Annotated in this window: 699 protein-coding genes, 12 tRNA genes, 3 pseudogenes and 1 riboswitch (1 of these 715 only partly in view); of the genes and pseudogenes, 280 read left to right on the top strand and 434 right to left on the bottom strand. The window is 66.8% G+C overall.

Features of this window, described 5'->3' with window-relative positions:
- Positions 1–209: 209 nt before the first annotated feature.
- Both ABZ942_RS05470 and ABZ942_RS05465 read right to left on the bottom strand, forming a co-directional pair.
- A complete protein-coding gene (locus ABZ942_RS05470; RefSeq protein ID WP_357379297.1) occupies positions 210–1871 on the bottom strand; it encodes a hypothetical protein in 1662 nt (553 codons plus the stop codon).
- On the bottom strand, positions 1868–2503 hold the full coding sequence (locus ABZ942_RS05465; protein WP_357379295.1) for a type VII secretion target: 636 nt from the start codon (positions 2501–2503) through the stop codon (positions 1868–1870). The genes ABZ942_RS05470 and ABZ942_RS05465 overlap by 4 nt, the downstream gene beginning before the upstream one ends.
- Between ABZ942_RS05465 and ABZ942_RS05460 the strand changes: the two genes are divergently transcribed.
- The 5 genes from ABZ942_RS05460 to ABZ942_RS05440 all read left to right on the top strand — a co-directional run bounded on the left by ABZ942_RS05460 (position 2429) and on the right by ABZ942_RS05440 (position 8357).
- Entirely contained in the window at positions 2429–3430 is a 1002-nt protein-coding gene (locus ABZ942_RS05460; protein WP_357379293.1) for an NAD-dependent epimerase/dehydratase family protein, read from the top strand. The two genes, ABZ942_RS05465 and ABZ942_RS05460, sit on opposite strands and share 75 nt — an antisense overlap.
- A 102-nt stretch (positions 3431–3532) precedes the next feature.
- Positions 3533–4117, top strand: a complete 585-nt coding sequence (locus tag ABZ942_RS05455) for an XRE family transcriptional regulator (protein ID WP_357379291.1) — start codon at positions 3533–3535, stop codon at positions 4115–4117.
- 63 nt (positions 4118–4180) lie between these two features.
- Positions 4181–5197, top strand: coding sequence for an Rv2578c family radical SAM protein (locus ABZ942_RS05450; protein ID WP_357379289.1), 1017 nt, complete (start codon positions 4181–4183; stop codon positions 5195–5197).
- Between the two features lie 131 nt (positions 5198–5328).
- A complete protein-coding gene (locus ABZ942_RS05445) occupies positions 5329–7281 on the top strand; it encodes a 2-oxoacid:acceptor oxidoreductase subunit alpha (RefSeq protein ID WP_357379287.1) in 1953 nt (650 codons plus the stop codon).
- On the top strand, positions 7278–8357 hold the full coding sequence (locus tag ABZ942_RS05440; RefSeq protein WP_357379285.1) for a 2-oxoacid:ferredoxin oxidoreductase subunit beta: 1080 nt from the start codon (positions 7278–7280) through the stop codon (positions 8355–8357). Before ABZ942_RS05445 ends, ABZ942_RS05440 begins: the two co-directional genes overlap by 4 nt.
- Before the next feature lie 9 nt (positions 8358–8366).
- Here the strand turns inward: ABZ942_RS05440 and ABZ942_RS05435 are convergent, their stop codons facing one another.
- The 3 genes from ABZ942_RS05435 to hisS form a co-directional block, all read right to left on the bottom strand.
- Entirely contained in the window at positions 8367–9377 is a 1011-nt protein-coding gene (locus ABZ942_RS05435) for a malate dehydrogenase (protein ID WP_357379284.1), read from the bottom strand.
- 460 nt (positions 9378–9837) lie between these two features.
- Positions 9838–10485 (bottom strand): hypothetical protein, encoded by a 648-nt coding sequence (locus tag ABZ942_RS05430; protein ID WP_357379282.1) that lies wholly within the window; start codon positions 10483–10485, stop codon positions 9838–9840.
- A 121-nt stretch (positions 10486–10606) separates the two neighbouring features.
- Positions 10607–11884, bottom strand: coding sequence for a histidine--tRNA ligase (gene hisS / locus ABZ942_RS05425; protein ID WP_357379280.1), 1278 nt, complete (start codon positions 11882–11884; stop codon positions 10607–10609).
- A 185-nt stretch (positions 11885–12069) separates the two neighbouring features.
- On the opposite strand from hisS, the gene ABZ942_RS05420 reads away from it, so the two are divergent.
- Both ABZ942_RS05420 and ABZ942_RS05415 read left to right on the top strand, forming a co-directional pair.
- The gene (locus ABZ942_RS05420; RefSeq protein ID WP_357379278.1) at positions 12070–12945 is read left to right on the top strand and encodes a peptidylprolyl isomerase; all 876 of its coding nucleotides are present in this window, start codon (positions 12070–12072) and stop codon (positions 12943–12945) included.
- 400 nt (positions 12946–13345) lie between these two features.
- On the top strand, positions 13346–13900 hold the full coding sequence (locus ABZ942_RS05415) for a hypothetical protein (protein ID WP_357379276.1): 555 nt from the start codon (positions 13346–13348) through the stop codon (positions 13898–13900).
- 56 nt (positions 13901–13956) lie between these two features.
- Here the strand turns inward: ABZ942_RS05415 and ABZ942_RS05410 are convergent, their stop codons facing one another.
- The 18 genes from ABZ942_RS05410 to ABZ942_RS05325 form a co-directional block, all read right to left on the bottom strand.
- A complete protein-coding gene (locus ABZ942_RS05410) occupies positions 13957–14343 on the bottom strand; it encodes a DUF4913 domain-containing protein (protein ID WP_223885542.1) in 387 nt (128 codons plus the stop codon).
- A 73-nt stretch (positions 14344–14416) separates the two neighbouring features.
- Positions 14417–16252, bottom strand: a complete 1836-nt coding sequence (locus ABZ942_RS05405; RefSeq protein WP_357379274.1) for a TraM recognition domain-containing protein — start codon at positions 16250–16252, stop codon at positions 14417–14419.
- A 39-nt stretch (positions 16253–16291) separates the two neighbouring features.
- On the bottom strand, positions 16292–16819 hold the full coding sequence (locus tag ABZ942_RS05400; RefSeq protein ID WP_357379272.1) for a hypothetical protein: 528 nt from the start codon (positions 16817–16819) through the stop codon (positions 16292–16294).
- Positions 16820–16992: 173 nt separating this feature from the next.
- Positions 16993–18714, bottom strand: a complete 1722-nt coding sequence (locus ABZ942_RS05395) for a peptidoglycan DD-metalloendopeptidase family protein (protein WP_357379270.1) — start codon at positions 18712–18714, stop codon at positions 16993–16995.
- A gap of 163 nt (positions 18715–18877) precedes the next feature.
- On the bottom strand, positions 18878–19186 hold the full coding sequence (locus ABZ942_RS05390) for a transposase (RefSeq protein ID WP_357379268.1): 309 nt from the start codon (positions 19184–19186) through the stop codon (positions 18878–18880).
- Positions 19187–19241: 55 nt separating this feature from the next.
- Positions 19242–21566, bottom strand: a complete 2325-nt coding sequence (locus ABZ942_RS05385; RefSeq protein ID WP_357379266.1) for a hypothetical protein — start codon at positions 21564–21566, stop codon at positions 19242–19244.
- Between the two features lie 7 nt (positions 21567–21573).
- On the bottom strand, positions 21574–23064 hold the full coding sequence (locus tag ABZ942_RS05380; protein WP_357379408.1) for an SCO6880 family protein: 1491 nt from the start codon (positions 23062–23064) through the stop codon (positions 21574–21576).
- A gap of 2 nt (positions 23065–23066) precedes the next feature.
- Positions 23067–24539 carry a hypothetical protein gene (locus ABZ942_RS05375; RefSeq protein WP_357379264.1) on the bottom strand — a complete coding sequence of 491 codons (1473 nt, stop codon included), beginning with the start codon at positions 24537–24539 and terminating at the stop codon, positions 23067–23069.
- A gap of 65 nt (positions 24540–24604) precedes the next feature.
- Positions 24605–25420: a hypothetical protein gene (locus ABZ942_RS05370; RefSeq protein ID WP_357379262.1), complete on the bottom strand. Its 816-nt coding sequence runs from the start codon at positions 25418–25420 to the stop codon at positions 24605–24607.
- A 73-nt stretch (positions 25421–25493) separates the two neighbouring features.
- Positions 25494–26105 (bottom strand): hypothetical protein, encoded by a 612-nt coding sequence (locus ABZ942_RS05365; protein ID WP_357379260.1) that lies wholly within the window; start codon positions 26103–26105, stop codon positions 25494–25496.
- Positions 26102–26386 (bottom strand): hypothetical protein, encoded by a 285-nt coding sequence (locus tag ABZ942_RS05360; RefSeq protein ID WP_357379258.1) that lies wholly within the window; start codon positions 26384–26386, stop codon positions 26102–26104. The genes ABZ942_RS05365 and ABZ942_RS05360 overlap by 4 nt, the downstream gene beginning before the upstream one ends.
- On the bottom strand, positions 26386–26682 hold the full coding sequence (locus tag ABZ942_RS05355) for a hypothetical protein (protein ID WP_040692318.1): 297 nt from the start codon (positions 26680–26682) through the stop codon (positions 26386–26388). Before ABZ942_RS05355 ends, ABZ942_RS05360 begins: the two co-directional genes overlap by 1 nt.
- 51 nt (positions 26683–26733) lie before the next feature.
- Positions 26734–27402, bottom strand: a complete 669-nt coding sequence (locus ABZ942_RS05350; RefSeq protein ID WP_357379256.1) for a hypothetical protein — start codon at positions 27400–27402, stop codon at positions 26734–26736.
- Positions 27399–28277 carry a hypothetical protein gene (locus ABZ942_RS05345; protein ID WP_357379254.1) on the bottom strand — a complete coding sequence of 293 codons (879 nt, stop codon included), beginning with the start codon at positions 28275–28277 and terminating at the stop codon, positions 27399–27401. The genes ABZ942_RS05350 and ABZ942_RS05345 overlap by 4 nt, the downstream gene beginning before the upstream one ends.
- Before the next feature lie 16 nt (positions 28278–28293).
- The gene (locus ABZ942_RS05340) at positions 28294–29259 is read right to left on the bottom strand and encodes a hypothetical protein (RefSeq protein ID WP_357379253.1); all 966 of its coding nucleotides are present in this window, start codon (positions 29257–29259) and stop codon (positions 28294–28296) included.
- A 54-nt stretch (positions 29260–29313) separates the two neighbouring features.
- A complete protein-coding gene (locus ABZ942_RS05335; RefSeq protein WP_357379251.1) occupies positions 29314–30912 on the bottom strand; it encodes a cutinase family protein in 1599 nt (532 codons plus the stop codon).
- A 427-nt stretch (positions 30913–31339) separates the two neighbouring features.
- Positions 31340–33751 carry a RelA/SpoT family protein gene (locus tag ABZ942_RS05330; protein ID WP_357379249.1) on the bottom strand — a complete coding sequence of 804 codons (2412 nt, stop codon included), beginning with the start codon at positions 33749–33751 and terminating at the stop codon, positions 31340–31342.
- Between the two features lie 300 nt (positions 33752–34051).
- A complete protein-coding gene (locus ABZ942_RS05325) occupies positions 34052–34945 on the bottom strand; it encodes an alkaline phosphatase family protein (protein ID WP_357379247.1) in 894 nt (297 codons plus the stop codon).
- A 367-nt stretch (positions 34946–35312) separates the two neighbouring features.
- On the opposite strand from ABZ942_RS05325, the gene ABZ942_RS05320 reads away from it, so the two are divergent.
- From ABZ942_RS05320 to ABZ942_RS05305, 4 genes are all read left to right on the top strand, one after another.
- The gene (locus tag ABZ942_RS05320; RefSeq protein ID WP_357379245.1) at positions 35313–36071 is read left to right on the top strand and encodes a metallophosphoesterase; all 759 of its coding nucleotides are present in this window, start codon (positions 35313–35315) and stop codon (positions 36069–36071) included.
- Positions 36072–36986: 915 nt separating this feature from the next.
- On the top strand, positions 36987–37319 hold the full coding sequence (locus tag ABZ942_RS05315) for a YnfA family protein (RefSeq protein WP_357379243.1): 333 nt from the start codon (positions 36987–36989) through the stop codon (positions 37317–37319).
- 215 nt (positions 37320–37534) lie between these two features.
- Positions 37535–38386: an isocitrate lyase/phosphoenolpyruvate mutase family protein gene (locus ABZ942_RS05310; protein ID WP_357379241.1), complete on the top strand. Its 852-nt coding sequence runs from the start codon at positions 37535–37537 to the stop codon at positions 38384–38386.
- A gap of 145 nt (positions 38387–38531) precedes the next feature.
- Entirely contained in the window at positions 38532–38771 is a 240-nt protein-coding gene (locus ABZ942_RS05305) for a hypothetical protein (protein WP_357379239.1), read from the top strand.
- Positions 38772–38790: 19 nt separating this feature from the next.
- Here the strand turns inward: ABZ942_RS05305 and ABZ942_RS05300 are convergent, their stop codons facing one another.
- From ABZ942_RS05300 to ABZ942_RS05290, 3 genes are all read right to left on the bottom strand, one after another.
- The gene (locus tag ABZ942_RS05300; protein WP_357379237.1) at positions 38791–39414 is read right to left on the bottom strand and encodes an NUDIX hydrolase; all 624 of its coding nucleotides are present in this window, start codon (positions 39412–39414) and stop codon (positions 38791–38793) included.
- Between the two features lie 474 nt (positions 39415–39888).
- A complete protein-coding gene (locus ABZ942_RS05295; protein ID WP_357379235.1) occupies positions 39889–41145 on the bottom strand; it encodes an adenylosuccinate synthetase in 1257 nt (418 codons plus the stop codon).
- Positions 41146–41502: 357 nt separating this feature from the next.
- Entirely contained in the window at positions 41503–42450 is a 948-nt protein-coding gene (locus ABZ942_RS05290; RefSeq protein ID WP_357379233.1) for a hypothetical protein, read from the bottom strand.
- A 103-nt stretch (positions 42451–42553) separates the two neighbouring features.
- On the opposite strand from ABZ942_RS05290, the gene ABZ942_RS05285 reads away from it, so the two are divergent.
- Both ABZ942_RS05285 and ABZ942_RS05280 read left to right on the top strand, forming a co-directional pair.
- Positions 42554–42940, top strand: coding sequence for a RidA family protein (locus ABZ942_RS05285; protein WP_357379231.1), 387 nt, complete (start codon positions 42554–42556; stop codon positions 42938–42940).
- A 55-nt stretch (positions 42941–42995) separates the two neighbouring features.
- On the top strand, positions 42996–43475 hold the full coding sequence (locus tag ABZ942_RS05280; protein WP_357379229.1) for a YbaK/EbsC family protein: 480 nt from the start codon (positions 42996–42998) through the stop codon (positions 43473–43475).
- Between the two features lie 33 nt (positions 43476–43508).
- Here ABZ942_RS05280 and ABZ942_RS05275 read toward each other — a convergent pair whose 3' ends face one another.
- Positions 43509–44009 (bottom strand): helix-turn-helix domain-containing protein, encoded by a 501-nt coding sequence (locus ABZ942_RS05275; RefSeq protein ID WP_357379227.1) that lies wholly within the window; start codon positions 44007–44009, stop codon positions 43509–43511.
- Between the two features lie 54 nt (positions 44010–44063).
- Here ABZ942_RS05275 and ABZ942_RS05270 point away from each other — a divergent pair, with 54 nt between their 5' ends.
- Both ABZ942_RS05270 and ABZ942_RS05265 read left to right on the top strand, forming a co-directional pair.
- Positions 44064–44516 carry a nuclear transport factor 2 family protein gene (locus ABZ942_RS05270; RefSeq protein ID WP_357379225.1) on the top strand — a complete coding sequence of 151 codons (453 nt, stop codon included), beginning with the start codon at positions 44064–44066 and terminating at the stop codon, positions 44514–44516.
- Positions 44517–44525: 9 nt separating this feature from the next.
- Entirely contained in the window at positions 44526–44879 is a 354-nt protein-coding gene (locus ABZ942_RS05265; protein WP_357379223.1) for an MmcQ/YjbR family DNA-binding protein, read from the top strand.
- 3 nt (positions 44880–44882) lie between these two features.
- Here the strand turns inward: ABZ942_RS05265 and ABZ942_RS05260 are convergent, their stop codons facing one another.
- The 4 genes from ABZ942_RS05260 to ABZ942_RS05245 all read right to left on the bottom strand — a co-directional run bounded on the left by ABZ942_RS05260 (position 44883) and on the right by ABZ942_RS05245 (position 49098).
- Entirely contained in the window at positions 44883–45518 is a 636-nt protein-coding gene (locus tag ABZ942_RS05260; protein WP_357379221.1) for a LysE family translocator, read from the bottom strand.
- Positions 45519–45643: 125 nt separating this feature from the next.
- Positions 45644–47233, bottom strand: a complete 1590-nt coding sequence (locus ABZ942_RS05255; RefSeq protein ID WP_357379219.1) for an ATP-binding cassette domain-containing protein — start codon at positions 47231–47233, stop codon at positions 45644–45646.
- A gap of 189 nt (positions 47234–47422) precedes the next feature.
- A complete protein-coding gene (locus ABZ942_RS05250; RefSeq protein WP_357379217.1) occupies positions 47423–48025 on the bottom strand; it encodes a DUF4291 domain-containing protein in 603 nt (200 codons plus the stop codon).
- An 86-nt stretch (positions 48026–48111) separates the two neighbouring features.
- A complete protein-coding gene (locus tag ABZ942_RS05245) occupies positions 48112–49098 on the bottom strand; it encodes an aldo/keto reductase (protein WP_357379215.1) in 987 nt (328 codons plus the stop codon).
- A 124-nt stretch (positions 49099–49222) separates the two neighbouring features.
- On the opposite strand from ABZ942_RS05245, the gene ABZ942_RS05240 reads away from it, so the two are divergent.
- The 4 genes from ABZ942_RS05240 to ABZ942_RS05225 all read left to right on the top strand — a co-directional run bounded on the left by ABZ942_RS05240 (position 49223) and on the right by ABZ942_RS05225 (position 52091).
- Positions 49223–50047: an alpha/beta hydrolase gene (locus ABZ942_RS05240; RefSeq protein WP_357379213.1), complete on the top strand. Its 825-nt coding sequence runs from the start codon at positions 49223–49225 to the stop codon at positions 50045–50047.
- Positions 50048–50083: 36 nt separating this feature from the next.
- Positions 50084–50725 (top strand): putative glycolipid-binding domain-containing protein, encoded by a 642-nt coding sequence (locus ABZ942_RS05235; RefSeq protein ID WP_357379211.1) that lies wholly within the window; start codon positions 50084–50086, stop codon positions 50723–50725.
- 216 nt (positions 50726–50941) lie between these two features.
- Positions 50942–51331, top strand: a complete 390-nt coding sequence (locus ABZ942_RS05230; RefSeq protein WP_357379209.1) for a nitroreductase/quinone reductase family protein — start codon at positions 50942–50944, stop codon at positions 51329–51331.
- A gap of 265 nt (positions 51332–51596) precedes the next feature.
- On the top strand, positions 51597–52091 hold the full coding sequence (locus ABZ942_RS05225) for a hypothetical protein (RefSeq protein WP_357379207.1): 495 nt from the start codon (positions 51597–51599) through the stop codon (positions 52089–52091).
- A 316-nt stretch (positions 52092–52407) separates the two neighbouring features.
- On the opposite strand, the gene ABZ942_RS05220 is transcribed toward ABZ942_RS05225, so the two are convergent.
- From ABZ942_RS05220 to yajC, 6 genes are all read right to left on the bottom strand, one after another.
- Complete coding sequence (locus tag ABZ942_RS05220; protein WP_357379205.1) at positions 52408–53442, bottom strand: Fic family protein; 1035 nt, start codon at positions 53440–53442, stop codon at positions 52408–52410.
- A 502-nt stretch (positions 53443–53944) separates the two neighbouring features.
- The gene (locus tag ABZ942_RS05215) at positions 53945–54517 is read right to left on the bottom strand and encodes an adenine phosphoribosyltransferase (protein ID WP_357379203.1); all 573 of its coding nucleotides are present in this window, start codon (positions 54515–54517) and stop codon (positions 53945–53947) included.
- Positions 54518–54554: 37 nt separating this feature from the next.
- Positions 54555–56276, bottom strand: coding sequence for an ABC transporter substrate-binding protein (locus tag ABZ942_RS05210; RefSeq protein ID WP_357379201.1), 1722 nt, complete (start codon positions 56274–56276; stop codon positions 54555–54557).
- 16 nt (positions 56277–56292) lie between these two features.
- On the bottom strand, positions 56293–57516 hold the full coding sequence (secF, locus tag ABZ942_RS05205; RefSeq protein WP_357379199.1) for a protein translocase subunit SecF: 1224 nt from the start codon (positions 57514–57516) through the stop codon (positions 56293–56295).
- A gap of 5 nt (positions 57517–57521) precedes the next feature.
- A complete protein-coding gene (gene secD, locus ABZ942_RS05200) occupies positions 57522–59255 on the bottom strand; it encodes a protein translocase subunit SecD (RefSeq protein WP_357379197.1) in 1734 nt (577 codons plus the stop codon).
- A gap of 176 nt (positions 59256–59431) precedes the next feature.
- The gene (gene yajC / locus ABZ942_RS05195) at positions 59432–59827 is read right to left on the bottom strand and encodes a preprotein translocase subunit YajC (RefSeq protein ID WP_357379195.1); all 396 of its coding nucleotides are present in this window, start codon (positions 59825–59827) and stop codon (positions 59432–59434) included.
- Positions 59828–60187: 360 nt separating this feature from the next.
- On the opposite strand from yajC, the gene ABZ942_RS05190 reads away from it, so the two are divergent.
- The gene (locus ABZ942_RS05190) at positions 60188–61531 is read left to right on the top strand and encodes a hypothetical protein (RefSeq protein WP_357379193.1); all 1344 of its coding nucleotides are present in this window, start codon (positions 60188–60190) and stop codon (positions 61529–61531) included.
- Positions 61532–61588: 57 nt separating this feature from the next.
- Here the strand turns inward: ABZ942_RS05190 and ABZ942_RS05185 are convergent, their stop codons facing one another.
- Positions 61589–63079 (bottom strand): NAD(P)/FAD-dependent oxidoreductase, encoded by a 1491-nt coding sequence (locus ABZ942_RS05185; protein WP_357379191.1) that lies wholly within the window; start codon positions 63077–63079, stop codon positions 61589–61591.
- A gap of 36 nt (positions 63080–63115) precedes the next feature.
- On the opposite strand from ABZ942_RS05185, the gene ABZ942_RS05180 reads away from it, so the two are divergent.
- The gene (locus ABZ942_RS05180; protein ID WP_357379189.1) at positions 63116–63781 is read left to right on the top strand and encodes a TetR/AcrR family transcriptional regulator; all 666 of its coding nucleotides are present in this window, start codon (positions 63116–63118) and stop codon (positions 63779–63781) included.
- A 148-nt stretch (positions 63782–63929) separates the two neighbouring features.
- Positions 63930–64529, top strand: coding sequence for a DivIVA domain-containing protein (locus ABZ942_RS05175; RefSeq protein WP_357379187.1), 600 nt, complete (start codon positions 63930–63932; stop codon positions 64527–64529).
- Positions 64530–65490: 961 nt separating this feature from the next.
- On the opposite strand, the gene ruvB is transcribed toward ABZ942_RS05175, so the two are convergent.
- The 4 genes from ruvB to ABZ942_RS05155 form a co-directional block, all read right to left on the bottom strand.
- Positions 65491–66573 carry a Holliday junction branch migration DNA helicase RuvB gene (gene ruvB / locus ABZ942_RS05170; protein ID WP_357379185.1) on the bottom strand — a complete coding sequence of 361 codons (1083 nt, stop codon included), beginning with the start codon at positions 66571–66573 and terminating at the stop codon, positions 65491–65493.
- Positions 66574–66579: 6 nt separating this feature from the next.
- The gene (ruvA, locus tag ABZ942_RS05165) at positions 66580–67182 is read right to left on the bottom strand and encodes a Holliday junction branch migration protein RuvA (RefSeq protein WP_357379183.1); all 603 of its coding nucleotides are present in this window, start codon (positions 67180–67182) and stop codon (positions 66580–66582) included.
- Positions 67179–67748: a crossover junction endodeoxyribonuclease RuvC gene (ruvC, locus tag ABZ942_RS05160; protein ID WP_357379406.1), complete on the bottom strand. Its 570-nt coding sequence runs from the start codon at positions 67746–67748 to the stop codon at positions 67179–67181. The genes ruvA and ruvC overlap by 4 nt, the downstream gene beginning before the upstream one ends.
- Before the next feature lie 105 nt (positions 67749–67853).
- Entirely contained in the window at positions 67854–68282 is a 429-nt protein-coding gene (locus ABZ942_RS05155; RefSeq protein WP_357379181.1) for an acyl-CoA thioesterase, read from the bottom strand.
- Positions 68283–68429: 147 nt separating this feature from the next.
- Between ABZ942_RS05155 and ABZ942_RS05150 the strand changes: the two genes are divergently transcribed.
- Complete coding sequence (locus ABZ942_RS05150) at positions 68430–69866, top strand: alpha/beta hydrolase-fold protein (RefSeq protein ID WP_357379404.1); 1437 nt, start codon at positions 68430–68432, stop codon at positions 69864–69866.
- Positions 69867–70071: 205 nt separating this feature from the next.
- On the opposite strand, the gene ABZ942_RS05145 is transcribed toward ABZ942_RS05150, so the two are convergent.
- Positions 70072–71034 carry a helix-turn-helix domain-containing protein gene (locus tag ABZ942_RS05145; RefSeq protein WP_357379179.1) on the bottom strand — a complete coding sequence of 321 codons (963 nt, stop codon included), beginning with the start codon at positions 71032–71034 and terminating at the stop codon, positions 70072–70074.
- 70 nt (positions 71035–71104) lie between these two features.
- Between ABZ942_RS05145 and ABZ942_RS05140 the strand changes: the two genes are divergently transcribed.
- The 4 genes from ABZ942_RS05140 to ABZ942_RS05125 all read left to right on the top strand — a co-directional run bounded on the left by ABZ942_RS05140 (position 71105) and on the right by ABZ942_RS05125 (position 73308).
- A complete protein-coding gene (locus ABZ942_RS05140) occupies positions 71105–72052 on the top strand; it encodes an NADP-dependent oxidoreductase (RefSeq protein ID WP_357379177.1) in 948 nt (315 codons plus the stop codon).
- A gap of 73 nt (positions 72053–72125) precedes the next feature.
- Positions 72126–72332: a DUF5988 family protein gene (locus ABZ942_RS05135; RefSeq protein ID WP_150406073.1), complete on the top strand. Its 207-nt coding sequence runs from the start codon at positions 72126–72128 to the stop codon at positions 72330–72332.
- A gap of 122 nt (positions 72333–72454) precedes the next feature.
- A complete protein-coding gene (locus ABZ942_RS05130) occupies positions 72455–72817 on the top strand; it encodes a metalloregulator ArsR/SmtB family transcription factor (RefSeq protein WP_357379174.1) in 363 nt (120 codons plus the stop codon).
- Positions 72814–73308 carry an SRPBCC family protein gene (locus tag ABZ942_RS05125; RefSeq protein ID WP_357379172.1) on the top strand — a complete coding sequence of 165 codons (495 nt, stop codon included), beginning with the start codon at positions 72814–72816 and terminating at the stop codon, positions 73306–73308. The genes ABZ942_RS05130 and ABZ942_RS05125 overlap by 4 nt, the downstream gene beginning before the upstream one ends.
- On the opposite strand, the gene ABZ942_RS05120 is transcribed toward ABZ942_RS05125, so the two are convergent.
- Entirely contained in the window at positions 73305–74057 is a 753-nt protein-coding gene (locus ABZ942_RS05120) for a YebC/PmpR family DNA-binding transcriptional regulator (protein WP_150406070.1), read from the bottom strand. The two genes, ABZ942_RS05125 and ABZ942_RS05120, sit on opposite strands and share 4 nt — an antisense overlap.
- 116 nt (positions 74058–74173) lie before the next feature.
- A complete protein-coding gene (gene pdxT, locus ABZ942_RS05115) occupies positions 74174–74818 on the bottom strand; it encodes a pyridoxal 5'-phosphate synthase glutaminase subunit PdxT (RefSeq protein ID WP_357379170.1) in 645 nt (214 codons plus the stop codon).
- A 218-nt stretch (positions 74819–75036) separates the two neighbouring features.
- Here pdxT and ABZ942_RS05110 point away from each other — a divergent pair, with 218 nt between their 5' ends.
- Positions 75037–76728, top strand: a complete 1692-nt coding sequence (locus tag ABZ942_RS05110; RefSeq protein WP_357379402.1) for an APC family permease — start codon at positions 75037–75039, stop codon at positions 76726–76728.
- A 196-nt stretch (positions 76729–76924) separates the two neighbouring features.
- Here the strand turns inward: ABZ942_RS05110 and ABZ942_RS05105 are convergent, their stop codons facing one another.
- The gene (locus ABZ942_RS05105; RefSeq protein ID WP_357379168.1) at positions 76925–77743 is read right to left on the bottom strand and encodes an acyl-CoA thioesterase II; all 819 of its coding nucleotides are present in this window, start codon (positions 77741–77743) and stop codon (positions 76925–76927) included.
- A gap of 144 nt (positions 77744–77887) precedes the next feature.
- Between ABZ942_RS05105 and ABZ942_RS05100 the strand changes: the two genes are divergently transcribed.
- Positions 77888–78493 carry a hypothetical protein gene (locus ABZ942_RS05100; protein ID WP_357379166.1) on the top strand — a complete coding sequence of 202 codons (606 nt, stop codon included), beginning with the start codon at positions 77888–77890 and terminating at the stop codon, positions 78491–78493.
- A gap of 9 nt (positions 78494–78502) precedes the next feature.
- Here ABZ942_RS05100 and ABZ942_RS05095 read toward each other — a convergent pair whose 3' ends face one another.
- Entirely contained in the window at positions 78503–79654 is a 1152-nt protein-coding gene (locus ABZ942_RS05095; RefSeq protein ID WP_357379164.1) for a serine hydrolase domain-containing protein, read from the bottom strand.
- Between the two features lie 287 nt (positions 79655–79941).
- Between ABZ942_RS05095 and ABZ942_RS05090 the strand changes: the two genes are divergently transcribed.
- On the top strand, positions 79942–80382 hold the full coding sequence (locus ABZ942_RS05090; RefSeq protein WP_357379162.1) for an HIT domain-containing protein: 441 nt from the start codon (positions 79942–79944) through the stop codon (positions 80380–80382).
- A gap of 39 nt (positions 80383–80421) precedes the next feature.
- On the opposite strand, the gene ABZ942_RS05085 is transcribed toward ABZ942_RS05090, so the two are convergent.
- The 18 genes from ABZ942_RS05085 to ABZ942_RS05000 all read right to left on the bottom strand — a co-directional run bounded on the left by ABZ942_RS05085 (position 80422) and on the right by ABZ942_RS05000 (position 102054).
- Entirely contained in the window at positions 80422–81153 is a 732-nt protein-coding gene (locus tag ABZ942_RS05085; RefSeq protein WP_357379160.1) for an SDR family oxidoreductase, read from the bottom strand.
- Between the two features lie 226 nt (positions 81154–81379).
- A complete protein-coding gene (locus ABZ942_RS05080) occupies positions 81380–81874 on the bottom strand; it encodes a hypothetical protein (RefSeq protein WP_357379158.1) in 495 nt (164 codons plus the stop codon).
- Positions 81875–82019: 145 nt separating this feature from the next.
- Positions 82020–82397, bottom strand: coding sequence for a 6-carboxytetrahydropterin synthase (locus ABZ942_RS05075; protein ID WP_357379156.1), 378 nt, complete (start codon positions 82395–82397; stop codon positions 82020–82022).
- A gap of 13 nt (positions 82398–82410) precedes the next feature.
- Positions 82411–83316 carry a LysR family transcriptional regulator gene (locus tag ABZ942_RS05070; RefSeq protein ID WP_357379154.1) on the bottom strand — a complete coding sequence of 302 codons (906 nt, stop codon included), beginning with the start codon at positions 83314–83316 and terminating at the stop codon, positions 82411–82413.
- Positions 83317–83485: 169 nt separating this feature from the next.
- On the bottom strand, positions 83486–84388 hold the full coding sequence (gene pdxS, locus ABZ942_RS05065; RefSeq protein WP_357379152.1) for a pyridoxal 5'-phosphate synthase lyase subunit PdxS: 903 nt from the start codon (positions 84386–84388) through the stop codon (positions 83486–83488).
- Between the two features lie 579 nt (positions 84389–84967).
- The gene (locus ABZ942_RS05060) at positions 84968–86011 is read right to left on the bottom strand and encodes an NUDIX domain-containing protein (RefSeq protein ID WP_357379400.1); all 1044 of its coding nucleotides are present in this window, start codon (positions 86009–86011) and stop codon (positions 84968–84970) included.
- Entirely contained in the window at positions 86011–87135 is a 1125-nt protein-coding gene (locus ABZ942_RS05055) for a glycosyltransferase family 4 protein (protein ID WP_357379150.1), read from the bottom strand. The genes ABZ942_RS05060 and ABZ942_RS05055 overlap by 1 nt, the downstream gene beginning before the upstream one ends.
- Complete coding sequence (locus ABZ942_RS05050) at positions 87132–88145, bottom strand: phosphatidylinositol mannoside acyltransferase (RefSeq protein WP_357379147.1); 1014 nt, start codon at positions 88143–88145, stop codon at positions 87132–87134. Before ABZ942_RS05050 ends, ABZ942_RS05055 begins: the two co-directional genes overlap by 4 nt.
- 46 nt (positions 88146–88191) lie before the next feature.
- Positions 88192–88899: a phosphatidylinositol phosphate synthase gene (gene pgsA / locus ABZ942_RS05045; RefSeq protein WP_357379145.1), complete on the bottom strand. Its 708-nt coding sequence runs from the start codon at positions 88897–88899 to the stop codon at positions 88192–88194.
- A 2-nt stretch (positions 88900–88901) separates the two neighbouring features.
- A complete protein-coding gene (locus ABZ942_RS05040) occupies positions 88902–89495 on the bottom strand; it encodes an HIT domain-containing protein (RefSeq protein WP_357379143.1) in 594 nt (197 codons plus the stop codon).
- Positions 89492–91543 carry a threonine--tRNA ligase gene (thrS, locus tag ABZ942_RS05035; protein WP_357379141.1) on the bottom strand — a complete coding sequence of 684 codons (2052 nt, stop codon included), beginning with the start codon at positions 91541–91543 and terminating at the stop codon, positions 89492–89494. Before thrS ends, ABZ942_RS05040 begins: the two co-directional genes overlap by 4 nt.
- A gap of 156 nt (positions 91544–91699) precedes the next feature.
- Entirely contained in the window at positions 91700–92320 is a 621-nt protein-coding gene (locus ABZ942_RS05030) for a (2Fe-2S)-binding protein (RefSeq protein ID WP_357379398.1), read from the bottom strand.
- A 240-nt stretch (positions 92321–92560) separates the two neighbouring features.
- Positions 92561–94813 (bottom strand): bifunctional SulP family inorganic anion transporter/carbonic anhydrase, encoded by a 2253-nt coding sequence (locus tag ABZ942_RS05025; RefSeq protein WP_357379139.1) that lies wholly within the window; start codon positions 94811–94813, stop codon positions 92561–92563.
- A 246-nt stretch (positions 94814–95059) separates the two neighbouring features.
- Positions 95060–97285, bottom strand: coding sequence for a bifunctional SulP family inorganic anion transporter/carbonic anhydrase (locus ABZ942_RS05020; protein ID WP_357379137.1), 2226 nt, complete (start codon positions 97283–97285; stop codon positions 95060–95062).
- A 256-nt stretch (positions 97286–97541) separates the two neighbouring features.
- Positions 97542–98615 (bottom strand): SDR family oxidoreductase, encoded by a 1074-nt coding sequence (locus tag ABZ942_RS05015; protein WP_357379135.1) that lies wholly within the window; start codon positions 98613–98615, stop codon positions 97542–97544.
- On the bottom strand, positions 98615–100003 hold the full coding sequence (locus ABZ942_RS05010; protein ID WP_357379134.1) for a condensation domain-containing protein: 1389 nt from the start codon (positions 100001–100003) through the stop codon (positions 98615–98617). The genes ABZ942_RS05015 and ABZ942_RS05010 overlap by 1 nt, the downstream gene beginning before the upstream one ends.
- Positions 99997–101202, bottom strand: a complete 1206-nt coding sequence (locus ABZ942_RS05005; protein WP_357379132.1) for a M20 family metallopeptidase — start codon at positions 101200–101202, stop codon at positions 99997–99999. Before ABZ942_RS05005 ends, ABZ942_RS05010 begins: the two co-directional genes overlap by 7 nt.
- Before the next feature lie 57 nt (positions 101203–101259).
- Positions 101260–102054, bottom strand: coding sequence for a class I SAM-dependent methyltransferase (locus tag ABZ942_RS05000; RefSeq protein ID WP_357379130.1), 795 nt, complete (start codon positions 102052–102054; stop codon positions 101260–101262).
- Between the two features lie 267 nt (positions 102055–102321).
- Between ABZ942_RS05000 and ABZ942_RS04995 the strand changes: the two genes are divergently transcribed.
- From ABZ942_RS04995 to ABZ942_RS04965, 7 genes are read left to right on the top strand one after another with little or no spacing between them, the layout of a single operon-like run.
- A complete protein-coding gene (locus ABZ942_RS04995; RefSeq protein WP_357379128.1) occupies positions 102322–103518 on the top strand; it encodes an iron-containing alcohol dehydrogenase in 1197 nt (398 codons plus the stop codon).
- Positions 103508–104824, top strand: a complete 1317-nt coding sequence (locus ABZ942_RS04990; RefSeq protein WP_357379126.1) for a histidine kinase — start codon at positions 103508–103510, stop codon at positions 104822–104824. Before ABZ942_RS04995 ends, ABZ942_RS04990 begins: the two co-directional genes overlap by 11 nt.
- A 31-nt stretch (positions 104825–104855) precedes the next feature.
- Positions 104856–105866 (top strand): C-terminal binding protein, encoded by a 1011-nt coding sequence (locus ABZ942_RS04985; RefSeq protein WP_357379124.1) that lies wholly within the window; start codon positions 104856–104858, stop codon positions 105864–105866.
- 17 nt (positions 105867–105883) lie between these two features.
- Positions 105884–106810: an isocitrate lyase/phosphoenolpyruvate mutase family protein gene (locus tag ABZ942_RS04980; RefSeq protein WP_357379122.1), complete on the top strand. Its 927-nt coding sequence runs from the start codon at positions 105884–105886 to the stop codon at positions 106808–106810.
- Positions 106807–107970, top strand: a complete 1164-nt coding sequence (aepY, locus tag ABZ942_RS04975) for a phosphonopyruvate decarboxylase (protein ID WP_357379120.1) — start codon at positions 106807–106809, stop codon at positions 107968–107970. Before ABZ942_RS04980 ends, aepY begins: the two co-directional genes overlap by 4 nt.
- Positions 107960–109360 carry an aldehyde dehydrogenase family protein gene (locus tag ABZ942_RS04970; RefSeq protein ID WP_357379118.1) on the top strand — a complete coding sequence of 467 codons (1401 nt, stop codon included), beginning with the start codon at positions 107960–107962 and terminating at the stop codon, positions 109358–109360. Before aepY ends, ABZ942_RS04970 begins: the two co-directional genes overlap by 11 nt.
- Positions 109361–109369: 9 nt before the next feature.
- Positions 109370–110161, top strand: a complete 792-nt coding sequence (locus tag ABZ942_RS04965; protein WP_357379116.1) for an SDR family oxidoreductase — start codon at positions 109370–109372, stop codon at positions 110159–110161.
- 2 nt (positions 110162–110163) lie between these two features.
- Here the strand turns inward: ABZ942_RS04965 and ABZ942_RS04960 are convergent, their stop codons facing one another.
- Genes ABZ942_RS04960 through panC form a run of 7 tightly spaced genes read right to left on the bottom strand, consistent with a single transcriptional unit; the run spans position 110164 to position 116875 of the window.
- Positions 110164–110385, bottom strand: coding sequence for a phosphopantetheine-binding protein (locus ABZ942_RS04960; RefSeq protein WP_357379114.1), 222 nt, complete (start codon positions 110383–110385; stop codon positions 110164–110166).
- A gap of 2 nt (positions 110386–110387) precedes the next feature.
- Positions 110388–111812 (bottom strand): AMP-binding protein, encoded by a 1425-nt coding sequence (locus ABZ942_RS04955; RefSeq protein ID WP_357379112.1) that lies wholly within the window; start codon positions 111810–111812, stop codon positions 110388–110390.
- A 6-nt stretch (positions 111813–111818) separates the two neighbouring features.
- Entirely contained in the window at positions 111819–113138 is a 1320-nt protein-coding gene (locus ABZ942_RS04950; RefSeq protein WP_357379110.1) for an aminotransferase class III-fold pyridoxal phosphate-dependent enzyme, read from the bottom strand.
- A gap of 43 nt (positions 113139–113181) precedes the next feature.
- The gene (locus ABZ942_RS04945; RefSeq protein ID WP_357379109.1) at positions 113182–113934 is read right to left on the bottom strand and encodes an ABC transporter permease; all 753 of its coding nucleotides are present in this window, start codon (positions 113932–113934) and stop codon (positions 113182–113184) included.
- Positions 113931–114866, bottom strand: a complete 936-nt coding sequence (locus ABZ942_RS04940) for an ABC transporter ATP-binding protein (RefSeq protein WP_357379107.1) — start codon at positions 114864–114866, stop codon at positions 113931–113933. The genes ABZ942_RS04945 and ABZ942_RS04940 overlap by 4 nt, the downstream gene beginning before the upstream one ends.
- A complete protein-coding gene (locus ABZ942_RS04935; RefSeq protein WP_357379105.1) occupies positions 114857–115996 on the bottom strand; it encodes a serine hydrolase domain-containing protein in 1140 nt (379 codons plus the stop codon). The genes ABZ942_RS04940 and ABZ942_RS04935 overlap by 10 nt, the downstream gene beginning before the upstream one ends.
- A gap of 39 nt (positions 115997–116035) precedes the next feature.
- Complete coding sequence (gene panC, locus ABZ942_RS04930) at positions 116036–116875, bottom strand: pantoate--beta-alanine ligase (RefSeq protein WP_357379103.1); 840 nt, start codon at positions 116873–116875, stop codon at positions 116036–116038.
- 522 nt (positions 116876–117397) lie between these two features.
- On the opposite strand from panC, the gene ABZ942_RS04925 reads away from it, so the two are divergent.
- Positions 117398–117745 (top strand): hypothetical protein, encoded by a 348-nt coding sequence (locus ABZ942_RS04925; protein ID WP_357379101.1) that lies wholly within the window; start codon positions 117398–117400, stop codon positions 117743–117745.
- A 129-nt stretch (positions 117746–117874) separates the two neighbouring features.
- Here ABZ942_RS04925 and ABZ942_RS04920 read toward each other — a convergent pair whose 3' ends face one another.
- The 3 genes from ABZ942_RS04920 to ABZ942_RS04910 form a co-directional block, all read right to left on the bottom strand.
- The gene (locus ABZ942_RS04920; RefSeq protein WP_357379099.1) at positions 117875–119488 is read right to left on the bottom strand and encodes an alkaline phosphatase family protein; all 1614 of its coding nucleotides are present in this window, start codon (positions 119486–119488) and stop codon (positions 117875–117877) included.
- A gap of 188 nt (positions 119489–119676) precedes the next feature.
- Positions 119677–120975, bottom strand: a complete 1299-nt coding sequence (locus ABZ942_RS04915; protein ID WP_357379396.1) for a TerD family protein — start codon at positions 120973–120975, stop codon at positions 119677–119679.
- A 78-nt stretch (positions 120976–121053) separates the two neighbouring features.
- A complete protein-coding gene (locus ABZ942_RS04910; protein ID WP_357379097.1) occupies positions 121054–121587 on the bottom strand; it encodes a DUF3558 family protein in 534 nt (177 codons plus the stop codon).
- Positions 121588–121704: 117 nt separating this feature from the next.
- On the opposite strand from ABZ942_RS04910, the gene ABZ942_RS04905 reads away from it, so the two are divergent.
- The 3 genes from ABZ942_RS04905 (at position 121705) to ABZ942_RS04895 (ending at position 124588) form a co-directional block, all read left to right on the top strand.
- Positions 121705–122880, top strand: coding sequence for an alkaline phosphatase family protein (locus tag ABZ942_RS04905; protein WP_357379095.1), 1176 nt, complete (start codon positions 121705–121707; stop codon positions 122878–122880).
- A gap of 182 nt (positions 122881–123062) precedes the next feature.
- Positions 123063–123302: a hypothetical protein gene (locus tag ABZ942_RS04900; protein ID WP_357379093.1), complete on the top strand. Its 240-nt coding sequence runs from the start codon at positions 123063–123065 to the stop codon at positions 123300–123302.
- A gap of 86 nt (positions 123303–123388) precedes the next feature.
- On the top strand, positions 123389–124588 hold the full coding sequence (locus tag ABZ942_RS04895) for a hypothetical protein (protein ID WP_357379091.1): 1200 nt from the start codon (positions 123389–123391) through the stop codon (positions 124586–124588).
- Positions 124589–125524: 936 nt separating this feature from the next.
- Here the strand turns inward: ABZ942_RS04895 and ABZ942_RS04890 are convergent.
- Positions 125525–128737 carry a type ISP restriction/modification enzyme gene (locus ABZ942_RS04890; RefSeq protein WP_357379089.1) on the bottom strand — a complete coding sequence of 1071 codons (3213 nt, stop codon included), beginning with the start codon at positions 128735–128737 and terminating at the stop codon, positions 125525–125527.
- A 2161-nt stretch (positions 128738–130898) separates the two neighbouring features.
- Between ABZ942_RS04890 and ABZ942_RS04885 the strand changes: the two genes are divergently transcribed.
- Positions 130899–131111, top strand: coding sequence for a helix-turn-helix domain-containing protein (locus ABZ942_RS04885; RefSeq protein WP_357379087.1), 213 nt, complete (start codon positions 130899–130901; stop codon positions 131109–131111).
- A gap of 137 nt (positions 131112–131248) precedes the next feature.
- Here ABZ942_RS04885 and ABZ942_RS04880 read toward each other — a convergent pair.
- Positions 131249–131320: transfer RNA gene (locus ABZ942_RS04880), tRNA-Val, on the bottom strand.
- A gap of 333 nt (positions 131321–131653) precedes the next feature.
- Here ABZ942_RS04880 and ABZ942_RS04875 point away from each other — a divergent pair.
- From ABZ942_RS04875 to ABZ942_RS04860, 4 genes are all read left to right on the top strand, one after another.
- Positions 131654–131725, top strand: a tRNA-Gly gene (locus tag ABZ942_RS04875).
- Positions 131726–131771: 46 nt separating this feature from the next.
- Positions 131772–131842 (top strand) — tRNA-Cys (locus tag ABZ942_RS04870).
- Between the two features lies 1 nt (position 131843).
- Positions 131844–131918, top strand: a tRNA-Val gene (locus ABZ942_RS04865).
- Between the two features lie 761 nt (positions 131919–132679).
- Positions 132680–133003 carry a hypothetical protein gene (locus tag ABZ942_RS04860; protein WP_357379085.1) on the top strand — a complete coding sequence of 108 codons (324 nt, stop codon included), beginning with the start codon at positions 132680–132682 and terminating at the stop codon, positions 133001–133003.
- Between the two features lie 4 nt (positions 133004–133007).
- On the opposite strand, the gene gyrB is transcribed toward ABZ942_RS04860, so the two are convergent.
- Complete coding sequence (gene gyrB / locus ABZ942_RS04855) at positions 133008–135032, bottom strand: DNA topoisomerase (ATP-hydrolyzing) subunit B (protein ID WP_357379083.1); 2025 nt, start codon at positions 135030–135032, stop codon at positions 133008–133010.
- A gap of 450 nt (positions 135033–135482) precedes the next feature.
- Positions 135483–136253 carry a glucose 1-dehydrogenase gene (locus ABZ942_RS04850; RefSeq protein ID WP_357379082.1) on the bottom strand — a complete coding sequence of 257 codons (771 nt, stop codon included), beginning with the start codon at positions 136251–136253 and terminating at the stop codon, positions 135483–135485.
- An 89-nt stretch (positions 136254–136342) separates the two neighbouring features.
- Here ABZ942_RS04850 and ABZ942_RS04845 point away from each other — a divergent pair, with 89 nt between their 5' ends.
- Together ABZ942_RS04845 and ABZ942_RS04840 are read left to right on the top strand one after the other, a co-directional pair.
- The gene (locus ABZ942_RS04845; protein WP_357379394.1) at positions 136343–136684 is read left to right on the top strand and encodes a helix-turn-helix transcriptional regulator; all 342 of its coding nucleotides are present in this window, start codon (positions 136343–136345) and stop codon (positions 136682–136684) included.
- 146 nt (positions 136685–136830) lie between these two features.
- Positions 136831–138051, top strand: coding sequence for a sigma factor-like helix-turn-helix DNA-binding protein (locus tag ABZ942_RS04840; RefSeq protein ID WP_357379080.1), 1221 nt, complete (start codon positions 136831–136833; stop codon positions 138049–138051).
- Here the strand turns inward: ABZ942_RS04840 and ABZ942_RS04835 are convergent.
- Positions 138017–138964 (bottom strand): hypothetical protein, encoded by a 948-nt coding sequence (locus ABZ942_RS04835; protein WP_357379078.1) that lies wholly within the window; start codon positions 138962–138964, stop codon positions 138017–138019. The genes ABZ942_RS04840 and ABZ942_RS04835 overlap by 35 nt on opposite strands.
- Before the next feature lie 494 nt (positions 138965–139458).
- Between ABZ942_RS04835 and ABZ942_RS04830 the strand changes: the two genes are divergently transcribed.
- Complete coding sequence (locus ABZ942_RS04830; protein WP_357379076.1) at positions 139459–140562, top strand: hypothetical protein; 1104 nt, start codon at positions 139459–139461, stop codon at positions 140560–140562.
- On the opposite strand, the gene ABZ942_RS04825 is transcribed toward ABZ942_RS04830, so the two are convergent.
- The gene (locus tag ABZ942_RS04825) at positions 140555–141463 is read right to left on the bottom strand and encodes a LysR family transcriptional regulator (protein ID WP_357379074.1); all 909 of its coding nucleotides are present in this window, start codon (positions 141461–141463) and stop codon (positions 140555–140557) included. The two genes, ABZ942_RS04830 and ABZ942_RS04825, sit on opposite strands and share 8 nt — an antisense overlap.
- A 131-nt stretch (positions 141464–141594) precedes the next feature.
- Between ABZ942_RS04825 and ABZ942_RS04820 the strand changes: the two genes are divergently transcribed.
- Positions 141595–142590 carry a YncE family protein gene (locus ABZ942_RS04820; RefSeq protein WP_357379072.1) on the top strand — a complete coding sequence of 332 codons (996 nt, stop codon included), beginning with the start codon at positions 141595–141597 and terminating at the stop codon, positions 142588–142590.
- Between the two features lie 6 nt (positions 142591–142596).
- On the opposite strand, the gene ABZ942_RS04815 is transcribed toward ABZ942_RS04820, so the two are convergent.
- Positions 142597–144282: an NAD(P)/FAD-dependent oxidoreductase gene (locus ABZ942_RS04815; protein WP_357379070.1), complete on the bottom strand. Its 1686-nt coding sequence runs from the start codon at positions 144280–144282 to the stop codon at positions 142597–142599.
- A gap of 58 nt (positions 144283–144340) precedes the next feature.
- Positions 144341–145573, bottom strand: a complete 1233-nt coding sequence (locus ABZ942_RS04810) for a cytochrome P450 (protein ID WP_357379068.1) — start codon at positions 145571–145573, stop codon at positions 144341–144343.
- A gap of 222 nt (positions 145574–145795) precedes the next feature.
- Here ABZ942_RS04810 and ABZ942_RS04805 point away from each other — a divergent pair, with 222 nt between their 5' ends.
- Both ABZ942_RS04805 and ABZ942_RS04800 read left to right on the top strand, forming a co-directional pair.
- Positions 145796–147010 (top strand): MFS transporter, encoded by a 1215-nt coding sequence (locus tag ABZ942_RS04805; RefSeq protein WP_357379066.1) that lies wholly within the window; start codon positions 145796–145798, stop codon positions 147008–147010.
- The gene (locus ABZ942_RS04800; RefSeq protein ID WP_357379064.1) at positions 147007–147546 is read left to right on the top strand and encodes a GNAT family N-acetyltransferase; all 540 of its coding nucleotides are present in this window, start codon (positions 147007–147009) and stop codon (positions 147544–147546) included. The genes ABZ942_RS04805 and ABZ942_RS04800 overlap by 4 nt, the downstream gene beginning before the upstream one ends.
- Before the next feature lies 1 nt (position 147547).
- Here the strand turns inward: ABZ942_RS04800 and ABZ942_RS04795 are convergent, their stop codons facing one another.
- Both ABZ942_RS04795 and ABZ942_RS04790 read right to left on the bottom strand, forming a co-directional pair.
- The gene (locus tag ABZ942_RS04795; RefSeq protein ID WP_357379062.1) at positions 147548–148300 is read right to left on the bottom strand and encodes an alpha/beta hydrolase; all 753 of its coding nucleotides are present in this window, start codon (positions 148298–148300) and stop codon (positions 147548–147550) included.
- A gap of 89 nt (positions 148301–148389) precedes the next feature.
- Complete coding sequence (locus tag ABZ942_RS04790) at positions 148390–148851, bottom strand: hypothetical protein (protein WP_357379060.1); 462 nt, start codon at positions 148849–148851, stop codon at positions 148390–148392.
- A 125-nt stretch (positions 148852–148976) separates the two neighbouring features.
- Here ABZ942_RS04790 and ABZ942_RS04785 point away from each other — a divergent pair, with 125 nt between their 5' ends.
- A complete protein-coding gene (locus tag ABZ942_RS04785; RefSeq protein ID WP_357379058.1) occupies positions 148977–149318 on the top strand; it encodes a hypothetical protein in 342 nt (113 codons plus the stop codon).
- A 13-nt stretch (positions 149319–149331) separates the two neighbouring features.
- Here the strand turns inward: ABZ942_RS04785 and ABZ942_RS04780 are convergent, their stop codons facing one another.
- Both ABZ942_RS04780 and zapE read right to left on the bottom strand, forming a co-directional pair.
- The gene (locus ABZ942_RS04780; protein WP_357379056.1) at positions 149332–150120 is read right to left on the bottom strand and encodes a tyrosine-protein phosphatase; all 789 of its coding nucleotides are present in this window, start codon (positions 150118–150120) and stop codon (positions 149332–149334) included.
- A 75-nt stretch (positions 150121–150195) separates the two neighbouring features.
- Positions 150196–151212: a cell division protein ZapE gene (gene zapE, locus ABZ942_RS04775; protein WP_357379054.1), complete on the bottom strand. Its 1017-nt coding sequence runs from the start codon at positions 151210–151212 to the stop codon at positions 150196–150198.
- A gap of 35 nt (positions 151213–151247) precedes the next feature.
- On the opposite strand from zapE, the gene ABZ942_RS04770 reads away from it, so the two are divergent.
- The 4 genes from ABZ942_RS04770 (at position 151248) to msrB (ending at position 155430) form a co-directional block, all read left to right on the top strand.
- Positions 151248–152009 carry a pyrimidine reductase family protein gene (locus ABZ942_RS04770; RefSeq protein ID WP_357379392.1) on the top strand — a complete coding sequence of 254 codons (762 nt, stop codon included), beginning with the start codon at positions 151248–151250 and terminating at the stop codon, positions 152007–152009.
- Positions 152010–152041: 32 nt separating this feature from the next.
- Positions 152042–153598, top strand: a complete 1557-nt coding sequence (locus tag ABZ942_RS04765; protein ID WP_357379052.1) for an alpha/beta hydrolase — start codon at positions 152042–152044, stop codon at positions 153596–153598.
- An 84-nt stretch (positions 153599–153682) separates the two neighbouring features.
- A complete protein-coding gene (locus tag ABZ942_RS04760; protein ID WP_357379050.1) occupies positions 153683–154987 on the top strand; it encodes a glycosyltransferase family 87 protein in 1305 nt (434 codons plus the stop codon).
- Entirely contained in the window at positions 154987–155430 is a 444-nt protein-coding gene (gene msrB / locus ABZ942_RS04755; RefSeq protein WP_357379048.1) for a peptide-methionine (R)-S-oxide reductase MsrB, read from the top strand. The genes ABZ942_RS04760 and msrB overlap by 1 nt, the downstream gene beginning before the upstream one ends.
- Positions 155431–155806: 376 nt before the next feature.
- On the opposite strand, the gene ABZ942_RS04750 is transcribed toward msrB, so the two are convergent.
- Positions 155807–156637: an alpha/beta hydrolase gene (locus ABZ942_RS04750; RefSeq protein WP_357379046.1), complete on the bottom strand. Its 831-nt coding sequence runs from the start codon at positions 156635–156637 to the stop codon at positions 155807–155809.
- Between the two features lie 78 nt (positions 156638–156715).
- Between ABZ942_RS04750 and ABZ942_RS04745 the strand changes: the two genes are divergently transcribed.
- The gene (locus ABZ942_RS04745) at positions 156716–157573 is read left to right on the top strand and encodes a helix-turn-helix domain-containing protein (RefSeq protein WP_357379044.1); all 858 of its coding nucleotides are present in this window, start codon (positions 156716–156718) and stop codon (positions 157571–157573) included.
- Between the two features lie 25 nt (positions 157574–157598).
- On the opposite strand, the gene ABZ942_RS04740 is transcribed toward ABZ942_RS04745, so the two are convergent.
- From ABZ942_RS04740 to hemE, 5 genes are all read right to left on the bottom strand, one after another.
- Positions 157599–157904 carry a putative quinol monooxygenase gene (locus ABZ942_RS04740; protein ID WP_357379042.1) on the bottom strand — a complete coding sequence of 102 codons (306 nt, stop codon included), beginning with the start codon at positions 157902–157904 and terminating at the stop codon, positions 157599–157601.
- An 11-nt stretch (positions 157905–157915) separates the two neighbouring features.
- Positions 157916–158611 (bottom strand): hydrogen peroxide-dependent heme synthase, encoded by a 696-nt coding sequence (gene hemQ / locus ABZ942_RS04735; RefSeq protein WP_357379040.1) that lies wholly within the window; start codon positions 158609–158611, stop codon positions 157916–157918.
- A gap of 25 nt (positions 158612–158636) precedes the next feature.
- A complete protein-coding gene (locus tag ABZ942_RS04730) occupies positions 158637–159986 on the bottom strand; it encodes a protoporphyrinogen oxidase (RefSeq protein ID WP_357379038.1) in 1350 nt (449 codons plus the stop codon).
- Between the two features lie 71 nt (positions 159987–160057).
- Positions 160058–160597, bottom strand: a complete 540-nt coding sequence (locus ABZ942_RS04725) for a hypothetical protein (RefSeq protein ID WP_357379036.1) — start codon at positions 160595–160597, stop codon at positions 160058–160060.
- The gene (hemE, locus tag ABZ942_RS04720) at positions 160597–161652 is read right to left on the bottom strand and encodes a uroporphyrinogen decarboxylase (protein ID WP_357379034.1); all 1056 of its coding nucleotides are present in this window, start codon (positions 161650–161652) and stop codon (positions 160597–160599) included. Before hemE ends, ABZ942_RS04725 begins: the two co-directional genes overlap by 1 nt.
- A gap of 176 nt (positions 161653–161828) precedes the next feature.
- Here hemE and ABZ942_RS04715 point away from each other — a divergent pair, with 176 nt between their 5' ends.
- Positions 161829–162467 (top strand): DUF3000 domain-containing protein, encoded by a 639-nt coding sequence (locus ABZ942_RS04715; RefSeq protein WP_357379032.1) that lies wholly within the window; start codon positions 161829–161831, stop codon positions 162465–162467.
- Positions 162468–162612: 145 nt separating this feature from the next.
- The gene (locus ABZ942_RS04710; RefSeq protein WP_357379030.1) at positions 162613–163875 is read left to right on the top strand and encodes a ribonuclease D; all 1263 of its coding nucleotides are present in this window, start codon (positions 162613–162615) and stop codon (positions 163873–163875) included.
- A gap of 1 nt (position 163876) precedes the next feature.
- On the opposite strand, the gene ABZ942_RS04705 is transcribed toward ABZ942_RS04710, so the two are convergent.
- Positions 163877–164287: an SRPBCC family protein gene (locus ABZ942_RS04705; protein WP_357379028.1), complete on the bottom strand. Its 411-nt coding sequence runs from the start codon at positions 164285–164287 to the stop codon at positions 163877–163879.
- Between the two features lie 100 nt (positions 164288–164387).
- Between ABZ942_RS04705 and ABZ942_RS04700 the strand changes: the two genes are divergently transcribed.
- A complete protein-coding gene (locus ABZ942_RS04700; protein WP_357379026.1) occupies positions 164388–164963 on the top strand; it encodes a CGNR zinc finger domain-containing protein in 576 nt (191 codons plus the stop codon).
- Positions 164964–165420: 457 nt separating this feature from the next.
- On the top strand, positions 165421–166077 hold the full coding sequence (locus ABZ942_RS04695) for a PhzF family phenazine biosynthesis protein (RefSeq protein ID WP_357379025.1): 657 nt from the start codon (positions 165421–165423) through the stop codon (positions 166075–166077).
- Positions 166078–166267: 190 nt separating this feature from the next.
- Here the strand turns inward: ABZ942_RS04695 and dxs are convergent, their stop codons facing one another.
- Positions 166268–168190: a 1-deoxy-D-xylulose-5-phosphate synthase gene (dxs, locus tag ABZ942_RS04690; protein WP_357379023.1), complete on the bottom strand. Its 1923-nt coding sequence runs from the start codon at positions 168188–168190 to the stop codon at positions 166268–166270.
- A gap of 215 nt (positions 168191–168405) precedes the next feature.
- Between dxs and glsA the strand changes: the two genes are divergently transcribed.
- From glsA to ABZ942_RS04665, 5 genes are all read left to right on the top strand, one after another.
- The gene (gene glsA / locus ABZ942_RS04685) at positions 168406–170223 is read left to right on the top strand and encodes a glutaminase A (RefSeq protein WP_357379390.1); all 1818 of its coding nucleotides are present in this window, start codon (positions 168406–168408) and stop codon (positions 170221–170223) included.
- A 1131-nt stretch (positions 170224–171354) separates the two neighbouring features.
- Entirely contained in the window at positions 171355–172035 is a 681-nt protein-coding gene (locus ABZ942_RS04680) for an SIMPL domain-containing protein (RefSeq protein ID WP_357379021.1), read from the top strand.
- Positions 172036–172247: 212 nt separating this feature from the next.
- Positions 172248–173495, top strand: a complete 1248-nt coding sequence (locus tag ABZ942_RS04675) for an HNH endonuclease signature motif containing protein (RefSeq protein WP_357379019.1) — start codon at positions 172248–172250, stop codon at positions 173493–173495.
- Between the two features lie 97 nt (positions 173496–173592).
- The gene (locus tag ABZ942_RS04670) at positions 173593–174477 is read left to right on the top strand and encodes a type II CAAX endopeptidase family protein (protein ID WP_357379017.1); all 885 of its coding nucleotides are present in this window, start codon (positions 173593–173595) and stop codon (positions 174475–174477) included.
- An 87-nt stretch (positions 174478–174564) separates the two neighbouring features.
- A complete protein-coding gene (locus tag ABZ942_RS04665; RefSeq protein ID WP_357379015.1) occupies positions 174565–175368 on the top strand; it encodes an enoyl-CoA hydratase in 804 nt (267 codons plus the stop codon).
- A 151-nt stretch (positions 175369–175519) separates the two neighbouring features.
- On the opposite strand, the gene ABZ942_RS04660 is transcribed toward ABZ942_RS04665, so the two are convergent.
- The 4 genes and pseudogenes from ABZ942_RS04660 to ABZ942_RS04645 all read right to left on the bottom strand — a co-directional run bounded on the left by ABZ942_RS04660 (position 175520) and on the right by ABZ942_RS04645 (position 179813).
- Positions 175520–176359, bottom strand: a complete 840-nt coding sequence (locus ABZ942_RS04660; protein ID WP_357379388.1) for a hypothetical protein — start codon at positions 176357–176359, stop codon at positions 175520–175522.
- 726 nt (positions 176360–177085) lie between these two features.
- Positions 177086–177685 (bottom strand): annotated as a pseudogene (locus ABZ942_RS04655) (TRAM domain-containing protein); the annotation flags it as partial.
- A complete protein-coding gene (locus tag ABZ942_RS04650; RefSeq protein ID WP_357379013.1) occupies positions 177682–177828 on the bottom strand; it encodes a hypothetical protein in 147 nt (48 codons plus the stop codon). The gene ABZ942_RS04650 and the pseudogene ABZ942_RS04655, both read right to left, overlap by 4 nt.
- Positions 177825–179813 carry an APC family permease gene (locus ABZ942_RS04645; protein WP_357379011.1) on the bottom strand — a complete coding sequence of 663 codons (1989 nt, stop codon included), beginning with the start codon at positions 179811–179813 and terminating at the stop codon, positions 177825–177827. Before ABZ942_RS04645 ends, ABZ942_RS04650 begins: the two co-directional genes overlap by 4 nt.
- 160 nt (positions 179814–179973) lie before the next feature.
- Here ABZ942_RS04645 and ABZ942_RS04640 point away from each other — a divergent pair, with 160 nt between their 5' ends.
- Both ABZ942_RS04640 and ABZ942_RS04635 read left to right on the top strand, forming a co-directional pair.
- The gene (locus ABZ942_RS04640) at positions 179974–180639 is read left to right on the top strand and encodes a TrkA family potassium uptake protein (RefSeq protein WP_357379009.1); all 666 of its coding nucleotides are present in this window, start codon (positions 179974–179976) and stop codon (positions 180637–180639) included.
- Between the two features lie 2 nt (positions 180640–180641).
- A complete protein-coding gene (locus ABZ942_RS04635; protein ID WP_357379007.1) occupies positions 180642–181313 on the top strand; it encodes a TrkA family potassium uptake protein in 672 nt (223 codons plus the stop codon).
- 52 nt (positions 181314–181365) lie between these two features.
- Here the strand turns inward: ABZ942_RS04635 and ABZ942_RS04630 are convergent, their stop codons facing one another.
- From ABZ942_RS04630 to ABZ942_RS04620, 3 genes are all read right to left on the bottom strand, one after another.
- The gene (locus tag ABZ942_RS04630) at positions 181366–181989 is read right to left on the bottom strand and encodes a sigma-70 family RNA polymerase sigma factor (protein ID WP_357379005.1); all 624 of its coding nucleotides are present in this window, start codon (positions 181987–181989) and stop codon (positions 181366–181368) included.
- Between the two features lie 166 nt (positions 181990–182155).
- A complete protein-coding gene (locus ABZ942_RS04625; RefSeq protein ID WP_357379002.1) occupies positions 182156–182887 on the bottom strand; it encodes a DUF3159 domain-containing protein in 732 nt (243 codons plus the stop codon).
- Between the two features lie 3 nt (positions 182888–182890).
- Positions 182891–183268, bottom strand: a complete 378-nt coding sequence (locus ABZ942_RS04620; RefSeq protein WP_040736821.1) for an OB-fold nucleic acid binding domain-containing protein — start codon at positions 183266–183268, stop codon at positions 182891–182893.
- Positions 183269–183396: 128 nt separating this feature from the next.
- Between ABZ942_RS04620 and ABZ942_RS04615 the strand changes: the two genes are divergently transcribed.
- On the top strand, positions 183397–184110 hold the full coding sequence (locus ABZ942_RS04615; RefSeq protein ID WP_357379000.1) for an alpha/beta hydrolase: 714 nt from the start codon (positions 183397–183399) through the stop codon (positions 184108–184110).
- Positions 184111–184143: 33 nt separating this feature from the next.
- Here ABZ942_RS04615 and ABZ942_RS04610 read toward each other — a convergent pair whose 3' ends face one another.
- Both ABZ942_RS04610 and dut read right to left on the bottom strand, forming a co-directional pair.
- Positions 184144–184968 carry a DUF3710 domain-containing protein gene (locus tag ABZ942_RS04610; protein ID WP_357379386.1) on the bottom strand — a complete coding sequence of 275 codons (825 nt, stop codon included), beginning with the start codon at positions 184966–184968 and terminating at the stop codon, positions 184144–184146.
- 5 nt (positions 184969–184973) lie between these two features.
- Positions 184974–185462 carry a dUTP diphosphatase gene (dut, locus tag ABZ942_RS04605; RefSeq protein ID WP_357378998.1) on the bottom strand — a complete coding sequence of 163 codons (489 nt, stop codon included), beginning with the start codon at positions 185460–185462 and terminating at the stop codon, positions 184974–184976.
- A 156-nt stretch (positions 185463–185618) separates the two neighbouring features.
- On the opposite strand from dut, the gene ABZ942_RS04600 reads away from it, so the two are divergent.
- Positions 185619–186104 carry a DUF3093 domain-containing protein gene (locus ABZ942_RS04600; RefSeq protein WP_357379384.1) on the top strand — a complete coding sequence of 162 codons (486 nt, stop codon included), beginning with the start codon at positions 185619–185621 and terminating at the stop codon, positions 186102–186104.
- Positions 186105–186119: 15 nt separating this feature from the next.
- Here the strand turns inward: ABZ942_RS04600 and ABZ942_RS04595 are convergent, their stop codons facing one another.
- Entirely contained in the window at positions 186120–186422 is a 303-nt protein-coding gene (locus ABZ942_RS04595; protein WP_107658115.1) for a DUF4193 domain-containing protein, read from the bottom strand.
- 407 nt (positions 186423–186829) lie between these two features.
- Between ABZ942_RS04595 and cei the strand changes: the two genes are divergently transcribed.
- The gene (gene cei / locus ABZ942_RS04590; RefSeq protein ID WP_357378996.1) at positions 186830–187507 is read left to right on the top strand and encodes an envelope integrity protein Cei; all 678 of its coding nucleotides are present in this window, start codon (positions 186830–186832) and stop codon (positions 187505–187507) included.
- Here cei and ABZ942_RS04585 read toward each other — a convergent pair.
- Complete coding sequence (locus ABZ942_RS04585) at positions 187504–188397, bottom strand: inositol monophosphatase family protein (protein WP_357379382.1); 894 nt, start codon at positions 188395–188397, stop codon at positions 187504–187506. The genes cei and ABZ942_RS04585 overlap by 4 nt on opposite strands.
- A gap of 200 nt (positions 188398–188597) precedes the next feature.
- Here ABZ942_RS04585 and ppgK point away from each other — a divergent pair, with 200 nt between their 5' ends.
- From ppgK to ABZ942_RS04560, 5 genes are all read left to right on the top strand, one after another.
- Complete coding sequence (gene ppgK, locus ABZ942_RS04580; RefSeq protein WP_357378994.1) at positions 188598–189356, top strand: polyphosphate--glucose phosphotransferase; 759 nt, start codon at positions 188598–188600, stop codon at positions 189354–189356.
- Between the two features lie 344 nt (positions 189357–189700).
- Positions 189701–191065, top strand: coding sequence for an RNA polymerase sigma factor (locus ABZ942_RS04575; RefSeq protein WP_357378992.1), 1365 nt, complete (start codon positions 189701–189703; stop codon positions 191063–191065).
- Between the two features lie 219 nt (positions 191066–191284).
- A complete protein-coding gene (locus ABZ942_RS04570) occupies positions 191285–191509 on the top strand; it encodes a hypothetical protein (RefSeq protein ID WP_357378990.1) in 225 nt (74 codons plus the stop codon).
- A gap of 300 nt (positions 191510–191809) precedes the next feature.
- A complete protein-coding gene (locus ABZ942_RS04565) occupies positions 191810–192607 on the top strand; it encodes a hypothetical protein (protein ID WP_357378988.1) in 798 nt (265 codons plus the stop codon).
- Entirely contained in the window at positions 192604–193041 is a 438-nt protein-coding gene (locus ABZ942_RS04560) for a hypothetical protein (protein ID WP_357378986.1), read from the top strand. The genes ABZ942_RS04565 and ABZ942_RS04560 overlap by 4 nt, the downstream gene beginning before the upstream one ends.
- Before the next feature lie 5 nt (positions 193042–193046).
- On the opposite strand, the gene eutC is transcribed toward ABZ942_RS04560, so the two are convergent.
- Genes eutC through eat form a run of 3 tightly spaced genes read right to left on the bottom strand, consistent with a single transcriptional unit; the run spans position 193047 to position 196746 of the window.
- A complete protein-coding gene (gene eutC / locus ABZ942_RS04555) occupies positions 193047–193919 on the bottom strand; it encodes an ethanolamine ammonia-lyase subunit EutC (protein ID WP_357378984.1) in 873 nt (290 codons plus the stop codon).
- Positions 193919–195328 (bottom strand): ethanolamine ammonia-lyase subunit EutB, encoded by a 1410-nt coding sequence (locus ABZ942_RS04550; protein ID WP_357378982.1) that lies wholly within the window; start codon positions 195326–195328, stop codon positions 193919–193921. The genes eutC and ABZ942_RS04550 overlap by 1 nt, the downstream gene beginning before the upstream one ends.
- A complete protein-coding gene (eat, locus tag ABZ942_RS04545; RefSeq protein WP_357378980.1) occupies positions 195325–196746 on the bottom strand; it encodes an ethanolamine permease in 1422 nt (473 codons plus the stop codon). Before eat ends, ABZ942_RS04550 begins: the two co-directional genes overlap by 4 nt.
- 173 nt (positions 196747–196919) lie before the next feature.
- Between eat and ABZ942_RS04540 the strand changes: the two genes are divergently transcribed.
- Positions 196920–197687, top strand: coding sequence for a rhomboid-like protein (locus ABZ942_RS04540; protein ID WP_357378978.1), 768 nt, complete (start codon positions 196920–196922; stop codon positions 197685–197687).
- Here ABZ942_RS04540 and ABZ942_RS04535 read toward each other — a convergent pair.
- Together ABZ942_RS04535 and ABZ942_RS04530 are read right to left on the bottom strand one after the other, a co-directional pair.
- The gene (locus ABZ942_RS04535; protein WP_357378976.1) at positions 197677–198861 is read right to left on the bottom strand and encodes a cation:proton antiporter; all 1185 of its coding nucleotides are present in this window, start codon (positions 198859–198861) and stop codon (positions 197677–197679) included. The two genes, ABZ942_RS04540 and ABZ942_RS04535, sit on opposite strands and share 11 nt — an antisense overlap.
- A gap of 5 nt (positions 198862–198866) precedes the next feature.
- Positions 198867–199349: a cation:proton antiporter regulatory subunit gene (locus tag ABZ942_RS04530; protein WP_357378974.1), complete on the bottom strand. Its 483-nt coding sequence runs from the start codon at positions 199347–199349 to the stop codon at positions 198867–198869.
- Positions 199350–199442: 93 nt separating this feature from the next.
- Here ABZ942_RS04530 and ABZ942_RS04525 point away from each other — a divergent pair, with 93 nt between their 5' ends.
- Positions 199443–200636, top strand: coding sequence for a histidine kinase (locus ABZ942_RS04525; RefSeq protein WP_357378972.1), 1194 nt, complete (start codon positions 199443–199445; stop codon positions 200634–200636).
- Positions 200633–201280, top strand: a complete 648-nt coding sequence (locus ABZ942_RS04520; protein ID WP_357378970.1) for a response regulator transcription factor — start codon at positions 200633–200635, stop codon at positions 201278–201280. Before ABZ942_RS04525 ends, ABZ942_RS04520 begins: the two co-directional genes overlap by 4 nt.
- Position 201281: 1 nt before the next feature.
- Here ABZ942_RS04520 and ABZ942_RS04515 read toward each other — a convergent pair whose 3' ends face one another.
- On the bottom strand, positions 201282–201641 hold the full coding sequence (locus tag ABZ942_RS04515; RefSeq protein WP_357378968.1) for a DUF952 domain-containing protein: 360 nt from the start codon (positions 201639–201641) through the stop codon (positions 201282–201284).
- Positions 201642–201914: 273 nt separating this feature from the next.
- Here ABZ942_RS04515 and ABZ942_RS04510 point away from each other — a divergent pair, with 273 nt between their 5' ends.
- Entirely contained in the window at positions 201915–202109 is a 195-nt protein-coding gene (locus ABZ942_RS04510; protein WP_150405918.1) for a hypothetical protein, read from the top strand.
- A 47-nt stretch (positions 202110–202156) separates the two neighbouring features.
- On the opposite strand, the gene ABZ942_RS04505 is transcribed toward ABZ942_RS04510, so the two are convergent.
- Positions 202157–202954 carry a TetR/AcrR family transcriptional regulator C-terminal domain-containing protein gene (locus ABZ942_RS04505; RefSeq protein WP_357378966.1) on the bottom strand — a complete coding sequence of 266 codons (798 nt, stop codon included), beginning with the start codon at positions 202952–202954 and terminating at the stop codon, positions 202157–202159.
- A 118-nt stretch (positions 202955–203072) separates the two neighbouring features.
- On the opposite strand from ABZ942_RS04505, the gene ABZ942_RS04500 reads away from it, so the two are divergent.
- Entirely contained in the window at positions 203073–204809 is a 1737-nt protein-coding gene (locus ABZ942_RS04500; protein WP_357379380.1) for a DEAD/DEAH box helicase, read from the top strand.
- Positions 204809–205360: a hypothetical protein gene (locus tag ABZ942_RS04495; protein ID WP_357378964.1), complete on the top strand. Its 552-nt coding sequence runs from the start codon at positions 204809–204811 to the stop codon at positions 205358–205360. Before ABZ942_RS04500 ends, ABZ942_RS04495 begins: the two co-directional genes overlap by 1 nt.
- A gap of 24 nt (positions 205361–205384) precedes the next feature.
- Here ABZ942_RS04495 and ABZ942_RS04490 read toward each other — a convergent pair whose 3' ends face one another.
- Positions 205385–206125 carry an SDR family oxidoreductase gene (locus ABZ942_RS04490; protein ID WP_357378962.1) on the bottom strand — a complete coding sequence of 247 codons (741 nt, stop codon included), beginning with the start codon at positions 206123–206125 and terminating at the stop codon, positions 205385–205387.
- 105 nt (positions 206126–206230) lie between these two features.
- Here ABZ942_RS04490 and ABZ942_RS04485 point away from each other — a divergent pair, with 105 nt between their 5' ends.
- Entirely contained in the window at positions 206231–206839 is a 609-nt protein-coding gene (locus ABZ942_RS04485; RefSeq protein ID WP_357378960.1) for a TetR/AcrR family transcriptional regulator, read from the top strand.
- A 148-nt stretch (positions 206840–206987) separates the two neighbouring features.
- On the opposite strand, the gene ABZ942_RS04480 is transcribed toward ABZ942_RS04485, so the two are convergent.
- A complete protein-coding gene (locus ABZ942_RS04480) occupies positions 206988–208676 on the bottom strand; it encodes a DEAD/DEAH box helicase (protein WP_357379378.1) in 1689 nt (562 codons plus the stop codon).
- Positions 208677–208957: 281 nt separating this feature from the next.
- On the opposite strand from ABZ942_RS04480, the gene ABZ942_RS04475 reads away from it, so the two are divergent.
- Complete coding sequence (locus ABZ942_RS04475) at positions 208958–210085, top strand: YihY/virulence factor BrkB family protein (RefSeq protein ID WP_357378958.1); 1128 nt, start codon at positions 208958–208960, stop codon at positions 210083–210085.
- A 14-nt stretch (positions 210086–210099) separates the two neighbouring features.
- Here the strand turns inward: ABZ942_RS04475 and ABZ942_RS04470 are convergent, their stop codons facing one another.
- Complete coding sequence (locus ABZ942_RS04470) at positions 210100–210336, bottom strand: DUF3039 domain-containing protein (RefSeq protein ID WP_357378956.1); 237 nt, start codon at positions 210334–210336, stop codon at positions 210100–210102.
- A 171-nt stretch (positions 210337–210507) separates the two neighbouring features.
- Between ABZ942_RS04470 and ABZ942_RS04465 the strand changes: the two genes are divergently transcribed.
- On the top strand, positions 210508–210861 hold the full coding sequence (locus tag ABZ942_RS04465) for a DUF3099 domain-containing protein (RefSeq protein WP_357379376.1): 354 nt from the start codon (positions 210508–210510) through the stop codon (positions 210859–210861).
- 6 nt (positions 210862–210867) lie between these two features.
- Here the strand turns inward: ABZ942_RS04465 and ABZ942_RS04460 are convergent, their stop codons facing one another.
- Entirely contained in the window at positions 210868–212154 is a 1287-nt protein-coding gene (locus ABZ942_RS04460; protein ID WP_357378954.1) for an MFS transporter, read from the bottom strand.
- Positions 212155–212304: 150 nt separating this feature from the next.
- On the opposite strand from ABZ942_RS04460, the gene ABZ942_RS04455 reads away from it, so the two are divergent.
- The 3 genes from ABZ942_RS04455 to ABZ942_RS04445 all read left to right on the top strand — a co-directional run bounded on the left by ABZ942_RS04455 (position 212305) and on the right by ABZ942_RS04445 (position 215840).
- Positions 212305–213048, top strand: a complete 744-nt coding sequence (locus ABZ942_RS04455; protein ID WP_357378952.1) for a VOC family protein — start codon at positions 212305–212307, stop codon at positions 213046–213048.
- A gap of 108 nt (positions 213049–213156) precedes the next feature.
- Entirely contained in the window at positions 213157–214677 is a 1521-nt protein-coding gene (locus ABZ942_RS04450) for a methyltransferase (RefSeq protein WP_357378950.1), read from the top strand.
- Between the two features lie 194 nt (positions 214678–214871).
- Positions 214872–215840 (top strand): sigma-70 family RNA polymerase sigma factor, encoded by a 969-nt coding sequence (locus ABZ942_RS04445; protein WP_357378948.1) that lies wholly within the window; start codon positions 214872–214874, stop codon positions 215838–215840.
- Between the two features lie 336 nt (positions 215841–216176).
- Here ABZ942_RS04445 and ABZ942_RS04440 read toward each other — a convergent pair whose 3' ends face one another.
- Positions 216177–218849, bottom strand: coding sequence for a GNAT family N-acetyltransferase (locus ABZ942_RS04440; RefSeq protein WP_357378946.1), 2673 nt, complete (start codon positions 218847–218849; stop codon positions 216177–216179).
- The gene (locus tag ABZ942_RS04435) at positions 218842–220110 is read right to left on the bottom strand and encodes an acetoin utilization protein AcuC (RefSeq protein WP_357378944.1); all 1269 of its coding nucleotides are present in this window, start codon (positions 220108–220110) and stop codon (positions 218842–218844) included. The genes ABZ942_RS04440 and ABZ942_RS04435 overlap by 8 nt, the downstream gene beginning before the upstream one ends.
- Before the next feature lie 198 nt (positions 220111–220308).
- Between ABZ942_RS04435 and ABZ942_RS04430 the strand changes: the two genes are divergently transcribed.
- The gene (locus tag ABZ942_RS04430; protein ID WP_357378942.1) at positions 220309–220995 is read left to right on the top strand and encodes an iron dependent repressor, metal binding and dimerization domain protein; all 687 of its coding nucleotides are present in this window, start codon (positions 220309–220311) and stop codon (positions 220993–220995) included.
- Positions 220996–220998: 3 nt separating this feature from the next.
- Positions 220999–221979, top strand: a complete 981-nt coding sequence (gene galE, locus ABZ942_RS04425; RefSeq protein ID WP_357378940.1) for a UDP-glucose 4-epimerase GalE — start codon at positions 220999–221001, stop codon at positions 221977–221979.
- A gap of 55 nt (positions 221980–222034) precedes the next feature.
- Here the strand turns inward: galE and ABZ942_RS04420 are convergent, their stop codons facing one another.
- Positions 222035–223420, bottom strand: a complete 1386-nt coding sequence (locus ABZ942_RS04420) for a DUF4192 domain-containing protein (protein ID WP_357378938.1) — start codon at positions 223418–223420, stop codon at positions 222035–222037.
- A gap of 503 nt (positions 223421–223923) precedes the next feature.
- Positions 223924–224628: a sensor domain-containing protein gene (locus ABZ942_RS04415; RefSeq protein ID WP_357378936.1), complete on the bottom strand. Its 705-nt coding sequence runs from the start codon at positions 224626–224628 to the stop codon at positions 223924–223926.
- 247 nt (positions 224629–224875) lie between these two features.
- Here ABZ942_RS04415 and ABZ942_RS04410 point away from each other — a divergent pair, with 247 nt between their 5' ends.
- From ABZ942_RS04410 to speD, 4 genes are all read left to right on the top strand, one after another.
- Positions 224876–225829 carry a PAC2 family protein gene (locus ABZ942_RS04410; RefSeq protein ID WP_357378934.1) on the top strand — a complete coding sequence of 318 codons (954 nt, stop codon included), beginning with the start codon at positions 224876–224878 and terminating at the stop codon, positions 225827–225829.
- 35 nt (positions 225830–225864) lie between these two features.
- A complete protein-coding gene (locus ABZ942_RS04405) occupies positions 225865–228363 on the top strand; it encodes a DUF3516 domain-containing protein (RefSeq protein WP_357378932.1) in 2499 nt (832 codons plus the stop codon).
- A gap of 173 nt (positions 228364–228536) precedes the next feature.
- Positions 228537–229637, top strand: a complete 1101-nt coding sequence (locus tag ABZ942_RS04400; protein ID WP_357378930.1) for a type III PLP-dependent enzyme — start codon at positions 228537–228539, stop codon at positions 229635–229637.
- A gap of 8 nt (positions 229638–229645) precedes the next feature.
- The gene (gene speD, locus ABZ942_RS04395) at positions 229646–230848 is read left to right on the top strand and encodes an adenosylmethionine decarboxylase (protein WP_357378928.1); all 1203 of its coding nucleotides are present in this window, start codon (positions 229646–229648) and stop codon (positions 230846–230848) included.
- A gap of 177 nt (positions 230849–231025) precedes the next feature.
- Here the strand turns inward: speD and ABZ942_RS04390 are convergent, their stop codons facing one another.
- The 5 genes from ABZ942_RS04390 to ABZ942_RS04370 all read right to left on the bottom strand — a co-directional run bounded on the left by ABZ942_RS04390 (position 231026) and on the right by ABZ942_RS04370 (position 234223).
- Entirely contained in the window at positions 231026–231226 is a 201-nt protein-coding gene (locus tag ABZ942_RS04390) for a 4-oxalocrotonate tautomerase family protein (RefSeq protein ID WP_357378926.1), read from the bottom strand.
- Positions 231226–231960 (bottom strand): SDR family oxidoreductase, encoded by a 735-nt coding sequence (locus ABZ942_RS04385; protein ID WP_357378924.1) that lies wholly within the window; start codon positions 231958–231960, stop codon positions 231226–231228. Before ABZ942_RS04385 ends, ABZ942_RS04390 begins: the two co-directional genes overlap by 1 nt.
- Positions 231961–232034: 74 nt before the next feature.
- Positions 232035–232625 (bottom strand): TetR family transcriptional regulator C-terminal domain-containing protein, encoded by a 591-nt coding sequence (locus ABZ942_RS04380; RefSeq protein WP_357378922.1) that lies wholly within the window; start codon positions 232623–232625, stop codon positions 232035–232037.
- Positions 232626–232787: 162 nt separating this feature from the next.
- A complete protein-coding gene (locus tag ABZ942_RS04375; RefSeq protein ID WP_357378920.1) occupies positions 232788–233231 on the bottom strand; it encodes a gamma-glutamylcyclotransferase family protein in 444 nt (147 codons plus the stop codon).
- 83 nt (positions 233232–233314) lie between these two features.
- Positions 233315–234223 (bottom strand): hydrogen peroxide-inducible genes activator, encoded by a 909-nt coding sequence (locus ABZ942_RS04370; RefSeq protein ID WP_357378918.1) that lies wholly within the window; start codon positions 234221–234223, stop codon positions 233315–233317.
- A 123-nt stretch (positions 234224–234346) separates the two neighbouring features.
- On the opposite strand from ABZ942_RS04370, the gene ABZ942_RS04365 reads away from it, so the two are divergent.
- The 3 genes from ABZ942_RS04365 to ABZ942_RS04355 all read left to right on the top strand — a co-directional run bounded on the left by ABZ942_RS04365 (position 234347) and on the right by ABZ942_RS04355 (position 236383).
- On the top strand, positions 234347–234934 hold the full coding sequence (locus tag ABZ942_RS04365; RefSeq protein ID WP_107658151.1) for a peroxiredoxin: 588 nt from the start codon (positions 234347–234349) through the stop codon (positions 234932–234934).
- An 84-nt stretch (positions 234935–235018) separates the two neighbouring features.
- On the top strand, positions 235019–235558 hold the full coding sequence (locus tag ABZ942_RS04360) for a carboxymuconolactone decarboxylase family protein (protein WP_357378915.1): 540 nt from the start codon (positions 235019–235021) through the stop codon (positions 235556–235558).
- A gap of 150 nt (positions 235559–235708) precedes the next feature.
- Positions 235709–236383, top strand: a complete 675-nt coding sequence (locus tag ABZ942_RS04355) for a PhzF family phenazine biosynthesis protein (protein ID WP_357378913.1) — start codon at positions 235709–235711, stop codon at positions 236381–236383.
- A gap of 684 nt (positions 236384–237067) precedes the next feature.
- Here ABZ942_RS04355 and ABZ942_RS04350 read toward each other — a convergent pair.
- From ABZ942_RS04350 to ABZ942_RS04335, 4 genes are all read right to left on the bottom strand, one after another.
- Positions 237068–237796 carry an anti-sigma factor gene (locus ABZ942_RS04350; protein WP_357378911.1) on the bottom strand — a complete coding sequence of 243 codons (729 nt, stop codon included), beginning with the start codon at positions 237794–237796 and terminating at the stop codon, positions 237068–237070.
- Positions 237789–238463, bottom strand: a complete 675-nt coding sequence (gene sigK / locus ABZ942_RS04345; RefSeq protein ID WP_357378909.1) for an ECF RNA polymerase sigma factor SigK — start codon at positions 238461–238463, stop codon at positions 237789–237791. The genes ABZ942_RS04350 and sigK overlap by 8 nt, the downstream gene beginning before the upstream one ends.
- Before the next feature lie 69 nt (positions 238464–238532).
- A complete protein-coding gene (locus tag ABZ942_RS04340; RefSeq protein WP_357378907.1) occupies positions 238533–239216 on the bottom strand; it encodes a DUF5134 domain-containing protein in 684 nt (227 codons plus the stop codon).
- Between the two features lie 95 nt (positions 239217–239311).
- Positions 239312–240349: an AraC family transcriptional regulator ligand-binding domain-containing protein gene (locus ABZ942_RS04335; RefSeq protein WP_357378905.1), complete on the bottom strand. Its 1038-nt coding sequence runs from the start codon at positions 240347–240349 to the stop codon at positions 239312–239314.
- Between the two features lie 260 nt (positions 240350–240609).
- Here ABZ942_RS04335 and ABZ942_RS04330 point away from each other — a divergent pair, with 260 nt between their 5' ends.
- Positions 240610–241341, top strand: coding sequence for an SDR family NAD(P)-dependent oxidoreductase (locus tag ABZ942_RS04330; RefSeq protein ID WP_357378903.1), 732 nt, complete (start codon positions 240610–240612; stop codon positions 241339–241341).
- 298 nt (positions 241342–241639) lie between these two features.
- Here ABZ942_RS04330 and ABZ942_RS04325 read toward each other — a convergent pair whose 3' ends face one another.
- Positions 241640–243271 carry an acyl-CoA synthetase gene (locus ABZ942_RS04325; RefSeq protein WP_357378901.1) on the bottom strand — a complete coding sequence of 544 codons (1632 nt, stop codon included), beginning with the start codon at positions 243269–243271 and terminating at the stop codon, positions 241640–241642.
- Positions 243272–243398: 127 nt separating this feature from the next.
- On the opposite strand from ABZ942_RS04325, the gene ABZ942_RS04320 reads away from it, so the two are divergent.
- Positions 243399–243911 (top strand): GNAT family N-acetyltransferase, encoded by a 513-nt coding sequence (locus tag ABZ942_RS04320; RefSeq protein ID WP_357378899.1) that lies wholly within the window; start codon positions 243399–243401, stop codon positions 243909–243911.
- 79 nt (positions 243912–243990) lie between these two features.
- On the opposite strand, the gene ABZ942_RS04315 is transcribed toward ABZ942_RS04320, so the two are convergent.
- The gene (locus ABZ942_RS04315; RefSeq protein WP_357378897.1) at positions 243991–245214 is read right to left on the bottom strand and encodes an aminotransferase class III-fold pyridoxal phosphate-dependent enzyme; all 1224 of its coding nucleotides are present in this window, start codon (positions 245212–245214) and stop codon (positions 243991–243993) included.
- A gap of 211 nt (positions 245215–245425) precedes the next feature.
- A complete protein-coding gene (locus tag ABZ942_RS04310) occupies positions 245426–246052 on the bottom strand; it encodes a Pr6Pr family membrane protein (RefSeq protein WP_357378895.1) in 627 nt (208 codons plus the stop codon).
- A 127-nt stretch (positions 246053–246179) separates the two neighbouring features.
- Here ABZ942_RS04310 and hrpA point away from each other — a divergent pair, with 127 nt between their 5' ends.
- Positions 246180–250628 carry an ATP-dependent RNA helicase HrpA gene (hrpA, locus tag ABZ942_RS04305; protein ID WP_357378893.1) on the top strand — a complete coding sequence of 1483 codons (4449 nt, stop codon included), beginning with the start codon at positions 246180–246182 and terminating at the stop codon, positions 250626–250628.
- A gap of 54 nt (positions 250629–250682) precedes the next feature.
- On the opposite strand, the gene nrdR is transcribed toward hrpA, so the two are convergent.
- From nrdR to ABZ942_RS04290, 3 genes are all read right to left on the bottom strand, one after another.
- Positions 250683–251153, bottom strand: a complete 471-nt coding sequence (nrdR, locus tag ABZ942_RS04300; RefSeq protein WP_357378891.1) for a transcriptional regulator NrdR — start codon at positions 251151–251153, stop codon at positions 250683–250685.
- Positions 251154–251373: 220 nt separating this feature from the next.
- Complete coding sequence (locus tag ABZ942_RS04295; RefSeq protein WP_357378889.1) at positions 251374–252630, bottom strand: hypothetical protein; 1257 nt, start codon at positions 252628–252630, stop codon at positions 251374–251376.
- Between the two features lie 202 nt (positions 252631–252832).
- On the bottom strand, positions 252833–253372 hold the full coding sequence (locus tag ABZ942_RS04290) for a hypothetical protein (protein ID WP_357378887.1): 540 nt from the start codon (positions 253370–253372) through the stop codon (positions 252833–252835).
- 318 nt (positions 253373–253690) lie between these two features.
- Here ABZ942_RS04290 and lexA point away from each other — a divergent pair, with 318 nt between their 5' ends.
- From lexA to ABZ942_RS04275, 3 genes are all read left to right on the top strand, one after another.
- Positions 253691–254422: a transcriptional repressor LexA gene (lexA, locus tag ABZ942_RS04285; protein WP_357378885.1), complete on the top strand. Its 732-nt coding sequence runs from the start codon at positions 253691–253693 to the stop codon at positions 254420–254422.
- Positions 254423–254580: 158 nt separating this feature from the next.
- Positions 254581–256581, top strand: coding sequence for a glycosyltransferase family 39 protein (locus ABZ942_RS04280; RefSeq protein WP_357379374.1), 2001 nt, complete (start codon positions 254581–254583; stop codon positions 256579–256581).
- A gap of 57 nt (positions 256582–256638) precedes the next feature.
- Positions 256639–257088: a pyridoxamine 5'-phosphate oxidase family protein gene (locus tag ABZ942_RS04275; protein ID WP_357378883.1), complete on the top strand. Its 450-nt coding sequence runs from the start codon at positions 256639–256641 to the stop codon at positions 257086–257088.
- A 283-nt stretch (positions 257089–257371) separates the two neighbouring features.
- Here ABZ942_RS04275 and ABZ942_RS04270 read toward each other — a convergent pair whose 3' ends face one another.
- The 16 genes from ABZ942_RS04270 to ABZ942_RS04195 form a co-directional block, all read right to left on the bottom strand.
- Positions 257372–258112: a DUF6390 family protein gene (locus ABZ942_RS04270; RefSeq protein WP_357379372.1), complete on the bottom strand. Its 741-nt coding sequence runs from the start codon at positions 258110–258112 to the stop codon at positions 257372–257374.
- A 28-nt stretch (positions 258113–258140) separates the two neighbouring features.
- Entirely contained in the window at positions 258141–259220 is a 1080-nt protein-coding gene (hypE, locus tag ABZ942_RS04265; protein ID WP_357378881.1) for a hydrogenase expression/formation protein HypE, read from the bottom strand.
- Positions 259213–260325 carry a hydrogenase formation protein HypD gene (hypD, locus tag ABZ942_RS04260; RefSeq protein ID WP_357378879.1) on the bottom strand — a complete coding sequence of 371 codons (1113 nt, stop codon included), beginning with the start codon at positions 260323–260325 and terminating at the stop codon, positions 259213–259215. Before hypD ends, hypE begins: the two co-directional genes overlap by 8 nt.
- A complete protein-coding gene (locus ABZ942_RS04255; protein ID WP_357378877.1) occupies positions 260322–260654 on the bottom strand; it encodes a HypC/HybG/HupF family hydrogenase formation chaperone in 333 nt (110 codons plus the stop codon). Before ABZ942_RS04255 ends, hypD begins: the two co-directional genes overlap by 4 nt.
- Positions 260655–260670: 16 nt before the next feature.
- Complete coding sequence (locus ABZ942_RS04250; protein ID WP_357378875.1) at positions 260671–263115, bottom strand: carbamoyltransferase HypF; 2445 nt, start codon at positions 263113–263115, stop codon at positions 260671–260673.
- Positions 263112–263354: a HypC/HybG/HupF family hydrogenase formation chaperone gene (locus ABZ942_RS04245; protein ID WP_357378873.1), complete on the bottom strand. Its 243-nt coding sequence runs from the start codon at positions 263352–263354 to the stop codon at positions 263112–263114. Before ABZ942_RS04245 ends, ABZ942_RS04250 begins: the two co-directional genes overlap by 4 nt.
- Positions 263355–263357: 3 nt before the next feature.
- Positions 263358–263873: a hydrogenase maturation protease gene (locus tag ABZ942_RS04240; protein ID WP_357378871.1), complete on the bottom strand. Its 516-nt coding sequence runs from the start codon at positions 263871–263873 to the stop codon at positions 263358–263360.
- Positions 263874–264005: 132 nt separating this feature from the next.
- Positions 264006–265331: a hypothetical protein gene (locus ABZ942_RS04235; RefSeq protein ID WP_357378869.1), complete on the bottom strand. Its 1326-nt coding sequence runs from the start codon at positions 265329–265331 to the stop codon at positions 264006–264008.
- Positions 265328–265999, bottom strand: a complete 672-nt coding sequence (locus tag ABZ942_RS04230) for a DUF6084 family protein (protein ID WP_357378867.1) — start codon at positions 265997–265999, stop codon at positions 265328–265330. The genes ABZ942_RS04235 and ABZ942_RS04230 overlap by 4 nt, the downstream gene beginning before the upstream one ends.
- Positions 265999–266640, bottom strand: coding sequence for a DUF5947 family protein (locus ABZ942_RS04225; protein WP_357378865.1), 642 nt, complete (start codon positions 266638–266640; stop codon positions 265999–266001). The genes ABZ942_RS04230 and ABZ942_RS04225 overlap by 1 nt, the downstream gene beginning before the upstream one ends.
- Positions 266637–267578: a NifU family protein gene (locus ABZ942_RS04220; protein WP_357378863.1), complete on the bottom strand. Its 942-nt coding sequence runs from the start codon at positions 267576–267578 to the stop codon at positions 266637–266639. The genes ABZ942_RS04225 and ABZ942_RS04220 overlap by 4 nt, the downstream gene beginning before the upstream one ends.
- A gap of 28 nt (positions 267579–267606) precedes the next feature.
- Entirely contained in the window at positions 267607–269403 is a 1797-nt protein-coding gene (locus ABZ942_RS04215; protein WP_357378861.1) for a nickel-dependent hydrogenase large subunit, read from the bottom strand.
- 11 nt (positions 269404–269414) lie between these two features.
- Positions 269415–270470 (bottom strand): hydrogenase expression protein HypE, encoded by a 1056-nt coding sequence (locus ABZ942_RS04210; RefSeq protein ID WP_357378859.1) that lies wholly within the window; start codon positions 270468–270470, stop codon positions 269415–269417.
- Between the two features lie 84 nt (positions 270471–270554).
- Positions 270555–271409 (bottom strand): hydrogenase nickel incorporation protein HypB, encoded by an 855-nt coding sequence (gene hypB / locus ABZ942_RS04205; protein ID WP_357378857.1) that lies wholly within the window; start codon positions 271407–271409, stop codon positions 270555–270557.
- Entirely contained in the window at positions 271367–271741 is a 375-nt protein-coding gene (locus ABZ942_RS04200; RefSeq protein WP_357378855.1) for a hydrogenase maturation nickel metallochaperone HypA, read from the bottom strand. Before ABZ942_RS04200 ends, hypB begins: the two co-directional genes overlap by 43 nt.
- Positions 271742–271811: 70 nt before the next feature.
- Positions 271812–271961, bottom strand: coding sequence for a TetR/AcrR family transcriptional regulator C-terminal domain-containing protein (locus ABZ942_RS04195; protein ID WP_357379370.1), 150 nt, complete (start codon positions 271959–271961; stop codon positions 271812–271814).
- A 277-nt stretch (positions 271962–272238) separates the two neighbouring features.
- Here ABZ942_RS04195 and ABZ942_RS04190 point away from each other — a divergent pair, with 277 nt between their 5' ends.
- Entirely contained in the window at positions 272239–272418 is a 180-nt protein-coding gene (locus tag ABZ942_RS04190; protein ID WP_357378853.1) for a hypothetical protein, read from the top strand.
- A gap of 39 nt (positions 272419–272457) precedes the next feature.
- Here ABZ942_RS04190 and ABZ942_RS04185 read toward each other — a convergent pair whose 3' ends face one another.
- Together ABZ942_RS04185 and ABZ942_RS04180 are read right to left on the bottom strand one after the other, a co-directional pair.
- Positions 272458–272580, bottom strand: coding sequence for a YegP family protein (locus ABZ942_RS04185; RefSeq protein WP_357378851.1), 123 nt, complete (start codon positions 272578–272580; stop codon positions 272458–272460).
- Between the two features lie 30 nt (positions 272581–272610).
- On the bottom strand, positions 272611–272982 hold the full coding sequence (locus ABZ942_RS04180; RefSeq protein ID WP_357378849.1) for a metalloregulator ArsR/SmtB family transcription factor: 372 nt from the start codon (positions 272980–272982) through the stop codon (positions 272611–272613).
- A 121-nt stretch (positions 272983–273103) separates the two neighbouring features.
- Here ABZ942_RS04180 and ABZ942_RS04175 point away from each other — a divergent pair.
- The 6 genes and pseudogenes from ABZ942_RS04175 to ABZ942_RS04150 all read left to right on the top strand — a co-directional run.
- Positions 273104–273748: pseudogene (locus ABZ942_RS04175) on the top strand (energy-coupling factor ABC transporter permease); the annotation flags it as partial.
- 51 nt (positions 273749–273799) lie between these two features.
- The gene (locus ABZ942_RS04170; RefSeq protein ID WP_357379368.1) at positions 273800–274147 is read left to right on the top strand and encodes a PDGLE domain-containing protein; all 348 of its coding nucleotides are present in this window, start codon (positions 273800–273802) and stop codon (positions 274145–274147) included.
- Positions 274148–274909, top strand: a complete 762-nt coding sequence (gene cbiQ / locus ABZ942_RS04165) for a cobalt ECF transporter T component CbiQ (RefSeq protein WP_357378847.1) — start codon at positions 274148–274150, stop codon at positions 274907–274909. It begins immediately after the preceding gene.
- Entirely contained in the window at positions 274906–275625 is a 720-nt protein-coding gene (locus ABZ942_RS04160; protein WP_357378845.1) for an ABC transporter ATP-binding protein, read from the top strand. The genes cbiQ and ABZ942_RS04160 overlap by 4 nt, the downstream gene beginning before the upstream one ends.
- Before the next feature lie 42 nt (positions 275626–275667).
- Entirely contained in the window at positions 275668–276102 is a 435-nt protein-coding gene (locus tag ABZ942_RS04155) for a GNAT family N-acetyltransferase (RefSeq protein WP_357378843.1), read from the top strand.
- 444 nt (positions 276103–276546) lie between these two features.
- Positions 276547–276921: a MerR family transcriptional regulator gene (locus ABZ942_RS04150; RefSeq protein WP_357378842.1), complete on the top strand. Its 375-nt coding sequence runs from the start codon at positions 276547–276549 to the stop codon at positions 276919–276921.
- Between the two features lie 38 nt (positions 276922–276959).
- On the opposite strand, the gene ABZ942_RS04145 is transcribed toward ABZ942_RS04150, so the two are convergent.
- A complete protein-coding gene (locus ABZ942_RS04145; protein ID WP_357378841.1) occupies positions 276960–277268 on the bottom strand; it encodes a hypothetical protein in 309 nt (102 codons plus the stop codon).
- A gap of 59 nt (positions 277269–277327) precedes the next feature.
- On the opposite strand from ABZ942_RS04145, the gene ABZ942_RS04140 reads away from it, so the two are divergent.
- The 4 genes from ABZ942_RS04140 to ABZ942_RS04125 all read left to right on the top strand — a co-directional run bounded on the left by ABZ942_RS04140 (position 277328) and on the right by ABZ942_RS04125 (position 281417).
- Positions 277328–278752 (top strand): serine hydrolase domain-containing protein, encoded by a 1425-nt coding sequence (locus ABZ942_RS04140; protein WP_357378839.1) that lies wholly within the window; start codon positions 277328–277330, stop codon positions 278750–278752.
- Positions 278753–278796: 44 nt separating this feature from the next.
- Positions 278797–279513 carry a MerR family transcriptional regulator gene (locus ABZ942_RS04135; RefSeq protein ID WP_357378837.1) on the top strand — a complete coding sequence of 239 codons (717 nt, stop codon included), beginning with the start codon at positions 278797–278799 and terminating at the stop codon, positions 279511–279513.
- A gap of 298 nt (positions 279514–279811) precedes the next feature.
- Positions 279812–280369 (top strand): hypothetical protein, encoded by a 558-nt coding sequence (locus ABZ942_RS04130; protein ID WP_357378835.1) that lies wholly within the window; start codon positions 279812–279814, stop codon positions 280367–280369.
- Between the two features lie 355 nt (positions 280370–280724).
- Positions 280725–281417 carry a DUF6304 family protein gene (locus ABZ942_RS04125; RefSeq protein ID WP_357378833.1) on the top strand — a complete coding sequence of 231 codons (693 nt, stop codon included), beginning with the start codon at positions 280725–280727 and terminating at the stop codon, positions 281415–281417.
- Between the two features lie 614 nt (positions 281418–282031).
- Here ABZ942_RS04125 and ABZ942_RS04120 read toward each other — a convergent pair.
- Positions 282032–282343 (bottom strand): EthD family reductase, encoded by a 312-nt coding sequence (locus ABZ942_RS04120; RefSeq protein ID WP_357378831.1) that lies wholly within the window; start codon positions 282341–282343, stop codon positions 282032–282034.
- Between the two features lie 152 nt (positions 282344–282495).
- Between ABZ942_RS04120 and ABZ942_RS04115 the strand changes: the two genes are divergently transcribed.
- From ABZ942_RS04115 to ABZ942_RS04105, 3 genes are all read left to right on the top strand, one after another.
- On the top strand, positions 282496–283398 hold the full coding sequence (locus ABZ942_RS04115; RefSeq protein ID WP_357378829.1) for a LysR family transcriptional regulator: 903 nt from the start codon (positions 282496–282498) through the stop codon (positions 283396–283398).
- A gap of 353 nt (positions 283399–283751) precedes the next feature.
- Positions 283752–284762, top strand: coding sequence for a hypothetical protein (locus ABZ942_RS04110; protein WP_357378827.1), 1011 nt, complete (start codon positions 283752–283754; stop codon positions 284760–284762).
- Positions 284763–285008: 246 nt separating this feature from the next.
- Positions 285009–285953: an NADP-dependent oxidoreductase gene (locus ABZ942_RS04105; RefSeq protein WP_357378825.1), complete on the top strand. Its 945-nt coding sequence runs from the start codon at positions 285009–285011 to the stop codon at positions 285951–285953.
- A gap of 308 nt (positions 285954–286261) precedes the next feature.
- On the opposite strand, the gene ABZ942_RS04100 is transcribed toward ABZ942_RS04105, so the two are convergent.
- The gene (locus ABZ942_RS04100) at positions 286262–286753 is read right to left on the bottom strand and encodes a hypothetical protein (protein ID WP_357378823.1); all 492 of its coding nucleotides are present in this window, start codon (positions 286751–286753) and stop codon (positions 286262–286264) included.
- Between the two features lie 447 nt (positions 286754–287200).
- The gene (locus tag ABZ942_RS04095) at positions 287201–287833 is read right to left on the bottom strand and encodes a hypothetical protein (protein WP_357378821.1); all 633 of its coding nucleotides are present in this window, start codon (positions 287831–287833) and stop codon (positions 287201–287203) included.
- A gap of 462 nt (positions 287834–288295) precedes the next feature.
- Between ABZ942_RS04095 and ABZ942_RS04090 the strand changes: the two genes are divergently transcribed.
- Together ABZ942_RS04090 and ABZ942_RS04085 are read left to right on the top strand one after the other, a co-directional pair.
- Positions 288296–288715, top strand: a complete 420-nt coding sequence (locus ABZ942_RS04090; protein WP_357378819.1) for a hypothetical protein — start codon at positions 288296–288298, stop codon at positions 288713–288715.
- 537 nt (positions 288716–289252) lie between these two features.
- Positions 289253–290371, top strand: coding sequence for an NAD(P)/FAD-dependent oxidoreductase (locus ABZ942_RS04085; protein WP_357378817.1), 1119 nt, complete (start codon positions 289253–289255; stop codon positions 290369–290371).
- A gap of 106 nt (positions 290372–290477) precedes the next feature.
- On the opposite strand, the gene ABZ942_RS04080 is transcribed toward ABZ942_RS04085, so the two are convergent.
- The 3 genes from ABZ942_RS04080 to ABZ942_RS04070 all read right to left on the bottom strand — a co-directional run bounded on the left by ABZ942_RS04080 (position 290478) and on the right by ABZ942_RS04070 (position 294132).
- Positions 290478–290984: a VOC family protein gene (locus ABZ942_RS04080; RefSeq protein ID WP_357378815.1), complete on the bottom strand. Its 507-nt coding sequence runs from the start codon at positions 290982–290984 to the stop codon at positions 290478–290480.
- Positions 290985–292122: 1138 nt separating this feature from the next.
- Positions 292123–292896, bottom strand: coding sequence for a class I SAM-dependent methyltransferase (locus tag ABZ942_RS04075; protein WP_357378813.1), 774 nt, complete (start codon positions 292894–292896; stop codon positions 292123–292125).
- 264 nt (positions 292897–293160) lie between these two features.
- Positions 293161–294132 (bottom strand): alpha/beta hydrolase, encoded by a 972-nt coding sequence (locus ABZ942_RS04070; RefSeq protein WP_357378811.1) that lies wholly within the window; start codon positions 294130–294132, stop codon positions 293161–293163.
- A 69-nt stretch (positions 294133–294201) separates the two neighbouring features.
- On the opposite strand from ABZ942_RS04070, the gene ABZ942_RS04065 reads away from it, so the two are divergent.
- The gene (locus tag ABZ942_RS04065; protein WP_357378809.1) at positions 294202–294786 is read left to right on the top strand and encodes a TetR/AcrR family transcriptional regulator; all 585 of its coding nucleotides are present in this window, start codon (positions 294202–294204) and stop codon (positions 294784–294786) included.
- Positions 294787–295087: 301 nt separating this feature from the next.
- On the opposite strand, the gene ABZ942_RS04060 is transcribed toward ABZ942_RS04065, so the two are convergent.
- Positions 295088–296233 (bottom strand): acyl-CoA dehydrogenase family protein, encoded by a 1146-nt coding sequence (locus ABZ942_RS04060; protein ID WP_357378807.1) that lies wholly within the window; start codon positions 296231–296233, stop codon positions 295088–295090.
- Between the two features lie 256 nt (positions 296234–296489).
- On the opposite strand from ABZ942_RS04060, the gene ABZ942_RS04055 reads away from it, so the two are divergent.
- A complete protein-coding gene (locus tag ABZ942_RS04055; protein ID WP_357378805.1) occupies positions 296490–298490 on the top strand; it encodes a glycosyltransferase family 39 protein in 2001 nt (666 codons plus the stop codon).
- Between the two features lie 288 nt (positions 298491–298778).
- Here the strand turns inward: ABZ942_RS04055 and ABZ942_RS04050 are convergent, their stop codons facing one another.
- The 6 genes from ABZ942_RS04050 to ABZ942_RS04025 form a co-directional block, all read right to left on the bottom strand.
- Entirely contained in the window at positions 298779–299684 is a 906-nt protein-coding gene (locus tag ABZ942_RS04050; RefSeq protein WP_357378803.1) for a lysophospholipid acyltransferase family protein, read from the bottom strand.
- 757 nt (positions 299685–300441) lie between these two features.
- On the bottom strand, positions 300442–301890 hold the full coding sequence (gene hflX / locus ABZ942_RS04045) for a GTPase HflX (protein ID WP_357379367.1): 1449 nt from the start codon (positions 301888–301890) through the stop codon (positions 300442–300444).
- Between the two features lie 222 nt (positions 301891–302112).
- Entirely contained in the window at positions 302113–303030 is a 918-nt protein-coding gene (gene dapF, locus ABZ942_RS04040) for a diaminopimelate epimerase (protein ID WP_357379366.1), read from the bottom strand.
- A gap of 33 nt (positions 303031–303063) precedes the next feature.
- Positions 303064–303900, bottom strand: a complete 837-nt coding sequence (locus ABZ942_RS04035; protein ID WP_357378801.1) for a TrmH family RNA methyltransferase — start codon at positions 303898–303900, stop codon at positions 303064–303066.
- Positions 303897–304829, bottom strand: coding sequence for a tRNA (adenosine(37)-N6)-dimethylallyltransferase MiaA (gene miaA / locus ABZ942_RS04030; RefSeq protein ID WP_357378799.1), 933 nt, complete (start codon positions 304827–304829; stop codon positions 303897–303899). The genes ABZ942_RS04035 and miaA overlap by 4 nt, the downstream gene beginning before the upstream one ends.
- A 73-nt stretch (positions 304830–304902) precedes the next feature.
- Positions 304903–305652, bottom strand: coding sequence for a hypothetical protein (locus tag ABZ942_RS04025; RefSeq protein WP_357378797.1), 750 nt, complete (start codon positions 305650–305652; stop codon positions 304903–304905).
- A gap of 253 nt (positions 305653–305905) precedes the next feature.
- Here ABZ942_RS04025 and ABZ942_RS04020 point away from each other — a divergent pair, with 253 nt between their 5' ends.
- Positions 305906–307267, top strand: coding sequence for a DUF349 domain-containing protein (locus ABZ942_RS04020; RefSeq protein ID WP_357378795.1), 1362 nt, complete (start codon positions 305906–305908; stop codon positions 307265–307267).
- A 70-nt stretch (positions 307268–307337) separates the two neighbouring features.
- Here the strand turns inward: ABZ942_RS04020 and ABZ942_RS04015 are convergent, their stop codons facing one another.
- Both ABZ942_RS04015 and miaB read right to left on the bottom strand, forming a co-directional pair.
- Positions 307338–307916, bottom strand: a complete 579-nt coding sequence (locus tag ABZ942_RS04015) for a hypothetical protein (protein WP_357379364.1) — start codon at positions 307914–307916, stop codon at positions 307338–307340.
- Positions 307917–308193: 277 nt separating this feature from the next.
- The gene (gene miaB / locus ABZ942_RS04010) at positions 308194–309753 is read right to left on the bottom strand and encodes a tRNA (N6-isopentenyl adenosine(37)-C2)-methylthiotransferase MiaB (protein ID WP_357378793.1); all 1560 of its coding nucleotides are present in this window, start codon (positions 309751–309753) and stop codon (positions 308194–308196) included.
- A 370-nt stretch (positions 309754–310123) separates the two neighbouring features.
- Here miaB and ABZ942_RS04005 point away from each other — a divergent pair, with 370 nt between their 5' ends.
- From ABZ942_RS04005 to ABZ942_RS03985, 5 genes are all read left to right on the top strand, one after another.
- Positions 310124–310852 (top strand): amino acid ABC transporter ATP-binding protein, encoded by a 729-nt coding sequence (locus tag ABZ942_RS04005; RefSeq protein ID WP_357379363.1) that lies wholly within the window; start codon positions 310124–310126, stop codon positions 310850–310852.
- A gap of 97 nt (positions 310853–310949) precedes the next feature.
- Positions 310950–311786, top strand: coding sequence for a glutamate ABC transporter substrate-binding protein (locus tag ABZ942_RS04000; protein WP_357378791.1), 837 nt, complete (start codon positions 310950–310952; stop codon positions 311784–311786).
- A gap of 96 nt (positions 311787–311882) precedes the next feature.
- The gene (locus ABZ942_RS03995) at positions 311883–312563 is read left to right on the top strand and encodes an amino acid ABC transporter permease (protein ID WP_357378789.1); all 681 of its coding nucleotides are present in this window, start codon (positions 311883–311885) and stop codon (positions 312561–312563) included.
- A complete protein-coding gene (locus ABZ942_RS03990) occupies positions 312560–313456 on the top strand; it encodes an amino acid ABC transporter permease (RefSeq protein WP_357378787.1) in 897 nt (298 codons plus the stop codon). The genes ABZ942_RS03995 and ABZ942_RS03990 overlap by 4 nt, the downstream gene beginning before the upstream one ends.
- Before the next feature lie 237 nt (positions 313457–313693).
- Positions 313694–315940: a M20/M25/M40 family metallo-hydrolase gene (locus tag ABZ942_RS03985; protein WP_357379362.1), complete on the top strand. Its 2247-nt coding sequence runs from the start codon at positions 313694–313696 to the stop codon at positions 315938–315940.
- 2 nt (positions 315941–315942) lie between these two features.
- On the opposite strand, the gene ABZ942_RS03980 is transcribed toward ABZ942_RS03985, so the two are convergent.
- From ABZ942_RS03980 to ABZ942_RS03970, 3 genes are read right to left on the bottom strand one after another with little or no spacing between them, the layout of a single operon-like run.
- Positions 315943–316797, bottom strand: coding sequence for a helix-turn-helix transcriptional regulator (locus tag ABZ942_RS03980; RefSeq protein ID WP_357378785.1), 855 nt, complete (start codon positions 316795–316797; stop codon positions 315943–315945).
- A complete protein-coding gene (locus ABZ942_RS03975; protein WP_357378783.1) occupies positions 316778–317296 on the bottom strand; it encodes a DUF6879 family protein in 519 nt (172 codons plus the stop codon). The genes ABZ942_RS03980 and ABZ942_RS03975 overlap by 20 nt, the downstream gene beginning before the upstream one ends.
- Positions 317277–317498 (bottom strand): hypothetical protein, encoded by a 222-nt coding sequence (locus ABZ942_RS03970; protein ID WP_135232271.1) that lies wholly within the window; start codon positions 317496–317498, stop codon positions 317277–317279. The genes ABZ942_RS03975 and ABZ942_RS03970 overlap by 20 nt, the downstream gene beginning before the upstream one ends.
- A 270-nt stretch (positions 317499–317768) precedes the next feature.
- Here ABZ942_RS03970 and ABZ942_RS03965 point away from each other — a divergent pair, with 270 nt between their 5' ends.
- Positions 317769–318173 (top strand): hypothetical protein, encoded by a 405-nt coding sequence (locus ABZ942_RS03965; RefSeq protein WP_357378778.1) that lies wholly within the window; start codon positions 317769–317771, stop codon positions 318171–318173.
- Positions 318174–318233: 60 nt separating this feature from the next.
- Positions 318234–319070, top strand: coding sequence for an alpha/beta fold hydrolase (locus ABZ942_RS03960; protein ID WP_357378776.1), 837 nt, complete (start codon positions 318234–318236; stop codon positions 319068–319070).
- On the opposite strand, the gene ABZ942_RS03955 is transcribed toward ABZ942_RS03960, so the two are convergent.
- Entirely contained in the window at positions 319059–320498 is a 1440-nt protein-coding gene (locus ABZ942_RS03955; protein ID WP_357378774.1) for an XRE family transcriptional regulator, read from the bottom strand. The genes ABZ942_RS03960 and ABZ942_RS03955 overlap by 12 nt on opposite strands.
- A gap of 192 nt (positions 320499–320690) precedes the next feature.
- Here ABZ942_RS03955 and ABZ942_RS03950 point away from each other — a divergent pair, with 192 nt between their 5' ends.
- From ABZ942_RS03950 to ABZ942_RS03940, 3 genes are read left to right on the top strand one after another with little or no spacing between them, the layout of a single operon-like run.
- Positions 320691–321374 (top strand): hypothetical protein, encoded by a 684-nt coding sequence (locus ABZ942_RS03950; protein WP_357378772.1) that lies wholly within the window; start codon positions 320691–320693, stop codon positions 321372–321374.
- On the top strand, positions 321371–322516 hold the full coding sequence (locus tag ABZ942_RS03945; RefSeq protein ID WP_357378770.1) for a radical SAM protein: 1146 nt from the start codon (positions 321371–321373) through the stop codon (positions 322514–322516). The genes ABZ942_RS03950 and ABZ942_RS03945 overlap by 4 nt, the downstream gene beginning before the upstream one ends.
- Positions 322517–322525: 9 nt before the next feature.
- Positions 322526–323179 (top strand): hypothetical protein, encoded by a 654-nt coding sequence (locus ABZ942_RS03940; protein ID WP_357378768.1) that lies wholly within the window; start codon positions 322526–322528, stop codon positions 323177–323179.
- A gap of 116 nt (positions 323180–323295) precedes the next feature.
- Here ABZ942_RS03940 and ABZ942_RS03935 read toward each other — a convergent pair whose 3' ends face one another.
- The 4 genes from ABZ942_RS03935 to ABZ942_RS03920 all read right to left on the bottom strand — a co-directional run bounded on the left by ABZ942_RS03935 (position 323296) and on the right by ABZ942_RS03920 (position 327275).
- Positions 323296–323763: an NUDIX domain-containing protein gene (locus ABZ942_RS03935; protein WP_357378766.1), complete on the bottom strand. Its 468-nt coding sequence runs from the start codon at positions 323761–323763 to the stop codon at positions 323296–323298.
- A gap of 281 nt (positions 323764–324044) precedes the next feature.
- Entirely contained in the window at positions 324045–324593 is a 549-nt protein-coding gene (gene recX, locus ABZ942_RS03930) for a recombination regulator RecX (protein WP_357378765.1), read from the bottom strand.
- Between the two features lie 343 nt (positions 324594–324936).
- Complete coding sequence (recA, locus tag ABZ942_RS03925; RefSeq protein ID WP_357378763.1) at positions 324937–325980, bottom strand: recombinase RecA; 1044 nt, start codon at positions 325978–325980, stop codon at positions 324937–324939.
- 272 nt (positions 325981–326252) lie between these two features.
- Positions 326253–327275, bottom strand: a complete 1023-nt coding sequence (locus ABZ942_RS03920) for an Lrp/AsnC family transcriptional regulator (RefSeq protein WP_357378761.1) — start codon at positions 327273–327275, stop codon at positions 326253–326255.
- A gap of 98 nt (positions 327276–327373) precedes the next feature.
- Between ABZ942_RS03920 and ABZ942_RS03915 the strand changes: the two genes are divergently transcribed.
- Positions 327374–328783: an MFS transporter gene (locus ABZ942_RS03915; protein WP_357378759.1), complete on the top strand. Its 1410-nt coding sequence runs from the start codon at positions 327374–327376 to the stop codon at positions 328781–328783.
- A 271-nt stretch (positions 328784–329054) separates the two neighbouring features.
- Here ABZ942_RS03915 and ABZ942_RS03910 read toward each other — a convergent pair whose 3' ends face one another.
- The 3 genes from ABZ942_RS03910 to ABZ942_RS03900 form a co-directional block, all read right to left on the bottom strand.
- Positions 329055–329504 (bottom strand): nuclear transport factor 2 family protein, encoded by a 450-nt coding sequence (locus ABZ942_RS03910; RefSeq protein WP_357378757.1) that lies wholly within the window; start codon positions 329502–329504, stop codon positions 329055–329057.
- A gap of 24 nt (positions 329505–329528) precedes the next feature.
- The gene (locus ABZ942_RS03905; protein ID WP_357378755.1) at positions 329529–330416 is read right to left on the bottom strand and encodes a pyridoxamine 5'-phosphate oxidase family protein; all 888 of its coding nucleotides are present in this window, start codon (positions 330414–330416) and stop codon (positions 329529–329531) included.
- Positions 330417–330488: 72 nt separating this feature from the next.
- The gene (locus ABZ942_RS03900) at positions 330489–330950 is read right to left on the bottom strand and encodes a VOC family protein (protein WP_357378753.1); all 462 of its coding nucleotides are present in this window, start codon (positions 330948–330950) and stop codon (positions 330489–330491) included.
- A 151-nt stretch (positions 330951–331101) separates the two neighbouring features.
- Here ABZ942_RS03900 and ABZ942_RS03895 point away from each other — a divergent pair, with 151 nt between their 5' ends.
- Positions 331102–331620: a CGNR zinc finger domain-containing protein gene (locus tag ABZ942_RS03895; protein WP_357378751.1), complete on the top strand. Its 519-nt coding sequence runs from the start codon at positions 331102–331104 to the stop codon at positions 331618–331620.
- Positions 331621–331623: 3 nt separating this feature from the next.
- Here the strand turns inward: ABZ942_RS03895 and ABZ942_RS03890 are convergent, their stop codons facing one another.
- Genes ABZ942_RS03890 through ABZ942_RS03875 form a run of 4 tightly spaced genes read right to left on the bottom strand, consistent with a single transcriptional unit; the run spans position 331624 to position 334659 of the window.
- Positions 331624–332850, bottom strand: a complete 1227-nt coding sequence (locus ABZ942_RS03890) for a phosphotransferase (protein ID WP_357378749.1) — start codon at positions 332848–332850, stop codon at positions 331624–331626.
- A gap of 2 nt (positions 332851–332852) precedes the next feature.
- A complete protein-coding gene (locus ABZ942_RS03885) occupies positions 332853–333044 on the bottom strand; it encodes a DUF3046 domain-containing protein (RefSeq protein WP_357378747.1) in 192 nt (63 codons plus the stop codon).
- 45 nt (positions 333045–333089) lie between these two features.
- A complete protein-coding gene (locus ABZ942_RS03880; protein ID WP_357378745.1) occupies positions 333090–333494 on the bottom strand; it encodes a hypothetical protein in 405 nt (134 codons plus the stop codon).
- A 1-nt stretch (position 333495) separates the two neighbouring features.
- On the bottom strand, positions 333496–334659 hold the full coding sequence (locus ABZ942_RS03875; protein ID WP_357378743.1) for a glycosyl transferase: 1164 nt from the start codon (positions 334657–334659) through the stop codon (positions 333496–333498).
- Positions 334660–334801: 142 nt separating this feature from the next.
- On the opposite strand from ABZ942_RS03875, the gene ABZ942_RS03870 reads away from it, so the two are divergent.
- Positions 334802–335383 carry an HD domain-containing protein gene (locus ABZ942_RS03870; protein WP_357378741.1) on the top strand — a complete coding sequence of 194 codons (582 nt, stop codon included), beginning with the start codon at positions 334802–334804 and terminating at the stop codon, positions 335381–335383.
- A 92-nt stretch (positions 335384–335475) separates the two neighbouring features.
- On the opposite strand, the gene ABZ942_RS03865 is transcribed toward ABZ942_RS03870, so the two are convergent.
- The 3 genes from ABZ942_RS03865 to ABZ942_RS03855 form a co-directional block, all read right to left on the bottom strand.
- A complete protein-coding gene (locus ABZ942_RS03865; protein ID WP_357378740.1) occupies positions 335476–336183 on the bottom strand; it encodes a PIG-L family deacetylase in 708 nt (235 codons plus the stop codon).
- A gap of 214 nt (positions 336184–336397) precedes the next feature.
- Positions 336398–336568 (bottom strand): hypothetical protein, encoded by a 171-nt coding sequence (locus ABZ942_RS03860; protein ID WP_040737037.1) that lies wholly within the window; start codon positions 336566–336568, stop codon positions 336398–336400.
- Between the two features lie 131 nt (positions 336569–336699).
- Positions 336700–337635 carry a LysR family transcriptional regulator gene (locus tag ABZ942_RS03855; protein ID WP_357378737.1) on the bottom strand — a complete coding sequence of 312 codons (936 nt, stop codon included), beginning with the start codon at positions 337633–337635 and terminating at the stop codon, positions 336700–336702.
- A gap of 99 nt (positions 337636–337734) precedes the next feature.
- Between ABZ942_RS03855 and ABZ942_RS03850 the strand changes: the two genes are divergently transcribed.
- Together ABZ942_RS03850 and ABZ942_RS03845 are read left to right on the top strand one after the other, a co-directional pair.
- Entirely contained in the window at positions 337735–338235 is a 501-nt protein-coding gene (locus tag ABZ942_RS03850; RefSeq protein WP_357378735.1) for a cupin domain-containing protein, read from the top strand.
- Positions 338232–339143 (top strand): BTAD domain-containing putative transcriptional regulator, encoded by a 912-nt coding sequence (locus ABZ942_RS03845; protein WP_357378733.1) that lies wholly within the window; start codon positions 338232–338234, stop codon positions 339141–339143. Before ABZ942_RS03850 ends, ABZ942_RS03845 begins: the two co-directional genes overlap by 4 nt.
- 248 nt (positions 339144–339391) lie before the next feature.
- Here the strand turns inward: ABZ942_RS03845 and ABZ942_RS03840 are convergent, their stop codons facing one another.
- Together ABZ942_RS03840 and ABZ942_RS03835 are read right to left on the bottom strand one after the other, a co-directional pair.
- The gene (locus ABZ942_RS03840; RefSeq protein ID WP_357378731.1) at positions 339392–340141 is read right to left on the bottom strand and encodes a PRC and DUF2382 domain-containing protein; all 750 of its coding nucleotides are present in this window, start codon (positions 340139–340141) and stop codon (positions 339392–339394) included.
- A gap of 37 nt (positions 340142–340178) precedes the next feature.
- Positions 340179–340346: a hypothetical protein gene (locus tag ABZ942_RS03835; RefSeq protein ID WP_357378729.1), complete on the bottom strand. Its 168-nt coding sequence runs from the start codon at positions 340344–340346 to the stop codon at positions 340179–340181.
- Positions 340347–340729: 383 nt separating this feature from the next.
- Between ABZ942_RS03835 and ABZ942_RS03830 the strand changes: the two genes are divergently transcribed.
- Both ABZ942_RS03830 and ABZ942_RS03825 read left to right on the top strand, forming a co-directional pair.
- Positions 340730–340924, top strand: a complete 195-nt coding sequence (locus ABZ942_RS03830) for a hypothetical protein (RefSeq protein ID WP_150405801.1) — start codon at positions 340730–340732, stop codon at positions 340922–340924.
- A gap of 507 nt (positions 340925–341431) precedes the next feature.
- Entirely contained in the window at positions 341432–342226 is a 795-nt protein-coding gene (locus tag ABZ942_RS03825; RefSeq protein WP_357378727.1) for a hypothetical protein, read from the top strand.
- A 13-nt stretch (positions 342227–342239) separates the two neighbouring features.
- Here the strand turns inward: ABZ942_RS03825 and ABZ942_RS03820 are convergent, their stop codons facing one another.
- The 5 genes from ABZ942_RS03820 to pgsA (ABZ942_RS03800) all read right to left on the bottom strand — a co-directional run bounded on the left by ABZ942_RS03820 (position 342240) and on the right by pgsA (ABZ942_RS03800) (position 346082).
- Complete coding sequence (locus ABZ942_RS03820; protein WP_357378725.1) at positions 342240–343115, bottom strand: hypothetical protein; 876 nt, start codon at positions 343113–343115, stop codon at positions 342240–342242.
- 136 nt (positions 343116–343251) lie between these two features.
- Positions 343252–344082: a PspA/IM30 family protein gene (locus ABZ942_RS03815; RefSeq protein ID WP_357378723.1), complete on the bottom strand. Its 831-nt coding sequence runs from the start codon at positions 344080–344082 to the stop codon at positions 343252–343254.
- A gap of 200 nt (positions 344083–344282) precedes the next feature.
- Complete coding sequence (locus ABZ942_RS03810; protein ID WP_357378721.1) at positions 344283–344762, bottom strand: helix-turn-helix transcriptional regulator; 480 nt, start codon at positions 344760–344762, stop codon at positions 344283–344285.
- 115 nt (positions 344763–344877) lie between these two features.
- Positions 344878–345426, bottom strand: a complete 549-nt coding sequence (locus ABZ942_RS03805) for a CinA family protein (protein WP_357378719.1) — start codon at positions 345424–345426, stop codon at positions 344878–344880.
- Positions 345423–346082, bottom strand: a complete 660-nt coding sequence (gene pgsA / locus ABZ942_RS03800) for a CDP-diacylglycerol--glycerol-3-phosphate 3-phosphatidyltransferase (protein WP_357378718.1) — start codon at positions 346080–346082, stop codon at positions 345423–345425. Before pgsA (ABZ942_RS03800) ends, ABZ942_RS03805 begins: the two co-directional genes overlap by 4 nt.
- Before the next feature lie 155 nt (positions 346083–346237).
- Here pgsA (ABZ942_RS03800) and ABZ942_RS03795 point away from each other — a divergent pair, with 155 nt between their 5' ends.
- The 3 genes from ABZ942_RS03795 to ABZ942_RS03785 all read left to right on the top strand — a co-directional run bounded on the left by ABZ942_RS03795 (position 346238) and on the right by ABZ942_RS03785 (position 347851).
- On the top strand, positions 346238–346846 hold the full coding sequence (locus ABZ942_RS03795; protein ID WP_357378716.1) for an amino-acid N-acetyltransferase: 609 nt from the start codon (positions 346238–346240) through the stop codon (positions 346844–346846).
- A 19-nt stretch (positions 346847–346865) separates the two neighbouring features.
- Positions 346866–347150, top strand: coding sequence for a YciI family protein (locus tag ABZ942_RS03790; RefSeq protein ID WP_357378714.1), 285 nt, complete (start codon positions 346866–346868; stop codon positions 347148–347150).
- A 161-nt stretch (positions 347151–347311) separates the two neighbouring features.
- Entirely contained in the window at positions 347312–347851 is a 540-nt protein-coding gene (locus ABZ942_RS03785; protein ID WP_357378713.1) for a hypothetical protein, read from the top strand.
- A gap of 7 nt (positions 347852–347858) precedes the next feature.
- Here ABZ942_RS03785 and ABZ942_RS03780 read toward each other — a convergent pair whose 3' ends face one another.
- Positions 347859–348830, bottom strand: a complete 972-nt coding sequence (locus tag ABZ942_RS03780) for a TerC family protein (protein WP_357378711.1) — start codon at positions 348828–348830, stop codon at positions 347859–347861.
- Positions 348831–348963: 133 nt separating this feature from the next.
- On the opposite strand from ABZ942_RS03780, the gene ABZ942_RS03775 reads away from it, so the two are divergent.
- From ABZ942_RS03775 to ABZ942_RS03745, 7 genes are all read left to right on the top strand, one after another.
- Positions 348964–349788: a class I SAM-dependent methyltransferase gene (locus ABZ942_RS03775; RefSeq protein WP_357378709.1), complete on the top strand. Its 825-nt coding sequence runs from the start codon at positions 348964–348966 to the stop codon at positions 349786–349788.
- Positions 349789–349880: 92 nt separating this feature from the next.
- Positions 349881–350498, top strand: coding sequence for a hypothetical protein (locus ABZ942_RS03770; RefSeq protein ID WP_357378707.1), 618 nt, complete (start codon positions 349881–349883; stop codon positions 350496–350498).
- 268 nt (positions 350499–350766) lie between these two features.
- Positions 350767–350839, top strand: a tRNA-Trp gene (locus tag ABZ942_RS03765).
- Positions 350840–350865: 26 nt separating this feature from the next.
- Positions 350866–350947 (top strand) — tRNA-Tyr (locus ABZ942_RS03760).
- A gap of 12 nt (positions 350948–350959) precedes the next feature.
- Positions 350960–351031 (top strand) — tRNA-Arg (locus tag ABZ942_RS03755).
- A 10-nt stretch (positions 351032–351041) separates the two neighbouring features.
- A tRNA-Leu gene (locus ABZ942_RS03750) sits at positions 351042–351118 on the top strand.
- Positions 351119–351137: 19 nt separating this feature from the next.
- A tRNA-Arg gene (locus ABZ942_RS03745) sits at positions 351138–351213 on the top strand.
- A gap of 189 nt (positions 351214–351402) precedes the next feature.
- On the opposite strand, the gene ABZ942_RS03740 is transcribed toward ABZ942_RS03745, so the two are convergent.
- The 3 genes from ABZ942_RS03740 to ABZ942_RS03730 form a co-directional block, all read right to left on the bottom strand.
- The gene (locus ABZ942_RS03740) at positions 351403–351600 is read right to left on the bottom strand and encodes a hypothetical protein (RefSeq protein ID WP_357378705.1); all 198 of its coding nucleotides are present in this window, start codon (positions 351598–351600) and stop codon (positions 351403–351405) included.
- A gap of 871 nt (positions 351601–352471) precedes the next feature.
- Positions 352472–353134 carry a response regulator transcription factor gene (locus tag ABZ942_RS03735; RefSeq protein ID WP_357378703.1) on the bottom strand — a complete coding sequence of 221 codons (663 nt, stop codon included), beginning with the start codon at positions 353132–353134 and terminating at the stop codon, positions 352472–352474.
- Positions 353116–354372, bottom strand: a complete 1257-nt coding sequence (locus ABZ942_RS03730) for a histidine kinase (protein WP_357378701.1) — start codon at positions 354370–354372, stop codon at positions 353116–353118. Before ABZ942_RS03730 ends, ABZ942_RS03735 begins: the two co-directional genes overlap by 19 nt.
- Before the next feature lie 109 nt (positions 354373–354481).
- Here ABZ942_RS03730 and ABZ942_RS03725 point away from each other — a divergent pair, with 109 nt between their 5' ends.
- Together ABZ942_RS03725 and ABZ942_RS03720 are read left to right on the top strand one after the other, a co-directional pair.
- Positions 354482–354940: a hypothetical protein gene (locus tag ABZ942_RS03725; protein ID WP_357378699.1), complete on the top strand. Its 459-nt coding sequence runs from the start codon at positions 354482–354484 to the stop codon at positions 354938–354940.
- 50 nt (positions 354941–354990) lie between these two features.
- The gene (locus tag ABZ942_RS03720; protein WP_357378697.1) at positions 354991–355452 is read left to right on the top strand and encodes a DUF3995 domain-containing protein; all 462 of its coding nucleotides are present in this window, start codon (positions 354991–354993) and stop codon (positions 355450–355452) included.
- Between the two features lie 556 nt (positions 355453–356008).
- Here ABZ942_RS03720 and ABZ942_RS03715 read toward each other — a convergent pair.
- From ABZ942_RS03715 to ABZ942_RS03705, 3 genes are all read right to left on the bottom strand, one after another.
- Entirely contained in the window at positions 356009–357088 is a 1080-nt protein-coding gene (locus tag ABZ942_RS03715; protein ID WP_357378695.1) for a branched-chain amino acid aminotransferase, read from the bottom strand.
- 33 nt (positions 357089–357121) lie between these two features.
- Positions 357122–372184, bottom strand: a complete 15063-nt coding sequence (locus tag ABZ942_RS03710) for an amino acid adenylation domain-containing protein (protein ID WP_357378693.1) — start codon at positions 372182–372184, stop codon at positions 357122–357124.
- 105 nt (positions 372185–372289) lie between these two features.
- The gene (locus ABZ942_RS03705; RefSeq protein WP_357378691.1) at positions 372290–373276 is read right to left on the bottom strand and encodes a class I SAM-dependent methyltransferase; all 987 of its coding nucleotides are present in this window, start codon (positions 373274–373276) and stop codon (positions 372290–372292) included.
- A gap of 309 nt (positions 373277–373585) precedes the next feature.
- Between ABZ942_RS03705 and ABZ942_RS03700 the strand changes: the two genes are divergently transcribed.
- A complete protein-coding gene (locus ABZ942_RS03700; RefSeq protein ID WP_357378689.1) occupies positions 373586–374533 on the top strand; it encodes a TauD/TfdA family dioxygenase in 948 nt (315 codons plus the stop codon).
- Here ABZ942_RS03700 and ABZ942_RS03695 read toward each other — a convergent pair.
- The gene (locus ABZ942_RS03695; protein WP_357378687.1) at positions 374501–375724 is read right to left on the bottom strand and encodes an MFS transporter; all 1224 of its coding nucleotides are present in this window, start codon (positions 375722–375724) and stop codon (positions 374501–374503) included. The genes ABZ942_RS03700 and ABZ942_RS03695 overlap by 33 nt on opposite strands.
- A 249-nt stretch (positions 375725–375973) precedes the next feature.
- On the opposite strand from ABZ942_RS03695, the gene ABZ942_RS03690 reads away from it, so the two are divergent.
- Positions 375974–376771 carry an FkbM family methyltransferase gene (locus tag ABZ942_RS03690; protein ID WP_357378685.1) on the top strand — a complete coding sequence of 266 codons (798 nt, stop codon included), beginning with the start codon at positions 375974–375976 and terminating at the stop codon, positions 376769–376771.
- Positions 376772–376775: 4 nt separating this feature from the next.
- On the opposite strand, the gene ABZ942_RS03685 is transcribed toward ABZ942_RS03690, so the two are convergent.
- Entirely contained in the window at positions 376776–378197 is a 1422-nt protein-coding gene (locus tag ABZ942_RS03685; RefSeq protein ID WP_357378683.1) for an NB-ARC domain-containing protein, read from the bottom strand.
- A gap of 1235 nt (positions 378198–379432) precedes the next feature.
- Between ABZ942_RS03685 and ABZ942_RS03680 the strand changes: the two genes are divergently transcribed.
- Positions 379433–380353: an alpha/beta fold hydrolase gene (locus tag ABZ942_RS03680; RefSeq protein WP_357378681.1), complete on the top strand. Its 921-nt coding sequence runs from the start codon at positions 379433–379435 to the stop codon at positions 380351–380353.
- A 3-nt stretch (positions 380354–380356) separates the two neighbouring features.
- On the opposite strand, the gene ABZ942_RS03675 is transcribed toward ABZ942_RS03680, so the two are convergent.
- Complete coding sequence (locus tag ABZ942_RS03675; RefSeq protein WP_357378679.1) at positions 380357–382948, bottom strand: DNA translocase FtsK; 2592 nt, start codon at positions 382946–382948, stop codon at positions 380357–380359.
- Positions 382949–383171: 223 nt separating this feature from the next.
- Complete coding sequence (locus ABZ942_RS03670; protein WP_357378677.1) at positions 383172–383795, bottom strand: TIGR03085 family metal-binding protein; 624 nt, start codon at positions 383793–383795, stop codon at positions 383172–383174.
- Positions 383796–384015: 220 nt separating this feature from the next.
- Between ABZ942_RS03670 and ABZ942_RS03665 the strand changes: the two genes are divergently transcribed.
- Together ABZ942_RS03665 and ABZ942_RS03660 are read left to right on the top strand one after the other, a co-directional pair.
- Positions 384016–384396, top strand: a complete 381-nt coding sequence (locus ABZ942_RS03665; protein ID WP_357378675.1) for a DUF4189 domain-containing protein — start codon at positions 384016–384018, stop codon at positions 384394–384396.
- A gap of 29 nt (positions 384397–384425) precedes the next feature.
- Entirely contained in the window at positions 384426–384986 is a 561-nt protein-coding gene (locus ABZ942_RS03660) for a hypothetical protein (RefSeq protein WP_357378673.1), read from the top strand.
- A gap of 62 nt (positions 384987–385048) precedes the next feature.
- Here ABZ942_RS03660 and ABZ942_RS03655 read toward each other — a convergent pair whose 3' ends face one another.
- Complete coding sequence (locus ABZ942_RS03655) at positions 385049–387082, bottom strand: ribonuclease J (RefSeq protein ID WP_357378671.1); 2034 nt, start codon at positions 387080–387082, stop codon at positions 385049–385051.
- A gap of 85 nt (positions 387083–387167) precedes the next feature.
- Entirely contained in the window at positions 387168–388016 is an 849-nt protein-coding gene (gene dapA, locus ABZ942_RS03650; protein ID WP_357379361.1) for a 4-hydroxy-tetrahydrodipicolinate synthase, read from the bottom strand.
- Positions 388017–388298: 282 nt separating this feature from the next.
- Here dapA and ABZ942_RS03645 point away from each other — a divergent pair, with 282 nt between their 5' ends.
- Positions 388299–388742: a hypothetical protein gene (locus ABZ942_RS03645; protein WP_357378669.1), complete on the top strand. Its 444-nt coding sequence runs from the start codon at positions 388299–388301 to the stop codon at positions 388740–388742.
- A gap of 173 nt (positions 388743–388915) precedes the next feature.
- Here ABZ942_RS03645 and ABZ942_RS03640 read toward each other — a convergent pair whose 3' ends face one another.
- The 9 genes from ABZ942_RS03640 to ABZ942_RS03600 all read right to left on the bottom strand — a co-directional run bounded on the left by ABZ942_RS03640 (position 388916) and on the right by ABZ942_RS03600 (position 398822).
- Positions 388916–390115: a crosslink repair DNA glycosylase YcaQ family protein gene (locus ABZ942_RS03640; RefSeq protein WP_357378667.1), complete on the bottom strand. Its 1200-nt coding sequence runs from the start codon at positions 390113–390115 to the stop codon at positions 388916–388918.
- A 58-nt stretch (positions 390116–390173) separates the two neighbouring features.
- Positions 390174–391193: a hypothetical protein gene (locus tag ABZ942_RS03635; protein WP_357378665.1), complete on the bottom strand. Its 1020-nt coding sequence runs from the start codon at positions 391191–391193 to the stop codon at positions 390174–390176.
- The gene (locus ABZ942_RS03630; RefSeq protein ID WP_357378663.1) at positions 391186–392469 is read right to left on the bottom strand and encodes an ATP-binding protein; all 1284 of its coding nucleotides are present in this window, start codon (positions 392467–392469) and stop codon (positions 391186–391188) included. The genes ABZ942_RS03635 and ABZ942_RS03630 overlap by 8 nt, the downstream gene beginning before the upstream one ends.
- 22 nt (positions 392470–392491) lie before the next feature.
- On the bottom strand, positions 392492–393178 hold the full coding sequence (locus ABZ942_RS03625) for a response regulator transcription factor (RefSeq protein ID WP_150405770.1): 687 nt from the start codon (positions 393176–393178) through the stop codon (positions 392492–392494).
- Positions 393179–393343: 165 nt separating this feature from the next.
- Positions 393344–393799, bottom strand: a complete 456-nt coding sequence (locus ABZ942_RS03620) for a flavodoxin family protein (protein ID WP_357378660.1) — start codon at positions 393797–393799, stop codon at positions 393344–393346.
- A gap of 321 nt (positions 393800–394120) precedes the next feature.
- Entirely contained in the window at positions 394121–394630 is a 510-nt protein-coding gene (locus tag ABZ942_RS03615) for a hypothetical protein (RefSeq protein ID WP_357378658.1), read from the bottom strand.
- Between the two features lie 13 nt (positions 394631–394643).
- Complete coding sequence (gene dapB / locus ABZ942_RS03610) at positions 394644–395390, bottom strand: 4-hydroxy-tetrahydrodipicolinate reductase (RefSeq protein WP_357378656.1); 747 nt, start codon at positions 395388–395390, stop codon at positions 394644–394646.
- A 323-nt stretch (positions 395391–395713) separates the two neighbouring features.
- Complete coding sequence (locus ABZ942_RS03605) at positions 395714–396826, bottom strand: alcohol dehydrogenase catalytic domain-containing protein (RefSeq protein ID WP_357378654.1); 1113 nt, start codon at positions 396824–396826, stop codon at positions 395714–395716.
- A 631-nt stretch (positions 396827–397457) separates the two neighbouring features.
- Complete coding sequence (locus ABZ942_RS03600; protein ID WP_357378652.1) at positions 397458–398822, bottom strand: DUF418 domain-containing protein; 1365 nt, start codon at positions 398820–398822, stop codon at positions 397458–397460.
- Between the two features lie 147 nt (positions 398823–398969).
- On the opposite strand from ABZ942_RS03600, the gene ABZ942_RS03595 reads away from it, so the two are divergent.
- The 4 genes from ABZ942_RS03595 to ABZ942_RS03580 all read left to right on the top strand — a co-directional run bounded on the left by ABZ942_RS03595 (position 398970) and on the right by ABZ942_RS03580 (position 402041).
- A complete protein-coding gene (locus ABZ942_RS03595) occupies positions 398970–399734 on the top strand; it encodes a hypothetical protein (protein WP_357378650.1) in 765 nt (254 codons plus the stop codon).
- A gap of 21 nt (positions 399735–399755) precedes the next feature.
- A complete protein-coding gene (locus ABZ942_RS03590) occupies positions 399756–400427 on the top strand; it encodes a response regulator transcription factor (RefSeq protein WP_357378648.1) in 672 nt (223 codons plus the stop codon).
- A complete protein-coding gene (locus tag ABZ942_RS03585; protein WP_357378646.1) occupies positions 400424–401506 on the top strand; it encodes a histidine kinase in 1083 nt (360 codons plus the stop codon). Before ABZ942_RS03590 ends, ABZ942_RS03585 begins: the two co-directional genes overlap by 4 nt.
- 139 nt (positions 401507–401645) lie before the next feature.
- Positions 401646–402041: a VOC family protein gene (locus ABZ942_RS03580; protein ID WP_357379360.1), complete on the top strand. Its 396-nt coding sequence runs from the start codon at positions 401646–401648 to the stop codon at positions 402039–402041.
- 120 nt (positions 402042–402161) lie between these two features.
- Here ABZ942_RS03580 and ABZ942_RS03575 read toward each other — a convergent pair whose 3' ends face one another.
- Complete coding sequence (locus ABZ942_RS03575) at positions 402162–403565, bottom strand: pentapeptide repeat-containing protein (protein ID WP_357378644.1); 1404 nt, start codon at positions 403563–403565, stop codon at positions 402162–402164.
- Between the two features lie 218 nt (positions 403566–403783).
- On the opposite strand from ABZ942_RS03575, the gene ABZ942_RS03570 reads away from it, so the two are divergent.
- From ABZ942_RS03570 to ABZ942_RS03555, 4 genes are all read left to right on the top strand, one after another.
- A complete protein-coding gene (locus ABZ942_RS03570; RefSeq protein WP_357378643.1) occupies positions 403784–404191 on the top strand; it encodes a hypothetical protein in 408 nt (135 codons plus the stop codon).
- 107 nt (positions 404192–404298) lie between these two features.
- The gene (locus tag ABZ942_RS03565) at positions 404299–405771 is read left to right on the top strand and encodes an SDR family oxidoreductase (RefSeq protein WP_357378641.1); all 1473 of its coding nucleotides are present in this window, start codon (positions 404299–404301) and stop codon (positions 405769–405771) included.
- 390 nt (positions 405772–406161) lie between these two features.
- On the top strand, positions 406162–407097 hold the full coding sequence (locus ABZ942_RS03560) for an FAD-dependent oxidoreductase (protein ID WP_357378639.1): 936 nt from the start codon (positions 406162–406164) through the stop codon (positions 407095–407097).
- Positions 407098–407189: 92 nt separating this feature from the next.
- On the top strand, positions 407190–408101 hold the full coding sequence (locus tag ABZ942_RS03555; protein WP_357378637.1) for a transglutaminase-like domain-containing protein: 912 nt from the start codon (positions 407190–407192) through the stop codon (positions 408099–408101).
- On the opposite strand, the gene ABZ942_RS03550 is transcribed toward ABZ942_RS03555, so the two are convergent.
- Positions 408088–408969: a VC0807 family protein gene (locus tag ABZ942_RS03550; protein ID WP_357378635.1), complete on the bottom strand. Its 882-nt coding sequence runs from the start codon at positions 408967–408969 to the stop codon at positions 408088–408090. The two genes, ABZ942_RS03555 and ABZ942_RS03550, sit on opposite strands and share 14 nt — an antisense overlap.
- 83 nt (positions 408970–409052) lie before the next feature.
- On the opposite strand from ABZ942_RS03550, the gene ABZ942_RS03545 reads away from it, so the two are divergent.
- A complete protein-coding gene (locus ABZ942_RS03545; RefSeq protein ID WP_357378633.1) occupies positions 409053–409535 on the top strand; it encodes a MarR family transcriptional regulator in 483 nt (160 codons plus the stop codon).
- Positions 409536–409652: 117 nt separating this feature from the next.
- Here ABZ942_RS03545 and ABZ942_RS03540 read toward each other — a convergent pair.
- Positions 409653–409724: transfer RNA gene (locus tag ABZ942_RS03540), tRNA-Gly, on the bottom strand.
- 73 nt (positions 409725–409797) lie between these two features.
- The gene (locus tag ABZ942_RS03535) at positions 409798–411018 is read right to left on the bottom strand and encodes an MFS transporter (RefSeq protein WP_357378631.1); all 1221 of its coding nucleotides are present in this window, start codon (positions 411016–411018) and stop codon (positions 409798–409800) included.
- A 93-nt stretch (positions 411019–411111) separates the two neighbouring features.
- Between ABZ942_RS03535 and ABZ942_RS03530 the strand changes: the two genes are divergently transcribed.
- A complete protein-coding gene (locus ABZ942_RS03530) occupies positions 411112–411441 on the top strand; it encodes a helix-turn-helix domain-containing protein (protein WP_357378629.1) in 330 nt (109 codons plus the stop codon).
- Between the two features lie 150 nt (positions 411442–411591).
- Here ABZ942_RS03530 and ABZ942_RS03525 read toward each other — a convergent pair whose 3' ends face one another.
- The 4 genes from ABZ942_RS03525 to ABZ942_RS03510 form a co-directional block, all read right to left on the bottom strand.
- On the bottom strand, positions 411592–412887 hold the full coding sequence (locus tag ABZ942_RS03525; RefSeq protein ID WP_357378627.1) for a pitrilysin family protein: 1296 nt from the start codon (positions 412885–412887) through the stop codon (positions 411592–411594).
- Positions 412888–412973: 86 nt separating this feature from the next.
- Positions 412974–415253 carry a polyribonucleotide nucleotidyltransferase gene (locus ABZ942_RS03520; protein WP_357378625.1) on the bottom strand — a complete coding sequence of 760 codons (2280 nt, stop codon included), beginning with the start codon at positions 415251–415253 and terminating at the stop codon, positions 412974–412976.
- A 374-nt stretch (positions 415254–415627) separates the two neighbouring features.
- A complete protein-coding gene (gene rpsO, locus ABZ942_RS03515) occupies positions 415628–415897 on the bottom strand; it encodes a 30S ribosomal protein S15 (RefSeq protein ID WP_357378623.1) in 270 nt (89 codons plus the stop codon).
- Positions 415898–416073: 176 nt separating this feature from the next.
- Complete coding sequence (locus tag ABZ942_RS03510) at positions 416074–417045, bottom strand: bifunctional riboflavin kinase/FAD synthetase (RefSeq protein ID WP_357378621.1); 972 nt, start codon at positions 417043–417045, stop codon at positions 416074–416076.
- A 236-nt stretch (positions 417046–417281) separates the two neighbouring features.
- Here ABZ942_RS03510 and ABZ942_RS03505 point away from each other — a divergent pair, with 236 nt between their 5' ends.
- Positions 417282–417950: a metal-dependent transcriptional regulator gene (locus ABZ942_RS03505; RefSeq protein WP_357379359.1), complete on the top strand. Its 669-nt coding sequence runs from the start codon at positions 417282–417284 to the stop codon at positions 417948–417950.
- Between the two features lie 114 nt (positions 417951–418064).
- Here the strand turns inward: ABZ942_RS03505 and ABZ942_RS03500 are convergent, their stop codons facing one another.
- Both ABZ942_RS03500 and ABZ942_RS03495 read right to left on the bottom strand, forming a co-directional pair.
- Positions 418065–419150 (bottom strand): tartrate dehydrogenase, encoded by a 1086-nt coding sequence (locus ABZ942_RS03500; RefSeq protein ID WP_357378619.1) that lies wholly within the window; start codon positions 419148–419150, stop codon positions 418065–418067.
- Positions 419147–420616: an NAD-dependent succinate-semialdehyde dehydrogenase gene (locus ABZ942_RS03495; protein ID WP_357378617.1), complete on the bottom strand. Its 1470-nt coding sequence runs from the start codon at positions 420614–420616 to the stop codon at positions 419147–419149. The genes ABZ942_RS03500 and ABZ942_RS03495 overlap by 4 nt, the downstream gene beginning before the upstream one ends.
- Before the next feature lie 145 nt (positions 420617–420761).
- Between ABZ942_RS03495 and ABZ942_RS03490 the strand changes: the two genes are divergently transcribed.
- Positions 420762–422003 carry an aminotransferase class III-fold pyridoxal phosphate-dependent enzyme gene (locus ABZ942_RS03490; protein ID WP_357378615.1) on the top strand — a complete coding sequence of 414 codons (1242 nt, stop codon included), beginning with the start codon at positions 420762–420764 and terminating at the stop codon, positions 422001–422003.
- A 75-nt stretch (positions 422004–422078) separates the two neighbouring features.
- Positions 422079–422573: a DUF3830 family protein gene (locus ABZ942_RS03485; protein ID WP_357378613.1), complete on the top strand. Its 495-nt coding sequence runs from the start codon at positions 422079–422081 to the stop codon at positions 422571–422573.
- 324 nt (positions 422574–422897) lie between these two features.
- Here the strand turns inward: ABZ942_RS03485 and ABZ942_RS03480 are convergent, their stop codons facing one another.
- The 3 genes from ABZ942_RS03480 to ABZ942_RS03470 all read right to left on the bottom strand — a co-directional run bounded on the left by ABZ942_RS03480 (position 422898) and on the right by ABZ942_RS03470 (position 426324).
- The gene (locus ABZ942_RS03480) at positions 422898–423692 is read right to left on the bottom strand and encodes an alpha/beta hydrolase (RefSeq protein ID WP_357378611.1); all 795 of its coding nucleotides are present in this window, start codon (positions 423690–423692) and stop codon (positions 422898–422900) included.
- 251 nt (positions 423693–423943) lie between these two features.
- Entirely contained in the window at positions 423944–425329 is a 1386-nt protein-coding gene (locus ABZ942_RS03475; RefSeq protein ID WP_357379357.1) for an amidase, read from the bottom strand.
- A gap of 29 nt (positions 425330–425358) precedes the next feature.
- Positions 425359–426324 (bottom strand): D-2-hydroxyacid dehydrogenase, encoded by a 966-nt coding sequence (locus ABZ942_RS03470; RefSeq protein WP_357378609.1) that lies wholly within the window; start codon positions 426322–426324, stop codon positions 425359–425361.
- Positions 426325–426410: 86 nt separating this feature from the next.
- On the opposite strand from ABZ942_RS03470, the gene ABZ942_RS03465 reads away from it, so the two are divergent.
- Genes ABZ942_RS03465 through ABZ942_RS03455 form a run of 3 tightly spaced genes read left to right on the top strand, consistent with a single transcriptional unit; the run spans position 426411 to position 428574 of the window.
- Positions 426411–427151 (top strand): Asp/Glu/hydantoin racemase, encoded by a 741-nt coding sequence (locus ABZ942_RS03465; protein WP_357378607.1) that lies wholly within the window; start codon positions 426411–426413, stop codon positions 427149–427151.
- A 15-nt stretch (positions 427152–427166) separates the two neighbouring features.
- Positions 427167–427898 carry a maleate cis-trans isomerase gene (locus ABZ942_RS03460; protein WP_357378606.1) on the top strand — a complete coding sequence of 244 codons (732 nt, stop codon included), beginning with the start codon at positions 427167–427169 and terminating at the stop codon, positions 427896–427898.
- Positions 427885–428574 (top strand): GntR family transcriptional regulator, encoded by a 690-nt coding sequence (locus tag ABZ942_RS03455; protein ID WP_357378604.1) that lies wholly within the window; start codon positions 427885–427887, stop codon positions 428572–428574. Before ABZ942_RS03460 ends, ABZ942_RS03455 begins: the two co-directional genes overlap by 14 nt.
- A 9-nt stretch (positions 428575–428583) precedes the next feature.
- Here ABZ942_RS03455 and ABZ942_RS03450 read toward each other — a convergent pair whose 3' ends face one another.
- Positions 428584–429006 carry an EF-hand domain-containing protein gene (locus ABZ942_RS03450; protein ID WP_357378602.1) on the bottom strand — a complete coding sequence of 141 codons (423 nt, stop codon included), beginning with the start codon at positions 429004–429006 and terminating at the stop codon, positions 428584–428586.
- Positions 429007–429208: 202 nt separating this feature from the next.
- Positions 429209–429628: a DUF4345 domain-containing protein gene (locus ABZ942_RS03445; RefSeq protein WP_357378600.1), complete on the bottom strand. Its 420-nt coding sequence runs from the start codon at positions 429626–429628 to the stop codon at positions 429209–429211.
- Between the two features lie 141 nt (positions 429629–429769).
- On the opposite strand from ABZ942_RS03445, the gene ABZ942_RS03440 reads away from it, so the two are divergent.
- Positions 429770–430378, top strand: a complete 609-nt coding sequence (locus ABZ942_RS03440; protein ID WP_357378598.1) for a helix-turn-helix domain-containing protein — start codon at positions 429770–429772, stop codon at positions 430376–430378.
- 307 nt (positions 430379–430685) lie between these two features.
- Here ABZ942_RS03440 and truB read toward each other — a convergent pair whose 3' ends face one another.
- The 3 genes from truB to ABZ942_RS03425 form a co-directional block, all read right to left on the bottom strand.
- Positions 430686–431591, bottom strand: a complete 906-nt coding sequence (gene truB, locus ABZ942_RS03435; protein ID WP_357378596.1) for a tRNA pseudouridine(55) synthase TruB — start codon at positions 431589–431591, stop codon at positions 430686–430688.
- Positions 431591–432259: a 4'-phosphopantetheinyl transferase Npt gene (npt, locus tag ABZ942_RS03430; RefSeq protein ID WP_357379356.1), complete on the bottom strand. Its 669-nt coding sequence runs from the start codon at positions 432257–432259 to the stop codon at positions 431591–431593. The genes truB and npt overlap by 1 nt, the downstream gene beginning before the upstream one ends.
- A gap of 243 nt (positions 432260–432502) precedes the next feature.
- Positions 432503–433459, bottom strand: coding sequence for a metallophosphoesterase (locus ABZ942_RS03425; RefSeq protein ID WP_357378594.1), 957 nt, complete (start codon positions 433457–433459; stop codon positions 432503–432505).
- Between the two features lie 229 nt (positions 433460–433688).
- On the opposite strand from ABZ942_RS03425, the gene ABZ942_RS03420 reads away from it, so the two are divergent.
- Positions 433689–434093, top strand: coding sequence for a hypothetical protein (locus tag ABZ942_RS03420; RefSeq protein ID WP_357378592.1), 405 nt, complete (start codon positions 433689–433691; stop codon positions 434091–434093).
- Positions 434094–434137: 44 nt separating this feature from the next.
- On the opposite strand, the gene ABZ942_RS03415 is transcribed toward ABZ942_RS03420, so the two are convergent.
- From ABZ942_RS03415 to rimP, 8 genes are all read right to left on the bottom strand, one after another.
- Entirely contained in the window at positions 434138–435475 is a 1338-nt protein-coding gene (locus tag ABZ942_RS03415; RefSeq protein WP_357379354.1) for an MATE family efflux transporter, read from the bottom strand.
- Positions 435476–435813: 338 nt separating this feature from the next.
- A complete protein-coding gene (locus tag ABZ942_RS03410) occupies positions 435814–436815 on the bottom strand; it encodes a bifunctional oligoribonuclease/PAP phosphatase NrnA (RefSeq protein ID WP_357378590.1) in 1002 nt (333 codons plus the stop codon).
- 13 nt (positions 436816–436828) lie between these two features.
- Entirely contained in the window at positions 436829–437272 is a 444-nt protein-coding gene (gene rbfA / locus ABZ942_RS03405) for a 30S ribosome-binding factor RbfA (RefSeq protein WP_357378588.1), read from the bottom strand.
- A 24-nt stretch (positions 437273–437296) separates the two neighbouring features.
- A complete protein-coding gene (locus ABZ942_RS03400; protein ID WP_357378586.1) occupies positions 437297–437587 on the bottom strand; it encodes a DUF503 domain-containing protein in 291 nt (96 codons plus the stop codon).
- Positions 437588–437685: 98 nt separating this feature from the next.
- The gene (gene infB, locus ABZ942_RS03395; RefSeq protein ID WP_357378584.1) at positions 437686–440721 is read right to left on the bottom strand and encodes a translation initiation factor IF-2; all 3036 of its coding nucleotides are present in this window, start codon (positions 440719–440721) and stop codon (positions 437686–437688) included.
- A gap of 110 nt (positions 440722–440831) precedes the next feature.
- Positions 440832–441191 carry a YlxR family protein gene (locus ABZ942_RS03390; protein WP_357379353.1) on the bottom strand — a complete coding sequence of 120 codons (360 nt, stop codon included), beginning with the start codon at positions 441189–441191 and terminating at the stop codon, positions 440832–440834.
- 68 nt (positions 441192–441259) lie between these two features.
- Entirely contained in the window at positions 441260–442291 is a 1032-nt protein-coding gene (gene nusA / locus ABZ942_RS03385; protein ID WP_357378582.1) for a transcription termination factor NusA, read from the bottom strand.
- A complete protein-coding gene (gene rimP, locus ABZ942_RS03380; protein ID WP_357378580.1) occupies positions 442288–442962 on the bottom strand; it encodes a ribosome maturation factor RimP in 675 nt (224 codons plus the stop codon). The genes nusA and rimP overlap by 4 nt, the downstream gene beginning before the upstream one ends.
- A gap of 268 nt (positions 442963–443230) precedes the next feature.
- Between rimP and ABZ942_RS03375 the strand changes: the two genes are divergently transcribed.
- Both ABZ942_RS03375 and ABZ942_RS03370 read left to right on the top strand, forming a co-directional pair.
- The gene (locus ABZ942_RS03375) at positions 443231–443833 is read left to right on the top strand and encodes a hypothetical protein (protein ID WP_357378578.1); all 603 of its coding nucleotides are present in this window, start codon (positions 443231–443233) and stop codon (positions 443831–443833) included.
- Positions 443830–444264, top strand: coding sequence for a ferritin-like domain-containing protein (locus tag ABZ942_RS03370; protein WP_357378576.1), 435 nt, complete (start codon positions 443830–443832; stop codon positions 444262–444264). Before ABZ942_RS03375 ends, ABZ942_RS03370 begins: the two co-directional genes overlap by 4 nt.
- Before the next feature lie 57 nt (positions 444265–444321).
- On the opposite strand, the gene ABZ942_RS03365 is transcribed toward ABZ942_RS03370, so the two are convergent.
- A complete protein-coding gene (locus ABZ942_RS03365) occupies positions 444322–446073 on the bottom strand; it encodes an acyl-CoA dehydrogenase family protein (protein ID WP_357378574.1) in 1752 nt (583 codons plus the stop codon).
- A gap of 161 nt (positions 446074–446234) precedes the next feature.
- The gene (locus tag ABZ942_RS03360) at positions 446235–447992 is read right to left on the bottom strand and encodes a proline--tRNA ligase (RefSeq protein WP_357378572.1); all 1758 of its coding nucleotides are present in this window, start codon (positions 447990–447992) and stop codon (positions 446235–446237) included.
- Positions 447993–448050: 58 nt separating this feature from the next.
- Between ABZ942_RS03360 and yaaA the strand changes: the two genes are divergently transcribed.
- Entirely contained in the window at positions 448051–448794 is a 744-nt protein-coding gene (gene yaaA, locus ABZ942_RS03355; protein ID WP_357378570.1) for a peroxide stress protein YaaA, read from the top strand.
- A 160-nt stretch (positions 448795–448954) separates the two neighbouring features.
- Here the strand turns inward: yaaA and ABZ942_RS03350 are convergent, their stop codons facing one another.
- On the bottom strand, positions 448955–449584 hold the full coding sequence (locus tag ABZ942_RS03350; RefSeq protein ID WP_357378568.1) for a metal-dependent phosphohydrolase: 630 nt from the start codon (positions 449582–449584) through the stop codon (positions 448955–448957).
- Positions 449585–449976: 392 nt separating this feature from the next.
- On the opposite strand from ABZ942_RS03350, the gene ABZ942_RS03345 reads away from it, so the two are divergent.
- Positions 449977–450387 (top strand): hypothetical protein, encoded by a 411-nt coding sequence (locus ABZ942_RS03345; RefSeq protein WP_357378566.1) that lies wholly within the window; start codon positions 449977–449979, stop codon positions 450385–450387.
- 159 nt (positions 450388–450546) lie between these two features.
- Here ABZ942_RS03345 and ABZ942_RS03340 read toward each other — a convergent pair whose 3' ends face one another.
- Entirely contained in the window at positions 450547–451224 is a 678-nt protein-coding gene (locus ABZ942_RS03340; protein WP_357378564.1) for an NAD(P)-binding domain-containing protein, read from the bottom strand.
- Positions 451225–451309: 85 nt separating this feature from the next.
- Positions 451310–452908 (bottom strand): PucR family transcriptional regulator, encoded by a 1599-nt coding sequence (locus ABZ942_RS03335; protein ID WP_357378562.1) that lies wholly within the window; start codon positions 452906–452908, stop codon positions 451310–451312.
- Between the two features lie 137 nt (positions 452909–453045).
- Here ABZ942_RS03335 and ABZ942_RS03330 point away from each other — a divergent pair, with 137 nt between their 5' ends.
- The 3 genes from ABZ942_RS03330 (at position 453046) to ABZ942_RS03320 (ending at position 456471) form a co-directional block, all read left to right on the top strand.
- On the top strand, positions 453046–454536 hold the full coding sequence (locus ABZ942_RS03330) for a CoA-acylating methylmalonate-semialdehyde dehydrogenase (RefSeq protein WP_357378560.1): 1491 nt from the start codon (positions 453046–453048) through the stop codon (positions 454534–454536).
- 55 nt (positions 454537–454591) lie between these two features.
- The gene (locus ABZ942_RS03325) at positions 454592–455959 is read left to right on the top strand and encodes an aspartate aminotransferase family protein (protein WP_357378558.1); all 1368 of its coding nucleotides are present in this window, start codon (positions 454592–454594) and stop codon (positions 455957–455959) included.
- Between the two features lie 98 nt (positions 455960–456057).
- Positions 456058–456471: a PPOX class F420-dependent oxidoreductase gene (locus ABZ942_RS03320; protein ID WP_357378557.1), complete on the top strand. Its 414-nt coding sequence runs from the start codon at positions 456058–456060 to the stop codon at positions 456469–456471.
- A 19-nt stretch (positions 456472–456490) separates the two neighbouring features.
- Here the strand turns inward: ABZ942_RS03320 and ABZ942_RS03315 are convergent, their stop codons facing one another.
- Positions 456491–457951: an MFS transporter gene (locus tag ABZ942_RS03315; protein ID WP_357379352.1), complete on the bottom strand. Its 1461-nt coding sequence runs from the start codon at positions 457949–457951 to the stop codon at positions 456491–456493.
- Between the two features lie 165 nt (positions 457952–458116).
- On the bottom strand, positions 458117–459307 hold the full coding sequence (cobA, locus tag ABZ942_RS03310) for a uroporphyrinogen-III C-methyltransferase (RefSeq protein ID WP_357379351.1): 1191 nt from the start codon (positions 459305–459307) through the stop codon (positions 458117–458119).
- A gap of 239 nt (positions 459308–459546) precedes the next feature.
- Between cobA and ABZ942_RS03305 the strand changes: the two genes are divergently transcribed.
- Complete coding sequence (locus tag ABZ942_RS03305) at positions 459547–460518, top strand: hypothetical protein (protein ID WP_357378556.1); 972 nt, start codon at positions 459547–459549, stop codon at positions 460516–460518.
- A 94-nt stretch (positions 460519–460612) separates the two neighbouring features.
- On the top strand, positions 460613–461998 hold the full coding sequence (locus ABZ942_RS03300; RefSeq protein WP_357378554.1) for a cytosine permease: 1386 nt from the start codon (positions 460613–460615) through the stop codon (positions 461996–461998).
- Between the two features lie 136 nt (positions 461999–462134).
- On the opposite strand, the gene ABZ942_RS03295 is transcribed toward ABZ942_RS03300, so the two are convergent.
- Complete coding sequence (locus tag ABZ942_RS03295) at positions 462135–463670, bottom strand: PucR family transcriptional regulator (protein ID WP_357378552.1); 1536 nt, start codon at positions 463668–463670, stop codon at positions 462135–462137.
- Between the two features lie 85 nt (positions 463671–463755).
- On the opposite strand from ABZ942_RS03295, the gene ABZ942_RS03290 reads away from it, so the two are divergent.
- On the top strand, positions 463756–464229 hold the full coding sequence (locus tag ABZ942_RS03290) for a nucleoside deaminase (protein WP_357378550.1): 474 nt from the start codon (positions 463756–463758) through the stop codon (positions 464227–464229).
- Between the two features lie 35 nt (positions 464230–464264).
- The gene (locus ABZ942_RS03285) at positions 464265–465224 is read left to right on the top strand and encodes a 2-oxoglutarate and iron-dependent oxygenase domain-containing protein (protein WP_357378548.1); all 960 of its coding nucleotides are present in this window, start codon (positions 464265–464267) and stop codon (positions 465222–465224) included.
- Between the two features lie 10 nt (positions 465225–465234).
- Here the strand turns inward: ABZ942_RS03285 and ABZ942_RS03280 are convergent, their stop codons facing one another.
- Positions 465235–466536 (bottom strand): DoxX family protein, encoded by a 1302-nt coding sequence (locus ABZ942_RS03280; RefSeq protein WP_357378546.1) that lies wholly within the window; start codon positions 466534–466536, stop codon positions 465235–465237.
- 398 nt (positions 466537–466934) lie between these two features.
- Between ABZ942_RS03280 and ABZ942_RS03275 the strand changes: the two genes are divergently transcribed.
- Together ABZ942_RS03275 and ABZ942_RS03270 are read left to right on the top strand one after the other, a co-directional pair.
- Positions 466935–468065, top strand: coding sequence for a phosphotransferase family protein (locus tag ABZ942_RS03275; protein ID WP_357378544.1), 1131 nt, complete (start codon positions 466935–466937; stop codon positions 468063–468065).
- A gap of 9 nt (positions 468066–468074) precedes the next feature.
- Positions 468075–469172: a hypothetical protein gene (locus ABZ942_RS03270; protein ID WP_357378542.1), complete on the top strand. Its 1098-nt coding sequence runs from the start codon at positions 468075–468077 to the stop codon at positions 469170–469172.
- Between the two features lies 1 nt (position 469173).
- Here ABZ942_RS03270 and ABZ942_RS03265 read toward each other — a convergent pair whose 3' ends face one another.
- From ABZ942_RS03265 to mqo, 7 genes are all read right to left on the bottom strand, one after another.
- Positions 469174–469566: a VOC family protein gene (locus tag ABZ942_RS03265; protein ID WP_357378540.1), complete on the bottom strand. Its 393-nt coding sequence runs from the start codon at positions 469564–469566 to the stop codon at positions 469174–469176.
- A gap of 71 nt (positions 469567–469637) precedes the next feature.
- Positions 469638–470024, bottom strand: a complete 387-nt coding sequence (locus ABZ942_RS03260) for a cobalamin biosynthesis protein (RefSeq protein ID WP_357378538.1) — start codon at positions 470022–470024, stop codon at positions 469638–469640.
- A gap of 186 nt (positions 470025–470210) precedes the next feature.
- Entirely contained in the window at positions 470211–471830 is a 1620-nt protein-coding gene (locus ABZ942_RS03255) for a cobyrinate a,c-diamide synthase (protein WP_357378536.1), read from the bottom strand.
- A 100-nt stretch (positions 471831–471930) separates the two neighbouring features.
- Positions 471931–472545: a cob(I)yrinic acid a,c-diamide adenosyltransferase gene (cobO, locus tag ABZ942_RS03250; RefSeq protein WP_357378534.1), complete on the bottom strand. Its 615-nt coding sequence runs from the start codon at positions 472543–472545 to the stop codon at positions 471931–471933.
- Between the two features lie 57 nt (positions 472546–472602).
- Positions 472603–474630, bottom strand: a complete 2028-nt coding sequence (locus ABZ942_RS03245) for a magnesium chelatase subunit D family protein (protein WP_357379350.1) — start codon at positions 474628–474630, stop codon at positions 472603–472605.
- Between the two features lie 150 nt (positions 474631–474780).
- The gene (locus tag ABZ942_RS03240) at positions 474781–475230 is read right to left on the bottom strand and encodes a GNAT family N-acetyltransferase (RefSeq protein WP_357378532.1); all 450 of its coding nucleotides are present in this window, start codon (positions 475228–475230) and stop codon (positions 474781–474783) included.
- Positions 475231–475248: 18 nt separating this feature from the next.
- On the bottom strand, positions 475249–476778 hold the full coding sequence (gene mqo / locus ABZ942_RS03235; RefSeq protein WP_357378530.1) for a malate dehydrogenase (quinone): 1530 nt from the start codon (positions 476776–476778) through the stop codon (positions 475249–475251).
- A gap of 305 nt (positions 476779–477083) precedes the next feature.
- On the opposite strand from mqo, the gene ABZ942_RS03230 reads away from it, so the two are divergent.
- Positions 477084–478049 (top strand): alpha/beta hydrolase, encoded by a 966-nt coding sequence (locus tag ABZ942_RS03230; RefSeq protein WP_357379348.1) that lies wholly within the window; start codon positions 477084–477086, stop codon positions 478047–478049.
- On the opposite strand, the gene ABZ942_RS03225 is transcribed toward ABZ942_RS03230, so the two are convergent.
- From ABZ942_RS03225 to map, 5 genes are all read right to left on the bottom strand, one after another.
- Complete coding sequence (locus ABZ942_RS03225; protein ID WP_357378528.1) at positions 478029–478592, bottom strand: alpha/beta hydrolase; 564 nt, start codon at positions 478590–478592, stop codon at positions 478029–478031. The two genes, ABZ942_RS03230 and ABZ942_RS03225, sit on opposite strands and share 21 nt — an antisense overlap.
- A gap of 47 nt (positions 478593–478639) precedes the next feature.
- Positions 478640–479032 carry a type II toxin-antitoxin system VapC family toxin gene (locus ABZ942_RS03220; protein ID WP_357378526.1) on the bottom strand — a complete coding sequence of 131 codons (393 nt, stop codon included), beginning with the start codon at positions 479030–479032 and terminating at the stop codon, positions 478640–478642.
- Positions 479029–479325 (bottom strand): AbrB/MazE/SpoVT family DNA-binding domain-containing protein, encoded by a 297-nt coding sequence (locus ABZ942_RS03215; RefSeq protein ID WP_357378524.1) that lies wholly within the window; start codon positions 479323–479325, stop codon positions 479029–479031. Before ABZ942_RS03215 ends, ABZ942_RS03220 begins: the two co-directional genes overlap by 4 nt.
- A gap of 95 nt (positions 479326–479420) precedes the next feature.
- The gene (locus tag ABZ942_RS03210; protein ID WP_357379347.1) at positions 479421–480965 is read right to left on the bottom strand and encodes a cobyric acid synthase; all 1545 of its coding nucleotides are present in this window, start codon (positions 480963–480965) and stop codon (positions 479421–479423) included.
- Between the two features lie 100 nt (positions 480966–481065).
- Positions 481066–481929 carry a type I methionyl aminopeptidase gene (gene map / locus ABZ942_RS03205; RefSeq protein ID WP_357378522.1) on the bottom strand — a complete coding sequence of 288 codons (864 nt, stop codon included), beginning with the start codon at positions 481927–481929 and terminating at the stop codon, positions 481066–481068.
- Between the two features lie 142 nt (positions 481930–482071).
- Here map and ABZ942_RS03200 point away from each other — a divergent pair, with 142 nt between their 5' ends.
- Positions 482072–483082 carry an LLM class flavin-dependent oxidoreductase gene (locus ABZ942_RS03200; RefSeq protein WP_357378520.1) on the top strand — a complete coding sequence of 337 codons (1011 nt, stop codon included), beginning with the start codon at positions 482072–482074 and terminating at the stop codon, positions 483080–483082.
- A 230-nt stretch (positions 483083–483312) separates the two neighbouring features.
- On the opposite strand, the gene ABZ942_RS03195 is transcribed toward ABZ942_RS03200, so the two are convergent.
- The 3 genes from ABZ942_RS03195 to ABZ942_RS03185 form a co-directional block, all read right to left on the bottom strand.
- A complete protein-coding gene (locus ABZ942_RS03195; RefSeq protein ID WP_357378518.1) occupies positions 483313–484086 on the bottom strand; it encodes a hypothetical protein in 774 nt (257 codons plus the stop codon).
- A 174-nt stretch (positions 484087–484260) separates the two neighbouring features.
- Positions 484261–484845, bottom strand: coding sequence for a hypothetical protein (locus ABZ942_RS03190; RefSeq protein WP_357378516.1), 585 nt, complete (start codon positions 484843–484845; stop codon positions 484261–484263).
- Positions 484842–485483: a papain-like cysteine protease family protein gene (locus ABZ942_RS03185; protein ID WP_357378514.1), complete on the bottom strand. Its 642-nt coding sequence runs from the start codon at positions 485481–485483 to the stop codon at positions 484842–484844. Before ABZ942_RS03185 ends, ABZ942_RS03190 begins: the two co-directional genes overlap by 4 nt.
- 271 nt (positions 485484–485754) lie before the next feature.
- Here ABZ942_RS03185 and ABZ942_RS03180 point away from each other — a divergent pair, with 271 nt between their 5' ends.
- Entirely contained in the window at positions 485755–486603 is an 849-nt protein-coding gene (locus tag ABZ942_RS03180) for a C1 family peptidase (RefSeq protein WP_357378512.1), read from the top strand.
- Between the two features lies 1 nt (position 486604).
- Here ABZ942_RS03180 and ABZ942_RS03175 read toward each other — a convergent pair.
- The 3 genes and pseudogenes from ABZ942_RS03175 to ABZ942_RS03165 form a co-directional block, all read right to left on the bottom strand.
- Positions 486605–486781, bottom strand: a pseudogene (locus ABZ942_RS03175) (UTRA domain-containing protein); the annotation flags it as partial.
- A gap of 15 nt (positions 486782–486796) precedes the next feature.
- On the bottom strand, positions 486797–487903 hold the full coding sequence (locus ABZ942_RS03170) for a hypothetical protein (protein WP_357378510.1): 1107 nt from the start codon (positions 487901–487903) through the stop codon (positions 486797–486799).
- A gap of 111 nt (positions 487904–488014) precedes the next feature.
- Positions 488015–488794, bottom strand: a complete 780-nt coding sequence (locus ABZ942_RS03165) for a GntR family transcriptional regulator (RefSeq protein ID WP_357378508.1) — start codon at positions 488792–488794, stop codon at positions 488015–488017.
- Positions 488795–488892: 98 nt separating this feature from the next.
- Here ABZ942_RS03165 and ABZ942_RS03160 point away from each other — a divergent pair, with 98 nt between their 5' ends.
- The 8 genes from ABZ942_RS03160 (at position 488893) to ABZ942_RS03125 (ending at position 498948) form a co-directional block, all read left to right on the top strand.
- Positions 488893–490020, top strand: a complete 1128-nt coding sequence (locus ABZ942_RS03160) for a TIGR03364 family FAD-dependent oxidoreductase (protein ID WP_357378506.1) — start codon at positions 488893–488895, stop codon at positions 490018–490020.
- 8 nt (positions 490021–490028) lie between these two features.
- A complete protein-coding gene (locus ABZ942_RS03155) occupies positions 490029–490718 on the top strand; it encodes a phosphonatase-like hydrolase (protein ID WP_357378504.1) in 690 nt (229 codons plus the stop codon).
- A gap of 137 nt (positions 490719–490855) precedes the next feature.
- Positions 490856–491875 carry a 2-aminoethylphosphonate ABC transporter substrate-binding protein gene (locus ABZ942_RS03150; RefSeq protein WP_357379345.1) on the top strand — a complete coding sequence of 340 codons (1020 nt, stop codon included), beginning with the start codon at positions 490856–490858 and terminating at the stop codon, positions 491873–491875.
- A gap of 27 nt (positions 491876–491902) precedes the next feature.
- Positions 491903–493099, top strand: a complete 1197-nt coding sequence (locus ABZ942_RS03145) for an ABC transporter ATP-binding protein (protein WP_357378502.1) — start codon at positions 491903–491905, stop codon at positions 493097–493099.
- Between the two features lie 82 nt (positions 493100–493181).
- Positions 493182–494075, top strand: a complete 894-nt coding sequence (locus ABZ942_RS03140; RefSeq protein ID WP_357378500.1) for a 2-aminoethylphosphonate ABC transporter permease subunit — start codon at positions 493182–493184, stop codon at positions 494073–494075.
- A 4-nt stretch (positions 494076–494079) separates the two neighbouring features.
- On the top strand, positions 494080–494877 hold the full coding sequence (locus ABZ942_RS03135; RefSeq protein WP_357378498.1) for an ABC transporter permease subunit: 798 nt from the start codon (positions 494080–494082) through the stop codon (positions 494875–494877).
- 65 nt (positions 494878–494942) lie between these two features.
- Complete coding sequence (locus ABZ942_RS03130; protein ID WP_357378496.1) at positions 494943–495539, top strand: DUF4126 domain-containing protein; 597 nt, start codon at positions 494943–494945, stop codon at positions 495537–495539.
- Between the two features lie 115 nt (positions 495540–495654).
- Positions 495655–498948 (top strand): hypothetical protein, encoded by a 3294-nt coding sequence (locus ABZ942_RS03125; RefSeq protein WP_357378494.1) that lies wholly within the window; start codon positions 495655–495657, stop codon positions 498946–498948.
- Positions 498949–499159: 211 nt separating this feature from the next.
- On the opposite strand, the gene ABZ942_RS03120 is transcribed toward ABZ942_RS03125, so the two are convergent.
- Together ABZ942_RS03120 and ABZ942_RS03115 are read right to left on the bottom strand one after the other, a co-directional pair.
- Entirely contained in the window at positions 499160–499519 is a 360-nt protein-coding gene (locus tag ABZ942_RS03120; RefSeq protein ID WP_357379344.1) for a DUF4254 domain-containing protein, read from the bottom strand.
- 595 nt (positions 499520–500114) lie between these two features.
- Entirely contained in the window at positions 500115–500543 is a 429-nt protein-coding gene (locus ABZ942_RS03115) for a ribonuclease domain-containing protein (protein WP_357378492.1), read from the bottom strand.
- Between the two features lie 218 nt (positions 500544–500761).
- Between ABZ942_RS03115 and ABZ942_RS03110 the strand changes: the two genes are divergently transcribed.
- Positions 500762–501625, top strand: coding sequence for a helix-turn-helix transcriptional regulator (locus tag ABZ942_RS03110; protein WP_357378490.1), 864 nt, complete (start codon positions 500762–500764; stop codon positions 501623–501625).
- On the opposite strand, the gene ABZ942_RS03105 is transcribed toward ABZ942_RS03110, so the two are convergent.
- Entirely contained in the window at positions 501622–502452 is an 831-nt protein-coding gene (locus ABZ942_RS03105; RefSeq protein ID WP_357378488.1) for an ABC transporter permease, read from the bottom strand. The two genes, ABZ942_RS03110 and ABZ942_RS03105, sit on opposite strands and share 4 nt — an antisense overlap.
- Complete coding sequence (locus tag ABZ942_RS03100) at positions 502449–503264, bottom strand: ABC transporter permease (RefSeq protein WP_357379343.1); 816 nt, start codon at positions 503262–503264, stop codon at positions 502449–502451. Before ABZ942_RS03100 ends, ABZ942_RS03105 begins: the two co-directional genes overlap by 4 nt.
- A gap of 246 nt (positions 503265–503510) precedes the next feature.
- Between ABZ942_RS03100 and ABZ942_RS03095 the strand changes: the two genes are divergently transcribed.
- Positions 503511–504011 carry a hypothetical protein gene (locus tag ABZ942_RS03095; RefSeq protein WP_357378486.1) on the top strand — a complete coding sequence of 167 codons (501 nt, stop codon included), beginning with the start codon at positions 503511–503513 and terminating at the stop codon, positions 504009–504011.
- 1 nt (position 504012) lies between these two features.
- On the opposite strand, the gene ABZ942_RS03090 is transcribed toward ABZ942_RS03095, so the two are convergent.
- Positions 504013–504456 carry a DUF4254 domain-containing protein gene (locus tag ABZ942_RS03090; protein ID WP_357378484.1) on the bottom strand — a complete coding sequence of 148 codons (444 nt, stop codon included), beginning with the start codon at positions 504454–504456 and terminating at the stop codon, positions 504013–504015.
- Positions 504457–504900: 444 nt separating this feature from the next.
- Positions 504901–505653 carry an SDR family oxidoreductase gene (locus ABZ942_RS03085; RefSeq protein ID WP_357378482.1) on the bottom strand — a complete coding sequence of 251 codons (753 nt, stop codon included), beginning with the start codon at positions 505651–505653 and terminating at the stop codon, positions 504901–504903.
- Positions 505654–505725: 72 nt separating this feature from the next.
- Between ABZ942_RS03085 and ABZ942_RS03080 the strand changes: the two genes are divergently transcribed.
- The 5 genes from ABZ942_RS03080 to ABZ942_RS03060 all read left to right on the top strand — a co-directional run bounded on the left by ABZ942_RS03080 (position 505726) and on the right by ABZ942_RS03060 (position 508772).
- Positions 505726–506055 (top strand): helix-turn-helix domain-containing protein, encoded by a 330-nt coding sequence (locus ABZ942_RS03080; protein ID WP_357378480.1) that lies wholly within the window; start codon positions 505726–505728, stop codon positions 506053–506055.
- A 42-nt stretch (positions 506056–506097) separates the two neighbouring features.
- Positions 506098–507156: a MerR family transcriptional regulator gene (locus ABZ942_RS03075; RefSeq protein ID WP_357378478.1), complete on the top strand. Its 1059-nt coding sequence runs from the start codon at positions 506098–506100 to the stop codon at positions 507154–507156.
- Positions 507157–507164: 8 nt separating this feature from the next.
- The gene (locus tag ABZ942_RS03070) at positions 507165–507656 is read left to right on the top strand and encodes a hypothetical protein (protein WP_357378476.1); all 492 of its coding nucleotides are present in this window, start codon (positions 507165–507167) and stop codon (positions 507654–507656) included.
- A 63-nt stretch (positions 507657–507719) separates the two neighbouring features.
- The gene (locus ABZ942_RS03065; protein ID WP_357378474.1) at positions 507720–508220 is read left to right on the top strand and encodes a peroxynitrite isomerase; all 501 of its coding nucleotides are present in this window, start codon (positions 507720–507722) and stop codon (positions 508218–508220) included.
- Positions 508221–508613: 393 nt separating this feature from the next.
- Positions 508614–508772: a hypothetical protein gene (locus ABZ942_RS03060; protein WP_357378472.1), complete on the top strand. Its 159-nt coding sequence runs from the start codon at positions 508614–508616 to the stop codon at positions 508770–508772.
- Here ABZ942_RS03060 and ABZ942_RS03055 read toward each other — a convergent pair.
- From ABZ942_RS03055 to dxr, 5 genes are all read right to left on the bottom strand, one after another.
- Positions 508766–510517, bottom strand: coding sequence for a penicillin-binding transpeptidase domain-containing protein (locus tag ABZ942_RS03055; protein WP_357379341.1), 1752 nt, complete (start codon positions 510515–510517; stop codon positions 508766–508768). The genes ABZ942_RS03060 and ABZ942_RS03055 overlap by 7 nt on opposite strands.
- A gap of 145 nt (positions 510518–510662) precedes the next feature.
- The gene (locus tag ABZ942_RS03050; RefSeq protein WP_357378471.1) at positions 510663–511529 is read right to left on the bottom strand and encodes a GNAT family N-acetyltransferase; all 867 of its coding nucleotides are present in this window, start codon (positions 511527–511529) and stop codon (positions 510663–510665) included.
- Between the two features lie 111 nt (positions 511530–511640).
- A complete protein-coding gene (gene ispG, locus ABZ942_RS03045; RefSeq protein WP_357378469.1) occupies positions 511641–512798 on the bottom strand; it encodes a flavodoxin-dependent (E)-4-hydroxy-3-methylbut-2-enyl-diphosphate synthase in 1158 nt (385 codons plus the stop codon).
- 143 nt (positions 512799–512941) lie between these two features.
- Positions 512942–514141, bottom strand: a complete 1200-nt coding sequence (locus ABZ942_RS03040) for a M50 family metallopeptidase (protein WP_357378467.1) — start codon at positions 514139–514141, stop codon at positions 512942–512944.
- Between the two features lie 195 nt (positions 514142–514336).
- Positions 514337–515476 carry a 1-deoxy-D-xylulose-5-phosphate reductoisomerase gene (dxr, locus tag ABZ942_RS03035; protein WP_357378465.1) on the bottom strand — a complete coding sequence of 380 codons (1140 nt, stop codon included), beginning with the start codon at positions 515474–515476 and terminating at the stop codon, positions 514337–514339.
- Positions 515477–515630: 154 nt separating this feature from the next.
- Between dxr and ABZ942_RS03030 the strand changes: the two genes are divergently transcribed.
- A complete protein-coding gene (locus ABZ942_RS03030; protein WP_357378463.1) occupies positions 515631–515900 on the top strand; it encodes a DUF2631 domain-containing protein in 270 nt (89 codons plus the stop codon).
- 137 nt (positions 515901–516037) lie between these two features.
- The gene (locus ABZ942_RS03025; protein ID WP_357378461.1) at positions 516038–516370 is read left to right on the top strand and encodes a hypothetical protein; all 333 of its coding nucleotides are present in this window, start codon (positions 516038–516040) and stop codon (positions 516368–516370) included.
- Positions 516371–516628: 258 nt separating this feature from the next.
- On the opposite strand, the gene ABZ942_RS03020 is transcribed toward ABZ942_RS03025, so the two are convergent.
- Positions 516629–517567 carry a LysR substrate-binding domain-containing protein gene (locus ABZ942_RS03020; protein WP_357378459.1) on the bottom strand — a complete coding sequence of 313 codons (939 nt, stop codon included), beginning with the start codon at positions 517565–517567 and terminating at the stop codon, positions 516629–516631.
- A gap of 36 nt (positions 517568–517603) precedes the next feature.
- Here ABZ942_RS03020 and ABZ942_RS03015 point away from each other — a divergent pair, with 36 nt between their 5' ends.
- A complete protein-coding gene (locus tag ABZ942_RS03015; protein ID WP_357378457.1) occupies positions 517604–518017 on the top strand; it encodes a DUF5997 family protein in 414 nt (137 codons plus the stop codon).
- A gap of 33 nt (positions 518018–518050) precedes the next feature.
- Here ABZ942_RS03015 and ABZ942_RS03010 read toward each other — a convergent pair whose 3' ends face one another.
- From ABZ942_RS03010 to ABZ942_RS02995, 4 genes are read right to left on the bottom strand one after another with little or no spacing between them, the layout of a single operon-like run.
- On the bottom strand, positions 518051–519286 hold the full coding sequence (locus tag ABZ942_RS03010) for a hypothetical protein (RefSeq protein WP_357378455.1): 1236 nt from the start codon (positions 519284–519286) through the stop codon (positions 518051–518053).
- A 14-nt stretch (positions 519287–519300) separates the two neighbouring features.
- Positions 519301–520239 carry an inositol monophosphatase family protein gene (locus ABZ942_RS03005; RefSeq protein WP_357378453.1) on the bottom strand — a complete coding sequence of 313 codons (939 nt, stop codon included), beginning with the start codon at positions 520237–520239 and terminating at the stop codon, positions 519301–519303.
- A gap of 37 nt (positions 520240–520276) precedes the next feature.
- Positions 520277–520882, bottom strand: a complete 606-nt coding sequence (locus ABZ942_RS03000) for a hypothetical protein (protein WP_357378451.1) — start codon at positions 520880–520882, stop codon at positions 520277–520279.
- Positions 520879–521625 (bottom strand): papain-like cysteine protease family protein, encoded by a 747-nt coding sequence (locus tag ABZ942_RS02995; RefSeq protein WP_357378449.1) that lies wholly within the window; start codon positions 521623–521625, stop codon positions 520879–520881. The genes ABZ942_RS03000 and ABZ942_RS02995 overlap by 4 nt, the downstream gene beginning before the upstream one ends.
- 182 nt (positions 521626–521807) lie before the next feature.
- Between ABZ942_RS02995 and ABZ942_RS02990 the strand changes: the two genes are divergently transcribed.
- The 3 genes from ABZ942_RS02990 to ABZ942_RS02980 all read left to right on the top strand — a co-directional run bounded on the left by ABZ942_RS02990 (position 521808) and on the right by ABZ942_RS02980 (position 526253).
- Entirely contained in the window at positions 521808–522665 is an 858-nt protein-coding gene (locus ABZ942_RS02990; RefSeq protein ID WP_357378447.1) for a C1 family peptidase, read from the top strand.
- 407 nt (positions 522666–523072) lie between these two features.
- Positions 523073–525043, top strand: coding sequence for a glycosyl hydrolase family 18 protein (locus ABZ942_RS02985; protein ID WP_357378445.1), 1971 nt, complete (start codon positions 523073–523075; stop codon positions 525041–525043).
- A 265-nt stretch (positions 525044–525308) separates the two neighbouring features.
- Positions 525309–526253, top strand: a complete 945-nt coding sequence (locus tag ABZ942_RS02980; RefSeq protein WP_357378443.1) for an alpha/beta hydrolase — start codon at positions 525309–525311, stop codon at positions 526251–526253.
- Positions 526254–526421: 168 nt separating this feature from the next.
- Here ABZ942_RS02980 and ABZ942_RS02975 read toward each other — a convergent pair whose 3' ends face one another.
- From ABZ942_RS02975 to ABZ942_RS02965, 3 genes are all read right to left on the bottom strand, one after another.
- The gene (locus tag ABZ942_RS02975; RefSeq protein ID WP_357378441.1) at positions 526422–526721 is read right to left on the bottom strand and encodes a hypothetical protein; all 300 of its coding nucleotides are present in this window, start codon (positions 526719–526721) and stop codon (positions 526422–526424) included.
- 233 nt (positions 526722–526954) lie between these two features.
- Positions 526955–527227, bottom strand: coding sequence for a hypothetical protein (locus tag ABZ942_RS02970; RefSeq protein WP_357378439.1), 273 nt, complete (start codon positions 527225–527227; stop codon positions 526955–526957).
- A 160-nt stretch (positions 527228–527387) separates the two neighbouring features.
- Positions 527388–528110 carry a MerR family transcriptional regulator gene (locus ABZ942_RS02965; protein WP_357378437.1) on the bottom strand — a complete coding sequence of 241 codons (723 nt, stop codon included), beginning with the start codon at positions 528108–528110 and terminating at the stop codon, positions 527388–527390.
- Positions 528111–528171: 61 nt separating this feature from the next.
- On the opposite strand from ABZ942_RS02965, the gene ABZ942_RS02960 reads away from it, so the two are divergent.
- Both ABZ942_RS02960 and ABZ942_RS02955 read left to right on the top strand, forming a co-directional pair.
- A complete protein-coding gene (locus ABZ942_RS02960) occupies positions 528172–528642 on the top strand; it encodes a DUF6194 family protein (protein ID WP_357378435.1) in 471 nt (156 codons plus the stop codon).
- Between the two features lie 277 nt (positions 528643–528919).
- Positions 528920–529597, top strand: coding sequence for a hypothetical protein (locus ABZ942_RS02955; protein ID WP_357378433.1), 678 nt, complete (start codon positions 528920–528922; stop codon positions 529595–529597).
- A gap of 122 nt (positions 529598–529719) precedes the next feature.
- Here the strand turns inward: ABZ942_RS02955 and ABZ942_RS02950 are convergent, their stop codons facing one another.
- Together ABZ942_RS02950 and ABZ942_RS02945 are read right to left on the bottom strand one after the other, a co-directional pair.
- A complete protein-coding gene (locus ABZ942_RS02950; protein WP_357378431.1) occupies positions 529720–530505 on the bottom strand; it encodes an SAM-dependent methyltransferase in 786 nt (261 codons plus the stop codon).
- A 238-nt stretch (positions 530506–530743) separates the two neighbouring features.
- Positions 530744–530881 carry a hypothetical protein gene (locus ABZ942_RS02945; protein ID WP_357378429.1) on the bottom strand — a complete coding sequence of 46 codons (138 nt, stop codon included), beginning with the start codon at positions 530879–530881 and terminating at the stop codon, positions 530744–530746.
- A gap of 142 nt (positions 530882–531023) precedes the next feature.
- On the opposite strand from ABZ942_RS02945, the gene ABZ942_RS02940 reads away from it, so the two are divergent.
- Positions 531024–531269: a type II toxin-antitoxin system prevent-host-death family antitoxin gene (locus ABZ942_RS02940; protein ID WP_357378427.1), complete on the top strand. Its 246-nt coding sequence runs from the start codon at positions 531024–531026 to the stop codon at positions 531267–531269.
- Entirely contained in the window at positions 531257–531658 is a 402-nt protein-coding gene (locus tag ABZ942_RS02935) for a type II toxin-antitoxin system VapC family toxin (RefSeq protein ID WP_357378425.1), read from the top strand. The genes ABZ942_RS02940 and ABZ942_RS02935 overlap by 13 nt, the downstream gene beginning before the upstream one ends.
- A 6-nt stretch (positions 531659–531664) precedes the next feature.
- On the opposite strand, the gene ABZ942_RS02930 is transcribed toward ABZ942_RS02935, so the two are convergent.
- From ABZ942_RS02930 to ABZ942_RS02920, 3 genes are all read right to left on the bottom strand, one after another.
- Positions 531665–533173, bottom strand: a complete 1509-nt coding sequence (locus ABZ942_RS02930) for a cytochrome P450 (protein ID WP_357378423.1) — start codon at positions 533171–533173, stop codon at positions 531665–531667.
- A gap of 171 nt (positions 533174–533344) precedes the next feature.
- The gene (locus tag ABZ942_RS02925) at positions 533345–533935 is read right to left on the bottom strand and encodes an Rv3235 family protein (RefSeq protein WP_357378421.1); all 591 of its coding nucleotides are present in this window, start codon (positions 533933–533935) and stop codon (positions 533345–533347) included.
- Between the two features lie 123 nt (positions 533936–534058).
- Positions 534059–535543, bottom strand: coding sequence for an ATP-binding protein (locus tag ABZ942_RS02920; RefSeq protein ID WP_357378419.1), 1485 nt, complete (start codon positions 535541–535543; stop codon positions 534059–534061).
- A gap of 506 nt (positions 535544–536049) precedes the next feature.
- Here ABZ942_RS02920 and ABZ942_RS02915 point away from each other — a divergent pair.
- Entirely contained in the window at positions 536050–536850 is an 801-nt protein-coding gene (locus ABZ942_RS02915; protein WP_357378417.1) for an SAM-dependent methyltransferase, read from the top strand.
- Between the two features lie 53 nt (positions 536851–536903).
- Here the strand turns inward: ABZ942_RS02915 and ABZ942_RS02910 are convergent, their stop codons facing one another.
- Both ABZ942_RS02910 and ABZ942_RS02905 read right to left on the bottom strand, forming a co-directional pair.
- Positions 536904–537800: a helix-turn-helix transcriptional regulator gene (locus ABZ942_RS02910; RefSeq protein WP_357378415.1), complete on the bottom strand. Its 897-nt coding sequence runs from the start codon at positions 537798–537800 to the stop codon at positions 536904–536906.
- 75 nt (positions 537801–537875) lie between these two features.
- Positions 537876–538109 carry a DUF397 domain-containing protein gene (locus ABZ942_RS02905; protein ID WP_357378413.1) on the bottom strand — a complete coding sequence of 78 codons (234 nt, stop codon included), beginning with the start codon at positions 538107–538109 and terminating at the stop codon, positions 537876–537878.
- 546 nt (positions 538110–538655) lie between these two features.
- Between ABZ942_RS02905 and ABZ942_RS02900 the strand changes: the two genes are divergently transcribed.
- Entirely contained in the window at positions 538656–538976 is a 321-nt protein-coding gene (locus tag ABZ942_RS02900; protein WP_357378411.1) for a hypothetical protein, read from the top strand.
- A gap of 16 nt (positions 538977–538992) precedes the next feature.
- Here ABZ942_RS02900 and rlmN read toward each other — a convergent pair whose 3' ends face one another.
- Positions 538993–540102, bottom strand: coding sequence for a 23S rRNA (adenine(2503)-C(2))-methyltransferase RlmN (rlmN, locus tag ABZ942_RS02895; RefSeq protein WP_357378409.1), 1110 nt, complete (start codon positions 540100–540102; stop codon positions 538993–538995).
- Between the two features lie 126 nt (positions 540103–540228).
- Between rlmN and ABZ942_RS02890 the strand changes: the two genes are divergently transcribed.
- A complete protein-coding gene (locus tag ABZ942_RS02890; RefSeq protein ID WP_357378407.1) occupies positions 540229–540603 on the top strand; it encodes a lipopolysaccharide assembly protein LapA domain-containing protein in 375 nt (124 codons plus the stop codon).
- A gap of 32 nt (positions 540604–540635) precedes the next feature.
- Here the strand turns inward: ABZ942_RS02890 and ABZ942_RS02885 are convergent, their stop codons facing one another.
- The 7 genes from ABZ942_RS02885 to rpsB form a co-directional block, all read right to left on the bottom strand.
- Positions 540636–541367, bottom strand: coding sequence for a hypothetical protein (locus ABZ942_RS02885; protein WP_357378405.1), 732 nt, complete (start codon positions 541365–541367; stop codon positions 540636–540638).
- The gene (locus tag ABZ942_RS02880) at positions 541364–542044 is read right to left on the bottom strand and encodes a helix-turn-helix domain-containing protein (RefSeq protein ID WP_357378403.1); all 681 of its coding nucleotides are present in this window, start codon (positions 542042–542044) and stop codon (positions 541364–541366) included. The genes ABZ942_RS02885 and ABZ942_RS02880 overlap by 4 nt, the downstream gene beginning before the upstream one ends.
- A 52-nt stretch (positions 542045–542096) precedes the next feature.
- Positions 542097–542939 carry a phosphatidate cytidylyltransferase gene (locus tag ABZ942_RS02875; protein ID WP_357379340.1) on the bottom strand — a complete coding sequence of 281 codons (843 nt, stop codon included), beginning with the start codon at positions 542937–542939 and terminating at the stop codon, positions 542097–542099.
- 387 nt (positions 542940–543326) lie between these two features.
- Positions 543327–543884, bottom strand: coding sequence for a ribosome recycling factor (gene frr, locus ABZ942_RS02870; RefSeq protein WP_357378401.1), 558 nt, complete (start codon positions 543882–543884; stop codon positions 543327–543329).
- A 50-nt stretch (positions 543885–543934) separates the two neighbouring features.
- The gene (gene pyrH, locus ABZ942_RS02865; protein WP_357378399.1) at positions 543935–544663 is read right to left on the bottom strand and encodes a UMP kinase; all 729 of its coding nucleotides are present in this window, start codon (positions 544661–544663) and stop codon (positions 543935–543937) included.
- Between the two features lie 253 nt (positions 544664–544916).
- The gene (tsf, locus tag ABZ942_RS02860) at positions 544917–545741 is read right to left on the bottom strand and encodes a translation elongation factor Ts (protein ID WP_357378397.1); all 825 of its coding nucleotides are present in this window, start codon (positions 545739–545741) and stop codon (positions 544917–544919) included.
- 100 nt (positions 545742–545841) lie between these two features.
- On the bottom strand, positions 545842–546708 hold the full coding sequence (rpsB, locus tag ABZ942_RS02855; RefSeq protein WP_357378395.1) for a 30S ribosomal protein S2: 867 nt from the start codon (positions 546706–546708) through the stop codon (positions 545842–545844).
- 416 nt (positions 546709–547124) lie between these two features.
- On the opposite strand from rpsB, the gene ABZ942_RS02850 reads away from it, so the two are divergent.
- The 3 genes from ABZ942_RS02850 (at position 547125) to ABZ942_RS02840 (ending at position 548696) form a co-directional block, all read left to right on the top strand.
- A complete protein-coding gene (locus ABZ942_RS02850; protein ID WP_357378393.1) occupies positions 547125–547556 on the top strand; it encodes a hypothetical protein in 432 nt (143 codons plus the stop codon).
- A gap of 9 nt (positions 547557–547565) precedes the next feature.
- Positions 547566–548087: a M23 family metallopeptidase gene (locus ABZ942_RS02845; RefSeq protein WP_357378391.1), complete on the top strand. Its 522-nt coding sequence runs from the start codon at positions 547566–547568 to the stop codon at positions 548085–548087.
- A 90-nt stretch (positions 548088–548177) separates the two neighbouring features.
- Positions 548178–548696 (top strand): DUF1990 domain-containing protein, encoded by a 519-nt coding sequence (locus ABZ942_RS02840; RefSeq protein WP_357378389.1) that lies wholly within the window; start codon positions 548178–548180, stop codon positions 548694–548696.
- A gap of 302 nt (positions 548697–548998) precedes the next feature.
- Here the strand turns inward: ABZ942_RS02840 and ABZ942_RS02835 are convergent, their stop codons facing one another.
- The 8 genes from ABZ942_RS02835 to ABZ942_RS02800 form a co-directional block, all read right to left on the bottom strand.
- Positions 548999–549364 (bottom strand): hypothetical protein, encoded by a 366-nt coding sequence (locus ABZ942_RS02835; protein WP_357378388.1) that lies wholly within the window; start codon positions 549362–549364, stop codon positions 548999–549001.
- 54 nt (positions 549365–549418) lie between these two features.
- The gene (locus ABZ942_RS02830) at positions 549419–551335 is read right to left on the bottom strand and encodes an alkyl sulfatase dimerization domain-containing protein (RefSeq protein WP_357378386.1); all 1917 of its coding nucleotides are present in this window, start codon (positions 551333–551335) and stop codon (positions 549419–549421) included.
- Positions 551336–551411: 76 nt separating this feature from the next.
- Positions 551412–551549: a hypothetical protein gene (locus ABZ942_RS02825; protein ID WP_357378384.1), complete on the bottom strand. Its 138-nt coding sequence runs from the start codon at positions 551547–551549 to the stop codon at positions 551412–551414.
- 46 nt (positions 551550–551595) lie between these two features.
- A complete protein-coding gene (locus ABZ942_RS02820) occupies positions 551596–551904 on the bottom strand; it encodes a DUF202 domain-containing protein (protein ID WP_357378382.1) in 309 nt (102 codons plus the stop codon).
- Entirely contained in the window at positions 551901–552266 is a 366-nt protein-coding gene (locus ABZ942_RS02815; protein WP_357378380.1) for a DUF202 domain-containing protein, read from the bottom strand. The genes ABZ942_RS02820 and ABZ942_RS02815 overlap by 4 nt, the downstream gene beginning before the upstream one ends.
- The gene (locus ABZ942_RS02810) at positions 552263–552769 is read right to left on the bottom strand and encodes a hypothetical protein (RefSeq protein WP_357378378.1); all 507 of its coding nucleotides are present in this window, start codon (positions 552767–552769) and stop codon (positions 552263–552265) included. Before ABZ942_RS02810 ends, ABZ942_RS02815 begins: the two co-directional genes overlap by 4 nt.
- A gap of 174 nt (positions 552770–552943) precedes the next feature.
- A complete protein-coding gene (locus ABZ942_RS02805; protein ID WP_357378376.1) occupies positions 552944–553675 on the bottom strand; it encodes an acetoacetate decarboxylase family protein in 732 nt (243 codons plus the stop codon).
- Between the two features lie 204 nt (positions 553676–553879).
- The gene (locus tag ABZ942_RS02800) at positions 553880–554602 is read right to left on the bottom strand and encodes a TetR/AcrR family transcriptional regulator (protein ID WP_357378374.1); all 723 of its coding nucleotides are present in this window, start codon (positions 554600–554602) and stop codon (positions 553880–553882) included.
- Positions 554603–554656: 54 nt separating this feature from the next.
- On the opposite strand from ABZ942_RS02800, the gene ABZ942_RS02795 reads away from it, so the two are divergent.
- Complete coding sequence (locus tag ABZ942_RS02795) at positions 554657–556117, top strand: MFS transporter (RefSeq protein WP_357378372.1); 1461 nt, start codon at positions 554657–554659, stop codon at positions 556115–556117.
- A 167-nt stretch (positions 556118–556284) separates the two neighbouring features.
- On the opposite strand, the gene ABZ942_RS02790 is transcribed toward ABZ942_RS02795, so the two are convergent.
- From ABZ942_RS02790 to ABZ942_RS02735, 12 genes are all read right to left on the bottom strand, one after another.
- Entirely contained in the window at positions 556285–557208 is a 924-nt protein-coding gene (locus ABZ942_RS02790) for a tyrosine recombinase XerC (RefSeq protein WP_357378370.1), read from the bottom strand.
- A 48-nt stretch (positions 557209–557256) separates the two neighbouring features.
- On the bottom strand, positions 557257–557730 hold the full coding sequence (locus ABZ942_RS02785; protein WP_357378368.1) for a PIN domain-containing protein: 474 nt from the start codon (positions 557728–557730) through the stop codon (positions 557257–557259).
- Positions 557688–557927: a ribbon-helix-helix protein, CopG family gene (locus ABZ942_RS02780; protein ID WP_357378366.1), complete on the bottom strand. Its 240-nt coding sequence runs from the start codon at positions 557925–557927 to the stop codon at positions 557688–557690. Before ABZ942_RS02780 ends, ABZ942_RS02785 begins: the two co-directional genes overlap by 43 nt.
- A gap of 65 nt (positions 557928–557992) precedes the next feature.
- The gene (gene dprA / locus ABZ942_RS02775) at positions 557993–559129 is read right to left on the bottom strand and encodes a DNA-processing protein DprA (protein WP_357379339.1); all 1137 of its coding nucleotides are present in this window, start codon (positions 559127–559129) and stop codon (positions 557993–557995) included.
- A 116-nt stretch (positions 559130–559245) separates the two neighbouring features.
- Positions 559246–560754 carry a YifB family Mg chelatase-like AAA ATPase gene (locus tag ABZ942_RS02770; RefSeq protein WP_357378364.1) on the bottom strand — a complete coding sequence of 503 codons (1509 nt, stop codon included), beginning with the start codon at positions 560752–560754 and terminating at the stop codon, positions 559246–559248.
- Positions 560754–561110 (bottom strand): YraN family protein, encoded by a 357-nt coding sequence (locus ABZ942_RS02765; protein WP_357378362.1) that lies wholly within the window; start codon positions 561108–561110, stop codon positions 560754–560756. Before ABZ942_RS02765 ends, ABZ942_RS02770 begins: the two co-directional genes overlap by 1 nt.
- A 146-nt stretch (positions 561111–561256) precedes the next feature.
- Positions 561257–561562 carry a DUF2469 domain-containing protein gene (locus ABZ942_RS02760; protein WP_011210678.1) on the bottom strand — a complete coding sequence of 102 codons (306 nt, stop codon included), beginning with the start codon at positions 561560–561562 and terminating at the stop codon, positions 561257–561259.
- Between the two features lie 46 nt (positions 561563–561608).
- Complete coding sequence (locus ABZ942_RS02755) at positions 561609–562400, bottom strand: ribonuclease HII (RefSeq protein WP_357379338.1); 792 nt, start codon at positions 562398–562400, stop codon at positions 561609–561611.
- Between the two features lie 43 nt (positions 562401–562443).
- On the bottom strand, positions 562444–563205 hold the full coding sequence (lepB, locus tag ABZ942_RS02750; protein ID WP_357379337.1) for a signal peptidase I: 762 nt from the start codon (positions 563203–563205) through the stop codon (positions 562444–562446).
- A gap of 80 nt (positions 563206–563285) precedes the next feature.
- On the bottom strand, positions 563286–564059 hold the full coding sequence (gene lepB / locus ABZ942_RS02745) for a signal peptidase I (protein ID WP_357378360.1): 774 nt from the start codon (positions 564057–564059) through the stop codon (positions 563286–563288).
- Positions 564060–564137: 78 nt separating this feature from the next.
- Positions 564138–564479: a 50S ribosomal protein L19 gene (rplS, locus tag ABZ942_RS02740; RefSeq protein WP_029893064.1), complete on the bottom strand. Its 342-nt coding sequence runs from the start codon at positions 564477–564479 to the stop codon at positions 564138–564140.
- Positions 564480–564639: 160 nt separating this feature from the next.
- Positions 564640–565206 carry a helix-turn-helix domain-containing protein gene (locus tag ABZ942_RS02735; RefSeq protein WP_357378358.1) on the bottom strand — a complete coding sequence of 189 codons (567 nt, stop codon included), beginning with the start codon at positions 565204–565206 and terminating at the stop codon, positions 564640–564642.
- Positions 565207–565281: 75 nt separating this feature from the next.
- Between ABZ942_RS02735 and ABZ942_RS02730 the strand changes: the two genes are divergently transcribed.
- Positions 565282–565713, top strand: coding sequence for a hypothetical protein (locus tag ABZ942_RS02730; protein WP_357378356.1), 432 nt, complete (start codon positions 565282–565284; stop codon positions 565711–565713).
- Here ABZ942_RS02730 and ABZ942_RS02725 read toward each other — a convergent pair.
- The 7 genes from ABZ942_RS02725 to ABZ942_RS02695 all read right to left on the bottom strand — a co-directional run bounded on the left by ABZ942_RS02725 (position 565710) and on the right by ABZ942_RS02695 (position 574736).
- Complete coding sequence (locus ABZ942_RS02725; RefSeq protein WP_357378354.1) at positions 565710–566885, bottom strand: serine hydrolase domain-containing protein; 1176 nt, start codon at positions 566883–566885, stop codon at positions 565710–565712. The genes ABZ942_RS02730 and ABZ942_RS02725 overlap by 4 nt on opposite strands.
- A gap of 1 nt (position 566886) precedes the next feature.
- Positions 566887–567306, bottom strand: coding sequence for a DoxX family protein (locus ABZ942_RS02720; RefSeq protein ID WP_357378352.1), 420 nt, complete (start codon positions 567304–567306; stop codon positions 566887–566889).
- Between the two features lie 74 nt (positions 567307–567380).
- Positions 567381–568277: a hypothetical protein gene (locus ABZ942_RS02715; protein ID WP_357378350.1), complete on the bottom strand. Its 897-nt coding sequence runs from the start codon at positions 568275–568277 to the stop codon at positions 567381–567383.
- Positions 568278–568301: 24 nt separating this feature from the next.
- Complete coding sequence (locus tag ABZ942_RS02710; RefSeq protein ID WP_357379336.1) at positions 568302–570677, bottom strand: Tex family protein; 2376 nt, start codon at positions 570675–570677, stop codon at positions 568302–568304.
- A 238-nt stretch (positions 570678–570915) separates the two neighbouring features.
- Positions 570916–571143: a hypothetical protein gene (locus tag ABZ942_RS02705; protein ID WP_357378348.1), complete on the bottom strand. Its 228-nt coding sequence runs from the start codon at positions 571141–571143 to the stop codon at positions 570916–570918.
- A 348-nt stretch (positions 571144–571491) separates the two neighbouring features.
- Positions 571492–573117 (bottom strand): AMP-binding protein, encoded by a 1626-nt coding sequence (locus ABZ942_RS02700; RefSeq protein ID WP_357378346.1) that lies wholly within the window; start codon positions 573115–573117, stop codon positions 571492–571494.
- Positions 573117–574736 carry an AMP-binding protein gene (locus tag ABZ942_RS02695; protein WP_357378344.1) on the bottom strand — a complete coding sequence of 540 codons (1620 nt, stop codon included), beginning with the start codon at positions 574734–574736 and terminating at the stop codon, positions 573117–573119. Before ABZ942_RS02695 ends, ABZ942_RS02700 begins: the two co-directional genes overlap by 1 nt.
- An 88-nt stretch (positions 574737–574824) precedes the next feature.
- Between ABZ942_RS02695 and ABZ942_RS02690 the strand changes: the two genes are divergently transcribed.
- Positions 574825–575676, top strand: coding sequence for a LuxR C-terminal-related transcriptional regulator (locus ABZ942_RS02690; RefSeq protein WP_357378342.1), 852 nt, complete (start codon positions 574825–574827; stop codon positions 575674–575676).
- A gap of 65 nt (positions 575677–575741) precedes the next feature.
- On the opposite strand, the gene trmD is transcribed toward ABZ942_RS02690, so the two are convergent.
- From trmD to ftsY, 14 genes are all read right to left on the bottom strand, one after another.
- Positions 575742–576428, bottom strand: coding sequence for a tRNA (guanosine(37)-N1)-methyltransferase TrmD (trmD, locus tag ABZ942_RS02685; protein ID WP_357378340.1), 687 nt, complete (start codon positions 576426–576428; stop codon positions 575742–575744).
- A 51-nt stretch (positions 576429–576479) separates the two neighbouring features.
- Positions 576480–577004 (bottom strand): ribosome maturation factor RimM, encoded by a 525-nt coding sequence (gene rimM, locus ABZ942_RS02680; RefSeq protein ID WP_357378338.1) that lies wholly within the window; start codon positions 577002–577004, stop codon positions 576480–576482.
- Entirely contained in the window at positions 577005–577247 is a 243-nt protein-coding gene (locus ABZ942_RS02675) for an RNA-binding protein (protein WP_011210690.1), read from the bottom strand.
- The gene (gene rpsP / locus ABZ942_RS02670) at positions 577247–577684 is read right to left on the bottom strand and encodes a 30S ribosomal protein S16 (RefSeq protein WP_357378336.1); all 438 of its coding nucleotides are present in this window, start codon (positions 577682–577684) and stop codon (positions 577247–577249) included. The genes ABZ942_RS02675 and rpsP overlap by 1 nt, the downstream gene beginning before the upstream one ends.
- Before the next feature lie 145 nt (positions 577685–577829).
- Positions 577830–578003, bottom strand: coding sequence for a hypothetical protein (locus ABZ942_RS02665; RefSeq protein WP_357378334.1), 174 nt, complete (start codon positions 578001–578003; stop codon positions 577830–577832).
- Positions 578004–578024: 21 nt separating this feature from the next.
- Positions 578025–578768 carry a class I SAM-dependent methyltransferase gene (locus ABZ942_RS02660; RefSeq protein ID WP_357378332.1) on the bottom strand — a complete coding sequence of 248 codons (744 nt, stop codon included), beginning with the start codon at positions 578766–578768 and terminating at the stop codon, positions 578025–578027.
- A 61-nt stretch (positions 578769–578829) separates the two neighbouring features.
- Positions 578830–579813 (bottom strand): LLM class F420-dependent oxidoreductase, encoded by a 984-nt coding sequence (locus ABZ942_RS02655; RefSeq protein WP_357378330.1) that lies wholly within the window; start codon positions 579811–579813, stop codon positions 578830–578832.
- Positions 579814–580011: 198 nt separating this feature from the next.
- Positions 580012–581106, bottom strand: a complete 1095-nt coding sequence (locus ABZ942_RS02650) for an amidohydrolase family protein (protein WP_357378328.1) — start codon at positions 581104–581106, stop codon at positions 580012–580014.
- A gap of 571 nt (positions 581107–581677) precedes the next feature.
- A complete protein-coding gene (gene ffh, locus ABZ942_RS02645) occupies positions 581678–583243 on the bottom strand; it encodes a signal recognition particle protein (protein ID WP_357378326.1) in 1566 nt (521 codons plus the stop codon).
- A gap of 182 nt (positions 583244–583425) precedes the next feature.
- Positions 583426–583740 (bottom strand): hypothetical protein, encoded by a 315-nt coding sequence (locus tag ABZ942_RS02640; protein WP_357378324.1) that lies wholly within the window; start codon positions 583738–583740, stop codon positions 583426–583428.
- Between the two features lie 118 nt (positions 583741–583858).
- Entirely contained in the window at positions 583859–586324 is a 2466-nt protein-coding gene (locus ABZ942_RS02635) for a [protein-PII] uridylyltransferase (protein WP_357378322.1), read from the bottom strand.
- 83 nt (positions 586325–586407) lie between these two features.
- Positions 586408–586746, bottom strand: coding sequence for a P-II family nitrogen regulator (locus ABZ942_RS02630; protein WP_040737447.1), 339 nt, complete (start codon positions 586744–586746; stop codon positions 586408–586410).
- A 5-nt stretch (positions 586747–586751) separates the two neighbouring features.
- Positions 586752–588131, bottom strand: coding sequence for an ammonium transporter (locus tag ABZ942_RS02625; RefSeq protein ID WP_357378320.1), 1380 nt, complete (start codon positions 588129–588131; stop codon positions 586752–586754).
- 482 nt (positions 588132–588613) lie between these two features.
- Positions 588614–590290: a signal recognition particle-docking protein FtsY gene (gene ftsY / locus ABZ942_RS02620; RefSeq protein ID WP_357378318.1), complete on the bottom strand. Its 1677-nt coding sequence runs from the start codon at positions 590288–590290 to the stop codon at positions 588614–588616.
- Between the two features lie 119 nt (positions 590291–590409).
- Here ftsY and ABZ942_RS02615 point away from each other — a divergent pair, with 119 nt between their 5' ends.
- Positions 590410–590799, top strand: a complete 390-nt coding sequence (locus ABZ942_RS02615) for a DUF2237 domain-containing protein (RefSeq protein WP_040737431.1) — start codon at positions 590410–590412, stop codon at positions 590797–590799.
- A gap of 245 nt (positions 590800–591044) precedes the next feature.
- Here ABZ942_RS02615 and ABZ942_RS02610 read toward each other — a convergent pair whose 3' ends face one another.
- Positions 591045–591815, bottom strand: a complete 771-nt coding sequence (locus ABZ942_RS02610) for a TetR/AcrR family transcriptional regulator (protein ID WP_357378315.1) — start codon at positions 591813–591815, stop codon at positions 591045–591047.
- A 105-nt stretch (positions 591816–591920) separates the two neighbouring features.
- Here ABZ942_RS02610 and ABZ942_RS02605 point away from each other — a divergent pair, with 105 nt between their 5' ends.
- The gene (locus ABZ942_RS02605) at positions 591921–592838 is read left to right on the top strand and encodes an NmrA family NAD(P)-binding protein (RefSeq protein WP_357378313.1); all 918 of its coding nucleotides are present in this window, start codon (positions 591921–591923) and stop codon (positions 592836–592838) included.
- A 210-nt stretch (positions 592839–593048) separates the two neighbouring features.
- On the opposite strand, the gene smc is transcribed toward ABZ942_RS02605, so the two are convergent.
- Positions 593049–596675, bottom strand: a complete 3627-nt coding sequence (gene smc, locus ABZ942_RS02600) for a chromosome segregation protein SMC (protein ID WP_357378311.1) — start codon at positions 596673–596675, stop codon at positions 593049–593051.
- Positions 596676–597241: 566 nt separating this feature from the next.
- Here smc and ABZ942_RS02595 point away from each other — a divergent pair.
- On the top strand, positions 597242–599185 hold the full coding sequence (locus tag ABZ942_RS02595) for a hypothetical protein (RefSeq protein ID WP_357378309.1): 1944 nt from the start codon (positions 597242–597244) through the stop codon (positions 599183–599185).
- Positions 599186–599197: 12 nt separating this feature from the next.
- Here the strand turns inward: ABZ942_RS02595 and ABZ942_RS02590 are convergent, their stop codons facing one another.
- Positions 599198–599623 (bottom strand): DUF1707 domain-containing protein, encoded by a 426-nt coding sequence (locus ABZ942_RS02590; protein WP_357378307.1) that lies wholly within the window; start codon positions 599621–599623, stop codon positions 599198–599200.
- A gap of 196 nt (positions 599624–599819) precedes the next feature.
- On the opposite strand from ABZ942_RS02590, the gene ABZ942_RS02585 reads away from it, so the two are divergent.
- The 5 genes from ABZ942_RS02585 (at position 599820) to ABZ942_RS02565 (ending at position 603631) form a co-directional block, all read left to right on the top strand.
- Positions 599820–600905, top strand: a complete 1086-nt coding sequence (locus ABZ942_RS02585; protein WP_357378305.1) for an S-(hydroxymethyl)mycothiol dehydrogenase — start codon at positions 599820–599822, stop codon at positions 600903–600905.
- Positions 600902–601522, top strand: coding sequence for an MBL fold metallo-hydrolase (locus ABZ942_RS02580; protein ID WP_357378303.1), 621 nt, complete (start codon positions 600902–600904; stop codon positions 601520–601522). The genes ABZ942_RS02585 and ABZ942_RS02580 overlap by 4 nt, the downstream gene beginning before the upstream one ends.
- A 245-nt stretch (positions 601523–601767) precedes the next feature.
- A complete protein-coding gene (locus ABZ942_RS02575; RefSeq protein WP_357378301.1) occupies positions 601768–602916 on the top strand; it encodes a Cmx/CmrA family chloramphenicol efflux MFS transporter in 1149 nt (382 codons plus the stop codon).
- Positions 602917–603012: 96 nt separating this feature from the next.
- The gene (locus ABZ942_RS02570) at positions 603013–603345 is read left to right on the top strand and encodes a DUF6247 family protein (RefSeq protein WP_357378299.1); all 333 of its coding nucleotides are present in this window, start codon (positions 603013–603015) and stop codon (positions 603343–603345) included.
- Positions 603346–603358: 13 nt separating this feature from the next.
- Positions 603359–603631, top strand: coding sequence for a hypothetical protein (locus ABZ942_RS02565; RefSeq protein WP_357378297.1), 273 nt, complete (start codon positions 603359–603361; stop codon positions 603629–603631).
- 75 nt (positions 603632–603706) lie between these two features.
- On the opposite strand, the gene ABZ942_RS02560 is transcribed toward ABZ942_RS02565, so the two are convergent.
- The 8 genes from ABZ942_RS02560 to ABZ942_RS02525 all read right to left on the bottom strand — a co-directional run bounded on the left by ABZ942_RS02560 (position 603707) and on the right by ABZ942_RS02525 (position 610522).
- Positions 603707–604162, bottom strand: coding sequence for a DUF350 domain-containing protein (locus ABZ942_RS02560; protein WP_357378295.1), 456 nt, complete (start codon positions 604160–604162; stop codon positions 603707–603709).
- Entirely contained in the window at positions 604162–605343 is a 1182-nt protein-coding gene (locus tag ABZ942_RS02555; RefSeq protein ID WP_357378293.1) for a glutathionylspermidine synthase family protein, read from the bottom strand. The genes ABZ942_RS02560 and ABZ942_RS02555 overlap by 1 nt, the downstream gene beginning before the upstream one ends.
- Positions 605343–606098, bottom strand: coding sequence for a hypothetical protein (locus ABZ942_RS02550; RefSeq protein WP_357378291.1), 756 nt, complete (start codon positions 606096–606098; stop codon positions 605343–605345). Before ABZ942_RS02550 ends, ABZ942_RS02555 begins: the two co-directional genes overlap by 1 nt.
- Positions 606099–606129: 31 nt before the next feature.
- On the bottom strand, positions 606130–606417 hold the full coding sequence (locus ABZ942_RS02545) for an acylphosphatase (protein WP_357378289.1): 288 nt from the start codon (positions 606415–606417) through the stop codon (positions 606130–606132).
- Positions 606417–606863: an OsmC family protein gene (locus ABZ942_RS02540; protein ID WP_357378287.1), complete on the bottom strand. Its 447-nt coding sequence runs from the start codon at positions 606861–606863 to the stop codon at positions 606417–606419. Before ABZ942_RS02540 ends, ABZ942_RS02545 begins: the two co-directional genes overlap by 1 nt.
- Positions 606864–607028: 165 nt before the next feature.
- Positions 607029–607736 carry a response regulator gene (locus ABZ942_RS02535; protein ID WP_357378285.1) on the bottom strand — a complete coding sequence of 236 codons (708 nt, stop codon included), beginning with the start codon at positions 607734–607736 and terminating at the stop codon, positions 607029–607031.
- Between the two features lie 56 nt (positions 607737–607792).
- On the bottom strand, positions 607793–610294 hold the full coding sequence (locus ABZ942_RS02530) for a sensor histidine kinase KdpD (RefSeq protein WP_357378283.1): 2502 nt from the start codon (positions 610292–610294) through the stop codon (positions 607793–607795).
- A 66-nt stretch (positions 610295–610360) separates the two neighbouring features.
- Positions 610361–610522 (bottom strand): hypothetical protein, encoded by a 162-nt coding sequence (locus ABZ942_RS02525; RefSeq protein WP_357378281.1) that lies wholly within the window; start codon positions 610520–610522, stop codon positions 610361–610363.
- Positions 610523–610806: 284 nt separating this feature from the next.
- On the opposite strand from ABZ942_RS02525, the gene ABZ942_RS02520 reads away from it, so the two are divergent.
- The 5 genes from ABZ942_RS02520 to ABZ942_RS02500 are packed head-to-tail and all read left to right on the top strand — an operon-like array spanning position 610807 to position 615724.
- Positions 610807–610908, top strand: coding sequence for a potassium-transporting ATPase (locus tag ABZ942_RS02520; protein ID WP_357378279.1), 102 nt, complete (start codon positions 610807–610809; stop codon positions 610906–610908).
- Positions 610905–610991, top strand: coding sequence for a potassium-transporting ATPase subunit F (locus ABZ942_RS02515; protein ID WP_357379335.1), 87 nt, complete (start codon positions 610905–610907; stop codon positions 610989–610991). The genes ABZ942_RS02520 and ABZ942_RS02515 overlap by 4 nt, the downstream gene beginning before the upstream one ends.
- Complete coding sequence (gene kdpA, locus ABZ942_RS02510) at positions 610992–612662, top strand: potassium-transporting ATPase subunit KdpA (protein WP_357378277.1); 1671 nt, start codon at positions 610992–610994, stop codon at positions 612660–612662.
- Position 612663: 1 nt separating this feature from the next.
- The gene (gene kdpB / locus ABZ942_RS02505) at positions 612664–614832 is read left to right on the top strand and encodes a potassium-transporting ATPase subunit KdpB (protein WP_357378275.1); all 2169 of its coding nucleotides are present in this window, start codon (positions 612664–612666) and stop codon (positions 614830–614832) included.
- A gap of 1 nt (position 614833) precedes the next feature.
- Positions 614834–615724, top strand: coding sequence for a potassium-transporting ATPase subunit C (locus ABZ942_RS02500; protein WP_357378273.1), 891 nt, complete (start codon positions 614834–614836; stop codon positions 615722–615724).
- 109 nt (positions 615725–615833) lie between these two features.
- On the opposite strand, the gene ABZ942_RS02495 is transcribed toward ABZ942_RS02500, so the two are convergent.
- From ABZ942_RS02495 to ABZ942_RS02465, 7 genes are all read right to left on the bottom strand, one after another.
- Positions 615834–616232 (bottom strand): VOC family protein, encoded by a 399-nt coding sequence (locus ABZ942_RS02495; RefSeq protein WP_357378271.1) that lies wholly within the window; start codon positions 616230–616232, stop codon positions 615834–615836.
- 200 nt (positions 616233–616432) lie between these two features.
- Positions 616433–617137: a flavodoxin family protein gene (locus tag ABZ942_RS02490; protein ID WP_357378269.1), complete on the bottom strand. Its 705-nt coding sequence runs from the start codon at positions 617135–617137 to the stop codon at positions 616433–616435.
- Positions 617134–617574 carry a hypothetical protein gene (locus ABZ942_RS02485; protein ID WP_357378267.1) on the bottom strand — a complete coding sequence of 147 codons (441 nt, stop codon included), beginning with the start codon at positions 617572–617574 and terminating at the stop codon, positions 617134–617136. Before ABZ942_RS02485 ends, ABZ942_RS02490 begins: the two co-directional genes overlap by 4 nt.
- On the bottom strand, positions 617571–618905 hold the full coding sequence (locus ABZ942_RS02480) for a molybdopterin-dependent oxidoreductase (protein WP_357378265.1): 1335 nt from the start codon (positions 618903–618905) through the stop codon (positions 617571–617573). Before ABZ942_RS02480 ends, ABZ942_RS02485 begins: the two co-directional genes overlap by 4 nt.
- Positions 618906–618951: 46 nt before the next feature.
- Positions 618952–619554 (bottom strand): class I SAM-dependent methyltransferase, encoded by a 603-nt coding sequence (locus ABZ942_RS02475; RefSeq protein WP_357378263.1) that lies wholly within the window; start codon positions 619552–619554, stop codon positions 618952–618954.
- A gap of 235 nt (positions 619555–619789) precedes the next feature.
- Positions 619790–620470 carry a DUF2064 domain-containing protein gene (locus tag ABZ942_RS02470; protein ID WP_357378262.1) on the bottom strand — a complete coding sequence of 227 codons (681 nt, stop codon included), beginning with the start codon at positions 620468–620470 and terminating at the stop codon, positions 619790–619792.
- Positions 620467–621138, bottom strand: coding sequence for a glycosyltransferase family 2 protein (locus ABZ942_RS02465; RefSeq protein ID WP_357378260.1), 672 nt, complete (start codon positions 621136–621138; stop codon positions 620467–620469). The genes ABZ942_RS02470 and ABZ942_RS02465 overlap by 4 nt, the downstream gene beginning before the upstream one ends.
- A gap of 165 nt (positions 621139–621303) precedes the next feature.
- On the opposite strand from ABZ942_RS02465, the gene ABZ942_RS02460 reads away from it, so the two are divergent.
- From ABZ942_RS02460 to ABZ942_RS02450, 3 genes are read left to right on the top strand one after another with little or no spacing between them, the layout of a single operon-like run.
- The gene (locus ABZ942_RS02460) at positions 621304–622605 is read left to right on the top strand and encodes a hypothetical protein (RefSeq protein WP_357379334.1); all 1302 of its coding nucleotides are present in this window, start codon (positions 621304–621306) and stop codon (positions 622603–622605) included.
- A gap of 4 nt (positions 622606–622609) precedes the next feature.
- A complete protein-coding gene (locus ABZ942_RS02455) occupies positions 622610–623314 on the top strand; it encodes a response regulator transcription factor (protein WP_357378258.1) in 705 nt (234 codons plus the stop codon).
- Positions 623307–624332 (top strand): HAMP domain-containing sensor histidine kinase, encoded by a 1026-nt coding sequence (locus tag ABZ942_RS02450; RefSeq protein WP_357378256.1) that lies wholly within the window; start codon positions 623307–623309, stop codon positions 624330–624332. Before ABZ942_RS02455 ends, ABZ942_RS02450 begins: the two co-directional genes overlap by 8 nt.
- A gap of 12 nt (positions 624333–624344) precedes the next feature.
- On the opposite strand, the gene ABZ942_RS02445 is transcribed toward ABZ942_RS02450, so the two are convergent.
- Entirely contained in the window at positions 624345–625403 is a 1059-nt protein-coding gene (locus tag ABZ942_RS02445) for an NAD-dependent epimerase/dehydratase family protein (RefSeq protein WP_357378254.1), read from the bottom strand.
- 257 nt (positions 625404–625660) lie between these two features.
- Between ABZ942_RS02445 and ABZ942_RS02440 the strand changes: the two genes are divergently transcribed.
- Entirely contained in the window at positions 625661–625888 is a 228-nt protein-coding gene (locus ABZ942_RS02440; RefSeq protein ID WP_357378252.1) for a hypothetical protein, read from the top strand.
- 80 nt (positions 625889–625968) lie between these two features.
- Here ABZ942_RS02440 and ABZ942_RS02435 read toward each other — a convergent pair whose 3' ends face one another.
- The 4 genes from ABZ942_RS02435 to ABZ942_RS02420 all read right to left on the bottom strand — a co-directional run bounded on the left by ABZ942_RS02435 (position 625969) and on the right by ABZ942_RS02420 (position 631010).
- Positions 625969–626154 (bottom strand): hypothetical protein, encoded by a 186-nt coding sequence (locus tag ABZ942_RS02435; protein ID WP_357378250.1) that lies wholly within the window; start codon positions 626152–626154, stop codon positions 625969–625971.
- Positions 626155–626251: 97 nt separating this feature from the next.
- Entirely contained in the window at positions 626252–628351 is a 2100-nt protein-coding gene (locus tag ABZ942_RS02430; RefSeq protein WP_357379333.1) for a glycogen debranching N-terminal domain-containing protein, read from the bottom strand.
- Between the two features lie 35 nt (positions 628352–628386).
- Positions 628387–629493 carry a glycosyltransferase family 4 protein gene (locus ABZ942_RS02425; RefSeq protein WP_357379332.1) on the bottom strand — a complete coding sequence of 369 codons (1107 nt, stop codon included), beginning with the start codon at positions 629491–629493 and terminating at the stop codon, positions 628387–628389.
- A 428-nt stretch (positions 629494–629921) separates the two neighbouring features.
- Complete coding sequence (locus ABZ942_RS02420; protein WP_357378248.1) at positions 629922–631010, bottom strand: winged helix DNA-binding domain-containing protein; 1089 nt, start codon at positions 631008–631010, stop codon at positions 629922–629924.
- Between the two features lie 80 nt (positions 631011–631090).
- On the opposite strand from ABZ942_RS02420, the gene ABZ942_RS02415 reads away from it, so the two are divergent.
- Positions 631091–631387 carry a hypothetical protein gene (locus ABZ942_RS02415; RefSeq protein ID WP_357378246.1) on the top strand — a complete coding sequence of 99 codons (297 nt, stop codon included), beginning with the start codon at positions 631091–631093 and terminating at the stop codon, positions 631385–631387.
- Between the two features lie 38 nt (positions 631388–631425).
- Here the strand turns inward: ABZ942_RS02415 and ABZ942_RS02410 are convergent, their stop codons facing one another.
- The 9 genes from ABZ942_RS02410 to ABZ942_RS02370 form a co-directional block, all read right to left on the bottom strand.
- Entirely contained in the window at positions 631426–631857 is a 432-nt protein-coding gene (locus ABZ942_RS02410; RefSeq protein ID WP_357379331.1) for a carboxymuconolactone decarboxylase family protein, read from the bottom strand.
- A gap of 80 nt (positions 631858–631937) precedes the next feature.
- Positions 631938–633440, bottom strand: coding sequence for a substrate-binding domain-containing protein (locus ABZ942_RS02405; protein ID WP_357378244.1), 1503 nt, complete (start codon positions 633438–633440; stop codon positions 631938–631940).
- Positions 633441–633572: 132 nt separating this feature from the next.
- Positions 633573–634634: a PHP domain-containing protein gene (locus tag ABZ942_RS02400; protein WP_357378242.1), complete on the bottom strand. Its 1062-nt coding sequence runs from the start codon at positions 634632–634634 to the stop codon at positions 633573–633575.
- Between the two features lie 5 nt (positions 634635–634639).
- Positions 634640–635221, bottom strand: a complete 582-nt coding sequence (locus tag ABZ942_RS02395; RefSeq protein ID WP_357378240.1) for a dihydrofolate reductase family protein — start codon at positions 635219–635221, stop codon at positions 634640–634642.
- A gap of 64 nt (positions 635222–635285) precedes the next feature.
- Positions 635286–636146, bottom strand: a complete 861-nt coding sequence (mutM, locus tag ABZ942_RS02390) for a bifunctional DNA-formamidopyrimidine glycosylase/DNA-(apurinic or apyrimidinic site) lyase (protein ID WP_357378238.1) — start codon at positions 636144–636146, stop codon at positions 635286–635288.
- Between the two features lie 2 nt (positions 636147–636148).
- Positions 636149–636862, bottom strand: a complete 714-nt coding sequence (rnc, locus tag ABZ942_RS02385) for a ribonuclease III (RefSeq protein WP_357378236.1) — start codon at positions 636860–636862, stop codon at positions 636149–636151.
- Positions 636863–636961: 99 nt separating this feature from the next.
- Positions 636962–637144 carry a 50S ribosomal protein L32 gene (gene rpmF / locus ABZ942_RS02380; protein WP_014987105.1) on the bottom strand — a complete coding sequence of 61 codons (183 nt, stop codon included), beginning with the start codon at positions 637142–637144 and terminating at the stop codon, positions 636962–636964.
- Between the two features lie 2 nt (positions 637145–637146).
- Complete coding sequence (locus ABZ942_RS02375) at positions 637147–637815, bottom strand: DUF177 domain-containing protein (protein WP_357378234.1); 669 nt, start codon at positions 637813–637815, stop codon at positions 637147–637149.
- A 161-nt stretch (positions 637816–637976) separates the two neighbouring features.
- Entirely contained in the window at positions 637977–638723 is a 747-nt protein-coding gene (locus ABZ942_RS02370; protein ID WP_357378232.1) for a DivIVA domain-containing protein, read from the bottom strand.
- 422 nt (positions 638724–639145) lie between these two features.
- Here ABZ942_RS02370 and ABZ942_RS02365 point away from each other — a divergent pair, with 422 nt between their 5' ends.
- Positions 639146–639610 carry a GtrA family protein gene (locus ABZ942_RS02365; protein ID WP_357378230.1) on the top strand — a complete coding sequence of 155 codons (465 nt, stop codon included), beginning with the start codon at positions 639146–639148 and terminating at the stop codon, positions 639608–639610.
- Between the two features lie 70 nt (positions 639611–639680).
- On the opposite strand, the gene coaD is transcribed toward ABZ942_RS02365, so the two are convergent.
- The 4 genes from coaD to ABZ942_RS02345 form a co-directional block, all read right to left on the bottom strand.
- Positions 639681–640166: a pantetheine-phosphate adenylyltransferase gene (gene coaD / locus ABZ942_RS02360; RefSeq protein WP_357378228.1), complete on the bottom strand. Its 486-nt coding sequence runs from the start codon at positions 640164–640166 to the stop codon at positions 639681–639683.
- A 59-nt stretch (positions 640167–640225) separates the two neighbouring features.
- Entirely contained in the window at positions 640226–640777 is a 552-nt protein-coding gene (gene rsmD / locus ABZ942_RS02355; protein ID WP_357378226.1) for a 16S rRNA (guanine(966)-N(2))-methyltransferase RsmD, read from the bottom strand.
- Positions 640774–644172 (bottom strand): pyruvate carboxylase, encoded by a 3399-nt coding sequence (locus ABZ942_RS02350; protein ID WP_357378224.1) that lies wholly within the window; start codon positions 644170–644172, stop codon positions 640774–640776. The genes rsmD and ABZ942_RS02350 overlap by 4 nt, the downstream gene beginning before the upstream one ends.
- A gap of 115 nt (positions 644173–644287) precedes the next feature.
- On the bottom strand, positions 644288–645160 hold the full coding sequence (locus tag ABZ942_RS02345; RefSeq protein ID WP_357378222.1) for a glycosyltransferase family A protein: 873 nt from the start codon (positions 645158–645160) through the stop codon (positions 644288–644290).
- A 301-nt stretch (positions 645161–645461) separates the two neighbouring features.
- Positions 645462–645602: riboswitch (cobalamin riboswitch) on the top strand.
- 173 nt (positions 645603–645775) lie between these two features.
- Here ABZ942_RS02345 and metE point away from each other — a divergent pair.
- From metE to ABZ942_RS02330, 3 genes are all read left to right on the top strand, one after another.
- Positions 645776–648043, top strand: a complete 2268-nt coding sequence (gene metE / locus ABZ942_RS02340; RefSeq protein ID WP_357378220.1) for a 5-methyltetrahydropteroyltriglutamate--homocysteine S-methyltransferase — start codon at positions 645776–645778, stop codon at positions 648041–648043.
- Positions 648044–648153: 110 nt separating this feature from the next.
- A complete protein-coding gene (locus ABZ942_RS02335) occupies positions 648154–648723 on the top strand; it encodes a TetR/AcrR family transcriptional regulator (protein ID WP_357378218.1) in 570 nt (189 codons plus the stop codon).
- Positions 648720–649250 (top strand): hypothetical protein, encoded by a 531-nt coding sequence (locus ABZ942_RS02330; RefSeq protein ID WP_357378216.1) that lies wholly within the window; start codon positions 648720–648722, stop codon positions 649248–649250. Before ABZ942_RS02335 ends, ABZ942_RS02330 begins: the two co-directional genes overlap by 4 nt.
- A 313-nt stretch (positions 649251–649563) precedes the next feature.
- On the opposite strand, the gene ABZ942_RS02325 is transcribed toward ABZ942_RS02330, so the two are convergent.
- Positions 649564–649941, bottom strand: coding sequence for an SgcJ/EcaC family oxidoreductase (locus tag ABZ942_RS02325; protein ID WP_357378214.1), 378 nt, complete (start codon positions 649939–649941; stop codon positions 649564–649566).
- A gap of 136 nt (positions 649942–650077) precedes the next feature.
- On the opposite strand from ABZ942_RS02325, the gene ABZ942_RS02320 reads away from it, so the two are divergent.
- Both ABZ942_RS02320 and ABZ942_RS02315 read left to right on the top strand, forming a co-directional pair.
- Complete coding sequence (locus ABZ942_RS02320) at positions 650078–650251, top strand: DUF1737 domain-containing protein (RefSeq protein WP_357378213.1); 174 nt, start codon at positions 650078–650080, stop codon at positions 650249–650251.
- Positions 650252–650420: 169 nt separating this feature from the next.
- Positions 650421–651842 carry a short-chain fatty acyl-CoA regulator family protein gene (locus ABZ942_RS02315; protein WP_357378211.1) on the top strand — a complete coding sequence of 474 codons (1422 nt, stop codon included), beginning with the start codon at positions 650421–650423 and terminating at the stop codon, positions 651840–651842.
- Here ABZ942_RS02315 and ABZ942_RS02310 read toward each other — a convergent pair.
- On the bottom strand, positions 651821–652786 hold the full coding sequence (locus ABZ942_RS02310) for an LLM class flavin-dependent oxidoreductase (RefSeq protein WP_357378209.1): 966 nt from the start codon (positions 652784–652786) through the stop codon (positions 651821–651823). The genes ABZ942_RS02315 and ABZ942_RS02310 overlap by 22 nt on opposite strands.
- A gap of 141 nt (positions 652787–652927) precedes the next feature.
- Between ABZ942_RS02310 and ABZ942_RS02305 the strand changes: the two genes are divergently transcribed.
- On the top strand, positions 652928–653332 hold the full coding sequence (locus ABZ942_RS02305) for a nuclear transport factor 2 family protein (protein WP_357378207.1): 405 nt from the start codon (positions 652928–652930) through the stop codon (positions 653330–653332).
- Positions 653333–653362: 30 nt separating this feature from the next.
- Here ABZ942_RS02305 and recG read toward each other — a convergent pair whose 3' ends face one another.
- Together recG and ABZ942_RS02295 are read right to left on the bottom strand one after the other, a co-directional pair.
- A complete protein-coding gene (gene recG, locus ABZ942_RS02300; RefSeq protein ID WP_357378205.1) occupies positions 653363–655648 on the bottom strand; it encodes an ATP-dependent DNA helicase RecG in 2286 nt (761 codons plus the stop codon).
- Positions 655649–657298, bottom strand: coding sequence for a DAK2 domain-containing protein (locus ABZ942_RS02295; protein WP_357379330.1), 1650 nt, complete (start codon positions 657296–657298; stop codon positions 655649–655651).
- 297 nt (positions 657299–657595) lie between these two features.
- Here ABZ942_RS02295 and rpmB point away from each other — a divergent pair, with 297 nt between their 5' ends.
- From rpmB to ABZ942_RS02280, 3 genes are all read left to right on the top strand, one after another.
- Positions 657596–657787: a 50S ribosomal protein L28 gene (gene rpmB, locus ABZ942_RS02290; protein WP_011210730.1), complete on the top strand. Its 192-nt coding sequence runs from the start codon at positions 657596–657598 to the stop codon at positions 657785–657787.
- 83 nt (positions 657788–657870) lie between these two features.
- A complete protein-coding gene (locus ABZ942_RS02285; protein WP_357378203.1) occupies positions 657871–658374 on the top strand; it encodes a GNAT family N-acetyltransferase in 504 nt (167 codons plus the stop codon).
- Between the two features lie 49 nt (positions 658375–658423).
- Positions 658424–659203: an enoyl-CoA hydratase-related protein gene (locus tag ABZ942_RS02280; RefSeq protein WP_357378201.1), complete on the top strand. Its 780-nt coding sequence runs from the start codon at positions 658424–658426 to the stop codon at positions 659201–659203.
- Position 659204: 1 nt separating this feature from the next.
- Here the strand turns inward: ABZ942_RS02280 and ABZ942_RS02275 are convergent, their stop codons facing one another.
- The 4 genes from ABZ942_RS02275 to ABZ942_RS02260 are packed head-to-tail and all read right to left on the bottom strand — an operon-like array spanning position 659205 to position 662123.
- Positions 659205–660068 (bottom strand): alpha/beta hydrolase, encoded by an 864-nt coding sequence (locus tag ABZ942_RS02275; protein ID WP_357378199.1) that lies wholly within the window; start codon positions 660066–660068, stop codon positions 659205–659207.
- 55 nt (positions 660069–660123) lie between these two features.
- Entirely contained in the window at positions 660124–660402 is a 279-nt protein-coding gene (locus ABZ942_RS02270; RefSeq protein ID WP_357378197.1) for a hypothetical protein, read from the bottom strand.
- 54 nt (positions 660403–660456) lie between these two features.
- A complete protein-coding gene (locus tag ABZ942_RS02265) occupies positions 660457–661140 on the bottom strand; it encodes a uracil-DNA glycosylase (RefSeq protein ID WP_357378196.1) in 684 nt (227 codons plus the stop codon).
- Positions 661141–661151: 11 nt separating this feature from the next.
- Positions 661152–662123 carry a thiamine-phosphate kinase gene (locus tag ABZ942_RS02260; RefSeq protein ID WP_357378194.1) on the bottom strand — a complete coding sequence of 324 codons (972 nt, stop codon included), beginning with the start codon at positions 662121–662123 and terminating at the stop codon, positions 661152–661154.
- Between the two features lie 175 nt (positions 662124–662298).
- Between ABZ942_RS02260 and ABZ942_RS02255 the strand changes: the two genes are divergently transcribed.
- On the top strand, positions 662299–662979 hold the full coding sequence (locus ABZ942_RS02255) for a DUF3515 domain-containing protein (protein ID WP_357378192.1): 681 nt from the start codon (positions 662299–662301) through the stop codon (positions 662977–662979).
- A gap of 4 nt (positions 662980–662983) precedes the next feature.
- Here the strand turns inward: ABZ942_RS02255 and ABZ942_RS02250 are convergent, their stop codons facing one another.
- Together ABZ942_RS02250 and ABZ942_RS02245 are read right to left on the bottom strand one after the other, a co-directional pair.
- Positions 662984–664087 (bottom strand): D-alanine--D-alanine ligase family protein, encoded by a 1104-nt coding sequence (locus tag ABZ942_RS02250; protein WP_357378190.1) that lies wholly within the window; start codon positions 664085–664087, stop codon positions 662984–662986.
- A 79-nt stretch (positions 664088–664166) separates the two neighbouring features.
- Positions 664167–665162, bottom strand: a complete 996-nt coding sequence (locus tag ABZ942_RS02245; RefSeq protein WP_357378188.1) for an NAD(P)H-dependent glycerol-3-phosphate dehydrogenase — start codon at positions 665160–665162, stop codon at positions 664167–664169.
- Between the two features lie 31 nt (positions 665163–665193).
- Between ABZ942_RS02245 and cofC the strand changes: the two genes are divergently transcribed.
- The 3 genes from cofC (at position 665194) to ABZ942_RS02230 (ending at position 669156) form a co-directional block, all read left to right on the top strand.
- Positions 665194–665877 (top strand): 2-phospho-L-lactate guanylyltransferase, encoded by a 684-nt coding sequence (cofC, locus tag ABZ942_RS02240; RefSeq protein WP_357378186.1) that lies wholly within the window; start codon positions 665194–665196, stop codon positions 665875–665877.
- Between the two features lie 160 nt (positions 665878–666037).
- Positions 666038–668197, top strand: coding sequence for an RNA degradosome polyphosphate kinase (locus tag ABZ942_RS02235; protein WP_357378184.1), 2160 nt, complete (start codon positions 666038–666040; stop codon positions 668195–668197).
- Between the two features lie 20 nt (positions 668198–668217).
- Positions 668218–669156 carry an NUDIX hydrolase gene (locus tag ABZ942_RS02230; protein WP_357378182.1) on the top strand — a complete coding sequence of 313 codons (939 nt, stop codon included), beginning with the start codon at positions 668218–668220 and terminating at the stop codon, positions 669154–669156.
- A 159-nt stretch (positions 669157–669315) separates the two neighbouring features.
- Here the strand turns inward: ABZ942_RS02230 and ABZ942_RS02225 are convergent, their stop codons facing one another.
- The 3 genes from ABZ942_RS02225 to leuC all read right to left on the bottom strand — a co-directional run bounded on the left by ABZ942_RS02225 (position 669316) and on the right by leuC (position 672197).
- A complete protein-coding gene (locus ABZ942_RS02225; RefSeq protein ID WP_357378180.1) occupies positions 669316–669975 on the bottom strand; it encodes an HU family DNA-binding protein in 660 nt (219 codons plus the stop codon).
- A gap of 156 nt (positions 669976–670131) precedes the next feature.
- Positions 670132–670740 (bottom strand): 3-isopropylmalate dehydratase small subunit, encoded by a 609-nt coding sequence (gene leuD / locus ABZ942_RS02220; protein ID WP_357378178.1) that lies wholly within the window; start codon positions 670738–670740, stop codon positions 670132–670134.
- A 35-nt stretch (positions 670741–670775) separates the two neighbouring features.
- Positions 670776–672197 carry a 3-isopropylmalate dehydratase large subunit gene (leuC, locus tag ABZ942_RS02215; RefSeq protein WP_357378176.1) on the bottom strand — a complete coding sequence of 474 codons (1422 nt, stop codon included), beginning with the start codon at positions 672195–672197 and terminating at the stop codon, positions 670776–670778.
- Between the two features lie 166 nt (positions 672198–672363).
- Between leuC and ABZ942_RS02210 the strand changes: the two genes are divergently transcribed.
- The 3 genes from ABZ942_RS02210 (at position 672364) to ABZ942_RS02200 (ending at position 673966) form a co-directional block, all read left to right on the top strand.
- The gene (locus ABZ942_RS02210) at positions 672364–673065 is read left to right on the top strand and encodes an IclR family transcriptional regulator (RefSeq protein WP_357378174.1); all 702 of its coding nucleotides are present in this window, start codon (positions 672364–672366) and stop codon (positions 673063–673065) included.
- A 33-nt stretch (positions 673066–673098) separates the two neighbouring features.
- Entirely contained in the window at positions 673099–673599 is a 501-nt protein-coding gene (locus ABZ942_RS02205) for a PPOX class F420-dependent oxidoreductase (RefSeq protein ID WP_357378172.1), read from the top strand.
- Between the two features lie 160 nt (positions 673600–673759).
- Positions 673760–673966 carry a DUF5302 domain-containing protein gene (locus tag ABZ942_RS02200; RefSeq protein ID WP_357378170.1) on the top strand — a complete coding sequence of 69 codons (207 nt, stop codon included), beginning with the start codon at positions 673760–673762 and terminating at the stop codon, positions 673964–673966.
- A gap of 328 nt (positions 673967–674294) precedes the next feature.
- Here the strand turns inward: ABZ942_RS02200 and ABZ942_RS02195 are convergent.
- The 4 genes from ABZ942_RS02195 to ABZ942_RS02180 form a co-directional block, all read right to left on the bottom strand.
- Positions 674295–674367, bottom strand: a tRNA-Glu gene (locus ABZ942_RS02195).
- 149 nt (positions 674368–674516) lie between these two features.
- A tRNA-Gln gene (locus ABZ942_RS02190) sits at positions 674517–674588 on the bottom strand.
- A gap of 134 nt (positions 674589–674722) precedes the next feature.
- Positions 674723–676195, bottom strand: coding sequence for a glutamate--tRNA ligase (gene gltX, locus ABZ942_RS02185; protein ID WP_357378168.1), 1473 nt, complete (start codon positions 676193–676195; stop codon positions 674723–674725).
- A 48-nt stretch (positions 676196–676243) separates the two neighbouring features.
- On the bottom strand, positions 676244–677020 hold the full coding sequence (locus ABZ942_RS02180) for a fumarylacetoacetate hydrolase family protein (RefSeq protein WP_357378166.1): 777 nt from the start codon (positions 677018–677020) through the stop codon (positions 676244–676246).
- 205 nt (positions 677021–677225) lie between these two features.
- On the opposite strand from ABZ942_RS02180, the gene ABZ942_RS02175 reads away from it, so the two are divergent.
- A complete protein-coding gene (locus tag ABZ942_RS02175) occupies positions 677226–678416 on the top strand; it encodes an MFS transporter (RefSeq protein ID WP_357378164.1) in 1191 nt (396 codons plus the stop codon).
- Between the two features lie 325 nt (positions 678417–678741).
- Complete coding sequence (locus ABZ942_RS02170) at positions 678742–679350, top strand: helix-turn-helix domain-containing protein (RefSeq protein ID WP_357378162.1); 609 nt, start codon at positions 678742–678744, stop codon at positions 679348–679350.
- An 11-nt stretch (positions 679351–679361) separates the two neighbouring features.
- On the opposite strand, the gene ABZ942_RS02165 is transcribed toward ABZ942_RS02170, so the two are convergent.
- The 3 genes from ABZ942_RS02165 to serA all read right to left on the bottom strand — a co-directional run bounded on the left by ABZ942_RS02165 (position 679362) and on the right by serA (position 682786).
- The gene (locus ABZ942_RS02165; RefSeq protein ID WP_357378160.1) at positions 679362–679964 is read right to left on the bottom strand and encodes a Uma2 family endonuclease; all 603 of its coding nucleotides are present in this window, start codon (positions 679962–679964) and stop codon (positions 679362–679364) included.
- A 156-nt stretch (positions 679965–680120) separates the two neighbouring features.
- Positions 680121–681128 (bottom strand): 3-isopropylmalate dehydrogenase, encoded by a 1008-nt coding sequence (locus ABZ942_RS02160; RefSeq protein ID WP_357378158.1) that lies wholly within the window; start codon positions 681126–681128, stop codon positions 680121–680123.
- 59 nt (positions 681129–681187) lie between these two features.
- A complete protein-coding gene (gene serA / locus ABZ942_RS02155) occupies positions 681188–682786 on the bottom strand; it encodes a phosphoglycerate dehydrogenase (protein ID WP_357378156.1) in 1599 nt (532 codons plus the stop codon).
- A gap of 146 nt (positions 682787–682932) precedes the next feature.
- Between serA and ABZ942_RS02150 the strand changes: the two genes are divergently transcribed.
- Both ABZ942_RS02150 and ABZ942_RS02145 read left to right on the top strand, forming a co-directional pair.
- Positions 682933–683487 carry a TetR/AcrR family transcriptional regulator gene (locus ABZ942_RS02150; protein WP_357378154.1) on the top strand — a complete coding sequence of 185 codons (555 nt, stop codon included), beginning with the start codon at positions 682933–682935 and terminating at the stop codon, positions 683485–683487.
- 71 nt (positions 683488–683558) lie between these two features.
- Positions 683559–685271: an alpha/beta fold hydrolase gene (locus ABZ942_RS02145; RefSeq protein ID WP_357378152.1), complete on the top strand. Its 1713-nt coding sequence runs from the start codon at positions 683559–683561 to the stop codon at positions 685269–685271.
- A gap of 689 nt (positions 685272–685960) precedes the next feature.
- On the opposite strand, the gene ABZ942_RS02140 is transcribed toward ABZ942_RS02145, so the two are convergent.
- Complete coding sequence (locus ABZ942_RS02140) at positions 685961–686848, bottom strand: LysR family transcriptional regulator (protein ID WP_357378150.1); 888 nt, start codon at positions 686846–686848, stop codon at positions 685961–685963.
- A 91-nt stretch (positions 686849–686939) separates the two neighbouring features.
- On the opposite strand from ABZ942_RS02140, the gene ABZ942_RS02135 reads away from it, so the two are divergent.
- Both ABZ942_RS02135 and ABZ942_RS02130 read left to right on the top strand, forming a co-directional pair.
- Positions 686940–688151 carry an MFS transporter gene (locus ABZ942_RS02135; protein ID WP_357378148.1) on the top strand — a complete coding sequence of 404 codons (1212 nt, stop codon included), beginning with the start codon at positions 686940–686942 and terminating at the stop codon, positions 688149–688151.
- A gap of 48 nt (positions 688152–688199) precedes the next feature.
- Entirely contained in the window at positions 688200–689009 is an 810-nt protein-coding gene (locus ABZ942_RS02130; RefSeq protein ID WP_357378147.1) for a nucleotidyltransferase domain-containing protein, read from the top strand.
- A 24-nt stretch (positions 689010–689033) separates the two neighbouring features.
- Here ABZ942_RS02130 and ABZ942_RS02125 read toward each other — a convergent pair whose 3' ends face one another.
- Positions 689034–689528: a helix-turn-helix domain-containing protein gene (locus tag ABZ942_RS02125; RefSeq protein ID WP_357378145.1), complete on the bottom strand. Its 495-nt coding sequence runs from the start codon at positions 689526–689528 to the stop codon at positions 689034–689036.
- Between the two features lie 117 nt (positions 689529–689645).
- Here ABZ942_RS02125 and ABZ942_RS02120 point away from each other — a divergent pair, with 117 nt between their 5' ends.
- Positions 689646–690287, top strand: coding sequence for a dihydrofolate reductase family protein (locus tag ABZ942_RS02120; protein WP_357378143.1), 642 nt, complete (start codon positions 689646–689648; stop codon positions 690285–690287).
- Between the two features lie 74 nt (positions 690288–690361).
- Here ABZ942_RS02120 and ABZ942_RS02115 read toward each other — a convergent pair whose 3' ends face one another.
- The 10 genes from ABZ942_RS02115 to ABZ942_RS02070 all read right to left on the bottom strand — a co-directional run bounded on the left by ABZ942_RS02115 (position 690362) and on the right by ABZ942_RS02070 (position 701068).
- Positions 690362–690565: a cold-shock protein gene (locus ABZ942_RS02115; protein ID WP_054814460.1), complete on the bottom strand. Its 204-nt coding sequence runs from the start codon at positions 690563–690565 to the stop codon at positions 690362–690364.
- A 142-nt stretch (positions 690566–690707) separates the two neighbouring features.
- Complete coding sequence (locus ABZ942_RS02110) at positions 690708–691136, bottom strand: putative immunity protein (RefSeq protein ID WP_357378141.1); 429 nt, start codon at positions 691134–691136, stop codon at positions 690708–690710.
- Positions 691137–691320: 184 nt separating this feature from the next.
- Positions 691321–693162 carry a 3D-(3,5/4)-trihydroxycyclohexane-1,2-dione acylhydrolase (decyclizing) gene (gene iolD / locus ABZ942_RS02105; RefSeq protein WP_357378139.1) on the bottom strand — a complete coding sequence of 614 codons (1842 nt, stop codon included), beginning with the start codon at positions 693160–693162 and terminating at the stop codon, positions 691321–691323.
- Positions 693159–694046 carry a 5-deoxy-glucuronate isomerase gene (gene iolB, locus ABZ942_RS02100; protein ID WP_357378137.1) on the bottom strand — a complete coding sequence of 296 codons (888 nt, stop codon included), beginning with the start codon at positions 694044–694046 and terminating at the stop codon, positions 693159–693161. Before iolB ends, iolD begins: the two co-directional genes overlap by 4 nt.
- A gap of 1342 nt (positions 694047–695388) precedes the next feature.
- Positions 695389–696282 carry an aldolase gene (locus ABZ942_RS02095; RefSeq protein WP_357378135.1) on the bottom strand — a complete coding sequence of 298 codons (894 nt, stop codon included), beginning with the start codon at positions 696280–696282 and terminating at the stop codon, positions 695389–695391.
- Between the two features lie 34 nt (positions 696283–696316).
- Positions 696317–697255 (bottom strand): 5-dehydro-2-deoxygluconokinase, encoded by a 939-nt coding sequence (iolC, locus tag ABZ942_RS02090; RefSeq protein ID WP_357378133.1) that lies wholly within the window; start codon positions 697253–697255, stop codon positions 696317–696319.
- A 26-nt stretch (positions 697256–697281) separates the two neighbouring features.
- Entirely contained in the window at positions 697282–698097 is an 816-nt protein-coding gene (locus ABZ942_RS02085) for an ATP-binding cassette domain-containing protein (protein WP_357378132.1), read from the bottom strand.
- Complete coding sequence (locus ABZ942_RS02080; RefSeq protein ID WP_357378130.1) at positions 698094–699146, bottom strand: ABC transporter permease; 1053 nt, start codon at positions 699144–699146, stop codon at positions 698094–698096. The genes ABZ942_RS02085 and ABZ942_RS02080 overlap by 4 nt, the downstream gene beginning before the upstream one ends.
- Positions 699147–699156: 10 nt before the next feature.
- The gene (locus ABZ942_RS02075) at positions 699157–700152 is read right to left on the bottom strand and encodes a sugar ABC transporter substrate-binding protein (RefSeq protein ID WP_357378128.1); all 996 of its coding nucleotides are present in this window, start codon (positions 700150–700152) and stop codon (positions 699157–699159) included.
- A gap of 19 nt (positions 700153–700171) precedes the next feature.
- Positions 700172–701068 (bottom strand): TIM barrel protein, encoded by an 897-nt coding sequence (locus ABZ942_RS02070; protein ID WP_357378126.1) that lies wholly within the window; start codon positions 701066–701068, stop codon positions 700172–700174.
- Positions 701069–701330: 262 nt separating this feature from the next.
- Here ABZ942_RS02070 and ABZ942_RS02065 point away from each other — a divergent pair, with 262 nt between their 5' ends.
- On the top strand, positions 701331–702335 hold the full coding sequence (locus tag ABZ942_RS02065) for a LacI family DNA-binding transcriptional regulator (protein WP_357378124.1): 1005 nt from the start codon (positions 701331–701333) through the stop codon (positions 702333–702335).
- A 62-nt stretch (positions 702336–702397) separates the two neighbouring features.
- Entirely contained in the window at positions 702398–703417 is a 1020-nt protein-coding gene (locus ABZ942_RS02060) for a Gfo/Idh/MocA family oxidoreductase (protein WP_357378122.1), read from the top strand.
- A 91-nt stretch (positions 703418–703508) separates the two neighbouring features.
- Here ABZ942_RS02060 and ABZ942_RS02055 read toward each other — a convergent pair whose 3' ends face one another.
- The 6 genes from ABZ942_RS02055 to ABZ942_RS02030 all read right to left on the bottom strand — a co-directional run bounded on the left by ABZ942_RS02055 (position 703509) and on the right by ABZ942_RS02030 (position 710072).
- A complete protein-coding gene (locus ABZ942_RS02055) occupies positions 703509–704327 on the bottom strand; it encodes a hypothetical protein (RefSeq protein ID WP_357378120.1) in 819 nt (272 codons plus the stop codon).
- A 177-nt stretch (positions 704328–704504) separates the two neighbouring features.
- Positions 704505–705449 carry a NaeI family type II restriction endonuclease gene (locus tag ABZ942_RS02050; protein WP_357378118.1) on the bottom strand — a complete coding sequence of 315 codons (945 nt, stop codon included), beginning with the start codon at positions 705447–705449 and terminating at the stop codon, positions 704505–704507.
- 93 nt (positions 705450–705542) lie between these two features.
- Entirely contained in the window at positions 705543–705800 is a 258-nt protein-coding gene (locus ABZ942_RS02045; protein WP_357378116.1) for a hypothetical protein, read from the bottom strand.
- Positions 705801–705994: 194 nt separating this feature from the next.
- On the bottom strand, positions 705995–707824 hold the full coding sequence (locus tag ABZ942_RS02040) for a DEAD/DEAH box helicase (RefSeq protein WP_357378114.1): 1830 nt from the start codon (positions 707822–707824) through the stop codon (positions 705995–705997).
- Between the two features lie 29 nt (positions 707825–707853).
- Positions 707854–709287 carry a transcriptional regulator gene (locus tag ABZ942_RS02035; RefSeq protein ID WP_357378112.1) on the bottom strand — a complete coding sequence of 478 codons (1434 nt, stop codon included), beginning with the start codon at positions 709285–709287 and terminating at the stop codon, positions 707854–707856.
- A gap of 89 nt (positions 709288–709376) precedes the next feature.
- The gene (locus ABZ942_RS02030) at positions 709377–710072 is read right to left on the bottom strand and encodes a hypothetical protein (RefSeq protein ID WP_357378110.1); all 696 of its coding nucleotides are present in this window, start codon (positions 710070–710072) and stop codon (positions 709377–709379) included.
- Positions 710073–710381: 309 nt separating this feature from the next.
- Here ABZ942_RS02030 and ABZ942_RS02025 point away from each other — a divergent pair, with 309 nt between their 5' ends.
- Entirely contained in the window at positions 710382–711152 is a 771-nt protein-coding gene (locus ABZ942_RS02025) for a hypothetical protein (RefSeq protein ID WP_357378108.1), read from the top strand.
- A gap of 43 nt (positions 711153–711195) precedes the next feature.
- On the opposite strand, the gene ABZ942_RS02020 is transcribed toward ABZ942_RS02025, so the two are convergent.
- Together ABZ942_RS02020 and ABZ942_RS02015 are read right to left on the bottom strand one after the other, a co-directional pair.
- Entirely contained in the window at positions 711196–711972 is a 777-nt protein-coding gene (locus ABZ942_RS02020; protein ID WP_357378106.1) for an NgoMIV family type II restriction endonuclease, read from the bottom strand.
- 36 nt (positions 711973–712008) lie between these two features.
- Positions 712009–712512, bottom strand: a complete 504-nt coding sequence (locus ABZ942_RS02015) for a very short patch repair endonuclease (RefSeq protein WP_357378104.1) — start codon at positions 712510–712512, stop codon at positions 712009–712011.
- A gap of 205 nt (positions 712513–712717) precedes the next feature.
- Here ABZ942_RS02015 and dcm point away from each other — a divergent pair, with 205 nt between their 5' ends.
- Positions 712718–714046: a DNA (cytosine-5-)-methyltransferase gene (dcm, locus tag ABZ942_RS02010; protein ID WP_357378102.1), complete on the top strand. Its 1329-nt coding sequence runs from the start codon at positions 712718–712720 to the stop codon at positions 714044–714046.
- 126 nt (positions 714047–714172) lie between these two features.
- Here dcm and ABZ942_RS02005 read toward each other — a convergent pair whose 3' ends face one another.
- Positions 714173–715594 (bottom strand): VWA domain-containing protein, encoded by a 1422-nt coding sequence (locus ABZ942_RS02005; RefSeq protein WP_357378100.1) that lies wholly within the window; start codon positions 715592–715594, stop codon positions 714173–714175.
- A gap of 293 nt (positions 715595–715887) precedes the next feature.
- On the opposite strand from ABZ942_RS02005, the gene ABZ942_RS02000 reads away from it, so the two are divergent.
- Entirely contained in the window at positions 715888–716292 is a 405-nt protein-coding gene (locus ABZ942_RS02000; protein WP_357378098.1) for a hypothetical protein, read from the top strand.
- 8 nt (positions 716293–716300) lie between these two features.
- Here the strand turns inward: ABZ942_RS02000 and ABZ942_RS01995 are convergent, their stop codons facing one another.
- Positions 716301–717179 (bottom strand): MoxR family ATPase, encoded by an 879-nt coding sequence (locus tag ABZ942_RS01995; protein WP_357378096.1) that lies wholly within the window; start codon positions 717177–717179, stop codon positions 716301–716303.
- A gap of 93 nt (positions 717180–717272) precedes the next feature.
- On the opposite strand from ABZ942_RS01995, the gene ABZ942_RS01990 reads away from it, so the two are divergent.
- The 4 genes from ABZ942_RS01990 (at position 717273) to ABZ942_RS01975 (ending at position 721128) form a co-directional block, all read left to right on the top strand.
- Positions 717273–717692, top strand: coding sequence for a PPOX class F420-dependent oxidoreductase (locus ABZ942_RS01990; RefSeq protein ID WP_357378094.1), 420 nt, complete (start codon positions 717273–717275; stop codon positions 717690–717692).
- 275 nt (positions 717693–717967) lie between these two features.
- Complete coding sequence (locus ABZ942_RS01985) at positions 717968–718978, top strand: zinc-binding dehydrogenase (RefSeq protein WP_357378092.1); 1011 nt, start codon at positions 717968–717970, stop codon at positions 718976–718978.
- Positions 718979–718993: 15 nt separating this feature from the next.
- On the top strand, positions 718994–720214 hold the full coding sequence (locus ABZ942_RS01980; RefSeq protein WP_357378090.1) for a cation:proton antiporter: 1221 nt from the start codon (positions 718994–718996) through the stop codon (positions 720212–720214).
- Positions 720215–720828: 614 nt separating this feature from the next.
- Positions 720829–721128: a hypothetical protein gene (locus ABZ942_RS01975; protein ID WP_357378088.1), complete on the top strand. Its 300-nt coding sequence runs from the start codon at positions 720829–720831 to the stop codon at positions 721126–721128.
- A 63-nt stretch (positions 721129–721191) separates the two neighbouring features.
- On the opposite strand, the gene ABZ942_RS01970 is transcribed toward ABZ942_RS01975, so the two are convergent.
- The 4 genes from ABZ942_RS01970 to ABZ942_RS01955 form a co-directional block, all read right to left on the bottom strand.
- Positions 721192–721575, bottom strand: coding sequence for a VOC family protein (locus tag ABZ942_RS01970; protein WP_357378086.1), 384 nt, complete (start codon positions 721573–721575; stop codon positions 721192–721194).
- A 161-nt stretch (positions 721576–721736) separates the two neighbouring features.
- Entirely contained in the window at positions 721737–722738 is a 1002-nt protein-coding gene (gene ilvC, locus ABZ942_RS01965; RefSeq protein ID WP_357379329.1) for a ketol-acid reductoisomerase, read from the bottom strand.
- Between the two features lie 72 nt (positions 722739–722810).
- Positions 722811–723314, bottom strand: coding sequence for an acetolactate synthase small subunit (gene ilvN / locus ABZ942_RS01960; RefSeq protein ID WP_357378084.1), 504 nt, complete (start codon positions 723312–723314; stop codon positions 722811–722813).
- Positions 723311–725239, bottom strand: a complete 1929-nt coding sequence (locus ABZ942_RS01955) for an acetolactate synthase large subunit (protein WP_357378082.1) — start codon at positions 725237–725239, stop codon at positions 723311–723313. Before ABZ942_RS01955 ends, ilvN begins: the two co-directional genes overlap by 4 nt.
- Positions 725240–725615: 376 nt before the next feature.
- Between ABZ942_RS01955 and ABZ942_RS01950 the strand changes: the two genes are divergently transcribed.
- A complete protein-coding gene (locus ABZ942_RS01950; protein ID WP_357378080.1) occupies positions 725616–726188 on the top strand; it encodes a PH domain-containing protein in 573 nt (190 codons plus the stop codon).
- A gap of 422 nt (positions 726189–726610) precedes the next feature.
- A complete protein-coding gene (ilvD, locus tag ABZ942_RS01945) occupies positions 726611–728452 on the top strand; it encodes a dihydroxy-acid dehydratase (protein WP_357378079.1) in 1842 nt (613 codons plus the stop codon).
- A gap of 524 nt (positions 728453–728976) precedes the next feature.
- Here the strand turns inward: ilvD and ABZ942_RS01940 are convergent.
- The gene (locus ABZ942_RS01940) at positions 728977–729834 is read right to left on the bottom strand and encodes a DoxX family protein (protein ID WP_357378077.1); all 858 of its coding nucleotides are present in this window, start codon (positions 729832–729834) and stop codon (positions 728977–728979) included.
- A gap of 321 nt (positions 729835–730155) precedes the next feature.
- Here ABZ942_RS01940 and ABZ942_RS01935 point away from each other — a divergent pair, with 321 nt between their 5' ends.
- The gene (locus tag ABZ942_RS01935; protein WP_357378075.1) at positions 730156–731259 is read left to right on the top strand and encodes a PQQ-dependent sugar dehydrogenase; all 1104 of its coding nucleotides are present in this window, start codon (positions 730156–730158) and stop codon (positions 731257–731259) included.
- A gap of 104 nt (positions 731260–731363) precedes the next feature.
- Here ABZ942_RS01935 and gatB read toward each other — a convergent pair whose 3' ends face one another.
- From gatB to ABZ942_RS01905, 6 genes are all read right to left on the bottom strand, one after another.
- Complete coding sequence (gatB, locus tag ABZ942_RS01930; RefSeq protein WP_357378073.1) at positions 731364–732869, bottom strand: Asp-tRNA(Asn)/Glu-tRNA(Gln) amidotransferase subunit GatB; 1506 nt, start codon at positions 732867–732869, stop codon at positions 731364–731366.
- Positions 732870–732920: 51 nt separating this feature from the next.
- Complete coding sequence (locus ABZ942_RS01925) at positions 732921–734300, bottom strand: alpha/beta fold hydrolase (protein ID WP_357378071.1); 1380 nt, start codon at positions 734298–734300, stop codon at positions 732921–732923.
- Positions 734301–734309: 9 nt separating this feature from the next.
- Complete coding sequence (locus ABZ942_RS01920; RefSeq protein ID WP_357378069.1) at positions 734310–735431, bottom strand: MAB_1171c family putative transporter; 1122 nt, start codon at positions 735429–735431, stop codon at positions 734310–734312.
- Positions 735432–735522: 91 nt separating this feature from the next.
- Positions 735523–735966 (bottom strand): hypothetical protein, encoded by a 444-nt coding sequence (locus tag ABZ942_RS01915; protein WP_357378067.1) that lies wholly within the window; start codon positions 735964–735966, stop codon positions 735523–735525.
- 79 nt (positions 735967–736045) lie between these two features.
- Entirely contained in the window at positions 736046–737080 is a 1035-nt protein-coding gene (locus ABZ942_RS01910) for an ATP-dependent 6-phosphofructokinase (protein ID WP_357378065.1), read from the bottom strand.
- A gap of 74 nt (positions 737081–737154) precedes the next feature.
- Positions 737155–738433 carry the 3' portion of a protein kinase gene (locus ABZ942_RS01905; RefSeq protein ID WP_357378063.1) on the bottom strand. Its footprint extends 278 nt past the window's final position, so only the last 1279 of its 1557 coding nucleotides appear in the window; the start codon falls outside the window, past its right edge; it ends in the stop codon at positions 737155–737157.

The following is a 738433-nucleotide window of genomic DNA, read 5'->3' as shown; positions in this document are numbered from 1 at the left end:
ACCAACCCCCAAAACCGGCTCAACACAACACCCGACACACGAACCATCACAACACTCCCAGATCAGCAGCGTTGCAATGACTCCTTGAATCCGCCCGAGTGCAGATCCCGAGAGAGAGTGCGGATTTTCGGCGACGCACTATCCGGACGGCGAACAGCCCGGCCCGAGCGAACTTTCGCTGCTCGGGTCGGGCTGTGCTGGATGATCCGTTAGAACTGGTCCTGTTCGTAGTCCGATGTGACGATCTCGTCGGAGTGGGTGGCGCCGATGACGTCCGGGGTGGATTCACCGAGCGGGCCGGTGAGATCGTCGTTGCCGGTGGCGCTTTGGTAGGGCTGCACGGTGCGGGAGTGTTCGTCCTCGCCGCGCTGGCCGCCCGCGGCACCGGCGCCGCCGCCCATGAAGCTGTTGCCCGCTCCGGTGCCCGCAGCGCTGGTGCTCGGCGAACCGGTCGCGCCGGGGCCGAAGCCGGTGCTGCCGGGGACGCCGCTGATCGGGCGGATCGGCGACATGCTGGTGCCGGGGAGGGCGGTGACCTTGGGCATCGACGAAATGCCTGGGGTGCTCGGGCGACTGCTCGGGCTGCCTGCGCCGGTCCGGCTCGGGGAACCCGGCACACCGGTCGGGATGCCGTGGCTGGTGGTGCTCGGGCTGCTCGGGCTGGTCACCGACGCGGCCGTGGTCGAATTCGGCGTGCCGGTAGGCGAATTGAGGCCCGCGGCCTGGGTCGCGGTGTCCGACGCGGTCGACTGCGCCTGCTCCAGGATCGGCTGGCCGACGTTCTGCGCAAGCGCCTGCGCGACCTCCTGCGGGGCCGGCCCGCCGCCGGGCGCGACCAGCTGCTGCACCATGCCGCTCAGCTCGCCCGTCTTGCCGGCCAGATCGCCGCGGGTGGCATTGACGATGCCGACAGCCTGGCCGAGGTGCTCGGTGGCCGAGGCCATCAGCGCGGCCTGGGCGGGCGGGGTCAGGATCACCGGCGCCATCGCGGCCGCCTGGGTGGCGAACGACGAAGCGACGGTGAGCAATTGCCCGTTCCCCTGCTGCACCACCGCGGCGGCCTTCTGGGTGAGGTCGGAGATGTCGATGCCGCGCTTGCTGGTCTCTTGGCCTTGGACATTGTTCTGCTGGCTGGTGGCCTGCGCGTTGCGCGCGGCCTGGCTCTGCCACAGCTGTTCGACGGTGGTCATGCTGCCCTTGCCGACCTGCATGGCCATGTCGATGACCTTGGAGGACTGGCTCAGGATCGCGGTCGGGTCGAGCGCGCCGATGACGCCGGTGCCGAAGCTGCTGAGCAGATCGAGGATCGGCTTGATCAGCATGTCGACGCCGGGCAGCGCGGGCACCGAGATGCCCTGCATGAGCGCGGCGACCGGGTCGGCGGGCAGGGCGGGCAGCGAGGTCGGGATGGCGGCGGTGGCCTGGCTTATCGCGGCGGCGACGGTGCTCGGCGTGGAGCCGACGGCGCCGTTCAGAACGCCGGTGGCCTGGTCGAGTGCCTGGTGCACCGGAGCGGCGACGTGCTGCAGCGCGTTGTGCGTATCTCCGAGCAGGGCCGAAACATCGGACGGGACACCGGAGATGCCCTGCGCGTCCGGTGTCTGATTGCCGTTGAGCCCCGGCATGCCGCCCGGCATACCGAGCGCGTTGTGCTGGTCTTCGCTGAGCCGCTTGGACAGCACGAACTCCGGCGGCTCGAACGGCGGCATATCGTCGGGCACCTGGCCGAGCGGCACATCGAGGATGGCCTGGGCCGCCGAGTTGTGCGTCGCGTCGAGCACCGCCTGCTGGGCGATGGCCACGTGCTGATCGGCGGAGTGCGCCATCGCGAGTTCCTCGGGCGCGATCACCCCGCTGTCGAGCGGCTTCATACGGCGCCGCCGATCTGGTTGCCGATGGCGTTCAGCGCGCCGGCGCCGGACCAGTCGGTCGCGTCGTACGCCGCGGCGGCGCTGAACGCGGACTCCGACAGCTTGTTGTACTTGGCCGAAAGATCGTTGATGTCCTTCGCCTGCAGCACCTGTGCCGCGGCGAACATCGCCAGGTAATCCGCCCCGATCAATCCGAACACCGGCACGAGTGCCGAGACGTTCTTGACCGCGTCGAAATTACCTGCCCCCGCAAGATCACCGGCGATGCCCGCGTTCGTGGCGGCGAACGCCCGGACCGCGTCGGTCTCTACCGAGAGATCACTCATCGAGTTGCCCCCCAAATCGTCGTGCACATCAGTGTCGTGAACTTCTTCGTCGTCACCGGCTGCCCATTGCCGAACGGCATGACCGCTACGGATGGGCTCAATATAGCGGACGGTCCCGGCAACTTTCGAGCCCATCGCGACGTTCACAGAGGGAATGCCGAGGTTGGCAGTGGGAATGGAAAGGAACTGGAACGTGTTGCAAATTAGAACAAGTTCTATATTCTCGATGCCATGAAGGTCGCAGTGACCGGCGCAGCCGGCTACCTTGGCACGAATCTGCTCCGCCTGCTCGTCGCGCGCGGCCACGAAGTCACGGCCATAGATCGAGCGGTGCCACCGACGGCCGAGGAGCCGAACGTCACCTGGGTCAGCGGCAACGTGCTCGACCCGGCGTCGATGCGGGAGACGCTGCAGGGCGCCGAGGTCGTCTACCACCTGGTCGCGGTGATCACCCTCGCCGAGAAGAACGACCTGGCCTGGAAGGTGAACACCGAGGGCGTCCGGGTCGTCGCCGAGGCCGCGCTCGAGGTCGGCGTGCGACGGATGGTGCACGCCAGCTCGATTCACGCGTTCAACCAGTACAGCTGCGGCGGCAGCATCAACGAGAGCGCCCCGCGCTCGACGGATTCCGCGCTCCCCGTCTACGACCGCTCAAAATGGGCGGGCGAGGTCGCGCTCCGCAAGGTGATCGACCAGGGCCTCGACGCGGTGCTGTGCAACCCGACCGGCGTGTTCGGCCCCCTCGACTACAGCAAGCCGCTGTCCCGTATCAACCGCACGCTGAAAGACGCCGCACAGGGCCGCATTCCGGCGATGATCGGCGGCGGCTTCGACCTGGTCGACGTGCGCGATGTCGCCGAGGGCCTGATCCTGGCTTCGGAGCGCGGCCGCACCGGCGAGAACTATCTGCTCGGCGGCGAGATGATCTCGATGCTCGACCTCTGCCGACTTGCTGCCAATCATGGCGGCAAGCGCGGCCCGCGCTTCTCCATCTCCCCCAAGCTCGTGGCAGGCGCGATCCCGGTGCTCGCGCCGATCGGCAAGCTCTTCAAATCCGACATCGTCTCGAAAGCCGCACTGGGCGCACTGATTTCGGCCCCCGTGGTGGATCACGGCAAAGCCGAACGCGAACTCGGCTACCGCCCACGCCCCACCGACGAGACCGTCCGCGACCTCGTCGCCTTCTTCGCCGATCCGACCCCGCTGACCCCGGACACCCGGCAGATCGCCTGAACAGCACCCGGAGCGGCTGGTCAACAGCTGACAACAAACCCGCGTCTTGACGATCGGCAAACTCACTTTGCGGAACCGGCACCCCCTGGGCACAGTGACCGTATGAGTGACGAGTTCGAGGCCGTGCTGGCTGCGGTCGGCCCGCGACTGCGCCGGTTACGACGCCGCAGAGGGACCACATTGACGGCATTGTCGGCGAGCACCGCCATTCCGATCAGCACGCTGTCGCGGCTCGAGTCCGGGCAGCGCAACCCCGGCCTCGGCCTGCTGTTGCGACTGGCGAAGGCCTATCGGATGCCGCTCGACGAACTCGTCGGCGCCCCGGCCAGCGGCGATCCCCGGGTGTACCCGCAGCCGTTCAGCCGCAACGGAATGACCGTCATCCCGCTGGCGCGCAATCCCGGTGGGCTACAGGTGTTCAAGCAGGTCCTGCCGGGCGGCCCGAACGACATCCAACCCGAACCGCGTTCGCACGACGGCTACCACTGGCTCTATGTCCTCAGCGGGCGACTCCGGGCCGTACTCGGCGACCAAGACCTCGTCCTCAACGCAGGCGAGGCCGCCGAATTCGACACCGAACTACCGCACTGGTTCGGCAACGCCGACACCGAGCCGGTCGAATTCCTCAGCATCCTCGGCCCCCAGGGCAAGCGCCTCCGCACCAGAGCCCGCTACCGAATTGCCTGACTCGCGCTGACCGCTAGCGCGCAGCAGATTGCGCATCAGCCGAACATATGTTCGACTGGATCGGTGCGGTGGCAAAGCCAAACCCTCGACGCCGACGACGGCGCGCTGCCCGGGCTCACCCGGGCGGGTTTGACGCGCACCGTGCAGACACCCGAGTTCGAGGGCATCACCTTCCACGAGGTGCTGTGCAAGAGCGCGCTGAACAAGATGCCGGAGAGCTCGAGTCTGCCGTTCGGCTGGACGATCAATCCGATGCGCGGCTGCTCCCACGCCTGCCGCTACTGCTTCGCCCGCCCGAGCCACGAGTACCTGGATCTGGACGCGGGCAAGGATTTCGACTCGCAGATCGTGGTGAAGACGAATATCGCGGCGGTGCTGCGCAAGGAACTCAACCGGCGCTCCTGGCATCGGGAGCCGGTCGCGCTCGGCACCAACACCGATCCCTATCAGCGGGCCGAGGGCCGATACCGGTTGATGCCGGGCATCATTCGTGCCCTCACCGATTCGGGCACGCCGTTCTCCATCCTCACCAAGGGCACCCTGCTGCGCCGTGATCTGCCGCTGCTCACCCTGGCCGCGCGCGAGGTGCGGGTCAGCGTGGCGGTGTCGATCGCGATCTTCGATCTGGACCTGCATCGCAGTTTGGAAACCGGCACCCCGTCGCCGAAGGCCCGACTGGAGATGGTGCGCGCGCTCACCGACGCCGGTTTCGACGTGAATGTCATGGTGGCGCCGGTGATTCCGTATCTCACCGACAGCAAGGATCACCTGGACGGACTGTTCGGCGCGATCGCCGAGGCCGGCGCCCGATCGGCCGTCGCCTTCCCGATGCACCTGCGCGGCAGCACTCGCGGCTGGTTCCTCGGCTGGCTCGCCGAGCAGCATCCGGCGCTGGTCCGCCGCTACCGTCAGCTGTACGGCCGTGGCGCTTATGTGACGCCCGAGTACGCGAGCTGGCTACGCGGCCGACTGGATCCGCTCTTGCAACGACACGCCTTGCAACGGGAAATACCGGCGGAACCGGTGACACCACCGGAAAATCCCCACGCTGCCGACCCGCAGCTGGCATTGTTCGGCTGACGCCTCGAGCACCGGCTGCCGGTGAACTTCACGCATTACCAGTGAACCTCACATATCGGGCGGACGCACCGCCCGGTGCGGAGTACGTTGGCGATGGCACCCTCTCATGGACGAGGAAGTGAAGCAGGCAGATGGTTTCGCATCACAACGAGGTCGGCACAGCCCAAAACACTGCCGACGCAGCGAAATTGGAAAAGGTGGTCATTCGGTTCGCCGGTGACTCCGGCGACGGCATGCAGCTGACCGGTGATCGTTTCACGCACGAAGCGGCCGCGTTCGGCAACGACCTCGCCACCCAGCCCAACTTCCCCGCCGAGATCAGGGCGCCACAGGGCACACTGCCTGGCGTTTCGTCGTTCCAGATCCAGATCGCCGACTACGACATCCTCACCGCGGGCGACCAGCCGGACGTGCTCGTCGCGATGAATCCGGCCGCGCTGAAGGCGAACCTCGAGGATCTGCCGCGCGGCGCCACGGTGATCGTCAACACCGACGAGTTCACCAAGCGCAACCTGACCAAGGTCGGCTACGCAGCCGACCCGCTCGACGACGGCACCGTCGCCGATTTCGTGCTGCACCGCGTCCCGATGACCTCGCTCACCCTCGGCGCCACCGAGTCCACCGGCGTCGGCAAGAAGGACGGCCAGCGCGCGAAGAACATGTTCGCGCTCGGCCTGCTGTCCTGGATGTACGGGCGGCCGATCGGCGGCACCGAGAAGTTCATGCGGGAGAAGTTCGCCGCGAAACCGGATATCGCCGAGGCCAATGTGCTGGCGTTCCGGGCGGGCTGGAACTACGGCGAGACCACCGAAAGTTTCGCCACCACCTATCGAATCGCGCCCGCGAAACTGCCGCCGGGCACCTACCGGCAGATCACCGGCAATACCGCGCTCGCGTACGGACTGGTCGCGGCGGGTCAGTTGGCAGGACTGCCAGTTTTCCTCGGCACGTACCCGATCACCCCGGCCTCGGACATCCTGCACGAGTTGAGCAAGCACAAGAACTTCGGCGTCACCACCTTCCAGGCCGAGGACGAGATCGCGGGAATCGGTGCGGCACTTGGCGCTTCGCTCGGCGGTGCGCTCGGCGTCACCAGCACTTCGGGGCCGGGGCTCGCGCTGAAGAGCGAAACCATCGGCCTCGCGGTGATGACCGAACTGCCACTGCTGGTGATCGATGTGCAGCGCGGCGGGCCGTCCACCGGCCTGCCGACCAAGACCGAGCAGGCCGACCTGCTGCAAGCGCTGTACGGGCGCAACGGCGAATCGCCGGTCGCCGTGCTGGCACCCCGCTCCCCCGCCGACTGCTTCGCCACCGCGGTCGAGGCGGCCAGGATCGCGCTCACCTATCGCACACCGGTGCTGCTGCTGTCGGACGGCTCGATCGCGAATGGGTCGGAGCCGTGGTCGATTCCGCGGGTCACCGACCTCGCGCCGATCGATCCGGCGTTCGAGCCCGACGGCGACGACGCCGATCCGTTCCAGCCCTACGCCCGCGACCCGGAAACCCTGGCCAGGCCGCTCGCCGTGCCGGGCACCAAGGGCCGCGCGCACCGGATCGGCGGGTTGGAGAAGGCCGACGGCAGCGGCAACATCTCCTACGAGCCGGCCAATCATGAACTGATGGTTCGGTTGCGGCAGGCCAAGATCGACGGAATCAGCGTGCCCGATCTCGAGGTCGACGATCCGGACGGGCGGGCCGAACTGCTGATCATCGGCTGGGGCAGCTCGTACGGACCGATCGGTGAGGCCTGTCGCCGGGCGCGTCGTCGTGGCGTGCCGGTCGCGCAGGCGCACCTGCGGCATCTGAATCCGTTGCCCGCCAACCTCGGTGCGGTATTGCGGAGCTATCGCACGGTGGTCGCGCCGGAAATGAACGGCGGCCAGCTCGCGCTGCTGCTGCGCGGGAAGTACCTGGTCGATGTGCGGCCGTGGACGAAGATCGCGGGCACCGCGTTCTCCGCGCAGGAACTCGTCGGGGTCATCGACGCCGCGTTGGACGGCTCGATCGAGGAGATGGAACAGGACAAGGCCTTCGCCGCCCGAGCGCGGGCCAGCTACGTCACGACCGGGGGTACCGAATGACCATCGTGGAAACCTCGCTTGTCGGCACCGATTTAGGCCTGACTGGGCTGTCCGGCGTGCCGACCGCACCGGGCCCGCAGAAGGTGAAGGACTTCACCACCGACCAGGAGGTGCGCTGGTGCCCCGGTTGCGGTGACTACGTGATTCTGGCGACCGTGCGCGGCTTCCTCGCCGAGCTCGGATTGCGCAGGGAGAACCTGATGTTCGTCTCCGGGATCGGCTGCTCCAGCCGCTTCCCGTATTACCTCGAGGCGTACGGCATCCACTCCATCCACGGTCGCGCGCCCGCCATCGCGACCGGGCTCGCGGTGACCCGCCCCGACCTGTCGGTCTGGGTGGTGACCGGCGACGGCGACGCGCTGTCCATCGGCGGCAACCACCTCATCCACGCGCTGCGCCGCAACGTCAACATGACGATCCTGTTGTTCAACAACCGAATCTACGGTCTCACCAAGGGCCAGTACTCGCCGACCTCGGAAGAGGGCAAGATCACCAAGTCGACCCCGATGGGCTCGGTGGACCACCCGTTCAACACGCTGTCCATCGCGCTCGGCGCCGAAGCCACCTTCGCCGCAAGGGCTTTGGACTCCGACCGCGCCGGCCTGACCGAGGTGCTGCGCGCCGCCGCCGAACATCGCGGCACGTCGTTCGTCGAAATCCTGCAGGACTGCCCGATTTTCAACGACGGCTCGTTCGATGCCCTGCGCCGCGACAATGCCGCCGACCACCTCGTCCCGCTGCACCACGGCGAGCCCATCCGCTTCGGTGCCGAGGGCGAATTCGCCGTTGTGCGAAGCGGTTTCGGCCTCAAAGTGGTCGATACCAACACCGTCGCCGAATCCGACATCGTCGTGCACGACGCCTACACCGACAACCCCGAATACGCCTACGCACTCTCCCGGCTGTCCGACCAAGGCCTGGACCACGTCGTCACCGGCATCTTCCGCAGCGTCAGCCGACCGACCTACGACGACGGCGTGCGCGCGCAGACGGCAACCGCCCGGGAACGCAAGCCGGTCGACCAGGACTCACTGCAGACCTTGCTCTCCGGCCAGGAAACCTGGACCGTCGCCTAGCCGAAAGACTCAGGCGCGCTTGGCGAAGCCGAGGTCGATCACCGCGTCGCGCTCCTGGGTGAGTTCGGCGACGCTGGCGTCGATGCGGGTGCGGGCGAAGTCGTCGATCGGCAGGTCGGGGACGATCGTGTAGCTGCCGTCGGCGCAGGTGACGGGGAACGAGCTGATCAGGCCCTCGGGGACACCGTAGGAACCGTCGGACGGGACGGCCATCGAGACCCAGTCGCCGACGGCGGTGCCGCGGACCCAGTCGTGAATGTGGTCGAGGGCGGCGCTGGCCGCGCTGGCGGCCGAGGAGGCGCCGCGGGCCTGGATGATGGCGGTGCCGCGCTGTTGCACGGTGGGGATGAAGTCTTCGGTCAGCCACGCCTGGTCGCCGATGCGGTCGAGGGCTGGACGGCCGTCGATGGTGGCGTGCGCGATGTCCGGGAATTGGGTCGCGGAGTGGTTGCCCCAGATGGCAACTCGGGCGATGTCGGCCGCGGGCGCGCCGGTCCTCTTGGCCAGCTGTGCGATCGCGCGATTGTGGTCGAGGCGGGTCATCGCCGTGAACCGTTCGGCCGGGACGTCGGGTGCGTTGTTCATCGCGATGAACGCGTTCGTGTTGGCGGGATTGCCGACCACGAGCACCTTCACGTCATCGGCGGCACTCGCGTTGATCGCGGCGCCCTGCTCGGTGAAGATCGTGCCGTTGGCGGCCAGCAGATCCGACCGTTCCATCCCCGCCGTGCGCGGCCGGGCACCCACCAGCACCGCGACGTTCGCCCCGGAAAACCCCACCCACGGATCGTCACTGATATCGATGGACTCCAACAGCGGAAACGCCCCGTCCTCCAACTCCATCGCCACCCCCTCCAGCGACGCCACCGCAGCCGGAATCTCCAGCAATCGCAACCGCACCGGAGTATCCGCACCGAGCATCGCCCCGGACGCGATCCGGAACAGCAGCCCGTAGGCGATCTGCCCCGCCCCTCCGGTCACGGCAACGGTCACAGGCGCGGTCCGAGCTGCGGTGTTCACGACAAAACTCCTAGCGATAGGCGGACTCTCGAATCTCACCCTAACGACTCGCACCGCCCCCGAAACCACACGGTGAGCAACACGACAGTCACCGCCGAACACCCCACACCACCCGCCGCGCACACCTTCTCCTCGCGCGCACGAATTCGCCAGCAAAGCCATGCGCGACCCGCGAAACCGCGCGCGGCGAGCGACACCATGCGCAGCAGGGCGGCACCTCCGGCGACAGGACGATCGGCCGCCGGTGTCAGCGCCGCGCACGAACTGGCCTCGCGCGCACAGAATTGCCCGCAATTTCGTACGCGTCGGGAGAAAACAGGCGCGCGGACGCCGCCGTGTGCGTCGACTCTACGACTATCAGTGGCATGTCGCTCGGCTTGCGCTGCGCATGTATTCGCGTTGCGCGCACCGAGTTGCCAGCGATTACGTGCGCGGCGGGCGACGAACTGCGCGGTGAAGGTCAGGTGAGGGCGGCGACCTCGCCGTCGGTGAGGACTACCGGAGAGACTGCGTCTTTGGTGCGGGCCATTTGGACGGCGCGGTATAGGGGGCGTTCGGGGAGGGCGGCGTCGCGGGCTTCGGCGCGTAGTTGGTGGACCAGGAGCGACGAGACCGCCACGGCGGCGGCCAGGTGGCTGGTGGCCAGTGCGTCGGCCAGGCGGCGCAGGCCGAGTAGGTGCATTTCGCGGCCGCTGCCCGCGTCGGAGTACATGGCCAGGGGGATGATCTGGGAGATTTCGCCTGCGGTGACTCGGAGCACGATGCGGCTGAGCCGGGCCGGGAAGATCAGGACCTCGACGCCGGTGGCTGCGGATACCTCGATCTGACGCTCACCGAAGAGACGGCGGGCGTGGATCACGGTGCCCGCCATCCACATTCGACGTCGGCGCAGGGCGACCGCGTAACCGACGGTCGGCGCGCCGACGACCAGTCCGATGGCCACCGCGATCGGCCAGTTGACCACGGTAGCCGCCAGCAGCGCGGCGCCGATACCGATGCCCGCGGCGGCCAGCGCCAGCCTGCGGAGCATCGGCGCGTACATCTCGGGCGCGACGAGGTCGAGCCCGACGGGTGGATCCGTGTGCTGCTCACCAGCATTCGACGACACAGGCCCACCTCTCCGTGACTCCGGCGCCACGCCGTGCGCGCAGTTACGTTACCCCCGCACGTCCGGTGGAGTGCGCCCTTCGGAGACGTTGCCGCCGTTCCGTCGCGCCCGGTCCCAGGACCTAGGACGAAACGTCGAGTGCCTCGCGGATCGCGACGACCGCCTCATCGATCGGGATCTGGCGCTGTTCCCCGGTTGCCATATCCTTCAAACCGATTGTCTCCTCGGTAAGATCGCGATCCCCGAGCACCAGGGTGAACTTCGCACCGGACCGGTCGGCCGCTTTCATCGCGCCCTTGACGCCACGCCCGCCGTAGGCCAAATCGATACTGATCCCGGCCGAACGCAGTTGCGCGGCAAGCACTACCAGTCGCTGCTTGGCCGCATCACCCAGCGGTACCCCGAACACCTCGCACCGCGCGGCCTCGCCCGCGGTCTTCCCTTCGGCCTGCAACGCGAGCACGGTGCGGTCCACGCCGAGCCCGAATCCGATGCCGGACAAGGGTTGTCCGCCGAGCTGAGCCATCAGCCCGTCGTAGCGCCCGCCGCCGCCGATCCCCGACTGCGCCCCGAGCCCGTCGTGCACGAACTCGAACGTGGTCTTGGTGTAGTAGTCGAGCCCACGCACCATCCGCGGATTGACCACGTACGGCACCCCGAGTGCGTCCAGGTATCCGAGCACCTGATCGAAGTGCGTCTTGGCCGATTCGGACAGGTGATCGATCATCAGCGGCGCGTCCGCGGTCATCTCGCGCACCTCGGGCCGCTTGTCGTCGAGCACCCGCAGCGGATTGAGCTCGGCCCGCCGCTTGGTCTCCTCGTCGAGCGGCAGCCCGAACAGGAACTCCTGCAACAGTTCCCGATACTGCGGACGGCAGGTCTCGTCGCCGAGCGAGGTGAGCTCCAGCCGGAAACCGTCCAGCCCGAGCCCGCGGAAGCCCGCATCGGCGATCGCGATCACCTCGGCGTCCAGCGCGGGGTCGTCCACGCCGATCGCCTCGATGCCGACCTGCTGCAGCTGCCGGTATCGACCGGCCTGAGGGCGCTCGTAACGGAAGAACGGCCCGTTGTAGACCAACTTCACCGGAAGCTGCCCGCGATCGAGCCCGTGCTCGATCACGGCCCGCATCACACCTGCGGTCCCCTCGGGGCGCAGCGTCACGCTGCGGTCGCCGCGATCGGGGAAGGTGTACATCTCCTTGCTGACCACGTCGGTCGACTCGCCGACGCCGCGCGCGAACAGCCCGGTGTCTTCGAAAACCGGCAGCTCGATATGTCCGTACCCGGCCAGTCGGGCGGCGCGGATGAGCCCGTCGCGGACCGCGACGAATTCGGCCGAGCCGGGCGGGACGTAGTCCGGGACCCCCTTCGGGGCGGAAAAGCTGCTGGTCTTGGTCACGATGGTCCAGTTTTCACCACCACGCCCTGTCAAGTCCAACCGGTTATGCCCCGGGCCCGTCGTTGTCCGTTATGCGCACTTCCGACCGGGTGTGAGGCGCACCGCTCTCAGGAAGTGTCGGGCAGTCTCAGGAATAAATGGCAGACTCTCATGCCGTAACAACCGGACACGGGAGGAACGTGGTAGTGCCGAGCAACGAACAGCGGCGAGCAGCGGCGAAACGCAAGTTGGAGCGCCAGCTCGCCAACCGGGCCGAGCGCGCACGCAGGCGCAAGCAACTCACGATCGCCGGGTCGGTGCTCGGTGTTGTCGTTTTGGTCGCGGCGATATCCGGCGTGTATTTCCTGACCAAGGGCGACGACAGCTCCGACGCGAAGGACGCGACCCAGTCGAGCAGCGCACCGTCCGCGGCGGCTCCGCCCGCGGCGGCGGCCAAGCCCGCGATGGTCAACTGCGTCTACAAGGACAGCCAGAAGCCCGCCGACAAGCCGGCCACCAAGCCGGCGAAGGCCGACGGCATCCCGACCACCGGCAACGACGCCAAGGTCAGCGTCAGCATGGAGACCAATCAGGGTCCCATCGGCCTGACCTTGAACAACGCCGAATCACCGTGCACGGTGAACAGTTTCGTCAGCCTGGCCTCGCAGAAGTTCTTCGACGGCACCAGCTGCCACCGGATGACCGCGAGCGAGGGCCTGAAGGTGCTGCAGTGCGGTGACCCGACCGCGAGCGGCATGGGCGGACCGGGCTACGAGTTCGACAACGAATACCCGACCGATCAGCTCGACGCCAACGACCCGATGGCCGCTCAGAAGCCGATCGCGTACAAGCGCGGCACGCTCGCCATGGCGAACGCGGGTCCGGGCACCAATGGCAGCCAGTTCTTCATCGTCTACGGCGATTCGCAGCTGCCGCCGAACTACACCATCTTCGGCACGGTCGACGACAACAGCATGGGCACCCTGGACAAGATCGCGAAGGCGGGCCAGGACAACTCCAACGGCCCCGGCGACGGCAAGCCGAGCCAGCCGGTCGACATCCAGTCGGTCCGCCTCGACTGAGACCGCGAAAACCGTTCGGGCCCCGTGCTGATTCGTCGGTGCGGGGCCCGACACGTGTCGCTGAGATGAAGGGCACCCTAATCCTTCGGTAAGGGTTGGCTCAGACCGGATTTCGTCCGGCGAGTTACCAAGACTGTCGGAATTGTGCGATATATGCTGATAAGCGGCACGGCCGTACGGTTGCGACAGTGCTTTCTCGGGTAACCTCGAAACACGGAGTTCGCGTAGCGTGGCAACCCCTCAAACGGGCGACCCCCGAGCAAGGGAATGCGGCGACACGAGTTCTCCCGGTGTCCGCGTTTGCAGCCGGGGCATCGTCGGACGGACTACAGTCCCCTGGCGGCGTCCAGACGAAGCACCACAACATCCATAGTGATCACTGCAGCATCGGGGAGCAGCCATGTCCGAGGAACTGGACGACATCGGCCGCGAGACAGCGGCCATGATGAGGACTATGTTGCAGCTTGCGACCCTGGTCGCACTGCGGACCCGCGAGCGTGGTCAAAAAGAAGCCGAAGCGCGCGTCAAGGTCACCGAGGCTCGCATGAAAGAGGCTCGCGAGATGCAGATCCGCGAGGCCCGCGACTCGAAGGCCAAGGACCCGCGCAACACCGAGCTGGCCCGGATGATCGAGAGGCCGATCCCGGAACGCGGTGTGTCGCTGGAGAAGGACCGTTTCACGGCCCAGGCCGAGGCGACCCGCATGGCGGGCATCGCCGCTGCGGCACAGGCCAAGCCGCCGGTGCTGCAGTACGACTCCCCCGAACGTCGCATGGCGATCGCCGCGCATCTGGCGAAGATGGGTGTCGCGCCGGAACTCGCCGCGGTACGGATGTTGATCGAAGTAGGCCAGGCGCAGCCGCCGATCGAGGCGGTACGCACCCGGCCCGAAGAGGCACCGGCGGTCACCAGGGCACGCGAGCAAGAGTCCCGCGGCTTGGAACGCACCCGTTAGCAGACGCAAAAGAAACGCCCGCTTATCAAGCGGGCGTTTGCTTTTCGTACCGCGAGCTACATCCGGAAGTCGCCGATGGTCGGGTCACCGAACATCCCGTGCTGCGGCGACTTCAACGGCAGCGGGCTGAGCATGTCCTTGTGCCCGTTGCGCACGCTGCAGTACTTGAACGGCCCCTTCGGATCGAACAGCTTGGCCATGTGCGGATCGGCGTGGTCGAGGAACCACACGCTCAATCCCGTTGCGCCATCTAGCCGGAAGTGCTCCCAGGCCCGCCACATCGCGTCCAGGCGGGCGATCGCCTCGGCGTGCTGCCACCACTCCGGGCACCACACCGTGTCGCTGAGATCGGTGACCTGGCGCCGGTACACCAGGCTCAGATAGTTCTCGACGAACTCCACCACACTCGCGTAGATCATCGGCTGCTGCTGCTGTTCGGTCATGGCCGCGCCTCACTGGCGCTCGACCTCGTCATGACCAATTGTGCTGCGTCCGAGGCTCGCTCGCTGCGCCCACTCACAGTGGCCTGACCTCCTCGATCTTCCCGTACTCCGGCGGCGGGGTGCCCTTGCTCAGCGAAGGGGTGCCCGGCATCAGGTCACCGATCTCCGTCTTGCGCTGCGGATCATGGTGCGAGATGGACTTCGTCACCTCGGCAGCGTACTCGCCCTCCCACCACGGAACGGTGCGAACCAACACCGGCGGCGCGCCGGACGGGAAGACGATCACGCGACCGCGCGGCAACTGGGCCAGCGCCTGCACGCTGAACGTCTTCGACGAGCCGAGCGAACGCGAATAGCTCTTGCCGCCAGAGGATTCCGACACCGACGCGGAGACCACCTCGTAGTCGCCGATCGCCTCGGACCGCTCGCGCAAGAAGTTGGTGTCGTCAACCCCGCTGCCGAGCACCTTGATGTTCGCGGCGGCCCACAGCGCGTTCATGCCGGGCTCGCCCCAGCAGCGCACGCCCTGCGCCCACGACTGCAGCACGGTCATCACCACGATGCCGCGCGAGCCGAAGTGGCTGTACTGCTTGGGCAGATCCTTCCAGCGCACCACGTTCGCGGCCTCGTCGAGCACCGCGAGCAGCGGGATGGCGAGCCGTCCACCGGCTGATTGCGACGCCTTGCGCATCGCCACGTCGATCACGGCCTCGGTGAGTGCGCTCACCAGCGGCGCCGCCGACCCGCGGCCCTCCAGCGACAGGCTGTACAGAGTGCCGTTGCGTTCGATGAACTCCAGCTCGTCGAACTCTCGGCGATCGCCGCCGCGGGTGATCCACGGGTGCACGTTGGACAGCTTGAGGCAGCGGATCATCTTCTTCGCGGTGCCGAAAATGCCACTGCGCGTGCGGGCGTCGGTGTTGTACTGGGACGAAAGACCCGACGCCGTGTAGTGGTGGCGGGCCGAGCGCAGCATCTCGATGGGCTCGGTATCCTGCGGGTTGGTCACCCACTCCCACACCTGCACGATCGGCCTGCTGCCGTTGCGGTCGCCGACCGCCGCGGCCAGGAACAGACCGGCCAGCAGATCCTCGGCCTCCGGGTCGAAGAACGCGTCGGTCTTCGCGTCGGAGCCGTCGTCGCCGTCGGCGAAGTGCCCGGCCAGCCGCGCCGCGCGCATCTCGCAACCCTCACGGCGCGCATCCACCCAGGCCAGCGGATCCCAGAACCAGCTCGGCTCCTCGCCGGCGACGCCCTGCGGGTCGAAGACGAACGTGGGACTGCCCTTGGCTTCCCGCACATCTCGGGTCGCGTCCACCACGTCGCGCTTGTTCGAGGTGGCCAGCACCGGCCCGATCGCGGTGAGGATCGCCGGGATCACCCGCGAGGTCGACTTGCCCTGGCGCGGGCCCCAGATGTCCAGGTGCAGGTCCTCGTAGGAGCCGTACAGCATCTCGTTGTCGGCGATCCCGATGCCGATCGGCACGCCGGGCACGTCCTCGCTACCGAGCCGCACCCCGAGCTGCTTCGCCTTCTCCCGCACGCCCTTCCCGGTGAGGTGGGCGATCGCGCTGCCCTGGCCCATCACGTCGGCCTTCTCGTCCACCGGGAGCACGCCGATCGTCTTGCGCTTCGCCAGCCGCTTGCGGATGACCACCCATGCCACCAGCGCCACCACCACGAGCAGCACGATCACCGTCGACGCGCGCGGCCAATGCAGTTTGCCCCTGACCAGATCCGCGACGATGGCGATCGGGTTGATCGGGATGGACTGCGGGGTCACCGCGAGCATGTTGCCGAGGTGCAGCGCGATCCAGAGCGTGGCCACCACGGCGATGCCGGCGTACAGCATGATCATGGTCGTGTCCGGCCCGACCGCGGCCGGATCCTTCACCACCTTCTTCGCCATGGCTGCCTCCTAATGTCGGTACGGGAAATGTCTTGGTGTTCAGCGGAACGCGTCGAGCCGCCAGCCGTCGGGGGTGCGCACCACGGTGGCGATGACCGTCGCGGGCGGTAACGGTTCCTTGCGGCCGTCCGGGTAGACGACGGTCTGCTCGATCCCGATCTTGAACTGCTGCAGGTTCGGGTCGCCACCGCTCGGCGCCTTCTCGCCGGAGGCGAAGGTGAACGCCTCGACGGTCGCCTTCGCGGTGGCCCAATCCGCCCACTGCAGCGTCGTCTTGGGCGTCTCCAGTCCGGTTGGTGTACCGTCCAGCACGCGAATCAAGCTGGGGCCCAACCACTTCCGACCGCGTGCCAGCGAAGCGCCCTGGGTTTCGGTGGCAGGCTGCCAGGTGTAGATCTCCTTCAGCGCGGCCACCGCGACACCGTCGGGCGTGACCGGATCGGGTGCGGGCACACCCTCCAGCAGCCGGGTCGTTGACGTGGCCGGGTGCGCCCCACCGGATCCCGCGTCGTCACGGCCCCCACTGCTACAGGCTGCACCCAGCATCGCGACGCTCACCACCAGCATCACCACCAGTTTCGCGCGTACCTGTGCTGCATTTGATGGGCGGCGCGCTCGGGGCCCTGCGTGGTTACGCAAGCTACCGCCTCCGGGCCCGTCGTTCGCGCCGCCGTCATTCCAGGCTAGCCGCATGGACCGACAGTTCGGCAGTCCCGACGTCGCATGTTCGGATCGGGAGCTCACAACACCCTCCTCGCCCGGCTGTCTCCCGGAACTTGCACCTCGCCGACCCCACCGCCACCACGAATGCCGGGCACGGCCTGAATCATCCGCCCGTTGCCGGAGTAGATGCCGACCTGCGCGGGCCCGCGCGGCCCGAACGCGCTGAACACCAGGTCCCCCTCCTTGATCTTGCCCATCGGCACCTCGACACCGGCCTCCCACTGCTGTTCGGCGGTGCGCGGCAAGGTCACCGAGCCGGACGAGGCCGCGAACACCGCGGCCGAGGTCAGGCCGGGCCCGTCCATGCCACCGCCGCTGGGCCCCGCCGGCCCGCCGCCGCCCCACACGTACGGCTGTCCGAGCCAGTCGTGCGCGGCCTCGACGATCTGGTTGCCGCCGCCGCCCTGCTTCGGATCGAACCGGCCGAGCGCGCCGGGCGCGCGGAACTGCGCCTCCATCGCGAGGATGTTCGCCACGTAGGGCTGGGTCTCGGACAGGTGCGCCGCCACCTGATTCGGCATGCCGCCGGACGCGAGCACCGCGCCCTCACCGGCGTTGTAGGCGGCCAGGGTCAACGCGGTGACGTCGCCGCGCACCTTGCCCTCGGCCTCCCACTGCACGATCTTGTGCGCGATCGCGCACATGTAGCGGCCCTGCCCGATGATCGCGTCACCGTCGTCCCAGAGGCTCGCGGTGCCGTTGCCGTCGGCGTCGATCACGTAGGGCTGACCGTCATCCGGGTCAACGCTGACCGCAGTGCTCGGCAGGAACTGTGCCAGACCCTGCGCGCCCGCGGGCGAGGTGGCGCCACGACGGAAGCCGGATTCCTGCTTGCCCTGCGCGGCGAGCAGCGAGGGGGTGATCTGTGGGCAGAGGGAACCCGCACGGCGATACCAGATTTCGAGCTCCGGCGGCACCTTGCCCGCGGCCAGCGCGCCACCCGCGCTGCCGAAGCCACGGCTGCACCGCGGATCGCTCGAATAGGCCTGTGCACCACCGACATCCGGCGTGGGCGCGCCGTCCAGCCAAGGCAGCGGGTCGATCTGGCGGCCGCCGGTGAACCGGCCGCCGGGGACGATCTCGAAATGCAGGTGCGGGCCGCTGGATTCGCCCGCCGAGCCGACCTGGGCGATGGGCTGGCCCGCGGTCACCGTGTCGCCGACACGCACGTGCACGCCGGTGTCCCACATGTGGCCGTAAACGGCGGAGTAGGCGCGGCCGTTGGTGTCCACCGAGTCGACGACGACCCAGTTGCCGAAGCCCGATGCGGGACCGGCGGCGACCACGCGTCCGTCGGACACCGAGTAGATGGTGGTGCCGTCGGCGGCGGCCAGGTCGACACCGAGGTGGGTGCCGCCGCGCGCGCCGAACACGTCCGACACCGTGAAGGCGCCCTTGGCCAGCGGCATGGTGCGACGGATCGGTCCGGCGCCCGCGGCCAGCGACGGCGCACCGGCACTGGTCGGATTCGCCTGCGGCCCCGACGGCGCCGCAGCGGCCGGATTCGCCGTGGTGCCGAACGGATACGCGGCACTGGTCGGATTCGCCGGTGTCCCTGACGGATTCGCGCGCGGATCCCCCGGCGGATAACCGCCCAGCGGCGGCAAGTTCGATGGGGTACCGAACAACGCCGAGCCCTCACACGGATCATCCACCGACGGCAGCACGATCACCACCACCAGCGTCATCAACGCAAGCACCGCGCCGAGCGCTCCCCACAGCAGCGCCTTCCCAGTCACCGCACCCCCGCCGCCCCCGGCCCCCCGCCCCACACCCGACCGAAGGCCCCCTTCACCCGGTCAGACCACCCCAAGGCGCCCGCCATCCGAACAGCCCGAGGCGACCGAAGGGCACCCTCGGCCCGGTAGACGGGGTGAAGGGCGCCTTGGGTCGGGTTGGGGGTCACTGGGCGCGCCGGGATTCGTTGAGGGTGTCGGCCAGGGTGCGGTTCATTTCGGCGGCGGCCGCCAATTGTTGTTGCAGGAGCGCTACTTTGCGGCGAAGGGCGGAGGCGTCCATCCGCTCCAGGCTGGGGCCCTCGGCCGCGCGGACCCAGTTGCGCACCGAGTTGGTGTGCACGCCGATCTGTTCGGCGACCACCCGGCAGGCCTCTGACTCACTGCTCATCTGAGCGGTGAGCGCGACGACCTGCTGCACGGCGGCCTGGCGCACCTCCGGCGACACCCGGCGGTAGGAGCGGTGCGGCATCATCCGACGCACCTCCCCGCGCGGCGGCAGCTAGCTAACCGGCGTCTCGGCTGATATCTCATGCGGCGCTCCCGCTCGGCGAATCCGTCCCTCGGGCAGTCGATTCGGTGAACTCGCTGAACCGCTGGTTGGTGTCGTGAATGCCGCTCTCCTTCTCCGAGAGCGTGAACTCCATGTGGAACGGGATGCCGGGCCGCCGATCCTCACCGATCTTCAGCAGGAACTTGCCGGTGCCCGGCGGCGACGGCCGCTGCTGGCCCGGCTTGAGCGCCTCACCGGTCAGCGCCTGCGGTGCGGACCAGCCGGTCACCATCTGCTCCTCGGCGGAGGTGAACGGCACGATGCTGTCGAGCCGCTTGACCTCCTCGCCGGGCAACGCGCCGAAGATCTTGGCGCGCGCGCGTTCCAGGAAGCCGAGCGCCTTGGCGATGGCGGCCTCGGAGCCGAGCGCCTGCAGGTCCTTGATGGTGTGGCTGATCATGATCAGCGAGGTGGCGATGCCGCGCTGCAGGCGGGTGAGCTCGTCGACGCGGTCGACCATGAAGTCGCCGAGGCCGAGCACCTGCCACAACTCGTCCATCACCACCTGGAAGTAGCGCTGCGGGCCGAGGTCGGCGTCGGACAGCACGTGCGCGGCCTCGACCGAGGCGAACCCGTCCGCCCAACAGGCCAGCATCACAGCGGCTTTGAGCTTCTTGTCGCCGGTCGGGATGTGCGAGACGTCGATGCAGACCGCGACCGCGCCGGTGTCGATCGGCACCGAGGTCTGCCCGTTGAAGATCGCGCCGAACGGGCCCTGGGTGAGCGCGCGCAGCGAGCGACGCAGGTTCTTGATCGCGTTGTTGTATTCCTCGGCGTCGTCGGCGCCGGCGTCGAGCATCAATTCCTCACCGCCCGCGACGATCACGTCGAGCAGGTTCTCCATGATCGGCGGCTGGTCCGGGGTGTAGCCGCTGCCCGGCTGATAGAGGATGCGCAGGGCGGTGGCGATGAGGGTCTCTTCGTAGTCGCGCACGCGCGCGCCACGAACCAGTTCGACCAGACCCGCGATCAGCGTGACCTGACGCGCCCGCAGATCCTGCAGCACCTGAATCTGCAGGGCGGCATGATCATCCAGGCGCGGCACCACCGCGCCGAGCACACCCGCGGCGAGCGGGTTGAGCTTGCCGTGGCCGTAACCGAGGTCGATCACCTGGCCGCCGACCAGCTCCACCATCTTGCGATAGTCCGGCTTGACGTCGGCCAGGATGAGCGGCGTGATGCCCTGGGCGATGCCGCCCAGCACGATCCGGCGCACCAGCGACGACTTACCGAAACCGTTGAGCCCCAGCACGAAAAGGCTCGGCGCGGTGATGAAGCTGCCGCGCATGAACCAGTTCATCGGGTCGAAGCAGACCGGCGCGCCGGTGTGCAGATGCGAGCCGAGCGGGGTGCCGATCAGCGGCGCGCCGGCACCGACCGACCACGGCCACAAACCCGCGACCTGCGCTGTGGTGGCGCGGTATTCGACGGGACGGCCGACCACGTTCATCCGGCCGCCGCCCTCCCCCGCGTAGCCGCGATCGGTGAGTTGGGCGGTGCTGCGGTCGAATCCGTCCTCGAAGACCTGCTCGGCGCGCGCGGCGTAGTTGCGGCGGCGGATGTCGTCGGTGCGAATCCGGAACTGCGCGAACGCCGCCCGCAGGCCGGTCTGCTCGCGGACGATCATCTCCAGCTTGGCCCGGGTCGGCTCGTCGAGCAGCGGCGGGCCGGAGGTCTTGCGCCGGTCGGCCTTGGCCTTCGCGCGCAGCGCCGCCTTGTCCATCACCGGCGTGCCCATGGCCCGGTCGGCGGTGTAGTCGGTCTTGGTGGGGCGCTGCGGGTTACGCGCGGCCCGCGACCCGTTGCGGTCCTGCACGCCGCGCTCGGCCTTGCCGTTGCGGGCCGCGCGCCCGGCCCGCGGATCCGGCTGCTGCGAACGGGCCGACCGCTCACCGCGCGCCGGGTTCGCGCCGTCGCGCGCCCGCGCCGTCCTGGCCGCGTCCCCGCGCGCCCGATCCGAACTGCGCTCGCCCCGGCCGTTTTCGGCACGTGACCGCTCAGGACGCGCGCCCTCGGCGCGAGCGCTCTCGGACCGCGCCCGTCGCTCGGCCGCCTCCCGTGCGCGCTCCCGCTCGGACATCTCCTCGATTCCCGACCGGTCGTCGCCGCTCACCCGCGCCGCGCCCCTGCCGAATCGCCGTGGGCGGTCCGGCATCTCCTCGATGCCGGATCGTTCCCGCACGCCGCGGCGACCACGCTCGGCTGCCGGGCGCTCGCCCCACTCGTCCTCGTCGCGCCGCCTACCGCGCCGGGCCGCAGGCTCGTCGCGGTCCCGTACGGGTGGCTCGTAGTCACGTGCCATGAATCACTCACCCCGCCAGTGCCTTCGGAATAGTCGCGTGCTCCGGCAGGATCACCCCGCAACCGAGCGAAGCCGCGAAGGCCGCCGCCTGGTAGCGGTAACACCGCCGAATCTTCAACCGCGCCTGCGTGGACAGGTCGCGCGTGATGGCTTCGATCCGCGGCAGGTCGCCGCGCAGGGGCTCGGTGATGGTCACCAACGCCCCGAAGCGGGTCACACCGTGACCCCGGGCTTGCTCCTCACGAGCCTGCTGGGTGGCGCCCACCCGCAGCGTCGCCGCCGCGGACACCACACCGCGTTCGCTCTGCTGGGCCACCAGCGCGTTCTTGAAGTCGTCGTCGACGATCTCGGCGGCGTCGGCGGCCGAATGCGGCCGGTACACGATCGCGATGCGCTTGCGTGGCACTTCGGGATTGGGCGCGAGCAGGCGTTGCAGCACCCGCTCGTCCACCGCGCCCTCGGGGGCGGCGTCCATCTCCCAGGTGACCGAGCGGCCACCGTCGTGCACGAAGTGATCCCACTTCTCGTCGTGCGACACCGGGCCCGCGTCCGCCCAATCCAGGCCGTGCCCATCGGGTTCGCTCGACGCGACTTCCAGATCGGCCTGCGAGGCCGGGTCGTAGCTGCGCCGGATGAACGAGATGACCTCGTCCGCCGACATCGGCTGGGCGCGCACGCCCGCCTCGGCCAGCGCCGCGCAGATGCCGGGCAGGCGGCGGCCGATCTCGACGGCCTCCTCGGCCGGGTTCTTGCGCCGCTCGGCGGTGGTGGCCTTGAAGGTGATCGCCACGCGCGGCAGCAGCTGCACCCGCTCCTGCGGCAGCTCGGTGGCGAGCTCGTACATCACCTGCTGCGCCAGCTCCGGCGCCTCCGGCCGGGTGATCGTGGAAACCTCGGTGAGCAAACGGTTTCCCGTCTCCGGCACGGTGTCGATCACCGGCACGACCGCGACGATGTCACTGGTCTGGCCGACCGAGGCGAGGAAGGTGCCCCACGCCGAGACCCAGCGATCGATCACCGGCTGGTCCACCGCCTCGTGGCCTTGCGGCCACGCCCGCAGCACCACCGTGTACTGGGCGAACTGCGGCAGATGGATCATGCCGAAGCTGTAACCGCCCGCGTCGATGCCCTCGTAGAGCTTCGACGGCGCGAGCAGACCCGGCAGTCGGGTGACACCGCCCGGGATCCGGGAGAACCGGCCACCCCGGTACACGTGCTCGCCGTTCTTGCGCGAGCGCATCCAGTTGAACATCATCAATCCCGTCTCGTAGCCCGAGCGGCCCCCGGTCCGCCACACCAGTGGAACCATGATCACGACGCCGGTGACTCCGACGATCAGACCCCATTTGAAACCGCCGACCATCGCGGTGATCAACGCCGTGATCACCACCACGAAGCCGATCACGGTCTCTTCCCAGCGCAGTCCGAAAAGGCCTGCGCTGCGGGGCTTTTGCCACAGCCCGTACGAGCGACGCTCGTAGGTATCGTTCGTCGTCATCGTCATCGCGGAATGGTGCTCCTCCCGAGGTCGGGCGAGCGATTCGCCCAACGGTCACCGGCCACATCACCCATTGCCTGGTCCGCACGGTTCAGGCTGCTCGTCGCGGCGCGGGCCGCGCCGATCCGCCCCGCCGCCCGTGTCGCACCGGACGGTACTCCCGCCGCGCCGCCGGGCCCGGAGGCGCGCGGTGCCGCGCCACCGGCCGGTCCGCCGCCACCGCGCGGCGGGGTCGGGCGTGGTGCGCCGCCGCCGCGTCCGCCCGCGCCGCCGGGCGGGCGCGGCCCCGCGCCGCTGCCGCCGACGTAGCCGGGCGAGCCCGACGCCGCAGTGCCTTTGACGCCAACGGCCTTGGTGCCCATGGCGCCAAGGCCCGCGACGGCGAGCAGGGTGCCGCCGGTCGCGGTGAGACCGGAACCGCCGCTGCCGACGATGGCGACCGCGGGCGTGACCAACCGCATCAGCGCGGGCAGCACGAACGCGACGCTGCACAGCAGCACGATGGCGACCAGCATGCGTTGCGCCTGTTCACCATCCGGCAGGCCGTTGGTCGCACTCAGCGAATCCACATGGCCCGCAGTGGTGAACGCGATCATGTACACGATCGCGGCCACCGGTTTCCACAGCATGAACGCGATGATCCAGCCGATCAGCTTCTGGTAGGACTGTTTTCCGACGTTCATCCCGGACGCGGCCGCCGCCAGCGGCAGCACACCGGCCGCGATGATCAGCAGCCCCTGCCGGACGATGGCCAGCACGATCTGCGCGAGCGCGCCGAGCAGCCCGACGATCGCGATGATCAACACCAGGCCCGGCGAAAACGCCTGCAGCTTACTGGTTTTCACCATCAGCTCGGCCAGGTCCTTGGCGTTGCCGTTGGTCGAGTCGTTGATGATCCACTCGGAGAAGCGATCCGAGGCCTGGGTGCCCGCGACGATCACCGCGCCGAGCATCCAGGAACTGAACACCACCCTGGCGAACATCCGGAACGATTCGGCGGCCTCGTTCATCGTGGCCCCGCGTCTGGCCTCGGCCAGGCGCGCGCCGGACAGGATCACCGAGGCTATCAAGAGCAATATCTGTGCCTGATAGGTGTATTCGTTGATCTTGGTGAACAGCGAACCCGAGTCGCTGGCCGCCTCGTTGGGCACCTTCATCCAGAAGGTCAGCGCCAGGATGATGGCCTCGCCGAGGCCGTTCATCAGCGAGTCGACCACCTTGCCGAAGGTCGAGTCCCACGCCTTGTCCTTGACCGCGGTGGCCGCCTGCCCCGGATGCGAGGCGGCATTGCCCGCCTTGCACGCGGCCGAGGCCGCATCGCCGAGGGAGATGCCGGGCAGGCCGACATTGTCGAGCGTGTCGTGGATCTCGTTGCACGTCTCGTCGAAGCCGTACTGCTGTCCATAGGCGATGGTCGGCGTCGCCATCATCACCGTGAAGATGACGGCGAAGATCGTCAGTAGTCGCCTCACCATTGTCTGCACCCCTCGCTGCTCCGCAGGTCGGCCCTCAACTTTTGCTCGTGCCCTTCCGATCGTGCTCACCATTTCGTCCACCCGCCCAACGATTCGATGTACTCGGTTTGTGCGGTATTGGACGTCGAGGGCTTGAGTCGCCAGTCGCCCGCATCCCAGACCATGACCAGGCGGATCGCCGCCCACGACTGCTTGCCGTCGACCACCTGGCCGCGCGAGGCAAGCCGGACGATGGCCAGGTCGTCGGCGTAATCGTCGACCTTGAACGCGTCTGAGGCGACGAAGTATTTGGTGACCTTCTCCGGCTGCTGTTCGGGCAGCTTGTCGCTCGACAACGCCTTGTCGTACGCGGCGATCTGCTGGGCCGACACGCGCACCTGCGTCACGTACAGGTCGCGGTCGGCGGGCCGGGCGTTGAGCCGATAGGTGATCTGCGCCGCGGCCAGCACCGCGCCCTGCGGTGTGTGCGAATAGCCAACGGCCAGACCGTCTTCGATGCGTGCGGGCCCGTCCGAGGTGGAGAACGGCACCGAGGCGCCGTAGACCCGCTGCCAGCCGTGCGGTGTGGTGGTGCCCTCCGGCGCCGCGGTCAGCCAGTCGCCGTCGGAGGCCTTGCGCTGCCGCGACGGATCCTGCGGAAGCGGTTGTCCGGCAGCATTGTTCGGCACATCGACACGCCTGCCGAGGATATCGACCTCGGGAGCGGCGAAGCCGGTACCACCGGCCGAGCTGGCGGGCGCGGGCGCGCCGGTCGCGGGGCTACCGTCGTCGCGGGTGATGTAGACGACGATTCCGACGATCACGATGAGCGCCAGCACCGCTGCGGACGCGACGGCACCGAAGGAGACGCGATCACGCGCGTAAGACTCCTTCTCACTCATGACTCCGCCTCGCTAACGCTCGGCTCCGGCACGAGCGAAGCACGCTGCGACATGGTTCGCTCGCTGCGCTCACTCACTTCGGCGCCTCCAATTTCACTGTGTCATCAGGTATTACGTCGATAGATTCGATCGGTCTAGCGGTCGAGCCCGGATCGGGCAGCCGTAACCGCCAGTCCTGGCCGAACCATTCGACGGTGGTGTGGTTCACCGCCTTCGAGCTGTCCGAGTACTCGGTGTGTACGTCGATGGTGCTGCGCTGGTCGGTGTATCCGGTGACCTTGTAGCCGAGCACGCGCGGCGCATAGTCGGGCGTGGCCGGTCCGGTGATGGACAGCTGGATCCGATTCACCGCCCACTCGTCCTTCGCGGCGCCCGGAACCACTTCCTGCGCAGCGACTTTCGCCCACTGACTGTCGGTGGCCACCGCCAAGCGCACCGCATGGGTGATCGCCGCGACCCCGGCCCCGCGCGGCGAATGCTCGAAACCCGTTGCGGCGCCGTCGGCCTCCGACTTGGGCCCCTGGTCGGTATGCGGCAGCGGCACGCCCTGGAACGGCTGCCACCGCAGACCGGTCGGCGCCGCCGACAGGTCGGGTCCGGAGCGGTCGTCGCCACCGCCGCAGCCGACCGCCGCGATCAGCAACACCGCGCCGAACGCCCCCGCTGTCCCCCTTCGCTCGCTCATGTCGGCAAGAAAGCCAGCGCGATTCCCGACGCTGTGCTCGCCACTATCGCCCCGAGCAGGCTCATCAGCACCCCGTGCGAGGCGTCGTTCATCGCGAGGTCGCTGCGGAAGGCGATCCACAGCTTGCCCGCGGAGACGATCATCCACGCCAGACACACCAGCAGGACGAACCACAGCAGCCAGTTGAGCAGCTGCATCAGCGGTTGGAGTACCTCGGGGGGCATCTGTTTGTAGGCCAGCAGCTCGGCTGCCGACGCGCGCACGGTAGATATGTCGGACATCAGGTTCCAATAACGGCGTTCATGATGGTGCCGGCGCTGGTCGCGACGACGCCGCCGATCATGGCGCCGGCCACCATCTTCGGCGACTCGAGTCCGCCACCCGTCCACTTCTCCCACGCGAACTTGCCGCCCGCGTAGGTGATTCCGCAGATGCCGGACAGCAGCACGAACCAGGTGAGGTAGCGCACCAGCTGCAGGATCTTCTCCGAGCCGGGCGGCGCCTCGGGCGTCGGGTTACCGACCTGCGCGAGTACGGTGCCGTACGTGTCCTGCACGGCGAGGAGAATCATGCTCATCGGGTGCCTTTCTCGAAAGTAGTTGAGTCGTCGCCGATTCGATGCATACGTTCACTGATCGGGTGGCTTTCTACTGGCCCGGTCCTGCGCCGGATCGTCGAGTTGGGCCTCCTCCAGTGCCGTTCGAGCCGCCGCGACAATGTCGGCGCCGAGCTCCCTGACATCGAGCGGTACCTCCTCCAAGGGGTCGATCTTGCGTTTCTTCGGTGGCAGTGCGTCACCGGGCGCCCATACCGGCAGTTTCTCCGGTTCTACCAGCGTCCATTCCTCATACCACGGGACCTGCCATAGCTGGCCGGCCAGCGAGCCGACCACGTCGCGGTAGCGGCGGATCTCAGGGGGCAGCCGACCCGGTCGCGCGGCGACGGTGATCAGACCGAGCACCTCGCAGGACCCGGCGAAGCCCGAATGATGTTGGCGCAGTAGGTCATGCGCGCGGGTGAGGCCCGCGATGGTCTCTCTGGCCACCAGCACGACGAAGGGAGACTCGCGGTCGAAGACGCCGGGCCAGCGGCGGCCCGAATCCGCCGCGGGCGCAAGCACATGCGCGAGGCTACTGGCTCCGGCACCGCCGTGCACGCCCATGATCCACACCAGCGGTGCCCGGCCGACCCCGGGCACCGGACGGTCCCAGATCGGCGCGCGGCGCGACTCCGGCGGTGCGACCACGCCTGCGGGTGCGGATTCGGTCTGACGTCGAAACTTCATAGCGGCCGTCATGATGCCACCCCGGCCAGCAGGCGCCCATAAGCCCGGCGCGTATCGAGGGCCAATGACGCGTGCCGAACCAGTTCGCCCCTGGCCAGGTGCGGGTCGTAGGGAATCTCTCTGATATCGCGGACCCAGCCGGACAGGTGCTCGCGCAAATGCTCGGCTACGCCCGATTCGGTGCCCGGATGCTGGTGCGAGACAACGATTGTGGTGTCGCCGACGATGCCGCCGCCCTGCCCCTCGGTCGAGTCGCCGAACTGGTCGTCGAGCCATTCCAGGGTGACCCGCAACCGGTTCGCAGCGTCGGCGCGAGCCGGAATGGCAAGTACCAGAGCAACATCCGCGTCGTCGAGCAGCGGACGCAGCTGCCGTCCGGCAATCGGGCTGCCGCCGTCGTAGACCGCGGTGAAGCCGGAGTCGTACACCGCGCGCGCCACCGTGAGATAGGTCGCACGCCGACGTAGCGGCGCGGAATCGCGCCACAGTAAACCGATTCCGGAGGTCGCGCGCGACAGGCATTCCTTCAGCGGCGCCGGTTCGTCGTCGCCGCGCCCGTACAGCCACGATTGCAGGCTGATCGGGTGCAGGTGTTCGTCCGCGCCGCGCAGCGCGAGGTCGCTGCCCGCCGCGGTCGCGTCCACCGCCACCGTCGGGGTGCCTGCCATGCCGAGCTCGCCCGCGATACCCAGTGCCGTCGTGGTGGTTCCCGCACCACCGCAGCCGCCGACCACCAGGATGGGGCGCTGCAAAGGTTGTTCCGCACCGGAACCGCCGCCCTTGCCGCGCCGCAACCGCACCACCGGAGCCTTGGAGCGCACGGGCCGGCTCGACGGTTCACCCTGATCGGGCGCCTCGTCGAGCCAGCGGCTCCAGTCCTCTCCCATCGCTTCCTGCTCTCCTCTATCCGGCCGCGATACCCGTGATCAGGGTGCGACCGTCGACCACCGCGGTGGTGACCGTCTGCTTGTTGTACGTGGCGGGCACGCCGCCGGGGCGGTACTCGGTGACCTCCACCGAGTACCGGTTGTCCGAGAGGGTCACGATCCGCACGCAGTGCGTGGTGCCCACGGGAATGGTGTCGATGCCGCGCTGGATGGTCGGCGCGGGCGAGACGGTGGCGTCCGGTGCGACGACCTGCCGGACCTGCTCGCCGGAGCGCTCGACGTAGTAGGCGTACTGGAACGCCAGGATCGCGTCGGGACCCGTTGCGGTACTGCCCATTTCGGCACCGCGCACAATCGACGCGGTGCGCTCGGTCGGGCAGGCGCCGGACCCGCGCGGCGTGGTGACCCCGGCCTGCGACTTGCCGCGCAGGCTGTCGGTGCTCACGCCGGCCTGCAGGCTGCCCGCGGTGAACTGCACCGAGGCCGAGGAGGCGGGCAGTCGCGGCGACGCGGCGCGACCGCTGGAGGAGTGCAGCAGGAACAGCACGCCCGCGGCCGCGGCGCCGAGTAACAGCACCGCGATGACCAGCACGACGAACACCCGGCCGCGCCGGGAACGCCGGGCGCGCGCCTCCAGACGCAAGGCGCTGGACGAGCGCGGTCGCGGCTCGTCCAGCGGGTCGTCGTAGTCATCGTCGTCGTCGGGCCAGGGGAAACGCACCAGGTCGGCGTCGCGCGGGGTGTACTCGTCGTCGGGGCCGGGAGCCCGGCCCACCCAGTCCGACCAGCCGCCGGTGAATTCGCTGCGCTGCGCCGAGAGGTCCGCGGGAACCTCGGGCTGCGGCTCGTCGCGAATGTAGTGCGGATACCGGGCCGGGCCGTCTTCGTCCACGTGCACCGAATTCGCGGCGGGCGGCACCGGGGCCGTCTCCGGCTCCAGCGCGGCATACCACCGGGACAGTTCTTTGTACGACTTCAACATTCCCCCATTCCCGCTGCGCGAGGCACATAGCTCATCGTCGGACCCTCTCGGCGATCAGTTCGTGGAGAACGGGTAGGTGTTGGGTGTGCCGGGTCGATCGGTGGGCGGAATCGACGTCGCGCCGCCGGATGAGGCGCCGTCGGCTCCTGTCCCGAACGGAAATTGTCCCGTACCGGACACATTCGGCGTAGCAGGCGCGCCGGATTGCGGACCGAAGAATCCCGTCGGCGGCTTGTCCGCGCCACCCTGCGGCCTGGCGTTCGCACCGAATTTACCGGCGATATCGTGGGCTACCGCAGCGAACCAGTCGGCGACGAAGGCGGTCGGCGCGTCGCCGTTGGCGGCGACCGTCGCGGTGTTGTACGCGCCGTGCCGCTGGACGGTGTCCCAATACCGCACCCAGGTGGCGGTATTGAGCAGCTCGCTGTTGTCGGTGATGTTCTGTACGACCGCGTCGAACGCCTGGGTGACCAAGCGGGCGCCGGTGGTCGGCGGCACGAGCTGGGCGACCGCGCCGACCAATTTGGTGCCGAGCGAGCGCAATGCGGCGGGCGGGTTCGACAATCCGGCGGTGGCCAGGTCGGCGATGGTCGCCGGGTTGATGACCGTCTTGACGACCGTGACGACCGCGTTCAGACCGATCATGCCGACCTTCAGCAGCGCCTGTAGCGCAGCGGGGAGGTCGAGCGGGGTGCGCGGGTCGGCGGCGTCGGCCAGGCGCTGGGAGATCGACTTCTTGGGCGAGATGGCCAGTGTCGCGAGCGAGTTGCCCTGCACGTCCTCGGTGGCGATCTTGGTTGCGGTCTTGATCGAGGTGTATGCGAGTGCCTGGGCGATGGAGGTCAGCGAGGCGATCGGGTCGCCGCCGCTCAGCTTGGACTGGCCGACAACATTGGTGACGGCCTTGAGGATCGGCGCGCCCTGCGGTGCGTCGCAGGCGAGATCGCCCGCCGCGCAGAAACTGGCCACGCGGCCGGTGAGGGCGCCGAAGTTGGCGGCCAGATCACGCTCCGGGCCGATACCGCCACCGGTGGCGGGCGCCTGCGGTAGCGCGGCGATGGCGGCGAGGTCGTCACCCTGGGTGCCGGGGGCCGGATCCGGGGACGCTTTGCCCGGCGAGCCGGGAAACAGTGGGGCGCCAGGGTTGCGGGTCGGGTCGGCGAACAGCGCTACCGCCGCGACCTTCTCGGCCGGGAGCACGCCTCGCCCCTGCCCGACCTCCTGCGCGAACATCGAGGCAACGTGTGCACCCTGCGAGTAACCGACCACCGCGAACCTGGTGTCCGCGCAGCGATCGGCGACGGCCTTGGCCATCGTCCGCAGCCGGGCCAGCCCGCCAGTTACCGATTCGGAGTAGGGCGCCGCACCACCCGGAGTCGCCCCGCCGAAGCCGGATTCGTATGGGACATAGGCCCGATCGACCAGTCCGGGCGCGGCGGCCTTGGCCAGCATCGGCCGGAAGACGGTGGACAGCATGCCGGTGTCGGTGGACGGCGCGGCATCGGGTGACGATTCGCCGGTGCCCTGAATTCCCAAGGCGTACAATGCCGGACACGCGCTGAGCGCGATGTTGGTCGAGGGGCCTGCGGGATTCGGCGGACCGGCCGCGGCGGTGCCCGCCGTAGCCACGGTCACGGCGAGTGCTGTCAGCACCCCCGCGACTCTTGCCGAACAATTAGTCATAGCGATCCGCAATCAATCCGTGTTGCCGCAGTTACCCTCAACGCCATGAAACGCAATAGACCGTAACAGATTCCGGCTATTGCTGGGGCATCGCCGAAAACTTTCCATGAACTGCCGAAACGGGTTTCACACATTCCCGCGTGCCGAGCAACATCGCCCGGCAACTTTCCGATGGTCCGAAAACGAGAGCAACCGCCTGGCGACCCGCCGGTCATCCGAATTCCGTAGCGGGACTCCATCTTCCGTTCGCCCGAGGGCGTCGGCATTCATGCAGATACCTCGACCGTCGCCGCCTGTTCGCCGAGAGGTTGCTATGGGCACAACAATTGACACGTCAAGGGGACTGGCCCGCGCTGGAGAATTTCAGGCGGCCGCGCGCATTCGCGCAATAAGTGCGCTAGGCGGCGGAGGTGACGCGGTAGACGTCGTAGACGCCTTCTACATTCCGGACCACATTCAACAGATGACCCAGGTGCTTCGGGTCGCCCATCTCGAAGGTGAACTTGCTGATCGCCACACGATCGCCGTGGGTGGCGACCGACGCGGACAGGATGTTCACCTTCTCGTCGGCCAGCACCTTCGTCACGTCGGACAACAGACGGGTGCGATCGAGCGCCTCGATCTGGATCGCGACCAGGAACACCGAGGACGGTGACGGCGCCCAGGACACCTCGATGATGCGTTCGGCCTGATCACGCAGCGATCCGGCATTGGTGCAGTCGGTGCGATGCACGCTGACCGCGCCACCGCGGGTCACGAAGCCCATGATCTCGTCACCGGGCACCGGGGTGCAGCACTTGGCCAGCTTGGCGACGGTGCCGGACGCGCCGGGGATCAGCACGCCCGCGTCGCCGGTGGTGCGCTGCCGGTTCGGCGTGGTGGACGGGGTGGACCGCTCGGCGAGCTCGTTCTCCACGTCACCGATGCCGCCGAGCTGCGCCATCAGGCGCTGCACCACGTGATGCGCGGAGACCTGATGTTCGCCGACCGCGGTGTAGAGGGTGGAGATGTCGGTGTAGTGCAGCTCGTGTGCGACGGCGGTCATCGCGTCGACGCTCATCAACCGCTGCAGCGGCAGGCCGACGCGGCGGACCTCCTTGGAGATCTGCTCCTTGCCGTTCTCGAGGGCTTCCTCGCGGCGCTCCTTGGCGAACCACTGACGGATCTTGGCCTTGGCGCGCGGCGAGACCACGAAGTTCTGCCAGTCCCGGCTTGGTCCGGCGTTCTGCGCCTTCGAGGTGAACACCTCGACGACCTCACCGTTCTCCAGCTGACGTTCCAGCGCGACCAGGCGGCCGTTCACCCGGGCGCCGATGCACTTGTGGCCGACCTCGGTGTGCACGGCGTAGGCGAAGTCGACCGGGGTCGACTTCTGCGGCAACGTGATCACGTCACCCTTCGGCGTGAACACGAAGATCTCCGGCGACTTCAGGTCGAAGCGCAGCGATTCCAGGAACTCGGCCGGGTCGGCCGCCTCCCGCTGCCAGTCGAGCAGCTGGCGCATCCACGCCATGTCGTCGACCTCGGTGGAGTCGTTCGAGTGCTTGCCGCGGGTTTCTTTGTAGCGCCAGTGCGCGGCGATGCCGAACTCGGCGGTGCGGTGCATGTCCTGGGTGCGGATCTGCACCTCCAGGGGCTTGCCGTCCGGGCCGACGACAGTCGTGTGCAGCGACTGGTAGACGCCGTAGCGCGGCTGGGCGATGTAGTCCTTGAACCGGCCCGCCATCGGCTGCCACAGCGAGTGCACGACGCCGACGGCCGCGTAGCAGTCGCGCACCTCGTCGCAGAGGATGCGGATGCCGACCAGGTCGTGGATGTCGTCGAAGTCCTTACCCTTGACGATCATCTTCTGGTAGATCGACCAGTAGTGCTTCGGCCGACCCTCGACGATCGCGTTGATCCGCGATGCCGCAAGGGTATTCACGATTTCCGCGCGCACCTTCGCCAGGTACGTGTCGCGCGACGGCGCCCGGTCGGCGACCAGCCGCACGATCTCGTCGTACTTCTTCGGGTGCAGGATCGCGAACGCGAGGTCCTCGAGCTCCCACTTGACCGTCGCCATGCCCAGCCGATGCGCAAGGGGCGCAATGACTTCGAGGGTTTCCTTAGCCTTCTTCGCCTGCTTCTCCGGCGGCAGGAAGCGCATGGTGCGCATGTTGTGCAGCCGGTCGGCGACCTTGATCACCAGCACGCGCGGGTCCCGCGCCATCGCGATGATCATCTTGCGGATGGTCTCGGCCTCGGCGGCCGCGCCGAGGTTGACCTTGTCCAGCTTGGTCACGCCGTCGACCAGGTGCGCGACCTCGGGGCCGAAGTCGAGGGTGAGCTGTTCGAGCGAATAGCCGGTGTCCTCGACGGTGTCGTGCAGCAGCGCCGCCACCAGCGTGGTGGTGTCCATGCCGAGCTCGGCCAGGATGTTGGCCACGGCGAGCGGATGGGTGATGTACGGGTCGCCGGACTTGCGGAACTGGTGCTTGTGCCGCTCGTCGGCGACGTCGAACGCGCGCTGCAGCAGCGTCAGGTTCGCCTTCGGATACAGCTCGCGGTGCACGCTGGCCAGCGGCTCGAGCACCGGCTTGACCGCGGCGATACCGCGCTGACCGGTCATCCGGCGGGCGAGACGGGCGCGCACGCGGCGCGACGCGGAGGTCGGCACGGCGGCGGAGGTGCCCGGCTGCCGGGCGGGCGTAGTCGCAGGTGGGGTGGCCGCAGTGCCGTTGCTCGGCTGCTCTCCCCCGGTGGCGGCACCATTCGACTGCGGGGCGTCGTCCGATTGCTCGACATTCGCCTCGCCCAAGTGCTGAGTCATGCCACCACCTCTCAGTGCCCGATTGCGGCGCTCACGGTTCCTTCGTGGGTACGCAGGCAACCGCCTCCGGGCCTGTCATTCGCGCCGCGTGCGTCGATCGAACCACCCTATCCGACCGCCGCAACCGCCCAGACCACCACTTTAGTCCCGGCCGCGCGCTGACGTCCGGCACGCGGTGGCGGTAGGCGTCATGCGGGTGTTCCTGCCGGGATGGCGCTGGATTCGCTGGGGCTTTTCGTGGCGTAGGAGAAAGCGTACATATCAGACGGCGACGTGGTGGCGTTGCGGCCTGATGTGGGGCTAGCGAATGGTGGACGGGCTCGCAGGCTCCCGGTTGATCATGGACTGGCCGTCGAAGTCGGGGCTGGCCGGGACGCGCAGAAGGTCGACCACGGTGGGCGTGATGTCGACGAGGGTGTAGCGGGAGGTGGTGTCGCCCGCAGTGAAGTCGGGGCCGCGGGCGATGACGAAATTGGTTGTCTCGTCCGGGGATTGGCCGCCGTGGCCGCCCTTGGGCCGGTGGCCGTGATCAGCGGTGACCAGGATGGTCCAGTGCTCGGCGGGGTTGACCTCGGCACGGGCGTCGACGGCGGCGGCGATGCGGCCGACCTGTTCGTCGATGCGGCGGACGGCGTCGAGGTATTCGTCGGAGGCAGCGCCATCGCTGTGACCTGCGTGATCGACCTGGTCGAGGTGAGTGAAGAGGAAGTCGGGGGCGAACTTCGTGATCGCGTTGACCACGTCGGTGGTGGTGGCCGCGTCGGTCTTGGACTCATCCGGGTCGTCGGGGACCGGGGCGGTGGAGACCACCACATCGGCGCGGGGATCGCCGCTGCCCGACATGGTGGCGATCTGATCCCAGGTGGCGATCGAGTGCGTCTTGAGGGCCGGGTCGGCGCGCTCGAGCTGGGTGAAGACGGTCGGGTACTTCGCGAACGGCGCGGCGGTGAAGTTGTTGTCCTTGATGCCGTGCTTGCGATCCCACACGCCGGTCAGCACGGTAGCCCAGGACGGGCCGGAGATGGTGATGTGCGGCGCGATCGAGGAGCGGCTGAGCAGGCCTTCGGCGCTGAGCCGCAACAGGTTCGGCGCGCGCACCTGCAAGACCTTGTCGTACATCAGCCCGTCGAGCCCGATCAGGACCACCTTGTCGACGGGTGCGACGGCCTGCGCCCCACCTGCGGCCACGGTCATGGGAAGGACGGTAACAGCCAGCACGGCAAGCGCTTTCGCCCAAAGCCCGCTCATGCTCGCGGCCCTTCGATCCGGTCCGGCCGTTCGACAACGCCCTCATCGCGCTGCCATCCGCCGGGCCGAGGATTCGCTCGCTTGCCGCGCTCGCTCATAGTCCGAACCATGCGGGGCGAGCCGACCCGCTGGATAGCCTGCCGCGGCACTGTTCATTGACGTTTCATCGGTCTCGCCATCGCGCGTTGCCTCGCTGAACACCGACTGAACTCTCGATAGCCACAAGCTATGCTCCCAGCTCACGGGCGGGTAGCGAGCGGGTGAACGTCAGATTGCGGTTGACACCGCGCCGACGATGTGGCTGGCTGACGCCATGCCTGCCGATTCCGCGCAGCGGGGTATCCGGATCGCTGCCGTCGCCGATACGCACCTGCGACCCGCCGTGGCCGGCCGATTCCGCCCCGACTTCCGGCGCCTGGCCGAGCACGCCGACGTGCTCCTGCTGGCGGGCGACCTCACCGAGAGCGGCACTCACGCCGAAGCCGACCTGCTCTGCGCCGAAATCGCCGACCTCCCAGTGCCGGTCGTCGCCGTGCTCGGCAACCACGACCACGACCACAAACTCGGCTTCCGAATCTCCGCCCAGCTCACCGACATCGGCGTGCACATGCTCGAAGGAACCGCGATCACGCTGGAGCTCAACGGGATTCGAGTCGGCATCGCGGGCGTGATGGGCGGCAGCGGCGGCTTTCCCGACTATCCGGGCACCCCAGACGAAGGCACCGAAGAACACAAGGCCCGCATGCGCCGCGGCCCCCTCGACGGTCTACTACTGCGCCAGGCCCTCGACACCCTGGACACCGACCTCCGCATCGCCCTGATGCACTTCTCCCCCGTCGTCGACACCCTCGTCGGCGAGCCACCCAAGATCTACCCCGGCCTCGGCTGCCACGCCCTCGCCGAAGCCATCGATGCCGGCCACGCAACCCTCGCCCTACACGGACACGCCCACAACGGCACCGAAATCGGTTGCACCGCAGGCGGAGTCCCAGTCCGCAACGTGTCGCACACAGTAATCGGCCGCGCCTACGCCAGCTACGACGTCACGCCAGCGGTCGCGCCGAAACCCTGACCACCACATCCGACGACGCACATTGGCACTGATCACCCCCGTCGGCACCACCGCGCACATTTATCGCTTGCCGCACACGATGCCGTCTGCCGCACACACTCACACGGACCTGAACTCATCACCCACATCAACACCGCCGCGCACGTTATTACTCGCAGCGCACGATTCCGCAGGCTGCGCACGAAATCACTGGCAATTCCGCACGCGGCCCGCAAACTCATGCGCGGCACCCCCGCCGAACGCCCGGCCAGCAATGGTCACGAGTTCGCTGCGACCCGCGACGCAGCGGTCGGCGCGCTCGTTCTTGCTCGCCGCGCACGAAATCGCCGGCAATTCCGTGCGCGCGAAGCCAGCACGTGAGCGACGCTGACACGGCGGGCGATCGCCGACCGCTCCCACTGCTGTTCGCTCTGACCGCAGCACACTGCGACGTCGGCGCGCTTATTTTTGTTCGCCGCGCACGAAATTGTCGGCGATCGGGTGCGCACGAAGCCAGTTCGCGCGCAGCAGGCTGACCACAGCGGGCAATCCCTGGAGCTGCGCGCTGGCGCTCCCTACTGCAGCTCGCCCTGACTGCAGTCGACGACACCCGACGTCGGCGCGCTCGTTCTTGCTCGCCGCGCACGAAATCGCCGGCAATTCCGTGCGCGCGAAGCCAGTTCGCGCGCAGCAGGCTGACCGCAGCGGGCAATCGCTGGAGCTGCGTGCTGGCGCTCCCAGCTGCAGCTCGCCCTGACTGCAGTCGACGACACCCGACATCGGCGCGCTTGTTCTTGCTCGCTGCGTACGAAGTTGTCGGCGATTATGTGCGCGCGAGACTGGTTCGCGCGCGGCGCGTTGATGCAGGCGGGAGATCGCTGCCTCGGCCGGGCTGTCGCGTCCGGTGGGGTGCACGGTGGTCGGTAAGTTCGCTTCATGACCGTCGTCCGTTCGCTGCTGCTGTTCGCGTTGGCTGCTGTCGCTGAGATCGGTGGGGCGTGGTTGGTGTGGCAAGGGTGGCGGGAGCAGCGCGGGGTTCTTTGGATTGCGGCGGGGGTTGTTGCGCTGGGGGCTTATGGGTTTGTCGCGACGTTTCAACCCGATCCGAACTTTGGTCGGATCCTCGCTGCGTACGGCGGTGTCTTCGTCGCGGGGTCGCTTGCTTGGGGCATGCTCGTCGACAAGTTTCACCCCGACCGCTGGGACTTCCTCGGTGCGGCCATCTGCCTCGTCGGCGTCGCCATCATCATGTACGCGCCGCGGCGTTGACTCGCGGAGCACATCCTGGCTCCAACCGTACGAGCGACGACGAATGCTGCTCGCGCACCGCATCTTTCGATCGACTTCGCCGGTGCCCGCCGGGTAGTCTCCGCGATAGCGTTCTGCCACATGACTTTCGGGGCACGCAATCGGGATGGCTGCGGAGGTTTCCGGCGTTACCTTCAGACGACCGGTCAGCAAGACAGATCTCGCGAGGAGCCATCGTGGCACAGGACATCCAGCCCATCACCGACACCCAGCACAATGCGGCGGCCGCCTTCCGGGCGCTGCACGAGCAAGGACTATTCGTGCTGCCGAACGCCTGGGACGCGGCCAGCGCCGCGGTGATCGCGGGAACGGGCGCACCGGCCATCGCGACGACCAGTGCCGCCGTCGCTTGGTCGCTCGGCACCGGCGACGGTCAGCAACTCACCAGGGATGACGCGATCGGCGTCATCCGCAGGATCGCCGCCGTCGTCGACGTCCCGGTGACCGCCGATATCGAGGGCGGCTACGGACCCACTCCCGAGGATGTCGCGACCACTGTCGTCGCCGCCATCGCGGCCGGTGCCGTCGGCGTGAACCTGGAGGATTCGACGGCCCCCGGCGGCCCGCTGTTCGACACCGCCGCCCAGTCCGACCGACTGCGCGCGGCCCGCGACGCCGCCAAGCAGGCCGGCCTGCCGGAACTCGTGATCAACGCTCGAACCGACGTCTACCTGTTCGGCATCGGCGCCCCGGAAACCCGCTTCGACGAGGTCCTCACCAGGGCCGCCGCCTACGCCGCAGCCGGCGCTGACAGCTTCTTCGTCCCCGGCCTGCTCGACCTGCCCACACTGACCGACCTGGTCGCCAAGTCCCCGCTGCCGATCAACGTAATGGCCGGCGCCGGAGCACCTTCCATCGCCGACCTCGCAGCAACAGGCGTACGCCGAGTCAGCGTCGGCTCGGCAATAGCCCAGGCCGCCTACAAACTGGCCGAAACCGCAACCGCCGAACTCCTCGAGCACGGCACCTACACAGCACTGGAGAACGCTGTCGATTTCGGCGCCATCCAATCCCTGCTGAGCCGCTGACGCCCGGCCAGCTAGACCGACGCACGCCTCTATGATTTCCGGCACCGAAACTCGCATGCGATGCCCGGTGCCGGAAATCAAGAAGGGTACGGCGGGATGTCGAAGGTGGACCAGAGTCGATCGGCTCGTGTGCACCATGGAGGACGTGCAGCACAAGATCGCCCACGGCGGAAACACCTTGGTCCCTGCGATACTCGCCTTGGCGGCCGCGGGCTTCCGGATGACCGAACAGGGCGCGTTGCTGGTAGCCACCGGTACCTATGTCGCGGATGATCCGGTGGCGCTGGTCGGCCTAGTAAAGCTGGTCGAATTGCGGGGCTGGTCGTGGCAGGCCAACGACGAAGAGGTCGACACCAGATTGGCGCGGTTCAGGTGGACCGGATGATCCGATCGGGAGACACGGCCTAGTCGTCGCCGAAGGCCCACACTGCGGCGGGGCGGCCGGTGGCTTTCACGCGGCGACGTTCGGTGGTGCGGGCCAGGCCGGGGAGGGCGGCGAGGGTTCGGTTGAGGTTGCCGGGGTCGGGGCGGGTGCCGGATAGGGCGGTGGTGGCTGCTACAGCTCTGGTGGCGGGGAATTCGTTGCCGAGGAGGGCCTGGGTGAAGGGCAGGTCCTTCCATAGGAGGCCGGTCAGCAGGCTGCGGGATGCGTCGATTATGCGGTTGTGGTCGAACGCGAGCTCGGGGACCTCGTCGAAGTCGATCCATTGTGCGGGGCCCTCGTGTGGGCCGACCACTGCCCACATCGCGATCGACAGGGTCGGGCCGCGTGGGTCGCGGTTCGGTTCGTCGAAGGTCACCAGCTGTCCGACCGCACCGATTGCGGCTTCGGGGACTCCGAGTTTCGTGTGCACCGCCCGTCGCGCGGCTCCGACCAGTCGCTCGCCGCGACCGAGCAACACACCGGGTAGCGCCAACTGCCCGGTGAACGGCGCCATCGCGCGCGGCGCGATCCCCACGCTCACCCCGGCGTCGTCGGCCCAGAACCGCAACGCCACCACATCCACTGAAACAACGGACTGCTCCACGCCTGCCAATCCTGCCGCACCGCACCACCGCTCCGGCCTACCGGCACCCGGCCTGCCGCACTGAATCCCGAGCGGCACCGCATCGCCCCATCGTTGGCCGGGCGTCGAACGGGAGATCACGGAGCCGGGCGTCGAACCGGAGATCATGGAGCCGCGCACCGACACTCGACGCCGCCACGTCCTGTTCGCGAGCGGTACTGCGCGGTGCTCGGCGGCAGTTTCGGTATCACCAGGGACCCGCGCCCTCTCGGGATCGCAGCGGCAACAAGGTCCGAGAGGCAGCGCGGATCCCGCGAGAGCGGATTCTCCATCGTCCGGCGAGTGGCCACCTGCCGCGGCGATAGCGGCTCTTGTCGGTATCACCAGAGATCTGCACCTTCTCTCGGGACTTGCACTCGCTATAGGGCCCTAGAGGCAGTGCAAATCCCGAGAGAAGGTGCAGATCCTGCCTGCTGGCGTGGGCGCATACCGGGATCACGCCGCGGCGACGGTTGCTGTGGTCGGTGTGCGGTGGGTTCGGGTGGGGCCGTTCGAGGTCAGGACTACGGGGACGTCGAGTGTTTGTGCCAGCCAGGGCAGCACGTCGTCCGGTATTTCGGTGAGTACCGGGTGGGCGGTGGCCAGGAAGTCGGTGAGGTGTTGTTGGTGGGTGAGGTCTTGCCAGGTGCCTGGTGGGAGGTGAGCGATCGGGCCGTCGGCGGTGGCGTATTCCGTTGCCGCGTAACGGGTTCCCTGGGTGTCCAGGTGGGTCAGGGCGAGCCCGTCTACGCCGCCGGATACCGCGATGGCGTAACGCAGCAGGATCGGGTCGAGGTGGCCTAGGCGGAATTCGCCTTGGTAGCGGCCGGTGGTGTTGTGTGGCTCGGGGAAGTCGAGCGCGCGGTCCTCGGTGGGCAGTGGGCCTGCGCCGTGGCGAGTCATGTAGGTGCGGCTGACGCCGAGAACGTAACCGGCGGAGCCGATTTCGGACAGCATGGCGCGAGCATTGCGTGGTTCTACGGTGGACCAGGTGGTGTGTGGATGGAACCCACGCCATTCGTCCAAGAGCACGCCTTGGGCACCTTCGAACACCAGTCGACCGCGTCGAGCGAAGTGGGCGAGTTGTTCGCCGCCGACGATGCGGACGGCGGCGGCGAACTCCTGATACATATCGACCAGGGTGTCGATCGGCTCGTAACGATGTTCACTCGGGGCGATCAGCGCACCGTAGTGCGCGGCGAGCGCCTGGAGTTTGTCGCGAAGAACCCTGGGGCGCAAGCAATCCGAGACGGTCGGCGCATCGTGGTCCAGTGCGTAGGCCGCGGTTTCGCCGATCCCCCGTCCACACGAACCGTGCCGCGAGGAACCCCTCGCGTCCTCGCGGGCACGGTTGGCGGCGATGTGGATCGGCGTGGTGAGCAGCGCCCGGCCGTCGATGTACAACAGCGCCAACGGATCCGGTACACCAAGGGTTGCCAACTGCCGTGCCTCCCCGGCCAGCGCGATCGGCTCGACCAGCACGTGTTGCGACAGCAACGTCGGCACACCGGAGAAGGTCCCGGACCCGAACTGCGCGAACGTGTGATGCCGCCCCTCGGCGATCACATTGTGCGCAGCCTGCGCTCCCCCGTTGAACCGCACCACGGCCGAAACATCGAGCCCCGCCTCCGCAGAGCACAACCAATCGACCGTCGCCCCTTTCCCGGCATCGCCGAAACCGAGGTCGACCACCACAACGTGCGACCGAAACATGTTGCACTCCTTCCTATCTCGTCAGATGTCACCAATCCCGAGCTGGTAGTCGCCGCACGGCAACAGATCACTCGCACCACGGCGATCCGGCAAGTGCCGCCGCGACCCGGTCGCACACCGCCCATCTCACCCACCACCACCTATCGCATCCCGAACCGGTGGCCCCGCACGACAACCGACCGGCCCGCACCACCACGACCCGGCAAGTGCTGCCGCGACCCGGTCGCACACTTCCCATCTCGCCCACCACCACCTATCGCGAGCCGAACCGGTGGCCCCCGCACGACAACCGACCGCCCGCAGCGACGCGATCCGATAGGTGCTACTCCGGTTGACCTCAGGAACCGACTGGCCACGTCAGCGACGTCCGCTGGGCAGCGCCCGCATTCGAGGCCCCTTGGCCGCCAACGCCTTACCGACGGCCGCAGCCTCGGCCACCGACCCTACGTCGCGCAGATCCGCGAGCCCGGCGTCCACGTCGACTCGCCCTTCCGCCAATCCGATTGTCAGCGCGATGAGTTCGCACACCGCCGCCGGATCGTCGAGCTTCAGAAAGCTCTGGCCGAGCAATCCCCGCCAGTGCTCGGCGATCTCCGGATCGTCGTAGTAGTTCGACTGATTCGGCAGGATGTAGTAGATGTGCCAGCGCTCGGCGAGCTCGCGGTAGATGGATTCCACCGAAACATCGCGCCGCACACTGTCACCGATGACGCTGCGGATGTGCCGCGAGGCCAGTTTCGGCTTGTTCAGCTCGTCGCCGATCAGGAACAGGTAGCCTTTCTTGCCGCGCTTCTCCCAGGCGTCGGTGACGATGTGGGTGGCCATGAAATATCCGGCCAGTTCATAACTTTCGGACTTCTGCCCGCCACCGCCGCCCTCCAGCAGGATCGCGCGCAACTGCTCGTCCATCCGGTTGTCGGACTCGAACTGCCCGACCTGCAACGGAACTCGGTCGGTGTCGGCATCGCCGATGGCGCCGAACAGGATCTGCGGGTCGTCCGCGTATCCCTTGCGCTGCAGCAGTCCGTGCAGCTTGCCGAGCTTGCTCTGCATGATCCGCGGCACCCGCCCCATCGACCCGGTGACGTCGAACAACACCGCGATGGGCAGCGAATTTCCGTGGTCGGCCGAATCCCGGCATTCCCGCACGGTGACGCCGAGCGGGTCCAGGGTCGGGTGCGCCTGCCAGTCCAGGTATGGCACAGAACGCATTTCGGCGGTGTATCCGAAGTCGTCGAGGCCCCGGCTGGCGCGGAAGGTCTTGGCCGCCCGGTAGGCGGTGTCATCCCAATTTCCGTATCCCATGTGATCACTTCCTCTCGTGAAGCTAGTTTTAGTGTAAGCGACTAAAACTACGGGCGTCAAGGAATCCCCTCGGTAAACCCGGTTCCCTGGCAAGATCGGGAGGGTGGATCTCCTACAGCACAATCCGACCGAAGGTATCTACGCCGCCGCCGACGACTACGTGCACGCCATGGAGGTCCGAGGTGCCCAACGACTGCTATTCGTCTCTGGCACAATGGGTCTCGATCCGGACGGCAAGCCGGCCGAGACGCTCACCGAGCAACTCGAACTGATCTGGTCGAACCTGCGCGCCATCCTCGCCTCGGCCGACATGACCGTCGACAACATCGTCCGCCTCACCAGCTACCTGCGTGACGCCTCCGACGCCGAGGCCAACGCCGCCGCCCGGGTCGCGGCGCTGGGCGGACGGGCCGTCCCGACGACGGCGATCGTGGTGCAGACCCTCGACAACGACTGGCTGGTCGAAGTCGAGATCGTCGCCGCGGGGTGAGCTCGCCCAGAAAATCGCAGGCTCCTGACGGTAGTGGCGGTTTAGGATCGCCGCCATGGACGACATCGCCAGGAAGCCGACCGTGCTCGCCGTCGAGGCCGCCCTGCGCGCGGCCGGCGTGACGCCGCGGGTGCGGGTACTGCCGGCGACCGCCCCGACCGCGGCCGCCGCGGCCGAACAGCTCGGCTGCTCCGTCGCCGCGATCGCCAACAGCCTCATCTTCGATGCCGCGGGCGCGCCGCTGCTGGTACTCACCAGCGGCGCGCACCGGGTGGATACCGGCAAGGTCGCCGCGCACCTCGGCATCGCCGAGTTGTCGCGTGCCAGCGCTGAATTCGTCCGGGCACACACCGGCCAGGCGATCGGCGGGGTGGCTCCGCTGGGGCATCCCACGCCGATCAGGACATTGATCGATAAAACGCTGGCCGATCAGCCGGAGATCTGGGCCGCAGCCGGACACCCGCACACGGTCTTCTCGACCACCTTCCAGGAGCTGGTCGCGGCCACCCATGCCGAGGCCGTCTCGGTCAACTGACCGATCGGATGAGCGGAGAATCCCGCTCAACCCTCAGGTCGGCGCCACCATATGGTCGCCGACGAGCATCGTGCCTGGACCGCGGTGCCCGCCAGGACCTTGATGGAACCTCACGTTGTCCGCAGTCATCTCCGATCCACACTCCCGGCAAACCACCACTCCCGCAGTGACTTTCCCGCAGTCGTCGTGCACGACCAACGCAGGCGGCCCCTCGGGCCCGGCGAGCCAGGTGTCCCCCCAGGCCACCAGCATGGTCAGCACCGGATACAGATCGCGCCCCTTAGCGGTGAGCAGATACTCGTGCCGCACCGGATTCGACTGGTACACCCGGGTTTCCACGATGCCGTGCGCCTGTAGCGCGTCGAGCCGCGTGGCGAGCACATTGGACGCGATGCCGAGATCGCGTCGAAGGTCCTCGAACCGCGTCAACCCGACGAACAGGTCGCGCAGGATCAGCGGCGTCCACCGCTCCCCGATCGCGTCCAGCGTGCGCGCGATCGAGCAAACGATGTCGGACAGGGCGGCCTTGGGCATCCACCCAACCTAGTCCATTGCTTTTTGCAAGTGACTACGGCTAGGTTCGGTGCCATGCACACGGCAACCGATGAAGGGGCGACCGCGACCGACGCGGTCGCCAGGTTCTGCGCGGCGACCAAGGCCGCCGATTTCGACGCGATGATGGAAACGCTGACTCCCGACGCCGCGCTGACCTCACCGCTGTCGGGACGGATGGTGTTCCGCGGCAAAGACGACCTGCGGTTGCTACTGACCACCGTCTACGGCGGACTCTCCGACCTGCGATGGACCGAACAGATCGGTAACGGAACCCGGCGAGTGCTGCTGGCGGAGGCTGCGATCGGACCATTCGGGATGACCGAAGCCCTCGTGCTCGAACTCGCCGACGACGGCCGCATCCGCAAGCTGAACCCGCACCTGCGACCGTGGCTGACCCTCACCGCGCTCGCGGTATGGCTTGCTCCCGGCCTGATCAGGCACCCCGGCGTACTGCGAAGGGCCATGCGCCGCACGCCCGCACCGTAGACTGCGTGCATGGACCCGTTGCCGCGGATCCGCGCGATCTGCCTGGACCTACCGGAGTGCAGCGAACGGCTCAGCCACGGCTGCCCCACCTTCTTCGTGCGCTCGAAAACCTCGTTCGTCAAATACATCAACGGCGGTTACGACGAGCCGGGCCCGACCATCTGGTGCCCCGCCCCCGAGGGCGTGCAGGCCGAACTGGTCGACGCCGAACCCGAACGATTCTTCAGACCGCCATACGTCGGCCACAGCGGCTGGCTCGGCGTCCGACTGGACGTCGACCCCGACTGGACCGAGTTCGCCGAGATCATCCACGACGCCTTCCGCAAGGTAGCCCCGAAAAAGCTGGTGGCCGAACTCGACTGACGATCAGTTGCTCCCGCTGAACGCCACGCTCGCGCCGACGCCCATGATCATCAGCCCGCCGGTGCCGCCGATCGCCTCCAGCCGACGCGGTGAGCGCGCGAACCAGCTCCGCGCGGTGCCCGCGGCCATGGCCCATGCGGTGTCCGAAAATAGTTGGATGGTGATGGCGATCGCGCCGAGAGTCAGGAACTGCACAGGCAACGCACCGGCTTCCGGCGCGGCGAACTGCGGCAGCACGGCGGCGAAGAACACGATGGTCTTGGGATTGGTCGCGCCGACGACGAAACCCTGCCGGAGCATGCGCCCCGTCGACGGCTCGACGTCGGCCGATCGAAGTGCGAGCGTCAGCTTCTTGCGGTCCCGAATCGCCATGGCCCCCAGGTAGATCAGGTAACCAGCGCCGATGACCTTGACGATCGTCATCAGGATTGCGGAGGCGGCGAGAATCGCGCCGAGGCCGACCGCCACACCGATCACCGGAACGGCGGTACCCGCCATCGAGCCGAGCACCGACACCACTGCGGCACGACGGCCGTGCGCCAGCGCGCGACCGATCGCGAACAGGACATTCGGGCCGGGAATCACGATGATGACAAGCGCCGCAACGGCAAACGCTGCGGCGTGCGACAAGGGCACCATCTGCGCAGCGTAACGAACCTCACCGCGCGTCCGCTAGGAATAAGTTGCTATCGCACACCCCTTGATCAGGCGCACCGCAATCGCATGTGCGAGAGACCAAGGGGCGTGCGAATTTCCGCAGCCCACTAAAGATCCACAACCTCACTCAGCCCGTCGGACGTGAGCTCGACCCGCCTCGTCAGGCCGATGTCGTCGAGGAAGCGCGGATCATGACTGACCACGATCAGCGCACCCTCGAAACTGGCCAGCGCCTGGGTGAGGTGCTCGAGGCTGGGCAGGTCGAGGTTGTTGGTCGGCTCGTCGAGCAGCAACAACTTCGGGGCCGGGTCGGCGAGCAGCAGCATGGCCAGTGCCGCCCTGAGCCGTTCGCCGCCGGACAGCGCCGCAACCGCGATATCGGCGTCGGTGCCGCGAAACAGGAAGCGAGCCAACTGGGCTCGGATCTGTTCCGGCGACGCGTGTGGCGCCGTCGACGCGACGTTCTCGAACACCGACCGTTGCTCGTCGAAGATGTCGAGGCGTTGCGGCAGCATCCGCCACGGCACCTTCGGGCGCGCGGCCGAGATCCGGCGCAGCAGCGTGGTTTTGCCAACGCCGTTGCGTCCGGTCAACGCGATCCGCTCCGGCCCGCTGACTCGCAGCGAAACCGTTGGCCCACAGGCCAACTCCACCTCGTCCAGGTCGATCACGTCCTGGCCGGGATAGAGCCGCGTATCGGGCAGATCCACGCGGATCTCCCGATCGTCACGCAACAACTCCTCGGCCTGCTGGAGCTGGTCCTTGGCCGTCTCCAGCTTGCCGATGTGCTGGTTGCGCAGCTTGCCCGCCGACACCTGTGCCTGCCGTTTACGTTGGGCCATAATGATTTTCGGCTCTCGCTTGGTGTCCCACATCTTCTGCCCGTAGCGCATCCGGCGATCCAGCTTGATCCGCGTCTCGACGAGTTCGCGCGCCTGCTTCTTCACATCGCTGCGCGCGTCGCGGATCGCCGCCTGTGCCGCTTCCTGCTCGGCCTCGATGATCCGCTCGTACTCGCTGAAATTGCCGCCGAACATGCGCAGTTCGCCGTGTCGCAGCTCCGCGATGGTGCTCATTCGCTCCAGCAGCTCACGGTCGTGACTGACCGTCAGTACGGTGCCGGAGAATTGCGCGACCACCTCGTAAAGCCGTTCGCGGGCAAGCTGATCCAGGTTGTTCGTCGGCTCGTCCAGCAGCAGGATCTCCGGTTCGGCCAGCAGTTCGGCGACCAGTCCGAGCAGCGTCGTCTCGCCGCCGGAGAGGGTCTCCAGTCGGCGATCCAGCTGTTCGGCCGAGTCGGCGACGTAGTGCAGGCCGAGCCGCCCGAGCAGGGCGATCGCTCGTTCCTCGACGTCCCAGCGATTGCCGACGATGTCGAAGTCGGACTCCGCGGCGCTACCGGATTCGATGCGGTGCAAGGCTTTCCGGGTTTCCGCGATGCCGAGCACCGCGTCGACTCGTTGCCCTGCGGCGAGACCGAGGTCCTGCCGCAGGTAGCCGAGATGACCGGTGACCGTGATCGAACCACGGGCGGGAGTGAGCTCGCCGACAATGAGCCGCAGCAGCGTGGATTTGCCCGCGCCGTTGCGGCCGACCAGGCCGATGTGCCCGGGGCCGAGGCCGCCGTCGAGCCCTTCGAACACAGGTGTGCCGTCCGGCCAGGCGAAAGTGAGATCGGAAAATGACAGAATTGCCATGGTGACTCCAGAGGTTTCCTACGGGTACGCGGCGCGCGACTGCGGACCGCCCGAGTGGCTACCTCATGAGTTCAACTGCATGACTCCGATCAACGGGAACAAGACTCATCTAGATTAACCACACTTTCGCGGCGAATGCCAGTGATATTTGAATCACACCCGCTCACAGCCGCTTTTAGAGTCCCGGATCTACCCGGCCCCGATCACACCGGCGATCTCCGGGGTGAGCGGATAGGGCCGCTCGACCGGCAGCGCACGCGCGGCCGCCTCGAGTTTCCCGTCGGCCACCAGCTGCCCGATCCGCTGCGCCTGAGCGGTGATATCACGAATACCTGTGATCCACTGATCGACGTAAAGCCCCACCGCCGGACCGCCGAGTCCGACCTGCAGCGACCGATGCGCCAGCGGCCGGTGATGCAGGTCCCGCTCCGGATCCCATTGAATGCGAACAGGACTCACGCGTAGCCGCGCCATCCACACCTGCCGATCCGAATACATCTCCGGCACATAGTGACTCAGGCACGACTGCCGCAGCGCCCACTCGAATCCGGCGCGGGTGATCGACACCGCCAGCACCCGCTCCTGCCCCGGCTTGGTCGCCCATCCACAGCGATACATCATCCATAGGAAAGACGGCTTGATCCACGTCATCCGGTCCCGCTCGAACGGATCGACGAAAGTCCCTGCGGCGACGGCAGCCTCGGCGATGTCCGCCGGATAGGCTTGATAGACAACCACGGTCGCCGTGTCGTAGTCAGCTCTGACCTGCCGCATCGGCGGCGCAACACTCACGCGCCAGATCCTTGCAGTCCGACCGCCGAACGCCAACGCAATCGGCCCTATCGGGACGACGCTCCGGAATCATTCCGAAACACAGCTCAGCCATTAGTGAAGGTGAGACTGGTCGCGTCGTAGCGGGTGCCCGCGATCTGCTCGGCCGGGGCGGCGGCCTCGATGGCGGCGAGATCCGCGGCGGACAGCTCGATGGCCAGGGCCGCGAGGTTCTCCTCCAGGTACCGCTGACGCCGGGTGCCGGGGATCGGCACCACGTCCTCGCCGCGGTGCTGCACCCAGGCCAGGGCGAGCTGACCGGCGGTGACGCCCTTCGCCTCGGCCAGTTCGTTCAGCTTCGCGACGATCGCCAGGTTCCGTTCCAGGTTGCCGTCGGCGAAACGCGGCTGGGTACGCCGCACGTCGTTCTCGGCCATGCCCTCGACCGAGTTGTATCGGCCGGTCAGGAAACCGCGCCCGAGCGGGGAGAACGGGACGAGACCGATGCCGAGCTCGCGGGCGACCGGGGCGATCTCCGCCTCCAGATCGCGGGTCCACACTGACCACTCGCTCTGCAATGCGGCGATCGGATGCACCGCGTGCGCCCGCCGCAGGGTTTGGGTACCGGCCTCGGATAGTCCGAGCTGCCGGACCTTTCCCGCCTGCACCAATTCGGCCATGGCGCCGACGGTCTCCTCGATCGGCACCTGCGGGTCGACGCGGTGCTGGTAGTAGAGGTCGATGTGGTCGACACCGAGCCTGCGCAGCGACGCGTCGCACGCCTGCCGCACGTATTCCGCGTCGCCGCGAATCCGCGTCGGTTCGCCCAGGCGGTTGGCGAAGCCGAACTTCGTGGCAAGAACCACCTCGTCGCGACGGCCTGCGATGGCGCGGCCGATCAGTTCCTCGTTGTGTCCGACGCCGTAGAAGTCGGAGGTGTCCAGCAGGGTGACGCCGAGGTCGAGGGCGTGGCGCAGCGTCGCGATCGACTGTTCGTCATCGGTGGCGCCGTAGCCGTGGCTCATCCCCATGCAGCCCAGGCCCTGTGCGGAGACGGTGAGTTCGCCGAGCTGCCGGGTGTGAACGTTGATCATGCGGTACCTCCTGGTGTTCTGAACTGGTCCGCGAGCAACGCTATGAGTTGGAGCGCACTCCATGTCAAACGCCGGCTCGCGAAATAGCGAGGGACTTGTCGGTGCGTAGCGCTAACGTGGCCGCATGGTCGCGTCGCGGGATGTGCAACTGCAAGACGGGCGGGTCGTTCGCGCTTACGACAGTGAGCGGGGCGGACACGCGGGAGTTCTTGTGTGGCACCATGGTTCGCCGCAAACCGGAGCGCCGCTCGAGCCGTTACTTGCAGCGGCGGTCGAGCGCGGGATTCGACTACTGTCCTACGGTCGACCCGGTTACGGGGGTTCCACCCGGCTGTCCGGGCGCACTGTCGCGTCGGCGGCGCGCGACGTCGAGCAGATCGCCGATGCGTTCGGCATCGAGCGATTCGCGGTGATGGGCGCGTCGGGCGGCGGACCGCATGCGCTCGTCTGCGCGGCCGAGCTACCGGATCGGGTCACCGGGGTGGTCTCCCTGGCCGGACTCGCGCCCTTCACCGACGAGTTCGATTGGTTCGCGGGCATGGTGTCGCCGGGCGGGCTGCGGTCCGCCTTGGCCGGACGCGCAGCCCGAACGCGTTACGCGGAGACGGCCGAATTCGACACGGCCAGTTTCACTTCCGCCGATTGGGACGCCCTCTCCGGGCAGTGGGCCAGTCTCGGCACGGATGCGCAGCAAGCCGGGAACGCGGGTAGCGACGGACTCGTCGACGATGACGTTGCCTTCGTGACGCCGTGGGGCGTCGACCTGACTGCGATCACCGCCCCGGTCCTGCTCGTCCAGGGCGAGCAGGACCGCGTTGTCCCACCCGCGCACGCTGCCTGGCTGCGGCAACGACTTCCCGAGGCGCAGCTGTGGAGCCGACCGGACGACGGCCACGTCTCCGTCCTGCACGCGTGTGCGGCCGCCATGGACTGGCTACCCGGCTTGTGACACCGAATCGGCGCGCGGGCAATACGATCCAGTCGCATGATCACTGAGTCGGAAGTGCCGAAGGGACGCCAGCTCCTCTGGCAGGTCGAGGAGACCGCGGGCTTCGAATCGTCCTGGATCGACCTCGACGGCCTGCGCCTGCACGCCGAAGGCAGGTCCGTCGGCCAACTCCCCGAACCCTATTGGGTGACCTACACCCTGGACACCAACGAGCATGCCGTGACCGCCCGCCTGCAGGTCACCTCGGTTACCGCAACGGAACACCGCACCCTGGACCTGCGCCGCGACGGCGACACCTGGTCCGTCGACGGTGTCCCCCGCCCCGACCTCGCCGCCGCCCGCGACTGCGACCTCGCCTGCTCACCCCTGACCAACACCATGCCGATCATCCGCACCGGCCTGCACCAGCACCCCGGCACCGCCGATTTCCTGATGGCCTTCGTCGAGGTCCCCAGCCTGCGAGTGATCCCGTCCAAACAGACCTACACCCACCTCGCCACCGCCGAGAACGGAGCCCAAGTCCGCTATGCCGCAGGATCTTTCACCAGCGACCTGCACATCGACGCCGACGGATTCGTCGTCGTATATCCCACCCTCGGTCACCGCGTACCAGTCACAACCACCGTGACGGCTGGTGAACGCCAGCGCGGTCCAGGTTCCGCGCGCCCCGGCGCCTAACCATCGACAGTCCGTCTGAAACGCCCGACCTCCAAAGGAAATGGACTTCTGCCTCACGACAGTGGTACTTCGACTCTGGCTGCCCACAGCATCTGAGCACAGGATGATCTCGGAATCTGTACCGCGAGGCGAGGTTTCGATGATTATCTACGCTGGCTCTACCGCACCGGACGGCCCAATCTCTTTGCGCGGCTGCAGAATCGGGCCTCAGCCTGGTTGTTCGCCGCCGGCATCGCGCCGAACAGAGTCACCGCCCTCGGCATTCGCGGACGACGCAGCGGGAAAATGATCTGGTTCCCGATGGCGCTGGCCGACCTCGACGGCCAGCAGTACGTGGTGTCGATGCTCGGCAAAAACACGAACTGGGTGCGCAATCTGGCCGCTGCCGACGGGCAGGCGGTACTGCGCCACGGCCGCCGTGAAGACGTCCATCTAACCGAGGTCGAGCCGGACAGCCGACCGCCGATCCTGCGGCGCTATCTGCAAGTAGCGCCCGGCGCGCGCCCGCACATCCCGGTCGGGCCCGACGCAACCCCGGCCGACTACCAGCGCATCGCCCCGGACTACCCGGTATTCCGGATCGAACACCCTGCGGCGCAACGCTGATCGACTCGACAGCCGATCGCGATTCAGTCGAGTCGCGCGCAGCCTGTCACGTGCCCCCGCACCGAGCCCCGCAACGGCCGGGCTACACCGCAGTCGATCCACGACCTACCATGCGCAGGCCGTCGATCGCCCCACGGTGGACACCGAATTCCGCACAGAGACAAAGAAATACATCCTACCGGTCCCCGACACGATGACCTTCTACCCTGCCAACTTCACGACCTACGGTGGAACGTTTACCCAAGGGACAGAAAGGAATTCGATCATGGTGACCACCACCCGCATAGATTCCGCCCGCCGCCTACCCATGCTCCGCCCATCGACGTTTCGCCGCGCCCTACCCGGCATCGGGACCACCGCCGTGGCAGTCCTGTCCGCCGCCGTCCTGACCTTGTCGACCGCGCCCGACGCTGCCGCCAGGGTTACCGGCCTGAATGTCGGCCCCGGCTCGCCCGCAATGAGCGTTGGCGCAAGCCAGTACGGCACCAACTGCACATACACGCTCACCGCCGCAGTAGACGACTACCACCCGGTCGTCTTCAACGACAGCACCGGCGCGGGCACCTTCTTCCCGAGCGACACCATCAACCCCAGCTTCGACATCCACACCCTCAAGGGCGAAGCCATCGTCAGCTGGACCCCCACCCAACCCGGCTGGCACCACATCTACGCCAACCAGCCCCCCTACGCAGGCCCCGCAGTCAGCCTCCTGGTCGGCAACGGCATCAACACCGGATCCGCCTGCCTCGTACTGCCCTGATGATGTCGTTGGTGCAACCGATTTCGGGCTTACACCAACAGCATTACAACAGCCCCATCCCCAGGCACCGAGAAATCCAGCACCTCGCGCCTCTTCCCCACGACCGCGGGGAACACATCATCTGCCACTCATGCTGTTCACGGGTGGCTGGATGATCCCCGCGTGCGCGGGGAGCACACTTCTTGACCAGCACATTTGTCAGGATGGACCCCGATTCTCATTCACTTTGCTCCGGCATCACCCCCAGTATCCGCCCCCATTGCAGCTGTTCGATCGTGCGCAGCAAGGAAAGCATCGGCGAGAGCCTAGGCGAATTTCAACGCGGGTTCGCCGGCACCCCTCGGTTCGGCGGACTGGCCCGCGTGTCGAATCGGGTGCTGGCGAGCCGACGTTCGGCCAAGCCGATGAGGTCCAGTACTTCGCGGGCGAGGTATCCGGTGGTTCCCCGGTCAACTGTCTTGCGGGTCAGAATCGCTGAATCGGCCAGCTCCTCCAACGCATCTCGGGCTGAGGGAAAGGAGACGCTCAATAGGCGCTGCACCGTGCGGGCTGTCATCACCGGAACCTCCGGGAGCATGCCCACGATTCGAGCGCTGGCCGAACCAGCGCGCGGTTCAGCGCGTAGGCCGTTGCCCGCACGCCAATTGCCGAGGCGGTCGGCCCAATCGTGGCGCAATGTATCGACCTGTGCCGCAATGTGTTCGGCCTGATCGGCAGCAGTAGCGGCTGCTTCGACGAACGTTGACAGCCATATCGCGGTCCCCTCCCGCGCGGAAACCGACAGCGCTTCTCCAGCGTACCGATAGGCGGTCAGTCCATCGATATAACGGTCGCTGAGGGTAGCGAGAACCAGACTGACGGGCAGTAGTGCGCGTGGAGCGATACCCCGTCGCGCGAGGACGGTGTGGATCAGAGCGCGACCGACACGACCGTTTCCGTCGGTGAAGGGATGGATGGTTTCGAACTGCGCGTGCACCAGCGCAGCCTGCAGCAGTGGTCCGTGGGTAGAGCCGTTCAGATAGGCGACGAGGTCGTCCATGAGCTCCGGCACTCGGTCTGGTGGAGGCGGGACGAATTCCGCGTCGAGCGGATTCCAGTGGGACCCGCCGATCCAGTTCTGCACCGAGCGCAGGCCGTGGTGCTGCTCTTTCGGCAATAGACCCTTGTGCAGCCCGACAATGTCGTCGACAGTGACCGCATCGGCATCAACGAGCTCCGTCGACGCGTGGCGCAGCACGGTGATGTTGTTAGCCACCAGCCGTGCCTGTTCGCCGAATCCACGGATGTCTTCCTCCTGGCCGAGTTCAGCCAATGCCACCTGCTGCGGCGAAGGTGCGATCCCTTCGATCATGGAACTGGCGATTGCCTCAGAACGCAGCAGGAACCGCGAGATCCCCTCGAGATCGCGGGCTCCAGGGCTACAGCTGAGCCGCCGAACAGTCCGTTCGACCGAAGCAGCCCGATGGGCAAGATCCGTCGGAACATGAACCGGGCGCTCGGCGAGCAGGTCAGGTAGGAAGGGTCGATACCGCCCGCCCTGGCGGTCACGCCTCGAAAGCCCCTCGCCGAAGTGAGGGGCCCAGTGTTCGGTGAGGAACTCGGCCATCGGCAGTTATCCTTTGATAGAAGCCAAGTCTATTAAAGGATAAGGTATCAGACTTTAATAGATGGTTTCGTTGTTAAAGGATCGAGAAGACCGTCCACACACGTGCGACGAGCCGATTGACGACGTTCACCGCCGACTGTGCCGTTCAGGTCGTCCCCGCGTGCGCGGGGAGCACACTTCTTGACCAGGGCATCTGCTGTACCCCAACCCAATTCTCATTCAGTTTGCCCGTACCAACCGCGAAATGTCAGATCTTGACGATCGAGGTCAGGGGGTAGGGGCCTTGGCGGTCGCGGCCGTTCAGGAAGGTCAGTTCCAGGACAACTGCTGCCGCGATTACGTGGGCGCCCGCTTGGGCGAAGAGGTCGGCTGCGGCGGCTAAGGTGCCGCCGGTGGCGAGGACGTCGTCGAGGAGCAGGATGCGTCTGCCGGCGAGATCCACACCGTCGGCGGGGATTTCGAGGGCGGCGGTGCCGTATTCGAGGTGGTATTCGCGGGTGAGGACGGGCGGCGGGAGTTTGCCTGCCTTGCGGACGGCGAGGACGCCGGTGCCGAGGCTGGCGGCGACGGCCGCGCCGATCAGGAAGCCGCGGGCGTCGACGCCGGCGACGAGGTCGGCATCAGGTGCGCAGGAGGCGAGGCAGTCGATGACGGTGCGGAAGCCTTCGCCATCGGCGAAGACGGGCGTGAGGTCGGCGAAACGGACTCCGGGAGTGGGGAAGTCGTCGCGCCAGCGGGTCAAACGCTCGACCGCTTCGGCAGCTCGGCCGGTCCGATCGGCAGCTAGTTCATCGGACTCGATCGCCGCATGCTTACTCATCGACACACCTCCATCATCACAACACCCACAGCACCTGTCACCTTTTCAGCACCCAGCGGTCCATGTTCCATCCGGATCCCGCTTGGTTGGGTGCGGCTATCCCGTTCTGCAGACCGCCGCCGAACGCGATGGTGCGCGGGGTGGCGAACAGGGGGATACTCGGCAACTCCGCCCACAGCAGGTTCTCGGCTTCGGTGAGCAGATTCAGCTGTGTGGTCGAGTTGTCGTCGGCCGCAAGCTGATCGGTGATCGCATCGTAACGGCCGTTACCGAATCGACCGAAATTGAGCCCGCTACCGGTGCGCAACGCACTGGTCGCCGCGACCCCGGACAGCGATCCGGCCGGGCCGGGCGCGGACGCGGTGCTGCCCAGGATGGCGTCGACTTTGCCCTCGCTGAGCTGGGACGGCGTGAAATCGGGCGCTCCGGCGTCGACGATGGTGATGCCGGCCGGTTTACAGGCCTCCGTGATCATCGCCACGGTTTGCGCGCGCCGGTCATCGGGCCGCAGGTAGCCGATGCGAATGGTCGGATTGTTCGCCCGCGACGCGGCTACGGCCTGGGTCGCGCCTTGCACGTCGCCGCCGTTGAACTTGCCCGCCGCACCGATCACCGACGGGTAGAACAGCGAATCCTGCTGCACGATATGCGCGTTCAGCGGCCCCGAACCGAGCCCATCCTTGGGCGCGTCCGGCATCTTGCCGAGCTTGTCGAACAGCGCCTGGCGCGGCGTGCACAGCGCCAACGCCCGGCGCATATCGACCGAGCCGAACACTCCCCCGGTCGCCAGCACCAGCTGCTCGACGCCGCGGCCCGGCACGTTCTGCACCCGGAACCCGTCCAGGTTCAGGTCTTTCACCGATCCGCTGCCGATATCGATGACGCCCATGGCGCTGTCACCGACCTTGGACTTCACATCGATGCTCTTGGGCCACACCAGGATCCGACCGGTCGCGGGCTTGTTACCCCACCACCGCTCGTTCGCGACCAGCACCAAACCGTCTTTGTCGCTGAAGGATTCGATCCGATACGGCCCGGACGACGGAAACCGGGTCAGGTCGAGGCTGCCGGAGCCGAAGTTCCAGCCGGTGTTCCAGAATTCGGCGATCCGCCCGAGCCCGCTCGGATCACCGGTTTGCAAGGCGGACACCACATTCGGCACGTTCGCCACCCGCGCCGCGACATGCGCGGGCATCAGCTCGCCCGCGGTGAACAGGTTGCGCCACGCCGAATAGTGCCGGTCCGGCCGGAACACCACGGTGGCGTCGCGCGAACCGGGCTGGCAGTCGACCCGCTCGATGTCGGCGTAGCCCGCGGTGCTCGCCGCGTCGAACAGCGGAACCTGGCCTCGGTCACCGGGTTTGGTGAATCGCCCGCTGCGCGCGGCCCAGGCCAGCACCAGATCGTCACAGGAGGTCGGCACCCCGTCGGAGTACACACCGTCGGGGTTGAGCCGGTACTGGATGGTCTGGACGTCGCCGGGCACCTCCTTGGCGGTGCCGAAGTCGGTGTCGGCGACCTGCTGGCCGTCCGGTCCGGTGTAGAAGAACCCGGTGACCACCCGGCCGAACACCGCGGTCGATCCGGTGCTCGCGCCGAGTGTGCTGCCGCCGTTGTAGCTGGCGATGGCGGCGTCGACGGCATAGCCGATGGACGGCACCTGGTTCTTGCTCGAACACCCGGCCGCCACCCCGGCGGCCAGCGTGCCCGCGGCCAGCACCGCGATCAGGCGTACTGCTCGGCTACCTGGCTTTCGCATGAAACCCCTGCCTGTGTCAGTGCCGCCGCTTCTGCCGTTTCCCGCTCGGGCGCGCGCCCGGTCGGGGCGCCTGCCCCGGTTCCCTTGGCCTGCGCGGCTCGTCGTCGTAGCCGCGGCCGGTCGCCGCGGTCGCCCGCCGCTCCGCCTCGAAACCCGCACGCGCACTGGCGACGCCGGCCCGCTTGGCCTTGATCTTGTCGGTGTGCCGAGCTACCGGGCCCCACCGCTCCTTGATCGACACCAGCAGCGGCGTCGCGAAGAAGATCGAGGAGTAGGTGCCGACCAGCAGGCCGACCAGCTGGACCAGCGCCAGGTCCTTGAGCGTGCCGACGCCGAGCATCCAGACCGCGATCACCATCAGGCCGACGATCGGCAGGATGCCGATGAGGGCGGTGTTGATGGAGCGCATCAGCGTCTGGTTCACCGCGAGGTTGGCCTGCTCGCCGTAGGTGCGGCGGTTCAAATGCAGGATGCCCCTGGTGTTTTCCTCGACCTTGTCGAACACCACCACCGAGTCGTACAGCGAGAAGCCGAGGATGGTCAGGATGCCGATCACGGTCGCCGGGCTCACCTCGAAGCCGACGAGCGAGTACACGCCCGCCGTGACGGTGACGTCGAAGACCAGCGCGGCCAGCGCGGCGATCGCCATGTGCGGTTCGAAGCGGATCGCAATGTAGGCGGCGACCAGCACCAGGAACACCGCCAGCGCGATGAGCGCCTTGCGGGTGATCTGGCTGCCCCAGGTCTCGCTGACGTCCGACGCGCTGATCGCGGCGCGGCTGGGCGTGCCGTCCTTGCCCTTGGGCTGGAACTTGGTGAACAGCGCGTTGTTCAGCGCGTCCACCTGATCCTTGTTGAGCGCCTCGGAGCGGATCAGGATGGTGGCGTTGCCGCCGCTGCCGACGGTCTGCACCGAGACGGGATCGGAGCCGATCGCCGAGCGGTACACCTCCTCGACCTGACTGGTGCTCGCCCCCTGGGCCGGGAACTGGACCCGCGAGCCGCCTTCGAAGTCGATCCCGAAGTTGAAGCCGCGGAAGATGATGCTGCCCAACGAGATCAGGATGATGGCGGCGGTGATCAGGTACCAGTTGCGCCGCTTGCCGATGACGTCGATGGCGCCGGTGCCGGTGTAGAGCCGGTTGAAGAAGCCGTGCTTGGGCTGCTCGGTCACCGCGGCGAAAACGTCCGTGGTCTCGGCCGGGTTCGGGGTGCGCGACGTGCTGGTGTGGTTCGTCATCTCGTTCACGCCTTCCCGAGTGCGGCCTCGGCCGCCTTCCGCTCGCGCGCGACCTGCTGGATCGCACCGAGCCCGTTCACCGACGGTTTGGCCCAGTAGTTCGTGCGCGAGGCCAGCAACACCAGCGGCGAGGTCACCAGGAACACCACGACGACGTCGAGGATGGTGGTGAGGCCGAGGGTGAACGCGAAGCCCTTCACCTGGCCGACCGCGAGAATGTAGAGCACCGCGGCGGCGATGAAGCTGACCGCGTTGCCCGACAGAATCGTGCGGCGGGCGCGCTGCCAGCCGCGTGGCGCGGCCGACCGGAAGCTGCGGCCCTCGCGCATCTCGTCCTTGATGCGTTCGAAGAACACCACGAACGAGTCCGCGGTCATACCGATACCGATGATCAGACCGGCGATGCCGGCGAGGTCGAGGGTGAACCCGATCCATCTGCCGAGCAGCACCATGATGCCGTACACCGCGAAACCCGAAGCCACCAGCGACAATCCGGTGACGAACCCGAGCATCCGGTAGTAGGCGAGGCAGTAGAGCAACACCACGGCCAAGCCGATCGCACCGGCGAGCAGACCCGCCTTCAGCGAGGACAGGCCAAGCGTCGCCGACACCGTCTCGGCCTCGGAGGTCTGGAACGACAGCGGCAGCGAACCGTACTTCAGCGTGTTCGCCAGTTCCTTGGCCGTGGCCGCGGTGAAGTTACCCGAGATCTGGGTGCGGCCACCCTGCTGCGGTCCCTGCTGCACGGTCGGCGCGCTGACCACCTTGGTGTCGAGCACGAAGGCGACCCGCTTGTAGACGTATTCGCCGGTGAGCTGGGCCCACGCGTCGCTACCCGCGGACTTGAACTCGAGGTACACCTCGTGCCGCGCCTGCTGGGTGTTCAGGCCCGAGCTCGCGGTCTTGATCTCCTGGCCGTCGATCCGGCTCTTGTCGAGCAGCAGGATCTCCTGGCCGTCGGTGGAGCAGGCGACCAGCGGCAGGTTCGGATCGTCGTTGCCCTGCAACGGGTCCGGCTTGCTGCAGTCCAGCGTGGCCATCGCGGCCTGCTGGATGGTCGGGTCGGCGCTCTGCCGGACCGCCTTGGCGTCCTGGATGTCCTTGGTCGCCTGTTCCTGTGGCGACAGGTTCGGATCGGCGGGCGGCTGCGTCGGTCCCTGCGCCGGGAACACCCGCTGCTGCGGGGCCGGTTCGACGGGTGCGCCGCCCGAGGCGGGCGCGCCGACGGAAGGTGCGTCGGTCGGTGCGGCCGGCGGGGCCTCCCCACCCGCGGCGGGCGGCACCAGCTCACCGGGTGCGCCCGGTGCGCCGGGTGGCGCCGCACCCGGTGCCGGTTGCTGCGCCTGACCGCGCTGAGCGGCAGGTACTGCATTCAGCACGGGACGGATGTACAGCTTGGCGGTGGTCGCCAGCGCACGCGCCTGCTGCCCGTCGTCGCCGGGCACCGTGATCACCAGGTTGTCGCCGTCGATGACGACCTCGGACCCGGCCACACCGAGACCGTTGACCCGGTTCTCGATGATGTCCTGCGCCTTCTTCAGGCTGTCCTGGTTCGGCCTACCGCCATCCGGCGTTCGGGCGGTCAGCGTGACCCGGGTACCACCCTGGAGGTCGATGCCGAGCCGTGGTGTCGAGGATTTGTCACCGGTGAAGAACACCAGCGCATAGATCACGGCCAGCAGCGCGGCGTAGACGCCGAGCAGCCGGAGCGGATGCGCCGATCCCTGGGAAGGTGGCACAGTACGTCATCTCCTAGGCGGGAAGTCGAGAATGGAACAGGCAGGCACACACCAGCGACGCCGGGTGCGGACAGTAGTGGCGTAGGCGACGGGGCCCGCGGATCGGACACCGCCGCGGCTGCGGCCCGCAGGCCATGGTCGCGGCAGCATCCGGCGCGCGGGCACGCCGAAGGACCTCAGTCCTTGGTGAGCCGGGTCTCGGTCTGCGCGGCGGATTCCTCGACGGCGTCGGCCACGTGCGCACCGTTGGTGTCGGCAGCGGCCGGCTCGACGGCGATCGTGTCTGCGTCGGCGTCGGCGTCGTCGGCAACCGGCTCGGTATCGACACGCACCTCGCGGATGGCCGCGCGCAGCCACGTCGTGACGACCTCCTCGGCGATCTCGAGATCAACCGTGGTGTCGTCGAGATCGACGACGGTGCCGTACAGCCCCGACGTGGTGATGACCTGGTCGCCCGCCTTGAGGGTGTCCTGCATCTCCGTGACCTTGGCGGCTTCCCGCTTCTGGCGGCGGACGCCGAGGAACATCGGCACGAGCAGGGCTACCAGCAGCAGCGGAAACAGAAGTTCCATCGTCGAAGTCAGTCCCTAGTCTTGTGGGTGGGATGGGTATGTACCCAGACAGTCTGCCAGTTCATGTCTCCGTCGCCACACCGGCACACCTGCTGGGGAGCGCGGATGCGCCGATCGGCCATATCGCACAGCGAATCCGCGGCCACCACCGGAGCCCGAATAGCCCGGTCGGTTTGTCCGTAAATTCTTCGGTCGGAAACGCGCTCGTAACGAATTCCGTTGGCCTACAGTAGAAATCGCAGGGAATTCATCAGCGCAGGACGTCCCGACGGCGTGGCCGGGGAGCCTGATCTACGCACGAACTCATCGATCTTCGAGCCGTGTCTCGGGACCTTCTGTGCCTTCACAAAGGGGACGATGATGGCCAAGGAAGCCAGAATCGACGTAAAAACGCTACTACAGAAAGCCGCAGGGGATCTGGCCGCGCCGGAGCTCTACGACCTGGCCCGCAGCGCCGAAGCCGGACCGTGGTTCGGCACCCCGGAGGCCAGAAACGGCGAGCCCGCGCGGCGCCCGGACTACGAGTGGCCGCTCGTTTCCGAACACCCCTACCTGGGGAAGCATGGCAAGGGCACGGCGGCGGTGCATCTGGGGACCGGGCACGAGCGGCTGGTCAATCCGATGATCTTCGCCGACGGCTTCAACTACGGTCCCAGCGACCTCGACGGGCTGTGGCAGTGGTTCAACCATCCCTACTCGGACGCGGGTGAGCGGCTGTTCGACCAGTTGCTGGCCGCCGGCATCGACATCGTGCTGCTCGGCTTCGATACTCGGCACGACTACATCCAGGTCAACTCGGGCGTGGCGCGGGCCTGCATCGGGAAGGTCATCGCCGAACAGCAGGGCAATACGCCGCTGATCACCGGCGGCGTGAGCATGGGCGGCCTGATCACCCGGCACGCGCTCGCCGCGATGGAACGCGCCGACGAGGATCACCGGACCGGGACCTATCTGTCCTGGGATTCGCCGCACAACGGCGCGTGGATTCCGCTGATCCTGCAGCAGATGGCGTACTTCTTCGAGTCCTTCGAGGCGACCGCGCCCGGCAAGGCGAGCAAGGCCAGTTTGATCCGTAGCCCTGCGGCGCAGCAGTTGCTGTGGGCGTGGGTGGCGGACGCGCGGTCTTCCGGCCCGGTGGCCACCGCGTCGCCGTTGCGGGCCCAATTCGTCCAGGAGCTGGCCGATTTGGGCGGTTTCCCGCAGCGGCCGGTGCGACTGGGCGTCGCGAACGGGCGCGGCGACGGACAGGGGCCCGCGCTGCCCGCCGGCGAGATCGCCTTCGACAAGAAGTTCCTCGGCGGTCTGGTCGGCAGTGCCACCGCGCGGTATCAGCCCGCCTTCGGCGACAAGCAGCCGATCGGCGGCATGCACCTCGGGCTGACCGCGCGCACGTCGACGACCACCGAGGTCGCACCGTTCGACGGCGCACCCGGCGGCATGCTGGATTCGTTCGGCCAGGTCGCCACCACGCTCGGCATCGACATGGAGGAGGCGAAGCGCTGGAGTTGCTTCGTCCCGTCGGTCAGCGCGGTCGCGCTGGACTTCGACCCGATGACCTGGGAGGTCGCGCTCGACAAGGATCTGCGCAAGGTGACCGCCGAGCACACGGCGCTCACCGAGTTCTGTTGCAACGCAACCAATACCGAGCACTCGATGGTGACACCGATGCTCGCGGAATGGGTGCTGCGCAAGATCGCCAAGTAGCGCGGCGAGCCCCGCCGGAACCGGTCCGGCGGGGCTTGCGCAACGGGGCGTCCTGGCTCAGGCGGACTTGCCGTAGACGTAGTCGTCGAGCGGGAAGCTGACCGCCTCGCGGTGTGCGTTGAGGGTGCTGGTCGGGCGCAGCAGCGCGGCCTCGCCGTGCGGGTTGAAGTAGTAGCTGCGGGCGGTGGAGCAGTTGCCGCCGTAGAAGACCGAGGTGCCGAGCTTGTCGGTGACCTTGTCGAGGAAGCCCGCGTTGGCCTGCTCGGTCACCTCGAAGGTGTGCTCGCCGCGGCGGAACAGCTCGGCGAAGAGCCGTCCCATGTGCTTCATCTGCGCCTCGATGGTGGTGAAGTAGGACAGGCCGCTGTAGGAGTACGGGCTGTTGAGGCTGAGGAAGTTCGGGAACTTCGGCACGGTGATGCCCTCGTAGGCCTGGAAACGGTTGTCCCGCCAGAACTTTCCGAGGTTGACGCCGTCGCGGCCGATGATCTCGATGGCCGGGAAGTTCACGTCCCACAGGTTGAAGCCGGTGGCCAGGATCAGCGTGTCGATCTCGGTCTTGTGCCCGTCGGCGGTGACGATGCCGTCGGCCTCGATGTGATCGATCGAGTTGGTCTCCAGGCGCACGTTCGGCTTGTTGAAGCTGCGGAAGTAGGTATTGGAGAAGGTGGGGCGCTTGCAGCCGAAGTCGTAGTGCGGGGTGAGCTGCTTGCGAGTTTCCTTGTCCTTCACCGAAGTACGCAGATGCGCCTTGGCGAGGATGCCCGCGGCCTTGTTCAGCGGCTTGGCCTGCGTGTAATGCAGCACGCCGACCACCATGAGCGCCTCGAGCAGGCTGGTGTTGAACAGGCGCGCGGCCTTCTGGGTGGCGGGCACCCGGTCGAACAGCTTCTGCACCGGCGCCGGGATGGCGGTGTCGATCTTCGGCACCACCCAGATCGGGGTGCGCTGGAAGACGGTGAGCGCCTTCGCCTTCTTGGCCACCTCGGGCACCAGCTGCACGGCGGTGGCGCCGGTGCCGATGATCGCCGCCTTGCGATCCGTCAGGTCGAAATCGTCCTCCCACGCGGTGGTGTGGATGATCTTGCCGGCGAACGAGTCGATGCCGGGGAACGGCGGAGTGTAGGGCTGGGACAGGAAGCCCGTCGCGGTGAGCAGGTAACGGCCCGTGAGGGTTTCACCGCCCGCGACCGACACCACCCAGTGCTGGTGCTCCTCGTCCCAGCGGGCGCCGTCGACCACCGTGCCGAAGCGCATGCGGCGGCGCAAGCCGTACTTGTCCGCGATGTGCCCGGCGTACTTCTTGAGCTCCGCGCCGGGCGCGAACAGGCGCGTCCAATACGGGTTGGGCTCGAAGGAGTACGAGTAGGTGACCGAGGCGATGTCGACCGCCAGGCCGGGGTAATGGTTGACGTGCCAGGTGCCGCCGAGGTCGTCCTCGCGTTCGAGGATGACGTAATTGCTCAGGCCGAGTCGATCGAGCTCGATGCCCGCCCCCATGCCACCGAATCCCGCACCGACCACGATCGCGTCGTACTGAGGCGCCACTCCGAACCTCCAGGTATGTGAACCGTTTATCACAGAATGACACATCATTCCGTTTGTGACGACTGTATCATCGGTGGCGTGACGAAGCCATTGACGCGGGCCGAGCGGCGCAAAGCCGAGCTCCGCCAGGAAATCATCGACACCGCGTTCGTCTGCTTCTCGGAGAAGGGCTATCACGGCACCGGGATCGCCGATATCGCCGGTCACCTGGGCATCGGGCACGGCACCTTCTACCGCTACTTCAGCAACAAGCGCGACATCATCGACCACGTCATCGATGACCTGTCCGCCAAGATCATCGACACCCTCGGCACCGAGAACGCCCCCGACGCCGCCACCACGCTGGACGAATACCGCGCGCAGACCGACCGGATCGGCCAGGCGCTCACGCACATCCTGATGGATGACCGCCGGGTGGCCCAGCTGCTGCTCGTGCACGCGCCCGGTATCGACGAGGAGCTGACCGCGCGCCTGTACGGCCTGCTCGACATGGCCGACGCACTCACCGCGGGATATCTCGACCACGGCGTCGAACTCGGCTATCTGCGAGCGGATCTGGACACCGTCAACACCGCACGGGCCGTCACCGGCATGCTGCTGGCCGGCATCGTGCACGGCCTGCGTGACACCGACGCCGGGTCCATTCAGGGCCTCAACGAGGCCATTCGGCGGCTGTTGATCGACGGCGTCCGCAAGGACTGAGCAAATCGATAAGCCCCCTGACGGCGTCGGCGGCGTTAAGGTGGGGGAACAGTTCCGACGTGTCCGCCAGGGGGCGCTCGTGGTCGCAAGAGACCAGGGAGTACGAAAACCGAACATTCCACCGGCCCGGCGGGTCGGGCCTGACAGAATGTCGCCCGTGACCCCCGAGGATGTAAGCCGGATCAGCTTTGCCACACCACCATTCGGGCAGCGTGGTTACCACGCGGACGAGGTGGACGCCTTCCTCGACCTCGTCGCCGCGACCATGGCCGGGCAGGGCGCCCTCGCCGCCGACGATCTGCGTCACGTCGCCTTCGCCGCACCCCGCCCCGGCGGCCGCGGCTATCGCGCGGATCAGGTCGACGAATACCTCGATCAGGTGCGCGTCGAACTCGAGGCCCGCCAGCGCGGCACCCGGCCGACACCGGCAGGCAACGGGCACTCGATCCTCACCCCGGATGACGTGCAGCGCATGCGATTCACCTACGCGCCGGTCGGCCGTCGCGGATACCACGAAGACGAGGTCGACGCCTTCCTCGACCTGGTCGCCGCCACCCTCGCCCACGGCGGCCCCGGCAGCCTGACCGTCGCGGACGTGCGATCGGTGCGATTCAGCGGTGCCCGACTCGGCACCCGCGGCTACCAAGGCGACGAGGTCGACGCCTTCATGGACCTGGTAGTCACAGCCTTACAGCACGCCGAACACCAACACCACCGCTGGACCCTGCACCGCGACGCAGGCGAGTAACCCACCACCGCCCCCGCATCGCCCCTCTTCTCCCCGCCCCTCTTCGCCCCGCCCCTCTTCGCCCCGCCCCGCCCCTCTTCGCCCCATGCACCCTGCTTCGCCCCGCGCACCAACTCGCCCCGCGCGCACGAAAACACCCGCAATCTCGTGCGCGGCAGCACAATCCGTGCGCAGCAAGCGGTCACCTCGACACTGCTGAACTTCTCGCCGAACGCCACCACCCGCAGCGCACCGATTCGCCCGGCGCGCACGAAATCGCCAGCAATCTCGTGCGCGGCAGCACAATCCGTGCGCAACAGGCGGTCAGGTCAACGCTGCTGAACTTCTCGCCGAACGCCACCACCCCCCAGCGCACCAACTCGCCCGGCGCGCACGAAAACGCCCGCAATCTCGTGCGCGGCAGCACAATCCGTGCGCAACAGGCGGTCACCTCGACACTGCCGAACCTCTCGCCGAACCCACCACCCCCCAGCGCACCAATTCACCCCACGCGCACGAAAACGCCCGCAATCTCGTGCGCGGCAACACAACATGCGCGCAGCAAGCGGTCACCTCGACACTGCCGAACCTCTCGCCGAACCCCACCACCCCCCAGCGCACCAATTCACCCGGCGCGCACGAAAACGCCCGCAGTCTCGTGCGCGGCAGCACGGTTCACGCGCGCCTGGCACCTGAGCTACTGCCCGAGCGCACCGGTTCGCGCCGGGCGCATGAAACTGCCAGTAATCTCGTGCGCGGCAGCACAATCCGTGCGCGAGGCGATTAGCTCGGCACTGCCGAGCTTCTCGCCGCGCACCGAATCGTCTCGCCCGCGACCGGTTCGTCCGGCGCATCGATTCGTCTGGCGCGCACCGATTTGTCGGCAATTTCGTGCGCGGCAGAAGAAGATGTGCGCGGCGGGCGATTCTGGGAGCGGCGATCAGCTCGTGGGCCAGCGGTTGTAACCCGCTGCGGTGCTAGGTCACTCGAAGAGGTCGAGGGTGGGTTGGGGTTCGCGGCCTCGGACTTCGATGGCACCGAAGACGAGGTCGGGGGGTGGGACCAAGCCGAGGTGTTCCCAGGCGGCGGCGGTGGCGACGCGGCCGCGGGGGGTGCGGGCGACCATGCCTGCGCGGACGAGGAAGGGCTCGCAGACTTCTTCGACGGTGGCGGCTTCCTCGCCCACGGCGACCGCGAGGGTGGAGACGCCGACGGGGCCGCCGCCGAAACTGCGGACCAGGGCGGTGAGTACGGCGCGGTCGAGGCGGTCCAGGCCGAGCACGTCGACGTCGTACACCTCGAGGGCGGCTCGGGCGATGGGCAGGGTGACCATGCCGTCGGCGCGGACCTCGGCGTAGTCGCGGACGCGGCGCAGCAGGCGGTTCGCGATGCGGGGCGTGCCACGGGAGCGGCCGGCGATTTCGGCGGCGGCCTCGCGGTCGATCTGCACGCCGAGGATCTGGGCCGAGCGCAGGATGATGAGCAGCAGCTCGGCCGGATCGTAGAAATCCATGTGCCCGGTGAAGCCGAAGCGGTCGCGCAGCGGGCCGGTGAGCGCACCCGACCTGGTCGTCGCGCCGACCAGGGTGAACGGGGCGATATCGAGCGGAATCGAGGTGGCGCCCGGCCCCTTACCGACGACCACGTCGACGCGGAAGTCCTCCATCGCCAGGTACAGCATTTCCTCGGCGGGGCGGGCGATGCGGTGGATCTCGTCGATGAAAAGCACGTCGCCGTCGACCAGGTTGCTGAGCATGGCCGCCAGGTCGCCCGCGCGTTCCAGTGCGGGGCCGGACGTGATGCGCAGCGCGGTACCGAGTTCGGTCGCGATGATCATCGCCATGCTGGTCTTGCCGAGCCCGGGCGGCCCGGACAGCAGCACGTGATCCGGTGTGCCGCCGCGCTGTTTGGCGCCACGCAACACCAGCGCGAGCTGTTCGCGCACGCGGGGCTGGCCGATGAAGTCGTCGAGCGACTTCGGCCGCAGGCTGGCCTCGATCTCGCCGTCGGACTTCAAATAGCTTGGCGTGACCTGGGATTCGTCCGCTTCTTCTTCGTATTCCATGCGGAGTTACCGATTCTTGCCGAGCAGGTTGAGCGCGGCGCGCAGCCCGACAGAGGTATTGGCGGCGGGCTGTTCGGCGAGTACGGAGTCGATGGCCTGCTCGGCCTGCTTGAGCGGGAAGCCGAGACCGGTGAGCGCCTCGACCACCTGGTCGCGCACCGGCGTGATGACCGGGGTGGCGGCGCCGGGCGGACCGGACTGCACCGGAACGAGATTCACCTTGTCGCGCAGCTCGACCACCATGCGTTCGGCCCCGCGCTTGCCGATGCCGGGCACCCGGGTGAGCGCGGCGACGTTGCTTTCGGCGAGCGCCTTGCGCAGCGCCTCGGGTTCGAGCACCGCGAGCACCGCCATGGCCAGGCGGGGGCCGACACCGGACACCGTTTGCAGCAGACCGAACAGGTCGCGCGCCTCGGTGTCGGCGAAGCCGAACAGCGTCATCGAGTCCTCGCGGACGATCATCGCGGTGTAGAGCCGGGTTTCCTCGCCGCGGGTCAGCGTGGCCAGCGTCGCGGGGGTGACATTGAGCCGGTAACCGATGCCCGCCGCCTCGATCACCGTGTGGTCGAGGGCGATTTCCAGCACCTCACCGCGTACCGACGCGATCACCTCTGTACCGCCTTCCGTTGTTCGGCAAGCCGTTCCGCGTACTTGCGTTGCACCTCGGCCGCTAGGGCTTCGGCCTTGGCCATCCGCTCCAGCAGCGGCGCCCGCCAACAATGACAGATGGCCAGCGCGAGCGCATCCGCCGCGTCGGCCGGTTTCGGCGCGACCTGCAGGCCGAGTATTCGAGTGACCATGGCCGTGACCTGCGCCTTGTCCGCGGTGCCGTTGCCGGTGACCGCGGCCTTCACCTCGCTGGGCGTGTGGAACGCGACCGGTATGCCGCGGCGCGCGGCCGCGAGCGCGATCACCCCGCCCGCCTGCGCGGTGCCCATCGCGGTACGCACATTGTGCTGGGCGAAGACGCGTTCGATCGCGACGGCCCCCGGTTTGTGCGTGTCCAGCCACAATTCGGCGGCGTCGGAGACCTCGAGTAGGCGGTGCGCGAGGTCCATGTCGGGCGGGGTGCGGACCACATCGACGGCGATCGCGGTGACCTTCCGGCCGATACCGCCCTCGACGATGCTGAGGCCGCACCGGGTGAGCCCGGGGTCGACGCCCATCACCCGCACGAAATCCCCTCTCGCAGACACGAACAACTGTTCGAGAGTCTAGCGGAGGCAGGGTCTTTCACGGTCCAGCGACACGGGGTGCGCCGGGCCATCCGCCCGAGCGACTTACGACGCCGCGGGGAAGCCGAGTAGCTCCGGTTTACTGGCGCGCGCCGCCCACTCGCGCGCCGGATCGACGACGAGACGTCGCGCTGTGAGATCCAGCAATCCGCTGACGTTGAGCACCGTGGCGGCCACCTCACCGTCCGCGCGGGTCAGGACCTGTTCGACTCGATACGTCTTGCCGGTCCCCCACAACCACGCGCACGACACGTCGACCGTGTCGCCGCCACGTAGCTCTCGATGGAATTTGATCGTCGTCTCCAGATTGACCGGCCCGAACCCGTCGGCGATCAACTCGTCCACCGAAATCCCGGCCGCCTGCACACACGCGAATCGCGAGTGGTCGGCGTACTGGTGATACGCAGCGCCGGTGACGTGCAACTGCGGATCCAGGTCGGACACACGGACTTCTAAGCGAGTACTGAACGTCACGAGCGCGACTATGCCAGCACCCACCGACAAGTTGCGCCGACCCGGAACCACCCAGGTTGGCTGGAGCGGATTCACAGCGTCTCTCGAGGAACGGTGTCGACAATGCCGTACGTGTCTGCCCTCGGAGTGCCGTTTGCCGCGCCCGCGATCCCGGTGCCACCACCGGCCCCACAGTTGCCGTCGGCGAACCTGAATCCCAACTATCAGAACACCTTTCATCATGGGGTCTCCCTGTTGCACGGGTGGCTGCCGTTGACCGTGGAGATCGTCGCGGTGGTACTTCTGCTCGTCGCCGTCGCACGAAGGTCGCGGCGGTGGTGGGCGATCCAGGTGCCGGTGTGTGTGCTGATCGGCGGGCTCGGCGCGTTGGTCGCGCGGTGGTATGTGTCGAATCAGGGGTTGGCGTCGGATCCCGCGCCCGCGTTGCTGTGGGCCTGCGTCGGTGGGACGGCGGGAGCGTTGGCCGTCGCGGTGCTCGGCTGGCGGGGTGCCGGTTGGTGGCGGCGCGGGGTTGCCGTGCTCGCCATTCCTGTGGCTCTGCTCAGTACGGGTCTCGTGCTCAACCAGTGGGTCGGCTACTACCCCACCGCGCAGTCCGCGTGGGGCGCGCTCACCGCCGGCCCGCTGCCGAACCAGACCGACCTCGACGCGCTGGCCGGATTGCGCAACACCAACGTGTCCACCGGCAAAATCGTGCCGGTCCGAATTCCCGACTCGGGCAGCAACTTTCCGCATCGCACCGAGTACGTCTACCTGCCACCCGCCTGGTTCGCCGGGCCGACCCCGCCCACGCTGCCCGTGGTGATGATGATCGGCGGCGAATTCAACACCCCCGCCGACTGGATCCGCAGCGGACAGATCATGCCCGCCGTCGACCAATTCACCACCGCCAACGGTGGCCTCGCACCGATCCTCGTGTTCGTCGACTCCAGCGGTAGTTTCAACAACGACACCGAATGCGTGAACGGCCCGCGCGGCGACGCCGCCGACCACCTGACCCGAGATGTGCCGAGCTACCTCGAATCCCGCTTCGGCGCCGCCGCCGATCCCGCGCAGTGGGCGGTGGTCGGCTGGTCCATGGGCGGCACCTGCGCCGTCGACCTGGCCGTCATGCACCCGGAACTGATCCACACCTTCGTCGACATCGCCGGCGACATCGGCCCCGTCTCCGGCACCAAAGACCAAACCATCGCCCGCCTCTACGGCGGCAATGCCGACCAGTGGGCCGCCTTCGACCCGGTCACCGTCATGGCCAAGCATGGCCAATACACCGGCCTGGCAGGCCTTTTCGACGACCTCACCCCACCGCAGCGCCACTACCCCACCGGCAACGGCGCACCACGCGGGCCCCGCCCGCAGATGGACGACGACAACCCCGGAATGGGCGGCCACGACGGCGTCATGGACACCGGCGAGGTCGGCGCGGCCGAAAAGCTGTGCAACCAGGGTCACCAGGTCGGCATCGACTGCACCATCCACACCACCCAGGGCGGCCACACCTGGCAATTCGCCTCAGCGGCGTTCACCTCGTCGCTGCCGTGGATAGCAGCCCGCCTCGGCCTCCCCACTCCGAATGCCACCTGACCGGCTCCGCCGATACCGGCCGACGGTAGACATGACGGCGGCCCCACTCGCACTTCGCCGCCACCATGTCCCGTTGAGCGTGGTCACGAGCGGCGGACGGCCGATGGTGCTGCCCGGCGGTCGGCCAGTGCGTGCAGCGTCCGGGTGGCAGTTTATGTCCGGCAGCCGTAGGGCGACAGCGTGATTCGAGATCGGCCGTTCGGCCTCAGGCCGGCGAGAGAGTTCGGGTGAAGGTGCGGCGGTAGGCCTGGGGTGATACGCCGATTGCCTCGTGCAAGTGCTGGCGCAACGAGGTTCCGGTGGCGAAGCCGACCTCGCCTGCGATGCGGTCAACCGTCATGTCGGTCGATTCGAGCAGGTGGCGGGCGCGGAACAGGCGCTGCTGAATCAGCCAGCGGCCCGGGCTCATGCCGACCTCCTCGCTGAAGCGGCGGGCGAAGGTGCGTTTGCTCATGCGGGCGCGGACGGCCAGTTCGTCGACGGTGAGCGGTAGGTGCAGGTTTTCCAGCGCCCACTGGCGCGCGGCGGCGGCGCCCGCCGAGGTGGACGGCGGGACGGGCTGCTCGATGTATTGGGCTTGGCCTCCTTCGCGCCACGGCGGCATGACGCAGCGCCTGGCCACCGCGTTGGCGACCGCGCTGCCGTGGTCGCGGCGCACGAGGTGCAGGCACACGTCGATACCGGCCGCCGCGCCCGCGGAGGTGAGGATGTCATCGTCGTCGACATACAGCACGTCGGGATCGAGGCGAACGCGCGGGAACGTCTGACGGAAGAGGTCGGCCTCGTACCAATGCGTGGTCGCCGGGCGCCCATCGAGCAGTCCGGCGGCGGCCGCGACGAACGCGCCGGTGCAGATCGCGACGAGCCGGGCGCCGGGCCGGATCCGGGCGAGCGCGTCGCGCACCGGCTGCGGCAGGTCTCCGTCCAGGGTCATCGCGATGTCGCACGCGGGCAGGATCACGGTGTCGGCGGTATCGATGATGCTGCTGTCGTGCGGGACGGATATCGAGTAATCCGCGACGGTTCGCACCGGCTGACCGTCGAGCGAGCAGGTGCGAACCTCGTAACGACCGCCCGCACTGCCGAAGACCCGGTTCGGGATGCCGAGCTCGAACGGGTAGACCCCGTCGAGCGCCAGCACCGCGATCCGATGAACCGAAGACGTCATGGCACGATCATATCGAATAATGGCAATCATGCCATTTTCTGGCAGGCGCCGAACCGGCAAACTCTGTGCAATGAGCGAAAATATGCGTGCGATCAGTCAGGACACCCTCGGCGGCCCAGAGGTCCTCACCGAGGTGCAACTCCCCCGGCCGGTGCCCGGTCCCGGCGAGATTCTGGTGCGGGTGCGTGCGGCCGGGCTCAACCCGACCGACTGGAAGCACCGCGCCAACGCGAGCGGCTTCCTGCCCCCACCGCCCTTCGTTCTCGGCTGGGACGTGTCCGGCGAGGTCGCCGAAATCGGCATCGGCGTGACCCTGTACCAACCCGGCGACGAGGTCTTCGGCATGCTCCCGTACCCGAACGGCCACGGCGCGATGGCCGAGTACGTCGTCGGCCCGGCCCGCGCCTTCGCCCGCAAACCCGCGAGCCTCGATCATGTGCAGGCCGCCGCGATCCCGCTGGCAGCACTCACCGCCTGGCAGGCCCTGGTCGACACCGCCGACTTGCAGGCAGGCCAGCGAGTGTTGATCCACGCGGCGTCGGGCGGCGTCGGGCACTTCGCTGTCCAGATCGCCAAGGCGCGCGGCGCTTACGTCATCGGCACGGCGAGCGCGCCCAATCACGAATTCCTGCGCGATCTCGGCGCGGACGAGGTGATCGACTACCACACAACCGATGTCGCCGAGGCGGTCCGCGACGTGGACGTGGTGCTGGATTCGATCAGTGACGACAACAGCGTCCACTCGCTGCGCACATTGCGGCCGGGTGGCGTGCTTGTCACGCTGCGCCCGTCCGGCGAGGTCGATCTGGCAGGCGAGGCGAGCAAGCTCGGCGTGCGCGCGCTGCGCATGCTGGTGGAGGATGACCACGCGGGCATGGTCGCGCTGGCCGGGCTCGTCGAATCCGGCAAGTTGCGTCCGACGATCGCGGGCATCTTCCCGTTGGCGGACACCGCGAAGGCGCATGCGTTGGGCGACACCGGCCGTACCGTCGGCAAACTGGTTGTCACTGTGCCCTGACGCCGAAACTTTTTCCGCGCGGCGCTTCGGTGAATCCGCGAAATCGGGGCGGTCACGCTTCTACCATCCGATGATGAGCACTGTTGTGAAGGCTGTCCTCGAGGGCGGGCCGAAAGACATGCCCGCGCGCATCGTTCCCATCACCCCGCCGGGAATCGAGTTGAAAGTCCCGTTCAAGGGTGGTTACGAACACTTCAAGGTGACCCGCAAGGAGAAGGACACCCCGGAGGGGCGGTTGCGTGTTTACGAGTGGTCCAGCCGGACCGAACTCCCGAAGTGACGCGCGAATAATCGTCCTGTGCGGCCGGTCGGATCACCGACCGGCCGCCTTCCTCCGGGGCTGCTCGGTGAACAACCGGCAACCCATGGACAAAAGCGTAACCACTTAGTTACGCTTTCCGGGTGGACGAGGTGGCGAGCGCGATCGCCGATCCGGTGCGGCGGGAGATCCTGACGTTGCTGCGCGGCGCGCGGCTCACCGCCGGCGAGATCGCGAGCCGGTTCGAGATCAGCAGGCCGGCGGTGAGCAGACACCTGCGGGTGCTGCGCGAAAGCGGCCTGGTGCGCGACGAACTCATCGGCAGGCAGCGGTACTACGTACTCCATCCGGCGCCGCTCGCCGAACTCGCCGACTGGATCGCCCGCTTCGACACGTCCACCGCGTGGGAGCACCGGCTCGACGCACTCGACACCGAGGTCTACCGGACGCGTCGCGAGCACCGCGCGGCGCAGGCCGACCGGAATCCGAAGGAGAACACCGGATGACCACCCGACCCACCGGCCGCCTCGACCGCAGCGACGGTACGCGCGATCTGATCCTGACCAGAACCTATCGCGCGCCGATCGCGGATGTGTGGGCCAGCATCACCGAATCCGACCGCACCGCACGGTGGTTCGGGCCATGGCAGGGCGAGGCGGGCACCGGACAGAACATCAAGGTGCAGATGGTGCACGAAGAGGGTGCGCCGTGGTGCAACGCCCACATCGATGCCTGCGAACCACCGACGCGGCTCGCGATCACCACCAAGGACAGCTACGGCAGCTGGCGTCTCGAGGCGGTCCTCACCGAAACCGACGGCGTCACCGAGCTCGTCTTCACCCATCATCTGGAGCCCGACGCGCCGATCGCCGAGGTCGGCCCAGGCTGGGAGTTCTACCTGGACGCACTCGGGGCGGCCCGCGATGATGCGGACCGCCCCGAGTGGGAGGACTACTACCCCTCGATGAAGCAGTACTACGAAGCGTTGGCGGACTAGTCGTCGAGCTGGGCCAAGATCTCGTCCGAGATGTCGACGTTCGTGTAAACGTTCTGCACGTCGTCGCTGTCTTCGAGCGCGTCGACCAACTTGATCACCTTGCGGGCACCGTCGGCATCGACCTCGACCGACACCGACGGCTGGAAGCCGGATTCGGCGGAGTCGTAGTCGATTTCGGCGGCCTGCAACGCCTTGCGCACCGGGATCAGGTCGCTCGGGTCGCTGATGATCTCGAAGGAGTCACCGAGGTCGTTGACCTCCTCGGCACCCGCGTCGAGCACGGCCATCAGGACGTCGTCCTCGGACAGGCCGTTCTTGTCCAGCGTGACGACGCCCTTGCGGTGGAACAGGTAGGACACCGAACCCGGGTCGGCCATGTTGCCGCCGTTGCGGGTCATCGCGACCCGCACCTCGCCCGCGGCGCGGTTGCGGTTGTCGGTGAGGCACTCGATCAGCACCGCGACACCGTTGGGGCCGTAGCCCTCGTACATGATGGTCTGCCAGTCGGCACCGCCGGCTTCTTCACCGCCGCCGCGCTTGCGGGCACGTTCGATGTTGTCGTTGGGCACCGACGACTTCTTCGCCTTCTGGATGGCGTCGTAGAGCGTCGGATTGCCGCCGGGGTCACTGCCACCCGTGCGGGCCGCCACCTCGATGTTCTTGATCAACTTGGCGAAGAGCTTGCCGCGCTTCGCGTCGATCCCCGCCTTCTTGTGCTTGGTGGTGGCCCATTTGGAGTGGCCGCTCATTCCCTACTTCCTTCAGGTCGATGGCACGTTTGGTGGTGTGTACCGTACCGGCCCGGCCGGACGAACAACTTCTCCAGCCTACTCGGCCGGTCATCGCGGTCTGAACGGCGCGTGAACTACGCGTCCCGGACCAGGTCCACGAACATCCGGTGCACCCGCAGATCGCCGGTTACCTCCGGATGGAACGACGTCGCGAGGACGTTGCCTTGCCGCACTGCCACAATGCGCCCCGCGAACGGTCCGTCGGGCACCGTCGCGAGTACCTCGACACCGGCGCCGACGCGCTCCACCCAGGGCGCCCGGATGAAGACCGCGCGCATCGGGCCGTCGTCGAGCCCGGTGAAGTCCAGATCGACCTCGAACGAATCGACCTGACGGCCGAAGGCGTTGCGGCGCACCGTCATATCGATGCCGGACAGGTGCTGCGCGTCGGGGCGGGTGTCGAGCACCTCGTTCGCGAGCAGGATCATGCCCGCGCAGGAACCGAAGGCGGGCATGCCATCTCGCAGTCGCGCACGCAACGGCTCGAGCAGTTCGAAGACCTCCAGCAGCTTGCTGATGGCGGTCGATTCGCCGCCCGGCAGTACCAGCGCGTCCACCGCGGCCAGCTCGGACGCGCGGCGCACCAGCACGGGTTCGGCGCCGCAGTGGGCCAGGGCCGCGATGTGCTCGCGCACGTCACCCTGCAGGGCCAGCACGCCGATGGTGGGGCCGGTCGGGGCGAGGTCGGCGGCGGGTGCGGCGACCGGGGAAGCGTTCACGTCGGAAAGTTTACGAGCCGGCGCGGTGTGCGCCTGCTCACGGTCGCCGTCAGGGTTCCGTCAACGCCCGAGTAATCCGGCCGCGGCGGGCCGACACTATCGAGGTGATAGCTGTGTTGCCGCGCAAGGTGCCTGCACCGGGCGGAGATGCGAATACTGCCAGGCGCCGCCGCGGACTCACCGTCCCGACCGGTTTGGCCGGCCTTTCCCTCGATGCGATGGCGTCGGTGTCCTACGGCCCGGAAGCCATCGTGCTGGTGCTGGCCGCCGCGGGTGGCGCGGGACTCGGCCTGACCCTGCCGGTGACGCTGGCGATCGCGGCGCTGCTCGCCGTGCTGGTCGCCTCCTACCGTCAGGTGATCGCGGCGTTCCCGAACGGCGGTGGCGCGTACGCGGTGGCCAAGGCGCATCTGGGGCATCGCACCAGCCTGACCGCGGCGGCCTCGCTGATCATCGACTACGTGTTGAACGTGGCGGTGTCGATCGCCGCCGGTGTCGCCGCACTCACCTCGGCGTTTCCCGGGTTGCTGCCGTACACGTTGTGGATCTGCCTGGCGATCCTGATCGGCATCACGGCACTCAATCTGTTGGGTATCACCGAGAGCGCCCGCGCGTTCATGGTGCCGACCGTCGTGTTCGTGGTCGGCATCTTCACGGTGATCATCGCGGGACTGCTGCGTTCGGAACCGGCGAGCGTCAGCGAAGGCGCCGCGACCGTGCTCGACGTGCACACGGTCGGAGTCCTGTTGCTGCTCAAGGCCTTCTCCAGCGGCTGTGCCGCGCTGACCGGTGTCGAGGCGATCGCGAACGCGGTGCCCAGCTTCGAGGCGCCGAAAGTCGTTCGCGCGCAACGGGCGGAGGTAGCGCTGGGGGCGCTACTCGGCCTCATGCTGGTCGGGCTCGCCCTGCTGATCGAGAAGTTCGAAGTGCACCCGATCGAGGGCACCACGGTGCTGTCCCAGTTGACCGAGGCCGCGCTCGGGCACGGAATGGGTTACTACGTAGTCCAATTCGCGACCGTGATCCTGCTGGCACTGGCCGCCAACACCTCCTACGGCGGGCTGCCGACGCTGACCAAGATCCTCGCCGACGACAACTGCCTGCCGCACCGGTTCGCGGTCAGTTCGCCGCGGCAGGTCTATCGGTACGGTGTGCTGACCCTCGCTGTCGCCGCCGGCGCGCTGCTGATCGGCGCGAACGGCAATATGAACGCGCTGGTCCCGCTGTTCGCGATCGGAGTGTTCGTCGGGTTCACCATCGCGCAGGTGGGCATGGTGCGGCACTGGCTGCTGTCCAGGACCGGCGGCTGGCAGTGGCGGATGGCGCTCAACGGATTCGGCGCGGTGCTCACCTTCATCGCCGCAATCGTCACCACCGCAATGAAATTCACCGAGGGCGCCTGGTTGATCGTGCTGATCCTGCCCGCGCTGGTGGTCGGGATGGAACGAATTCGCGACACCTACGGCCGGATCGGCGCGTTCCGCCGGTCCGACGAGGTACCGCCGCCGCCGCGGCCGCGCGACGCCGTCATCGTGGTGCCGGTGTCCGAGGTTTCCGACTTGAGCTGCGAGGCATTGTCCGCGGCGCTCTCGATCGGCAAAGACGTTGTCGCGGTGCATGTTTGCCTGCCGGGCGAGTCGGTCAAGGCGTTCACCAAGGCGTGGGAGGCCTGGCACCCGGACGTGCGCCTGGTGCTCCTCGAAGACAGCGACGCGACAGTCGGCGGGCCGGTGGCGCGTTACGTCAGCGAGAACTTCGAAGGCCGCCGCAAGGTCGTCGTCATCGCCGAGGTCGACCCGCCGGTCGGCTGGAACCGCGTGCTGCCCAGCCACCGCAGCGATGAACTAGAACGCGTGCTGCGCCGTATGACCGACACAGTAGTCTGCCACCTGCGCGTCCAGGTGGGCTGAAAACCTGATCGAATTCAGGCGGCCGCGGTGGTGTGCGTCGGCCACACGCACACCACCGCAGTCGACAAACGCTCCCACCCCCACGCAAGAACAGTCCTCCCACGCGCCGTGAGCCAGGTCGCCGCGCACCAATTCGCTTGCCGCGCGACGATTCGCCGACGAAGTCGTGCGCGGCGCACCATGATGTGCGCGGCGGTCAGTCGCGGAGGTTGCGGATGAGTCCTTCTTGGACGACCGCGGCGACGAGTTGACCGTCGCGGTTGTAGATCTTGCCGCCGGTGAGGGCGCGGCCGAAGCTTGCTGACGGCGATGCTTGGTCGTAGAGAAGCCAGTCGTCGGCGCGGAACGGCCGCAGGAACCACATGGCGTGATCCAGGGAGGCGTTCTGGGTTTGCTCGTCGGGGTGGGTCACCTTCGAGGAGCCGAGCAGGGTCATATCGCTCATGTAGGCGAGGGTGCAGACGTGGAACAGCGGGTCGTCGGGCAGCGGGTGGCGGTAGCGGAACCACACCTGCTGCTGGGAGACCACGCCCTCGCGGCGGGCCACCTGATCCTGCGGCACTGTGCGGATATCCCAGTGCTCCCACTCGCGCATCGCCCACAGGCGCTCCGGGCTCATCGTGATGCTGGCGTCCGGGAGTTCGTCGGGCGGCTGCACCGGCGGCATCACATCCTGATGCTCCGGGCCCTCGTCGCCGATGTGGAACGACGCCGACATGGTGAATATCGCCTGACCGTCCTGCACGCCGGTGACCCGGCGGGTGCAGAACGAGCGGCCGTCCCGAATCCGCTCGACGAGATACACCGTCCGCTGGTCCGGGTTGCCCGGCCGCAGGAAGTATCCGTGCAGCGAATGCACCTGGTACCGCGGTTCGACCGTGCGCACCGCCGACACCAGCGCCTGGCCGGCAACCTGTCCGCCGAATGTGCGCGGAAGCTGAGTCTTCGTGGACGCGCCACGGAAGATGTCGCGCTCGAGCCGCTCTATCTCCAGCGCCTCTTCGATTGTCGCCATGGGCTGAGATTAACTCGCCACGCTGCCCGCCTGCTCCTCGGCCGTCAGGTGATCGGCCAGCAATGCGCCTCCGGTCGCGGCCACACCCGGCAAGATCACATACCGCCGACGAGGGCCGGTGGCACGGTTTGCTCTGATGGACCGGTGCCACAGTTCGTGCCGATCACCCAGGACGTCCTCATCGAACGTCTCGTCGAGCGCCTGCGCGCCCTGCCCGGCCACCGGGTGATCGCGGTCGACGGCGCCGACGCCGCCCGCCCGGTCGATCTCGCCGATCGGGTCGCCGCCGCATTGCGCGACACCGGCCGACCCGCAGACGTGGTCTCGCTGCACGATTACGTCCGCCCGGCCTCCCTGCGCGTGGAGTTCGGCCGCGACGACATCTCCTATCGCACCGCTTGGTTCGACTACGACGCGCTGCGCCGCGAGGTCATCGACGCGCTGCACACCGACGGCCGTTGGCTGCCCGCCCTGTGGGACGAGGCCACCGATCGCTCGGCCCGCGCCACCATCCGCCCCGCTCCCGCCGACACCGTCCTACTCATCGCGGGCCCCATGCTGCTCGACCACTACCTCCAGTTCGACCTGACCGTCCGCCTCGACATGTCGGAACAAGCCCTGCGCCGAACAACCCCTCCCGAGGAGCACTGGACCATCCCCGCACTCCTCGACAATCACGAAACCTCCACCACCCCAACGTTCTTCGCCCGCTGGGACCACCCTGACCGTCCAGCCCTCCGCGTCGACTAGGCATCGTCATTAGGATTTCGAGGGCCCACTCGCACACAACGCCGTGGCGAGGGCGGCCCGAATATCCGCATCCTGTGCCTCGCTTTGGCCGGGGTCGAGGTTGACCATCACCGTTGCGGTGCGGCCGTCTGTTGTTGTCGCGCCCAACGTCTCGAAGCCCAGGATGCCGCCGTCGTGTCCCCAGTACAAGCCACCGCAGGGCAGTGGTGTGCTCTGAAAACCCAGCCCGTAGGCGTCATTGAACGAATCGCCGGTCGGCCGGGTCGTCATCATCTCCTGGAGTTCGGGCGGGTTCAGGAGGCGACCAGTCATGAGGGCACCGAGGAACTGGTTCATATCCGCGGCACTGGAGACCATCGACCCGGCAGCCCCCGCGATCGACGGATTGAACTCGGAGAGGTCGATAGGACCCGCGTCTCCCGGCTTGGCATAACCCTGCGGGTGCACGCCCGGAATACTCGACTCATCTCCAGGAACGGAAGTGTCGTGCAGGCCGAGCGGACCGATGATGCGCTGGTCGATCTCCGCCCCGTACGGCCGACCGGTGACCTTCTCGATGATCATCCCCGCCAGCAGGTAGTTCGTATTCGAATACGACCAGTCGGTTCCCGGCGGGAACAGCGAAGGATTGGTCAGCGCAAGTTGCACTAATTCCAGCGGATCATGGTGTACGAGAGTATTTTTCAGGACCTGCTCCTGACTCAGCGAAGCCAGGAAGTCGGGCACGCCGCTGGTCTGCTGCAGCAGCTGCCGCACCGTGATGACCTGCCCGTCATTGCCGTTGCCGCGGACCACTCCGGGCAGGTACTGCTCGACCGGCGCGTCGAGTGCCACCCGATGCTCACCGACGAGTTGCAGCATCACGGTGGATACGAACATCTTCGTCATGCTGCCGATGCGAAACCGACTGTCCCCCACCATCGGCGCCTGGGTTCCGATGTTCGCGACACCGCTCGTCAACACGGTGCGGCCGTGTGCGTCACGCACTTCGAGCAACACTCCCGGTGCGCCGTCGGCGGTGGTCAACCGCTGCAGAATGTTCTGTACATCGGTATAGCCGGGCGGGGTTGCGGCAGTAGCGTTGTCCCCCGTCCCGCACGCACACAGCGTCAACGCGGCAGTAGCGCACAAAGCGCCGAAAATAAGGGTGTACCTACGCATTTCGTCCTCCACGGATCGTCAGGACCAACGCTAGGCAGCCCCACCCGGAGACACCTCACCCCCGAGAGCTAAACGGGTACCCCAGCCTTGCGATACCCCAGTACCAGGCAGATCCCCCAGAGGTGGTGCCTGCGTCATTTCGGCACAGGCCCGTCCTTGCTCTTCTTTCCTGAAGCGGTCGTGCCGATGCCTCATATAAAAATGCGCATATCCACGTAACTAGATGCATTCTCCTCACTTCTGTTTTTGCACAGCGAGGTCCCGTTGACCATCGTTAAAGTGACCGAATGGGGAGTGAATGCGCTATCTGCGCGAAGCATCGGGGCGTCGGACCGTTGGTGGGGCCGGTGCTCTTCGAGAACGAACTGGTCATAGTGACGCATCGCCCCCTCGACCAGGGCTCCCCCGTCCCCGGCTACCTGTTCGTAGAAACGCGCCGACACACACCGACCGTCGCCACCCTCACCGATCCTGAAGCCGCTGCCATCGGCGTGGCAGTCACCCGGGCGGCCCTCGCCCTACAACAAGAACTAGCACCGGAATTCGTCTTCTCCGCGATCACCGGCCGCTCCGTCGCCCACTTCCACCAGCATGTCTTCGCCCGCCCCGACGGCACTCCGGCAACCACCCCGTGGACCGACGTCGACTCGTGGCAGGACTCCCCTCGCATCACCCCCACCGAGTTGGCGACTTTATGCAGCCGCCTGTCTACCCACTTCGCCCCGTGAGTGGCACACCTGCCGCCACCGTGTGCCACTCCACGACGACTAGACGAGGCGGTGGCCACCGTCGACGTGCAGGACGGTGCCGGTGATGAAGGGGTTGTGCATGGCGGCGAGCATGGCCTGGGCGACTTCGGCGGGTTGGCCGATGCGGCCGACCGGCAGACGGGCCGCGAGTTGTTGGTGGCGTTCGGTTTTGGCGTCGCCGGCGATGGTGTCCCAGATCGGGGTGTCGATCCAGCCCGGGGAGACGACGTTGACGCGGACGGGGCCGAGTTCGACGGCCAGGGCATAGGCGAGGGATTCGAGGGCGCCGTTGGCGGCGGCGACGATCGCGGAGCCAGGGCCGGGGCGGTAGGCGGCGATGCCGGAGGTGAAGGTGAGCGAGCCGCCGGGGACGATCCGGGCGTGCTTGGCGAGTAGTGCGGGCCCGATCAGCTTGGCGTCCAAGGTCTTTCGTGCCAGTTCGACATCGAACGAGGCGATGGGCTGATACACCCCCTCGACGTCGACCGCGGTGGTCACCACGTGATCGACCGGCCCCACCTCGGCGAACAGCCGCTCGATAGTGGCCTCCTCGGTGATATCGACGACGATCGACCGCACCTTGCCCGGCCCAGCGGGCAAGGTGCGTTCCGCGGCGGCGAGCCGCTCGGCGGAGCGGCTGGCGATGATGACCTCCCCGCCTGCCGTCACCAACGCGTCGGCCAACGCCAATCCCATGCCGGAGCTGCCGCCGACGATGACGACCCGTTCTGTTGTTGCGCTCTCTGTCATGCCTCCACTCGACCACCACACCGATCGAGTGTCCATGTCGCGCTATCGAATTCGCGTTAGTACCGAACTAACGCCGCAGGTCGGGCCGCACCGAACCGCCGCGGGCACGTCGGCTCAGAAAGCTACTTCGACGCCGCGCAACGGTCATTCTGCCGCGCATAAAATCGCCAGCAAATTAGTGCGCGCCCCGCCAATTGCTGCGCGGCGGGGCGGGGCAAGTGAGCGGTCAGCCGGTGCAGGCCGGGGACTGGATGTTGAGATTGGTGAGGGCGCCACAGGCCCAGGACTTCTGCACCTTCCACTTGCCACCGTCGAGCACGAAAGGCACGTCGACCACGTTCTCGGAACCGTTGATCGTGAATTTCCCTTGAGCGCTGACGGAATCGCCGAAAACGGTCACTCCGGTGATGGTGACCTGAGCGCCCGCCTGCTTGTACGCTTCGGCAAGACGGTTGGGCAGGTCCGGATCGGCCTCGATGCCCTGCACCAGGTCCAGCTTCTCCGCGCTGGGCACCGACGGATCCAGCGCCTTCTGCAGCAGCGCGTTCAACTCATCGACGGTCGGCGGGGCAGGCGTGTTCGGGTTGACCGTCGTGCTGGTCGAGGTGTGCGAAGGCTTCGGCGGATCCTTCTTGTCATCGCTCCCACAGGCCGTCAGGCCCAGCGCGGCGACCACGGCCAAGCCTGCGATCGCGATACGTCCGGTCTTACGAAGCTTCAACTGCTCGTCCTTTGCGTTCGGCTGATACATCGACGGTGATGCGGCACGCGCTACCGACGCAGCGGTCGACGGGCATCGAAATATCAAGCTACCCAGCACAATTGTGAGAACAGTAAGACGATCGTGTGGTGCGGAGAAGAGTCGGTCACATAGGGCTGTAGCGGGTCGCGACGCTGAGGGAAAGGTTTGTCAGCTCAACATGAGAAAGCTGCGGTATCGAGGTTGCGAGTTGTTCATAAGTCCACCGACTGACCGACTCGAAAGTCGGACGGAATGAGAACGTCTCGGTCCAGGTATCGGCCGTCAACTCGGCAACCAATCCGTCGATCACTCTGTCGAGTTCATCGGTGTCGATGAACCACCCGCGATCGCCGAGCTGATCGTCCGCGAAAGTGAAACCGACCCGCAGCTCAGCCGCGAATGGCTCGCCGGGTAGCCGGGCCGGAACCCCGTGAACGCGCCGCACCGGCGACGGAAGCCCCTGTCGCACAGAGAATTTCCGCGCTATCTCGATCCTGAACATGCAGGCAGCGTAGTCAGGTTCGGTCGGCGGTCGCGCGCCATTTCGGATCGGCGGCCAACATATCGACAAGGACGCGCACGGCCGGATTCCGAACAGGCACGCGCCAGATAGCAGCGTAGGTGACCGCCAATGGACCACCTCGGAGTGGACGCCAGACGAGGCCGGGTCGGTCGGCGGCGCGCGACGAGCTGAGACCGATCAGGTCCGGCCGTAAGGGCAGCACCGTAAGCATCTGGGCGTGGCCCATCGCGCTGTCGCTGAGCCGCACCTGTGCGCCGCGCTCCCGCAGCGCACGCAACAGTTCGTCGTGGAGTCCCGCGGCCGATTCTCTGGCGAACAGGATGAGCTCCTGGTCGGTGAGATCGCCTGGTTCGACCTCATCGGAATTCGCCAGTGGATGCGCCGAGGACATCAGAACGCCGAGTTCATCACGTGCGACCGGCCGCTGGGCGAAGCGGTCGGGCAGCGTGACCGGCGCACGCACCAGCGCGAGATCAACCTCATCGTCATCGAGCAACCGAACCTGGTCAGCGGTAGTGCCACCGGTGAGCACCATCCGGGTACCGGACGGCAGCAGTTCCTCGATTCGTGAAGGGAGCCAAGGAGGTACGCCGTTGAGCAACCCGAACCGAACCACCGGCGCACCCGCCGCCGACGCACGCCGCGTCTCCCGCACCGCCGAGTCGACCGACCGCAACACCTCCTTGCCGGTCCGGAACAACACCTCCCCCGCCGCGGTCAACTCGACCCGCGGCTCCCGACTCAGCAGCGCCCCACCCATCTCCCGCTCCAACACCTTGATCTGCTGACTGAGCGTCGGCGCCGAAATAAACAACCGCTCCGCCGCCCGCCGAAAATGCAACTCCTCGGCCACCACAACGAAGTACCGCAACTGCCGCAACTCCACGACCACCCACATCCATCCACCATCAACCGGCCGACTCGACCGCGTCAGGATCTGCACTCTGTCTCGGGACCTGCACTCGGAATAGGACCCTAGAGTCAGTGCAGGTCCCGAGACAGAGTGCAGATCTTGCGATAGCGTCGCGAAGCACGCGGGCTCGTGCCGCCCGGGTGGGGCGGGGGGGTTACCAGCCGCGTTCGGCCAGGCGGTGGTCGACCGGGAGTTCCTCGACGTTGATGCCTACCATCGCCTCGCCGAGTCCACGGGATACCTTGGCGAGCACGTCCGGGTCGTCGTAGAAGGTGGTCGCCTTGACGATGGCGGCGGCCCGCTCGGCGGGGTTGCCGGACTTGAAGATGCCGGAGCCGACGAAGACACCTTCGGCGCCGAGCTGCATCATCATCGCGGCGTCGGCGGGGGTGGCGATGCCGCCCGCGGTGAACAGCACGACGGGCAGCTTGCCGGTCTCGGCGACCTCGCGGACCAGTTCGTAGGGCGCCTGCAGCTCCTTGGCGGCGACGAACAGCTCGTCGGCGGGCAGCGAGGACAACCTGCGGATCTCGCCGCGGATCTTGCGCATGTGCGTGGTGGCGTTGGAGACGTCGCCGGTGCCCGCCTCGCCCTTCGAGCGAATCATGGCCGCGCCCTCGGTGATTCGGCGCAGCGCCTCACCCAGGTTGGTGGCGCCGCACACGAACGGAATCGTGAAGTTCCACTTCTCGATGTGGTTGGCGTAGTCGGCGGGGGTGAGCACCTCGGACTCGTCGATGTAGTCGACGCCGAGGCTCTGCAGGATCTGCGCCTCCACGAAGTGGCCGATGCGCGCCTTCGCCATGACCGGAATGGAGACGGCGGCGATGATGCCGTCGATCATGTCGGGGTCGCTCATCCGGGACACGCCGCCCTGCGCGCGGATGTCGGCGGGCACCCGCTCCAGCGCCATCACCGCGACCGCGCCGGCGTCTTCGGCGATCTTGGCCTGGTCGGGGGTGACGACGTCCATGATCACCCCGCCCTTGAGCATCTCGGCCATGCCGCGCTTCACGCGGGCGGTGCCGATGGTCTGGGTGGTGTCGGGCGTAGTCACGGCAAACTCCTGGGTCATCTGCGCCAATCGGGTCGCAAGGGATTGAATCGACCCAATTCTAGGCGTGCCACCCAGGCCACTTGATAGCCAGTCGGAGATGACTGGCCTTGTCACCCACCAGCGGTTCTGTCCGCCACCGCAGCGCACTGGACCGGTCGGCCGGGCCATCGGAACGGATTCGCCGGGGCAGCGGGGCGGTTTCACCCGCCCTCGCTAACTTCCGGCGGCTACTCAGAGCGGACCGACGACCAGCAACTGCGCCCAGTACTCGGCCGCGGCCGGGCCGACGAGCGGCAGCAGGAAATCGAACAACAGGTAGGACATGTACTACGTACCTCCACGCACCGAACATTTCCCCCCACCACCGGCGAGGGCCACGGCACCGGATTCGAATGCCTTGCGAAAAGCACTACCCAGCCCGCGTCGAACCAGTCGCGACCGTAGCACGATAGTGAACCAGATCACATCCGCGTCAGCGGATCGTGCGGGCTCGACCTCCACAGATTCGCCCAGCTCGCCCCGTCAAGCCATCGATAGTCGGGGCAGGTGTTGCCGAAAATAAGCTGGTGGCAGCCTATTTCAGCGGATGGATCTGACCTCGGGGTGGGCGACGCCGGAGGCGGCAGCGGCGGCTTCGGGGAGCAATTGGTCGAGGTTGTAGGGGTAGACGGTTTCGCCGGAGCGGTCCAATTGGACGATGTCTTCGACGGTGCACCACTTGTTGCCGGAGATCGAGCGGCGTTCGATGGTGGTGAGGTTGGCGGCCTGCGGTTCGTAGCCGCGCACGCGCAGGGCGAAGAAGAGTTCTTCGGAGCGGATGAGGTCGCCGTCGAAGGGGAACACGGCGACTCGGCGCCAGATCGGGCCGCGCAGGCTGTCCGGATCGGCCTTGTGCCCGGTTTCTTCGTAGAGCTCGCGGACGGCGGCGTCGCGCAGTGTCTCGCCCGGGTCCACGCCGCCGCCGACGGTGAACCAGAAGGAGACGTCGGGGGTGGTGGGGTCGTTGCCGCGCATCAGCAGGGTGCGGTCCTGTTCGTCGAACAGGACGATGCGCGCGGTGGTGCGGGTGGTGTCGACGGTGAGTCCGGTGGACGCGGCCGGGGTGGCGCGCTCGGTGATCTCGAAGTAGGTGGGCAGCGGCGCGGTACCGCCGAGGTGCAGGATGCGCACCGAGCGCCGGGTGCGCAGCGCGAGGGTGTCGCGGACGGCGTCGTTGTGGAAGCGGCGCGCGATGAGGACGCGCGCCTCGGCGTCGGCCAGCTCGGCCACCATCTGCGGGCGCAACTTCTCGATATCGATCGTCGAAAGTGCTCCGGAGAGTTGGTTTTCCACGGTCTCGCGATCGGCCCGCGCGACGCGTTCGGCCCGATCGGCAAGCAGCGCAAGCACTTTGCCCTGATCGGCCAGCGCCGGGTCGGCGACCGGATCGGCGATCGCCATCGCGACCGACCTGGCCACCACCGCCCGGCGGGCCAGCGCCGCGTCCAGGGCCTGCCAGGACTGATCGGAGCGCACGTGCAGCCGGTCGAGCCGGTTGGCGGTGGAGTAGGCCCAGATGCCGATCGCGACGATGACCGCCGCGATCAGCGCAAGGACGAGAACCGTTGTCGCGGAGAAGGTGATCATCCGGCGGCCCGCACCCTCGTGTCGCCGACGGTCACCGTCTCGTACACCCGCAGAATCTGTTCGGCCACCACCGGCCAGTCGTATTCGCCGACCACCTGGGTCGCCGTATTCACCAGCGCCGCCCGATGAGTGTCGTCGGTGAGCACCCGATCGATGGCCTTCGCGAGCGCCGCCGAATCACCCACCGGCACAAGCGCACCCGCCGTGCCGTCGCGCAGCACCCGACGGAAGGCGTCCAATTCGCTTGCCACCACGGCGGTTCCGGCGGCCATCGCCTCGATCAGGATGATGCCGAAACTCTCGCCACCGAGATTGGGCGCGACATAGACGTCCGCGCTGCGCATCGCCGAGGCCTTCTCCGCATCCGACACCTGACCGAGGAAACGCAGATGCCCGGCAAGCGATCCCGCCTCGCGCCGCAGCCGCTCCTCGTCACCGCGCCCGACGATGAGAATCTCCAGGTCCTTGTGCTTATGCACCAGCTCGGGCAGCGCGCCGAGCAGCACGTCCATTCCCTTGCGCGGTTCGTCGTAGCGACCGAGGAACAGCACGGTCCGCCCGGCACGCGGGTACCCGGGCAGCATCGGCGCGCGCGCGAACGCGGGCACGTCGACACCGTTCGGAATCTCCACCGCGTCCGAACCGAGCGCCTCCACCTGCCAGCGCCTGGCCAGCTCCGAGACGGCGATCCGCCCGCTGATCTTCTCGTGATACGGCCGCAACACGCTCTGAAAAGTACTGAGCACCAACGACTTCGTGGTCGAAGTATGAAAGGTCGCGACGATCGGCCCCTCCGCGATCTTCAACGCCAGCATCGACAGGCTCGGCGCATTCGGCTCATGGATGTGCAGCACATCGAAATCGTTGCCGTCGATCCAGCGGCGAATCCTGGTGTAGGCCATCGGCCCGAAGGACAGCCGCGCCACCGAGCCGTTGTAGGGAATCGCGACCGCGCGACCGGCCGACACCACGAAATCGGGCAGCGGTGTGTCCTCCGAGGCGGGCGCGAGCACGCTCACCCGGTGTCCGCGTTCGATGAACACCCGCGCCAGCTCGACCACGTGGGCCTGCACGCCGCCGGGGACGTCGAACGAGTAGGGACAGACCATGCCGATCTTCATGGGGCGCCATCCGAATGGGCCGTCGTGTCAACGTTTACCGTACCGTTCGAGCCCGCCGTCGCGCTGGGCTCGTCACGGTGTGGCTGCGCGGCGGCGATCCTGGCCAGCCGCGCCTCGGACAAGTCGCTTTCCCACTGCGGTTGCAGCATGTGCCAATCCGCGGGATGCGCAGCGATATTCGCAGCGAACTGATCCGCCAGGGATTGCGTCGCCGCCGCCACACCGCTCGAAACATCCACCGGCGGATAGACCTTCATGCCCCAGCCCTCCGCACCGTCGTCGGTGAACCAGGTATGCACCGGCAGCAGCGGTGCCCCGGTTTCGATGGCCAGTTTGGCGGCGCCGGCGGGCAGCCAGGTGCGCTCGCCGAAGAAGGTGACCGGGACGCCGCGACCGGTCAGGTCGCGCTCCCCCATCAGGCAGATCGCCTTGTTCTCCCGCAACCGCTTCGCGAGCTGGACGAACGGCGGCTGTTCGGCGCCGGTCAGCGGGAACACCTCGAACCCGAGGCTCTCCCGGTAGGCGACGAAACGCTCGAACAGTGACTCCGGTTTCAACCGCTCGGCGACGGTCGCGAAGGTGCCGTGGTTCTGCACCAACCACACCCCGGCCATGTCCCAGTTTCCGGAATGCGGCAGCACAAGGACCGCCCCACGCCCCGCGGCCAGCGCTGCCTCCAGGTGCGACTTCCCTTCCAGCACAAGCTGACCGATCGCCGCGTGATCCATCGACGGCAGCCGGAACGCCTCACGCCAGTATCGCGCGTAGGAGCGCACGCTCGCCTGGATCAGCTCGTCCGGCACCTCGGCAGGCGTCCCGCCGATCACCCGAGCGAGGTTGCGCCGCAACTGATTCGGCTCACCGCCCGCCCGGAACGCGCGATTCGCCTTGCCCGCAACGCGATCGGCGCCGAAGTCGAACAGTCGCCGCGCCGTCGACTCGGGCAGTGCCCGCACGAGCCGCCAGCCCGCCGCGTAACCGACGTCGCTCAACCGCTCCCCGATACTCATGACCATTGCCCCGTTTCCTGCACCACACCGCCACGATATGGCGGTCTCACGTTGGCAGCTCCGTCGCGTTCGCCGGTCCCGCCGTGGGGTTTTCGGGCTGCGCCGTCGACTTGGCCAGTGGCAGCACGTCGCGCGCGCCGGGCGAACTGCGCACCGCGAGCACCCGCTGGAACACCGTGACGATGCTGAGCACCGCGAGGATCCACATCGCGACGTGCACCGCGTAGGTCAGCCAGTGAATGCCCCAGTACCCGCCGATCCCGGTGAACCCGGCGCCGACCAACACGATGATCAGCCGATCCGGCCGCTCGATGATCCCACCGTCGGCGGACAGTCCGCTGGCCTCGGCCCGCGCCTTGGCGTACGAAATCACCTGCGAGGTAACCAATACCACCAGGGTCGCGGCGAACAGCGGCTTGTGGTGCGCGTGGAACACCGCCCACCACGCCAGGCCGCCGAAGATCGCCCCGTCGGCCATCCGGTCGCAGGTGGCGTCGAGCACCGCACCGTATTTCGTGCCGCCGCCGCGCGCCCTGGCCATCGCGCCGTCGAGCATGTCGAACATGACGAACAACCAGATCACCATGGTCCCCCAGAACAGGTGTCCGGTCGGGAACAGGGTGACCGCGGCGGCGATCGACGCGGTGGTGCCGATGACCGTCACCGCGTCCGGGGTGAGCCCGGTGCTCACCAGCGCTTTGCCCAGCGGCGCAGTCGCTTTGGCAAACGTATCGCGGCCGAAGAAGCTCAGCACTTCTAGTCGACTTCCTTCCAGGCTGCCGACAGCAGCGCCCTCGTCTCGCGCAGCAGCTGTGGCATGACCTTCGCGCCGCCGACGACGGTGATGAAGTTCGCGTCGCCGCCCCAGCGCGGGACGATGTGCTGATGCAGGTGATCGGCGAGCGAACCACCCGCCACGCCACCGAGATTCAGGCCGACGTTGAAACCGTGCGGCTGCGACACCCGCTTCATCACCCGGATGGCCTGCTGGGTGAACGCCATCAGCTCCGCGCCCTCGGCGACCGTGAGGTCCTCGAGGTTGGCGACCCTGCGGTAGGGCACCACCATCATGTGACCGGGGTTGTACGGGTACAGGTTCAGCACCGCGTACACCAGTTCGCCGCGGGCGATGACCAGACCGTCCTCGTCGGACATCTTCGGGATGTCGGTGAACGGATGCCCGGTCGCGGTGGGATCGGTCGAGGCGGCCTCGGCGATGTAGGACATCCGGTACGGCGTCCACAGTCGTTGCAGCCGATCGGGTTCGCCCGCGCCCCGGTCGACGATGCTGCCCTGTGCCGCGGCGTCGTTCAGCTCGGTAAGTCCATCCGGCGCCGCGCGCTCAGTCATTCCGCACCCTTGATCTCGAAGCCTTCCGCGGTCGGCGAAGCGTTCTCCCGATTCGCGATCCATTGCACAACGGTGGCCACCGCGTCGGCGACCGGCACGCCGTTGACCTGCGTGCCGTCGCGGAACCGGAAGCTCACCGCGTCGGCGGCCACGTCCCGCTCACCGGCGAGCAGCATGAACGGCACCTTCTGCGCGGTGTTGTTGAAGATCTTCTTCTGCATCCGGTCGTCGCTGCGGTCGACCTGCGCGCGCACGCCCGCGTCCCGCAGCCGCTCGATCACCCGGTCCAGGTGCGGCGCAAAGGCTTCCGCGACCGGGATGCCGACCGCCTGCACCGGCGAAAGCCAGGCCGGGAAGGCGCCTGCGTAGTGCTCGGTGAGAACGCCGAAGAACCGTTCGATGGAACCGAACAGCGCGCGGTGGATCATCACCGGCCGCTGCTTGGTGCCGTCGTTGGCGGTGTATTCCAGGTTGAACCGTTCCGGCAGGTTGAAGTCCAGCTGGATGGTCGACATCTGCCAGGTCCGCCCGAGCGCGTCCTTGACCTGCACGGAGATCTTCGGCCCGTAGAACGCGGCGCCGCCCGGATCCGGCACCAGCTCGAGCCCGGAGGCCTCGGCCACCTTGGCCAGGGTCTCGGTCGCCTCTTCCCACAGCTCGTCCGAGCCGACGAACTTGACCGGGTCCTTGGTCGACAGCTCCAGGTAGAAGTCGTCGAGGCCGTAGTCCTTCAGCAGCGCGAGCACGAACTGCAGGGTGCTGGTGAGCTCGGCGTGCATCTGCTCTTTGGTGCAGTAGATGTGCGCGTCATCCTGGGTCATGCCGCGCACCCGGGTCAGGCCGTGCACCACGCCGGACTTCTCGTAGCGGTAGACCGAGCCGAATTCGAACAGCCGCAACGGCAGTTCCCGGTACGACCGGCCACGGGCCCGGAAGATCAGGTTGTGCATCGGGCAGTTCATCGGCTTGACGTAGTAGTCCTGGCCGGGCTTGCGAACGGTGCCGTCCTCGTTCAGCTCCGCGTCCAGGTGCATCGCCGGGAACATGCCGTCCTGGTACCAGTCCAGGTGGCCGGAGACCTCGAACAGGTGTCCCTTGGTGATGTGCGGGGTGTTGACGAACTCGTAGCCCGCGGACACATGCCTGCGCCGCGAGTACTCCTCCATCTCCTTGCGGATGATGCCGCCCTTGGGATGGAACACCGGCAGGCCGGAGCCGAGCTCGTCCGGGAAGCTGAACAGGTCCAGTTCCAGCCCGAGCTTGCGGTGATCACGGCGCTCGGCCTCGGCGAGCAGATGCAGGTGCTCTTCCAGCGCCTCGGTGGATTCCCAGGCGGTGCCGTAGATGCGCTGCAGGTCCTCGCGGTTCTGATCGCCGCGCCAGTAGGCGGCCGAGCTGCGGGTCAGCTTGAACGCGGGAATGAACTTGGTGGTCGGGATGTGCGGGCCGCGACACAGGTCGCCCCAGAGGCGTTCACCGGTGCGGGGATCGAGGTTGTCGTAGATGGTCAGCTCTTTGCCGCCGACCTCCATCACCTCGGGATCGTCGATGCCGGACTTGTCGCTGATCAGCTCCAGCTTGAACGGCTCCTTGGCCAGCTCGACGCGGGCGTCCTCGACCTCGATCACCCGACGCGAAAAGCGTTGCGCGCCTTTGACGATCTTCTTCATCCTGGATTCCAGCTTGGCCAGATCCTCCGGGGTGAACGGCTTGTCGACCTGGAAGTCGTAGTAGAAGCCGTCCTTGATCGGCGGGCCGATGCCGAGCTTGGCCTCCGGGAACTCCTGCTGCACCGCCTGGGCCAGCACGTGCGCGGCGGAATGCCGGATGACACTGCGGCCGTCCTCGGTGTCGGCGGCGACCGCCTCCACCTCGACGTCGGTGTCCGGGATCCAGGACAGGTCCTTGAGGCCCTCGGCGTCGCGCACGACGACGATGGTGTCCGGTCCCTTGGTCGGCAGTCCGGCCTCGCGCACCGCGGCACCCGCCGTCGTCCCGGCCGGCACCCGGACGAGGGCGGCAGGGGTGGTGCGGGCTGAGGTGGTCACGGCGGTGCTCTCCTTGGAGTTTCTCGGGTGCGAGGACGTCCTCGCGGATCATGGCCAGGACACGCGCGTACCCCGGCGCGACCATGCTATCGGCACGACCACACCAACGTGCACGCGCTCACCCGGCTTGTCGGCCACTCCGCGTATTCAGGGGTTCTACTTTTCGCGCTCCGCCAGGTCGGCCAGCAGGGTCTCGCGTTCGGCAGCAGGACGTTTCGGGCAGCTCGTGCACATCTCGCAGCTGGGCACCTCGTAGACCAGGCAGCAGGAGATCCGTTTGACGAACGTCCGCCCGCCGACCTCGACGAAGCGCGGTATGGGGAGCTTGCCGCCGATCCGAGTCGCCAGTTGCGTACCCGCCGCTGGGGACCCCGCGTCGAGGGCGCGGTTACCCACGGCATCGGCGACGATCGCCCACAGCGACGGCACGCCCGCGCCGGAGACCTCGGCGACCGGACCGATCACGGCCGCAAGGGTTTCCCGCAGTGCCGTGCCCGGCTCGGCGGCTTCATCGGGCTCGGCCAGCACATGGATACGTTCCACGCCGCCGTCAGGACGAACCTCGCAGTCGAAGTGATCGAGCACCGGCTCGACGGCCCGCTCGTCGCGCGCGTACGCCCGCGCGATCTGCTCGACCAGCGCGGAGGCGACCATGCACCACCACAGCGTGCCCGCGATGCGCGGTGAGGTGGTCCCCCACGAATGCCCCATCTCGGCGATCCGCGCCGCCAGCCAGTCCGGCTGCGTCAACGTGCGCCCGGGAACCGTATTCACCATTTCAGGGGACTGCGTAACCATTGCCACTCGACTCCGATCCAGCTGCCGACCATCCCATAGGAGCGGTTCAGCGTAGGTCGCGCGGCAATGCGGGCCTCGAAGGCGCGCCAGCCCGACTGTGTCGATCTTGTTTCCAGCTCGGCCGTCACCTGTTCCAGCGTACGAGACCGACCGGTCCGGCCCAGGTCACAGCCGTAGCGCCTGCCCGAAAACGGTTCGGGCGGGCGCTACGGTCGTCCATCAGACCAGCTCGGGGGTGACCCGATGCCCCGCCTCGTCCTCGATGTGCGCGAATCCGTCCTCGGTGACCTCGATGACGCGCGCGCTGGCGATATCGAAGAACAGACCCGACACCGTCACACCGCGCTCGGCGACGGCCGCGCGCACCGCGGGATGCCGCTGCAGGTTTTCCAGCTGCACGGCCACATTCACCATGCTCAGCTGGTCCACCTCGCCGAATCCGGCCCGGGCGGCGGCGATCGCCACCGGATGTCCGCGCCGGACCCGGTCCAGGCTCGGATGGGCGTGCGCGAGCCACTTGTCGATCTCCGGACCGGCCTGCGCACCCGAATGCAGGGCCTTCATCGCGCCGCACGACGAGTGACCGCAGACCACGATGGACCGGACGTTCAGCTCTTCCAGGGCGAAGACGAGCGCCGCGTCCACCGACGGATCCCCGACGGCGGGCACCAGGTTGCCCACATTGCGCACGGTGAACAGGTCACCCGGCCCGCTGTTGGTGATCATGTTCGGCACGATCCGCGAGTCCGCACAGGTCAGGAAGAACGAATCCGGATCCTGACTGTCCCGCAGCTCGTCCAGGTGCGGCCGCACGACGTGCGCGTGACTGCGGTGGTAGGCGGCCACGCCTGCCGCGATCGGGTCGGCGTGCTCGTCGCGCCGCCACGGCCCGAGGATGTCGGTCCACACCGCGCGCCCGAAGCTGCGCGACGGCGGGCCTGCCGTCGCGAACGCCATTCTGGCGCTGCCGATTTCCACGAAATCGACACTGCCGCCGTTGCTTTCCTGCTGCCGCACCCAGTCCTCGATGGCTTCGAAGGCGGCGTGGTCGAGGAAGTCGACGGTCATCTCGACGGTGACGTCGGCGTCCGCGGGCACCTTCGCGAATTCCGTCGAGAGCTTCGGCAGCGCGAGGAACGTGCAGGAGCCGTCGATGGTGATCATCCACCGCTGCGAACCCGGAATCTGCCTGGCGCTGATGGCAACTCGCACCACCCGCCACAGCAGCAGGCCGAAGGCCAGCGCGAGGCCGATCAGCACGCCCTCCAGCAGATTCAGGAACACCACCGACACCACGGTGACGGCATAGACGAGCAGATCACCGGTGCGTCGGGCCAGCCGGATGTGCGCGAGCTTCACCAGCTGCATGCCGATCACGATCAGCAGTCCGGCCAGCGCGGCCTTCGGAATCTGTTGCACCACAGCGGCCAACGCCACCGAGAACACCAGGATCCAGACACCGTGCAGCACCGCCGACGCGCGACTGCGCGCCCCTGCCTGCACGTTGGTGGCGCTGCGCACGATCACGCCGGTGACCGGCAGCCCACCGATCAGGCCGGACAGCACGTTGGCCGAGCCCTGACCGATCAGCTCGCGATCGAAATTGGTGCGCTGACCCGAGTGCATCTTGTCCACCGCCACCGCGGAGAGCAGGCTCTCCACGCTGGCGATCAACGCGATGGTGATGACCATCAGGACCACCGCCGACCAGTCACCGCTCGGCAGCTCCGGCAGACCGATCGCGTCGAACAGCGAGCCGTTCAACACGATTCGCTCGGCACCGGTCGGCAGCACCATGGCCAGCACGGTGCCCGCGAACACCGCGACCAGCGGGCCGGGGATCACGCGCAGCTTGGCGGGCATGTACTTCCAGCCCAGCATGATGGCGATCACCACCGCGCCGATGAACGCGTCGCCGCCGTGCAGCGACATCAGCTGGTCGGGCAGCTGGGTGAGGTTCTTCCACGCCGAGCTGTGCGACGAACCGCCGAGCAGCACGTGAATCTGTTGCAGCGCAATGGTGATGCCGATACCGGCCAGCATCGCGTGCACGACCACCGGCGCGACGGCCAGCGCGGCTCGGGCAATTCGGCTCAGCCCGAACAGGATCTGCAGCACACCGGCCGCGGCGGCGATGAAACAGGTTGTTTTCCAACCGAATTGGTTGATGGACTCGGCAACGACGACGGTGAGTCCCGCGGCGGGGCCACTCACCTGAAGAATGGAGCCGCCTAACAGACCGGCGACGATGCCACCAACCACGGCGGCGATGAGACCGGCGGCGACGGGCGCGCCGGAGGCGACGGCGATGCCGAGGGACAGCGGCAACGCGACCAGGAAGACCACGATGGAAGCGGGCACATCGTGGCGGAGGATCGATTGCAGACGATCGGACAGGGGTCTGGAACCGTGACCCGAGTCCGCCGAGACAGGGGGTGTTATCGGTGGGGCCACATCGTTTTCGACAGGCATGACTATCTCCTTCGCCGAACTCGGCCGCATCGGCCGAGGTCGGTTGACGATCAACATGTCCAGCAGGGCACACGACCGCGAACCGGCATCTCGCGGTGAAGCAGTACTCGACGCACCAGTGGGTCGAGTGGTAAACCGAAGTCAGGCTATTAGTAAAGACTTAGCAAAGCCTGAGAACGATGCTAATTACGCGTTAACACCCCTGCCAGGGGCCGCGCCCAGCGGGCGCCCGGACCGTCGCGGCGGTTAAACCGGCTCCGCGGCAACACGGCGGCCCTCATCGTCGAATTCCGCGATTCCGTCCACGGTCACCTCGATGACCCTGGCGGTGGCGATATCGAAGAACAGTCCCGACACCGCGACGCCGCGCTCCTCGATCCCCTGCCGCACGGCCGGGTGCGCGTGCAACGTCTCCAATTGCAGCGCCACATTCACCATGCCCAGCTGGTCGACCTCGCCGAATCCCGCCAGCGCGGCCGCCGTGGCGACCGGGTGCCCGAGGCGGAACCGGTCGAGGCTCGGACGAGCGTGGGCCAGCCAGTCACCCAGGCCCGAACCGGTCCGGACCTCGCGATACAGCGCCTCCATCGCACCGCAGCCGGAATGACCGCACACGACGACCGCGCGCACGTCCAGCTTCTCGAGTGCGTAGATCAGCGCGGCCTCGACCGAGACGTCACTGCCCGCGGTGGGAACCAGGTTGCCGACATTGCGGACGGTGAACAGGTCACCGGGGCCGCTGTTGGTGATGACATTCGGGACGATGCGGGCGTCGGCGCAGGTGAGGAAGAACGAATCGGCGTCGGGCCGGTGCCGCAGGCCGTCCAGGTGCGGGCGCATCAGATGCGCGTGCCCGCGGTGGTAGGCCGCGATGCCCGCCACGATCGGATCCTCGCGGATACCGGTGCGCCGCCACGGGCTGATCGCCTGGTCGATGACCTGCCTGGAATTGCCCCGCTCGGGCGGGCCCGCCATCGCGCCCGCCATGCGCGCGCTGCCGATCTCCACGAATTCGACCGTGCCGCCCTCGGATTCGTGATGCGTGGCCCATTCGGTGATCCGCTCGGAGGCGGCGTGATCGAGGAAGTCGACCGTCATCTCCACGGTGACCTCAACGCCCGCAGGCACTTTGGCGAGTTCCGCAGACAGCTTCGGCAGCGCGAGGAAGGTGCAGGTGCCGTCGATAGTGACCACCCAGCGCCGCGCGCTCGCCACCGGTTCGGCGATGATGGTCACCCGGACCACCCGCCACAGCAGCAGCGCGAACGACAGCGCGAGCCCGATCACCATGCCCACCAACAGGTTCAGGAACACCACGCTGAGTACCGTCGCGATGTACACGTAGAGGTCACCGGTGCGCCGAGCCAGGCGGATGTGCGCCAACTTCACCAGTTGCACACCGATCAGAATGAGCAGTCCCGCCAGCGCCGCCTTCGGAATCTGCTGCACCAGCCCCGCCAGCGCCACCGCGAACAGCAGCACCCAGACGCCGTGCAGCACCGTCGCCGCCCTGGACTGCGCACCCGCCTGCGCGTTGGTGATGCTGCGCACGATCACCGCTGCGACCGGCAGCCCGCCGAGCAGGCCGGACACCATGTTGGCCGAGCCCTGCCCGATCAGTTCGCGATCGAGGTCGGTCGAGACGCCCGGGCGCAGCTTGTCCACCGCGACCGCCGAGAGCAGGGTCTCGACGCTGCCGATGAGGGCGATGGTCACCACGGTGATCGCGATCGCGGTCCAACTGCCCGAGGGGACGCTCGGCAGGCCGATCGAGTCGAACAGCGAGCCGTTCAGCACCAGCCGCTCGACATGGGTCGGCAGCACCAGTGACAGCAGTGTCGCGATCACCACCGCGACCAGCGGCCCCGGCACCACCCGGACCTGGCGCGGCACGAACTTCCAGGCGATCAGGATGACGATCACCACCACGCCGATCAGCAGGTCGCCGCGATGCACCGACATCAGCTGATGCGGCAGCTGAACCAGGCTGTCGAACGACGAGCTCAGCGACGTGCCGCCGAGCAGCACATGCACCTGCTGCAGCGCGATGATCACGCCGATGCCGGCCAGCATCGCGTGCACCACCACCGGCGCGATCGCCAACGCGCCCCGCGCGATCCGGCTCAGCCCGAACAGGATCTGCAACGCCCCGGCCCCGACGGTGATGAAACACGTCGCGGCCCAGCCGAATTGGTGCACGCTCGCGGCGACGACCACGGTGAGGCTGGCAGTCGGCCCGGTCACCTGCACTGCCGAACCGCCGACCAGCCCCGCGACCACCCCGCCGACCGCCGCCGCGATCAATCCCGCGGCGACGGGTGCGCCGGAGGCGACCGCGACGCCGAGGGAAAGCGGTAGCGCGACAAGGAAAACCACGATGGAGGCGGGTAGGTCGTGGCGGCCGATACCGGCAAGACTGAAAGCGGGCTTACGCAACGAAGTCCGTGGTGCGGAATCGGTGTCGGTGGACATATTTCTCCTTCGCCGGGCGGACGTGGACCGTCCCGGTTCATCGGTGGAACATGTACTGGCATCGAAAGCGAGCGGCGGGCATGACTCAGCCGCTCGAGAGCGGCGACCCGGTTGACGCGAAGGTCTGGCTAATAGTAAAGACTTCGCAAAGCGTATGGAAAGGTTTCAGGTGGAATCGGCCCCATCGTCACCAAATTGTGATCCAGATCACTGCGCAATCCCCCGGTCTGCGTAGCGTGCGATCAGCGCCCGGCACCTACTTCAGGTACCAGGTGATCAGGCGTTCGACGAGGGCGAGGTCGCAGACGGCGTCTGGGACCTGGATGGCCGATTCCAGGTTGCGGCGGTCGAACTCGATGCGTTCCAGCAGATACTTTCCGGTGTACGCCATGCGGGTGGCGACCGCTCTGTCGAGTACCGAGAGGGTGCCGTCGTCCCAGTTCTGTGGCGCGACGGGGCGCAGTCTCATGCCGAGGCCGGTGCCGATCATTTCGATCGTTTCCGCCGCCGGGACGCCGACGCGGTCGGTCAGGTTGACGATCCGCGGTAGGTCGTCGACCTCGGCCAGGGCCAGCAGCCACGCCACGGTTGTGTCGATCGGGACGAGGTTGAGTGTCGCGTCCTCGCCTATTTGGACCGCGGCGTCTCCACCGGGGAAGCGTCGCGCTACCCGCTGCATATTCGTCATGAAGTTGTAGATGCCGAAATCCGAGGTGGTGTGCGCGGTTTTGGACGAGCCCACGACCTGTCCGAGCCGGAATACCGCGCCGCTGACGCCGTACTCCTGCACGAAATCGCGGAAAACCAGTTCACCGCCGCGTTTGGTCTCCTCGTACACCGTCCGGAACCGGGTGTCTTCGGTAACCGGCAGCCAGTTCTCCTCGGTGGGCTTGTCCGAGACGCCGCCGACGTAGGCGGTGCTGATCAGAAAGAATCGGGAGCCCGGCAGGGAGCGTTCGACGAACAGCCGCAGTGCCCGCTCGGTTCCCTTGGTATTCACGTCCTGGAGAAGGGCGGGCCGATTCGGCGAAAGGTCGACCGCGGCCGCGAAATGCCAGAAATCGCAGGGCTCCGAGAAGATCGTCGCTGCCTCGAAGTCATCGATGCCCAGATACTCCTGGGTCAATTCGCAGTCATAGGTCTCGAGATCGGTGAGGTCGGGTGGCGTCTCCCCCTCGTTGACAGTGGCCGAGTCGAGCGCCTCGGGAACCCGGGTTCGCGCCCCTCTGGCAAGGGCTTTCACCCGGACGCCGCGTTTGAGCAGCTCGCAGATCGTATTGCTGGCGACATATCCGTTCGCGCCGTCGACGACGGCCACTCTCGAGCCCATCAGAGGCTCCACACAGTGCTGTCGAAGCGGCGGTCGATGGCGCCGGCCAGCTGCCGAAGCGGAACACCGGGATCCCGCGCAGCCTCGACGCATAAGTCGATGATCGTCGCGCACATAGCGGCGGCAAGTTCGTCGTTCCATAACCGCTGTGCCGCATTGAAAGTCATCGCCATCGCCTCCTGGGCTGCCTTGATCGTGAGCAGGCCGTCGATCGGGAGCACATTCCCCACCGACGTCCGGTGCAGCGCGTAATCCGCTGCCACGCAATCGGGGCCGAACAACGCCGCACCGACCTCGGTCTTCGGCACATTCAGCATCTGCACCGGAAAAAGCGCGCTGTTCGGATCGATCATCGCGACAGACAGTTCCGGGCAAACCTCGAGCACCTCGATGAAGGGATACCACTGGAATCGGTAGGCCTTCAAGCAGCTCTGCTTGAACGACGCGACGAGATCGGCGAACGACTGCTCCGGCGACCACCGGAACTCGAGCATGAAGGGATTGAAAAGCATGGCCACCGACTGATGGAACCGCGGATCGCGCCGACCGTGGCTGAAGGTGGGCATCAGGTACGCGTCGCAGCGACCGAGGTGGCCCAGGGTGAGGCCGTAGGCCGCGGCGATCACCATGAACGGCGTCACCCGGAGCTTGCCGGACAGTGCGCGTACCGCGGCGATTTCCGGTGCCGTCAAGCCACGATCGCCACGGGACGTGGTCGCCTGATGATCTTGCGCGTCCACCGCTCCGGATATCTGCAATATCTCCAGGGAGCCAACGTAATCCGGCCAAAAGGCACGGGCCGCGTCCGCCTCTGGTGTTTCCAGTGCGGCCAGCTCAGCTACGACGATCTGCCGGTAATTCACCTCGGGCGGCGCGGGTTTCGGTTCCAGCCCGGCGCGATAGAACCGCCCGATATCGCGCTTCAGCACCTCCAGCGACCATGCGTCGGACACGCTGTGGTGCACCGTCACCTGGAGCAGTCGCCGCTGCGCCGCCGCGTTCTCGAGCAGCAGCACGCGCAGCAACGGCGGATGCGCGAGGTCGAACGGCGCGTTGTTGTATTCGACCAGCACCCTTTCGATTTCAGGCTCGTCCCAGGTCCGCGATGAGGTAGGTGTCACCGTCAACGCGGGTTCGACGGTGGAACCGATGACCTGCTCGGCCATTCCCCGACCACGGACTATCGCGGTGCGCAGCGCCTCATGTCGCTCGACGCACTGGGTGATCGCGTCGAACAACCGATCCCGGTCGAGCGGCCCGTCGATCGTCAGCCGGAACGAGATATTGAACGCCTCCGCCGCGCCACCGGGCCGAATCGACTCCAGGAAATCCAGCAGATGCTGCCCCGGCGTCAAGGGCAGCCTGGTCTCCCCCGGCAGGCTCACCATCGCGAACCTTGATGGAGGAAGTCATGTGCCGCAACGGCATACGTCAAGGCATAGCGCTTCAAGTCACGCACCGCCACCCACTCGTCGGCCATGTGCGCGATCCACTTTCCCCCTGGCCCGTACACCACACTCGGGACTTCCCCGAAATGGGTCAGGATGGTGCCGTCGGTGGTGCCTGGCACGCCGCCGAGGCTGGGCCGAACGCCGTTGACGACCTCGTGCGCTCGGACCAGCGCGGTGACAAGTGGTGTGTCCGAGCCTGTTTCGACCCACGGGCGATCGTCGATCACCGTCACCACCGAGCCGATCGCACACTCGCGCACCGCGGTATCGACACACTCGCCGATCCGCTTCAGCAACGTCTCGTGGTCCACCCCGGGCACGGTGCGCACATCCAGGTAGAGCGCGCTCGTCCCGGTGATCGTGTTCATCTGGTCCGCAGTCCCCGCCCGCACCACCGTCGGCGTAATGGAGGGAGCACCGAGCGGCGGCTGGTTGCCCACTTCCTGGATCAACGCGCTTTCGAGGGTTTCCAGGCCGAGCAGCACACGGGCCAAGGCGGGCAACGTATTCCGGCCCTGCCACGGCATCGCGCCGTGACTCATCACGCCCGTGAAATCCACTCGGAGCCGGATCGCGCCCTTCGAGATCGGACACACCTCATCGCCTTCGGGCTCGCAGCAGATCACCCCGTCGACGTCCCGGACGAATCCGTTGGCCACCGCGGTCTTGGCCCCCGTCATCATTCCCTCTTCGTCGGCCAGCAGGAGCAGCCGAACCCGGCCGGGGAACGGACCGGCCAGCTGCAATGCCCTCGTCCCGTACAGCATTGCCGCGACACCCGATTTCATGTCGGCCGAACCTCGTCCGTAGAGCTTCCCGTCGCGGATCTCCCCGCCGTAGGGGTCGACGGTCCACTGGCCGAGATCGCCCTCGGCCACCACGTCCATATGCCCCTCGAAGGCCAGCGTCGGGCCGTCGCCACCGCCGCCGGTCAGGGTCACCACGATATTCGGGCGGCCACCGGCGTCGAAGAGCTCGGCACTCCAGCCCCAGTCACTGATCTTGTCGAGCAGGAAGGCCGCGACGGCGCGCTCGCCTCTGCCCTCCTCGTGCAGCGTGTGGGTCCGCACGAGCTGCTGGGTGAACTCGATGAGTTCCCGCTCGTCTATTCCGGCATCCAGCGAAGAGATGTCCACTGTGTGACCCCCAGGCGTCAAGTCTGTCCATGCTACGACGCCCGCTGGTGTCGCGTGCTATATCGCGCCGCTTCGTTCCGCCCTGATCCACGACATCGCCTGCCGGAGTCCACGCACCTCGCCCGCCTCCGTGACGACGCTCGTCCCGAAGGTGTCGCCGTCGTCAATCTGCCCGAGCGCCAATAACTGTCGCCGGATCTCGCCCGCTTCGGCCGCCCCCGCGCCGCCGTCGTCGAGCCATTCGTCCAGCGGCCGGAAACTGGTGGTTCGGTGGCATTCGGCCACGTCCAAGGCGTTGGCGCGCAACAGTTCGATGAGCTGGCTCTCGGACAGCGTCGTGGCGTGCCCCGGGTCTCGGACCCGCTGGATCTCCTCGAACCGGTCGTGCGCGGCACCGGACAGCCCGGTGACGTTGTCCGCGACGATGACCTGCCCGCCCGGTCGCACCACCCGCGCCATTTCGGCGACGACGATGTCCGGTCGTTCAACGTGGTGCAGCGCGCGTGTGCACATGACGAGATCGAAGGTGCCGTCCGGGAAGGGCAGCTCCTCGATGAGGGCGACGACCAGATTCGCCTGGCGCCCATCGGCATTGGCGCGCGCCTGCCGAAGCATCTCGACCGACGAGTCGACGCCGACGATCGTGGCGCGCACACCGACTTTCGCCGCGACGGCGGCCGCGGCACCGGTTCCGGTGGCCACGTCCAGGACCCGCTCGAAAGCCAACGGGCGCAGCATCTCGGCCAGCAGTTCCCCGTCGAGGCGACGGGCCTGCCCGCTCGCATACGACTGCGCAATTGTCGCGAACCTCAACTGGTTTCGGGACACCTGCGCGCGGTAGCCATCAGTCATCTGTCACACCTTCGGCGCCGTGCGTGTTGCTATGACCCCAGGGGCCCGGGGAAAACGACGAACTCTGATATTCGCCGATATTCACCGGGCCTACGGTACCGTGTATTCACGCAAAACACCGCGTCCGAGCTCCGGGGGGAGATCATCGGGACCGCCTGTTTCGTGGGCCGGTATGCCGGCCGACGAAGGTTGCCCGACGTGCTGCCGGCGTCGGTATCGAGGTGCCATGCGGTAGTCACTGGGATCTCGATGGAGGCAGGTGGTCCGATGGATGCCGCCGATGTTCGGCGCAGCACCGTGCTGCTGGGCTCGCCTCACACGATGGTCGGGGTGCATGCCGCCGAGGTCGCCACCGAGGTGGTGACCGCCGCGGCGGGGACGACGGCCCCGCGCGTGATCGTGATCGCGGGTAGCGGTTTCGCGGTCCGTAGCTGGTCCGAACCGCTGCTGGCGGCACTGCGGGCATTTCCGCTGCGCCTGGTGATCCAGTCAGGTTTGCCGACACCGGAATCCGTGGCGGAGCTGGCTCGCCAGGTGCGGGCGCATCGCGCCGACGTGGTCGTCACGGTGGGCGGTGGCAGTGTCATGGATGCGGGCAAAGCCGCTGCGGCGCTGTCGATCACGCCTGATCCCACCCCCGAGTCGGTGGTGCGTGCCTGCGAAGAAGAGACGCACGCCGAGGGCGTTCCACCGGTCATCGCGCTACCGACAACTCCAGGAACCGGCGCTGAGGCGACACCGTTCGCCACCATCTGGCACCGGGATCAAGGCCGCAAGCTCTCCCTCCACGGGCCCGCCCTGCTGCCGGTAACCGCTGTGCTCGACCCGGATCTGCTCATCGGCCTTCCCGAAGCGCATTTCGTCAGCTGCCTGCTGGACACCCTCGCGCAGGGCCTGGAGGGCGCGTGGTCGATCCGCGCCGACGAACAGTCCGAATGGCTGGGCGCCACCGCCTGGGCCCTGTCGGCCGAGCTGCTCAACCGGCCATCCGACAACCTGGGCTCGACCGAACGCCACGCCGCGCTGCTCGCCGGACACCTCGCCGGACGAGCCATCGCCATCGCGGGAACCACTGTGTGCCATGCGATGTCGTACTCCTTGACCCTGCGCCACGGACTCAGCCACGGCCACGCGTGCGGACTCACGCTGGGTTCGGTGCTGCGATACAACGCGCTCGTCGGCGACGACTGCACCGACCCGCGCGGCGCCCTGCGCGTGCGCGGCGCCATCACCCGGGTGGTGCAGGCAGCGGGCACGGACAGCGTCGAGGCGTTGGCCCGCAAGATCGAGGAGCTGGCCCGCTCACCCGCGCTGCCACCGGCCCCCGACATTCGCCACGACGCAACCCGGATCGCCACCGAAGCACTCGCTTACGATCGCGCGGGCAACAATCCCCGCCGCGTGGATGTGGCGGCCCTGACGCGCCTGTTGGCCGGGACCGCGGAGAGGGATTATGCGCGTTGACAATTACAAGGTCATGCACTGGCTGAACACCAGGAAGGTGACGACCGGACAGGTAGCCGAAACCGTCGGCATCGACCACGCGCAACTGGAAAAGTTGCTCGCCAGTGCCGACGATTGGCCCGACGAGATCGCCGACGCGCTGGCTCGCACGCTGCAGATCACGCCCGAACAGCTGATCGCCAGCGGCCGATCCGAGCTGACCGTGCTGGTCCGCACCGCGCAGGAACTGCGCGACACCCGGCGTGCCATTCAGCGCGACGGCATTCATTTCTACAACTACTACACAATGGCGGCACCCCAGGGCGCGGTCGCGCCGGTCATTCTCGACATTCTGTGTCCCGCCGATCGCATGCCCGCCTTGAACAATGGCCATCTGGAACCCGCGATCACCATCAATCTCGGTCCCGGCGATATTCACGGGCGATGGGGCGAGGAGCTCACCGAGGCGACCTGGCAGGTGATCCATGCCAACGCCGGATCGGACGATTGGATCGTCGGCGACTCCTACGTCGAACCGTCCTACTGCCCACACAGCTACTCGCTGGCCTCCGACGTCCCGGCCCGAATCGTCTCCTACACAGGTCAATCCGCACTGGCCGGGCTCATGGAAGACGTCAACGACTGGTCCGATCCCGCCGCGAAGGCAATGCTCGGCTGGCTCGACGAAACCCTGACCCCGCAGAAGGTGGCCACCCTGCTGCTTGCCCGTCGCGGCCACACCATCGAGTCGGCCGCGGCAAAGCTGGGCGTGCCCGAAACCGATCTGGTCGCGGCGCTCGACGAGGGCACTGTCGAGGTGTTGCGTGCGCTCGGGACGACGCTCGGGTTCGACTACCGGCTGCTGATCCGTCCCGCGAGCAGGCACGACGCGGTGGGCAAGACGTTCAAGGACATCGAGGACTGTCGCGCGGAGACACGAAACTTCCAGGGCTATCAGGTCACGTCGATGGCCTCCGCCCCGCACCTGCCCGACCTCACCGGACTTTTCCTGCGCGTGAACGGTGACAACGGCACGGGCCTGTCCGAACCCGCCGAGTCGCATTACCTCGTGACCGCCGGAACGCCGACGCTGCACTGGACCGGCGCCGACGGCCGAGAAGAACACGCCGAGTTGGAGGTCGACGCGTCGGCCTGGGTGGCCCCCTTCGTGTCCCACCGGTGGTCCGGCGAAGGTGCGCTGATCAAGCTGGGTTCCGGACGACATCTCGGTTACCTAGACCTGTACGAGCTGACCAATACCTATGCCGCGGTGTCCACTTTGCGGCGCGGCCGCCGCGACAACCGCGGCTGGGGTTACGACTCTTGAGATCCACTTCGCGTCACCAGGGGAGCAAAGATTGCGCGTCGTCTACACCGATCCTGCCTGGGCCCTTGATGATTCGGGCCGACCGGATCTCGCACGGGCCGACATCGAACGAGCGGTCTTCGGCAACGAGATCGACCTGCGCTTAGGGCTGTTCGACGGTCGATACCTGGTGTCCGGTCAGGACTTTCACGATCACGTGCGCGGTGCCGACGCATTGGTGATCTACCGCTGCCAGGTCACCCCGGAGCTCTTGGAAGCGGTCGAGCCGACCTGCCGGGTCATCGCCCGTAGCGGAGTCGGCATCGACAACCTCAATGCCCCGCTGCTAGCAGGCACCGGCATCGTTTCGTTCAACGTTCCCGACTACTGCGTCGACGAGGTCAGCACCCACACCCTCGCCCTGCTGCTCGCGTTGGAACGCCGCGTCTGCACGCAGGACCGCCTGGTCAAGTCCGGCCAGTGGAACATCCACGCGGGCGGGGTGCCGCGGCGGGTGGGGACGCGTACCGCAGGCATCATCGGATTCGGCCGGATCGGCCGGGCCACCGCTCGGAAGCTGCAGGCGTTCTACCAGAAGATCATCGCCTACGACCCGTACGTGTCGGCCGATCTCATGGCCGGGTACGGCGTCACCGCCGCCACTGATCTCGCCGAATTGTTCTCTGTCGCAGACGCGGTCGTGATCCACGCGGCCCTTACCGACGAGACCGACCGGCTCATCGATGCCACGGCACTGGCCGACGTCCGGCCCGGCGCCTTCCTCGTCAACACCGCCAGAGGTCGGCTGGTCGCCCCGGCCGCCGTGCTCGACGCGCTCGACTCGGGTCGGCTGGGCGGTTTCGCCTCGGACGTGTTCACGCCCGAGGATCCCAACGACGATCCGACCGCCCGCAAGCTGCTGACCCGGGACGACGTGGTGGTGTCGTCGCACCGCGCGTTCCTCTCGGTGGAATCCGAGCTCAGCTGCCGACGCCGGATCGCCGAGGGTGTTGTCAACGTTCTGGCCGGCGGGCCACCGCCCGCCGAAGGCAGAGTGACCTGATCCGAGAGGCAGTGCGCGTGATAGAGAACTTCCCTGTTCAGACAGGATCACCGGCGGAGTTCGCGGCCGGTCTGCGGTTGCGCAAGCTGCTGGCCGAACCCGAGCCGTGCTACCTCATGGGGGCGCACGACGGCCTCAGCGCCCGCATCGCGGCGCAGGCCGGGTTCACCGGGATATGGGCGTCCGGCTTGTGCATGTCGACCGCGCTCGGCGCCCGGGACAGCGACGAGGTGTCCTGGGGCGAACTGCTCGATCTCACCGCGCGGGTGGTCGAGGGCGGCGGGGTGCCGGTGCTCGTCGATGCCGACACCGGGTACGGCAATTTCAACACCGCGCGGCGGGTCGCCGCGCGGGCCCAGCAGATCGGTGCGGCGGGGATCTGTATGGAGGACAAGGTCTTTCCCAAGATGAACTCCTATTTCGGGGACAGTCATCCGCTGGCGCCGATCGGTGAGATGTGCACCAAGATCGCGGCCTGCCGGGACAAGGTGGACGCCGAGTTCGTGCTCGTGGCCCGGACCGAGGCGCTGATCGCGGGCGCGGGGATGGCCGAGGCGCTGCGGCGGGCCGAGGCGTATCGGCAAGCGGGCGCCGATGCCATCTTCATCCACTCGCGGCAACGAACCATCGATGAGATCGCCGAGTTCACCAGGGAATGGGCGGCTCGGCTGCCGTTGGTGATCGCGCCGACCACCTATCACACCGTCCCCAAGGAGACGTTCGCCGAATTGGGCATCGGCGCGGTGATCTGGGCCAACCAGGCCATGCGGGCGGCGGTGGCGGCGATGCGGGAGGTGTGCCGGGCGCTGCTCGTCGACGGGGCGGCGACGGTGGAGCCGAGTATCGCCTCGCTGGCGGAAGTGTTCGCGCTCATGGGTTATCAGGACCTGGAGGTCGATGAGGCGCACTACACGGCGTTGGCGAAGAAGTGGGTGGAATCGTGATCGACGCCGACGAACTGCTCACCGGGCTGGTCGGGCGGGGTGTAGTCGATGTTGTCGGCGTGCCGTGTTCGTACCTGACCCCGCTGATCAACAGGGCGGCGTCCGGGTCTGCCGCGCGGTACCTGCCGGTGACGCACGAGGGTGAGGCGGTGGCGATCGCCGCGGGCTGTTGGCTGGCCGGTGCCACCGCGTGTGTCATCGCGCAGAATTCCGGGCTCGGCAACATGGTCAATCCGTTGACGTCGCTCAATTACCCTGGGCGCATTCCGGTTCCGTTGATCGTCAGCTGGCGCGGGGAGCCCGGGTTCCCGGACGAGCCCCAGCATGAGCTGATGGGGACGATCATGCCCGGGCTGTTGGATCTCATGCGGGTCGGTCATGCGGTGGTACCGGATGAGACCGCTCGACTCGGTGCGTGCCTGGATGCTGGTTGGGCCGAAATGGACCGGGAGCAACAGCCTTTCGCGTTCATACTGCGTAACGGTGTGCTGAATCCCGAGCAGCTGGCGGAGCCGCCGCTTCCTGCGCCGATGGTTGCGACGGTCAGCCGTTCGCGCAAGGATCGAGATGCGCCGGCCCGGATGGCGGCGTTGGAGTGCCTGGTCGGGTCGCTTGTCGATTCGGCTGCTGTCGTATCCACCACCGGCAAAACCAGCCGTGAACTGTATGTGCTGGCCGACCGGCCGCAGCATTTCTATCTGGTCGGTGCGATGGGCTCGGCGAGCGCGGTTGGACTCGGCGTTGCGCGGCACACTCCCCGACCCGTGGTCGTGATCGATGGCGACGGGGCGGCACTGATGCGGCTCGGCACGCTGGCAACAGTCGGTGCGCACGGCGGGTCCAACCTGATACATGTGTTGCTGGACAACAGAGTTCACGACTCCACCGGAGGGCAGCAGAGCCTGGCCGGACAGGTCGACTTCCCCGCCTTGGCGCGGGCTTGCGGATATGCCCGCGTGTACGACTGTGCCGACCTTGCCGAATTCGCCGACGCCGTCAAAGCCGCGCAGGTCGAGCGCGGGCCGACGTTCATCTATCTGATGATCCGCCCGGGCTCGATCGCGAAGCTGGGCCGCCCCTCGGTCGGCCCGTCGGAGGTGGCGAGGCGGTTCCGGGATTTCGTGAACACGAACCTCGAGGACGTGAATCATGTTTCGTGACGGCGCATTACAGCCCGCGTTCGATCAACTCACCGTGCACAACCCCTGGACCGGGGACAGCGTCGGGGTGGTCGCGCGCGACACCGTTACCCAGATGGACGAGGCGGTAAGGAACCTGCGCGCCGCCTGGCGACCGCTGCGGGCGGACCGGCGGGCCGCGATCCTCAGTGCGACAGCCGATCTGATTCGAGCGCGATCCGGCGAGCTGGCCGAGCTGATCTCTCGCGAATCCGGCGTGTGCATTGCCGAGACGCGGAAGGAGACCGAGCGGGCCGCCGCCAACCTCGTCGTGGCCGCGACCGAGACCGAACGGCTGCGTGGTGAGAGCATCCCCGTGCCGGGCCAGGATCGGCTGGCGCTCACCATCTTCGAGCCGATCGGGATCGTCGCGGCGATCACGCCGTTCAACCGGCCGCTCAATCAGGTCGTCGTGAAGGTGGCGCCGGCTGTGGCCGCTGGTTGCGCGGTCGTGCTGAAACCCTCGGAGAAGACTCCACTTACCGCCCTGGCCTTCGCCGAGATTCTGCTCGAAGCCGGGTTTCCGCCCGAAAACCTGGTTGTCACAACGGGTGAGCCCGGTGTCATCGGCTCGGCGCTCGCCAGTCACCCGGACGTCGACATGGTCACCTTCACCGGCTCGGTAAGCACGGGAATGGCGGTATCGCGGGCGGCGGCGGGCAAGAAGGTCTTGCTGGAACTGGGTGGAAACGATCCGCTGATCGTGCTGCCCGATGCCGATCTCGGGCTCGCGGTGCAATTGGCGGGCCAAGGCGCCTTCGCGACGGCCGGACAGTCCTGTCGCGGGATCAAGCGGGTGATCGTCGTCGGCGACGTGGCCGATGATCTCGTCGCGGGATTGGTCGAGGAAGCTCGGCGCAAGCGGGCAGGCGATCCGCTCGATCCGGCGACCGATGTCGGGCCGCTCATCAGCGAGGACGCGGCGGCCACCGTGGCACGCCGGATCGCCGACGCGGTCGCCGCGGACGCGAAACTGCTCTACGGCGGGGATCGGCACGGTTCGCTCATCACGCCCGCCGTGCTCGATCAGGTGCCCGCCGACGCCGAGTTGGTGGTCGAGGAGACATTCGGTCCGGTGGCACCGGTCATCCGCGTCGCCGACACGGCGGAAGCGATCCGGGTCGCCAACGGGACGCGGTACGGGTTGCAGGCCGGCGTGATCACCGCCGACGTCGGCCAGTTCACCAAGATCGCCGAGGCGCTCCGGGTCGGCGCCGTAAACCTCAATGCGGGACCGCATTTCGATTCGCCGCACATCCCGTTCGGCGGCGTGAAGTCCAGCGGTATCGGCCGCGAGGGCATCCCCTATTCGATCCGGGAGATGAGCACCATCAAGACCGTCACGCTCCCCTACCCACTACAGCAAGGTTAGGACGAATCGATGACTGCGGAACCGGATGCCAATCCCAACTATCAAACGCTGTTTCGGCTCGAAGGAAAACGGGCCCTCGTCATCGGCGCCGGTAGCGGTATCGGGCGCGAGTCGGCGCTCGCGCTCGGGGCGCTCGGCGCCGAGGTGGTGTGTGCCGACATCGACCTCGAGCGGGCCGAGGAGACCGCGAAGCTGGGCGGGCTCGCCACAGCCATACCGTTGGATGTGCGGGATGCGGACGCCGTCGAAGCGGCCGCCGCAGCGCTACCGGAGTTGGATGTGCTCGTCTTCACCACCGGGCGCAACGTCCGCAAGCGGCTGCTCGATTACGCGGTGGAGGAGTTCGACTCCGTCGTCGACCTGAACCTGCGCGGCGCCTTCCACATTCTTCGAGCGTTCGGTAGGGGCATGGTCGCGCGCGGGGGCGGTTCGATCATCGGCATGTCATCGATCCGGGCGATCACCGTGGAACCCGGGCAGGCCGTGTACGCGGCGACAAAAGCGGCACTGCTCCAGCTGATTCGCGGGGCAGCGGCGGAATTCGGACCGGCCGGAGTTCGGGTGAACGCGGTCGCGCCCGGCGTGGTGCGTACTCCGCTGACCGACCCGATCTTCTCGGTGCCGGAGTGGCAGGAGGCGTACGCGTCGAAGAGTGCGCTCGGCCGGTGGGCGCGGCCGAGCGAAATCGCCGGGGCGGTCGCCTTTTTGGCGGCGGATGCGTCCAGTTTCGTCACCGGGACGATGCTGTATGTCGATGGCGGCTGGACCGCCATCGATGGCCGCTACGAGCCGCCGCGCTGAGCCTACGAATCGATGAGAAGCACCGCGTCTTTGACGAAGGCGCCCATGTCGGGCGCCTCGAACAAGAGGTTCATCGGGAGCTCGGTGGCGAATTCCGCACGCAGCGCCGACATCAGCTCACCGGCCAGTAGTGAGTCGCCGCCGAGTTCGTAGAAGTTCGCGGTCGGTTCGGTGTAGCCGGTGCCGCAGACGCGGCCGACGACGCCCCATATTCGGTCCCGCATGCTCAGTCCTTTCGCCGCAGTTTGCCGGACGGGGTCCGGTGCACGTCGTCGACGATCTCGATCGCCCGGGGCGTCTGGGCTCTGGTCAGCTCCGCGCGGCAACTGCGCCACAGTTCGGCCGAGACCTGTTCGACATCACCACTATTCAGGCTGACCTGGGCATAAACGACCTCGCCGAGCGCGGGATCGGGCATCGCGCGGACGCGGACATCGCGTACGGCGGCATTGCGTTCCAGGACTCGCTCGATGTCGCGAGGGAAGACCTTGACGCCGCCGACGTTGATGGCGTCGTCCTTGCGTCCGACGAAGGTCACGTAGCCTTCGGCATCCTGCCACGCGAGGTCGCCGACACTGAAGTGCCCGGCTGACTCCGCGAGTTTCGGTCCGGTGCCGAGATATGTTGGCTGCCCGGCATTCTCGTCGGTCATGAACAGTTCGCCGGTGGTACCTACCGGCACCTCCTGCCGGCACTCGTCCAAGATCCGAATCGAACAGTGCGTCGGGCGTCCGACGGAGCCGGGATGCTCGAGCCACTCGTCGCCACGGATGCTGAGGACGCCGATCCGTTCGACGCTGCCGTATTCCTCGTACACCTTGGTCGGCTCGACCAGTTCCAGCCAGCGGCGTTTCACCTGCTCCGGGCACCTCGCGGCGGTATGCACGACCAGTTGGAGCGAGGCGAACCAACTGCTGTCCATGCCGGATGCTTCGATGAGCGTGCCCAGCTGCGCGGGCACGGTCCGAAACACCTCTACCCGTTCGGATTTGAGCAATTCGAGGAACAGTTTGGGCGAGGCGTTGCCCGGGATGACGATGCGGTGGCCTAGTGCGAGTCCGTGGTAGAGCGCGCCGAAACCGGCGTGGTAGAGCGGGAGTCCGACGATCTGGGTCTGGCCGTAGGCCATTCCCCGCTCGCGCTCCTTGCTGCTGAGCGGTCCCGACTCGGCATACACCCACGGACGGTTTCTGACGATGAGTTTGGGCACGCCGGTGGTGCCGCCGGACAGCGACACCGACCTCGGCAGTCCATCTGCCGGGAGCCGTTCTCCCCGTTCATGATAGGAAATCAGGTCCAGATCGCTTCCTTCGACGACCCAGCCTCGCGAATAGCGCTCGACGATGTCGCGCTTCGCCGCATCCGACCAGCGGTGGTCCACCGGGATCACCGCGACGCCCATCTCCCACAGCGCCAGCGTGACCACGACGTGACCGATGCCCGGCGGAAGTGCCACCGCGACAACGTCTCCCGCGCCCAGGCCACTCTCGCGGTATGCCTCGGCCCGCTCGTGCATTCTCGTCACGAGTGCCCGCCAGGTGATCTCATCGCTGGTGGCAGCGCTGAAGCCGCGGACTCTTACAGCGCATTCCAGCGGCCGCTCCGCCGCCGTCTTCGCGACGAGCTCACCGATCGAAACCTTGCCTGCCATACCTCATCATCCGTTGCTGACGACGTATTCGTCGGCAATGCACAAGGCTTCATCCAACAACGCCATGCCTTCCCGGATCTCCGCTTCATCGATGATCAGCGGCGGGCACACCAGGATGAGGTTCCAGTGGGTGAGCAGGTACAGGCCCTTACGGAAGGCCTCGGCGGTCAGCCGCGTCATCGGCTCGGCGGCCGCGCTGTCGGGGTTGAACGGCACGAGCGGTTCCTTGGTCTCGCGATTGGTGACCAACTCGAGGCCCCAGAAACAGCCGCTGCCACGAATGTCGCCGATCGACGGATGCCGTTCGGCCAGCTTGCGCAGTTCCGCCTCGATCAGCGGACCCAGCCGGTCTGCGCGTTCGATGAGCCGTTCTTTCTGGTAGACGCCCAACGCGGCTACCGCGGCCGCGCAAGCGACAGGGTGGGCGCTGTGGGTCAATCCGTAGGGGAAGACGGAGTTCTGGAGCCAGCCGGACAGTCGGTCGCTCACGGCGACAGCCGCGAGGGGCAGATAGCCGGCGGTCAGACCTTTTGCGCAGGTGATGATATCGGGGACGACATCCCAGCGGTCGCAGGCGAACCAGCTTCCGGTGCGGCCGAATCCGGTCATCACCTCGTCGAAGATCAGCATGATGCCGTGTTCGGTGCACACCTCGCGGATCGCCTGCAGGTAACCCTCGGGCGGGACGATCACGCCGTTGATGCCGGTGATGGGCTCGATGATCACCGCCGCCACATTCTCCGCGCCTTCGTACTGGAGCAGCTCCCTGAGGTGCGGCGCGCCCGAACACACCGGGCACGGTGCAGGATGGCCCGCCGGGCAGCGGTAGGTGTACGGGTCGAGCATCCGTACTACGCCCGGCATTCCGGGTTCGCCGACCCACCGGCGCGGTTCACCGGTCAGCGTGAGGGCACCCGCCGTGCTGCCGTGATACGAGCGGTAGCGCGCGATGACTTTGCTGCGGCCGGTGTAGGCCCGGGCCAGCCGGATCGCGGCCTCGTTCGCCTCGGTTCCGCTGCAGGCGAAGAAGAATGAGTTGAGGTCACCCGGCGTGACCTCGGCGAGGCGATCCGCCAACTCGTCGACCACCTCGATATCCCACGGGCGGCCCAGTGTCGCCGCGGTGGCCACCTGCTTCTGCACGGCTTCCTGGACCTCGGTGCGGCTGTGGCCCAGGTTGGCGTTGACGAGTTGGGAGCCGAAGTCGAGGTAGGACCGTCCGGCGGCGTCGAAGAATCGGCAGCCGTCGCCGCCGACGATGCGCGGCGGTGGTTCCACACCCTGCCGCGACCATGACTGGATAACCCGTCCTCTGGACTCTCCCATGTGAGACACCTCCGATTACAGTGGGACTGCGGCGATTCCGGCCTCAGCGAATGGCGACGCGACGCTGGCTTCCCGGGTCGAAGGCGAACGTCGCGATGATCGATAGGACGCTCGCCCACCCGGTGAGCACGAGCAGGTTCGGTGCGATGCTCGCGAGGCCGCCGTGCTGTGCGAGCACACTTTTCATGCCGTCCACCGCCCAGTACTGCGGGGTCAGTGGGGCGAGCGGGCGATTCCACGCGGGCATCAGCCGAACCGGTACCACGGCGCCACCGACGGCACCCATGCCGAGAACGACCAGCTGGCAAAGGTTTTGCATGGCCGAGACGTTGCGGGTGAGGGAGATCAGGACCAGGCCGAGGGCGATGGCGGTCCAGGCGATGGTCAGGATGAGGACGACCAGGGCGAGTGGCGATCCGTTGATGGTGCCGCCGAACAGGATTCGTCCGGTGACGATCAACAGCGCCATCTGCACCGTCGAGAGGACGAAGTAAGGGATCGCGAGTTGGATCGCCATCATTCCCCTGGACAGGCCGCTGGTCCGTACCAAACTCCATGCGCCTGAGGCATGTTCGCGGTAGTGCGAGGTGCCCATGAACATCATGACGTAGAAGCCGAACATGATCGTGAAGCCGGGGACCGTCTGGTTTGCCCCCGCACTGCCGGTGATTCCGGCGAAGGCGTCGCTGAGCAGGGCCTGCATCAGGAGCGGGGCGGCGAACAGAAAGACGAACAGGGTGGGGTCCTGACGCCAAGTTGCCAGCTCTTTACGGAGGAAGGCCCAGGTGATCGTCATAGCTGACGCTCGATGACCTGCAGGAACGCGTTTTCCAGGGAGACAGGGACCGCTCGTACATCCTTGATGGGGAGGTTGCTCTCGTCGAGCAGCCGGACGATCGTGGGGAGCAGGTCAGCTTGCTGTGTCCCGACCCGAACACGCCTGCCGTGCAACGTAATACCACTCTCGGGTAGTGCGTCGTGCAGGAAAGCGGCCACGGCTGCCGCCTCGTCGCTGACGATCTCGCAGTATGGGCTGGCGTGTTCCGCGACAAAGCTTTTCACGTCGGCCGTGACCAGGATGGCCCCTTCATCGAGTACACCGATTCTGTCGCAAAGGATTTCGGCTTCGTCCAGGTGGTGCGTCGTATAGAGGATGGTCGAGCCTTCGCCGCGTAGTTCTCTGAGCAGGTGGTGGATGGCGTGGCGAGAATCGATGTCGACGCCGGTGCTCGGTTCGTCCAGGACCATCAGCGGCGGCGAATGCACGATCCCCATGCCGATCGCCAGTCGGCGACGCTCGCCGCCGGACAGCTGCGCGCCACCACGATTCGCGATCGGGCTCAGGCCGAGACGCTCCATCACCTCGGCCGCGCTGCGTTGCGCGGTGACGCGTGGCATCCCGCGCACGACCGCCGCGAAATGCAGGTTCTGCCATACCGTCATCGCCAGGTAGACCGTATTGTCTTGCGGGACATAGCCGATGCGGCGACGTAGCCGTCGGCCGTGCTTGCGCACGTCGGTGTCGAATACCTCCACCCGGCCCGCGGTCGGCTTGACGAGGCCGCAGATGATGTCGAGCGCGGTGGATTTTCCCGCGCCGTTGCGGCCGAGCAGGCCGAAGATCTCGCCGCGCCCGATAGTCAGGTCTATCCCGTTCACCGCGATGACCGAGCCGTACGTCTTGCGTAAGCCCGCAACTCGGACAACCGGCTCGTCGGCTACGTCCATGAGGTGGCCTGGTGTCGCGTCACGATCGAACGGACCTGATCTCGATAGTGGACGGCTCGCCCGTAGCACTGGGTCATCAGGACCGCGCCTACGCCGCTGGGGATGTGGTGCACGAAGCTGGTGGCGGCGCGGCCCAGCCAACCTACGGTCTGGGCGTGCGGGTCCAGCGCCGCCCAGGTCGGATCGCTGCTCGGTACATGCAGGCCGTAGGCGAAGCCGTAGCCCGGACCCGGGATGTAGTCGGGGCCACCGCCCGCCAGCTGCCCGATCTGATCGACGAAAAGGTGCCGGGTGATGGGGCCCAGCGCCGGAATGGCCAGTTGGCCGTCGTCGTCAGGAGCGATCGCGCACAACAGCTTTGCGAAGTCGATGGCGGTGGAATAACCGCCCGAACCGGCCGACAACCACGCCGGGCGTTCCTGGTGCGTCACGAGTCCGGGCGGTGTGACGAACGGCTGCGCGACGCGGTCCAGATCCGCCGTCCGGACACTGAATCCGGTGTCGTGCAAGCCAAGTGGGCGACAGACCCGCTGATCAACGATCTCGTCGAGCGGCCGGTTGTCGGCTACTTCGAGGATGCGGCCGAGGACGTCCATGGCCATGCCGTATTCCCATACGGTCCCGGGATCGGCGGCGAGCGGCTGTCGCGCCATCTTCCGCACCACTTCGTCCAAAGTCGGCAGCTCGGACCTGTGGTCGTATTTTTGCAGCTCGGCCTGCTCGTAGTACGGCTTGATGTTCGCCGAGGTGTGGTAACCGCCACCGATGCCCGCCGTCTGTCGCATCAGGTCTTCGACCAGCAGCGGGCGCCGCGGCGGTCGCAGCGCGCCTGCCCCTTCGACGCGGGTGTCGGTGAAGTACGGCAGCCACTCGGCGACCGGATCCGTCAATCGGAGCCGGTCTTGCGCCACCATCAGCAACGTTGCCAGCGCAGTGAAGACCTTCGTCATCGAGTAGATGCGAAAAATGGCGTCGCCCGGCATCGGTCGCGCACTGTCCGGATCAAGGGTGCCGACAGCCTGGAAGTCGATCAGCGACCCGTTCTCCGTCACCGCCAGCACCGCGCCCGGTATCCGACGCGCTGCGACATCGGCCGATACGGCCTCCAGCAGCTCCGTCATCATGTCCATAGTCGCCTCCCACGCCCCCCGACTTTCCTTCCAGGACGCCTATACCGCCACGTTGTCGATGAGACGGGTACTCCCGACCCATATGGCCGCCACCAGCCGATTACCGGAGCCGACCGTGCTGACCGGTTCAAGTGTCTCGCCGTCGACCAGCTCCAGGTAGTCGATCCGCCGCACACCGGCCTCCGTCAAGGCCGCACGCCCCTCGGCGAGCACAGCGGCAACCGCCCCGGTGTCGGCCCGCAGCTTCGGCGCGAGCTCCGACAACACACGGAACAGCGCGGCCGCGACTGGCCGCTCGGCTTCGGCAAGGTAGGCATTTCTGGACGAGAGCGCCAAACCGTCCCGCTCCCGCACGGTGGGCACCGCCCGCACCTCGAGCGGCAAACCCAGGTCACGGACCATCGCCCGCAGCACCACCAACTGCTGGAAATCCTTCTCCCCGAGATACACCGCCGTCGGCGCGAGCAGAATCAAAATCTTCGACATCTCGGTGGTGACGCCGGCGAAATGGGTCGGCCGCCCCTCGCCACACAGCACGCCCGACAACCGCGGCACCGCGACCGTCAGCCCGAAACCGGGCGGGAACAGCTCATCCGCCGTCGGCAGCCACGCGATGTCGGCCGCCACTTTCTCGCAGAGCGCCAGATCCCGCTCTTCATCCCGCGGGTAGGTATCGAAGTCCTCGTTCGGCGCGAACTGCAGCGGATTCACAAAGATCGACGCCACCACCACGTCGTCACGAACCTTGGCCTCGCGAACCAGCGCCAGGTGTCCCTCATGCAACGCACCCATCGTCGGCACATAACCGATGCTCTTACCCTGCGCACGAGGTTCCGCCAGGACACGCCGTAGCTCCGCAGTACTTCTGATAACGATCATCGCGGCGCTTCCCTCAGCAGCACGGCTCGCGGAAGCCGCCACCGTGGACGTACCCGAACCCCCACGCTCGATACATCCGCCGATCCTAACAAGGAGTCCCGCCCCCATTCTCGAATTCGGCTTACTCCGAACGGTTTTCGGCAGAACCCGAGTCGCTCGCTCCCAATTTTCCCACGGAAAAGGACACAAAGAATCCCCCCGATCGGGTGTGAAGTCGAGGGGACCATTGTGGTCCCAGCTGGTTTCGAAGGCCCATGTGCCGTCATCCGCCGGATCGACGACTACGGCGTGGCCTCGGGCCCGGCGGCGTAGCGTCACTCTCACAAATCCAGCCGAGAGACGAAACCAGTATGGGTTTTTGGAAACGACTCCGCCGACCACGTTGCGGCGGAATGTATATCGAGGACGACGCCCGCTACCCGCAACGACCCCGGCGTGCCCCTCGGTAGGCGAACTCTATCTCGGCTGCCGCGTCAACGAACCACGCTCGTGGTTCGCGCATGAAACATCCAGGAGAACAGCATGATTCGCAAGATGGCCGCCGCCACAGTCCTCACTGCCGCGCTAGTTGGTGCAGGTACGGGCATCGCGCAGGCCGAAACCCCGACGCAACAGCCTGCTGTTCAACCGGTTTCCGCAGGACAAACGCAGGCCATCGTCGGAGGCCAGGTCGGGACTGTTGTCGGAACCGTCGTCGGCGTCGGGGTCGGTGCGGTCGCCGGCGGGACGTTCGCCTGCATCGTCACCCTTCCCGTGTGCCCCGTCTCCGCGGTCGTCGGTGTTGTCGCCGGTGGTATCGCAGGTGGGGTGATCGGTGCCACCGCAGGCGCCGCGGCCGGTAGCGCGCTCGGCGCGCAGATCCCCGGCTGAGCTTCAGGGCTGGTTGGCGTCGAAGAAATCCACGGCATACGCTCCGATCACCGCGACCCTGCCGAAGAGCTGAAAACACTGTGGGCGGTTGCGGTCTCATGGACCGCAACCGCCCACCGCGGGGTATTGCTACTTGGTGGCGCCGGTCTTCGGGTCCAGCACGAGCGCGGGTTGGGCCGCGGCCTTGAAGTCGAACATCGGGTCGAGCACGCCGGCACGGTCGTCGAACGAGTCGTCGCCGATGCGGCCGGTCTTCCAGTTGTCCTCGACGAAACGCAGAATCGAGGACTGGTCGGTCACCGAGTGGTCGACGAAGTTGGACTTGGCGTAAGGCGAGACCACCAGCAGCGGCAATCGCGGACCGTAACCGCATCGGCCTTGGTATTTGGCGGGCTTGGCCGCCACGTCACCACACTGACCGGCTGCGGTCAGCGCGTCCTCCGGCGAGCCAGAGGTGTTCACCACGGGCCCGGCTTTGTGGTCATACCAGCCGTCGGAGTCGTCATAGGCGATGACGATCGCGGTGTCCTTCCACTCCGGCAGCTGCTGCAGGTGGTTGACCGTCTCGACCAGGAACGCTTGCTCGTCCAGCGGATCGGAGTAGGCGGCGTGGCCGTCCTGGTAGCCAGGGGCCTTGAGGTAGCTCACCGCGGGTAGGTGGCTCGAATCGGCGGCGGCCCAGAAATCCGATAGATCGTACTGGTGGTTCGCCTGATCGGTTTGCCCGATCTTGTCGACCGCGCTCGGCGGCAGGTGATGTGGGTTCGACGTCGACGCGTAGTACTGGAACGGCTCGTGGTGCGGGATGTAGTCGCCCTTGGTGTCGAACGGCTTGGCACCCGACTTTCCGGTGCCGCCCAACGCGATTCCCACGTTGTGTGTCGCGCCGCAGACGGCTTTTCCGTCCTTGGTTTCGGTCGGCTTGAAGCCGCCCTGGAAGAAACCCCAGGTGATGTTCTTCTTGTTCAGCAGGTCACCGATGTTGGTGCCGGACAGCTGAACCTGGTCCCGGCTCGAGCAGTCGTCACCGAACGGCTGCGGGTCACCGATGATGGTGCCCTGATTGTTGCCCGCGTTGTCGAGCACCTCCCCCTCGGTGAACGGCTTACCGTCGGGCATGAATTCCTTGACCACACCGTGGGTTTGGGCCGCCACCAGGTTCACCGCGCCCGGCGTGGACGGACCGAACGTGGTGTTGTACGAGTTGTCGCTCATCGCGTACTGCTGCGCGTAATTCCACAGTGCGGTAACCGAGTTGCCGTCGTAGTAGTCCATCACCAGACCCGGCACGCCGAAGGTCGGCGGCTGACACGCGGCGACCTCGGTGTGCTCGACGAACTGGTCCATCTTCCCGCTGTTGAAGGCGGCCTGCTCGTCCTTGTACTCGTGGTCCTGGTCGCAGGTGACCTGCTGGTCGGGACCGCCGAGCCGGGACGGCTGGAACTTGTTCGGGTTGTGCGCCAACAGATCCTGGGTCAGCCCGTCGACCTGCGGGGTGCCCGGTTTCGCGGTGAACTTGGTGCCGTCGGTGTTCGCCGCGTTCGGGTAGGTGCCGAAGTAGTGGTCGAAGGACACATTCTCCTGGAAAATCACCACCAGATGCTTGATAGGTGTCGCCGTCTCGGTCCCCGATCCTTGATCGGAACTGCTCGAGCACGACGTCGCGGCGAGCACGAGCATGGCCGCGGCCGCGATGACGCCGCGGGTCCGGTAGGTAGCTCGGCTACCCCGGATGGTTGACATGGGACCTCCTGGTCGAACTTCTCGAAAGCTCGCGCCGCCCTGTCACTCGAGCAGTGCGAACGCCAGGTAATCATGCGCCGATCGAGGTGAACGGCCGATAAAACCTGGGCAAATACCGAACACCGCAAAGTTGCTCGCCACTGTCGTTCATGAACTGACACCGACGCCCCTGTCGGCGTGCTGGATGTTCACCGGGTCGCGATGAATCGACCCAGTTGGGGAATCGCCTGCCCGGGATGTTTGGCGTGGAAACCTTCGCCGATGGCCTGCATCTTCCAGTCATCGCCGACGCGGAAGACCTTCGCCATCGCCATGGCGGTGAACGCCATCCCCTCACCACGCAACGAGTACCTGGCAAGTTCCGCGTTGTTGGCGTTGTCGACCAAGCGGCAGAACGCATTCTGGATCTGCGCGAAGGTATGCCCCTGGTAGGAGGTGACGATGAACAGCAACAGCGTGACATGCGCCGGGACGCGGGTGAGATCGACCAGGATCACCTCGTCGTCCCCCTCGCCTTCACCGGTGAGGTTGTCACCCTGGTGGCGAATCGAGCCGTCCTTGGAGATCAGTTGCCCGTAGTAGACGGCGTCGACCGGATTGGCGCCGGCGAACAGCACGACCGACGCGTCGAGGTCGACATTGATGGTCCGGCCACCGAACAAACCACCCCGCTTCACCGGATCCCACCCCAAACCCATCCGGATGAAACTCAGCGCGACACCGCCGTCCTTGCGCAGGGTGACCCGCTGCCCCTTCGCCAGCGTGACCGGATGGTCCTTGCTCAGGCTGACCTCACCGGACTGCTGCGGTTCGGGCCGGACGGACGGCGGATAGCCCGGTGCAAGTGGCGGTGGATAGCTCGACCCAGAAGCTGGGTAGCTCGACCCCGGCGATGGTGAGTACACCGGGGACGGTGCGGTCGGTTGGCGATAGTCGCGTGTCTGCTGAATGGCATCGACCGCCGCGGGTCGAGGCGCCGGGCCGTCATCGACACTGACGCCATGGTCGGTCACCAGCGCGGCGAATCCTCCGGCATAACCCTGCCCGACGGCACGCACCTTCCAAGCGTTGTTCCGTCGATAGAGTTCGACGGCGATAACGACCGACTCGCAGTCCAGGCCCTCGATCCGGTACTCGTACAACGGGTTACCGCTCAGGTCGGACACGATCGCGGTCGGCGCCGGGTACCGGCCGAACGTGCTCGACGTGTCGTCCAGGCTGATCACCGCACGGATCTGGGCGATATCGCCGGGTACCGCGTTGAGCGAAACCTGCAGCGCCGCAGGCTGACCGGGCGGTGCGGGCCGCAGCCGCACTCCTGGCCCGCTCGGCTGGTTGAAGAAAACGAAATCGGCGTCGGAGCGAACCCTGCCCGCCTCGGTCACCATCAGGGCGGATAGATCCGCAGCCGCGTCGAATCGGATCGAGACCACGACCTCGTTGACGGACAGGGGGGCGTTCTGCCCTTTGACCAGTACTGCGGGCAACTCCATGCCTCCCTGATCGGTGCGCTCGCTACCCACTCTACGACCGTCCTCCCAGAGTTGACGGCGGGAATCACCCGGTTACGGGGAGAGATCGACTGTGCGAGTGGTCAATTCGAGGGCTTCGGCGCACGGGTCGGCGCGCGGGGTGTGGTTACGGTTCTGGATGCGCCAGGTGATCGCGGCGTTGGCCTGAGCGGAGACGGCGCAGTCGCCGGGATCGGCCGGGTTGTGGGTGTAGAAGCCGGTCGCGGTGACCTTGGTCCCGAGCACGTCACGGACAACCGTCACGTGTTCGGTCTGGAGTCCGTCTTGACGTGCGTGGTCCCATAACTGCTGCAGTGACTCGTGCTCGGAATAGGTGAACGTGATATCGAATTCGCCGTCGGCGTTCTTCGCATTCCACAGACACGTCGGCGGCGTATGCTGCGCGGTCAAGGTTTCGGCATGGACCGCCTGGGTGATCTGTGCATCGGTCAGCGGCTCGCAACGCGCCAGCGGATTGCTGACCGCCTCCGGCGCCGCGTTCTGCGCGGAATTCGCCGAACATGCCGGCAACAGCGCCGCCGTCACCGCGATTGTCAGCGCGAGGCCACGAGCTGAGGAAGCCGGCACAAGGCCCTCCGTTTCACCATGGAGATCGAGCTCGGACGATGGAGATCGAGCTCGGACGCTGTCGCCAAGGTTACCCGCGGGGTCGTCCCAGTAGCCATTCACGACTAAGCTCGGTACATGTCGCCCGCCAGTTCGGCAGCACACGTGGTCATCATGGTTCAGGAAAACCACACCACCGACAACTACTTCCGATCAATGCGACCCTTCGGCGCGAATGTCGCGAAGGATTGGCCGATCTCCCCGAATCCACCCGCCGCGGATCATCCGCACGACCGCCACGCCTACGGGAAATGGTTGGCGGCTCAACGCGCCGGCACCACCACCCCGGCTCAACATGTCCAGTTCGACACCACTGCGGTGCTGCCGTTCTATGCCTATCTCGCTGCGACCGGGGCGTTCCTGGAAAACCATTGCTCGGGATTCGGTACGAACTCCACCCCGAATCACCTGCTGATCGTGGGCGGGCAATCACCCACCCTGCGCAATCCACCCCAGGCGGGCACACCACCGGTGTGGGACATGCCGTCACTGCCGGGCCACGCCGCCGACCACGGCCTGACCTGGAAGGCCTACACCGGCAGCTCCGGCTACCCCGTCGAGTTCTACAGCCAACTCAAAGGCTCCCCGAACATCGTGCGCGACAACCGATTCGCCGCCGACGCCGCCGCAGGCACGCTGCCCCGACTGTCCATGATCTGGCACGACACCCCCGCCGACGAACACCCGCCAGCCGATGTGTCCCTCGGCCACAACACCATCTGGCAGGCCGTCGACGCCGTCGCCGCCGCCGGACTCTGGGATGACACCGTTTTCCTGCTCACCTGGGACGACTGGGGCGGCTACGACGACCACGTCGCTACTCCCGACGTCGAGCACACCGCAGACGGGGTGCAACTCGTTTACGGACCACGGGTTCCGCTGCTCATGTTCGGCGGCCACATCACCCCGGGTATCGATAGCCGGTGGTGCTCACACGTCAGCCTCACCAAAACCGCGCTCGACCTGCTCGGACTACCACCATTGGGAGTACCGCGAGTCGACCGCGACCCCGGCCTCGCCGACCTCGTGAACCCGACTCACCACACACCGCCGCCACCGCGCTACGGCACCACCATCACCCAACCGACCCCGCCCACACCGCCGCCCACGCCCAACCCCCTCCCGCCGCCGGGCGGCCCGAGCACTCCCGTCGGCCCCGTGCTGCTACGCGACGGCACCACCCTCCCACCACCTGACGACGTCCACCTCGGGCCAGCACACAACCCTCCCCCACCCCGACATCAAAACCCTTAGCAGTCAGACGATTCCAGCAGCCGACCGACATGACCGCAAAGCGGCGACAGCGAATCCGACGCCATGCCGCCCAGCAACGACCGCACCCCTCCAGGAGCACGCCCCGCGACGACAAAGACGCGGTTCACCTTCCGGCGGCGAGGCGGGCCGGTGACATCTTCTACTCCGACGCAGCGACTGGAGTGGCCAGAGTTCAGTACGAACACGGACACAACGGCATATTCATCAACGCGGAAGACACAATCCAAGCGTTGGATCCGGACCACGGCGTTAAATTGGTCCTCGGCAACTCTTCCAAAGGGGTGTACAACCCGATCATGCAGGAGGTACACACCGATGACGCGATGCGCGCCAAAGCCGCCGCGTACGCCCGAACACGAGTCGGCTCGGGCTACAACAGCGATTTCGCGTTCAAGGGATGATCTCGGACATAGCGGGACTTCTGCAGTGCCGTACACGTGAATGTCCTCGTCCGGCCGATTCCACCACACGCCGAAGGAGAGCTGGCGTGGTGCGGCCGTCCGCACCTGCCCTGGTGGCGTTGACGGCGATGGTGATCGCCACCTCGGCCTGCGGGCGAGATTCCGCTCCGATCACCGCGGCCGAGATGGCCAGCGTGCCGGGCGAGGCGATCGCCGTGCTCACGGTCGGTCCGTCGCAACCTCCGATCATGACCAAGATCGACCACACGTCGGCCTTCGCCATCGACTCCAACGGCAACCTCGTCGGCAAGCTCCAGGGCGGCGCGATCGACTCGGCACGCATTGTCAGCTGGAATCGCGGGTTCACCTTCGCCACAGCTGATTCGGTGATGACCGTCGGTCCCTCCGGCCGCACCATGCTCGCGAACAACCAGGACGCGGTCGAAGGCATCGCCCACGATGTTGCCTCCGGCCGAAGCCTGATCTGGTTCAACACCGGCACCCGCGGCGGAACAGCGGCGCAGTATCGGCACGACTACGTCCTGACCTCCCCGGACGCAGCACCACTGCCGGGGTCAGTCCCCGGGATCATGCTCTCGGCGGCGCACTGCGGCGAGCGCGCGTTCGGGGTCGTCGTCACGTTCGACGACCTCACCTCGGACCAATCGATGATCAAACACCGACTGTTCGAACTCCCCATCAACGGTGGCGAACCCGTCCTGCGCGGTGAATGGCAGTGGCCCAACATGTTCCGCAGCGAGTCACGGACCTCGACATGCTCGGCGGACGGGTCGGCGCTGTTCAACCTCTACGGCTCGGCCGACGCAAGCTACGACCGCACCGGCGGGCTCGGACTGGAGTTGGTGCAACTCGATACCGGCACCGGTGCGCGCATTCAGTCACACGTGGGTATGGCCGGGCATTCCGCACGGTCCCGGCCGAACACGCTGACCCGGTCCGGGGATCGGCTGTACTGGATCAACGGTGACGACGGGGCAGTACTTTCCATACCGCTGAATCAGCCATCCGAAGCCCGCAAAGAATGGGAACTCCCTGCAAAGGGATTCGGACATCAAGCGACGGTGACCGGAACCACGGTCGCACACATCGACTCCCACAACACACCGGCATACACCGAGTACGACCTGATCACCGGCAAAAAGATGCGCGGCCCGATCGACCTGCCGTGGCTGAAGCCGATCGTCGACTCGCAAACCGAAAGCGGCAAAACGACTTACGCGGTGACCGGCGTAGCTTGCCTTCCTGCACCATCACCTCAACCCTGACCATCGCCTGGCTCACGCTCGCGCTGATTCCGCCACTCTCAACTGTGGCCCCTGACAAAGACCTCGATAAGGATCGCTGGGACTCGGGCAACTGGCCACAAGACATCAACTATCTACGGTTCTCGTTCGGTTTCTATCGCGCCGCTGCGGTATCACCGAAAGGCTTTCGAAGCCCTAGAACACACTCAGGGCTTCGAAGCTGTCCTGAATCGCCCCGGAATGTTGGGAGTCTCCGGACTCACCGGGGCGATTCAGATAGCTGCGCTTCCACGCCGTGAACCGAGCCGGGCACACGGCCCGCTCAGACCATGGCCGCCGCAGCGGTTCAGGCGTGGCGCGCCAGCGATAGCGCAATCAATATAGTGACTTGACATGCCTGTCGTTTCTCTCAGCAATCCGCTTTTGTCAGCTGTAACACCGCATAATCTTCCGTCCACCCGTTATCGGTTTCGACGTACCCGATGTTCTGCAGGGTCTGACATATGCCCGAAATGATCGTTACCCTGAAGGTTAGATACGCACCTGCGCCCGGGTTGTAGCTTCCTAAATCTATTCCGCCGGCATTGATTCCATCGTCGAACGTGCACGATTTCCATGCATCCGACTCAAGCAAGCCCATGGCGGGCTGATAATGCTGCGCCGGGCTGCTGAGGGCGGCAGTGTGCCTTCTGCACCTCAGGTTTCACAAACACATCCAGTTGGAAGTAGCCTCGTCAGCGCTCCAAGAGGAGAGCCTTCGGCGGCACTGAGTCGATCGCCAGCTCTGCAACGAGGGAGGAATGGATGATGCCAGTATGCCTATGGTGCCCTGATGCGGATAGTGGAGTCCACGATGCGCGCCAGAAGTGCTCGATGTCGGCGGCGGACAATTTCAGAATCAAGAGCCTGCTCAACCAGGTGCGTCGGTAACTCCACCGGAAGGATTGGTGGTTCTTCCTAAGGTGCCCACAAAGTCCCCGGCAGATCAGCTCGGGGCGCTTTGCGATTCTGAGGTCGAACGGGAAACACGTCGTGGCTTTGCAGGTCGTTCACGGTCAGTATCGGGGCAGCAACAATGCTATCCAATAGGTTGGCCTGGGCTGGCTCCAGCGCGACGCACCCATCTAGGACATTGAGGAGGTCAAGCAGTTCGTCATCGAATTGGGCGGTCCACTGAGACGACGTGATCGCGTCCAGTGCCGAGGTTCGCTTGCGGTGGCGTGACGAGAGCAGGCGGTAGCCGATCCATTGCCTGATAATTTGACGGCCGCCTACGGTGTATCGCCATACCGCCGGGGACACCGGCCGGACCCGGCCGCCGCAAACTTGGTCACCGATCACCAGGGCTTCAGTGTCTGGCTCGTAGTCGATGCGGTCGGGTATCTGCTCGTTCCCGTCCGGGACCGACTGGATGTACCGTGGTATGCGATCAGCCGATGTTCGCGGCGGCCCCGGTGGTCGTCCTGCTGCGGGGTTAGCAAACCGTTCTCCGAAAGTGTGCAGCCAGATCACCTTTCGGCCGATCTCGACACCTGCTCGCCACAGGTCGGGATCAAGAGTTATCGGAACCCGTACGCCTGGGGTGCGAAGCCGCTCAGCGTAGCGACGCGTATAGCCGGGGTGTGCAACCACCGCCGCGACATACGCGAGCAGGTCGTCCGCGGATACTGCGACAGCGAGAAATTGTGCGAGGGTGCTCAACAGGCGCGGTGCGACATTCGGTGTAGTAGCGCCGGAGTCACGATAGAGCGGCAGCACTCGTCCGCCACGGTTGTTGAAGTTATGCACGTTTGGCACCAATGCAGAGAACACTAGGGCGGGGCCGTCCGAGATCGGCACAGTATGTTGCTCGCAGGTGTATATCTGACGTGGGCCGAGGACTTGCCAGAGTTCAGGTCGGGGATAGTCGACGACGCGCCGATCGTAGATCAGGTACTGACGATCGAAACTGCGCCATGCGACCCGGACCGTCGTGGGTTCCGCGGTTGCATCCGCTGCAAGTGATCCATGGCCTGCCGGAAAACCGTGGCCGCCCTTGTAGATGCCGTCGATTCTGCGGTCGCGGGTTTCTTTGAAGAGTATCGGCTTCTCGGCCTGCCCAGCATGAACCAACTGCTGCCATCGCTGGGTCAACGTCCGAGAGTCCGGTGCCCACACCCAGTTTCGATTCGAATTGACCCCGGTGTGATGCCAGGGCAGCAAGTCACTGACTGGCACCCAGGCGTCCCACTCGGTGTCCCCGGGGCGGAACGCGGCCCCCCAATGTGTCGGGCAATCGCGCCACACATCGCTGTCCGGTTTCGCCGTGAGGATCGCGGAGAACTTCTCTTGCTGCGTTCCGGAAATCGACCAATAGCGCACGCGGGCAGGAACATCGGGCGCACGTGGGCCCTTACACACGAACACCCCGATGCACACCGGATGCTGAGTGGCAGGAAAAACTCGAGTCGTCACAGCAGATCGATGCTCCTCTGGTGACAAGTCGATGATCCACCCCTCGTCCGCTACAGCGCGCAGATAACGACGCATTCCCGCGTAGGACTCAGAAGTCAGATAGGCGCTCGGCGTGATCAATGCGACGATTCCAGCAGGTTCATTGGCCTCGAACGCCTTCCACGTAGCCCACCGCCAAAAATACGTCCACATATTGTTCAGATTGAACGCCAGACGGCCCTGTGGGGGACGGAACTCGTCCAACGACGGGTACTCCTTCGTCGACTGCGGCCGCGCTGGATCGCGCCGTTGTTCCAACCAGGGTGCCGCACCCTTGGCTCGCTCTCGCCAGGGTGGATTCCCGATCACAACCATCACCCGCACCGCGCGCTTGATACGGTTCGCCTGCCGCCGCGTCTCGGTCAGCGCCTCGTACAGCTGACCGAGATCTAGCGACATCTTGTCCGGATCGTCTAGCGCATCAGTAAGAAACCGCGGCTCCTCCGCCGGGATATCCACCCGGTAGAGGGTGCGCAGCGCAGTATGCAGACGAAGCTCCGCCACAGCATAGGGGGCGGCCTGCAGCTCGAACCCAATGAGCCGATGCGCGAACAATTCCCGCAGATGCGCCTTCGGTACGGTCGACGATCCGCGCTCGACACGCAACGTCGCCGCGGCTGCGGCCAACACCTCGACCAGGAACGTGCCCGCGCCCATTGCGGGATCGAGCACGATGACATCATCGGCAGCGAAGCCGCGCGACCGACCCAGCCGTGTCTTGAGCACTTCGTCGACGAAACCGACCATCCCGCGCGCCACCGGCACTGGCGTGTAGTAAGTGCCGCTTCGGCGGCGTAATTCCGGATCGTACTCAGCGAGAAACATCTCGTACAACTGCGAGTAAGCATCGTCTTCATCCAGACGCACTCTGGCCCAGTCGATACCGCCGATCACCCGCACGAGCAGTTCCACAACGTTTAGCTGTCGAACCCACTTCGAGTTCGCGAGGATCGCTAAGGCCTCGCCCAGCAGCGAATGCTTCTTGGCGAGCTGCTCGGCGATCCCTGCTGGAGTCTTTCCCTCGAACGACACCCCATCCACCCGAGCCAGCAGCAGCGCGAAGGTCACTGCCTGTGCGTAAGCGTCGGCAAACACCTCGTCCGCGTTGCGCTGTGGGTCCGGGACTGGGAACAGAATGGCGCGCCACTCGGTCGCCAATCCGGTGAACGGTCGCCTGCCCGGCTGGGTTGTCTCGCGTTGGATTGTCTCCCAGACCTGGTCGCGCAACAACCGGCATAGCGGAGCGACATCGGCCACCACCGCCCGAACAGAGCGCGGTGCGGCGGGTCGCCATAACAGAAAGTCGGTGAGCAACCGCTCCAGTGCGGCGTCCGTCGGCGCCAACCGCCGCCCCGCCGAAGCCAGATCACCAGCAAGCAACCCGATTTCCCCGACCAGTACCCCGCGCCGGTACAACGCCCACGAATTCCCGTCCGTGTAAACCAGATTCGGCAAGGTCTTCAACCGCTCGAACTGCTCGCGGTCATGTTTGGACGCACCGGACCAAGCCCCGGGAACACCTTTCCCCGGGGCCTTCAGCTCGATGTAGCCCACCCGTCCACTGGTCACATCCACGGCTATGTCCGGACGTGACTGGATCGCTGCTAGAGACACTTCGTCATGGACAACGAGCGTCAGCCCGAACAACTCACCAACACGCCGCACCAGCCCAGCCACTGGCCCACGCAACCGATCCTCGCCCCGACCGTCACCACGCATCCGTGGCCCCAACTCGGCACCGAAATCCGCGACAGCGGCCGCGAACCCCTCGCCACCGAACATCAGCGGTGCTGCTCCAGCGCTTGCCACAGCCCTCGACCTCCTCCGCGTGCAATGCCGCCGCGTGCGGTCGCTGAGTGAGTCGCTGCGGTGGCCCGCCGCCCCACGGAGTGGAGTACTTCCGTAGATCTCCAGCGTAAGAGATCGGATTGTTTGTGGTACAAGGAAATAGGCAAAGTTCTAGTGACGGATCGATGGCACTGCGCGTACCGGCAGCCGCAACGGCCGCCTCGGATTCCGCCAGGCGAGCAACGACACACCGGGGGCACAGTCGCAGCCCAAGCTGGCGGCACGCTACTCGAAGTCATGGAACGACTGCGCCGCCAAGACACCACAAGCAGCCATGCGCTACCAGAAGGTCGCAGCAGGCCGCGCCCAGACACTGGCCGCAAACATCTCGAAGCTAGCCAAATACAGCAGTGCGAAAGTCCCGAACGAGGACAAAGTGCATGTAGGTCGCAGGTTCGATTCCTGCCGAGGACACGAACCCCGACCGAGAACGAATACTGTTCGAGTTCAACATATTTCGTCTGCCGACCGTCCAACTGGTCGGTGGTGAGCTCGTCTCGAACACACATCGTATTGCGAAGAATTGTTCTCGGTGGTGGAGATGCGGACACCCGGCCCCGAGATACTCAATTCGTCTACACGCTGGCCATACCGGTCGTTCTAATGTAAGTGCTTGCGCACGTTTGCGTTCGGAGTGCGCTCTCGACGACTACGCTACAGACACAATCGGCACGCTAGGAGGATGCGGTCGTGGTGTGGGGCTCCCCCGAAGGGTGGACACCTAGTTAGCGGGATGGTTTGCCCTGCTGAGAGGAAGTCTGTATTGCTGCGCAAGCCTTTCGGGATGGCCGACAGCGTGGATCTTCATTGTTCGCTCCCGCCCTGCTTCACAGCTACCAGCCCAGGCCAAGTTGCGACGGCAGCTCCCGACAGCGTGCCACCCGCAACCCGACTACCCACCGACGCTAATCCCCTGGTCGTAAGTGCTGCATCCGCCATTCAGACGACACGATGCCCGAAGCCGACGTCACCACTGACCTACTTCCGGCACCGAGACCATCCATGCGCCGATCGCCGAGGCGGGAGCGCCCGCACGGAAGCGACAGCACGTGTTTTACAACCATCATCGCTTTGGACGACATCGACCACTTGACCAAGCCACCTCGAGGAGCCAGGTCCTCCGACCGTGATCAGATCATGTTCGTAGTAAACGCATTTCATCCGAGCATCCACCGTCTGGACGGTGGCCTAACGCTGACACCAAGAGCTTCCGCGGTCTAACGAGTTCGATCTGGACGCCCAGCCCGGCGATCCTGATCTCCGGGGCGAGCATCCTCGCGTTCAGCATGCAGCGGATCAGCCTTCTATCCACGGCTGATCATCCGCGCGCGCAGGGAGCACTTGGGGATACTGGGGCCTCTGGAGCGAGCCCGGGGATCATCCCCGTGGTGTGCGGTAAGCAGACTTCTTGACCTGCCTGTTCGCTTCTCAGATCGCGGCTTTCCGATCGGTTACTCAGTAGCACGTACCGATCTGACGTTACTGCCAAACGGCTCATCAATCCCTCTGGGCAAGATTGTCGCGGAGATTGGGTGCCTAGAAATGAGCGGCCGCTCGCTGCCGGTAAGGGTGGGCCTCGTGCGCGGCGTGGCCGATCGAGACGTAGCCCAAGCGATCAGCGAGCAGGAGGTCTCCCGCGTCGGACCCCTCGCAACAACGATTGCCCCTGCAGTCTTTCGCAGTGCCGGAGTACCACCCTCCCTGAGGGGCACCCTCATCATTCGTCAGCACACGAAACACCCTCAGGATATCGTGAATCGAACTAATGTTCGACACCAGATTGACCAGCCCGACTGTCGCCGCCGAGGCCGAGTTCTGCGTCGTTCTGGCGGCCGCAATCTCACGACCACACTCCACCAGCACCACTCGCCGACAACCTGAAAACTGGGCAACCCACGACGCTCGGAGATGCCGAAGTCCGAACCGGATTCGAGAGTCCAACGATGGAAGGTCACGCTGGGCATGTGCCATAGCTGACAGCCGCGAAGATATGAAGCCGGAGGCGATCAACATGCGTAGACACGAACCCACCGCAACCCCAGGCCGATACGTGTCGATCGGCGACGCAGCCGACCGCGCCAGTGTCAGCAAGGACACGATCCGCAGGATGATTGCCGCCGGCGAACTGCACGCCCATCGGTTCCGGGGGCAGATTCGTATCGCTGTCGAAGACATCGACCAAGCCATGCGCCCAGTGCGGTAGTTGGCGACGCTGACGTTGCGCGCCCGACTCCCCCGGCTAGCCGACCACCCCGGGTGTCCCGCATCGCCATATGGCACGTAATAGGCACAAAAATAGCAGGTGATCACCGAAACCGGCGATCACCTGCTATTTTACTGTGGTCCCAGCTGGTTTCGAACCAGCGACCTTCCGCGTGTGAGGCGGACGCTCTCCCGCTGAGCTATGGGACCTGAACTCGTGCCACATGGTGGCGGGCCGGAGGGCGGGGAACGCCTTCCGAACGAGATGGAACATTAGCATGCGGCACCGGCGGTTCACCAAATCGCCACCCGGACAGGGGCGGAACGTGCTGGGCGGCGGTCCGTCTCGACGGCAGGGTGCGCGGCCTGCCGGACCCATCGATCGGGGCGCTGAATCCTCCCCAACCACACCGGCCACCTCCGCCACACTGGCAACCTCGCCGATTTCCCCCGTTCTACCAGCGGATTTGTAGCTTTCACCGGGCGTCCGCTAATGTTCTGTCTCGCACCACGGAGGCCACATCGGCCACCGAGATGCAGAATGCGGATGTAGCGCAGTGGTAGCGCATCACCTTGCCAAGGTGAGGGTCGCGGGTTCGAATCCCGTCATCCGCTCGAAGAGGTAGGGCCAGGCAATAAGTTTAGCCGTCCCCCTTCGCACGGTGGAGTGGCCGAGTGGTGAGGCAACGGCCTGCAAAGCCGTGCACACGGGTTCGATTCCCGTCTCCACCTCGCGCGATTAGCTCAGCGGGAGAGCGCTTCCCTGACACGGAAGAGGTCACTGGTTCAATCCCAGTATCGCGCACCACCGTAATACCAGGTCAGGCCCCCTTTCGAGGGGGCCTTTCTTGTTTTGCGGACTATCTGTGAACTGACCGGCTAGGAGCCCGAGGGCTCGAACAGATCGTCGCAGACCTCACATCGGATACCGCCGACGTCGATCGCGCTCCGTGATGCCCCTCACAAGCCGCTCAGGCGCCCCCTCTGCCCCGTCCGAGGTGGGTCGATGGCGTTGCGAGGACATGGGTTTCAGCTGATCTGGTGGTGATCGGGAACTGATCTCCGAAGTGGGGGTGGTCCGTAGGTTGGCTGGTGGGTCGGGCCACTTGATCGGAGAGTTGTACATGCGTCACAAGTTGGGCTTCGGCCTGGGCGTTGCTGCCTTGTTCGCGGGTGCGGTGGGGGTGTTGGCGCCGCAGGCTGCTGCGCAGGAGTTGGCACCCGGAGTTTCGTGCGAGGGGTTTGTGTGTCGGAATGACACTGATGACACGTATCGGGTTGAGGGGGTTGCCTCGTGCACGGATTGGTCGGAGCGGCGGATCACGGGGCAGGTGCCGGTGAAGCAGCGGGTTCGGCCGCACGCGACGGTGACGATCTCTGTTTTTTGCGGGGAGCCCGGGAATGTTTCGGAAGACGTCCTTTGGATCGATTACCGCGGTGCGGTGGTCGATAACACGCCACGGACGGGTTCGGCCGGATAGCTGATCGGCGTGGCCGCGGGAATTGTGATGCCGTGCCGGCGGTTTCGGTTCCCGCGGCCGGGGGGGGAGAGAGAGAGAGAATGGAGCAATGGCACCGCCCGAGCTGGATGCACGACCCGAGTGGCGATGGACCGGGAATTCGCACTTCCTGGTTGCCGCGCTCGTCGATGGTCGGTGGTGGGTGTTGCGGATGAACAGCTTTCCCGATCATGCGCTGTGGACGTTGTTCGTCGACGGTGCGGTGCGCTTCGATATCGATGATGTTCCGTCGGCTTGGGGACAGCCGCTGGATCGGTCCGCTCCGACGTTGGAGTCCGGCATCGCCGAGGAAATATTGGCGCCCATCGGGGGTTTCGTGGCCTACGGGAGTGAAGTCGGGCAGCCCTGCGACGATCCGTTCTGCTGCGGTTGACGCGCTAGAAGTCCAGGAAGCGAACGTCTTTGGCGTTGTGGGTGATGAAGGTGCGGCGGGCCTCGACGTCTTCGCCCATCAAAATGCTGAAGAGTTCGTCGGCCGCTGCGGCGTCGTCCAGCGTTACTTGGCGCAGCACGCGGACGGAGGGGTCCATGGTGGTCTCCCAGAGTTCTTTGGGGTTCATTTCGCCGAGGCCCTTGTAGCGCTGGACGCCGTCGTCGCGGTTGATCTTCTTGCCTGCGGCCAGCCCCTCGGCGAGCAGGGCGTCGCGTTCGCGGTCGGAGTAGGCGAACTCCGGATCGCTGCGCTGCCATTTGAGCTTGTACAGCGGCGGCTGGGCCAGGTAGACGTGGCCTTGTTCGATGAGGGGGCGCATGAAGCGGAACAGCAGCGTCAACAGCAGCGTCGCGATGTGCTGGCCGTCGACGTCGGCGTCGGCCATCAGCACGATCTTGTGATAGCGCAGCTTGGCGATATCGAACTCGTCGTGGATGCCGGTGCCGAACGCGGTGATGATCGCTTGGACTTCGTTGTTCTTCAATACCCGGTCGATGCGCGCCTTCTCGACGTTGATGATCTTTCCGCGTAACGGCAGGATCGCCTGGTACATCGAGTCGCGCCCGGACTTGGCCGAGCCACCGGCGGAGTCGCCCTCCACGATGTAGATCTCGGATTTCCGCGGATCCTTGGACCGGCAGTCGGCCAGCTTGCCCGGCAAACCACCTAGGTCGTTGGCGCTCTTGCGGCGGACGAGTTCGCGGGCCTTGCGGGCGGCGGTGCGCGCTTGGGCGGACGAGACAGCCTTGGTGACAATGGTTTTGGCGTCGGCGGGGTTGGCTTCGAACCAATGCGTCAGGTGCTCGTTGCAGGTGCGCTGAACGAACGATCTGACCTCGGTGTTGCCGAGTTTGATCTTGGTCTGCGCCTCGAACTGCGGTTCGGCGACGCGCACGCTGACGATCGCGGTGAGGCCCTCGCGGATGTCGTCACCGGTGAGGTTGTTGTCCTTCTCCTTGAGTAGTTTCTTGTCTTTGGCGTACTTGTTGACCACGGTGGTGAGTGCCGCGCGGAAGCCCTCTTCGTGGGTGCCGCCCTCGTGGGTGTTGATGGTGTTGGCGAAGCTGTGCACCGACTCGGAGTAGCCCGAGTTCCACTGCATCGCGACCTCTAGCTGGTGGCCTGGACCCGTGCCGGTGAACGAGACGACCGAGCTGTGGATCGGCTGTTTGGTCCGGTTCAGGTGGCGGACAAAGTCTTCCAGCCCGCCCGGGTAGTAGTACGTGCGCGTCTTCGTCTGCTCGACCAGCGCGACATCCTCGGCCTGTTTGGGCGCCTCGGCGATCTCCCCCGCGTCGATCTCCTCGGCGACCCGCTCATCGATCAGGACGATGGTCAGCCCCTTGTTCAGGAACGCCATCTCCTGCATGCGACGCGCGACGGTGTCGAAGTTGAACGTGACGGTCTCGAAGATTTCCGGATCCGGCCAGAACCGCGTCGTGTTGCCGGTTCGCTTGGTCGGCGCACCGCGCACCAGCTCCTCCGGCTTGGCGCGCAGATAGTTCTGCATCCAGTGGTAGCCGTCGCGATCGATCTCCAGCTCGACGCGGGTCGACAACGCGTTCACCACCGACAGTCCCACGCCGTGCAGGCCACCGGCCACCGCGTAGGTGTTGGAGTCGAACTTGCCGCCGGCGTGCAGTTGGGTCATCACGACTTCTACTGTCGGCACACCTTTCTCGTGCATTTCGACGGGGATTCCGCGACCGTCGTCGGCCACTTCGACGCCGCCGTCGGCCAGCAGCGTGACGTTGATCCGCGTGGCGTATCCGGCCATCGCCTCGTCGACGGAGTTGTCGACGATCTCCCGGACCAGGTGGTGCAGCCCGCGCTCGCTGGTGGAACCGATGTACATGCTGGGACGCTTGCGGACCGCATCGAGGCCCTCCAGCACCGTGACAGACGAGGCGTCGTAGTCGTCCCCCTGCTTCCTGCTCGAGCCGCTGGATCTGGAGTTTGTGGCAGCCACTGGTCGGTAGCCCTCCCTCTTGCTGATCTCCGACGCAGCGTCCAACGCACACGGAAAGGCCCAGGGGTGACGGTGCTGAGAAGTACGGGTCCTCGCGCGTGCTGCGCGCTACGCGCCGAAGGGTTCGCCGCTAGTTACTTTTCCATCATAGCCATAGACGGTCCAGAGATGTCCATTAAACACAGCCAGAGTCATCACAGATCCTTCAGAACCCATCAAGTCGATCCCCCCTATTCTGGAGTCATTACCAGACGCCCCACGGGCGCGCCAGACACCAAACGAGGGAAATCCGCCGAACTGGCGAAAGTCGCGGCACATGACGCATCAACCAAATGGGCGCAAGCCTGGCCCAGGAGGCTCCATCAGCCCCGATAAGCCGAACGCCCCCGCCGACGATCAGGCAGATCGAAGGCAGGGGCGAATGTGCCGATGACAGTTCGGAATTCGGCCCTAGATCATGGCCGCAGGGGTGGCGGAGACCAGACCACCATCGATGAGCAGGTCTTGTCCGTTGATGTAGGCGCCCTCGTCGGAGGCGAGGAAGGCCACCGCCGCAGCAACCTCCTCGGACATGCCGACGCGTCCGGCGGCCACCGTGGCAACGACAGCCTCCCGCACTTCGTCCGAAGCCTCAGCCTCGAACGCCGGGGTCGCCGTGTAACCGGGGCTCACCGAGTTGACCCGAATTCGCCTGGGCGCCAACTCAGCCGCCAACGTGCGTGCCAGATTCTGCACGGCCGCCTTGCTCGCCGAGTAGAGGGCGGCACCGGGGCTGCCTCGATGCAGCGCGAAGGATGCGTTGATCACGATCGCACCATGGTCGACCAGTAGCGGCAGAGTCTTCTGGATGGTGAAGAACGCCGCTTTGAAGTTGATATCGATAACCCGATAGAACTCGTCCTCGCTGACGTCGGTGACCTGCTGGAACGCACCGATGCCCGCGTTCGCGAACACGACGTCCAGCCGCCCGAACCGGTCGGCGATCGCGGCCGCCAGCGCGTCGAGATCGGCGAGATTCGCAGCGTCACCGGCAACCGCGAGCACCCGGTCCTCCGCGTCCAACTCCTTTACCGCGGCGTCGAGCCGACCTTTGTCGCGACCCGTGATGACCACCCGCGCACCCTCGTCGAGCAGGCGACGCGCGGTCGCCAATCCCATGCCGCTGGTGCCGCCGGTGATGAGGGCGATCTTGTCGTCGAATCGGGAACTGCTAGCGCGCATCGGGGCGACCTTTCAAGACAGTTGAACTGTTCAAAGACTTACGTACAGTTCAACTGTTTGTCAACAATGGAGCTATCCTGGATCGCGTGATGACGGCACATCCCGAGCGGGCGCAGATCCAGTTGGCGAACGTGCTCTCCGCTGTCGGAAATCCGCTGCGGTTGTCCATCGTTCGAGTACTGGCCGATGGGTGCGAGCACACCTGCGGTTCGATCGTGGACGGCGTGCCCAAGTCGAACCTGACCCACCACTACCGGGTGCTGCGCGACGCGGGCCTCATCTGGCAGCGGGTATCCGGCCGCGAGACCCTACAGTCGCTGCGCCGCGACGACCTCGATGCCCGCTTCCCCGGCCTGCTCGATTCCCTGCTGGCGGCGGCCCGCAGCGAAGCCGAGGGCTCGGGGCTGTCAGTGACACTGTCCACCGACTAGCAGAAGACAGGGTCGCCGGTCGTCACTGACGGCGAGCAGCTGGGAGTCTGACACGAGGCGATCCCTTGCTCAGGTCGGTACGCCGGAAATGTCGGTGGTCGGCATTAGGCTGAGCGGCACAGCACACCGAGCCAGGGGGTCGCAGCGTGACGGTCAGCGGGGAGGTCGAGGCGGCGGACGGGACGGACCCCGAGCTACTCGATCTGCAGGACGATATTTCGTTCGAGCTCGAGGAAGTCAACGAGCTGCTCGCCGAGTTGATCGCGCTGCAGGCGGACCGCAAGGCCAAGGACGGCGAGCTGCTGTCCTATCGGCTCGGCGTCACCGGTGAGCAACCCGAGACGCTGGCCAAGATCGGCGCGCGCTACGACCTGTCCCGCGACCGGATCCGGCAGCTGCACACCAAGGCCGTCGGCCAGCTGATCCGCAACGCCCAACTGAGCGGCCATCGCGCGGCACGTGTATTCGCTGAGCGCTATCCGATCGGCGCCCGCGACCAGCAGTTGGTCCGCACGTTGCTGGTGGAGACCTACGCCACCGACACCGATATCGCGGCAAACGAGTTGTCCTACTTGAAGTTGCGACTGGCCGGGCACGCCGCCGAGGACGCCAAGCGGGTCGCGGGCTTCGTCACGCAACGGATCGCGGCCTGGCAGAGGAAGACCAACCGCCGGCTGGCCAAACTACGCGACGCGGAACCGCGCGCGACGAGTCAGCTGAATCCGTGGCTGGGGCAAGTGGATTGGCCAGGGCTGGGCACCCCCGATGCGCTGCCGGTGACCTCCGCCCGCACCGTCGACAGCGACGACGACGGACGCGGACACTTCTACCTGGACAAGGTCGGGCGCGACGTGCCGTTCGACTCCGGGTTGGCGGCGCGGCTGCTGTGGATCCTCAACGCAAGCGACCTCGTCGACTCATTCCAGGAACAACCGGCCGCCGTCGGCTTCGAGCTGAACGGCACCGAGCACCTCGCCTACCCGAGCATCGCCGCCCGGCTCACCGACGGCCGGATCGTGCTGATCGATGTGCAACCGCTCGGACACGTTGCCTTCCACGTCAATCGAACGAAGTCCGCCGCGGGCCGCGCCTACGCGCACGGCAAGGGCTGGGGCTGGCTCGTCTGGACCGGCAGTCTGCTCGGCCTCCCCGATCTGCTCGCCCGCAAGGTCGACGCGAACAGCGCGGCGCGGCTGACCGAGCTGGTCGAACACGGACCGGCACCGTGGTCGGCGATCCGGCAGGTCCGCGACGAGACCGGCCTGGAGCTGCTCGATTTCATCGCGCTGGTGCTGCGCAACGAATGGCGTTGGGACCGTGGCCCGTTCCGGCTCAGCGCACCACCATCGCGCCCGCAAGGAACGTGACGATCAGCATCATCGCGCAGCAGGTCACCAGCTGCCAGTGATTGATGGTCTGCTGCAGATGCTTGATGGTGTTGCGCAACGAAGTATCCAGGCGGTGGTGGTCGTCGAGTTTGCGGCGCGCCTGCGCGAGTGAATCGGCCCGCTCCTGCGCCTCCTGCTCGGCCCGCTCCAGCCGGGTGGTCAGCTTCATCAGGTGTTTCTGCTTGTCGCGCACGGTTTTCCGGGACAGGGCGAGCGTGGTGCGCTGGTTGACCAGCTCCTGACGCTGCCGGGCGATGATCATCGCCTGCGTTTTCGTGTGGTGCTCCCAGTCGGCCACGGTGGCCCAACCTCCTGTCGTCACATCACGATATCCCCAGACGATGTCGCCGCTGACCCAGCCGTCGATGAAGTCGCGCAGCTCGAGTGGCTGCCTGCGCGGCGCGGCGACCGCGCTGTGCACGGTGTCCAGCACACCGGTCACCGTCTGGTAATCGCATGCGGGCGGGGCGAAATCGGCGACGCCGAGCGCGTGCAGATGGTCGACCCAGTAGCCGGGCGGGCACAGCCACAGCACGTCTTCGATGCCCGCCGCCCGTAACCGATCCGTATGTTCCTGCGCGAGAGCGCGTTCCAGCGCACCGCTGCGCACCTCGATGACGAACTCGCGCTCGCCCTTGCGCCAGTAGATGTCCACGGGCAGCCCATCCACCCGTCGATCCACCTCGGCCACGTCGGCGCCGTACGCCAGCAGCCTGCCGCACACCCAGTATTTCAATCGCCGCATATCCCATTGCGCGGCGTCACATTCCGGACACTTACAGCCGTATCCGCCGGACAGCTTGCGGGCCCGGCCCGCACCGTCCGCTATACCCAACTCGGCGAGCATCGCCTGGCGACCGCAGGCGATCTCCGCCCGCTGCTTCGTTCTCACGCGACCACTCCCCTGCCCAAACCACCGCAGGTCTGGCGACCTACGCCATAGATCAAGAGTGCGTCAGACTCGCCGACCTCGCCAGTCCCCTTTACCCGCGCCCGGGTGCGCCACACTGACAGATTTCCGGTGAAACGCCTGGTGTCGGCTGTGGCACAAGGAATTTCGCCGCAGCAGGCGGCCACAACGACACGCATATGTCGGTGGATTGACAGTAACCGCCATCCTGCGACTTCGCCACGCCACACGCCCATGTGCGCTGTCGCACGCTCTTCGGTCTGCCACCGGAGCGAGAAAACGCTTAGGCTACGTCGGGGTGCGCCTCGGCTGGTTGCCGAAGGTAAGTAGATCTGTTCCGGACAAACCGGATCGCGCCGACCTCCGCCTGCACCGGTGTGGGACGGCCCGCCTACGCTGCTTCGATCAGATAGCCGGGCGGATAGAATCGTCCAGCCGAGTGCGAGCTGGGCCGATACGGGGAAGTGGGTTACTGGATGGAGCACGGTCAAGAGACCGGCGAGTCGATCGGCGCGATGCTGTCGAGCATCGCGGCGGTTCTCCGTGAGGTCAGCGACAAACTGGACGCCGTGGCGGCCCGGGTCGACGGTGTCGACGGGGTCGACGTCGCCAGCGTGGTGCCCGCTGACCGCAGCGTCGAGGCGCGGCTGGCCAAGCTCGAGGCGTGGGCTTTCCGTGCTGGGCAGGACATTTCGGGCATCGACGGTCGACTGGAGAAGGTCGAGGCCGGCAGTGGCCCGTCGCCTGCCGCGCCCGCGCCGGAGAGTGAACGCGCCGAGCGTCCCCTACCCCGCGCCGCGTCCCGCCGTAACTCCGCGACGGTCGAGCAGAGCGTCCCGCCGCAACGCGAATCCGTCGCCGCGACCAGCAAACCGATTGCCCGGGAAAGCATCGGCACCCCGCACGACCTCGCCCAGACCGCCCGCGACAACACCACGGCGGCCCGCGAGAACGCCACCGCGACCAGGGAAAGCGTCTCGCGCCGCTACGAGGGCTCCCCCCGCGACACGACCTCGGGCCGTGATTCCGCAGCGCACGAGGCGAACTCGGTGCCGCAACGCAGTTTCAGCGCGCCGACGGCGTACGAGCCGACCCCCTCGCAGAACTTCACCGCCCCGACTCCGCGCGAACCGAGCCCGGCCCCGTCGACGAACTTCACCGCACCGACGCCGCGCGAACCGCTGCCCGTCCGTCAGTCGAGCTTCACCGCGCCGCGCGAACCGGCCACCTCGTCGTACCAGAACTTCACCAGCCCGCACGAGAACCCGTACGAGAGCATGGTCCCCTCGTCGCCGGACAGCAGCGACTACAGCCGTGGCACGAACGGCTCCGCGGTGGAGACGAACGGCACCGCGCTGACCGGCGCGCACCGCGCCGACGAAGACCTGATCCCGGTCGACAACTCCCACGTCGACAAGCTGCAGGCGATGCTGGACGAGCTGAAGAAGACGGCCGCCGCCCCGCTCGGTCGCTCCGATGTCTTCGGACCGCCTGCGACAGACCTGAATTCGAACAGCTACCAGCCCGAACGCAGCACCGAAACACCGCGCGACTACCGGTTGTCCAGTCCGCCTAAGTAGCCTCGGCCGACCGGGCCAGGATCGTCTCGATCAGCTCGCGCAGCCAGCGATGCCCGCTGTCGGCGGTATTGCGCGGATGCCAGGCCATGCCGATCGCGACCTCCGGCAGCGGCAGCGGAATCTCGAACGCGCACAACCCGAGCGCGGGCAGCGCCGACCGGCTCAGCAACGCGGGTCCATGGCAGATCAGATCGCTGCCGTGCACCGCGAACAACGCGCTGGTCAGATTCGCCACTGTGGCGACCACCCGGCGGGTGCGACCGTGCAACGCCAACCGGTCGTCGATCGGCCCGCGCGCGTGACCGTTGCGCGAAATGCTCAGGTGCGCAGCGGCCGCGAACCGGGCGACCGTCACACGCTCGGTGACCAGCGGATGATCGGCGGCGGCGATCCCGATCATCCGATCGCCGAGCACCCGTCGCACGATCGTCTCCGGATCGGCATGATCGATCACCCCCACCTCGATATCGACCCGGCCGTCCCGCAGTGCCGCAGTGCCTTCCAGGGCGTCGGGTAGGAACCGCAGCGTCACTCCCGGTGCCTGCGCGCGCACAGCGGCCAGTAGCGGCGCGGCCAGCTCGGTGAGCACCATGTCCCCCACCTGCACCGCGAAGTTCCGCTTCAACACACCGGGATCGATCGCACCCTGCGGCATCAGCAGTGCCCGCCCCTGCTCCACCAAAGTGCCGACCTCGTAGCGCAATTCCAGCGCGCGCGGCGTCGGCACCAGGTGGCGACCGGCCCGCACCAGCAGCGGATCGTCGAGCACCCGGCGCAGCTTGGCCAGCGTCCGGCTCATCGCCGGAGCCGAGGTGTGCAGCCGTTCGGCCGCCCGGGTAACGCTGTTCGTTTCCAGCAGCGCATCCAGTGCCACCAGCAGATTCATGTCCAGCGCCTCCATCCAAGGATTATCACCAGCGCAATGACTGATTACCAACATTGCACTGGTGATAATGCCCGGCGCGTCTTAGCGTGGATCTCGACGGCGCCGTCCTGCCGAACCACAATCCTTGTCGGAAGGACGCACAACTGATGTCCACTGCTCTCGAACCGGGCGCTCAGCTCGCGGTACTCAGCCAGGGCGGCTGCACGCTGAACTTCTTCGACCTCACCACGCAGACCCGCACGGCACAGCTCGATGTCCTTCCCGAGGGCCACGAGTTGTGCTTCGATCCGCGCACCCGGCTGCTGTACGCGAGCCACACCTACCGATCGGGCGTCTGGCTCGCGCACGCGGCCGAGAGCCACGAGATCACCGTCGTCGATGTCGATTCGCACGAAATCGTAGACGTGCTCGACATTTCGCCGGAGCACGCGCCACACGGGATGCACATCGACGGCGCGGTGCTCTACGCCAGCGTCGAGGAGGGCCCGGCCGGTCCCGGCGGGCTGCTGGCGATCGATCTGCGCACTCGACGCCCACTGCACCGCGTCAGCGCGGACGCGGCGGTTCCGCATTGGGTGGTGCTCACTCCCGATGGGAAGAAGGCGTACACCACCAACAAAACGGCACCGTTCGTCTCGGTGCTCGACCCGGCCGGGGAACGGGAGACGCGCCGAATCGCGGTGTCGGGCAGCGAAGGTCTCACGCTGTCGCCGGACGGTGCCCGGTTGTTCGTTGCCACGCCCGCGCTGTCGCTGACACCGGATCCGGCGGCGGAGTACGCGATGCTGGTGATCGATGTCGGCACCGACACGGTGGTGCACAGCTTCCCGACCGCGAATGCGCCGAGCGCGGTGCATGTCACCAGCACCGGCAAGCTGCTGGTCGGTCAGTGGCGCGGCAACGACGGGCTGCTGTCCATCTACGACGCCACTACCTACGAGCCGCTCGGGCACACCGAGGTCGGCAAGGCTCCGCTCAACATCTGCGCGACCCCGGACGGCGCAACGGGTTTCGTGAGCAATCTGATGTCCGGCACCGTCAGCGTGGTCGATATCGACCGATGCGCGGTGCGGGCCACCCTGGCGATCGACACGTCGAGCGACCAGGGTGCGCACGGAATCGCCTACCTCCCCGCAGGCTGAATCCGCTTACTTGCCTTGCGAACCGTGCAACAGGTCGGTGGGCGCGCCCGTGCTCAGGTCGTGCGTCCTCGGCACATCGGCGCTCGGGTCGTTTGCCCCCGGCAGACCGGTGCTCAGGTCGTGCGACCTGGGCACCCCGAGGTCCGGTGGCCGTGGCGCACCGAGACTCGGGCCGGGCGCGGCCACCTCGGTGCGCTCGACCGGGTGGGCCGGTGGCGCGGGCTCGTGCCTGGTGGTCAGCCCGCGGTAGGACTCGGGCCGGACCGTGCGGAACCATTGCGCCGCACGGGTTCGCAGCGGCAACCGGAACTTCAGATCGGCCAGCATCTCGTCGACGTTGCGGATGGAGAAGGGCGTGATCGCGGTGCCGTGCGCGTGGTGGCCACGGGTGCGTTCCTCCATCCAGCGCAGCCGGGCGTCGATCTGTTCGCCGAGCACGTCACGGGGCGGCAGGTCGAGCTGGTTGGTCAGCAGTGCGGCGGTCCAGTGCGCGCCTACCTCGGCGTTGAGGGTGCTGATCACCGACGAGTTGTAGCCGGCGAAGGTCAGATTCGGCACGTCGAGCGGCAGGATCTGCCGGTGCAGGCGGAAGTTGCCGTGCTCGTCGGTGAGCCTGCGCTGCACATACGGGGTCAGGAACGGCACCCGCTGCTGGAATCCGGTGGCGCAGACGACGATGTCGGCCGGGATGAGATGACCGTTGGACAGCTGCACCGCGGGCGCTTCGCCGCCACCGCCACGCATTTCGGTGATGGTGGTGTCGCGCTGCACGACGATCCGGCCGTTCGCGACCTGCTCGTAGAAGTTCTCGGTGGCGAGGCTGACCGTGCTCTCGGCGATCTCCTCGAACCGGCCCTCCGGCAGCAGACCGAGCTCACGCAGGTTCATGTGCTTGGTGGCGAGCTCTTGGATCAGGTCGAGATTCGCGACCCGGAACGAAACGCCGGGGCCGTCCAGGTAGCGATCCATCCGACCGGGTTCCAGGTGATGGAAGTGCGCCTCGCCGAAGCGGGTCAACATCAGCCGCTCGTAGTCGAGCACCCGCGCCATCTTGCGCGGCATCTTCCACAGCAGCCGCCGCGCCACCACGGTGGTCGAACCGGCCACATCGCTCACGGCCTCGGCGATGTCGCAGGCCGACTTGCCGTAGCCGACGACAACGACGGACTTACCGCGCACCGCCTCGACATCCAGGAATTCCGACACGTGACCCATTTGGCCGCCGGCGGCACGGAACAGCTCGATACCGCGGAAGTCCGGGATCGCGGGCTCGCTGAACACCCCGTTGGCGATGACCAGGTGATCGCAGGAGGTCCGATGTATACCGCCCTGATCACGGATCTCCAGCAGCCAGCCACTGTCCACCGGATCCGCGGCGACCACCTCGGTACTGAGCCGCAGGTGCTCGCGCAGGCCGAAGTGGTCGGCGTAGGCGGCCAGATACGCCTGCATCTGCTCGCCGTCGAGCACCTTCGGGTAATCCGAGGGCATCGGGAAGTCGGAGAAGTGATAGGTGTTCTTGGAATTCTGGGTTCGCAGCCCCGGGTACCTGCGGGTCGCACTCCACACGCCACCGACATCGGGCGCACGGTCGAAGATCTCGACCGGAAAACCCTTCTGGATCAGCACTTTCGCGCAGGCAAGACCTGCGATACCCGCACCAACGATCGCGATGCGGTTTCCGCTCGTCATGCGCAGGAGATTACGTCGCTTACGGCGCACAGCAAAGTCGGTTGCCCTGATCGGCGATTCACAGTAGCGCCGGATCCACCGGGGCACCGGCCGGATCGACCGGCAAATCCTGCACGCCGCGGATGAGAATGCTCTCACGCCAGCGCAGTTCCTCGTCGCCGACGGCCAGGCGCAGCTCGGGGAAGCGTGTGACCAGGCGGGTCAGCGCGATACGAGCTTCCATGCGGGCCAGGCCCGCGCCGAGGCGGTAGTGGATGCCGTAGCCGAAGGCCAGGTGACTGCTCGCCCGGTCCGGATCGAAGGCCGCGGGATCGGCGAAATGACGTTCGTCACGATTGGCGGAGGCGAGCGCCACCATGACGAGTTCGCCCGCGGGGATTTCGGTGGCGCCGAGGGCGATCGGGGCGATGGTGTAGCGCAGCGTCGCGACGTTCACCGGGCCGTTGTGCCGCAGTACCTCCTCGATCAGCGGTGCGACGGCGTCGGGCCGATCGCGCAGCGCGCGGTAGCGCGGCGGATCGGCCAGCAGGGTGAGCACGGTGTTGCCGATCAGGTTGACCGTCGTCTCATGCCCGGCGACCAGGATCAGGAACGCCATCGAGATCAGTTCGTCGTGGCTGAGCCGGTCGCCGTCGTCGGTGACGGTGAGCAGGTGCGAGATCAGGTCGTCGCCGAGACCGTGTTCGCGGCGCAGCGCCACCAGACGGTCGAAGTAGTCGACGATGGCATCGGTCGCCTCGCGCATTCCCTCGGGAGTCGACATCGGGGTGTCGACGACAGCGGCGGACCACTCGCGAAACGGCTCGCGATCCTCGACGGGCACGCCGAGCAGTTCACAGATCACCGTGATGGGCAGCGGAAAGGCGTACTCCGCCAGCAGATCCACCAGGCCTGCGGCGAGGTCGATCCGGTCGAGGAGTTCGTCGGCGATCGACTCCACCCGGGACGCGAGCGCGTCCATCCGGGCGGGTGCGAACGCGGGGGTGACCAGTTTGCGCAGCCGCGAGTGACGCGGCGGATCGGCGTTGAGCAGGTGATAGCTCAAACGCTGATTGGCCGCGGTGACCCCGCTGCGGCCCGCGGCGGCCTGCCTGGCCTGCGCGCCGGTCTCCGAGTGCGGGTCCTTGCGAATATCGGGATGCCGCAGCACCTCCTTGGCCGCGTCGTAGTCGACGACCAGCCAGGCGCGCACGCCGTTGCGCAGGCCGATCTGGTGCACGGGGCCTTCCGCGCGCAGCTGCCGATAGAAGGCATACGGCGTACGAAAGAAGTCCGCTGGCAGCTGTCTCATCTACGCTGGCCTCCACGTTTCGCGAGTGTCGTTGCGGCTGTTCGATGGTGACACGCGCCACGAATCGCAACCAGCGTTGTTGCCGTCATCGTCCGGCCGATCGCGGTTGCCGATCGCCGCCGCATACCGGCGGTCGCGGGGTGCGGCTGTTTGCTGGATCCGCGGCGAGCGGGCAGTTCGATTCGGCGCGCGCGACCCCGGTTACCCCGCTACCCTGCGCAGATGAGTTCGATCGCGCCCATCCTGCGGGGCGCCCGGATCGCGAACTCGTTCGCATTCGGGTTGCAGGGGTTCTTCTTCGCCGTGGTGCTGACCCAGTTGCCGCAGCAGAAGGACAAGTTCGGGCTGTCCGACGGGTTGATCGTCGGCTCGGTGGTGTTGGTGTCGCTGCTCGCCGGCGGCGGCAGCGTGGCGGCGGAACAGTTGGCGCTGCGCTGGTCGAGCCGGGTGACGGTGCGGATCGGGCTGCTGCTCATCGCGATCACCGGAACCGCGGTCGCGTTCGCGCCGAACACGGCGGTGCTGCTGATCGGGCTCAGCTGCTACGGGATCGCGGTCGGCATCGTCGACGCGAGCACCAACATGCAGGCGGTGTTCATTCAGCACGGGTACGGGAAGTCCGTGCTGTCGTCGTTCTATGCGGCGTGGAGTGCGGGGTCGATCACCGGCGCGCTGTTCGTGTCGGGGTGCGAGGCCCTGGCGGTGACGCTGCGTGAGTCGCTGCTCGGGGCGGCGGGCATCGTGCTCGTCGTCGGGTTGGTGCTCGGATCGCGGCTGCTGGGCACCCAGGAGGCCGAAGCCGGTCCGGCCGAGGAGGTCGTCGAACCCGCGCCGGTCGCGTTCCGTGCGTACTGGATGTTCGGCATAGCGATGGCGTTGGTGTTTGCCATCGATTTGGCCGTCGGTAACTGGTCGGCGCTATTTCTGACCGATGACCTGCTCGCCAGTTCGGCGACCGCGGCCCTGGGGCTGGCCGCCTACCAGGGCACGTCACTGATCGCGCGGCTCACCGGCGATCTGTTCGTGCGACGGTTCGGACCGCGGCGCGTGGTGCGCACGGCGGCGGCCATCGGTGTGGTCGGATTGGCGACCGTGATCGCCGCGCCCGGGCCGATCGTCGCGATCGTCGGCTTCCTGATCGCGGGCGTCGGCATGCCGGTGATCGCGCCGCTGTGCTTCAGCGAGGCCGGGCAGTTGACCAGCGGCCGTGGTCTGGACGCGCTCATCGCACGGCTGAATCTGTTCAATTACGCAGGCACTTTGGTGGGTGGCGGGGTGGTCGGCGCGGTCGCGGCGGGCTTCGGGCATCGGATCGGATTCGTGATCCCGTTGGCGTTCGCGGCGGCGCTGGTCGGGTTGGCGCGAGTGTTCCACGCGCGGCCTGACACGAACAAACATCCCACCTCTCCCGGCGATCATGCTCTACTGGAGTCATGAGCAACATCCCAGTCACCGTCGACCGGGCCGGCCTGTGGGACGCCGAAGAACTCAGTGACGTTGCGGCAGCGACCTTTCCGCTCGCCTGCCCGCCCGAGGCGACCGCCGACGATATCGACATCTTCATCACCGAGGCGCTGTCCGGGGAACGGTTCGGCGAGTATCTGAGCGATCCGGCCAGGATCGTGCTCAAGGCCGTCGCGGGCGACGAGATCGTCGGCTACGCGATGCTCATCGCGGGCGAGCCCGCGGATCCGGCGGTGGCCGAGGCCGTGGACCTGCGGCCGGTGGTGGAGATCAACAAGATGTATGTGGTGCCGGGCCATCACGGCAGCGGAGTGTCGACGGCACTGATGCACGCGTGTCTGGAGCGGGCCAGGGAGGGCGAGTTCGCCGGGGTGTGGCTCGGTGTCAGCCAGGAGAATGCGCGGGCTCGGCGGTTCTACGAAAAGCACGGATTCCGCTCGGTCGGCACCAAGACCAACACCGTCGGCAATCAACGGCACGATGACTTCGTGATGCGGTTGGTCTTCTAACTCACTTCACGAAATCAACCAGTGCGCTGTGGAACTCCGGCGCGATCACGGCCATCAGATGATCACCGGGCACCACATCGAGCTTGCCGTTGGGCAGCGCGTCGGCGAGGCGTTCGGGTTCGGCGGCGAACGGATCGTTGTCGCCCGCGAGCACCAGCGTCGGCACGGTGACGTCGGCCAGTCCGTTGATCGGCCGCGAATCGAGTCCGGTCGCCAGTGCCTGAATAGCATGCCGATCGGCATGCACCGCGTCCGCGAGAATCCGGAACATCATCGCGGTGGACGGCGCGCCCTCGTTGTCGTCACCCATCGCGGTCTGCAGATCGGTCAACTCGACAACCCGGCGATCGACGCCGCCACAATCGAGCACCCCCGAACCGACCCCGCCGATGGCCAGCCGCTCGACCCGCTCATCGGCGGCGGCGACCAGCAGCGAGATGATCGCGCCCATCGAATACCCCACCTGCACAACACGATCGAACTCGAGCTCGTCGTACAGCGCGCGCACGTCCTTGGCCATGAACTCCCACGAGTACCGCGCCGAATCGTGCGGCTTCGCCGAGCGCCCGTGCCCGCGCGCATCGAGCGACACCACCGTGCGCCCGGCCGCCTGCAGCGCACCGACCACCCCCGTGCTCATCCAGTTCGCATTGGTATCCGCGACCACGCCGTGCTGCAACACGACGGGAACGCCCTCGCCCTCCCACACCCGATAGTTGAGTTCCAGGCCGTCCCACGTCTTGAACTTCGTCATGACCGGATCGTAGCGGCGGAAGATTAGATACCGTACGGTCTGTAACTGTCCGCCCTGATCATCGTGGATACGCAGAGCGATCACCTGAATCACCCAGCGCGCTTGCTCTGAGGTTGATAGATATCCATCTTCGTCTCGAACCATTCGACCCAGCGTTCGTGTTCGCGAAAGGCATCATCGAACTGGCCGGTCTCTTGAGCACGGACCATGGCTTCGAAATGGAAGTCGTATCTGGCGCGGAGGTCATCGGCCCTACGTCGGTCTTCTAGTGTCAAAACGCGTCGAACAAGCACGCACCCTTGACGGGTGCTTTTCTCGATGAGATGCCGCGCAGCCAAGGTCGTCGCCGCTCTCCTGAATGCGACAACAACTTGCCGGGGACTTCTGCTGTGTATCAGCGCAAGATCGCGGCCGATCCCCTCTCTGACATCGTGACCCAGCCGCCCAGGACCGAGTGGATGCCACAGATCGGGCAATTCGTCGCACCGATCTTTCTCTCGCTTCAGCCGCCGCATAATGGCGTTTTGCCGGTCGCCGAGTCCGGTTCCCACACATCCAAGTGTTGCTCCAATCGATGCCTCCGTGGATGCATTTCGCCTGTTTAGCCAGCAAACTGAGGAACTCACGCACGCTGAGCAGTCCCCAGACTCGGCTGAAGGAAGACAGGAGACCACAGATGAACGCATCCGCCGACATACCGCCCGGATGGTCGTTCCCGTCGACGCACACGTTCGTCCACCGGCCGACGGCGAAGTACCGGAAACAGATCCGGTTCTCCCTCGAGAAGCTATCCAGGTTCGCCATCAGCCCGCAGTTTCAGGCAATGGACGGCTTCCTCGCGGACGACGTCAGCGACGACGAAATCGACATAGCCTATGACGAACTGTTTTGCGAGTACGGCCATCCAGCCTCACCGGACTACATCGCGTGGGCGCTGTACGGTCGGATCGCCGCCGGACTGCGGAAACAAGCAGGCAGCAAGTTGGACCAGGGTCTCGATGAGCGACGCGCTGGCTGACTGCTCATCGAATTCAGCCGAGCAGCTTGGCCTTCAGCGCCGCGATGTCACCGTCGGTGAGCTTCAGTCCGTCGCGGACGTAGTTGTCGAAGCTGCCGTAGGTCTGGTTCGCCTGGTCGAAAGCGGCGTCGAGCCAGGGCTGTTGGACGCCGTTGATCGTGTCGTTCGGGGCGGCGTTGCGGTAGTGGTTGGACAGCAGGTAGTCCTGGTTGACGGTGTCGCGGTCGACGCCGAGGACGGTGAGCAGGACGGCGGCGGTCCAGCCGGTGCGGTCCTTGCCCGCGGTGCAGTGGAACAGCACCGAGCCGTCGGTGGTGATGATGTCGCGCAGCACCGAGGCGAAGGCCTGGTTGGCGCCGGGGGCGGTGATGAACGCGCGGTAGAGGCTGTCGCCGCCGGTGAGGGTGCTGGCCAGCACGGCGGGCGGGGCTTGACCGATCACGTCGTCCCAGTTCGCGGTCGCGCCGGCGGGCACCTTGTCCGGGCCGAGCGTGCGTTCGTAGACGGTGCGCAGGTCGTCGACGACGCGAACCTGACGGCCGGACAGCTCGGCGAGGTCGGCCGGGGTGGCGTTGTTCAATTGACCGGTGCGGTAGACGAGGCCGGTGCGGACGGTCTTGCCGGTGGCGGTCCGGTATCCGCCGATATCGCGTGCATTCTGCACACCCTGCAGGTTCAGCGAACGATCGAACGCGACGGCCGACGCGGCGGGCGGCTCGGCGAGCGCGGCACCGGTCACCGGCCCGAAGGCGACGGCCAGTCCGGCGGCCAGCGCGATCGGGGTGCGAAGCGAGCGGGTCATGCGAGTGCTCCAATCATCGTTCCCCCGAGACCCCAGCAAACCAAATGAAACATCGGTTGTTCAAACCAGGGGGGTTTACGCGGTGACCTCGAACCGGGACAGCGCGAGCAACCGCGAAATCGCGCGCAGATACTTCTTGCGGTACCCGCCGTCGAGCATCTCCTGCGAGAAGATCTGATCCAGCTTGGCGCCGGACACCGTGACCGGAATGCTCGCGTCGTAGAGCCGGTCGGCCAGCACGACGATGCGCAACGCCACGGCCTGATCGGTGACCGGGTGCACGTTCGCGATGAACACCGCCGACACCCCGGCGATCAGCGCGCCGAACTTGGACGGGTGCAGCGTGCTCAGGTGCTTCAGCAGCTCGTCGAAGTCGTCGAGCGTGGCACCCGGTGTGGCAGCGGCCCGTTCGGTGAGCAACGCCGACGAGGTCGGCTCCGGCGCGGGCGGCAGATCGCGGTGCCGGTAGTCCGGACCGTCGACCCGAACGGGCTGGAAGATCGAGCCGAGCTTCTTGATCTCCCGCAGGAAATCCTGTGCGGCGAAACGACCTTCGCCCAACTGACCCGGCAGCGTGTTGGACGTCGCCGCGATCGAAACACCCTTCGCGGACAACTCGGTCAGCAGCCGCGAGACCAGCATGGTGTCGCCCGGATCGTCGAGCTCGAACTCGTCGATGCACAGCACGCTGTTCGCCGACAGCCGCTCCACCGCATTGGTGAACCCAAGGGCGCCAACAAGATTGGTGAGCTCGCCGAAGGTGCCGAACGACTTCGGCGCGGGCGCGCTGTGGAAGATGGAGGCGAGCAGGTGGGTCTTGCCGACACCGAATCCGCCGTCCAGGTACAGCCCCGCCCCGGACACCTGCTTCTTCTTGCCGAACAGGCTCTTCTTGTTCACCGCCTGGTGGATCTTGGCGACCTCGCCGGCGAACTCCTCGGCCTTGCGCACCGCCGCCGCCTGGCTCGGCTCCTTGGGGTCCGGAATGTAGGAGGCGAAGCTGACGTCGTCGAACATCGGCGGGGGCACCATCTGGGCGACGAGCTGGTCGGCCGGAACCTCAGGGTGGCGGTCGACGAGGCGTTCTTGCATGACGGAAGCCTAATGACGTGGTGAGATCTACCGTCATGCAGCGTATCCACAATGCGATCCAGCTCACAGACCTGAGACCGGACGATCTCGCGCAGTTGTACGCGTACCCGACCGACCTTCGCGAACCCTGGGTCCGCGCGAATTTCGTGTCCAGCATCGACGGCGCCGCGACCAGCGACGGCCAATCCGAGGGCCTCGGCACGCCCGCGGACAAAGCGGTGTTCCTGATGCTGCGGGAATTGGCCGATGTGGTGCTCGTCGGCGCGGGCACGGTCCGCTCGGAGAATTACGGTGGCGCCAGGACCGATCCGCAGCGCCGTCGCGCGCTGCACGAGCGCGGCATGGGTGGTCATCCGGACGGCGCGGCACCGCCCATCGCGGTGGTCACCGCGAGCGCGGCGATCGACCTCGGCGCCCGGTTGCTCACCGATACGACCGTTCCGCCCTTGATCATCACCACGACCACCGCCCCCGCCGATCGCAAGCGGCAACTGACCGACGCGGGCGCGGAAGTGATCGAGGCGGGCGACCTCGCGGTGACTCCGAAGGCCCTGCTGCGCGTGCTGGCCGAGCGCCGATTACACCGCGTGCTGTGTGAGGGCGGCCCGCACCTGTTCGGTGAGCTGCTGGCCGCCGACGCGGTCGACGAGCTCTGCCTGACCACCGCCCCCGTGCTGGTCGGCGGCACGGCCCGGCGAATTTCGCTGTCCGCGCACGAGTTCCACCACCCCATGTCCCGCGCGCATATCTTGCTCGACAACGACGGCACGATGCTGACCCGATGGGCCCGTGCATGAAACAACTGCCCGAACCTGGCAGGCTGTAGCGCATGCGCTGGACTCGGGCCGTCGTGCTGGCCGCGACACTCTCGATCATGATCGCCGGATGCGGGGCGGGACCCTCCGACCGTCCCGGCGTCGCCGTCGAGCGCCAACGGGTCGGCGGCGTCGCCCCGACCTCGGTCGCTCCGGCCCCGCCGCCCAGCGCCGAGCTGCCGAAGACCGACCTGGCGTGGAAGGACTGCACCGCGCCGACGCTGGATCTGCTCGGCCTCGGTCCGGCCCCCGCCGGGCTGGTGCTCGACTGCGCGGAGTACACGACCCAGATCGACGCGAGCGGCGGCGTGCAGGGCAACTTCCGGACTGCGGCGATCCGGGCCCGGCTGCCCCAGACCCCGGCCGACGCCGCCCCGCTGATCCTCACCTCCGGCGCGGACCGCTCCTCCACCGCCACCCTCGCCGGGCTGGCCGCCGGACCGGCGAGCGCGCTGCTGGCCGCGCGCCCGATCGTCGCGGTGGACCGGCGCGGCATCGGCAGCTCGCAGCCGATCGACTGCCTGCCGCCCGAAGTCCGCAAGGGGCTCGCCGACAACGCCCAATTCGGCCCCGGCGCAAACGATCCCGTCGAGGCGATGACCACGTTCAGCCAGGACGGCACCATCGCCTGCCGCGACTTCCTACAGCCCTACGAGGGCGTCTTCGACGCACAGCACGCCGCCGACGACATCGACCAGCTGCGCAAGCAGTGGCAGGTCGACCACGTCGCGCTGCTCGGCTCGGGCAACGGCGCGAAGGTCGCGCTCAGCTACGCCCGCAAATACGGCGATCATCTGGCCCGGCTCGTCGTCGACTCCCCCGAGGCTGTCGGCGCGGACGCCATCACCCGGGCCGAGCAGCAGCTGGCGGGCGCGGAGGCGGCGTTGACCGCGTTCGCCCAGCGCTGCACCGGGATCAGCTGTTCGCTCGGCGCGGACCCGCGCGCCGCGATCACCGAGCTGGTGAACCGGGCCGGTTCCGGTGGGCTCGGCGACATCTCGGCCAACGCGCTACTCACCGCGGTCACCGGTTTTCTCGGCAGCCCGCGCGCCGATCAGGCCAATCGGGTCCGCGAACTCGCCGACGCGTTGTCTGCGGCGGGGCGCGGCGACCGCGGGACGCTCGCCAGTCTGATCCAGCGCGAGTCCGCGGCGATCGGTGGCGACGGCCAGTTCGTGAACCGCTGCACCGACACTCAGCAACCACCCACGCCGACCAAGGCCAAGGAACTGATGGGCACCTGGGGCACCAAGTACCCGGTGTTCGGCAAGAACATGGCGATAGGGCTGATGGAATGCGCAGCCTGGCCGGTGGCCGCCCCGCCCGCGATGCCGGACAAGCTCGACATTCCGGTGCTGGTGCTCGGCGGTATCGCCGATCCGGTGGTCGGCAATGCGGGACAGGCGTCGGTCGCCGGCGCGCTCGGTGCGGCGGGCGCGCGGCACGCGGGTGTCACCTGGCAGGGCTGGGGTCACCCGGTGTCCACGCACTCGACTTGCGCGCAGCGCACCATGATCGACTATCTGAAGGACGGGAAACTGCCCGCCGACGGGACCGCCTGCCCGGCCTGACCCGGCGGCCCGAATAGCGCTTCTAGCGGCGCGTCGAAGAGGTCCGGAGAACCGTCGGAAGCCGATCCGGTGTACCGTGCCCCAGTGTTACTTCGACAGCTCGAGCCCCGCAGTGCTCGCACCACCGCCGAGGTGATCAAGTTCGCACTCTGGCCCTTCGCGGTCATGACCGTGCTGAACCGGGTTTTCATCAAGGCTGTCAACGGTTTCGTCACCGACGACTTCCGGCCGGTGTACCAGGCGTCGCTAGATTTTCTCAACGGGCGACCGGTGTACACGGCCAACTTGGACTCGGTCGACCCGCATTACCTGTACTACCCGAGCGGCACGCTGCTCATCGCGCCGGTGGCCTGGGTGCACGACTACGAGAAGGCGCGCTGGCTGTTCATCCTGCTGAACGCGGCTGCCATCATTCTCGCCTGGTATCTACTGCTGCGGCTGTTCCGTTTCACGGTGAATTCGGTTGTCGCGCCGGTGTTGCTGTTCGCGATGTTCATGTCGGAGACGGTCACCAACACGCTGGTTTTCACCAACGTCAACGGGTGCATACTGCTGGCCGAGCTGCTCTTCCTGCATCTGCTGCTCAAGCGACGGGACCTGTGGGCCGGCGTCGCGCTCGGATTGAGTATCGCGGTGAAACCGACACTGGTACCGCTACTTTTGATCGCGCTGGTCCGTGGGCAGTGGAAGGTATTCATCACCGCCCTCGGTGTACCGATCGTGCTGACCGCGATCGCGTGGCCGTTGTCGAAGGACCCGGAGAAGTTCCTCAGTCACACCGCGCCGTATTTGTTCGAGACCCGCGACTACTTCAACAGCTCGATTCCGGGTAACGGCGAGTACTACGGGCTGCCGCCGTGGCTGGTCTGGGGTATGCGGCTCGGCATGGGCATCCTGGTCGCCATCACGCTGTGGCTGCTGTGGCGTTACTACCGCCACGACGAACTGTTCTTCGTGTGCACCGCGTCCGGCGTGCTGCTCACCGCATCGTTCCTGCTGCTCTCGCTGGGGCAGATGTACTACTCGATGATGCTGTTCCCGTTCCTGATGACGGTGGTGCTGCGCAATTCGGTGCTGCGCAATTGGCCCGCCTGGCTGGCCGTCTTCGGGTTCATGAGTTACGACAAGTGGCTGTCGGACCGTTGGCAGCACATCGGGCGTGACGTCGAGTACCTGCGGATCACCTTCGGCTGGGGACTGCTGCTGATCGTGGCGTTCTGTGTGCTCGGTGACCGGTATCTGGCCGCGAAGCGGGAGGGTCGGCTGCAGTTCGGCATCGATCCGACCTGGATCACGCCGGCACCCGCCGCGGCGGCTGCCACGCCCGATTCGCCCAGGCCGGCCAATGGTTCCGCGACGACGGTGGCGAAACCTATTAGCGTGGAGTGATGAGTTCCGAAGCCGACACGTCCCTGCCCGCGCCGCGGATCCAGCTGACGCCCCAGGAATGGCGCGCCAAGCTGAACCCCGAGGAGTACGCGGTGCTGCGCGAGGCCGCCACCGAACGTCCCTTCGTCGGCGAATACACCGACACCAAGACCGACGGCGTCTACGAATGCCGGGCCTGCGGCGCCGAATTGTTCCGCAGCACTGAGAAATTCGACTCACACTGCGGTTGGCCGTCGTTCTTCGACCCGACCAAGTCCGACGCGGTGATTCTCAAGTCCGACGACACCCTCGGCATGCACCGGGTCGAAGTGCTGTGCGCGAATTGCCACAGCCACCTCGGCCACGTGTTCGAGGGCGAGGGGTACAACACGCCCACCGACAAGCGCTACTGCATCAACTCCATCTCGCTGCGGTTGCAGCCTGCGGAGGGTTCTACCAGCTAGAACTTCGGAGCTCAGTCGCGCACAGACGCCGGGTGCACGTTTTGCGAACGTTTTCATCGGGCGTCCGCAAAGTCGACCACCCGGCGCCGCTGCCATCTTCCGCTTGCGCGACATGGCGAGACATTCCGCGTCGAACTTGATCGTCCGCGTGTCGCCACGAGTCTTGGTGAACGGCTGGCGAAACGCCACCGTCACCACGGCCATCGTTCTTACCTTGCAGGCCGCGGCTGTCAGTTTCCCCAGCGTCCGGCCCTGTTGACCGTACGTTCCCCCCAGGTCATGTGATCGGGTGACTGTTGACGTTCGCTCGTCATGATTGCGGCAGCGGAGAATGGGGGCGCCTTCCGCGGATAGGCCGCGTGGATCGCCGCGCCCTTCAACCGCTGACCTTCGCGGCGAAGGCCAGCAGCGGCGCGGCGGTGCGCGGTGGATCCTCGAGGTTGGGCGAGTGCCCGACGCCGGGCAGCAGCAGCACTGTCGCGCCGGGCACGGCGCGGTACTCGACCGCGGCCGAGGGCCGCCACCTGCTGTCGTTCTCGCCGAAGATGACCAGCAGTGGTTTGCCAAGGGGCGCAAGCCGTTCCGGGAGCGACCGCTCGTCCAGATATGCGCAGTTCGCCTGCGAGGCGACGGCGAAGACGGTGGGGTCGATCGCACGGAACTGGTCCACGTACTCCTGGGGGATCACATAGTCCGCGCTGAACCCGGAGCGCATCAGCCGGCGGAACTGCTCATCGGTCAGATCCGTCCAGTTCATCGGCGGCCCGCCGGGGCTCTCCGGTGCTATGCAGGCGCCCATATCGGGTCCGAAATCGATGATGACGACCGCGGTCACGAGGTCCGGGCGTTGCTCGGCGAGCGCGGTGGCGACCGCGCCACCACTGGAGTGGCCGACCGCGATGACGTGCTCGATGCCGAGCGGATCCAGCGCGGTACCGACTCGGCGCGCCTGGTCGGAAACCGTGTAGCTCGTCTCCCCCAGTCCGGCCGACCGGCCACACCCGAGCAGGTCGACTCGGATGACGCGATGAGATCCGGTCAGCAGCGGAACCATCGGATCCCATGACCGGCCCGATGCGGCGGTGCCGTGGATTAGCAGCAGTGCCGGCGCGTCGCGCGGGCCGTCCTGGCTGACGTAGATATCGCCATCGTCCGGCGGAAGAATCGACTTCTCGACGCCGCGTAACTTGTTGTTGGAAACAGTCATACAACGCACTATCGCTGCCGATGCGGGCCGGTGGATTGGATAAATGTTCCGGCCCTGCCGCGTGCGTAGCATGGCGGAATGAGGTCCGGTGTTGCCCACCGCGGCGATGGCTTGCTGTGGGACATCGCATGCCCGAGGCAGTCCAGCCGCCTACCCGGTGTCACCATGGCCGGATTCGGCGACCGCGGCATCACCCCGCCGCAGCTCCGCCTGATCCCGCATCCGGCGGTGACGCTGCTGCTCGTGTTCGGCGGCACCATCACCTTGGCGGATCCGGCCGGACGGCAGTGCCGAGGCAGCTTCGTCCTCGGGCCCGGGTTCGGCGAGGTGGTGCGCGGGCTACGAGTGGAGGCCTTCGACTGTCTGCAAGTACGTCTGTCACCGGTGGTCGCGCACGCGGTGCTGGGTCCGGGCGCCGCAGACCTGGACCATTCCATCGTGACCCTTGACGAACTGCTGGGCCGCGAGTCGATCCGACTCTGCGAGCAATTGGACGGCCTCCCGTCCTGGAGCGATCGCTTCGCGTGGACCGACGCGTGGCTCGCCCAGCGCTGCGCGGCGGCGTCGCGGGTGCATCCGGAGGTGGCGTGGGCATGGCATCGCATGGTCACCGGTCGCGGCATGGGCCGCATCGAGCAGCTCGCGGCCGAGCTCGGCTGGAGCCGCAAACGCCTGTGGTCCCGATTCCACTCCCAGCTGGGCCTGTCACCCAAACGTGCCGCGAAGCTGATCCGCTTCGACCATGCCGTCCACGGCCTGGTCGCGGGCCGGCCCCCGGCCGCGGTCGCCGCCGAGGGCGGCTACACCGACCAGTCCCACCTGCACCGTGACGTCATGGCGTACACCGGATCGACTCCGGCGACCGTCATCAACGAACCCTTCCTCGCTGTCGACGACCTCGCCTGGGGCTGGCCCAGCTCATCGCGCCGTCCGTGATCACCAGCCGCGTCGTAAGTCGTTGCTAGCTGGTGATGCGGGCGTCGGTGGGATAGACCTGAATGTCGCGGGTCGCCAGCATCGGAATCACCTGGGCGACACCGATGCTGTGGAAGTGTTCGGTCGCACGGTGGGCGGCGAAAGCGTCTGCGTCGGCATACCTTTCGATGCTGACGAATCGTTCCGGGTTTTCCGACGAGCGGAACACCTCGTATTCGAGGCAGCCCGGTTCGGTTTTGCTGGCGTCGGAGAGCAGACGCAGGCGGCGCTCCAGTTCGTCAGCGTCCGGGGGAGTCGCCGATACACGCGCGACAATGACAAGTTCGGTCATGATGTTCTCGCTCAGGGCAGGGCGTTGATGAGCTTGTCGAGCTCGACGCGGGGGCCGGTGAAGAAGGGGACCTCTTCGCGGACGTGCATGCGGGCCTCGGTGGCGCGCAGGTCGCGCATGAGGTCGACGATGCGGTGCAGTTCGGGGGCCTCGAAGGCGAGGATCCATTCGTAGTCGCCGAGGGCGAAGGAGCTGACCGTGTTGGCGCGCACGTCCGGGTAGCCGCGGGCGGCCTTGCCGTGGTCGGCGAGCATCTTGCGCCGCTCCTCGTCGGGCAGCAGGTACCACTCGTAGGAGCGGACGAACGGGTACACGCAGATGTAGTTGCCCGGCTCTTCACCCGCCAGGAACGCCGGCACGTGACTCTTGTTGAACTCGGCGGGGCGGTGCAGCGCCACATTGCTCCACACCGGAGCGCTCGCGCGACCCAATTCGGTGGTGCGACGGAAATCCGCGTAGGCGGCCTGCAAATCCTCGACTCGTTCGGCGTGCGTCCAGATCATGAAGTCGGCATCGGCGCGCATCCCCGCCACGTCGTACACGCCACGCACCACCACGTCACGATCCGCGAGCCCGTCGAAGAACGCCCGCGCCTCCTTGATCGCTCCAGCCCGGTCCTCCTCGAGCAACCCCGGCTGCACCTGGAACACCGAGAACATCAGGTAGCGAATGGTCGAATTGAGTTCCTGATAATCGAGTCGCGCCATGCCACCTATCGTGCCACTCGCTGGGTTACGCCCGTGCGGCGGTGGCGATGCGGTGGGCGGCGGCATTGCCGGAGGCGACGCAGGCGGGAACGCCGACCCCGTGGAGGTAGGCGCCTGCGAGGGCTAGGCCGTCGAAGGGAGCGACTGCCGATTCGATGGCGGCGACGCGGTCGGTGTGGCCGGGGGCGTATTGGGCCAGGCCGCCGCGCCAGCGTTGGACCACGGCGGAGGTCGGGTTGATGGCGACGCCGGTGACGGTGGCCAAGTCCTCGGCGGCGGCGGCGATCAGGTCGGCGTCGGACCAGGACAGGGTGGAGTCGTCGCCGAACTTGCCGAATGAGGCTCGGACCAAAGCGGTTTCACGTTCGGCGAGGTGGGTCCATTTGCGGCTGGACAAGGTGAAGGCCTTGGCGCGCAACGGTTCACCGGTGGCGACCAGGATGCCGGAATTCTGCGGGAGCGCAGTGTCACGTGGAAGAGCAAGCGCGACAACGACCGACGAGGACAGTTCGATGCCGGACAGCGGCGCGGCGACGTTCGGTGCTACCGTGCCGAGCAGGCGGGCGGTCACCGGCGCGGGCGTGGCGAGTACCACCGCGTCGACCGCTCCGATCGGGTCGACGACCCAACCGCGCATGCCACGGGCAAGTCGCGTGGCCGGTGTCGCGGTGACGAACTTCGCACCGGAGCGCGCCGCCAACGCCTCCAGCAACACCTGATACCCGTCACGAAGCCCGCCGAACACCGGGGCATCCGACGGCGGCGGCAGCGCGACCGACACCGCATGGGTGAGGCTGGGCGCACCATCGTCCAACGCGGCGGCCAACGTCGGCAGCGACGCACGCACCCCGATCGAGCGAGAACTCCCCGCATACACCCCACCGAGCAACGGATCCACACTCCGCTCGGCAACCTGCACCCCGAACCGGTCGGCGACCAAGCGATACACGTCGACATCCGCGCCAGGCTCCCAAGCCAACGGCCGCCGCGACTCCCCCGCGATCCGCTCGACGGTCTCCGCGTCGACCAGCCCGCGCATCGATTCGGCATCCGCCGGTATCCCCATCAACGTCCGCGCAGGCAACGCGTGCGCCACCCCGCCCGACCACACCAGCGGCCGCAGCCCAGCGGGCGTCACCAGCTGCGTCTCCAGCCCCACTTCCCGCAGCAACTCCGGCACCTCGGGCCTGCGCCCGACAAACGCCTCCGCCCCCAAATCCAAAGGCTCCCCGGCAACTTCACCGGTATAGAGAATCCCGCCCACTCGATCAGCCCGATCGAGCACCAAAATATCCGCCTCGCCCCCTAGCAACACCCGCAACCGATACGCAGCAACCAGCCCGCTGACCCCACCACCGACCACCGCGATCCTCATGACCTCGACGGTATCCCCCACGCGCACCCCACCCGCGACCGGTCCATTGCCTACGCGGGCGGGGCTGGATATCAGAGTGACGCGGTGCCGTTCACGATGACGTCTGCGTGGGCGCGGGTGCCGTCCGCTGCGAAGTGGTTGTCTTCGTCGGACATCCACTGTTCCCAGAGCGGTAGTGCGGCGGATCCGTCGCGCTCGAGGCCGCGGGACAATCGCAGGGATCGTGAGGTGTCGATCCAGATGGACAGTGACAGGCGAGGGCGAACGGCGGCGCGGGCGGCGGACACGCCCTCCAGCACCACCACCCCGCCCGGAGTGATCTCGTGCCATTCGGCGAGTGCGCGCCGATCCCAGTCGTAGCGCTGGTATCGGCCGGGCGCGTCCCGACCGAGCGGTTCGAGAACCTGACTTTCCAGGCGCGGCCACCAGTTCAGCGTGTTGTCCCACGAGGCGAAACTGTCGGTCGGCACCACGGGGGCATCGCACTCGCGCGCGAGTTGTGCGGCGAGCGTTGACTTTCCGGCTCCGCCCGGACCGTCGACCGCGACCAGCCTGGTCGAACCGAGCCTGGGCTCGCTGGCGACCACGCGGGCGACGATCTCCGAGAGCACTACAGCTCGTGCACCAATTCGACCAATGCGGTGAGCACCCCGGGATCGGTATCGGGCAGCACACCGTGGCCGAGGTTGAAGATGTGTCCCTTGGCACCCAACGTGATCGCCTCATCCGCCTCCGCAGCTATACGCCGCGCTTCGGTTTCGACCGCGGCCGAACCCGCGAAGAGCACCGCCGGATCGAGGTTGCCCTGCAACGCTTTTCCGGGCCCGACGCGACGCACGGCATCGGTGAGCGGCACCCGCCAGTCGACGCCGACCACGTCGGCCCCTACCTCACCCATGACGCCGAGCAGTTCGCCGGTACCGACACCGAAGTGAATACGCGGCACACCCGCGGCGGCGACCTCGGCGAAGACGCGTTCGGAGTGCGGCAGCACGAACCGCCGGTAGTCGGCGAGGGAGAGCGCGCCGGCCCAGGAGTCGAACAGTTGCACCGCGTCGACACCGGCGTCGAGTTGAGCCTGCAGGAACGCGATGGTGATGTCGGTGAGCGCACCGAGCAGCGCGTGCCAGGTCTGCGGGTCGGCGTACATCATCGCCTTGGTGCGCTCATGGTTCTTGCTGGGCCCGCCCTCGACCAGGTACGACGCGAGGGTGAACGGCGCACCCGCGAACCCGATCAGCGGCGTCTCGCCGAGCGCGTCGACCAGCAGCCGCACCCCGTCCGCGACCGCGCCCACTTCCTCCGGCCGCAGCCGCGGCAGCGCGCGCACATCGTCGACGGTGCGCACCGGCGACGCGACGACCGGCCCGACGCCGGGCACGATATCGAGGTCGATCCCAGCGGCCTTCAGCGGAACGACGATGTCGGAGAACAGAATCGCCGCGTCCACCCCGTGCCTGCGGATCGGCTGCATGGTGATCTCGCACACCAGCTCGGGATCGAAGCAGGATTCCAGCATGCCGACGCCCTTGCGCAGCTCGCGGTATTCAGGCAGCGACCGTCCGGCTTGCCGCATGAACCACACCGGACGCCTGCTCGGCGTCGCCCCGGTGGCGGCGGCCAGGAACGGGGCATCGGTCAGGCGGCGGCGAGTATGAGTGCTCATCGATACCCATCGTAAAGGGCCGCGATCCGGCGCAGCGCACGCCGGTGGATGCCTCCCACGAACGCGACACGCCGAAGCGCGCAACGCGCAGAAGCACGGAATGGCCCGCGGACGCCGCAGCAATACAGCGGCGCGCCTCCGACTGTGCCGGGTGCACAAGGTCTACCGTCCCCTTCGTGACACCGCTCGACTTCCGCGACGGCGCCGCAGCGACCGAGGGACCCCATGGCGAGCCAGCTCAATTTCGCGCCGCGGTCGATGCGATGGGCACCGCTACCGTGCACCCTCGGATCGAGCTGGCGCCGATCCGGCCGCCGCAACGTCTGGCTCCTTACTCTTACGCACTCGGTGCTGAGGTAAAACACCCGGAAACCGGTGTCGTGCCGGTCGATTCGGAAGGCGACGCGTTCGGCAGGCTGATCCTGCTGCACGATCCGGACGGTGACGAGGCCTGGCATGGCACGCTGCGGCTGGTCGCCTACATCCAGGCCGACATCGATGCCGCGCTGGCCAACGATCCGCTGCTACCGGAGGTCGCGTGGAGCTGGCTGGTCGACGCGCTGGAGTCGCGCTCGGAACCGTTCACCGCATTAGGCGGGACTGTGACCTCGACCAGTTCGGTGCGCTACGGCGATATCGCGGGCCCGCCGCGCGCCCATCAGCTCGAGCTGCGCGCCTCGTGGACCGCGATCACCAACGACATGCGCCCGCACGTGGAAGGTTTCTGCGAGGTACTCGCCTACGCGGCCGGTCTCCCGCCGGCCGGTATCACCGAGTTGCAGATGCGCCCCGACCTGTCGAACGATCAGCGGTAGACCCGGCGGCACGGGAAGACCAGCGGCCGACGCGGCGTTGAAACCGAGGAAAGCATCCATCGATTCCGCTGATGTTCGCCTTCCCGACACACGGAAGCCCGATAGGACGACGACCGCTGCGGCACTGCACGTAAAGTTCAACAACATGTCCGTACCAGACGAATCCGAACCCACCGGCGCGCCACCTTTGCTCGCGCCCGTGGATGGCGTGCCTCCGGTACTGGACACCGCCGCTGAAATCACCGCGGCCGCTGCTCGTCTCGCCGCGGGCACCGGCCCGCTCGCCGTCGACGCCGAACGTGCCTCGGGTTTCCGATATTCGGCGCGCGCCTACTTGATTCAGCTCCGCCGTAAGGGCGCCGGCACCTTCCTCATCGATCCGATTCCGGTCGCCGACGCGCTCGCACCGCTGGCCGACGCGATCAATGATCTGGAATGGGTATTGCATTCGGCGGACCAGGATCTGCCGGGTCTCGCCGAGCTCGGCCTGCGTCCGCAGCGTCTGTTCGATACCGAATTGGGCGGCCGGCTGGCCGGTTTCGAGCGCGTCGGCTTGGCCGCGATGGTGGAGAACCTGCTCGGCCACGCGCTACGCAAGGGGCACGGCGCGGCCGATTGGTCGACCAGGCCGCTGCCCGACGAATGGCTCAATTACGCGGCGCTGGATGTGGAACTGCTGCTGGAGTTGCGCGACGCGGTCGCCGAAGACCTGGAGTCGCAAGGCAAAACCGATTGGGCGGCACAGGAATTCGAGCACGTCCGGACCACCGAGCCGCCCGCGCCGAAGGCCGACCGGTGGCGGCGCACCTCTGGCATCCACAATCTACGCCGGACCAGGCAGTTGGCCGTGGTCCGCGAACTCTGGACCACCCGCGACACCCTGGCCCGCGCCCGCGATGTCGCGCCCGCGCGCATCCTGCCGGACGCCGCGATCATCGCGGCCGTGACCGCCGACCCGAAGACCATCGCGCAATTGCGCGCATTGCCGGTATACGGCGGGCCCCGTCAACGTCGATACTCCAGGGAGTGGCTGGCGGCCGTCGATCGCGGCCGGACCATGCCGGACAGCGACCTACCCCCGCTGACCCAGCCGTTCGACGGCCCGCCCCCGGTGAACCGCTGGGAGCGCCGCGACCCGGCCGCCGCGGCCCGGTTGACCCGCGCGCGCACGGCGATGGGCGAGCTGTCCACCGAGCATTCGATCCCCGTCGAGAACCTGCTCTCGCCCGACCTGGTCCGCCGCCTGTGCTGGGACGGACTGCCGGATTACGACCGCGTCCCCGACTCCCCCGACGACCTGGCCGCCGCCATCGATGGCTTCCTGAAGTCGGGCGGCGCCAGGCCCTGGCAGCGTGAGCTGGCCGTGCCGCACCTGACCGTGGCGTTGACGCCGCAGCCCGCCGAGTAGCTCAGGACGCCACGCCTTCCTGCGCCTGTTTGAAGGTGCGCAGTCCCTCGTCCATCCCGGCGTCGAAAGCCTGCGCGAGTTCCGCCGGTAGTACGTCGTGGATCCAGACGAAGCGGCTGCGCCCGTCGCCGAGCGGGAAGACCTGCATGGTCGCGTTGTTGTGCTCCGGTGTGACGCTGCCGCCGATGATCGAGTAGACGAAACGCTGTTCGTCGTCGTCGATCGTGACGAGCCGTTCGCGCAGCGTCGTCCCGTTGGCGAAGTCGACCACGCGAGTGTCCGGGCCGACGAGCTTGCAGTCGATCGCGTAACCGGGTGCCATGCGGACCGGGCCCGCCGCGAAATCGCGGATGATCGCCCAGATGTTCTCGGCGGGGACCTCGATGACGAGCTCTTTCTTGACCGATGCCATCAGGAGACTCCTTGCGTGGGTTTCCGGTCCTGGATAACTATCGTGAGCCGAACGATAGTTAGCTAACTACCCATCGTCAATAGACAGTTAAGCTGGTGTGGTGCCAGGTGAAATCGTCGCGGCTGGGCCCGCGGTATTGCAGCGCATCGTGGACTTCGTCAACACACGCAGTGCGGACAGCGACGGCCTCGGCACGCCCGAACAGTTGACGAGCTGGCTACACACGCACGACCTGCTGCCCGTCTGCGCGCAGGCCGATGGCGAGGACCGCGAGCGCGCCATCTGGCTGCGCGAAGGTCTGCGCGCGCTGCTCGCCGAGAACAATGCCGAACCCGTCACCAGCCCACGCCCGGACGGCCTCGACCCCACGGCGCGAACGGAACTCGCGACGCTGACCGCCGCGCTCCCCCTGCACCTCGACGTGTCCGGCGGCCCGCCGCGCTTGGTCCCGCAGACCCGCCAGCCGGTCGATTACGCACTGACCATCCTGCTCGCCGACGTCGCGACCGCCGTCGCCGCGGGCACCTGGCCGCGCCTCAAAGCCTGCCGGGAACCGAGCTGCCGCTGGGCTTTCTACGATCAGTCCCGCAACCACGGTCGCACCTGGTGCTCGATGAACGTGTGCGGCAATCGGGTCAAAGTCCGTGCCTCGCAACGGCGACGGGCTGCGCGCTAGGCGTCGTTCGGTCGGAGCAGGCGCTCGGAAACCGCGGCTTGGCAGTGTGGGCAGGTGGTGAAGTCTGCGCGTTCGCAGGCCATGGCATGTTCGACTACGGTGCGGACAAGGTCTTCCACGAAATCGCTTCTTCACGGACGAACTCATGCCCCCGATGCTGACGGGCCTGGCCGGAGCCGCGGTCGCCCGCAACAAGCCGAACCATGCAGCCGCCGAAGGCTGGGTGGCGGAACAGACCGCACGCGCCCGATCTGGCCGGCTCTCGTGTCAGTACCGCTATTCATCGCGGCGGCAATGCGGCGCTGAGGTCAGCCGCGGCCGTTTGGATACCCACGGCACCGACATACACTGGCCGCCAACGGGACATGGCGGCCGTTCTCGCGCCATTCCACCCCAACGTCCCGTTGCTCACGAGATGCCCGATCTTGGTGTGCGGTCGAAGTGATTGACTACGTGGGTGACTGAGTACGAAGTGCTGCGCGTCTTCTGCGGGCCTGACGGCGAATATGGCAATGAACTCGGCATCGTGCGTGATGGGGCGACTGTCGCCACGGAAGCCGAGCGCCAGGCGTTCGCCAGGAAGCTGGGTTTCAGCGAGACCGTGTTCATCGATGCCCCGGAGCGTGGCGTCATCGACATCTACACACCGACCCTGCGACTGCCTTTCGCAGGGCACCCGTGTGTAGGAGCAGCCTGGCTGCTCGACGTCCCCGCCCTGATTACACAGGCAGGCGTTGTCCGCACCCGGACCGACGGAGAGTTCACTTGGATTGCGGCACAAGCAGAATGGGCACCTCCGCGCACCCTGCGCCAGTACGACACCGCGGCCGAGGTGGACACACTGGCCGTACCGGAACCGGGCGAGTGGATCTACGCCTGGGCCTGGCGGGACGAGTCGGCCGGCGAGATCCGAGCCCGCGCCTTCCCTGGCCGCGACGACGGCATCGTTGAGGACGAGGCAACCGGCGCAGCAGCACTACTGCTCACCGCCAGTCTCGGCCGCCCGCTGCGTATCTCACAGGGACGCGGTTCACAGATCGTGACCGCCCCACAGCCGAACAGGCTGATCGAAGTAGGCGGACGCGTAAGGCAAGAGACGAAGCTGAAGCCCTAGTCGGCACAACGGGCATCGCGGATCCGCTTGGCAGCCGATCACGAACCCTCGATCCACTGCCATTCGGACGACCGCCCGACCTCGCAGCGCATGAATTGTGCAGCCGCGCACGGGATTGCTAGCAGTTCCGTGCGCGGCGAGCACATCCGTGCGCGGCGGGCACATCTGCGCGCGGCGGCCGCGCACGGACTCACCGTGCCGCGAGCCAACCACCGATCCGTCGCGCGATGTCCGGCGCGGTCAACCCGAGCTCCGCGTGCACGGCGCCGCGCGACGCGTGATCCAGGAACTGCTGTGGCACACCGAGATCGCGGGTCGGGATGTCCAGTCCGGAGTTGCGCAACCGGGCCGACACGGTGGAGCCGATGCCGCCGTGCAGTCCGCCGTCTTCCAATGTCACTACGAGCCGGTAGTTTTCGGCGAGCTTGACCAGGGTGTCGGAGACCGGCAGGACCCAGCGCGGATCGATGACGGTGACCGAAACACCTTCGTTCTCCAGCAGATCCGCAGCCTGCAGAGCAACCTCGGCGAAGGAGCCGACAGCCACCAGCAGCACATCACCGCGCACCGCCTGGACAGATCCGCCACCATCGAGGGCGTCGCCGGCGCGATCGCCTGCGGCAAGCCGGAGCACATCGACGCCGTCGAGTCGCTCGACCGCCGAAATATCGTCGGAGACACTACCTTTGGGGAACCTGATCGCGGTGGGTCCGTCGTTGACGGCGAGCGCCTCTGCCAACTCCTCGCGCAATGTTGCCGCATCACGCGGTGCCGCCACCCGGATCCCCGGAATGATGCCGAGCACGGACAGATCCCACATCCCGTTGTGGCTGGCACCGTCCGGTCCGGTGATGCCGGAGCGATCCAGCACCACGGTCACCGGCTGCTTCAACAGCGCGACGTCCATCAGCAGCTGATCGAACGCACGATTGAGGAACGTCGAATAGATCGCGACCACCGGATGCATGCCGCCGAGCGCGAGCCCGGCCGCCGACGTCATCGCGTGCTGTTCGGCGATGCCGACATCGAACATCCGTTCCGGAAACCGCTCCCCGAACGCCGCGAGCCCGGTCGGCCCCGGCATGGCCGCGGTGATCGCGACGATGTCGTCGCGTCGTTCGGCGTGCGCGACGAGTTCCTCCGAGAACACCGACGTCCACCCCAGCGCCTTCGGCCCGCCCACCGGCACCCCGGTGAGCGGATCGATCGGATCGCAAGCGTGCATCTGATCGGCGATGTGGTTCTCGGCCGGCGCGTAGCCGTGCCCCTTCTGCGTCACCGCGTGCACCACGACCGGCCCGCCGAAGTCCTTGGCCCGGCGCAGCGCGGATTCCAACGCGACGATGTCGTGCCCGTCGACCGGGCCGACGTACTTCATCCCGAGGTCGCTGAACAGCTCCTGCGGGCTCACCGCATCCTTTATCCCGGCCTTCACCGCGTGCATCATCGAGTACGCGGACTCGCCGACCCGCGGGATGCTCTTCAGGATCCGCTTCCCGGCGTCGAGCGCGTGCTCGTAGGCGGGCTGGGTACGCAGCGCGGTCAGCCGGTCGGCCAGGCCACCGATGGTCGGCGCGTAGGAGCGGCCGTTGTCGTTGACGACGATCACCACCGGCCGGTCCGGCGCACCCGCGATGTTGTTGAGCGCCTCCCAGCACATGCCGCCGGTGAGCGCGCCGTCACCGACCACGGCGACCACCCGCCGGTCCTGCCCGGTCAGCGCGAACGCCTTGGCCAGTCCGTCGGCATAGGACAGCGACGCGGAGGCGTGCGAGGACTCCACCCAGTCGTGCGCGCTCTCGGCGCGGCTCGGGTAGCCGGACAGGCCGCCCTGTTTGCGCAGCGAGTCGAACTCGCCCTTGCGGCCGGTCAGGATCTTGTGCACGTAGGCCTGGTGGCCGGTGTCGAAGATCAACGGGTCGGCAGGCGAATCGAAGATCCGGTGTAGCGCGATGGTCAGCTCGACCACGCCTAGGTTCGGGCCGAGGTGCCCGCCGGTCGCGGCAACCTTTTGCACGAGGAAATCGCGGATCTCGTCCGCCAGCTCACGCAATTGCGGTGCGGTGAGCGGACGAAGATCTTCGGGCGTGTCGACCCGGGAAAGCACTCCCACCTGAACTCGCTCCCTCCGGATAGCGCTTCTGATCCGATCAGTCTACGGAGCGGCGGGCAGTGCCTTCGAACGAGAACCCAACTGCCACACCTGGCAACGACCACCACCTGCCGACATCAGGCCGAAATGTGAGCCTCGGCATACCGTACTCGGCCTACAGTGATCATGTGGCCCAGCCCGAAGAGGCGATCGAGCGGACAATCGAACCGGGCGTCGTGTCCCGGATCGTCAACGACGTATTCCAGCTGTGCCGGCCCGACGATTCCGGTACACTTGCCGACTACATTCCGGAACTCGCTGCGGCGCAGCCGGATTCGTTCGCGCTGTGTCTGGCCACCGCCGACGGGCGGGTCTACGGCACCGGCGACCTGGACACCTCGTTCACCATCCAGTCCATCTCCAAACCGTTCACCTACGCGCTCGCGCTCGCCGATCGCGGCACCGAGTTCGTGGACGAACGGATCGATGTGGAACCGTCCGGGGAGGCGTTCAACGAGATCAGTTTGGATCCGGTGACCGAACGGCCACGCAACCCGATGATCAACGCGGGCGCGATCACCGCAGCGTCGCTGATCACCGGCCGCGATCCGGTCGAGCGATTCGAACGCATCCGGCGCTGCTATTCGCGCTTCGCCGGGCGCGAACTGAGCATGAACGAGGCGGTGTACGCGTCCGAAGCGCGCACCGGTTTCCGCAATCGCGCGATCGGTTACATGCTGCGCTCGTTCGGCATCATCGACTCCGACCCGGACGAGGCGGTCGACCGCTACTTCCGGCAGTGCTCGATCGACGTGACCTGCCGCGACCTCGCGCAGATGGCGGCCACACTGGCCAACAACGGGCGCAACCCGGTGACCGGCGAACGCGCACTCTCCACAGCGCTGACCGAGCGGGTGCTCAGCGTGATGACCACCTGCGGCATGTACAACGCGGCGGGCGACTGGGTGACCAGCGTCGGGCTGCCCGCGAAGAGCGGGGTCGGCGGCGGCATCGTCGCCGTGCTGCCCGGGCAGATCGGCATTGCGGTCTACTCGCCGCGGCTGGACAAGCACGGCAACAGCGTGCGCGGCGTCGCGGCCTGCCGGGAGCTGTCGCAGCGGCTGGAACTGCACTTTCTGCACGTCACGCGGGCGGCACGGACGGCGATCCGGGCCGGATACTCGGTGGCCGAGGTGCCGTCGCGGCTGCGCAGGACGACCGAGGAGATCGCCGTGCTCGCCGAACACGGGCATCGGGCGCGGGTCTACGAATTGCACGGCGATCTGTTGTTCGCGGGCGCGGAGAGTGCGGTGCGGACCATCGAGGCGCAGGCGGCTGAGCTGGCGGCACTGGTGGTTGATCTGCGCCGGATCGGTGAGGTGAGCGAGATCGCGGTGCGGATGATCGATGATTTGCAGACCGAGCTCGCGGCGGTCGGCGTGCGGGTGGCGCTGGTCGATCCCGATGCCAAGCTCGGGCACGTGGTGTCGAGCCTGGATCCGAACGATCCGCGCGGGCGAGTATTCATCGACCGCGACACGGCGACCGAATGGTGCGAGGACATCGTGCTCGACCAGCATCGGCCGGGAGACGAGCCGGTGTGCACATCGATCGCGATCGAGGATCATCCGGCGCTCGCGGCGCTCGAGTCCGATGATCGGGCGCAGTTGGCGAAGGAGTTCGAGGTGCACACTTTCGCGCGCGGAGAGGTGATCGCGCAGCGCGGGAGTGCGCGGTCCGGGTTGTATCTGATCCTGGAGGGGCGGGTGCGAATCACCTTCGAGGGCAGTGACGATCGGACGCATCGGCTGGTGAGTTTGTCGTCCGGGATGTCCTTCGGGGAGATTCCGATGCTGGTCGGGACGCCGTTCGTGAACGAAGCGCGAGCGGAGACCGGGGTGCGGGTCGCGGTGTTGAGCCCTGCGCGGTTCGATCAGCTCGCATCACGGGCCCCGCAGTTGAAGTTGGCGTTGCTCGAGCGGTTGGCGGCGGGGGCGTATGCGCAGATGGACGCGGCGGTGCGCGCGATTGCGGTGCGCGGAGGCGATTACTGAGCGATCCGTCGGTTGTTGGGTGCAGTTGTCGTCAGCGTGCGACTTCGGCAGTCACCGCACGCCATCGCCGTCACCACACGCCGTCCCGTCACCACGCGCCATCCCCCTCACCACACGCCATCACCCTCACCACGCGCCATCCCCCTCACCGCACACGCCATCCCCCTCACCACACGCCATCCCCCTCACCGCACACGCCATCCCCCCCACCACGCGCCATCCCCTCACCGCACGCCATCACCGTCATCACGCAGCATCCCGGAGTCACAAACCACCGCAGCATCCCGATCAACGCGCAACACCTCATCGTTGCGGCGGACAGTGGTGGTGTGCGATTTTGGGGGCGCGGGGGTTTTGTGGGTGGAGACTTTCGTGAAGGTGGACGCGTCCTATGTATTACCTGATAGCGCTGAGCGCGTCGTGTGCCGTACCCGACCTTCCCCGTACGGTCAGCGCGCGGGGTGGTCTTCCAGCCTGGCTGGCCGTCTGTGGTGGCGTATCGAGATCCTCGGAGGGCGAGTTCGGCGCGCAATCGCCCGTTCCAGCGTCGTCTCGTGCCCGCCGTTGCGCGACAAGGGCGTTCAGAAAATCGAGTCGAGTCAAATGGTCGCCTCTTCAACAACGACCTTTTGACTCGACTCAACGACTTAACGTACAAAGCATTGTCTTGACGTAGGTTGCAGCCTGCGTCAAGAGGACACAGCGTGCGTCAAGTGCACCGCACTGACTCGAAACGGCAGCGCCAACTACACCGGATCTGACTTGCTCACCTGGCGAAGGCTCTCGAGGACAGCGCCACGGCCGGGTTGCCAGCCAGGCTGGAACCGCATTCCCCCGACCAAACAGCGAGGTAAGGCCGGGAAACTCCACGCGACCAGCACTACTCGATAATTCTCCGAACATCCCTGAACCGTTATCGCATCGGCAGCACCGCACCCGTACCCGGCACGCAACCGACGACCAGGGTCAGCCAGACGCCGGGATCGGGTCACGACGCGTGGGCCGAGGGCGCGGCTGGCCGGGCATTCCGACGAACGGCTGACAAACTTTGACCGGCGGGGACGATTGCGTGCTTTCCGCCGTTGACCACATGAAGCGAGACTCAACCGCCGACCTATTGAGGAGCATGCCGTGAACGAGAAGACCGAGTCCGCTGGTGCGGGCGTCATCACGATTTTCGGCAGCGGCACTGCACGCGCCACACCGGATTTGATGCGCGTCACGATTTCTGTCGAGTGTCGGGCGGGCAAGGTCGCGCTTGCCTACAGCAAGGCTGGTGAGCGGGTTGCGGGTGTCACTCGTTCGCTGCGGTCCGACGGTGTCGAGGGTAAGGACATCGCGACCAGCGGATTGTCGGTGCACACCGAGACGGTGTGGACCGAGGGCCAGGGCAATCGCATTACCGGGTATCTCGCGAGCACGTCGCTGACCGTTGCGTTGCGCAACCTCGGTGACGATGCCGATCCGGGTCCCGCGACGATCATCGCCAACGCTGTCGACGCGGGCGGCGACGATGTTCGGCTCGGCGGGTTGAACCTCACCTTCGCCGATCAGGAGTCGCTGCTCATTCAAGCGCGGGACGCAGCGTGGGAGAACGCGGTCGCCAAGGCTGAGCAGTTCGCGGCGCGAGCGGGGCGGGCACTCGGTGCGGTGCTCGAGATCACCGAGAACACTTCCGCCGCACCGCCTTCCATTCCGCGAGTGAAGGCGATGTCCCTCGCGATGGATGCGTACGGTGCCGCTCCGGTTCCGGTCGAGCTCGGCGAGAGCGAGATATCCGCAGACATTCGGGTTACCTGGCAGATGGATTAATCCAGTGGAGCACTGCTCGCGACGACGTGAACACGGCTAGTACTATCGGCCACGGATCGTCCACGACCGCAACCCATTCATTCGCCACTACCGGCCGCGACACGGATACGACTGCCGCCACCCACACACACGCCACCGATCACCCACAATCGCAACACGTTCATCAGTTGCGGGGCGCGACGTGGATGCGGCCAGCGACGCTACTCGCACGCATGGCCGCCAATCACCCCAAACCACCGCCTATTCAACAGTTGCCGGGCGTGACACGGATACGGCCAGCGACGCTACTCGCACGCATGGCGGCCAAATCGACCACGACCGCAACCCATTCGTCCGTTGTCGGCCGCGACATGGACGCGGCTGCCGCTGCCACCCACATACCCGGCCACCCATCACCCATAACCGCAACACGTTCGTCGGTTGCCGGGCGTGACACGGACACGGCCAACGCCGCTGCCTGCGCGCATGGCGGCCAATCGCCCACTGCCGCAGCCCATTCATCCACTGGCCGCGACAACGTGAACACCGTTAGCGCTATCGGCCGTGGCCACGAATCATCCATGACAGGAACCTATTCATTCAGTACAGGCCGCGACATGGACACCGCCGCCGTTGCGACCCGCACGCATGGCGGCCAATCGACCACGACCGCAACGCATTCCTCAGTCGCCGGACGCGACACGGACACGACGAGTGCTGTTACCCGCACACATGGCCGCCCATCGCTTACGACCACAACACGTTCATCAATTGCCGGACGTGACACGGATCCGACAAGCACCGCCACCCGCGCACAACGTAGCGAATCATCCACGACCGCAACCGATTCAGGTGATGCGGAATTGCGGTACCGGCCCTCGGCCGCGCTCGCTGCCCGGGTCCGCGCGATCGATGGCACCTGCCGGGCGCCGGGCTGTGGGGTTCCCGCTGCGGCAACCGATCTCGACCACCAGCAACGGTTCGACCATCGGAATCCGGCGCGGGGTGGGCGAACCAGCGAAGATAATCTCGGCGGGTTGTGTCGACGGCATCATCGGCTGAAAACCCTTGCCGATAATGGGCGCAACGGGTGGACCGTTGTCCATCATGCTGATCGCCGGGTCGAATGGCGTACCCCCGGTGGGGACATCGTGACCACCGAGCCAGAGGGCGTGGGATACCTGTTCCCGGAACAGACAATACCGCCCAGTTCCCCACACGACGCTGACAACACCACCACCGGTGGCGTGCTCGACACTGCCCGCAAGCCCTACCAACTGCGCTCGGTGATCGATTCACTCACCGATCCCGATCCGATAGCCGTTCACCTCGGCGAACTCATCGCCCTGCAGCGGCCCGGCCCCCTCCGTCACCGGCCGCCACATCCCCGGCTCCGACATCGGACAACCCGCCAACCAACCGTTACTGATCTCAGCTGGCTGCGCGACAGACCGACCGGCGACGAGCCGCCACCATTCTGATCGGGCAACAATAAAAGAACTTTCGACATCGATGGAACCGGACGGACCTCCACCGCGTCCGAATAGGTAAGGCAGCACGCCGTCCTAAGGATGTCGGATGATCGCTCGTCGCAACGATTTCGTTCTGTTCCTGCTCGTCGCGTTCGGTGCGGCCTGGGTGCTCGCGTCCGGCCCATGGCTCGATGGTCAGGGTCTGCGGTCCGGACTGTGGCTGCATACGGCGGCGGCGTTGATGATGCTGTCCCCCGCGCTCGGCGTGCTGGCGGTGTGGCGCTACCGGCGACTATCGTGGTCTGCGCTGTTCTCGCAGAACGGATTACGGCTCGGCACGCGACCACGGCGGACAGGGTGGCTCATCGTGACCGCCTGGCTCGGCGCGCCGCTGTTCCTCTGGATGGCGTTCGGGTTGAGTGTGCTGTTCGGCGTGTACATCTTCGAGTTCCCGAGCCCCGCGATGGTGGCTGCCCTCGTCGTCGATGCGGTCACCGTATCCACCCTCGGCACCCTGCCGTTCGCGCTCGGCGAGGAACTCGGCTGGCGTGGCTGGCTGATGCCGCAGCTCACCGGCCGCCTCGGCCTCACCGGCGGAATCGTTGCCACCGGCGTGATCTGGGCGCTGTGGCACGCTCCGCTCACACTGCTCGGCTACAACTATCCGAACCTCGGCGCTTGGGCCGCCGTCGCGTTCATCGGATTCTGCGTGCCGCTCGGTGCCATCCTCGGCTGGCTGCGGATGTACACCGGCAGCATCTGGCCGTGCGTTGTCGCGCACGCCGCGATCAACGGCAGCGCAGCGCTGTTCGGGTGGTTCAACTCCTCCGTACACGAGGCGAATCCGCTGCTCGCGGGCTGCGGAATCGTCGGCTGGGGCGTACTCACCGTCATCGCGGCGTTGCTGTTCACCTGGTTCCCGATCCGCCCGGCGGCCGCCAAATCGGAAACCTTTGCGGCACCGGCAAACTCCTGGCCGTCATTCGGCTAACGCTCCGCATCACGATCGGACGAGTGCGAACTACCGACCACCTATATTGAGAAGTCGGTGACAGGCCGTCACTGGTTAGGGGTTCGTATGTCGTTCGTGCTCATCGACACACCGCGACCGCACATCGCGCTGGTCACGTTGAATCGCCCCGATCGGATGAACGCCATGGCATTCGACGTGATGATTCCGCTGCGCGAGGCGCTGGAAGAAGTCAGTGCCGACAACGACATTCGGGTCGTGGTGCTCACCGGCGCGGGGCAGGGTTTCTGCTCCGGCGCCGACCTGCAGAGCGCGGGCAAGGTGCCCAATGTCGAGGGACTCACCGTCACCAGCGTCGCGCGCCGCTCGATGGACCTGCTCAACGATGTGATGATCACGCTGCGGCGGATGAACCAGCCGGTGATCGGCGCGATCAACGGTGCCGCCATCGGCGGCGGATTCTGTCTCAGCGTCGCCACCGACATCCGAATCGCGGCCGAGGAAGCCTACTTTCGCGCGGCGGGCATCAACAACGGCCTCACCTCCACCGAACTCGGCATCAGCTACCTGCTGCCGCGCGCCATCGGCGGCTCTCGCGCCTTCGAGATCATGCTGTCCGGCCGCGACGTCGACGCCGCCGAAGCCGAACGCATCGGCCTCGTCTCCCGCACCGTGCCCGCCGCCGAACTCCTCGAAACCTGCTACGACCTCGCCGACCGCATCATCAGCTTCAGCCGCGTCGGCACCGAACTCACCAAACGCATGCTGTGGAGTGGCATGGAAGCGGGCGGCTTCGAATCCCACATGCAACACGAGGGCATGGCCCAACTCTACGTCCGCCTCACCACGGACAACTTCGACGAAGCCATCCGCGCCCGCCGCGACCGCAGACCCCCGGTCTACGAAGACTGACGCGCCAGCATCGACCGCCCTGCGCAATCCAGCTACCGCACTCGGACCGCTCGGCGAAGGAAGCCTGGCTCAGCACCGTTGCGTTGCCGGACGCGACGCGAGCCCACTCACATTCGCCGCCACCATGTCCCGTCCAGCGAACGCTGCTGCGTTACTCCGGGGATGGGCGCTCGAGTAGCGCAATGCATTCGACGTGGTGGGTGCCGGGAAAAGCGTCGAAGGCGCGGAGGTCGGTCAGTTCGTAACCGGCTGATCGGTAGAGGCCTAGGTCGCGGGCGAAAGCGGCTGGGTCGCAGCCGATGTGGATGATGCGGAGGGGGCCGGTTGTGGTGATCGCGGCGACCACGTCTTTGCCTGCGCCCGCGCGGGGTGGGTCGAGGACGATGGTGTCCGGGGCCGCACCGCCTACGCGTTCGGTGACCCAGCGCTCTACTCGCTGGGCGTGCAGGTCGAGCCAGGGCAGGTCGTGCAGGGCCGCGGTGCCGTCGGCGACTGCCGAGCGGGCCGACTCCACCGCGAGTACCGCGCCGGTCTGGCCGACCTGATCGGCCAGGCGGGACGCGAAAACGCCGGCGCCGCTGTACAAATCCCAGGCCAGGCCGCCGAGGTGTAGCCCGGACCACTCGGCCACCAGGTCTGAATAGCATTGTGCGGCACCATGATGGGCTTGCCAGAAACCGGTCGCGGACACCTCCCAGCGGCGGCCCGCAACATACTCGACCGCACGCCCGGTTCCGGCGATCACCCACTCGTCGCGCGCCGCATGCGTGGCCGCGCGCCGAGCAGACGCATTGCGCCGCTCACCGGCCTGCGGTGCCTCCAGCCGACCGTCGGCGTCGTACCGCTCCTCCGCACGCCCGACCCCGCGTTCATCAGTGCCACGCCCGGCGCGACCACGCATGTCGGCACCGTCCTCGTCGCCGCGCTGAGCACGACTCTCGTGCCGGCGTTCCTCAATACCGCGCGAGCCGCCGCCCCGTGTATCGCCCACGCCACCAGACTCATTGGAGCTGCGGTGATCGTCCCGACCGGTACCGCCACGCTCATCAGCGTCCGGCAGCCCGTCACGACCACGCGATTCGGCACCGTCATCCTCGCGCCGCCGACCAGCATCGCGCCGACCCCGATGCTCATCAGTACCACGCAGCCCGTCACGATCATGCGATCCAGCACGGTCATCGTCGCCACGCCCACCAGCATCCTGCCGGCCGCGGCGCTCATCGACATCGCGCAATTCGTCGCGACCATCGAGGGCTCGACCATCGCTGCCAGACCGATCGAGCCCACCGTGTCGGTTGCGGTTGTGCTTGGCAGAACCGCGGCGACCGGCCTCGTGCCCATCGTCTCGGTGCCGGCCGCTATCAGTCTCATCGAGGCGACCATCGTTCTCGGTATCGCGCCGCGCGGTGCCCCCGCGCCAGACGCCGCCGATTTCACCCGGACGGCGACGATGCCCCCGCTCGGTGACACCCGGCGCATCGTCGCCGCGCAGTTCGCTGCCCGGTTTGCCGGTAGGGCGGCGGCGGTTGTCGCGTTCGGCTCCGCTGCTGCGCCCTTGGTCATCGCCGCGGTCGGCACCGGGGCGGCGGCGATCGGTTCGCTCGGCGCGACCACGGCGATCACGACCGCGCTGATCCCCGCGACGCTCACCGGTCGCGCTCGGTTCGGCTCGCTGCCATTCGCCGCGGGACTTCCGTCGATCTCCATCAGCGGCCGGGGCCAGCTCGATGATGTGACGCACCCCGTCACCGTCGACGGCGATCACCAAATCCGCTCCCGGCGTCCACAATCGATCCGCCACCCCGTCGAGCGCACCCGAAACCGGTTGGGGGCAGCGCAGATCCGTGATCACCTCGGTGCTGCGGTAGCCGTGTACACCCGCACGCCCTTCGGCGTCGACGGCCAGTCGGATGCGGGTGCGCCAGCCGCCGATGGTGTCGCCGGAGCCGGTGATCGGTTCGACGACGATCTCGCGGTCGATTCCCGCGAGTCGACGCAGTTGCTCGGCGACCACCGAAGCTTTCAGCGCCCGTTGCGCTTTCGGGGTGGCGTAGGAGAAATCACAGCACCCCGCACCGCCGGGTCCGGAGACCGGGCAGGTGGCGGGGACGCGGTCCGGTGACGGCTCGAGGATCTCCACCGCGTCGGCGCGGCAGAACGAGCCGCCGCGATCCTCGGTGACCCGCACCCGCACCAGTTCGCCTGGCAGCCCGTGCCGGACGAACACCACTCGTCCTTCGTGCCGACCCACGCAGAATCCACCGTGGCCGGGCGGACCGAGACGTACCTCGAAAGTCGTGTCACGCCAATCGGTCATGCCCGCGCCTCGCCGTCGCCGGGCTCGGACAACGCACGCCGCACCACGATTCGCGTCGTCATCCGCACGGCTGCACGCGCTTTACCGGCTGCGACACAATCCGAACCGGTGACGGCATCCACGGAGCTCGTCTGCCCACTCATGAGCGATCGTCGTAACCGCGACGCACCGCCCCGGGCGCGTTCACCATGCCGGGCGTGCGCGCGCGCGTCGACGAACTCAACTGCCACGGCACACTCGTCACCATTACGCCCGGCTCGAACAGCAGTCGTCCCTTGAGCCGCAGCGCACTCTGGTTGTGCAGCACCTGTTCCCACCAATGGCCGACCACGTACTCAGGAATGAACACGGTCACCACGTCACGCGGCGAATCCTTACGCACCCGCTTCACGTAATCGAGAACCGGCTTGGTGATTTCACGGTAAGGCGATTCGATCACCTTGAGCGGCACCGTCACATCGCTCTGCTCCCACTCGCGTACCAGCGCCCTGGTATCGGCCTCGTCGACGTTGACCGTGATCGCCTCCAACGTGTCCGGCCGGGTGGCGCGAGCGTAGGCCAGCGCGCGCCGGGTCGGCAGATGCAGCTTGGACACCAGCACGATGGAGTGCGAGCGGCTGGGCAGCACGCCGTCCCACTCCTGCTCGTCCAGCTCACGCGACACCGAATCGTAGTGTCGACGAATCATTTTCATCACGATGAAGATCGCCACCATGGTGCAGATGGCGATGTACGCGCCAGCGAAGAATTTGGTGATGAGCACGATGATCAGCACCGCGCCGGTCGCGGTCAGGCCGACGGCGTTGATCACCCTGGATCGCTTCATCCGCGACCGCTGCGCCGGATCGGTTTCGGTGCGCAGCAGCCGGGTCCAGTGCCGCAGCATGCCGGTCTGGCTGAGCACGAACGAGACGAACACGCCGACGATATACAGCTGGATCAGCTTGGTGACCTCGGCGCCGAACAGCACGACGAACGCGATCGCCGCACCGGACAGGAACAGGATGCCGTTGCTGAACGCCAGCCGGTCGCCGCGGGTGTGCAGCTGCCTCGGCAGGTAACGGTCCTGCGCCAGAATCGAACCCAGCACCGGGAACCCGTTGAACGCGGTGTTCGCGGCGAGCACCAGGATCAGTGCGGTCACCGTCGTGATGAAGAAGAACCCGACCGGGAACCCGTGGAACACCGTCTCGGCGAGCTGCGCGATCAGCGTCTTCTGGTGGTAGCCGGGCGGCGCACCGATCAGATCGGCATCGTTGTGCGCGTACACGATCCCGATCTTCTGGGCCAGGATGATGATGCCCATCAGCAGCACGATCGCGATGGCGCCGAGCATCAGCAGGGTGGTGGCGGCGTTGCGCGACTTCGGCTTCCGGAACGCGGGCACGCCGTTGCTGATCGCCTCGACGCCGGTCAGCGCGGCACAGCCGGAGGAGAACGAGCGGGCGATCAAAAAGGCGAAGGCGAGTCCGTACAGGTGCTCGTCCTCTGCCTTCAGGCCGAAACCCGCCGATTCCGCCTGGAGGTTGTCGCCGAGGATGAAGATCCGGAACAGCCCCCAGCCGAGCATGATGAACATGCCGACGATGAACGCGTAGGTCGGGATGGCGAAGGTGGTGCCCGACTCGCGGATGCCGCGCAGGTTGATCGCTGTCAGGATGACGATCGCCACCACGGCGAACAGCACCTTGTGCGTGGCGACGAACGGAATCGCCGAGCCGATATTGGACGCGGCCGAGGAAATCGACACGGCCACCGTGAGCACATAGTCGACGAGCAGCGCGCTGCCGACGGTCAGTCCGGCGTTGGGTCCGAGGTTCGTGGTGGCGACCTCGTAGTCACCGCCACCGGACGGGTAGGCGTGCACGTTTTGCCGATAGCTTGCTACCACCACGGCCATCACCAAGGCGACGGCAAGGCCGACCCAGGGGGCATAGACGTAGGCCGAGATCCCGGCCGCGGATAACACCAGGAAAATTTCTTCGGGCGCGTACGCGACAGAGGACATCGCATCGGAGGCGAACACTGGAAGGGCGATGCGCTTCGGCAGCAGGGTATGGCCAAGCGAATCACTACGGAAAGGCCTGCCCAGCAGCATTCGTTTCGCTGCCGTCGTCAACTTGGACACTGGAGCGAGCATAGGCGCACGCGAGGGTGGTCGCGCGCGTGGCTCGCAGGTTTGGCCACGCGGTGGAGGGGGAACGTGGCCGATGGAATGATTCGGCAGGTACCGTTCGACCACAGAATTAGCAGACCGAACGCTTGGTTCCAGGAACGAGGGTGCACGGGTGTACGTAGTGATCATGGGTTGTGGGCGCGTCGGCTCGGCGCTGGCCCGTGCCCTGGTCCGGGTCGGCCACGAGGTCACGGTGATCGATCGGGACCCGGCCGCCTTCTTGCGCCTGGGCCAGGATTTCACCGGTGAGCGGGTGACCGGCGTCGGCTTCGATCGAGATGTGCTGGTACGGGCCGGAATCGAGCGGGCCGACGCGTTCGCCGCCGTCTCCTCCGGTGACAATTCCAATATCATCTCCGCGCGGGTGGCCCGCGAGATGTTCGGCGTGGAGCGGGTGGTCGCGCGCATCTACGATGCGAAGCGCGCCGCGGTCTACGAGCGACTCGGCATCCCGACCATCGCCACCGTGCCGTGGACCACCGACCGGTTCCTGCGCGCCCTCATCGGCGACAACAGCACCACCACCTGGCGCGACCCGACCGGCACGGTAGCTGTGACACAGCTGACGTTGCACGAGGACTGGTATGGCCGGACCGTGCGCGACCTGGAGCGCGAGGTGAGCGTGCGGGTCGCGTTCATCATCCGATTCGGCCAGGGCCTGCTGCCCGACAGCAAGACCATCGTGCAGGCCGACGACGTCGTCTATGTCGCCGCCACCTCCGGTTCCGTGGGTGAGGCCATCGCGTTGGCAGGCAAGCCCCCCGTGAGCGAGGACTGAACATGAAAGTGGCCATCGCCGGGGCAGGCGCCGTCGGCCGATCCATCGCCAGGGAATTGCTGCGCGGTGGACACAACGTCATGCTGCTCGAGCGGCAACTCGACCACATCGAGCCGGACGCGATCCCGGACGCGGTCTGGGTGCACGCCGACGCCTGCGAACTCGCGCTGCTCGAGGACGCGGGGCTGGAAACCTACGAGGTGGTCATCGCGGCCACCGGTGACGACAAAGCCAATCTGGTGCACAGCCTGCTCGCCAAGACCGAGTTCGGTGTGCGCCGGGTGGTGGCGCGGGTGAACGATCCGCGCAACGAATGGCTCTTCGACGCGTCATGGGGTGTGGACGTCGCCGTGTCCACGCCACGCCTGCTCGCCTCGCTCGTCGAGGAGGCGGTCTCCGTCGGCGATCTGGTGCGCCTGATGACGCTGCGGCAGGGTCAGGCCAACCTGGTCGAGATCACGCTGCCCGGGGACACCGGGCTGGCCGGCAAGCCGGTGCGCACACTCACCCTGCCGCGCGACGCCGCCCTGGTGACGATTCTGCGCGGCGGCCGGGTGATCGTGCCGCAGCCGGATGATCCGTTCGAGGGCGACGACGAATTGCTGTTCGTCACCTCGGTGGAGGCCGAAGAGGACCTGCGGGTCGAACTCGCCAACCATGGCATCAAGCCTTGACTCCCCGACAGGGCTGATGCGGTAGCGACTTCGCGGGTGGTAGCGACTTCGGCTAGGCAACTTTCAGTTCCGCGCGCAGCTTGTTCAGCGCGCGGTGCTGCATCACCCGGACCACGCCGGGGCTGGTGCCGATCGCCTCGGCGGTCTGCGCCGCCGACCAGCCGAGCACGATGCGCATCACCAGCACCTCGCGGTGCGCGGGCGCCAGGATCTTCATGAGTTCCTTGGTGGCCGCGCGCCGTTCGAGCGCGAGCGCCCACTCTTCGGGGCCCGCCTCGGTGGACGCGGTGTCCGGCATCTCGGCCATCGGGTAGGTGGGGTGCTGCTGAGAGCGGCGGAACGCGTCGGCGACCTTGTTCGAGGCGATGCCGTAGACGAAGGCGAGGAACGACTTGCCCTGATCGCGGTAGCGCGGGATCGCCTTGACGGTGGCGATCAGGATCTCCTGCACCACGTCGTCGGCGGTCACCTGCAGGTGCGCCGTATTGCCAAGGCGCGCACCGCAATACCGGCGGACCAGCGGATGCACGACGCGGATGATCTCGGTGACGGCGTTGCGGTCGCCCGCGGCCGCAGGACCGATCAACTTGTCCAGTTCGGCCGCCACCCGGCGGCTCTCCGACAGGGCCGGATTGTGGTTCTTCGACAATGCCGCGGTGCTGTGCTCGGTAGCCACGTCCGAGTCCTTTCCTACGATCGTGCGTTGTTTTCTGTACGCAACGATCGTCTGACGAACCGGACCCAGCAGCCAGGCACCCCAGGGTGGGTAACCACCCACCTCGGCGGTGGCAGTTACCCCACCCCTGATGGCTTTCGCGGGAAAGACCCGCGGAGTTAACGTCTTACGCGGGCTCGGCCGCCACCGCGGACTTGGTGGGCAGGTGCCCCGCACGACGCACCGCCCACACGGTGACCGCCAGCGCGACCGCGGTGAGCGGCCAGCCCATGGCGATGCGGGTGAAGGCCAGCCAGCCGGTGCGGTCGGTGTCGTAGAGCTGCGACTGCACCAGGTAGCGGGCGCCGAAGACCAGCACCCAGGTGGTGGTCGCGAAGTAGTAGAGGCGCTGCACCCGCCGATCGCTGCGCCAGTCGGTGCCGTGGCCGTTCAGCACGCCCCAGATCACGCCGACCAGCGGCCAGCGCACCAGCATCGAGACCAGGAAGACACCCGCGTACACCAGGCTCGTGTAGATGCCGAACAGGAAGAAGCCCTTGGCCTCACCCATCCGGTAGGCGATGAACGCGCAGATGCCGACGCCGAGGAAGCCGGAGAGGGCGGGCTGGATGGGGCTGCGCCGGATCAGGCGCCAGACCAGGATGAGTGCGGCCACGCCGAGGGCGGCCCAGATCGCCCAGGTGAGCCCGGCGAAACTGTTCACGGGGACGAACACGACGACGGGAACGGTCGAGTAGATCAGGCCGCTGAAGCCGCCCAACTGCTCGAGCAACGTCTGTTCGGCCGCCTCCTCGTCAGCGTCTAGAGCCTCGCCGGGGTCGAGAGCCACGGCGGGCTCGAGCTTTTCGGTCGAGGGGGTCTGTTCGCCCGAGGGGGCGTTGTCGTTGCTCGATGGCATACGTCAGCTGTTCCCGCGCAGTTCGTAGTAGGGGTTGTAGATCACCTTGCGGCCGTCTCGATCACCGACGCGACCGCGAACCAAGATACGCCGCCCGGGTTCGATACCGGGAATGCGCCGACGGCCGATCCACACCAGGGTGATGGCGTCGGTGCCGTCGAAGAATTCCGCTTGCACAGTTGCGCCAGCGGACTTCGAACACGCTTCGACACTGCGCAGCTTACCGAGCATCGTGGCCTCGTCGCCGCGGCGACACTCCGACGCGCGGCACGCTCCCGACGCCTCCGATTTCTCGGCAAGCTCCTCGGCGTCCAACTGGTCGAGATCCTCGGTCAGTCTGCGGCCCAGACGTCGAAAATACCCTGAGGCAGCGGATGACATTTCGCACGCTCTCCTGCATAGAGCAGACAGTGTGGATCGCACACCATCGTGGATTCTCAGCACGACCGGCGGTGGACGTACACCCGCCACTGTAGATGCACCAGCACACCCCCGCTACGCTCGGACCGGTGTTCGACTCCCCACACTCCGTGTCGGCCGCCCACGTCGTCGTGGCACTGCCGGGAACCGGATCCGACGCGGATTTCGCGCGTCGCGCGTTCGAACCGGCCTGCCGCGCGCGCCGTCTCGACGTGGTCGCGGTGGAACCCGACCCGACGGCGGTGGTCGCGAGTTACCGGGCCGCGCTCGACGCGGCGGCCGCGGCGGGACCGATTGTTGTGGCGGGAATCTCGCTGGGCGCCGCGGTCGCGATCGAGTGGGCCGCCGAGCATCCGGACCGGACGGTCGGAGTGGTCGCGGCGCTGCCCGGGTGGACCGGGCCGGACACCACCGCCTGCCCCGCCGCGTTGAGCGCGTCGGCGACCGCGGCGCAGTTGCGGACCGACGGATTGGACGTGGTGGTCGAGCGGATGCGGGCGAGCAGCCCGCGCTGGCTCGCCGACGCGCTCACCCGGTCGTGGCGATCGCAGTGGCCGAATCTGCCTGCGGCACTGGAGGAAGCGGCCGACTACAAGTGGCCGGGGACCGAGCGGCTCGGCACCATCGAGGTGCCGGTGGCCGTGGTGACGGCCGTCGATGATCCGGTGCATCCGTTCGCGATCGCCGAGGAGTGGGCGGCGCTCATCCCGCGGTCGACTATTCACCGGATCACGCTTGCCGAACTCGGCGCGGATCCAGCGATCCTCGGGCACACGGGATTTGCCGCCCTCATGCGCGGCTGAGTTGGCTCAGAACCGAGTCAGTTCAGAACCGAGTCAGTTCAGACCCAACTGCTGCATCGCCGAACCGTCCGCGCCACGGCGCGGCCCCTCCGGCATCCGCGGCGGGGCGGCCTGCGGAGCCGCGGCTTGTGCCGCCGCCTGCTGTTGCTGGGCATCGGCCTGTGCCTGGTGCGCCGCGGCCAGCTGTTCGGCCAGTTCCTGCGGCAGCACCACGGGTAGTGGCTCACGCACTGGCAGCGGGTCGTCGCCGCGGCGAATCACGGTCTCGCGCAGGATCGCCCGGGCCGCGGCGACCAGCGGGCTGCCGTCGTTCGACGCGCCCGACGGGCCCGCCGCGACCAGCCGAACCATCCAGCGTGGCCCATCGACACCGATGAACCGCAGATCCGCACCTTCGGTGATGGCCAGCAGCTCGCGACCCCACGGGCCGGTCTCCACCGCGACCCGCGCGCCGTCGTTGCGCAGCGAATCGGCGAGATCGGCGGCCACCGTGCGCCATTGGCCCGCCGACTTCGGCGCGGCATACGCGGAGACGGTGAGCCTGCCGTGCTCGGTGGCCAGGTGCACGGCCTGTGGTGTGCCGTCGGGGGTCATCTCGACCTGCAGCTGGCCGCCCTGCGGCACCGGCAGGATCACCGAGCCGAGGTCGAGCCGCTGATCGGTGACCTTCTCGAGCAGATCGGCGACCTCGGCGAAGTCGTACGGGCCCGAACCTTCCGCACCGGCGGCGCGGTAATTGCCGGCGACCACCGGGTGCTGGTCGGTGTCGTACTCGTCTTCGTCGTCGTACTCGTCGATCTCGTCGTAATCGTCGTCCAGGTACTGGTCGTCGTCGGATCGCTTCTTCTTGCCGAACAGGCCCATCACGCCTCCTTGACAGTGGCCTGGCCCGCACCGGTCAGGCTCGCGTGACCGCCGCTCGAGCCGTAACCGCCCGCACCGCGCGTGGTCTCGTCCAGCGTGTCGACCTCCACGAAGTCGACCAACTCCACCCGCTGCACCAGCAGCTGCGCGATCCGGTCACCCCGGCGCAGCTCGATGGGCGTGCGCAGGTCGTGGTTGATCAGGCACACCTTGATCTCGCCCCGGTAGCCCGCGTCGACCGTGCCGGGGGTGTTCACCACCGACAGGCCGGTCTTGGCCGCCAGCCCCGATCGCGGATGGATCAGGCCGACCGTGCCGACGGGTAGCGCGACCGCGACGCCGGTACCGACCAGTACCCGCTCCCCCGGTTCCAGGATGACGTCTTCCGTGGTGCACAGGTCCACGCCGGCGTCGCCCTGATGGGCACGCGCGGGCATGGGGATGCCGGGATCCAGCCGCAGCAGAGGTATGGGTGAAAGTGCGCTCACGACTCCGCCTCGCTGGCGCTCGGCTCCGTCATGAGCGTGGCTGCTGTATCCATGGTTCGCTCGCTTCGCTCCCTCACGTTGGTCGAGCCTACGCGTTGACCAGCCGCAGTCGTGAATTAGTGTTGAGTCGTGTCGGACCAGCCCAACCCCGTGACGATGGACCAGAAACAGCAAACCCCGCAGCCGTACCGCGAGCGTCTCTGGGTGCCGCTGTGGTGGTGGCCGGTCGCGTTCGCTATCACCGGGCTGCTGGCCGCCGAAATCCACATGGGCGCACCAGGATTGCGGGCCTGGCTGCCCTATGTGCTGCTGTTCCCGATTCCGGTGTGGGTGCTGGTGTGGCTGAGCAGGCACCGCGTCGAGGTCGCGCGGGACGCGTCGGGCACGCTGGAGCTCCGTGCCGACCGTGCCCACCTCCCGGTGAATTTCGTCGCCCGTGCGGCCGTCGTAGCCCGCACGGCGAAGAGTGCGGCGCTGGGTCGCCAGCTCGACCCCGCCGCCTATGTGCAGCATCGGCCGTGGATCGGACCGATGGTGCTACTCGTGCTCGACGACCCGGACGATCCGACGCCGTACTGGCTGGTCAGTACGCGTCACCCCGAGCGGGTCCTAGCCGCGCTGGGGCTGCCCAGCGCGGGCTGATCACCGCGAGCTAGCTCACGCCGCGCAGTCCATGCAGATCAGCTGACCACCCTTCTCGCTGGCCAGCCTGCTCCGGTGGTGCACGAGGAAGCAGCTGGAACAGGTGAACTCGTCGGCCTGCTTCGGGATCACCCGAACGCTCAGCACTTCCTCGGACAGGTCCGCGCCGGGAAGCTCGAACGACTCCGCGGTATCGGATTCGTCGATATCCACGACGGCGGACTGTGCCTCGTTACGACGAGCCTTCAGCTCCTCCAGCGAATCTTCCGACACATCGTCGGTTTCGGTGCGCCTCGGTGCGTCATAGTCGGTTGCCATGTCGTCTTCCCCTCGTCCTTACTTCGTATATCCCGGACCGGTTTGCTCACACCGATTCCTGCTGGAACCGCCGCGACTCGCACCGTCCCGCCGGTGGTGCACGTCACACGTACACCGGTCACCCATCAGGTCGGATCGGGCTGATCCACTCCGGATAGCGCTCGGTAAACGCAGGACATGCCCTACTTGTTCCCGCGACCGACCACCAATTTCGCCACCGGCGATTCGATCTGGGCCGCCAGACAATAGCGGACCCCGGCACAAAAGTCGCAATCAAAACACAGACGATTCGAAACCGACGGGTAATCGACACCATCCGTCGAACTCGCCGAGACCTTCCGCAACCTATTTGCCCGCCCGACGGCCTGCCGTCGCCCGGTACCGTGACCTTTTCGTAGAGTGTGCTGGTGGTTTCACTGATCACCGAAGGCCGCCCCGTGGATTCCCAGGGCAGGCCCTTCCTCCGACGGCGCCCGCAGCCCTGGCTCATCATGCTCGGCGTCGTCACGCTGATCTGCACGATTGTGTGGGTCAAGGCGTTGACGACGACCGAGCACGACACCAGCGCGATGGCGTGCAACTCGCCGAGCCCGGCCACCGAGCCGGGCGCTCAACCAGCGGCACCGCTCGGTCAGCGGGTCGGCGCGAGCCGGCTGCAGGACGTGGAACCCGCGCCGCTCGCGGCCAGCAAGGTGCGCGTGCTCAACGCGAACAACCAGCGTGGCCAGGCCGCGCACGTCGCGGCGCAGTTCGGTGACCTCGGGTTCGCCAGCGCGCCCGGAACGCAATATGGCAACGATTCGGTATACGTCAACGGCGACCTCGAGTGCACCGGCCAGATCCGGTTCGGCGTGAACGGCCGACCGGCCGCCGCGTCGGTCCAGCTGGTCGTGCCGTGCGCCGAGCTGATCGAGGATCAGCGGGCCGACGAGACGGTCGACATGGTGCTCGGTTCGCTGTTCCGCGACATCCGGCCGAGCAGCGACGCCGAGGAGGTGCTGCGGTCCCTGAAGAACCCGGCGCCGGGCAACAGCACCTCGATCGACATCAAGCTCTTGGAAGCCGCCAGACAGGCGCGCTGCTAGCGGTCCGGGATCGGCTCGGTCGCGCCTACACGGTCGAGCAGATCGAACAACTCGTCGGCGATGCCCGGGGCCGCGGCGATCACCAGGTCGCCCACCTCGCCCGGATTGGTCGCGGGCGGCAGCGTTAGCCGCGCACCCGCCTCGGCCGCGATCAACGCGCCCGCGCCCCAGTCCCACGCGTTGAGGCCGTGCTCGAAGTAGGCGTCCACCCGGCCCGCCGCGACGTGGCACAGGTCGAGCGCGGCCGCGCCGAAGCGACGAATGTCACGCACCTGCGGCAGGATCTCGCCGATCAACTGGGCCTGCCTGGTCCGCCGGTGCTTGCCGTAGGCGAAACCGGTGGCCACCAACGACATCGAGACCGTCTCGACCGACGTGCAGCGCAGATGTTCCACCGCACCCTCGGCGTCCACCCGGATCGCGCCGAGCCCCAGCCCGGCGCTGTAGGTGGCACACCTGGCGACGTCCACCACCGCACCGGCGACCGGTCGGCCGCCGCGCATCGCGGCCACCGAGACCGCGTAGCCGGGGATGCCATACAGGAAATTCACCGTGCCGTCGATTGGGTCTACTACCCAGTGCACGACGTCGGCGGCGGAGTCGGCGAGGCTGCCGCCGCCCTCCTCGCCGAGGATGGGATCGCCGGGGCGTTGCTCGGCCAGCAGGCCGCGGATCAGTTCCTCGGTTTCGGTGTCCACGATGGTCACCGGGTCGGTCGGATGGGCCTTGGCCTGCACCGCCCCTTCGGCGGGTCCGCTGGCCTGGCCGAAGACCTCGGGGCGGCGGGCACGGACGTGCGCCGCGGCGGTTTCGGCGAGGTCGACGGCGACTCTGCGCAGTTCGGCCTCGTCGCCGCGGGCGACGATGATCTCGGAGGTGTAGTCGGACACGGGCGATGAGGTTTCCGGCACGCCCCCCATCGCATCACAGATCCTCGGGAACGCGCAGCATCGATCGCGCATTACTCTTGTCGTGCACGACACAACGCCGTCGTCGGGCACACCACCGCAGCGCCGCTCGCGGCCGGGGTGAAGCCTTGTGCATCGGTGTTGTGCTCCACACCGGCCAGCACAGGAACGAGGGCTCAGTCATGTCCGCTCGGGGGCACGCATTCGGCATCGATATCGGCGGCAGCGGCGTCAAGGGTGGCGCGGTGGATCTGGCGACCGGTGAGCTGGTCCACGAACGCATCAAGATCGCGACACCGCATCCGTCCACCCCGCAGGCGGTCGCCGACGCGGTGGCAAAGCTGGTGGCGCAAGCCGATTGGGACGGGCCGGTCGGCATCACCCTGCCGTCGGTGGTGCTCGACGGGGTCGCGCGCACCGCGGCCAACATCGACAAGGCCTGGGTCGGCACCGACGCGCGGGCGCTGTTCTCGAACACGCTGGACGGGCGCGAGGTGACCGTGCTCAACGACGCGGACGCGGCGGGCCTGGCCGAGGATCGCTACGGCGCGGCAAAGGATTTCGACGGACTGGTGCTGCTGCTGACCTTCGGCACCGGCATCGGCTCGGCCCTGCTGTACCAGGGGACCCTGGTGGCCAACAGCGAACTCGGCCATCTCGAGGTCGGCGGCATGGAGACCGAACATCGCGCCGCCGCCTCGATCAAGGATCGCGACGGGTTGTCCTTCGAGCAGTGGGCCGCCGAAGTGAGCACCGTACTGATCGGTCTGGAGAACCTCTTCTGGCCGAAGGTGTTCGTCGCGGGCGGCGGCATCAGCCGCGACTCGGATCAGTGGATTCCGTTGCTCACCAACCGAACTCAGGTGATTCCGGCGCATCTGAAGAACACCGCGGGCATCGTCGGTGCGGCCATGGCGATCGACGCGGGCATCGCGCCGTAGACCGGCTGCGGCAACCTTCCGACGGCGCGTCTTCGGACGGTATACCGTGGGGGTAGCGCAGCGAACGAACGCTTTACCGTGGCTGACATTGGGTGAAGCTGACCTTGCGAAGCGCCGCCTCATGCATGGTGGCCATAGGTACCCTGGTTAGATCGTTACAATGGAACGTGCCCGGTCAGTTCGCGAGCGAAGCGAGTGAACCAAAGGTGCAGCGCCCCCGGCGTACGACGAAGTCGTGAGCCGGAGAAACCCCGACCGGCTTTCGCCGGTGAAACCCGACAGACCGCTCCGCCGGAAGACCACTCTGGCGTGACGCCGCACGAGACCGTCACGAAAGGGCGTACGTGGTAGCCACGAATACCCGTCAGACCGCCGACTCGGCCGAGGCCGACTCCGCAGATGTAACCGAAGCCCGGCCGGTCCGTAAGGCGGCTGCCGCGAAGAAGGCCCCGGCCAAGAAGGCCGCTGCCAAGAAGGCGCCTGCGAAGAAGGCCGGCGCCAAGGCGCCCGCCAAGAAGGCTGCCACCAAGAAGGTGGGAGCCGACGGCGAGCCAGGCCCCGACGACGCGGGCGACGACGAGTCGCTCGACGTCGCCGATCTCGGCGACCTCGAGGTCTCCGAGGACGACCTCACCGAGGACGCCGAGGACCTGGTCGTCGAGGAGGTCGCCGAAGTCGCCGAGGAGGAGGCCGAACCGACCGCCGCCGACAAGGCCTCGGGCGACTTCGTCTGGGACGAAGAGGAATCCGAGGCGCTACGGCAGGCCCGCAAGGACGCCGAGCTCACCGCCTCGGCCGACTCGGTGCGCGCCTACCTCAAGCAGATCGGCAAGGTCGCGCTCCTCAACGCCGAAGAGGAGGTCGAGCTCGCCAAGCGGATCGAGGCCGGCCTCTACGCGGCGGAGAAGGTGCGCGAGTTCACCGAGCAGGGCGAGAAGCTGCCGGTCGCGATGCGTCGCGATTACACCTGGATCGTCCGCGACGGCAACCGCGCCAAGAACCATCTGCTGGAAGCCAACCTGCGATTGGTCGTCTCGCTGGCCAAGCGCTACACCGGCCGCGGCATGGCGTTCCTCGATCTGATCCAGGAGGGCAACCTGGGTCTGATCCGCGCCGTCGAGAAGTTCGACTACACCAAGGGCTACAAGTTCTCCACGTACGCCACCTGGTGGATCCGGCAGGCCATCACCCGCGCGATGGCCGACCAGGCCCGCACCATCCGTATTCCGGTGCACATGGTCGAGGTCATCAACAAGCTCGGTCGCATCCAGCGCGAACTGCTCCAGGATCTGGGCCGCGAGCCCACCCCGGAGGAGCTCGCCAAGGAAATGGACATCACGCCGGAGAAGGTGCTGGAAATCCAGCAGTACGCGCGTGAGCCCATCTCGCTGGACCAGACCATCGGCGACGAGGGCGACAGTCAGCTCGGTGACTTCATCGAGGACTCCGAAGCCGTTGTCGCCGTGGACGCGGTGAGCTTCACGCTGCTGCAGGATCAGCTGCAGTCGGTGCTGGAGACGCTGTCCGAGCGGGAGGCGGGCGTGGTCCGGCTGCGCTTCGGCCTCACCGACGGCCAGCCGCGCACCCTCGACGAGATCGGCCAGGTGTACGGGGTCACCCGTGAGCGCATCCGGCAGATCGAGTCCAAGACCATGAGCAAGCTGCGCCACCCCAGCCGCTCGCAGGTCCTGCGCGACTACCTGGATTAGTCACACCGTTTCGACGCCCGCATTCGTTGCGCCGCTTTTCTTTTCAGCGGCCCGGCGGATGCGGGCTTTGTCGTTTCCGCGGCATTGCGCCGCGCTGTTGTCGGCGAGCCCCGGGCAGGTAGCCGGCGCGGCGGCCGCTATGGTGGCTGTACCACATCGTTTCGTCGCTGGTGTCTCTCGCTTGGTCCGGCTCTACCCTGATCATTCCTGGAGGACAAAGTGCGTGTTCTGCGTTCCCTGTTCGTCGCCGTTGCGGTCACCGCCGTCCTGGCCGTGGTCGGTTTCGTCGTCCGCGCCCAGGCCGCGCCTGCGCCGACCCCCGGAGTCCAGGAGGTGGTCACCGATTCGGAAGAGAATCTGGTCAAGCAGGCCGCAGCCCGCGCGAAAAGCGCTGCGGCCCGGGCCGACGCTGCGATGAAAGCCTCGCGCGCCCACGGTCTGTGACATTTCCCTGGCCCCTGCGATGTTCGAGCAAACCGACCGCAATGATTTGCCGGAATACATTGCTCTAAAAAGGTTGGGCTGTCAGGATAGGTCTCATGCGCCGCACCGCAGCCATGATTCGACTACCGCGCCTCCGATCCTCGATCTGACGATCGCGCTCTCGCCGACAAGGCCGAAGGCGCCGTGACCGTCGCCGACGTCGGATAGCGGCCCCACACTCCGCTCTGGCACCAAAACGGCTATGTCGCGGCCCTTTTCGGCTCATTTCCCGCCGAAAGACCTATCGAGACCAGGTGGCTCGTGACTACGACCGACCGCTTTACCGATGCACGACGGCTGCCCCTGCTCGTGCGCACACCCACCCAGAACGTGGTCCGTGAGCTGCTGGGCGCGACCGACGGCCGCACCGGAGTCCTGCGCGTTGTCGGTGATCCCGGCGGCGAGTTCCGGGTGCGATCCGGGCAGATCGTCGCGGTCCACTCCGCCGGAGCCCCCGGCGTCTTCGAACTGCTCGCGCGGCCGGGACGAGCACTGACCGGCGATGCCGAACTGCGCGCGGTGACGATGATGGCCGCGGTCGACGGCGCCTTCGCGATCGCGGCCGGCTCGATCGACACGTGCTTCTGGGCAGAGATCTCGAACGGCGCACCCACCGAGGTCGCCGGTGTCGAGCCGGGTTGGCTGCTCGCCGAAACGGAACGGCGACTGCGAGCATTGAGCCCCGCCAAGATGTCACCGCACCGAAACCGCTTGCTGCTCACCGAACTCGGCGAGACTCGACTGGCCACCGCGGCGGCCGGGCCGCGCCAGGAGATTCTCCGGCAGGTGGACGGCCAGCGCAGCTGCCGTGATATCGCGTTCCTGCTGTGCCGGAGTCTGTACGCGGTCACGGTCGAGGTCTCCCGGCTGCTGGCCGAGAACTTCCTGCTGGTACCACCACCGGACTTCGACCGCGCGGGGGATGACGCGTTACCGCGCGACGGTACGGGGATGCGTGCGCTACCGCGCCGTCGACGCGGCGCCAGCGGCATCAACGACCTACTCCCACTCCGTCCGTCCTCAATCCGCACCAGGCGGAAATCAGAAGGGATGCAATGAATATCACCGGTGGCACAGCCGCAGGAAACCTGACGGACCGGATCGGCCAGTTAGTGAAGGCATTACGCGACGACGTGCCGGAATGCGTGGCCTCCGGCGCGATCGACATGTCCACGGGCATGCTGCTGGCGGTCGAGACACTAGACACCCATCCGGCGGAGGTCCTCGACTTACTTGCCGCGGCGACCCTGGACCTGTTCCAGGGTCGCAACGTCGTGATGATCGAAGACATCTGGAAAGAACGCCGAGGCGTTCGCAGCGAGCGGCACTACTTTCAGGAAATCCTGGTGAACAGCGACAATCTGACGCATCTGTTCATCAGGACCGAGAGTCGCGACGATGTGGTGATCGTCGTCGTCTGCCGCAAAACGGTGAACGTCGGCATGCTCTTCGCCCAGGCTCGGCGGGTCGTGCGGGACATCGGCCAGCTGTGACGAACTCAGCGCGGGTGCGTGCCGTCCTGTCGGCGCGCACCCGCGTTCTCGATCGAGATGATCTCCCCGGAATCCAGTGCGTCGGCGCGTGAAGTGTCCTTGAGGTCGACGCCGGACCGGCCGAGGATGCGGGCGCCGGAGACCAAGCCCGCGACCACCTTTGCCGCCTGCCGATAGCCGAGGCCTTCCGGCGGGTGAATGTTGGAGATGCAGTTGCGGTCGGCGTCCGTGCGACCGGGGTTGGGCAGATGGGTCAGGTAGATGCCGAGGCTGTCGGCCACCGAGAGGCCGGGGCGCTCGCCGATCAGCACCACTACTGTCGCCACGCCCATCGCCTCGGCGATGTGATCGCCGAGGGCGACCCGAGCCTGGGTGGCGATCACCGGAGCGGCTATCGAGTAGTGCGGTGCCAGTTCTTCGATCAGCGCGGCCAGCGTCGCGGGGCCGTGGTCGGTGAGGGCGCGCGGGGACAGTCCGTCGGCCAGGACGAAGCCGATGTCGGCGGTGCCGTGCGGCACGGCGGATAATTCGGACACGGGCAATCGGCCGAGGTCAGGTCTGCGCAGGTATTCCGCGCGGTCGGTCGCTCGGCTGCGCACGTGCACGGGTTCGCCGACGCCGAGCGCGGTGACTCGCTCCGCCAATTCGGTCACATCCAATGGCAGGTGTACCGCGTCGCGGGCTGCCGAGTGGGCCGCGCGGAATTCCAGTACTCGTGCGGTCGGCAGTGCGTCGCCGGTGCGGCCCAGGCCGATCCTCGACTGGGTACTGCGCCGGAGATCCTGCCAGAAAAGGTGCGCCGCAGCGCTTTCCGATCCGACGCCGGTCTCGGAGGTCGATTCATCCGGCGACGCAACAACTTCCAGCCTACGTTTCATCAGGCACCTGCCAATGCTCGTAGCGGCGAGGCCAGGGGCTCCACCGGGAGCACCCGCCCTGCCGCATCGATCATGCCGAGTCCGGACAGCCACGCCTCGAATTCCGGTGCCGGACGCAGGTTCAGGACGCGTCGGGCATACAGGGCGTCGTGGAAGCTGAGGCTCTGATAGCCGAGCATGACGTCGTCCGCGCCGGGCACGGCGATGACGAAGGCGCAGCCCGCCGCACCCAACAGGGTCAGCAGCGTGTCCATGTCGTCCTGGTCGGCTTCGGCGTGGTTGGTGTAGCAGACGTCCACGCCCATCGGCAGGCCGAGCAGCTTGCCGCAGAAGTGGTCCTCCAGTCCAGCGCGGATGATCTGTTTGCCGTCGTAGAGGTATTCCGGGCCGATGAAGCCGACGACGGTGTTGACCAGCAGCGGGTCCAGGTCGCGGGCCACCGCGTAGGCGCGGGTCTCCAGGGTCTGCTGGTCGACCGGCTTGCCGCCGGCGCCCAGGTGCGCACCGGCCGACAGGGCCGAGCCCTGACCGGTTTCCAGGTACATGACGTTGTCGCCGACGGTGCCGCGACGCAGCGACCGGCCCGCCTCGTTGCCCTCGCGCAGCAGCGAAATGTTCACGCCGAAACCGGCATTGGCGCCCTCGGTACCGGCGACCGACTGGAACACCAGGTCGACCGGCGCGCCCGCCTCGATCAAACCGATGGTCGTGGTCACGTGCGAGAGGACGCAGGATTGTGTCGGGATATCGAAGCGAACCCGCACCTCGTCCAGCAGGCTCAGCAGGTCCGCGGTCGCCTGGGGCGAATCGGTCGCCGGGTTGATCCCGATCACCGCGTCACCGCAGCCGAGCAGCAGCCCGTCGAGCGTCGCGGCGGCGATGCCGCGCGGGTCGTCGGTGGGGTGGTTCGGCTGCAACCGGGTGGCCAGCGTGCCGGGCAGTCCGACGGTGGTGCGGAAACCGGCGGTGACCACGGCAGCATGGGCGACCGCGATCAGATCCTGATTGCGCATGATCTTGCTGACCGCGGCCACCATCTCCGGCGTGAGGCCGGGCGATACCGCGCGCAGGGTCGCGGCGGCACCGGCACCGGCCGCGACGGCGAGCAACCAGTCCCGCAGGCCGCCGACGGTGAGATGCGAAATCGGTTGGAACGCAGCGCGATCGTGGGTATCGATGATCAGCCGAGTGACCTCGTCGGTCTCGTACGGCACCACCGGCTCGTCGAGGAACCGGGTCAGCGGCACCTCCGCCAGCGCCCACTGCGCGGCGGCCCGTTCGGCGTCCGAATGCGCCGCGCAGCCTGCCAATTCGTCGCCGCTGCGCAGCGGGGTGGCCTTGGCGAGCAACTCGACCAGACCGTCGAAGGTGTAGCTGGTACCACCGAGTTGCTGGGTGTAGCGGGTCATTCCAGCTCCTCCGCCGCCTCGGCCAACATCGCGAATTCCTCATCCGGCGAGTGGGCGACCAGCCGATGCCTGCTGTACAGCCCGAAGTAGGCCATGAAGGCGCAGAATGCGACGAGCGTCCAGGTCGCCGCCACCGGGTCGACCAGGAACGTGGCAATCACCGCGGCACAGGCGATCACGAGCGCGAACGCGGTGGTGGCGATGCCGCCGGGCGTGCGGTACGGGCGCGGCATGTTCGGTTCGCGGACCCGAAGCACGATGTGGCTCACCATCATCAGCACGTAGCTGAGCGCCGCGCCGAACACCGCCATGTTCAGCAGCATCGCGCCCTTGCCGGTCAGCGACAACGCGAAACCGATTACGCCGGGCACGATCAGCGCCAGCACCGGCGCCTTGCGCGCGTTGGTCACCGACAGGCTCGTCGGCAGGTAACCCGCCCGCGACAGGGCGAAAGTCTGCCGGGAGTAGGCGTAAACGATGGAGAAGAAGCTGGCGACCAGGCCGGCCAGGCCGATGTAGTTCACCAGTTTCGCGGCGCCGCTGTCGCCGAGCGCCTCGACCAGCGGATTGCCCGACGTCGAAATGGCTTGCGCACCAAGCGCTCCGGTGGCCAGGAACAGCACGGCGGCGCCGGTGACGATCAGCACGAGCATCGCGCTGATAATTCCCTTCGGCACGTTCTTCTCCGGCTCCCGCGCCTCCTCGGCGGCCAGCGGCACCCCCTCGACGGCCAGGAAGAACCAGATCGCGAACGGCACCGCCGCCCAGATCCCGAACACGCCGAACGGCAGGAACGACGAGCTACCAACAGCATTCGGGTCCGCCGGGATGTCGGTGAGATTGCCCGCATCGAACAATCCCCACGCCGAGACCGCGAACACCGCGAGACCGACCAGCGCGATCGCCGTGATCACGAACATCGCCTTGAGCGCCTCCCCCGCCCCGGTCAGATGCACCCCGATGAACAACGCGTACACCGCGAGATACACCCACCAGCCGTCGGTGATCCCGAACAGGTGCAACGATTCGACGTACCCGCCGATGAACGTGGCGATGGCCGCGGGCGCGATCGCGTATTCGAGCAATACCGCTGTGCCCGTGGCGAATCCGCCCCACGGGCCGAGCGCCCGCCTGGCGAAGGTGTAACCGCCGCCCGCCGCGGGCAACGCCGCCGACAACTCGGCCATGCCGAGGACCATCGCCAGATACATGCCCGCGATCAACACGGTCGCGATCAGCAAACCACCGAAGCCGCCCTGGGCGATGCCGCTGTTCCAGCCCGCGTAGTCACCGGAGATCACATAGCTGACACCGAGCCCGGCGAGCAGCACCCACCCGGCCGAGCCCGAACGCAACGTCCGCTTGGCCAGATAATCCGCGCCCGCGGTACCGGTCACCTTCACGTCCTCGATCGTCATAGGCGCTACGCACTCCTCGTCCACATACCGCTTGGTCGGTGGACCAATTCTTGGGAGCGTTTGTTGCCCGGGTGTGAAGCGAGGTTACGGACGCGGTGTCGCCGCCGGTGAGACAGCGCACACCGTGGGCGGGTCGCCGGGCCGCTCACAGCAAGGCACGGCACACTTGGCAGGTGATTGCCTCCGCCCCGGTCCGGTTTCGGTCACCCTGGACTAACACCATCGACCTCCGGACCGAAGCACGCATCGTGTGGGACTGGCTACGCCGTCCCGGGCTGGCGCAGCGCATGCTGCCCGCGATCCGCGAGCATCTCGGCGCGGCCCCGGCCAGCACCGCCTACGCCTTCACCGTGTTCGTCACCTGGTGGACGCTGCGCGGTGTCGGCGATTCCGTCGAACGCAGGCTGATCTTCTCCGCGTCGACCAACCTCTACAACATGCGGCACAACCCGGTGCAGGTGCTGGTCGCCTCGGCGTTCTGGACCGACGGCGGGTTCCCGTGGTCCACTATCGCGGGCTTCCTGATCGTGATGGCCTACGCGGAACGCTGGCTCGGCACCACCCGCTGGATCATCCTGTTCGCCACCGGGCATATCGGGGCGACCCTGCTCACCGTCACCGGCATCTCGCACGCCATCGATCGCGGCGTGATCCCGCTGAAGGTGGCCGTCGCCGCGGATGTCGGCACCAGCTACGGCTTTTCGGCGGTGCTGGCCGCGATGGCGTTCCGGTTCCGCGGGCTGGTCCGGCTGCTGTGGGCGGGCACGTTGATCGTGGTGCTCGTCGCGGCGCTGTGGATCGGACCGACGTTCACCGACTACGGGCACCTGTGTGCGTGCGCGATCGGCCTCGTGGTCGGCGCGCTCGCGACCGTGGTCGGGCGCTGGTTGGAGAAGAGGACTGCGGCGAAGCAGGATGTCGTGGCCGCCGTCACGAAGTGACGACGGCGGGCTTCAGGCGGCGTTGCACCATACCGACGACCGGCTCGACGACGCGGGCCGCAATGGGACCGACGATCGCCATCAGCAGCACGTAGGCCGACGCCAGCGCGGCCAGCTGACTGTCGACACCGCCCATCGTCACCGCCAATCCGGCGATCACGATGGAGAATTCGCCGCGCGCGACCAGTGCCGCGCCCGCCCGGGCCCGGCCCATCGGCCGGATGCCCTGCCTGCTCGCCGCCCACCAGCCGGTGGCGATCTTGGTCAGCGTGGTGACCACCGCCAGCGCCACCGCCCAGCCGAGCACCGGCGGAATGGCCCGCGGGTCGGTGGTGAGCCCGAACGCCACGAAGAAGATCGCCGCGAACAGATCCCGCAGCGGCTCCAGGAGTTTCGCGGCCTCGTGCGCGGTCGAGCCGGAGATGGCGATGCCCAGCAGGAACGCCCCGACCGCCGCGGACACGTTCAATGCCGAGGCGACACCGGCCACCAGCAGCGCCGCGCCGAGCAGCTTCAGCAGGAACACCTCGTTGTCCGAGCTGTCCACGATGGCCGAGACGTATCGCCCATAACGCAGCGCGACCACCAGCACGACCGTGATCGCAGTGAGCGCGACCGCCAGGGACTTCGCGCCGCTGGCGAAACTCAACCCGGCCAGGATGGTGGTGAGGATCGGCAGATACACCGCCATCGCCAGGTCCTCGAACACCAGGATCGACAGGATCACCGGTGTCTCGCGGTTACCGAGTCGCCCGAGATCGTTGAGCACCTTCGCGACGATGCCCGAGGACGAGATGTAGGTGACACCGCCCATGGTGACCGCGCCGACCGCGCCCCAGCCCAGGATCAACGCCACGATCACACCGGGCGTCGCGTTCGCCACGATGTCGACCAGACCCGCCGCCCAGGACCGGCGCAGGCCGGTCATCAGTTCCGGCGCGGTGTACTCGAGGCCGAGCAGCAGCAACAGCAGCACGACACCGATTTCGCCTGCCACATGGCCGAATTCGTTGGCGGCGCTGAGTTCGATGAAGCCGCCCTTACCGAAGGCGAGTCCGCCGATCAGGTAGAGCGGAATGGGAGACATCCCGAAGCGACCGGCCAACCGCCCGAACGTGCCGAGGGCAAACAAAATCGCTCCGAGCTCGATCAAGGCGAGCGCGGTTTCCGTCACTGGTTTCAGCCGTGCGTGAGGATCTTCGCGGCGGCGTCCAAGCCGTCCGGGGTGCCGACGACGACGAGCACATCGCCTGAGGTGAAGGTGAAGTCAGGGCCGGGTGAGGGGTGCAACTGGCCGGCCCGCATGACGGCGACGATGGACACCTTGGTGCGGGTGCGCATCGCGGTCTCGCCGAGGGTGCGGCCACCGTAGGGCGATTCGTCGGCGATCGGCAACTGCCGGGTGGTGATGCCGGGCAGGTCGCTGTGTTCGTCGTTCAGCTTCGCGACCAGCTGCGGCGCGCCGAGCAGGTTGGCGAGCACGGCCGCCTCGTCGACGCTCAGCGGGATCTGCGCGGCGCAGGCGTCGGGATCGTCGGTCTTGGAGACGATGAGGTCGATGTCGCCGTCGCGATGCGCGACCACGCCGATCCGGCGGCCGGAGCGCACCTCGAAATCTTTGCGGACTCCAATCCCGGGTAGGGCAGTCACGTCGACATTCACGGTGTCCAGATTAGACCGATGTCCGATTCACTCAACCGCTCGGTCATCACTTCGGCGGACGGCGCCTGGTCAGAGCTGTGCTGAGATAGTGGGGTGAGGCAGTGGTCGGAGGTTCCCGGTACCGCGCGCGACGCGCTGGGCGCACTGCTCTCGTTCGCCGGCGGGACCGGGCTCTACGCCGCAGGCCTGTATTCCCTGATCGAGCGCGGGACGGAGGTGCCGCTGACGATCCGGCTCGCCGTGCTCGCGCCGCTGTGCCTGCTGACGATGTGCCGTCGCCGAATGCCGGTGCTGGCCATGATCATCGGGCTGGTGCCACTGCTGGTGGACATGTGGCTGGGCCCGTCGGTGCCGGTGTGGATTCTGTACGGCGACCTGATCTACGCGTCCGTGTTGTATTCGGCGCAGCGGGCGTCGCGGATCACGATGGTGGTCTGGTCGGTGTTCTCCGGGCTGGTGGTGATCCTGACACTGGTCCGCACCGGCGATCTGCGGGCGGTCTCGATCGCGCTGATCGTCGTGTTCGCGTTCATCGCCACGCCGCTGTGGTGGGCGAATTCGGTACGCACACACAAGGAGATCGCCGGTGCCGAACGCGCCCGCGCCCAGGCGCTCACCCTGGTCGCCGAGCTGGACCGGCGCGCCGCCATCGCCGACGAGCGCACCACCATGGCGCGCGATCTGCACGACGTGATCGCCGGGCACCTATCGGCCATCGCGATCCAGTCCGAGGCCGCGCTGGGGGTGATGGGCCGCAAGGAGATCGACCCCGCGGTCACCGGGATCATGCGGTCGATCCGGACCAACAGCGTCAGCGCGCTGCAGGAGATGCGCACCATGATCGGGCTGCTGCGCAGCGACGGCGGCGCCGACGAGGTGGCCGCGCCGCGCAGGCTGGCGCAGCTGCCCATCCTGATCGACGCCGCCCGCGCGGCCGGGATCAGCGTGCGGGTCCGCGAAACCCTCGACGGGACCGAACTGCCCAGCGCGGTCGATCAGGCCGCGTACCGCATCGTTCAGGAGGCCTTGACCAACGCCATGAAACACGCACCGGGACAAGAGGTCGAGATCGAGATCGGCGCGCGGGACGGCGAGCTACGGCTGCTGGTGCGCAACCCGATGGCGACGCTCGCCGTGCGGCGCACCGAGAACGGCGCCCCACACCGCGGCCTGATCAACATGCGCGAGCGCACCGCCGCGCTCGGCGGAAACTTCACCGCCGGACCGGATTCCGGCCGGTGGGAAGTGCTCGCCCACCTGCCGCTCAGCGCGGCGAGCGCGTCATGACGATCCGGGTACTGATCGCCGACGACCACGCCGCGATCCGCGCCGGACTGCGGATGATCCTGGACGCCGAGGACGATATCGAGGTGGTCGGCGAGGCGGCCGACGGCGATGTCGCGGTCGCGCAGGCCAAGGCGCTGCGGCCGCACGTGGTGCTGATGGACGTGCGGATGCCCGGCGTGGACGGGATCACCGCGACCGAGCGGGTCACCGCCGACGGGCTGGCCAAGGTGTTGATCCTGACGACGTTCGATCTGGACGAATACGTCTTCCGGACCTTGCGGGCGGGCGCGTCGGGTTTCGTACTGAAGTCCGCGTCGGGGCAGTCGCTGATCGAGGCCGTGCGCACGGTGGCGGCGGGCGACGGCGTGCTCGCCCCGGAGGTGACCCGGGCCGTGATCACCGCGTTCGCCGCGACGGATACCGATGCGGCCGAACCGGAACCGAGCGGCTTCGGCGACCTCACCGAGCGCGAACGCGAGGTGCTCGACTGCCTCGGCGACGGGCTGTCCAACGCCCAGATCGCCGGTCGCCTGTTCATCGGCGAGACCACGGTGAAGACGCACGTGTCCCGGGTGTTGACGAAACTCGGTGTGCGGTCGCGGGTTCAGGCGGCCATCGTGGCGCGCGAGGTCCGCGACCGGTAGCTCATTTGGCCAGTGGCGTGAACACGCCATCCGGACCGGGCTGGAACTCCTCGACGGCGATCACCGCGCCCGTCGGCAGCGGCCCGTACAGGTGCGGGAACAGCATCGACTCGGGATCGGTCGGCACGCCGGGCTCCCATTTCACCGGCGCGCCGAGCCGGGCCGGATCGAGCCGGAGCAGCACCAGGTCGCGGCGACCGGCGAAGAGGCGGTTCGCGGGCAGGTGGGCCTGCTGCGGCGCGGACAGGTGGATGAACCCCACCTCGCCGAGTGACGGCGCGCGATACTCGCCCGTTTGCCGAGCGGAAAGCCACTCGCCCAAAGTGCATATGTGAACAAGCGTGTGAGTGTCATGGGTCACGGGTAATCTCCCGGTAGACAACTGGATCGGCCTGTTCGAGGTGGTGACCAAACGTAGTTCGTAGCGTGACCTGGGATGTTCGCCAGTAGCGAAATCCCTGGTCGTGTTATCGAAAACACACAGAATCACTCACGGGAACAAAGCCCCCGTCCCGAACGTCTGACAGAGTAGTCATACCACTGCTGGGAAGTAGCGGTTGCGAGCCCGCGGAGTGACCACGGGCCCCACACCAGGCGAACGGTCTGTGAAACCGGGAGCCAGGACGGAGGAGTCATGCCAGGAACCCTGACTAGCACCCCACTGACCGCGGTCGATCGTTGCGACCGCTGCGGGGCGGCAGCACGAGTGCGTGCCGTTCTGCCCGCAGGTGGAGAGTTGCTCTTCTGCCAGCACCACGCGAACGAACACATGGATCGACTGCGTGAGCTGGAAGCCGTGATAGACACGGAATCCGCTCCCGCGATCTGACCACTCCTCGCGTCCTGAGATAACAGCATCCGACAACAGAAAACCGTTTACCGCAGCGGGCGATCCTCGGATCGCCCGCTGTTGGTGTGTTCAGGGGTTTTCCGGTCCCCCATGATCCCGTCCAGCAGGCGGGCCAGGCCGTAGTCGAAGGCGCCGTCCGGGTCCGCCGGAGCTTGATACAGCTCGCCGACCGCCGTGCCGACGCGGGCCGACAGCGGAAACAGACTGGACGGCATGGCCTGAGCGAGCAAGGGGCCGTACACCTCCCACCACTGCGCGTCGGTCATGTCCTGCGCGTCGCGCTGCGCCCCGACCGCGACACGCGCGTTGCCGGTGGCGAATTCCGACAAAACGGCGATCACCCGATCCAGCTCGACCTCCGACAGGCCGATGCCGTCGATGGCGGCCAGCTGCCGTTCATAGCGGCGCATCCGGCCGGGGCCGATCACCTGGCGCCACGGCGACACTTCCAGCAGCCACGGATGGGCGATCAGCTCAGCGCGCGTCTGGCGGGCAATAGCGGCCATCCGCTCGCGAACAGGCAATTCCGCCGGGATCGGCGGGTCCTCATCGGCGACCGCGTCGACCATCAGCACGGTCAGCGCGTCCTTGCTCGGAACGTAGGTGTACAGGCTCATCGGACGTAGCCCCAGTTCGGCGGCCACCGCCCGAATGGAAACCTTCGCGTAGCCGTCCCGATCGGCGAGCGCCACCGCGGCGCCGACCACCGCGTCCACGCTGACCGTCGGCTTCGGTCCGCGCCCGCCCGACCGCGGCGGGAGTTCGTGCCGCCACAGCAGGCTCACCAGTTGTTTGGCCTGCTCGGCGGCGGATTCGTCGGGCAAGGGACTCCTCGGAACAAACTCGGTACTCTGTACGTTATTCAGATACTTCGTACACCATACGCCGATGGAGGGGTTCGCTCTGCCCAGCACACAGGCCACTTATCTGCCCGACCGTCACATGTTCGCGTTGTGGACATGGACCGGGCAGCACACCGGGTCGGCACCGGCCGCGCTCGGTGATCGGGAGACGCTCACCCTTGCCGTGCCGACCGGGTTCGACGGGGCGATCGAGGTCGGCGAGGTCGATTGCGCGTTGGTCGATCCCGCGACCTTCGGCGCGCTCGAACTCGCCGATGCGGGGGCGTCCGTGCAGGTTTGGCGGACGACGCTGCGTGACGAATCACCCGACGATCCGCTGCCGATCGCGGCGCATGCGGTTCCCAATGCGGCGGGCACCTCGATCGTGTCCGCCGAGCGCGCGATCCGGGTGCTGCACGAGACCCAAGCCGTGACAACGGAATTGCGATCGGCCCTGAAAGCCGATCTGCGGCCGTATCAGGTGCGCGGGGTCAGTTGGCTGCGGGAAACCACCGCGGCGCACGGAGGGGCCGTGCTGGCCGACGAGATGGGCCTCGGAAAGACGGTGCAGACCATCGGTTTTCTGCTCGGGCGGGCGGCCGATGGACCGCAGCTCGTCGTGTGCCCGACCTCGCTGGTGGGCAACTGGGCGCACGAGATCGATCGGTTCGCGCCGGGACTGCGCGTGGTGGTGTGGCGCGGCGGTGACATCGACGCGGGTGCGGGGACAGTCGTCGTCACCGGGTATCCCACGGTGCGGATACACAAGCAGCACCTCGACGAGCGCCGCTGGGCGACGGCGGTTTTCGACGAGGCGCAGGCGTTGAAGAATCCGGGCACGCAGCTGTCCAAGGCCGCGCGAGCGCTCGACGCCGAGGTGCGCGTCGCCTTGACCGGCACGCCGGTGGAGAACCATCTCGAGGAGCTGTGGGCGCTGCTGAACCTGGTGACGCCCAAGCTGTTCGGGCACAAGACGCAGTTCCGGCGGCGGTTCGTCCGGCCGATCCAGGAGGGTTCGACGGCCGCGGCGGCGCGGCTGCAGGACGCCATCGAGCCCGTCGTGCTCGCCAGGAAGAAGGCGCAGGTCGCCGCGTCGCTGCCGGCCAAGATCCACACCGACCTGCTGTGCGACCTCACCGACGAGCAGGAAGAGCTCTACGACAAGCTGCTCGTCCGCGCCATCGACGACGGCTTCGGTACCGGCATCGACCGCCAGAGCCGGGTGCTCGCGGCGCTCACCGCGCTCAAACAGGTCTGCAACCATCCGGGGCTGGTCACCGGCGAGCTCACCGAGCTCGCGGGCCGCTCCGGCAAGCTCGACCTGTGCACCGACATCCTGGCCAACAATCTCGAAATGAACGCGCCCACCCTGATTTTCACCCAGTACCGGCAAACCGGTGAGCTGCTGGTCCGGCATCTGGCCGAGCAGTTCGGGATCACGACGCCGTTCTTCCACGGCGGACTGAACCAGGCCGAGCGGGCCGCCATCGTGACCGGCTTCCAGGCCGAGGACGGACCACCGGTGCTGATCCTCAGCCTGCGTGCCGCGGGTACCGGCCTCACCTTGACCCGCGCTGCGGACGTTATCCACTTCGACCGCTGGTGGAACCCGGCGGTCGAGGCGCAGGCCTCGGATCGCGCACACCGCATCGGCCAAACCCGTACGGTCACCGTCACCACGCTCACCTCGACCACCTCCGTCGAGGAGCACATCGCCCGCATGCACGACCGCAAGTCCGCGCTCTCGGACCTCGGCGACTCCGCGGGCATCGCCGCGCTCGCCCGCCTCGATGACGACCAGCTCGTCGAGATCCTGCGCCGCAAGAGGGAGAACTGATGGCGGACAACGAATTCGGCTACACCACATGGGGCATGGACTGGGTTCGGCTGGCCGAACCGATCCGCCAGACCCGCCCCGAACCGCTGCTCCCCCGCGCTCGCTCCATCGCACGCAACCACGGCGTCCAGGCCACCATCGAGGGGCGCATCGTGCGCGCCACCATTCATCGCGGCAGCGAGGCCTCGGTGATCCACCTCGAAGTCACACCGTTGCCCCGCGCTGCGATCACCGCGATCGGTGAGATCCTCCCGGACACCACCGTGCTCACCGACGACATGCACCGAGCGGTGGTTGCCGCCGAACTCAGCATCGCGCCCGTGCTCGCCGGGACCGACTGCTCGTGCAAGGCGCGCACGGCACGGTGCCTGCATGTGCTGGCCGCGTTCTACGACATGGCGAGCCGGGTAGACGAAAACCCGCGCCTTGCCCTGGAGGTGCAGGGGTATTTCCAAGCCGCACAGGACGATTCGCCCGCGCCCGTGGAAGTGCCGCGTTGGGTGCCGATCAACACCTTCGCGCCCGCCAACTACTTCGAGGTCGTGACCTGATCCGGGTTTATTGCGGCCGGCTGATCAAGCGTTGGTGCCGCCGTCGACGGTGAAGATCGAACCGGTGATGCTGCGGCCCGTCTCGCCCGCGAGGAACGCGACCATCGCGGCCATGTCCTCGGGCGCGGCGAAGCGGCCGAGTGCGGTCAGTCCGACTTGCTGGTCGTAGTGGCCGCCATCGAGCGGGTTCATGTCGGTCACGGTGGAACCGGGCTGTAGCAGGTTCACCGTGATGTCCCGGGGGCCGAGTTCGCGCGCGAGCGCCTTGGTGAATCCGTTCAGCGCCGACTTGCTCAGGTTGTAGAGCGAGAGTCCGGCGAAATGAGTGTGCTCGGACAGGTTGCTGCCGACGCTGATGATTCGACCGCCGTCGGTCATATGCGCCACCGCGGCCTGCGCGCCGACGAACGCGGCCCGCGCGTGGATGTTCAGCGCGCGGTCGACTTCCTCGACAGTGAACTCTTCGAATGGCTTGGCCGGGAAGATGCCCGCGTTGTTCACCAGGATGTCCAGCCGGCCGAGATCGGCCGCGGCCTGGTGCACCGAGCGCACCACGTCGCCGGCGTCGGCGCTGTCCGCCTGGATCGCCACCGCCCGGCGGCCGAGCGATTCGATCTCCGCGACAACGGATTTCGCCGGTACCTCGGCGCTCTGGTAGGTGATCGCCACGTCCGCGCCGTCGGCGGCCAGCTTCCGTGCGATCGCCGCGCCGATCCCTCGACTGCCGCCGGTCACCAGTGCCACCTTGCCCGTGAGATCCGACATCGGTCCTCCTCCAAATTCTGTGTCGATCAATACATAAATAGCTAAGCGCATAGAGCGCGCGCCGTCAAGGGGTATATTTAACGATCGACACAGAAAGGATCGACCATGGCCGAACGCGGACGACCACGCGCCTTCGATCGCACCGATGCGCTGCGCCGCGCCATGGAGGTGTTCTGGGAGCACGGCTACGAGGGCTCGTCGATGAGCGACCTCACCACCGCGATGGGCATCAACTCCCCCAGCCTCTACGCCGCGTTCGGCGGCAAAGAGGCGCTGTTCCGGGAGGCCATCGGCCTGTACGGGCAGACCGACGGCGGATACACCGCGCGGGCGCTACGCGAGGAGCCGACGGCGCGCGCCGCGATCGATGCGATGTTGCGCGACAACGCGATCGCCTACACCGTCGAGGACAAACCACACGGCTGCATGGTCGTGCTGGCGGGCTCGACCTACACCACGCGCAGCGCGAGCATCCGCGATTTCCTGGTCGAAAAGCGCAGGGAGACAACCGAAGACATCCGTCGACGGCTGGATCGCGGTGTCACCGAAGGCGATCTGCCCGCCACGACCAACACCCCGGGGCTGGCCCACTTCTACACCACGGTGCTGTACGGGTTGTCGATCCAGGCTCGCGACGGGGCTACGTTGGCGGACCTGACGCAATCAATCGACTGCGCGATGACTGCCTGGCCGACAACCACCACTCCTGCCTGATCCGCCTGGCAGGTCGATCCTGCGGCCGATCGACAGCACGTTGACGAGGGCATGATTGCGGACGTAGTTTTCCGATCGGCGCAACGGCGAGCGCGAACCATGATTGGGTCGCCCGATCTGGTTGCGGCAGTAGCGAACTAGCCGCGACCTACATCCGGCGCAGTGCCGCGATCCGCTCCACCAATTGGTCCGCAGAAGCCAACGCCGTTGGCGGCCCGCCACATTCGCGACGCAGCTCACCGTGGATCACGCCGTGCGGCTTGTTGGTCCGATGATGGTGCATGGCGACCAAGCTGTTGAGTTCACGCCGCAGCTCACCCAAACGATCGGCGGTGGCGACCCTTTCGGCCGCGCTCGCGACCTGCGGGCCCGGATCGGGCGCGTTGGCCGATTCGCCGCGGTCGGCGATCTGCTTGGTCTGCCGCTCGCGCAGCAGCGCGCGCATCTGGTCGGCGTCGAGCAGACCGGGAATACCGAGATAGTCCGCCTCCTCGTCGCTGCCCGCGAAAGTGGCGGTGCCGAAGGAGGATCCGTCATAGATCACCTGATCGAGCTCGGCATCGGCGGCCAGCGCGACGAAGGACTTCTCCTCCTCACCCGGCTCGTCCTGCTGCTTGTTCGCATCGATCAGCAGCTCGTCGTCGAGCCCGTCCTTCTCCCGATGCGGCTTGCCGATCACGTGGTCGCGCTGCAACTCCAGCTGCGCGGCCAGATCCAGCAGCACCGGCACCGAGGGTAGGAACACGCTCGCGGTCTCGCCGGGCTTGCGCGCACGCACGAACCGGCCGATCGCCTGCGCGAAGTACAGCGGCGTCGACGCGCTGGTCGCGTACACGCCGACCGCGAGGCGCGGCACGTCGACACCCTCGGACACCATGCGCACCGCGACCATCCACGGTTCGGTACTCGCGCCGAACTGCTCGATCCGATCCGACGAGGTCGGTTCGTCCGACAACACCAGCGTGGGCTTGGTGCCCGAAATGTGTTCCAGCAGTTCGGCGTAATCGCGGGCCCGGTCCTGGTCGGTGGCGATCACCAGGCCGCCCGCGTCGGGCATGCCCGTACTGCGCAACTGGCGCAACCGCATGTCCGCGGCGCGCAGCACGGCCGAGATCCAGTCGCCCGCCGGGTCCAGCGCGGTACGCCAGGCACGGGCGGTCTGTTCAGGGTTGAGCGGCTCGCCGAGACGTGCGGTGTGCTCGTCGCCCGCGCTGTCGCGCCAGTGCGCCTCGCCGGAGTAGGCGAGGAACACCACCGGCCGGACCACGCCGTCGGCGAGGGCCTCGGAGTACCCGTAGGCATGGTCGGCGCGCGAGCGCGGGAAACCCGACTCGTCGGGTTCGTAGGTGATGAACGGGATCTGACTGTCGTCACTGCGGAACGGGGTTCCGGTGAGCGCGAGCCGCCGGGTCGCGTCACCGAACGCCTCGGCGGTCGCCTCACCCCAGCTCTTCGCGTCGCCCGCGTGGTGGATCTCGTCGAGAATCACCAGGGTCCTGCGGTTTTCGGTGCGCACCCGATGCCGGGACGGATGGGACGCGACCTGGGCATAGGTGACGACGACACCGTGATAGTCGCCGGACGTGCCGCCGGTCGCGTTGGAGAACCGCGAATCCAGCTGGATCCCGGCCCGGGCCGCGGAGTGCGCCCACTGATGCTTGAGGTGTTCGGTAGGCGCGACAACCGTGATCTGGTCGACGGTCCGATCGGCGAGCAGTTCGGCGGCCACCCGCAGCGCGAACGTGGTCTTACCGGCGCCCGGCGTCGCCACCGCGAGGAAGTCGCGTGGCTTGGACGCCAGATACTTGGTCAAGGCCCGGCGCTGCCAGGCACGCAGCGATCCGCCGCCCGATGTACCGGAGCTGTTCGGCGTCCCCGACGCGTCGGGTCTTGCCGAATCGCCCGGTGTCTCCGCTTTTCCCGCCACAGCGGCGCCACCCGACCCAGTCACGCACTCGACCCTACTGGCCCGGCACGGCGTGTTGCTAAACCGACGCGGCATCGGCGACAGGCATCACATGTTCAACTACCGACACGCCGAAGTTCACCGATTGCCCGACGACACGTCGCCCCCGGAATCCGGTGCGGGAACGCCGGGTGCGCGATGCTGTAGACACGATGACCGACGAAAACGCCCTGCCGAGCGATCCGCTGCGGACCGACATACCGTCGCTCAGCGGCGGCATCGCCGCGCGTCAGCTCACCTTCGGTCAGCGGGTGACCATCCGGCTGCGCCGGGCCCGCCGCAACACCAGCAAGCTCGTGGTGCGGGTGGTGGTGAAGGCCTGGGACGACTCGATCTTCGCCAAGTCCGCGGCCGCCGCGTTCTGGCAGACGCTGTCGCTGGCGCCGCTGCTGCTCGGTGTGCTCGGCAGCCTCGGCTATGTGGGCACGTGGTTCGGGCCGGACACCGTGCAGATCGTGGAATCCAAGATCATTTCGTTCAGCCGGGACCTGTTCAGCGCCAGCGTGGTGTCGGATCTGATCGAGCCGACCGTCAAGGACGTGCTCGGAAAGGGCCGCGGCGCGGTCGTTTCGGTGGGTTTCGTGCTGTCGCTGTGGGCCGGGTCGTCGGCGATGGCGACGTTCGTCGACTCGATCGTCGAAGCCCACGATCAGCAGGACCTGCGACATCCGGTGTGGCAGCGCATCTTCGCGCTGCTGCTGTACGTGGCGTTCCTGGTGGCCTCGGTGTTCATCCTGCCGCTGGTGGCGCTCGGGCCCACGTTGATCGGCCGGGTGCTGCCCGAACCGTGGCGGGTCACCGGACTGCAGCTGCTGGATTTCTTCTACTACCCCGGCGTCGGGTTGCTGCTCATCATCGTGCTGACCACGCTGTACAAGCTGGCGCTGCACACCTCGCTGCCCTGGCATCGACTGTTCGGCGGGGCACTGGTCGCGGCGGTGTTCTTCATCGCGGCCAGCGAGGTGCTGCGGCGGTATCTGGCGTGGGTGACCAAGACCGGCGTCAGTTACGGCGCGCTGGCCACGCCGATCGCGTTTCTGCTGTTCACGTACTTCCTCGGGTTCGCGGTGATCCTCGGCGCGGAGTTCAACGCCGCCGTGCAGGAGTTCTGGCCTGCCCGGGCGACCCGGATGGAACAGGTGAAGGAGTGGATCACCAACCAGCTGACCGGGGATTCGCCGAACGACGACGATCCGAAGACAGACAAAACCGAGACGGCGGAGCAGACTCCGCCGTCACCTGTCGACGCACCCGATCAGCAACGCACGGCGTCCGCGTAGACGCCGCAACAGCCTCAATCGCCCTTTTTCAGCCCGTCGTAGACCTTCTTGCAGTCCGGGCAGACCGGCGAACCGGGCTTGGCCGACCTCGTCACCGGAAAAACCTCACCGCACAGCGCGACGACATGGGTGCCCATGACGGCGCTCTCCGCGATCCGGTCCTTCTTGACGTAGTGGAAGACTTTGGGGGTGTCGTCGCTCGTCGACTCGTCGGTGGTCGAATCGGGGCGAACCATGGTGTCGGTGCTCACGCATTCCATGATGCCGCATTCCAAGATGGGATGACTGATCACGGTCCGGTGTCCGCCTGACCACGCTGTGTGCGCTGGTGCTCCGACAGTGGAAGACTCAGAGATATGCAGCAGCACGGCGACTCTCCCAACGCCGACGACATCGGCCGTGGTGAGCGCCCGGACGTGACGATGCCGCCAGCTTCGACTGGTTCGTCCGGATATTTCCCCGGCACCGACGACAAGCACCCCGTTTTGATCACCGAGGCTCAGCCCTCGCTGGAAGATCAGCATCGCTCCCGGGTCCGCCGGTACACCATCATCATGGCGTTCCGCATCCCCTGCCTGGTGCTGGCCGCCATCGCCTACAGCACCTTCAACAGTGCGCTGCTGGCGATCCTCATCATCGCGGTCTCGATCCCGCTCCCCTGGATCGCCGTCCTCATCGCCAACGACCGGCCACCGCGTCGCAAGGACGAACCGAGCCGTTGGGACGAGCGCCGCACCGCCATCGAGGCGCGGTCGCACAAGTCCATCGACGGCTGAATTCGGTCAGGCCTTGCGGCGAATGACGGCGGACATGATCGCGGCGGTCGCGCAGAGGCCGCCGGCCAAGTACCAGGCCAGGTTGTAGCTGCCCTGCACGTCGCGGATGACGCCTGCGCCGGTGGCGGCGACGGCGGCGCCGATCTGATGCGAAGCGAAGACCCAGCCGAAGGCGACCGGGCCGTCGTTGCCGAAGAGCTCGCGGCAGAGCACAACGGTGGGCGGGACCGTCGCGACCCAGTCGAGGCCGTAGAAGATGATGAACACCCACAGGCTGGGCTGGGTGTGCGGGCCGAGCAGCGACGGCAGAATCAGCAGTGACAAGCCGCGCAGCACGTAGTAGCCGATCAGCAGATAGCGCGGGTCGATGCGGTCGGTCAGCCAGCCGGACGCGATGGTGCCCGCCACATCGAAGATGCCGACCGTCGCCAGCAGACCCGCCGCGGCGGTCGGCGGCATGCCGTGGTCGTGCGCCGCGCTGACGAAATGGGTGCCGACCAGACCGTTGGTCGACGCACCGCAGACCGCGAATCCGCCTGCCAGCAGCCAGAATCCGGGCGTGCGCGCGATCTTGACCAGCACCGTGAGCGCGCGGGAGGCGCCGACCGTCGCGGGTGTCCGCACACCGACCACACTGCCCGGCTCCGCGCCGTACGCGGTGACACCGACATCACTCGGGAAATCCCGGATGAACAGCAGCACCAACGGCACAACGGCCAGCGCGGTCCCGGCGACGATCAGCGACGGCAGCCGCCAGCCGTGCTCGTGCGCCAGCATTGATATCAGCGGCAGGAACACCAGCTGACCCGTCGCACCCGCCGCCGTGAGCACCCCGGTGACCAGTCCGCGCTGCCGCACGAACCAGCGACCGGTGATGGTCGCCACGAACGGCATCGACATCGATCCCACCCCGACCCCGACCAGCAGGCCCCAGGTGAGCATCAGCTGCCACGGCTGGGTCATGAACACCGTCAGCCCGGCACCCGCCGCGACGAGGACCAGCGCACCCGACACCACCTTGCGGATGCCGAACCGGTCCATCAAGGCCGCGGCGAACGGCGAAATCAGTCCGTACAACAGCAGATTCAGCGATACGGCCGAACCGATCGTGCCGTGCGACCAGCCGAACTCCTCGTGCAGCGGATCCATCAGCACGCTCGGCACCGAGCGGAACGCGGCGGCACCGAGCAACGCGATGAAGCCGACGCCCGCGACGATCCACGCGGGATGCAGACCGCGCCGGCTGACGGTGTCGTGCGGCGGAACGGTCGGCGGCGTCTGTAGTTCGGTCACCCGCTGAGCGTGCCGGAAAACCACCCACCCAACGAGTGGCCGGAATGCCACAAAACACCAAGATCGTGCCAGCGCGGGCGACACGCCAATCCGCTCGACACCGCGCGTGGCTTTCCCTAGGGTGTCTCGGGGTACAAGACAGGAGTGAACATGATCAGGTGGATCTGGGCCTTCCTGGACCGCCCCGCACAGCGATTCGACGACTGCGCGAAGTTCTGGTCCACGGTCACCGGTACCGAGCTCTCCGCACGTCGTGGCGAACACGACGAATTCCGCACACTGCTCCCCGATCCCGCGCTCTTCGCCGCGGCGGGGGTGAAGATGCAGGCGGTCACCGGTCTCGGCGGCGTCCATCTCGACCTCGACGTCGACCACATCCCCACCGCCGTGCGCACCGCGCTGGACCTCGGCGCCGACCTGGTCGCGAACCATCCCGACTACGCGGTCCTACGCTCCCCCGGCGGCCAAACCTTCTGTCTCACACCGAGCGGCCGCGCCACCAGCACCCCCGCGCCCGCCGTGACCGCCCCCGACGGCACCCTCAGCCGCCTCGACCAGGTCTGCCTCGACATCGGCCGCACCGATCACGCCGCCGAGACCGACTTCTGGAAGTCGTTGACCGGCTGGAACTTCCAGCAAGGCAGGCGCCCCGAATTCGCCCGCTTGCGCGCCGACGAGCCCCGCCCCATCCAACTGCTGCTCCAGCGCCTCGACGACGACCGCACCACCAGCGCCCACGTCGATTTGTCCTCCTCGGACATCGAAGCCACCGCCGCGTGGCACGAAACCCTCGGCGCCACAGTGGTGGAACGCCACGAGCACTGGATCGTGATGAACGACCCGGGGGACGCGGTCTACTGCATCACCGCGCGCGACCCGAACAACGGCGTCTGACGAACGCGCGATCCGTTCGGCGAGAATGCGGTGCCGAGCAGAACCGTCATCCTGTGACACGGCGAACACCTGGCAAGTGACGTCGCGGCGCAGTGGCAAAGTACCGATGTGCCTACTAACCGATCGACGACCACCGGATCTCTGCTCACCGCGCTGTGCCCGGATCTGCGGACGGCGCTGACCCGGGTCGGCTACGACGCCGACACGCTGCTAGAGGTACTCGGGGAGGACGTGCACTCGGCTTTGGGACGGTCGGAGCCGGTGCCGGTGCGCCGGGCCGCGCGGGACGCGGGCGAACTGGGCACGCTGATCCGGTTGCTGCTGCTCGGTGACCCACTGCCCGAACGCGACGTCGCCGCGGCGCTCGCACCGGTAGATATCGAACGCGCGGTCGCAGCGGGTCTGCTCAACCGCGATGGCGACACCGTGCGCGCGGCACTCGACCTGCGCCCCCTCGACGCCGGAGCGGGCACCCGCTGGATCCTGTCCGACCTCGACGACTCGATGCGGCGGCGCACCCTCACCGAAGAACACGTGCTCGGCGTCGGCCACGCCTCCCTGTCGCTGCTGCGCGCCACCCCGACCCGCAGGGTCGGCACCGTGCTCGATCTCGGCACCGGCTGCGGCGTGCAAGCCGTCCACGCCGCCTCCTACGCCGACCGTGTCACCGCGACCGACGTCAACACCCGCGCGCTGTGGCTCGCCGAGGCGACGGCCGCACTCAACGGACTCGAGATCGAATTCCTCGAAGGCTCCTGGTTCGAGCCGGTCGCGGGACGACGCTTCGATCAGGTGGTGGCCAACCCGCCGTTCGTCGTCGGCCCGGCCCGGATCGAACACACCTACCGCGACTCCGGCCTCGCCCTCGACGGCGCCAGCGAGTTGGTCATCGGACAGGCGGCGGATCTGCTCGCGCCCGGCGGCACCGCCGCGATGCTGGCGGCCTGGGTGCACGTCGACGGCGAGGACTGGCGTCATCGCGTGTCGTCCTGGCTGCCCGCGGACGGCGTCGACGCCTGGGTGGTGCAGCGCGACGTCGCCGACCCCGCCCTCTACGTCGGAACCTGGTTGCGTGACGCAGGTCTCGACCCGCGCGATCCGGCCGCACAGGCGCGCGCCGAACAGTGGCTCGACGCCTTCACCGCCGCCGACGTCGAGGGCATCGGCTTCGGCTTCGTCTATCTGCGCGCCATCGACGGCCCGACCGAGCTGCTCGCCGAGGACCTCACCCACGGTTTCGACGATCCGCTCGGCGACGAGGCCACCCGCTACTTCGAGCGTTCGGCCTGGTTGCGCGCCGTCGCGGGCGACGAAAAACTCGCCTGGACTTCACGTTTCGTCGTCGACCCGGCGACCGCGCTGGAACGCGTCGCGCTGCCCGGCCCGGACGGCTGGGCGCCGCAGGTGGCGCGCGTGCACCGCGGCGACGGACCCCGCTGGCAGCACGAGGTGGACGAGACAACCATCTCCCTGCTCGCGGGAATGCGCGCCGACGGCCTGCCGTTATACGAACTGATCGAACTGCTGGCGGTTGCCCAAGGATCTGACGAGGTGACCACGGAGTTCGCGGCCGACGCGTTGTCCGTGGTGGCCGGATTGGTCCGCCACGGACTGGTACGGCCCGTGTAATTCCGGCAATCGCGGGTAGGTCGGTGCAGGCACCGGACAACAGGCGCGTTCCACGGCTGAGACCTTCTCAGGAACTTCTCAGACGAGAGTGATGAAAACCGCACGTCAGAGCGGTTTATCTGAGCCGAGACGGGGAACTTTCTCTCTGTCGGGTCCGTTGTTCGGAGTGAGACACCACCGACAGGAGGCAAGTCATGACAAGCCCCGCCACCACTCGTGTGCGCATCAGCGATCAGGACCTCGACGCCCAGAGCCCCGCAGCCGACTTGGTACGCGTGTACCTGAACGGAATCGGCCGTACCGCGCTGCTCACGGCCGCCGACGAGGTCGAGCTGGCCAAGCGTATCGAGGCGGGCCTCTACGCGCAGAACCTGTTGGAGACCGGCAAACGTTTGTCGGCCACCCGCAAGCGCGATCTGGCGCAAATCGTTCGCGAGGGTCAAGCCGCGCGATCGCACCTGCTGGAAGCCAACCTTCGCCTCGTCGTCTCGCTCGCCAAGCGCTACACCGGCCGCGGCATGCCGCTGCTGGACCTCATCCAGGAAGGCAACCTGGGTCTGATCCGCGCGATGGAGAAGTTCGACTACGCCAAGGGCTTCAAGTTCTCCACGTACGCCACCTGGTGGATCCGTCAGGCCATCACCCGCGGTATGGCGGACCAGAGTCGCACCATCCGGCTGCCCGTCCACCTGGTCGAACAGGTGAACAAGCTGGCTCGGATCAAGCGTGAACTGCACCAGCAGCTCGGCCGCGAAGCCACCGACGCGGAACTGGCCAACGAGTCCGGCATCCCGGTCGAGAAGATCTCCGATCTGCTCGATCACAGCCGCGACCCGGTAAGCCTGGACATGCCGGTCGGCAACGACGAAGAGGCCCCCCTCGGCGACTTCATCGAAGACTCCGAGGCCACCTCGGCCGAGTCCGCGGTGATCGCCGGCCTGCTGCACCACGATGTCCGCAGCGTCCTCGCCACCCTCGACGAGCGCGAACAGCAGGTCATCCGCCTGCGCTTCGGGCTCGACGACGGCCAGCCGCGCACCCTCGACCAGATCGGCAAGCTCTTCGGCCTGTCCCGCGAGCGGGTCCGGCAGATCGAGCGCGAGGTCATGGCGAAGCTGCGCAAGGGCGAGCGGGCCGATCGCCTGCGCGCCTACGCCAGCTGATATCCCCGCCCCGATAGCCGTGCCGGACTCGCTCCGGCACTACTGACGACGCTGGGCCGCTCCCAAGGCTGGTCCGGCGTACGAACTGGTGACCCTAGGGGTCACCTGCCAACGCCGGCCGGTGCCGCGCTCCTTCCCCCTCCTGGAGCCGCGAACCGGTCGGCGTGAATCTGCCCGCAGCGGCGGGCAGTTCATCGAGACACTAAGCAGGTCAACACTTTCGGTAGATCTGCTCGGGCGCGGTCAGCACTTTTGACAGGTCTCGCAAGTTCGGTGAATACGCCTTTGGGTTCCCAGCAGCGCGGACCGAAGGCGAACTCGCTTACCTCCGGCACATCAGCCGAGCCTGCGGGGACCCGTGTCGAAGCGGCTCGGTTCGGGGCCGATTCGTCCACGGGCGTACAGGATTTCGGCCGAGTTGGTGGAGGCGAGCACGGGGTCGAAGGCAAGTTCGCGCATCTCCGGGAGATCGTCGAACAGAGCCGAGATGCGTTGGGCCAGTTCGGCTAGTGCCGCCTTGTCGACGCGGGGGCTGGCCGGGGTGCCGGAGAGCAATGGGGCCGCGCGGGGGGCGTCGATGAGGGCGGTTGCTTCGTCGGCGGTGAGGGGTAGGGCACGGTAGGCGCGGTCGCCGAGAAGTTCGATGATCAGGCCGGAAAGACCGAATTCGATGACCGAGCCGAATGACGGGTCGTCCTGGACGCGTAGGACGCAGCCGACGCCTTTGGTCGCCATCTTCTGGATGTGCAGGACCGGGTCGCCGCACAGCTCGGCCAGGTCCGCGTATCCCTGGCGCACCGCTTCGGGACGCCACAGGTCCAGGCGGACGCCGGTGAGATCCGGTCGGCGGCGCCACATTTCGCCGGTCGCCTTCGCCGCCACCGGGTAGCCGAGCTCCTCGGCCGCGGCGACCGCCTCGTCGGCGTTGCGTACCTCACGGAACTCCACCACCGAAATGCCGTAGCAGTCGAGCAGTTCGACGGTTTCCAGGTCGGTCAGCCGACGCCCGCCCGACTCGGCCATCCACCGCGCCACCAACTGCCTCGCCCGTTCGGTGTCGATCCCGTTGGGGCGCAACACCTGCGACACGGGTCTCGTCCGCCACTCGGCATAGCGACGGACTCGCGCGAGCGCTCGCGCGGCCCGCTCCGGATCGGGATACGAGGGAATCGACCCACGCACCGCCGTCGCACCGGGACCGCGGACTGCGAGCAGATTCGGAATGCCTTGTTCGGCAACGAAAGTGGTCAGGATCGGTTTGCCCGCATCGGGCACCTCCGCCGCGGCGGCGCGGATGGCGTCGGCGAAACCTGCCATCGGCAGCGGCACCGGCGGCGCGAAAACCACCAGTACCGAGTCGATGTCGTCCGAACGCAACGCCGCGACCGTGGCGTCGAGGTACGCGCCGGGGGTCGCCTGCGGGCCAAGATTCACCGGGTCGCCGACGTCGAGTCCCTCGCTCTGCGCCGCGTCGACGGCCAACCAGTTCAGTGCCGCACTGTTGCCGACCACGGCCAACCGGGAACCACTCGGTAGCGGCTGATACCCGAGCAGCGCGGCGCAGTCGAACAGCTCCGAGATCGAGTCGACCTGGACAATTCCCGCCTGCGCGAACAGGTCTCGCACGATCGAGCGATCCATATCGCCCGCGGGTTGGGCCGCATGGCGACCACTGCTCACCGCGACGATCGGCTTGGTCCTGGCCACTCGGCGCGCGATCCTGGAGAACTTGCGCGGATTACCGAAACTCTCCAGATACAGCAGAACGACATCGGTGTCCGGGTCGGTGTCCCAGTATTGGAGCAGGTCGTTGCCGGACACGTCGGCACGGTCACCGGCCGACACGAACGTCGACAGCCCCAGATTCCTGGCGGCGGCCTCACCGAGGATCGCCGCACCCAACGGCCCGGACTGACAGAAGAATCCGATCCGCCCGCGACCGGGCAGCACCGAAGCCAGCGTCGCGTTGAGCGCGACCGCCGGATCGGTGTTCGCGATGCCGAGCGCGCTCGGCCCGACCACCCGCATCCCGTGTCCCCGTGCGGCCGCGACCAGTTCGCGTTCGGCCGTTCCGCCACCGACGCCGGTCGTATCGAATCCGGCGGTGAGCACCACAAGTCCCTTGACGCCCTTGGCCATACAGTCGTCGAGCACCGAAGCGATCGCCTCCGGCGGCACCGCGACCACCGCGAGGTCGACCTCGTCCGGGATCTCGCGCACCGTCGCGTAGGCCCGCACCCCGCGCACCGAGTGCCGATTCGGATTCACCGGGAAAACCGGCCCCTGGAACACCCCCGACAGCAGGTTGTTCAGCACAGCGCCGCCCACCCGGCCCGCGCTCGGCGTCGCACCGATCACCGCCACCGAGCGCGGGGTGAGCAGATTGCCCACGCTGCGCGCCTCGGAGGCCCGCTCACGCGAATCCCGCACAGAGAGTAGGGCTTCGGACGGATCGATGGCGAATTCCAGGTGCAGCACCGATCCGTCCCGGCTGCGCTCGACCTGATAGCCCGCGTCCCGGAAGACCGTCACCATGGTGGTGTTCTCGGCGAGTACCTCGGCGACGAAGGTCTCGATCTTGTTCTCGGCGGCGGCGCCGGCCAAGTGCTCCAACAGGATCGAGCCGAGTCCGCGCCCCTGATGCCCGTCGGCCACCACGAACGCGACCTCCGCGGACCGCCGGCCCACCCGGTCGAGCCCCTCGTAGCGGCCCACTGCGATGATCGCCGTCCCGAGCACCAGCACCAGGCCGACGCGGTCGTGGTAGTCGACGTGGGTGGTCCGGTACAGGTCCTTCGGCGAAATCCGTGGGTACGGACCGAAATAGCGCAGATACCTGGTGCGGTCCGACAGCGCCGCGTGGAACTCTTGCAGCGCGTCCGCGTCGTCGGGGGTGATCGGCCGCAGCCGGACCACGCCACCGTCGGAGGCGAGGATGTCGGCGAACCAGTGTTGCGGCGGGGGCGGCGGAACTGCCGGCGTGTCCGGAGTGTCTACGAGGTCAGTCACGAGGGTCCTCCGGGTCCAGGCCGAGCAATCCGAAAGTCGCTCGGCGGGTGGCCAGCACGGCTGTGTCGATGGCGCGTTGGGCGCGGTCTATCCGCGGGTCCCCAGTCTCCCCCGTGCCGCCCGGCCCATCCCACGGGAGGTAGGCGATGTCGCCGCCGTCACCCATGGTGCGCGGCGGGTCCACCCTGGGCGCTTGCGCCTGGACCTGGTCGATCCAGTCCTGCGGGATCGCGGTCTCCGGGGCGATGGTGCGGTCCAGCGCGGTGGCGAGCAGGTGCGTCCAGGCGCGCGGCACCACCCGGACCAGCCCGTAGCCGCCGCCTCCGACGGCGAGCCATCGTCCCTCGGCGTGCTCGTCGGCCAGGTCGCGCATCGCGCGAAAGGCAGCGCGCTGGCCGTCCACCGTGAGTTCCAGATCTGCCAGCGGATCCTCGCGATGGGTATCCACGCCGCATTGGCTGACCACGATCTGCGGGCGGAAGGCCGCCAGCGCGCCGGGCACCACCGCGTGAAAACCGCGCAGCCACTGCGCGTCTCGGGTGCCGGGGAGCAACGGCAGATTGATCGCGGTGCCCTCGGCGGCGCCCATGCCCGTCTCCTCCGGCCAGCCCGTGTTCGGCCAGAGCGTCGCCGGATGCTGATGCAGCGAAACGGTGAGCACACGCGGGTCGGCGTAGAACGCACGCTGCACCCCGTCACCGTGGTGCACGTCGACATCGACATAGGCGATCCGGTCGAAGCCGTTGTCCAACAGCCAGGAGATGGCCACGGCCGCATCGTTGTACACACAGAACCCGGCCGCCGAGTCGGCCATCGCGTGATGCATGCCACCGCCGATGCTCACCGCCCGCCGGGTCCGCCCCTCGGCGATCTCCCTGGCCGCGGCCAAGGTGCCACCGACGATCACCGACGCCGCCTGATGCATCCCCGGAAACACCGGATTGTCCGGTGACCCCAGCCCGTACGGCGGCGCCTGCGGCGATCCGGCCGGTGGTTCGGCGTGCTCGACCGCGTCGATGTAGTCGGCGGTGTGGATGCGCAGTAGGTCGGCCCGCTCGGCTGTGGCGGGCGCCAATAGCTCGACACCGTCGAGTAATCCGAGACTTTCGGCCAGCGCCATGGTGAACTTCAGGCGCGCCGGTTTCATCGGGTGCTCCGGAGTCCAGGCGTAGTCGAGAAATCGGTCGGTCCAGACGACGGTTCCCCGGCTGCGCTGTTCGCCGGATGGCGCCGGGTGTTCGCTGCGCGGTGCAGTGGCCATGGTCGCAACGCTACGCGGGAAGGTACGAGCCCCGCCGAACGTTGCTATGCAGTAGAAATACAGAGAAGAACGATCGCGCCCGCTTGCCGTGCGCCGGCCGGAATCCCGCTTTGCCGCGTATTGCGCGGCGCGACACCGTCCGGCGCAGGGCCGTGTCGGTGTGCGCAGGTAGAATTCGTGCCGACGAAGGGGTAACAGGTGAAAGATCTGGTCGACACCACGGAGATGTATCTCCGTACCATCTACGACCTCGAGGAGGAGGGCGTGGTGCCTCTGCGCGCCCGCATCGCCGAACGCCTCGAACAGAGTGGACCGACGGTGAGCCAAACTGTCGCGCGGATGGAGCGCGACGGTCTGCTGCTGGTCGCCGGAGACCGGCATCTCGAGCTCACCGAGAAGGGCCGCGGTATGGCGGTCGCGGTAATGCGCAAGCACCGCCTCGCCGAACGGCTCCTCGTCGACATCATCGGCCTGGACTGGCAGAACGTGCACGCCGAAGCCTGCCGCTGGGAGCACGTGATGAGCGAGGACGTCGAGCGGCGCCTGGTCGAGGTGCTCAACCACCCCACCACCTCCCCCTACGGCAACCCGATCCCCGGCCTGGACGAGCTGGGCATCATGCCCTCGACCTCCGCCGAGGAGACTCTGGTCCGGCTGTCGGATCTGCCGCACGGTCAGGTGCACGCCGTCGTGGTGCGCAGGCTGGCCGAGCACATCCAGACCGACCCGGAGGTCATCGGTCAGCTGCGTGAAGCGGGCGTGGTGCCCGATGCGCGCGTGACCGTCGAGAACAAGCCGGGTTCGGTGATCATCACCGTGCCGGGTCACGACGGCTTCGAACTGCCCGACGAGATGGCGCACGCCGTCCAGGTGAAGCTGGTCTGACGCGTGAAACTTCTCGTCACGGGTGGCGCCGGATACGTAGGCGGCGTCTGCGCGCAAGTGCTGCTCGAAGAGGGGCATGAGGTCGTCGTTGTCGACGACCTGTCCACCGGCAACGCGGACGGCGTCCCGTCCGCCGCCCGCTTCGTCGAAGGCGATATCGCGCAGGCCGCGACCGCCCTGCTGGCCGCCGAAACCTTCGATGGTGTCCTGCATTTCGCCGCGCAGTCGCTGGTCGGCGAGTCGGTGCAGCAGCCGGAGAAGTACTGGCACGGCAACGTGGTGAAGACCTTCGAGCTGCTCGAGGCGATGCGCCACGCGGGCACGCCACGACTGGTGTTCTCCTCCACCGCCGCCGTGTACGGCGAGCCGGAACAGGTGCCGATCACCGAGGACGCGCCCACCCGGCCGACCAACCCGTACGGTGCGTCGAAGCTCGCCATAGATCACGCCATCACCTCCTACTCGATCGCGCACGGACTGGCGGCGACCAGCCTGCGCTATTTCAACGTCGCCGGCGCCTACGGTGGCCTCGGCGAAAACCGGGTGGTGGAAACACATCTCATCCCGCTCGTGCTGCAGGTCGCGCTCGGACACCGCAAGGCCATCTCGGTGTTCGGCACCGACTGGCCGACCCCGGACGGCACCGCGGTCCGCGACTATATCCACATCCGCGACCTCGCCCAGGCCCACCTGCTGGCCCTGTCCACCTCCGAGGCGGGTACGCACCGTGTCTACAACCTCGGCAGCGGCACCGGATTCTCGGTCCGCGAGGTCATTTCGGCCTGCGAACGCGTCACCGGCCTCCCCATCACCGCCCAGGACGCCCCGCGCCGCCCCGGCGACCCGGCCACCCTCATCGCCTCCAGTACCCGCGCCGTGGCCGAGCTGGGCTGGCACCCCGAACACAATGATCTGGACGAAATAGTCTCCGACGCCTGGGATTTCCTCCAGTCCCTCGGGCCCCGCGCGCACAGCGCCCGCTGAGGCTCTCCTTCGTGTTCACCGGGGCGACACGGCTTTCCACGCCGTGCCGCCGGCTTCACGGTGTGGGCGAGCCCAGGTCGATGCCCAGGTCCGCGGCCGTGTCGTAGCCGCTGCGGGCCAGACGGCGCAGTTGGTCGGGGCGCATGCCGATCATCAATGCTGTTTCCAGCAACGCTGCCATCGGGTGGTCCGGGTCGGCGTCCATCGCGGCTTCGAGGGCGATGCCCGCGAGTGGTCCGTCACCCCGGACGTAGGCGCTGTAGCCGAGCAGCGCTGCGGCCTCGGCGCGATCACGTCCGGTCAGGGCGCGAGTGAGAGCGGCCCACAGGCCTTCGGCCGCGACGGCGTGGTCGCCGACGGCGAGGGCGAACATGGCGTCGCGAACGGACCGATCACGCAGCGCCGCAGCGAGTTCCGCGAGCTCGGGGACCATGAGTTGCACCCCGGATTCGGTGTTCGCGATCTGCCACAGCACGTAGTCGAGGGCTTGCCTGCTGTAGTCGGTCGGATCACCGCGCCGGACCGCCCGCGCGTAACGATCGCGAGCTACCGACAGCGCACTGTGCAGTATCGCCGCCACCTGATCCCGCACCTCGACGTCCTCGGCCACCAGCGCCGTCAGCTCCGCGCGCGAGCCACGAATCTGGCGACCGTCGAGCACATGGGACAGCGCCACCGCCGAAGTGGCCGGATCCGGCAGCGTCCCACGCCGATCCGGGCCGACCAAACTCCACCACTGCTGCGCCGGCTCGATCGCGGTCACCGCCCAAGCCCCGGCCAGATCGATGTCGTGCGCGGCGAGCCGCCGATCCAGCGAATCGATCAACACCTCGAATCGCCCACTGCCGCACCACTCCCCGACCTCCATACTGCGCCGTTCCGGCTCCACGGCCCGATCATCGACCACGACCACCAGCACCTCGGCCACATCGTCATGCGCACAGATCTGCAGAATGCATTGCGCCACCATCCCCGCACGCAGCCTGCGCCGCCCGCCCTCCTGCTCCAGATCGAACCGCACCACCGCATCGATGATCGCCCCATGACTGCGCCCCGGCGCGGACCGCAACACCAACACCACCAGCGACCGCTCCGGCGGGAATCCGATCATCGCCGGCACCGCCGCGATGATCTCCCCCGGTTCCTCCACGCACACAGCACAATCCGGCACCTCCGCGTCGAACGGCGGCGCCTGATCGGCAAAGACAAGAGTGCGTCCGCGATCATCGACACTGAACTGGCCGCTGTCGTCTGCGCTCGCCGAATCGCCGAATCGCCCGGCGTCGTCGCGAACCTCGGTTGCGTCGCACCGGTCGATGTCCGCGATCAGCTCCGTGTCACCCAACTGCTCGATATCATCCGACTGCGCGATGTCCTCAGGCCGCGCCACACCACCTGGCAGCGTCGTATCGTCCAGCCGCGCCGCGCCCTTCGAGCGCACTGAATTGTCCTGCTGCGCAGTGTGGTCCGGCGCTATCTCAACCTGACCTGCTGCGCCATCCGGCCGCATGGCAGTGTCTCGCACCGCGTCGTCGGCCGACGCCGTCCGTCCCGGCCGCGCCGAATCTTCCTGCGGCGCTGGACCATCGGGCCTCGATTGATCACCCGGCCGAAGGAACTCGCACGATCGCATGGCGGCGGCCAGGCTCACCGGTGCGCGGGAAGGGCTCTTGCTTCTTAGCAGCGATGGGCGGGAACAGAAGAGCTCGTCCTGAGCTCGGGCGTCGGGTGCGGAATCGGCCTGTGCGTCGGCATTGCCGGAGGGATGAGGGTTCGCGGGAGTGGTCATGGCGTCGAGACTGCCCGGCGATACGACCGCGCCTGCCACGCTGACCAGGCGATTCAGCCGCCCTGGGGAATTCTCGATGCCTGTGGACAAATCAGCTTCACAGCCCAGCCGCTACCGCGCGAGTGTCCGCGCGACCTGCTACCGTGCCGCGCCCACTACCCCTTCTCGACCCGCTGCACCGCCGTCGTGAACAGCTCATCCACCGCCGTCATATCCGGCTCGGCATCGGAAAAAGACATATACGTCACAGTGATTCGCACATCCCCGACCTGTCCGGCCAACGTCCGCATCGACTGCGTCAACCCGGCCCCGCCGACATCCGGCGTCACCGTCCGCCGCATCGCCAACGTATCGTCCGCATCGATCGGCGGCGCCGCCTCGAGCTCCGTCGTCACAGTCGTCATCACGGTCCCCTTGCTCACCCGTACCGAGCCACACTGTTTCAGCTGGTTACGCAGCACAGCGAGCGGCTGCTCGGTTCGCGTCAATTCCACCGTGATCGTCGCTCGACTCGCGTCATCGGTACCGACGGCTATCGCCGTTTTGTCCGCCCCGAACTGCTGCGGCGGCGGCACACAATTCTCCGGCTGCACCCGCGCATTCCGCCCCACCCCGGTCAAATCCCGCGCCGCCTGGGCCGCCGCCTCGGCGGGCAACACCACAGCCGGATACCGCCCCGGAAACTGGGCAGGTGGCACCAGCAACGCCGACAACGCCCCACCCACATGCCGCGTGACCACCGTCTGTTCCCCCGCGACCGGATGACCGTCCACGGTCGACGCGCACCCGGCGAGCAGCACGACACACGCCGCGGACACGGCGAAGCCCGCTGCTTTGCCCGCCGAATCCGCCACAGTCACCCACCCCACTGTGCCAAACTCCCCCTGCCCGCCCGCGATGCCACGCCGCCGCACCGGGAATGCGCGGGGCGCCGACACTGTTGCCTCGTCGTATGGGTCGGTGTCCGGCCGTGCGCGGTGGCTGTCACCCACATGGGGGACAATGGACGTTGGTCCCCGTCTCGGACGCTGCTCGTCTCGAATGACTTCGGTGTCGAAAGACCGAGCATCACCCGGGCCGGCGGAACCGCGCAGGAAGGAGCACGCGATGGACCACGAGTCGCGAATGTACGAACTGGAGTTTCCCGCTCCACAGCTGTCGTCCGACGACGGCGCGGGTCCGGTCCTGGTGCACGGACTGGAGGGCTTCACCGATGCCGGGCATGCGGTGCGGCTGGCCACGACGCACCTGCGCGAGAGCCTGGAAAGCGAGCTGGTCGCCTCCTTCGACGTCGACGAGCTGCTGGACTATCGTTCGCGCCGTCCGCTCATGACGTTCAAGACCGATCACTTCTCCGAGTACGCCGAGCCCGAGCTCAACCTCTGGGCCCTGCGCGACACGGCGGGCACTCCGTTTCTGCTGCTCGCGGGCATCGAACCGGACCTGCGCTGGGAGAAGTTCACCACCGCGGTGCGCCTGCTCGCCGAACAGCTCGGCGTGCGCCGCAGCATCGGCCTCAGCGCCATCCCGATGGCGATTCCGCACACCCGCCCGCTGGGCGTGACCGCGCATTCCTCCGACCGCGACCTCATCGCCGAGCACCAGCGCTGGCCCGGCGAGCTCCAGGTGCCCGGCAGTGCCTCGTCGCTGCTGGAATACCGGATGGCTCAACACGGTCAGGAATCGGTCGGCTTCTCGGTGCACGTGCCGCACTACCTGGCACAAACGGCATATCCCGAGGCCGCGCAGACCCTGCTGGAAAACGTCGCCGACAACGCGGGCCTGGATCTCCCGCTCGCCGCGCTCGGCGAGGCGGCGGCCAGGGTCCGCGAACAGGTCAACGAGCACATCGCCGGAAACTCCGAGGTAGAGACGGTCGTGCACGCGCTGGAACGCCAGTACGACAGCTTCGTCAGCGCCCAGGAACGCCAGTCGAGCCTGCTCGTCGGTGACGGCGAACTGCCCAGCGGCGACGAGCTCGGCGCCGAATTCGAACGCTTCCTCGCCGAGCAGGGCGGCTACGAGGGTGAGACCGGTCCCGGGCCGGAAGAGCAGCGGTAACAACCCTGCGGGCGCCAGCCCGTAGGGTGTTCGGAGTGGATCTGACCGAGCTGCTGGAGATACCGGGAACCGACGCCGACGCCCTCTACGAGTCCTTCGGGGCGTGGGCGGCCGAGCAGGGCACCCCGCTGTATCCGGCGCAGGACGAGGCGCTGCTCGAATTGGCGTCCGGATCCAACGTGATCTTGGCGACGCCAACGGGTTCCGGTAAGTCCCTGGTCGCGGTTGGTGCACACCTCATCGCACTCGCCCAGGGCAAACGCACCTACTACACCGCACCGATCAAGGCGCTGGTCAGCGAGAAGTTCTTCGCCCTGTGCGAGGTCTTCGGCGCGGACAAGGTCGGCATGGTCACCGGTGACGCCGCCGTCAACGCGGACGCGCCGATCATCTGCGCCACCGCGGAGATCCTGGCGAACCTCGCCCTGCGCGAGGGCTCGGCCGCCGATGTCGGCCAGGTCGTGATGGACGAATTCCACTTCTACGCCGACCCCGATCGCGGCTGGGCGTGGCAGGTTCCGCTGCTGGAACTGCCGCGCGCGCAGTTCCTGCTGATGTCGGCCACCCTCGGCGAGGTCGACTTCTTCGCCGAGGACATGCAGCGCCGCACCGGGCGTCCGTCGGCCATCGTCGCGGGCACCGAACGCCCGGTCCCGCTGACCTTCTCCTATGCGCGCACCCCCATCACCGAAACCCTCGAAGAACTCGTCACCACGCACCAGGCGCCGGTCTACGTGGTGCATTTCACGCAGGCCGCCGCCCTCGAACGCGCCCAGGCGCTGACCAGCGTGAATTTCGCCACTCGCGCCGAAAAGGACGCCATCGCCACGGCATTGGGCGAATTCCGCTTCGCCTCCGGCTTCGGTAAAACGCTGTCCCGGCTGATCCGGCACGGCATCGGCGTGCATCACGCGGGCATGCTGCCGAAGTACCGCCGCCTGGTCGAACGCCTCGCCCAAGAGGGCCTGCTGAAGGTGGTCTGCGGCACCGACACCCTCGGCGTCGGCATCAACGTGCCCATCCGCACCGTGCTGCTCACCGGCCTGACCAAGTACGACGGCGTGCGCACCCGCAGGCTGAAAGCCCGTGAATTCCACCAGATTTCGGGCCGAGCGGGTCGCGCGGGTTACGACACCATGGGCACCGTCGTCGTCCAAGCTCCCGAGCACGAAGTCGAGAACACCCGCCTGCTCGCCAAGGCGGGCGACGATCCGAAGAAGCAGCGAAAGGTGGTGCGCCGCAAGCCACCCGAGGGTTTCGTGTCGTGGAGCGAGGAAACCTTCGACCGCCTCGTCGCCGCCCAGCCGGAGCCGATGGTGTCGCGCTTCAGCGTGACGAATTCCATGCTGCTCAACGTGATCGCCCGTCCAGGCAACTGTTTCGACGCCATGCGCCACCTGCTCGAGGACAACCACGAGCCGCGCCCGGCCCAGCGCAAACACATCCTGCGCGCCATCCGCCTCTACCGCGCGCTGCGCGACGCCGGCGTGGTCCAGCAGCTCGACGAACCCGACGCGCAGGGCCGCCGCGCCCGCCTCACCGTCGACCTGCAACGCGACTTCGCCCTCGACCAGCCGCTGTCGCCGTTCGCGCTGGCCGCCTTCGAGCTGCTGGACAAAGACGCGCCCGGCTATACCCTCGATGTGGTGTCCCTCATCGAATCGACGCTCGAGGATCCGCGCCAGCTGCTGATGGCTCAGCAGCACAAGGCGCGCGGCGTGGCGATCAACGAGATGAAGGCCGACGGTATCGAGTACGACGAGCGGATGGAGCTGCTCGAAGAGGTCACCTGGCCCAAACCGCTGGCCGAGCTCATCGAGCCCGCCTTCGAGACCTACCGCGCCGGGCACCCGTGGGTGTCGGAATTCGCGCCGTCACCCAAGTCGGTGGTGCGCGACATGATCGACCGGTCGATGACCTTCGCCGAGCTGATCTCGTTCTACGAGCTGGCCCGCTCCGAGGGCGTGGTGCTGCGCTATCTCGCCGACGCCTACCGCGCGCTGCGCCGCACCGTGCCCGACGCCGCACGCACCGAGGAACTCGACGACATCACCGAGTGGCTCGGCGAACTGGTCCGCCAGGTCGACTCCAGCCTGCTCGACGAATGGGAGCAGCTCACCAACCCCGGCGCGGAGATCGACACCGACCAGCTCGCGTTCGGCGCCGAGACGGTGCGCCCCATTTCCGCCAACGAGCGCGCGTTCCGGGTGATGATCCGCAACACCATGTTCCGCCGGGTCGAGCTGGCCTCGCTGCGGCGCTGGGACCTGTTGGCCGACATGGGCACCGGGCCGGACTGGGAGACCGACCTGGCCCCGTATTTCGAGGAATACGAGCGCATCGGCATCGGCCAGGACGCGCGCGGACCGCAACTGTTCCAGATCGAACGAAGACCCGGTTTCTGGCAGGTGCGTCAGGTCCTCGACGACCCGGCGGGCGACCATGGCTGGTCGATCGTCGGTGTGGTGGACCTGGCCGAGTCCGATGCCGCGGGTGAGGTCGTCTTCGACGAAATCACGGTCTCCGCAGGCTGAGGCACACCGCCCGCCCCCACCCGAATTACTACAGAATCCATACAGGTCAGCGGCTATCTCGCGCCCGTTTACGGGTGGTTCGCTGAGGTGCCACCGGCACGAGGTTTGACGGATTCGTTTATGGGTAGGGGCCGCTGATACTCTCTCCGCTGCTGCCAAGCGAAAGATCAACTATGCCCGAATCACCGTTTCTTGTCATCTATCCCGAGCGAGTGCGTGCGAACTTCCACGCGCTCCATGTCGCCATGCCCGCGGCAAGGATTCGCTTCGCGGTCAAGGCAAGTCCGGTGCCGGAGATCATCCGAGCGCTCGACGAGGAAGGCGCCGAGTTCGATGTCGCCAGCCTCGGCGAGATCGAGCTGTGCCTCGCGCTCGGTGTCGAACCCGACACGCTCTGCTACGGCAACCCGATCAAGAAGGCCGCCGACATCGCCCGCGCCTACGCGCTCGGCGTGCGCCGGTTCGCCTTCGACACCGAGGACGATCTGCTGCGCATCGTGGAGCACGCACCGGGCTCGGAGGTCGAATGCCGCTTCCTCGCTTCGGCTCCCGAGTCCCGCACGCCGTTCGGCACCAAGTTCGGCTGCACGCCGGGTGAGGCGTTCCGGCTGCTGGTGCGGGCGCGGGATCTGGGGTTGATCGTCGGCGGGCCGTACTTCCACGTCGGGTCCCAGCAGCTCGATCCGGACGCCTGGCGGATCGGCATCGAGCAGGCGGGACGCATCGTGGAAGCGCTGGCCGACAAGGATATTCACGTCAGATCGGTGAATATCGGTGGCGGACTGCCGATCGCGTACGCCGATCCCGCGCCCGCCCTCGCCGAGATCGCGGCGGTGGTCAACGCCGCCGCGGCCGAATTCCTGCCCGAGACCGCCGGATTGGTGGTCGAACCCGGCCGCGCGCTGGTCGGTTCCGCGGGCATCATCCACGCCGAAGTTGTCGGCGTGCGCATCGCGCCGGACGCCCGGCGCTGGGTGTATCTCGACATCGGCCGCTACAACGGAATGGCCGAGACCGAGAACGAGTACATCGCCTATCGATTCGTCACGGATCGGGACGGTGACCCTGTCGACGAGGCAGTGGTGGCCGGTCCGACCTGCGACGGAGACGATGTACTGTATCAACGCACGCGTGTCCTCCTACCGACCACGTTGCGAGCCGGTGATCGCGTCCAGATCCTCGACACCGGCGCCTATACCGCGAGCTATTCGTCGGTGTCCTTCAATGGTTTTCCGCCCTTGACCGTTCATGTCTCGGGCGCTGAGCGAGAGTGAGTTTGCCCATGACGGCGGATTTCACCGGCTGGCACGTGCTGGCCGAGTTCGGTGGTGTCGACGCGACCCTTTGCGACGACCTCGAACGACTCGAATCGGCGTTGCGTGAGTCTTTGATCGCGGCGGGCGTCACCATCTGCGATGTCGTACACAAGAAGTTCGATCCGCAGGGGGTGACTGTCCTCGCGCTGTTGTCGGAGTCTCACGCCTCGATTCACACCTATCCGGAGTCCGGCGACATCTTTGTCGACGTTTTCACCTGCGGCAGTATCGGCGCCGGTGCGTCGAAAGCTGTCGAACTCCTACGAGATAGATTGTCTCCCAAGGATGTTCGAATGCAGGTCATCCGCCGCGGGCATGGTTCGCAGCGGATCGAGGAACCGGTGGGCGCGGGCCTGACCCGCATCTGGGACCTGCACGAGGTCATCGTGGACACCAATACGCCGTTCCAGCACATGGTGATCGCGCGCACCGAGCAGGGCATCAGCCTGTTCTCCGACGACGATCGCCAGTCCACGGAGTTCTCCCAGGTGACCTACCACGAGGCGATGATGGTCCCCGCCTTCGCGCTGGCCGAGCAGCTGGACAAGGTGCTCATCATCGGTTCCGGTGAGGGCGTGGCCAGTCAGATGTCGGTCGCCGCCGGTGCCACGCTGGTGGACCACGTCGACATCGATCAGCTCGAGGTCGAGCTGTGCGCCGAGCACCTGCCCTACGGCTACACCAGCGACGAGCTGGCCGCCGCGGTTCGCGGCGAGGGCCCGGTCAAGGTGCACTACGCCGACGGCTGGGACTTCCTCGCCAAGGCCGCCGAGGCGGGCACCCGCTACGACGTCATCGTGATCGACCTGCCCGACGAGCGAGTCGAAGACGCGCAGCACAACCGCCTCTACGAGTCGGAGTTCCTGTCCCGATGTCGGGCCCTGCTCGCTCCCGGTGGCGTGCTGAGCGCCCAGGCCGGCTGCGCGACCATGTGGCGCAACGAGACGTTGAAGCGTTCCTGGAACCGCTTCCACGAACAGTTCGGCACCGTGGTGCAGTACGGCAGCGACGAACACGAATGGACGTTCCTGTTCGGCATGAACGAGCGCATCGACGACCCGGTACCGGCCATGACCAACCGCCTGGCCACCCTCCCCTACCGCCCCGAAACCGTCGACGCCCGAGCCCTCGTGCGCGGCGCAATCGAACCGTACGCCCTGCGCGTATAAAACACCCCGAAACCACCGGCTCCCAAGTGTTTCCACTTGGGAGCCGGTGCCGTTTCGACTTGCCCCACGTTGCATGCACCTGACGAAGGCTGCACAACCTACATCAAGAGAACACTTCCTACGTCAAGTCGCCGGTGTTGCACCGAGTGGGGAGGTTCTGGGCGCGTGAGTGTTTGGCTAGGAGCGGTTTCGGTAGTCCTCGGCGTTCAGGCCGCCTACGCCCCAGTTGGTGAGTTCGACCTCGTCGATTACTACGAAGGTGGTTGCCGGGTCCTTGTCGAGGACGTCTTGGAGTAGGTCGGTGACGCCTTTGATCAGCCGTGACTTCTGGTCACTGGTGACGCCTTCGTTGGTGACCTTGATGTTGACGTAGGGCATCAGGCGGGCCGGCCTGCGATGAATCCGCCGTCGACGGGGAGGATGTGGCCCGTGGTGAATTCGGCGTCGGCGAGATAGAGGACTGCGGCGGTGGTTTCGGAGACCTCACCGATCCGGTTCAGCAAAGCCAGTTGGCCGGAAGCGGTTTCGTCACCGTCCCCGAACAGCGGGGTGCGAATGATGCCGGGCGCTACCGCGTTGACCCGGATTCCGTCGGCCGCGAGTTCCGCAGCGAGGCTCGTGGTCAGCGCGTGCACGCCACCCTTGCTGACCAGCGCGGCGGAGGCGGGTAGCCCGGCCAGTGCGTGGTTGATGAGCACCGTGCCGATATTCACGATGCTGCCGCCGGCTCCCTGCTGCTTCAGCTGTCGCACCACGGCTTGCGTGGTGAAGTACGTGCCCTTCAGGTTGCCGTTCAAGTAGGTGTCGAGGTCCTCCTCGGTGACGTCCACGAACGGCTTGGCACCGAAGATGCCGGCGTTGTTCACCAGCACATCGACCCCGCCGAACCGCTCCACTGCCGCCCGCACCAGCTCGGAACCCGTTGCGGGAGAGCCGATATCGCCCGCGAAGGTGGCGACTCGCTCCGGCGCACCCAACTCCGCGGCCACGTCGGCCAGCTTGCCCGAATCGCGGCCGTTCAGCACCACGTTGTCCCCGCGCGCCACAAACGCCCGGGCAATATCGCGCCCGATCCCACTGGAGGATCCGGTCACGATCACCGTCTTTGTCATCTGCTCTCCTCATCTTGATACGACCGGTCGTCTTGGAATAGGCATCCATGACGCCCCTTAAAGAAAGCCCCAGTTCAGGGCAGGAAGTAGTCCCCCAGCAAACGGTCCAAACACTTGTTCAGCGGCGCCAACGTCCGATCGATCTTCATCCGGATCACCGCCCCCTCCCACGATTCGAGCAACAGATCCGCCAAATCGATCGCATCGATATCCCCGCGAATCATCCCCAGCCCCTGCGCTTCCCGCAGCTGCTCGGCCACCCGATCACGCCACATCCCCCACGCACTCGACAACGACTCCCGAAGCAGCTCACTACCTTCCAGCTCCCCACCCAGATTCGCGATCAAGCACCCACCGGTGAACTCCGCCCCGACGAACTCCTCCATCAGCCGCCCAAAAAACGCCCGCAACCCACTGACCGGATCCGCCGCACCCCCGAACGCCTCACTCAAATTCCGCTGCACACAGAGCGAATGATGCTCGATCACCGCCCGCCCAAAACTCTCTTTGCTATCGAAGTAGTTATAGAACGACCCCTTGGGCACCCCCACCTTGTCCAAGACCTGCTTGATCCCGGTCCCGTGATACCCATTAGCCAAAAACCCAGCAGCCCCCTCCTCCACCAAGAGCTGCTGAGTGTCCCCACTCCGTCGCGGTCGCGCCATACCGCGAATATACGACCGGTCGTCTACAAACGCCAATCGCCCCCTCCGGCCGCCCACCGGACCTGGAGGGACTGTGCGGCAGAGGGGGCAAGCGAGCGAGCTGTTGGCCGAGCAGGTTCGGCGGGAGTTGTGGGAGCCGAGGGCGGCGATGCAACCCCGCTGCTACAGTCCCCGCCGCCATTCGGCGGAGTGGGTGATGAAGTATGGGAGGTGGTTGGTGGCGAAGCGGGTGGGGTGCCAATCGTCTTGTGTCGCAGCGGAAGTCCATACGTAGGTGCAGGCCGGATCTGTTGAGTCGGTCAGGCGGATCGGGCGTAGGTCGTATTCGTCGTCCTCGAAAGCGTCGAGGATCTGCCACTCCGCTGCGGTGAGACCGTTGAGGATGACGCCGTGGGCCAGGGCGTTCGGTTCGGGGACGAGGCCGGGGTAGACGCGGCCGGGCAGGGCCGCTACCCGCCAGCCGGGGGCGGTGGCGGTTGCTCGCTGTGGAACGCGGCCGATCAGGACCTCCAGCACCTCCGGGAACTGGAGCGTCCCGTAGGCGAACAACGAATAGTCCTGTGCAGCAACCGCATTCCATCTCCTGATGCCCGGCAGCTGGTCCATCTGCTTATCCTCTCGCATCCTCGATCAGCGCGCTGCGCAAGTGAATGCTGATGAAATTGCCTGGCATCGAACACTTTCCAGCCTTACTCCGGCCGCTTGGTGCGAATGATCGCGGCGAGGTACTCGTAGTCCTCCGCGCGGGCGGTCGACGTGCGGTAGGCGAGGCCGATGGTGCGCCCCGGTGCGGGCGTGGCGAAGTGTGCGGTATCGAGTGTGCCACGGGCGGTTTCGGCGGCGACGGCCATTTCTGGGATCAGGGTGACGCCGAGACCGCCTGCGACACACTGCACTACGGTCGCCAACGAGGCGGCACGGGTGTCGCCGACCGCGGCCGGATGAACCTCGGCCGAGCGGCACAGGTCCAGGGTTTGGTCGCGCAGGCAGTGGCCTTCGTCGAGCAGCAGCAGCGGCAGCGAGTCGAGGACGGACGGGGCGAGGTCGGTGCGGCCGGCCAGCTCGTGACCGCGCGGTGTCACCAACACGAATTCCTCGGTGTACAGCGGGATCTCGACGAGGCCGGGGAGATCGGCCGGCAACGCGAGCAGCGCGACGTCGAGCACGCCGGTGCGCAGCCCGTCCAGCAGCCGGGCGGTCTGATCCTCGATCACCTGCGGGTGAAGCGCGGGTAACTTCTTCTGCAACTCGGGAAGAAGACCCGGCAGCACATACGGAGCAACCGTCGGGATGATACCCATCCGCAACGTGCCCCCGAGGCCGTCACCGGTCGCCGACGCCACGAAACGATCCGCCGCCTCCAGCGTCGCCATCGCCTTCGGCAGCAACCGCATGCCCGCCGCGGTGACGAGCACCCGCCGCGTGCTTCGCTCGATCAGTTGCAGTCCGAGCCCATGTTCAAGTGCCGCGAGCGCCTGCGATAGCGTGGGTTGGCTCACACTGAGCCGCGCTGCGGCAGTGCCGAAGTGGCGGTATTCCGCGACCGCTACGAACGCACGCAGCTGTGACAGGGTCGGCTGATAAGTCTGATCGGTCACGGCTATCAGTGTAGTGCGACTGATCACCTTTACCTTTCACCAGCCCTTCGGCAAGATCGCAAGGGAGCTTTTCTGCTTTTCTGCACAGTGCTAGCAAACCCACCCAGAACGAGGAGATTAGGCATGGCCTTGCTGACCATCGGCGACCAATTCCCGGCATACAACCTCACCGCTGTCATCGGTGGTGATCTGTCCAAGGTCGACGCTCAGCAGCCTGACGATTACTTCACCCAGATCACCAGCGACGATCACGCGGGCAAGTGGCGGATCGTCTTCTTCTGGCCGAAGGACTTCACCTTCGTGTGCCCGACGGAGATCGCCGCGTTCGGCAAGCTCAACGAGGAATTCGCGGACCGCGACGCGCAGGTGCTCGGCGCCTCGGTCGACAACGAGTTCGTGCACTTCCAGTGGCGGGCCCAGCACGAAGACCTGAAGACCCTGCCGTTCCCGATCCTGTCCGACCTCAAGCGCGAATTGGCCGCCGCCACCGGCGTTCTCAACGCCGACGGCGTCGCCGACCGCGCGACCTTCATCGTCGACCCGAACAACGAGGTGCAGTTCGTCTCGGTCACCGCGGGTTCGGTCGGCCGCAACGTCGACGAGGTGCTGCGCGTGCTCGACGCACTGCAGTCCGACGAGCTGTGCGCCTGCAACTGGAAGAAGGGCGACCCGACCATCAACGCGGGCGAACTGCTCGCCGCGAGCGTCTGACCTCAGAAGTACTGCGCCACTAGATGATCGACCCTGAATTCACTGCTCCCCGCGCCAGCGGGGATGACCCGAGGATAGAGACATATGAGTGTTGAGAACCTGAAGAACTCCCTCCCCGAGTACGCCAAGGACCTCAAGCTCAATCTGTCATCGCTCGCGCGCACCACGGTGCTGAACGAACAGCAGCTGTGGGGCACCCTGCTTGCGTCGGCGGCCGCGACCCGGTCGGCGACCACGCTGCGCGAGATCGCCGAGGAGGCCGCGGATGTGCTGTCCGAGCAGGCGTACAACGCCGCGCTCGGCGCCGCCTCGATCATGGGCATGAACAATGTGTTCTACCGGGGCAAGGCCTTCCTCGACGGACGCTACGACGACCTGCGGGCCGGTCTGCGCATGCAGATCATCGGCACCCCCGGGGTCGACAAGGCCGATTTCGAGCTGTGGTCGTTCGCGGTGTCCTCGATCAACGGCTGCGGGCATTGCCTGGAGGCGCACGAGCACACGCTGCGCGAAGCGGGCGTATCCCGTGAGGTGATCTTCGAGTCGCTGCGCGCGGCCGCGATCGTCGCCGGTGTCGGCCAGGCTGTGGAGTCGACCGAAACGCTTGCCGCCGCCAAGGTCTGAGCAATCGAACCGAGGCCGTCGACGGATCCGCTCAGCGGACCGTCGGCGGCCTTTGTCGTACCCGTCCGACCAGCGACAATGACTCGACCAATGCTCGGTGTGGGCTACGCGACAGTTCGGTGTCGGCACCGGATAGTAGGCTCGGCAACCATGGGCACACAGCTTGACGTGGTGCGAGTTTTCACCGATTCCGCAGGCCGATTCGGCAACGAACTGGGCATCGCCCGGGCCGCAGATGTGGCCGAAGCCGACCGACAGGCGCTCGCGGCGAAAGCCGGATACAGCGAGACCGTCGTGGTCGAGGACCCGGTCAACGAGATCGCACGCGTGCGGATCTACACCCCCGCCGTCGAACTCCCGTTCGCCGGCCATCCGTCGGTAGGCACCGCCTGGTGGTTCGCCGAACAGGGCAAGCTCGTGCGACAACTGACCGTTCCGGCCGGACCGGTCGCCGTCGAGCTGTCCGAGGGCCTCACCTGGATCACCGCCCGCGGCGAATGGGCCCCCGACTTCACCTTCCACCAGCTCGCCGAGCTCGACGAACTGACCGACCTGCGCCCCGACGACTTCACCGGCGGGCCCCACTACTTCTGGGCCTGGACCGACGAAACCCGCGGCGTCCTCCGCTCCCGAATGTTCGCCCCCACCTTGGGAATCGCCGAAGACGAGGCAACGGGCGCCGCAGCCGTCGCCATCACCGCGCTGCTCCGCCGCGGCTTGGTGATCACCCAGGGCAAAGGCTCCCAACTCTTCACCGCCTGGGACTCCGACGGCTGGGTCCGCCTCGGCGGCCGCGTAGTCGCCGACCAATCAGTGGAGATCTGAGCGCACCGCAAGCACCCGATCGGCCGCCGAGGCCAGCTGGATCCGTTGCAGCACAATGAATTACTCGCTGCCATGTCGAGCCGAATGCGATGCCGCATTGCCGTAACGCTGTTATCACTCAGGTCGAGAGGCAGCTCGTGACCGCCCCGAGTCGGTGGCTGGACTGCACCTTGGCGGACACATAGCTGCGCACCGGCCACTGAACCGGACCACCCGGCGACCGCGCTGCCGCACCCGCCCGCGAACGCGACGACACCCAACCACCGGGTGCTGCGCACGTTCTGTCATACCGCGCACGAAATCGCCAACTGATTCGTACGCGGCACGCAACCCTGTGCGCGACAGACTAAACCGTGCGCGGCAGACTGACGGACGCATAGCTGCGCACGGGACAAATCCCGCCACCGCGCCGCCGCGCGCCACGAAGTCCAACCAGTCATGCGCTGCGCACGTTCTGTCATACCGCGCACGAAATCGCCTGCTATTCCATACGCAGGAGGCCAATCCACGCGCTGCGGACAAATCTATGCGCGGCAGGCCAGTCCGTGTGCGGCCGAAGGCGGCGACTCTAGCCAGGAGCGGGTGCACGGTGCACGGTGCACGGTGCACGGTGCATTTCACCGCCTAATCGGTTGTCGCACAAGGTGGTACAGCGAACAAACATCGAACACAGAGCAATTGGGCTCAGGGCAACGGCACCCCAGCGATCGGGGGCGTCGTCGGGGCCTGAGATCCGCCAGGTGGTTCGACAGTAACCGCCAATGTCTCGCCGGAGTCGAAGGCGGTCACGAAAGGTTTTGTCGCCGAGGGCAACTCGTCGAGCACTCCCGCGGACCGCGGCTTCGGCTCCGCACCGGGTGGCAACAACCACACCTGATATACCCGCCCGGACGGCGGCTTGGCCACTCCATCGAACGCGAGTACCGCAAGACGTTGCTGCGGTGAGACTTCCACCACGACGGTGCCGCCGCCGGTGACCGGTTTGGTCAGCGTGCGTGCGTCCGGTTGCCGATGTACCTGCTCGGCGCCGGGCACTCCGGGTGGCGCGTCGCCGATCCGGTCGGCGATCACGCTGCCGCCGATGACCAGGCAGGCCGCCGCGGCCACCGGCACCACCCAGCGCATCCGCCGCTGCCACGCGGACGGAAGTTCGGCGCGCCCGTCGTCGGGCAGTGCCGCCAGAATCCGTGCCTCCAGCTCCGGCGGCGGCGCCTGGGCATCGAGGGCGGCGACCCGCGCCATCACCTCGTGCATCCGCTGCACGGTATCCGAGAAGGCCTGCCGCACAGCGGGATCGGCCTTCGCCAGCCGTTCCTCGATATGGCGGCGCTCGATATCGCCGACGGCGTCCAACGCGCACGGATACGCCAGGTCGAGCAGTTCCGCGTCGGACCGCGGGGGATTGTCAGCCATCGGCGCCTGCTACGGACAAGCATTTCTCCAGTCTCTTCAGACCATCACGGATGCGGGTCTTCACGGTGGGCAACGGCACCGATAGATGGTCTGCGACTTCACGATACGTGCGCCCGGTGTAGTAGGCGAGGTCGATCGCCTCACGCTGGGTCGCACTGAGCGCGTCCAGGCACCCGAAAACCTCCCGCTCCTCCATCCGCTGGGTCACCGATTCGGCGACGACGTCGTGATCGCGGCACCCGTGCGAGTGGGCGTAGGTGAGGTCGCGGACCGCGGCGGCCGCTTCCGCGCGCACCCGGTCGACCGCGCGACGATGCGCGAGCATCATGAGCCAGCCGACCGGGCTCGACAGCGCGGCGTCATAGTGATCGGCGGTCGACCACACCTGGAGGTACACCTCTTGCGTGACTTCCTCCGCGGTGGCGTGGCTGCGCAGGATGCGCACGGCGAGCCCGAAGACCCGCGAGCTGGTGAGCCGGTAGAACTCGGTGAACGCGGCACGGTCCCCCGTTCCGGTCGCCGCGAGCAAGATGGCGAGTCGCCGACGGGCCAGCGCGTATCGATGTCGATCGAGCTCACTGGGCAGCGGGCACAGGCGTAATGGATCGTCGGCACCCGGCACCGGATCGCCGGACCGATGGGCTGAAGCGAAACCGTGCTCCGTCATGGCCGAATCCCTGCCTGCATAGACAGGGGTTCGGTATGAGCTGGCGCGCGGATTGGTCTGCCATGCCGGTCAATTCGAAACTGCCGCAATCAACATGTAGGCGGTGCCGAGATCCATGACCACGTGCGGCACCAGCGCCGACCGCTTGCTCGGTCCGGTCAACGCCGCGACACACCCACCGGAGCGCAAGAGAATGCCGAGGTAGCCCGGCGTGTTGGCGATCGGACGGCCGACGCCGAGGGCAACGAGCAACGCGTCCGCCGCGAACACCGCGGCGAGCCCGAGCGCCGGAATCACGGCGGGTCCGCCGGTGTGACCCGACATCGCGTGCCCGGACAGGGCGTACAGCATGGCGGCGGCGGTTACTGTGTGGTAACCCAACGGCACCAGCCGCTCCACCGGCGTCCGGTCAGGCGCGCTGTGCCACTCCGAGATTCGACTCGCCAGTAACGCGGCGAAGACCACGATCATCGCGGTGAGCACACCGCGCACGGCCGACGGGTTCGCGCCGGACGGAAACACCAGCATCGCGAGCATCACCAGGCACATGATCAGGTGCGCGGCGTCGGACTCGTGATACCCGGCGGTGACCGAGCCGTCCGCAACCGAACCCCCTTGCCGCCACCCATGATCCGATCCCGCGACCAGCCGAGCGGGCGCGGCCAATCGCCCGAGCACGATCGCCCCGGCGATCAGAAACGCCGCAACCACCGACCACCGCAATGCGGCGTACTCCTGCACGAACTGCGCCACATCCCACCACCTCTCGTCGCGGCGACCGTGGACCTGCCCGTTCTATGCTCGCACCCGGTAACGGCAGGGGTGCCCTTTTCGCCGGGCCGGCAATCTCAGTGCGGCACCGTTTGCCGGTACCGGTCGACGGCCGAGCGCGCGAATCGGCCCGGCGACACACCCCGCCACTGCTTGAACGCGTTCGAAAAGCTCGGCGCGCCCGAGTATCCCATCCGATAGGCGACGTCCTCGACGGTCAGGCCGGTCGAGAGCAGTTCCTCCGCGAGCGTGCCGAAGGACTCGGCGCAGAGCTGACGGTAGGACGTGCCTTCCTCGGCCAACCGCCGCCGCATGGTGCGCAGACTCATGTGCAACCCGGCCGCGACGTCTTCCTGGGCGAGCCTGCCGTTCATCTGATGCATCAGCATCGACCGCACCGAACCGGCCACGCCCTGTCGCAGGCCGCGACGCTGCAGCAGATCGTCGCACTGCTCCTCGAACAGCTGGGCGGTGAGCGGGCTGGCCTGCGGCATCGGCTCATCGATGCCGGTGGCATCGAAGACCGCGGTCTGCAACTCCGCGGAGTCGGTGCTCGGGATCTCGAATTGGTCGAAGATCGGCGCCAGCCGCGGCCGCAGTCCACCCGCGACCTCGACGCGCAGCACCGGCGGCGGCACGCCGAACACCAGAAACCAGTTCGTCAGCAGCGCGGACACATCGCGTTCGGCCAGAAAACCGCGCAGGTCATCGGGCAGCTCGCGGTCGTCGCCGTAGAGCCAGATCTCCTCGCCCCGGTAGACGTGCCAGGCCCGGGAGAACGAGGTCATCAGGCTGAAGTACCGCATGGCGACATCGATGGCCTGTCGCATCGTCGGGCTGCTGAGCACCGCGAGGGCGAACACGCCGAGGGTGGTGATGTGGGTGCGGGTGCCCGCTTCCAGGCCGAGGCCCGGCTTGTCGTCGAGCAGCGTGACGATGTTGCGGACGATACCGAGTTCCTGCGCGGCCGTGATCTCCGCGCCGGGCGTCTTCAGCACCCGAGGATCCAGATCCGTGCCACGCAGGCACTGATTCTGGGTGAGACCGTGATCTTCTCCGAGCTCGACGAGGATCACCGCGTGTGTCACCGACCGCCGCCACTCCCATGAGGCCACGCATCCATCGTTGCTTGCTATGGCCGATATGCGCAAGGTTTTTGGCCGGAGATCGTATGTTCCGCTCTCCCAAGGGGGTTCGGACCGGAAACCAAACCGTCCGACCGGTTCGACGTGGCCGCTCTCCGCAACCTTCTCGGCCGAAGTCAGCATGGACACCTGCCCCTGGCCGGATTGCGCAAAGTGCTGACCCGATATCGCATGGAGCGCCCGCCAGCGACTCTCTAGCGTTTGAAGGAGACTAAGGCAGGCGAAAACATATGTCTCGGAAGACACTCGCTGGCAAACGGGTCGCGATCACCGGGGGTGCGCACGGCATCGGCCGCGAGACCGCGTTGGCGTTCCTGGCGGAGGGCGCCGATATCGTCATCGGCGACGTGGATGTGGGGGCGGTGCGCGCGGTCGCCGATCAACTCGCCCGATCGCACGGCGGCACGGTGATCGGGCTGGCGCTCGACGTCACCGACAGTGCCCGTTTCGGGCGCTTCCTCACCTTCGCCGAACGCAAACTCGGTGGCTTGGATGTCGTGGTGAATGCCGCCGACATGATGCCGTCCGGCCCGTTCCTGGCGGAATCGGAGGCCGAGTCGGACCTGCAGATCGATATCAACCTGCGTGCGGTGATCATCGGAACTCGGCTGGCCGCAGAACGATTCGTCAGTCAGGGGCACGGACAGATCGTGAACATCGGGACCGCGGCCGGGGTGCCCGCGGCGCTGGGTGTTGCCGTGTACTGCGCGACCAAGCACGGCGTGGTCGGCCTCGGCGCGGCGCTCGATCTGGAACTCGCGGACAAAGGCGTGACCGTCAGCACCGTATCCTCGGGGTCGCTCGAGGATACGGAGGCCGTGGCCGACTCCGTAGTCGAATGCGTAGTGCACCGGCGAGGCGGCCTGATCAGCGTGCCGCCGACCAGCGCCCTACGTGCCGCGCTGCGCCCACAGGGCGGAATCCTGCGCCGTATGTTCGCGCGCAACGGACAAACCCATTGAGCCCGAGCAGAACTCACACAGCACGCATTCGAACATCTTGATCGCGCATCATGGACGCGGCTTGAACAGAGCTCGCGCAGTGCGACTTTGAGCACTCGATCATGCACAACAGGCACGGCGCGGCACGCGTTCGAGCACCTCATTCACACGCGACAGGCGCAGCGCAACACACGTTCGAGCACCTCGCTCACACGCGACAGGCACAGCGCAACACACGCTCGAACTACCTCGCTCACACGCGACAGGCAGCAGGCAGCAGGCAGCAGGCAGCAGGCAGCAGGCAGCAGCATTGACCCCTTCAGAGCTCGCGCAGTACGCGTTTGAGCACTTTCCCCGTCGGATTGCGCGGCAGCTCATCGATGAACAGGACATCGCGCGGCACCTTGAAACGCGCCAGATGCGCCTTCACGTGCTCACGCACCTCATCCTCGCCGAGCGAATGCCCTTCCCGCACAACGATCACCGCGCGCAACCGCTGCCCGTATCGATCATCGTCCACACCGAATGCGCTCACCTCCGCGACCGCCGGGTGCGCGGAAAGCAGCTCTTCGACCTCGCTGGGGAAGACGTTCTCGCCGCCGGAGACGATCATGTCGTCGTCTCGCCCGTCGATGAAAAGTCTTCCCGCACCGTCGAAGTGGCCGACATCACCGGTCGACATCAGGTTGCCGACACGGACTTTGTCGCCGCCGCCGGTGTAGCCCTCGAACTGGAAATTGTTGCCGACGAAGATGCGACCGGTCTGCCCCGCGGGCAGTTCCGTACCGTGCTCGTCGAGGATCTTCACAATCGCGCTCGATACCGGGCCGCCCACGCATCCCGGCTCGACCGCCAGGTCAGCGGGGGTGGCAATGGTCGCGTAGGCCACCTCGGTGGAGCCGTACAGGTTGTAGACGACCGGACCGAACGCCTCGGTCACCTTGGTACATAGATCGGCGCCCAACTGCGAGCCCGCGACGAAGATGATCCGCAGCGCGGAAAAGTCGTGTCCCGCACGAGCGTCCGGGCCGAGGTCGACCAACCGCTGCAGCATCACCGGCACCACCACCAGTGCGGTGGCGCGATGGCGGTGCAGGCTGTCCAGCACGATCCGCGGATCGAAGCGACGACGGATCACCAGCGTCGAGCCGAAGCCGAGCGCGATGAACATGTGCGCGAAGCCGAGCGTATGGAACATCGGCGCCGGGCATTCGGTGATCTCGCGGGCCCGGAACGGCACCTTGTCGAGAATCGCGCCGAGCGGAGCCAGCGAGGTCGGCTCGCTGCGCGGTGCTCCCTTCGGCGTGCCGGTCGTCCCGCTCGTCAGCAGAATGACCTTCGCGGTGGTGGCGGCGCGCCGCGGGGTCGAACGAGCCGCGCCCGCAATCAGATTCTCCAGCGTGTCGACGCCCGGCTGCTCGGCCCAGGCACGATAGCGGCCGCGCGGCGGAGTGAGATCGCCGAGCACCTCCATGTACTCCTCGTCGAACACCAGCAGGTCGGCGCCCTCCCGGGCGACCACCTCGCGCAGCTGCGGGCCCGCGAAATCGGTATTCAGCAACACGATTCGGGCACCGCATTTGGCCGCGGCGAACACCGCGTAGTGGAAGCCACGATGGTTTCGGGCGAGGATCGCCACGACCTCGCCGTCGCGCAGGCCACGAGCCCGCCAGGCATTGGCCAGCGCGCTGGTGCGGTCGTCGAGTTCACGGAAGGTGATCGAGCCCAGTTCATCGATGACCGCCGTGCGGTCCCGATAACGCTGGGCGGCGACCGACGGGACCGCGCCGAGCAGGCCGAACCGGTACACCGCCGCACCCATCTTGGCCAGCCGGTCCGGCCGTTCCGGCGTCACCAGTCCGGCGCGCACGGCCAGTGTGGCGTAATAGGCTTCATCGGCGGCGCGGCGAGCAGCGCCCGCGGCCAGCGTTGCGACCTTGGCGAGCTTCATGATTCAGACCCCCTGGCCGGACAACGACGTCCGCCGAGCAAGTGCGGGCAAGTGCCCTCTCAGTAAAGCCGGTAGATCGGGGTCCGTCGAGTGATCATGACTCCACGCTTCGGTGCATTATGGACAAATGTCTAGCAACACCGACCAGTCTGCTACCGCAGGCGCCACCGGCTCGAGGCTCGAACTGCGCATCGCCGTCGACGATCTCTCCGGACCGGAGATCGCCGCCCTGCTCACCGAACACCTAACCGAGTTGGGCGCGCAATCCCCCGCCGAGAGCATGCACGCCCTCGACCTCGACGCGCTGCGCCGTCCGGAGATCACCTTGTGGAGCGGTTGGGACAGCGACACTCTGGCCGGCTGCGCCGCGCTCAAACGGCTCGACGCCGAGCACGCCGAGATCAAGTCCATGCGCACCGCCGCGACGCACAAACGCCGCGGCATCGCGTCAACTCTGTTGCGCCACTTGCTGGCTGAGGCGACTGCCCGCGGATACCGGCGGCTGAGCCTGGAGACGGGCACCCAGGACTACTTCGTTCCGGCCCAAAAACTCTACGCCGCACACGGTTTCGAGTTCTGCGAACCCTTCGGCGACTACAAACTCGACCCGTACAGCCACTACATGACCCGCACACTCTGAGCCCGCACAGTCGGCGGCCGCCCAACGCGACCGTGCGGGAGATCGAGAGCATGCCGCAGATCAGCGGGCGTGCGGCAGATCAGCCGAGGGCGCGGGTGAAGCCGTCGACCATCTCGTCGACCTGCTCGTCGGTCATCACGAACGACGGCGAAATCTGCATGGCACCCTGGCCCGCAGCACGGCTCGAAACACCATGGGCACGCAGGGTTTTCACCATCGGCAGGCCCTCGGCGGGATCGACGAGCTGCACCGCGGCGACGGCGCCCAGTCCGCTGCGCACTTCGGCGACGCGCGGGTGTTCGGCCAGCGGGGCGAGCTTCGCGTGCAACGTGGCTTCCAGCCGGGCCGACTCGTCGAGGAGGTTCTCCCGCTCGACGATGTCCAGGTTGGCCAGCGCAGCCGCGGCCGCCCCGGCGTGCCCGCCGTAGGTGTAGCCGTGCCGCCACCAGACACCGCCCGCGAAAAACGGTTCCGCGATGTGCGGCGCGATGAAGACCGCACCCATCGGGACGTACCCGGAGGTGAGGCCCTTGGCGGTGGTCATCAGGTCCGGCTGCAGATCGAATCGCGACGAGGCGAACCAGGATCCGCCGATCCGGCCGAAGCCGGTGACGACCTCGTCGACGACGAAGAGGATGTCGTGCTCGCGGCAGATGCGACGCACCTCGGCGAGGTAGCCGTCCGGCGGCAGGTAGATGCCGCCCGCGCCGATGATCGGCTCACAGAAGAACGCGGCGATGCGATCGGCGCCGACCTCCTCGATCAAGGCGAGCAGCGACTTGGCGTTGTCCCACTCGATGGTCCGCGCGTCGGCCATGAACTCGCCGTAGCCCTCGCGGTTGACCGGGATGCCCGCGAGCGCGGTGCCCGCGACGTGCATGCCGTGGTAGGCCTTCTGCCGCCCGACCACGATGGTCTTGTCCGGCTTGCCGAGCTCGTGCCAGTAGCGGCGGGCGAGCTTGGCGGCGGTGTCCACCGAGTCCGAGCCGCCGGAGGTGAAGAAGATCTTGCTGCCCGGTACCGGCGCCATGGCCGACAGTCGCTCGGCGAGTTCCTGGGTGGCCGGTTCGGTGAAGTCGCCGAAGTTGGAGTAGTGCGCGACCTTGCGCAGCTGCGCGGCGACCGCGTCGGCGATCTCGCCGCGGCCGTGGCCGACGTTGGTGAACCACAGGCCGGCCGTCGCGTCCAGGTAGCGGTTGTCGGCGGCGTCATAGATGTAGGCGCCCTCGCCACGGGCGACGACGAACGCACCGTCCCGCTCGACCGCACCCATGTCGGCAAATCCATGCCATAGCGAGTTCATATGTCCACCTTTACCGGAGGAAGGTGTCGCCCTCCGAATCGCGACGACGGCTCAGCTGCTCATCGATCCCCGCAAAACCTGTCTCATCAGGCCAGATGCCATCGTGCCCGATGACCTGTATGGCCATCAACACGTCTCAGCGAGCAGCGAACGGGGACCTGGCCTCGGCAGCCATCCAGACGCGCCGCGGCGGAGTCCCGTTCCGGCGAGCTCATGGCGTTCGACGTCGAGCTAGTCCGCCAACAGCCGCGATGGCGACGGCCAGGAGGGTGAAGACGCCGGTGAGGATGATCAAACCGATCGTCAGCGAGACGTAGCCCTGCCGCCGCGGATCCAGGAAGGGATACGGATACCAATCGACGACCGGGCCGCGCACGAGGGTGTAGATGCCGTAGATCAGCGGATAGATCAGCCACAGACCGACCAGGCGCGGCGAGAGGGTCAGGCGCTGACGCGCCGGCACCAGTACCCAGTCCGCGACCAGCACGATCGGCATCACCCGATGCAGGATGTCGTTGATCCAGCGATCGGTGAGCATCACATCGATATTGGCCAGCAGCACCGCGTACACCACGCCGGTGATGAGCAGATACAGCGCGGCCGCGCCGCGCAGCACCTCCCAGCGATGGCTGTTCGGATCGCGCAGAGCGCCGATCAGCAACACCAGCACCGCGAGCACGTTCGATTGAATGGTGAAGTAGCTGAAGTAGTTTCCCGTGGAGAACGCCGCCTCGTGCATGTTGCGCCACGGGATCCACACCAGCGCCACGATGCCGAGCACACCGAACGCGATCCGTAAACCGCGATACACCCAAGCCGTGCCCGAATCGGCGTCCATCGCCCGATCCTCGCATATCAAGGCCCATTTACCCGGCAAATCCGGACAGTCCGCACACTGTCGGCAACCCGGTCGGGCCGCCTGACGGAAATACCAGTTGCCGCCCTTCGCTACGCTTGTGAATGCAATGACCAGGACAGCTGACACCGGACCCCGCGAGCTCCGCACCCGCCTGGCGAATCTCTCCCTCCGCGACGAATACCGGCTGCGCCGCCAGCTCGACCGGGCGCGCGGTGCCGACCTGGGCAAGGTCGAGGCCGAGATCGCCGCGGCCGAGCTCCGCATCGACGCGCGCCGAGCCGCCGTACCGGAGATCCGCTACCCCGAGCAGCTGCCGGTCACCCAGCGCCGCGAAGACATCGCCGCCGCCATCGCCGCGCATCAGGTGGTGATCGTGGCCGGCGAGACCGGTTCCGGCAAGACCACCCAGATCCCGAAGATCTGCCTGGAACTCGGGCGCGGCATCCGCGGCACCATCGGCCACACCCAGCCGCGCCGACTGGCCGCCCGCACCGTCGCCGAGCGCATCGCCGAGGAACTCGGCACCGAACTCGGCGATGCCGTCGGCTACACGGTCCGCTTCACCGACCACGCCTCCGACCGCACGCTGATCAAGCTGATGACCGACGGCATCCTGCTCGCCGAGATCCAGCGCGACCGGCTGCTGCGCCGCTACGACACGATCATCATCGACGAGGCCCACGAACGCAGCCTCAACATCGACTTCCTGCTCGGCTACCTCAAGCAACTGCTGCCACGCAGGCCCGACCTCAAGGTGATCATCACCTCGGCGACCATCGACCCGGAACTGTTCGCCAGGCATTTCGCTGACGAAAACGGCGCTCCCGCACCGATTGTCGAGGTGTCCGGCCGGTCCTATCCGGTGGAGCTGCGCTATCGGCCGCTGTCGCTGGAACTGCCCGGCGCCGACGACGAAGACGACGAGGACACCCGGGTCGTCGACCGTGACCCGGTGGACGCCATCGGCGACGCGGTCAGCGAACTGTTCGACGAGGGTGACGGCGACGTGCTGGTGTTCCTCTCCGGCGAACGCGAAATCCGGGACACCGCTGACGCTTTGCGTGACCTGAAGCTGCCGCGTACCGAGATCGTGCCGCTGTACGCACGACTGTCCACCGCCGAACAGCATCGGGTATTCGCGCCGCACACCGGTCGACGCGTGGTGCTGGCCACCAATGTCGCGGAGACCTCGCTCACTGTGCCGGGCATCCGCTACGTGGTCGACCCTGGGACAGCGCGCATTTCGCGCTATTCGATGCGCACCAAGGTGCAGCGGCTGCCGATCGAACCGGTCTCCCAGGCTTCCGCCCGGCAGCGCGCCGGTCGCTGTGGTCGCGTCGCCGACGGCATCTGCATCCGGCTGTACTCCGAGGACGACTTCGAGTCACGGCCCGCGTTCACCGAACCGGAGATCCTGCGCACCAATCTGGCCGCCGTCATTCTGCAGATGACCTCGCTCGGGCTCGGCGATATCGAGAACTTCCCGTTCGTCGAGGCGCCGGACAAGCGGGCGATCCGCGACGGCATCGCGCTGCTGGAAGAACTTGGCGCGCTGCGCCCACCCACCCCGTCGGCTCCGCCGACTGCCGTCCCCCTGGGGCGCCGGACGGGCAGCGACACCGATTCCGACGCCGGGCTCACGCTCACCCCGATCGGGCGCGACATGGCGCAGCTGCCGGTCGATCCACGGATGGCGCGGATGCTGGTGGAGGCGCACAGCAGCGGGAATCTGGCCGAGGTGCTGATCATCGTTGCGGCACTGTCGATTCAGGACGTGCGCGAGCGGCCCGCCGACAATCAGCAAGCCGCCGACACCAAGCATGCGCGATTCATCGTCGAAGGCTCGGACTTCCTTGCCTACCTGCGACTGTGGGACTACCTGACCGAGCAGCGGAAGTCGTTGTCATCCAACCAGTTCCGGCGGATGTGCCGAGAAGAGTTCCTGCATTACCTGCGGATCAGGGAGTGGCAGGACCTGCACGGGCAGTTGCGCACCATCACCAGGGGACTCGGGTGGTCGGCGGATGGCGCACCAGATCGCCCTGAGGAAGTAGGCGAGTCAGCTCCGGCCGCAGGCCAGGCGACGCGTGGTTCGCGCCACGGGCGGGCGCGCGGCCGGGGAGGCAACGGCGCGCCAGACGCACCGGCGGGCACTGCGGATGGTTCACGCCGTGGACGATCTGACGATCAGGGCGGCGACGGCGAATCAAGGGGACGACGCGACTCACGGGAGGGCACCGAGGGCGGTTCGCGGCGTGGACGGTCGGGCGAGCAGGGCGCGGGCGGTTCGGCGAGTGGACAGCCGGGTTCGGGTGCGGGCGGCGAGGGTGGTTCGCGGCGGCGGTCGGGTAAGGCCGCTGTGCAATCCGCCGAGAATCCGCGGTCCGCGGCGCGCGGCGGGGCGTCGAACCGGCAGGATGCCAACGCGTCTCGTGGTCGCTCGAAGCATGGGGGTGCATCGCAGGCTGCTGACAGCTCGTCACTCGAATCCGATGACATGCCTTGGGATTCCATCGGAATCCATCAAGCTCTGCTGGCGGGCATGCTGTCTCATATCGGGCTGCGCGAGGCGGAATCCCGGGAGTTCCTCGGGGCGCGCAACGCGAAGTTCATGATCTTCCCTGGCTCGTCGCTGGCGAAGAAGCCGCCGCGTTGGGTGATGGCCGCTGAGCTGGTCGAGACGTCGCGGCTGTGGGGTCGGATGGCGGCCAAGGTGGAGCCGGAGTGGGCTGAGCGGCTCGCGGGGGATCTGGTGAAACGCACCTACTCCGAGCCGCATTGGTCTGCTAAGCGCGGTGCGGCGAGTGCCTACGAGCGGGTCACCCTGTACGGCATTCCGCTGGTGACCGGCAGGCAGGTGGACTACGGCCGGATCGATCCCGAGCTGTCGCGCGAACTGTTCATCAGACACGCACTGGTGCAAGGTGAATGGCAGACCCGCCATGACTTCTTCCACCGCAACCGTGAATTGATCGACGACGTCGCCGATTTGGAGCACCGGGCCCGCCGCCGCGACATCCTCGTCGACGACGAGGTGTTGTTCGAGTTCTACGACAAGCGCCTACCTGCCGACATCGTGTCGGTGCGGCATTTCGACAGCTGGTGGAAGTCCGCGCGCCGGAAAGACCCGGCGATGCTGGACTTCTCGACCTCGACCGTCGTCAACGCGGGCAGTGCGGCGCTGGATCCGGCCGCGTTCCCCGACGCCTGGCGACAGGGCGAGCTCAGCTTCCCGCTCACCTACCAATTCGAGCCCGGCAACGAGGAGGACGGCGTCACAGTCCGCATCCCGGTCGAACAGCTGGCGCACGTGCGTGCCGTCGGCTTCGACTGGCTGGTGCCGGGCATGCGCGACGAGCTGGCCGCGGCACTGATCAAGACACTGCCGAAGGCGTTGCGGCGCAGCGTCGTTCCGGCTCCGGATTTCGCCGCAGCGGCACTGGCCGCGCTCACGCCGCGCGCGGAGCCACTGCGCATCGGGCTGGCACGGGAACTGTCGCGCCTGGGCTCGATCACGATCGACCCGACAGACCTCGACACCAGTGCGCTGCCGGACCATCTGCGGATGACGTTCGCCGCCGTCGACACCAAGGGCAGCGTGCTGGCTCGCAGCAAGAGCCTGCCGACGCTGAAAACCCAACTGGCCGACCAGGTTGCCGCATCGGTTGCCCGCGCGACAGCGGGCGCGGAACGGGCGCCGGCAGCGGCATGGACGTCGGAATCCCTCGGTACGGTGGAGCCGACGGTCCGCCGCGAGGTCGCCGGGCAGACCGTCACCGGTTATCCCGCCCTGGTCCCCGAGGGCGACGGCGTGGCGGTCCGCGTGCTCAGTTCCCCTGCCGCACAGGCCACCGCGATGCGCGCAGGCACCCGCACCCTCGTCCTGAACGCGCTGCCGACCTCGGTCCGCACCGTCACCTCGAGCCTGCGTCCCACGGATCGCCTTGCGCTGAGCCAGAATCCGTACGGCTCGCTGGACGCACTGATCGAGGACTGCCGCGCCGCGGCCGCCGACGAGCTCATCGCCGCCGCGGGCGGACCGGTGCACAACCCTGACGACTTCGCCGCGCTGGTCGCCAGGATCCGCCCCGACTTCGTCTCCGCCGTGGCCCAACTGATCCGTGTCGTAGTGCCGATTCTGGCTGAGGCACACCGGGTTTCGGTCGCGCTGGCCGGGACCTCCGAACGCGACATCGCCGACGACGTCCGCGACCAGCTCGACAACCTCGTCTTCCCCGGCTTCGTCTCCGAATGGGGCAGCACCCGCCTGCGCGAACTCCCCCGTTATCTGCAGGCCGCCGTCGCCCGCCTGGAGTCCCTGCCCGCCTCCGCGGTCCGCGACCGCCAGGGCATGATCGAACTCGACCGCGCCCTCACCGCCTACGACCGCCTCGTCAACTCCCTGCCGGAGAACCGCCGCCACGCACCGGCCGTCACCGAAATCTGGTGGATGATCGAGGAATTCCGCATCAGTCTGTTCGCCCAAAAGCTCGGCACCCCATACCCGGTGTCCGCCAAGCGAATCGAACGCGCCATCGCCGCCATTCGCCGCTAGCCACCGAACCTCGCACACGGCGCACGAGATCCTCGCCGAGTACAGCCGCGGTTGCTATTCGGCCGCGACGGCCGCCGCCTCGCGGGCGGTGCGCATCTCCTGGATCTCGCGTTCGAAATCCGCTGCGGAGGTGAAGGACCGGTAGACCGAGGCGAAGCGGAGGTAGGCGACCTCGTCCAGGTCGCGCAGCGGGCCGAGGATGGCCAGGCCGACCTCGTGGCTGGGCACCTCGGGGGAACCCTTGGCGCGCACGGCGTCTTCCACCTTCTGCGCGAGCAGGTTCAGGGCGTCGTCGTCGACCTCACGCCCCTGGCAGGCGCGGCGCACGCCGCGGATGACCTTCTCCCGGCTGAACGGCTCGGTGACGCCGCTGCGTTTCACCACGGACAGGATCGCGGTTTCCACCGTGCTGAACCGCCGCCCACAGTGCGGGCACGCGCGGCGGCGGCGGATGGCCGCGCCTTCGTCGGCCTCGCGCGAGTCCACCACCCGGGAGTCGGGGTGTCGGCAGTACGGGCAATGCATCCGAGAGATCCTTCGTCGATGCGCGTGCTCGCGGCCGGCCCGGCAACCGATCGGGGTGACCGTCCCGGCGAGCACGTGTACAGGGGCCTAGACCCCGGCACCAGGTAAACCTCAGGCGATATGCGGAATACCTGCATAGCTCTTCGAGGATACCTGTCCGGGTACGCAGGTTGTCCCACTCACCCTGTACCCACCGGCGCTGCCCCCGCTCGTGGCAGGACTATTCGACGATCTGCCACTGCGAGGTCAGGTCGGCGATGAGCTCGGGCAGGCGCGGGACGAGGCGGCCACGGGCGAGTTTGTTCCAGAACGGCTCGCCGAGCACGGCGGGAGCGAGCGCGGGATTCAGTTCCATATCGATATGGCGCGGGACGAGGTCGCCGGTGATGTAGGTCCAGCGGGTGTCGCGGTCGGCCCAGTTGAAGTCGGGCAGCGGGGTGCGCAGGGCCAGCGTGCGGCCGCCGAGTTCGGCGCGGACGGTGGCCGGGGCGAACACGCCCGGAGCGCGCACGCCGGGCACCGCGGGTTTGCCCGCGATGGTGCTCACGTAGGTGAGCACGCGGCCGATCGGGGCGCGGCCCGCCGAGGTCGCGTCCCACTGGTCGGCGATCACCCGGTTCTGTTCGCGGTCGGTCATCCGGATCAGCGCGTCGATGTAGCCCTCGCGGGTGCCGGACGCGATCGACTGCCATGCGGTGTGGATGTCGGCGTCGAGCACGCCCGCCTCGTACATCTCGTCGATGCCCCGCATGCCGAGCGCGACATAGGCCTCGTGCATCGGGACCAAGTCGGTGAAGATGTGCCGCTGCATGATCATCAGCCGGGTCTGGTACCAGGCGAGGTCCTCGGCCGTGAGCCGCGAGCCCTCCTGGCCGAGCAGACGGATGTCGGCGGGCAACTCACGCACCAATTCCGGCGGCGTGTTGCGCAACAGGTCGGCGACGGCATCGCCGAGTTGATGGATGCCGGGCACGTCGAGCACCACACCGACGTCGCTCATGTCGAAGAACCCGGAGGCGAACGAACCGCCCGCGATGCCCGCCAGCCCGGCCCAGTAGAACTCGGGATGCTGCGTGGTGAGCCGCAGGTAGTTGACGTACACCTGGTTGAACGTGCGCTCGTTGGCGGGTACGCCGCGCGGCGGATCCCAGGCCGCGAGATCGATGCCGGCGTTGCGGGTCGCGACGACCAGCCAGTACTGGTGCAGCAACGTCGCATACCGGCGTGGCGACACACCGTCGGCGCGCGCTTCGTCGACCGCTGCGGCCAACGCCGACTCATCCAGCGGGAGCGCCGGATTCAGCCCGCCGCCGCCCGCACCGTCACCGTTGACGGAGGGCAGATCCAGGTAAGCCGCGTAGGCAGGGGCCGCCTGAGCGGCCGGGACAGCAGCGAACCCGAATACGAGACACAAAGCGAGCCCGACGATTCGGGCGAGCAGCCGGGCAGGTCGTCCGGCGGTGGCGAGGTGCGTCATTGCTAGTCCCGAACTCGTTCGAAGGCCAAGGCCATGTCTGGCAAAGGTCTTTGCCAGATCACGTGTTCAGCACACTAGCAACATGTTCTAGTCGGCGATCAACAAATTCGGTCACTTCGCGACCGGCCGGCAATTGTCGAGCGTCAAGCCCGCTACTCGACAAGATTCGCGAAGCGGATGAGGCCGCGGGCGGACGCGACGATCAGCGCGGCGCGATATCGCCTTGGGGCAGCACACTTCCGGGCACGACATCGACGGGCGCGGACCGGCCGTCGACCACTGCGGGCACCGTGCTCGTCGAGGTGTCGCCACCCCAGTCCCCCGCCCGCAGGTGCGCCAGCGTGATGAGCGCGGCCACCACGAGCGCGCTCAGTAATGCGGCCACCGCCAGGACGGCGAAACCGACCTGCGCCTGTTCGACGAGCTCGCCCGGGTGCGCGCCGCTGGGCCGCCGCACGGTGGAAGTTCGTGTGCCGCGGTCGTATACGGCGACCCCGCCGGGCCTTGCGCCACGCGGGCGGCGGTCGACGATGGAGCGGTGGGTCGAATCCAGGGGCCGCGTACGCAAGGTGCCTCGATGCACCCGCGGGACCGTTTCGAAGGCCAGGTCGATCTCGGCCGAGTCGATGTCGCGCGGGTCGACCTCGCGAGTATCGATGTCACGGGCGGCGTCGACATGCGGCACGAGAGCCGCTCCTGGCGCGCCGAGCTCCGTGTTGATGTCGCTGATCGCAGTGCTCATCGGACAAACCTCCGTGGTGGGTGCTCCGTCTGTGTTCGAGCTGGGTCGTTCGAGCTGGGCGGACCGGTCGGGCTGGTCGGTACCGCTGTTCAGTGCCGCTTTTCGATGCATTGTTCGCTCAGGTGTTCGAAGAACTGATGTTCGATTTCTACCACGCGCCACCGACAATGTCAGCAGGAAACGCCCGACACTCCTCGAACAGATGTTTGAAACATCGGCTCGACCGGACTAGATTCGAAAGACGAAATTCAAGACAGGCCATGCACAGATATGCCGGGCGACGGATCAGCCCGGACACAGCAAGGAAGGGCGGTTGCGGTGAGGCACACAGACGACACGGGCGTAGAGAGCGAAGGCGGCGCCGACACGGCGGTTACCGGGGCGGATCTCACCGTGCGTCAGCGCAAAGTGCTGGACGTGATCCGGTCTTCGGTGAGCGAGCGCGGCTACCCGCCGAGCATCCGGGAGATCGGCGACGCCGTCGGGCTGACGTCGACCTCCTCGGTCGCTCATCAGCTGCGCGCGTTGGAGCGCAAGGGCTTTCTGCGTCGCGACCCGAATCGTCCACGCGCCGTGGACGTTCGCGGCCTCGACGAGGTCGGGCGCGCGGTCACCAGCCTGCACGCCGCCACGGTGGACGAATCCGACAGCGCCGCAGTCGATCCGAGCAGGCCGACGCCGACGTTCGTGCCGGTCCTCGGCCGGATCGCCGCCGGTGGCCCGATCCTGGCCGAGCAGGCGGTCGAGGACGTGTTCCCGCTGCCGCGCGAACTGGTCGGCGAGGGATCGCTGTTCCTGCTGAAGGTCGTCGGGCAGTCGATGATCGACGCGGCGATCTGCGACGGCGACTGGGTGGTGGTGCGGCAGCAGAACGTCGCCGACAACGGCGACATCGTCGCCGCGATGATCGACGGCGAGGCCACGGTGAAGACGTTCAAGCGCACCGGCAAGGATGTCTGGCTGATGCCGCACAACCCGGTGTTCGAACCGATCCCCGGCAATGACGCACAGGTACTCGGCAAGGTCGTCACGGTAATCCGCAAGATCTAGCCGAGCTCGATACCCGAACGGCCGCACGGTGATCCGGGTGGCCGTTCGTTTCGCCGGTCCGACGATCATCCGCCCAGGCCACGGGCGTTCACAGCATATTGCCAGCGAGCGCCCAGCGCCTTCACCGCTGCGCCGGGCATGCTCCTGCGGTGACCACGATCAGCGCCGGACCGGCCCTGCACGATGCGACCGACCCTGCCGACACGCCCGAGCCGGACAGCCTGGCACCGGCCACCCGCTGGGAGCGGGTGGGACTGGCCGCGCTCCTGATCGGCACGGCTGCCGCGTATTTATGGCACATCACCGTCAACGGCATGGGCAACAACTTCTACGCCGCGGCCACCTGGGCGGGCTCGCGGAACTGGAAAGCGCTGCTGTTCGGCTCCCTCGATCCCGGCAACTTCATCACCGTCGACAAACCGCCGGTCTCCCAGTGGGTGATGGGCCTGTCCGGCCAGGTGTTCGGATTCAGCAGTGCGAGCATGCTGATCCCCCAGGCCCTGATGGCGGTCGCCGCGGTCGCCCTGACCTACGCCGCGGTCACCCGCGCGACCGACAGCCGCGGCGCCGGACTGCTCGCCGGGGCGACCCTGGCGGTTACGCCGGTGGTGGCGTTGATGTTCCGGTTCAACAACCCCGACGCAGTGATGGTGCTGCTCATGACCGCGGGCGCGTACTGCACCATCCGGTCGCTGCGCCACGCCAGCCCGCGCTGGCTGATGCTGGCCGGTGTCGCCCTCGGGTTCGCGTTCCTGGCCAAGATGCTCGAGGGGCTGATGGTGCTGCCCGCCCTGGGCATCGCCTACCTCATCGTCGCACCGACCACGCTGCGGAATCGGTTGTGGCACTTGACCGGTGCGGCCGCCGCGCTGATCGTATCGTCCGGCTGGTACGTGCTGCTGACCATCCTGTGGCCCGCCTCGTCCCGTCCGTACCTGGCCGGATCGACGAACAACACCTTCATGGACCTGGTCCTCGGATACAACGGGTTCGCGCGATTCCTCGGCCAGAACCATCGAGGCGGCGGCAACCGCTTCGAGCTGCCGGCCGGCTACGAGATGCCGCGCGATCTCGGCGGCGGTGGGTTCGGTGGGTTCGGCGGATCGGGCCATTGGAAGTTGTTCACCGGTGAGATCGGCTTCGAGATCTCCTGGCTGCTGCCCGCCGCGCTGCTGGCGTTCGTGGTGGTGCTGGTGTCTCGATGGCGCGCGCCGCGCACCGATCAATTGCGTGGGGCCGCTTTGGTTTTCGGGCTCTGGCTGGTGATCGACGGCATCGCCTTCACCACCATGAAGGGTGGCATGCACGCGTACTACACCCTCGCGATCGGGCCTGCGGTGGCGGGCATGTTCGCCCTCGGCGTGCACGAAGCGTGGCGGCGGCGCGACCAGGTGTTCGGCCGAATCGGTTCCGCCGCACTGGTTCTCGCGACCGGCGGGTGGGCTTTCGTGCTGCTGGGGCGCAATGCCGACTGGCTGCCGTGGCTGCGCTGGACCCTGCTCGCGATTTCGGTGCTCGCCGCTCTCGGACTGCTCGGCACCGCCGTCCCCGCCGTGTCGAGCAGGCTCCGCACCCGGGCCACCTCGGTATTGGTGATCGCGGGCGTGCTGGCCGGGCTCGGCGGCACCTCCGCCTACGCGGCGGCCACCCTGCCGCAGGAACACGTCGGCGGCGGGCCCTCCGTCGGCCCCGCCAAACCCGAAACACCGGGCCCCGCAAACCAAATCCGCCGCGCCGTCACCGCGTTCCTGGACGGCACGACCGAACCTCAGGTCTCCGAGATGCTGCGCAACACGACCACCACCTGGTCGGCGGCCGTCGACCGGTCCTCGACCGCCGCGAGCCTGGAACTCGACAGTCGCACACCGGTGATCGCCATCGGCGGCTTCACCTCCGACGACCCGGTGCCGACCCTCCCCGAGTTCCAGCGCCTCGTCAGCACCCACCAGGTGACGTACTACCTGGCCCAAGAGGTGCAGTTGCCCGATTCCTGGAAGGTCGCGGACCAGCCGGGAGTCCTCACGGAACCGGGCCGGCCGAAGAGCAACGGACTGTGGCGGCCGTCCGGAAACAAGGAGATCGCCGATTGGGTTGCCGCCCACTATGACTCGGTCCACATCGGCAACGTCGCGGTCTATGACCTGACGAAGCCGCACTGATCATCAACCCCAGCTACGACCTGAAACGTGTCGGTGGGTCGTGAGAGGGTAGGGATCGTGGCTACCTGGCGCGATTTCGAGAACGAAGCCCCACAGTTGGCAGCGGAGGTGAAGCGACGATTCCAGGTACACGAGAGTCATGTGCTGGCAACGATTCGCCGCGACGGGTCTCCCCGAGTGAGCGGATCCGAAGTCGCCTTCCACGACCCGGACCTCACCTTCGGCTCCATGCCCGGCGCGAGGAAAGCCCGCGACCTCCAGCGCGACGGCCGATGCGCGATCCACGCCCACCCATCCGACGGTGACGCCAAGATATCCGGCACCGCAATCGAACTCACCGATCCGGCCGCGCGCGAGGCGGCCGGCGCCGCCCCGGCGGGGGAAGATCACGCATTCCGCCTCGAGCTCAGCGCCGCCGTCTTGACCAGCGTGGACCAGGAACAGCAACTGCTGGTCGTCGAGGTGTGGAGCCCCGGCCAAGGCGTACAGGTCACCAAGCGCCGCTGAGTCCGTAGTCAAGTTGACTGGGCACCCACCGCACTCGGCGACCGGTCCGCACCGGCGTCGAGCGCCTCGAGGACCGCGGCTGCTCGATGGCGGTCACCTCCAGGGCAAGCTCGTCCTCACCGCCTGATCCCGCGGACAGAGGATGGGGTTTCGCGATCAAACGGAACACGGTGCGTGGCCGCGATCAAGATCACGGGGAACTGGGTGCTGGGATCGGTCCGAGAGGGCACCTGCACCAGTTCCCCATGATCATGAATGTCGTCGACAAAGGCGCGACCTGAGATCAGTGTCGTCCGGCCAGTCGCTGGTTGGTGACGTGTAGTTGGCGGTCGGTGCTGGTTTCGAGGTCTTGGACCTGGTTGGGATCCAAGCGGCCGCAGAGTCGTCCCCAGTGCACGGCGACTTGGTCGCCGGGGGTCACGTCGGGGACGGCCGAGTAGCCGTCGGTCCAGATCTCGGCGTGCTGGGGTGTGGGGTCCGACAGGCGCAGTTCGCGGTCGTCCCACACCAGTTCGCGACGGTTGAGCGTGATATCGGTTCCCACGCAGTCGATTACGGTGCCCCAGGAGATGCGGCAGCCATCTAGGACCTGGACCGGGTGGTTGCTTTTTCCCTTGCCGAGCAGGCGAGTCCACGGGTAAACACCGAGCACGTGGAAGCAGTGGTTGGCGGCGGCCTCGGTGGCGAGGTCGGTGGTCAGGTGCGTCCAGTAGTGGCCGGCCATCGGACCGATGAGGGCGAGCAGCTCGGCTGCGAACGCGTCGGGGTCGAGGTCCGCGCCGATACCGCCGCCCAGCCAGTACGATTCGACGAGGCGGTGATCCAGTGGGTCGGCGATCCCGGTCAGTTTGGACATCACCTGGAGGTAGGGCCACGCGCCGGAGAACTGCCGGGCCACCGCGCGCACGTCGGCCTCGGCGCCGCCGCGCAGCGCGACGGCTTCCGGTGGGCCGCAGTAGCCGAGCCGGTTCGGCGCGTAGGCGTACCTGGCGAAGAACTCGGTCCCGCTGATGACCTGCTCGATCGTGAACTCCTCTCGATAACCTTCATTCTCAACAGATCCGGGGCAGCTGCTCCCCGGCCGGAAGGTCGACCACGCGGGTGCCGCCGAGCGCGGTCCGCGCGACCACCATGCCCGGGTGTTCCTCGACGCAGACACCGATGGCGGCGGCGCGGGAGCCGAGCGGATGCTCGCGCATCGCGGCGAGCACCATGTCCGCCTCCTGCGGCGCGACGAAGGCGACCAACTTGCCCTCGTTGGCGACGTACATCGGGTCGAGCCCGAGCAGACCGCACGCGTCGCGCACGGCGGCGGGCACCGGTAGCTTCCGCTCATCCAGTGACACACCGACTTTCGCGGCCCGCGCGATCTCGTTGAGCGTGGCCGATACGCCACCGCGGGTGGGGTCGCGCAGGACGTGCAGGTCGGCGCCGGTGGCCAGCATCGCGGCGACCAGGCCGTTGAGGGGCGCGGTGTCGCTGCACACGGTGGTGCCGAATTCGAGGCCCTCGCGGCAGCTCATCACCGCGACACCGTGCACCCCGATATCGCCGCTGACGATCACCACATCACCGACTCGCGCCCGCTGCGGCCGGATGTCGACGCCGTCATCGACAATGCCGATGCCCGCGGTGTTGATGAAAATGCCGTCGCCGTGCCCGGAATCGACCACCTTGGTGTCGCCGGTGACCAGGGTGACGCCCGCCGCGAGCGCTGCCGTACCCACCGCCTTGGCGACCTGGGCGATCTCGGCCAGCGCGGTGCCCTCCTCCAGGATGAACGCGGTGGACAGCACCATCGGGCGCGCGCCCGACATCGCGAGATCGTTGACCGTGCCGTTCACCGCGAGATCGCCGATCGAGCCGCCCGGGAACAGCAACGGCTTCACCACGAACGAATCGGTGGAGAACGCCAGGCGGACACCACCGAGGGTGATCACCGCGGAATCGCCGAGCCCCGCGTCCGCGGCCGCCCCGAACGCGGGCAGGAAGAGGTGCTCGATCAGCTCGCCGGACATCGCGCCGCCACCGCCGTGACCCATCACGATGTTGGGCGAGTCCCGCAGCGGCATCGGGCAGACCCAGCTCTCCATGTCGATGGTCGCCCCCGCGACGACCGTTTCGTCAGGCATGAGCCACCTCCGCGGGCAGATCCAGGCGCCGGTACAGGTAGTAGGCCGCGCACGCGCCCTCGGAGGAGACCATGGTGGCGCCCAACGGGTTCCGTGGCGTGCACTCCTTGCCGAACGCGGCGCATTCGTGCGGTTTGATCAGGCCCTGCAGTACCTCGCCGGAGCGGCAGATCGATGACTCGTCGGTGTGCATCTCGCTGACGGAGTACCGGAGCTCGGCGTCGTAGTCCTGATAGCGCTCGGACAGCTTCCAGCCGCTCTGCGGGATCATGCCGATCCCGCGCCAGGCGCGGTCGGTCACGTCGAAGACGTCACGCAGCATCGCCCGGGCGGCCGGGTTGCCCGCCGCCTGCACCGCGCGCGGATAGGCGTTCTCCAGTTCGTATTTGCCCGCCTCCAGCTGAATCACCGTGCGGCGGATGCCTTCCAGGATGTCGAGCGGCTCGAAGCCGGTAACCACCATCGGCACCTTGTATTTCGCGGCCAGCGGCGGATACTCCTCGGTGCCCATCACGCTGCAGACGTGCCCGGCGGCGAGGAAAGCCTGGACCCGGCAGCTCGGCGACTCCATGATCGCCGCGATGGCGGGCGGGACCAGCACATGCGAGACGAGCAGCGAGAAGTTGTCGATACCAAGGCGTTTGGCTTGATACACGGTCATCGCGTTGGCCGGGGCGGTGGTTTCGAAGCCGATGCCGAAGAACACCACCTGACGGTCGGGGTTCTGCCGCGCGATGTTCAGCGCGTCCAGCGGCGAGTAGACGACGCGCACGTCGCCGCCCTCGCTCTTGACGTGGAACAGGTCCTTCTGACTGCCCGGCACGCGCAGCATGTCGCCGAACGAGCAGAAGATCACGCCGGGGCGGGCGGCGATCGCCAACGCCTTGTCGATCACCTCGAGCGGGGTGACGCACACCGGGCAGCCGGGGCCGTGGATCATCTCGATCTGGTTCGGCAGCAGCTGGTCGATACCGTGCCGGATGATCGAATGTGTCTGTCCACCACAGACTTCCATGATGGCCCAGCGGCGCGTGGTCACGCCGCGGATCTGGTCGAGCAGCTTCGCGGCCAGTTCCGGATTGCTGAACTCGTCGAGATACTTCATGGCGTCACCTCTGTATTCGGTTGCGGGGCTGTTTCGGCGGCCGTGGGGTCGGCGAGCCCGGCCTGTTTGGCGGCGAGGGCGAAGCCGTCGCCGAATTCCTCGTTGAGCACGCCGAGCCGCTCGAATTCGGCGAGGGTGCGCAGCGCCGATTCCTCGTCCAGGCGCTGGATCGCGAAGCCGACATGGACGACCACGTAGTCGCCGACCGCCGCGTCCGGGATGTATTCCAGGCACACGTCTTTGTGCACGCCGCCGAAGTCGACGACCGACATCAGGGTGCCGTCCCGCTCCTGCAGGTCGAGCACCTTTCCTGGTACTGCCAGGCACATGGCCGCGCTCCTTTCCTCATCCCGCGCTGACGGCGAGTAGTTGTCCGAACGCGAGTCCGCCGTCGTTGGGCGGCAGCCTGCGATGGGTAATGACGTGAAAGCCGTTGTCCTGCAACAGGGCGCGGGAGCGCGCCAGCAAGAGGGCATTCTGGAAGACGCCGCCGGAGAGGGCGACAGGGGACGACGGTGCCGAATAGGCCACCGCCAGTTGGAGAATCAGGTACGCCACCGCGTCGTGGAAACGCGCGCCGACGACGGCGGCCGGGACACCTTGTGCCGCATCGGCAATTACCGCAGCGAGAACGGGGGCCGGGTCGAGCAGAGCGGGGGTGGTTTCGTCGGCATGCACCGCGAACCGGTATCCCGCGTCGTCCGAAACGCCGCGAGCCAGCCCTTCGAGCTCGATCGCCGCCTGCGCCTCGTAGTCCACCACGTGCCGGACGCCGGCCAGCGACGACACCGCGTCGAACAATCTGCCCATGCTGGAGGTCGGCACACAACCGAGGCCGGTCTCGAATTGATGGTTCAGCACGGCACGTTCGTCGGCGGGACAGGCGCGCACCGAAGGGATCGACTCCGACCAGTCGATACCCGCCGCCCACAGGTGCGCCAGCGCCATCCGATACGGCCGCTGCACGCTCACGTCACCGCCCGCCAATGGCGCGTACTTCAGATGGGCGAGCCGCCGAAACCCCTTGTAACCGGCCGAGAGCACCTCACCACCCCATACTGCGCCGTCCGGTCCGAACCCGGTGCCGTCGAAGGCGATACCGAGAACCGTTGCCGCCGCACCCAATCCGTGCTCCCCCATCACCGAGGCGATGTGGGCGTGATGATGCTGCACCAGGCGCACCGGGCGGTCGCCCGCATTGCGCTGCGCCCACGCGGTGGAGCGATAGCGTGGGTGCGCGTCGGCGACAAGCTGGATCGGCTGAACGCCGGTGAGCTGCTCGAGATGGTGTTCGGCGTCGTCGAAGGCCCGCAGCGTGGCGAGGTCGTCCATGTCACCGATGTGCTGGCTGAGCCACGCGTATCGCCCGTCCGCCACCGCGCACGTGTTCTTCAGGTCCGCGCCCACCGCCAGCGTCGGCGGCATCGGGATGGGCAAGGCCAGGGGCAGCGGTGCGTAGCCGCGAGAGCGGCGCACCGGCAGCTCGATGCCGTCGACCACACGGACTACCGAGTCATCGCAGGGGACGAGGATGCGCCGGTTATGCGACAGCCAGCCGTCCGCGAGGCCGGTGAGGCGAGTGCGGGCATCGTTGTCGTCATAGCAGATCGGCTCACCACCGAGATTGCCTGAAGTCATCACCAACACCTGCGGGCCGGGCGGATCGCCGGGCAACCCGAACAGCAGCAGGTGCAATGGGGCGTACGCGATCATGACGCCCAAATCGGGATTGCCAGGAGCTACCGACGCCGCCGGAAGCACATTTACGGCGAGACTCGCACGATCGGTGGGCAACGCTTCGTCGGCAAGCACCGTGAGCCCAACGTCATTGCTGCCTTCGAAGCCGTCTGGCGTCCCGGATCCACCGGGCACCAGGCCGGCGTCTCCCTCGATGCCGATCGGAACATCGGACCGAACGCGCGACCGCTGGCCGGACGCAGCGCGGCGAGCGAGCAGCACTATCGGCCGCGCGGGGCTTGCCAGTAACGCGGCGGCCGCGGCATCGACTTCGACAATCGCGCGGGCGGTATCCAAGTCGGGCACCATGACCGCGAAAGGCTTGTCGCCGCGGCGCTTTCGCCTGCGGAGTTCGGCGACGGCGGATTCGTTGGTGGCGTCGCAGGCGAGGTGGTAGCCGCCGATGCCTTTGACGGCGAGGATGCCGCCGTCGCGCAACAGGTTTCGGGCGGCGGTGAGAGGGTCGCCCGGGCCTGTGTAGGCGAGGGTTGGGCCGCAGTGGGGGCAGGCTATCGGCTGGGCGTGGAAGCGGCGGTCGGTGGGATCGGCGTATTCGCGGGCGCAGTCGGCGCACATCGGGAAGGCGGCCATCGAGGTGTGCGGGCGGTCGTAGGGCAGGGTGGCGATGATGGTGAAGCGGGGGCCGCAGTTGGTGCAGTTGATGAACGGGTGGCGGTGGCGGCGGTTTTCGGGGTCGGCGAGTTCGCGGGCGCAGTCAGCGCAGAGTGCGACGTCGGGCGAGGCCAGGGTGCGGCCCGCGCCGTCGCGGGTGGTGTCGGCGATGTGGAAGCCGGTGCCGCCGCGCAGCGGGATGGTGTGCTGCTCGACCGATTCGACTACAGCGAGGGGCGGCGGACGCTCGCGTACCCGGCGCACGAATTCGTCCAGATCGGCTGGTGTGCCCTCGATTTCGATGAGCACGCCGGAGCTGTCGTTCGATACGCGGCCGGCCAGCGCCAGTTCGGCGGCGGTGGTGTAGACGAACGGCCGGAAGCCGACCCCCTGCACCACGCCGCGCACCACCACCTTGCGCCGCGACCGGTGCACGGTCATGGTTCTTCACCGCTCCCGAGCATGCGCAACCCGGCCAACGCCGCCGCCGCGCCCGCCTCGTCGGTCTTCTCCATCACGAAACCCATATGGATGATCACCCAGTCACCGGGCCGCGCCGGATCATCCTCCAGCAGACCGATATTCACCTTGCGCTTCTCGCCCTGGACATCGACCAGCGCGATCTGATTGTGGTAGCCGTCGAGGATTTCGACGACGCGGCCGGGAATGCCAAGGCACATCGGTCATTCCTCCTGTCGAGCTGCTGTAGGCGTGGGGCGGGCGGATTCGACGATCGGCACCGGCGACAAATCCGCGAGGACTTCGACGACGGCTGCCACCGCCGTATCCACAGCGGCCGCAACGGGTTCGGACAGCCCCATCCTCTCGTCCACGGACTCGACCTGGCAGCCGATCACGTAGGTCGGGGGCAAGGTGCCGCCGAGGGCACGGACGCTGGCGAACACCGCCTCTGGATTCATGGCGTGCGCATCGAGGTTCGCGGCACCGTCGCTGTCGGATTCGGCTTGGAACACCCGGATACGGCCCGGCGCACCGCGATTCGGTAGTGCGTCGATCAGTACCAGCGCGTCCCACCCGTCAAGCAGATCGTACGCGAGGTGCATGCCGCGGATGCCGTAATCGATCACGCGCACCGCGGGGTCGGGATGGCGTGGCAGCCGCCGCACCACCTCCGGCCCGAATCCGTCGTCGCCGAGGAAGATATTGCCGATCCCCGCGACCAGCACCGTCCTCGTCACTACATATGACGAATCTTCAGGTACCGCCGCAAATCCGGTATCGATCGCACGCCGACATAGGCGGCTCCGACGACGATCACCGCGACAACCGCGGTCGCAACAATTCCGACGATCTCCATATCGGACCTTCCTTTACTTTTCGGGGCTGATGAGTGGTTCGATCTCGTCCGGCGCGAAATACAGGTAGCGGCCGTACCATTCGTGCAGGTCGGCCGCCGGGTCGTCGTCGATGACGACGCCGACGTGGGCGTGGCCGTCGACGTCTTCGTGCACGGAGGTGACGCGGGCGAGCTTGCCGTCGAAGAACAGGTCCTGCGCGTCGGCCCGCCGGGACGGGTGCAGCCGTACCTTGCTGCCCTTGCGCACCCGCACGCCGCCGATCGATACCGCGTCGGACTCGGGTTGAACGGCGTTGTCGGCCAGCGGATCCCACCAGTCGACACCCTCGGGGATTTCCGGAATCAGTTGCGGTTGCCCGAGATGCGGGTCGCGCAGCACGCCGTGTAGCTGCTGCATCGACTCCGGCGTCATGGCGTCGCAGCGGTCGATGATCTGGGCCGCCCGCGGATCGGTGGCGCGGGCCTGCGCTTTTTCGTCGTCGGTCATCGTCATCACGCGCAGCGTGAGGATCTCGTCGATCTCGGTGGAGTCGAACAGTGGACCGTCGCTCTGCTCGGCGATCTCCGGGTGGTCGTAGAGGATGATCGGCGAGATCAGCAGCAGGCTCCGGTCGCCGGGCGGTCCGGCGAGCACCGGGAACCAGCGGTCGCGCGCACACCGGGCGGCGGCGTCGGCCGCATCGTCCAGTGGTTCGAGCAGCGAAATGAACTGTCCGTCGGTGACTTCGGCGATGATGTGGGCGCCGATCAGCGAGCGGGCGATCGCGTCGCGCTGATCCGTCGCGGCCGCGCCGGTATTGCGGACCAGTACCGAGAGCCGGAGGTAGCCCGCGTCCTGATCGACGGCGAGCTCCAGTTGCGCGTCCAGCGCGAGGCGGGTGCGCACCAATCGACCGGCCGCCTCGCCTGTCGCGTTGGCAATGTCTTCGGTATCGGTGCCGCCCGGCACCTGCACCGGCCACGTCCCGGCGGCGAGCGGCACTGGGCCGATGACGATTTCGCGCTCGACGGCCTCGTCCCAGGTGATCCACGAACGCGTCCCGACAGTCAGTTCCGCGATCCGCGCCCCGTCCCGATCCTCGACGGCGCGCCGCTGCAACTGCAGGAACCGGACCGTCAGGGTGATCGCCGTGTCGGCGGTCGCGTCGATCAGACATTGCGCCGACATACTCGGCTCTTCGCCGAGCCCGTTCGCGGCGGCGCCCTCGGGGCCGAGCACACCGAACTGCCAGCGCGACTGGTTCTTTCGGGAGCTCGCGCGATAGGGATACAGCAGGTAGCCCTCGTACAGCACCGCGTCGGCGACGGCGCGCGCTCTGGCCCTGGTCTCGGCGGTCATGACGGCGCCTCGCCGGTCGATGGAGTCTCTTCCGGGCAACGCGCCAACAACGAAGTCACCGCGTCGTCGAACCCGAGCATCCCGTGGTCGGACTTGTACGCGGCAAGCGCGTCCAGGGTCTCCCTGGTCAGCCGCACCCAGCCGGAGTTCGGATAGTGCGCGGCCATCACGTCACGCCAGACCTGTACCGGCATGTCGAACTTGTCCTCACGGTCCCACGGGATCTGCTGAATCCCGAAACCCGTTGTCCCTTTGAGGAATACCGTGCCACTGAACAGAAAGAGCAACGGCACACTGCCTGCACGCAGCGCATGCAGATATTTGGACCCGGTCACCTCGAAGTCGTAGGTGACCGGCATCGGCAGATCCACCTCGGACCCACCGCTGAACCCGCGAATCATGGTGGCACAGTGCATCCAGAGAAAGGTCCGCTGGGTGTCGCGCCAGCGTTCCCGCGGCCCGAACAGGTCCGCCAGGCCTTCGCCCTCCTCCTCGGAGTAGCGGCGCCGGTGCGGTTCGATGCGCACCTGCGCCCGCAACGCGATCGCGTGCACGGGCTCATCGGCGAGCGAGGCGATGCCGATGCGCGCGGTCAGATTCGGTGCGACGGCGTACGGTTCCGGCTTTATGTCCAGTACCGCGAAGGTCATCGAGTTGACCGGGCTCATCACGCACCGCCCGGTCGAGCCGGTTTCGCGCGAGCGGACACGGCGGCAAAGAACTCGTCGAGATAGTCGTGCACATCCTGCCCGCCGTCGAAACCGCGCCACAGCGTGCGCATCCGGCCGACGAACTCGTAACAGGTGTCGATCGGCAGCAGCAGGCACACGGCATCGCCGGTGCCGTGCTCCGGCACCCGGATGAGCAACGCCTCGACATCCGGTGCCAGCACGGTCAATTCGGGATGCCGATCCAGGACCGCCTGCCATTCGGCAAGCGGCAGTTCGGATTCGGTGGCACCGGCCGGCCCCGGGTAGAACGCGACGGTCCGATCAAGGGCCGAGTTGCGGAAGAAGAAGGCAAGGCCCACCGGGATTTCCAGGCCGTCCCACTCCCCCTGACTGATGGTGAACTCGGGGAAGTGCAGATAGCGGTCCGGCACCGCGCGGTAGCGCAGCTGCGCGCCCTGATCGGTGAACAGCAGATAGCACCCGCGACAGGTGCACATCAGCTGTCGGCCTTCGACATTCACCACATGCTGGTGTTCGTCGGAGATCGGCTCGGCGCACATCTCGCACCGCTCGCCGACCGGCGCCACGGGGGGCCGGTCGGCGGTGATCCGCCGCAGGGCGCGAAACGGCGAGGTCACCCACTCACCCCCACCGGTACCGCCACCGACAGTTCACCGGAACGCACCAGCACGGGCAGCGGTTCGAGATGCCCCTCGCCGTCCACTCGCGCGCCGGCCCGCACCGCATCGAAATGCGCGAGACAGTTCGGGCAGCGCAGCACCGCGTCGCCGACCGGATAGCCGACCCGCCGATGCAGCGCGGCCCCGGCCAGCGAGCTGTCGCAGGCCGGGCAGTGATCCCGATAGGCGAACAGGTTGTCGCCCACCCGGCAGGCCAGCACGATCAGCCCGGCGATGTCGAAACCGCCCACCTCGCCCGGCTGCAGTTCCGCGAATTCCGGTACCGCCACCCAGTTTCCGGCGGGCTGGCCGGACTGCTGTCCGTTGGCGTGCACCCGAGAGAACAGCGAGTCGGCGGCGATAACACCCGCCGAAGCTGCCTGCGCTTCCGCCACCTCGATGGACACGATCTCGGGCGCGGCGGCTCGCACCGCGTCCTCGACCGCCAGCTCCAAGGTCACCGACGACGACGGACAGGTCTTGCAACTGCCCGACAGCTCGAGCCGCACCACTCCGTCGGCGACGCCGAGCAGCGCCACGTCCCCACCGTGCGACCCGAGGTAGGGCCGCACGGTGTCGAGGGCCGTCCGCACCCTGGTGTGCACGTCGTGCGGGTGCAGTCCGTGCACCAGCAGCAGGCTGGCCACCAGATCGTCGCGGACGAGGCGATCGATCGTGTCGGTGTCGTTGCCGAGCAACCGCAGCACCCGTTGCAGCCCGGCGCCGTACAGATCCGCGACCTCACGCACCAGATTCTCGGCGCGCTCACGGGCCATGGCCCCGCCCGCCGAACTCGCGTCCAGCAGGGTCTCGATCCGTTCACCCGCTGTGCGCCAGCGGGTTTCGTCGTCGAGTGCGGTGTCTGGCTGGTCTCCCGGGCGATCGTCTACCGTCATCTTCTCCGACCCTCCGCTCGACCGGGCCTCACTCGGCGGTCAGCGTTTGCGTCGGTGAGTGCAGTTTCTCCAGCGTCTTACCGTTGCCGAGATACATGTGCACGCCGCACGGCAGACAGGGATCGAAGCTGCGCACGGTGCGCATGATGTCGATGCCCTTGAAGTGCTCGCGGTCGTTCTCCTCGAAGATCGGCTGCCCCTGCACCGCGTCCTCGTACGGGCCCGGTGTGCCGTAGCTGTCGCGCGGGTTGGCGTTCCACGGCGTCGGCGGGTACGGGTGGTAGTTCGCGATCTTGCCGTCCCGGATCACCATGTGATGCGACAGCACGCCGCGCACTGCCTCGGTGAAGCCGCAGCCGATGCCCTCGTCGGGCACCTCGAACTTCTCCCAGGTCTTGGTGTGGCCGGCCCGGATCTCCGCCAGGGCCTTCTCCGCGAAGTGCAAAGCGCACGCCGCGGCATAGGCCTGGAAGTAGGTGCGGGCCCGGTTGCGTTCGATCGTGTTGCTGCCGTGCACGGGGATGTGCCATTCGAAGCTGACCGGTCCCTTCAGCGCGGTCTTCGGCAGGTTGATCTGCACGCTGTGCCCGGTCGACTTCACGTAGCCGATGTCGACCAGCCCGGCCAGTGCCGTCGGCCACAGGCGGGCGAGCGGCCCACCGCCGGTGTCCAGCGCGAGATGGTCCTTGCCGTCGTACCAGCGCGGCGACATGACCCAGCTGTACTTGTCGTCCATGTCGCGCTTCTGCGGCCGGGGATTGGTGTGCTGGTTCCATGGGTGGCGCCGGTCGACCGGATTGCCTAGCGGGTCAGACTTGACGAACATCTCCTGATCGGTCCAGTCGTCGTAATACGAACTGCCCAAAAGGATTCGGATGCCGAGGTTGATATCGACCAGCGACGTCGTGACCAGCCTGCCGTCGACGACAACACCCGGAGTCACGAACATCTTGCGGCCCCACTCCGCCATGTCCTTGTAGTTGAAGTTGCAGAAATCGGGGTCCTGGAACGAGCCCCAGCACCCGAGCAGGGTGCGGCGCAGGCCGACCTGTTCATAACCGGGCAGCGCCTCGTAGAAGAAGTCGAACAGGTCGTCGTGCATGGGCACGACCTTCTTCATGAACTCGACATAGCGCATCAGCCGGGACATGTAGTCGGTCATCAACTGAATGGTCGCGACCGTGCCGACGCCACCGGGATACAACGTGGACGGATGCACGTGCCTGCCTTCCATCAGGCAGAACATCTCGCGCGTGTACCGGCTGACCTGCAGGGCTTCCCGGTAGAACTCGCCGGTGAACGGGTTGAGCGCCCGCATGATGTCGGCGATGGTCCGGTAGCCGTGGTCGTTGGAGTGCGGCGAGAGCGTCTTCTCCGCCATCGCCAGCACGCCGGGATTGGTCTCGGCGACCATCCGTTCGCAGAAATCGACGCCGACCAGGTTCTCCTGGAAGATGTTGTGGTCGAACATGTACTCGGCGGCCTCGCCGAGATTGACGATCCACTCGGCCAGGTTCGGCGGCTTCACCCCGTACGCCATGTTCTGGCAGTAACAGGAGCACGTCGCGTGGTTGTCACCGCAGATGCCGCAGATGCGGCTGGTGATGAAGTGCGCGTCGCGTGGATCCTTGCCCTTCATGAAGATCGAGTAGCCGCGGAAGATCGATGAAGTGCTATGGCACTCAACGACTTCCCGGTTCTCGAAGTCGATCTTGGTGTAGATGCCCAGGCTGCCGACAATGCGCGTGATCGGATCCCAGGCCATCTCCACGAGACTGTTGGGGTCGATCACCTTGCGCGACGGCTCGGGGATGATGGCAGTCATCGAAGATCCTCCTACCAGGTGCGAGTCGCGCCAGTCGTCAGCTTCTCGCCCTTGTGCCGCCAGCGCGGCTCCTTGTCGACCGTGCGGCCGGTGATGTGTCGGAGGCTGCGGATCATGGATCCGTAGAGCCCTGATGCGGCGGAGGAGAGCTTCCCGCCGGGTGGTTCGTCCATGAATGGCATGAACTTGTCGGGGAAGCCGGGCATCGTGCAGCCGATGCAGATGCCGCCCACGTTCGGGCAGCCACCGACGCCATTGATCCAACCGCGTTTGGGCACATTGCATTTCACAACCGGGCCCCAACAGCCGAGTTTGACAATGCATTTCGGCGAACCGTATTCGGTCGCGAAATCGCCCTGCTCGTAATAGCCTGCGCGGTCGCATCCTTCGTGCACCGTCGCGCCGAACAACCACTTGGGTCGCAATGCCTCGTCGAGCGGGATCATCGGCGCTTGACCGGTGGCCATGTAGAGCAGATAGGTGAGCGTCTCCGACAGATTGTCCGGCTGAATGGGACAGCCGGGCACGCAGACAATCGGAATGCCCGCCTTGCTCTGCCAATCCCAGCCGAGGTAGTCGGGCACCCCCATGGCTCCGGTCGGGTTGCCTGCCATCGCGTGGATGCCGCCATAGGTCGCGCAGGTACCGACCGCGACTATCGCGGTCGCTTTCGGCGCGAGACGGTCCAGCCACTCGCTGGTGGTCATCGGCTGGCCCGTCGCGGGGTTATTGCCGAAACCACACCAATAGCCTTCATCGTGCAGGTTTTCATTAGGTATCGAACCCTCTACGACCAGCACAAAGGGTTCCAATTCGCCTCTATCGGCTTTGAAAAACCACTCCAGGAAGTCGTCGGCCCCACCGTTCGGACCGCACTCGAAATCGATCAGCGGCCAATGCACCGCAATTTTGGGCAGCCCAGGTAGGGCACCCAAGGCGATCTCTTCGATACTTGGCTGGGTGGCGGCGGTTAGTGCTACCGAGTCGCCATCGCAACTGAGACCCGCATTGATCCAGAGCACATGGATCAGAGTCTCTTCGGCTCGCACTGCTTCCTGAGTTGGCATCTAGCTGCCACCTTCCACAGCGGATCTTCGGTTGCGGTCTCACTGGGCTTGAAGACACATCATCCGAATGTGATCCTGATCACGTTATTCTAGGCCCCGCCTGACGGCATCCTCAAGGGCGGCCGATTTCAGAGGACGTCGTTGCTCGAAAAGCCACCTGTACCAACGATTCACGCCTTCACCTGTGGTTACCGACAGCGGCAGGATCTGCACACCGGGGTTCACCGCGCTGGCAAACTCGCCGCACTTGTCCAGATCGAAGTCGACATAGGGCAGCAGATCGATCTTGTTGATCAGCACCAACTCGGCGGCGGCGAACATGTGCGGATACTTCAGCGGCTTGTCGGTGCCCTCGGTCACCGAGATAACCACGACCTTGCTGCGTTCGCCGAGATCGAATAGTGCCGGGCAGACGAGATTTCCGACATTTTCGATGAACAGCAAGGTGCCCGGCGCGGGGTCCAGGGTCTCCAGCGCGCGGTGCATCATCTCGGCATCCAGATGGCAACCGGCGCCGGTGTTGACCTGCACCACCTTGCAGCCGGTGGCCTGGATGCGCTCGGCGTCGAGCAGGGTGGCCTGGTCGCCCTCGATCACCGCGACCGGCAGCTCGCCGAGCTCCCGGATGGTCCGCTCCAGCAGCGTGGTCTTGCCCGCGCCGGGTGAGCTCATCATGTTGAGCGCGAGGATGTCGCGCTCGGCCAGCCATTCCCGATTACGTTGCGCCAGTTCGTCGTTCTTGGCCAGAACCTTCATTTCCAGGCTTACCGTCTCGGTGCGCGGCAGGTGCGCATGATCGGCGCCGGGGCCGTGCTGGTGCTCGTGGTGATGATCATGGCCGTGCTCGTGGTCGTGCTCATGATCGCCGTGCTGGTGGTGTTCGTGCGGGACGCGGATCACGGCTGCCGCGTCGTCGCCACATCCACAGGTTGCGCACATGCTTCGCTCACTTCCATCGACCGGATGCGTAGGTCGCGTCCGGAAAGGATCTCGACATCAGCGCTCCCGCAACGACACAGCACAATCGGATCGGCCAGGCCGAATTCGGCGCCGCAAGAACGACACTCGGCGGTGCCGAGTATTTGCTGAATGACCAGTCGCGCGCCTTCGGCGACCGTCCCCTCGGCGGCGAGTTCGAAACAGAATTGCATCGCGTCGGGCACCACCGCACATAACGCGCCGACCTCTACGGTGACACTGTGCACCGTCCGGCCGGCGGCGTGCTCACACACGGCGTCGATGACGCTCTGGGTAATGGCCATTTCGTGCATCGCGGTTCTCGGATCATCGAGTAGGCCCCCTTTCGAGGCTACCTCCGCGCCCTGCGCCGTCGTGACCGAATCAGCGCGGTTGTCCCGTTCTGGTAGTGCCGATTCCGGCCAGAATGACGCGCAGACCGTAGTCGAACTCGGCGTCGTAATCAGCAGTGAATAGGGTGCCTACCAATTGGGCGGTCAGTGGGTATCGGGCAGTGTCGACGACCTTTTCGATGCGATCGGGCCGGTAGGGATTGCTGTCGTATTCCGCTCCGCATACCGGAGCCGAGCTCGAGCGCCTCCTGGTGATGTTGCAGCAACAACATCAATCTGGCACGACCGTCAGCATCGGACACAGCCGAGATTTCCACTCGGCCGCTGCGGCGAATGCTTTTGCCTCGGCGTGGCGCGGGCGTGGCCACCGCGTGTCGGCCGTTGTCGACTGGCCCGAGGACGCCGCATCGTGGCTGCGGCAGGCCCAACGCCTCACCGCCGGAGCCCCCGACGCGTAGGTGATCGCCGCCTCCGTCGCGGGTTTCGTGCAATTGAGCCGGCGGCTCGTGCACTCCACTCGCTGGACCGCGCGTCGCACCTTCGCGTTCGCGTCGCTGGCGGATCCGAGGTGCGCGGCGCTCGCGGGCCCCGAAGTCCTCGATGGACTACGGGGCGCGACCAGCGAGGGCGGCAGCTAGGCAATCTCCGGCAACGAGGTTGTGCACGTTGCCGATTGACTACCCGATCTGATCGTCGACCGTGGCGACGGCGGCGTTCTTCTGCACCGACTCGATGCCGTTCTGCGCCGCGGTCTCGCTCTCATACGCCTGGGTGGCAGCGATGACCTCGCCGTTCAGCACCTCCAGTCGCTAACGGCTACCGATGGGCAATCAGGTGCTGCGCACGGCTTCCTGCTCGATCGATTCCTCGGCGTGGGTGGCACCGATCCAGTGCAGCAGGTCGTGGATGGTGTCGTCGGCGAGGCGGTAGCGGACGATGCGGCCGTGTTTGGCACTGGATACCCAACCTTGGTGGCGGAGCAGGCGCAATGCGTGCGAGACCGCGGTGCCGGACATGCCGACGGCGGCGGCGAGATCGCTGACGCTGATGTCGGGTGCGTGGTGCAGGCACACCAGGAGGCGGAGCCGGTTGGCGTCGGAGAGCAGGTCGAAACGGCCCGCCCAGTGCTCGATGCCGGCGATATCCAAACCCGATGCGGCGCGGCCTGCGTGATCGGGGTCCAGCGGAATGCTCACTGCCACATGTCTACTCTGCCGGTCCTGGGCGAATACGACCAGTCCTCGGCGATATAGGAACATATGTTCATCTGAACAGATATCGCGCGTATCGTCTGCAGAGGTGAGCTATCGCACCACCCAGGCCATGCACATGAGCGACGGCATCGTGAACGCGCCGACCTCGTTGATCTTCGCGGTAATAGCGGTTGGCGGCCTAGGTTTCGCGGCTTGGCGGGCCCGTGCCGAACTTGATGAGCGGGCCGCGCCGATGGCCGGGCTGGTGGCCGCATTCATTTTCGCGGTGCAGATGGTGAACTTTCCGATCATGCCGGGGGTGAGCGGGCACCTATTGGGCGGTGCGCTCGCCGCGATTCTGGTCGGGCCGTACGTCGGCGCGCTGTGCGTGGCGATTGTCCTTGTCGTGCAAGCACTTCTGTTCGCCGATGGCGGGTTGACCGCGCTCGGCACGAACATCACGAACATGTCGCTGATCGGGGTGACGGTCGGGTACACGGTCGCGCGGCTCGTGCTGCCGGTGCTGTCGCGGCGACGAGCCGATGCGGGGATCGGGATCGTCGGATTCGTGGCGGCGTTCGTCGGAACTGTCGGCGCTTCCTCGGGTTTCGTGATCGAGTACGCGATCGGCGGGGCGGCGGGCTCGACGGTCGGGGCGGTCGCGGGCTACATGCTCATCACGCATGCGCTGATCGGTGTCGGGGAAGGGATCATCACCGCGATCACGCTCATCGCCGTGGTCAACGCGCGACCCGACCTCGTCTATCTGTTGCGGGTCACCGGTCAGCGCCGCACCGCCGCGACACCGCTGCGGCCGCGACTGTCGATGACCGGATTCCTGTTCGCGTTCGCCGCGGTGGCGGTGCTCATCGCGGGACTGCTGTCCTACGTGGCGAGTTCGCAGCCGGACGGGCTCGACGCCACCACTCAGCGTGGTTGCACCGTGGTTCAGGTCGACGGCGCCGAACAACTGCAGGGCGACTGCATCGCCAAGAATGCCAAGGAGCATCATCTCGCGAAGTCGCCGTTGGCGGGGTACACGATCGATGGCGACAACAAACTCACCGGCGTGGCAGGCGTTCTCGGGGTGGCGGCCGCGTTCGCGGTGTTGTTCGGCGTGGTGAACCTGATTCGGACCGGACGGAAGAACCACGCCGGGTCGGAGTCGACGTAAGTGACCGTTGCCAGTCATCGCCTGTATCTGCCGGGAAGTTCACCGGCGCATCGGGTTCCGGCCGAGGTGAAGATCGCGTGCGCGGTGCTGACGGTGTTCGCCGTCGTGGCGACGCCGCGAGAATTGTTCTGGCCCTTCGGTTGTTATGCGCTCGGTTTGGTCGCGTTCTGGAGGTGGGCGGGCATTCCGTTGCGCTGGATCGCGCCTCGGCTGCTGATCGAGCTGCCCTTTGTTGTGCTGGCGGTGTTGCTGCCGTTCGCGGCGGGTGAGCCGAGAACGTCGTTTCTCGGGCTGTCGTTGTCCACCATCGGGCTTTACGCCGCCTGGGGGATCGTCGCGAAAGGGACTATCGGCGTGGGAGTTTCGTTGACGTTGGCCGCTACTACGAACGTGCGCGAATTGCCGGGCGGACTCACCAGGCTGCGCGTTCCCGGGATGATCGTCACCATTGTCGTGCTCATGCTGCGTTACGTCGACGTGCTGCTAGCGGAGGCGGCGCGGATGCGGCTGGCGCGGATCTCCCGCGGCGACGACCCGCGAACGCTGCGCCAAGCAGGTGCGACGGCACGTGGTGCGGGCACCTTGTTCCTGCGTTCCTACGAACGCGGCGAGCGAGTGCACCTGGCGATGCTGTCGCGCGGTTTCGACGGCGCCGTACCGGATTTCGGCACCCAACCCGCGACACGAACGCAATGGCTACTCGGCTGCCTACCCGCCGTCGCCGCGATCTGCGTCTGCCTGACCGCCTGGACGCTGCGATGACCGACTCGATAACGCCCGCAGTACGTTTGGTCGACCTGACCTTCGCCTACCCCGACGGAACCGGCGCACTGCACGGCGTCGATCTCGACATCGCCCCCGGCGAACGGGTCGCCGTCCTCGGCCCCAACGGCGCCGGAAAATCCACCCTGATGCTGCACCTCAACGGCGTCCTCATCGCGGCATCCGGCGAGGTACACATCGGCGGAACCCTGTTGAACCGCAATACCGTTCGCACCATCCGCCAACGCGTCGGCCTCGTCTTCCAGGACCCCGACGATCAACTCTTCATGCCCACCGTCGAACAGGACGTCGCCTTCGGCCCAGCCAATTTCGGCATCCGCGGCAACCAGCTCACCGAAAACGTCCGTGCCGCCCTGGCCGCCGTGGGCATGTCCGACCGAGCCGACCGCTCCCCCACCCAACTCTCCGTAGGCGAACGCCGCCGCGCCGCCCTGGCAACCGTCCTGGCCTGCCAACCAGAAGTCCTCGTCCTGGACGAACCAGCCGCCAACCTCGACCCCGTGGCCCGCCGCGAACTAGCCGACGTCCTGACCGCCCTCCCCACCACCATTCTCATGGTCACCCACGACCTCCCCTACGCCCAACGCATCTGCGACCGAGTAGTAATCCTCGACGCAGGCCGCATAGTCGCCGACGGCCCCACCCACGAAATCCTCGACGACACAGCCCTTCTCGCCAAACACCGCCTGAGCTGACCGACACAATCGACGCCCCGATCCGTCGATTACGTTGAGCCAATGGGTGATATCCAAATCGCAACGGCACTGGAAGCCACGGCAGACCTGGTAGCAGAGGTGAATGCGCTCGTTCGACAGCTTTCGACGACGGCCGCGCCGCTGACCATCGACGGGCTCGCCGAACTGATCGCGTCCGACTCCGCGACGCTGCTCATCGCCTCGTCCGAGATAGGCGTCGTCGGCATGCTCACGCTCATCACCTACCCGATCCCGACCGGCATCCGAGCCCGGATCGAAGACGTGGTCGTCGACGAATCCGCCCGAGGCAAGGGTGTCGCGTTCGACCTCACCCACGCGGCAGTCGAACTCGCACGCAAAGCCGGAGCCCGCACCGTCGACTTGACCTCGCGACCATCCCGCGAGTCCGCCAACCGCCTCTACCAGCGAGCAGGCTTCAGCCCCCGAGACTCCCTCACCTACCGCCTATCCCTCTAGACCACCCGCGGGTCCACCCACTCATGAGATAACCGACCGTATCCGAGGATGAAAATCTACCGTGGTGAGTGTAGACATTCTACGGAAGCGGGTATACAGTCTCTGTTGTTCGAAGAGAAGATCGAGAGGCCGGGCAGGTGAACTGCCCGGAATGAAAGTTCCACCCCGTCCCCTCCGGCGGAGAAGAGAATCCGGTGCACTCGGCCGGACCGCCGGAGGGGGACGAACACGCAAGATGGACAAGTAAGGCGCAGCTCGAACCGGCAATCCAGGAGGTGGTCACTGAGTAGTCATTTATCGGTTCCGCGTCCCGGCATGTGTCGGATGCGGTGTGGAACATCGGCTTTCGTGGCCGGTGAACAGAATTGATACCCCTCTTCCGTAATCCCAGGCCCCGGCGCACACGCGCCGGGGCCTGCCTGACGTTGAATCCCGAGAGGTGCTGTGCAGCAACCGAACACCGACCCCGCCGACGGCCCCAGCGCCGCAGACAAACTCGACGACGACACCTACCCCGCCTACAGCATGGGCAGAGCCGCGGAAATCCTCGGCGTCACCCAAGCATTCCTGCGCGGCCTCGACGCCGCCCAACTCCTGACCCCGCAACGGTCATCGGGCGGGCACCGCCGCTACTCGCGCTACCAACTGCGCATCGCCGGACGCGTACGCGAACTCGTCGACGCCGGAAACACCCTCGAGGCGGCGTGCCGCATCGTCATCCTCGAAGACCAGCTCGCCGAAGCCCAGCGCCTCAACGCCGATTTGCAGCACACCCTCGACCAGCGCGCCGACCCGGCTGACCCTGGAAAGAGAACGTGACCGAACCACGCACCGCCCGAATGGGCGCCCGACCCCTGTCAGGCGAGGCCCGCGAGCGCTGCGAGTCGCGCGACGTCGTCGAAGTTCGCGTGGCTCAACGCCATCTCGATGCGGGCGATACTGATCTCCGTCGGCCCGAACATGACTCCTCTCGACCGATGGTCGGCGCCGAGATACCGAGTCTGCGCCTGCGCGCGGGCGAGGAGACGATCGGTTTCCGGAATGTCCCTGCATGCCTGCCGCGCCTTTCGCGCCGCGAGCAGGTACAGCGCGCCGAGTAATGCGCGGGAGTCGGCCGTATAGCGCGCAGTCGGATCCGCCTTTTCGAGGTAGGCGGCGGCGTCCACAGGTTTCCTTGTCCCTGGGCTTGACCTTGCCCCTGGGGCAAGGTTCGACGATGGTTCGCATGAACAACAACGCACTGCACACCCTCGAAACCCAGATCCGTGAGCAGGTCGCTGCTTACTGCCAGTCCAACAACATTCCCGGGTTCGTCGCGGGCGTCTACCACGCCGGCGAACAGATCGTCATAGCCCACGGCACCGCGAACGTCGCCACCGGCGCGGCGATGCTCGAGGACACCGGATTCCTGTTCGGCTCTGTCACCAAGGTCTTGACCACCACGCTGGTCCTCCAACAGGTCGAGCGCGGACTGCTCGACCTTGACGCGCCGGTAGTGAAGTACCTACCCGAATTCGTCCTGACCGCACCGGGCGCGGCGGACAAGATCCTGGTCCGGCACCTGATCTCGCACACCAATGGCATCGACGCAGACCTGTTCTTCCCCGATGCCAAGGGCCGCGCCGCCCTGAAGACCTACGTCGAGGGCCTCGCGAGCAGCTGCGGCACCCTGTTCGAGCCCGGCGAGCAGCTCAGCTACTCCAACGGCGGCATGATCGTTGCGGGCCGCCTGCTCGAAGTGGTGACCGGTCTGCCCTTCTCCGACCTGCTCGAGCGTGAGATCTACACACCCGTCGCGATGTCGGACTCCGGCACTTCAGCCGAGCAGGCCATCCTGCGCAGCACCGCTGTAGGCCACTTCCTGAACCCGGAAACTATGGCGGCCGAACCCACCAGCATGTTCATGCTGCCCGACACGTGGGGCCCTGCGGGCGGCACACCGATCGGCACCATCACCGATCTGCTCGCCTTCGGACGCACCCACCTCGCGGGCGGCGTGTCCCCCTCCGGCACACGCGTCCTCTCGACCGAGTCCACCACGCTGATGCAGCAGGTCTCCCACGACATGGCGACCCCGAACGTCCCGCCGATGGGCCTGGGCTGGGTGCGGTATCCGTTCGGTGACACGACCGTCCTCGCCATGTCGGGCGCCTCGCCCGGCGGCGTGTCCATCCTGTGCGTCGTGCCCGAACACGACCTGGTCTTCACCGCCTACGGCAACACCTCGGGGGCGATCATGCTGCACGACCAGGTCCTGCAACGACTCCTTCGCGATCGTCTCGGCGTCCAGATCCCCACTCTGGTCACCGAATCCGAGCCCGACGTCGACCTCACTCCCTACGTGGGCACCTACCGCTCCGATCAGCTCCGCATCGACGTCAGCATCGTCGACGGTCAGCTCGAAGAACGGATGACCTACGAACCCGCGGACGAATCGCAGCGGCAGATCTTCACCGCATTCGCCGGCGGCATGACCTCTGCCCCGCCGCAGCGCTACGTCCCGATCCGTCCCGGCCTTTTCGCGCCCGCCGGATACCCACTCGAGACGTTCGACGGATACCTGCGACTGCTGCTCGTCTCCTACCATGACCTCCGCGACGGGCAAGCGCGCTTCCGCAACGGCGGTGGCCGCCTGACCCGACGGGCCTGACCGTTCCGTATAACCTGACCGCCTCGAGTGGAAGGATATCCAGCATGATCACGATCGGCCGGCTCGCGGAATACGCCGGAGTGACCATCAAAGCCATCCGCCACTATCACGAACGCGGTCTGCTCGCCGAACCCGACCGCGACTCGTCCGGCTACCGGCGCTACACCGCCCAAGACGCCGTCGACCTCATCAAGATCAGAACCCTGGCCGAGGCGGGCGTGCCGCTGGCCCGCATCAAGGACCTCCACGACGCGGACCCGGACACGCTCACCGCCGCCATCGCCGAGATCGACCGCGACCTCCGAGACCGCATCGCGCAGCTGCGACGAACCCGCGACCAACTTGCCCAACTGCGCGGCGGCGAACGGCTTTTCGTCTCCCCGGAAGTCGCCGACTATCTCGACGATCTACGCGAACTCGGCGTCAGCGAACACCGGATACACCTGGAACGCGACGGCTGGATCCTCATGCAGACAGCCGCACCCGAGGACGCCGCCCGGTGGATCACCGAAAAACGCGACCTCATCACCGATCCCGAGTTCCGTGCCATCTACCTCGAACACGACGCCGCCTACGATTGGTCGCCGAACGATCCCCGCCTCCCCGCCCTAGCGGACCGTACCCGGAACTGGTTCGCCAACCACAGCCGATCCGAGACCCACCCCGTCCACAATCCGACCATCGCTCGGTTGGCCGCACAGTCCCAACCCGGCGCCTCTTCCCCGGCATGGGACCGCCTCGCCCAACTCATGAAGGGCTAGCCCCGATTCGGTGTCCTGCCCGGTTCGACATGCGTGCTCGCTCGCGTGACCCAACACTCACACCGGGCACAGCGCAATAGCACGTGCAACATCCTGAAATCGGTGCGGGTTCAGGCGGTCAACGACGCGCGCGGTTCAGCGAGGCGCGCGGCGCCTGGGTCCTTCGTACCGGGCGGCGACATCGAGGTTGACGTCGAAACCTCTTGCGGTGCTCTCCGATTCGCCTGTTTGCTTACCATTCACCAAATGTCTCAGTCGATTTGCGGCCGTCGTGGCGTGCGACTGCTTAGGATCAGGCATGAGAACGCGAGTGATTGTGGTCGGAATAGGTTTGACAGCAACGCTTTTCGTATCCACTGGCACGGCGCTGGCCACAATTCCGGTGGGACCGGGCCCCTCCGGGAACTACGTGGTCGAACCGCAGCCGAGCAACTGCCATTACCGAACGGCCGCGGGCGGTGCAGCCCTCCCGGATCCCGCCTGCACACCCGGCGCCACGAATCCCAAAGTCATACCCGATACCCTGAACTCGACCATCTGCCGGTCCGGCTATACCAAGTCCATCCGGCCACCGGCCTCGATCACCAACGCCGAGAAGAAGCTCAACGCCAAGTCCTACGACTACACCGGCCCGCTCTCCTCGGCCGAATACGATCATCTGGTGCCGCTGGAACTGGGCGGCGACCCGAACGATCCGCGCAACCTCTGGGTGGAACCAGACGCCTCACCCAACGCCAAGGACAGCGTGGAAAACCGCCTGCACCAACTGGTCTGCAATGGCACGGTGCCGCTGCAATCAGCGCAGGAGGCCATCGCCACCGACTGGACGACAGCACTCACCACAGTCGGCGGCTGACAGCAGGGCCACATTGCGCAGACGGCAACCGCTCTGTTCTGCTGCAATGAATACCAAACATCCTCTCATCGGCCAGATGTGGATATTCCGTACCGCAGCACATCGCACCCTTCCGGTCGCGCTGTAAGCAGCTATTTGCGCGTGTTGAAAAGTGCTGTCAGCCAACGATTCCGGACGGCCGACCAACGCGCGCTCCGCGGCGGCTTCCAGCACGGCGACCAGTCTCTCCAGTACAGGCAGCGCCCGCTGCTCACGTGCGGTCAGTTGCTGCAACGCCCTGGCCGGAGCAGTCGAACTCAACTGGTTGTAGCGATCCAGGTTGCCGAGGTCGCGGGCCGCTGCGCACAATGGACCCATGGTGTTCGGAATGCCGGTGCAGTCCTTTTCCGGCAGTTATGCGGATGACCGCGGCGTCGAACCCCTTGTGTGGCAATTCGTGCCCACCACGGGCGACGTCGGGCACGCTCGCAGCTTCTTTATTCGAACCGTCATTCGCGGAATGCTGGTGACAGGAGGGGCTTTCGACGGACTCGAACCCGACGACGCCCATGCCGCTGCCGCGGCGCTGCCGCTGCTGAACGAGACCGACGACAAGTACGCCTGCGTGCTGTACCGATGCGTCCTGCACGCGGACCTACCGTGTGCGGCCGAGATCGACGGTGACCGGCGCTCGGCAATCGTGCGGTTCACCGTCGACCTGCGGGCCGACCGCCCACCGCTGAACCAACATTTCGCAGTGCACCTGGACGGCACGACCTACGAAGTGGACGTCGACGGCGGCCTCGACGAGGGCCTGGCCCGCCTCGCGGCCGCCTTTCCACCCAACATCCACCTGATCTGCTGTCACACCTGCCAATTCGCCGGCTACTCACCGTATATCGGCTACGACATGGTCGGTATCAACTGCCACCGCGAAGCCCGAACTCGTTACCTCGCCGTCCGATCCAAACGCGACTACACACCGGACCTGATCACCGAGGAAGTGCCGGAGAACTATCTGTGCCCGGAATACCGATTCCGCATCCCCGGTACCGGGTTCGGTGTGTAAATCACCGACCATTACGAAGACCCGGACCGGGCCCTTGATGTGTGCTAGCCCAATCCGGAAATTCGCCCGTGAGCGGCACGCCGGGACTCTCGGAGCGATCGATTACGGCGACGGGCTCGGTCCGAAATCAGGCGATAAACAACGAAAGCCATTACAGTGCAACGATGTTCGGCTCTACACCCACGCGTTGCTCCAGCGGAAATTGCTGATCATCCTGACTGGCCAACCAGTACAAGGAGGGGCAACCAGCCGATGCTGATCGGGACGCCAGTCGCAGGCCTGGTCGCTCGGCGCGTGTTCGACCGCTCATCGGCAATTCCGGATGTTTTAAGGCGTTAGCGGCCGACCCCGGCCACTGTCCTCTCGAATCGCGCGCTCCGCGGCAAAGTAGCGCGTTCGAGCTAGCGAGTTGGGCGTTGCTTATCCATCCCGGAAATCGACGATGCCCTTGCGCGAGGCTGACCAGTTTGGTTGGGAAAACTTCGTCTTCGCCGGCCGGGACATCGGCCCACCTTTGACGCTCAACGAACCGGCAACCGGGAACGGCGTTGCGCCGATAGCTGGACCTGGCCGCAACGGCCGACCGAACGCGTCCCGCAGCGTACCGTCCTGCCTCAGCCGATGCCGTCCTGCACCGGATAGTCGATGACGACCACACCGCCGGTGGCGTAGTTGACGACATCGGCGGCCGCCCGCAGGCCGTACTCCGACGCCTGTGCCGTGGTCATGGCGGCGGCGTCGGCGAAGTCGGCTTCGAAGACCGCGAAATAGGGCGTTTCTCCCCTCTTCGCCGCCACGTCGAAGCTGTAGCGCCACGCAAGCAGGCCGGGCCACTTCATGACCAGTGGAAGGTGGTTGGTCACGTAATAGTCGCGGAAGTGGTCAGGGTCGACGGGCTTGGGATACAGGACCAGCAACTTATGCATGACTGCCTCCTGCATCGTGTATGAGTGCGGTGTCCGGTACCGCGGTCGGTTGAATCGTCATATGCGCAGGTTAGGGCTTGATATGTGGTCGAGGGAAAGACCGGGACGGGATAGACTCAGAACGGATCGTTATCAATCGGCCGGGAGGGCATGTGGCGCCGGATACGGTGAGTCTGCGGTACTTTCTGGTGCTGGCGCAGGAGTTGAACTTCACCCGCGCGGCAGCTCGGATCGGTATCGCGCAGCCCGCACTCAGTGCCCGGATGCGCCGATTGGAGGCGGAACTCGGTACGAGCCTGCTGGTTCGTAACACGCGGAGCGTCGTATTGACCACGGCCGGTGCGGCTTTGGCGGAGTCCGCGCCGCCCGCGCTGGCGGCGCTGGACCGGGCATGGGACACCGCCCGGAACGCGGGGGCCGGTGAACTGGGCACGCTGCGCATCGGATACAGCCTCAGCGCGGGGGCCGAGACGGCACCGGCCCTGGTGGACAGGCTCATTCGCAGCAGCCCGGGACTCGAGGTCGGCGCGGTCCCGATGACGACACCAGAGATCTCCCCCGCAGTCGCGGACGGCCGCATCGATGCGGGAATCACCCGCGGTGAACAGCCGGGTCGTGGCGTGCGCCGGTTCCCGCTGCGGCGTTTGCGCGTCGGGGTCCAATTGGCGCAGCATCATCCGCTGGCCGAACACCCAGAGATCGAGATCGCCGATGCGGCTGCGTATCCGCTGCGACTCCCCGACCGTACAGCCAACCCCGTGATCCACGATCAGCTGTCCGCACTGTTCCGCGACAGCCGGCTGAACCCCCGATTCCACACTCCCCCAGTCTCTTTCGACATGTCTCAGCGCGACCTACGCGACGGGCTCACCCTCGCCCCGGCCGGTGAAGCCGCGATCACAACCCAACCGGCCGGTATCACGTGGCGACCGCTGCAGGGCGCACCCACCTTGACGATCCACCTGGTCCTCCCGCGCGAGCAGTCACCACTACACCGCCGCATCCGCACCGTCGCCAAAACCCTGGCACACGAGCTGCACTGGCTCCCGGACTGACGCGCAGCAGGTCACGCGAGACGGACGTCGGCGGTGGCGAGGCCGACCCGCAGGGAATCCGCATATTCCACAGCGGATGTACTCGACCATACGTCGGTGAGACTTCCTACGGGTAGCGGATATTGATCGACCGACGACCATCCGCAATTCGGCAAAAGTAGCGGACGTTCTGCGCCGCAGTCGATCTCGCCGCGCAGAACGCGCCACGCAGCATGTGCCGATGTGTCGAAGCAGAGCCTGCCGAACTTGTCGGTGGCTGGTCGTAGCGTTCGCGGCATGAACTGGAGACCGTGGTTGGAATTGTGGAGCGAGGAATGGACCTCTGGCAGAGATCTCGAGGAGCTGGTCGTTGCATGACTCCCACTACCCCGCCCCGCCCGGCCGATCTCGAAGCCGTATTCCCTGAGCTCGCGCCACTGGCCCGCACCGCAACCCGGCTACACCCGCGTCCGGGAAGCCCATCGCCCCAAGACAGTTCGATCGGCGGCCCACTGTTGTGGCCTGCCCGTGAGCCATGGCCACACTGCCGCGAAGACGCCCACCACACAGCACCGATCACGCTGATGTCGTTGGCGGACGCCAGGCTGCGACGACGCATCGACTTGGCCAGAGAAAGCAGGGAGGCATTGGCCAGGCCCAGCCGGGAGGGATGGGGATACACCCCCGAGGAGCGGGCGCTCCTCGAACAGATCCAGCCGCGGGACAAACCCGAGGGCCCCGTCGCGATGCTGCCGGTCGCCCAGCTGTACCTGCGTGATGTACCCGGTCTACGTCCACCCGAGGGCGCGGATCTGCTGCAGGTGTTGTGGTGCCCCTTCGAACACGACGACGGAATGCCCACGACCGCCGTGTTCTGGCGGACCGCGGCAGCGGTTATCGACATACTGCTCGCCCCACCGGAACCCGCGGCAATGGACGGTGTGGTCTACGTCCCCGAGCCGTGCTTGGTCCATCCGGAAGAGGTGATCGAATACCCGAGTGCGATGGAGTTCGGGAAGGAGATGCACGAACGACTGGAACGGTGGGCCATCGCCGAGCTCGGCGTCGAATACCAAAACTTGTGTATCCCGCCCGGCTGTAAGGTCGGCGGCTATGTCAATTGGGGCATGACAGACCCTTATCCGACCCCCTGCCCCACCTGCGGCACCCCGACCGAGCCGCTACTGACCATCTCCGGCACGGAGTGGGCCTTCGACCTCCACCACTGGATCCCGTACGAGGACCAGGCCGCCAACCTCGCGTGGGGTCCTGCCCAAGACGGCCCGAAAAGGCCCACCCGGATCTGTGTCTCCGACGACAACGCCCAGATCATCCGAGTCTGCCCGGCATCACCTGAGCACCCACACACCCAGATAATGCAATAGCCACACCGACCGACATCGAATGGCCATCCGCCGCAAGGAAGACGAAGTTCTCGGCGACAGCAACCGCCCATCGGCGACGCGGCTCGAACATGAGATCAGCGAATGTCGGATCCTGCGGTCCTCGATGCACCCTCGCCTTGCGCTGCCGACGAGGAAGGGGCACAACGGAGTGACCGGGCCTGCGGTTGATTGACCGGCGTCGCTGTGAGGGAATGTCATGCTGGCCAAGGACGGTTGCACTGCGGTGTGAAGGCTGTTGGTTTCTACGATTTCGGCGATCCGGACGTACTGCGCGAGCTGGAACTGCCTGAACCGCAAGCGGGCCCGGGTGAGGTCCGCATCCGCGTGCACGCGGCCGCGGTGAATCCCACCGATGTTCTGCTGCGGACCGGCGGCCACGCCGTCCGGATGCCCGATCAGCGGCCCCCGTTCGTGCCCGGTATGGATGCCGCAGGTGTGATCGACCAACTCGGTCCCGGGGCTGACGGCCGGCTCGCGGTGGGCCAGCGGGTGCTCGCCATGGTGTTGTTCACCGGTCCGCACGGCGGCGCATACGCCGAGCAGGTCGTGGTACCCGCTGCCTCGGTGGTGCCGGCGCCGGACGGGATCGGCTTTCCCGCCGCGTCGACCCTGCTGATGAACGCGATGACCGCACGCCTCGCTCTGGACGCGCTGGCCATACCGCCCGGCGGAACTGTCGCCGTGACCGGTGCGGCAGGCGCGGTCGGCGGATACGCGGTCGAGCTGGCCAAGGCCGACGGACTGACCGTCATCGCGGACGCCGCCCCGCACGACATCGATCGGGTCCGCCGGTTCGGCGCCGACCACATCATCGAGCGCGGCCGCGACGTCGCCGCCCGCATTCGCGCGCTGGCACCCGATGGGGTTACCGGCTTGGTGGACGCCTCGATGCAGACCATCGAAGCAGTGCCCGCCATCGCCGATGGTGGCACACTGGCCGAACTGCGCGGCTGGCCCGGCCCGGCCGAGCGCGGCGTGCGCGTGCGTCCGGTGATGGTGACCGACGGCATCACCGACACCGAAGCACTGAACACGCTGCGCCACCAAGCCGAGGCCGGCACCCTGACGTTGCATGTCGCCGACGTGTTGCCCGCCACCGAGGCGGCCAGAGCCCATCGCATGGTGGAAGCCGGTGGTCTGCGTGGGCGGGTGGTACTGGACTTCTCCTGAACTGGGACGGCTCGCCGAGCGGCTGAAACTCTGGACATGAGCAAGCTGCGGGCCGACGTCGGTGCCGACTGGGACTTTGTCCCTTGCTCCCACAGCGCCGAAAAGATGCTGTCCCCGTTGATCATTGATGTGGTGACCCAGTGCGCGCAGTTCTGACTGCACTCGTCGTGAACGCCGCAAAATCGGCATGATGGTGCGTTCGGCCTGGCCTCGGCCCGGCCAGTCCCGAAGCGACCCGTAAGCGGACGTTCTGGATAAGTTGGCAGGCGGCCGTCAGTCAGCACTGAACCTTCCGACTCCAACTCGCCTTACTGGGTGTTGGTTAGGCGCGGAATTTTGTCCTGGGATGGCAATGGGAACTTCCGGGTCGTCGCTCGAGCAGCCTTGTCCTCGGCTTCGGCGGCCTTGTTGGCAATCGTCACGTCCAAAGGCTTGCCCTCAGCAGCCTTAGCAGCGGTCCGAGCATCGTCGGCCGCGGTGATCAGGGCGGCACCAGCATCGTCTGCCGTAGTGGTGATGGAGGAGGCGGTAGAGGCGACCGTTGCAGCTGCTTCCACGGCCTCCGCGGCAGAGGCGGCGTCCTCGGCACGAGCAGCGGCAGCTTCGGCTGTCTCCGTGCGGACATCGGACGTGATGGCTTCGGCGCGGGCGACGGCGCTATAGGCACGCTGACACGCTTGGATGACAAACCGCTTCTCCGCAGGACGTGCGTTATGGCCGACGCAATGGTTCTCCCATGGCTGCATCGCGTGCGCGGTGCCGGTACCGACCCACAGCGCCGCTGCGACCACGGTCAGCATTGGGCACATCGCCCGTGCACGTGTTCCCATACTCAACCTTCCACTGATGTCGAGATCCGTGAGTGGCCAACCCGCACATGAATGCTGGGCTATCGAGACTCTATTCGGAGCGGCTCCTGCCCCGGATCGGGCAGGCGCGCACGCCAATCAGTACACGAGTTCCGCGCAACTTCGGAGGCGAGCCAACTGGCAGCCAAACACCCCCTTTTCGGTGCGGGCTGCCGTTACCGCTCGCAGTGCCCTCCTGGATGATGGCCGCCTGGCTTGCCGCGACCTGGTCCGGACTTTCCTGCGCCGATTCCAGGCCTCCTGTGATGGCATTGCGCTGGACTACCGTGCCTCGCGCGACGAAGCAGATATCAAACGCGGCTGGCCGATCGGCCATAGACCGAACGGTCAGCCAACCCAATCCGCTCCTGACACGGGTACCTCTCGACCCGGACCGGTCTACGTCTGCGCGGCGGAAAGTCGCGGGATCTCCGCCAATTCGGGAGCTTTGAAAGCCTTCCGCGAGGCTTCGACAGCCTTCTCCTCCGCCTCCGCTGCCTCATTGGCACGCGCCACATTCCTAGGCTCGCTCTTTGCCTTGTTTGCGGCTTTGGCCGCAGCTTTGGCCGCGGCTTTGGCCGCAGCAGCGGCGGCCGCGGCCTCGGCAGTGCCTTCGGCGGCGTCCTCTTTGGCGGCGGTATCGGAGGCGACGACGGAGGCGTCTTCGGCGGCTTCAGCGGCTTCGGCGGACGCGTCGTAGGCGTAGGAGGCGGCGGTCTCGGCGTCTTCGGCGGCGGCGGTATCGGCAGCGGCAGTGGCGGAGGCGGCGGCGTAGGAATCGGCGGACTCGGCAGCGGCAGCATCGGACGTGGTTTCAGCGGCGGCGGCGGAGGCGCGGGCGGCGGCGCTGTAAGCACGCTGACACGCTTGGATGATGAACGGTTTTTCCTTCTCCACCTTGGCTTTCACGTCAGTACAGTGCTCCCCCCACGGTGGCGCCGCGGACGCGGAGACCGGGGTGCCGATCCCGGCGCACAGCATCGCCACAGTAACCGCCAATACCGCGCCGATCCCCTGCACGCGAGCACCCATTCCAGCCTCCTGTGATGACAACGAAACCGATGACGGCCGATCGCACCGAAAAGGAACAGGACCGGTCAAGAACTTATTCGGAACCACACCGACCACGGATGGGGCACGCCACAACGCACGCACATCGGCATAAGTAGCGTGCACTGGGAGGCGCTGTCAGCCAACCGATTTGGACGATCGACCAACGCGCGGTATGCGGTAAAGCGGACGTTCGAGCGCCAGCGCACTGTTGAGGTGCCGAAGACGCCGGCCTGAGCCGATGCGCGAAGGCGGTGAGGTTCCATCCGTTGGTGCGCCCACTCCGAATGACCAGTGTCGAACCGCAGATTCCGTTCGGAACCGCTCTACAAGGAAGATCCACGATGAAGCGACCCTCGCTTCGCATTCGGTACCGGTCAAGCCTTGCATGCCGGGATGTGCCGACCCGGGTGGGATCGAGGCCGTTGTGTAGATGAGTCATCCGTGCCAACCAAGATCCTGACATCACCTGGAGGGAATATGCATACTCTGCGCGCCACACTCACGACCGCAGCCTGCGGCGTCATCGCTGCGGCAGGCTTGGTGTCGTTCACCTCAACTGCTCACGCAGCGGAGATCTGGACCTACACCTGCGACACCGTCGAAATTGCGCATTCTTCGCAGTTGCCTGGACTCGTGATCGGTAAAGGCAGCTGTCAGGCGAGCAACGGAGCCCCCGAAGATGAGGAAGAGATCACCAAGCAATTTGTTCTTGTCGGGCGCAAGGACAACAGGAAGGTGAACTGCACAACGGCCCGCCCCAAACCCGGAATACCAGAATCAGGGGGGCCCAAAAACTTTGGTTACGTGTACGGGTCGGGCAAGAAAGTGAGAGGCGAGCAGTGCGAGGTCCTGAAGAACTAGCCCCATGACGCGGGGGTACTCGACCTACGCAGAACCATGCATGAAAGGAATACCTGTCCGTCAACGGATTCCGGGCACTCACCGACTGCCCTGCCAGACGGGCCATGCGACCACCCCACGCGACCGTCGTGTAATCGGCAGAAGAAAGCGCGCGTCCCAGAGGCGTTGGTGGCCGACCGGCCTGAGGCTGGGCCACTGCCCGCTCGGATCGCGCGCTCCGCGCATGTGCGGATGTCCTTGGCTCGCGGTAACTTCGCCACTGACCACTGGATCCGAAGATCCTTGCCTGCCAATGTGCGGTACAGGTATGGCGCTGACGCCGCCGGTGTTGGGATCGATCGGCCCGGCGGCCGCGAGGCCGAGCTATGATCACATGGTCGCGAAAAGCGATGTTCCGTGGTTGCTCCGCGGGACATCGTTCGTACATCGATCCAGATGGTTCTGATCGTTGAGCGTCTCCTTGCTGAGACCGGGCATCCCGTCCGCTCCCGGCACTGACCATCGCCGACACGTGTCGGCGCTACAGAGGAGCGCAACATGCACAGGACCATTGCCATTGTCGGAGCTGGGTTGGGCGGGCTGACACTCGCTCGGGTACTTCAGGCTCACGGCGTCGCCGCGACGATCTACGAGGGTGAGGCTTCGGCGACGACCCGGGCGCAGGGCGGCCTGCTCGACATCCATGAAGAGACCGGCCAGGTCGCGCTTCGTGCAGCCGGTCTGTACGACGAGTTCCTGACTCTGATCCGCCCGGGCGAGGACGCCAAGCGGGTGGTCGACCGCCACGGCACGATTCTGTTCGATACACCCGGGGACCGCGGTTCGGTCCGCCCCGAGGTCGACCGTGGCGAACTCCGGCGCCTGCTCATCGACTCACTGGCGCCCGGGACGATCCGGTGGGGTCACAAGCTCGATTCGATCGGGCACCGGATGGAGGGCGGCTACGACCTCACCTTCGCGGAAGGTTCCGCCACACAAGCCGACATCGTCATCGGCGCGGACGGTGCCTGGTCGAAGGTGCGTCCGCTGCTCACCCCCGCCGAGCCTGTCTATAGCGGAACCTGCTTTGTCGAGATCGCTTTCGCCGCAGGCGAACAGAACTGTCGGGCGAGTGTGGCCGCGATCGGCAGCGGCACCCTGATGGCGGTCGAGCCAGGCAAAGGCATCATCGCCCATCGCAACGCCGACGAGAGCGTGTCCGGATACGTGGCGCTGAACAAGCCCGAGGAGTGGATGAGGTCGATCGACTTCGGTGACCCGTCCGCGGGCCTGCGTCGACTTGCCGACGAGTTCGATGGCTGGTCGCCGCTGCTCACCGCCTTCGTCACCGAGAGCGATGCGCAACCGTGGCTCCGACCCATCTATGCCCTGCCCGTCGGGCTCGAATGGGGCAGGGTGCCCGGCGTGACGCTCGTCGGCGACGCCGCGCATCTGATGTCGCCCTTCGCCGGCGAGGGCGCGAACCTCGCCATGTACGACAGCGCTGACCTGGCGAGCAAGCTGATCGAACAACCCGACATCGAAGGCGCGCTCACCGCCTACGACGAGAGGCTGTTCCTGGATAGTAGCGACGCCGCCGCCCGCGCGGCGAATAACCTGGAGCTCTTCTTCGGCCCGGAAGCACCGCAGAGCGTAGTCACTATGTTCGATCACTGACACTTCAACGCGGCGTGACGACGTCAGGGCGAGCAACGAGCAGCTCGCCCGCATGCTCGCCGATCAACGGCATCGTGAATGAGCAGGGCCGGGGCCGCAACGACTTTCAGCGAGACCGACCGCGAAGCTCCGCATCGAGCGAGGTCTGCAAGTAGGTCATCGCTTCGATCGCGCCGGGATCGCTCGCCGCAGCCGGAAACTGCTCTGCCGGAATATCTTTGACATGCGCCTGGATCCACCAGATATTGCCGAACGGATCGCGCACCCGCCCGACTCGATCCCCGAAGAACAGTTCCGTCACCGCGGTGACCGATATGGCCCCGGCCGTCAGCGCCCGCTCGTAGACCGCATCGGCATCCGCGACGAACAGCCGGATCATCGAGGGCGTCACCGGCCACCCCGGTCGAGAGTCGAAAGCCATCACCACCGAATCGCCGATCCGCGCCTCCGCATGTCCGATGCTCCCGTCCGCGTTGACAATTCGAGCCAGTTCCTGCGCCTCGAACGCCTCGGTCAGGAAGTCCATGAGCGCACCGGTATCCGGTCCGCCGATCCACGGCGTCACGGTCGCGTAGCCGGCGGGCACGTGCTCGGTAACGTTGCTGGTCAACATACTTCCTCCATCGATTCGCTGATGAGAGCGACGATACGTATGAAATAGGTCTGATCATGTCCTAGTTCAAGATCCGCCGGTTGCCCCAGAACACTGACGGTGAAATCTCGGATTTGAGCTGTCATCCGCTACAGCAGGCCCCTATCGTCATGTGGTGACTGATGTAGTGGCGTGGTCAGCGCTTGCAATGTCGGCTCTGGCCCTCATCTGGCAAGTCCTGACATGGGTCCGTTCGGGTCCACGAATCAAGTTCACAGCGTTGACAGGGGACATGGTCATCGCCGAGGGGAAAATGACCCTGACCATCTACTTCGCAGCGACCAACTCGGGCCGCCTCGCAGCGACTGTCCACAGCGTTGGCATCGACCAGAAGAGGAGACGGCTCAGCACACAGACGATGTTCATCGGACCCGGAACCGTGAGGCCCCTCGGCGGTGCCCCTGATCCGGTCTTGCCGCGTCGACTGGAGCCTCATGATGGTGTGACGGGTACCGCCAGCTGGCAGTTCGTTCCACTGCAACAAGGCCGTAGTGGTCAATTCGGATACCTGGTGCCTTATGCATACGTCGGCGACCGAAGGGTGACCGCCCGCTTGATCCGCACGAACGCCGTATCCCGGAACTCCCGTCCCCAGTAAGCCCTAGATCAACGGCGACAGCGCATCTGAGTCCGTTCTTGACTACCGATGTCGATATTCGGAGGCGTCGGACAACACACGACATTCGACATTTGCGCGCGTTGGGAGACGCTGTCAGCTAACCGATTTGGACGGAGGACCGACGCCCGCCCAGCGGCTAGTTACCGGATGTCGCCGCCAGCCCGGCCGCCGCCCCGCCTTCCGCAGACGATGCCGCCCGGTAGATGGCGGGCGTCAGCAGACTGAACCGACGCCGCCGTCGACCCTCGGTAGTACGAATTCACCTGCCACGCTTACGGATTGAGCAAATCAGCAGGCCCCGACTGAATCGAGGCTCTGCGTCGGGCATGCCAACCGGTGAGCTTGATCGAGCGACTCTGATGCTTTCTGCGGTGTGCCGCTACCGGTCATGATCACTCCCTGTGCGGTTCAGCGCCGAGGCCGAGTAGGTCGTCAGGTCCTGGGGAAGGCTTGCTGGACGACTGCGCTGCCGGGCAGCGGTCAGGTCCGTGGGGCGGGGTAGCGGCCTACCAACAGATCGACCGAGTAACTCTCCTCGATGACGCCGTGTGGAAAGGCCGCGCTGAGCACTGCACGCTCTTCGGATAGGACGGCGTGCCGTCGAGTTTCGTCGAGAACAAGGAACGCCGAGCGGCTACCGATGTTGGCCAGATGCATGTCCAGCGAGACAGTGCGGGACCAGCGCATTTGACGTCGGGTGACGTGCAGACCGATCAGGCCCGCGAGCCGGATGGCCTCGGTGTCGTCGGGGCGCACGGCGGGTTGGGGTTTCAGCCCGCAGTAGTGCGCGATGCGCATGTGCTGTGCATGGATCCACGGGACGTCGAAGGCGGTGGTGTTCCACCATATCGCCAGCGCACCCTCACTACGCAGCACACGCAGCGCTTCCGGCACGGAGATTGTCGGGTCGGTCCACTGCCACGACTGCGCGTAGGTGATGAGGTCATAGGATGCGCCGGCCAATGGCAAGGCATTTCCGTCTCCGCGTACGACCAGCACGCCTGGCACCGCCTTGCGACACTCGGCAGTCATCTCTGCACCCGGCTCGACGGCAATGACCTCGGCTCCCCGCTCACGCAGCAGGGCTGTGGCGATCCCAGTGCCCGCCCCGACATCAGCCACGCGCGCCCCCGCCAGCCGACGACCCATGAGTTCCTCGATCGCGTCGAAGAGATCGGGGGGATAGGACGGTCGACTGGTTGCATACTCAGCAGCAGCGGTGTCGAACGACAGGGCACGCGATCGTGGGGTCATTGGTCTACCAGTCTCCTACAGCAGCTGACCGCGCAGACCCATGGCATAGCCGTGCACTCGAGTCCACTAGAGCCAGCTGCGCGGGGTCTGGCAGGCGCGCTCAGCGGCATAGCTCACTCGCACTGACTGTAGCCGGTGCCTCGAAGTGCCTGTGGGTTCCGGTGTGCCGGACCTGGCAAGTGACCGGAACCGCAGCGCTCGCACCGCTTTTCCAGCCACTCGCGCACCGTCTTCCAGCGTGAGAGTGTGATACTCGCGCCTTTCTCACAGCGGCCGGTCGGGACGAGGTTGATCGGCGATAGGTGTGTCTCGGTAGGGGGCCAGGAAAGTGGTCAGCGCGGTCAACATCGTGGCGGGGGCTTCCTCGGCGGGGTAGTGGCCACAGTCAGGAATGATGAGGCTTTCGACGTTGTCGGCAGCCAGTTTCATCGTGTTTTCGACCAATTCCCCACAGTTTTGCGCCCCGGCGATTGTCAGGACGGGAAGGCGGAGTCGTCTGGTGCTGCGTTGCTTGTTCTGGGTGATGGTGGTGTCGAGTGCGCGGTAGAACTCGAAACTGGCGCGCAGGGCATCGGGGTCGGAGGCTAGGACGTCGACGTAGTGGTCGACGGCATGGTCGGGCAGTTTCTTTGCGGCCTTGGTCGCGAACTGGTGACCGAAGTAGAGGTGTTCGCGGCCTTCGACGAGTTGTTCGTTGACTCCAGTGAGACGGTTGAAGGCGAAGTGCCACAACCGGTTGTTGGCTTCGGTGCTGCTGAACAGGGATGGCTCCGGGGACAGGCCAGGGATCGCGGCTTCCGCCACGGCCAGGCGGTCCAGGCGGTCCGGGTGATCCGCGGCCAGCGCATAGCCGATCCACATCCCGATGTCATGACCAACCATGGCGAACCGCTGATGCCCGAGTGTGTCCATCAGCGCGACCAGATCGTTCGCGAGCGTGCCGGTGTCGTAGCCGTCCAGTGGTTTGTCCGAAAGTCCCACCCCACGCGGATCGACCGCGATTACCCGGAAGTCCTGGGCCAGCGCGGGCATCAATAGCCGCCACGCGTACCAGGTTTGGGGCCAGCCCGCCACCAGCAGGAGAGCGGGTCCCTCGCCTCCGGTCACCACGTGCAGGCGCAACTCGCCCGTGTCGACATATCGACTGGCGAAGACGTCCACGAAGCCGGATGGGAGATGTGGCGCCCCGCAGACGGAGCCGGAGCCTTCGGGTAGGTGGGTCGTAGTTGAACTCATGGCTGGCAAGACTACAATCTTGGACTGATTAGTCAAAGATGTTTTCGTGGCAGCACAGGGAGGTATGCCATGTCGGGCCGCAAGCAGTTCGACATCGGCGCGGTCGTGGACCGGGCCATGCGCGTGTTTTGGCAGTACGGGTACACCGAGGCCACGCTCGATCTGCTGGGAACCGCCACCGGGCTCGGCCGCGGCTCCCTCTACGGCACCTTCGGAAGCAAGGACGCGCTGTTCCGTCGGTGTCTCGACCGCTACGCGTCGATCTACGGCTCCCGATACGAACTGGCGCTGACAGCGCACCTCGGCGATCCCGTGCGTGCGGTGGAAGCATTCTTCGACGTCGTGCTGGCACGCATCGCCGACCCGTCGGTCCCCGCCGGATGCCTCGTCACGCAATCCGCCGCGCAGTCACCGACACTCGACGAGACCAGCAGGAGCCATCTGCGAGCCCTGCTCGACATCCAGCACCGGCGGGTGCGCGCGGCACTGGCAAGCTCCTGCGCAGACCCGCGCATTCTCGATGAACTGACCACATACATCGTTGCCGTCACCCAGTCACTGGCCGTACTCAGCCGTGCAGGCACCCCGGACGCCGAATTACGTTCCGTGGCACGGCTCGCGTGCACGACGGTGGCAAACACCCTGACCCCCTAGGTACGGTGCGCATCGCCGACCGAGCTCGTATTCGGCCGGTTCGGGTCATCCTCGGGATGCAGCAGCGCGGGATCCGCCTCCGCCGGTCATCCGGATACCAGATGGGTGCGACTGTCGCCTACTCGCTCATCGGCTACCGGAGGTCTGGTCACTCATCGACAGCACCAACCGCCAGATCGCCTGACATGATGCTGATCTCAGCACAGACAGGACTACACCAAAGCGGGTAAACCGTGCGCGCGGATGGCATGGTCCAGCGCTTTCATGCGGCCGCCAAGAAAGCGAGGGTTCCCGCCTCCTATCAGGACAGTTTCAGTGAGCGCCCGATGATTTCCTTCATGATTTCGGTGGTGCCGCCGTAGATGGTTTGGACGCGGGCGTCCATGTAGGCCTTGGCGATCGGGTATTCCTTCATGTACCCGTAGCCGCCGTGCAGTTGGAGACAACGGTCGATGAGGTCGACCTGTTCCTCGGTGCTCCACCATTTGGCCATGGCGGCGTCCTCGACGGAGAGCTTGCCGCGGTTCAGGTCTTCGATGAAACGGTCGACCAGGACGCGGACGGCGGTGGTCTTGGTGGCGAGTTCGGCGAGTACGAAGCGGGTGTTCTGGAAGGTGCCGATCGGCTTGCCGAACGCCTTGCGGTCGCGGACGTACTGGATGGTCATGTCCAGGCACGCCTCCATCGCGGCGGCGGCCATCACGGCGATGGACAGGCGCTCCTGCGGCAGGTTCTGCATCAGGTGGATGAAGCCCGCACCCTCCTGGCCGAGCAGGTTGGCGGCGGGCACCCGGACGTCGGTGAAGCTCAGCTCGGCGGTGTCCTGCGCCTTGAGGCCGAGCTTGTCGAGGTTGCGGCCGCGTTCGAAGCCGGCCATGCCGCGCTCGACGACGAGCAGGCTGAAGCCCATCGCACCCTTTTCGGGGTCGGTCTGCGCGACCACGATGACGATGTCGGCGTTGATGCCGTTGGTGATGAAGGTCTTGGCGCCGTTGAGCACCCAGTCGTCACCGTCGCGGACCGCGCGGGTCTTGATGCCCTGCAGGTCGGAACCGGTGCCGGGCTCGGTCATCGCGATCGCGGTGATGATCTCGCCGGAACAGAAGCCGGGCAGCCAGCGCTGCTTCTGCTCCTCGTTGGCCAGCTCGGACAGATACGGTGCGATCACGTCGTTGTGCAGCGCGAAACCGAGGCCGGAGTACTGGCCGCGGACCGATTCCTCGGCCACGATCGCGTTGTAGCGGAAATCCTTGACCCCGCCGCCGCCGTACTCCTCCGGCATGGCCATGCCGAGGAAGCCCTGCTTGCCCGCCTCGAGCCAGACCGCGCGGTCGACAATCCCCTGCTCTTCCCACTTCGCGTGGTTCGGTGCGACGTGCTGATCGAGAAACTTGCGGAACGACTCCCGGAACAGATCATGTTCGGGTTCGAACAGTGTGCGCTCCACACCAACCTCCTAGTGACCACACCGGCCGGTCCACACCGACCCGTCGTTGCCTCATACGGTACCCGGAACGAGAATCTCAGTTCACTTCCGGGGCGGAATCGTTTGCTAACCAGGCGTGGTGTCCGAGCTCGCCGAAGAAGATCGAGATTCTCCACAAACCCCGACCGAGCACGCAGTGTCCTCGACCACAGAATTCCGACGCCGTGTTAACCCGCTGTCCAACTTTTGGTGAACATCAGCATGCGACCGTGGGGCGATGGCGGCGACCCTCATCGCGACGGCTCCGACCGGTTCCGTTGCGCCAACCTCCAGTCCGACAGCCCTGCCACCGGCGCGCCCGGTGGAACGTCTCGGATTGACCGTGCTGCTGCTCGGGACCGGGATCGCATATCTGTGGCATATCACCGTCAACGGCATGGGCAACAACTTCTATGCGGGTGCGGCCTGGGCGGGGTCGCGGGACTGGAAGGCGCTGCTGTTCGGGTCGCTCGATCCGAGCAATTTCATCACCGTCGACAAGCCGCCGGTTTCGCAGTGGGTGATGGGGCTTTCGGGGCAGTTGTTCGGGTTCAGTAGTGCGAGCATGCTGATTCCGCAGGCGTTGATGGCGGTGGGCGCGGTCTGGTTGACATACGGGGCGGTGGCGCGTGCGACGCGGAGCCGGGGCGCCGGGCTGTTGGCCGGGGTGGCGCTGGCGGTTACTCCGGTGGTGGCGTTGATGTTTCGGTTCAACAACCCGGACGCGGTGCTGGTGTTGCTGATGACCGCGGGTGGCTACTGCACGATCAGGGCGTTGGAGCGGGCGAACGGACGGTGGCTGATGATGGCCGGTGTCGCGCTCGGGTTCGCGTTCTTGGCCAAGTTGCTCGAAGGGTTGATGGTGTTGCCCGCGCTGAGCGTCACGTATCTCATCGTCGCGCCCACCACATTGCGGAATCGCTTGTGGCACTTGGTCGGTGCTGCTGCGGCGTTGATCGTCTCGGCTGGTTGGTACGTGTTGCTGACCGTCCTGTGGCCCGAGTCATCGCGACCGTATCTCGCCGGTTCGACGGACAACAGCTTCATGGATTCCGTGCTCGGCTACAACGGATTCGGGCGCTTCCTCGGCCACACTCCGGCGACCGGGAAGATCGACTTGCCGTCCGGTTATCGGACGCCGCCCGGACTTCTGCAGAGCTTCAACGATTTCGGCTCGCCCGGGATCGGCCGACTGTTCACCGGCGAGAGCGGGTTCGAGATCTCTTGGCTGGTTCCGGGCGCGCTGTTGGCGTTCGTGGTGGTACTGGTATCGCGGTGGCGTGCGCCGCGCACCGATCAAATACGTGGTGCGGCATTGGTTTTCGGATTATGGCTGATCACGATGGGTGGCGCCTTCAGCGCGATGAAGGCCATCGAGCACTCCTACTACACATTGACCCTCGCGCCCGCTGCGGCCGCAATGGTCGCGGTCGGCGTGCATGAACTGTGGCTGCGGCGCGACGAGCTACTCGGCAAGCTCGGCGCCGCCGCGCTGATACTGGTCATGGGGCTTTGGGCTTTTGTTGTGCTGCAACGTAATTCGGACTGGCTGCCGTGGGTGCACTGGACCGTCGCCGGGGTGACGATGGTGGCGGCGCTCGGGCTGCTGGTGACGGCGATTCCGGTGAAGGCCGGGTGGCGGGTCGCGCGGACCAGGGCTACGGCGATTCTGGTGGTCGTCGGGGTGCTCGCCGGGCTCGGCGGGTCGACGGCCTACGCGGCGGCCACACTGCCGCAGGCCCATGTCGGCCGCAGTCCCCAAGTCGGACCGGCCAAGCCCGTCGAGACCGGGATCGCGGCGCTGATCCACCGGCAGACGCAGAACTTCGCCGACGGTGGCGCGTTCACCAATCCGCAGCTCGTCACGATGTTGATGAGCAGCACGACCAGGTGGTCTGCCGCGGTAGATCGAGGTTCGATCGCCGCCGCACTCGAATTGGCCAGCCAAACTCCGGTGATCGCCATCGGCGGATTCGCGGCCGAAGACCCGGTACCGACGTTAGAGGAGTTCCAAAAGATCGTGGCCGACCATGAATTGACGTACTACCTGGTGCAGGAGATGCAGCTGCCCGCGTCGTGGAAAGTCGGCGGACAGCCGGGTGCCAGCACGCCGTCCGACTCCGAAAAGCCGTGGCAGGTAACCGGGAAACCGGAAATCGCGGAGTGGGTGAGCCATCACTACACCGCGACGCACATAGGCAACATCGCCGTTTACGACCTGACTCCGCACCCGAACTAACCCACACCACTTCCAATGCCCGCACCCGACAATGCAACCCCCGACCGAAGGCGCCCTTCGGTCACCCAGACAGGCCGAAGGCGACCTTCGGTCGACCGCATGCGATCAGCAAGGGTGCGACAGTGCCACCGCCGCCCAGGTCGGGCGGTGAGCTGGCGCGCGGCACGGGGGCAAACTCGCCATCCGCACCACTTCTGGTTGTCCGCACCCGAGAGGCAACCCGACCGAAGGGGCCGTTCAGTCGCCTAGACAGGCTGAAGGGCGCCTTGGGCCGGTCGCAGGCAAGTGTCAGCGGCGGAGGCGGTCGCGCACGCGGCCGAGGAGGGTGCGGCCGGAGTCGTGGTCGCGTTCGGTGAAGAGGAACTTCAGTTCTTCTTCCAGGGCCTTGCGGACTACGTCGCGCAATTCCTTTGCGGCCGTGGTGATGTCGTCGGCGTCGCGCCAGGGAGCGGGGTCGATCGGGGTGCCTGCGGAGAAGTAGAAGCGTTCGGGGCGCGGGAGGACGGTCGGGCCGAGGCCGCGCAGCAATGGGGGTGTCAGCTCGGGGTTCATGCCGAGGGCCTCGACGGTCCAGCGCAGGGGGCGCAGCAGCGGGTGGTCGCCGTCGATGACGATGTCGTAGGCGTCATCGACGCCGATCATCGCGATCGGCACGATCGGGGCGCCCGCTTCGATCGCCATCCGGGCGAAGCCAGTGCGGCCCTCCCATTTGAGGACGTACTTCTCGTTCTTGCGGCGCACCGCCTCGCGGCCACCGCCGGGGAACACGATGACGGCCTCGCCGCGCTTCAGCAGGGCGAGGCAGTTGCCGCGGGTGCCGCGGACCGCGCCGTAGCGGTGCAGGAAATGCCGCACGCCGGGAACCGCGATCAGCACGTTCTCGGCGAGGCCGCGGATCAGGCGGCCGCGGCGGCGCAGTACCTCGGGCAGCAGCAGCGGGGCGTCGATGCCGCCCATCAGGTTGTGGTTGCCGACGAGCAGGACGGGACCGTCGGTGGGGATGTTGTCGAGTCCGTAGAACCGCGGACTGGTCCACGCGCGCAACGGCGAGAGCAGCGCTTCGATTACCCGAAGATCGCTGTCGGTCAGTGAAACGGCCAGCGGGGCGCCGTCGCTGAGCGCCGGCTTGTCGAGCAGCAGCGCACCGGACGCCTTATCTGCGGAAGCGGCCGAGCCCACACGGTCGTGCGACATACATCCCTCCTGATGTCGCCTCGAACGATACCGTAACGAAATCCACTGTGCCGCATCGAATGTGAGCGCCAACACAGTCCGTTCGGTCTGCTATGAGCTCGCCGCCCGCTCCCCCACCACCGAAACCCCCGCCTGCCTGCCGCGCACCACTCATTACCCCGCGCACAAATTTGCTGACAATTTCATCAGCATCAGCACAATATGTGCGCGCCCCCATGGCCCATGTGCGCCATCACAAACATGTGCGAGCCAGCCGCCAAACGTTCACAGCAGGAGCCCACCCAGAGGCTCGGCAATGCCGGACCACGCCACCGACACACAGGCCCACCCGCCGCGCACCTTTTCGCCCGCTGCGCCTCAATTTGCTGGCAGTTTCATGCGCGCCAACACAACTCATGCGCGCGAGGTAACAGCGTTCACGCCGACGCGAGAACACCGGACCGGCCCGCCGTGGGGTGCGGCCATAGTCGACGCGAACTATTCGTCGCGATGCGCATGAAATTGCCGACTGTTTCGTGCGCGTCGACACAAACCGTGCGCAGCGAGAGCGGGCACAGCCTCAGCGAGCGGGCACAGCCTCAGCACAGCTGCACCTGATGTTGTAGGCGCCGATCGGCTATGGCGTCATGTGACTGTCGTTGGGTGGTGGCCGTCGCGAGTGGTCAGCGCTGGCACTGCACCCCGTCGAGCGGGACATGGTGGCGGCGAAAAGCGCGTGATGCCGCCGTCATGTCCCGTTCGGTGTCACGGAAGGTGGCTAGGCCTCGGTGTGGCCGTTGGTTTCCGGGGCGCCGCCGGCGTGGGCGTATTCCGAGAGGGCCGCGGCGAGGGAGTGGGGCACGCGGGCGTGAACTCGGGTGCCACCTTCCTCGTGCGTCGAATCGATGATGCGGCCGTCGGCGTGGATGCGGGCGAGCAGGTCGCCGCGGCTGTACGGCAGCAGGATGCTGATTTCGGCGTCGAGGCCGCCGAGTACCTCGGCGAGGCGGTCGCGCAGGGCGTCGATGCCGAGGTCGGCGCGGACGGAGACATACGCCGCGTCGGGGAGCTGGCCGCGCAGGCGAGTGAGCGCCATCGGGTCCAGGGCATCGATCTTGTTGACCACCAGCAGTTCCGGCGGGGCCGAGGTGCCCTGCTCCTTGATCACATCGGTGATCACCTCGCGGACCGCCTTGATCTGTTCGGCGGGCAGCGCGTCGGAACCGTCGACCACGTGCAGCAGCAGGTCGGCGCCGGTCACTTCCTCCAGCGTCGAACGGAACGCCTCGACCAGCTGGGTCGGCAGGTGCCGGACGAAACCGACGGTGTCGGTGAACACGACCTCACGGCCGTCGTCGAGATCGGCGCGGCGGGTGGTCGGATCGAGGGTGGCGAACAGCGCGTCCTGCACCAGCAGTCCGGCGCCGGTGAGCGCGTTCATCAGACTCGACTTGCCCGCGTTGGTGTAGCCGACGATCGCCACCGACGGGATGCCGCTGGAACTGCGGCGGGCCCGCATGGTGTCACGCGCGGTCTTCATCTCGCGAATCTCGCGGCGCAGCTTGGCCATTCGCTCGCGGATGCGGCGACGATCGGTTTCGATCTTCGTCTCACCGGGACCGCGCAGGCCGACGCCGCCGTTGCTGCCCGCGCGACCACCGGCCTGCCGGGACATGGACTCACCCCAGCCGCGCAGTCGCGGCAGCATGTATTCCATCTGCGCGAGCGCGACCTGGGCCTTGCCCTCGCGGGAGGTGGCGTGCTGGGCGAAGATGTCAAGGATCAGCGCGGTCCGGTCGATCACCTTGACCTTGACGACCTTTTCCAGCGCGGTCAGCTGCGCCGGGGTGAGCTCACCGTCGCAGATCACGGTGTCGGCGCCGGTTTCCAGCACCACGGCCCGCAGCTCTTCGGCCTTGCCCGAGCCGATGTAGGTGGCCGGGTCCGGCTTGTCACGGCGCTGGATCAGGCCCTCGAGCACCTCGGAACCCGCGGTCTCGGCGAGCGCGGCCAGTTCGGTCATGCTCGCGTCGGCCTGCGTCGCGCTGCCCGTGGTCCACACGCCGACCAGCACGACTCGTTCCAGGCGCAGCTGCCGGTACTCGACCTCGGTGATGTCGGTGAGTTCGGTGGACAGCCCGGCGACGCGACGCAGCGAGCTGCGTTCGTCGAGCTGCATCTCGCCGACCGTGGGGTTTGCCGACGTCCAGCCGCCGGAGCGCTTCATCCGCGCGGCGTGCTCGGCGACGACATCGCCGGTCGCGGCGTCGTCGGACAGCGCGCCGTCGGCGGCAGCGTCGAGCTGGATGTCGTCATCGGCCGTCTCGGTGAAGTCGTCGGCCGGAGTGAATTCATAAACTTTAGATTTCGTCATACAAGATCCATGATCCCACGCTGCACCGACATGGCGCATTCGGATATTGCGCACAGCGTGTTGGGGGTTGTCGGGTCAAGTTCGGTCGGCGAACGATCCCAGGTGCTGCCACCAGCCCTCGGCGATGGTTCCGGAGGCGACGAGGACGGAAGGCCCGCGCAACCAGGCGGTGCCGTTGGACAGGCCGACGGTGACCTCGCCGCCGGGGATGCGGACACGGACCTCGCCGGTGTCGGTCGCGATGTCGAAACCCTCGCGGGCCAGCGCCGCGGCTGCTGCGGCTACGGTTCCTGTTCCGCAGGAACGGGTTTCGCCGACGCCGCGTTCGTAGACACGCATGTCGACGGAGTGGTCGGCGTCGAGGGCGGTCACGATTTCCACGTTGACGCCGTGCGGGAAGAGGTCAGGGTCGTAGCCGGGGGGCACGGTGAGGTCGAGTTTGGCCAGGCCGTCTGCGGAGAGCTCTGGGTCGACGCAGGCCAGGTGCGGGTTGCCGACGTCGATGCCGATGCCGGGGTATGCCCAGCCTGCGATGGTCGCGGTGGATTCGCCGAGTTCGCGCACGGTGCCCATGTCGACCGTGACCATGTCGACGGTGACGTCGCCGTCGACCGCGGTGGCGGAGTGCACGACGACCGGTCGTCCACCCGCGCGACTGCCGACGACGAATTCGTGCTCGGTCTCCAAGCCGGAAGCCACCAGGTAGTGGGAAAACACTCGAACACCGTTGCCGCACATCTCGGCAATCGAGCCGTCGGCGTTGCGGTAGTCCATGAACCAGTCGGTCTCGTCCACCCCCTCGGGCAGCTCGGCAAGCACGCCCGCGTCACGCAACGCACCGGCCCGGGCCACCCGCAGCACACCGTCGGCGCCGAGGCCGCGCTGGCGGTCGCAGAGCGCGCTGATCCGCTCGGCGGTCAGCTCCAGCCGAACCTCGAGGTCCGGCAGCACCACGAAGTCGTTCTGGGTGCCGTGCCCCTTGGTGAACTCGATATCCGACACGTGCGTGTTCTCCCTACCTGCTCGTCACTTGGCAAACGTCCGGCGCTGCCGGGAAATTTCGTAGAGTGCGACGGCCGCGGCCGAGGGCGCGCCGAGCGAGCTGGCGGTGCCGCCCATCGGGATGTGCACCATGGCGTCGCAGGCTTCCTGCCAGGCGGCGCTCATCCCGCTGGTCTCGTTGCCGACGACGAGGATGGTGGCCTCGCTGAAGTCGTGATCGTAGGCCGCGTGCGGGCCGTGCTCGTCGGTGCCGACGATCCGGGTCGGGATGCCGCGCCGCACCTGCCGGTCGCGGAATTCGAGAACCTGTGCGGCACCGGCCGCGCGCACGATCGGCATGGCGAACAGCGAGCCCGTCGACGCGCGAACGGCCTGCGGGTCGTACTGGTCGGCGCCGTGCCCGGTGACGATCACGCCGCTGGCGCCGAACGCGTCGGCCGACCGGATCAACGTGCCCAGATTGCCCGGCGAATTGGGCCGGTCGAACACCACGACCACGGGCGCGTCCTCACCGGGCTCCCCCGGCTCGAAGGTGTCGAGCTCCTGCTGCCGCGACACCGCGACGGCCACCAATTCCGGTATGCCGCCGACCTTTTCGCCGAGCTCGGCCATCAACTCCGGCACCAGGCCGACCTGCGGCACGTCACTGGTGTCCAGTAGCTCCCTGGCCCAGTTGGACAGGTCGGGCGTGCCGAGGCGATAGAGCAGCGTCTCCAGCGGCCAGTCGTTGGCGAGGGCCTGGGTGATCGGGCGGACGCCCTGCACCAGGAAGCGCCCGTCGCGGTGGCGTTTGGTCCGGTTGTTCAGATAGGCCTGCCACACCTGGACCGAGGCATTGCGGGTGCTCACACGTCGGGTCACTGCGGAGTCCGTTCTTTCTCGTCGAGCAGGGCGAGCGCGGTCGCCACCAGATCGGGGGCGGCGCCGTCCACCCAGCGCACCCGTGGGTCACGCCGGAACCACGAGCGCTGCCGCCGAACGTAGCGCCGGGTGCCGATGAGGGTGCGTTCTTGCGCGTGTTTCACGTCGTATTCGTTGTCGAGGTACGACAGGACTTGTGCGTATCCGATGGCGCGCCGGGCGGTGACGCCGTCGCGCAGGCCGTGGTCGATCAGCGTGCGTACTTCGTCGACGAGTCCGGCGGCGAACATCAGCTCGGTGCGGCGTTCGATCCGTTCGTCCAGCGCGGCGGTCTCGCGGTCGACACCGATGATCACCGTGCCCCAACGCGGCGTGCCGATTTCAGGTGCGGAGGCGGCGAACGGCCGGCCGGTGAGTTCGACGACCTCGAGCGCGCGCACCATGCGGCGGCCGTCGGTGGGCAGGATGGTCGCCGCCGCAGCCGGATCCGCGGCCTGCAATGCCGCGTGCACCGCGTCGACGCCGCCCTCGGCGAGCACGGCCTCCCAACGCGCGCGCACGACCGGGTCGGTGGCCGGGAACTCCCACTTGTCCAGCAGCGCTTGCACATACATCATCGAACCGCCGACGATGACCGGCACGCGACCGCGCGCCATGATCTCGACCACGTCCGCGCTCGCCGCGGCCTGATAAGCGGCGACGGTCGCGGTTTCGGTCACCTCGAGAACATCGAGTTGGTGATGCGGGATGTCACGCCGTTCCGCGACGGTGAGTTTCGCGGTGCCGACATCCATGCCGCGGTAGAGCTGCATCGCGTCGATATTGACGATCTCGCCGCCGAGTCGTTCGGCGAGGTCGAGGCCGAGGTTCGATTTGCCGGTGGCGGTGGGGCCGACCACGGCGATCGGGGTGATGTCGGGCTGGGTCATGACTCGGCTCCGTCGTAGGCGACGTGGTGCGCCGCACGACGACCCGATGGCGTTGCGCCCATTGCTCGCTCGCTCATGCGGACTCGGCCCGTCGCCACAGGCTCACGTCGTACCCGACGCCGAACGGCGCGTCCTGATACAGCGTCTCGACCATCGGATCAGTGTCGAACAACCCGGCCAGCACCTGATAAGCGGCCCGACCGGTCATCACCAGTTCCGCACACAGGGCGGGATCCAGCGCGCCCAGTGCAGCCAAGTCCCCCGTGGCCAACGCGCGATCGAGCTCGTCCTGCACGGCGCCGGCCCGCTCATCGAGATAGCCCGGCGCTTTCAACGACAACGTCGCGGCACCGTCCGCGATCACCAGCACGCCGTGCCGTTTGTCCGAATCGTCCATTTCCGCGCGCAGTTTCGCGCCGAGTTCGAGGCAGCAATGCGCCGGGGTGTCTTCGGCGATGAGGTGAACCTCGGCATCCACCGCAGGCGCCACCCGCCCCCGCAACCATCCAGCGATCAACACCGGCAGCGGATGCTGGGGATCCGGCTCGGCCGATGCGTCCGCCGAAAGCGCAACCCGCACGTCCGCGCCGAACCCGCGGAACGTACCAACAGTCGCGGAACCGAACACCTGGTCGGCGGCCCCGGTACCGACCACTGTCCAGCGGTCTGTCACTGCCGCAAGCCTTTCCGCAGCCTGCAGCACGGCCGCGCGCAGCACCGCGCGCGGATCACCCTGCTGACCGGGAAGCGCGCCCGTCACACCGCCGCAGAGCTCGGGCACCAGGATCGGCGGCGACGGGACCAGGGCGGCAATCGAGAACACGGGATAACCGTAACCGTTCCGCGCGACGCCCTTACGCACCGCGGGTACCGCCCGGCTTCGAGTGTCTCTGCCGCAAAGCTGGTCGAGATTGATACTGTTCGATGAGCTACAACCCAGGTCATCAGGGGTTGCAATCCCCGAGATTCCTCCGAGTGAAGGCATGGGTCGATGGTCACAAGAGCTCAAACCGGGTTCAATGGGATGAGCTAGGGCGTAACCAGGCAGCCGTGACGCGCGGCAGGGACGAGGAGCAATGACCGACAGCAACGGAACCGCGAAAGCCAGCCCCGGCGCGATGCCGCGCTCTTCCGGTGCCCCGAAACCCGGTGGCTCGATCCAACCGCCCAAGCCGCACGCGACGCCGGGCCAGGCCCAGCATCCGCATCCCGTCGTGCCGACCGTCTCCGATCCCAGCGCGTGGGGCCGGGTCGACGACGACGGCACCGCCTGGGTGAAGACCGCCGAGGGTGAACGTCAGGTCGGCTCCTGGCAGGCCGGTGACGCCGCCGAGGGGCTGGCCCACTTCGGCCGCCGGTTCGACGACCTGGCCACCGAGGTCGCACTGCTGGAAGCCCGGCTGGCCGCCGGCGCGGACGCCCGCAAGACCAAGGCCGCCGCCGTCGCCCTGGCCGAATCGCTGCCCACCGCCGCCGTCATCGGCGATATCGACGGGCTCGCCAAGCGCCTGGCCGCGATCGCCGAACACTCCGAAGAGGCTGCCGCGCAGGCCAAGGAGGAGAAAGACAAGGCGCGCCACGAGCACACCGAGCGCAAGGAAACGCTGTGCGCCGAGGCCGAGAAGATCGCCGCCGAATCCACCCAGTGGAAGGCGGCGGGCGACCGGCTGCGCGAGATCCTCGACGAGTGGAAGTCGATCCGCGGCGTGGACCGCAAGGTCGACGACGCGCTCTGGAAGCGGTACTCCAAGGCGCGTGAGGCGTTCAACCGCAGGCGCGGTGCGCACTTCGCCGAACTCGACCGGGAACGCGCCTCCGCGAAGACGCGCAAGGAAGAGTTGTGCGTGCGCGCCGAGGAACTGTCCGGCTCGACCGACTGGGTCGGCACCGCGGGCATCTTCCGCGACCTGCTCGCCGAGTGGAAGGCCGCGGGCCGGGCGCCGCGCGAGGCCGACGAGGCGCTGTGGCGGCGCTTCAAGAGCGCGCAGGACGTGTTCTTCGCCGCCCGCAACGCCGCGGTCACCGAGCGCGACGCCGAGTTCGACACGAACGCCGCCGCCAAGGAAGAACTGCTGCAGGCCTACGAGCACATCGACCCGGCCAACGGCTTGGAAGCCGCTCGCGCCGCACTGCGTGAGCTGCAGGACAAGTGGGACGCCATCGGCAAGGTCCCGCGCGAACGCATCCAGGAACTGGAAGGCAAGCTGCGCACCATCGAGAAGCGGGTCCGCGACGCGGTCGACGCGCAGTGGCGCCGCACCGACCCGGAGGCGATGGCCCGCGCGGCCCAATTCCGTGAGCGGGTAGCGCAATTCGAGGAGCAGGCCGCCAAGGCTCAGGCCGCAGGCAAGGCCCGCGACGCGGAGAAGGCACTCGAACAGGCCAAGCAGTGGCGCGAATGGGCCGAAGCCGCCGAGGGCGCGGTCACCAACCGCTAACGACCGAAGGCGCCCCTCACCCCGCCAAGACAGTCTTGGCGACTGAAGGGCGCCTTTGGTCGGTTGGGGGTTAGTTTTCGCCGGTGAGGCGGCGGCGGTCGCGTTCCTCGGCGGCGGCCGATGCGTTGCGGCGCTGTTCTTCGGCGGCCAGCTGGAGGGTGGTGCGGCTCCAGACGACGCGAATCCAGTGGAACGTCAACACGATTGCGGCGATGGTGCCGAGGATGAGGCCGACGGCGGGGCCGGCGCCGTGGTAGTTGTTGATGCCGGGGGTCTGGCGGTGCCAGATGGAGAAGACGCCGAACACGCTCGTGATGGCCGTGCCCGCGACCGCGATCCAGGCCAGGAACCAGCGACGGGTCATCAGCGCCAGGGTCGAGAAGCCGACGCCGAAGACCACCAGGAACCAGACGAAGATCCGGGACGGCAGCCCGATGTGCTCCATCCGGGCGGCCTCGGTGCCGAGCAGCACGTCGAAGCCGCGCGCGCCGCCGGCATGCGGCAGCACCAGCGAGAGCAACAGGACGAACACCGCGCCGGCCACCACCATGGCGCGCACGCCGGGGTCGATCTCGCCCGCGATGCGGCGTTCCACCGCGTCCAGGTCGTCGCGGAACTGCTCGAAGTTGCTGCTCTCGACCGAGTTCACTGAACCCTCGTTTCGTTCGGCTTGTTCGTGGTTCGCTGCTGTGCCCGCGTCCACTGTGCCATCACCGGGTTCGTTCGCCGCGGCCGACCCACTACCGCCGGTAGTAGGTTTGCGGTTCGCGGGCCGGTCGGGTTCGGCGCCGCCGGCCACGAAGCCGTCTTCGCCAGGCTTGTCGTTCACGCTGCCCCCTCGCCGATACCCGGTTGCGATACCCATCGCGTATCGCGGTCGGCTCCAGCATGACCGAGTACCCGGGCGATGTCTGCGATTCGCCGACTCATGCGCCGCAACCGGTCGAGCAGCCCGCGGCCGCGACCGGTTCCGGCGCGGGCGCGCCGATGCGGGGCAGTCCGAGGCCGACGCCGATCGGTTCGGTCTTCGGCGTGACGCCCCGTTCGTGCGCGTCACCGGCGGTGGTGCGGCGATGCGACTTGATCGGCGAGTCGGCGATCAGGTGATGCGGTGCCGCCTCGGTGATATCGACGGTGACGATGTCGCCGGGGCGAATCGACTCCGGCGTGCCACCCGGCCGGAAATGCACCAGCCTGCCGTCGCGGGCCCGGCCGCTCATCCGCGCGGTGGCGGCGTTCTTCTTGCCCGCGCCGTCGGCGACCAGCAGTTCGACCTCGGTGCCGATGAGTTCCCGGTTCGCGTCCAGCGAGACTTCCTCCTGCAACGCGATGAGCCGCATATAGCGTTCCTGCACAACCGCTTTCGGCAGCTGATCGGGCATATCGGCGGCCGGCGTGCCCGGCCGCTTGGAGTACTGGAAGGTGTAGGCGCTGGTGAACCGCGCCTGCCGCACCACATCCAGGGTCTCCTGGAAGTCCTCCTCGGTCTCCCCCGGGAACCCGACGATGATGTCGGTGGTGATCGCCGCGTGCGGCATCACCGCGCGTACCTTCTCGATGATGCCGAGGTAGCGCGCCTTGCGGTAGGACCGGCGCATCGCCTTGAGCACCCTGTCCGAACCGGACTGCAGCGGCATGTGCAACTGCGGGCAGATGTTCGGCGTCTCGGCCATCGCCTCGATCACGTCGTCGGTGAACTCGGCCGGGTGCGGCGAGGTGAAGCGCACCCGCTCCAGCCCGTCGATGTTTCCGCACGCGCGCAACAGCTTGGCGAACGCGCCGCGATCGCGGGCCTCGTCCGGATCGGCGAACGACGCTCCGTAGGCGTTCACGTTCTGTCCGAGCAGCGTCACCTCCAGCACGCCCTGGTCGACCAGGGCCTGCACCTCGGCGAGCACGTCACCGGGGCGGCGGTCGACCTCCTTACCGCGCAGCGCCGGAACGATACAGAAAGTGCAGGTGTTGTTGCAGCCCACCGAGATCGACACCCAGCCCGAGTACGCGGACTCGCGCTTGGCGGGCAGGCTCGACGGGAACGCCTCCAGCGATTCCAGGATCTCCACCTGCGCCTCGGCATTGTGCCGCGCGCGTTCCAGCAGGACGGGCAGCGAGCCGATGTTGTGTGTGCCGAACACCACATCCACCCACGGCGCCTTGCGCACGACCGTGCCGCGGTCCTTCTGCGCCAGGCAGCCGCCGACGGCGATCTGCATGCCGGGCTGGTCGGCCTTGATCGACGCCAGATGGCCGAGGGTGCCGTAGAGCTTGTTGTCGGCGTTCTCGCGCACCGCGCAGGTGTTGAGCACGACCAGATCGGCCGTCGCGCCCGGCGCGGCCTTCACGTACCCCGCGTCCTCCAGGAGTCCGGACAAGCGTTCGGAATCGTGCACGTTCATCTGGCAGCCGAAGGTGCGGACCTCATAGCTGCGGGTGCCTTCAGAGGCGAGGTGGGTGGGAGTCAACACTGCCTGTCCGATCGATTCCACGGGTCCAGGGTACGGGCACGCCCAACCCCAATTTTGGGGGCATGCAATTTGCGAACGCGCCGCCAAACGACGGCGCGTTAGCCGTCGGCCCGCTCTCTCGCGGCAGTGGCCTTGCTCACCCGCGCAGCCCCTGATCAGGCACTGCGCGACGACGGCGGGCCCACTCACGACCGGAAAACCGGCGATCCGGACGAACCGGTCGATCCGGTTAACGTGACGTGTCATCGCGGCGTGCCAAAACGGTGTGTCGCGGAAACTCGGGCAAATCCACATTTTGCCTTTACAGTCTTGGACCATGACCGACGACGCCGCCGCGCCCGATACAACCGGGAACGCTTCAACCGGGGACGCCAGCGCCGCCAGCGCGCCGATGATCTCGATGCGCAACGTGCAAAAGCACTTCGGTGAATTGCACGTGCTGCGAGACATCGACCTGGAAGTCCCCAAGGGACAGGTAGTCATTGTTCTCGGGCCCTCGGGCTCCGGGAAATCGACGCTGTGCCGCACCATCAACCGCCTCGAACCCATCGACTCCGGAGACATCGCCATCGACGGTGTCCCGCTGCCCGCCGAAGGCCGCGGCCTGGCCGCGCTGCGCGCCGACGTCGGCATGGTTTTCCAATCGTTCAACCTGTTCGCGCACAAGACGATCCTGGAGAACGTCATGCTCGCGCCGATGAAGGTCCGCAAGATCAAGAAGGACGCGGCGCGCACGCACGCCATGGAACTGCTCGACCGGGTCGGCATCGGCAACCAGGCCGACAAGTACCCGGCCCAGCTCTCCGGTGGCCAGCAGCAGCGCGTCGCCATCGCCCGCGCACTGGCGATGAACCCCAAGGTGATGCTGTTCGACGAGCCGACCTCGGCCCTGGACCCGGAAATGGTCCAGGAAGTGCTCGACGTGATGGTCTCGCTGGCCAAGGACGGGATGACCATGCTGGTCGTCACCCACGAGATGGGCTTCGCCCGCCGCGCGGGCAACCGGGTCCTGTTCATGGCCGACGGCCAGGTGGTGGAGGACGCCGAACCCGAGGTGTTCTTCACCGCGCCGAAGTCCGAACGTGCCAAGGACTTCCTCGGCAAGATATTGAGCCACTGAACCATAGAGATCGACCAGCTGAGCTCGTGCCGAACCGAGGGACGGCCTCGTCCCGCGAACACGGCCAGCAAACCCATGAGAGGGAGAAGGAAACTCGATGAGGATCAACCGTGCTCTGCGACTCGGAGTCGGCGCGATCGCGCTGACCGTCGTCGCCGCGACCGCCACCGCGTGCGGCGGCGGTGACAGCAAGTCCGCCCTGGATCACGCCAAGAACGGCAAACTGACCATCGGCATCAAGTTCGACCAGCCGGGCATCGGCCTGCGCAACAAGGACGGCTCCTACAGCGGCTTCGACGTCGAGATCGCCAAGCTGGTCGCGGGCAAGCTCGGGGTGAAGCCCGAGGGCATCACCTGGAAGGAATCGCCGTCCAGCCAGCGCGAGACGCTGATCGAGAACGGCCAGGTCGACTACATCGTGGCCAGCTACTCGATCACCGACGCACGCAAGCAGAAGGTCGACTTCGCCGGCCCCTATTACGTTGCGGGCCAGTCGTTCCTGGTGCGCGCCGACAACAACGACATCTCGACCCCGGAAACCCTCAAGGGCAAGAAGGTCTGCTCGGTGAAGGGCTCCACGCCGGCGCAGAACATCGAGAAGAACTTCCCCGACACCCAGCTGCAGACCAACGACACCTACTCGCTGTGCCTCGAGGGCCTGCGCGCCGGTTCGTGGGACGCGGTGACCACCGATGACATCATCCTGGCCGGCTACGCCGCGCAGAGCACGGGTGCGTTCAAGGTCGTCGGCAAGCCGTTCACCACGGAGAACTACGGCATCGGCCTCAAGAAGGGCGACAAGGAGCTCCGCGACAAGGTCAACGACGCGATCGAGGCGACCTTCGCCGACGGTTCCTGGAAGAAGGCGTTCGACGCGAGCGTCGGCGGATCCGGATACCAGGCGCCGGAGCCGCCGAAGGTCGTCCGGTACTGAGTTCTTCACCCCGCACGGGTGGCCCGATCACGCCGATTGGGCCACCCGCCGCAGTTCCCCTGAAAATCGAGACCCGATGGGAGGGACACGGACGCCGTGTTCGACCTGATCTCGAGGTATGACAACCAAATCCTCGACGCCTTCTGGGTGACCATCAAACTGACCGTCCTTTCGGCGGTCGGGGCGCTGATCCTGGGCACTTTAGTCGCTGCACTGCGCGTGTCCCCAGTACCGATCGCCCGCGCGGTCGGCACCGCCTACGTCACCATCTTCCGCAACACTCCACTCACGCTGATCATCATCTTCATGTCGCTCGGCCTGTACACCACGATGGGCTGGAATCTCGCAGGCGAGGGCCCGAACTCCGTCGCCGAGAACAACTTCCGTTACGCCATCCTCGGATTCAGCATCTACACCGGCTCTTTCGTCTGTGAGTCGCTGCGATCCGGCATCAACACCGTGGCGATGGGCCAGTCCGAGGCAGGCCGTTCGCTCGGCCTGACCTTCACCCAGAATCTGCGACTCATCGTGCTGCCGCAGGCCTTTCGCACCGTGATCGCCCCGCTGGGCAGCGTGCTGATCGCGCTGACCAAGAACACCACCATCGCCTCCGCCATCGGCGTGGTCGAGGCCGCCACCCTCATGGCGACCGTCAACGAGAACGAGGCCTCGGTGGTTGCCGTCGGCGCCATCTTCGCGCTCGGCTTCGTCATCCTGACCCTGCCGACCGGACTGTTCTTCGGCTGGCTCGCCAAACGATACGAGGTGGCCCGATGACTGCCGCGCCTTCGGTTCTTTTCGATGCGCCCGGCCCCAAGGGACGCATTCGGCACCATATCTACTCGGTGGTCGTCGTCGTCGCGGTGGCGGTCTTCCTCTGGGTGCTCTACAACGGATTCGCCGACAAGGGACAGTTCACGGCGGAGAAGTGGAAGCCGTTCCTCGACGCCGAGGTCTGGCAGACCTATCTGCTGCCCGGTCTGAAGGGCACGGTCGTCGCCGCGCTGCTGTCGATCGTGTTCGCGCTGATCATCGGCATGGTCTTCGGCATCCTGCGACTGTCCGAGCATCGCGTGGTGCGCTGGGTCGCGGGTGCGGTCGTCGAGGTGGCCCGCGCCATCCCGGTGCTGATCCTGATGATCTTCCTGTTCGCGCTGTTCTCCAAGGAGAACATCTTCCCGTCCGATCAACTGGCGCTTGCCGCGGTCGTGATCGCGTTGACCATCTACAACGGGTCGGTCATCGCCGAAATTGTCCGCGCGGGTATCCGTTCACTGCCCAAGGGGCAGACCGAGGCGGCGGTCGCGCTCGGCATGCGGAAGAACCAGTTGATGCGGTTGATCCTGCTGCCGCAGGCCATCACTGCGATGCTGCCCGCACTGGTCTCGCAAATGGTTGTCGCGCTGAAGGATTCGGCGCTCGGCTACCAGATCACCTACACCGAGATCGTGCGTGCGGGCCAGCAGCTCGGTTCGGCGCAACAGAATACGGTCCCGTCACTGATCGTGATCGCCATCGTCATGATCATCTTGAACAGCACGCTCACGTTCGTGGCGACCAAGCTGGAGAAGCGGCTGCGGGCCCGCAAGAAGGGCAAGGTCGCCGTGCTCACGGCCGACTCGGTCCTCACCGATGCCGCACCGGGAATGGACCTCACCGGCAAGAAGTAGCCGTTCGGGTCAGAAACACCGTCAGACGGTGCGTTGAACGCGGTAACCCGCTCCAGCGCACCGTCTTTCGTCTTCGCGAGGGTGCGTCCAGCGCGCTCGCTTGTCCGCCGCGCACGAAACTGCCGGCGGATTCGTACGCAGGTCGAGAATCTGTGCGCGGGATCTGTGGGGTTCGGGGCGCTGATATTGGGGGCGGGTCAGTGGTCGGTGGGGCGGGCTACGATCGCGGGCGTGCAGATGGGGCGACGGGTTTCGGGGTTCGTGGCGTTTGCTGTGCTGTTGGCGGTGGTGTTGCTGACCGCGTGGGATCAGCAGCCGCATGGACATCGGTCCGCGGACGCGCCGGCGGAGGTATTCAGTGCTGAGCGGGCGCTTGGGGTGGTGCGGGAGATCGCGCAGCGGCCGCATCCGATCGGTACGGCGGACCATGATCGGGTTCGGGATCATCTTGTCGGGGAGTTGCGCAAGCTCGGGGTGGACGCGGAGATTCAAGAGGGGGTCGGGCGGTATCCGACCGGGCTGCAGCGGGACGTGCTCGGGATGGGGCGGGTCGCCAACATCGTTGCTCGGATACCGGGGACGAATTCGACCGGAACGGTTTTCCTGACGGCGCACTATGATTCGGTCGCCTCCGGGCCCGGCGCGAACGATGACGGGGTCGGGGTCGCGGCGGCGCTGGAAAGTCTGCGTGCACTTCGGGCCGGTGGCCCCGCGTTGCGTAATGACGTTGTCGTGCTGCTGACCGACGGGGAGGAGACCGGGCTGCTCGGCGCGGAAGCGTTCGTCGCGGCGGGTAATGGTCGAAATACCGGTGTGGTCATCAACAATGAGGCGCGCGGAGCGGGCGGGCCGGTGCTGTTGTGGCGAACCACCCATCCTGACGGCGCGCTGATCGACGCCGTCGAACACGTCGCGCCGCATCCGAACACCGACTCGTTGACCACGACGCTGGCCGGTGCGCAGACCGGAAGCAACACCGATTTCACCTCGTTCAAGCCGGCCGGGCTGCGCGTGCTGGACTGGGCCTTCGCCGGTCGCAGTGCGTACTACCACAACCGCTATGACGACCCGGCGCACGTTGACCTGGCGACGGTGCAGCAGATGGGCGACAACAGCCTCGCGTTGATCAAGGAGTTCGGCGGCAAGGACCTCACCGCCGCGGACGACACCGATCGCACGTACTTCCAGCTGCCGTTCGGTCTGCTTGTGGTGCTGCCGTTCTGGGTGATCATCGCGCTCGCCGCGGTCACCGTCATCGGCGTGGCGTGGCTGTGCCGGCAGCTCCGGCGGGCGGGCGAGACCAGTCTGCGGCGGATATTCGGTGCTGCCGCTACCGCTTTCGTCGCAGCGCCGCTCGCGACGGGCGCGGTGTACGGGCTGTGGGAAGTGGTGCAGGCCATTCGGCCGGAGTACCGGCCGTTGATCGGCGACCCGTATCGGCCCGAGTTCTACTACGTGGCGATCCTCGTGCTGTCCGCCGCGGTGCTCGTCGCTTGGTACGCGATCGCACGGCGCCTGTTCGGCACCACCGCTGCGGTGACCGGGCTGCTGTGCTGCCTGGCGTTGCTGGGCGGGATGCTCGCGATCCTCGCGCCCGCCACCGCACACGTCCTGGTGGTGCCCACCCTCGGCGCGACGCTGGGTGTGGCGGCCACCTTCGCGGTGCCCGAGCGCTGGCGGCTGCCGGTGCTCACCGTCCTCCTCGTCCCGGCGGCGATATTCCTCGGCAGCGCAACGTGGCCCGCGTTGCAGACCGGCATCACCACGGCCCCGTTCCTGGTCGCGCCCGCAGTGGTGCTGCTCGGCGGGCTCCTGCTGCTGCCCCTCGCCCAGGCGTGGCCGGATCGGCGCGGTTGGGCGATTCCGTCGACCGCGTTCGTGCTCGCGCTCGTGCTCGCGGCCGCCGGGCTGGCGGTGGACCGCTTCGACGATCAGCATCCGCTGCCGTCCCAGCTCATCTACGCGCTCGACGCCGACCGGCACGAGGCACTGTGGCTCTCGCGCGAAACTCCCGATCGCTGGACCCACCACCTCGTCAACGACACCGCCCCCGGTCAGCGATTCGCTCAACTCTGGCCGACCACCGTCGCGAGCGGCCTCGCGCCTGCCGAGAAGCTCTCGCCACCGACCGCCCAGATACTCTCCGACACAACAGAATCCGGGCAACGCACCGTCCGACTCAAGCTCCGCTCTACCCGCGGCGCGACGAGCATCGCCCTGCGCTATGAGACCGCACCCATCTCGATGCGGGTGGCGGGCCGCGACGTGACCCCGCTGCCGAAAACGGGTTTCCAGTTCTACGCACCCGCTGCCGACGGCATCGACGTCCAAGTGGTCGCACCGGCCGGCCCCTTGTCCCTGCAACTGGTGGACTACACCTGGCTGCCCGACTCCGGCATCACGTCCTTCCGAAATCCCCCGGCCGACATCTTCTTCCGCCAGGACAGCCTGGGCGCCGTCTTCGTCACCATTGCGGGGCTGTGACGCTAGCCGTCGAGTTCGCTCAGCACCTGCAGGACGAGTCCTCGTGCGTCGCGGCCATATACGGCCGCGCCCTTGAGCACCTCGAACATGCGCGCATACATCGCGCACTCGGCGGGCTGGGTGACCTGAATGCCCGCGGTCGGCGTCTCCAGGGCGACCATGGCGTCGTCGAAGATCCAGAAGCCGGTGGAACCGACCGCCTCGCGTTCGATCATCAGGGGAATGATGCCGAGCGAGATGTTCGGCATCGACATCAGCTCCAGCAGGCGCCCCAGCTGTCCCACTTGGACTTCCGCCGTGCCGAACCAGGTGCGCAGCGCCTGCTCCTCGAGCACGGCCACGAATCGTTTGCCGCCGCGATGCAGGACGCGTTGCCGCTCCATCCGCACGGCGACGGCTTCCTCGATGTCGTTGGGGGTGTCGAGAAAGCGGATCCAGAACGACAGCATGGCCGCGGTGTACTCCGCCGTCTGGAACAGCCCTGGAATGACGTTGTGTTCGTAGATGCGGAACACCTTCGTCGCCTGATACCGCTCGGGCGTGTGGGCGCCGAGCACCCGCTTCATGCCCGCCCGGCTCTGCCGCCGGTATTCGAGGTAGGCCGAGTCGACCGCGCGCAGGGTCGCGACCAGGTCGAGTTCCTGATCGACGGCGGCACAGACCTGGCACCACGCGTGGATGTCGCGATCGGTCGGGAACTGCACGCCGTTCTCGATTTTGGACACTCGAGTGAAATGTTGGCCGGTCTCTGCGCCGAGCTGACGAATGGTGATACCAGCGGCTTTGCGGATCTCCCGCAGCCGACTGCCGAGGGCCCGTCGGGCCTCCTGCGCGGAACTAGCTGGGCCGGTAGTCACGGTGCGGTATGGACAGCCGCCACACGGCCTCGAAGGCGTTGCGGCACAGCTGAATATCGTGCGGATCGACGGAGGTGACCTGATCGGTGGCCACGCCGCTGCCCGCGTAGTGGAGGAAGATCACGAGTCGGTTGTCCAGGAGGTAGAAGTCGTTGCCCGGGAGGGCCACCGAGGACGTCAGGCGCCGCGGCACCCAGCGAATGTCCTCGCCGGCCTCCACCATCGGTGCGGCGATGCTGTGCGACCAGCGCTGATAGTCGCTCAGCGGTTCCGACACGATCCTGGCTCGACGCACCGATCGGCCCGCCGACACGTGGCCACGGACCGTTGCGCACCAGTCCTGCAGCCAGACCAGGTCGTCGGGCTCGCCGGCGGTCCACTGTGCGAGGTGTGGCAGCTCGACCGCCGTCCGGTAAGTGTCTCGCGTCTCCAGATGCACTGACTCCACAACGAACTCGTCCAGTAATCGCTCGAACTCCTCATAGGCTATCGATGCCACGGTCCCCCTTCCTGAAGAACTGGATCATCCGGTCCGGGATCTCCACGCAGGTTTCGCCCTGCGGAATGTTCATGTGAGCCAGCGCCTCGGGGTCGGTGACTACCCATCCCTGCACGATCCACGAATCGCGGTCGGTGCGATACACCGTGGGGGATCCGTTCGGATTCGAGCCCGGATCCTCGCCGATAAAAGTCAGACGCATCGTTGACCCCTTGTCATGGGATGTTGCGAACTGTTGCCCCGAGCGTGTCGATTGTCGCGCTCTTTCGGCCGATGGGTCAAGAGGAAAATGCACCTTGGAATTGCTGAATATGTATGCTGCGCAGTGGAATCCGCCAATACAGCCCATTCATGTAGCCGCACGGTGCTTCACTCTCGCAACCTTTCGCAACATGCTATCCAACCGGCACTGGCCACTTCTAATCTCGGAGACTGCACCGGAGAAGCGCTACTGACGAGAGGGCAACTGGGGATGTGGGGACGGCCTACCGCGATCGGCTATCTGCGCCGCGATGTGTCGGGGGTATCGCAGGTCTGGGACGAGACACAGATCCGCAGTGTGGCAAAGAGACTCGGCTACGAGCTCGCCAAGATCGTAGTCTTCGGTGCATACACCCATCAGCCGGTGGCACAACTACTGACCACGATCGAACGAGTCCGCGCCGACGCCGTAGTAATGCCCACCCTTGCCCACCTGGCCGACGAACTGGACCTGGTAGTACAAGCCTGCGACGTAATCACGGTAAACCCAGAAAACACCTACGCCCGCTGGGTCTTACCCACAGACCGGTGGCCTGCCCCTGGTACCGACGAAGGGGAATCTATTCACCAGCGACAGACCCCCTCCACGACGGCCGAAACCCTTGAACACGAGTAACCCTCCCACATCCTGGTAACCACCTGGCTGGGGTTGGCCTGGTCTGATTAACTGGCTCTCGTGGTTCCGACGAGCACCATCACCCGCGTCCGTACCCTCGACGGCCTGCATCTCGCAGCCACCCTCGTTACCCCTGACCAACCATCGACGCGCGGTGTCGTGCTGGTCCATGGTGGCGGCGTCACCCGCGAAGAGGGCGGCTTCTTCACCCGCCTCGCCGCAGGCCTGGCCGAGGCCGGGATCGCCTCTTTACGCTTCGACCTCCGTGGCCATGGCGACAGTGAAGGCAGTCAAGCGGAGCTGACGCTCGCCGCTATTCTCAACGACATCCGCGTCAACCTGACCCACCTCCGCGAGGCCACCGGCGCGACCGAGCTGAGTCTGTGCGGTGCTAGCTTCGCCGGCGGCATCTGCGCCTACTACGCCGCTAAGCGACCGGACGATCTGTCACGGCTGGTGCTGCTCAACCCGCAGGTGGACTACAAGAAGCGGACGATCGACGCACGGGACTACTGGACCAACGATGCCATCAGCGACGAGCGGGCCGAAGAGCTGAATTCGACTGGTGCCATTCAGTTTAAGGACAACTTGCAGCACGGCCGCCCGTTCCTGAACGAAGTGTTCTGGTTTCGGCCGCTGGACGTCCTGGGCGAGATCACAGCGCCGACGCTGATCATTCACGGCAACGCCGACACCTTGGTGCCGATCGATGGATCTCGCGAGGCGGCTACGAAGTTCACTTCGCCGGTTGAATTCGTGGAGATCGAGGGATCGCAACACGGCTTCGCCGTCCATGGCGATCCGGAATACCTTGATCCGAAGAGCCAGGAGTACCAGGCCGAGGTCATCAGCATCGTCGCTCAGTGGCTGACAACGGGTTCGACGTCAGGGCAGTAGCACGTCGCGCAGCTCTTGCACCCTCGGCCGGTGACGCCAGGGATCGAGGGTGCGAACCACGTCGACGATCACGTTCATCGTTCGCTCGGACCGTGTTTCGCGGGCCACTGCGACTGACTCAACCGCGACAGCGGCCGCTTCATCCGGCTCACCGCTCAGCGCCAATGCTTTTGCCTGCCGAGCCCCGAAAAAGCCAGCATCGCGCCGTGACAATGAGCCACCGGCAAGGACCTGGCCGAAGAGCTGCGTTGCCGTCTGTGGCCTTCCGGCTTCGGTGTAGCAGCATGCCGACCGCACCCGGAGCGTGCCTTCGTTGAAGTAGCTGACAAGCGTCTGGTCGTCAGTGCCGTTCGCCTGGGTGAGCAGGTGCCCAGCATCGGCCAGGCTTTGCTCAACGACGCTGGTTGGTTCGCCGATCATGGCCAGCCCCAGGGCTTCCTGCTGCACGACTTCGGCCTGGACCCGAACTGGCAGTTGCCACGGACCGTTCTTCGCGGCCTGTGCCAGCGTCAGCAAGGTGCCGGTGTCGCGCGTCTCGTAGGCCATCTGGGATTTCTTGAGCAACACGTACCCCTGCATCGGGAGACTGCCCGCGGCCTGCGCCCACTCCATTGCGCGGTCGTAGAGGAAGGTGGCAGTCAGCGGATCGTGGAGATCGCGGTACAGCCAGCCGCCAAATTCGGCACCATCGGCCCCGACGGCCAGCAGCTGGCGTTGCACATCCGGCCTGACCTGCCGACCATGCCGTCGAATAGCACCGAGAATCCCGAGCACCAGCGGGAGCGCTGCGGCTGGACCCAGCGTGCCGTCATCGGCCTTGCACTTGGCCAGCTGGACCCGAAAGAACTCCACCACCGAGCCGTCGAAGAACCGTCTGGCATCCTCTAGCGCACGGCCGACGCGTTCCAGTTCCTCAGCCTGATTCGGTGGTGGAGGCACAGTGCCGTCCGAAGCCAGCCATCGCACGAGTGCCACGGCGTCATGGCCTGCGGCACTGGCGGTTTCGGCGGGCGACACTGCTCGATCGCCTTCCGCATCGGGCAGCTTGAACCACAACAGGTCAGCCGGAATGTCGAGGATTGTGGCCCAGCGAATCAGCTTGGAAATCTGTTCAGGCGCCGCGCCCTTTTCGATACGGCTCAGCTGGGCTTGAGTCAGTTCCAACCAGTTGGCCACCAGCTCCTGCGGCAGTGGTCGGCCGCGGTACGGGTGAGTTCGGTACGCGAAGATCACGCGGCCCATGTGCCAGGTAGCGAGGGCATCGCGAATCTTGTCGGTCTGCCAGAATTCCGGCGGCACCGCTGGCGGATGCAACACCTGATCGCGGGCATTGAGATTGCAAGGGCCGCATAGCGTTTCGGCGTTATAGCGATTGAGCCGACTCCCACATCGAGCGCAGTAGCGTTGCTGCTCGGGTTCGCGCTTCATGGCTACTCCGGAATCGTTTCGGGTGCCCTAACCCCACCCCGTTCGCCCTGGTCGCGTGACCTTACCAGGGCTTGACCGTCCTAACTATACGTTTCATACATACCCCGCATACCCCCTTGTCGTGGCCGTTTTCGCCCCGTCGATCGACTCTTGGGACCTGGACATATTCGGACCTCACGAAAGGGGTTGACCGTGACCTTGTCCCTGGTAGTTCCCATATTCGGCCCACCGGCCGCTGGCAAAACCACGATGACTTTGCGCCTCCGGTCACCCGGGCGGCGAATCTTCCGACTGCGCGAGCACGTGCCACAGGAGGTATTGGCCGCGACAGCCAGCAGCAGCGAACACCTCGGCTGGATCGACGAGTTCACTGTCGGTGATGCGCTCCGCTCATATTTCGACGCTGCTCATGAAGATTCGGGAGTTCACACAATCCTGCTCGACAACTTCCCCGGATCGGCCAGCCAGGTCGACCAGCTACTGGCCACACTTTGGACGTTGACGCCAACGCCGCACATCGAGCCGATCGAAGTGCTAGCGGATGCACGAACCCTGAAGCAGCGGGCCAAGACTCGCAAAGTTTGCCATCGCTGCGAACGTGATCCGATCCCGGACCCTCGCCTGCCAGCCGTCCCTGCCAACGAAGACCCCTGGCAGTGCGCGCACTGCGGCGGCTTGCTGCATCCGAGGCGGGGTGACTCCCCGCGGTTGTTCAAAGCCAGGTTGCAGCGCTACCACCAAACGGCTGCGGGCATTCGGGCTGGCTTCACCGAGTCCGGGATCATCACCGTCACGCCGCTCGAAACCACTAACACCATCGACGGGGCGACGGAATTGCTTGCCCCGCTCCTTATTTCACGGAGTTCATCACTATGACGACTGTCGACCTACCTGCCCCACTTCTCAGAAGCAAGAACGATGGCTACGGCCACGCCCGGATGCCTCGTGGTGCCAGCGTGCCGGAGCCGGAACGCATCGACCGCGTGGCTTACGGCCGTTTCCGCAATGTGTATCTATACATCACCGAAGCCTGCCAACTGCGCTGCGAACACTGCTACATGGGCGAGCGGTTGGATCGCGCCCTGAAAATGCCGCTGCAGCAGATCGTGGATACGCTCGCCACCTGGCGCCGGCTCGGCGGGAGCAAGTTGACTCTCCTCGGCGGCGAGCCGACGTTGCATCCCTCCTACTGCGACGCCATACGGATGAGCCGCCAGCTTGGCTACGAGCACGTCATCACGACCACGAACGCGCAGAAACCAGCGCTCAAGAAGTTCCGGCTGCTCGAACCAGACGACTTCGCCTACGTCCAAGTGAGTTTGGATGGCGGCACCTCCGCTAGCCATGACGCCATCCGGGGCGCGGGCACGTTCGACACTGCCTTGGAAACGACGGCGGAGCTGACGTCCCGCGGCTTCGACACCCGCATCATCTGCACGGTGAACAAGGCCAACGAGCCTGACGTGCTACATCTGCTCGACTTGGCCGATGAGCTGAACGTCAACCTGGTCAAGTTCCATGTCTTCTCGACCATCGGCACCGGCCACGGCAACGCCGAGATGGCGATGACGCCACCCGAATGGGTGAATTTCTGTGATCGCCTGCATGTGGTTGCGCCCGAGCACAATACGCGCGTCTGGTACCAGCCGACGTATGCCCGACGTGACCAGATGCCGCGTTATGCCACCGAGGGCTACCAGGGGTGCATCGGCCGCACGCTGGATCGAATCTCAATTTTTCCGGATGGCCGCTGCTATGTCTGCTCGTACCTGTTCGACACCGATCTGTACTTCGCTCAGATGGTGGACGGCCAAGTACAGCTGAATCACGGCACCAATGAGTTCGATCTGTTCACCAGCGCCCTCGCTGAAAGTTCCTGCGGCGGTTGCAAAGTCAGCGCCTGCATGGGCGGCTGCCCGGCTGAGGAGTTGGTGATGGGCAAAGCCTCTTGCGACGCCTACGACGACATCGTGCCGGTCTGCCGGTTGTGGAAATCCAGCGCCAAACCCGAAGAGTGAGGAACCCAAATGGACGACATGGATCGTATCGCCGAAAACCTGCGCTGGATCGACTGGAACGACATCGACGATGTTGAGATCAACTGCCGGGAGGCGCTGAATGAGCTCGCCGCCGAACCGCAGATCGTGCGCGAACGGCTGGACGATCTGCCCAACCGACCAGAACTACTCCCCATGTGCGAGCACTACGACATTCTGGACAAGATCGTGCTCCACAGCGACGACGATCCGGGCATCCGCATCCGACTGCACGTCTTTCTGCCAGGCTACTTCGACCGGCCGCACAACCACCGCTGGTCCTACGCCAGCCGCATCCTGCGTGGCCAGTACCGCCACTATCTGTTCGGCAACACCGAGATGGACGAGCAGGTCAACCCGGCCAAACTGCCCGTCCTGCAGGTCCGCGGGGAGCCGGTGGGCACGAGCTACGCCCTGCACCACTCGATGGTGCATGCGGTGGTGGCCGAGCCGTTCACGGTGTCGCTGGTGGTCCGCGGCCCGGCGGTCAAAGACAAGTTCCTGGTGATGGATCGGCAAACGAACGAGGCATGGTGGCAGTTCGGGGCGAAGGATGAGTCCGAGGAGGAGGCCATGGCGAAGCAGATGAGCCGGCCGCGGTTCGCGGACGTGACAGGGTGGTTAGAGAAGTGGCGAATGTTCTAGCTAGCGGCTCGTTGGCTAGGGATCGAGGGCATACTCACCGGATCAGCGTAGATGCGCTCACCGACAGAACCAGGTAGCTGACACACACCACCCGCCTGGACGGAGGCGTCATAGTGCTACCAGCCGTAGACCGAGAAACGGTTGCTGTCAGCGATGGACGTCATGGCCAAGCGGCAGTAGTCGATCATGCGACTGGGCAGCGCGTCCGTTGAAAACCATTCCAGCACAGCACACTTATCCGGCTCACGGTTGTCGGGCTCACCGTGCCAGTTGCGCACAGTGAAGAAGAACGCCACCCGCCCACCGGACGAGGAGTTGTGCATGATGTGGCTGAACTGCACGTCCTCAGGCTTGATCGAGACGCCGATCTCTTCGTCGGCTTCGCGGATCAGGGCGGTGATGACGGATTCGTCGGCCTCCAGATGGCCACTGGGCAGGTGCCATGCACCGTCCTCGAAGCCGGTGTTCTGGCGCTGACCGAAGAGCACTTCGTTACCGCGGCGCAGTACAAGGTGAACATCGCCAGTGACCTTGTGGCGGCGGATATCTGAGCCGTGAGCTTGCTCGGTGACCGTGTCGGTCATGAAGTGAAATTTCCTCTCGCCATAGTAGTTGAACTGGGGTTTTGCAACACGGAACGCTCGAACGATGTCAGCCTAATCCTCAGGGCGACACCGGAATATACGCCGAGCGCATAATCTTCCGCCGCTGCACGAGGATGATCTGTAGCCGCGATGCCCTCCGGTTGCGAGATCCCTAGACGACACCGCAACTGGACGGCGCCGCATACCCGGACTGAACGTCCAGCAGGAAGCAACGGCTTCGACCGTTCGAACTCAGGCCCGGCACAACAGCGAGTTCGGTGTCAGTCCTGGTCGAGGTCCGAGGTGTCGATTTCGGCTTGGGACAGTTCGGATTTCACCACGGTGAAGGCGATGGCTTGGTTGTAGCCGCGGCGGGCGAGCATGCCGACCAGGCGGCGGATGGTTTTGTCGCGGTCGAGGCCGGGTGGGATGCTGCGGAGTTTGCGGCGGACGAGTTCGCGGGCGCGGGATTCCTCGTCGTCGGAGCTGATGGCGTCGAGGGCGGGCGCGGCGTCGGAATCGGCGACACCTTTGCGGCGGAGTTCCTGGGCGAGCGCCTGTTTGCCCTTGCCGGAGAAGGTATGCCTGGCGTGTACCCACTCTTCGGCGAACGCGGCGTCGTCGATCAGGCCGACCTCGGTGAGCCGGTCCAGGGCCGGGTCGGTGATCTCCTCGCTGTAGCCCTTGGCTGCGAGGCGTTGCGCGAGTTCGGCACGGCTGCGGGCGCGGACGGCGAGCAGGCGAAGACATGCCTCCTTCGCCTGCTCGACCGTCCCGCCTGGCGGGGTGAGCTCCGTAGAGCGGGCACCCCGCTCGGATCCGGCCGCCACCGGATCCGCCCATCGGCCTTCGGCATGTTCGGAGTCAGCCGACTGGGAGTCTGTGCGCCGGGACGACTTTCGTCGTCCATGGCCGGACCCAGCCGAACGCGCCCGCTGCGGATCGGGCGCGCTCGACCGAGTTCCCAACGTGTCCGTTCCGGCCGAACCACCTTCGGCCGATCGGACTCGTCCGGGGTCCTGTTCGCCGGGCCAAGATCCAACGGGATCGGTGGCGGCACCAGAGGCGGACAGGAGTTCTTGGAGCCGGCGGCGCATCTCCTGCACCGGCTCGGACCGCGACTCATCGGGCGCGGTCCGGCGCGGTGGGGACTGGCGTCGGCTGTTCATCGGATCAGAAATCGGCGGGGACCTCGGCAGCCGCATCCGCGGTCACATCGGCGCCGATGCCGAGCTTCTCCTTGATCTTCTTCTCGATCTCGTTGCAGATGTCGACGTTCTCCAGCAGGAACTTGCGGGCGTTCTCCTTGCCCTGGCCGAGCTGGTCGCCCTCGTAGGTGTACCAGGAGCCGGACTTACGCACGAAGCCGTGCTCGACACCCATGTCGATGAGCGAGCCCTCCTTGGAGATGCCCTGGCCGTAGAGGATGTCGAACTCGGCCTGCTTGAACGGCGGGCTGACCTTGTTCTTCACGACCTTCACCCGGGTACGGTTGCCGACCGCGTCGGTGCCGTCCTTGAGCGTCTCGATGCGGCGCACGTCGAGGCGGACCGAGGCGTAGAACTTCAACGCCTTACCGCCCGTGGTGGTCTCGGGGGAACCGAACATCACGCCGATCTTCTCGCGCAGCTGGTTGATGAAGATGGCGGTGGTGTTGGAGTTGCTGAGCGCACCGGTCATCTTGCGCAGCGCCTGGCTCATCAGGCGGGCCTGCAGGCCGACGTGGCTGTCACCCATTTCGCCCTCGATCTCGGCGCGCGGCACCAGGGCGGCCACCGAGTCGATGACGATGATGTCGATGGCACCGGAGCGGACCAGCATGTCCGCGATTTCCAGCGCCTGCTCACCGGTATCGGGCTGCGAGACGAGCAGCGCGTCGGTATCGACGCCGAGCTTCTTGGCGTAATCGGGGTCGAGCGCGTGCTCGGCGTCGATGAACGCGGCGACACCGCCCGCGGCCTGCGCGTTGGCCACCGCGTGCAGCGCGACGGTGGTCTTACCCGAGGATTCCGGGCCGTAGACCTCGACGATGCGGCCGCGCGGCAGGCCGCCGATGCCCAGCGCCACGTCCAGCGCGATGGAGCCGGTCGGGATCACCGCGAGGGGCTGACGTACCTCATCACCGAGACGCATGACCGCGCCCTTGCCGAAGTTCTTCTCAACCTGAGCAAGAGCGAGTTCGAGAGCCTTGTCGCGGTCGTACGCCTGTGGTGCCATGTCTTGATCCCCTTTTCGACGGGTAAGTCTCTGCTGTGGTTGGCGCCAACATTAGAGGGCGGCACCGACAAGTTCTGGCGCCAAGATTAGACGAACACGTGTTCGAGTCAAGCGACGCGCCCAGGGACACGCGCTCGAACTTCGGTGGCCTCGGCAAACGCCGCGCTAGTCCGCCTCGCCGGGCATTCAGACCGGACTCCCGTGCCCTTGGCGGCCGGCAGGGCAGGTCGGGCGGCCACCCATGCGCCAGTGAAATCGGTGGTCGACCTGGGTCAACGCACCGGTGACACCCGGTCGCTGTCGAGCATTGTCTGCGCCTGTTTGAACACGCGTAGCGAGGGTGTCACCTCCAGGTCGGTGATGCCGTCCAACGCGCCGAGCCGCTCGGTGATGTAGCGATAGAGGTGGGGCGTGTCGCGGCAGAGTATCGACGCCATCATGTTGGTCGGGCCGGTGGTCGCGGCCACGAACACGATCTCGGGGTGGGTCGCCATCGCCCGGCCGACCGCGTCCAGATCGGCCGGGCGGACCCGTAGCCACAGCGCACCGCGCACGGTGTGCCCCATCCGTTCGGTCGCGAAATCGAGGTCGAAATAGAGCACGCCGGACTGGGCGAGCTCGGTCATCCGCCGCGCGACTCGTGGTGCGGTCCAACCGGTTTCGGCCGCGATCTGCGCGTAGGGCGCACGCCCGTCGCGGCCGAGCAACGCGAGCATCGCCTCGTCCTCGGGCGTCAGATCCGGCGGCGTCTCCGGTCCGGTGCCCGCCAGCCTGGAGCGCTGCGGCCCCAGGTCGCGCAGCTGCTGGTCGGTGAAGAGATGGCTGAAGCGCGGCCATTCCTCGTCGGCCTCGAACCGGTGCATCACCTCGTGCGCGGTGACCTCGCGCACCTGACTCGCGCGCGGCAGCGTGTGCAGCAGTAGCGCGTCGCGGCGTTCGAGGGAGCGCGGCCTGCTCACACAGGTCACCTCGGAGCCGGTGGACAGCAGCGTGACCCAGCTCAAATCCGGGAATCTGGCCAGTGATTCGGCCAGCCGCAGCGCCTTGTCCGGTGTCGACTTGATCCGCAGCACCCACCGCGCGTGACCCAGCGGCACCGCGTTCACCTGCCCGGAGACATGCATGATGCCGCGCTCGCGCAGCGAACGGTACCGGCGCGCGACGGTCTGTTCGGAGACGTCGAGGATCGCGCCGAGCTTGGCGAACGGGATCCGGGCGTCGTGCACCAGCGCGTGCAGGATCTGCCGATCGAGAACGTCCAGTGCGGAGGATTCCGGAGCAATGTCGTGCGACATGGGAGGAATCTAACGCCAAGGATGGTTTAACTAGGGCGATACGTTCGATTGCCGCACGCTTGGCGTCGATATCGTTCGATTCCGCCGTGGAGGCCCCCGTGAAGAAATGGCTCCCCCTGTTCGCCGCGTGCCTCGGCACGCTGATGCTCCTCATCGACGTCACCATCGTGAATGTCGCGCTGCCCGATATCGCGAGCGACCTGCACGCCGGGCTGTCCAGCCTGCAATGGGTGGTCGACGGCTACGCACTGGCCTTGGCGGCGCTGTTGCTCGTGCTCGGTTCGCTCGCCGATCGGGTCGGCGCGAAACGCGTCTATCTGGCCGGGCTCGTCCTGTTCGCCCTCGCCTCGCTCGGCTGTGGAATCGCCGATTCCTCGTCGAATCTCATTGCGGGGCGGGTACTTCAAGGGATCGGCGGTGCGGCCATGTTCGCGACCACGCTGTCGCTACTGCACTCGACCTACACCGGACGCGACCGCGGCATCGCCTTCGGCGTCTGGGGTGCGGTGTCCGGTGCGGCGGCGGGCATCGGGGTGGTACTCGGCGGCGTGCTGACCGAGGCGTTGTCGTGGCGGTGGATCTTCTTCGTCAACCTGCCGATCGCGGTGCTGGCAATCGCGTTGACCGCCAGCGTGTTTCCCGCGTCGGTGCGGCGGGCGGACCGGGCCGTCGACGTGCCGGGCATGCTCGCCTTCGCCACCGCGGCGACGGCGCTCACCTATGGCGTCATTCGCGGCGGTGAGCACGGCTGGTCGGAGGGTCGCGCGGTGAGCGCGCTGGTGCTCGGCGTTGTCGCGGCAGCCGTCTTCGCCGTCGTCGAATCCCGCAGTGCGGCACCGATGTTCCCGCTGGCGCTGCTGCGCAATCGCGACTTCGGGGCGACACTGCTCGGCGCGAGCGGGCAGACGTTCGCGGCTTTCGCCAGCACTCCCCTGGTGTCGATCTGGTTGCAGCAGCAGTTGCGGATGACGCCGCTGCACGCGGGTTTGGCGATGCTGCCGATGGCCGCGACGGCGTTCCTGGTTGCCGGGGTGTTCGGCCGGTCGATGCACGACGCTCCCCCGAAGTGGACCATCGGCGCGGGGCTGGTGCTGGTCGGGATCGGCACCGGGCTGCTCACGGTGATCGACGCCGGATCATCCTGGCCTGCACTGATTCCCGGACTGGTGGTGATCGGCGCGGGGATCGGCATCAACGCGCCCGCGCTCGTATCCGTGGGTATGGCGGCGGTGCCGCCGCAGCAGGGCGGCACCGCGGCGGGTGCGGTGAATACCGCACGACAGCTGGGGCTCGCGCTCGGAGTCGCGGTGCTGGGCACAGTATTCCGTGGCGTGGCGGGGGCGGACCAGCCGATGACCTTGTCGCACTTCACAGCCGGGCTCGACGCGGCGTGCACGGTCGCCGCGGCCGTGGGCATCGTGTTCGGGGTGATCGCCTTCGTCCTGTTCCACCGCCAGCGCCCCATCGTGGAATCGAGCAACCTCGAGCAGAAGGTCGCCGCCGCCTGACGCCACGCTGCGGCGCCGTCCCCCTTCGGACTGCGCCGCGGCCGCGCATGAATTCTCGTGCTGCGCACGCATTTGCTGGCAACTTTGTGCGCGCCGAGGCATTCGGTGCGCGGCCGGAAGGATTGTGCACAGAATGCAGCAGCCGTGCCCCGCCTCGTTCATGATCAGCGGGGCATGGTGCATCGCTAACGGGGACATGATGCGGACTCACTTGTGCTTTGCCGCCACCACATCCGTTGATCGTGAACCCCACCCTCGTGGGCGGGGCCAACTACTGCTGGGGCAGGATCGCGTTGTCGCCTGGTTCTCGAGGGCCGAAGATACGGCGGCTCGATTCCGGGATGGCGACGTCGTTGATGCTCGCTTCACGGCGGGACATCAGGCCGTCGGGAGCGAATTCCCACTGCTCGTTGCCGTAACTGCGCCACCATTGGCCGGACTCGTCGTGCCATTCGTACTGGAAGCGCACCGCTATGCGGTTGCCCTCGAAAGCCCAGAGGTCCTTGCGGAGTGCGTAGCCGTTCTCCGAAGCCCACTTGCGGGTGAGGAATTCGATGATGGCGGCGCGGCCGGTGAAGAACTCGTCTCGGTTACGCCACACCGAATCCGCGGTGTAGGCGGCGGCGACCTTCTCCGGATCGCGGGTGTTCCAGGCGTTTTCGGCGGCGAGCACCTTGACCTTGGCGGATTCGAGATCGAATGGTGGCAGTGGAGGTCGCACGAACGACTCCTTTCTCCAGGTAGCTCAGGGATTGACCGGGGATAGTTCGGGTGGACCCCAGCGCAGCGGGCCGGCGCCGGGACGTTCGATGATCTCGGTGATGGTGAAGTCGATCGAGCATTGCGCACCGACGGCGAAAGTTTCCGGCGCCCAAGTCAACTCGGCTGTTCCGGTGAGTTGGAGGGTGCCGCCGGTGGCCCAGTCGGGGATGAGAATGCCACAGCGCGGGTTCACTTCGATGTTCCCGAGTGTCATGAACATCGAGTTGCCCCGGTAGTCGGGCCAGCGCAGACGGGTCGGTGAAAGCACCTGCAGGAAGCCGGGATTGCCGCCGCGATGCGAGGCGTCGGCGTTGCCATGGGGGTCGGCGGTGGCGACGAAGAACGCGTCGGCCGCCGTGATCGTCGCCTGCTGGCGCGCGTCGAGTTCGGTGCTGTGCCGCGGCAGCGACGGCTCGACATCCGGCCGGTACGACTCGATTTGCCTGCGGGTGATGTACTTCGGGCAGTTCGCGTAGACCTGCTCGGTATCGATGAGCAAGCCGCCGCCCGCGACCGTCGCGGAGCCGTTGATGCGCATCCGCCTGCGCCGCTGCGGCTGCAGGGCGATCATGCCGATTCGAGTGGGGTGAGCCAGCGCCTCCTGCAACGGATCTCCGGCGGTAGGCCGCGTGTCGACGGCGATGGTGTCGGCGTCGACGGCATGGACGAAACCAGGAGGCCCGACGAGTTCGCTCGCCCACAGCCTGCCCGCGTCGTCGGCGGCGGCGATCACCACCATGGGCTGCTCGGCCAGGAAAGACGCGGCGACAGCCGGGATGTCGGCCCGAATCGACCGGCCGACCCGGTCGGCGATTTCCGTCTGGCCCATCCGCTGTTGGACGGCGAGTTCACCGGAATGGAAGGGCGCCATCGCAATACTCCTGTCACGGCAGATGCTCCGACGGCGAGCCCGCGCCGCCGGAACGTTCAACAACGCTGCGGCTCAGAAGAATCCACAGGTCGGCGCCTCGCCGCTGGGCGAGGGCGCGGACTCGGCGCCGGTCGGCGCGTATACCTCTAGGCGGATGCCGTCGGGGTCGGTGAAGAAGATGCCGCCGGAGGCCGTGCCCTCGCCGTGCGCGACGACACCGTCGTGGACGATGGGCACCGACTGCTCGCGCAGCGCCGCTTCGATCGCGCGTACCTGGTCGATGGTGTCGACCTGGAACGAAAGATGATGCAGGCCAGGGGTTTCAGCGGAGAACGTGCCCGCGCTCTGTTGCCACAGCGTCAGCGAGAGCTTGCCGCCCGCACCGAGGAACGCCCATTTCCGGTCGCCGTCGGTGCTCGCGGTGAGCTGCTCGAAACCCAATGCGCGGCGGTAGAAATCGACCGAACGATCCAGGTCGGAGACGTTCAGGCCGATATGTCCGGTGGCGAGCTGGGGTGCGGCGACCGTGGTCATGTGATCCTCCTCCAAGGCAAACCGTCTTTATCGGTTTGACTGGTTAGACGATAACCACAGTCGACCGGTCAAGTCAACCTGTAAACTAGACTTAGCCGGTTAGAGAGCCGATGTTGTCACGACCACCAGAAGGAGCTGGATACCCTCAGTCATGCACGATCCACGCCCCCACCTCGGCGAACCGCTGGCACTCGACCTGCTGGACACGCGGTGGAATCAGCACGGCCGGCCACAGGACCTGCTCACCGACGTGGCCGGTCTCACCGTGTGGCTGCACTCGGCCGGGCTGACCGATCGCGCGACCGCCGACCAGGCGACCCTCGACGCGGTCCTCGCGGCGCGCACCGCCATCTACGACGTGGTGCAGAGCGCCACACATACGGCACTGAACGAGGTCCTCGAGCACGGCCGAATTCGACGCACGCTCACCGACGCCGGACCCGAGAATGTCGTCGACGTCCCCGATACCGCCTGGCTGCCCGCATGGTTGGCGGCCGACAACCTGCTGCACCTACTCGGCGAGGCACCCGACCGCATCCGCCAGTGCGCTCACCCCGACTGCGTGCTGTTCTTCTACGACACCTCGAAAAACGGCACCCGCCGCTGGCATTCGATGGCGACCTGCGGCAACCGCACCAAGGCGGCCCGCCATTATGCGAAGAAGCCTTGAGCCTCAGAACAATTCGTCGAGCAGGCGGTAGTACTCCAGGCGGCGGTGATCCGGTTCGGTGAGGCCGTACGCGGTGAAGAAGGCGGTCACCTCGTCCTCGCCGAAGTCGTCGCGCAGATCGCGCACGGCAAGCGCGAGGTCGCGGTATCGGTCGGCGACACCGAGCGCGCCCACGTCGAGCAGGATCGCGCCTTCCAGCACATTAGGCGGCGTGAAGTCGCCGTGCGCCACGACCAGGTCCTCGTCGTCGGGACGCTCAGCGAGCAGTTGCGCCAGTACGTTTCCCGGGCCGAGGTCTCGGTTTTCTTCCTCGAAGTCGTCGAGGTCGACCAAGCCCTCGATCACCTGACGCCGCGCCTGGGGCAGCACGACGTCGAGCCGGCCGTCGAAGGGACACTCGGCGACCGGAATGCGGTGCAGTTTGCGCAGTAGCTCACCCATGACCGTGCCTACCGACGCCGCACCGGAACCCGCGGCCAGGCTCGAAGCGCCTGCATCGGCGAGCACCAGCACATCACCGTCGAACGCGACCATCTCCGGAAGCCGAATTCCCCTGTCGCGCAGCCAGTTCAACCGCTCATGCTCGGCGACAGCCTTCGGCCCCCGCTTGACCCAATAGGTTTCGTTGACGAACGCGACACCGCCGCTTCGTCCCTCGTGCTCGGCCGACCAGGTCGGCGCGGCACCGAGCAGCGCGGCAACCTTCGGCGGCAACGGAATCGGCAGCGCGGGCAGCCTTTCCAAGGCGACCCGAGTGGATTCGATCAATTCGGAATCACCCTCGGCCGCACGCAAGTCGAGCGCCTCGCGCAGCAACGTATGGGCTTCTGTCAGCTGATCCTGTTCGGCCAGCGCCTTTCCGAGGTGTTGCACGGCGAACGACAGCACGTCCGGCGCGGCCACGCGCGCGTGCTCGACGGCCCGGCGGTACAGCGTCTCGGCGGTGGCGGCGTCGCCCTGATAGCGATAGACGTCACCGAGGTTGATCCACACCGTGATCCGGCGCTCCTCGGTATCCACGAGTTCCAGCGCCCGATCCAGCAGATCGAGTGCCTGGTCGTAGCGCCCGAGCAGCATCGCCTCGATCCCGGTCTGCCGGAATCCGGCGAAGTCGACCGGCTCGGCCTTGGCCAGCCGCGCCGCCAATCGTTGCGGATCGACCGGAATCATCCGCTCGCGATCGTCGAACCGATACAGCGGCCCGTCCCGGTCCACCGCCTGCCCGGGCACACTCACCACCGCCCGCGCGGCACGTCGAACTCCGAGCAGAGCGCCCGCCAGACATCGCGCGGATCAACTCCCGCCTCGATGGCAGCGGAGCCCGTCCGCCCCAACGACGGGATCACGTGATCGGCCAGCAAGGCATCGCCGCGGGCCGACCCGAATTCGGTATGCAACAGCTCCTGGAACTCCGTCAATCGCACCGTGCCCAAGATACCCGCGCCGATCCGCAACCCCCACCTGCCCCGTTACTCGCCGACGGTGGCGGCGCGGAGCAGCTCCTGGATGACTTCCCAGCTGTTCCACTGGATCGGAGTTCCGCGACTGGCGTAGTGGCCGTTGGCGTTCTCGAGCCGACTCAGCAATGCGGCGAGGTAGTCCGGGATCGAATGGTTGTCCCAGTTGGCCGGTGGGCCATCCGACCAGTCGTCGAGCAGGGCGCGGACGGTGGTGGCCAGCCGCTCTTCTTGACGGATGGCCGGAGCCGATGGACATCCGGGGACACCGCAATCCTCGTCCGGATCTCCATCGCTGAACGCGTCGTGCTCGAATTCATAGTGGAAGCAGACGTAGTGCATCTGCTCGAATACGTCGTAGTGACTTCGGTTTACGCGAACGGGTCGCTTGCAACGACGACACTCGAAGTCGGCCATGCTAACTCGCGCGGACGGTGTCGAGGACCTGGTGGCACAGCCGGATCGGGTCGGCGACGTCCGCGGCCGTCGACGCTGCTGCTTTCGCGGCGGCGGCAAAGCGTGGCGTCGACAGGATTTCCAGGACGGCGGCGCGGACAGCGGCCCGGGTCAGCGGGCGGACGAGGAGTGAACTCCCCTGGCGGACTGCCCTATTGGCGAGCTCCCATTGGTCGCCGCCGCCAGGGATGGTGACGATAGGAACGGCGGCCGACAGGGATTTGGCGAGCAAGCCGTGGCCGCCGCCACCGACGACTACCGAAGCGTGCGTGAGGAGTTCGTCCTGGCGACCCAAACCCGCTGTCGCCCAAGGTGGCAGATCGGCCGGTGGGGTGTCGAGGGTCGAGATCGCCACGCGCACATCAGCGCCCGCGAGTGCGTCGAGGACCGTCTCCACCATGCCGGTCACGCCGGTGTGGGCGGTGGAGGGGGCGACCATCACCAAGGGGGCGTCACCCGGCGGGGGTGCCAGGATCGAGTCGGTGGGTTCCCAGAAGAGCGGGCCGATGAGGTGCGCGTTCTCGGGCCAGTCGGGTCGGGGGACCTCCAGGGCAGGGAGGGTGGCGATCAAGCGGGCGGCGGGGCCAGGGTCGGTCGCGGGCAGGCCGACACCCTCGCGGGCATGTTCACGCTGACGCAGACCGTTGCGGATGTCGCGGGCGGTCATGGTGCGCAACACATTGTCCCGCATCCGCCCGCGCAACCCTTCGCCCGGGGCGAGACCACTTCCGATGGGCGGCAAGGCCTTCGACGGTAGATACAGCGGGTGCGGGGACAGCTCGACCCACGGGACACCGAGGCGTTCCGCGGCCAAACCACCACCGGCGGTGAGCACATCGGAGACGACCAGTTCCGGCAGCATGGCGCCGAGGTCGGGCAGGATCTCGGTGGAGATGTGCGCGGCGCGCTCGTGGATGCGCTGGCCCGCGTCGGTGTCGTCGTCGGCCGGGCGCGGGGCCAGGCCCTTCAGGCGACGGACGCCGATGCCGGCATCGCGGGCGGCATCGAACCAGCGCGGGGCCGTGAACAGCACCGGCTCGTCACCGGCGGCCAGGAAACGCAAGCACAACGCGATGGCGGGAAACGCATGCCCGGGATCGGGTCCCGCGACTACGGCTACTCGCATCCGCATAGCGTGCCACACCGGCTTCCGGCCTGGTGGCATCCGTGTCCCCCGTCTTCACCTGCTCGACAGCAGAACTTCACGTGACCTCCGCCGCGGGCGGCAGTATGGTCTAGACCAATTGGTGTCGGAGAGTGGAGCAATCGTGCTGGTGTCCACGGTGGACGAATTGATGGCGTTGCTGGCGAACGGCGAGGACGTGTGGGATATGCCGGACCGCAGCGGCGATCCGGTCGACATCCTCGACCACGATCGGCAGTGCGCGGAATTGCTGCGCCAGCGGTTTCCGCAGGATGCGGAGCTGCAGGTCGCCGGGCTGGTGCATGACATCGGTCATCAGTTGGTCCCCGGTGACGACGCGGGTCACGGCAGGCATGGCGCGAACGCCGTCCGCGAGCTGCTCGGCGCTCGCGTTGCGCGCTTGGTCGAGCTGCACGTGGTCGCGAAACGCTATCTGGCAGCCACGGATTCGGCGCACACCGAGGGCCTGTCCCTCTCCAGCCTGCGCACCTTGATCGCTCAGGGTGGCCCGATGAACGCCGCCGAGATCGCCGAGTTCGAGGCCGACCCGGACTTCGACGCCGCCCTCGCCCTGCGCCGCGCCGATGACGCGGGCAAGGTCGTCGGCCTCACCGTCGCTCCCCTCGACTCCTGGCTCCCCGTCATCAGGCGCGTCGCCACACAACAGCCGCTCGATCAAGATCATGGGGAACCGGCGTCGGAGTAACGCGAAGCCACCGGCACCAGTTCCCACTCACCTTCAGCGGTCGTCAGTGACCCGACAGTTCGGCTGGGCGCCAACGTATCTCGATGAGCAACTCAGCTGAAGTAATACAGCTCGAAGCCGACGGCATGCTCGGCCGGGAAGCCTTCGATCGGGCCGGTTGCCCTCTCGACGATGGCGCGCACCTGCTCTTCCACCGGTTCCGGGCTGATCACCTCCAGATAACGCCGATGCTCGGCCAACGATGCCCTGGCCTGATCGATGTTCGCGGAAACGTCGACGGCGTGAGTTACCGTGGGGCCCATCACCGCTCCCCACCGCGGCGACCACGGCGCCTCGGTGAGCTCAGCGAAGATCCACTCGTTGCCCGCGTCGGAGATAGCGTCCAGGGCCGCGCGGCCGACGGCGCGGTGATCGGCGCTGTTGGCGTAGCCGGGGGCCCAGGTGTCGCCGAAGTTGAAGAGCACCACCAGTTCTGGTTGATGGCGACGGATCGCGGCAGCCAGATCGCGGCGCAGCTGTAAGGATTCCTCGACGCGGCCATCGGGGTAACCGAGGAACTCCACCTGGTGCACGCCAACGGCTTTGGCGGAGGCGATCTCCTCGGCCTCACGCACCGGCCCGGATTCCGCGGGCGGCAGCCCGGCAATTCCCGCCTCGCCGCTGGTGACCAGGACGTAGCGAATGTCCTTGCCCTGTCCCGTCCAACGGGCCACGGCAGCGGCAGCGCCGTACTCGATGTCGTCGGGATGCGCGACGATCACCAATCCGCGCTGCCAATCCTCCGAAAGCCGCTCTACCAACTGCCTGCCTCTCTGTCCTGCTACTTCACGTGTCAGGTCAGACTAAGGGGCCGTGCGCTTTCCCCTCATCGGGGAGCGCACGGCCCCTGGTCGGACGGGTTCGCGACTTCGCTCGCGCCTCCCGGTGGCATCCCGGCCACACCTGGATCCGTCCGACTACCGCCCACCCGGCTCCGCAGCGCTACCCGGCGCGCGGAAGCTCCGCAGGCGGAAACTACAGCTTGCTGACCGAGGAGTCCGAGCCCGACACCGCCTTGTACAGCAGGTACAGCCCGAACACGATGGCGCTGATCACCAGGATCGGGAACAGGCCCTTGATCAGCGCACCGATGATGGCCAGCGCGATCCAGACAACCGCGACGACGCCGATAATCTTCCACAACATGTGCCAGCCTCCGAGAGTCTCTGCGAACCGCTCTCCCACGATCCGACATGTTCCACTCTGACAGCTGAGCGACAATAAATCACCAGGTCAGCAACGATATCCGGGTGAAGATCAGGGTGAACCCTGACTGCCTACCCGTCCTGAGTAGTACCCGGCGACTCAGTCACCGCACCTTCGGCGGCCAGTTCGGCGCCGACCTTCGTCGCGGTCCGAATGAACGCCGCCACCAGCGGCCGCGTGTCGCCCGCGCGGCAGGCGACGGCCAGCACCGCGGGCGCGACATCGAGCAATGGCCGGGTGATGACGCCGGACCAGGGGAAGAAGCGGGCGACGGAGGCGACCGAAACGGCGACCGCCTGGCCGCTGCCCACCGCGGCCAGCAGGTCTTCGAGCGTCGCCACCTCGGCGCCGATAATCGCTGGGCCGTCGCGGTATTCGGCGAGTGTCATGAACTCGCGCGCCGCGAGATCGCGGTTGTCGGTCCACCATGCGAACGGCTGGACGGCCAGGTCCTCGGGGCGGACCGTGGTGTCCGCGGCGAACGGGTGATCGGCGGGGAGCAGGGCGATCCGCTCCTCCGACAGCAGCGGCGTCACGTCCACCCCGTCCGGGGCGGGCAGCCAGATCAGCCCGACATCCGAGGCGCCCGCCAGCACGCCCGCGCTCGAATCGTCGAATTCGACCTTGCCGACGGTCACCGCGACATGCGGATACTCGGCCGAGAAGGCGCGCAACACACGGGGCGTGATGTCCAGGCCGGTGACGCCGCGGATACCGACAATCAACTCGGTCCGCTCACCGGACTCGGTGTCGCGGGTGTCCGCGATCGCCGCGCCGACGGTGTCCAGGATGTCGGGCACCCTGGCCAGCAGGGTCCGGCCGGCGTCGGTGAGCGTGACCTGGCGGCTGTTGCGTTGGAAAAGGGTGGCGCCGATGCGGGTTTCGAGCTGCTTGATCTGATTGCTCAGCGCCTGCTGGGTCAGGTGCAGCCGCGCCGCCGCCCGGGTGAAATTCAGCTCGGTGGCCAGTGCGTGGAAAGCACGCAGGTGCCGCAGTTCCACATCCACAACTCCGGATTGTAGAACCGACAGCCGATCGGTGTTTCCCTTCTCTGCTCGCCGGATCGAGCATGGTGCAGAGCGAGTCATCGAATCGAGGAGCTTCACTTGCCGGAACAGCGTCACGAACTCGGGCCGCATCAACCGATCGCCGAATGGGCGTTCGGGTGCCTGGTGATCTGGCATCAACGCGCCGAAACCACGGGCGGGGTGCTGTCGCTGGCCGAGGTCGTGCTGCCGAAGGGTGACGAGCCGCCGGTCCATCTGCATTCGCGGGAGGACGAACTGTGCTACGTCCTCGATGGTGAGCTCACCGTGCACCGCGGACTGGCCCGTATCCACGCCGGACCCGGCACCTCGGTGTGGCTGCCGCGCGGTATTCCGCACGGGTTCGCGGTGCATACCGCGACGGCTCGGGTGTTGCACCACTACACCCCGGCTGGTGTGGAGCGGGCGCATCGGACGTTCGGCACCGCGGCCACCGAACTCGTGCTGCCGCCTGCCGGTACCCGGCGGCCCTCGGACGCGGAGGTCGAAGCCGAATTCGCGCATTACGGGGTCACGCTCGTCGGCCCCGCACCTTCGAAACAGCGGGAGGAGCGAAAATGACTGTGCCGCAAGGCATTGTCTACTCGACACGCGCGCCCGACCCCGGGTACGCGCAGGTGCGCATCCTCGGGCCGGTGTCGGTCACCGACGGGGCGGGGACGATCGGGGTCGACCGTCCGTTGGAGCGGGCAGTACTTGTTCGGCTCGCGCTCGCGGACGGGGTGCCCGTCCCCGACCGTCGACTTGCCGCCGATCTGTGGGGTGACGGTGAATTGTCCCGTCCCGTCGAACGATTGCGCGTTGTCGTGTCGCGGTTACGAACAGCACTGGGCGCGCACGGCGGGACCGTCCTGCGCACTCCGGCGGGCTACCGGACCACGATGGTGGTCGGCGACCTGCTCGCCGCCGAATCCATCGCGGATCGGCTGCAGGCCGCGCAGCGAGCCGGTCGATACGCCGAGGTCGGCGCGGCCGCCGACCAAGCGCGGCGGCTCTGGCGTGGGCCCGCGTTGGCCGACCTGCTGTGGGCGCCGTACGCGGCGGTGGAAGCCGCGCGGCTGGACGCATGGCGGCTGGAACTGACCGTCACCGGATTGGAGGCGGCGCTGCGACTCGGCTCCGGCCTCGAATGTCTCAGGGAGATGGGCATTTTGGCGGGCGAACACCCATTGCACGAGCCGCTCGCCCGACTGCACGCACTGGCCCTCTACCGGGCGGGCAGACAGGTCGACGCACTCGACCGCCTGCGCGTTGTGCGGCTGACCCTCGCCGAGCAATTCGGCGCCGCCCTCGCCCCGGAGACCGTCGACCTCGAGGTCCGCATCCTCCGCCACGACCCCACCCTGCACCCCGCTCGACCTACCGTAAACTCAAGCAGCCCAGCATATTCGACCGTTCAACGGATCACGCGGTACCGCGATGTAGCAACACTCGCGCATCGCTTCCGTCGCCCGGAGCCAGGATTCTGATCCACGCCGAACACCAACAGCGCCACTGATGTCGTTGCTACCCAATCCAATTGACCGATACGCGCGACCAGCGGAATTCGTCAGGCCTCGCTCGACCGGCGCCTCAGCACACCGACGGCCGACACCAGCAGCACCGGCACCGTTGCTGCCCCGAAGGATTGGCCGATGCCGTGCGGCCGGTGGCAGATTTCTGGGTGAGGATCAGGTTGGCCTGATCCTCACCCAGTGGTATCAGTCGATGGACTGAGTCACTTGCGGCGCGGGGTGCGGCGGTCGTTGTCTACGCCCTCGGTCTCGATCCGCTCCTTGCGGACCGTGTCGGACACGGTCTGCTCGTCTTGGACCTCGTCGACAGTGAGGCGGACGCGCTCGACCGGCACGGTTTCCTTCTGCACGGTGACGCGCTCCTCATGCAGCGTGACTTCGGCTTCCTGCTCACCGATGTCAGCGCGACCTACCCGCGAGCGGTCGGTGATCGGCTCGCGCTCGATCCGGACCTCTTCGTGGGTGGTCGGCACGGTGACGGTCTGCTCCTCGGTCACCACGTACTTGTGCAGGCGCGCGTGGCCGACTTCCGCGTTCTGCTTGTTGACCGCCAGGCGCTCCTCGGAGCGCACCATGCCCTGGTCGTCGGGGCGGCGACCGCCGCGCATCTGCTGCTTGCCGCCCATTTCCATGCCGGCCCGGTTCGGGTCGATGTGGTAGTGGTCGAACAGTTCGCGCTCGGCTTCGGGGCTGATCAGACCGTCGTGCTCGAGCTGCGGCGCGGTCTTGACCTCCTCCTTCTCGACGCGCACCTGCAGTGCCTCCGGGTCGTGGCGCAGCTGCGCGCCGGCCAGCGGGACCAGCGAGTCACCGCTGAACATACCGGTGGTCACCGACACCCAGGTCGGTGCGCCTGAGGTGTTGTCGACGTAGATCCGCTTGACCTTGCCGATCTTGTCGCCTTCCGGGGAGTACACAGCGCTTCCGATGAGTTCTTCCAGCATTCCGGTCATGATTCGATTCCTCCGCGTTGCGTTCGATGAGAGTGCTTCAGGCACTTGCCTTGTGCTCGGACTGGTCGAGATCCTCGGCGATTCGCTGCGATTGCCGCGAGCGTCGGACCGGATCATCGACGTTGCCCCAGGCCAGGTATCTGCTGATATCCAGCCGTTGCGTGTCCTGGTCGATCGCGGATTTTCGGTAGGCAATATCAAGCATCTGACTGCTCCTGCCCTTGTAGTGAATGTTCCCGATCCCTGGGATGGAATCCGGCCGATCAGCTACATGGAGGCAACTACCCGGCGCGCTCTGCACCAAACGCCCGGTCGGCGAAATCGCCCCTGGACCGGGCGACGTGTCGCGGACGAGCAGTACGGCACGGGCAAAGTTGGTGTTCCGGTCGGCCCCGTCGCCTATTACGCTTCGCGAAAGGCTTGGGGTTTTACGCTCTCCCGGCCACGCCGTCGGTCAGTGTACGGTTGTACTCTGATCTTGCGCGCAGCTTTCCGGATAGCCGCAGTCAGGAAGGGATGGTCGGCTTATGTACACACCACGTTCGGCACACACTCATTCACTGAATCCCACGTGACGGTCGGTGCCTGATGGAAAACGAACTCGCACAGGAACTCGCCGCGGCGGCCCGTCGCCATGGTGGAGCGATCGCCGGAATCGTCGGCGGCGCCGCCCGCAAAGCCTCCTGGGAGGTGCTCGACCTGATGGCCGAGGGCCGCGAACTGGTCAATGCCGCCCTGCGCGCCCGAGCCGAAGAACTACGCCGCAAGGACACCCTGCGCTGACCCGGTAGCGCTCGGCTCGCGGGCGTTGCGCCCTTGTCGACTGTTCGACGGATACACCGGTGTCCGTCGAACAACAACGATGAAGCCATGAGCGAGGCCTCGCCGACACCCGAGTACTCGGTACCGTGGTGTCCCCATCCGTGCACCCCGCTGCACAACACCGCCCCCGGCCAGCACCCGGACCCGCCCGACGCAACATCGCAAAAGTCCGTGCCACGGTACCTGGTGCAGCAGTACCCAGGCCCGCCCTACGCAGCACCGCAACGCACGACTGAGCGATACGCCGAAACCGCCACTGCCACAGCAATTCTCGTGCTGCTGGCAGTCTTCCTCGTACTCCCCCTCCGCTATCTGCTGCGAGCATGGGTGAGGTCGAGCCCACGTCGGCGCGGGCATCGAAGGTAACGGCGCGACTGCTCCTGCCTCGTTACCTCGCAGACCGGACTATCCGGCTGAACTGCGGTTCCCACCAATTCGGAGAACTCAATGCACATCCCGATCACGCTCATGCCTGGTGAGACCCTGCGATTGTCTACTCAGTTCAGCCCGTACCTGATCCTCAACCATCTGAAGATCGCCGTGATAGTGACCGATCGCCGGGTGGTCGTGCGCAAGCCCAACACCATCTTCGCGGTGATTCCCCGCGGCTATCTGGAGCAGGCGACGCCGCTTGCACAGGTGAGCGAGATCGCCGTCGGCGAGGCCGTGTCGACACCGCGCCTCACATTCGGGACGGGATCATCGCTGGCCGGGTTCCTTTCGCTGTTCGGCGTACTGGCCGGGCCGGGCGCGGTCGGCAGAGTCTTAGGCCTGGTGCTGCTCAGCGCGTCGGTATATCTGTTCTTGACCGCGATGCGGATGGGCCTGTGGGTCCGTAATCACGGCGGTGGTGTACTGCAGGCGCATGCCGGACACAATGAACGCCGCCTGGTCGAGGAGACGCGAAACTGCCTGGATGCCCTGCTCTTCGGCGAATCCACAGCCGGAAGCGTTTCGGCAACAACGGTTTCCGATGTTCCAGTGCCAGCCGTCACATCCAACCCGCAGCGCACCATCGTGCCGGCCCCTGTGCCCAGCCACACCGGTCATGCGGTGGGAAACTCCGGGTCTGACGCCCGTCCGGACGCGGTGCGCGCCGCGGATCCGCAAACCTCGCCGATGGCGTTGTATGAAATCGCCCAGCGCTGGCCGAAATTGCGCGCTCAGGTTGCCGTGAACCCCGCCGCCTACCCGGACCTGCTGGCCTGGCTCGGTGAACTCGGCGATCCCGAGGTGGACAAGGCGTTGGCCAGTCGGAAGTAACGCGGCGCGACGCTCAGTGCTGGCCCGGCTGCGCCAGCGGGACCTGCTGGTCGGCGACCTCGGTGAGGGCCTGGGCCCAGCCGTCCAGACGGTCGGCGGCGTGGCGGAGATCGGCGACGATCGTGTCGAAATTGTGGCGGAGGACGGCGCTTTCGGGGACGGCGAGGATGCGGCCTGCGGCCGCGACGACCTGTTCGTATTCGACTACGCCGGTATCGAGGCGGTTGAGGGCGAACTGGAGATTGTCGGTGAGGCCCACTGCCGCAGGGGATTTGGTGCGGCCCATGGCGCCGAGGGCCTGTTCCATGGCGGTGACGTCGGCAGCGAGGGCGTGCAGGGCGGCGGAGCCGGAGTCAGCGGTCTCGAGCATGTCGGTGAGTTCGTCGTCGGGCAGGCGGTTGCCGCGAGCGATCTGGGCACCGAGGCCGTGCAGGGCTCGTTCGGCGCGGATCAGCCGGGCGATGGGGCCGCGGGCACGAGACCACAAGGGTGGTTGTTTGCGCGGGATGAAGGTGGCCTGTGGCAGCGGGGTGTTGCGCAGCCGCAGGTAGCGGCGGGCGCTGAGCGCGGTGCCGGTGACGAGTGCGACCGCGCCGCCACCGATCACGACGACGATCCACGCGGGCGCCGTCAGGACAACGAGTCCGACGGCTCCCGCGGTGGTGATGCCGGAGGCGGTGCCGAGCTGGAAGCTGCGGCGGCGAGCTCGGCGCCGACGGCGCAGTTCCCGCTCGCGCGGATCGGCCCAGCGGCGCACGGTGACCAGTGCGTGCTCGCCGACCTCGCGCAGACTGTCGGGCAGGCTTCCCGGTTGCGGAGCCAGCGCGGCCTGCGCTCGCACGATCGCCGCATCGCGCCTGCGGCCCGGAAGCGCCTTATCCCGAGTCATGCCATCTCTCCCACTGGTAGCGCGGATCGGACCAGCACGGTCCCGACGCGGCCGACGGCCGGCCCGCCGGGTACCCGTGCAGTGCTTGCCAGTGAACCACCCACCACCGACAAAGTCCTCGCCGAGCGGCCAACCGTTACTGCTGTGCGGCCTGGCCCTTGTTCATCTGCGGCTGCGCCGGATTGGCCTGAGCCGGTGCGGGATTGACGGCGGGCTGCGCCGCGCCACCCGCGGGCAGCTGATCGCCGCGCATCGACGCGCGGATCTGCTCGAGCTTGCTGTGCCCGGCCATCTGGATGCTGGCCTGCTGCACCTCCAGCATGCGGCCCTGCACGGTGTTCTGTGCGAGCTCGGCGGAACCCAGCGCGTTGGCGTAGCGGCGCTCGATCTTCTCGCGCACCGCGTCCAGGCTCGGCGTGCTGCCCGGCGCCGACAGCGTCGAATCCATCTGCTGCAGCGACGCGGAAACCTGCTCCTGCATCTTGGCCTGCTCCAGCTGGCTGAGCAGCTTGGTGCGCTCGGCGACCTTCTGCTGCAACAGCATCGCGTTCTGCTCGACGGCTTTCTTGGCCTGGGTGGCCGCCTGCAGCGACTGGTCGTGCAGCACCTTGAGGTCCTCGACCGACTGCTCGGCGGTGACCAGCTGTGCGGCGAACGCCTCGGCGGCGTTGGTGTACTGGATTGCCTTCTCGGTATCGCCGGCGTTCGCCGCCTGGTCGGCCAGCGTGACCGCCTGGCGCGCGTTGGCATTGAGCTTCTCGACCTCGTCGAGCTGCCGGTTCAGCTTCATCTCCAGCTGACGCTGGTTGCCGATGACCGATGCGGCCTGCTGTGAAAGGGCCTGATGCTGGCGCTGAGCTTCCTCGATAGCCTGCTGAATCTGGACCTTCGGATCCGCGTGCTCCTCGATCTTCGAATCGAAGAGGGCCATCAGGTATTTCCAGGCCTTGACGAACGGATTAGCCATCGATTGATCCCGCCTCCATCTGACGTGCCGCGCCCTCGACGCGGCTCCAGTGCGCGACCGTCACGCACTCGATATGTGCCTATCCTCCACCATGCGGCCGTTGGGCCGGGTATACCCGGCCCAACCGACGCCTAGTGAGAATCTATCCGCTTCGGGCGCCGGTCCGCAGCGTTGCCGCGGCAGCCACCTTTTGCTGGGTGTCACATGCCCTTCACCAGGACCAGCATGTCGGCCTTGGGTGCGGGAATGACGATTCGGGTGTCCATAGCCAGCGGCAGCGGCCGTCCGCCCGCGCCGGCCACCGACAGACTGGCACTCGCGGGTGCGAGCGCGGGCTCGGCGGCGGGGGCGTCCGCGGCGGGCGCGGCCTCGGCGGCGGTGGACTGCTCCGCGTCGACCGGCAGCGGCGCGGCCGCGGCATCGGCCGGAGTACGCGTGGGCAGGCCGTCGGCACCGGCCATGATCGTGCTCACATCCCAGAGCACCCGGGACAGCGGCACATCGAGGGCCGCGCAAATGGCGGCCAATAACTCACTGGAGGCTTCTTTGCGGCCCCGCTCGACCTCGGAGAGATAGCCCAGGCTCACGCGCGCCGAGGTGGACACCTCGCGCAGGGTCCGGCTCTGGGCGAGACGAGCACGCCGCAGACTGTCCCCGATGGCCTCTCGCAGCAGCGTCATCTCGTTCTCCTTCGCTCCCTGTCAGGGGACCTGCATGACACTCACGAGTGCCACGCACGCCGTTCTTTCTGGCACAACGTCGGACAAGGGCCGGTTGGTTCCCGCCCGGCGGAAATCACTTGCCTTGCCCGCCCTGCCCGACCGGACTCGGGTCCGGTCGTCGTACACATCGCAGTAACTCGCGCACGGCGATGTGCGTCGCACTGATCCTGATCGTCCACCGGTCCCCGAGGAGTTTCAACCGCATCACCTCGGTGTGCCCCGGACCGGCCAGACCGAGGAAGACGGTGCCTACCGCATGCCCATCCTGCGAATCGGGCCCGGCGACACCGGTCAGCGCTACTCCCCAGTCTGCCCCGCAACGGGTGCGCGCGCCGACCGCGAGCTGTTCGGCAGTGCTGGCGGCGACCGGACCTTCCGTCTTCAGTACTTCGTCGCTGACGCCGCCGAGGCTGTGTTTGAGGTCTGTGGCGTACACCACGAGTCCGCCGCGCAGCACCGCGCTGGCGCCGGGCACACCGGCGATGGTCGCGGATAACAGCCCCGCGGTGAGGGATTCGGCGGTGGCGACGGTCTGCCCCGCCGCGGTCAGCGCGTGCACCAGGTCGGCGGCGGGCACGTCCACCAGCAACGGGTCGGTCGACACCGCGGAGGTCGCCGTCATGCGCCGCGCGTTCGGCCCGGCCCGCCCGCGAACCACACCCGCAGTGCCTGGCCGACATAGTCGAGGCCGGTGAGCACGGTGAGCGCGACGGCCACATACATCAGCACCATGCCCGCCGAAGCCGGCCAGCCGCCCAGTGGCAGCAGCAGGACCGCGATGGCGAGGGACTGCACAAGGGTTTTCAGCTTGCCGCCGCGTCCGGCGGGAATCACGCCGCGGCGCACCACGGCCAGGCGCAGCAACGTCACGCCGATCTCGCGGCCGCAGATGACCAGGGTGATCCACCAGGCCAGATCGCCGAGCACGGACAGCCCGATCACCGCGGAACCGATCAGCGCCTTGTCCGCGATGGGATCGGCGAGCTTGCCGAAGTCGGTGACCAGCCCGTATTTGCGCGCGAGTTGCCCGTCGAATCGATCGGTGATCGCGGCGATGCCGAACAGCGCGGCCGCCACGATCCGCCAGACCGGCTCGTGCCCGCCGTCGACGAACAGCGCGACCACGAACAGCGGGACCAATGCGATGCGCAGCATGGTCAGGATGTTCGCGATATTCATCAGCGGCACCACGGGTTCGGCGTGCGGCGCGACGATGCCGGAGCGGATCGGACTGGCCGCGGACCAGCGTCGCTCGATCTCTTCCGGCTGGGCACTCATAAACACTCCAGGCAATGCACGGCATGACGACGACCGGCGCCTGCCCGGCGCGCGTCATGCCGGACCCACTGCCCGGCATTATGCGGCGAGCGGGACGACTGGATGTGTGGCACACGTTAAGCCTATCGGTAACCCACCCGACTACTCTGCACCCCATGAACTCTCGGGGACCACTAGGTGGTTCGACCAGCGACGCGCATCCCAGCGTGCCACTAGGCGCGCAGGGCTTACCCACCCCGTCGACTGCGTCGACTGCCGTCCCCCTGGGCTCCGCACTGGTCGTCCGACGCGCGCGAACCTCCGACGTGCCCGAGATCAAACGCCTCGTCGATGTCTACGCCGGCCGGATACTGCTGGAAAAGAACCTGGTCACGCTGTATGAAGCGGTGCAGGAATTCTGGGTTGCCGAGCTCGACGGCCGGGTGGTCGGCTGCGGGGCGCTGCATGTGCTGTGGGCCGATCTCGGCGAGGTGCGCACGGTCGCGGTGCATCCGGATGTCAAGGGCGGCGGCGTCGGCAGGATCGTGGTGGAGCGGCTGATCGCGGTGGCCCGCGAGCTGGAGCTGCGGCGGGTGTTCGTGCTGACCTTCGAGGTGGATTTCTTCGCGCGGCACGGGTTCGCGGAGATCGAGGGCACGCCGGTGACCGCCGAGGTGTACGCGGAGATGTGCCGGTCCTATGACACCGGTGTCGCGGAGTTCCTGGACCTGAGCTACGTCAAGCCCAACACCCTCGGTAATACTCGGATGCTGCTTACTCTCTGACATAGGAAGCGATTTCCCCGTGCCGATCTTCGCCGTTCATTACACCTACTCCGAGGCCACGGTCGCGGGCCGGGACACCTATCGCCCCGAGCACCGCGGCTGGCTCGCCGATCAGCTCGCGGCGAGCGCGCTGCTGACCAGCGGGCCGTACCCGGACGGGTCCGGCGCATTGCTGCTGTTCCAGGCCGCGGACGTCGAGGCGTTGAACGCGCTGCTCGCGGTGGATCCGTTCGCGCGGGAGCAGCTGATCGATGACGTTCGCGTCGTCGAATGGCTGCCGGTGCTCGGCGCTTTCGCGTCCTGAAACGTGTCACCCGTTCGCCCGTCCTGATTCCCCCTTTACCGGTTCTTCCTGCGGGGAATCAGGCGGCGAGCCCGGGTAGTTAGTCGAAGTCAGCTAACTTACGGCGACACACCGTGCGCGATACGGACATACCCCCTACCCCACACGGCAGACTCGCGGCCATGCGCACATACGTAGCGGTTTTCGCGTCGACGGCTGCCACCGCTGGCCTGTTGTACGCGTACCTGGGCGTACCGGACAAATCGGACCCAGCAACTTCCTCTTCGGCCCGCCCGCTGACCCAGCCCGGCATGGCCGACCCGGTGCTGTACCGGAACGCCGACGGCTATTACTTCCAGACGGCGGACCGGCAGCTCACCTGCGGCATCCTCGACCAGCCGACCGGCCAGCCCCGCCGCACCGCGGGTTGTCAGGGCGCGACCGGCCCCGCGCCGCCGAACCTGCAGAAATGCTGGAGCACCGATCCGACGGCCGCCGCGGTCGCGGTCGGCGAGGACGCCGGATATCTCTGCGTGAATCAGGGTTTCTACACCGGGCCCGCGGGTGAGTTCGGCACCGGCGTCGGACCGGTGCTGCCCGCCGGATCTACCCTGCGCGCGCACGGATTCACCTGTCGGGCCGAGACTTTCAGCGTCATCTGCAGCAACGACGAGGACGGGCACGGGTTCGAGATCGCGCCGGACAGCAACCGGGTGTTCTGAACGCGCATCAGTCCTTGCGGGTGCGCAGCAGGCTGGCGACCGTCGCGATGATCAAGATCCCGAGAATCACCCCGAGCGACACCCCGGTGGAGATTTCCGGCACGCTGACATGCTCGCCGCCGTTGATGAACGGCAATGTGTTCTCGTGCAACGCGTGCAGCACCAGCTTCACCCCGATGAACGCGAGGATCGCCGACAGACCGTAGGACAGGTAGACCAGACGATCGAGGAGTCCACCGATCAAGAAGTACAACTGCCGTAAACCCATGAGCGCGAACGCGTTTGCGGTGAATACCAGGTACGGCTCGTTCGTCAGACCGTAGATCGCCGGGATCGAGTCCAGGGCGAACAGCAGGTCGGCGAAGCCGATCGCCAGCAAGGCGAGCAGCAGCGGGGTCACCACGCGACGTCCGTCGACGCGGGTGACCAGCTTGTCGCCGTCGTAGCTGTCGGTGGTCGGCAGTACCCGTTTGGCCAGCGCGACGACTCGACTGTCGCGCTTCTCCTCGTGCTCGGCCTCGTGGCCGCTCTCGGTGATCAGCTTGATCGCGGTGTAGACGAGGAACAGGCCGAACAGATAGAACACCCAGCTGAACGCGCTGATCGCGGCCGCGCCGACGGCGATGAACACCCCGCGCATCACCAGCGCGATCACGATGCCGATGAGCAGCGCCTTCTGCTGGTACATCCGCGGCACCGCGAAGGTGGACATGATGATCAGGAAGATGAACAGGTTGTCCACCGAGAGCGCCTTCTCGGTGACGAAGCCCGCGTAGTACTCCCCCGCGAACGTCGAACCCCACCGCCAGGCGACGAAACCGCCGAAGGCCAGGGCGATTCCGATATAGACGGCGGACCAGAAGCCGGACTCGCGGAAGGTCGGTTCGTGCGGGGTGCGGACGTGGGCGAAGAAGTCGAAGACGAACAAGCCGAGGATCACCACGATGGTGATCACCCACTCGACAGCGGTTACCTGCATGCGGTGCGTCGATCGATAACGAAGGTCATGGCGTTCATCATGCCCGATTTGTCCGTTCTTGTCGGCTAGCGGGTTGGTTGCTGACCATAATTTCACATGCGTTCACTGGGGCGTTCATGCCAGAGTGGCGACCGTGACCGACGACTACCTCCACCTCAACCGGGCCAACTGGGACGAACGCGCACCGGTGCACGCCGCATCGCGCGACTACGCGGTACCCCGCTTCCTGGCCGAACCCGACTTCCTCAGCGAGGTGGTGCGGTTCGATCGGCCGCTGCTCGGCGACATCAGCGGGCTGCGCGGGGTGCACCTGCAATGCCACATCGGCACCGACACGCTCTCGCTGGCCCGGCTCGGTGCCACCATGACCGGGCTGGACTTCTCGCCCGCGTCGCTGGAGCAGGCCCGATCACTCGCCGAAAAGACCAATGCGCGTATCGATTTCGTCGAGTCGGACGTCTACGACGCGGTATCCGCGCTCGGCGGTGCGCAATTCGACCTCGTGTACACCGGAATCGGTGCGCTGTGCTGGCTTCCGAGCGTCGAGCGCTGGGCGCGGACCGTCGCCGGACTGCTACGGCCCGGCGGACGGCTGTTCATCCGGGAAGGCCATCCGGTGCTATGGGCCACCGACGAAACCCACACGGACCGACTGGTTCTCGGTTACCCGTACTTCGAAATGCCGGAGCCGATGGTGTTTTCCGACGGCGGCACCTACGTCGAGACCGACGCCGAAATCGAGCACACGACGACCCACGAATGGAACCACGGGTTCGGTGATCTGGTGACCGCACTGCTGAACGCCGGCCTGTCGATCACCGGGCTGGCCGAGCATCGGAGCGTGCCGTGGGACGCGTTGCCCGGGCAGATGACGCTCGGGGACGGTGGTGAGTGGCATCTCACCGACCATCCGGAACGGTTGCCGCTCAGCTACACCCTGCAGGCGCGCAAGAACTGATCGCCACCTGCGGCGACAGCGAAACTCACGCGGCGACACGCGGAACGACGCGTCCTGACCGAAAGCTCGCTGTCGCAGGACAGAATGCCGTCATGCAAATCCGAGGAGCTCGTATCGCCGTGGTGCCGTGCGCCGTCGCGCTGGCGTTGCTGGCCGGGTGTGGCAACGACGACAAGGGTTCGGCCACACCGACGTCCAGGTCGGCGCTGCCGAGTTCGCCCGCGGCAAGCTCGCCGGCCGCACCGACTCCGACGACCTCCTCGTCCGCTCCCACCGCGACACGGCCGCCGGTGTCCGGTCCGGTCGATCCGGCGCAGTACCGCCAGCAGGTGGGGTACTACTTCCAGTCGCCGAGCGGCGCGTTCCTCTGCGCGATCCTCGATCAGCCGATCGACGACAACGCTCAGGTCGGCTGTCAGGGGCCCACCGCGCCCGCGCCCGCGGAGTTCAAGGACTGCTGGAGCAAGAATCCACAGGCGAGTGCGCTCACCGTGGGCGTGCACTCGGGGGCACGGTGCTTGAACCAGGGCGTGTTCGTCGGCGCGCCGATCGATGGCGGAAGTCGTGGCGGCGGCCGGGTGCTGCCATACGGCGGGGTGCTTACCGTCGGACCGTTCACCTGTGACTCCGCCGAGGCCGGGGTGACCTGCACAAACGACAGCACGGGCACCGGATTCACGATCGCCCGGGAGAACAACCGAACTTTCTGAACCCCGAAATTGAGTTCCCATCCGGAAATTCGGATGTTAACGTCGGTACCACAGAAGCACACCACCAGGAAGGCGAAGACGATGACCGGGACCCAGCAGCGACAGTGGTCGCGCAGTGGTGCCTGGCGGTCGCGCGCCAATGCCGTGCTATCAACGGTCAGCTATCGACGGCTGAACGTCCGGAGCGGCCCCTGACCCGTGTCTTCACAGACCCGAGCAAGGGGTCACTCCGCGGCGAACGCCAAGGGGTGACCCCTTTTTCGTGTATACGGACGTAGCTCAACTGGGAGAGCAGCGACCTCCAAAGCCGCCGGTTGTGGGTTCGAGTCCCGCCGTCCGTGCTCGACAACTCCATAGCGACAATCAAGGCAGCATGCCCGAGCGGCCGAAGGGGCCTGACTGTAAATCAGGTGTATTCACCACCGGAGGTTCGAATCCTCCTGCTGCCACCCGTGTTTCAAATCCGTGTAGCTCAGAGGAAGAGCGGCACCCTCCGAAGGTGCAGGCCGGTGGTTCGACCCCACCCACGGATACGAAACCCGATCCCTCGTAGCCCAATCGGTAGAGGCACCGGACCTAGATTCCGGGAGGTGCGAGTTCGAATCTCGCCGGGGGAACCAGCTCGTGCAAGCGGGCGACGCGTTCGTAGCTCAACGGATAGAGCACCTGGTTACGAGCCAGGGGGTTGGAGGTTCGAATCCTTCCGAGCGCACCACTACTCGCGGGCAGCTTGATGGTTATCGTGACATCCGTGCTGTCGTCGCTCAGCTGAATGGTGAGCTGTGTGACTTCGAAGAGCAGCTGGAGCAGTTGCTCTGGTGCCGCGGAAAGATTGAGTGTCAAGTAGGGCGGCGCATCGAGTAGGGCGATATTTCGCCTGTGGCGTTGGGGCAAGCCCGATGGATCAGTCGCCCAACCGGGTGCGTCTGATCGCGATGCCGACGGAGGTGTTCTTGCCGCGCAGTATTCGGTTGACGTGGAGGGCGAAATGCCCACGCAGGCCATACTTCTCGGCAATCAAGTGCCGAACGCGGTTGGTGCCGTCGATGTCGAGGAGCTGTGCGGTTGCGGCGATTTCCGGCCCCCGGTGGTTGCCGCGCAAATCGCATCGGGTTACGCCGCATCCTATTGACTTTCCACGTGTCGATGTTGGTCTAGACGCGCCGGTCGTTGAACATCGCGGTACACGAAGCCTCGATCTCGTCCTCACATATCGGGACCTGCCCGGCTGCGTCTGGTCTCCAGCGGCCATTGGACCTGGAAGCACATCGCGTTCCTCGCCGTAATCGTCGGAACCATCACGATGGCCGCCGCGCTCCTGGCGCTCGCCGGACCGGGCTGGACCCCTCGCCCTGAGCGGCCCCCAGCACGGGCCCTACCGGGGAACGGCGCCCGCTACGGCCTGGGCCTGTTCTCGATCGAATTGTCCTGCGGTGGAAGGTATTGGATGCACGACGACGACATCCCCGGCTACAAACCCGAGACGGCATCACGGACGACGGCACTCGCAGTGTCGTGGTGTCCCGTCAACATCCTCAATTCGCTACGCCCACGGCTGAGTCGGTGGGGGCTCTAGGGTCTTCACCGGCTGTGAGCGTTCCACCCGGGCGACAGCACTAGGGCCACGAACCCCAGAAAATCCCGCGCGCCACACCTATTGCTCGCCGCTGCTCGAATTCAGCATCGATCGCCAACTGACCGCCAAGAAGATACTGGTCGGTCCTGTTCCCATGTGTATAGCGCCCCGCCGCGGAAACGGACCTCCGACTCCAGACGAATCCTGCCTGTGCCCAACATCTTTCATAGAAGAACAGCAGACTCGTCTCCGGGCAAAACACAAGCGTGGACCCGAGCGCTGCCGCGCTCACCGCGGGGTCGGCGATGTTCGATCTCGTCGGTGCTGTCCCGGTCACCCTCGAGCTCGATCCGGCCGAACATGTGTCCGTTGGGACCACGTGACTGTAGGTGCCCGGCTAGCGACCCGGCGCGATGAAGCCGGATTCGTAGGCGGCGATGACCGCCTGCGTCCGATCCCGCGCGCCGAGCTTCATCAACACATTGCCCACGTGCGTCTTGACGGTTTCGACACCCAGGAACATCGCTGTCGCTATCTCGGCGTTGCTCAGCCCGCTCGCCATCGCGCGCAGTACCTCGGTTTCGCGCTCGGTCAGTTTCGCTTGTGCCATAACGTCATTCGCAACACCACCGCGCGCGGCGACCAGCGAGCGGATGGCGCTCGGGAACAGTACCGAGTCGCTCGTCGCGACCGTGCGGACAGCCTGCACGATTTCTGTGGGCCGAGCCCGCTTGAGTAGGAAGCCCGCCGCGCCGACTCGCAGCGCGTCGTAGACGTAGGAGTCGTTCTCGAAGGTCGTGATCACCACGACCTTCGGCGCGTCGGGCACCGTGGTCACCAGCTGGCGAGTGGCGGCGATGCCGTCCATTGTCGGCATTCGGACATCCATCAGCACGACATCCGGCCGCCGGGCTCGCACCCGGTCGAGAACCTCACTGCCATCCTGCGCTTCGCCCACCACCTCGATGTCGTGCTCCGCATCCAGGATCGCGCGCAAACCGGTGCGCACCAGCGGGTCGTCGTCGACGACGAGCACCGCGATCACGGCGTCGCCGCCCACGGCAGGGTGGCGCGCACCGACCAGCGATCACGCGCCGGACCCGCGTGTAACTCGCCACCGAGCATGAGCACCCTTTCCCGCATCCCGATCAATCCACGCCCGTGGCCGACCGGCGATCGCGAGGTCACCCCGTTGGACATCTCGAGCTCTACGACGGGCGGCGACGCACACACGGCAAGGTCGATCGCGCCACCGTCGCCGTGCCGCACGGCATTGGTCAGCGCCTCCTGCAGCACCCGGAAGGCCTCGCGAGATACCAAGTCGGGCACGGCATTCAGATCGCCGACGATAGTGGTGTCCACCCGTACACCGCTGTAGGTCGCCATCAACCGGTCGATGCCCGCCAGCGTCGAGCCGGACAGTTCCGCATCGAGGCCGCGGCGCAGCATGCCGAGCGCCTGATCGAGTTCGTCCAGGGCGGCTCGTCCGGTGTCCGCGATCCGGTGCAGCGCCTGCCGGGCGAACTCCGGATCGTGGTCGAGCACCCGCCCGGCCGCCCCGGCCTGCATCGTCATCGCCGTCAGCGCGTGACCGACCGAATCGTGCAGCTCGCGGGCGAGCCGGTTTCCCGCGGCGAGCCTGCGCTCTTGGCGGCGCAACGCGGCCACCTGATCGGCCTGCGTCGGTCCGAGCAGTGCCGGTGCCAGTCGCACCAGCAGCGCCCCGGCTCCCGCCATGACGTACACCGCGCCAACCAGCAGCCCGGCACCCGCGAAACTGGTCAGGATGGCCGCCGACATGCTGGGGGCCATCACCGTGAACCGCTCGGTCAGCTGCAGTGTCGCTTCGTGCGAACGAATGAACGGCACGACGAGCATCGTGGCGGCCGTCGGAATGGCCCACACCACCACGCTCGTCGCGCAACCACCGACGACCAGCGTCAGGAAATACCAGACGGCTCCGCGCGTGCGCGACTCCCAGGTATGACCCGACGAGGGCTCCGGATCCGGCAGCGTCACACCCAAAAGCGCTCGGACGACCGCTATTTCGAGCGCACGCACCGCCGGGAGCAGCGTCACACCCACGGCGACCACCGCCGTACCGAGGGCGAGCGCGGCGATGAGAGCAAGGGCGCCCACGGTGGCCTCCTCGCGTTGCATACCGATCACGAAGACCGCCGCGAGCCCCACATACGGGATGGACGCGACCCCACCGAGCGCCACGTAAACACCGCGCAGATACGTCGACGGTCGCAGCAGCGGACCCATCGCCGACCGTAGCGTTCGCGGGAGTTGCACACGCCGATTCTCCCAGAGCATCGGTACCGTCGATTCCCCCGTGTGAGGGATGGCGACTCACTCGCCTGCGGGAAGCGCCGAACATCGTTGCCACGCAACAGTCGAAACCATGAAAACTCCAACATTCGACAACGCCCGCGCGGTGGTCTGGGCGGGCCGTCTCATCGCTCTGCTCGGCGCTGGTCATACTGTCGGCGCACTCATCCTCACCCGCGACTTCCTCGACGACTGGCTGTCCGGCGAGCTGTGGGACATCCCGCAGAATCTGGGCGCGCCGCAACCGATGGTGGGCGCCTTCTTCGTCTCGGTGGCAAGTTTCGGCGTTCCGCTGCTGCTGCTCGGTGTGGCGATCAGCCGGATGGGTCGGCATGGCGTCGTCCCATCTCCGCTGCTCGCCTGGGGCGTCGCGGCGTGGATCACCGTCTGCGACCTGGTCGGTGGGCCGAGCCCGCTGCTGCTGGCCTGGATATCCATCGTGACTCTGCTGATCGCCGCCCGGCGACATGCGCGCCGCAGTGCCTCCGCACTGGGCCAGCCGTCCCCACAAATACCAGACGCAAGCCGTTGACCTGCGTCGGCGATACGCGAAAGCCCTGAAGGAACTAAGGAGATCACATCATGCTTCGTACGGTGGTCGGCACTACAACAGCGGCTGTCCTGACGGCAATTGGCGGAATGCACGTGCTCTGGACCGCGACTCCGTGGCCGTGGCACTCGGACAGCGAGTTTCGCAGTGCGGTATTCGGCAGCAGCGAGTCCACCGCGCCCTTGGCCAGCTACCTGCTCATGGGTGGTGCGCTGGTCGGCGCAGGTGCCCTGGTCCTGTCGCAGGCCGGGCTAGTGCCCCGAGTCGGCCCGGATCGACTCCGTGGAGGTGCGATGTACGCGCTGTCCGGTGGCCTGCTGCTCCGTGGTGTCGGCGGGGTCGCCTTGAATGTCGATGCGTCCGAGGAGTTCCAGCAGCTCAACACGTTCGTGTATGCACCCTTGTGCATCGGCCTCGCGGCACTGACCTATTACGTCCAGTGCTCGAGTGGTGCAGACTCCGCGGTGGCACCGCGGGTCACGCGCGAAGACTGATCTTCATCGGCACCTACAAGCCCGGAAGCCCACGAGGCGCATTGACCATTCTCGGACAGTCGCCCCTCGTGGTTCGGCTGAGCCCGCAAGTATTTCCGGACGTTCCCGAGACATCCAGCATTAGTCGGTCGACACCACAAAATCGGCTTCAACGACCAGTTGCCCAGCGAGAATCTGCCGGTCAGAACGGTCTCCATCCGGATGGGTCCCCGCCGAGGTACCGAACCTGCGACCATGTTTAACCAGCCGCCCGTCACACCCTTCGACAGCCTGGAGGTTCAGGTCGATTCGCCATTTCGATGACGGCGGCGACGGCCTGGGTCCGCCCGCACCCAGCACACCGTGGTGCCGGGCCATGAGGTCGCTGCCGGGCTGGTAGCTCGGCTGGCACAACAGGTGATCGACCTCAACATCGCACTGAGAGAGAACGATTCGATGGTCGAGGAGCGCTTTCGCTCGCGCTCGTCGAGGTGGCCTCGAGTATGCCGAGTCGGACTGGGAGCTTCGGTGTGGAGTGGCGTTATCAACGGCGGAAACTTTGCGGGGCCTGCCCCAGCTATTGCGCGATGTGGTGGACCCACCCGTCCGGGTCGGGCGATGTGCCGTGCTGGATACCGGTCAATTCGGCGCACAGGTCGACAGTCACCGGTCCGGGCTTTCCATCACCGATGATGAACGCACCCGCCGCGTCGGATACCCGACCAACCGGAGTCACCACAGCCGCTGTGCCACAGGCAAACATCTCGGTGATATCACCGTTCAGGCATCCCGCACGCAGTTCATCGAGAGATATTCGCTGTTCACGTGGCACATAGCCCGACCGAGACGCCAGCGTCAGGATGGAATCTCGAGTTATTCCCGGCAACAGGGTTCCGGTCAGCTCCGGTGTCACCACCTCGGCGCCTGCGCCGGTGCCGCGCACGATGAACACATTCATTCCACCCAACTCTTCCAACCATCGGTGTTCCATCGCGTCCAGCCACATCACCTGTTGACAATCCGCCTTGCGCGCGTTCATCTGCGCAACAAAAGTCGGCGCATAGTTGCCCGCGACCTTGACATCTCCCGTACCTCGGGGAAAGGCTCGACTGTACTCATGGTCGACCCATATCGATATGGACTCCATATCGCTTCCGAAAAAACCTCCAGCCACAAATGCCATCAGCAGAAAACGGTATGTCCGAGCAGGCCGCAACATCAACGAGACATCCGTGCCGAGCATCAAGGGGCGCAGGTACAAGCTATGTGAGAAGTCGTCGGACAGCCACGATTCATCGGCGGCGACGAGCTCCTCGACCGCGCGAATGAACAGGCTCTCTGGAACTTCCGGCATAGCCAGACGGCGAGCGGAGCGCTGAAATCTCTCGGCGTTGCACCATGGTCGGAATACTCCCATCGTTGCGTCGACCTGTCGATGCGCCTTGAGGCCTTCGACGATGACCTGTCCATAGTGCAGACCGATTGTCGCGGGATGCATAGACAGGTGTTCGATATCGCGCAACCCGATGTCGTGCCAGCCATTCTGTGCGGACCACAGCGCACTGAACATATGCGGTGTGAAAGCCTCGCCGTGCCCAGGATTCATCACCGGCCCGACCTCGGGCATGGATGCCTCCCTGTCCGACGCAGATTCCATTTCGTCCTCCTTCGGGTACACCGCAGCACGGTGTCAGATCGCGGTCATCGACCCGAGCAGCGCTGCCACCACCGGACCGAGAACGGCCGACACCGGAGCGGTGAGCATCTCGACGTGCGTGCAGTCGGCGATGTGTATATCCGTGCGGCCGTTCATGTATGGCGTCCACAGCTCTGCCCTTGCCTGGTTGTCGCCCTCTTTCCCGGCCTGGAACAAGAGGACGTCGCCATGAAAACGCTGCGGGTTGAAATCGACCAACAGCCGTCGATTGTTAGTCGCGATGCGCATCAGGTTCAACACGGTCCGCTCGTCCAGACTGCCGAACGGGCTCCCCTGTGTGCGAAGCAATTCGGTGATCCGCAGCGGATCGACGGGCTCGTCATCGGCCCTATCCGCCATGACATCGAGGCCGTCGAAGACGAGCCGGAGCGCGTCACGTTCGTCGAGTTCGTATTCCGCTCCCAGATCCGGGACCGGATACGCGTCGAACAAGGCGACCATGCCCAGCTGTTCGCCGATCGCCTCCATTCGCGTGGCGACGGCCTGGGCGACCACTCCGCCGAATGACCAACCGAGCAGGAAGTAGGGTCCCGCGGGCTGAACGGTCCGAATCCGGTGTACGTACTCGTCGGCCATCTCGTCCAGGCTCGTCGGCAGCGCGGTCGAGTCGACGAGACCGCGGGACTGGACTCCGTACACGGGGACATCCCTTGGTACGTAACGCAACAGCCCCGAGTAACACCAGGCAAGGCCGCCGCCCGGGTGGAAGCAGAACAGTGGCGGGCGTTGCCCCACCGATCGCAACGCGAGCAGCGGCTGCAACGCATCGTGCGGTGTAGCCAACTCCAGCGCACTGGACAGGTCGGCGACGGTCGGCGACCGCAGCAGCGTGCCGATACCGAGATCGGTGCCGAGCACCGCTTTGATGCGCGCGATCAGCCGTGCGGCCAATAGCGAATGCCCGCCCATTTCGAAGAAGTTGTCGTCGATACCGATGCGAGGCAGCCGCAACACCTCGGCGAACAGGCTGCACATCACCTCTTCCTGCGGAGTCCGCGGCGCACTCGGGACAGCGACGCTCGTCCATTCCGGTGCAGGCAAAGCATCCCGGTCCAATTTCCCATTGATCGTCAACGGAAGCTGATCGATGACGACGACGGCCGCAGGAACCATGTACTGCGGCAAGGCATCCGCCAGGGCGGCCCGCAGCTGATCGGGCGGCGGCCGGTGCGTGCCGGGCACAACATAGGCGACGAGCTGCACATCGGTGTCGTCGGCGCGCAGCACGACCGCTGCCTGCTCGACACCGGACTGCCGAAGCAGTGCCGCCTCGATCTCCGCTGGTTCTATCCGGAACCCGCGCAACTTCACCTGATCGTCGGCTCTACCAACGAATTCCAGGTTCCCATCGGACCGCCACCGGGCCAGATCACCTGTGCGATACATGCGAGCACCAGGCGGGCCGTAGGGCTCGGCGACAAAGCGTGCCGAGGTGAGGCCGGGCTGATCGTGATAGCCGCGCGCGAGCGTGTGTCCTGCCACGTACAGCTCACCGATAACACCGAGCGGGACCTGTCGGAACATGTTGTCCAACAAGTGGATACGTACATTGCCCTGCGGCTTGCCGATGGCGACCGGGCCGGGCGGAATCGACTCTCCCCGCGCGATACGGTATTCCGTGCAATTCACCGTCGCCTCGGTCGGGCCGTACACATTCCACACCGTGGCTGTTGGATTTCGCGCACGCCACCTGTGCAGTTCCTCGGCCGTCAGCGCTTCACCGCCGAGCAGCAACTCGGCATCGGCGGCGATCGCAACGGTCGACTCGGTCAGCAGGGGAAGGTGACTCGGGGTGGCCTTGATGAAGGTATACGCGGGCTGGGCGAAGCCGACCGTCTCGTCCTCGAGTGACGCGAGAACGATCGCGCCACCGCTGACCAGCGGTGTGAACAGAGCGGTGACCGTGAGATCGAAGCCGACCGGTGAATGCACCAGCGCGACGCCACCCGCTCCGGGGTAGGTGCGGCTGGTCCAGGTCAGGTAGTCGACAACGGAGCGGTGCTCCACCACAACACCTTTGGGCTGTCCGGTCGAGCCGGACGTATAGATCAGGTACGCCGGATGCGCGCCCGTCAACGACGCGCGGCGGTCGGTGTCGGTTGCCCGATATGCCGGGCTGTCAGCGAGTTCAGCGCGCACGCCGTCGTCATCGAGCAGCAGTAGCGGCACGGTCGTGGCAGGCAGCATCGCCTGTGTCGACCTCGCCGTGATCAGATAGCGCGGCGCGGCATCCTCGATCAGAAACGCGGTCCGCTCCGGCGGAACGTCGGTGTTGATCGGCAGATACGCCGCACCCGACCCGAGCACCGCCAGGATGGCGGTAACCAGGTCGACCGATGACGGAAAGGCAAGCGCCACCACGTCTTCCGGCCCGACGCCGGCCCGGATCAGCAGATGCGCCAACCGATTGGCGCGCACCGCCAGTTCGGCATAGGTGAGCGTGCCGTCCACCGATATGACCGCCCGCGCATCGGGAGTTCGCGCGACCTGGGCATGAAACATATCGGGGATTGTCGCCACCGCGACATCGCACGTGGGGCCGTTCGACAGTTCCGCAAGCTCACCCTTTTCGGCCACGGGCAAGATTGCGATGCTGCCGATACGCTGCCCGGGGTCGGCGGCCACTTCGGTCAGCAACCGCACCAGCCGAGCGGCGATCAATTCGACGGTGCGGTGGTCGAACATGTCGGTGCTATACGCGAGCAGACCATCGATGCCGCCGAAGTTCGGCTGTTCCGACAGTAGGAAGTGCAGGTCGTTGCGTGCCGCGATGGGCCCGAATACCTCGGACATCAACTCGATGGCGAGTCCGGCGAAGTCGATATCGGCCTCGGCGTCGTTCCGGAAGCTGAGCCCGACCTGGAACAATGGGTTTCGTCCCGGCGAGCGCACCGGATTCACCGCCTCCACCACCTGGTCGAACGGCACATCCTGATGCGCGAACGCCCCTAGATCGGTCTCCCGCACCCGATCCAGCAATTCGGCGAAAGTGGGTTCGCCGGATGTATCGGTGCGCAGCACAAGGGTATTCACGAAGAACCCGACCAAGTCGTCGAGCGTGGCGTCCGATCGTCCGGCGACACTGGCACCGATAGGAATGTCGGTATCACCGCTCAACCTCGCCAGCACGGCCACAATACCGGCATGCAGCACCATGAACAGCGTGGCACTCCGTTCGCGGGCAATGGCCATCAGCCGCTCGTGCACGGTGCCGTCCACGTCGATCGACACCGACCCGCCCGACCACGAGGAAGCGGTGCGGCGGGTGCGATCCGTCGGCAGCGCCAATTCCTCGGGAGCGCCCGTCAGAGTTTCCCGCCAGTAATCCACTTGGTCGTCGAATCGCAGATCCTGTTGCCACAGCGCGTAATCGGCGTACTGCACCGGCAACCGAGTCCACCCCGGCCGCGCACCGGCCGTCCTCGCTCGGTACGCAATGCTCAGATCACGCAACAACACCGATATCGACCAGCCATCGACCACGATGTGATGCATCAACAACAGCAACACGTGCTCAGCATCCGACACCTCGAACAATGTCACTCGCAACAGCGACTCGCTCGCCACATCGAACACATGCTGCCCCGCCACGGCCAGTGCCTCGGCCAGCTCGCTCTCGGACACCCGCAGCTGCCGCACGGGAACCGAGCAGCTATCCAAGATTTCCTGGAACGGCACCCCGTCCCGTTCCAGGAATACCGTACGCAATATCTCGTGGCGCTCGACCACATCCGCGAGGGCCGCCGCCAACGCCTCGCCGTTCAACACCCCGGTCAACCGCAACACCAACGGCGCGTTATAAGCCGGCGACGGATCACTGCGCTGCACGAACCACAACCGACGCTGACCGGCCGACGCCGGAACAAAGTCCGGACGTGTTGCCGCGGCGACCACCGGAGTCGCGGCACCGGTCCCGCTTTTGAGTCGAGCACCGAAACCGGCGACCGTCGGCGCCGCGAACAACGCCCGCACATCACAGTGCACCCGCAGTACCGAATGAACTCGACTCACCAACCGTGTCGCAAGCAACGAGTGCCCACCCAAATCGAAGAAGTCATCATCGACGCCGACTCGCTCCACGCCGAGCACATCGGCGAATAGGCCGGCCAGGATCTGTTCCTGCTCGGTGCGTGGCGCCCGATACCCCACTCCCGCAAGGAATTCCGGTGCAGGCAGGGCGCTGCAGTCCAGTTTCCCGTCCACCGTCGAGGGAAATTCATCGATCACCACGACCGCCGCGGGCACCATATGCGCGGGCAACCGCAGCGACAGATACGACCGCAGCACTCCGGCATACAGATCGCCGCTACCGCTGACGTATCCGACCAGCTGTTTACCGCGGCCGGTGGCCGTTTCCTGCGCGACAACCACGGCACGATCGACCAGCGGATGCGACATCAGCGCCGACTCGATTTCCGTCGGATCGATACGAAATCCTCGAATCGTCACCTGATCGTCGTTAGATCCCCGGTACTCCAACCGACCGTCGGGACGCCATTGCGCGATGTCACCCATCCGAGCCTCGGGATCCGCGGCGACCGCGGTCAATACCCGCACCCACCGATCGACCAACGCCTGCACCGACGCCCGATCGAACAATTCCGCAGCGAACTCCACTACTCCCTCGACCCCACCACCCACACACTCGGTCACCGTGAACGACAGATCGAACTTCGCCGTCACCGCACCCAGATGCGTTGAGGATGCCGCCACCGCTACTTCACCGAAATCGACAACAGGCTCGATGTTGTTCTGCAACACCAGCAAAACCTGAAACAGCGGATGCCGCGCAATCGAACGCACCGGATTCACCGCCTCCACCACCTCATCGAACGGCACATCCTGATGCGCAAACGCACCCAAATCCACCTCCCGCACCCGATCCAACAACTCCACAAACGACGGATCACCAGACACATCAACACGCAACACCAACGTATTCACAAAAAACCCCACCAAATCATCCAACGCAACATCAGAACGACCCGCCACCACCGTGCCCACCGGAACATCCACCACACCACTCAACCGAGACAACAACACCACCAAACCCGCATGCAACACCATGAACAACGTCGCACCACGCTCACGAGCAAGCACCATCAACCGCTCATGCACCAAACCATCCAACTCGAACGACAACACACCACCAGCCCACGTCGGCACCGCCGACCGCGACCGATCCACCGGCAAACCCAATTCCTCAGGCACACCCACCAAAGTCTCGCGCCAATAGTTCAATTGATCGTCGAAACGCAATTCCTGTTGCCACAACGCATAATCGGCATACTGCACCGGCAACAGCGGCCACCCCGGCCGCTCACCAGCCACCCTCGCCCGATACGCAATACCCAAATCACGCAACAACACCGGCACCGACCAACCATCAACCACAATATGATGCATCAACAGCAACAACACCCGCTCGGTGTCCGACACCTCGAACAAAGTCACCCGCAGCAACGGCTCGTCTGTCACGTCGAACACGTGCTGCCCTGCCGCTGCCAACGCCGCACCCACCCCGGCCTCGTCGACCGGAATCCGCTGCACCGGAACCGAATAACGCTCCTGGATCTGCTGGAACGGCACCCCGTCGCGTGCCAGGAATACTGTCCGCAATATCTCGTGCCGCGTTGTCACATCGGTGAGGGCCATGCTCAGCGCGCCGCTGTTCACCGGTCCTGTCAACCGCAGTACCAGGGGGACGTTGTAAGCCGATGACGACTCGCTCTGCTGTAGGAACCAGAGTCGGCGTTGACCGGCCGATACCGGAATCCGTTCCGGACGTGTTCTCGCGGTGATTACCGGATCAGCGGCATCGGTCGTGCCGGCGAGGCGGTCATCGAAGCGGGCGACCGTGGGGGCGGTGAACAGTGTCCGCACATCGCAGTCCACACCGAGTACCGAACGAACTCGGCTGACCAGCCGAGCAGCGAGTAGTGAATGCCCACCCAAAACGAAGAAATCATCGTCGATGCTGATCGTAGGCAGACCCAATACCTCGGCGAACAAACCGCACAGGATTTCCTCGCGCGGATTACGCGGCCGCCGCTGACGGCCGGCCTCGATCTGCGGGGCAGGCAGCGCGGCTCGGTCCAACTTGCCGTTCGAGGTCAATGGCAGCCGGTCAAGGGGGACGAAAGCCGACGGGATCATGTAGTCCGGCAGTATTTCGGCCAATCCGGTGCGCAGTGCGTCGGTCGAGGGGGCCGCACTGTCGAGCACCAGATACGCCACCAGCCGGTTGACCGCACCGTCGCCGCGCAGCACCACCCGCACCTGGGCGACACCGGTTCGGGTGAGCAGTGCCGCTTCGATCTCAGCGGGCTCGACCCGGAAGCCTCGCACTTTCACCTGGTCGTCGACGCGGCCGGCAAAGTCCAGATTCCCGTCGACACGCCACCGTCCCAGATCACCGGTCCGATACATGCGCGCACCCGCTGAGCCGAACGGATCGGCCACGAACCGCGACGCGGTCAGATCGGGGCGGCGCACATAACCACGCGCCAGACCCGCACTCGAAACATAGATTTCGCCCACCACACCTACCGGCGCCAATCCCAGCGAACGGTCGAGCAGGTATACCCGCGTGTTATCCATGGGCGCGCCAACCGGTACCACCGACGGCACGGCATCCGCTGCCCGCATCGAAAACCAGGTCGAAATCACCGTGGTCTCGGTCGCCCCGTAGGCGTTGCCGACCACCATATCCGGCCGGAGCGTCAATAGTTTCCGCACTCCGGCTGGGGAAATCACATCACCGCCGGACCACGCAACCCCCAACCGCGCCATCGCAGTCGTCGACTCTTCGGCAAGTACGTTGAACAACGCCGCCGCGAACACCCCCGTCGACAGGTCCTCCTCGATATCCAGCACTCCGTCGCTACGCGATATCATCACCCGCCCGCCGAAGGCCAATCCCAGCCACACCTCATAAATCGAGGGATCGAACGCAAACGACGTGTGCGCCAATACCGCCTCCCGATCCATTGCGCGCCATACCGAATCCGCCACCAAACCGACGACGCCACCATGGCGGACGCCGACTCCCTTCGGCACTCCGGTCGAACCGGATGTATACATGACATACGCCAATTGATCCGGCCGCACCGTGATTCCGACACGTTCCGCGATATCGGATACTTCGCCGAGCACGATCGGCTCGACATCCAAATCATCGATCACTCGATCGACAAGCACCACCTCCGCGCCGGTCTCCGCGATCACCATCCGCATCCGTGCCATCGGAAAACTCGCGGGCAGAGGTACGAAATAGCCTCCGGTCTTCAATACCGCGACAATCGCGACAGCCACTTCTGCCGAACGTTCCGAAATAACAGCGACCACCGGCCGTTCCGGACCGGCGCCGCGCTCGAGCAACACTCGCGCCAACCCATTGGCCCGCGCGTCGAGCTCCGCATACGTCAGCACCGCATCCGGCGCCACCACCGCGACGGCATCCGGGGACCGGTCCACCTGATCCTCGAACAACTCGACCAACGACACTGCGGGCAACTCCCGCGCCGGGCCGATCCCGTACTTCAACAAGGTATTTCGCTCTTCAGCGCGGAGCAGATCGAAGCCACCCACCCGCGTGGCCGGGTCCGCGGCGACCGCGGTCAATACCCGAACCCACCGATCGACCAACGCCTGCACCGACGCCCGATCGAACAACTCCGCAGCAAACTCCACCACCCCCTCGACCCCACCACCCACACACTCGGTCACCGTGAACGACACATCGAACTTCGCCGTCACCGCACCCACCGGATCAAACGAATAACTCGCCACCGCCGAACCGAAATCCACCCCCACATCAACATTGTTCTGCAACACCAGCAAAACCTGAAACAACGGATGCCGCGCAATCGAACGCACCGGATTCACCGCCTCCACCACCTCATCGAACGGCACATCCTGATGCGCAAACGCACCCAAATCCACCTCCCGCACCCGATCCAACAACTCCACAAACGACGGATCACCAGACACATCAACACGCAACACCAACGTATTCACAAAAAACCCCACCAAATCATCCAACGCAACATCAGAACGACCCGCCACCACCGTGCCCACCGGAACATCCACCACACCACTCAACCGAGACAACAACACCACCAAACCCGCATGCAACACCATGAACAACGTCGCACCACGCTCACGAGCAAGCACCATCAACCGCTCATGCACCAAACCATCCAACTCGAACGACACCACACCACCAGCCCACGTCGGCACCGCCAACCGCGACCGATCCACCGGCAAACCCAATTCCTCAGGCACACCCACCAAAGTCTCGCGCCAATAATCCAATTGATCGTCGAAACGCAGATCCTGCTGCCACAACGCATAATCGGCATACTGCACCGGCAACAGCGGCCACCCCGGCCGCTCACCGGCCACCCTCGCCCGATACGCAATACCCAAATCACGCAACAACACCGGCACCGACCAACCATCAACCACAATATGATGCATCAACAGCAACAACACCCGCTCGGTGTCCGACACCTCGAACAAAGTCACCCGCACCGGCGGCTCGACGGTCACATCGAAGACATACTCCCCCGCAGCCGCCAAAGCAGCAGGAAGTTCCGCCGCAGACACCCGCACCCGCTGCACCGGAACCGAATAGCGCTGCAGAACCTGCTGAAACGGCACACCGTCGCGTTCCGCGAACACCGTCCGCAATATCTCGTGCCGGGTCGTCACATCGGTAAGGGCCATGCTCAGCGCGCCGCTGTTCACCGGTCCTGTCAACCGCAGTACCAGTGGGACGTTGTAGGCCGGCGACGGATCACTACGCTGCACAAACCACAGCCGGCGCTGACCCGCCGACACCGGAACCAACTCCGGACGCTGTGCCGCGATGATGGCCGGACGACCGACGCCTCTCCCACCGATGAGCCGACCGGCAAAACCGGCAACCGTCGGCGCCGAAAACAAGCCGCGCACATCGCAATCCACGTCGAGTACCGAATGAATCCGGCTGACCAACCGCGTCGCAAGCAATGAATGCCCGCCCAGAGCAAAGAAATTGTCATCGATGCCGACCCGCTCCACGCCGAGCATCTCGGCGAACAGACCAGCGAGGATCCGCTCGTGCTCGGTGCGCGGCGCTCGATACTCCACTCCGGATTCGAATTCCGGTGCGGGCAAGGCATTTCGGTCCAGTTTGCCATTCGCCGTCAGCGGGAACTCGGCCAGCGCCACGATCGCCGAGGGCACCAGGTATTCGGGCAGGCGCGCGGACAGATACCACCGCAACGACTCGGTATCGAACGCGCCACCACCAGCGCTGTCGGCCGGGACCACATAGCCGACAAGCCGTTTGCCGCCACCGGTGACGCCGCTTTCGCGGGCCACGACGACAGCGCGCCCAACCGCCGCATGCGACACCAGCGCCTCTTCGACCTCACCCGGCTCGATCCGGAAGCCACGGATCTTGACCTGGTCATCGGCGCGACCGACATACTCCAGCTGTCCGTCCGCGCGCCAGCGCACCACATCGCCGGTGCGATACAGCCGATCGCCGGGGACCGATGCGGCTGGATCGGCCACGAACCGCGATGCCGTCAGCCCCGCCCGAGCCCAATACCCCCGAGCCACACCGGAACCCGATACATATAACTCGCCGGGCACCCCTACCGGAACCAACCGCAAACCGGCGTCCAACACGACCACCGACGTCCCCCGAAGCGGACCACCGATCGGCAGTGTGCCGCCACCCAGCTCTTCGGGCCGGGTGAACAGACTCCTCGTCGCGAAGGTGGTGGTCTCGGTCGGACCGTATCCGTTGGCGATACGCACACCCGGATGCCGCTCGAGCAGATGCCGAACCGCGCTGGCCGAGAGGACGTCGCCACCTACCCACAGCTGTGTCAGCCCAGCGAAACATGCAGGGGCCGATTCCATGAATGCCTCGAACAATCCGGCCGCCAGGCACACCCCGGTGACCCGATGACGGGCCACCAACTTGCCGAATGTCGCCGCGTCCAAGCGTTCAGGCGGTGCGATCACCGCCGCGCCGCCGCGCATCAGGGGCACCCATAATTCGTAGGTGGAGGCATCGAATGCCGTCGGTGAATGAACCAGGATTCGCTCGTGAACGTTGTCGAAGCAAGGGTCGGTCACCAGATCCACGACGTTGTGATGGGTCGTGGTAACGCCTTTGGGTCTGCCGGTGGATCCGGAGGTGTAGATGATGTAGGCCGTATTGAGTGGACTCAGTGGTGCGTTGCGGTGGGCGTCGGTGATCGGGACGCTGGTGTGCGCGGTGATCGACCGGACCGTGTCCGGGTCATCGACGGCGACGACCGTTGTCGTGGTGCGTGTTTCGAACGGGCTCAGCAATGACGCGGGCGCGTCGGCGATGGTCAGTAACAGGATGGGTTCGGTGTCGGTGACCATGAACTCGATCCGGTCTGCCGGATAGTCGGGGTCGATCGGCAGATAGGCTCCGCCCGCTTTCCACACGGCGAGCAGCGCCACGACGAGCTCGATCGACCGGGGAACGGCCACCGCCACCACCGATTCAGGCCGCACGCCACGCTCGATCAACAAGTGCGCCAACCGGTTCGATTGCTGATCCAGCTCGGCATAGGTGAACTCGGTATCCCCGAACACCACCGCCGTCGCGCCCGGTATCCGCGCGACCTGTTCGGCGAACAACTCCGGCAAACAGGCTGCAGCAGTGCTGGCAGCGCCGACACGACCCCAGGTCAGCAGCTGCGACCGCTCAGCTTCGTCGAGCGTATCGAGACCACCGACCCGCATCTTGGGATCCGCGGCCACCGCGGTCAACACCCGCACCCACCGATCGACCAACGCCTGCACCGACACCCGATCGAACAACTCCGCAGCAAACTCCACCACCCCCTCGACCCCACCACCCACACACTCGGTCACCGTGAACGACACATCGAACTTCGCCGTCACCGCACCCACCGGATCAAACGAATAACTCGCCACCGCCGAACCGAAATCCACCCCCACATCAACATTGTTCTGCAACACCAGCAAAACCTGAAACAGCGGATGCCGCGCAATCGAACGCACCGGATTCACCGCCTCCACCACCTCATCGAACGGCACATCCTGATGCGCAAACGCACCCAAATCCACCTCCCGCACCCGATCCAACAACTCCACAAACGACGGATCACCAGACACATCAACACGCAACACCAACGTATTCACAAAAAACCCCACCAAATCATCCAACGCAACATCAGAACGACCCGCCACCACCGTGCCCACCGGAACATCCACCACACCACTCAACCGAGACAACAACACCACCAAACCCGCATGCAACACCATGAACAACGTCGCACCACGCTCACGAGCAAGCACCATCAACCGCTCATGCACCAAACCATCCAACTCGAACGACACCACACCACCAGCCCACGTCGGCACCGCCAACCGCGACCGATCCACCGGCAAACCCAATTCCTCAGGCACACCCACCAAAGTCTCGCGCCAATAATCCAATTGATCGTCGAAACGCAATTCCTGCTGCCACAACGCATAATCGGCATACTGCACCGGCAACAGCGGCCACGTCGGCCGCTCAGCGGCCATCCGAGCTCGATACGCAATGCCGAGATCACGCAGTAGTACCGGCACCGACCATCCGTCGACGGCGATGTGGTGCATCAACAGCAACAACACGTGCTCGGTGTTCGACACCTCGAACAAAGTCACCCGCATCGGTGACTCGACGGTCACATCGAAGACATACTCCCCCGCGGCAGCCAACGCACCGGGCAGCTCGGCAGGGGTGAGACCCACCCGAGCCACCCCCACCTCGGAAGCATCAAGAACCCGCTGGACCGGCACGCCAGCACGTTCCGGCAATACCGTCCGCAAAAGCTCGTGCCGCGCAACAACATCCGACACGGCCGCCACCAGTGCCCCGGTCTCCAACGGCCCGTTCAACCGCAGCATCAACGGCACGTTGTAGGCCGACGACGGATCGCTACGCTGGATGAACCACAACCGACGCTGACCCGCCGACAACGGCACCGACTCCGGACGCGGTCTCGGCAGCACCGGTGGTCGAGCACCGGCAACCGGCGGCAGCACCCGTTGCGCCAATGCGGCGACCGTTGGCGCGTCGAGCAGGGTCCTGAGGTCGCACTCAGCACCGAGTTCGGCACGGATTCGGCTGATCAGCCGCGTCGCGAGCAGCGAGTGTCCGCCGAGATCGAAGAAGCTGACGTCGGTGCCGATCACCGACAGGCCGAGTACGTCCGCCATCATTCTGCACAACACCGCTTCGCGCTGGCCGCGCGGAGCACGTCCGGCGCTGCTCGACTCGGGCGCTGGCAGCGCGGCGCGATCCAGCTTTCCGTTGCGGGTCAACGGAAGCGCCGCCATGATGACGACCGCCGACGGGACCATGTATTCGGGCAGACAGGTACGCAGGTAGGTACGCAGTCGTGCGCCGCGCGCACCGGGATCACCAACGGCGGCAGGGAGATTGGTGTAAGAGCTGAGAGCCCGATCCGCCGGCGCGGCCGCAAAGGTCGCCATCGGCCGGTCCGAGTCGTGGAACACCGCGTCGACGCCGCCGATCGAATCCGCCGACAGAGTGATCGCGACCCGGTGCCCGGTCCGTTCGGCGAGTGCGTACAGCAGTTCCGGATCGATCGCCTCGAACGCGTCGTCGGTTGCCGCCAGCAGCGCGCGCGCCTCGGCAACGGCACCGTCTTTTGTCAGGTGGGCGGCCGCCGCGAGCTCACCCGCGATGCGCGCGTTGGGCACACCGAGCACCCGCAGACCACCCACCGGGCGATCGGCCAGCCGCCGCGCCACATCCGCCATGCCGGCCCAGGACACCGTAGACCAGGTATCGGGCCCGGCCGGCCGCTTGCCGAGCACGACGTTGTAGCGATGTCGCGTCAGTTCGTTGCGGTGCACACCGCGCTTGACCCTGATCTCGACCGCGCCCGCGTCCGATAGTCGCCGGGCAAACGCGCCAAAGAATTCGGGTGCGACCAACAGCTCCTTCTCCAGCGCGATACCGCGCTCGATGGCACCACGCAGGGTGGGCGCATCGGCGTGAATCGATCGGCCGAGCTGGATCGCGGTCTGCAAGACGCGATGGGTACGCAGGTCTCGCACATCGCCGACGAAGATCGCACCGCCCGGCACGAGCGCCGCCATGGCCTGATCGAGCACCCGCGCCAGGAAGTCCGCATCGGGGAAATACTGGATGACGGAATTGATGACGATGGTGTCGAAGTAGTCGCCGGGTACACCGTCGAAAACGTCGGCAGGCTGCTGCCGCAGCACAACTCGGTCACTCAGTTCACCGTCGCCGATCTGTCGGCGCAACCGGTCGATGGCCACACCGGATAGATCTGTCGCCCAGTAGGATTCGCAGTCCGGTGCGAGTGGGAACAGCAGCAGTCCGGTCCCGACACCGATCTCCAGTACTCGGCGGGGGCGTAGCTCGCGGATCTCGGCGACGGTGGCGTCCCGCCATTCCCGCATGTGGTCAGCGGGGATGGGCAACCCGACGTAACTGCTTGTCCAGCCGGTGAAGTCGGCGCCAGGCGGAGCCGAGGAGCCCGCGTATATCTCGTCATAGACCGAGCGCCAGTCGCCGATCAGGCCCACCGCGTCAGCAGCGAAGGCGGCTACCTTGCCCGGCACGACATACGCGACGAGCCGGGCGTCATCGGCACGATCCGCACGCAGCAGCACGGCGGCCTGCGCCACGTCGGGCCGCCGGACGAGCGCCGACTCGATCTCCCTTGGCTCGATGCGGAAACCACGCAGCTGCACCTGGTCATCGGCGCGGCCCAGATACTCGAATATGTCGCCGGCGCGCCTGGCCAAGTCACCGGTGCGATACATCCTGGTCCCCGGTGCGCCGAACGCGTCAGCGACGAACCGTTGCGCGGTCAGCCCGCGCCGACCGAGGTAGCCGCGGGCCAAACCAGGTCCGGACACATACATCTCACCGACGACACCCTCGGGCACCGGGCGCAATTCGGCGTCGAGGAGATGCACCCGCAGGTCCGGGATGGGGCGGCCGATGACGCCGACGCCCGAATCGACCAGGCGGCGGTCCACATCCACGCCTGTGACGTGGATCGTCGTCTCGGTGATGCCGTACATGTTGACCAGCCGTGGCAGGCCGACACGATGCCGCTCGCACCACCGCGCAAGCCGCGCCGGGTCCAGCGCCTCACCACCGAAAATCACCAGGCGCAAAGCCAATTCGGTATGTTCGGCCGATTCGCTGTCTGCCGTGTCCAGCTGGTAGAAGGCGGACGGCGTCTGATTGAGCACCGTCACCCGCTCCCTGACCAGCAACCGATGGAACTCCTCAGGCGCACGGCTGACATGAAACGGCACCACCACCAGTCGGCCACCATGCGCGAGCGCACCCCAGAGTTCCCACACCGAGAAGTCGAAGGCGTAGGAGTGGAACAACGTCCAGACATCGCTCGCGGTGAAATCGAACCACGGATTCGTCGACGTGAGCAGGCGAACCACGTTGTGATGCGGGACAAGCACGCCCTTCGGTCGGCCCGTCGATCCGGAGGTGTAGATCACGTACGCGGCGGCCGACGGGTGAACACGGGGACCGTCGAGATCGGTAGCGGGATACGTGGCGAGCAGTCGCGCGGTATCCGGAGCGTCCAGCATGACCGTGCCGCACCCAGAGTCGTTGGCGCCCACCGTGATCACGTCGACCGGAGCGGCGTCCGCCAGCACGAACGCGATACGGTCCGGGGGGTTGTCCGGATCGATCGGCAGATAGGCAGCACCCGTCTCGAGGATGGCGAGCACAGCCACGACCAAGTCGATCGACCGTGGCAGCAGCAGAGCGACCAGGTTCTCGGGACCGATCCCCCTTGCGATCAACAACCGGGCGAGACGGTTCGCCCGGCACCGCAGTTCCCGATAGGACAGCGACGTATCCCCGCAGGTGACGGCCAAACGGTCCGGGCCGAGGCGGACTTGCCGGGCGAACAGCTCGGGCAATGTGGTTGACGTAATTCTGGACACCACTGTCCCTTCCTCATATGTACTTGTGCGCTTTGTTCGCCTTGGTGCGCCGTCAAGTCGGCCGATCGTCGCGGCAAGGTCCGATGCCGCGATCACTGAACGCTCCGGCTACGCCCCCGCTACGAACAGCCGACCGCCCGGGAACCGATGGGGCACACAGGTACAGGCGGCGAAACCGGCGTTCACGAACTTGTCCAGCCACTGCTGCTCGGTCAGCAGTTGCCTGCCCATCAGCTCGTGCGTGAAGGTGAACAGCGCGCTGAAACGGCGTTCGCGTTCCTGGTCGGCGTAGGGCACGCTGTCGGTGATCGCGATCACCCCGTCCTGACTGATCGCCTTGCGGCAGATGCTCAGCAGCGCGTCCAGCGTCTCTTCCTCCTCCGGCATCAGGTCGTGCAGGACGAAGCCGGCGTGGATAACGTCCGCGCCCTCCAACGGCTCCGGGTCGTCGACGAGCGACTGGATAGACCGGTGCACCACCGTCAGCCGATCCGACAACCCGGCTCGCTCGGCGGCCTCGCGTGCCGCGGTGCACGCGCCCTGGCTGATGTCCACCGCGACCGCGGTGCTGTCCGGCAAGTGCCGCAGCAGCTGGATCAGCAGGCCCGCCGTACCGGCGCCGAGGTCGACGATGCGCGAGGGCGAGCGCCGCAGGATCGTCTCGATGATGACGGGATAGAACGCTTGCTCACCGATCCAGCGCGAGGTCACCGCGACGGCACGCCCGTTGCGCTGAAAGCTTTCTCGGGCGCCGACGGGATCGCGAAGGTAGTCCGTGATGTGCTCGATGAACGGCCGGTTCGCGGTCAACGACCATGACAGATAGCCGGCCACATGCCTGCGCTCGGCGAAATCTGTTGCGGCGCAGACCGAGTCGCCGGATTCCACGACCAACGCCGCCGCCGACAACGCGGCAAGATAGGCCACCGCGGCGGCATTCGGGATATCGGCGGCCGAGGCGATGTCGGCGGCGGTGAACGGGGTCGGCTGCTCGAAGAAGTGCGCTACGCCGAGCTGGTCAGCCATCTCGATCAACGCGGTCGTCGCGGCGATATCGGCGATGGGCTCCGGTGTGGCGATCGGGTGCAACGTCATTTCCTACTCCAATGCGTGATTCGGGATGGCCGGTTCACGAGCGGGACCGGCAACCCCGCCGAACGTCGTATTCGACAATGCGGCCAGCGCGAGTTCGGCCCGGTCGCTAATTTCGGGACCCCCCTGAGTTTTCCGCCGAATACGCCGACGGTCGCATTACATGATCATTGAGCGTAGATACTCTCCTGACGGGAAACGAGCGGGATAGCAGGCAGATCCCCGGCAGAAAGACCAACCGTAAGTGCGCGTCGCGCAACACCTTCCGATGCGCAATAGTTGGCTGGTAACCGTCGAAGGTTGGGAGACATCATGGCGGATGTAGCAAGACCGGCTTGGACGCCGCTGGAGATCACCCCGCATGCAGTAGGAACCGATGCCACATTCGAGGGGCTGATCGGGTTTCTCGCCGATAGCCGCCGGGTCGACGCGCTGTTGCTCGCGGAGAAGGCGCTGGTATTCCGAGGATTCGGCCTGACCCCGACGACATTGCCCGCCGCGCTGGCGCGACTTTTGCCGAACCAGCTTCCGTACGTACACGGCAACTCACCGAGAACAAAGGTCGGCGACAACCTCTATACGTCGACCGAGTACCCCGCCGAATTCACGATCTCCATGCACAACGAGCTGTCCTACGCGCACTCCTGGCCCGCACGCCTGCTGTTCTTCTGCGAGCGACCGGCCAGTTCCGGCGGCGCCACCCCGGTGGTGGATGGTCATGCGTGGCTCGAATCGCTGGACCACGAGATTCGCGAGTCCTATCGCGATGGCGTGCGCTACGTCCAAAACCTGCATGGCGGTGCGGGTTTCGGCAAGAGCTGGCAGGACACGTTCGAGACGGACGACCGGGAAGTCGTCGAGGCATTCTTGGCAGGCGCCGACGCGTCATGGGAGTGGCGCTCCGACGACTGCCTGCGGATCAGCCAGCTGCGGCCCGCCATCATCCGACATCCGTTGACCGGCACCGAAGTATGGTTCAACCAGTCCGATCAGTGGCACGTCGCGGCGCTCGATCCGGAGACGGCAGCGGCCCTGCTGGACATGATGTCCGAGGACGAACTGCCGCAGTCGGTCACCTTCGCCAACGGCGCTCCGATTCCCGCCGACTACGTCACGCAAATCAGGGATAAAGGTCTGGCTCTCGCGGTCGATAACGATTGGCAGGCAGGCGATCTCATGGTGATCGATAACGTCATGGTCGCGCACGGACGACGGCCGTTCACCGGGTCACGACGAGTCCTCGTCGCTATGTCCGGCTGAGATGGCCGCCTGCTCGGACGCCGCCTGCCGCCGGGTAACCAACCACAGCGCACAGACGGCGATCAGCACGGCGGCGATCGCCGAGATCGCGCGGTAGGGCAGCACGGCGATCAGCGCGGCCGCGACCGCGGCGGCCAGTACCTGCGGCGCACTGGTCGCCAGCTGCACCACCGAGACGACCCGGCCGAGTTTGTCGACCGGGGTCTTGGTCTGTGCCGCGGTCGTCAGCGACACGATGACCGGCGGTACACTCGCGCCGACCAGCGCCATGGCGAGCACGACCACGCCGAGTAAAGGCACCGCGAGCAACACCATCCCCGCAGCCAGCAGTACGAGTCCCCCGAACACCACGCGTTGAGTGCCCCAGTTGCGCAGCGCCATCGGGGCAATCAGACTGCTGCCGATCGCACCGGCGGCCATGATCGCCTCCAGGACTCCGGCAAAGGAGGGGGGCCGACCGATCGCGTCGAGGGCGGCGAAGATGAGCGTGTTGACACAGCCGATCACGAACAGACCGGCCGCGGCGCCGAGCAGGATCTGCCGGAGTTCGACCGTCTCCTTGATATGCAGGAATCCGGCGGCCAGCGCGGTGCCCCATCGGTTGTTCGCCCGCTCCGGTATGGGTTCATCGATCGCGATGGTCGCCTGGATCGCGGCGGCGAGGAAGAACGTGGCCGAGTCGAGGATGGCGACGGCGGGCCCGCCGAGCCACGCGAACAGACCCGCCCCGGCCAGCGGGCCGAACAGCTCCATATTCTTGCGGATCACCTGGAGAGCGCCGTTGACGCTGATCAGTTCATCCCGGTCGGCGGTGAGGTGGCGGATCAGCGTCGACCGCGCCGAACCGGTGATCGCGCTGGAGCAGCCGTAGCAAAATGCCACCGCGTACAGCAGCCACAGCTGCCCTCGATCGTGCACCAGAAGCAGCAGAAGCACCAGTAGACCGGTCGCGATATTGACAGTGATCAACAGGCGCTTGCCGCGCACCTGGTCGACGAGATACCCGGCGAGCGGAGCGAGGGTCAACGGCAGGAGCAGGACCAGGAAGATGAGGCTGACGGCGGAACTGCTCCCGGTGAGTGTCTTCGCCCAGATCGCGAACGCGACGAACAGCGCGCTGTCACCGAGGATCGAGATCGCTTGTGCGACAAGGTATCGGCGTAGCCGCGGCCTGGCGAGGACTGTTCTCACAACTACCACGTTTGTTCTCACAACTACCACGTTCTCCCAAACTCGGATTCCACGGTTGGCAATCGGCTCAGCAGGATCCTCGAAATATATGTTCCGCGTACATATTTCGCAGAAAATCGTCGTCAACGTGCCGCAGCATCGGTGAAATGCCGCGAAACTGCCGCATTTCCATATGGGACCTGCCGACTACCGGCGAATAGGGTGGCTGACACAGGCCGCAGCTCGGCACGCACCAGTTCGGGGATCGCAATGCCGCTAGACATCGACCGTGTTCACGGCCTGAATTGGCACGAGACAGCACACCTCTATCGCGAGATCTTCCTGGAGCGCATCTACCTGCGTGGCGGTCTGACAATCCCACCCGATGCCCTCGTGGTGGATGTGGGAGCCAATATCGGCATGTACTCGCTGTTCGTCCATTCGGAGGTCCCGTCCGCATCGATCTTGGCATTCGAGCCGCTGCCTCCGCTGTGCCGGGCACTGCGCCATAACCTGACGGCGCACCAGGTGCAGGCCCGGGTCTTCCCCTACGGCCTGTCGGACTCCGACAGGGAGGTCCCGTTCACCTACTATCCCGGATACACCACGATGTCGACGCAGAGCGCGTACGCCGACACCGACGAGGACAAGGAATTCGTGCGCCGGGCTGCCATCGAGAGCCTGCCGGAGTCCGACGACGGGCGAGAGGTCCTCGAGGAGCTGGACAGCATCCTCGACTTCCGATTCCAGTCGGTGACGCATACCTGCCGAGTACGCAGACTGTCCGAGGTCATCGACGAAGAAGGTGTCGACCGCATCGACATGATCAAGATCGACGTACAGCGCGCGGAGATGGACGTATTGCGCGGCATCGATCGGCGCCACTGGCCCATGGTGCGGCAGATCGTGATGGAAGTGCACGACGCACCAGGCACCGACACCGCCGGCCGACTCGATGATGTGGTGCGCACCTTGACCGACCGTGGTTTCCAGGTCACTGCCGAACAGGATGCGTCGCTGGTCGGCACGGACAGGCACGCCGTCTATGCGATCCGCTCGACTAGATGACCTGTCAGGCGCGGCATTCGTCCGGGGCGGCCTCATTCGCGCAGCCGAGTTCGGCGGCATAGGTGCCGAGCAGCTTGTTCATGCCGAAGCGATGGGGGCTGTGCTCGGTCACGAGATGCGCATTGGCGAGCTCCACGAGAGCGAATTCCGCCTCCGACACCGATACTCCGGCCAATTCGGCCGCGGCGTGCGGAGTCAATTCCGGCGCCGCCACATGGCCGAAGAGCCGGACCAGTTCCGCCGCGTTGAAACCGAGCGCCCGGTATGAACCCGCGAATCGCGCTCGCAGTTCCGCCGTGATCTCACCGTGCCCGAGCAAATACCTGCCGCCGGTGCGCTCACGCAATTCAGCGACGAGCGCACCCAACGGGAAAGCCGGGTGCATCACCGCGCGCGCCGCGAACATGGAAATGGCGATGGGCAACCCCGAACCCCAGGAGATGATGTCGTCGACGGCGGATGGTTCGGCGGCGGCCCTGCTCGCACCGACGCGACGAACGAGCAGCGTCCGTGACTCCTGGTCGGTGAGCGGATCCAGCGTCATCGGGTACGCGCATTCGGTCGCGACCAGCTTGGTCAGTCGGTTACGGCTGGTGACAAGCACCACGCAGCCGGGCACACCGGGCAGCAGCGAACGCACCTGATCGGCGTCGCTCGCGTCGTCGAGTATGACGAGCACTCGCCGGTCCGCGAGCAGTCTCCGATACAGCGTCGCTCGTGCGTCGCGGCTATCCGGAATCCGCGCGGCGGGAACACCGAGCGCACCGAGAAAACCGACCAGCGCATCCGTAGCCCGCACCGGCGGTTGCGTGGGATTGAACCCGCAGAGATCGACATACAATTGACCGTCCGGAAATTCGGACACGACACGGTGCGCCCACCGCAACGCCAAGGCCGACTTGCCAACCCCCGGACAACCCCCCACCGCCACGATCGTCGCGGTGACCGGCCAGTCCGCGTGGCCGAAGAGGATCGCGTCGAGGCAGGCGAGCTCCGCCTCGCGGGCCACGAAAACCGGTGTGTCCATGGGCAACTCAGCTATCGCCACTTTCGCCGGTACCGCGTTCTCGCGCTGATCCGCCGGATCGAGGCTTACCCCGGCATAGGTTCCCAACGAGCGTGTCGCGATATCGAAAGCCTCGGGCCTGCGTCGGCCGATAACTTGGCCCGGCGAGGTGAAGCACATATGGCGGCGCGACTGCCGTTCGAACGTCATCCTCGTCTCGCCCTCCAGGCCGAGGGCCTCAGCGAGCAATCGGACGGATTCACCGTGCGGGAACAAGACACGGCCTCGTTCCAGGTCCCGAATGGTCCGGACGCTCAAATGTGACTGTTGCGCCAATTGCTCTTGGCTCAGCAACGCCGAGGTTCGCAACAAACGCAGCAGCTGACCGAAGGGCGAATCTATCTCTTTGGCCTGGGGCATCGAACCCGCACACCACCTTCCGTTGCCACGCGGCGGCGGGGCGAGACCCCGGCGGCTCCGGGTTCAGCTCACGAACGTCGCGAGCTCAACCACGCCCGCCAAGTGGATTGAGACCAACTGACATCGGAGTGACCTCTGTTATGTCAGTGACATTAGCAGAATGAGTGAAACTCGTTGCACCACATAAAGTTGGGGCATAGATCGAATCTTTCGGAACCACGCGTCGCACGACGATCGCGACCGGTCGGTCCGGCCCTTTCCCGCGGAGCAGTAGCCGGTCTCGCGGGGGTCGGTCAGTGGACAGCGTCGCGAATGATGGTGCTGCCCAGGCCTTTGCGCCGGTCGTGTCCGTCATCGTGGCGGGTTCCAGCTGTCCGTCGGGGAGGACGTCGGCGCGCGAGGACCAGTTCACCGTTCATCCGCTGGCAGGCCGCTCGAAATCGATCCCCTACCAAGGCTTCTCGATGGTGCGTTGGTGTCGTTCCGGTGCCGACGGTCATGATGCTTCGGGGACCGCCGCAGGCGGCGCGGGGCGCTCTTCGGGACGTGCGGATACCTTGGGTGCACGACGGATGCCGGCCATGATCGGATCCATTGCTACTCTTTACAATTCAGCCAACCGGAGTGACTATCACCTGCATGACGGAACCGCCCTGGCATTCTCGGTCAGAGGTGCACGGCGGCCAAGTATTGCCATGTTATGCACCACTTTTGGCGTGTTGGCCTCGGTCGCGGCGTCAGTAACATGTCATGACGATTCGCCATTTCGACGACGGCGACGACATCGAATCATCTCGATCTCGGCGGAAGTCTGCAGTTCACGACGGGGCGCACCCACGAAATCGTTGCCACACCGACTCAGCCGATCCACCGAGTCACCCGAGCCGCGCCGCGGCGGAAAGGTAGTGCTGTCGCTACCTGCCATCCGGGTGCCGGTGGGATGGGGGCCGGCTCGCCGGCTCGATAACGTGGCGATAGTGTTCAAAAGTCGAGATACCACCCGAATGGCCTGGTCGGAGACAGTTGCACGGAGGATACGTTCCGGTCGACTGATCGCGGTAGCCGTCTTCGTCAGCGCTGCGTTGACTGTCTGCTCCGCCTGCTCGGAGTCCGAACCCGGTGCACGATCCGGCGTCGCGGGCGACCAGCCCGGCACGACCCAGCGGCCGGGTGAACCCGCTGGGGCCGCACGGCCCCAGGAGCCCATGCCGCCGTTTCCCTACAGGTCTGAGAACGTGACATACCGTAACGGTGACATCACCATCGCGGGCACGCTTACCGAACCCGACGGCAACGGCCCGTTCCCCGCGGTCCTGCTGATCCCCGGCAGCGGCGCGTCGAACCGCGACGAAGAAGCGTTCGGGCACCGCCCCTTTCTGCTCTGGGCAGATACACTCACCCGCGCGGGCTACGCCGTGCTGCGCGTCGACAAGCGCGGCACCGACGGCACGGGCGGCACGCTGCAGGACGCCACCTACCCCGATCTGGCCGATGATGCCGCCGCTGGTGTGCGCTTTCTGCGTGGTCGCCCCGATATCGATCGCAACCGCGTCGGCCTGCTCGGGCACAGTGAGGGCGGCTTCCTGGCTCCGCTGGTGGCCTCCCGCCCCGGCAATGGCGTCGCGTTCGCCATCCTCATCGCGGGTGCGGCCGTCCCCGGCGGTGACGCCGTGGTCGAGCAGACCAAACTCGTGGCCGCCGCCGAAGGCGAGCCCGCAGACGCCGCCGACCGCATGGTGCGACAAAATGCCGAACTGGTCCGCCTGCTACGCGCAGGAGATACCCAGGGCGCCAAGAACTTCCTGAAGGACCAGGAAGTCACCGAAACCGAAATCGAGAGATTGACCAGCCCGTACTTCACCGCTCTGGTCACCTACGACCCGGCGAAGGCCCTATCCGCGCTCCGCATCCCGGTCCTCGCCTGCTACGGCGGCAATGACCTTCAGGTTCCCCCGGCCCAGAACGAACAACCCGCACGCGACCACTTTGCCGCCGACCCGGACGCCACCGTCCATACCTTCCCCGGTCTCAACCACCTCATGCAACCAACCCAGACCGGTAAGCCGAGCGAGTACCCCATCATCGAAACCACCATCGCGCCTGAGGTTCTGGCCTATGTCACGAACTGGCTGAAACCCCGTTTTCCGACCCCATAGCGCTCACTCTTCGCCCGCGCCGGGCGACTCTCCCTCGCCGCCGCGGATGGTCCACAGCAGGCCGTCGAGCTCATCGGGCTTGATGAGGACGTCGCGGGCTTTGGAGCCTTCGCTGGGGCCGACTACACCCCGGGTTTCCATGAGGTCCATGAGACGGCCTGCTTTGGCGAAGCCGACGCGGAGTTTGCGTTGCAGCATCGAGGTGGAACCGAATTGAGAGGTGACGACCAGCTCGACGGCTTGGATGAAGACGTCGAGGTCGTCGCCGATGTCGGGATCGACGTCTTTCTTCTCGCCCTGTTTGGCGGCGGTGACGCCCTCTTGGTACTCGGGTTCGGCCTGGTTCTTGGCGAAGTCGACGACGGCGTGGATTTCCTCGTCGCTGATGAACGCGCCCTGCAGGCGGGTCGGCTTGTTCGCGCCCATCGGGAGGAAAAGGCCGTCGCCCATGCCGATCAGTTTCTCGGCGCCGGGCTGGTCCAGGATGACGCGCGAGTCGGTCAACGACGAAGTGGCGAAGGCCAATCGGGACGGCACGTTGGTCTTGATCAGGCCGGTGACCACGTCGACCGACGGACGCTGGGTGGCCAGCACCAGGTGAATGCCTGCGGCGCGGGCCTTTTGGGTGATCCGCACGATCGCGTCCTCGACGTCGCGGGGCGCGGTCATCATCAGGTCGGCGAGCTCGTCGACGATGGCGAGGATGTACGGGTAGGGGCGGTACACCCGTTCGCTGCCGAGCGGCGCGGTGATCGCGCCGGACTTGACCTTCTTGTTGAAGTCGTCGATGTGGCGAACCTTGTTGGCCTGCATGTCCTGATAGCGCTGCTCCATCTCCTCCACCAGCCAGGTCAGCGCGGCGGCCGCCTTCTTCGGCTGGGTGATGATGGGCGTGATCAGGTGCGGAATGCCCTCGTACGGGGTGAGTTCCACCATTTTCGGGTCGATCAGGATCATCCTGACCTCGTCCGGCGTGGCCCGATGCAGCAGCGAGACCAGCATCGAGTTCACGAAACTCGACTTACCCGAACCGGTGGAACCGGCGACCAGCAGGTGCGGCATCTTGGCCAGGTTCGCGGCGAGATAGTCGCCCTCGATGTTCTTGCCGAGCCCGATCACCAACGGATGGTGGTCGTTTCGGGTCGACGGCGCCTTGAGCACGTCGGCGAGGCGGACCAGTTCGCGGTCGGAGTTGGGCACCTCGATGCCGACGGCGGACTTGCCGGGGATCGGGGCGAGCAGCCGAACATTCTCGGTGGCAACGGCATACGCGATATTGCGGGCCAGCGCGGTGATCTTCTCGACCTTCACGCCGGGCCCGAGCTCCACCTCGTAGCGGGTGACCGTCGGGCCGCGCACGAAACCGGTGACGGCGGCGTCGATCTTGAACTGCACCAGCACCTCGGTGATCGCCTCGATCATCGATTCGTTGGCGGCACTGCGCTTCTTGGGCGGATCGCCGTCGGTCAGCAGCGACATCGGCGGTAGCACGTAGTCGCCCTCGACCTCCCGGTCGGCGACGAACTCGAGCTGCTTCGGCGGCGGCGGGGTCTGGTCCTCGACCTTCACCACCGGGCGCTGCTTCTTCGGTTTCGGCTTGGCGGCAGGCTCTTCCGTCGCGATCGGCTTGGCGTCCTGCAGCGGCGGCTCGCCGATCACCTCGGTCACCGCGTCGGGATCGCCGAATTCGTCGGCCGGATAGTTCTCCACGGGCGTGCGGCCGCGCCGCTTCGTCTTGGCGGAGTGCAGCGGGAAACCGTCGGCGTCGTACTTGGCCGGGTCGTAGCCGAATTCGCCGTCGTACTCACCGTATTCGTCGCCGCCGCTGCCGGTGCCGAAGTACTCGCGCAGCCGGGCGGGCACCTCGCGCACCGTGGTGCCGGTCAGCAGCAGCACGCCGAAGACGATGGCCAGCAACAGAATCGGCACCGACAGCCAGGCGGTGAGTCCGTTGGTGAGCGGCCCGCCCACCACGAAACCGACGAAACCTGCTGCGCGCGAACGCCCGTGCGGATCGGTCGGCGCGCCGGCGATGACGTGCCACAATCCGAGAATCGGCAGACCGACCAGCAGTCCGCCCAGCACCAGCCGCGGCCGGATCTCCGGATGTGCCTCGGTGCGCATGAGAATGACCGCGATCGCGGTGGCCACGAACGGCAGCCCGGCCGACGCCGAGCCGGACACGGCCCGGATGGCTTCGCCCACCCAGTGCCCCACCGGTCCACCCGCCGACAGCCACACGGCGGCGGCGATCACCGCACTCAAGGCGATGAGGGCCAGCGCGATGCCGTCGCGGCGGTGGCCGTGCTCGATCTCGCCGGCCTTGCTCAGGGTTCGGGTGGTAGCGCCGAGGCCGCGCGCGAGCATGTTCCAGCCGCTGCTGATGCCGCGGGTCAGCACCGCGAGCGGCGCGGTGTTCGACTTGCGTCGCACCGGCCTGCGGGCCGGTGGGCGGCGGCCGCGCGGGGTCGCCGTGCTGCGGGGCGTCGCGGTGGTGCGGGGCGTCGCCGCGCGGGACCGAGCCGCCGTGGTCCTCCCCCGCGCCGATCCCGCCCGCGCCCGAGTAGTCGTGGTGCTGCGGGACTTACCTGCCATGGACCCAGGCTAGCCGCAAACGCCCCTTCCAGACCATCCGCAACACTGGTATCGCCTGTCTCAGAAGCGCCGAACTGTGCAGATGCCCAGGTCGCCAGTGATCCGGGTCGCACGCCCCAGCCGCTGATCCTGCGTGTCGGACCCGGCCGGTCGGGTCTGATTTCACACAGCAAACCGCCTTCGCCCAAGGCTCGACCAGCTGCGAGGAACCGAGCAGGTCTGGTTAAACGGAGCGATCGAGGCCCAATACCGTGCTGACGGCGTCGGGTTCGCCGGTGGTCTCGATGCGGACCTCGTCGCGACCGAACGAGTGCAGCAGCAGTTCCGACGGCGCGCCGGTCAGCGTCACCTCGTCGCCCGGCCGCGAACGAACAACCGCCCGTTTGCCGTCCAGCGACTCCAACACGACCGTAACCGGCGATTTCCGATAGGACCGTCGCGCCATCTTGCTGACCAGCGACCAGTACTTGTCCTCGTCGGCCTGTGAGATCTCGCGCGGCATCCAGCCGGGGCTGCCGCGGCGCACGTCCTCGTGGTGCACGAACATCTCGGTGAGATTGGCGAGCGCGTCGACCGGACGCAGCGGCGACCACCACGGCGGCCCGGTCCGGACCTGTTCCAGCAGCTCAGGGAATGGTTGGCCGGCTACTTTCGCCTGCACGCGTTCGAGATACCCGGCGAACGGCTTCAGCATGATGCCCGCAGCGGCGTCGATTCGCCGCTCACGAACCACCAGATGCGCGGCGAGGTCCCGGACCGTCCACGTCCCACAGAGCGTCGGCGCCTCCGGCCCGACGGCCGTCATCGTCTCGACGAGCTGCTGACGTTCCCGCTGCGCGATGCTCACCCTCTGAACATACCGACCACCCTGCGCCCGCACACCTTCTGGTTCCCGCATACCGAATCGCGTGTGGTTGCGTCTGCGACACGGAAAAAAGCTGCGCGGCTGTCTCCAACTACGACACCCGAAGCCCCGAATTCTTGGGTAGCGCAATGAGTGTTCGCTATGTACCTTGTCACTCGGTCCATCGGGTCGTGGGCCTAATTACAAGAAGGGCAAATTCCCTGTGAAGAAGTTTGTTACTGGTGCAGCCGTCGTGGCCGCCGCCGGTTGCGCGCTGGCTATCAGCGCGCCTGTCGCACAAGCCAAGGCGTACAACTACGGTGCGATCGCGCTGTCCACCTCTACCGGACTGATCGGCTACTCCTACGACTACCCCGATTCGGCGGCGGCGCAGGCGCGCGCGGTCCGCAGCTGCGGGGCCGACGACTGCGAGACGGTGGTCTGGTTCGCCAATGGCTGTGGGGCGGTAGCCTATTCCAGCCGTACCGGCGCCTACAGCTGGGGCTACGCGGCCTCACGCGCGGGCGCGCAGAGCAAGGCGCGGGCGAACAACTCCTCCGACGCCTACATCGTGCACTGGAACTGCACATCCAACCACGGCTGATGTCCGCGAATCGATTCAGGGGAAACATCGTGAAACACCGCACCTTCCGGACGGCCGTGGCCCTCGTGCTGACCGCCGCCGCGTGCACGCTCACCGCGTGCGCCTCCGGTGACAAGCAGTCCTCGTCGCCGAGCACCACCGCCAACGCCGACACCAAGCCCGGCGAGCTGCAGGGCGGAAGTGACAAGGGCGACAAGGAAACCGGCTCCGCGCCGACCACGCCGTCCTCGCCGGTGCTGGCCAAGCCGTCGACACAGCAGCTGAACGACCGCCTCACCAAGGCGTTCGATCCCGCGGTGCCGAACAAGGAAAAGATCAGCTGGATCCAAGCCGCGGAACAGGATCCGTACCTGGTCGCCAACCTGGTCGACGCCGCGAAGAAGCAGGGCGTCAAGGTCGAGATCACCAAGGTGAACGACCCCAGCGACGGCAAGCTGAAGGCCGACGCCAAGGTCACCATCAACGGCAGCCCGGTCGACGACGCGTTCGTCTCCTTCGTCTCCGAGGGCGGCGAATGGAAGGTCGACCACACCTTCGCCTGCAACATCGTCAAGAGCGCGAAGATCGAATCCGCAGCCTGCCAGGAATGAGCTAGCAGCTACGAAAAAGCGCCGGAAGCCATTGGCTCCCGGCGCTTTTCAGTATCCGTCGATCAGACGCCGATCACCGTCGGCACGATCATCGGGCGGCGACGGTAGGTGTCGGCGACCCAGCGGCCGACGACGCGCCGCACGCTCTGTGCAATGCGATGGATGTCGGTGACGCCCTCGGTGGCCAGCCGCTGCAGTTCCGCCTCGACCAGTTCGGCCGCGTCGGTGAGCGCCGACGGATCGTCGGAGAAGCCGCGTCCGCTGACCTCCGGCGCGCTCACCGCCTTGCCGGTGGTCTCGTCGATCGCGACGGTGATCGAGATGAAGCCGCCCTCGCCGAGCACCAGACGATCCGACAGCGTCGATTCGCCGACGTCACCGACCGAGAGGCCGTCGACGTACACGTGCCCGACCGGCACCCGTCCGACGATCGAGGCGATGCCGTCGACCAGGTCGACCACGACGCCGTCCTCGGCGAGCATGACCCGGTCCTCCGGCACACCGGTCGCGATGGCGAGCGCGGCATTGGCGCGCAGGTGCCGCCACTCGCCGTGCACCGGCATGGCATTGGTGGGCCGCACCGCGTTGTACAGGTACAGCAGCTCGCCCGCGGACGCGTGCCCGGAGACGTGCACCTTGGCGTTCTGCTGGGTGATCACCGTGGCGCCGAGCCTGGCCAGGCCGTTCACCACCGCGAACACCGAATTCTCGTTGCCGGGGATGAGCGAGGAGGCCAGCACCACGAGATCGTCTTCGCGGATATTGATCTGGCGGTGATCGCCGCGGGCCATCCTGGACAGCGCCGACAGCGGCTCGCCCTGCGAGCCGGTCGAGATCAGCACCAGCCGATCGCCGGGCAGCGTCGCGGCCTGGTCGAGGTCGACGACCACGCTCTCCGGCACCGTCAGGTAGCCGAGATCCTGCGCGATCTGCATGTTGCGGACCATCGAGCGGCCGACGAAACAGATTCGCCTGTTGTACTTCTGGGCGACGTCGACGACCTGCTGGATGCGGTGCACATGGCTGGCGAACGAGGCGACGATCACCCGGTTGCGGGCCTTGCCGATCACCGTGTCGAGCACGCCGCCGATTTCGCGTTCCGGCGTGACGAAGCCGGGCACCTCGGCGTTGGTGGAGTCCACCAGGAACAGGTCGACGCCCTCGTCGCCGAGCCGGGAGAAACCGGCCAGGTCGGTGAGGCGACCATCGAGGGGCAGCTGGTCGAGCTTGATGTCGCCGGTGTGCAGCACGACGCCCGCCGGGGTGCGGATGGCGACGGCCAGCGCGTCCGGGATGGAGTGGTTGACCGCGAAGTACTCACAGTCGAACGGGCCGTGGTTGGTGTGCTGGCCCTCGATGACCTCGAGCAGTTTCGGCTGCTGGCGGTGCTCGCGGCACTTCGCCGCGACCAGCGCGAGAGTGAACTTGGAGCCGACCACCGGGATGTCGGCGCGCAGCCGCAGCAGGAACGGGATCGCGCCGATGTGATCCTCGTGACCGTGCGTGAGCACGACCGCGACGACATCGTTGATCCGGTGCTCGATCGGCCGGAAGTCGGGCAGGATCAGATCGACGCCGGGCTGCTGGTCCTCGGGGAACAGCACGCCGCAGTCGACGATGAGCAGCTTGCCGCCATACTCGAAAACGGTCATGTTGCGGCCGATTTCGCCGATACCGCCGAGCGCGAAGACGCGCAGACCGTTCTTGGCGAGCTTCGGCGGCGCACCCAATCGCTCGTGCGCGAGGGATGCGGCACGCGGATCCTGTTGGGGCGCAGACTGTTCGGCGCGGCCACGGCCGGACTGCTGCCGGCCACGGCCGGATTTCCTTGCCTGCTGGCCGTTTTGCGGCGCCTCGGCGCGCGGGGCCGACTTCTTCGCGGGCGCGGACTTCTTCGCCGCGGTCGCCTTCCTCGGCTGCGCGGTCTTGGCCGGCTGCTCGGCCGGTGTGCTCATGTCGGACTGCACCGGAACCTCGGGCTGCGCAGCGACTTTCGGCTTCTCGATGCGCGCAGGCTGTTCGGCCGGAACAGGCGGCGGTGCTCCCGCGGCGCGGGACGCGGTTCTACGGGGACGACGTGCGACAGGTTCAGTCATGCCCGAACCTCGCTAGCCGTCACGCGCTCGGCGCTCTGGGTATTTAGCTCGCTCTGCTGTGTGGTGATTCGCTCGCTCCGCTCTCTCATCCGAGCACCCCCACCGCCCGTAGATCAGCGGCAAGGAGCTCGAGTTGTTCAGGATTCGGCATCAACTGCGGCAATCGCGGCTCACCCGCATCGATCCCGAGCAGGCGGAGGCCGCCTTTGCTCATCGCGACACCGCCCAAGCGGAACATTGCCGAGTTCAACGGCACCAAGGCCGCGTTGATCTCCCTGGCGCGTGCCACCGCGCCGGAGGTGTAAGCAGTAAGCAACTCGCGCAACCGTTCGGGCACGAGATGTCCGATGACGCTGATGAATCCGGTCGCGCCGATCGACAGCCACGGCAGGTTCAGCGTGTCGTCGCCGGAGTAGAAGGCCAGACCGGTGTTCGCGATCAGGTCGGCGCCCGCGTTCATGTCGCCCTTGGCGTCCTTCACCGCGACGATGCGCGGGTGCTCGGCCAGCCGGCGGATGGTGTCGCTGGCGATCGGCACCACCGAGCGCGGCGGAATGTCGTAGAGGGTGACCGGCAGGTCGGTGGCGTCGGCCACCGCGGTGAAGTGCGCGAGCAGGCCCTCCTGCGAGGGACGCGAGTAGTACGGCGTCACCACCAGCAGGCCGTGCGCGCCCGCACGCTGGGCGTTGCGGGCGAGTTCGATGGAATGTGCGGTGTCGTAGGTGCCCGCGCCCGCGATCACGGTGGCGCGGTCGCCGACCGCGTCGACGACGGCGCGGAGCAGGTCCGCCTTTTCCTGCTCGCTGGTGGTCGGCGACTCGCCGGTGGTGCCGGAGATGGCGAGTAGGTCGACGCCACGATCGACCAGGCGGGCGGCCAGCGCGACGCCGGCATCGATGTCGAGCTTGCCGTCGGCACTGAACGGGGTCACCATCGCGACACCCACCGTGCCGGACGCACGCAGCTCGGCCTGACTCGCGGTGCTCGCTGCCACGCCGTGGTTACGCACGTTGCCGCCCTCGGGCTCCACGCTCGCTCCGCGGGTTGGCGTCGATTCACCGTTCGTCATGGTCAGAAAGGCTACCCGGTCCAAGGAACGCCTTCGACACCGTCGCCACTGAAGGGACCGGCCGGTCGGGTGCGCGGTCACCCCGCGGACGATCGTGATGTCATTTGCTTCCTTGCGTGACATCAAATATGGCGTCACACTGATGTCATGGATCTGAACAAGTACACCGCCCGCCTGCGCGAGGACCTGATCGCGGCCGCCGCCCTCGGCGACGAAAAGACCCAGGCCACCGCGGCGGCGTTGGCCGCGGCGACCGAGAGCTCGGCCCGGCTGGTGCTACTTGCCGCGCTGTCCGAGCTCGCCACCGAGCTCAACGCCGAACTGGGTGACCGCACGGTGCACCTCTCCTTCGACGGCACCGAGGCCAAGGTCGACCTGCGCAAGCAGTCCGCCACCGACGACCATGCGACCTTCGAGGAAATGACCGGCGATATCAGCCGAGTCACCCTGCGACTGGTCGAAACGTTGAAGTCGAAGGCGGAAGAGGCGGCCGCGCAGAGCAACCAGTCGCTGAATTCGTGGTTGTCCGGCGCGGTTTCGGGGGCCCTGCGCGATCAGATGCGCGGGTACGGGCAGAAGCGCGACGTCTGATCGACAGCTGCGGTCGTTCTCGGGATCTGCACTGACTCTGGGCGCTCGGAGTCAGCGCAGATCCCGAGAGACGGTGCGGGTTGTTTCCTCGCATGCCCGCCTGGCGATCGTGGAGTGTCCGAAGTCGCAAGGGGTGTGCGAAGTTCGGGGCCGAGACGGTGGGGTGCGGTTGGTTACAACAGCGGGGCGAGGTTGCCGCGGGGGCCGATGACAACCTTGTCCAGTTCGAGCCAGTCGGCCATGTCGCGCAAGGCCTCGGTGAGGGCGTGGGCGGTTCCGGGAGTGTCGTAGCCCGGTTCGGCGAAGGCGGCGGGGACGGAGAGGCGGCCTGCGGCACGTTCGGCGCGGAGGTCGACGCGGCCGACGAGTTCGCCGTTGAGTAGGAACGGGAAGACGTAATAGCCGTGCACCCGTTTGGGTTCCGGGGTGTAGATCTCGATGCGGTAGTGGAAGTCGAAGAGGCGTTCGGTGCGGGCGCGGAAGAAGATCAGCGGGTCGAACGGGCACAGCAGGGCAGCGCCTTCGACGCGGCGTGGGATGGGGGTGCCCTCGCGCAGGTACGCGGGTTTGTCCCAGCCCTCGACCTCGACCGGGTGGAGTTCGCCCGCGTCGACGAGATCGGCGATGGCGGGTTCGGTTTGGCGGCGGTGTAGTCGGTAGTAGTCGCGCAGGTCGGTTTCGGTGCCGATGCCGTGGGCGGTGGCGGCGCGGAGCACCAGTTCGCGCACCGCGTCCTCCTCGGAAACGGTGCGCGCCAAGATGTCCGGCGGGATCACGCGTTCGACGAGGTCGTAGTGCCGCGCGAAGCTGACGCGCTTGTCCACCGAGAGTGCCCCGGCGGCGAACAGCTGCTCGCAGATCATCTTGGTGTCGCTGAGGTTCCACCAGGAACCCTTGGCGCGCGGCTTGTCCAGTTCCAGATGCCGCTCCACCTCACCGGCGGTGCACGCGCCGACCTCGGCGAACACATCCAGGATGTCCTTGCCCAGGGTGGGATTGCGTTCCACCACCTTGCGCACGCCGGCCCATCGGCCGTTCTCGAACTGTGTCATCCGCCACCGCATCAGCGGCCAGTCCTCGACCGGGATCAGCGCCGCCTCGTGCGCCCAATACTCCACCAGCCGTCGCGGTCGCCGCGCATTGTGACGCCACGCCGCCTCGTCGAGCAGCGACCGATCGTAGGCCCCGATCCGGCTGAACACCGGCGCATAGTGCGCCCGCACCACCGCCGACACCGAATCCAACTGCAACAGTTGCGTTTTCTCGACCACCCCGAGCACCGACCGCCGCGTACTCCGTACCGGCTTCCGCGCCGCAAACCCCTGCGCCGCCAGCGCAACCCGCCGCGCCACCCCCACACTGATCTTCCGCATACCCGCACAATGCCACGCGGGTCCGACAACCTGCACGGCCCAACGGGGATGGCGGGCCTCAGGTGGAGACTTTGATGCTTCCTGCGGCGTCTATCTCGGTGCGGCGGTCTTGATGCGGGGCGTTGGCGAGGACGGTGGCAAGGATGCGGCGGCCCATCGGGAGGACTCGGACGGTGACCGAGCCGGCGTTGGCGGCGTCCAGTTCCTTTGTCGCGGCTTCGATTACCTGTTGGCGGACCCAACGGGGGACCCCGGCGAAGCCGCCGTCGTCGAGCAGGACCACCTCGACGCCGCGGCTGCGGGCGCCGCGGGCGGCGCTGCTGAGTTCGTCGGTAACCAATTGCGGGGCGCGTAGGCCGTCGCGTAGTTCGGCTTCCAGCAAGCGGCATTGTTCGCGTTCGGTGGCGGTGAGTTCGACACCGTCGGCGATGCGTTCCAGGATGGGCCTGGCCACCTTGTCGAGGCGGGCCAGCTGACGGTCACGTTCGCCGTTCTCCGCGGCCATGGTGGCCTCGGCGGCAGCCCGCATCGTCGACTCCTCCCGCAGCAACCGCAACGAACGCTGGGTGGGTCGCATGATCACCGCGAAGAGCGAGACGCCGGCCACCGTGGAGATCGGCACGATCGATCCGGCGATCACGCCGCCGCTCAACCCGTTCACCACGCCGACGACCGCGATCACGACCGCGACACCACCGACCCCGAGCCAGGCCGCGCCCAATCGACCGCGCAGCACGAGCACGGCGAGCACATAGGACGACGCGAACGCGGTCCAGACCTGCCGTGACCAACCGTGCTCGACATCGAACGAGGTGAGCGCGGTCGCCAACGGCCCGGAGGCCGCGACGAATATCGTCGCGGGCAACGGCAGCGGATCGACCGGGATCACCAGCACCAGCACCCCGGCCGCGGCCAGCAGCACCAGCGCGGCCACCGCCGCGATCAGCGGCGAATCGCCGAAGTTGCGGACCATGTACAGCACGATGGTCGCCTGCAGGATGAGCAGGAACAGCCCGGCCGCCGGGTCCCGCAGTCCGAGTAGATCGCGGAGCCCGAACTCGGTATCGGTGTCAGCCATCACTGCCCCACACCAGGGTCACCGTGGTGCCCTCGCCCGGTTGTGACTCCACGAAACCGGCGCCGCCGGCCAGCTGCCGCATCCGCCCGAGAATGCTCACCGAGATGCCGAGGCGATCGGCGGGCACCTGCCCCATCTCGAAACCCGCGCCGTCATCACGGAATACGACCCGGATGCCGCCCGCGCTGATGGTCACCGTGACGGTGCGCTGCACCTCACGGCCCGGCACGGTGGCGTGCCGCAAACTGTTGCGCACCGCCTCGGTGAGCGCCGCGGCGATGGTGCCCGCCGCGTCCACCGGCAGCCGGAGGTCGTCGAATCCGGACCAGCGCCGGGCGGTGAACCGGATGCCGGGATTGACTTCGTGCACGGCCGAACGCAGGAAGCCGGTGGCGGACTGCGCGTCCAGCCGATTCGGTTCCACGTCGCCGACGCGACATTCGTCGAGCTGCTCGAGCGTCCGCTCGGCTTGCCTGCGCAGCACCGGCGAATCGGTGCCCGCCCGGGACGCGTCCAGCAGGGTGGACAGCACCGCGTCATGGATCAGCGCGGCGAATCGCGCGCGTTCGCGGTCGCGAGCCGCGGCGCCGGCCACCGCCGCCGCGCGCCTGCTCTCGATCGCCGACTCCCGATCCACTCGATCCGCCGCAGCCTTGGCGTAGATGGCACACCACAGGAACAGCGCACACAAACCGGCTGCGCGAACGAAGTCACCGGCCCACACCACCGGCGTCGCGTCCGGAAGCACGAAAGCGTTGGCGAACGCCGACAGCGCGGCACCGATCACGAGATAAACGACCGCGTATATCGGACGCCACGCCAGCACCGCCGCGAGCACACCGAGTGCGAGCACGCGATACAGCCACACCGAGGAGGCCTCGGGCACCGGATTCGGATACGCGAACGGGATCACGGCCATCGCGGCGAGAAAGCTCACTGCCGCCGCACCGGAAACCAGCTGGATGAGCTGCCTGCTCGACGCGATCGACACCGCGGCCAGCACCGGGAACAGCCCGAATGCCAGCACCACCGTGAGGATTGTCCAGCCGCCCGCGACGAGTCGGCTCTGGTCCGCGATCTCCGGCAGTTCGACCACCGCGACGATCACCCCGGCGATTCCGATCGCCAACCCGAAGCGACGCAGAATTCGATCGGACGCGCCCTCGTACCCACTCTTCTTCGACACCGGAGCTGCTCCCCTGCGCCAACGGCTCGGTGCGATGTGATCGAGCGACACGGGAGCAGCGGTGGTGTCCAGCATGCTGGACGCGATCATGACCGCGCCTCGCTGCGCTCGTTCATCCGCGTGGATGCCGCTCGGGCACCGGAAGCCACCCGTCCTCCACTGCCCGCTTGTACAGGTCGGTCTTGGTCGGCGCCGGGCGTCCCGCGTCGGCGTACTTCTGCCGGATGCGACCGAGGTAGTCGTTGACCGTCTGTTCGGACAGACCGGTCAAACGTGCCACCCGAGAAGCCTTCTCACCAGATGCGTACAGCGTGAGCACCTCTTCCTGACGCGGGCTGAGCCCGACGTCGGACAGCTGCGGGTCGCCGTCGATGGCGGCGGCCCAGTCGGTGGTCACCACCTGCTCGCCGGAACCCGCGCGGCGCACGGCCGCGACCACGGTCTGCACGTCCTCGGATTTGCGCACCACGCCGAGCACCCCGGCCCGCGCGGCGGACCGCACCAGGAACGCGTTGTCCGCGCCGGTGAAGATCAGCACCTCGATGCCGCGATCACGCAGGGCGCGCACGTTGTCTTCGGGCGTCGACCCATCGGCCAAGCGCAGGTCGAGGACGACCAGATCCAGTTGCGGTAGATCCTGAGCGGCAGCCAATAACTCCGGTACCGTGCCCGCGGTCAACACCAGGTCGAGATCGGGTTCCGGCGCCAGCATGGCGGCCAGTCCGATCGCTACTGATTCGTGGTCTTCGACCACTCCGATCCGGCGCGGTGCGTTATTGCCCCCTTCGGCCAACGTCACCTGAAATCTCCATTCCCGAGCAAACTCGTCACATCCCCACCGCAACAACGTTCTGTCAGTATGCCGGGCCGAAGCACCGAATGGTCAGACACCAGAAATCGGGGCCGACCTCAAATCGCTTCCGGCAGAGATTGTCACTGCCAGCTATTTCGGGGACAAAAACTGTCAGTCGCCCATTAGTTGCGCGGCAATGGTCGCACCGAGCTCCCAGCAGCGCTGGATGTCGTCCTTCGTCGGCGGTCCGGACACGATCACCGGCGCGGCCGCCTGTTGCCAGCCGAGGCCGGTGGTGACGCGTTCCACACCGCGTTCGGCGCCCTCGGTGCCTTCGTTGCCGTGTAGGTAATAGCCGAATGGCCGACCAGTGGTCGAGTCGAGGCAAGGATAGTAGAACGTATCGAAGGCGTGCTTGAGTGCGCCGGACATGTAGCCGAGGTTGGCAGGACTGCCGAGCAGATATCCGTTGGCGGCCAACACATCCGAGGCCGTGACGGCGAGGGCCGCGCGGCGCACCACCTGCACTCCTTCGATCTCCGGGTCGGTCGCGCCGGAGACCACCGCCTCGAACATGGCTTGCATGTGCGGGGACGGGGTGTGGTGGATGATCAGCAACTGCGTCACGGGACGAGCTTAGTGTGCGTGGCGCCGGGCACGGTCGACGCAGGCCGTCCAGTACGCAATGCGCGCGCTGTTCGACGAAATATCCTCCGATGAGAGCGAATTCACTGGCCTTCCGGCGCTTACCCCGGCCGATTCGGCCAGGGCCGGGTCCAGTGCGTGGTAGTAGAAATCGGCTATCGCCGTGTCGAGTTTGTCGTCGGCGAGGGCGTGTCGGTCAATATCCGCGGGGCCGTTCCGAATTGCGCAACGGCCGCGGGGCCCTCGGACGAGTGAGTGCGGCTGGATATTGCTCGTCGACAACTCCGCGCGGGCAGGTTAGGTCTACCCTGCTTGCTCCCGTTCGAGTTTTTCGAGTGCGACCGCGCGACGCATGGTGGCGCGGGCGCGGGCGCGGTCGCCGGCGTAGTCGTAGGCGCGGGCCAGGCGGTAGGAGACGCGCCAGTTGTCGGGGTCTGCTTCCCATTCAGTCTTGACCTGGGCGAAGAGTTCGTCGGCCGCGTCGCGTTCGATGCGGCCGGACGGGCGGTGCGGTAGTTCGGAGGTGTCGAGTTCGCGGCCCTCCTCGTGGATGCGGCGGGCCAGTCGCTGGTGGGCCAGCGCGGCGCGCACGGTGGCGGCGACGACCCAGACGCCGACGAACGGCAAGATCAGCACGCCGATGCCGATGAGGATCGCAGCGACATCGCCGGTGCCGATGAGGCTGAATGCGATTCGGCCGAGCAGCAGGAAGTAGAAGCCGAGCACGAGGACCAGGACCGCGAGGAACGCGACGACCTTGACGACTTCCCGGTTCTGTTTGGCCCCGTCCGCGGCCGATCCCGCGGCGTTCACGCCCGCACCTCGTTCACAGGTCGAGGAACGGGTCGAGCCCGACGGTGAGGCCGGGGCGGTTGGCGATCTCGCGCACGCCGAGCAGCACGCCCGGGGCGAAGGAGGATCGGTCGATGGAGTCGTGCCGGATGGTGAGGGTTTCGCCCTGGGTGCCGAACAGCACCTCCTGGTGGGCGACCAGACCGGCCAGTCGCACCGAGTGCACCCGCACACCGTCGACGTCCGCGCCGCGCGCGCCGTCCAGTTCGGTGGTGGTGGCATCCGGGCTGCGGCCGACGCCCGCCTGGTCGCGGGCGGCGGCGATCAGGCCCGCGGTGCGGTAGGCGGTGCCGGAGGGCGCGTCGGCCTTGTTCGGGTGGTGCAGTTCGATCACCTCGACCGATTCGAAGAACCGGGCGGCCTGTTCGGCGAAGCGCATGGACAGCACCGCGCCGATGGCGAAGTTCGGCGCGATCAGCACGCCGGTGTCAGGGCGGTCGGTGAGCCAGCCGCGCACCTCGTCCAGGCGGGCGGCGTCGAAGCCGGTGGTGCCGACCACCGCGTGGATGCCGTTCTGCACCAGGAACTTCAGGTTCCCCATCACCACGTCCGGGTGGGTGAAGTCGACGACGACCTGCGTGTTCGCTGCGGTGAACGCGTCGAGCGAATCGTCCTTGTCGACGGCGGCGACCAGTTCCAGATCGGCCGCCGTGTCTACCGCCGCGATGATGGCCTGTCCGACTTTGCCGCGCGCTCCGAGCACTCCGACCCGTATGGTCACCGCACCTCCTCTTTCCGCTTTCGTCGGTGTCAGCCTATCGACCGTGTCGGGGCGGCGATCCGCTGACCTCTGTGATTTACATTGCTACATGCGCATGTTTGTGCACGGAAGGCGTCTGCCCTACCGTCGCGGGCGTGACGTCGATTCGGGAACGGGCAGCGGTTTTCCTACCGAACCGGCTCGGCGCCGGACATATTCGTGGCCATCCGCGCGGCGTGCAAATCCGCGCGCAGCGCCTGCTGTGGTGGAGGGTCAGCGACACACCGACAGGCGGTACTCGGTGCCTGCCGTCGCCGGGTGCCGATCGCGGCCGGTGGCTCTCGTCAGTCGAAGACGATTACCTGGCGGAGGGCGTGGCCCGCGGCGAGTTCGTCCATGGCGTGGTTGATTTCGTCGAGGCCGATGTGGGCGGAGACCAGGCGCTCGACCGGTAGGCGGCCCTCGCGCCACATTCGGACGTAGGTGGGGATGTCGCGGGCCGGGACTGCCGAGCCCAGATAGCTGCCCACGATCGAACGGCCTTGGGCGACAAGGGCGAGTGGGGAGATGCTGGCGCGAGCGTCGGGGGCGGGCAGACCGACGGTGACCGTGGTGCCGCCGGGAGCCGTTACGGCGACGGCAGTTTCGAAGGCGCGGATGTTGCCTGCGGCCTCGACAACGATCTCCGCCTGCACACCTGACTCGGCTATCTGTGCCGGGGTGTAGGCCGCGGTCGCGCCCAATTCCTTTGCCAGGGTGAGCTTTTCCGGAACCGTGTCGACGGCGATGATCTCGTGGCCGTCGGCCGCCAACGACACCGCGACCAGCACCGCCGCCATGCCGACGCCGCCGAGCCCGACCACCATGATCCGGTCCCCCGGCCCCGGCTCGGCCGAATTCAGCAGTGCGCCACCACCGGTCAACACGGCGCAGCCGAGCACGGCCGCCACCTCGGGCGGCACATCGTCGTCCACCGGAACCACCGACCGGCGGTCCACCACCGCATGTGTCGCGAAGGCGGACACCCCGAGGTGATGGTGCACCGCCTCGCCGTCCCGGCTCAGCCGCCGCCCGCCGCCCAGCAGTTCGCCCGCATTGTTGGCGACACTGCCCGGCACACACGGCGTCCGTCCATCGGTGGCACAGCCCGCGCATTCGCCGCAGCGCGGCAGGAAGGTCATCACCACGCGCTGACCGATCGTGAGATCACTACCGCCCGGCCCGATCGCCTCGACCCGCCCCGCCGCCTCGTGCCCGAGCAGCATCGGTACCGGCCGCACCCGATTCCCGTCCACCACCGACAGGTCCGAGTGGCACAGCCCCGCCGCCTCGATCCGAACCAGCAGCTCCCCCGCCCTCGGCTCCCCGAGCTCCAACTCACCCACACTGATCGGCGCCGACTCGGCGAACGGCACGGGCGCCGCGATCCGCTCCAGGACCGCCCCACGAATCTTCATTCCGCCGACGCTACCGTCCGCACTGTCCCAGGCACAGGGTGCACCCGCAGCCACCTGCCATCGCACACAACATCACTTGCCGTGCACGAAACAGCCAGCCGCGCACATGCTCGCGACCTGCGCACGAAACAACCAGCCGCGCACATACCGGCCAGCCGCGCACGAAACAGCTGACAATTCCGTACGCAGCCCACCAATTCGCGCGCGGGCTACACTCACCGCGACCAGCAAAGCCCACGATCCGGCACTCGAACTCCCGCGCACACGCTCACGACCTGCGCACGAAACAACCAGCCGCGCACATACCGGCCAGCCGCGCACGAAACAGCTGACAATTCCGTACGCAGCCCACCAATTCGCGCGCGGGCTACACTCACCGCGACCAGCAAAGCCCACGATCCGGCACTCGAACTGCCGCGCACACGCTCACGACCTGCGCACGAAACTGCCAGCGGCGCTCATGCTGGCTTGCCGCGCACGAAACAGCTGGCAGTTCCGTGCGCAGCTCGACAATTCGCGCGCGGAGTGCGCGGCTTGGGTCTCTGCGGGGGATACAGCCGACAGGTTTGTATGTGGGCTGGGAATTCGTGTGCGGCAAGCGAGTGGACTCTTCCGGCGACGCCGAGTGTGGCTAGCGGACGCGGTCGGCTATGGATGTTGCGCGGTAGAGCACCCATTCCAGGGGGCCGCGGGGGAAGAAGCGGGTCCAGCAGTAGGCGAACATCATGATGATTGCGCTCAGGCCGAGTAGGACGGGGAGCGAGCCGGCGGGGAGGACGTCGAAGCCGAGCACTGCGATTGCGATTACGTGGAATACGTAGGCGGTCAATGACATGCTGCCGACTGCGATCAGGGGCGTGGCTATCCGTTGGAAACGCTGAGATTCGGCGCATGCGGCATGGCAGGCGACAAGAACTGTCAGTGCGACGCCCGTGTTCGCGATGATGGACAACGTGGTTTCGCTGTGTGGCATCGCCACCAGCTGGTATCGCCAGCCTGACGGATCGTCGGCCAGGTCGGACCACCAGGGCGCGTACATAATCCCGGGCCGCGCCGACACACCAGGCGCGAAATGGAGGGCCAGCGCGGAGCCGCCGTAACCGAGCACCGCCAGGCCGACGCCGGTCACCGCCAGACGCGCGCGAATCACGGTGGCGGACAAGTCGAGTCGCGCGACTGCCATTCCCGCGATCACGAACGGCAGCCAGCACAGCGCCGGATAACTACCGTTGAGCAGCAGCCCGACCAACCCGTTGGCGCTCGAGCTCGAATCGCCGCGCCCACTCAACCAGGCCAGCGGATCGAACCGATTGACGGCCGCCGTCCAACCGGAGTCCGTTGCGATCACCGCGAACACAATCTGCGGCAACACCACCGCGCTCACCGCAGCGATCACGGCCAACGTGCCGGCGCGCAACCGAGCCAACGGCAACGCCAACAGGAAGTACAACCCGTAGTAGGCCAGGATCACCTCGACTTTCGTCCCGGACGCAGTCAACGCGGTACCCACCACCAGCAAGACGCCCGCCCGAATCAGTATCTTCACCCGCGCCTGCCGACCGGCCCGCCCCGATTTCGGCACCCGCCGCCCCGTGATCAGCAGTATCGAGAACCCCGCAAGGAACGCGAACAACGCCGACGACCGCCCATGCGTCACCTCCATCACGAACCCGATAAACCCACCCTCATCCGGATTCGGCCCCACATGCGCCGCATACATCCCGAGCACCGCAAGCCCCCGCGCAAGATCCACGCCGAGCAAACGTGCGCCGGAACGCACCACAGCACTGGCCGGCACAGCATCACCAGCCCGCAGCGCATCACCGACCCGCGCCACATCATCGATCCGCCTCGCAGCGCCGGACCGCATTGCAGCACCCGCCAGCACGTGATCACCAGCACGCGCCACGTCACCGATCCGCACAGCATCATCGCTCCGCGCCGTGTCGCTGGCCGGTGCCGCATCATCGCCACGCAATGCAGCGCCGGACCGCATTGCAGCACCCGCCAGCACGTGATCACCAGCACGCGCCACGTCACCGGGCCGCACAGCATCATCGCTCCGCGCCGTGTCGCTGGCCGGTGCCGCATCATCGCCACGCAATGCAGCGCCGGACCGCATTGCAGCACCCGCCAACGCGGCATGCCCCGTACGCGCTGCGTCACCAACCCGAGCTACGCCACCAGTTCGCGCTGCATCATCAGCCCGCGCTGCATCACCGACCCGCACTGTGCCACCCACCCGCTCAACGTCACCCGCCCTCGCTGCGTCACCAACCCGCACCGCATCATCGGCCCGCGCCACATCATCGATCCGCATCGCAGCGCCGGACCACGTTGCAGCACCCGCCAGCGCGGCATGCCCCGTACGCGCTGCATCATCAGCCCGCGCTGCATCACCGACCCGCACTGTGCCGCCCACCCGCTCAACGTCACTTGCCCTCGCTGCGTCACCAACCCGCACCGCATCATCGGCCCGCGCCACATCATCGGCCCGCACCGCAGCGCCGGACCACGTTGCAGCACCCGCCAGCGCGGCATGACCAGCACGCGCTGCGTCACCAACCCGCACGTCACCAGTTCGCGGTGGATCATCAGCCCGCGCTGCATCACCAATCCGCTCAACCCGCGCAACCTCACCGGTCCGCACGCTTCCACCAACCCGCACCTCGCCGCCAGCCCGCACAGCACCGTCGACCTCAGTCGGCTGACCGACACCGCCGGATGTCGGAAGTCCGTTGTGTCCCATACGTTCAGCGTTGAGAACGGCCGATCCATCCGGTATCCGGCACGCGTCCGGTCCACCTCCGCTCATCGGCGGCCGGTGGCCCGCCGGTCGGCTGGATCATCCCCGCCGATCGGCGGCCCGACCGCCTCGCTGACAGGTTGTCTTACCGGCCGGATCTAGGCTCACGTGCGGAAACGGCGAATGTGGGTGTTGGAGGTGTGGCGGGTGATCCGGGTGGTGGTCGTCGACGACGAGGCGCTGGTGCGCTCCGGGTTCGAGTTGATCTTGAATGCGGCCGCCGACATCGAGGTGGTGGCGACGGCGACCGGGTCGGCGGCGCTGCGGGCGGTCGAGACGACGCGACCGGACGTCGTGCTACTCGATATCAGAATGCCCGACGTCGACGGTCTGACTGTGCTGCGGCAGCTTCGCGCACTGCCGGACCCGCCGGTGGTCGCGATGCTGACGACGTTCGACACCGACGACTACATTCTGTCCGCATTACGTTCCGGCGCAGCGGGTTTCGTGCTCAAGGACACCGAACCCGAGCAGCTCGCACAGCTGACGCGCACCCTCGCGTCGGGCGGTGTCGTCCTCTCACCGAAGGTCTCGGCCGCGCTGCTGCGCAACGCCGAGCCCGCCACCACCGCGGACATCGACGCCGATGCCGCGCGCGTGGAGCGGCTCACCGAACGGGAACGCGCGGTGCTCGTGCTGATCGCCGCCGGCCTGTCGAATGCCGAGATCGGTCAGCGGATCCACCTGAGCGTCGGCACGGTGAAGGACCATGTCAGCGGGATCTTCACCAAGTTGCGAGTGACCAGCCGCGTGCAGGCGGCACTGCTCGCGCAGCGGGCCGGAATTCTGCCGTGAACCGGCTCCCGCCGTGGCTGATCGACCTCGCGCTGGTCGCCGTGGCCGTGGCCGATGTGCTCGTCGACGGTCAGGACAACTCCCGAGTCGAGTTCATCGCAGGCGGTATCGCGTGCGCCGCCCTGCTGTTGCGCCGCCGCTTCCCGCTACTGGCCTTCGCGCTGACGCTGCCCGCGAGCTGGATGCTCGCCAACCTCGCCGCCCCCGCCATCGCGCTGTACACCCTGGCCCAACGCACCAGCAATCGCCCGCTGCTGTGGGGTTCGGTGCTCGTCACCTCGATCGCCGCGTCCGCCCCGTGGCCGCCCGGGCATGCCCTCGACCAGCGCGGCATGGTCGTCACGTTCGCGTACTCGCTGGCCTGGGCGGGTGCCCCGGTACTGCTAGGCCAGCTGGTACGGACCCGCCGAGACCTGTCCGCCCGGCTGGTCGAGATCGAAGAGGCGCGCGACCACGAACGGCAGCTGCACGCGCAGGCCGTGCTGGCCCGCGAACGCGCGCAGATCGGCCGTGAAATGCACGACGTGGTCGCCCATCAGGTCAGCTTGATCGCCGTGCGTGCGGGCGCGCTCCAGGTCGCGGCCACCGATCCCGACGCGGCCGAGGCGGCGCGCACCATCCGCAGGCTCAGCGTCGACACCTTGGACGAGCTCCGCCACATGGTCACGCTGCTGCGCGCCGCGGGCGGCCAGGGCACCGAGCTCACGCCGCAGCCGACGCTGGCCGACCTGCGAAAGCTGCTCGACTCCAGCGGTATTCAGGTCGAACTGCGCGGCGAGCTGCCCGACGAGCTCGCCGCACCCGGCCAGCGCACCATCTATCGCACGGTGCAGGAGGCGCTCACCAACGTCCGCAAGCACGCGCCCGGGGCGACCGCGACCGTGTCGCTGTGGCACGACAGCGACCACTTCGGCGTCACCGTCACCAATACCGAGCCGACCCGTCCCGCGGTGTCACTGCCCAGCTCGCGACATGGACTGGTCGGCCTTGCCGAACGTGCCGAACTGTTGGGCGGCAGTTTCGAATCCGGGCCGACCGCCGAGCGCGGCTATCGCGCGGTGCTGCGCCTGCCCCGCTGACCCGAAAGATGGTCTGCGTCACTGGATAGTGGCGAAATCCATGGGACGTTTGCTAGCGTCGACGGCTGTGACGGTGCTCCCGTTGGCCGCCTTGTACCGAGCCCGGGGTCGGGACCGTCACGGCACAAGGAGAAATCCCCTGTCAGTACAGTTCAATCACACCATTGTCGGTTGCCGCGATAGTCGAGTAACCGCAGAATTCTGGTCAGACATCCTCGGCGCGAAACTCGGACCCGAATGGGGCCCGTTCATTCCGCTCCCGCTGGATAACTCGGTAACCTTCGATTTCGCGAACGTGCCACCGCACGTCACCGAAATCGCGCCGCAGCACTACGCCTTCCTGATCTCCGAACCCGAATTCGACGCGGCCTACGCCAAGATCCAGCGCTACAAGCTGGAGCACTGGGCCGACCCACGTCAACAGGGCGTCAACGAGATCAATCACAACGACGGCGGCCGTGGCGTCTACTTCCTGGACCCCAACGGGCACTTCATGGAATTGATCACCGTCCCGTACGGCGGTTGGCCGAGCTGATAGACCAGGGCGGCGCCCATCCGGACGCCGCCCCGTGTCCCTCTCCCCCTCCGATCGAGTTCGGTGGGCAATTATTCCGGAAGACCGTGCGATAGTTCGCATTTGCGGACGGGTAACCCATCACTCGGTGAGCAGCTCCGGCGGCCACGGGTTGGGTTTGACATTGCCCGGCTTGCGGGTCGGGATGTCGTCCCAGTCGAAATGGGTACCGACCCAGGCCCTCGGGCGATCGAAGGTGACCTCGCCTGCGGTGAAGCGCGCGTCGACGAAGGAGATGTCGCCGAAGAAGTCGCTCTCGGTGAAGTCGACGGCACGGCCCGCGAAGGTGGTGCCCGCGAAGGTGGTCGTGCCGTGGAATTCGGCTCGGCTGAAGTCGGTTTCGCGGGTGCCTCGGTTACGCATGCGCGCGGGGGCGCCGATGCGGGTGTCGTCGAAGTCGACGGTGCCTGCTTCGAACTGGGCGCCCGCGAAGGTGATCCGCGGGCTCGAGATGTCGGCACCGGTGAAGGCTAGGTGCTGGCCGTCCAGGGTGGCGCGCTCGAACGAGGTGAGTTCGGCGTGGAACTTCGTGTCCTGGAACGAGGTTCGCGCGCCAGCGGTGCGCACTCCGTTGAAGGTCGTTCGCGATCCGACGAAGCGGGCCTTCTCGAACGACACCGAACCGTCGAACCTCGCGCCGTCGAAAGTAGTTCCGTAACTGGCGCGTTCGGCCTTCTCCGGCCGGGTCGAACCGAACTGCGCGTGCTCGAACAGCACGGGACCGTCTTCGAAGATCGCGTCGCGGAAGGTGACGTGCGGACCGGCGAAGATCGCGTGCTCGAAGGTGGTGCGGCCGATGAATACCGCGCGAGCGAACGAGATATTCCGCCCGGTGAACACCGCGTGCCGGAAGTCCGCGCGTTCGATGACCGCGTTGTTGAAGGTGAATTCGCAATCGGACCAGGAGGTGTCGGCCGAGCGCTGCAGATGATCGGCGATCACCTGCACGATGGTGCGGCGCACCTCCCGATCGTTCTGCCGGAACTGGTAGACCCGTTCGACCTTGAGGCCAGACTCGTCCACCGTTTCCGCCTGCGAGACAAGGTGATTCGCACCGGCGACCGGATCGTAGGGCAGCCGCAGGTACGCGCAGAGCACGTCGACGCACTGCTGGCGGCGACTCGGCGAACGGAACTCGTCGGCGATCCCGGTCATCGCGTAGACCCCGGCGATCCGCACCGCTACATCGGAATCGCCCAGTTGCCGCGAGGCCGCCCCGAACAGTTCGGCGAAGCGCCCGCGTTCCAGGTCGCGCTGCCGCCGGTAGGCCACCACCAAGGCGACCGCGCCACCGACGCCCGCGGCGACCGCCAACGCGATCTTGGTGAGATCCAGCTGATTCGGCGTCTCGGCCTTCGCCCCGAGCGCCAACCACAGCAGCCACCAGGTGAGCGCCGCGATACCGAGGCCGCAGACAACCGCCACCAGCACCGCAAGCAGCAACGCCGCGCGGTGCAGTCGGTCGCCCAACCTCCCCCATCGCATTAGCGCATGGTAGCCGCATTGCCGCCCGTCGACTACCGGACAAGATCGGCTATCGCTGCGCCCCAAACGCTTTCAAATGTCCTCTATCCATGAGTGGCGCACCGTGACCAGCGGCGCTCTTACCGAGCGCGACGCGTAGGCGTCGAGTGGCCCGATACGGACAGCGGGCGGCCGCGTCGTTGGCTTACTCAGTCGTCCCGCTCGAGTAGTCTGCGGACATGTCTGCTTCCGATTCGCTCGACCCGGTCGCCGAGGTCGAGGCCGTGCACGCGCTGCTCGCCACCTGGCTGGGGACCGATGCGGAACCGGACATCCTGGAACGTTTCGCCGCCACCCAGCACGACACGATGTCCATGGTGACCACGTCCGGCGCACGGCTGAGTCGTTCCGAGTTGCTGTCGGGACTGCGTCGCGCGCGCAATTCCCGGCCCGGCCTCGATATCGAGATCTCCGAGGTGGAGGTGCTGTTCACCGAGGGCAAGGTGACCGTTGTCCGTTTCATGGAGCGACACCACTTCTCCGGAAAGCACGCCGACCGCTGGACGACGGCGGTGCTGACCACCGAGTCCGTCCCACCCCGCTACAGCTGGCGGGTACTGCACGAGACCGACGCCCCCGGCGACTGATCCACGGCCGTACCACTCGCGTCCGGTAGAAAGGGTGCAGCGAACGTGCGGCACCCAGCGGTCCCGCACCGGACTGTTCCAGCGCACCGCGGACTCGGAGGCTGTCCATGAGATGTGTGGTGTTCGGCGCGACCGGCTACATCGGCGGACGATTGGTCCCGGAACTCGTGGCCGCCGGCCACTCGGTGCGGGTGATGGTGCGCAACCCGGGCAAGCTCGACGAGGTGCCGTGGCACGACGACGTCGAGATCGTCGCCGGTGACGTCACCGATCCGACCGCGGTGACCGCCGCGTTGGAAAACCGGGAAGTCCTCTACTACCTGGTCCATTCGCTGACCCAACGCGACTTCGTCGACATCGATCGCCGCGCGGCGCGCATCGTGGCGACCGCGGCCTTGACAGCCGGGCTGTCCCGGATCGTCTATCTGGGCGGCATCATCCCGAAGGGTGAGCGGCTGTCACCGCACCTGTCGTCCCGGGCCGAGGTCGGCGAAATCCTGCTCGGCTCAGGCGTTCCCACCGTCGAGTTTCGCGCCGCGGTGATCATCGGATCCGGCTCGGCGAGCTTCGAGATGCTGCGCTACCTGTCCGAACGACTACCCGCGATGATCACGCCGCGCTGGGTGCGCAACCGCATCCAGCCGATCGCGATCCGCGACGTGCTCTATTACCTGACGCACGCAGGCAAGCTCGGACCGCAGGTGAACCGTTCCTTCGACATCGGCGGACCCGACGTCCTGACCTACCTCGACATGCTGCGCAGGTACTCGGTGATCGCCAAGCTGCCGCGGCGCGCAGTGGTGCCGGTTCCGGTGCTGACGCCGTGGTTGTCGGCGCAGTGGGTCAACCTGGTCACCCCGGTGCCGCGGGCGATCGCCGTGCCGTTGATCGAGTCGCTGGTGCACGAGGTCGTCTGCGGCGACCACGACATCGCCGAGTACCTCCCGGACCCGCCGGAAGGACTGACCGGTTTCGAGCGTGCGGTGGAACTCGCACTGGCCAGGATCCGCGACTTCGACGTGCCGACCCGCTGGTCCGACGCCGACACTCCGGGTGCGCCGTCGGATCCGCTGCCCAGCGACCCGGACTGGTCCGGCGGCACCCTCTATCAGGACGTCCGCGAACGACACACCGATGCCGCACCGGAAACCGTCTGGCAGGTCATCGAATCCATCGGCGGCGAGCACGGCTGGTATTCGTTCCCGCTGGCCTGGTCGATCCGTGGCTGGATCGATCGGCTCGCGGGCGGCGCCGGACTGCGGCGTGGGCGGCGCGATCCGCACCGGCTGCGGGCCGGTGAGGCGCTGGACTGGTGGCGCGTCGAACATATCGAGCGGCCGCGGCTGCTTCGGTTGCGTGCGGAGATGCGGGTGCCCGGAGATGCCTGGCTGGAACTGTCTGCGGAGCCTGAGCCCGGCGGCGGCACGATATATCGGCAACGGGCGGTCTTCGAGCCGCGTGGCCTGTCCGGGCATGCGTACTGGAAGGCGATCTCCCCGTTCCACGAGATCGTCTTCGGCGGTATGGTTCGCAACATCACCGGTACGGCCGAATCGACTGATCGACAGCGTGATTCGTGATCGGTCGGCGTCCTGAACATAGCAACGCTACCGCTCCGGCCCCCGCCGAGTCAGCCGCCCCGGCCCGCGCATCAACGACCAACTCCCCTTCGTAATACGCAGCCGCCTGACACCCGAGCTCACGTCCAGATTCGACGAGCACAAGATTGCTGGCCACTTGATGTGCGGCGAGCGGTCATCCGCAGGGCTCCGTCGAGCCCAGCCCCGCGCACGAATCGTTCGTCCGCGCACGGAATTGCTGGCAGTTTCGTGCGCGGCGGGGTGACTCGCTCGCAGCAGGGCGGCTCGTGCGCGGTACGCGATGCGGGGCAGTGCGCGTGCCTGGCCGCGGAACGTATTCATTCGTTCTTTCCAAGCCGGAGAACGGGATTCGTGGGTAGCGTCGCGAAGATGGCTAATGATGTGTTGGTACTCGGGGCGGGCGTGATCGGGTTGACTACTGCGGTGTGCCTGGCGGAGGAAGGTCATCGGGTTCGGGTTTGGGCGGAGCGGCCGCCGGAGCGAACCACCTCGGCGGTGGCCAGTGGGCTGTGGGGACCTGGCACTACGCCAAGGGATTCGGCGTGGAGTCGGGTGACGTTCGACGAATTCTCGCGGCTGGCCGATGATCCGGCTTCCGGCTTGCATTTCGAACGCGGACTTCAGGTTTCGAGTTCCTGGCCCGAACCGCCTTCTTGGGTACATGATTTCGTCGACGTGGACATGTGCGCGCCCGACGAGCTACCCGACGGCATGCTGTTCGGCTTCTGGTGCACGGCACCGCTCATCGACCTGCCGCGCTACCTGCGATACCTGACCCAACGGCTGACGGCGCAGAGTGTCGAGATCGAGCAGCGTACGGTGCGCGATCTCGCCGAGGCCGCGGCCGCCGCACCTGTCGTGGTGAACTGCACCGGGGTGGCGGCGGGCAAACTCGCCGCCGACGAGGCCGTGCAACCGGTTCGCGGACAGCATGTGATCGTGCGCAATCCCGGCCTCGTCGACTTCTATGTCGAGATCGGCGGCGAGTGCGAATGGGCGGGTTTCTTCCCGCACGGCGATCGGCTGATCCTCGGGGGCGTGCGGCAGCGCGGGCAGTGGAGTCTGGACCCGGATCCCGAAGTGGCCGAGCAGATTCTGCGCCGCTGCATCGCGGTCGAGCCGAAACTCGCCGATGCGGAGGTGGTCGGCCACGAGGTCGGTCTCCGCCCCGGCCGCGGCGAAGCCCGGGTCGACGAGGAACGGATCGGTGCGTCCAGGGTCGTGCACAACTACGGTCACGACGGGCTGGGTGTCAGCCTCTCCTGGGGCAGTGCACGCGAGGTCGCGGGCATGCTCGCCGACTGACCGGTCGTGGGCACTCCGGCTGATTCGTTGACTCTGACACTGTGTCAGGCCATAGACGTGGCTGGTCACCATTCGACCGGAGGGCCACGTCCATGAACAGCACCGAACTCGATATCAGCTGGTACACAACGCAGAGCACGTTCACCGATCCGGGCACGTTCGCGAAGTGGGTCGCCGCGCTCGACGCCGACCCGGCAGCGCTGCGTGAGGTCGCCGCCGGGCTGGTGTTCCACTTCTGGGGCAACGGCGACATCACCGAGCACGGTTTCACCCCGCAGCGACGCGAAGAGATAGACCTCCGGTACGCCGAGGACATCTTCGCCAGGCTCCGTGATCTGAATCCGGCACCGCTCAATGCGGAACGCGCACCGACCGAGCGGGTGGTCGGGTGCTGCCGGGACTGCACGCTGCTGTTCGTCGCCATGGCCCGCCAGCACGGGATTCCGGCGCGGAGCCGCACCGGTTTCGCCACGTACTTGATGCCGGGCTGGGCGGTGGACCATACGATCGCCGAGGTCTGGGATGCCGGGCAGCGCCGTTGGCGCCTCATGGACCCGCAGTTCGCGCTCGGTTATCGAGATCCCACCGATGGCGCACCCCTGGACGTGCTCGACGTCCCGAGGGACCGTTTTCTCGTCGCCGCCGACGCCTGGACTCGTTGCCGCAACGGGTCCGACCCAGCTCGCTTCGTCGTCTCCCCCGACCAGCCTGCACCATTCCTGCGCGGCTGGCCCTACCTATTGCACAATCTCGTACTCGATCTCGCGGCACTGAACAAGCACGAGATGATCCTCTGGGACCTCTGGGGACCGCTCGACCTCGCCACCGAAATCGAGGCAGAAGCGATCACCGAAATGGACGCGCTGAGCGACCTACTCCGTGACCCGACCACCGAAACCGACCGTATCCGTAGGGCTTTCGATGACGGAGCGCTGCGGGTGCCCGCGGTGATCCACACCGCGACACCACCTGCCGGAGTACCGCGCCCGATCACCCTGCGCTGAGCTCCGCATCCGGAATACGCTGCGCCTGTGCCATTTCCACCTCGAGTATCCGCAGAGCCCGAGGCACGACGAAGGTGCGGTTGATGAACAGCCACAGCCCGACCAACACGATCAGCGGCAGACCGGACACCAGCGACGACTCCCCCGCCTGGTCGGCCGAGTAGCTGTAGATCACCACGACCCGCAGTGCCGCGTCGGCCAGCAACACCAAACCCAGTGTCGCGGTGACGAACCGGTAGATCATCCGAAACCGCGCCGACTTCGACCAGGTTCGATCGAATCCCTCGGCCCGCAGCGGATCACCCTTCGCGGCAATGGGTTTGAGCGCGTCACGCATGAACGGATGTGCCGTCCAGGCGGTGGCGAGGATGACGATCCCGGCGACGGCGAGGTACAGCGAACTACGGGCCAGCACGAACCGCGCATCACCGCTGATCGAGGTCAGCACGATACCGGCCACGACTTCGGCCAGCACCAATACCGCGAACCGGTCGATCGGATGGGTTCCGCTGCCCCGCAACCGGGTTCGCAGGAGATCACCGACGATGATCAGCCCGGCGACCACCGTGCTCGCCACCATGCTCGGCGTATCCCCGAGTCCACCGAGATGGCACCCGACGAGCACCGCCGTGGACACCGCAGTGACAGTGCCGGCGAATCGCCACCGAAATCCGCCGGTCTGCAGGCCGCCGCCGATGGCCTTGGCGGCCAGCAACGTCCCACCGACGGACAACCGGATCACGGCGGGCAACCCGGTCGGCGCGAGTAGCGCGAACACCACCGTCGGCAGGAACAGATCGATGGCCGCGTTCGCCACCGTCAGGGCCAGCCACCCGGCCCTCTTCCGCTTCTCGAGCATGCCGTCCATGAAGCCCTCCCCGTTGCCGAAATATCTCAGTCGATAATCATCTTAGTTTCTAAGATAACGAGAGACTAAGGTAAGTTGGTGACATGACGCAAGAGGTACCACCGGCGCAGACCCCGGACCCGACACTGCTCGGCCGCGAATTCGCATCGGCGATGGTGAACTTCCATACCGCGACCGGCAAGCTGCTCGGCCTGAGTGCGGTCGAGCGCAAGTGCATGGACACGCTGCACATCCTCGGCCCGGTGCCCGCGGGAACCATCGCCGAGCACACCGGCTTGACCACCGGCGCGGTGACCGGCCTGGTGGACCGGCTGGAGAAGGCCGGCTACGCGAAGCGGACCCGTGATCCGCACGACAGGCGCAAGGTCCTCGTCGAGCTCGTGCCCAATGAGCGGGTCGACGCGCTACTGGCCGCGGTCTTCGTCCCGTTCGGCGCGGAGATGACGGAACTGATGTCCAGGTACTCCCCGGCGGAATTGCACGCGATCAGCGACTGGATCGACCGAACCACCGACATCCTGGTGCGCAACACCCATCGGATCTCCGACCCTGCCTTCGAACACTGAGTCGCCTTGCGGCAGAACGGAACTCGCTGTCGCGGTGTCGGAACGGTCGGGCCGCCGGGGAAGATTCGGCAGGCATCGTGCAGAAGGTCCGGACAATCAGGCCGGGTTCTGAATAAGAGCGGATGACGGGATTTGAACCCGCGACCCTCACCTTGGCAAGGTGATGCGCTACCACTGCGCTACATCCGCAATCGCACCCCGGGTGACTCCGTGATGCGTTGAAAACTTTAGCCGATCGACGGCGGAAAATGCCAATCCGTGCTCAGGCGTCCTGTTCGACGGCCGCCCGGGTACTGCGCAGACCGAGTCCGGCGGCGCTCAGGCAGGCCAGCGCGACGACCACGACGAACCAGGGGAACACCGTACTCAGGCCCCAGGTGGTGGCGGCCCAACCGGCCAGGATGGTCGGCAGCGCCATCGCCGTGTACGCCAGCAGGTAGTACGCCGACATGGTTTCGCCCCGCTTGTGTTGCGGCACAACCTCGGACAGGTGGCGCAGCGAGCCGCCGAAGCCGAGTCCGAAGGTGGCACCGAGCAGCACACCAGCCAGCAACACCACGACCCAGTTACCGGTGTGCAACGCGGGCACGGTGAGCAACAGCGCCACCGCCATACCGGTGTCGCCGCCGATGGCCGCGCGGCGGGCCGGAATCTTGGTCGCGAACAGCTGCGAGGTAGCGCCGGCCAGTGCGGTCGACGCGACTACCGCGCCGCCGAAAACCAAGTTGTGGATGCCGGTTTCGGCCGAGGCCAGCGACGGGTACAGCGACAGCAGCACGCCGAGCACCGACCAGGCCGCCATCACACCGAGCGCGGAGAACCAGAAGTCGCCCCGAATCTCCGACGGCACAGAGGGTTTCGCGATCCGGATGCGGCCGGGGATACGACCGGTGTGCGGCTCCTCCAGCGCGATGACGCCGATACCGATCAGCAGGCACACGACAGTGATGACGACATACGGTGTGCGCAACGGATGCGGCGCGTACTGCGCGAGCAGCGCCGAACCCAGAATCGCCACGGCCATACCGACATTGAACGCGACACCGGTGAGCTGACCGGACCGCGCGCCGTGCTTGGGCCGCAGATCCAACAGCGCCGCCGCACCGGCGACCACCGTCGCGCCGACCGCGAAACCGTGCAACGCGCGCGCTATCAGCAGCATCACGACGTTGTCGGCCAGCAGGAAAACCGCCAGCCCGGCGATCATCGTCACAAACGCACCGAGCAGCACCGGCTTGCGCCCGACCACATCGGAGATCTTGCCGGACACCAGCACCGCGCCGAGGGCCGCGAACGCGTACACCGCGAACACGAAGGTCGTCGTCAGCGGCGAAAAGTGCCATTCCTTCTGATACATGCCATACAGCGGGGCCGGTACCCCGGAAACCCCCAGCGCAACCCCACCCGCAGCCAAGACGAGCCCGTAGGCCCAGCGTTGTGATGTTCGCTCGTCAGCGGCGGGCACCGCTATCGTCGCTGCCATCGAAACTCCGATCAGGTAAGTTTGATAATGATCGAACCTCGTACGACAGTACAGTTAGTATGACGATCATCAAACCCCGGAGTGAGGTAGATCATGACCGAAGCTAAGGAGGCGGCGGCCGAGGCCCCGCCGGTGGCCCCGCTGTCCACCGTGCTCGGCGCGATCCAGGACCCCATCCGTCTGGAGATGGTGCGCAGGCTGAGCAACGCGGGCACCGCGGTCCGCTGCAACGAGCTCTACGAGGTGATCAACAAGTCGACCGCGACGCATCACTTCAAGATCCTGCGCGAGGCAGGCGTCATCGAGCGAGTGATCGTGGACGGCCAGATCTGGCAGCGCCTGCGCGCCGCGGACATCGAAACCGCCCTGCCCGGCCTGCTCGCCTCGGTGGTCGACAACGCCAACCGCGCCAGCGACGCCTGAGTCGCGCACGCCGAAACCGGGAGTCGACACAGCATCATCGAGCAGGTGGCGCGCAACACGTTGTCGCATTCGTCACCGAGGCGCCGAGGCTGCTGGGCTGTGCACACCCGTAACGCGGTACGCCCCCGCGAATTTCAGCGCCGGGAACTGTCAGCCTTCGACCAACCGTCGCACCGCGGCGGGCAGTTCGCGAGTTCGCTGATACGGCCCGGCAATCGACGCCGCGAACGGCCGCGACAGCAGCGTATTCGCGATGGCGCAGACCTCGTCGGTGGTCACCGCGTCGATCCGCGCCAGCGTCTCGGAGACGCTGCGGTGATTGCCGTAGCTGAGCTCACTGCGCCCGATGCGGTTCATCCGCGACGCGGAATCCTCCAGGCCGAGCACGAGCCCACCACGCAGCGATCCCTTGGCGCGAGCGCATTCGGCATCCGTAATGCCGTTCGCCGCAACCTCTTCGAGCACGCCACGCGCCAGTGTGGCCACCTTGCCGAGGTTTTCCGGCTGGCAGCCGATGTACACCGAGAACGCGCCGGTATCGGCGAAGGTGTCCACGCTGGAGTACACCGAGTACGCCAGCCCGCGTTCCTCCCGAATCCGTTGGAACAGCCGGGAACTCAGCCCACCACCGACCACGGTGTTGAGCACCGAGAGCGGCCAGCGCCGCTCCCCCTCGTGCCGCCCGAAGGCCCGCACGCCGAACGCCAGATGCGCCTGCTCGCTGTCGCGGTGGCTCCAGTGCAGCTCCGGATCGCTGGCCGGCCGAAACCGGCCCTCACGCCGCTTTGCCGGGGTGGCCGCGGGATCGAGCCGATTCTCGAACGCACGGTGCACCAGCTCCACCGTGTGATCGTGTTCGACATTGCCCGCGACCGCGACGACCATCCGGTCCGGCCGGTAACGCCGCAGATGGAAGCCGCGCAACTGCCCCGCGTTCATCGATTCGATGGATTCGACGGAGCCGATCACCGGCCGCCCGATCGGATGGTCACCGAACAGCGCGGACAGGAACGCGTCGCCGACCAGGTCCTCGGGATCGTCGTCGCGCATGGCGATCTCCTCGAGCACCACCTGACGTTCCAGGTCGACGTCCTCGGCCCGGCACAGCCCGTTGAGCACCACGTCGGAGACCATGTCCACGGCCAGCGGCAGGTCCTCGTCGAGCACGTGCGCGTAGTAGCAGGTCTGCTCCTTCGCGGTGAACGCGTTGAGCTCGCCGCCGACGGCGTCCATCGCCTGCGCGATATCCAGTGCCGTGCGCGTCGGGGTCGCCTTGAACAGCAGGTGCTCGAGGAAATGCGCCGCACCGGCGACGGTGGGGCCCTCGTCGCGCGAGCCGACGCCCACCCAGACGCCGATCGAGGCCGAGCGCACGCCGGGGACATGCTCGGTCACCACACGCAGCCCGCCGGGTAGCACGGTGCGTTGTACGCCGGGATCGATCATGTTGGCTCGCAGCTCCAGTGACGAACCCCCCTGCTCGCGTCGGAGCAGAGGGGCTGTCGTCTTCTTCGTCGTCACAAAGACAAGTACTACTCGGTCGCTGCCGCGCCCGCATCAACGGTCTCGGCTTCGGCCGGCTCTTCGGCGTTCTCCTCGACCGGGACCAGCGAAATCTTGCCGCGGTTGTCGATATCGGCGATCTCGACGCGCAGCTTGTCGCCGACGTTCACCACATCTTCGACCTTGGCGACGCGCTTGCCGTTGCCGAGCTTGGAGATGTGCACCAGACCGTCGCGGCCCGGCAGCAGCGAGACGAACGCGCCGAAGGCGGTGGTCTTGACGACCGTGCCGAGGAAGCGCTCGCCGACCTTCGGCAGCTGCGGGTTCGCGATGGCGTTGATCTGGTCGATCGCCGCCTGCGCCGCAGGACCGTTGGTCGCACCGACGTAGACCGTGCCGTCATCCTCGATGGAGATGTTGGCGCCGGTCTCCTCGGTGATCTGGTTGATCACCTTGCCCTTGGGCCCGATCACCTCGCCGATCTTGTCGACCGGGATCTTGATCGCGGTGACGCGCGGAGCGTACTGGCTCATCTCGTCCGGGGTGTCGATGGCCTCGGCCATGACCTCCAGGATCGCGGTGCGGGCGTCGTGCGCCTGGCTCAGCGCGCCTGCGAGCACCTGCGAGGGGATGCCGTCGAGCTTGGTGTCGAGCTGCAGCGCGGTGACGAACTCGCGGGTGCCCGCGACCTTGAAGTCCATGTCGCCGAAGGCATCCTCGGCGCCGAGGATGTCGGTGAGGGCGACGTAGCGCACCTCGTCCTCACCCTTGTCGTTCTTGATCGTGTCGGACACCAGGCCCATCGCGATGCCGGCGACCGGCGCCTTCAGCGGCACACCGGCGTTCAGCAGCGACAGGGTCGAGGCGCAGACCGAGCCCATCGAGGTGGAACCGTTGGAGGACAACGCCTCCGACACCTGACGGATGGCGTACGGGAACTCTTCCTGGCTCGGCAGCACCGGCATCAGGGCCCGCTCGGCGAGCGCGCCGTGGCCGATCTCGCGACGCTTCGGCGAACCGACACGGCCGGTCTCACCGGTCGAGTACGGCGGGAAGTTGTAGTGGTGCATGTAGCGCTTGCTGGTCTCCGGGCCGAGCGAGTCGACCTGCTGGGCCATCTTCACCATGTCGAGGGTGGTGACGCCGAGGATCTGCGTCTCGCCACGCTCGAACAGCGCCGAGCCGTGCGCGCGGGGCACCACGGCGACCTCGGCGGACAGCGCGCGGATGTCCGCGAGACCGCGGCCGTCGATGCGGAAGCCGTCGGTCAGGATGCGCTGGCGCACCAGCTTCTTGGTGACCGAGCGGAACGCGGCGCCCAGCTCCTTCTCGCGACCGGTGAAGTCGTCGCCCAGGCGGGACAGCACGTCGAGCTTGATCTCGTCGATCTTCGCTTCGCGCTCCTGCTTGTCGGCGATCGACAGCGCCTCGCCCAGCTCACGCTTGGCGGTGCCCTCGACGGCCTCGTAGACATCGGCCTCGTACGGCGGGAACAGCGGGAAGTCGCCGGTCGGCTTGGCGGCCAGCTCGGCGAGGTCGGCCTGCGCCTTGCAGAGGCGGGCGATGAACGGCTTGGCGGCCTCGAGGCCCTCGGCCACGACGGCCTCGGTGGGCGCCTGCGCGCCGCCGTCGATCAGCGCGATGACCTTGTCGGTGGCCTCGGCCTCGACCATCATGATCGCGACGTCACCGGACTCGACCACGCGGCCCGCGACGACCATGTCGAACACGGCGCCCTCGAGCTGCTCGACGGTCGGGAACGCGACCCACTGGCCCTCGATCAGCGCGACGCGCACGCCGCCGACCGGACCGGAGAACGGCAGACCGGCGATCTGGGTGGACGCGGACGCGGCGTTGATCGCCACCACGTCGTACAGGTCGTTCGGGTCCAGGCTCATGATCGTGACGACGACCTGGATCTCGTTGCGCAGGCCGTCGACGAACGACGGGCGCAGCGGGCGGTCGATCAGGCGGCAGGTCAGGATCGCGTCGGTGGACGGGCGGCCCTCACGACGGAAGAACGAGCCGGGGATGCGGCCCGCGGCGTACATGCGCTCTTCGACATCGACCGTCAGCGGGAAGAAGTCGAACTGGTCCTTGGGGTGCTTGCCCGCGGTGGTGGCGGACAGCAGCATGGTCTCGTCGTCCAGGTAGGCGACGACCGAACCGGCGGCTTGACGGGCCAGGCGGCCGGTCTCGAAGCGGACGGTGCGGGTGCCGTAGCTGCCGTTGTCGATCAGCGCGACGGATTCGAACACACCGGGCTCGACCTCTACGGCCGAGGACTTGCGTTCTGTTGTTTCGGTCATTCTCTGCTCTCAACCTCTCGTCTTCGCCGGATCGAGCGCCATCTGGCGCGATCCGGCTCTTCGTCAGCCGTACCTGGTACGGACGCGCGGCAACCATCCTGGCTGCGGCACGTGCACCCGGCCGAATCCCCTTGGATCACGGCGACGCGGAGGCGGTCATCGATCGAAGCCCGCCGGCGGTATCTGCCCTGCCGGGAGGCCACTACCGAAGACCGACGCCACGCAGGCGGGTGCTTACGGCTGTGCAATGTCGTCGTATTTCCGGGCCCACGCAAAAGACTGCGGCCCGCATACACGAATAGCCAACGGGGAGATTGTACGTCTCCCCGCTGGCCGGGTCTCCGGCTACCTCGGGTAGCCGGCGTGTGGAGCTATCAGCGGCGCAGGCCGAGACGCTCGATCAGCGAACGGTAGCGCTGGATGTCGTTGGCGGCCAGGTACTTCGACAGCCGACGACGACGGCCGATCAGCGCGAGCAGGCCGTGCCGGGTGTGGTGATCGTGCTTGTGCACCTTCAGGTGCTCGGTGAGATCGGAGATCCGCTTGGACAGCAGCGCGATCTGGGCCTCCGGCGAGCCGGTGTCCTTCTCGTGCAGGCCGTATTCCTTGAGAATCGTCGACTTCTGCTCAGTGGTCAGAGCCATGCGGCATCCACTCCCTATTTCAGTCCCGCGCTCGAAGTTCCGGTTACCCGGGTCGGGTGCCACCGCGGACCGCAGCAAACCCGAGGATCTACCTTACCGGATCGAATTCCGCCGACCGAATCGGCCGGGGCCTGTCCGAATCCGAGCCGAGGAATCGAGCGATCAGCGCGGCAGAACTATCGGTCGTCCACGGCGGCGAGGATCTTGCGAGTGGTCTCCACGTCGCGGCCCATGTGTTCGATGAGTTCGTCGATCGAGTCGAACTTGCGCTGCCCCCGCACGTGGTCGACGAAATCGACCGCGACGTGCTGGCCGTAGAGGTCGGCCTCGCCGTCGAGCACATACGCCTCGACGGTGCGGGCGCGGCCGGAGAAGGTGGGGTTGGTGCCGACCGAGACGGCGGCCATCGCCCGCTGGCCCGGCGTGACGGTGCCGATGGTCGGACCGGGGCCGAGCACGGTGAACCAGCCCGCGTACACGCCGTCGGCCGGGATCGCGGCGTGCATCGGCGGCGCGACGTTCGCGGTCGGGAAGCCGAGCTGACGACCGCGGCCGTCGCCGTGCACCACCACGCCCTCGACCCGATGCGGGCGGCCGAGCGCCTCGGCCGCAGCGGCCATGTCGCCCGCGTCGACGCAGGCGCGGATGTAGGTGGAGGAGAAGGTGACCGCGTGTTCGCCGAGCAGCTTCACGCCGTCGACCTCGAAGCCCCAGCGTCCGCCGAGCTCACGCATGGTGTCGATGGTGCCCGCGGCCTTCTTGCCGAAGGTGAAGTTGTCGCCGACCACGACCTCGACCACATGCAGCCGCTCGACCAGCAGATCGTGCACGTAGCGCGCGGGGGTCAGCTTCATGAAAGCCTGTGTGAAAGGCATCACGCAGAACACGTCGATGCCCAGTTCCTCGGCCAATTCCGCCCGACGGGTCAGCGTGGTCAGCTGCGCCGGATGCGAGCCGGGCCGCACCACCTCCATCGGATGCGGATCGAAGGTCATCAGCACCGCGGGAACACCGCGCGCGGCGGCCGATTTCACCGCCCTGCTGATCAGCTGCGCGTGACCGCGGTGCACGCCGTCGAACACGCCGATCGTGAGTACACATCGGCCCCAGTCCGCGGGAACGTCGTCCAGCCCTCGCCATCTCTGCACAGTCGGCAGCTTATATCGCGCAGCTGAACGGGGTTCGACCGAAGCCTGCGATGTCACGCAACGCTTCCGGTGTTGTGTACGGGTGGTGAATCCCTGGTTCCACTGTGCGGCGAGCTGTGTCATTCGGGAGGCATGTGCTTAAGCTCGAGTATGTGCCCGGTAAACGAGACATCGCCACCCGCCGTGAGCTAGCCGACGCTGCTGCGCCGAGACAAGCCACCGGCGGCACCGCGACGATCGCGCCCGTGCTCTCCTCGGTGGCCCAGGACTATCTCAAGGTGATCTGGACCGCACAGGAGTGGTCGCAGGAGAAGGTGTCGACCAAGCTGCTCGCCGAGCGGATCGGGGTGTCCGCGTCGACCGTCTCCGAGGCGGTGCGCAAGCTGGCCGATCAAGGGCTGGTCGAGCACGCCCGTTATGGCTCGATCACCCTCACCGAGGGTGGGCGCCTGGCCGCGATCGCGATGGTGCGCAGGCATCGGCTGATCGAGACGTTCCTGGTGAACGAGCTCGGCTACGGGTGGGACGAGGTGCACGACGAGGCCGAGGTGCTCGAGCACGCGGTCTCCGAACTGTTGATGGCTCGGATCGACGCCAAACTCGGCTACCCCGACCGTGATCCGCACGGCGACCCGATCCCGTCGGTCGACGGCGCCGTGCCGACACCACCGGCCCGGCAGCTCAGCGATTTCCACGCGGGCGAGTCCGGTCGGGTGGCGCGCATCTCCGACTCGGATCCCGACATGCTGCGTTACTTCGACTCCGTCGGCATCGCGTTGGACACCGCCATCACGGTCGTGGAGCGCCGAGACTTCGCGGGTACCATCGCGATTCGCATCGGCACGGCCGAGACTCCTACCGACCTGGGCAGTCCCGCCGCCGAAGCGATCTGGCTCACCGCCTGAGGCTGCGGCTCACCGGTCGATGGTACGGCGCCTCGCCTGACCATTCGACGCACCGCGTTGTCAGGCGGCTCGTCGCTCGAGAGTGCGGCGCGCCGACCGACCACGCGGCTGGTTTCAGTGCGAATCGGCGCCTATCGCGCCCACCAATTCGGCTGCGCGGCTTGCGATTGCGGTGGCGAGCTCGGTAGTGGTCGCGGTGCCGCCCAGGTCCGGAGTGCGGACTTTGCCCGCGCCGAGTACGTCGCAGACGGCACGGTCGACCGCCGCGGCCGCGGCGTGTTCGCCGAGGTGCTCGAGCAGCATCGCGCCCGCGAGAATCTGCGCGACCGGATCGGCGATGCCCTGCCCGGCGATATCGGGGGCACTGCCGTGCACCGCCTCGAACATCGACGGCGCGGCGCCCTCGGGATTGATATTGCCCGACGGTGCCAGCCCGAGCCCGCCGGTCACCGCGGCGGCCAGGTCGGACAGGATGTCGCCGAACAGGTTCGAGCCGACGATCACGTCCAGGCGGTCCGGGTGCAGCACGATCTCCGCGGCCAACGCGTCGACGTGCATCTGCCGGGTCCGCACGTCGGGGTATTCGATGGCGATCTGGTCGAACACGCTGTCCCAGTACGGCATCGAGTGGATGAGGCCGTTCGACTTGGTGGCCGAGCACAGGCGACCGCCGCGTTCGCGGGCCCGCTCGAAGGCGTACCGGATGATCCGTTCACAGCCGACCCGGGTGAAAACCGACTCCTGCAGCACGAATTCGTCGTATCGGCCGGGATTGTGCTTGCCGCCGATCTCGGAGTATTCGCCCTCGGAGTTCTCCCGCACGATGAGGATGTCCAGGTCCGCGGCGGTCCGGTCGCGCAGTGCCGACTCGGTCCCGGGCAGCAATCGGACCGGGCGGAGGTTGACGTACTGGCTGAAGGCGCGCCGCAACGGAATCAGCAGGCCCCACAGCGAAACATGGTCGGGCACACCGGGAAAGCCGACGGCGCCGAGCAGGATCGCGTCGAACCCGGCCAGCAGGTCGGGACCGTCCGGGGGCATCATCTGGCCGGTGCGCAGGTAATTCGCACAGGACCAATCGAATTCGGTCCACTCGATGCCGGGCAGCACGGTGTCGAGCACCATGACGGCCGCCGCGGTGACATCGACGCCGATGCCGTCGCCGGGAATCGTCGCGATGCGGTAGCCGGGGTCGTTCACAGGCGCACTCCGATGTATTTGGTCTCCAGGAACTCGTCGATGCCGATAGCGCCGCCTTCGCGGCCGAGCCCGGATTCTTTGACGCCGCCGAAGGGCGCGGCGGGGTTGGACACGACGCCCTGGTTGAGACCGACCATGCCGGTTTCCAAGGCCTCGCAGACCCGCAGCCCGCGGCGCAGCTGCTCGGTGAAGACGTAGCCGACCAGCCCGTACGGGGTGTTGTTGGCGCGCGCGACGACCTCGTCCTCGGTGTCGAAGACGGCGAGCGACGCCACCGGTCCGAAGATTTCGGTGTGACACATCGCCGCGTCGTCGGGCACGCCGGTCAGCACGGTCGCGGGATAGAAGTTGCCGGGTCCGTCGATCGCGGCGCCGCCGGTCAGCACCTGTGCGCCGCGGCGGCGTGCGTCGGCGACCAGCTCGGTCACCTTGGTCACCGCGTCCGCGTCGATGAGCGGACCGACGACGACCCCCGGCTCGGTGCCGCGCCCCATCGGCAACGCGGCCATCCGGGTGGCGAGTCGGGTCGAGAACTCGTCGATGATGCCGCGCTGCACGAAGATTCGGTTCGCGGCGGTGCAGGCCTGGCCGATGTTGCGCATCTTCGCCGCGAGCGCGCCCTCGACGGCCTCGTCCAGGTCGGCGTCGTCGAACACGATGAACGCGGCGTTGCCGCCGAGCTCCATCGAGGTGCGCATCACTGTCCGCGCGCACTGTTCGAGCAGTCGCTTGCCGACCGCGGTCGAGCCGGTGAAAGACAGCTTGCGGGAGCGGGTGTCGAGGATGAGTGGCGTCATCAGCGCGCCGGGGTCGGCGGTGGTGAGCACGTTGACGACACCGCGCGGCACCCCGACCCGATCGAGCAGGTCGGCGAGCGCGAGCATCGACAAGGGCGTCTGCTCAGCGGGTTTCACCACGCAGGTGCAGCCGGCCGCCAGTGCGGGCGCGATCTTGCGGGCTCCCATGGCCATCGGGAAGTTCCACGGCGTGATCAGCAGGCTCGGGCCCACCGGCTGCTTGGTCACCAGGAACCGGGCGCCACCGGTCGGCGCAGGCAGATAGCCGCCGTCGAGCCGGACCGCCTCCTCGGCGAACCAACGGAAAAACTCTGCTGCATAGGCGATTTCGCCGCGCGCCTCGGTGAGCGGCTTGCCCATTTCGAGCGTCATGATCAGCGCGAGCCGGTCGGTGTCGTCGAGCAGCGCGTGGTGTGCGCGCATGAGGACGTCGGCGCGCGCCCTGGGCGGTGTCGCCGCCCAAGCCGATTGGGCCGTGTGCGCCGCGGCCAACGCGTCGAGTCCGTCCTGCGGGCTCGCGTCGGCGACCGCGCACAGCGGCCGGTCGGTGGCCGGATCCAGCACCGGCAGCTCGGCGTTCGTCTCGCACCACTGGCCGTCGATATACAAACCCGTTGGCACAGTGTCGATTACGGCTCGCTCCGCGGCGGACAAGGTCTCGGTGAGCATCGGCGCGGGACTCCTTTCGCTACCGGACGCGGGCCGCTGGCTATTGCTGCGGCCTCTGTCGCCATGTTATGCATATTGTCGACAATCCGACAATAGACAATCTGCGGATGTTGCGAGCGCACCACTTTCCGGGAGGCGGATCACCATGACCGAACTTTCGCCCGTTCTGCGGCAGGCCACCCCGGTGACCGTCGACCACGGATCCGGCTGCTACCTCTACGGCACCGACGGGCGCCGCTATCTCGACTTCACCGCGGGCATCGGCGTGACCAGCACGGGCCACTGCCATCCGCAGGTGGTCGCGGCGGCGCAGGCCCAGGTGGCCAGCCTGATCCACGGCCAATACACCACCGTCATGCACCGGCCGATGCTGCAGCTCATCGAACGCCTCGGCACGGTGCTGCCGGACGGATTGGACACGCTGTTCTTCGCCAATTCCGGCAGCGAGGCGATCGAGGCGGCGCTGCGGCTGGCCCGCCAGGCGACCGGGCGGCCGAATGTGGTGGTCTTCCACGGCGGTTTCCACGGCCGCACCGTCGCGGCGGCGACCATGACGACCTCGGGCACCCGATTCTCGGCCGGGTTCAGCCCACTGATGTCCGGTGTGCACGTAGCCCCCTTCCCGACCGCGTACCGCTACGGCTGGACCGAAGAGGAGGCGACCGCGTTCGCGCTGCGCGAGCTCGACTACCTGTTCGCCACCATCTCCTCGCCTGCGGAGACCGCCGCGTTCGTGGTCGAGCCGATGCTCGGCGAAGGCGGCTACATTCCGGGCAACACGGCGTTCTTCCGTGGACTGCGCGAGCGAGCCGATCGGCACGGCATCCTGCTCGTCATCGATGAGATCCAGACCGGCTTCGGGCGGACCGGAAAGTTCTTCGGACATCAGCACTTCGAGGTGCGGCCGGACATCATCACCATCGCCAAGGGGCTCGCCAGCGGGTTCCCACTGTCCGGTATCGCGGCCTCGCGCGAGCTGATGGCGAAGGCTTGGCCCGGCTCGCAGGGCGGCACCTATGGTGGCAATGCCGTGGCCTGCGCGGCGGCGGTGGCGACGCTCGAGGTCATCGAATCCGAGCACCTGGTGGACAACGCCGCAGCGCGCGGTGAGCAGCTGTTGAACGGGCTACGGGCGAGCGCCACCAAGGCGATCGGTGATGTGCGCGGCCTCGGGCTGCTGGCCGGTGCCGAATTCACCACCGCGACAGGCGAACCCGACACCGAGACGGCGAGTGCCGCGCAACGGCGCGCGGTCGAGAAGGGACTGCTGCTGCTCACCTGCGGCGCGCACATGAACGTGGTGCGGATGATCCCGCCGCTGATCGTGACCGATACTCAGGTCGAGGACGCGCTCGCGATCTGGACCGAAGTGCTGGCCGAGCTCTAGCCCTGGCCCGGCGGCCGGGACCTGCCCGGCCGCCACCTGCGCTCACCCCGACCGACGACCAGAAAGCAGAAACCGATGGCCCGCTACATCACCATCACCCTGACCAAGGCCGCCGTCACCTGCCGCGCCCGGCTGCTCGACGCGGAGGCACCGCACACCTGCGCCGCCGTGTGGGACGCGCTGCCCCAGGAAGGCGACGCCTTCCACGCCAAGTACGCCCGCAACGAGGTGTACACCCTGGTCCCCCGCATCACCGCAGCCCCCCACCGAGAAAACCCGACCGTCACCCCCATCCCCGGCGACGTCTGCCTCTTCGACTTCGAGCCCTGGGAAATCGGCAACCCCGCCTACGGCTACGACCCCGGCTCCACCGCCCACCACGACCAGGGCGCCACCGACCTGGCAATCTTCTACGGCCGCAACAACTTACTCATCAACGGCGACATGGGCTGGGTCCCCGGCAACGTCTTCGCCACGATCGAGGAAGGCTTGCCCGACATCGCCACAGCCTGCAACGACCTGTGGCTACACGGAGTCTCCGGCGAGACCTTGGCCTTCGCCCGCGCCTGACCACCGCCCCGCCCGACAGCGCGCGGCACGAGCCACATTCGCTTCACCGCGATCGGTTCTCGCCGCGAACCAATTCGCGCCCCGCGCAGCAATTCGCTGACGAACTCGCGCGCGGCGGCACGAAACGTGCGCGCCGTTTCCATCTCGCACCACAACCAGGCAGGCGTCGCGAGCGACTCCCGCACAGCGCCAGCCGTATTCGGCTCAGCACGAACCCCATTCGCCGACCGCTGGGTCCCGCCGCGCGCCAATTCGCGCCCCGCGCAGCAAATCGCTGACGAACTCGCGCGCGGCGGCACGAGACGTGCGCGCTGAATTCGTATTTCAGGGCGCGTTGAGGAACGCCGTGACGTCGGTGACGAAGTCCTCGCGCCCGACGATCGCGTGCCCCGCGTCGGGGTACATCACCAACCGTCCGTGCGGCATCAGGCGCGCGGTCTCGGCGAACATCTCCGGCGTCCAGAAGTAGTCTCGCGCACCGCAGATGACCAGGGTCTGGGTTTCGATCGCGCCGAGGCGGTCGTAGACGTCGAACTGGTCTTCTGCGCGGAGCAATGCGATGGGGTCGGCGGGCTTCGGGACCTTCATCAATACGGTCAGTCGCATCGGTATCGCCAGTAGCCGTTGGAGCACGCGGTGCTGCGTGAATCCGGCAACGAGCGCGTCGGCGCGGAACCGGCCGTCGCGCTCCAGGCCGGCGATCATCGCGAGCTGCGCCTGCTTGGCCACCGGCCCCAAACGGTATGCTGCACTTGCCACGACAGCCCGGCGTACGACCTCGGGATGGTCGGCAATGAGCTGGAGTACCAGGTCACCTCCGGTCGAATGGCCGAGCACGTCGACCGGCTCGCCGAAGTGCGCGGCCAGGCCCGCCGCGTGGCCGGCGGCGATGTCGGCGAAGGTCGCGCCGACCGAGAGGCCGGGTGCCCGGCTGGTGTAGTACACCTCGAAACCGGCTAGAGCCAGCGGCTGCACGCTCGCCAACGCGATCTTGCGCATCCGGCCCGTGGGGTTGGCGTGGTCGAGTGCGAACCCGGCGAGATACACCAGCGGCCGACCACGACCCACCCGAAGGTATGGCTCACCGCCCTGAAAGACGCCCTCGACAATGGCTTCCACCAGCCTCATCTCCCTGTTGTCCGCATCGACGCTACCGGCGTGGCAAAAGACCCACCAACTTGCCGCCATTCCGACGCGATCACCACGATCGCAGGGCGCACGCACGGTCTGCCCGGCCGGCCCGGAGCCGTTGTCTCGATGCGTCGGAAACTGTTTCTGCAGAGTCGAATTCAGAATCGGCAAACTCCCTACAGAACTAACCGAAGGCGGCCGTCAGCCTGTCTGGGCGGATGAAAGGCGCCTTCGGTCGGCTACGGGGTGAGTATGTGTTCGGCGTAGCGGGCGACGGCGAGGATCAGGTCGTCGGAGTGGCGGGGGCCGACGATCTGCATGCCTACGGGGAGGCCGTCTTTCGTGGTGCCGACCGGGATGCTGATGGCCGGCTGCTGAGTCATGTTGAACGGGTAGGTGAATGGGGTCCATTGGGGCCAGGTTGTCTGGCCGCTGCCGGGCGGGACGTTGTGGCCTGCTTCGAAAGCGGTGATCGGCATTGTCGGGGTGATGAGTACGTCGTAGGCGGTGTGGAAGGCGCCCATGGTGATTCCGATTTCGGCGGCCACGTTGCGGGCGTCGAGGTAGTCGACGGCACGGACGGCGTCGCCTTGGGCCCAGACCTCGCGTAGCGCCGGATCTACCCGTTCGCGGGAGCCCTCGGGGAACTTCGACAGCATGGTGGCGGCGCCTGCTGCCCACAGTAGTTCGAAGGCCTCGCGCGGGTCGGTGAAGCCGGGATCGGCTGCAACAACGCGCAATTCGGCGTCGGCGAGTTTCCGCACGGCCGCGTCGACGAGTTCGGCGACCTCGGGATCGACTGTGGCGTAGCCGAGTGTTGGTGAGTAGGCGACGGTGAGGCCGCGGACCTCGCGCACAACCTGTCCACGGAACGTGGTCAGGGTCGGTGCGAGGCTGGTCGGATCGCGCGGGTCGGGCAGGGACAGGATGTCCATCAGGAGCGCGGCGTCCTCGACGGTTCGCGTCATCGGCCCGGCGTGTGCGAGCGGACCGAACGGGCTTGCCGGGTACAACGGGATCCGGCCATGGGTGGGCTTGAAGCCGACGATGCCGCAGAACGATGCCGGAATGCGGATGCTGCCACCACCATCGGTGCCGACCGAGACCGGTCCCATACCTGCGGCAACGGCGGCGGCACTGCCACCGGACGAGCCGCCGGCAGTCGTCCGCGGGTCGACCGGATTACGGGTGATACCGGTCAGCGGACTGTCCGTGACCGCCTTCCAAGCGATCTCCGGCGTCGTCGTCTTGCCGAGGAACACCATGCCGTCCTCGCGCAGCCGGGCCGCGACCGGACTGTCCACCGTCCACGGGCCGGCGGGGTCCACCGAGGTGGATCCGCGCTTGGTGGGCCAGCCTTCGGTGAGGAAGATGTCCTTGATCGAGATCGGCACGCCGTCGAGCAGCCCGCGGGCGTGGCCCGAATGCCAGCGCGCCTCGGCGTCTTTCGCCTGCACCAGCGCCCGGTCGGGGTCGACCAGGCAGTAGGCGTTCACGTCCGGATCGCGAGTCGCGATGGCGTCGAGGATGGCCTCGGTCGCCTCGACCGGGGAGAGCGCGCCCGCCGCGTAGGCCGAGACCAGCTGGACGGCGGTCATCGCCGCTGGGTCGGTGGGAATATTGATGTCGGGGTAGCTCATCAGAGAGGGCTCCTTCAGCCGGGCACGTACCCCAGCTCCTTGTCGACCACGTTCTGCAGTGGCCGGCCGGCGATCCAGTTGTCGAAGTTCTCGGCGAACGCGGTGACGATATCGGTCCGCCAACCGCGGAAATCGCCCGAATTGTGCGGTGTGATCGACACGTTCGGCAGATCCCACAGCGGATGGTCGGGCGGCAGCGGCTCGGGGTCGACCACATCGAGCGCCGCCCCCGCAATCGATCCGGCGCCGAGTGCGGCGACCAGATCGTCGGTAACTACGAGTTCCCCGCGGCCCACGTTGACAAACCTCGCATGTGGCTTCATCGCGGCGAATTCTCTGGCGCCGAACATGTTCCGGGTCTGTGGGGTCAGCGGGGCGATCGCCACCACATAGTCGGCCAGCGGTAGCTCGGCGTGCAGGTCCGTGCCCACCGTGCCGAAATCGGGGTCGGCGGAACGTATTCGGCGGCCGACCGCGCGAATGTTCATCCCGGCCGCGCGCAGCAGTCGCGCGATGGCACGGCCGATCGAGCCGGTGCCGACGATGAGAACCGTGCTGCCCGCGACCCGTTCGTTCTCGCGATGCTCCCACTCGTGGCGCAGCTGCCTGCGCAGCGATCCGGGCAGGTCCTTGGCGAAACCGAGGATCTGTCCGAGCACGTATTCCGCGATGGCGGTATCGAATAGACCGCGCGTATTGGTGACGACGACGTCGCTGGCCCGCAGTTCGGGGAACATCGCCGGGTCCACCCCGGTCGATCCCATGTGCAACCATTGCAGCCGGTCGGCCGATGGCCATGCGCCGGGGATCGCGCGGGTGCGGAAGTCGTAGACGAAAAGCACGTCGGCACCGCCCAGCGCCACCGCGAGACCGGCGGCCTCGGTGTAGCGCACAGTCGCCCGAGCCGACACGGCGGCCATCAGATCCGCCTCGGGCACGCGGTCACTGTGCAGGACGGTGACAATGGGGCCCGTTTCCACATTGACACACTAAGATCGCATCGTATGATTGTCAACAATCCGACTCTGCTCGGAGGTCTGTCCGGCTGAGTGCGAGAGGGGCCGTAGTGGAACTCAGCTTCCCGGATATCGAGGGCCCCGTCGCACAACGGGGCATCGGCATCATCGCTCCGTTCGACCTCGCGCTCGAACGCGAGCTCTGGCGCTGGGCGCCGATGGAGGTCAGTCTCCATCTGGCCCGAACGCCGTATGAACCGGTTCCGGTCTCGTTGGCGATGGCCGAACTGGTCTCCAACCCTGCGCATTTGACCACCGCGACGCGGGATGTGCTGCATGTGGAACCGGAAGTGGTTGCCTACCTGTGCACTTCGGGCAGCTTCATCAAAGGTCTCGAGTACGAACGCTCGCTGCGCGAAACAATCTGTGCGGCAGGGGCATTGGACGCGGTCACCACCTCAGGTGCGCTGATCGAGGCGATCCGGCATCTGGACATCAGCCGGGTCTCGGTGCTCACCCCGTACGACGAGATCCTGACCAACAAGCTGCACGACTTCCTCGGCGAAGCGGGCTGCAGCGTCATCCGCTCCGACCATCTCGGGCTGGGCGGTGGCATCTGGAAAGTCAACTACCGCACCATCGCCGAGCGCATCGTCGGCGCCGATGACCCGGCAGCTCAAGCCATCTTCGTCAGCTGTACCAACCTGCCAACTTATGACGTGATCGAGCCGCTGGAACAGGCACTCGGCAAACCCGTGCTCACCGCCAACCAGCTCACCATGTGGGCCTGCCTCGGCCGGATGAAGCTGCCGATGATGGGTCCGGGCAAGTGGCTACTGAACGTCTTCTGATCGGGAGAACAACATATGCGGACACCCACCATCGGTTTCATCTACCCGGATCACGCGGCCGAGGACGACTACCCGTTGGCCGCCGCCGCGCTCGGTGCGGGCCTGCCGGTGGCGCATATCTACGGCACCGATCTGCACGCCATCCCCGAGCTGCTGGATCTGGGCAGCCCGGACAAGCTACGGCACGGGGCCGAACTGCTCGCACCGCATGCGCCCGAGGCTGTCGTATGGGCCTGTACCTCAGGCAGTTTCGTCTACGGGCCGCGCGGCGCGCGTGATCAGGTCGACGCGCTGGCCGCGGCCGCGGGCGTGCCCGCGACCAGCACCAGTCTCGCGTTCGTCGATGCGGTGCGCGCGCTCGGCGTACACACCGTCGCCATCGCGGCCAGCTATCCGGACGACGTCGCGGAGCTGTTCGTCGAATTCCTCGCCGACGCCGGGATCCTGGTGGTCTCGATGCGCAGCGCGGGAATCGACACCGCCGCCGAGGTCGGCACCTTGGCCGCCGACCATGTTCGGCAGCTGGCCATCGCCAACGATCATCCCGAGGCCGAGGCGCTGCTCATCCCCGATACCGCGATGCATACTCTTGCCGTGCTGCCGGAACTCGAGGCCGCACTCGGCAAGCCGGTACTGACCGCCAACCAGGTCACCATCTGGGCGGGGCTGCGGCTGGCCGGCGTCGCCGCGACCTGCCCGGCCCTCGGCACCTTGTTCACAGAAAGGTACGCACATGCCGCTCGTTGAGATCGAGCCGGTCAGCAGACAGTCGACGGCCGAGGTGATCGCCGATCGGCTCCGCGAGGCGATCATGCGCGGCAGTTTCGCGCCGGGCGACCAGCTCGGCGAGGCCGACCTCGCGGCCCGCTTCGACGTGTCGCGCGGGCCGGTGCGCGAAGCGATGCAGCGGCTCGTGTCCGAGGGTCTGCTGCACAGTATTCGCCATCGCGGCATCTTCGTCATCGACCTCACCATCGACGACGTCGTCGACATCTACCAGGCCAGGACCGCCATCGAAGGCGGTGCGCTGGAACTGATCCTGGACGGCCGCCGCGAGATCGCCTACGCGGCACTCGCCGACAGCGTCACCCAAATGTGCGCGGCCGCCGAAATAGGCGATGCCGCCGGCCTTTCCGACGCCGACCAGGCCTTCCACGTCGCACTGGTGGACAGCGCAGGCAGCCCTCGACTGGCCCGCGCCGCCCGCACGCTACTGATCGAAACCCGAATGTGCCTGGGCGCCTTACAAACAACGAACCCGGACTTGACCGAACAGGCCCGCGAACACGTCGACCTGCGCGCCGCCATCGGCTCCGGCCCCGCCGCCCGCGCCCGCAAGCTGCTGATCGACCACATGCAGGACGCGGTCCGCGCCATCGCCGCCGACCGAACCACCCAGCCCGCCGTACCAGCCGAGGCCTGAGACCCACGATCAGCGGGCGAGGAAGTCCAGGAGGGTGCGGAATTCGGGGAGGGAGAGGTAGCCGTCGTTGTCCTGGTCGGCGGCGGCGAGCAGGTCGGCGGCGGGTTCGTGGATGCGGCCCGCGCCGACGTGGCGGATGAGGGATTCGAGTTCTTCGACCGAGATGCGGCCGTCCTGGTTGGTGTCGAAGACCTTGAAGGCGGCGTCGGCATCGGTGACCTCGATGCGACCGCCGACCAGTGCGGCGTCGAATTCCGCTCGGGAGACCAGGAAGTCGCCGTTGGTGTCGGCGGCGGCGACCATCCGTTCCACGGCGTCGTCATCGACCTCGAGGCCGAGCGACCGGATGCCCTCGGTGATGTCGGCGACCGAGACGAGCCCGTCGCCGTCCCGATCCCATAGCCCGAACGTATCGACCGGTCGTTCGCCCATTGCCCACTGCCTCCCACTGCCGCCCCTTCGAGCGGCCAATCCACACTGTACGGATTCCCTTGCCGCCCAGCAGCGCAGCAGTCATCGGTCACGCGAGCGGGGCATGACCCTCGCCTGCCCCGCGCTTCGCGACCGCCGAGCCCGTTCGGCGCAGTCGGTTGGCCGGCAGACGCCGAACCGACCTGCTCGCGCCGCGTGCGACTCAGCGGAAGGCGGGGGTGGAACCTGCCAGCGGGGTTGTGGCGGTGCGCTTTTCGTCTGCGGCGGCGAGCCAGAAGTAGATCGGCGGGAGGACTACTTCGATGGCGGTGAGGACGATCTGGAACCAGTTGGGCCAGCCGTAGACGGCGACGGAGATGAAGCGGCCGACTGCGCCGAGCAGGAAGATGCCTGCGAGCCAGCGGATCGCGGTCGAGGGAATCGGGGATTGGCGGGCGGCCCAGAGCCACGCGACGCCGTAGCCGAGGAAGATCGCGCCGAAGAAGCGGGTCTGACTGTCGGCGGTGACGCCGGAGTCGCCCATATCGGGGATGCCATCGATGCCTGCGACCAGGTGGAGGATGCCGATCGCGACACAGGCGACGCCCATTGTCACAGAAAGCCATTTGAGTGCGGTTGCCATGCTGCCCCTCCGCGGTGTGCGACGAATCCTGCTGGCGGACAGTGGATTCCCAGTCGAACCAGCCGCCGCGCGCAAGTAGACGTTTGTCTACTATCAGACCCTACGACGCTTAGTAGACAGACGTCAACTAAAGTTTTCGAGATGAGTACTCGCCGCCGCCTGTCCACCGACGAGCGCCGTCAGGTGCTGCTGGAAGCGGGCGCGCGACTGTTCGCCGAGCGCGCCTACGACGCGGTGCTGATGGAGGACGTAGCTGCGGCAGCCGGAGTGTCACGGGCCCTGCTCTACCGCCATTTCCCGAGCAAGCGCGACCTCTTCGCCGGCGTCTACGAGCAAGCCGCGGACCAGCTACTGATCGCCACCCCGCTCGACAACGGACGCCCGCTCGCCGAGCAACTGGCCGCCGGACTGAACACCCACTTCGACTACTTCGAGGCGAACGCCAACAGCGTGCTCGCGGCGAACCGGGTGCTCGCCGGCGATCCCACCATCCAGGCCATCATCGCGGGCGAGCTCGGCGAGCTGCGCCGTCGACTCCTGGACGTCCTCGGTGTCGAAGGAACCCTGCGTGTCCAGGTGTCATCAGTGCTGATGAGCTGGCTCACCTTCGTGCGGGTACTGACGGTCGAATGGCTGGAGAACCAGCACTATTCCCGCGCGGAGTTGCTCGAGATCAGCGTCGGCGCACTACTCGGCGCACTGCAGCCCATCCTCGGGCCCAACCTCCAGTCAGTCGACGCAGAGGGGTGACTGTCGGCCACCAGAACGCCGCCGCGTAGCGACCCAGGTTCGGCGGACAGACGACCACCCCCACCGACGCCCCACGCTTGCGGCTCCTGGAGCAGCGCGCGATAGCCCCGACCGGATCGAACGCGACATACGCACTGAGTAGGCCGAGCCGCGACCGTTACGCAAGTGATCAGCTCGCGTTTCATCGATCTTCCTGTGTGAGAACGTAGTTCACCTCGCATCGTCCAGGCCGGAGTCTGCCTGCTGCATCGCCAGCACACCGGCCGCCCGAGCGGCTCGGCGGACCTACGAGCGGCCTGCCACTCGACTACAGGTTCGACGGGCGTACGACCATTACCGACGCGGCGCGCTTGCCGCTCTCTTGGAGCAGGGCGATCGCGCGACCTTCCTGATCGATCGCGGCGTAGACGCCGGGGAGGCCGATGGGGTCGAGCCAGCGGCCGTTGCGGAGGTCGTTGGTTTGGGCTTCGTCGATCTCCCGGTGCGGGAACGCAGTTCGCACGGCCTCGTCCATGTCGAGGCTGAGCATGGGGGCGTCGGATTCGGCGGCGGTTGCCAATTCGGCCAGGGTGCGGGCGTGTTCGAGGGTGAACGGGCCGACTCTGGTGCGGCGCAAGGCCGTCAGGTGGCCGCCGACGCCGAGCGCGGACCCGAGGTCGCGGGCCAGGGCGCGGACGTAGGTGCCGGAGGTGCATTCGACGATCACGTCCAGGTCGACGAATGCGCCGTCCGTGACATCGCGGCGGGCGAGGATGTCGAAGCGGGACACGGTGACCGGGCGGGCGGCCAGCTGCACTTCCTCGCCCGCGCGGTGCCGGGCGTAGGCGCGTTCACCGTTCACCTTGATCGCGCTCACGGTAGCGGGCACCTGCTCGATGTCGCCGGTGAGTTTCGCTGTGTGCGCAGCGATTTCGGCATCCGCGAGCTGCGAGGCCGGGATGGTCGAGAGCACCTCGCCCTCGGCGTCGTCGGTGGTGGTGGCCTGGCCGAGGCGGATGGTCGCGGTGTAGGCCTTGGTGGTCAGGGTGAGCAGGCCGAGGAGTTTGGTGGCCCGTTCCACGCCGAGCACGAGCACACCGGTCGCCATCGGGTCGAGTGTGCCCGCGTGCCCGACCTTCTTGGTGTGCAACAGCTTCCGGCACTTCGCGACAACGTCGTGGCTGGTCATGCCACTGTCCTTGTCGACGATCAGCAATCCGCCGAGACCATCCATCAGGCGTGCACGATCGCGGTGAGAATGAACCCGTCGGCGATCAGCCAACGGCCGTCGAACGAAACCAGCGGCACCCCACCGTCGTTGGTCTGCCCCGGCACCAGCAGCTCACTGTGGAAGGTGCCGTGGCCGGACTGCTCGGTGCTGTCCTCGACCTCGAAGGTGATGTGCGCGTCCTCGAAGCCGAGCCAGCGATCGGTCAGCGGCCACCACGCCTTGAAGGTCGCTTCCTTGGCGCAGAACAGCAACCGGTCCAGGTGCAGCCCGGAGTAGGTGGTGTTCAACCATTCCCGCTCCGGTGGCAGACTCACCGAATCCAGCACGCCTTCGGGCAAGGCCGCATGCGGCTCGGCGTCGATCCCGATCGAGCGGAACCGCATCTTGTGCCCCAGCGCCGCGGCCCGATACCCGTCGCAGTGCGTCATGCTGCCGACGATCCCGCGCGGCCAGATCGGCGCGCCCCGCTCCCCCTTGCCGATCGCCACCGGCGGCTCACCGAGCTCGGCCAGCGCCAGCCGCGCGCAATGCCTGGCTCCGATGAAGTCCCGGCGCCGCTTCTCCACCGCCTTCGCGATGAGATGCTCCTCCGCCGGATGCGCCTTCAGGTCCTCCGGATACTCCAGCAGCTCAGCCGACGCGACACCGGACGGCAAAATTGTCTCGATCAGCTCGACCGCCTCCCCGAAACTTCAGGCCGGACTCGTGCGCCACGTACGTTCGGATGGCGGCCGGCGGCCAACGGGCGGGCCACTATGCCCGTACCCGACGAGTTACCCATGTACACACCAAATCAGTAGTTGCGTTGGGAATCAAATTGCCGAAGCTACAGCTGACGGCCGTTCACACGCAACGACGCCAGTCTGCAGATGGCCGCAGCGACACCGCTTATGCGCGGCGTCTTGCCAGTCCACTCAGACCCCGCGGCGACGTTCGGCTTTGGCGCGCATCTCCGCGGCGGCGGCTTCCATTTCGGGGGTGACCTTGAAGTGGCCGCCCCATTCGTTCAGGGAACCGGGCGGGTACTCGGGGGCGGGGAGGATTTGGCGGAGGAGGCGTTCGGGGAGGCCGCGGCGTTGCCATTCACGGGGGTAACCGAGGGAGACCTCTTCGAAGCGGACACCGTCGTAGTGCGAGGTGCGCGGGATGTGCAGGTGGCCGTAGACCGAGCAGAGCACGTTGTAGCGGGTGTGCCAGTCGGCGGTCAGTTCGGTGCCGCACCAGAGCGCGAACTCGGGGTAGAACAGCACGTCGGTGGGCTGGCGGACCATCGGGAAATGGTTGATCAGCACCAGCGGCGTGCCTTCGGGCAGCGCGTCCAGCTTGCGCTTGGTGACCTGCACGCGGGCATGGCACCAGGCATCACGGGTGAGGTAAGGGTCCGAGGAGAGCAGGTATTCGTCGGTGGCCACCACGTTGCGGTCCCGCGCGATGGCGAGCCCCTCTGCCTTGGTGGTGGCGCCCTTCGGCAGGAACGAGTAGTCGTACAGGAGGAACAGCGGGGCCAGCGTCACCGCGCCGCCGTGCTGCTCGGCGCCCGCGCCCTCCCACACCGGGAACGGATCCTCCGGGGTCAGCACGTCCAGGTCCCGGCAGATCGACACGAGGTAGTCGTAGCGTGCGACGCCGGTCATCTGCACCGGGTCCTTCGCCGTCGTCCACAGCTCGTGGTTGCCGGGCACCCAGATCACCTTGGCGAAGCGGCCACGCAGCAGCTCCAGCGCCCACCGAATGTCGTCGGTCTTCTCCCCCACATCCCCCGCCACGATCAGCCAGTCCTCCGGCGAGTCGGCATGAATCTGCTCGACCACCGGCCGATTCCCCTGGTGCCCGACGTGAATGTCGCTCACCGCCATCAACTTGGGTATCACCACACCTACCTTGGCACACCCACCCCGATCCGCGCCCGCCACCCCGCCGCGCGTCCCCGGGCGAGTGGCGCACCGAGGAGAGTTCGTCGCAGCTACGAGTGACCATCATGAGCCCGGCCAAACCGGAATGAGGCATTTATCTCGGAACATGCAACCCGCGCAAATCCGGCTGCACGACCCACTATGTTATTCGAACATGATCGCACGCAACACATTCCGAGGGATTGTCGTGGCATCATCGGCTGCGGCAGCCTGCCTCACCGTTCCAGGTCTGGCCGGGGCAACCATCAGTCCGCCGAGTACCGCGTCGTTGCAGGTCGCCGGGGAGACCCTCACCGCGACGCCCAGCCGGATCAGCACCGACCTCATCGGCGGCACCGTGCAGTGCACGCTGCTGGTCGACGGCGACCCGCGGCAGAACACCCTGTCCCCCAGGCAGCCCGCGCCTGCCGATTTCACGCTGACCCGCCAGCTGGCCGCGGGCGAGCATCTGGCCCTCACCTACTGCGCCGACTTCCCGCTCGGCTCCGATACGCCGAGCTCGTACCCGACGCTGGCCTGCGCCAAGGTGACGGTGCCCGCCGCAACGGTCGAATCGTTGCCGAACGACCAGTGCTTCCTGACCAACAGCTGATTCGCTGAACACGAAACCCCGGGCGCTGTCCGGGGTTTCGTCCGCTATCCGGAGCTCCGAACGTGTCCGGGGACTTCCGCACCGACGCGAGCCCACCGGCCGGACCAGGCTCGCCAGGAGACGGCGACCAGCCGTAGGAGCATGAAAGCGACCAGGCCGGACCAGATTCCGGCGATCCCCCAGTCGAAGACCAGCGACAGCCAGATCGCGGGGAGGAAGCCGAGCAGGGCCGAGCCGAGCGTGGTGGTGCGCAGGTAGGCGGCGTCGCCCGCGCCGAGCAGGACACCGTCGAGGGCGAACACAATGCCTGCCACCGGGATGATGCACACGAAGAACCACCACGTGACGTGAGTGCGGTCCAGCACGGCCGGGTCGTCGGTGAACAGTTTCGGGATCAGTCCCGCGCCTGCGGCGAAGCACGCGGCAAGACCGAGCGCGAAGATTTCCGACCAGCCGGTGACCCGGCGGGCCAGCGCGCGGGCGCCGAGTGCGTCACCGGCGCCGAGGGCCGCGCCGACCAGGGTCTGTGCGGCGATGGCGAGCGCATCCAAGGTCAGCGCGAGGAAATTCCAGAGCTGCAGCACCAGCTGATGCGCGGCGACCGAGGCGGCGCCGAAGCGGGCGGCGACCGCGGCGGCGGAGACGAAGCAGGCCTGGAACGCGAGGCTGCGCACGATCAGGTCCCGGCCGAGGACCAGTTGCGCGCGCATCACCGACCAGTGCGGTGCGAGCGGAACCCGCTCACGCACAAGGGCATTCACAAACAATCCGGCCATCACCAGCTGACCGGCCACGTTCGCGACGGCGGAGCCGGGCAACTCCAACCGCGGCGCACCGAGCAGCCCGTGCACCAGCACCGGACACAGCACACCCGAAACACCAAGCCCAGCAACGACATAGATGAGCGGACGGCGAGTCTCCTGCACCCCGCGCAGCCACCCGTTGCCCGCCATCGAGATCAGGATCAGCGGCACCCCGAACAGCGCGATCCGCACCCAGTCGCGCGCCTCGGCGGCGATGTCGCCACCACCGGCGATCGCACCGGTCAGCGGCACCGCGAAGAGCTGAACCAGCAGCAGAATCAGCAGGCCGACCACGATGGCCAGCCAGGTCGCCTGCACGCCCTCCGCCACCGCGCCGCGCTCGTCGCCCGCACCGTGTCTGCGCGCGGCCCGCGCGGTGGTGCCGTAGGACAGGAACGTCAGCTGCGAACTCGTCTGCGCCAGAATCAATCCGCCCACCGCGAGCCCGGCCAGCGCGAGCGCGCCCAGCCGCCCGACCACGGCGAGATCGAACAGCAGATAGATCGGTTCGGCGACGAGCACGCCCAGGGTCGGCACCGCGAGCCGGAGTATTCGCCCCGGCCCGGCCTCGGCCGCCATGTCGGCGTTACCGGTAGCAACCGTCGACGGCGCTGCGCCCTCCGCCGGGTCACCCTCGGTCGACACCTTGCCGCTCATGAAACCTCCCTCACCACAACGCATCCCACGCGGACAGATCGTCAGCCCGGCACGGCGGTCGGGTCGCGATCATCGTGCCGTGGCCACCGCAGGCCGGACAGCAACTACTCCCGTCACCCTGCCATGAGGCACCGACAGACCAGCGACTTCACACACCCAGTCGCCGTTCACAGATCGCATAGGCGTCAGCGATATGCCGCCGGACGCCAAGTCGCCGTGACGTGCGCGCAGATCGAGGGGTGCGGACAGCACGACACCGCTCAACCCAGAGCGGCCAGCAAGGTAGCAACAAGCTCGTCCGCAGCCCCGTAGGCCGTGTACCCGGCGGCGAACCGATGCCCGCCACCCCCGAGTGCCGCCGCTATCTCGGCAACGTCCACCCCGTCATCCGCCCCCGGCCGACTGTCACGCGCACGCAGCGACACCGTCCACCGGTTCCCTCCGGTACTGGATTCCTTGAACACCGCGGCAATCCCCGCTTCCGAGGTGGTGCGGACGATGTCGATAACACTCTCCGCCTCTTCGGAACTCACCCCGGCGATGTCATCGAGCCGCACGAACGCGTACACCAGCCCGATGCCGCCGCGCACCTCCGGCACGAGCTGCGCGGTGCCGAGCACCCGGGACAGCATGGTCAACCACCCGAACGGATGGGTGTCCAGCAGCGTCCTGGCGATCTCGGCACCGTCGATGCCGGTGGCCAACAGCCGCTCGGCCAACTCGTGTGTACCGGGTCGAACCCACCGGAACGAGCCGGTGTCGGTCACCAGACCGGCGTAAAGGCAATGCGCCACTTCGGAATCGATCGCCACGCCCCACACGTCGAGCAACCGCACGATCAGGCTGGTCGTCGATTCCGCACCGGCGTCGACCACATTGATCGTCCCGAACCGGCCATTGGATCGATGATGATCGATCACCAAAGTCTCTGCCGCCCCGGCCATTCGATCGACCAGCGCACCGAGCCGTCCGGCGCTACCACAATCGACCGCGATCAGCAGATCGACCTCGGCGGGCACGTCGGCAGGCGCCACCAGGTGATGCACACCCGGCAGCGACCGCATCGATTCGGGCAACTCGGCCGGTTCGGCGAACGACACCCACACCGGCACTCCGCGCCGATGCAGGATCAACGCCAGCGCGAGACCACTGCCGACGGTGTCAGCGTCCGGTTGCACATGGCAGACGATGGTGACCGAACGGGCGGCGTTCAACGCCTCGACGGCAGATTCGAGGTCGACCGCGTCCCGCATTGTCGTCATCGTCTACCGCATGTCACTCTGCGTCGTCGCGTTCGACCTTGTACGGGTCGGCGTCTCCGGCGTGCCTGGCGTTCGCAGCCACCTTCGCCACCTCTTCGTCCGCGGCCTTGGCCCTGGCCAGTAGCTCTTCCATGTCCTTGGCGACCTCGGGCACCTTGTCGAGCACGAACGCCAGGGTCGGCGTGAACTTCACACCGGTGCCCGCACCCACCTTCGAGCGCAGCACTCCCTTGGCCTTCTCCAGGCCTGCGGCCGCGCCCGTATAGTCCGGTTCGGCGTCCAAGGTTTCGCCGAGCACCGTGTAGTACACCGTCGCGTCGCGCAGATCGCCGGTGACCTTGGCGTCGGTGATGGTCACGAAACCCAGCCGCGGATCCTTGATCTCGTACTCGATCGCGGTGGCCACGATCGAGGAGATCCGCTTGGCGAGTCGGCGTGCCCTGGCTTGATCCACCATGGCTGAACCTTCCTCACTAGATAGTTAGTCTTCGGGTCCGAAGATCCTGCGGCGCACTGCCAGCAACTGTAACTCCGGACGTGCCGCGACGTGCCGCTCACAGCGGTCGAGTACCTCGGTCAGGTGATCCATACCGGAACTGACCAGGGCTACCCCCAGCAATGAGCGACGATGGCGGTCTTGCTCTCCGCCCTCGGCGGCACTCACCCCGAAGCGCTGCAATTCGGCCAGGATGGGCCGGATCACCGAACGCTTCTCTTTCAGTGAGTGCACGTCTCCGAGCAGGAGGTCGAACTCGAGTGCCCCCAGGAACAACTACACACCTCTTTGTGTCGAAAATGCTCGAGCCTTCGAGAAGCTCATCCCGCACGTCACGCCGGGCGGGCGCCCGGCGTGACGTGCGGCGAGTGAACTCAGTCGCGCGGCTTCTCGCGCAGCTCGTAGGCCTCGATGATGTCGCCTTCCTTGATGTCGTTGTAGGTCAACGTCAAACCGCATTCGAAGCCCTCGCGGACCTCGGTGACGTCGTCCTTTTCCCGCTTCAAGGAGGAGATCGTGACCGTTTCGGCGATCACCACGTTGTCGCGGAGCAAGCGCGCCTTGGCGTTGCGCTTGACCGAACCCGAGGTGACCATGCAGCCGGCGATGTTGCCGACCTTCGACGAACGGAAGATCGCGCGGATCTCCGCCCGGCCCAGCTCGACCTCTTCGTAGATCGGCTTGAGCATGCCCTTGAGGGCCTTCTCGATCTCGTCGATGGCCTGGTAGATCACCGAGTAGTACCGGATGTCCACGCCTTCGCGGTTGGCCAGCTCGGTGGCCTTGCCCTCGGCCCGGACGTTGAACCCGATGATGATCGCGTTCGACGCCGACGCCAGGTTGACGTTGGTCTCGGTGACACCACCGACACCGCGGTCGATGACCCGCAGGCGAACCTCGTCGTCGATCTGGATACCGAGCAGCGCCTCTTCGAGGGCCTCGACGGTACCGGAGTTGTCGCCCTTGAGGATCAGGTTGAGCTCCGAAGTCTCCTTCAGTGCGGCATCGAGATCTTCCAGGCTGATCCGCTTGCGGCTGCGTGCGGCCAGCGCATTGCGCTTGCGTGCGTTGCGGCGGTCGGCGATCTGGCGAGCGATCCGGTCCTCGTCGACAACCAGCAGGTTGTCACCGGCGCCCGGCACCGACGTGAAGCCGATGACCTGGACCGGCCGCGACGGCAGCGCCGCGATGACATCCTCGCCGTGCTCGTCGACCATGCGCCGGACGCGACCGTAGGCGTCGCCCGCCACGATCGAGTCGCCGACGCGCAGCGTGCCGCGCTGGATGAGCACGGTCGCCACCGGGCCACGGCCGCGGTCGAGGTGCGCCTCGATGGCCACACCCTGCGCGTCCATGTCCGGGTTCGCCCGCAGATCCAGTGCCGCGTCCGCGGTGAGGAGGACCGCCTCGAGGAGAGCCTCGATGTTGATGTTCTCCCGCGCGGAGATGTCGACGAACATGGTGTCGCCACCGTATTCCTCGGCCACCAGGTTGTATTCGGTCAGCTGCTGCCGGATCTTGTCCGGGTTCGCGCCTTCCTTGTCGATCTTGTTGACCGCCACCACGATCGGCACGTCGGCCGCCTGCGCGTGGTTGATCGCCTCCACCGTCTGCGGCATGACGCCGTCGTCGGCGGCGACCACCAGGATCGCGATATCGGTGGCCTTCGCACCACGGGCACGCATGGCGGTGAACGCCTCGTGACCCGGGGTGTCGATGAAGGTGATGAGCCGGTCGGTCTCGCCGAGGTGGGTCATCACCTGGTACGCGCCGATGTGCTGGGTGATGCCACCGGCCTCGCCCTCACGGACGTTGGCCTTACGGATCGTGTCCAGCAGTCGGGTCTTACCGTGGTCGACGTGACCCATGACGGTCACCACCGGCGGACGCTGCTCGAGATCGTCTTCGCCACCCGCGTCTTCGCCGTAGGTCAGGTCGAACGATTCCAGCAGCTCGCGGTCCTCGTCCTCCGGACTGACCACGTGCACGACGTAGTTCATCTCGCTGCCGAGCAGCTCGAGGGTCTCGTCGTTCACCGACTGGGTCGCGGTGACCATTTCGCCTAGGTTGAACAAGGCTTGTACCAAGGCCGCCGGGTTCGCATCGATCTTCTCCGCGAAGTCCGAGAGCGAGGCGCCGCGAGCGAGACGGATGATCTCGCCGTTGCCACGAGGCAGCCGAACGCCGCCGATGGCGGGCGCTTGCATGCTCTCGTACTCGGCGCGCTTCGCCCGCTTCGACTTACGGCCACGACGCGGTGCGCCACCGGGACGACCGAACGCACCGGCCGCTCCGCCACGACCACCGGGACCACCCGGACGACCGCCGCCACCGCCACCGGGGCGACCGCGGAAACCGCCGGGAGCGCCACCGGCACCGGGCGCACCCGTGCCCGCACCAGCGCCACCACCGGGAGCGCCGCCACCGCGGTAGCCACCGCCACCGCCGCCGCCACCGGGACGACCTGCGCCGCCACCGCCGCCGGGACGACCGCCGGGACCACCCGGACGACCGGCGCCGGGTCCACCGGCACCGCCCGGACGTGCCGCACGAGACGGCATCGCACCTGGGTTAGGACGAGGCGGCATCGAGCCGGGGCTCGGCCGCGGACCACCGGGACGGGGACCGCCCTGGCCGGGGGCCGGACGCGAACCACCCTGAGCCGGAGTACCCGGACGGGGCGAACCCTGAGCCGGGCCGGGCCGGGGACCGCCCTGAGCCGGACCCGGACGCGGGCCACCCTGACCGGGGGCCGGACGCGGCGCGGGACGCTCGGGAGCCGACGAATAAGGATTGTTGCCGACCCGCGGGGTCTTCGGACCCGGGCGCGGGCCCGAACCACCGGGACGCGGCGCACCCTGTGCCGGGGCACCGGGACGCTGCTGCTGACCCGGACGCGCGGCGTTCGGCGTCGGGCGCGGCCCGGCCGGAGCTGCGGGCGCGGAGCTCGCGGTCGCCTCGGTGGACGCCGACGCGGCGGCTGCCGGTGCGACTTCCTGGGCGGGCGCGGGCTTGGGCGCGGGGGCCGGGGTCGGACGTGCTGCGGGTCCCGGCTTCACGGCCGGTCCCTCGCTGGTACGCGGGGCTTCGCGGACCGTTTCCTGCTGAGCCGCCGCTGCCGGGGCGGGCGCGGGAGCCGGCGGACGCGGACCCGGACGGGGGCCGTTTCCTGCGGGCTTCGCGGCCGGACGGGCCGACGAGGACGGGCCGGGGCGTGATCCCGACTTGGTGCCGTTCGCGGGGGCTGATTTGGATGCGAACGACTCACGCAACCGGCGCGCGACGGGAGCTTCCACCGTCGAGGACGCCGACTTCACGAACTCGCCCTGCTCCTTGAGCTGTGCGAGTAGTTCCTTGCTGGTGACACCGAGTTCTTTGGCCAACTCGTGCACGCGGGCCTTGCCTGCCACTGCTCTCCTCACTGAGAGGTCGAGCAGGTGCACCCGTTGTTCAGGGACGGGGCCCGCACGACCTCGGGTTATCTCCGATGGACGTTCATCGTTGGTGCTTCACGGTGTGCTCATGAGTGCTCGTGCCTGTTCTCGAGGTACTTCTCCAGGGCTGAGATATCCAGATTTCCGGACACTCTTAGTGCTCTGCCGAATGCTCGGCGCCGCTCTGCCGCGGTCAGACAAGCCGAGACGGGGTGCAACCAGGCACCCCGTCCGGGAAGTCTGCGCCGCGGATCGGGAAGGATCGTGACGGAATGCGGACCGTTTCCGGTATCCGTCTCCCGTGCCACGATCCGCAACAGATCGGCGGCCAACTCGCGCTTCCGGCATCCGATACAGGTCCGAATCGGTTGCGCGTGCTGAACCTGTGTCCACTCTACCGCCGACCCGGTCGGATCAACGAACCGCTCCCCCGCGGAAGTTACCAACATGTCATCCCGACGGTCCGATTCGCGCCCCGGGATGTCCAACGGACGGTGCGCCGCGTCGGTTCCGGTCAACTCCGGTGTGCCTCCGTCCGCACCGAGCCGCCGCCCATGTCCGGGGCGGCGTCGCTGCGGATATCGATCCGCCAGCCGGTCAGCCGGGCGGCCAGGCGGGCGTTCTGCCCCTCCTTGCCGATGGCCAGCGATAGCTGGAAGTCCGGCACCACGACCCGCGCGGCGCGCGCCTCGGGATCGACGATAGTGACCGACACCACTTTCGACGGAGACAGCGCATTGCCGACGAACGTCGCCGGATCCTCCGCGTAATCGATGATGTCGATCTTCTCGCCGGCCAGCTCGCTCATCACGTTGCGCACCCGCTGCCCCATCGGGCCGATGCAGGCGCCCTTGGCGTTGACACCGGACACGGTGCTGCGGACCGCGATCTTGGAGCGGTGCCCGGCCTCGCGGGCCACCGCGACGATCTCGACAGAGCCGTCGGCGATTTCGGGTACCTCGAGCGCGAACAGTCGCCGCACCAGATTGGGGTGCGTACGCGAGAGGGTGATCTGCGGGCCACGCGGGCCGCGCGAGACACCGACGACGTAGCACTTGATCCGGTCGCCGTGCTCGTAGGTCTCACCCGGCACCTGCTCGGCGGGCGGGATCAGCCCCTCGGCGCCGTTGACCTCGCTGCCGATGCGGACCACGATGGTGCCGCGAGCGTTGGCTCTGGCATCGCGTTGCACCACGCCACCGACGATGTCGCCCTCGTGCGTGGAGAACTCGCCGAAGGACTTCTCGTTCTCGGCGTCGCGCAGCCGCTGCAGCACCACCTGGCGGGCGGTGGTCGCCGCGATCCGGCCGAAACCCTCTGGGGTGTCGTCCCATTCGGAGACCATGTTGCCGTCGGCGTCCAGCTCGCGCGCCATCACCCGGACCGTGCCGGTCTTCTGGTTGATGTCGATGCGCGCGTTGGGCTGGTGGCCCTCGGTGTGCCGGTATGCGGTGAGCAGCGCCGACTCGATCGCGGAGATCACGGTCTCGATCGAGATCCCCTTGTCGGCGACGATCGCGCGCAGGGCTTCGATTTCGATGTTCATTCCACGATCCCTTCGGTCGGCGAATCGGACGCTGTTACTGATTCGGGTAGTAATGGTGTTGATCCTCGAACATCCGCGGCGTCGACCGCCGGCTCATCATCTTGCTGGCCAGGTACCGGGCGGCCGGGGATGATGCCCCCGGCGAGTTCCAATTCCTCGGCGCCCGGCTTGGAGAATTCCACTTGCACTACGGCCTCCGCGATATCTGCGAGGGAGACCTGCACCACGTGGGGTTTGTGCTTGCCGCCGAGTACCAGGGCAACTGTATCGCCGCTCAGCTCACCCAGCCTGGCCTCGAACTTCGCCGAGACGCCCGGCTCGGGGGGCGGCGCACTCTCGCGTAGGTGGACGCGCACCTTGCGCCCGCGCGCGCGACGCCAGTGCCGGTCGGCGGTGAGCGGACGGTCCACGCCCGGCGTGGTGACTTCCAGCAGATACGGCGTCTCGCCGAAATCGCCTGCCTCGTCCAGCAACTCCGAGAGTTCGGTGCTGAGGATGGCGATGGTGTCCAAATCGGAAGGGCCGTCGCTGTCGACGGTCACCTTCAATCGAGCCTGCGCGTCCGCATGCTTGCCGGTCGTCGAAATCTCGACGCCCTCGAGGTCGAATCCTCGGCGTTCGACGAGTCCAGCTACCAGCTGGCTCAGCCTTTCCTCGGTCGGCATCGGCATATGGGGCGGCTCCTGGTTCAGTTGTCACGGCGGTGTCGTGTCGAGCGACCTACAAGCAGTCGCACGCGGTGTTGTTTCGAGCGACCTGCAAGCAGTCACTAGCGGTGTTGTTTCGAGCGACCTGCAAGCAGTCACTAGCGGTGGGAATTTTCTACCGAGGGTCTAGCGTAACGCGCCCAGAGAGTGTAAAGGACCAACGGGCAGGCACTACGCGCGCCACGTCTATGCCTGGTCCAGGGGCGCCTCGCGAATCTGGCACGATGGTGCCGTGCCCATCCGCCTTCCCGCGCAGCCGATCGTCCTGTGCACCTCCGGCATCCCCTCCGACCGGCACGCTCCCCGGTTCGCCATGGACCGTCGCGGCATGTTACGGCTTGCCGGTGGCGGCGCGGTCGGCGTGCTCGCGCTCGGCGCGGTGACCGGCTGCAGCGATGACAAGGTGTACGAACCGGATCCGCTTGCCGCCCAAGAGGTTCAAGCCCGCACCGATGCCGCGGCGGCGACCGCGGCCATCGCGTTGGCACCGCAGCGGCACAGCGCGCTGACCGCGATCGCGACCGAAAGGACCGCGCACGCAGACGCTTTGAAGGCCGAGATCGATCGGCTGATCGGCGTTTACGGAGACGGCACCAAGCCGGTCCACCGCACCAAGACAAACGGGCCCGGGCAGGCTTCCGGACCGTCCGCAGTGGCCTCCGGGACGGCCATACCGCCCAGCCCGCCGCCGACAGTCGATGCACTGCGCGCTCAACTCACCAAATCGCAACAGTCGGCCGCCGAGCTGGCGCACGGTCAATCCGGCTATCGGGCGGGGCTGCTCGCCTCGATCAGTGCGGCTTGCGCCGTTCAGGCAGGAGTGTTGCTCGCATGACCGATGCCGAACGCCAGGCGTTGCTCGATGCGCTGCGTGCCGAATACGGGGCGGTGTACGCCTACGGGGTGATCGCCGCGTACGCCTCTTCGGAACGCGGTCGCCTTGTTGCCGAGAACACCGCTGCGCACCGTGCCCGTCGGGACGCCACGATCGATGCCCTCACGGCCGCCGGTGTCACCGCGCCACCGTCGGATGCCGCCTACACGGTCCCGTTTCCGGTCAACGACCCGATTCCGGCCGCTCACTTGGCCGCGACGGTCGAGACCGATACCGCCGTTACATGGCGCTCGGTGGTCGAACGTGCCGACTCCGAATCCGTCCGGCGTATGGGCGTCGAGGCATTGACGGAAAGCGCTGTGCGGCTTGCCACTTGGCAGTCCATCCTGGGCACCAACCCGCCGACGATCGCCTTTCCCGGCAAAGCCTGACCCACTACGCACAAAAGGCCGGTCCCCGCAGTGGGACCGGCCTTTTCGCGTCAATGCCTATGGGCGCATTGCGTACGCACCGTCGTAGGACACGACCTCGGCCCACACGCGGTCGAAGCGAGGACGGTCGGCGACCGGCGGACGCAAAGCCGAAGCGGCCCAACCCTGTTGGTCAGGGGTGGCGGACGGCTTGCCGTAGAGCGTGGTGGCGTAGGCGTTGAAGTCGCGGATCTGGAAGTCGAAGATCTGGTCGAGCAGATCGCGATCCAGGCCGGTGATCGCCGCCTGCTCCAGGATCAGCTGACCGTAGACCACTAGGGAGAACAGGTGGCCGATGGTCAGCATGAAGTCCAGGTCCTGCTGCTGATCGGCGCTCGGGGCGGCGGTGCTCAGCAGCGTGCGCAGCGCCTGGGCCTGCTCGAAGAAGCGGCCGACGTTCGGGATGTCGGCGTGCTGCTGGTAGGCCGGGGTCCAGTCGGCGAACTGCACCTTGCCCGCACCGCGCGCCGGGCCCTGCTGCCAGAAGAACTCGTCGTCGGCGGCATCCTGGCGGGTGCCGATCGCCGGGTAGTCCTTCGGGTTGAACAGGTAGTTCGGCATGAACTTCAGGATCTGCCCGACGTTCACGTGCACGGTGCCCTCGAGCCGGGGCAGCGTGTTGATCAGCCGGGCCACCTCGGCGAAGTAGGTGTTCTTCTCGAAACCCTTGGCCGCCAGCACATCCAGCAGCAGCGTCATCACGGTCTCGCCCTCGGAGGTCACCTTCGACTTCGTCATCGGGTTGAACAGCAGGTAGCGCCGGTCCTCCAGGCTCGCGCTGCGGAAGTAGTCCACGGCGCGGTCGCTGAACAGTTTCATCGCCACGATGCGGGCGTAGGCGTCGACGAAATTCGTTCGCACGTGCGGGAACTCGGTGACCGGGTTGCCGTAGAGGATGCGGTTGTTCGCGTGTGTAATCGCCTCGTAGAAGGAGTGCTCGACCATGCCGATGCCGCCGTGGCAGAGGTTGAACTTGCCGACGTTGACGGTGTTCAGCGCCGCGGAGAATGCCTCAGGTCCGGTGTGCAGGATGTCCTGCGCGCGCACCGGGTAGTTCTCCAAACGGAAAGTGCTGACATACATCTGCTGGTGCACCACGTTGCCGAGCAGCCGGTAGTTCTCGTGCCTGCTGTCCGCGGCGAACCACACGTAGCCGTCGGCGCCCTCGATGTCTGCGCGCCGGGAGAACACCGAAACCATGCTCGCCACATTGCCGTTGCCGATGTAGTACTTCTCGCCGTTGGCGCGGAACAGGATTCCAGCCTCGGCGTCGGCGCTGCCCGGCTCGCTCGGGGTCAGCACGAGGTCGGTGTTGTAGATGTCGGCGCCGTGCTCGCGCTCGGACAGCCCGAACGCCATCACCTGTCCCTCAGCCAGGTCCGCGGCCGCCCGCTGCTTGGCTTCCTTGTTCTCGCTCTGCCAGATCGGGCCGAGGCCGAGGATGGTCACCTGCTCGGCGTACCAGTAGGCCAGGCCGTAGAAGCCGAAGATCTCCGACAGCGCCGCGTTGCGCGCCGCGTCCCAGCGCCGGTTCTCGTCGCCATCGGCGTACGCGGCCGGAGTCAGGAAGGTCGCGAACAGCTTCTCCTTCGCGACGAAGTCCAGGAAGTCCGCCGTCCACACCGCGTCCGCATCATCGGCCAGCAACTGCTGCTTACCCCGCGACTCGAACCATTCGATGGTCGCGCGCAGCAGCCGCCGGGTCTCGGCGTCGAACTGCTGCGGGTCGTAGGTGGCCGGGTTGAACAACAACGCGTCGGTGCTCGTCATGCCGTTAACTTACCAGCGGGTAATCGCAGTCCGGAGCAGGTCTGTCGTACCTCACACAGCAAATCTCCCCTACGCAACCGTAGGTCCCCCGGTCTGTTACACCCGGCAAACAGTGCGGCCCCGATGGAGTATCCATCGGGGCCGCGCTGAGTGGTTGCCGGTTAGCCGCGAACCTTGGCGACGACGGCGGCGACGGCCGAGTCGGCGGGGATCTCGTCGGCTTCGCCGGTGAAGCGGTCGCGGAGTTCGACCTTGCCCTCGGCCCAGCCGCGGCCGACCACGAGAACCAGTGGCATGCCGAGCAATTCGGCGTCCTTGAACTTCACGCCGGGGGATGCGGTGCGGTCGTCGAAGAGGACGTCGAGGCCTTGGGCGTTGAGGCCGGCCACGACCTCTTCGGCGCCGGCGCGGGCGGCGTCGTCCTTGTTCGCGATGACGACGTGCACGTCGTAGGGCGCGACCTCGGCAGGCCAGCGCAGGCCCTTGTCGTCGTGCTGCTGCTCGGCGATCACCGCGACCATGCGGGAGACGCCGACGCCGTAGGAACCCATGGTCAGGCGCACTGGCTTGCCGTTCTCGCCGAGCACGTCGACGTCGAACGCGTTGGTGTACTTCTGGCCGAGTTGGAAGATGTGGCCGATCTCGATGCCGCGGGACGCGACCAGCGGGCCACGGCCGTCGGGCGAGGGATCGCCGTCGCGGACCTCGGCGGCCTCGATAGTGCCGTCGGGGGTGAAGTCACGGCCGGCGACGAGGCCGACGACATGCTTGCCCTTCGCGTCCGCGCCGGTGATCCAGGCGGTGCCGGTGACCACGCGCGGATCGACCAGGTAGCGAACACCGTTGGCCTGCAATGCCTTCGGCCCGATGTAGCCCTTCACCAGGAACGGGTTCGCGGCGAAGTCGGCCTCGGTGAGCAACTCGACCTCGGCGGGTTCGACCGAAGCACCGAGGCGCTTGTCGTCGACCTCGCGGTCGCCGGGGAGGCCGATGCCGACGATCTCGGACTTGCCGTCCGGGTGGCGCAGCTTCACCATCACGTTCTTCAGGGTGTCGGCCGCGGTGACCGGACGGCCGAACTGCTCCGCGATCCCGGCGCTGTTCGCCCAGTCGACCAGCGTCGCGATGGTGGGGGCGTCCGGGGTGTCGTGCACGACGGCCTCGGCCTGTCCCTCGACGGGCAGCGGCGCGGGCGCAGGCGTGATCACGGCCTCCACGTTGGCCGCGTAGCCGGATTCGATGCAGCGCACATAGGTGTCCTCACCGACCGGGCTGTCGGCGAGGAACTCCTCGGACGCGCTACCGCCCATCGCGCCGGCCGTGGCCGCCACGATGACGTACTTGACGTGCAGCCGGTCGAAGATCCGCTGGTAGGCCTCGCGATGCGCGGCGTAGCTCGCCTTCAGGCCGTCCTCGTTCAGATCGAACGAGTAGGAGTCCTTCATGATGAATTCGCGCCCGCGCAGGATGCCCGCGCGAGGCCGTTCCTCGTCGCGGTACTTGTTCTGGATCTGGTACAGGATGACCGGCAGGTCCTTGTACGAGTTGTATTCGCCCTTCACGGTGAGCGCGAACAGTTCCTCGTGCGTCGGGCCGAGCAGGTAGTCCGCGCCCTTGCGGTCCTGCAGGCGGAACAGAGTGTCGCCGTACTCGGTCCAGCGGTTGGTGGTCTCGTACGGGTCGCGCGGCAGCAGCGCGGGCAGCGAGATCTCCTGGGCGCCGATCGCGTCCATCTCCTCGCGCACCACGTTCTCCACTCGGCGCAGCACCCGCAGGCCGAGCGGCAGCCAGGAGTAGACGCCCGGCGCGATGCGCCGCACGTATCCGGCGCGGACGAGCAGTTTGTGGCTGGGCACCTCGGCGTCGGCGGGATCGTCGCGCAGGGTACGCAGGAAAAGGCGAGAGAGGCGGGTGATCACGGATGCACAGGGTAGTCGCTGGCGGAGCGGTGTTCACAGCGCATTACCGTTATCGCTCGTGCTGGTGCTGCTGCCTCCCTCCGAAACCAAGTCCGACGGTGGTACGGACGTTCCGCTCGACCTCGGCGAGCTGTCGATGCCGCAGCTCACGGCGGTGCGCGACCGGCTCATCGATGAGGTCACGAAGCTAGCGACCGACCCGGACGCCTCGCGCGCCGTCCTCGGCCTCGGCAAGGGGGCTGACAGCGAGATCGCCCGCAACGCGGCGCTGCGCACCTCCCCCACCAGGCCCGCGCTCGAGCGCTACACCGGCGTGCTCTACGACGCGCTGGACGCGAGCTCGTTCACCAAACCGCAGCGCGCCAAGGCGTACGCGCGGCTCGGCATCGGCTCCGCGCTGTTCGGTGCCGTCCGCGCGAGCGACCCGATTCCGGCCTACCGGCTGTCCGGCGGCTCGAAACTGCCCGGGCTGCCGACCCTTTCGGCCGTCTGGCGCGACTCGCTTGCCGATGCCCTGCTCGACGAGGCTGCCGGTGATCTCGTTGTCGACCTGCGATCAGGTACCTACCAGCAGCTCGGCCGTGTTCCCGGGGCCGTTACCGCCAATGTCCTCACCGAGCATCCCGACGGCTCACGCACTGTGGTCAGCCACTTCAACAAACACCACAAGGGCCTGCTCGCCCGCGCCCTGGTTCTCACCCGCGCCGAGCCCACAGACGTCCGTGGCCTCGCCAAGGTCGCGGACAAAGCGGGCCTGCGCGCCGAAATCGCCTCGCCCACGGAGCTATTGATCATCACTTGAGCGGCCTTGCCGGCAGCGAAATCTATTGGCGCCTGCGCACAGCCGCACCACTTACCCGTCCCACGACTGTCGATGCGGATCGACAGTCGCGCAGCTTGTTCCCTCGATCAGCCTTGCCACATACAGCCCGGCGGCGAAGCAGGCTCGCCCTTCGACCGCGTCAGCCCGCCGACAGCATCGCCAGTTCACGGTCGAGGTTGGCTCGCGCCGCCGCCTCGAATCGTGTTCGGGCAGTGCTGGTTCGGAAGAGTCTCGGCTGCCGGGCCAGACCTTGGAGTACGGCCGCGCGACCGGCGCGGAACAGATCGTCGGGCACGTGCCGGTACTCGGCCCTGACCGCGACGGTGTACGCGGCGTACCCCGCCTCGTCGGCCGCCAGCACCGCGAGGTCGGCATCGCACAGGACGCCGCCGTTGCGGTCGTCGTCGGCCGGATCGTGAGTGGCGGTGAGGCGCACCAACCTAGCGATCTCACGGACGAGTTCTGGTGCGGCACGGAGGGATTCGAGAACCTCCTCGGCCAGCACCGCACTGCGCTCCTCGTTGTCCGCCCGATCGACCGCGTAGATCGCGTCGTGAAAGAACGCCGCGTACCGAACCGCGTCGACATCCTCGGCATCCCCGGCCAGCTCATCGATGACGCCCAACATCGCAGCCAGGTGATCCACCGTGTGGTACCGCCGATGCTCTTCCTGATAGCGGCGGACCAGGTCTGCCCCGACCGCCCCGGCTTCGGCCCCCGCAAGTGTCGCCCAACGCTCGAGCAGGTCTGTCTCCGCGGATCTCCCCATCGACACAGTCTGCCGAGCCACCCAGCCACCGACAATGCGCCGACTCTGTGGCCTACAGCACATCAGCGGACCGACTGTGGAAATGAGATGCGCTGATCGCCTTGGGGTCGTACCGCAACCCGGGAGCTCGGGGTTGCCGGAACAAGAAATTCGATTGCCCGAGCCGAATAGTAGTGCATTGCGCCGTAATGCGTGGCGAAACGGTGGCCATCGATCGCCAGAGCGGTGATGTGATCTTCGAATACGTCTGACAGGACGGTATTTACAATTCGACAGTAGCCGCGATTTCGAGTCATTCGTTCAACGGACAACCATTGCAGGAACGCCACTAACCCTCGTATGGTAGCCATTATATCCAGTCATGACGCATGATGCATTTTAAGGTTGCTGATATGAGATTTACCAATCGACCGAGCGCGACCTGCAGTAACTTTGGTACAAGAAGTAAATTATCTGCGCGATGGGTGTCGATTCCGGTAGCAATTGCGGCTACCTTGCTCGTTGGCTCGCTGGCGGGCATAGCGTCGGCGAATGCTCAAGATACCGGCGTAAATATGCAGGAACAGTGCGAGAAGCAATTTCCACCGATTCCGCCGCTCGCTGGTGCGTATGCGTACATCGCCGACCAACACAGCGCTCACAGTTGGAAGTGCGGCTACTACGTTGTGGTCGTTGGTGAGCCGGTGCCGGAGGTGGTCGATGACCTGAGCATCGACGTGCAAGCTTTCTGCAATCGCCATCACGCTGGTCGAGCGATTGTGCTCGATGAGGGAAACCCTTATTCGTGGCGGTGCCGCCCCTGAGGGTTTGACGTATTGACGGACCGTAGGTAATCAACCTTATGACACGGCGCTGAACTACCGCTCTTCCGGTCTCAACACTGCGGTGTGCGAATTGGGCGGCATTCTGGAACCCGGGAGCAGGCGACGCTCCCGGGTTCGAGGTAACCGATACTTCCCGCGTTACCGCTGAGCCGCGTCCACCAATGCGCGAATCTTCGCGGCGCCGGCGGGCGCACCGGCGTTCTCCCAGAACGGAAGTCCGGATGCGTACACGTCCGCGTAGACGGGCGTGTTCACTTGGAAGCGCCAGCTCTCACTCAGCGGGCCGACGTCGACGGTGTCGTACCCGAGCACGTCGAGCAGTTGCGCCGCAGCGGCTTTCGCGGCCGGGTCGTCGCCCGCGATCGGCAGCGCCGTGCGATCCGGCGAGCCGACGGGGCGGGCCAGCGTGGCGAGGTGCCCGAAGTAGATGTTGTTGAACGCCTTGACCACCTTCGAGGTCGGCAGATGCCGTTGCAGCAGTTCGCTGCTCGTCGTGCTCCCGTCCTCGACCTCGGGGAAGGTGCCGTCCCGATCCGGATAGTAATTGTTGGTGTCGAGCACCACCTTGCCCGCCAGCGGCGCCACCGGCACCTGGCGGTAGTTGCGCAGCGGCACGGTCACCACCACGATGTCCCCCGCCGCGGCCGCCTCCTCGGCGGTCGCCGCGCGCGCCCGCGGGCCGAGGTCCGCGACAAGATCGGCCAGGGTCTCGGGGCCACGCGAGTTGCTGAGCACCACATCCAGCCCCGCGGCGATGGCGAGCCGCGCGACCGTGCTGCCGATATTCCCGCTACCGATCAATCCAAGGGTTGTCATACACCGTCGAACGACGCTACGACCTGCGATGTTCCCGTGGACGACGGGCGGCCGGTCACTGCCATGAGCCGCATCACAGACGCAGTCACGGTACGTCGGCGGTGGCGGTGAGGTCGCGGATGAGCAGCGCGGCGTGCAGCGACGTGCGGGATTCACCGTCCTCCAGATCGACGGCGAGGATGCGCTCGATACGGGCCAGCCGGTCATACAGCGTGGGCCTGCTGATGTTGAGCCTGCGCGCGAGTTCGGTCTTGTTGCCCGCCAGGTCGAGGAACTGGCGCAAGGTGCGGGTCAGGTCGGCGGTGTGCCGAATGTCGTAGCGCAGCAACGCACTCAGCTCGGTCTCGGCGAAGCGTTGCACGCCGGGTTCGTTGCGGATCAGCGAGAGCAGTCCGCGCAGCCGCACGTCGCCGCTGCGGTAGAACGGCCGCGGCGCCGAAGTCGCCAGCGACAGCGCCACTTCCGCGACGTGCGCGGCGTGCGGCAGCTCGTGCGCGGTGTCGAGCAGCGAATCCGATTCCGCGCCAACGCCGATCACCACCCGCTCGACGCCGTCCACCCGGCGCACCTCGCCGGTGATCGCGGTACACGCGACCGTCAGGCTCTCGTCGAGGTCGCCGCCACGTGGCAGCGCCAGAATCATGCCGACCCGGTCGCCCTGGTCGGCGGCGGCGAGCGCGGTCAGCTTCGCCAGCCCCAGGCCGTGCGTGACCGCGTCGAGGATGCCCGCGGCCCGGCGCTGCCTGGCCACCGGATCGGTCTCCGCGATCGCGGCGATATCGATGGCCAGGGGCACGTAGGCGGCGCGGCGCGCCAGGCCGAGCGCGGCGGCCCGCGCCACCGCGTCCCGCTCGTCCAGCACCCGGCCGTTGACCATGTCGTCGATGAGGCCGGTCTGTGCCTGGCGGTGCAGGCCGAAGCGGTCCTTCTCGATCATCCGGTGCAGGGTGAGCGTCTGGGCGGCCCGTTCCAGCACCATCGTGGCGCGGGCGGTCGGCACGTCGTTGGCGGGCAGGATCAGCCGTCCCCACCGCTGGGTGTGCGGGCCGACGGCCACCGCGTCCCAGCCGTCGGGCAGCAGCCGCGAGGTGGTCTCCCAGTCGTCGAGCAGCGCCGAGGTGGACGCGTGCTTGGCGGTGAGCGTCAGCACTCGATGCGACAGGTCCTCCAGCACCACCGACGAATCGAGCATGTCGGCAGCGGTTTTCACGATTTCGGCGAGCGAGGCGCGGCGCACGCTGAGGTCGGTGAAGGTCTCGTGCACGGTGCGCGCGAACTCGAGTTCGGCGTACTGCTCGGCCACGATGACCCGGTGCACCGCCTCGGTGATCTCGACGAACCGGGTGATCTTGTGCAGCACGATCAACGGCAGGCCGAGCGCGTCCGCGGTCGCGGCCACGACCGGTGCGAGTTCCGGGACGTAGCCGCCCAGCTCGATGACCAGCCCCGCGACCCCGGCGGCGGCGAGCGCGGTCAGATAGCCGACCGTCGCGATGTCGCCGTGGCTCATGGCCTGCCCGGTGGTGAGGATCAGCTCGCCGCCGACCAGCAGCTGCGCCACATCCGCCACATCGCTGACGTGCACCCAGCGCACCGGCCGATCCAACGATCCGCCCGCGACGACCTCGGGTTCCCCGGCGCGCACCACCGGCATCGCCAGCACATCGGCCACAGAGGGAAGCACCGACGAATCGTAATACGAAATCCGAAATCGCGTACAGATCGTCGGGTCATCCAGGAAGGTTGATGCCGGAGAGTAGTACCGAGGAGGCGTCCATCCCGCCGACGCACCGCCACGCTCACGGATCGAATCGAGGAGACATGCAGACAATCGCGCACTGGCTCGACGGCAAGGCTTTCGCAGGCACCAGCGAGGCGACCGCACCGGTGACCAATCCGGCGACCGGGGTGGTGACCGGACAGGTCGCGCTCGCCGATGTCGCGGACACTCGCGCGGCGATCGATGCCGCCGCCGATGCCTTCCCGGCCTGGCGGGACACCTCACTGGCACGGCGCACCCAGATCCTGTTCCGGTTCCGCGAACTGCTGAACGAGCGCAAGGAAGACCTCGCGAAGCTGATCACCGCCGAGCACGGCAAGGTGCTCGCCGACGCGATGGGCGAGGTGAGCCGCGGCCTGGAAGTAGTCGAATTCGCCTGCGGCGTACCGCATCTGCTGAAGGGCGGCTACACCGAGAACGCGTCGACGAAGGTGGATATCTTCTCCATCCGCCAGCCGCTGGGCCCGGTGGCCGTCATCTCGCCGTTCAATTTTCCGGCGATGGTGCCGATGTGGTTCTTCCCGCTGGCCATCGCGGCGGGCAACACGGTGGTGCTCAAGCCGAGCGAGAAGGATCCGTCGGCGTCGCTGTGGCTGGCCGAGCTGTGGGACGAAGCAGGTTTGCCCGCGGGCGTTTTCAACGTGCTGCAGGGCGACAAGGTCGCGGTCGACGAGCTGCTGGACAACCCCGCCATCAAGGCGGTCTCGTTCGTCGGCTCGACCCCGATCGCGAAGTACGTCTATCAGCGCGGGACCACCGCCGGCAAGCGGGTGCAGGCACTCGGCGGCGCGAAGAACCACATGGTGGTGCTGCCGGACGCCGACCTGGATCTGGCCGCCGATGCCGCGGTGAACGCCGGATTCGGTTCCGCGGGTGAGCGATGCATGGCGATCAGCGTGGTGGTCGCGGTCGGCGACGTGGCCGACGAACTGGTCGGCAAGATCACCGAGCGGGCCGGCACCATCAAGACCGGCGACGGCACCCGCGGCACCGACATGGGTCCGCTGGTCACCCGCGCGCACCGCGACAAGGTCGCCGAGTACATCGCGGCGGGTGAATCCGCCGGCGCCAGTGTGGTACTCGACGGTCGCGGGATCGAGGCCGACGGGGCGGCGGACGGATTCTGGCTCGGGCCGACGATTCTCGATCATGTCGGCACGGAGATGAGCGTCTACACCGACGAAATCTTCGGTCCCGTCCTCTCGGTGGTGCGGGTGGACAGCTACGACGACGCACTCGCGCTGATCAACGCCAACCCGTACGGCAACGGCACCGCGATCTTCACCAACGACGGCGGTGCGGCCCGGCGCTTCCACAACGAGGTGGAGGTCGGCATGGTCGGCATCAACGTGCCGATCCCGGTGCCCATGTCCTACTACAGCTTCGGCGGCTGGAAGAACTCGCTGTTCGGCGACTCGCACGCGCACGGCGCCGACGGGGTGCACTTCTTCACCCGCGGCAAAGCGGTGACGACGCGCTGGCTCGACCCGAGCCACGGTGGTATCAACCTCGGGTTCCCCGAGAACAAATAGCCACGGCCCTGAGAACAAGTAACCGACAACCCCAGCGACGCAGGAGAACTCGCCGATGACCCTCCCGAACGGATCGACACCGGAGCTCGTACGCGCGGCGGCCGCCCGCGCGTACGAGCTCGATCGCCGCCATGTCTTCCACTCCTGGTCCGCCCAGGCGCATCTCAACCCGATGACGATCAGCGCCGCCCAGGGCTGTTACGTCTGGGACGGGGAGGGCAACCGGCTGCTCGACTTCTCCTCCCAGATGGTGAACACCAATATCGGCCATCAACACCCGAAAGTCGTTGCGGCGATACAGGAGCAGGCCGCCAAGCTGTGCACCATCGCTCCGCCGCACGTCAACGATGCTCGCTCGGAGGCGGCCCGGTTGATCGCCGAGCGGACACCCGGCGAGCTGAACCGGATCTTCTTCACCAACGGCGGCGCGGAGGCGGTCGAGCACGCGGTGCGGATGGCGCGGCTGCACACCGGCCGCTACAAAGTGCTGGCGCGCTACCGCTCCTATCACGGCGGCACCGAGACCGCGGTCAACCTGACCGGTGATCCGCGGCGCTGGCCCAACGATCACGGCAACAGCGGCGTGGTGCACTTCTTCGGCCCGTTCCTCTATCGGACGCAATTCCACTCGACCGACGAAACCGAGGAAACCGAGCGCGCTTTGGCGCATCTCGAGCAGACCATCGCGTTCGAGGGGCCGAACACCATCGCCGCGATCGTGCTCGAATCCATCCCGGGCACAGCGGGAATCATGGTTCCACCGCCGGGCTATCTGGCGGGCGTGCGGGCGCTGTGCGACAAGTACGGCATCATCTTCATCGCCGACGAGGTGATGTCGGGCTTCGGACGCACCGGAAAGTGGTTCGCGATAGAGCATTTCGAGGGCGTCGTGCCCGACCTGCTCACCTTCGCGAAGGGCGTGAACTCCGGCTACGTGCCGCTCGGTGGGGTGGCGATCAGCCCGGCGATCGCCGCGACCTTCGACGACACCCCCTACCCCGGCGGACTCACCTACTCGGGCCATCCGCTGGCCACGGCCGCCGCGGTCGCGACGATCAACGCGATGGCGGACGAACGCATCATCGAGAACGCGGCCGAGATCGGCGCCCGGGTACTCGGTCCCGGCCTGCGTGAACTCGCCGATCGGCACCCGAGCATCGGCGAGGTGCGCGGCACCGGTGTGTTCTGGGCATTGGAACTCGTCCGCGATCGGGCGACTCGCGAACCCCTCGCGCCCTACGGCGGAACGAGTCCGGCGATGAACGAGGTCGTCGCCGCGTGCAAGGCCGCCGGGCTGCTGATGTTCGTCAACTTCAACCGGCTGCACGTGGTGCCGCCGTGCATTGTCAGCGAGGCCGAGGCCAAGGAAGGGCTGGCCATTCTCGACCAGACGCTGACCGTGGCGGACCAGCACGCTTCCTGAGGACACCCGTCCTGGCGCGGGCCGGGGCCGACCGCATGGTCGGTCCCGGCTTTCGCCGGTCCGGAATGCCGTTGGCGCCCGCGGTGTTCCACCTGTGCGTGACCGATACCACTGAGCTTTCCGAAGATCTGAAGAAGTATCTGGACGAGTCGAAGGTGTTCGCGACCGCGGCGACGATCGGGCCGAACGGGCAACCCCACCTGACCGTCATCTGGCTCAAGCGCGACGGCGACGACCTCGTGTTCTCTACGACCACCGATCGCCAACAGGGCAAGAACCTGGCGCGCGATCCGCGGATCACGGTGATGATCAACCCGCCGGAGGAGCCGTACAAGTACGCGGAGATCCGCGGCACCGCGACGCTCACGGCGGATCCGGACAAGACGCTGCCGGACGAGTTGTCGTCGAAGTACACCGGTCAGAAGTACCTGGATTTCAATCCCGCCTCGGTCAACGACGGACCGCGGGTCATCGTCCGCGTGACGCCACGCAAGGTCGCGGGTCGCTTCTGAAACCGCGGGCCCGGCAGGTTCAGGCCTGCTGGGCCTCTTCCTGCGCGTGCTGCGCCTGCGCGAGCTGCTGCGGGGTGAACCGCAGGGTCAACGCGATCAGACCGGCCACGAACGCGACGATCGCACACACGAACAGCACCAGCGTGTAGCCGCTGCCCAGCGCGGCGACCTCGGTCGCGTTCATCTCGGTCACCTTGCCGGTCCGCCCGCCGAGCGACAGCGTGCGCGAGGCCGCGATCGGGCTGAGCAGGCCGATCGCCACCGGCGTCGCCAGGTTCATGAACATCTGCCCCACCGCCGACAGCGGCCCGATGTTCTCGGCGGACACCCCGACGAGCACGCACAGCGGCGCGAGCACCATCGCCATGCCGACGCCGAAGCCGATCACCACCAGCAGCGGCAGCAGCGTGGTCAGGTACTGCACGTCGCCGTCGAGCGTCGAGCCGAACAGCAGGCCGACACCGAGCACGACCGCCGCACCGGCCAGCAGCCAGCGTGGCGCGAAGAGCATGGCGAGCTTGGAGGCCAGCGCGCCGCCGATACCGATGCCGATGGTGAACGGGATGGCCGCGACGCCCGCCTGCAGCGGGGTGTAGCCGATGACGTTCTGCAGGAACTGCGCGACGAAGAAGGTCATCGCGCCGAGCACGCCGCCGGCCAGGAAGATCAGCAGGAAGGTCGCGACCCGGTCCCGGCTGTCGAACAGCGACCAGGGCAGCAGCGGATCGGCGATCTGCCGCTCCATGATCACGAACACCACCAGCAGCACGATCCCGCCGACCAGTGCGCCGATGATGACCGGGTTGTCCCAGCCCATCTCGGGTCCCTCGGTCGCGCCGAACACAATGGCGGCGCAGGCGAGCGTGCCGAGGATCGCGCCGCGCACGTCCAGCGGTGAGCGGTGGTGCGCGGTGTCGGCCAGCTTGTAGATCGCACCGACGATGATCAGGATCCCGATCGGCACGTTGATCAGGAAGATCCAGCGCCAGGACACCTGGGTCAGCGCGCCACCGACGACCAGGCCGCCCACCGAGCCGATGCCGACCATCGAGCCGACGATCGCGATGGCCTGGTTACGCGCCTTGCCCGGCGCGAAAGTCGTTGCTACGAGGGCGAACGCGGTCGGCGCCGCAATCGCCGCACCGGCACCCTGGATCGCACGCGCGGCAAGGAGCATCCCCTCGTTCTGCGCCGATCCGCACAACAGCGAGGCGAAGGTGAACAGCCCGACGCCGATGATCAACATCCGCTTGCGCCCGAATGCGTCACCGAGCCGCCCGCCGAGCAGCATCAGCCCCGCGAACGTCAGACCGTAGGAGGTGACCGTCCACGCGCTACCCGCGCTGGACAGCCCCATCTCCTCCTGCAACCGAGGCAGCGCGAAGATCACGACGGTGCCGTCCAGCACCACCATGAGTTGCAGCCCGCTCAGCACTAGGATGGCGAGCCCGAAGGCCCGCTGCTTCATCGGATACTGCATCGTCGCAGCGGGATTCTCGAGCACAGTGAGCCACTGTACTGACCCGGACGAGCAGCACAATATCGGTGGCCTGCTGGCGCCTACCCGCCTTCTGACATACGCACGCGTGTTTGCGCGGCGAGTCGGTTGTGCGAGAAATCAGAACCCCTGCGGCAGTGGGGCACGTCAGCTGTCCGCGGAGAACCCTGCAGTCGGGCCGATAACCACGATGGCGGGCGGCCGGATACCTTCGTCGCGGACGCGGGCGGCGACGGTGCCGAGGTCGGCGCGCACGACGCGTTGGGTGCGCATCGTGCCTTCTTGGATGACGGTGGCCGGGGTGGTTGCGGGGCGGCCGTTGTCCATGAGGACGGTGGCGAATTGTTCGATGCGTTCGACGGCCATCATCAGGACGATGGTGCCGCGGAGGCGGGCGAGAGCGGGCCAGTCGACCAGGGAGTCGGGGTGGTCGGGGGCGACGTGGCCGCTGACCACTACGAATTCGTGGGTGACGCCGCGGTGCGTGACCGGGATGCCTGCGGCGGCGGGGACCGAGATCGGGCTGGTGATGCCGGGGACGACGGTTACCGGAATGCCCGCGTCGATGCACGCCTCGAGTTCCTCGAAGCCGCGGCCGAATACGTACGGGTCGCCGCCCTTGAGTCGGACCACGAACTTGCCTGCCTTCGCGCCCTCGATCAGCGCGGCATTGATCGCGTCCTGGGCCATCGCGCGGCCGTAGGGGATCTTGGCCGCGTCGATCACCTCGACGTCGGGGCCGAGTTCGGCCAGCAGTTCCGGCGGGGCGAGGCGGTCGGCGACCACCAGATTCGCGCGACCGAGCAGGCGGCGGCCGCGCACCGTGATCAGGTCCGGGTCGCCGGGCCCACCACCGACCAGCGCCACGCCCGGTGTGATCGGGGTCGAATCATCGGTCACCACACCGGATTGCAGCGCCTCCAGCAGTGCGTTGCGCACCGCGGCCGAGCGCCGATGCTGACCGCCGGCCAGCACGCCGAGGGTCATGCCGTCGTAGCGGGCGGTCGCCGGGGTGACCGCGGTGCCGAGGCGCGCGTTGTCGGCGCGCACGCAGAAGATCCGGCGGCGGGTGGCCTCCTCGACCACGGCCGCGTTGGTCTCCGGTTCGTCGGTGCAGGCGATCGCGTACCACGCACCGTCCAGGTCACCGTCCGCGTAAGCCCGCAGCGTCACCGTGATCTGCCCGGAGGTCGCCATTCCCTCGACCGCCGGAGTGACCTCCCGGCTCACCACGTGCACCTCCGCGCCGGAAGCGATCAGCAACCCGAGCCTGCGCTGCGCCACGGTGCCGCCGCCGACTACGACGACCCGGCGTCCGTCGAGATCGAGCCCGACCAGATAGTTCGGGTCGCCCTCATGCGGCGTGGCAGTATCGGATACCGCCTGGTCGGCGGTGTGGTCTGACGTGTTCGGCACAGTTTTCGAGCCTACGGCCTCGGTTCGGCGCGACGGCAATCGACTCGGTCACCGCTGGTCCGAGGCCCGTGCCGAGCCCGGCGGCGGCGCTCGATCAGCGGGAAACGGTCGTGCGCGGACCACCGGCCGAGGCGGCGCTGATCGTTCCTATACTCGGGCGGATGAACCGCTGGAGTCGGACAGTACCGATGGTCGTCGCCTCGATAGCGCTGGCTTTCGTGCCCGCCACAGCCGGTGTGGCGCATGCTGATCCGGCACCGTATGTGCCGACGCAGGGTGTCGAGTCGAAGTACTTCCAGCCTGGTCCGGCGGCGGTGACCGAGCAGCTCGGCTTCGGGTGCTGCGACTCCACCGGGGCGAAGTTCGATGTCTGGTATCCGACCGATCTGGGGGCTGGTCGGCATCCGATTGTGGTGTGGGGTGACGGGACCAACGCGGTACCGGGCCAATATGCCTCTCTGCTGCGGCATTTGGCGTCGTGGGGCTTTGTCGTGATCGGCACCGAGAACCAGAGCACCGGGTCCGGAGCCGACATTCGGAAGTCCCTGGACTACCTGATGGCGCAGGGCGACGATCCGGCGAGCGTGTTCTACGGGAAGTTGGACAAGGCGGCGGTCGGTGCGATGGGACATTCGCAAGGCGCTTCCGGGGTGCTGAACGCACTGCGAGATTCGGGTGGGGCGATCAAAACCGCGGTGCCGCTGGAGCTTCCGGCGCAGCACTTCTGTTCCACCTCGGCCTCCTGCGCCGATACCCGTTCGCTGACAACAGGTTCGGTGTTCCTGGTGAACGGGTCGTCCGATGGACTCATCTCGCCGTCGCAGCAACTGGTGCCGTGGCAGGCGGAGGGCTTGCAGTCGAATCAGGCCTACTACGAGGCGACTCCGGCGAATCTGCCGAAGGTGTGGGGCACGCTCAACGGCCCGAACCACAACGACGTGCAGGGGCAGCCGGACTGCGCGGCCGCGTCGGTGCCGTGCACGACCGGGGTGTACGGCTATCTCGGGTATCCGACTGCGTGGTTGATGGCGCAGCTGCAAGGCGATGCGACCGCGCGCGACGCCTTCCGCACCGGCGGTGAGTTCTTCACACCGTCGCCGAATTGGAGCAACCAGGTCAGCGCCGTCGGCTGAGTCGCTCCGAGTGGGCGAACTGTCCACTTCGTGCCGCCGACTGACGTACGGTTCGTCCGTTGCTCACCGGCCGAGTACCGACGAGTGTTCATACATGGCTTTGACCGATGACACGCCGCTGGCGTCCGAATACGCCGACCGCGTCATCGCGGTGGAACCGGGCGGCAACGAGCACATTCCCGACGACGCCCGGCACGGCGGGCCGCGCCAGCTGTTCTGGACCTGGATGTCGCCGAACCTGGAATTCGCCACCATCTTCATCGGCGTGCTGTCGGTCACCGCGTTCGGGATGAACTTCTGGCAGGCGACGCTCGGTCTCGCGGTGGGCGTCGGGCTCGGCGCGGCAGCGCATTACGTGCTGTCCGCGCGTGGGCCCGCGCATGGCGTGCCGCAGATGGTGTTGGGGCGCTTGGCTTTCGGGTATCGAGGCAATGCGCTGCCCGCGGCATTCATGTCGATCATGTGTGGAGTGGGCTGGTTCGCCACCAACAGCGTGAGCGGCGCGTTCGCGTTGAGCACGCTGACCGGCATGCCGAAGCTCACCGCGCTGATCCTGATCGTGTTGGTGCAGACCGGTTTTGCCGCGTTCGGGCACAACCTGGTGCACGCGTTCGAGCGGTTCGTGTTCCCGGTGCTAGCGGTCGTGTTCCTGGTGGTGACCGTGGTGATCTTCAGCAAGGCCGACCTCGGTGCCGCCGCGCCGTCGGGTGGCGTGGGCGGGATCGGCGGGTTTCTGCTGACGGTCGGCACCGCGTTCGGCTATGCGGGCGGCTGGAATCCGTACGCGGCGGACTACTCCCGGTATCTGCCCAAGACCGTGTCCCGGGTCGCCACCGGCGGCTATGCCGGGGCCGGACTGTTCGTCTCGTGCCTGTGGTTGTCGGCGTTGGGCGCGGCCTCGGCCACCATCGTCGGCTCGGCGCAGGGCAGTCCGACAGATGTGTTCACCGCGAATCTGCCTGGTGTGCTGGCGAATCTGACCCTGCTCGCCATCGCGCTCGGGGCCGTCGCCGCCAATGCGTTGAATGTGTATTCGGGCGCAATGGCATTCGTGACGATCGGCATCAAGCTGCCGATCCGGACGCAACGGGCCGTCGTCTCGATCTGCTTCGGCGCCATCGGATTCCTGGTCGCCTGGTGGGCGCTGCCCGACGCGGCCGCCAGCTATGAGGCGTTCCTGCTGATCGTCGCGTACTGGATCGGCCCGTGGCTCGGCGTGATGTTCGTCGACCAGTACCTGCGCCGCGGCCGCAAGATCAACGACCTGCTCTACGACCGGGCCTACACCAATTGGCCAGGCGTAGCGGCCTTCCTACTCGGCCTGGCGATCTCGGTCCTACTGTTCTCCAACCAGGCCAAGTTCACCGGCTACATCGTCCGCGAACTCCCCGACCTGGGCGACATCACCTTCTTCGTCGGCTTCGTCCTCGCCGCTGGGGCCTACCTCGCACTCGCGCGCCGCCGCGTCACCTCCGCCTGAGCGCGCGGCAAGCAACTGCCGCACCCTCTCTCGGGATCTGCACCCGCTCTGGACGCCCCTAGTCAGTGCGGATCCCGAGAGTCGGTGCGGATCCCGCGGCGGTAGGTGCGCCGGACCACAGCGGGCAGCTGCGGCGTCAGGCGGAGGTTGTGAGGCGGTGGGCGCACAGAGCCAGCAGGAGGGTGCCGGTGAGGGCGGGGGTGGCGGGGTCGTAGCCGAGAAGGTCGCGGATGCGGTCCAGGCGCTGGTAGAGGGATTGGCGGCCGATGTGCAGGGTGGTGGCACAGCGGGTGGGGCTGCCGCCGTGGCGCAGGTAGACCTCCAGGGTGCGGGTCAGGTTGCTGTGATGGGTTGTGTCCCAAGCGATCAGCGGGGCGATAGTGGTGGCGATCAGGCGGGTGCGTTCGGCTGCGGGCAGCGACTCGACGACGAGTTCGGTGGCCAGTTCGCGGCAGGTGGAGATGGGGCTGCCCGCCAGCCAGTCGCGGCGGTGCCGGGTGGCCAGGCGGAGTGCGGACCTGGTGGCTTCCAGTGATCCCGTCAGTGCGGCGGAGGTGAACTCGCAGGGATCACCGACCACGAGAGTGACACCCTCGATAATGTTGGTGGCGAACGCGTTTCGTAGCAGCCGGACCGTCTCGCCGACCGGGTCCGCGGTCGCCTCGTCCAGCGCGAGCACCGCGTAGGTGGTGGCGTGCACCTCGGCGACCAGGCCGGGTCTGCCGAGTTCCTTTGCCGCGGTGTCGATCAGACGGGTCGCGATGCGGGCGTCGGGTGCATCGATCGCCACCGGCACCAGCGTGCGTCGCGCCAGCGTGGGCACACCGGCCCCGCTGGCCCTTACTTTCAGATCAGCCTGCCGAATCGGCTTGCCGTCCAGCAGATCCGCGAGCAATGTCGTCGCCGCGAGCTGCGGACGCCCCGTCGGCGCGCCCGAGTTGGCCAGCGCGAGACCGAGACTCGGGGCAGATTGGTCCAGGACGGTGGCGAGGGTAGCGCCGTCCAGCGGCGAGCCGGGCCCCGCGGTGAGCGTCCCCCACGTGTTCTCCCTGGCCCGGATCGATGCGGAAGCGGCCGCGGATTCGACTGCCGCCCAAGCCGATCGATCATCGTCGACGCCGTGCGCGGCGATCAACGCCCCGTTGCCGCTCGTCACGATCAGCGCGCAACCCGCCACCTCGCCGATCCTGGCGAGCAGCTGGGCGAGCCCATTGCCCGCCGCCAACTCCCCGGTGAGGTCGCGCGCCAACTCGTTGAGCAGCCGCAGCGAACGCACCTCCCGCGACACGATCTCGGTATTCGCGGCCCGGCACAGATCGATGAACGGCACCACGCTGCGCAACGCGATCAACGGCAGCCCATGCCGCGACGCCTCCGCCACCATGTCCGGCGGGATGGCGTCGAAGGTGCGGCCCAGCTCGATGGCGACACCGGCGACCTCGCGCCCGGCGACCTCGCGCAGGTAGTGCCGCCGCGTCCCCGCGTCCATCCCGGCCAGGCCGAGCCCGGTGGTGAGCAGCAGTTCACCACCGGACAGCAGCGGACTGATCTCGTAGATCTCGCTCGAATGCACCCAGCGCACCGCCCGCCGCAGTGCGCTGTGACCTGCCAAAACGAGCGGATCGGCCGCGCCGAACTGATCGTCGAGCAATTCGCGCACGGTAGGCAACATGCGGTCATCCTGTCATCCATACCCCAGGACCGTGCGGACGATCTGTACGTTGCGGTAAGGGGCGGTTCCCTTGGAGGCTTGACCCATGACGCAGTCGATATCGGCACGACAACTGCTCGAGGTGGCATACGACGAGGCTCAGCTCGGGCTCGCCGAGGGCGGCATCCCGATCGGCGCGGCGCTGTTCGCGGCCGACGGCACGCTGCTCGGGCGCGGCCACAACCGTCGCGTGCAGTCCGGCGATCCCAGCATCCACGCCGAAACCGACGCCTTCCGCGCCGCGGGCCGCCGCCGCGACTACGGGGCGACGATCATGGTGACCACGCTGTCGCCGTGCTGGTACTGCAGCGGTCTGGTCCGCCAGTTCGGCATCGGCTCGGTCATCGTCGGCGAATCGCAGACCTTCTACGGCGGCCACGACTGGCTGGCCGAGCACGGCGTCGCGGTGACCGTGCTGGAGGACGATCGGTGCGTCGAGATGATGACCAGGTTCATCACCGAGAACCCCGCGCTGTGGAACGAAGACATCGGCGTCGCGGACGCAATCGAGGCGCAGTGAACACCTTCGAACGCACCAGCGGAGAGTGAGACCGAATGAACGCGATCGCATCGATCGACCTGTCCCGATGGCGTGCCGGCGGCACCGAGGCCGCCGAGGTCGAACGCGAGGTGGACGAGGGGTTGCGGCGCGCCGGATTCCTGCTGGTCCACGGGCACGGTGTGCCGGAGGGCCTGGCCGGACAGGTACGCGCGGCAGCGCGGCGGTTCTTCGCGCTACCGGACCCGGTGAAGGAGAAGTACGCCGTCACGGTCGGCGGGCGCGGGTGGATCGGGCCGGGCAAGGAAGCCAACGGCTACGCCGAGGGCACCGCGACCCCGCCCGATCTGAAGGAGACCTTCGCCATCGGCGCGGACACCGCGACCGGTGATCGACAGATCGACGACGTCTGGTTCCTGCCCAATGTCTGGCCGGATGAGGTGATCGAGCTACGCGAATTGGCGACCGCCTACACCGACGCCGTGCACACCCTGTCCGACGAACTACTCGCACTGTTCGCCGCAGCACTTCACCTGCCCGCCAACCCATTTCAAGACTTGGCTGCCCGCCCCACCTGGACCTGCAACATCAACCACTACCCACCACTGACCGCCGTCGGCACACCGGAGCCGGGCCAGTTCCGCATCGGCCCACACACCGATTTCGGCACCGTCACCGTGCTCGACCGCGAGCCCGGCGCAGGCGGTCTTCAGGTGTTCACCGAGGCGGACGGCTGGGCCGACGCCCCCTACGATCCCGCCGCCCTGACGGTGAACATCGGTGACCTGCTTGCCTATTGGAGCGGCGAGCGATGGCCGTCCGGCCGCCACCGCGTGCTGCCGCCCCAGGCGGAAGCTCCGGAGGAAGACCTGGTGTCGTTGATCTACTTCTACGAACTAGACCACGACGCCATCGTCACCCCACTCCGACCACCGATCGGACGAGTGACCGGCCTACCCCCGGTCGTCTCCGCCGAGTTCCTCCGCACCCGCCTCGACGCCATCACCATCGGCTGAACACAGCCGGTCAGCTGAAGTGCGGGTAGTCCTGGACCCACTTGAAGCCGGTGCTGCGCAAGGGGAATGAGTTCAGGTCTACCTGTTCCAGCGTCAGGGTTACCTGGTGGCCGTTGAGTTGACCGTCCAGTCGCAACTGGTCCGGTGTGGGTTGTGCGAAGGTGAAGGTGCCGATGTGGGTCGGCTGGGCCTGCGCGATCTGCCCCGGCAAGGCGTCGCCTGTCGCCTTGGCGACCGTGACGGTGCGTGCCTGGGTGTCGACCGTGCCGACGACGGGCACCAGACTGCCGTCCATCTTCTGGTAGGTCATGCCGCCGATGTCGAAAACCACGCGCTGCCAACGGTCCTGGTCGGTGGTCAGCGGCGCGAGCGGCCGACCGTCCTGAGTGAACTCCGACACCGTCCAAATCCCGTACAGGGCAGGCTTTTCGGTGCCGCCGCCACCTTCGTTCCAGAACTTCATGTCCTGTTGCACTTGCCCTAGCAGCACCCACACGGCGAGCACCGCCTGCACACCGACCGCGATCCACCGGATTCGCCGCGATCGGAACGGCTCCGGCTGCGTCGCGGGCTCCGACGAGCGTTGCAGCACCAGCACATTGGCCAGTCTCCTGGCCTGCGGCGCGAGCAGTACCAGCGAGATCAGCATGAGGTGGCCGGCCAAGATCTTCACCGGCACATCGAAGGTCATGTTCAGGATGAACACCTGCGCCATGCTCACCAGGCTGAGCATCGCGCCCAGCGTCGCGGTCCGCGGCAGGAACAACAACAGACCGGCGACGACTTCCGCGGAGCCGAGCAGGATCTCGTAAACGGGCGAACTGCCGACCTGCATCCAGAGCACCGATGCCGGAGTGAAGTCGCCGTACTCGGTGAGCAGAGTGGCCAGCGGCGGCTCCGGCATCTGGGAGGGAATGGCCTTGGCCAGGCCGTAGAAGAGCATCTGTCCGGCAAGGCAGAGCCGCAGGAAGAGCAGGAACCAGGCGTTCAGCCGCTGGTAGCTCGGGCGATGCCGATCCAGCACGGACCACACGACCGTCGCCAGCAGCGCGACCACCAGGTCGCAGAACAAGAAGACCCAGATGATCGCCTGGTCGCCGCTGCCGGAATCCAGATGCAACTGGACGTCCGCGCCGAAGACATGCCGACCGACCCATTCCCAGATCGGACTCAGCGGGTCCAGGAATCCATTGATCGCACGCTGGGGCAGCTTCGGCCCGAGCACTCCGCTGTAAACGAACAAGAACTGCGGAAACACCAGGCAGAACAGGCCGAAATAGGTGAAACAGAACCGGAATGCGATGCGGGTCAACAGGTTCCACCGCGAGCCCGGGTCGACATCCCAGGCTCCACTGTCCCGATCAACTGACGCCGTGCTGATAGCACTCAAAACGAACCCCTCAATCCGAAAACCTCCGCGTGCAGCCAACGATATTGCGGCGAGAAGTCGCGAACCTCCAGGAAATCCCCGGTCTTTCCCTAGGTAATCAGTCGTACGTGCTACCCACACCCAGCCACTCGTGCAAGCCCGAGCACCGCCGAGTACTCCCATGTCAAGGCCCGGTTCCGACCAGTGAGCGGGTTCGAGAACCTCGAACGTTTTCCACCCGCGGGCCGACTGGAACGAGTTACTGTCGCGTATCGCGGCACCGCCGCTGATGTGGGCTGTGCGCAGGCAGGCCCGCGCGTCATGGCGTCAGGAGGACAACGATGGCCGAAGATCCGGATCCCGCCAAGCGGCAGCAGCTGACCGTCAGCGAGCGCGATCTCAACGTGCTGGCCGAGGACTTGGCGCGCTGGCTGGATTCGAGGGTCTGCGCCGATCATCCGCCGAAGGTCGCCAATCTGTCGCGCCCGCAGGCGGGTGGAATGTCGAGCACATCTATCCTTTTCGACGCCGAGTGGAGCGTGGACGGGCGACACGAGAGCGGGTCGTTCGTCGCCAGGATGGCGCCGGAGGCCGGATCGTTCCCGGTGTTCGAGACCTACGATCTGGCCACCCAGTACAAGGTGATGGCCGGCGTCGCCGAGACCACCGACGTGCCGGTGCCGGGACTGTGCTGGCTGGAAGAGGACGAGAAGCCGCTCGGCACACCGTTTTTCGTGATGAAGCGAGTCGACGGACGGGTGCCGACGGACAATCCGCCGTACGTGTTCATCGGCTGGCTGTTCGACGCGAGCGCCGAAGAACGCGCGCAGCTCACCGCGAACACCGTCGAGGTGATCGCGAAGGTGCACGCCATCCCGGATCCGGCGATCCGTTTCCCGGCGCTGCGCGGGCCCGGCCAGTCGCTGCGCAGGCACGTCGAGGCCCAGAAGGCTTGGTACCGCTGGGCTTTGGCGGACGACGGCTTCGAGATCCCGCTGCTCGAGCGAACTTTCGCCTGGCTGGACGAGCACTGGCCCGCCGATCCGGGGCCGGACGTCCTCAGCTGGGGCGACGCGCGACCCGGCAACATCATCTTCCGCGAATTCGAGCCCGCGGCGGTGCTGGACTGGGAGATGGCCGCGCTTGGTCCGCGCGAACTCGACGTCGCGTGGGTGATCTTCATCCACCGGTTCTTCCAGGACATCGCCACCCGGTTCGATCAGCCGGGCCTGCCCGACTTCCTGCGCCGCGCCGACGTCGTCGCGAAATACGAAGAGCTGACCGGTCATACGGTGCAGAACCTGGATTGGCACATCGTCTACGCCGCGCTGCGGCACGGCATCGTGATGGCCAGGGTGAAGCGCCGGATGATCCACTTCGGCGAGGACACCGACACCCCGGACCGAGACGACTATGTGATGCACCGAGCGAGCCTGGAGCGGCTGCTCGATGGAACCTACGAGTGGGATTGAGATTCAGTCATGCCAGTTCCGTTGGACGAGTACCCGATTCACCAGACCGGCCTATCGCTGGCCCGGGTGGCCAGCAGCGACCGAAACTTCTATGACCGAAGCTATTTCAACGGTCACAACCGCGACGGCGGCGTCTTCTTCATCACCGGCTTCGGCGTGTACCCGAACCTCGGGGTGACCGATGCCTACGCCCTGGTCCGGCACGGTGACGTGCAGCGGTCCGTCCGCTTCTCCGACGCGCTCGGCGACCGCAGCCTGGAGCAAAAGGTCGGCGGCTATCGCATCGAGGTGGTCGAGCCGCTGCAGCGGATCCGGGTGATCTGCGAGCACGACGATCTGTCCTTCGATCTCACCTGGGAGGGCGCCTTCCCGACCGTGCAGGAACAGCCCCATCTGATCCTGTCGGGCAATCGGCCGATCATCGAGGCGAGCCGGTTCGCCCAGCTCGGCTCGTGGGCGGGCACGCTGCACGTCGACGGGGACGACATCACCGTCGACCCGGCGGTGTGGACCGGGACCAGGGATCGGTCGTGGGGCATCCGCCCGGTCGGCGAGAGCGAGCCGCCCGGGCGGACGGCCAGCGAGCCGTCCGGCGGCTTCTGGTGGATGTATGTGCCGCTGCGGTTCGAGGATTTCGCGGTCGTGGTCATCGTGCAGGAGGAGCCGGACGGCAAGCGCACACTGAACGACGCCGTGCGGATCTGGCCGGACGGGCGCACCGAGCAGCTCGGCTGGCCGCGCATCTCGATCGATTATCGTTCCGGCACAAGGCATCCCATGGGCGCGCGGCTCGAGCTGAGCACGCCGGACGGCAAGCCGCTGGAGATCGAGGTGACCACGGGCACCAATGTGCCGCTGCATGTGGGTTGCGGGTACGGCGGTGATCCGGACTGGCAGCACGGCCAGTGGAAGGGGCGTGACTGGTCGTTGTCCAGCCGATACGACCTCACCGATCCGGCCATCGTCGCTCGCGCGCCCTACGGCGTCATCGACCATGTGGCCCACGCCCGCTGCGGCGACGCGGAGGGCTGGGGGCTGTTCGAACACGCCAGCCTCGGCCGCCACGATCCCACCGGCTTCGCCGACTGGGGTTCGGTCGCGCCGTAGGTCAGGGTTCGGGGCGGGCCAGTTCGGGGCGCTTGCTGTAGTCGGTCAGTCCGATCACATTGCCCCACGGGTCGGCGACTTCCACACTCCATCCGGTACCGACTTCGAAAGGCGCGGTGAGCATTTCGACACCGCGCCCTTCGAGCTCGGCCGCGGCGGCCTGCGCGTCCGGCACCTCCAGCCAGACCCGCATCGCGGGCGGCGCGCCCTGCCCGGCGGCCGGATCGACCATCGCCATGATCCCCGGCGTTTCCGCCGCCACTCCGAACAGGGCGATCCCGCGCTCCGGCACCGTGAACCGCACGGAGAGCCCGAGCTGGTACTCGTAGAACTCCACCGCCGCGGCCAGGTCCCCCACGGGAACCAGCACGTTGTCGATCCCTCTGATGTCCACTCCGTCATCAAACCACTCGGTGGCCGTGGGCTCACCCGGTTCAGGACACGCCGAACCGGCACCCGCACCTGCTATGCAGGCCGCCGTCCGGCCGGGGGTGCGTTACGTTGGGCCGCAGCGATAACGACACCGTGGACGGTGCGTTTGGGAACAACCAGGGTGCCGCCCTCGGCGGCGAGGATGGCGGCTGCCTCCGCGACGCTCGCGGTGCCCACCGCGGCCACCGTTCGCGAGTCCGGGTTCGGCACTGATACTTCGGCCAGCTCGGCGGCGGTGAAGGTCCGAATCGGCACCCCGAGCACAGCGGCCGCGTCGAGCAGGCCGGGCTCGGCAGCACGTCGATCGATGGTCGCCAAACAGGTGATCTCGTTGAAAGCCAACACCTTACGCACCACCACCACGATGCGGTCAGCAGAAGTACCGGGACGCAGTCCCAGGCCTACGATCAATTCAGCCATCATCACCTTCGAGCTCGGTAGAGCAGAGAGTCCAGGAGTCGCCCGTGTGCAACCGTTGGCATTGCGGTAGCAGTCGCTCTGCCGGGAGCAGATCAGCCAACGGCTGACCCGAACATCCTCATACGCGGACGCCGCAGCGAAATGACCTGTGGCTCTGGGATTTCCGGCTGGCGAATACCAGTCCGTTCAACGGCCGACACGAGCACCCGCATACTCGGCTGCGGCGGTGACGAAACGCCCAGTGGCTCCAGGGTTTCCGGCGGGATGAGTGTGCAAGTACGAGGCATGGACATTGCGGACGAGCGCACCCTCCCGCACACGTGCGCCGTCGCTGCCGTGCCAGCCCCAGGCTGGACTATCCCCGCCCGCCGCGATCAGGCGAGTCCGGTGGAATTCGTGCCCCCGGACGCGTTCCCCGGCGCGCCACAGCGGGGAATCCGCCAGCGCCACCGCATCTCGGTAACCGAGGGTCAGTCGTGGACCGAACTCCGCGTCAGCGTCGATCACCCCGGCCATCGGGTGTCCGTCGAGTGAGCGCGTCAGGTAAAGCAATCCGGCGCACTCGGCATGCACGGGCATCCCGCGCCGGGCCTGCGTGGCCACCGCGGCCAGCAAAGCAGTGTTGGCGGCCAGGTCCCGGGCATGCTCCTCCGGGAATCCACCGGGCAGCACTAAACCTGCCGTCCCGCTGGGCAATTCGTCTTGTAGCGGATCGATTACCACCAGCCGCGCTCCGGCGGCCAGCAGCAGCTCGCGGTGCTCGGCATAGCCGAAGGTGAACGCGGGCCCGCCCACCATCGCGATCAGCGGGCCGGAACCCTCGACCCGGTCCGCAGCGGCAGCGAGTCGATCGACGACCGGACCATGCGCCAGACCGCCTACCTCCGCAGGCGATACGTCGGCGGTGCCGAATCCGGCCGGATCGAGCGAGGCCACCGCGTTGTCGGTGACACCATTCGCACGATCTACGCGGGCCGACCGGTCAGTACCCGGAATCCGAAGGGCACCTGCCGTTTCGGCTGACGGAAGCCGTCCACCGGCCGCGACGTACGTACCCCGCACAGCTTCCACTGGATCCCAGGCCGGGCCGGTCGCGGTCGATCGGGCCAGCGCCGCGATAGCGTGCAGATCCACATGCGTCGCAACCAGATCCGTCATCGCGGATACCGCGGCGGTGGCGAGAGCGCCGTGCTCCACGGCGGGGATCAACCCGAGATGCCGCGAGGGCACCTCTAATTCGGTCATTCTCGGCAACGAGCCGAGCACCGGAAGTCCGACCCGGTCACAGGCCGCGCGCAGCACCAGATCGTGCCGTTCACTGCCGACCCGATTCAGGATCACCCCGCCGAGCCGAACACTGCTGTCGAAGGTGGCGAAACCATGCAGCAGCGCGGCCAGACTCTGACTGTGCCCGCGTGCGTCGACCACCAAAACCACTGGTGCACCGAGCAAACTCGCGACCTGCGCGGTAGACCCTTCGGCGACCGGCCCCACATGGTTCTCATCGATGCGGCCGTCGAACAGCCCCATCACGCCCTCGACCACCGCGAGATCGCAGTCTCGCGCGCCGTGTCGATACAGCGGCACCACACGTTCCGCGCCGACCAGTACCGGGTCGAGATTGCGCCCCGGCCGCCCCGCCGCCAGCCCGTGGTATCCGGGATCGATGTAATCCGGCCCCACCTTGAACGGCGCGACCCGATGCCCGACCCGCCCCAACGCCCCGATCAATCCCGTCGCCACCGTGGTCTTCCCACTCCCCGACGCAGGCGCCGCGACCACCACCGCAGGCACACCCGCGCTCACCAGCCACGCCCCTGGTAGCGCAATCCGCACCGACTCTCGGGATCTGCACCGGCTCTAGGGCCCCATACCGGGTGCAGATCCCGAGAGAGAGTGCGGGAGTTCACCATTCGATGCCGCGTTGGCCCTTACGGCCCGCGTCCATGGGGTGCTTGAGCTTGGTCATCTCGGTGACGAGGTCGGCGGCGTCGATGAGGGCTTGGGGGGCGTCGCGGCCGGTGACGACCACGTGCTGGTTGCCGGGCCGGTTGGTGAGGGTTTCGACGACCTCATCGATGTCGACCCAACCCCATTTGAGCGGGTAGGTGAATTCGTCGAGGACGTAGAAACGGTGCTGCTCGTCCTTCAGCCTGCGGGCGATCTCCTGCCACCCGGCCAGCGCGGCGGCGGCGTGATCCTCGTCGGTGCCCGGCTTGCGGGTCCAGGACCAGCCTTCGCCCATCTTGTGCCACTCGACCGCGCCGCCCACGCCGGTCTCCTCGTGCAGGGTGCCGAGGGTACGGAAAGCCGCCTCCTCCCCCACCTTCCACTTGGCGCTCTTCACGAACTGGAACACCGCGATATCGAAGCCCTGGTTCCAGGCCCGCAGCGCCATGCCGAACGCCGCGGTCGACTTTCCCTTGCCCGGGCCCGTATGCACCGCGAGCACCGGTTGGTTCCGGCGCTGGCGCGTGGTGAGCCCGTCCTCGGGCACGGTCTCCGGAACACCCTTAGGCATCGAATCTCCTTGATAGTCCTGGTAATCCGCTACCGCACCGCCGCCGGCACGCCACGGTCAAGCGGCGCGGGTCACGGAACCGACGCCGGAGCGCACCACGTCGGCGACCGAATCTCCGGTCAGCTCAGCCAATTTCAGATATCCGCCGCGGAGTTCGCGAGCCAGCTCGGCGGCAAGGCCGAGCCGGATCATCCCGCGCTCGCAGTCGACCACGATCGAGGTGACCCCGTCGTTCGCGAGGCGGGCCGCCGCCGCACGGGCACGCGGAACCGGGTCGACGCCGCCGGTGGCCCGACCGTCGGTGAGCAGCACCAGCATCGGACGACGGCGCGGGTCACGGACCCGCTCACGGAGCACGATCTCCCGCGCCTTCACCAGCCCCGAGGCGAGGGGCGTCTTGCCGCCGGTGCGCATCGCAGACAGGCGGCGCACGGCGATATCGACCGACGACGTAGGCGGCAGCACAAGTTCGGCGTCCTGCCCACGCACGGTGATGACAGCGACCTTGTCGCGCCGCTGGTAAGAATCACGCAACAAGGTGACGACCGCGCCGGTGACGGCGGACAGTCGATCCCTGGACGCCATCGACCCGGAGGCATCCACCACGAAAACAACCAGATTGCCCTCGCGCCCTTCGCGATACGCGCCACGCAGGTCCTCGGCAGCCAGCTTCAGCGGACCATCGCCTCGGCCACGAGACCATTGGTGCGGCGCGGCGGCGAAGACGGTGCCGAGCAGGTGCAGACCGGTGGACGTATCGGTGCTGGGACGAACGACACGACCGTGCCGCGACTCGGCTCTGGAACGACGGCCGGGAGCGCCTTCGCCGATGCCGGGCACCTCCCAGCGCGGCGGCGTCGCGGCAGCGGAAGTCGGTGTGCCACTGCGGCCTTCGCGAGCGCTCGGCCGCTGCCCGGCGCCGGGGCCGTCGGGCGGCGAGTCCGGGTCGTCATCCGGATCGGTATCGATGTCGCCGGTCGATGGGGACGCGTCGGAATCCTGCGGTGACCGATCAGCACCGTCTTCGGGTGACCGATCACCCTCGCTCGATTCGAATTCTGCTGTATCACTGGGCGACTGGGCCTCGCGATCTACTTCTTCGGCGGCCTCCCGCATCGCGTCGTCGAGCTGATCCTCGCTGATCCCCGGCTCATCGAACGGATCCCGCCGACGCCGATGCGGCAGCGCGAGTTCGGCGGCGATCCGCACGTCCTCCTCGGTCACCGCGTCCGCACCACGCCACGCGGCATGCGCCGTCGCGGTCCGCGCGACCACCAGGTCCGCCCGCATGCCGTCGACGTCGAATGCGGCGCACAGCGCGGCAATTCGGCGCAGCTCCCCGTCGTCGAGCAGCACCTGCGCGACCCGATCCCGGGCACCGAGGATGCGCTCGGCCACCGCCCGGTCGGCGGCGGCGTAGCTGTCGGCGAACCCGGCCGGATCGGCCTCGTAGTCGAGTCGCCTGCGCACCACCGACATTCGCACGTCCACGTTCCGCGAGGCGGCCACGTCGACGGTGAGCCCGAACCGGTCCAGCAGCTGCGGACGCAGTTCACCCTCTTCCGGATTCATGGTGCCGACGAGCACGAATCGCGCCGGATGCGAATGCGAGACGCCGTCCCGCTCGATATGCACCCGGCCCATCGCCGCGGCGTCGAGCAGCACGTCGACCAGATGGTCGTGCAGCAGGTTGACCTCGTCGACGTAGAGCACGCCGTGATGCGCGGCCGCCAGCAGGCCGGGCCGGAACGCCTGCTCCCCGTCCCGCAGCACCCGCTCCAAGTCCAGCGAGCCGACCACCCGATCCTCGGTGGCGCCGACGGGCAGCTCGACGAGCCGCGCGGGCCGCGCACCGGTCTCGTCCACCACCGGCGGCAACAGTTGCGCCAGCGCGCGCACCACGGTCGACTTCGCGGTGCCCTTCTCGCCGCGCACCAGCACACCACCGATGCCGGGATGTACCGCACACAGGATCAGCGCGAGTTGCAGCCGCTCCTGACCGACCACGGCGGAGAACGGAAAACCCACGTCCCCGTCGCTCGCCGGACGCGTGCGTGCTCCGGTCAGCGGGTGCGACGACGGCACAGTTTCGGCATGGGACAAAGACACGCCCCAACTCTATGCGCGCTCGCCGCGCCGACCGACGCTGCCCTGCGCATCGTGTCGGCCGCCGGACAGACAACCGCCCTCGTCGCAGGTCTGCGACGAGGGCGGCAGCCGAACAACGGCCGACCATCACCCCTTGCGCATGGGCGTGTGCAGGATCCCGTCTTCGTCGAATTCCTCGCCGTCGGGCTTGAACCCGTGCTTGGCGTACATATCGATGAGATAGCTCTGCGCGTTCAACCGCACGGTCGCCGAGCCGACCTCGGCGAGCGCGGCCTGCAGCAGGCGCGTGGTGTAGCCGTGGCCACGAGCCGACGGGACGGTGCAGAGCCGGCCGATGCGGAAGGACTTCACCCCGTCCTCGTGTTCCTCCAGCAATCGCAGCGTGGCGATCACCTCGCCCTCGTCATCGAGCCAGAAGTGCCGGGTCTCCGGCAACAGGTCGAGCCCGTCCAATTCCGGGTACGCGCACTTCTGCTCGACGACAAAGACTTCTACCCGAAGTTTCAACAGCTGATAGAGGGTGGCGGTGTCGAGATCCAACGCCCATGACCGTTTGAGAGCAACCGTTGACATCATCGCCTGTTGCTATCACACCTAGCGGTTTGCCGCGACCCCCGCATGCTTGGGCGTGTTATCCGTGCCACCCGTGAGGTTCAGCGTCTTGGACGTCCAATCCCACACTTCGTGGAACAACGCCGGGTCCTCGGACAGCTTGACGCCCAGTGAGGGAATCATCTCCTTCAGCTTCGGCGTCCAGCCCGCGTACTCGGTGGGGAAGCAGCGCTGCATCACATCGAGCATCGCGGTGACGCCCGTCGAGGCGCCCGGGGAGGCGCCCAGCAGACCCGCGATGGAGCCGTCGGCCGCGGCGACCACGGCGGTGCCGAATTCGAGCACACCGCCCGCGCCCTTGCGCCGGATCACCTGCACGCGCTGGCCCGCGGTGATCAGCTCCCAGTCCCGGCCGTCGGCGCGCGGGATGAACTCCTTGAGCGTGTCGACCTTGCCCGCCTCGGACTTGAGCAGTTCGCTCACCAGGTACTTGGTCAGCCCCAGTTCCGTGACGCCGACGCCGAGCAGCGAGAACAGGTTGTTCGGCTTCACCGACTTGAACAGGTCGGTGAGCTTGCCCTCCTTGAGGAACTTCGGCGTCCAGCCGGCGTACGGGCCGAACAGCAGGCCCGGCACGCCCTTGATGACGCGAGTGTCCAAGTGCGGCACCGACATCGGCGGCGCGCCGACGGCGGCCTTGCCGTACACCTTGGCCTCGTGCTGCTGGATCAGGTCCGGGTTGGTGCAGCGGAAGAACTGGCCGCTCACCGGGAAGCCGCCGAAGCCGTCGATCTCCTTGATGCCGGACTTCTGCAGCAGCGGCAGCGCGCCGCCGCCCGCGCCGACGAAGACGAATTTGCTGATGAGCGTGCGGGTTTCGCGGGTGCGCAGGTTGCGCACCTTCACCAGCCAGGACCCGTCGGACTGCTTGGACAGGTCGCGCACCTCGTGGCCGAAGGCCAGGTCCGCGCCGTTGGCGCCGAGGTAGGCGAGCAGTTCCTTGGTGAGCGAACCGAAGTCGATGTCGGTGCCGCCGTCGGTCCAGTTCAATGCGACCGGATCGGAGAAGTCCCGACCGCGCGCCATCAGCGGGAGCCGCCGCGCGAATTCGTCGGGACTGTCGATGTACTCCATGCCCTCGAACAACGGATGCCGCGACAGCGCCTCGTAGCGCTTACGCAGATAGTCGACGTTGTCCGCGCCGTGCACGAAGCTCACATGCGGGATCGGGTTGATGAACCGGGACGGGTCACCCAGCACGTTGTTCTCGACGGCATAGGACCAGAACTGGCGCGACACCTGGAACCGCTCGTTGATGTCGATGGCCTTGCTGATGTCCACCGACCCGTCGGCGTTCTGTGGGCTGTAGTTCAGTTCGCACAGCGCGGAGTGTCCGGTGCCCGCGTTGTTCCACGGGTCACTGCTCTCCGCCGACGCGGCGTCGAGCCGCTCGAACAGGGAGATCGACCAATCGGGCTGCAGCTGGCGCAGCAGCGCACCGAGGGTGGCACTCATGATGCCGGCGCCGATGAGTACAACATCGGTCTTTTCAGTCATGGCAGCGTTCGGCACGGCTAGATCGACTTCCTTGTCCTTCTACGCGGGCCCACCGGGCGGGTGGACCTGCCTGGGCACGGTGCTTGCGTGTTATTGCCTCGGTTCGGGTTCGTAAACCATGGCGGGAGTTAGGTTACCCGCCGTTCACCTAGCCCCAATTGTGCACCTCACCACCCCGATCTCCCGCGCCGAACCCGCCGAATGTGACCTAGATTGTGTATGTGACAAAGGAAACTTCACTTGCCGCTCCGAAATCCGACACCCAGGGCGATGGCCAGTGGAAAGCCGATGTCCTCGGCGAGAAGTACCAGCAGCGCACGCTGACTTTCGGGCCCGATCCCGATGGAGAAGGCGAGGCAGTGGCCACCCTGGTGCGCTATCTGCCGGGCGGCGACGTCGAGGCCACCGCGGGGGCCGTCCTGTATGTGCACGGGTTCACCGACTACTTCTTTCAGGAACATCTCGCGGAGCATTTCGCGGCACTCGGGTACCACTTCTACGCACTCGATCTGCGTAAGTGCGGGCGGTCACTGCGCGACGGGCAGACACCGCATTATGTGACCGATCTCGCACTGTATGACGACGAGTTGAACGAGGCATTGCGAATCGTGCGGGCAGAGACCGGTGCTCCGGTTGTTTTGAACGCGCATTCGACCGGCGGATTGATTCTGCCGCTGTGGCTGGATCGACTCAACCGAGCGGGTGGCACCGCGGCGGCCGGGATCGCCGGCCTGGTGCTCAACAGCCCCTGGTTCGATCTGCACGGGCCGTCCTACTACCGGACCGTCGGGACGCCGATCATCAAGGGAATCGGCCGTTTTCGGAAGCAGTTCCAGCTGCCCAGCGCGAAGGTCAGCACCTACGGTGACAGTCTGCATCAGAGCGTGGCCGGCGAATGGGACTACAACCTGGATTGGAAACCGTTGCACGGCTTCCCGATTCGGTTCGGCTGGCTGCGCGCGATCCGCAACGGCCACGCGCAACTGCACGCCGGGCTCGACGTCGGCGTGCCGTCACTGATCCTGCGTTCCCGGATTACGCGGTTCGCCCGCCGGTACGGCCCCGCGGTCGACGTGGCCGATGCGGTGTTGGACGTCAAGCAGATTCAGCGCTGGTCGGGTTGCCTTGGCGACCGCACCAACATCGTGCCGATCGACGGGGCCAAGCACGACGTGTTCCTGTCCTCGGCCGAGCCGCTGGCAAACGCCTTCGCCGAACTCGACAGCTGGCTGGACTGGCTGACGGTTTACCGGGCCGAGTCCGGCTCACCAAGTGCTGGTGCGTAGCACGATCTCGGTCGCCAGTTCGTGGTCGGCCTCGGTCGCCACATTCGTGACGTCGATGTCGACCACCCGGAACTCGCCGTAGACGAAGCGGCCGGAGGCATCGGCCACCGAACGCGGCAGGTTCTTGGTCACCAGCACCGTGGTCGGCAACTCCACTGGACGGACCGTGGCGTCGGCCACGGTGCCGTCCGGGCCCGGGGCCGCCGGATGGCCGTGATCGGCCACCACGAGGCTGATGAAGCGGCCGAAGCCGGCCGCGCACGCTCGCCACGCCAGTTCCGCGCCGGTGCCGCGGGCGGCCACGTTCGCCCACGGCACGCCGATCTGGTCCAGGATCGCGGTGACGCCCGCGGCGTCGAGGCCGTCGATCGACTCCAGCACGACGGTCCGCAGATCCGAATTGTGCAATCGAGCACATACCTGGTCGTAGACGTCCGCCGGGTCGTTCGCGTCGGGCAGCAACAGCACGCTGTGCCGGGATTCCGGGCCGTCTACCCGCACGGTCCATGCCCGATCGCCCACCGTGATCTGCCGAGATTTCATGCCGAATGACGCTACACGGGTCTCCTGAACGAAGTCCTGTCTTCTTGTCAGGCCAGTAGCCGCATGCCCGCGCGTTCGCCGGCGTTGTGGTCGAAGGTGACGGTGAGGTCGCAGCCCGCCTCCTGGCCCAATTGCTGGATGAGCGCGTCGGCGAAATCCGCGCCGTCGGCGGCCTGGCGCAGCGCCTGGCGCACGGTGTCGGCGCGCTCGACCACGATCTCGGTCGAATCGAGCAGGCCGAGCAGCACGTCGGTGACCGCCTCCGGGTCCTGCTGGTAGCCGCGGCGCAGCACCCAGTGGATCTCCGCGAGCACGATCATCGTCACGTAACCGGGTCGGCTCTCGCTGAGGCCGTCGATCACCTGATTGGCGCGCGCGGACTGCTCGGGATCGTCCTGGGTGAGGTAGCGGATCAGCACATTGGCGTCCAGACCGATCATTTCTGCTTGCCTTCCACGACGTTTCCGGTGATCGCCTCGTTCATCTGGTCGAGGCCGATCGGCGAGCCGGACCAGCCGACTATGCCCTTGAGCGACTTGATGGTTCGGGTCTCCGGCACCAGTTCGTAAGTGCCGTTGACGGTGGGCACGAAGGCGACCCGGACTCCGGCACGCAGCCCCATCGCGACCCGGACGTCGATCGGTATGGTGATCTGCCCTTTGCTGGTCACGGTCGCGGACACCACGTTTCCCGCCCTGCCGTTGGTCTTCTTGTCTGCTGCCACTTCGCTCACCGACCCGTGCTTCTCCCACGCCCACCGACCCGCGCCTTACCCGGAGCCGAATTCCTTACTGAAAGGTAAGGGGCGGCGTACGTCGCGTCAACAGTTCAGGTACGCGAGGTTGCCGATGTGGGGAGCGCGTGGGTTGCCAGAGTCGGCAGATCCAGGGGCGCGCCGTCGGTGAGCAGGCGGTCGAGCTGGGCGAGATCGAGGTGGTTCTCGATCAGGTCGGCGAGCAGGTCGAGTTGGGTCGAGCGGACGGTGGCGACCGAAGTGTCTTCGGCGACAACGAAACCCGCGCGTCCCGCTGCGGCGGCCACCGAACGGAGCCAAGTGCGGCGGAACTCGTCCGATTCGAGCAAGCCGTGCAGGTGAGTACCCCAGAGTGCGCCGCGCACACTGCCTTCCGGTTCCCCGTCGAGGTCGAGCCAACCGGGATCGCCGTTGCCGACCACTCGTCCGTGGTGAATCTCGTAGCCGTGCACCGGAATTCCCGTCGTGTCGCGGCCACTGCTGTGGCGCAACACTTTCGGATCGGCGAATTCGATCTCCAGGTCGAGCAGGCCCAGTCCGTCGACGGTTCCCGCGCCCGACTCGATCGGGTCGACGATCCGCTTGCCCAGCATCTGGTAGCCGCCGCAGATGCCGAGGATCGGGCGGCCCGCCGAGGCACGGGCGCGCAGAGCGTCGGCAATTCCGGTGCGCCGCAACCACTCCAGGTCCGATACGGTCGCTTTGCTGCCGGGCAGTACGACGAGGTCGGCCTCGGCCAGCCGCGACGGCTCGCTCGCCCAGCGCACCGAAACCCCTGGCTCGCAGGCCAACGCCTCGATGTCGGTGGAGTTGGAGATGCGCGGCAGGCGGATGGCGGCGACGGTCAGCCACTCGGTGCCGACCGGTGCGCGTTGGCGGCCGACTGGTGCGTCCGCGAGGGTGCTCAGCGAGTCCTCGGCGTCGATCCAGAGGTCCTCGGCGTACGGGAGCACGCCGAGGGTGGGGCGACCGGTCAGCTCGGTCAGCCGGTCCAGGCCGGGACGGAGCAGTTCGACGTCGCCACGGAACTTGTTGATCACGAACCCGGAAATCAGTTGCTGGTCTTCGCGTTCCAGGATGGCGACGGTGCCGAAGAGGTGGGCGAGCACGCCGCCGCGATCGATATCGCCGACCAGCAGCACCGGAAGCCGCGCGGGCTGCGCGAGTCCCATGTTCGCCAGATCCGTTGCCCGCAGATTGATCTCGGCGGGCGAGCCCGCGCCCTCGCAGATCACCACATCGAATTCGGCCCGCAGTGCGGCGAGTTCGTCCGCGACCACCTCGCGCAGCCGCTGCCGGTGCTGGAAGTAGTCCCGCGCGCCGACCGTGCCGACCGCCTTACCCCGCACCACCAGCTGCGAGCGCCGATCACTGCCCGGCTTCAACAGCACCGGGTTGAACCGCACGCTCGGCTCGAGGCCGCACGCCTGCGCCTGCAGCGCCTGCGCCCGCCCGATCTCGCCGCCGTCGAAGGTGACCACGGAGTTGTTCGACATGTTCTGCGCCTTGAACGGCGCTACCCGGACGCCGCGCCGCGCCAGCATCCGGCAGATGCCCGCCACCACAACGCTTTTGCCCGCGTCCGAGGTGGTCCCCGCAACGAGCAGCGCGCCCTTCACCGCGCCGACCGACAGCCGCACGCCTTCTGATCTGCCGCACCGGAATTCGCATGCGACTTCTGGTGCCGGAAATCAAGAAGCGTGCGGCTGTTGGGCTGCGTCACGGGAGGGTGAGGATTTCCACGCCGGTGTCAGTGACCACCAGGGTGTGTTCGAACTGGGCGGTCCACTTGCGGTCCTTGGTGACCACGGTCCAGCCGTCGTTCCAGATCTCGTAGTCGATGCCGCCCAGGTTGATCATCGGCTCGATGGTGAAGGTCATGCCGGGTTCGATGATCGACTCGATGGCCGGCTGGTCGTAATGCAGGATCACCAGGCCGCTGTGGAAGGTGGGGCCGACGCCGTGCCCGGTGAAGTCGCGGACCACGCCGTAGCCGAATCGGTTGGCGTAGGACTCGATCACACGCCCGATCACGTTCAGGGCTCGGCCCGGCCGGACCGCCTTGATCGCCCGCAGCGTGGCCTCTTCGGTCCGCTCGACGAGCAGCCGGACGTCCTCGTCGACGTCGCCGGCCAGGTAGGTCTTGTTGGTGTCGCCGTGCACGCCGTGGATGTAGGCGGTGACGTCGATGTTGACGATGTCGCCGTCCTCGATCACCGTGGAGTCCGGAATCCCGTGGCAGATGACCTCGTTCAGCGAGGTGCAGCAGGACTTCGGAAAGCCCTTGTAGCCCAGGGTCGACGGGTACGCGCCGTGGTCGCACATGTACTCGTGCGCGATCCGGTCCAGCTCGTCGGTGGTGACGCCGGGCGCCACCGCCTTGCCCGCCTCTTCCAGCGCCTGCGCCGCGATCTTGCTGGCGATCCGCATCTTGTCGATCGTCTCGGCCGTCTGCACCCAGGGCTCACGGCCCTCGTTGACGGTCTTCTTCCACGCGTACTCCGGGCGCTCGATGGTGCGCGGGACCTCGCGGGTGGGCGACTGGGTGCCGGGGACGAGCGGCTTGCGAGTGCGGACAGACATAGCGAACAGCGTAATCGGAGCTTTCCGCGCGCGCCCAAGCGCCAGACCGACGCGATCGCGGCGGCCAGGCGGAATACCTACGGACTGCGGTCCGTTTACGATATTGGTTGACATCGACACTACTGAGGAAAGAGGCTCGACCGTGGAATTGGGACTCACGACCTTCGCCGAGTTGTACCCGGTCGGCGACCGGCCCGCGCCGACGGCGGCCGAGCGGTTGCGCCAGGTGGTCGAGGAAGCCGTCGCCACCGACCAGGCCGGACTGGACGTCTATGGCGTCGGCGAGCATCATCGCAAGGATTTCGCCGCGTCCTCGCCCGCAATGGTGCTGGCCGCCATCGCGGCACGGACCGAGAAGATCCAGCTGACCAGCGCGGTCACCGTGCTCAGTTCGGATGATCCGGTACGGGTGTACCAGGATTTCGCGACGCTGGACGGACTGTCCAACGGACGCGCGGAGCTGATGGCCGGGCGCGGCTCGTTCACCGAGTCGTTCCCGCTGTTCGGTTACGACCTGTCCGACTACGACGAGCTCTTCGAAGAGAAGCTGGCACTGCTGCTGCATATCCGGGAGGACAAGCCGGTCACCTGGTCCGGCAAGTTCCGCGCGCCGCTGCGCGACGCCACCGTTTATCCGCGCACCGACAACCGGCCGTTGCCGGTCTGGATCGCCGTGGGTGGTAGTCCCGAATCGGTGGTCCGCGCCGGACTGCTCGGCCTGCCCCTGGCGATCGCGATCATCGGCGGCCAGCCCGCCCGCTTCAAGCCGCTGGTCGACCTCTACCACCGCGCGCTCGCCGAGGGCGGCCACGAGAAGCAGCCGGTCGCAGTGCACGCGCACGGCTACATCGCCGACACCGACGAGCAGGCCGTCGCCGACTTCTACGAGCCGTACGCCCTCGCCATGAGCGTCATCGGCCGTGAGCGCGGCTGGGGCCCGATGACCAAGGCCCAGTTCGACGGCCTGCGCTCGAAAGAGGGCTCACTGTTCGTCGGTAACCCCGATTACGTCGCCGAGAAGATCGCCGACATCCGCGACACCCTCGGCCTCGACCGTTTCATGCTGCACACCAGCGTCGGCACCCTGCCGCACGAAAAGGTGCTGCACAACATCGAACTGCTCGGCGCAAAGGTCGCCCCGCAAGTCAGCTGAGCGAAACCCCGTGCGCCGCACACACATTGAGGCCCCGCGTACGAAATCGCTGACGATTCCGTACGCGGCAAGCAACAAGCTGCGCACCACACCAACCGACGCGCGGCACGCCAATCGACGCGCAGCACACCAATCGGTGCGCAGCAAGCCCAATCGGCGCGCAGCGAGCCGGTCGGTGCACAGCAAGCCAATCGACGCGCAGCGGGCGGGTCGCGGCGCACACTTTCGCGTCACGCGCACGAAATCGCTGACCATTCCGTACGCGGCAAGCAACAAGCTGCGCACCACACCAATCGACGCGCAGCACGCCAATCGACGCGCAGCAGGCGGATCGCGACGCACACTTTCGCGTCACGCGCACGAAATCGCTGACCATTCCATGCGCGGCAAGCAACAAGCTGCGCACCACACCAATCGGTGCGCGGCACACCAATCGATGCGCAGCAAGCCCAATCGGCGCGCAGCAGGCGGATCGCGACGCACACTTTCGCGTCACGCGCACGAATTCGCTGACCATCCCATGCGCGGCAAGCAACAAGCTGCGCACTACACCAATCGACGCGCAGCACACCAATCGACGCGCAGCGGGCGGGTCGCGGCGCACATTTTCGCGTCACGCGCACGAAATCGCTGACCATCCCATGCGCGGCAAGCAACAAGCTGCGCACCACACCAATCGGTGCGCAGCAAGCCAATCGACGCGCAGCACGCCAATCGACGCACAGCAGGCGGATCGCAGCGCACACTTTCGCATCACACGCACGAAATCGCTGACCATCCCATGCGCGGCAAGCAACAAGCTGCGCACCACACCAACCGACGCGCACCAAGCCAACCGACGCGCGGCAGCCAATCGACGCACAGCAGGCGGATCGCAGCGCACACTTTCGCATCACGCGCACGAAATCGCTGACCATCCCATGCGCGGCAAGCAACAAGCTGCGCACCACACCAACCGACGCGCGGCACACCAATCGGTGCGCGGCACGCCAATCGGTGAGCAAGCCCAATCGGCGCGCAGCGGGCGGATCGCAGCGCACACTTTCGCGTCACGCGCACGAAATCGCTGGCTGTTATGTGCGCGACGGGCGAAAAGAGGCGCGGCGGGGGTGGTTGGTTGGTGAGGTGTGCTTCGAAGGCGATGCGGAGGCTGCGGGTACCTGCGACGACGGGGTGGGTCAACGGGATTGGAGCCAGGTGCGGAAGCCCGCGCTGTCGAATTCTTTGCCCGCCAACGCCGGGGTCGTAGCCGAGGAGATCACGGTTACGTGGGTTCGCGTCCAGGCGAACCAGGTGTGGGTTGGATAGTCGAGCAGCAATCGGACATCGGCGGCACGTGGTTGGCCCGTCTCCTCCACTCCCGTTGCTATGGCCCGTGGCAGGTACGGCGGGGATGGTTCCAACTGCACCGTATCGGTGGTACTGCGCCCGGCCAGTTGAACCGGCACCGCGATATAAGACTCGTTTCCCACGTGCTCGAGGTTGGGCGCTGCATCGTCGCGGGACGGATTCGTCGCGTACACCGTGACCGGTGCGCCGACTCGTCGAAATATCGCCGCCCCAACATCATTCGACGCACCTGACGATCGAAGAAACGATCCCGCGAGGCGCTGCGCCGCCGGAGTGTCGATCGCGCGGTCGATGGCGCTGTTGTCCGGCTCGGTCTCCCATGCCGTCGCGGGTGGACCGTGATTCGCACACCCCGTCATGGCCAGCCCGACGGCGCAGAGGCCGATCGCGAGGCGTGGGACCGATCCGCTCATCGGGGCGCGATGCCGTAATCCTCGCCGAACCACGTCCAGTCCGAATTCCGGGTGTAGGAGTCGAGCGCCTGCGTGACGCTGCGTCGCGAGGACGGCCAGGGATCCCCATACGTGATGGTGCCCGCATCCACGTCGAAGCCGTAGATCACCTGCGCATGCCCGCCACCGGCCGCCCACGCGATGCCGGTGAGGATCGGCCGATCGGCCGAGATCTCATCGACGACCTTGGTCATCGACAAGGGCGCGCCGACCGCAGCATCGAAGCCGATCCCCCGGAAAGCCGAGGCGATCTGCTCGAGCGAGGCCTCCTCATTGGGGCAGGCGCCGTCCGCGCCGACGCCGTGTACCAGTGCGCAGTACTGACTCTGACTGATCGGCCGGTGCAGATACGTCGCTATCGATGCCCCGTCGGCAGCCCAGCACCACTGATCCGCGGTCTGGGTCTGCTGCAGATAGGGCAGCGTCTGTGCACCGAAGACGGCGCTGCGCGGTTCCGGAACCCGAGGCAGGTTCGGCGTCACCACCAAACCGTGTGGATGCCCGACAGCGGGACCCGGGTCGGCCACAGCGGATCCGTGCAGCGCGAAGGCGAGGAATACCGCGACCAGGCAGCAGAACAACTTCCATTTCGACGCCACGCCTCATCCTTCCGAGCAGAAATACCATGGCACGCTACATATCCCCGCACTCGGCCGCAATACCGCCGCATCGAATCACCGGGCATTTGGGCGACTTGGGTGAATTTACTTGCGAGACACCGCCGTTAACAACGACTTAAATGAATCAGCGTGACTTTTATATTGTCGCCGCCGAAATGCCGTGGAACACTCCCTGTTCAGTTCGCCGAACATTCCATCCGGAAGCGATGGATCATGGGGCTCAGCAGGAGGAACCTTGCAGTATTCGCGCTTGTCCACCGCTCTCGTATCCGCCCTGGGAATCGGCCTCGCGGTATCCACGACCGCGCACGCCGCCCCGGACGTGCCCACTCCGCAGCTCAAGCACCACGCGTTCGGACTCGACCGCGCCGCCGCCCACGATAGCCTCGGCCGGGACACCACCGTCGGTTCGGCGCTGCCGGTTCAAGTGGGCACGATCGGTGCACCACCTGCCGCATACTCGCTGCGCCAGTACGCGTTACCCGCAGGCGATCAGGGTCAGGTCGGCTCGTGCGTCACCTGGGCAACCGGATACACCGGGTACGGGGTGCTGATGAACGAGCAGCAGATCGCGGGCGACCCGATGGCCCCCATGTTCGTCTACGCACAGATCGCGCAGGGCAACGATCAAGGCACCTACGCCGGTGTCGCGTTGCCGATCGAGCAGCAGCAGGGCATCGACACGAAATCCGATTACTGGCAAGGCGATTTCGACTACACGACCCAGCCCGACGCCAAAGAACGCGCGAACGCCACACATTACAAACTGTCCGGCGCATTGGACCTCACCAAGGGCGACGTTGTCACCAACATCAAGAAGGCGATCGCATCCGGCCTGCCGGTACCTTTTGGATTCGACGTCAGAGAGAGCTTCGAGGACCTCGACAGCACCAACGACAACTACAACCCCGCACCCAGCGAGAAAATCCTGGGCGGCCACGAGGTCACCATCGTCGCCTACGACGCAAAAGGCGTGACAATCGAGAATTCCTGGGGCCCGAACTGGGGCAAAAACGGCTTCTTCACCGCCCCATGGTCTTTCATCACCAGCGCCGACGTGAACGAAATCCACTCCATGGGCCGACTACTTCCCGCCTGAGCTACTTGGTGAGGTGCGCCTCGAAGGCGATCCGGTCACCGCGATAGCGGCCGCGGACTCGCTCGATCGGGTCGCCGTCGGCGTCCAGGCTGCGGCGGTGTAGCAGCAAAAGCGGTAGGGCGGTGGTGCATTCGAGCAACGCGGCTTCCTGTGGGGAGGCGAGGACGGTTTCGATGCGTCGGTAGCGGCCTGCCTACTTCAGCTGGCCGGTATCGCTGGCCGACTGCAGTGAATGATGTGACAGATAACGATGCCGTTGAACGAAGGCAGAACCACGACCGACCTGGCGGTGCGGGATCCCAGCTTTCAACTGGATGTGACTCGAATCGCCGTTCCTGCTCAGCATAAAGACTTGATATCGCCCGTCGGTCCAGGGACCGAGAGACTGACTCGCGCTGATCTTACGATCGTTCCGGTAGGAATCCCCTTGCAAGCCAGCCAATCTGGCCGCCTCAGCCGCCGTCCATTCGACGTTGTCTCGGTGATACAGGATCCGCGGAACCGCCGGTTTTATCTCCTTGTCGGCATAGAACGCCAGGTATGTCGCCGGCCGGAAGTTCCGAGCGGGCGGGCAGATATACGCAAAACATTTCTCGTACAAGCCCCACGCAGATTGTGCGGGAACGACCAATGTGTCCACGGGCATCACCGGCCGTCGCCGGTAAACCGCCGTGACACGTTCACGCTCTTCGAGCCACGCCCGCGCAGCCGGGCTGATCCATTCAGCGAGCGCAAGCATCTCATCGAGATGGAACAGGATATCCTGCGCCAGCAGCGAGTCATGGTGCGCCAACCGATTCCGGAACGGCCGCAAGCGCTCCAGCTTCGCCGTGACATTCTTTCGCCGACCTGACGGCGTCCCAGGCAACGCCTTACTCAGCGCGGCACGCCACAACTCCTCGTGCTTACCACCGAACAGTTCGCTCCAGAATCCAAACGTCTGCCCCGCTACGATCTGGTCCCGAGAATCCCGAGCAGGGCTGATGTTTCGTAGGCGCGTTCTGGTCGCCTCGATACTGCGAGCGATTGCCTCGGTAGCCTCGCCGGTAATCGACGGACAGAGGAACCACGGCAGCTTCCGCTTGGATTCCTCGGCATACACAGATAATTCGCGGTCCACTGCGTTCCGGAGCATCACCTCGAGATAGGCAAGGACCTCCATGCATGCTGCCGAAACTTCAACGTTCCAGGCATAGAGGTCAAGTGCTGTCGAGTCGTTACCGGAACACTCGTGGATATAAGGCGCCAACCGAGGCAGAGCCAGCAGAGCTTTGAAGTCGTCGGAGCTGGTGAAGGCCACCAGACAATGCTAGCCTTGATTACGAACGCCCCAGGCCGCCTCTGCCAAGGTATGCGACCTGGGGCTCCCCTATTTCTGACAGTTGTCAGTAGCTGTGGGTCGCGAGCCGCTCTATTTGGTGAGGTGGGCTTCAAAAGCGATGCGGTCGCCGCGATAGAGGCCGCGGACTCGCTCGATCGGGTCGCCGTCGGCGTCCAGGCTGCGGCGGTGTAGCAGCAAAAGCGGTAGGGCCGTGGTGCATTCGAGCAGCGCGGCTTCCCGCGGGGAGGCGAGGACGGTTTCGATGCGTTCGGTGGCGCGGCCGAAGATCACGCCGGAGTCGCGGACCGCGGCGTACAGCGAGGTGGTCGGGTCGTAGGTGGTGCGCAGGCCGGCGAAGCGGTGCAGTGGGAGGTAGGTGCTCTCCAGGCCGATGCGTTCGCCGTCGGCGAGTAGCACTCGCTCCAGGTGCATGACCGAAGTACCCACTGGCACAGCGAGATCGCGGGCGGTGTCGGCGTCGGCGGGCACGTCGTCCCAGCTGACGAGCAGGCGGCCGGGCACGCGACCGTAGCTGATGGCCCCTTCGGTGTAGGAGCGAAGCGACAAGGGCTGCACCATCTTCGGGCGGGACACCACGGTGCCGCGACCCTGTCGGCGAATTCGGCCCTCCACCAGCAGATCTCGCAGCGCCTGCCGGACGGTCTCGCGTGCCACCTCGAACCGGACCGCCAGATCGCGTTCCGACGGAACCGGATCGCCCTCGGCCAGATCACTGAGGATCGTCTCGAGCTCGGTGCGCACGCGATACGACTTCGGCAGCCGGTCGGGCAGCGCGAATTCGGCACGCCCGCCGGGTATGTCGTCGGGTGCCACCGCGGCGCCGACCCCCTCCACCTCCGTTGCTTCCATGTGGCACAGCCTACCCGCAATTGGTCTATACCAATTGTTAACCTGGCGTTTGCGCAGGAAACACCCCTTGGTCTAGACCAATGTGCACCATAGGGACCATGCGATTGGTCATCATCGGAGGTGGGATCCTCGGCACCGCACACGCCCTGGCCGCCGTCCGCCGCGGTCACGAGGTCGTGCAGTTGGAGCGGGAGACCGAGGCCCGCGGCGCCACGGTCCGAAACTTCGGCCTGGTCTGGGTCTCGGGGCGCTCGGCCGCCGAATTGGCGCTGACGCTGCGCTCCCGCGAGCTGTGGGAGGAGATCGGCGGCCAGGTGCCCGGCGTCGGGTTCCGCGCCAACGGCTCCATCACGCTCGTCCGCACCCCCGTCGAGCTGGCCGTCGCCGAAGCCGCCGCGGCAAACGCCTCGGCCGATGCCCGCGGGTTCGAGTTGCTCGAACCGGAGCAGGTCCGGGCGATCAACCCGGCGCTGCGCGGCAAATTCTTTGCCGGACTGCACTGTTCGACCGATGCCGCGGTCGAGTCCCGGCAGGCGCTGCCCGCGCTACGCGCCTACCTGGCGGCCACCGGCCGCTACACCTTCCACGCCGGCACCGAGGCCAGGTCGGTCATCGACACCGCCGCGGGCGCCACCGTGCGCGACGATCAGGGCCGCCGCTTCGACGCCGACCTGGTGCTGGCCTGCACCGGCGCCGCGCACAGCGGCCTGGCCCGCGAGCTGGTCGACGACCTGCCGGTGCGCCGGGTCCGGCTGCAGATGATGCAGACCGCGCCGCTCGGCGAGCCGCTCACCACCGCCATCGCCGACGGCGACAGCTTCCGCTACTACCCCGGCTTCGCGGGCGACGAGGTGGACACGCTGAATCGCGAACAGTCCCAATCGGCTACCGCCGCCGAGCACAAGATGCAGCTGCTCTGCGTGCAGCGGCTGCACGGCGGGCTCACCATCGGCGACACCCACGAATACGACGAGCCGTTCGCGTTCGACGTGGACGAGGCGCCCTACGAGCACCTCACCGCCGTCACCGAGGAACTGCTCGGACGCAAACTGCCGCAGGTGGTTCGGCGCTGGGCCGGCGTGTACAGCCAGAGCCTCGACCCGACCGCCCTCGTCACCCGCGCCGAGGCCGGCGAGCACACCTGGGTGATCACCGGCCCCGGCGGCCGCGGCATGACCCTTGGCCCCGCGCTCGGCGAGCAAACCGCCGACCTGCTGAACCTGTGAGGATTGCGTTGTCTGACAACACCATTCAATTGGCCGTGCTGGATATGGCAGGCACCACCGTCGCCGACGGCGGACTGGTGCTGCGCGCGTTCGATGCCGCCGCCACCGTGGCGGGCATCGAAGCCGCAGGTCCGGAACGTGAACGGGCCCGAAAGTACGTGCTGGACACGATGGGCCAGTCGAAGATCACCGTCTTCCGTGCGCTGCTGGGCGACGAAGACCGGGCCCAGGAGGCCAACCTGGCCTTCGAAGCCGCCTACGAGGCGTTGATCGACGAGGTCGACATCACCCCGATTCCCGGTGCGGCCGAGGCCATTACGAGGCTGCGCGACGCGGGCGTCAAGGTCGCGCTCACCACCGGCTTCAGCCGGGGCACCCAGGACCGCCTGCTGCACGCACTGGACTGGAAAGACATCGCCGACCTCACCCTGGCCCCCTCGGACGCCGGGCGCGGGCGCCCCTACCCCGACATGGTCCTCATCGCACTGCTGCGTTTGCAGGCCGATGCCGTGAATCATGTTGCAGTACTGGGTGATACGACGAGCGACATCGCCACCGGCTTGGCCGCGGGCGCCCGGATCGTCGCGGGCACGCTCACCGGCGCACACGACGACGCGCAACTGCGCGCGGCGGGCGCCACCCATGTCGTGCCCTCGGTGGTCGAGTTCGCCGACCTGGTGCTCGCCGAGCACATCTGACTCCGTCGACCGGCCCGCGCCGCCGACGGTCCACCCGCCCCTCCGACTCCGACACTCCTCACGAACCGAAAGTTGTAGTCATCGTGCGTACTTCGTACAAGCCGGCCGAGCTGGCACGCACCCTCGCCCGCACCGCACTGGTCGTCGCGACCGCTGCCGCCGTCGCGGCCACCGCGGCCTGTGGCGGCACCGGCACCGAGAGCGCCACCGGCAAGACCGTCACGGTCTACTCCGCCGACGGTGTCGGCCCCTGGTACCAGACTCAGTTCGCGGCGTTCCAGAAGCAGACCGGGATCGCGGTCAACCTGGTCGAGGCGGGCTCCGGCGAGGTCGTCAACCGGGTCGACAAGGAGCAGGCCAACCCGCAGGCCGACGTGCTCGTCACACTGCCGCCGTTCATCCAGAAGGCGAAAGCCAGTGGGCTGCTGCAGGACAGCGGCGTCGACACCAGCACCGTCCCCGCCACCGACAAGGACGCCGAGGGCAAGTACGTCACGCTGGCCAACAACTACCTGTGCTTCATCGCCAACCCGTCGGTCGACGCCACCAAGCTGACCTGGGACGACCTGCTGAAGCCGGAATTCAAGGGCAAGCTGCAGTATTCGACGCCCGGCCAGGCCGGTGACGGCACCGCCGTGCTGATCCTGCTGCAGAAGCTGCTCGGCAAGCAGGGCGCGCTGGACTACCTGAACAAGCTGCAGGCCAACAATGTCGGGCCGTCCTCCTCGACGGGCAAGCTGCAGGCCAAGGTGGACAAGGGCGAGCTGACCGTCGCCAATGGCGATGTGCAGATGAACCTGAGCACCATCAAGGACAAGGCGTCGAAGTTCAGCGTCTTCTTCCCGGCCGCCGCCGACGGCAAGAAGTCGACCGTCGCGGTCCCCTACGTGATGGGCCTGGCCAAGGGCGCCCCGCACAAGTCCGACGCGACGAAGCTGATGGAGTTCCTGCTCTCCGCCGAGGTGCAGAAGACGCTCGGCCCGGACGCTTTCGCGGTGCCCGCCCGCGCGGAACTGCGCGATGCCCCGGTCACCGGCTCGGGCCCGTCGCCGAGTGCGGCACTCAAGGGTGTCGAGGTGCTTCCGGTCGATTGGAACAAGGTGCTCACCGACCTGGACGGTGACATCGCCGCCTACCAGAAGGCCACCGGTAGCTGAAACGCCGTCAACCACAAGGGAGTCGACATGTCCGCCGGTGACGCACTCACGAAATCGTCCACCACGACCGCCCCGCCCCCGCCCGCGGCCACCGAACCGGCGATCGTGTTCGATCGGGTCGGGGTCAGCTACCGCAGCGGTCGCAAAACCACTGTCGCGCTGGCCGATTTCACGCTGCGCGTCGCCGCGGGCGAGACCGTCGCCCTGCTCGGACCGAGCGGCTCCGGCAAGTCGACCGCGCTCAAGGCACTGGCCGGATTCGTCCGGCCCACCTCGGGCGCGGTCCGGCTGGCCGGGCGCGACGTCACCGACCTGTCGCCCGCCAAACGCGGCATCGGCGTTGTCGTGCAGTCCTACGCGCTGTTCCCGCATATGAGCGTGCACGGCAATGTCGCCTTCGGGTTGAAGTCACATCGGGTGCCGCGCAACGAGATCGGCGCCCGGGTGACCGAGGCGCTGGCGATGGTCGGCATGGGCGCCTACGCCAAGCGGCTGCCGAGGGAGCTGTCCGGCGGCCAGCAGCAGCGGGTGGCGATCGCCAGGGCCCTGGCGATCCGGCCCAAGGTGCTGCTGCTGGACGAGCCGCTCGCCGCGCTGGACGCGCAACTGCGCCAGTCCATGCTCGGCGAGCTGCAGCAGCTGCGAAAGGCGTTGCCGGACACGGCGATGCTGTACGTGACGCACGACCAGTCCGAAGCACTCGCGCTGGCCGATCGCATCGCGGTCATGCGCGACTCGCGCCTGGTCGATATCGATACCGCCAACAACCTCTGGCGGCGGCCGCCCAGCGACTTCACCGCCGCGTTCCTCGGCGGCGCGAACCTGTTGCCGTGCAAGCTGAACCGCCTCTCTGGCGGGTCGGCCCTGGTCACTGTCGGCACCCAGACCCTGCGCGCGCAGGCACCCACACCCGGTGTCGGCCAAGAGAACTGGGTTCTCGACGCCCCCGCCCTGCTGTGCGTGCGCCCGCACACCGTGCGCATCGTCGCCACCTCCGAGCGCGACGCACTACGCGGCACGGTGGTCTCCGCCGTCTGGCGCGGCGCATCCACTCGCCTGACCGTGACGATCGACGGCCTGGCCGACGAGGTCACGGCCGACGTCCCCGGCCAGGTCGACACCGCCATCGGCGCCATCGTCGGCGTCCGCTTCCCCGATCCGGCAGGAGTACTGATCCCCTGCGCGGTAGGCGGCCGAAGCAACACAACCGAGGTGTCGCTGTGAACTCAACGCATGGCCAGCACCGTGCGCCACGAGTCGCGACTCGGACGCTGCGTTCGCCGGGAAGACGAGCGGGAGTCCGCTCATGAGCGTGCCCGCACTCCTCGAGCCGATCGCCCCTGAGGCACCGAGTCGGCCTGCGCGGCAGCGCAACTGGAAGCCGGTACTGTGGAGTCTGCCGCCGCTGCTCGTGGTGCTGTTCATCGCCGTGTACCCGATCGTGCGGGTGCTCGCCGAGTCGACGGTGACACCGACCGGCCGTGGCACGTCGGTCTGGTCGCAGGTGCTCGGTTCCGAGTCGTTCCGGGATGCGTTGTGGCGCACCGTGTTCATCGCGGTGAGCTCGGTCGCGGGCTGCCTGGTGCTCGGCACGTTTCTGGCGATCGTGCTGGCCTTCGTGCCGTTTCCCGGATCGCAGGTGGTGGGTCGGCTCATCGATACCGTGCTGACACTGCCGTCGTTTCTCGTCACGCTGGCGTTCACCTTCCTCTACGGCACGGCGGGCGCGGTGAACGCGCTGATCAGCCACCTCACCGGGAACATCGAACCGGCACTGAACTTCCTGAGCACCCCGCTGGGCGTGATCCTGGCCGAGATCACCTTCTTCACGCCGTTCGTGGTGCGCCCGCTGCTGGCCGCGTTCGCCCAACTGCCGCGCGAACAACTCGACGTGGCAGCGAGTCTCGGCGCATCGCCGTGGCGGGTGCTGCGCCAAGTGGTGCTGCCTGAGGCGTGGCCCGCGCTCGCGGCGGGCGGCAGCCTGGTTTTGCTGTTGACGCTCAACGAGTTCGGCATCGTGCTGTTCACCGGCGCCAAGGGCGTGATCACGCTGCCCGCGCTGATCTACACCCGCGGCATCGTCACCTTCGATCTGCCCGGCGCCGCGGTGCTCGCCTCGGTGCAGGTGCTGCTGTCGCTCACGCTGTACATCGGCTACCGGCTGATCTTCGCCCGGTTCATGGCCAGGAAGGAGCACTGACGCGATGCTGATGTGGACCAAGCGCGGCCGGGCCATCGTGCTCGCCGTCTTCGCGCTCGTCGTGTTCGTGGTGTTCGTCGCGCCGATCGCCACCGTGGTCGGGGCCGCGTTCGCCGGGCACTGGACCGGCCCGCTGCCGTCGGACCTGGGCTTCGCCAACTTCGGCCGCGCGCTGTCCGGCGAGCAGGCGGCCAGCCTCTCGGTGAGCCTGCAGACCGCGCTGCTGGCCGGCGCCGTCTCGCTGATCCTCGGCACCTGGGCGGCGCTGGCCGCACGGGAGGCGCCCGGCTGGTGGCGGCGCTGCACCGACGCGGTGTTCCATCTGCCGGTCGCGGTGCCGTCGGTGGCCATCGGCCTCGGTGTGCTGATCGCGTTCAACGAGCGCCCCGTGCTGCTCGGCGGCACCAAATGGATTGTCATCCTTGCGCATTCGGTGCTCGTGCTGGCCTACGCGTTCAGCGCGGTCGCCGCCGCCCTCGACCGCCTCGACCCCGGCTACCGCGAGGCGGCCGAATCCCTCGGCGCGAGTCCGGTCCGCGTGCTCTGCCAGGTGACTTTGCCGCTGCTGCTGCCGGCACTCGGCGCGGCCGCCGGACTCGCCGCCGCCCTGTCCATGGGCGAACTCGGCGCCACCATCATGGTCTATCCGGCCACCTGGAAGACCCTGCCGGTCGGCATCTTCGCCGAAACCGACCGCGGCGAGGTCTTCGACGCCGCCGCGAGCACCACGCTCCTGGTCCTGGTCACCCTCGTCGCGCTCATCCTCCTCGGACGCCTACGCAGCCGCGCCGCCCTGCGCTGACCACAGCTGTCTTGCGGCGCGCGGCGGTCCGGGCACAGGTTCGGGTGTCGACCTAGGATGGCGAGGTGTCAGCACTTCCCTTGATCTTCACCGCGAGCTGGGCGAGCGGGGTCAACGCCTACGCTGTGGTGCTGCTGCTCGGGCTGTTCGGCCGCACCGGCCTCTCCGATTCGGTGCCGGACGCCCTGCAGCGCACCGACGTGCTGATCGCCGCCGCGGTCCTGTTCTTGATCGAGGCGGTCGCCGACAAGATCCCGTACTTCGATTCGTTCTGGGACTCGTTCCACACCGTGGTCCGGCCCGCCGCCGGCGCCGTCGTCGCGGCATTGCTTGCGGGACAAGATGGTTCGCTGCCCGAGCTCGCGGTGGGCGCGCTCGGCGGCGCGACCGCGCTGGCGAGCCACCTGGTCAAGGCGGGCACCCGGATGGCGATCAACACCTCGCCGGAACCGGTCACCAACATCGTGACGAGCACCGCCGAGGACATCTCCGTCGCGGGCCTGGTGACCCTCGCCATCTTCCACCCGCTCCCAGCGGCCATCATCGCGGGCGTGCTGCTCGTGATCGGGTTGCTACTGGTGTCGTTCTTCGCCACCCGCATCCGCCGCTACCTGCGCCGCCGCCGACAGCGCCGGGAGGCCCGCAGCGCGGCCGCGATCTGACCCGCAGCGGGCGCCGTTTTCGATCTCGGTCCGGCGAAACCCGCTGTACGCGACATATCCTCACAACGACTACGGGGGTTCCCTCCGCATCTGAGAGAAGGTTGGCGGTCCAACAATGGCATCACCGGCGACGAAGCTAGTGAAGGACATCGAGCCGTTGTCCGCACCGCAGCGGCGGCGGGCGATCGCGACGGTGGCGTTGCGGTTGGCCGGTACCGCGGAACTCGGTGCGCTGGTGACCGATCTGGCGGGGCGGGGTCGCTACGAGCGGATCCTCTCGATTCACCTGGCCTCGATCGCCGCCGACCGCGAACATCTTGTCGGGCAACTGGATTCGACAGGTCAGGAGTTCGTGTCGCGCGCCGTCGTCGCGCTGGTCCGGCTCGGTGTCGAGCCCCAGCTGCTGGTCGAGCGGTTACCACGGATGGCGCAGCGGACGCGGCAGGTGCTGTATCGCGCGGTCGGCCGCCGCACCCGCGACGCCGGCCTGGCCGATGCCTTGCTACCCGAGGTCCGGCGACTGTTCGGGGACGCCGAGGCGGCGCGGATTCTGCCCTATTGCTCGACGCGGCTCGTGATCGAGCAACTGCCCGAGTTCGCCTACGCCGCGCCGAACTGGCAGACGTTGAGCCGCAGGCACACCGAGGCGGTACTCGCCTATCTGACAGACCTGGCAGCGCAGGCGGGTGAGTCCGATTGGCCCGAGCTGTGGCCGCGCATCGCCGCCGGAGCGGGCGCCTTCGCCCTGCGTGACCCCGACCGGCTGCTTGCACTGGCCGCTCAGGCGGTGCGGTACGTACAGATCCGCGGTCTGGACGCGATCGCGGGCAAGTTGACCCGGCACGCCCCCGATGCCGTCGTCGAACTGATCCTGCATCCGAGCGGGCGCGGCAACTGCGTCGCCGGAAGCGCGGTGTTCCTGGCCTTGCGCGAGCTCCCCGACGATCGGCTGACCGCCGTGTGCGCCGCGTATTCCGGCTACCACCGGCGGCGATTCCTGCATGCGCTGCCGCCGAGTCGGCGCACCGAACTGGTGCGGCAGGTGTTCATCCGGCCCGGCGTCGATGCCGCGCAGGTCGATCTCGACGCGCTCGACAGCCTGCGCCGCGACGATCGGGCGGCACTGGCCCGCGAATTGCTCGCCCGCCAAGGCGGTTCCGATGATCGGCCGGTCCGGGAGCGGCTGATCGCCCGGTTGTCGTGGGAGGAAGCCGAACCCGTCCTGCACGAAAGCATCCGTCGCCCAACGGCCGACGAGCGCGCCGAGGCCTATCCGCTGCTGATCGTCGCGGCGGTCGGCAGCCGCGACCCCGCGGTGGTCGGCACGCTGCTCGAATCGCTGCGTCGCCTGCGCAATGAGCAGGACCCGGTGCGGCGCACCGCGTTACAGGCGATCAATCAGATCCCGCCGACGCTGTTGCGCACCGAACACCTGCCCGCGCTGGAGATCCTGGCTACCGACGCGCTGCAAGCCCGCGATCGATCGTCCACGACTACCGGTGCGCTCGGCGTGCTGGCCCGCGGGCTACTGGTACACGGTGCTCGCGTCGACGATCCGGCCTGCACGGAGTCGGCGCTGCGGCTGATCGAAAGCCTTGCGGCGCACGCCAGCTCGATTTCGCTGTGGGACCTGGACCGTGACCTGCCGCACGGCGCGGAGCATCGACTATTCGCGGCGCTGCGTCGGCGGCTGGACGGTGATGCGGTGCGCGACGAATGGAGCCTTACACTCGGCCTCGCCACCGGCCTGAACGAGCGCGCTTGGCACGTCGCGCCCTTGCAGCAGTTATTGCTTCGGGCCTGCGGCGCGCGCAACGACTCCGTGATCCATCGCGCCGTGGACCTGGTGCTGGCCAACCCCGCCACCCGCGACGAACACCTCGCGACCCTGCTGAACCGGGACCGCTCCCTCATCTCGCTGCCGCGGGTGCAGCACGTGATCGCCACGCGCCGAACGGATCTGCTCGACATGGTGCTCAGCGGCGCCACGCCCGGCCGGTTCATCGCCCCGAAAGTGCGTCTGGTGCCCGATTTTTCGGCAGGCTTCGACGGCTGGACGCCACGGCAGATCGAGCTCTACGCACGAGCGCTCACCGGGCTGGTGCGGTCGAAGGAGTCCTCGCTGTGGGAGAAGACATGGGCGGTCCGGCGTTTGGGCCACCTACCGGGCAGCGTCGCGCGCCTCGTCGGCTACACCGATCACGCCGAGCTCACGGTGGCCGAGGCGGCCCTCACCGCGCTCGGCCGCAGCGACGAGGCCGAGGCCGCGATCGGCGTGCTCGGTCGGTATGTGGACTCCGATCGCGCACGAGTCGCGGTGAGCGGCATCGCCTCCCGCGCCAGGAGCATCGCCCCGGATCGGCTCGCCGGTGCGCTCACGCCGCTGCTGGATTCGCCGAAGATCACCTCGCTCAAGGAGGGGGTGCGGCTGCTCGCGGCGCTGCATGTGCCCGAGGCGATGGCCGCGATCCGGGCGATCTGGGACCGCCCGAACCAGCATCGCGACGTCAAACGCGCGGTGGTCTTCGCGTGCCGCTGGCTGCTCGACCAGGACGAGGCCTGGCAGATCCTCGCCGAGGCGTCACGTGACCCGGCCGTGGCGGGTGAGGCACTGAATCTCACCCCCGCACTGCTGCCGATTCCGCAGCGGCGCAAGATGGCCGAGCTGGTGCGGGAGATGGCGGGCGGCGCCGACGTCCAGCTGGCCACCGAGGCGATGCGGGTGCTCAGCGCGTGGCAGCGCTGGGCGCCCGCCGACACCGGCGAGATGCTGGTGCGCAGGCTCGCCGATCTCGGTGAGGCCGGGCTGTGGCGGCAGGCCGCGCGGGTGCTGGTCGGCGGGGATTTCCGGGCGGAGCTGCCTGCGGCGGTGGATCGGCTGCTCGCCGCCGAGGACATCGTCATCGCCGGTCGCGATCTGCCTGCGCGCCAGCGACTCTCGACGCTGCTCACCAGCCTCGGCGCTGCGGCGGGGAGCTCGGATGAGGCGCGCGCGACGGCGGTGATCGTGGCCGAGCGGCTGGCGGGTGAGACGCAATGGCGACGGTTCGCGATCGACCTGCTGCTCGCCCAGATCCGGTGGGCCGATGCCGCGTCGAGCGTGCGATCGATCCAGCAGGCATGTGGTCTGGCGCGGGGTGCCCTGGTGGTCTATCCGGCCGAACAGCTGCGGATACAGTTGGCGCGGACCGGGCAGATGGTCGATGCCGAGACCATGACGACCGTGGCGCGTGACCTGTCCACCGACGTGGACAGTGCGACCGCGCTGGCCGCGCTGGCATTGATCTCGCAGTGCGGCAATCACTTCGGCTGGACGGCCACCTGGGTGGAGCTACTCACCCGAATGCGGACGCACGGCCAGAGCAATGTTCGGGTGGCGGCGCACGAAATCTTCATCATTGCCGAGTGATTGCCAAGAATTTCCAGCGGGCGTGCCGCGCCAGTCGACCACGCGGCACGCCGGGCGGGGCGCCCCGTTGCGCCCGCCGTCACTGTGCAGGCGACGTGATCGTCCGGAGGGGGTCACTGGTCGGATGACAACCTGGGACATCGCCTTGGTGCAAGCGACGCTGTCGGGGCAGTGTCACTATCGCGGTGCAGAAACCGTCAGTCGAAAAAGATCACTGCTCGGGCAAACGACGACGACCACCGGCCACGTCGGTTACCAAATCAGTGTACCCATCGACGAGTTCTGCCAAGTGGTACCAATGTTTATGGGTATTGTCGCTGCGCGCGCCGTCGACATCGATGGCCTGGTTCGCGTCCACCCAACTGCGCGCCATCCGGTCCACCACCGCACCGAGGCTTTCCGTGTGCAGCGACGCGCCGTTGCGGTGCTGCGGAATCTCCTTGCCGATCCAATCATTGATATCGTCGACGAGTTCGCTTCGGCGACAGTCGATTTCGACGATCAATGTGGTATCGCGCACCTGCTGCCTGCGGGCGTGCAGCTCGGCAAGCGCATGCGCGGACCGCAACATTTCCCGATCTTGGAAACGGCGCCCCTGAAAGGCACACAATAACTGCGGAGCAGTTGGCAGGACCCCCACCGTCGGCGCACTCATGCCTGCGCCTCGCTAGCATTCGGCTCCGGCATGAGCGCGCAAGGCGACTGCACCATGATTCGCTCGCTACGCTCGCTCATGTATGCGTGTACCTCGAGTTCGCCCGATACCAACACGCTTTGTCCCAACATAATTGGCTCTCGATTCGGTTATCCCGGTCATCGGATCGGTTGTTCACAACTAGGCTAGCTGGATCATGCACTTACCGATGCAAGAACGCAAGAGTGCGTCTGCATTGCTGCGACTCGTCTGTAAGCGCACCTTCAGGCACTCGGTTTCCCAGCAGGACAACAGCTTCAGCGCCTGGTGAACAGGGCATCGCCGATGACCTCGGGCGATGCGAGAGCCTGCTTCGCATGTGGGCGGGCAGCGCACCGGTCGCGAGTCTTGATAGCGGATCAGTATGCGTCAGAGGGGATGCCGACCGGTTGCTTGCCGGCCGCGAGGACGGCGCCTTCGCCGTAAAACATGTCAAGATGGGTTACGAACAGGGCTCTAGTCTGATTCCCGCTCAGCGCATTCGGGTGAACGACACATAGTGATCGCCGGTGTACCAGGCAGATCGATCGTTGCCGGTGACGATGCGTTCGGCATCGCGGTTCTGCCCCGGCTTCTTGATATTGACGTCCCACTCCTGATACGCGATCCGCCGCCCCGCCGAATCGGTACTCGGCAGTGTCCCCTCCCGATTCGACCAGGCCCCACCGCCTTTGGTGCCGGACCCGTCGTTCGGTGGCCAGGTGCCCGCATCGATCCGCGCCAGCGTGTCCCAGGCGCGCTGCGGAACAGCGGCACTGACCAGCGTGACCGCCTCGCCGCGCACAGACCTCGGCGAATGTTCCTGCGCCCCCGTCGACAGCCCGAGGACCAACGACAAGGCCGCCGCAACGACAGCAAGAATGTGCACGAACCGCTTCGAGGTCGAACCCGCCCCAGTCATACCGCGTGAACCTACGGGACCGAGTCGAACACCAGGTTTCCCCAGGTTTCCGATCCGTGAAGCCTTGGTGCCGATCCTCATCGCGGGAACCGCTCGACAGCGTACGCTTTCGTCCTACGAACGCGCCCGTGGTCGCACATTTGCCGCCGCACGCGGGCTCTTCCCCGGGCGCGAACGCGATAGTGCGTGCCGAGTGCGTGGATCGAAGGGATGGTGTCATGGCAGGCAAGCGCACCGTACTGACCGTGCGATTGCGCCGGTTGGCCGCGATGCTGCACGAGATGCGCGAACACGCCGGACTCAGTAAAGAGGAGGTGAGTGCGCAAACCGGGATCAACGTCACCACGTTGTATCGGATCGAGACGGCGCAGGCGCGGCCGCAGCGGCGCACCCTCCAGGCGATGCTCGACCTGTACGCGGTGTCCGAGGAGCAGCGCGACGACGCGATGGAGTTGCTGTCGGACGCGCTGAAGCCGGGTATGTCGCGGGCGTACGAGGGCAGCGTGTCGGAGGTGTACGCGGCGTACATCAACTTCGAAGCCGAGGCGTTGTCCGCGCGGCATTATCAGACCTCCACCATCCCAGGGCTTTTGCAGACGATGGAGTACGCGACGGCGGTGATCGACACCTCGATGCCGAAGGTAGAGGCGGCGATCATGGAGGACCGGGCGCGCGCCAGGATGGATCGGGCCGCCAATCTGACCAAGGAGGAGCCGCTCGAGCTGTGGGTGGTGATGGACGAGGCGGCGATCCGGCGCACTGTCGGCGGGCCCGCCGTGATGCACGGCCAGTTGGCTCGGCTACTACAGGAAACCAAGCGTAAGAACGTGATTCTGCAGATCCTGCCGTTCGACGCGGGCGCCCATCCCGGCATGGCGGGTTCGTTCACGCTGCTGGACTTCCACGACCCGGCCGATCCGGAGCTGGTGTACGTGGAGGGCATCGCGGGCGACGAGCTGATCGAGGGGCACCCCGAAATCCGGCGCTTCGGCGTGATTTTCGACCAGTTGCGCGCGATGGCGTTGAGCCCGCGCGACTCCGCGGAGATGATCATGGACGCCGCGGCGCGGATGGGCCGCTAGCACCGGCTGGCCCGCCGGTAACCGACGGCCGCGGGCACCGCGAACACCACCATCGCGCCGACCGACCACGCGATGGTGGCCAGTAGCGGAGCTCGGACCGCTCCGCCCAGCGACAGCCCGCGCATCGCATCTATCGCGTAGGTCATCGGTTGATGCGCGACGATCGGCTTGGCCCAGCGCGGATACGCGGTCAGCGGCACGAATCCGGTGCTGAAGAACATCATGATCGACGATCCGAGCGAAACCGCCTCCACCAGTGCCGTTTTCGCGCTGAACACCGCGACGGCGGTGACCAGCGTCGCGAAGCCGAGCCCATACAGCAGCGGCACACCGAACAGCGCGAGACCGGCGAGCACGCCCTGCTCGAATCGGAAGCCGAGCGCCATGCCTACCGCGAACAACACCATGGTGCACAACAGGATTCGGACGCCCTCGGCGAGGATCCGGGAGGCAAGCCCGGACGCGCGATGCACCGGCAGCACCCACAGTCGGGCCAGCAGGCCCTGATCGCGTTCCCGGCCGAGCGTGATCGCGCCGGCCAGCGACCCCGACATCACCCCGACCAGCGCCACCATCGGCACCGAGCCGTACAACGCGCTCGCGCCGGAGAACGTCGAAATCTGCTTGCCGAGCACGGTATTCAACACGATCAACAGCAGCGCCGGGAATACCAGCGACTGCACCATCGTCAACGGGTCACGCCACCACCGCAGTAGCAACCGCCGGGTCTGAATGACAGTCTGCGGCACCAGCAGCCGCCAAGTCTCGGTCCGGCCCTGGACCAGCGGCAGATTCGCGGCCGCGATGTGGTTGTCCGTCCTGGTCATTCCGACCTCCGCACGGCGACCACCGCGCCGAGCGCGCCGAACACCACGAGTATCCCCGTCGCCCAGGCCAAGCCGGGCCCGAGCACCGGCCAGCCGACGACTCCCGCATTGCCACTCGGATCACCGGCCAGCGCACGCAACCCGTACACGAACTGCGACACCGGTTGATTGCGCGCGAAACCCTGCAGCCAGGGCGGGAATTGGCGCGCGGGCGCGAGACCGGTGGACACCAGACCGAGGATCAGCTGCGGAAAGATGAGCACCTGCGTGATTGCCTCCGGGCTCTTGGCGAGGCTGCCGATCAGGTCCGCGCCAACACACAGCGCCAACGCCACCAGCAACGCGAATGCCATGAACCCTGTTGTTTCCCAACCACTTCCGTAGAAGCGGACGCCGATCACCCGGCCGCACACCACCGCGACCGCCAACGAGATCGCCGCGCGGTACATGGCGGCGGTGATCCGGGCCGCGAGCGGCGCCGCGGCGGGCATCGGCATCGATCCGAATCGGATGGTGAGCCCGTCCTTGGCGTCGCTGGCCGCCCGGAACGCGGCCGAGGTCGCGCAGAATGCCACCGCCTGCATCACGATCATCGGCATCAGGAACTGCGCGTAGCTGCTCAGGCCGTGCCCGTACACGCTCATCACCAGGTTCAACGGCACATAGAACCCGAGGGTGAATACGGTGGGCGCGACCACGGCGGTCACCAATTCCCCGTTGCGCCACGACGGCCGGATCAGTCGGCAGGTGAGCACCCACCACTGCGCGACCGCGCCGATCCGCGGTCGCGATGGCACCGTCAGCAGGCTCATCTGCACGCTCTCATCCTGCGGATATCCGCGCCGGTTTGCCGGGAACCGGCACTTGTCCGCATGTCGCGGGCGGCTGTCGTAGGAGATACCGAGATAGCGTCCAGTTCGGTTCATCGGGCCGGTGGTTTCGCGGCGGAACCACCCGGCGAGTAGTGGGTCTTATTGTCGGACAGTGCAGCAAGTCACGTCGGGTTCGTCCCTATCGGTAGATGACTACACGCAACCCTGTGAGTAATGTGTGCCGAGATGACCAGCATGGAAGCTCGTTTCGGTGACGCGCCCCGGACCGTGCCCCTACCCAATCCGTGGAATCTGACCGCCTACCTCGCCGCCGTTGCCGCGCACCGTGGCCGCTCCATCAGCCTGCACACCGCGGCCAAGGCGCTGGTGAACGAGATCGGTTGCGGCGGAGGCGGTCTGTGGGTCGCGCGCAAACACGACGATCTCATCGTCTATGACGCCGACGCCACCGATCGCAATGCCGATCACATCATCCTGCACGAGGTGGGGCACATGCTGCTCGGTCATGGCACGCAGGAGTCCGACCGCCGCACACCGGTACCGCCGACGCTGACGCTGATGCTGCCCTCGATTTCGCCGCAGTCGGTCGAGCATGTGCTCGGGCGCAGTGAATTCGGGGTCGATCGGGAGCGGGAGGCGGAGGTGTTCGCCGACATGACCATGGTCTACGCCACGCTGCCGCAACGCCGGAATCGATCGTTCCGGCTGTTCGGCCGCGGGAAGTAAGTCACCAGCGGTCGTACGGATCGTCCGGTAGCCGCCGGATGCCGTTGCGCAGATCCTCGATGAGATCCTGGTAGCCGTCGGCCATCTCCTCGATCTGCACCCAGGCGTCGTAGAAGACCGCCTCCGGGGCGAAGGCCAGCGCCGCGAACGCCTGTGCGGTCATGCAGGCGAGCCGGTCCACCATTCTGCCGACGGTTTCGGTGTGCTCGGGTGCGGCGATCTCCGGGACCGGGGTCGCCAAGGTGACCCAGCGATCGATGGTGCGCACCAGCTGCAGGCGCCGCTGATCGATCTTGACCGCCTCGGCGGCCGGGGTGCGCTCGCGCACCAGGTGCAGCTGGGCCAGTTCGCCCGCCGCCTCCAGCATCGGATGATCGTCGTGCGGGAAGCCGCGGAAGGCGGCGAGCAGCAGATCTTTCGCGGGCAGCGTCCGGTCCGGGTTCACCTCAGCACCCCCACCCGGCTGCGCGTCGGTACGCCCCGCCCCTCGGGTGATGACGTCGCCGCAGCACATCCCGCACCTGGCACACATCGATAGCGTGAACGAGACGTCCCCCCTTCACGTAGATTTCACCAACTTCCGTTCGTCCGACACGCGCTGGTCAACCGCCTCCCCACCAGCCTGCCGCCGCATCCATCAGGCTCGGCAAACCTCGAGTGACCACACCTTAATCTGCCACTCGGAAGTAATCACCTGCGGCTATGCCCAGCCGACCCGACGCCACAACCAATCCCGGGCAAGCCAGGCAAATCTTGCTCGATGAGCGCGCGGATGCGGCGAGCGGACCAGTTCAGATATCTACTCGAAGGAATGGCCTCGTTATCGAAGTGAGCACGGTGAACGACTCCGCGGCGCAACGGTTGACAGTGGACGATTCGGGCCGGGGTGTCAGTGGGCGTGGGCGGCCAGATAGTCCGGGCCGCCGACGTATGTGGTGTCGCCGGATTCGGTGGGGCTGGTGGTCGCGTCGGCTACCGCGGTGGCGAATTCGGCGACGGTGGGGAGGGTGCCGTGAGTGCGGCGAGCGGCGACGGCGTCGGGGTTTCGGCGTTCCAGGAGTTGGACGATGATGGTGCCGTCGATCATGTCGCCGGAGACGGTGTGCAGGGTGATGCCGTGCGCGGCGAGGGTGGGAATCATTGCGCGGAGGGCGTTTTCGCCTGCACGTTTGCTGGCGGCGATGGGCTCGTATTCGGCGGGGACCGGTTTGCGGCCATGGAAGTGGGCCTGGTGGCTGGTGACGAACACGATTCGGGAGCCGTCGGGCAGGTGGGGTACGGCCAGTTCGACGAGGCGGGTTTGCGCGTCGCGATTGATCGACATGGCGTAGTCGGGTGCGGCGTTGCGTTCGAGACCGCCGGAGGCATTGAGAATCAGGACGTCGAGGCGGCCGAATTCCTTGGTGATGGTTTCGATGAGGGTGCGGGCGGAGGTTGCGTCGGAGATGTCGGCGCCCGCAGTGGAGGCGCTGCCACCCGCGGCGTTGATCTCGTCGGCGAGTGTCTCGGCGCGCTTGAGCTTTTCGCGGTAATTGATGATCACGTGGTCGCCGCGGGCGGCGAGGATGCGCGCGGTTTCGGCGCCGATGCCGCGGGAGGCACCGGTGATCAGAACGATTCGCTGCGTGGCTGGATGACCCACCGTTTCCCTCTCGATCGCGGACCGTCGGCCCGGCGGATTGCTTCTAATTCAGAATCACTATGGTAGTTCTAAATGAGAAGCGCAAGCGGGGCGAGGCCGCCCGCGAGCCAGGCCGATCCGCCGGTCCTGGCCGCGATGGAACTGCTGGGACAGCGGTGGATCCTGCGCGTTCTGTGGGAGCTGACGCCCGGACGAGTCGGGTTCCTCGAACTGCGGCGGCGGATGGACAACTGCTCGTCCAGCATGCTTTCGGTGCGGTTGCAGCATCTGCAGAGCGCGGGGCTGATCGTGAAGAACGCGGACAAGTCCTATGAACTCACCGTCGCGGGAACAGAACTCGGCACCGCGCTGCAGGACGTCTGGAAGTGGTCGCGGAAGTGGGAAACCGCACTCACCGACTGAGCGGGTTGACCTTCGGCCTACTCGAGACTTCATGATGGCCGGGTGGCAGAGTCCGACGGGTTGATCACGATAGGCGTCTTGGCGCGAGCGAGTGGGCTCACGGCGAGTGCGCTGCGGTTTTACGACGACTGTGGGTTGCTGGTGCCCGCAAGGGTCGATCCGCTCACCGGGTACCGGTATTACACCGAGGTACAGCAGGAACGAGCGGCGTTGATCCGCCGCCTGCGGGCGATCGAGGTACCGCTCGAATCAATCTCGGACATCCTGTCCGGCGATGTCGAGCGCGCTGAGCGACTGTTGGACGAGCACGTCGACGAGTTACAGCGACGAGCGCGGGCGGCCGCCGACCTTGCCGCGAAGATCAAGCGGACGCTCGCGGTCGGGTCGATGGATGACCGTGTCGCGTTGCCTGCCGCACTGTTAGCGGAGGCATTCGAGCAGGTACGGAACGCTGCGGCGGACAATCGCGAAATCCCTGTTCTCGCAGGCATTCTGCTGGAGGTGAGGGCGAATTCGTTGACGCTCACCGCCACCGATCGCTACCGGCTCTCGACTCGGACGGTGGTGTCGCGCGACCGGCAAGGCAGCGACTGGTCGGTGGTCATCGATGCCGGCGATCTCGCGCCGATCATCGGCTGGCTTCGTCGGCTGGACGAAATCGTCGCCGCCCCAACCGATCAGGGCTTGCTGCTGGTCGGCGAGGATGCCGAGCGATATTGCCCACTGATCGATGAGCCGTTCCCTGACTGTCGAGCGGTCTTGTCGGGCCTGGCGCCGGTCCGAACCCGGGTGCTGACGGCTCGCCTGCCGTTGCTGACTCTCCTCGAAAATAGCTCCCCCACAGTCAGATTCGAGATAGAAAACGCTGGCCTCACCGTGTCCGACAGCAGTAACCGACACCACCTGCCCGCCACGGTCACCGGCTCCGACATCGACCTCTTCTTCGAAGTCACGACACTGCTCCCAGCGATTCACACCGCCCTGGGCCCCGATCTCATGCTCGACATCGCCGCAGCCGACCACCCGGTCGTCCTGCGTTCCGCCACCGACGGCGACCTCACCACCCTGGCCATGCCGACCTGGCATCCAGCCGACAGATAGGACCCCCCATGACCGACGACACCATGACCGCCATCACGCGCGCGGTAGCACTCGGACACGAAGGCCAACCCGATGCGGCCCGCGAGTCACTGCTCGCCCTATGGAATTCCTTTGGCCCACAGGGCGATCCACTGCACCGCTGCACCCTCGCCCACTACCTCGCCGACCTGCACGACGACGCGGCCGAGGCACTCACCTGGGACATTCGCGCCCTGGACGCCGCCGATTCCCTCACCAACACCCGCGCTCAGGAATACGACTCGTCGCTGGACGTCCAAGGCTTCTACCCGTCCCTGCACCTCAACCTCGCCGACAACTACCGCAGGCTCAGCTCTTTCACCGCCGCCCAACGCGAACTCGCCGCCGCCCGAGCCACGTTGCCCAGCCTCCCCGACACCCCTTACGGCACCATGATTCGCACCGCGGTCGACGAAGTCGACGCAGCGATCCAAGCGCAAGACACCAGCCCCCGAGCCTCCGCCCCAACCGGCCGTCGCTAGCCGAATCACCGAATTAGGCAGTATACGAAGCCACCGTGCACCAACAGGTTTAGGCTGTGCGCCGTGGTCGAACCCCAACCGTCAATCGCACCCCATCCCGACATCGCTCCCTTGGCGCCGCTGCTCGGCACCTGGCGTGGCGACGGACACGGCGAATACCCGACCATCCAGCCGTTCGATTACCTGGAGGAAATCCGGTTCGGCCATCTCGGCCGCCCGTTCCTCACCTATCGGCAGCGCACCCGCGCCGCCGACGGCAGCCGCCCGATGCACGCCGAAACCGGCTATCTGCGCTGCCCGCGCCCGGACCGGGTCGAATTGATCTTGGCCCACCCCACCGGTATCACCGAAATATGCGAGGGCGTACTGAATGTCGCCGACGGCGCGCTGCATATGGAATTCGACTCCACCAGCATCGGCCGCTCCAGCACCGCCAAACTCGTCACCGCCCTCGGCCGCACCTTCCAACTGAAGGGCGACACCATCGATTACACCTTGCGCATGGCAGCGGTCGGCGAGCCCTTGCAACACCACCTCGCCGCCACCCTGCACCGCGCCAACTGAAAAGTCGTCATAGGCCAGGGTGAGCGCTTCCCCCGCGACCGCGTTTCAGGCTGTCGGCGTACCGCGCGATCCGGACTCTCTCCACTGGACGGTGCGGGATCCAAACATTATTTGGCCGGATGGTCCGGTTTCATGGAGTTGTTTTCGCGTTCGGCGAATTCCACAAAAAGACCGGCCCGTGCCGAGGTAGTCTCACCGGGATTCGCCCGAAATGTGACCCGCGGCATGTTCTTGCTGCCATGTGTCGTCGGCCACTCGCGCTTGTTCGATGAATCGATCCCGGTTTACGGTTCAAAAGTCAGCAAACTTTCAGATAACTTCGCGCGGTAATCCCTGCGCAGAACAGCTAGAACCTTCCCCCGTCGACACCCCTGACCCCGAGGGAGCCGAACAATGAAGCGTTCCACCACAATTCTGGCCAGCGTGGCCATCGTCCTCGGCGGCGCCGCGACCGTCCAAATCCTCGACGGCGGCGACGCCGGCGCCGTGATCATGGATAACGCCGCATCCTCCAGCAACCCGGCAGCCGCGCACGACCGCGCGGCTCAGTAACCCGGTGGCAGCGCGGCGAACATATCGCGACTGACCGCGACCGCGTTGTCGGAGCTGCCACCCCTGACCAATAGCGTCGCGAACGCGATATCGCCGCGGTAACCGACGAACCACGAGTGCGACCCGCCGTCGACCTCGGCCTCACCGGTTTTTCCGTACACCTCCCCCTGATCGGCGATCCGCTCGGCGGTGCCGCCGGTGACCACCCTGCGCATCATCGCCCGCAGCCCGGTGCTCACCTGCGGCGCGAGGGCGGGCGCCGCGCCATCGACCGTGGTGGCGCGGCCCGCGATCAGGTACGGCACCGGCACCGAGCCGTGCGCGACGGTGGCCGCCATCAACGCCATGCCGAGCGGGCTGACCACCACCTTGCCCTGGCCGATGCCGTCTTCGGTGCGCTGGATCAGCTCATCCGAGGGCGGCACCGAGCCGGAGAACGTCGGCAGCCCGTCGACCGTATAGCTGGGGCCGACACCGAGTTTCGCGGCGGCCTCGTGCAGCGCGGCGCCCGGCAGTCTGCTGGCCACGTTGGCGAACGCGGTATTGCACGACCGCTCATACGCCGTGATCATCGGCGCGTCCCCCAACGTGAACAGGTTGTAATTGGGAATCGTGCGGTCCCCGATAGTGATTCGGCTCGGACAGGGCAGCACCGTGTCGGGCGTGGCGAGTCCGGTGGACATGGCGGCGGCCGCGGTCACCGTCTTGAACACCGAACCCGGCGGGTACTGGCCGATGGTCGCGACCGGGCCGTCCTGGTCGGCCGCCTTGTTCTGCGCGATCGCCAGGATCGCGCCGGTGGATGGACGAATCGCCACCAGCATCGTCTGCTCTTCACGCAGGTCGACGGCGCGTTGCGCGGCGTTCTGCACGTTGCGATCCACGCTGAGCGAGAACGACGGTGCCGGTTGCGAGGGCACCTCGGTGAGCACGTCGGTGTCGGCGCCGTTGGCGTTCATGGTGACCACGCTCCAGCCCGCCTTGCCGTCCACCTCGGCGATCACCGTCTTGCGGATCTGGGCCATCAGGTCCGGCGCGAACGCGCGGTCGGTGGGCACCAGGTCCCACTCCGGGGTGATCATGACACCGGGCAAACCGATGAGATCGGTACTGACCTGGTCGAATTCGCTCTCGCTGAGCACTGCGACGGTGTACGCGCCCTTGGCGGCGACCGCCGCGTCCCGCACGGATTCCGGTGTGAGCTGCGGGTCGAATTGGCTCAGTGCCGCCGCCAGCGAGGTCGCGACCGCGCCGGGGTCGGCGGCGTTCGCCGCGGTGAACGCGACCCGGGATACCTTGCCGGGCACCAGCACATCGCTGCCCGCCTGCTCGTTCACCCGCGCGCGGGGCGCCGGGTTGGCGCGCAGCGACATCGTCTGGGTGTCACCGAGCTTGGGGTGGATGTTCGACGAGGTCCAGCGGACCTTCCAGCGGCCGCCGCTGCGCCCCATCTGCAACTGGCCGGTGTAGCGCCAGGTCCGATCCTTGGGCAACTGCCACTCGTAGGTGTAGTCGACGGTCGCGGTGTCGCCGCTGACCCTGGCCGAGCCGGTGTGCGCCGAGAGCTGCTCGGCTTGGAGGTGATCCCACGCGGAACCCAGTGCGGCACTGGCCTTTTCGGGCTGATTGGTGAGGTCGGCCGCGGCCGCAACGTCGTGCTTGGCGAACGCCGTGACGAACTCGTCCGCCGCGGGCACCGGTCCCTGCGGGCCGCGCGCGCAGCCGGCCGCGGGCAACGCGAGCATCGCGACAGCCAGCGTGACAATGAGCGGTGTCCTCAGCGGATCGGTCCTGGTCGACATCGGCACCGATGGTAATAGCCAACGCTGAGCAAACCTCCGCGCCGCTCCGTGTTTCTTTCCACTGAAACAGCTTTCAGCGTAGGCGAGCTCAGTCGAGCAGGATGGTGGCGAAGGTAGCGATCTGCCGGAAGCCGACGCGGCTGTACGCGCGGCGCGCGACTTCGTTGTAGTCGTTCACATACAGGCTCGCGGTGCGACCGGACGCCACCACCGCGTTGGCGATCGCGGCCGTGCCCACCGTGCCGAGTCCGGTGCCGCGATGTTCGGGATGCACCCAGACCCCCTGGATCTGGCCGGTGCGCCGGGACAACGACCCGACCTCGGCCTTGAAGACGACCTCGCCGTCCTCGAAACGTGCCCAGGCGCGGCCGGATTCGATGAGGCTCTGAATCCGGCGGCGGTAGCCGCGACCGCCGTCGCCCGCGCGGGGATCGACGCCGACCTCTTCGATGAACATCGCGATCGCGGCGCAGAGGTAGCGTTCGAGTTCGTCGGGCCGCACCCGGCGGACATCAGGGTCGGGCGCGACCAGCGGCGGTTGCGCGAGGGCGAGCAGCGGCTGTTCGCCGCGCAGTTCCCGCTCCGGGCCCCAGTGGTCGGCCAGCATCTCCCACAGCGGTAACGCCAGTTCACGGCGTCCGACCACCGACGAGGCGATCCGCGGCCAGCGCAGCGCGCGGTCCGCGAACGCCCGGAGCGCGTCGTGGTCACCGCGCAGCGGGACCAGGTTCGCACCCGAGAAACACAATGACTCCGAGGGGCCGCCTCGACTCCACAGTTCGCCCTGCCCACACCTGGTGGTGTCCAGGCCGAATTCCTGGAGCCGGGCGGCGACCATGCACGAGGCCACCGGATCGGCATCCAGCACTCGGAGGACCTGTCCCAGGTCCCGGTTCGCGAGCTGGCGCGCGGGGACGTATTTCGCCCTGCGCGTCGGCTCCAGCAGACTCCGCACGCTGTTAGCCTGCCACGAAAATCGGCGATGTGGTACGGCTATGCCGAACGCAACAGTTCGCAGAATGTTCAACTGAACCAGACGAAGTCCGGCTACCACCCGGGAAGGTCGTCAGCCGACCGTCACGACCGGCTCGCCCGCGCCCGCTTCCACGCCCATCTGCTCGGCGATGCGCAGCGCCTCTTCGATCAGGGTTTCCACGATCATCGCCTCCGGCACGGTCTTGATGACCTCGCCCTTGACGAAGATCTGGCCCTTGCCGTTGCCGGACGCGACACCGAGATCCGCCTCGCGCGCCTCGCCGGGCCCGTTCACGACGCAACCCATCACGGCCACCCGCAACGGCACCTCCATGCCCTCCAGACCGGCACTGACTGCGTTCGCGAGGCTGTACACGTCCACCTGGGCGCGGCCACACGACGGGCAGGACACGATCTCGAGCTTGCGCGGGCGCAGGTTCAGCGACTGCAGGATCTGATCGCCGACCTTGATCTCCTCGGCGGGCGGCGCGGACAGCGAGACCCGGATGGTGTCGCCGATGCCCTCCGACAGCAGCGCACCGAACGCCACCGCGGACTTGATAGTGCCCTGGAACGCCGGGCCCGCCTCGGTCACGCCGAGGTGCAGCGGGTAGTCGCTGCGCGCGGCCAGCTGGCGGTAGGCCTCCACCATGATGACCGGGTCGTTGTGCTTGACCGAGATCTTGATGTCGCCGAAGCCGTGGTCCTCGAACAGGCTCGCCTCCCACAGCGCGGATTCCACCAGCGCCTCGGGGGTGGCCTTGCCGTACTTCTCCAGCATCCGCTTGTCCAGCGAACCGGCATTGACGCCGATGCGGATCGGGATGCCCGCCGCGGCCGCGGCCTTGGCGACCTCGCCGACCCGGCCGTCGAATTCCTTGATGTTGCCGGGATTTACCCGCACCGCGGCGCAGCCGGCGTCGATGGCCGCGAAGATGTAGCGCGGCTGGAAGTGGATGTCGGCGATGACCGGGATCTGGCTCTTGCGCGCGATGGTGGCCAGCGCGTCCGCGTCTTCCTGCCGTGGGCAGGCCACCCGGACGATGTCACAGCCGGACGCGGTGAGCTCCGCGATCTGCTGCAGCGTGGCATTGATGTCGTGGGTCTTGGTGGTGGTCATCGACTGCACGGAGATCGGGTGATCACTTCCGACCCCGACATTGCCCACCTGCAACTGGCGAGTCTTGCGTCGAGGAGCGAGAACGGCCGCGGGTGCGGCGGGCATCCCCAATCCGATTGTGCTGGTCACTTTCGGCTGCCTACTTTCGTACGTACATTGTGGGCCGTTCGGTTTCCGAGCTTAGTCGCGCACGCCGAACGACCACCCTGTGACGCCCACGACAACGTGCTGTCCCCCAAGTGCCGGCGACAGGGTACCGCGTCCGTGCGAACTCAGAACAACTTGATCGGATTGACGATGTCGGCGACCAGCGTCAGCACCATATAGGCGCCGCCGATCACCACCGCGACATAGGTCAGCGGCAACAGCTTCAGATAGTCCACCGGACCGCCGGGTGCCAGGCCCTTCCAGCCGCGGATGGTGTTGCGGATCTTCTCGTACAGCACCACCGCCATGTGGCCGCCGTCCAGCGGCAGCAGCGGCAGGATGTTGAAGGCGCCGAGGAAGAAGTTCAGGCTGGCCAGGACCAGGATGAACACGCCCCACAGCCCGCGCTCGGCGGTCTCGCCGCCGATCTTGCTCGCGCCGTACACGCTGACCGGGGTTTCCGGGTCACGCTCGCCGCCGGTCACCGCGCTCCACAGCGCGGTCACCTTCTGCGGCAGCTGGGCCAACGACTGGAAGGTGCGCACGAACATGTCGCCGGTGAACGCGCCCGCGGCGGGGATCGCGCTCAGCACGTTGTACTTGACCGGCCCGTAGAAGTCCGAGCCCGCACCGATCACGCTGACCTCGCGGCCCGCTCCGCCGCCCTCCGGGTAACGCATGACACGTTCCGGGGTGACCGGGATGGTGAGAGTCTGACCGTCGCGCTCGATCGTGTAGGTGAAGGGGCCGGTCTGCTTCTGGGTCTCGGACTGGAAGTCCTTCCAGGTCTTCACCTTCACGTCGTTGACCGACTTGACGATGTCGCCGCGCCGCAGACCCGCACGCTGGGCCGGGCCCTCGCCGGAGCACGGCTGGATGCTGCCGTCCGGATTCTGTTGCGCTGCACAACTCATGTTGCCGAGCGCGGTGGCCGGTGGCTGATCGAACCGCGGCAGGCCCCAGCCGATGGCGAGGATGACCACCAGGATGAAGCCGAGCAGGAAGTTCATCGCGATGCCACCCGACATCACGACCATCCGCTTCCAGGTTTCCTGGCGGTACATGGCCCGCTCGACTTCTTCCGGCTCCAGCTCGTCCAGGGCGGTCATGCCCGCGATATCGCAGAAGCCGCCGAGCGGCAGCGCCTTGAGGCCGTATTCGGTCTCGCCGCGCCGGAACGAGAACACCTTCGGCCCGAAACCGATGAAGTACCGCCGCACCTTCATGCCGGTGGCCTGGGCGGTCCACATGTGCCCGCATTCGTGCAGCGCGATCGAAATCGTGATGCCTAGCGCGAACAGCACGAACCCCAACGCGTAGACCATGTGTTTAGCAGCCCTCCTGCATAGCGCAGCTCGCCTCGATGAAGTGCGACCGCCGGATCGGCCGCCCACAAACCTGGACCCGCACATCCCGTCACGGCCGCGAGCACCCCGACCACAGTAACCGGGCCTCTCCCGGGCCTGCGTGTTCAGTGTGCCAGGCGATGGTCGGCGGGCGAGTCCGAGCCTGCCGAGCGGTCAGGCGTGAACGCGGGATCGAGCGAATTCGCGAGCCCAGCTGTCGGCGGCGAGGACTTCGTCGAGGGAGTTCGGTTCGGTGCGCCATTGATCGGCGGCCTCGACGGCGGCGGTTACGGTGCGGACGATGTCGGGGAAACGGATGGCGCCGTCCAGGAAGGCTTGTACCGCAACCTCGTTGGCGGCGTTGTAGACGGCGGTGACGCTGCCGCCCGCCTCGCCGGCCCGGCGGGCCAGGTCGATGGCCGGGAAGACCTCGTTGTCGACCGGCTCGAAAGTCCAGGTGGCGGCGGTGCCGAAATCGCAGGCCAGCGCGGCGCCGGGGACCCGGTCGGGCCAGCCGAGGGCCAGCGCGATCGGCAGTTTCATGTCCGGCGGGCTGGCCTGGGCGAGGGTGGAGCCGTCGGTGAAGGTGACCATCGAGTGCACGATCGACTGTGGGTGCACGGTGACGTCGATGCGATCGTAGGGAATGCCGAACAGCAGGTGCGTTTCGATCAGCTCCAGGCCCTTGTTGACCAGCGACGCCGAGTTCAGCGTGTTCATCGGGCCCATCGACCAGGTCGGATGCGTCTTGGCCTCAGCGGGATTCACCGATTCCAGCATCTCGGCGGTCCAGCCGCGGAACGGGCCGCCCGAGGCGGTGAGCACCAGCCGGTCCACCTCCTCGGCGCGACCGCCGCGCAGGCACTGGGCCAGCGCGGAATGTTCCGAATCGACCGGCACGATCTGGCCGGGCGCCGCGGCGCGAGTGACCAGCGAGCCGCCCGCCACCAGCGATTCCTTGTTCGCCAGCGCGAGCCGGGTGCCCGACTGCAGCGTGGCCAGGGTCGGTTCCAGGCCGAGCGAGCCGACCAGCGCGTTGAGCACGACATCGGCTTCGGTGCGGCGGACCAGTTCGGTCGCCGCGTCCGGGCCCGCCAGCGGGATGCCGAGCTGCTGAGCGGCTTTGGGGTCGGCGACCGCGACATTGCGGGTCCCGGTGGCCGCGATCTGCGCGGCCAGCAGCTCGGTATTGCCGCCGCGCGCGGCCAGGCCGACCACCTCGAACCGGTCGGGGTTGGCGGCGATCACCTCGAGCGCTTGGGTACCGATGGATCCGGTACTGCCGAGGAGCAGGACTCTCACGATGTCGGACACGTGTTCATTGTGGCGCACCAGAAAACAGGCACGATGCTTACCCGCCCCGCCGCCCCACCGTCCGCCGAGCGGCGTGTCCCGACTTACAACGACGCACCGTCGTATGTCACGATATCGAGCAGTAGTCCATCCCGAACCAGCTAAGGAGCGAATCGTGGCCGCCACGGAACTCGAACCCGCCAGCACCGAGCGCGCCATCGTCACTCACGTGGACACCGCCGAGGTTCCGTCCGCGGCGTGGGGGTGGAGCGGTGAATCGCCCCGCACCTTCCGCGCCGCCGGCTGGATCGTCGCGTTCATCCTGGTCGCGATGGTCATCGGCAACCACAAGGGACATGTCGAGGACATCTTCCTGGTCGGCTTCGCCCTCGCCATCGTCGGCATTCTGGTCCGGGACTCGTTCCTGCGCCGCAAGCCTCGCTAGTCGGGTTGCGGCACGCCGAATGCCCTGAGATATATCGGCTTTCACCAGACCGAACGGTCTAGTACGGTGTGCGTCGAGAGGTCCGCGACCCGATTCGGGTCGCGGACCTTCGCTGCTGACCAGACCGTGAGGACGTTATGCCCAAGATCTTCGCCGCCGCGCTGCTGACCGCCAGCGCCGTCGGTTCGCTGTTGCTGCTGCCCGCCGCTGCGGCCCATGCCCAGTCCGAGACCTGCGGCCGCGCCGTCGACGCCATCAACAAGGCCATCGCCGGATCTCCGAACGGCGTCCTGGAGGACGCCGTCGCGAAGGCGCTGCACGGCACGCTGCTGTCCATCGCCGCGAGCGGTGGCGAGCAGGCCGAGAAGGACGTCATCATCGCCTACGCCAACGCGTTGGCCGATGACAATGTGAGCGACCTGGATCCGGTCACCGATCAACTCAACCGTGTTTGCGGAGCAAACAGCTGAACTCGCCCGTAGGCGAACAGGTTTCAGTGCGCCTATAGCGGCGGCTGTTCGGACGCTGCCCGATAATGCTGCGGCCGAACGGCATTCAGGTTGATCCGGCGTCGAGCGGGACATGATCGAGCGCACTCCTGTTGCGCCGCAGTCATGTTCCGCTCGACGGCCCTTCCGGCGGCGGCAAGATCAGCTGGCACCGACCGCACAAGAGCGCCCCAACCGACCTTCCGCAACGGTTTGCCACGCGTTCTCGACAGCTGCGAATCAGCGTCCTCGACGCTTGGCAGGCTTCTTCTTGGCGCCCGAACTCCGTGCCGGACTCGGCCGCCCACCTGTCCGCTTCGCCGCCGACTTCTTCTGTGGCTCAGGGGTTTTGGCTCGAGCGACTGGCGAACGAGAACTCCGCTCGGAACGCCCTCGGACAACACCCACGAAATCCTCGACCACATCAGTGGTCCGATCAGTCGGCCACGCCAAGGCGATCTCGGTATTCGCGACGTCGGTGACCGTGCGATACACAAGGTCGCGCCGAGCATGCAACCGAGCGATCGAATGCGGAACCACGGCGACACCCACTCCGGCCGCGACCAGCTCGATGGCCCCCTCGACAGCGTCGATATCGGAGGCATCCTGCATCCGTTCATCCGCCAGGTCCGCCATGCTCACCTGCTCGAACACCGAGATCGGATGATCCTTCGGCACCACAACCACGGGCAACTCCCGATAGAGCGGAATCGCACTCATCCCGTCCCGATCAATCGGCAACCGAACAAAGCACAGATCGACCCGCCCCTCCCGCAACGCCGCTTCCTGCTCCCCCATCGGCACCGCCACCACCTCGAGCGACGTATCCGGAAAACGTTCACTCCAGATCCGCGTCCACTTGGACACCGTCACCCCTGGCACGAACCCGACCCGCAATGCGGCAGGCCCATCGGGCGTCTCCTCGACAACCGCCGCCGCCCGCGCGATCAACTCCCGCGCCTCCCCCAGCAACTCCGCCCCATCCTCGGTCAGCTGAGTCGGCTGCGCCCCTGGCACGAAAAGCTTCGTCCCCAGCTCCCCCTCCAATTCGATCACCGTTTGGCTCAGCCGCTGCCGCGAAATGTTCAACCCTTTCGCCGCCCGCGCAAAATGCAGCTCCTCGGCAACCGCGACAAACCACCGCAGCCGCACGACATCAATCGACTCCAACCGGCTCATGCCAGGAACCATATCTGCACCCGATAAGCTAACTCGGTGAGCCCGGACCCTAACCCCCAGATGATGAAGCCCCTGACCGCAGCCAACAAGCTCGGCATCTACCTGCCCGCGGCCCCGGAATCCTTCCGCAACACCCCGCTGTCCCGCGCCGACCTCGACGCCCTCCGCACCAACCCGCCGGAGTGGCTCACCGACCTCCGCCGCACCGGCCCCTTCCCCCGCGACATCACCGCCCGCAAACTGGGCGTCTCCAACTCCGGCCTCTCCCGCGCCGAAGTCTCCGACGCCCTCACGGCCGACGAAATCGCCGCCCTCCTGGCCGACCCGCCGGAGTGGCTGATCCGCGAACGCGAAAACTACGCCGAGGTCGTCAAGGAAAACGAGCGAATCGCCGCCAAGGAAGCCGAACGCCGCGCCGCCACCAACCGCCCCGCCAAAAACCGCACGTAAGCCGCGACCGCTCTTCGTCAGCTCTCGAACTCCTCACATACCGCTGACAAACTCCCGGTAGAGGAACTTCTGGTGCAGACTCTCCAGCGTTCCCGAATATCGCCGGAAGGGGACCAAGGCGAGACGAAGAGGCCTGGTGATGGGTATCCCTGGGCCGATTAGTTCCGCGACCGACGCTGCGGCCTCGATCAACATGGTCTCTGTCTCGTTCGGTTCAGCCGACTCGAGACCTAGGCGCCTGAGCAGCTGGTCGCGGACCCCTTCCACATCGAGTTCCAAGCGACGAGCTTCCTCTTCGGTGTCGCACCGAGACAGCGCTCGCCGGAAATCGACTGCTCTCGAGCGGTATTCGTCGATACGTCCGCAGATCATCTGCAGCCAACGCTCGTCGGCGAAACGTCCTCGATCACGCAGTGACCACAACCTTCCGCCCAGCAGCGGCAGTTGGTATTCCAACATCTGCAAGCGACGCCCTTGCCTCGCCCCAGCGACCTTGCGGATCTCGCTGGGTATGCCGCGGACCGCCGAAATCACTTCCTCGATTGCGCTCTCCGCGACTCCGTCGTCGAAGAGATCGAACATCACCGAGAAGTCGCGCCGAAGGGGATGCGGTGTATACGCAACGCTTTTCACCTTCGCCCGTGCCGAGTAGCGCAGCGAACGCACCAATGTGGCGATGAGCCATAGCTGCTGCTCATTATCCGCGATCAGGCTGCGGAATTGTCCCTCCATCGCGAACGATGACGCACGTGCCCATTGACCAAAAGGGTCGAGTTCCACACCATCAGCGCCGCCGATACGAGCACGGTGATGGCCATCGACCCTGACGTTCTCCCACTGATAGTCCGCCCACGCCGCAATGTTCGCCAGCATCCGCTGCCCGCCACCGCGCTCTTGCACTTCGCGATCGGCGCGACGGGTCTTGTCGATGAACCGGAGCATGGTCTCGACGCCCGTTGTTTTGAGCGTCTCCATCGCGGCTCGCTCGGCTGTGACCAGGGCCGGCTCTTCACTGGGATCGATCGACAACGGTGCGGCGATTCGCAGATCGAAGAGATGGCGAAGGATTCGAGGAAAGTCGCCGTAGTCTGCTGGGACCGGATTCAGCTCCGTCGGATGCGGTACGAGCACCTCATCGAAATAGATCAGCGACTGGACAAGCTCCGCATAGCACTGCTGCGCAAAGGGATCCCGAGGTCGAGACGGCGAGCTGTGGTTCTGCGAGAGGATGAATTCCTCGGCGCTGATGAACGTCGTGACGTCCACCATGACACGATTCGACATCAGCCGCCCCGGGACTCCGCCAGCAACTCTACGAACCACCGCACGCAATCCGCGTCGCCGACAACCGTCGCAGGGAAGGTCGGCTCACGCTGATTCAAGAACTGCTCGCCGAGCGGCAACGGGCTGACCCCGCCCCCGTCGGTGGCCGTACGGCCCATCGCCATCGACAGTCCGATGCCCGCCGCTCCGTCCCACACCTTCTGATCGGTCCGGTAGAACAGGTCGAACTGATGTTCCGGAGCCCGGGTCCAGGCGGAGAGGTCGATGCACGTTCTGACCATGTCGAGAGTTTGGGATGTGGTGCGGGTCTTCATAACACAGCCGACATCGGCGAGATCGTTCTCGAACTTCCGTGCGGCGGCGTCCTTACTTCGCGTGACCGAGGCCTGCCGAGGTATCGCTGAAAAGTTAAGCGGCTCAGCGGTTTGGCCGTTCACGATTACCTCTCCCGACCAGTGGATCATGATCGGCGTGCGATCGGCGCCCAGCTCGGGCGCGAGAACGTACGCCCCTGTCGGTATACCGGCTTCGAGAAGGCATACAACACTGCAGAATTCGCGCCCACCGGGCGCGACGAACTCACTCGTGCCGTCGATTGGGTCGATGATCCAAGTCAGCTCGCCTGAGCTCGGCAGCTCCGCCCCGTCTTCTTCCGCGACGAATCGAGACCGGGGAAAGTATTGCCCGATGGTTTCGACGATGGTCGTCTGAGCAGCCAGGTCTGCCTCCGACAACAGTGTGTTGTCAGCTTTCGTGTCGACCTGTAGTGATGAAAGGTTGCGGCGGTACCGACGAAGCAACGGCAGCAACTGCTCATCGAGTGCTTTCCACAACGATCCGACGTCGCTCAAGGCGCCCTCCCGCACAGTGTTGTCTCCTGAGCGTAGCGGTTCTGCTGGCCGCTCATGGCTATAACCTGCGGGTTCGATCAGGTCCACCCGCCAGTCCACTGCCGATCCCCAAGGGGGTGGGAGCTCACCGTGACGCCAGCCACTGTTTGAATTGGTTCGTGTCGAATTCTCGCCCCTTCATGTCGGTGTAGGTGCTGGATGAGATTGCGGTGACGTGGGTTTCGGTCCAGGCGAACCAGGTGTGGGACGGGTAGTCCAGGAGCAGTTGGGCGTCGGGTGGCAGGGCCTGGGCTGCTTGGGATTCCTCTGTTCCTGTCGCGATGGCGCGCGGGGCGTAGGGAGCGGTTGGGTCGAGCTGGACTGTGTCGGGCTCGGTTCGTGGGTCGATTTTTGTTGGTATGGCGATGTATGACGGGGTGCCTGCGTTGTCCAGAGGGGACTGGGGATCGGTCGCGAAGCTCGGGTTGGTTGCGTAGACCATTACGTGGGGGCCGGTTCGGTGGAGAGTCGGCAGGCTTTCGGTGGTGGGCGGGTTTTGCGATCTGAGGAATGAGGCGGCCAATTGGGCTGTCGCCGGCGATTCGAGTACCCGATCGATCGTGTCGACATCCGGGGCGGTTGCCGAACTGGCATCGGCATTTGCCGGGGTATGCGGCGAGGCCGCGCATCCCTGAATCGCCAAGGCGGCGGCCAGGAGTGCCGCCGCTGCGCAGAGCGAGCGCCGGCTCATTTGTTTTTCGTTATTCCGTAATCTTCGCCGAACCACGCCCATTCGGAGTTCTGGGTATATGACGCGAGCGTCTGGGTGACGATTCGTCGCGAGGTCGGCCACGGGTCTCCGTAGGTGATGGTGCCCGCGTCCGCGTCGTAGCCATAGACGACCTGGGCGTGACCACCGCCTGCCGCCCAGGCAATTCCGGTGAGGATCGGGCGATTTGCCGAGATTTCCGCGGCGATTTTGGTCATGGAGAACGGTGATCCCACCGAGGCGTTGAAGCCGATCTTTTTGAATGCGTTGGCGATCTCTTCGAGTGACGCGCTCTCGTTGGGACACGGCTTGCCCCGGGCGGCGTTGTGCACGAGTTTGCAGTAGTCGGTCTGGGCGATGCGGTGGCCGAGGTAGGTGGATATCGAGGCGCCGTCGGCGGCCCAGCACCATTGATTCCACTCTTGCACCTGTTGGGCATAGGGAAGTGTCTTCGAACCGACGGCCATGGCTCGTGGTTCGATCACGCCGGGTAGTGCGGTGGTGACCTGCAACCCGGTCGAGCGTGATCCGAAATCCTTTCCAGCAGAATTCGGTTCGGCAATCGAGGTGGCTTGACCGAACGAAAAGATCACCACTGTCGCGGCGATTATCAAGGCATGGAGTTTTCTTCGCGGCAGCACTCGGGCACCCTCTTTCGGGTTGCAGAAATTTCTGGAAAAGCTACGCCGCGACTTCCGACGGCGGCAAGTGGGGAACTTCCCCAATCCGAAACACGATGTCAACACCGAATGCTGTTGCCGCACTGCTGTTTTGCGAGGAGCATTCGCAATGTAGCAACGGCACGTCCGAACTGTTCGACAGTTCAACATTTCTCGACGTCCGGTGCGCATCGGGGCAATCTGCCCCAAGTCGACAAAACGGACAAATCGCCAATTCAGGAGTCATCATGCGTTACTCAATCCTGCCCGCCGCAGTGGCATTCGCGGTGGGCGTCGGACTCGTCTCGGCGGGACTCGCGCAAGCGCAACCGCCCACGTCACCCGAACTCAAGCACCATGCCTTCGGATTCAATGTGCAAGCGGCGAAGGCCAACAAGGGCAAGGACACCAGCACCGGATTCGCACTGCCCGTCCGGGTCGGCTCCGCCGTGGCGCCGGCGTCCTATTCGCTCAAGCAGTACGCGGCGCCCGCAGGCGACCAGGGTGCGGTCGGGTCCTGCGTGACCTGGGCGACCGGCTACACCGGCTACGGCATCTTGATGAACGAGCAGCAGATCGCCGGCGGTCCGATGGCGCCGATGTACATCTACGCGCAGATCGCGCAGGGCGATGACCAGGGCACCTGGGCCGGTGTCGCACTGCCGATGGAGACCAGCCAGGGAATCGACACCAAATCCCACTACTGGCAGGGCGATTTCGACTACACCACCCAGCCCGATGCGTCGGAGCGCGCAAATGCCGCCCACTACAAGCTCTCCGGCGCCAAGGATCTGTCCTCCGGAGACCGGGTGACCAACATCAAGAACGCGATCGCGTCCGGCCTGCCGGTCCCGATCGGGTTCGAGGTCAGGCAGAGCTTCATGGATCTGAACTCGAGCAACTCCCGCTACAACCCGTCACGCAACGAGCGCACGGTAGGCGGCCACGAGGTGACGATCGTCGGATACGACCAGAACGGTGTCACCATCGAGAATTCTTGGGGCTCGGGCTGGGGCGCCAACGGCTTCTTCACCGCGCCGTGGTCCTTCATCACCAGCAGTGACGTCGATGAGGTTCACTCGATGGGACGCCTCGTCACCGGATGATTTGATACCCCTATGCGAAGTGCGATGTCCTGATTCCTGTCGGCTGTCCCGCCGGCAGGAATCGGGCGTTTTCGCCGCGTCGGATCGGCATCAGAATCCCCCGCCGACACCCCCGCGTCTATACCGTTGGAACTGGGGAAATTACGCGCTGACGTGCCCCAATTCCCCACTCTCACACTGGGGATCCGGACGCCTGCATTCATGTCATGATTCAAACGGTTGGCCAGGCTCGGCGGCACCCGCTTCGCCCGGAACAACCACTAGCACAATATATTTCGGTTCTCGTTCGCCTACGATCTTCGGGCCATCGCCGCGCGTGCACAGAAATGTCGCGGTGAACGATTCGCGGACCTTTCCGCGACTCCGTTCATCGGGGACCGATCCAACGTCCCCATAGGGAGGACCCCATGCGAACGGCGAAATCTACCGGGCTCGTCGCAATGGTCGCGAGTCTATTGATCGGCATAGCCGCGGTGTTGGTGGGATTCACCAACGCACCGGCCCAGACCGCGGCCGCGGCTCCCCCGACCTCAGGCGGTGTCAAGATCGGCTACTACAACCAGTGGTCGGTCTACGAGAACGCCTTCTACCTCAAGAACGCCGACACCTCGGGGATGGCGGGCAAGCTCGACTACATGATGTACGCGTTCGCGAACATCCACCCCACCGACCTGACCTGCTTCGAGGCGAACAAGGCGGCCAGCCAGGACGAGAACAACCCGAATGCCGGTGACGGCGCGGGTGATTCGTTCGCCGACTACGGCAAGTCGTTCGGCGCGGACATCAGTGTCGACGGCACCGCGGACGCCTGGAACGACCCGATCGTCGGTAACTTCAAGCAGATCAAGCAGCTGAAGGCGAAGCACCCGAACCTGAAGGTGCTCTTGTCGATCGGCGGCTGGACGTACTCGAAGTTCTTCTCCGATATCTCCGCCACCGATGCCTCGCGCAAGAAGTTCGCGTCCTCCTGCATCGACATGTTCATCAAGGGCAACCTGCCGCAGGCCGACGGTTACGGCGGCCCGGGAACCGGTAAGGGCATCTTCGACGGTCTCGATCTGGACTGGGAGTATCCCGGCGGTGGCGGCCATCTGGGCAACCACGCCTCGCCCGCCGACCGGGCCAACTTCACCCTGCTGACGGCCGAGTTGCGCAAGCAGCTGGACGCGCAGGGCGTGGTGGACAACAAGCACTACGCGCTGACCGCGGCCGTGGGAGCGGGGCAGGACAAGATCCACAACTACGAGACCGACAAACTCGGCAACAACCTCGACTTCGTCAATGTCATGACCTACGACATGCACGGAGCGTGGGATGCCAAGGGGCCGACCAACTTCCAGGATCCGATCTACAGCAGGCCGGACGACCCGATGAACCCGGTCCCGCCGGGCACCGCGAAATACAACATCGACGAGGCGGTCACCGCGTGGACCACGGGTGACAGTTCCTACGGCATCCCCGGTGGCTTCCCGGCGAACAAGCTGACCATCGGCTATCCGTTCTACTACCGCGGCTGGACGGGTGTGCAGCCCGGCAATAACCATGGACTGTTCCAACCCGCGTCAGGTCCGGCACCCGGCGGGCCATCCTCCGGAAACGTCCCTGGCATCCGGATGTACAAGGAACTGGCCGGCGTCGTCGACAATCCGTCACGCACGTTCTACGACCCGGTAGCGCAGGCCGCCTACTTCTATGACGGCACCAACTTCTGGGGCGGCGACTCACTGCAATCCATCCAGGCCAAGTCGGATTACCTGCACTGCAAGGGACTCGGCGGCGCGATGATGTACTCGCTGGAAAACCTGGATCCCGCGTCGACCCTGTTCAACCAGGTGATCAAGACCGTCGACGGTAGCGCCGCCAGCTGCACGCCGCCGACCACCACGCCGACCACACCGCCGACGTCGACGACAACCACGGTGCCGCCGACCACCACAACGACCGTCCCGCCGACCACCACGACCACGCCACCCACCGGAAACGGCGTGATCAACGGGGATTTCGAAAGCGGCGCACTGTCCCCGTGGTCCTGCACGGGCAACCTCGGCTCGCTCGTCACCAGCCCGGTACACGGCGGCAAGAACGCCCTCACCGGTGCGGCGAGCAGTGGCGACACTGCTCAATGCTCGCAACAGATCACCGTCGAGCCGAATCATGCCTACACGTTGGCAGCATGGGTGAACGGCAACTACGTCTACCTCGGCGTCACCGGCTCTGGCACCACCGACACGTCCACCTGGACTCCGGGAACCGGCGGTGCGTACCAACAACTTTCGACCAAATTCACCACCGGCGCCGCCACCACCAAGGTCACCGTCTGGGTCCACGGCTGGTATGGCCAAGGGTCCTACAGCGCGGATGACATCACTCTGAAGTAAGCACCGCGAACACAAAGGTGGGCCTCGTTTACGAGGTCCACCTTTTCGCCGTCCAAAGACCCACCCGGTCAGCTCTCCCAGGGCGGGCCCTCGATATGCACGCCGACACCGCGCAGGTTTGCCCGCCACGCGCCCGCGGACCGATGACACCCTGGGTGGTGATCTGCTCCACCTTGGAGGACCGGGCTCAGCACTCGGGGTCCTGATATCGGCGGCGGCTGCGGCGGACAGTTAGACGTGTCACCCCAGCGAACCGGAGTCTCCGATGTCGATCTCGAACACCACCTCGGCAGCACGTCATGCCACGGTTTCGACCGAGGATGGGGTGGCGCTCGCGGTTCGCGAGTACGGGCCGCGCAACGCGGATCTGACAGTCGTTCTGCTGCACGGACATTGCCTGCGCACGGAGTCCTGGACCTATGTGCGCGACGCGCTGCTGCGCGAGTACGCCGACGCTCGGGTGGTCTGTTACGACCATCGGGGCCACGGCGATTCAGCTGCGGCTTCGCGGCAGACCTATAACCTCGAGCAGCTCGGGCACGATCTGCGCGACGTCCTCGATGCTGTCGCGCCCACCGGGCCGGTTGTGCTCGTCGGTCACTCGATGGGCGGCATGGCCGTGCTGACCTACATCAGCCAGCGTCCACACGAGGTCGGCACTCGCATCGTCGGTGTCGCGCTGATCGCGACCGCGGCGAGCGGACTTGCCGACGCCGGTTTCGGGCGCCTGCTGCGCAACCCGGTCGTTTCGGTTTTCCAGGCTGCGGTGCGGCGGGCTCCGGCGCTGATGCAGCACGCAAAGCTGTTGGCCTGCAAGGTTTTCGCGCCGATCATTCGGACCGCCGAGTTCGGCGATCGCAAGGTCAGCCCCCGGGTGCTGGCCCTCGCCAACGCGATGCACAACGAGACGCCGATCGTGACGATGGCGAGCTTCCTGAGTGGGTTCATGGTCTATGACCAGACCGACGCGCTTGCGGTGCTGTCGAGGATTCCGACGTTGGTGCTGTGTGGTTCCGCCGACCTGATGACGCCGTCGTCGCATTCCGTCGCGATGGCCGCGGCCGTCGAGTATTCGGATTTCGTGCTGGTCGAGGGGGCCGGACATTCGGTGATCATGGAGCAGCCGGGGCGGGTTGCCGAGGCGGTTGCCCGGCTGATGACGCGAGCGGGCGGTGCGAGCAGGGGCGCTCGCCTGGCCCTCGTCGGGTAAAGCGAGAGCGGCTTCCTATCCCGGGATAGGAAGCCGCTCTACCGATTTCATCAGCAGATGGGTAACTCACCGGGGACGGGCCGACCCCGTCCACCGCACTACCTGCCGGACGCCAACACCTCCGATGCCTGAGTCAGGCCTGAACACGCGGAGCGGCGGGCCAGCGGGTTAATTGCCCGTGGTGAACTGACTCTGCTGGGCAATGACGAAGCCACCTTCGCCGTTGTGATCAGTTCCGGTGTCGAGGACCTTGTCGTCCAGGAATGCGGCGGCCTCGCGGTCCAAGAAGATTCGCGATCCTTCGGCAGTCAGGACCTGGTCTTGCTCAGCCGGTACCGCGGCCACTTCGAGTTGCAGCGTTTCGGCGCCGTCCGCGGTCGAGATGCGTAGGCCGGCCTCCTCCGGCGCGCCCTCCGCGGACGTGATGTTGCGAACGACCTCGATGGCGGTGGGGGTGAGCATCAACATGAATGTGGTTCCTTCCCGCTGTCGTGACAGCCCGCCAGGTGCTGGCGAACTCCATTCCGCCGACCGGCCGCCGACGCCGTCATTGGCGTCGCCGACGAGCACTGGCGTTCTCCAAGGGGTAGCCACCTACTGGTTCGCGAAACTATTTTTCTCGGCGACCGGCACATTTGCCCTGCTCAGGAGCGGATTGTGACGCTGACCGCAGCTGGCCAGCTAGCGGTCAGCGGCCGGTTCTACGCGGAACGGCTCCGTGACTTGGCCCACTGGAATACCAGCAGCACGGGCAGAATAAAGGCCTGGAAGAACATCCAGTACGAGCCGCCCTCGAAAAGAAACGCCAGATAGATGCCGTAGCCCACGAACAAGGTGCCGAAGACGGCGTTGAGTATCTGGCCCATGTTGCCCTGGGATTTGGCGAAGGACAGGGCGAGCATTGCCACACCACTCACCAGCAGCAGGACCACGTACCACGAGAACTGCGGGTCGGCGCTGAAGTCCAGATTCACGGATTTCCCCCATTGAAAGTAGTCGAACACAGAGTTGGGCGATTCCGAACGAGCCCCCCGAACGTGCGAATCGTGCCATTGCCGCCGAGCGACCGCAAGTCAGCGCGCAAGATAGCGTCGAATTATGTTTGCTTTCAACCCGTTTCGTTTGACGGCGGCGTCATTGGATCGGCGTGGTGAGCGAAACCACGGCGCGCAGTTCGGCGGCAGCGTCGAGGAATGCCATGGCGCGGGTGGTGATGCTGGAATCCCTGGCGGCCAGCGCGGACTGCACGTCCTCGGATCGGTGTGCACGCCGCAATTCCGGTAGCACGGCGCGTAGGTGTTCGATCGGATAACCCGCCTTTCGGAGTTGATGAACGATCCGGGCGTCTCGAACCTGACTCGGCGTGTAGTGGCGCGCGTCTTGTCGGGTGCGGTCCGGGATCACCAGACCTTCGGAATCCCAGTGTCGCAACGTGGATGGACGGACGCCGAGTGCGTCGGCGAGTTCGGCGATGCTCATCGAGTCGGAGCTGTGCACGTCATCGATCGGCTCACCCGAGATCGATGCGGCGGCGCGCTTGGCATGTCCGAGTTCGATGCGCTCGGCGTGCAGCCGGGCGTGTGCCGCGTCGAGCAGCGCGAGGGCTTGCGAGATCGGACCCGAGTGGACCACCCGGAGAATCTTCTTGGCTTCGGTCGGGCCCGTGCCGACCGCAAGAGCTCGGTAGGCAAGTGCCGAACGGAGGTGCACCTCGCCGTAGATCCGGTGGCCGGTCGCGGTGCGGTTGGCGGGCGGCAGCACACCGTCACGTTCGAGGTTGCGCACCTGCTGAACCGAGTAGCCAGCATGCCGAGCGATATCGACCGTGCGCTTGAACTGCGATTTGAGGCTTTCCACGCGAACCTCCTCATAACTTCGCACGAAGTCCACACAAGCACTTGAATGAGACGCTGGAAGCATGACCATAGACGAAATCATCGACTTCGTTGCCACCCTCGACGGCGTGCTGACCCTCAGCCCCACCGCCGGCGACCAATGGCCCGAAATCAGCTGGGGCGACACCTTCTTCTACTACTCCCCCGACGGCGCCATTCCCACCAACACCCAACCCTTCGCCACCATCGTGACCAAGGACTACCCCGACGATCAGAGCTCACTTCTGAACCGCCCCAACACCTTCCGAGTGAATATCGCCGCAGGAAAAGACGCGTTCACCCACTGGACCGGCCACACCCCGCGAGCCGCCACCGAGGTCGACTACAGCGCCACCGACACCGTCATCCCCCACCCCACCTACGCCGCCGCAGGCTGGCTCGCAGTAGTAAACCCCGGCCCCAGCACTGACGAACCGACCCGCGAGCTCCTGCAAACGGCCTACCACCGCGCCCGTTCCCGCTACGAGCGACGTGTCGGTTCGGATACCGCCTGACGGCTCAACGCTCCCACAAGGCTCGGAACACATTCCGTTGACGGTGCAACGATCACGTCGGACACGAGCTGGTCCACACCACGACATGTGCCACAGTTAACAATCAGCAAGCCTTGTCTATAGCGGCTCGCCGACTTAGGTTTAACCCATATTGTTATTCGGGATAGCTATCGTCAGCGGGGCCGCTAGGCATCCATGATGTCTCGTGACATGTCCAAAACCCGATCTGATGCGCGGTGCCACCGTGCCAGCAGGCCGAATCGAGGGTGGTGTGCGCATGAATGTATCGACGAAATTCGTTGCCGTGTCAGTACTTACGGCTGCCATCGTGGCGGGTTCACTGACCACGGCGCAGGCCGACGACGGGCCGGCCGGCCTGCATTACACAGCGCAGGCAGTCGGCGGCTCGATGACCCTGTCCACCGACTCGGGTTCCCTCGATACCGCCGACGACCGGCTCGAGATCCGCGACGACAGCGGCAATCTGATGGCCTCGTTCCCGCTGGGCTACTACCGAGATAACCAGCGATGGCCGATCGCAGCCCGAATCGACGGCAACACCGCGACATTGACACCGAGTGTGGATCCCGCGAGCGCGACACCGGCGCCGGGCACCACCGACCAGTTGAACGACATCGCCCTGGACCCGCAGTCTCCCGCCTTCGGCGCAGCGCTGTCGACCTTCTCCACCATCATCGGCATCGGCACCGCACTGGGCACGGTCATCGGCACCCTCGTCGGCGCTTCCCTCGGCTGCCTGCTCGGCGGCCTGCTGGTCGGCGGCGCCGCAACCCTGCCCACCTTCGGCGTACTCACCATCCCAGGCTTCCTCGGCGGCTGCATCGTGACCGCCATTCCCGGTGCCGCCCTCGGCGCCATCGTCGGCACCATCGTTTTCGGTGTGCCCGCGATCATCCTCGGTGGGATCCTGCTCGGCGGAGCACTGGCTGCCTAGGGCCTGGCCACCCGACCTGCCCCAACGACGATCTGCTCGTCGTTGGGGCAGGAGGTCAGCTCACGACGCAGTATTCACACCTGCTGACCTACTTCAGGCATGGCAGCCGCGAGGCTGAATATCTAGGACTTCAGGCAGATGCAGCCCAGGATCTCTACCCGCGTGGCGGGTGAGTCATCGTCGAGCCAGTCCTGGATAGGGGCCAATCCGGGATCGAGAATGTCGAATCCGTCCAAGTAGGGCGCGATTTCGGTGCGCGAGCGCAGCGCCGGAACGGCTGAACTGCCTCTGGTGGCCGACATGGCCTGCCTGATGAAGTTCGAATCGGAGTCAGTCGAGGCATGGGTGAGGATCAGGTGACTGCCCGAAGCCATGACGGCACGCAGTCGGGCGATGATCTCCGCTGGATGTTCATCATCCATGATGAAATGCAGGACGCCGACGATCAGAAACGCGACCGGCTGTGCGAAGTCGATCAGCCCTTCCGCGGCCAACCGGTCGATGATGGTGTCGGGTTGACGAAGGTCGGCCAACATCGGCGTATCGCCGGACGAGCTCGACACGGTGGCGTGCGCGAAAACAACAGGGTCGAAATCGATCGAGACCACCCGCGCCGACGGATCGATCTTGCAGGCTACGTCGTGGACAGACGGGGAAACCGGGATCCCCGCACCGATATCGATGAACTGACGGACTCCGGCGTCGGCGGCCACCTTGACACCCCGCAGCAAGAACCGACGGCTCATCTGTGCCAACGCTTTCGAGTCCGGCGCAACCTGCAACACCCGCTCGGCATACTCCTGATCCACGTCGTAGTAGTCCTTGCCACCAAGCATGTAGTTGTAGATCCGCGCCGAACTCGGCCTATACGGATCGACCCCCATAGGCTCTTGTCTGAAGTCCGACACCCCACCTCCTCGGTAGCGCGCAGATCGTAGCAAGGTCGTGCGCGCCCATCGGCGCGTTCACGCAGCATAGGCACTCAGCCTGCAGGCCGGTCCAGATGCATGGCGCGGCAATGGATTTTGGAGCGCTGCGCACCCGCATCTCGACCATGCCGGTGAGCAGATGGCTGGCGATAACTTTCTTTCCGTACCGCAAACGCAGTCATGGATTTCTTACTGTAGTTTTCGGCGCGGTCCTTTGCTACCGCGCTGACGGAGTGAGCTGAACCGGTAGGTACTGCGGGGCTGCGGTGAGAATCGACTCGGTCAGTGGGAGGGTGGCGGGGGCGGCGGCTAACGAGACATCCGGGTAGCGCGCGAGCAGGGCCCGCAGTGCCACTTGTCCTTCGAGCCGGGCCAGTCGTGCACCGATGCAGTAATGCATACGGCCTGGGCTCAGGATGCGAAGCGCCTCCTCGACTCACTGCAGAACCAGTCCAACAAGCCATTCCGCACGAGTAGCACAAGTGCTATCGTGAGGTATGAGCACAGTCGGGCTACGCGAACTTCGACAACAGGCCTCCGAACTGGTACGCCGAGCCGAGGCAGGCGAAGAGGTCACGATCACTGTCGCCGGAAGGCCGAGCGCCCGGCTTGTTCCTGTGGCGCCCAAGACATGGCGGCGTTTCGATGAAATCGCCGACCTGTGGTCCGGCAAAGCCGATCCCGACTGGGAGAGCGACCGAGACCTGATCGACCAGCGGTTGCGTGATCCGTGGACGACCTGACCAACGAGGGTCGGGCCGTACTCGACACCAGTGTTGTCATCGCGGAAGGCATCACGCCCATACCAGGATTGCTGACCATCAGTGCTGCCACTGTCGCGGAACTCCATTTCGGCATCCTCGTCGCACGGTCCGACGCCATCCGAGCCGAGCGACTGCGCCGACTGTCCGCGCTGCAGCGACGGTTCGACGCGTTGCCGGTCGATGATGCCGTTGCAGCAAGCTACGGCCTGATCGCCGCAGCCGTGGTGCGAGTCGGTCGCCAACCTCGCGCCCGCACCATGGACCTCATCATCGCAGCGACAGCGCATGCTCATTCAGCATGCCTCTACACACGCAATATCGACGACTTCATCGGGCTCGAAGACCTGGTAGAAATCGTCGCTGTCTGATGGGATCTAATTCCGGGGGTGCAACCGCATTCTGAGTCCAGCGGGCTTCAGAGTGACGAGCTCATCGACCTCGAGTTGGTACTTCGGATCCGGCTCCAGGTCGAACGCGCACAGCACGTGCGCCAGGGTCAGGACGATTTCGTGGATAGCGAACTGGCGCCCGATGCACGAACGCAATCCGATACCGAACGGCTTGTACGCCCCCGCCGGGCGCCGCGGAGTTGCGTCCGGGGCGAACCGATCCGGATCGAATCGGTCGGCGTCGGGTCCCCACGCGCGTTTGTCGCGATGGACGGCAAGGAGATTCACATACACCCATTGGCCGCGCCCAATGCGGTAATCACCCAGGTGTGTGTCCTGTTTGGGTCGCCGGAAGTATCCGCCCGCAACCGGCCACAATCGTAGAGTCTCGTCGACTACTTGCCGCAGATACTGAAGCTTCTGCACCTGTTCGTAAGTGAGTGTCGTCGGATCGCCACCGGCGACGGTGTCGACTTCCTGGCGCACCCGTTCGACGATGTCGGGCCGGTCCCCCAGCGCGTGGAGGGCGAAAGTCAATGTGCCTGCACTTGTTTCGTTGCCGGCAATCAGAAAGGTGAGTACTTGGTCCCGCACAACCGTCCGCGACAGCCGTTGCCCGGTGTTCGGGTCCGGAGTTTCCATCATGCGCTGCAGAAGGTTAGGGGTCTCGGCGGCAGTAGGCGGGCAACTATCAATGATGTCATCCGCAATTCGCCACAGCTCCGCGACGTCGCGCTGGTGGCGACCGAGGGCGAATCGACCGATCGTCGCATCCAGGAGCTTGATAGCGACCGGCCGACTGGCATACCGGAGCACGTCGAGCATCAGTTTCACGACAGGTAGTCGCTGCTCGACGGACGGCTTATCAAGCTTCGTGAAACTGTGCCCGAATCCCGCGCGGGCGATGACTTCCAGTGCCATGGAGTTCATTTCGCCCGCTACATCGACGGGATCGCTGCTACGTTCCCACCTGCGTATCAGCTCGCCGGCCACCTGCACCATCACTACGTGGTACCCGCGCATCGCCTCGCGAGTGAACCCCGGCATGAGTACGCGGTGCGCGGCCCCCCACTGCGGATCGTCGGTGGACGCGACAATCAGCCCCGTGCGCACCACCTTCCGCAGACGCCGGATCGGCGGCCCGAACTCCTTCTCCCACAGGGATTCCGATTGCACCACATCAACAAGATCCGCGCTGTTGACGATCACCATCCGCATCGGACCGAACCGCAACTCGTAGACCGGGCCGATCTGCTCCGAAAGCTTGGCCATCGACTGAACCGGCTTACGCGGGTTGATCGACAACACGTCACCGAGCACGGGAAGTCTGCCGGGAGGGTACGGAAACTCGTTCACAGCGGGATATTTCCCTTCGATCGCGGAACACACGATACGGATCCAGGCGCAAGCAAGCCCACGTCCGAATCTAGTCCTCGATGAATCCTGGGAGGCACCCCTGACAAGCGGGCACAGGCTCCCTCCCCTGTCGGGCATCGGCGCTGCGTCCTCGACCGATACGACCGGCCTGCACGCGGAGGCAGCGAATCTGCTCAACATGCTGGCGCGGCGCTCGTGGAAGCTGACCGGCGAAACACTCGGCACCGACTACTGGGGGTGAGATCGGAACGCCCGTGCCGATAGCGAATATCGCACCGCAGGGCTCGGTCACCGTACTCGGATGGCAGTCAGGCGCCAGCTGCCACCGCGGGTGCGGGTAATGCGTGCCGCCAACGCGAAATGGCGGTGCCCACGGTCGTACGCGGCAAACAGTTCTGCGGCAATTTCGTTGACCTTCACGACGTCGACTCGCGTCAGTACCGCCACGCCCACTCCGCAGCCCGGCACGAAACCGCCCCTGACCAACGTGCCTACCGCCGCCACCACCGACGCGTCGGCCATGGTGCCGAGGTGCGCGACCGGTCGGCGGCGATCGAGCACCTCCAGCGCGACTCGCAACGCACGACGCGCGAATTGCCTTGCATCGCTATCTGATTCATCGATCAGCCGCGACCCGACATGCCCTGGGCGCGGCGGGCGACACGGATCAGTCCTGTCGGCGCGCAGACACCGGCCGCCGTGCACGGTCGGTCGAGGGCGACAAGACGGACCCGCACGCAAGCCCGCCACCCCCGCACATCGCCGATGGTCCGCCACTGACGGCTCGATATTCGACACCTGCGGCCGCGCGACAAATCCATCCACTTCGAATCCCCCTACGCCCACGTCGCGTCCCCCGCGATCGGATCGCGAAAGCATCCCACGCGTATCGACCCCCGTCCACCTACCAAGCGACCACTCTTGCCGCCGGTAAGCCTGGCCCAGGAGCCACAGGACGCGGTACTGGAAATTCAGGTGTTTCGTCAACCTCGAATGCTCACCTCATGTTCGGCCGTACAGCTGGGCGAGCCCGATGAGCAGCACGTCCGAATCCTGATCAGCGCGCTCGCGAAGCGCATCGCTGAATCCGACGCCGCTGAAACATCCCAACCGACAGTTGGATACATCCAACCCGCTACCGGCCAACAACTCACGTGCTCGAACAAGTCGGTCCAGGTGGTTGACGCCCATGGTCACACCCCATTTCGCCTCGCCGAGCATCGACACTGCGGCCATGTGCCCACCATCCCCCGACTGTGTAACCGCGACATCGATCTGAATCTGTTTACGGGCTGCCGAGTCGGCAACGATCCCGCAGCCGATCTCACCGAATCCAGCATCCGGGCCGAGCATTTCGATGCCGTCGCCCAGCATGAATTCCCGGCACATTGCCTCGAAGTGCGGCCCGGCGACCTGCGCGGCGAACCGCTCCTTCGACCGGCCCCACACCTGTTGCGCCTGGCCGCTTTCCAGCCGCGCCCATGATGGACGCATGACAGCTTCATAGAAGTTGATCAGCGGTTCGGTGATGCGATACACAGACTTCCCGGCTCGGAACGCATCTTGCTCACGCACCAATAGGTGACAGTCCTCCAACACGGCGAGTGGATGCGAGATGTCCACCGCCTTGCGGCCGATGTAGCCGGCAATACCACCGCGAGTGTTGTTGCCCTGTGCGACAGCTGCTAGCACCGAATGATATAGCGCGGTGTCGCGGATTTCAGCCTCCTCGGCCAGCAGGTAACGCGCCTCCCGAAACAACGGACTCAACGGCGACAGCACTGTCCGAGACAACCACTGATCAAAGTCAGCCAACGATAGGGGAACATCGTCGGCCAAGAATTGCCGCCTATAGGCAGGAGTTCCGCCTAGCACGGCATGCAGTCGCACCGCTAACGCAGGGTCCGCGTCCACCCCCCAGAACGCTGCCGCGTCGCGGTACCCGAATGGGCGCACCACCATCTCTAGTTGAGCGCGCCCTCGCAGCGGTGCGTTGCTGGACAGCAACCCGCCCATCACCGACATCGCCGACCCGCACAGCAAGAGCCGCGCACCGCTCGGCTCGACCTGATATCGGTCAACCTCCCGCTGTAGCAATGACGGAAGCTCGGGAACCGCCTTCACCAAGTATGAGAACTCATCGATCACTATCAGCAACGGTTTGTCGGCGCGCTCGCGCGCACCCAGGCCGAACAGGTAGGTAATCGCATGGTCCCAGCTATCGAACACAATCGGCACCTCTGACCCGGCGAACTCGGCCAATGCGGCCCCGAACTGCCGCAACGACTCCCCCGCTGTCGCTGTCGTCGCACCGAAGTAGAAACCCCCGACCCGCTCGACCAATGCGCGCAGCAGGTACGTCTTTCCCATTCGTCGCCGACCACTGACAATGCCCAGCTGCGCCGTTCGCATCGGCCGCGTCGCGAATGCGACGAGGCCAGCCCACTCGGTGACTCGATCGAACAAGTGCTCTGGCTTCGTCGTCATCTGATGCCCTTCAACCGTTAGGACTACACTCCTAAGGACTATACTCCTAATGGGTCAGCACCGGCCGACATGCCTCGATCGAGGAGGCGCTCATCCGAGACATCAACGACCAGCCGTGACGCACAGACCTACTTGCCAACTCCTCCGGCGACATCTCGGCGCCAATCTCCTCCGAAGTTTCGACCTGGAACCTGAGCCTGGTTACGACCTGTCAACGAACAGTTCACGCTCAAACCAGACATCCCGCTTCCGGCTGAAGCTGACACCACGAAACTCCGCCTCATAGGCGTCGCACTTCTGACGAATCCGGGCTCGCCGCCTGCTGCGACTTCGACGCATCCGCAACACATTCCAAGCATTGCCCATACATTGGCGTGCCTGTGTGCTACGCCACCGAGCCACAAGCACGGTGCTAATGTTGTTGAGCAGCAGCATGATCGGTTACGGACTACCAGCTGTGGTGTCCGATCGTGAACCGCTGGGCCGTACGTTGAGAGAGGTGGGTTGTGGCCAATCCTGAAGTGCCGGAAGGGATCGACCTCGGTAGGCCCAGCATCGCGCGGGCCTACGACGCGGTGTTGGGCGGCAAGGACAATTACGATGTCGATCAGGCAGTGGCTGATCGACTTCGGGAGACCATGCCCCAGATCGGCGAACTCGCTTGGTACAACCGGGCGATCCTGGGCCGCGGTGTGCGGTACCTGACCGGCGAAGCCGGGATCCGGCAGTTCCTGGATCTCGGTGCGGGACTGCCGACAATGGAGAACACCCACCAGGTCGCACAGAGCGTCGACCCGAACGCGCGGGTGGTCTATGTCGACATCGACCCGATCGTGTTGGCGCACGGGCGAGCCCTGTTGGCCACCAACGGACTCACCAACGTAGAAACGGCCGATCTGCGCGACTCGGCGGCGGTGCTGGGTTCGCCCCGCGTCCAGAAACTGATCGACTTCACCGAACCGGTGGCGGTGATGCTGGTGGGCATGCTGCATCACCTGCACGACGACGAGGACCCGAAGGGCATCGTCGACGCGTACATGAGTGCGGTGCCGTCGGGCAGCTACCTGTTCCTGACGCACTTCTGCGATTCGGGTCCCGAGGCCCGGGAACTCGAAAAGACGTTCCTCACCTTCCTCGGCACCGGCCGCTTCCGCACGCACGACGAGGTGGCAGCCTTGTTCGACGGGCTCGACATGGTCGACCCCGGATTGGTCTATCTGCCGCAATGGCGCCCGGACCGCATCGTCCGCGACCAGCTGACCATCGCCGAACGCCTCATGATCGGCGCAATCGCTCGCAAACCCTGACCCCGGTGGCCGGCGCGCAACCTCCAGCGCACCACCGGTCGTCGACGCCAGCGCTACGGCAAGGCCGCGAGGAGCTTCTTCAGCACGCCGGGTGTCTCCTCCGGTGGTGCGGCATAGGCCGCACACAGGACGTCCATCAGCTGCCGGTAGTGCTGCAGATCCGATCTCTTGTCCAGATAGAGTGCGCCAGTGAGCTGTTCGAGGTAGACAATGTCGGGCAGCTCCGGTTCAGGGAAACGAAGCATGCTGAACGAGCCGCCTTCGGCAGGAGTGGGACCAGCCGTCTCCGGCAGCACCTGCAGAGTAATGTTCGGCCGCTCGATCAGCTCTAGGAGATGCTCCAGCTGCTCGCGGGCAATTCGAGGGTTCGGCGGTTGCCTGCGCAGCACATGCTCATCGACGACCGCCCACACCAACGGCGCGTCCGGTTCGCGGGTCAGGATCCGCTGCCGTCGCATCCGCAGGTCGACCAAGCGCTGCGCTTCCTGCGCCGAGTCGAGACCGAAGATGTATCGGGCGTAGTCGGCAGTCTGGAAAAGTCCTGGGATGTAATGGGTTTCGTAGATTCGAATGCGCTGGGCGGCCTGTTCCAGACCGACGTACGTCTCGAACCAGGACGGGAGCAGGTCACTGTAGCGATGCCACCAGCCGGGTTGATTCGCCTGCTGGGCCAAGTCCAGAAAGCGCTCACGCTCGTCCAGGTCGAGCACCCCGTACAACGTGAGCAAGTCCCCCATGTCACGTTCCTTGAACCCGGTCTGCCCCAGCTCCATCCGCGTGATCTTGGTTTCGGACGCCCGCAAGGCTTCACCGGCGACGCGCCGACTGATGTCGCACTTTTCACGGAGCTTGCGCAGTTGGCCGCCGAGCGCGATCCGCAAGACCGTTGGCCCCCTTGCAGCGGAGAGCTCCGGTACCGCAGGACTTGCCTGTTCCGGCCTGATTGCCATCAAGTCGTCTCCGATGCTGTGTCGCCGCCGATGTGCATGGGAGCCACGTCCCAGTAGCCACACCAACGAAATACTTTACAGCATCAGGCTATCGAAGCAGCCGTGTTTGATCGCCCCGACGAACACATCGAACTCAGCACGGGCAAACGTCAGCACCGCGCCTTGCGGGTCTCGCGAATTGCGCAGTCCGATCCGATCGACCGAAAGCTGTGCCACCTCAACACAATTGCCGTGCGGGCCACTGTATGAGCTCTTCCGCCAGGCAATTTCGCTCGAAGGTAGCTCCTGCGCCGCAGTTCTCTCCGACATGACACTCTCGACTCTCTGGTTAACGCCGCTCACCAAACACTGTACACGCCAACGCACGTGCAGATGTACGTGCGTTCGCAGGTGCAGGCGCAGGTGCCGTTGCATCTGCGCGTGGTGTCTGAAACACTGTGATCGCCCAAGTCGCTCCATTCACGGGAGCGTGGGCAGCCGAACGCTGTTGCACCACAGAAGGACACACGGCATGGATCGTCTCGACGAACAGGCAGCCGACTCGCTTCCTGTCCCGAGGACCGATGTCCATCCGCGCGTGCGCTGCCGCCGAGTCGCAGTGCCGGCGCAAGCCCGAGCATCGTCGAGACACACCGGGCGAGAAGGCCGCCGCGCGATGTCAACGATCAGGGCAACAAGCGCTACTTGTACTGGAAGACAAGCGAATTCGGATTCCACATCGACGACCACGGGCGCCTCAGCCGACCTGCCTACTGCCTGCGCCCGCGCGGCCCGCAGGTCGGCGCACGAATCTTCCCGATGCCGGGGTGATGTCTCCCCCGGCATCGGGAAGCATCACCGACGGGGGGAATTGCGATGAGGCGCAAAGGACTACGCACGACCACAACGGCTGATGGACGGAAAGCCGCCGACTGGCAGCTGATTCGGCGACGCCCATGGATTCTGCGAATAACGCTGTTCAACGACCCCGGCCCCGCGGTCGAATGGCCGGACAAGCCGCTACCACTGGCACAGCCCGGAACGATCGTCTTCGACAGCGACACATCCTCGCTGGACCTCGCCGACGCGCGAGAGAAACTACCGCAGCATCAAGACTTGTGGAATGCCGTGCAACACGAGTTCTGGACAACCATGTTCGACACCAGCGACCTCCCCGCGGCCTCAGGCGACGCCTGATGAACCCCCAGGGACACTAGCCTTCGGCTGCCAACTGTCCGCAGGCTGCGGCGATTTCCTGACCGCGGGTATCACGCACCGTACACGGCACACCCTGGGCGTTGACGCGCCGAACGAACTCGGCCTCAACAGGTTTCGGGCTCGCGTCCCACTTGCTGCCCGGGGTCGGATTCAATGGGATCACGTTGACGTGCACACGCGAACCCAACGCCTTGTGCAGCTTCTGCCCCAACATGTCCGCGCGCCACGGCTGGTCGTTGATGTCGCGGATCAGCGCATACTCGATAGAGACTCGGCGACCGGACTTATCGGCGTAATAGCGAGCGGCATCGAGAACCTCGGCGATCGGCCAACGATTGTTCACCGGGACCAACGTGTCACGGAGTTCGTCATCAGGAGTGTGCAAAGAGACCGCGAGGGTGACCGAGAGATCTTCGTCGGCCAACTTACGGATCGCGGGCGCCAGGCCGACAGTGGAGACCACGACGTTGCGCTGAGAGATACCGAAACCATCCGGCGACGGAGACGTGATCCGACGAACCGCAGCGACCACCCGCTTGTAGTTGGCCAAGGGTTCGCCCATGCCCATGAAGACGATGTTGGACAGGCGGCCGGGGCCGCCGGCGACCTCGCCGTCGCGCATCGCGGCGGCTGCGGCGCGGACCTGGTCGACGATTTCGGCGGTGGACAGGTTGCGGTTCAGACCGCCCTGGCCGGTCGCGCAGAACGGGCAGGCCATGCCGCAGCCTGCTTGGCTGGAGATGCAGAGGGTGGCGCGGTCCGGGTAGCGCATGAGGACGCTTTCCAGGAGGGTGCCGTCGCCCGCGCGCCACAACGTCTTTCGCGTCTCGCCCGCATCGCAGGCGACGTGCTTCACGACCGACATCAGCGGCGGGAACAGTGCCTCGCCGATCTTTTCGCGCACCGGCGCGGGCAGGTCGGTCATCTGTTCCGGGTCGGCCTGCAGCCTGCCGTAGTACTGGCGGGCGATCTGGTCGGCGCGGAACTTCGGCAATCCGAGCTCCTCGATGGCCGCCCGCCTGCCCTCGGCGTCGAGGTCGGCGAGGTGCCGGGGCGGCATGCCACGGCGCGGAGCATCGAAAACGAGGGGCAGGGAGACGGTCATAGTTCCGCCATTCTCCCATCTGGGCGAATAGGCCGCACACTCGCCCATGTGCTAGCGGCTCCGACATGACCAGTTCGTTGCCGGGAAATACGTGTAACTGTCATAGCAGTGGGCAATGATCGGGATATGTCCACCAATGCTGACCACCTGCCGGATCCCGAACCGGCCTTCCCGGACGAGCCGATCACCACAGCTCCCCCGGCTGCTGGGCCGCCCGCCACCACCACGCCACCGGCAGTCCCCGCCGCCAAGCACCGCCGATCACTGTCCTCGCGCACCGGCAACACCTGGATCGGCCTGATCGCAGGCGCACTGATCCTGATCGTGCTGCTGGTCTTCATACTGCAAAACCTCGACCAGGTCGACGTCAGCCTGTTCTTCTGGCACTTCTCCCTGCCACTCGGCGTCGCAGTCCTACTGTCGGTAATCGGCGGCGCCCTGGTCATGGCCCTGGTCGGCGGCGTCCGCATCATCCAACTGCGTCGCGCCGCGAAGAAGTAGCCGCAAGTAGGTTCGGGGCATTCGCTGGACCGTCAAGGAGTGAGCGCACGAACAAGGGCACGGATGCGCGCCGGATTTCCGGTCCACTTCCGCAGCGCGTGTCCCGGCTTGTCGAAGTACTCCCGCAACAGGTCGAGTGCGTCGGTGAAGGTGGTTCCGCTGGGCCAGGATGCTCGGTCGGCATATCCACACTCCAGCAGCCGCCCGATGTCTTCGGCATCACGCGGCGCGAGGCGCTGTGCGTAAGCGAAGACCTTGAGGCAGAGGGCGGTCGCGATGTCCGGGATCGCGATTCGGGCGGACACCCGTGTGCTGTCGATCAGTGTGGCGCTGAGGGCAATCCACACCGGCGTGCGCGCCAACGCCACGTGCAGCGCGGGGATGCCGTCGACGGCGATCGGTCCCGCGTCGAGATCGGGGACATGCCGGTTGGTGAACGAGGGCGCGAGCAGGTCGATCGTTGCGGCGGTGCCACTGACCGAACGTTCGAACCGGTTGCCGGCCCGTGGATTGTCATAGCCCATGCCGCGCAATCGATCCAGCAGAGCACCGTCCCGAATGGTGCGCAGGTCTACTGCGAGATCGGCGTCTCTGGTCGCGCGCAACGGAATCGCGACGCCGCTGCGCAGCACATGGAGATTGACCATGTGGCCGCCGACCACTGCCCACGAATCCAGTGCGGTCGCCGCGGTCGCGGCATCAGCCAGCGCGAGATAGGCACCGTCCTCAGCTCGCGAACTGCTCTCGATCTCCAGTTCGATCATGCGACGAGCTCGCTGCGTGCGGTGAGGAACCGCTGTTCGAGCTCGGCTACCGCCTCGGCAGCGTCGGGCCCGTCGCCGGCGAGGACGTGCCGGGCTATCTCGGTAATCGGTGCGAGCGGCCACGCTTGCGCAGGAGGCCCGCCCATCGCCGTTGCGATCGCCGGATCGAGGTGTAGTCCTGGCGCGATCTTGCCGACGGTCACCACGACGGTCGCATCGGCGGGGCCTGTTTCAACCGGAACGAAACCGGCCGTTTCCAGCTCCACGCGCGCGTCGGCATGCAGGTAGACGATGTCCGGGATACGCCACGGCGCCACCCGGTCCGCCGCCCAGTCGCCGCAGACCTGGAGCGAAACTCGTTGAGCGGACGCGTGTTCCAACGCGAGTTCGATCTGTCGCGACATGCTGTCGAGGCTGTACCAGGCTTCGACGGTGTCCACCTTGGGCGGGCGGGTGGAGACGAGACGTTCGAACAGCTCACGTGGACGCCGAACCTGCCAGCCGTCCGTGGCCCGCTCCGTCCAGCCGAGCGCATCGGCGGCAGACAGGATTTGCGAGACTCGCGCCTGCGTCACGCCGGTGGCTTCCGCGATGCCGACCTGACGTTGGGGAGCCGGGCTGCCGAGCAGAAACGACAGCACAGCGATCTCAGCGCGCGACAGTCTGGCCTCGGACATCCTGCGAGTATAAATTTTTGAACAGAGGCTGGCAAGAATTTATAGTGCCTGGTCAGAGGAGGGTGCTGAGAACGAGCCAGGAGACGAAGGCGGAGGGGAGCATGGAGTCGAGGCGGTCCATGATGCCGCCGTGGCCGGGGAGCAGGGTGCCCATGTCCTTGATGCCGAGTTCGCGTTTGATCTGGGATTCGATCAGGTCGCCGCAGGTGGCCACCAGGACGAGGCCGACGCCCAGGACGACGCCGATCATCGAGTTGGCGTCGAGCAGCAGGGTGACGGTGAGCAGGCCGCCGATGACGCTGAAGACCAGGGAGCCGCCGAAGCCCTCCCAGGACTTCTTCGGACTGATCGACGGCACCATCGGATGCCTGCCGAACAGCACCCCGGCGACGTAACCGCCGACGTCGGAGCAGACGACCAGGATCATGAAGGTCAGCACCCGCAGGTTGCCGTCCGGTTCGAGCAGCAGCAGCGTCGCGAACGAGGCGAGCAGCGGGATCCAGGCCAGCGTGAAGATGGCAATGGCGGTGTCGCGCAGGAAGTTTCGCGGTGCGGTCTGCAGTCCGTGGTCGAACAGGCGCCACACCATGCAGGTCAGCGCCGTCGCCGCGAAGGCGCCCGCGACGCCACTCGCACCGTAGGGCCAGCCGAGCCAGAACACGGCCTGGCCGCCGACGATGAGCGGAATCCGCGGCACCAGCACGTCGGCTTCGCGAAGCCGCTTGGCGACTTCCCAGGTGGCGACGCCGACCGCGACTCCGACGACACCGATGAACACCTTCGGCACGAACAGCAGGATCGCGATGAGCGAGAGGCCCAAACCGAAACCGACGGCGAGCGCCGCGGGCAGATTCCGGCCCGCGCGGGAACCGGACGCCGGAGCGGCGGCGAGCACCGCGTTGGGACCGTGCGCCTCGGGGTCGTGCTCCGCGGCGGAGACAGCCGGCACAGCCTGCTCGGTGACCACGGCATCCGGTCCCCAGGACGACGTGTCGGACGGCGCAGCACCGTCGTGCGCGTCCGGCGACGAGACGCCATCGGTGGCCGGAGCGTCGTGATCGGACGCCGCAGCCGAGGCTAAAGGCTCGTAACTCGACGCTTCCGCATCGCGCACGCGCTCTTGCCTCGTCTCAGCTGTGCCGTTCACCGGCCTCGGCTCCTCAGCCGCACCGGTCGCGGCGGCGTTCTCGGCCACGATTGTCCCGTCGCTCAACTCGTCGTTCCGTTCGTCCCCCGCCCGGCGGGCCTGCTGCGTTCGATCGGCGGCGCGCCGTCGTCAGCGTCAGACCTCGAGCAGTTCAGCTTCTTTGTGTTTGACCAGCTCGTCGATCTGGCCGACATACTTGGCGGTGGTCTTGTCGAGGTCTTTCTCGGCGCGCCCGACCTCGTCCTCACCCGCCTCGCCATCCTTCTGGATGCGCGACAGTTCGTCCATGGCTTTGCGGCGGACATTGCGGATCGACACCTTGGCGTCCTCCCCCTTGCCCTTGGCCTGCTTGGCCAGTTCGCGGCGACGCTCCTCGGTCAGCTGCGGCACCGAAATGCGAATGATGTCACCGTTGTTGGTGGGGTTGACACCGAGATCGGAGTTGCGGATGGCGGTTTCGATCGCGCCGAGCTGAGCCTGCTCGTACGGCTTGATCACGACCATGCGCGGCTCCGGCACCGTGATGCTGGACATCTGGGTGATGGGGGTCAGCGAACCGTAGTAGTCGACGACGATCCGAGTGAACATCCCCGGGTTGGCGCGTCCGGTGCGGATGCCTGCGAGATCGTCCTTCGCTACCGTGACAGCCTTTTCCATCTTCTCCTCGGCGTCGAAGAGCGCTTCATCAATCACGACCGTTTCCTCCACAGCGTCGTCATCGTCATGATCCGCGGGTCGCGGGGTCAGGACCGAACCAATGTGCCGATCTTCTCACCGGCGACCGCTCGGGCGATATTGCCCTTGGTCAACAAATTGAACACCAGAATCGGCATCTGGTTGTCCATACACAGACTGAAGGCTGTCGCGTCGGCGACCTTGAGTCCTTGCTCGATGACCTCTTTGTGGGTGATCTCGGAGTACATGGTGGCGTGTTCGTCGATCTTGGGATCGGCGGTGAACACGCCGTCGACCGCCTTGGCCAGCATCACCACCTCGGCACCGATCTCCAGCGCACGCTGGGCGGCGGTGGTGTCGGTGGAGAAGTACGGCATGCCCATGCCCGCACCGAAGATGACCACGCGGCCCTTCTCCAGGTGCCGCTTGGCGCGCAGCGGAAGGTAGGGCTCGGCGACCTGGCCCATGGTGATCGCGGTCTGCACCCGGGTGTCGATGCCCTGCTTCTGCAGAAAGTCTTGCAGCGCAAGGCTGTTCATCACGGTGCCGAGCATGCCCATGTAGTCCGAGCGGGCGCGTTCCATGCCGCGCTCCTCGAGCTCGGCGCCGCGGAAGAAGTTGCCGCCGCCGATCACCACGGCCACCTGCACGCCGGTGGCGACCACCTCGGCGATCTGCTCGGCGACCGTCTGCACCACGTCCGGGTCGAGGCCGACCCGGCCGCCGCCGAACATCTCGCCACCTAGCTTGAGAAGCACCCGGCGATATCCTGGGCGATCGATCCCCGGGTTCGTCATGGGTGTTCTTCTCCTTCGGCGGTCAACGTTGTTCTCGGCAGGCAAGTGCGTCACAGAATTCGGCAGCTCGGAAAGGCTCCTCAACACGGAGCGGCCCCTATCCTGCCTTATGTGTGTTCGGCGGCATAAGAAGACCCCCCGTCAACCGGCAAATCGGTCGACGGGGGGCCTGCTCGCTATGGTGCTATGAGTGCGGCTAGACCCGGTCCCGCGGGTCCATCCCGGTGTACATCGGGACGGTCGCGGGGCGCGATCAGTTGGCGCCGACCTCGAAGCGGGCGAAGCGGGTCACGGTGACCCCGGCCTCGTCCAGCAGGGCCTTGACGGTCTTCTTCGAGTCGGTGACCGACGACTGCTCGAGCAGCACGACGTCCTTGAAGAAGCCGTTGACGCGGCCCTCGGTGATCTTCGGCAGTGCGGCCTCGGGCTTGCCCTCTTCGCGAGCGGTCTGCTCGGCGATGCGGCGCTCGTTCTCCACGATGTCGGCCGGAACCTCGTCGCGGGTAACGTACTTCGCCTTGAGCGCGGCAACCTGCATGGCGGCGGCACGGGCGGCCTCGGCCGCGGCGTCACCCTCGCCCTGGTACTCGATCAGCACGCCGACGGCCGGCGGCAGATCCGAGGCACGCTTGTGCAGGTAGGTGGCGACCGGGCCGTCGAGCGAGATCACGCGACGCAGCTCGAGCTTCTCGCCGATCTTCGCGGCAAGCGCCTGCACGGCCTCGTCGGCGGTCTGGCCGCCGAGGTCGATGGCCTTGAGCGCGTCCAGGTCGGCGGGCTTGGCAGATGCGGCGGCAGCCACGATCTGGTCGGCCAGCGCCTGGAACTCCGCGTTCTTGGCGACGAAGTCGGTCTCGGAGTTGATCTCGACCATGACGCCGCCCTTGGCGGTGACCAGGCCCTCGGCGGTGGTGCGCTCGGCACGCTTGCCGACGTCCTTCGCACCCTTGATGCGCAGGATCTCGACGGCCTTTTCGAAGTCACCGTCGGTCTCGGCCAGCGCGTTCTTACAGTCCATCATCCCGGAGCCGGTGAGCTCCCGGAGCCGCTTCACGTCGGCAGCGGTGTAGTTCGCCATCGGTGGCGAGCCTCCTTCGGAGAAAGTGCTTGAGTACTGGGCAGCGGTGATCACCATCGCACGCGTTGGTGATCACCGCTGGAACAGCGAGTTACGAGACTCAGGCCTCGGCCGGGGTCTCCACAGCGGCAACCTCGGCAGCGGCCTCTGCCGGGGCCGCAGCGGCGGCTTCGGCCGGGGCCTCGGCGGCCGGTGCGGCCGACGCGAGCAGCTCCTGCTCCCACTCGGCCAGCGGCTCACCCGCGCCCGCTTCCGGCTTGTCGTCGCCCGAGGACAGGCCGGCCCGCGCCTGCACACCCTCGGCCACCGCGGAGGCGACGACCTTGGTGAGCAGTGCGGCGGAACGGATCGCGTCGTCGTTACCCGGGATCGGGTAGTCGACCAGGTCGGGGTCGCAGTTGGTGTCCAGGATCGCGATGACCGGGATGTTCAGCTTGCGCGCCTCGCCGACGGCGATGTGCTCCTTGTTGGTGTCGACGACCCAGATGGCCGAGGGCACCTTGGCCATGTCGCGGATACCACCGAGGGTGCGCTCCAGCTTGTTCATCTCACGCGTGAGCATGAGGATTTCCTTCTTGGTGCGACCTTCGAAACCACCGGTCTGCTCCATGGCCTCGAGCTCCTTGAGGCGCTGCAGGCGCTTGTGCACGGTGGAGAAGTTGGTGAGCATGCCACCCAGCCAACGCTGGTTGACGTAGGGCATCCCGACGCGAGTCGCCTCGGCCGCGATCGACTCCTGGGCCTGCTTCTTGGTGCCGACGAAGAGAACGGTGCCACCGTGGGCGACAGTCTCCTTGACGAACTCGTAGGCCTTGTCGATGTAGGTCAGCGTCTGCTGCAGGTCGATGATGTAGATGCCGTTGCGGTCGGTGAAGATGAACCGCTTCATCTTCGGGTTCCAGCGCCGTGTCTGGTGTCCGAAGTGCGCGCCGCTGTCGAGCAGCTGCTTCATTGTTACGACAGCCATAGCTCCCGTATCTCTCTTTCGTTGCCGGTTGACGCAGCGAATCGGTGATTCACTGCCCTGGCGCCTCCGAACCGTCGGACCCGACCTCGAGGGTGGGACCAGCCGACGACTCCCTGCTCCGCACAGGCACCGCTACGAACCGATTTCTTACTGAGTCGATTCGAACAGCGCCGTTGCGAACAAGCACGGGGTGGCGCGCGAAGTCGGTCCATGCACGCACAGACCGCCTGATCAGTCTACGTCTTAGGAGTCCAGCCGCTAAATCGGCCTGTCAGGGGCACGTAGCGGTGTTCGCGGCAGGTGGAACGGGAGATGTCCACAGTTGCGAAAGTTGTCCACAATCCGGGCGGTGGGGGTACCGGGATCGGGTTGGCCGGATGAGGCTTTGTGACATGCCTTCGAATCCGATTTCTTCGATGACGACGCTGGTCATACCGCTTTTCTTCGTGCTCGCCGTGTTGACCGCGCCGCCCGTTGCCGCGGCTGCGCACGATGCGGCCGAGCCGAGCGCGGCGGCCCTGATCGGCGGGCGGCCGCAGAACGAACCCGTGCCCGGGGCGTGCACGGGTTCGTTCTGCGGGCTGGTGCATCCGGCGCCGCTGCGGGTGGCGAACGGAGTTCGGATATCGCCGCCGCCCGGTGTTCCGCGATTGTGCGCGTCCTTCGGTCCGACTGGTTTATTCGCGTCGGCGGATACGGCGGACTGTGGTCTCGATCCGTTGGCGATATCTCCACTGGATCCCGAATTCTGCGAATATGTCGGTCCCACACCGTTTTTCATGTCGCCGAGTGATTCCGAGTTCTGTGGGCTCGTCTCGCCTGCTCCGTTGGCGTTGCCGACCAAGTGATCTCGGGTGATGTCGAGAAACCGGGCACGACTCTTCGCGGCAGCATTCCTACCATTGGTCCTACTGACCGGTGCGGAACCGGTCGCGACTGCCGCGCCCGCGGGGCCCTTCGGCTGGCCGCTGCAGCCTCGGCCGACCGTGCTGCGGCGGTTCGACAAGCCTGCGCAGGACTGGCTGCCGGGGCATCGCGGGGTCGATTTGGCCGGCGCGCAGGGGCAGGCGGTGCTGGCGGCTGGAGACGGGATCGTGGTGTTCGCCGGGACGGTGGCGGACAAGCCGGTGGTGTCGATCGATCATCCGGGTGGGTTGCGGACCACGTATGAGCCGGTGCGCGCCGAAGTTTCGGTCGGGCGCCGGGTCACTCGGGGCACCCGGATCGGCACCCTGGAATCCGGTCACGAAGGTTGCGGTACCTGCCTGCACTGGGGGCTGCGTAGCGAAGGTGGTGGGCGGCGACGGCGTGAATACCTGGATCCACTCGGTCTCCTGCACCTCGCTCCCCTACGGCTGAAGCCGGTTGCGCCGCCCTGAGTTCCCTGCTCGGTGTGAGGCGTGCGGCGTGTCCGAACAGACGCTGCCGAACGCTTCCCAACGATGTCGGCGGAGGGTGAAGATCAGAGCATGGAGCATGCGTCCAGCGATCCGCCGTTCACCTATCCGGAGGTCGGTGCCACGACCAGCGAATTACCGGAGGGGTATCACCGGTTTCGGCTGCGGCGGCGGATCGGGCATGGGCGCGCGCTGTTCGAGCACGCAGGTGCCGCGATTCTCGATTATCGGATGCAGAAGGGCACGGGCATCTTTCATGACGCGTCGACCGTGAAAGCCGAGCCGGGAACGCGGCTGACGGTGCGGCTCGGGTTCGGGCCGCTAGCGATCATCGCGCCGTGCCGAGTGGTGTACGTGCTGGCCGCGCCGGATCAGCGCGGGTTCGCCTACGGCACGCTGCCGGGGCATCCGGAAATCGGTGAGGAGCTGTTCGCGGTCGAATACGACCCGGCCGACGAGTCGGTGTACGGCATCGTGACCGCGTTCTCGCGTCCCGGAACCTGGTACACCCGGCTCGGCGGCCCGGTGGTGCGCGTCATCCAGCGCTTCATCGCAGGGCGGTATATCAAGACCCTGCCGACCTCAGCATGACTTGGACTGCGTTGAGCCGAGAGTACGGGGGGTCGCGCGTGCGGCCAGTTCGCATGGGGCCAGCTCGCGTGTAGGCAGTTCGCGTGCGGCCAGCTCACGTTCAGGCAGTTCACGTGCAGCCAGCTCACGTTCAGGCAGTTCGCATGGTGCCAGCTCACGTGCTGGCGGTTCACGTGCAGCCAGCTCACGTGCTGGCGCATCTACTCGCCCCAACCCTCCTGGCGACGAGGCCCGGATAGTGGTGCTTGTTGCAGGACTACGACACTCGAGCTCGACCTTCGGCTGGATCTATGTCGGTCGGCCTACAGCAGATCGGTCAGTGCGTTGGCCTGAGCGCGTAAGTTCTCGGCGTGATCGGGGCGACCAAGACCGGCGTACTCCTCGGCGATGGTGTGACGTTCGGCGATCTCGGCGCGGACGATCTGTTCGATGTCATCCTCGGTCAGCTCGCGGCGTGCGACCTCGGCGACGCCCAGGCCGACCGCGCTGCCTTCCACCGCGCCCGCCCGCTGTTCGCCGACGTCGACCGCCTCCGCGTTGTCGATGGCGCCCAGGGCAGATCGCAGGGCCGTGATTGCCTGGCGATCACGAGATTTCATCGCAACGGACAGCGCGGCCCGCATGCGCTCGCGCAGCGGCGGCCGGTCGGTCGACGGTTCGGTTGCCATGATCACCACCGTAAGGAGCGTCGCTTGCCGAGTCGAACAGATTTCCGGGGGCCGCTAACCGACCGTGCCCCGTGGCGTGACGATGGTGAAATCCGGGTCCGGCGCATCGAATACACCGACGAGCTCAGCCAGCTTGGTGACGTCGCCTTCGATGAGGATGTCCCCGGCGGCGGCCGCGACCCCGAAATCCTCACCCACCAGCAGCACCCGGATGAGCGTCGCCCTGCTCAGCGTGAACACCGCGTCCGGCTCGGGCAGTGTCACCCCGTCGGGCCGGTCGTAATGGGTCAACCGTCCATTGCGGAGTTCGAGACGGTGCACCCGATTCTCGTCACTGATCTGCCAGTCCGCGACGACCCGCTGATTCCACGCCTTCGGTCCGTCCACCCGCAGCGCCATGGCGTCGAAGATCTGGTCAACGGTCAGCGCGGCGAGCAGCGTCGGCGCGTTGGCCTTGGTCGGCGTGCCGAACGAGCCATAACGCAACTCATAGGCGCCGCTGAGATAGAAATTGCGCCAGGTCGCGTTCTCCGCGCCGTAGCCGAGCTGTTCGAATGTGCTGGCCTGCAACGCTTTCGCGGCGTCATTGGCGGGATCGGCGTAGATCACGTAGTTGAGCACCTGGGCGACCCATCGGTAGTCGCCCGCGTCGTAGCAGTCCCGCGCCTTGCGCAGTACCTCCTCGGCGCCGCCCATGAATTCCACGTGCCGGACGGCAGATTCGACCGGCGGATGCTCCCACAGGTGCGCCGGGTTGCCGTCGAACCAACCCATGTACCGCTGGTAGATGGCCTTGACGTTGTGGCTGACCGACCCGTAGTACCCGTGCGTGTGCCAACTGTCCTCGACCGCCGAGGGCAGCGTGAGCATCTCGGCGATCTCGGTGCCGACATAACCCTGGTTCAGCAGGCGCAAGGTCTGGTCGTTCAGGTATCCGTATAGATCGCGTTGCAGCGCAAGGAACTCCACCAGCCGGTCGGTACCCCAGGTAGGCCAGTGATGGGAGGCGAAGACCACATCGGACCGGCGCGCGTACAGGTTGATCGCCTCGGTCAGGTACTTCGCCCAGACGTGCGGGTCACGCACCAGTGCCCCGCGCAGCGTGAGCAGGTTATGCATTGTGTGCGTGGCGTTTTCGGCCATGCACAGAGCCCGGTGGTCCGGGAAGTAGAAGTTCATCTCGGCGGGCGCTTCGGTGCCCGGGGTGACCTGGAAAACGATCCTGATCCCGTCGACCGTCTCCTCCTGCCCGGTCGCCATGATGTCGACCGTCGGCGGGATCAGGGTCACCGTGCCGACCGAGGTCGTCTGCCCGAGACCGGCGCCCACCGCGCCGAGCGGCCCGCGCGGCAGCACCGCGCCGTACATGTAGCCGGCCCGCCGGGCCATCGCGGTACCCGCGTAAACGTTCTCGGCGACAGCCTCTTCCAGGAAACCGGCCGGAGCGAGCACCGGACAACGCCCTGCCGCAACGTCTTCGGTGGTGGTCACGCCAAGCGCGCCGCCGAAATGGTCGGCGTGCGAATGGGTATAGATGAGACCGGTCACCGGACGGTCGCCGCGATGCGCGCGGTACAGGGCGAGCCCGGCGGCGGCGGTCTCCACGGAAATCAGCGGATCGATCACCAGCACACCGGTTTTACCCTCGACGAGGGTCATGTTGGACAGGTCGAGTCCGCGAATCTGATAGATCCCCTCGGTGACCTCGAACAGCCCCTGTTTGACGACCAGTCCGGACTGTCGCCACAGGCTCGGATTGACCGAGGCGGGACAGGGCTCGTGCAGGAAGTCGTAGGAGTCGTTGTCCCACACCACGGTCCCGTCCGTCGCGGTCACCACACCTGGCTCCAGCGCGGCGATGAACCCGCGGTCGGCGTCCTCGAGGTCGGCGGTATCGGCGAACGGCATTGCGGCGGCCGCCCGCTGCTGCTCCGCGACGATGAAATCGCTCGGCTCGGTCGCGGTGCTCATGCCTCCACCTCGCTAGCGCTCGGCTCCGGCACGAGCACACTCGTGACTGTGTCTATTACTCGCTCGCTACGCTCACTCATGCCTCCACCTCGCTAGCGCTCGGCTCCGGCACGAGCACACTCGTGGCTGCACCTACTGCTCGCACCTCGCCGACGTTCGACTCCGGCATGCGCAACGCGCGCCGGTACATGATCGGCTCAGTTCGTTCGCTCATGTCATCCTCCTGCGAGTCGGTGCAAAGGTGGTGTGCCGGTGGGAATCTAGGGCCATGGGCCGGTGAATTCGATGACTGCCGCGATGCCGGCGACTGCCACCACCACCGCGGCCGCCGTGGCGACGACCCAGCTGCCGTGGCCGTAACGCCCCTCGTGCAAGCTGCGGTTGCGCAGATAACTCATGCCTGCCAACGCCGCCATGACGATCGCCGCACCGATCGGTGCGATCACTGCGGGACGCCATCCGCTGGTCACCGCGTGGTTCAGGAACAGCGCGCTGGTGACCATCGCGGCCACCGCCGTTCGCCGCCAGGCCAGGGCGGTGCGCTCCGCGGCGAGCCCGGCGCGGCTCATCGCAGCAACACCGCGACACCCGCGAGCACCGAAACGACGGCGATACCCGCGGACAGCACCGGCACCATCACCGTGTCGGGCAGCGGCCGCCCTTGCCGCATCGCCACCCCCACCCGCCGCCAATGCACGTACGCGCCAACGGCAATGACCACGGCGAGCACCAGACAGCTCAGCGCGAGCGCGCGCCGCAGGCCGCCCATCCGAAACGGCTGCACCAACGTATGCACCGCGACACCACCGGCGAGCAGGCCGAGCGACGTGCGCATCCACGCCAGGAACGTGCGCTCGTTGGCGAGGGTGAACCGGTAGTCGACCTCTTCTTCCCCGTCCGCCGATTCGGCGTCGGGGCTCGGCAGCGTCATGCCGCCACGGCTCGGGCCGCGGCGTTGTCGCGCCAGGCGAAGGTGATTCGGCGATGCGGCCGGACCGCTGGGGCGGCAGGTTCTAGCCGGATCTTTCGGGTCACGGTGTAGCTCAGCGTCTTGCCGGTGAGCAGCGTCGCGCCGGACAGCACGGTCATCACGACACTCAACGCTACTTCGGGCAGATAGAAACCGCGCCCCTCCCCGGTGATCTCGACGAACAGCGAGAACACCAGAATCACCAGCACCGCGACCACCCGCACCGAATCGCTGCGCATCAGCCGCACCGCACCCAACACGACGGCGATCAGGATCGCGACGAACACACCGACCTCCGCGCCGACCGCGGAGTAGCCGATCAGAAATCCGATCGCGGGGGCGGTCCCGGCGAGGAGGTGCTGCGAACCGTGCATCGCCCGGAACTTCCCCCACATCTGCGCGCCGCGTGATTCCGCTGGACCGTCGCCTGGATGCAGTACCTGGCGCTGGTCGTCGGAATCCACGGGCACCTCTCCCACACAGGTCGACTTCGTACTGCGAGCAAACAATCCGCTACGTCACACTAACCGGACATCCATAGGGCGTCCATGAACCGCGCTAGGCCGTGATCATGCGGTTACTCGGCCGGTTCCTGCTGGTTGTAGGCCGGTTCCTGCTGGTAGGCGTATCACCAGGGACTACACGGTGGCGGCGTCCTCGAAGGTCATCGCGAGGTGAGAAATGGTCGAGGTCATCACGGCGCGGCGAGGCAGGCGCAGCGACCTCAGCTCGTCGGCGATGGGGTGGTTGCCGAGGACGAGGGTGGCCCCGCCGGGGCGAGCGCGCATCCCGGCCGGTTCCATTCGCCACGGCGTGCAGCGGGTGACGCCGTCGATGTGCGAGTAAGCATCGAAGGAGGAGGCGGTGTTTCGGCGTTGCGGAGCGGGAATGCCCTGGCGGACGGTCAGATCGACGATGAGCTTGCCGTCCTGACGCAGCGCGCCGTGACGTACTCCCGCCTCGTGGTGCACGCTGAAATCGGCGAGTTCTTTGGGGAATCCCCAGATTCCACGGCCGGCCGCGAGGGTGAAGTCGCCGTCGACCGGCAGTCGATGGATCAGGACTCCGGCCTGGCTCGTCGCCAACGCGCGCAGGTCCCCGAAGCGGACGGCGGGCTCGGCGGTGTGGTGCCGGACCATGAACGAGACGCCGAACTCGTTGTACGGGCCGAGATCACCGTCGACGTAGTCGACGAACACGAGCGAACACAGCGCGCGACCGCCCGGCAGCCGCAGCACGCGCAGTCCGGAATAGTCGATCAGCCGCTGTGCGGCATCGGCGGGGACCAGGTAGCTAGCCATGAACGCGCGTGCGAGGCGGATGCGCACCGGCATCCGCACTTCCTGGCCGAGGACGGTGTGGGTGCTCACGCGAACGCCTTCCTGTGCACCCGCGCTGGGAATCACGGAGGTACACCGCATTTCCGGAACTCACCGGCTCCGCTGACAAACTAGAACTTGTTTCAGATTAGCAATATGAAACCCCGCTAGATACCACGTGAGCTAAACGAACACGTACTAGATTCCGCAGCCGAACCGTCCGATTCTGGAGCCAACCGCGAAGCATTGGCTCTCCTATTCCCCGGGGTGCTCCCCCGAGCCCCCGGGCAAGCGGTGTTCGAGACCGTCCAGCAGGCATAGCAATCCGAAATCGAACGCCATCGCCCGCGCGGCCGCGGGGTTGGTCGGCGAGGCCTCCCGATAGTCCGCCATCATCTCGGGATAGTCCTCGGTCACCGCTTCCATCATCTGCAGTATCTCGTCCCGGTTGATATCGACGCTGCCGTAGGTCTTGGTCCACGCGATCTCCGGCGTCACCACCCCGAGCACATAGGACATCACCGTGCCGCTCGCGAGATAGATGTCGACGCCTTGGAAGCCGGCCCGGACGTATGCGCGACGCAGCCGATCGGTGAGCCGCAACGCATTCGGCCCCATACTGGGCAGTTGACCGATCAGCGTGGCACCCCACGGGTGTGCGCGGAGTGTGTCCCGGAAGTTGTAGGCGAATGTCGTCAGCACCTCCCGCCACGGCGCCTCGTCCGGATCCGGGACCTCCACCATGCCCCAGAACTCGTCGAGGACCCATTCGAGCAACTCGTCCTTGTTGGCGACGTACCAGTAGAGGCTGGTGGCGCCCGCGTCGAGTTTCGCGCCGATCTTGCGCATGCTCAACGACTCGAGCCCCTCGGCGTCGAGGAGTTCGACGGCGGCGCCGATGATGTGGTCTAGGCGTAAGCCAGACGCCTTCGGTTGCCGGGGTTCACGAAGCCATACCGAGGTGAACTGCTTGGTCACCGGCCAATCCTATATTCATTCGCACACCGTTCGAGTTCATCGTACGCTGTTCGAGTGGAATCGAACGATGTACGAGACCCTCGCCGTTGGTGGATTCTGGGGGTCCTTTGCCTGTCCTTGCTGGTGCTGATGCTCGACAGCACTGTGCTCAATCTCGCTATCCCGTCGCTGATTCGCGAGCTGGGGGCTACACCGTCGGACGTGCAGTGGATCCTCGACGCCTACGTGCTGGTCTTCGCCGGACTGCTGCTCACCGCGGGCAGCCTGTCGGACCGATTCGGCAGGCGACGGATGCTGATCTGTGGTTTGGCCGTGTTCGGCGTGGCCTCGCTGGTCGCGGTGCTGGCTACCGAGCCGTGGCATGTCGTCGTCGCGCGGGTGGCGATGGGTGTCGGCGGTTCGCTGCTGATGCCGTCGACGCTGTCCATCCTGATGACCACCTTCGCCGAGGACGAGCGGCGCAAGGCGATGGCCGGGTGGAGCACCGTCTCTATGGTCGGCATCGTCGCCGGTCCGACGCTGGGTGGGGTGCTGCTGCAGCACTATTGGTGGGGCTCGGTGTTCCTGCTCAATATCCCGGTCGCGGTGCTGGTCATCATCGCGGCGCTGGTGCTGATGCCCGAGACCAAGGGTGAGCAGCGACCGGTCGACCTGATCGGCGTGCTGCTGTCGGTCGTCGCGCTCGTCTCGACGGTCTACGTGATCATCGAACGCGAGTGGAATATCGGCATGATCGCGCTGGCGGTGCTGTCCGCGATCGGGTTCGTGGTGTGGGAGAGCCGGTCCGAGCACCCGATGCTGCCGCTGGCGGTGTTCCGCAATCGGGACTTCACCGGCACCGCGCTCACGCTGCTGCTGATGGTGTTCGGTATGGGTGCGGTCATGCTGATGCTCACCCAGTACCTGCAGTTCGTGCTGGACTACGGGCCGATGAAGGCGGGGCTGGCGCTGCTGCCCTATGCCGTGGCCGCCGCCCTATTCAATGGTTTGGGCGCGACGTTGGGCAAGACGCTCAGCAACAAGACGCTCATTGTGTCCGGGCTGCTGGTCATGGGCGGTGCGTTCGCAATCCTCGCTGTCAGCGAGGGCTACCTGATGATCCTGGTCAGCATGCTGGTCATGGGAATCGGTGGCGGTTTGGCCGGTCCGGCCGCGTACGCCGCGATCATGAGCGCCATCCCGCTCGAACACGCTGGCGTCGGCTCGGCCATGAACGACACGTTGCAGCAGGTCGGCATGGCGATCAGCATCGCCATCCTCGGCAGCGTGCTGGCCGGTGTGTTCACCGAGAACATGCCTGCGGACGCTCCCGACGCGGCGCGCGAATCCATCGGCGCCGCTTTCCAACTCGGCTTCGCCGAGCCCGCCAAGGCGGCGTTCACCACCGCCATGTCCACCGGTTCCTGGATCAGCGCGTGCTTCTGTGTCGCCGCCGCGCTGCTCGGCGTGACCCTGCTGCGCGTCCGGCGCACGCCGGCCGATCAGCCGCAGGAGTCTACGGTCGAGGTCAGCTAGGCAACGTCACCGCCGCCCCACTACCTGGTACGGGGCGGCGGTGACGCACGTAACCCGCTGCACCGCAGCCGGATTGCCGCGCGATCTACCAGAGTCCAGGCCGCGGCGGTGTGCGACCGCGGCGACCGCGGACGACGACGCCGCGGCCACAGTCGGATCGCCGCGCGTCAGGCGCGAGGGTGGGCTTGGTCGTGGACCTTCTTGAGGCGTTCGATGGAGACGTGGGTGTAGAGCTGCGTGGTGGCCATGCTGGCGTGGCCCAGAAGTTCCTGGACGACGCGGAGGTCGGCGCCGCCCTCCAGGAGATGGGTGGCGGCGGTGTGGCGTAGGCCATGCGGGCCCATATCGGGAGCGCCGGGGATGGATGAGACGACTTCGTGCACAACGGTTCTGGCTTGACGCTGGTCGAGGCGTTTGCCGCGGCGACCGAGCAGGAGGGCGCGGCCGGAATCGGGCGTGGCGAAGGCGGCTCGGCCGTGCTGTAGCCAGTCGCCGATCGCGTCGTCGGCGGGGATGCCGAAGGGGGCGGAGCGTTCCTTGTTGCCCTTGCCGAGGACGCGGACCACTCGGCGTTCGCGGTCGACGTCGTCGATGTCGAGGCCGCACAGCTCGCTGACTCGAATTCCGGTGGAGTACAACAGCTCCACGATCAGTCGGTCCCGCAATGCCATCGGATCGTGCTGTGCGGCACCGGATTCCGCAGCGTCCATGGCACCGAGGGCCTGCTGGCGGCCGAGCACGGCGGGCAGCACCCGGTGCGCTTTGGGGGAGCCGAGCCGCAGTCCTGGATCGACGGTCAACCGTCCGGTCTGGGTGAGCCACGCGGTGAAGGTCCGAGCCGAGGAGGCCCGTCGCGCCATCGTGGTCCGCGCCACCCCCGCCTGCGCCTGCTGCGCGAGCCAGGAGCGCAGTAGCAGCAGATCCAGTTCGCGCACCGCGGAATCCGCCGACCTGGCGTACAGGTGGGCCAGCAGCGAACGCGCGTCGCCGAGGTAGGCGCGCACCGTGTGCGCCGAACGGTTCCGCCCCAGCCGCAGGTGCCTGCCGTACTCGGTCAGCAGCGCTGCCAAGTCCTCGGGTAGTTCTTCCATCTCACCACCGTCCCGACAGTCGTCTCCGTTGGCAAGCCACCGCGCCGGTCACAGATCGTCAGGCAGCACCCGGAAGGCCTGCTCACCGGTCAGCGGCCGGATCGCGCGAAAATCCTTGCGGTCGAGGGTCAGGATCACGTCGGTTTCGTATTCGGCTGCCAGCACGACGTTTACCGCGTCGGTGAGGTCGAGTCGCAGATCGGCGTATCGGTCCTGCACCCTGCGCGCCTTGCGCAGGTGGTCACTCGGCAAGGCCGGTACGGCGACGCGGCCGAGCGGTTCCTGAGCGAGCAGCCAGTCGTTGAGGACGCCCACCGTCTGCCGGTCGAAGTCCCGGGTCACGATGTGTTCGATCTCGAGCAGCACCAGCGAGCAGACCACCGTCAGCGACGCCGCCGCCAATGCGGCGCGAACACTCTCGTGTTCCGAATGAGCGGTGTCGAAAGCAGCGACCAGGGCGGAGGTATCGCCGATGACGATCAACTGTTCCGCCGCACGATCTCCTCGTGTACCACCTGCCACATTTCCTCGGCGGTCCGCGACTTGCCGGAACTGATTGTCGGGATGTCCCACTCCTCGTCCCAGCGTTTGGTGCGCAGTGCGGCGATGTGGAATGCCTCGCGGAAAATCTCGGACTCGGGCCTGCCCTCCCGCGCGGCAGCCGCCTTGATGAGGGCCAAGTCCTCTTCGTCGACCATCACTGTCGTCTTTTTCAGCATGGTGGTTATGGTACCAGTGCCATATATCGTGAGCAGCTTCCTTTTCCGGGGTGAGTGGCATTCGGTCACTTGTCCTCTGGGCACCGGTGGCGGGTGCGCTTTCGGTACCAACCGCCCTCGTCCGTGCCGACCAGCTCGGCGAGTTCGAGGGCGGGCAGCGCCGCACGGACGGCGGGGAGCGACAGACCGGACTGTTGGGCCAGTTCGCGCGGTAGGCGGGAACCGATTTTCGGCAGCGCGGCAAAGACGAGGGCCTCGTCGCCGGACAGCGCATCCTCGGGGCAGGTGGCCTGGCCCGCGGATCCTGACACCGGCAGGCGGAGGGGGCCCGCTTCGTCGATCACTTCTTCGGCGCGGGTGACGAGCAGGGCCTCGCCGTCGCGGATCATCCGATGACAGCCGACCGACGCGGCCGAGGTGACCGGGCCGGGGACCGCCAATGCCGGACGGCCAAGGCGCCGCGCCCATTTCACCGTGTTGCGCGCCCCGCTGCGCAGTCCCGCCTCGACGACCAGCACACCGTCGGTCAAGGCGGCGACGAGCCGGTTGCGGGCCAGGAACTGGTGTTTGTGCGCGGTGGTTCCCGGCGGATACTCGCTGACCACCAGCCCGGTCTCGGCGATCTCCGCCAGCAGCCGATCGTGCTGCGCGGGATAGGGCCGGTCGACACCGCAGGCCAGCACCGCGATGGTGGGGCCGCCGACAGCCAGCGCCGCGCGATGGGCCATCCCGTCGATCCCGAAGGCCGCCCCGGAGACGATCGTCCAGCCTTTGGCCGCGAGATCGCCTGCTATTTCGCCGGTGACCTGGTTCCCGTACCCGCTGCTGCATCGCGCGCCGACGACCGCGAGGGCCCGGTCACTCGATTCCAGCAGTGACCGCGGACCGCGCACCCACAGCACCAGCGGCACGGCGCAGTCTCGGTCCTGACCCGGATCGAGTTGGGCGAGGCCCAACAGCCGCCACGACGGCCACTCCGGATCGTCGGGTGTGACGACCCGTCCGCCGATTCGCTCCATCACCTCCAGATCCCTTGCAGCCGAATCCGATCCACGCCGTTGCTCGGTCGGTCCGCGCAACGACTGCGGTAGCGCACACTCGCGCACGGCACGCGCGGCCTCGACCACTCCGACCGACTCGATCAACGCCGAGAGGGGCGCACACGGCCCCGCCACCACCCGGGACAGATACACCCACGCCAACCGCCGCTCGTAGACATCGATATCGAATGGCGCGGAGTTGCTTCCGACGGCATCCACGGTCACCTCGGCGCCGCCACCCTGCCCCAGCACCAACCCACCGCTCGCGTCCAGTGCGGTCACTGCGCACCCCGCTGTCGAAAGTTCAATGCTGCCAGCACATCCTGAGTGGTCGGCAGCTGTGCCCCACGCAGGTCGGAAATGGTCCAGGCAACCCGGATCGCGCGATCGGCACCGCGGGCAGACATCCGTCCGAGGCGCAGTGCCGTCTCGACCGGCGCGATCGCCTCGTGCGGCAGTCGGAATTGCTGGCGCAGAATGTGCCCGGGCACTTCGGCATTGGTCAGCCAGCCGTGCTCCTGCCAGCGGCGCAGCGCCGCCTGTCGCGCCACGGCGACCCGATCCCGCACCACCGCACTGCTTTCGGCCTCGTCGGTGCTGAACGCGGCTCCGGACTGGCCGCGCATCTGCACCCAGATGTCGATCCGATCCATCAGAGGCCCGGACAGTTTTCCGAGATAGCGGCGCCGCGCCAGTGGCGCGCAGATGCAGTCGACGTCCCGAGCGGGTGCGCATGGGCACGGGTTGGCGGCAAGCACCAATTGGAATCGTGCCGGATACCGGGCGACCCCATCGCGGCGGGCGATGCGAACCTCGCCCTCTTCCAACGGGGTTCGCATCGCCTCCAGCACCTTGGTGCCGATCTCGGCGCACTCGTCGAGGAACAGCACGCCGCGATGCGCCCTGCTCACCGCGCCCGGCCGGGCCGTGCCCGACCCGCCGCCGACCATCGCGGTCACCGAGGTCGAATGGTGCGGTGCGACGAACGGCGGCATCGTGATGAGCGGATGATCACCGGACAACGCCCCCGCCATCGAGTGAATGGCGGTCACCTCCAGCGACTCGGACTCCGACAGCGGCGGCAACAGGCCGGGAAGACGTTGCGCCAACATCGTTTTGCCGATGCCGGGCGGCCCGGTGAGCAGCAGATGGTGCCCGCCCGCCGCGGCAACCTCCAACGCCCAGCGCGCCTCGTCCTGCCCGACCACCTCGCTCAGATCACCGCCGGATCGCACCGGCTCGGGCAGCTGCCCACTCGGTTCCGGAAGCGTGCCTTCGCCGCGCAACCAGGCCACCACGGTGCGCAGGCTCGCCGCCCCGAAAACCTCGATCCCGTCGACCAATCCGGCCTCGGCCAACGCCTCCTCCGGCACCACGACAGCGGGCCACCCGGCGTTGCGGGCCGCGATCACCGCGGGCAGGATGCCGCGCACCCGCCGGACCCGGCCATCCAGCGCCAGCTCACCGAGTAACACCGTCTTCGCGAGCCGCTCCGACGGAACCGCACCCGACGCGTCGAGCACCGCGCTGGCCAGCGCCAGATCGTAAACGCTGCCGATCTTCGGCAGCGTCGCAGGCGAGAGCGCCAGAATCACCCGTCCGTCCGGCCACTTCTCCCCCGAGTTCGCCACCGCCGAACGCACCCGGTCCCGCGACTCCTGCAGCGCCGTGTCGGGCAACCCCACCAGGTGCACCGACGGCAGCCCCTGCCCGATATCGGCCTCGATCTCGACGAGTAGGCCGTCGACCCCGGTCACCGCGACCGAGTGGGCTCGGCCGAGTGCCATCAGAACACCGCCTTGAGGTGATCGATCACCGGCTCGTGCCCGCGGGTGAGCAGCACCGAAACGACATCGAACCGGATGTGCCGCCACGGGCCGTCCTGCTCGGCCAGCCACAGCAGGGCGAGCCGCCGAATGCGTTGCTGCTTGGTGAAGGTGACCGACTCGGCCGGCGTGCCGAACCCGAGCCCGGACCGAGTCTTCACCTCCACGAACGCGGTGACACCCGCGTCGCGGACGATCAGGTCCAGTTCACCGTATTTGCATCGCCAGTTTCTGCTGACGATCTCTATCCCCGCTGCCTGCAGGAACCGTGCCGCCAGTTCTTCCCCGTGCGCGCCGAGCGCTTTTCTGTCTGTCACTCGGCCAGCGTGCTCGGCACCGCGCCGCGGCTTCGGGTGCCGACCTGGGCAAACACCAGCCCTGGGGATAGTCGGTGCCCTGTGCACAACTCGCGGGGCGGCGGGTACCGGAGCACGCCGAGTTGTCGGTGGGCCGTGCTAAGCGGTTACTCCGGCAGGCGCAGATCCGGCTTTTCGAGCTCTTCGATGTTGACGTCCTTGAAGGTGATCACCCGGACGTGCTTGACGAAGCGGGCCGGGCGGTACATATCCCACACCCAGGCATCGCTCATCCGGACCTCGAAGTACACCTCACCGTCGGCGTTTTGCGGGCGCAACTCCACGGAGTTGGCCAGGTAGAAGCGGCGCTCGGTCTCCACCACGTACGAGAACTGACCGACGATGTCTTTGTACTCTCGGTACAGCGAGAGCTCCATCTCGGTTTCGTACTTCTCGAGGTCCTCGGCACTCATCGGGTGGGACGTCCTCCTTCTCGCCGCGCTGCGTCGTGTGCTGACATCATCGCGCATGGGTAGCGCCGGTAGCCACTCGGCTATCCGGACGCACGACTTGGAACTCATCGGACATCATCGGGTCGGCCTCGCCGGCAAGCACGGCGTCGGCCTCGTCGGCCACCGCGGCGACCGGTCGCAGGCCCGCCAGCTCCCGCACATTGCGCCAGGAACGCCGGTGCTCGTCGCTGGGGCCGAGGCGGCGCAGGGCGGCGAGGTGGTCGGGCGTGTTGTAGCCCTTGTGGGTCGCGAAGCCGTAGCCGGGGAACCGTTCGTCGAGATCGACCATCATCCGGTCCCTGGTGACCTTCGCCAGGATGCTGGCGGCGGCGATGCAGGCCGCGGCCGCGTCACCGCCGATCACCGGCAGCGACGGCGCGGGGATGCCGGGCACCCGGAACCCGTCGGTCAGCACGTATCCCGGCGTCCGGCCGAGCCCGGCGACCGCGCGGCGCATGCCCTCGATGTTGGCAACGTGGATGCCGATCGAGTCGATCTCCCAGGACGGGATGACCACCACGTTCCAGGCCAGCGACAGCCGGATGATCACCGGGTACAGCTCTTCCCGGACGGCCTCGGTGAGCTTCTTGGAGTCATCGAGCCCGGACAGCTTGTCGTAGGCCTTGGGCGCGAGCAGGCAGGCCGCGACGACCAGCGGCCCCGCGCACGGTCCGCGACCCGCCTCGTCGACGCCGGCGACCGGACCCAGCCCGCTGCGGATCAACGCCGCTTCGAGCGTGCGTAACCCACTCGCCTTCCGCATCACCACGCGCGGCGGCCACCCATTGCTCTGTACCACTCGGCTCTGCCCCACCGTCCAATTATGCTGCGGCCGCTGATGATCAGTTCGCTTGGGCGTTCTGTGAGCGCACCGGACCGATCCGGCTGGGCGGCCAGATCTTGAAGACGGCCTTGCCGCGGACGTTGTCCACCGGCACGGTGCCCTGCAGTTCGTCGGTGATGTGGGCGCGCGAATCGGCGGACTCGTTGCGGTTGTCGCCCATCACCCACAGATTCCCCTCGGGCACCTTGACCGGCTTGAACTCACGTCCGCCGCTGGCGCCGAAGGGCTGGCCCGGGACGTACGGGAGCAGGTAGCGCGCGTACGGCTCGTCCAGCGGCTTACCGTCGACCAGCACCCGGCCCTGCGCGTCACAGCACTGCACCGTCTGGCCGCCGACCGCGATCACCCGCTTCACCAGATCGTTCTCGTCCGGCGGCACCAGACCGAAGAAGGAAAAGAAGTTCTGCACGCCGCGCATGACGGCGTTGTCGGAGCGGATCGACTGATAGTGAGTGTTCCAGGACGACGGGCCGACGAACACCACCACGTCGCCGGGCTTGGGATCTCCCCAGTAGTAGCTCAGTTTCTGCACGTAGATGCGGTCGCCGGTGCATCCGGCGCAACCGTGCAGCGTGGTTTCCATCGACTGCGACGGAATCACGTACGGGCGTCCGACGAAACTGACCATCAGCGCGGCGATCACCGCCGCGATGACGATGAGGATCGGCAGCTCCTGCCAGAACGGCCGCTGCTTCTTCGCACGCCGCCGCCTGCCGCGACGCGAACGCACCCCCTCGTCGTCCGAATCGGACACCGACACCGACCCACTTTCGTCTGCCACGCCGAACAGATTAGCCCGGCACCCTGTGAGCCGTCCGACGCCGGGCGATCGGCGTCACACTATTTCGATTGTGGATCCTGCGAACGCACCGGCCCGATCCGTCCCGGCGGCCAGATCTTGAACACCGCTTTGCCACGAACATTGCTGACGGGAACGGTCCCGTGGAGTTCATCGCGGGTGTGCGCGCGGGAATCCCGCGAGTTGTTGCGGTTGTCGCCCATCACCCACAGATTGCCCTCGGGCACCTTGATCGGCGCGAACTCCCGCCCACCGCCGGCACCGAAGGGCTGGCCAGGTGTGTACGGGATGGTGTAGGTGGCGTACGGCTCGTCCAGCGGCTTGCCGTCGACCAGCACCCGGCCCTGCGGGTCGCAGCACTGCACGGTCTGGCCGCCGACCGCGATCACCCGTTTCACCAGATCGTTCTCGTCCGGCGGCACCAGACCGAAGAAGGAAAAGAAGTTCTGGACGCCGCGCGCAACCGCGTTGCTCGAACGCGTCGACTTGTAGGTGTCGTTCCACGATGACGACGGCCCGACGAACACGACGACGTCGCCTGGCCTCGGGTCGCCCCAGTAGTAGCTCAGCTTCTCGACGTAGATGCGGTCGCCCGTGCAACCGGCGCAGCCGTGCAGCGTGGTTTCCATCGACTCGGACGGGATCACATACGGCCGCCCGACAAAGTTGACCAGCAACGCGGCGATCACCGCCGCGATCACGACGAGGATCGGCAGCTCCTGCCAGAACGGCCGCTGCTTCTTCCCGCGCCGCCTGCGGCGACGCCCTGCCCCCTGGTCACCCGACTCCGTCGATGACGCGCTGTGGTCTGTCACACCGAAAACAGTAGCCCGGCACCGGAACTGAGTTCCGAGGCCGGGCTACCAGACGCTCTATCGTGCGGAAAAGCTATATCAGCGCTTTTCCTTGATCTTGGCGGCCTTGCCGCGCAGATCGCGCAGGTAGTACAGCTTGGCGCGGCGGACGTCACCACGGGTGACGACCTCGATGTGGTCGATGTTCGGGGTGTGCACCGGGAAGGTGCGCTCCACGCCGACACCGAACGACACCTTGCGGACCGTGAAGGTCTCGCGGATGCCGCCGCCCTGGCGTCGGATGACGACGCCCTTGAAGACCTGGATGCGCTCCTTCGAGCCTTCGATGACCTTTACGTGCACATTGAGGGTGTCGCCCGGCCGGAAGTCGGGGACGTCGCTGCGCAGCGACTTCTCGTCGACGAAGTCAAGGGTGTTCATTTCCATCCTTATGGGTTCGCGCGAACAGAGGACCCTGGCGGCACAGGACGTGCTCGACCGGTTCATGCTCCGATTAAGGGGGTGCGCCGGGTACAGACTCTCCCAGGGCAACCTGAGTATTGTGCCAGATCAGCGGGTCGCGGGAGAAATCGCCCCTGGATCAGGCCGGCTTGTCCGGTACCGCGAACAGTCGAACGCTCATCGGCTTGGCATCCGCCGGCGCGTCTTCGCGGCTGAAACTGTATCGCGCGAGCAGCGCCTTGTACTCCTCGACGAACTCTCTCACCTGGGACTTCGCCATGTAGGTTCCGGTTCGCTGCACCTGCGCCCAACCGTCCGGGCCCGCCCATTCGCGCACCGCCCGCAGGTAGAGGTCGATATCGTGGCCCGCCTTCAGCCTGCCCAGATGCTCGGCCGCCGCGTATTCGGCCGGTTCCATGGTCGCCGGATCGGGGGTGGTGTGCTCGAACGGCAACGACCTCCACCAGCGCTCCCGGCCCGCCGATTTCTCCGCAATTTCGGTGATGAGGCCGAGTTCGGCGAGTTTGCGCAGGTGGTAGCTGGTGCTGCCGGTGCTCTCGCCCAGCACCTCGGCCAGCGTCGCCGAATTGGCTTCGCCGTGTTTGCCCAGGTACTGCAGGATTCGGCCACGCAGCGGGTGAGCCAGCGTGCGATAGAGCGCAGTGCGCTCGGCGCTGGTCATGTTGTCAGGTTTACGCGGTGCCATACGCCGAAGGATAGCAAAGAGTTCTTTGCAAATAAATGTTTGCAAAGAACTCTTTGCGGACGTAGCGTGGCGGTCATGCGAATGACAGCCCTGCTCCCCTCCCGAACCCGATTCGCCCGCCACAAGGCGCACTTGTTCATCGCCGCCACCGCGTTTGCGCTGGTGCCGTGGGCCGCGATCCTCTGGAATACGTTGCCGAGCACCGCGTATGTGCGGAACTGGTCGTCGGCCTGGGTCGGCTTGGATCTCTTCCTGGCCGCCGGTTGCGCATTGACCACAGGGTTGTTGCGCCACAACGACTCCCGAGCGCGACTGGTCGCGTCGGCAGTAGCCGGTGCCGCACTGATCGACCTCTGGTTCGACGTGGTCACCGCGGACCCCGGAGCTGCGACGGCGCAGGCGCTGCTCTGCTCGGTAGCCGAGACCACATTGATCGCCGCGTGCATGCACGTCGCACTGACACCGGATGCGACTGCGCCGCCGCGTATGCGGCGAATCGCCTTCTAACCCTGCATATTCCGCGCAGCGCGGTGCAGCGCTGCAGCCATTCTCTCGTTTTCCGCTCCGTTGAAAGCGAAAGCGGCGCGACGGCGGGTGTATCCGTAGGCCAGCCCGCTGTGCGGGTCGGCGAATCCGTCGGAACCGGCGGCACCACTGTGACCGAAGGCATTCGCGCCGAAGAACGGGTGCTGTAGGCCCTTGGCCTCGAATCCGACCAGATAGGGCGCGTTGTCGCCGCGGACCAGGTCGTAACCCGCGGTCTGGATCGTAGTGAACACAGCCAGTGTGTCGGGTTTCAACAGCGCTGCCCGGCCGTTGATGTCGGAGATCGTGGCCGCGTACATGGTCGCCAAACCACGCGCACTCCCCACGCCGCCCATCGAGGCGGGGCCGTTGGCCCGCAACTCAGCATTATTGGACAGGGCGAGCACATCGTCCGGGGTGAATCCGGCGGCGTTGAGGTTGTACGAGATGCCCGGGATGCTGTGTGGGCTGGGCGAATTCGCCTCGAACGCGGCCTGCATTTCCGGTGACGCCGACCACGGCAGCACCGCCAGGTAGCGATGCTCCAGTGCAGCGGGCAATCCCAGATAGAGGTCCAGATCGTAAGGGGCCCTGATGCGTTCCTCGAAGTGCTCTTGGATCGAGCTGCCCGTCGACCGCCGCACCACCGCGTCGATGATGGCGAAAGTGACGAATCCGCCGTAGCCCTGCGCCCCGCCAGGCCGGAAGAACGGGCGTTGACCGGCGACGCGGTGCGCGATGAGCTGGTCGTCGGCGAGCTCGGCAAGGGTGAAACCGCCGTCGACCCCGATCACGCCGGATTCGTGGGTGAGGACCTGCCGCAGGGTGATCGCGGCCTTGCCCGCGTCGGCGAACTCCGGCCAGTACGCGGCAACAGGACGATCCAGGTCGAGCATCCCGTCCTGCACCAGCAGGGCGACCACCAGCGTCGCGGCGCCCTTGGTCGAGGAGAGCAAGCCGGTGAGGGAATCGCCGGTGACCTGCGAACCGGCCCACAGGTCGACCACCGGCCTGCCATGCACGAATGCGACCAGCTGAGAACCGGATTCGCCGTTCTCCCCGGCCACTACCTCGACGAATTCATCACGCACCGCCTCGAATCCCGGTGCCACGGTGCCCTGTACGTCATTGCTGGTGGTGTTCCGTTCCGGCATGTCAGGCGACCGCCGAACGACGCAGCAGCGCGAGCGGATTGCGCGAGCCACTGGGCGGGCGCAGCCCCCAGGACGCCATGCTCAGCCCGGCGAACACCAACGGCCCGATCCACGCCTTCGGCTCGTCACCGACCGCCACATGCGACACCGCCGCGCCGCCGTAGACGAAAGTCAGTCCGGCATAGGCCCATTCCGCCGCGCGTGGCGGACCGGGCAGCACGATCGCGGCGACGGCCGCCGCCTTGGCGACGCCGAGCATCGTCGCGAAGTACATCGGATACTCGAGCCGATCGAAAACCTCACGGACATAAGGGATGCGAGCGATATCCCAATAGGCGCCGATCACTGATTCGGTGAGTACGACCCCGGTGGCACCCAGATAGACGACGCGGGATGCGAGGGCCTTCGTATCGGTGTTCATTTCGTTCCTTCCATCGACAGAGCTATCTGTCTGACGGATGGCGGCGCACGAAGGTAACAGGCCGACTCGGCGGGTCAGTCGGGGACGCGGGCTACGGGCTCGGGGTCGGGCTCCTGGTCGGTAGCGAAAAGGGAGAGGTGGTGGCGGTGGGGTGCCGGTGGGGCGGGCACCACGGTGCGGGTCAGCTCGGCCTCGGCAGCGGTACGGATGTGTTCGACGTCGGGCTTACCGGCGACCAGATCTTGGACGAAGATCTTGGCGCGGATGACCGGACGGCGGTAGCGGCGTTCGCGGACGATGGCGCGGTACATCAGGCGGCGGCGGTCGGCGTAGCGCCAGCGAGCCCACGGTGCGCCGGGTCGGCTCAAGCGGAGCGCGCCGACAAAGAGCAGCGGCAGGAAGAACATGCCGAACAGGCCGGTCCAGATCTTGCCCTTGGCGATGACGATCGCGGCCAGCGCGAGGTTCACCACCGCGAAGAAGACGACGAACACCCGCACTTCGATGCTCGGATCACTGCGGAAGTCGTTGATGTCGAGCAACCACAGCGGATGAAAACCCAGCAGCAGCAACCCGGTAACCGCGAGCGCGACGAACACCGCGTCCACCGAGGTACGCCCCTGCTCCTCCCAGTACACATCGCGCAGGTAGAAGATCAGCGCGAATTCGTCGAGGGTCAGCGCGGCACCGACCCCGAAGAACGCGGCGAGCACGGCGGCCGTGGTGACGCTGGCGGTCTGGTACAGGGTGACCATGCCGACGCCGGACGCCAGCACCAGGATCACCCCGAACACCATGTGGTGGATGTGTACCCCGCCGGAGCGTAGGTTGCCCGGCCACCAGCGCACCTTCTTCCGGATCAGCCGGACGCTGAGCCGGATCAACAGGAAGCCGACGATGAACCCTAGAAGGAAGCACAGCAGCGGGAGCCTGCCCTGCGCGATCACATCCTCACTGAGCCATCGTCGCATGGCCGCCTGAAACCTCCGTCCGACCTACTGTCCGAAACCGGCCCGGCGCAACGCATCCGCCATCGAACCGGTCGGCGCCGGCGCGTTGCGGCGCTGGTTGCCGCCGCCGCGGGCCTGGCCCTGGCCTTGGTTGCGTTGCCCTTGGTTGCGGCCCTGCTGGGTCTTGCCCTGTCCATTCTGCCGCTCGGGCGCGCCACCCTTGCGGTCACCTTGACCACGTTGCCGGTTCTCGCCCCGCTCCCCCTTGGCGGTAGCGCCCGGCTCGTCGTCCAGCCGCAGCGACAACCCGATGCGCTGGCGGGCCACATCGACCTCGAGCACCTTCACCTTGACCACGTCACCGGTGCTCACCACCTCGCGCGGATCCTTGATGAAGTTGTGCGACATGGCCGAAACGTGCACGAGTCCGTCCTGGTGCACGCCGATGTCGACGAACGCGCCGAAGGCGGCGACGTTCGTGACGACGCCCTCGAGCACCATGCCCGGCTCGAGGTCGGCGACCTTCTCCACGCCCGCGGCGAATTCCGCGGTCTTGAATTCCGGTCGCGGGTCGCGGCCCGGCTTCTCCAGCTCGGTGATGATGTCAGTCACCGTCGGCACACCGAAGCGCTCGTCGGTGAAGTCGTCGGCGCGCAGCGAGCGCAGCACGGTCGTGTTGCCGATGACCTCGGTGATGTCGCGTCCGGTCGTTTCCATGATCCGGCGGACCACCGGGTACGCCTCGGGGTGCACCGAGGAGGTGTCCAGCGGGTCGTCGCCGCCGCGGATCCGCAGGAAGCCTGCGCACTGCTCGAACGCCTTCGGGCCGAGCCGCGGCACCTCCAGCAGCGCGGTCCGGCTGCGGAACGGGCCGTTCTGATCCCGGTGCGCGACAATGCTTTCCGCGACCGAACCGGCGATACCGGACACCCGCGACAGCAGCGGCACCGAGGCCGTGTTGACGTCGACGCCGACCGCGTTCACCGCGTCCTCGACCACCGCGCCCAGCGAACGCGCCAGCAGCGTCTCGGACACGTCGTGCTGATACTGGCCGACGCCGATCGACTTCGGGTCGATCTTCACCAGCTCGGCGAGCGGATCCTGCAGGCGCCGCGCGATGGACACCGCGCCGCGCAGCGACACGTCCATGTCCGGCAGTTCCTGCGTGGCGTATGCCGAGGCGGAGTACACCGAGGCGCCCGCCTCGGACACCACGATCTTGGTCGGCTTGTTCTCCGGAATGCGCGAGATCAGCTCGGCGGCAAGGGCATCGGTCTCGCGCGAGGCGGTGCCGTTGCCGATGGCGATGAGCTCGACGCCGAACCGGGCGACCAGCGCGCCGAGCACGGCGAGGGACTTCTCGGTCTGCCCCTGCGGCTTGTGCGGGTAGATCACCTCGGTGGCGACCGCCTTGCCGGTGGCGTCGACGACGGCCACCTTCACGCCGGTCCGGTAGCCCGGGTCGAGGCCCATGGTGGTGCGGGTGCCCGCGGGCGCGGCGAGCAGCAGGTCGCGCAGGTTCGCCGCGAACACGTCGACGGCGTCCTTCTCGGCCGCCTGCCGCAGCCGCATCCGGGTGTCGATGCCAAGGCTCACTTGCAGTTTGGTCCGCCACGCCCAGCGCACGGTGTCCAGCAGCCAGGTGTCGGCGGCGCGGCCCTTCTCGGCGATATTGAACTTGATCGCGATCCGGCCCTCGTAGATGGACCGCTCGCCCGGCTCGAGCTCCTCGGTGTCCGGCTCGAGGTGCAGCGAGAGCACGTCTTCCTTCTCGCCGCGCAGCAGCGCGAGGATCCGGTGCGAGGGCAGCTTGGTGAACGGCTCGTCGAACTCGAAGTAGTCGGCGAACTTGGCGCCCGCCTCCTCCTTGCCCGGGCGCACGGTCGACTTGACCTGGCCGCGGTTCCACATCAGCTCGCGCAGCTCACCGACCAGGTCGGCGTCCTCGGCGAAACGCTCGACCAGGATCGACCGTGCGCCGTCGAGCTGCTCGGCGTTGTACTGCGCGGGATCGGTGGTCGGGTCGTTGATGAGCGCGTCGGCGACCGGTTCGTGGCCGGCCTCGCGCGCGATCTGCGCCTTGGTGCGCCGCTTCGGCTTGTACGGCAGGTAGATGTCCTCGAGCCGGGCCTTGGTCTCGGCGAGCATGATCTGCTGGTGCAGCGCGTCGTCGAGTTTGCCCTGGCCGCGGATGGATTCGAGGATGGCGCCGCGGCGCTCGTCGAGTTCGCGAAGGTAGTGCAGACGCTCATCCAGTAGGCGCAGCTGCGCGTCGTCGAGACCGCCGGTGACCTCCTTGCGGTATCGCGCGATGAACGGCACGGTCGAGCCGCCGTCGATCAGCTCGACGGCGGCACGCACCTGGCTCTCCCGCACCGCGAGCTCGTCGGCGATGCGACGGTTCACGCTGGCCTGGCTCATGACACCGGCGGACGTCGCGGGTGGAAGCACGGCGGGGTCGGACTCTGCACTGGCGGTCTCGGGCGCTGTCGTCACGTCCGGAGACACTACCGGGACCGCCCGACATGAGACCCACACCCGGTGGAACCGGGTCGCGCGTGCCGCATCATCGCTGGTCCGGCCGCGCCGGGGGCCGGACGCACCCGACCAGGCCGAGCGTGCTCGGCCTGGTCGGGGAAATTCCAACGCACCGTACTGCCTACGGCAGGACCAGTTCCGGGCTGTAGATAGGACTGAACGTCTGGCCGTTCTTGGTGACGGCGGTGAAGCTGACATACCGATGCCCCGGCTTGGCGAACGCGGCGTCCACCGTCAACGGAGGCGAGGGGTACCTGCCATTCAGGCAGGGGAACGGACCGCTGGTGGCGATCTGTTCATTGGTGCCGCCGCCTGCGTATGCGTCTTTGTCCACGACCGTGACGACCATGGTGCAATTATCTCTATTGATGGAATCATTTTTGATATTGAGTCCACCGAATGCACGCGGCACACCGTTCTCCGCGTAAATGCATGATTCTACTTCCGCGGAACCATCACTGGTCAGAAACAAACCTGAGCAGCTGTACGGACTGCCCGGGTCGGCGACGGCGGCCGGTGCGAGCGCGAGAAGTGGTGCCGCAGTGGCGATAACACAAGACAGAACACGTGAAAACGAACCGATTGACATACAAGACCTTTCGCGACCAGATAAACGAGATCCCCGACGAATGACCTTGTCTCACCCTATGTGTTATATCGGCAAGTGACATGACCACACTAATCGGGGCACCCGATATCAGGTCTCGTCACGCAGCCCGAGGAGTGCACGGGACAGCTCGCGCATTTCGGCCTTGCGGATCTTGCCGGTGACGGTCATCGGAAACTCGTCCACCACGTGCACATAACGCGGAATCTTGAAGTGCGCCAGCTTGCCCGCGCAGAACTCGCGGACGGCGGTGGCGTCCAACGGTGTTGCGCCCTCGCGCATCCGGACCCAGGCCATCAGTTCCTCGCCGTATTTCGGGTCGGGCACGCCGATCACCTGGGCATCCAGGATGTCGGGGTGGGTGTAGAGGAATTCCTCGATCTCGCGCGGGTAGACGTTCTCGCCGCCGCGAATGACCATGTCCTTGATCCGGCCGGTGATCGCCAGATAGCCGTCGTCGTCCATCACACCGATGTCGCCGGTGTGCATCCACTGGGCCGTGTCGATGGCCTCGGCGGTCCTGGCCTCGTCGTTCCAGTAGCCGAGCATCACCGAGTAGCCGCGGGTGCAGAGCTCGCCCGGCTCGCCTCGCCGCACCGTGAGACCCGTTGTGGGGTCGACGATTTTGACCTCGAGGTGCGGGCCGACCCGTCCGACGGTGGCGGTGCGCCGGTCGATGCCGTCGTCGCGGCGGGTCTGGGTGGAGACCGGCGAGGTTTCGGTCATGCCGTAACAAATGCATACCTCGTGCATGCCGAGCCGGTCGATGACCCGCTTCATCACCTCGACGGGACACGGCGAGCCCGCCATGATGCCGGTGCGCAGGCTGGACAGATCCGGTGTGGCGGAGTCCAATTCGGTGAGCAGTGCGATGAACATGGTCGGCACGCCGTAGAGCGAGGTGCAGCGTTCGGACTCGACGGCGGCCAGGGTCGCCTTCGGATCGAACGCCGGTGCCGGAATCACCACTGTCGCACCGTGACTCGTGCTGGCGAGGTTGCCCATCACCATGCCGAAGCAGTGATAGAACGGCACCGGCACGCAGATCCGGTCCACTTCGGTATAGCCGCACAGCTCGCCGACGAAGAAGCCGTTGTTCAGGATGTTGTGGTGGCTCAGCGTGGCTCCTTTGGGGAAACCCGTTGTGCCCGATGTGTATTGGATGTTGATCGGATCATCGATGGATAGCTCGGCAGCGAGGGCGGCCAAGCGGTCCGCATCGATCGCCGTCTGCGCCAAGGCATCCCACTCCGGTGTGCCGAGCACCAGCACCTGTTCCAGCTTGGGACAGTTCGGCCGGACCTCCTCGATCATCCCGACATAGTTCGATGTCTTGAACTCCGGCGCCGCGACCAGCACCCGCACACCCGCCTGGCGCAGCACGTATTCCAGTTCGTTGGTGCGATAGGCGGGGTTGATGTTGACCAGGATCGCGCCGATCTTCGCGGTCGCGTACTGCACGAAGAACCACTCCGCGCAGTTCGGCGCCCAGATGCCGACCCGGTCACCCTTCCCGATGCCGCGTGCGGCGAGTCCGGTGGCCAGCGCGTCGATTGCGGCGCCGAGCTCGCGGTAGGTCCAGCGACGGTCAGACGGCTTGTCCACCAACGCTTCCCGGTCCGGGTAGGCGGCGACGGTGCGATCGAGATTGCCGCCGATGGTGTCACCCAGTAGCGGCGTGTCCGAAGCGCCGGACGCATAGCTCGGGTTCGGCATCACTTGTTTCCCCTCTGCCGCAGCACGAATCGCTGCACCTTGCCGCTCGGTGTCTTCGGCAACTCGGTCACGAAGTGCACCGTGCGCGGGTAGGCGTGCGCGGCGAATTTCTTCTTCACCAGATCCTGCAGTTCGGCCTCGAGCGCAGTGCCGATCGCGGAGTGGTCGCGCAACACCACGAAGGCCTCCAGCACCTCGCCGCGCAGTTCGTCCGGCATGCCGACAACGGCTGCCTCGGCGACCTTTTCGTGCAGCACGAGCACGCTCTCCACCTCGAACGGGCCGATCCGGTAGCCGGACATGATGATCACGTCGTCGTCGCGGGCGGAGAAGCGGAAGAAGCCGTTCTCGTCCTGCGAGCCCGCGTCGCCGGTCAGATACCAGCGGCCGTCCGAGGTGTAGCGCTGGGCGGTGCGTTCCGGGGCGTCGAGGTAGCCGAGGAACCACAGCAGCGGACTGTTTTCGGTGTCGATGGCGACGCGGCCGAGCTCACCGGTCGGCGCGACGGTGTCGGTGTTGTCGGACAGCACCGCACAGGTCCAGCCGGGCAGTGATCGGCCCATCGAGCCCGCGGGGACGTCGGCGTCGAGCGCCTCGTGCCAGGAATTGCAGATGAGCATGCCGTGTTCGGTCTGCCCGTAGTGGTCGCGCACGGCGACGCCGAGGTGCTCCCGCGACCAGGCGACGACCTCGGGAGTCAGCGGCTCCCCCGCCGACGAGGCGCGGCGCAGTGTGGCGTGCAGCGGCCCTGCGGTCGAGTCGGCGCGGAGTGCGCGGTACACCGTCGGTGCGGCGGTGAAGTTGGTGACGCCGAAACGTTCCAGCACCTGCCAGGTGAGCGTCGGCGAGAACGGGGCGTGCAGCAGAATACTGCGGATGCCGCTGGCCAGCGGGGCCATGATCGCCCAGTACAGGCCGTATGCCCAGCCGGGATCGGCCGCGTTCCAGAAGACGTCGTCCCCGCGGACGTCCAGCGCGAACTCCTGATACGCCTGGAACGACGCCAGCGCGCGCAGCGGAATCGGCACGCCCTTCGGGGTTCCGGTGGTGCCGCTGGTGAACAGCTCGACCAGCAGTCCGTCGCCGCCGACCGCCACCGCCGCTCGGTGGGGCGCGTCGTCGGCCAGTAGGTCCACCATGCCGAGCGTGCCCTCGGGTGCATCGCCACTGACGATGACCTGCCAGGTCGCGGCCGGCATGTCGGGGCCGGGGGCCAGTTTGGCCGCCTGGTCGGCATCGGCGATAACGATCGAGGTGCCGCTCGCTTCCAGCCGGAACGCGATGGCGGGCGGCGCGAACGCGGTGAACAGCGGAACATGCACCGCCCCGAGACGCCAGATCCCGAGCAAGGCGACCACCAGGTCGGTGGACTTCGCCATCAACGTGGCGACGCGATCACCCTGCTTGATCCCGAGTTCCGCCAATCCCGCGGCGAAACGAGTCGAACGCTCCCGCAATTCGCCGTAGGTGAGGTCGATCGACGACAGATCGCGCTCGACGATCGTAAAAGCGATGCCGTCCGCCGGATGCTGATCGCACAACAGATCCGCCGCGGACGCCTCGGGCCGGTCATACCGGTCCAGCAGTTCGCGCACCCGGGGATTCAGGTCGGTACCCATCTTCGCCACTCCTCATCGTGATCCAGCTCACCGAATAGGATGTGGGTCACACCGATTCCGCTACTACCCCCGAAAAGGGGTGAGTGTCATGACCCACACCGCACTGTTGCGGCCGCGCGACGCGGACGCGTTGCGCGCCGAGATCCGCTGGGTAGCGGGCACGGCCGGGGTGCCGGTGGCGTTCGGCGGCGAGGTGCACGACGACGCGCTGTTGCTGTCGGAATTCGTCGGCACGCTGACCAACGGGCTGCGCGGGCTTTCCGTGCTCCGCACCTCGGGGCTCGGCGGCCGGGTGATGGATTCCGGGCGGCCCGCCTCGGTCGCCGACTACGTCAACACCTCCAGCATCACCCACCACTACGACGGCCCGGTCTCCGGCGAGGGACTCCGCTCGATCGTCGCGGTGCCGGTGGTCGTCGACAAACGCTCCCGGGCCGTCCTCTACGCCGCCACCCGCAGCGCGAGCCCGCTCGGCGACCGCACCGCGGACCTGGTGGTGCAGGCCGGTCGCCGCCTGGCTTCCGAAATCACCATCCGCGACGAGGTCGACCGCCGCCTGCGGCTGCTCGAGACGGCCATCCCCACGTCCGACACCGCCCCCGCCGTCTCCGAGGAACTGCGCGACATCCACGCCGAACTCCGCGGCATGGCTCGCTCCGCCGGCGACGACCAGCTGCGCGGTCGCCTGCACACCGTCTGCGAACGCCTCAGCCGAGTAATGGTCGGCGACCCGCTCCCCGACGCTCCGCACCTCTCGCGCCGCGAACTGGACGTCCTCTCCCAGATCGCCCTCGGCTGCACCAATCACGAAGCCGCCCAACGCCTCTCACTGGCACCGGAAACCGTCAAGAGCTACCTCCGCAACGCCATGACCAAACTCGACGCCCACTCCCGCCACGAAGCCGTCGTCACCGCCCGCCGCCACGGTCTGCTCCCGTAGACACACTTGACGTGGGAAAGGTGCTCTTGACGTAGGTTGCCTGCGTCAAGAGCACCTTTCGCACGTCAGTCCGCGTCGGGGAGGAGGTCCGGGCGGCGGGCTCGGGTGCGCTCGAGGGATTGCTCGTGGCGCCAGGCGGCTACCTTGGCGTGGTCGCCGGAGAGGAGAACCGGGGGGACTTCGAGGTCGCGCCAGGTGACGGGACGGGTGTAGCTGGGGCCTTCGAGGAGGCCGTCGGAGAACGAATCCTCTTGGTGGGATTGCTGATTGCCCAGAACGCCGGGGAGTAGGCGGACCACGGCTTCGGTCATGACGAGGACGGCTGCCTCGCCGCCGATCAGGACGTAGTCGCCGATGCTGACCTCTTCGACCCGGACTCGACGGGCAGCATCGTCGAAGACGCGTTGATCGATGCCTTCGTAGCGGCCACACGCGAAGACGAGGTGATCTTCGGTGGCCCAGCGGTGCGCGGTCTGCTGGGTGAACGGGACACCGGCGGGCGTGGGGACGACGAGCAGTGCGTCGTCGGGGCAGACCGCGTCGAGTGCGTCGCCCCACACGGTGGGTTTCATGACCATGCCCGGTCCCCCACCGTAGGGCGAGTCATCGACGGACTTGTGCACGTCATGGGTCCAGCCACGCAGGTCGTGCACGTCGAGGGAGATCAGGCCCTTATCGATTGCCTTGCCCAGCAACGCCGTTCGCAGCGGTTCCAGGTATTCCGGAAAGATCGTGACTACGTCGAGCTTCATGTGATCCCCCGTGTTCTGCGGGACATTGATTAGGTACCCGAGCCCAGCCGGTTATTCCGGGTCGAGGAGTCCTTCGGGCGGATCGATGACGATCAGCCGGTCCGCGAGCGACACGGTGGGCACGATGGCGGTGACGAACGGGATCAGGATCTCCCGGCCGTCCTCGGCGGCTTTGACCGAAAGCAGTTCTCCCGCGGCCGAATGCAGCACTTCGCTGACGGTGCCGACCACGGTGGCGTCGGTGAGCTGGACGGTCAGCCCCTCGAGTTCGTGGTCGTAGTACTCGTCCGGGTCGTCGCCCGGCGGCAGATCCTCGCTGTTGACGAAGAACAGCGTGCCGCGCAGCGCGTCGGCCGAGTCCCGGTCGCCGACGCCGGCGAGAAACACCAGAAGCCGGCCCGAGTGCTCTCGGGCCGACTCCACGGTGAAGTCGCGGACTTCCTTGGATCGGGCCAGCCGCCCGCGCAGCTTGCTGCCCGGCGCGAACCGGGCCTCCGGCTCATCGGTGCGTATCTCGACGACCAGTTCACCGCGCACGCCGTGCGACTTGGCGACCCGTCCTACGACAAGTTCCATCTACTGGTCGGTGTCGACCACGTCGACCCGGATACCCCGGCCGCCGATACCGGCGACGAGGGTGCGCAGCGCGGTCGCGGTACGACCGCCGCGACCGATCACCTTGCCCAGGTCGTCGGGGTGCACGTGCACCTCGACGGTGCGTCCGCGGCGGCCGGTGATCAGCTCGACGCGGACGTCATCGGGATTCGCGACGATGCCGCGAACAAGATGTTCGACAGCATCGGCGACGACGGCGCTCATTACTCGGCGGCCTCAGCAGCGGCGGGCGCCTCGGCGGCCTCTTCCTTCTTGGCGGCCTTCTTCTTCGGGGTGGTGGCCTCGCCGGTGGGGGCGTTGTCGGCGGCGGCCAGCGCGGCGTTGAACAGGTCCAGCTTGGACGTCTTCTCGGCCTTGACCTTCAGGGTGCCCTCGGTGCCCGGCAGGCCCTTGAACTTCTGCCAGTCGCCGGTGATCTCCAGCAGGCGCTGGACGGGCTCGGTCGGCTGCGCGCCGACACCCAGCCAGTACTGAGCGCGCTCGGAATCGATCTCGATGAGCGACGGCTCTTCCTTCGGGTGGTACAGGCCGATGGACTCGATGGCCCGGCCGTCCCGGCGGGTGCGCGCGTCGGCGACGACGATGCGGTACTGCGGGTTGCGGATCTTGCCCAAGCGGGTGAGCTTGATGCGAACAGCCATGCTCGTTCTGCCTCTTTCGTAGGTTGGTCACGGCGCAATTCAGCGACCCGCACGGTCTGCGAGCCCGGTTTAGCGCATGGAGTGTGTGACCGCCGCGCGGTACGTAACCGGAGACGGGCTGACACTTGTCCGGAAGGACGGTTGTTCATTGTGCCAGATGGGCCGCGTTCACCTGAAATCGGATCGGGGTCGCGGGCCCGGCCTGCACCGCGCGGATATCGTCGATGCCGCGCAGGATGACCGTGTTCGCCCACTCGGGGTCCTCGAGTGGGCTGGACACGACGTATTCGGTGGCCTTGTTCAGGTGGTCGGTGACCACCCAGCCGAATTCATCGGCGGCTCATGCGCCCGGAGCCGCGGCGGTGAGGGCGTGGGTCTGCGTCCACGGCCCGCCCCACCACAGTTGCCAGCCGAGCGAACGCGCGGTGAGGGTCTGTGCGCCGTTGGCGGTGAGGGTGGTCTCGTATTCGCCGGTCCGGCCGATATCGACCAGCACGAGGTGCCCGCCGGGCCGCAGCACCCGCAGCGCCTCGCGCACCGCGGCGGCTCGACCTGCGGACGCCTTGATGTTGTGGATGGCGAGGCTCGAGACGATCACGTCGAATTCGCCGTTGCGGAACGGCAGCGCGGTCATGTTGCCGGTGTGCAATTCGATTCGGTCGGCGACGTTTTCGGCGACGGCGTTGCGCTCGGTGGTGGCGAGGCTGTTACCCGACTGGTCGACCGAGCGCCACAGGTCGATACCGACCGCACGCCCCTCGGGCAGCCGTTTCGCGGCGGCGAGCAGCACCGCGCCACGGCCGCACCCCAGGTCGAGCAGGCGTTCGTCGCCGCGCAGGGCGAGGTCGTCGAGCAGGCCGTCCCAGGCGCGGAACTTGCCGCGCCTGGTCGCGTGCAGGAACAGCCCGAACTGCGCGGCCATGGCGAGGCCGACCAGGAACGTCACCCACGCCGGCACGGTATTGCCGACCAGCGCGTTGGCGATCGCGGCGACCAGGAAGCCGACCGCGAGCGCTCCGAGCATGAGCATGATGGGCGGTGCGTCGAAACCGTAGGACGCCCGCCGCGATGTGTTCGCCGTCACAATGCCGATTCTATCGAGCTCGAGAAATTTCGCGCCCCAACACTTTTCACGGCTCGAATGCTCAGCGGACCAGCGGAGCGAGGGTGCGTCCGGCGAGATCGACCGCGCCGGGCCGATGGCCGTTGGTGATCATATTGACGATGACGCCCTGCACGCCGTGGTCGAGCACCCTGGTCTGCAGCTGCTCGGCGACTTCGTCGGGCGCGCCGACGAATTGACGGTCGGCGATGCTCTGTTTGCGTTCCTCCTCGGAGAGGTTGTCCACGTCGACACCGATGCCCTGCAACATGTCCCGCTGTTCCTTGCGGGCCTGATCGCCGTCCTCATCGACCATCAGGAAGCACAGGTAACTGACCTCCAGGGTGGCCGGATCGCGATCGACCTCGGCGCAGCGCTGGTGCAGGGCCGCGATCTTCTGCGGCAGCTCCGAGGCGTTGCAGATGATGTTGAGATGGTCGGCGTAGCGGGCCGCCAACGCGAAGGTCTTCTTCTCGCCCGCGCCGCCGAGCATGATCGGCAGATCGTCGCGCAAACGAGGCTCGTTGATGGCGTTGTCGGTGTGGTACCACTTGCCGTCGAAGGTGGCGTGCTCGCCGCGCAGCATCGGCTTGATGATCTGCAACGCCTCGTCGAGGCGCTCGAAACGATCGGTGAAGGTGCCGAATTCGAAACCGAACGACCTGTGCTCCAGCTCGAACCAGCCCGCGCCGATGCCGAGGATCGCCCGGCCCGCGCTGACCAGGTCGAGCGTGGTGACGGTCTTCGCGAGCATAGCCGGATTGCGGTAGGTGTTCCCGGTCACCAAGGCGGACAACTGAATTCGCTCAGTCGACGCCGCAATCCCGGACAGCGTGGTGTAAGACTCCAACATCGGATCTTCCGGCGTCCCGATCCCCGGCAACTGATAGAAGTGATCCATCACGAACACGGTGTCGAACCCCGCCCCCTCAGCCTCCCTGGCCTGCGCGACGACCGTCGGGAACAGCTCGGAAACCGGCTGTCCATAGCTGAAGTTGGGCATCTGATAACCGAGACGAATGCTCATACCGCCCGACAATACGCCCGCCCGCATCCGCCAGGCGCCACGCATGAACTCGCAGCAACATCTGCACCTTCACTCGGGATCTGCACTCGAAATAGGGCCTTATTCTCAGTGCAGATCCCGAGACAGAGTGCAGATCTTCGGCGATAACGGGCGCACCTGGACTGCTCGCGCGAGGAGTCGTTGGAAAGTACTCAACCGCTAGCGATGGCCGGTGACAGGATCGTGGTGGGCGTAGAGGCGGCCGCGGAGGATGACGGCGTAGGGGGTGTTCAGTACCTCGGGGTTGGTGCGTGGGTCTTCTTGGTAGACAACGAAATCTGCGGGGGCGCCGGGCTCGATGTTGGGGCGGGCCAGCCAGGTTCGGGCGTTCCAGGAGGCGGCGCCTAGGGCGTCGTGGGGGGATAGGCCGGCACCGGATAGGGCGGTGATTTCGTCGGCGATGCGGCCGTGGCGGATGGAGCCGCCCGCGTCGGTGCCGGCGAAGATGGGGACGCCCGCGTCGTGGGCGTTGGCGACGGTGGTGCGGACGCGGCGATGCAGGTCGCGCATGTGGGCGGCATAGGTGGGGAATTTGCCTGCGCTGTCGGCGATTTCGGGGAAAGTGTCGATGTTGACGAGGGTCGGTACGAGGGCGGTGCCGTGTTCGACCATCATCTCGATGGTGTCGTCGGTGAGGCCGGTGCCGTGTTCGAGGCAGTCGATGCCCGCGTCGATCAGGCCCGGCAGCGCGTCCTCGCCGAAGACGTGCGCGGTGACGCGGGCGCCGTTGGCGTGAGCGGCGTCGATGGCCTCCTTGAGGATGGCGTCGCTCCAGAGTGGGCGCAGGTCGCCGACGGAGCGGTCGATCCAGTCGCCGACGATCTTCACCCAACCGTCGCCGAAGCGGGCCTGTTCGGCGATGATCTCCGGCAGGTCGCGTTCGTCGTCGAGTTCGATGCCGAGCTCACGGATGTAGCGGCGAGGGCGGGCGATGTGACGGCCCGCGCGGATGATCCGCGGCAGTTCCTCGTGATCGTCGATGAACCTGGTGTCGATCGGCGACCCGGCGTCGCGCAACAGCAGCGCACCCACGTCCCGCTCGGTCTCGGCCTGCGCAATGGCCCCCGCCCGATCCTCATCTCCCCCGCCATACCGAATCCCGACATGACAGTGCGCATCGACCAACCCCGGCACGATCCACCCTGTGCTACACAGCGTTTCGGCCCCCGGCACCGGCTCGAACGACACCAGCCCATCCCGCACCCACAAGTCGCGAACTTCCTCCCCGGGGAGAACCACACCTCGCAGATGCACAGCAACCTCCTGGACGTCGTCGGCTAACTCCAACCTAACGTCCACGCCCCCTGACCGTCACGCACCGGGCCCCGCTGACGACCGCGCGTCAGCTACCCGACACGGCAACCCGAACAACAGCAACCCGACCACCACGCCGCGCACCGACTCGCCCGCCGCGCACGAAACAGCTAGCCAATTCGTGCGCAGCAGAACACAACGCGCGCGGGAGCTCAGATTCGGTGCTCGTCTACCTCGACCAGCGTGACGTCGGCACAGTTCGCAGGCTGCGGCACGCCCATCAACGATCGCCAATTGCACGCGCTACCCGCCACCGCGCCGCGCACCGACTCGCCCGCCGCACACGAAACAGCTAACGAAATCGCACGCGGCGACACACAACACGCGCACCGCACTCAACGAGTACCAGCGCGCGCCGCAACTGGCCAGTCAGGCGCGAGCCACACGGCATCGCCACATTGCGGACTTCCCGAACGGCGGCACAAAGGCCACCCCGCCGCGCACCGACTCGCCCGCCGCGCACGAAACAGCTAGCGAATTCGTGCGCTGCGCAACAAGTTCCGCGCGGGGTCTACTTCTTCGGGAACTTCAGCTTCGAGAGGTCGAAACCTTCGAGGCCGGGCGGGAGCTGGTCCAGGCCGGCGGGCATGTTCGAGATGTCCGGCATTCCGGCGGGCAGTCCTGGCATTCCCGCGGGCATGCCGGGCAGGCCGCCGCGCAGCTTCGGCGGGGTCGGGCCGCGGCCGCCCTTCTTACCCTTCTTGCCTTTTTTGTTGTTGGACCGGCGGGAGCCGGGCATGCCCATCTGGCGGCCCATCATGGCCATCATCTTCTTGGCTTCGAAGAAGCGGTCGACGAGCTGGTTGACCTCGGAGACCTGCACGCCGGAGCCGTTGGCGATGCGCAGGCGGCGGGAGGCGTTGATGATCTTCGGGTTGTCCCGTTCGGCGGGGGTCATGCCGCGGATGATGGCCTGCACTCGGTCCAGCGACTTGTCGTCGACGGCGGCGAGGGCGTCTTTCATCTGACCGGCGCCGGGCAGCATGCCGAGCAGGTTGCCGATGGGGCCCATCTTGCGGATGGCGAGCATCTGATCGAGGAAGTCCTCGAGCGTCATCTCGCCGCTGCCGATCTTGCGGGCGGCTTCCTCGGCCTGTTCCTGGTCGTAGATCTGCTCGGCCTGCTCGATCAGGCTGAGCACGTCGCCCATGCCGAGGATGCGGCTGGCCATCCGGTCCGGGTGGAAGACGTCGAAGTCTTCGAGCTTCTCACCGGTGGACGCGAACATGATCGGCGCGCCGGTCACCTCACGCACCGACAGCGCGGCACCACCGCGGGCGTCGCCGTCGAGCTTGGTGAGCACGACACCGGTGAAGCCGACGCCGTCGCGGAAGGCTTGGGCGGTGGCGACCGCGTCCTGGCCGATCATCGCGTCGAGCACGAACAGCGTCTCGTCCGGCTGCACCGCGTCGCGGATGCCCGCGGCCTGGCGCATGAGCTCTTCGTCGATGCCGAGGCGACCGGCGGTGTCGACGATGACCACGTCGTACTGCTTGGCGCGGGCCTCCTCGATGCCGCCGCGGGCGACCTCGACCGGGTCGGCGGCGCTGACACCGAGCGCGTTGTCGCCGCCGCCGATGGAGGTGCCGCCGTGCGGCGCGAACACGGGCACGCCCGCGCGCTCACCGACCACCTGCAGCTGCGTGACGGCGCCGGGACGCTGCAGGTCGCAGGCCACCAGCAACGGCTGATGTCCTTGTCCCTTCAGCCATTTGGCGAGCTTGCCGGCGAGGGTCGTCTTACCGGCACCCTGCAGACCGGCGAGCATGATCACGGTCGGCGGGTTCTTCGCCAGGGTCAGCCTGCGGGTCTCGCCGCCGAGGATCCCGACGAGTTCCTCATTGACGATCTTGACGACCTGCTGCGCGGGATTCAGCGCGGCGGAGACCTCGGCGCCCTTGGCGCGCTCCTTGATTCGGGCGATGAAACCGCGCACCACCGGCAGCGCGACGTCGGCTTCGAGCAGGGCGAGCCGGATCTCGCGACAGGTGGCGTCGATGTCGGCCGGTGACAGACGCCCCTTACCACGCAGATCCTTGAGGGCACCGGTAAGCCGGTCGGACAGGGATTCGAACACCGATCGCGCTCCTGATCTCGGGGGACGTCAATTACCTCCCAGGGTAATGGGATAGCCGACCGTTCTGCGCACGGGGCGGCCTCGCGCATTCGCGGCTCGCAAGCGGTCCTCGATGAACGCACGGAAAAGCGACCGGGACATTTCACTGCCCGGTCGCCGGATTCCCACGCTGACAGCCGGTCTTATTCGAGCGAACGGCGACGCGGTTTGGCCGTCTTGCGGTAGTCGTGATTCTCCTTGGCCACCATGTACACCGCTTCGCGCGCGGTCAGTCCCAGCTCGAGTGCCAGGTCGTCGAGGATGGCCCATTCCGTGGTGGTGGGGATGCGTGAGTTGGCGACCGTGGAGGCGATGGTCATGGCGGTCACAGCCTGTTGTCCGGTCAATGTCCGACCCGGTAGCCAGGAAACAACCCAGCGATCCCCGCCGACGCACCGCGCCATGTGCGTGGTTTCGTCGCTCGTCATCATCGACGCCGAAACAACTTCAATTGCCACCGACGTGCTCCCCTCATGCTAGCGATAGCCAGACGCTCTGATAGTAGAACGTGAGGGAGCCTCGAGATATGGGTTCCAGCAAATCATGTGCAACAGATTGGTTACTTGGTAGCGAAGGTCAGGACCCGATGATCTCCGGGCCGGGCATGCCGTCTGCGGGCTTCTTCGGCGCCGGTCGCGGGACGACGGCCAGGATCGCCTTTTCGATGTCGGCCCTGCGGTCCGGACTGTCCGTAGAACCGAGGTCGAGGCAGAAGGTGTCGACTACCGCGGAACCCATGGTGACCACCTTCGCCCAGCGGACGTCGCCCCCGCAGTCCTCCAGCGCGGCGGCGAGTCTGCTCAGCAGACCGATCCGGTCCTCGGCCCGCAGTTCCAGCAGTACCTGCCCGGGCACCGAGGCGCCGGACCAGAGCACCCGCGGCTGGGCCTGCGCGTATTGACTCGGCCCGATGCCGCCCGCCTCGCGCTCCCGTTTCGCGAGGACGGCGGGAACGTCCAGGTCACCGGCGATGGCACGGATGAGTTCCTGGCGCAACAGTCCGGCATCCGGCGGGTCACCGAACTTCGGCGACACCACGAAAGTGTCGATGGCGGAATCGCCTTCGACGCCGAGCGAGGCCGAGAGCACCCGCAGCGAGTGCAGTGCGAGCACCCCGGCGGCGTCGGAGAGCAGGCCCACGCTGTCCGGTGCGATCACGGTCACCGTGTAGGTGTACTTGCCCTCTCCCGGTTTCAATTCGACGTGCACGCCGCCCGCCTTGGCCTTGGCGACCAGTTCCGGCGCGATCGGTTCGGGCGTCGGTAGTTCGCCGCCGGCCATAACCAGGCGGCAACGCCGGACCAGATCGCCGATCAGCGAGGCCTTCCAGTCGCCCCACACCCCGGGACCGGTGGCCAGCGAATCCGCCTCGGCCAAGGTATGCAGCAGTTCGAGGAGTTCCGGATCGCCGCCGAGCGTGTCGACGACGTGTTGGACGGTGGCGGGGTCGGCCAGGTCGCGACGAGTCGCGGTGTCCGGGAGCAACAGGTGGTGGCGCACAACGGCGCTGAGAGTGCGCACATCCGACGGCCACAGGCCGAGGCGGCGGCCGATGTGGGTGGCCAGCTCGGCACCGACAATACTGTGGTCGCCCACGCGGCCCTTGCCGATGTCGTGCAGCAGCGCACCCAAGGCGAGCAGGTCCGGCCGCGCGACCCGGGTGCTCATCGCGCTGGCGTAGGAGACCGTCTCCATCAGGTGCCGATCCACGGTCCAGGTGTGCAGGGCGTCGCGCGGCGGTAGGTCGCGGACGGCGCCCCATTCTGGAAGTAGCCTGCCCCACAAGCCCGTTCGATCGAGCGCCTCGATCGCGTCGATGGCGCCGCGGCCCGCACCCAACAGCACGAGTAGATCGTTCAGCGCGTCCTTCGGCCAAGGTTCGCGTAGCTCAGGCGCGTCTTCGGAGAGCCGGTTGAGGGTGGTGGCCGACATCGGCAGCCCGGTCTGCGCCGATGCGGCCGCCACCCGCAGGATGAGGCCGGGGTCGCGCTGCGGCCGCGCGTCCCTGGCCAGCACCACCTCCCCCGCGTGCTCGACCACCCCCTCATCGAGTGGTCGGCGCACCGGCATGCGACGGAGGCGGGCCAGCCCGCGCCGCGGCAAAGCGTTTGCCGCGGTACGCAATCCGACATCCACCGAATAGCTGACCGTCCGCGCGGAATCGCTCAGGGTGCGGGCAAGATCGAACCGGTCGCCGATGCGCAGCGCCGCCCCGATCTCGTCGGCATCCTGGGCTCGTAGCTGGTCACGGGCTCGACCGGCCACCCGGTGCAACTCGGTGCGAACATCCAGCAAACGGCGATGTGCTTGTTTCAGGCCACCTCCCGGCACTTCCGGACCGAGTCCCGGCATGGCATCGGTCAATTGGGCGATGGCGAGGGCGTCGAGCAGCTGGATATCGCGCAGGCCGCCGCGCCCGTTCTTCAGATCGGGCTCGGCGCGATGCGCGATCTCGCCGCTGCGCTGCCACCGCGCCTCGGCCTGGGCGATCAATTCGTCGAACCGCGAACGGATTCCGGTCCGCCACTCCCGGCGCACGCCGCCGATCAGCAGATTGCTCAGGTCATGATCGCCGACGATGTGCCTGGCCTCGAGCATGCCGAGCGCGGCGATGAGATCGTCGGCGGCCACCCGCAGCGCCTGCGGGACGGTCCGCACGCTGTGATCGAGCTTGATGTGGGCGTCCCACAGCGGATACCAGAGCTGGTCGGCGACCTCGGCGACCCTGGCGGGGTCGACGTCGTCGTGCAGGAGTACCAGGTCCAGATCGGAGTAGGGCAGCATCTCTCTGCGGCCGAGCCCGCCGACGGCGACCACGGCCAGGCCGCTGTCCTTGGTGATGCCGAGCTCGGTGCCTTTGCTGGTGAGCCACAGTTCATAGAGGTCGACCAAGGCTTGTCGTAAAGACTCGGCATCGAGTCGTGGGTTGCGCGGCATACCGCCGTCGAGCAATTGGTTTCGCGCGCGGACCAGATCGGCCGCGCCATTGGATACCTTGCCGCCGTTGCCTTCTCCGGCGCCGTGCTCGTTGCTGCTACCCACAACCCACCACCCATCCATGCAAGGCGGCCCCGCCCCGACCGGAGCTCCGGTGGGAGGCGGGGCCGCCGCTCGATCGATATTCGTTACAGAGCGTCGGTACCGCGTTCGCCGGTCCGCACCCGGATGATCGTGTCGACCGGAGTCACCCAGACCTTGCCGTCACCGATCTTGCCGGTGCGGGAAGCCTCGACGATCACCTCGACGACCTTGTCCACGGACGCGTCGTCCACGACCACCTCGACCCGGACCTTGGGCACGAAATCCACGGAGTACTCGGCACCTCGGTAGACCTCGGTGTGCCCCTTCTGGCGGCCGTAACCCTGCACCTCGCTGACAGTCATGCCGAGCACGCCCGCCTGCTCGAGCCCGGTCTTGACGTCCTCGAGTGTGAACGGTTTGACGATTGCGGTGATCAGTTTCATGTTCGTCATGCCTCCTTGACGGCCGAACGTGCCGTGCTGCCCAGCGCGGCGAAATCGTAGGCGGTTTCCGCGTGCTCGGACTCGTCCAAGCCCACTGCCTCGGCTTCGTCGCTGACTCGCAGCCCAATGGTGAACTTCACGATATAGGCAATGATCAGGCTGGCGATGAAGGAGAAGGCAAGTACCGCACCGGCACCCACCGCCTGGCGCCACAGCTGGTCGATGCCGCCGCCGTAGAACAGGCCGGTCTTGCCCGCGCCCGCCTCCGGCGCGGCGACCAGGCCGACCATCAGGGTGCCGACGATGCCGCCGACCAGGTGCACGCCGACCACGTCGAGCGAGTCGTCGAAGCCGAACTTGAACTTCAGGCCCACCGCGAGGGCGCAGAGCATGCCGGCCACCACGCCGATGATCAACGCGCCGAGCACGTTCACCGAGGAGCAGGACGGGGTGATGGCGACCAGACCCGCCACGACACCCGAGGCCGCGCCGAGCGAGGTCGGCTTGCCGTCGCGGAACTTCTCTACCAGCAGCCAGCCGAGCATGCCGGCACAGGTCGCGAAGGTGGTGGTGATGAAGGTCGAACCGGCCAGGCCACCCGAGGACACCGCGGAACCGGCGTTGAAGCCGAACCAGCCGAACCACAGCAGACCGGCGCCGAGCATGACGAAGGGCAGGTTGTGCGGGCGGAACGCGGTGGTCGGCCAGCCCTTGCGCTTACCGAGCACCAGCACCAGTGCCAGACCGGCCGCACCGGCGTTGATGTGCACCGCGGTGCCACCGGCGAAGTCGACCGCCTGCAGCTTGTTCGCGATCCAACCGCCCTCGTGCACGACGGTGCCGTTGGCGTCCTTCACGTCGAAGTCGAAGACCCAGTGCGCGACCGGGAAGTATACGACCGTGGCCCAGATGCCCGCGAAGAGCAGCCAGGAGCCGAACTTCAGGCGGTCTGCGACCGCACCCGAGATGAGGGCAACCGTGATGATGGCGAACATCAGCTGGAAGGCGACGAACACACTCATCGGAATGGTGCCCGCGAGTGGAATATTCACCGCCGCCGTGGTGACCGCGCCGCTGGCGTCCTTGACCTCGGCAACCGAGTTGCCGCCGATCAGGCCCTTCAGTCCGAAGAACTGCGCGGGGTCGCCGATCACGCCGAACTTGTTATTGCCGAATGCCTCCGAGTATCCGTACAGCGACCATAGGACGCCGACCAAACCCATGGCACTGACGCTCATCATGATCATGTTCAGCACGTTCTTCGAACGGACCATGCCGCCGTAGAAGAATGCCAGACCGGGCGTCATCAACAACACAAGCGCTGAACTCGCCAGCATCCATGCGGTGTCACCAGTGTCCGGTGCACCGGTAAGGGGAAAAGCCACCTTGAAGTCCTCCTCATCTCGGGCCCTGCCGACTCCGGCAAATGGACCTGCACAGAAGGGTGGTCACTTGGTGTTTCATCCACAGAGCTGGCGTGTTTCACCTGCGTGAACGGATGGGCCAGTTGTGTTGCTTCCACGTTTCGTGGTTTACGCCCCGAGTTTTCGGGCGGATCGGCGGCTAGCTTCGGACAAAAGGGATATGCGGTTACCGGCGAGTAGAGCTAGCAAACATTCCGTTTTCGATGCGATTTACCGCAAACACCACGGATGCCGGGCCGAATTTCGGGACACGCGCGAGCCGGTCCTGCAATTCATCCCATCGAATACGGAATCGCGCCGACCGAAGGCGCCCTTCAGTCGACAAGACCGATCGAAGGCCACCTTCATTCCGGATGTACAGCCGGGGGGGTGAACCGACCGAAGGCGCCCTTGACACTGCCTGACAGCGTGAAGGGCGCCTTCGGTCGGGACTGATTTTGGGGCTAGCCGAGTAGTGCGTCTACGAAGGCGCCGGGTTCGAACGGGGCCAGGTCGTCGGCGCCCTCGCCGAGGCCGACCAGTTTCACCGGGACGCCGAGTTCGTGCTGGACCTGGAAGACGATGCCGCCCTTGGCCGTTCCGTCGAGCTTGGTGAGGACCACGCCGGTGATGTCGACCACCTCGGCGAAAACGCGCGCCTGCATCAGGCCGTTCTGGCCGACCGTGGCGTCGAGCACCAGCAGCACCTCGTCGACGGCGGCCTTCTTCTCTACTACGCGCTTGACCTTGCCGAGCTCGTCCATCAGGCCGGTCTTGGTGTGCAGACGGCCTGCGGTATCGATCATCACCACGTCGACGCCGCGCTCGATGCCGGCGGATACCGCGTCGAAGGCGACGGCGGCCGGGTCGGCGGATTCCTTGCCGCGGATGGTGTCCGCTCCGACCCGCTCGCCCCAGGTCTGCAGCTGGTCGGCGGCGGCGGCGCGGAAGGTGTCGGCCGCGCCGAGCAGCACGCGGCGGCCGTCGGCGACCAGCACGCGGGCGAGTTTGCCGGTGGTGGTGGTCTTTCCAGTGCCGTTGACGCCGACGACGAGCAGGATCGACGGGTGGTCGGCGTGCGGCAGGGCACGGATCGAGCGGTCGAGCTCGGGGCGCAGCGCCTCGATCAGCACGTCGCGCAGGACCGCGCGGGCCGCGTCGGTGGTACGCACGCTGCGGGCGGCCATCTCCGCGCGCAACCGCTCGACCACGGCGGCGGTGCTCGCGGTGCCGAGGTCGGCGAGGACCAGGGTGTCCTCGACCTCTTCCCACGAGTCGTCATCGAGGTCGCCGCCGCCGAGCAGGCCGAGCAGGCTCTTGCCGACCGCGTTCTGCGAGCGGGACAGACGACCACGCAGGCGGACGAGGCGGCCTGCCGTTGGATCGATGTCCTCGAGCGGGATCGGGGCTTCGGCGCCTGCGGCGGTGTCGGGGGCGGCGGTTGCGGTCGGAGCCGAATCCGTTCCGCTCAGCGATGCTCCGGTCGGGGCTGCACCCGTTGCGGTGGGGGCCGTCGTAGTCGGAGCAGCGCCAGTCTCGGTCCGTGCGGTGCCTGTCTCAGCCGGGGCCGTGCCCGTCCCGACCGGGGCCGTGCCCAATTCCGCAGACGCAGTGCCCGACTCGGCAGACGCAGTGCCCGACTCGGCAGACGCAGTGCCCGACTCGGCGGGCGCGGTGCTGGATTCGGCCGATGCCGTGCCGGATTCAGGAGAGGCGGTGCCCGATTCGACAGTGCCCGGAGTCGTATCCGGCTGTACAGACTGGGTTGTGTCTGTTTCCTTGGCCGCAGCCGCACCGGATTCGGTTTCCGGCGCCTCGACGACATCGGACTCCGGCAGCGCGACATTCGTGATCCCCCGCTTCGGCGCGTCGCGCGGGATGGCCGCGTCGTCGCCGACGTGCGGCTGGCCGTCGGTGTCGGTCCGCTCGACCGGCTGGGGCTCCTTGGTCGCGGTGCCGCCCTGACTGAAGCTGAAGCCACCCGACGCCGAGTAACCACCGGACTTGTCGGTCAGTTCTTTGTCGACGGGCGGCGGCGTCAGCGATACCCGGGAGCGCTTGTACCGGACAAATCCGACAACAAGCACCACCAGCAGCAAGGCGGCGACGACGGCGATCAGGATCCAGGCTTCGGAACTCACGCGCCCATCCTTGCAGAACGGAGCGACCTGCTTTACCACGCCGCCCCGGGGCCGAGACACAACCCCCGAGATTTCTTGTCCTGCGGAACTTCTCGCGAGGTGGCAATAGGATCGGCGACGTGACCGATCGAAACGTGCTTGGGGGGCCGCTGGAAGAGTGCGGCACCGATCCTCTCACCGGCTTCTACCGGGACGGCTGCTGCAGCACCGGGCCGGAGGATCTCGGTAGCCACACCGTGTGCACCGTCGTCACGGCCGAATTCCTGGAGCATCAGGCGTCCATCGGCAACGATCTGAGTACGCCGCGCCCGGAGAACAACTTCCCTGGCCTACAACCAGGAGACCGGTGGTGTGTGGTGGCTGTGCGATGGCTGCACGCGCATGAGGACGGTGTCGCCGCACCCGTAGTGCTGGCCGCAACGCACGAAAACGCCCTGGAAGTGATCTCGATGGACATCCTCCGCAAATACGCCGTCGACGTGCCGAACGACGTCAGCGACCTGTTGTAAATCGCCCATTCCCGGCGGCAGACCGTGGCCCACGCCGCGGCTGCCGACCGGCTCTGTCCACCGGTTCCGTCCGGTTCTGACCTACGTCACTTTTGTGCCATCCGATCCTGTCCCCGCCCAATGCGATTCAGATCACGCAGCCGCTGCGCTGATCGCCGCAAATCTGCGCCCGTTCGCGATATCCGCACCCACCGTGGGTGCCCGTAAGTGGCGCTGATCCCCAGAGTGCGCCAGTTGCCGACAACTCAGGCTCGGGCTGCGACGCGTTGGCGGTGCGCCTTCTGGCGGCAGGCGGCCGAGCAATAGCGAGGGCGGCGGCCGGTTCCGGTGTGCCGAACCGTCGTGTCGCATACAGGGCAGTGACGGTCGCCAGTTTCGTTACGATCCGATGATTCGTTACGCACGTTGGAATCAGGGATACGATTCGTCACGCCCGGCGCGGCTCGCATAGCGTCGAGGACGATCGCGGCAGTGCGATCGATCCGGCCTTTGGACCGCTGAAGCCGTTGGATGGCAACACATCCGGTGAAGATGGCCAGCACGTCGGACACTTCGATATCGGCGCGCACCGCGCCCTGACGTTGCGCGGCCAGCAGTAGCCCACCCAGCGCCTTATGAAAACGCGCACCCGCGCTCATCAGCAGGGCACGTGGCCAACCGTCGTCGGATTGCATCAGTTCGCAGAGCGCCTCGTTGCCCGGCGTCGACGCCACCACCTCGGTACAGAAGTCGAAGAAGGCGGCACCGGGATCCGGCGCGTCGAGGTGGTCGGCGGCCAGCTTGGCCAGGCGGTCGACGCGCTGCTGCATAACCGCTTCCAGCAGATCGAATTTCGTCGGGAAGTGCCGATAGACGGTGCCCGCGCCGACCCCGGCGCGGCGGGCCACTTCGGCCAGCGACACAGAGGGTCCGTATTCGGCGAACGCACGTTGCGCGGCAGCGAGCACGAGTGCGCGGTTACGTCTGGCGTCGGCACGCGCCGCGGTGTTCGGTGCGGCGTCGACTGAAGCGGTCATTTCGTTACGGCCTTCCCTTGCCTGACCTGGCCAACCGGGTCACGGCACCCGTATGGTCCGAAATACGGGTTATCCGACCCGATTCTATCGACAGAGAAGGCAAGAATGTCCCCTCAGCACAACCTCATCCTGGTCACCGGAGCCACCGGCAAGCAGGGCGGCGCCACCGCCCGCAGGCTGCTCGCGGACGGCAGGGCGGTCCGGGCGCTGGTCCGCGATCCACACGCACCCGCCGCGCAGGCGCTGGCCGCCGCGGGCGCGGAACTGGCCGTCGGCGACTTCGATGCTCCCGAGACCCTGCCCGCCGCACTCGCCGGTGCCACAGCGCTTTTCGTGGTGCCGCCCGCCGCCCACGGTCCCCAGGGCTGGGATGTCGAACTCGAAGCGCAACGCGGCGAGGCGCTCGTCGACGCCGCCCGGCGAGCCGGCGTCGAGCAGATCGTCTTCACCGGCATCGCCTCGCTCAACGACGACAACACCTGGGGCGCCAGCGGCAAGAACCGTATCGAAGCCGCCATCGCGGCCGGCGGCACCCGCTACACCCTGCTGCGCCCGGTCCGCTTCATGGAAAACTATCTCCTGCGTGGCTCCCCGGTCGACGGCATCGTCGACGGCGTCCACCGGCACCTGTTTCCCGCCGATCAGCCGATGAAAGTCATCGCCCTCGCCGACATCGCCGATATCGCCGCCCTGGCCTTCGCCGACCCGGACCGCCTGCACGGCAAGACCCTGGAGCTCGCAGGCGACGCCCTCAACCCACCCACCGCAGCCGCAGCGATAACCGAGGCCACCGGTCACCAGGTCCGCTACCAGGAACTCGACGAGGCAGCCGCCGCCGCACTCGGCGACTCGATCGCACACGCCTGGCGCCTGATGCGCGCGACCGGCGGCTGGCGCGCCGACATCGCCGCCATTCGCGAAATCCACCCCGGCCTGCGCACCTTCGACACTTGGCTCACCGAAACCGGTGCTGCCCAGATCAAGTCGCTGCTGGACAGCGACCAGGTCAGCGCGGCACGCTGACGGACAGCCACACGCCTTCCAGCTTCCCGCACCCGGGTTTCGCATGCGAGTAGGTGCAGCAGATCGAAAATGGCGCGGCGGAACTCACCTCAGCGCCCCCGAGGCCAGGTTCTCGCCGCACAGCTGACCACCAGGCGGCCGCACGCTTTCCAGCTTCCGGGCACCGACTCGCATGCGATTCCCGGTGCGGGAGATCAGCGAGTGTGCGGCTCAGCTGGCGGCGGCGCCTACCGGGGCCGGGGCCACGTTCTGGCCCCGCAGGCGCTGAGAGATGACCTGGGTGATGCCGTCGCCGCGCATGCTCACGCCGTAGAGGGCGTCGGCGATTTCCATGGTCGGCTTCTGGTGGGTGATGACGATCAGCTGGCTCTTCTCGCGCAGCTGCTCGAACAGGCCGATCAGGCGGCGCAGGTTGGTGTCGTCGAGCGCGGCCTCGACCTCGTCCATCACGTAGAACGGGGACGGGCGAGCGCGGAAGATGGCGACCAGCAATGCGACTGCGGTGAGCGACTTCTCGCCACCGGAGAGCAGCGACAGCCGCTTGACCTTCTTGCCTGGCGGCCTGGCCTCCACCTCGATGCCGGTGGTGAGCATGTCGGACGGGTCGGTGAGGATCAGGCGGCCTTCGCCACCGGGGAACAGTTTCGAGAAGACGCCGACGAACTCACGCTCGACGTCCTCCCACGCCTCGGTGAACACCTGCAGAATCCGGGCGTCCACCTCGGCCACTACTTCCAGGAGGTCCTTGCGCGCGCTCTTGACGTCTTCGAGCTGAGTGGCCAGGAAGTTGTAGCGCTCCTCGAGCGCGGCGAACTCCTCCAGCGCAAGGGGATTCACCTTGCCGAGGGTGGTGAGATCCTTCTCGGCGCGTTTGGCGCGACGTTCCTGAGTGGGCCGGTCGTAGGGCATCGGCGCGGGCGCGGTGACCTGTTCGCCGCGCTCCTTGGCCTGCTCGTACTCCTGCCATTCCAGGTCGGTCGGCGGCAGCGGCACATCGGGGCCGTACTCGGCGATCAGGTCGTTGAGCGCGATGCCGAACTGCTCGGAGATGGTCGTCTCGAGCTGCTCGATGCGCAGTGCCGCTTGGGCTTTCGCCACTTCGTCGCGGTGCACCGCGTCGGTGAGCTGGGCCAGCTGGGTGGACAGCACGCGCACCCGCTCCTTGACCTGCTCGACCTGGGCGGCGGCTTCGCCGCGGCGGCGAACCAGATCGTCCCGACGGGTACCCGCCTCGGCGACAACCTTTTCCAGCTCCGCGGCGACGCGGGCACCGGATTCGGCAACGGCCGCAGCGACTTCGGCGGCCTTCTTGCGCGACGCCTGGGCGCGTTCGGCGCGGGCGCGGGTCTCGCGCTCGGCGCGCGCGGCCCGGCGCAGCGAATCCGCCTTGCCACGAACCGATTCCGCGCGTTCCTCGGCGGTGCGCACCGAGAGTCGCGCCTCCACCTCCATCGAGCGTGCCTCGGCCAGCGCGGCGGCGGCCTCTTCACGTTCGCGGCCCGCGGTCTCGGTCCCGGCGGAGGCGCCGTCGGAGTCGATCTCGGACTGTTCGAGTTCGGCGTTGCGCAGCCGGTCCTCGATTTCGGCCAGCGCGGTGAGCGATTCCTCCCGGCTCGCTTCGGTTTCCGTGCGCTGGGCGAGCAGGCGCTCGCTGTCGGCCTGCGCGGTGCGGGCCGTGTGGCCGAGCCTGCCGAGCCGGTCGTAGATGGCGACCAGCGACTGATCGGATTCGTGCAGCGCGAGCAACGCCTGGTCGACGGCGTCCTTGCGGTCGGCCTGTTCGGCCAGCGCGCCGGACAGTGCCGCCTCCAGTTCCTCGGCCCGTCGCTGCGCCGCGACGAGGTCGGTCTTGGCGCCGTCGATGTCGGCCTGGATCTCCAGCTGGCTCGGCGCGCGGTCGGATCCGCCGAGCAGCCAACCGGTTCCGGTGAGGTCGCCGTCGCGGGTGACCACCCGCAGGTCCGGACGGGCCGCCACCACCGACCTTGCGGTAGCCAAGTCGTCGGCGACGGCGATGCCGGCGGTGAGCGCGGTGATCGCGCCGCGCACGCTGTCCGGGCACTCCACCACGTCGGCGAGCCAGCGGGCGGCGCCGGGCAGCGGGCCGAGCTGCGGAGCGCTGCCGCCCGCGGCACCGAATACCAGTGCGGCACGCCCACCGTCGGCGTCCTTCAACGCGCGGATGGCGTCGTGCGCCGACTCACCGGTGTCCGCCGCGACAGCATCCGCCAGCGGACCGAGCGCGGCGGCGACCGCGGCTTCGAACCCGCCGTGCACCCGCAACAGTCCGGACAGCGGCCCGAGCAGACCCTGCGACCGATGCTCGACCAACCAGGCGGCGCCATCGCGGCGGGCGAGGCCCATGCCGAGCGCCTCGATCCGCGCGGACAGGGACGCGACCCGCTTGCTCGCCTCACGATCCTGCTCGCGCAATTCGGTCACGCGTTGATCGGCCAGCGCGAGCGCCTGCGTCGCATGCTCGTGCTGTGCGTCCAGGCCCGCCTCGCCGGCGTCCAGCTCGCTGAGTTCGGTCTGCACCGTGTCGAATTCGGCCTGTGCGGCCTCGCCGCGCTGCCGAGCGTCGGCGATCGACGTGGTCAGCCGGGCGATCTCGCCATCGAAAGACTGTGCCCTGGTGCGCAACGTGTCGACCTTGCCGACCAGCCGCGCCACCCCTTCGCGACGGTCCGCGATCGCGCGCACCGCGGCGAGGTGCGCCTGCTCGGCGGCCTTGGCGGCTTGCTCGCGTTCGCCCAGCGCGTCCCTGGCCGCTTCGAGGGTCTCGGTCGCGATCTCGACCGCCTCGCGCAGCTCGGCCTCCTCGGCCTCCACCCGCTCGGCCTCGGCCTCCAGCTGCTCCGGATCGCGTCCGCTGCCGACCGGGGTTTCGGTGTCGAGGTGACGGGCACGGTCCTGCGCGATCCGGATGGTCGCGTTGACCCGCTCGGCCAGCGCGGACAGCTGGAACCAGATCTGCGCGGCGGCCTCGGCGCTCGGCGTCAGCCTGGACAGCTGGAATTCCTGCTGCGCCAGTGCGGCATTGGCGGCGTCGAGTTCGCTCTGCACGTTGATGTGCTGCTCGCGCGCGTACGCCTCCTTGCTCTGCTGGCTCTCCAGTTCGCCGCGCCGGGTCACCAGGTCGTCGGCGGCCAGGCGCATCCGCGCGTCGCGCAGGTCGGCCTGCACGGTCTGCGCGCGGCGGGCCACCTCGGCCTGCCTGCCGAGCGGTTTGAGCTGGCGGCGCAGTTCGGTGGTGAGGTCGGTGAGGCGGGCCAGGTTGGCCTGCATGGCGTCCAGCTTGCGGACCGCCTTCTCTTTGCGCTTGCGGTGCTTGAGCACGCCCGCGGCCTCTTCGATGAACGCGCGCCGATCCTCCGGGCGCGATTCCAGAATGGCCGAGAGCTGGCCCTGCCCGACGATGACGTGCATCTCGCGGCCGATGCCGGAGTCGCTGAGCAGTTCCTGCACATCCATCAGTCGGCAGGAGCTGCCGTTGATCTCGTATTCGCCCGCGCCGTCGCGGAACATCCGCCGGGTGATGGACACCTCGGCGTAGTCGATCGGCAGCGCGCCGTCGGAATTGTCGATGGTGAGGGTGACCTCGGCGCGGCCGAGCGGTGCGCGGCCCGCGGTGCCCGCGAAGATCACGTCCTGCATCTTGCCGCCGCGCAGCGCCTTCGCGCCCTGCTCGCCCATCACCCAGGTCAACGCGTCGACCACGTTGGACTTGCCGGATCCGTTCGGACCGACCACACACGTGATACCGGGTTCCAACCGCAGCGTCGTCGCAGACGCGAAGGACTTGAAGCCCTTCAACGTCAGGCTCTTGAGATGCAAGTTCGACGACCTTTCCGTGTGGGATTGGCGACCTTCGCCGCCCCTCCGTGGTTACGCAAGCTGCCTCCTCCGGGCCGAACGCTCACGTCGCCGTGTTCGGTTGGCGGCCTTCGTCGGGTTCCGCACGCGCCTATCGCCGGGCCCGTCGCGCATGCCGCTGCGTTCTGCCTGGTCACCAGACGCGGGCGACCAGCCATGGTATCCGTCGAGTGTCGAATACCCCCGACGCGGGACGGCGCAGGTGACCGTATGGTGCTTCGGCGATACACGTAGGTTATCGAGTCATCCCGCGATATCGCGTATTTCGATGTGCCCGAGGTTTGCCGGACGCGTCGCCCTACTGTCTACCGCACCGGATCCGGCGCGGCGACCGACGCGCCCACCATATGCAGGACGTCAGCGCGCCGAGACAGGGCGTGCCGATGCCCGCAGGTAACGAACTCGAGACCTCAGCGGAACCTTTACACCAATAGACCGACGGACTCGCCGCACGCCCTGACGCCCGGCGACGTCGCCGCATACGATCCAGTCTGATTCGCCAGCGGGAATGTTTGGAGCGCCACAGGATGCCAGCCCCAGCCGGGACCAGTACGGCGTTCCGGCTTGCCCGAATCGCGGCGCTCGTACTCGGCAGCCTGTTGTTTCTGTACGCGTGCGAGAACAGCAAGAGTGCCATGCTGGCGGACAAGTGGGTCGAGGTCGCCATCGCGGGTGCGTTGTTGGCCGCCGGGCTCGGTGCGGCGTGGTTCGAGGTCACGTCGACCGACTATCGCGAGCAGGACGACGAGCTCGAGGCGGAGCGCGTCGAAAGCCGTAAGGACGGTGCGCAGATTCGCAGCGGCCACGCCAAAGGTCGGGCGGAAGTCCGTGGCGCATCGCACGGCCGCGCGCGCAAGAGCCGATGGATACCCGACATACTCCGGGCCGACGACGGCGAATCCCTCGCCGACCGGGCCGGAACGCGAGAGTTCCTGGTGGAATCCGAGGGTTGGTCGATGCGCGCGAAGATCGCCCGGTCCGGCGACCTCGTCTTCCACGGCCGCGATCTGGGTGGCACCTATCCGCCCTACGAATGGATGTGGGTCTTCCACCCCGAGACCTTCCCCGAGATCCGCACCGCGCTCGGTGATGACGAAGGTGAGATCCTCGAACTGCTCGAAGAGGTTGTCCCGCAACTGGATCGGCACGGCAGGCACGACCCTGGCGCCTGGCTGCGCACCCACGACATCCCGGCGACCTATCGCGAGAAGGGCGTGAGCGCGACTCAGGAAACCCGCGAACTCCCGATCATGCAGCCCGGCCTGCCTCGCCCGACACCTCGGCGTGCGGAATCCATTTCGACACGGGCACACCGAAACGAGCTGCCGTCCAAGCACTCCCGTCGTGAGCCGCGGAATGCCGCACCGCTCGACGAAGAGTCGGCCCCTATCCCGACCACGCCCGCACGCTCGCGCCGTGATCCGATCACATCCGGCAGGTCCCGATACGAGGACGTCGAACCGGCGCGGTCACCCTACGACGAGCCTGAACGGGCACGCGCACGCCGAGATCCTCTTGCGCCGTCCAGGTTCCAGTACGAAGACGCCGAGCCAGCGCAGTCGCCATACGACCACCCAGAACCGGCACGCCTACGGCGAGATCCCCTCGCCCCCTCCAGGTTCCAGTACGAAGACGCCGAGCCAGTGCGGTCACCGTACGACGAGCCGGAACCGGCACGCGCACAGTGGCATTCCGCTGCACCGCGCTCGTCGCGCGAAGAGTTCGGACCCGCCCCGTATGCGGACGCCGTCCCTCAGCCGGAACAGTTGCGCTCGCAGTGGCCTTCCTCCGTACCCGCGCGCTCGCGTGCGGACTTCGAACCTGCACCCTATGAGGAACCGGCCCGGTGGGAGGACCACCCCGCACCCCACTATGAGGACCCCGCACCGCATTGGCCGGTCCGCGACGAGAACGCGCGGCCCCCACTCGAGCGGCGCAAACGGGCGAGGTCCGCGCAACCGGCCAACGAATGGTCCCGCGACGACGACGCACCCGCGCAGTCTCCCTACGAGGACCCGGCCGAGGCCTGGGCAAGACGCCGACGGCTCGATGCCATCCAGTCGCAACTGGACCAACCCACTCCACCAGAGCCGCCGTCGCGGGCATACCGCAGGGAAACCGTACAGCCCCACTATGATTCGCAGCGCGGCGAACCCGACCTGCCGCTACAACGCAGAGGCAGTTCGGCCTTGCCGCACGACTACGCGGAAGCGGGCCGCTACGAGGAACTTTCGCCGCCCCGGCAACGACCCGCGCCGAACCCCGAACCGTCCTGGCCCGCGCGATCCATGCCGCGCCAACGGCAGGCGCCTCGCGAACAGCCGCCTCGGCAACGCGACGAATACACCCGGCCATGGACCGACCAGCTCGACGAGCCGCCCGCGCGCCGCCACCGGTCGAGCCCGCCGCCGAATTCAGCGGGCTCGGGTCGCCACGCGACATCGCAGAGTGCTACGCCACCTTGGCCCTAGGTCGCGCCCGCGTCAGCCCATGCGGCGCGAGCACCGACCGGACTCGAACCCGGTCAGCATCCGGAACACGAGCACCGCACCCCACGGCCCGATCACCCAGATCGGCCACGGATAGGTGAATTCGCCGACGCTCAGCGAAATCGCACCCCAGATAGACAGGACGAGCACGCTCACGCCGAGCCAGCTCGAGCCCTCGATCTTCTGCCAGATCGGCATCCGGGACGGCGAATCTGCCTTTCCGGCAGACTCTTTCGGCAACTTGGGCAGATCCGACAGCACCAGCTGCAGGTCGTCCGTGGTGGTGGTCGCGTACACCTGCGCGGTGCGCTGGTCGTACTCGGCGAGGTCGATCCGCCCATCGTCCAGGTGCCTGGCGAGCAGACGCACCACCTTCTCGCGTTCGGCGTTCGAGGCGCGGGTACCAGTCGAGATTTCCATCTGCGGTTCCTTGTCGACGGTTCCACCCTCCATAGTGGAATACGCTCTCAGAATGAACCCTCCACAATGGAATGTCAACCCTTGCCGCCCGACCGGACCCGGCGCTGGTGTCACCTCCCCGGGCGCGGCAGTATGGACGATGCTCAGTGCGCGGGCGGTCAGGGTTCGCGTCGACGAAAACCCCTAGGAGGCATAGGTGTCGGAAACCGTGCGCGGTGTCATCGCCCGTAGCAAAGGCGCGCCGGTCGAGATCGTCGACGTGGTGATTCCCGATCCCGGCGCCCACGACGTGGTCGTGCGGGTGCAGGCCTGCGGCGTCTGCCACACCGATCTGCACTACCGCGAGGGTGGCATCAACGACGAGTATCCGTTCCTGCTCGGGCACGAGGCCGCGGGGATCGTGGAGACCGTCGGCGCTGCGGTCACCCACGTCGAGGTCGGCGATTTCGTCATCCTGAACTGGCGGGCCGTGTGCGGCGAGTGCCGGGCCTGTAAGCGCGGTCGGCCCTGGTACTGCTTCGCGAGCCACAACGCGAGCAAGAAGATGACGCTCACCGACGGCACCGAACTGAGCCCGGCGCTCGGCATCGGCGCGTTCGTCGACAAGACGCTGGTACACGAAGGACAGTGCACCAAGGTCGATCCCGCGGCCGATCCCGCGGTGGCCGGGCTGCTCGGCTGCGGCGTGATGGCGGGCATCGGCGCGGCATTGAACACCGGCAACGTGTCCCGCGGCGACACCGTCGCGGTGCTCGGCTGCGGCGGTGTCGGCGACGCGGCCATCGCCGGTGCGCGGCTGGCCGGTGCGAAGACCATCATCGCGGTCGACCGGGATGCCCGAAAGCTGGCCTGGGCCACCGACTTCGGCGCGACCCACACCATCGACGCGACCAGCGAGGACGTGGTCGAGAAGATCCAGGAGTACACCGACGGCTTCGGCGCCGACGTCGTGATCGAGGCGGTCGGCCGACCGGAAACCTGGAAGCAGGCGTTCTACGCCCGCGACCTGGCGGGCACCGTGGTCCTGGTCGGCGTCCCCACGCCGGACATGACCATCGAGATGCCGCTGATCGACCTGTTCTCCCGCGGCGGCGCGCTGAAGTCGTCCTGGTACGGCGACTGCCTGCCCGAACGCGACTTCCCCACCCTGATCGACCTGCACCTGCAGGGCCGCCTGCCGCTGGAACGCTTTGTCACCGAACGCATTTCGCTCGACCAGGTAGAAGCTGCGTTCACCGCGATGCACGCGGGCGATGTGCTGCGTTCGGTGGTGGTCCGGTGAGGATCGATCGCGTCATCACCTCCGGCACCTTCTCCCTCGACGGCGGCACCTGGGACGTCGACAACAACGTCTGGCTCATCGGCGACGACCACGACGTCCTCGTCGTCGACGCCGCACACAACGCGGACGCGATCGCCGACGCCGTCGGCAACCGCAACGTCGTCGCCATCCTGTGCACCCACGGTCACAACGACCACGTCACCGTCGCACCGGAATTGAGCACCCGCCTCGACGCGCCCATCCTGCTGCACCCCGCCGACGAACCCCTCTGGCGGATGACCCACCCCGACGTCGGCTACCACTCCCTGGCCGACACTCCCCGAATCACGGTGGCCGACACCGACATCGACATCCTGCACACCCCCGGCCACTCCCCCGGCTCGGTCTCCCTGCATCTCCCCGAAGCGGCCGCCCTCTGCACCGGCGACACCCTGTTCTCCGGCGGCCCCGGCGCCACCGGCCGCTCCTACTCCGACTTCGACACCATCATCGCGTCCATCCGCGACCGCCTGCTCACCCTCCCCGACGAAACAACAGTGCACACCGGCCACGGCGACGCCACCACCATCGGCACCGAAAAGCCTTCCCTCGCAGACTGGATCGCCCGCGGCCACTAATTCCCTTGCCGTCACGGGCGGTGCCGTTGCTATGGTGTCGCTCGTGACTTCTCCAGAGGCGTCCAGACTCTAGCCACCTGTCGAACGACCAGGTGGCGTCCCTCGCCATGCGCGAATCGACCTGCCCGGTCGTTCGACCTCGAGCGTCGCCCCGTTGTGGGCGATATCTGCTCCGCCTCCCCTCCGTTGCCGCTCGATGCGCCGGAGGGGTGGCTCGGTGTCGAACAGAGTCTGGGAGTCTTTGTATGCCGGTAGTTATTTTCGTGTTGGGTGTCGCCGTATTCGCGCAGGGGACATCGGAATTCATGTTGTCCGGGCTGATCGAGCCCGTCGCCGCCGACGTTGGAGTTTCGCTCGGCGCAGCCGGGTTACTCACATCGCTGTTCGCGGTCGGAATGATCGTCGGTGCCCCGCTGACGGCGATGACCGCCGGTCGTTGGCCCGCCCGGTATGCACTGACCGGATGCTTGTCGCTGTTCATCGCGGCCCACGTCGTCGGTGCACTCACCACCACGTTCGGGGTCCTGCTCGCCACCCGGGTGATCGCGGCGGTAGCCAACGCCGGATTTCTCGCGGTCACCCTGGCCGCCCTACCCACCCTCGCCGGTCCGCACCGGGTCGGCCGAGCAACCTCCATCATCCTGTCCGGCGTCACCCTGGCCTGCATCGCCGGCGTCCCCGCCGGAGCCTTCCTCGGCCAGACACTCGGCTGGCGATCCGCGTTCTGGGCGGTCGCCATCGTGAGTGTGCCTGCGCTGGTTGGCACTTGGTTGCTGGTTCGGACAGAACCCAGGAAGCAGGGACCAGCCGACGACACTTCCCCGTGGACCGAGTGGCGCGCCTTGGGCCTACCGCGCGTACGGATCATGCTGATGCTCGGCAGCGTGGTAAACGCAGCGACGTTCGCCACCTTCACCTATCTGGCGGTAATCACCACCAACGTCAGCGAAGCCGAGCCCGGATGGGTACCAATAGTCCTGGCACTGTTCGGATTCGGATCTTTCGTCGGCGTCACCCTTGCCGGCCACTATGCCGATCGATACGCCCACGCCATCCTCACAGCCGGATCCATTGCGCTGCTCATCATTTGGCTCACGACAGCACTGACCGCAAGCTACCTACCGGCCCTGCTGATCATGGCGACAGTCGGCGGCACCGCATCCTTCGCACTCGGCTCCACGGTGATCGGCCGAATCGTCACCACCGCAGCACCGACAGCCCCGCACCTGAGCGGCGCCTTCGCCACCGCCGCCCTCAACCTCGGCGCCGCCCTCGGCCCAGCCACCGCAGGCCTGGCCATTTCCATCACCGGAACCCCCACCTCAGCCCTGTGGACCAGCGCAGCACTAGCCGCAACCGCAATCACCCTGACGAAACAACCCACCCCACACTGACCCCGTCCGCCAGTGACGCGGGCTGACACTCGACTGGCAGTCGAGTGTCAGCCCATGTCGGCGACATTGTCACCACCACGGGTTATCGTGAATCTCATGGAAGCCCGACGCTCCGACCCGGCAAACGCCGCCGTGCCTGCGGCGGAACCGAACGCGCTGCGGGCCGCGCTCCCCCCTGAACTGCGCGCCGAATTCGACCGCGAATGGGATGTTGTCCTCGAACAGGCCAAGAAGTCCCACACCCTCGAAGAGATCGACGCACTGCTCAACAAGTGGCAGCACACTGCCGTGATGGAGATCCGAGAACCCGGCTCTTACCAGCGGATGCTCGACAAAGCCGAGCGGATCCAAGCCGACGGTGGCCGCAAGACGGGTGTGTCGATAGACGACGTACGCAGGCTGATAACGCGCCGGTTGCAGGCGGGTTGAGGAATAACGCCACTTGTACCTCATCGTCCCCGACCCCGACACAACCGAACAGATTGCGGCACTCCCGACCGACGTTCTGCACGAGTTCGCCGAAGTCCTCACGGTCCTCGAGTTGACGCCGTGGGCCGGCCAACCACAGAACGCCGACAACCCCGACGGGGCAGTGCGTCGCTGGGCATTCGGTCCCGCCCACGCCGGACAACTCATCTACCTCATCGATGACCGCGCACGGGAAGTGCACCTTCTCATGGTGCAGTGGTTCGGCACTCTCGGAGATCTCCAATGATCACCTGCGCATGGGAGCGATCAACGAGCCGCTGAGCGAGTGGCGCACCGTGGTGCGCTACTCCACACCAGGCGGTCAGAGGATGGCGAAGGCTACTACCAGGCCGAGGGCGAAGTGGGCGGCGGCTACCACCAGGACTTCGGGGGTGTAGGTGTCGGCGTACAGGGTGGCGCCGATGTCGATGCCGAGGGCTTTTTCGATGACGCGGACCGAGACCACCTGGGCGATGATGCCGACGAGGCCGAAGATGAGGGCGGCGATGAGGCCCTCGGAGAGCTTGCCGCCGGTGCCGACCGCGAGGATGGCGAGGACGACGATGAGGGCCATGCTGATCATGCCTGCGGCGGCGACGATGATGGCGTTGGGCTTGCCCTGGACGACCAGTGCGCGCAGCTTACCGGGGGTGGTCAGGTCGATGGCGTAGAAGCCGACGAGCATCAGTACCAGGCCGATCAGGGCGTAGAGGATGATCGCTCCCACGCCCTCGCCGAGCGAGCTCCAGTACCCCGATTCGAGGGCGACTGTGGTCATCATGATCCTTCCGAGGCGGATTGGGCGATGCGGTGCGGGACGAAGGCGGAGCCGTCGTCGGTGATCAGTCCGGCGGTCTCGCGAATGCCGAGGCCCGCGGCGGTGTCGCCGACGATCCAGGCACCGAGCACGGGACGCATATCGTCGAATTCCGGTAGCGGATCGAGCAATTGGTAGACGTAGCCCTCTTCGCCATAGACGCCGCCGGTGGCGGTTTCCAGACCGGCGCCGACGATGGTCATGTTGGCGCCCTCGCGGCCGAGCTTCGGCTTGCGGATGTATTCGGTGAGCTCGTTGGGCTGATCGAGGTAGGCGGGCAACAGATTCGGATGCCCGGGGTACATCTCCCACAGGATCGCGAGGATCGCTTTGTTGCTGAGCAACGTCTTCCACAGCGGTTCGATCCACATGGTCTGCGGCAGGCTGCCCACCACCCGCTTGCCGAAGTCGTCGTCCAGGGCCCATTCCCACGGGTACAGCTTGAAGATCGCCTCGATCGGCGCCTCGGCCAGATCGACGAAACGCGCCAGCTCCGTGTCGAATCCGACCTCTTCGATCGGCAACGCGATGGTGTCGAACCCGGCCTCGGCCGCGGTCTCCTGCATGTACGCGGTGGTGACGTTGTCCTCACCGGTGGCGTCGGCCCCCGACCAGCTGAAGTGCAGCTGCGCGGTCGGCAGGATGTCGCGCAGCTCGGTCCAGCGCTCGACGAGCTTCTCGTGCAACGAATTCCACTGATCGCCGCCGGGATAGAGCGCGGTCAGCCAGTGCCACTGCACAATCGCCGCCTCCAGCAGCGAGGTCGGCGTATCGGCGTTGTATTCCAGCAGTTTCGCCGGACGCCGTGCGTCGTAACGCAGGTCGAACCGTCCGTAGACGTAAGGGTCATTGCGCCGCCAGGATTCGGCGATCGGCCCCCAACTCCATTCGGGCAGACCGAAATCCTTGAACCGTTCGGTCAGCACAACGTGCTCGACGGCGTCCAGGCACATCGAGTGCAGCAGCTCGACATCGGCTTCCAGCGCGAGGATTTCGTCCATCTCGAACTCGTAGTACACCGACTCGTCCCAGTACGGTCGTGGCTGACCGCCGGCGTCGCGGCCGGGCACGCCGTAGACGAGGCCCTGGCTCTCGGTGATCTGCTGCCAATCCGGCCGGGGCGTACTGCGCACTCGCCGCACTATGATCCTCCGCCGGTGCTCTTGCTGCCCAGTCCGCCGCGCTGAATTGTGGTGCCGCTCTTGGTCTTTATCTCGGCGCTCTTGGGTTTCACGGTGGTGCCACCGGTCGGTGGTTTGCCGATGGTCGGCGTGCCGCCGTAGTAGTAGCGGTACTGCGGGCCGCCGCCGAGGATGATCAGGCCGGGTCCGATGCCGCCGTCACTGACGAAGCCCTGGCGACCGTCGCCGCAATAGCTGTCATCGACGACGATTTCCTGACCGTTCTCGGTCTTCACGCACGACGCGGTGACCTTGTCCGGCGCGGTGAACGCCCGGTAGGCGAGGTACCCGCCACCGACCAGCGCAGCGACACCGACGATCGCCACACCGCCGATCATCACCCGCTTACGCGTGCGCTTCTTGGCCTCGCCCGCCGCGACGGCGGCCTGCTGCGCTTCCTCGGCCCGCTTGCGCGCCTTGTCCCTGGCCCGTGCCTCGGCCACCGTCGGCGGGCGCGGCTGGGTGATGCCCGGCTCCTGCCGCTGCACGCTGCCCCGTCGTGGCGGGACCTGTTGCGGTGCAGAAGATTCCGGAAAAACAGTGGGCAGTCCGGGGATGGTCGAGGGTGTCGCGCCGGGATTCGGATCGTCCGCGGCCGCCGGTCCTGGGGTATTCACTTCGTGCGCCCCGGGCGTGCTCGACGGTTGCTCCGCCGCGGCGGCGGGTTCGTTCGGCTCGTTCCCCGGCCGCTCGTCACCGGGATTGTGCGTGCTCACTGTCGAGTCCTCGTCCTATCCCGGCCCACCACTACCGCTCCTCGAATCCGGTCAAATCACCCCGCGCGGGCTCCCAGCTTTCCACAACCAAGGTCACCCGACCAGGCGTATCCCCGGAACGTAGCAGTTCGAGCAACCGCTCGCAGTCGTCTCGCGGCCCCTCCGCGACAACGTGCACCCGCCCATCCCGAGCATTGGTTGCGTGCCCGGTCACCCCGAGCTCCAACGCACGCGACCGCGTCCACCAGCGGAATCCCACCCCCTGGACGCGGCCGTGCACCCACGCGCTCAGCCGGATCAGCTCAGCGGTTTCGCCCATCAGGCTTCGACATCGAAGGACAAAGTCACCTTCGTCCCCGCCTGCAGAGTCCGGCCCACTGTGCATGCCTTGTCGATGGCGCGCTGCACGGTAACCAGCAACCGCTCCCTCGCCTCCTGGTCCAATTCGCTGAGATCGAGCTCGAACGTCTCGTCCAACTGCGGGTACAGCTCGTTCTCCCGATCCGCGTCCCCGGACACCCGAATCGTCGCGTCGAAGGAGTCGCCGAGTTTGCGCGCGAGCGAGAAGTCCGCGCTCAAGCCCGAGCAACCTGCCAGTGCGATCTTCAGCAGCTCACCGGGAGTGAAGGCGCCCGGCACGCCCTGTGAAGCAATCAATACCTCGGCGCCGCGCGAGCTGCGCCCGGTGTACGCCCGCGTCCCGGTGCGCTCGACCCATAGTTCGGTCGGTTGTGATGCCGCAGTCGCGGGTGTTTGTTCAGCCATAGGCTCGATCCTGCCAGCTCCCCCGCCTCTCCGAGTCTTCAGGCCAGACTCGTGTGCCACTCGAGTTTCGTTGGCGACCGGCGGCAAGGGACAAGTCGAGCCAGCCCGTCCCCGGCGAGTTACCCATGTCCTCGCGATATCAGTTGTCCTGGCTTGTCTCCGAGCTCACTCTTGGAACCGGTAGCCCATCCCGGCCTCGGTCAGCAGGTGCTTGGGGTGTGACGGATCGTCCTCGAGCTTGCGCCGCAACTGCGCCAAATACACACGCAGGTAATGGGTTTCGGTCGCATACGACGGGCCCCACACCTCGCGCAGCAGCTCTTTGCGCCCGACCAGTTTGCCCTTGTTGCGCACCAGCATCTCGAGCATGCCCCACTCGGTCGGCGTGAGATGCACCGTCTCGTCGTTCTTGGTCACCTTCTTGGCGGCGAGGTCGACGGTGAACGACGAGGTCACCACCACCGGATCGGAGGAGTCGGTGTCGGCGGCGCCGCGCCGGACCGCGGCGCGCAGCCTGGCCAGCAGCTCGTCCATGCCGAACGGCTTGGTGACGTAGTCGTCGGCGCCGGCGTCCAGCGCCTCGACCTTGTCCGCCGAGTCGGTGCGCGCGGAGAGCACGATCACCGGCGCCGAGGTCCAGCCGCGCAACCCGGCGAGCACCTCGATGCCGTCGATATCGGGCAGTCCGAGGTCGAGGATCACCACGTCGGGATGCTTGTCGGCGGCCGCACGCAGCGCGGCGCCGCCGGTGCCCGCGGTGATCACCTCGTAGCCGCGGACGGACAGGTTGATCCGCAGCGCGCGCACGATCTGCGGTTCGTCGTCGACCACCAGCACCTTGATCGGTGGGGCGTCCTGCTTCTTGTCGGTCATCACGGCTTCCTGTGTGGTCCGGGGCTGCGGTGCTCCCACTGTCGATGTACTCATCATCAGCTGCTCGCTTCCGTTTCGTCGGCAGGCAGGTCCACGATCATGGTCAATCCTCCGCCAGGGGTCGGTTCGGCGTGCACGGTGCCGCCCATCGCCTCGACGAAACCGCGGACCACCGAAAGGCCGAGCCCGACGCCGGTGGTGTTGTCACGGTCGCCGAGCCGTTGGAACGGCTCGAACAATTGTTCCTCGGTGCCCTGCGGCACGCCGGGGCCGACATCCACCACTGCGATTGATACGCGGTCGCCCTCGCGTTCGGCGGTGACCCGCACCGGCGTGTCGCGCGTGGCGTGCCGCAGCGCGTTATCGATCAGGTTGGCCACCACCCGTTCCAGCAGCCCGGCGTCCGCGCGCACGGAGACGTCGCCGACCTCCACCTTCACCCGATCCATCGCCGCGCGCCGCAACCCGCGCGCGCCCATGCCGACGCTGACCAGCGCCTGATGCACCACCTCGTCCATGTACACCCGCTGCAGCTGTGGTTTCACCACGCCGACGGCCAGCCGGGACGAGTCGAGCAGGTTGCCGACCAGCGCGGTCAGCTGATCCACCGATTCCTCGATGGTCTCCAGCAATTCGGTGGTGTCCTCGGCGGAGAACTCGATGTCGTCGCTGCGCAGGCTGGACACCGCGGCCTTGGCCCCGGCCAGCGGCGTGCGCAGGTCGTGACTCACTGCGGAGAGCAGCGCACGGCGCAACCGGTCGGCCTCGAGCAATGCCGCAGCGGCGTTGGCCTCCTCGGCGAGCCTGGATTGCCGCACCAGCCCGGCCGCCTGGTTGGCGACGGCGTTGAGCACCGGTCGGTCGGCGGCGGCCAACGGCCGTCCGGACAGCAGCAGCCAGCTCGACGCGTCGCCCGCCTGAATCGCGGTGTCGGCGTCGGCGGCGCGCTGCGGCGGATTCGTGCCCACCGCGGCGACCACGTGCTCACCGCACTGCATGCTGACGGCACGCAAGCCATAGGTCTCTCGAACCTGCTCGAGCAGGTTCGGCAGATCCGCGCCGTGCAGCACGGCACCGGCGAACAGCGTCAGCAACTCGGCCTCCTGCGAGGCCCGCCGCGCCTGCCGGGTCTGCCTGGCGGCCACGTCGACCAGCGCCGCCACCGCGACCGCGACGAACAGCAACACCACCACCGTGACGAAGCTGTCCGGCGCGGCGATGGTCAGGCTGTAGCGCGGATCGGCGAAGAACCAGTTGAGCAGCAGCCCGGACAGCAGCGCCGAAAAAGCCGCGGGCACAACACCACCGAGCAACGCGACAGCGACGACGCCGATGAAGAACACCGCGCTGAGACCGCCGAGCTGCAGGTAGCCGTCGAGGAACACGTCACAGATCCCGCACACCGCGAGCGGAACGAGCACGGCCGCGAGCCAGGCCCGGATCGGCTGGCGCGGCATGAGCGAATACCGGCGCAGACCACGGTGAGCTTCCTCGTGCGTCACCATGTGCACGTCGATCTTTCCCGACTGCTGCACCACGCTGGAGCCGATGCCCTCGTCGAGCATCCTGGCCCACCTGGACCGCCGCGAGGTACCGAGCACCAGCTGCGTCGCGTTCACCTCGCGGGCGAAATCCAGCAGCGCGGTCGGCACGTTGTCACCGGTGACCGTGTGCAGCGAGGCATCCAGGCTGGCGGCGAGTTCGCGCAACCGGGTCAGCCGTTCGGTGGATACCCCGACCAGCCCGTCGCCGCGCACGACGTGCACCAGGACGAGTTCGGCGCTGGCCTTGCTCGCGATGCGACTGGCCCGGCGCACCACGGTCTCCGATTCCGGCCCGCCGGTCACCGCGACGACGACGCGCTCGCGGGCCTCCCACAGATCGGTGATCTTGTGATCGGCCCGGTACTTCGACAATGCGGCGTCGACCTGATCGGCCAGCCAGAGCAGCGCCAATTCCCTTAGCGCGGTGAGATTTCCGGGCCGGAAGTAGTTGCGCAGCGCGGCATCCACCTTGTCGGCCGCGTACACGTTGCCGTGGGACAGCCTGCGCCGCAACGCTTCCGGCGTGAGGTCGACCAGCTCGACCTGATCCGCGCCGCGTACCACCGCGTCCGGCACGGTCTCGCGCTGCTGGATGCCGGTGATCTGCTCGACGACATCGTTGAGGCTCTCCAGGTGCTGCACGTTGACCGTGGAGATCACATCGATGCCCGCGTCCAGGAGCTCTTCGACGTCCTGCCAACGCTTTTCGTGCCTGCCGCCCGGCGCGTTGGTGTGCGCCAACTCGTCCACCAGCGCCACCGCCGGATGGCGGCGCAGCACCGCGTCGACGTCGAGCTCGGACAGCTCGGCACCGCGGTACTCCACCACCTTGGGTGGAACCCGCTCGATGCCCTCCAGCAGGGCGGCGGTCTTGGACCGCCCGTGTGTTTCGACCACCGCAGCCACCACGTCGCGGCCGCGCTCGAGCCGTCGGTGTGCCTCGCCGAGCATGGCGTAGGTCTTACCGACTCCCGGCGCGGCGCCGAGGTAGATGCGGAGTTGTCCGCGTTTCACTCGTCCATCATTGCGCGTCGTGGTCGCTGAACCGCGCACCACGTGAACATCACGGCGCGCTGCTGCTCAAGCATCGAACGGTCCAGGCCCGATGCCGGGCCAGGTGCGTCGGTCGTTGTCGGCGACCACTCGCTGAACCTGCCTGCCCGCGCCCCGTGCCCCCAGCGCGCGAATGAACAGCGCGCAGCACACGAACCCGACGATGACGGCGATGGTGACAGCCGACAATTTCGATCCTCTCTTGCGACCAATGCGAACAACCGGTTGCGCTGGAGTGGTCCGCCTGGCCGGCCCTCAACTACTACCCGCCCAGATAGAGATCACACCGATCTTTACGGTGTGTTGACGGTGTTGCCGCGCACTTTGACGGCATCCTTTCAGCTATCCGGAGCCGGGTGTAAACGAAGCGCAAAGGCAAGCATTTGTCGCGCTAAGGAGTCGTAAGGAACCTCGGCACGGGCCTGATCGAAGACTTGACTCGCCTGGGCGCGCTCCACAACCGGAGCGCCGTGATGGAGGTTGATTTAAACATGTCTGTCGTGGTGTTCACGGTGCTCACCGTGGCGATCTTCGCCCTGCTGGGGCTGATCCAGCGAGGGGTGGAGAAGCTGTGATCGCGAACCTGATCGGTTTGGTTCTCGCCATCTCCGTTGCGATTTACATGGTCGCGGCACTGCTTTTCCCCGAGAGGTTCTAGGTGAACACGACCACAGCGGGGATCGCCTTCATCGCATCCCTGATCATCGCGCTTGCCCTGGTGCATGTGCCGCTCGGCGACTACATGTTCCGGGTCTACAACAACACCAAGCACTCCCGCGCCGAGCGCGCCCTCTATAAGGCGATCGGCGTGCAGCCCGAGGTCGAGCAGACCTGGGGCGTGTATGCCCGCAGTGTGCTCGCCTTCTCGGCGGTCAGCATCCTGTTCTTGTTCTTCCTGCAACTGCTCCAGGGCAAACTGCCACTGCATTTGAACAACCCCGGCACCGAGATGACCCCGGCGCTGGCCTGGAACACCGCGGTCAGCTTCGTCACGAACACCAACTGGCAGAACTACTCCGGTGAATCGACCCAGGGCCACCTGGTGCAGATGGCCGGGCTCGCGGTGCAGAACTTCGTCTCCGCGGCCGTCGGTATGGCCGTCGCAGTCGCGCTGGTGCGCGGCTTCGCCCGCCGCCACACCGGCGATCTCGGCAACTTCTGGGTGGACCTGGTGAGGGGTACCATCCGGATCCTGCTGCCGATCGCGTTCGTGTTCGCGATCGTGCTGATCGCCGGTGGTGTGATCCAGAACTTCCACCTGCACGACCAGGTCGCGCAGACGCTGAACGGCACCGAGCAGACGATTACCGGCGGGCCGGTGGCCAGCCAAGAAGTGATCAAGGAGCTGGGCACCAACGGCGGCGGTTTCTACAACGCGAACTCGTCGCATCCGTTCGAGAACCCCACCACCTGGACCAACTGGCTCGAAATCTTCCTGATCCTCGTGATCAGTTTCTCGCTGCCGCGCACCTTCGGCCGGATGGTCGGCAGCAAGAAGCAGGGCGTCGCCATCGCCGCGGTGATGGGCACGATCGCGATCGTCAGCATCACGTTGAGCAATGTCTTCCAGCTGGCGCACCACGGCACGGTGCCGACCGCGATCGGCGCGTCCATGGAAGGCGTCGAAACCCGTTTCGGCGTCGCCGATTCCGCGACCTTCTCCGGCGCGACCACGCTGACGTCCACCGGCGCCGTCGACTCGTTCCACGACTCCTACACCAGCCTCGGCGGCATGATGACGATGTTCAACATGCAGCTCGGCGAAGTCGCGCCGGGCGGAACGGGTTCCGGGCTCTACGGCATGCTCATCCTCGCGGTGATCACCGTCTTCGTCGCGGGTCTGATGGTCGGGCGCACACCGGAATACCTCGGCAAGAAGATCACCCCGCGCGAGATCAAGCTCGCCGCTTCCTATTTCCTGGTCAGCCCGCTGATCGTGTTGATAGGCACCGCGATTGCGATGGCCATGCCAGGACAACGCGCCGCAATGGCGAACTCCGGGCCACACGGGCTCTCGGAAGTGTTGTACGCCTTCACGTCCGCCGCCAACAACAACGGCTCAGCGTTCGCGGGCTTGTCCGGCAACACCGAGTGGTACAACACCGCACTCGGCCTCGCGATGGTCTTCGGCCGGTTCCTGCCGATCATCTTCGTGCTCGCGCTCGCCGGTTCGCTGGCCAAGCAAGGCAATACCCCCGAGTCGATCGGCACACTGCCGACGCACCGGCCGCAGTTCATCGGCATGGTCGTCGGCACCACCGTGATCCTGGTCGCACTCACCTTCCTGCCCGCACTCGCGCTCGGGCCGCTCGCCGAAGGAATCCACTGAAATGACCAGTCCCACTACTGAAATCACCGTTCCGGACGAGTTCAACGAGTCGAAGAAGCAGCTGGCCCAGAAGTCCGGCCGGGTCCCGCGCGGCGCGCTCGACCCCAAGATGCTGCTGACCTCGCTGCCCGACGCGGTGCGCAAGCTCGACCCGCGCACCATGTGGCGCAACCCGGTGATGTTCATCGTCGAGCTCGGCGCCGTCTGGTCGACGGTGCTCGCGATCACCGATCCCACCTTCTTCGCCTGGGCGATCGTGGTGTGGCTGTGGCTCACCGTGATCTTCGCCAATCTCGCCGAGGCGGTGGCCGAGGGGCGCGGCAAGGCGCAGGCCGACACGTTGCGCAAGGCCAAGACCGACACCGTCGCACGGCGCTTGGTGGATTGGACGCCCGGCGGCCAGGTGGTCGAGGAGGGTGTCGCCGCACCGGAACTGCAGCGCGGCGATCATGTCGTCGTCGAGGCCGGACAGGTCATCCCCGGTGACGGTGATGTCGTGGAAGGCATTGCCTCGGTGGACGAATCGGCGATCACCGGTGAATCCGCGCCGGTGATCCGGGAATCCGGCGGTGACCGTTCCGCGGTGACCGGCGGCACCACCGTGCTGTCGGACCGGATCGTCGTCAAGATCACCCAGGAGCCCGGCAAGAGCTTCATCGACAAGATGATCGCTCTCGTCGAAGGCGCCAGCAGGCAGAAGACCCCCAACGAGATCGCGCTCAACATCCTGCTCGCCTCGCTGACCATCATCTTCGTCTTCGCGGTGGTCACACTGCAGCCGCTGGCGATCTTCTCCAAGGCGAACAACCCTGGCGTGCCGGATACTTCGGCGCTGGACGTCAACGGGATCACCGGGATCGTCATGGTCTCGCTGCTCGTGTGCCTTATCCCGACCACCATCGGCGCGCTGCTCTCGGCCATCGGCATCGCGGGCATGGACCGGCTCGTGCAGCGCAACGTGCTCGCCATGTCCGGGCGCGCGGTCGAGGCCGCGGGCGACGTGAACACGCTGCTGCTGGACAAGACCGGCACCATCACCCTCGGCAACCGGCAGGCCTCGGAATTCGTTCCGATGCCCGGCATTTCGGCCGACGAGCTGGCCGACGCGGCCCAGCTGTCCAGCCTCGCCGACGAGACGCCCGAAGGCCGCTCCATCGTGGTGTACGCCAAGCAGGCGTTCAACAAGCGTGAGCGCACGCCCGGCGAACTGAAGGGCGCGACCTGGGTCGAGTTCACCGCGCAGACCCGGATGTCGGGTGTGGACCTGAACGACGGGCATCAGCTGCGCAAGGGCGCGGCCAGCGCGGTCATCGAATGGGTTCGCGCGCAAGGGGGCAACGTGCCCAGCGAGGCCGGGGTGACCGTCGACGGCGTCTCCGCCTCCGGTGGCACGCCACTGGTCGTCGGTGAGGTCCAGGACGGCACCGCACGGTTGCTCGGCGTGATCCACCTCAAAGACGTTGTCAAACAAGGCATGCGGGAACGCTTCGACGAGATGCGCCGGATGGGCATCCGCACCGTCATGATCACCGGCGACAATCCGTTGACCGCCAAGGCGATTGCCGACGAGGCGGGCGTGGACGACTTCCTCGCCGAGGCCACGCCGGAGGACAAGCTGGCGCTGATCAAGAAGGAACAGGACGGCGGTCGGCTGGTCGCGATGACCGGTGACGGCACCAACGACGCACCGGCACTGGCCCAGGCCGACGTGGGCGTCGCCATGAACACCGGCACCTCGGCAGCCAAAGAGGCCGGCAACATGGTCGATCTGGACTCCGATCCGACCAAGCTGATCGAGATCGTCGAGATCGGCAAACAGCTGCTTATCACCCGTGGTGCACTCACCACGTTCTCCATCGCCAATGACATCGCCAAGTACTTCGCGATCCTGCCCGCGCTGTTCATCGCGCTGTTCCCCGGGCTGGACGCGCTGAACATCATGCGGCTGCACAGCCCGCAGTCGGCGATCCTGTCCGCGGTCATCTTCAACGCGATCATCATCGTCGCGCTGATCCCGCTGTCGCTGCGCGGCGTGAACTACACGCCGTCCAATGCGTCGAAGTTGTTGAGCCGCAACCTGTTGATCTACGGCCTCGGCGGCATCATCGCGCCGTTCATCGGCATCAAGATCATCGACCTCGTCGTCCAACTCCTCCCTGGGATGTCCTGACATGCAGTTTTCAACTTGGATCCGGCAGCACTTCGCCGCGTTGCGTGCGCTGCTCGTGCTCACCGTGATCACCGGAATCGTCTATCCCCTAGCGGTTTTCGCGGTCGCCCAGATACCGGGCCTGCACGACAAGGCAGACGGGTCGCTGATCAAGGTCGACGACAAGGTTGTCGGCTCCAGTCTGATCGGGCAGTCCTTCACCGACAAGGACGGCAAGGCACTGGTGCAGTACTTCCAGAGCCGTCCGTCCGCCGCGGGCAGCAACGGCTACGACCCGACGGCGACCGCGGCCAGCAACCTCGGGCCCGAGAGCATCGTGGACACCCTCGATGCTGATCCGGCGAACGTGAAGCTGAGCCTGCTGTCCACCGTGTGCGCCCGCAGCAAGGAGGTCGGCGACCGTGAGGGGGTCGACGGCGGCCGTCCGTTCTGCACCAAAGACGGTGTCGGGGCGGTGCTCTCGGTGATCGGGCCGCGCGACGCCGACGGTGAGGTCTCGCATCCGACCCAGGTGGTGAGTGTCAACGAGGCGTGCCCGGCGACGCCGTTCCTGTCCACCTACAAGGGTGTTCAGGTGACGTGCGCCAAGCCCGGCGAGGACTACTCGGCGGGGCGGATCGTCCCGATCTTCGGTGATGCTCCCGTCGACACCCCGGTGCCCACCGATGCGGTCACCGCCAGCGGCAGTGGACTCGACCCGCACATCTCGCCCAGGTACGCGGACGTCCAGGTCGCACGAATCGCCAAGGCGCGCAACATCTCCGTGGACCAGGTGCACTCATTGGTGGACGCACACACCAGTGACCGCACCCTCGGCTTCCTCGGCGAACCGCGCGTCAACGTGGTCGAGCTGAACCTCGACCTCGACCAGCGGTACCCGTTCCGCGGCTGATCGAATAACCCGAAGAGGGCCGGTGACACATCGTCACCGGCCCTCTCGCTATTCCGCGGTCATCAGGTGGCGGGCTTACTCGCGTTTGCCGCCATGGTGTGCCGAGAATTCAGGCGTCGTTCTTCTTGGGGCCGAGCGGGAACAGCGGGGCATGCGGGACGAGGCAGAACGGGTGTCCGGCGGGGTCGAGCAGGACGCGCCAGGTGTCCGGGTCCGGCTGGACCTCGGCGAGGCGGGCACCCAACTCGATCGCCTTCGCCTGCGCGTCGTCCAGGTCGTCGACCTTGAGTTCGAAATGGATGTTGTTCGGGGTGTCACCGCCGGGCCAGGTCGGCGGGCGATAATCCGGCACATACAGCGCACACAGCGCCCCACGTTCGGTGTGCACTACAGCCAAATCATCGGCACGATAAACGATCTCCCCTCCGAGCAAAGCGGCCCAAAACGCCGCCAGCTCCTCTTTGTCGGCACAGTTCAAGGTGATCAAACTCAACTGAGCGATAGGCACGAAGACGATCGTACGGGTGCTGCGGAGGGGCACCGCAAGGCTTCGCCGTTGCCCAGTCCGTTCAACGGACCGGGCAACGGACAGCCGAGTGGCGGTTCAGTTCTCGTCGGCCGTGTGCTTCGCACGGATCGCGGCGCGTTCGGCGGCGGCACGGGCGGCACGACTATTCGCACTTCGCCGCCATGTCCCGTCCGGCGAGCTCAGCGGTATTCGGGGTTTTGGAAGTCGAAGCGGCAGCCGGCGTCCCATTCGGAGCGTTGGTTGCCGTGGGCGGGAATGCCGTTGGCGTCCTTGAGCATTCGGGCCAGGTGCAGGAGATTCCAGGTCATGAAGGTGGTGTTGCGGTTGGTGAAGTCGTTGGCGGGGCCGCCGGAGTCCGGGTCGAGGTAGGAGGGGCCGGGGCCGACCTCACCGATCCAGCCTGCGTCGGCTTGCGGTGGGATGGTGTAGCCGAGGTGTTGGAGGCTGTAGAGGATGTTCATGGCGCAGTGTTTGACGCCGTCCTCGTTGCCGGTGATGAGGCAGCCGCCGACCCGGCCGTAGTAGGCGTACTGGCCACGGTCGTTGAGGATCGAGGAGTTCGCGTAGAGGCGTTCGATCACCTGCTTGGTGACAGAGCTGTTGTCGCCCAACCAGATCGGGCCCGCTATCACCAGGATGTCGGCGTCCATGACCTGACGTTGCAGCGCGGGCCATTCGTCGGTGGGCCAGCCGTGTTCGGTCATGTCCGGCCAGACACCGAACGCGATGTCGTGGTCGACCGCGCGGATGTGGGAGACCTGCACGCCGTTCTTCGCCATGATGTGGGCGCTGATGTCGATGAGGCCCTGGGTGTTGCTCACCTCCGGCGAGCGCTTGAGGGTGCAGTTGATGAACACTGCCCGCAAGTCGTCGTAGCTGGTCATGGTGTGCTCCTTGGTGTTTCGGTGCTGCGGGATCGGTGATCGTCGGCGAGTCTTACCAGTGCTGCGGCGACTACCAGCGCCCAGATGAGGATGAGGGCCACAGCGAGCCCGAGTGGGTAGTTGCGGTCGAGGACGGTCGGGTTGTCCGGCATGGCGTGGCCGCGGTCGAGCACGGGTGCGGCGATCGCGACCAACGCCACCGTGCACACCGCCCCGCAGGCGGCCGGGCCCCACCAGGTGCCGGGCAGGAGGTGGCGGGCGGTGACACCGACGGCGGCGCAGAGCGGGGCGAATACCGCGTCGTGCAAAAGGATTCCGCCGGCGAACCACAGCGCGACCGACAGCAGATCGGCGCGCGGGAAGTCGAGCAACAGGGAGATCCCGTACCAGCCGAGCCACAGCCCGGCCAGTAGCAACAGGATTCGGATCGCGTTCATGCGCGTGCCTCGATCGTCGAAAGCCATTTCGTTTGCAGCACGCCGGGGCGACTCGGCGCGATGAGGCGACAGGGATAGCCGTGATCGACGTCGAGCGTCGCACCATTCAAGGAGAGTGCAACCAGCGTGTCCGCATCGACGACATGACGGTGCGGCAGAACCGAATTCGCATAGATGCCGCTGGTCTCCAACGACCGGAAGTGCACGTCGCCGCCCGGATAGGCGCCCACCGCCGCGAGCAGATCACGCAGTCGAACGCCCGACCAATCGGCGGACGCACTCCACCCCTCGACACAGGCGATCGGCAGCCGAGCATGCGCCTGCGGCATAGCCAGCAATTCCTCCCTGGTGAAGCTGCGCCGCCGATCACCAACCAGCACCGTCAGCCGATAGTCGGCCGCCCGCGCCAACTCGACCACCCCCGCCGCCGCCGCCGACCTGTTCACCGGAACCCCCTGCGGCCCTTCCCCACTGCGCGGCGCGAGCACCGCGGCCCACCGCAGCGCTGGAACAGTTTGACCAGCGACCGCCAACGCGGCCACCCCCGCAGAAACCCACGCCGCAGTCAGCACAGTCCGTCGCGAAACATGCCGCGGACCAACGGGATCGGAGTCTGTATTCACAGCCTCGACCCGGTCCAAGCCCGCTCCCACGGCCGAGGCCAGCGCCGCAGCTGAGTCCGGAGCCGGGTTCGGGGCCGAGACCACGTCCCGATCCGAGGCTGAGGCAGGCCCCTGGCTCAGGTGCGGGGTGCGGGTGGTGTTCGGGTTTGGAGTCGGGGGTGGGTTCGAGTCGAGTGGACGGCTCAGGGCTTCGCGGATTACGGGCAGCTTGACTGCTAGGTGTACTGCCAGTGCGCCGATGGCTACGAAGGCGACTGCGTAGTGGGCGGGGGGAAAGAAGAATTTCCAGGGGTAGTACTGGGCGATGTTCAGGAGGCCGGTGGATAGTTCGAACAGGATTGCGCCGACTAGCAGGGCGATCGAGCCGCGTTCCAGCATGCGGAGGGGTGAGCCGATCACGGGGCGTTGGAACAGCCTCGGGTATACCGCCCACAGCTTCACCAGCAGTGGCGGAATGGCGGCTACGCCGGAAATGACGTGTAGCCCTTGGGTTAGGCGGTACAGCCACACCGGGTGGGCGGGCCACCAGAACCAGGTGGGTGGGTGTTGGATCCAGTGGCTCAGCAGGCCGGTGATGAAGCAGATCAGGATCGCGGAGCCGAGGGCGATACCGACCCGGCTGGCCACCTCCGGGCCGCGTGCATCGGAGACCTGGAACCACCGCGCCGCGGATGCCCCTCTGCGCTGGAGGGATTCGCGCACGTTCATCGGACACCTACCGACGTAGCCGATCGACGGCACCCAGCGCGGCACATCACGCGATCACCGCCGTCGAAGCGTGGCGGCGCAGCCAGGCGATGTGCCTGCCGTCGATCTCCGCGGTGTTCAGCACTCGAAACCCCGCACTGTGCGCGAGTTGTTCCGCGTGATCGATGCCCACCGACGCCCACGGAAACCAGGAACCGACATGTGACCTGGACTCCAGCCGGATCTGCCGGGTCACCGAACCGCTGCCGGGACGGCCGAATTCGACGATCGCCAGTCCGTCCGGCGCGAGCAGTTCCGCGGTACGCGTGAGGATGCGCTGCGGGTCGCCACCGATCCCGATGTTGCCGTCGGCCAGCAGCGCGTAGGACCAGCGACCGGCTCCCGGCAACGGCCCGAACAGATCCCGGCGCAGCGCGGGCGCTCCGCGAAACCTGGTGATGGCGACCGCCGTCGGCGAGATGTCCACGCCGAGCGCGAGTACCCCACGCTGCAACAGGGCGGCGACCAATCGTCCTGGCCCACAACCGAGGTCCAACGTCGGCCCGTCGCAGCAGCCGGTGAGCGCACGATCAGCACCACGATCGCCACCGGCGAGCCCGAGCCAACGCCCGGTCGGTAATCGGTGTCGAGTGCCGTCCGCCGCACGCATCCAACACCTTTCACCCGCCAACGCACGATCGAAGATGTCGAAGTCCGCGCCGATCATCGCGCCACCAACCCGCACTCGCCCACAGCACGAACCCGACCCACGAAACCTGTTGTGCCCGTGGTGCTCGCCACAGCACCAACCCGTAATCGCGATACTTGCCCTGTCCTATCAGCGCGACAACTGCCGACCGCCGAGGGGTGAACCCGATCCACGAAACCAGTTTTGCCCGTGGCGCTCATCGCAGCACCAACCCGCAGTCGCGTAGTTCGAGGAAGGTCTTGGCGAAGCGACCGTCGGATTCCGACGCCACTCGGGTGGCGTCCGCGAAGGTGTCGACATCGCTGAACTGCGGCAACAGATCTACCCGATAGCCGCAGTCCTGCAAGGCTTTCCGGGTGAGCTCGCCGGTCTGATCGGTGGACATCGGAACGTCCGCCAGTACCCGGGCGGGCTGGGCGGACGGCAGACCGAGTGCCCACCAGCCGCCGTCGTCGGCCGGGCCGAGCAGCGCGGTGTCACCCGACGCGAGTTCGTTTGCCGCCGCCGTCAGTACCTCTGGACCGATCTGCGGCGTGTCCATGCCGATCTGCAGGACCGGGGCGCCGAGGCGGGCGGCGTCGGCGTGGGCGTTGGCGAGGCGAGCGCCGAAACCGTCGCCACGCTGTGGGATGACCACGAATTCACTGAGGGCGGTGGCCAATTCGTGGCTGCGTTCGGCGGCGGCCAGGTCGCCGGTGAACGCGACGACTCGATGGGCGACGTCGCTGCGCAGCACCGCATCGAGGGTGTCGAGCAATGCTGCGGCGGCAACCCTGGCGGCCTCCTGCGGTGTGAGCGGTGGCGTCAATCGCGTCTTGGCGAAGCCGGCGATCGGCGCCTTCGCGATCACCAACAGTGTGGTGGCACAGGGGCTCATCGCAGCACCGCCAGGAAATCCTTGGTGGCGCGCGCCGTGCCGAGCCAGGAGCCGGAGACCTTCGACACTCCCCCGGCTCGGGGTCGATAGGCGATGTCCCGCTCGACCACCTGCCAGCCCGCGCCCGCCGCGCCGACGAGCAGTTCGAGGGGATACCCGGAGCGCAGGTGCAGCGGCCCGAGCGACAGCATCCTGGCCCGCCGCGCCACCCGCATCGCACCGATGTCGTGCACGGGCAGACCGTATTTGCGCCGCAGCCTGCGGGCGATGAGCAGATTGCCGAGCCGCGCATGCCATGGCCAGACACCGGCGCGGGTCGGTCGCCGCCGGCCGACCGCGAGATCGGCTCCGCCACAGATCAATTCGACCAAGCCGGGCAGTTCGGCCGGATCCATCGATCCGTCGCCGTCGAGCACCGCGACCATCTCGGTGCGCGCCGCCGCGATGCCCGCTTGGACCGCAGCGCCGTAGCCGGGTCTGCCCTCGTGCACCACCGTGGCGCCACGTGCGCGGGCGACGGCCGCCGTCTCGTCGGTCGAGCCGTTGTCCACGACCAGGGCGTGATATCCGGTGGGAATGGCTGCTAGGACATCCGGCAACGCATCAGCTTCGTCTCGGCACGGAATCACCACAGTCACTCCGGCCGGATCAACCTGGGTTCGAGTCACGGCACCGACGCTAGGCCGTCGGACCCACCGCACGGCCGAAAAACCTGTGACGAAACAGTGACATCGTCAAAATATGCGTCCGGAACAGCGATAACGGCCGATGGCCGACCTATCGTGATAACCGTGCATGACGTCTCCGAGGTCGCAGCCCAGCCGCGTGTCCAGATCCGCGGCGACCTGATCAGTGCGGGCATCGCCGCCGCGCTGGTAGCGACAGCGTTCATCATCCCGAGAATCGCCGACCCGCAATGGGTTAGCAAACTCTATGCCGCCAGTGCGCCGATATTCGGTTCCTGGGTACCGCACATCGGTTGGGGCACCGGCCCCGCGATCGTCATCGCGGCACTCGTTGCCCTGCGAGGTCCGGCGCTGGCCCAGCGGTTGCCGTGGCGGCGGCTGCTGGCGATGTCATGGGTCACCGCGATCGCCTGGACGTTCGCGCTGGCCATGGTCGATGGCTGGCAGCGCGGCTTCACCGACCGGTTCAACGACCCCAACGAATACCTGCACGAGGTCGGCGGCGTCACCGATATCGGCGCGATGCTGCGCGGTTTCTCCGACCGCATCCTCGATTTCCAACCGGACTCGTGGACCACCCACGTGTCCGGACATCCGCCGGGCGCGCTGCTGTTCTTCGTGCTGCTGGATCGCCTCGGCCTCGGCGGCAGCACCTGGGCGGCCTTGGCCTGCATGCTGATCGGAACCAGCGCGGTGGTCGCGGTCGCGGTCGCGCTGCGCGCGCTCGGCGCCGAGGATCGCGCACGGGCCGCGCTACCGTTTCTGACGCTGGCGCCCGCCGCGGTCTGGATCGCCGTCTCCGCCGACGCGATGTTCGCCGGTGTGACCGCGTGGGCGGTCGCGTTGCTCGCGCTCGCCGCTCGGCCCGCGGGCAGTCACGCCGCGGCGGTCGCGGCGGGGATACTGTTCGCCTTCGGCATCTATCTCAGTTACGGGTTGACGTTGATGGTGATACCCGCGGTCGCCGTCTTGATCGCGGGCCGGACCATCCGGCCGCTGCTGCCCGCGGTGGCCGGTGCGCTGGTGGTCGTCGCCGCCTTCACGCTGTCCGGATTCTGGTGGATCGACGGCTATCACCTGGTGGTCGAGCGCTACTACCAGGGCGTCGCCCAGAATCGGTCGTACGCGTATTGGTGGTGGGGCAATCTGGCCGCGACGGTCTGTGCGGTCGGCCTCGCCACGGCGGCGGCGCTGCATCGTGCGTTGTCCCCGCGCGTGCTGCGCGCCCTCGATCCGACCGCGCTACTGGTGGCCGCCGCCCTGTGCGCGATCCTGGCTGCGGACATCAGCGGGCTGAGTAAGGCGGAAACCGAACGCATCTGGTTACCGTTCGATATGTGGCTGCTCGCCGCAACCGCGTTCCTGCCCCGGTCCACCGCCCGCGGCTGGCTCGCGGTGCAGGGCATCGGCACGCTCGTGCTGGTCCACTCGATCCTGACGAATTGGTGAAACGATGTCCATCCTGATCGCCGACGACGATCCCGTGGTCCGGGACGTGGTCCGGCGCTACCTCGAACGCGACGGCCTGATTGTCCGCGAAACCGCCGACGGCCCGGCCACTTTGGCGGCGCTGGCGGATACCGACGACCAGATCGACCTGGCGGTGCTCGATGTGATGATGCCCGCACCGGACGGCATCGAGATCTGCCGCGCGATCCGTTCGGGGCCGCGCCCGCAGACGCCGGTCATCCTGCTCACCGCGCTCGGCGACGAGGACGACCGGGTGCTCGGGCTGGAGGCGGGCGCCGACGATTACGTCACCAAGCCGTTCAGTCCGCGCGAGCTCGCGCTGCGGGTCGCCTCGGTGCTGCGGCGCGCACAGGTCGTGCGCGAGGACGCCCATCCGACGCTGCGGGACGGCGCGGTCGAGGTGCGGCCCGCCTTCCGGCTCGCGCTGGTGGACGGCGTGCCGGTGGACCTCACGCCACGCGAGTTCGATCTGCTGGTTTTCCTGCTCCAACATCCGCAACAGGTCTTCAGCCGCGAACAGTTGCTCGCCCAGGTGTGGGGCTGGGACTTCGGCGACCTGTCCACGGTTACCGTGCACATCAAGCGATTACGCGCGAAACTCGGCGACCGCCATCGCATCGAAACAGTCTGGGGCCGCGGCTACGCGTGGGCGCGCACCGACGCGGGAAACGGAGCCACCGATGCCTGAGGACACCGCACAGCTCATCGCCTACACGCTGGCCTGCTCGGTTCCCGTGGTGCTGATCGGCGCGGTGATCCTGCGCGCCACCAGCAATCGCTCGATCACCACGAGCATGGCGATCCTGGTGTTGATTCCGACACTGTCGACGCTGGCGGGCGTCATCGGGGTGAGCGGATTGATGTTCACCCACGAATTGCAGCGCACCGCAGTGGTTCTCGCCGTCGTCGCGGTGGTCACCGTCCCGGCGGCGATGCTGCTAGGGCGGGAGCAGGCGCGAAAGATGGTCTGGGAAAAGCAGATCCGGGATCAAGAACGGGCCGCCGAGCGTTCCCGCCGCGAGCTCGTCGCCTGGGTGAGCCATGACCTGCGCACCCCACTGGCCGGCATTCGCGCGATGGCGGAAGCACTTTCGGATGGCGTGGTCACCGGGCAGGCGGACGTCGCCCGCTACGCGGAGCAGATCGGCTGCGAGACCAATCGGCTGGCCAGGATGGTCGACGACCTGTTCGAGATGTCGAAGATCAACGCCGGTGCGCTTCGGCTCGACCTGGAGCCGGTGGATCTGCGCGAACTGATCGACGAGGTGCTCGCCGCCAACCGCCCGACCGCCGACCGCGCGCAGGTCGCGTTGCGCGCCGAGCAACCGGACAGCCGAATCGTGGTGGCGGCCAGCGATCAGGCACTCGGGCGAGTGCTGACCAACCTGGTCTCCAACGCCATCGCGCACACGCCGCCCGGCGGCGAGGTCGCCATCTCCGCGGGCGCGTCCGACGGGCAGGCGTGGGCGCGCGTCGACGACACCGGGCCGGGGATCGCCGAGGCGGATCTGCCGCGCATCTTCGAGGTCGCCTATCGGGGCACCGCCGCACGGTCACCGGTCGCGGCCGACGGCGTACCCACCGGCAGCGGAATGGGTTTGGCGATCGCCGCCGGGTTGGTCGAGGCGCACCACGGTGACATCACCGTGGCGAACCTCGACCAGGGATGCCGCTTCGAGGTTCGACTGCCGTTGTCGGACAACTGATCCCGCACGACCTCAGAAAGTCGGGGCGAAGGTCCCGACACTGTCGCGCAGTGGCGCGAAGGCGAACTGGGTGAGACCGGCGATCGGATCCACCTGCGCGACGAAACCCACAGCGCGCCTGGCCTGATCCGGGTCGGCGACGATATGGCGCACATCGCCCGGCCGGTAGCGGCCGGTCACGATCGGATCGGGCCCGCCACGCGCGGCGGCCAGCGCGGTCGCGACCTCGCCGATGGTGATCGGCCGACCCGAGGAGATGTTGAGCGGAACAAAGCCGGGCAGCGGTTGTTCGATGGCGGCGAGATTCGCGGCGGCGATATCGGTGACGTGCACGAAATCCCTGGCCTGCCTGCCATCCTCGAACACCCGCGGCGGCTGCCCCGCCTCCAGCGCCGATCGGAAGATCGCGGCGACGCCGGAATACGGTGTGTCCCTGGGCATATCGTCGCCATAAACATTGTGGTACCGCAATGCCGTGACGCTGGAATCAGTTACGGAAGCCCACGCCGCCGCATAGTTCTCCTGCGCGAGCTTGCTCGCCGCGTACAGACTGCGCGGCCGCAACGGCGCATCCTCGTGCACCGAATCCCAGCTGAGTATCTCGCCGGTCTCCGGGCTGCGGTGCTCGAACATCCCGGCGTCCAGATCGGCGGTGCGACGAACACCCACTTCGACCGGCCCGCCCCGTTCCCCGCGATAACGCCCCTCGCCGTACACGACCATCGAGGACGCGAGTACCAGCCGACGGCACCCGGCCCGATCCATCGCCGCCAGCAAGACCGCGGTCCCGAAGTCGTTGTGGCTGGCGTAAGCGGGTGCGTCCTGCGCGCTCACCCCGTTGCCGACCACCGCTGCCTGATGACAGACGACATCGATGCCGCGCAGCACCGTATCGAGCGCCGCACCGTCGCGGAGATCCACGCGCTCAACGCCTTCAGGGGTCGGAGCCGACGGACCATGCGCCGCGGACACCATCAGATCGAGCGAAACAACCTCGTGCCCCGCATCGACCAACTCGCGCCGAATATGCGACCCGATGAACCCGGCAGCCCCGGTCAGCAGCACCCGCATCCCGCTCACCCTTTCCGTTTCGACGGCTGCCCGACCCGGGCAATGATCACGACCACTTGCGTGCGTGCTGACGTCATACACCGATCGTGCCTGGTCCACGCCCTACCTGGGCCGGACCACGCCGCAGCGTCAGACTTTCGTCATTCCTTACGGCCACTTCCATCCGGAACGGGCACGGCAACGAATGCTTACCGAAACGGCCAGGTCGCACCCGACCGACCGCCGACGCCGTGTCACTGACGGAGGAAAGGAAATTCATGAAGCGGACAATGGCGAACAGCCTTGTCGTCGCCGCGATCGGTCTCGGCTCGTTACTCGGTGCCGCGCAGGCAACCGCAGAATCCGGCCTGCCCTTGGAGCCTGCCACGAGCACATCTCCCAGCACCCAGCCCATCGATGACACGGCAACCGGCTCATCGAGTGTGTCGGCCAAGACCCTGTCGAGCTTGTCCGGCGGCCTCGCCGAGCCCAAGCCGACTCAGTAGCGCACCAGCTCCACCGTGCCCCGGCTCCCGCGTACGGAGCCGGGGCACGGTCGGCGGTGGACGCGCGTAAATCGTTGCCGTCAGCCCACCGCGACGTGGTCGAAGTAGTAGGCCGAGGCCGCTAGGTACTGGCAGCATTCGGGGCCGTGGCCTGCGTGGGTGCTGCGGACGAACTGGGCTAGGTCCAGGTCCAGATCCATGGGTTCGATGGTGCAGTCGCGGTGCTGTGTGCTCCACAGGTCCCGCATATCCAGCGATGTCTGCATGATGTGCCTCCAGCCTGCGTCGTCTATCAGCCTGAAAAGCATGACCTGAATGCTTACCTCGGAGGAGTACCCGATGTCGGGCTGTTTTATCCCAAGATCATCGCGTGATCAACTGCCAATCGTCGGGTAGGCGGGCGGCGGTGACCTGGGCGCCTTCCACCTCCAGGTCGACGGTGATCGGTCCGAGTCGCAACGCGGACAAGGTGATTCGGCCCCATTCCGGCGGCACCAGCGGGCGCACGGTGATGGTGCGGTTGGGCACGTCGGGGTCGAGACCGAGGAACGCCCGCACCAGCAGCAGCGGGGCCGCGCTCGCCCACGCCTGGGGTGAGCAGGAGGTCGGGTACGGCACCGGGGTCGGGAACCGCGAGCGCGGGAAACCGCAGTACAGCTCGGGTAGTCTGCCGTCGAAAGCCGTTGCGGCGTCGAGCAATCCGGTGGCCAGCCGGGTCGCCAGCTCGACAGCGCCCGGCACGTGCCGGTAGCGCAGCAGGCCGGCCACCGCGATGGCGGTGTCGTGCGGCCACACCGAGCCACAGTGGTAACTCATCGGATTGTAGGCGCCCATTGTCGAAGCGAGCGTGCGCAATCCGAATCCGCTGTCCATCTCCGGTCCCGAGAGTCGTTGCACCAGTTCGGCGGCGTGCGCGTCGCTGGCGATGCCGGACCAAAGGCAGTGTGCCGCATTGCTTGTCAGCGCGTCGACGCGACGCTTGCCCTGGTCGAGCGCGATGGCGTACCAGCCACGCTCGGGAAGCCAGAACGCTTCGCCGAACTTGCCGCGCAATTGAGCCGCCTCATCGCGCAACTCCCCCGCCCGGTGCGGGTCATCGAACGCCTCGGCGAGCTCAGCGCGGGCCAGCAGCGCGGCATGCACGTAACCCTGCACCTCACACAGCGCGATCGGCGCCTCGGTGACGTGGCCGTCCAGGTCGTTGACGCCGTCCCAGCTGTCCTTCCAGCCCTGGTTGATCAGGCCGCGGTCGGTGGCCCGGCAGTATTCGACGAACCCGTCGCCGTCGCGGTCGCCGTAATCGCCGATCCAGTCCAGCGCCGCGTCGGCGGCGGGCAGCAGCGCTCTTATCGATGCCGAATCCGCGCCCCAGCGATGACATTCCGCGAGGAGCATCACGAAAAGCGGTGTGGCGTCTACGGTTCCGTAATAGATGTTGCCGCCCAGCACCAGCCCGCCCGACGGGCCGCGGCGCATCTCGTGCATGATCCGCCCCGGCTCCTCCTCGGTGAGCGGATTCACCGTCTGCCCTTGCAGTTCGGCCAGCTGTTGCAGTGTGCCGAGGGCGAGGTCGACCTCGAGCGGCAGCGCCATCCAGGCGGTCAGCAGGCTGTCGCGACCGAACAGGGTCATGAACCAGGGCGCGCCCGCCGCGACGAACGGCCGGTTCTGGCCGGTGTCGTCGTGAATCTGCAAGGCGCCCAGGTCACTTTCGCTGCGCCGCAACACCTGACTGAGTTCCGGATGTGACGCGGAGACGTCGGTGGCGGTGTGCCGCCAAGCAGCGATCTTGCGGCCGGGCGCGCTGACTCCGTAGTGCTCACCCGGTGCCAGCGGCGCCTGGAACCGCTGGTTGCCGAGGGTGGGCTGGGCGATGATCTCGGTCTGCCAGACCTCGCCGACCGGCACCACCACGCGCCACACCAAAGTGCCAGGCAATACCGTGGGTTCAACGGTCGCCGACACCGAGAGCCCACGCATCCGATCGGTGCGATCGTGGAACAGCAGCTCGCCCTCGGCCACCGTCACCTCGGACCGGCCGTGTCCGGCCCGCCCCTCCTTGACCGCGAACAGGTCGACGAAATCGGCGTCCACATGCAGTTCGAGGGTGACCGCCGTCGGCTCGCGGCCCATGTTCTCCAGCGTGAGCACCTCGTGCATGCCGTCGGCCACGATCCGCTCGCGCACCACCAGCAGCGTACTGTCGGCCAGCCCGGCCGTCGGCGGTCTTCGCAGCACGAACCTGGCCGCGAACGCCTCCGGGCTGAGCACCGAAAGCGGTTCGGGCAGTTGGCCGTCCACCAGCAGCTCCCACCGGGACACCACCCGCGCGTCCCGGAAGAAGAGTCCGTGCGGGCGGCCCGGCTCGACATCGCCGAGCCGGTTCGACAGGCAGAAGGTGCCACCCTCCACCAGCGTCACCGAGCCCGCCCCACCGAAACCCGTCGGCTCACCGGAGTTCAGCGGGGCGGGGCTGAGCGCGGCGGTGGGATCCGCCGTCACGCGAGTCCGCTCGCCGCGGCCTGCATCGGCACGGCCTGATCCTGGTACCAACGGAATCCGGTCCGCTTGCGCGCCGCCCGCATCAGCTTGCGGTAGACCTGCTCGTAGCCGCGCCCCAGTGTGTCGGCACCGAAGTTCGCCTCGACGTGCGCGCGGCAGGCCGCCGGATCCATGGTCTGCACCTCGGCGATGGCGGCGGTGAGTTCGGCTGGATCGTCACACACGCGCCCGGTCACCCCGTCGACGATCACCTCGGCCACCGCGCCGCCGCGCAACGCGACGACCGGCGTGCCGCACACCATGGACTCGATCATCACCATGCCGAAGGGTTCCTCCCAGCGGATCGGGAAGAGCAGACACTTGGCTCCCGACAACAGCTTTCGCTTGTCGGTGGCGTCGGCGAGGCCGAAGACGTGATCCTGGTCGGTCAACAACGGGCGTACCTGCTCTTCGAAGTATTTGATCTCGGGCGGCTCGCTGCACTTACCGGCCAGCACGAGTGGGATGCCCGCGGCGTGCGCGGCCTCCAGCGCCAGATGCGGCGCCTTGCACTCGTTGAAGCGACCGAGGAACAGCGCGTAGTCGTCCTTGTCGGCGCGGAACGGCCACTCCTCGGGATGCAGAGCATTATGCACGCGCCCAGCCCAATTCAAATCCGGGGCCAGCTCCTGCTGCCGGTCGCTGATCGCCACGAGCGAGACCTCATCGCCCATTTCCCGGTAGTACTCATAGCATTCGCCCTCGACCGGTCCGTGCACCGTCACCACGGTCGGCAAGCCAAGTCCCCTATACGCCGGCGCGTTCAGCGGGCCGGCGAAGGTGTGCTCGTGCACGAGGTCGATGCTGCCCGCGGCGGCGAGCTTCTCGATCGCCCGGCGCGCCCGCAGCGCGTGCAACACCTCGGGGAACGGCTCGCCGAGACGCTCGGGGCAGATGTTGTCCCACAGCGGAACGAACTTCGTCGCCGTGGTGCCCGGCTCGCCCGCGCCGAGCAGGGTGACGTCGTGGCCTCTGGCCACCAGCGAGTCGACCAGATCGGCGACGACGGCCTCGACACCTCCGTACGCCTTGGGCGGCACATCGAAGTACGGCGGAACAACCATCGCGATGCGGAATCGGGAACCGCTGTGATCGATCGACAGCAGGTCCGAGGTCGAAACCTGACCCGAAACCGACATGGGCAACTCGCTCATGACCCTCCTTCCAAAGGGCACAACCGTGCAAGGGGACACAACCATTTGCTTGGGCACAACCGTGAGCAATTCGCGCACACACCCAGCACTCGGAAAGCGCAGGGCGCCGAGCCGGTGGCCGCCACGGCGGAGGTGGAGCTGTGCTGCACCGCCGGTCCGTAAGGCTTGGTCGGCCTGGTCGCTAGCCGCGCGATCAGGGGGGGCCGCCAGTGATGTACCTCACCGGAGCTTTCTCAAACCATGCAGTCGGATACGTTGCTGACCAATTGCCGAGATCGCCAGGTAGGAGCGGCCTTTGCGAGTTTCAATCGAATATGTCTACGGGACTGGATATCGGCTCAGCCTTCGATAACGATCTTTCCGTCCTGACCGGGAACGACGAAGGTCAGCATCCGCTCGGCCTCGGCGCGCAGCTCTTCCGCGTCGGCCGGAGACAACGGATGCCACGGGGTAACCCGAATAGTGGTGTCGTCCAAGGACCACCGGCCGTGCACGAAGCCGTCGACCAGGTACATCGGGACGCCACCCGACGCCTCCGCGGCGATTCGCTGACGGTCCTCGTCGCTGATGATCCGGCGCCGGTCTTTGTGGCCGAGCAGCGCGTTGTCGAAGGCGGGCAGGAAGCGCACCGGCACCGGCAGATTCGGGTCCGCCAGCGGGGCCTCCGGCAGGTCGAACAGCACCCGATGCTGGTCGTCGGTGAAAACGCGTAGGCGGGTGCGCATCTCGTCGACCACCTCGGCGAGCCGGGTGACGCCCGCCCACGCCTGCATGTCGGCGACGGTGGCCGGGCCGAACGCGGCCAGGTAGCGCAGGATCAGCGTCTCCGCGTGCGGCACCGTTTCCATCGGCTCGCCGATCCATTCGTCGGCGAGCGCGACGGTCACCGAGCGGTTGCGCCATTTGCCCCAGGCCCCGGTCACCGGGCTGTGCACCATGGGGACCAGCTGTTCCGCCGACTCGGCGAGCCTGCGGGTGTGCCGGCCCGGAAAGCGCTCGCCGAGTAGCGTTCCGAGATCGGCGCGGGACATGATGCGCCCGGACAGCACGTCCCGGCCCGCGGCGGCGAGCTCGTCCAGATCGATGCCCTCGATCTCGTCGCGGTAGTACGGCGCCCGCAGTGCCGCGTGCACGGCCGGGCGCACCGTCGGGCGCAGCCAACGGAAGTCGTGCGCGTCGGCGAGGTGCACGGTGCGGCGAATCATGGCCGAGCGCACCAGCTTTCGCTCCCGCAGCAGTGCCGCCAGGTCGTCGTGCGCGAAATCGGTCAGCCGAGTCCACAGCCCGACATAGGGCCAGTTGGGTTCCTGTCCCTGCACCGCGACCAAATGCCGCACCAGTTCCAACGGTGTCATCGCGACCCGCTGCGCCAGCATCTGACGCACCAGCAGGGTTCGGTTCAGCTCACGCAGCGATAGTTCCGTCATGCCTGCCATCTTCGCCGATACCACCGACAGAACGGGGCCCTTCGCCGGTGAACCCGCATACGTATACGTACAATGGCCCTATGTTCGATCCCATCACCCTGGCCGCCGGAGCCGCAATCCTCGGCGTCGGCTGGGCAGTCGGACGCTACGGCCACCGCGGGCGCGTCGGCGGCAAGGCGATCCAGCGCGTCGCGAAATGCGGATGCGGGCACGACCTGGCCATCCACGACGCGCAGGCCGGCGAATGCCACGCCGAGGAACGCCGCTCCATCGCCCCCGCCACCTGGGAGTGGGTGCGCTGCCCCTGCCGCCGCTACACCGGCCCCCTACCGGTCGAGGACTACTTCACCCGCCCAATCCTGCCGCCCACGGACTAACCCCACCCGCCACCGACTTCGGTCGGTGGATGTCGGGGTTAGTCGGCGTCGGGCTGCATGCGTAGGGGGACGCCGATTCGGTTCCACAGGTTGATCATTGCGGTGACTGCTACCAAACCGGCGGCGGCGCCCTCGTCGAAATGCTGCTCGACGGCGGCCCACACCTCGTCGCTCACACCGTGGTCGCCGAGCTTCGTCACCGCCTCGGCGTAGGCGAGGGCCGCCCGTTCGGCGTCGGTGTAGAGCCGCGACTCACGCCAGGCGTCGAGTTGGAAGATACGTTTTTCGGTTTCCCCGGCCAGCCTGGCGTCGGTGGTGTGCATGTCGATGCAGTACACGCAGCCATTGATCTGCGAGGCGCGGATCTTCACCAGTTCCCGAACCACCGGGTCCAGTGGGCCGCGGCGGATGGCGCCCTCGGCGGCGAACCACGCCTGGTACAGCTCCGGTGCGACCTTCGCCAGCTTCATCCGTGACACGTTGTCGTCCTTTCCTCGGTCATTCGGCTACACCAGATGGACGAGACAGGCCAGGAAAGTGTGACGCGCGATCACGAATCCGGCAGGCACCGGCCCGGGTCGGGTAGCTCGGCGCAGGGCGCGTTGCCGTGCGCGCGCAGCACATCCTTGCCGGTCTGATCGACCAGGAAGTGCAGGAAGGCCGCAGCCAGCGAGTCACCGGGCAGCTCGCCGTAGCTGTACCCGTATTCCACGCCCCAGAACGGGTAGGTGCGATTGATCGCCGCGTCGCGGTTCGCGGTGACGCCGTTGATCGCGACGGTCGGCAGGCCGGCGTCGACCGCCTCGAAGAACTCGGAATAGCCGATGGCGCCGGGGATTTCGCCGACCGCCTTCTGCATGTCCGTGGTGACCTGGACATCGCAGTGCGCCCCGGCGGGGATCGCCGTGCCCTTGATCGCGGTACAGCTCACGTGCGGGCGATCGGGCTGGCCCGCGCCGAGTAGCCTGCGCTCGAACGTATTTCGAGTTCCGGAGCCGGGGATCCGATTCACCAGCACGACCGGCAGATCAGGGCCGCCGACATCGCGCCAGTTGCCGACCCGGCCCTGGTACAGGTCCCGGATCTGGGTTTCGGTGAGGCTCTGCACGCCGACGCCCTTGTTGACGATCACGGAGAACAGCGACAAGGCCAGCGGACGGTACACCAGCGTGGGATAGCCGCCGCCCTTCGGACCGTCGCTGATCGCCAGCAGTGCCGGATTGTCCTTGCCCTCCTCGGCCAGCCGATCGAGCCCACGCTCGGTGCCCTCGAAATTGAACGCGAATTGCGCTCCGGTGCAACGCTTCCCATAGAGATCGGCGGCTTCCCGCACGACCGGCGCGAAGGCCGACGACCCGACAACGGTGAGCTGGCCCGAGGCACATTCGAGCGGGGTCGGCGCAGGCTCGACCGCGGCGACGATGAGCTGAACGGCGATCACCAGCACCAGAAAGATGGTCAGCCCCAACATCATTCGAGGAATGCCGGTCTGGCTTCTGGTTTCCTGGACGCGCCCGCCCTTGATACCGCCGGTCAACACCGGCACGGGATACTCCCCCGAGCCCTCCGAGCGCTGCAGAATGGCCAGGATCTTGTAGTGCTCACTACGATTCAACGGCACCTTGGGCAGATCGATGACGCCGATATGCCCGGCCATGTCCTCGCGCACCGCGATGCCGGAATCACCGTCCAGGCTGTCCGCCAGGCCGGGATCGCTGAGTTCGGTCACCGCCATGCCGATCACCAGGCGCTGCGGGAACCGCAGGTGCAGGCCGATCCGCGCCGGATCGGGCGCCTTGTAATCGTGCGTGTCGATGGGGGTCGCGCCGCTGTTCTCGATGCGCACCAAGACAATCGAGAGATCCTTCAGGTCCGGGCTCGCCCCGTCCAGCGCGGGCCGCAGCTGCGGCAGCACGCCGGGGAACACCGACTCGACCTCACCGGTCACGGGGGTGTCCATCTGCACGCGGTAGCCGAGGCGCTTGCGCCCGACGATCACGAACTCGTACAGGAACGCACCGATCGGCACAGCGATACCGATGAGCGCCAACACGATTTCAATCGGAAAATCGCCCAACGGTTGATCCACCCCCACAAAGATCTGTACTGGCAACCAGTTTCAGCCGCGATCGACCGATATCTCCGGAACGGCAGAACTATTCGGCAACATTTAACCCGACGGCCATCACGCCCCGGGCGACTCCGTCCAGGCCAGCAGATCGGCCAGCGGCCAGGTGTTGATAACCCGTTCGGCCGCAACACCATTCGCCAGGGCGCGTTCGCAACCGTAGCCCTGCCAGTCCAATTGGCCGGGTGCGTGCGCGTCGGTGTCGATGGAGAAGTAACAGTCCATCTCGACCGCGAGTTGGATCAGCCGGGCGGGCGGGTCGCGGCGTTCCGGTCTGCTGTTGATCTCGACGGCGGTGCCGTAGGTGCGGCACGCCTCGAACACCATCTCCGCGTCGAAACTCGACTCGGGGCGGGTGCCGCGGCCGCCCTCGACGAGCCGTCCGGTGCAGTGGCCGAGAACGTCGACGTTGGGGTTGGCCACCGCGTAGACCATCCGTTTGGTCATCGTCGCGCTGTCCGCGCGCAGGTGCGAGTGCACGCTGGCCACCACGATGTCGAGTTCGGCGAGCAGATCGGCCTGCTGATCGAGGGTGCCGTCGTCGAGGATGTCGACCTCGATGCCGGTGAGGATGCGGAACGGCGCGAGGCGGTCGTTGAGTTCGGCAACCACGTCGAGTTGCTTCCGCAGCCGACCTGCGGACAGGCCGTTAGCGACCGTGAGGCGCGGCGAGTGATCGGTGAGCGCGCAGTATTCGTGCCCCAGGGCCGCCGCGACACCCATCATCTCCGCGATCGGGCTGCCACCATCGGACCAGTCCGAGTGGGTATGCAGATCGCCGCGCAGCTGAGCACGCAGCGGCTTACCCGGCACACCGATCGGCTTCGCCGCGTTGCGCAGGTCCAGCAGCTGTTGCGGCACCACTCCGGCGTAGGACTGTTCGATCACGCCCGCGGTCTTCGGCCCGATCCCGGCGATATCGCGCCAGCTGTGCGCGGCCCGATGCGCCGCGCGGTCCTCATCCGACAGCTCCGCGACGATATCGGCGGCCCGGCGGTACGCCTTGACCCGATACGTTTCGGCCCGCGAGCGTTCCAGCCAGAAGCCGATCTCGCGAAGCACCTCCACCGGACCCGGCGTGCTCGTCGGGTCCGCGGCGATCGAATCGTCCTCCGCCACAGCGGTTAACGAATCCTGCTGTACTTCATGAAGGCCACTCCGTCCTCGAACACCCGGCTGGTGATCACCCGGAACTTGGCCGCATCGGGCAGCCGCGGACCCGAGCCGAACAGCGACCTGCCGCGGCCGAGCAGCACCGGGTACAGCTTGAGGAAGATCTGATCGATCTCCGGCAGCAATTCCTGCGCCAGCTCACCACCGCCGCAGAGCCAGATCCCGAGACCGTTGTCGCGCTTGAGTTCTCGCACCTTCGCCAGCGGGTCGGCGGCGATCAGCTCGACGTCGGGATCGGGGTTCTCCGGCAGCGTGGTGGACACCACGTACTGCTTCAGATGCGCGTACGGGCTCGACGTGCCGGTGCGCACGCCGAAGTCGTGCGTCTTGCGGCCCATCAGCACGGTGTCGAAGTAGCGGTTGCGCTTGTCGATGCCGATCGACTCGCGCACCTTGGTCGGCAGCGTCTCCGGATATTGCGCGGTGATCGCAGGCCCATGGTCGCCACCGACCGGGAAGAAATCGACCGATCCGTCCTCGGTGGCGATGTATCCGTCGATGGTCGACGCTACGTAATACGTGAGCTTGCGCATGTTTCCTTCCTCCACGGCCGGACCGACTTCCCGAACCGCCTACTAGAAAGGTAGCTCGCGTCCGCTAACGAGGGCGAGGCTTCGGCTGGCACCGCGGGCAAGAATACGAGGAACGATTCATGAACTTTTCCCGCTGGATCGGGGCGCCGCAGCGACGGCACGGCTCGTCCTCGCGGCCGTAGACGGCGAGCGAGCGTTCGAAGTAACCGGATTCGCCGTTGACGTTCACGTACAGCGCGTCGAATGACGTGCCACCGGCCGTGAGCGCCTCCCCCATGACCGCGCCGACATCGTCGAGCAATCCACGGATGGCAGGGCGGGACAACCCGGAGGCGAGGCGGGCGCCGTGCAGCTTTGCGCGCCACAGGGATTCGTCGGCGTAGATGTTGCCGATGCCGGAGATGACGCTCTGATCGAGCAGCACGCGTTTGATCTCGGTCTGCTTGGCGCGCACCGCGGCGACCACGGATTCGGCGTCGAAGAGCGGATCCAGTGGGTCGCGGGCGATGTGCGCGACGGGTTCGGGCACCCGGGTGCCGTTCACCTCGACCAGCGGGGCGAGCGCCCAGCCGCCGAAGGTGCGTTGGTCGACGAAGCGCAGTTGTGTGCCGTCGCCGAGGGTGGCCCGGATGTGCGCGTGCTTCTCCAGCGGTGCGTCGGCGGGTTGCACGAGCATCTGCCCGCTCATGCCGAGATGCACGACGAGCGCGGTATCCGGCTCGTCGAAGGTGAGCCAGAGATATTTGCCGCGCCGCTCGGCGGACTCGACCTTCAGGCCGGTCAGCCGCGCGGCGAGATCGGCGGCGCCCTCCAGGTGGCGGCGCACCGAGCGGGGATGGGTGATCGCGACCGATTCGATGACGCGACCGACCACGTGCTCGGCGACGCCGCGCCGGACGACCTCTACCTCGGGAAGTTCTGGCACGATCAGGATTCGGCGGTCAGCGCCTGGTAGGCGGTGCCCGCGGCCTTCTGCTCGGCTTCCTTCTTCGAGCGACCGACGCCCTGCCCGTAGGCCCGGCCGCCGACCACGGTGGTCGCGGTGAATTCCTTGTCGTGATCGGGACCGGTCGAGGTGATCTCGTAGCTGGGCACGCCGAGACCGCGTTCGGCGGTGAGTTCCTGCAGGCTGGTCTTCCAGTCGAGGCCGGCCCCCATCCGGGGACCGCGCTCGAGCAGGTCGGCGAACAAACGCAGCACCACCTCACGCGCGACGTCGATGCCGTGCTCCAGGTGCACCGCACCGAGCAGCGACTCCATGCCGTCGGCAAGGATGCTCGGCTTGTCCCGGCCGCCGGTGAGCTCTTCGCCCTTGCCGAGCAACAGGTGTACGCCGAGACCGCCCTCGCCGAGCTGACGCGCCACCTCGGCGAGCGCGTGCATATTGACCACGCTCGCGCGCAGCTTGGCCAGTTCGCCCTCGGACTTGTCCGGGTGCTCGTGGTAAAGCCGCTCGGTGATGCTCAGACCGAGGACCGAGTCGCCGAGAAATTCCAGGCGCTCGTTGGTCGGCAGGCCGCCGTTCTCATATGCGTACGACCGGTGCGTCAGCGCCAGGCGCAGCAGATCCGGCTGCACCTCGACGCCGAGCGCCGCGAGCAAGCTCGCGTGTCCACCGGACGAGTCGGGTTCGTCGGTCACAGCTGCACCTCGCCAGCGCTCGGTTCCGCCGCGACCGGCGGTGCTGCGTCTTCGGTTCCTTCGCTGCGCTCAGTCACGTCTATACGACAGGTTGAACTGTTAGACAGCTGCTGTGACCTGACGGCCCTTGTACGTGCCGCAGGAGGGGCACGCGATGTGCGGCAGGGTCTTCTCGCCGCAGGCGCGGTTCGGGCAGGTGATCAGGGTCGGCGCGGTGGCCTTCCACTGGCTGCGCCGCGACCTGGTGTTGGAACGGGACATCCGGCGCTTGGGAACGGCCACGACTACTTCTCCTCTGTCATATTGCTTGCCATTTCGGCTGACTGGTCTGCTGCTGTGGCCGCACCCTGGTCGGGGCTGCCGTTGCCGGGCGATGCAGTGGCGAATTTCGCCAGCCCGGCCCAGCGAGGGTCAAGTATCTCATGCGAGTGCTCGGATCCCGCAATCGCCATCCGGACGCCACATTCCGCGCACAGTCCGGCGCAGTCGGGCGAGCACAGCGGCTGCAGCGGAAGCTCGATGCCGATCGCGTCGATGATCACCGGTTCGAGGTCGATGGTGTCGTCGATCATGCGGTAGGCATCGTCGTCGTCGGTGGTCTGCTCGGTGGTGCTGTCCGGGTAGGCGAACAGCTCGGTGAGGTGCAGGTTCACCTTGTCGGTGAACGGCTCGAGGCAGCGCGAGCACTCACCCTCGATCGGCGCGGCCACCGTTCCGGTGACCAGCACGCCCTCGGACACCGCCTGCAGCCGCAGGTCGAGCTCGATCTCGGCACCGACCGGCACACCGACCAGGTCGAGGCCGATGCGGTCGACGGTGGTGATCGTGCGCTGGAGTTCACGCATCGTCCCGGCCCGGCGGCCGAGACTGCGGACGTCCAGCACGAAGGCCGCGTCGGGCTCTCGGCGCGTGGCCGAGCTCTGACGCGGAGCGGAACTGGAACCGGCGGACATCACGAACTCACTTCACTTTCGAGGGGATGGGCAACCACACCACGATACGCGAGGGTTCGCATCGACCCAAATGCAGCAGCCGCACGCTCCGTGACCTCCGGCACCGGGAATCGCACCGCGAAACGCGGGCGCGAAATCAAGGAGCGTGCGGCTGGCTGGGGTTAGCGGCGGTAGTCGGCGGCGTAGTCGGGGGCGCCCGCGCCGGAGCGGAGTTGGTGGCGGCCGCGGCCGACGGCGCGCAGGGTATTGCTCAGGGTCTCCTCGAAGTCGGCCAGCTTGGAGTCGACGTAGACGTCGCATTCCTCGCGCATCCGATCGGACTCGCTGTGCGCGGCGTCGATCACCCGGGCAGATTCGGCGTGCGCGGCCCGCACCACCTCGGTCTGTGCGACCAGGCGGTCCCGCTCGGCCTCGCCCTCGGCGACCGATCGATCGTAGGAAGCCTTGCCCGCGTCGATCATTCGCTCGGATTCCAGCCGGGCCCGGCCGGTGACGGCCTCGAATTCGGCGTTGCCGTCGGCGACGACCCGGTCGGCCTCGGCCTGGGCGGTGTTGACGAGGTGGTCGGCGTGCGCGCTCGCCTCGGCGACCATGCGGTCGGCGTGCGCCTTGGCGTCGGCGAGGATGCGGTCGGCCTCCTCGCGGGCCGAGCCGATGGTGTGACCGGCCTGCTCGTTGGCGCTGGTCACCGTGATCTCGGCGGCCGAGCGGGCATCCGAGACGATCTTGTCTCTGATGTCGAGCACGTCCTGGGCATCGTCGAGCTCGCCCGGCAGTGCGTCACGCACGTCGTCGAGCAGTTCCAGCACGTCGCCGCGCGGCACGATGCAGCTGCGGGTCGGCGGGATGCCACGCGCCTCCTCGACGATGGCGACCAGCTCGTCGAGGGCTTCGAATACGCGGTACATGCTGACTACCCCACTCTCCTACGACTCAATGGCGAACTGTCCGCCGAGCCCCAGTGTGCCCCTCATCACGGCCTGTGCCGAGTCACCCTCCGGTGTGTCGTCACAGTGTCTTGTACGCCACACAAATCAAGTGGAGGATCTCCCTCCACTTCGTGTTATCGTCAATAGGAAGATCGACAAGGTCTTCATCCCGAGCGCGGCCCCCACCGGGACTGCGGGATTGAGGAAGCCAGAGGGAAGGGCTACCCGGTCCGCCGAGTGTTGACAGATTCCGACTGAACGAGCGGGACCTATCAAGAGTCGGCGGGAAGGAAGCGATCACCGTCGCTGTTGTCCGCACCGAAGGCTTGAGTTCGATCGGAAACGCCATGACTGTTCTGGATCTACAGAGATCGGCAGGAGTTAGCACCACCAGCTACTTCATGCCGTGGGTAGGCCCGTACCCGGTGCTGAAGACCGTGCCGATGTCGGTCCGGTTCGAGCAGTTGATGGCCTACCTGCGCGGCGACCGCGCCTTCGCCCAGCTGATCCGGTTCGCGCTGGTCGGTGGGTCCAGCAATATCGCCTACGTGCTGCTGTTCTTCGCCATGCACGGCATCGGCCCGCTGATGGCCAACGTGGTCGGCTCGATCGTCAGCACCGTGATCGCGAACGAGCTGCACCGCCAGCTCACCTTCCACGCCAGCGGCCGCGTCGGCTGGTTCACCGCACAGTGGGAAGGCGGCGGCCTGGCACTGGTCGGCCTCGCCATCACCACCGCGGGACTGGCGGCGCTGGATGTCTGGGCCCCGACCATCGGCGGCGCCGCGGAGGCAACGGCCATCCTAGGCATCACCGCAGTCGTCGGCGGCATGCGCTTCTTGGCCCTGCGCGGTTTGGTCTTCTGAATCTCGTCGAGTGAGGGGAATCAGCCCCGGTCCCAAAGCTTTTGGGACCGGGGCTGATTTGCGCTCGGGACTAGCTCTGGCGTTCGGCCAGGCGGGCGAGCAGGCGCTTGTGCACGGACGGGGGCAGCATGTCGGTGACGTCGCCACCGAAGGTCGCCACCTCCTTGACCAGCGAGCTGGACAGGAAGCTGAAGGCCGGGTTGGAGGCGATGAAGAAGGTCTCGACACCGGAGAGCTTCTTGTTCATCTGGGCCATCTGCAGCTCGTAGCCGAAGTCGGTCGCGTCGCGCAGACCCTTCACGATGGCCGTGACGCCCTGCTCCTTGGCGAAGTCCACCAGCAGGCCGTACCACGACTCCACTCGGACGTTGGGCAGGTGGGCGGTCGACTCGCGCAGCATCTCGATGCGCTCGTCGATGCTGAACATGCCCTGCTTGTTCTTGTTGATCGAGACGGTGACGACGACCTCGTCGAACTGAGCCGCTGCCCGCGCGAAGACGTCGATGTGTCCGTTGGTCACCGGGTCGAAGGACCCGGGGCACAGTGCTCCTGCCATGGTCAGACGCTATCGTGCGGGCGGGTCACGCGGCACGGAGGGTGCTCGAAACCACACGGTCAGTCGAAAGTCGCCATCTCGATGCGTGTTTCGCCGTACTTGCGCGGCTTCATCGCCGAATAGCCCGCAGGCCATTCGATTTCCGGCGATCGGCGTGCCCGCTCGACGACGACGAGGGCGTCCGGACGGAGCCAACCATCGGCCAGCGTCCGCAAGTCATCGAGTACCGCGTCGATCTCGACCGCGTAGGGCGGATCGGACAGGACCAGGTCGAATTCGCCTGCGCCGCCCAGTGCCAGCACACTCGCCACGGTCGCGACGCGCAGCTCCGCGCCGGGCAGCCCGACATCGGCGATGTTGCCGCGGACGACCTCGGCGGCCTTGCGATCGGCTTCGACGAGCAGTGCGTGGGCGGCGCCGCGGGACAACGCCTCCAAGCCGAGCGCGCCCGAGCCCGCGTACAGGTCGAGCACCCGGATGCCATCGAAGTCGATCCGCGCGTCGAGCGCGCTGAACACGGCTTCCCGGACCCGGTCCGAGGTCGGACGGGTCCCGGCGGGCGGCACCCGCAGCCGCCGCCCGCCTGCCGTTCCGGCGACGATCCGGGTCATTCGGACTCGCGCACGGCGAGCTCGATCAACAGGTCGCCGCCCTCGACCTGCTGCACCTGGCCGATCGCGACCCGGCCGACGGTGCCCGCCCGCGGCGCGGTGATCGCGGCCTCCATCTTCATCGCCTCGATGGTGCCGACGGTATCGCCCGCGGCGATCGAATCGCCCTCGGACACGGCCAAGGTCACCACGCCGGCGAACGGTGCGGCGATGTGACCGGCGTTGCCCTTGTCCGCCTTCTCCGCGGCGGGGATGTCGCTGGCGATGGAACGGTCGCGGACGGCGACGGGACGCAGCTGGCCGTTGAGGATGCACATGACCGTGCGCATGCCGCGCTCGTCGGGCTCGGAGATGGCTTCGAGGCCGATGAGCAGGACAACGCCCGGTTCGAGTTGGACGCGGTGTTCCTCGCCGTGGCGCAGGCCGTAGAAGAACTGGTTCGCCGACAGGCCCATGGTGTCGCCGTACTTCTCGCGGTGGGCGTTGAATTCGGCGGTGGGCGCGGGGAACAGCAGTCGGTTCAGGGTGGCGCGGCGTTCGGCGGAGGTGCCTGCCAAGCCTGCCTCGTCGGCTGCGGTGAGCGGCGTCTCCGGCTTGGCCGCACCGCGTCCGGCCAGTGCGCGGCTGCGGAAGGGTTCGGGCCAGCCACCGGCCGGCGTGCCGAGTTCGCCACGCAGGAAACCGATTACCGAGTCGGGGATGTCGTAGCGGCCCGGGTCGGCGGCGAAGTCTTCGATGTCGACGCCGGTGCCGACCAGGGCGAGCGCGAGGTCGCCGACGACCTTGGAGGACGGGGTAACCTTGATCAGGCGGCCCAGGAGTCGGTCTGCGGCAGCGTATTTCGCTTCGACTTCCTCGAACCGGTCACCCAGGCCCAGTGCGATGGCCTGCTGGCGCAGGTTCGAGAGTTGGCCGCCGGGGATCTCGTGCGTGTAGACGCGTCCGGTCGGGGCCGGGAGCCCGGACTCGAAGGGCTTGTACACCTTTCGCAGCGCTTCCCAGTACGGCTCGAGGTCGCAGACGTTCTGCAGGTTCAGTCCGGTGTCGTGCTCGCTGTGCGCCGCGGCGGCGACGATCGCGGAAAGCGCAGGCTGGCTGGTGGTTCCGGCCATCGCGGCACTCGCACCGTCGACAGCGTCGGCACCGGCCTGCCAGGCGGCCAGATAGGTCGCCAACTGCCCGCCGGGGGTGTCGTGGGTGTGCACGTGGACCGGGAGGTCGAAGTTGCTGCGCAACGCGGTTACCAGAGTGGCGGCGGCGGGGGCGCGCAGCAGCCCGGCCATGTCCTTGATCGCCAGGATGTGCGCGCCGGCGTCGACCATCTGCTCGGCGAGCTTGAGGTAATAGTCCAGGGTGTAGAGGGTTTCGTCCGGGTTGGACAGGTCCCCGGTGTAGCTCATCGCGACTTCGGCGATGGCGGTACCGGTTTCCCGCACCGCATCGATCGCCGGGCGCATCTGATCAACGTTGTTGAGCGCGTCGAAGATCCGGAAAATATCGATACCGGTCGCGGTGGCCTCGGACACGAACGCCCGCGTCACCTGCTCCGGATACGGCGTGTAGCCCACGGTATTGCGGCCACGCAGCAGCATCTGCAGACAGATGTTCGGCACGGCCGCGCGCAAGGCCGCCAACCGCTCCCACGGGTCCTCGTACAGAAAGCGCAGCGCCACATCGTAAGTCGCCCCGCCCCACGCCTCGATCGACAGCAGTTCGGGAGTCAGTCGGGCCACGTGCCCGGCGACACCGAGCAGGCCGTTGGTGCGCACGCGAGTGGCCAGCAGGGACTGGTGCGCGTCCCGGAAGGTGGTATCGGTGACGCCGACTGCCTGCTGCGCGCGCAACGCCTGCGCGAAACCCTCGGGCCCCAGCTGCAACAGCCGCTGCCGAGAGCCGTCCGGCGGCGGCACCGACAGATCGATCGCGGGCAGCTTGTCGTGCGGATAGACCTTCGTCGGCCGCTCGCCGTGCGGCTTGTTCACCGTGACGTCGGCCAGATAGGTCAGGATCTTGGTGCCGCGATCCGCCGACCCACGTTGGTTGAGCAGCTCCGGACGCTCATCGATGAAGGACGTGGTGACCCGCCCCGCCTTGAAGTCCGGGTCGTCCAGCACCGCGAGCAGGAACGGAATGTTGGTGGTAACGCCACGAATTCGGAACTCGGCGAGCGCCCGCTGCGCCCGTGCGACCGCCGCGCCGAAGTCGCGGCCGCGGCAGGTGAGCTTCACCAGCATCGAGTCGAAGTAGGCGCCGATCTCCGCGCCGAGGTTGGCGCCGCCGTCGAGCCGGATGCCCGCACCGCCCGGCGTGCGGTAGGCGGTGATGCGGCCGGTGTCGGGCCGGAAGCCGTTGTTCGGGTCCTCGGTGGTGATCCGGCACTGCATCGCGGCACCGCGGATGCTGACCGTCTCCTGACTGAGCCCGAGCTGTTCAAGGGTCTCCCCCGCCGCGATCCGCAGCTGCGACTGCACCAGGTCGACGTCGGTGATCTCCTCGGTCACCGTGTGCTCGACCTGAATACGCGGGTTCATCTCGATGAAGACGTGCTTGCCGCGCTCGTCGAGCAGGAACTCGACGGTGCCCGCGCAGCTGTAGCCGATCTCCTTGGCGAAGGCCACCGCGTCGGCGCAAATGCGGTCGCGCAGTTCGGGATCCAGGTTCGGCGCGGGCGCGAGCTCGATCACCTTCTGGTGCCTGCGCTGCACCGAGCAGTCGCGTTCGAACAGGTGCATCACGTTGCCGTGCTGGTCGGCCAGGATCTGCACCTCGATGTGGCGCGGGTTCACCACGGCCTGCTCGAGGAACACGGTCGGATCGCCGAAGGCCGACTCGGCCTCGCGCGACGCGGCCTCGATGGACTCGCGCAGGTGCTCGGCATCGGCCACCCGGCGCATGCCGCGCCCGCCGCCGCCGGCCACCGCCTTGACGAAGATCGGGTAGTCCAGCTCCTGCGACGCGGCGAGCAGCTCGTCCACGTCCGCGGACGGCGCGCTGGAGCGCAGCACCGGCAGCCCTGCGGCCTTGGCGGCGGCGATGGCCCTGGCCTTGTTACCCGCCAGCTCGAGCACCTCGGCGGACGGGCCGATGAAGGTGATGCCCTCGCGTGCGCAGGCCGCGGCCAGGTCCGGATTCTCGGACAGGAAGCCGTAGCCGGGGTAGACGGCGTCGGCGCCGGCCGACTTGGCCGCGTCGACAATGGCGTCGATCGACAGATACGCCCGGACCGGGTGACCCTGTTCACCGATCTGGTAGGACTCGGCCGCCTTCATCCGATGGACCGAATTGCGGTCCTCGTACGGGAAGACCGCTACCGTCCCCACGCCGAGCTCGTAGGCCGCGCGGAAGGCCCTGATGGCGATCTCGCCGCGGTTGGCAACCAGAACTTTCGTGAACATCCGCCTAAGGTACCCGGACTCCGCCTCCTCACAGACACGGAAGGGGGCTTCGCAAGCATCTTCACAACCCGGGCTAGCACCGTTGTGAAGATCCGAGCCCCGCGACGTCACATCGTCAGATCCAGTGCATCGTGCGATACCGGAACCCGCCCCGGAACTGACCTACGGCGAGGCCGATCATCAATCCGCGTTCTTCCGCGACTAATCCGCGAGTAAAGGGCAGCCGAATCATCCGTAACAAAACTTCAGGCAGATGAATTTCGGGTAAACCATTCTTTGGGAATTCGCCGTTCAGGCGCGCAAGGCCGAGGCCTCTGCTGCGGCCCTGTCGATAGCCGGGTCGAAAGCCATGGCGATACCGATAGGCGACCAGGGCCTCGGCCAGATAGCCGAGGCGGTATCCCTCCCGATGAGCCCGCCAGCCGAATTCGAGATCCTCGTTGGCGGTATAGCTGGCGTCCTGTCCGCCGAGCTTCCGATAGACCTCCGCGCGGCACGCCATGCTCGTGCCGACGATCACAGGAGCATAAACGCCGGGCGGCTGGAATTGGTCCGGTGCCGGGATGTTGGCGACCAGGCGCGGGTGGTCCGCGTTGAGCGAATCGCCTTCGATCGCAGAACAAGTCAGGTCGTAGCCCTCGTCCAGGAACTCGACCATGCGACTGACCCAGCTCGGGTACGCACGGTCGTCGTGATCACAGAACAGTAACACCTCGCCCGTGGCACTACCAGCCCCGACATTTCGGGCAAATGCGGCACCGGACCTGCCGGACGCGTCGACGTACTGGAGCTTCAGTCGATCCCGGACCTGGTGGTTTTCGATATGGATGCGCACGTCTACCGGTGAGCCGTTGTCGGCTATGACAACGTCGAATTCCCCCGGATAATCCTGACGCGTCAAGGCGTCCAGCTGTATATCGAGCAGATCACGGCCCTCGGCCGTCTCCACATATGTTGGAATGACGATCGATACCGACCGTTCAGTCACCACAAGCACTCCTGCTATCGAACCCCGCGCCGAAGCCTCCCCCAGAGGATGACAACTTTAGACATATTCCGGAAAGCTGGGCTACACCCGATTTCCGTGGGGTTCCTCACAGACTTGGACAAGCGACCAGACGATGCGGGTCAGCTGATCGAGAACGACCGCCGCGCCGCCCGGTCGCACCGCGCTCTCGTCCCGCGCCCTATGCTGGTGGGTGCAGCTGGTTCACCGCGCGCGTACGAGATGGAGCCCCGTCGTCGCGTTGCGGAGCCGAGTTCGGCCGCCCCGAAAGGGCGGACGGGCGAGAGGGAACCCGGTGGGAATCCGGGACTGTCCCGCAGCGGTAAGCAGGAACGAACGCCGTCACAAGCACTGGGCGCGATACCCGGGAAGCGACGGCCAGTAGGTCGGCCGACGAGGCCGGTGCCTGTGAGTCCGAAGACCTGCCAGCCGTGTCGGATACGCCGTATCCGACGGCCACCGCCTCGTGGATCTGGGCGCGCGGTCTACCAGTACTTGATGCGTCGGGGCTCTGTTCGTCGGATCTCCTGACGTGTCTCCCGGTAGCCGCGCAGCCCGCATGGCGTGGGCCCACGACACCAGCACTGGAGAGACAACGTGACTGTTGTAAATCAGACACCGTTCACCGCAACGGTTCTCGGGCTACCTAGGGTCGGACCGCGGCGTGAGCTCAAGCGGGCCACCGAGGCCTACTGGGCAGGCAAGATCGACGCCGCTCAGCTGCACACGGTCGCACGCGACCTGCGGCACGCCCAACTCGCCGAACTACAGGCGGCAGGCCTGGATTCGATCCCGGTGGGCACCTTCTCGTACTACGACCAGGTACTCGACACCGCCGTCCTGCTCGGCGCGCTGCCGCCGCGGGTGGCCGGGATCGCCGATCCGCTGGACCGCTACTTCGCCGCCGCGCGCGGCAACGACGTAGTCGAACCGCTGGAGATGACCAAGTGGTTCGACACCAATTACCACTACCTCGTGCCGGAAATCGACCAGGACACCGCGTTTTCGCTGAACCCGGCGAAGCTGCTCGACGAGGTGCGCGAGGCGCTCGCGCTCGGCGCGCCCGCTCGCCCCGTAGTGGTCGGTCCGATCACCTTCCTGAAGCTGGCCAAGGCCACCGATGGTGCGGCCCTGGACCGGCTCGCCGAACTCGTCCCGCTGTATCGCGAACTGCTCCGGCTGCTGGCCGAAGCGGGCATCGGCTGGGTGCAGATCGATGAGCCCGCGCTGGTCACCGACCTCACCGAGGCCGAAATCGAGCTGGTGCGAAGCACTTACACCGAGCTCACCGCTTCGGCCGAGCGACCGGCGATCCTGGTGGCGACCTACTTCGGGCACGCCGACGCGGCGCTGAACGCATTGGCGAGCACCGACATCGAGGGCGTCGCGCTCGACTTCACCTCCGGCACCAGCGTTTCCGACGTGGCCGGCGTTCCGGCGCTGGCGAGCAAGCTGCTGGTGGCCGGTGTGGTCGACGGACGCAACGTCTGGCGCGCGGATCTCGACGCCGTGCTCGCCACGCTGGGCACCCTGCTGGGTTCGGCTGCCTCGGTGGCGGTTTCGACCTCCTGCTCGCTGCTGCACGTGCCGTACACGCTGACTGCGGAGACCAAGCTGGACGAGCGGCTGCGGTCGTGGCTGGCCTTCGGCACCGAGAAGGTGGCCGAGGTTCGGCTGCTGGCGATCGCGCTGACCGAGGGCACCGACGCGATCGGCGCCGAATTGGCCGACACCCGTGCGGCATTGGCGGCGCGGCAGGCCGACACCCGGCTGCACGACCCGCAGGTGCGGGCCAGGCTGGCCGAGCTCGGCCCGGACGCGATCCGGCGCGCACCCGCCGAGGAGCGCCGCGCGCTGCAGCAGGAGCAGCTGCAACTGCCGCCGCTGCCGACCACCACCATCGGCTCGTACCCGCAGACCTCGGCGATCCGGTTGGCCAGGTCCGCGTTCAACAAGGGCGAGATCGCTGAGGCGGAGTACATCCGCCGGATGCGCGCCGAGGTCGCCGATGTCATTGCGCTGCAGGAGAAGTTGGGCCTCGACGTGCTGGTGCACGGCGAGCCGGAGCGCAACGACATGGTGCAGTACTTCGCCGAACAGCTCGACGGCTTCGCCGCCACCGAGCTCGGCTGGGTGCAGTCCTACGGTTCCCGCTGCGTGCGGCCGCCGATCCTGTTCGGCGATGTCAAGCGGCCGACGCCGATGACCGTCGACTGGATCAGCTACGCCCAGTCGCTCACCGCGAAGCCGGTCAAGGGCATGCTCACCGGGCCGGTCACCATCCTGGCCTGGTCGTTCGTCCGCGACGACCAGCCGCTCGGCGACTCGGCACGGCAGGTCGCGCTGGCGATCCGGGACGAAACGGTGGATCTGCAGGCCGCGGGCATCCGCGTCATCCAGGTCGACGAGCCCGCGCTGCGCGAGCTGCTGCCGCTGCGCAAGGCCGACCAGCAGGCCTACCTCGACTGGTCGGTGCAGTCGTTCCGACTGGCCACCTCCGGTGTTTCGGACGCCACCCAGGTGCACACCCACCTGTGCTACTCCGAGTTCGGCGAGGTGATCGACGCGATCGCCGGCCTGGACGCCGACGTGACCTCGATCGAGGCGGCACGCTCGCGGATGGAGGTGCTCGACGACCTCAACGCGGCGGGCTTCGACCTAGGCGTCGGGCCGGGCGTCTACGACATCCACTCGCCCCGGGTGCCCAGCGTCGAGGAGATCACCACCTCCTTGCGCGCGGCACTGAAAGCCGTTCCCGCCGAACGACTGTGGGTCAACCCCGACTGCGGGCTGAAGACCCGCGGCCAGGTCGAGGTAGCGGCGTCGCTGCGCAACATGGTCGCCGCCGCGACCGCCGTGCGCTGACCGGCTCGGCCGTTCGCTGACGTTCAGCCCCCTTCGCGTTTCCCGGAGGGGGCTGAACTGCGTCTCGCGCCCCTCTTGTTTATGACTGACCGGTCATTCATAATCATGACATGCCGAAGAAAGTCGACCGAGCAGGCCGTCGAGAGGAGATCCTCGATGCCGCGGTCCGTGTGTTCGCCCGCAAGGGCTTCGCCGCCTCCCGCATCGAGGACGTCGCCGCCGAGGCGGGTATCGCCAAGGGCAGCGTGTACCTGTACTTCGACAGCCGAGATGCGTTGCTGGTCGGCGTCTTCCAGAGTTACGCCGCGCGCTCGGAGCAGGTACTGACCGAGCTCGGCACCGGAGCGGCGCTGGACCGCCTGGCCGAACTCATCCGCGGGACGATCGAACTGCTCGCCGCCCACCCCGATCATGCGCGCGTCCTGCTGGATGTCTGGGCGGCCAACCCGCCACTCGATATGGCAGCGGTGTATCACGAATATCGCTCGGCCATAGCGGATCTGCTGCGGCAGGCACAGGCCGAGGGCGCCTTGCGGCCCGGCATCGATGAACAGCATGCCGCGGTCATCGTGGGGGCTATCGAGGGCTGCCTCATCCAGGCCTTGGTCGACCCGAACGTATCCCTGCTCGCCTTGGCCGAGCCGGTGGTGCAGATCTGCGTGACAGGAATCCGTCGATGACTCTCACGGATCGACTGATCGCCCCGAACGCCAGCGCAGGCGAGGTCACCGCCGGTTTCGGCGCCGCATTCCTCGGCGCCGCACTGGCCTTCGGCCTGGCGCGGCACGCGGATCTCGCGTGGCTCGGCAGCGCCGTGGTCACCTTCGTCGCCTTCGACCTGTTCGGCGGTGCGGTCGTCAACGCGACCGATTCGGCGAAGCGCTGGTACCACCGGCCGGGCCGGACCGCCCGGCACCACCTCGGCTTCGTCGCCATCCACATTCAGCCGTTCCTGCTCGCCCTGGTGGTCCCCGGATTCGGCTGGCTCACGGCGGCCACCATCTACAGTCTGGCCCTGGCCGGCGCGATACTCGTCACGACCGCCCCACGAGAGCTGCGCCGCCCCATCGCCTTCGGCACCACCGCCATCGCACTCACCATCGCCACCAGCATGCTCACTATCCCGCACGTGGTGGCCTGGTTCGCTCCCCTCTTGCTGATCAAATTGCTACTCGCACATCTGCTTCCGGAGGACGCCGCCCACTGACGGTCGGTGCCGCCGCCCCAGCAGGAGGCACCGACCCTGCGACTTACTCGGGTTCAGGCTCCGGTCGCAGCCCTTGCCGCCGCCGTGACGTGTATCGCTCGCACGGCTCTTCGGCCCGCTTGACCGGTTGCAGCCGCGACCTGGAACTCATCCCTCTTCGCCACGCCGTATGACACCCGGGACAACGATCCATCCCAACCCCTCCTTGCACCTAGTGAAACCACTCCAATGAATCGCCCCTATCCACCTTCGACGCGTGCGCTCGCGGTTCGGTTCCGACCAGTTGCCACGAATTTCCCAGGGCGGCAGTCGGTCAGCCCTCCAGGTTGAAGGCCTGGTTGATGGCCCCCATGTCGAAGTAGTCGCGCCAGGCGACGATGGCCCCGTCCGCCACCTCGAAGACGCCGGTGACCGGGAGCGGAATGGCCCTGCCCGCGGTGCGCAAGGTGTCGGTGCGTTCGTTCATCACCAAGTTGCCGGAAACGATCTGGTGATGGATGTCGAAGTCGACGCCGTCGAAGGTGGCCAGGAAGCCGGTGAGGAAGTCGCGGATGGCGGTGCGGCCGACCACCGGTTCCATCGGAATGTTGTGGTATACCGCATCTTCGGCGAAGAAGGCGGCGATGCGCTCCGGATCCGGGTCGGACCAGCTGCGGCACATATCGCGGACGAGTTCGTCGGGAGTCGGCATGGGCGGGCTCACTTTCTGCTGCCGGGCGGGCGAACCGCGTAGTGCGCGACGCCCTCTCGATTGAACCAAGCAATTGCTCGGTTCGGAAGCTTTTGCTCTTCCGGGCCGTCGGCCCCGCGCGCCCTAGGCTGGCGGCATGAACGACCGACCACCGCGTTACCGCTTGATCACCGGCGTCGATGACGCCGCGTTCTGCGAACGGATCAGCGAACTGCTCGAGCAGGGCTATCGACTGCACGGCTCCCCCGCCGTTACCTTCAACGGCACCACCGTGATCGCGGCACAGGCGGTGATCCGGGACGACGATTAGCAGGCACGTAGGATGTGTTTCTTCGCCACCCCGTCTGAGCTGAGCAGCGACCGCCCTTCGCACGCTACACAGCCTGGATATCGCGCAAAATACCTTGCAGCGGCATATTTCCAGATAAAAGAAGCTTGGAAATGCGATGATTGCGAAGACCCGGGACTACGATCTTTCCGTGCGGAAGATGTATGCGGGCGCGCGCCTTCGGCGGTTGCGCGAGGAACGCAGACTCACCCAGGCGGCGCTGGCCAAGTCGCTTGATCTGTCACCCAGCTATCTCAATCAGCTGGAACGTGATCAGCGGCCGCTCACCATCCCGGTGCTGCTGAAACTCAACTCCACCTTCGACCTCGACGTCCAGTTCTTCGCCGCGGACTCGGACGCGCGCCTCGTGTCCGACCTGCACGAGGTGCTCATCGACGCCGCGGGCGGGCACACCGCGCCGCTGACCGAGGTGGAGGAGCTGGCGACCAGGCAGCCAGAGGTCGCCCGGATCGTCGTCGCGATGCATCGCCGGCTGCGCGCCGCCACCGACCAGCTCGACCTGCTCTCCGCCCGGGTGTCCGCGCCGACCGGCGCGCCGGGCATGCCCATGCCCTACGAGGATGTGCGGGACTTCTTCTACGACCACCACAATCACATCCCGCAGCTCGATATCGCCGCCGAGCAGCTGTTCGAGCAGTCCGGCCTGACCATCGGCTCGCTGGATCGCCAGCTCGCCAGGGTGGCCGAGGAGCGCGCCGGTGTCACCGTGCTGGTGCGCGGCGACGGCGCGGATCCGTCCATCCCGAAGCGGCAATACGATCCCGACAGCCGCACGCTGACCCTGGCCAGGCGACTTCGACCGGGGCAGCGCGCCTTTCAGATCGCGACCACGCTGGCGTTCCTGCTGTACGGGACCGAGCTGGACGGGGTGCTCGCCGAAACGCCCTCGCTCACCGGCGAATCCCGCACGCTGGCGCGGATCGGGCTGGCAAACTACTTCGCCGGCGCCCTGGTGCTGCCGTACGGGCGTTTCCTACGCTCGGCCGAGGAATTGCACTACGACATCGACCTGCTCGGCCTGCGCTTCGAGGTCGGCTTCGAAACCATCTGCCACCGGCTGAGCACGCTGCAGCGGCAAGGCCAGCGCGGGGTGCCGTTCTTCTTCGTCCGTACCGACCGCGCGGGCAATATCTCGAAACGCCAGTCCGCCACCGCCTTTCACTTCTCCCGGGTCGGTGGTAGCTGCCCGCTGTGGGTGGTGCACGAGGCGTTCGCGCATCCCGGCCGGATCCTGCCGCAGATCGCGGAGATGCCGGACGGGCGCCGCTACCTGTGGATCGCGCGCACCGCGATGACCGCGCCGCACGGATTCGGTACCGCGACAAAGAATTTCGCGATCGGTCTCGGCTGCGACATCGAATACGCGGATCGCCTGGTGTATTCGGCCGGACTCCAGCTCGACGATCCGACGACGGCGGTGCAGATCGGCGCTGGCTGCAAGGTCTGCGAGCGGCCGTCCTGCCCGCAACGCGCCTTCCCGCACATCGGCAGCCCGCTCGCGGTCACCGAGAACACCAGCACCGACCTGCCTTATCCGCGCATCGGTCGCTGATCCACACCGGTTACCACCCGCGATCGCAACGCAGGCAGGAGTTTCTCGGCGACCAGGTCGAGCTGGCGGTGCACGTCGAGGGAACCCAGGCGCAGGATGAGGTGAGTGGCGCCCGCGTCGAGGTAACGGGCCAGCCAGTCGGCGCAGTCCTCGGCGGTGCCGCCGAAATACGCTTGGATGGTGGACATTTCCGCTAAAGATCGGCGGTAGTACTGGCGCACATAGCCTTCCAGCTCGGCCTGCGCACGCGCCGAGTCGGGATCCAGCACGATCGTCGCGTACATCGCGGGAGTCACCGCGCGGGTCGTTTGCTGCTGGATCGCCTGCCAGGCACGGGCATACGCGGCCGGGTCCGGGAGGTAAGGCAGCCAACCGTCGTAATGGCGAGCGACGCGGGCCAGCACCTTCGGTGTGTCACTGCCCGCCAGCCAGAGCGGTGGCCCGCCCCGCGTCGAGGTCGGCAGCGCCCGCGCCAAATCGGCCAGCTGCCAATACTTTCCGTCGAACTCCGGTGCACCGGTCCAGGCCGCGCGCCAGATTCGCACCGTCTCGTCCAAGCGGCCGACCCGTTCATCGAACGGGATGCCGATCGCGTCGAACTCGGCTCGGCTCTCCGGCAGCGGAAATCCCGCGCCGAGTCCGAGGACGAGCCGGCCGGGACCGAGTTGGTCGACGGTCGCCGCCGCGTGCGCGCCGAGCAAAGGATGCCGCAATGTCGCGGTCCAGGCCGCGGTGCCCAGCCTGATCCGGGAGGTCGCGGCGGCGACGGCGCCGAGCAACGTCAGTGGATCAACCCTGGTGCGCGCCAACGGCGAATCACCGGTCCACACCGCATCGAATCCGGCGTCCTCGGCGACCTGCGCGAGACGCACCAGGCTCGGTGCGTCGTGCCGTCCGGTCATCGCGGTTTCCCGGCTCGGCAACAGAATTCCGACCTCGATCACGTGCTGATCGTCCCGCGCACGGCGTGCCTTGTCGATTACCCGACAGGTAATCGACAAGGTAGCGGATAGGGTGCCCGGCTTCGGCGCACGCATTCCATTCGTCCAAGCCTCGGCCCCGATGCCCGGTTTACCGTGCGAATCATGGCAACAACACACCCTTCCAGCACGGACAACACGATCAAGGATCGCCTGGTAGCGCTTCTCGACGAGTGGATGGCCGCCATCGTCACCAACGACGCGGCCAGGATCGCCGACTACATGACCGACGACTGGATCATGGTCTCCGAAAACGGGATCACGCCCGCCGCGCGGTTTCTCGCACTGGTCGAGTCCGGTGCGCTCAGCCATTCGGCGATGCAGCGGGTAAGCGACGCCACGATCGAATACCGGGGCAACGTCGCGGTGCTCACCGTGCGGGCCACCAATACCGCGCACTTCCAAGGCAAGCGGTTCGACGCCGACGAGTGGACGACGGACGTCTTCGTCGAGACCGAGCAGGGATGGCGGTGCTCGCTCACCCATATCACCGCCGTCACGACCGAATGAGGCGCCCCGATTCCGTTGCCGATCAACCGGTTACGACTTGGCCAGGTACTCCAGGCGTTCGGAGTCGACCGCCGCGTGCATCATGCTCGCCAAACCGGGATGCTTCTGCAAACCTGGATCGGCCTCGACCACCTCGCGAGCGAGTTCCTGTGCGGCGGTGATGACTTCGAGATCGTCGAGCAGCGACAGCAGCTTCAGCGAGCGAGCGGTGCCGGACTGGGCGGCGCCGAGCACATCGCCCTCGCGGCGGGTGCGCAGGTCGAGCACGGCGAGTTCGAAGCCGTCGGTGGTGGCGGCGACCGCGTCCAATCGGGCCATCGCCGAACCGTTGGGTGCGGAATCGGTGACCAGCAGGCACAGGCCGGGATGCTTGCCGCGGCCGATGCGGCCGCGTAGCTGATGCAGCTGGCTGACGCCGAAGCGGTCCGCATCGACGATCACCATCACGGTCGCGTTCGGCACGTCCACGCCGACCTCGACGACGGTCGTGCAGACCAGCACGTCGACCGAGCCGTCGTTGAAAGCGCGCATCACCTGGTCTTTTTCATCCGCTGGCAGGCGGCCGTGCAGCAGGCCGACGCGCAGTTCGGCCAGCGGGCCGGTGCTCAGCATCTCGAAGACGTCCAGCGCGGCCTGCGTTGTCGGGCCTTCCTTTTCGGGCTCGGCCGCCTTCGACTTGCCTTTGGCCGACTTACCGGAGGCCTCCTCGTCGTCACCGATGCGTGAGCACACCACATAGGCCTGCCGACCGGCCTTGACCTCCTCGACGATGCGCTCCCAGGCGCGGTCCACCCAGTTCGGATGCTGTCTGCGCGGAACAACTTTGGAGGTGATCGGCGAACGCCCCCTGGGCAGTTCGGTGAGTGTCGAGGTCTCCAGGTCGCCGAGGGTGGTCATGGCGATGGTGCGCGGGATCGGCGTGGCGGTCATCACCAGCAGATGCGGGCTGGTGCCTGCTTTCGCCTTGGCACGCAGTGCATCTCGCTGTTCGACACCGAAGCGGTGCTGCTCGTCGACGACCACCATGCCGAGGTCGAAGAACTCGACGTTGTCCTGGATCAGCGCGTGCGTGCCGATCACGATGCCCGCCTCACCGGTCATCGCCGCCAGCAGCGCGGCCTTCTTGGTCGCGGTCGACATCGAACCGGTGACCAGCACCACCTTGGTCGCGTTGTCGCCCGCGCCGAGTTCACCGGCGTTGCCGAGATCGCCGAGCATCCCGCGCAGGGACCGATAGTGCTGGGCGGCAAGAACTTCCGTCGGTGCGAGCAACGCGCACTGCTGACCGGCATCGACGATCTGCAGCATCGCCTGCAGCGCGACGATCGTCTTGCCCGAGCCGACCTCGCCCTGCAGCAAGCGGTGCATCGGATGGCTGCGCGACATGTCGGCGGAGATTTCCGAGATCACCTGCTGCTGGCCCGCGGTCAGCTCGAACGGCAGCCGCTTCTCGAACTCGGCGGCGATGCCGTCCGGTCGTGGCGGACACGGGCGCGCGGCGCGGCCGGACACCTCGTGGCGGCGTTCGGCGAGCACCAGCTGCAACGCCAGCGCCTCGTCGAAACGCAGACGCTGCTGTGCCTGTTCGATGTCGGCCTTGTGCTCGGGTAGGTGGATCAGGCGCAGCGCGTCGGAGATCTTCAGCAGCGAACGGTCGTCCCGGGTCGCGTCCGGTAGCGGATCGTCGATCGGGTCCAGCTGATCGAGCACCTGCCGCACGCAGGCGAGCACGTCCCAGCTCTGCACCTTCGCGGTGGCCGGGTACACCGGGATGAACTCCCGCTCCATGAACGAGGTGTCCACGCCCTCAGCGCCTTTCGCGCTCTGCGCCAGCCCGCGCAGGTCACCGCCGCCACGCACGGTCTTCACCGCGACGACCGACTCGTCGCCGTCGTTCTCGGGCAGGATCAGATAGCCAGGATGACTCAGGTTCCATTGACCGGGCCGCCAGTAGTTGACGGTGCCCGACATCATCGCCCGAAGACCTTCCCGGACAACATATTTCACCTTGTCACCGTTGAAGAAGGTGACGTCGACACCGCGGCCGGTGCCGGAACCGGTGTCCAGCACCACCTTCAGCAGCGAACCGCGCCGGTTGCGCATCGGCCGCAGCTCGGCCTTGGTGATCCGGCCGATCACGGTGATGTGCGTACCGTCTTCCGGCTCTTCCTCGGTGAGTGGCTGGCCCTGCGTCGCGTAGCGCAGCGGATAGTGCCGGAGCAGGTCCTCCACCGTGTGCATGTCGAACGCGTCGACCAGCGAGCCCGCCGCCTTCACGCCGAGAATATGGTCGAGCCGATCACTCAGGGTCGCCATCTACTCCACTCCGATCTGCACCAGATCCCCGTGCTGCCCACCGGAATACACGGTGACCTCCACGCCGGGGAAGCTTTCGCCGATGTGTGCCGCGAGTTCGCCGGCCAGGCCGTCCGGCGCCGCCGCACCCATCAGCAGGGTGACCAGCTCGCCGCCGAACGCGAGCATCCGGTCCAGCAGCGTCAGTCCGGCCGCCCGCACATCATGGTCGATCACTACGACATCCTGGCCGACCAGGCCCAGCCCGTCGCCCGCTTCGCAGGTGCCGACCATGGTGAGCGCCCGTTCCGGCGCGGCGCGCAACGACCCCCACCGGGTGGTCGCGGCGGCCTCCGACATGGCGAAGGCGTCGTCGACGGCGATCCGGCCGCGATCGTGTACGGCCAGCGCCGCGAGGCCCTGCACCATGGATCCGCTCGGCAGCAGCAGCACGTCGCGGTGCGCGTCACGGGCGGCGACACCGACCGCGACCAGGTCGTGCGCGGGTAACGCGCCGTTGGGCAGGACGAGCACCTCGCGGTTGGGCATGGCTCGGATCGCGGCGAGCAGGTCGGCGGCGGTCACCGCGCCGTCACCGGCGAGCACCACCGCTCCGGCGTCCTCGAACAGTTCGGCCGCGCCGTCACCGGCCGCTACCGCCAGGATCCCGCGGTCGGCGGGTCCGTCGACTTCCTTCGCGGAGTCCATGGTGGTGTGGGTGACGAGGTGGCCGGAGGTCATGTCGTGTGGCGTCTCGCGCCCGGACAGTCCGAAGCTCTCGATGCGGATCCCGCTGAGCCTTCCGGCGGCCAGCCCGGCTTCCACCGCAGCGCCCGCATCCGCGCAGTGCACGTGAGCAGACCAGAAAGAGTCGCCGTCGCCGACGACCACCACGGAGTCGCCGAGCTCGGCGAGACGCGCGCGCAGCTGCGCCATCTGGTCTTGGTCGGTGTCGGCGAGCAGGTACATCACCTCGTATTGTGGTTCCGCCGAACCGGTTTCGCGGTTTTCCTCGACGGATCGCACGGTGACGGGTGCACGCGGGGTGTACTCCGGGCGAGCGGGGATCTCCCCGAAGGTGATCGAGACCAGGCTGTCCAGCAGCACCACCAACCCGCGCGCACCCGCGTCGACCACGCCGGCCGCGCGCAGCACGCCGAGCTGGGATGGTGTGTCACCGAGCGCCTTGGCGGCACCGTCGGCGGCCGCCAAGGCCACCTCGGCGAGCGAGGTGTCCTGGCACGATGCCGCACTCGCGGCCGCACAGTCCAAGACGGTGAGGATGGTGCCTTCGATCGGCTCACTCAGTGCTTCGCGGACCAGGACCGAGGCACGGTTCAGGGCATCGCGCAAGGTGGTGGCGGTGAGTGGTTCGCCCCGGACGGCCTCGGCGATACCGCGCAGGACCTGCGACAGGATGATGCCGGAGTTGCCGCGCGCGCCGACGGTCGCGCCGCGCGCCATCGCGGCGGCGACATCGTGCGCCGACAACGCGTCCACCGGACCACGCGCCGCCGCGGCGTCCATCGCAGCGCGCATCGTGGCGAGCAGGTTGGTGCCGGTATCCGCGTCCGGGATAGGGAAGACATTGAGTGCGTTGATCTCCTCGCGCCGGCTTTCCAAACCGTCGAGGCAGGCTCGGCCCCAGCGCAGCAACGCCGTGCCGTCCATCACATCCCGCACTCCGGGCACCGTCACCCCTTTAATCGTCGCCACCTGCACCGCCCGCAAGGTTAGCGGGCGCAACCGACATACTGTCGGTAGCCACCACGCGTGCCAGCCAGGTCCGCAGCCCACCCGGTTTGGTGGATCCGGGGCGGTCCCGCTACCCTTGCAGGGTTGCCTTCGCGTGGCCGTTGCCGGTTTGCGCTGGCCGATGTACATCGGCAGGGGTACGTCAATACATTGTTTCCGGACATGCCGCCCGCGGGCGACGGTCCTCCACATGACATGAAGGAGTTCGCGACTATGGCTGCCGTCTGCGACGTCTGCGCCAAGGGCCCCGGCTTCGGGAAGTCGGTCTCGCACTCGCACCGGCGCACCAACCGTCGCTGGAACCCGAACATCCAGACCGTTCGCGCCCAGGTTGCGCCGGGTAACACCCGTCGCATGAACGTGTGCACCTCCTGCCTCAAGGCGGGCAAGGTCGTCCGCGGCTGATTGCCGCGGCAGACCGGTACGAGATCGACGCACGCCCCGGCACCCTCACGGGTGGTCCGGGGCTTCGTCATAGATAGGTGGGTATGACCGAGCCAGACTGGCGCATCATCCCACTTGCCGCCGAGCACGCCTACCCGCTCGCCGAATGCCACATCGCCTGCTGGCGCGAGGCCTACCGCGACCTGGTGCCCGCGCACGTGCTGGACGCATTCGACGTAGCGCGACGAGCCGAGCAGTGGGAGCGCAACCGGGTCAAGTACCCCGGACGCACCTGGGTCGCGCTGGTCGGTGCGCAGGTGATCGGCTTCGCCAGCGCGGGCGAGACACTCGACGATCCGCCGATACCCTCGCACCAACTGAACGCGCTGTACGTTCGTTCGCCTTGGTACGGCACAGGCGTCGCGCACGATCTGCTGCGAGCCGCGCTCGACCCGTCGGAGACGTACTCACTGTGGGTATTCGAGCAGAATCCGCGCGCACTGGCCTTCTACCGCAAGCACGGTTTCGTACTCGACGGCACCAGCAGAGTCGAAGCCTTCTCGCCGTCGATCGAGGTAAAGATGGTGCGCGCGCCCGGCACTGTGTGATGAAACCGGGCTTCCGGACCGTACATATGCACACAGTAGGGTGCTGATCATGACCTCCACCGAGCAAGCCGGGTACGTGACTTCCGTCGACGGCGTTCTGCAGATCACCATCGCGACCGCCGCGAATGGCACGTCCATGGACTTCGGCGGGATCGTCGCGGGCACGGCCGCGCTGCGCTCGCTCGGCTCCGAGGTCGGCGCGGTGCTGCTGACCGGCACCGGCGCGAACTTCTGCGCGGGCGGCAATGTCCGCGGCTTCGCGGCAGCGGCCGATCGGGCGGCCCACATCTATGGCCTGGCAACGGATCTGCACCACTTCGTGCGCGCACTCGACGCGACCACCATCCCGGTGGTCGTCGGCGTTCAAGGCTGGGCGGCGGGCGCCGGAATGAGCCTGGTCTGCGCCGCCGACATCGCACTGGGCGGGCCGAGCACCAAGCTGCGCCCGGCCTACCCCGGCATCGGCCTCAGCCCCGACGGCGGCATGTCCTGGACGCTGCCGCGCATCGTCGGACTCGGCCGGGCCCACGAAATCCTGCTCACCGACGCGGTTTTGGACGCCGACGAGGCCGTCCGGCTCGGCATCCTCAGCAGGCTGGTCGCCGATGACGAGGTGCAGGCCGAGGCGCTGAACCTGGCCCGAACCCTCGCCGCCGGACCGCGTTCCACCTACGCGAGCATCAAAACGCTTCTCGCACAGTCTGCTTCGTCGGCCCTCGGTGATCAGCTCGATCGCGAGCGCGACGCGATCGCCGCGGCGGCCAACAACGCGACCGGCCGCGAGGGCGTCGACGCGTTCGTCGAGAAGCGCAAGCCGAACTACCGGTAACTCACTGGTTGGTCTGCAGGACGAACTTCGCTACCGCGTCGGTGAACGAGTCGTTGTCGTCACCGGCCGCGGTGTGCGCGGCACCGCCGATCTCGACCAGCTGCAGGTGCGGCACCAACTCTTGAAAAGCCGCGGCGCCTTCGGAACTCACCACGTCCGACTGCAGGCCGCGCACCAGCAACACCGGAATCGTCAACTTGCGCGCGGCGGCTTCCAGCTGGTCGGTCATTTCCGACGCGTCCTCGACCCGGCCGGACAGCATGTCCGGGTCCCAGTGCCAGTACCAGCGACCGTCCCGCTCGCGCAGGTTGCGCAGCAGGCCGTCGGTGTTCTTCGGGCGCGGCCGATGCGGCAGGTATTCGGCGACGGCGTCGGCGACCTGCTCGAGACTGTCGAAGCCGCCGCGGTGCTTGCCGAGGAAGTCGATCACTCGCGCGACACCGGCCTTCTCGGGCCTGGTCACGATGTCGACGAGCACCAGCGCGCTGATCGCGTCGCCGCCGGGCGCGGCGGTAGCGAGCAGGCCGGTGATGCCGCCCATGCTCGCCCCGACCACGACGGCGGGCGCTCCGAGCTGTTCGAGCGCGAGTAGCAGGTCGCGCACCATGGTGTCGCGGCGGTAGTCGCCGTCTTCGGACCACGCGCTGTCGCCGTGTCCGCGCGCGTCCAGCGTGACCACGCGCATGCCCGCGGCACCGAGCTTCGCGCCGGTCTGTTTCCACGAGTGCCTGGTCTGCCCGCCGCCGTGCAGGAAGACGACGAGCGGACCGTCGGCCGGGCCGAACTGGTCGGCGGCCAGTTCGAGCCCACCCGAGCCGCGCAGCCGCAATGGCGTGGGCTCGAGAAGATTGTTCGCATTACTCACGAACCGAGGATCGCATAGAACCGGTTACGGTTCGCGGCGAGCCTGCCGAACTAGCTCAGCAGTCCCACTTGCCGGAAGCGCTGAGGGTGCGCTGCAGCAGGCAGGCCACCTTGGCGTTGACCGAGGAGGAAATGGTGGAGGAGCCGTTGGAGGTGAATTCCTCGCCGATCTGCGTCGACGAGGTGTCGGCGGCCGGGGCCGAGGTGGTCTCCGTGGCAGGCTCCAGCGGCAACCCAGAGGCATTCGCGGTCGCGGCGCCACCCGCGAGGGCGGCACAGAGGGCCAGGGTGGCGGTGGTGCCGCGCAGAACGCCGCGAACGGTGGTGTTGGGCATGGAAAAGCTCCTCACTCGACAATCAATCTAGGTAACTCACACACAGACGCCGGCTCAGGGCAGGCGCCAGTCAACGGGTTCGGCGCCGAGTTCGTCGAGCAGTTCGTTCACTCGGGAGAACGGGCGCGAACCGAAGAAACCGCGCGAGGCCGACAGCGGCGACGGATGCGCGGACTCGATGTAGGGGATCTCGGCCTCGACCAGGGTCGGCTTGAGGGTGGCCGCATCGCGGCCCCAGAGGATCGCGACCAGCGGCTCGTCCCGCGCGACCAGCGCGCGAATGGCCTGTTCGGTCACCGCCTCCCAGCCCTTACCGCGATGCGAGGCGGGCTGGCCCGGCGCCACCGTGAGCACCCTGTTCAGCATCAGCACGCCCTGATCGGACCAGGGGCTCAGGTCGCCGCAGGACGGCGTCGGGTGGCCGAGATCCTTGGTGTATTCGGCGAAGATGTTCGCCAGACTGCGCGGGACAGGTGAAACATCCGGCGCGACAGAGAAACTCAGGCCCATCGCGTGGCCCGGAGTCGGGTAGGGATCCTGGCCGACGACCAGCACGCGCACCGCGTCGAAGGGGCGCTGGAAGGCGCGTAGCACGTTCTCACCGGCGGGTAGATAGCCGCGGCCCGCCGCGTTCTCTTCGCGCAGGAACTCGCCCATGGCGGAAATGCGTTCCGCCACCGACTCCAGTGCCTTCGCCCATCCCGGATCCACAATTTCCGACAGTGGTTTCGCGCCCATGACCGCACAACTTATCGTGGTTCGCTCGCGACCGCCGAGTCCGCCCCACCGAATGATTCCCAGCCGGCGCTGCCCGACCGCGCGGCGCCGTCGACCGTGACGCCGTGACCGGCGCACACGCGGCCGATCGGCATCCATCCGGCGGGCAGGTCACAGTCCGGCGACCAGGTTCCGGCGAACGCGTGATCCTCGCCGCCGGTCAGAATCCATTGCGCCGCATCGGCATCCATGCGGGCGGCGATATCGGCGAGTGCCCGATCGTGCAATGCGGACGAATCCAGATCAATAGCGGCACCGGATAATTCGGCGATATGGCCGAGATCCGCCAGTAGGCCGTCGGACACATCGGTCAGTGCATTCAGGCCCGTTTCCGTCTGCGCATTCAGGACTGCCGGATACGGCGGCTGCGGGACACGGTGCGCGGCAAGCGCTTCGGCGAAGTCGGCGGATCCGGTGCCCGCGGTCAGGATCGCGAGGCCCGCGGCCGACCAGCCGAGGCGACCGGCGACGGCGACCGTGTCCCCCACGCGCGCACCGGCTCTCGTGATGGCCGCGCGGCCCCGCAGATCGCCGAACGCGGTGACCGAGATGACGAGCTCGCGGCTGCGAACCAGGTCGCCGCCCGCGATGGAGGCGCCCGCGCGAGTCGCCTCGGCCCACATTCCGTCGGTCAGGCCGTCGATCACATCCAATGTGGTGTCGGCCGGGCAGCCGAGCGCCACCACGAACGCGCTCGGCCACGCGCCCATCGCGACCACATCGGCCGCATTCTGCGCGATCGCCTTGCGCCCGATGTCCTCGGGACTCGACCAGTCGAGGCGGAAATGCCGGTCCTGCACGAGCATGTCGGTGGTGACCACGAACCGGCCGTCCGGCGCGGCGACCAGGGCGGCGTCGTCGCCGGGCCCGAGCAGCACGCTCGGCGCTTGGACCCGGCCGCGGTTGATCCGCTCGATCAGCGCGAACTCGCCGAGTTCACGCACCGTCCTTGGCCCCGTGTGCTCGCTGATGACCGGTCCTTTCAGACGCGCCGACGGCTGGAATCGACCCGAAGGTACCCTTTTCAGGGCAATCGACTGCTACCGGGCCGGTCACGGCACCCGCGCCTGCGCGCGGCCGCCGACCACCCGGCTAGCGCAACAGGAAGGATCGGTGAGCATGGCGGCGGAATCGTCGGACCACGATTCGGCGAAGGGCACGGCCGGACAGGTCGCCGAGAGCACCGTGGACAGTCCGCCGGACACCGAATCCGCGACCTCGGATACCGACACCGCGACCAGCGGCACCGACTCGACCGCGAGCACGCGCCAGCACTCCCCGGCACTCATCGCCACCGCCGTGGCATTACCGGTCGCGCTGGTCGTCGCCGTGCTGGTGATCGCGATCTTCGCCCGCAACGCCCCCGTCGAACGCGAACCGCTGGTCCTCGGCCCGGTCCCCGCGCCCGCCGCGACCGGCCCCGCCTGCACCAACCTGCTGCCCGCCCTGCCGACCGAACTCGGCGACTACACCAAATCCACCCTCGTCGAACCCTCCCCACCGGCCACCCGCGCCTGGCAGCACACCGACGGCGGCGACCCGATCGTGCTGCGCTGCGGCCTGGACCGCCCGCTCGAATTCAACCGCGCGTCCGCATTGCAGATCGTGAACGGCGTCCAGTGGTTCGAGGCCCGCGACCAAGCCGCCAAGGCAAGCACCTGGTTCGCCGTCGACCGTGAGACCTACATCGCGCTGACCGTCCCCGACGGCTCCGGCCCCACCCCGCTGCAAGCGGTCTCCGACACCATCACCGCCAACCTGCCCGCGATGCCGCTCGATCCGGGCCCGCTCCCCAACTGAGGCGCTAGCGCAGTCCGGTGCCGCGCGCGAGGGCCGTCTCGACCAGGATGGACACCAGGTCCTGGTAGTCGATGCCGGTGGCCTCCCACATCCGCGGGTACTGGGAGATCGGCGTGAAGCCGGGCATGGTGTTGATCTCGTTGATCACCGGTCCGTCGGCGGTGACGAAGAAGTCGACGCGGGCCAGGCCCTGACAGTCCAGTGCGCGGAACGCCCGGACCGCGAGTTCCCGGACGCTGTCGGAGACTTCGTCGTCCAGCTTCGCCGGCACGTCGAATTCGCAGACATCGTCGAGGTATTTGGTCTCGAAGTCGTAGAACTCGGGGTTCGCGGCGGTCGCGCCTTCCTCCGGCATCCGGATCTCCGACAGCACACTGGCTTCCACCCGGCCGTCCGGGAATTCCAGTACGCCGCACTCGACTTCGCGGCCGACGATGCCCGCCTCGACGATCACCTTCGGGTCGTGCGCCCGGGCCGTGGCGATGGCCGCGGCCAACCCGGTCCAGTCGTCGACCTTCGTGATGCCGATCGACGAACCGCCGCGCGCGGGCTTCACGAACACCGGCAGCCCCAGCCGGGCCCGGTCCGCCTCGCTCACCGTCTCGGTGCCCGGCCGCAGCACCACCTGGACGCCGACCGGCAAGCCTTCTGCCGCAAGGAGTTTCTTGGTGAACTCCTTGTCCATGCTCGCCGCGCTGGCCAGCACGCCCGCCCCGACGTAAGGCACTCCGGCGAGCTCCAACATGCCCTGCAGGGTGCCGTCCTCACCGAACGGACCGTGCAACAGCGGGAACACCACATCCACTGAACCGAGGGTGGCGCCGGGATCGTCGAGTGCGACAAGCGCACCCGAGTTACTCGGACCGGACGCCAGGGTCAACGCCGTACCGGTGGCGTCGACCGACGGCAGCGCGCGATCGTGGAACCCGAGCGCCGCGATGTTCGAATCGGCCAGCACCCAGGTGCCTTCGGTGCTGATGCCGATCGGCACGACGTCGTACTTTTCCGGGTCCAGGTTCGGCAGCACGCTGCCCGCCGACACGCAGGAGACGGCGTGCTCATTGCTCCGCCCGCCGAAAACCACAGCCACCCGGATCCGCTTCGTCATGCCCCGAACCGTACCCGTCGCGGCGCACGGTCCCCACCGCTACCCAGTGGCGTAACTGCGGCGCGTGTCCGTGCTGGGACTACTCCGGCTTGATCCGCCGGCCGAGCAGATTGCCGACGGCTTCGCGCACCGCCATGCCCTCGTGGCAGACCTGGTTCACCGCGGTGGTGAGCGGCATGTCGACGTCGTGTTTCACGGCCAGTGCGCGAATCGAGGTGCAGGACTTCACGCCCTCGGCCACCTGGCCGTGCGTCGCCTCCTGCGCGCTTTCCATCGAACCGCCCGCGCCGAGCGCATGGCCGAACGAGCGGTTGCGCGACAGCGGTGAGGTGCAGGTGGCGACCAGGTCGCCGACGCCCGCCAGGCCGGAGAGGGTGGCCGGTTCGGCGCCGAGGGCCACGCCGAGCCGGATGATCTCGGCGAGGCCGCGGGTGATGATGCTGGCGACGGTGTTGTCCCCCAAGCCCATTCCGGAGGCGATGCCACAGGCGAGGGCGATCACGTTCTTGCTCGCGCCGCCGACCTCGCAGCCGATCACATCGATGTTGGTGTAGGGCCGGAAGTATCCGGTGGCACACGCGTGCTGCAAAGCCACGGCACGATCGGTGTCGGTACAGGCGATCACGGTGGCGGCGGGCTGACCGACGGCGATCTCGTGCGCCAGATTCGGGCCGGACAGCACCGCGATGCGGCTCTCGTCGGCCCCGGTGACCTCGCCGATCACCTGACTCATCCGCAGCAGCGTGCCGTTCTCGATGCCCTTGGCCAGGCTGAGCAACGACGCGTCGGACGGAATCAGCCCCTTCCACTGTTCGAGATTCGCGCGCAGCGATTGGGACGGCACCGCGAGCACCACGATGTCGGCGCCGTCCAGCGCGACGGCCGGGTCGTGCGTGGCCGCCAGCGGGGGCAGCGGAATATCGGTGAGGTAAGAGGGATTGCGATGTTGGGTGTGCAGTATTTCGGCGACTTCGGGTCGTCGCGCCCAGATGGTGACCTCGGTTCCCGCGTCCGCCAACACCTTCGCGAACGCGGTCCCCCAAGATCCCGCGCCCATAACTGCCGCCCTCGTCATCTGCCCAATATGCCATGGAAGGATTGGACGCATGCGCCCGCACGCTGTGCATGCCGTGATCGCGGTGAAGAGCCTCGATCAGGCCAAGAGCCGACTGGCCGACCGGCTGCGCCCGGAACACCGGGCCCGGCTGGTCCTCGCCATGCTCGCCGACACCTTGACCGCCGCCGCGGCCGTTCCGGAGATCGCCTCGGTCGTCGTGGTCACGCCCGATCCGGTCGTGGCCGACCTGGCACGGTCGATGGGCGCCGCGGTGCATCCCGAGCCACGCCCCGCCGGACTGGACGGACTGAACAGCGCGCTGGCCGACGCCGCGGCCGGGCTGCGGCACCGGCATGGTCCGGTCGATCTACTCGCGTTGCAGGCCGACCTGCCCGCGTTGCGCGCGGAGGAACTGGCCGACGTACTGACGCTCGCGCCGCGCGGGCTGCGCTCGATCGTGGTGGATCACGCAGGCACCGGCACGGCCGCGCTACTTGTCCGCGATCCCGTCGCCGACCTCGAACCCCGGTTCGGCCCCGGGTCGGCGGGCAAACACATCGCCGCCGGTGCGGTGGATCTGACGGGCGATTGGCCCGGTTTACGGCTGGATGTCGACACGGCCGAGGACCTGGACCTGGCCATTGAGCTGGGCGCGGGAAATGCGACCAGCGTCGCGCTGCACGACATCGGCTGGCCAGATCGTGTTCATCAGCCGGTTCGCCGAGTGTGCTAGGAGATCGCCAGCGCGTGGTGATGCTCATGGCAATCATAGTGTCGGGCTCCACAGCACCCGGTTCGTAGGGGATGATCGTTGGCGTGAGTGAGCGAAGCGAGCTATCCAACTGCCAGCGCGCATCGCGCGTGTCGGTGCCCAGCCCCAGCGAGGTAACGGCATGAGCGATACAGAGACCGTCAAGCCGCAGTTGCTTCCGACGCCGCCACCCGCGGCGACGCCGGTGCAGACCGATGCCACCGTCGAACAGTTGCCACGTGATCGCTACCTCAACCGCGAGTTGAGCTGGCTCGATTTCAACGCCCGGGTGCTCGCGCTCGCCGAGGACGCGTCGCTGTCGCTGCTGGAGCGCGCCAAATTCTTGGCCATCTTCGCGTCGAACCTCGACGAGTTCTATATGGTCCGGGTCGCGGGTCTGAAGCGCCGCGCCGAAACCGGTCTACTGGTCCGTTCCGCGGATGGACGCTCACCCGGCGAGCAGCTGGAACTGATCGCCGCCCGCGCGCAGGAAATCGCCGTGCGGCACGCGCGGGTCTTCCTCGACGACGTGCTGCCCGCACTCACCGCCGAGGGCATCGCGATCATCGACTGGACCGACCTGAACGACGATGAGCGCCAACGTCTCTCGGGCCACTTCCAGGATCAGGTCTTCCCGGTGCTCACCCCGCTCGCGGTGGATCCGGCGCATCCGTTCCCCTACATCAGCGGCCTGAGCCTGAATCTCGCGGTGACGGTGAAGGATTCCGCTACCGGCGGCGAGCACTTCGCGCGAGTCAAGGTGCCGGACAACGTCGATCGGTTCGTCCGGGTGCGCCGCACCGACGCCGGTTCGACCATCGCCGCCTTCCTGCCGATGGAGGAGCTGATCGCGGCGCACCTCGATCTGCTGTTCCCCGGCATGGAAGTGGTTGAGCAGCACTCGTTCCGGATCACCCGCAACGCCGACTTCGAGGTCGATGAGGACCGCGACGAGGATCTGCTGCAGGCGCTGGAACGCGAACTCGCGCGCCGCCGCTTCGGATCGCCGGTGCGCCTCGAGGTCTCCGACGACATGACCGAGCACATGCTCGAATTGCTGCTGCGCGAACTGGATGTCGATCCAGGCGATGTGATCCAGGTACCCGGCCTGCTCGACCTGTCTTGCCTATGGCAGGTGTACGGGGTGGATCGACCCAACCTCAAAGACGCGCCCTACGTGCCCGCCACCCCGCCCGCGTTCGGCGAGCGGGAGACCCCGCGCAATGTGTTCGCGGCGCTGCGCGAGGGCGACGTGCTGGTGCACCACCCCTACGACTCGTTCTCCACCAGCGTGCAGCGGTTCATCGAACAGGCCGCCGCCGACCCGCAGGTGCTCGCGATCAAGCAGACGCTCTACCGCACCTCCGGTGACTCACCGATCGTCAACGCGCTCATCGACGCGGCCGAGGCGGGCAAGCAGGTCGTCGCGCTGGTCGAGATCAAGGCGCGATTCGACGAACAGGCCAACATCAAATGGGCCCGCGCGCTGGAACAGGCCGGCGTGCACGTGGTCTACGGCCTCATCGGCCTCAAGACGCACTGCAAGACCTGCCTGGTGGTGCGGCGCGAGGGCGCGACCATCCGCCGCTACTGCCACATCGGCACCGGCAACTACAACCCGAAGACCGCGCGGCTCTACGAGGATGTCGGATTGCTCACCGCCGCACCGGAAATCGGCGCGGACCTGACCGACCTGTTCAATTCGCTGACCGGTTACTCGCGAAAAGAGAACTACCGCAACCTGCTTGTCGCGCCGCACGGCGTGCGCGCCGGCATCATCGAGCGGATCCAGCGCGAGACCGAACTGGCCGCGCAGGGCAAGGACGCCCGAATCCGCTTGAAGGCCAACGCGATCGTCGACGAGGAGATTATCGACGCGCTGTATCGGGCCTCGCTGGCCGGCGTTCCGGTGCAGATCGTGGTGCGCGGCATCTGCGGACTGCGCCCCGGCGTGCCGGGCATGAGCGAGAACATCGAGGTGCGCTCGATCCTCGGCCGCTTCCTGGAACATTCGCGGGTGATGCACTTTCAGGCGCAAGATCAGTACTGGATCGGCAGCGCGGACATGATGCACCGCAACCTCGACCGGCGCGTGGAAGTGATGGCGCAGGTGAAGGATCCGCGGCTGACCGAACAGCTCGGGCAGGTCTTCGACTCCGCGTTGCATCCCGACACCCGCTGCTGGGTACTCACCTCGGATGGCAATTGGCTGGCCCGACCCGAGCACGCGGGCGACGACGACGTCAAAGTACGTGACCACCAAGAGTTCTTGATGCGCCTGCGGAGGCCCGAACAGCAGTGAGTGGTGCTACGGGGTACGAAATGGAAGGGGGACCCTTCTGGGATCCCCGTATTACCGCCAACATTCACGCCGCGGGCGCGGTGGTCTGGCGGCGGGCGACGAACGGCGCGCTGGAGATCGCCGTCGTGCACCGGCCGAAGTATCAGGATTGGTCGCTGCCCAAGGGCAAGCTCGATCCCGGTGAGACGCCGGTGCTCGCCGCGGTCCGTGAGGTCCGCGAGGAGACCGGTCTGGACTGCAAGCTCGGCCGCTACCTCGGCCACGTCACCTATCCCGTTCCGGGACACCGCAAGCTGAAGCGGGTCGACTACTGGGCGGCCGAGGTGGCCGGCGGCGAGTTCACCTCGAATGACGAAGTGGACGTGCTGAATTGGTACGCGCTGGACCAGGTGATGGAGCAGTTGTCCTATCCGATGGATCGGCAGGTGCTGCGCGCGTTCACCCGGCTGCCCGCGAACACCCGCACCATGCTGTTGGTGCGGCACGCGAAAGCTGGTCGGCGAGACCGCTTCTCCGGTCCCGATCCGCTGCGCCCACTGGATCGGTCCGGACAGGCCCAAGCGCGGGCCCTGGTGTCGAATCTGCTGGCGTTCGGGGCATCTGAGATCCACTCCGCCGATCCGGTGCGCTGCGTGCAGACGGTGACGCCGCTGGCCGAGAAGCTCGACACCGAGATCATCCTCGAGCCGCTGCTTTCCGAAATCGGTTATGCCGCAGCGCAGGACGAGACGCGGCAGCGGATCCTTGCGCTGATCCCCGATACCGAGGTGCCCGTTGTTTGCAGTCAGGGCAAGGTAATTCCCGATCTGCTGCGGTGGTGGGCCGAGCGCGACGGCGTCACGCTGCCGTCCGCGCGCAACCGCAAGGGCAGTGTGTGGGTGCTGTCCTTCGTCGACGGCCGGCTGGTCGCCGCCGACCATCTGGACCGGTCGCTGAACGCCGACTTCGTGAAGGCCTGACCATCCGAGCAGTAAACCGGACTCTGATGCTCTGAAAGACCGCCCTGGACAACCGAAACGGCCCCGGAACCTTGGTTCCGGGGCCGTGTTCGATCGGTACAGCGGATGTTTCGGCCTTACGGCCGGTCATCCGGCGCCAATACCGTACTGGCGCAGTATCTAGCGGCGACCGCGAGCGGGAGCCTTCTTGGCAGCCGACTTCTTGGCCGGAGCCTTCTTGGCGACCGTCTTCTTGGCGGCGGTCTTCTTGGCCACCGTCTTCTTGGCGGCGGTGACCTTCTTGGCCGGAGCCTTCTTCACCGCGGTCTTCTTGGCGACCGTCTTCTTGGCGGGCGCCTTGGCCGCAGTCGTCTTGCGAGCAGCGGTCTTTGCGGGCGCCTTCTTGGCGGCCTTCTTCGCCGTGGTCTTGGCCGGGCCCTTCGTGGGGGTGGCCTTCTTGGCGGCGGTCTTCTTCGCCGCCGTCTTCTTGGCGGCCGCCTTCTTGGCTGCCACCGGGGCATTCACGCCGCGCTTGACGGCGGGACCGCTCTGGGCGAGCTTCTGCTTGCCCGCGATCACGGCCTTGAACTGAGCACCCGGACGGAACGCAGGCACCGAAGTGGGCTTCACCTTGACGGTTTCGCCGGTGCGCGGGTTCCTGGCAACTCGAGCCGCACGCTTACGCTGTTCGAACACACCGAATCCGGTGATTGTGACGCTCTGACCCTTGTGCACCGCGCGCACGATGGTGTCGACCACATGCTCGACTGCCGCGGTGGCCGTGCGCCTATCAGTACCCAACTTTTCGGTCAGAACGTCGATCAGTTCCGCCTTGTTCATTGAATCCTCCGCAGACTAATGGCCCGTCGTCGGACCGACTAGGTACCACGGTAAACCCAGAATGGGCAAGAGTCTATGTGCCACGCCAAAATTCATGTGGTTTAGCACACGTCCAGCTATCGGCCCCGGTGCCATCCAGCTAACACCCAAGGGTGTTTAGGACTGCGAAATACGTGCTGGCAGGGTAGTGGGTTTCCATGCTGGCCTTGCGTTTTCGAACTCGGTGATGGTGTCGCTGCGGCGCAGCGTGAGCCCGATGTCGTCCAATCCTTCGAGCAGACGCCACCGCGTGTAGTCATCAATATCGAACGGCAACACGGCGGTTCCGGCAGTCACCGTGCGCGCCTCGAGGTCCACAACCAATTCGAGTCCGGGCTGTTCCTCGAGCAACTTCCAGAGCATTTCGACATCGTTCTGTGACATCTGAGCGGCCAACAGCCCACCCTTACCGGCATTGCCGCGGAAGATGTCGGCGAAGCGAGACGAGATCACCACCCGAAAGCCGTAGTCCGACAGCGCCCAAACGGCGTGCTCACGAGAGGATCCCGTGCCGAAATCGGGACCCGCTACCAGCACACTGCCCCGGTTGTACGGCTCGTTGTTCAGAATGAAGTCCGGATCGTTACGCCACGCGGCGAAGAGTCCGTCCTCGAATCCCGTGCGGGTCACCCGCTTCAGGTACACGGCCGGGATGATCTGATCGGTATCGACATTGGAACGGCGGAACGGCACGCCGATCCCCTTGTGCACGGTGAAGGCTTCCATTGATTCTCCTGAGTCGGTAGGGGTATCGCGTCCGGTCAGTCCAGATCCGCAGGTGAGGACAGGGTTCCGCGCACCGCGGTCGCGGCGGCCACGAGCGGCGAAACCAGGTGCGTGCGGCCACCTTTGCCCTGTCGGCCCTCGAAGTTCCGGTTCGACGTGGACGCGCAGCGCTGACCGGGCTCGAGCTGATCCGGATTCATTCCCAGGCACATTGAGCAGCCCGCCTGCCGCCATTCGGCGCCCGCCGTGGTGAAAATCTCGCCCAGTCCTTCTAATTCGGCCTGCGCGCGAACCCGCATAGACCCCGGTACAACCAACATTCGCACCGAGTCGGCGACCTTGCGTCCTTTTAAAACCTCGGCGACAGCACGCAAATCCTCGATGCGCCCGTTGGTGCACGAACCGACGAATACCGTGTCGACCGCCACATCCCGAAGCGGAGTACCCGGCTCCAAATCCATGTACCGCAGCGCTTTCGCCGCCGACTCGCGGGCCGTCTCGTCCGCGATCTGGGCGGGGTCCGGCACCGATTCGCCGAGGGGCGCGCCCTGTCCCGGGTTGGTACCCCAGGTGACGAACGGGGTCAGCTCGGCGGCGTCGATGTGCACCTCGGCGTCGAAAGTCGCGCCGTCGTCGGTCTTCAGCGCCTCCCAGGCGGCCACTGCTGCCGTCCAGTCGGCTCCCTGCGGGGCGTGCGGGCGTCCTTCGAGGAATTCATAGGTCGTTTCGTCCGGAGCGATCATGCCGGCCCTGGCGCCCGCCTCGATGGACATGTTGCAGATGGTCATTCGCGCCTCCATCGACATGGCGCGAATCGCCTCGCCGCGATACTCCAGCACGTAGCCCTGGCCGCCGCCGGTACCGATCTTCGCGATGACGGCCAGAATCAGGTCTTTGCTCGTCACGCCGGGCGCCAACGTGCCGTCCACGGTGATCGCCATCGTCTTGAACGGGCGCAGCGAGAGTGTCTGGGTAGCAAGGACATGCTCGACCTCGGAGGTGCCGATGCCCATCGCCAGCGCGCCGAACGCGCCGTGCGTCGAGGTGTGACTGTCCCCGCACACCACCGTCATGCCCGGCTGGGTGAGGCCGAGCTGCGGGCCGACCACGTGCACGATGCCCTGGTCCAGATCGCCCATCGGATGCAGGCGCACACCGAATTCCGCGCAGTTACGGCGCAGAGTGTCCACCTGGGTGCGCGAAATCGGGTCCGCGATGGGCTTATCGATATCGACGGTCGGGACGTTGTGGTCCTCGGTCGCGATCGTCAGATCGGGCCGCCGTACCGGTCGGCCCGCCGCGCGCAGGCCGTCGAAGGCCTGCGGGCTGGTCACCTCGTGCACCAGATGCAGGTCGATGTAGATCAGGTCGGGTTCGCGCCCGGCGCCCTCACCCGAACCGTGGGTTACGACGTGCTGCTCCCACACCTTTTCGGCCATGGTGCGTGGCTGTGCCATTTCTCGATCACCTTTCGACAAGCATCCGGTCGCGGTCCGGGCTGGGCGCGCGGCGGCGGTTGCACGAGTTTTCGGGTATGCGCGAGGTCGGATGCCTCGTAGGAGATTCAAAGGCGCGCAGACGCCGAAGTGGATTTCCCAACATCCGAGACGCTAGTATCGTTCTATGAGACAGCATAGCGGCATCGGCGTCCTCGACAAAGCAGTGGCGGTGTTGTACGCCGTCGCCGAGCACCCCTGCGGTCTCAACGAGCTGTGCGCCCGCACCGGCCTGCCCCGCGCCACCGCACATCGCCTGGCAGTCGGCCTGGAAGTGCATCGCTTATTGGCCCGCGACAACACCGGAATGTGGCGGCCGGGCCCCGCGCTCGCCGAGCTGGCCGCGGGAGCCACCGATCCGCTGCTGGAGGCCGCGGCGGCCGTGCTGCCCCGGTTACGTGAGATCACCGGCGAAAGTGTCCAGCTGTATCGCCTGGACGGCAATGCGCGGATCTGTGTCGCGGCGCTGGAACCGCCCGTCGGACTGCGCGACACCGTCCCCGTCGGCGCGCGCCTGCCGCTGACCGCCGGTTCCGCCGCCAAGGTGCTCGTCGCCTGGGCCGACGCCGACCTGCAGCGCACCATCCTCGCCGACGCCGTCTTCGGCGAACGCGCACTGACCGAGGTCCGCAAGCGCGGCTGGGCGCAGAGCGCGGCCGAACGCGCCTCCGGCGTGGCAAGCGTGTCCGCCCCCGTGCGCGACGCGGGCGGCGCCGTCATCGCCGCCGTCTCGGTATCCGGCCCGATCGACCGCATGGGCCGCCGCCCCGGCGCCCGCTGGGCCGCCGACCTGGTCGCCGCCGCGGAAGCCCTGCACAAGCGTCTGTAACACGTTCTAGAAATCACGTTCTAGAGTAGGCCCATGGGAGTCAACCAACGGGCACAGATCGTCATGTCCGACACCGAGATCAGCGATTTCTTGGAGCGCAGCCGAGTCGCCACCCTGGCCACCATCGGCCCCGACGGCAGGCCGCACCTGACCGCCATGTGGTACGCGCTCATCGACGGCGAACTCTGGTTCGAGACGAAGACAAAGTCCCAAAAAGCCGTCAACCTGCGCCGCGACCCCCGCATCACCTGCATGGTCGAGGCAGGCCAGACCTACGACCAGCTGCGCGGCGTAGCCATCGAGGGCCACGCCGAAATCATCGACGACCCCGAAAAGCTCTACGCCGTCGGCGTCAGCGTCTGGGAGCGCTACACCGGCCCCTACAGCGAAGACGTCCGCCCCATGGTCGAAACCATGCTCCACAAACGTTCCGCCATCCGGGTAATCCCCGACCGCACCCGCAGCTGGGACCACCGCAAACTGGGCCTCCCCCAACTCCCCCTCGGCGGCACCACCGCCCAACCCCTCGACTGACCGGCCTATGCGTTGCACCACACCCCCACCCGACGCACCCCGATATCGAACTGACATCACCCCCCTCCCCCGACTAACGTCGAACCGTTCGACACCAATCGGCCGGCGACCGCAGCCCGCAACGGCGCGGCACCCCGACCGCCACCACGAGGAGACGGCGATGACGGAATCTGATAGTTCCAACGGCTCAGGCACCCCCGAGGCCACCAGCGCCGAAGAAGTAAAGCGCAAGTTCAAAGAGGCCCTCGACCGCAAAAACCAGCACAACGCCCGCACCGCCGACCACCTCGACGGCCGCTCCAAGGGCGCCAACGCCACCCACGGCAACGCCAGCACCAAGCGCGAATTCCGCCGCAAGAGCGGATAGGCCCAACAGACGAGAAAGGCCCCCTGGTCACAGACCCGGGGGCCTTCGTTTTGCCTGAACGAGGACAGCACTGCCCAGGAGGATGCACGCTCACCAACACCGAACGAGCCTCAGCGACCGAGCGCCGATCAGTCCGACCGAGTTGAGCAAAACCGTGGGAACCAAAACCCCCACCGCATACAGCCCTACATGAGCGCCGGGGGCGAAGCCTCCCGGCCAGGGGGTCCGGGGGCGCAGCCCGCCGGGCGGGGTTTGGGGGTTGCACCCCCAAAAGAAATTGCGAAACAGTAAAGGCCCATGCCCCATGGGCATGGGCCTTGCAACTGTGTAGCCCCGACGGGATTCGAACCCGCGCTACCGCCTTGAGAGGGCGGCGTCCTAGGCCGCTAGACGACGGGGCCAGGACTGCTTCTCGTTTGCACGAGGAGCACCTTTGGTTGATCTTTCGATCAGGAGGCTCGGCTAGCTTAGCTGGCCGGAGCGTGGCGACCAAATCGCCAGCTGCTGTACTGATTTCGGCCGCGCACCGATCTCGACAACAATCTCTCCGCTGGGGTACCAGGACTCGAACCTAGAATGGCTGAACCAGAATCAGCTGTGTTGCCAATTACACCATACCCCAATGACCAGGCGTTTCAGCCTCGCGTCTGGATGACTGCGAGGCCTTGTTCCGAGCCGAGAAGAAGACTACCAAACGGCTATGGGTTAACTACAAATCGCCTGGTCAAAGCCATGTTTTCGGCCTGTTCCGGAGTTTCAGGCCATGGCCGACCACTCTTGCGCGGAGCGCAGCCGGTCCAGGCTGGTGTCGCGGCCGAGCAGTTCGAGCGACTCGTAGAGCGGCGGGCTGATGTGTGATCCGGTCACCGCGACGCGCACGGGCGCGAATGCTTTGCGTGGTTTGAGCCCCAGATCGTCGATCAGCGCGGTTTTCAGCGCGTCTTCGATAGCGGCGGTGGACCACTGTGTCAGTGGCTCCAGCGCGGCAATAGCGGATTGCAATACCTGATTTGCTTCGGGACCGAGATTCTTGGCTCCCGCGGTGGGGTCGATCGCAAATTGTTCGGCGGGCGCCAACAGAAAACGCAACAGTTCCCAAGCGTCCGACAACACTACGATCCGGGTCTGCACCAGTTCGGCCGCAACGGCGAACATCTTCTCATCGATTTCGGCGCCGATATGACCGTGCCGGGTCAGGTACTCACGCAGTCGGTTGCTGAAATCACCCGGTTCCAGCAATCGGATGTGCTCGGCGTTGAGCGCGTCCGCCTTCTTCTGATCGAATCGGGCCGGATTCGAATTCACTTTCGATATGTCGAACGCGGCAACCATCTCCGCCATGGTGAACACGTCGTGGTCGTCGGCGATGCTCCAACCGAGAAGTGCCAGGTAATTCAGCAAACCTTCGGGGATGAATCCACGATCGCGATGGACGAACAGATTCGACTCGGGATCGCGCTTGGACAACTTCTTGTTGCCCTGTCCCAGGACGAACGGCAGGTGGCCGAACTCCGGCGTGAAGTCCGCGATGCCGATGCGGCGCAGGGCGCCGTAGAGCGCGATCTGGCGCGGGGTCGAGGAAAGCAGGTCCTCGCCGCGCAATACGTGGGTGATCTTCATCAACGCGTCGTCGAGCGGGTTGACCAGCGTGTACAGCGGGTCACCGGTACCGCGGGTGAGCGCGAAGTCCGGCACGCTGCCCGCCTTGAAGGTGGTTTCGCCGCGCACCAGATCGTGCCAGGTGATGTCCTCCGCGGGCATCCGAAGCCGAATCACCGCGGGGCGCCCGGCATCTCGATACGCCTCGATCTGCTGGGCGGTGAGGTCGCGATCGTAGTTGTCGTAGCCGAGCTTCGGATCGCGTCCGGCGGCGCGGTGGCGGGCCTCGACTTCCTCAGGCGTGGAGAAGGATTCGTAGGCCTCGCCGGCCGCCAGCAAACGCTGGACCGCGTCGCGGTGCAGATCCTTGCGCAGCGACTGGCGGTACGGCTCGTAGGGGCCGCCGACCTCCGGGCCCTCGTCCCAGGTGAGGCCGAGCCAGCGCAGCGCGTCGAGCAGCGCGCGGTAGGAGTCCTCGGAATCCCGTGCCGCATCGGTGTCTTCGATGCGGAAGACGAATTTTCCACCGTGGTGTCGGGCGTAGGCCCAGTTGAACAGCGCCGTGCGGATCAGGCCGACGTGCGGCGTCCCGGTGGGCGACGGGCAGAAGCGGACCCGTACTTCAGTCATGGCTCTCTTTCGACTAACTGGTCGTTTCGAGTGACCTGCAAGCAGTCACTAGCGATGCTTGGCGGCAACAGGATTGATCAAGGTTCCGATGCCCTCGATGGTCACGGACACCTGCTGCCCGGCCTGCACCGGACCGACGCCCTCCGGCGTTCCGGTGAGGATGACATCGCCGGGCAGCAGCGTCATCACGGCGCTGATCCACTCGATGAGCTTCGGAATGTCGTGCAGTAGAAGCGAAGTGCGGCTGCGCTGGCGGACTTCGCCGTCGAGCTCGGTAACGATCTCCAGATCCGAAGGATCCAAGGAGGTTTCGATCCACGGGCCGAGCGGGCAGAAGGTGTCGTAGCCCTTGCCCCTGGTCCACTGCCCGTCGTGGCGCTGCTGGTCGCGCGCGGTCACATCGTTGGCGACGGTGTAGCCGAGCACCACGTCCAGCGCGCGGGCGGCGGGCACGTCCTTGCAGGGGCGGCCGATGACGACGGCGAGCTCGCCCTCGTAGTCGACCTGAGAGGAGCTGGGCGGCAGGATGATCGGGGCGTTCGGCCCGGTGATCGCGGTGTTCGGCTTGAGGAAGATCACCGGGTCTTCCGGTGCGGGCCCGCCCATTTCGGCCGCGTGTGCCGCGTAGTTCTTGCCGATACAGACCACCTTGCTCGCCAGGATCGGCGCGAGCAGGCGGACATCGGCCAGCGGCCAGCTCCGCCCGGTGAACGTCGGCGTACCGAACGGGTGTTCCGCGATTTCCTTCGCGATGGTGTCGCTTCCGTCCCCCTCGATGCTGACGAACGCGACCCCATCGGGACTGGCTACTCGACCTAGACGCATGCCGGGCAGTCTATCGACCGGCTTCCACCTGCTCGAACGCGCCCAACCGAGCGGTACGCGTTGCCGCGCCCCGCCGATTTCCGCCGACTGTGAGCAGTCCGACAACCGAGCGCCGAAATCAACGTGCCCGCGCGGTGTAACGTAAGCCGCAGTGTTCATCCAATGGGAACATCATCCCAAATAATGAGATTCAGAGGTGAGACCGATGGCTACCGCGACACAGATCAAGGAGACTCGACGGTGGTCCATGCTCGGTCTCGGCGTCTTCGCGCAAGCCGCGAGCGCGGTCTTCGTGAACGGCGTCGCGTTCCTGCTGCCCGCGCTGACCGATCGCGGTATGCCGTTGGCCACTGCGGGACTGCTGGTGGCGATGCCCACATTCGGATTGGTCGGCACGCTGATCGCGTGGGGGTACGTGGTCGATCGGATCGGTGAGCGCAAAGTACTGATCGGCGGGCCGCTACTGATGCTGATCGCCGGCGGTGCGGCGGCCGCCGCGACGAACGACATCGCTTTGGGCGCACTGTTGTTCCTGGGTGGCGTCGGTGCGGCGAGCACCAACGGGGCCAGCGGCCGCCTCATCGTCGGCTGGTTTCCGCCGCAGCGACGCGGGCTGGCGATGGGGATCCGGCAGACCGCGCAGCCCCTCGGCGTCGGCATCGGCGCGCTGGCCGTGCCCGCCGTCGCCGCGACATACGGTGTGCCCGCGGCGATTCTGGTGCCCGCGGCGATGGCGGGCATCGCCGCGGTGGGCGCGCTGATCGGCATCGTCGATCCACCGCGCCCGGCGGGCGCCACCGCGAGCGATGCGGCGTTGCGCGCCAATCCTTATCGCGGCGATACGACTTTGTGGCGCATCCATGCCGTCTCTGTGCTGCTCGTCATACCGCAGGGCACAGTGTGGACTTTCGCACTGCTGTGGCTGCACCGCGACGTCGGCTGGTCGTTGGCCGCGGCCGGAATTCTGGTTACCGCCACCCAAATCCTGGGCGCCGCAGGCCGAATCGGGGCCGGTGCCTGGTCCGACCGGGTCGGCAGCCGGTTGGGTCCGTTGCGCACCGTCGCCATCGCCGCCGTGTTGTCGATGGCCGCACTGGCGTTGGCGGCCTGGACCCACATGTGGTGGGCCGCAATCCCGTTGCTGGTCGTCGCCTCGGTGATCACGGTGTCCGACAACGGACTCGCCTTCACCGCCGTCGCCGAAATCGCAGGACCCTATTGGAGTGGTCGCGGACTCGGCATCCAGAACACCGGCCAGAATCTGGCAATGGCCGCGGTGCCGCCGGTGTTCGGCGCACTCATCAGCGCAAGCGGTTTCGCCGCCGCCTACCTGCTGGCGGCCGCGCTCGCGGTAGCCGCCGTCCCGCTGGTGCCGACCGACCGCCGAGCCCAATAACCGCCCAGCCCTGATGGATTGACGTCCGCTCCGCATGCCAGAGCGGGCGTCGATCGTCCGATGTGTCCGACGCGACTCATCCAGTCGCGCCCGGATCGATGCGATATCGATCACTCTGACGATTCGGGAACGATTAGGCCACAACACTTTTGGTACGCAAGCGCCATTCAGTCCACTGAACAACTTTCGATCCCGAACTACGCACCGACTGTAATCAGACTGAAGCACGATTAGGTCACCTACACAGGCCCAGATGTCACTCTTAGCGACATCCTGTCGCCAACAGGTACGATGGAAACATTCTGTCGCTATCACCAGGAGTGCGATGCCGAGGATCGACGCACCAACCGTCGCCGAACACCGGGCGAATCAAGAACGCGCGCTGCTCGACGCCGCCCGCATGGTGTTGCTACAGAACGGGCCACAGGCGGTGACGCCCGCCACGGTCGGCGCGGCCGCCGGGCTCGCCCGCAGCAGCGTCTACAAGTACTTCAGCTCCGGCGACGAAATCCTGTACCGCATCGTGTCGGACGCGCTGCTGGAATGGGGCGCGCGCGTGCGCGACACGGTCGAACGCGCCGAGACTCCCGCGGGCCAGGTCGACGCCTATGTGCGAACCACCCTGGCATTGGCGGCATCTGGCACGCACCGCATCGCCGTCCTCGGCAGCACCCTTCCCCGCGACGAGGCGGCCCGGCGCGATCTCGCCGACGCACACCACGATTCGGCCGCGCCACTGCGTGCGGCGCTCACCGCCCTCGACAACCCGAACCCCGACCTGACCGCCGATCTCATCGACGGCGCACTCGGCCGCGCCATCGAACGCATCGATGCGGGCCGCCCGCACGACGAGATCGCCAGGGAGACAATCGCGTTCGTCCGCCGCGCGGTCGGCCTCAACCATCGTCCGATCCGCCACCACGGCATGGGCTGACGCCCGCTCGGTCAAACCGCAAGCAGCGCAGCGGGATCGAACGTGACGCGGAACGGGATGTCGGCGTCGACGACCGCGTCGAAAACACTGCCCGAACAGACAACGGGATCGGCGCCATAGCCGCCCTCGCCCAACACCATCCGATGCATCACGACATCGGGTTGATGCTCGACGATCCAATACTGCGGAATGCCGACCGCCGCGTACTCGCGCACCTTCCGCACCCGATCGGTGCGTTCGGTCCCACTGCCCGGCGCGACGACCTCGACCGCCAACCGCACCTCGGATCCGGGAACCCGCTTGGGCACCTCCGCGACCACGGCCGCCCTGGCGACCTCACGCGGAATCACGATGATGTCGGGCTTGCGCACTCCGCTGCGCGTGCTGACCTCCCAGCCGCTCCCGACACAGAGATGAACGGCGGCTCCCACGGCACCGGCATCGATGAATCGCCCGAGCCGCTGCGTCACGTGATTGTGCCGAGCGCCGCAGGCCACCTCGACCAGCCAGCCGTCCTCCAGCTCGAACCCCTTGCCGCCACCCGGGGTGTCACGAAGGTCGAGCCCGGCATACGGACCGACCTGCGCTCGCCGATTCCCGCGCTGTGTGCTCACCGAACCTCCGTCTCACCAGGTAAGCCCGTCGATGAGCGGCCGACTGTGGCACACGTCATGGACTCAGTCCATGACTTACCACCACACGTGCGTTTCACACATGGCCGAAGGCCCCGCACCGGAATTGCTCCGGTACGGGACCTCGCTGGGTTTCGCTCAGACGATGGCGGCGATGCGATCGCCGACCTCGACCGTCGACGCCGCACCCGCGCGCGACGCGAGGTCCTTGGCGACGGCGGATTCGATGCGGGCGGCAGCCTCGGTATTGCCGAGATGGTTGAGCAGCAACGACACCGAAAGGATCGCCGCGGTCGGATCCGCCTTGGACTGCCCCGCAATGTCGGGGGCGCTGCCGTGCACCGGCTCGAACATGCTCGGGTTGGTGCCCGAGGCATCGATGTTGCCGCTGGCGGCCAGCCCGATGCCACCGCTGACAGCGGCCGCGAGATCGGTGATGATGTCGCCGAACAGGTTGTCGGTGACGATCACGTCGAACCGGCCCGGATCGTTCACCAGGTGGATGGTCGCGGCGTCGATGTGCTGGTAAGCCGTTGCCACATCAGGGAATTCGGTCGCGACCTGGTCCACGGTGCGCTGCCACAGCGAACCGGCGAAGGTGAGCACGTTGGTCTTGTGCACCAGCGTGAGGTGCTTGCGGCGGGCCTGCGCCTTCGCGAAGGCGTAGCGCACCACGCGCTCGATGCCGAAGCGGGTGTTGGTGCTCACCTCGGTCGCCACCTCGTGCGGCGTCTCGACCCGAATCGCACCGCCGGTGCCGGTGTACGGCCCCTCGGTGCCCTCGCGCACCACCACGAAGTCGATGTCGGGAGTGCCGGCCAGCGGGCTGGTCACGCCGGGAAACAGCTTGGACGGCCGCAGATTCACGTGATGATCCAGCGCGAACCGGGTGCGCAGCAGCAGCCCGCGCTCGAGCACGCCGCTCGGCACCGACGGGTCGCCGATCGCGCCGAGCAGGATCGCGTCGTGCTGCTTCAACTCCGGCAGCACGGAATCCGGCAGGATCTCACCGGTCGCGTGGTACCGCTTGGCGCCGAGGTCGTACTCGGTCTTCGCGACGCCGGGCTGGACCACGTCGAGCACCTTGAGCGCCTCGGCGATGACCTCGGGCCCGATGCCGTCGCCGGGGATGACAGCAAGCTTCATTGCAACGCTCCGTTGTTAATCGGGGGCGCGCCCAGCCGTGGGCGCGCCCCTGCACACGATCAGAACAGGTCGACGACGACGACCTTTGCGGCGCCGACGGATTCGGCGATGGCGGCCTCGATTGTGTCGGGCACCTCGCGGTTGACCCGCAGGATCACCGTCGCGCCTTCCTTGTCGACGTCCTGGCTCAGCTGCGCGGCCAGGATGTCGATGCCCGCCTCGCCGAGCTTGGTGCCGATCTTGCCGAGCGCGCCCGGCTTGTCCTCGTAGTTCAGCACGGCCATGTTGATGCCCTCGGCGCGCATGTCGTAGTTCCGGCCGTTGATGTTGACGATCTTCTGCACCTGCTGCGGCTCGGTCAGCGTGCCCGCCACGTTCAGGGTGCGGCCGTCGCCGAACACGGCGCGCAGGTCGACGACGCTGCGGTGGCTCGGGCTGTCCGGCACGGTGTTCACCTGCGCGGTGATGCCGCGCTCCTTGGCCAGGGTCGGCGCGTTGACGAAGGTGACGTGGTCTTCTACCAGCGCGGAGAAGATACCGCGCAGCGCCGAAAGTTCCAGCACCGCAACGTCATGCGCGGCGAGCTCGCCGCGCACCTGCACCTCGACGCTGACCGGCAGCTCGCTCGACAGCGCACCGAGCAGTGCACCCTGCTTGCGCACGATGTCCAGCCACGGCGCGACGTCTTCGTCGACGCTGCCGCCGGTGACGTTCACCGCGCCGGGCACGAATTCACCGGCGAGCGCGAGCAATACGGACTTGGCGACATCGGTGCCCGCCCGGTCCTGCGCCTCCGAGGTGGAAGCGCCGAGGTGCGGGGTCACCACGACCTGCGGCAGCTCGAACAGCGGGCTGTCGGTGCACGGCTCGGTCTCGAACACGTCCAGGCCGGCGGCCCGCACGTGACCGGACTTGATGGCATCGGCCAGCGCCTGCTCGTCGACCAGGCCACCGCGCGCGGCGTTGACGATGATGACGCCCGGCTTGGTCTTGGCGATGGCTTCCTTGCCGATGATGCCCTTGGTCTCCGGGGTTTTCGGCAGGTGCACCGAGATCAGGTCGGCGCGCTCGAGCAGCTCGTCCAGGCTGAGCAGCTCGATGCCGAGCTGGGCGGCGCGGGCCGGCGAGACGTAGGGGTCGTACGCGACGATCTTGGTCTCGAAGGCGGCGAGCCGGGCGGCGAACAGCTGGCCGATGCGGCCGAGGCCGACCACGCCGACGGTCTTGTCGAAGATCTCGACACCGTTGAATTTGCTGCGCTGCCAGGTGTGCTCGCGCAGCGTGGCATCGGCGGCCGGGATCTGGCGGGCGGCGGCGAGCAGCAGCGTGACCGCGTGCTCGGCGGCGGTGTGGATGTTCGAGGTCGGCGCGTTGACCACCATGACGCCGTGTTCGGTGGCCGCGGGCACGTCGACATTGTCGAGGCCGACGCCGGCCCGGGCGACGATCTTGAGGTTCTTGCCTGCCGCGAGCACCTCGGCGTCCACCGTGGTCGCGGAGCGCACGAGTAGCGCGTCGGCCTCGGGGACAGCGGCGAGCAGAGCCGGGCGGTCGGGGCCGTCGACCCACCGAACCTCGACTCCGTCACCGAGCGCGTCGACGGTCGACTGGGCAAGCTTGTCGGCGATCAGGACAACAGGACGGCCTGCTTGGCTCACTGTGGAGTACTCCTGGGGAAAGGGTTCGGCAATTACCGCCGATCAGCTTAGTGGGCGTCGTTTCGGCATGTTCTGCCCCCTGGTAAGGCGGCCGTCGTCAGTATGCCGCATTGGTCAAAATATGAAGACCGGTCTACAGTTACCGCATGGGTGCCAAGGGAACCGAGACGCGCGGCCAACTGATCAGCGCCACGCGCGGACTGGTGGAGAAGCACGGGTACTTCGGCACCGGCCTCAACCAGATCATCGAGACCAGCGGCGCACCGCGCGGCTCGCTGTACTTCCACTTCCCCGGCGGCAAGGACCAGCTCGTCGCCGAGGCGGTCGCCCAGGCGGGCAACGAGATCACGGCGTTGATCGATGCGGTCGCACCCGGCGACACCGCCGCGGCGGCGACCAGCCTGCTCACCGCGTTCGGCGATCGACTGGAAGCCTCCGAGTGGCAGCAGGGCTGCCCGGTCGCCACCGTAACCCTCGACGTTTCGGCGGCCAACGACACCATCCAGGCCGAATGCGCCGCCGCCTACGCGGGATGGGAAGAGGCCCTGCGCATTCGGCTGCGGGCCGACGGGCACTCTGATGCCGAGGACTTGGCCGGGGCGATTCTCGCGATGATCGAAGGCGGCTTGCTCTTGGCGCGTGCTCAGCGCAGCCGAGCGCCGCTCGAGCGGGTAGCGCGGACCATTCGCACCATGATCTGAACGGATCAGCAGCTATGCCAATAGTTTTCGCAGATCTACAGAATATGTAGACCGGTCTATTAAGGAGAATCATGTCCCACAGCATCGTGCTCGGCGCCGCCGGGTTCATCGGCCGCGCAGTGGTGGCTCAGTTGCTCGAGCAGGGCGGTTCCGTCGTCGCCGGCGTCCGTCCCGGCAGCGAGGACCGGCTCACCGCATGGTTGCGGGCACGCGCCATCGATCAGACCGGGCTAAGGGTCGTGTCCTGCGATGTGACGGCGAAAGACCTTGGCCTACCTGCCGACCTCGACACCACCGACATCCGTGACGTCTACAACTGCGCGGCGCGCTTCGCTTTCGGTCTCGGCAAGGACGAGGCCTACGCGGTGAACGTGACCGGCGCACTCCACGTGCTCGACTGGGCAGCGACACTGCATGAGCTGCGGCGCGTCGTCCACATCACCGGCTATCGCATCACCGTCGAGGACTCGAACGAACAGGACTATGAGAGAGGGGCTTACGGCGCGTCCAAGTTCGAGTCCGATCCGATGCTGCGCCGGCACGCGGCCGAGCGCGGCATTCCCCTCACGATCGCCAACCCGAGCAGCGTGCTCGGCGCGGGCCAATACGTCGGGCTTGCCGGCATGGTCGACGATCTGTGGCACGGCAGGCTCGCGGCGATCCCCGGCGGTCGCGAAACCTTCGTCCCGATAGTCGATCTGGACTACTTCGCGACCTTCCTGATCAACCTGCCGGATCAGGCCGACACAGCGGGGCGATCCTTCACCGTTCTCGATTCCCGAACTCCGGTGCTGCCGGACCTGATTCGAATGCTCGCCGGGCATCTGGGCGTGCGCGCGCCGCGCTTCTCGGTTCCGGTCGGTGTCATCGAGAAACTGCCGAGGGCGCTGACCGGCGCCGATCCCGAGACGCTTCCGTTCATCGCCGACGATCGGTACGACACCGCCGCCGCGGATGCGGTCGCGCGCACGGCCGGTCTGGCGATGCCGCCCGCCGAGACCGTCCTGCGCACCTGGGCCGATCACCTGGTATCGAGCCGGTTCGGTGCCGTCGAGGCGGATCCGAGCGCCGGATTCGTCGACGGCACTTGGGTTTCCGGCGACCGGGAGCATCCGGCCTATGTGCTGCTGCACGGCCTGCCGCTCGACAGCGAATCCTGGACCGAGGTACGGGCTGCCCTCGCGACACCGAGCCTGGTCGCCGACCTGCCCGGACTCGGGCGGTCCGCACCCGGCGAAATCGATGACGTACTACCGCGATTGATGAGCGCCGTACGCAGTCGTCCAGTACTGGTGGGTCATTCGCTGGGCTGCGGGCCGGTGCTGAGATATGCCGCCGCACACCCGGACCGGGTCTCGGGTGTCGTTCTGGTGTCGCCCGCCTTCCTGCAACCGCGGACCGGCTGGCTCCTGCGTTCGCCGCTGGCGGCGGTGGTGTTGCGGCGAATGTCGGCCGATGCCTTGGCAACACAGCTCGGCATACCCGCCGGCCCCGCGGTGGACAGTGCGGCGGACAACTTGCGCAGGCCAGGGGCGGCAACGCGCACGATCGCCGCGCTGCGCCACGCGAGCGCACCCGAACGCCGGAAAGAGCTGACCGGCCTGCTCGCGCAGGTAACCGTGCCGGTGCGGATCGTGGCAGGCACCCAGGACCCGCTCACGATGACCGTGCCGCAGGAACTGTCCGTCATCGAGGGCGCCGGCCATTACCCGCAGCTGACCCATCCCGCACAGGTCGCGGTCGAGATCGCCCGGGTCGGCGCCCAGCCGGTGCACGCCGGCTAGCGAAACGCGGAGGGCCCCGCACCACCCGGGTGCGGGGCCCTCTCCGGAATCGCGCTCAGTGGCGCGAGACCCGGTCGATCAATCGACCATCACGTTGAATCAGCGGCCGCCGAAGGAGCCCGTCCACAGGGTGTTGAGGATTCCGTGGAAAGCGGCACCGAAGGTGTCCAGGAAACCGCCGAGGGCAGCGCTACCGGTGTCGATGATAACGGGGATCATTTAAATACCTCTTCATTGAAAGACAATCCAGTCGTACTGGCTGACACAAGGCTCATCGGCGTCCAGACAAAGACGGTTACGAAATTCTGCTATTTAGTGACGTAGGTTACAGGCACATCACGAAGAACCCCTAGTCAAGCGACCAACAGGGGTGGATGCCCGGAGAACCAGGGGCTTGACCACGATGTATGCCTAGCGGCTCTCGCCCCCGACCCGCCGGAACGGTAAACATAAAGATCTTCTAAGAAATCGATAGCACCCCAATAAGAGGGCTATACACGCTCGACAGACCCGGACATTTCCGACAGCTCAGCGAAACTCTGTAACAAGCGCACGAATTCGCCGATTGCACCTCGTAGAAGCAGTCGTGTACGCATCGACAGACGGCACATTCGGCGTACGTTCGGACCACCCATATCCGCACCGGATAAACGTGCCGCGCACTATCTTTCACCGACCGCAATCGGCGTTCAGCTCACCGTGGCGACAGCCCGGGAAAAGGCCCGCACCCGCGTGGTTTCGCGATTGCGATGCCAGACCAGCCCCAGCCGCGAGTGCGCCAACCCGGTCACCGGCACAAAGCTGACCTCCGGCCGGTCATGGAACACCGCGGTCGGATGGCACAGCAACATCGCGCCCGCACCTGCCGCTACCAACTCGATCCCCTCCCGCAACGTGCCGACGCCGGGCCCGGCCGGGACGGGCCGGCCACCCGGAGTCACATCCACCGACTGGGCCCGTCGCCAGTAGTGCGGTGCCGGCCCACGCACGCCGATCAACGAGAACTCGGCCAGATCTTCCGGCGACAGGCTGGCCCGGGCCGCGAGCGGGTGGCCCTTGTGCACGGCCAACATCTGCGGATTCTCCGAAAAGACCTGCCCGAGAACAAGATCGCTCTCCCCCATCGGCAGCAGCACGACCGCGATATCGACCTCGCTGCGCTGCACCGGACCGAACGGATCGGCGAGCGGAATCTCGACCACCTCGGTGACGCAGGCGGGAAACCGGTGCTGGAACAGTTCGATTGCCTCCGTGAGGTTCGCACTGCCCGAGCCCTGAATCCCTATGCGCAGTACACCTTCGGTCCCGCGAGCCGTCGCACGGACGCTGTCCACCGTCGCCCGCAGCGCCGCGTAGGCGGGCTCCAGGTCGGCCAGGAAGTCCGCGCCGAGCGGCGTGAGCGTGACCTTGCGGCTGGTGCGCTCGATCAGTCGCGCCCCGACCCGCTGTTCCAATGCGCGCAGCAATTGACTCACCCGGCTCTGCGAGACGTACAGCCGCTCCCCCGCGCGGCCGAAGTGCAGTTCCTCGGCGAGCACGAGAAAGGCCTCCAGCTCACGTACCTCCACGCCGGTCATTGGCGTCCTCTCCAGCGTCGATGAGTTCAGCTCATAGAACGATGAGACCTTCGCCGTTGTTTCCACCCGGGAAGATCAGTTGGCTGGAGGCATGACACAGACTCGCGGAATCGCGAATCCGGCTCCGGCAGCGCGCGGTTCGGCGCTGCGCGGCTGGCTCGGCGTCGGCGCCGTGACCGGCGCCACCTTCACGGCCGTCACCTCGGAGATGCTGCCGGTCGGCTTGCTCACCCCCATCAGCGACACCTTGCGGGTCACCGAGGGCGCGGCGGGGCTCTCGCTGACCGCCACCGGCGTGGTCGCCGCCCTGTCCGCACCGCTGATCACCGCCGCGCTCGGTCGCACCGACCGCAGGCTCGTGCTCTGCGCGCTGCTCGCGGTGCTGATGCTCGGCAATCTCGGTGCGGCCTGGTCGCCGAACTTCGCCGTCATGATCGGGGCCAGGGTGCTGATCGGCCTCGGCATCGGCGGTGTGTGGGCCATCGCGGCGAGCATGGCGGCGCGGCTGGTACCGGAGAAGTCGATCGGTCCGGCCACCTCACTGGTCTACAGCGGTGTCGCGGTGGCCTCGGTGATCGGCGTCCCGGCGGGGACCTACATCGGCGCGCTCACCGGGTGGCGCACGGCCTTCCTCGTCTGCGCCGGTCTCGCATTGATCGTCCTCGTCGCCGTCGCCGCGCTGCTGCCGAGACTGACTGTCGCGCAGGTAGTTCCGCTCCGCGAGGTGCTGCGGATGACCCGCAGGCCCCAATTGCGTACCGCGCTACTGGTTGTCGCGTTCCTGGTGACCGGCCACTTCGCCGCCTACACCTATATCCGTCCGCTGCTGGAGAAGGTCACCGGCATCGGCGCGAGCACCATCGGCACCGTGCTGCTGGTGTACGGAATCGCCGGTGTCATCGGCAATTTCAGCATGGGCACCGTAGGCGTCCGCGGCCCGCGCCGCACGCTGATCACCATCAGCATCCCGCTGGCCGTCACTGTGCTGTTGATACCGGCGCTCGGTGGTTCGCTGTGGCTCGCCGTCGTGCTGATGGTGGCCTGGGGTCTGTCCTACGGCGGTGTGTCGGTCACCACCCAGAACTGGGCCTTCGCCGCGGCACCCGACGCGCGCGAGGCCGCGTCCTCATTGAACGCGGGCGTCTTCAACGCCGCTATCGCCCTCGGCGCCCTGGTCGGCGGGCGCGCGGCGGACGCGTTCGGCATCAGTTCGGCGATGTGGCTCGGCGGTGCGCTCGCGCTCGTCGCACTGACGATCGCCGCGGCGAGCCGCGCACCGGAAGCCCCCGAGCTGCGGAGATAGCGAAAAACGAGATGCGGTGGTGATCATCGGGCACCTAGCATCAACGGCATGGCCCTACGCGTGATCCCCGCTTCGATGGACCCGACGGTGGTCGGGTCCATCGACTTCGAGCTGGCACGAGTCGAGCGCGAGCATCGCGTCTCGATCCGGCTTGCCATCGAAAGCGGCAGCCGCGCCTGGGGTTTCCCGTCGCCGGATTCCGACTACGACTGCCGGTTCGTCTATGTCGCGAACCTGGATACCTACCTGTCGCCCTGGCGCACCCGCGACGTGCTCGAGACGCCGCTGTCCGGCCTGCTCGACGTGAACGGCTGGGACCTGGCCAAGACGCTGCGCCTGCTGGTCGCGGGCAATGCCGTGCTCATCGAATGGCTCATGTCGCCGATCGTGTACCGCGGCGACAGCCGGTTCCGCGACGACCTGCGCGCCTTGGCCGCCGAGGTCGCCGACCGCAACCGGGTGGCCAGGCACTACCTGCATCTCGGCGCCAAGCAGTGGGAGTTGTTCGACCGCAACCGATCACTCAAGAAGGTGTTCTATTCGCTGCGCCCGGCAATGGCGTTGCGCTGGCTACGCGAGCATCCCGGAGCAGCGGTCGCGCCGATGCACCTGCCGACGCTGCTGGACGAGTGCGACCTGCCCGCCGATCTTGTTGCGGCAGTGGCGGAGTTGACCGAGCTCAAGTCGCGGACCCGCGAAATGGGCAGCGGGACAGTGCCAGTGCCGATCGCCGCGTTCATCGCGTCCGAATTCGACTTGGCCGCAGCGGCTTTCCCAAAGTCCGCGGACCCGGACCTCGACCGTGCCAGGAGTCTCACCGCGGAGTTCTTCCGGGCCGAGGCCACCGCACAGTCGTAAGTGCGCGCAGATGTCCGCGCGCACTTACGATTCGGCGACGGCTGCCGCGTACGCCTGCGCCAGCCGGTGCGTGGCGGTCGGCCGGTCCGGGTCCGGGCGGGGAATGCCGAGGTGGGACTCGCGCAGTTCGTCCATGAAATCCGCCCACAGTTCGGGTCCGCCCTCCTCCAGCAGCTCGGCCCGCACCCGTAACTGCTTGGTGGTCGGCCGGTGCCGCAACCCCCACGCGCCGAGCTGCGCCATTACCGGCACCAACTCGATGGCAGGCTCGGTCAGCCGGTACTCCGCCTTCTGACCGGGCCTGCTGTCCTCGCGACTGAGCAGGCCCGCCGCGACCAGCCGTTTCAGCCGGTCGGACAGGATGTTCGAGGCGATGCCCTCCTCCGATCCGGCGAGCAGTTCCCGGAAATAGCGCCGGTTGCCGAACATCACGTCGCGCAGCACCAGCAGGGTCCAGCGATCGCCGATCACCTCGATCGTCGCGTTGATCGGGCACCCCGAGCGTCCCTCTTCGCGCATCTACCGCTCCTTCGCCGCGAAACCGATTCGAACTTCTGCTTGCAATATACAACCAGTTGCCCTTAGCCTGTACATAAGCGATTGCAAACTGCAAGCAGTATAGAGAAGGACAGCATCATGCCGAAGCTCCGCGTACACAACCTGGCCATCTCGCTGGACGGCTACGTCGCCGGACCGAACCAGGCCGCCGACAACCCGATCGGCGAGGGCGGCATGCGCCTGCACGACTGGGTCTTCGCCACCCGAATCGGCCACGACTGGTCCGGCGCCGAGGGCGGCGAGACCGGCACAGACGACGATTTCATCAAGGCAGGCGATGTCGGTGTCGGCGCAACCATCATGGGCCGCAACATGTTCGGGCCGATTCGCGGCGAGTGGCAGGACGAGGAGTGGAAGGGCTGGTGGGGCGACAACCCGCCGTACCACCACGACACGTTCGTGCTGACCCATCACCCGCGGCCGTCGCTGCCGATGGCGGGCGGGACCACATTCCACTTCGTCGACGACACCCCGGACGAGGTGCTGCGGCGGGCGTTCAAGGCCGCGGACGGCAAGGATGTGCGTTTGGGCGGCGGCTCATCGGTGGTGCGCCAGTTCCTGCGGGCGGGGTTGGTCGACGAGATGCACTTGGCAGTCGTCCCGATCCTGCTGGGCGCCGGCGAGCGCCTCTACGACGAGCTCGGCACACTGCCCGGTTACGCGGTCAGCTCGGTGGTCCGCTCTCCCGCGGTCACCCATGTGACGTTCACCAGGGCGTAAGCACTCCCCGGAAATGGGGAAAGGCCCCGCACCATGCCGGTGTGGGGCCTTTCGAAAGCTTAGGAGCGATCAGATCAGAGGACGCGAACGTCCTGCGCCTGCGGGCCCTTCTGGCCCTGGCCGATCTCGAACTCCACGCGCTGCCCCTCATCGAGGGACCGGAAACCCGCGCCGCTAACGGCCGAGTAATGCACGAAGACGTCGGGGCCTCCGCCGTCTTGCGCGATGAAGCCGAAGCCCTTCTCGCTGTTGAACCACTTCACAATGCCCTGAGCCATTTCATACTTTCTGTAGACGAGCCAGATTCTGCCAAATGGAATGGCCTGGTCTCGTGATCAACGATGCCATGATCCGACGAATTTCTCCACATCTTCCTCGGTCAACTGTGAGCAAAACAACGCTGACGAGGGATTGTTGCCGTCACCTCCCATGCTCTGACAGGCCCCGATCCGGGAAAACCACCCGAAACAGTCGTTCAGGTACCTGAGCTTGTTGCCAGGCTCGCTCGTCGTCCCCCTCCGACGAATCCGCCTGTATCGCCTGCACCGCATAGTTCGCCGCGTGCACCGCGTGGCCCGCGACATGAGCGGTCGCCGCCGCGTGCCCGGCCGACCGCGCGACGAAACCGGCCGCGCCGTCGGACTCACGCGCGGCATCGTGTGCGGCGAACGCAGCCTTGCGCGCCTCGGGCATCGTCAGGTCGCCGCGCACCCACGCCCGGGCGGCCTCGATCGCCGCCGCCGGGCGCGGGTCATCGGGGTGCGCGCGCTCGAAAAGCGGCAGCACGTGCTCGGCACACGCCGCCGCCCACAGCGCGAGCGCCGTGTGGTCGACCCGGTTGAGCGTCACCGGCCCGCTCTGCTCGCCTCGGTCCGCACAGGCCTTCCCCTTCTCGACGCAAGTCGCCACCCATGCTCGGCCACGTCCAGTTATCTTGTGCCGCAAAGGCCATCGCTACCAGCGCACTAAGGCGCCGCTAAGTCATCCTACGACTTTCTGCCGCGTCGTGCAGCCCCCACATCGAGTCTTCTGGTCACGGCCGTAGGTAACGCACCTGGCGTGGCTTCGCGGCGTTGTGGGCGGCGCGGCCGGACAGATGCTCAGGGACACCGACCTCCCACCAGGCGCCTGCCTCGGTCCAGGATGACGGTTGGGTGCGGATCACCAGCACGGCCGGGCGGGACTCGCGGACTGCGGTTTCCCGCGCTTCGGTGTAGGCGGAGCGGAATTCATCGAGGTCGGTGGCGGTGAAGACGGCGCAGCCCAGCGCGCGGGCATGTGCGGCGAAGTCCACTCGCGGCGGCTCGTCGTGGGTGCTGCGACAGTCGGCGTAGAAGTTGTTGAACGGTGCGCCGCCTTGGCCCTCTTGTAGGCGGGCGATCACCGCGTAGCCGTCGTTGTCGCAGACGACCGCGACGAACGGGTGGCCCGCGAAGGCGGCGGAGAACAGTTCGGAGTTCAGCATCAGGTAGGAGCCGTCGCCGAGCATGGTGGTGACCAAACCGTCGGCGTGTGCCATGGCCGCGCCCCAGGCTCCGGCGAGTTCGTAACCCATGCAAGAGAATCCGTATTCGACATCCATGGTCGGTGCGCCGCCGGACGCGCGCCAACCGCCGACGAGTTCGCCGGGCATGCCACCCGAGGCGGTCATGACGTAGTCGTTCGGTTCGCTGAGTTCGTTGACGATGCCGACCACTTGGGCGTAGCTGGGGGTGCCCGGAGTGTGGGCGCGCAGCTTGTCGATGTGGGCGTCCCAGGTGCTGCGTTGAGCTGCCGCGCGGGCGCTCCATTCGGGGTCGACGTGCCATTCCTGAGTGTGTTCGGCCAGGTCACGGACCGTTGCGTCGGCGTCACCGACTATTGCGAGAGCACCGTGTTTGACGGCGTCGAACCGTGCGGTGTTGATGGTGACGAGGCGGACTTCTGGCGCGAAGACGGTCCACGAGGCGGTGGTGAAGTCCTGTAGGCGGGTGCCGACGGCGACGACCAGGTCGGCTTCAGCGGCCAGGACGTTGGCCGAGGTCGAGCCGGTGACGCCGAGTGGACCGGCGTAGAGCGGGTGGTCGTGGGGCACGAGGGTGCGGCCCGCTGTCGTCTCGACGATCGGAATGCCATGGCGCTCAGCGAATTCGAGGGCGGTGGCGGCCGCGCCCGAATAGCGGACACCGCCGCCGAGCACCAGCAGCGCGCGCGCCGAGTTACGCAGTGCCGCGACGGCGTCGGCCAGCGAGCGCTCGTCGGCGCGTGGGCGCAGGATGCGGTGGACGACCGGTTCGAACAGGGCGTCGGGGAAGTCGTAGGTTTCGGCCTGGACGTCTTGCGGCAGGGCGAGGGTGACCGGGCCGGCCTCGGCCGGGTCCGTGAGCACCCGGACCGCCTGGGGCAGCGTGGAAATCAGCTGCTCGGGGCGGGTGATTCGATCGAAGTAGCGGCTCACCGCACGGAAGGCGTCGTTGACGGTGGCGGTCGCGTCGCCGAAATGCTCGACCTGTTGCAGTACCGGATCGGGTGCGCGGGTGGTGAAGGTGTCGCCCGGAAGCAGCAGCAGCGGAAGGCGATTCGCGTGTGCGACGCCTGCGGCGGTCACCATGTTCAGCGCGCCGGGGCCGATCGATGAGGTGGCCACGCCGATCTGCCGCCGATGGGTCGCCTTGGCATAGCCGACGGCGGCCAGGGCCATGCCTTGCTCGGTGTGCCCGCGCCAGACCGGGATCTCGTCACGTCGCTCCTGCAGGGCGGTACCGAGTCCGAGCACATTGCCGTGTCCGAAGATGCCGAAAACGGCGGGGAACAAGGGCACTTCGCGGCCGTCGAGGGTCTCCGAGCGTTGGGCGACCAGCCAGGCCACCAGCGCCTGCGCCGCAGTCAGTTTCATCCGAGCCGTCCTTCGTGGTTGGTGACCGGGCAGCGCGGATCGAGGGGTTCGTCATCCCAGCTGCCGCGCACCCAGGTGTGTGCCGGGTCGTCGCAGAAGGCCATCGAGCGCTGCGGAGCCGGGCCCGCGAGCACGTTGAGGTAGTACATCGGGTAGCCCGGCGCGGCGATGCATGGTCCGTGGTAACCGTGCGGGACCAGGAAAACATCGCCGTCGCGCACGGCGACGTTTTCGTCGAGCGCACCGTCCGCGGTGTAGGTCCGATGCATTCCGAATCCGTCACGTGACGGCATAATCCCGTCCCGACCTGCGATGCGGAAGTAGTAGATCTCCTCGTTGACGACCTCGCAGTCACTCGCTTCGTCGTGCTTGTGCGGTGGGTAGGAGGACCAGTTACCGTCGGGGGTGATCAGTTCACAGGCGTTGAGTTTGTCGGCGTGGTCCCAGATGCCGGGAACGCCGAAGTTGGTGACCTGACGGGTGGCCTGTCCCGCGCCGCGGATGTCGACCGGGACCTGTTCGGCGGGGCCATATTTCGGTTCCAGGCGGTTCGTGCAACGCGCCATGGGTAGTGCGAGTTCCACGGCACCGTCGGCTATCAGCTCGACCTGCGCGTCACGCGGGACGTAGGCAAAGTCCGTCACACGGGTGAAAACCGAGTCCCGGCCCGACAATTCGAACGTCATCCCATCGACACGCACGGTGCAAGCTCCGGCGAGCGGCAAGACGAACGCCTCGAACGCCCCAGTCTCGAGATTCCGGGTTTCACCTGCGCGCAGGTTCAACACTCGCAGCCCGGTGTAGGTCCACCCGGCATCCTCCGGGGTCAGGTGGATCGAATCGCGGCCCTCGCTCAGCGAGCCAGCCGGTCGATGTAGCTTCATCGCAATCCCCTGTCTCCAGCGGTGATAACCGCCCCCATGCTCAGCACCGACCGCACACCGGCCCGCCGCGGCGCGCGAAATCGCACCGCGCGTACACAATTGCTAGCAATTCCGTGCGCGCCAAGATGATTCGCGCGCAGCAGTCGCCCACCACGCCGCGCGGTGCCAGCCAGTCGGCTTAGCCGCGGTACGCATAGCCCTTCGCCGCGGGCACGCGACGCGCGCATGACGGTGCGCCGCGCACGAATCCGCTGACGACTTCGTGCGCGCGACGACGAACTGTGCGCTGCGGTCGCGAGGAGCAAACCGCAGTCGCGCCCGCGGGCGGGGTTCGGGAGGTGGCCGTGACTCATCGGGTCTCCTTCAACCTCTTGGCGGCCACCGTGGCCGCGCTCGCTGGCCGCAGCGGACGAATCCGTGCCGTGCGCACACAAACACCAGCAATTCCGTGCGCGCCAAGATGATTCGCGCGCAGCAGTCGCCCATCACGCCGCTCGGTGCTAGCCGATCGGCTTACCCGCGGTGCGCGTAGCCCTTCGCCGCGGGCACGCGACGCGCGCATGACAGTGCGCCGCGCACGAATCCGCTGACGACTTCGTGCGCGCGACGACGAACTGTGCGCTGCGGTCGCGAGGAACAAACCGCAGTCGCGCCCGCGGGCGGGGTTCGGGAGGTGGCCGTGACTCATCGGGTCTCCTTCAACCTCTTGGCGGCCACCGTGGCCGCGCTCGCTGGCCGCAGCGGACGAATCCGTGCCGTGCGCACACAAACACCAGCAATTCCGTGCGCGCCAAGATGATTCGCGCGCAGCAGTCGCCCATCACGCCGCTCGGTGCTAGCCGATCGGCTTACCCGCGGTGCGCGTAGCCCTTCGCCGCGGGTACGTGGCGCGCGCATGATGGTGCGCCGCGCGCGAGTCCGCTGACGACGACGGGTGCGCGACGACAATCCGTGCGCGTCGATCGCGAGGAACAGCGCACAGTCGACTATTCGGGGGCGGACGTGACTCATCGGGTCTCCTTCAACCTCTTGGCGGCCACCGTGCCCGCGGCCGCTGGCCGCAGCGCACCAAATCGCACCGTGCGCACATAACTGCCAGCAATTCCGTGCGCGCCAGGATGATTCGTGCGCGGCAGTCGCCCACCACGCCGCGCGGCGGCAGTTGGTCGGTTACGGCGCTCGACGTGCTGCACGCCGCCGGGCGTGCTCGGCGCGTAGATCATCGTGCGCCGCTCATGAATTCGCTGGCGACTTCGTGCGCGGGACGACGATCTGTGCGCGGCGGTCACTTGGAGCAACGCGCAGTCGCGCCTGCGGAGAGGGGGCGGGCGGTGGCCGGGATTCATCGGGCCTCCTTCAGCATCTTGGCGGCCGCGTCGACCGCGGTGCCGACGTCGCCGTCGGGCGGGTAGAGCAGCGTTCGGCCGACCACGAGGCCGCGGACCACGTCGTGGCCGAGCGCGCCGTCCCAGTACGCGATGTCGGCGACCTGGTCGCCGGAGGGGGCGCCGCCGAGGACGACTACCGGCAGTGTCGTGGCATCGAGAACCGAGATATCTTCGGGGGCAGGGATCTTCAGCCAGGTGTAGGCAGAGGTGACGCCGAGGCCGGAGGCTACCGTGATGGCGCGGGCCAATGATGCCGCGTCTTTGCTCATGACCAGGGCGCCGGATTCGTTGCGGTGGTACGGCAGTGGCTCGACCATCGCCATGAGTCCGTTGGCGGCGAGTTCGGAGACGGCTTGCGCGCAGGCCTGCAGCGTCGGCACTGTGCCCGCGTCCGAATCGACAAGGCGCAGTAGCATTTTGCCGCCGTCGAGGCGGAATCTGGCGAGCGAGTCGGCGTCGTATCCGGTGAAGCGGTCGTCGATCTCCCATTCCGCGCCGGCCAGTCCGCCGCGGTTCATGGAGCCGATGACGACCTTGTCGTCCAGGGCGTCCAACAGCAGCAGTTCCTCGACCACGTCCGGGGAGCCGAGCACGCCGTCGACGTCCGGGTGGGCCAGCGCGACCAGCAGCCGCTCCAGCAGCGTGCGCCGGTCCGCCATGGCGGTCAGGTCCGAGCCGACGCCGAGGGCGCCGCGGGCCGGGTGGTCGGCGGCGATCAGGAACAGGGTGTCCTTGTCCGCCAACAGGTTCGGCCGCCGGACCCGCTTCGCATATGCCCGCTCGACCGCCGCCGGGTCCGTCGCGCGGACGCGCAGCAGCTCACGCCAGCGTTCGTCGGTCAAATGCACTGTAGTTCCTCCAGTTTCGTGATGGCCGGCCACGTCAGCGGCACAGCAGTTCCTCGATCTCCGAGTTCGTCGGCATGGCATCCGCGCACGCCAATCGCGACGCGACCAGGGCCCCAGCGGCATTCGCGTAGGTGGCGATGCGGTGTGGGTCCCAGTCCGAGAGCAGGCCGTGGATCAGCGCACCGCCGAAGCCGTCGCCCGCACCGAGCCCGCAGACCACCTCGACGCGGCACGGTGGCACGGTCCAGCGTTCGTATTCGGTGGCGACGAGCACGCCCTCTGCTCCGCGCTTGATCACCGCGAGGCGGACGCCGCGCGCCAGCAGTCGGTCGGCGGCCTCGTCGGGATCGGCTGTCCCCACGGCGACTTGGACCTCGGTGCGGTTGCCGACAACGACATTGACATGGTCGACCATCCAGCCGATCTCGGACCGGGCGGTGTCGACGTCCGGCCAGAACATCGGCCGGTAGTCGAGGTCGAGCACGGTGTGCCCGCGCCGGTCCCGCCGTTCGAGGATCCGGCGCTGGGTGGTGCGGCCGGGCTCGGCGCTGACCCCGGTTCCGGTAACCCACAGCAGCGGAATCGAATCCACCACGTCCCACGGCACCTCGTCCTCGGCGATGGTGAGATCCGGCGCGATGGGCGCGCGGTAGAACAGCAGCGGCGGATCGGCGGGCGGCTTGAGTTCGCAAAAGACCACCGGCGTCAGGAGATCCGGCGCGGTACCGACATAGTCGGCCGATACACCGAAGTCCGCCAACGCAGTTCGCACATAGTCACCGAAGCCATCCGGACCCACCTTCGTGAGCACCGCACTGCGGCGACCCAGTCGCGCGGCGGCGACCGCAACGTTGGTCGCGGTGCCGCCCAAGAACTTCGCGAAGGACTCGACCTCGGCCAGGCCGACACCGCTCTGCTGCGGATAGAGATCGACGCCGACGCGGCCGATCGTCAACGCTTCCAGACCGGTCACGACAGCACCTTCCGCAGCGGATCGACTCACGAAACGACCCGCTGCAGTTCGTGCTGCAACGCGTCCAGCTCAGCGCCGCCTGCCATCTGCCGTGTGAGCTCGGACAGGTCGATCTCGTCCTTCTCATACGAGCCGAGCACCGTGCCACGTTTCAGCAACAGGAACCGATCGCCGACCGGGAACGCATGGTGCGGATTGTGCGTGATGAGGATGACCCCGAGCCCGCGATCACGCGCCTGGACAACGTATTTCAGCACCACCCCGGCCTGCTTCACGCCGAGCGCGGCGGTCGGCTCGTCCAGGATCAGCACCTTGGCGCCGTAGTGCACGGCCCGCGCGATGGCGACGCATTGCCGCTGACCGCCGGACAGCGTGCCGACCGGCTGCTCCATATCGCGGATCTCGATGCCCATGTCCGCCAACCCTTGTCGGGCGATCTCGCGGCCCTTGCGACGGTCGAGGAGTCGGAACGGGCCGGTGGTCGGCTCCGAGCCGAGCACGAAGTTGCGCCAGACACTCATCAGCGGCACCACCGCCAGATCTTGATAGACGGTCGCGATGCCGTGGTCCAAAGCCGCACGCGGCGAGGACAATCGGACCGACTGTCCGTCGATCCGCAATTCGCCGCGGTCGTGCTGGTGCACGCCCGCCAGGATCTTGATCAGCGTCGACTTGCCCGCGCCGTTGTCGCCGAGGATGCAGGTGACCTGGCCCGCGTTCACCACGGTGGACACGTTCTCGAGCGCGACCACGCCGCCGTAGCTCTTGCCGATACCGACGGCCTCGATCAGCGGGGTCGGCCCACTCGTCTCCCGGCCATCGCCTGACGATGCTGTGCTCATCGGCGTATCCTTTCGGCTCGCTTCTGGAATCTGTTGTTGACCAACACCGCCGCCAGCAGCAGCACGCCGAGGAACAGCATGAACCAGTCACTGTCCCAGCGCGCGAACACAATTCCCTGACGAGCCATGCCGAAGATCAGGGCGCCGATCGCGGCGCCGATCGCCGAACCGAAACCGCCGGTCAGCAGGCAGCCGCCGACCACCGCGGCGATGATGTAATGCAGTTCCAGCCCCACACCCTGATTCGCCTGCACACTGGCGAAACGCAGAATGCTGCAGGAGCCGACCACCCAACCGGCGAACGCCGTGGTCATGAAGAGCACGATCTTCGTCCGATTCGCCGGCACCCCGACGGCCCGCGCATTCTGCAGCGCGCCACCGACCGCGAAGATCCAGTTGCCGAACCTGGTGCGCACCAACACGATCGAGGCGATCACCGTCAGCACGACCCACCAGATGACCGAGGCTTGGATGCGAGCGTCACCGATGTCGAGCGTCGAGGCGAACACCCAGCCCGCCGAGTTGTAGCCGTCCGCGCTCCGAATCCCCGACACCTGAACGGTTCCGGTGACCATTCGGGTCACGCCGAGGTTCAGGCCCTGCAGCGCAAGGAAAGTGCCCAACGTGACGATGAAGCTCGGCAATCCCGTACGCATCACCAGCCATCCGTTGAACGCGCCGACGAGCAGCGCGAGCACCAGCGAGGCCAGCAGCGCGAACCAGACGTTCCAGCCCGCGTGCACCGCGAGCAGCGCGGTGACCAGCGCGGTCGACGCCGTCATCACACCGGCCGACAGATCGAACTCGCCACCGATCATCAACAGCGCCACCGCAACCGCCATGATGCCGAGCGTGGACGAATCGTCCAGCCAGGTCGCGACGCCGAGCGGACTCAGGAAGCGATCGGTGATGATCGAGAAGAACACGAACACGAGTAGCGCGCCGAGCGCGGCACCGATCTCCGGCCGGACGACCATCCGCTGCATCAGCGTCGGCCCCTTCGGTTCGGCGGCCGGGCCGGCCTCGGATGTCTTTGTGGCAACAGTCATTTCATACTCCTCAGCGGGTGCCCTGGGCCACGAGCGCGGCGACGGCATCGACGTTGTCCTTGTCGACGAAGGCCGGACCCGTCTGCACCGGTGTGCCACCACCGACAGTGTTCAGGTTCGTCCGGTAGGCCTGCAGCAACACCACGGGCAGATAGCCCTGCTCGTACTGCTGCTGGTCGACGGCGAACAGCAGCTTGCCCGCGCGGATGGCCTCGACCACATCGGAATTGAGGTCGAACGTCGCGACCGTCGCGCCGGACTGCGCCTCCTTCACCCCGTCCACCGCACGGGCGGCGACCTGTGAATTGAGCGTCAGCACAGCGTCGATGGACTTGTCCGCCTCCAGCGCGCCCTTGATGCGGGACTGCGCATCGGTCGGGTTGTTGATGTCCACCTGCAGCGTCGTCCCGTTGCCGAAGGCCTTGGTCGCGCCCTCGCAACGCTGGTTGGCGCCGATATTGCCCGCCTCGTGGATCACGCAGAGCAGCTTGGTCTTCTTCGCGTCGGCGAGGCGCTTGCCCGCCGCCTGCCCCGCCAGCGACTCGCTTTGTCCCACATGGCCGATGGCGCCGAACTTGGCACTCTCGCTCTCGCCGGAGTTGATCGTCACCACCGGAATGCCTGCGGCCCTGGCCTTTTCGATCGAGGGTCGCAGGGCGTCGGGGTTGGCCATCGAGACGACCAGCCCGTCGACACCCTGCGCGACCGCGTTGTCGATAAGCTTCGCCTGCTGGCCCGGATCGCCCGCCGAGTTGTATTCGACCCGGACGCCGAGGTCTTTGCCCGCCGCCTCCGCGCCGTTCTTGACGACGTTCCAGAACGCGTCACCGGGACTGCCGTGCGTGACCACCGCGACGGAGTGCAATTTGCCCGCAGCGACAGGGGAATTGGTCGGCGCGGGCACGTCGGCGCCCGGCCCGCTACAGGCGGCGAGCACCGCGGCGGCGGCCAGCCACGGCGCCAAGCGGCGCGATCGCTGCCACCCGCGGCGTACTCGAAGAGACATCGTTGTCATCACTTCCCCACTAGATTCGTGCGGCGGACGTCGCGAGCGCCGCCAGGTGGCGCAGGCTGCGTTCGGTGTCCCGGCTCGGCAGCTCCGCCGAGTCGGTGGGCCGCAGGGCCGTGTCCTGCTCCATCACATACCAGCCGTCGTATCCGGCGGCCTGCATGCTGTGTACCAGAGCGGTGATGTCGACATCCCCCTCGCCCAGCGGGGCGTACAGCCCGCGGCGCACGGCCTCGCTGTATTCCAGTGCGCCGGCACGTACTTCGTCGGCGATCGCGCTGCGGACGTCCTTCAAGTGAATGTGCCCGATGCGGTTGGCGTGTCGCTGTGCCAGCAGCACCGGATCGGTGCCGCCGATCAGCAGGTGACCGGTGTCGAGGCAGATGTCGAGGTCCGAATCGGCCAGGAAGCGTTCGACTTCGGGTTCGGTCTCCACGTGCGTGCCGACATGCGGGTGCAGCACCGTGCGCAGGCCGTGCTCGGCGGCGATGTCGCGGATCGCGGCGGAAGTGTCGATGAGCGTGCGCCATTCGTCCGCGCTGAGCTGCGGGCGGGCGTCGTATCCGCCGAGGCCGGTCGCGGCGGCAAGCACGAGGACGTCGGCGCCGGTCGCAGCGAACAGCGCGGCGTTCTCCTTCGCCTGCGCGAGCGCGCTTTCCGGCTCCTCGTGCAGTACCAGCGCCAGGAATCCGCCGACCGCGGAGATGCCGAATGTCGCGAGCAGCGAGCGCAATTCGTCCGGGTCGCGCGGAAGATAGCCGGGCGGGCCGAGTTCGGTCGCGGACAGGCCGAGCGCGGCCATTTCCGAGAGCACGGTGTGCGCGTCGAGCACGTGACCCCAGCCGGGCACTTCACACACTCCCCAGGAGATGGGGGCGGCCGCGATGCGCAGCGGGTAGAGCGGTTCGGTCATCAGGACTTCTCCGACCTTCGATGTCGAGTTGGAGCGCTCCACACGGTTGGAGCGCTCCAACTATGTAACGTGGGTCATAGTGTGTCAAGAGGCGCACCGTTGGCCGGAATATCGCTACTACCAGGTAATATCCGAGCTTCCAGCGGAAACGCCGAGAACTCGGATGAGAAGAAAGTCGGATTAGAGCGCTCTATTGATTAGCGCGCGACAACCTTGTAACGTCCGACACTGCACGGATCATCGAACGCGGAACGGAGGCGACATGGCGCGACCGACCATGGAAGACGTCGCCGAACGCGCCGGCGTCTCCCGCGCCCTCGTCTCGCTCGTCATGCGCAACTCACCGAAGGTGAGCGACCATCGCCGCCGCGCCGTGCTCGAGGCCGCCAAAGACCTCGGCTACCAGCCACACATCATGGCCCGCTCGCTGGCCAGCCGAACCTCGAACATCGTCGGCGTCATGGTCTCCGACCTGCACAACGCCTTCTTCGCCGACGTCGTCGAGGGAATGGACAGCGCCGCACAGGAATCCGGCCTGGAGCTCATCCTCAACACCGGCCGCCGCAGCGCCGCCCGCGAGCGCACCGCCCTGGAGAGCCTGCTCGCCTTCCGGCCCGGTGGCATCATCCTGCTCTCCCCCATCCTGCCCGCCGCCGCCATTCGCGATGCGGCACAACAGGCTCCGCTGGTCCTGGTGTCCCGCAGCTCCACCATCGCCGACGTCGACACCGTCAACGACGACGGCGAGGTCGGCGCCGGCTTGGCCGTGGATCACCTTGCCTCCCTTGGCCATCGGCGCATCGTGCACCTCGACGGCGGCACCGCGTTCACCGCGGCCCCCCGCCGCAAGGGCTACACCGCCGCGATGGAACGCCACGGCCTAGAGCCGATGGTCATCCCGAGCGAACACACCGACTCCGCAGGCATAGCCGCCGTTCAGAAGCTGCTGAACCTCTTCTCCCGCGACAACTTCCCCACCGCCTTGGTCTGCGGCAACGACTTCAACGCCGTCGGCGCCATGTCCGCGCTGGCAGAGGCCGGTTTGCGCGTACCCGACGACGTCTCCATCGTCGGCTACGACAACACCTCCCTGGCCGCCCTGCGCCACGTCTCCCTGACCACCATCGACCAGCCGCGCGTCCAAATGGGCCGCCTCGCCGTCGAAGCACTCGTCGAACGGCTACGCGCCGACCGCACCGACCCGGTCCGTCGCCGCCTGCAGCCCTCCCTCGTCGTCCGCGCGACGACCAGCACCCCCATCAACTGAAACTTCCCCTGCCCCAGGCAGTTTCCCCACCACACGTCGAGATTTCACCAGGAGGAAAGTCGATGACATCCCACAAAGCCGTCACCCTCGGCCTCGCAGGCACCGGCCGCATCGGCACCTCCCACGCCGAAACCCTCAAAAATCTCCCCAACGTAGCCAACGTCATCGTCGCCGACGCCGACCCCGACCGAGCCCGCACCACCGCCACCAAACTCGGCCTCGAATTCGCCCCCGACCTCGACACCCTCTTCGCCGCCGACCTCGACGGCCTCATCATCACCACCGCCACCGACTCCCACCCCGAGTTGATCACCAGAGCGGTAGACGCAGGCATCCCCGTCTTCTGCGAAAAGCCGGTAGCCGCCAACATCGAAGGCACCCTGGCCGTCCTCGACCACCTCCAAAACACCACAGTCCCAGTACAAATCGGCTTCCAACGCCGCTTCGACGCCGGCTACCGCGCCGCCCGCGAAGCCATCCACTCCGGCTCCCTCGGCTGGCTGCACACCCTCCGCGCCACCACCCTCGACCCCACACCCCCACCCCCCGCCTACATCCCCCACTCCGGCGGCATCTTCCGCGACTGCGGCGTCCACGACTTCGACATAATCCGCTGGGTAACCGGCCAAGAAATAGTCGAGGTCTACGCCACCGGCACCAACCAGGGCGACCCCATCTTCACCGAATCCGGCGACGTAGACACCGCCGCGGTGCTGTTGCGCCTCGACAACGACACCCTCACCACCGTCTCCCTCACCCGCTACAACGGCGCAGGCTACGACGTCCGCCTAGAAGCCCTCGGCTCCAAGGGAAACGCCATCGTCGGACTCGACGACCGCTCCCCCCTCACCTCAGTAGAACCCGACTACCCAGCCTCCCCCTACCCCGCCTACCCCGGGTTCATGGACCGCTTCCGCAACGCCTACACCGACGAACTCATCGCCTTCGTCTCCGTCGTCAACGGCAACCTCGAAAACCCTTGCAGCCCAGCGGATGCCCTTGAAGCCTTCTACGTCGCCGAAGCTTGCGAACTGTCACGCAGGGAAGAGCGCGCTGTCCAGATCGCCGAAGTCCGCCGCTAGTCACGCATCGCTAGCAGACCTGGCAGTCAGTACCGCTAGAATCGAGAAACGTGGTCGCGGTGAACGCTGAAATCATCGGCGATGCCTGCCACTAAGTGCGGAGCTGCGCCCGCAGAGTGTCTGCGCAGATCTGCATCTCATCGTCAGTCGGCAAAGCGACGGTGCCGAATTCTCCGGGTTTGGCCATTCGCAAGTCAACAAAGCTGAAGCGGCGTTGATCTTCGAGGTAGTACTGTGCCGGATGTTTGCGACCTTGCGGACCGCTGCGGTAGTGGGGGTTTTCGATGTAGATGCCAACAACGGAATTGCCGCACCAAATGTCGGCACGGAAGAGCGCATCGGCGAGCGGATGGGAGAGAGCCGGCAGACTCTGCCTGCGGAGCCAGCTCAATGCATAGACCTCACGCAGGAATGAGTAGTAGAAGGCTCCGATGCGCCACTGCAACGCGTCATGCGCGACGACCAGCGCCCTATCTTCGGCCAAACCTTTGCGGTGAACGAGGTAGTTCGCAGCCTGATGCTGTATATCCCTCGCAGGATTCCACAGCCAGGGGCGCCTGGAAGGCACTTTGCACCAGTCGTCCCGAAACTCTTGCCAACTATAGATTCTGCCCAGGTCCTCCAGGCAGAAGTGAAAGAGGTGTGCGAATGCGAAGTCTGGCCGCCAGTCTCTGATGAGACGGACTGTGCTGTCGAATTCTTCGCGCAGGACACCGAGAGGATGCTCGGTTTCGAGCTGTTGGATCGCTTCAGGTTCGATGTCGAAGATCGCGGAGCTGACGTGAGCGAGGACCTCATCTGCGACGTACTCGCAGCCCGGCCGTGACTTCCACCGCTGGAGCTTGCCCTGAGCCTTCCCAGCGGAACCAAAGAGCTGTGCGACATCTTCGCCGCTAACTTGCACTGTCATGTCAACCACCTCGAGCTCGGGGCCCGCGCTACTCATCCGCATGCATCGCCTGTACTGCCCAAGCTACGACAGGGCACCGACAGGTAGCCCTCAACTACTCTGCGGTCGAACAACGTTCGACAGGCAGCGGCCGAGTTCAAGCCCTGTCCGTGGCGCTAACCGGCCATCACCAGACCCTTAAATAACGGGCGCAGGAACCTTCGGATCGCCAGGCCGTGCGACCGACCACTTCACACCACCAATCTCAGCAACGGGGTCGTCCCTGTCGATACGGGCCGGTGTCACGCGGGCGGCAACGAATTCGCCCTTACTCGGAACCGGCAAGCCGAGCTTGGCGGCCACCTCTCGTTCCTGATGCCCGAGTATAATTATGCCATCGTGTTGCAAAACCGTGCGTGATCCACCATTCGTTCGGACACGCTTCATGAAATCATCCTGCTGCGCCACTGTGGCGATCTCTGCGCGCCTGATTATTCTCCCATGAACCGATCGAAACAGCTCATTAGTCCGCGCTTGACCGTGCCGGTTACCCACTCGAGATTTTGCGGAGAAAATGCGATCCCGAGTGACCCCATCCAGTTGGATATAGATATTAGGCGCCAAGAACCTGACATCCGGCCACAACTCACGCACTTTCGCTCGACCTTTCAACGAAAGCGTCGTCTTCGCATCTCGATTACGCCCCAGGTTGAGATACGATTCTTTCACTCTAACCAACCCCGCATTCCATGTAGCATGATCGTCATCCGCGGTTATAAGTAACGCTATGTGATCAACCACTTCTGGCGGCAAGGTCCAACCGCCGTACCGCATGGAGTATTTGCAGTCTACTTCAATCCCCGCAATTCGATAGTCCGTCGCTTCTCCGTCTTCGAATTCGAATTCGCGCTGCAGGTTGATCTCGACCAAGGTTCCCATGTGGGTCTTCTCGGTCTTGAACAGCTGCGAGAAGTTCCATCTCCCCGTTCGCTGCCCGTCGTACAGCTGATCCAACGTGTCACGAAGAACCCTCGCTACCCGCGCACCGGTCGGATCAAGTCGATACAGCTCGAGCTGGACTGCGTCGAGCTCCTCATCATGCTCTTCACCTGTGAATCCGAGTGGTAGCTGACTGCTTGACATCGTATGACTCCCCAGACATCCGGATGTGTAGTCGAAGCATAGCCCGCGCGGCAGAAACCCAGGAGAGCATCGTCGCTACCAAAGACGGCGGTGCTAGAGCACCGCGATCAGCGCAATTCCGATCAATAGCGTCGTACCGAAGGCGGCGCCACCGCACATCACAGCCTTGGCAAGCGTGGCGGCGTCAATCCGGCTCAGAATCCCCGTCACCAAGCCGACGACGATAGCCACAGTGAAAACGAGGCAAAGGGACAGCACTAGAACCGGTCCGTTGTCCGCTACTTTGGCTTCGGTTGTACTCGACGGCTGCGCAGCGCGCGCCTCGCCAACCGAGATGGTTACGCTGTTCATGTGAGCTCCGTTCTAGTTCATCTATGGAGGTAGGCCGGGTTTTCACAGCTGCCCCCACCCCTAGCCGGGTGGGGGCAGCACCATTTCGTTGTGGCCTCTGCGGGCCACGCAACAACCGTGATGCTCGAATGTTGTTGGCAGCGAGTAGTGCCGCGCTGTACAGATCGCATCGCGTGCGATTGCAGCGAGAACCGTCAGGGGCTCGCCGACTTGGACGCCGCCCGGTCGGCAGGCGCATCGAGATGCCGTAAGAGTGCGCGCACATCTGCTGCATCCATCCCGACACCAGCTGCCGGCTCCTCCTGTAGATCGGCAAGCTGCTGTACACCTGGGTCATCGAGGATGCGGCCCATGAACTCCAGCTTCTCGTCCAGCCTTAGCTTCACAACCTCGTCCACCGTGCCGCGGGTCACAAGGATGGTCACCCTGGTCTCGGTGCCGGGGGCAAGGCCGAGGCGGTGAATGCGGTCCAGGCTCTGCAGGAACCGCCCGGCCATAAAGTCACGGTCTACATAGACGGCATCGTGACAGACCTGATGCAAGCTGATGCCCTCGCCGAGGGTGGCTGGATTTGAGATCAGGACATGGCAGTCGGGATCCTGACGGAAGCGACGTAGTTGGTCATCGCGGTCGACGGTGCCCCCGTAGACCAGTGCTGGGTTATAGCCTTCGAGCAGCTTCTCCAAAGTTGTGAGACTACGTACGAACGTCGTCCAGACCAGGGTCTTACGACCGGCGGCAGTGTTATCGGCGACGATCTTCAGAGTCTCTTGATACTTAGGTGAGAACTCGAGGCGTGGGAGCTTCTGCAGAAGCTCGAAGAGCGAATCGCCAGGATGTGGATCCAATGGAGGGAGCTGGTACTCGAGCGGTTCGTACTGGCTCGCTCCTTCCAAAAGCAATGCAGGACTGATCGCCGCCATCAGCAGCCGCAGCATCGCCCGGCCCAGTGCCTCGATGCTGCCGCGCGAACCTTCTGCGCGAGCAGAGAAGTTGCCCTTGAGAGCCTCATAGACCTCGGCATGGACCGTTGGCATGTCCAGGTAACGGACCTTCGGTTCGAACGGTGGCAGACCGAGCTCATCCTTGGTCGTACGAGTGAACAACGGACGAAGCACCGAGCTCGCATACGCGAGGTCGCCGCCACCTACCGCCTCGGTCACCACACGTTTACCGTGGCCCGGCCATACAAATGACAGAAGGTTCTCCAGGTCCTTCGCTCCGTTGGGGGCCGGCGTGCCGGTGAGTATCAATCGCCTGGCCGCCAGCGGGCCGAGTGCCAGGCACGAGGCACCGTAAGTGCCGCTGGCCCCGAGCTTCATTCGATGAGCCTCGTCCAGCACGACCATCGAGGGCCCTGCGCGCAGCCACGCCGCGAGGCCGCTCAACGAGCGATCCAGCCGCTCGTAGTTCACGATGCGTAGCTCGGCGAGTGGGTCATCCGAATGCCCCGTCACCGCGATTCGCAGTGCATCTTTGAAGCAGGCCGAGCTCTCGAACTCCCACGACTCATAAGCCGACTTCGGTCCAACGACCAATAGCCGCTGCGCTTCTCCACGCTCGCGCATCGCGGCGTAGATCGCGAGTGCCACCCGCGTCTTACCCGCGCCAGGAACACTGAAGTTGGCGCCGTGGCGCAACGACAGCAGCCGGGCAATGTCACGTTGCTGGAACGCCGTGAGATTGGCGGTCCATTCCGTGCCCAGCAACCCGGCGACATCATCCGGCTGTACGGCGTCGATAGCGCTTTGCGCAAGCCCACCATCAAGGCTGCGCTCCACAGTTTCAGAATCATCGAGCACACCATTGATGAGCGCCATGAGGTCCGTATCCCAGTCGACGCCGGGATGGGACCAGGTGGACAGCTCGCTGAGGTTGACCAGGAAATCATCGAGGTCGACCTCTGCAGACAAAAGCCCGCGGTGGCCGCTTGTTGTAATCCGCGCGGTCAGCCGGGCGAAGTCTGCCTGGAAAGCGGGCAGGCTACGCAGTTCTACACGCGTGCGGGTTACGTCGAAGCCCAACCGCAAGGAGGGCGTTCCTTCCCGACTACTCACGGCTGCGGCTGCCTCACGGCAACCGCCTCAATCAGCCACGCCAAACCATTCCCTGGCAGATCTATGCTTCGCTGCGCCTCGATCCCAAGCTTGCTCATGACAATGCGAAGCTGATCGAGCGCGTCATCGAACGCTCCCTCGTCGAGGCTGGCATTGCCCCGGGACAGCACCAGGTCCGTGATGGACTGTTCCAGGTCCCTGCAAGCATCGTTGATCCTGTCCGGGGCGGCCAGACGCTTCTTCCGCAGCCGGGCATCCCGACCCGCAGTGTCGATGGCATCGTTAAACGCATCCTTGTATGAATCAATGATCGCCACAGCAGCAGACCGATCGGCGGGGGTTGCTGCGTCGCCGGCCGCCTCGACTGCCTTCGCCTGGAGCAGGGTGTCGGTGACCGCCCGCGCGGCGGCAACATTCGCTCCCCCCGCCTTGACTGTCCGGTTCAGCCCGGGAATTGTCACGGCTGCGGGCGCAGCAGACTCAGCTACCTTGAACTCGTCGGGCAGTGTTTTCTCCAGGTAGCGGCTATGAAAATCTGCCTCGATATATCGGACGTCGGTCTTGGCGAGTTCGAGTACGATCGCCGCCAACCGCGCTTCCTTCAGCAGGTCGGCCCTTTCCTTGCTCCTTTTGTGTTCCTCGATGTACGCACGGTGGAGCTCTTCGAGTTTTCCCTGTCCCCCTTCGAGATCCATGAGCCGCAGGGATGCCCCACCCGTGGTGATGCTGCGCTGGATTACATCCTGCAGTAGTGCGAGGACCCAGAGATCGCGCTCGCAGGACTTCGTGGTGGTGTGGAACGCTTTGGCGATCAGCGACAGGTCGCGATGGAGCTGGACTCTCTGCTCATCGATGGCAAGCAGCCGGTTGATGTAGGAGTATTCGCGTCGCTTGTCGGGGCGCAACTGCAACGACAGCTCGACATCATTGATGTCCTCCCATGTGCAGGACTCCGGCAGAACGCCCACACGCATGCTGGTGGTGGTCTTGAGTTCCCGAAGCGCCGCGCAGCGAGTATTGCCATTGACAAGAATCCCGTCACGCGTGATCAACCCGGGTTCGTTCTGTTTATGTTCCTCGAGGCTTTTCTTCAGATCATTGAAGGCTGGATCGCGGTGATCGGGCTCCGACGGCCGGACCGTCAGCAGATGCTGCAAATAGTCCTGACTCTCCGGGCGCCAAGGATCCGTTGCCAGGACAGCATCGCGATCTGGATCAAGACTGCGCTGTGCGCGGATACGATGCGTGCTGGGGTTATAGAACAGAGAATCCAGCGGAATGTCGATGACCGCTATGTGTCGAGGCCGACCACGCCACTCAACCGTCAGAGTCTCAGCGACTCCGATGTTCTCACGTTGTTCCTTCAGTCGCTGCTCGACCAGCGAACGGGTAGTGGCGGCGCTCGGAGGGACTCCGAAGTCCGTGAACATATCTGGATTCTCCTCAAGTGTAGAAACAAGGCTGGAGGTGCCGGGAACCCGCAGCAGTCTGACGCGGCGGCGATGCGATGATCGTTCCCTTACACAGAACTACTCCTTGTGCGCCCTAACACCTCTCGAACCTTGTCCCTGGAGTCCGCCGGCAACGTCCGGTATGCCGCCCATAGGGCTTCCGCATCGCTGAAGCTCCGGGCATCTTGCTCAACCCAACCCGCCAGCATCTTCTGCTCGTAGACGGGCAATTGGTCGACGCGTGCTAGCACGTCGCCTAGGTCCGCAGTCAAGTCCCGCCCCCCGACTCGGCAGCGGTTGCACTCGATCACCAGCTGCACACTGACCTCGCCGGTGGCCATCCGGACCCGACGGCGAGCAACATCGAGCTGCGACGCGACATACGTGCCGGCATACTGCTCGCCAGGGCCGATTCCACAGGAACGACACTTGTGGCCGTCGCGCATCATCAGGGCGTGGCGTTCGGCAGCGGTGACCGTGACACCGACCTTCCTTGTCGCCTTGCCCGGCTCCCACACGGGATCCCCTTGTTTGACGAACCGTTGCTCGTGTGAGCCCAGGGCTGGGTCTTCGCGGTTGGTGTCGATGCGCCAGCCGAAGTCACGCAGGTCACGCATACGACGATCGATCTGCGATGTCCCGGGGAATGCCTCGCGAAGCTGTGACTTCGTGAACATCTCGCCGACCCCGATGTTCTGCACCAGCCACAGCGCCACTCGCTTCATGGCGCCGAGCTGGGAATCTTCCCACGACGGCACAGACATGTGAAACCACCTTTCAAGTCGATGACGAGCCGGACCCCGTGCAAGCGCCGCCAACTGGGCCCTGCTCACCGATGTCGGCGTCCCCCAACTACTGAACAGCATCAGCTCCCGAATCGGGAGTGTGACGGTGTCCCAGTACGAAAGCAGGACAACCGGATGCAAGTAACGACCGATGGCCGTACCGACCGTGTCCCACGTTCTGCTGTCCAGAAATCAGGACAGAGAAAGCATGCGATACCTATTTGCCGGGAACCTTCCAGGAAGGACAATGTCAAGGTTCGTCCAGACAACTGCGATGGAGGAGAATCGTTGCCACAGCTTTGGAAGTTTGATGACCTCAACAGAGACAAGCTGTCCCGTGGGTGGCCGGAGCTCGCCGAGGCGATACGTGTCCTGATTCGTCAGACCGGCCTCTCGTGCAAAGCAATCGAAGAGGCCATCAAGAAGAAGCTGGCCGATCTGCGGGATGAAGGACGGCAGGACTGGGCCGAGCTCAAGAAGGGGTACCTGTCCAAGTCCGTTCTAGCCGACCTGGCCAACGGCAATCGAAAGCGCTCACCGAAGAAGGCACCGCTCAGAGAGCTGCACTGCCTCGCGTTGGCCAACGCTGCCCCGGACGAGCAGGTCATTATGTGGGAAGAACTCGAACGGCTCCGGAAGAATGCGGGGGCTAAGCCGGCTGAAACCACTCCCGCCGTCGCTGCGGGTGTTGCGCCGGTCCCCAGTCTGGAAGGGGACCGGCGCAACAACCTGACCGTCGATGTGGCATGGCCGCCTGCCAAAGACCTGGGTGTCTACATCTCTACCGGCAAACTCGAGCGCGCCAACAGTCTCATCCGCCATGTGGGCACTGAAGCCGCCCCTGTAGAGGCGGCGAGTGCGATCGCCTCCTGCCGGATTTTGGGGCTGCACGACGCGGCTGAAGGCATCTCCAGCTATGCAGAAACCCGACCTGACCTCGATGTACTACACATCTTGCACTCGCTCAAGCAACAGGGCAGGCATGCTGATGCCGACGCTTTGCTTGACCGAGTGCTCGCCCGCACTAGAGCGAATGACACATTTCCCCGCGCCAGCTAACGGCTTTGCTAACCGCCCTCGGCGGCGTGACAACAATGAGCGATTACCAGTCCACCAATGACTTGGCCAGGTGCCGGTAGTCGAGCAATCGCCCCTGCTTGGTTACCTCATCCCACGCTGCCTGCTGTTCCGAACTACCGTATGCAGCAACAGCATCGGCCAGCTCGTCGTAGGCGATGTGGTACGTCGCATCGACCTCGCCTGTTCCCTGTGCGATCGAGGCAAGCCGTGTCGGCAACGGTTCGGCCGTCACAGTCACCAGGTGTGGCAAGCGCCCGCGTCTGTGCCTGATCATGTTGCTGTTCTCGTGGCGGATGTTCTGAACTCGGTCAGACCGAATCGTCCACTTGCACGCGATCGCGGCGTGCAGCCATGGGTGCTTTGTGCTGGTCGGTGTTCCGAGCAGCCCAACGAGCACGTCAGGTTTGATCAAATAGTCGGTCCCCAGCGTCACCCGGAGATTCGGATCTTGGGCGATCGCAGCCTTAATGCCGGCTAGATGTTGATATTGCGCGTACCCGACGATGCTCTTGCCGCGGGCAAAGTCCCACTTCCGACGCGGATCTAACAACGGCAGCTCGTTGGCCAAGTTCGTGAGCACTTGCACCTCTAGTAGCCTGCCCGGATTCGTCGGCGGCACATCCGGTGCCGTCTCAACCAAGTTCGGGTTCGGATTGCCCAGCTGCTCGAGGACATGTGCTGCGAGCCGCAAGCTCGTCGGGTTGTCGACGTCCGCAGAGTTGGGAACCCACTCCCAGTCGAGCTTGTTCTTCTGGCTCGACTTCCAACCCAGCAACTCTGTCCTGAACGAGGCGCTCACAGCTGGCAAATCTAGCTTGTCCGGAGCGTCCGTCGATCAACTTCTCGCTGATCCCATATGATCGCTCACATGTTCGGCTCCGTCCTCCAAGAGGCTGGTGACTGCAGTCACACTGTTCTCCAGAGTCTCGTGTTCCCACAGTCGAACCACCTGCCAACCCGCCTCCGCCAGGGCGACATCCGCGGCACGGTCGCGTTCGATGTTCCGGCGAAGCTTTGGCGCCCAATACCATTCGTTGGTCGTCGGCTGCCGACCATGCACAGGACACACATGCCAGAAGCAGCCGTCAACGAAGACCGCGACCTTACGAGCTGTGAAGACGATGTCAGGTCGGACCTTCATCGATCCGAGGTCGAGCCTGAAGTCCTTGCGGTAGCGATACCCCAGCCGATGCAGTGCACTGCGCAGCGCGATCTCCGGTTTGGTGCCGGTTCGGCGGTTGGCCCGCATGTTGCGGGAACGGCCCTCGTTGAGCGGAGCCGGGTAACGGCCACGTTCGTGGGCCTTCCTCCTGGCACTTTCCGATCGTCCTTCAGCCACTTCTGTCCCAGTTCGAGCCGTCCGAATGTAGTACGGAAAGATACTCCCGCACAGACCACTACCCGCCCCTGGCCCCCACACCGAAAGGCATCAGCGTGACCGCTCTTCGCGTTGCAGACAGTTGCGCCAGCAAACAGAGCTTCGGGGGCGGAGTGACCGTGGTCCACATGGCGAGCGCGCCGACTTGCGGCAATGGGGCCAGGACATGACCCGAGGTGTATCGAAGCGCACCACCGCACCATCAACGGTTCCCGAGTTCACCTCGATCGAGATCTGCGCCGGCGCGGGCGGGCAGGCCGTCGGCCTGCATCAGGCAGGCTTCGGCCATTTAGCGTTGGTCGAGATCGATCAGTATGCAGCCAAGACCCTCGAACTCAACATCGAGGACCACCGGTTGTGGGCTTGGGAGCGAGAGAACTGCGACATACTCGGAACCGACGTTAATGAGTTCAATCCCCATGATCCCAAAATAATGAAAAAGAGTCTCGAGCTGCTCCAGCAGCGCGGGCTAGATCTTCTGGCCGGCGGGGTACCTTGCCCGCCGTTCTCCCACGCAGGAAAACAATTGGGCGAAAACGACGAGCGAGACCTCTTTCCTCGAATGCTAGAATTGGTCGAGATCCTCAAACCACGAGCAGTAATGATCGAGAATGTCCGCGGTCTAATGGATCCCAAATTCGAAGAATATCGAGGCCGAATCAAGCGCAGGCTGAAAAGTCTCGGCTATAGTGAGCCTGCATGGGGCGTACTAGAAGCCGCCAACTTTGGCGTACCACAACTTCGACCTCGCGCCATCCTGGTCGCGTTTCGCAAAGAGATCCTGAGTGGTCTCAAGTATGAATTGCCCACAGGAACACATAGAGAACCAGTCAGTGTCCTGAAAAGTCTTGAGCCATCGATGCGTGAACGTTTCGAAGCTTACTTCGATGGTGATCGCTCGGAGGCAGCTCACACTGCTTTCGAACGGTGGTACGACAAGGCAAAGGCTCGCGAGACTGAGCTCAAAGGCAAGGGGGGAGCTGTCGCCCCCACGCTCGTTGGCGGGTCGAAGAAGCACGGTGGTGCAGACCTCGGACCGAGTCGAGCGAAAAGCGCATGGAAGCAGTTGGGCATCTCAGGCATGGGTGTCGCCAACGACATCAAGACCTGCGCAGAGAAACAGACTGAGAACCGAGATCTTTTCGGCCCTGATGGCCCGATGCTCACGGTGCGGCAGGCCGCCATCATTCAAGGTTTTCCGCTCGAATGGGACTTCTCAGGCGGAAAGACGGCGCAATACCGCCAGGTAGGGAATGCGTTCCCGCCACCTGTGGCTAAGGCGGTGGGAGAGTCAATAATCAACGTTCTGAAAGCAGCGCGAGAACGTGAACAGAGCATTAGCGAACCGGTCGACATCCAGGAGCGCCGCCGTAATCGAAAGTCTTCAGGACCCGCGCGACCAAAGCGTCAGGTGAAGAGCGCGCCTATTTCTGAAAACTCCCCCCAAGGCCAGTTCGACCTATGGCCTATAGAGGATGCGACAGCACAACGCTAATCCTATGGATTGACTCTTATCTGATGGCAGGCAGTTGCGGACCTCGCACCTATCGAGGAACGCGGTCTCGACAAGCCGCTTAGGTGGATCGTGGGATGTGATGAGGCGGCAATATCCGAATTCTCATCACGCCGGCAAGAGTCGGCCGACGACTTCGGCCAGCTGTTTGACGTTGCGGCATTCGTGCATGGTGATGTGGTCGGCGTAGGTGTGGGCGGCGGAGTCGCCGGTGGACCAGGAGCGGGAGGGTTCTGGGTTTAGCCAGTAGGCGTGTTTGGCTCTGTCGCACATTGTTTGGAGGGCGGGGAGGTTGGGGTCGGTGCGGTTGGTGCGGGCGTCGCCGAGGATAAGCAGTGAGGTTCGCGGGCCAAGTGCGTCGATGTAGTTGTCGGTGAAGCCCTGGAGGGCTTCACCGTAGTTGCTGCTGCCGTAGCGGGCGACGTTGGAGGCTCGGACTATTCGGGCGGCGAGGCCGGAGGTGGGTGGTTCGCCGGGGGTGAAGTAGTCGGTGATTTCGTCGCAGGTGTCGACGAAGCCGAAGCTGCGGACCTTGGTGAATTGGTCTTGGAGGGCTTGGATTAGTTGGAGGGTGAATTCGGCGAAGCCGGTCACTGAGCCGGAGAGGTCGGCTAGGACTACCAGGTCGGGGCGGCCGTGTTTGCGGGAGCGGAGGACGGGGGTGATGGGGACGCCGCCGGTGGACATGGAGTGGCGGAGGGTGCGGCGCATGTCTATTTGGCCGCGGACGGATTTGCGGCGGCGGGCGGCTAGGCGGGTGGCCAGTTTGCGGGCCAAAGGGGTTACTAGGCGGCGCATTTCGGCTAGGTCTTGTTCGCGGGCACCTAGGAAATCGATTTGGTCGGGGCTGGAGTCGACGCCGCGGCGGGCGATGTATTCGGTGCCGCGCAGTTGGGCGGAGCGTAGGCGGGCCTCAGTTTGGACGGCGGTGCGGAATTGAGTGAGGCGGCGGTTGGCTTCGATGGTGCGGACGGCGGCATCGAGTTCGGTTGCGCCGCTTGTGTTTGCGACTATGCGGGCGAGGAGGTCGTCTGGGTTCAAGGCTCGCATGGTCAGGTAGGAGGACCAGCCTGCGCCGGAGGCGGTGGTGACGGGGGTGTCGGACTGGCCGGTGCCCGCTCCCCCGTACGCGCCGAGTTCGGTCAGGGCTTGGCGGGCGAGGTCGGTGGCGGCGGACGGGTCGTCCTCGATGAGCGCGGCGGCCAGTCGATCTCGCAGTGAATCAATGGATTCCGGCGTCGCGGGCACCGTCGGCTGCGGCTGTTCAGTGGTCAGGAAGTAGAGATCGAAGAGTTGGTCGAAGACGGCGCGCTGACCGTTGCGACGGAGTAGGCAGGCGGCCATCCCCGAGCGCAGTCGGTTTCGGTCGGACAGTCCGAGGGCGAGCATTGCCTCTGCGGCGTCGATGGTTTCGCTGGGGCCCGCAGTGATTCCGTGGTCGCGGAGTAATCCGACGAACTCGACGAGGCGGTCGGTGATCGTGTCGGAGGGCTGTTGCGGAGCAGTTGGCCCGCGGTGGGTAGACGTCATACCGCTGCCTCCATTCGGACCATGGTGGTCGGGGACGACATGAATCGCTCGGCCACGCGGTGATCGACGGTCTCCGCACTGCCACGGCCTCCTGCCCGCGTCATGGCGTTCAGCGCGGACAACACGGGTTTGGCTGCGTTGCGAGCGGCGGTCGCATTGCCCAACGCCCTGGATTCCGGCAGGAACGCCGAAAACTCGGTGTTGGCTGGGTGCGAGGTCGGGAGCCAGCCGGGTGAGGCGCTGATGATGTTGTGATGATCGGCACGGCAAGCTGGCGCTTTAGCGTGGGATCTATGAAGCGAGTTCTGTTCACGTTCTTGGCCGTCACAGCCACCCTGCTGACGGGCATCGGGCCCGCCCATGCGGATTCCACCTCTGGAAGCTGCTCCGGGTCGGCGGGGTCTCGAGGCTACTTTTACGCGCATACGTACCAGTCCGCGTTCCCTGACTTCGACGGCACCGTCGGTTCTTGGGAGACCCACGACTTCTCTTTCATGGGCTTCCTCGATGCCGCCGAGAACGCGCGCATGTTGGGTGCTCGGGACAGCAAGTGGGTCATCTACCGCGCTAGCGACTTCGATCTCGCCGTGCCGTACGTCGAAGGTGCCGGATTGTTCTTGCTCGAAAGTCGGGGCTATTCCAGCAATCTCGACGATCGCAACGGCAATTTCGAATGGGTCAAACTCTGCGACTACTGAGCGTCCGCTCACCGCTCCGTCCCCTCATCGGAGTCCAGGGACAGGCGTTCGGACGCAATGCGGTGGTCTGCTTGGTATTTCAGCAGCACGCCGAGGGTGGAGCGGACCACTCCCCCGGTCAGCGAACGGGTGCCGAGAGCGACGAGAGTTCTTGCCCAGTCGATGGTTTCGGCGATGGAGGGCGGTTTGCGGAGGGAGAGTTCGCGGAGGGCGCCGACGACACGGACGACCGGTTCGCCTAATGCTTCGTCCAGTTCGGGGACCTTCATGCGGACGATGGCTCGTTCCAATTCGGCTGTGGGGTAGTCGATGTGGAGGTAGAGGCAGCGGCGCTTCAACGCTTCGGAGAGGTCGCGGTTGGCGTTGGAGGTGACTATGACGAAGGGTTTGCGGACGGCGGTGATGGTGCCGAGTTCGGGGATGCTCACCTGGTAATCGCCGAGCACCTCGAGCAACAGTCCTTCGAGTTCCACGTCGGCCTTGTCGAGTTCATCGATGAGCAGAACGGTGGGGCTCGGGTTGCGGATGGCGGCGAGCAGGGGGCGGGCGAGCAGGAATTCTTCGGTGAAGACGTGGTCGCGGGTGCTGTCCCAGGCCTCGCGCTCGGAGGTGATGCGGAGCAGCTGTTTGGCGTGGTTCCACTCGTAGAGGGCGCGGGCCTCGTCGATGCCTTCGTAGCATTGCAGGCGGATGAGGCCGGCGGTGGACGCGGTGGTGACGGCCTTGGCCAGCTCTGTTTTGCCCACGCCCGCGGGCCCCTCGATGAGGAGGGGCTTGCCGAGGTGGTCGGCGAGGAAGACGGCGGTGGCGATGTCGATGGACGGGAGGTACCCGGCATCGGTGAGCCGCCCGGTCACCTCGTCGACGGAGCCGAAGAACTTACTCATCAGTAAGAGTCTAGATCGCCTGGGTCGGGTGGCTTGGATTCGCGGCGCGGCAGGTATTGATCTGAACTGGGATTGAGGTTCTAGGGTCGCGATATGAGTTTCACCGACGTCGAACGTGCCTACCTCGCCGGCCAGAAGTTGGCCCGGCTCGCTACCGTCTCCGCGAAGGGGGGCCCGCAGATCATCCCGCTCGGCTTCCGCCTCAACTCCGACGACACCATCGATATCGGCGGGCCGAATCATGCTGCGTCACAGCGGTATCGAAACATTCTGGCCAACCCGCTGGTCAGCCTCCTGATCGACGATATGACGCCCGACGAACCGGGAGCGGTCAAGCCCGGCTGGGGACGTGGAGTCGAGATCCGCGGCGTGGTGGAGACGCTGACGGTGGACGTCCCGCCGGTCGCGCCCGAATGGTTCTCCAACGACATCATCCGAATCCATCCCCGCCGCATCCGCAGCTGGCATCTCGACCCGGCCAACCCTGACGGCGGTGCACGCAACGTCGAATAGGCCGCTCTGCGCAAACGGCAAGTCTCTCCCTTCGCGCCCTCAATGGCGCCAGTCGAGGATTCGCCCCGCGCGACCGATCATGTGAGATCCCCCGAACCCGGCGAACACATCACCAGCGATCACGATCGTCGAAAACGACGCGGCCGGAGGCGCCGACCCCACTACTCCCATGATCAACGGGACATAATGGAGCCCGCACAACGACCACCATGTCCCGTTGATCTTGTTTGATAGCGTCGTCAGCCTCGCCTTTCACTATCCGCGGAGGATCTCGCATGGAAACGATGCTGGCGGCCCGGCTGCATCTCCCCTCACACACCTTGTCCATGGAGCAGGTCCCGAAGCCGGTGCCCGGCGCGGGTGAGGTCCTGGTCAAGGTCGAAGCCGCCGGGGTATGCCTCTCGGACGTGCACCTCATCGACGGTGGCCTGCAACCGCAGCTGCTCGCGGGCGACACGGTCACCCTCGGACACGAGGTCGCCGGGACGATCGCGGAGGTAGGGCCCGACGTCACGGAACTCGCCGTGGCCGATCGGGTGGCGTTGCAAGCGGGCGAGCTGCGCAAGGGCGTGGTCTACACGCGCGGCGTCGACTACGACGGCGGGTGGGCCGAATACGCGCTCGCCACAGCCGAGTCCGTGATCCGGATACCGGACAGCCTGCCGTTCGAGCAGGCGGCGATCATCCCGGATGCGGTCTCGACGCCGTGGGCCGCGATCACCGCGACCGGCGACGTCCGCCCCGCGCAGGCCGTCGCGGTGTGGGGTATCGGCGGGCTGGGCGCGCATGCGGTGCAGTTGCTGCGCATCGTCGGCGCCTATCCGATCATCGCGGTCGACCCGAATGCCGCCGCCCGGGAACGGGCCGTCGAGTTCGGGGCCGACCTGGCGCTCGATGCTGGCGACCCGGAGCTGGCAAAGAAGATCAAGCAGGCCACCGGCGGCACGGGAATCGATGTCGCGTTCGACTTCGCGGGCGTGCCCGCCGTGCGCGAGCAGGCGATCCGCGTGCTGGCGCTCCAGGGGCGGCTTGTGCTGGTCGGCATCGTCAACGAGCCCCTCACCATCAATTACAGCGCGCCATTCGTGGTCGCCCAGCAACAGATTCGCGGACACTACGGTTCCGGCCCCACCCACGTACCGCAGCTGATTCGGCTGACCGCCGGTGGGCGCCTTGACCTTTCGCGTTCGATCAGTGGGGTGTTCCCGCTGGCCGACGCGCCCGCTGTCGTCGACCGGCTCGTCCGTAAAGAGGGCGATCCGATCCGACTCATCCTGCGTCCCTGACGGATCGGGAGTCCCATGTTCATCGCGATCGCGGCCACGATGACGGTCATCCTCATCTGGTCCTGCCTGTCCCGCTCGATGGCCCGCTGGAAGGTGACCGCGCCGCTGGCCATGGTGGTGGTCGGCGCGGTGGTGAGCTGGAGCAGCGATCACTGGCTGACGACCGCGGTCAACACCGATTCGGCGCAGCGAGTCGTCGAATTCATCTTGGCGCTGTTCCTTTTCACCGACGCGACCGAAGTGCGCGAAGGACTGTCCGGCCGTCGGCACACCGGAATCTTCCGGCTGCTGTTCATTGCCTTTCCGCTGAGTCTCGCCGCCGCCTATCTGCTGGGATTCGCGCTGCTGCCGGGCATTTCGTGGACGGTGATCCTGCTGATCGCCTGCATCGTCGTCCCGATCGACCTGGTGCCCGCGCAGGCGATCGTGCGGGATCTGCGGGTGCCGGAACGGGTTCGGCACGCACTCAACGTGGAGAGCGGATTCAACGACGGACTCGTCGCGCCGATCTTCCTGTTCGCCCTGGCCGCCGCGGAAGCGAGCGCGGAGTCGGATCAGGCGTTGCACGCGCTCGGCCAGGCGGTGCCCGCGGTGGTGAAGTCGGTGCTCATCGGCCTGCCGATCGGCGCACTGGCCGGATATTGCATGTCGGTGGCGGCCCGCAAACGGTGGACGGACGCGCGGGCCGTGCGCATCGGGACGATCGCGATTCCCGTGCTGACCTACAGCGTCGCGGTGTGGTTGGACGGCAACGGCTTTGTGGCGGCCTTCCTCGCGGGCCTCGCGTACAGCACGCTGCGCCGCGAATTGCCGGGCGAGCCACTGCAATCGACCGAGGATGTCGCCGAGTTCGCCGGGCTGGCAATGTGGTTCGCGGTCGGGAACGTCGCCGCGGCGACGTTCGGCTGGCTGAGCTGGCAGGTCGTCGTGTACGGACTGCTCGCGTTGACGGTCGTTCGCCTGGTTCCGGTCGGGCTGTCGTTGCTCGGGTCGCCGTTCACGCAGCGCGAGCGGCTGATGATCGGACTGCTTGGTCCGCGCGGTGTCGCCTCGATCGTGTTCGCGCTACTCGCCTTCAATGGACTGCACAACGACGAGGACGCGTTCCTCGTGATCGGCGTGACATTGGTGGTGGTCGTGGGCAGCGTCGTCTTGCATGGAATCGGCGCCCCGCTGGTCGCCGAGCATCTGGGAAAGCGGCGGCGCGACAATGCGATCGGCGCAGTGCACGACTGACAGTGTCTTGCTGGTGGCATTCCTAGCACGTTTCTGTTCATCCGTGTCAGTCCGCGGATGATCCGAGCCGAAGCGCCTAGGCACACTGGCGCCACCCATCGGGCTACCGAAGGAGCGTCGCAAGTACAGCGGCGGACGGGACCGCTGCCCGTGAATTCACGGCGCACGACGCGGTGGCGGCCGTCCTATAACGAGTGGCTGCAAACGTCGGCCCCCATCGTGCACCACTCGACGTAGCATCCTGCGGAGCTGAGGTATGTCGAGGGCGACGGCCCCGATGCGGTCCCAGCCGGGATACCACCGTAACCCCGATAGCGTGCCCCTGACACCGGTGCCATCGATATTCGGGGCCCGTTGCGGCACTGAGGGTTAACCCCTAATACCTCAGGTTGAAAATTTCCGTAGACGGGCCAACACCCGTGACCTTTCGGGCGAAGTGCGCGAGAGTGAGACCGTGCAGTCGGTGCTGTGCCGGGTATGCCGGGGGCGCTCGCAAGGCAGCGGCGACACAGTTGTCCCGACCTGTCGGCGAGGCGCGCCATGGTGCGCGATCACGTGGGCAGACCGCAGCGGGGGATGGTGAACGCGCAGTTCACCGCAGAGTGAAAGGATCCATGTTGTTCTCCACAACCAAGTCCACGACTTCGCGCCGCATGCTGGCCCGAGTGGCCATTGCCGGCGCGATCGTCGCGGTTCCGTTGACCGCGTTGGCCATTCCCGCGTCGGCCGACGCACAGCTCGGTGTACCAGGCGTCACGGAAGTCCGGCATCACCATCCGCGCCACGATCCCAATTGCGACTTCGGCCCGTTCAAGGACTGGCGCTGCAACAACGGCCCGTTCGCCGATCGCGGCCAGGATCCGTTCTGGCAGTTCCGCCAGAACCGTCCGCATGGGCTGTTCGGCAGCAGCTAGCGCGTTTCGGCCCGGCACCGTAGTGGGGCCGGGCCGTTCAGCTCGATGAGTCGTTCGGGCGCATCAGCCACTGAATTCGGTCAGGGACAACACGTTTCCGTCCGGATCGGTGAACCATGCGACCTTGTCACCGCCGGGCGTGGTCCATACACCGTTGTCGGCCTGCTTCATCCCGTCGTACCGCACGAATTCCACACCGCGCGAGGCAAGTTCGGCGACCGTACCCGCAATGTCGGCGACGGTCCACCCGAGCACCGTGAACGCCTGCGGTACAAGGTTCTCCACCGCAGTGACCCGAATCATCGTGCCCCCGTTGCGAACCACACACGCGAACGGTGTCACCTCGACGATCTCCAGCCCGAGTACCTCGCCGAAGAACCGCCGCGACCGCTCCAGGTCGGTCGACGGCGCGAACGCGATGACTTCGGCGGCAGCGAGTGAAGACATGGGGCGAAGGCTACCGACGACACCGGTCCTGAACGGACACTTTCAGCGCGACACGGGCGGAATTCGCTGCGGCAGCGGCGAAAGTGTCCGCGCAGACCGTGCCCCCGCGAACAGCAAACGGCCCGGCACCACTCGGTGCCGGGCCGCTATTGTGCTGAAACTCAGGCGGTTTCGGTGATCGGCCGGTCGACCCAGCTCATCAGGCCGCGCAGCTTGGCGCCGGTGACCTCGATCGGGTGCTCGGCGTTGGCCTTGCGCAGACCCTCGAGCTCCTTGTTGCCGCCCTCGACGTTGGCGACGAGGCGCTTGACGAAGGTGCCGTCCTGGATGTCCTTCAGGATGTCCTGCATGCGCTTCTTGGTGTCGGAGTCGATGACCCGCGGGCCGGACAGGTAGCCACCGAACTCGGCGGTGTCGGAGACCGAGTAGTTCATCCGGGCGATGCCACCCTCGTACATCAGGTCGACGATGAGCTTGAGCTCGTGCAGCACCTCGAAGTACGCCATCTCGGGCGCGTAGCCGGCCTCGACCATGACCTCGAAACCGGTCTTGACCAGCTCTTCGGTGCCGCCGCAGAGCACGGCCTGCTCGCCGAACAGGTCGGTCTCGGTCTCTTCCTTGAAGGTGGTCTTGATGACGCCGGCGCGGGCGCCACCGATCGCCTTCGCGTAGGACAGCGCGAGCGCCTGGCCCTCACCCTTCGGGTCCTGATCGACGGCGATCAGCGCGGGCACACCCTTGCCGTCGACGAACTGACGACGCACCAGGTGGCCGGGGCCCTTCGGGGCGACCATCGCAACGGTGATGAACTCCGGCGCCTTGATCAGGCCGAAGTGGATGTTGAGGCCGTGGCCGAAGAACAGCGCGTCGCCGTCTTTCAGGTTGGGCTCGATGTCGTTGGTGAAGATCGACGCCTGCGCGGTGTCGGGGGCCAGCACCATGATCACGTCGGCCCACGCCGAAACCTCGGCGGGGGTGCCGACGGTCAGGCCCGCCTCTTCGGCCTTCGGCCGCGACTTCGAACCCTCCGCGAGGCCGACCCGGACCTCGACGCCGGAGTCGCGCAGGCTCAGCGAGTGCGCGTGGCCCTGGCTGCCGTAGCCGATGACAGCGACCTTGCGGCCCTGGATGATCGACAGGTCGGCGTCGTCGTCGTAGAACATCTCGACTGCCACTTGGTTGGTTCCCTTCTGGATACTTTGCTTAGGTCTGAAAGTTGTTTAGTTAGAAGCGTTTTATCGAGTCGCGGTGATCGACTTCGGACCACGTCCGACCGCGACCACACCGGACTGCACGATCTCCCGGATTCCGTACGGTTCCAGCATGCGCAGCAGCGCGTCGAGCTTGGACCGGGTTCCGGTCGCCTCGACAGTGAGCGCGTCCGGGGAGACGTCGATCACTTTCGCCCGGAAGAGCGTAACCGCCTCGATCACCTGGGTCCGCACGCTGGCATCGGCGCGGACCTTCACCAGGATCAGTTCGCGGGCCACCGAGGTATCGGAATCCTGCTCCACGATCTTGATGACGTTGATCAGCTTGTTGAGCTGCTTGGTGACCTGCTCGAGCGGCAGGTCCTCGACGGTGACGACGATGGTCATCCGGGAGATCTCGGGCAGCTCGGTGCCGCCGACGGCGAGTGACTCGATATTGAAGCCGCGCCGGGAGAACAGCGCCGCGACCCGCGCCAGCACGCCAGGCTTGTCCTCGACAAGCACGCTGAGCGTGTGCGTAGTACTCATTCCGTCACCTTGTTCTTCTCGTGCGACATCGCCTCGTGGATGACGGCGGGCTCGGAAGCCTGCTCGTCGTCATCGAACAGCGGGCGGATGCCGTGGGCGGCCATGATCTCGTCGTTGCTGGTGCCCGCGGCGACCATCGGCCACACCTGGGCGTCCTTGCCGACGATGAAGTCGATCACCACGGGACGATCGTTGATGGACTGCGCCTGCCGGATCGCGTCCTCCACGTCCTCCTCGCGCTCGACCCGGATGCCGACGCAGCCGAGGGCTTCGGCGAGCTTCACGAAGTCGGGGATGCGCAGGGTGTGCGTGCCGAGATCGGTGTTGGAGTAACGCTCCTGGTAGAACAGCGTCTGCCACTGACGGACCATGCCGAGGTTGCCGTTGTTGATCAGTGCGACCTTGATCGGCACGCCCTCGACGGCACAGGTGGCCAACTCCTGGTTGGTCATCTGGAAGCAGCCGTCACCGTCGACCGCCCACACCTCTTTGTCCGGCGCGCCCATCTTGGCGCCCATGGCGGCCGGGACGGCGTAGCCCATGGTGCCGAGACCGCCGGAATTCAGCCAGGTGCGCGGCTTTTCGTACTTGATGAACTGCGCGGCCCACATCTGGTGCTGGCCGACGCCGGCACAGTAGATGGCGTCGGGTCCGGCCAGGCGGCCGAGCGCGTCGATGACGAACTCGGGCGAGAGCGAGCCGTCGCTGGGCTTGGTCCAGCCGAGCGGGTAGCTCTTGCGGACGCCGTCGAGGTACTTCCACCATTCGGTGAGGTCGAGCAGCGGGGACTTCGCGGCAGGGTCGGCTTTGAGCGTTTCGATCAGCTCGACGATCACCTCGCGGCAGTCGCCGACGATCGGCACATCCGCGTGCCGGTTCTTGCCGATCTCGGCCGGGTCGATGTCGGCGTGGATCACCCTGGCGTCCGGCGCGAACGAGTCGAGCTGGCCGGTGACCCGGTCGTCGAAACGGGCGCCGAGGGTGATCAGCAGATCCGAGCGCTGCAGCGCCGCAACGGCTCCCACGGTGCCGTGCATGCCGGGCATGCCCATGTTGAGCTGGTGGCTGTCCGGGAACGCGCCGCGCGCCATCAGCGTGGTGACCACCGGGATGCCGGTCATCTCGGCCAGCTCGAGCAGCTCGGGCGAGGCGTCGGCCTTGATCACGCCGCCGCCGACGTAGAGCACCGGCGACTTGGCTTCCAAGATCATCCGCGCGGCCTCGCGCACCTGCTTGCCGTGCGGCTTGGTCACCGGGCGGTAGCCGGGCAGCCGCATCTCCGGCGGCCAGCTGAAGGTCGTCTGCATCTGCAGCACGTCCTTCGGGATGTCCACCAGCACGGCGCCCGGGCGACCACTGGAGGCCAGGTAGAACGCCTCGGCGATGATGCGCGGGATGTCGATGCCCTCGGTGATGAGGAAGTTGTGCTTGGTGATCGGCATGGTGATGCCGGAGATGTCAGCCTCTTGGAAGGCGTCCGTGCCGATCAGGCCGCGGCCGACCTGGCCGGTGATCGCGACGATCGGCACCGAGTCCATCTGCGCGTCGGCAATCGGGGTGACCAGGTTGGTCGCGCCGGGACCCGAGGTGGCCATGCAGACGCCGACCTTGCCGGTGGCCTGGGCATAGCCGGTCGCGGCGTGACCCGCGCCCTGCTCGTGCCGGACCAGCACGTGGCGCACCTTGGTCGAGTCGAACAGCGGGTCGTAGACCGGGAGAATCGCGCCACCGGGAATGCCGAATACGGTGTCGACGCCGAGCTCCTCGAGCGTGCGGACGACCGACTGCGCGCCGGTGACCCGCTCGGGCGGGAGCTGGCGGCGGTTGGCCGACGTCGTCGAACTGCCAGCGGGCGCTGTCGGCTGGTTGGCCGAGGGCGCTGGCCTGCGGGCCGATGGCCCGGGCCGTGCGGTTGGTGCACTCACCGTCTTCGTTCCTAACTGCTTGTCGTTCTGACCCCGGATTTGTATCTGACATGCGGTGTCTTGCGACTTGCCACGTGCGGATATTCACCCGAACACAAAAAAGCCCCCGACAGCGCATGGCTGTTCGAGGGTGGCGCGTCGCAACGCGAGCTGACGTATTCGACTCAGATAGTCAGGCTCAACGCTGGACGCGCCGGCCGATTACGAGAAGCTCGTTTCGATTCACGCGCATGACGGTATGTGTGCGTGAGCCGAAGAGTCAAACAGGTCCCATTATGTGGGATAGTGCGGCTGCTTGGGTCCTTCACCAGGATGCGAGGATGGTGGTGTGTCATCACCGCATCAGTCCGTGCCACCGGCTAAATCGTCCCACACCGTGTCCGAGGGATCGGACACGGGTGGCGGCTCGGCCGCCACTGTGATCCGCATCCCACGCCTGGCCTTCCTAGGCGTGTTCATCCTGTTCATGTGCGTGTTCTTCATGTTCGTCGGCTGGCCGATCGGGCTGTGGTGGTTGCTGCTGATCCCCGTTGCGGTGACTGTGTGGGTGCTGCGGACGCAGACCACGGTCTCCGCGGACGGGCTGGATTTGCGGACCGTGTTCGGGTCGCGGCATCTGGACTGGTCTCAGCTGAAGGGGGTACGTATCCCGAAACGTGGATACGTGCGGGCCGATCTGATCGACGGGTCCGAGGTGAAACTGCCTGCGGTGAGTTATGACCGGGTGCGGGATCTCGCGGTCGCGTCGCACGGGCGGATCCCGGATCCGTATGCGGTGCCGCCTGTCGCGAAGTCGGGTACGGCGGCGGAGACCGCCGATGTCAAGACCGTCGACGCCGACAGCCAGGCCACGACCGGCGACGAAGTCCCTACCGAGAGCGGCAAGTCCGAAGCCGGCGATGGCAAGGCCGACAGTGCTGACACCGTGGGCAAGGACCGCGCGGAGTAGCTGGCACACGCCGACCCCGGACCAGTTCGGCAGCAGGGTCGCTTCGGTCACCTGCCACAAACCGCGGACGCAGGTCCAGCGCTGCCCAGCGATGACACCGCCGCGCTGGCGCCCATGATCAGGAACATTTGCCGACGGTACGATGTTGTCGGCGTTGTGGTCAGCGTGTCGGGAGGACCGATCTCCGACGCGCCCACCGCAGCCCGACGGTCCGGCAACTCCGGCGACACCGTCAGCGCCGACGATCACCATTCGCGGCGACACCAGCACGGACTGACACCGAGAACGGTTCGGGACGACGGCCACGAGCCGCCCCGACCGGCAGGTAGGCCGACACCCACGCGGGAGTACCGTGGAGCGGCCGCCGAGCTAACTCTGCGCAGTCGCACACCAGCCCCCGCGACCCAGATCGAGGACCATCAATGCCACCGCTTCGTTCCCGTACCACCACCGTCGGCCGCAATGCCGCAGGCGCCCGCGCACTCTGGCGCGCCACCGGCATGACCGACTCCGACTTCGGCAAGCCGATCGTCGCCATCTCGAACTCCTACACCCAGTTCGTGCCCGGCCACGTGCACTTGAAGAACGTCGGCGAGATCGTGGCCGAGGCGGTGCGCGCCGCGGGTGGCGTGCCACGAGAGTTCCACACCATCGCCGTCGACGACGGCATCGCGATGGGTCACGGCGGCATGCTGTACTCGCTGCCGTCGCGCGAAATCATCGCCGACTCGGTGGAATACATGGTGAACGCGCATACCGCCGACGCGCTGGTGTGCATCTCCAACTGCGACAAGATCACCCCGGGCATGCTGAATGCCGCTATGCGACTGAACATTCCGACGGTGTTCGTCTCCGGCGGGCCGATGGAGGCCGGCAAGGCAGTTGTCGTCGGCGGTGTCGCGCAGGCGCCGACCGACCTGATCACCGCGATCTCGGCGAGCGCGAATCAGGCGGTGTCCGAAGAGGGTTTGAGCGAAGTCGAGCGGTCCGCCTGTCCGACCTGCGGCTCGTGCTCGGGCATGTTCACCGCGAACTCGATGAACTGCCTCACCGAGGCGCTCGGACTCGCCTTGCCCGGCAACGGTTCCACGCTGGCCACCCATGCCGCGCGCCGGTCGCTGTTCGAGCGGGCGGGCACTGTCGTCGTCGACATCGCCAACCGCTGGTACCGCGAGGACGACGCCTCGGTGCTGCCGCGGAATGTCGCCAACGCCAAGGCTTTCCGCAACGCCATGGCCCTGGACGTGGCGATGGGCGGCTCCACCAACACCGTGCTGCACACCCTCGCGGCCGCGCAGGAGGGTGAGGTCGACTTCGATCTGCACACCATCGAGGAGACCAGCCGCCGGGTGCCGACCCTGTCGAAGGTGTCGCCCAACTCCGACTACCACATGGAAGACGTGCACCGGGCCGGTGGCATCCCCGCCATCCTCGGTGAGCTGCGGCGCGCCGGTCTGCTGGAGACCGACGTGAGCACCGTGCACACGCGCAGCTTCGACGAGTGGCTCGACACCTGGGATATCCGCTCCGGCAAGGCTTCTGACGAAGCGATCGAGCTGTTCCATGCCGCGCCCGGTGGCGTGCGCACGGTCGAGCCGTTCTCCACCGAGAACCGGTGGTCCTCGCTCGACACCGATGCCGCCGGTGGGTGCATCCGCGACTTCGAGCACGCGTACACCCGCGAGGGCGGACTGGTTGTGTTGCGCGGCAACATCGCTCCCGATGGTGCGGTGCTCAAGACCGCGGGCATCGACGAGGAACTGTTCACCTTCCAGGGGCCCGCGCTCGTCGTGGAGTCCCAGGAGGAAGCCGTGTCGGCCATCCTCGGCAAGAAGATCAAGGCGGGCGACGTGCTCGTCGTGCGCTACGAGGGCCCCGCGGGCGGTCCGGGCATGCAGGAAATGTTGCACCCCACCGCCTTCCTGAAGGGCGCCGGTCTCGGCAAGCAGTGCGCGCTGATCACCGACGGCCGCTTCTCCGGCGGCACCTCGGGCCTGTCCATCGGCCACATCTCTCCCGAGGCGGCCAGCGGCGGCACCATCGGCCTGATCGAAACCGGCGACCAGATCCGCATCGACGTCAGCACTCGCGCGCTCGAGGTTCTCGTCGACGACGCCGTCCTCGCCGAACGCCGCGCCAAAATGGAAGCCTCCGAACGGCCCTGGCAGCCGGTCAACCGCGACCGCACGGTCACCACCGCCCTGCGCGCATACGCCGCCCTGGCGACATCGGCAGACAAGGGCGCAGTTCGCCACGTGCCGTAAACACCACCACCCCAACCCATCCGGCGCCCCTCACCTCGAGGGGCGCCGGATCTCGTTCTCCCCCAGCCCAACACCGCCACTCAACGTGCGCCTCGCCGCACGTGCACAGGGCAGAGAGCTCTATTCGACATTCGCGGCAGCCATGTGCCGCCCGATGTTGCCCAACTATCGGCATGCGGCCCAGGGTCGGCGTGCGAAGTAGACGGCAGCCGAAAGTACATGAGGGCGTGGCTATTCGACATTCGCCCGCCAGCGAGTTACCGAACGGGACATGACGGAGCTCCCACTCGACAAACGCCGCCGCCACGTCCCGCTCGACGCACCGGACGATTCCGAACGGGACATGAGGGCGCGAGTACTCGATGTTCGCCGCCGCTATGTCCCGCTCGATGAGCTATGGCATGGCTGCCGCTTGGTGGTAGCCGGGTCACCGTTCCCCGCGACCGGGTGCCACTGGGCGGCGGACAGACGAACGGCGCCCCTCGGAAGTGCGAGGGGCGCCGGGGATTCGGGGTGTAGCGGGGTTAGTCGAAGGGGCCGATGCCGGTGAACGGGTTGCCGCCGTGGAGGTACCAGTAGGTGCCCACTGCGGCGGCGATGGCCAGGACCAGGATTACGAAGGAACCGGCGAAGGGGCGGGTGGCCCAGCCTCGGTTGCGGTCGAAGGCCCAGCGGCCTGGTCCGGTGAGGATGATGACGGCGGCAGTGCCCGCCAGGATGCTTTCGATTTCGACGCCGGTGGGGACCGCGGCATTGAATTGGAAGCCGGGGATCATGCCTTGCTTCCACGCCCAGGCGTCGAGGATGACCGCGAGGACCGCGCCCGCGGCGAACGGGGTGGCCAGGCCGAGGACGAGCAGTGCGCCGCCGCCGAGTTCGCCGATGGTGACCAGGATGGCGGCCAGCGTCTGGTGCTCCCAGCCGCCGCTCGCCATCATGTCTCGGGTGCCGTCGAGGCCGGGGCCGTTGAACCAGCCGGTCAGCTTCTGCAAGCCGTGATAGATGAAGACGCCGCCGACGACCAGGCGCAGCAGGAACAGGCCGAAATCCAGTGTGCCGCGGCGGTTGTCGCCGTTGCGGCGGCGCAGCCTGCCGGTGTCGGTCGGCGCGTTCGCGGCGGGCGGGATGCTGGCGTAGGCATAGGCGGGCGGTGCGTCCGGCGAGGTGCCGCTCGCGCCGACCGACGGGACTTGCGGATCCAGGCCGAGTTCGTCATCGGTGCGCGGGACGTCCTTGGTCAACTTGGGAAACTGCTCGGTCGGCGAGTCAAAGGGACTGCTAACGCCTCGACCGGTGGTCGACACCGCCGACTGCTCAGCCGTGGACGGCACCGAACTTCGGGCCGCCGCGGGGTCGGATGTGTCTTTCGGCTTCTCGGTCACGGCCAATACCCTATGCTGCGCCGCCCGGCCGCGGGCCCCTAAACCACGGCGTGGTGGTTCAGATTTTGACGACGCGAACCGACGCCGCCCGGCCCAGAGACGATGCCGACGCACAGCCGCACGCCTTTTGACAGACGCACGCGTGTCAGCGCGGCGAGTCGGGGTGCGGGAAATCGGAAGGCGTGCGGCTGTTATGGCGGCATGGAATCTGGACCGGGGCACTGGTGTGTCGGCTCGGTGTGGGTGTGCAGGACAAAACGTGCGCGTCTCATCGGTGGGCCGAGGGGGCGGGGCCGGACGGTTTTCCGTAACGTCTGAGCTATGAGGTTGGTTGTCGTGGGTCGCGTTGCGGTGAGCTTGGCGCTCGGGTCCGTCCTGGTGACCGGATGTGCGAGGTTCGATGATTCGGCGTCGAGCCCGTTCACCCCGGAGCCGACGCTGCACGGGGCGAACATCGACCCGCAGAAACCGTCGGCGCCGCCGACGTCGACGAATCGTCCCAGCGGGCCGTGCATCGATCCGGATCCGGCGGTGGTGGCAACCTGTCTGGACACCACGGGTGGACTGGTCGCGCTCGGCGACGGCGCGCTGGTCGCCGAGCGGCGCACCGGACGCATCCTCAAGGTGGCGCCGGATACGCCGCCGAGCGAGTACGCGCGGGTGGACGTGGACGGCTCCAGCGACGGCGGGCTCAGCGACATCACCCTCTCCCCGACCTTCGCGGAGGACGGGCTGATGTATGCCTACATCACCACCCCCAGCGACAATCGAGTCGTTCGCATCGCCCCCGGCGGCGGCGCGCCCAAGGACATCCTGACCGGAATCCCGAAGGGCCCCACCGGAAACCACGGCGCCATCGACTTCGCCACGCCGACTCAGATGCTGGTGCTCACCGGCGACGCCGGCAATCCCGGCGCCGCGAACTCCCCGTCCTCGCTGGCGGGCAAGCTGCTGCGGGTGAACTCCCCCGCGCCGGGCGCCACCGCGGAGGTCGCGGTATCGGGCATCGGCGTCGCGGGTGACGTCTGCCGGGACAGCAAGGACAGCATCTGGATCACCGACCGCACCGCCGTCGAGGATCGGCTGCAGCGGCTCGGCGCCGACGGCTCGGTCACCACGGCCTGGACCTGGCCGGACCGCCCCGGCGTCGCGGGCTGCGCCGCCGCGACCGACGGCGTCGCGATCGCGCTCACCAAGTCCAAGGCCCTCGCCATCGCGGCGGCCGATGCGACCACCCACGCCGTCACCTCCGCCCCGACCCTCGTCGCGCAGGACAAGTACGGCCAACTCGGCGGCGCCGCAGTGGGCGCGGACGGCGCCATCTGGGTGGGCACCGTGAACAAGACCGACGGCCAGCCGACGCCGAATGACGATCGGGTAGTACGCATTCCGCCGCCGCAGGCCGGCGGGAACGGCCCGGACTAGTCGCCGGACGACAAAGGGCCAACTCCACGGAGTTGGCCCTTTTACGTTGCGCGCGAACGGGTTCGGTCAGTGGCGTGTCCGAACCCGTTGCGGGCGAACTGAACTCAGCTGCAGGCGGCGATCACGAGCTCGCGCACGCGGGCCGCGTCGGCCTGGCCACGGGTGGCCTTCATGACGTCGCCGACGATCTTGCCTGCGGCCTGCACCTTGCCGGAGCGGATCTTCTCGGCGATATCGGGGTTGGCGGCGAGGGCCTTCTCGACCTCGGACTGCAGGGCGCTGTCGTCGCTGACCATGCCGAGGCCCTTGGACTCGACGATCTGCGCGGGCTCGCCCTCGCCGGCCAGCACGAAGTCGACGACCTGCTTGGCGACCTTGTTGTTGACGGTCTTCGCCTCGACCAGGTTGATCACCGCGGCGACCTGGGCCGGGGTGATCGGCAGGTCCTCGAGCGAAACCTCGCGCTCCTTGGCCTTTTCGGTGAGGTAGGCGACCCACCAGGAGCGGGCCTCGTTGACCGGGGCGCCCGCATCGACGGTGGCGATGATCAGGTCGAGCGCGCCCGCGTTGACCAGGTCGCGCATCACCTCGTCGGACAGGTTCCAGTCGGTCTGGATGCGGGACCGGCGCAGCCACGGGTACTCCGGAATAGTGCCGCGCAGTTGTTCGACCCAGTCCGCTTCGGGCGCAACGGGTTCCAGGTCGGGCTCGGGGAAGTAGCGGTAGTCCTCGGAGGTTTCCTTGATCCGGCCCGACGAGGTGCTGCCGTCGGTCTCGTGGAAGTGCCTGGTCTCCTGCACGATGGTGCCGCCGTCGGCGAGCACGGCGCCCTGGCGGCGCATCTCGTAACGAACCGCGACCTCGACGCTCTTGAGCGAGTTCACGTTCTTGGTCTCGGTGCGGGTGCCGAATTCCTTGGCGCCGATCTCCATCAGCGACACGTTGGCGTCGCAGCGCAGCGAGCCCTGCTCCATCTTCACGTCGGACACGCCGAGCGACTCGAGCACCTCGCGCAACGCGGTCACGTACGCGCGAGCCACCTCGGGCGCGCGCTCGCCCGCGCCGGTGATCGGCTTGGTGACGATCTCGACCAGCGGCACGCCGGCCCGGTTGTAGTCGAGCAGCGAGTGGCTGGCGCCGTGGATGCGGCCGGTGGCACCGCCGACGTGGGTGGACTTGCCGGTGTCCTCTTCCATGTGCGCGCGCTCGATCTCCACCCGGAAGGTGCTGCCGTCGTCGAGCAGCACGTCGAGGTGGCCCTCGGTGGCGATCGGCTCGTCGTACTGGCTGATCTGGTAGTTCTTCGGCTGATCCGGGTAGAAGTAGTTCTTGCGGGCGAACCGTCCCCACGGGGTGATCGAACAGTTCAGCGCCAGGCCGATCCGGATCGCCGACTCCACACCCTTCTCGTTTACCACCGGCAATGCGCCCGGCAGACCGAGGCACACCGGGCACACCTGGGTGTTCGGCTCGGCACCGAATTCGGTCGGGCAGCCACAGAACATCTTGGTCTCGGTGTTCAGCTCGACGTGGACCTCCAGGCCAAGCACCGGCTCGAAGCGGGCGATGACATCCGAGTAGTCCATCAAGTCGAGTGTGGGTGTGCTCATGCGGAACATTCTATGTAAGAGCCTCGAACAGGAACGCCCCGCCCTCGGCCCCTACTTCGGCTGGATGCGCTGGGTCAACCAGCCCGTGACGAAGGTGAGCACGTCCGGCGAGATGGTCGTCTCGATACTGCTGTACTCGCTGGGCAGGCCGGTCTTGGTGGGTTGCATCAGGTGGTTGAGGCCGGGGAAGACATGGACGGTCGCGTCCGGGTCGGCTGAGAGGTTGTCGCGCATCGGCTGCTCGCTCTGGCCGGGCGGCACCTGCAGGTCATTCCCGCCGAAGAACGCGAGGACGGGAATGCGCAGGGCCTTCAGCGCCGGTGCCGGATCGTAGGCGATCAGGGCGGCCAGGTACGGGTTGATTCCGGCGACCACCTCGGCTTCGTCGGCACGCTTGTCGGGCGGCAGGGCCTCGTTCTGCTTGCGCGCCAAGTCCTTGGCGCCCGCCAGGTCGCCCACCTTCAAAAGGGCTGCCAGCTCGGTGGATTGCCGTACCTGGTTGTCCACCACATCGGCGGGGGCACCGCTGGCGGCGGCGATCAACCGGGTCTGCTCGATGAGCACATCGGCACCCGGTACACCGGGGCCCGCCATCAGAATGGCGAACGCGACGCCACTGTCCGGGCGCGAGGCGACCAGTGGCGCAAGGTAACCGCCTTCACTGTGGCCGAACAGTCCGACCCGCGCCGGGTCGATATCCGGGCGGCCGCGCAGGAACCCGACGCCGGCCGCCGCGTCGTTGGACAGGTCGGTGTAGTTCGCGGCGTCCAGCTTGCCGCCGGTGCCGCCGACGCCTCGGTCGTCGGTACGCAAAACGGCGTAGCCCGCTCGGGTCAACGTGTCCGCGACGATCAGGAAAGGCTTGTGGCCGAGCAGTTCTTCGTTGCGGTCCTGCGCGCCGCTACCGGTGATCAGCAGCACGGCGGGGAACGGGCCGCTGCCCTCCGGTTTGGTCAGCGTGCCCGCGATGGTGATGTCGCCACTGCGGTAGGTGACGTCCTCGGACTTGTACGGGAACGGCTCCTTCGGCGTCTGCGGGCGGTTCAACGGCGGCACCTTGCCGCGCTCGAACGACAGCTTGAAGGTCTTCCCGTTCTGGATGAAGTCGCCCGAGATCTTGTCGGTGCCCTTGTCGTAGCTGCCGTGGAACTTGGGATCGCCCGGCGCATCGGCGATCGCGAACGACACCGCGTCGCGCGTGGACTGCACGTCCTTCAGCTGCGCTCCCGCCAGACCCTGCAACGGAATGTCGATGGTCGCCGTGTCCTTGCCGGTGAACGTCACCCCGACCGGAAGCGGCTGGCCAGGGATCTCGATCACCCCGTGCCAGTCACCGGTGGTCGGCTCCGGCGGGTTCGAGTCCGACGAGCAACCCGCAACCAACACGCCAACTACGAACAGCACCAACGCGATCATTCGTCCAGAGCGCATGAACCAACACTACCGACCGTCGGTGACAACTCCGGGGCGTGCGGCTGGCCAGACCCGCGCCAACGCCAGTAACTGCCGCAGTTCGGTATCGAAATCCTGTGCGTTCAAGAAGGTTTGCGGCCTGGGCTCCGAGTCCGTCGGCGGCAGTCCGGCCTTCCGCGCGTGGATCGCACTCGCTAGCCCACCGGCGTACACCTCTATCCCGCATCCGGCACCATCCGAGTGCGCGGTATTCGTCGGCAGGTACGGGCCGAGATGCAGCAACGCGTCCCGGATCTCGACGGTGACCCGAAGCAGTCGAGCGGTGGAGTCCCGCCGGTTCAGCCGACCGGGCGGCGGCGCCAACACGATCTCCGGCACCGCGGCAGTGACATCACGCCACAGCGGTTGCAAACGGCGACAGATTCGCCCGTCACCATCCCAACCGAACTGCGCGAGCAGGTGGCCGACCATCGGGCCTGCGACAAGCGTGGTGGCTACGGTGCCGATGATGGTGAAGGCGATTTCCACCCGAACGATATGCGGATAACGCAGCTGCCACCCGAAGTTCACTTCGCCCGCGCAGAGCACCGCATCCACATAGATGGGCACAAAGTCCAGAATCATCAGCAAATACAGCGCCTTCGCCAGCGGCCTCGGGTTCTCCACGCGAAGTTCTCGGATACACAACCGGGTGAACACCAGCATTGTCGCTATCAGGGGCGCACTGTTCGCAGTCCAGAAGACGAGCCCGCCCCAGTTGAGGTTGTGCTCGACCAGCCGCCCGGCCCGTCCGGCGAATGGACCGGCGAGCATTGTCACCATCGTCGAGAGCACGGCGACCCCGCAGTAGACCCGCTGCCGCCGCCAAGTCACCTCAGGATCGGCACCTGACTCCCCCAACCGAGCGAGACCGTAGAGATGCATGCACAGCATCACGACGCACCCCAGCGCAAGCTGGTTCAGCACACTGCTGACGCTCGCCGTCGGCGTGCACCGATACAACACCAGGCCGATCAAAAACCACAGCACTGCCCGATTGACCAACTGGTCGATGACCGTATCCCTGGTAAGCAGCACCCTGCCGACCCCGACGATCACGACATACCCGATCACCGTCCACCCGACGGCCCCGGATACCGGCGATTCCAACGATCCCCCTCCCGGCCGAACCAATCCGCCCCGGCCGAAGCGTACCCATCGCCCTACCGGAGCAGATCACCTTCGCGCAGAAGAGAACTCGTCACTCCCCGCGCGCGTAGCGGACCGAGGCGGCGACGGATTCCATGTCGATGTTCAGGCTCGGGTCGCGGTCTTGCGCCTCGTGGAATTCGAGCATGACGTCGTCGAAGGTGCTGCGGCGGGCCGAGATGATCAAGGTGTGGCGGACGTAGTCGCTGAGGGGTTGGCCGGTGGCGTAGGCGCGGCGGCCGAAGGTGGCGAGGGTGTCGGCGGGGAGGTCGTAGATGTCGATGAGGGCGATGGCGGCCGTGTCGATCTCCGGGATCAGTTCGTGGCCTTCGGACTCCAGGAAATCCACGACGGTGTCGTCGGCGTTGCGCCTGTTGGCCATAGCGATCAACTCCTCGCGCAGGTAGCCGAGCAGCGGGAGTCCGGCGGCGCGGGCCCGACGGCGCAGCACGGCGACGTCGGCGTCCGGCAGGTCGTTCACGTGTAAGTCGGCCATGCCGCCAGCGTAACCCGGCGGGGCGGACGGCACCGCCGGGGATCCGCTGATCGGCTGTGGCCCTGGTGAATTCGGGTGATCAGCCGAAGAACGCCTCGGCCTCGCGGTAACGCTCGTCGGGCACCCGCTTGAGCTGTTTGGTGGCCTCGGCCAGCGGGACGAGGTCGATGTTGCTGCCGTGCAACGCGACCATCTGGCCGAACTGACCGGCGTGCACGGCCTCGGCGGCGTGCAGGCCGAACCGGGTGGCCAGCACCCGGTCGTACGGGGTGGGGCTGCCGCCGCGCTGGACGTGGCCGAGCACCGTGGTGCGGACCTCCTTGCCGATGCGGCGTTCGATCTCCGCGCCGAGCTGCTGGGCGACACCGGTGAACCGCTCGTGCCCGAATTCGTCGATCCCGCCCTCGCGCAACGCGAAACCGGAATCCTCCGCGGGATGCGAACCTTCGGCGACGACGCAGATGAAGTGCTTGTCGCCGCGCTGGAAGCGGCGCTTGATCATCGCGCACACCTCGTCCACGTCGAACGGCACCTCGGGCACCAGGGTCAGGTGCGCGCCCGCCGCCATGCCGGCGTTCACCGCGATCCAGCCGGCGTGCCGCCCCATCACCTCGACCAGCATCACGCGCTGGTGCGATTCCGCGGTGGTGTGCAGCCGGTCGATCGCCTCGCTGGCGATGCTCAACGCGGTGTCGTGGCCGAAAGTGACGTCGGTGCAGTCGATGTCGTTGTCGATGGTCTTCGGCACGCCGACGACCGGGACGCCCTCGTCGGACAGCCAGCTGGCCGCGGTGAGCGTGCCCTCGCCGCCGATCGGGATCAACGCGTCGATGCCGTTGTCGTCCAGGGTCCGTTTGATCCGGCCGAGCCCGGCGCGCAGCACGTCGGGGTTGGTGCGGGCGGTGCCGAGGATGGTGCCGCCCTTGGTGAGCAGCCGGTCGGTGCGGTCGTCGTTGTGGATCTGGATCTTGCGATCCTCCAATAAACCGCGCCAACCGTCCTCGAACCCGACGATCGCGTCGCCGTAGCGGCCGTTCGCGGTGCGAACGACGGCACGGATGACCGCGTTCAGTCCAGGGCAGTCTCCGCCGCCGGTCAAGACTCCGATGCGCATGGCCGCTATCTTGCCCCGCCGGGCCGCGATCGGCAGGACGACCCCCATCAACTACCCAATATCTTTCGCGAACGTCAGTAGATATAGACGAACGCGTTCTCGCCGCCGGTGCAGGTGACCAGACCGTCGCGGGTGACGCACTCCATGGTGTAGTTCTTCTGCGTGGCCGGGCTGAACGCGGTCACCTGGCGGGAGCCGTCGGCGTCGGACCCCTCGCTGTAGGCCTTGCGGACTTCCTCGGCGAAGTCGCACGAGGTGACGCCGTTGCCGATCGCCGAGTAGGTGAAGCGGCCTGCGGGCGGGTATTTGGTCGCGCATCCCCTGGCGGTGGCGGGCACCGGCGCGAGCGTCGGGGCGGTGGGACGGGAGATGAACGCGTCGCGCTTCAGCCAGCCGACGACACCCGCGAGGGCGAGCACGATGATGAGCGCGCCGACCACCCTGGGCCACTTGGCTCGAGACCGAGGCTTCGGCGAGGCAGGTTCGTCCGCTCCGGTCGGCGCCACGGTGGCCGGGCGCGGGCCGGTATCCACGCGACCGCGATTCGGTTCTGGGACTCGAAGAGGTTCTCGCCGAACAACTTCGCCGCGGTGAGCCACCTCGCGGCTCGGCTCCGGCGGCCGGGTGATCCGGCTGGAACCGATGTTGCCGGGCTGGCGCGGAATCGCGTCCGTCGGAAGGGCATTCCCGACCGGCTGGACCGGCCCGACGGTCGGGAACACCACGGTCGGTGGCGCTTTCGGCCGCACCGTCCCCATCCGGTCGGTCGGCAACTCCGTCACCGCGACGACCGCTCGTCCGGTGAGCGCCGACTTCGCCGCCGACGCCAGCCCACCCGCGGTCGAATAGCGGTCCGTCGGCCGCTTGGCCATCCCGCGCGCGATCACCTCGTCCAATGCGGCAGGCACGCCACGTCGTACGGCACTCGGGCGCGGCGGCGGCATCGAAAGATGCGAGCGGATAAGCACACTCATCGCGTCGGCCTGGAAAGGCTGTGCGCCGGTGAGGCATTCGTAGAGGACGCAGGCGAGCGAGTAGACGTCGGCGGTGCCGGTGATCGGACCGTTCTCGAAGCGTTCCGGCGCGATGTAGCTGTAGGAGCCGACCGCGGCGGCACCGGTGGCGGTCATATCGGAATCCTTGGCGGACCTGGCAATGCCGAAATCGGCCAGGTAGGCGAAGTCCGATGCGGTGACGAGGATGTTGGCGGGCTTGACGTCGCGGTGCACCAGGCCCTCCGCGTGCGCGGCGTCCAGGGCCGAGCCGATCTGCTCGATGATGCCGATCGCGCGAGCCGGGGTCAACGGCCCCTCACCCCGCAGCACCGAACGCAGATCATGGCCGCGCACCAGC

It is taken from the genome of Nocardia sp. NPDC046473 (assembly GCF_040645995.1).
Taxonomy (GTDB): domain Bacteria; phylum Actinomycetota; class Actinomycetes; order Mycobacteriales; family Mycobacteriaceae; genus Nocardia.
The sequence above is the reverse complement of the archived record's forward strand: the minus strand, read 5'-3'. Positions and strand labels throughout refer to the sequence as shown.

Bases quoted from the DNA above. Each gene is read 5' to 3' on its own strand.
- ABZ942_RS04210 (WP_357378859.1), bottom strand. From the start codon at position 270,470: ATGCCAACTCAGGAAGCAGTGCGAGCCGAAGAGACTCTGATCCATGTG.
- ABZ942_RS02820 (WP_357378382.1), bottom strand. From the start codon at position 551,904: ATGAGCCGCGCCGGGCTCGCCGCGGAGCGCACCGCCCTGGCCTGGCGG.
- ABZ942_RS03840 (WP_357378731.1), bottom strand. From the start codon at position 340,141: ATGACCGGAATGCTGGAAGAACTCATCGGAAGCGCTGTGTACTCCCCG.
- ABZ942_RS04080 (WP_357378815.1), bottom strand. From the start codon at position 290,984: ATGTTGACCAGCAACGTTACCGAGCACGTGCCCGCCGGCTACGCGACC.
- ABZ942_RS05180 (WP_357379189.1), top strand. From the start codon at position 63,116: ATGACACATCATTCCGTTTGTGACGACTGTATCATCGGTGGCGTGACG.
- ABZ942_RS04020 (WP_357378795.1), top strand. From the start codon at position 305,906: ATGACCGACAGCAACGGAACCGCGAAAGCCAGCCCCGGCGCGATGCCG.
- ABZ942_RS02760 (WP_011210678.1), bottom strand. From the start codon at position 561,562: ATGAGTGCCGAGGACCTCGAGAAGTACGAAACCGAGATGGAGCTCTCG.
- ABZ942_RS03165 (WP_357378508.1), bottom strand. From the start codon at position 488,794: ATGGAAGCAACGGAGGTGGAGGGGGTCGGCGCCGCGGTGGCACCCGAC.
- ABZ942_RS02710 (WP_357379336.1), bottom strand. From the start codon at position 570,677: ATGAGCCAGGCCAGCGTGAACCGTCGCATCGCCGACGAGCTCGCGGTG.
- ABZ942_RS02085 (WP_357378132.1), bottom strand. From the start codon at position 698,097: ATGAGCACAGCATCGTCAGGCGATGGCCGGGAGACGAGTGGGCCGACC.
- ABZ942_RS03525 (WP_357378627.1), bottom strand. From the start codon at position 412,887: ATGATCGATCCCGGCGTACAACGCACCGTGCTACCCGGCGGGCTGCGT.
- ABZ942_RS03705 (WP_357378691.1), bottom strand. From the start codon at position 373,276: ATGACGTTGCACCCGATCGCCACACCGGAGCCCATCGCCGATATCGCC.
- ABZ942_RS02830 (WP_357378386.1), bottom strand. From the start codon at position 551,335: ATGAGCACCGCGACCGAGCCGAGCGATTTCATCGTCGCGGAGCAGCAG.
- ABZ942_RS02450 (WP_357378256.1), top strand. From the start codon at position 623,307: ATGCCTGAGGACACCGCACAGCTCATCGCCTACACGCTGGCCTGCTCG.
- ABZ942_RS05320 (WP_357379245.1), top strand. From the start codon at position 35,313: ATGCCTGCCGATTCCGCGCAGCGGGGTATCCGGATCGCTGCCGTCGCC.
- ABZ942_RS02335 (WP_357378218.1), top strand. From the start codon at position 648,154: ATGCCGAAGAAAGTCGACCGAGCAGGCCGTCGAGAGGAGATCCTCGAT.
- ABZ942_RS02415 (WP_357378246.1), top strand. From the start codon at position 631,091: ATGTTCGATCCCATCACCCTGGCCGCCGGAGCCGCAATCCTCGGCGTC.
- ABZ942_RS03655 (WP_357378671.1), bottom strand. From the start codon at position 387,082: ATGACTGAACCTGTCGCACGTCGTCCCCGTAGAACCGCGTCCCGCGCC.
- ABZ942_RS02500 (WP_357378273.1), top strand. From the start codon at position 614,834: ATGCAGTTTTCAACTTGGATCCGGCAGCACTTCGCCGCGTTGCGTGCG.
- nusA (WP_357378582.1), bottom strand. From the start codon at position 442,291: ATGAACATCGAAATCGAAGCCCTGCGCGCGATCGTCGCCGACAAGGGG.
- ABZ942_RS05110 (WP_357379402.1), top strand. From the start codon at position 75,037: ATGGCGTCGGTGTCCTACGGCCCGGAAGCCATCGTGCTGGTGCTGGCC.
- ABZ942_RS04800 (WP_357379064.1), top strand. From the start codon at position 147,007: ATGAGCAACATCCCAGTCACCGTCGACCGGGCCGGCCTGTGGGACGCC.
- ABZ942_RS03935 (WP_357378766.1), bottom strand. From the start codon at position 323,763: ATGACCGACACGGTCACCGAGCAAGCTCACGGCTCAGATATCCGCCGC.
- ABZ942_RS03725 (WP_357378699.1), top strand. From the start codon at position 354,482: ATGAAAACTCCAACATTCGACAACGCCCGCGCGGTGGTCTGGGCGGGC.
- ABZ942_RS05355 (WP_040692318.1), bottom strand. From the start codon at position 26,682: ATGAGCATGATTCTCCTCGCCGTGCAGGACACGTACGGCACCGTACTC.
- ABZ942_RS03190 (WP_357378516.1), bottom strand. From the start codon at position 484,845: ATGAGCGGATCGGTCCCACGCCTCGCGATCGGCCTCTGCGCCGTCGGG.
- ABZ942_RS04520 (WP_357378970.1), top strand. From the start codon at position 200,633: ATGACGATCCGGGTACTGATCGCCGACGACCACGCCGCGATCCGCGCC.
- ABZ942_RS03125 (WP_357378494.1), top strand. From the start codon at position 495,655: ATGGCATCACCGGCGACGAAGCTAGTGAAGGACATCGAGCCGTTGTCC.
- ABZ942_RS05325 (WP_357379247.1), bottom strand. From the start codon at position 34,945: ATGACCGTGGCCGCAGGTGGGGCGCAGGCCGTCGCACCCGTCGACAAG.
- ABZ942_RS04665 (WP_357379015.1), top strand. From the start codon at position 174,565: ATGTCGTTCGTGCTCATCGACACACCGCGACCGCACATCGCGCTGGTC.
- ABZ942_RS02115 (WP_054814460.1), bottom strand. From the start codon at position 690,565: ATGGCTCAGGGCATTGTGAAGTGGTTCAACAGCGAGAAGGGCTTCGGC.
- ABZ942_RS03060 (WP_357378472.1), top strand. From the start codon at position 508,614: ATGAAGCGTTCCACCACAATTCTGGCCAGCGTGGCCATCGTCCTCGGC.
- ABZ942_RS03785 (WP_357378713.1), top strand. From the start codon at position 347,312: ATGCGCACATACGTAGCGGTTTTCGCGTCGACGGCTGCCACCGCTGGC.
- ABZ942_RS03555 (WP_357378637.1), top strand. From the start codon at position 407,190: ATGAACAGCACCGAACTCGATATCAGCTGGTACACAACGCAGAGCACG.
- ABZ942_RS03055 (WP_357379341.1), bottom strand. From the start codon at position 510,517: ATGCTCGCGTTGCCCGCGGCCGGCTGCGCGCGCGGCCCGCAGGGACCG.
- ABZ942_RS03145 (WP_357378502.1), top strand. From the start codon at position 491,903: ATGTCCGCCGGTGACGCACTCACGAAATCGTCCACCACGACCGCCCCG.
- ABZ942_RS02225 (WP_357378180.1), bottom strand. From the start codon at position 669,975: ATGAACAAGGCGGAACTGATCGACGTTCTGACCGAAAAGTTGGGTACT.
- ABZ942_RS05330 (WP_357379249.1), bottom strand. From the start codon at position 33,751: ATGACTCAGCACTTGGGCGAGGCGAATGTCGAGCAATCGGACGACGCC.
- ABZ942_RS02815 (WP_357378380.1), bottom strand. From the start codon at position 552,266: ATGACGCTGCCGAGCCCCGACGCCGAATCGGCGGACGGGGAAGAAGAG.
- ABZ942_RS02120 (WP_357378143.1), top strand. From the start codon at position 689,646: ATGCCGAAGCTCCGCGTACACAACCTGGCCATCTCGCTGGACGGCTAC.
- ABZ942_RS02720 (WP_357378352.1), bottom strand. From the start codon at position 567,306: ATGAACACCGATACGAAGGCCCTCGCATCCCGCGTCGTCTATCTGGGT.
- ABZ942_RS04955 (WP_357379112.1), bottom strand. From the start codon at position 111,812: ATGGCAGGCAAGGTTTCGATCGGTGAGCTCGTCGCGAAGACGGCGGCG.
- ABZ942_RS03875 (WP_357378743.1), bottom strand. From the start codon at position 334,659: ATGCGAGTAGCCGTAGTCGCGGGACCCGATCCCGGGCATGCGTTTCCC.
- ABZ942_RS04380 (WP_357378922.1), bottom strand. From the start codon at position 232,625: ATGGCGCGACCGCGACGGAGTGGGGACACTCAGCAGCTCTTGGTGGAG.
- ABZ942_RS03485 (WP_357378613.1), top strand. From the start codon at position 422,079: ATGGCCCGCTACATCACCATCACCCTGACCAAGGCCGCCGTCACCTGC.
- rlmN (WP_357378409.1), bottom strand. From the start codon at position 540,102: ATGACCGTCTCCCTGCCCCTCGTTTTCGATGCTCCGCGCCGTGGCATG.
- ABZ942_RS02320 (WP_357378213.1), top strand. From the start codon at position 650,078: ATGAACGACCGACCACCGCGTTACCGCTTGATCACCGGCGTCGATGAC.
- ABZ942_RS05365 (WP_357379260.1), bottom strand. From the start codon at position 26,105: ATGAGCGAGCGAAGGGGGACAGCGGGGGCGTTCGGCGCGGTGTTGCTG.
- ABZ942_RS03820 (WP_357378725.1), bottom strand. From the start codon at position 343,115: ATGACTCGGGATAAGGCGCTTCCGGGCCGCAGGCGCGATGCGGCGATC.
- ABZ942_RS03070 (WP_357378476.1), top strand. From the start codon at position 507,165: ATGACCGACGACACCATGACCGCCATCACGCGCGCGGTAGCACTCGGA.
- ABZ942_RS04295 (WP_357378889.1), bottom strand. From the start codon at position 252,630: ATGACGCACCTCGCCACCGCCGGACGACCTGCCCGGCTGCTCGCCCGA.
- ABZ942_RS02735 (WP_357378358.1), bottom strand. From the start codon at position 565,206: ATGGCACCGCGTAAACCTGACAACATGACCAGCGCCGAGCGCACTGCG.
- ABZ942_RS03590 (WP_357378648.1), top strand. From the start codon at position 399,756: ATGTGGGTGTTGGAGGTGTGGCGGGTGATCCGGGTGGTGGTCGTCGAC.
- ABZ942_RS05410 (WP_223885542.1), bottom strand. From the start codon at position 14,343: ATGACCGAACAGCAGCAGCAGCCGATGATCTACGCGAGTGTGGTGGAG.
- ABZ942_RS04500 (WP_357379380.1), top strand. From the start codon at position 203,073: ATGTTCGCGTTGTGGACATGGACCGGGCAGCACACCGGGTCGGCACCG.
- ABZ942_RS03830 (WP_150405801.1), top strand. From the start codon at position 340,730: ATGGAAAACGAACTCGCACAGGAACTCGCCGCGGCGGCCCGTCGCCAT.
- ABZ942_RS03815 (WP_357378723.1), bottom strand. From the start codon at position 344,082: ATGGCTAATCCGTTCGTCAAGGCCTGGAAATACCTGATGGCCCTCTTC.
- ABZ942_RS04215 (WP_357378861.1), bottom strand. From the start codon at position 269,403: ATGACTGCCATCATCCCCGAGCCGTCGCGCAAGGTGATCGACCCCAAC.
- ABZ942_RS01925 (WP_357378071.1), bottom strand. From the start codon at position 734,300: ATGCGCTCTGGACGAATGATCGCGTTGGTGCTGTTCGTAGTTGGCGTG.
- ABZ942_RS02235 (WP_357378184.1), top strand. From the start codon at position 666,038: ATGAGCGATACAGAGACCGTCAAGCCGCAGTTGCTTCCGACGCCGCCA.
- ABZ942_RS03605 (WP_357378654.1), bottom strand. From the start codon at position 396,826: ATGAAGATTCGTGGGGCGGTCCTGGAGCGGATCGCGGCGCCCGTGCCG.
- ABZ942_RS04320 (WP_357378899.1), top strand. From the start codon at position 243,399: ATGTCTAGCAACACCGACCAGTCTGCTACCGCAGGCGCCACCGGCTCG.
- ABZ942_RS02520 (WP_357378279.1), top strand. From the start codon at position 610,807: ATGGAGGTTGATTTAAACATGTCTGTCGTGGTGTTCACGGTGCTCACC.
- ABZ942_RS04940 (WP_357379107.1), bottom strand. From the start codon at position 114,866: ATGGACGTAGCCGACGAGCCGGTTGTCCGAGTTGCGGGCTTACGCAAG.
- ABZ942_RS05375 (WP_357379264.1), bottom strand. From the start codon at position 24,539: ATGGTGAGGCGACTACTGACGATCTTCGCCGTCATCTTCACGGTGATG.
- ABZ942_RS02825 (WP_357378384.1), bottom strand. From the start codon at position 551,549: ATGAGCGAACGAACTGAGCCGATCATGTACCGGCGCGCGTTGCGCATG.
- ABZ942_RS02905 (WP_357378413.1), bottom strand. From the start codon at position 538,109: ATGTCGGAGAGAACTGCGGCGCAGGAGCTACCTTCGAGCGAAATTGCC.
- yajC (WP_357379195.1), bottom strand. From the start codon at position 59,827: ATGGAACTTCTGTTTCCGCTGCTGCTGGTAGCCCTGCTCGTGCCGATG.
- ABZ942_RS02575 (WP_357378301.1), top strand. From the start codon at position 601,768: ATGCCGGTAGTTATTTTCGTGTTGGGTGTCGCCGTATTCGCGCAGGGG.
- ABZ942_RS04385 (WP_357378924.1), bottom strand. From the start codon at position 231,960: ATGACAAAGACGGTGATCGTGACCGGATCCTCCAGTGGGATCGGGCGC.
- hypB (WP_357378857.1), bottom strand. From the start codon at position 271,409: ATGTGCGCAACCTGTGGATGTGGCGACGACGCGGCAGCCGTGATCCGC.
- ABZ942_RS04120 (WP_357378831.1), bottom strand. From the start codon at position 282,343: ATGCATAAGTTGCTGGTCCTGTATCCCAAGCCCGTCGACCCTGACCAC.
- ABZ942_RS04825 (WP_357379074.1), bottom strand. From the start codon at position 141,463: ATGGAGGCGCTGGACATGAATCTGCTGGTGGCACTGGATGCGCTGCTG.
- ABZ942_RS05215 (WP_357379203.1), bottom strand. From the start codon at position 54,517: ATGAGTAAGCATGCGGCGATCGAGTCCGATGAACTAGCTGCCGATCGG.
- ABZ942_RS04135 (WP_357378837.1), top strand. From the start codon at position 278,797: ATGATCACGATCGGCCGGCTCGCGGAATACGCCGGAGTGACCATCAAA.
- ABZ942_RS05125 (WP_357379172.1), top strand. From the start codon at position 72,814: ATGACCACCCGACCCACCGGCCGCCTCGACCGCAGCGACGGTACGCGC.
- ABZ942_RS02930 (WP_357378423.1), bottom strand. From the start codon at position 533,173: ATGCCCGACAGGGGAGGGAGCCTGTGCCCGCTTGTCAGGGGTGCCTCC.
- ABZ942_RS03780 (WP_357378711.1), bottom strand. From the start codon at position 348,830: ATGCAGGTAACCGCTGTCGAGTGGGTGATCACCATCGTGGTGATCCTC.
- ABZ942_RS05145 (WP_357379179.1), bottom strand. From the start codon at position 71,034: ATGACGTCTTCGGTTCATCGGATCGCGGTGCTGGCGCTCGACGGGGTC.
- ABZ942_RS02840 (WP_357378389.1), top strand. From the start codon at position 548,178: ATGGAGCATGCGTCCAGCGATCCGCCGTTCACCTATCCGGAGGTCGGT.
- pgsA (WP_357378718.1), bottom strand. From the start codon at position 346,082: ATGAGTGCCCAGCCGGAAGAGATCGAGCGACGCTGGTCCGCGGCCAGT.
- ABZ942_RS04390 (WP_357378926.1), bottom strand. From the start codon at position 231,226: ATGCCCTACGTCAACATCAAGGTCACCAACGAAGGCGTCACCAGTGAC.
- ABZ942_RS04100 (WP_357378823.1), bottom strand. From the start codon at position 286,753: ATGCTGACCGTGGTCGCAGCGGCGCTGTGGGTCGGTACCGGCACCGCG.
- ABZ942_RS03450 (WP_357378602.1), bottom strand. From the start codon at position 429,006: ATGGGCGAACGACCGGTCGATACGTTCGGGCTATGGGATCGGGACGGC.
- ABZ942_RS05240 (WP_357379213.1), top strand. From the start codon at position 49,223: ATGGTCGCGTCGCGGGATGTGCAACTGCAAGACGGGCGGGTCGTTCGC.
- ABZ942_RS04850 (WP_357379082.1), bottom strand. From the start codon at position 136,253: ATGCGCGCTAGCAGTTCCCGATTCGACGACAAGATCGCCCTCATCACC.
- ABZ942_RS03365 (WP_357378574.1), bottom strand. From the start codon at position 446,073: ATGACGAGCACCGACGCGTTGTTGTTCAACCCGGCCACCTACGACCCG.
- ABZ942_RS02055 (WP_357378120.1), bottom strand. From the start codon at position 704,327: ATGACAGTGCAAGTTAGCGGCGAAGATGTCGCACAGCTCTTTGGTTCC.
- ABZ942_RS04365 (WP_107658151.1), top strand. From the start codon at position 234,347: ATGGCCTTGCTGACCATCGGCGACCAATTCCCGGCATACAACCTCACC.
- ABZ942_RS04125 (WP_357378833.1), top strand. From the start codon at position 280,725: ATGGTGTTCGGAATGCCGGTGCAGTCCTTTTCCGGCAGTTATGCGGAT.
- ABZ942_RS02250 (WP_357378190.1), bottom strand. From the start codon at position 664,087: ATGACGAAGCGGATCCGGGTGGCTGTGGTTTTCGGCGGGCGGAGCAAT.
- ABZ942_RS04995 (WP_357379128.1), top strand. From the start codon at position 102,322: ATGGATGCCGCCGATGTTCGGCGCAGCACCGTGCTGCTGGGCTCGCCT.
- ABZ942_RS03100 (WP_357379343.1), bottom strand. From the start codon at position 503,264: ATGAGCCTGCTGACGGTGCCATCGCGACCGCGGATCGGCGCGGTCGCG.
- ABZ942_RS05085 (WP_357379160.1), bottom strand. From the start codon at position 81,153: ATGACAGAGAGCGCAACAACAGAACGGGTCGTCATCGTCGGCGGCAGC.
- speD (WP_357378928.1), top strand. From the start codon at position 229,646: ATGACGGCGGATTTCACCGGCTGGCACGTGCTGGCCGAGTTCGGTGGT.
- ABZ942_RS03545 (WP_357378633.1), top strand. From the start codon at position 409,053: ATGACGCAAGAGGTACCACCGGCGCAGACCCCGGACCCGACACTGCTC.
- ABZ942_RS05000 (WP_357379130.1), bottom strand. From the start codon at position 102,054: ATGACTGATGGCTACCGCGCGCAGGTGTCCCGAAACCAGTTGAGGTTC.
- ABZ942_RS04935 (WP_357379105.1), bottom strand. From the start codon at position 115,996: ATGGACATGATGACGGAGCTGCTGGAGGCCGTATCGGCCGATGTCGCA.
- ABZ942_RS02125 (WP_357378145.1), bottom strand. From the start codon at position 689,528: ATGCGCGAAGAGGGACGCTCGGGGTGCCCGATCAACGCGACGATCGAG.
- rsmD (WP_357378226.1), bottom strand. From the start codon at position 640,777: ATGACCCGGATCGTCGCCGGAACGGCAGGCGGGCGGCGGCTGCGGGTG.
- ABZ942_RS04705 (WP_357379028.1), bottom strand. From the start codon at position 164,287: ATGGCATCGGTCAAGAAAGAGCTCGTCATCGAGGTCCCCGCCGAGAAC.
- ABZ942_RS04675 (WP_357379019.1), top strand. From the start codon at position 172,248: ATGGCCGCCAATCACCCCAAACCACCGCCTATTCAACAGTTGCCGGGC.
- ABZ942_RS04670 (WP_357379017.1), top strand. From the start codon at position 173,593: ATGATCGCTCGTCGCAACGATTTCGTTCTGTTCCTGCTCGTCGCGTTC.
- ABZ942_RS04065 (WP_357378809.1), top strand. From the start codon at position 294,202: ATGTCGGGCCGCAAGCAGTTCGACATCGGCGCGGTCGTGGACCGGGCC.
- ABZ942_RS02590 (WP_357378307.1), bottom strand. From the start codon at position 599,623: ATGGAAATCTCGACTGGTACCCGCGCCTCGAACGCCGAACGCGAGAAG.
- ABZ942_RS04905 (WP_357379095.1), top strand. From the start codon at position 121,705: ATGTCGCCCGCCAGTTCGGCAGCACACGTGGTCATCATGGTTCAGGAA.
- ABZ942_RS04435 (WP_357378944.1), bottom strand. From the start codon at position 220,110: ATGGCCACTGCACCGCGCAGCGAACACCCGGCGCCATCCGGCGAACAG.
- ABZ942_RS02900 (WP_357378411.1), top strand. From the start codon at position 538,656: ATGAGGCGCAAAGGACTACGCACGACCACAACGGCTGATGGACGGAAA.
- ABZ942_RS03460 (WP_357378606.1), top strand. From the start codon at position 427,167: ATGCGGACACCCACCATCGGTTTCATCTACCCGGATCACGCGGCCGAG.
- ABZ942_RS02230 (WP_357378182.1), top strand. From the start codon at position 668,218: ATGGAAGGGGGACCCTTCTGGGATCCCCGTATTACCGCCAACATTCAC.
- hypD (WP_357378879.1), bottom strand. From the start codon at position 260,325: ATGAAGTATCTCGACGAGTTCAGCAATCCGGAACTGGCCGCGAAGCTG.
- ABZ942_RS03095 (WP_357378486.1), top strand. From the start codon at position 503,511: ATGACCAGCATGGAAGCTCGTTTCGGTGACGCGCCCCGGACCGTGCCC.
- ABZ942_RS02365 (WP_357378230.1), top strand. From the start codon at position 639,146: ATGCCGTGGGTAGGCCCGTACCCGGTGCTGAAGACCGTGCCGATGTCG.
- ABZ942_RS03285 (WP_357378548.1), top strand. From the start codon at position 464,265: ATGAACGCGATCGCATCGATCGACCTGTCCCGATGGCGTGCCGGCGGC.
- ABZ942_RS05345 (WP_357379254.1), bottom strand. From the start codon at position 28,277: ATGGGAGAGGACTGGAGCCGCTGGCTCGACGAGGCGCCCGATCAGGGT.
- ABZ942_RS04290 (WP_357378887.1), bottom strand. From the start codon at position 253,372: ATGAGCACTGCGATCAGCGACATCAACACGGAGCTCGGCGCGCCAGGA.
- ABZ942_RS02200 (WP_357378170.1), top strand. From the start codon at position 673,760: ATGACGGAATCTGATAGTTCCAACGGCTCAGGCACCCCCGAGGCCACC.
- ABZ942_RS02595 (WP_357378309.1), top strand. From the start codon at position 597,242: ATGCCAGCCCCAGCCGGGACCAGTACGGCGTTCCGGCTTGCCCGAATC.
- leuD (WP_357378178.1), bottom strand. From the start codon at position 670,740: ATGGAAGCCTTCACCGTGCACAAGGGGATCGGCGTGCCGTTCCGCCGT.
- ABZ942_RS04845 (WP_357379394.1), top strand. From the start codon at position 136,343: ATGACGGCACATCCCGAGCGGGCGCAGATCCAGTTGGCGAACGTGCTC.
- ABZ942_RS02060 (WP_357378122.1), top strand. From the start codon at position 702,398: ATGACATCCCACAAAGCCGTCACCCTCGGCCTCGCAGGCACCGGCCGC.
- ABZ942_RS05400 (WP_357379272.1), bottom strand. From the start codon at position 16,819: ATGCTGGTGGTGAGCGTCGCGATGCTGGGTGCAGCCTGTAGCAGTGGG.
- ABZ942_RS04990 (WP_357379126.1), top strand. From the start codon at position 103,508: ATGCGCGTTGACAATTACAAGGTCATGCACTGGCTGAACACCAGGAAG.
- ABZ942_RS04200 (WP_357378855.1), bottom strand. From the start codon at position 271,741: ATGCACGAAATGGCCATTACCCAGAGCGTCATCGACGCCGTGTGTGAG.
- ABZ942_RS02880 (WP_357378403.1), bottom strand. From the start codon at position 542,044: ATGTCCGAGGCCAGACTGTCGCGCGCTGAGATCGCTGTGCTGTCGTTT.
- ABZ942_RS04765 (WP_357379052.1), top strand. From the start codon at position 152,042: ATGCGCTGGACTCGGGCCGTCGTGCTGGCCGCGACACTCTCGATCATG.
- ABZ942_RS04965 (WP_357379116.1), top strand. From the start codon at position 109,370: ATGACTGCGGAACCGGATGCCAATCCCAACTATCAAACGCTGTTTCGG.
- kdpB (WP_357378275.1), top strand. From the start codon at position 612,664: ATGACCAGTCCCACTACTGAAATCACCGTTCCGGACGAGTTCAACGAG.
- ABZ942_RS04250 (WP_357378875.1), bottom strand. From the start codon at position 263,115: ATGACCGTGCACCGGTCGCGGCGCAAGGTGGTGGTGCGCGGCGTGGTG.
- ABZ942_RS02205 (WP_357378172.1), top strand. From the start codon at position 673,099: ATGGGAGTCAACCAACGGGCACAGATCGTCATGTCCGACACCGAGATC.
- ABZ942_RS04885 (WP_357379087.1), top strand. From the start codon at position 130,899: ATGAAGCCGGAGGCGATCAACATGCGTAGACACGAACCCACCGCAACC.
- ABZ942_RS02730 (WP_357378356.1), top strand. From the start codon at position 565,282: ATGCGAATGACAGCCCTGCTCCCCTCCCGAACCCGATTCGCCCGCCAC.
- ABZ942_RS03315 (WP_357379352.1), bottom strand. From the start codon at position 457,951: ATGCAGTATCCGATGAAGCAGCGGGCCTTCGGGCTCGCCATCCTAGTG.
- ABZ942_RS03295 (WP_357378552.1), bottom strand. From the start codon at position 463,670: ATGTTGCCTACCGTGCGCGAATTGCTCGACGATCAGTTCGGCGCGGCC.
- ABZ942_RS05380 (WP_357379408.1), bottom strand. From the start codon at position 23,064: ATGACGACGAACGATACCTACGAGCGTCGCTCGTACGGGCTGTGGCAA.
- ABZ942_RS02280 (WP_357378201.1), top strand. From the start codon at position 658,424: ATGACCTCCACCGAGCAAGCCGGGTACGTGACTTCCGTCGACGGCGTT.
- ABZ942_RS03270 (WP_357378542.1), top strand. From the start codon at position 468,075: ATGCCAGTTCCGTTGGACGAGTACCCGATTCACCAGACCGGCCTATCG.
- panC (WP_357379103.1), bottom strand. From the start codon at position 116,875: ATGATCGTTATCAGAAGTACTGCGGAGCTACGGCGTGTCCTGGCGGAA.
- ABZ942_RS02690 (WP_357378342.1), top strand. From the start codon at position 574,825: ATGACCCACACCGCACTGTTGCGGCCGCGCGACGCGGACGCGTTGCGC.
- rbfA (WP_357378588.1), bottom strand. From the start codon at position 437,272: ATGGTGGATCAAGCCAGGGCACGCCGACTCGCCAAGCGGATCTCCTCG.
- ABZ942_RS02070 (WP_357378126.1), bottom strand. From the start codon at position 701,068: ATGACCGAACCGCTCTACCCGCTGCGCATCGCGGCCGCCCCCATCTCC.
- ABZ942_RS02700 (WP_357378346.1), bottom strand. From the start codon at position 573,117: ATGCCGAACCCGAGCTATGCGTCCGGCGCTTCGGACACGCCGCTACTG.
- ABZ942_RS02570 (WP_357378299.1), top strand. From the start codon at position 603,013: ATGGAAGCCCGACGCTCCGACCCGGCAAACGCCGCCGTGCCTGCGGCG.
- ABZ942_RS01935 (WP_357378075.1), top strand. From the start codon at position 730,156: ATGAGGTTGGTTGTCGTGGGTCGCGTTGCGGTGAGCTTGGCGCTCGGG.
- ABZ942_RS03135 (WP_357378498.1), top strand. From the start codon at position 494,080: ATGCTGATGTGGACCAAGCGCGGCCGGGCCATCGTGCTCGCCGTCTTC.
- ABZ942_RS05260 (WP_357379221.1), bottom strand. From the start codon at position 45,518: ATGGTGCCCTTGTCGCACGCCGCAGCGTTTGCCGTTGCGGCGCTTGTC.
- ABZ942_RS03010 (WP_357378455.1), bottom strand. From the start codon at position 519,286: ATGGTGGACGTCACGACGTTCATCAGCGCCGAGGAATTCATCCTCTCG.
- ABZ942_RS02985 (WP_357378445.1), top strand. From the start codon at position 523,073: ATGCGAACGGCGAAATCTACCGGGCTCGTCGCAATGGTCGCGAGTCTA.
- ABZ942_RS03300 (WP_357378554.1), top strand. From the start codon at position 460,613: ATGGCTTTGACCGATGACACGCCGCTGGCGTCCGAATACGCCGACCGC.
- ABZ942_RS03985 (WP_357379362.1), top strand. From the start codon at position 313,694: ATGGGGCGACGGGTTTCGGGGTTCGTGGCGTTTGCTGTGCTGTTGGCG.
- ABZ942_RS03970 (WP_135232271.1), bottom strand. From the start codon at position 317,498: ATGCGTCTGACTTTTATCGGCGAGGATCCGGGCTCGAATCCGAACGGA.
- ABZ942_RS05135 (WP_150406073.1), top strand. From the start codon at position 72,126: ATGAGCACTGTTGTGAAGGCTGTCCTCGAGGGCGGGCCGAAAGACATG.
- ABZ942_RS03240 (WP_357378532.1), bottom strand. From the start codon at position 475,230: ATGATGTCAACGGTTGCTCTCAAACGGTCATGGGCGTTGGATCTCGAC.
- ABZ942_RS02610 (WP_357378315.1), bottom strand. From the start codon at position 591,815: ATGACCGCTTCAGTCGACGCCGCACCGAACACCGCGGCGCGTGCCGAC.
- gltX (WP_357378168.1), bottom strand. From the start codon at position 676,195: ATGACTGAAGTACGGGTCCGCTTCTGCCCGTCGCCCACCGGGACGCCG.
- ABZ942_RS02005 (WP_357378100.1), bottom strand. From the start codon at position 715,594: ATGACGTCTACCCACCGCGGGCCAACTGCTCCGCAACAGCCCTCCGAC.
- ABZ942_RS02850 (WP_357378393.1), top strand. From the start codon at position 547,125: ATGACGACGCTGGTCATACCGCTTTTCTTCGTGCTCGCCGTGTTGACC.
- ABZ942_RS05455 (WP_357379291.1), top strand. From the start codon at position 3,533: ATGAGTGACGAGTTCGAGGCCGTGCTGGCTGCGGTCGGCCCGCGACTG.
- ABZ942_RS05040 (WP_357379143.1), bottom strand. From the start codon at position 89,495: ATGACTGAGCGCGCGGCGCCGGATGGACTTACCGAGCTGAACGACGCC.
- ABZ942_RS02480 (WP_357378265.1), bottom strand. From the start codon at position 618,905: ATGAACGTGCGCGAATCCCTCCAGCGCAGAGGGGCATCCGCGGCGCGG.
- ABZ942_RS02330 (WP_357378216.1), top strand. From the start codon at position 648,720: ATGACTCTCACGGATCGACTGATCGCCCCGAACGCCAGCGCAGGCGAG.
- ABZ942_RS04650 (WP_357379013.1), bottom strand. From the start codon at position 177,828: ATGAGTGGGCAGACGAGCTCCGTGGATGCCGTCACCGGTTCGGATTGT.
- gatB (WP_357378073.1), bottom strand. From the start codon at position 732,869: ATGAGCACACCCACACTCGACTTGATGGACTACTCGGATGTCATCGCC.
- ABZ942_RS04375 (WP_357378920.1), bottom strand. From the start codon at position 233,231: ATGGACCAGCTGCCGGGCATCAGGAGATGGAATGCGGTTGCTGCACAG.
- ABZ942_RS05385 (WP_357379266.1), bottom strand. From the start codon at position 21,566: ATGGCACGTGACTACGAGCCACCCGTACGGGACCGCGACGAGCCTGCG.
- ABZ942_RS02030 (WP_357378110.1), bottom strand. From the start codon at position 710,072: ATGTCTGTGCCGTCGTGGGAAGATTCCCAGCTCGGCGCCATGAAGCGA.
- ABZ942_RS03595 (WP_357378650.1), top strand. From the start codon at position 398,970: ATGCCCCGTACGCGCTGCGTCACCAACCCGAGCTACGCCACCAGTTCG.
- ABZ942_RS04625 (WP_357379002.1), bottom strand. From the start codon at position 182,887: ATGCCATCGAGCAACGACAACGCCCCCTCGGGCGAACAGACCCCCTCG.
- ABZ942_RS03000 (WP_357378451.1), bottom strand. From the start codon at position 520,882: ATGAGCCGGCGCTCGCTCTGCGCAGCGGCGGCACTCCTGGCCGCCGCC.
- miaA (WP_357378799.1), bottom strand. From the start codon at position 304,829: ATGACCCAGCCCGACATCACCCCGATCGCCGTGGTCGGCCCCACCGCC.
- ABZ942_RS03530 (WP_357378629.1), top strand. From the start codon at position 411,112: ATGACCGAAGCTAAGGAGGCGGCGGCCGAGGCCCCGCCGGTGGCCCCG.
- ABZ942_RS03415 (WP_357379354.1), bottom strand. From the start codon at position 435,475: ATGGCGGCCGAGGCCGGGCCGGGGCGAATACTCCGGCTCGCGGTGCCG.
- ABZ942_RS03345 (WP_357378566.1), top strand. From the start codon at position 449,977: ATGAGATTTACCAATCGACCGAGCGCGACCTGCAGTAACTTTGGTACA.
- sigK (WP_357378909.1), bottom strand. From the start codon at position 238,463: ATGACGGAGCACGGTTTCGCTTCAGCCCATCGGTCCGGCGATCCGGTG.
- ABZ942_RS05175 (WP_357379187.1), top strand. From the start codon at position 63,930: ATGTCGCCCGTGACCCCCGAGGATGTAAGCCGGATCAGCTTTGCCACA.
- ABZ942_RS03955 (WP_357378774.1), bottom strand. From the start codon at position 320,498: ATGAAGCGCGAACCCGAGCAGCAACGCTACTGCGCTCGATGTGGGAGT.
- ABZ942_RS05105 (WP_357379168.1), bottom strand. From the start codon at position 77,743: ATGGCGACAATCGAAGAGGCGCTGGAGATAGAGCGGCTCGAGCGCGAC.
- ABZ942_RS02000 (WP_357378098.1), top strand. From the start codon at position 715,888: ATGAAGCGAGTTCTGTTCACGTTCTTGGCCGTCACAGCCACCCTGCTG.
- ABZ942_RS05405 (WP_357379274.1), bottom strand. From the start codon at position 16,252: ATGGCGAAGAAGGTGGTGAAGGATCCGGCCGCGGTCGGGCCGGACACG.
- ABZ942_RS03825 (WP_357378727.1), top strand. From the start codon at position 341,432: ATGCCTGGTGAGACCCTGCGATTGTCTACTCAGTTCAGCCCGTACCTG.
- ABZ942_RS04925 (WP_357379101.1), top strand. From the start codon at position 117,398: ATGATTCGCAAGATGGCCGCCGCCACAGTCCTCACTGCCGCGCTAGTT.
- ABZ942_RS03640 (WP_357378667.1), bottom strand. From the start codon at position 390,115: ATGCGGAAGATCAGTGTGGGGGTGGCGCGGCGGGTTGCGCTGGCGGCG.
- rplS (WP_029893064.1), bottom strand. From the start codon at position 564,479: ATGAACACCCTTGACTTCGTCGACGAGAAGTCGCTGCGCAGCGACGTC.
- eutC (WP_357378984.1), bottom strand. From the start codon at position 193,919: ATGAAACGTAGGCTGGAAGTTGTTGCGTCGCCGGATGAATCGACCTCC.
- ABZ942_RS04920 (WP_357379099.1), bottom strand. From the start codon at position 119,488: ATGTCAACCATCCGGGGTAGCCGAGCTACCTACCGGACCCGCGGCGTC.
- ABZ942_RS03715 (WP_357378695.1), bottom strand. From the start codon at position 357,088: ATGGAATCTGCGTCGGACAGGGAGGCATCCATGCCCGAGGTCGGGCCG.
- coaD (WP_357378228.1), bottom strand. From the start codon at position 640,166: ATGGCAGGAGCACTGTGCCCCGGGTCCTTCGACCCGGTGACCAACGGA.
- ABZ942_RS01995 (WP_357378096.1), bottom strand. From the start codon at position 717,179: ATGAGTAAGTTCTTCGGCTCCGTCGACGAGGTGACCGGGCGGCTCACC.
- ABZ942_RS05255 (WP_357379219.1), bottom strand. From the start codon at position 47,233: ATGGCAATTCTGTCATTTTCCGATCTCACTTTCGCCTGGCCGGACGGC.
- ilvD (WP_357378079.1), top strand. From the start codon at position 726,611: ATGCCACCGCTTCGTTCCCGTACCACCACCGTCGGCCGCAATGCCGCA.
- ABZ942_RS03455 (WP_357378604.1), top strand. From the start codon at position 427,885: ATGCCGCTCGTTGAGATCGAGCCGGTCAGCAGACAGTCGACGGCCGAG.
- ABZ942_RS02245 (WP_357378188.1), bottom strand. From the start codon at position 665,162: ATGACGAGGGCGGCAGTTATGGGCGCGGGATCTTGGGGGACCGCGTTC.
- ABZ942_RS04815 (WP_357379070.1), bottom strand. From the start codon at position 144,282: ATGACGAGCGGAAACCGCATCGCGATCGTTGGTGCGGGTATCGCAGGT.
- ABZ942_RS04710 (WP_357379030.1), top strand. From the start codon at position 162,613: ATGTCCGTACCAGACGAATCCGAACCCACCGGCGCGCCACCTTTGCTC.
- rpsP (WP_357378336.1), bottom strand. From the start codon at position 577,684: ATGGCTGTTCGCATCAAGCTCACCCGCTTGGGCAAGATCCGCAACCCG.
- ABZ942_RS04235 (WP_357378869.1), bottom strand. From the start codon at position 265,331: ATGACCGCCGAGACCAGGGCCAGAGCGCGCGCCGTCGCCGACGCGGTG.
- ABZ942_RS03630 (WP_357378663.1), bottom strand. From the start codon at position 392,469: ATGATCGCGTCCAGCATGCTGGACACCACCGCTGCTCCCGTGTCGCTC.
- ABZ942_RS03290 (WP_357378550.1), top strand. From the start codon at position 463,756: ATGACGCAGTCGATATCGGCACGACAACTGCTCGAGGTGGCATACGAC.
- ABZ942_RS05030 (WP_357379398.1), bottom strand. From the start codon at position 92,320: ATGGTGAATACGGTTCCCGGGCGCACGTTGACGCAGCCGGACTGGCTG.
- ABZ942_RS03260 (WP_357378538.1), bottom strand. From the start codon at position 470,024: ATGGCTGAATTGATCGTAGGCCTGGGACTGCGTCCCGGTACTTCTGCT.
- hrpA (WP_357378893.1), top strand. From the start codon at position 246,180: ATGACCAGGACAGCTGACACCGGACCCCGCGAGCTCCGCACCCGCCTG.
- ABZ942_RS04740 (WP_357379042.1), bottom strand. From the start codon at position 157,904: ATGACCGAACTTGTCATTGTCGCGCGTGTATCGGCGACTCCCCCGGAC.
- ABZ942_RS03350 (WP_357378568.1), bottom strand. From the start codon at position 449,584: ATGGGGAGATCCGCGGAGACAGACCTGCTCGAGCGTTGGGCGACACTT.
- ABZ942_RS03560 (WP_357378639.1), top strand. From the start codon at position 406,162: ATGGCTAATGATGTGTTGGTACTCGGGGCGGGCGTGATCGGGTTGACT.
- ABZ942_RS02305 (WP_357378207.1), top strand. From the start codon at position 652,928: ATGGCAACAACACACCCTTCCAGCACGGACAACACGATCAAGGATCGC.
- ABZ942_RS04355 (WP_357378913.1), top strand. From the start codon at position 235,709: ATGGGCACACAGCTTGACGTGGTGCGAGTTTTCACCGATTCCGCAGGC.
- ABZ942_RS04400 (WP_357378930.1), top strand. From the start codon at position 228,537: ATGCCCGAATCACCGTTTCTTGTCATCTATCCCGAGCGAGTGCGTGCG.
- recG (WP_357378205.1), bottom strand. From the start codon at position 655,648: ATGGCGACCCTGAGTGATCGGCTCGACCATATTCTCGGCGTGAAGGCG.
- ilvN (WP_357378084.1), bottom strand. From the start codon at position 723,314: ATGAGTACTACGCACACGCTCAGCGTGCTTGTCGAGGACAAGCCTGGC.
- ABZ942_RS03305 (WP_357378556.1), top strand. From the start codon at position 459,547: ATGAACCGCTGGAGTCGGACAGTACCGATGGTCGTCGCCTCGATAGCG.
- ABZ942_RS02770 (WP_357378364.1), bottom strand. From the start codon at position 560,754: ATGGCACTCGGCCGAGCCCACTCGGTCGCGGTGACCGGGGTCGACGGC.
- ABZ942_RS01910 (WP_357378065.1), bottom strand. From the start codon at position 737,080: ATGCGCATCGGAGTCTTGACCGGCGGCGGAGACTGCCCTGGACTGAAC.
- ilvC (WP_357379329.1), bottom strand. From the start codon at position 722,738: ATGTTCTACGACGACGACGCCGACCTGTCGATCATCCAGGGCCGCAAG.
- ABZ942_RS04055 (WP_357378805.1), top strand. From the start codon at position 296,490: ATGGCGGCGACCCTCATCGCGACGGCTCCGACCGGTTCCGTTGCGCCA.
- ABZ942_RS05350 (WP_357379256.1), bottom strand. From the start codon at position 27,402: ATGACGGCCGCTATGAAGTTTCGACGTCAGACCGAATCCGCACCCGCA.
- ABZ942_RS04550 (WP_357378982.1), bottom strand. From the start codon at position 195,328: ATGACCCGCTACACCCAGCAACTCGGTGGTACCAGCTACACCTTCGAC.
- ABZ942_RS04620 (WP_040736821.1), bottom strand. From the start codon at position 183,268: ATGTCATCCGCTGCCTCAGGGTATTTTCGACGTCTGGGCCGCAGACTG.
- ABZ942_RS03370 (WP_357378576.1), top strand. From the start codon at position 443,830: ATGACCGATGCCGAACGCCAGGCGTTGCTCGATGCGCTGCGTGCCGAA.
- ABZ942_RS04950 (WP_357379110.1), bottom strand. From the start codon at position 113,138: ATGGGAGAGTCCAGAGGACGGGTTATCCAGTCATGGTCGCGGCAGGGT.
- ABZ942_RS02170 (WP_357378162.1), top strand. From the start codon at position 678,742: ATGCCGAGGATCGACGCACCAACCGTCGCCGAACACCGGGCGAATCAA.
- ABZ942_RS03720 (WP_357378697.1), top strand. From the start codon at position 354,991: ATGCTTCGTACGGTGGTCGGCACTACAACAGCGGCTGTCCTGACGGCA.
- ABZ942_RS04245 (WP_357378873.1), bottom strand. From the start codon at position 263,354: ATGTGCCTTGGCATTCCCGGCCGCGTCGTCGAAATCCTCGACGGCTAC.
- ABZ942_RS05415 (WP_357379276.1), top strand. From the start codon at position 13,346: ATGTCCGAGGAACTGGACGACATCGGCCGCGAGACAGCGGCCATGATG.
- ABZ942_RS03225 (WP_357378528.1), bottom strand. From the start codon at position 478,592: ATGAAATCTCGGCAGATCACGGTGGGCGATCGGGCATGGACCGTGCGG.
- ABZ942_RS05445 (WP_357379287.1), top strand. From the start codon at position 5,329: ATGGTTTCGCATCACAACGAGGTCGGCACAGCCCAAAACACTGCCGAC.
- zapE (WP_357379054.1), bottom strand. From the start codon at position 151,212: ATGCAAGAACGCCTCGTCGACCGCCACCCTGAGGTTCCGGCCGACCAG.
- ABZ942_RS02045 (WP_357378116.1), bottom strand. From the start codon at position 705,800: ATGAACAGCGTAACCATCTCGGTTGGCGAGGCGCGCGCTGCGCAGCCG.
- ABZ942_RS02705 (WP_357378348.1), bottom strand. From the start codon at position 571,143: ATGGTCGTCACGGTCGTGGACAAAGACGCATACGCAGGCGGCGGCACC.
- ABZ942_RS04130 (WP_357378835.1), top strand. From the start codon at position 279,812: ATGAGAACGCGAGTGATTGTGGTCGGAATAGGTTTGACAGCAACGCTT.
- ABZ942_RS04220 (WP_357378863.1), bottom strand. From the start codon at position 267,578: ATGACGGTAGACGATCGCCCGGGAGACCAGCCAGACACCGCACTCGAC.
- ABZ942_RS03020 (WP_357378459.1), bottom strand. From the start codon at position 517,567: ATGAGCCGGTTGGAGTCGATTGATGTCGTGCGGCTGCGGTGGTTTGTC.
- rimP (WP_357378580.1), bottom strand. From the start codon at position 442,962: ATGCCGATGCCGACCGAGGAAAGGCTGAGCCAGCTGGTAGCTGGACTC.
- ABZ942_RS03860 (WP_040737037.1), bottom strand. From the start codon at position 336,568: ATGTTGTGGAAGATTATCGGCGTCGTCGCGGTTGTCTGGATCGCGCTG.
- hflX (WP_357379367.1), bottom strand. From the start codon at position 301,890: ATGAAGCGCTCCGGCGGCTGGACGTCGGCAAACCCCACGGTCGGCGAG.
- ABZ942_RS03845 (WP_357378733.1), top strand. From the start codon at position 338,232: ATGACTGTGCCGCAAGGCATTGTCTACTCGACACGCGCGCCCGACCCC.
- ppgK (WP_357378994.1), top strand. From the start codon at position 188,598: ATGTCCGCTCGGGGGCACGCATTCGGCATCGATATCGGCGGCAGCGGC.
- ABZ942_RS05360 (WP_357379258.1), bottom strand. From the start codon at position 26,386: ATGTCCGACATATCTACCGTGCGCGCGTCGGCAGCCGAGCTGCTGGCC.
- ABZ942_RS03945 (WP_357378770.1), top strand. From the start codon at position 321,371: ATGACGACTGTCGACCTACCTGCCCCACTTCTCAGAAGCAAGAACGAT.
- ABZ942_RS05010 (WP_357379134.1), bottom strand. From the start codon at position 100,003: ATGGTGAGCCTGCCGGGGGAGACCAGGCTGCCCTTGACGCCGGGGCAG.
- ABZ942_RS02975 (WP_357378441.1), bottom strand. From the start codon at position 526,721: ATGTTGATGCTCACCCCCACCGCCATCGAGGTCGTTCGCAACATCACG.
- ABZ942_RS02295 (WP_357379330.1), bottom strand. From the start codon at position 657,298: ATGGACGGCACGGCGTTGCTGCGCTGGGGCCGAGCCTGCCTCGACGGT.
- ABZ942_RS04485 (WP_357378960.1), top strand. From the start codon at position 206,231: ATGGCCGAACGCGGACGACCACGCGCCTTCGATCGCACCGATGCGCTG.
- rpmB (WP_011210730.1), top strand. From the start codon at position 657,596: ATGGCTGCCGTCTGCGACGTCTGCGCCAAGGGCCCCGGCTTCGGGAAG.
- ABZ942_RS04970 (WP_357379118.1), top strand. From the start codon at position 107,960: ATGTTTCGTGACGGCGCATTACAGCCCGCGTTCGATCAACTCACCGTG.
- ABZ942_RS01990 (WP_357378094.1), top strand. From the start codon at position 717,273: ATGAGTTTCACCGACGTCGAACGTGCCTACCTCGCCGGCCAGAAGTTG.
- ABZ942_RS02440 (WP_357378252.1), top strand. From the start codon at position 625,661: ATGAAGCGGACAATGGCGAACAGCCTTGTCGTCGCCGCGATCGGTCTC.
- ABZ942_RS02135 (WP_357378148.1), top strand. From the start codon at position 686,940: ATGACACAGACTCGCGGAATCGCGAATCCGGCTCCGGCAGCGCGCGGT.
- ABZ942_RS03965 (WP_357378778.1), top strand. From the start codon at position 317,769: ATGTGGGGACGGCCTACCGCGATCGGCTATCTGCGCCGCGATGTGTCG.
- ABZ942_RS03685 (WP_357378683.1), bottom strand. From the start codon at position 378,197: ATGCCCCAGGCCAAAGAGATAGATTCGCCCTTCGGTCAGCTGCTGCGT.
- ABZ942_RS02540 (WP_357378287.1), bottom strand. From the start codon at position 606,863: ATGGCTGAACAAACACCCGCGACTGCGGCATCACAACCGACCGAACTA.
- ABZ942_RS03900 (WP_357378753.1), bottom strand. From the start codon at position 330,950: ATGACCACGGTCGCCGCACCCCAGCTCGCCACCGGACATATCGGCCTG.
- ABZ942_RS05120 (WP_150406070.1), bottom strand. From the start codon at position 74,057: ATGAGCGGCCACTCCAAATGGGCCACCACCAAGCACAAGAAGGCGGGG.
- ABZ942_RS02695 (WP_357378344.1), bottom strand. From the start codon at position 574,736: ATGGGTACCGACCTGAATCCCCGGGTGCGCGAACTGCTGGACCGGTAT.
- ABZ942_RS03795 (WP_357378716.1), top strand. From the start codon at position 346,238: ATGAACTCTCGGGGACCACTAGGTGGTTCGACCAGCGACGCGCATCCC.
- ABZ942_RS02475 (WP_357378263.1), bottom strand. From the start codon at position 619,554: ATGCGTGCGGCGGACGGCACTCGACACCGATTACCGACCGGGCGTTGG.
- ABZ942_RS02370 (WP_357378232.1), bottom strand. From the start codon at position 638,723: ATGTACCGCGTATTCGAAGCCCTCGACGAGCTGGTCGCCATCGTCGAG.
- ABZ942_RS02050 (WP_357378118.1), bottom strand. From the start codon at position 705,449: ATGTCAAGCAGTCAGCTACCACTCGGATTCACAGGTGAAGAGCATGAT.
- ABZ942_RS02980 (WP_357378443.1), top strand. From the start codon at position 525,309: ATGTCGATCTCGAACACCACCTCGGCAGCACGTCATGCCACGGTTTCG.
- ABZ942_RS05460 (WP_357379293.1), top strand. From the start codon at position 2,429: ATGAAGGTCGCAGTGACCGGCGCAGCCGGCTACCTTGGCACGAATCTG.
- ABZ942_RS02255 (WP_357378192.1), top strand. From the start codon at position 662,299: ATGGCGGCGGAATCGTCGGACCACGATTCGGCGAAGGGCACGGCCGGA.
- ABZ942_RS02375 (WP_357378234.1), bottom strand. From the start codon at position 637,815: ATGTCCGCCGGTTCCAGTTCCGCTCCGCGTCAGAGCTCGGCCACGCGC.
- ABZ942_RS04455 (WP_357378952.1), top strand. From the start codon at position 212,305: ATGATCAGGTGGATCTGGGCCTTCCTGGACCGCCCCGCACAGCGATTC.
- ABZ942_RS04230 (WP_357378867.1), bottom strand. From the start codon at position 265,999: ATGAGCCCGGTCAACTCGATGACCTTCGCGGTACTGGACATAAAGCCG.
- ABZ942_RS04635 (WP_357379007.1), top strand. From the start codon at position 180,642: ATGAAAGTGGCCATCGCCGGGGCAGGCGCCGTCGGCCGATCCATCGCC.
- ABZ942_RS04810 (WP_357379068.1), bottom strand. From the start codon at position 145,573: ATGAGACAGCTGCCAGCGGACTTCTTTCGTACGCCGTATGCCTTCTAT.
- ABZ942_RS02325 (WP_357378214.1), bottom strand. From the start codon at position 649,941: ATGCCGACTCCCGACGAACTCGTCCGCGATATGTGCCGCAGCTGGTCC.
- hemE (WP_357379034.1), bottom strand. From the start codon at position 161,652: ATGAGCACTCATACTCGCCGCCGCCTGACCGATGCCCCGTTCCTGGCC.
- ABZ942_RS02655 (WP_357378330.1), bottom strand. From the start codon at position 579,813: ATGAGCATTCGTCTCGGTTATCAGATGCCCAACTTCAGCTATGGACAG.
- ABZ942_RS02605 (WP_357378313.1), top strand. From the start codon at position 591,921: ATGTCCCCTCAGCACAACCTCATCCTGGTCACCGGAGCCACCGGCAAG.
- ABZ942_RS02955 (WP_357378433.1), top strand. From the start codon at position 528,920: ATGAATGTATCGACGAAATTCGTTGCCGTGTCAGTACTTACGGCTGCC.
- leuC (WP_357378176.1), bottom strand. From the start codon at position 672,197: ATGGCACAGCCACGCACCATGGCCGAAAAGGTGTGGGAGCAGCACGTC.
- ABZ942_RS05270 (WP_357379225.1), top strand. From the start codon at position 44,064: ATGCACACGGCAACCGATGAAGGGGCGACCGCGACCGACGCGGTCGCC.
- ABZ942_RS04560 (WP_357378986.1), top strand. From the start codon at position 192,604: ATGAATATCACCGGTGGCACAGCCGCAGGAAACCTGACGGACCGGATC.
- ABZ942_RS02845 (WP_357378391.1), top strand. From the start codon at position 547,566: ATGTCGAGAAACCGGGCACGACTCTTCGCGGCAGCATTCCTACCATTG.
- ABZ942_RS02145 (WP_357378152.1), top strand. From the start codon at position 683,559: ATGTCCCACAGCATCGTGCTCGGCGCCGCCGGGTTCATCGGCCGCGCA.
- ABZ942_RS02435 (WP_357378250.1), bottom strand. From the start codon at position 626,154: ATGCAGACATCGCTGGATATGCGGGACCTGTGGAGCACACAGCACCGC.
- tsf (WP_357378397.1), bottom strand. From the start codon at position 545,741: ATGGCGAACTACACCGCTGCCGACGTGAAGCGGCTCCGGGAGCTCACC.
- ABZ942_RS04475 (WP_357378958.1), top strand. From the start codon at position 208,958: ATGACCGACGAAAACGCCCTGCCGAGCGATCCGCTGCGGACCGACATA.
- ABZ942_RS03105 (WP_357378488.1), bottom strand. From the start codon at position 502,452: ATGACCAGGACGGACAACCACATCGCGGCCGCGAATCTGCCGCTGGTC.
- ABZ942_RS05265 (WP_357379223.1), top strand. From the start codon at position 44,526: ATGGACCCGTTGCCGCGGATCCGCGCGATCTGCCTGGACCTACCGGAG.
- ABZ942_RS02035 (WP_357378112.1), bottom strand. From the start codon at position 709,287: ATGTTCACGGACTTCGGAGTCCCTCCGAGCGCCGCCACTACCCGTTCG.
- ABZ942_RS05340 (WP_357379253.1), bottom strand. From the start codon at position 29,259: ATGTTGAAGTCGTACAAAGAACTGTCCCGGTGGTATGCCGCGCTGGAG.
- ABZ942_RS04070 (WP_357378811.1), bottom strand. From the start codon at position 294,132: ATGAGTTCAACTACGACCCACCTACCCGAAGGCTCCGGCTCCGTCTGC.
- ABZ942_RS01975 (WP_357378088.1), top strand. From the start codon at position 720,829: ATGTTGTTCTCCACAACCAAGTCCACGACTTCGCGCCGCATGCTGGCC.
- ABZ942_RS04350 (WP_357378911.1), bottom strand. From the start codon at position 237,796: ATGGCTGACAATCCCCCGCGGTCCGACGCGGAACTGCTCGACCTGGCG.
- ABZ942_RS04005 (WP_357379363.1), top strand. From the start codon at position 310,124: ATGATCTCGATGCGCAACGTGCAAAAGCACTTCGGTGAATTGCACGTG.
- msrB (WP_357379048.1), top strand. From the start codon at position 154,987: ATGAGTTCCGAAGCCGACACGTCCCTGCCCGCGCCGCGGATCCAGCTG.
- ABZ942_RS04830 (WP_357379076.1), top strand. From the start codon at position 139,459: ATGGAGCACGGTCAAGAGACCGGCGAGTCGATCGGCGCGATGCTGTCG.
- ABZ942_RS04945 (WP_357379109.1), bottom strand. From the start codon at position 113,934: ATGACGATCACCTGGGCCTTCCTCCGTAAAGAGCTGGCAACTTGGCGT.
- rpsB (WP_357378395.1), bottom strand. From the start codon at position 546,708: ATGGCTGTCGTAACAATGAAGCAGCTGCTCGACAGCGGCGCGCACTTC.
- ABZ942_RS02285 (WP_357378203.1), top strand. From the start codon at position 657,871: ATGACCGAGCCAGACTGGCGCATCATCCCACTTGCCGCCGAGCACGCC.
- ABZ942_RS03115 (WP_357378492.1), bottom strand. From the start codon at position 500,543: ATGACTGGGGCGGGTTCGACCTCGAAGCGGTTCGTGCACATTCTTGCT.
- ABZ942_RS02835 (WP_357378388.1), bottom strand. From the start codon at position 549,364: ATGGCAACCGAACCGTCGACCGACCGGCCGCCGCTGCGCGAGCGCATG.
- dcm (WP_357378102.1), top strand. From the start codon at position 712,718: ATGACCCGAGGTGTATCGAAGCGCACCACCGCACCATCAACGGTTCCC.
- ABZ942_RS04780 (WP_357379056.1), bottom strand. From the start codon at position 150,120: ATGACCCGCTCGCTTCGCACCCCGATCGCGCTGGCCGCCGGACTGGCC.
- ABZ942_RS04325 (WP_357378901.1), bottom strand. From the start codon at position 243,271: ATGAAGCTCGCCAAGGTCGCAACGCTGGCCGCGGGCGCTGCTCGCCGC.
- ABZ942_RS02180 (WP_357378166.1), bottom strand. From the start codon at position 677,020: ATGCGTCTAGGTCGAGTAGCCAGTCCCGATGGGGTCGCGTTCGTCAGC.
- ABZ942_RS03440 (WP_357378598.1), top strand. From the start codon at position 429,770: ATGAGTACTCGCCGCCGCCTGTCCACCGACGAGCGCCGTCAGGTGCTG.
- ABZ942_RS05390 (WP_357379268.1), bottom strand. From the start codon at position 19,186: ATGATGCCGCACCGCTCCTACCGCCGGGTGTCGCCGGAGGTGCGCCAG.
- ABZ942_RS05470 (WP_357379297.1), bottom strand. From the start codon at position 1,871: ATGAAGCCGCTCGACAGCGGGGTGATCGCGCCCGAGGAACTCGCGATG.
- ABZ942_RS03810 (WP_357378721.1), bottom strand. From the start codon at position 344,762: ATGACGCTGCTGCGAGAGGCCATCGGGGACAGTCTGCGGCGTGCTCGT.
- ABZ942_RS03880 (WP_357378745.1), bottom strand. From the start codon at position 333,494: ATGGCCGACTTCGAGTGTCGTCGTTGCAAGCGACCCGTTCGCGTAAAC.
- ABZ942_RS04770 (WP_357379392.1), top strand. From the start codon at position 151,248: ATGCAGCGTATCCACAATGCGATCCAGCTCACAGACCTGAGACCGGAC.
- ABZ942_RS05090 (WP_357379162.1), top strand. From the start codon at position 79,942: ATGGGGAGTGAATGCGCTATCTGCGCGAAGCATCGGGGCGTCGGACCG.
- ABZ942_RS02920 (WP_357378419.1), bottom strand. From the start codon at position 535,543: ATGACGACGAAGCCAGAGCACTTGTTCGATCGAGTCACCGAGTGGGCT.
- ABZ942_RS03120 (WP_357379344.1), bottom strand. From the start codon at position 499,519: ATGTTGCGGTCCGCGCATGCGCTTGCCGAGCTGCACGCCCGCAGGCAG.
- ABZ942_RS02445 (WP_357378254.1), bottom strand. From the start codon at position 625,403: ATGCGGGTGCTGCTGACCGGGGCTGCCGGGTTCATCGGGTCGCATATT.
- ABZ942_RS04600 (WP_357379384.1), top strand. From the start codon at position 185,619: ATGGACCAGAAACAGCAAACCCCGCAGCCGTACCGCGAGCGTCTCTGG.
- ABZ942_RS04095 (WP_357378821.1), bottom strand. From the start codon at position 287,833: ATGGGTGCTCGCGTGCAGGGGATCGGCGCGGTATTGGCGGTTACTGTG.
- ABZ942_RS02535 (WP_357378285.1), bottom strand. From the start codon at position 607,736: ATGACCGACAAGAAGCAGGACGCCCCACCGATCAAGGTGCTGGTGGTC.
- ABZ942_RS03410 (WP_357378590.1), bottom strand. From the start codon at position 436,815: ATGACGACAATGCGGGACGCGGTCGACCTCGAATCTGCCGTCGAGGCG.
- ABZ942_RS01915 (WP_357378067.1), bottom strand. From the start codon at position 735,966: ATGGCCGACTTACACGTGAACGACCTGCCGGACGCCGACGTCGCCGTG.
- ABZ942_RS03325 (WP_357378558.1), top strand. From the start codon at position 454,592: ATGACCCTCCCGAACGGATCGACACCGGAGCTCGTACGCGCGGCGGCC.
- ABZ942_RS02395 (WP_357378240.1), bottom strand. From the start codon at position 635,221: ATGCGCAAGCTCACGTATTACGTAGCGTCGACCATCGACGGATACATC.
- ABZ942_RS03490 (WP_357378615.1), top strand. From the start codon at position 420,762: ATGACCGAACTTTCGCCCGTTCTGCGGCAGGCCACCCCGGTGACCGTC.
- ABZ942_RS05440 (WP_357379285.1), top strand. From the start codon at position 7,278: ATGACCATCGTGGAAACCTCGCTTGTCGGCACCGATTTAGGCCTGACT.
- map (WP_357378522.1), bottom strand. From the start codon at position 481,929: ATGTCTGTCCGCACTCGCAAGCCGCTCGTCCCCGGCACCCAGTCGCCC.
- ABZ942_RS03835 (WP_357378729.1), bottom strand. From the start codon at position 340,346: ATGCTTGATATTGCCTACCGAAAATCCGCGATCGACCAGGACACGCAA.
- ABZ942_RS04315 (WP_357378897.1), bottom strand. From the start codon at position 245,214: ATGAACTCGCTATGGCATGGATTTGCCGACATGGGTGCGGTCGAGCGG.
- ABZ942_RS03990 (WP_357378787.1), top strand. From the start codon at position 312,560: ATGACTGCCGCGCCTTCGGTTCTTTTCGATGCGCCCGGCCCCAAGGGA.
- ABZ942_RS04310 (WP_357378895.1), bottom strand. From the start codon at position 246,052: ATGGACGCCGATTCGGGCACGGCTTGGGTGTATCGCGGTTTACGGATC.
- ABZ942_RS03445 (WP_357378600.1), bottom strand. From the start codon at position 429,628: ATGGCAACCGCACTCAAATGGCTTTCTGTGACAATGGGCGTCGCCTGT.
- ABZ942_RS03905 (WP_357378755.1), bottom strand. From the start codon at position 330,416: ATGGCGCCCTTCCATTCCGGTGAACTCGCCGTCCAACAGCGGATGGGC.
- ABZ942_RS02420 (WP_357378248.1), bottom strand. From the start codon at position 631,010: ATGACGGAACTATCGCTGCGTGAGCTGAACCGAACCCTGCTGGTGCGT.
- ABZ942_RS02490 (WP_357378269.1), bottom strand. From the start codon at position 617,137: ATGACCAGCTACGACGACTTGCGGGCAGTGTTCATCAACTGCACCCTC.
- ABZ942_RS04170 (WP_357379368.1), top strand. From the start codon at position 273,800: ATGACCGGATTCCTGTTCGCGTTCGCCGCGGTGGCGGTGCTCATCGCG.
- ABZ942_RS03575 (WP_357378644.1), bottom strand. From the start codon at position 403,565: ATGCGATGGGGGAGGTTGGGCGACCGACTGCACCGCGCGGCGTTGCTG.
- ABZ942_RS04820 (WP_357379072.1), top strand. From the start codon at position 141,595: ATGTCCACTGCTCTCGAACCGGGCGCTCAGCTCGCGGTACTCAGCCAG.
- ABZ942_RS03140 (WP_357378500.1), top strand. From the start codon at position 493,182: ATGAGCGTGCCCGCACTCCTCGAGCCGATCGCCCCTGAGGCACCGAGT.
- ABZ942_RS03340 (WP_357378564.1), bottom strand. From the start codon at position 451,224: ATGACAACCCTTGGATTGATCGGTAGCGGGAATATCGGCAGCACGGTC.
- ruvB (WP_357379185.1), bottom strand. From the start codon at position 66,573: ATGGAATACGAAGAAGAAGCGGACGAATCCCAGGTCACGCCAAGCTAT.
- hypE (WP_357378881.1), bottom strand. From the start codon at position 259,220: ATGCCTGACGAAACGGTCGTCGCGGGGGCGACCATCGACATGGAGAGC.
- ABZ942_RS02140 (WP_357378150.1), bottom strand. From the start codon at position 686,848: ATGACCGGCGTGGAGGTACGTGAGCTGGAGGCCTTTCTCGTGCTCGCC.
- ABZ942_RS05070 (WP_357379154.1), bottom strand. From the start codon at position 83,316: ATGTGGGTGGTCGTGGAGTTGCGGCAGTTGCGGTACTTCGTTGTGGTG.
- ABZ942_RS03275 (WP_357378544.1), top strand. From the start codon at position 466,935: ATGGCCGAAGATCCGGATCCCGCCAAGCGGCAGCAGCTGACCGTCAGC.
- pyrH (WP_357378399.1), bottom strand. From the start codon at position 544,663: ATGACGAACCCGGGGATCGATCGCCCAGGATATCGCCGGGTGCTTCTC.
- ABZ942_RS05235 (WP_357379211.1), top strand. From the start codon at position 50,084: ATGATCACTGAGTCGGAAGTGCCGAAGGGACGCCAGCTCCTCTGGCAG.
- ABZ942_RS03025 (WP_357378461.1), top strand. From the start codon at position 516,038: ATGCCCAAGATCTTCGCCGCCGCGCTGCTGACCGCCAGCGCCGTCGGT.
- ABZ942_RS03040 (WP_357378467.1), bottom strand. From the start codon at position 514,141: ATGGTCTACGCGTTGGGGTTCGTGCTGTTCGCGCTAGGCATCACGATT.
- ABZ942_RS03570 (WP_357378643.1), top strand. From the start codon at position 403,784: ATGTCTGCTTCCGATTCGCTCGACCCGGTCGCCGAGGTCGAGGCCGTG.
- iolD (WP_357378139.1), bottom strand. From the start codon at position 693,162: ATGAAACTGACTGCGGCGCAGGCGCTGGTGGCCTGGCTGGTCGCCCAA.
- ABZ942_RS04745 (WP_357379044.1), top strand. From the start codon at position 156,716: ATGAGGTCCGGTGTTGCCCACCGCGGCGATGGCTTGCTGTGGGACATC.
- ABZ942_RS02350 (WP_357378224.1), bottom strand. From the start codon at position 644,172: ATGTTCACGAAAGTTCTGGTTGCCAACCGCGGCGAGATCGCCATCAGG.
- ABZ942_RS04595 (WP_107658115.1), bottom strand. From the start codon at position 186,422: ATGGCAACCGACTATGACGCACCGAGGCGCACCGAAACCGACGATGTG.
- ABZ942_RS05190 (WP_357379193.1), top strand. From the start codon at position 60,188: ATGGCCAAGGAAGCCAGAATCGACGTAAAAACGCTACTACAGAAAGCC.
- ABZ942_RS02130 (WP_357378147.1), top strand. From the start codon at position 688,200: ATGGCCCTACGCGTGATCCCCGCTTCGATGGACCCGACGGTGGTCGGG.
- ABZ942_RS02560 (WP_357378295.1), bottom strand. From the start codon at position 604,162: ATGACCACAGTCGCCCTCGAATCGGGGTACTGGAGCTCGCTCGGCGAG.
- ABZ942_RS04510 (WP_150405918.1), top strand. From the start codon at position 201,915: ATGCCAGGAACCCTGACTAGCACCCCACTGACCGCGGTCGATCGTTGC.
- ABZ942_RS03940 (WP_357378768.1), top strand. From the start codon at position 322,526: ATGGACGACATGGATCGTATCGCCGAAAACCTGCGCTGGATCGACTGG.
- iolB (WP_357378137.1), bottom strand. From the start codon at position 694,046: ATGAAGCTACATCGACCGGCTGGCTCGCTGAGCGAGGGCCGCGATTCG.
- ABZ942_RS02675 (WP_011210690.1), bottom strand. From the start codon at position 577,247: ATGAGCGCCGTCGTCGCCGATGCTGTCGAACATCTTGTTCGCGGCATC.
- ABZ942_RS04075 (WP_357378813.1), bottom strand. From the start codon at position 292,896: ATGACCCCACGATCGCGTGCCCTGTCGTTCGACACCGCTGCTGCTGAG.
- ABZ942_RS05245 (WP_357379215.1), bottom strand. From the start codon at position 49,098: ATGATCAACGTTCACACCCGGCAGCTCGGCGAACTCACCGTCTCCGCA.
- ABZ942_RS02485 (WP_357378267.1), bottom strand. From the start codon at position 617,574: ATGAACGCGATCCGAATCCTGTTGCTACTGGCCGGGCTGTGGCTCGGC.
- ABZ942_RS05295 (WP_357379235.1), bottom strand. From the start codon at position 41,145: ATGTTTCGGTCGCACGTTGTGGTGGTCGACCTCGGTTTCGGCGATGCC.
- ABZ942_RS02780 (WP_357378366.1), bottom strand. From the start codon at position 557,927: ATGCTGAAAAAGACGACAGTGATGGTCGACGAAGAGGACTTGGCCCTC.
- ABZ942_RS04960 (WP_357379114.1), bottom strand. From the start codon at position 110,385: ATGCGGGACCGAATATGGGGCGTCGTCGGCCGCGTCTGCGGCACCGGC.
- ABZ942_RS03565 (WP_357378641.1), top strand. From the start codon at position 404,299: ATGAGATGTGTGGTGTTCGGCGCGACCGGCTACATCGGCGGACGATTG.
- ABZ942_RS04155 (WP_357378843.1), top strand. From the start codon at position 275,668: ATGGGTGATATCCAAATCGCAACGGCACTGGAAGCCACGGCAGACCTG.
- ABZ942_RS04805 (WP_357379066.1), top strand. From the start codon at position 145,796: ATGAGTTCGATCGCGCCCATCCTGCGGGGCGCCCGGATCGCGAACTCG.
- ABZ942_RS04085 (WP_357378817.1), top strand. From the start codon at position 289,253: ATGCACAGGACCATTGCCATTGTCGGAGCTGGGTTGGGCGGGCTGACA.
- recA (WP_357378763.1), bottom strand. From the start codon at position 325,980: ATGGCACCACAGGCGTACGACCGCGACAAGGCTCTCGAACTCGCTCTT.
- ABZ942_RS04330 (WP_357378903.1), top strand. From the start codon at position 240,610: ATGTCTCGGAAGACACTCGCTGGCAAACGGGTCGCGATCACCGGGGGT.
- ABZ942_RS04490 (WP_357378962.1), bottom strand. From the start codon at position 206,125: ATGTCGGATCTCACGGGCAAGGTGGCACTGGTGACCGGCGGCAGTCGA.
- ABZ942_RS05225 (WP_357379207.1), top strand. From the start codon at position 51,597: ATGGTGACCACCACCCGCATAGATTCCGCCCGCCGCCTACCCATGCTC.
- ABZ942_RS02065 (WP_357378124.1), top strand. From the start codon at position 701,331: ATGGCGCGACCGACCATGGAAGACGTCGCCGAACGCGCCGGCGTCTCC.
- ABZ942_RS02790 (WP_357378370.1), bottom strand. From the start codon at position 557,208: ATGGAAGAACTACCCGAGGACTTGGCAGCGCTGCTGACCGAGTACGGC.
- ABZ942_RS02175 (WP_357378164.1), top strand. From the start codon at position 677,226: ATGGCTACCGCGACACAGATCAAGGAGACTCGACGGTGGTCCATGCTC.
- ABZ942_RS02940 (WP_357378427.1), top strand. From the start codon at position 531,024: ATGAGCACAGTCGGGCTACGCGAACTTCGACAACAGGCCTCCGAACTG.
- ABZ942_RS03520 (WP_357378625.1), bottom strand. From the start codon at position 415,253: ATGACCGAAACAACAGAACGCAAGTCCTCGGCCGTAGAGGTCGAGCCC.
- ABZ942_RS02725 (WP_357378354.1), bottom strand. From the start codon at position 566,885: ATGCCGGAACGGAACACCACCAGCAATGACGTACAGGGCACCGTGGCA.
- ABZ942_RS05015 (WP_357379135.1), bottom strand. From the start codon at position 98,615: ATGGGCTCGAGAGTGGCCGTCGTCGACGGCGCGAACGGATATGTCGCC.
- ABZ942_RS02545 (WP_357378289.1), bottom strand. From the start codon at position 606,417: ATGGGCGAAACCGCTGAGCTGATCCGGCTGAGCGCGTGGGTGCACGGC.
- ABZ942_RS04000 (WP_357378791.1), top strand. From the start codon at position 310,950: ATGAGGATCAACCGTGCTCTGCGACTCGGAGTCGGCGCGATCGCGCTG.
- ABZ942_RS02470 (WP_357378262.1), bottom strand. From the start codon at position 620,470: ATGAGCCCCTGTGCCACCACACTGTTGGTGATCGCGAAGGCGCCGATC.
- ABZ942_RS02210 (WP_357378174.1), top strand. From the start codon at position 672,364: ATGAGACAGCATAGCGGCATCGGCGTCCTCGACAAAGCAGTGGCGGTG.
- ABZ942_RS03495 (WP_357378617.1), bottom strand. From the start codon at position 420,616: ATGCTCACCGAGACCTTGTCCGCCGCGGAGCGAGCCGTAATCGACACT.
- ABZ942_RS04160 (WP_357378845.1), top strand. From the start codon at position 274,906: ATGACCGACTCGATAACGCCCGCAGTACGTTTGGTCGACCTGACCTTC.
- ABZ942_RS05025 (WP_357379139.1), bottom strand. From the start codon at position 94,813: ATGCCTGTCGAAAACGATGTGGCCCCACCGATAACACCCCCTGTCTCG.
- ABZ942_RS05275 (WP_357379227.1), bottom strand. From the start codon at position 44,009: ATGCCCAAGGCCGCCCTGTCCGACATCGTTTGCTCGATCGCGCGCACG.
- ABZ942_RS02270 (WP_357378197.1), bottom strand. From the start codon at position 660,402: ATGCCCAACACCACCGTTCGCGGCGTTCTGCGCGGCACCACCGCCACC.
- ABZ942_RS04110 (WP_357378827.1), top strand. From the start codon at position 283,752: ATGACTCCCACTACCCCGCCCCGCCCGGCCGATCTCGAAGCCGTATTC.
- hemQ (WP_357379040.1), bottom strand. From the start codon at position 158,611: ATGGCGCGACTCGATTATCAGGAACTCAATTCGACCATTCGCTACCTG.
- ABZ942_RS05280 (WP_357379229.1), top strand. From the start codon at position 42,996: ATGGACGACATCGCCAGGAAGCCGACCGTGCTCGCCGTCGAGGCCGCC.
- ABZ942_RS03895 (WP_357378751.1), top strand. From the start codon at position 331,102: ATGCACGATCCACGCCCCCACCTCGGCGAACCGCTGGCACTCGACCTG.
- cobO (WP_357378534.1), bottom strand. From the start codon at position 472,545: ATGCCTAAGGGTGTTCCGGAGACCGTGCCCGAGGACGGGCTCACCACG.
- ABZ942_RS05075 (WP_357379156.1), bottom strand. From the start codon at position 82,397: ATGTTCAGGATCGAGATAGCGCGGAAATTCTCTGTGCGACAGGGGCTT.
- ABZ942_RS05140 (WP_357379177.1), top strand. From the start codon at position 71,105: ATGAGCGAAAATATGCGTGCGATCAGTCAGGACACCCTCGGCGGCCCA.
- trmD (WP_357378340.1), bottom strand. From the start codon at position 576,428: ATGAAGCTCGACGTAGTCACGATCTTTCCGGAATACCTGGAACCGCTG.
- ABZ942_RS05055 (WP_357379150.1), bottom strand. From the start codon at position 87,135: ATGAAGATCGGCATGGTCTGTCCCTACTCGTTCGACGTCCCCGGCGGC.
- ABZ942_RS03700 (WP_357378689.1), top strand. From the start codon at position 373,586: ATGGCGGATGTAGCAAGACCGGCTTGGACGCCGCTGGAGATCACCCCG.
- ABZ942_RS03770 (WP_357378707.1), top strand. From the start codon at position 349,881: ATGCAAATCCGAGGAGCTCGTATCGCCGTGGTGCCGTGCGCCGTCGCG.
- ABZ942_RS04410 (WP_357378934.1), top strand. From the start codon at position 224,876: ATGGACCACGAGTCGCGAATGTACGAACTGGAGTTTCCCGCTCCACAG.
- ABZ942_RS04465 (WP_357379376.1), top strand. From the start codon at position 210,508: ATGCCGCCAGCTTCGACTGGTTCGTCCGGATATTTCCCCGGCACCGAC.
- ABZ942_RS03110 (WP_357378490.1), top strand. From the start codon at position 500,762: ATGGCAGGCAAGCGCACCGTACTGACCGTGCGATTGCGCCGGTTGGCC.
- ABZ942_RS05315 (WP_357379243.1), top strand. From the start codon at position 36,987: ATGACCGTCGTCCGTTCGCTGCTGCTGTTCGCGTTGGCTGCTGTCGCT.
- ABZ942_RS05290 (WP_357379233.1), bottom strand. From the start codon at position 42,450: ATGGGATACGGAAATTGGGATGACACCGCCTACCGGGCGGCCAAGACC.
- ABZ942_RS03920 (WP_357378761.1), bottom strand. From the start codon at position 327,275: ATGTCGCACGACATTGCTCCGGAATCCTCCGCACTGGACGTTCTCGAT.
- ABZ942_RS05020 (WP_357379137.1), bottom strand. From the start codon at position 97,285: ATGTCCACCGACACCGATTCCGCACCACGGACTTCGTTGCGTAAGCCC.
- ABZ942_RS03600 (WP_357378652.1), bottom strand. From the start codon at position 398,822: ATGCGGTCCGGCGCTGCATTGCGTGGCGATGATGCGGCACCGGCCAGC.
- ABZ942_RS04255 (WP_357378877.1), bottom strand. From the start codon at position 260,654: ATGTGCCTGGCAGTACCAGGAAAGGTGCTCGACCTGCAGGAGCGGGAC.
- ABZ942_RS02630 (WP_040737447.1), bottom strand. From the start codon at position 586,746: ATGAAACTGATCACCGCAATCGTCAAACCGTTCACACTCGAGGACGTC.
- ABZ942_RS01970 (WP_357378086.1), bottom strand. From the start codon at position 721,575: ATGTCTTCACTCGCTGCCGCCGAAGTCATCGCGTTCGCGCCGTCGACC.
- ABZ942_RS02150 (WP_357378154.1), top strand. From the start codon at position 682,933: ATGGGTGCCAAGGGAACCGAGACGCGCGGCCAACTGATCAGCGCCACG.
- ABZ942_RS04495 (WP_357378964.1), top strand. From the start codon at position 204,809: ATGGCGGACAACGAATTCGGCTACACCACATGGGGCATGGACTGGGTT.
- ABZ942_RS04140 (WP_357378839.1), top strand. From the start codon at position 277,328: ATGAACAACAACGCACTGCACACCCTCGAAACCCAGATCCGTGAGCAG.
- rpsO (WP_357378623.1), bottom strand. From the start codon at position 415,897: ATGGCTCTGACCACTGAGCAGAAGTCGACGATTCTCAAGGAATACGGC.
- ABZ942_RS02080 (WP_357378130.1), bottom strand. From the start codon at position 699,146: ATGACTGTTGCCACAAAGACATCCGAGGCCGGCCCGGCCGCCGAACCG.
- ABZ942_RS04050 (WP_357378803.1), bottom strand. From the start codon at position 299,684: ATGTCGCACGACCGTGTGGGCTCGGCCGCTTCCGCAGATAAGGCGTCC.
- ABZ942_RS02925 (WP_357378421.1), bottom strand. From the start codon at position 533,935: ATGCTTTCGCGATCCGATCGCGGGGGACGCGACGTGGGCGTAGGGGGA.
- ABZ942_RS04750 (WP_357379046.1), bottom strand. From the start codon at position 156,637: ATGACTGTTTCCAACAACAAGTTACGCGGCGTCGAGAAGTCGATTCTT.
- ABZ942_RS03675 (WP_357378679.1), bottom strand. From the start codon at position 382,948: ATGGCAGGTAAGTCCCGCAGCACCACGACTACTCGGGCGCGGGCGGGA.
- ABZ942_RS03535 (WP_357378631.1), bottom strand. From the start codon at position 411,018: ATGGCAGCGACGATAGCGGTGCCCGCCGCTGACGAGCGAACATCACAA.
- ABZ942_RS03080 (WP_357378480.1), top strand. From the start codon at position 505,726: ATGAGAAGCGCAAGCGGGGCGAGGCCGCCCGCGAGCCAGGCCGATCCG.
- nrdR (WP_357378891.1), bottom strand. From the start codon at position 251,153: ATGCATTGCCCGTACTGCCGACACCCCGACTCCCGGGTGGTGGACTCG.
- ABZ942_RS02960 (WP_357378435.1), top strand. From the start codon at position 528,172: ATGACCATAGACGAAATCATCGACTTCGTTGCCACCCTCGACGGCGTG.
- ABZ942_RS05370 (WP_357379262.1), bottom strand. From the start codon at position 25,420: ATGAGTGAGAAGGAGTCTTACGCGCGTGATCGCGTCTCCTTCGGTGCC.
- ABZ942_RS02425 (WP_357379332.1), bottom strand. From the start codon at position 629,493: ATGGTTGTTCCGCCGTACTTCGATGTGCCGCCCAAGGCGTACGGAGGT.
- ABZ942_RS02455 (WP_357378258.1), top strand. From the start codon at position 622,610: ATGTCCATCCTGATCGCCGACGACGATCCCGTGGTCCGGGACGTGGTC.
- ABZ942_RS02885 (WP_357378405.1), bottom strand. From the start codon at position 541,367: ATGATCGAACTGGAGATCGAGAGCAGTTCGCGAGCTGAGGACGGTGCC.
- ABZ942_RS03160 (WP_357378506.1), top strand. From the start codon at position 488,893: ATGCGATTGGTCATCATCGGAGGTGGGATCCTCGGCACCGCACACGCC.
- ABZ942_RS05095 (WP_357379164.1), bottom strand. From the start codon at position 79,654: ATGCGTAGGTACACCCTTATTTTCGGCGCTTTGTGCGCTACTGCCGCG.
- ABZ942_RS02715 (WP_357378350.1), bottom strand. From the start codon at position 568,277: ATGCGACGATGGCTCAGTGAGGATGTGATCGCGCAGGGCAGGCTCCCG.
- ABZ942_RS02890 (WP_357378407.1), top strand. From the start codon at position 540,229: ATGTCCACCAATGCTGACCACCTGCCGGATCCCGAACCGGCCTTCCCG.
- ABZ942_RS04445 (WP_357378948.1), top strand. From the start codon at position 214,872: ATGACAAGCCCCGCCACCACTCGTGTGCGCATCAGCGATCAGGACCTC.
- ABZ942_RS02160 (WP_357378158.1), bottom strand. From the start codon at position 681,128: ATGAAGCTTGCTGTCATCCCCGGCGACGGCATCGGGCCCGAGGTCATC.
- ABZ942_RS02910 (WP_357378415.1), bottom strand. From the start codon at position 537,800: ATGGCAATCAGGCCGGAACAGGCAAGTCCTGCGGTACCGGAGCTCTCC.
- ABZ942_RS04730 (WP_357379038.1), bottom strand. From the start codon at position 159,986: ATGAGGATCGCGGTGGTCGGTGGTGGGGTCAGCGGGCTGGTTGCTGCG.
- ABZ942_RS02075 (WP_357378128.1), bottom strand. From the start codon at position 700,152: ATGTCTCTTCGAGTACGCCGCGGGTGGCAGCGATCGCGCCGCTTGGCG.
- ABZ942_RS03645 (WP_357378669.1), top strand. From the start codon at position 388,299: ATGGATCTGAACAAGTACACCGCCCGCCTGCGCGAGGACCTGATCGCG.
- rimM (WP_357378338.1), bottom strand. From the start codon at position 577,004: ATGGAACTTGTCGTAGGACGGGTCGCCAAGTCGCACGGCGTGCGCGGT.
- ABZ942_RS04860 (WP_357379085.1), top strand. From the start codon at position 132,680: ATGGCACCGCCCGAGCTGGATGCACGACCCGAGTGGCGATGGACCGGG.
- ABZ942_RS03330 (WP_357378560.1), top strand. From the start codon at position 453,046: ATGCAGACAATCGCGCACTGGCTCGACGGCAAGGCTTTCGCAGGCACC.
- cofC (WP_357378186.1), top strand. From the start codon at position 665,194: ATGCGCCCGCACGCTGTGCATGCCGTGATCGCGGTGAAGAGCCTCGAT.
- ABZ942_RS01980 (WP_357378090.1), top strand. From the start codon at position 718,994: ATGTTCATCGCGATCGCGGCCACGATGACGGTCATCCTCATCTGGTCC.
- ABZ942_RS04795 (WP_357379062.1), bottom strand. From the start codon at position 148,300: ATGACGAAGTTCAAGACGTGGGACGGCCTGGAACTCAACTATCGGGTG.
- ABZ942_RS04785 (WP_357379058.1), top strand. From the start codon at position 148,977: ATGAACGCATCCGCCGACATACCGCCCGGATGGTCGTTCCCGTCGACG.
- ABZ942_RS02265 (WP_357378196.1), bottom strand. From the start codon at position 661,140: ATGGGCGCGAAACCACTGTCGGAAATTGTGGATCCGGGATGGGCGAAG.
- ABZ942_RS02410 (WP_357379331.1), bottom strand. From the start codon at position 631,857: ATGAAGCTGGCGAAGGTCGCACCGGAGCTGTACCAGGCGTGGTTCGCC.
- ABZ942_RS03550 (WP_357378635.1), bottom strand. From the start codon at position 408,969: ATGGACGGCATGCTCGAGAAGCGGAAGAGGGCCGGGTGGCTGGCCCTG.
- ABZ942_RS05210 (WP_357379201.1), bottom strand. From the start codon at position 56,276: ATGCGAAAGCCAGGTAGCCGAGCAGTACGCCTGATCGCGGTGCTGGCC.
- eat (WP_357378980.1), bottom strand. From the start codon at position 196,746: ATGACGATCGAGGACGTGAAGGTGACCGGTACCGCGGGCGCGGATTAT.
- ABZ942_RS03220 (WP_357378526.1), bottom strand. From the start codon at position 479,032: ATGATCGGTCTGGACGCCAATGTGCTGATCCGCTACCTCACCCAGGAC.
- ABZ942_RS03805 (WP_357378719.1), bottom strand. From the start codon at position 345,426: ATGACGGCGACCTCCGCGGTGTCGACCGACCCGTTGCTGGTGGACGTG.
- ABZ942_RS05220 (WP_357379205.1), bottom strand. From the start codon at position 53,442: ATGATCGAAGGGATCGCACCTTCGCCGCAGCAGGTGGCATTGGCTGAA.
- ABZ942_RS04360 (WP_357378915.1), top strand. From the start codon at position 235,019: ATGAGTGTTGAGAACCTGAAGAACTCCCTCCCCGAGTACGCCAAGGAC.
- ABZ942_RS03635 (WP_357378665.1), bottom strand. From the start codon at position 391,193: ATGGCTGACACCGATACCGAGTTCGGGCTCCGCGATCTACTCGGACTG.
- secF (WP_357379199.1), bottom strand. From the start codon at position 57,516: ATGACGAACCACACCAGCACGTCGCGCACCCCGAACCCGGCCGAGACC.
- ABZ942_RS01985 (WP_357378092.1), top strand. From the start codon at position 717,968: ATGGAAACGATGCTGGCGGCCCGGCTGCATCTCCCCTCACACACCTTG.
- truB (WP_357378596.1), bottom strand. From the start codon at position 431,591: ATGGATGGTCTCGGCGGATTGCTGATCGTCGACAAGGACAGTGGCATG.
- dapA (WP_357379361.1), bottom strand. From the start codon at position 388,016: ATGGTGACCCCGTTCAGTGCCGACGGCAAGCTCGACATCGATGCCGGC.
- ABZ942_RS02990 (WP_357378447.1), top strand. From the start codon at position 521,808: ATGCGTTACTCAATCCTGCCCGCCGCAGTGGCATTCGCGGTGGGCGTC.
- ABZ942_RS03690 (WP_357378685.1), top strand. From the start codon at position 375,974: ATGCCGCTAGACATCGACCGTGTTCACGGCCTGAATTGGCACGAGACA.
- ABZ942_RS05050 (WP_357379147.1), bottom strand. From the start codon at position 88,145: ATGAGTATCGGGGAGCGGTTGAGCGACGTCGGTTACGCGGCGGGCTGG.